We start from the raw sequence: 759,330 nt of genomic DNA on the forward strand, positions 1-759,330 counted from the left end.
CAATTAGGAGATCTTAAAAAATCCGGAAGATTCATGAAACAATAGACAATAACCAGCTTAATATCAAAATACCACTAACCTATCAAAAACTATGATTTAGTGGTATTTTTTTATATTCAAGTGTTTAATAAAATCTATATAGTAGAGTAACTTACTTTTCAACATTTACAATGCGCAATACATTTTAGCATCCAGTTATTACCTAAATCTCTCACTTATTACTTTTCATTAATTCTTGGCATTATTCATTGCTAATTTAGAACCATAGTTATAGGCTATAAATGACTAATACGTTTAGTAATGAAAGACAATAAGCTCTCGATAGATATTTTAATAATTTTTTCATTTGTAGTATGTCTGGTACTTTTATGCTCAGATATCTACAGTTCGTATTTAGAGTATTTTGTAAACAATGGCCTATCAAAAAGTTATATTAATCGATTTTTGATTAAACTATATAAGACCGCTCCCCTATTTCAACATACATTTTTTACCCGATTAGTATGCCTCATCTTATTTGCTGTAAGTTCTTTAGGGTTTGAGGTCAAAAAAAATCCTGAAAGCGACAAGCAATTAAAATACTACATTCTAACACTTTTACTTAGCGTAATAGCCTTTATTTTCATTCCCGAGTTTAAGATATCCCTTCTCCTACATGTACTATTTACTTCTTCAGCATTTGTAACTTTTATCTGGAGCAGCATAAGTCTTAGAAGGCACTACAATTATTATGGACAAAAAGATGAGTTCAATGAAGAAAACCTTGTCTTTTTACAAGAAAAAAAAGTAAAAGAAAACCTTTACTCAGTCAATTTTAAAACTGATAATGGAGTGATCAATGTGGTAAATCCTTTTCGAGCTACCATGGTGTTGGGAACCCCGGGATCTGGAAAATCATACTCGGTAATAGAAGAATACATTCGGCAGCATATAAAAAAACAATTCTCGATGCTGGTATATGATTTTAAGTTTCCATCGCTGGCCAAAGAGACATATGCTTTTTTCGAGTACTATAAAAGTAATTATGGTATAGAGCCTGAGTTTAATGTTATTTCACTTGATAATTTAGGACAATCCAATTTTATCAATCCCATTAGTCCGGATTTAATACGAAAAGCAGCAGATGCCATCGAAGCAGCGCAAACCGTATTATACAACTTAAACAAAGAATGGATCACCAATAAAGATTTTTTTGCGCAATCGGCAATCTCATATTTTGCTTCATGTATATATTTCCTTAAAATATATCAAGATGGCAAATATTGCACATTACCGCATGCCATAGCACTTGCCTCATGCCCAGACGAAAAAGTATTTAAGATTTTTAGTACATATCGAGAGCTTAAGTTTTTTATGACTCCTTTTGCAGATGCTCTAGAAAAAGAGGCCTTCGAGCAACTTTCTGGACAAACAGCATCAGCCAGAATACCGTTATCTCAATTAGCCACAAAAGAATTGTTTTGGGTCATGGGTAATAATGTTTATCCAGAATTAAATGTTCCTCTTGGCATCAATGATCCAGAGAAACCGTCAATAATGATACTGGCCAATTCTCCGGCTACTCAAACGACAAACTCACCTGCCTTAGGTTTGGTATCAACACAAATATTGAAAGAAATTAATCAACAAAATCGTCAACCCTGTTCTGTAATTATTGATGAGCTACCTACAATGTATTTTATGGGATTAGATAACCTTATTGCAACAGCTAGATCCAATAAAATATCTACTACCATTGGGATGCAAGATCTCGAGCAACTAAAGAGAGATTATGGGGATAAAATCGCCGAAACTATATTCAATATTGTTGGAAATATTTTTAGTGGTTCGGTAAGGAGCGAAACAGCAACAAAGCTTCAAGAAATTTTTGGTAAGAAAAAACAAAAGTTAAAAAGTGTATCTGTGGATACTACCACAACATCCTATAACATAAGTGAAAATTTAGAATATGTAATGCCAGTTGCTACTATTTCTCAATTGTCTCAAGGAGAATTTGTTGGCGTAGTTGCAGATAATTTTGGCGAAGAAATCAACAGAAAAATATTTAGAGGAAAAATAAAAATAGATAATCGATCTGATCAGATAAAGAAACCTATACCTAATATAATCGATGAAGAGGATCTTTCGCGATTAGTGGATGGTAACTTTAATCGAATTGTGGACGAAATTGACTTTTTGGTGGCAAATGAATTGCATAGAATACGTGCAAAAAATGAATCAAAGGTTACTTCTAAATAATGCGATTTTAGGTATCCATAAAAAAATATGAAGTAAAAGTCTAACATGAAAAATAACAAGGTAGCGCTAAAACATACAATAGTAGTTTTTTTGATTTTCATTGCTGAATGTGTTTGTGCTCAACAGCAACCAATAATGGAAAGAAATCATAATGCTTTGCCCAAATATTTTCCATTAAAAAAAAATGATTTTGTACGCGTATCCTCAGGATACGGATATAGAAAACATCCAATTGAAATGAAAAGTAAAATGCATTTTGGAATTGATTTAGTAGCAACAAAAGGAAAACCGGTTTATACAACGGCAACAGGTATTGTACAAAAAGTTAGTTACGAAAAAGGCTATGGAAATCATGTCGTCATTGCTCATTTTCAAGAAATAAAAACACTATATGGTCACTTATGGGTAATAGTCGTTAGACAAGGACAAAAAGTCAAACAAGGCGATTTAATTGGATTTGTGGGTGATACCGGAAAAGTAACCGGCCCACATCTACACTATGAAGTATGGGTAAAGGATAAAAAAGTAGATCCTCTTTTGGTGTGGAAAAACCTTCTAAAAATGAATACTAAAAAAATGGCAATTAATGCTAAAACAATGAATAATGGATAAGAAGAAAAAAATTATTGTTGGACTGGTATCTATACTCTTTGCAGGAATGCTTGTTGGGTTTATAAAGATTGTAATATTTCCGTCAAACAAATCAAAATCTCAAAATAGAATTAGTATTGCCACCCCAAAAGTGATGGAAGAAAAGATTGATCGCAAATCAAAAATACAAAACTATGAAGAAGATAAATCTCTATCGCGAACAAAAAATGAATTTATAAAAAATCTAAGTGATGTTGAGGATATTGCTCAAAAACAAACTCTGGAAGAGGAACCTATAATTACAGGTCAAAAAGAGCCTAAAGATAAAACTCCAAAAATGCTGAGTAAAAATAAGCCTCGAAAATCTTCACAAAATAAAAGCACAAAAAAAAGAACAGAAGAGGATGATATCAATGATGAGTTGCAAAGAATTATGGCAATGCAAGATCAACTCATAGCCGAATCGAATATGGCGGGAGTATCAGGTGATCCAAATGATATAGAATCATTAATGCAATCTTATAATCAATATGCCAATGTATATGGTCAAAACCCAGGAATTAATATGCAAAATCTGGGTCAGTTAGGGCTATCCCCCGAAGAAATTGCAGAAACCAATCAAAAAGCCAGCGAAAGGTTATCGAATTCTATCAAAGAAAAAATGACAAAGAAAAACTACTTTCTTGGAGCAGGATCTACGGATGGATCAGATGAGACTTTAGACCTAATTCCTGCTGAGACTGTCGATCAAGGAGTCCTAGTAAACGGAAGTACTATTGCCATTAGAACAAAAAAAGCAGTGCGACTTAAAAATCCTGCATTACTAATTCCAAAAGGAGCCATTATCTATGGTAAAGTGAATATTTCGACAGACAGACTATTAATTGACATCAATAGCTACAAAAAGCGAGACAAACTATACATTCTTGATTTTAGCCTTTTTGATTATGACGGCCGAGAGGGTGTGCACTTAGGCAATAGAACCTGGCCAAAAATACCATCAAAAGTAACCAAAGATGTATATGATTATGCCTATCAAAGAGGCACTCAGGCAGCTGCTTTTGGAGGTAATTCTAGTATCGATCTAGATCAGGCAAAAGATGTTGCTGTCCTCTCTGGTGCTAAAGAAATAAGTCAGGAAATATTTGAAAAGAGGAGAGTTTTCATGCCTAAAAAATATCATTTATGGTTTAATATCAACACCAAATAATATGAAAAGCGAAACGATAGAATCAATATTTCCGATTTACGCTATAGAAGACGATTTAATCGTCTCTAAAAAGGGAGATATAAGTGTGGCCTATAAGCTAACATTACCCCAAATATATTCTCTGGATACCGAAGATATTAATAGAATCAACCAGTTATTTGATAAATTAATACGGTCATTACCCGAAAACACCGTTATACAGAAACAAGATTATTTCTTCATTGATAGTATAAAAGAAGGAATTAGCAAGGGAGATCATATGCTATGTCGCAGTGATAACAAGTTCTTCTATGAAAAACCTACCTTAAGTCATGAGTGCTATTTATTTATCACCAAAGACTCGAAAAAGAAAATAGGTATCACCAGCTCTCCTAAACTTTATGAAAAGTATATGGAAGAAGTGGATAGTTTTTTAAAGGTAGTAAGCGCTAGTATGTCTTTTCTCGCTAAAGAAGATTATTTTACTATACAGAAGATTAATACAGATGAAATACTAGAAGTAATTGGCAAATATTTTTCGTTATCCAATAGTGGTGAACAATCATTAAAGGATTTGTTTTTCGACAAAAGACTTCAGGTCGGTAATCAGGTAGGAGAAATGTATGCCATAACTTCATATGATCAGCTTCCCCTAACCATAGAATCGACAAAGAAAAACATAGATTTTTCAACTCAGAAAACCGATTTTCAAATTCCATTCATTCAGCCCATTTGTTTGGGTTTAGAATGCAACCATATATACAATCAGGTTATCTATATTGACAGTTCTAAAAGTATTTTTTCAAAATTAAAAACAAAGCTTAATCAGTTTAAGAGTTTAGCGATTCTATCTAAAGAAAATGAGGTGACGTATGATCAGATTGATAAACTAGTAAGCGATTCTATCGAAAAGGAATTACGATTTGTGAATCAACATTTCAATATCATCATCTGGAATACTTCTGAAGACCGGTTAGAAAACAACAAACATCAACTTGAAAATTCTTTTAAAGAGCTCGGTATTGTTCCTTACCAAATTAAATTTTCATTAAAGGATCTCTATATCAATAACGCACCTGGTGCTGCAGTATACATTCCTGAAAATTATAAGTTTATTGGCATATCAGAGCAAACTCCCATCTTTTTAAACCTCGAAAGCTACTATAAAGGAAACAAAGACGGCATACTGCTAAGTGACAGAAAAAATGGGGCCCCGGTAAGGCTTGATCTTTGGGATGAACCTTTAAAAAGAGGGCTTATCGTAAATAGAAATAGATTGATTTTTGGGCCTTCAGGAACAGGAAAATCATTTCTTATTAATCATATCGCTAGTCAATATTACGAACAAGGGCACCATATCGTCATGATTGATATTGGCAACTCTTATAAGAAATTATGTCAACTGGTAAAAGGACAATATTTTGCCTATGACCCTGACATGCCTCTACAGTTTAATCCATTTTATTTTAGTGAAATTGCTGAAGTTAACAACGATAAAAAAGTATTTCTTACCTCATTGATTCTTTTCTTATGGAAAGGTGATGATCCATGTATGAGAGAAGAAAAGCAAATTGTTGGTCTATACTTAGACGCATACTATGATCACCTTTCTTCAGATTCATCCCTATTTCCTTGCATGTCTTCTTTCTATGAGTTTGTTGACAAGAATACCGTGTTGGAAGATGAAGAACGATATTTTGACAAGATTAGCTTTCAATTATCCATTCGTGATTTTCATGATGGAAAATATGGGCAAATTCTTAATTCAAGAAAGCAAATCAATCTGGTCCAGGAGAGATTTATTGTTTTTGAAATGGACAATATAAAAGATCACCCTGTTTTATTCCCTTTGGTTACTATGCTATGTATTGATGTGGTTATGGGAAAAATCAGAAAAATTCCGGAAGTAAAAAAATCCATTTTTATCGATGAGTGTTGGAAACCAATATCCAAAGGTGAAATGGCACAATTTATAAAATACTTATACAAAACAGTGAGAAAATTCTACGGCGAAGTTGCTATAGCCACACAGGATGTAGAAGATATTTTAGATACCCCAGCTGGTCCAGCCATGATTAACAATACCGATACCATGATCTTATTGTCGCACAAAAAGAAAATGGCGGCCAAAGACAAGTTTGCTCAATTTCTATCTTTTAGCGAATCGGATCTAGAGAAATTATTCTCTACAGACAAAAGGGAAGTTTTTGTGAAAGTCGGCAGTGTCTCTAATGTATATAAAGTGAATGTCTCACCAGAACGCTATGCCTGTTATTCATCTAATGCCGATGAAAACAAATTGATTTATGACATCTATAACGAAAAGAAAAACATGAAACTCGCTTTAAGAGAATTTGTTGAAAATAATTAAATCCAAAACCAGCTTAGATACTACAATACTATGAAACACTTTATACTATTTTTAATCATCATGGTCATCCCCTACTCTAATTATGGCCAAACCAACTTAGTCCCTTTACTTAAGCAAGATACCTTACACGTTTCAGATATTAAAACGACACATCTCTTATTCGATAAGGATATCAAATACCTTGATATAGGATCCCCATATTTTGTTGCCGATACGCTACAGCAAATGGTTAGGCTAAAACATATAGGAGAAGAGTTGATCGATGCCAGAAGCCAGATCTCTAACCTTACAGTAATTACCAATGATGGTGGTTATTACTCTATTGTCTTAGGGTACAATCGTTTTGCCGAAAAACTAACTTACAAAGTGAAACCATCGAATCAAATAGTTTCTATTTTCAAAAAAGAAGTTGGGATAGAAAAAGAAAAATCAGATGAATTGACTTCGCTATGTTCTCAGCTCGAAAAACAGGGAGCCAATGTGCGAATCAAAAATGGCAAAAAAGGAGACTTGAGAGTAGACATTACCGGGATCTTTTATATCGACGAGAAAATAGGAATACGCATTGAACTTAAAAACGAATCTACTATCGATTTTGATATCGACAATATTCTATTCAGAACCAAATTACATAAACGATTTTCTAAAGACTATCTATATCAGGAAAGAGTAATTCCTACCATACATATGTGTGCAGCTAGTATGGAAATTATTGGTCACGGGCGACAAAGCATTGTGATGTTATTTGACAAATTCATGCTTAACGAAAAAGAGAAACTAGCCATAGACATTTTTGAAGAGAATGGAGGTAGATCAGTAAGTACAACAATACCTAGAGAAAAATTATTACAACCAAAAATTCTTTAAGATGAAAACTTTCTTTATTGTAATTGCATTCTTAACCGCTTCTAACTGCCTGGGGCAAATACCTTATTTCGATTCAGGATTTCTTTCACGAGTATTTGAAAGTAATAGTGCAAGAGGTGCCAGGCGGGCGACCCAAAGAACCACCATAGCGTATAATGGAGCAGCAGCCACTACAGCCTTTGAGTATGCATCTAGAACACGATTAAATTTTAACCCTTTTAGTAGTACCAGAATTGATTATATACGCTATAGAAATATGTGCAACGCCTACCTAAACCCCTTTAAAAAAAGAAAATGTACCAATAGATTTAATTATCTAAAAGAGGCTCATACCCAGGTTATGGATCTAATGAAAGTACATACTTCTAGTCAAATCAACCAAGGAGTAAAGGAGCAGATTGTAGAAAAATACGCGAGTATCACCAATACTATATTTAACGAATTAGAGCAAATGAAAATACAAGCTGAAAAAAATAGATTCTCAAGGTTCCTTATTGCCAGATAAATTTAAACCCCTGGAAAATAAAGTCTTTAGTTCATTCTTTAAAAGAAGAATTCATGAAAAACAATCACATATTCTTAATCCTATTCATACTGATTTGTCAAACAGGGTTTAGCCAGTTGTTTCATTTTCATATTAATAATAACGATGGGCCTACCCGTCGCAAGCTAGGTCAATTAATCCTAACGTTGACTTCAAAAAATACGGCGTTGGGTATTACAAATGCTGCATTAAACAATGCTTTAATAAGTCATCGTAATCACTTGCGCAAAAACTACAGTAGAAACTCTTTTGATAGAAAAGATAATTTCTTACTCAATTCTGCTGGTTCTGCTACTTTAAGTTTGGGAACATCGGTACTGAGTAGGTACCCCAAACTACCATATATGACAAAGACAAAAAGAGATTATATCGAAGCAATAACTATGGACAAAGCAATACTACTCGGTTTACAATATATCGATGCTCGCAAAGTGAAATCTGGGCGACGTCAAGAAATTTATCGATTAAGAGGTGAGCTTATCAGAGAATTCTCAAAAAATGATAAAGAAGCTAGAAAAATACTGTTGTTCTCTGCAGCCGGTTGGTCCATAGTAAACTATGCTACCTTTTCAGAAATGATAAGGACATTAAAAGCTGTAGAAACCACCTTTTAAAATATCTTATGATGCGTACAATCCTATGTATACTATTACTTAAAAGTGTAGCCGTTTTTTCTCAATGGATCGATCCTGGATCACTATCGGGATCAAGCGCAGCCACTTTTCAATATATGATATTGGGAAATGCAGACCGAAATTTAACCAGACAGGTTAATAGATTTACTATTCAATATTCAAAAAGGATACCGTATCTAATGTTGTCTTCTAGTCTTACTAAAAAAATAAACACACAAATAGATACCGCCATACGTAGGTACAATTTTTTGGTTAGTAGAAATAATTCATTGGTTTTCTTCAGATACTCCAGAAAAAGAAATAACGCTAAAGCACTTACCATCATAAAGAAGATGCTTGATAATCTCGAACGAGAATTAAACAAACAAAACTCAATAGGAGTTATTCACGGAGAAAAATTAAACTTATATCAAAATGCTATGAAGTCATTATCCAAAATACATCGCTTGATGGATATTATAGAAGATAATGTTGCCCAAAGTAAATTATTAGATGCAATCACAAGAAGAAAATAATCGCAAAATGATACTTAATAGAAGAAATATAAAAACCCTGGGAATATTGATCCAAGACTATAAAAAAAACATACTCCTGTATATTCTTTTGATAGTCACATTACACCTTGCAAAGGCTCAGATTGTGATCAATGTACCAGGGTATTTTACTGATTTTGCTTCGCAAAGTAGCTATGTTGCTCTTAATACATCTAATACGATTATGTCAACACAGGTCGCTACTCAATCAGGAATTGCAGGTTCGATGAGCACAGTATTTGATAATCAAAATGATGAACTGAGTAGTATTAATTTTTATTTAAAACTCAGGAAAAATGGCATTAAAAAATTTATAAGCGGCCCTGGATTCAACAGACCTTTGGGGTATACAAGTTATGGATATATCGAAAAAAGATATCCAATTATTAACCTTACTAGTCCTTCAGATGTTTTTAGAAATACAAGAATTAGATGGAGGTATCGAAAAAAACTCTTTGCTGAGAGTCAAAAAGTTGATCATTATCTAAATCGACGGAACCCCATTCCTGAAGGAGAACGAGTTTTATTAGTACTTACTGCTTTAGAGAACGTAATCAATATTACCCTTGAAAATGAAACATACTAGTATTATAATAATATTCATCCTTTGTTTTACAAAAGGTATTGGGCAATCCTCATCACTAGCAGATGCATTGGTAGCTAAGCAAAAGGCAACTATTTCGGGGCTATTGATTGGAGAAATTATGTTAAAAAACCAGCAAGCCTCACTAATTCAACAATTAAGATCTCAAGAAGTTAAATACGCCCGAAAAAGAGGGCCTTTATCAAATATCTCTAATGTTCTGGTATTTAGTACAGTTCAAACCATTATATCGACTTTGGGGACTAAAATCGCTAAAATAGAACACAATATTAAGGTGCGGAAATATTCAACTTTGGGTATACGTCATGGACTATCAAGACATGAGGCAGAACTAAAAAGAGAGAAAGAATATTTCAACAGGCTAAAAGAAGAATATCAAACTCTCCAGATTGGTTTATCCATAAGTGGAGGAGCTGGATACAATTATACCGCTTTTCAAAAATTATTATTGAGAGTCATGACAGTCAGGGCAAAAATATTCGAGATCGATAAAGAAGTAAAGAGTCTCATGGGAGCGAGTTGGCTTTTATCAAAATAAAAAATAAAACGTATGGATTTAATAGACGCAATAGAAACGTTTCAAAGAGCAGTATTTTCTGGTGAACTAGGAGCCAGTAACCTTCTAGGGTTAAATGACTATGTAGACTATATAATAGGTTACGCATATGGATTGGCCTCCATCATTATGGTGGTTCTAGTGGGTTCTAAGGTTATTGTTTATTTTGTTAATCCTTCAGGAAATATGGATCCCTACATTCTTGTTAAACCTATATTGATTTTAATAGGGTTAGCACTATATCAGCCTTTGGTCGAAAACCTACTGGTAAGGCCCACAAACATTATTGGAGACATTACAACTGAAGCAGGAATGTTTGTAACCAGCTCTGGAAATATTAATGCTTTTGAAGATAGTTACAACTCTAGCATTACCAATATTCAGGATACATCTACAAATCCAGATGGGTCATCCGGGGATGGTATATACGATATCTTACAGGTCAACCCAATATTAGAAATCATACATCTTTTGATCTATTTTATTGCTTCGGTAGTTGCGGGTTATGTTATGCTGAGACAACTTATATACAAAGGCATCTATTTTGTATTGGGTGTTTTTGCACTACCTCTTGCACTAATCCCCGGTAATCAAGAAGTCTTAAAGAAGTGGTTTTTTGGTTTCCTATCTGTTCTTTTATGGTTACCCATACTCACCATCTTAAAAACAATTTTAATCCTAATTCATAACAATACTGGTAGTGGTTTTACCCAGATACTACTATCGGTTTGCTTGCAAGTAGTTATGATTATAGCAGTATTAAGAGTCCCTAAATATGCAAATATTCTGGTTAGTGCAGGTAGTGATTCTGGAAGCAGACTTACGGCAGGTTTTATAACCGCACCGATAAGAGAAGCCTATTATCAAAGAGCGGGTAGAAATTATAGAAGATAATTAACAATTATGGAATTTAAAACACCTAAAGTATTAGAAAAAAAACCGGTTATCGCAGGTTTCGATCTTAAAACAATAGTAATCATTATAGTATCTGTATTACTGTTCGTATTTACCGTTTTTGTATCATTTTTTATGTCGCTACTATCTCTTTCTGTTGGAATTTTCTACGTATACATCACCAAAAAATATCCAAAAAAAGGAGAACTAACACGATTATTAAAGTATAACTCTAGTACAAAATGTATACGAGTTAATCAACAAATTAAATCCCTAATAAAAAGAAATTAAAAGTAAAACTCTAAGAATGCTTCCTGCATAGGTAGTTTATTCGAAGTATATAATTATTTAAATTTTAGAAAAATGAAAATCACACTATTCAAACTCACAAATCTTAAAAACATCGATGTATCATCTCTTAGATCCAAAATCAGAAGACCAAAATTGATATGCACCCTTATATTACTTGCATTAAATATAACACCATTGTTTGCCCAAGTATCAGATGTTCAAACTCAATTAGGCACCTGGGGAAGTGATATTAAAACTATTCTTAACGCAGTAGTAGGTATATTCTCTATTGCCGGTGGTTTTCTAATTTTTATTCAGTATATGCAGGGTAATGAACAGGCGCAGAAAAACTTCATTCGATTTATAATTGGTTTGGCAATTTTCGGACTTATTGCCTTAATCGCTAATATCTTCTTACCAGGAGCAAATAACGATGTAGATTGGGATGTATAATCCTTGGTATATCATAGAACTCCAACTATTATAGCACCGATAGCGTATTATTCATCTCAACCGAGTTCATGAAGTACATCAGCAACTTTGCAAGGTCTCATTATGTTTTAAACCTTAGGATAATAGTCCCACAACGATGGTTTACTACATAACTGAGACCTAAAATAAAAGTCAGTAACTCTTAATCATACCATTATGGATTTAAAATCATTAAAAAACATACCAGCTAGTTTTGCCTTGGCAAAAAGATCCTTACTTTTTTGCCTAATCATTTCAATTTTTGTTTGTATCGGAAGCCTTACCTGGGCATTTATAACAACCAATAATATCAAAAACACCGCATTTGTTCTGACCAAAGATGGTCAAGCCGCACTAATACAAGGTGTACATATTAGTGAAATTGATTCGTATCGAAAACCCGAGATCATTAATCACATCAAAATGTTTCATACCTCATTTTGGCAAATCGATGAGTTTAATTATGAGCGTAACATTAACAAAGCCTTATACTTAGCTGGCACCTCGGGGAAGCAATTATTTAAAACTCTGGAAGCCAATGGGCATTTTGCCAAAATATCTACAGAAAACCTAAAACAAAAAATAGTAATCGATTCGGTCAAAGTAAATGATAAAACTACTCCTTATCAAGGACGATTTTATGGCAAGCTTAGAGTGCTCAGGACTGATCAAAAAACAGAATCTGTTACAGAGCTTAGGGCAAAATTTGTGCTCCATAATGTCTCTAGAACCAATAAAAACCCTCATGGGCTTTTAATAGAAAATTACCACTTGGACTCAAAACCTGTGCCTCCAAAAAAGTTATAAATCGATTTTACATCCCATTTATTACCTCGATCAATCACTTATTACTTATGACTTAGATTATGGATTACTGAACATTACATTAGTCTTATGAACACTTATTATAAACTTTAAAACCAATACATATGATTTACAATCCCGAATTATACAAAAAAGAAAACATCATAGGATGGACTGGTGATATCCAAAACAACCCTACCGTTTATTTCATGGATGACTCTACTGGTGATGTTAAAAAAATCAACGCTGGACACATTACTCAGTCGCATTCTTTTTCTGGAAATGTAGGAAGAGAAAAAGCGATTACTGGGAAATATTCTATTGAAAACACAGGACCAAAAAATGAACAAGGTGAAAACGTATCTCAAGAAGTTCTTGATGGAAATGTAATACATCAAAGTCGTAGTCCCTTTAAACCAGTACAAAATGAAGAACAACGTGAACAATTAGCGCAAGCCCTTAACAATCATCCCAAAGTCAAAAAAATGTATGTTGAGTCCTATATTTTAGGAGAGCTCGAAGATCTTCAGAATGAACAAGTACCGCAAGAACAAATTGAAGCAAATCTAAAAGAGCAAATTCGAGAGATACAGCTACAAGAAGTAAAAGATATTTGCCAAAGTGTAGACACCTGGGCAAAAGAAAACAATGCTACGCAATTGGAAAGAGATCGTGCATTATTGAAGGAGCTGCAAACACACTATACAAATACATTTCCAACGAAAATAGACAATACGTTAAAGGCTCTAAAAGAAAAGGGATATTTAAAAGATACAGCAACAAAAGAATTAGTTGTATCTGCAGAAGATGCTTTATCCTCATTACAAGAAAAAGAACAAACCACTAAAAACAAAGAGGCTAAAGAAAAAAAGAAAAAGGAACAACCATCTCTGGAAGCATTAGTGGGATCTGCCACAAATACTAATCAAGAGCATTCTGAGCGCTCTGAAAAACCTAAGCCAAATAAACTAGAAAAGAAAAAAAGTTTCCGTCGCTTATCATTTAGGGGATAATATCATTGTTATTTGGTGTGCGAATAAAGTACCTTAATTATTAAAGATAAAATTATGCCTAAATCACAATAAAGAAGGTATAAAAGTGATATCCGAAACCAAGCACACCAGTATAATTAAAGTATATGCGAAATACTATCCCCAAAGTAACATCGCATATACTTTTAAACCATTTTTTCTTATTTACACAAGAAACACTAAAAACAGAGCCTCATTATATGCCAAGGAAACGGTAAAAAGGCTCTGTTTTTCTTTTGGATACCGGTAAATATTTTTGATTCGGGATTTCTAAATATGTCCCGTCTCTTTTCTGAACATTTAAGGCGAAACTCATATTCACCAAATACGAATGATGAATTCTAAAGAAGTTATTCTGTGCTAACAATTCTTCATATACACCCAAATTTTTGCTTGAAACTATAGTGCAATTATTGCTGGTATGAAATATGGTATACTTCCCTTCCGATTGAAGATAAATAATATCTTCGACTTTGATGATTTTAACTTCAGATAGCGAAGGTATGGCAATCATCTTAAGCGGATTTTTAGGATTTATTTTTTTGTTGTACTCTGCAGAGGATTTCCTGAGTTGGATATTTTTTCTTGCCTTTTCTACGGCTTTTACCACTTTGTTGGCTGCAATAGGTTTCAGGATATAATCTGTAGCTACATATTTGAATGCCTCTAGTGCATACTTATCGCAAGACGAAATGACAATCAGTTCTTTATCTTGTATAGATTGCTCGCAATTTTTAAGCATTTCGAAAGAGCAATCGCTTCCTAAATTTACATCAAGGAAAACAATTTCAAATTGACTATCCTTTAAAGTATTGGCAGCTTCTTTAACATTTTTAGCCACCCCAACAATATTCAAATCTGGGCAATATTTATTAATCGTAAATTTTAAAATTTCTAAATGAGAGGCATCGTCCTCAATGATAATAGTAGATAATGTATTCATAAAATTAGTTAGGTTTTAAGAAGGATTATTTAATCCATAAATTGAATGTTAAATCATTGAAGTAAAGTTAGTTTTCAATTCCTTGCCAAAACATACGTACTTCTACGTAATAGATTTTCTAACTATCAAAATTTATGTTCATACAGCAGTATATCTACATTCCAACTACAAATTTTACTTATAAAAATTGCTCTAAAAATGATTCAAACTGTACACCTACAGTATTCTGAAAACAAGTGTAAAAATCTATCATTCTGTTATATCCATATTGTTGTATTACGGTCTGATTATTCACATTACTAATAAGAGAAATGCTACAATAATAAAGGCGAGTCTTCTCAAAAAATCGGCAAGGTTCAGTATGTAAATATTTCCTAAACTGCTGCTCGATATATTGAGTACTACAGCTATATCGCTTGGCAATTTCAGAATCGGTTACCAAACCCTGTTTGTTATCGATATGCCTTAAAATATGATTAAACAGTATTGGCTCTTCTTGATAATCCAGGTTTTCTAAATAATTACTTACATAATATTGAGGTTCTAGAATTGTATATACAAGTTCCAAAGAGTTTTGAATAATTGTAATTCCAAATGGGTTTATACTATTATTGTCAGAAAGATTTGCCGCGACAAGTGATGTGCATTGAGCTACTAGTAATTTGGTTTTTCCTAAACTCTGTACTATGAATGAATTATCGTTTGGAGCATAACTTACAACTCCACGAACGGTTATTTTATTATTAACATTAATCTGTAGATCATCACCAAAGACAAAAAAAAGATAAGAAAACCCACTGGGAAGAAATCGAAAAGGTCGATTTATAACCGTTAAATGAAGTTCATAGAAATCCAATACCCAATGTGCTATAGGTAGTCTATGCTTTATATACTTATTAAACGCTTTTTTCATGATGCTTTGCTGTACTAACAAAGCTAAGTATAAGGAGTATGTAAAGATATACGTAGTATTACGTATCTAACGCATCAGGGTTTCGTTGTAGCCATAATATTAATGCATTATGACCCGAATCCAACTGTAATTTATGAATGATATTACTACGATGTTTCTCAACTGTTCTTCCAGAAATAAATAATCGCTCAGCAATCTGAGCAGAAGTAAGATTTTTGTCTATTAAAGAAAGGATTTTTTTTTCTGTAGGAGTAAGTTTTGCCGTTTTGGTATTCATTGTATTATAAAACATACCTTTTTGTAGCTTTTGACTTGCGTATGTTTTTCCTTGCGTAACAATTTGTATGCAATTAATAATTTCGTCTAATGCATCTTCTTTTAAAATATATCCATCAATTGTGTTACCAATTTCTTTAAGTAATTCAACTTTTTTGAAAAGGGTAAGAATTATAATCTTGGGGCCTATTTTTTTTGCCTTTAATGCTTTAGCAACTTCTAAACCACTGATAATTGGCATATCCATATCTAGAATAACTATATCTGGTTGAAGTTTACTGATCTTGTTAAATGCTTCATTACCATTTTTTGCCGTTCCTATAACAGAGAATCCATTTCTCTCCAGGAAAACTTTGTTTCCTTCTAAGATTAAAGGATGATCATCAGCCAAAAAAATTTTAGGCTTTATCATGTATCTAAATATATTTTTATAGTAGTTCCTTCTCCGACAATACTTTCTAAGGTCAATTGAGCATTAATTAATGTGGCGCGTTCTTTTAATGTTTTCATCCCCAGGCTATCCAATTTATTCTTCCCAGTGCTTAGATTAAACCCCACTCCATTATCTTTAATTTGAAAAACAACACCATTCCCTTGATTAGTTACTCGAAGTGTGCATATTTCTGCTTTAGCGTGTTTTTCGACATTATGTAGAGCCTCTTGTATCATACGGTAAATAAAAATTCCTTCTGTCGTATCGATATCATGTAAATCTTCATCAATATCATGGGTATATAATGTTTTCGAATTATTCTGAAACTCGTCTAGTAAATTTTCGAGTGATTTCACAAGTCCCTGTTGCTCAAATTGATATGGGTGCAGCGCCAAAGCCATACCCCTAACTTCTTCAATAGTATGATCAATAATAGAACTATCTGTGCTTACATCATCCAATTTTATTTTGTTTTTGATAAGTAATAAACTTTGTCCTACACTATCATGTAATTCTCGGGATATTCGTTTTCTTTCATTTTCAATTGATTGAATGACATCCTGTGCAAAACTGCGTTGTAGTTGTTCTTTTTCTTCGGCATGTTTTCGTTTTCTAGAAAGGGACACATATCGCATTCTAAATAAGACTAGTGTAATAATCCCTACCAAACTAATAAGCCCCAATAACAAACGATTTATTTGCCTGTCAGATAGCAATTGTTGGTTTTCGAGTTGCATAATAGCAGCTTCTTTTTTAATAACACCAAGTTTTACTTCGGCGGCTACCAATTTATTTGTTTTATCTTCTGTATGAAGCGAATCTTGCATCGTCATATTCTTTTTCAAGAATTCCAATGCCTTATCGTATTCTCCTAGAGACTCATAAGAAATCGCTTTAGAGTCATATAATTTTTGTTGGTTCAACTTATTATTGAGTTGAGTGTTTACCGCTAAGGCAGAGTCTGCATGTATAAGAGAAAGTTTGTATTCTCCTAGAGCATTATAAAGATCAGCAAATCTTAAATGTGCCCAGAGTGTCCTATCGGTAACATTAATCTCACGGCATACTTTCATGGCTTGATTACTATACTCTATAGCTTTTGCATAGTCTTTTTCTATCTCATATTCTGAACCTAAATTGGATAAAGCCAGAAAAACACCATCTTGATCATCCATTTTCTTATAAAACTCTAGAGCTTTATAATGTGCGTTAAAAACATCGTCCATTCTTTTCAGCTTCACATAAATATTACCCAAGTTAAGATAACAGGTGGCCATATTAGTCGTATCTCTTAGTTCTCTGTAGATATCTAAAGCCTCCAACATGTATTTTTCAGCAATATCATACTCATCATGAAAATAATGGTTTAAACCAATATTACCCGCTACAACGGCTTGCCCAAAAGTATCCTTGAGTTTTAAACGTAATTCATAGGATTGGGTATAATACTCTAATGCGGTTTGAGCATCTCCCAGATTAGTAAAATAATTTCCAAGAGAATTGTAAGACTTAGCAATTTGTATTGTATCTTCAATATTGTCTGATAAGGTTAGAGCATCCTTATACATGGTATATGCTTCTTCAGGTTCTCCCATAAAATCCAAAACCCAGCCTATTTTATTTTTACTTTCAATAATACCTATTGGATCCTCAACTTCTTTACTTACTATGAGTGCTTTTTTGTAAAAGTAGAGAGCGGAATCTATCTTTTTATACTGATATTCCTTACCAATTTTAATATATTCTTGGTATTTCTTTTTTGCTTCTCCATTTTCAGAAATTACTTTTTTCTTACAGCAAACCAATAATGTACTACATAACACTATCAAAATTGCGGTTACAAAACTATTTCTCATATATTAATTATTTGCCATAATTTTAGAGTATCATACTCTGTGTAAGAAGTCATATTAACTACAACCAGACTCTGAATTACAAGGCTTAAAATTTTATCATTTTTCAAGCCATTAACTATATAATAGTATTAGCTTTTTTTTAACATATGTAAAAGTACAGATATCAAACAAAAAAGCAAGACGATCTTGTCTTGCTTTGATAAATATTTACTTAATGTATGACTGCGAAGAGGTTAACTAGCATTGATCTCTACAACCATCGGCATTAAGAATCACAAAAGAAGCACTTTACAATTTTCAAAAAAAGAAGCGAGCCTCATTTTTGAAACTCGCTTCATGATCCACCTTTTTTGTGATTCATTAGTGACCGTGGAGGGATTCAAACCCCCAACCCTCAGAGCCGAAATCTGATGCGCTATTCAGTTGCGCCACACGGCCAGTATATAATTTTAAGACAATTTACTTTTTACAATGGTAGAAATAATTTTACCATCTGCCTGTCCTGCTAACTCTTTGGAAACAATCCCCATAACTTTCCCCATATCTTTCATTCCAGAAGCTCCAAGATCTTCAATAGTCATTACTACTACTTTCTCTATTTCTTCTTCAGAAAGTTGTTCTGGTAAAAACTGCTCAATTACCTTAGCTTGGTCGAGCTCTGGCTGTGCCAAATCATCTCTACCTTGTTCTGTAAAAATAGCAGCACTATCTTTGCGTTGCTTTACTAATTTCTGAAGTAATTTCAGCTCTTGATCTTCGCTTAATTCTTCTTTAGCACCGCTTTCTGTTTGAGCCAACAAAATAGCCGATTTAATGGCACGCAATGAGGTCAATGCATTGGTGTCTTTGGCTTTCATTGCCTCTTTCATTGCGGTCATTACTTCTTTTTGTAAGCTCATAAGTATTAATTTTAATCTATTGGATTGCGAAGATAAAAAATAAACCGATAATCTTACCTTTGATTATCGGTTTATCGATCATTTTGAACGTATTAATTCTTAGTCTACATTGTCATGTAAAAAAGAATTGTTCTTACGCAATTGTATATCATCATTACTATCAGTACCTAACGAAGTTCTGGACAATCCCGAATCATCGGGTTTTGCATCTACGTCTATTCCCGCTCGTTTATAAGCCGGTTCTTTTTCGATATCATCTACCTTAGAATTACTGTTTCTGAATTTATAGTTAAATTCTTTCATTTTAGCACGACGTTCTGCAGCTCTAGCCTTTAGCGTTTCAGAGATGGGTTGATTCATAGGATCAGGATCTTCTGATGGTTCTGTTTCTGGAGCAGGAGCAATAGTTTTCTTCTCAAAAACTACTTCTTCATCTTCTTCAATAACCTCTGCAGGCTGTGCTTCAGTTAATCGTTTTTCCTCTTCCATATAATCTTCTAAACTATATTTGCGAACACCACCTGATACTGTTTCACCTACTGGAACTACTTCTATTGGGTCATTAACTTCCATATCCAAAATATCATCGCTCAAATCAAAAACAATAGGTTCTTCTTCTGGCATTTGATCTTTAGAAACAGTAGTAGGTTTAGTATCTACGGTATCATTATCTTCACTTGCAGGCATATCAAATGCTAAAGAAAATTGATCTGCTTTTTCTTCTTCCTGTTTTACTTCTTCGGCATCATTAACTTCAATCTGCTTGATGATATCTTGCGCATTAATAATAACAAAATCGTTATCTGAAGAGAAAGGATCAACTACTTCATAATCTACATCAATATTCTTTAATAAATCTGTAGTAGGTAAAAGCAAAGAATCTTCATCCTCAACTAATTCGTGTTTTATTATTGGTTCTTCTGCTATTTCTTTCTTTGGTAAAGGAGAAAATACTGGGGGAACTTTTCCTGTAGATTTTGGCGTTAAATCCTGCACCGCAGTACGCTGTTCATCTTCTAGTGTATGAATTATCTTTTTAGTTTCTGTATTTACAATTTCATCTTGTTGTTCTACATCAAAACCAGTAGCAATTACGGTTACAGAAATTGCATCCTCTAAAGATTCATCTTCACCAACACCCATAATGATGTTGGCTCCATGACCAGCTTCTTGCTGAATATGATCATTAATTTCGCCAATCTCATCGATAGTAATCTCTTCTTTTCCAGATACAATTAAAAGAAGTACATTTTTAGCACCAGTTATCTTATTATCATTAAGCAAAGGAGAGTCTAATGCTTTAACAATTGCATCGTGAGCACGTTTATTACCAGAGGCATTAGCAGAGCCCATGATTGCAGTACCACTATTGCTAAGAACGGTCTTAGCATCACGTAAATCTATATTTTGTGTGTAGTGATGTGTTATTACTTCGGCTATACCACGAGATGCAGTAGCAAGGACTTCATCTGCTTTGGAGAAACCAGCTTTAAACCCTAGATTACCGTAAACTTCTCTTAGTTTATTGTTATTGATTACAATTAGAGAATCTACATGCGCTCTCAATCTTTCTACTCCTAAATGGGCTTGCTCATTACGCATACGTCCTTCAAACTGAAAAGGAATCGTTACAATACCTACTGTTAGGATATCTAGCTCTTTTGCCATTTTTGCAATAATAGGAGCCGCTCCGGTACCAGTACCTCCACCCATACCAGCAGTAATAAAAATCATCTTGGTATTGGTATCCAGCATTGTTTTTATGTCCTCATAACTCTCTACCGCAGATTGTTCACCTACTTCTGGATTCGCACCTGCACCTAATCCTTCAGTTAACGATACTCCTAATTGAATTTTATTAGGTATCGGACTATTTTCCAACGCCTGGGCATCTGTATTACAGATCACAAAATCAACCCCTTTAATCCCTTGTTGAAACATGTGGTTTATGGCATTACTACCTCCTCCACCTACTCCAATCACTTTGATTACATTAGATTGATTTTTAGGCAAATCAAACGAAATATTTTCGAACTCATCCTTTTTACTCATAATTGCTAATTTTCTGGTTCTCCTACTACTTTTTATATTTTTCTACAGTTCTAATCCGAACTTTATTTATCCAATTCTTTAATGCGAGCACCTCGCTAAAAATGTCCACAGGACATTTTCTTTACGCTCGGTCCTATTCAGCATTATCCAAAAATTCTTTGAACTTTTCAGTCCACTTCTCAAGAATATTCTTTCTAGGTTTTAGATCAACTCTTGGGTTTTCTTCTTCATTATTACTAAGGTTATCAACATATGTTTCTCCTTGTTGATCTACCTCAGTATTGGTAACGACTTGTTTTTGTATTGTTTTTTTCTGTTTTTTAATATGAGCCAAACTATCCATCACTAACCCCACTGCAGTGGCATACATTGGGCTCGTAGTTTCTGAATCACTATTACCAGCTAGATGCTCATTTGGATATCCTATCCTTGTATCCATACCAGTAATATATTCTACAAGCTGTTTAAGATGTTTTAACTGGGATCCTCCACCTGTTAATACAATTCCTGCTATTAGTTTTTTCTTTGGCGACTCATGTCCATAGTTCTTGATTTCTAAAAACACTTGTTCTATAATCTCAACCACCCGTGCATGAATAATCTTGGACAAGTTTTTTAACGTAATTTCTTTTGGCTCTCTACCTCGAAGACCTGGTATAGAAACAATCTCATTATCCTTGTTTTCTCCGGGCCAGGCAGATCCAAACTTAATTTTTAATAGCTCTGCTTGTTTTTCGATAATAGAACATCCTTCCTTAATATCTTCGGTGATTACATTTCCACCAAAAGGAATTACTGCCGTATGACGTATAATTCCATCTTTAAAAATGGCAAGATCTGTGGTTCCTCCACCTATATCTATCAAAGCAACTCCTGCCTCTTTCTCTTCCTGACTCAATACTGCATTCGCAGAAGCCAATGGTTCTAAAGTAACTTCAGATAATTCTAATCCCGAGCTTTTTACACATCTTCCTATATTACGGATTGAAGTGACTTGCCCCACAACTACATGAAAATTAGCTTCTAATCGTCCTCCATACATCCCAACGGGTTCTTTTATTTCGGCTTGACCATCAACTTTATATTCTTGTGGCAGTACATGTAAAATTTCTTCCCCAGGTAACATAACCAATTTGTGCACCTGATTGCATAATTTATCAATATCATCTTCATCAATAACTGCATCAGCATTAGGTCTAGTGATATAATCACTATGTTGCAAACTGCGAATATGTTGACCAGCAATACCTACAGTGACATCATTAATTTTCATTCCTGAAGCGCTTTCTGCTTCATGAACTGCTTGCTGTATCGATTGAATTGTTTGTGTTATATTATTTACGACTCCCCGATGTACTCCCAAGCTTTTGGATTTACCAACACCTAATACTTCCATCTTTCCATACTCGTTATAACGCCCTACCATAGCAACAATCTTTGTTGTTCCTATGTCTAATCCTACCGCTATTTCATTTACTTCTCTTTCCATACTGGTATTATTTTATTGTGCATACCACTTGATTGCTAAATTGTAAACTCACCTTTTTATACTTATCAAGGCTTTGATCCTTTAAAGCTTTTTGATAAAATGCTTTAAAGTTTCTGACTTTATTCTCTAAATTCTCTACTTTTCCAATGACCACTCTAAAAGAATACACTCGTAACTCGAGTTCGTAGTGTCCTTTGAATGTTCTAAAAACTCCAACCACGTGTTTTTTTAGAAATTCGTCATCCTGAATCTTTTTCAACAAAGGAAAAACTTCAGGAACTTCTCTCTCTGATACATTATGCACCAAAGGCACATGTGCTGAGTAACTATTGGATAAAGGCATTGTACTACCGGTAACATCTACATAAAAAGAAGTAACCGCGTTAACCCTAGCAATGGGGGAGCGTTGCTTGATTTGTGCCTTAAGTTCTCCATTTACAGTTAGATACACATCAGAATGTTCTATCATTTTGTGCGCATCTAGCCCCTTCTCTACAGTATTCAAAACTAAAATTTCTTTGCCCACGTTCGTAACCCTCTCCTGATTTTGTATTAACAATTTATTAACCGTCATTTCATTTACATAAGGATCCTGTTCTTCTACAAATTCTATAGATACTTTGTTAATTTTTCGTTGCTTATTTCGTTTACTCGTAAAAGCAAAAAGTATAATGATCAAAATAACAAGACCACTAAATTTTAAATATGTATATCCCTTCTTATTCATACCGATAATGCTTTTTTTATGCGGTCAACCTCTTCTCCAATATCCCCCGCCCCAATGGTTAAAACTACTTGCGCATCACTATCAATGATTTCTTCGACTAAACTGTCTTTTGTGATCAGCTTTTTATTTTCGTTCTCGACCATCTCCAATAACCATCTAGAGCTTATTCCTTCAATAGGCAATTCTCTTGCAGGATATATGTCCAACAGCAAAAGGTGATCAAATTGACTTAGGCTTTTTGCAAAATCTGATGCAAAATCTCTAGTTCTACTATAAAGATGAGGTTGAAAAACTGCTAATACTTTTTTATCTGGATGCATTTCTCTTACTGCCTGATGTAATGCATTAATCTCTGTTGGATGATGAGCATAGTCATCAACATACACCAAATCATCCGTTTTTACCTGATAACTAAACCTACGCTGTACACCTTTAAACGTAAATAAAGCCTTTGCCAAAGATCCGGTTGGGGAGCCGTAAAGCCTAGCTATGGCAAAGGCTGTAATAGCATTTAACAAGTTATGTTTACCTGGCAGGTTTAAATGCAAATCTTTTATTAATTGTTCTGGAGTTTTTAAATCAAAAATATAGGTACCATTATGTATTCTTATATTTTGAGCACAATAATCAGAGTCATCTTCAATCCCAAATGTAATTCCAGAAAGTGGCAGCCCATTACACACTAAAAGGTGATCTTTTACCTTTGATGAGAACTCTATAAACGAATCTTCTAAGGCGTTGGCTTTTTCGTAAATATCCAGATGGTCTGCATCCATAGATGTAATTGCAGCAATATCTGGATATAACTGCAAGAAAGATCTATCAAACTCATCAGCTTCTACCACCACAACTTCATTTCCTTCCAGAACAAGGTTAGAATTATAATTCTCACTTATCCCTCCTAAAAATGCAGTCACTTTGGCCCCACTTTCTTTTAATAAATGTGCCAAAATTGCTGTTGTTGTGGTTTTTCCATGAGTTCCAGCAACAGCCAATGTATATACGTCTCTGGTAATAACCCCTAGAACCTCTGCTCTCTTTTTTAGATTAAAACCATGCTCTTTAACATACTTTAATTCTTTATGATCATTAGGGATTGCCGGTGTAAACACCACAAGAGTCTCTTCTTTATTTAAAAATGGTTTAGGAATAGCTTTAACATCGTCATCAAAATGAATTGCAATACCCATCTCACTCAAACTTGAAGTAATCTGAGTTGGTGTTTTATCATATCCAGCCACATTTTTACCAAGAAACTTAAAATATCGGGCAAGCGCACTCATTCCAATACCGCCGATACCGATAAAATAAATATTCTTTATATTTTCTAAACTGTTATTCATTTATACTAGTTCTTTAAAGAACCATTTTCTATTAATCTTTCTATTTGATCCGCGATATCTGATGTAGCATTAGGTAATGCGAGCCTTTTTATCGCCGTACCAAGTTTTAGTTGTATATCTTCACTTTTTAGTAATTCTGAAATCGTATCCCGAAACTTACTATCCAATTCAGATTCTCTAAGCATCAATGCACCATCTTTATCTACAATAGCTTTAGCATTTTTGGTTTGATGATCTTCAGCCACATTTGGTGATGGAATAAACAACACTGGCTTTGCAACTATACACAACTCTGAAACCGAACTAGCTCCAGCTCTAGATATAATAAAATCAGCCGCCGCATATGCCAGATCCATTGTATCCAAAAATTGATGTACTTGCACATGATTTTGATCAGAATATTTTTTATACTCATCATAATAAAGCTTGCCACATTGCCAAATCACTTGAACACCTTCATTATCAATAAGGAAACCTAGCTCTTTTTCAATTAGCTGATTAATTCTTCTAGCCCCAAGACTACCTCCAAGAATTAAAATAGTTTTTTTGCCTTTATTCAGTTTATATTTTGATAATCCCAAATTTCTTTTTTCGTCGATACTTAATAAATCCTGACGCACCGGATTACCTGTTTTAACAATCTTATCTTTTGGAAAGAATCGATCCATATTATCATATGCTACACAAATCTTTCCCGCATCTTTTGACAACCATTTATTGGTAATGCCAGGAAACGAATTTTGCTCCTGAAGCACCGTTGGAATTTTTTTAGCATTTGCCATTTTAAGCAGCGGACCGCTGGCAAATCCTCCTGTACCAATTACTATATCGGGGTTAAATTTTTTGATAACTTTTCTGGATTTCCAAAGACTACTTAATAGTTTTATAGGAAAGAGAAGGTTATTCCATGTTAATTTTCTTTGAATACCACTAATCCATAATCCTATAATTTCATATCCCGCCTGAGGAACTTTTTGCATCTCCATTCGATCTTTAGCTCCCACGAACAAAACTGAAGCTTCTGGGTATCTACTGCGCAATTCATTTGCAATAGCTATTGCCGGGTAAATATGACCTCCGGTACCTCCACCTGATAATATAACTTTCAGTTTTCTACTCATATATTTCCTCTCAAAACCTCTAATGGGTTTTCATCTTTTTCTCTTATTTGTTGTTCTTCAATTATTTCTTCTCTCCTGCTACTTACACTTAATACTATTCCAATAGCAAGGCATGTCATCCAAATTGATGTTCCACCGCTACTTATTAGCGGTAATGTTTGACCCGTTACCGGAAATAACTCTACAGCCACAGCCATATTAATCAAGGCCTGAAACACTATAGGAAGCCCCACACCAATAACCAGTAACTTTCCAAACATATCTTCACTCTTGTGTGCCACCACTACTAATCTAAAAAGCAAAAACATATACAACAGCATTAGAAATACACCTCCCAAAAACCCCCACTCTTCTATAATAATAGCATAAATAAAATCTGAAGATGATTGTGGTAAAAAATTTCTTTGTACACTTTTACCCGGACCTGTACCAATTACCCCACCTCTAGCTATTGCAATTTTTGCCCGTTCGATTTGATAATCTTCTTGTGTTTCTTTATTATCTGTAAAATTTTCTATTCTGCTTACCCAAGTATCTACCCTGTTTGGAAACATTCCCGGAAACGCCTTGGCAAATAAGACAAAAAAGACTAGCGTCAAAAACCCTGTTCCCAGAATTACTGAAATATATTTTATAGGATATCCTCCCAAAAACACCAACATAATTACCATAGAAAATATGATTGCTGCTGTAGAGAAATTGGCAGGTAAAATTAGCATCAATACCAAAAAAACCGGCAACCAAAGAGGCAATAAGGTCTCTTTAAACGAGACAGTTTCATTCTTAATTTTAGAAAGATATCTAGCTACATACGCCATTAAAACCACAGCCGCCAATGTCGAAGTCTGAAACGTAACCCCAACAAACGGCACACGAATCCATCGGCTAGCATTTGCCCCTTCAATGGTTGTATTTTGTGCCATTGTAACCAGTAATAAGATTAGCACCACTGGAATCATTATTATAGAGAGTCCTTTGAAATAATGATATGGTATTTTATGAACACCATACATGATCAAAAAGCCTAATACTAAATGAGCAAAATGTTTTACCAAAAAACTGAATGTATCACCATCGCCATACAAATAAGCCAAATTACTACTTGCACTATACACAGGGAGGAAGGAAAACAATGCCAACAATGCAGCCACTGCCCATATCACTTTATCACCTTTTATATTTGATAGCATTTTAGTCATTTTAACCTCTATGATTGTAATTATCTATTCACAATTGATCATTATTTTCTTTAAAAAAACTTATAACTCTCTTACCGCCTCTTTAAATTGTCTTCCTCTTTCTTCATAATTTTTAAACAAATCGAAACTTGCACATGCCGGGGACAACAACACATTTTCATTTCTTTCCGCTATTTTATATGCAATATTAACCGCCTCCTTCATAGATTGAGTCTCTACAATATTATCAACACAATTACCAAAGGCATTGATAATTTTTGAATTATCCATTCCTAAACAAATAATCGCCTTTACTTTTTCATTAACCAAAGGATATAGCTCGGTATAATCATTACCCTTATCAACTCCGCCGACAATCCATACTGTTGAAGACTTCATAGCATCTAAAGCATAAAAAGTTGCATTTACATTTGTTGCCTTAGAATCGTTTATGTATTGCACATTATTAATTTTCAATACATTTTCTAAACGATGCTCTACTCCATGAAAGTTTTCTAAACATTCTCTGATTGTTGCTTTTCTTATTTTCAGCAATTGTGATACCGTGGCTGCTGCCATCGCGTTTTTCACATTGTGATTCCCCTTTAATGATAAATTTGTTGTTGACATGTTAAATTCGTTGTTGTCTATGGTTATTTTTATATTTCCTTCTTCTAAATACGCTCCGTTTTTCACCTTTTTTGTTAATGAAAAAGGCAATAATCTTGCTCGAATGGGGTGGTTTTTTAAATATGTCACTATAACTTCATCATCAGCGTCATAAATGAAATAATCCTTTTCGGTTTGATTCATCGCTATCCGAAATTTTGATGCGATGTAATTTTCAAACTTATTCTCATATCGATCCAAATGATCTGGCGTGATATTGGTTAAAACCGCAATATGAGGTGCAAAATCAATACTTCCATCAAGTTGAAAACTGCTAAGCTCTAACACATAAAAAGGTGCATCATTTTCTGCTACCTGTTTTGCAAAACTGTCTCCTATGTTACCCGCCATATTTATATCCAGCCCTCCTTTTTCAAGCACATAATGTGTAAGCATAGTGGTTGTGGTTTTTCCATTACTTCCAGTAATACCCACTATTTGTGCATTAGTAAACTTAGCTGCAAATTCTATTTCAGAGACCACAGAAACTCCCATTTCCTTCAATTTGACGATCATTGCAACCTTATCCGGAATTCCCGGGCTCTTCATAACGACATCAGCATTCAAAATTTTACTCTCGGTATGCTTTTGCTCTTCCCATTCGATTTCAAAATTTCTAAGAACATTTTTATATTCTTCAGTAATCATCCCCTTATCGGAAACAAAAACATCATATCCTTCTTTTTTCCCAAGAATAGCAGTTCCTACTCCACTTTCTCCTGCTCCTAATACCACTAATCTTTTCACTTTACCTTACTTTTAGTGTAATCACAGCAATAATTGCCAGAAAAATCCCGACAATCCAAAACCTTGCAACAATCTTGCTCTCATGTATCCCCCGTTTTTGATAATGATGGTGCAGTGGCGACATTAAGAATATTCTTTTACCTTCTCCATATTTTTTCTTAGTGTATTTAAACCAACTCACTTGCATCATTACTGATAAAGTTTCAATGAAAAAAATCCCACACACTATTGGAATCAAAAACTCTTTGCGAATAGCAATTGCTATTACAGCAATGATTCCCCCTATAGTAAGACTACCTGTATCACCCATAAAAACTTGTGCTGGATACGTGTTATACCACAAAAACCCAACTAAAGCCCCAGCAAATGCCGTAATAAAAATGGTCATCTCTCCAGAATTAGGGATGTACATTACATTGAGATAATCTGAAAAAATAATATTACCCGAAACCCAAGCAAATAATGCCAGAGTCAATACTATTATTGCTGAAGAACCCGCTGCTAGACCATCAATACCATCGGTAAGATTTGCACCATTTGATACTGCCGTAACTATAAAAATTACTATAGGTATAAAAATGAGCCAAGCATATTTCGCCAAATCTGGACTAATCCAAGTAATTAGGTCTGCATAGTCAAACTCATTATTTTTAAAAAACGGTAATGTAGTTTTGGTTGACTTAATAGCCGGTTTAAAATCAGAATCGGCTTCATTTGAAGCTACTTGCTCTACATCAGACCGTGCTTTCTCCTGGCGAACTGTTATATCTCCATGAAAATACATAGTACACCCCACAATAAGTCCCAAACCAACTTGCCCTATGACTTTAAATTTCCCTGCCAGGCCTTCTTTATCTTTTCTTTTGATCTTTAAAAAATCATCTGTAAAACCGATAACCCCCATCCAGAGTGTAGTTATGATAAGTAGGATGACATAGATATTATCCAATTTTGCAAATAACAATACAGGAACCAGTGTAGACAGAATAATAATAATTCCTCCCATAGTAGGTGTACCCGCTTTCTCAGCTTGACCTTCCAACCCTAACTCTCGGATGCTTTCTCCCATTTGTTTTTTCCTTAGAAAGTCTATGATTCGTCTACCATAAATTGTAGAGATCAATAGCGATACGATAATTGCCATTGCCGCTCTAAAAGTGATAAACTGAAACAACGAAGCCCCAGGAAACTGGTATTCGCTTTCTAAATATTCAAACAGATAATACAACATAGATTATTACCTCTTTTGTACTCTTATAAAAAGTACTTTTAAGGATTTTATTTATTTAGCTTTTTTAGTTCTTCTTTTACAATTTCAAAATCATTAAAATCAAATCGTTCTCCATTAATTTCCTGATAGGTTTCATGCCCTTTTCCTGCAATGAGAATGATATCACCCGTCTCTGCTAATTGACATGCTGTTTTAATAGCTTGCTTTCTATCAGTTATCGATAATGTCTTTTTATAATCTTGTGGTTCCACTCCTTTTTCGATATCCTCTATAATCTGACCTGGATTTTCGGTTCTTGGGTTATCACTAGTAAAAATTGCTTTATTACTTAATCTGGCGGCTATGTTACCCATTACAGGGCGTTTCATTTTATCCCTATCTCCACCACAGCCTACTACAGTTACAAGTGTCTCATTATTAGTTCTAATATCATTGATAGTTTCTAGCACGTTTTTTAAAGCATCGGGCGTATGTGCATAATCAACAATTGCCGTAATCTTATTATCAGAAATCAGGTATTGAAATCTGCCACTTACACTTTTTAGATCGCTTAATAAACGAAGAGTCTCCAAAGTTTCTAGACCTAATAATTCTGCAGCACCAAAAATTGCCAGTAAATTATATGCATTAAAACTACCTATCAGCTTTGCCCATACTTCATGGTCATTAAGCTTTAGTAATAAACCTTCAATGCTATTTTCAAGAATCTGCCCTCTAAAGTCAGCATAAGATTTTAGAGCATAACCATACGTTTTTGCTTTTGTATTTTGAAGCATGAATGCTCCATTTTTATCATCTTTATTTATCAATGCGAATGCATTAGCAGATAACTCATCAAAAAACACCTTTTTTACATCGCGATACTCTTTAAATGTATTATGATAATCTAAGTGATCATGAGATAAATTCGTAAAAATCCCACCTGTAAATTCTAGGCCTTCTGTGCGTTTTTGATGAATTCCATGTGAGCTTACTTCCATAAAACAATACTCTACTCCTGCCTCGCTCATTTCATTTAGATAGCGATTAATCGTCAAAGAATCTGGAGTTGTATGAGTTGCTTTATATTCTTTGGTATCCACCAAAATTTTAACTGTAGATAGCAAACCAACTTTAAACCCTGCCTTTTTAAATAGTTGATACAATAATGTTGCAATGGTTGTTTTTCCATTTGTACCGGTCACCCCGACCAGTTTTAAGTTTTCTGAAGGGTTTCCGTAAAAGTTAGATCCCATTATTGCCAAGGCCGATTGCGTATTTTCAGCAACTATATAGGTAACAGTATCTATTTTAGTCTTTGGTAATTCTTCACAAACAACAACTATTGCTCCTTGATCGATAGCTTTTTGTATAAAATTATGGCCATCAGAAACAGAACCACGTATAGCAACAAAAACATCATTCTTTTCTATTTCTCTAGAGTCGAATTCAATCTTGTTGATATTAATTACTGTATTTCCAACCACAGCATTAATAGCGACTTTATATAAAATATCTTTTAACTCGATCACGATAATTCTAATCTAATGGTTTGATTAATTTCTACTTTAGTTCCAGGCTCTATAGATTGCGTTCTTACTCTACCTGACGATCCTTTCAATTCAACTTTTAGTCCCATATTCTCTAAAAGCGAAATCACATCCATTGCAGGCATACCTTTTACATTAGGCATAATAGTTTTATACTTTTGAGCTTTTTGATAGTATTCTTCATAGCTTTTATGTACAGGAGCACTTTCTATTACTGCATATGACACTTCATCGATTACGGGTATGTCATTATATATCTTTGTTGCTATAGTTTCAAAAACTGGAGCTGCCACCTCACTACCGTAATACCCCTTCTCTTTATTAGGCTTATGAATCACAACAATACATGAATATATAGGCTTATCGGCTGGAAAATATCCTGCAAAAGATGATATATACTCTCGTTCTTTATCTTTCCCATAGTTACCCCAACACGTACCTGTTTTACCAGCTATCAGAAAATTATCTGTGTTAATATTATCTGCAGTACCTCTTTTTACTACATTAAGCATCATCTCCTGTGCTATTTTTGCTGTTTGTTTAGAACATATGGTCGGGTTTAGAACTTCTTTGTCAAATTTTTCGCGGGTTTTATCCCAAGTCTTCACCTCTTTAATAAATCTAGGTTTTACCATTTCACCATCATTAGCAATTGCATTGTAAAAGGCTAGTGTTTGCAGAGGTGTTAAGGCTACGCCATATCCATGAGCCATCCAAGGTAAAGTAGTACCGTACCAATCATCATCTCCAGGGTATGGTATTTTAGGCTTTCCTTCTCCTTTGATTGACAAGCCAAGTGTTTCAGACAGCCCCATATTGATTAATCGATCTACAAACTTTCTGGGATTATCTTTATATTTTTCGTTGATCATTTTGGCAAAAGCAGTATTCGAAGACAATTCAAAAGCCTTTGCTGCGGATATTTTTCCATACCCTCCCCATCGAGAATCTTTAACGACTCTATCGTAAAATTTTACACGCCCGTTTTCGGTGTCGATAACATAGCTAGAATCAATCGCCCTATCTTCTAAAGCTGCTACCATGGTCATTAACTTAAATGTAGATCCCGGTTCATGAGATTCTCCTACAGCATAATTAAGTTTTTCATAGTACTTTCCTGCCTTGGTACGACCAAGATTAGAAATTGCTTTAATCTCACCTGTTTTAGTTTCCATAACCACTACAGTGCCATGTTCGGCTTCAAATCGCTCTAATTGACCCAAAAGTGCATGGTGCGCTATATCCTGAATATTCACATCAATAGTAGAAACTACATCATAACCATCTTGAGGTTCTACTTCATTATCATCACCAATAGGTTTCCATTGGTTTTTAGCAATTTTTTGTTTTTTACGCTTTCCTTCTTTACCCCTTAAAAACGGACCGTAGGCCCCCTCGAGACCTACCCTTGTATAATATCCTTGCTCATCTCTTCGCTCATAACCAACGGTACGTTCGGCTATTTTACCAATAGGATGCTCTCTAACCGTCCGTTGTTCTACGATAAGCCCACCTCTATTGGCCCCAAAAACAAATAACGGAAACTCTTTAACCCGCATGTATTGAGAATAACCAAGATTTCTTCGAATCAGCAAATATCGATTCTTATTTGCTCGTGCGGTTCTTATAATTTTGTCGTAATATGAAACAGGTTTACCAAATTCTTTTGATAACGCTACGCATAGAGGCTTCACATATTTTCTAAAATCTTTATCCGTTACTGTAAGGGCATCGAATCGAATATCATACTTTGGCACCGATGTAGCCAGTAAATTACCCTTACTGTCATAAAGATTACCTCTGTTTGCTGGTATATCAAAAGTTTTAAAAACTCGCTCTTGAGCTTTTTTGCGGTACATATCCCCCTGCACAAACTGTATATTGACTAATTTCACTAATACAGCAACTGCAAAAACAAACATACATGCCGCTATAAAATACAACCTGTTTAATATGTTTTTTTCTTTTATTGCCAAAGTAGCTTAGTTTTTTACAATTATTTTTCTAGGAGGTCTCGTAGGTCGTTTTAATCCTTTTTGAGTCATTTTTTTAATGATTGAAGACTCCATTTTCAACCGCATCAATTCGGTTTTTCCATCAACAAATTGCGTTCTTAATTCTCTCACTTCATTATTCAGCCCTGCAATTTTATGTACCTTGCTCTCTGCATTATGAGAACTAGCGATCATTATTATTGCCAAAAAAGACAAAAACAATAGCATTCGCCAATTCTTCATTGCGTCGTCTGCAATAAGGAACTTACCTTTTAATATGTCATATATCGTTTGTTTCAAATCCTTTCTGCTATTCTTAGTTTAGCACTACGTGCTCTATTATTTTCTTTAATTTCATCTTCTGTTGGAATAATTAACCCTCCTACTTTCTTAAATGGAACCGAAACATTACCAAATAAATCTTTCTCAGGCTCCCCTTCAAACATTCCGTTTCTAATAAACCTTTTGACCAATCTATCTTCTAGCGAATGATACGAGATCAAGCTAATTCTACCTCCAACATCCAAAAGCTCTTCTGTTTGCATCAAAAACTCTTTAAGAACTTCAATTTCTTGATTTACTTCTATTCGTATTGCCTGGTATATCTGAGCTAAAATTTTATGTTCTTTATGTTTAGGCAAAAACGGTTTTAAGATTTCTTTTAACTGAGCACTCGTTTTAATAAGGCCAGCTTTTCGGGCTCCAACAATTGTTCTTGCCAATTTGGGAGCATTCCGTAATTCGCCATATTCCAAAAACATCGTTTTCAAACCAGACTCTTCATATTCGTTAATTACATTATATGCAGATGTGGCACCGCTTTGATTCATTCTCATATCCAGATCTGCTTCAAATCTTGTAGAAAACCCTCTTTCTGCCACATCAAATTGATGAGAAGAAACTCCAAAATCTCCTAGAATACCATCTACTTTTCTTACTCCATAAAACCGAAGGAAACGCTTGATAAACCTGAAATTTTCATTTATCAGTGTAAATCGATCATCATCTATGGTATTTTCTAAAGCATCCTGATCTTGATCAAAAGCAAACAATTTACCTGACGGCCCCAATCTTTTGAGAATTTCTTTTGAATGTCCCCCACCTCCAAAAGTCACGTCTACATATATCCCATCTGGTTTAATCGCAAGACCATCTACTGTCTCTTTTAACAAAACCGGGTTATGATACTCCATCTGTTTCATGTATTCTTCCTCGTTGATTTTAAGCAATCAGATGAAATCTTCAATCGATCACTTAGCTAAAATCATTTTTACTACTCATGGGTTATTTCATCGTCAAACCCCATTACTTCTTCGGCTAAGTCTGCAAAATCAACTGCTACATCATCAATAGCTTTTTCATACTTATCCTTATCCCATATCTCTATAATATTAACCGCAGAAGACAATACTAACTCTTTGGTTATACCTGCAAATCCAACCAAGTCCTTAGGTATTAACAAACGACCCGCCGAATCAATTTCTACTATTTTTACCCCAGCAGTAAACCTTCTTATAAAGTCGTTATTCTTTTTCTTGAAGCGATTAAGCTTGTTAATTTTTTGCATCATAAGATTCCATTCTTCCATTGGATATAACTCCAAACACTGCTGAAACACAGACCTTTTTAACACAAAACCATCTTGTAACACCGGCGACAGTTGCTTCTTAAAAGCAACAGGTATCATCAGACGCCCTTTGGCATCAGCTTTACACTCATATGTACCGATTAGATTTACCACTTTATTTCACTAAACGTTTAATTAGTCAAATATATTGAAAAAATTACCACATTTTACCACATTTTACCACATTGTTAATAAGTTCCCTTCCTTAAAAGACTACAACCGGGATTAAAAACTTTAAGATTTTGTTTATCAACACTCTATAGAAAGGCTTATAAATTCTTGGCTTTAACAATTTTGGACCGGAAATAAATGGGAGGTTAAAAAAATTATAAAATTCATTCAGTAGTATTAATAAAAAAACACAAAACTAATTATGAAAATGCTATATTTGCTTTTAATTCTTGTAAGAAGTATTAATGAAGCACGAATTAAAAAAAGACGGAAAGTTTAGTTATCTTGATTTAGGAGAAGGTACACCAATCATCATTTTACATGGATTGATGGGTGGACTAAGTAACTTTGAAGGTGTTGGCTCTTACTTTCCTGAACATGGATATAAAGTACTTATACCAGAACTTCCTGTTTACACCTTACCGCTAATAAAAACTAAGGTTAGCACCTATGCTAAATATCTAAAAGATTTTATAGATCGCCTTGGATATGGAGATAAAGAAGTAATTCTTTTGGGAAACTCTTTGGGTGGTCACATTGGTCTTTTATGCACTAAAATGTTTCCTGAAAAAGTAAAAGCATTAGTTATTACTGGTAGTTCGGGGTTATATGAAAGCGCAATGGGCGAAAGTTATCCTAAACGAGGTGATTATGAATACATTAAATCTAAAGCAGAAAATGTTTTCTATGATCCTGCCATAGCTACTAAAGAAATTGTAGATGAGGTTTATGCTACGGTTAACGATCGAAATAAGCTAATCAGAACTCTTGCCATAGCCAAAAGTGCGATCCGACACAATATGGCAAAAGATTTACCTAATATGAAAACCCCTACTTGTATTATCTGGGGGAAAAATGACAACGTTACTCCACCTGAAGTTGCAGATGACTTCAATCGATTATTACCCGATTCTGACCTGTACTGGATAGACAAGTGTGGACATGCTGCAATGATGGAACACCCTGACGAGTTTAACTCATTACTTCACAACTGGTTGCAAGAACGTAATTTTTAATCCTAATAAAAGCCCATGAAGATTAACAGCGCTGAATTCGTAATCAGTAACAGCGATGTTGCTAAATGTCCAAAGGATAAACTTCCTGAGTATGCTTTTATTGGGCGATCTAATGTAGGAAAATCTTCATTGATCAATATGCTAACTGATCGCAAAAGCCTTGCAAAAACATCAGGAAGACCTGGAAAAACCCAATTAATAAATCATTTTATCATTAATAAAAACTGGTTTTTAGTAGATTTACCCGGTTATGGATATGCTCGAGTATCCAAATCCGCTAAAAAAGTATTTCAAAAGTTTATTACTGCTTATTTTTCAAAACGAACTCAATTGGTAAGTGCCTTTGTCTTAGTTGACTGCAGACACGAACCCCAAAAAATCGATCTTGAATTTATGCAGTGGCTAGGTAAAAATCAGATTCCTTTTTCTATCATTTTTACTAAAGCTGATAAACTTTCTAAAAACAAACTTCCCATTCAAATTAATAGCTATATAGAAGAAATGCTAAAATATTGGGAAGAAATGCCAAACTATTTTATCACCTCATCTTCTTCTGGACTCGGAAAAGAAGAGGTTCTAAATTACATCCAAGAGATTAATTCTCAACTTAAGATTTCATAGATAAAATCTTTTCATTTAAAATAGTAATTAATGCTTTAGTGGATTGTAATGAAGCTAATTCAATCGAATCAATTATCACACTAATTGCTTTCATATCTTTTTGAAGAATTACCGGAAATTCTAACCCGTTTAAGTCTGGATATTTTTTCTGGAATTCATCTTTATACATAAACTCCATTTCTATAGTCGAGTTTTCCCTAAAACTCTTCCAGGTTTTCTTTTCCGAAAAATTACCATGTGTTAAACCACATAGATCACATGAATATGTATCTGGGCTAAATATCTTATGAGCAATATCAAAAGACTTGTTTAACAAGCCTGATTTTGCATTATAGACAAAGATTATATTCATAAAAAAGAATATACTATAAAAAAGAGCTGTAACTAATAATTACAACTCTTTTTTTCAAATTAAACATATTATTCCAATTTCTGAGACGTCAAAATCTAAACCTGCTCCCAACCACAAGCTGTTTAATTGTTTGAGCTCCTGTTAAATTATCTCTTATAGAAAGCATATACACCCCTGATTGCAATGCACTTACATTAATACGTGCGAAGTTTCTTCTTACAAATATTTGCACATTAACAGGAGTACCCGACATATCAAAAAGTTCTATTTGCAAATCACTATTTCTGACTCCTCTTAAAATCACAAACGCAAACCTGGAAGCTGGATTAGGAAATACAATAGCGTTAAGCTCTATTGGCTCATCACGAACTACTTCTATAGAATTAGACAGATCATAACATCCTGATAAATCTGTAAGTGCATTATTCCCAGGGTCCAGACCTTCTAAACCATCTTCATATCGAATGTACCAGATCAAACAAGTACCCACGCCAGCACCATCAAAGTCAACTCCTTCTAAGGCTTCGACTGTGGGTGGCAAACCTAAGATTGTACCCTGATCATCAGTAATTACCCAACTCGCATTACTACCCGAACTACCCGATACAGAAACACCACTTACAAAATCGGGAGAACCATCTACCGTAAAACTAAAGGGACCACCACTAATCTCACCACCATCTGGCGCATTACGTGTTACACTAATAGAATTTGATAAATCGAAAGTTCCCGATAAATCCGTTAACGCATTATTCCCTGGCTCTAATCCTTCTAAACCATCTGCATAACTTAGATGCCAAATCAAACATACTCCGCCTCCGGCGCCATCAAAATCAACCCCTTCTACAGCCGCTATCGTTGGTGGAACTCCTAAAATCAAACCTTGATCATCTGTGATTACCCAGGTACTATTGCTTCCTATAGCTCCTGATAATGAGATATCACTCACCGTATCAGGTTCACCATCTACACAAAATACAAATGGACCACCACTAATCTCTCCACCATCAACCTGCTCATTACGAACTACGGCTATAGAATTAGACAGATCATAACATCCTGATAAATCTGTAAGTGCATTATTACCCGGTTCTAATCCTTCTAAACCATCTTCATATCGAATGTACCAGATCAAACAAGTACCCACTCCGGCACCATCAAAGTCAACTCCTTCCAAAGCTTCGACTGTAGGTGGTAAACCTAAGATTGTACCTTGATCATCAGTAATCACCCAACTCGCATTACTACCCGAACTACCCGATACAGAAACACCACTTACAAAATCTGGAGAATCATCTACTGTAAAACTAAATGAACCACCACTAATCTCGCCGCCATTTGCATCACAAGCTCTCCAAAAACGAACTCCATTTTCTGTGCCATTTCCTATGTATGAATAAGGGCCTGATCCAGAAATAAAATCTCCTTCTGTCCACAACCCTTGCGCTACTGCCAAAGACTCTCTAATATTACCAGCAGCTCCCCATTGGACAAAATCTATTAAATTAGTAGCTTCTCCGAACCCTCCATTGGTTGTAGTATTAGGAAGATATAGTGAGAGCCCATCATTAGAAACACCAACCGCAACATTATAAGAAACTGTTACGGAAGCGGAAGGCATAAGATTTAAACTACCATCACAATTTAATGCTTCTAATTGCCTATATGTTCCTGGTCTTAGACATAACCAGTAATTGCTTATATCGACAGCCGTTGTACCAAAATTGGTTATTGTTACTGTAGCCAAATTAGGCTCTGGGTTCACTGAGGTTAAACGAGGGGTCGCCTGTGAAAACCCATTATAAATTGTTCCTGTTAAAAAAAGAAGGACACAAACTGTCCTAAAAAATAAATTTGCGTGAAGGAATAGTGTTTTCATTTTAAGTTTGGTTAAAGATTAATATTTGTTATTCTTCTTCGAAGAATAACAAATATATTTACCAGAAAACACAAAAAGTGTTAGCTACCTAACACTTTAATTTTCAAATATTTATTACATTAATTATTTTTTTATTAGCTCGAGCTTTTCAGCAAAATAATCACAAAAATCCTTCATGGTTGCAGACATTTTTTCGTCTTGGGTTGCTCTATGAAAAGTATCACTCATAGCCACTAATGTTTGATGAAAAAAGATCTTCATCTCATCTACAGGCATATCTTTAGTCCATAAATCTATACGGAGGCTTTCTTTATTTTTACTATCCCAAACCGATAATAACAAAGCCTTGGTTTCTTCATTTTCTACACCACCATCTTTAGCTGTCCATTGTAATTTTTCTGGAATACGATTTTCATCTAATTCTATATCTATCTTGATTTCTGATTTATGCTCACTTGCCATTATCTCTCTGGTTTATATTTTGAAGTATTAAAAATTGTTTCGGCATCAGCCAATAATAATTGCCGCAAAGATACATTGTTATTTTTCATATACGAAGTAACAATTCTCCAACCAATAAATTGCCCAACTCTATCGGGAGCTTCTTTATCTATTTCTTCTAAGTAAAATTTTGAAAAAGGTGCTGGATACAAAAACCTAGGCATCAAATCACTATCTGTACTATACAACAATTTTCGATCTACAAAATACCTCCAAATCTCTTCCTCATTTACTTCTACCCAAGTGTATTCATCGTCTGTATACCCCATCTTTTGAGCTTTGCTATACTTTGGTAAAAATAGATCCTTAAGATACAGTTCTTTCCCAATAGAGATAAGATTTCCCAAAAATGTTCTATCTCTAATCGGTCCTACTAGATTTTTAGCATACATAGATGCCACATCAGGTATTATTTGTTCTCTTTTAAAATTCTTTTTTAGATATTTCTGAATCCCTTCATAAAAATGATGATCTTCTCCCAGATAAGTATCTAATGAAATAATAAGCAATCCCTTAGAAAGTATTACCCTATTCCTGTAATTTACATCAGAGGTAACTGTAATTACTCTTGGCTCCTGAACCTCTGGGAAATAAAACTTTAGATGTTGAAAAAAAGATTCAAGTTTATCTTTTTCGGCAGATAGGTCTGGAAATGCTTTTTCTACTTCCTCATTTACTTCTATTTGTATCGTATCTTTAACTTTGTTAAGCCAAATACTATCCGCATATTTTTCTGAAAACAAAAATGGGTAGCTCTCTTTAAGCTCAGGTAAACTTTGCGGTGTTAATGCAGCAAAAGACCTTTCAAATCGCTCAATATTAACCTCGATAGGGATTTTTGCAATTTCTTTTTCAACTTCACTTTTTGTATTACAAGAAAAAACTAAACAAAAAAAGATAGAAAATTTTAATAATATATTAGTATTCATTCTCAAATTATGATATCTATTTAAATAACTTTTATTACTCCAGAACGCCATCTTTTTTTATTAATTTTATAACCACAAAGTTAAAGCAAAGAATTTATTAAAAATAAAAATATGCAAACAGAAAAAGTAATTGACCATATCGTGAATTGGCTAAAAGATTATGCTACCAAAGCAGGTATTGATGGTTTTGTAGTAGGTGTTAGCGGAGGAATTGATAGTGCTGTTACTTCTTCTTTATGTGCAAAGACTGGTTTAAAAACGTTGTGCGTTGAAATGCCAATTCATCAGGCTGCTAGCCAAGTTACAAGGGCTCAAGAACATATTGCGCAATTAAAAGATAGATTTTCTAATGTATCTGATGTACGAGTTGATCTCACTCCTGTTTTTGAAGAATTAAAATCTACTGTTCCGGCTGTAGAATCTAGTTCTCAATTAGATCTTTCGTTGGCAAATACCCGAGCGAGATTAAGAATGTCTACTTTATACTACTTTGCTGGATTATACAAATATCTAGTTGCCGGCACAGGAAATAAAGTTGAAGATTTTGGGGTTGGATTTTATACCAAGTATGGAGATGGAGGCGTGGATCTTAGCCCTATCGCCGATTTGTTAAAAAGCGATGTATATGCAATAGGTAAAGCTTTAGAGGTTCCCGAATCAATACAAGTAGCAGCTCCAACAGATGGTTTGTTTGGAGACAGTCGAAGTGATGAAGATCAAATCGGAGCAAGTTATGACGAATTAGAGTGGGCCATGAAAATGAAAGATGAAGGAAAAACATCAGATGATTTTGAAGGTCGCAAACTTGAAGTATTTAAAATTTTTATTCGTTTAAATACCGTAAATCAGCATAAAATGAATCCCATACCTGTCTGTAAAATACCCATTAGTCTATTATAATCAACACTTTATCGATAAATCGGAAAAAAAAAGTTTACTAGGACTAGTTCTTATTAATTTTGCATAAAGATTACAAAAATTACCCCTAGCCTAACATGTTAAATTAATAAACCAACATTAAGTAAACTAGAATGACAACCGTACTAATCGCTGATCATCATCCAATTACCAGGAAAGGGATCGTTTCTTTGTTTAGAAACTCAGAAGACTATGAAATTACTGGAAAAGTAAGCAATGGTAATGAAATGTATGATGTTTTAAAAGCTAATACTCCAGATGTACTTATTATGGAGCTAGATCTTCCACAAATTAATGGGATCATGGCTTTGCGAACCATTAAAAAAGAATTTTCTGGAATAAAAGTTATTATTTTCAGCTCTCATCCAGAAGAAATGTATGCACTAAGTGCTATAAAAGCAGGTGCTTCTGCTTATCTCTCTAAGACTGTTCCTACCAAAACACTAAAAAAAGCCATTGAGCGTGTAGCCAGAGGAGGTATATATTTAAATGACAATCTTACTCAACAATTGGCCAATGGAAATGCCAGTGAGAACAACATGGTTGTAAAGTATAAAAAACTTTCTTCCAGAGAAATAGAAGTACTTAATCTCCTATCTTCTGGTAAACGAAATAAAGATATAGCTACTACATTATCTATTAACGAAAAAACTGTAAGCACCTATAAAACGAGATTGCTTAAAAAATTAAAAGTGGATAATCTTGCCGATTTGATTCATCAATCCAGATTATTGCATATTAGCTAACACTAAAAATCGAAGGCTTATTTATATTTGACTTACAAGATGAATAAGCCTTTGATTATACTACTCGATTAAGTTTTTGAGACAATATTTTCTTAAGAGATTGGTAATCCATAATATCCTGGATGGTTTCCTGATTATCTTCAATAGTTTGTGCTTTTATCTTTTGTGATAATTCTTCTACTTTTTGACTAATCAAAAACCTACGCAAGTTTAATATTATATCACTTACATACTGTGGTACCGTATAGTCTTTTTGTTTTACATGAATCTCCATATCATGCCAGCGATGCAATGCATATCGTTCTTCATTCATCATTATTGCGGTAATCTCAGAAGCTATTTGTGGAGGAGTATGGTTAATGAAATTTTCAATTTTAAAATCTTCTTCTTGATGTAATTTATCGATCAAAATAGTATACACCTCTTTAAAATTATCATTAGTAAACTCTATCTCATCATCCTGGAGGTCTAAATATATTTTTTCAAAGACCTTTACCGTATGCGCTTCTGGTTCTAAAACGAGCTCTCCATCTTCATTCTCTTTTAAAATAAGGTCTTCAAATTCTTCTTCACGCTTTCCATACAACAATAGAATCTCGATAATTTTACGTTCTAATTCAAATTGCTCATCAACTTTGGGTGCTTTTTGAACATCGGGCTTTACAACTTCTAGCGTCTTTTTTTGTTGTTTCTGCTGTTTACGCTGATCTTTTGCATCGACATTACGGATCTGTGCTAAAGTATTAAACAGAACATCTTCAGAGATATCCATGATTCGCGAGCATTCTTGTACATATATCTCTCGCTTAATCACATCAGGAATTTTAGAGATACTAGTAACCATATCTCTTACTAATTCTGCTTTTTTAATTGGATCATTTTTCGATTCTTTCTGGAGCAATGAAGCTTTAAAACTTATAAAATCCTGAACATTATTATCGAGATACGTGGTTAGCTCCTCTAAAGTATTTTGCTTTGCAAAACTATCAGGATCTTCTCCATCTGGGAAACTACACACCTTTACATTCATCCCCTGTTCAAGAATAAGATCTATACCTCGTATAGAAGCTCTCATCCCCGCTGCATCGCTATCAAACAGTACCGTTATATTCTTAGTAAGTCTACTAATTAAACGTATTTGATCAGAAGTTAATGCCGTACCCGATGATGAAACCACATTTTGCACTCCGGTTTGATTGAACTGTATAACATCTGTATACCCTTCTACCAGATAACAATTATCTTCTTTGGCTATTGATTGCTTAGCATAATAAATACCATAAAGCACTTTACTTTTATGGTAAATATCACTTTCAGGCGAGTTTAGGTACTTTGCTGCTTTCTTTTCATTCGTCAATATCCTACCTCCAAAACCCAATACTCTACCCGACATAGACTGGATTGGAAACATTACTCTACCTTTAAATCGATCAAACTGTTTTTCTTCTTTAACAATGGTAAGACCAGTTTTTTCTAGGTATTTTAATTGATAGCCTTTCTTAATAGCTTCTGAAGTAAAAGCATCCCAGGAATCAGGAGAATATCCTAACCCAAACTTTTTTATCGTTTCTTCTGTAAACCCGCGCTCCTTAAAATAAGTAAGTCCTATAGCCTTACCATGCTCGGTTTTATGGAGTGAATTTTGAAAAAAAGTATTCGCATATTCGCTAACCAAGTACATACTTTCTCGCTCATCTGCCTGTTCTTTCTGTTCGTCTGTTTGCTCGGTTTCTTCAACTTCTATGTTATATTTCTTTGCTAGATATTTTATAGCTTCAGGATATGTAAAATGCTCGTGCTCCATAAGAAAAGCAACCACATTTCCCCCTTTGCCACTAGAAAAATCTTTCCAAATCTGCTTCACCGGAGATACCATAAAAGAAGGGGTTTTCTCATCGCTAAAAGGACTTAACCCTTTGAAATTACTTCCTGCTTTTTTCAATTGCACAAAATCTCCTATTACTTCTTCTAGTCGAGCAGCATCAAAAACAGCATCTATGGTCGATTTATGAATCATTTTTTGTTAGGTATATCCCTCTTAAAAATTCAAATTACGTATTTGGGCGTTACCATCGCGCTACGCTAATGGTCAGGCTATCGGTTATATCTTTTTTGTTTATTTGCAAAATATAATAAAAACATCTACAAACAAAAAAGGATACCACCTCTATCCTTAACGCAAAAATAGTATAATCTGTGATACAAATTATATTTCTATACGATCAAAAAAAATTAACGATTGGTTTTTAGATCATCACCGTTGATATGCACTACAAGGCCAAGAAATGGGCCGTTTTCCACATTCTTTTAAATGCCGCATAGTAAACTACCTTAGGACAAGTCCCTTGAGGTATTAGGTTGAAAAACGATTTAGATTTCGAGGTAAGCCTCAGAGCATTCAAGTCTCGATTATGGCGTAAAATTTAGAAACAAAGGATATAGCAAACAAAAAAGAGGCGGCCAAATGGCCGCCTCTTATTCATATTTAGAAATGTTATTAGAAAATTACTTTATAACATTAAACTTTCTAGTCACAAAACTTTCATTCTTTCCTGTGATTCTTGCAAAATACGTTCCAGCAGAGAAAGTTGTTACATCGATCTTAGAATCAGTTCCCTGATAAACTCTTTGACCAAACATAGAGAAGATCTCTACATTAAGAATAGCTTCTTTACCTACAGAAATATTCAAAATTCTTTCGGCAGGAACTGGGAATAATTTAAACAATCCGGCATCTTTAGTATCAATATCACTTAATGGGTATGTACTAAGTCTTGCAGAAGATCCTCCTGTAACACAGAAGTCCGTAGCTTCAGAGTTTGTAAACTCTCCACCAGAAACGATAGTTCCTGCACTACTTGATAAGGTATAAGAACCATTACCAAATCCACAGCAAATACCATCGCCAAAAGAATCAAAAATTGTAAAAGTATAACTACCATCAGCCAGACCACTAATTGTTTCATTAATTGTAGATCCATCTGGATTAGCAGTAGTATAACTTTCAGAAGCTACAGTAGCACCATTACTATCGGTTACTGTCCAAGAAGTTTCTTGAGGATAATTATCAAATGTAATACTTAAGGTTAAGTCTCCTGAAGCACAATCACCACCTGGTCCACCGTCACCTGCTGTTAATGAAATATTATCTATAGCAGCATCTGCTCTCCAAGTAGTTCCTGTTAAACGATTAAATCGTAATTGAACTCCTGTACCTACATATGCAGCAAGATCAACAGTAGCAGTTTGCCAAGAGTTTCCTTGGTTTCCACTTCTGTTCCAGATACTAGTCCAGGTAGCACCTTCATCATTACTTGCTTCAAGATCTAACGATCCAAAATTGCTTGCTCCAAACATATGATATCTAAAAGAGAAGGTAGCAGAAGTAGCCGCACCTAAATCAAAACAAGGTGAATTAATGATCGCACGCTTGTTTGGAAATCCTGTTCCATTACCTGAAGCTTCAACATACAGATAGAATGTACCGTCATCTGCACTTGATGGCCCTGTGCTTCTAGATGGAGTTCCGTTAGCATCACGTGTCCAATCTAAGTCGTCTCCAGAATCCTGAGTCCAAGCTCCTAATCCTGCTTCAAAACTTTCGCTGTAAGGAGCCGCCACACCATTTAAACACCCTGTAGCTAGTGGTGTTGTAACTCTAAGTGGTGTACTTGCGCCTGAGGCATTTCCTGCAGCATCTTTTGCAACTACAGTAAACTCATATGTAGTTTCTGGAGTTAAACCTGTTACGGTCGCAGTAGTTTCGGTAACCGTATCTACAACAACTCCATCTTGTAAAACATCATATTCTGTAACCCCTACATTATCTGTAGAAGCATCCCAACTAATTGTTACTTGATTTGCAGAAAGATTTGATTCTACCAAGTTAGCTGGCACTGATGGCGCCTGAGTATCTGGAGCTAAAGTAGTCACCGTTAAAACAGCACTTGCCGCTGATTCGTTTCCTGCAGCATCTTTTGCTATTACAGAAAAATCATACGCTGTGTTTGCTGTCAATCCTGACACATCGATAGTAGTACCAGCAACAGTTCCTATAACTACTCCATCTTGCAAAACATCATAAGCTGTTACTCCTATATTATCTGTAGAAGCATCCCAGCTAATTGTTGTAGAAACATCAGTTGTATTAGATTCAACTAAATTTGTAGGAGCTGTAGGCGCTTCTGTATCTGGTGTATCTGGTTCTAATTTAAAAGCCACAACATGACTTCTTCTTACATTAGGAGAAGGTCCTTTCATGTATTCAGCTATATGCCAGAAGGTCATATCATCTAATGGATCAATAGTCATTTGCCCATAATCTCCATAACGACCATCAGAACGGTTGTTTTGAGCATCTCCGTTTGCAGATACTTGTTCTACTGCTGTCATTGTACCTAGCGGATCACTTGCCAATCTACCTGTATAACGTAAAGAAGTAAATACACTGCTACTAACCACAGTATACCCTAATCCTATATTACCTTGAGCATCTTGTGCTATACTACCGCAAAATGCACTAAGACCATCAGGCTGAACGTATGTTCCTTCTTGAAAAATTGTCCACGGTTGACCATCTGCTGTTTGTCTTAGCTCGTACCAACGGATACCAGCCAAACTATCTGTACCGTCTAGGTCAACTACAAAGTTTAACACCATAGAGTTATGTGTTCCAAAACGTCTGTATTGAGTCATATACATCATAGTAGCTTGTAAAGCATCAATATCAGGACCATTTCCTGGTTCATCTAAGTTTTGGAAAGAACCTCCATCAAACACACTATCAAAAGGTGTTGTAGAAATTTCTTGAGGTTGCGAAATAGTAGAACTTGCTGGATTTGCCCAGTTCACATCTGTAGTCCATACTTTTAAATGATCATTAGACACTCCTGACCAAGAATCATCCTGAAGATAAATTATCGAATGTCCTGCACCTACAGGAGGTAAAGTTGTTCCTGTAACATTAGATCCTCCTGGGCTATAGAACCCATTAGTCTCTGCTCCAGGAAGTGGGAACCCTACAAATTGTGCATTAGGATTACCTGCAAGCATTTCATCTCTTTCTACTGCAAATACTACATCATTACCACTAGGGTTGTTCTGATCTTTATTAGCAGTTATATAGTATCCGTCACTCCAAATAGAAAGTTTTTCATAATCTGGAAACGAACCTGTATTAAATCTATAGGTAAACCATCCGTCATTAACTGGATCTGGCCCTTGACCTACAGCAATTAAGAAACCATTTGGTGTGTTACTAAACTGCATGATAATAAATCGATCTGCAAAGTTATCATATACCACCACTGGATCTCCTAGTGATTCTCCTGGAAATAATGTTGCCAGCGAAGCTTCTGGTAATAAAACATTACCATTTCTGTCCAGAATACCAAAACCAGAGTTAAAGGCATATACATAATGATTAGGACCTATTGCCCCGGTAGCATCATTTAGTACAGTACCAATATGAGCATCAAACGAAGCTATCTCGTTCGTAATTGCCGCTCTGGAAGCATTTTTTTGTTGAACAGCTTTTAATGGATCTCCATTTTTAGGGAAACCTTTACCGGCAACAAATTCATTCTTCCCTCTTCGTTTTGGAGGTGCTACGCTTCCTTGAAATTTTGCAGATATGATATTCTTCATACTTGCGAGTGCGGGAATATCTATTTTGTAGGCCGCCTCACCGAATGAGCTGGCTTTCATAGAACCCCCTTGTTGAGCTAGCAGCCCGAAGCTGCAAAACACGAATAATGTCAAAAAATAGAATTTTGTTTTCATTGTGTGAATTTTGGTTAATTGTTTGTATTAAAAAGTATTAGTATAAGTTTTAAATGAATAGTATGGCATGCCCATAATTATGATGAAAATTGTAAGCCTTTTTTATGAACATATCTTGAGAAGAATTACTTCAATTATGACGACTCTAAATATAGAATAATTCATGAAGAAACAAAAAAATAATATGTCATAAAATACTTACAATCAAATAGTTACGTTAAAACCGTAACAAGAATAAGGGTTTTATTCAAGTTTAAATATTTAACAGATTTGATAGTTTGGTAAATTATTTAACAGAAAAATTCTCCTGCTATTTAGTTCATTACATTAGAAAAACACTAGTCATACCATGACCTGAGAATCACAACCTCTAATAGCATTTACCTCTAAAAACAACAAAAGAGCAACATGATGATGCCGCTCTTTTTGAGAACAATTAGCTAATATTTAGCCTACAAAATGAAAATAATTTTGGTGGTTATTTTTTTAAAGATTACAAAAATACATGAGTTATCTCATGATTTTACCTATCGATTAAAGGTCAAAACGCAATCCTAAAGACACATTGTTTTGATCAATCTCTGCATTTCTGAACATCGGAGATATATCATATTTAGCATAAATAGACATGTCGCCAAAACCAATATAACTGCTCAATCCATAAATCACATCAGTAGTATTGTAATCTCGTTTTATTTTATCTTTTATTTCGTCACCGTTTTCTTTATATTTTAGTTTTTGTCGCGTACTAACATTTACTCCAACATATCCCCCTAATCCGATTTTAAATTTCCGAGCGGTAGAATATCTAATTGAGTTTTCTGTTTCTTTCACTTTTGACGGACCAAATTCTAAATGCAAAGGTGCTACAATATTGTCCATTCGAAACTTAGACTTATCCAACTCTACTCTAAATTCTTCTAATTGGGTTTGATTATTATTTTCAACAAAATATCTATTATCTGTAGGTTTTAAACCATTAGATTGATAGGATACTCCATATTTTAGTCTTAAGAAATTTGAGTTCTTAAACACTCTTGTGCTCCAAACCCAACCAAGTTCAAAAAACCTGCTTCCTGCAACTTTATAATTAGAATCATCCAAGGATTGCCCATCTAGCAAGGCGTTATTTAGCCCAAAAGCAACCACAAGATTTGAGTATGTTCTTCTATCGTATTTTATTTTTTTCTCTTTTCCGGTATTGATTTTCATTCCGAAAAGGATATCTCCATTCTCCTTATCTTCGGCTCCAATCCCAATCTCTAATTTACCTTCACCTTTCATAGAAGTAGAATATTCGGCGCCATTACGATCTAAAAGTTCAATTTTATTATCAATAATAGCATGCAGGTTTTCAATATTTAGTGCTCGTTTTTGTGCTACTGCTTCTTTTTGACGTTGCGCCTCTTCAACTGTTATCTCTGTTTTAGCTAACTTTTCATTAATGGCTTCAACCTCTTTTTTAAGTGCAGCTTTTTCAGCATTTGTGATATTTTCTTTTTCCTGTACAAGTAACTCTATCGTATTAGCTTTATCCGTTTCTTGAGCCTTTAATAATTGTGCATAGAGTGACAGTACCACTATTGTGGTGATTGTAATTATTGTTTTCATTGTTAAAGAATTTGTTCCCTGCTTTACCCCTCTTAAAGCGAGGGGGTAAGCAGGTTTGATTGATGAATGAATTTAATTTTTCCTATGAGCCACAGTTGTTTTGACTTTTTGAAAACCTGTTTTAAGCGCTTCAAAAACACGTTCTTTAAAAGTCTCATCTAATTCGCTTTCTACATCTTGTAAAAGAGCCGATGCACTTACTGTGTTAGATTTTATTATTTTTTTTGTTGTGATTTCTCTTTGTGCCTGGAGTAGTAATTCGTTAATTTCATCTTCGGTCACATGCACATTATTATTTTGCATGTCTTGGATTTGAGCCACTATATCGGCTACTTTATCTTCAATAATTTCAGAATCTACAGGCAACTTCTCTTCTTGTTTTGCAACAACCGCTTCATTTTCATCAGTCTTAACTATAGTTGTGTTATAATTCTTTTTTTCTATATCATTATCATGAATCAAATCTTCTGATTTAAATTGAGATGATACTGCCATTTCTCTTTTTTGTGATATGACCTCTTTTTCCTTTGAAAAGGGTTTTACAACATCTTCACTAGTCGATTCATTTTTTTCTATCAAGTCCTGTTCAACTTCATTATTTTTGACGATTTCTATATTTTTATATTCTTTGATCTCATTATTTTGATCTACATATTGAATATCTATTTGATCAGAGACTGTATTTGTATTTCCAAATATTGATGTCAAGATCAAAACCCCTATAAAAATTGCAGCAATACTATACCACCATACTTTTTTAAATCCTTTTTTGTGACTCTCGGTTTCGTCCAATTGCGTAGACAGTTTTTCCCAAGAGTTCTCTGAAGGTTTTATAGCGCGTTGCTCTAACTTTTCCTTTATCTTTTCTTCAAATTTTAATGGCGCCATTACTTATTTTATTTTGTTCATTTAACTTTTGCTGTAGCATTTTTCTTGCTTTGAAGAGTTGAGATTTTGAAGTATTTTCAGAAATCTTTAGCATCTTAGCTATCTCAATATGTTTGTACCCTTCTACAGCATATAACGCAAACACCATTTTATACCCTTCTGGAAGACTATCAATTAACTCTTGAATTTGTTCTACTTCTAATTCTGTATTAATATTATTCCAGGATTCTTCGGTATAACTTTTTATCTCTTCTGTAAAGAAAATTTGTTTTTCTTTTCTTAAAAATGAAATAGACTCATTGATCATTATTCTGCGCATCCAGCCCTCAAAACTACCATCGAACTTAAAACTCTTCAAGTTTGTAAAAATCTTAAGAAAACCATTAAGCATTACTTCTTCAGCAAAATGAAGATCTCTAATATATCTCCTGCATATACTCAACATTTTGGGCGCATGCATTTCATATAAAAGACGCTGCGCATCACGTTCTTGTTTTGCTGCTTTTTTTATAAGCTGTGTTTCGTTTTTATAAAACTGAATAACTTTCAATGCTAAATCAATTAAATTAGATCTTCTATTTACATAGACGCGATTAAAAATAAAATGGTTGCCTGGGGAAAGAATTTTTTTAGTTTTGAGGTATACAATAGTACTTAGTACTCTACATCCATTGCTATTTTTTTCGATCAATTACATAATCCACCATCAACTCTAGAGAAGATTTGTAATCAGAATCTGGATATTCAGACAATATAGAAAGGGCTTCATCTTTAAACTTATGCATTATCTTAATCGCATACTCTAATCCGCCACTTTTTTTAACAAAACCAATAACTTCTTTAACTCTTTGTTTGTCTTTATTATGATTCTTTACAGAATTAATAAGCCATTTCTTTTTTTCTTTGGTGCAGTGATTTAGGGTATAAATCAATGGAAGTGTCATTTTCTGCTCTTTGATATCGATCCCGGTTGGTTTTCCAATAGCGGTATCTCCATAATCAAACAAATCATCTTTTATTTGAAAAGCCATACCAATAAGCTCTCCAAACTTTCTCATTTTTTGAACATTATCTGATTCGGGATCTACAGAACAGGCACCTAAACTACAGCAGGCCGCAATTAATGTTGCTGTTTTCTGACGAATAATTTCGTAATAAATCTCTTCCGTAATGTCCAGGTTTCTTGCTTTCTCAATTTGAAGAAGCTCTCCTTCACTCATTTCACGTACGGCTACAGAAATAATCTTTAAAAGATCAAAATCTCCATAATCTATAGATAACAATAAACCTTTAGATAATAAATAATCTCCTACCAGGACAGCAATCTTGTTTTTCCAGAGTGCATTTATGGAAAAAAAGCCTCTTCTACGATTAGAATCATCTACAACATCATCATGAACTAAAGTAGCAGTATGAATTAACTCGATAACAGAAGCTCCTCTATATGTTCTTTCATTTACTTCTCCACCAGAGACCATCTTAGCAACCAAAAAAACAAACATAGGGCGCATTTGTTTACCTTTTCTATTGACTATATAATGAGTAATCCTATTGAGTAAGGCTACTTTTGAAGACATTGATTCTGAAAACTTTTGTTCAAAAAGTTCCATTTCATCAATTATAGGTAGTTTTATTTGCTCTACAACTTTCAATACGCTGTACTATGTTCTAGTTTTTATCTATTGCGAAGATAATGTAAATAGTTATTTCTCAGAAGTTGATACTACTATAATAAAGCATTATTATAAAAAATAAATTCGAAAAAAATGTGTATCAGTATTGTCTATGACTTATTTGCCAGTTGTCCGCAGGCGGCATCAATATCTTTTCCTCGACTGCGTCGCACATTGACTACTATCCCTCTTGCTTCTAAGGCATTGATATAATTATCAATTGCGGTATTTGATGCTTGCTGAAATTCTCCATCATCAATTGGATTATACTCTATTAAATTGACCTTGCTGGGAACATACATACAAAATCGGATCAGCGCATCGATATCTTCTTTTCGATCATTGATTCCTTTCCAAACTACATATTCATACGTAATTCGGCTTTTTGTTTTCTCATACCAATATTCGAGAGCTTCTCTTAGATCTGTAAGTGGAAATGTTTCATTAAACGGCATTATTGACGTTCTTACTTCATCTATAGCCGAATGTAATGACACGGCAAGCTTGAACCTTACTTGGTCATCTGCCATTTTTTTAATCATTTTGGGAACTCCTGAAGTGGATACGGTAATCCTTTTTGGTGACATGCCTAATCCCTCGGGAGAGGTAATTTTATCGATCGCCTTTAATACGTTATTGTAATTCATTAAAGGTTCACCCATACCCATAAAAACAATATTAGATAGAGGTCGGTTATGATATAATCTGCTCTCATTATCTATTGCTACAACCTGATCATATATCTCGTCTGGATTAAGATTTCTCATTCTTTTAAGTCTTGCTGTAGCACAAAATTTGCAATCCAAACTACATCCTACTTGAGAAGAAACACAGGCCGTAGTTCTTGTAGACGTAGGAATTAAAACAGATTCTACAATTAATCCATCATGAAGCCTAACAGCATTTTTTATTGTGCCGTCTGTGCTACGTTGCATTTGATCAACATGAATATGATTGATAACAAAATTTTCTTCGAGCATTTTTCTGGTCGCTTTAGAAATATTTGTCATGTCTTCAAAACTATGTGCACCTTTACTCCATAGCCATTCATAAACTTGATTTCCTCGAAATGCTTTGTCTCCATTTTCTTCGAAGAATACTCGTAACTGATCTTTTGTTAGCGCTCTTATATCTTTTTTCTTACTACTCATAACTTCTGCAAAAATATGAAGATAAAATGGTACATATGTGATTCTAGTATGAATAATCAAAAAACCCCTGGTTAATGTATAACCAGGGGTTTTTTGATATTCTATTGAGGTAACTTATTTTTTCTCTTTTACTCTTCTCCATTCGTGGACACCACCGCTACCTTTATACTTTACAAAAAGAATATCTCTTCTATCCTCTTCGGTCCACACTTGGCAATCAACCACTTCGCCATTTTTGACATTGGTAAGGGTTCCTCCTTCATACTTATCTCCTCTAAACTGAAGGCCTTTGATAATTGTCATTCCTTCAATTTTTTTGTTTTTATCTTCTCCAGTACAGTCGTAGCAAAGGTCATCTCTTTGCGATTCTCTCAACATTCTTTCTATAGTACCGAACACTTTGTTTTCAATAATATATAATTGAACAATACTAAGAGCAACCCCTGTCTTTTTATCTACCATTCTCCATTTCCCTAACACTGGGTTTGGTTTGTAAGATGCCAATAAATTATCTTTAAGATCATAATCTATAGGATTTTCTCCTAACCAAATTTTGAATAAAGCAGCCTTAAATTCTAAGCTTTTCATGGCACCTAACAGTGTTCTATTTTTATACACTGAAAGATCTCCTCCTTTTTTATGAAGGATTCTGATGATATCAAACTTTTTTACTTCTTGAGGTAACAATTTGATAAATTCACGAATTTCTTTTTCATACTTATAACTATTACCATCTGTTGCAACTTCTAATCCTCTTCTAACTATTTGTTTAAGACCTTCTTGGTCCAAAGTAGTAGCGGCCTTGATAACAATCGCCATATCGGCATCTTTTTCTGCTACCATTACACCATCTTCTGGTCCACTTACTTCAAAATCCAGATAAATGGCCATTGAGTATAATTTTTCTCTCGCTCCAGCTCCATTAAGCATCAATTCAGTTTCTCCGAATGTATCAACATCATTAAAACGAACAGCACCAACTTTGGTTTGGGCAAAAGAACATACTGTTATAAAGAATGTCAGGTAATAAAATACTTTTTTCATTATTGTAATTTTAGGTTTTAGTTCATGTTTCGCTTTTGGATTGCAAAAAACGGTCCAAAATTTAAAAAAAGTACATTTCACTTAAATAAATAATATACTTTTTTCGACAAAAAACAGTTATTATCGTCATAATACACAGCATGCAAATTACGGTAAAACCGTAGTTTTAAGCAAATTGAAGCCCGATAATTTTTATATAAAGAAAAATTTAACAAGTTATCTTAATGAAAAAACAAAAAAAATCTGTTTAATTTATAGCTAAACAGATTTTTTACTCGTTTGTTGCCTTATTCTTAAAGAATTAACATTGCATCTCCGTAGGAGTAAAATTTGTATTTTTCTTTAACTGCTTCTTCGTATGCTTCTTTGATAAAATCATGCCCTGCAAATGCCGAAACCATCATTAATAATGTTGATTTTGGTGTATGAAAATTAGTAATCATAGAATTAGCAATACTAAAATCGTATGGAGGGAAAATAAATTTATTAGTCCATCCTCTAAATTCATTCAATGTTTTTTCTGATGACACTGAACTCTCTAATGCCCTCATAACTGTAGTTCCAACTGCACAAACTCTTTGTTTATTAGCAATCCCTTGATTAATAGTTTCTGCTGCTTTTGCCGTTATATATGCCTCTTCGCTATCCATTTTATGCTTAGAAAGATCTTCTACCTCTACAGGATTAAATGTCCCCAATCCAACATGTAGAGTTACTTCTGCAAAATCAACTCCTTTAATCTCTAAACGTTTCATTAAATGCTTAGAAAAGTGAAGACCTGCTGTTGGAGCTGCTACTGCTCCTTCGTTCTTAGCATATATAGTCTGATATCTTTCTTCATCTTCGGGCTCTGTCTCTCTTTTGATATATTTTGGTAGTGGTGTTTCTCCAAGATCAGTCAGTTTTTGTCTAAACTCATCATAAGAACCATCATATAAAAATCGTAACGTACGACCTCTGGATGTAGTATTATCGATTACCTCTGCTACTAAACTCTCATCATCTCCAAAATAAAGTTTATTTCCTATACGTATTTTTCTAGCTGGATCTACAAGCACATCCCAAAGACGTGTTTCAGAATTTAATTCGCGCAATAAGAACACTTCAATTCTTGCCCCAGTCTTTTCCTTATTTCCGTACAATCTGGCAGGAAAAACTTTCGTGTTATTAACGACCATAACATCATTTGGCTCAAAATAATTGATAAGATCTTTAAACTGCTTATGTTCAATAGTCTGATCTTTTCGATTAAGAACCATTAGGCGTGCTTCGTCTCTGTTTTCTGCCGGGTATTCCGCCAATAATTCCTGTGGAAGATTAAAATTGAAATGTGATAACTTCATTCGTGTTTATTTTTTTAAAGTTGCAAATATACAATCTCACCATAGGGGTTGTCAAGTAAATTGAGATATATTTAAAATTTAAAAAGTTTTGAAACCTAATTTCTTTAGATCTGCCCAAAAATCGGGGTATGATTTTGACACTACATTAGCATCTTCAATAGAAAGGGATGTTCTAAGTGCTAATGGAGCAAATGCCATTGCCATACGGTGGTCATTGTATGTCGATATTACGACTTCTTTTTTGATCACAGCAGAAGGCTCTAGTCGTAATGAATCTTCTGTAATATCCACGTTACCTCCTAATTTTTCAATTTCAGTTTTTAATGCTTCTAATCGATCTGTTTCTTTGATTTTTAATGTGTGCAGGCCGGTAAGATAACAACCAATACCTAATCCAAAACAAGTTACAGCGATAGTTTGTGCAATATCTGGCGAATTGGATAAATCTAATCCTTGTGGCAATTGATACTCTGGATTAGAAACTTTTTTTAATGTAATTGTATTTTCACCATATATAGTCTCCACTCCAAGATACTTGTATATTTCTACCAAAGACGAATCGCCTTGATAGCTTTCTTTTTTATAACTTCCTAAAGTCACTGAAGCTTGATCAGATAACGCTACTATACTATAAAAATAAGAAGCAGAACTCCAATCTGACTCTACGACTACACTCTTGGAGGCAACTTCTTTGGTGGATTCAATCGTAATCACATTATTATCGTATGTGCCTTTTATACCGATATCACTTAACAAACTTAACGTCATATTGATATAAGGAACTGAAGTAACTTTGCCTACTAAAGATATTTCTAGCCCTTCGGGTAAAAAAGAAGCAATTAACATCAAAGCAGAAATATATTGACTACTAATATTAGCTTGTAAAGAGACTCTATTTCCTATAGGTCTCTTCCCTTGAATTCTTATAGGAGGGTACCCACTCTTTTCTTCATAACTTATTGAGCATCCTAGTTGTTCTAAAGCCTCTACTAAAATTTTAATTGGTCTTTCTTTCATTCTTTTGCTACCTGTGAGAATTGTTTCTCTAGCATCTTTAACTGCAAAATAAGCTGTAAGAAATCGCATGGCCGTTCCTGCATGATGTATATCAACAATTTCATCGTTACTTGCCAGTGCCTTTTGCATTAATTGAGAATCATCACTATTGGATACATTTTCAATTTTGATATTAGGATACAATGCCTGTAAAATCAATAACCTATTCGTTTCACTTTTAGAACCTGTTATTTGTAATGTGTTATTTTCTATATTAGAAATATGCTGTAGCTTCAAATTCATGTTATTGATTCGATTTTCGTTTTTTAAGTTCAAAATAGTATCCCATAATCATTCCGTATAATAATCCTCCAGCTAATCGCGACAACACATATCTTATCCATTTTCCGTTTTCAATTTTTTCTTTTAGAAAAGAATCAAAAGCTATCCCGCCGTATTGCATCAGATGTTCTATAATGCTAAAAATAAGGACAAAGCCCACACCCACAAAACAAACCGTAATCCAATATCTTTTTGAAGAAATTATGTCGGCTATCATATTATTTTAGTTTTTCATTGTTATGATGACGATCATGATCTCGCTTGGTTTTAATATCTAGTTTTTTATCAAAGGCTTTTTGTAAATCAACTCCTGTTTGATTTGCTAAGCACAAAACTACAAACATCACATCAGCTAACTCCTCGCCAAGGTCTTTATTTTTATCGCTTTCTTTTTCGCTTTGCTCACCATAACGTCGAGCAATAATTCTTGCTACTTCTCCAACTTCTTCGGTGAGTTGTGCCATATTGGTCAACTCATTAAAATATCGTACACCATGATTTTTTATCCAATCATCTACGGCTTGCTGTGCATTTTGAATGTTCATAATTATACTTTTTTAAGTACTACCTGTTCTCCTTCTTTTTGAACTATTTGATCATAAAATTGTTTTAATACTGGGTAATAGTTTGCAGGAACAAAAGGCGTACTTAATGTTTCTGTCACTGATATCTGAATAGAATCTCCTATTACGCTAGATCTATACACAAAGTTACCCATATTTTCCGGTAGTTTAAAAGCGGAGCCTTTTGGAGCCTCAACTATTTCATAACCTTCTGGAATCTTTATATTTAGCATTACACTTCTTGAATATCCATATCCAAAATCAACGGGGTATTCTCGTTCATCAGATTTAAAAATATTTTCCCCACTTCTTAAAAACAATAAAGGAGAAAAAAACATTTCATCATCAATAACTTCGATTCCATCATCAATATTAAACTCAAAACGCTCACTAACGGCTTTACCAATATCTTTTACACCATTGAGTTCATATGAACCGATATTTTCAAGTTCATAAGTTTTTTGAATCCTTTTTACCTGATCCTCATTTTCTTTTACACCATGTTTAGTTCTAAAATTATGTGCCAGATAAGAAGATCTATTTGTACTTTGTTTACCCTTTATCGTTCCTTCTTTGCTAAGTTGACATGAAATAGAATGATGAATCCTCGATACTTTATTGGGTCTAAAATTAACTAATTGAGACGTTCCGTTTTCTGCAATTACTCTTCCCGAACCATGAATCACCCTGTCTGGCAAAACGTTAGGCTCACCATATTTATCTGTAGCGTCCAAATAAAGAATATTCTTATCTAATTTCACTCTTGCCACTACATAATCAAACCCTTCTAAAGTAGGAAATAACGATATGGTCCTTCTAATCGAGCTCACTAGCACCGGTTTTACATCAACACCAGCATAATCTAACATGGAAATCAACATAATATTAATTTCTGCAGAATTACCCACTCCTTCTTTGTATGCTTTCTTCACTCCATCTCTAGTAATAGAACCATACTTACGATTCCATGTCATCTTATTCTTTACAAAATTATAGAGCAGTGCTGTTCTTCGGGTTGGATCACTTGTTTTACCAATTATTTGATCAACTTCTTCTTTAAAATAGTTGTTCTTTTTTAGTTCACCTCCAAATTTAGGATGATTAAATATAGATTTGGCAACCGCCTCCCATGTGGTAGAATAATGTTTTATCGGTCTATTAGGATATCTTTCAAATTGTAATTCGTAAACAATCGAAGACAAATAATTATCAGAATTACCACAATAAGGTTCTACCTTGAATGCCGGTACATTACTAGCTGTAATAGTATTTATATTGATTGTATAATCAATCTCATTTCTAGACACTGTATTTACCCCGCCATATCTTCCTGCTCCAGACTTAGTATTAAATGCTATTTTGCCACTACCTCTAGAATCTTTTAAATCGATTGGCAAATACCCAGTCATGTTCTTTTTAAAATTAAAATATTCCGGCATCGCAACTTTAACCTCTAACTTTTTAATAGGAATTTTTTGTTGTAAATATATTTTATCAATATTGTAAATAAATGGCGATATAATCTTATACTTAAACTCCACAATAGAACCCTCTGTTAATGATGGCATCGTAAATTTTAGCTGATTTCTATTTTCTGAATATTCATCTTCAAAAACACCTTCTTTTTTGAGTTTGGTTTGAACTATTTTATTATCAATCAAACTATAAGTAACCCCTTTTAATGAGCTTACTTCTTCTTTAGATCCACCAGATTTATATAGAAAAACCTCTTCGCTTGCGTTTTCAAAACCTTTTTGGTTATAAAACTTTACTCTTTTATACACTTCAGTTATCAATCTAAATCCATACGATTGATTATAATCATAATATATCTTTTTATTTTCATACAAAACAGCTGCATTAGCAGAGCTATCTGTTGGATATGATGTTTCTAACAACTCTTCTTTAGAAACTTTTCCAAATTTATATTCTTGCGCAAAATTGTTTACTGACACCAGTAAGACAAGGCTTACTATTAGTTTATTAAAATTATTCATTATTATTTTGGTCTGTTTTTATAGTTGATTAAGTACAATTTTCGTTTGGTCTATTTTCTTTATATCTGATCTAAACTTTCTATATTCTTCGTATTTTTCTTTAGGGAAGGTTCCATCGATAATTTTCAAAAACCTTTTAAATTTAATTTGTGATTCTGTAATTTCTTCCAATTCATACATATATTGCCCAAATTCTGTTTCAATAGATTTTTTTTGAGGCAAACTTTTAAATGTATATCCTTTTGGCAGGTTAATAATATATTCGTCAGTATTAACATAGCCTCGTGATATAACCATAGAGGTTTTTCTATTCTCATATTTTGGTAAATTACTTTGATCACAACCAAAGAGATTTGGCGTTACCAATAAACGACTACCTACTTTTTTGGTATAGGATGGGCTAGATACTTTAATATTTTCAGTAAACTTGATTACATCTTTATCGTCATTTAGTTTTATTTCATTTATAGCTAAAGCATTTATATATCCCCAAAACTCTTTATACTCTAACTTCTGATCTTTTGTAGTTTCAAATTGAATGCCACTATTCCAGCTATACTCCAAACCTTCAGAAACTCTTTCTATATCCGCCGTCATAGATTTATCTATTTTTAAATTCACATTAGCTGTGGTTTTTAGAATATTTTCTTCAGGTTCATATTTCTTAGTTTTTTTTATTTTCCCTCCCTCTGGAGTAACAATTAAAACATTTCTGTTGTCTGTAAAATCTCCAATAAAATTGAAGGGCATGGTTTGGCTTGTACATTCCAGCCAAAGATCTTCGTCTTCTTCCGGAATATTTAGTATTACATGATTTCCTTGCATAGATGCAAACTCAGAATCAATATCCCTTTTATTTCTATCCCCATAAACCACTGCATAATAAGAAGGTATATCTTGGCTATCCAGTAACGCTTTTGTATAATTAGTTAGCGCTTTACAATCGCCGTATCCTAATCGATCCACGTCGCTAGCCAAAAAAGGCATCCAACCACCTATTCCTAATTGTACACTTACATATCTGGTTTTATCCTGGACGTATTGATAAATTAACTTTGCTTTTTCTTTATTGGTTTTTGCAGTCGCAACTAATTCACTAACTTTTTTAATAGTTTCTTCAGGCAATTCATCTCGACCTGATAACAGTTCGTCAAATTGCCATTTTCCAAAAGATTTCCAATCAGTAGCAGCACCTTCAACACCTTCTAAAGAAAATTCATCTAAGGCAACTTTTGCAACAGGAACCAGGTCATAGAACGAAGGACTATAAGCTTCTTTTACCTTAGCCGAGACATTAGAAATGGAATAAGAAACTTCTTGACCTATTTTATTAGATTCTATAGAAAATCCATCAAAATTTGTTTCTTTTAATCGTATTGAAATGCTTGTTGGATTCAAAATCTTGAAACTCGATTTTTCAACACTTAAGCGATAAGTAAGAATTGGAATCCATGGTTCAATAAAGGCTGTTGAAGTAGTTTCAACTTCACTTTCATATACCAATGTGTATGGATAACCTAAGGGAGTATATTCAAAATACTTTACACGATTATCATTCATTAATGAAAATTCATCGTAGGCACTTATATCATTAAAATCTTTCTTTTTGTATTTTTTGATTTCGTTTCCTTTAGCATCATAAACCGTAGCTTCTATCTTTTTTATTTTTACCGACGAGCTATAGGGCTCATATGAATCCGCATAACCTTTACCGTCTTTATTGAGTACTGTTACAATTCTCTTAGTTTTTGTGGTTACAGAATTAATCGAATTAATTTCAACAATAACCTCTTCAGATCTAACCACAGCATTTGCATTTTGGGTAAGTGCCGAATCAATACGTGAAATCTGTAATTCTGGTTTTTCCTGGGCAGTAGCAACTTTAAAAAAAATCAATAAGGTAACTACCACGAAATAGCGTAGTGTTTTATTTTGCATATAAATTTATTTTGGGGGTAAGGTTTATTCTTTACTTTTGGTATCAACAATTATGGTAACTGGTCCATCGTTAAGTAATGATATTTTCATATCGGCGCCAAATATACCTGTTCCAACTTTTTTACCCAAATCCTTTTCGAATTGTTTGATAAAATCCTGGTATAATGGTATTGCAACATCGGGCTTAGCCGCCCTAATATAACTTGGCCGATTTCCTTTTTTTGTACTCGCATGAAGTGTAAACTGACTTACAACAATGGCTTCTCCAGCAATATCAAGTATACTTTTGTTCATAATATCATTTTCATCTCCGAATATTCTTAATCGTGTTATTTTTCCTGACAGCCATTCAATATCTTCTTGATTATCGGTATCTTCAATTCCAATCAGAATAAGTAAACCTTCAGCTATCCTCGAAATTATTTCATTATCAACAGTTACCGAGGCTTCGGAAACTCTTTGAATTACAGCTCTCATTTATTCTTTTCTTCTATTTATTATGCAAGTTTACGTTGTTTGAGTTTCATTTTTTGAAACTGAGATTTTTTTTTCAAAAAAATGTTTTGACAGGAGTCTAATAGTAGTAAGAACAACTATTCTTCATCATAATTATTTTTTCGATAATGCTCTTCTTCTCCTTCAAGTATTTGCAAATAACTTCTATACCTTGACCAAGCTACTTCTTCATTATTCAAAGCTTCCTTAACAGCACATTTTGGTTCATTTATATGAAGACAGTTATTAAATTTGCATTTTGATTTTAACTCGAAAAATTCTGGAAAATAATCTCCCAATTCTTCTTTATCCATATCGACCACACCAAATCCTTTGATCCCTGGAGTATCGATAATTCTTGCCTTAAAAGTAAGATCAAACATTTCTGCAAAAGTGGTTGTATGTTGTCCTTGCTGGTGTTGTTCGCTTATTTCTGCAGTTCGTAAAGACAATCCGGGTTCAATCGTATTAATTAATGTCGATTTTCCAACCCCACTATGACCAGAAAACATACTTACTTTATCGACCATTATGCTCTTCACTTTATCAACATTCTTACCAGTTTTAGCAGAAATACCAATACATTCATATCCTATTTTTCTATATAAAGCAGCCAGGTATTTAACCTCCAACAATTCATCATCTGTATAGGTATCAATCTTATTAAATAGCAATACCGCTTTTATTCCATAAGCCTCGGCAGTGACCAAAAATCGATCTATAAATGCAGTAAACGTTGGTGGATTGTTAAGTGTAACTAATAAAAAAACTACATCTATGTTTGCTGCGATGATATGAGTCTGCTTAGATAACTTTACAGATTTTCTTACAATATAATTTTGACGCTCGTGTATATGCTCAATAACTCCAGTAACTTTATCGCTCTTGGTTTCTAGCTTAAAATCAACTTTATCTCCTACTGCAACAGGATTAGTGCTCTTGATATCCTGGATTCTAAACTTACCTTTTATACGGCAATCATACACTGTTCCGTCTTCTGTTTTCACAGTGTACCAGCTTCCAGTAGATTTATAAACTATACCCGTTATCATAAACACAAAGATGCAAATATTAAAAATTTTTGATGCTTTTTTTCTTAATTAAAAAAAATAACGTATCCTTGGCCAATTATATTTATGGCATGAAAATTGGAATATGCCCTATTTTTAACATTAATTTAAAACCTATTTTATGAAAAAAAGTATTTTATTTATTGCCTTAATTCTTGCTGGATTAAACACTTCTTTTGCACAAGACAAGTACGAATACCAACTTGTAACTGTAGTTGAATCTATTGTTCCTAATGGTTTAGGAAGATCAAGAATGATTACTACTAATGACAAACGTAATTACAAAGATTTTACTTCTACACGTTCTGAAGAGAACAATGACAGAAACAAATCTGACCGTGGTGATATTCGTGTTAAAGGTTTTGACGAAACTAAACTTTTAAACTTCTTCAACATCGGTGGAATTCGTTTTCAAAACATTGCTGCAAATGACGCAATCGTAACTTCAAAAATTAACACCATGGCTTCTGAAGGATGGGAGTTAGCTTTTGTTAACAGTGGCGTTGAAGGCTATGCAGGAAAAGGTGACAAAAACGGAATTTATATTACTCGTTATACTTTTAGAAGAAAAATATAATTATTATAAGTTCTTTTTAAAATCGCCTTCTGATTATCTCAGAAGGCGATTTTTTTTATCCTCTTGCAACCTTTTTCTGATGATTAATTGACTCTTGATGAATTGCCTTATAAATTCTAAGCATAAACTCTTCACTTAATCCTTTTTCTTCACCTTCTAGAATCATTTTTCCTAGGATTTCATTCCATCGTTTAGATTGAAGAATTGCAACATTCTGCTTCGCTTTCACCTTACCAATCTCGTCAGAAATTTTCATTCTTTTCGATAACACTTCCAACAATTGATTATCCGCAATATCAATCTTAGCTCTCAATTCGCTTAATGCTTTTTGGTACGCTTCATCAACACCAACTTCTTTACGAATTTTTAAATCTTTCATATACTGAATTAATTTTTCCGGCGTAATTTGTTGTTTTGCATCACTCCACGCATTATCAGGATCATAATGCGTTTCAACGATCAATCCATCAAAATTTAGATCTAAAGCCGTTTGTGAAAGATCAAAAATTAACTCCCTGTTTCCTGCAATATGTGATGGATCTAGTATCAATGGTAAATCTGGAAAACGATTTTGTAAATCGATAGGGATTTGCCATTCTGGGATATTACGATATTTTGTCTTTTCGTAAGTAGAGAACCCTCTATGAATAACCCCTAAGTTTTTAACATCTGCCGTATAAAAACGCTCAACTGCACCAAGCCATAGAGAAAGATCAGGATTGATTGGATTCTTGATTAAAACAGGATTATCAATCCCTTTACATGCATCAGCAATATCTTGAACGATAAAAGGAGACACTGTACTTCTAGCTCCAATCCATAAAACATCTACTCCATGTTCTAACGCAAGTTCTACATGATGCGGATTTGCAACTTCTGTTGCGATTTTTAGCCCGGTTTCCTCTTTTGCGCGCTGTAACCACTTTAGCCCTAATGCACCAACTCCTTCAAAATTACCAGGTCTAGTTCTTGGCTTCCAAATTCCTGCTCGCAATACTGTAGCATCAGAGTCTTTTAACTGATGTGCAATTTTCAATACTTGATCTTCGGTCTCTGCACTACACGGACCACCAATCACCAATGGATGATCTAAATTGTATTCATCCAACCAGTTTCTAAGTTCTTTTTTATTCTCCATCTCTATTATACTTTATTTTTTATACTTTATTTTAATTATGAAATTCCTTTCAATATGGTTTTAATATGATTTGTATCTTTCATCTCATTATAAATTGTATCAAAATCATCATTTTCTATTAACTCTTTAAACTGAGTGAGATTAGCTATATATTCTTCTAATGTTTCAACAACATTATCTTTATTTTGTTTAAAAATTGGAGCCCACATGGCAGGAGAGCTTTTTGCTAAACGAACAGTCGATGCAAAACCACTGCCTGCCATATCAAAAATATCTCGTTCATTCTTTTCTTTTTCTATTACAGTTTTACCTAACATAAAGGAACTAATATGCGAAAGATGAGAAACATATGCTATATGCTTATCATGAGAAGCCGGATCCATATACCTGATCCTCATTCCTAATCTAGAAAAAATTTCCATTCCTCTTTCTTGCAACTTAAAGGCCGTTTTTTCTACCTCACAAATTATATTCGTTTTACCTCTATATAAATTTGCAATTGCAGCCTGCGGTCCAGAGAATTCTGTTCCGGCTATGGGATGAGTTGCCAAATAGTTTCTTCGTTTCGGGTGTTCAGAAATAATTTCACAAAGTTTTTTCTTGGTCGAACCTACGTCAAAAACCAAACAACTATCATTTATTTTATCCAAAACCACGGGCAACAACTCTACTGTAGCATCAACCGGAATTGCGACAATTACCACATCAGCTTCGTCCAAATTATCAAAGCTCGATTTTTGATCAATCAATCCTAACGATAACGCCTTATCCAGGTTTTCTTCGCTACGATCGATACCGAAGATGGTAGCCTCGTTAAAAGATGCTTTAATATCGATGGTAAAAGAACCTCCTATTAACCCGATTCCGATTACAAACACTTTCATACTTTTACCTTCAATCTGTTTATAGCTTCTTTTATATTTTCTTTACTCACACATAACGAAAAACGGATATACCCTTTACCATTACTTCCAAAAATATCTCCTGGTGCGATGAAAATATCGTTCTGATAAAGTATATTATCAATAAAATCAACTGCATTGACTCCTTCTGGTAATTTTGCCCAAACAAACATTCCTTTAGCCGTTTTATCGTAAGTACATTCTAAAAGATTTGTCAACTCCCATATTAATTCTCTTCTTTCTTTATAGATCGTATTAATCTTTTCAAACCAACCATTAGACATCTTTAATGCCGCTATTGCTCCTTTTTGGATACCCTGAAACATTCCACTATCCATATTACTTTTCACTTTTAGGATGGCTTCAATTTTATCAGCACTACCACTAACCATACCCACACGCCATCCAGCCATATTGAAAGTTTTGCTTAAAGAATTTAATTCTAAAGCAACTTCTTTAGCTCCATCTATTGACAAAATACTCAACGGACTGGCATTAAGGATGAAACTATATGGATTATCTTTAACAAGTAGAATACTATGTTTTTTAGCAAAATCAATCATTTTCTTAAACATCTCTACATTTCCTGAAGCTCCTGTAGGCATATTTGGGTAATTCACCCACATGATTTTCACTTTACTCAAATCCATTTTTGAAAGGCTATGAAAATCAGGCTCCCAACCATTTTCTTCTATTAAATCATAAAAAATTGGTTTCGCTCCCACCAAATTAGTAACAGAAGTATACGTCGGGTACCCTGGATTAGGTACCAAAACCTCATCCCCTGGATTAAGATATGCTAATGAAATATGCATGATACCTTCTTTGGATCCCATCAAAGGAAGAATTTCGTTATCAGGATTTAGAGACACCTTGAACTTATCATTATAAAAATCCGATATCGCATGACGAAGTTCTGGTAACCCTTGATAGCTCTGATATTTATGTGCACCATCGGTCACTACAGCTTCTTTTATCGCTTGAACCACTTCTTTTGGTGGATCCAAATCAGGACTACCAATTGCCATATTGAGAATTGGTTTCCCTGAGGCTGCAAGCTCTCTAACTTCTCTTAATTTTTTAGAGAAATAATATTCCTCTACTGTCTCTAATCTTTTTGCCGTTTGAATGCTCATCCGTTTTGGTTTTTATATTCTCCCAGTACTTTTAATTCTAAGGCCATTATCTTCAAAATTGACATTGCTTTTTCATAATCTTTGTAGTCCTTAAATGTAACATCTACAAAGAATGAATATTTCCATGGCATATCGATAATCGGTAACGACTGTATTTTGGTAAGATTCAAATTACAATCACTCATTACATTAAGCACTGTAGCCAAGCTTCCTCTTTTATGATCTGTAAGAAATTTCAAAGATGCTTTGTTGACCTCCTTTTTATTAACCCCAGAATCTTCTCGGGTGTTTAAAATAAAAAAGCGGGTACTATTAGACTTTATAGTCTGAATCTCTTTGGCTAGAATGTCTAAGTTGTAAATATTAGCTGCAGTTTCTCCAGCTACTGCTGCGATGCCTTTTAGTTTTTGTTCATGAATCCTTTTTGCAACATCTGCAGTATCTGCGTCCTCTACCAATTTGATATGAGGCTGTCCTCTAAAAAACTCTTTACACTGTAACAAAGCCATTGGATGGGAATACACTTCTTTTATATCCGAAATCTTTTGCCCTTCTAACGCCATTAAACAATGATGAATAGGCAAGAAATACTCGCCACTAATAGTAAGATCATGCTCATCGATATATGCATAATTAGGAATGATTGACCCTGCTATAGAATTCTCAATTGCCATCACTGCATCTGTACTTTTTTGGTTCTCAAGACTATGCACTAATTCTTGAAATGACATACATTCGTCAACATCTATACCTTCACCAAAGTATGCTTGGGCTACTCCGTGGTGATACGAGCCTTTTATTCCTTGTATGGCAATTTTTCTTTCCATTTATATACTTTATTCTTTTTTCTTTTATCTGACAGAATCATCAACAACATTTTGACCACTATTAACGTATTCGACATAGCATATTTCAAACGTTTTAAATTTTCTTATCAAAAAAAAATCCCGATTTTTCATCGGGATTCTAACTATATTTTAAAACTATTATTTACATAGCTATCCCGACCTTACTTTTAAAATAAAAGAAGAAAAAATAAAATCGGTTCCAAGTAAATAAATTGTTCATTGTTGTCTTTTATAACACTGCTAAAGTAGCTAAAACTATCACCATTCAAAATATTTTTTTGGTTTTTTTCACCGCTTTTAATGTATTATCATCAAATTCTAAATAATTACAACACATCAATACAATTATCTAAACAAAAGATATAAACCTTTGACAATCTTCTATTATTTAACCCACTAACAAACGTTCGTGAACTCAACAATATCAGGCAATTACAAAAAAAAGAGACCAAGCCTCCTATTCGAAACTTAAAAAAACGACACATTTGCCTCTCTTTAAAATAGAATCAGCAAAACTTCATTTTAAAATACCAATGGAACTATACCTAAAATGGTATTCACTACCTATACCACTCCTAGTTCTTTACCAACCTTAGTAAAAGCTTTTACAGCTTTTTCAAGATGATGGCGTTCATGACCAGCCGATAATTGCACTCTAATTCTTGCCTTTCCTTTAGGCACAACCGGGTAAAAGAATCCAATTACATATATACCTTCTTCTAATAATTTGGCTGCAAATTCTTGAGCTAATTTTGCATCATATAACATTACTGGTACTATAGGATGATCTCCTGGAATAATATCAAACCCAGCATTTGTCATTTCTGCTCTGAAATACTTAGTATTTTCTTCTAATGTATCACGTAGTTTGGTAGAAGAACTTAACACATCTAAGACTTTGATTGACGCCCCAACAATTGATGGCGCGACTGTATTTGAAAACAAATAGGGTCTTGAACGCTGTCTTAACATATCAACAATTTCTTTTCTGGCCGCCGTAAACCCTCCAGAAGCACCTCCTAAAGCCTTACCATAAGTACCTGTAATAATATCTATACGGCCCATCACATTGCGATATTCATGAGTTCCTCGTCCGGTTTTTCCAAGAAACCCCGTAGAATGGCACTCGTCGATCATTACCATAGCACCATATTTATCTGCCAGATCACAAATTTTATCTAATTGAGCTATTGTTCCATCCATAGAAAAAGATCCATCGGTAACGATAAGTTTTCTTCTTGCATCTGCAGCTTGCTTTAATTGTTTTTCAAGATCTACCATGTTATTGTGCTCATACCTAAAGCGTCTTGCCTTACATAACCGTATACCATCTATTATAGAGGCATGATTTAATGCATCAGAAATGATTGCATCATCAGGTCCTAGTATTGGTTCAAACACTCCTCCATTAGCATCAAAAGCAGCGGCGTATAAAATACAGTCTTCCATACCTAAAAACTCTGCGGTCTTTTGTTCTAATTCTTTATGTATATCCTGAGTTCCACAAATGAAACGCACAGATGACAAACCATACCCATGAGAGTCGATTGCTTTTTTACCTGCTTCAATCACATCAGGATGAGAAGAAAGTCCTAAATAATTATTAGCACAAAAATTCAACACATCTTTTACTTTAGTCGTATCTATTTCTGCTCCTTGCGGGGTGGTAATTATTCGCTCTGATTTATATAAGCCTGCAGCTTTTATTTCATCAAGTTCTTTTTGTAAATCTTCTTTTATATTTGAAAACATGCTTTTATTTTTTGTTCTTTAGAATCTAGTTTTATCATTTCTCTTTTGATTTAGTATCAAAATAGTAAAGCTTCCAAGTTTTTTGAACCTGTTTTATATTGTTCTTTTAGTTTATCGATCATTGTTTTTGTAATCATTTCAAGATCAAATTCGGGTTTCCATCCCCAATCTTTAGCAGCAATAGAATCATCAATTGCCTTTGGCCATCTCGATGCAATATCTTGTCTAAAATCTGGCTTATACTGCACTTCAAAATCTGGATATAATTTACGAATTTCTGCAACCACTTCGGCAGGAGAAAAGCTTATTCCTGCTATATTATAAGAAGTTCTTATTGAAATACTTTCTTTTGGCGCATCCATGAGTTCCATAGTGGCTCGTATTGCGTCATCCATAAAAATCATAGGTAGTGTTGCATTTTCTTTCAAAAAACAGGTAAACTCTTCTTGAAGTACAGCTTTATGATAAATATCTACAGCATAATCTGTTGTTCCTCCTCCTGGTAAGGATTGATAGCCAATTACACCAGGGTATCGTAAAGACCTAACATCTAGTCCATATCGTAAAAAATAATATTGCGCCCAATTCTCTCCAGCCGCTTTACTTATACCGTAAACGGTAGCAGGATCTAAATATGCATCATTAGGAGTCTCATCCAGTGGTGCCCCCTCACCAAAAACAGCAATAGAGCTTGGAAAAAATACTTTGTCTATTTGACTTACCCGAGAAACTTCCAAAACATTAAATAATGTTTTCATATTAATTTCCCATGTGTTTAAAGGGGTTTCTTCTCCTTTTGCTGAAAGTATTGCCGCTAGATGATATATTTGTGTCACTTTATATTTAGTAACTATTTCCTGGATCCTATTTCTGTTAGTAGCATCAATAACTTCAAAGACTCCTTTAAAACTATCTCTACGTCTAAGATCTGAAGCTATAACATTGTCTTTCCCAAATTTTTGCTGTAGAGATTTGGTCAAAACAGATCCCAGTTGACCATTAGCTCCAATTACTAAAATAATCGTTTCCATATTTTATCCTTAAAAATTAAAAACATAAAGTGTTATTTACTTACTAAAATACAAAATGTGAATTTTATATTCGAGTATCATTAAAAATTAAGTAATAATTACTTTTATTATAATTAAAAAAAGCTATTTTTACTTTATTCATAACCCAAAGACCTTTATTAAAGTAATTTTTGAAGTACATTATGGAACAACTTGATCAAACTGATATCACCATTCTAAGAATTCTACAAAAAGATTCTAAGAAGACGGCTAAAGAAATCGCCAAAACCCTTAACCTTACTTCTTCTCCAGTATATGAGCGAATTCGAAGATTAGAAAAACAGGGATTCATAAAAAAATATGTAGCCATTTTGGACAAGAAACTTATTGATCGCTCTATTACCACGATATGTCAAGTCTCGATGCGATATCACAATGAGGCTTTTATTGAAAAATTCGAAGAACAAATACAGGCGTTAGAAGAAGTACAAGAATGTTATCATATGGCTGGTCAGGTGGATTTTGTTTTAAAAATCAACACCAAAAGTCTAGAAGAGTATCATGATTTTGTAAAATACAAGCTTTCAAAAATTGAAAATATTGGTGTACTCAATAGTACTTTTGTATTAAAAGATATCAAACATACATCTGAGTTTTATATTTGATTAAGTAATCATAATATATAATAAAACCCGTTAGTATTAGAAATCTAATTTTCTATTTTTGATAAAAATAAGTGTATATGTCAATTTCAGTATCAAATATTTCGAAGTCATACCATGAGCAAAAAGCATTGGATAATATTAGTTTTGATATTGAGCAGGGAGAAATCGTAGGTTTTTTAGGGCCTAATGGCGCCGGAAAATCGACCATGATGAAAATCCTAACCACATACCTTAATCCATCGAGCGGAGAAGCTAAAGTGAATGGATTTGAAATTGACTCACAAACCATTGATGTTCAAAAAAGTGTGGGGTATTTGCCAGAACACAATCCACTATATCTGGAAATGTATGTTAGAGAGTATTTGCTTTTTAATTCGAACGTATACAAAATCTCAAAACCACGGATTGAAGAAGTTATTGATCTAACAGGATTAACAACACAGGCTAATAAAAAGATCAAACAACTCTCAAAAGGGTATCGTCAACGCGTCGGTTTGGCTTGTGCCCTACTACACGACCCTAAGGTTTTGATTTTAGACGAACCCACAACAGGGTTAGATCCTAATCAATTATTAGAAATTAGAGACCTTATTAAGTCTATAGGAAAAGAAAAAACTGTTTTTCTGTCAACTCATATCATGCAAGAAGTGGAAGCAATGTGCGATAGAGTTATCATTATTAATAAAGGAAAAATAGTGGCTGACAAAAAACTCAGTGATATCCTAGATGAAACCGAGCAAATCATCCAGGTAGAATTTGATTATCGGGTAGAAGAAGCCTTTTTATTAAAACTTCCACATGTCTCATCGGTAAAAAATTTACATGATTTTGTTTATTATATCACTTTTGACACCAAAGTAGATATGAGATCTGCGGTTTTTGATTTTGCTCATGATAATGAGTTGAAAATATTACAACTATCTCGAAAGAATAAAAATCTGGAGAATTTGTTTATCGAATTAACTAATCCCTCTTGATGAATAATATTTTATATTCAAGATGCTTTTTTTAGCTTACTTTTTTAAGATCGCTTAACACATTTTTCAATTTTTCAACTGTGACTGGTTTTACAATATAATCACTTACTAGCTCGTAAGATTTTGCACGCAAAATATCCTGGGGATCTACAGATGAAGAGACTATATAAATAATAATCTTCTTTTCACAAGGTATTTTCACAAACTCTTCCAAAAATTGCCATCCATCAAGAACTGGCATATTAAGGTCCAGTAATATAACATCGGGTAATTTTTCATTTGCTGAAATTATTGCTTTTAAATTGTTTAACGCTTCTTCTCCGTCCCTAAAAACCATTAAACTTTTACAAAAGTCTATCAGTTTCATTATTTTTTTCATCCCGAAAATAAAAATGGGATCATCATCAATTATACAAGCGATATCAATTTTTTTCATATTTTAAATAAATTTTAAAAGTAGTCCCTTTATTAACTTCACTTTCCACTTCGATCTTCCCTCCCATAGCTTCTACTTGGTTCTTTGTAATAAAAAGGCCTATACCCCGTGCATCTTTATTGTGATGAAAAGTTTTGTACATCCCAAAAAGTTTAGAACGATGTTTTTTCAAGTCAATTCCCAATCCATTATCCACAACACTAAGCACTACATAATCACCTTCTAAATCAGCGCTCAAAGAAACATAACTTTCTCGTTCGTTAGAACTATATTTGATTCCGTTCGTAATAAAATTCAATAAGATACTATCCAAATATGCCGGAATACACAAAACACAAATATCGGGCTTCACCAAATTGTTAATTGTCACTTGTTTTTCGATAGCTATAGCAGAGACAATTTCTAAGGTTTTATGAATCACCTCTCTTAAATTTAACCTTACCAAATTATCATTAACCAATGTATTAATTAAGACAACTTCATTTAGATGTACAATTGTTTCTGTTAAATTTTCTGAAGCAGTTTTAAACAACTTTACAATTTCATTATCTTCAATTTCAGGTTTTTCCTGAATAAGCAAGTCTAATAACATCTCAAAATTTCCGGAGTGTGATTTTAAATTATGAGAAACGATATGCGCAAAATTTCTAAGTCTTTTATTTTGATCCTCCGCAACAGCAAGTAATGATTTCAATTCTTCTTCCTGTTTTATCTTCGTAATATCAGACATGTGTATAATAATCCCACCTACTTTATTTTCGTCTATAAGCCAAGGGCGAAATTCCCAAGAAAGCCATTGTACTGATCCATCGGCTCTTTTAACACGTTCTTCATTATTTTTAATCACCTTCCCTTTTAAGCATTTTTGATGACTAACTTTCCACTTATTTGCTATTTCTGGCAACACTTCATAATGCGATTTACCTACAATTTCTTTATCGTTAATATCAAACACACTGAACCATTCTTGAGAAGCAGCCAGATATTTCATATCCCAATCAAACATTGCTATAGCGGTAGGTGCTTGCTGTATAAACAATCTATTTCGTTCATAAGCTTTCTTCTTTTCATTGATTTCTTGGTGAGATCCAACCATCCATTCTGGATTACCTTCTTCATCCCAACTTACGACTTTGCCTTTATCTAAAACCCATATATAACTACCGTTTTTATGTATCATTCTAGCCTCGAATTCATATACTGGTGTTTTTTTAGCAAAATGATCCTGAAGGATTTTATTGGATTTCTCTAAATCCTTAGGAACCGTATGGGTGATCCAAGTCTCTATAGATACAGGTTCTAACTCTTCTAATGTATAACCAATAATTTCGGCCCAGCGCTCATTAAAAATCGTTTCTCCGGTTTTCACATTCCATTGCCACGTTCCCAAATCTGTACTATCTATTACTTGCTTAAAAAAAGCAGACTGCAACCTAAGCTTTTCCTCTTTTTTCTTAATTTCGGTAATATCTGTATGTGCCCCTAGCATTCTTACAGGCTTACCATAATCATCCCTTAAGATAACACCTCTACAACGAATCCAAATCGTGTGCCCTAGTTTATGTTGATACCTTACAATTTGGTCATAAGGGTAAGAGGGGTCTTTAGAATGCTTAGTAAAATTTGCATATACATATTTTAAATCTTCCTTGTGAATAATATGCTGCCAAGCAGAAGATTTATGAGGCATTTTATCCGGATCATACCCTAAAGTGGTCCAAAACCTAGAGTTCATCCATTCATTTTCTGGTTGATTTAAATCCCAAAACCACAACCCATCTAACGCCGCTTCTTGCAAAAAATCAAATAATGTACTATCATCTTTTATCAGAGCATATAATTCTTTTTTTAAGTAATTTTCGTTTTCCTCTGCAACTGGATTCTCTTTTTTGTTCTGATCGTTTTCCATACATTATTCTTATCATTATAATTGGGACATGTGCACTTGACGAGAGGTATTTAAATTTATGAATAATCAAGAACATTCAGAGTATATAAACCCTCAATATATTTATGGTTATCCCATTAAACCGAAGTGAGTGGAACGAAAAATGAGTTTGTATAGCTTATTGTAAAGATGCTATTTACATCAGAAACATATAGTATATATATATATATAGAAATACATAAAGGTTATGGGCTTTTTACAAGAATATTAGTTTTCCGGTAAAAAATTGTTCTACTTCTACTATCGCCGGTTGGTTTATAGAAATTACATCTCCAGTACTTCTAATTTCACCTCGAATAGATTGCTGAGGATTTACTATAATTTTGTTCGTCCCACGATGAAAAATTGTTACATGCTCGGATACTAAATCTGCTCCTTCAAATCTTCCAGTTCCGGAAGCCAAGTTAACATTTAACATCTCTACAGTACCGCTAATAAAGAAGGAAGCTATATTATTTCCTACAACACTTAATGTTTTGCTATTAACATCTAGATTAAAAATCCCATTGGTATTACCACCTGTTTCATTAAAATCTTCAGAAAACAAACTCAAGGAATCATAATTTAACACTCCATTGGATGAAACATTAAATTGGGTAGCGCTACGTATTGAGGTAATATTAGGTGCAGTAACAAAAACTTTGGTTTGATTAAAGTCTCTAAAAAAAGCACAGTCATTCGTATCACTTAGTACTAATTCCTCTCCTTCAACTATAGCAGAAACTTCATTTAATAAATTATCTCCGGTTTCTATAATCACCGAGGTGATTTCACCTTGTTTTAGAATTAACTCGACATTAGGATTCACCAAAATTTTTGTAAAATCAGAAACTTCTACTTCTGTTTTTATAATATCACCCGTTCTTTGGAAACAATCTGAGGCATCTTCAGAATTACATCCAAAAACCAAAAATGATAGTAGTATGTAGTATACTTTTCTCATAATCTATATCCTATCGAAAATTCCATAGCTTCTGCCTTTGCAGCATGTGACCGCACGGTAAAAGCTCCGAATATGTTTTTTGTAAAATAATATTGGAGCCCTGCTCTCAAATAGGTTTGCCCTTCAAAATCGTAAGGATAATATACATAATACCCAAACTGAGTAAGTACTGAAATTCTATTGACGCGTAATTCGTGACCCATGTATACCCCCACACGTTTCGAATCTTCATCACCGGTAGTTCCATCGTTAAATCCTCCAGATGCACGGAAATCAATAAATCTTTTAAGCGCTTTTGAAAGAAACAATTCTGTTCCTAACTGAATAGCACTTTTCTTATTAAGTCTTTTATCTATAAATCCCCCTATTGTATAAAAAGGAAATCTTCCCGACCCCACCACATCACTTTCATTAACACCACTTCTAAAAATAAAACCGTATCCAAAAGGTTCTGCACCCTTAGATAGTCCTTTTTCTTTTTCAATATATTGAGGAGTTTCAGAGTCCAATCCATAGGTTACTCCTGCATTTAGAAACAACGTATTTGTACTTTTATTAGGCGCTTTAGAATTTCCGTTAGAATAATGCACCACACCTAAACCTGCTTGCAATCCTAGTCTCTTAAATATATTCTCTTTTTTGAAGTTTAACAATGCATAAGTTGCACTTGTTAAATGTGTACCATGTGCAATATTCCTAAAATTACGGTCTTCGTCATATGGGTTCGTGCTATATGCTATCCCTTGACCCAAACGAAGCAATAGATATCTTTTAAGGAAATAGAAATTATAATGCACATAAAGACCTATATGCTCCCCTAATGCAGGATTATCCATATCTTGATACATCAAAGAAACTCCATAATCAGGAGCATTATATAATCGTTGCCACTCTTCTTCTCCAAAAGTCTTTTTTTGAAACGAAAGAAATACACCCGATGGATGGCCCGTAATCAAATGGGAAATATCTGGATTATGCTTTAAGATTGTTCCATAAAAATTATTGACATCCAAAGTATAATACGACTTACTTTCTTCTTGAGAATAAGTACTATAGCATATAATAAATAACGTGAGGCAAATCCGTTTTATCATCCGGCAAAAGTAGTAATACTTTTTAAATAGCCTTAATGTTTTCTTAAAAACGGTATATCTACATTAGAAAACTTCGGAAGCGATTCGTTTAATATTATCAGACTTACCCATAGAATAATAATGTAATACCGGAACTCCATAATCCATTAACTCCTTAGACTGCTGTATTGCAAATTCAATTCCTACTTCTCTAACTTCTTTATTCGTCTTACATTGTTCTACTGCCCTCACTAGTTCATCTGGTATATCTAATTTAAAGACTTGTGGCAATAATTGTAAGTGTCTTTTTACTGCAACTGGCTTAATTCCAGGTATTATTGGCACATTGATTCCAGCAGTTTTAGCTTTTTCTACAAAATCAAAGTATTTTTTATTATCAAAAAACATCTGAGTCACAACATAATCAGCTCCTGCATCAACCTTATTCTTCAGCCATCGTAAATCAGAATCTAATGAAGGGGCTTCCATGTGTTTTTCCGGATAACCCGCAACTCCAACACAAAAATTAGATTGATTATCGCTTTCTATAACTTCATGAAGAAATTGCCCTTTATTCATATTTACAATTTGCTCAACCAGCTCACTAGCATAACAATGCCCACCATCTGTTGGGTTGAAATATTTTTCTTCTTTCATCGCGTCTCCGCGAAGCGCCATCACATTATCGATCCCCAAGTAATGACAATCAACTAATAAGTATTCAGTTTCTTCTTTGGTAAAACCTCCACAAAGCACATGAGGTATGGTATCTACATTATATTTATGTTTAATCGAAGCGCATATCCCTACGGTCCCTGGACGCATACGAGTTAGTTTCTTATCTAAAAGCCCATCGCGATCAATATAAATAAACTCTTCTCTAGATGTGGTTACATCAATAAAAGGAGGATTAAATTCCATCAACGGATCGATATTATCATACAACTCTTGAATACTTCTTCCTTTTTGAGGTGGTATTAATTCAAAAGAGAATAATGTTTTGCCTTTTGCCTTTGTTATATGTTCAGTAACTTTCATTTATATACTTCCTAATTCGTTTGTTCTTTTATTTAGCATATTCTAATAATGCTGTAATTGCGTTATTAGACTTAGTAAGTTTCTCTTGATTTTGTATTTGTCAAGACCATCTTTATAAATTAACACCCATTTAATCTTGCAGATTAGGGTTTAGCCATTTCTTAGCACTCTCAAAATCAATATTCTTTCGCTCTGCAAAATCTTTAACTTGATCTTCTTTTATTTTTCCTAATCCAAAATATCGTGCTTCAGGATTTCCAAAATAATATCCTGACACAGATGCAGCAGGCCACATAGCGAGGCTTTCGGTTAACTCGACCCCAATCTTTTCTTTTACGTTAAGCAATTCCCATATTGTTATTTTTTCGAGATGGTCTGGGCATGCAGGATACCCAGGGGCCGGTCGAATTCCTTTATAAGCTTCTTTAATAAGTTCTTCATTACTTAGCACTTCATTATTAGCATATCCCCAGTCGTCTTTACGAACTTTCTCGTGCAAATATTCTGCAAAAGCTTCAGCAAGACGATCGGCCAATGCCTTAATCATAATAGAATTATAGTCATCATGGTCGGCTTCAAACTTCTTGGCAAGGGCCGCTGTTCCAAAACCTGTTGTTACGCAAAAACAACCCATATAATCTTGTATTGCGCTCTCTTTTGGTGCTATAAAATCTGATAAAGCAAAATTAGGTTTACCGGCATGTTTTTTTAATTGTTGTCGTAATGTTCTAAATGTAAAATTTCCATTTTCAGAACTCACCTCAATATCATCATCATGTATGGTATTCGCCTCAAAAAGCCCATAAATAGCTTTAGCACCAAGTAATTTTTCATCAAAAACTTTTTGCAATAACTTTTGTGCATCGCTAAATAATGAGGTTGCCTGCTCACCAACAACTTCATCGGTCAAAATAGCTGGATATTTACCATGTAAGTCCCAAGATCTAAAAAATGGTGTCCAATCAATATAAGGTTCTAGTTTTTTGATATCAAAATCTTCAATTATCTGGATCCCCAATTGGTTCGGTTTTATAATTTCAGAATTTGACCAATCAATAGCATACTTATTCTTTCTAGCTTCATTAAGAGTTAAATATTCTTTCTGTTTTGTTCTTTTCAGAAATCCTTCTCTGAATCTTTCATAATCTTCTTTAAGATCTCCTACATATTTTTGGTTACTTCTTTTGTTCAATAAATCACCAACAACAGTAACTGCCCTTGATGCATCATTAACATGCACCACAGCATTTTTATACTGTGGATCAATCTTAACAGCAGTATGCGCCTTAGAAGTTGTTGCCCCGCCGATCAATAATGGGATATTAAAATTTTTACGTTCCATTTCTTTAGCCAGGTACACCATTTCATCTAGCGAAGGAGTTATTAAGCCACTAAGTCCTATGATATCAACCTGTTCATCCATAGCAGTTTGAATGATTTTTTCTGGCGGCACCATAACACCGAGATCAACAATTTCGTAATTATTACACCCTAATACAACAGAGACGATATTTTTTCCGATATCATGTACATCTCCTTTTACAGTAGCCATTAATACTTTTCCGGCAGATCCGTTTCCTTGTGCTGCTTCAGGGTTTTTCTTTTTTTCTTCTTCAATAAATGGAAGTAAATATGCTACTGCTTTTTTCATCACCCTAGCAGATTTTACCACCTGAGGTAAGAACATTTTCCCAGACCCAAAAAGATCTCCAACTACATTCATTCCGGTCATTAAATGTCCCTCGATAACTTCAATAGGCTTATCAACACTTTGTCGCGCTTCTTCTATATCCTCTACAACATATTGATCAATTCCTTTGACAAGAGCCCTTGTAATTCTATTTTGTAATGGTTCTTCTCGCCAAGAAAGATCAACTGTTTGCTCTTTTTTTACTCCTTTAACTGTTTCTGCAAAATCCAACAACCTCTCTGTTGCGTCATCTCTTCGGTCCAGGATTACATCTTCTACATATTCTAATAAATCTTTAGGAATATCATCATATACTTCTAACATGGCTGGGTTTACAATACCCATATTCATTCCTGCTTTGATAGCATGAAATAAAAACACCGAATGCATAGCTTCGCGAACTATATTATTCCCTCTAAATGAAAAAGAAACATTACTCACGCCACCACTTACACTACAATGAGGCAGATTTTCTCTAACCCATCGAGTGGCTTCAATAAAATCTACAGCATTTTTCCGATGTTCTTCCATCCCCGTTGCTACGGGAAAAATATTCAAATCAAAAATGATATCTTCTGGCGGAAAATTTACCTGATTTACTAGCACATCGTAGGATCTTTTAGAAATCTCTATACGTCTCTCATAATTATCTGCCTGCCCAACCTCGTCAAAGGCCATTACAATAACAGCCGCTCCATATCTCTTTATCGCTTTAGCATGTCTAACAAACTCTTCTTCTCCTTCTTTTAGACTGATAGAATTTACTACGCATTTTCCTTGAACCACCTGAAGTCCGGCCTCTATGATTTCCCATTTTGAGCTATCGATCATAATTGGCACTCTGGCAATATCTGGTTCTGCCATAATAAGATTTAAGAACCTTACCATGGCTTCTTTACCATCAATCAAGCCATCATCCATATTGATATCAATAACCTGTGCTCCACCTTCAACCTGATGCCTGGCAATGTCTAAAGCTTCATCAAATTTTTCTTCTTTAACCAAACGTAAAAACTTACGTGATCCTGCTACATTAGTACGCTCTCCAACATTAATGAAATTTGTTTCTGCAGAAACAATCATCGGTTCAAGACCAGAAAGTTTTAGATACTTTCTAGTTGATGGTTGGCGGTTGGTAGTTGATAGGTTTTCTGGCTTATTTTCTATCATAATTTATCGATTTTATAATAGTTAATAAATCCATTTAAGAGCTTTTTACACTTTAAAATTTGACTTAAAAGAATCTGATGTTTCTCTGTTTCAACATAGTTTTGATCTAGAGCCAAATATAATTGGGTTTCTAATTCATACAACGAACCTCTTGAAACATGTAAAAACTGTATTGTATCCGCAGAAGTTCTCCTTCCGCACCCTTCTGCAATATTTGATGGTATTGAAACGGCACTCCTTCTCATTTGACTTGTTAATCTATATAATTCATCTTTTGGAAACTTCTTTGTTATTTCATAAAGATTATTTACCCATATTCTTGACTCCTTCCAAACTTCTAATTCTATATACTCCATATCTATCAACTAACAACTTTCAACAGTCAACTTTCTTGGTTTATAATTCTTAGCCAAATCTGCAATTGCCTTAATATGTTCTGGGGTGGTCCCACAACAACCTCCTACAATATTTACAAGACTTTTTTCCATGTATTCTTTAATTTGTTCTGCCATTTGCTCTGGAGTTTCATCATATTCACCAAAGGCATTGGGTAGTCCTGCATTAGGATGTGCAGATACGCTAAAATCAGCTTTTTGCGATAATACTTCTAAATGTGGTGTTAATTGACTGGCTCCTAAGGCACAATTGAACCCAACAGACAACATGGGTATATGCGAAATCGATATTAAAAATGCCTCGGCTGTTTGCCCAGAAAGTGTTCTCCCACTGGCATCAGTAATTGTACCGCTAACCATTATTGGGACATCAACATTTCTTTCGTCTTTTACTTCTTCAATTGCAAAAAGTGCCGCCTTAGCATTCAGCGTATCAAAAATAGTTTCAACTAATAATATATCAGCTCCACCATCAATTAATGCCTCTACTTGTTGTTTATAGGCAATTCTTAATTCGTCAAAAGTAATTGCTCTATACCCCGGATCATTAACATCTGGAGACATACTAGCGGTCCTATTTGTAGGACCAATGGACCCTGCGACAAACCTGGGTTTATGTGGTTCTTTTACTGTAAGTTCATCAGCTACTTCTTTAGCTATTTTTGCTGATTGATAATTCAACTCGTAGACCAGGTTTTCCATTTCATAATCAGCCATAGCAATGGTGGTACCAGAAAATGTATTGGTCTCAACAATATCAGCTCCGGCTTCAAAATACAACCGATGTACTTCCTTGATGGCTTCGGGCTGCGTAATACTTAATAAATCATTATTACCCTGAAGAGGAACAGGCCAATCTTTGAATCGTTCTCCTCTAAAATCTTCCTCAGTAAACTTATGGCGTTGTAACATTGTCCCCATAGCTCCATCAAGCACAAGGATTCTTTCTTCAAGTATTTTTTGTATATCTTTCATTTAAAAATTGTATGCCTAAACTTATCAAAGCCCATTTATTGCTCTTAATGGTGAAAAAACACTTCAACCGGCTCAGTGCAACATCATTGTAAAACATTTGATTTCCTATAAAAAGGAAAAAAACTTAATTATATATCAAGAAAAATCATGGAAAACATAGTTGAACTATGAATCTTGGTTATCTATTCCGTAATAAACGGATAGAATGTAGCACCTTCTTTACCAGATAAAGGGTTGCTAAGGTTTCATAGGGTCTATTCCCTCCACCTTTCTTGATAACAATTTAAATAATCTTATGAACTACCTGCAAAGTAATAGCATAGTTATTTGTTATCCAAATTAAATCGAAAAATATCATAAAATCTATCGTTTACACAAAATACAACCACTTATAAAGCGATATCTTCAAATATTCGCATTAAAAAGCATCATTTATAAAAAATAATTCTTTTTTGATTATCACTTGTTCCTATTAAACCTGCAACACTTCCATATAATCAACAGTTTATATTTAACAACATACAAACCAAATTATATGAACGAGACTATATTAAAAAAACACTGGTGGAAACGATATTGGAAATGGTTATTTCTGATTTCTGCCATTCTCTGTTTTATAACTTTTTTCTTTTTAATGACGGGTACTGCAACTTTTAGATATGGGTCGGTCTTGATGCAACCAGATCTTATACAGAATGCGCATGAAAAAGCCAAAGTAAATGAAAAAGTGATTGAAAAATTAGGAGAACTATCCCCTCATGATTTTTTTCGCCTATTAGAAGGTGAAGTAATGTACTCAAACCATAATAAAACTGTAGCAATAACCGTTGGAATTATTGGCACTAAAGGTCGAGGTAAATTAGATATTATTGCCAATAGAAATAAAGAAAACTGGGAATATCAAAAGATTATCGTTAGGATAAAAAAACCAACTAAAGAGCGTATTAAGATTTTAGAAAACTAACCCTTTCTTTAGGACTCTGGAGCTAACTCAACTTCTAACCCGTCTAATCCTGGAGTAATCGGAATCTGACACCCTAGTCGACTATTATCTTCAACATAAAAAGCTTCGGCCAACATTAAATCTTCATCATCACTCATCTCGGGAAGTTCATGATCAGATAAAATATAACATTGACAAGATGCACACATAGCCATACCACCGCAAGTACCCTCTACAGGAAGTTCATAAGCTTTACAAACTTCCATTAGATTCATATTCATGTCTGTAGGTGCTTGTACCTCATGCACTTCTCCTTCTCTATCTTTTATTTTTATGGTAACGTCTGACATAATTCTTGTGCTTATGCTATAAAAATCCTCGCAAATATACTGAAAGTATCAGTATGATATGCGAGGAAATATTTCATTATCCCCTCACCCAAGCCCTCTACCCAAGGAGAGGGAACGAGATAAGGATATTTTAATTTATATAATAGCTTTTACTACTTCTTTTTTAGCTTCTTTTTTAGTACCATCAAATCCTTCTACACCACCTACAGTTGTATATTTCATAACATACTTTTTATCTGGGAAAATTCTTTGATAAGCACTCTGACACATGATCGCTGCTTCATGAAACCCTGAAAGAATCAATTTTAATTTTCCTTTGTATGTATTTACATCACCAATGGCGTATATACCCGGTATATTCGTTTGATAATCGTAAGAATTATCAACTTTAATAGCATTTTTTTCGATCTCTAATCCCCAATTTCCGATTGGTCCAAGTTTTGGAGACAAGCCAAATAATGGAATAAAATAATCTGTATCTAAATGAATATCTCCTTTGGTTTTATGTTTAATCCCAACAGCCGTAACATGATCATCTCCTTTTAGTTCTTTCACTTCGGCCTCGGTGATCAAGTTTACTTTACCCAACTTTGATAATTCTGCTACTCTTTCTACAGAATCCAACGCTCCTCGGAATTCGTTTCTTCTATGAACCAGAGTTACTTCACTAGCAACATCTGCTAAGAAAATAGTCCAATCTAAAGCAGAATCCCCTCCACCGGCTATAACAACTCTTTTATCTCTATATACTTCTGGATCGCGAATGATATAAGCAACACCTTTATCTTCAAAATCTGTAATATTTGGAATTGGCGGTTTGCGTGGTTCAAAAGAGCCTAATCCTCCTGCAATTGCCACTACAGGTGCATTATGCTGAGTTCCTTTATTGGTAGTCACCAAAAATGTATCATCTTCAAGTTTTTCAATAGTTTCAGCTCTTTCACCTAAAGTAAAACCAGGATTAAAAGGTTTAATTTGCTCCATAAGATTATCCACTAATTGTCCAGCTAAAATCTCCGGGAAACCAGGGATATCATATATTGGTTTTTTCGGATATATTTCTGAACACTGCCCTCCAGGTTGTGGTAAAGCATCGATAAGATGTGTTTTTAACTTCAATAATCCTGCTTCAAAAACAGTAAATAAACCTGTTGGTCCTGCTCCTATGATTAAAATATCAGTCTTTATCATTTGCAACTTCTTTTTTTCCTATTAATCCTTTAGTAAATTCGTTGAGTGTTTCCACTTTCTCTTCAAAATCACCTTTTATTGTTTTTCTATATTCGTTTAAATTCTTGACTAAGTCATCAATATTTTCAGGAATGACTTCCTCAAAAAACTGACGTAATCTTTTGGCTGTTGTAGGTGACTTTCCATTAGTAGAAATAGCCACTTTAACATTACCTTTTGTTACAATACCACCCATGTAAAAATCACAATATGGTGGATTGTCTGCCACATTAACCAGTTTACTTCTTTTCCTACAATCTTTATACACCTGTATATTAACTTTAGGATTATCTGTTGTAGCAATCACAATATGTTTTTGTTTAAGAAAACGTTTGTGATATTTTTTTGTAATCATTTCTACTCCAAACCTATTTGCCAAAGCTATTGTACTCTCGCGAAACATAGGTGACACCATTGTAACTTTAGCATCTGGGCTAGATTTTGTTAAGAACGTGAGTTTTTCTTCGGCTACATTTCCTCCACCTACAATTAAGATTTCGAGATTTTTCACCTTCAAAAAAACCGGATATAAATTATTTCTCTCTTCATCCATAGTATTTATCTCTTTCTTAGATGAAAAAGGAAGTTCTTTATCAATGATATTTATATCGCTATTATTCAATTTACAAATTCTTTTTGAACTTCTTTTTGAATTGAAGCAAGTTTTACTCTTTGATTTACCACTTCTCCTATCACAATTATGGCCGGAGATGATAATTCTTTTTCTGAAACCACCTTTTCAATAGTAGCGACGGTACCACATCCAAACTGCTCATTTTCGGTAGTCCCATTTTGAATTATTGCTACCGGAATATTCTGTTTATTTTCGGCAGCAAAGATACTAACTATTTCACTTAACTTGCTCATTCCCATTAAAATTACCACAGTCGCATTAGATTTTGCTGCCAGGTATACATCCTGTGATAATTTATGGGATTTTGTTGTTCCTGTAATTACCCAAAAGCTTTCAGACGAACCTCTTTTTGTTAATGGTATACCTTGATATGCCGGCACCGCTAACGATGACGATATCCCTGGAATCATATTGGTTTCTATATCAAACTGCTGCACATAGTCAATCTCTTCAGCTCCGCGACCAAAAATAAACGGATCCCCACCTTTTAATCTCACTACATGTCCATGACTTTTGGCTCTACTTACGATCAACTCGTTAATTTGCTCTTGTTGGTATGCGTAGCATCCTTTTCTTTTGCCCACAAAGATTTTTTCTGCGGCAGGTGCATAATTTAATAGCTTTTCATTTATGAGTGCATCATATAACACCACATCTGCAGAAGCTAAAGTTTTGAGTGCTTTAAGCGTAATTAAGTCTGGATCCCCAGGTCCTGCACCTACTACGGTTAATTTTGGTGTTTTATTACTCATTTTTTATTCATTTATATAGTAGTTTCCTTGCACTACTTATCAGACCTTAAAGATATTATACATTTTCTACTTCAAGGGCTCTAAACGCTTGCACTTTTTGTAAAAATTGCTCTGCTTTTTTGATATAATCCACTGCAAAATCCTTGTTTGGTGCGTTTTTCTGAAGTTGATATATTAAATCGGCAAATGTACTCTCTAAAGTTATTTTTCCACTAGCAACAAATTCTTCGTCAAACTGACTAATAATCCCTGCATGCGTATTCGTCTTCTTATTTTCTGCCAACAATAATGCTTTAGCAGAATTGACTAAAGAACTATATGCATGATAAACTGCATCAGAATAGATTCCGTTTTCAAAAGAATTTTTAGCATTTGCTATTTTTTCTTCACTTTCTAGAAATAGTGTTGCTATTAAATCAATCACTACTCCAGCACATTCTCCTATTCCAATTGCTTTCACATACTCTTCTTCGGTTCCCCAATCGATAAAATCTTCTTGAGTTAGATTATCCACATTGGACAAATCGGTAAGGAAATTATAAAAGTATTTCTCTCCTTTCTCCTCATAATAATCGACAAATAGTTTACCATTGGCATTAGCTTCAAAATCATCAAGAATTCTGCGCAATGCTTCTGGACCTCTTCTACTAGGTATTTTTACAACCTTATCAGCAAAACGACCTTTACCATTACCTAGATTTCCGCCTCCTAATAACACCTGTAATGCCGGCGCAACTAGCTTATCTTTGGTACGTACAGACATTCCCTGAAAACCTATGTTGGCCATATTGTGCTGACCACAAGCATTCATACATCCACTAATTTTGATCACTAAATCATCTTTTTCAAGGTATTGCGGATATTCAGTTTTAATTACTCGTTCTAACTCCTCTGCGATACCCGTACTACTTGCTATACCTAAATTACAAGTATCTGTTCCAGGACAAGCCGTAATGTCGACAGCCTTATTATACCCCGCTTCAACAAATCCCAATTTCTCTAATTCTTGATAGAAAAAAGGAAGTAAATTTTCTTTTACAAAAGGAATCAAAATATTTTGACGTAACGATAACCTGATTTCTCCCGCAGCATATTTTTCAACTAAATCAGCTAATAACCTAGCCTTGTCTGTATAAAAATCTCCAAGCAATACTTTGATACCAATTGCTACGAACCCTTCTTGCTTTTGAGAGATTACATTTGTCGATTTCCATAAATCGAAAGCTTTTTGATCTTTGATTTCGACTTGCGGCACTTGCTCTACTGCAACAGGAACAGATGCTTGATATGCTTCTGCATCAATAGTAACAGTTTTTTGGGGAATTGCAGTCTGTTCGGCTTCGACCAATTCTTTAAAAGCTTCTAAGCCTATATCTTTCACTAAGAACTTCATTCGAGCTTTAGCTCTACTTTTACGCTCGCCATGACGATCAAATATTCTCAACACCCCTTCCATTAAAGGAATAATTTTATCTGAAGGCAAGAAACTATATAACTCATCTGCATGTCTTGGTTGCGAACCTAATCCACCGGCAAGCATTACTTTAAAACCACGAACACCATTTTCGATTTTGGCAATAAAACCTAAATCATGCATATACGATAACCCTGTATCTTCTTCTGTCCCCGAAAATGAAACTTTGAATTTACGCCCCATTTCCTGGCAAATAGGGTTTCTTAAAAAGAAACGAAATAATGCGTCTGCATACGGAGATACATCAAATGGTTCTTTAGGATCAATACCTGCAGTTTCTGAAGCTGTTACATTACGAACCGTATTACCACAAGCTTCTCTAAGCGTAACATCATCTCTTTCTAACTCAGCCCATAACTGTGGTGTTCTATTGAGATCCACATAGTGAATCTGGATATCTTGGCGCGTTGTGATATGAAGGCGCCCTCTAGAATATTCATCAGAAACTTCACAGATACGTCTAAGCTGATTACTAAGAACCTTACCATATGGCAATTTAATACGTATCATCTGTACGCCTTCTTGACGTTGACCATAAACTCCACGAGCCAGACGTAGGCTACGAAACTTTTCTTCATCAATCTTTCCCTTATGGAATTGCTCTATCTTGTTTGCTAATTCTATAATGTCTTTTTCGACAATTGGGTTTTCTATTTCAGTTCTAAAACTTTGCATCTTTTTCCTTGTTTCGCCCCTTTAAAAAAGGACATAGTTATGACTTTTGTGTAGCAATATTTTTACTTCTAAAATTCTTGTTTTTTCTTCTCTGTTGCAGGCTAACTACTATTCTATAAAGCCTACTCCCGAAGTATTATTGGTTTGAGAATCTATTAATATAAATGATCCTGAAGCTTTATTTTTACTATACGAATCAAAAGCTAAAGGTTTGCTTAATTGTATTTGTACTTTTCCAACTTCATTCAACTGCAAAGAGTTTGCAGAAGTATCTTCACCTGAAAAATCGGTAGCGATGGTTCCGCTTATACTTTTTACTTTTGCGAGAACACGGTTGCTTCCACTTTGTACAAAATAATTAGTTCCAGGATTCAGATCTTTGCTATCCATCCAACATACCGTTGCCGTAAGTTGTTTTTCGACTTTTGGTTTTTCTAAAGATTTTACAATCATATCCCCCCTACTCACATTTACATCATCTTCAAGTGTAATTGTACATGAGCTTCCTCGACCTGCTGTATCAAATTTTTGATCAAAAAAGTAAATCTCTTTTACTTTTGAAGTCGTTAGAGAAGGTAAAATGGTAACTTCATCACCTACCGTAAGGTCTCCTCCATATAATTTACCTGCATATCCCCTAAAATCATGGAACTCATCTTTTTTAGGTCGAATTACAGTTTGCACAGGGAATCGTGCTTGTGACTTTTCAAATACATCTTGTGCATCTAATTCTTCTAAATGTTCTAAGAGCGTTTGACCAGTATACCAAGGAGTGTTGTTTGATTTATCTACCACATTATCGCCTTGTAATGCACTTACAGGAATGAAAGTGATATTTTGTTCTTTGTAATCACTTTTTTCAATTAATGTTTCAAAATCTGCTTTGATAGCATTAAACTTCTCTTGAGAGAAATCTACAAGATCCATTTTGTTGATCGCTACAATTACATCTTTAACACGCAACAGGTTATTGATAAAAAAGTGACGATACGTTTGTTCGATAACTCCTTTACGAGCATCAACCAAAATAATAGATGCCTGTGATGTTGATGCACCAGTAACCATATTTCGGGTATACTCGATATGACCTGGTGTATCAGCTATGATATAACTTTTTGATTTTGTAGAGAAGTATATATGCGCTACATCTATTGTAATCCCCTGCTCACGCTCGGCTACTAATCCGTCTGTAGCTAATGAGAAATCCAGGTAATCAAAACCATTTGCCTTACTTCTCTCCTCTATAGCGGCTAATTTATCGGTGGTCAATGATTTTGTATCATATAAAATGCGACCGATTAAGGTACTTTTACCATCATCTACACTTCCTGCTGTTGCTATTTTTAATACATCCATGGTTTATTCTTATTTTTCCCTTTGGGGGCTGTATTCTTTATTCTTTTTTTGTTTTTAAAGATTCTGAAATATGTTCGACAATTTTGACCCAATATTTTTCAGAATCATGAAAGCATCGGCTTTCTAGAAATATCCTTGTTGTTTACGTTTTTCCATCGCAGCTTCAGATCGCTTATCATCGATACGTGCACCTCGTTCTGAAATTGTTGACTCTCTAATTTCTGAAACAACTTTATCAATAGTCACGGCATCAGATAATACTGCTGCTGTACAAGACATATCGCCAACGGTTCTAAAGCGCACCATTCTTTCTTCTACTACCTCATCATCTTCTCGATATACAACATCATCTTCTGCAGACCAAATCATTCCGTCACGTATAAATGTTTTACGCTTATGGGCAAAATAAATTGACGGGATCTCAATACCTTCTTTTTCAATATAGCTCCACACATCAAGCTCTGTCCAGTTACTAATTGGAAACACCCTTACGTTTTGTCCAAGATCAATTTTTCCGTTCAGGTGATCAAACAATTCTGGGCGCTGGTTTTTCTCATCCCATTGACCAAAATCATCTCTTACAGAAAAAATTCGTTCTTTAGCTCTGGCTTTTTCTTCATCTCTTCGGGCACCCCCAATAGCAGCATCAAACTTAAACTCTTCTAAAGCATCAAGAAGTGTAGTGGTCTGCAAGCTATTTCTACTTGCATACTTTCCTTTTTCTTCAACTACTTTACCTTGATCTATAGAATCTTGCACATTACGAACAATAAGTTCTACTCCTAATTCTTCAACTAATTTATCCCTGAAGGCTATCGTTTCCGGAAAGTTATGCCCAGTATCTATATGCAATAACGGGAACGGAATTTTTCCTGGATAAAAAGCTTTTTGAGCTAGTCTCACCAAGGTTATAGAGTCTTTTCCTCCAGAAAAAAGTAGTACTGGCTTCTCAAATTGAGCTGCTACTTCTCTAAAGATATATATAGCTTCACTCTCAAGAGGGTTTACTTTAAGAACAGAAGTTTCTCCCAAATTTCCGGCAGATCCATTTAATTGTTCTATTTTCTTTTCTAATATTTCCATATTAATTTTTCGTCATTTATTAGTTAGTGTGCAACCCACATTCTCTATTTTCTAACACTTTGGTCGGGTCAAAATACTTAAACTCATTAGGCAACATATTCTCTTCTAAGTACACGTCTAATTCTGCATCGCTGTAATAATAGAATGGACTTACTTTTAAAACTCCATCTTTACCCATACTTAATATATCCAGAGAATCTCTTAGGGCAGTTTGTCCTTTTCTAAGATTTGTAAACCACACATCAGGAGTAAAATCACTCATTGCTCTTTTAAACGGCTCAAGTTTTACTTGTTCTGTAAAAACTTTATGTTTTGGATCTTCTATATCTGGAATTCCCATAACAGCATCTCGGTGTGCAGAAGTTTGCCTGGGCACATATAATTTAATATTTAATCCAAGTTTCTGAATTACCTCTTCAGCATGCTTATATGTATTTGGTGTATTATAACCAGAATCACACCAAATTACAGGAATTTCCTTTTTTGCGTGCACACAAACATTTAAAATAGCGGCTTCATAAGGTCTAAAATTAGTAGTTACTACCGGCTTTTGGGCATTACTTATTGCCCATTGTGCTATTTCTAGCGGTGTTTTTGCCTTAAGCTCACTATTAAGTCTTTCTATTTCTTTTTCTGTAAAACTCATTTTCAAATTAAATTCAGAACTTTTACTTCTTTTTCAAAATCATAATTACCTACCCCACTTTACACGATTCCATATTCTTTCATGAAAAAAGTAAAGAATCATCTTAGTAATAAAATCAACTGATGCTATAGACGTAGCCAATACTATTTCGCCAGTAAGAACATAAGATACTATTAGCGTATCAAGAGTTCCTATTACTCTCCAACTAACTGCTTTTACAATACTACGTATTGGTTTCTCAGAGGTTTTATCATCCTCAAAAGTTGTTTTCTTTGAAGCTACTTTATCTAATATCATTTGATCTACAATCATATCAATCTTTAATTCTATTACCCTATCGGATTAGTAGGATATTAGACAAATGTAGATATAAAAATCTATTTCTTAGTCCAAATAGCCACAAAATCTTACTGGATTTCTAAGAATTGTGATATTTTTAATAAACAGCCTAGTAATTTAGTAGATTATTAAGGTAAGTACAAAATATCGTGTTAATTCATTACAGCCGACTTCCTAATTTCTTCTCAAATCACAATAAAAGAGGCGTTTAATCAAAAAATATAGTACTTAATTATACGTTTATTATCTTAGTATACTATCAAAATCATGACTTATGAAAAAAATTGTCTTTTTTTTATTCGCAGTATCGGCTATTATAGTTACATCTTGTAGTAACGATGATGATGTAATTCCATTTGTAGCCGATGCATCACTCATTCCTGGAGCATGGGATTTGCAAGAAATCAGATCCGAAAATGGAACCTTTACTACAACAGTTCAAAATCTCCCTATTACTGGTACGTATAGTATTTCTGGAAAGGATTATAATGCTTCTGTTACGCTTACAGAAGCAACTGCAGAAAATGAGCCTAACACTTTATCTAGTACTGGAAGCTTTACACTAGTTGCAACGTTTAGCATACCCTTACAAGAACCGATTGTAATAGAAGAAGCTATTCCAGAGGTTCTCGGTACCGGAGAATGGTCTGTTAACGGAAACACACTTACCACAACTACGCAAGGAGAAAGTCAATCCTATGAAATCATAGCGCTAAGTGCGCAAGCTCTGACATTAAGAATAGCTATTAATGAAGAAACTACTGTAGAATCAGCATTAGGAACGCTTACCATTAACATAACTGGAGATCAATTTATTGAGCTAAGAAAACAATAGACAATATTTAAAATTACAAAACTAAAAAAGCAGGGGTTGTAACCAACTCTGCTTTTATTACAGTTTCTCTAAAGCTTGATCAATATCACCAATAATATCATCGATATGCTCTAATCCAACAGAACAACGTACCATTCCATCAGTAATACCAACAATTAACTTATCTTCTACTGCTAGTTTGCTATGGGTTGTTGATGCCGGATGTGTAACTATGGTCCTTGTATCTCCTAAGTTGGCCGAAAGAGAACACATTTTCAAACTATCAAAAAATACCTGTCCAGCTTTTATCCCACCCTTTACTTCAAAAGCAATAATATTACCTCCAAGTTTCATTTGTTTCTTGGCGATTTCATGTTTGGGATGCGATTTTAAAAATGGATATTTTACCCAATTTACTTTGGGATGCTCCTCTAAGAATGTAGCTAGTCGCAACGCATTTTGACAATGCTTTTCCACACGCACAGCCAAAGTTTCTAAACTTTTTGACAACACCCAAGCATTAAAAGGAGATAATGCCGGACCCGTATTACGCGAAAACAAATAAATTTCTCTAATTAATTCTTTCTTTCCTACAGTCACCCCTCCTAGCACTCTACCTTGTCCATCAATTAATTTTGTAGCAGAATGAATAACCAGATCTGCCCCAAACTTGATAGGATTTTGTAGATATGGTGTTGCAAAACAGTTATCAATGATTAGCAATATACCATGCTTTTTAGCGATCTCACCCAGCAATTCCAGATCCAAAACATCCACTCCAGGATTTGTTGGAGATTCAGCATAAATAACCTTTGTATTGGGTTGAATTAAACTTTCAACTTTTTCTACCTCATTGATTTTAAAATAACTTGTTTCTATATTCCATTTCGGAAAATATTTGGTAAACAACGTATGTGTCGAACCAAACACCGATCGAGCAGAAACAATATGATCTCCCGAATTAAGTAATGCCGCGAATGTCGAAAAAACGGCTGCCATTCCTGTAGCAAATGCATACCCAGCTTCTGCTCCTTCAAGCTTGCAGATTTTATCCACAAATTCTGAGGTATTCGGGTTGCTAAAACGGCTATATAAATTACGTTCTTTTTCTTCAGCAAAAGACGCTCTCATCTCTTCTGCATCTTCAAAAACAAAACCCGAAGTCAAATACATGGGCGTAGAATGCTCTAAAAACTGTGTTTTATCTGTCTGCGTTCTTACCGCCTGTGTTTCAAAATGTTGATTCTCTTCAATCATACTTCTTCATTATTAACCACTACTTTATATCTTATTTCTGCCGTAGGCTCTAAGGTTTTAGACACAGAGCAGTATTTTTCAAACGATAATTGAGCTGCTCTTTTGGCTTTTTCAGATGCGATATCACCTTCAAGATACACAGTAACATCAATTTCTTTAAACGGTTTTGCTCCATCAACTTCTACTCTGGATCCATCGACTTCGGCTCTATAGTCTGTAATGACCTGGCGCTGTTTTTTTAGAATAGAAATCACATCGATGGCACTACATCCCGCCACTCCCATTAAAACATATTCCATCGGACTTGGGGCCAAATCATGACCTCCCACTTCGGCTTTACTGTCAATATGTGTAATATGTCCTCTTTCATTTTTTAATTCAAAATGATAATCGTTATCTATTCTTTTTAATTCTATTTTCATCGTTATATATTTGGGCGTTTCCTTGATTCGATCAAGGCCGGGCTTTCAACTATATCTTTTCTGTACACTTCTCGACTCCGCTAGAAGTACACAGAAAAGGATGCCGTTTCAATCCCTAACGCATTAATTATTCACTTTATCTGCTAATCGTAACACATCTCCAAAAACTCCTCTTGCTGTAACAGCAGCTCCTGCTCCTGCTCCTTGAATCACTATGGGTTGATCCCCATACGATTCTGTATAAATCTCGAATATAGAGTCGGAACCTTTTACTTGTCCTAACGCACTATTTTGAGGAACGGAAACCAGTTTCACATCCAGATTTCCCTTTTCTTGAAACAAATCGCCCCAAAGATCGCCAATATAACGTAATACATGGTTAGGTTTTTGCTCATCTTTAACGTTTTGATATACCTTATCTAATTCATGCAGTCTATCCAAAAACTGTGTAGCAGATCCTTTTCTTAAATCATTAGGAATTAAATTATGAATATTAATATCTTCAAGTTCATTTTTTAAATCCAGCTCTCTTGCCAAAATCAACAATTTTCTGGCTACATCATTACCACATAAATCTTCTCTAGGATCTGGTTCTGTATATCCCTTATCTATAGCATCCCTTAACACTTCACTAAATTCTTTTTCACCAGCCGAAAAAGTATTGAACAAATAACTTAGTGATCCAGAAAAAACACCTTTAATTCTTGTTATGTTTTCTCCCGATAAATGTAATAATTTGATGGTGTCTATTAACGGTAAACCTGCTCCTACATTTGTTTCATATAAATATTGTTTTTGATTTTTTTCAAGTTTTGATCTTAATTCTTTGTAAAACTTAAAACTTAGGGTATTAGCAATTTTATTAGAAGACACCAAATCAAATCCATGTTCTACTAGGGCTATGTAATTGTTTGTAAATATTTTGCTTGCTGTATTATCAATAGCAATCAAATTTTCAAGGTGATTTTCATCAGCATATTTTATAACATCATCTATAACATAATCAGCACTTTGGCTATTAATTCTACCCTTCCAATCCTCATCAATTCCATTTTTATTCAAAAGCACTTTTCTAGAATTTGCTACAGCAAAGATGTTCAATTTTATTTTTTTTCGTTTTTCAATTTGTTTTACCGAGTTTAGTATCTGATCAATCAAGGTACCACCGACAAGCCCATGCCCAAAAACGGCAATATTTACTTTCTTCGAAATTTCAAAGATCTCACCATGAATTACATTTAATGCCCTATGCAATTGCTCTTTTTTTACTACCAGGCTAACTGTTGTGCCACTTACTGTATTATTAAACAACAAAGGAATCACCTGGTTTTTGATCAGCGCATTATAAGGCTTATGAAAAGTACTAAGGTCCTGACCAATAATCGAAATCACAGAAACATTTTCTACAATTGTGATAGCACTAACATCTCTTTTTTGAAAATCTGCTTCAAACTCTTTCTCAAGAGTATCTTGTGCCTCTTTTGCCTTTGAAACGTCAACTACTAATCCTATTCCTCGTTCTGAAGAACCCTGAGAAATTATACTCACACTAATATTCTTATGCGCCAAAACCCTAAAAATACGTGCATCGACTCCTACTCTACCTAAAAGGCCTCTACCTTCTAAATTAATTAAAGCCACATGCTCTAGAACGGACAATGATTTGATACCTTTCTCTCCTGTTTCGGCAGTAATTAGTGTTCCTTCATTAGTATGATCAAATATATTTAATACTCTTAAGGGAATGTTTTTTTCAATTAAAGGAATAATAGTTTTGGCATGTAAAATATTAACTCCAAAATATGCTAATTCATTAGCTTCTTTGAAAGATAGCTTCTCTATCTTTTTAGCTTCAGGTACTAAATCTGGATTTGCAGTGTAAATTCCATTCACATGTGTAAAATTCTGCAATTCTTCTGCTTCCAGGTAATTAGCTAATAAAGATGCAGTATAGTTACTTCCATTTCTTCCTAAAGTTGTTGTTTCATTTTTAGTATTGGCCGCTATAAAACCAGTAACAACGTTAACCGTAGAACCATTATGCTTTGAAAAATGTTTAATCACATTCTCTTTAGACAACTTATCCAACGGTTGCGCATCCCCAAATTGCGCATCAGTAATAATTAATGTTCTACTATCAGTAAAATTAGCATCAATTCCTCTTTCTTGTAAAAGTTGAGTTACTAGTTTTGCCGAAATAACTTCTCCATGTGACAAAACAAGATCTTTAATCCTTTTACTATAATCTCCAAGCAAAGAAACCCCCGAGAATAGCTTATCCAAAGTTTCAAATTCTTCAGTAAAATCAACATTATCAAAAGCTTCTAACTGATATTTTTTAAAGACATCTAACTGATCTTGATAATTTTCATTTTTAGATGCTTTTTTTAGAATTGCCTCCAACTCATCAGTAGAATTTCCTCTTGCAGATAAGACAACGGTTATCTTTTCACCCTTCTTGACTCTATTTTCTACTATGTCAATCACCGTGTTGATCCCTTTTCCATTAGCCAACGACTTGCCACCAAATTTTAAAATCTTCATTATTACTTTCTTTTAAAAAACATCTTTTAACAATCTACTTAATTGTTCAAATTCTATTAAAAAAGCATCATGCCCGTGTATGGAATTAATAACCCTGTGTTCAACATTTTGTTTTATTTTTTTTATTTCTTCGAATGTGATTAAATCTTCAGTTAGTGTGAAAAACATATCAGAATCTACACTTATGATGAAAATATTTGATTCGATAGTTTTTATCACTTCTAAAAAACCATCTCTTTCATGAACAATATCAATATTTGCAAGTATGTGATTTAATTCTTTGTACGCAGGCAAGGTATATCTATCATCTAGTTTTTTGCCATGATGCAATAACCAACTTTCAATATTAAATACATCCTCTTCGACATTATATGTTCGATTAAATTTCAATTTAAATGAATCAGGAGATCTATATATTAACATCGCATGAAGCCTTGCATCATGAACAGGGTTATTAGAATTGAGTAAAATCTGTTCTTGTACCAGACAATTCGCTTTCAACCAATCGGTAGATTTCCAATCTGCAGCAATAGGAATTAAGTTTTTAATTAGCTTTGGCTCAAGAGCTGCTAATTCCCATGCAATACCACCTCCTATAGATCCTCCTATAACAGCATATAACGAATCGACATTCATTAGCCTTAACCCTTCAGCAAAAATAGCCGCAATATCCCTGGCATTAAATATTTTATAATCATGGTATAGATATTCATCACTGCGATGGTATCCATTTCCGGGAATATTAAATGACAATACGGTATACGCATTTGTATCAATACACTTGCCTTCACCTATTAAGCCATTCCACCAACCATGATCGCCACATACTGTTGAGTTACCTGTAAGAGCATGATTAACTAATACCACAGGTGCAGAATGCAAGGGTTTGCCAAAAACCTCATAGGTTAAAGGAATCTTATCAATACGTTTATTTTTTGTTGTATTGTAGTTTAGGATCTCTAGTTTTTGAAGCATGAATTGAAGTCAAAAATTATTTAAGCGATTTGTTTTATTTTAGCGAAAGCCGCTTTCAGATCCGTTTTAAGATCCTCTACATCTTCAAGACCAACAGAAATCCTTATCAGATCTTGAGTTACTCCAGTAGATTTTTGCTGTTCTTCGTTTAGTTGTTGATGTGTTGTGCTTGCAGGATGAATAATTAAAGATTTTGAATCCCCAATATTCGCCAATAAGGAGAATATTTTGGTTTCGTTCGCTACTGTTTTTGCAGAATCAAAACCACCTTTTACTCCAAATGTAACAATACCACTTTGTCCTTTTGGAAGATACTCTACCGCTAATTTATGATACGGGTCATTCTCAAGACCAGGATATTTTACCCAAGATACTTCATTTTGTTTTTGAAGCCATTTTGCTAATGCCAATGCGTTTTCACTGTGCTTTTTAATTCTTATATCTAAGGTTTCTAACCCTTGTAAAATTTGAAATGCGTTAAACGGACTTAAAGCGGCTCCATGATCTCTTAATCCTTCAATTCGTACTTTTGCAATAAACGCTGCAGGACCCAATGCTTCGTGATATACCAGTCCATGATATCCCGGTGAAGGCTCAGTAAATTCTGGGAATTTTCCACTAGACCAATCAAAAGTTCCCGCATCTATGATAACTCCCCCAAGAGATGTTCCGTTACCGCTAATGTATTTTGTAAGAGAATGAATAACAATATTAGCCCCATAATCGATTGGGTTTAACAATGCTGGTGTAGCCACTGTATTATCTACTATTAAAGGTACTTTATATTCTTTAGCCTCTTTTGAAATTGTTTTTAAATCCAATACATCAAGTTTTGGATTTCCTAAAGATTCAACAAAAAATGCACGTGTATTTTCTTGTATTGCCTCTTTAAAATTTTTGGCATCAGATGGATCCACAAAAGTTGTTGTAATCCCAAATCTGGGTAAAGTAACATTTAAAAGGTTATATGTCCCTCCATACAAACTACTAGAAGCAACGATATGATCTCCGGCTTTTAATAATGTTAGCAATGTTGTATTAATTGCAGCAGTTCCCGATGCTGTAACTACTCCTGCTATTCCTCCTTCCAGTGCTGCCAAACGTTGCTCTAAAATATCATTGGTTGGATTATTTAATCTTGTGTAAATAAATCCCGTCTCAGAAAGGTTAAACAAGTTTGCAGCGTGATCTGCATTTTCAAAAACATATGATGTTGTTTGATAAATAGGAACTGCCCTTGTTCCTCCATTTATAGTTACATCATGACCAGCATGTAAAGCTTCAGTAGCAAATTTTTGTGTGCTCATAATTTTCCAATTTAAATTTTATAATTTGATAAAATTCAAATACACCAAACTTCAAAATGAATGTTTGTGATAGAAAATTAAAAAGAAAGGAAAAACAATTACAAGAGATAAAGTAATTGCATCGAGTTATCTTTTCCCAAACCATTGGGATAGAATTTAGCACCTTCTTTAAAAAAATTAAAGGGTTGCTAAGGTTTCAACGGGTCTATTCCCTCCACCTTTCTTAATAACTTACTAATATGTATAAGAAACTTATAAGCAAAACTAGTAATATTTTTTAAACTGTATCATTTTTCTTCAAAAAAAATATTTTGTCGCTAAAAAGAATGCTTTAAAAAGGTTCTAAAATCAAGAAAAATTAATCCTGTGTTAAATCCTTTTGAATGTTATCATTTTTTTTACCTTTGCCGAAATATTTTTCAGGGATAGATTTGACCGATTGCAACCCAATATACTGAGATACAGTATCAAAAATGCTAAAGCGCTTGATATACTATTTACCAAAAGCTTCGCATAGCAATCCTATCCCAAATAGTACTTAAAACAAAAGAAAAGAGAATGGCATATTTATTTACTTCTGAAAGTGTATCAGAAGGACACCCAGACAAAGTTGCAGATCAAATTAGTGACGCATTACTAGATAATTTCTTAGCATTTGATGAAAACTCAAAAGTGGCCTGCGAAACTTTAGTTACCACCGGTCAGGTAGTTTTAGCTGGTGAAGTAAAATCTAAAACATACTTGGATGTACAACATATTGCCAGAGAAGTAATCAATAAGATAGGATATACCAAAGGCGCTTATCAATTTAGTGGAGATTCTTGTGGAGTGATATCATTAATTCATGAACAGTCACAAGATATTAATCAGGGAGTTGATCGAGAGACTAAAGAAGAGCAAGGTGCTGGTGACCAAGGGATGATGTTTGGATATGCCACCAAAGAAACTGCTAATTATATGCCATTAGCGCTTGATATTTCTCATAAAATCTTGATCGAATTGGCCAAACTAAGAAGAGAAGGCAAAGAAATCCCTTATCTACGCCCAGATTCTAAAAGTCAGGTTACTATAGAATATAGTGATGATAATGTACCACAACGTATCGTTGCCATTGTTGTATCCACACAACATGATGACTTTGACGATAATGATGATGTGATGTTGACAAAAATTAAAAATGACATCATTTCTATTTTAATCCCAAGAGTAATTGCTCAATTACCAGAATATGTTCAGCAATTATTTAATGATAAAATTGAATATCATATTAACCCAACAGGAAAATTCGTAATCGGAGGACCACATGGAGATACCGGTCTTACTGGTAGAAAAATTATTGTAGATACTTATGGGGGAAAAGGAGCCCATGGTGGGGGAGCATTTTCTGGAAAAGACCCAAGCAAAGTAGATAGATCTGCTGCATATGCATCTAGACATATTGCAAAAAACCTTGTTGCTGCAGGAGTGGCAAGCGAAGTGTTGGTTCAGGTATCTTATGCTATAGGTGTTGTTGAACCTACTTCAATTTTTGTTGACACTTACGGAAGCAGTAATTTAGGATTAACTGATGGTGAAATAGCCAAAAAAGTAGGTGAAATTTTTGATATGCGCCCAGCAGCTATAGAAAATCGTCTTAAACTACGTAATCCTATCTATCAGGAAACTGCAGCTTATGGACATATGGGCAAAGAACCTAAGGTAATTACTAAAGTTTTTGAAAGCCCATATTCTGGTAAAATGGAAAAGGAAGTAGAATTGTTTACATGGGAAAAACTTGATTATGTTGACGCTGTTAAAAAAGCCTTTAACATATAACACACATCCGGTTTTATAGCTCTTTATCGATTTTATGAAAACACTCGAAAAAAATGTGGTTTTTCCGTATTAATAAACCGGAAGAATATCACTACATTTGTCTATTAATCAATTTAGATATTAATTGAAAAACTATTACTTATTCACTATACTGTAGTAGCACATAAACTTTTATGTAAGTGAAGTATTAGAACGTAAAAAGGTAATGTAAATTTAGGGCGATGAAATTAAAATTGTTAATGACTTTTTCTTTATTATGGGTTTGTTCAGCTTCATTTAGCCAAGAATTTAAGGGGTACTTAACTTCAGTTAAATCTATTGATGATCAAATTCAAGAAGAACGATATAGCACGGATGAAGTTCCTACGGTAGATAGACTTGTATTTAAATCTCCAATTGAAAATATTTCTCGTAAAGACAAACAGTTCTTTAGCAAAAAAGAATGGAGAAAAATAAAAAATCAGCTTAAGAAAAATAAAAAGAGAATTTCAAAATTACAAGACGGAATTCATACTTCTAAAATAATAGACACGGTCTATATGGATCTCCCTAAACCAACCAGAGAATCTAGTTTATCTGGTTGGTAAAATTGTAAACATCTAAAACAATATACTTGCACTTTCTTTAGGGGAAAAAACCCCATGGATTTCTATTGTTTTCCCCCTACCAAAATCAAAATAACTATCGTATCTTTGTGATTGTATATCAGATAGTTACACCCTTATTTGGTTTTAACAGTATATCCTGATGTATTCATCCTAAAAAAAAGAAAAATGAAATTGAAAGCTTCTCTTACCCTCGCAACATTTTTGATATCGTTTATGACTATTGGTCAAAGCACTTTAGACAATCCGTTATACACTTCTCCTGACAGCGAAATTATATCAAATAAAGAACCAAAAAAATCTTTTTTAAAAGAAAAAAAGTGGAGAAAAATAAAACGACAAATTCGAAGAAATAAGAAAAAGTTTTCTACCAATAAAAACTTAATACATACGTCTAAAACTGTAGACACTATTTACCTAAACGCACCTTCAAAAACAAATGAAACACGTTTATCAGATTGGTAATATCAAGAAGAAATAATAGTTATTTTCTTATTGTTGCATTTTAAGATAGTAGTCAACAGAGTGTTTTCCTGACCCATAAAACAAAAAGAAAATACATAGTACTAAAATTATACTGGCAATAATAAGGTTTGCCACATTCATCTCTCCAATAAAATTAATGAGAACTGCACCAATCAATAGCGGAAGTTGAGCTGCAACTGACCATCTGGTCAACAACCCAAATGCTATAAGTATACCTCCGATAAGGTGTGCAGGAGCTACATAATGAATCACAATCATACCACCAGCAAGATTTTGTACTGGTTTTATCAAGTCTACAAGGATTTGACTATTGCTTATAAAGTTTATACCTTTTATAAACAAAAATACCCCAAGAGCAATTCTTAATAAATCTAACGGATAATACGAATGCGCATTAGCCCATTTATTTAATGATTTTATAGTTGGCATAACAAAACGAATATTGATTAGACCACTATAAGATACTGATTTTTAAATGAATAAAAAACAGATTTGTCATTTATAAGAAATCCTAAACTCTACTTTTCTTACTTATCGAATGTTTTTATACCGCTGAATTAGGTTATTTTTGATTCCCGTAAAAACTTCAAACAAAGAAATTTTTATTTTCTGACTTATAAATTTTGTCAAAAACTGCAGTTGAAGCTTTAACTTTTCTTCATATTTATAATAACACAACACCAGAGCACATATTCCAACTACAAATGACAGCGCACCTATTACGGTTTGTACAGGTGTTAAATCACGATAGAAAAACTTATTCAAACCTAAACCAAACCAACTTCCGTAGAGGATAAAAAAATGAATAATATATATAGATAAGGTCTTCCCTCCTATTTTAGTTATAATTGGATTAGACAAGTGATTTTTCAGTATCATGAAAACAGCAAAAAGCACACTCACATTTCCTAAACGTATGAATAAAAAGTTATTATATGCTACAGATTTAAAAACTCCAATATTGGTTAAATTGTACAACAGCATTAATACACTTGAAGAAGCAAATATTAACAAGGCCCCTATCGATAAAAGACCCACCGTAGCATAAGAGTAAAACAATTTACGCTTGCCGTATTTCAAAAACAATGTAGCCATAAAGCTTCCAAAACTTACATAACCAAACCACGGAAACAGTGTAAAAATTGATCCATTGCTACTTGTAAAATAATTCGCTAAAGTTTTTGGTAAAAATTCTAGTATACATGTACCATACACTGGTTGCAAAAGAAAAACAACAACACCGATAACAAGCATAGCATTTTGAAATAGTACTTCATTATATTTGTACAAAATAAGATATACCCCTATCAACAACAATAATGATGTTCCTATACACTGCAATACATCAACATAAAAAAATGATGGGTTTACGGTTCCTGTAAAAACAGCATAAAAACTCAATCGAAGCAAATACCCCCAAAAAATAACTTTTATCGCCCTTTTTATTCCTTTTAAAACCCTTGGATTATCCAAACCTTTGGATTTTTGTTTTAAGAGCAAATAGGTAAAAATAAACCCGGTGATAGTAAAGAACGTAGGGGCAGTCATTCCTCTAAAATATTCCCAGATATTATAAATGATATTATCACGGTCGCGGTACGAATCTCCTAAAAGAGCATGTACAAAATGGCCCTGAAGCATCATTACGATCGCAAAAGCACGAATTGCATCAAGAAAATGCAATCGACTACTTGGTTTAGTCATTATTGAGGTCTTTGGTTAGTTATTGCCCCAAAAACGAGTTTTGAGGTTCATTATTGCTTTAAAAAGCTGCAAAACTAACTTTTTTATTTGTTTTTATACTGATTATTAGATATTTATACATCTAAAACCTAAAAATATGTAGGATTTTACGGTATAACAAATTACCGGAACTTAGACTATCACTACTTTTAAACCGCTTTTACTCCGTAAAATACACAGTGACTCATTTTGATATCGGCAATTTAACAAAGGTTGTTACGTTACGTATTAGTACGAATAACCAAAAATTTCAATCACTATGAATGCAAAAGTAATCTTGGGAATTAAGATAGTCTTCGGCTTAGCCATTCTATTCTTTGGATGCAACAAATTATTTTATTTTATGGACCCTCCTGCACCTTCTACAAAAATTGCTTCAAGTTTTTTAAGAGCTTTAGTTTCTTCAAAAACCATGATGTTAGTAGCTATAGTAGAAATTTGCGCCGGAATTGCACTTTTAGCAAACAGATTTGCTCCATTAATGATGGTGATACTAATGAGTGTATCTGTCAATGCCTTTTTATATCATATTAAGTTGGACTCAAAACATTGGTATATTGGTGTAGGGTTTTTGGCATTAAACATCCTTATGTTATACATCTATAAAGATAAATACAAAGAACTGCTCAAAGCATAATACTATTTATACCAAATACCATAAAAGGTGTCTCATAGACACCTTTTATGGTTACACTCGGTAAGATACTGTTGATTTTGGCACCTTTATTGGTATCTTTATGTAAATATAAAATCTTACCATATGAAAACTGACAAGTATACTAAGTTTATCTTTACCATTATTGCGATATGCCTTGTTATCATTGTAATAAGAGATCTAGAAATTATCCCAAAAGCACATGCTAATACTACATCTGCTATTAATTATGGTATTATACCTGTTAATAGCGATGGATCCATAACTGTACGACTAAGCAATACAGATGAAATTGATGTAAATATTAAAAATATTGACACTTATGATAAACTAAAAGTAGATCTTAATGCAATAAGTACTAGAGATGAATTAGATATAAATATTGATGAAATCGGAGGAAGTTATATATCCAGTGGTGGACCTATAAAGGTTAAACTTCAAAATTAAAGCATACACATATTAAAAGTCACCAATAGCCTTATTTGTGAGACCGTCTAAAGCACCACCGATCTTTTTAAGTACATCCACCTGCCCTACTATGTTATGCCGATCTTGTACGTAAATGGGATTATTATAGGATACCTTTACCTCGCCTTGATCGTCTTGCCATACTAATATTTTTTGAGGCAAATCTAATCCCGTTGTTTGTGAGTTTTGCATTAATGGAGTACCCAAATTAGGATTACCAAACATGATAATTCTTGTAGGGTTTAATTTTAATCCAACTGATGCAGCATTAGCTTGATGGTCGAGCTCTGCTACAATCTTTAAATTAGGGTTATTTGTTATAACGTTCACTAAAGTACTATAAGTATCTTCAAAGTTTTTAGAACTCACCTTAGTAATCACGCCTTGATTATCCATATTTTTTTGTTTTAAATTTATTTGTTTTTTATGTGATACACCCTTTTGATCAGAATTACAAGATGTAATCAGGAATAGAAATGGTACTATGAATATTATCCTCATCTTCATACCTTTTTAGTATAACTGTATAGTCGTTATGCTACCTACCATAATTACAAATATTATCTTTATATGTTTATTTTTAACATATTCATGATACAATCAACATTAAGAAAAGCTTTGAAAACAAATGTCTTTATTAAATTCTTATCCATCCTTTTCTAGTTACTCATAAAATCCACTATATTTACAGCCGAACTTTAATTTTCCCCCAAAGAAAAACAATCGAATATGCATATAGCAATAGCTGGAAATATCGGTGCCGGAAAAACTACATTGACCCGATTACTTGCTAAACATTACAAATGGGAAGCTCATTTTGAAGATGTATTGGAAAATCCGTATCTAGAGGATTTCTATAACAAAATGGAGCGATGGTCTTTTAATCTTCAGATTTATTTCTTGAATAGCCGTTTTAGACAAATTTTGGATATTCGTGAAAGTGGAAAAGACATCATACAAGATCGAACAATATATGAGGATGCCTATATTTTTGCTCCGAACCTACATGCAATGGGATTGATGACCAATCGTGATTTTGAAAACTACAAATCGCTTTTCGATCTAATGGAGGATGTCGTAGAAGGGCCAGATTTATTAATTTATCTTAGAAGTAGCATACCCAATTTGGTTGCTCAAATTCATAAACGAGGTCGAGATTACGAAAATACAATTAGTATAGACTATTTAAGTAGATTAAATGAACGTTATGAAGCCTGGGCTCATGACTATGACAAAGGAAACCTGCTAATTGTAGATGTTGATAATCTTAACTTTGTTGATAATCCTGAAGATTTAGGAAATATTATTAATCGTATTGATGCAGAACTTAACGGCCTATTCTAGGCATACTTAATTCCTATTTAAAATTATATGGATTTCGAAGCGTTATTTCAATTTCTAAATGATTTACAAAACAACAATCATAAAGAGTGGATGGATGCAAATAGAAAGCGTTATCAAGCTGTAAGAAATTCATTTATCCAATGGTTGGATGATTTAGACACCAAACTAGCTGCAATAGATCCTGAATATTACCCTACTCCTGGAAAAAAAGGAATCAATCGTATCAATAATAATCTTCTTTTTCATCCAAATAAACCCGTATATAAGGATCATTTTGGCGCAGGGTTAGATCAAAAGACTAAGCAAGGTGATTTTTATATCCATATTGGTATATCAGAATGCTTATTAGCCGGTGGATATTGGAAACCAGAAAACAAAATATTAAATAGTATTCGAGAAGCTATTGATTATAACGGTGAAGATCTTGTAAAGATTTTAAACAAAAAGAGTTTTAAAAATACCTTTGGAAGTTTATACCCTGATAACGATATGTTGAAATCTGCACCTAAAGGGTATAACAAGGGTCATGAACATATAGACCTACTGCGACATCGAACTTTTGCTGTTGTACATGAGTTAAAAACTGAAGACGTTCTTAAAGAAGATTTTACAGACAGAGTGATTATGGTGTATAAAGAAATGCTTCCTTTTAGAAAATATCTACGTCAAGCCGTGACCGTTTAATTTTGAGGTACTCATTCTTGATTTGAAATTTCTGTAATTTTAGTTTCCAAATACGCAACAATCATATTTGTTGCCCCAGTATTACTATTTATGAAATGCCCAGCTATCATTCCAGTTTTTTCTCTAAATTTTTTATCATCAATAAGTTTATTAATAATCTTAGAAAATTCTTCTGCCTTAGATACAGAAAACAATCCAGCTAATTTCTGAAGCTGCTTTGCTTCTCTAAATTTATCAAAATTCTTGCCTATAACAATAGGAATACCAAACGTAGCAGGCTCCAAAATGTTATGCAAACCTCCTGTTCCCATTGCTCCACCAACATATGCAATATCCCCGTAACTATATACTCGTGATAAGTACCCAATAGTATTCATTATAAACACTTGACATTCTGATAGGTCTCTCCTATCTTTTTCAGAATACAAAACGGTACTCTTCTTAATTTTCTGTTTGAGGGCATTTACCGAAGCATCCTTAATCTCATGTGGTGCGATAATAAAACAAACTGCATCTGATGCTTGATTGACAAAATCAACAAAGACAGCTTCATCTTCCGGCCACGAGCTACCTATTACAATACAAAGTCTATTATTAATAAATTCAGAAATAAAATCTACATGATTATCCATTTCAATTTGGTGACTAACCCTATCAAAACGAGTGTCACCACTTAAAGTAACATTTTCAAAACCCAGATTCTTGATCAGGCCCATTGAGATTGTATCTTGAACAAAAAAGTAATCTATGGTCTTTAAAGCTTTTCGCATAAACCCTCCGTACCATTTAAAAAACACCTGGTTTTCTCTAAACGTAGTGGATATAAATACTGCTGGAATATCTTTAGCCTGCAAAGCTTTTAAATAATTAGGCCAAAACTCATATTTTACAAATACAGCAAGTTCAGGATGTACATGTTTAATAAATTTGATTGCATTCAATTGGGTGTCCATAGGCAAATACACAATGACATCTGCAAGTGTGCTTTTTTTCTTTGCTTCGTATCCCGATGGTGAGAAAAAGGTAACTAATAATTTATGAGAAGGATATTTCTTTTTTAAAGCTTCCATAACCGGAACACCCTGTTCATATTCTCCCAAAGACGCACAATGGAACCAAAAAACGCGGTCTTTTTTAGATATTTTTTCTTCTAATATGCTAAAGCTTTCCTTTCTACCCTTTACAAATAATTTGAGCTTGGGTGTTAACAATCCTATGATAGGCAGGATCCCGTTAAATATTGAGATGAAGAAGTTATATAAAATACTCAAAAATGATGGTTTTTATGAATTGCTAAAATACAGCTCTTTATTGTAATACAATACTGAAATTTTTAAAGAAAAACCTTACTTGATTTAATAATACATCAAATTATTTATCTAAAATTTAAATAATATCTATAATTATTGTTAAAAAATAATTAATTTAACATCAACTAACACACAAACTCATCAATTATGAAATTAAAAATTACTTTAATTGCATTTTTTTCCTATGCGCTATTATTTTCACAAAGTTTTTTAGAAGTTCAGCTTCCAACACCAGATAAGCTTAGTCCTTTATTTATTGGTCCGTTGGTCAAATCTACAATTCATTATGGAGTGACACCATCTAACTACAATGGAAAAGTAATTGTATTTAATCATGGATATATTGATCTCAACCAAGGTCAATTTTTATTTGACAACTCTTTTTATCAAGACACTTACAATCAAGGGTATCAAGCCGTTTTTGTAGCAACCACAAGAGGAAAAGGAATATGGATCAATGGACAGTTACTTGCCGAATCTATAGATATTATAACCGAAAAATTTAATGTTCCTAAAGTATATCTTGTTGGCCATAGTAATGGTGGAAAAGCTTCAGAAGCAGCAATGTTTCAGTACGGCAAAAGAGATAAAGTTGAACGAGCTTTTGCTCTGGGAACACCATTTTGGGGAACTTACTTAGCTGATATTTCACAAATGCCCTGGCTTAATTGGGCCTGGAGGCTAACAGGCTTAAATGAGGGTGCAAGAACATCCACCACATATTATTGTAGAGATGTTGTTCGTCCTATCTTAGATAACCATCCAGACAATGAACCTGGAAAATTTGTAATTCTTGGAGCTTCAGGATTTTATAAAGGATCTACCATTGCTGCTCCTGCATTTTTACTTACTGGTGGAATTTTATTTGCTGCACAAGGAGTTAATGATGGAGTAGCTCCATACAGCAGTACTTTGCGCCCAGGAGCAGAATATGTATTTACAAAAAATGACTCAAGAGCAATCTTTGATCATTTAGATGTCGGATTAGGGCAGTTTAGCTGGTCTTATATTAAATCGTATATAGAAAATCCGACTCTAAGAAGCAATGTATCCTTCAAAAAAAGTAGCAATAGCTCCAAGATTGAAAGCAATTATTACATCATACATTCTGACAATGAATATGAACAAATTTTATTAGATCAAAACTCTTCTTATGCTATTGCCGAAATAATTCATGAAAAACCAGATGCCCAGTTCGAGATTTTTGATCAAGCTAATAAAAAGGTTAATGGACAAAAGAGTCATAGAGAAAAAGAATATCAAACTGTCATTCCTATTACTAACACCAAATTAAAGCTAAAGAGTGATTCTCGATTTGCGGCTTTTATAAAACAAAATAATGGTATAAAAATGTCTTTAGAGCACATACAAAAAGGCAAATCTCAAGTATTGAAAGTAGATATCTCTTCTAATGATAATACTAAAATATTAGATACCAAAACCGAAGTAAGAGGTGTAATTATGAGAACCGCAACTCTTGATGGCAAAAAACTTGAAGAATCACCAGGGATTGTAACTTTTGACTATAAAAATGATAGTTATTACTTTGATACTTCTAGTTTAGAAGAAGGTGTATATAGCTTATTTTTAAATTCAGAAAGCAAAAACAATTTTAAAAGATCTTTAATCTCTGGATTTGTTGTTGGAGATATTCAAAAAGACTTGAATGGTATTGAAATTAATGATCAGCGTAGAAATTTGAAAAAATCTATGACCATAACACCTAATGCCGTTAAAAATGAAGCAAAAATATCGTTCACTGGTTATCAATTACCAAAAGATCTTACTATTAATATCTACGATATTACAGGAAAACAAATTCAAAATTTTAACGTAAAAACAAATCAAAAATCTCAATTTGATATTTCTAATCACATAAAAACATTAGACAAAGGCATATACCTGATTAGAGCAAATAAATTTGAAACCTTAAGGTTTATAAAAAAATAACTCTTAAACCAATAAATATTTAGTTTCCCTTCTTAAAGCGAAGTATTTTAGAAAGCGTCCTGCCTAAGATACTTCGCTTTATCAAAATTCTTCAGCGTACAAAAATTTATCAAAACCAGCTATAACATTGGCAATAGCATCAATATTTTGTACTTTCGTGAGGTTACAATACACGCATACATGAAGAAAATACAAATGGTTGATCTTAAGGGTCAATACGAACAAATCAAAGATCAAGTAGATTCGTCTGTACTTGATGTTATACATTCAACAGCTTTTATTAATGGCCCTGAGGTTCATGCCTTCCAAAAAGAACTAGAAGACTACTTAGACGTAAAGCATGTGATTCCTTGCGCTAATGGTACCGATGCATTACAGATAGCAATGATGGGATTAGGTCTAGAACCTGGTGATGAAGTAATCACTGCTGATTTTACATTTGCCGCAACGGTAGAAGTTATTGCTTTATTAAGATTAACCCCGGTATTAGTAGATGTTGACCCTGATTCTTTTAATATAGATCCCGAGGCGATTAAAAAAGCAATTACACCAAAAACAAAAGCAATTGTACCCGTTCATTTATTTGGACAGAGCGCCAATATGGATGAGATTATGAGTATTGCTAAAGAGCATAACTTGTATGTGATTGAAGATAACGCACAAGGTATCGGCGCAAACTATAAATTTGATACTGGTGAAGTAACTAAAACTGGCGCTATAGGTCATGTAGCATCTACCTCATTTTTTCCTTCAAAAAATTTAGGATGTTATGGTGATGGAGGTGCAATTTTTACCAATGATGATGATCTTGCACATACCATAAGAGGAATCGTAAATCACGGAATGTATAAACGCTACCACCACGATGTTGTAGGTGTTAATTCGCGTTTAGACTCTATACAAGCCACCATCCTAAGGGCCAAATTGCCCAATCTGGACAACTATAACAATGCCAGAAGAGCAGCAGCAAGAAAATATAGTAAAGCTTTTGAAGGTGTTGAACATATCATTACACCTAAAGTTGAAGGAAATGGTTGTGGAACAGATCATAATACAATCTGTGACACTTGTAATTGTCATGTATTTCATCAATATACTTTAAGAATCACTAATGGCAAACGAGATGATTTAGTTCAGCATCTTAATGATAATAGTATCCCATGCGGAGTTTACTACCCGATCCCGCTACATAGTCAAAAAGCATACCAGGACGATCGCTATAACGAAGCTGATTTTCCAGTTACTAATCAATTAATTAAAGAAGTAATTTCATTACCGATGCACACTGAGCTAGATGATGAACAAATCGATTTTATTACCAAAACCGTGATCAACTTTGTCAGCAAATAGACTTTTCAAAGTCGTATCAGGTTTACTTTATACTTTAGCTTTACATTCTTATGCAGAAATTTCTGTGTAAGAATGTAAAATACTAAAAAATGTCCCCTACTTAATACATTACCTACTACAATGGATTCATTTTGTATCTGCTATAATATTTTTGATCATGGCTTTTCTGAAATCCCACCTTTACCAGAAGTTTATATTGTTGGTAAAACGAATGATGCCCTAGGATACATAGAAAAACAAGCTACTTCTCAAACTTTAGAAAGTTATAACATCTCATATTTAGAAACGGCTCATAAACAGCTTATCCAAATCTGTGCTGATCTAAAAATTGTTTCTTTAGAGCAACGATTTAAACCTGCTAAAAAAAGGAACAACATAGATCTATCTAAGTTATTACAAGATCAAAAAACTAAAGAGATTATATCTGGATTTATAACCAGAAAACTATCTACTTTTTATAAGGTACTTCATACCAATCAATATCAGATAAGTTTTAACGCTAAGAGAAAAGACCCTATAAAACATTATAAAATATCAATTGGAGATAGTAAACTTCAACCCCTACTCGAATTTACCAAAATCGAAGAAGGTATTGATTATGCTTTTTATATAAAGAATGAGAGCGAAGTTCTAATCCCAAAGGATCATGATATACAAATATTATTAAATGATCCGTCATGGGTTATTGTAAACAAACAATTATATCAAATTGCAAACTTAAATGCTAATAAGTTAAAACCATTTTTTAGCAAAGAAAAAATTACGATCGCTAATAAACATCTTAAAACATATCTGGAAAAAGTTATTATACCCATTATTAAAAACATTGATGTTGTTACTCATGGTTTTGAAATTATTACACTTCAAAATATAGTATCGTATCAAATTGAAATTGTCCAGGATTTTATCCAGAACATTTATGTAGCAAAAGTTATTTTCGAATATGATCATACTACTTTTGAATATCACAGCAAAAAAACTACGGCTTCTAACGTTCAATTCGGAAATGATGATCACATAAAAATTATTCAGACAAAAAGGGATGTACAGGTAGAGAAAGAAGTCATTGATCAATTGCTTTCAAAAGGATTGCAGATTAACAATAATTTATTGCTAGAAACTCAGCAACCTGCATCTGATGATCCATATCAAATTGTTGGGTGGTTGATCCAAAACCGATCACAACTCGAAAAAGATGGGTTTATCATCAAATTGCCCGTTTTTGAAGAAAAAACTGTGAGTATACTGCCATATGACATTAAAATAAGCACACATCAAAAAACGGATTGGTTTGATATTAAAGGTATTATTACGATAGGAAACCATGAAATACCTTTTGCTAAGTTTATAACACATATCAAACAAAATAATCGCTTCTTCCCAATCAATGATGAGCAGGTATTTATTATTCCTAAAGAATGGATGACGCGATACCAAAAACTTACGGCTTTTGGAAAAACAGCTGACGATACTATACGGATTGCAAAAAGTAATTACACGATACTTAAAAATGTTGTTCCAACGCAACAGATTGCATTTAACAAGGCTACAGAAGAACAGTATGAAGTTCCTTCAACACTAAAAGCTACGCTGCGCCCATACCAACAAGAAGGCTTACATTGGCTGATCAACCATTATAGCAACGGATTAGGAGCTTGCCTTGCAGATGATATGGGACTAGGAAAAACATTACAAACGATAGCCATGTTAGCTTTTGCAAAAGAACGGCTCACCCCAACAAATGAACCCGCAAAAACCATACATTTAGATTTGTTTAGCGATCCACTTGAGGTTAAAACGTATCTTAAAACTTTAATTGTACTTCCGTCTTCTTTAGTTTTTAACTGGGCTCAAGAAATATTAAAATTTGCTCCGCACCTTAATATTACCAAATATACAGGGCCGGATCGCAAGAAATTAATCCCGTATTTAGAAACTTACGATATTATTCTAAGTACCTATACTACGGTTTCAAAAGACATCGAAACATTAAGAAAAATAGACTTCACCTACTTAATTACTGATGAAAGTCAGCAAATTAAAAATAAAGAGTCTAAAATATTTAAGGCCATCAATAGTATTCAGGCTAGCCATAAAATTTCATTAAGTGGTACACCTATAGAAAACTCACTCTCTGATCTATGGTCACAAATGGAATTTATCAACCCAGGTATGCTGGGTAGTTATGCTTTTTTTAAAGATCACTTTAAAATTCCAATAGAAAAAAACCAAAATCAAGAACGTATTAAAGAGCTGCGAACCTTAATTGATCCTTTCATTCTAAGAAGAACAAAAGAACAAGTAGCCAAAGATTTGCCTGAGTTATCAGAACAAATTATTTATACTGAAATGCTTAGCGAGCAACAAAAACAATATGAATCCCAAAAATCTGCAGCACGAAATTTATTATTAGGTATTGATTCTAAAGAGGCTACCAAAATCCATATCATCAATACACTAACCAAGCTTCGGCAATTGGCAAATCACCCTAAACTTATTAATACAGACACAACAGATCAATCAGGTAAATTCGAAGACGTAACAAATCATCTGCATACATTGGTGAAGTCAAACAAAAAAGTACTCATCTTTAGTTCTTTCGTTTCTCATCTTAATATATATGAAACATGGTGTACAATCCAAAATATACCCTATGTAACCTTAACAGGGCAAACAAAAGCCACAGATCGGGAAAAAATCGTAAACGAATTTCAGAACAATGATCAAATTCCTTTATTTTTTATCTCTTTAAAAGCTGGAGGTGTAGGACTTAACCTTACAAAAGCATCATATGTAGTCATACTAGATCCCTGGTGGAACCCTTTTATCGAAAAACAAGCCATAGCCAGATCACATCGTATCGGGCAAACCAATAAGGTAATGGTTACACGATTTATTACCAAAAACAGTATTGAAGAAAAGATTATTCAATTACAAGAAAAGAAAAAAGGATTATCAGACGAAATAATCGACATCAACACAATGCCAGATTATATAGAACAAGACTTGGCTACATTACTTAATTAAGTGCTATTTATTCTACAAATTGAACACAAGAAATGGTTTTGTTAACTCACCCAATTGCTCTATATTTAGCCTAAATCAGTTCACTTTCACAAATCATCTATTATGAAATATTTCTATACGCTGTTGTTTTCATTAACAAGCCTCTTCCTTTTTGCTCAAGACACATACATTCATTGCGGTAACTTAATAGATACTAAAACAGGAAAAGTACTTACAGAAAAAACCATAATCATTTCTGGTAATAAAATTAGTAAAATAGAAAGCGGTTACATCTCTGGAAAAAAAGACGATACCACAATTGATCTTAAAAACAAAACAGTGATGCCAGGCTTGATCGATATGCATGTCCACCTAGAAGGAGAAACCAACCCTAAAGCCTATCTCCAAAAATATACAGATAGTGAAGCTGACCTTGCCTATAACTCTGTTCGTTTTGCCGAAAAAACCTTGATGGCCGGTTTTACTACGGTAAGAGATTTAGGCGGTAGTGGCGTCAATATTTCATTAAAAAAAGCAATTGCACAAGAAAAAATCAAAGGACCTAGAGTATTTACTGCCGGAAAGATAATATCAAGTACTGGTGGACATGGAGATCCTACAAATGGAAGCAAAAGATCCCTAATTGGAGATCCAGGACCAAAAGATGGAGTAGTAAATAGTGTAGAAGATGCCAAAAAAGCAGTACGCCAGCGATATAAAAATGGGGCCGATCTAATTAAAATTACGGCAACCGGAGGAGTACTAAGTGTAGCCAAAAGTAGCTCTAACCCACAATTTACTGTTGAAGAGATCAAAGCGATTTGTGAGACAGCAAAGGATTATGGCTTTCATGTGGCTGCTCATGCCCATGGAGATGAAGGAATGCAACGAGCCATTCTGGGAGGAGTTAAAACCATTGAGCACGGTACTCTTATGAGTGAAAAAACAATGGATTTAATGAAACAACATCATGCCTATCTTGTTCCTACCATAACTGCAGGAAAAGAAGTAACCGAAAAAGCAGCAATCAAAAATTATTATCCTGCTATTATTGTACCTAAAGCGTTAGAAATTGGCCCTAAAATCCAGAATACGCTTAAAAAAGCATATGATCGTGGTGTAAGTATAGCTTTTGGAACCGATGCTGGAGTATTTAAACACGGACAGAATGGAAAAGAATTTGGATTCATGGTAGAAGCTGGTATGCCCGCAATGGTTACTCTGCAAAGTGCTACCATCATCAATGCCAAAATTCTGAACATGCAAGATCAAATAGGGCAAATTGCTCCCGGTTTTTTTGCCGACATCATTGCGGTTAATGATGATCCTACTCAAAAAATTAATACTATGGAAAATGTGGTTTTTGTAATGAAAGAAGGTAAAGTGTATAAAAAATAATAATTTATGTGCACTACACAAGTATATTATGATGTAAAAAAAGTAACTCTAAAAGTGGTAACATTTGTATTGGCTTCTTTCTTAATAAGCTGCTCTCCACAAAAAACGAATACCGATGATCTAACCTATAGCGTAAATAACTACTGCAAAAGATTGGACAACGAGTTCAAAACAAGCCAATTTATGTTAGAGAATATGCTCGAAAAAGATAGCATACCTCCTACCGCATGGTTTGTTTTCAAAAACAAAGGAACAAACTCTTTATTAACCTTATATTGGGGACGTTTTGCAATTGAGGTTAGAGATACCACATCAAACTATAATATAGATCAATTAAGGACTCGTTATGAAAAACTACATGAAGAAATGCGAAATATGCATCTGTGGTATGCTGAAGATATTCCAAATAGAGCTCAAATCACAAAACTTAGAGATAAATTAATTGAATTAAACCTATTAATTAAGGAAGTTAATAAAATTCCAATTACTAAAAAGTAGATCCATAATTCTTGTTTTATGACTTAACCATACCGGAAAATGAAAAACAACAGTATAAAAATCAAGAATAAAGAAATATTATCCGATAATTGGTATACGTTGCATAAAGTAACTTATGAATATCTCAATAAAAATAACATATGGGAAACGCATACCCGAGAAGCCTATGATCGAGGTAATGGTGCCGTAATTCTATTATACAATTCTGATCATAAAAAAATTATTCTTACCAGACAGTTTAGACTTCCTACTTACATTAATGGTAACCAAACCGGTATGATGATCGAAGCCTGTGCAGGATTATTGGATCAGGATAATCCAAAAGATTGTATCCTAAAAGAAACTGAAGAAGAAACGGGCTACAAAATCACAAATGTGAAAAAAGTATTCGAATCATACATGTCTCCAGGATCAGTGACCGAAATATTGCATTTTTTCATTGCCGAATATAATGAGAATATGAAAGTAAGTGATGGTGGAGGAATACCTGAAGAACAAGAAAATATAGAAGTCCTGGAATTAGATTTTGACCAAGCCTTAAAGATGATGTACTCTGGAGAAATAAAAGATGCCAAAACCATTATGCTATTGCAATATGCCAAAATTCATAACCTGTTATAGCATGTAGCATTTTTTGCTGTATCAAATATGTACAATCCACAAAAAAACAAAGAATTTTAATGATAATACAACTAGCCGAAACTGAACTCAAAACAAAATTTGGCGATTATAAAGAAATCCTTTTTTATGATGGCCAAAAAGAATCTCATGCCCTGGTGATGGGAGCATTAGAAAATGAAGAAAATGTACTTTGTCGGGTACACTCATCTTGCATATTTGCACATCATTTTAATAGTATAGAATGTGATTGCAGAGAACAAATGGAAATCTCTCAGCAACTCATACAAAAAGAAGGTAAAGGGATCATTATTTGGTTAGATCAAGAAGGTAAAGGCAATGGCCATTATGCTCTTCTTAAAAGTATTGAACATAAAAAAGCTGGGCTATCACAAGCAGAAGCATACGAAGCCGCAGGGTTTAAAAAGGACGCCAGAGATTTTGCGCAAGCCGCTAAAATTCTAAAACATATCGGTATTGCCTCAATCCAAATGCTTACTAACAACCCTAAAAAAGTTGAAACACTTACACAATATGGTATTTCGGTTGCTGGTACTAAACCAACTGTATTAAACAACCCTTAAATGGGGAAAAGAAATAAGCGCTTATAAAATCCTTATGTAAACATTCTACCTTCAAAAAATTACAGTATATTACTGGTATAATCATATTTTATTGAAATAAACGCCAAAAAGTGAAGTTTTTTAAGCTTAAAAAATCCTTTGATTGGAAATATATAATTCGCGAAGTACTCCTCATTTTTATTGGGATCAATCTGGCGATATGGTTTAACAACTGGAACTCTTCAAACAAAACAAAGCAAAATAAAGATATTGTAATTGCAAAGATTAAAGGTGAAATTGAAAATAATATTAAAGAACTAGATACTACTCAAAAAAGCAATCAATTTATTGTAAATGCCTTTTCTGATTTACAAAAACTATCTAACAAAAGGACCTCTTCAATACTCACAAATCCACAAAAAGTAAACGAGCTAAAAAAACGCTATCCTCATTTTTTTAACATCTCAGATTCACTAAAAATCAATGATACTATATTTCGATATAATATTAATACCTACATTGAATTAGAAATCCCTGTATTAAATCAAATCGCCTGGGAGACAGCTAAATCTATTGGTATAACCAATGAATTTGATTATGAATGTTTATATAACTTAGAAAGCACATACAATCTTCAACTAAGAGTAAAAAATGAAGTAAACAAAGCAGCAAATGCCTTGCAAAAAAGAGAAATCAAATCATTAATACATATTTTAGAGTTTTTAGAACAACTTAATGCACAGCTTATTAAAAATTATCAGGATATACTTTTGAGTATAGAAAGCTGTGCTTAAAAGCTTATTGTTTATATGATATAAATATTAGGCTAAAAGAAATGGTAAAAACAATTAAAAATTTACAAAGCACATAGGGATACATATTCTTCAATTGAAGATTTTATATTCTAGTACTTATAAAATCAGTATCATCGCTTAAATAATAATCAAAATGAAAAACATCAAGATCGTATTCTTATTCTTTTTTATTATACAAATTACATTAGCTCAAGAATCCAAACTTTCTATATTCAAATCTTTAGCTAATACTGTTTGGAAAGCCGAAGGTAAATGGGGAGATGGAAGTACGTTTAAACAAGAAATTGCATTCGAATTTGATTTAGACAGCACCATCGTTATTGCAAAATCTAAAGGGTTTATCAATAAAGAACAAACAAAATATGGTAATCGAAATCATGGCATCAGAAAATATGATGCTGTGTCTAATACCATAAAATTTTGGGAGTTTGATGTTTTTGGAGGCCTCACAACCGGTGTAGTAGAAGTAGTTGGCAAAAATATCCTTTATCAATATCAATATGGAGAATCTGTAGTAACTGATATGTGGGAATATGTTGATGACACTACTTATAATTTTAAAGTAGGTAATTATATTGATGGTAATTGGAAACAAACATATCTTGAAACTCAGTTTAAAGCTAGTAAAAAACTTCAGAGCAAATCTAAAAAGCATTGAAACAAAGCCTGATTTAGATTTAGACTCAAGGATTGAGCATTTAAGTCTCGATTATCTAATAAAACACAACAATAAACTCATAATATCATGCACATCTTAAAACCAGATTTTTCTCGTTTCGAATCAATTAAAGATTTTCCGTATCAAGAAAACTTTGTAGATTTTAAAAACCTTAAAATGCATTATATTGATGAGGGCCAAGGAGAAACCATTCTTGCTCTTCATGGAGAACCTACTTGGTCATATCTTTATAGAAAGTTTATTCCAATTCTAAAAGATTATAGATTTATCGCCCCCGATTTTATTGGTTTTGGTAAGTCTGATAAAATTGTAGGCCGCAAAAATTATAGTTTTGAGCTTCATTTCAGGTCATTAGAAAATTTTATCAACACACTACATCTTAAAGATATCACCTTAATTGTTCAAGACTGGGGTGGTTTATTAGGGCTTTCGCTTTTGGCAGAATACCCGGAACGATTTAAGCGGGTGGTGGTTTTAAATACTTTTCTTCCCACGGGTAAAAAAATGTCACTCCCTTTTAAGTTATGGCGACTTTTTGCAAAATATCACCCTTCATTACCTATAAGCGGTATTGTAAAATATGCATCACACAACAAATTATCCAAAGAAGTACTGTATGCTTATGATGCACCGTTTCCTAACAAAAAACATAAAGGAGGCGCCGTTGCTTTTCCTCTTTTAGTACCTGCGCACCCCAGTGATCCTGCGGTAAAACCTATGCAAAAGGCACGAGATGTACTTTCTAAATGGGATAAACCTGCCTTGGTTATGTTTTCTGATAAGGATAAAGTTCTGGGTGGACTTCAAAAATTCTTCTATAGATTAATTCCAACAAGCAATGAGCAGGAAAAAATCATTATCAAAAACGCAGGTCATTTTTTACAAGAAGAAAAAGGAGAAGAAATTGCATCTTATATTGACAAATTCATGAAAGATGAATTGAGAATCAAAACATAGGATAGTTAATCAAAAAAACCTCACAAATCTTTATGACTTGTAAGGTTTTAGATTTTATATTATAAAAAATATCTCTACTCCTTCTCGATTGATGCAATTGCTGTTTCTGCAGCTCGATCGATTTTTTTGACTAATCCCGATAGTACTTTTCCTGGACCCACTTCAGTAAATAAAGTTGCTCCGTCGCTAATCATATGTTGCACACTTTGTGTCCATTTTACCGGTGCCGTTAATTGCGCAATAAGATTCTTTTTAATTTCTTCAGGGTCTGTTATAGCTGTAGTGGTAACATTTTGATATACAGGGCAGTTTGGAGTATTAAATGTAGTTTCCTCTATGGCCGCTGCCAACTCTTCTCGTGCTGGTTCCATTAATGGAGAATGAAATGCACCTCCTACAGGTAACACTAATGCTCTTCGCGCACCTTTCTCTTTCATTAATTCACATGCTTTATTGATAGCTTCAACTTCTCCAGAGATCACCAATTGTCCCGGGCAATTATAGTTTGCCGCTACAACAACACCATCGATTTCTGCACAACCCTGCTCTACTACCTCATCTTCTAGTCCTAAAACCGCAGCCATAGTAGAAGGCTTTAGCTCACATGCTTGCTGCATTGCCAGTGCTCTTTTGGATACCAAACGCAATGCATCTTCAAAATTCAACGTTCCATTAGCTACTAAAGCAGAAAATTCGCCTAATGAGTGACCGGCAACCATATCTGGTTTAAAACTGTCGCCTAACACTTTGCTTAGAATTACCGAATGTAAAAATATAGCCGGCTGTGTTACTTTGGTCTGTTGTAATTCTTCCTTAGTTCCTTCAAACATAATTTTAGTGATTTCAAAACCTAGGATTTCATTAGCCTTATGAAAAAGTTCTTTGGCTATTTCTGAATTTTCATATAGATCTAGACCCATTCCTGGAAATTGAGCCCCTTGACCCGGAAATACATATGCGTTCATGTACTGTGTGTTTAATAATTTTGACAAAAATAAGCATTAAGTTGATAGTTGCTCGTTCTTCACTATTAGATTTTTAAATCTTTATCTTTTTATTTAGAATGATTCTACTACGAGGAAAAACACCCCGGATTTTCAGGGACGATATTCCAAGTAAGGAAAGTTGTCCCGGAAAACCCCGCAACATATTCTTGTTCAAGAATGTCCTCCCGGAAATTCCGAGAGCATATTCTATTGTGTTATAATGTTCCTGGAATATTCAAAATGATTTTTCAGGACAAGACGGCTTTTTGATTGAGCTATCTGTTAAAAAAATGGTTTCTAATCTTCTTCGGAATGGCAAAATCTTTGTTTTGTTTGCTTTTCAGTCTGCCATTCCGTCGAAGAATAGAATTTATAAAATCTGAACTAATACTTTTACCCCCTCAAGCATATCCAGATGATATAAATGCTATGTTTTACAATATTTTGAATTGAAAAAGCCCAGAGTCTGATGTATTTCCTCTCGAATCTTTCGTAATTATTTTCCAATAATAGATGGTATTTGAGGCAATAGAAACACTAAAAGTGCTCTCCTCAATATCGTTTGCAATAATTTCTGGCGTTGCGGTGGTATCAAAATATAAATCATACCCAACAATATCGTCATCAACATCAGTTCCTCTCCAATCTAATATCAGTTCATTGGTAGTAACTCTTACAGATTCTGCCATAGCAGGCGAAATGGCTTCAGCAGGAAATGGCGCATAGGATTCAATAGCATCCCCGGCATTGTAAAACTTCCAAATAGCGCTTTGGGCAGTTTCGGTAATCGCGTTTGATTTTGAAATCACATACCAACTATAAGGTGTTCCTCTACTTAAAACAATTGGCGTTTGAGTCTCTGTAGATTGATGTATAGAAGTATCGCCCGTTGTTAGATTCGTGAGTTCTAACTCATAACTATCTGTATTCGCACTGGATTCCCACTCAAATAATACCGTACTTTCTGTTGAAGTAATATTTGTTCCAACGTTACAAAGTGAATTTTCAAAAGGAAAAATTAATTTAGAAGCTGTCGGATTTTGAGTTGTTTGCTGTTCATTTCCACTTTCATCACTATCACTACTACAATTAGGAAGCAATATGATTAAGCTAAAAAGAAATATTAGTTTTTTCATTTTTTCACAATTTTAAAAGTAGACTGAAAATTCTCGAAGCTTATAGAAACCATGTATATGCCCGATTCAAGGAATGAGGTATCCACTTGGATAGCACTATTAGAAGCTGTATATTTTTTTGAGATCACACGTTGTCCTAAAAAGGAATATATGGTAAGTTCAACATCTTGTACTTTATTGCTCCCCAAAAATACATTTAGGTTATCCTGCAATGGGTTTGGATATAAGAACACTTCATCTGATATAAAAATGGTTTTCTCATAGGTGCCTTGGCATGCCTCGTCTGCACTTACCTTTATTGTATTGATTCCGCTTCTTAAGTTTAAAGTCACAAAAGTGTCCTGGGTGCTAAAAACAAATCCGTTAGCATCTATGATATAATTCGCTCCTCCCGACATCTCTAAAGACACCTTTGACTTGCTTCTATCAACTGTTGCAGCTACCGATAAATCTTCTGGTTCGGTAATAACGATTTCAAAACATGTTATATAATCAGGCTTTTCATATATTGTGATGCACAATTCGTAGGTACCGGCACGTAGGTTTCTGATTTCGACATCATTTGTAAAATCATATTCGGCTTCCACCTCAGCACCAATAATGGTTGCCTTATAATTAAAAATCTCACTTGCAATAATTTTGACTTTTCCATTATTACTACTTCTACAATTTTCGCTTGTGGTAAGGACCGTAAAATTTGTTGCAGGTAATGTAAAAAAAGCACAACCAAATAAATCAACGGTACTTCCAAACGGAGTACTTGGACAAAGATCATCTACATCAGACACTCCATCATTATCATCATCATCGCATATGAGTTTGTATGCCGCAGTTTCATCTTTGAACCAATTTGGGTATGACGCTGAAGCTTGGATATCATCAACCAATATACAGGTCAAATTAGGGTTATTAGTAACATCAAAACTTTCTATAATGGTATTAAAGCCATTATTGGCATTTACGGTTACCAACTGATTTGATGCACATAATAGTGTTTCTATGTTTGGATTTTGAATAATATCAATACTAGTCAATTGATTTAGTGTACAATTCAATTCAATTAAAGCGGGATTAGCACTTATGTCAATTGTTGTAAGCTTATTATCAGAAACGTCTATATAGGTTAACAAAGTATTGAGTATAATGTCCTCGCTTTCAATACTGGTTATTAGGTTACCTGAGCATTGTAACCGCTCTAATAATATGTTATTACTAATATCGACATCAGTCAATAAATTATTTCTACAGTTTAAAGAAGTTAAGTTTGTAAAATCTTGTATCCCAGTAAGGTCAGAAATATCATTTCCACTAATGTCTAAAGTACTTAGGGCACTTATCCCTGCTGTGGGCACATAATCATCTAAAGAACCAGAGTCCAGACCCAAATCTATAATCGCTTGCTCAAAACCATCATCTGGGATAAATGTTTGGTTATAATAACAATTCTCTGCATAAGATGAGGTATCGTCTTTTTGCCAACTCGCTCCTATTGTGTTTATATCATCAATCTCAATACAGGCTAACTCTGGGTTATTTAATGTATTAAACACTACTAAGTTATCGTTATTGCCATTATTTACGCGTAGTGTTACTAATTGGTTAGCAGCACAACTGATTTCTGTCAATCTACTATTCGCCCTAAGATCAAGGTCTGTAAACTGATTATCATTACAACTAAATTTTTCAAGATTAGTAAATAAATCTATCTCGATCTCAGAAAATTGATTTGATGAAATATCCAAAGTTTGTATACTATAATTATCATTTACAAACAGGCTATCGATTTGATTGTTAACACAAATAATCTCTGTAAGATTAGAGTTATTTCTAAGATCTAGACGGTTTACAATATTATTTGAAGAGCAATTCAAGGATTTTAGTGCTGTAAAATCTTCTATTCCCGTTAGGTCAGAAATCCCTTTATTACTAATATCCAAACTGTTTAATGAACTTATATTTATCGTAGGCACATAATTATCATTAGGGACATCATCATAAATTGCAAGAGCCTCTTCAAAACCATCGTCGGGTACGAATGTGTCATCATAACGACAATTCTCGCTATAAGACGCACTTTCATCCTTTTGCCAATTATCTCCTATACTATCTTCATTATCAATTTGGATACATGTCAGATCTAGATTGTTAACCGTATTAAATCTTAAAAGATTAGTATTATTTCCATTTTGTATACTTAATCTAACCAGTTGATTGGAAGACACATCAACATCTGTCAACATAGCGTTTGCTCTCAAATTTATATCTGTAAGCTCATTAGACGCTATACTCAAGTTAGTAATATTTAAAAGCTGATCAAGATCATTAATTTCAGAAATCTGGTTGGATGATAGGTCAAGAATTACAATATTAGTATTATTGATAAGCTCAACATTTTCTATTTCGTTATTAGGTGCCGATACTATAAGAAGAGCATTGTTCTCTTCTATGTCCAGAGTTTTGAGCTGGATATTTCTGCAATACAGTTGTTCCAATTGCTTATTACCACTTAAGATTAAATCCCCTAATGGATTATCAGAACAATCCAAAGATCTGAGCTGTTCATTTTCTATTAAATCAATAGTTGTTATTCTGTTATTAGAAAAGTTTAACGAGTCTAGCTGTTGATTGAAACGAACTTCTAAATCGGTTAATTTATTTGAAGCACAACTTAGGCGTTCGAGTGCTGTAAAGTCATCTACCGTTAAAGTCTCGAGTAAATTATTATTGCAACTTAACCCTGTGAAAAAGTCATAAGATATTGTGGTATTATAAATTAAGTCAGTAATTTGATTAGAATCACAGTTAAGCTGTTCAAGGTTGGTATTTAGACTGAAGTCGAACTCTTTGAGATAATTTAAAGAACAATCTATTTTTTTTAGGTTGGCAGCACTAGAAACATCCAACATTGATAAATTATTATCTGTACAATCCAGTTCTTCTAATGTACTTGATATTGGATCAAGATCCAGTGTTGTAAACTTATTCTTACCGCAAAACAATTGTTTAAGGATAGTTCCTGTAATATTTAATCCGTCGACTCCTGTTTTTGAAATATTGTTCGAACTACAATCTAGCACTTCCAGATTACTCATATCACTTACATTGAGTTCGGCAAGGTTGTTATTGTCGCATACCAGCTCTATCAGATCCAAATTCGGATTTGACTGTAGGTCTATATTTTTCAATTTATTATCCCCACAGTTAAGCTTTATTATAGAATCGTTTACCTGAAAATCAAGCTCTTGAAGATTGTTACTGAAGCATGAAAGGTTTTTTAGAGAAAGATTAGCACTTATATCTAAAAATGATAATTGATTTTCTGAACAATTCAAAGAATCTAAAGCTACAAAAGCCTCTATACCGGTAAGGTCAAAAATGTTTCTATTGTTCACATTGAGGATTTCTATTTTGTTTATTGAATCGGTCACCACATAATTATCCAAAGAACCGCTATCATAACCCAGATCAATTAAAGCCTGTTCAAAATTATCGTCTGGAATAAAAGTTTTATTGGATAAACAATCTAAACTGTAGGATGCAGTTGCATCAATAGACCAATCCGTTTCTGCTTCTGCAGCTGCGACATCATCAACACGAATACATCCCAAATCTGGATTTGAAGTTGCATCCAGAAAAGTCAATACTCCTGTTACATCATTTTTTAGTGTTAAATCCACCAAATTATTTGAAGAGCAATCCAGATATTCTAAATTAACTAATGTCGTCACATCAAGATTACTTAATACATTATTTGCCAGTTTTAAAGTATCTAAGGAAACAAAATCTTCAATACCAGTTAATCGTTCTATATTTTTGCCGTTTATATCTAATACGGTTATCGTATCAAGACTTGCTGTAGAAACAAGATTATCTAGTGCCCCTTCATCATATCCCATATCTATTAAAACCTGCTCAAAATTATCATCAGGCACAAAGGTTAGTGGCTCACATGTTTCTTTATAAGAAGCAATATTGTCTTTAAACCAGCCATCACCAATTTCAGAAATATTATCAACCTCAATACAATATAAATTGGGATTATTAATTGTATTTAGTGTTATTAATTCTGTATTGTTTCCGTTTTTGATATTCAAAGAAGTTAATTGATTTGACACACAATTTAATGAGGTAATCGAATCATTTTCACTAATATCAATTTCTGAGACTAAGTTAAAAGAGATATCTATTAATTCTAATTCTTTATTTTCAACAACATCTAGCAATGTTAATTGGTTAAATGCCGAAACCAAAGTTTCCAATTTTTTATTGTTCTCAAGCTCTAAAAGAGATAATTGATTATTAGAACACCCCAGAACCTCTAAGGAATCATTCATACTAAGGTTTAACTCTGCTAACTGATTGTTGGAAACGATTAAATTGGTTATGAATCTATTGCTAGTGGTCTCTAGAGTACTTAATTGATTATCTGAAAGATCAATAAATCTAAGGGAGTCATTTGCGATCAAATTCAATTCTTTTATTTGATTTGAAGCACATAAAAGATTTCGTAAAAACGAATTAGCACTAACTTCTAAAGCATCTAACTGATTATTAGAACAGAATAATTCTTCTAATTTAGTGTTGCTATCTACCTCTAAATTGGTAAGCCGATTATTTGAACACTTGAAGCTTATCAACATTTCATTTTTAGAAATATCTATATTTTGTATTTGATTAGAGGCAACATCCAAAGTTTCTAATTCTGGGTTAAAAGCTTCACCAGAGGTGTTAATTAAAATAAGTTCGGTTAAGATGTTGTCCTGACAATTTAATTTTTCTAAAGAGCCGTTATTCGAAACATCCAAGTTATCAATTTGATTCGAAGAACAGTTGAGATCTATAAGTGCCCTGTTTTGACTAATATTGATATTTACTAAACGGTTATTAGCACAATTAAGAACTTCTAAACTTTCAAAACCCTCAATACCTGTAAGGTTTGAAATATCTTTATTAAAAATATTGAGATTGGTGACTGTATTAATATCTTCGGTCAATACCACCCCGTTAAGCTCATTATCAGAATCAATTCCAAGATCAATAAGCGCTTGTTCAAAGCTAGGATCGGGTATTATGGTTTCTTGAGCAAATAACACTTGCACAGAAAAAAATAATACGATCAATGAAAAATTTATAAACTGTATTTTCATCATTCTAGTTTTAACTTAAAATCCCCCAGGTAATAGAAGTTCTTAGTTTCTTACCTTTAAATCATTAAACTTATGCATGTATTTTTTATGGGTATGAAAAGTCTTTTCCATACTGGATTCCACGTATTGTATTATCTCTTCTCTATAATCAGGATTAGAATCTATTTTCTGCCAAAACGGATGTTCCTCTAGAGGGATAAGTACAATACCTTCGGCAGTGGTTGTAAAATTGGTTGAAGAAACTTTTTGCAATTGTTGATCCTTCAGCATTTCCGCGTATTGTTCTCTTGCTAAATCTATTGAGGTTTCTATCTGCTCTCTTTCAATTTTAAAATAAACAATATCGTCTAAATCGGGATATACTATGTTATCCTTGACCTGGCCTTGATGTTTTTCTTCTTCGTGCACATGAACGTCTTTCTGTTCAATAAAGCCAGAATTATCTTTAAACCCGATAGCTTCTTTATATCCTGGAACTAATTTTGATAACGCACTGTTAGATGCATTTATCGTTTTCTTTAATTCACTATAATCTTCTTTCAATGCCATAAGCTCATCCTCTTGTTTTGCAACAACATTGCTTAGATCATTTATGTTAATTCCCACTGCAACATTTACAATGCTTACATCATTTGCTATTTTATTTGTTGTAGACCAAGCCACACCTACTACTTTTTTATAATCTCTGGTCTTCATATTTTGTGGATGAACAGCTTTGGCAAAACCACTGCCAAATTCGCTGGGTAAAATGTAATCTCCAGGTGCCACATTACCAATCACCTTTACTGGCACCTGACCCATAAAAGCAATTTTTACATATTTTTTTTCATTATTTGGCTGTGGCATATTACCCAATACAATTGGCCTTGTAGAAACAACCATCACTTTTTCTGCTCCCCACACATTTTTGGTCACAAAACCATTTTTTACTCCTACTAATTCGCCAGCTGTAAAAGATTCTGAAAGATTTTCTTTAGGTAACCACTCTGCATAGTCCCCAGCTCCTGATTGATATGAAACCCCTATATTTTTTTCACTATTTTCTACATAAAAATCTCTTTCTTTTATGGAGTCACCTAGATTTACCGCTAGTACAATAAAATTTGCTATTTTCACGACTACATTTAACGCTTTAACCGCTACTTTGCTTGGAGCTGGCGAAACAATACATGCCCCGAATCCTGCACATCCTGCAAAAGCAGCAAGCTCTGATGTTGAACCAGCCAATGCCTGAAGTTGTTCTGCACCTGTAACAACAATTAATCTTGAAGCATTAAAAATACTTAGGTTTCTACTTGCTAGTCCTCGCTTGTAACCTTCATCATTGGTAAGTTCATTAACAGTAACCCCCTCTATTCTACCCCACATCTTTGGTGCATCTTCGGGATCACTTTGATCCCAAAATGATATGTAATTATTATCCTTTGATCTACCTTCATTTACTTTAATCGCAATACCCTGCATACTACCTTCAACCAATAATGGATACGTATTAATGTTATTTTGCCCACCTTCACCATCTAAATTAGCATTTATGCTCACTTTTCCGTTTAGTTTGGCCGGTCCATCGACACTTAAATCTTTAAACTTACTCTCACCATTGAAAACAGCATCTCCATCAAATTTGGCAGTTCCCTGGGCAGCAACGTTCAAATCTCCTGAAAAGTTTGAAGTGGCATTATTATTAACGTTTAGTTCATCGTTTAAATCAGTCTTGCCTTGTACATCCAGGGTATTATTAAGACCTGCAGCGCCATCTACATTTAATTCGCCTGTTAGATTAGTGGTATTGTTATTATTAACATCCAAAGTACTATTTAATCGAGTTGGTCCTCCTACGGTTAACTCACTATTCAAATCAGTTATATCATCTACTTCTAACTTACCAGTAGCTTTGATATCTCTGTGAAAACCGTAAGGTAAAAAAGTAAGTTTTTCGCGACTCATATCTACAAAACCAGAACCTGCACCACTAAAATCTATCTCTACTTTTAGATCTTTACTGGTACCATCCCAATTGATTTTGGTGAACTCGTCTGGGTTTACACTACCAATAGTCAAATTAATCCTACCATATTGATCTGTATTCGTAGTTTGTATCTCCTGATACTCAATACCGTTATTAGCATCAATGATCGTAAATCGGATAGATACTGTAGCATTTGGTAAAATATTGCCTTCAGCGTCTACCCCGGGTAATTCTTGATTATCAGGACCTATAATCACGGCCTGATAGCTAATTCCATCTGTTTGGGCTATTAGATGTATACTTGCTAAAAAAAACAGTGTTAGTATTATATTTTTCATGGCTATGTTGTTTTTAGTTTTTTATTAATTCTATGAGTTCGTCTAATTTTGGAGACAAAATGATCTCGATGCGACGATTTTGAGCTCTACCTTCTTCGGTCGAATTATCGGCTATTGGATCATATTCGCCTCGACCTGCAGCTGTAAGATTTTTTTGATTTAAATTTTGATTGTTTCTCAGCACCTCAACAATAGCGGCAGCTCTTTTTAGTGACAAATCCCAGTTATTGGACACTTCTTTATTTGGAATTAAGGGCTGATTGTCGGTATGCCCTTCAATACGTATTGACACATCAGGGTTTCTTGACAAAACATCCCCAAGAGCATTAACTGCATTTTCACCTTCTGGTTTGACTTCCCATTTTCCTGAATCGAAAAGCAAATCATTTTCTAAAATAATTTTAATACTCCCATCATCTTTTTTGGTAGCCAATTCATTTCCGGTGTAAGGCAATAGTGCTTTAGAAATTGAGGTTCGAAGCGACTTGATTTCTTCTTCTTTAGATCTTATCTCATTACGTAAATCTGTAATTTGTTTGGATTTATCTTCGAGCTCCTTTATTTTTTGAGTATTTGTTTCCACTTCTTCTTTAAGGTTGATTAGTTCCTCACTCTTGTGTTCTTCAACTTTCGAAAGATGAATAAGTAGCCCCAGTCCAAAAGTATGCGCATTAATCTTAAGATCTCCCTGAATATCTTTAAAGGTCCCTGCTATACCATACATATATTGTGTAAAAGCGGTAAGTTTTTGAGATACCTTATATTGGACGCCTAATCCCCCTCTAAAGAAATAGATCGGTGTGTCGAAATCATCTTCTCCAGCCAGATTAAACACTTGATTATTTAACGTTTGTGTTCCTTGAATTAAAAATTCTGCCGCGGCAGTAGTTTTTATATAGAATGTAAAGTCGCCAGGCTTATAAAACTCGTAGTCGAAGCCTGCATTAATCCCAATGTAAGTAATATCCCATTCAAAAAAATTATCTAATGCTCTATCACTTCCTATGGATCCATAAGTACTGTAATTACCAGTTACATTTAGAAATAATCGTTCTGTAAAAACACTTTTTCGATACCCTAGGCTTAAAAAAGTATGGTCTGTGGCACGAAGGTTTTCAAGTTCTCCTCCTAACGAATTTTTAAAATCAAAAGAAGATATTGTTTTACCGGCTTCTAAGTATAGTTGTTGACTTTTCAAAGAAGATATAAATAACAAACAAGTTGCGATGAGTATAAGTTTCCTCATGATTATTCTTTTATAAGTTTGGCTGTAAATTTTTTATTTCCTGATGAGACGCTTAAAAAATAAGCCCCCTTAGAAATATCATCTAAAGAAATTGTCAATAATTGGGTAGCAGATTTTTTTTGTGAACGAATAGTTCTTCCCATGATATCAAACAAAACAATATCGATCTGATTCGTAATCGGTTGGTCAAAAGAAATATTGATAGATTGTTGAAATGGATTTGGATAAAGAATTGCATTCAGGCTACTCTCATTAGGTGTAGTGATTATTTTTGCTGAAATAAATGGTTGCTGAAAGCCTTGCCGTAGGGTATATCCATTTTTACTATAGGTGCCAATCACACTACTTTGCCCTATACTTTGACTAATACTATAATTTCCGGCATTGGTAGTAACAATATTTGATGATCCCCCAACACCTAAAGAAGATCGCATTAACGAGTACTGTTTTTTTTCAGCTTTATCTTGATTTTGACGAAAATCTTGACCGTAACACCCGATTGTAAACAGACAAAAAAGGAATATTATGATTTGTGGTTTCATTGGTTGTTAAATATGATGGTTAGATTGTTTTATATAGTTGACGTCTCTCAAATACAATTTGAGAAATACAAACTTTAATTATTCGGTTACGCGAATAATTATAGTGTACTTAAGATATAAGTACGTGGTTCGACAGGTTGAAAAAATCAACCTAACAGATTGTACATTCTGATATGGGACTATCTACTCATGCTATGGGATTATTCTCTGTAGTAGTGTTAGAGAAAATACCAAGACCCTAGATATAATTCGATTGGGGAGGACAATACCTCAGGGAGTTCAAAACATCTTTGCTTAATTAAACTGATATAAAAGTAATTGTTAGAAACCACAAAAACAAGAGTAATACTATCAAAACCAGTAATTTACACTACAAAATACGTAGAAACACGTATATGTTTAGGAGAAGGTATTCATCGTATTTTGTACTTTTTGATAATAAGAACCCCCAAATAAATTAAGGTGTACCAAGAGATAATACAATTGCCAGATAGGTATTCGATCTTTCCAATTCTCTAACAAAGGAAATGTTTCAGTATAAGAATTAAACACGGTAGAATCGAAACCACCAAAAAGATGCATCATAGCAATATCCATTTCTCTGGGCGCATAGGCCACTGCAGGATCTATAAGGCAGGGCATACCATTTTGTGTAACCATATAATTTCCACTCCATAAATCACCGTGTAGTAAACTTGATTTTTCTACAGGAATTTCATCTTCAACGACAGTATAAAAAAGTTCCAGATTCGAGAATGAATACCCTTTTTGAATAGCCAATCTAAATTGGGGTTCTAATCGCTGAGTAATGTAAAACTCTGAAGCCGAATCACAGCTTTTATTATATTGCGGAAGGCTTCCGATATAATTATCCTCTTCAAAACCAAAATAAGGCTGATTTTTCTTGTGCATCATTGCTAAATTTCTTCCAAATAGCTCCCAAAAATTGTTGATTTTACCTTTTGAATCTATGTACTCCAAAATTAGAAAAGTACTATTTTCTAATTCTCCAAAACATATAACCTTGGGTATCACAAAGGTATTTGAATCCCACAATGCTTGTAGTCCTTTTGATTCGGCTCTAAACATTCCTGGAAATCTTGAAGCACTATTTATTTTTACCGCAAAACTCTGTACGGTGGTTATTAGCTGGTATACTTGATTGATATCTCCACCTGATAGCGGTTTGACGGCTATAATTTCTTCTTGAAGTATTTTTTCAAAATGTTCTTTAAGTTCTGAAGAGAACATTATTTTCTTTTATATGTCAAATAGGTAAACGGATAATTGTGTTTATCATCCTTATCATGAAATTCTTCTTTTACCAATTCCCATACCCCAGTATCGATTTCTGGAAAAAAAGTATCTGCATCAAACGTTCCTTCATGCACTCGTGTTAGTTCAATAGCATCTGCATATTCCATACCAATAGTATAAATTTCTCCTCCGCCAATAATAAAAGGTTGTGGATCACTTTTGGCAATCTCTAATGCCGCTTCTATATCTTGTACAACCAAAGCACCTTCTGCTTTGTATTCTTTATTTCTGGAAATTACAACATGTATACGGTTAGGCAACAGTTTAGGAAAAGATTCAAAGGTTTTGCGTCCCATTATAATATGATGCCCAGTTGTAAGTTGTTTAAACCTTTTAAAATCATCCGGCAAATGCCATACAAGATCATTATCCTTTCCTAGTTCATTTTGCTCACCCGCGGCGGCAATCATGGTGATCATTTGTTTTGGTTCTTTTTTTTCTGTCATCAGAGAAGGTTGTTTCCCTTTAATAAATTCTTCCTTTTTTTTAACAAGATCTTCTTTAGGATACATCAAATCCACATCTTTCTGAATTAAGGTTATCTCTTCTTTTTGCTTCGCTATTAGCTTTTCCATTTGGCGATCTGTCCATTCTTGTCCCATAAATGTGTTAAACAACCATACATTACAAAAATGTATTGTAAAAAGGAACGTCCAACATATAATGGCAACCAAAGACCAATAGACACCAAAAAAAGTAATTTCTTTACCAAATCCAAAAACCACGTTAAGTACAACCATAAAAATAGATCCGACTACAAAAACAATAAAATGCTGAAATAATCTTTTTTTCTGAATTACTCTTTTTCTTGCATGCTCATATAATTCACGCTGCTGCGGATCGATTTGTGGTGTTTCTTTTCTTTTGGAAAACATTTTAATAGTACCTTAGTAATGTACCAGTAAATATAAAGGTTTTAACAAAAAACCGAGAACTTACTTATGAAGAATTTATGAAAAGAACTTCTTCTTTTTTCTACTACTAATTACTACAGTGCTACAAATTCTGGTTTAGCACCAAGCACTGCGTTAACTTATAGGCTAAAAGCATGATTAAATATTTTAATCATAGAAAATTATAGCCGGATTAATTTTCTTTATGAAAATTCAAATTAATTGCCTTAGTTTTAAATAATGAATTTTTTAGAAACTATCTTCCTATTTTTTGCTTTACAAGCATTCATTTTTGCGATGTTATTTTTCTTAAAAAGGAAAGGTGATAAAATCGCAAATACACTATTGGGCATCTATATATTATTGTTTAGTTATAACATAATATATAATATTTTGTATTGGTCAAAACTTTTACAAACTGATCAATTTATACATCTAAGTTTTACAAACAGAATTCCATGGGTTTTATATGGCCCCATTTTATATCTGTACTTAAGAAGGATAATATATAAAAGTAAATTTAGAGGTATCGACCTGCTTCATTTTATTCCTTTAGTATATGTCTTAATAAATTATTCGCCTTATTTTCTCTTATCTACTTATGATAAAATTGAAGTGCTCACCAATAATAGACTTGGGTACTACGCATATTTCTATACACCACATTTTATTAAAGTTATAATTGCTTTAATGTTATTTTATTGCTCACAACTTTTTCTTTACTTCAAACAAAAGGTCAAAAGTTATAATAATTCGCGATGGTTGAAATGGTTGAGCTATTCATTTTGTGGGTATGTAATTTCATTTTCGTCATATTTTATTTTAGTGTACTTGAATGTATTAAGCGAAGGAGCTGATTATTTTATTGGTTTTTCCATGACATTTTTTATTGGATTGCTTTCATATTTTGGTTTTTTACAACCCAAAGTTTTTGATGGTCTATCTATGGACAGGGTTCTCCCGTTTAAAAAATATAGAAAAACCGGGCTTAGAAAAGATCACTCCTTAGAAATAAAGTCGAGATTGATTCATTATATGGAAACAGAAAAACCCTATTTGGATAATGAACTAAGATTAGACTATTTGGCGAAAAAACTTAATCTTTCAAGACATCATATGTCTCAAGTAATTAATGAGCATTTTGATCTAAGTTTTTTCGATTTTATTAATAAATACAGAATTGATGAAGCGAAAGAAAAATTGAGCAACACTACTGGTTTGAGTATGTCTGAAATATTATATACATGTGGTTTTAATAATCGAGTATCATTTTACAAAGCCTTCAAGAAATTCACTAAAATAACTCCTACTGAATATAAGCAGTTACATCAAAAGAAAAACACACTAGAGTAAAACTCAATCCTCTTTTTTCTCTTTGACCTTCATGAATACAATTTATGAACCATTTATTGTTTTCATATATAACATAAAAAATATGTAAATCTTTGACGGCAAATATCTTCTGCCTCTAAAGAATAACAAGTTTTAGTTAGAATTTATATTCATTTGTTTTTCACAAAACATATCATATTTCTAAAACTTAAAAACAAACATGATGAGAACTCTTACTACAGTATTATGGATTACTTTGCTCTTATTTTATTCATGTGGGATAGACGATTATATTCCAAATGATGATGACGCTCCTTCTCCTACTCCAGAAAAATATATATTATCTACACTTACTACACTACCTATCGGAACAGGTGGACTTGATGTAGATGTATACGGAAACATATATGCTGCCGATTTTGGGGTTGGTTTAGCCAATATTAACGGTTCTGATATTTTTAAAATAAACCCAAGAAATGGAGAATCAGAGCTTTTTGCAAATCTTGAACCTACAGGTCTTACCGGAAATCATTTTGATGCTTTGGGTAACTTGTATCAATCAAACTTTTTATCAAGCAAGGTCTTTAAAATAGATCAAAGTGGAAATGCTCAACTCTTTACTCAAGAAGTAGCACTACCTACGGGTATAACAATAGATAAATATGGGAATATTTATATATTAAGTTGCCAAAATGGTACCATTACCAAGTTTACGCAAAGTGGAAATTCTAGTATTCTGGCAACTAGTGCTGATTTTAAATGTGCAAATGGGATCACTTGGGTAAAAGACACAGGAAATATTTATGTAGTAAATTTTAATGATGGAAATGTATTAGAGGTTACACCTACTGGAGAGATTTCTATCTTAACCCCTATCCCAAATTCAACAGGTAATGCTCATATCACCTCTTTTGATGGAGAACTCTATCTTACGGCTGCTTCGTTAGGTCAAATTTATAAAGTAAGCCTGGATGGAACCTCTGTTGAAGTAATTGCTGGAGATGGAAGTGCAACAAATACCGATGGAGATGCTAAAACTTCAGGCTTAAGAACACCAAACGATTTAGCATTTAGTCCGGATGGCAAAAAAATATATATAAATTGTGTTGCAAACTCGGGAAATAGCAACGAATTATCTCCTACCGTTATACGTGTATTAGAAAAAGAACATTAATCTTAAAAGATATCGAAATGAGTTGGGGTGTATTATTCTACAACCTCAACTCCTTTCCAAAAAGCAACATATCCTTTGATTTGTTTTGCCAAATCACTGGTTTCAGGGTAGTACCAGGCCGCATCTTGATTTTCTTTTCCGTCCACCTCAACAGTATAGTATGAAGCTACTCCTTTCCAAGGGCAATTAGTATGAGTATCGCTAGATTTAAAAAATTCTTCTTTTATTGCTTCTGGCGGAAAATAATGGTTGTTTTCTATAACTTTTGTGTCATTACTTTCTGCTATAACTTGACCATTCCAAATTGCTTTCATTTTTTAAAATTTTGAGTTCTTATTTTGCTTTTCTAAGCAAGTAATCCTTATAATAATTATTCTGATCTGAAAAAGATTTAACGATCTCTAAACCCGATTCTTTGGCTAACCATTTTACAATATCATCATCATATTTCTGAGAAATTTCTGTATGTATGCTTTCCCAGGCTTCAAAATGAACTTCTAGAGATAAATCATCAATATCTACTTTTTGTTTTTCTGTGCTAACCAAATAACTCTTTGCTGTTCCACTTTCGGGATCATACACCTCCCAATGAATAAATTTATCTAAATCAAAATTTCCGCGTAGTTCTTTATTAATTCTGGTTAACACATTTTTATTAAAAGCTGCCGTTACTCCAGATTTGTCGTTATAAGCATCTAAAACTTTCTGAGGATGTTTTTTTTGATCAAATCCCATAAAAACCAGATCCTTTGAATTCATTGAATTACACAATTTTTTTAAAAACTGAATTGCCCTTGGGTGCAACAAATTTCCAATATTTGATCCCAGAACCATAATTACTTTCTTACGATCACTAATATGTTTTAATCGATCCAATACTTCAAAATATTCGCCTATTTGCCCCTGAACAAGTACTTCTTTCATTTCATGATTTAAGTTCTTTACGAGGCCATCAATTGCATTTTCGCTTATATCTATTGGTTTATATGCAAAGTCATACTTGTGGTTCAATAACTCTTTTAATAATACTTTTGTTTTTTTACCATCACCCGCGCCAAGTTCTATCAAATCAAAACCTTCTTTATCCTGGTCAAAACTTTGTACAATTTCAGTTTTATGGGTCTCAAAGATCTCATATTCTGCTCTTGTAAGATAATACTCGGGCAATGCCATAATTTGTTGAAAAAGTTCATCTCCAACTTCATCATAGAAATATTTTGACGATAGATATTTTGGGAATGCAGTTAAACCTTCGCATACCTCCTTCTCGAAAGTAGATATTATTACTTTTTGATCTTTAGAATTCATGTGAAATGGAATTAGTTATCTTTTACCAATCGCAATCCCGTAAATTGCCATCTTAGCTGTGGATGAAAAAAATTACGATATGTTGGTCTGGTATGGTTTTGAGGTGTGGCCACCGAGCCGCCACGAAGCACTTTTTGATTAACCATGAATTTTCCGTTGTACTCACCTAAAGCACCTGGGGCCTTTTTATAATTTGGATAGGGTGAATATGCACTTTCTGTCCATTCCCATCGTTCTCCCCATTTAAAATTAAGTTGAGCAACTTCCCATTCAAACTCTGTGGGTAAGCGTTGTCCTTTCCATTGCGAAAAAGCAAATGCTTCGTAATAAGAAATATGAGTGACCGGAGCTTCAGGGTTTAATTCTTTTAATCCTTGTAAGGTATATTGATATCTTTGCTTGTCTATGGTATACCAGTACAATGGTGATTTAATATCGCCATTTTGTATCCAATCCCAAGCCTCGGCGTGCCAAAGTAAACTGTTTTTATACCCGTTATCATCAATAAACTCAAGATATTCTTTATTGGTTATTAATTTGTTACTAATAGAATATTCATTAAGTAACACTTTATGCACTCCTAATTCGTTATCATAACAAAAATCAGTTCCTTTATATCCAATTTCATAGACTCCACTTTCTACAGTGATATACTTTGATGAGATATTAGAGGCTGAGTTTTCTGTGAAAGTATCATTATACTTAGGAAATAGAGGATTATTACCAAGTATAAACTTTATGTCTGTTAAAAGAAGCTCTTGATGTTGTTTCTCATGATGTATACCTATTTCAACTAATTTGAATATTTCTTTATCCTCATTTTCTTCGAGCAAGGCTTGCAAGTGCGAGGTTACATAGTCTCTATATTCATACACATCACTCACGGTAGGTCTTGAAAGGTTACCTCTGTTGGTTCGTATTACTCGTTTTCCTATGCTTTCATAATAGCTATTAAAAACGTAGGCATACTCCGGATGAAATCTTTTATAATCCTTGGCATATTTTGCTAATATAAATTCTTCAAAAAACCACGTTGTGTGTCCTAAATGCCATTTAGGGGGAGAAACATCTACTATTGGTTGAATTACGTAATCTTCAATTTCAAGAGGAGCACAAATTTCTTCAGAATCTGAACGGGTCTTTAAAAAAGAGGTTAATAAAGTATCGGTAATAATCATAAAAAAAAGTGTATTCGATTTACGAATACACTCAAATTTACTGATTTTTATTTTTGTTATAACTTTAACAAGGTTAATCCAATGTTAAAATATATTAATATTGTATTATGGTTTTATGAACGTAATAGGTACTGTATATGCAATTGCAATTGGCTTATTCCCCCATTTACCAGGTTCCATCTTAGGAATTGCTCTAATTATTCGAATCGCTTCTCTTTGTAAATATCGATGAGCACCGGTAACTTCTAACACCTCTATTTTACCTTTTTTATCTACAATAAATTCTACGGTTACCGTACCCTCTAAACCTTCTGCTAATGCAATATCTGGGTATTCGAAATTAGCAATGATATGATTCCTTAATTTATTATCAAAACATTGCGCTGGAGTTTGCCTAGAACGATCACATTTTGGCCATATCGGTGTAATCCCTTTTTCGGCCGCATTTTCTTGAGATAGAATAATCCCTTGTGCAAAGGAAAATCCAGAACATAAAATTGCAAATATTAGTAATAGTTTTTTCATAATGTGTTACTTTAAATTTGGGGGTTAAACCGCCACTGCTCCTTTAATATGAGGATGCGGATCATAGTCAACTAAAGTAAAGTCATCAAAAACAAAGCCAAAAATATCTTTTACCTCTGGATTAAGTACCATTTTAGGTAGTTTTCGAGGCTCTCTAGATAGCTGTAATTCTAATTGTTCAAGATGGTTATTATATATATGTGCATCGCCAAAAGTATGTATAAAATCACCAGCCTCATATCCACATACCTGTGCCATCATCATAGTAAACAAAGCATATGACGCTATATTAAACGGAACTCCCAAAAAGATATCCGCACTGCGTTGATAGAGCTGACAAGATAGTTTACCATCTGCCACATAAAATTGAAAAAACGCATGGCATGGTGGTAACGCTGCTTTTCCATTTGCTACATTTTCTGCAAAAGATTTTGAAGTATCTGGTAATACACTTGGATTCCAGGCAGAAACTAACATTCGTCTACTATCCGGATTATTTTTAAGTGTTTCAACAACTTCTTTTATCTGGTCAATTTCATTACTATCCCAATTGCGCCATTGATGACCATAAACAGGTCCCAGATCTCCATTCTCATCTGCCCATTCATTCCAGATACGCACTCCATTTTCTTGAAGATACTCAATATTAGTATCACCTTTCAAAAACCATAATAACTCATGAATTATAGATTTTAAATGAAGTTTTTTGGTAGTTACCATAGGAAAACCTTCACTTAGATCAAAACGCATTTGATATCCAAAAACACTTTTGGTACCTGTTCCAGTTCGATCTTCTTTTGCATTTCCATTCTCAATTACATGACGCACAAGGTCAAGATATTGCCTCATATTCTCTCTTACTATTTACGTTATTGTATAAGTTGTATAGTCTTCTCAAATATACAAAAAATAGGTTTCGAGAGTGTGTTTAACCCAAAGATTATAAAATAGTTATAAACCTGTTATGAAAAATGCGATTTTATTAAAAAACAAAAGAAATATTTATCCTATAATCATTCCTGCAATGGTAGCAGACAATAATGAAGCTACTGTACCTCCTATCAATGCTTTCATACCAAACTCAGATAATGTTTTACGTTGACCTGGTGCCAGAGAACCTATTCCTCCTATTTGTATACCTATCGAGGCAAAGTTTGCAAATCCACAAAGCATATATGTTGCCATAATTACAGATTTACTGTACGTAAGATGCAATGGATTAGCAGGGTTTTTTAAATCTGCTAATTGAATATAACCAACAAACTCACTAGCAGCTAGTTTTATTCCTAGGAGTTGCCCCATTAAAGCTATGTCTTCTTTAGCAACTCCAATCAGCCACATTAATGGCGCAAAAAGATAGCCTAAAATAAGTTCAAGAGATAAGTTTTCGTAAGATGTATTTGATGCTATCCATGTGTTTACAGAAGTAATGTCCCCAACCCAACTTAATATACCATTCAACATAGCAATAAAGGCGACAAATACTAATAACATAGCACCAACATTTACAGCCAATTTTAAGCCTTCAGTTGTTCCGTTTGCTATAGCGTCTAAAATATTAGATCCTATTTTTTCTGAAGAAACATGTACATCTGTATTAATTTCTTCCGTTTGCGGAAAAAGTATTTTAGAAATAACAATTGCTCCTGGAGCTGCCATTACTGATGCTGCTAATAGGTGTTTTGCAAATTGTAATCTTAAAACCGGGTCGTCTCCTCCTAAAAATCCTATATAAGCTGCCAATACAGCGCCCGCAACAGTAGCCATACCACCTACCATAACCAATAGCATTTCAGACTTATTCATCTTTTCTAAATATGCTTTAATCAATAGAGGTGCTTCTGTTTGGCCTAAAAAGATGTTACCAGCAACACTCAAACTTTCTGCTCCAGATATCTTTAGCGTTTTAGTTAACAACCAAGCCAAGCCTTTTACTACTTTTTGAATAACCCCTAAATAAAATAATAATGAAGTTAAAGCTGAGAAGAATATAATGGTCGGTAATACTTGAAAAGCGAATATAAAACCAAAGGTGTCCATGTCTACTACCAAACCTTCAAACAGAAATTTACTTCCTGCTCGAGTAAAGTCTAAAACACTAACAAATAGACTTCCTACCCATTCAAATATCGTTTGAACAAACGGTACTTTTAAAACTCCAATGGCAATTATCACCTGAAATCCAACACCTAATCCAACTGTTTTCCAATTAATTGCTTTTCGGTTACTACTAAACAAATACGCTATGATTAAAAGTACAATCATACCGAGTATTCCTCTCCATAAACTATTAAAAGAAAACCCCTGGTTAGGCACAAGTGTATCAACTTGTGTAACCTGAACAGGAGTAGCTGTATCTTTTTGCGCTGTTAACAAATACGAGATTCCTTTTTTTGATACTACCAGAGTTGAATCTGTAATCGTATTTACTTTATATTTTATAATTGAATCTTCTGCAACTTCAGGAAATAGAAGTAAAATATTATGCTGTTGCAGATAATCTCCTTGTAAGGATTCTTCTGAATTTATAGTATAAGAAAATTGGCCTTTTTCAAATTGAAAATAATCTCCTTTTTTAACTTTCATAACTTCTCCCGAAGCGTTCTCTCTTTTCTCTAAAGTCCATTTTTTCTCAATGGATTGCGCAAATGATATTGTAAAAACAGAAAATAAAAACAGAAAAGTTAGTAGTCCTTTCTTCATAAAAATTGACCTCATTTAAAAAATATAATTAGACCCCTAAGTAGTGTTTGATTGTGTTGTGCAAAACTAGCCTCGTTTAGAAATTTCGTCTCTGATCCGTGCCGCTAGTTCATAATCTTCATTTGCAACAGCCTGATCAAGCATTCTATTAAGTTCATCCAGAGAAAGATCTTTGTAACTAGTTTCTTTACCTACCATTTCAACATCTTCAGACACCAACTCGTCTACCAATAAACTTTCTGGATCATTTTCATCTTCTTTTTTGGGATTGACTTTTAGATATATCCCCGCCTGATCTAATATATTTTTGTATGTAAATATCGGCGCTTGAAAACGCAGTGCAAGAGCTATAGCATCACTTGTTCTTGCATCTATAATTTCTTCAATCTTATCTCGTTCACAAATGATACTAGAATAAAAAACACCATCAACAAGTTTATGAATAATGACCTGTTTTACAATAACCTCAAATCGATCTGCAAAGTTTTTAAAAAGATCATGGGTTAATGGTCTAGGAGGTTTGATCTCCTTTTCTAAAGCAATAGCTATAGATTGTGCTTCAAAAGCACCTATTACTATTGGCAACTTTCTTTCCCCATCTACTTCACTTAAAATTAGTGCATATGCACCATTTTGGGTCTGACTGTATGATATTCCTTTTATGTTCAGACGAACTAAACTCATAATGCTCTCAATAAAAAAAGGCTGTTTGAACACACGGACTTTTACCAAAGTTCAAACAGCCCTTAATTGGGCACAATTTATGAAAATTATGCGTTATTCGACTTAAATTCTTTTAATTTTTCTATAAGTCTTGGCACTACTTCAAAAGCATCTCCTACTATTCCGTAGTCTGCTGCTTTAAAGAAAGGTGCTTCTGGGTCATTGTTTATAACCACTTTTACTTTACTTGCATTAATCCCTGCAAGATGTTGTATTGCTCCAGAAACTCCAACAGCTATATACAAGTTAGAAGCCACTGGTTTACCTGTTTGTCCAACGTGTTCACTATGCGGTCTCCAACCCATATCACTTACTGGTTTAGAGCATGCTGTTGCTGCTCCTAATACTTCAGCAAGATCTTCAATCATCCCCCAATGCTCCGGTCCTTTTAAACCACGACCACCAGATACAACAATCTCGGCATCAGCAATAGAAACTTTATCTGTAGCCTTATCTACTGATGTTACATTTACATTAAAATCTGCATCTGATAACGATGGAGCAAAAGCTTCTGCGCTTGCGGCTCCAGAATTTTCTTTTAGTCCAAATGCATTATTAGACAATCCAATTACCTTAACATCTGTTGACATCTCGGTAATATTAAATGCTTTATTTGTAAATGCTGTACGTTTTACTTTAAAAGGAGCTGCACTTTCTGGTAATGCAACCACGTTAGATGCATACCCTGCATTAAGGTTTACAGCTAATAATGGAGCTAAAAACTTACTGTCTGCAGAAGAACTTACCACAACAACTTTAGAAGCTTCTTGCGTAGCAGCTTGTTTGATCGCATCAGCATATGCTTTTGCATTAAACCCAGACAATTTATCGTCTTTTACTTCTAATACCTTATCAACACCATAAGTTCCTAACTCGCTACTATCTCCTCCATTAATACTTATTGCAGTAACTGTTGTTCCCAACATAGTCGCTACTTCTTTTGCATAAGATGCTACTTCGAAAGCTGCTTTTTTAAACTTTCCTCCTTCACTTTCTGTATATACTAAAACTGACATATTTTTTTCTTTTAAATAGCTTTTGCTTCGTTATGTAATAAATCTATAAGCTCCTGTACATTATCTGGAGATACTAGTTTCACATCTCCTTTAGGAGCTGGTTTCTGAAACTGAACGGCCTTAGTTTCGTGATCAGCATCAACTGGATCAACAACAGTTAATGGTTTCTTACGAGCCATCATAATCCCACGCATATTTGGTATACGCAAATCACTTTCTTCAACAAGTCCTTTTTGACCTCCAACAACCAAAGGTAATTTAGTTGTAGATGTTTCTTTACCTCCATCTATTTCACGAATAGCAGTCGCCACATCACCTTCTATCTCTAAACCGATACAAGTATTCACAAAATTAGCACCAGTAATGGCAGCAACCATACCTGGCACCATACCGCCATTATAATCTATCGACTCTCTACCTCCAATAACAAGGTCATAACCTCCATCCTGAACGACTTTTGCCAATTGTTTAGCAACATAAAAACCATCAGTAGCTTCAGTATTTACTCGTATTGCATTATCTGCACCTATAGCTAGCGCTTTACGTAGTGTAGGTTCTGTCTCAGGGCCACCAACATTTACAACATCTACAGATGCTCCTTGTTTTTCTTTAAACCACATTGCACGAGTTAAACCAAATTCATCATTTGGATTAATCACAAATTGCACACCATTAGTATCAAACTTAGTATCCCCATCCGTAAAATTAATTTTGGAAGTTGTGTCCGGCACATGGCTAATACAAACTAATATCTTCATTTTATATAGGTATTTTTTGAGAATTTAATAATAAATGCGAAGGTACAAATAAAATGTCAAATTTACTATGCGTGCATAATAAATTTTTTAATATTCCACTGCCTCCTAAGCGTTTTAATTGCTACTTTTGCCTTTCGTTATAGCAAAAAACAATTTTTTACACATGAAAACGATACAATTCAGAGAAGCAATTTGCGAAGCAATGAGCGAAGAGATGCGCCGAGATGAATCCATTTATTTAATGGGTGAAGAAGTTGCAGAGTACAATGGAGCCTACAAAGCTAGTAAAGGTATGCTAGATGAATTTGGACCCGATCGTGTCTTGGATACTCCTATCTCTGAATTAGGTTTTGCTGGTATTGGAGTAGGAAGTGCTATGAATGGTAATCGACCTATTATAGAATTTATGACCTTTAACTTTTCATTGGTAGGGATCGATCAAATTATAAATAACGCTGCAAAAATGCGTCAAATGAGTGGAGGGCAATTTAATATCCCTATTGTTTTTAGAGGTCCTACAGCTTCTGCTGGTCAATTAGGGGCGACACACTCACAAGCTTTCGAAAACTGGTTTGCTAATACACCAGGGCTAAAGGTAGTAGTTCCTTCAAACCCTAAAGATGCAAAAGGATTATTAAAAGCTGCCATTAGAGATGATGATCCGGTTATCTTTATGGAAAGCGAACAAATGTATGGTGATAAAGGAGAAGTTCCAGAAGGTGAATATACAATTCCATTAGGTGTAGCAGAAACCAAAAGAGAAGGTAACGATGTTACTATTATTTCTTTTGGAAAAATTATAAAAGAAGCCTATAAAGCAGCGGATGAGCTTGCTAAAGAAAATATTTCTTGTGAAATTATCGATCTAAGAACTGTTCGTCCTTTAGATCTTGATGCTATTTTCACTTCAGTTAAAAAAACTAATCGACTAATTATCCTTGAAGAAGCATGGCCTCTTGCCAACATTGCTTCAGAAATCACTTATCAGGTTCAATCTAATATCTTTGACTATCTGGATGCACCTATTATAAAAATTAATACGGCAGATACACCAACCCCTTATTCTCCTGTTTTATTAGAAGAGTGGTTACCAAATAGCAAGGATGTAGTTAAAGCCGTAAAAAAAGTGATGTACAAATAAAATTTACTTTTTTATTTTACGTTTCATCAATTTTAGGAATGCAGCCTTGATATCCTAACCCTCAAAAATGGCCTAAAAATTGATGCATCCACTAACTATCATAAGTATTAACTATAATAACTTTAGATGAAAAAAATTATTTTAGGAGTAATTCTTGCTGTATTTAGCTGCACAGCTCTCCTTTCGCAAACTAAAGTTGGTGGGCAAGTATATGATAGCAACAAACAACCTATTCCTTTTGCAAATGTTGTATTTGTAAACTCTACAATTGGTACTATTACAGATGAAAACGGTAATTTTTACATGGAGTCAGATAATAACCATTCTGACATCAAAGTTTCATTTATTGGTTTTCAAACAAAAACGATAGCTCTTAATAAGCGAGTTACATATAAAATGCAGATAACTCTAGAAGAAGAAGCTGCATCTTTAGATGAAGTCGTTATATATAAAGGTAAAACCTCTAAGAAAAATAATCCTGCTATCGATATTCTAAAGAAGATATGGGATAATCGACGGGTAAATGGAGTCAAAAAATTTAAACAATACACATACGACAAGTACGAAAAATTAGAATTTGATCTAAATACTATTGATAGCGCTTTAATTAATAGTAGAATTTTCAATGGTATGGAGTTTATTTTTGACGATATAGACACCTCCAGAATTACAGGAAAAACGTATCTCCCAATCTTTCTAAACGAAGCCATTTCAAAAGTATATGGGGATAATCAAATAAATGAATATAAAGAAGTATTAACCGGAAATAAAAATGCCGGATTTAGTGATAATCAAACGCTAATTGCTTTCGTTAAAGATTTATATTCCGACTATGATGTATATGAAAATTACTTAAAATTCTTTGATAAAAGTTTTACAAGTCCGCTATCACGTACCGGAGTTGGTGTATATAATTACATTCTTTCTGACAGTGCCTATATAGGCAATAAATGGTGTTATAATATCATATACTATCCAAGGCGTAAAAACGAACTTACCTTTAAAGGAGATTTTTGGGTAAATGATACCACATGGGCTATCAAGGAGATCAACCTTGAAGTTACAAAAAGTGCTAATATAAACTGGGTAAAAGATTTATATATTGAACAAGAGTTTGATGTATTAAATGATTCCATTTTTCTAATCACAAAAGATTATTTTCAATCTGATTTTGCTTTCAGTAAGAAAGAAAAATCACGTGGGGTATACGGTAAAAGAACCACACTATACGACAATTATAAATTCAACATAAAGAAAGATAAAAAGTTTTATCAAACCCAAGTAGATCCATATGATCAGGACATATACAATCGTGAAGATTCGTTCTGGAAAAATGCCCGTATGGAAGAACTGAACAAAGATGAACAAAAAGTCTACAAATTGCTTGACACACTTCGCACAGTAAAAGCATTTAAGCGACTTTATAATATCGGAACAATTTTAGCTACGGGATATATAGAATTTAATGGGTTTGATTTTGGACCTTTGTTTTCAACTGTGGGATTCAATGATATTGAAGGTTGGAGACTACGTGCAGGAGGTAGAACCTATTTTACTTCTAATGACAGATGGCGTATAGAAGGATATGGAGCCTATGGCTTTAAAGACAATAAATTCAAATATGGCATATCCGGAAAGTATTTGGTAGATCGAAAATCCAGATTAATAGTATCGGCCGGAAATCGTAGAGATGTAGAACAATTAGGAGCTAGCTTAACCAACACCAATGACGTAGAAGGCAGAAGCCTTGCTTCGTCATCTGTAATAGCCACTGGAGATAATACTAGATTGACCTCTATTAATTTATCTGCATTTTCTATGCAATTAGAACCCAGAAAAAACTTTACCGTAGGAGTTACAGGATCGTACAGAAATTTAAAACCCGCAGATCGATCCCTATTTAGTCTTGATTTTGTTGATCCCGCTACCGGAGAATTACAAACAGAAATACAGCAAACAGAAATTGCAACATCTCTCGCCTATTTTCCTGGGCGCAAAACCACAGGTTATGGAGTCGATCGAATCACGGTTAACCAGGGTGATTTTGCGACTCTTTTCTTAAACTATAGCGTAGGGTTACAGGACATTATCGAAAGCGATTTTGAATATCAGAAAATCCAATTCTTATACCAGCAACCTTGGAATATTGGTGGTTTTGGTAGGCTGAATAGCACCTTAGAAGTTGGTAAAACTTTTGGAGATGTACCACTAGGGTTATTAAGTGTTATTCCTGGTAACCAAACCTACTTATCTATCTACAATACATTTCCTCTACTCAATTTTTACGAGTTTGTAACCGACACTTATGCTACTCTACATTTGGAACACAATTTTAATGGGCGAATATTCTCAAGAATACCATTGCTCCGAAAATTAAACCTTAGAGAACTAGTAGGAATTCGAGGAGCATGGGGACAATTGTCAGATGAAAACATCCTATTAAGTGCTCCTTCTAATGAAATTTTAATTGCTCCAGAAGATGAAGTCTATTGGGAATATAGTTTAGGAGTGGGTAATATCTTCAAAATTTTTAGAATTGATTTCCATTTTAGAGGAAACTATTTTGACAACCCTGATGCTCGTAAATTTGGAGTTACAGGTTCTTTTGGTTTCTATTTCTAAATAATTTGAAATATATCTCTGAAGATTTATCTCATAAAATGATAAAAACAATCGTTTTGTATCGCTCTGAAAACGTTATAGGTTACCTCTAGAATAAGATTTAACAAAAAAGACAAGATTTTCTTTAGATAAATTTTAACTAACCCCTTGTAATACTTATCTTTGCCGCCCATTAAATAGAAAACAAAAATTATGAGCGCAGCTACTAAAGAAAGCTTTGACGTACTTATTGAAATTCCAAAAGGAAGTCGTAACAAATATGAATACGATTTTGATATAAAAAAGATACGATATGATCGTATGATATTTTCATCGATGATGTATCCTGCAGATTACGGTTTTATTCCAGAGACATTAGCTCTAGATGGTGATCCGTTAGATGTATTAGTATTAGTTACTGAACCTACATTCCCTGGATGTGTGATGGAAGTAAAACCTATTGGTGTTTTTCATATGGCAGACGAAAAAGGTCCAGATGAAAAAATCATTTGTGTACCCGTATCAGATCCAATAGCTAACAGATTGGCTGATTTAAAAGAAATGAACCCACACTTGATAAAAGAGATTGAACACTTCTTCCAGGTATACAAAGATTTAGAAGAGAAAAAAGTTGATGTAGGCGGCTGGGGTAATATCGATGAAGCTAAAGATATCATTAAAGCTTGTGTAAAACGTTTTGAAGAACTTGAAGACAAACCAAAAGGATTGTTTAGCATAGCTTAATGCTTTATAAGTTTAAGTCATAAAAAAGGTGCAAATTAGATTTGCACCTTTTTTTTATTTATATATTATTTTGTCTTTTATCTTCTAATAATATTTATATTCTCAAACACAACAACATCTATCGTAGCCGATATTGTCATATCATTACCTGTTGTACGCTCATTTTCTATTTCTACAACAAAAGAGCACTTCAATTCATTGGTTGTTGTATCAAAACTATAATCTGTTACGCTTAAACTAGAACTTTTATCCCCGCTTTCAACATAGGTATCTAGGGTAAAAAGCTTTAGATCATCTGAGAGAATGGTATAATTTTGGAGAAAAAACCCAATATCACCAAAATCAGAATCATCGGTAACCTCTAAATAAAAACCAGCTGCGCTGCCTGCCGATTTATTAACATTAACCCCTGGAGAATTTGCTCTATCTACTTCAAACGTCAACGTAGAACCTTCAGTATTAAAATAGTTAGCACCCTCTTCATTAGTGATAAATTTCAGTTCTTCATCGTGAGTAAACGCCTCTCCATCTGCTCTTGTACCAGAGATATTTAAGGTTATACTACCATATTTCGATAATTCGTCAAAACCAACACCGTTTTCTCCATTCTCACCATCTAATCCGTTTTCTCCATTTATTCCATCAGTACCATCTAATCCATTTATTCCATCTTCTCCTTCACAATTCGCCAAGAATAATCCAATACCCAAAATACATATTGCCCTACACAATACTTTAAAATTAAAAATCCTCATTTTTTTTGCTTTTACTTATTACTAAAATTATAACATTAAAAATCCATGACACCACTATAAAAGGGTAAAAGACATACGCTACACAAATACGATCTCTTTGTCAGGAATTGATGTCAAAAATAGGATTCAAAAATCTTTACAACATCACCTTTTTCGGTGAAATTGAGTTGTTACAGAGATGTAGTGCACATATGATATTTTGAAGAAAGCCAAAAGGGTTTTTATATTAATCTAGAGTTTAATTTTAGAAGAAGTTAATTTTCAAAATCCAATCCTAAATAAATAAGAATCAATAAGGTCAATTAGATATATTTTTAGGATAAACAAACTTTCTCTATTGACATAAAATCATTCTAATCATAATATTTGTATTTTATTTAACATTTGCTAAATTCTAAATCATAAAACTCACAAAAGCGCAATATTTTATAATAAATATTGCGCTTTTTGTATTTAGGGTATTTTTACTACTTTTAGCGACTAATTAACTTAAACTATAATTAATGGAATCAAATATGATCTTTGTGCCAATTGCATTGGCAATTTTAGGGTTACTTTTTATGTTTATCAAAATGGCTTGGGTAAAAAAACAAGCTCCTGGTAACGAAAAAATGCAAGAAATTTCTAAAAGTATTAAAGAAGGTGCTCTGGCATTCCTCGCAGCAGAATATAGATTGTTAGTAATTTTTGTTGTTATTGCATCAGCTGCGTTATTTGGCATTTCAATGATTGTAGAAACTACAAGCTGGATGATTGTTCCGGCTTTTGTTTTTGGAGCTATATTTTCCGCTCTTGCTGGAAATATTGGTATGCGTATAGCAACTGAAGCCAACGCAAGAACTGCGGAAGCTGCAAAAACTAGTCTACCGCAAGCGCTAAAAGTATCTTTTGGTGGCGGAACAGTAATGGGACTTGGTGTTGCTGGCCTTGCTGTATTAGGATTAAGCTTGTTCTTTATGTTCTTTACTAATCAATTTATGGGAGATGAAGGATCTTTTTATACTAATATGACTATTGTACTTGAGGCTCTTGCCGGGTTTTCTTTGGGCGCAGAGTCTATTGCATTATTTGCGCGTGTTGGTGGCGGTATTTACACCAAAGCAGCCGATGTTGGCGCCGACCTTGTAGGTAAAGTAGAAGCTGGCATCCCTGAAGATGACCCTCGTAATCCAGCTACTATTGCTGATAATGTAGGTGATAACGTTGGTGATGTTGCCGGTATGGGAGCCGACCTGTTTGGATCTTATGTAGCAACTGTACTAGCCGCAATGGTTTTAGGTAACTACGTGATCAGAGATATGTCAACAACCTCTCAGTTTACTGATGATTTTGGTAATATGGGTCCAATTTTACTACCAATAGTTATAGCCGGAGTTGGTATTTTAGCATCGATTATTGGTACCTTCTTAGTGGGAGTTAAAAATAATGAAGCTAAAGAGGCCCAGGTTCAAAAAGCGTTAGATTTAGGTAATTGGGCAGCAATCATTTTAACTGTTATCGCCAGTTATTTCTTAATTGATTTAATGCTTCCAAAGACAATGACGATGAACTTTTTTGGAGAAGGAGCTAAAGAAGTATCTTCTATGAATGTTTTCTATTCTACACTAATTGGTCTTGCTGTAGGTGCGTTAATATCTGTAGTTACTGCATATTACACAAGTTTGGGTAAAAAACCCGTATTAGATATTGTTCAAAACAGTTCTACAGGAGCAGCAACAAACATTATTGCCGGTCTTGCTGTTGGTATGAAATCAACATTCTTATCTGTAATCTTATTTGCAGCTGCGATATATGGATCGTATGAACTTGCCGGTTTTTATGGGGTAGCCTTGGCAGCCTCTGCAATGATGGCAACCACTGCAATGCAGTTAGCAATTGATGCTTTTGGACCTATTGCTGATAATGCTGGAGGGGTGGCAGAAATGAGTGAGTTAGAAGATCATGTACGTGAACGTACCGACATTCTGGATTCTGTAGGAAATACCACTGCAGCCGTAGGTAAAGGTTTTGCTATTGCGTCTGCTGCATTAACTGCACTAGCCTTATTTGCTGCATATGTAACATTTACGGGTATTGATGGTATCAATATTTTTAAAGCCGATGTACTTGCTATGTTATTTGTTGGAGGTATGATTCCGGTTATATTTTCTGCTTTAGCAATGAAATCTGTTGGTAAAGCCGCAATGGAAATGGTACAAGAAGTACGTCGACAGTTTAAGGAGATTCCTGGGATTATGGAAGGTACAGGAACCCCAGAATATGCTAAATGTGTTGACATTTCAACTAAAGCGGCTTTAAAAGAAATGATTTTACCTGGATTAATCACTATTATCACTCCAATTATCATTGGATTATTATTTGGTGCAGAACCTCTTGGAGGATATATGGCTGGAGTTTGTGTATCTGGTGTAATGTGGGCCATTTTTCAAAACAATGCTGGTGGCGCATGGGACAATGCAAAAAAATCATTTGAAGCTGGTGTTGAAATCGATGGAGAAATGACATACAAAGGCTCTGATGCTCATAAAGCAGCAGTAACTGGTGATACTGTTGGAGACCCGTTTAAAGATACATCTGGACCATCAATGAACATTTTAATCAAACTAACTTGTTTGGTTGGTTTAGTGATTGCTCCAATACTAGGCGGGCACCATCAAGAAACTGCTGTTGCCGATCAGAATATTGAGAGTACTGAATCATCTTCTAAGAAGGATATAGAAGTTGAAAAAACTGAAATATCTGATACCAAAATTGCAGTAATAGAATCAATTTCGAAATAAAAAATATAAAATTATACATATACGACCTCGCTCTTTGAGCGAGGTTGTTTATTTTTATAACAAAATCCACTTTTTTTTCATGTTTAAGAAGAAAGCTTTACGTATTAACACTTACTTAGGGTATGGCACTGCTACTCTATTTCGTGCCACCGGGAGAGCTCTTGAAGATGAAAATATTGATTTTAGCGCTAATCAAGGTGTTTTTAGAACCTTAAGAAATATCTACAGACAATTTGAAAGTGACGAAATTAGAAACGCCCCGATTACACTTACACTTCCTGACGGTAAAATTGTAGAAACGGTTACTGATCATGAAGGATACTACCACCTGGAGCTGGATATTTCAATAGACACCAAACAGATTAACAAAGAAGGCTGGACTAACTACACAGCTTCCTATAAAAAAGATAGTATTAATAAAAAGATAAACAACAATAATTCTTTTTCAAGTCAAATGCTTATCCCATCAAACGCAGCAGAATTTGGTATTATAAGCGACATAGACGACACTATTTTGCATACAGGAGTAGCTTCTTTTTTTAAGTGGAGGGTTATTGCTAATACTATTTTCAAAAACTTTGATAAACGCACCGCTATTGAGGGTACCGTAAAATTTTATAAAAAATTACATCTTGGAAAAAGCAACGCCCCTGTAAATCCATTTTTTTACGTAAGTAACAGCCCGTGGAATTTGTATGATTATTTAAGTGCATTTTTTAGAAAAAATCATTTTCCTAAAGGGCCAATTTTACTTAGAGATTTTAGAACTCCTTTTGACAAAACTCCAAAACCAAAAATACCTCATAAACAATCGGAAATTTTGAATCTTTTGAAAATGTATCCCGATATGAACTTTATTCTTATTGGTGATAGTGGAGAAAAAGATGCCGATATTTATACAAAAATTGCGAAAGAGCAGCCTGGTCGCATTTTAGCGATCTATTTAAGAAGTGTAAATCATCGACGAAAAGAAAAACGAATCAAAAGATTAATAGCCTCTTATGATTCTTCACCAATTTTACTTGTTCAAACCTCGGATCAGGCTATAAAGCATGCAAGAAAAAATGGGTTTATACACTAGTTTTCAAATTTCTCACTTCAGAGGTTAAAGCTAACATTGCTTCTTGTAATTGTTTGATACTAGCTGTATCAGAATTGGCGTCAATATTAAAGCTTAGTTTACTATTTACCTCCCAAAGCTCAACAATTTGATGCGTATTAATAGTGTATGGTAAATATTCTGAATTTAAAGAGACCAGGGTAATTACAGAGGAGTCTTCATTTTTTCTAATTTTCTTTACAACAACACTATCTTCTAAAACAACAACACAAATTGCATTACTACTTATTTCAGAAAGGTTATTTACTGCTTTACCGATTACCCACTCTTTGGGTTCTAAAACCGGCAACATACTATCCCCTTCTACCTGAAACCCTCTATACGTAGCATTTCTATATTCTGGAAGCGGGATATCAAATGCAGGTAATTGTTGATACCAATCTAAATCCTGAACATTATGTGGGTATCCAGCAGCAGCTTTTACATTTACTAATACTATATTCTCATTATTAAGAGAATCCACAGTGATCACTTTTGGTGCAACATTACCATTATGCAACTCTAGCCTTTTTTGATCGCTCTCTCCAAATAGCCAAAGAGGATTTATATTAAATTCTTGTAGTAATCGTGTAACAACTTTTCCTGAAATTTTTGTCTTACCTCGCTCAATATCTGCAGTAGAATTTTTAATCTGTAATACCTGTGCAAAATCTGATTGGGTATAATGGTTCTCTTCGCGGATTTGTTTAAACCGCTTAATGGTTTGGTCAGCTGAATTATCCATAGGATTCCAATTTAATTTTTAACCATAAAGTAAGTATTTAACTTCTAACTATTGTTTGGGATAATTACTTAAACAAAGATACATTTTTTTGGAATATTTCCAATTTTAACATAATTAAATTTTAATTTATATGGAATTTTTCCATAAATTTGGAAAAATTACTACTAAAATCAACCATATGTCTTCACAAATCGTTCCTTTATATCAAAAAGCACCTGAAGAAGTTATCCGTCATTCTTTAAATAATACCACCAAGACTATCGACATCCTAGAGTTAGAATTACAGAAAAAAGGATATTACTTCATTAAAAACCAAAAGATTGGGCGTTATAATTTTGATTTCTATTGTTCTGAACTTAGAATCGCTATTGAAATCGACGGATATGCGCATGAGTTTTCAGAAATTCATAATCAGGATGCTCCAAAAAAACTATTTATTTCTTCATTAGATATAACAGTATTACGTTTTACAGATTATCAGATTTTAATTGATATGGATGAGGTTTTTAGGATACTAAAAGGTCAAATTGAATCCTCAATTACCCATCAATATGTCGTTTGATAGAATTAAAGAAAAATTATCTATCCTGGCCGATGCCGCCAAATACGATGTTTCATGTGCCAGTAGCGGAAGCAAAAGAGCAAACCCAAACAAAGGACTAGGTAATACAACTACTATGGGTATATGCCATAGTTATACTGAAGATGGTCGTTGCGTTTCTTTACTTAAAATTTTACTTACAAATTATTGTATTTATGATTGTGCATACTGCGTGACCCGAAAAAGCAATGATATAAAACGTGCAGCCTTCAAAATTCAAGAAGTAGTAGATCTTACTATCAATTTTTATAGAAGAAATTACATCGAAGGGCTTTTCTTAAGCTCTGGTATTTTTAAAAATGCTGATTATACGATGGAGCGTCTAATTTCTGTTGCTAAAAAACTACGTTTAGAAGAAAATTTTAATGGTTATATCCACCTCAAGTCAATACCAGGTGCCAGTGATGAATTAATGCGTAAGGCCGGATTATATGCGGATCGGTTGAGCGTAAATATTGAAATCCCAACAATTTCAGGACTCAAGTTACTTGCTCCCGATAAAAAACATGAAGATTTCATAAAGCCAATGAAAAAAGTAAGAAATGAAATCATTCAATACAAAAATGAAAGAAAAATTATTAAAAGTACTCCAAGATACGCACCCGCCGGGCAAAGTACACAAATGATCATAGGTGCTACTGGCGAAACCGATAGAGACATTATGTACTCTGCAGCATATTATTACAAAAAGTATAATATGAGAAGAGTATATTATTCTGGTTATATTCCAGTTTTAGAAGACAATCGACTTCCTTCCCTTAAAACAGAAGTACCCATTCTTAGGGAAAATAGATTATACCAAACCGATTGGCTGCTCAGATTTTATGGCTTCTCGGTCGCAGAGTTGTTAAATGATTCTCATAAAAACTTAGATCTGGATATAGATCCAAAATTAAGCTGGGCATTACGAAATCTACATCTCTTCCCTATTGATATTAACAAAGCCAATAAAAGAATGTTGGCTAGAATACCAGGAATAGGAATGCAATCTGTATCCAAAATTATACAAGCAAGAACCTATAGAAATTTAGATTGGACACACCTTAAAGCAATTGGTATAGCAATAAACAGGGCTCAATATTTTATCACTTGCAATTCAAAAGACTTTTATAAGAAAGACCTAACACCTTTTAGCTTAAAAAACAAGATACTAAAGAGTTCTAACACCAAATACAAGAAATATTTTAATCAACAATTATCTCTTTTTTCTTAAATCACTGCAATGAATCCACAAACGATATTACTATACGACGGAAGTTTTGATGGATTTTTATGCTGTATTTTTGAAGTGTATTCGAAAAAAATAACGGCACCCATAATTAGAAAAGAAGATCAAACGCATAATCAATTATTCACCATTACCGAGCAAGTTCAGACTCTAGAAAATAATGCCCAAAGGGTCTGGAAAGCATTTAAGAAAAAAACTACCAAAACAGAGCAAAACAATTTTTTCAAGGCTTTCTTAAGTGAAATTAAAGGCGTAGAAAATACACTACTTAATTATACACAATATATTTTCAAAAAAGCGAATGACAAACAACATATAGATTTTAGCAATAAAGACATTCTAAAAATTAACCAGGTCGCAAGAATGGTAGAACGAGAAAAACATAGAATGGAAGCTTTTGTTCGATTTCAATTAACACAAGACGGCATCTATACATCTTCTGCAGCTCCAGATTTTAATGTACTTCCACTAATTATACATCATTTTAAGGATCGATATGCCGATCAAAAATGGTTAATCTATGATATGAGAAGAAAATATGGCATTTACTATAATCTTAAAATTGTAGATGTTATAACCTTCGAAAATGTTTTTGAAATTAATAACCAAACAATTAAAAGAAAAAGCCTGGACGAAGAAATTGATTTCCAAAAATTATGGACTGCCTATTATAAAAATGTAAATATCAAATCAAGAAAAAACAGCAAATTGCATCATCAACATATACCAAAACGCTACTGGAAATACTTAACAGAAAAGAACAATATATAGCCTTACAGAATACTTTATTTTATCGAAGTAGCACAATCATCGGTTAACATTCATAATACAAGTATATTACGATAATGTCAAAATTGTGTACTTTTTCCCCACCTTAAATTTCGAATAAAGGAAATAAAATATTATGTTTGACGTTAAGTAACCAAATAACTATATCTATTTATTATGAAAAAAATTTTTTTAGGAGCTCTAGCTCTAATGTTTTTATCAGTTGTTTCTTGTAAGCAAGCAGCAGACAAAGCAGAAGAAGCTGCTGACAAAGCAGAAGAAGTAGTTGAAAAGGCTGAAGAAAAAGTGGAAGAAGTTGCAGAAAAAGTGGAAAGCGCTGTTGAAGGTGTACCTAGCTTTAGCGACCCTGCTGTACAAGAGTACGTGAACGCTTATGAAGAATATATGGCTGAGTACACAAAAATAGTAGAGAGCAAAGACATGACTGCTTTTGCTGGATTGAGTACAAAAGGACAAGAACTTGCACAAAAAGCTCAAGACATTTCTGGGAAATTATCTGGTGAAGATGCTCAAAAATGGACTGACTATATGACTGCAAGCTCTAAGAAAATGCAGGAACTTGCTGCTAAAATGACTCAGCAGTAATATTATAGTAAAAAAATAGGTCTTTTGACCTAGAAAACCATCCCACTTGGGATGGTTTTTTCTATTCTAATCTAACCATTTAATCTTATCCTCAATCAAATCGCGTTTAGATGTCAAATCTTCTTCTTGATTATAATTTCCAAGATAAAAGAATCCCAAACAGCGTTCTCCCTCTTCAAAATCAAAGAAATCCCCCATATAATTAATCAATTTAGGACTACTCCAATAACACCCTATATCATTAGCAGAACATGTTAACCACATATTTTGTACAGCCATAGCTGTAGAGGCAATTTCTTCCCACTCCGGAATCCTTTTTTTCTCATCCCTTTTCATACATATTACTATAATTGCACTAGCCATAGTACAATTATTACGAATCTTTTTATGCTTAAATGGAGAAAAATCTTGATCCGAAGTAATATCAGTATACGTATCAGATAAAAATGTTCCTAAACGATCTTTTGAAGATCCTTGCACCACTTTAAAACGCCATGGCTGGGTTAATCTATGCGTTGGTGCCCAATTTGCATTTTCTAACAGGATTTTAATAAATGCTTTAGAAACTGGTTTATCATTATACTGTGGTGGAAAAATAGACCTTCTATTGCGAATTATTTCATTTATACTGTCTTTACCCATATAATTTCTTTTTTTTGTAAAGTTATTATTATTCTTAGGACTTAAATATCCTATACTATTAATTAATATAATATTGTGAATCCCCAAATTCGACTTCGTACACCAGAACAGCTAGATAATCTATCACTAAACGGAAATACTCTAAAAAAAACACTCAATAGTTTAAAGCTTATCAATATTTTCTTAGGAAATCATAGACAGCTAAGTAAAGCTGTATTAAGCTACTGTAAATCAAATCATGACAGAAGAGAATTTAGGATTGTTGATCTAGGTTGTGGTGGTGGTGATACTCTAAGATATATTTCAAAACGACTAAAATATCATAACATCAAAGCGACTTTTATCGGTATTGATGGTAATCCTTCGAGTATAATCTATGCAAAAGAAAGAACTATAGATACAAGAAATATTAATTTTATAACAGCCAATATTATTGATAAAGATTTCAAGACACCCGATTGTGACATCTTAATTAGCAGTCATTTTATATATCATTTTGAAGATAGTGAGCTTACTGATTTTTTAAAAAAAATACACTCCCAAAAAATTGAATACGTTATTTTTAGTGAACTTTATAGAAATAAGACCGCTTACAATTTATTTAAGCTTGTAAGTTTTGTACTTCCTATTTCCGATATTGCAAAAAAAGATGGTATGTTAGCCATACAAAGAGCTTTTTCTATTAAAGAACTTACTAATATCATCCAGAATAGTACTATTGAAAAATATAAAATCTCTAAAAAACCATTTTTTCGCACGATCACAGAAATAGACCCTTCAGCATGAAAAACTTTGTAAATGATAGCTTAAAAAAATTAAGAAACACCCCAAAATCTCTGGTGCTAACGTACATAATTATTTATTTTTTGTGGGGGTTAGGAATGAATCGTTTTGGAGCCGAAATGGAAATCGCAAGATTTACTTTTTGGTGGCAAGTAATTACATGCTACATTTTTTACATGGTTCCTATTTCAATCTTACTTAAAGAATATCATTTCTTTGATCAATATGCATATGGATTAGTAGCTATGGGGATATTAGAATTCCTGGGGTACTGGTTTCAGACCTCTTATGCTTATCCCAACAACATGCTAGATCATCTATTTAACCCTCAGAATTTTAGCTTAGGCATGGCTTTATTTTTTGCTTTATATTTTCCTGCTGGCAACTGGCTTGTTACCAAAATGCATCACCTCATTTTTCAGAAAAAAGAAGTCAAAAAACCATAGAATACATCGCAGAGCATTTATTTTTTCGGGACCAGGATAAATTGCTTCTTGCCTTGTTTTTTAACCCTGTACCGATCTTCTATATCACTTGCTCCTTCAAGGTCTGATATATAATCCATCCAATCCTGTCGGTCCACAATGACATTATCCAAAATAGCATCTGTTAGGTTCGCATTTTCTAATTTTGTACCCCATAATGTAGCTTCTGAAAGATCTGCCCCACTAAGATCTGCCCCAAATAAATTTGCATTAGTTAAATCTGCCGTTAGTAATTCGGCTTTTTGGAGATTTGCATTATGCAATCTAGCTCTTTTAAGATTAGCATCTGATAAATTTATTTTGCTCATCTGCGCTTCTTTCAACTCGGCTCTTTCGAGATTAGCAGCAGGTATCTGTGCTTCTGTAAGATCAGAATAATCTAATCGGGCATATTTTAAATTTGCCCCTCGGCCTAGATTTACCTTTCTGAGATTGGTATAATTAAAATCAGCAGAATTAAGAATATCTTGGGAGGACTCTGATCCTAAATCACTCTTGAGTAGTGTAAATAAAAGTTGTCCACGTTCTGGACTAATTGGCTTATCGATTAATACTCCATTTTCTATATAACGATAAGGTTTCATTGCCATACAAAGACTTATAATCCTGGCTTCTAAAGTTTTACTTATATTACGTCCACTATTTACACCTTTATATTTAAGCTCTTCATTTAAATCGGTTAGAACATCTCCCATTACAAAAACCAATGATGATCTTCGATCTGCCTCAACAAGATTATTCTGACTTGTGATCAACTTATTCTGGTTCATTAATAATTTCGTCTGAAAAATTAAAACAGCGGCAGGTATTACTGCTACCATAAAAGCAAATAACCCTATTCGAGTTATTCTCCAGATAACACTAGACGACACATCAGAAACTGTATCTACAGAGACCGTTTTATATTCTTTATACTCATTAATGGCATCACTGATACTTTTCTTAAGTCGGTTTCCAAAAATTGGAACACTCGATTTTTTTAAGAGCCACCATCTAAATTTTCTTTTCTTCTGCTTACCCTTGTTAATCTTATCGAGTTTATTTTGTAGTAACGTATTTTCTTTCTTTAACCGTTCAATATAATCTTGTTCATTCACTGTGCTATAGATTTGGATATTTAAACGCTTAAGATATAAAAGTTATTATTACATAAAAAGAAAGCTTTCTTAATTCACTAAGAAAGCTTTCTCAAATCAACATAAAAACAACCAACCAATGGTTTCTTATTTCAAGTAATTTGAAATATCATCAGCTATATCTTTCACTAAAGAAAATTCTTCATCATCATCGATCAAGTTAATGGTCTTAATGAGCACCATTATATATTTTGAAACATAGTCTCTTTTATAATCATCATGCACATACTCTTTTCCTTCAACTACGATAAACGTGATCAAATTTCGAATAATTAACCTTATATCAGAGATACTTAAATTATCACTCACCTTATACTGTTTTAATCTTCTTGTTGAAAATATATTCTAAAAGTATAGTTCTGATTTCTGAAATATGAAATTCACTCATAATCAAAAGACTGATCATCGATTAAAAGCATTTTTTATCGTTTTGAAGAATTTTAAAGTAAACTTTCTAAGAGCAAGTTCACGAGATGTCAATTAAAAATAATTTTGATTTTGAGGCAAGGTCCAAAGCATTTCAGTATCGAGTATCGAGTAAATCATAGTCTTTTTATTACCTTAGTCAGCAATATATTGATTATAATCATTGCCATACATAGTGTAAAATTATATTTATTTCATGGTCTTCAACACATCCTTTAAAATTTTATACTGGATTACAAAAAATGAGGTGCAAAGTGAAAAAAGCTAACCTATTAATTCTTATCAGTATTATTTTAAGTACTGCTTGTAAACCCCAACATGATTACAAGTTAAATATTGCTGTTGCTGCCAATATGCAATTTGCAATGAAAGAATTATCCAAGGCGTTTACGAATCAAACGGGTATTGCATGCGATCTTATTATCGGGTCATCTGGAAAGCTAACTGCCCAAATTAAAGAAGGTGCTCCTTTTGATATTTTTGTTTCTGCAGATATGAAATACCCTAATGATCTTTTTAAATCTGGTCACACCTCTACCGTTCCAAAAATCTATGCATATGGCAAACTTGTATTATGGTCCATGATTGATGATACAGAACCATCAATTGATATACTTAACACCTCAGAGATAAAACACATTGCCATAGCAAATCCTAAAACAGCTCCATATGGTATCGCTGCCATACAGGTATTAAATCAACATGGTATTTATGAAAGCATAAAAGGTAAATTAGTATTTGGAGAAAGTATCTCTCAAACAAATCAATTTATCACTTCAAAATCAGCAGAAATTGGTTTTACATCAAAATCTATAGTGCTATCGCCGCAAATAAAGGGTAAAGGAAACTGGGTCGATATACCAAACACAGATTATAGTGCAATACGCCAAGCTGTGGTTATCCTTAAAAACAAGAATAACTTACAAGATTATGCACAAGCTTTTCATGATTTCTTATTCACAGATAACGCGAAAAATATATTGGAAAATTATGGTTATTCTGTAAAAAGACAATAATCATTATAACAAATACTTAATTAGTGTATTTTTATAGGATAAAATCATATTTGCGTGAATATCCTTGAAGGAAAAATTACGGATATAAATACCCATGGTAGTGTATCATTAGTTACATTACAAATAGGGCCTGTCTCATTTAATACGATTGTAATTGAAACCCCTGATACTGTTTCTTATCTAAAGAAAGAACATATTGTTAAAGTGGCTTTCAAAGAAACTGAGGTAATCATCGGTAAAAATCATGATCACTCTATAAGCATTCAAAATAAAGTAGTAGCCAAAATTCTGGACATAGAAAAAGGAACATTGCTAAGTAAATTAACTTTAGGCACTTCGGTTGGAAAAATAATTGCAATCATAACCACTAATGCAGCACAACAACTGCAATTGCATATCGGGGAAGAAGTGACAACAATGATTAAAACCACAGAAATAATGTTATCGCAATGATAGATTGGCAACCTTTAGTACTAACATTTAAACTGGCCTTGATAACGACATTGTTATTATTGGTTATAGCAATTCCTATTGCCTATTGGTTAGCACATACAAAATCACGAATTAAGCCAATACTAGAGACATTAGTTAGCATGCCTCTTGTTTTGCCACCAACCGTTTTGGGGTTTTATTTGTTAGTGGTGTTTAGCCCAGCAAACCCATTAGGAAACTGGCTAAATGAACATTTAGGAATACGGCTTATTTTTTCTTTTGAAGGGTTAATTTTTGCTTCTATTTTGTATAGTTTACCATTTATGGTGCACCCCATACAAGCAGGGTTTTCAAATCTGGCTTCATCACTTACAGAAGCTTCTTATGTACTTGGAAAATCAAAAATAACAACCTTGTTTAAAGTACTATTACCCAACATTAAACCATCATTACTTACAGGAATTGTGCTGGCTTTTGCCCATACCATAGGAGAGTTTGGGGTAGTATTAATGATAGGTGGTAATATCCCTGGAAAAACTAAAGTAGCCTCAATTGCAATTTACGATGAAGTCGAAGCTCTTAACTATGATACTGCCAATTGGTATTCACTTATTTTATTTGCAATTTCATTTATCATCTTACTTATGGTATATGTAATTAATGGAGGATACCTAAAAAGATTCTGGAAATGATACATATCACCCTACAAAAAGAATTAATAGCTGCTCATGGCACAATGCTTCTTGATATTAATATAGATATTCAACGAGGTAGCTTAGTTACACTATATGGAGATTCTGGAGCAGGAAAAACTTCGATATTAAGAATGATCTCTGGATTACTGGCTCCAGATAAGGGAAGCATTACGGTTAATCAAAAAACCTGGTTAGACACTGAAAAAAGAATACACCAAAAACCTCAACACAGAAAAGTTGGATATGTATTTCAGGATTACGGATTGTTTCCGAATATGACCGTAAAAGAAAACCTTCTTTATGCCTTAGAAAAAGGGCAAAGTAAAAATACCGTAACTGAATTAATTGATACTATCGAACTTGGAGACTTACAAGATCGCAAGCCCGAAAAATTATCTGGAGGACAAAAACAACGTGTTGCTTTGGCAAGAGCCTTAGTAAGAACACCAGAAATCTTAATGCTGGATGAACCCTTATCGGCATTAGATAATACCATGCGGGCTAAACTTCAAGATTATATTCTGAAAGTACATAAACAATACAACCTAACAACAATATTAATAAGTCACGAGATCAGTGAAGTTATAAAAATGTCTGACCAAGTGTTTGTTATTGAAAATGGAAAAATAAAAAAACAAGGCAGTCCAATTGAGGTATTTACAACAAAACAAATGAGTGGTAAATTTCAATTTTCGGGAGAGGTTGTTCATATTGAAAAAGAAGATGTCATCTATATTGTTACTATTTTGATAGGAACAAACTTTGTAAAAATTGTCGCCGAAGAAACTGAAATAGGAACGATCGCAATTGGCGATAAAGTCATTGTGGCTTCAAAAGCTTTTAATCCCCTGCTTCAAAAGGTGCATTAATTCTATTTAAAGTTTCCTAAAACTTGTAACAAAAAAAGCCTTCAAAATCAAAAGATTAAGAAGGCTTTAAGTACTGAAGGCGGGACTTGAACCCGCACGGCCATAATGGCCATTGGATTTTAAGTCCAAATCTTCACGGTTCAAAAAACACTCAAAAAAACCAAAACCTATCATTTATATAGTATTATCAGTACTTTTCAAATGCGGATAAAAAATCAAAAAACCTTATAAAACTGCAAAATGTTGAAACCATGTTGAAACCATTTCTTATATTCGTCCACCAATAGTGATTATATAAATATGTCTACAACAAAACTTATTCTATTTAAAGGAAAGAAAAAAGTTGATGGTAAATATCTTTTAACATTAAGAGTTACACATGACAGAAAACCTAGTTATTTGTTTTTTGAATGGGTAAATGAAAAAGATTGGGATCAAACACAAATGAGAGTTAAAAAATCTCATCCCAACTCTCAACGTCTTAATCATCATATTTTAAAAAAACTTACAGAGGCGAATGACACTATTCTTGAATATGAAACCAAAAAGAAACCTTATACCTCTAGTGATATTGTCAATTTATTAAGAGGCGGACAAAAAGATGGTTCCTTTTTTAAGATTGCAGAGGAATATATTGATGAACTAACCGCTCAAGGGAAAATCAATCGCGCAAAACCAGATAGTAGTAGGATTAAATTATTTAAAGAGTTTCTTAAAGGTCGAGACATTCAATTTTATGAAATCAATGAACCTTTACTCAAAAAACTAAAGACCTTTATTCTATCTAAAAATGGAAAAGGAAAAGGCTCTGGTGAAAGATCAGTGATGAACACTTTTGTAGTAATCCGAACTTTATTTAATAGAGCAATTACCGAAGGTGTAGCAGATCAAAAAGACTATCCTTTTGGCAAAGGCAAAATACAAATCAAGTTTCCTGAAACTGTAAAAATAGGTTTAGACCAGAATGAAATAGCAAAAATTGAAAATCTAGATCTAGAAGAGCACTCCCCTATTTGGCACACTAGAAATGTATTTTTATTCTCATTCTATCTTGCCGGAATACGAATTTCTGACGTACTTAACATGAAATGGTCCGACATTCAAAAAGGTAGAATTATCTACAAGATGAATAAAAATAGTAAAGTAGATTCACTCAAGTTATCAGAAAAGGTAAAGGATATTCTCAAATACTATGCGCCTAATAAGAAAAAAGAAGATGACTTTATATTTCCAGAATTAAAAAAAGCCAACTCTAAAGATCCTGGTGATATAAATGCTAAAATAAGAACAGCAGTTAAAAAATTCAACAAGTATCTAGATAGAATTAGAGAAAAAGCAGAAATCCATAAAAAGATTACTACGCACATTGCAAGACATTCATTCGGAAATATAGCAGGTGATAGGATCTCTCCGCAGATGCTTCAAAAACTATATAGACACAGTCATCTTAGTACCACAATTGGGTATCAGGGGAATTTTATTTACAGAGATACTGATGAAGCATTGGATAGTGTGATAAATTTTTAAAATTCTTAATTAGAAAAATAAACATCTATTATTTCCCCCAATTTTGTTCTTGTAGTATTTTAATAGTATTAAATACTAATTGTACATACTCTTTTAGCGATTGATTAAAAAGGCCTACAATAATTATATCTTTTTCCGGAATAGCGAAATGAAAAGAATTGGTCTTTTCATAAAGAAAACTGTGTAAAAAAGTTGATATGGGCTAAATAGTTGTGTCAATCAATATCCCTAATTTGAAATACAAATCAATTTTTAGCATTAGATATCTTTTCGGCTAGCAATAAGGCATTATAGGCATTTACTATTTTACCAGATTTGGATAGCGAGGAGAAAGGAACCATTTTTTTAGTATCATCTTCTAGAATTATTTCTACATCAATATTATAAGAGATTCCTGATTTCATCAGGATTTCTTTTACTTGAGAAGCACTTAGATCAGGATAATGTGATCGTATAAGAGCTGCTATTCCTGATACAATTGGAGTAGCTGCTGAAGTGCCTCGACTATATCTATATTTATTGTTTGGAAGAGTCGTATAAACTTTATATCCCGGAGCAAATAAATCGACATTATTTTTACCATGATTAGTTTTATAATAAATTAACCTTTTGTTCAAAGTATATGAGCTAGCCCCAATCATCATAAAATTATCACTTATCTCTGAGCCATCGGTATTAATATCATTGGGATAATAATTATGTTCTTTATCATCAAGATTAAGCCCACTGTTACCTGCCGAAGTTATAAAAAGTACATCTTTTTTTGCAGCATATTGAATAGCATCATTAACCCATTGCCTATTCATAGAAAACTGTTTCCCAGAACTCATATTGATAATTTTGGCGCCATTATCTACAGCATAACGAATAGCCAATGCAATATCTTTATCAAACTCGTCTCCATTTGCAGATATGCATAAAGGCATTATTTTGGCTTCATTAAGAATGCCGTCAATTCCAATACTATTATTTCTTTTGGCAGCAATTATCCCCACCATTAGCGTACCATGATACAATTTATCTAAATTGCCAGAAACGTTATTATTTCCGTAATGAATATCACTAAGATCATTAAGATCATCACCAATGATTTCTCTTTCTTGATAATCAAAATCTAAACTTTTATCAATTGATTCTTGTGTTTGCTCTAAGTAGCCCAAAAGTGTATGTTCAGTAAAACCTCTATTTATATAGTTAATAAGTGTTTTTTGATACTTTTTGATAATAGTATCTGTGGAATGTAAAGCAAGTAGTTGTTCCTTTGTAATACTATCGACAGAAAGATGCGCCTTTAGAGCATGTTGGGCTTTATTATATTTATTTATAAAGCCTTTCACATTTTCTAATTGCTGCAGTTTAGATTTTTGGGTTTCTCCAAAAGATTTTAAGGCTTTTTGATAAGCTTCAAAATCTTTTATTTGGTTAAAAGTGATACTATCAACGGTTTTATTCTGGAATAAAGGTTTAAACTTTCTAATCAATCTTATAAACCCATAATTAGAGTGAATAATATTTTCACCATTAACATTTCCTATAAAATTCCAACCATGTATATCATCAATATACCCATTATGATCATCATCTATTCCATTTTCTGGAATCTCATTCGCATTCACCCAGATTTGTTCTTTTAAATCTTCATGATGTATATCAACTTCGGTATCTATAACCGCTACAATAATCGGAACTCCTTTTTTATCCTTTAGAAATTCTCTATATACTTTTTCAAGGCTTACACCTGGGACAGTATCTTCAAAAATATCTTTGTATTGCCATCCTTCAAACTCTTTGTCATTTAATTTCTCATTTTTTGCAATAACCACAGAAATATTATTCGAGAGAATAATATGTTTTTCTTTGGATGTGGTACATCCTAAAAAGCACCAGTAGCTTATGAGTTGAATTAGAAATACTTTTTTCATGAATTATTGTTAACGAATAAAAAAGTAAACTAGAATTTTAAAAATAATAAATATGCTTTTTTAATTAAAACCTAGCAGTATTTATTAGTCGATTTTGTTTTTAGGTAAAGTAATCTTTTCCTTTTCTTCTTCGGGAATTCTTTTTTTAAGCATTAAAATTTGTCCTAAATGACTGGATTGGTGTTCCATAACATGAAACCATGCCCAATGATTATTCATTACAGATCCAGGGCGCAATTGAGATAGCCATTCATCATTACGTTTTGATAGTTCCTCAACAGTCTTCTTTCGTACTTCTTTATAAACATCCAAATAATATGAAATAGGCTTTCCTTTAAACTCTTCACGAGCCTTATCCCCAAGGCTTAGGCCAATTTGCCATTTTGCTTTTTCCTCGTCATTAAATCCACGGTTTTCAAAAGTATAAACCTGGTAATAGGCTTCGGCGGCTGCCAGATGCATGACTAATGCTCCTATTCTGTTTGCCTTATCATCTAATAAATGATCTGTTTGCCTTACATCTAAGCCTTGAACTGCACTTTCTACACGTCTACTTAAATTGTTCAACATCGATATCAGAGTTCCGATTTGAGGTGTAAATCCTTCTTCTGCATTTATCGTATTACTATTATTTTTAATTCCTTTCCCTTCTATCATTAGGCAGAAAGATTTATCTTCTTTATTCTTTACAGAGTATGCCGTAAATTCTTTAACATAAACTTTTTTATCCTTACTGATACCTCTATTCCAGCCGGGAATCATTTCATTATCAACTAGATTTTCGAATTGCGCATTGCTAAGTGCAAGCTTTTCGTATGTTCCTTTTTCATTTTGTATAAACAACTCAAAATTGTCGAAGTAGAATTTACCATTATTTAGGCATAATCCTCCCAACTTGATTATTTTCGAATGCTCGTCAATGTAACCCTCTATTACGTATTTTTTCCATTGACGTGAAGAGATAGGCCTATCCATCATATTATCAAAAAAGCCATATTCGCCATTTGTATTATCTACCCTAACCCATAGCCCAGCAAATCCACCTTCGGTTTCTGTTTCTACTTTAACAGATGCCTGAAGTTTAAATTTGGTTTCTTTATTTGCTTTTACGCTTATCGATTGCGAAAACGAAGTCCAGTCTCGAGATACTTTTTTGGTTTGTGAAAACGTAGAGAAATTAACGACGAAGAGTAGTATTATAGTAACTGCTTTAAAAAAATGTAATGACATGTTCTTGTTTAACGTATTAAAAGAGGTCGTCTTTTCATGAAAATAGTTGCAAATGATAGTACTATTTAGGCTGATAATCGGAATGACCAGTTTGCCAGAAGGCGAATGAGAATACATTAGCTACCATATTAAACTCTTCATCTTTTTTAGAAAATACCATGCCATGACCAGAATCAAACTCAGTTTTTAATAGTATAGGATTATTAGATGTGCTCGCTTCATTTAATCTTGTAGCAAATTTAATTGAATGCCAAGGAGGTAATCTATTATCATTCATTCCAGCAGTAATCAAAACAGAGGGATACTTTGTATTATCCTTAATATGGTGATAAGAATCCATTTCATAAAGATTCTTAAAACCAATTGAGTCCTTTGTTGAGCCAAACTCTTTCGCATTATTGGCTCCATTAGCTCCGGAATCTATACGCAGCATATTAAGACTACCTCTATCGATAATTGCAGCCGCATATAATTCTGGGCTTTCAGTAATTGCTCTACCAATTACAATTCCTCCGGCACTACCACTCCAAATAGCCATTTTCTTTGGAGAAGTATATTTATTTTTAATTAAATATTTTGTGCAGGATATAAAATCCTTCCAACTATTAGACTTTGTTTCTTTAAATCCACCTTTATGCCATTTATCTCCTTTTTCTCCGCCACCTCTGACATGTACAACAGCATATATGCCTACTTCTTGTGCCCACAGTAAAAAACCATAATAAAATCTAGGAGTCATGCTTCTCCCATAAGAACCATATGCACGCATTAAAACAGGGGTATTTCCATCTTTTTTATGGCCCTTTTTATATACAAGAGATAGTGGTATGTCTTCTCCATCATGAGACTTAACTAGAACTTCTTCAACAATCAAATTGTCAAAACTCACGCTAATATGTGACGGGTAATTATTATCTAATTTGAATTCATCTGTCAACAAATTATAAAGATATCTTGCTTTTGGAGTGGTCCAACCTTGAATTATTACAGGTAGTAAATGATTTTCTGTACTTTTTTCAAATGCTATTTTTCCAGATGCAAAAGGTAATTCTATCTCAACCACAACTTCACTATTATCCTTTACAAACATTTTAGCTTCAACCCCATTTTTTATAGTACTATAAAAGATTTTATTATTCCTGATAATAAAATCTTTTATTACTTGATCTTTCATTTCGTCTACCAGGATTATTGGGTTTTCAAAATCAGGATTTAAAATTGATGTTTTACATATTTTGAAATTAGAAGCATTTTTTGAAGTTATATAAAATAAACTATCGCCTAATTGCTTGTAACTTTTTATTTGGTCTGATTTTTTAAATAATGGCTTCCAGGCAGTTTCAACAATATTATTAATATTGGCAAATATACCAAAAACGTGATGCGGAATAATCAACTTTTTAAAAACACCTAGTAAGATTTATAAATCTTACTAGGTGTTTTTAAAAATTACACTACTCTAGATGATTGATTTTCAATTTGTTTTATGAAATATGATGGTTTTATACCCGTTCGTTTTAAAAAAGCTTTTGAAAATGATTGAACATTATTAAAACCTACTTCTTCCCCTATAGATTTGATAGTGTATTTCCTAAAATTATCATTGTTTTTAATTTGATCAATTGCATAATCAATTCTTAAATCATTTAGGTAATTCGCGAAATTTTGTCCTTTATAATGATTAATTACCTTAGATAAATAAGTTGAATTTGTATTAATTTTTTTTGCTAGTTTAGCTAAGGTAATATTATTGTCAATAAATTTCTTTTTTTGTTCAAACGCTTCAACTTTTTCTAAGATTTCTTCAATAACTTCTTCGGGTAAATCAATCGTATTTGTATACTTAGTTATATTTTTATTTTTAACAGTTGAATTTGGTTCCGAGTCTATTTTTTGCATTAAAAGATCAAATCTTTTCTTATAATAAATTCGTTTTGAATAATTCTGATACAAAAAATACGCAAATCCCAGAGTAGTAATTATTAAAAGGATAGAAATAATCCAATTATTATTTTGCTGTTTTTTTAGACCATTTAATAATATGTTTTTTTCATCACGAAGCTTTTTTGTATCATATTTTTGATACATATCTATATTAAGTTTATTGTTTTTTGAATTGGCTATACTATCCAAAAAAATCATTTTTTCTAACACTCTCAATTGTTCTCGAACATCATTATCCTTTTTATATTTTGTTAATAACATTTCAAAGGCTTCTCTTGTATTAGGAGTATAATTAGTTGAATCTATAATATCATTAACTTTTTTAAGGTGCTTTAAGCTAATTTCATGTTCATTTATTTTTTGATAAGCTTTTGCCAAATATAAATTGGTTTCTGCTAGGTTTAAGCTATGTTCAAGTTGCCACGAAGTTGATAAAATTTTTTCTAAACTATCTATAGCTCTTTGAAAATTATTATTATGATAATCACTAATTCCACTATGTAATAATAAAGCAGAATAACCATGCTTTTCCTTATTGTTTGAAATTTTTTCTAAACCTTCATCTACATAAATTCTTGATGAATCCGGTTGCTTTTGTTGATTATATAAATAAGACAATCCTATTAGTGTTCCGATATATGGTCTAAAAAATTTTCCGTTAGATCCTTTTTCCTTTAAAAAGTCATAGTTTGATTTAAAAACTTTCAATGCTTCCTTTTCTTTTCCAATTACCATTTTCAGTTGAGCAATATTAAGTGTAGCCGCTACCAGGTGTATATTATTGTTATTATCTTCCGCATGCCTCTTAGCTTTTAGATAATACTCAAAAGCTTTATTCAAATTTTTACTGTTTTGTAGTAATACCCCTTTATTTAAATATCCCCTTGATGGATAATTAAAATGATTCTCATTTTTAGTTAACTCAATAATACTATCGACATATTTCATTGCTATCTCAGGGGTGCTAATCATAAAATGGAGATGATAACCATCAGCTATTTTAATTTTATTTCTATCCCTTTTTCCTTTTTCTACAAAGTAGCTTGCATATTTCTTAGCTAAATCAATTTTTTTTTGATTGATGAAATATAGTTCTTGAAGCTCTTCATAACTTTTATTGTCTAAACTATCCTTATGTTTTTGAATGATTTCAGCTTTAATAAAGAGGCAACTGAAAAGAAAAAAATGACAAATAAAAATACGCATGATTTTAAGTATTTACAAACGATGTAACTTTCATATTTTTGAGGGTGTTACAGACTTAAAAAGTTGTAAATATACAAAACTTAATAGAGTAATAGATTTATAAATTTTACATTCAAAATTTATAAATTGAGGGATACTCCCCTTGCAAACCTCCTATCCAACTTACTACTTTTGACCCAACAAAAACAAACAAATGGAAGCCTACCTACAACACCAAAAGCACCATTACTTTGCAGCTATTTTACAAGCATTGCATTTTAAAATGGATACATTTATATACAATCTTGTTCATCACCAGTCATACGAAATGATACTTTATCGTTGGATTGTTAAGCTGTATAAAAAACGTAAGACTAGTGATGAAGCCTTACAACTCATTTATAAAGCTAGAAACATATTATTACTTACATCAACAAATGGTTTGTATTGCCATTCGATATACACTCCTAAACCTCAAATGTAAAATATCAAATCCCAAAAACTATCCACCGACAACTACCAACCAAATACGTAAACCTCCCCCCATGATTGTAATCAATATTAAAAATTTGTAAAACATTAAAGGGAAAAACAATGAACATTATTATCAAACAAATTGAACTCATACAACGCATCGATCAGTTGATTCGTATGCAAGCTACTGGCACAGCAGACGAATTTGCCTATAGACTGGGGATTTCTAAAACTACATTATATCGGGTCATAAATGTGATGAAGCAATTAAATGCTCCAATATCCTATGACCTTAAAGTACAAAGCTTTGTGTATGATAAGGCAGTGGGATTTAGAGTTGGCTTTTTTGATAAAAAGCAAGCAAGCGCTTAAGCAATACATATGTATTAAGGATAGTAATTCTGGAATTTAATTGCTTTTCTTTTAGTACATCTACGAAGCGATTACCTATCTATTCTATAAACAATACTAAATTTTAACATTTGACAAACTACCAGTGTCGAAAAATGAAACTGGTATTGTCTAACATTGCACCAGGAAAACTAAAAAAACAATAAGAAAACGATGAGGAAAACCGTAACGCAAAAGTTGAAATTTCAAGGATTTGAGTTGTTCAACTATTTTTCTAAACCAGACATCGAAAAGGGGAAAAATACCCCCGTTGTCATTTAAAAATTAGGGGTACGTTTGCCGCTTTGTTTTTAAAAAATTGAAATCAGTCACTAATCCATAATTACTATATATGAAACATCATTTCTTAGGTTATGTATATTTAATACTTAGCTTGTTATGTTTACAAACTACCATCGCCCAATCGGGTTATTACGGGGGCTATGGTACTGCAATTAAGGCGGCTCCCACGGCTGCCAAAGCTACCAAAGCCAGGGGTGCCAGTGTGGATCTTACCACTGGAACAGTACAACAGTCTGTACCGATCTACACCATCAAACAAAATGGAGTGAGTTGGCCAGTAGGGCTGCAATATCGATATACCGGACTCCAGGTGATGGAAGAACCCTCACCCATTGGACTGGGTTGGGGACTAATCGCTACCGGGATGATCTCCAGAGAAGTGAGAGGTTTGCCCGATGATCACCCAAAAGGCTACCACGGGTCAGAAGGCTTAAAAACCAGCATCCTGGATCCTTATTATCATTTTGATCCTAATAATAGCCCGGGTACCGGGGGTAAGAAGGTAATGAAAGAACATCATGCCTATCTACTGGCCAATGGACTTATCGATGGAGAGCCAGATCTGTTTACCGTCAATGCCGGAGCATTGAGTTTCTCATTTAAGATCGGGATCAACGGGCAACCGGTACTCTTATCAAATCATAATGTAGTGGTTAACTTTGGATGGGATCAGATCGAAGTGATCGATGCCGAAGGGGTGAAATACATCTTTGGAGCCAAAGAGATCTTTGATCCCTACGAGCCGGATTTAGGAGTTATCCCTATAGCCGAAGGGGACTATTATACCTACCCGCGTAGTTGGTATTTAACGAGTATCCAACCGCCTAATACCACCCAACAGATTACTTTTGAATATCAAAACCAAACCGACAGGGGGAAGGCTTTTGTACCTAAAATATATTCGTTTAAGTCTTTATCCTCGGAGTTTTTATTTGATCAACCCGAGTCATCAAACCGCAGATTTGATCCCTATATCTATCCTCATGTTCGTATGGATATAGATATCACAACCCCAATAGTAACTAAAATCAACTTTGCTGAAGGATCTTTAGAATTTCATTTAGAATCAGGCACTACAGGACGCTATTATAAGTATAATCGTATTACACTCAAAGATTATAACAATAATATCATTAACAACTATGACTTGTATACCCAGCGATCAAGACGTTTGCTGACCGAGATCAAAAAGAATGATCAGTTAGAGGTTCGCTTTGGGTATTATGACCAGGATGATCCCCGTGCGATTCCTGATTATGAATTTGATAAAGAAGAAGCCACCCTTGGGATGGATAGATGGGGGTATTATGCAGACAGACAACTGTTTTCATATGAAACAGACCCTGTGATAAGAGATTATCCATATCTTAAAGGAACGATACAAGGCGCCTTACACACCATTACCGGTAAAGGTGGTGGACAAACTAAGATCGAATACGAATTAAATTCATATGCTCAAGGATATGGAGGGCTTCGAGTAAAGAGCATCGAAAATTGTGGGGCGGCCACCGGTCCATGTACCCAAAAACAATACGACTATAGTACAGATGAGTTGGGCTCTAGCGCCCAGATCAATTCTGTGGTTCGTAATGCAAACAGTGCCGATTATGTTGGACCACCTAAACCGATTTATTATACCCAGGTCAGTGAGCGTGTAGTATCCTCAGATCCCAATGAAGAGCTTCATAACGGGAGAACGGTCTATACCTTTGAAGCTCCTGAGGTATTTGAGAATATCGAGGACTTTAGTGATTCTGTAGGGCATAATGAGGTTCCAAAAGGTGAAGTTGAAGGGGATATCCGAATTAAATCGATCCGTACCTATAAAGATATTGATGGTACTCCACAACCTACCGAACAATTACTTACCGAGCAACGCTATGAGTATATACCAGTGCAGATGGATAGAGATACTTTTGGAAATTCTCTGGACCCTAATTATCCGTACGGACTTAAAGTGCGTTCAGGCAAAGGAATCAAACGCGATATGCCGATGAATGAATATTTTCAAAGACGACTTGATGAAGGTTCAATACCCTATCTTGGACTTCCACTTTTAATGCATGATTTTCGTGAGTATTACCGCAACCGTACTCAAGCAGAGTATCAGGACTATACCGTAGAATTAATTCGTAGAAGTGGAGTGTTAGAAGGAACTTATTTGCACAAACTTTTAATAGAATATACCAAAGGTGTAGGCACAGCTGCGGCTGATGAAAATAAGCTGTTCACCATACAAAGCTATAAAGAAACTAACATCCAACCACTACAAAAGCGAGTGATCAGCAGAACCTATTCGGATATCGATCCTAGCCAGTATACCGAAAATACTACAACATATGAGTATGATGAGTATCATCAAATGATCGGGCAAACCCAAACCAACTCCAAAGGAGAGACACAAGAATCGAGCTATTACTATCCGTATCATCCCGATATTAATAATACTCAGTTAATGAGTGCACATCGTATGGCTTCACCCGTTAAAACCGAGACCTTTATCGGGACCAAAAAACAAGCTACCGCTGTAGTGAATTTTAAGACCACTACTAATGGATATTATATGCCTTCTATCATACAAGGCGCTAAAGAAGGAGCTCCCTTACAAGATCAAACGATCTATCATAAATACGATGCTAAAGGAAATGCTTTAGAAGTATCCCAGGGGAAAGGCCCATATACGGTTTATATCTGGGGGTATAACGATTTGTATCCCATCGCTAAGGTTGGTAATGCCACTTATACCGAGGTAGCAGCATATGTAGCCGACCTTAAAGCCAAATCAAATGCTGATACCGATCGTACACTAGGTTATACTGGAGCCGAAGGTGCGCTGCGACAAGCCCTGGATGCCCTTCGTGATACACTACCTAATGCGATAGTGACCACCTATACCTATGATCCGCTTATTGGACTCACCAGTACAACCGATCCAAGAGGGTATACTACCTATACTGAGTATGATGGATTGTATCGTTTGCTACATACCCGAGATGAAGAGCATAATATCATTAATAAGTATTATTATAATGATAGTGGGATACAGTATGATCCCATCGTAGCGAGTATCATATCTGATAAAAACTGGATGTATACTAGTACCACTTTACCGATTATATCTGAAGTTAGCGGAGGTTCTTCCCGATTTGCCTACAGCTGGAAGCTGACCAAACCGGGTATGGCGCCAGAATACTTTAGCAGTTCTAATTTTACGCTTCATGCAGGGACTACCCATGGGATGGCCGCCATAGAACTGACCCTTACCGATACCATTACCGGTAAAACCAAGGTGATCAACAAATCGATTAGTATTTATCCACCGCTTTCGGGATCGGCTGGTCAGATTTCAAGACCTGCGAATCATGCTATCAATACGACGGCTTCGTTTAATATCACTCCAAGTGGGGGGTCAGGAAGCTATACCTATAGCTGGACCATCAGTGGGCGTGCGGGGACCTATACCAGCAGCCAAAAATCCTTCGGGCTGTATATGAACTATACCTATTATGGCAATGTAAACATACAATGTGTAGTGCGTGATACCAAGACCGGAGATACAGAGACGCTAACTACCACCATGAATGTATACGATGGTTTTTGGACGGCTTCTATAAACACCAGGCGTCATAGTTCACCTACGGGAACCAAAAAACTTGAACTATTAGCCAAAGCAGGCAGTGGTTCTGGTAACTACAGCTATAAATGGTATGTCAACGGAAACTATAAGGGAAGCTCATCGAGTTTGTTTATTACCCTAAGATGTAGTGGTCCAAGATCAGAAACCGTAAAATGTATTATCACCGATAATATTACCGGAAAAGCGCCTTATAGTACCCGAACCTTTAGTATAGGGGACTCAGAATGTAGTAGCTCTGGCGGCGGTGGAGGCGGAGGTGGAATCGGGATTTCACAACCTGATAACAACCAATAACCCCAAACCCACTACAAGATGAAACAAAGAGATAAAAAACACAGTTTGATGAATACGATATTCAAAACCATAATATATACCATAGGCTTGCTGCTTAGCATAAGCACTACCTACGGCCAGGGATTAGTCCCGTCTGAAGATCAAAACTATGTCATGGCAGTACAGGCACAAGCGCCTTTTACTACAGCCAATGCCTTAGAGACGGCCCCCGAAGATCAAAAAATCCAAACCATCACCTATTATGATGGGTTGGGTAGAGCGATACAGCAAAATGCCATCAATGCCTCGACAAATAATAACGATATTATTTCTCATATCGAGTATGATGGGCTGGGTAGACAGACCAAACAATACCTGCCTTTTGAAGCGACAGGAGTACCAGGGAGTTACAGAGAAGTGAATATCCACCAGGATATTAACGCCTATTACCAAAACAAATATCCTGATGATTTTGCAGGAGTAGCGCTAGAAGATGTCAATGCCTATAGCGAGACCATCCTTGAGGCCTCCCCTTTAAATCGTGTAGAAGAACAAGCGGCACCGGGAAAGAACTGGAAGTATACCCGTCATAAAGATCCGGTATATGCCAGTTTTCCAACCGATATCAGCTATGTAAAGAACTGGAGTGCCTCAGAGGTATTGGATCCGTTTCCGCCGGCATATAGTGCTGTTGATTTGGATAATGTGGTGGCCATAAACATAAACAATGCAGAACTGAAAGTGATTATATGGGCGAAGCCAGCATTAGGGATCGAGGCATTGTCTACAGGAAAACTTCGAAAAATAGAGGTCTATCCTGAGATCGAATATGCAGATCTGGGGCAGTTGACCGACATTAACGATATCCCAATCGATTATAGAGCCAGTATCGAGAACAACTATCTGGTGATTACTCCGATAAATGGTACCCCAAGACCATTAACGAATGGAGTAAGGATAAGAAGTACCCATGATCTTAGCTATATCCAATACATAAAGGAGTATAATGAATATGTGACTAACGAGCACACCGTAAAATCTGCCTATGGTCTTAATAAAGCGGCAGAAGTATTACGTTTTGATATCACCATCACCAATGGTATCCCAACGGTAGTACCTAATGGTAGTTATGGGGCAGGAGAGTTAAGCAAAAGTATCGTTAAAAACGAAAACTGGACTCCTGCTGATGGGCATAACAAAACCGCAGAATCCTTTACCGATAAAAACGGCAAGGTAGTTTTAACTAGAAGTTATAATAATGGAGCGGCCATAGATACCTACAACGTTTACGACGATTACGGCAACCTTACTTTTGTGATACCCCCAAAGGTCGATACTACAGACGGAGTATCGAACACTGAGCTTGCCGAAGTGTGTTATCAATACCGATACGATGAGCGTAACCGTCTTGTTGAAAAGAAAGATCCGGGTAAAGGCTGGGAGTATATTGTGTATAACGAGCTTGACCAACCGATACTCACCCAGGATGAAATCATGAATGCAAAAGACCAATGGCTCTTTACGAAGTATGACGGATTAGGTAGAGGGATCTATACCGGGATGTATACCGACACCCGAGATCGACCGGCATTACAACAAGAGGTGAATACCCTAACTACCCTCTGGGAGGGGCGAGACGCCGCAATCAATATCGGTGGGACTACAGTCTATTATAGCAATACAGCCTTCCCAACTACCAATATCGAGCTGCATAGTATTAGTTATTATGATGATTATAATTTTGATATCCCAGCCGAGCTTGCCAATCCAGGGACTGTAGATGGTGAGGCGGTGACTAACCGTACCAAAACCCTGGCTACCGGGAGTAAAGTACGGGTGTTGGGGACCAACGATTGGACCACTACAATACCTTATTATGATAAAAAAGCACGACCGATCTATGCAGCCAGCAAAAATGAGTATCTTAGTACTCTAGATATCGCAGAAACTCAATTAGACTTTGCAGGCAAAGTGATCCAAAGCAAAACCACCCATACCAAAGGCAACAATGCAGCGATTATAATCATCGATAGGTTTACCTATGATCATATGGGTAGAGTGCTTACCCAAACCCAACAGATCAATGATCAGCCAGTAGAAGTAATTGCCAGTAACGAGTATGACAACCTTGGGCAATTGGTAGCCAAAAACATTGGAGGTGGCTTACAGCATGTAGATTATAAACACAACATACGCGGCTGGTTAACAGCGATTAATAATGGAGATACCGCTAATGGTGATTTGTTTGGGTATAAGATGGAGTATACTACTACCCAAAACCCACTCTATAACGGAAATATAGCCAAGACTTCTTGGAAATCGACTAACGATAACCAAGAGAGAAGTTATACTTATACCTATGATGCCTTAGATCGATTAACAAGCGCGATTAGTAATGATGGGAAGTATGACCTTACTGGTATTACCTATGATACCATGGGGAATATCCTAACCCTGGATAGAAAAGGGCACCTAGATACCAATGCTACTACCTTTGGGGAGATGGATAAACTATCTTATACCTATGAGCCTACAGGTCATAAACTGCTAAGCGTCTCTGACGTTGGGAATACCACCTTTGGCTTTAAAGATGGTAATACCATAGGCAATGATTATGAGTATGACCAGAATGGTAGTATTACTGCAGATAAAAATAAAGGGATTATCGATATACAATATAATCACCTGGATCTACCGGTAGAAATTGTTTTTGATAGCATTATACCCAAAAAGATCAGTTATGTTTATGATGCTATGGGTATCAAGGTTAAAAAAATCCTTAATGATAGTGGTATTATTACTACAACAGAATATGCTGCAGCACAGTATAAAAACGGGGAGCTAGAGTTTATGGGACAACCGGAAGGGTATATTGAACCTTCAAATACTGGGTATCAGTATGTTTATCAGTTCACTGATCATCTTGGAAATATACGACTATCTTATAGTGATAAAGATGGTAATGGTAATATTACTATAGATGAAATCGTAGAAGAATCGAATTATTATCCCTTTGGGTTAAAACACAAAGGATATAATGGTATGATTAACGGGCGTTCTCACCAATACAAGTACAACAATACCGAACTCGAAGAAGGTTTAGGGCTTAACTGGTACGAGATGCCGCTTAGATCATACGACCCAACGATAGCACGTTGGAACAGGGTTGATCCTGTAGTACACCATGGTCTATCGACCTATAACGCCTTTGATAATAACCCTATTTATTATGCTGACCCTAGTGGAGGGAATAGTGAAGCAGAAAGCCCATGGAATAGAGATAATAGAGAAAATACTCTAGATAGTGGGGCCCGTGGTAGTTTTGGGTTTAATAGTGTTGCAGGTGGTGGAGGAATACATTACAATAGTTATACAGGTCAATATGAAGATAGGATGGGTAGAGCCGTGTCTCCAGGAGAGGCTTTAGCTTCTTGGGGAATCTCTACAGATACTAATAGTAGCGGCTTATCTGGTGTAGGCATGCTACAGAGTGCACTTAATTCTTTAGGAAATGATTATACTGTTAGAGCTTGGAGTGGTACAGATCCAAAATATGATCCTAGGTACCCACATACTAGTGGCAGACAAGAGTTAGATGAAGTGATTATTACCACAAAAAAAGCAGGACCTAGTTTAGATGATACAACCGGTAATGGATTAGGATTTAGCCTTTCGTTTATGAGAGTAAATCGTCTTTATTATATTAGGAATGTTGAAAGCCTTAGAGATCAATTTAGAATAGCCCCAGGTATTTATGATTACACGGGAGGTATAGAGGCAAGAACTAGAATTAAAGATTTTGTTAGAGCTAGAATGACTCCATTTCCTACTAATGCTTTTTTGGATAAGTATTTTAATAATGCCCCTAAAAGCGCAAAACCAAGATTTTGGTTAACTAATAGATGGGTAAATGTAGGATCAAAAGCAGCTGGAGTGTTAGGAGCGGTCACAATTACATATGATGCATACGGTGTTTATAATTATTATACTGATCCAAATGGTAACTCTCATGTAGTTCATCCTGGTATTTTTACTGGTGATTTATTAGCTACTGGTGCATTGTATTATGGAGGACCAGTGGGAGCATTTGCTTTTGGTATATATCAAATAGGTAAAGCCGCACACAATGGTACAATCAGATCAAGTGAATACAAGAGAGATTGGAATAGAACCTGTTTTATTGCTGGGACAAAAATTATTATGAATGATGGTAGTACTAAAAATATTGAAGAAATTATAGAAGGAGATGAAATTTTGAGTGTCAACATGGAAACAATGCAAATAGAATCTGATATTGTTTTAATTGTTCCTAAGAAAGACGAAAAATATAACAAGATATATATGCGATATGATAATGGGAAAGAGAATATATCTTCGGCACACCACCCATTTTATGTAAAAGGAAAAGGTTGGGCCGTTTATGATATCGAAATGGCAAGAAAGGATTTAACATTTGAGGTAAAACAAATTGAACTAGGTGATGTTGTTCTGTATCATTCAGAAGATGGAACTCTTAAAGAAACAAAAATATTAGAGCTTACTGATTTAAAAGAAGAGGCATTAATGTATAATATTAAATATGTGAAAAAGAATAATACATTCTTTGCAAATGGAATACTAGTTCATAACAGATTTATTAAAAATAATGAAAAAAGCAGTAATAAATAACAATACGCTTATTTTTAGCGGTACTACAAAGGACGATTCAATTTTTTTTAGGCAGAAAAAATTCAAATTACCTTTAAGTGATATAAAAGTAATTGGGGTTAAATTCGGAATGCTTTTTGACGACGATTATTCAGTTATAGTTTTTGTATCAAAAGAAAATAGAAGGTTTTTTTTGGGATATGAATACTTTGAAAAAGATACTATTGAAATACTAAATGATAAATTCAATATTGATCTAGTTAATGCAGTTTCAGAACATCTTGAATATGAGACCAATCAATTTAGAAGTGAAATTTTATTTCCATATCAAAAAGTTGGGAAATCAATATTTAAGGACAAAAATATTATCTCTTCGATATATTTATTTTTCGCCAAAATGTTTCTAATATTAAATTATGCTGATGGCATCTTGTCTAAAGATGTAAAAGATTTATAGGTACCTGATAACTCAGATTTGTAAGCTGAGATAGATTACATAGTTTAAAAAAGCCACAATATTAAATGTTGTGGCTTTTATACTTCATTGAAATAGATTAAAGCATATTTCGAAATATAATAACAAAATTTATGTTTGTATAGTTTCTTTAATGAGATGGCTTTAAGTAAATTAATCTTTTTATGTTTCTATGCCTACAATTTTTATTTATTCTTAAAGTCGTGTTATGAAATTAATATTGATGTATTCAAAAAAAATCATTACTCCCGAAAAATGAAACTAATACATGGTATTTTCGCTTTTCTAGATGCATAGGTTTATATGCAATGCTCAAAAAACCAAAATTAATAGCATTGAAGAATCAACAACAAATAGTATACAAAGTCTTAAGGCAATGTATAGGAATGCAAAGGATAGATATTCTAGATCTATTATTAAAAATTGAGATGTTATTATCCTATACTTCTGGCACTTTAACTAAAAATGAGATTAAACATCTTATTGATATCGATAAAGATGTTAAAGAGGATTTAGATATACACTCGTTTACAGTCCTTCCTAATGGAAAATTTTGTCAGTGTATAGGTGCAAACGATTGGCTTTACATCTATAAAGAACAAAAGAAAGGAATCTATAAATGGAAGATATTCGATACCTATTATTTTAAAATTAAGCACCCTTTCTCAGAGATTACAAAACTTACTAAAAAGAATTTGTTAGAAAACTTTCAAGGCACAAGTGAAGAGGTAGACATTAGAGATTTTCTAACAAAAAACAGAAGTATTAAAAAGAAGAAATTTATTAGAAAACTATTAAAAGTAAATCTTCAAAATACCGGCGATTATCAAGCCTTAACCTAATTAAACATATGATGTGACTACTACATAAAAAGGGAAAATTAACTTAAACACATCATTTATGGAACATATGAATGTATTCCACAGGATATTTCATGGGGATCTACATCCATTAACTAATCAAAAGACAAAAGAATACTATCTAACGTATCTTGAAAATAAAGAACATGATGAATTAGGAAGGTGTGATTTTATAGATTTGAAGATGACCAACACTAGTACTATCACTTTAAAATTTTGGTATTACCAAAGTTTGTTCAATCATACTCTGCAAAATATTAAGTGGGATTTACACAAAAAGTTATTCTCTCTAGATAAAAAAGTTGAGGATATAGATAATCTTATAAAAAATTACCAGAACTATGTTTTGAACTATATGAGAATTATAGAACAAAACTATTTATCAGCTGAAGATAGGAGATCAATATTTAAAATTTCTGAAGAAAAAACTAATACAGACATTTTTAAAATTTTATACAAAACATTAGATTCTATATTGCTTTTTTTAGAAGAAACTTTTCTTAAGTATATAGATAAATCTTTGGATATTCCTTACCAACAAAGGTTATGGTTTGCGCATCAAAATCAGGTCACAATAAATACTATACAGGATAAAATCCCCAGTCTCAAGGTTCCAAAAATTGTTAAAGATGAAATACATCAATTATTGTCCAAGATAAAGGACAACACAATTTCGGATCTTACTTATGAATCCAAAGAATATTATTCAACCTTTATAAAAGTTTTAGATCATCTTTTTAATAAAGAAAAACTTCCTTCCAAAGAACAACTATATGAGGTGCTTATTAGTTTGGATTTTAATACGTTTAAGATTTTCTTTTTTATGACTGATGACATTAAAAACAAGATCAAAAGCTTAAAAAATAATGAGGATAAACTAAAACTGTATCGAGAATACTTTAAAAAAGTCAAACCCATTGTAAACACTATTCCCTATCGATTAAATCCAAAACTGCCACCATTAAGAAAAAACCTTTTAGATTGGATCACCGAAGAAATAACTTTTTATGAAGAGCTTATAAAGTTTGATAAATCAAGAGTATTAGAAGAAACCTTCAATAACAGGAAACTTTTAAAGGTTTCGGTGCCAGAAGTTTCTTTAATCACAAAATTGCTATATGAATCTAAAGTAATTGATGGTCCTAGAACTGAATTGTTTTCATTTCTCTCAAAGACTTTTAGAACAGAAAAAGCAGCTCTAATTTCATCAGAAAGCTTAAGTAACAATTATTATTCGGTAAGTGAAAGTTCAAAAAGATCAGTAAAAAAGATACTCAAAGGGATGCTTCTTCAATTGGATCAAATGAAGGGAGAATTATAGTTATTTTTCTTTAAATAGGTGTAAACAGTTATGATCATACAAAAAAGCTAATAATTGCTGTAGCATTCGATACGAAAATCCATCCATTTCTAACAATTCAGATCCTTTGATTTCTAATAACTTTTCGAGTGTGTGAATGTTATGTTTTTGCATGAATGTTTTGATTTCTTTGGACAGATCTAAATTTTCTATGGAATTTTTTAAAATAAGGGGTTGCATTAGGGTGATACTTATCAATGACTATATAGTTGCTTAGGATGACAATATACCATTATCTCCCTCAAATATCGAATTTATTTTTAATTCAATTCATTGTTTTTCAATTGATTAAAATTTAAACCAAGGATTGTAAACCCCTTTACCACTGTTTTAATATGGTCTTAATGATTCTCTTTGTCCCAAATAAGTTTTAATAAAGGAAAAGTGTCAAAAGATAAAAAGATTGATTGGTCCAAAATAGACAGAAATAACCTACCACATGGTGATTGGATTGTTTCCCATAAAGATTCCAAAAACAACATCATTTTAATATCTCGTGATGATTTTCTCGAACAGTTAGAAATTAGAGTTAACAATTAAGAATATGGAAATAATTGTATTTGAATCTGAAGCATATCTCAATTTACAACGAGAAATGTTACAAATAGTAAGAACTACCATACGTGAAGCTAAAGAAGAAGCATTAGCGAATATGGATCCCGCAAACGATTGGTTATCTCCCGAAGAGGCAAAAAGTTTATTAGGAATAAAAAGCAAAACAAAACTACAAGAACTACGAGATTTTGATGAGATTTTATACTCTAAAGCTGGTAAAGTTATTCGCTACTCTAAAACTAGTATACTCGAGTATTTAAATCGACACATTGTTAGGTAAACAACTGTAAACAACTACTACTATGCTTACACTTGAGGAACAATTGGTATTTCTAGAAGCATCCTGCGATCAAAAAATCCGACTATTAGAGCAAATTAGCGAACAATTCGGAGAAGTAAACAATGAAATTTTTACAACACAAATTGATCATACAATGTTCTGCTATGAATCCGTCATTACTTCCATTCGAGAATTACAAAACATAAAAAGTAAATAGAAATGGAACCTACCCCCGTACAATTGAATTATGATTTTGGTAAACTGTTTACAGCAACAAAATCTTATATAGATAATTATAATAAAGATAATTTTGAATTAAAGAGTCGTATTAATGCAAATCATAGGGCAACTGCAGAACTGATTACACGACTGTATGCCAAACAATTAAATAAAGCCATATCCCGGGGAGACTCTTTTGAAGACGGAATTCCAGGCTTTAAAACCTTTAATCCTAGTTTAGCATCTTGTAAAGGTTGTACAGTAAGAACCATTATCAATCACAAGGATCGATTAAAAGCTTCAGGGTTTATTATTAAAGAAGTCCATCATGGTAAAACAGGGATAGAATTATGGATTAATCCATTAATTTTTGATGAAAGAGTGAAAAAAATTCACCCATTAGTTCAAGAACATCAAGAACAAAAGAATAATAATAGTGATGTTAATTGTTTAATAAATGTTACTGGAACACTACAGGAACATCACAAGAACACGGAGGAAAGTCGGATTTCCAATTTCGATAATGCGAAAGCAAATGAGTTGGAACCGACTTTTTTACAAGGGTTGGTTAATAATTTTTGGAAGTACGCTCGTTCAAAATTGTTCCCAGATGATATATTTTCTAAAGAAGAAGAATTAAAAGTACTGGAAAATATTACAACAACCATTTACAGAAATTTTGAGGTCAAAGGGAGTTACAAAGATTGGAAGGACTATCAGGACGGCTTGTATGAAAGGGTTGAGATGGTAAAACGATGGTTAGACCGAAATCCTTATCGATGGATACCCTCTGCTAATCTATATTTTCACCCACATAATAAGCGTAATAATTTTAAAAACACGTATCAATGGTATTTAAAACAACAAAATCTCAAACGAAATATCCGAAATCGAATACTTATACAAAAAGCAGAAAAAGAATGGTTGGATCATGATAAAGGAGAAGGTAAACATAAAGGCAAAAGTCGTTTACAATTATTTCGTTTACAACTCAAACGCCTTGAATCTTATGGAGATAAGACATTACTCAAAGCTTATGAAAACAGTTTACAAAGAACACTATCTAAAAAAGTAACCCAATGATTCCTTCCAACCTATCTAAAATAGCATTGTCCAAATGCATAGTTTATTTCAAAGATGGAAATTGTGGTACTTTTTACTCTTTAGATAAAAGCCATAGGAATGCCAGACCCAATAAAATTTTAGGGCTAAAAAGGTTGGAAAAAATGCTCTTCCAACGTTTTAAAGGGAAGTGGGAAACAGCGATCATCTATGAAAACCAACCCAATGGTAGAGAAATTGCTAAGTATCGAGAAGGCATTAGGGTATATTGAATTTGTTTTGGTTTTATGCTTTTTTTTAAAAAACATCTCAGTCTCAAAAATTGAAACTGAGATGTTGTAGATTTGCGCCTAATTTCAAATTATATTTTATGAAAACTGAAATTGCATTCACCATTCTATTCATAATAGGCTTGATTTTCAATTTTTTTGATTGGCCAGCATCTGGAATAATCCTCATAATTTCATTAATACCATTAGCAACAATTTATTTTTTTGCAGCATTTTACTTTTTTTGTGATAAAACAATTAAAAAGTCTAATATTGCTTTATCCATAATTTCTGGGTTTTTGCTTTCCATAGTACCCGTAGGTATTCTTTTTAAATTACAAAATTGGCCTGGAGCAGAAGTAAACCTTTTATCTGGAATAATTACTGGAGTAATATTACTTCCAATAATATGGTTGCTCAAGGTAAAAGCTTCTAATGACTTACTTAATTACTATAAAAGCATGATAATCAGAACGACGGTTTTGACTTTTACGGCAATATTCTTCTATGTAATATAGAAAAGGAATAAATAATTGAGATGAAACAAATACTTTTACTCTTCAACTAAAAGCTCAAGATTTTTTTGAAGGAGAGCTCAACTACAAAGTTGAATAGAATCTATGATTAACTTCAGAAATACCCGCTTAGTTCTTAACTATTACATATTAAACTTTAGTCTTTTGCCAATTTTGAGAAAGCAAATCATATTCAATTTTAAATAATTACCCATGGAAGATTATATAATTAATGCTTTAATTATTGCAATATTTATTTATGTTACTAGAATGTTTTGGATTTTTTCAAAACGTAAGCAAACTTCTCAAGGTAAATTACTTTTCAAAACTATTTCATTATTTATCCTATTACATTTTATTGTCTTTCCTTTAATCTATGTAGTACAAATCAATAGGAACCCAGAAAGCATAAAAATTGAAAAAAGTATAATCGAATCTGAAAAAGAAATTAAGCTCAAAAAACTAAAGAGTATTAAACAAAGAACCGATTCAATTTTGAATAATAATAGGGAGAAGTATATCTTAACTAAACTTCTTCACACAGATAAAAATTCATTAGAAAAAATTATATGGAGAGAAATAGATGATAGCCGACTCGTATTTTTAGATTCAATTATCATACGAGGTAATACTAAGTATAGAGTTATTCCTGATGATGATATTAGAAAACTTGTTACTATTTATAAATCAGATGGAACAAAATTAATAGAATTCAGTACCACGAGTAAAAAAGAAAATCTTGCAGAAATTATATTAGAATATCTTATTGATTTGAATTCAGAAGTGGATCTGATTAATGAGCAAATAAAAATAGTTGAATCTAATGCATTTTGGAATTACAGACAGGTCTTACCTTATACATTAAACATCCTCTTTACTAGTAACTTTACACCACAAAGCAGGACAGCTAATGTCATATATTTCATACATAATATTATGGTAGCTGGATTTTTATTAACTTTTATAATCGGTCTATTTCAAAATTATTTATTAGTTAAAGATGAATAAACCTTTTTCTTATTTATAATTCCTCCACTCCAAACGCCTTAAACACCATCCGTACCTCATAAGGATAAAGCAATTGCCTTCTTCCAGTATCCAATCCTTCAATTTCTTTTAATTTTAATCGAAGGGTTTCTCGACTTATACCAAAATGTAAAGCCAGTTCTGCTTTGCTCCAAAATCTCATTTCCACGTTATTCTTTTGGTCCATTTAAGTTCTTTTTGAGCTTCAGGAACCAAAAGTCTACTTATACAATAAACAAATTCCTGAAACACTACTAAACTAACTTAATTCCAACAAAAAACCAGAGCTAAAACAGGCTTATACAATCTCATTTGCACACTGATTTCGAACCATATTTCTTTGATGTAAAACAAAGAATTATGTTCAAGTGGATCGCCGGTGGATTGGCCGCTTTTTTTTCGATTCGATACTTGTCCCGATTACAACGGGCCAGTACCAATATTACCTCTCGTATACGGGTGCGTATCCATAAGATCAATCTTACGGGGATCGAACTGAAAGCAGAAGTACAATTACAAAACCCCAATCCGGTATCCCTGAATATTCAACATCCATTTATAAAAATTTTATTTAAAGATAAACTGTTGGGTAGTTCCACGGTTGAAAACACAATCATTCAGCTTGAAGAGAATAGCCAAAAGAATTTTGATGTAAACATTCAGTCTGCAGGATGGCTAACGCTGATTCAGATTTTAGGAACGAAAGTGGTAAGCGATATCCGATCTGGAGCCCCTATTCAATTAAAGATTCAAACTCAGGTAACAACGAGGGTCAATGGACTGCCATATGAAAAAATGGATAACATCATACTACAACTCTAATGCAGGCACAAGCAAAACGACATATCGGTCCTGGAGATCAGTTTTCTCATTTAATACCCAAAAGTATCAGTAGGGATACTATAGTGGTTGGTAGCGGAAAAGCCCAGTTAAAAGACACCCTAAACTTAATGAAGCAAATCATTAAAGAAACCAAGGGAGATACTGTAAAACTTGCCTCAAAACTAAAAGGTCATAATGTAGTTGAGACCTGTATGAATATCTGGCAGTTTGTCTATGATCATATTCAATATACCATGGATAAAACAGGGATAGAACAAGTACGCAGGCCATCCCGTACCTGGGCAGATCGAAAAAACGGGGTTGATTGCGATTGCTATACGGTTTTTATAGGCAGTATCCTTTCTAACTTAGACATTCCTTTTAAAATGAGAATTACCAAGTACGGAGGTAAACAACACTTTCAACACGTGTACCCTATTGTACCTATACAAGGGGGACATATTACAATTGATTGTGTGACGGACAAGTTTAACCATGAAGTCCCATATTCCGAAAAGAAGGATATCAGTATCAACGGTACCGCAGAAATAAAAGACATATCCGGACTCAGTGGAGTGGATATGGCTGATATCAGTTTGGATGCTATAGTACAGCAGCGTATTCCATTACTGGAGATTATTCCAGGTACAACAATCATGCAGTGTAGCTTGCCCAAACCCATACATATAAAACCAAAAAGTAAAGCTATAAAATCTGGAACCATCCTATCCCCTTTTCGATTTGAGGATAGTCCCAATACAGAAACTATGGGAATCAAAAAGGATTTGAATTTACTCAATTACCTGATCATATCCGTGATATCAGTTTCTGCAGGAATTGGGGTATTAAAGCTATTGACAAAAAAAGCTCAGGGAGCCAAACAACTAAAAAATAAATCGGGTCAACGCCCTAAATAAGAAACGTATGGAATTACACAGACTAGATGGAATTGATGGCGAAGGGATAGATCATATGGATATTACAGAAACCTTTACCTCACAGGAATCTGATATGCTACTAAATGGCATCCATGATGCCGATATTGCTTATGAGATATTAGATGAGGATGGCAATGTGATCCTTTATGCCGATGCAGAAGAAAATATTTATGTTATTGATGGACTTGGAGGCTTTTTTAAAAAGATTGGACGGGGGTTAAAGAAGTTTACCCGTAAAGTAGGTAAATATGTTGTTAAGCCAGTGGTAAGAACCTTCAATCGTTTTTTAAATCCTGCCACCATCTTGCTTCGTAATGGGTTTTTACTAGCTATGAAGTCCGATATGATGAAGGTTGCCCGTAGACTCCGGTATGGGTATCTCAGTCCTGCGCAAGCTAAGAAAATGGGGCTTGATATGCGCAAGTATGGAAAGCTTCGAAAAGCGGTGGAAAAAGCAGAAAAAATTTATCGTGTTGCCGGAGGTAGAGGTAGAAACCTTCGAAAAGCGATTCTTACCGGAAAAGGGAATAAAGATCGGAAGGTACCACTAAGTGGATTTAGTTTAGGAAGTATAGATGGAGGACCTACAATCTATAACGATCCATTTGAAAAGTTCGTAATAGAATCTGATCTGGATACTTTTGAAGCGTTCTTAAACAACGAGGTTGAAGTTGATGGATTGGGTGCTGTGGCTACTGGAACCGCAGTAGCTGCTGCCAGTGGTGCCGTAGCGAGTGTGGCTACGGTACTTAGTAAGATCGGAAACATCTTTGGAAAAGCCAATAAGGTTGTGAGTCAAGTAAGCCAGGTAAAGCAGCAGGCGCAAAATCTGTTTCAAAAACCCAGGAGACTTCCTCCAAGACCCTTACCTCGTCCACTTCCTCGCCCAATACCAAGAACGACAATACGGCCTACCCGGATAATGAGAGGGCCTGCTCGAAGAGTGATTACAGCAAACAAACCACTTCCAGCTAAAACCAATGCAGCAATAGACGATAAGCAAAGCTGGATCGAACGAAACAAAACCCCATTACTTATAGGAGCTGGAGTTCTGGTTGCCGGAAGTGCTATTGCCATTGCCGTAAAATCGAATACAAAGAAATCAGCAAAACCCGTTTCTGGGGTTCCACAAAAAAATACCAAGCAAAGAAAACCAAAAAATAAAGGTAGAGATGCTTTAGGTAGGTTTACTAAAGGACATACCCTAAAAAAGAAAAAAACCAGAAAGCGAAAGACCACAAAGAAATTGATCCCTAAGGCTTTGTTGTAAGCAAAAAATGAGTTGAATCAAAAATTGAAATAGCAAGTAGAGATTTCCGCTTTTGCGGAAAACTATAAAAAGAAGTTTTATCATGAAAACAAAAACAAACGCAAAAGATAGTCTCCTGGAAGTAGGGAAACATTTAAGTACAGGAGTTTTAGGTATGGTAGCTGGTTCTGCCGTAGGAAGGTACTCCCTCGCCCTTGGTGCGCTGACCATATTCGGGGGAGCTTACTACGGTAAAGATTGGGTTACTTCAGCAGGCGTCGGAATGGCATTCTCCAATGGATTTGGAGGGAAACCAAAAACGACTAATGGTATCGATGGCATACAAGATAACCTGGAAGAAGCCAAAGATCGTGCTGTAAACTCACTTAAGGCCATTGGTAAAAAACTGTACCTGGATAAAATCTCACCTTCTATGGCTCAAAAACTCTCTTTGGGGAATCTGGAAGATCGCCCCCTGGTATTTATGGGGTCTGATATGGTGGATGAAGGTGACTTTGATACCGATGAAATTGATGATGTTATCAGACGTATTGGAGCTGGAGAACCTGTTCCTACCGCAGATATACAGGAAGATTTTACCGAAGGAATTGATGGGGATATCGGAACTACAGAATTTGGAAATTTTGATATGACCGAATTAGACGGAGCTGAAGATATCACAGAACTCAATGCTGTAGCATAGTTACTAGATTATAATCAACATAAATAATAACATTTAAAAAAAACATGAATAGTATGAAAAAAAGCTCAAGAGCACAATTCTTAGAAATTGTCAACGCCCATATCTCACTAAGGGATCAGGCAAAAAAGTATGATCCGGCTATGGTTAAAGTAGCCATGGATATCAAAGAAGGAAGGTTACAGCTGGCAGATGCTGCCTATTATTCCATCAAATTCGCAGGCAACCGAGCCAATATTGATATGTTCGAAACCCAGGATGCTAAAGAGATTGGAATTACCAATGTCACCCAATCCAAATTACAAAAAGACCGATTGTTTTTATGCAATCGTATCATCCTGTTAGCTGCTGAGATTGAAGGTGATCTTCCTGATAGTGATTCACAGCTTAAAAAAACAATTAAACAAACCAACTTTGATAGTATCAAGAAGGTGGCAGGATTACAAAATGGGGTGTTCTCTTTGGTGGCCAATAAGAAAACAATTATCGATGAGCGCCCTATGCAGGAGTTTGTGACCGATAACAATCTGATGACGAATCTAGGAACCTACTACCTGGAGAGTCCGCGCTTTATTCGAGATGATGAGGAGTTTGAATTCAATATTGAATTGGGTGATGATGCCCCGAATAAAACCCTGGTTAAAGTAGTCCTGGCAGGAACGGTAACGATTCCGGCATAAACCATCTGATTATGGAGAAAAACACCAAAGAAACCCGAGTCACTTTTTCTTTTACGGTTAGTGAAGCCAATAAGTTGATCACTATTGATAACCTAGAGCTGCCTAAGCATACTAAAATGGTAAAAGGACTCCAGATGATCTCAGATTATCCGGATAGGTTGTATTACCAGGGAAGCCAACGTATTGAAATTGGTGGAGAAGAACTCTTCCCTGATGGCTTTGATAGCAAGATATTGATGTCATCTCTTAGTGTAGCACCAAAGGAACGCTTTTTTGAGCTAGGAGATGTCTTACCTGGAGATCTGTCTGTTAAGGTTCGATATCAGGATAAGAATCACAGTAATGCTGATTTTGATGAAGGGTATAAAGTAAGCCTTATAATACTCATAGAGGAAGGCCTCTAAGAGGCATTTAAAAATGAAAATATGAAGTGTAGGATTCAGTTAGGCAATAAAGAGGATAGTAAAGGTGTTATAGTTCGCAGGAAGTTTGTGCCTATACAATTTAAAATCACTAGGGAAAATCAATTTGTAAACGCATCGGCCAAACTTCCTTTTACTACCAATAAAGTGATTGGGGTGCTAACCACCAAACAGGTAAATACTTGCAACAAAGCTCCCTTCACTTCAAGATATTATACAGGGATTACCGATAATCAAATAGAAGATGCTTCCTTTTTGGAAAGTAACCCAGGAGAAGTGTATACAGGCTCCTACCCTCCTGATATTACTTATGGTATTTTCTCCGAATTCAAGTGGTGGTATTTCGCTCATCCTATTCTGGATAAAAGGCCTACTATCACATTGAATGGATTTGATCTTTCCATAGATCCGAAAATTGTTTCTGTTAGCGTAGAAGGGCATTGTGATCCACAGGAGTATTATCTCTGGAGTGGAATTCTTCCCTTAGAGGGAACCGGGGTATCCATTTCCTTTAGCAATTCAATCCAAAATAACGAATTATGATTCTAGGAACTTTAACCCTTCAGCAAAAAAGAGGGGTTTTTTATAAAGAGATACAGGTGGCATCTGAAGATCGATTTTCTGAAATAGAAAACAAGGAATTAAGAGGAATAGTAACTCCTTCAGATCATAAGACTACAGAAATCTTTAGGGTCACTCCAGTTGATGAATCTGGGAATTCCGATTATATCAATGCCATCTTTGAAGATGATGGAAAAGTGAACTATCCTTATGAAGTTACAGTATGGCTCCTTATCGAGTCCGATGCTCAGCCGGTAATGGGCATTTAAAATAGATTATTAATCAGACATCTCAACTCATATGCATGAGTGAGATATCAAAACACGCTATGCGTGATGAGAGAGGAATTTGCAATACAATATGCCGATAGAAGGGCAAAAGAACGAGGGTACGATACGTATAGAATAGTCTATAGGGAGTTTGTAATTCCTGCTAAAGGAATGCTCAAATTCCAGGCAAATAATGAGCTCTGGCTGGTTACTCATATTGCATGGGGGCTGATTGTAAAATCTGACTATGGTAGGTATGAGAATTGGTTCACTCAGGGAATTGTAGAAAACTCCCATGAGCATGGGGATCATATTGAGATTAGAAATGCTAAAGATGAACAAGGTATGATTCGTTTTTTACAAGTGATCTTAAAAACTAAAGATGATGGAAGCAAGGCATAAAAAACCCGGATCTGTACGATTAAACGACACACAATATCAGGAAATGGATAAACTTGGCTTTACTAATGAGAGTGCCTATGTGAAATATAAAATGGATCAGGGACAGTCAAAGCTTGAGGTTTTAAAATCACCTTCTGATCATACGGTGAGAGCATTGCCAGTGGTCAGTGAAAAAAGACCGCATTCTGGTGCAGTGGAAGATCAGCTCACCATACAGCGATTATCTATTGAAAACAGAAAGCTTCAGGAGAAACTTGAGGAGATCACTAGGAGCAGCGAAAAAACCTTAAATGGGGTACATCATAAAGTACATTCCATGCTTCAAGAAGAACTGCAAAAAAGAGATCATGAAGAACTCAAAAAGGCTTTTGCAGCCAGTAAAAAGAAGATGGAACAACTAGAAACAAGCCTTGAAAAATCTAACAAAGAAACCGAAGCAAAACAGGAAGAGATCGAAGCCCTGGTTAAGAAATTAGGATTTGTAGAATTAGGTAAGGCCTTGCTTCCCGGAGCCATCTCTGGATTAGCCAAACAATACCCCAAACAAATGCAAGGGATAGCAAGTACTCTGGGAAGCTTAGGTCTCAGTGCAACGGGCACTGTGGAAAATGAAATGAATCAAGATCAGGATCATTTATTACAAATTCTAAATTACTTAAGAGAACTATTTACAAAAGAACAATTTGGGCAGGTTATAGAGCTTATGATGCAGGTTGGAGAACAAATTAAAGACGATACTCACCTCATTCAAAAAATGGCGTACTACATGGATCAAATACAAAACAAAGAGTCACTAAGTGACAAAGCTACAGAGTAGCATAGTACACTACAGAGCATTTAAATCTCGATTATCGAGTAAACTTTGATTCTTTAAGACTTAGTAACACAGAAACTTTAAAAAATGAACACACAAATCACAATAGGATTAAAAGTACAAGACAAAACAGAAGCACATCAGGTTAAAAAGGCTTTTGAAACTATGAACAAACATTTTGGCGCAAAAGGGATCATCCGAATGGAACAGTTATTCCTGAAGGATGCTTTTATCCGAAACCTGGTCAAAATGAAACTGGCATAGCCAGAGATTAATTAAAAAAATAAACTATGGCATTACCCGCAGCAACACTTGCAATGCAAGCGATAAAAAGCAAACCAAAAGTAAAAGTTAGTTCGAAAGTAACTACTGTACTCTTGGCTACTGGATTTGGCCTGGGAGCTTTTTTTGGAGTGCGGGCTTTGGTGAGGAAGTTTAAACGTAATACCCGGGAACGTCTGGCATTGCGTGAAGGTAATCCGGCAAGTTTTGCCACCCAACTCAAAATGGCTTTTGAAAATGATAATGCCTTTGGGTGGGGAACCGATGAGGAGATGGTATATCGCACATTAGAGCAAGTACCATCTGCCTCACTGATGCGAAGAGTACTGCGAGCCTATAAAGATTTATATAATAGTAATCTTTCTGCAGATTTGAAAAACGAACTGTCCACACAGGAATATGCTATCGCCCTGGATATTATCAATTCAAAAACATAAACCATGAAAACGCAAGCACTCGCAAAGCGACACACTAAAAATAAAACCCAAAATAAAGCAGGGGCTCAAAAAAAATACATCATCTACGGTCTTGGAGTTGCTGCCCTTATTGGTGGTGGATACCTGGCTTATAATTATCTTAGAAATCGTAAGGTCACAGCTAGAGGCACAATAGACCCTATCACTCCACCGACACCAAGAGGTATTGTGACTACTCCCATACTTCCTGTGGCTTCTTCCGGTAGTTTTCCACTTCGAAGAGGAGCCAGAGGTTCCCTGGTACAAATGGTGCAAAATGCACTGTTGCAAAAAGGAGGACAAGCAGCACTAATAATTAAAGAAACTAGTTTTAGAAATGGTAAGGCTGACGGTATTTTTGGAAGAGGAACAGAACGCGCTTTACGTGCTGCAGGATTTTCTTCTGCCATTACACAAAGTACATTTACTTCTTTAGTAGGCAAAAATACAAGCTCTTCTTTTGGGGGTTGGGGGGCTGTTGCCAAAGAACTGATTGATGCAGCGAACAAACGAAATCTATTTGGAGTTCTAAACGGACTGAAGAAAATAACTTCTCCAAGTCAATACAGACGGGTAAGTACTTTTTTCAAAAATGTTAAAATCCTGGGAATCAGGGTGACTTCATTAGTCAATGCTCTGCTTAGTGTAGCTTTTAAATCTAAAGAACTGGAGAAAGTAAAAATAAGAGCAGAATTCAGAAGAATGGGACTCAAACAAAATTCACGTGGGGTATGGTTTGTTCCAAGTTTAGGTACTCTTGGAAATTTTGATCATATGAGTGATCAAATTGAACAGGAATGGAATCTGGCTGTGGTAGAAAAACCAACTTTGCTTAAAGCTGAAGATGGATCCTTTATCGTCCCTGAAATAGCACCTAATACTGTAGTAGGATATATAACAGGAATGCAGAACGGAATGGCAAGAATTCTCACTCAATCGGGGGAGACCGTCTATGCCCCTACTCAAAACTTGTCCTCAATGTAATATCTAAATATTAATCTGTAAACAAAAAATCATGAATAAAACAATCGAATGGATCAAGAGACTTTTTGATAAGCTAAAGCCGCTATGCGGATACTTTAAAGTATGGAGGGAATTATCCTCCTTGGCAGTAGGACTAATTCTTTGGATTCATAGTGCGGTATTCCTTCGCTGGATTGACCCCACGACAGGGATGTATGATGCAGGAGTATTTCAGGTATATCTCTTTGCGATCATTGGCATTTTTGTACTTCACGGGATTGTACGTATTCTTATGAAACTCATTTGGCCCACATCTGAACATTACCTGGATCATCATTTTCAAGAAGACTTTAAAACCATATCACCATGGCAAAAACTAAAATTATCCACCTCTATATTCTTTGCTTTTTTATTTGCAATAGCATTTTTAGCCAGGACGCTATAAGCCCCCTAACCTCCAAAGGAGCAATTTCTTTAGAAGAAGCTGAACTGCGAAAATGCGTCAAGGAGTTGTACGATTCTCAAGTTGGAGTTCGTGAAATCGGAGGAGAAAATCGAGGGGACCATGTAGAGATGTATTTAGCTAGTGTAAAACTCGGACCAGGATATTCATGGTGCGCAGCCTTTGTAAGTTGGTGTTACCAAAACGCGGGAGTCGATGCTCCGATAAGTGGATGGGTTCCAAGTTTTGCAATGAAAAACAAACGTATTTACCAACGAGGTAAGTTTCTAAAGAGAAAACCACAAATGGGCGATGTTTTTATGATATGGTATTATAAACTCAATCGTCCCGCTCATATTGGTTTTGTAGATCATTGGGGAGAGAAATGGATCACAACAGTAGAAGGCAATACTGGTGACGATGGATCAAGAGAAGGTGATGGCGTATATAGAAAACGTAGATTAAAAAAACAGGTGTGGGCAGTATCTGACTTCGTCGGTAGCACCGACAAGCAATAAATTATCAATGAACAACTAAAGAATGTTATCAAAGAGCTTACAAATATTACGAAACAAAGGGTACAAAATCTATAGACAACCTTATAGGTTGAATATTGTAGGCTATAGAAGTCGGTTTGTTCGTAGTAACCAGTTTGATGATGAGATACACGTTTTTTATACCAATGACAAAGGGAAATGGGTATACCATATCTTTAAAGCCACCACGGATCCAGGACAGTATTGGTTGGAAAATCCAATGCATCCACAGGGAACGGCTTTTTTAAAAAAAGGACAATATAAGTATGCCTATAGTTTAGGATTGCATAGAGGAATATACCCTGCGCTCATACAAACCGCTCCAGTTACTATTATTCGAGATTATGAACGAAAAGGGTTGTTCAAATGGTTTGAGTCTGGAGTTACAGATACTGGAAGATTTGGCATCAATATTCATAGAGCGAGAAAGCAAGGAACTACCAATGTAATTGATGACTTCTCTGCCGGATGCCTAGTGTTTGCCAATGCCCAAGACTTTAACCGTTTTATGAATATTGCAAAGCAACATCTACTTCGCTATGGAAATTCATTTACAGTGAGCTTAGTAGATTTTAGAGATGAACGCAGGCGACGATTAAGTCATGTGGCCTGGGGGATGGTTATTTCAGTTGGAAGTCTATGGCTATTAAACAGATTGAATTAGAACATGAAGCTATCTAAAAACACAAAAAAGGCAGGATTGGCATTGATGGGAAGTATGCTCGGATTTATGATAGCCAAAAAATATACTCCTAATGAAACCTATCCTTTCATACTGATAGGAGGATTTATAGGAAGTTGTCTTGGTGAAGAGTTGATTGTTGAGGACTTAAATAGAATTAAGAACCATGAAAGAAACTAAATTACAATCCATTTATTTTGAAGGAGAAGAGCCTGTAAAAATTAGGGCATATTATAAATATGAATTGGCAGCACTATACAATATTTGCACTAAAACCTTCTCTTCCTGGATTCATATTTACCTAGAGGAATTAGAACAGTTTGGATATAAAAAAAGTACCAAACTTCTTAGACCGGAGGTGGTGCGTTTTTTGTTCGAACGATTAGGGGAACCATAGCTATCAATAGTTATCTAAATATCCCTGATGAAACAAATACATTAGAAAACCAATAATTAATACTAATATTAAATGTGGAATCAACGTAGTCCCTCCAACTTTGCCTAATTTGGTTTTAGTTTCTTGTTCTGAAAGATTCTCGTTCAGTACTCTTGAAATTTTTCTATCTACTTCCAATTGGTAGAACTTATTACCGAAAAGACCTAAAACGGAAGCCCATACAAGGCGAGAAATAATATCCAACGAATTGTACGTTTGATAAGAGATTAAATAATTTTCGTAGAGCGTTTCCTCGATAAAGGCTTGTAAAAAAATTAGTACGACTATAAATGTAAAAGTGAGGTACATTTTTCGATATAATAACCAGAAAATGCCTAGGAAAAAGGCATAAGGATTGAATCTAAGTTTTCTTCCTCGATCATAACTTTGGATTACATCTAGGTAGTAATCATCATTGTCTCCAAAAAATATTTGATATTCTCGTTCAGTGTGTTTCAAAATAATTTTTTTGCAAATATAAAATTCAAGCATTAATTCTTAGGATTATTAAGAACCAATCCGAAACCAATTTCGGATATTCTAATATCATTGTTTAAAAAAACAATGATAACATCTCCTTTATACGGTCTAGGAAAAATGGCTAAAACCCCAATCACCTATTATGGAGGCAAACAAACATTAACTAAACGTATTCTAACCTTAATGCCAAAGCATAATCTGTATTGTGAACCTTTTGTAGGTGGAGGTGCCGTATTTTTTGCTAAGGAACCAAGTAATGCAGAAGTGATCAATGATCTCAATGGAGATGTAGTTAACTTTTATCAAGTTTGTAAACAAGAGTTTTCAAAACTTAATAAACTTATTCAGGCCACGCCTCATAGCAGAAAACTACATGTGGAAGCTGCTGCTGTACTTAAAAATAAGAAAGAAAAAGATAAGGTGAAGCGAGCTTGGGCTTTTTGGGTGCAAACCAATATGAGTTTTTCAGCAAGGATATATGGAGGATATGCATACGAGAGGCAATCTAACGGAGTATCAAAAACAATTTTTAATAAGAAACGGGCATTTACCAAAGAAATTTGTGATCGCCTAGCTCTGGTGGATATCGAATGTAATAATGCCCTCAAAGTAATTAAAAGTAGAGACACAAAAGACACTTTCTTCTATTTGGACCCTCCTTATTTTAATTCAGATATGGGGCATTATAAAGGATATTCGGAACATGACTTTAAAGAGCTATTAGAGGTTTTAAGTAAAATCAAGGGAAAGTTTTTATTGAGCAGTTACCCTTCAGACATACTTGAGAAGTACAAAAACAAAAATAAATGGTTTCAACATTCGATAGAAAAAAAGATTGCGGTAACCAAACAAACAAAAAAGAAAAAAATAGAAGTACTTACTGCCAACTACGATATAGAAAAGATAAAATCAGACTTGTCAGGTATTCAAGAGTTGGAAAGATTGGTGGTAAGATCCAGAGCCTTAAAACTGCAGTTACAAAATCAGTACTGATTTGGAACAAAACAGAACCATTCCGAAAGTATAATATGACAACTCGGTAGTATTGTTTTTATGAGAAAACAGACTATTTCATTTGATAATTATCCAAAGTCCATTAGTACTATAAAGATCAATACACTTCCTAGAATTCTGAAAGAAGGGCATCAGTTCTTTATGGAAGCTAAGAACTACTACTACACCGAACCCATTATTAAAGAAACCATTGACATCTATCTTGAGAGACTAAATGCTCACCTACTTAAGGAGAGGCAACAAACACAATTGGATGGTATTTCAGTAATCGAAATTGACTTTATAAAACGATTTCTTGATATGCATAAAACCATACAGTCCAGAGATGATTTGAAACGCTATATTTTTGATCTTCAAAAAGCAATTTCAAAAAAGGAGATTAGTAAAGATTCTTTGGTAGCCGATCATCTGATGCAAATACAGCATAAACTGATTGCTCAACACAACAATCTTATTTTGAAAGAAAAAATTAAAATCATTATCAATAGAAAATGGTTGAGACAACTAAGAAGTATAGTTAAAAACCCTCCCGAGTTGAATGATATGAATTCAAAACTAGGAAACTTAACTAATGGACTATATCCTAAACCCAAAGAAAGTACATCTCTGTTTTCTCCAATCAATGAACAATCTCTTGTAACGAATAAAAACACCTTTAGACTTAAGGGAGCCTTAGGAGAACTACTAGGAGATTTAGAAAAGTTTGAACTTGCGATTACCGTTGAAGGAGATCAAGGTGGCGGAAAGACAAGGTTCACCTACCAGTTAGCAGATGTCTTTGCAGAGATTGGTAATAAGGTTGCTATTTTCTCTTTAGAAATTGGGAGTAAATCCGATTTGATTACCCGAATGAAAAAAGAGTACCTCAAGTCCGAAAACCAACACAAGATTTTTATAGCTGATCAGTTACCTGAAGGATATAAAACGATTCAGGATGCGACTAAAAGTTTTGATGTAATAATTATTGATAGTTGGAACAAGACAGGATTGCCTTCACAAGATTTTGATAAACTACGAAAAGAGAATCCTGACACCATATTTATTGTGATTTTTCAACGAACCACTCAAAAAACCATACGGGGAGGAACAGCTCCACTTTTTGATGCCGGTATTAATATCGAGGTTGTGAAAGCAGATGATTCTTTTAGAAATAACTATGCAATTACTTCCAAAAACCGATATGGTATTACAGGGATCAAATACAACATCTTTAGCAAAGAAATTATGGGTACTACGGAGATGGATTCCCAACCAGTAGCAGATTATCAAATCTAAGGGAAAAGATACCATCTATTTGGTGGTTTTATTGAACTTTTTGCTTCAAACCTGGAATAAACCCTATTATGTTCAATAAAACGGTTCATTTTCTAAGTTTATGATTTAACACTTAAATGAACTGATATGTTATTTGGATATGCACGTATAAGTACCCCATCTCAGAAATTTGATTTGCAAATCGATGCTTTATTAAAAGCAGGAGTAAAAGAAAAGAATATTTATAAAGATGTTTCTTCAGGAGCAAAAGCGAATCGAAAAAATCTTGATCTACTTGTTAGTAAATTACGGGAAGAAGATATCGTCATTGTTTGGAAGATGGATCGAATCGCTAGGAGTGTTTCGCATATGCTTAAACTCGTTGATGAATTTGAAAAATTGGAAGTTGGTTTTAAAAGCCTTCAAGAACCTTTTATTGATACAACATCTGCTCACGGAAAATTTGTACTAACTATCTTTAGTGCAGTTGCCGAAATGGAGCGTAATATTATTGTCGAAAGAACATTGGCTGGACAGGAAAGTGCAAGGAGAAGAGGCGCGGTTATTGGCAGACGAAAAGGACTTGGTCAGAAAGCAGAAGCAAAAGCCATCTTAGCTGAAAACTACTATCGAGATGAAAAAAATCAACTTTCTATTTCTGAAATTATGAAACTAGTTGATATTAATTCAAAAGCAACGTTATACAAATATCTAGCTCATCGCGGTCGTAGAAATTGCGTCGTTTGTAAAGCTATGTTTTGGGATAAAGATCAAAATATCGATAATGCTTTTTGCAAAAAACACTATAACAAAAGGAAAAAAATAACGAAGGTTAATAAAAAATCCTTATTTTAAACCAACGTAAACATTACAAATTACCCCTTATCTGGATTAGTTCCGGGTAAGGGATTTTTTGTTTTTGAGAGAGATTTATAATAACCTCAAACGATTATAAAAGTGTTACTGTGGAAAACCGTAATAATTGTTTTAATAATTTATAGATATTGTGGAGTAAATAAGTTCGGTAATATATTATATAACTAAAAAGAGTAAAATTATGGCACTTAAACCAGGACCAAAAAGAATTGCTAAAACAACAGGTAAACCAGATAGAAGACAGAGAGATAATAAAAATACTCCGGGAAACACACCAAGTTTAAAACCTTCTAAATCAACTAAAAAATAGTTTGATCCGACTTTGAAAATTAAATTTAAAGCTAAACAATGAATAATATACAGATGAATGAAGCCGAAAGCCGTCACAAAAAATTCCTTGAATCTGAAGAAGATTGTGATCATCAATATGGAAAACTTAAGGAATATTATTTAGGTACTGCTACTGGAGATTACAGATGTTCCAATTGCTATGCAGAATTATAAAGTCTAAATGAACTATGAAAAATAGAGGGTCAATATGGAGAAAATGGGATTTGCATATCCATTCTCCGGCTTCAATTATACAACAATATAATAATACACCAGAAGGTTGGGAGAAATTTATCAATGCACTTGAAAATTTGCCAGAAGAGGTCAAAGTAATAGGCATTACAGACTACTATTTTATTGATGGATATGATAAAGTGATGGATTATAAAATCAATCAAAATAGATTAGAAAATATTGATAAAATATTTCCTATATTGGAATTTCGTATTGATACTTTTGGAACAGCAAGTGAAAGCAAACTTCAAAAGATAAACTTGCACATACTTTTTGATTTAGACGAAACCTCAATAAATAAACAAATACAAAAAGTAAAAAAAGAATTTATTGAACAAATACCGATAACGAAACTAGAAAAGCATAAGACTAAAGTGCTAAGTATCGAAAACTTATCCTATGAGGCTGATGGTAATTTACATGAGGGGTTTTCGAATCTAATACCTTCTACTGATAAAGTATTTGAATTACTAAATAGTTCTGAATGGGTAGGTAAAACTTTTTTATTCTTAGGATATAAAGAATGGAGTAACTTAGAGAAAGGGCAACAATTAAAACCCTTCAAAGAAGACTTATATTCTAAAGTAAATGCTTTTTTCAGTAACAACTCAAATACAAATCAAAAAAATCAACAATGGCTTAATGAGTATGGAGATAAAAAATTACTTCACTCACTAGATATACATGGATTTAATGCCTTAGACACTTATGAATTTGATGGAGAGGGAAAAAAATAGAGATAAAAAATTATCACTGTCATACTTGGATAAAAGCAGAACCAACTTTTGAAGGCTTAAAGCAAATAATTTATGAATCAAAACTAAGGTGCAAAATACAGAAAGAAAATCCTGATATTAAAATACCTCACAAGTGCATAAAGAGTGTTTCATTTAAAGGTCATAACGATTTTATCGAAAATAAGATTTTTTTTAACAATGACTTAAATACAATAATAGGTGGAAAATCTTCAGGAAAATCATTACTCCTACATTACATTGCAAATACAATAAACTATAAGTACGCAGTTAAACAGCAAAACCCTAACAATAAGAATATTGAAGATAAGTTAAAAGATAAATATGGTTTTTCTGAACAAGAGGGTTTTGATTTCGAGATAACTTGGAATGATGGTGTAACTTACAAATTTTCAGAAAGAGAAACAGTTAAGGATAGAAAATTTGTGTATATCCCTCAGTCTTATATTTTGAATCTTACTGATAATATTAGAACGAAATCACGAAAAACATTAGGAAAGTTTATAAGAGATATACTGTTACAAGATGAAAAAAGTAATGAGTTATATAAAGAATTTCTAGTAGCAGTTAAAAACCTAGATAATTCAAGAGATAGTCAGATAGATTTATATTTTAAAAATGAAGATGCGGTTGAGACACTTGAAAAAGAAAAAAAAGGTATTGGAGATAAAGAGGGAATTAAAAACTATATAGAATCACAAGATTCAGTTTTGCAAACTCTTAAAAAGAATGCTAACATAACAGATAATGAGTTAAATAGGTATGACTCCCTAAATAACAGGTTAGAAAAAATAAATACCTATCATTCAGATTTAAAATTAGAACTAAACGAAATTAAGGAAAACATTGAACAACAAAAATCTTCTTTTTCTCATGAGTATAGTGCAGAAGACTTCGAATATAATTCAGCTAAAGAATTCATAGAAAAATATAATCAAATAGCTTTAGAATCTGATAAAAAGCTAAACAGCCTAAATAGTGAGATAGAAAATAAAGAATCATCTATTAAAACAAGGGTTGATAGCATAAAGCTCACTATAGAACAAGAGTTGAAGCCAATTACTTCCAAATTAAAAGAGAAAACTAAGATTAAGGCTATTGAAGACACTATTAAAAAAGAGAAAACTAAACTTAATAGAATTGAAAAAATAGAAGAATCAATTAATGGACATCATACACAAGAAAGAATAAAAATTAAAGCTAAAATCATTGAACTTTATAAAGAAGCCTATGATGAGTATGATAAAATAATTGATATTTTAAACAAAAGAGGGAAAGATTTTGAAGATATTAACTTGATAGGAACTGTAAAGTTTTATCATAAACGGTATAGAGAAAATCTTCTTCCATTTTTTAATCGAAATTCTACCAAAACCAGAGAAGTCCTTGATTTAAACTTATGTAAAGACCATGGTAATTTATTACCTGATGTTGTTTATAATATTCATTTTCAAGAAATAGAAAGTGTATTTGATAAGATTGTTAATGATGAACTTCTTTTTACTAAACATAGAGATAAAAAGGATTGTGTAAAAGCTCTTTTTAAAGACGAATTTTTTGATTACTGGGAATTGAAAATTAAAAATGATGAAATGGCTAATATGTCCCCAGGTAAAGCCAACCTTGTTATTTTAAAATTATTAGTTGAGTTAAGTGAATCAGATGCTCCAATATTAATAGACCAACCAGAAGATAACCTTGATAACAGGTCAATATATCATGATTTAGTTCAGTTTTTAAGAAAAAGGAAAGATGATAGACAAATTATTATAGTTAGTCATAATCCAAACATAGTAGTTTCTGCTGATTCTGAAAATGTAATTGTTGCCAATCAGAAAGACCAAGATGAAGGAAGAGATAATAAAGAATATAGATTCGAGTATATAAATGGGGCTTTAGAGAACTCATTTAAACTTTCAGATGATAAGAAAGAAGATATAGGTATTTTAAAATCTATGGGAATTAGAGAACATGTAACAGATATTCTTGAAGGTGGTGAAGAAGTATTTTTAAAACGAGAAGAAAAATATGGCTTTTGAAATAAGTGAAATTATTCAATCAGATGGCAATAATTTGTTTTACGTAGAAGAGTAAATTGAAAATTCAAAAAAGGCAATAATTAAATATGGAAGCTTTACAATCAGAGCCCGAAAATCGAAATTTTGAGTATTTTGAATTCCACATTTATTCATAAGGATATTATTATTTATTACTAGATATTAGAATATGGATGAATGTTTTGCAAAAGGAGCATGTTAGATTAATAAAGTTCAATAAAACGATCACAATATAATTATGATAGAAACAAAATTTAATTACGTAAAATAATTGCGTAGTTTGAAAAGAAATTTGTCGAAAAACATGAAACTAATTCAAGAAGGTGCTTTTATATCAGAAATAATTTTCCAAGTAGATCTTGTATCACATGCTCACGAACGTTTAAAAAAATCTGTAGATACATTTGATCATATCGGAATATGGTCTGCGATTCAATCTATTTTGATTTCGACAAGTAATATTTCAAAAATTCTGTCCCCAATAAGTAAATATGCGGAAAGAGGTGAGGAACTTAGAAAACTCCTGAATATTGATCCAAAATGTATTGAAGAATGTAGAAAGTTTAGGAATAAATTTGAACATTATGATGAATTCATAAGCGATTTTTTTGAAAACAATAACATCTCTTTTTATACTGATTTTGTTATGAATCCATCCTTACATTCATTTAGTGCGGAATCTGTCCATAGAGGATATAACTCTCACAATAACACTCTTGTTATTCGTGGGAAAATTCTTGATTTAAATAGTGTAATAGATGCTGTCAAAGAAATAAAACTTAAGTGTAGAAGGTTATTACTTTGAAATAAGATAAAAATACTAAGGACACTAAAAACTTTTAATATCTGAAATATCGTTATTACATGGAAAAATCAAATCCACAAAATTATTGCTCTATTAAGCGACCTTGCTTAAAGGACTTTTTATTTAAAAAATTGAAATGTATCTTTTAAATTTCTAATTCCCTATGGTGTGGATTCTTCTTCTCCAATCTCCTCCGCACTAGTAACAAAATACTTTCCTGCAGTATTATAAGAAATTGGACCTTCATTTCGAAACATGTCAGAGAGTCCTATAAACTCTTCTGGTGTTGGAAATAACTGGGTTACTTTTCCTTCTCCTTCGAGTCTATAATAGAAGAAAAACCGTTTTTGACCCACACTATACCCTAACCAATAGTTATCAACTTTTTTAAATGCCATAATTATGTTTTTTAATTAGATATCAAATCAATACACATTGAGAAAACATATCAAGTTTAGCTGCTACATGATTGTCATAACAATTGATTTTTGATTGACAGAATAACCTCATAACAAAGGTTTCATTGAACCTCTTATTTATCCCTAAATTTCTTAAATAGGCAAGTATTAGTCAAGGGGGAAAACTCTAGAAAATAACAGGAAAAAACCCTGTATAAAAAAACGGAAACATTCCTGTGTCAAAAATCTATGTAATTCGTAAGTATAAATCTTTGAAAAAGTTACATTTGGAGATGAAAATTTACGCACACAATGAATACTCTAAAAAACAAATACGATTTCGAATCACGCCTAGCTACCAAAGATGAAATAACAGCTCTTGTTGAATTTCTAGCCGAGAAAAATTGGCAGGATAGTCTTAAACATAAAAAACCATCAAGATCTAAGAAATCTAAACTAGAAGCGGAAAATTTTATTAAAAAAGAACAACTGATTATCCAAGAGCTTATAGGAAAAAAAGTATTGGTACAGGATTATAAAAAATTTGAGGTTTCGATTTTTGTTTATAACTATATTGAGGAGCATGATAAAAATACTGTTACTTCTTTAACCAATAGGATACTCAAAACTAAAAAAGGAATGGAGCTTTTGGAAAATGAAGATATCCTTTTTAATGTAAAAGGTTTAAAAAACAGAAAGTATCATACAAAAAAAGTGAGATCCGGTAGGCATAGTAGGCCCAAAAATGAATCCATCCAAAAAACCCTTGAAATTAAAAATTACATAAAAACAAATCCAGGATTAAGAATGGATGATGTTTGTCAAAAATTTGGTTTCTCTAAAACAACATACTATCGGGCGATTAAATGGTTAGAACATAGAGATAATTAATTAAGGCCTCAAAAACACTAGCACATCATTATAGTTACTCTTACTATTCAATAAAATAAAACTTCCATTTTTTGATCTTTTGTTGAAACCATGTTGAAACCGCAAGAAAATACTAAGGATCAAAACTACGATTAAGAAAAGTCTAAAAACAAAGAAACCCCTTGATATATCAAGGGGTTTTCTTAAGTACTGAAGGCGGGACTTGAACCCGCACGGCCATAATGGCCATTGGATTTTAAGTCCAACGTGTCTACCAATTCCACCACTTCAGCATGGTATATATTGTCTCAGAGCGAAAGACGGGATTTGAACCCGCGACCCTCACCTTGGCAAGGTGATGCTCTACCCCTGAGCTACTTTCGCAGTAATTTAAGAACTTCGCAATGCGTTATTGCGGATGCAAATTTAAAACATTTCTACTAATACCAAAGTCTTTTTTGCAAAAAGAATAAAAAAATTTACACCTTTGAAGCTTTCTTCCTGGTTAACATACGTTTAATCTCATTAAGTTTCATTAACGCTTCTACAGGAGTTAGAGTATTTATATCAATATCTAAGATTTCTTCCTTGATTTGTTCTAATAAAGGATCGTCTAAATTAAAGAAGCTTAACTGAAGTTCATCTTCTTCCTGCATTCCTTTAATTTTATCAGTTAACTCTTCGCTACTATGAGATTTCTCTAATTTTTTAAGCATTTTATTGGCTCTATACAATACTTGTTGAGGCATCCCTGCCATTTTAGCCACATGAATACCAAAACTATGTTCACTACCTCCAGGAACCAGTTTGCGCAAAAACAAAACAGTATCTTTTAGTTCTTTGACCGATACATTATAGTTTTTAATTCTCTCAAAGGTTTCGCACATTTCATTTAACTCATGATAATGCGTAGCAAATAGAGTCTTAGGCCTTCCTGGGTGTTCATGTAAAAACTCACTAATGGCCCATGCAATAGAAATCCCATCATAGGTACTGGTACCTCGCCCAATCTCATCTAATAGCACTAGACTTCGATCAGATATATTGTTCAAAATACTTGCCGTTTCATTCATTTCTACCATAAAAGTAGATTCTCCCATAGAAATATTATCACTAGCACCGACCCTGGTAAATATTTTATCTACTACTCCAATTTTAGCTTCTTCTGCAGGCACAAAGCACCCCATTTGAGCTAGCAACACTATTAATGCTGTTTGTCGTAATATTGCCGATTTACCACTCATATTAGGACCTGTAATCATAATGATCTGCTGATGATCACGATCCAATAATACATCGTTAGCTATGTATTGTTCTCCTGGAGGTAACTGCTTTTCGATTACAGGATGACGTCCATTTTTTATTTCTAAATCAAAAGATTCATCAATCAATGGTCTTACATATTGATTCTCTTTAGCCAGTTGAGCAAACGATCCCAAACAGTCTAATTGTCCTATTAAAGAAGCATTTAATTGTACGGGTTTAATATATTCATTCATCCAGACAACCAAGTCATTAAATAATTGCTGTTCTAAAGCCAAAATCTTTTCTTCTGCTCCTAATATTTTAGCTTCATACTCTTTAAGCTCTTCGGTAATATAACGCTCTGCACTAACCAGGGTTTGTTTACGAATCCAGGTATCAGGCACTTTATCTTTATGTGTATTTCTAACCTCTATATAATAACCAAATACATTATTTGACGCTATTTTCAATGAAGTAATCCCGGTAGCTTCGGTTTCGCGTTCTAACATCTTATCTAGATAGTCTTTTCCAGAGAAAGCTATAGAACGTAACTCATCTAACTCATCCAAATACCCATCAGCAATCGTATTGCCTTTTAAGATATTTACCGGCGCCTCTTCGTTAAGTGTTTCTTTTATTTTGGTACGTAATACTTCACAATCATTAAGTGTATCTCCGATTACTTTTAATGCTTCGTTGTCGCTATTTGATGCTTGTGCTTTTATAGGAACGATTGCTTCTAAAGAGTTTTTGAGCTGAATCACCTCACGCGGACTAACCTTACCCGTAGCTACCTTAGAAATTAAGCGTTCTATATCACCTATTTGCTTTATTTGGTGCTGAATCTTTTGGTGTAATGTATGATTATCCAAAAAATATTGCACCACTTCATGTCGCTTTTGTATGGCTGCAATATTTTTTAATGGCAATGCTAACCAACGCTTTAATGTTCGCCCACCCATCGGTGAGATTGTTTTATCAATAACATCCAACAAGGTTACCGCATTTGTAGCATTGGCATGATACAATTCAAGGTTTCGTATTGTAAATCGATCCATCCAAATATATTGATCCTCTGCAATACGTTGGATAGCCGTTATATGTTTTAGCTTATGATGTTGTGTTTCACCTAAATAATGAAGAATTACGCCTGCGGCAATAATCCCTTCATGCAGATGATCTACCCCAAATCCTTTGAGAGAAGAAGTATTAAAGTGATCATTCAGGGTTTCGTTTGCATAATCAGTTTTAAACACCCAATCCTCAAGAAAAAACGCATGATTATCCTGACCAAAATCTTGATAAAAAGCTTGTTTTTTAGGCTTTGTGATAAGCACTTCGCTTGGCCTAAAATTCTGCATCAATTTATCCATATGTGCTACATCACCCTGAGCAGTCAAAAACTCTCCAGTTGAAACATCTAAAAATGCAATACCCAATTCTTTTTTACCATAATGCAATGCACATAAAAAATTATTGGTTTTGCTCTGTAGCACCTCATCATTTAATGCAACACCAGGTGTAACTAATTCGGTTACCCCTCGTTTTACAATCGTTTTTGTTTGTTTAGGATCTTCAAGCTGATCACATATCGCTACGCGTTCACCCGCCTTTACCAGTTTTGGCAAATAGGTATTTAAAGAATGATGAGGGAAACCAGCTAGAGCCGTTTCCTGATCACTACCATTACCCCTTTTGGTTTGAACAATATTAAGTATGGCAGCTGCTTTAATGGCATCTTCACCAAAAGTTTCATAAAAATCTCCTACTCTAAACAGCAATAATGCATCAGGATATTTTGCCTTAATCGCATTATATTGTTTCATCAATGGGGTTACTTTCTTAGCACTTTTTGCTGCCATTAGGCTTATAATTTATAGATCAGGCTAAAGTAGCTATTCTTCTATTTTTTTTGAAATATCACCACTGGGAGTTATTCAATTTTATTCACAATCATTAGTAGTTAGTATTTAGTAAGTAGTATTCAGTGAGTAGGATGAAGCAGGTAGTATAGCCGCTTGCAGAATGAGTTTTTGTCATTCCAGCGTAGGCTGGGATCCATTTACAATGTGTTCTTTACTGTTTATACCATTTAAAATACTCTTACAATTTGCAAAACATGTAAAAACAGAAATTATTTAGTGTAGATATTATGAAATATAGATTCCGGCCTACGCCGGAATAACAATAAATGATATTTTTGCAGCGATGGAAAGAAACAGGAAACTCAAAAACAGCGAACTTGATCGCAAAACGATAGCAGAATTTAAAGCTTCAGAAAAAACACGTTTAATTGTTATTCTGGATAACATTAGAAGCCTGAATAATATTGGGTCCGTTTTTAGAACAGCAGATGCTTTTTTGATTGAAAAAATATTTCTTTGTGGTATTACGGCGACTCCTCCACACAAAGACATTCAGAAAACCGCTCTTGGAGCTACCGATACAGTACTCTGGGAGCACAAAAAAGACACTCTTGAATTAGTACGGGAGCTACAATCAAAGAACATAAAAATCCTTTCTATCGAACAAGCCGAAAATGCAGTGATGCTTAATGATTTTGAACCCGAAACCAATCAAACTTATGCTATCATTTTTGGTAATGAGGTCAAAGGCGTACAACAGGAAGTAGTTTCAGAAAGTAACACTGTGATAGAAATACCCCAATTTGGAAGCAAACATTCTCTCAATATTTCGGTAAGTGCGGGGGTTGTCATTTGGGACTTGTTTTGTAAGTTAAATATTAATAAGCTATAAGTCCTAGCAATAAAAGCACTCTATCACCTATAGGCGTTATTCAACTAAACCGTCAATAATAATTATCTCTTCCAAAATCGAAATATAATCTACCCTATTGGCTATAAAATCTCTATCAGACACATCAATGATTTTGACATTAAAATCAGATTGCGATTTAATAAACTGAAGATACCCTTTGTTGATCTTATCAAGATATTCGGCAGGGATTTTTTGCTCATACTCTCGACCTCTATTTTTAATATTTTCTAAAAGGCGCTCTGTATTTTGATATAAATAAACATATAACCCAGGTTTTGGAAGGTTTATATACATCAGGTCGAATACTTTTTTATATAATTTATACTCTTCCTCTTGCAAAGTAACCTTTGCAAAGATTAGTGACTTAAACACATCGTAATCACTTACAACAAAATCTTTAAACAAATCAAACTGGGCTATATCATCTTGCATGCGCTGATAACGATCTGCCAGAAATGACATTTCTAAAGGAAACGCATAGCGCTCCATATCGTTATAAAACTTTGGTAAAAAAGGATTATCTGCAAAACGTTCTAAAATTAATTTAGCATTAAACTCTTTAGAGATCAATTTTGCCAAGCTTGTTTTTCCTGCCCCTATATTACCTTCTATAGTAAGATATTCAAATCTTGATAAATCATAGCCTTCTTTTGGATTTGTAATCTTTTGATCCAATTGAAGTATTTGTGATGTGTCTGAGGTATTTTCTAATAATTGAGATACAGTCTGCTTTAATTTAGGGTGACTCACTTCTGAAGCAATATCTACCAGCGGCTTTAAAACAAACTTTCGGTCTTGTATCGCTGGATGCGGAACAACTAATTTTTCTGTGTTAATCTCTCCTTCTGAAGAAAAAACGATATCCAAATCAATCGTTCTCGCTTCATATCCATCGGCGGCACTTCGGTTTCTACCCAGCATGGTTTCAATCTCTAAAAGCTTATCTAGAACTTCTGCTGTAGTGTAAAAGGTTTCAATTAAAGCACAGGCATTATAAAAATCTGCACTATCAAAACCCCAGGCCGGAGTTTGATATACTTCAGAAACCGAAATAACATCTCCAATAATTTTATAAATATGTTCAATTGCTTTTTGAAGAAAATCTAAGCGATCTCCCATATTACTGCCTAGCGAAATATGTATTTGATGAGCCGTTTTCAAGTTTGGATTTTTATAATATGGTCAGAACTCCTTATTTTTAAGAGCAAATTAAGCAAAACAAAATCACATCACCTTATTTTTGGGTGAACTATTATTAACGATATCTATTTTGAACGAATCCTCCCTTACCCTAAAAGATAAAAAATCTGCCTATAGAATTTATTTAATCCTAGGCGCATTGTTTATTTCATCTCTGGTTGCTTCTAATTTAATTTTTCAAAAATTCTTTTATTGGGATTTTTTCGGAATATATACTTTCGAGATTTCCGTAGGTATTCTTCCGTACCCCATTACTTTTTTGATTACAGATATTATAAGTGAAATATTTGGTAAAAGAAAAGCTAATCAGATTGTTACTGCTGGTATTTTTGCTTCATTTTTCTCTTTACTCATTGTATCTGCTTCTGCAGCTGTGCCCGCCACCTCATGGTCCCCTATAAATGATGAACTATTTAATAAAGTTTTTGGAGCCACGGCTATAGCAGTTTTTGCATCTATGATCGCCTATCTTTTTGCTCAATATATTGATATTCAGATTTTTCATTTCTGGAAGCGCGTTACCAAAGGAAAGCACTTATGGTTGCGCAATAATTTCTCTACATTCTCTTCACAATTTATAGATACATTAACTGTGCTTTTATTACTCTGCTCTACAGGAATCATAAATTGGGATCGTTTTGGTGTTTTATTACTTAATGGTTTTTTATTTAAAGTGCTTGTTGCTGCATTAGACACCCCTGTTTTATATCTTGGTGTATATATTTTAAGGAGAAGGTTTAAGTTAAAACAGGGAGGCGAATTAACACTTGAAATTTAAAATCTAACAAATAGTTAACTTAAAAAAGTAACATATATCTTTGTAATCCTTTATTTTACAAAAAAGCTATACCCATGAGACTTACATGTTCAAAATAAACATTAAAGACGAATGAATATTTTGAATATCGAAGCCCGTATATCACCCAAAAAACAATAAAAATAAACACATGAAAAAAGCCCTCAAAATTCTAGGTGTCATTTTACTACTATTTGTTATCACAATTATTTCTATACCATTTTTATTTAAAGGAACAATACAAGATAAAGTGCGCTATTTGGTAAATGAACATGTAAATGCAAAAGTTGACTTTGCAAATATTGATATAAGCCTGGTTAGAAGTTTCCCAAAGGCCTCAGTAATTATAGATGAACTTTCTATACTTAACTACGCACCTTTTGAAGGAGACACATTGGCGTACTCAAAAAAAATTGCCCTTGATATGTCTATCAATGAATTATTCAAAGATGCTACAGAAGCGATTAGCGTTCAAAAAATAATAATAGACCAGGCCAATATTGCTATAAAAACAGACTCTTTGGGTAACTCTAATTTTGATATTGCCCGAAAACAAGAAGATATTACTGAAACTGAGCCTGAAGAAAAAGACAGTTCTTTTACTTTCGCTTTAGAACATTATGAGATTAATGATAGCAAGATTGTATTTAGTGATAATGTAAGCAAGACATTCTTAACACTTACACACCTTAATCACAACGGCGATGGATCAGTATCGGGTGACAAAGTAATTCTAGACACCCAAACCAATTCTGAAGCATCCTTTAGCCTGGATGACACTAAATATTTAAACAAAAACAAACTACAGTTAGATGCTCAAATAGAATTAGATCTCAAAAATCAACGGTATTCTTTTAAAGAAAATAAAGTACTGATAAATAGATTACCACTAGAATTTGCGGGCTTTGTTCAATTAAAAGAAAAGTATACTGATGTAGACCTTAGTTTCAAGACACCTACTTCTGATTTTAAAAACTTTTTAGCTGTTATTCCTGAAGCATATGCCAAAAATCTGGATGGTGTGCAAACGAGTGGAGATTTCTCTATTGACGGGCAAATTAAAGGCAAATCAGACGACACCTATATCCCTAAAATGGATATTAAAATTGTATCGCATAATGCCGCTTTTAAATATCCCGATCTACCAAAAGGTGTAAAAAACATCAATATCGATACACAAATTAAAAATGAAACTGGCTTAGTTGATGACACCTATATCAAAATTGGTAATCTTACCTTTAAGATAGATCAAGATTCTTTTGCTGCAAACGGTAGCCTAAGAAATCTAACCAAAAACATGATTGTAGATATGGCGTTAAAAGGAACCTTAAACCTGGCCAATCTAAATCAAGCATATCCTTTAGAGCTTGAAGAAAAAATAAATGGCGTGGTTCGGGCAGATATTAAAACTCATTTCGACATGCAGTCTTTAGAAAAAGAGCATTATCAAAATGTAAAAAGTTCAGGAGTTGCCAGTATTTCTGAATTTACGTATGCTTCCACCGAATTACCTAACGAAATAAATATTGAAAAAGCCAACGTGAGTTTCAACCCTCAGACTATATCTTTGGATCAAATGGAAGCGACTACAGGCAAATCAGACCTTGCCGCAACGGGTACTATCGATAACCTTATGGGGTTCTTATTTGCAAAACAAGATCTTAAAGGAAATTTTGATGTTAATTCTAATGTTTTTGCCGTAAGTGATTTTATGATCAATGAACCCGAAAGCGAAGAGGAAAACACTAATACCAATAGTACCACTGAAGAAGAAACCATGAAAATACCTTCTTTTATAGATGCTACTCTAAATTTTGACACCAAAAAAGTTTTATACGACAACTTGGTCCTTCAAAATGCAAAAGGTACTGTTAAGATAAAAGACGAAACTGCTTATTTACAGAATGTAACCTCCAATATTTTTAACGGAGGTATGGCTATTGACGGTAACGTTTCTACCAAATCTAAAGTCCCCACATTTGCAATGGCATTAGACTTGAGCAAAATTGACATCACTCAATCCTTTAACAACCTTGAACTAATAAAAGGCTTGGCACCCATTGCAAAAGCATTAACCGGTAATTTAACTACACAAATAAATCTAAACGGTAATCTTAACGATGACCTTACACCAGTGCTAACCTCGTTAAAAGGAAAAGCCCTTGCCGAAATCCTTAATGCAAAAGTATCCACTTCAAAAACTCCATTGTTATCCAACCTAAATAGTCAATTAAGTTTTGTGGAAATGGACAAACTTAATCTTAAGGACATAAAAACAAATCTGAGTTTTGATGATGGGAAAATCAATGTAAAGCCATTTGAATTTGATGTTGAAGGCATAAAAATAACAGCTGGCGGTAGTCATAGTTTTGACCGAAGTATGGATTACAATGTATCATTAGATGTACCGGTAAAGTACTTAGGAAACGAGGTTGGAAGTTTAATGTCTCAACTCAATGAAGAAGAAATTAATACTACCACAGTTCCTTTACCTATTGGGATATCTGGAAATTTTACGAATCCAAAAATTAACCTAAATACTGGTCAAGCCGTAAAAGATCTCACGCAGCAACTAATAAATAAGCAAAAAGAAAAAGCAAAAGATCAATTAGTTGACAAAGGGCAAAAAGCCTTAACAGATTTATTAGGTGGATCTAAAAAAGATACAGAGAAAAACGATACCGAAAACAATAACACCGAAGAAACCTTAAAAAATACGGCTAAAAATATTCTCGGTGGTTTCCTTGGGAAGAAGAAAAAGAAAGACACTACAAAGAACGGAAATTAATACTGAAATCTTTTGACCTAACGTGAAATTCTAAAGCATTTTATCAGTGATCAGCATTGTGTTAAAAAACATCATTATAACAACAATTTAGAACTACAAATGTTAAAAAAATGATTTTTTTTGAAAAAATTATGATTTAATATCTACAAAACACATGTAAAAAAACACCAATATATGAGGGAAAACTCCCCATTTTAAAAAAAATTTCGTCCTTTAATCGATTTTGTTTACTTTTTATTTAAATAAAATAAACATCAGTTAATTTTTTGAGTATCAACAAAATACCTTATTAATCAGTAAGAATTTTACTCTTAATGTTTTGCTAATTTTTTACAAAACACCGACAAACGTACAAAGTTTACGGTAAAAACGTAACCTACATATTTAAAACTCTCCTAAATTAGTGTTTCCAAAATTGGTAGAAAGAAATTTCTTCCAAAATCTTAACCCCAAAAAAACCTATCATGAAAAAAAGATGTTTTCTGATTACAGCTTTTGCAATTCTATTTTTTCCTTTTTTAACTCTTGCACAAAATCTTGATGAAAATAATAAATGGGCAAGAACCTGGACTAACTTCGCGCCTAATAAAACCGATTATCCTCAAGCCGAAGAAAAACTACCTAACATTATTGCTAATAATACATATCTAAGAAACGATGTTGTTTATTTACTTTCAGGAGATGTATATGTTGTGAACAATGCTTCTTTGACCATACAGGAAGGAACTATAATTAGATGCGATCACGAAAACCCGGCAAATCTTATTGTTACCAAAGGCTCAAAGTTAGTAGCTGTAGGATCCATGGCTTATCCAATTGTATTTACATCCAACAAAGGACCTAAATCCAGAAATAGTGGAGACTGGGGAGGAATAACTATAGCGGGATCCGGAAAAGTTAATACCGTATCTGGTAGCGGAATAATCCCAGGAGATTATAAACCTCAATTCTCTGTTTATGGAGGAAATCAATATAATGAAGAAACGACTATCCTGAGATATGTAAGAATAGAATTCTCTGGAAACTCAATAAAAAGAAAACAAGGATCTAATGGTTTATCATTATACGGAATCGGAACATCTTCAATTATAGATAATATAATGGTGAGTCACCCGGGTCAAGATGCTTTTAATATTCACGGAGGGAAAAACAACATCCGAAATCTAATTTCTCTGAAAGCTCAAGGAAATGATTTTCAATTTTCTGAAGGATTCAAAGGAAATTTAAATAATATCATAGCAATTCGTCATCCATATATCAATAGTTCAAAGGGATCGTATGCAATTGCAGCCGACGGATATGATAAAAATATGGGATATACTAATCCTAGCTCGGTTACCGATGTAACAATATCAAACGCTACTCTTGTCAATTTATCTGATAAAAGCAACTATCAGCATACAGCTTCAGCTATTTTAACTTCAAATCTTGCAACATTATATATTCACAACTCTAAAATATCTGGTTTTTCTGATGTAGTAAAATTTGATAATTCATATGTTTCTCTTCCAAAAATGCAAAAAGCATTTATGATGGATAATAGTTTTTTTAATATTCATGGAGAAGGTGTAGATGTGGTTAATCAATCTATGAAAAAACAATCTTTAAACATTCTTAAATACAATAGATTTACTAAAAATTTTGTAGATGTAAACGATTTATTCAGCAATCCGTTAAGCAATGTTGTTCCAAAATTTGACTTAAAACAATCGTTAAACACCTATATGGTGATGCAGTAAAAATCGTTCTGAATTTATTACTGCAAAACTGTTGAAATACTATTATAGAGATATTATGTTTAGATTATTAATCAATCTTGTTTTACTTTTAGCAATTAATACTGTTTTTTCACAAAAAACTGATGAAGCTATATTTTTTAGTCAAAAAAAACAGATCAACAAATTTCATACAATTAGTGATTTAGAGGCGATAAAAAAAGGAGATCTTATAACACTGTATCAAGATCGAGTAGAAGAAATCATAACGGTACTCCCTTTCTTATCCCTAACTAATGAACCGGGTATTCGATTGCGGGATATAGGGATTAAGGAAGATTCTCGCCATCTTAAAACACTAAAAAACAGCAAAACAGATACAGAAAAAAACATCGAAAGCGCAAATGTAGCCATAGAAGAACTAGTTGCATATGCAGATACCGAAAAAATCATTTGGGCCATCTTATACTTTGAAGAAGTTATTAAAAAAATGAGAATAGGTGCCAGTGGAAATTTTTGAAAAAGTATACTTCCTCTAGGCGAGTCCATGACATCAGTTGGAACATAATTTTGATTTCCAGACAAGCCTTTGAGCATTTAAAATCTCGATTATCGAGTAAAAATATTGTAATGTGTTTAAATTATCATATTTACTTAGGGTAGGAAGCGGCAATTGCCGCTTCTGTTTTTAAATAATTTGTAAGATTTATAAAATAAACACTACTAAACGGTCATGATACTATTATATCTTTTATTTGGAACACTTATAGCTATAGTAGGGGCAATTCCTCTAGGAGCTGTAAATCTTGCCGTAATCAACACCGCTATAAAAGAAAATATAAAGAGTGCATCATATATTGCACTGGCGGCAGGTATAGGCGAGATAGTATTAGCATTTTTCGCACTGCACTGTAGCATGGAGTTATCCGATTTTTTTCATGAAAACCAATGGATTCAAATTAGTTTTATTGTAGCCTTCCTTTTAATTGGTATCTACTTTATGCATCTAGCAAGTATACCTCGTCAAAAAAGCAAACAATACAAATTAAAGTTATCAAACTCTAAAGTTCTTACTGGTTTTTCATTAGCGCTTCTAAATCCTCCAGTCATTATTTATTGGATTTTAGCAATTTCGCTTACCAACAAGCACATTTTTACACTTACAACCCAAAACCCTTTATCTACTTTATTGCTTTTCTTTATAGGAATTTATCTTGGTAAAATAGGAACACTCTATTTTTATGGTAAATGGGGGAATAAAATAGCAAAAAAGCAAGGAGGTTCTAAAACCAAGCTTCATCGAATAATAGGTATTGCTTTAATAACTATTTCTGTTTTTCAAAGTATTAAATTTATCATAGAATAATACCTAAGTTATTTATTGAGAATACAGTTTTTTCATTGATTTATACAAGTAAATTAGCTATACTTACCACTAAATTTGTTGACTCCTAAAGCCAAGTAATGTCCACAAAAAATAACACCAGTCATACACTAACACTATCAAAAGAAGAGATGCAACAATATGGTTATAAAATCATCGATCATATTGTGGATCACTTTGAAAATCAAAACTCCAAAAAACCCGTTGCTCTGGCTACCAGAGAAGAAATGGATTCTTTATTAACCGAAAGTATCCCTAATCAACCATCGTCGGCATCTGAAGTTTTAGATTTTGTAATGAATCAGGTTATTCCTAATAGCAATATTGTATCTCATCCAAAATCATACTCTTTTGTACCTGGTCCAAGCAATTATGTAAGTGTTATGGCAGATACTATTGCCACTGGCTTCAATATATTTTCAGGGGGTTGGGCAGCATCACCAGCTGCAGCAGAACTTGAAATAGTAACTATGAACTGGTTGCTTGAGATTTTTGGATTCCCAACTAAAAAAGGCGGTGGTATTTTTACAAGTGGAGGTTCTATGGCAAATTTGACGGCCCTGGTTACAGCTCGTAGAATTAAGTGTGGAGATGATTTTTCTAAAGCGACTATTTACCTTTCTGATCAAGCACATTCATCAAATATTAAAGCAATAAAGGTAATAGGCTTCAAAAAAGAACAAATTCGCATCATCCCAACGGATATGGAGTTTAAAATATCACTCAATAAGTTAAAAAACATAATCGCCAAAGATCGCCTAGAAGGACTACAACCATTTTGCATCATTGCATCGGCAGGAACCACAAATACTGGCACTGTAGATCCTCTAAACGAAATCGCCGATATTTGTGAGAATGAAAATATGTGGTTTCATATTGATGGGGCCTATGGGGGTGCCGCTATTTTAGCTGAAAATGGGCAACATTTACTTAAAGGAATTGAAAGAGCCGATTCTTTAACTGTTGATCCGCATAAATGGTTTTATCAGCCTTATGAAATAGGATGCTTATTAGTAAAAAACCACAGTTGGCTAAGCAGTACGTTTAGTGAAAAACCAGAATACCTGCGTGATATTGAAGGTAATGAATCTGAAATCAATTTCTATGATCATGGCATTCAATTAACTCGTCGTTTTCGTGCTTTAAAGTTTTACATGTCTTTAAAAACTTTTGGGTTAGCATCTTTCAAGAAAGCAATAACATACAATATTAACTTGGCCGAGCAAACAGAAGCATTATTGAGAAAAAGTGTTCTCTGGGAAATAACATCTCCGGCCACATTAGCCATTATTAATTTTAGATATCATCCCATAGGTCATAATTTGTCTGAAGAAGAACTAGATCAAATAAATCAAAACATTTCAAAGAAAATAACCCAGTCAAAAGAAGCACTTTTAGTGACGACTGTGCTACAGGGACAAGTTGTACTTAGAATGTGCCTAATAAATCCCAGAACCACTATAGAGGATATTAAAAACACCCTTGAGCAGTGTGAAATTTATGGACAAGAACAACTTTTAGAGATCACCAATACATAATACTATCAATTTACTATCAATTTACTATCAATTTCACCACATAGCCTTCATTATTACGAACGTTAAAAACGGTATTATCTTCAAAAATTAGATACTGCCCTTTAATTCCTTTAAGAATTCCAGAAAATGCAGGTGTTTTTTCTAGGTTAAGACTTTTCAATTTTTCTGGGTATTGCAATACCGGAAAACGCAGCTCTGTTTCTTTACCGTTTTCAACAAAATACTCTTTTACCTCTTCAGGAAGAAAGTCTTTTAGCTTATTTTTATATTCTATTAGATCTTGATCAACTACTTCATTTTTAAGCATAGTTCGCCAATTTGTTTTATCAGCCACATGTTCTTTTAATGCAACTTCGGTAATACCAGCCAGGTAACGATTAGGAACCTCTACAACTTCTATCGCCTCATGAGCCCCTTGATCAATCCATCGAGTCGGAACTTGTGATTTCCGGGTAACCCCCACCTTAACATTACTTGAGTTTGCCAAATACACAATATGAGGCTGAAGCTGCGCTTTTTTTTCAAATTCCAGATCCCTATCTTCTATCCCTAAATGTGCCTGACTAAGTTCTGGACGCATGACCCAATCCCCCACTTGTGGTTGGTTGTAAAAATCGTCATAACAATATCCCTGTCTAAATATCTTTTTATTTTCGCCGCAGGCAAGGCATTGATATTTCACAAACTCTATACTTACTTTTTTATCTAATAACTGGTTAACATGAATAAAATCAGATTCAAAAATTAGATAATACTGAATAGGATCCCCTATCTCTGTTTGCATTTTGGTAAGCACTCCTTGATATTGCATAAAATTTTGTTATAAATTAACCCTGTAAGAAGAATGTGATTATTTTTATTATTTTAGTTGACAACAACCAAAAATAGTAAGTTAAGAACTATTTCAGCATAAATATACGTCAAAAAATGCCAATCCCATTAGTTAATTCGATCGCCAGCTGGTTCCTAAAAAAGCGGTTTCATCAAATGGAGCTTTTTCTTAAGTACCCCAATGAAGTTCAACAAGAATTGCTGCATGTGTTATTGGAAACCGCAAAGAATACAGAGTTTGGTAAAAAATATGATTTTACATCTATACGCAATTACGAAACATTTGCTGAACGCGTGCCAATTAGATCATATGAAGATTATGAATCCATGATCGAAAGAAGTCGTCACGGCGAAAATAATATCTTTTGGCCTACTTCTATTAAATGGTTCGCCAAATCGAGTGGTACAACAAGTTCAAAAAGTAAATTTATACCGGTAAGCCAAGAATCATTAGAAGATTGTCATTTTGCCGCCGGAAAAGATCTCTTATGCATGTACCTAAACAACAATGAAGATTCTCAACTTTTTACTGGAAAAAGTCTTCGATTAGGTGGGAGTAAAGAATTATCAAAAAACAATGGCACATCTTATGGTGATCTATCGGCTATTATTATTGACAATATGCCTTTTTGGGCAGATTTTAGTTCAACACCAAGCAGTGAAGTATCTTTAATGAGTGATTGGGAGTTTAAAATGAATGCAATTGTTCATGAAACGATACAAGAAAATGTAACAAGTTTAGCTGGAGTACCATCATGGATGCTCGTCTTATTAAATCAAGTACTTGAAACCACTGGAAATAAAAATCTTTTCGAAGTATGGAATAACCTAGAGGTATATTTTCATGGTGGGGTAAACTTTGACCCTTACAGAGATCAATATAAAAAGATATTACCCAAAGATTCTTTTAAATATTATGAGATTTATAATGCATCTGAAGGATTCTTTGCCATCCAGGATCATAACGACTCCGAAGAATTATTGTTAATGCTCGATTACGGAATCTTTTATGAATTTATCCCAATGGAAACCTATGGTAGTACCGAAGAGAAAGTAATTCCTTTAAGCGAGGTAGAAATAGGAAAAAATTATGCAGTTATTATCACTACCAATGCCGGTTTATGGAGATATAAAATAGGAGACACAATACGTTTTACATCAATAGATCCATATAGAATTAAGGTATCTGGTAGAACAAAACACCATATTAATGTATTTGGAGAAGAATTAATTATTGAAAATGCCGAAGAAGCCTTAAAAAGAGCTACTAGACAAACCAATAGTGAAATTGTAGACTATACCGTTGCTCCCATTTTTATGAAAGGCAAAGAAAAAGGTGCTCATGAATGGGTAATTGAATTCAAAAAACACCCAGAAAACCTAACAGAATTCTCTCATGTTTTAGATCAAAATTTACAACAAGTAAACAGTGATTATGAGGCTAAAAGATATAATGACACTACGCTCAATATACTACAAATACGAGAAGCAAGGCCTAACCTATTTTATGACTGGTTAAAAAAGAATGGTAAGTTAGGAGGACAACATAAAATACCAAGGCTATCTAATAAAAGAACCTATGTTGAAGAATTATTAGAACTCAACAAGGTTAACTCATGCTCATCATCATAAAAACGAATTTGACAATCACTTGTCGTTTTATCTATTAAATCTTAATGAAATTTTAATATTTTTTACGGTTAAACCGTAAAAAATATGTGTAAGAATTGTTGTTTTTAACAAAAAAAACAGTATTTCATCGTTCAAAAAAAGCGTTTGATCTAAAAATTTGCAAATCATTTTTTGAGCTCTATTTTTCATATTAAATTTGATACCAGATAGTTACAAATATATCAAAGCCCCTTAATATGAAATCTACACTAGTATTCTTTATTTTTTTCGCACTAACTTTAAGTATTAATGCACAAGAAACTAAAACTATTGATAGTAAAAATAACCACAAAAATTTTGTTTCTGAAAATACAAACAACAATACTTCCCCTAGTACAATATTAACGCCGCTAACTGACGATTTAATTGAAGATAACATCTGTTATGCAGAAATATCTAAAGTAACTTTTTTCAAGGCGTTAATCAAACAAAATGGTTTTGATATTACTATTCAGGAAGGTGACGATAACAATACTGATATCGCATTAAAAAGTACTGAAGAAATCATAACCAGTAACAAAGAACGCATATCGTATTCGGAATAATGCCCTACTTATCTTATTTAAATTACCCCTAATGAATTATTAGATTATTGTCCCAACTAATAGGCCAACAAAAAACACCGTTATACATGTATAACGGTGTTTTTTTATATATAAAATTATCACTTACTTATGATACAGCTTTGAGCTTTTTGATCGTGGATTTATTAAGCTTTTTCTCAGCATAATCCTTAGTTACTCTAAATTCTGTTTCTTCACTCTCTGGCAATTCAAACATAGCATCTGTTAAAATCGCCTCACAAAGTGATCTCAAACCTCTGGCTCCAAGTTTATACTCCATAGCCTTTTCTACAATATAATCTAACGCCCCATCTGTGATTGAAAAGGAGATATTATCCATTTCAAACAACTTTTTATACTGCTTTATTATAGCATTTTTTGGTGCTGTTAAAATAGATCTTAGCGTTTCCTCATCTAATGGATTCATATAAGATAGTACAGGAAGTCTTCCTATTATCTCTGGAATCAATCCAAAATCTTTTAAATCTTTAGGAATTATATACTGAAGTAGATTATCCTTTTCTATAGAGTCTTCACTTTTTGAAGCACTATAACCCACTGCTTGCATATTAAGGCGCTTCTGGATCATTTTTTCGATACCATCAAAGGCACCTCCAGCAATGAAAAGGATATTCTCGGTATTAACCTCAATAAATTTCTGATCTGGATGTTTTCTACCTCCTTTTGGTGGAACATTAACCACTGTACCTTCTAAGAGTTTAAGTAGTGCTTGTTGCACTCCTTCACCAGATACATCTCTAGTAATGCTAGGGTTATCGCTTTTACGGGCTATTTTATCTATTTCATCTATAAAAACTATCCCTCTTTGCGCTTTTTCAAGATTATAATCTGCAGCTTGCAAAAGTCTGGTTAAAATGCTTTCTACATCTTCACCTACATAACCAGCTTCTGTTAACACAGTAGCATCTACAATAGCCAAGGGTACATTAAGCATTTTTGCAATGGTTTTAGCCATCAGCGTTTTACCAGTACCTGTTTGCCCCACCATAATGATATTACTTTTCTGGATTTCAATATCATCTTCTGTTTGTGGTTGTAGTAATCGTTTATAATGATTATAAACAGCTACCGACATTATTTTTTTGGTAAACTCCTGCCCTATGACATATTCATCCAAAAATTTCTTAATAGCCATTGGTTTGCGCAGCATTAATTCGCTACTCAACTCACCGGTTTCTTCTTCTTTAGCTTCTTCTACTACAATTCCATGAGCCTGAACAATACATCGATCACATATATGTGCATCTAATCCTGCTATTAGCAAATTAGTTTCAGGCTTTTTTCTCCCACAAAAAGAGCATTCTAAATCTTCTTTGGCCATCGTTATCTAGTTTCTGTTAATTTCTATCTTTCTGATAATATCATCATTAAGATAGAGTCTGCATCGTAAACCTAGGGGGTAATACTAAACTTATTATGCTTTATTTCTCATATTTTCTTTTCTGAAAAAAAGGAATTCTTATCAGAAAATCTATTATTCTCGAGTTAAAATTTCATCTATCATTCCATACTCAAGAGCTTTATCGGCTTTCATCCAATAATCTCTATCACTATCTTCATATACTTTTTCATAAGTCTGCCCTGAGTGTTTAGAAATAATTTTGTACAACTCTTCTTTTAATATTAAAATCTCTCTAGCTGTAATTTCTATATCACTTGCCTGACCTTGAGCGCCTCCTAATGGCTGATGAATCATGACACGGCTATGCGGTAATCCAGAACGTTTTCCTTTTTGACCAGCACACAATAAAACTGCACCCATTGAAGCTGCCATACCAGTGCATATGGTTGCTACATCCGGTTTTATAAATTGCATCGTATCATAAATCCCAAGACCAGCATATACACTACCACCTGGAGAATTAATATAAATTTGAATATCTTTTGAAGAATCTACACTTTCAAGAAATAACAACTGAGCTTGAATAATATTCGCTACTTGATCATTAATACCTGTTCCCATAAATATGATTCGATCCATCATTAATCTAGAGAAAACATCAAAAATAGCTATATTCATCTGACGTTCTTCAATTATATTAGGAGTCATACCAGTAGGATACATACTACTTACAATTTTACCATAGTAATTACTATTGATGCCATGATGCTTTGTAGCATATTTTTCGAATTCTTTACCGTAATCCATATTTCTTTTTCTGAAAATTTTATTTATAAAAAAGGCGCTAAACTAAAGATGGTTTAACGCCCTAAATATAAGTATAAATTCCTTAGTAAATTACAACATTAATTATTTGTAAACTTCTTTTATGAATTCGTCAAAGCTCACCTCTTTTATTTTAAGCTTAGCGTTCTCTTTATAATAATTTAACATTTTTTGACTCATCAATTGCTCTGAAATTCTTTTCACCTCATCTTGGTTTGATAATATTCTAGCGGCAATATCTTCTAATTCTTTATCTTCAGGAGAATTTTGTCCAAACTGAGCCATTTGTCCTTTTATCAAATCTTTTGCAAACTCTTTAAGCTCCTCAAAAGTTACTTGTAGATTATTATCATTGATTATTTTTCCTTCAATCAATTGATAACGTAATCCTTTTTCACTTTTCTCGTATTCATCCTTAGCCTGATCTTCGGTCAACGGTTGTTCACCGGTAGCACGAATCCATTTTTGCAAGAATTCAACAGGCAATTCAAATTTTGTATTCTCTAATGCGTTCTCTGTAATATCATTAAGAAGTTGTTGATCAGATTGCTGCTCAAACTGACGCTCTGCATCTTGTTTGATTTTTTCTTTTAAGTCTGTAACTGTTTTTACATTACCAGGACCATAAAGCTTATCAAATAAATCTTGACCCAAATCTGCAAGTTCTTGAGTATTTATCTCAGATATTGTGAAAGAAACTTCAATATTCAGGTCATGAGCCTCATCATGGCTTATTTTTAAAGCACTTATAAGATCATGATCGTCACTAAACAAACCTTTGGTTTTAAGACTTATAGTATCTCCTACTTTAGCACCAATAAATTTGTCAAGGTTTTTCTTTCCTTTTATTTTTTCTAAAGCAACGGTGGTTGCATTATTGATTTCTTTTTCTTCATTTACAAAAGAACCCGCAACTAGGTCATCCTTTTCTACAGCGTCTTTAGAAATAAGCTTACCATATTGTTTTTGGATAGTTTTGATCTGATTATCTATCATCTCATCTGTAGCGGTAATTTTGTAATGAGTAATGGCTTTTTTACCATTTAATGCTACTTCAAACTTTGGTGCTAATCCAAGCTCAAATTCAAAAGAATAATTATCTGCATCCCAATCAAAATTTTCTTGCTCTTTAGGTAATGGATTTCCTAAAACATCAAGTTTTTCTTCGGTAAGATATTTATTTAACGCATCCTGTAACAGCTTATTAACCTCATCTACCAAAACTGCTTTTCCATACTGCTTTTTTACCAGTCCCATAGGAACATGACCTTTTCTAAAACCTGGGATATTAGCATTTTTACGGTAATCTTTAAGGATCTTATCTACCTTATCACTATAATCTGCTTTGGCGATATCTACTGTTACTACAGCATTTAATTCGTCTAATTGCTCTTTTGAAATATTCATAATCTATTACGATTTACTACTAAAAATTGGGTTGCAAAAGTAATACTTTTTTATGTCTCAACAAATTTTTAACTACCTGAAAAACAGTTAAATTTAATCTTTCTTTAAAATAGAATGTAGTATGGATTGAAAAACCGACAACAACACACTAAATATCAATGCCCAAAACCAGCCACTGACATCAAAACCACCGATAAAATAATCGGCCATCAAAATAATTGCCGCATTAATAACCAAAAGGAATAATCCTAAAGTAAGTATCGTTGCCGGCAATGTTAAAACTACTAAAACAGGCTTTACTATTGCGTTTAAAATAGCCAAAACAAGCGCCACAATAATTGCACTTACATAATTGTTGATTGCCACTCCAGGAAGTATCTCTGCTAATAATAAGACGGCAACCGCTGTTAAAACTAATTTCAATAAAAATTTCATATCTCTATATTTTATATGAATATAAAAAAACCTGCTAACAAGTAGCAGGTTTTATATTGTAAATTAGATTTTATTCTTAATTAGTTAACTTCATTACTTACGGTAATTGTACCATAATCTCCTGGATTAACTCTTGGCACTACTAATCCATAAGTTTTTTCTAAAGCATCTAAAACTGCATTAGCAGTTAATGCATGCCCTCTAGGAGTTGGATGTACACCATCTAAAGAGAATCCACCACCAGAAGCAAAAGTTGAAGTAACAACACCTCCATCAAATGGAATTCCACTACTAGCAACAGTAGCTAATAGAGATTGCGCATTAACAAATGCTAAACCATTAGCAGTTGCAGCGTCTCTGATAATTGTATTATATGCATCCTGAGCAGTTTTGATTGCAGTTTGTTCTGCAGGAACCAAAACATACTGATCCGCTAAAGGAAGAGTTACCCCAATAACCGACAATTGCCCTGCATCCTCTTGAGGAACACCTAAAGCGACTAGCTCTGCAACTCTATCGGTATCTACTTGTCCAATAACACTAGAACTTGTAAGCACTAATAAATCGTTTTCTGTCGCTGGTCTTGCCTGGCCGTATTGCGCAGCAATAATTGGTGCTAAAGGTCCAAATACTGGAGTAATTGCAGTTGTCAAATTAGCAGTTATATCCGTTAATGACTCATCTTTTACAACCACAGGACTTGCTGCTGTTTCCGAAAATTCTATTGCTCTTTCTGGAACTCCCAATGCCGTAAATGCCGTATTTAATCCAGCATATGTTGCATTAAGTGTTGGTATTTGAGGCCCGAAACTGGAATCTAAGGGACTCAATGGCGCAAATGGAACCGTAGTAAAGAAAGGAATAGAAGTTACATCTGGTAAATTAAGTAATACTCCTTTTCTTCCTCCTTCAGCAAGTGCAGCAACCAAACCATCATATGTTTGTTTAAACACTCCAATATTTGTAATATCATCACTTCCATACGTACTTGGATCAACATTACCTGTAACATTATGATCTTCTCCTGTACCTCCAGAAGTTGCAAATCCTAAAATATCATTATTACCTATCCACAGACTAAATAATGAAGGATTTTGAGCTAAGGCATCGGCAACAACTGTTGATGTTGCGGATTGCTGAAAACGACCAAAATAAGGGTTCAAAGAACCGTATCCTGGAAATCCTAAATGAAAACTTTTAGCTCCTGGAACTCCCATATTATTAAATGTGCTTCCCAAATTCGCAGTAATATCTGTTGTAGAAGGAGCACCTGTATAAGGCGCAGGCCCTACAGGCTGTTGGTTTTCATCAAATACCAAAACAAGTCTTGGAGGAAAAGTATCATTATTCCCTGCAAACCCACCAGTATTATCTGCCATTAAAGGTTGAGTAAACTCCCCCCCTCCAACAAATTTAAATTGTTGAGCCAATATATTCGGATATGAATTTTCTTGACCAGTTATATACAATGCCCCATCTGCGAAACCTGCAGTAAGAGAGTTTCCTAGAGCTACATAGTTACTTAAATCTAATTCGCCACTAGTAAAATTATTTGATTCTTCGATTGGATTATCAAACTCTGGTTCGCAAGCAATCAACCCTAATGCTAGCACCGCTAAATATTTTATATTATTCTTTATCATTGTAATTACATTTTATAAGTTAAACCAAGTCCTGGACCAAATGCGCTTGACTCATAAGTTCCTCCAAAAGGAACATTTTGTCCATTTTCTTGATAAAAATCGTATGAGGCATCAACTTCTTTAAATCTAAGAAAGAAGAAAGAAGCATCAATAGCTAACTTAGGCGTAATCGCATAGCTAAAACCACCTGAGAATCCATCAGAATCATTACGTGGAGTTTCTGGAGCAAAGAAACCTTCTTGAACAGGAGACTCATCAATATAATAACCAGCTCTTAATGTAATTTTTTCTGTTGCTTCGTACTGTAATCCAAAACGGTATACAGATGAGTTTTTGTAATTACGAGGGTTTATAGATGGTGGTGCACCATTACCAAATGTAAGATCTAAAGATTCATACACATCCCAGAATTGTCTGTTGTAATCAAATGCAAATAACCACTTTTTATACTCATAAGATAAACCAATAGTCAACTCTGCAGGTAAAGGTAATTCTGCTCTAAAACTTGTTACCCCGTTTGGTGGTGCTGCCAAAGAATTAGGAAAATTAGCAAAAGTAGCCTCTCCATCTTCAGATTCAATAATAATTTTGCTACGGTAGTTAAATCCTAAACGAAAATTCTCTGTTGGATTAAACATAGCTCCAATAGTCCATCCCCAGTTTGTTACACCAGAGTCATCAACAGTAACATTTGATCTTACACCATTAATATCTGTTGTTGTTCTATTAGAGTTACGATTAAAGTTTACAGAACCTGTAACGAAGATAGGTCCTCCACCAATACTAAAGTGATCTGACAACTTAAGAGAAACCACCGGCTGAACAAATATAGCAGCTAAGTCAATCTCATTCACTAAATGTGATCCGCCCCAATCTGTTGGCCAGGTAACCTCACTACCGTAAGGTGTATATACACCAAGACCTACAGACACCCAGTCGTTGATCTTATAGGATCCATACAAACTTATTGGTGTTCCTACAGAATTATCAGTTTCAGCTGTAACTCCGGATTCAGTATTTTGAAAAATTACTTCACTAAAAATACCACTTGCACCTGCACTAACATTTAATTTATTTTCTAAGTATACGATCCCTGCTGGATTAAAGAACACTAGCTCAGCACTATTAACTACAGCTACTCCGGTATGTCCCATAGCCATAGCTCTCTGTCCTTGTATACTAACTCTATATCCACCCGCATATGTGACTGCTGTCACTGTGATGAATAGAACTAACAATAGAAGTTTTTTCATAATTAATTAAGAATTGTTTTTGTTTATTAAGGAATTTATAAAATTGATTTTCCAAATTTAAAAGAAAATACCAATTATCCAACGCAATCCACAAATTATTATGCATACATAAGACTTTTCATCTATTTTTTGACAAATTCTAATACTTCAGTCAAAAAGTCATTCGGATTTTCGGCATGTAACCAATGTCCTGCAGAAGAAATTTGTTTGAGTATAAAGTTAGGGAATTGCTTTCTAATTCTTACTACATCATCCTCAAGAATATAGTTGGATTTTTCCCCTTTTAAGAAAAGGGTTTTCCCCTTAAACACTAGCTCTTCGTTAAGCTCTACTCCTATTTCTGAAGCATTTTTAATTAAAGATTCCAGGTGTAACCTCAGACCAAGTATTCCTTTATCCTTCCAATATAGATTTTTTAAAAGAAACATCCTTACTCCTGGATCAGGCACATAAGAACTTAACTCAAGATCTACTTCGTTTCTTGATTTCAACACATCAAAATCTAACGAGCTCAATCCATCCAAAATATCTTGATGATGTAACGGATAATATTTAGGTCCAATATCAGCTACTAATAAATGATCGATAAAATGAGGATACTTTGTTGCAAATAACATCACAGTTTTACCCCCCATTGAATGTCCAAGAAGATTAATATTGATTAGGTGATTAGTTTCACAATATTCTTTTAAATCTTCAGCTAGGATAGCATAACTAAACTCATCACTATGTTCACTTCGGCCATGATTGCGCTGATCTAATAAATGGACCTGGAAACCTTGTTCAGAAATTTTTCTCCCCAGTGTTTTCCAGTTATCTCCCATCCCAAGAAACCCATGAAGGATTATAAACGGTTGCCCCTCTCCAAAAACATTAGCATGTAATTTCATTTATCGAGTTATTTTAAACGGTGTAAATACATATTAACTACATTCTCTAATCCAAGATAAATCGATTCACTTATCAAAGCATGTCCAATTGAAACCTCAAGTAATCCTGGAATATTTTCTTTAAAAAATTGAATATTATCCAAAGATAAATCATGCCCCGCATTGACACCTAATCCCATATCGATTGCCAACTGGGCGCAATCTGCATAGGGTTGAATAGATTTTTTATTCCCCTTAGCAAACTCTGAAGCAAACTCCTCGGTATATAACTCGATTCGATCTGTACCTGTTTGTGCAGCTCCTTCAATTACCTCAAGAACTGGATCAACAAAAATCGAAGTTCTGATATTGTTTTGCTTAAATTCAGAAATCACTTCTTTCAAAAAACCTTTATGTTTTCTTGTATCCCATCCTGCATTACTAGTAATTGCATCTTCGGCATCCGGAACCAAAGTAACCTGTGTTGGTTTTACTGCCAATACCAATTCTATAAATTTAGGAATTGGGTTCCCTTCAATATTATACTCTGTCTGCACTATTGATTTTAGATCATAGGCATCCTGATATCTAATATGTCTCTCGTCTGGTCTTGGGTGTATTGTTATGCCTTGACCTCCAAAACTCTCGATATCTTCTGCAACCTTAAGCAAATTAGGGGTATTACCTCCTCTGGAATTTCGTAGTGTAGCAATTTTATTAATGTTAACACTTAACTTTGTCATGATTTTTGATGTCTTTAACTAAAAAAGCAAAAATACAAAGTTGAGAACGCCTTGATTGTATATTTTTTGATTATTTTGCATAACATAGCTTCTAAAACATCATGAAGACAAACTTATATATCGTTAACGAAATTGCACCGCTCGAGATAACCACTAAGGTTACCGATGCGCAATTGCTTTTTAATGAGCTTACATACACTCATTTCCCTGTTATAAAAGATAATACTTACTTAGGTTGCATTTCTGAAGCCGACATTAGGTGTTTTGAAACAGATAAAACTTTAACCGCATATCAATACGCTCTAGAAGGTTTTTTTGTTAGAAAAGACAATAACTGGATCGATATTTTGGAATCTTTTGCTCAAAATCGATCTAATATAATGCCCGTTTTAGATGACAATAATAATTATCTTGGTTTTTTTGAACTGGGAGACATTATGAACCTTTTTAATGAAACCCCATTTCTTAGCGAACCGGGAAATATTTTAATAGTAGAAAAAGGAGTCCTAGACTATTCTTTTAGCGAAATTTCTCAAATTGTTGAATCTAACAATGCAAGAGTATTAGGGTTATTTATTTCGAATATGGAAAACGATGTAGCCCAAATAACTATTAAAATTAGTGATAGCGATATTAATAATATTGTGCAAACTTTTAGGAGATATAGCTACAATATAATATCCAAACATCAGGAAGATTCATTTTTAACAAACCTAAAAGAAAGGTCTCAATATCTAGAAAAATATCTCAATATATAAACAAAGGGGTTCAACTAACACAATCAAATTGCAATGAAGATCGGTATATATGGCCAGTTCTACCATAAAAATTCTGGGATTTACATCCAGCAACTTCTAGAAAACCTAGATAAAAATGGTGTAGAGGTAGTTATCGAAAAGAACTTTTTGGAATTAATCAATCTTCATGATGATATTGACAAGTCATATTCGCATTTTAGTACTTTCGAAGAATTAGACACCTCTTACGATCTTTTTTTTAGTATTGGTGGAGACGGTACTATCTTAAGAACTATTACATATGTAAGAGATTTAGGGATACCAATTGCTGGTATCAATACTGGTAGACTTGGTTTTTTAGCAACGATCCAAAAAGAAGAAATCCAGGATAGTATTGATTTAATATTAAACAAAAAGTTTTACACCTCATCCAGAAGCTTAGTAACTATTGAAACCATACCAAAAAATAAAGAATTCGGAGTCTTGAATTTTGCGATGAATGAAATTGCCGTAAGTAGACGAAATACCACATCGATGATTACAGTACACACCAGTCTTAACAATGAGTTTCTCAATTCATATTGGGCTGACGGATTAATTGTATCGACACCAACAGGCTCTACTGGATACTCATTAAGCTGCGGCGGACCTGTAATAATGCCTGAAGCAGAGAGCATGGTTCTTACGCCAATTGCCCCACATAATCTTAATGCAAGGCCCCTTGTTATACCAGATGATCAGGAAATCAAATTGCAAGTTTCTGGAAGAGAAGACACTTATTTGGTATCTTTAGATTCTAGAGTCCACACCTTGCCAAATGAAACAACTGTAATTATAAAAAAAGCTCCATTTAAAATCAATATGGTAGTATTGCAGGACGATAGTTTCCTAAAAACACTACGTAAAAAGATGCTTTGGGGAGAAGATAAACGCAATTAAACAATAAAATCTACTAAAAAGTGTTTTTAAATTCATACTATTTTACTCAAATTCTTGTGTACTAAAGTTAATTGTTATATTTGCAAACTTTTGAAAATCTATGAGATACTTAGCATCATTTGTAATTGTTCTGTTTTTTGTACAATCTATCACGTCGCAAACCTATGAAGTTGGTTTGATGGCAGGAGGATCTAACTATATAGGAGACGTAGGGTCAACCCTCTATATTGCTCCTAATGACATAGCGCTTGGCGCCATTGCAAAATGGAACCGTAGTAAGCGCCATGCTTTTAGAGCTTCGTTTTTGTATGCAGAACTTAATGCAGATGATAGCAAAGGAGATGATAGAAGAAAAGAGAGAGGATTTAGCTTTAATAATTCTGTAAAAGAATTATCATTAGGGATGGAATTTAATTTCTGGGATTGGTATCTGTATGATGGAAAACCCCAGTTTACTCCTTATCTTTATAGTGGAATTACTGCATTTAACCATGGCGCATTAGCTTTAGATGCAAATAATGAACTGGACGCCTATAGTGATAAGTGGAATTTTGCAATCCCTATGGTTGTAGGAATTAAAAAAACATTAGGTAGAGATTTTGTAATAGGTGCCGAAATTGGCGCTCGATATACATTTACCGATAACCTAGATGGCAGTAATCCTGATGATAGATTTGGAACAGGATTTGGTAATTTAAACAACAATGACTGGTATGTATTTACAGGTATAACATTATCATATACCTGGGGTAGAATACCGTGTGATTGTACATTTTAAAAATGATTGACAAAAAACAATTAAACTCTAATAATATCCCTGAACATGTTGCCATAATAATGGATGGCAACGGTCGATGGGCCAAAAAGAAAGGTCTTTTTAGAGCTGCTGGTCACGAAAAAGGGACAAAAGCAGTACGCGAAGCCGTAGAAGGCAGTGCCGAAATAGGAATAAAATATCTTACTCTTTATGCGTTCTCAACCGAGAACTGGAATAGGCCAAAACTTGAGGTAGACACCTTAATGAAACTTTTAGTAAGTTCGCTGAAAAAAGAAATCAAAACTCTTCAAGACAATAATATCCAACTTAACGCTATTGGCAACTTGCAAAATTTACCAAAAAAAGCGAGAGTAGAACTTATGGAAGTTATTGAAAAGACTAAGTCTAATGACCATATGGTGCTTACTCTTGCATTAAGTTATGGAAGTCGAGAAGAACTCATAAAAACTATCGAAGAAATAAGTATTAAAGTTAAAAATGGTGTAATTTCGCCACATCTTATAAATGAAGCAGTCATTAATGAGCATTTGTACACTAAAAACCTGCCAGATGTTGACTTATTAATACGTACTAGTGGAGAACAACGTATTAGTAATTTTTTACTATGGCAGATTGCGTACGCAGAATTATATTTTACAGAAATTTTATGGCCAGATTTCAAAAGAACAGATTTATTTGAAGCCATATTGAATTATCAAAAAAGAGAAAGAAGATTTGGAAAAACTAGTGAGCAGCTCAGTTAAAGGAATGATAAAAAAATTACCTATAACGTATTTTACGTTACTTGCCTTATTATTACACTCAATATCACTTACAGCGCAAAATGTACCTGGTGCAAACGGTAAAGAGTATGTTATCGGAAAAATTAAGGTTACCGGTACTACCAGTTATAATGAAAACACCGTAATTACATTCACAGGTCTGAAAAAAGGAGAGCGTATATTTCTTCCGGGAGATAAAATAAGTAAGGTGATCAAAAAATTATGGGATCTTGAATTATTTAGTGACATTAACTTCTATATCACAAAAGTCGAAGGAGATGTCGCCGACATAGAAATTAACATCCAGGAAGTTCCCGAATTAAATGAAGCTCGTATTGAAGGAATTAAAAAACGTAAAGCCGAAGAGTTAATTAAAGATAATGGATTAACAAAAGGTGCAAAAGTTACCGAAAACCTTATTACAACTACTCGTAACTTCATTACCAATAAATACAAAAAAGAAGGATATTTAAACACCAAAGTAGCTGTTAATCTAATCCCCGTAAAAGATACCGTAGCCACTAGCAATAAAGTAAACGTATTAGTTCGAATAGATAAAGGCGATCGCGTTAAAGTAGACAACATTGTTATATCAGGAAACGAAAAGCTTTCTGATGCTAAGATACGTGGCGCAATGAAAAACACCAAGAAGAAAAAACCTTTAAGATTCTGGAAACGTTCAAAATATATTAAAGAAGATTATCTAGAAGACAAAGATAATATCATAACAAAGTACAAAGAAAAAGGATATAGAGATGCTCGAATAACCAAAGATACTTTGATTGTTGAGGATGATAACAGTGTATCTTTAAACCTTTCGATAGAAGAAGGAAATAGATATTATTTTGGAAACATCACATTTCTTGGAAATAGCGTATATACCGATAAACAATTGGCAAGACAGTTAGTAATCAGAAAAGGAGATGTATATAACGGAGTTCTTCTTGAAAAACAAATTTCTGATAACACTAAGCCAGATGCAGATGATCTCACCAACTTATACCAAAACAACGGATATTTGTTCTCTTCGATAGATGCTGTAGAAACTAAAGTGTATAATGACACTATCGATTTTGAAGTCAGAATACGAGAAGGAAAACTTACCTATTTTGATCATATTTCTGTAACAGGAAATGACAAAACAAATGATCATGTTGTCTATCGAATATTAAGAACAAAACCAGGTCAGCGATATAGCAAAGATCTTGTTGTAAGAACTGTTCGTGAAATTGGACAGTTAGGCTTTTTTGATCCAGAGCAACTGGAACCACAATTCCAAAATGCAAACCCGCAGGCAGGAACAATTGACATTAATTATCCTGTAGTAGAAAAGGGATCCAGTCAAATTGAGCTTCAAGGTGGTTTTGGAGGCGGTGGTTTTGTAGGAACACTTGGATTAGCGTTCAATAACTTTTCTATACGTAATATTTTTAATGGAGAATCCTACAGCCCATTACCAATGGGAGATGGCCAAACTCTTAGAATTAGAGCTCAAGCAAGTAGATCTTTTCAAACGTATAGCCTTTCATTTGTTGAACCTTGGTTAGGTGGAAAAAGACCATATCAATTATCAACCTCATTCTCGCATTCGGTAAATTTCTTATTCACGGGTAGAAATCAAGTAGATAGAAACAGTAAATTTCTTATTACAGGTGGATCTATAGGTATTGCCAAAAGGCTAAATTGGCCAGATAACTATTTTACCTTGTCTCAGGCAGTAAGTTTAAGACATTATAATCTTAAAAATTATACCACTCGATTATTTACATTTGGTAATGGATCATCAAATGATTTAGCATATACTATTGGATTAAGTAGAAATAACACTACTGTAAACCCTATTTTCCCTGTTGGTGGTTCAGAATTTAACATTATAGCCAAATTATCACTACCCTACTCGCTTTTTGATGGTGTAGATTACAGCTCATTGGCAGAAGAAAGAGATGCACTTGAGGCAGAACAAGATGCTCTACGTACCAGCACAGACACTAGTGCTCCTATACAGTTTGCAGAAAATCAAGAACGAATAGGAGAAATTGACCAAGAGCGTTTTAAGTGGTTAGAATATTATAAATTGAAATTTGATGGTACTTGGTATACTAGCCTTTTTAATATTGGAAAAAAACCATTAGTTTTAAAAACAAGTGCAGAATATGGTTTTTTAGGAGCATATAATGGAGACAGAGGAAACATCCCATTTGAAAGATACTTCTTAGGAGGTGTTGCGTTGGGAGCTACTGCCTTAGATGGTCGTGAACTAATTGCTTTAAGAGGGTATCCTGATCAGCAGCTTCTACCTCAAAGTAGAGCTAACAATCAGACTTTTGATGCCGATGGGGCAACAATTTATAACAAATATTCGTTAGAGCTTCGTTATCCTATAACATTAAAACCTGCAGCATCGATTTATATGCTCACATTCTTAGAGGGTGGTGCATCATATGACAGCTTTAGAGATTTTAATCCTTTTCAATTAAATCGTTCAGCTGGAGCAGGTTTACGTATATTTATGCCAGCGTTTGGATTGCTTGGTATAGATTTTGGATATGGGTTTGATCCAATTCCTGGTTCTAATCAGCCACACGGTTGGGAAACTCACTTTATTATAGGGCAACAGTTTTAGTTTTGGCACGATTATTTCAATATATACACAAATTATGAAAACAAAGGGTCTTTTATTAGTTGCAACAATGAGTTGTCTGTTCTTTACTAATGTAATGCATGCACAAAAAGGTATAAGAATCGGCTACATAGATATGGGTTATATTTTGGAAAATGTTCCAGAATATAATGAAGCATCTGCAGAACTTGAAACTAAAGTTCAAAAATGGAAAGTAGAAATTGAAGCAGAGCTAAAAAATGTTGAAGAAATGCGAAAAGACCTTAACAATGAAAGGGTTTTGCTTACCAAAGAATTAATAGAAGAAAGAGAAGAGGATATTGTTTTTAAAGAAAAAGAAATCTTAGAATACCAACAAAAGAGATTTGGCCCAAATGGAGATTTATTTATCCAAAAAAAGCGACTGGTACAGCCTGTGCAGGATCAAGTTTTTGTAGCGGTTCAAGAAATTGCAAAAAACAAGAAATATGATTTTGTTTTTGATAAATCTGCTGATCTTGTAATGTTATATTCGGCAGACAGGCATGATATAAGTGATCAAGTATTATTAAGAATAAACAGAGCCTCAAAAAGAAAACAGCTTAACAGTAAAAAAGAAAAAAAATCTTTAGTTAGAGCCGAAAAAAGAAATGCAGAACAAGAAAAAGAAGTATCTGACAGAGATAGAGCGGCTCAAGAAAGACTATCAGAAAGAGAAAAGCTTCTCGAACAACGAAAAGCAGAGAGAGATTCTATACGTGCTGCTAAGAAAAAAGATTTTGAAGAAAGAAGAGCTAAATTATTAGAGCTACAAAAAAGAAAAAAAGACTCTATTAATATGCTTAAAGCTCAAAGAGAAAAGTTAAAACAAAATGAAAATCCATCAAATTCTGATAACGGAAGTGAAGATGATGGTAATTAGAATATCAATTTTTAAATTTATAACACTATTTAATATTACTTACAAATGAAACAATTTAGAACATTACTAGTAGCTTTAGCACTTACTATAGGAACATCAGGTTTTGTAAATGCACAATCCAAAGTAGCACATATTGCATCGCAAGAACTTGTAGAATCAATGCCAGCTTATAAAGCTGCTAAAAGCGAAATAGAAAAGCTAAATAAAACGTATGATGCAGAGATTAGAAACATGGTATTAGAACTGCAAACTACAATGAAAAAATACCAGGCTGAAGCTCCTACTAAGACTGAAGAAGAAAATGCAAAAAGAGCACAAGAAGTTCAGGCTACAGAAAAAAGTATTACCGATTACAGACAAAATGCGCTTCAGGATCTTCAGAAAAAAGAAATTGAGTTAATGAAACCTATTTACGAAAAAGCACGTACTTCTATTCAAAAGGTTGCCAGAGCACAAGGTTTCCAATATGTTCTAGATTCTACAACAGGAACCGGAGTAATCATGGCAGACGGTAAAGACCTTATGGCTGATGTAAAGAAAGATTTAGGGATTTAATTTTACACACCTAAACTTAAAAAATAAAAAAACAGTAAGAATTATCTCTTACTGTTTTTTTATTTTTGAAATCTAATTATGCAACATCAGGCAATAGGTATATTTGATTCTGGAATTGGAGGCACTTCTATATGGAAAGAAATTTCTTTAGCATTGCCTAAAGAAAACACAATCTATCTGGCGGATAGTAAAAATGCTCCATATGGCAAAAGAAGCAAAGACGAGATCATAGCATTAAGTATAAAAAATACAGAAAAGCTTCTTGATCTTAACTGTAAAATTATCGTTGTTGCTTGTAATACTGCAACTACAAATGCCATAAAAATACTTCGTTCTTCTTATGATGTACCATTTATAGGCATAGAACCTGCAATAAAGCCTGCGGCTATTCAAACTAAAACGAAAAAAGTTGGAGTTCTGGCTACAAAAGGCACTTTATCTAGTGAATTATTTGCTAAAACTTCGGATCTGCATGCCAATGATATTGAAGTTATCGAAGTTGTTGGAACGGGCTTAGTAGAACTTATTGAGGATGGTAAAATCGATAGTCCAGAAATGTACACCTTACTAACTTCATACATTACCCCAATGATAAAAAAAAATATAGATCATTTGGTTTTAGGATGCACTCACTATCCTTATCTTATTCCAAGTATAAAAAAAATACTCCCAGATAACGTTACAATAATTGATTCTGGAGAAGCTGTAGCAAGACAAACTAAAGCTGTACTTAAAACCAATAACCTTCTAAACAATACCCTCGAAACAGGAACACATACTTTTTACACAAACCACGATATTGAAATACTAAAAAGCATTCTTAAACACAACAACTCTTCTTTACATATTCGTCGTCTAACTTTTTAAAAAAAATCTAGTCCCTTACTTAAAATAATCCAACAACATCCCTTTTTTGGAAGAGGACACCGCTAATTCCTTACCCGAAGATAACACAACACTCCCCCCTTTTCCTTTTCGATAACGAGTGATTTTACTCACATTTACCAAATAACTTTTGTGTATTCGGGCAAAACCCTGAATGGCCAGAGATTCTTCAAAATACTTAAGTGTTTTACTTACCAACTTTTGCCCTTTATCCAAATAAATTTTTGTATAGTTATCGTCGGCTTCACAATAGAGTATGTCTTCAATTTTTAGCACTTCAAAACCATCTTGCTGTGGGATGGTAATTTTACCTTCAACAGTTGTAACTTTAGGCACCAAAACCTGATCTTGCAATGCTCTTTCTCGTTGTTTTATATGACCTACATGATCCACGGCTTTGATAAGGTTGTCAATAGCAATTGGTTTTAATAGATAATAGGTCGCTTGCGCATTGAGAGCATCAACCGCATAATGATCATACGCCGTCACAAAAACAATTTCAAATGTTCGATCTGGTACTTGTTCTAGCAAATCAAAAGCATTTCCATAAGGCATTTCTACATCAAGAAATAACACATCTGGTGTGTTAGACTCTAATAGCACTAACGTTTCTTGTACACTCGCAGCTTCTCCTAAGATGGTAACCGAAGGACAATATTTTGTTAGATAATTTCTTAAAATGGCTCTACTATTTGCTTCGTCATCTACTATAATAGAAGTTAAATTCATTTGTCTTTGTTAAGGGTTAGCTTTACTTTGGTTCCTTCAGAGTTTTCTTCTAAATCAGTTATAAAAACATCTACTTTATCTTTATACATTTTATTCAGGATTGCAATTCTCTTCCTGATATTGCCCATACCTTTTGATTTTTGCAGTTTCTGATTTTGAGTTTTCAATTCTTTAGATTTCTTACGCCCTATTCCGTTATCAGTAATTATAATTTCAATCGTATCAGATGCAACATTTTGAAAGTTTATGGATAATATTCCTTTTTCAGATTTATAACGTAATCCGTGCCATACTGCATTTTCAACATATGGTTGAAGTAACATGGGCGGTATCATATATTCATTAACATTTATTTCTGGATCAACCTCTATCGTATAATCAAATTTATCCTGAAATCTAAAATGTTCTAACTGCACATACAGCTTTAGTAGTTCTATTTCTTTCTCTAAAGGAATAAAATCTTGTTCACTATTTTCTAAAACGGCTCTCATTAGCAAGGAAAAATCGGTTAAATATCGATTTGCCGTTCTCTCATCATTTGTAGCTATAAATGTATTTACAGAATTCAATGCATTAAAAATAAAATGAGGATTCATCTGCGAACGAAGAGACTTTAGTGCTAATAGGTTATTAGCATATCGCTGTTGTTTCATATTACGAAACATTAAATACGCTGCCAGAAGTAACAATATTGTAAGCCCAACTAAGAAATAGATCACTATTTGCTGTCTCAAGCTCTGTTGATTTGCCAATTCTTGAGAAGCAAATGCAAGTTCGTATCGAGTTTCATTAAGTTCTCTATCTTTTTCTAATGTTGTTATTCGGTTAGCTTTTTGGGCTAATTCTCTACTAAAACGTGCCGCTTGAGAGATCTCTTGATCTTTTTGAATATAAAGCTTATCGATAATCACCTCATACTCCTCAAAAGCTTCAGATGCTTTTTTCAATTCGCCTTTTTCTCGATACACTTCGCCTAACTTTCTAGCTGCATCTTTTTGAACAATCAGATCATTTTTTGATTTCGCTTCTTTTTTACTTTCTTCTAAATAGGTAATAGCTTCATCATATTCTTGTTGAGCTGCAAAAGCGCTTGCAATCTTATAATTTTGAACTTGTGGTGTTAGAGATTTATCTTCATTCAATGGAGCTTCTCCTTCAGACTGCTCTATCTCTTCAATATCCTGTAGCGCTTCTTTTCTTAATTGTATTTCTTTAGCATAGCTATTACTCTTGTTATAAAAATCTGCAGCCACTGTACGTTGTCTTGCTGAAGTTTTCTTGTCTTTTTTTTGGGCTAATTGTACAGAATTATCCAAATATCCTTCGGCAGCACTTAATTGACCTTGTTGCTGTAATACCTTGGCTAGTTTAGAATTTAACGATATTACCTTTCCTTCTTGTTTTTTTCTCTGACTTAATGATAAGGCTTTATTATAACTAGTGATAGCTTCACTATACCTTTGCAATCCTTTATAACTGTCTCCTAACCCTTCGTACACTTGAATTTTTTGAGTTGCACTAAGCCTAGACTTTTGCAATTTGCTAAAAGTGTTAAAAGCAGTTTGATAATTTTTAGCTTCTAATCGAGAGTATCCTAATTTGATTTCAACATCAGCATTATACTTGTTTTTAAGACTGATTAAATAATTACTTTCTGCCAGATCTGGTTGTTTCCAATGCTTATAAATATCTGCTAATGCCTCAAAAAGTTCAGCTTTCTTATTATCAGCAGCGGGATCATCATCACGCACCGACTCCAGGGCATTAGTAATATACTCTATACTAGTTGCTGCGTCTTTTTTTAATGTATTTCTAGCAGCTTCTAAGTTTTGAGTATAGTTAGATTCTAGCTTTTGACCAGCGCGTTTCTTTATTAATTGAGGTTCATTGGGGTGATCTTCAACTAAAACATCTATATTTTGTCCATCTTTAATCGTATATCGAACTGTAGTAAAACCATCATCCGTAATGATAAGCTCGTCTCCTACTCTAGCTTCTACTTTAAAATCCCCGAATACATCTGTTGTAACTGTTCCTTTTCCAGCTATAGTAATCTCTGCACCTTTAATTGGTTTTCTTGTGCTTTTTTCTTTTACAGACCCCTTGATACTCATCGTACGGGAAACTTCAAAAGTTTCCTGACCAGAAATCAACATGGGAGTAAGCCAAAAAAACATCAGTATTAACCCTATCTTCTTCATTATATATTAATTAAAACATGATAAACTTAATCCATTTAAATGGGATAATAAAATCACTATATCGCCATTATGATGTTTTACCATGTTTTTTATACAGAAAATGAAAAGCACACTAATTAAATAGACACGTTTACTAATTACAATCACCCATTCCCTCATTTTAGATTTTTAGTCAAAAAAGTTCGATCTAGTTTTATCCCGTAATTAAAAAAGGAAAAATTATGAGAACATTTATTATATGGAGTACACTTTGTTTATTAACTCACATTTCTTGTACTGCCAACCATAAACCAAAAAACGAAATTGCATTAACCAAAGGGCAATCACATCAAATACTAACAACAAAAACGGCTCCAGATACGCGTAACATTCAGGTAGCATTGTTATTAGATACTAGCAATAGTATGGACGGGTTAATCGATCAAGCCAAAGCACAACTTTGGGAAATTGTTAATGAACTGTCGTATGCTAAATGCGGACATAGCACGATTCAACTACAAATAGCATTATATGAATATGGAAATGATGGGCTTTCTTCTAGAGAAGGATATATCAGGCAAGTATTACCATTTTCAGACGACTTGGATGAGATATCTAAAGAACTCTTTGCATTAACCACAAACGGAGGAAATGAATACTGTGGTAAAGTGATTCAATCGTCGATCAATCAATTAGACTGGAAAAAAAATGACGATCACCTGAAGTTAATTTTTATTGCCGGCAATGAACCATTCACGCAAGGTCCTGTAAATTATAAAGATGCCGCGACAGATGCTTTAGAAAAAGATATCACTATCAATACTATCTTCTGCGGTAACTACAGACAAGGTATCGATACGATGTGGAAACATGGTGCAGATATTACCCATGGAGAATATAGTGCTATAGATCACAATCATGAAACTGTACATATTGCTACTCCATATGATGATGTAATTTTAAAGTTAAATCATCAATTAAATGATACGTATATCTATTACGGAAACAGAGGAGCACAAAAAAGAATGCAGCAAAAAGAACAAGATAAAAATGCCGAATCTTATAGCGCAGCTAACGCAGTAAGTCGTACTGTAAGTAAAAGCTCTGGTTTTTATAAAAACAAAAGTTGGGATTTAGTAGACGCCGCCGAAGATGAAGAATTTGAGTTAGAAGAAGTGGTTGCAGAAGAACTACCTGAACAACTTAAAGGAAAATCAAAAGGAGAGCTAAAGCAGTACATCTCTGAAAAAAGCAATGAGCGAAAAGAAATACAACAAAAAATACAGGAGCTCAATAAAAAACGAGTAACATATCTTAAAAACAATCGTAAAAAAGAAGAAAGCAATCTTGAAGCTGCATTATTAAATGCTATCAAAAAACAAGGAAGAAAAAAATCGTTTAGTTGGGAAGAATAATCAAAAAAATAGAACCATCATGACAAACTTTATAAAAATAATTCTGTTACTATTTATACCTATATCAATGCAATCACAACAAAGCAAGAAGCTTTCTAAATCAAAAGTAGACTATACTTCTTTTTTAGAATTATCTGAAGAAATTTTGGATTATAGACAAGAAAGACTGATTCCTTTAGAAACGTTTTTAGAATATGCCAGTGAAGAAAACACTATTGTTCTCGATACTCGTTCTGAAACTGCATTTAAACAAAAACACCTTAAAGGAGCAATGCATATCAACTTTTCTGATTTTACAGATAAGAAACTTGCCAAAAAGATCCCTTTAAAAGATACCAGAATTTTAATTTATTGTAACAATAATATTGACGGAGACCGTATACATTTTGCATCAAAGAAAACACCGCTTGCATTGAATATCCCAACATTTATTAATCTCTATGGCTATGGGTATAAAAATGTATATGAATTATCTTCTCTAGTTCCAATAAAAGATCAAAGATTACAGTTTGAAGGAACTTCGGTGAAATAAAAAGTATTCAAAATCAAATAATATAAAAATGCCTGCAGATTTGCAGGCATTTTGAATACTTATAAAATATGATATATTACTTCGAATTCACTGCAGGACATTTACAGTTCCAGCGCTCTTTACGTTTACCGAAATCATATCCTAATGTGATTTGATGAAAACCACCATCACTTAGCACAACAGAATTGGCTTGATAACTATATGTGTACCCAACCATCCATTTTTTATAATTTACACCCAAAAATGGAGTAAAATATTGCAAATTCTGGCTTGTAACTTCGGTACCATCTTCAGAAAACTGTGCTCCATCCAGGTTACGTCTATATGATAGCCCTCCCCATAATGTAGTAACCTCTCCAAGATCTCTATAGACTTTCATATTGGCATCAAAACTAGCTTCTTGTGTTTGTTCTGTTACCTGATACATTGCCGAGGGCTCTAGGCTCCATGCGCTGGCACCAACACCAAAAAGATATCCTAAAGACATCACATAACGTCTTTGATTATTTGATTCTTGGATCGGCGTATTATTATTAAAAATATCACGTGTAGTTGGCAAAAGGTTTTTGACTGTAAAATGGGCATACCATTCTAAGAAATTATACGATAACCCAACATCAACATTATAGTAAGAATCTTTTTGGACTCTATCCAGAATTACCGGATCAGGATCTGCAAAATCGTCTAACCCTCGCAAATCCAAATTAGATTGAATAAATCCTCCACTCACCCCAAAGGATAACATGTTCAGATCTGTTCTATCTCTAGAAAATAGCAGATGGTATGCAGCAGTTATATATACTCCTGTTTGAGAAAATCTTCCGTTTTCGTCTTTAAATATTATACCACCTAATCCCGTCTTATCTCCTACTCTAAAATTAATATTAGCAGATTGTGTATTTGGTGCATTATCAACATCAAACCATTGTTTTCTGGCCGTAAGCCTAATTTTGTTAGCATTTGCTGCACCTGCCATAGCCGGGTGAACTAAATACAAATTATCAGAAAGATAATCAGCGTATACAGGAATTCCTTCTTGCGAAAAAACATATTGAGAAAGTAATACTAAAAAGATTACATGTAGCTTTTTAAAGTTCATTTGGACTCTATCATTTACGGGGCTAAATAGAATTTGTGAATTAAATGTAAACTATTAAAAACAGTTTATATTGTGGGGCTTCACTAATAATTTATAAAATTATAATAATCTCAAAGATATAAATTTTTGTTAGAATCAAAGAGTTTACCACTATTTTAAGTAATTATAGTTAAAAAGTGTTAGCCAAATAAATACCTTAATGATATCGCATTGCTTTTTAGTAAATTTGCTAAAAATTAGCACATGGAAAAGAATTTTGAAATAAAAATAGAAACCACATCCAACCCAGGCATTATAAAATTTGAAGCCAATTATTTTTTAACTCAGCACACAAGCTATGAATTCGAAAATATTGATCAGGCAAAGAATTCTCCTTTAGCACAGCAACTATTTTATCTTCCCTTTGTTAAAAGAGTATTTATTGCGCAAAATTTTGTAGCTATAGATAAGTATGATATTGTTGAGTGGTCAGATGTACAGGATGAAGTAGCCGAGCAAATCAAAAACTACCTCAACAGTAATCAACCTGTCATTACAGAAACTGAAAGCAATAAGAAAGTAGCAATTACAATATATGCAGAAAGCACACCAAATCCAGCTGTATTAAAATTTGTTGCCAATAAAAAATTAGTGACTACTGGGCACGAGTTTAAAAATATAGATGATGCTAAAGAAGCTCCTCTGGTACAAGAGTTATTTCATTTTCCTTTTGTTAAAGAAGTATACATTGACGAAAATTATATCTCGATCAGTAAATACGACATGGCAGACTGGAACGACATCACTCTAGAAATAAGAGAATTTTTGCGTAATTACCTTGAACAGGGTAAAGAAGTGTTATCTGCCAATGCTACAGTATCTAAAAATGAAGTCGACAAACAAGCAGATGTAGATTTCGAAAAACTAGATGATGTTTCTAAAGATATCGTAAATATTATTGAAGAATATATTAAACCTGCAGTAGCCAGTGATGGAGGAAATATATTGTTTGATTCTTATGATCCAGAAAGCAAAGGAGTAAAAGTAATCTTACAGGGAGCTTGTAGTGGTTGCCCATCATCTACTTTTACTTTAAAAAATGGTATCGAAAACATGCTCAAAGAGATGCTAAAAGATAAAGTTGAATACGTAGAAGCATTAAATGGGTAGTTCAACGATTAAGCGTTAATTACGTCGAAAAAACTGTTAAAATAATACCCCTTTTTATTTCAAAAAGAACAAAGTATGCCGTATCTTAGAGATTCTTTTAAAATATTAACTAAAAAATCATTAAAATGGCAATTGTTAAAACTATTGAAATAATAGCAAGCTCTGAAAAAGGATGGGACGATGCTGCTAAAAGCGGAATAAAACAAGCTGCAAAAACAGTAAAAGGTATTAAATCTGCTTGGGTATCTGACCAAAAAGTTATTGTAAAAGATAATGAAGTAGCTGAGTACAGAGTGAATCTTAAAGTATCTTTTGAGGTAAAATAAAAATTTACAATTTATTTATGAAAAGCATTCTGAGTAGTTCAGGATGCTTTTTATATTTTGAACCATATCAAATTGACTATCATGAAGCATTGGTTTTTCTACATACTTATTGTTACAACCTCTTGCACAAGTCAAAATCAAAAAACTATGGAGCAACATACATACACCAATGATTTGATTCATGAAACAAGCCCATACTTACTTCAACATGCTCATAATCCTGTAGATTGGAAACCCTGGAATGAAAAAGCACTGGATCTGGCAAAAAAAGAAAATAAATTGATCATTATCAGTATTGGTTATGCTGCTTGTCATTGGTGCCATGTTATGGAACATGAGAGTTTTGAAGATCCACAAGTAGCAGAAATAATGAATACCAACTATATCAATATTAAAGTAGATCGAGAAGAGCGTCCAGATATTGATCAAGTATATATGAATGCTGTACAGCTCATGACCGGAAGTGGCGGTTGGCCGCTTAATGTGGTTGCACTACCCGATGGAAGACCCGTATGGGGAGGTACATATTTCCCTAAAGGAAATTGGATTGAAGCCTTGAAACAAATCGCAAATTTATATCAAAAACAGCCCGACAAGCTTTTAGAATATGCAGAAAAATTAGAACAAGGAATTAAAGCTATCGATTTCATCGAAACTAATCCCGAAGAACTAAATTTTAGCAAAGATTTTATTGCTACTGCAATAAAAAAATGGAGTGCCAATTTTGATCATAAGCAAGGAGGCACAAAACGTGTTCCTAAATTTATGATGCCTAATAATTATCAATTCTTATTAAGGTATGCACATCAAACTCAGGATAAAAAACTTTTAGAATATGTAGCAAACACCCTTAAAAAAATATCATTTGGCGGTGTATATGATCATATTGGCGGAGGGTTTTCCAGATATTCTACAGATGCAAAATGGCATATCCCCCACTTCGAAAAAATGCTATACGATAATGCTCAACTCGTAAGCCTATACTCTGATGCTTATTTGGTAACTCAAGATCCTTGGTTTGAAGATGTAGTACATCAAACTTTAGATTTCATATCAAGAGAGCTTACAAGTACAGATGGTGCGTTTTATTCTTCGTTAGATGCCGATAGCGAAACTCAAGATGGTGAACTGGAAGAAGGTGCTTTTTATGTGTGGACCAAAGAAGAACTTAGCTCCCTCTTACAAGATGATTATACTCTTTTTTCGAACTACTATAATGTTAATACTTATGGGTTTTGGGAAAAAAACAATTATGTCTTAATAAGAAAAGATACTGATCATAAATTTTGCGAAGAAAATGATATTACATTAGATGCTCTAAGAAAAAAACGTACGCATTGGAAAAAAGTATTACTTCAACAACGAGAAAAGCGCTCTAGACCAAGATTAGATGATAAGACATTAACATCCTGGAACGCATTAATGCTTAAGGGATATATTGATGCTTACAAAACTTTTGGGCAAGACCATTATTTAGATACTGCCATAAAAAATGCGACATTTATAAAAAACAATCAACTAAAAGAAGAGTACTCATTGTTTCATAACTATAAAAATGGAAAAAGTAATGTAAACGGATATCTCGAAGATTATGCGACTGTCATTGAAGCTTTTATTGCTCTATATGAAACTACTTTTGATCCAGAATGGTTAGACATTTCTAAACAACTAACTGAGTATACGCTAACGCATTTTTTTGATAAAGAAAAGAGTATATTTTATTTTACCTCTGATGAAGACCCAAAGCTTATTGCTCGAACAATAGAGTCAAGTGATAATGTAATTCCGGCATCCAACTCCATTATGGCAAAGAACCTATTTTTATTGTCTCATTATTATAACATGCCAAATTATAAAAAAATAAGTGATCAGATGCTACACAATATAAAGCCTCAAATCACATCTTATGCTTCTGCATATTCTAATTGGCTTGATCAAATGCTTAATGTATCGTTCAATTTTTATGAAATAGCGATTACAGGTGAAGCATCTAAAAACAAGGTAGAACATCTTAATAAAATCTACATCCCTAATAAACTTGTAGCGGCTAGCCAGTTAGATTCTGAAAGAGCACTTTTGAAAAATAGATTTGTTACTGATAAAACGTTGATTTATGTATGTGTAAATAATGCATGCAAATATCCTGTGAAAAATATAGAAGAAGCTATAAAGTTCATAGAGTAAATTTTCTTCTCTCTTTGTGTTTACATAATTCATTAAAATCTAAGTACTGACGACTTAAGTATTCTATATTAACATTCAAATTTCACAAAAATAAAGTGTTAAAAATCATCGCCCCATTCCACTAAAAAGATCGAAAAACATCGAATTATAACGTTTTCGTAGCTAAAATAAGGTAATTTTTACGGTTAAACCGTAGATAAATTATGTAGATTTTATGTTAAAATCTCTGTTTTGCTCTTAAAAATTCAATATTTGAAGCATTCGTATTGAATAATTCGCAAAAATATAGCCAAAAAACAAAAATAATTGTATTTATATACGTGTTTTTTTAAATTTACTTCACCTAAATCTAAGTGACATGAAAAAAATACTACTCTTATTATTTTTAATAATATCCCCTGGGCTATTACTTGCTCAATTACCTCGAAACTTACTAAAATCTACAGAAAGAGTTTCCACTTTTGACGAATACGATGGTTCGCTGTACATGAAGATGAGATACAAAGAATCTAGTGTGATTGATGAAAAATCAGGAACTTTTGATGCCAAACTTAAGTATAACATTTTCACTGATGCTTTAGAGTATAATCAAGGGTCAAAGTTTTTTGAAGTAGTTAAGAGCCCAACGATACATGCAAGAATTGACGGGGATTATTTTTATTACTGCAATTTTAAAAGTACAAGAGGCCTTAAAAGAGACGGATATTATGTATTAGTTGAACTAAATGATAAATATCGAATCTATAAAAGGTTTACACTTAAAATTAAAGAACCTTCTCAAAATACGTTGACACAAATAGAAGAAGCCGGTCAGCTTAAAATGATAACTACATACTTTGTTGAAGAAGATGGAATGATAATGGAACTTCCAATGAATAAGAAGGATATGTTGGCAACATTTAGCGATAAGGAAAATGAGCTAAAGGAATACTTGAAAAAGGAAAAAATCCGTTTGAAAAAAGAAGAAGATCTTATTCGATTAGTAGCTAGATATAATGCTTTAAAAAGTGCAGATTCGAGTCCTTCGCAAAGTCTTTTAAGTAATGTAACACGTAGAGACTAGACAACGAAATTCAAATATCTTTTAAAAATATAATTTATGCCATCTATGTACACAGATGGCATTTTTTTATTAAAAAAAACCTATCACCTCACCATTTACACAAATACGTATAAAATTCAAATTAAGGACACCTACTACATTGTATTAAAATCACTATTATTTAACATAATTTTTAAAACACCATTACATTAAAACCTATTTTTTTGCATTTAGTCGATTTTTTAATTATATTAGTAATGATAAAATCAAGTCGTTATGAGAAAATTACTACAAATACTGTTTATTTTTGCTACACCTTTATCGTATGCACAATTTTCGCAACCGATAGAAGTTACTGAAGAAATATCAACTCTAGAAAAATATGCTGGATCTATATACATTAATAAAGAATATCAAAGAGCCAGTGTTATCGATGAAAAGTCAGGAACCTACGAAACCAAACTAAAATACAATGTCTATACAGATGCTCTTGAACATACCGTTGGAGGGAAATTGCATGAAGTGATCAAAACTCCTACCACTTATGCCAGAATTAATAATGAGTATTATTATTACTGCGATTTTCAAAACAATCATGGGCGCAAAAAAAGAGGGTATTATATTCTTGTAGAAATGAATGATTTATATCGTGTTTACAAGAAATATGACCTTAAAATAACCGAGCCTAAAGAAATGGACCCTTTAACTGGTAGCGCAGTAACAGGAAAAATCAAAGTTACCACAACATTTTATCTTGAAGACGATGGAGTAATTTTAGAATTACCAATGAATAAAAAAGACATACTACTCACATTTTCAGACAAAGAGGAGGAATTAAAACAATACATCAAAAAAGAAAAGATTCGCCTTAAAAAGGAGGAAGATCTACTAAGGTTAGTTGCAAAATATAACGCCCTAAAAAATACCGGTACTAGCCCGTCACAAAGTCTTTTAAGTAATAGGGCTCAAAATAAGTAACATCTTCGAACTCCTTTTCTATAAATTTAGAAAAACTTAGTATTGCCATCTCTTTTGAAGATGGCAATTTATTTTGAATAAAAACTGCATTATCATCATTGCATATAGCAGAGAATTTTTCTACGCCATTACCTATAAAATACACCTTTCCATTTTGTAAATACTCTGAAAAAGATTCTTGAGTAAGGATCTCGGCTTTAGTTTCTCGAATTTCTTCATGAGAACTAGAAAAAACAGAAGAATACACTTCCATTCTTCGTGCATCAATCATGGAAACAATACTATGATTACCATCAAATACGACTTGCATTGATAACCCTTGTAATGTTGGTACTGATATTAACGGAATACCCAAGGCATAACATAACCCTTTAGCCGTAGAAACACCTATTCTAAGTCCTGTATACGAGCCTGGACCTTTACTTACGGATACGGCAGAAAGATCTTTAAACGTTATTTCTGCATCTTTAATTACCTTATCAATATAATTATGCAATCGTTCTGCATGAGAATATTTGGTGTCATAATCCTCTTCAAAAGCAAGTACTTTACCTTCCTTAGCTAATGATACAGAACAATTCGTTGTAGAAGTTTCTATGCAGAGAATGTATCCCATGTTTTAAATTTTGGCAAAGATAACCGAAATAGAAAAACTATTGCCCAGATTTTTCTTCTTAAAAACTCTATTAATAATCGATTATAGTCTAATATCGGCGATCTTTATTCCAAAATACAGCTCTAATACTTTTAGTTTAAAAATATAATCAAATTTGTTCTGAACTTCCTGACTTTGTGCGTTCTCTAATCTAAACTTAGATTGGCTAAAATCAAATGCGTTGGTAAGTCCTACATCATAGCGATTTTTTGCATACTCATATGCCCTTTCTTGAGCTTTAACCGACACTAAAGAAGCTTCATAAGCTTCTGCTGACCCTTTCGCATCGAGATATGCTTGGTATACATTACTATCTAAATCTAACTTAGCCTGTTCTAATTGAAACTCGGTTCTGGTAACATTGATTTTATTTCTTTTAACATTTGTTCTTGTTGAAAATCCACTAAGAATAGGAACATTTAATTGCAAACCGTAGGCAAATCCATCATTCAGGTATAATTGCTCTACAAAATCTCTTTGAGTATCATTATCCGACCATCTGGTATTATACCCAAAAAATGCATTTAGCGTTGGATAATAAGATCCTCTTGCCAATTGAACATCTTTTTCTGCCAATAATTTATTTTGCTCAGCGATTTGCACTTCATATCTTGCCTCTCTAGCAGTAGATCTTATTTCATCTATAGATTTATTTAATATTTCTGCAGAAGGAACCAGATATTCTTGCTCTGCAATATCAAAATTTTCATAATCTTGAATTAATAATGTCTGAGCCAGTCCGACACGAGCTATAAGCACTGAATTCTCGGCTTGTACAATACGGGTTAATTCGTCTGCAGATGTTGCTTCAATTTCCAAAAGATCCCCCTGAGGTAAAACTCCTGCATCCACAAGATCCTTCGTTCTTTTTAGCTGCTCTAATGTAATTTCGTGTTGTTTTTCTATAACTTTTAGAGATTCTTTATTTACTAAAATTTGTAAATAGCTATTTGCGACAAACAAGGCAATATCATCTTTGGATTTACCAAGATTATACTGACTTAGTAACTTATTAAGTTTAGCTCTTTGTAACTGCCGTAAATTACGTAAACCATCAAATAACGTTAACCCCACATTAACTCCCGTGGTAAAGGATGAAAATGTAGTGGTCTCGAAGGTATTTGTAACTGGATTAATATTTGCCCCTGTATTTGAAGAAAGTGTACCCGAACCACTCACATCTGGAACAAAATTACCTAATGCAGCTAACTTATCTAACGAAGCAGTTTCTAAGTCTAGCTCAGATTGTTTAATAGAAATACTATTTTCGATGGCGTATTCAACACACTCGCGTAATGTCCATTTTTTTTCTTGTGCTTGAGATGCCAACACTCCAAAAAGTGTAAATAACAAAATTGAAATTCTAATTTTCATAATGTCTCTGTATGTAATTGACTGATGTTGTTACTGATGTTATAGGAACATCAGCCTTTATCGGTATATATCCTTATTACTATTTTAATCCTTATTTTCTTCTTCTTTCTTAACAGGTTCTGTTTTGCTCCAAACCTTAATATCATCTTCTTCTGTTACGCCTGAAACTATTTCAACATTAATCCCATCAGAAAGCCCAATCTCAACATCACGTCTCTCAAATTCCTGATCTCCAGTCTGAATTTCTACATACGGTTTTTCTGTTTCTCTATCAAATTGTAATAAAGCTTCTTTGATAGCCAGCACATCATTTTTGGTATCCAGAACAATTGATGCATTGGCACTATATCCTGCTCTAATAAAATAAGAATCATCAAGAAAAACTTCTCCTTCTATTTTAAATTGAACTGCCCCTTGCTCTTCACTCCCTTTAGGCGCAATAAACTTTAACTTAGCATCAAATTCTTTATCTCTAATCGCTCCTAAACTAACTTTAAGAGGCATATCAATTTTAAGCTTATTTACTTCTGCTTCATCAACTTTTCCTTCAAAAATCATCCTTCCTAAATCAGCTATCGTTGCTACTGTTGTGCCGTCATTAAAATTATTACTTTGAATTACCTGATCTCCTTCTTCTACTGGAATTTCTAGTACAGTTCCAGATACTGAAGCCCTAATATTTGTAATAGCTTTTGCTCCTCCTGTTGATCCTTGACGAATAATCTGAAGGTCATTTCTTGCATTATTTACTTCTTGTTTTGCCTGATCAAAACGCAACTGTACATTTTGAAAATCTTGAGTAGATATTACTCCTTTATCAAATAATGCCTTATTACGATCAAAATCCTGCTGGGCATTAGCCAGGCTTATATCAGCATTTTTAACACGCCCTCTTGCACTGTTTAAGGATTGCTCATTAGGAACCACTTTTACTTTTGCTATTAAATCTCCAGTTTTTATTGGCGCTCCTTCTTCAACATAGATTTTTTCAATAATCCCCGAAACCTGCGGCTTGATTTCAACTTCATCTTCGGGAATCACTTTCCCAGTTGCCACAGTTTTCTCTTCAATAGAAGTTTTAAAAGCCTTTTCGGTAGTAAACACTATTGGTGACTTACTATTAGAGTCAATAAGATATTTACCCGAAAAACCAAGTAAGGCTACAAAAACAACTATTAATAGAATTTTAAGAAACTTTTTCATTTGATTTCTGATTGATTATTTTGTTATGATTATTATTTTTATTCTTCTCTTAATGCCTCTATTGGCTTAATACTTACTGCTTTTTGTGCGGGTATAAGTCCGATCAAGGTTCCTAACAACACTATAGACAATAATGCTCCAACTACAGCAAAGAAATCTACCGTAGGGTTTAGTATCGGTATATCATCATTGTTTCCAATTGCTGTATTGATAGCCCATAGCACCAAAGTTCCAAAAACAAACCCAATTAATCCAGCTAGAAATGTAAGTAGAACAGACTCTAACATAATCTGACCTCTTACTTCTGCTGGTGTTGCTCCCAATGCTCGACGCACACCTATCTCTCTAGTACGCTCTTTTACGGTAATCAGAAGTACATTCCCAATAGCTATAACTCCTGCAATAAGCGTTGCTATTCCAACGATGTACGTTATTAATCGCATTCCAGAAAGGAAACCATTAACTTTTGCAACTTCTTTACCTAAGTTAAAACTACCAAAAGCTTGTGTATCATCTGGGTGCACATTATGCATTCTCTTAAGCATTGTTTTTATGGTCGCTTCTGTATTGACAATATTTTGACTTTGCTTGGCTGTAACTACCATCCAGGATATATCTTTCCCTTGATTAAATATGGTTTGAAATGTGGTAAATGGTAAAAAAATAGAGTCATCGCCTTCAAATCCAGTTTGTGTTGGCTTATATACTCCAATTACTTTAAAATATATCCCATTAATTCTTACAAAATCACCTATTGCATTTTCATCTTCATCATAGAATTGCTTAAAAATATCCTCACCAATAACACAAACCTTACGTTCGTACTTTATATCTTCTTCATTAATAAATCTTCCTCCATCAAATATTTTTTTCTTTGACACTTTATCTATAGTGGGATAATCTCCAAATATCTTAAAGGCTCCAGACTTAGACCCTCTTACAAACTGGCCTGGTGGTGTTCCCCATTGACCTGTAACATTACGAGGAGTAATATATTCAATATCTGATACCTGAGACTCTAAAGCGGCAACATCATCAAGTGTAAGCTGCATTCTTCGTCCTCTTTTAAACCCGCCATTAGGTATACTGGTTTGTTGCCCCCATACAAACATGGTATTGGTTGCAAAATCATTGAATTGGCTTCTGAAGCTATTATCTAATCCTTTAGCCATTCCTAAAAGAATGACAAACAAAAACACCCCCCATGTAACCCCTATAACAGTAATTACTGTTCTAATTTTATTCTTACGAATTGCTCCATAAATTTCTTGCCAGGTATCTTTTTCGAATATAAACTTCATACCATTTGATTTTTAATTATTCATCTCTTAATGCAATAATGGGTTTTATTCTTGCAGCTCTTCGCGCGGGTATATACCCAGCTAATAAGCCCGCAAGAATTAATGTTATAGTGGCCACCATAATGACTCCTGTATCTACTTTGGGATTAAGGATAAAAAATTTCTCCAGATTATTACCTATCAATTTAAGTGCAAAAATCCCTAAAAGCAAACCTACATATCCCGCTACCGAAGTTATCAAAACAGATTCTTGCAATACCATAGCTATTATTGATTTAGGCGATGCACCTAATGCTTTTCTAATACCTAATTCTTTTGTTCTTTCTTTGATACTAAAGGTCATAATATTACCTATACCTATTACTCCAGAAATTAATGTCCCAATACCAACCACAAAAATCACAAGGTATATTCCTCCAAGGATCACCATAGTTTCTTTAATGTCTTCTGCAAAGCTTCTCACTCTAATTGCACTCTGATCATCTGGTGCTACTTTAAATTTTTCTTTAAGGTCATCTTTAATTTGATCTGCAAATGCAATTGCCTGTTCAGAACTCATCGCCATGTTATACGATAAATTAATCTGATTAATATGATCATTATTACCAAAAAGCAACTGTACTGTCGTAAAGGGGATATAAATAATTCGTTCTTCGTTATCACCTCCACTATCTTGAAAGACACCTACAATTTTATAAGGTATCCCATCGACATCCAGCATTTTGCCCAGAGCGCTCTCATTCTTAAAAAGATCTTTTTCTACTAATCTTCCGATTACTATATTTTTGGTGCGTTCTTTCACATCGGCTTCATTAATATACCGACCTTTCATCATTATTGTCTTTTCAAGGTATTGGTGATCTTGATTAACCGCCCTTATGCTATAGCTACCTGATTCTTTTTTATATTTTGCTTGACTATTTCGATATACTCTGGGGGTAGCAAATTCTACTTTACCAATGTAATTGCTTTTGATAAACTCGAAATCTTCATTTTTAAATTGAATTTTCCTATTTTCCTGAAAGCCTTTATACGCTTTTGAAGTATTTCCCGAACTAATGAAAATGATATTTTGGGCATCATCAACGAAACTGCTTAAAAAACTATTCAGCAATCCATTACCCATACCTAGTAATACAGTGAAAATAAGTATTCCTAAAGCCACCGTGAAGCCAGATAAGAATGTACGAAGTTTATTCTTGCCTATTGCTTCAAATATTTCTTGCCATCGGTCTCTATCAAACATATTGAGATGCTCTAACTTGTTCTACCTCTTTATCTTCTACGATAACACCATCTTTAAGGTGCACAATACGTTTACACATATTAGCAATATCCGGTTCGTGTGTTACTACTAATATTGTTTTTCCTTCATCGTTTATATTTTGAATAATATCCATAACTTCATAAGAAGTTGTACTATCCAATGCTCCTGTTGGTTCATCTGCCAGCAATACTTTTGGATCGGCTGCCAAAGCTCTAGCAATAGCCACACGTTGCTTTTGCCCCCCTGAAAGCTCGCTAGGTAAGTGTGTTGCCCAATCAGCTAAACCAACTTTGCCAAGATAGTTCATCGCTTTTTCGGTTCTTTCTTTTCTCTTTTTGCGTTGGTAGTAAAGTGGCAGAGCTACATTCTCTAATGCCGTTTTGTAATTGATAAGGTTAAATGACTGAAAGACAAACCCTAAAAATTTATTACGATATTGTGCAGCCTTGGTTTCATTTAATCCTTTAATCGGAACATTATCAAGAAAATAACTTCCACTATCTGCTTCATCCAGCATTCCTAAAATATTTAGTAATGTTGATTTTCCGGAACCAGAAGATCCCATAATAGCCACTAATTCTCCTTCCTTAACGCTAAAATCTATCCCTTTAAGCACATGAAGAGAATTACTGCCCATTTGATAAGATTTGTGTAAGTCTTTAATTTCAATCATAATACCGGATTAAGATATATAAGACACAATATGCGCCCAAATTAACTAATGACCCACCACCTTTTAGAATATAACTTTGATCTATCTTCTAGTTTTTCCCCCTTGAAGACTTATAATTGGCTAGTGCAGTCTTGTTACATAAGACTAACATTATGTGATTTTTGTTACAGACCAAATTGTTATGAAAATGTTAAAATTAACTTCTAACTAAATTGTTACTTTTCTAAGCCTGTCAATTTCTTCTTATTCTTATAAATGAAATACCCTACAAGCCCGATTAAGATGTACGGAACAATCATTAGATACACAATACCATTATTGATCCCTTTAGCGGTTTCTTGCCCTTCCTCACTTTCTAAAACAGCTCTACACATAGCACATTGTGCCTCTACCGGAAGTGAAAAGAACAACATTAAGATTGATATGTACAAGATTTTACTTTTCATATTAGATTTTTGATCTATACCTCAGCAAAGTTTGGAGTTACGCATAATATGGGGAAATCATCAAATATACCAGCACACCACTAATGGCGACATATAGCCATATTGGAAATGTAATTCTGGCCATCTTTCGGTGTTTATCAAATCGTTGCGCCAAAGCACGCACATAAGTAATCAAGACAAAGGGGATAACTACTATCGATAATACGATATGTGTAATCAGAATAAAATAATATACATATCGTATAGTACCCTCTCCTCCAAATTTGGTAGAATCACTAGTCATATGGTAGGCAACATACATAATCAGAAATACAACTGAACACAAAATTGCAGTTTTCATTAACTTTTCATGTAATGTCACTTTTTTATTTTTTATCGCCCATAATGCGGCAATTAAAATAACAGCCGTTAGACCATTTACTGAAGCATAAATTGGCGGTAAAAAAGTAAGGGGTTGTACATCAAATCCCAATCTTTTCAAATTAACACCAAATAATGCTGCTACGGTTAATGGAATAAGTATTGAAAGTATAATAATCCACTTATTATATTTTTTTTCTACTGTAGATATATTATCCATCTTTCTTCAAAAGTTTTTTTATGTCTTCTAATAGTATAGTGATTTGCTCTTCTTCTCCATTTTTGTCAACTTTTTCGTCAACACCAATTGTTCCTCTATAATACACCATAGGGTTTCCAAATGCATCATATCTGGATCTAATATACCCTTCCTGATCAATAAGAGCAAAATACCCATTATGTTCAAATCCTCCAGGTACATTTGGGTTTTCGGCCGCATAAATATTAAATCCCGTATTTGCTAAATCATAAAGATCCTCTCTTTCACCCGTCAAAAAGTGCCAATCAGGGTTAGTAACCTTATAATTTTCGGCATATTTTTTTAACCTGGTAGGAGTATCCATTTTTGGATTTATAGTAAAAGAAGCCACCCCAAAATTAGGATACTCTTTTAGTTGGTCCTGAAGGTACACCAGGTTTCTAGTCATTTTAGGGCATATGGTAGGACAGCTGGTAAAGAAAAACTCGGCTATATACACTTTGCCTTTATAATCATGGTGTGTAATTAAGATGCTATCCTGATTTAAAAATGCGAACTCAGGTACTTTTTTAGGTTCTCCATTGATCTTATTATAAGAAAGTTTTTCGTTTGCCAGTGGGTTATTAGCACTCATTCTGTCATTTTTTACAACAGAAGTATTTTTTACTCGATTTACTATTCTAGGAATAAAGATGATTCCAAAGATTAGTATAATAAACGATATTCCTACGTATGAATATTTTTTCATTATTTATTTGTCTTTACGATCTGCTTTATATTTTTTTAATGCCAAACGATATTCTGCAAGAATTACTTTAATATCATCTGTCATAACATTTGCCAAATCAGCTACAGAGCTCGCATCATAACCATATACTTTTGATTCATCTTCTTTTAATGTACCATCACGCCCTCTTAAATCACCGTTCTTATCAATTATATACACATAATGTGTAGCAAGGTTATCATCTAATTGATGCGGAGATTTAAGGCTATTAAACAATGTTTCTATGCTTTCATTTGTTCCGAAAAGAAATTTCCATCCAGAAACATCTGCTATATCGTCCAATTCATCTAAAAGCTCTTTTGCCGATTTTTCGCTACCATATGGCAATACCATAACAAATTGAAAATCCCGGAAACCATGATTTTTCTTGTAGATTTTTTGATTAAGGTTAAATGCATTCCCCTGTTTGTTGTAAATATCTTTACCTAAAAATCCAAGTACGGTGATTTTATTTTGAAATGTAATCTGCTCCTTAGTATTACTTTCAAAGTTTTGTAAATCTCCTACCGAATCATTTAATACTGGAAGCTTAGCAAAATTATGAACTCCCGAAGCAAAAAATAAATATGCCACTAATGGTAAAATAAATAAGACACCTAAAACAAGAAACTTTTTCATTTACAAATGAATTTTGTTTTTATAAACAACCTTCTAACCGGATTAAAAACTGCGTACAAAAATAGAAAAAGACGGTTTAAAAAACCGTCTTTTTACAATGCTTTTAACTTAAAGACATAAAGGATTAAAAGTCCCAGGCTTTATACCCTCCTTTAAACACTTCATATATATAATCTCCTTCTGTAAGAAGTATAAAAATCAAATAACAAATTAAAAATATACCTGTCCAAACTACGGATCTTCTCAACCCTTTAGTTTCTCCTTCCATATGCATAAATGCCCAGGTTATATAGTATGCTTTCCAGATTGTTAAGATAATAAAGATCCAGTTAAGCAATTTCATACTAATCAAGGTTGTTTCAACTAAGAATGCAGGCTTGATTATACCCAATATTACTTCAACGATAGTAATAACCGAAAGTAGAAAAAACACTTTCCAGATTCTTCCTATGTTTGATTCGTGATGTGCTGTATCGTGTGCCATGTTATATAACTACTATATTTTTATTAAACCAGGTAAAAGAATGTAAATACAAATACCCATACTAAATCGACAAAGTGCCAGTATAAACCAACTTTCTCTACCATCTCATAATTCTTTCTTCTTTCATAAGTACCCAGAATCACATTAATAAAAATGATAATATTAATGATTACTCCGGAAAATACATGAAAACCGTGAAAACCTGTGATGAAGAAAAAGAAATTAGCAAATAAAGGTGTCCCGTACTCATTATGCACAAGGTTAGCTCCTTCAACGATACCAATTGCATCGGTATTAAGTCTTCTAAGAGATTCTTCTCGAGATAAAATAGTTTTTTCGCCGTCTTCAGTTAGTATTTGTGTACGTATTAAAAGATCTTTCTTTTTGGCAAAACCTGCTCTTATCTCATCAATCGTATATGTTGGCAATGTCGGTTCTTTATCATACCAAACTCCTACTTTTTTCTCGTGGTGTGCTCTTTCTTTATGAGTATCAACTATAGCTACATTATCTAAAGCAACTCTATGACCGTCAGCATCCACAAATTGAAGAATCTGACCCGCTTTTGTTTCTACAGCTCCGTATTCTCCTTTAATGAAATTTTTCCACTCCCAGGCTTGTGATCCAACAAATATCAAACCGCCAATAATGGTTAGAAACATGTACAGAATTACTTTTTTCTGTTTCATGTGATGACCTGCATCTACGGCTAATACCATAGTTACAGAAGAAAATATTAATATAAATGTCATCAAAGCCACATAGTACATAGGAGCATCAACTCCATGTAAAAAAGGAAAGTGATTAAACACCTCATCGGCTATTGGCCATGAGTTAATAAATTTAAATCTAGAAAAGCCATATGCAGCAAGAAAACCTGAAAATGTAAGTGCATCGGAAAGGATAAAAAACCACATCATCATTTTACCATAACTCACCTTAAGTGGTTGGTTACCACCTCCCCAGATTTTATCCTCTGTACCTGTTTTAGTAACAGTTGTTTCCATATAAAGAATTTGGTATTGTTAAATTTTCCACAAAAATAATCAATTTTATCATTTCACCTGCTCAAATCTATCTTTTAATTTAACCAGATGTATTTCGCAGGAGTAATCTATTTTTTCAAACTTTAATCTATAATTCGCAGTTACTTCACAAAATATAAAAACAAAAAGAGATAAACCCACAGAAAATCAACAAAATGCCAGTACATAGACCCTAAATCAAGACCTAGAGTTTGACCCTTTTTATATTTTTGTTTAAAATGATTATAAATTACTACTAAAAGCACTATAATTCCACCAACAACATGTGCTAAATGGGTTACTACAATAATAAACATGAATGTAGAAACAATATTTGACGTTGGACCGGTAAAGTGATATCCCTGTTCAACTATATCAGAAAAACCTTCGAACTGAAGAAATACAAACACTCCTCCTAAAGCCAGAGTTGAAAGCAATAAGATTGTTGCTAAACTTCTATTCTCATTTTCGATTGCTTTTTTAACCAAATATAAAGTAAGGCTGCTTGCAATAATAATGAAGATGCTATATATAAATGGCTGTGGAAACTCAAGATCTGTCAACCAATCTTTTCTTGTTTTACTCACCACATAAGCACTTGTAAGCCCCGCAAAAACCATTGCCATACTCACCATAGCGAACCACATCATGGTTTTTTTAGCTCTTTTTATTTTTTCGTTTGTTGTCCCTTGTGTTAAATCCATACTCTAATAAATTTATCTGCCACATAAATAACCTGAAGCAACGTTATATACAAAACACTCATCAACATTAATTGTTTTGCTGTTTTAGTGTCTCTAACCTTATATAGACGAATTGCCGATTTCAATAAAATTAATCCTAATACTAAAATAATGACTCCAGAAACAGGAGTTAGATAGAGTTTACCCGTAACTCCAAACACCGGAATTAAAGAAGTAACCACAGTCCAAACCGTGTATATAATTACTTGAGTAGCCGTTCCCTGGTCCTTTTTACCCGTAGGTAGCATAAAAAATCCTCCTTTTTTATAATCGTCATACAAAAACCAACCAATAGCCCAAAAATGAGGAAACTGCCAAAAGAATTGCACCATAAACAACGTACCTGGTTCGATTCCGAAATCGTCTGTTGCGGCTACCCACCCTAACATAAAAGGGATTGCACCTGGTATTGCACCCACAAAAACCGACAAAGGAGTTTTTGTCTTCAAAGGCGTATACAGACTAACGTATATAAATATAGATATCGCACCGAACATTGCTGTTTGTGGATTAATAATATATAACACCGTAATGCCGGCAATAGTAAAAAGGGTGGCAATAATGAATGCTGTATTTACAGACATTCTTCCTGAAGGAATTGGCCTGTTTTTGGTTCGATCCATCAATTTATCCAAATCCCTTTCGATGATTTGATTAAAAGCATTAGAAGCACCTACCATAAAATAGCCTCCAATAGCAAGAAGTAAAAGTGTACTCCAAGAGATCGTTTCAACACCTAACAAGTATCCTGCAACAGAAGAAAAAACCACGCTTAATGCCAAACGCATTTTTGTAATCTCTTTAAAATCCTGAACAACAGAAACTTTTGCAGTATTGATTTGGGTTACGCTCAAATTTTGCACGTTATTGTATTAGCTTTTTTTTAAAGTGGTGCAAAGATATACCTTAAAAGCCTTTTAGACAACTTATCGGCTATGTATAATTTACCTTTTAACAACTACTTATATATCTCTACAAGAAAACACTTTTATCAAGAAGGGCTCAACGATATACAAACGACCAGGAGTAAATTTTGTATTTTACATGCTATAAAACATACAATCACTCTCATGAAAAAAATACTAATTCTAGTACTATTCCTATTTTGGATTCCATCTAATGCACAAAAAAAGGAAGTCAATATTCAAATTACCCCACTAACGGAAAACATCTATATGCTTACTGGGCGAGGTGGAAATATTGGTGTATTTAAAAACGAAAAAGGACTGTTCATTATTGATGATCAGTTTGCCAACATATCAAATAAAATTCTTGAAAATTTAAAAACCATTAGCAAACAACCTGTAACTATGGTAATGAACACTCATTTTCATGGAGATCATACTGGAGGCAATGAGAATATGACTAAACAAGGAGCCACAATAATTGCTCAAAAAAATGTACGATTGAGAATGGAAAGCAAGCAAAAAGACAAAGGCAATATAATCCCGACATCGTTACCCGTAATTACTTTTGAAGAAGGACTGCAACTATACTTTAAAAATGAAAACATATCAGCATTTCATGTACATAATGCCCACACCGACGGAGATACTATGGTGTATTTTATAAATGGAAATGTATTACACATGGGAGATACATTTTTTAATGGCCGATATCCATATATAGATTTAAAATCAGGAGGAAGCATAACGGGATACATAAAAGCTTCAGAAAAAGCATTAATGATGATTAATGACGACACCAAAATTATTCCCGGTCACGGAAAATTAGCGTCCAAAAAAGATCTTGAAGTTTTTTTAAGCATGCTTAAAGAAATTACTCGTGCCGTACAAAAAGAAATTGATGCTGGTACATCTGAGAATGACATTATAAAAAACACATCACTAACAGCATCATACGATGCCAAAGGATATGGCAATGGCTATATCAATCCAGAACAAATACGAAAAACGATTTATACAAGTCTTACAAAATAGCGCACTCTATTACAGTTCAAAAAAGTCCGGTGATTGGTATATCACCGGACTTTTTATTTAGTCTTGTATTTTGAAGACAATCGGTAAAGAATATTTTACCGTTACCGGCTTTCCTCTTTGTTTACCAGGTGTCATTTCCGGAAATAAATTAATAACTCGTTCTGCCTCTTTTTCTAATTTAGGATGTGGAGCACGAACTCGAATATTTTTAATCATTCCGTTCGAGTCGACATCAAATTGCGTATAAATACGCTGAATACCAGACAATCCATATTTCTCTCCTAAATCAGTATTAAATCTTCTAGAAACTATTTTACCAATCTTCTCAGAAAAACATGCTGCTTTTTCTTCGTTAGTACCTAGCTTTTCACAACCTGGAAAAACCGGAACAGCTTCAACCTTTTTAAAAGGAAAGCTTTTTGGCTCATCCCCCCCTTCTGGAATATCCAGTAAAATATTTGGATTAAAAGGAGTAGATTCTACAGGTTCATTTTTGAACACTTTACTCATATCCTCTATAACAGTATCATCATCAACGATATCAGCTTTTGAAACATCTACGACTTTTTGAGGCGTAGTCTTAATCGCCAATTCCTTTTTAGATGTTTTTTCAATCTCAAATTCTCCTATTGTAAAAATAGGATCATCGTAAAGATCTTCAATTGGCGGATCTACAACAATAATCTGAGATGTAGTATACACCTCAAACATAAAAAATGTAAATAATAGACTTGCTATAAGTCCAATCTGAAAGTTTACCAATGCACTTTTTCGTACATTAGCATCATGCTTGTTACTCATAATATTTAGTTTTAACGTTACAATTAAACTCTAAATCAACAAGCATACCAAAAAAAAGAATCCCGTCTACAGTATTGTGACGGGATTCTGATATATAAAAGTATATTTTCTTAGTCTTGCACTTGAAAAACTATTGGCAGAGAGTATAGTACCCCTACTGCTTTTCCTCTTTGTTTTCCCGGAGTCATTTTTGGTAGCATTTTAACTACACGTTGTGCTTCTTTTTCAAGCCTTGGGTGTGGACCTCTGGCCTGAACACCAACAATGTTTCCACTTCTGTCTATCTTAAATCTTACATAGATTCTATTTACACCAGATAATCCAAGCTCGCTTCCTAGTTCTGTATTAAACTTACGGTTAACAAACTTCTTAACCTTTTCACTCATACATTTCTTTTTTGCAGCATTACCTCCTGCATTTTCACATCCAGGAAAAACAGGTACATTTTCGATAACTGCAAACGGAACATCAGCAATCTCTTCTTCATCGCTTACATCTTCTACCTCTTCTACTTCAACAATCTCTTCTTCTTGATTTGTCTCTGTAGATTCGATAATCGTCTCTTCTACCTCTTCTTCATCTTCTACTACATCAATAATTTCTGGAGCAGGTGGTGGTGGTGGTGGAGGAGGAGGTGTATTCAAATTTTGAGTAATTGGAACATCTTCTTCTTCCAACTCATCAAGATTAACCTGACCTATATCGATATTGCTTCTATCGTAAGTTTTCCACTCTATTCCTTGCCATGTTATCAAAAGAACTAAAATAAGCCCTAATTGAAGGAATAAGGTGCTTCTTTTAGTTAAATCTGCTTTAGGATTTTTCTTTGGTTCCATATTATATATTACGTTATAGGATTGCTAAAATAGCTAATTTCTTTTGTATTTTCCAATTAAAGATAAAAATGTAAACTAAAAAATAAGTTTTTTAACTTTTATCTGATGATCTCTCAAAACAAAAACTCGTAATAAAGTTTTTATTTAGTTACGCTTCTACTGATTCTTCTTAAAACTAACTAATTTATTTTCAAGTACTTTTAAAAATAATACAGCAAAAATTATACCGCTTGTGTTTGCCAACACATCAAACCACTCAAAACTACGATAACTAGTTAAAAGAAATTGAAGTGATTCCATAAGGACTCCATAAAAGAAACATACAATAAAAGTCCTTACTATACTTTGGATAAAGCTTGTTTTCCCATTGTTTGAAAAAAAGAAAAACACAAACCACACCAGTGCAAACACAAAATACGCTATACAATGTGCTATCTTATCACTTCCTTTTACATTAAACCCTACTGGATTAACGAATTTTGCCAAAGAAGCCCATGTTATAATACTTGTTGATAAAATAACCAGTAAAAAAAGGTATTTATGCCCCAATAATTTCTTTATACCCATCAGCAGATAATAAGTCATCTACTTGAGATGCGTCTGATATTTTAATCTTTACCATCCAACCTTCACCATAAGGATCGCTATTGACCAATTCTGGGTCAGACTCTAAGGTTTCGTTAAATTCTATTATCTCTCCTGTTAACGGCAGAAATAAATCTGAAACAGTTTTTACAGCTTCTACAGTACCAAAAACCTCTTCTTGCTCTAGCTCCTCACCAACTGTTTCTACCTCTACATAAACGATATCTCCAAGTTCACTTTGTGCAAAATCGGTTATACCTACCGTAGCAATATCTCCATCTATTTTGATCCACTCGTGATCCTTTGTGTATTTTAATTCTGAAGGAATATTCATCCGAAAAAATGTATTTATGAGTTGTTATTATTTTGAAGACGAAAATAAATCTATTTTATCATATATTAAGAAAACCTAGCAAAAAATTATTAATACTATACCATTTCTTTATAAAATGATCCTACCCTTCTTAATTCCCAAAATTATATCGCAATGTAAACCCTCCTCGTATTGTTGTTTGTGGAAAAGCTGTTGAGATAGAATATTCTGAAAATGTGTGATCGTAAAAGAATAAGGCTGTTAAGTTTTTACTCAACGCATAATCTGCTGTAAATTTTAAGCCATAAATATCTTGACCAGAGGTAATCTGAGTATTGTCTAAATCCAGATAACGGACTAGCGTTTCGTTTTGACGTAATGACAAGTCTGCTCTAAGATTAAGATCACTTTTAACCACCTGTTTTCGCCCTCCTATTTTAGTTGTAAACGTAAGATCTTGTAGTCTATACCCTAATCCGATAATGTATTCATTTCCTTGAATTTCGGTAAGTAAATTATTATCAAAACTTAGTGCTAAGGCTCTGTCTTTTTTCCATTCTGCCAGAATTTTTACAGAGCTTTTCATTTCCATATCTAATCTCATTAAAGGACTAAATTGCTCGGTTAAGTTAATATTCGAATACAATACTGGGTTTCTGAAATTACCCGATTGATCTATATCATCTCTATTTACAAACTCAAGGTTTGTTTGAAACTGATTAATGGTATAATTTGCACGATATCCATGAGCCACAGAAAAACGTTTAAATCTTTTCTTAAACCATTTCAAATTCATTAAACCTGTATATTTAACATCCCAATTTGGAAGCGGGACATCTCTAAATGCACCTTTTTTCACTTTAGAAGCATCAGACCCTGAATACGCAGATAAAAAGGCAGGTAACAGTACAGCCTGATTTGTTCGACCAAAACCTACTGGATAACTATACCCGTTAGATTCCACCTCAGTGCTTCTTGGAAAATTTGACGTTCCATAAAACTCGGTAGCCAAACGATCAGCGATTATTTGCCTATTTTGTCTAAAATCATCAAACGCTTTAGAATTAAACTCATCACTAGAACTAAATGCTGTTTTTATAAGTAAAGTAGAGATTGTGAAATTACCGAAAGTATTCGGCGTAAGTGATTCATACTCCAGATCATTATTTACACGATAATTCTCAGTATAGGTTTCAGTATAGTTTCTGTTTGCACTAATATCAATTTTAAAATCTTTGAGTAACCCTAAAGAAGCTTGAACATTAAACTGTCTTCCTTCAACCTCTTGATACTGTTCATTAAAATCTTCATACAGCGTAAGCCATCCATTACGAGCCGCTATATCTCTGATTTCTGCCTGGCTACCAAAAACAAAACCGGTCGTTGGCTTTAATGTTCCAACAAAACCAGGTTCTCTAACATATCCTGGTAAGAAAATACCATTATCCTGTTGATAATTAACACTTACTTTTTTAACAGCAGTTACTAATCCGATTAACGTATTATATGCCTTATCCCCAACACTTAATTTCCCTCTGCTTCTTGGATTCGTTTTCTTAGAAGTTTCTTTGGCATTTTCTATAACTCCTAATTTTTTTCCATCTTTCGATTTTTTGTTCTTTCTCTTCTGGTTTCTTCGCCCCGGCTTCCTTTTGGTAAGCCCGACATACCTATAAAGTGAATTCATATCTAATGATCCATTAACGGTATGCACATTCGCATTCTGAACTGTATTTCCTAAATCAGGAATATCATCAAGTGTTTTTAGAACTTCACTTCCTTTTACCCATTGAAAATCGGCATTATAAGAATATGTTGCACGCATAAACTTAAATAAAGGTATTTTTTTGAACGGAATTTCATAATTCACCTGCAGTTGTTGATTAAGTGTATTAGGGTCTCCTATTTCAAAAAAGCCGCTCCAAACATTAATCGTATTATCTACTTGATTATTATCATCAATAAAATTCTTGACGATACGATTATTTGCAGAAGTAAAGTTTACATTCAGTGACTTGGTCAAGTTGTAATTGAATCCATATTGCCAATCAAAAAGAAAATTACGTTGATATAATGTTGGCAATCGTATATCATCTGGCCCTAAAGTAATATCTCTAAAAACCTGCTCATTATATTGTCTATTGATATTTGAACTTACAGAGATACTAGTAGGAAGAAGATTAAAATTAAAATCTTTAAGCAAATCAAAATACTTACTTTTTCCTAAAAGCTTAATTTTCTTAAAAGGCTCTACTTCTTTTGGTTGAAAACTAAAATCATACGTTGCTCCAAGTCTTACATTTTGATCTAAAGAGTTTTCTATTTCAAAATCACGATGATCGGTTTTATTATAGGTTCCTGAAAATGTAAAATTTTCCACATCATATGGCATGGGTTTAGCATCACCCGTTCTCTCTTTACGCAATCCTATTACATTAAAACTTTCTCGCTTTGTATAATCTGTTGATTGTCTTTCTACTCGTTCTTTTTCTGCAGAATCTGTTATACTATTTAATCTGTCCTGTAGTTCGATATCCTGAAATTCTGGATCAAACTGAGGAGTAATTAATTCTTCTCCTCTACTGTAATTAAATGGAATTTGAATTCCCCATTTTTTTGGTAATAACTGCCCTATATTAACATTGGTAGTCAGATCATATTGCCTAACATCTTCTCTGCTTCTTTCGTTAGGTCCCTGTTCAATACCCCCGAATCCAATAGTGCTAATTCTTCCAGACGCGCTAACATTAGCAAAATCTGCAATATTAGCATCTAAACTACCAACACTAGCCCAACCACCTTGATTTTTTAAATCACTAAGGCGCATTTCATTAAACCATACCGTCCCAGATTGATTATCGCCACTATCGTTTTTAATACCCACCATCAACACTCGCACATCACCAAAATTAGGATTACCTTTAACCCCTACTCTAATATTGTTTGGACCATCAATAAAGTTAAGATTAGTCACGCTTAAATTTTCATCTCCCAGAACATCAGATTTTACCTGCTGTAGTAATTCTAGTGGCAAATTTAATCTATTCCCTTCAGGCCATATATCATCAGCACTTGTATCACTAAGACTAGACACCTCTAAGGGCAATTCTATCTGATAGAAATTATCTGTAAAATCATTCCCCATTCTAACAAAAGCCTTGAGATCACCATTACTAATAGCAGGTTGATTCGGAACTGGTTCTGCGTGTATAAACAGCTCAAAGTTTTCATATTGACGCATATCAATATTAAAATTCTTGTACACACCTCTTGCATCACCAGATTGAAGATCATTTACCGTTAGCGCCAAGGATCGTTCATCTTGTCTTATTATATTATTGTTGTTATTAAACTGCTCGCGCACTACTCCCGGAGGTAATATATAATTGGGTGTTTCTTCTTCACTAACTGAAGTAACAATAACCTCACTATCTCCAAAAACATTCAAACCACTGGTTGGATCATTAGTTGTATTCCCTTCAACAATATATCTTCTATAATCTCCTCGCACTAAATCCATATTACTAAAACGCAATAAAACCGGCTCAGCAAAATCCGTAAGATACATTCTCATAAATCGTATCGATCTAAAATCACTAACATTTATAGCCCTGGTAGGTTCGTATACTGGTATTTTAAAACGAACCCAACGATACTCCACTTCTCGATCTAACACCACAGCAGTACCTTGTCTAATATCGGTGATATACCCTGTATTATTATCATTACCAATACCCATACCGCTAAAAATAGGAATCTCATATTCGAAATAACTATCAATAGTATTCATGGTATTATCTCTATTCACATCTTCCGCAGTAGGAAAAGTAGTACTACCACGATCATCATTAGAAACATCAGTCGGTGAGTTTCCTTGAACTCCATTATAATTTTTATACCGATCTAAAATACTTCCACTGGCTTGTAGGAAATACGTATAATTGTCTGCCGCCGGATCATTACCTGTAAATCCTAGATCTCCATATTGTGCAGCTTCTTGTGCATCATTCAATCCATCATATCCAACATCTTGATTGGTTCTTGCCTGGTCTTCAGAATCAAACGCATAAATCAAAGATTGGTTTACAGGAACCTGAGCTCTATAGTCTGTTGGAGTAAAATTATCTGAAGTTACTTCTGGCAACCCATTTTCATATTGTTTTCTACCATCTTTTAATACATCTTCACTGATATTTCCTAAGTTGAAAACAATTGTTCCATTGGTATCATTTGTAAGTGGCTCTTTATTTCCTCCTTCACCTCGATAGAAAGGATCTAATACCCAAAATTCGATAAATTCAACATTAGATTGTTCAAAGTTAGTGGATGTTATTTGCCTAATAATTCCCCCGAAATTTTCTCGTGGGTTTGGTGTTGGTAAACTACTTCCTGGCGCATAGGCCGGATTAAAATTATACTGCCCCCTAGTTGTAGGGTCATAATTAAGGTCAAATGTAAATAAGGATAAATTTCTTCCTTGCTCAATATCAGTATCAGGAAAAACCTCATCAACAAGTACTTGTCGGGTTGCCGGAGCTGTCACATCCTCATCTGTTATACCACTAGGTCTACCTCCTCTTGCATAAAACACAGGATCAATAGTATACCATGATAGTTTTGCTCTTTTGAATCCGGATTCTACTCCTCTAACCACAGAGTTACTATCTGGATTACTGGGATCGCCAAAACCAATAGGCACACTCGACAGTTCCCATGACAATGGTGAACTAACATCAATTCTAGTCTGAGCTCCCTCAAAATCATCAATATACGTAGTAACTTTACCGTCAAAATCTGCTCCTTTTGGTGCTCCCGCAATAAGATATGCAGCTTCTGCTCTTACGGAAACATTTGAAGGTACATCGGTATCAATATTGGGTAATTTATTAACCATTCTGGTTAAGAAAGGTACTTCGGTAGCATACGCAACATTAAACCCTAATATTGTATTGTTAATAGGCTCAAAATCGTAATTAGATTTTTGAGTTATAGGCCTTTCATTAAGATTGAGGTAGGTTCCTCCAATGATAAAATCATCACTAAATTTATGTTCAACATTTATTCCTGTAAAACGCTTTGTTTGCTGCCCAAAAACCGCATTATTCTCTGTAGAAACTTCAATAGGGGTATTAGAAGCCAATAATGCTTCATCCAAAATAGTAACCCTTCCTAACTGATAATTAACAGAATAATCGACTCCTTCTTGTAAAACTCTACCACCGGCAGTAACTGTTACAGAACCTTGAGGAACATTAAACGCTCCTAAAGAAATCCCATCCTGCCCAGAGGATTTATACCTTCCTTTTAGTCTGAAATAGTCTTTATTAGCAGACCTTTGTTCAGCAACAATTTTAGTTTGCGTATACAAATCCCTAAATACATACTGCGCCTGATTTGGGTTATATGAATCGGGATTGGTATAAGTAGCTCCTACAGTATTATTTAATTTATTAAAAAGATGCTCTCCAAAAGGTTCAATAGTAGTAAAAATAATTCTACCATTTTCTGAATCTATTGTAACACCCTGCACATAATCAAAAAAGCCATCCCCACCTTGTACCGGATCATTATTTGGATTAAGACGATCCAGGTTAAACACTTTAAGTAATGTGGTTTGCTCTACATCATCTGGCAATGGAACCGTTGAACCTTCTGCTGCTGTTATATAATTTACAGGAGATGGGTTTGAATATAAAATATTAAGCCTAAAATCACTTTGCTCTAATCTAAATGCACCTGTGCTATAGATATTCTTCATCATCAAATCCCAAATCGGTAGATCGACATTAACAATAGGGCTTTTTAACATCTTTACTACTAAACTCTGGCTTGAACCAACCTGCACATCATCTGTTCCTGTTGTATCTCCAATAGTTGCATCAACACCATCATTAGCAAACTCTCCAACCTGAAAAACCCTTCCTCCAACAGTATATTGAAATGCAACCCCTAAAACCTCATCATTATTTAAGCGTTGATTAAGCGAGATATATCCTAATTGAGTATTTAAGGTATACTCGCTAGTATTTAGTTTTCTTGCATTTTCTAAAATTGCATAATCAAAACCTTCATTAAACCCTGATATAGCACCTGTAAAACCTTGTTGTACTGTTGGGATTTGACGTATTGCATCAGTAACCGGACCAGCTGGTCCAATACTTGTTGGATCCAGATCATTATTACTATTATCAGGAAAAGAGCCCGATCCCGGATTAAACAAAGATGGTGGAATGGTAAAATTACCATCCACAGCAGATTCTCCAAGATCCTGAAGTGCCACAATATTACGAGCATTAGTAAGTGTTTGTGCACTTGTAGCACGATTCGTTATCCACACTTCTATTCTAGTAATTTGAACATTGTTATTAATAAAAGGGTAATTTGCTAATGCCCTATCATATGTATCTCTAAAATAATGAGCCAAAAAGAAATGTCGATTATCATCATATTCTGAAGATTTAATCTCAAAATCCTCAACGGTACCTCCACCTTCTACATTTACAGATCTGGTTTCAGATCTTTGTTCAGAATACACCCCGGTAATTGTAGTTCTACCAAATTGCAGCCCCATTTTAACACCAAAAAGACTTTGTGCTCCTTGAATCAAAGAGCTATTTAATGGCATACTTACATTACCTACTTCAATACTTTGTATAATATCATCTTCGGTAGGCGTATATTCTATCTTAAATTGATTCTGAAAATCAAACGTTGATTCTGTATCATAATTTGCAGTTACTTGTAATCTGGTTCCTATTTTACCTAATAAACTCAGACTAATTCTTTGATCAAAATCAAATGTAAAATTACTTCTATTACGAGGTGAAAATGCTGGATTATCTTGCTTCGTATACAGCAACCCTAAATCCATTTCTACCGATCCTTGAGGTATTATTTCAATTTCATTACCTCCAAAAACAGATTCAAAAAAACCAGAATTTACATAGAATATGGGGAGTAAATTTTTTCTTTTCTCTTCACTACCATCCTTTTTACCACTAAATGCTTCTATTTTTTCTTTGAAATAATTTCTTCTTTGTTCTTCAGCAACCAGGTTCTCAAATTCTTTTGGTGTTAAAAACAAAGGATATCTTACATTAAAATCCCCTAACATCTCACGATAAATATATCGATCGGTAATAGGATCATACTCATATTTAGAAACAATACTGTTAGGGTCTGGTAAAGAAATTTCTCCTAAAGAAAATGTAGTACTTGTCGAGTCTCGAACTGTTTCGTTTTCTTGACCGTGTAACACCCCACTATAAAGTGCTATCAAACATACTACTATCCTAAAAAAATTAAACTGAAAGTAATTCAACGAACTCAATGTTTTTATAAATTTTTTAGTGCCTGTTTAATAATATTTTCAACTGTTTCTTTGGGGGTAGTTTTTAGAACTCGATCAACAGCTTTTTCAGCAAGCTTTCGATTAAATCCAAGGGTTTCTAAAGCAGATAACGCTTCATCTTTGTTAGTATTGTTTTGGGACACTGAAACTTCATCAATATTGTATACTTTAAGTATTTTATCTTTGAGATCAATAATTACTCGTTGAGCTGTTTTGGCTCCTATTCCTTTTATTGATTGAATAGTAGGTACATCATTAGAAGCAATAGCTTCTTTTATTTGATCTGGATGTAATGAAGACAACATGGTTCTGGCAGTGCTGGCACCAATTCCGGAAACGGAAATTAAAAGTCTAAAAATTTCTCTCTCAGATTTCTCTGCAAAACCGAATAAGGTGTGTGAATCTTCTTTAATCTGGAGATGTGTATATAACTGTAGTACTTCTTCGTCTGGAATCAATGAAAAAGTATGTAATGAGATATGTAATAAATACCCCACTCCTCCACAATCTATTATTACATCAGTAGGGTTTTTCTCTATAAGCCTCCCCTTGATATGTGTGATCATTTGTTAAGTTGATGTTAAGCAACCAAATGTAATAAAATTATACTACAAAATTGAGATAAAAAAATAAGCTTTAAAAAGGATCTTTTAAAGCTTATTAACAGGCTCATATTTGAAGCCTAAGTTTTTAACGTTATGATATTAGAGACAATTCACGCTCTCTTTTTTCTTTCTCTTGTGCATCAATAACTGCTACTGCAGCCATATTGATCATTTCTTCTACGCTAGCTCCTAATTGAAGAATATGTACAGGCTTGTTCATCCCCATCATAATAGGCCCTATAGACTCTGAATTATTTAATTCGCTCAGCAATTTATAATTACTATTAGCTGCGTCGAGATTAGGAAACACTAATGTATTCACTTTTTGACCATTAAGCTTAGAGAACGGAAACTTATCCTTACGCATTTTTTTATTTAATGCAAAGTTCATTTGCAAACCTCCATCTACAATCAAATTTGGATAATATCGATGCAGGTAAGCTACTGCATCTTGTACTTTTGAAGCACTTGGATGTGTTGATGATCCAAAATTAGTATAAGAAAGCATCGCCACAACTGGTTTGATACCAAACATTTCTACTGTTCTGGCGGTCATTTGTGCTATTTTTGCCAAGTCTTTTGAAGAAGGATCGATATTGATAGACGTATCACTAATAAATAAGGGTCCTCTATCGGTCATCATAACATTCATAGTCGCTATACGTGTTGCTCCTTTGGCAAGACCAATAAGATCTAGCATGGGTTTAACCACAGTAGGATAGCTGCGAGAATATCCCGAAAGCAATGCATCTGCATCTCCTTCGTTAACCATCATAGCCGCAAAATAATTACGCTCTCTTAATAAACGCTGCGCATCATATAAGGTTATTCCTTTTCTTTTGTTAGCTTCCCAATATTTCTTCGCATAATGATTTTTTCTTTCGCATTCTTCATCAGCTTTTGGATCAATAATATCAATGCCGTTAGGGTCAAAATCTATCTCTTTCATCAATTCCAGTATGATATCTTTTCGACCCAATAAAATCGGAAAAGCAATACCTTCTTCTTTTACGGTTTGGGCCGCTTTCAAAACATCAAGATGATCTGCCTCTGCAAATACAACTCTTTTGGGATTTGTTCTTGCTCTATCTAATAATAATCGAACAAGCTTATTATCATTCCCCATTCTTTCCAGAAGTTCATCTTCGTATTTTTCCCAATCTGTAATAGGCTCTGTAGCCACTCCACTTTCTATAGCGGCTTTGGCAACGGCAGGTGGTACTTTTGCTATTAATCTTGGATCGAAGGGTTTTGGGATAATATACTCTCTTCCAAAATTTAGGCGAGTTTCTCCATATGCGATATTTACTTGTTCAGGAACTGGTTCTTTTGCTAATTCGGCCAACGCCTTTACTGCCGCCATCTTCATCTCTTCATTGATTCCTGTTGCTCTGACATCCATCGCTCCTCTAAAAATAAACGGAAACCCGAGCACGTTGTTTACCTGATTAGGATGATCACTTCTACCGGTTGCCATAATAACATCTTTGCGTGTTTTGATAGCAAGATCATATTTTATTTCCGGATCTGGATTTGCCATGGCAAAAACTATAGGATCATCTGCCATTGTTAACAACATATCCGGAGTTACTAAATTTGCCATAGACAAACCGATGAAGACATCAGCATCTTTCATCGCATCTTCTAGCTCATTTAAATCACGATCAGTAGCAAACTCGGCTTTTTCTGGTGTTAAATTATCACGATCTTTTCTGATTACACCTTTACTATCAGTCATGACAATGTTTTCTGCTTTTGCACCAAAGGCTTTATAAAGTCGTGTACAAGATACTGCAGCAGCACCAGCACCACTAACTACTATTTTTACATCTTCAATATTTTTATCTGCAAGTTCTAAGGCATTTAATAAGGCCGCGGCCGAAATGATTGCCGTTCCATGTTGATCATCATGCATCACAGGGATATCTAGCTCCTCCTTTAACCTTCTCTCGATTTCAAAGGCCTCTGGAGCCTTTATATCCTCCAGATTTATTCCTCCAAAAGTCGGTGCAATATTCTTAACCGTTTCTATAAAGGCATCTACATCTTTGGTATCAACTTCAATATCAAACACATCGATATCTGCAAAAATTTTAAATAAAAGTCCTTTACCTTCCATAACAGGTTTAGATGCTTCTGGACCTATATCTCCAAGTCCTAAAACAGCAGTTCCATTAGATATTACAGCAACCAAGTTTCCTTTAGCCGTATATCGATATACATTAGATTTTTCCTTTTCTATTTCCAAACATGGTTCTGCAACACCAGGAGAGTATGCCAAAGACAAGTCTCTTTGTGTGGCATATTTTTTGGTTGGAACAACTTTGATTTTACCGGGGGTAGGCTTTGCGTGATATACTAAAGCTTCTCTTCTTTTACTTTCGATACTCATACTAAATCAAGATAAATGTGCGAATACTAAGTATACAAAGGTACAAGTCTGTATGAGATGCGGAAATTTAAACCTTGTTATCTTTGAAAAAATCAGGAATAGTAAAAAGTAGATGTTTTTTTAACATTTAAATTGAAGATTTACTAATTATTGATTTCTTTTATTAAAAATTTCATCAGGATCAGTTAGTTTATTTAATTTTTCTTTTAGCTCATTATTTAAAAAGCTCATTCCTAACTGATAGGAAGCATTCATCCATCCAAACCCACTTGGAGTAATATAGTCAAATTCTGTTCCTACATTTCCATATTCTGCATATACCTTATGGGTACATTGAACAACATCATATTTTTCAGGGATTGTACCATTGTAATTAACTGCATTCTTTGTAATCATCCACAACCATCGATACACTAATTCTTGATTTTGAGACGCAAATCCGTAATTATGCAACCCTCTCCAGATCAACATTTGATGTGGTGCCCAACCATTAGGATAATCCCACTGGCGTTGTGGTGCATCAACACTTGCAGTATTTGAAATATCGGTAGTACTGGCTATACCTCCTTTTTGAACCAAATTCTCAAACAAGTTATCCACCAAACGATTAGCCTGATCTTGAGTACAAATCCCCACCCATAAAGGATAATAATTTGTTGCCGATTCTATTTGAGTTTGGTTTTGGGCACTAAAATTATAATCATAAAAAGATCCCTTTTCTTCGTTCCACATCAACGTATTCATTAACCCTTTCCGTTTTTCAGCTTGTTTTAACCATAACTGACTAGTATATTGTTTATCATCAATTTCAAAACTATCCTCAAAAACATTTTTGATTAAATAGGCAATATCAATTTCATATTTATACAACAAACTATTAAGACCTACGGTATTTAAATCAGCACATATATCATCCAAACGATTAGAGGTATCATGCCCACTTTCACGCATTGATCGGTCATGAATAAAATATTGACTCAACTCTTCATCAATAATTTCACCCTTTTGATACATATTTTTAAAGGTATCAAGATCGAGTTTATGCTTTGCTGCAAATTCTTTTAATATAAAATCGAAATGACCTTCTTCAGTTTCTGGTGGCATTCCAATCCCTTCACCATAAAAACGGTTTAATCCTGTATTTGTCAAGCGGACTCCATTCTTCATCCAAACTGTTTCATACTCTTTGATTACCATTTTCAGGTTACTTGCAAGCCAATCCTTTGATACTTGTGGGTTTTCTTGATAAATCTCTACTAGTAAAGAACTAAAAAAAGGAGGTTGTGTACGCGTAAGGTAGTAACTGCGATTTGCATTTAAGATTTTACCATAATGCTTGATCTGATATGCAAAATTATCAGCCATGGCCATTGCCAAATCCTCTCTATCATCAATTAATAACCCCACAGATTCAAAGTAACTATCCCATCCATACATTTCATTAAACCGACCTCCAGGTACCACAAAGGGTATTCCTTGATAATTTTCATCCTGTTTGGTATGTGCGAGGTTCAAAATACCGGGTTTACTATTTAAGGTTTTGACATATTCTGGTGTGATTTTCTTCGGAAGAATAACAACTTTCAGTTTTTTGTATTCTTTGGTTAATGATTGAAAATACCTAATCGCATCCTTATCATCAAAAGGAATATATAATCGCAAAGTATCTGTATCAGACTTAGTGTCTTCTAAAACTTTTTCTAAACCATTTTTATCAATAGATCGAGTAAGGTTATCCCAAAATCGAGTTTTGATTAAACGAGAAATACGAGCAGAAGGAGCCTCGGTTATTCTCTCTATTGAAATTGTATCATCTTTTGCTACAATAGCTAACTCCTGCAACAAATTTGACAAATAATACGTTCCTTCAATGTTATGAGATTCCCCATTTTTATCGATAAACTCAAACTTTTTTGGTCCTTTATCATCGATAGTAATTTTTTTATCACCATCTGTATCCTCCTGGTTAACAAGACTTTCCAAAACGGAGCTGTACTCTAAATTTTGAGCTTTTTCTGGTGCACAACGAATCAACAGAAAGCAAAGTAGAATTACACTCAAACACCGAATACAACCATTTATACTCATAACCTCTTTCTTTTTACCAGAAGAACCCCACAACGATAGCCGTTACAATCAAAAGAATAACAGATAGTGTCCTATAGTTTTTATACCATGGAAGGCCAGCAAGATCTTTTGATTCTTCGGCAAACATTTCTTTTTTATAGGTATACTCATTGATTTGATGTTCTGACTGTGGTTTGGTTACTAAACTTACAGTAACATGAATTACAACACAAATAACAAACAACCAAGTTGCTTTTGCCAGAAAATGAAGTTCATTTACTTCTGGGACCCAGTCAAAAGTTTGAGATAATATCATCAATACAGCTAATGAAAAACCTGTTAGTAAACTTACAATTGACCCTGTACCGTTAGCTCGTTTCCAGAACATTCCTAAAATAAAAGTAGACACCGCTGGTGGACATGTATACGCTATTACCAATTGCAAATATGTCCATAATGAATCGCTAACACTCTCAATAAAAGGCACCCAGGAAATAGCCAGCACCACCAAGATAACCGTTGTAATTTGACCAACTCTTACTAATTGTTTACTTGTTAAATCTGGTTTTAATTGTTTGACAAAATCCATAGTTACCAAAGTAGATGCAGAATTAAATGTTGCCGAAACTGATGACATCATGGCCGCCATTAATCCTGCCACAACCAATCCTAATACTCCAACTGGTAATAATTGAAATAATAATACCGGATAAGTAAGATTAGGACAATCTGAAAGATTATTGCAAATGGTTCCATTCGTTAATTCATAATTAAGACCTGAAATATCAAGAGTACTAAATAACAATAATGCCAAAACACCCGGTACTACCATAATAAATATTACAGGTAGTTTTAATAATCCCGCAAAGAGTGCACCCCATCTACCATGGTTTAGGTCTTTTGCTCCCAAAACACGCTGCACCATAAATTGATTATTGGCCCAAAAATAAAATCCAAGCAATGGAACACCAGTAAGCAGACCCCACCAAGGCATAAATTCATCATTATCTGGTCGAACCAAGCTAAATACTTCATCAGAATTTTGTGGTATATACTTGCCTTCTACTAATCTATCTCCAAAGTTGACCTCTCCTGAGGATAACATAGTATCTAGTTTAGCCATCATACCAGACCATCCGCCACCAAGTTGATCAAATGCAAAATAGGTAAGCAAACAAGAGCCTAATATCAACAATACGGCCTGGATAACTTCAGTTTGAATTACAGAATTCAAACCTCCTGGTATGGTATAAGCTGCCGCGGCAACAGCCAGTATTATTAAAATCAAAGTTGAATCTAGAGAAGGAAATAAAAGCGTTAATACTATTTTACCTACATATAATCCCGCAGCCGTATCTACCAAAATATTACCTACGACAGTAATAAAGGAAAAATAATACCTTGATCGACTATCATAGCGCCTTTCTAAAAATTCTGGCATCGTATACACCCCAGACCTGAGATAAAACGGAAGAAAAAATATCGCAAAAAAGATTAAAACTACAACAGCAAACCATTCATAGTTGTATACGTTAACATTGGTTTGAAAGCCATCAGATGCTAATCCTACCAACGTAGAACTTGAAATATTGGCAGAGAATAATGCTATCCCTACAATTGGCCAAGTCATGGTTCGACCTCCTAAAAAATAATCTTCAGAGCTTCCTCTTTTAGATTTTGATATCCCATAGATAATGATCCCTATCAAATAAACTACGATAACAGCAATGTCGATATATGATAATCCATTCATGTGTGAAGTATTTATGCTAAATCAAGATTATTGTTTTTAAAGTAAAGGATCTGGGGGAAGCTTTAAAAACTAAACCGTTTTTTTCAAAAAAACATGATGAATATACAAGATTATTGTAAAATGAGTATCATTTTGTGAATCAAAATATTAAAAACTAATAATACAAACGTTTGTATTATTAAATTTTCAACGAAAAACACTACTGTTTCAAAAATTCAATATTTCGGCGCAATCCAGAAAACTTTGTTCTTTTCACGGCAGATTTTTGAAAAACTTTAGAAAAAACTTCTTGTGTAATCTCTTCCCAGTCCTTTTTGGTCATTTCTAACAGCTCAGGTTTTGGATTAAAAAGGGGTTCATTATGAGGTTTTGAAAAGCGATTCCATGGACACACATCTTGACATATATCACAACCAAACATCCAATTATCAAATTTATCCTTATAACTACTGGGGATTTCTTCTTTAAGCTCTATAGTAAAATACGAAATACATTTACTACCGTCTACTACATAAGGATCTACAATGGCCTGAGTTGGGCAAGCATCGATACAGGCAGTACATGTTCCGCAATGATCTGTAACCGGTGTATCATACTCTAAATCGAGATCTACTATTAGTTCTGCAATGAAATAGAACGAACCTACTTGCTGAGTAAGTAAATTACTATTTTTTCCGATCCATCCTAAACCGCTTTTTGCTGCCCAGGCTTTATCCAGTACTGGTGCAGAATCTACAAATGCCCGACCATGTACATCTCCAATCTCTTGGTGGATATACTGTAATAATTGCTTGAGTTTATCTTTTATTACAAAGTGATAATCGGTACCATATGCATATTTGGATATTTTGGGTGCATCGGGATCACTTTGTTTTGCAGAAGGAAAATAATTAAGCAATACCGATATTACACTTTTAGACCCCTCAACCAGTTTTGTTGGATCAAGGCGCTTATCAAAATGATTTTCCATATATCGCATCTCTCCATGCATATTTTGGTTTAACCATTTTTCTAACCTAGGTGCTTCTTGCTCTAAAAACTCTGCCTTACTAACACCACATGACAAAAACCCTAAACGTTTTGCTTCGGTTTTAATAAGTTGCGTATGTTTTGCCCGAGCATTCATATATCGCTTATCTCTTTGTAAACTTCAATCCAGATTCTAACGGTTTTAATGTAATCAATGGTTGGATTTTTACTTCTTTTAATTCAGTAGTTACTTTATATTTTTTAATTACCTCACTTATTGTTAGAATCATTTCAGACATTGCAAAATTATTACCAATACACATTCTTGGACCAGCTCCAAAAGGAAAATACCAATCAGAGTATTCTTTTTTATCTATGCTAGGATCAAACCTATCCGGATTAAATGTTGATGGCGCATCCCATAAACTAGCATGCCTATGTATTTCAAAAAATGAAATTAGAATTGTAGTTCCTTTTTTTAGCATCATACTATCGTATTGATCATCATTAATGGCCACACGATCAGAAAAATATGCGGGCGGGTACAATCGCATAGATTCTTCGATACACTGTTTGGTGTATTGATATTTTGCAACCAGCTCCATTGCCGAGATTCTTTCTGTACTTCCAGAGACTTCATTATAAACTTTTTCTTGTATTTCGGGATGGAGCGCTAATAACAGTAACGTAAATGTCAAAGCATTAGAAGTAGTTTCATGGCCTGCAGTAAAAAGGATAAGGATTTCATCTATTAACTGCTCATTATCCATAGCGCTGCCGTCATCATATCTTGATTCTAAGAGCATATCCAATAAATCATTATAACTACTGTCAGAATTTTTTCTTTCTTCAATAATACTATTTAAAATATCCCTGGCTTCTTGCGTAAGTTTTAATGTATTACGTGTTTTCCCACTAAGATAAAACCACCATCGCTTATAAGGTTGTCTAATTTCTTTTATTAAGGTTTTTTGAGCAGCTTGAGTAATGTATTGTAATCTCGAAATAGTATTTCCTGTATCAATATAACTAAACAATGATTTTGCGACCACTTTAAAGGCTAAATCACTCATCAATGGAAATACCTCTATTGTTTTATCAGGTAGTATTCTTGATAACTCCTCACGTATTACACTTTGGATGGTGCCGATGATTTCTTCTAGCTTTTTTTTATGAAAAGCCGGCTGAATCAACCTTCTTTGCTTTAACCATTTTTCTCCATTAGCAGTTAACAACCCTTCACCTATATACTTAGCCAAGTCTTTGGATTGCAATGGTGATTTATAATAGTTTCTATGTTGTTTTTGAAGCGTATGCCTAGCCAAACCTGCATCACGTGTAAAGAGTACACTATGACCAAAACCTAGTTGGACTCTAAAGATGTTTCCATGTTTCTCAAAATTTTCATGATGAAATGGCAATGGATTCTTAAGAATACGACTCGCATTTTTAAGTACTGTTAAAAAAGAAACTACCGGAATAGTATTTCCCATATGACTAATATTAATATATCATGAAGTCTAAAATAATCCTCCTTGGATTCCACCTTTTACACGACCCAAATGCTTATACGCTGCTTCGGTAACTTCTCTACCACGTGGAGTTCGCATTATAAATCCTTGCTGAATTAAAAACGGCTCATACACTTCTTCAATCGTCTCTGCGCTTTCGCTAACCGCAGTAGCAAGGGTAGTTATCCCTACAGGACCTCCTTTAAACTTATCGATTAGGGTGGTTAAAATCTTATTATCCATCTCGTCTAATCCATGCGCATCAACATTTAGTGCTTTTAGTGCAAATTTTGAGATTTCTATATCTATCTTACCATTCCCTTTGATTTGAGCAAAATCACGTACTCTACGCAACAATCCGTTAGCAATACGAGGTGTTCCTCTACTTCTACCTGCTATTTCAATAGCCGCTTCCATAGAGATAGGAACGTTAAGAATATGTGCGCTTCGCTCTACAATAGTGGCCAACAATTCGGTGGTATAATATTGTAAACGAGATTGAATTCCGAAACGAGCTCTCATTGGAGCCGTAAGCAATCCAGAACGTGTTGTTGCTCCAACTAGTGTAAAAGGGTTAAGATTGATCTGTACTGTTCTTGCATTAGGCCCGCTCTCAATCATGATATCGATTTTGTAGTCCTCCATGGCAGAGTACAAATATTCTTCTACAATTGGGCTTAATCGATGAATTTCATCTATAAAAAGTACATCTCTATCATCTAAATTAGTAAGAAGTCCAGCTAAATCTCCTGGTTTGTCCAATACAGGACCAGAAGTTACCTTAATCCCCACCCCTAACTCATTAGATAAAATATGGGCTAATGTGGTTTTACCTAATCCCGGAGGACCATGAAACAAGGTATGATCTAAAGCCTCCTCACGAAGATTAGCAGCTTGTACAAAAATCTTCAAATTCTCAAGAACCTGGTCCTGTCCAGCAAAATCCTCAAAGGCAAGGGGGCGTAATGCTCTCTCGATATCCAGGTCTTCGTTAGAAAAATTTTCGTTTGTAGGATTAAGATTTTCGTTCATATGCTCGTATCTGACTTCTCCTTTTGAAGAAGAAAAGAAGAATATTTGTTATCAATAAAGCAAATATAATTTAAAAAGAAAAGTCTTTTCGTGTTTTAGGCATTAACCATCATGATATTAATTTTTAGCTGTTGTTTTTTCTTCAAATTCTAAACAGTCTAATCGTATATCTGCAGTAAAAAGTTCTTTTTCTAATAAATTACAATAACTCTTATTGCCAACTTTATCAAAAAATTTGCAACCATAACAGGTTCTCTGCACAGTCAAAATTCCATTTTGGTTGAGCTGATAAATCAATGTACTTAATGTGGCGTATAGGCTTTCTAAATCAGCCTGCTTAACATTTTTTATTTGATTTCTTAAAGGATCAGCAAAGTCTTCAGTTTCGGAAACTATTTTTTTTCCTAAATCTGATAACCTTATCGAATACCTTCTACTATCTGAAGATGAGAAATCCTTACGAATCATTTCTTTCTTATTTAAAATCCGAACGGCATCACTTACGGTTGGTTTTGTAACATTAAATTCTTTTGCTAAATGGCTAACATTACAAAACTCTTGTTTATGATATGCTATAAAAATAAGAATCTGAATTTGGATAGGGCTTAACCCTACTATCTTTGCTTTTTCCCACAGTAATACTTTAAACACCTCTGAAATTCGCTCCAATCCCGCTACTATTTTACTCGGAATATCATTTTCTTGTACTTGCGGATTGAAGATCTTTTTTTCCATACTATAAATGCCTGTCAAAATTTGTTTGACAGGCAAAGTTAGTTATCCTAATTAAATTAATCACAATTCTCCATTTCAATGATAAAATATCCCTTATCCTCAATTTCAGATATCATCTCATGAGTTGCTTGTTCAATATGGCAAAACCTGCATTCTTCAGTTGTTAAATCATCTGTTTGATGCGGTTTTGTTTTTAAAAATTCTTTCCCATATTCAAAAATGGCTTGCTCGTCTTTTAAATTGCTCGATACTACAATATCAAAGTGCATGATTGTACCATTTTTTCTATGTACATAAGTATCCCAAATTGAAACTTTCATACGCTTTACTTTACTTTATAGGGTAATGATAGATCTCCACTTGCAACACTAAACACTTCGTAGACCCCTAACATGGGTAAATCAGGTTTACTTGTATTTACTTTCATAAAAGCGGTCACTCCATCGTATTTAAAACTTGTTTGATTATTAATTCTATAATCCGGAACTATAACTCTTATCACATCATTTTTTGAAACAACTGGATAACCAGGCGAATCCATATACATTAGCATCCCGGGGTTTGTTGGTGGTAGGACTACTGTTTTGTCATCTTTCTTAAATTGTTTTACTGATAACCCTCCTTCTACTCGTTTATCTTCTTTTAAAACAACCCAGTGTGGATGCCAAATGACCCCATCATTATTATACACTTTATCACTATTCTCATCCCATAAAGGAGTATCATCAAAATCTGGGTGAGAAGTAAGTGCCAGGGCAACAATCCCATCTGTATTACTAAAACCGACATCCCCCGGCTTTAGACTTGTAGGAAACACATAACCCAAAACTGGCGCACCATCTAGTTGACCTACTTTTTTAGGGGTAGTTTTACCAGCAATCCCATTAACTTTTATTTCCCAAATAGATATCCCCAGATCTATATTGTGTGTAACGCTAACATTTTTAATAGCGAAATCATCATTTTTATATTTACTTTCTTGGGTCCAAGAATTGGTACTTATTCCTAAAAGCATGAAACTTAAACATACAATTACTTTTACTTTCATTTTTAGTCTGTTTTTAAAAAAGCCTGGAATCCTAATTAAATTAGGATTCCTAACTTTTTGAATTAAAAAAATTACTCTTTCACATCCTTTATCGAAGCTCCAAAGTTAATATGAAGTGTATTACCATTAGGCACCACTAGTGCCGGAACAGATTTCACACCAGCTTTTTCTGCTTCAGAGATTCTAGTTCTATCTTCACCTAGATTAACAACCTCTACATTATCAGAACCGATTAAATTGATAATATCATGTTCTGCCGCGACGCAAACAGAGCATCCTGCGTGATAAAAAATTGATTTACTCATTTGATATAAAATTTAATTTATTGCAACATTGCATTCAAATATAGTAAGGATTCCTAACTTTATCAAATTTAGATATAATTTTAAGACATTTTTAATATTACTAAGATCCTAGCTTTTGGATTCAAACATGATTTAAAAAAGATCAGGATAATCTGTATTTTCAACAGGTTTAGCAAGTATTAAAAACTTTAGATAGAAGAACATTGTAACAATATCTGCAGAATATACGATCGCTTCAAAAACCGGACTATTGTAGTAAAGTTCTTGTATAGGCAACATTGCGTTTACTAAAATGGAGCTACTTGCGGCTATTAATAAATAATACGTGTGCGTATACAAGTTCCTTAAATAGATGATAAAACAGCATCCTAAATAATAAAACAAAGTAACAATAATTAAGGCCACATAACCGATGGAGTCTTCTAAGTCGGGCATTAACAAATTGAGAATAGAAAAAGTAAGATAGATAATTAACACTATGCCAATTAACATAGATGGCGTAAAAATCTCTTTATATCTAATCTGCTTAAAAGAGATAAATGGCATTAAAAGATAAGAGCATAATACATAATACAACGGCAGTAAAATACCTATATAATTAAAAAATCGATCAAAATCGCTTAGAACAAATACATCATTTACCATAATAACTATAATAATCCATGGATACAGAGCACTAACCTCTTTTCTATTTTCGAAATAAATCCAAATAAGCGCCAATGATGAAATAGGTTTAATAAAAACCAATTCTTGATTCCCAAAAAAAAGTCCGCAGAAAAACACAATAACTATCGTTATATAACAGAAGATATGTGCTGACGAAGTGAAGTTCAATTTACGTTATTATATATAGATCTAAAATAAAATTTAAATTCTACTTTTTTTTACGAAACCATTAATTTAACCATAACTCGGTGCTTATCCAAACCATTTCTCTTTTTCAAAAAAAAAGCCTTCTCAAAAAAATGAAAAGGCTTTTACTATGATATGAGTAAGCATCTATTTTAATGATGCATTTCTTCTTCTCCGTCCTGTAGAGGAATGATTTGAGACACCCAATCCTGTCCTGCGATTACATATTCACCATTTTCATTAGTTTTACTATAATCATAAGGCCATCTATGTACATGAGGGATTTCACCTGGCCAGTTACCATGTAAATGTTCAACTGGTGTAGTCCACTCTAATGTATTAGATTTCCAAGGGTTTTCTACAGCCTTCTTTCCATAGAAAATAGAGCTGATAAAGTTATATAAGAATACCAATTGTGCGGCCGCAGTAATAATTGCGAAAACAGTAATCAACACATTAGTATCTGCTAAGTCATCAAAATAAGGGAAATTTGAATTGGTATAGTAACGACGAGGTAAACCTGCCATACCTATAAAGTGCATTGGGAAAAATACTCCATAAGCACCGACTGCGGTTACCCAGAAATGTACATAACCCAGGTTCTTATTCATCATTTTACCATACATTTTAGGGAACCAATGATAAACTCCGGCAAATAAACCGTATAGTGCAGAAATACCCATCACTAAGTGGAAATGCGCTACTACAAAGTATGTATCATGAACATTGATATCTAATGTACTATCTCCTAGAATAATTCCTGTAAGACCTCCGGTGATAAAAGTTGACACCAACCCAATTGAAAATAACATTGCAGGATTGAGCTGCAAATTACCTTTCCATAAGGTTGTAATATAGTTAAATGCTTTTACTGCTGAAGGGATAGCAATTAATAAGGTTGTAAATGTAAATACCGAACCAAGGAATGGATTCATACCGGATATAAACATGTGGTGACCCCATACAATAGTTGATAAAAACGCAATGGCTAAAATCGAAGCTACCATGGCTCTGTATCCAAAAATAGGTTTACGAGCATTTGTAGCTATAATCTCAGATGTTATCCCAAGCGCAGGCAGCAGTACAATATATACTTCTGGATGCCCTAAGAACCAAAATAGATGTTCAAATAATACTGGAGAACCACCTTGATTGTGTAATACTTCTCCTTGTATATAAATATCACTTAAGTAGAAAGAAGTACCAAAACTTCTATCCATTATCAATAATAATGCTGCAGATAGTAATACCGGAAAAGATACAATACCAATTATTGCCGTTACAAAGAATGCCCAAATTGTTAATGGCATTCTAGTCATTGACATTCCTTTTGTACGTAGATTAATTACAGTAACTACATAGTTTAATGAACCCAGTAGAGATGAAGCGATAAATATCGCCATAGACACTAACCATAAGGTCATTCCAGTACCCGAACCACCAATTGCTTGTGGTAATGCACTTAATGGAGGATAGATCGTCCATCCTGCCGATGCAGGACCAGCTTCAGCAAATAAAGATAATACCATGATTACACTACTTAAGAAGAATAACCAATATGATATCATATTCAAGAATCCAGAAGCCATATCACGAGCTCCAATCTGTAATGGAATCAATAAATTACTAAACGTACCACTTAATCCAGCTGTTAATACAAAAAATACCATAATAGTACCATGTATAGTAACTAAGGCCAAATAAATACTTGGGTCCATAATTCCATCTTCACCAAACTTACCTAGTAATATTTCATAGATAGTAAATTGATGATCTGGCCATGCCAATTGCATTCTAAATAAGATTGACATTGCAATACCAATAATACCCATAATCAGACCCGTAATTAAATACTGCTTTGAGATCATTTTATGATCCTGACTGAATATATATTTGGTAATAAATGTCTCTTTATGATGTCCGTGATCGTCGTGGCCGTGATCGTGGTTATCTCCGTGATTTGCTGACATAACGCTATTTCTTTTTAATAAAATATATTAATTCTTCTTTTCCTTCTTAGTTACTTGCCTGAGCTGATAATTGTTCTCCGAAAGTTTGCTGTGTTTTTAACCAAGCTTTATACTCTTCTTCGGATTCTACAACAATCTTCATTTGCATATTATAATGTGAAACTCCGCAAATTTTGTTACATAAGAGATAATAATCAAAAGTATACTCTTCTAATGCTTCATCACCTTTGGCAACAAGTTTTTTACTCTTTTCTTTTCGTATCTTATTGATCGTAGCTACTTTCTCAACCATAAATTCACTATTTCTCATTTCTTCTGAAGTCATAGTTGGTGTATACGAAAACTCGGTAATCATACCTGGTACAACATTCATCTGCGCTCTAAAGAAAGGCATATATGCAGAATGAAGAATATCCTGAGATCTCATTTTGAAAATAACCTTTCGGTTTACTGGTAAATGCAACTCTGTAGTTATTTTATCATCTTTACCATAGTTATCCGAAACATCAATACCCAATGTATTGATCCCTTCAATATATCTAACATTAGCTTTTCCTAATACATTATCCTCTCCAGAATATCTAGCTCTCCAATCAAATTGATATGCATATAATTCTACAATTAGAGGATCTCCTTCTTCTTCATCGATATTCATGATGTCGGTCCAGGTAAATAATCCATAAATAATTAACCCAGCCAACACAATTACAGGAATAATCGTCCAGATGAACTCTAATTTATCGTTATCTGCAAAGAACAACGCTTTGTTTTCTTTTTTACCTCTGTATTTATAAGCAAAGTAGTGTAATAATCCTTGTGTGATGATCTGAACAAACATGATCAACACCATCGAGATTAACATTAATTGATCATAATCTACACCATGCTCTGAAGCCGATTCTGGAAGGAAAAAGCTATTATATTTTACAAAACAAAATATAGTTAATAGGTATATGAATATTACAAATGCAAGCATTAATTTACCTTGCATATTATTATCCTTATCGTTTGCTACCTGGGAAACATCTGCACCTTTTAATTGAGACAATTTCAATATTTTCGACATTTGCCACAATGTGATTCCAAAAAGTGCTATAACTACTATGGTTAAAAATACAGTCATTTTATCTAACTTCTTTTTTTACAATTCAAATTTTAATAATGGAAGTGTTTACTTTCCTCTAAATAAGGATTTCCTTTTGCTAATAATGGAGCTTTTGTAAGTGCTCTAAACACAACAAACAAGAACAATCCTAAGAATAATAATACTGCGCTTATCTCGCTAATACCAATAAACCATGATTCTCCAACAGTTGCAGGCATTATCATATTATATACATCGATGTAATGACCACAAAGGATAACAATTCCTGCCATTACAACAAACCAGTTTACTCTTTTAAAATCACTATTCATTAATACCAGTAATGGGAAAATAAAGTTCATTACTAACATACCAAAGAATGGTAATTTATAGTCTTCTATACGTGTTATAAAATACGTAACTTCTTCTGGTATGTTTGAATACCATATCAGCATGAATTGAGAGAACCATAGGTACGTCCAGAAAATACTAATACCAAACATAAACTTAGCTAAATCATGAATATGGCTATCATTTACAAACTCTAAATACCCTTTTGATTTAAGGTATATGGTTATTAAAGCAATTGTGGTGATACCCGATACAAACAAACTTGCAAATACATACCATCCAAATAATGTACTAAACCAATGCGGATCAAAACTCATAATCCAATCCCATGACATCATAGACTCTGTGTAGATAAAAAACACTAAGAAACCTGCTGATATTTTAAAACTCTTTTTGTACCACTTGTTACCTTCAGAATCTTCATCCTGTTTTCTAGAATATTTTACCGCAAAATGACGATATAACAACCATCCTCCTAAAAAGATTGCTGCTCTAATAATAAACCCTGTACCGTTTAACCAGCCAGATTTACCTTGAATAAGTTTATCATGAGCTACAACTTCTGGATCTGCCCACACAAACAAGTGATTTACATGAAAACCAGATAATGCAAGAATTACAAAAAGAATTAAACCACCAGGTACAAGATATGCCGTGATAGCTTCCATTACTCTAAACAGTACTGGAGACCATCCTGCTTGCGCTGCAAATTGTATTGCATAGAATGCTAAAACTCCAAGCGCGATCATAAAAAAGAAAAATGCTGCTGCATATAATGATGCCCAAGGTTTATTTTGTAATTGATGCAAAACGTGCTCATAATGTGCATCGCCTCCATGAGCGTCTTCTGAGTGCCCTTCGTTGTGACCACCTGTTTGAGCATGTGAATCACCGTGACCTCCTCCATGAGCGTCGTGCGCTGCCATCATTTCTTTTACCTCTTCTATAGATGAAGGTGCCTGTGTAAATCCAATAATAAGACCTACAAGACCTACAACCATAAGAATGATAGAAAATAATCTTAATCTATTTGATAGCGTATACATATCTTTATAATATCGTTATTCTTAACTTTTTTATTAATGCACTAGTGTGCTTCTTTGTGTTCTTCTGTTGTTTCCTGGTGTTCCTCTTCTTTTGCCACTATATTTGGCGTTTCTACACTAGCAACATCAGTATCTATTCGAGGAGTTTTACCTTCAAGGTCAGCCTTCAACTTTTCTACATACTGAACAATTTGCCAACGCTCATGTTCACTAGTTTGAGACGCATATGACCCCATCGAGTTTATACCATAATACATTACATGATAAATACTTCCTTCGGTAATTGCTCTACCTACATCATCATAACTTGGCACCCCAAGAATTTTTTCTCTTTTTACCAAAGTTCCTTTTCCATCACCTTTAGCTCCATGGCAAATCGCACAATATATATCATATAATGCTTTACCAGCTTCTTCATTTTCTTTAGTATATTTAATAGGATTCTTAAGCGTATCTTTTGCTAACTGATAACCCTCGTTTGAATTTTCAAAATCGTAAGGCATCCAACCTCTAGGTATTGATCCCTCTACTGGCCTCATAGCTTCTTGTTCTCCAGGGAAAACACTATACTCACCATATGTTTCATAACCTACGGATTCATACATGTTTGGCATATACTGATAATTAGGTTTTTTGTCATTCTGACAAGAAATAACACTAACTATCACAATTGCCGCTGCTAATATTTTTATAGTATTCTTCATTATTACTAATGGTTATCTTCTTCCTTATCTATTACTTTAATTTCAACTGCTCCTGTATCTCCTAATAAACTTGTTAGTTGATCTACATCATGATTTCCTGCATCAACTTCCATTAAAAAATGGTCATCAGTAGTTCTAACATCAGGATTTTCTGCTTCTTTAAATGGCCACAATCTACTTCTCATATAAAAAGTAATCACCATTAAATGCGCCGCAAAAAATACGGTAAGCTCAAACATAATAGGAACAAACGCAGGCATATTCTCGATATAGCTAAAACTTGGTTTTCCACCAATGTTTTGAGGCCAATCTTCGATCATGATATAATTCATCATCAAAATAGCGACTGTTAACCCTACACATCCATACATAAAAGATGTAATAGCGAGACGCGTATGAGGAATCCCCATTGCTTTATCTAACCCGTGAACAGGAAAAGGACAAAAAACCTCTTCGATATGATAATGTTCTGCTCGAACTTTTTTTACTGCGTCCATTAGGACATCATCATCTGTATATAATGCATGTATAACTTTTGATGCCATACTTCTAATTATTTTTAAGTTTTTCGGCTTGACCAGCCCAATCATCACGTTGTGCTCTTCCTGGGAAAGAACCTGTGATACTATCTAATAAATTATACTCTGTTTCTGTCATTTTACTTACCTGATCAAAAGTAAAAATCCCGATCTCATTGAGTTTCTTTTCCATTACCGGACCAATACCATTTACTTTTTTAAGATCATCAGCTGTTTGAGTTGAAGGATCAAAAGTTCCAAGGTTTCCTAATAGGTTATTGATATCTTCCTGACTGGTTTCTGGTTTAGCTATGGTTGTTTCAGGAGCTTTCTCCTCAGTTTTTTCAACAACTTCGTTTGTCACTTCTGCTTTCACCTTAGGCAATTCATCTCGGTGATCTATACCTGCTTCTCTAAGTTTTTTATACTTTTCTCCAGAAGATTTCAGAATTGTTTTTACTTCGGCCTGTGCAATCACTGGGAATGTACGTGCATATAATAAGAACAACACAAAGAAGAATCCAATAGTACCTATAAATATCCCTATATCGACAAATGTAGGAGAGAACATCGTCCATGATGATGGTAAATAATCTCTGTGTAATGAAGTCACGATAATTACGAAACGCTCAAACCACATTCCAATATTTACGACGATCGAAATAATGAAAGAGAACATAATACTTCTTCTCAGTTTTGGGAACCACATAAACTGTGGAGAGAACACATTACACGACATCATTGCCCAATATGCCCACCAGTAAGGACCAGTTGCTCTGTTTAAGAATGCATATTGTTCATACTCTACTCCAGAATACCAAGCTATAAACAGCTCTGTAATATAAGCTACCCCAACAATAGAACCCGTAATCATGATTACAATATTCATTAGTTCTATATGCTGAATAGTAATATAGTTTTCAAGATTAGATACTTTTCTCATGATGATAAGCAGTGTATTTACCATTGCAAATCCAGAGAAAATTGCTCCAGCAACAAAATATGGTGGAAATATCGTAGTATGCCATCCTGGTATTACCGAAGTAGCAAAGTCAAACGATACAATAGTGTGTACTGAAAGTACAAGTGGTGTTGCTAGACCAGCAAGTACAAGAGATACTTCTTCAAAACGTTGCCAATCTTTTGCTCTTCCACTCCAACCAAAAGACAGGAGGCTATATATTTTTTTAGTAAAAGGAGTAATTGCACGGTCCCTGATCATTGCAAAATCCGGTAGTAATCCTGTCCACCAGAATACTAATGATACCGAAAGATATGTAGAGATCGCAAATACATCCCAAAGCAATGGTGAGTTAAAGTTTACCCATAATGACCCAAATTGGTTAGGAATTGGCAATACCCAATATGCTAGCCATGGACGTCCCATGTGAATAATTGGGAATAAACCTGCCTGAATAACCGAGAAAATAGTCATCGCCTCTGCAGATCGGTTAATTGCCATTCTCCATTTTTGACGGAACAACAACAATACTGCAGAAATTAGAGTTCCGGCGTGACCAATACCTACCCACCAAACAAAGTTGGTGATATCCCAGGCCCATCCTACTGTTTTATTTAATCCCCAGGTTCCTATACCTGTAGAAACTGTATATATAATACAACCTATTCCCCAAAGGAAAGCAACAAGTGCGATAGAAAATACAATCCACCAAGATTTATTTGCTTTACCTTCAACCGGTGCGGCAACATCGACTGTTACATCGTGATATGTTTTATCGCCGGTTACTAAAGGCTTTCTTATAGGTGCTTCGTAATGAGACATAATCCTTTATATATTGAATTGATTCTTTATTTTAGTTAATTAGGCTTCTGTAGTATTTCTTACTTTAGTTTGATACATCACATTAGGTTTGGTACCTACGTGCTCAAGTAAGTGATACATACGATCATCCTCTTTTAGTTTAGCTACTTTACTATCCTTATCATTGATATCTCCAAATATCATTGCTCCAGAAGAACACGCAGAAGAACAAGCCGTTTGGAACTCTCCATCTTTGATCTCTCTACCTTCTCGCTTAGCATCAAGAATAGTTTTTTGAGTCATTTGGATACACATAGAACATTTTTCCATAACCCCTCTAGAACGAACAGTTACATCAGGATTAATTACCATTCTACCCAAATCATTATTCATATAATAATCAAACTCGTCATTGTTATTATACAAGAACCAGTTAAATCTACGTACTTTATACGGACAGTTATTTGCACAATATCTTGTACCCACACAACGGTTATATGCCATATGGTTTTGTCCTTGTCGACCATGTGATGTTGCCGCAACTGGACAAACAGTTTCACATGGAGCATGATTACAGTGCTGACACATTACTGGCTGGAATACAACCTGAGGGTTATCAGATGGACTTTCCATCTCACCAAACTCAGATAAAGAGCTTCCTAAACCAGCGATATTATCTTTCTTTTCATTATCAGTTTCAAAACTGTCTTGAGAAGAATAATAACGGTCAATACGTAACCAGTGCATATCACGAGATCTACGAATTTCAGATTTCCCAACAACAGGCACATTATTTTCTGCATGACAAGCAATCACACAAGCACCACAACCGGTACATGCATTTAAATCTATAGATAGATTAAAGTGATGTCCAATAGAACGATCAAACTCATCCCAAAGATCAACTTCTGGAGAAGTTACTTCGAATTCTATATGATTTTTGCTCACTTCAGGAATAGCATTCCAATCGTGTTTATCTTTTGTATTGAATATTTCAAGAGTCGTTTCCTTAACGATATCTCCTCGACCCATCAATGTATTATGCAACTGTACGCAAGCAAATTCGTGCACACCTTCTGTTGCAGCTACAGTAACATCCTGAACTGCATTAAGATTTTGGTATAAAGGATAAGCGTTTACACCTACAACCATCTCTTCTTTTAGTCCTTTAGATTTACCATATCCTAAAGCCAAACCAACTGAACCTTTGGCCTGTCCAGGCTGAATAATTACTGGCACAACTACTTCAGCACCTCCAACAGTTACTTTAGCATAACTCCCGTTTAATGCTCCATTTGCAACATTTTCGTTAGTTAATCCTAATTGTTCAGCATCTGCTTTAGAGACTGTTAGATAATTATCCCATGAAGTTCTGGTAATAGGGTCTGGCATTTCTTGTAACCATGGGTTATTGGCTTGCTGCCCATCACCAAGTGATGTTTTTGTATATAATGTAAGTTCTAATCCATTAGATTTAGCATTAGAAAGTCTTCTTGCCGCTGCACCTAAATTTGGACCTGCCGAAACAGCATCCGGAGTAGGAGCTTCACCTTCTGGTGTTTCAATAGCATCTACCAAATCTTCTTTTGGAAGCGACGGCGTAACTAAAACACCATCATGCAATGCTTGATTCCAGGAAGAACCTCCTAAAATACCTGTCCATGCATTTTTAATATAATCATGATACGATGCTGTATTTCCAGTCCATTTTAATAATGTTTCCTGAAATTGACGTGTATCAAATAATGGCTTGATCGTAGGTTGCATTAAACTGTAGCTACCTTTCTTAAATTCTACATCTCCCCAAGATTCTAAATAATGAGGTGTAGTAGCTATATAATTACAAGCAGAAGCTGTCTCGTCATCATGCATACTAAATGCTACTGAAAGATCTACTTTCTCAAGACCGGCCTTAAATTCATTTGCATTTGGTAATGAATACATTGGATTAATACCAGCAATCAAAAGACCGCCAACGCGACCTGCATTCATATCTTTAACCAATTGAGCAACTGCTTTTGAATCTCCCTGACGGATTGTACGAGGAGTGCTCTCATTAAATGCTTTACTTTGTATTGCTTTATTAATAGCCAATACAATCAATTGCGCATCTACGTCCTGAATTCCAGAAACAACAACAGCATTGCTTCCTGCTTTTTGTATTTGTTTTGCAGCTTTTACAACCTCACCATCCAAATCTGCTCCTAAAGAACTTTTAGATCCAGAACCTGTAACATATGCATATAATGCCGCAAGCACTTGTTTTTGTTGCGAAGGTGTAATCGCAATTCGCTTATCAGCATTAGCACCAGTAAGAGACATATTAGATTCGAACTGAATATGCTTAGACATTTTTCCGTTTTTGGGAACACGCCCTTTAGCATAACCGCTATCATATCCTCCACCTTGCCAATCTCCTAAGAAATCAGCTGCAACACTTACAATCGTATTTACTTTACCAAAATCATAATCAGCAAGTGCTCTTTCTCCATACATCATTTGATACGCATCTAGAGCTTCGCTCTGAGATACCGCATCATACACAACATGCTTTACATTTTGATATTTTGCCTTAAACTCTGCAATCAATTTTGAAGTAGAAGGGCTAGCAAACGTTTGAGTTAACAAAACAATTTGTTTACCACCAAGACCGTTAAGCTTTGCTCCAACTTCTTTATCTAAATCTGCCCAACTTATATCTTCTCCAGCTTTTTTAGGTCCTTGAAGACGAGAACTATCATATAAAGATAATACCGAAGCATTTACTCTCGCATTAGCATCTCCATTAGAAGTAGCGAGATTATTATTTTCGACTTTAATTGGTCTACCTTCTCTTGTTTTAATCAGCACACTTGCAAAATCATAACCATCGGCTATCGTAGTAGCATAGTAATTAGCAACACCAGGAACTATCCTGTCTGGTTGAACTACGTATGGTATTGATTTTTTAACCGGGCCTTCACAAGCTGCTAATGAAGCAGCAGCAGTACTAAAACCTACATATTTAAGGAAATCACGACGTGTAGTCGAAGAATTCTCTAACGATGATTTATCCCCTAAAAACTCATCCGTAGGAATCTCCTGTACGAATTCGTTTTGCTGTAGCGTCTCAACAATAGAGCTACTTTCGTTTAGCTCCTCAACACTTTTCCAGTATTTCTTGTTTGATGACATATATAATTGATATTAGCTTCTTACTATTTTCCGAAATTCGGATAAAATTTTATTAATAATGACATTTACCACATTCCAAACCACCCATTTGAGCAGCCGTTAACTGGTCAACACCATATTTCTTAGAAAGTTCTTTATGAATCTTCTCGTAATATTTGTTATCAGCAACTTTCACATTTGTTTCTCTGTGACAGTTGATACACCAACCCATAGTAAGTGGAGCATACTGATACATGATCTCCATCTCTTCTACCGGTCCATGACATTTTTGACATTCAACCCCTGCAACAGTTACGTGTTGAGAATGATTAAAGTATGCAAAGTCAGGTAAATTATGAATACGAACCCATTTTACCGCCTCTGTTTCTCCTGTATATTTTTGAGCATCTGCATCCCAACCTACAGCTTTATATAGCTTTTGGATTTCACCATCATAAAACTCTTTAGAGTAGTCAGCTGTAGCAGTAGCATCAGCAACTTCGCTAATAGATTTATGACAATTCATACATACATTAAGTGAAGGGATTCCTGAAGTTTTACTTACTCTAGCAGAAGAGTGACAATACTTACACTCTATCTGATTGTCTCCTGCATGAATCTTATGCGAGTAATGTATTGGTTGAATTGGAGCATACCCCTGATCAACACCTACTTGCATAAAGTAGCCATAAACAAAGTACCCACTAGCTAAAAGCAAAAGAATAGCAGTAACTAAAACTAAAAATTGATTCTCAACAAATGCTTTCCAGATTGGTTTTTTCGACTCAGAATCTGGTAGCTCTATATTATTTGCTTCAGCGAAACGTCTAAGCGTATTGTTAACCAAGAACAACACCACCATTAACATTAGAAATACCAATGCCAATATACCCAAAAGCACATTTGCCGAAATCCCAGAACCACTACCAGCAGCTGCAGCTGTATCTGCTCCAGGAACCGATGCCGGTGGATCGGCCTTTGGAACCATTACATAAGCAAGGATATCATCAATATCAGTGTTTGTTAACTGCGGAAATGCATTCATTGCAGTTTTATTATACTCTTCATAGATAGCAACAGCTTGCGCATCGCCTGAAGCGATCATGGCAGCACTATTCTTTACCCAAGAATATATCCATTCTCGCTCATACTTATCTTCAACGCCAAAAAGAGCCGGACCGGTCATCTTTTTATAACGCTTATGACAAGCAGCACAAAGAGATTTAAATAACTCCTCACCTTTAGCCACATCTCCTCCAGACGAAGCCTCGGTTGCAACTACTGCATTCGCAGCTGCTTCATCCTGTCCAAAAACAGGATTAAAAAAAGTAAATAAAAAAACAGTTCCTAGGACTAGGATTTTAGAGGCTGAATTTCGGTGTTTCACCTGTTTCATATTATTAAGTAGAATTATCGTCTTAATTTTGGTATGGTTTTTTCATTCTCTAACATAAAAAAATATAAAAACCAGCACTTTTAATTCGACGACAAAAGTACTATAATAAGTCGATTCTGGAAATGTTAGAGAACCGTTAATGATTAATTTATAATAATTCTAAATAATATTTTTTAGCAATTTTGAGTTATTAAACTTTACCTTTACACCAAATTAATTTGTAATGAGAATGTTAAACACAAAGCTTTGTCTTTCACTATTAGGTTTTTGCCTTGCATCTATAACAACAACAATTGCCCAAGATAACCAGAATCCTATTCTTGATTCTTCAAATAATAACAATTTTGTTCCTGTAAATATTTTACCCCCACCGGAAGCTTCAGTAACCATAAATCAAGATCCTAAAATAAAAATGCTTTTGGACATTAAAGCAAAAATGGAAAAAAACGGTGATTTTAGTGATCGTTACAAAATCCAATTGTATTATGGGAATTTAAATCAGGCTAATGATATTATGAAATCTTCAAAAGAATCCTTTCCTCAGTGGGACTCATCAATACAGTGGGAAACTCCAAATTATAAGGTTTGGATGGGAAACTATCGTACTCGTCTCGAAGCAGACAGAGCACTTAAAGAAGTTCATGCCGTATTTCCGAACGCATTTATCTTTAGGCCAGAAAAAAAATAAAGACTTAAAATAATACCAACTATCAAAACAGTATTGGTATTAATTAAAAAAGCCTCTATGTTTAACATAGAGGCTTTTTTAATATCCTTATTAAGGTATTATCAAATTATAGCTTTTTCTTAACCGCTACTTCTTGATAAGCCTCTATAACATCTCCTATTTTGATATCATTATAGTTCTTAACTTGTATACCACAATCATATCCTTTACTAACTTCTTTTACATCATCTTTAAAACGTTTTAAAGAAGCTAACTCTCCAGTATACACTACAACACCTTCTCTAATTAGTCGAATTCCAGAACTTCTGAATATTTTACCACTCTGAACCATACATCCGGCAATGGTACCAATTTTAGATATCTTAAACGTCTCTCTTATCTCTGCAGTACCGGTAATTTCTTCCTTCATTACCGGAGAAAGCATTCCTTCCATTGCATCTTTAAGATCATTTATAGCATCATAAATGATTGAATATGTTCTGATATCGATTTCTTCTTTATCAGCTACCTGCCTGGCATTACCAGCTGGCCTTACATTAAATCCTATAATGATTGCATCTGATGCCGAAGCAAGCAACACATCACTCTCTGTAATTGCTCCAACTGCTTTGTGTATTATATTAACATGAATTTCTTCTGTAGATAATTTTTGGAATGAATCTGTCAATGCTTCAACAGAACCATCCACATCACCTTTAAGAATTATGTTCAACTCTTTAAAGTCTCCTAAGGCAATACGACGACCAATCTCATCTAAAGTAATATGGCGTTGTGTACGTACTGATTGCTCTCTATGCAATTGCGCTCGTTTAGAAGCTATATCTTTCGCTTCGCGCTCATCTTCAAGAACATTAAATTTATCTCCAGCCTGTGGCGCACCATCAAGCCCTAAAATAGAAACAGGAGTCGACGGACCTGCTTCTTTAACGTTGTTTCCTCGTTCATCATGCATCGCCTTTACCTTACCACTATTTTTACCAGCAAGAACATAATCTCCAACACGAAGTGTTCCTGTCTGCACTAAAATAGTAGACACATACCCACGACCTTTATCTAAGAAAGCTTCAACAACAGTTCCCGAAGCTAATCGACCTGGGTTTGCTTTTAGCTCAAGAATTTCAGCCTCTAGCAATACTTTTTCTAATAGTTCTTTAACTCCTTGACCTGTTTTAGCAGAAATATCATGGGATTGAATTTTACCTCCCCAATCTTCTACCAATAAATTCATAGAAGCTAATTTTTCTTTTATCTTATCCGGATTAGCCTCTGGTCTATCCACCTTATTAATTGCAAATACAATTGGAACACCAGCTGCCTGAGCATGACTTATTGCTTCTTTTGTTTGAGGCATCACATCATCATCTGCTGCAATCACAATAATTGCTAAATCTGTTACTTGTGCACCACGAGCACGCATAGCGGTAAACGCTTCGTGACCCGGTGTATCTAAGAATGCTATCTTTTGACCATTGTCTAATTGCACTCCATAAGCACCAATGTGCTGGGTAATCCCTCCACTCTCTCCAGCTATTACATTTTCATGTCTTATATAATCCAGTAAAGATGTTTTACCATGATCAACATGCCCCATAACAGTAACAATTGGCGCTCTGTTAACTAAATCTTCAGGAGCATCAACTATTTCTTCTATGGACTCTTCAATATCTGCAGTTACAAAATTCACTTCATAACCAAATTCATCTGCAACTATAGAAAGTGTTTCAGCATCTAAACGCTGATTCATGGTTACCATAATTCCAAGTGACATACATGCAGAAATAACCTCTGTAGTAGACACACTCATCATTGTTGCCACTTCAGAAACAGTAACAAACTCTGTTACTTTAAGGATTTTACTTTCCTGTTCTTGTTGTGCAACATCATCTTCAGCCTTTTGACGGTGCTGATCTCTCTTATCTCTACGGTATTTTGCCGCTTTTGACTTGCTCGATTTACCTTGTAATTTCTCTAAGGTTTCTCTTACTTGTTTTTGTACTTCTTCTTCGCTAGGTTCTTCTTTAACGATAGCAGGTCTTTTTCCTTTTCCAGGACCTCTACCACCTCTGTTTCCACCTCTGTTTCCACCAGATTGACCTCCTGATCTACCACCGCCAGAACCTGGACCTCCGCTTTCTTTGCTAATCCTTCTTCTACGCTTCTTAGCATCTCCTCCAGCTCCAGTGGTTTTTTTATCAGATTTGTCATCCTTTTTCTTAGCAGGTTTTTTGAATTGAGCTAAATCAATTTTTTGACCTGTAAAGTTAGGACCATCTAATTTCTTGTATTGAGTTTTCACCTTATCAGGCTCACCTGTAGCTTCTGCAACAGGAGGAGTGACCGGCTTCTCTTCAGCAACCTTTTTAGGCGCTTGTTTCTCAACCTCTTTTTTCTTTTCTGGTTGTTTTGGAGCTTCTTTAGTAATCTTAATACCCTTTTTTACTGGTCGATTAGAAACTACTTCAGGCTCTTTCTTTTTTACTTCTTCTTTTTTAGGAGTATCCTGCACTTTTTGTTCGGGCTGCGGTGCTTTTTCTTCCTTTTTATCTAATTCAATCTTACCGACCTGCTTAGGTCCGCTTAATTGAGCTTTGGCTTTTACAACTTCTCTAGCTTCAGCAAGTTTACGCTTTTCTTCCTGCTCATGCTCAATCTGCACACGTAATGCCTCTTTCTCCTTCCTCTTCTCTTCACCAACTTCTTTAGAAGCCACCTTTTTACTCTTATCTGTTTGAAATTCGTTAAACAGGAGCTGGTATACTTCTTCAGAAATTTTAGTGGTAGGACGCGCGTCTATCTCGTGACCTTTTGCACTCAAAAAGTCAACAGCCCGATCTAGCGAGATATTGAATTCGCGTAATACCTTATTTAATCTCATTGTTTTTGCTTCAGCCATAAATGCCTTTTATTTAATGCTCAAATATAAATTAATTGTATTTATTAATCTTCAAATTCAGATTTTAATATTTTAATTACTTCACTTACTGTCTCTTCTTCAAGATCTGTTCGCTTTACAAGATCTGCCAGATCTTGCTCTAAAATACTTTTAGCAGTATCCAACCCAATCTTAGCAAACTCTTCTATAATCCAAGAATCGATTTCATCAGTAAACTCGGTAAGCTCTACATCTTCCTCTACCCCTTCTCTAAACACATCAATTTCAAAACCAGTTAATTGACCTGCTAGTCTAATATTATGTCCACCTCTACCAATTGCTTTAGAAACTTCTTCTGGCCTAAGCATCACCTCAGCTCGACTAGTTTCTTCATTTATCTTAATAGATGTCACTTTTGCAGGGCTTAACGCTCTTGTAATGTATAATTGTAAATTGTTTGTGTAATTAATAACATCAATATTTTCATTACCCAACTCTCTTACTATACCATGAATTCTTGATCCTTTCATCCCTACACAAGCTCCAACTGGATCAATTCTATCATCATACGAATCAACAGCGACTTTAGCTTTTTCACCAGGAATTCTAACTACTTTTTTAACGGTTATTAATCCATCGAAAACTTCTGGTATTTCTGATTCAAACAATTTCTCAAGAAATAACGGAGATGTTCTAGACATAATTATAGAAGGCTTATTACCTTTAAGTTCTACAGATTCTATAACTCCTCTTACATTTTCTCCTTTACGGAAGAAATCAGAAGGTATTTGTCTATCCTTCGGCAAAATAATCTCATTCCCTTCATCATCCAACATAATTATTGCTCTGTGTCGTATATGATGAACTTCGGCCGTATATATCTCTCCTTCTAATTCTTTGAACTGCTTATAGATATTAGTATTGTCATGCTCATGAATTTTTGAAATCAAATTTTGACGTAGTGCCAAAATCGAACGTCTTCCTAAATCTATAAGCTTTACTTCTTCAGATACATCTTCACCTACTTCAAAGTCAGGTTCAATTCTACGCGCTGCTGTTAATGATATTTCTTGATTATCATCTTCAACTTCGCCATCAGCCACAACAATACGGTTTCTCCATATTTCTAAATCCCCTTTATCGGGATTTATAATGATATCGAAATTATCATCACTACCAAACTTCTTTTTTAGAGCATTTCTAAACACATCTTCCAAGATCGACATAAGTGTCACACGATCTATAAACTTATCATCTTTGAATTCTGAGAATGATTCTATTAATGCGATATTTTCCATATCAATATTATAATTAAAATGTTATCATAACTTTTGCTTCTACAATATGTTTGTATGCTATACTAGCTTCTTTAGTAACAGTCACTTTTCCTTTTCCCACTGGCTTAGGCTCTCTGGTTTTCCAGGTTAGTGTAATACTATCATCGGTAGCTGAAATCAATTCTCCTTCAAACTTTTCTTCATTGGTTTTTACCTTAAGTTTTCTTCCAATATTCTTTTTATATTGACGAAGGTGTACCAAACCCTCTGAAACCCCAGCAGACATCACCTGAAGAGAAAAATCTTCTTCTTCTCTATCCAAATTATGCTCAATTGCTCTACTTATCGCAATACAATCTTCAACTTTAACACCCTGATCCCCATCAATAATAACTTCGATACTATTATCTGGATGAACTTTGTAATTAATTAGAAATAAAGAAGGACGCTCATCGAGGGCTTCTTCCAACAATCTTACAACATTATCTTTCAATGACATAAATAGATAAAAAGAGGGGACTTTTCGTCCCCTCATCCTGGTTTTTTAATTTCAACGGTGCAAAGATAGTAATAATATCTTATATACAAAATACCGCAATGAATGAATTTATTTTGTAAATTTAAGATATCCTACAAGATGGTTTCTTTTGATATACAGGAATTTATATTTCTAACACCAAAGGCTTTCATCTTTTTACAAGCTTACAAATTCTAAAACAGCAAAGCATTATTAACTAACTTCTCAAAAAAAAGCAATATTATGATTAAAAGTATACTAGTGCCTACAGATTTTTCTAAACAAGCTGAAAGTGCCTTAAAGGTTGCCGCTCAAATTGCAAAAAAGAATAATGCCAAAATTTATTTATTACACATTTTAGAGCTCCCTATGCATTTAACGGACTTAATGTCTTCTGGTGCTCCAGCCCCAGCTCCCGAAGCTGTTTTTTTCATGAAACAAACCCACAAAAAATTTGAAGAAGTATTAGAGCAAGACTATTTGAAAGACATCGAAGTTATCGAAACTGTAAGTTTTGAAGATGTAATGCATGGCATTATTGAGTCTAGCACCAAAAACAATGCAGACATTATAATAATGGGATCTCATGGCTCTACGGGTTTTGAAGAGTTATTTATAGGTTCAAATGCAGAAAAAATTGTTCGTACTTCAAAAATACCTGTACTAGTTATTAAAGAGGATTGCGAAATTTTTGAAGTAAAAGATTTTGTATATGCCACAAACTTTGATGACGAAGACAAACCTTCTTTACTGGCCGCAAACGAGTTTGCCAATTCAATTAGAGCAAAACTTCATCTTGTTTGGATCAATACTGCAAATGGATTTAAAACCACGTATGAAACCGAAGAAAAAATGAACAAAATGATCTCTGGTTTAGGTATCAATAATTACACGCTAAACATCTATAATGATATTACTGTCGAAAAAGGGATTTTAAATTTTGCAGATTCGATCAAAGCAGGAATGATCGGAATAAGTACACATGGTAGAAAGGGTATATCTCACTTCATCAATGGTAGTTTAGGCGAAGATGTTGTAAACCATGCCAAGCGACCTGTATTGACTTTTAAAATATAATCAATACCTTAATAATTACCCTGGAGGGAAAAACTCCCTTAACCATATCCCATGTTCGTTCTAAAACAAAAAAAGGAGTAACAATTAATCGTTACTCCTTTTTGATTATGTCATTTTAAAGACCAATATCAAACATATCTTATCATAAAAAAGAAACTTAGCTCCATCTTTTCTTTACTAGACTAAGCCTATATTGCTTACAAATTTCTTATATTATCCTTACAAAATAAAAAAAGGAACAACTATAAATTAGTTGTTCCTTTTATGTTGGTCTACTAGGGCTCCCTTCAACTAGCGCTCAGCATAAACTTCTCGCCCAAATAATTTTTATTCCAAAAAAAAGAAGGAACTAGACTAAAACTAATTCCTTCAATTTATGTTGGTCTACTAGGGCTCGAACCTAGACTCTTCTGGACCAAAACCAGACGTGTTGCCAGTTACACCATAGACCAATGCGTCATTGCGGGTGCAAATTTAAAACATTCTTTTGGCTCTGCAAACATTTTTTTAAAAAATATTTACCAAAACCCTCTAAAGATATAAATCCACATAATATTAAAGACGCAATAATATAAACTTCTGTTAAGCGTTTGCTAAAAAAACTAAAGGGAAAGTATTTTTATTACTAAATTCGCCACACGTTATATAACCGATAAAATCTTATGAACACATTCAACTTTACTAAGTGGAATAAAATATTAGGCTGGGTAGTTTTTGCCATTGCTTTATGTGTATACTCGATGACTGTAGAACCTACGGCCAGTTTTTGGGATGCAGGAGAATACATCGCAACTTCATCGAAACTGCAAGTAGGGCACCCACCAGGTGCACCTATATTTCAGATGATTGGTGCATTTGCTAGTGCATTTGCTACAGATAATACCCAAATAGCGTTGATGGTAAACATGACTTCTGCATTTGCTAGTGCATTTGCCATACTATTTATGTTTTGGTCTATTACAATTTTGGTAAAGAAACTCATTGTAAAAGATGAAGAATTTACACAAGGAAAAGCATTAGCCGTATTAGGTAGTGCTCTGGTCGGTTCATTAGCATTTACATTTACAGACAGCTTTTGGTTTAATGCTGTAGAAGCCGAAGTTTATGCCATGGCCACATGTATATTATCTGTTCTTTTTTATCTAGGACTTTTATGGGAAAGAGATATGCATACCCCTAGAGGAAACAAATGGTTGATTTTAATCTCCTTTATTGTAGGATTATCATTTGGGGTTCATTTTATGGGCTTATTATCGATCCCAGCAATAGGGTTATTATATTACTTTAAGAATTATAAAGAAATTACATTAAAAAACTTCATTATAGCCAATGTAACCGTAGTCGCTATACTTTTATTTATTTTTAAATTACTACTACCTTCAACTTTAAAATTCTTTGGTGCAGCCGAAGTCTTTTTTATAAACACCATAGGACTTCCTTTTAACTCAGGAACAATAATTGCCGGACTTATTATTGTAGCGGCTTTTTATTACGCAATAAAATACACCCGAAAAAAAGAATACCCACAGCTAAACACATTATTACTGTGTGTTATGTTTATCCTTATTGGATTTTCAAGTTGGATTATGCTACCAATAAGAGCTAATGCTGGTACCGTAATAAACGAAAACAACCCTAATAATGCCAGAGAACTTTTGGCATACTATAACTTGGAACAGTACCCTGAAACTCATCTTTTTTACGGACCACAGTTTACAGAGATCTATGCTGGTTTAGATGAAAACAATCCTTACGAAGATGATAAACCTAAATACGAGAAAGATTCTAAAACAGGCAAATATGTAATAGTAAATGACTGGAAAAACGCAAGACAAAATCTTGACAACGCCCACAAGGCAATATTACCAAGAATGTGGAGCACCGAGCATATTGCTAATTATATGGAGTTTACAGGGCCTCTAAAATTTACAATAAAACCAGAGTATCAAGATGAAGATGAACTATTAAATGCTGTTACTCAATTTAGAAGAGAATATGCAAGTGGCAAATTGGATAATGATGATTATCATAAGTTTCTTCAATCATTTGGCAACTACCTTAATGTAGAGAAACCTTCTTTTTGGGATAACGTCACCTACCTGTTTGAATACCAAATGGGGTATATGTACTGGCGTTATTTTATGTGGAATTTTGTAGGAAGACAAGATGACAACCAAGGTAGACTTACGAATCTAGAAGGAAACTGGCTTAGTGGAATCAAATTTATTGACGAAGCGCGACTAGGCTCACAAGATAACTTACCAACGGATACCCTAAAAAATAAGGCCAGAAACACCTACTACTTCCTTCCTTTGCTTCTAGGATTAATTGGATTTGTATTTATGTTTCAACGTGACAAAAAATACTTTTGGGTACTCCTTGTCTTTTTCTTATTTACCGGCTTAGCTCTTAAAGTATATCTAAACGAAAGACCTTTTGAGCCTAGAGAACGAGATTATGCATTGGTCGGATCTTTTTATGTATTTGCAATATGGATAGGTTTTGGAGTGTATGCATTATTTGATTTACTAAAAGAATATTTAAAACCAAAACTTCTTGCTCCTATTGTAACAGCAGTATGTCTGTTGGCCGTTCCAGTACTATTAGCCTCAGAGAATTGGGATGACCATGATCGTTCCAATCGATACACAGCACAATCAATGGCAAAAATGTATCTTCAATCCTGTCAAGAAGATGCTATACTTTTTACTATTGGAGATAACGATACCTTTGCCTTGTGGTATGCTCAGGAGATCGAAGCATATAGAACCGATGTTCGAACAGTAAATACTAGTCTTTTTGCTACAGATTGGTATATAGACCAAATGAAAAGAGCGGCCTATAAAGGCAAGCCAATTCCATCACAATTAACCCATGATTTTTATAAATGGGGAAATAATGACGCCATTTATTATAAACCGGTTACAAAAGACACCATGTTAATTAAAAACTGGATGCGATGGATACAAACCGATGACCCAAGAACCAAAGGTGATCTCAGCAGTGGAAAAAAAGTAAACACCTTTCCTACAAAACACATTAGAATACCAGTTGACAAACAAGCAGTGCTTAAAAGTGGAATTGTTTCTCAAAAAGATGCTGATCTTATTGTGCCCTATATAGACATCCATCTAAAAGGTGATCTTTTATTCAAAAACAGATTGTTAATGTTAGATATTATTGCCAATAACAATTGGGAACGCCCTATATATTTTACAGGTGGAAGCTACGGTGACGATGACTTTTTATGGATGAAGGATTATCTGCAATTAGATGGCGTAACATATAAATTAGTACCTATCCGTACAAAACAAGACCCTAGAAATCCATTTGATATGGGTAGAATTGACACCGACCTAATGTATAAAAATGTTACTAGTTGGGATTGGGGTAACAGCAATGATCCAAACATATATCACGATCCCGAAACCAGAAGAAACGCTATTACATACAGAAGCAATCTTGCCAGACTGGTTGAAGCTCTGATTCAAGAGGGTAAAAAGGACAAAGCCAAAGTTATTATGGACTTGGCGATGGATAAAATGCCAATAGAATATTACGAATATTACACACTACTAGAAGCCTATGTTACCGGATATTATCAAATAGGCGAAAAGGAAAAGGCCCGTGATCTTTGGGAAAAAATAGCCAAGAAATACCAAGAACAACTGACGTATTTTGGAAGTTTAGAACTTAAGGATCAATATCACTATGCCGAAGACATTGTTACCAATGTAGAACGCTATCGCAGTGTAGTTGACTTATTATTAGTCAATCAAGACAGAGATATGATAGAAGTAAAAGCAGATGAATTTAATAAATACCTGGGATTATTTACCAGGCTATATTCTGCAGATGAAGGCTATGATGAAGAAGAGATAAAAAAACAAGAAGAAGATTTAATTAAAGAATTTCAAAATCAAGAACAAGGTTTGGATTCTTTAGATACCATTTCTAAGTAATTATACAGGCGGGCAAACCCCGCCTTTTTATTTTTTATAAGGTGGACTTGATTCCAAATAAAACACCCAAGGTTCTAAAACAATTTTTCTCAACTTATACTTGGGATTTCTATAACAAAAACGAAAAAAAAATATACCTCACCTTTGATGATGGTCCTATACCTGATGTTACAGAGTTTGTATTAGAAGAACTTCATAAATTTGAAGCAAAAGCGACTTTTTTTTGTATAGGAGAAAACATTAAGAAACATCCCGATATTTTTAAAAAAATCCTTTCAAGTGATCATGCCATCGGAAACCATACCATGAATCATTTAAAAGCATGGAAAAATGATCCAAAAACGTATCTTAAAAACATAATAGATTGCCAGGATATTATCGAGGAACATTCTACTTTGAGATCCAGCACAAAATTATTTAGACCTCCATACGGACAAGTAAGTTATTCTAAATTTAAAACATTAGAAAAATTAGGATATAAAATTATTCTTTGGGATATATTATCAAAAGACTGGGATAAAACAGTATCAAAAGAACAGTGTTTTCAAAATGTAATTCAAAACACGTCTCAAGGCAGTATTATTGTATTTCATGATAGTATAAAAGCTTCAAAAAACTTGAAGTACACCTTACCAAAGGTATTAGATTATTTTACAGAAAGAGGATATATTTTTGATAAAATAGAGCATTAAACATACTCTTTCATGAGACCAATCAATGTATTGGCGTCTTGCTCTCCACTTTGTCGCCAAACCATTTCTCCTTGTTTATAAATCATTAATGTAGGAAGCCCTTTGATACGAAGTGCTGTAGCTAACTCTTCATTCTTATCAACATCTATCTTTATTACTTTACCTTTATCACCAAGTGCAGCTGCTACATCTTTCAATACAGGATGCATTGCTAAAGAAGGCTCATTCCATTCGGTATAAAAATCCAACAAAACAGGAACATCAATACCAATTATATCTCCAAACTTTGACATGTTCAAAAACTTTTATGTTCTAGGCGATTTAAATTAACTAATCAGCCCTTAAACCATTGTAAATATACTACTTTCTGAGAATTAAGAAAGTTGCGTCTTTTTTCTTAATTCTATTACTGTAATCTCTGGCCAAATTCCAACCCTTCCCGGAAAGGCATGAAAACCAAACCCTCGATTTACATTTAAATAACGCCCCATTTCGTCATACATTCCTGCCCATTGTTTATACACATATTGTACTGGACTCCATCGTATAAATCCCGGAATCTCAATCCCGAATTGAAACCCGTGTGTATGACCACTCAGCGTAAGGTGATAATGATCAGTATGCTTCTTTACTTCGTGCTCCCAATGTGAGGGGTCATGACTTAATAAAACTTTAAAATCCTCTTGAGCCACTTTCTTTGAGGCTTTAGTCAAATCCCCAGCCTTTTTAAAGTTATGCCCCCAATTTTCTACACCTATTACAGCAATACGCTCCCCATCCTTTTCAACAAAAGCGCTATCATTAAGTAACAGATTAAAATCAATTTTATTATGAATATCCTTTATTGCATTGAAATTGGCTTCTTTTTCTTCCTGGCTATTCCAAGTTACATACTCTCCATAATCATGATTTCCTAAAACAGAGTACTTTCCGTATTTAGGGTTTTTAATACGTTTAAACGTGTCTATCCAATCATCCATTTCTTCTGCTACTGTATTTACAATATCTCCCGTAAAAAGAAGAAGATCTGACTCTTGTTCATTAATTAAATCAACAGCATACTCAATTTTTGCAGCATCATCAAAACTTCCAGAATGTATATCTGAAATTTGGGTAATCCTAAATCCATCAAATGCAGCTGGCAAATCATCAAAGTGCAATACATGCCGTATGACCTTAAAATTATATTTACCTCTAAAAATACCATGCAAGAGTCCGGCAAAAGGTATAGCAGCAACTCCTAAAGCGATTTGACTAATAAACTTCCTGCGATCCGGCAGGTACTCGGTCGCAGTTCCTTCAAAAAAAGTATTGGTCAAATAGGTATATCCAGCTATACATACTCTAATAATATCCTCGCCAAACATAAATAAAACCAAGATCAACTTCGGAACTATGGTTAACAACAACAACCCACTAGCTCTCAATGTATATTTGGTAGGCCCTACACTCCTATCATAATTTGCAAAAATATAGATAACATATCCCAAAATTAATAATGATAATACAAAGTACCCGATTTGTAACCACAGGTTTTTAGTCATTGTTTTTACCACCTGAAAGGCATAAACTTCTAGAAGGACATATAAAAAAATCGGTATTAACCAACGCATAACACATTCAAATTTATTAACTAAGCAAAACTATCTCTCCTTTTTAATTTCTAGGTGTTTTTAAGTTAAAATTAACGATATCTTACGTCAAAAACACCAAAATACAGCTAAAAGCAACTCTTTATAAAATCATAAATCTTAGTAATTTCTTTTAGAAGTATAATTATTATTTGTAACTTCGTCTAAATATATTCTGCAAGAACATATAGATCAATGATAAAAAATCTATTTTATATATAAAAAATTACTACCGTATTTATAGCAGTTGATACATTGTTATCAATTTTATTTTGGGGCGAAATGCCGTCAGTTTTTGACGGCATTTCTTTTTATATTTATTCTATATTTTAGAACCATTTTGAATAATCTTCTTTTTATATTGCATTTCTAAAAATTTACTTACGTCATGTCACAAAAACGTCTTTTTCTTCTGGATGCTTTCGCTTTAATTTTTCGAGGATATTATGCTCTTATTAAAAATCCAAGAATTAACTCTAAAGGCCAGGATACATCTGCTGTATTGGGCTTTGTAAACTCTTTGTTTGATGTTATAAAAAGAGAAAAACCAGATCATCTTGCCGTTGCATTTGATAAAGAAGGAAGTAAAGATCGTTTGGAAATTTTTCCAGAATACAAAGCTAATCGTGACGAAACCCCAGAGGCCATCAAAATTGCAGTACCAATCATTCAAGATATACTCAAAGCAATGCACATTCCTATAATCGAGCGTGCCGGTGTAGAGGCAGATGATCTTATAGGAACGATAGCAAAACAAGCCGAGAAAGAAGGATATCAAACCTATATGGTAACCCCTGATAAGGATTATGCACAGTTAGTTTCAGAAAACATTTTTATGTATCGGCCAGCCCGAATGGGAAATGGTATCGAGATTTGGGGCATTCCAGAAGTTCAAAAAAGATTTGAAATAGAAAGACCAGAACAGGTAATCGACTATTTAGGAATGATGGGGGATGCAGTAGACAATATACCAGGACTACCAGGAGTAGGAGATAAAACTGCAAAAAAATTCTTGGCAGCTTATGGGTCTATGGAAGGACTACTAGCCAACACGGATCAGTTAAAAGGAAAAATGAAAGAAAAAGTTGAAGCTAACGCTGAACTAGGACTTCTTTCTAAAAAATTAGCTACCATCATAACCGATTGTGATGTAACTTTTAATGCTAATGACTATGAGCTTTCTGAGCCAGATGCTAAAAAAGTACATGAAATTTTTGAAGAACTTGAGTTTAGACGACTAAAAGATCAATTCATCAAGATTTTTTCAGGAGAAGACACCGCAACTACTCAAACCAGTAGTACTTCGACAACAAAAAAACAAAAAACACAAGCTGGAGCAGGTCAATTTTCTCTGTTTGGTGATGCAGGGGACACAACAGAAACCGAATCATATTCTAGCAGAAAAACCATAACTAATACTGAGCATTTTTATCAAAGTGTAGCCCCAGGAATGGCTATGAAACTATTTCTTCAAAACATATTGAAACAAGAAAGCGTTTGCTTTGACACAGAAACCACCGGACTTGATCCACTCACTGCAGAATTGGTAGGTATTGCATTTTCATGGGAATCAGGTAAAGGATTTTATATTCCTTTCCCAGAGGATCGAAATGAAGCCCAGCAATTGATTGAGCAATTACGCCCTTTCTTTGAAGCTTCAACTATTTCAAAAATTGGCCAGAATTTAAAATACGATATTAAAGTGCTTGCCAAATACGGTATAGAAGTTAAAGGAAATATATTTGACACCATGTTAGCACATTACCTTATTAATCCAGATATGAGACATAATATGGATGTGCTTTCTGAAACTTACCTGAACTACACCCCTGTTTCTATAACAGAACTTATTGGAAAAAAAGGCAAAAACCAACTATCCTTTAGGCAAGTACCCATAGATCAACAAACCGAATATGCGGTAGAAGATGCCGATATTACATTCCAATTAAAAGAACACTTTGCACCAGAACTTAAAGAAGCAAATAATGTATCCCTATTTGAAAATATTGAAATCCCATTATTACGAGTTTTGGCCGATATGGAAATCGAAGGGATTAATCTGGATAAAGAGTTTTTAAACTCGCTTTCAAATGAATTAGATGAGGACATTAAAGCATTAGAGGCAAAAATTTATAGGGAAGCGGGAGAAGAATTTAATATTGCTTCGCCTAAACAATTAGGAGTTATTTTATTTGAAAAAATGAAACTGGTAGACAAACCAAAAAAGACCAAAACTGGTCAATACTCTACCGCTGAAGATGTATTATCCTATTTAGCCAAGGATCATGAGATTATCCAAAACATATTAGATTTTAGAGGGTTATCGAAGTTAAAGAGCACCTATGTGGATGCTTTACCTACCCAAGTCAATGAGAACACAGGCAGAGTTCATACTGACTATATGCAAACCGTTGCGGCTACAGGTCGATTAAGTTCTAATAATCCTAACTTACAAAACATCCCCATACGTACCGAACGCGGAAGACAGGTTAGAAAAGCATTTATTCCTCGAAGTGATGAGTATACACTATTAGCAGCCGATTACTCTCAAATAGAACTGCGAATCATTGCCGCTCTAAGTGAAGAAGAAACTATGATAGAGGCCTTCAAAAATGGAGAAGATATTCATGCCTCTACAGCAGCAAAAGTTTTTAATGTTCCCATAAGCGAAGTAAGCAGAGAACAACGGGGTAATGCTAAAACCGTGAATTTTGGAATTATTTATGGAGTTTCTGCCTTTGGATTAAGCAATCAAACCAGCCTCTCTCGTAAAGAAGCCAAAGAATTGATTGACACCTATTACAAAACCTATCCAAAGTTACGTAACTATATGAGTGAGCAAGTAGATTTTGCCCGAGAAAATGGATATGTACAAACAGTTTTAGGCAGACGCAGGTATTTAAAAGATATTAATTCTGCCAATGCCGTGGTTCGAGGGGCCGCTGAAAGAAATGCTGTAAATGCGCCAATACAAGGTAGTGCGGCAGATATTATTAAAATAGCGATGATTAACATCCATAAAAAACTAAAAGAGAAAGAATTTAAAACCAAAATGCTATTACAAGTGCATGATGAATTGGTTTTTGATGTGTTTAAACCAGAGCTCGAAGAAATCAAAACTTTGATCAAAACCGAAATGGAGAATGCATATACCCTTGCCGTTCCACTGGATGTTGATCTTGGTCTTGGCAATAATTGGCTGGAAGCACATTAGAAAATAAAAGTTATTCGTTTTTGCGATAAAAACAATTAGACCTCTCAGGCTTTGAAACCTAGGAGGTCTTTTTTTTAGCACTCTTTTACTTTCTAAAAGCATTTCATCTGTCAAATTCTACAAATACGTGGTGCTACGTATTCCTAATCAATAACAGGTTCTTCAAATTTGCGCCTTCAATATTTTACTTAAAATTTAACAGGTTTTCTAATTATTAAAACAAAAAAGAATGAAAAAAAACTACTTAAAAAGTATAGCCATTTGTGCTTTAGGAATGCTCTTAACAAATTGCGAAGGTGAAGATGGTATCAACGGTATTAATGGTCTTGATGGAGAAAATGGTATCGATGGTATTGCGGGAATTAATGGAGAAAACGGGGTTGGTTTTGACGAACTAACACAATTTGGAAGCATTACAATTACTTTTGAAGGAATCAGACCTGATGACGTTGCGTTCTTAGACACAGCAGAATTTAAATATACAGCGATAGAAGGGGATCAATTAGACGAAAATTCTTCAGTAGAAGTAAGTGATTCTGAAATTTCTTTTGACGCTGTTAGATTTTTAAGCGCACCCGATGATGTTTATCAAGAAACATTAGTTGAATTAGATTTGGACATTACAAATCCAGGCCAGGATGATGAAGCTATCGATTTTTCATTAGAAGTAGATGACTACGCTATTATTTCTGACGACTTTAAATATGTTGTAATAGACGATGGTGAATTTTCTAATACTGATGCTGGAGTAACTAATTTTGTTATCACAAATTATAGTTTTAATGAAGATACTCATAATTTGGTATTCTCATTTTCTTTTGATGTTGCGGGAGATAGCAATGAAACAGGAAACGACCTATCGATTTCTGGAGAGGTTGATATTATAGTTCTAGAAGAAGTACCATGAGTAGGAGGACCTGGACCTCGCTAAACCACGTAAAAAATATTATTTGATCAATAATCCCTGCTGATTCAAATTGGTGGGGATTACTTATTTTTCATGTCCAGATAAAAATCATAATAGTTTAAAAAAGTTGGCATTACAGGTCCGTTAAATGGATTAGGAGCATTAAATAAAACACAAATTCCAATATTGTTATCAGGATCGATAAGCAACTGTGTTTTGTATTGATTTACATTACCTCCGTGATATACAATTCTTCGACCTCTGTAGTCCAAAATTCGCCAACCCATAGCATAATACGAATCTGTAACTCCATCCCATAAATTTACATAGGTATCCTTATTACTGGTACAGATAATTGGATTAAAAATATCAGCAAGACTTTCTTTTGAAATAATATCAGGGCGATATCCTAATAATATTTTTAGATACTCTCCCATATCAGAAATTGAAGCATTAACACCCCCTGCCGCTGCAACATTATAATAGTTTTTATGCAGTTTATCTAACTTATATTTTTTTGAATAGTGATTATAAGAATGTGGTAGCGCCACATTTGTGCTATTTTTAATGTCTGAAAAAGTGCTCGATGCGGTAACCATTTTTGCCGGATCAAACACCCTTTCTTTTAACAAAGTTTCAAACGATTTTTTGGTTTGATTCTCCATTACTTTTTCAATAACAGAAAACATTGCATTTTGATATTCATAATCTACCCCTTCACTGGCCACAACTCCTTTTCTTCTGAAGCTATTAATGATTCTGTCAATCGACAAACCTCTTTGAATAAGTTTGGTAAAGGTGTATTTATACAAGCCTGTAGTATGAGATAATAAATGGTTAACCTGAAGCCTATCTGCCTGTTCTTTATCCTTTAAGTTAAATGTCTGCACAGATTCTTTAACCCTTTGATCCCATCGCAACTCATTATGATCAACCAAATTACCTGCAAGTACCGCAGTTACACCTTTTGACAAACTTGCTATTCTAAACACCGTATGAACATCAACAGAATCTTGTGTATGGATTTCTTTTACTCCAAATCCTTTTTTATAAACTACTGTAGAATCTTTAACAATAACTATAGCTGCTCCAGGACACTCAGAAACATTAAAATTAGTAGCAAAAAACTTCTCATAATGGTCTAGAAAAAATGACAGAGAATCTTTTTCTGAAAGGTTGAGACTTTTATTCTCTGCTAGACTTTCCTCTTCTTTAGGTTGTGAATTAGTACAAGCGCCTAAGAAAACAGCAATACATGCAACGTAAAATAATTTCATACTACGATATTCTAAACAGTTGCAAAATACACTTAAAATAATGAGAGTAAAAAGTTTTTTACAACTGTTATGAACCCATATACTTACAAAACAAATCTATAGGTTGCTTTAATCAAGAATGTATTATCTGGTTGTTGATCTAGGATTTGATTATTCAAACTTCTAAATAGATGATCAGACGGCACCCCATCTCCCGTTATACCTTGTGACCAAACCAAAAATATCTCTGAACCAGGAATATACTCCCAACGTAATACTAGATTTGATCTAAATTGAACAAATGCAAAATCAGGATCATCAAAAGTATAATCAACAGTACCGTCTCTATTTTCATCTACAGAATACTCTTCATTTGCAAAAGAAATCTGATTTTGATCATACAAAGTTACTCGCTCAGCAAGATCTTTGGCAATAGGGTTATTTACATAATTAAAATCAGTATATCTACCTCTGGATATAAAAGGTTGACCATAATACTGTATGGTTAGATTAGGGTTGATATTATAATTTAACCGAATACTTGCACTTAAGGTCTGCTGATCAATTCGTGCAGTAATATATCTTGGAGTACCATTAAAATCGGTTTCTGTCACATACTGTGTTTTATTTGGATTTCGTTCAAACTCTGGATTAACCGACATGCTAAAAGCATCAAACGGCTGATAATTAAGCCTTAATACATATCGCTGAAACGAAAAATTATTTTGCTGTGCAGATGCGTTAACATGCCCTATGGTAAAATTGAATTTTTTTCTTTGGTCTGAACCAAAAAACAAAAACACAAAATTTTCATCAGAAAATCTCCAACGTGGCCCACCACGTAAAAATGTATTCGTAAAAATACGTGGCTTGTGTCCAAAACCTAATTCGGTCCACCAATTGTTCTTATAATTGATAAATCCGTTAAACTCATATTGAATGCGATTGTAATTTCCTTCAAAATCATAGGTAGAGAATTGCTCTACAAAAATATTAGCCCTTCGATACAACTTTGTAGGTTTTAAAAACAAGTATCGCGCATTAACAAATTGTCGTATTTCGTCTGCCTGCCGTAAAAAACCAACATCATTCAATTCAAGTTCGGGAGATCGCCAAAAGACCCCTGCATTATAACGCCAGTTTCCACCACCTGATCGTCCCCCTACCAGTTTACCACCGGTTCCGGTAAGTGAAGTTCGATTGGGATCTACGGATACATGATCTGCATCTACACGTTGAAAAAGGTGAGTAAGCTCATTCTGGGTTTCTTCTATAGCCTCTTTAGAACCTTCTACATGACTTGTTACTATATTTCCTTCAATAAAATATTTTCTGTTTTTCCAATTATGTCTAAAATCCAACCCTCCAGTATAAGCTGATTTTCGTAGAATATTTAGGTTGTTTTCTCTTGTCCCTACTAGTTCAGATGTTTGATCTGTATTTGGGTTTTCTTCATCAATTTCAAAGGGATCTCCCAAACTACGATTGGTTGATGTAAAAATTCCACCGATATATGTATTTCGTTCGTTGAAATCTTTTTGGATTCTACCTACAAAATAATTTGTAAGGGGTTCTACGACAGCTTCTCGTCGATTTCCATTTTCATCTTCAATTTTAGCAATTTCTCGCTCTGTAACACTTTCTAACACCCCTATTGACCATCCGTTTTTGGTTTTTCCACTAAACTTAGCTGCACCCAACATAGTAGTATTAGTAGGACTATCAACAAATTCTCCATCTAATTCAGTAAAAGACCCTTGTGGATTTCTACCAATTCTTCGAGAATAGAATACATTATCAAATCCATTAGCAAATCGGTAATCAAATATATTCTTGTTTTCTACAAAAAAGGGCCTCTGTTCTCTAAAGAAAATCTGAAATCCATCTAAGGCTATTGCAGCAGGATCAGCTTCAACTTGTCCAAAATCCGGATTTACGGTTAAATCCAGCGTTAAATCATTCGTAACACCAATTTTAGCATCCAAACCACCATTCAGTTTAAAATCTTGACCATCTCTAAAAGGGTTCCCTTCTTCTTCAGGATATGTATCTAACTGCGTAACAGCAAAGGGCTGGATTTCCAATTGTTTCTGCGGTTCAATATCAATCAATCCGTGCAATTCGCCAAACTCACTTACAAAACCGGGGGCATCAGCTGGTATACGTTGCCATCCAGAACGCTCATCTTTTCTAAAAATAAGTCGTGTTACTTGAAATCCCCAAATTTGCTCTTTATCGTTACCAAATTTCAACTGGCTTAGAGGAATTTTAACTTCGGCCGTCCACCCTTCTGCATCTATTTTTGAAGCTGCATACCAAATTGGGTTCCAACTTTCGTCCCAATTATCGCCATTTTGACTCACAAACTCATCTCCTTTTACTCCTGCAGCTGTTATGGTAAATGAAAAAGCAGTTCTCTTATCATGATAGGTGTCTAATATAATCGTGATTCTATCTCCAGCAAAACCATCTCTTCTCGATAATCTTTTTTCAATCTTGCTTGGCTCTTTATCATAACACCGATATGCTACATATAAATATTTCTGATCATATAGAATTTTGAATTTGGTTTGTTGATCAGGAGGTGTATTTTCATCAGGTTGGCTTTCAATAAAATCTCCGGTCCATTCTGCAATATCCCAACTCGAATCATCAATAATTCCATCGATATTAGGCGCTTCATTATTGTTAAGTGGTTTAGTAGTGTATATTCTTTTTGTGACAACTTTTGTGGAATCTTGTGCAATACTAAAAATAGGAAATAGAAAAAGTACCAAAAAATGGTGCAAATACTTCATGATAATTATTACGTTTGATGATTGACTTAACTAAGATGACAGAAAATATTATGTTTTGTCACACTTACCCTTATTTTTTAGTAAAAAATTAACAGGAAATAAAGGTTAAAGCATATAAAATAAACAAATATCCCTTACTAATATTAATCTATCTGAAAACCAATACATCATAGATTAAAAATAATATCAACTGCTGTTTGCTATATAAATATATAATTGTACATTTGCACCCCTATTTTATATAGGAAAAGGAATGTTTAATAAGTAAAATTAATTAGTGTGGACACATTAAGTTACAAAACAGTATCTGCAAACAAAGGGACCGTTACAAAAGAATGGTTGCATGTAGATGCTGAAGGACAGACTCTAGGTCGTCTTTCTTCTGTAGTAGCTATACTACTTAGAGGTAAGCACAAGCCTAGCTTTACCCCACACGTTGATTGCGGTGATAATGTTATCATTACAAATGCCGAAAAAATCAACTTAACAGGAAAAAAGTGGACAGATAAATCGTATATCCGTCACACAGGTTATCCTGGAGGGCAAAGAAGTCTTACTGCTCAGGAATTGTATGACAAAAATCCAGAGCGTTTAATCGAAAAAGCGGTAAAAGGAATGTTACCTAAAAACAAATTAGGAGCAGATTTATTCCGTAATTTAAAGGTTTATGCAGGAGCAGAACACAATCAAGATGCTCAAAAACCTAAAACTGTTAACTTAAACGAATTTAAGTAATGGAAGTTATTCACAAAATTGGTCGTAGAAAAACGGCTGTAGCTAGAGTTTATCTTAAAGATGGTTCTGGAAAAATTACGGTTAATAAAAAAGACCTTAATGACTACTTTACCACTGGAACTTTACAATACAAAGTAAATCAGCCTTTAACTTTAACTAGTAATGAGGATAAATACGATGTAAACGTAAATGTATATGGTGGAGGAATCACTGGTCAGGCAGAAGCTGTACGTTTAGCTATATCAAGAGCGGTATGCGAGTTAGACGAAGAAAACAGATCTATCCTTAAACCAGAAGGTTTATTGACCAGAGATCCAAGAATGGTAGAGCGTAAAAAATTCGGTCAGAAGAAAGCTCGTAAGAAATTCCAGTTCTCTAAACGTTAATTTATTAAAACAGTATTTGTTGTTACCTCATATTGAGGGGTTAGTTTAGCATCTAAATGCGCAAGGCCATACTAAATAGTAGCCACTTGAGCATTGCTAATTCAACAGAACGTAAACTATTACAAAAATGGCAAACAATATCGAAGTAAAAGAATTGCTTGATGCAGGTGTACACTTTGGACACCTTACAAGAAGATGGGATCCAAATATGGCACCATATATTTATATGGAGCGTAATGGTATTCACATCATTAACCTATATAAAACAGCTGCAAAAATCGACGAAGCTAGTGAAGCTTTAAGAAAAATCGCAGCGTCCGGCAGAAAAATTCTTTTTGTTGCAACTAAGAAACAAGCTAAAGAAATCGTTGCTGAAAAAGCAGGTAAAGCAAACCAACCGTACATCACAGAAAGATGGCCTGGTGGTATGTTAACCAACTTTGTTACTATTCGTAAAGCTGTTAAGAAAATGGCCGCTATCGATAGAATGAAGAAAGACGGTACTTTCAACACATTATCTAAAAAAGAACGCTTGCAAGTAGATCGTTTGAGAGCTAAGTTAGAAAAGAACCTTGGTTCTATTTCTGATATGACTCGTCTACCAGGAGCATTATTTGTTGTAGATATTACTCGTGAGCACATCGCAGTAAAAGAAGCTCAGAAATTAAACATTCCTATTTTCGCAATGGTTGATACAAACTCTGACCCACGTCAGGTAGATTATGTAATCCCTGCGAATGATGATGCTTCTAAATCAATCGACAAAGTAATGACATTTGTTAGCGACGCTATCATTGATGGTTTAAGTGAAAGAAAAGCTGCAAAAGATGCTCCTAAGAAAGATGCCCCTAAAAAAGCAGAAGCAAAAGTTGAAGAGCCTGTTGTAACTGAAGCTGCAAAGCAAGAAGAAGAATAAACAGATTGGCCGTTTAACAATCTTTTAAAGATTAAGGTATCTTATTGATCCCGTATCAAAAACCTTAACTTTAACATAAAACTGATGAGTCGTTTGGTTCTTTACTTTTGCAGTATAAACTAAACGACTTGTCTTTTTAAAGAAACACATTACACACATTAAATATTTAAAGATATGGCAAAGATTACAGCCGCAGAAGTAAATAAATTAAGAAAAGCAACAGGTGCCGGTATGATGGATTGCAAAAAAGCACTTGTAGAAGCTGAAGGAGATTTTGACAAAGCAATAGACGTATTACGTAAAAAAGGTCAAAAAGTAGCAGCTAAGAGAGCAGACCGTGAGTCTTCAGAAGGAGCAGCGATTGCTAAAATAAACGCAGACAATACCGCTGGTGTGTCTATCGTTCTAGGTTGTGAAACAGATTTCGTTGGAAAAAACGAAAGTTTTGTTTCTTTAGCTAATGAACTAGCAGAACTTGCATTAAATTATGCATCTAAAGAAGAATTTTTAGCTGCTGATTTTGGAGGAATGACTGTTGCTGAAAAACTAGTAGAGCAAACTGGTGTAATCGGAGAAAAATTAGAAATCAATGCATTTTCTAAGCTAGAAGCTCCTTATGTTGGTTCATACGTTCATATCAACAAAATCGCTGCATTAGTAGGATTATCTAGCAAAGTTGACAAAGCAGATGTATTAGCAAAAGATTTAGCAATGCAGATCGCTTCTATGGGAGCAACAACTCTTTCTTATAAAGATTTTGATCCAGCTTATGTTGCTTCAGAAACAGAAGCAAGAATTGCTGTAATCGAAAAAGACAATGAAGAATTAGAGCGTTTAGGTAAAACACTTAAAAACGTACCTAAATACATTTCTATGTCTCAGTTAACTCCTGAGGTTTTAGCCAAAGCTGAAGAAGACGCAAAAGCAGAATTAAAAGCTGAAGGAAAGCCAGAACAAATATGGGATAGAATTCTTCCAGGTAAAATGGAACGTTTTATTTCAGATAATACAACTCTTGACAAAGAACAATGTTTATTGGATCAGAACTTCATCAAAGATGAAAAAATTAATGTTGCCAAATATGTTGAATCTTACGGAGATGTTAATGTAACTGCTTTCGAAAGAGTAACATTAGGATAACCCTATTGTAATCTAAGTATATTCGCTTATTAAAGGCGAAAAATCAAAAACCGCTTCTGGATCACCAGAAGCGGTTTTTTCTTCTTCATTTTTCAAAATATTCTTTGATCAACTTATAACGTCATAAAACCTTAAATCCCTATAAGGTTTTACCCCCAAAATAAAGACTAACTCCCCAATTAGCCTACACAAAACGTTAAAATATGGTTTCAAATCATATTTATCATCCCCCTCATTTTTTTTGTTTTCCCTGTGGCAAACCTATGACATATTTCAAAGCCAATCAATACTTTGGTCAGGGGAAAAGGACCCTTTTTTATAGGGGCGTTTTATGTTAGAAAACACTTGTAAAAGCTCAAAACTTTCACCTTTATATTCTAAAGTATTTTCTAAATTAAGAATATCATTATATTTGCACCACAGTAACACCTTACAATGAAATACAAAAGAATATTACTAAAATTATCAGGAGAAGCCTTAATGGGCGAACGTCAATATGGTATAGACCCTAAAAGACTGGCCGAATACGCTTATGAAATCAAACAAATAACTGATAAAGGTGTACAGGTTGCCATCGTAATCGGTGGAGGTAATATTTTTAGAGGCGTAGCAGGAGCCAGTAAAGGAATGGATCGGGTACAAGCAGATCATATGGGGATGCTGGCAACCGTTATTAATGGTTTAGCATTGCAAAGTGCTCTCGAAGATGCCGAAATCCCAACCAGATTACAATCTGCTGTAAAAATCAACGAAGTTGCCGAACCTTTTATACGCAGAAGAGCCATGCGACATTTGGAAAAAGGTAGAGTTGTCATTTTTGGTGGAGGTACCGGAAATCCATATTTCACTACCGATTCTGCGGCTGTGCTTAGAGCCATAGAGATTAATGCAGATGTCATCCTTAAAGGAACCAGAGTTGATGGTATTTACACCTCGGATCCAGAAAAAAATGCAGATGCCACAAAATTTGATTTCATATCATTTGATGATGTTTTGAGAAAAGGCCTAAAAGTAATGGACACCACAGCATTTACATTAAGTCAGGAAAATGAATTACCAATAATAGTTTTTGACATGAATAAAGCTGGAAACCTCCTCAAAGTAGTTTCCGGGGAGTCTATTGGTACACAAGTAAACCTATAATTATACTAAATTTGTCCTGTCGGTTTAAAACTGGCATAGACTTTTCATACAGTCAAAAGAAAAAGAAGTAAACAATGAATGAAGAAATAGATTTTATTCTAGATTCAACTAAGGAATCTATGCAGGCTGCCATTGTGCATTTAGAAAAGAAGCTACTTAATATTAGAGCCGGTAAAGCATCACCCGCAATGCTTGGGAGTGTAATGGTTGAGTATTATGGTACACAAACACCTTTAAATCAAGTTGGAAACGTGACCACACCTGATGCCAGAACGATTACCATACAACCCTTCGAAAAATCTTTAATTCCTGAAATTGAAAAAGGAATTCAGATAGCGAACCTTGGCTTCAACCCGATGAATAATGGTGAAAGTGTTATCATCAATGTCCCTCCTCTTACTGAAGAGCGTCGTAAAGATCTTGTAAAACAAGCAAAAGCTGAAGCGGAAGATTCAAAAGTTGGTGTAAGAAATGATCGTAAAAACGCCAACAATGAAATTAAAAAACTTGAAAAAGAAGGACTTTCAGAAGATTTGGCAAAAAACACAGAAGTTGATATCCAAGAACTGACTGATAGCTTTATTAAAAAGATAGATGAAATGCTTTCTAGCAAAGAAAAAGAAATCATGACGGTTTAACATTTTAAATACATACTAATTATACAAAAAAGCGTTTTCTTATTGGAAACGCTTTTTTGTATATTCGTTCTTTTGAACCACGTCTTTATAATGCGAAACAAATTATTTTGTTTATTATTTTTTACTCACTTCATCTTAATAGCACAAGTAAGCATTAAAGGCACTGTGACTGATGCCAGTTCTAGTCAACCCCTTCCCTTTGCTACAGTAAAAACCGGAACAGAATCATATGCCATGACCTCTGTTAATGGCGAATTTGTAATACGATGTAAAAATTATCCTGTTAATCTTACCGTAAGTTTTCTAGGGTACCAAACAAAAAATATCCAGATTCCTTCTAAGAGCACCGGGAAAATAGAAATAAAACTTCTTCCAAAAGAAGAAAGCTTATCTGCTGTAAATCTTGATATCACCGAAAATGTAGCTTCTAAAATAATCAAAGAAGCTATTCGAAGAAAACGCCAAAATAATCCAAAAAAAGCACTAAACAGCTATAGCTACAAAAGTTATAATAAATTAAAAATCACAAAAGACAATCAGGCAAAATTAGACACAAGAGACACTACAAAAATAGATATGCAACGTCTATTTAATGAAGCACACTCTTTTTTATCAGAAAAAATAAGCCTTCATCAATTTAGAAAAGGTATTGATGAAAAAGAAACTGTTTTGGCCACTCGAATGACGGGTTTTAAAGAACCTATTTACAATATTTTAGGCATCAAAATACAATCCAACTCTCTTTATGAAGATGATTATACCATTTTTAACAATAAATATATAGGGCCATTATCTAATAGGGCACTCAGAAATTATTATTATAAAATCCTTGGCACTACTCGAGCCAAAAAACCAGCTTTCATCATACTTTTCCAACCTCGAAAATCCAAAAAATTTGCAAGCCTAGAAGGAATATTGTATTTGGACATAAAGACCTTACAAATACAAAACGCAATTATTGAACTACGCGGAGAACTTAATGTAATGGCTACGCATAATTTTGAGTACTTCTCAGAACAAGAAAATTGGTTTCCCATAAGTCAGGAAATTACCATTCGACCAGGTGATGGCAGACAAAAAGTTAGCCTTTTTGGGGGGCAAATATCGATTGGAAGAGTTGGTAACTCTAAAAAAGATACGATCAACAATGATTTTTTAGTCTCTAAAACCGACTTATTTGATATTAAACTGAACACTCCACAAGATATAAAGCAAGGAGATGCTTCAATTAAAATTGCTCCAGAGGCTAATGACAGATCAGAAGTATATTGGAACCAGTATCGCACCAGCACAATCACTGAAAAAGATTCGAATTCGTTTCCTGTTGTAGACAGTATAGTAAAAGCGCAAAATATAGAGCGAAAAATTGATGTAATACAAAGTTTCAATATAGGATACTACCCGGTTGGGTTCTTTAATTTTGATCTTACATACCCTATAAAATATAATAACTTCGAAGGTCTTCGTTTGGGTCTAGGTGGGTTAACAAATGCTAAGTTTTCTAAACGATTTAGGTTAGAAGGCTATTTAGTGTATGGTTTTAGAGACTCTAAATCAAAGTTTGGGATTGGTGGCGGTATGCTCATTAACAAAAATTCGGGTTCTTGGCTCAATGTTAATTATACTGATGACATTAGAGAAGTTGGAAGCTTTCTTTATCTTACCGACAGAAGAGTATATTCTCTTTTCGAACCCCGTTTAGTGAATATTGATTTCTATTACAAGCACAGAACTTGGAGTAGTAGCATCCAGCATCAGATTTCGCCTAAATTTCTTTCAGAAGCGCAATTTTCGGTAAGCAATATTAATCAAACAAAAGGCTATCAATACCTGAATGACGGCGCCTTATTTTCGGCATACAAAACTGTTGAATCTACAATAGCATTGCGTTGGAGTCCCTTTAGCAAATTTCTTCAAACCCCAAAAGGAATGAAAGAAATACATGAGGGCTATCCAAAAATTAGTGCGCAATATACACAAGGATTTAAAGGAGTCTTTGATGGAAGTTTTGACTATAGCAAAATAGGCATTAAAGCAGAATATGTTATAAATCGCATCAATCAATCTCGCACAAGTTTTTTACTTGAAGCAAATGTTGCAACTGGAGATGTCCCACTTACCCATTTATATCATGCCTACCCAAATGCTCCTACAAAAGAAACTGTCTTACAAAGGTTTTCTGTTGCTGGTAGAAGAACGTTTGAAACCATGTTTTTTGGTGAGTTTTTTAGTGACAGACTGGCAACTTTACAATTAAAACATAGTATAAAGCCTTTTAGAGTGGTCAACTGGCTTAATCCAGAATTAGTTTTCATTACCCGATATGCCATAGGCGATGTAGATAACATTCAAAATCATCAAGGCGTCGATTTTGGATCTCTACAACAGCTTTATCAAGAATCAGGATTTGAAATTAATAAGTTATTTGCAGGCTTCGGTTTAAGTTTTGCATATCGCTATGGAGCCTACCATTTGCCAAGATTTGAAGACAATATTTCATTCAAGTTTACTTTCTATTTGAAGCTTTAAATTCTACGCGAAAAACAAATAATTTTCTTTCTTAAAATTCATAAATAATAATCCTTCAAATCCTTACATTTGCATCAGGAAAAAAAAGAATGGAAAAATTATTAAGTTTCGGATTTTGGAATGCGCTCGCTGGAGTAATACTACGTAATAGAGCTATAATATTTCTAACCATAATAGGAATTACAGTTTTTTTAGGATTTCAATGGAAAAACATGAGATTTTCCTATACCGAAGCCAATCTTCTCCCTGATGATCACGAAGTAAATATAAAATATCAGGACTTTCTTGAAAAGTTTGGAGAAGAAGGTAACTTAATTGTGATGGCCATTAAGGATAGCTCACTTTTTACTCCAAAAAAACTAAAAGCCTGGAATGACTTTAATGATTCTTTTAAGCAATACGAAGAGATTGATCTTGTAGTTTCAATCGGAGACCTTAAAAAACTTGAAAAAAAGGAAAACCCAGCAAGATTCGAATTGGTACCTTTTATCAAAGACTCGAGCTTTACCCAAAAACAAGTTTCTAAATACAAATACGAATTATTTAATAAGCTTCCTTTTTATGAAGGCTTAGTATATAGCAAAAAGTCGCAAACGGTACAAAGTGCGCTTTACATAAAAAAAGATATTGTAAATACTCCTCTTAGAAAGAAATTCGTTGTCGAGGTTTTACAACCCGAAGTTGAAGCATTTGAGAAAGAACATAATATTGATATAAAAGTATCTGGTATGCCTTATATCAGAACTTTGAATTCGCAAAATATTATGGATGAGATTCAAATTTTCATCCTTGCGGCATTGTTGATCACATCCCTTATATTCTTTTTCTTTTTTAGATCTTTTAGAGCAACTTTTATATCTATGACTGCAGTAATCATTGGTGTAATGTGGGCTTTTGGAATCTTAGGGTTACTGCGATATGAAATAACGGTACTTACAGCTATTATTCCTCCATTGGTGATTGTGATTGGGATCCCTAATTGCATTTTTCTAATTAATAAATACCAACAGGAAATAAAAAAGCATGGTAATAAAGCAAAATCCTTACAACGAGTAATTACCAAAGTAGGAAATGCTACTTTAATGACTAATGTAACTACTGCTGCGGGATTTGCAACGTTTGCACTAACCGAAAGCAAATTGCTCAAAGAATTTGGTATCGTAGCTTCATTAAACATTATTGCTTTATTTATCTTATGCCTACTCGTTATTACGATTATTTACAGCTATATGCCTCAACCCAAAGAAAGGCACTTAAAACATTTAGGTAAAAGATGGATAGAAAGATTAGTGGACTGGATGGAAGATATGGTTAAAAATAGACGAGTAACCATTTATTTTTCTTCTGTCATTATTCTTATCGTAAGTATTATTGGCATCTATACAATAAAAGTCTCTGGAAGTTTATTAGAAGACATGCCAAAATCAACAGGCTTTTATAAAGATATCGTGTTTTTTGAAAATGAGTTTGATGGTGTTATGCCTTTAGAAATACTTATAGATACGAAACGAAAACAAGGCGTTCTAAAACTACCTACGCTAAGACGTATGGAAAAGCTCCAGGAACTTTTGGAAGAAACTCCTGAGTTATCAAAACCCATCTCTATTGTTAGCCTGGCTAAATATTCTAAACAGGCATTTTATAACGGAAACCCAAAATACTATCAGCTACCAAGCAGTCAAGAACGAAATTTCATTTTACCATACCTTAAAAGCTTCGAATCAGAGTCAGACGTAATGAAAAGTTATATTGATTCTACGGGACAATATGCCCGAATCACCACTTTTATGAAAGATGTAGGCACCGAAGAAATGGAGCGTATTGAAGCCAATCTAGCGCCAAAATTGGAGAAAATATTTCCGAAAGACCGCTATGATGTTTCATTTACGGGTAAAGCGCTTATTTTTCAAAAAGGAACAAAATATCTGGTCTGGAACCTTACTTTTTCGTTAGGATTGGCAGTATTATTAATCGCCCTGTTCATGGCATGGATGTTTAGATCATTTAAAATGATTATTATATCACTCATCCCTAATCTATTGCCATTATTAATGACAGCAGGACTGATGGGCTTTTTAGGAGTTCCTATCAAACCATCCACTATACTTGTTTTTAGTATTGCTTTTGGTATTTCTGTAGATGACACTATTCATTTTCTTGCAAAATATCGACAAGAATTAAAATCTAACCATTGGAGAATTCGAAAATCGGTTCTAGCTTCTTTAAGAGAAACGGGAGTGAGTATGTTTTATACCTCTACCGTTTTGTTTTTTGGATTTTCTGTATTTATGATCTCTAGTTTTGGAGGTACAAAAGCCCTAGGTGGTCTGGTTTCTACTACATTATTGTTTGCTATGTTAGCCAACCTGCTGCTGCTTCCATCTTTATTACTTTCTTTAGAGAGAAGTATCGCCAATAAGAAGACATTAAAAGAACCGGCTTTGAAAATCATCCCTAGCGATGAAGAGCTCGAAGAAGAATAAAATCTATGCTGCATAAAAAAACCCTGCTAGAAAACTAACAGGGCTTATGTTAGATAGATTACCCCAAAACCTATCGAACTAAACTTAACGTAAACACAATCGTCATAATTGCATAAACAAGATACGACCCCTTTTTATATTTTGAAATACCCATTGGGGGGGAAAAATCCCCTTTTTTCTATTTTTTTTTAAATTTTAACATTATTTCAATTAACAAAATAATCGAAAACACTTCTAAACACATGATTATCAATATTTTATAAATGAATACTATTTTTAATTTTTAGATTTTAAATCAGAAAAAAGACCATAAATATTGTCTTTTTTTGCATGAAAATTGCGTTTTTACGGTTTTCCTCATAGAATCGGATTCTCAAAAAGCGTCAGATTTTTAGTATCCCAGTTATTAAACGTAACAAAAAATAATAAAATTTTAAAACCCGTTTTTTTTTGAATTCATAACATTATGCTTCAATCAGATTAAAAATTTATCTTTGCTACCTCAATTTTTTAATTCTTGTTATTAAGACGATTATTAATTCTATAAGAAGTATTGAATTGAAGAAATTACACCACTTACAAATAAAACAAAATGAAACACACTAAAGTAGTAGAAGTATTAAAAAGTGACAAACTATTACAACCCGTAACCATAAAAGGTTGGGTTCGTTCTTTTCGTAATGACAGATTTATTGCAGTAAATGATGGATCGACTATTAATAATATACAGTGTGTTTTAGATGATAATACAATTGATACCGACATTCAAAACAGAATTAATATCGGAGCCGCCATTGCAGTTACCGGTACTTTGGTAGAAAGTCAGGGAAAAGGGCAAAGTGTTGAGATACAAGTTACCAGTATTGAAATTGAAGGAGACGCAGATCCGGAAGAACTAAAACTCACCATCCTATCCCCTAAACGTCATAGTTTAGAAAAACTAAGAGAGCAAGCACACCTTAGAGTACGCACCAATACATTTGGGGCCATTATGCGGGTACGTTCAAAATTGTCTTTTGCTATCCATGAATATTTTCAAAAAAATGACTTCTATTATGTACACACTCCAGTAATTACAAAAAGTGATGCTGAAGGCGCCGGTGAAGCATTTAAAGTGACTAATCTAGACCTTAATAATATTCCAAAAGATGAAAATGGCGAAGTAGATTATAAAAAAGATTTTTTTGGAGGCGAGACCAATCTAACGGTTTCAGGCCAATTAGAAGCTGAAACGTATGCTATGGGACTTGGTCAGGTATATACTTTTGGACCAACTTTTAGAGCAGAAAATTCAAACACATCCAGACACCTTGCAGAATTTTGGATGGTTGAACCTGAAGTTGCTTTCTGTGATCTTGACGGTAATATGGATTTGGCTGAAGATTTTATAAAATATGTACTGCAATATGCTTTGGACAATTGTGCTGATGATTTGGAGTTTTTAGAAAATCGTTTAGTTCAAGAAGACAAACAAAAACCACAGGCAGAACGTTCAGAGATGTTACTTCGTGATAAGTTAAAGTTTGTTTTAGAAAACAACTTTAAGAGAGTTAGTTATACCGAAGCTATTGAAATTTTACAGAATTCTAAACCCAACAAAAAGAAGAAGTTTAAATTTCCGATTGATGGATGGGGAGCTGATTTACAAAGTGAACATGAGCGATTTTTGGTAGAAAAACACTTTAAATGCCCGGTAATTCTATTTGATTATCCTGCCGATATTAAATCATTCTATATGCGCTTAAATGAAGACGGAAAAACTGTACGCGCTATGGATATTTTATTCCCCGGAATTGGAGAGATTGTAGGAGGGTCACAACGTGAAGAACGCTTAGATGTTCTTAAAGAAAAAATGGCTGCTCTTAATATTCCAGAAGAAGACCTATGGTGGTATTTAGATACAAGACGTTTTGGAACCTGTACGCATAGTGGTTTTGGACTTGGTTTTGAACGTTTAGTCCTTTTTGTAACCGGAATGGGAAATATAAGAGACGTAATCCCATACCCTAGAACACCACTTAATGCTGAGTTTTAGTAAAGCGTGATTCTATCTCAGTATTAAATGAGGAGTATGGACCACAATTTTACTCTAATTATAATGCTTCTTTAGTAAAATCTCAGAAATCAGATCCTTGATGACCATTTTGTCAAAATCGGGTTTCTGAGATTTACTTCTTGCTTTTCTTATTTTCTCAAAGTGTGGGATTTTACCAGTTTTGGTTAAGAAATTAAGTACCTCTTCAAAAAAATCATTAAGAATAGGAATCACAAATCGACTGGATTTATTCTTTTCTTTTAAATGAATAAATTTCTTAGTATACGCCAAAAATATCTGTGGATATTGAGCAAAAGTCATTAATGCCTGGCAAAAACTTTGATACACCTGTTCGCGATTAAAATTATATTTAAACTGTAATTTTGAATGGTCCAAATTTTTAATAGTGTATATCAAAACGCCCTCTTTGATAAAAGTACTGTAATCATTTTTAGAATAGTAATACACCTCCATCCCAATATTTGTATTTACAATTAGTACTTCATCTCCAATGTTTTGCTTTAAAAAAGATTCAAAAACAACAACCATAGATGTGGACATTAATAACCTGCGTTTGATATCTGTAGATCTGATATTTACAGATTTTATACCCTCTATATTGCTATTGTTATTCATTCTATATAATTATATAATTGAAATGTCTACGCCTTGATTTTGAGCATGCATTGCAGCGGTATAACCTTTATTGTCTTTTGCATGTATATCTGCTCCATTTTCAAGAAGTAATTTAATAATTTCCTTTTGTCCAAAAGTAGCAGCATATATTAATGCGGTGGCATCATTAAAGTTTTTTTCGTTAACATCGGCCCCAGATTTAATCAACAATTCTGCTATATCATAATATCCTTTAAAACAAACTCCCATTAAAGATGTATTACCTGCATTATCTTTATCATTAATACGAGGATTATACTTCAAAATTAACCTAGTGATATCTATAAATCCATAATACGAAGCCAATAGCAAGGGTGTAGAACCTCTTTCATTTTTGACATTAACAAGTGTTGGATCTACGTCCAAAATCGACTGTACCTCTTCTAGTTCATTTGATCGAATGGCATTAAAAATATCCTCCATTAATACTATATTTAAATTAATTATACCTAACCTGTCTGCTTAAACGCTATCCTTAAATATCAAAACCTTAATTACGATACAGCAATCAAACTACATATATCTAACTTTAAAAGCGCTTATTCAAAACGGGTGATTTTGATCTAAACCACCCGAATACAGTATTTTTATATTTAAGAATCTCAATTTATGCTAGATCGAAACGGTCAAGATTCATTACTTTACTCCAAGCTGCAACAAAATGATCTAAAAACCTTTTTTGAGAATCTTTAGACCCATACACTTCAGCGATTGCTCGTAATTCTGTGTTAGAACCAAATATAAGATCAACACGAGTACCTGTCCATTTTACCTGACCAGTTTTACGATCACGCCCTTCAAATACCTGATCAGACTCAGAGGTCGCTTTCCATGTAGTACTTAAATCAAGTAAGTTAACAAAGAAATCATTTGTTAATGCATTTTCATGATTTGTAAAGACACCGTGTTTAGAATGATCTGCATTAGTATTAAGAACGCGCATACCACCAATCAAAACTGTCATTTCTGGAGCAGTAAGCGTAAGTAATTGTGCCTGATCAACTAGCATTTCTTCTTCCGAAATTTCATACTTACCTTTTACATAATTACGAAATCCATCAGCTCTTGGTTCGAGAACAGAAAAGGATGCTACATCGGTTTGCTCTTGTGAAGCATCTGCTCGTCCGGCTGCAAATGGCACTATTATCTCATGACCTGCATTTTTTGCCGCTTGTTCAATACCAGCATTTCCTCCAAGCACAATTAGATCTGCTAATGAAACCTTCTTATCAGAATTTGCGCTATTAAATTCATTTTGAATACCTTCTAAAACTTCTACTACTTTTGAAAGCTGAGCAGGATTATTAACCTCCCAATTCTTTTGTGGTTCAAGACGAATTCGAGCTCCATTAGCACCTCCTCTCATATCAGACCCTCTAAATGTTGACGCTGACGCCCAGGCTGTAGAGACTAATTGAGAAACCGATACTCCTGAAGAAAGTATTTTATTTTTCAACATGTCGATATCCCCATCATCAATTAACTGATGCGTAACTGCAGGAATAGGATCTTGCCAAATTAACTCTTCTTTTGGCACTTCTGGACCTAAGTATCTAACAACGGGCCCCATATCACGATGCGTTAGTTTATACCATGCTCGAGCAAAGACATCAGCAAACTCATCTGGATTTTCATGAAAACGTTTAGAAATTTTTGCATAAATCGGATCAATTTTTAGTCCCATATCTGCTGTAGTCATCATAAGATTTTGTGTCTGAGATGCATCATGAGCCCTTGGAGCTTTTTTTGCAGCTGATGCAGCAGTAGGCTTCCATTGGTGCGCCCCTGCCGGACTTTTGGTTAATTCCCATTCATATCCAAATAAAACATCAAAATACTCATTATCCCATCGTGTTGGATGTGGTGTCCATGCTCCTTCTATTCCACTAGTAATAGTATGATCTCCAAAACCACTTTCAAAAGTATTTTTCCATCCCAAGCCTTGTTCTTCTATACTGGCACCTGCCGGTTCTCTTCCAACATATGTATCGGGATCAGCTGCGCCATGGGCTTTCCCAAAAGTATGACCTCCAGCAACCAGAGCCACAGTTTCTTCATCATTCATTGCCATTCGCCCAAAGGTTTCACGAATATCTCTAGCTGAAGCAACAGGGTCTGGATTACCATTGGGCCCTTCAGGATTTACATAGATCAATCCCATTTGTACTGCTCCCAGCGGGTTCTCAAGCTCTCGATCACCTTCATAACGCTTGTCGCCTAACCATTCGGTCTCTGCTCCCCAGTATATATCTTCTTCAGGTTCCCAAATATCTTCGCGTCCTCCACCAAAACCAAAAGTTTTGAAGCCCATAGACTCAAGAGCGCAATTACCTGCAAGAATCATTAAATCTGCCCATGAAATTTTCTTCCCATATTTTTGTTTAATAGGCCATAATAACAATCGCGCTTTATCAAGGTTTCCGTTATCAGGCCAACTATTTAGTGGAGCAAAACGTTGACTTCCAGATCCGGCTCCACCGCGACCGTCAGCGATTCTATATGTACCGGCGCTATGCCAAGCCATACGAATAAAAAACGGGCCATAATGACCATAATCAGCAGGCCACCAATCTTGAGAATCTGTCATAAGCTCAAAAAGATCGTTCTTTACGGCGTTAAGATCTAGTGTATTGAATTCTTCTGCATAATTGAAATCATCCCCCATTGGGTTGGATAATGCTGAATGCTGACGAAGAATATTTAGTTTCAATTGATTTGGCCACCAATCACGATTAGAGGTCCCTGCCCCTGCACCTTGTTTATGAGTGCCATTCAAAAAAGGGCACATACTCTCGCCATTAGCACTATAGTTAGAACCGTGAGGATTCACGGTCTTAAGATTATTATTTTCCATTGCTGATCGATTAAGATTAAATGTGTTATTAATTATTACGTTTTAAAGTTTTAAAAACAAGAAAATTATGTAAACCTCGTACTACCAAGTTTCCGGACTACATTGGCGCACATCTTTTATGAGGATTAGACACATTTAAAGATACTCGATATTTCACATAAAATCAACAACTTAAATCGATTGTAATAATTAATGAATAATAATAATCTATTTAACAAAAAATTATAATTAATAAAACTTATACTTAAGTGAGAACTCAGAAAAGATTTATTGCTCTATCCATTTCCTAAAATCGGATGTATTTGATGAACTTGTCATCACTTTGTCATCGACCCCTTGCATTTTTATGAGTAACCTATTTTTAAAATGATTTTCTATGGTAGTAATATATTCTATATGTACAATTTGACTTCTGTTGATTTTAAAGAACTTTTTAGGATTTAACAATGCTATGAGTACTCCTATTTTTTCAAGAATTGGATGTTTTTTTCCATTCAGATCGGTAGCCACACAAAAATCCCCAGAAGCTTCAATAACACTTATATCGATAACATTAAGCAATTGAATACCTTTGGATCTTTTTATCACAAATCGTTTTTTATATTGTATTTGTTCTTCTTGTAATGCCGATTTTAAAGCATGTAATGTAGAATGGTTTAGGGCTTTATAATCTCCTTGTTTAAATAATGATTCATATTTTTCAAGAGCTTTCTTAAAATCGCTTTGTGAATATGGTTTCAAAATATATGCTATTCCGTTAGTATTAAACGCTTGAAATAAATATTCATCATGTGCAGAACAAAAAATAATAGGGCAATCAACTGCTACTTCATCAAACAAATCAAATGAAATTCCATCCAATAACTGAATATCAGACAATATAAAATCGTAGGTATTTTTATCTAAAAGTATTTTTCCTTCAACAACTGATCTAGACCAATGATGATCAATATGTTCATCAAAATAGTCATTTACATGCGTTATCAATTTTTGATATGCCGGGATTTCATCTTCTAAAATTAATATATTCATGTCTTAATATTAAGATTCATTACTTAATCGAATTATCGGGATACAAACTTTAAACTCTGATTCTGAATCAATAATTTGCACTTCTTGATCTGATAATAATTGATATCGTGTTTTCAAATTCTGTAAACCTGTCCCAAAAGATTCTTTTCCATTACTGATTTTGGTTTTATTATTACTAACTTTTAACCAATCTTCTTCTATTAAAATAGTAGTATTGATCGTGGTATCTTGCTTTGCTTTGTTATGTTTTACTACATTTTCTAATAATGCTTGTATTGCACCTGTGGGAATAAATCGGTCCGCAAGGTCGATCTCTTTTTTTATGTCGAAATTATAGTCTTTCTCAAATCGGGTTTGTATTAAAAAAATATAGTTTTCTGCGAGTGCTATTTCTTCGGAAAGCTCCATCACCTCGGCATCTTTGGTTTGTATTAAATAACGATAAATTAATGACAATCGATTAATGTACTCTTTAGCTTTACCGGTATTACTATCTATTAGTGCATCTAAAGTATTGAGGTTATTGAACAAAAAATGCGGATCAATTTGTGAGCGCAATAGTTTTAATTCGTTTTCTTTTTGTTGTTTCTGCACTTTAAAAAACTGTGCTTGGCTTTCATAGAATTTTTTTGAAAGTAATATACCTAAAGTGAATCCTACCTCTTCGGTAATTTCAAAAACACTTATCGCAATTAGGTTATACCACTTAGGAAAATTATTCCAATCATGACCTCCAGACCAAAAACCAGCTATATAGGTAATAAACCCACCTATACCTAATATAATTAATCCCCAAAATGTAAGGTGAAAATACTTTTTATCTTTTATAAGAAAATTTGGAATAATCCAGTAAATAAAAAGCATACTAACTATAAAAGAAGTGATGATAGCTGCCGGAATATCTATAAAATACTCTATAAGCTCACTATCTTGCCTGTAATAGTTAATACAATTTAATATAGTAGTAACCAAATATACGATAGCTATTACTACATAATCTGATCTTTTTAACTTAGTATTCATATTTTAATTTACCTATTTTTTTGTTTTCTGATAGCTCTAAAGGACCATCGTGTAAAAAAAATAATCGTAAGAATAAGAAAAATTAAAATCAAACCTACGCTAATATATAATTTTGTTCTACCTGGATCAGAAAGCATATAGAAAAAGAGGTCTTGACCTAATTGCTCTCCATACTCTGAATTTGTAAATAGTACATATCCCCAATCTTTTTTGGTATCTAATGTAAACCAACCTGTAAATCCCTCATTATTGCCACTATGCAGATAAAGGTTTGTAAAAGGTAAATGAGGAATTGTAAAACCTAAAGAATATGATACGTCAAAATCATCATAAGGTACTTTTGAATGAGGTTTCAGTAACTCAGAATAACTCTCTTGAGACAAAACGTCTTTATTCATTACGGCAATCATCCATTTCGAGAATTCCAAAGGTTCTGAATGCATTGAGGATGGCGCATAAAATTTTCTATCTTCCTTTTTGAACCAATACTCATTTTTCCAATCAATCCACTTACCATCTTCATCATAAGGCTCTGCTTTATGCTGTCTAGTGTATTCATTTTGAACATAGACTGTATGTTTCAAACCAAGTGGGGCGGCTATTCTCTTTTGAAACTCGGCTTCTAGTCCTGCATCATCAGTTTTTAAAATATGTTTTAGCACCAGAGTCAAATATTGATACCCTTCTCCAGAATACAAATAATCGGTTCCAGGTTCAAATTGAATATTAAGCCTATTATCATCATTATCTTCTCTCCAATTTGGAAATCCGCTACGGTGGCAAAGAACCATTCTAGCTGTTATTTTCTTGTAACGTTCATCATGAGCAATATCTGGATACTCCATATATTGATATAGTGGTTTATCTAAATCTAATAATCCATCTTCGACAAAAGTCATCACAAAAAATCCGAATACTGGCTTTGATATTGAAGCTACTTCAAAAATGGTCTGGTTGGTTATAGGTAGTTTTTCTTCCACATTAGCGTATCCTTTTGTTTTATGGTATACTACTTCTCCATTATTAACAACAACAAATGATACCCCTGGAATATTATATTCCTTCATTTTTGAGTCAATAAAAGCATCAATAGAATCTTTAGGAATATCAAAACCCAAATAACTATCTATAGAAGTCTGTTTTTTTGAAGTACAACTTAAGACGCCCACACTAAGTGCAACGAGGAAACCAAAATGTTTTATATACTTTCTCATTACATTATATTTAGTTCTTGTTGTTAATTCTGTCTTGTTCTTCTTTTGAAACATTGCCTCGCTTTTTGTTTTTATTAAACTTCGAACCAAAACTATAATTTAACTGCAAATATAAATTTTGTCTTGGCCAATCATTTACTATGTCTGCATTTACATTATCATAGGTAATGTTACCTAAGAATTTTCTATTCAGGATCTCTTCTAATTCTACACTAACTTTTAAACGATCGTTTAAAAATTTCTTACTTAGGGCAATATCAATTCCGGCAATCCATTTATATTCTATTTGTCCTTCTAACCCACCTGTTGTATAATATCCAGAAATTTCGGAATTGATCCCCCATGGCAATTTGTATTCTGCGCTGGTATACCAGGTAAAACTCCATTGAGAAAGATCTAAAGCCGGTGTTAGTCTTTCAGACATATACTCATTATAATTTGCAATAACTCCTGTAAAACCATCTAATCCTTCAATAAAATCCAGGGGTGCAAATAAGCTAGTACTTAAGTTATTGTTTTTAGCAAGATTAATTACTGAGCGTGAGGTTTCTGCAGATACATCATTTTGGGTAATAATTTCAAATAAAGCATCAGTGGTTTCTCTATAACTTACACTAAAAAAGGGTTGTTCTTCATAGGTTAGATTAAATTGAAAACTATTTGTAAATGCCGGCTTCAAATTAGGATTTCCAGCTTCAAAAGTAAACGGATCATAATAGTACACAAATGAATTTAAAGAACCATATGACGGACGTTGTATACGATAGCTATAGGCTACATTTGCACTAATTTGATTCGCAATTTTTCTACCAAGACTTATGCTAGGAAAAAATTTAGAAATAGTTCTGGACCTAGTTTCAGCCTGTGTTACTGAGGTTCCTTTAGTATCGCTTTCTTCCCAACGCAAGCCTCCAGAAAATGACCATTTATTAAGTTTTGCATTAAATTTTGAATACAGTGCCAAAATACTCTCATCTATTAAGAATCGATTGGTTTGACTAACATTATCTACAAAAACACCTTCTTCATTTTGGGTAAAAGACTGCAAGTCACTATCCGAGTCTATTTTTGAATATTTTGCCCCTGCTCCCCAACTAAAATTATCATTACCCATCCGTTTATAATCTCCTTTATAGGTAAAAATTTCATACGTTGCATCCTGAAAATAACGTTGGTTGTTATACTCTATAGGGCTCTCATCAATTTTGAATAAATTATTTTCGTTTTCGTAATCATAATCTATATAATTAAAATCTAAAGTCACTTTATTTTTTTGATCATCAAACTCATAGTATGGATTTAGAGTGAAGGTAATTCGATCTCTATCAAAACTATTATCGGTCAACAAATTTGTTTCAGATGTTTCATTAATGATTGTTGTACTGTTTGATGTAATTCGATCGGATTGCGACTGAATTCTATTAGCACTAACACCTAAGGTATTTTTATCATTTATGTAATAATCAATTCTACCGTTTATTCTAAATGTTTCAGGGTCAAATGGAGAAATAGATGTTTGTTGATAGGTTTCATCCAAAACTTTACGTGATATAATTAAATCCTCTCGCCATGAAGATCTGTTATAACCAGCGCTGGTCTGCCAATTTAATTTGTTTTTATAACTCGCAATCGATGCACTGGTGCCATACAAAAAATCTTCTACGTACCCCATTGTAGTTTTTAAATTACCATGTGTTCCTAATTTTACATTTCGCTTTAAGATAATATTGATAATAGGTCCAGATCCTTCGGCATCATACTCTGCTCCCGGCTGCTGTATAAGTTCTACTCTGGCTATATTATCTGCAGGCATTTCTCTCAATAAAGCGGCTACATCCATATAATCTGTAGTTTTTCCATTGATTAGAATCCTTATATTTCCTTGTCCTCCATAATTTATAGTACCGTTGGTTACAATCACACCTGGTATTTTTTTCATAACATCTTGTAAGTTGGTATTTATCATTTCTGACTTTTCGATGTCTACAATAAGTTTTTCAGCAGTTTGTTTTATAATTGGTTTTTTATACGTAACAATAACTTCATCTAACTGTTCGGATTGCAAAGAAAAATTTAGAGTAAAGGTAGTTCTTGAACTATCGAGTTTAAATACTTTAGATACACTTGTATTATATCCAAGCATCGAGACTTCTATTCGATATTGTCCTACCTTTTGATCTTCAAAAAAATACGTACCAGTATCTGTTGTGGCCATAGCATCGACCGCTTTATTAGTCTGATTATTATATAGTATCACATTCGCAAAAACCAAAGGAGTATTATCTCCATCTGTAATCTTTCCGTTGACAGAATATTGGGCATGCAGTACCTGCATTAGCATAGTAAATGCTAATAAAATTGTTTTTTTAAACTCCATAATGGCTTTGTTTTTCCCTTTAAGATTTTGGTAGAACATATGACATGTTCTGCAATGTATTTAAATGTTATTTGTACTTACTTTTTCAAGCAAACAACCATGAAGAATGATTTATATTATTGCCGTTAATTGAATAGCTACTTCTATCAAAGTATCATTTCGCATACACTTAATTGTAACTTTTGTATTCTCTTGTCGCAATAATTTTCGAAGTGTAGTTAATGAAGAATCTTTTGCCTTAACACCATTAATTTCAATTATTTCATCTCCAATTTTCATTTTAGACAATGCAGATGGTGAATCTGAAATGATGTTATCAATAAGCACTTTTGTTTTAGTCTCATCTAGAGATAATTTTAAGCCAGAATAAGACACATCATAAGGTACATTATTATACATATTGTTAGGTTCCCAATAGCTTTCTTTTCTTTTATAGTCAAAAATGATATTAAATCTTTTTAGTATTTCGTTTCCTATTATACCAGCAATACCCTCATGAGCAAGTACGCCCGATTTTGTATTATAAATTCTGACAGGTATATTAGAAAATTGAAACTTCTGAAGTTTAAGCTCTTTTAATCTGCCAACCTCTGCAATAGTAGTATTTGAAGAATACCCTCTTGATTTAACACTATAGGTTTTACCGATTGATTTTTTTAATTGATGTCTTTGTGCATACGGTGTGCAAAAACCCATAGCCAAACCAGCCCCGTTATCTAGAATAAATTCTCCATCAAGGTAGTTTCCGTTTCCAATGTCAATCTTCGCTTTTGCAGTAGGTACTTTTCCTAGATCAATTTTTACTAACCCTCCTTTACCCACATATTTATATCCTCGTGAAGCATAGAGTTCTATTTCTGATGTATCATAATTAATTTTGACAACATACTTTTTGAATATATCATAGCCAATAATTCCATCTATATCTGTACCCAGAACTTTCTCAAGATGTAATAATGGAGCACTATATAAATCTATTTTTTTCAACCTCAAATCACGTATTACTAGCTCATTATTTTTAACAACTTTCAATTCAATTTTTCCTGAAGCTCCTTTTGAAGTTGTTGTTTTGGAACCTATTAATTCAAGTCTCTTTGCTGTTGTAGAATTTATTGATGTAACTCCTGCCCCAGTATCAAACACAAAGTGCAAATTATCAGAATCATTAACCTTAACCTTTATAAACAAATGATTTCCTTCTAGTTGGAAAGGGATTTTTGTTATTAGATTTGACTTTTGCGCCAAGATAGTTGTTGTAAAGCAAAAAGTAACGTAGAAAAATATAGCTATTCGTTTCATAATTGATCCATTGATTTTTAATGATTTCCAATACAAAACTAAAGGTGTACAAGTATTCAATAATATAAATTCTGACGAATCGGGATAAAAAAAAGTCGAAATGGGGTTTATTCCTTTCTAGTTATTATTGCTCTAGTAAAAAAACACTATTATCAAAAAAAGAGAAGTCAAAGTAGTAGGTAGAGAAGTGTAGACTAAAATAATTCATTTTATTCAAAAACGGCAACTTTATCTTTTAAAAATTAACGTTCTGGTGCATCATAGATTTGACACGTTAAAGCTTTTTATAATAATCGCTTTTTCATTTTGTTAAGCTCTTCTTCGATCAGTAGAAGTTTATCATCCATGTTTTCTCCAAACTCTGGAATACGTCTACAAAACACATATCGTACTCTCCATAGTTCTTTAATTTTAGAGATAGGAAATACTTCATCTTCAATATTTTTATGATCAGCACGTAATACAGCATTACTATTAGTGATATAAAGTCTTCTAAAAATTAATCTCCCTTCTACTACAACAACAACTAGGGTTCCATTATTCAGTTTTTTAATAATATTGGCAGGTACTTTTTCTCCTATAACAATATCTTTTGGATAGAACCCTTTATCATGTGAGGTCATTTCTAAATTAGAAACAGTATACCCTCTAAACTCTTTTGCAGGATTAACTGGCAATTGAATCGTTGGTAGTTCTTTGACAAAGTTTTCTTTATCATACAATGTAATGTACTCACTAGAAGTGCCATCTGTAATACATGGAATCAATGCAAACTGCTCTCGTTTTACATTTTCGGCATATGTAGTAAGGTCTCCCTTAAATTTTAGTAACTGATTTACAGTAAGCTCATGAGTAAGTATATTGTCGATCGTAATGCTAAAATAATTAGCTATTTTAATTATCGTTTCAATTTTAGGTTCACTTCTACCCTCCTCATAAGCCCCTAAAGTTCCGCGTTTCAGGTCAAAAAGCTCTGCAAAAGCCTGTTGACTCAACCCTTTTACACTTCGTATTTTTTTGATGTTTTTTCCAAAGAAAGACATTTTTTGCTAATTTTATTTGCAATTATCAAAAATAATTGTACTTTTACACTAACAATATTAGCTAATACTTTTGAAAAATGCTAATTTTAGTAGAAATACTTTCAAATTTTATCACTTTATTAAAGAAAGAGAGAGGAGTTACTAAAAATTTTAGCAATTAATCCAAACAAACAACTTTTAATCATCACAACTATGTTAGTCATTGTATTTTATATCACCAATTTAGTCATAAATATTGCCGAAAAGTTGAGCGACTTTTTGTAATATTGAAACGCTATCGAGAAACCAAAATAAACCTCTAATTATCAATCAAAAAACTAAAAAAATAACCATCACATGCAAGATCATTTTCAACTGGTAAAAGACTATTTACTGAAACTTAATTATAATATCATTCACGAAAATAAAGGCGAAGGTATTATAATGATCAGTAAAGAAAATGAAGGGATCAAAAATATGATTCTTGGTGTCGCACCTCCTATTTTAATAATGGAACAACATATTTTTAATATCAAAAATAAAAATGAAGCTGTATATAGAAGCTTACTTCAAAAAAACCGAGATATAGTACATGGAGCCTTTGTTCTCGATGAAACAGGTGAAAAAGTAATCTTTAGAGACACATTACAGGTAGAACATTTAGATTTAAATGAACTTGAAGGTTCTCTGAATTCCTTAGGCTTACTATTAAGCGAATATTCAGAACACATTATAAATTTTTCAAAATACTAATACTATGAACTTTTTTAAACGATTATTCAAAATAGGAGAAGCTGAGGCAAATTCTGCAATTGATAAGATGGAGGACCCTATCAAGATGACCGAACAAGGAATACGCGATATGAAAACTGATCTTGAAAAAAGCCTAGAAGCCTTAGCCCAAGTTAAAGCTCTGGCCATAAGAGCTAAAAATGATACTGAAGAATTTGCTGCAAAAGCCGAGGATTATCAACAAAAAGCTATGCTTATTCTTAAAAAAGCACAAAGTGGTGACATTGACACTACCGAAGCTGACCGATTAGCCAAAGAAGCATTGATTAAAAAAGAAGAATCGATGCAACACGTTACTCGTAGCAAAGGTGAGTCTGAAAGATTTGATAAATCTGTAGATCAATTGGAAAAAAACGTACAAGAAATCAAGCAGAATATCAGTAAATGGGAAAACGAACTAAAAACGTTAAAAGCCCGTGTAAAAGTTTCTAAAGCAACAAAGAACCTTAACAAGCAAATGGCCGAAATCGATAGTTCAAGCACAGTTTCTATGTTAGAACGTATGAGAGAAAAAGTAAGCCAGGAAGAAGCTCTTGCTGAAGCTTATGGCGATATTGCTAATGCATCTAAATCAATCGATGAAGAAATTGATGAAGCTATCGATATCACCGAAGCTAATGCTGAAGATGACTTAGCTAAGCTTAAAGAGCAACTCGGCCTGAAAGATAAAGATGCTTAAAGTCTTCATTGCAAGGAAGAAAACAAAGAACGTTTAATATAAAAACCTATGATAATTTCAACTACAGAAACGGTACCTAACAAGGAGATATCTGAGATATTAGGTATCGCGCGTGGGAGTACGGTGAGAGCAAGAAACATTGGGAGAGATGTTTTTGCCGGACTTAAAAATATCGTGGGTGGAGAAATTGAAGAGTACACCAAACTTCAGGCCCACTCACGTGAGCAAGCCATGAAAAGAATGATACAAGATGCAAAAAATTTAGGTGCCGATGGGGTAATAAATATTCGACTTACGACATCAATGGTTATGCAGGGAGCATCAGAGATATTAGCATACGGTACCGCGGTAAAACTTAAATAACCAAAATTATGGAAACAGCGTTTGTATTTCTACATGGAATGTTTTGGGTCGCTATTATCACTACTTTGGTTTATTTAGTCATTAGGAGGGTAAGAATATCTGAAAACGAAAACTTTGAGAAGAGGAATAACTAAATCAATTTTACTAACTATAAACACTAACCTTTGAAAGAATTATTTGACATAGCAATTTCTATAGTTAACCTACCCTTAACTATATTATTCGGATTATTAATCCTGTATTGGCTATTAACTACATTAACAGGAATAGACCTAGACTTCTTTGATGCAGATATCGATGTAGACATTGACGTAGATGTTGATGCTGATGTTGATATAGATACAGAATTTGACGCAAGAACAAATATAGATATCCAAGATGTATCGAATACCGAGGTGAAAAAAGAAGATGTTATTCGTAGAAGAGGAAAACTAAATTTTTTTCAGGTATTTCTCATTTATTTCAACTTTGTCGGTCTTCCGTTCATGTTCACTTTCAGTTTTTTTGTACTGTTTTGGTGGGCAATCACAATGGCAGGAACATCAATAACACATAGTTATGATAACGATTTTGGATTTGTATTTTTCTTTGGAGGCATCATTCCTGCACTTTTTCTAACAAAAATATTTACAGCACCGTTCAAACGATTTTTTACCAACTTCAACAATAAAGGTGAAAGTGCTTTAGAATTGTTAGGAAGACAAGGGATATTACAAAGTACTATTTCTGGAGAAAAGATTTCAACTCTAGAAATAAAGATTCAATCAGACCCAATTAAGGTTATGGTCAAATCAAAAGACGGGATGGAAATCCCTGCTAACACTACTGTAGAAATCGTAAATCAAGTTAAAAACAAACAACTTTATATCATTCAACCATTAAACTATTAATTTAATTATGAGCAACATAGCAAACATAGCCATCATCGTGGTGGTGGCATTAGTACTTCTTATAGTACTATATTTTATAATCATTGCCATTTTCTATAAGAAAATACCGCAAGGAGAATCGTTGGTAAGAACAGGTTTCGGAGGGACAGCTGTAGCCTTTGATAAAGGACTATATGTAATACCAGTACTACACAAAGTAGAAATCATGGATATTTCTATTAAAAAGATCGAAATTGAAAGGACAGGAATAAACGGACTAATCTGTAAAGATAATATCAGGGCAGATATCAAAGTTGCATTTTTTGTTAGAGTAAATAAATCTGTAGAAGATATTATTAATGTAGCACAAACCATTGGCTGTAACCGCGCTTCAGAAATTGACACTTTACGCAGCCTGTTTGATGCCAAATTCTCTGAAGCTTTAAAAACAGTGGGTAAAAAGTTTGAGTTTGTAGAATTATATGAAGCGCGTCGTGAGTTTCGTGATGAAATCATAAACATTATCGGCACCGATCTTAATGGATATATTCTTGATGATTGTGCAATCGATGATCTTGAACAGACTTCACTTAATGTTTTAAAGCCAGATAATATTCTTGATTCTGAAGGTATCAAGAAGATCACCGAGCTTACTGCGGCACAAAACATCAAATCGAATCTTATCAAACGTGATGAAGAAAAAGTAATTCGCAAACAAGATGTAGAAGCTCGTGAAGCGATTCTGGAGCTAGATAAACAATTAGCAGAAAAAGAAGAACAGCAAAAACGTGAGATTGCTAATATTAAGTCTCGCGAAGAAGCTGAAACGCTAAAAGTTGCAGAAGAAGAACGTCTAAAATCTGAAACAGCTCGTATTGCTACGGAAGAAAAAGTAAAAGTAGCAGAAGAAAATATGGAGCGACAAATTATTGTTGCCGCCAAAAACAAGCAACGTACTGATGCCGTAGAAACCGAAAGAGTAGAAAAAGATAGAATGCTTGAAGCTACAGAACGCGAAAGAATTGTGACGCTGGCTCAAATAGAAAAAGAAAAAGTTGTTGAGGTAGAGAAAAAGAATATCCAAGATGTGATTCGCGATCGTGTAATGCTCGAAAAGGGAGTAGTGCAAGAACAGGAGAACATGAAAGATATTGAAGCGTTTAAAACTGCAGACCGTGACAAGCAAGTAAAAATAACTATTGCCGAAGCAAATGCTGAAGAATCATTAATCAGAACTATAAAAGCTGCCGAAGCGCAAAAAGAAGCAGCTAAACAAAAAGCGGAAGAAATCAACATCGAAGCTCAAGCGCAAAAAGAAGCTAGTGAAAAAGAGGCTGAAGCACGTAAAACACTTGCTGAAGCACAAGCTAAAGAAGAAGCTACACTAGGAATGTCTGAAGCACAAGTAATGCATGCTAAAGCTGATGCCCGTGAGCGAGAAGGATTAGTAGAAGCTGTTGTAATTGAGAAAAAAGCAAGAGCCGAAGCTGCAGGTATACAAGCTAAAGCAGAAGCAGTACGCGAAGAAGGATTAGCAGAAGCAGAAGTAATCAAAGAAAAAGCATTAGCCGATGCTGCCGGAATTGAAGAAAAAGCGGAAGCTATGAAAAAACTAGATGGTGTTGGTAAAGAACACGAAGAGTTCAAGCTACGTTTAGATAAAGAATTGCAAGTAGACTTAGCTCATATAAATATCCAGAAAGAGATTGCTGATGCACAAGCCGAAGTTATTGGAGAGGCCTTAAAAGCAGCTAATATTGATATCGTTGGTGGTGAAACCATGTTCTTTGATCAGATTGTGGGTCAGATTACAAAAGCTAAAGGAATCGATAGACTCGTTCAACATTCAGATAACATACAGGATGTAAAAGATGCAATACTAGGAAGCGAAGATGTAAAAGGAAATCTTTTAGAAAAGATTAAAGAATTTGCTACCAAGTACGGAATCTCATCTGAAGATATCAAGAATCTTACCATAGCAAATCTATTGATGGAACTAAAACAAAAAACAACAGATCCTGACGAAAATAATCTGTTTACGAATTTGTTTAATCTGGCTAGTGGCCTGGGACTATCTGATAAAAAACTGAAATAAAACCCGAAAGGAGTTCTCCTCCTTGCAACAAGGAGGAGATTAAATTGCGCAAAGCGGAAGAAAGAGGTGTTTAAAGCACACCACAATACATATATGTACACCATCACAACAACATTTTTAGACCCATAAAGTCAATCCCTGAAAGTCAAGAACTCTCTTTGGGGTAGCGAGGTATTGACTAGATGGGATTTATTTAACTTTTAAAATGGTTTAATTATGGGATTTGGAGGATCAACTGCAGCGATGATTGCATCGCTTAAAAATAATAATAGAAGAAATAAAAGAGAAGCTTTTGAAGGATGGACAGGTTTTGACAAAGAAAGCCAAGGGATCAAAGTAGAACCTGTTTCTGAAGAACTATTACAAGAGATCAGAAATAAATTAAAGAAGCAACGAAGAAAAACGAAGATTAAAAATATGATTATTATGCTTTTAAGTATAATAGCAACCATAATCTTTATTATGCTATTCTTTTCTTACTTTGAAAATAGTATTTGATTTCTTGTACCGACAATCAAATTGATACAGGAATTCTCATTAGGAACACTCATGCCAGGCTGAGCTTGTCGAAGTTATTATCAAACGAATGAAAAATTCGATTTAAAACATGCAAGAAGAAAACACTAATAACATACAATTAGACGGAGGCACATACGAGATCATTCAAAATCGTTTGCAAAAACACAAGGGTGAGCTACAAAACCGACTAACACAACTTAATGATGCAAGAAAAGAGGTTTTTGGTAGTGTAGAGACCAAACTTATTGCAAACAATCGAATCAATACAGAAAACAACTGTATCGCTCGCGATATTGTTACTATAGGCGAATATTGCTTGTTCGGATATAATGTTCACTTCGGGCTTCGCACAGAGATTACCTTAGCAGATGTATTCAGTATTTATACTTATACCGATGATCATTTCTCGGCCAAATCATTAGATCTAATTAACGATCCCATATTTATGGATGACTTTACCAATCTCTATAAATATTATCGCAATACGATATTTTCAAAATTTGCAGTCGTTGGCAACTATCTGCATATGGTTTTTCAACTAAGTGAAAGTATTTCTGATATCAAAACTTTCAAATGGTTAATCAATGATGGTACACTTACCTATGTAGACAACCGTAGCGAACACGAATTCAAGTTTCCAAAGCAACATGAATTTAATTGGACCGAAGTAACACGAGATATGCATCGATATGGAGCACATCCGCATATTTCAATTCTTGATAAAATATTTGTAGAAACCATTGGTGGTGACCTAACGATTAAGATCGAAGACAATACTGATGAAGGAAAAGGTATTCTGGATGAACCCGTAGAACATGTAGATCAAACCTTAGATGATGGACAATATCGCTTTGCAGATATTGGAAACCTGATTACCTTAGAGATTAAACCTTTCCAAGAAGCCCCCCGTTATTTTGTGTATAATCACAAAATGCAAGAGGTCAAAAAGATCGAATGTATCAAAGATGCCTGTGTTTTGCTTCCTGATGATCAGGGAATTATCTATCCAAATGGATATTATCTACAATCTGGAGAATACAAACTATTTACAAATGAAGTGTCGGATGTAAAGTTTCAGGAAAAAATCATCTCTCCTAATGGCGAAGATTTCTTATACGTATTTTACGAAAGTGAAAAAGGGTTATACACCTTAATGTCCTATAACGTTATTGAGCAAGAAGTCAAAACACCTATTATCTGTAATGGTTTCACTATTCTACAAGGAGGAGAACTATGTTACTTTAAAACCGAAGACGAGCAAACCAAACATCATGTCATTCAGATTTGGCAAACCCCTTTTATGAAAGGAGATGTTTTACCTTCTGAACATACGGATACATTACTATACAAAATCGGTAATAAAGACATTGTTAAAGCCATGGCCGAATGTCATGCATTAATCACTTTGTTAAACAAAGAAGATAGTTATGATGGGTTATATGATGATATTGCCAAATTCTCTAATGATGTTGTAGACAGTTACTACTGGATTCGTGAAGAAGACACATTTAGGTTAGATTTACCATTAGAAGAAATCAACGGGGCGGCAAATGCTGCTATTGATGAGTTTGAAAAAGTAGTACAACTTCGTAAAACAGCTACTAACGTCACCAAAGAAACACAAGATAAGGCAGAAGGGATCTTTGGAAAAATTAAAAGTAGTTCATTTAAGTCTATCGATGATTTTGTGCAGGTACTCTCACAATTACGTACGCTGCGAGGTGAGGTAATAGGACTACATGATATCCGGTATGTAGATACAACATTTATTAAGCAATTAGAGACCGAAATTGCAGCGCAAACTGAAACAATTTCACAACGATGTGTTCAGTTTTTATTAGATGATAAAGCACTTCTACCCTACCATGCCAGGGTTGAAGAAAAGCAAACCGAACTCGAAAAAATTAAAAAGGTAATTAATGCCAAAAAATTAGAAGAAGAAGTAAATCAAATCGCAACAGATCTCGAAATGTTAATCGATATCGTGTCCAATCTGCAGATCGAAGACACTTCACATTCTACCAAAATTATTGATAACATATCCTTGATTTTTGCCACAATCAATCAGCTCAAAGCCGGGATTAAAAACAAAATAAAATCTCTGGGAAGCAAAGAAGCAACTGCCGAATTTGCTGCCCAGCTTAAATTGGTAGATCAAAGCATTATCAATTACCTCGATATTGCCAGTACTCCAGAAAAGACGGACGAATTATTAAACAAAGTTTCTGTTCAATTAGAAGATCTCGAAGGACGTTTTGCAGATTTTGAAGAATTTATTACCCAGATCATCGAAAAACGAGAAGAGGTGTATAATGCTTTCGAAGGTCGAAAAAATAGCCTTATCGAAGGTCGAAATAAAAAAGCTGTCGCTCTAGAAAACGCTGCCAATCGCATCCTAAAAGGAGTTACCAAAAAGGCCTTAAGTTTTGATGCCGTTGTTGACATTAATGGATATTTTGCTTCAGATCTTATGATCAATAAATTAAGAGATATCATTGTAAAACTAAAAGAGCTTGATGATGCGGGCAAAGCCGAAGCGATAGAAACGGCGCTTAAAGTAGCTAAAGAAGATGCCACTCGTAAACTTAAAGACAAACAAGACCTGTATGAAGATGGAGAAAAAATCATCAAACTGGGTAAACACAAATTTGGGGTAAACAAACAACCTTTGGATTTAACCATTGTGTATAAAGATAATACACTGGTCTACCATCTTACTGGTACCGATTTTTATCAAGAGATTAATAATGAAATATTACTTCAATCTCAAAAATACTGGGACCAGGAATTAATTTCTGAAAATGAAAAGATATATAGATCGGTCTATCTAGCATATAAAATATTTAAATCCACTGATTCTGAAAAACTTGTAAGTTCAACCGAAGAGCAACTTCTCGACCTTATAAAAACCGAGAGTAGTAAGAATTATGCAGAAGGGTATGTAAAAGGAGTTCATGATGTAGATGCCGCTAAAATTCTAAAAGTATTAGTTACCAAAGATCACGACTTGGGGTTACTAAAATACGCTCCAAAAACAAGAGCTTATGCACAGTACTTTTGGTTTGGTTTAAATCCAGAAAAACAGAGCTATTGGAATGAGACCATCAAAGCTTCAGGAGAAGTATTACAGGCTTTTCCGGACAGTAATGAATACCAAAAAGTGATCACAAATTTAGAAGAAGAAATTTTAGCATTCGCAAAAACCACAAACCTTTTTGAAACAAGTTTAAGCAATAACATTTCTAGATATTTATTTGATGAATTACAAAGCGATCACACTTTTTGCATTAGTCAAACCGCAAATGAAATATATGATGCTTTTATTACTGAATTAAAAAAGAAAAAAGTATTTATCAAACTGAAAAAATCGCTACAATTAGATGCCAAACCGCGTTCTAATGGTACTATAAACTGGAATGATAAAATTAATCTTGCCTTGCAATGGGTAAGTTCATATATAAAAGCACATCATCCTGACCAAATAGAATATGCACAAGAAACTGTTTGTGTTTTATTATTTAAAGATACATCTGCATCAGAAATAATTCATGTAAATCCTAAACATAAAATTGAAGGGTTAAAAGGTAGCCATGCTACTATTATTGAGGGAGTTTTTGAGTTTCATTATCATGATTTTATTTCGATATTAGGATATTTTACTGAGGTAGAAGTTCCAGCTTTTGAAGCCTATCGAGAAGCAAAACACAAAGTAACCGAAGATTTAAAAGAAGACCTGAAACTAAATGAATTTAAGCCCAAGGTACTTTCGTCTTTTGTAAGAAACAAGCTCATCGATCAAGTGTATTTACCATTATTTGGAGATAATTTATCTAAACAATTAGGTAGCGTTGGCCAAAACAAACGTACCGACCGCATGGGGATGTTGTTATTAATCTCACCTCCTGGATATGGTAAAACTACGTTGATGGAGTATATGGCCAATCGATTAGGGTTGGTATTCATGAAAATTAATGGTCCGGCAATTGGCCACGAGGTAACATCGGTTGATCCAATGGCAGCTAATAATGCTGCTGCCAGAGAAGAGTTAAAAAAGCTAAACCTGGCTTTTGAAATGGGTAATAATGTAATGTTATACCTTGATGATATCCAACATTGTAATCCTGAGTTTTTACAGAAATTCATTTCGTTAGCCGATGGTACTCGTAAAATTGAAGGAATCTACAACGGAAACCCAAAAACTTATGATTTGCGTAGTAAGCGTTTCTGTGTAATCATGGCAGGAAACCCATATACAGAGAGTGGCGAAAAATTTCAGATCCCGGATATGTTAGCCAATCGTGCCGATATTTATAATCTTGGTGACATTATTGGAGATACAGCAGATTTGTTTAAATTAAGTTTGATCGAGAATTCAATGACTTCAAACCCTGTATTACATCAATTAAGCAGTAAGTATTTTGAAGATATCTATCGACTAATTGAAATCGTAGAAACAGGATCTCAAGAAGGAATCGAATTACAAGGCAATCATACCAAACAAGAAATACAAGATTACTTGGCTGTGTTAGAAAAAGTAGTCACCATTCGCAATACGGTTTTAAAAGTAAATGAAACGTATATCAAATCGGCGGCAATGGAAGATGCATATCGCACCGAACCTTCATTTAAGTTGCAGGGGTCCTATCGAGATATGAGTAAACTAGTAGCCAAGGTAGTTCCTATTATGAACAAACAAGAACTTGAAACGCTACTCCTATCTCATTATGAAAATGAATCACAAACACTAACTAGTGCTGCCGAAGCCAATCTGCTGAAGTATAAAGAAATGACCGAAACCATTTCTAAAGACGAAACCTCTCGTTGGGGCACCATCAAAGAAACTTTTGTAAAGAACAATAAGCTCAAAGGTTTCGGCGACAAAAATGAAATGGCGCAAGTGCTGGCACAAATGATGCAGTTTAGCGATCACTTAGCCGGTATACAAGAGGTATTGAAGAAAGGATTGAAAAAATAATAACAACCTACCTCATAGATCTCAAGGATTTATGAGGTATTTTCTATCAATGTTGCTTTAAATTTTAAAAAATATTTTATATTTTTACATAAACACTTATATAAATACTTATGAAAGATAGCCTGCAGCAATATGGTGAATTAGGTTTAGGTTCCAGGTTTAAACGCCTTAGCGAATACATGATGAAAGAAATTCAACTGGTATACACTGCTAGTAATATAGATTTTGATCCCTATTTGTTTCCGATCTTCAGAGTAATTATAGACAAAGAGTTAACTACTACTACTGATATTCAAGAAGCGCTACAATACACTCAGCCTGCCATCACGCAAGCCTTAAAAAAGCTAATAAACAAACAATTAGTTTCCTATAAAACTGATAAAACTGATAAACGAAAAAAGCTATTCAGACTTACCAAAAAAGGAAGTGAAATTCATCAAACAATGCTGCCACTATGGAAAGTTATTGATGAACAAGTCAAATGGCTCACCGAAGGCACTTCGGTAAGCCTAACAAGTCACTTAACACATCTCGAAAATCAATTAAAAGAAAAATCTTTAAGTCAGCGAATATTAGAAAAATATAACCAATAATGTATACCATTAGACCCGCCATACAATCAGACGAACCTCATATTCTTGCACTATATAAAAAGGTAGCACAACAATCTGGTGGCATTATACGGGTTACTAATGAGATTACTCTAGAGTACATCAGAGATTTTGTATCAAAAAGTATACAGGATGGAATTATTTTGGTAACAGTGAATCCTGATGATAATCAAATTATTGCCGAAATTCATGCCTATCGTATCGGTCTCTCCGCTTTTAGGCATATACTTACCGATTTAACTATTGTAGTAGCCCCGGATTTTCAAGGACAAAAGATAGGAAAAACACTATTTAATCAATTTCTAGAAACCATAGAATCCGAATATCCTCATATTCTTAGAGTAGAATTGTTTGTTAGAGAAAACAATAAAAACACCATTCAATTCTATTCAAGATTAGGATTTATAAACGAAGGAAGACAGCATCAAAAAATTAAAAACCTTGATCATAGTTTAGAAACCCCTATTCATATGGCCTGGTTTAATTCTAATTACAATACAGCGTTATGAAAAATTCAAAAACAATGACTGCAACTATAATTCCGTTTGATCCAAAATACGCAAAAGACTTTGCGAGACTTAACATAGAATGGTTAGAAAAATATTTTGTTGTTGAACCTTTAGACAAAGAGTTATTACAACAATGCGAAGAAACTATTATCAATAAAGGCGGTTATATCTTTTTTGCAAAAGTAGGAGATGAAATCGCCGGAACTTTTTCTCTAATTAATATTGAAGAAAATGTTTATGAGTTAGGCAAAATGGCCGTTTCGCCAAAATTTCAAGGCTTAAAAATCGGACAACAATTGTTACAATTTTGTATTGATTTTGCAAAAGAACAAGAATGGAAGAAAATTATCTTGTATTCAAATCGAATTCTAGAAAATGCAATTTACATCTACAATAAGTTCGGTTTTACAGAAATACCTATAGAAGAAAACCCACTCTATAAGCGAAGTAACATCAAAATGCAATTAATTCTATAAAAAAATCCGCTTTGCAAAACAATGTGCAAAGCGGATTCTAAATAGGTAATTCCCTTTTTTAACTAATCATGAAATCATTTAGATACACTATGGTTTTTGCCATAGTTGTTATCCCAGTATTCTTGTCCATTTACCTTATATACAACCGCATATTCTACAGTATTGATCGATTTATCAAATCTTGTACTCCCTGTCCATCTTTCAACCCCAAACTGATTTGGACTTTGGATGTAAAAAAATGGGCCACTATACCAATAGTTTCTATAGTCAAGCGTGAAATAGCTTTGTGTTTGCCAACCATCTGTTGTATAAAGTACACCCACTTCTTTATTTGGAGCCAGATTTCTAACATCTACAGTAACTGTTAATGAGTTTTGATCATAACTCGGGAAATAATTTACACTATCAAAATCAGTATCCACACTAAGGTTAGCATCAGGATCGGCAATAAAATATCCATCTCTTCTCGCCATCTTATAATTAGCTCCATTATTGTTATCCCAGTATGTATTACCATCTACAACATATTTCACAACAAATTCGTCATCATAAACAGGCGAAACACCGTACCCTCCAATATTACTCGCTCCTGTCCATAACTCGTTTTGATCATCTATATCCATACTATAGCTTAACGGAATTTCTTCCCAAGTTCCATCTATCTTTTCATGATAAATACTCACTTGTTTGTCATAAGCAAGGTCGGCCACTTTTACTGTAAACTTTCTGGTATACGTACTGTATCCTCTGTACCCGCCAGAAGACGTCCACGACTTAACCAGGCGTACCTGATCAGAGCTTTTAATTTCGGCTTCGGCTTCGGTTTTTACTATTAAGCTTTCAGGGCCTTCTACAAGATCATCTTCTGTTGAACAAGAAAAGACAACTAAACTGATTAATAAATAAATGTAATTTTTCATTGTGTGGTGGTTTTAAAAGTTAAATATTTAGTTTGAGCTATTTACAGTAAAATTCCTTCCATAATTATTATCCCAATACTCTTGCCCATTTACCTTGTAAACTACCGCATACTCAACACTATTAATGGAAGCATCAAGAATTACCGATCCAGTCCATCTTTCGATATTAAATTGGTTTGGACTTATTAATACATATTGATAACCGCTATACCATCTTGGTGTAAACGATAAAGGAAGATATTGTATGGTCTGCCATCCGTCGGTAGTATAAGCGACTTCGACTTGTTTATCTGAAGTAATATTTCTTACATCAGCAATTACCGAAAATTTATTACCCGAACTTCCGTAAACTGGGTATAAACTATCATAATCGGCATCTACACTTATATTAAGATCTGCTTGTGCAAAAAACGAGCCTACTTCCTTTTCCTGGATACTATAATTGCTTCCATTATTATTATCCCAATAGGTATTTCCATCTACATCATATTTAACAACAAATTCATCGTCATAGATTTTAGCTTCAGTGTATCCGGTATAGCGATATTCTCCTATCCAAATTTCATTTTGATTATCAAGGCTATATGCATATGATAGTGGTATTTCTTCCCAGGTACCGTCAACTTTTTCATGATAAATACTTACTTGTTTATCATAAGCAAGGTTAGAGACTCTCACCGTAAATTTTCTGGTCCATGTATTAAATCCTCTATAATAGCTATAAGAGTTCCAGGCTTTAACTAAATTCACATTGGAAATACCCTGTGTAGATTTAAGCTCTAGGACTTGAACATCTTCAATACTTTGAGTTGAAATACTCTCATCATCTGTTGAACAGGAAAAAACAATGAGGCTTAGGAATAGATATAAATACTTTTTCATTTTTAGAGTGATTTGTGCTTGTTGTTTTATTAAGTAGAATATTATTGATTGATAGTATAATTTTTTCCGTAGTTATTATCCCAATATTCCTGTCCATTTACCTTATATACAACCGCATATTCAATAGAACTTACATTGGCATCTACTCGCACAGAAGTTTCCCACTTATCAATATCAAATTGATTTGGGCTTATAATATAATTTGAATACCCCACTCTAAAGTATCTTTGATAACTTAGGGAAGCGCGTTGCACCGTAGCCCAGTTATCAGTGGTATATACCACTTCGACCGCTCCGGGTGCTCCATAATCTCGTCGTGCATCTACATTAATAGCAAAATAGCTTCCAGTAAACCTGGTGTAGTACTGATCTACCATCACCTCTATTTCTTCGCTTAGATTTGCCCCTATATTAACTTGCATGCTATAATTAGCCCCGTTATTATTATCCCAATAGGTTTGTTGGTCTACTACATATTTTACCACAAATTCATCACTATAGATTTCTGTTTCGGGCTCTACCTCACCTACCCAGATTTCTTCATCATTGCCAATACTCTGCTGATATGTTAATGGAATATCCACCCAGTTGCCACTCGGAGTAGCGTGATGAATGAAAACCTCTTTTTGATATGCCAGGTTTTTTACCTTAACGACAAAACGCCTCACATATCTGCTTCTTACCGGACTACTACTATTTGATGTCCAAGCCCTAAGAAGCTCTACATTGTCTGAACTGTTTTTTGCTGCCAATTCTGCCGATTCTAATACAGAATCGATTTGGTCTGTGTCCTGAGTACATGAATACAAACTCAAAACAGCTGTTAATAGGATTAGAATTCTTTTCATAATTAATGTTTGTTAGATTTTTGTGGTTTTTAGTTGATTGTTGATTTTAACTTTTCGAAAAAGTTTAGTGTCGATTTTAATTGCTCTATTGAAGTACGCTAACAGGGCATAAAGAGACAATTCGCACGATAAGAATTAACAATTATTTTACGAAAAACGATTTCGTACAGAAGCATTTTTAACCAAAAATTAAATTCAAAAAATTGGAATTATGAGGTTCTTAAAGACTGTCAATGTTTTTTATTAAAATAGTTTTAGCTGCGAAAAATTTTAGTTGAATAGAGGCGAAAATTTTAGATCATGTTTTCATCATAAAACAAATGCGAAAACCTTTTCATTGAATTTTCATGAAAAATGAGAGTGAAAGTTTTCGTAAAAAAAATAAGTTCTGGATCTTAAACTTGTTGAATATCCAGAACTTTAGTACTTAATTTTACATCTATACTTGTGTGATGATTATCAAAAGTTAATTATTAATCTTTAAAAACCTTCACACATGAAAACAAAATCATTCTTAAAACTATCATTTGCAATTGCTGCCCTTGCCATAGGAGTTACCAGTTGTGAAAATGAAACCGAAACCACAAACCAAGAAACTACGGTTGCCGAAATTCCTGAAAAAATCATACCTGTTAGTAAAGCCATCAACGAGTATAACAATTTTTACAATACTCGTGTTGCTTCATTTCAAAATGAAACTGCCGCCAAAGACAATAGAGCTGTGTGGTATGATCTACAAACATTAGAAAAATACTTGCAAAAAATCGAAACCATAGCACAACAAAAAGGGATCGAGATTACTAATTTAGGTTTTGTTCTTGGAGCAGATCACAATAACAAAAGAACCGTTTTTCTGGCACCTATGACTTTTGATTCAGAATTAGGAATCAACAGGGCATTTTCAATAGACAATGATAAGATTACCTTCTTACATGCCAGTCCTTTTGATAATCATTCAAAAATTACAGACCAAGTAAAATTTGCAACTACTAATCAAAGCTTGATCTTGAGTAGTGATGGATACATCTCCTCTGACAAGGCTATTACTATGTACAATAATTATTATGACTCCAAGCTTAAACCCTTAACTGATGTGATAAAAAATGATACCAGAATCTGTTTTTACGAAAAGGGAGTATTTAAAAATTACCTGGCATACATCAAACAACAAGCAGCAAATAACCACATTAGCGTATCGGGTATAAACATAGTATTTGGGGTATACGGAAAAGATGCTTCGTTTGGAGCTTATGCAAATCACCAAACTTTGTTTTTTGCGCCAACTACTTCCGAAGCTAAAAGCCAAAACAACAACAGCTCGTACACTTTAGTAGATAATGAGATGATCATTTTGGATTTTAGTAAGACACATTTAGAAAAAATAGTTTCTAAATTTAATAGTTTAGGTTCTACTTCAATAGCGAATGAAGTCACAGGAACACCTCCAATGGGTAGATAAGGCATCTAATTATGTGTCAATAAAACGGCATGAAATAGCACTTCAAAATGAGATAGGGGAGAATAATTCTCCTTATCTCATTTTTTTATTATTCAACAACAGTTAATCCCCTTTTTTGCACAGGGGGTTTTTCCCCTTTTTCAAACTTTCTGTTTTCAATACCTATGCTTCAAACTCCGGCAAAAGCACTTTATTAACAAGGAGTTACCACATGTACTCTTTAACAAAACTGGCGATTCTCTTTTTATAACTACATAATAATAGTATTTTTAGTAATCACAAACATCTTAAACACCTAAACAATGGACAACAAGACTAACTTTTTAACACGGCTTAAAACCTATCCTTTAGAGTATTTTGGCACTGCTGTTATTGGCGGGTTAATTGCATTTGTTATTGCAAAAGCATTAATACCAGGACCAAATCTTGGTGCTTATCCACCGGATGGTAATGACCCACAAGACCTTCTTACCCTGGATCAAATCGGGGATTTATATTATCGCTATGCATGGGATCGAGCTACAATTATTGATAAAGCCGAAAGAAGCCATATAGCCGATTTTGAAGCAGTAAGATCTGTAACTTTTGAGTACCAGGATTTAAAAAACTATATCGATTTTATCGAAAAGAACTCTATCGAAGCTAATATAAAAATCTCGGGACTACGGTTTTATTACGGCAAATACAAAAATGACAGGCCCGATAAGCAAAAAGGGCGACAAATGCTATTTTTTAACCCAACGGTGTTTGATAAAACCGATCAAAAAGATCTTGCTTACGCCATTGATAGAACAGGAGGCAAAACGGGCATTGCCTATTTAAGGGATATTGTAAAAAAACCAATACGAAAAAACCCTAATGACACGACCAACACTGATAATACTGTAGGCTATTTAGAAAAATTAGATATTATAAACGAGGCATCTGCCCTTTCTTTTTTGAATTTCTCATCGAGCTATACCATTCAACCTCAAGCAAAAAACGGGGGTGGTCAACAAAGTCCTCCACCATATGATATCGAATAAAACTAAAATATAACAATGGATATAGGGGTTTATGTATTCCTTAGAGATTTTTCAACTCTATTTATAGGGCTTTTGAGTCCTATTATTGGGTCTATATACTTTTATAAGTATAAGGATTCTGTATTAAAGTATTTTCTGGCGTACTTATGGATCAGCGTAATCCTTGATTATGGAGCATATATCGCCAGAGAATATTTTGATATTGGAAACAATGGAATAGTGTACAATATATTTTTCTTTTTTAGTTTTATATACTTGTCATCATTATACTATAGAATCCTAAGAGATCCTAAAAAGAAAAAAGCGGTTTATGCCTTTATTTTTGTCTACATAATCTCGTTCATAGTTGGTGGGTTTTATGAAAACTACATGACCGATTTTCAATCCATACCTTTTATAACAGCATCCATCCTATTTGTTTTACAAGCCGCCTTGTATTTTATTGAAATATTGAATAGCAAACGCATTTTATATATAAAAAAGAATCTATTTTTTTGGATTAGCATAGGTATTCTTGTGTATTATGTTGGCAATATTCCTTTTCGAATTGCAATAAAGTATTATCTTGAAAAAGAATCAACCACTATATTGTTTTCACTTTTATATGTGTTGATTATTTTAACACATATTTGCTATATGATAGGCTTTATATGGAGCGACAAGAAACAGCAATATTAATCACCACTATCATACTGGTGATGATTATCGTAATAATGATTTCTCTTTTTTTAATTTTTCAAAAAAGGAAGAATACTTTATTGCTACAACAAAAAGAAGATCAGCAAAGGTTCGAAAAATCTATTGCAGAAACTCAAATCGAAATTAGAGAAGAAACATTACGCAATATCAGTTGGGAACTGCATGACAATATAGGGCAGTTACTCACACTTGCTAAAATACAAGTCAGTGTAGCACAAAATGACCCAAACAAATTACAAGAGGTTACCGATACCATAACAAAAAGTCTCGTCGAACTAAGGTCGTTATCAAAATTAATCAATCCAGATGCTATCAAGAGTTTAAACCTGACTGAAGCCATAACTATGGAAATTGAGCGGTTTAATCGTCTACAATTTATAAAAGCAACGATAACAAGTAATGAAGAGGTCGAAGTACTCGATGATAAAGTAGAAATTATCATTTTTAGAATACTTCAAGAGTTTTTTACCAATACAATCAAACATTCTAAAGCTTCAAATCTGGATGTTAATGTAGTGTATGATGAAGAAAAACTAGTTATACACGCCAAAGATAATGGCGTTGGTTTCAATATGAATGGTTCTAACACAAAACAAGGTATTGGTTTATGTAATATACAAAACAGAGGCAAATTGATTAATGCAAACGTGATATTAGAATCTGAAGAAGGAAAAGGAACAGCAATGACGCTTACCTATTATTATAATAAGAAAAGTTTAACCTCATTAGAAAATGAAGTTGATTAACTTTGTATTAAGAATAATTTACACAAATACATAGTCGTATCATCGACTCAAATAAAACACACACAGATGAAATATTCAGTTGTAATCGTAGAGGATCATATCTTACTCTCTCAAGCTTTATCAGGGTTAGTAGATGGGTTTGCTAAGTTCAAAATATTATATATCTGTAAGAACGGAAAAGAGCTTTTAACCCGATTTAAAGATCCTAAAAACATACCCGATATTGTACTCATGGATATCAACATGCCGATTATGAACGGTATAGAAACCACAGCAGCTCTAAAAGAAGAGTATCCAGACGTTAAAGTATTAGCATTATCTGTTGAAGAAGACGAAAAAACCATTCTTAAAATGCTAAGAGCAGGAGCCAAAGGTTACTTATTAAAAGATACCGAAAAAAGTATCCTTGAAAATGCACTTATAGAAATTCAGGAAACGGGTTTTTATCACACCAAGAATGTTACCAACCTCCTGCTAGGATCCTTGAACCCTAAAAGTGAAGACAATGTGGTGCTTAAGGATCGCGAACTTGAATTTATTAAGCATGCCTGTACAGAAAAAACGTATAAAGAAATCGCTGGAGACATGTGTCTAAGTCCAAAAACAATTGAGGGATATAGAGATTCAATTTTTGAAAAATTAGATCTTAAGAACAGGACTGGTTTAGTTATTTATGCCATCAAGAATAAAATATTTGTGCCTTAGTAGCAATTCTGCATATTATAATCACTTTTGGCTCGTTTATTGTAAATAGAAAAAAAATAAAATCACAATTATGTATCATCATTGTGATTTTATCATTTTTTTAAATAAACTAACCATCTTATACTTCGTTAAAAACAGTGTTTTTGTTTATTTTTGTGAGTAGAAGAATATTGATATTTTTATGCTAAAGCAACAATTAAATTTTAAACTTTCTCAAAAACTATCTCCTCAGCAAATTCAACTCATGAAGTTGATACAACTTCCTACGCAAGCATTTGAACAACGCTTAAAGCAGGAAATGGAAGAAAACCCTGCATTGGATAGTGGTAAAGAAAAAGCAGATGAATATGAGGATTCTTTTAGCAATGAAAATAATGCAGACGAAGACTATGGAACTGAGAAAATAGAAGCCGATATTAATGTCGATGAATACCTGAGTGATGATGAAATACCAAGCTACAGATTAAGTTCTAACAATTACAGCAATGATGATGAAGAAAAAAGTGTTCCTTATGCCTCTGGAACTACATTTCATCAACATTTGGTAAACCAGCTAAATACGTATAGATTTGACGAAGAAGAACGGGAAATTGCAGAATTTCTTGTAGGCAGCATCGATGAAAGTGGATACATAAGAAGATCACTAACCGATATTTTAGATGATCTGGCTTTTACTCAAAATGTATATACTACAGAAGATAAAATAGAAAACATTTTAAAAACCGTTCACCAATTAGACCCTGCCGGTGTTGGTGCTCGAAATTTACAAGAATGTCTATTGATACAACTTGATAGGAAAGAAACCACAATCCCAATCAAATTAGCGTCAGAGATATTAAAAAACGCATTTGATCACTTTAGCAAAAAGCATTATGAAAAACTATTACTAAAGTTTGATATTACTGAAGATGACCTAAAAGATGCTATAGAAGAAATTGAACACCTTAATCCTAAACCAGGAGGTGCCTATTCTGGAAACAATCGAATGATTGAACATGTAGTACCAGATTTTACCATTAGAATCATAGATGGCGAACTTGAGCTAACACTTAACGGTCGTAATGCTCCAGAACTACATGTATCCAGAGAATATAACAACATGCTTCAAGGGTATAAAGCAAGTAAAGAAAAGTCCAAATCACAAAAAGATGCGGTTTTATTTATAAAACAAAAATTAGATGCTGCAAAATGGTTTATTGAGGCTGTAAAACAAAGACAACAAACACTTTTTGTTACCATGAGTGCAATAATGCACTATCAAAAAAGTTATTTCCTTAGTGGAGACGAACGAAATCTAAGGCCAATGATCCTAAAAGACATAGCTGATGAGATCGATATGGACGTAAGTACTGTTTCAAGGGTTGCCAACAGCAAGTATGTAGACACCCCATACGGAACAAAACTTATTAAAGAATTTTTCTCTGAATCTATGACCAATGTAGAAGGAGAAGAAGTATCCACACGAGAGATAAAAAAAATACTGGAAATAACTATAGGTGAAGAAGACAAGAAAAAGCCGCTAACAGACGAAAAACTTGCCAAAATCCTGAAAGAAAAAGGATACCCTATAGCCAGAAGAACTGTAGCCAAATACAGAGAGCAATTAGATATTCCTGTTGCAAGGTTACGAAAGAAAATTTGATGAATTTTTTTCTTAAAAGCGTTTCTTATATTTTACACCCTTTATTAATGCCCTTAATCGGCGCAATAATTTATTTTACAGCCGCTCCAAGATTTATACCCGAAGATATCATTAGAGCCAAGATTTTTGGATTAATGATATTGACAGTTTTAATTCCAATAGTTTTGTTTTTTTTCTTGAAAAGCTTTGGGACTATCAATTCTATACATTTAGAAGAAGTTAAACAACGTAAAATCCCTTTATTGCTTCAATCTATTTTACTTATTGTAGTAATAAAAGTAATTATAGACATATATCATTATCCCGAATTGTACTATTTTTTCTTAGGAGTCTTGTTTTCATCATTAAGTGCCATTTTTATGGTGTTATTTAATATCAAAGCCAGTCTTCATATGACAGGAATTAGCGGGGTCACTATGTTTACAATTGCCTTAAGCATTCATTTTGGAATGAATCTGACATTACTTATTACTGCACTAATGATTGCAAACGGACTTACAGCAACATCAAGGCTACATTGCAAAGCCCATACGAACTTAGAATTAATTCTTGGATTTTTAATTGGCGTAATTCCGCAGTTAACTTTGATTAACTTTTGGTTATAAAATGTAGAATGTTAACCCTACTTTAGCCGGTCTCAATCCAACAGTTTCTTGCCCCAATAAAGCCTCATCAGTAAACAAAGGGGTTAAACTGTAATAAAAATGAAAATTGAATGTATTCCATCCAAAGGTAAAAGTAATTCCCATTCTTAATCGGTCCAATTCGTTAATTGTTGTTTGCTTGATTCTACTTTCAGGGTCTTTAAAATTTGAGTTAAATGAAAACAAATACCCCAATTTAAAGCCAGTATATATTCTGTAAAACTTATGAGTTTCAGGAACAGATGTACGCCACCTGAATTCAAAAGGAGCTTCCACAATATGAGTAGCAAATCGATTTGTACTAAAATCGACGTCCTCTAAGCTATTAAATATAGTATTCTGGGTACCTTCTTCCTTATCTATAAATAAATTATGATTATACACATTTAAAGAATAACCAACTCCAATACCTATAGCGACATTACGTTTTTTATTAATGGGCATATCCCTAATAAAGCCAACATGCAATCCGCCAGAAAAACCGGATTGACTTATACCTTCTGGTCTATTAAGAAGAAGATTATACGTCACTCCAACATAAAATTGATCTTCACGATATAAAGAATCTAACACCTTCTCTGATCCAATGTCTGCATTATTTTCTTGTCCAAAAGAAAGAAACATAGATAAGCAGCAAAAAATAAATACTATAGACTTTTTCATGAGAACACTAAAATAAATTTATTTCTTCAGAAAACAGACAAACTTCGACAAACAAAATTGAAACTACACTAAAATCATGTTATTGACATGATTTTAGTGTAGTAAAGTGTTTAAATCCTACTTATTCTAAGAGTTCCGCTTCAACGATTTTTTGGGGATACATCGCTCTAATTTTCCTGATTCTTTTCTTTAGGTTAGCTTGATTCCCTAAATAATTCACATCTTTAAGGTCATATTCCAAATCCGAATAGGTTTTACCAAATAAACGTTTGGCTTCTCTATTTCTCAAAAAGGTATACGCCCCTATAAGCTCATTTTGAACCGCAATAAAAGTTGCGTAATTGGTTTTTCTGCTACTTTTTAAAGAAATTACGGCTTTATCAGGGTTATCAGAAGAGGTTAAGTCTTTATCACCTTTACAGTACCCACAATAATCTATACCGCTACCTCCCCCATTATCCAAAAAAGCTATTGCTTTCTCTTTCAAATCTGAAAGCTCCATAAGCTCCCCTTCTACCATTAATTGATTATAACGGTTAAGTTCCACTTCAAAAAGATTTTTCTTCTTAATAAAAGTACCTCGTTCCAGATTTAGTGGAGGTGGTAATTTTTTATTAATACCACTATCACTTTGAATCGTGGTAGTAACCAAAAAAAAGATAAGTAATAAAAATGCGATATCCGCCATAGATCCCGCATTAACTGATGGTGCTAATCTTCTATTCATAATAATTCATATTTAGTTAATAATTACATACATAATCACAAACTGTAACCACTTGCGATACGAATTACTAATAAGAAGAGTACAATAAAATCATGACGAGTTTATCTCTATATTCAATATCGCAGCTTTGGAAGGTTAGATATTGATTAAGATTTTGACAGATTACAGTATTAAAAAACAAACAATAGTTATGCCATTTTAACACGTAAGCCCATCATTAGAAGAGTTAGTTTCAAAAAAAATCCTGCCAATGGCAGGATTTTAATATTATATATCGGATTATTTTCTACAAATAATTATCTCAAATTATCAACTGCATTACCAGTTCTCGTAGTATAATTAATCTTCAACGCTTGAACTTCTCTGAGTTCACTTTTGATATCACCAACAAGTCCCATGTTGGTTTCTCCATCAACTTTTAAAGCTGTGGTTAAGAAAGGAATTAACTCCTCTCTCTTTGCTGCTCTTTCAGCAAGTATAAAAGCTTTTATATCGCTTACTTCTGCAAACTTATCATTAAGCTGGATTCTAGCTTGATCACCAGCACTTGCGCGGTATCTAGAACTAGGTTTTCCTGCATAGATATACATTACCAAATCTTTTTTATCTAGTTTTTCTATCTGGTCTGCATATGGTAATTTGTTTTCAATCATTAACGTATTTTGACGCATTACCGTTGCCACCATAAAGAAGAACAATAACATAAATACGATATCCGGTAACGAAGCCGTAGAAATAGCAGGTAATTCTCCGCTTTTTTTCTTTTTAAACTTAGACATAAGATTTCTGTTTTATGTTATTACTATTTCTTTGGTTCTGCTTCAGAGAGTTTCTCTGGAAACAAAAACTGTATCTTCTTGATATCTTCTTTCAGTCTATCCTTATTCCCTGTGTAATTTACATCTTTAAGATCTTTTTCCATTTGTACAAATGTTTTTCCAAAAAGACGCTGAGCTTCTCTATCACGTAAGGTTGTATATGCTGCTACCAATTCATTTTGAACTGCAATATAAGTAGCATAATTAGTCTCTCTATTATTACGTAAAGAAATTACAGCTTTGGTAGGATTATCAGATGAAGAAGGATCTTTTGCTCCCTGGCAATAATTACAAGCTTCTTCTCCTTGTCCACCACCATTATCTAAGAACTTGATTGCAGCTTCACGAAGATCTTTTAACTCCATTGGAGTTTCTTCTACTAGTAAATCATTGTTCTTATTCAACTCTACTACAAAAATATTTTTTTGTTTTAGAACTGGCGGTTCAACATTATCCTCTTGAGGAGGAGGAAGCTTACGGCTAATACCACTATCGGTTTCGATAGTAGTTGTAACCAGGAAGAATATAAGAAGTAAGAATGCAATATCTGCCATAGATCCTGCATTTACTTCTGGTGCTGCTCTTCTTGCCATAATAATTATTTACCTATTAATTTTTTAATCCCAGAAAGAAACATTAGTCCAACTGCCACAGCAGCTAGCACATAAAAAGCATACAATCCGGTTCCTACCCATTTAGAGCCACTAGCAGAAAGTACGTCTCCGTCTTTCATTGGTGTTTCTACACCGTCTGCTAAGACAAACCCCAAAATTACAATTACAGCGAAAGCTATAATACCAATTGCAGTATTTTTAAGGCCAGATGGGTTCTTTGCAAGTGTTGAAAACACTGCAATTAAAGTTGCTATTATAGTTATTATAAAAATAACCAATGTAAGACTATATAATGGAGTTACTGAAGACTCTGCTAATTCCAATGGAAGTTCTCTAGCTTCAGACACACCATTTTCAGCCATTAGGTCACTAATTGTACTACTCATAACGTACCAAAGGATCGCACCTAAGACACCTACTCCTAGAACAATATATGATAATATTTTAGAAATTTTCATGTGTATATTTATTTAATTTGGAATGCAAATACGCAATCCGATTAAAGTACAAGAAAAGGTAAACACCGTCTTTTAAGCACCTAACTTAAAGGGGGGCTTACGAAGAAAAACTTCCTATTTCTTGTTTTTGTAAGCTACTAACATATCGATTAAAGTAATCGAAGCATCTTCCATATCGTTTACGATTCTATCAATTTTTGCTACAATATAGTTATAGAAAATCTGAAGAATAATCGCTACAATAAGTCCAAATACTGTTGTAAGAAGTGCTACTTTAATACCACCGGCTACAAGAGAAGGCTGCATATCTCCAGCTGCTTCAATTTTATCAAATGCCTGAATCATACCAATTACAGTACCCATGAAACCTAACATTGGAGCAAGAGCGATAAATAAAGAAACCCAAGATACGTTTTTCTCTAGTTGTCCCATTTGTACTCCACCGTAAGCTACAACTGCTTTTTCTGCAGCATCAATGCTTTCATCTGCTCTATCAAGTCCTTGATAATAAATTGATGCAACAGGTCCTTTTGTATTTCTACAAACTTCTTTTGCTGCTTCAACACCACCACTATTAAGTGCATCTTCCACATTTTGTTGTAATTTCTTAGTGTTTGTCGTAGAAAGATTTAAAAAGATAATTCTTTCAATTGCAATCGCTAGACCAAGGATCAAACATAAAAGTACGATTCCCATGAATTCAGGTCCTCCTTCAATAAAACGTTTTTTAAGGTTTTGATGGAAGGATAACTCTTCTGCAGCATCTTCTGCTACATCATCTTGTGTTGTTGTCGTAGTTATAGGAGCAATTAATAATTGCACATTTGCCGTTAATAACTGGGCAGGTGCAGTAGCTGCTTGTAAGTTTCCAAAAGCCATTACCGCTACGATTGCCAGAATAGAAAATAATCTTTTCATTGCGCTGATTCTTAATTTTAATTAGTTAAAGGGTTAAAGATATAAAAATAATATAAAATCTATCATAAAATTAAATATATTGCAGAGAGGAAGGGATTCGAACCCTCGATACGCTTTTGACGTATACACACTTTCCAGGCGTGCGCCTTCGACCACTCGGCCACCTCTCTAGGGTTTCCCATAAAAATGGGAGGGGCAAATAACAAAAAATTTGTTAACTGGTAAAATATTAAGACGTTAATTTTCTGACATTTCACCACGTAGTGAAGTTTCATAAATGGTTTTGAGCACTTTAAGAGGTAAATTCTCCCCTAAAAGATACATAAGCTTAGCTATGGCAGCCTCGGTCGTAATATCATATCCAGAGATAACCCCTGCCTTTTTTAATGCTACACTTGTATCATACTTCCCCATTTCAACACTTCCTCCTGCACATTGTGTAACATTTACTACAGGTGTGCCTTTTTTAATCAGTGCAGATATAATATCAATAAACCATTTCTCTTTGGTTGTATTACCGGCACCATAAGTCTCAAGTATGATTCCTTTTAAAGTTTCAACAGAAAGAATGCTTTTTAAGATATTTTCATTAATGCCAGGAAACATTTTAATTATAATGATATTGTTATCAAAATGGGTATGATACACCATTTTTTTACGCCTGTTTACTGGTCTTAAAAAAGATGTATTGACTTTGAGATGCACTCCAGATTCTACCAAAGAGGGATAATTAAGCGACTGAAACGCTTCAAAATGCTCTGCATTGATCTTTGTTGTCCTATTTGCTCTTAACAACTTATACTCAAAATAAAGACCTACTTCGGTAATTACAGGTTTACCTTTTTTTTGTAATGCAGCGATCTGTACAGCCGTAATCAAATTCTCTTTAGCATCGGTTCTCAAATCTCCTATCGGCAATTGAGATCCTGTAAAAATTATGGGTTTTGCCAGATTCTCAAACATAAAACTAACTGCAGATGCTGTATATGACATCGTATCACTACCATGAAGCACAACAAAACCATCATAATTTTCATAATTACTATTAATGATATCACCAAGTTCTCTCCATCGATCAACATTCATGTCTGAAGAATCAATCGGTGTCGAAAAACTAACGGTATCGATAGTGCAATCTAATTGCTTCAATTCCGGAATACTGAGTAATAGTTCATCAAAATCAAAAGCCGTTAACGCTCCTGTTTCAAAATTTTTGATCATACCTATAGTACCACCAGTATAAATAAGTAGTATGTGCGGCGAAGTATTCATAGAACAAATGAACAAAATTTTAAATTATCTTCAATCTATTTAAACCCCAAATATATCTTTAGAATTTTGAGTGGTAATAGCTGCAATCTCTTCTACTGGTTTTTGATAGATTTCAGAAAGCTTATTAAGCACATTAATCAAATACGAACTTTCATTGCGCTTACCGCGATAAGGTGTAGGCGCCAGATACGGCGCATCGGTTTCTAAAACTATATCCTGGAGAGGAATTTGATTTAAAAACGTGTCTATTTTTCCATTTTTAAAGGTTACCACACCTCCAATTCCTAATTTCATTTGATAACCGATGGCGCGATGGGCATCTTCAATTGTTCCTGTGAAGCAATGAAAAATCCCAAACAAATTATCATCCTTTTCTGACTCTAAAACCTCAAAAATCTCTTCAAATGCATCTCTACAATGTATCACGATGGGCAATTTGTATTTTTTTGCTAATCGAATCTGATGTCTAAATGCCTCTTGCTGCTCCTTTAAAAAAGTCTTATCCCAATAAAGATCAATCCCGATTTCTCCAACAGCATAAAACTTTTTATCAGAATTCTGTCCTAAACGTTCACCCAGCTCCTCTTCTACATGAGCCAATTCTTGCCTAAAATTTTCTTTAACATGTGTAGGGTGCAACCCCATCATTAAAAAAACATGTTCGGGGTATCTCGATTCTATATCATACATAGCATTTGTATATGAAGAATCAATTGCAGGCACAAAAAAACGTATGACTCCATTTGTTATAGCCCTATCCATCATCTGATCCTGATCTTCTTCAAAAGCCTCACTATAAATATGGGTATGAGTATCTGTTATTATCATGCCGCAAAAGTAATTAAATTCTGTATCAGGAAAATAGTTTGCAATCATTTCTTTTTATACACAAAACACTACCTTTACCTAAGAATTTTATACTACACATGAGCACACTTCGACAGTTTTTAATCCAAAAAGGATTTCAACGGATCAAATTAATTTTTACAAAAACGAATCATTTTGAGGTCAAAGCTATTCTAAATGGTGTTGAAGGCAATTTTATAGTAGACACAGGAGCCTCAAACTCTTGTGTAGGCTTTGAAGCTGTAGAAAAGTTTACTCTTTTTACACAAGACAGTGATGTAAAGGCTGCTGGTGCAGGAGCTACGGATATGCTCACACAACTTTCTAAAAAAAATACTATCGAAATTGGTAAGTGGTCTAAAAAAAATCTTTCTCTTATTTTATTCGATCTGAAGCACGTAAATGAAGCGTTAATAACTCATCAAGCAGAACCTGTTGATGGAATTATTGGTGCAGATATTTTAAAGCGTGGAAAAGCCGTGATTGATTATGAAAGAATGTGCCTGTATTTGAAATAAACAACCATAACCTACTCTAGTATATCCCCATTTACCATATTTGCCGGCATATAATCTGATGTTACTTCTAATTGCAATCCTTTATCGTATGCTCTAGCTGCTAATGCAGTACATGAAAAGGACATGAAGCCTTGCCAATTCCTGCATAAAGGAGGATCTCCAGGATTAATAGATTTTTTTTGCCCCCAATATGTTTGATGAGCTTCAAGAGCTTTTATTAATGAAACATTAAATTCTTCCTCATTTTCATTCGCCAGATTTCGCATTGCCGACACAACAGGATCATTACAATAGACCATGGTCATGTTTTCATATGCAGTTGGATCAGGAGTAACTAAATCAATATAATTCTCTTTAATCTCTGTTAATTTATCATCCAAATAGTGATCAAAAATACCTTCTTGGTAAAATTTCATTTCTAATTTCAAAAGTATATTATGATACATCCCATTAGGAGTATTATTATCTAGATGCAAAATTTCTAGAGGAAATGAACAAATAGTATTCATTTTTTTTTGATCTCTTGCTATTACTGCCCAATATATACTATTGAGCCAATTATAATTTAAAACATTAAGATCTTCTACTACAGTTTTATAAACTTCGGTTTCAAGGTTCACTTCCACTTCTTTTCCTGGGTAATTTGCCAATCTACTTACTTCAGAAATAGTGTTAAGCCCAAGAACAAAACATTCTTTCTCTAGCTCTAGATTATCCTTGAAATATCTATTTAATCGTATAAAATCCAGGCTACTTTTATATAAAAAAAATAAAAATCTAAATTTTTCTTTCACCCTTCTTCTATATTTTTCTACATCTTCAATTCTCCATTCATAATTATCAATCAAAGGTTCCACATCATCAATTTTATGCAAAGCTATATTCTTCATTTGTCCATTTTTTTATAAAAATTAAAGATATAATCTTATAAATTAAATTCCAGTTTTTACTTTTATTAATAATTCGACATTTTTCTTATGTTTTTATTCGAATTTTCTTTAAACAATTACACATAATTGATTGTCTAATTGCATACTAAATTGCTACTTTTGCGTTTTACTAACTAAAATTTCTCATGAGCAACACAAAATCGGCAAAATCTGCTTTAATTTCTGTATTTAGCAAAGACGGATTAGCACCTATCGTAAAAAAACTGGACGAACTTAATATTACAATTTATTCTACCGGAGGAACCGAAAAATTTATCAGAGATTTGGGAGTTGATGTAGTTCCTGTTGAAGATATTACTTCTTACCCATCAATTTTAGGTGGAAGAGTAAAAACATTGCATCCAAAAGTATTTGGAGGAATTTTAAATCGTCAAAATAATGATAGCGATGTTGCCGAACTTGAACAATATGAGATTCCACAGATTGATATTGTTATTGTAGACCTTTATCCTTTTGAAAAAACGGTAGCTTCGGGTGCTGCAGAACAAGATATTATTGAAAAAATAGACATCGGTGGTATTTCTCTCATCAGAGCTGCTGCCAAAAACTTTGCTGATGTAACTTGTGTAGCATCAGTAGATGATTATGCAGAATTTTTAGATATTATTTCTGAAGGAAAAGGAAATATCTCTTTAGAAGACAGAAAACGATTTGCGGCTAAAGCTTTCAATGTATCATCGCATTACGATTCTGCAATTTTCAATTATTTTAATAGCAATCAAGAAATAGCTTCATTAAAAATAAGTGAAACTAAAGGTAAAGCATTACGTTACGGAGAAAATCCACACCAAAAAGGATTTTTCTTTGGAGATTTTGATGCTATGTTTGACAAATTACACGGCAAAGAATTATCATACAACAATCTTTTGGATGTTGATGCAGCTGTTAATTTGATGAACGAGTTTAAAGGAGAAGCTCCTACTTTTGCTATTTTAAAACATAATAACGCTTGTGGTTTAGCACAACGCGAAACTGTACTACAATCTTATGTCGATGCATTGGCTGGAGATCCTGTTTCGGCATTTGGAGGAATTTTGATTAGTAATACACAAATAGACAAGGCAACAGCAGACGAAATTCATAAACTATTCTGCGAGGTGGTTATAGCGCCTTCATATAGTGATGATGCTTTAGAAATTTTAAAAGGAAAGAAAAATAGAATTATTTTAATTCAAAAAGATATAGAATTACCAAAAACACAAGTTCGATCATGCCTTAATGGAGCTTTGGTTCAAGACAAAGACCTTAAAACCGATGCCCAAAGTGATTTAAATACAGTGACCAAAGTGGCTCCAACATCTGAGCAAATCGAAGATCTTTTATTTGCTTCTAAAATCTGTAAGCATACAAAGTCGAACACTATTGTTTTTACTAAAGGAAAACAATTACTAGCTAGCGGAACAGGGCAAACTTCAAGAGTTGATGCTCTAAAACAATCTGTAGAAAAAGCAAAATCTTTTAACTTCGATCTTGATGGAGCGGTTATGGCGAGTGATGCATTTTTTCCGTTTCCAGATTGTGTAGAATTGGCCGATAAAGCAGGTATAAAAGCTGTAATTCAACCAGGTGGTTCGATAAAGGATGAATTGAGTATCGAGTATTGTGACCAAAACGGAATTGCAATGGTTATGACCGGAACTCGTCATTTTAAACATTAATTTATTACATTTACTGAATTTTAACCCCTTTTTTTGACTTTTTATGGGATTTTTTGACTTCTTTACCGAAGAGATCGCAATAGATTTAGGTACCGCTAACACATTAGTTATTCACAATGATAAAGTTGTAGTGGACAGTCCTTCTATTGTAGCCAGAGATATTATGACTGGTAAAATTATTGCTGCCGGAAAAGAGGCTGCCATGATGCAAGGAAAAACCCACGAGAATATAAAAACTATTCGCCCTCTTAAAGATGGAGTAATTGCAGATTTTGATGCTAGCGAAAAGATGATTAGTCTTTTCATTAAGGACATTCCCGCATTAAAGAAAAAATTATTCGCTCCTGCACTGCGAATGGTAATTTGTATCCCATCAGGAATTACCGAAGTAGAAATGCGCGCCGTAAGAGAAAGTGCAGAGCGCGTTAATGGTAAAGAAGTGTATCTGATTCACGAACCTATGGCTGCAGCAATTGGTATTGGGGTAGATATCATGCAACCCAAAGGGAATATGATTGTAGATATAGGTGGAGGTACAACAGAGATTGCAGTAATTGCTCTTGGAGGTATCGTATGCGATAAATCCGTGAAAATTGCAGGGGATGTATTCACAAATGATATCATATATTATATGCGCACACAACATAACTTATATGTTGGAGAACGTACTGCAGAGAAAATAAAAATACAAATAGGTGCAGCAACCGAAGATCTTGAATTGCCTCCAGAAGAAATGAATGTTCAAGGACGTGATCTCTTAACAGGAAAGCCGAAGCAAGTTCAGATCTCTTATAGGGAAATGGCCAAGGCGTTAGATAAATCCATTCTACGTATTGAAGATGCCGTAATGGAAACATTATCACAAACTCCTCCAGAACTAGCTGCAGACATATATAACACTGGAATATATCTTGCAGGAGGTGGTTCTATGCTTCGTGGATTGGATAAACGTTTGTCTCAAAAAACTGATTTACCGGTTTATATCGCAGAGGATCCGTTGAGAGCCGTAGTGCGAGGTACCGGGATTACACTTAAAAATATAAACAGATATAAAAGTGTATTGATTAAATAGGATTTCAAAAAAATAGGTTAAAGAATATACCTAAATTTCTGATTTTACGTTATCCTGCTTTAATATATTATAGCTAAAGGATAAAACCCGTATAATGGAACGTTTAACCAAAGAAATAATCATACCCTAAATCATGCAGCAGATCATTAATTTTTTAATACGAAATAAACATTCGCTGCTATTTCTTTTGTTATTGATATTATCGCTAATTTTCACCATACAATCTCACTCCTATCACAAGAGCAAATTTGTAAGTTCTACTAATTTTATAAGCGGTGGCGTATATGGTTGGCAACATGCTGTAAGTGATTATTTTAGATTAAAAAAGGAAAATAAACGACTTTTAGAAGAAAATGAACGACTTCATAATCAACTCAGTGCATATGGAGTAGATTCTACCATACAAAAACATATAGACACTTTATCATTTGATAAGCCGTATACCTTTACAAAAGCAAGAGTCATTAAAAATGATTACAGTAAAATTGACAATTACATTTTAATTGACAAGGGAGAAAAAGACAGCATATTTGCAGATATGGGAGTAATTACCGACAAAGGTATTGTCGGAATTGTGGAAAACACTTCAAAAAACTATAGCAGGATAATTTCAATCCTTAACAGCAATTCTCGTATCAACGCCGGATTAAAAAAATCAAATCAATATGGATCTTTGGTATGGAATGGTAAAGATCCAAATATTGTTCAGTTAGAAACAATTCCAAGGCAAGCCATTTTAAAAGAAGGAGATACCATTATTACACATGGACGATCTACCATTTTTCCTAGAGGTATTGGCATAGGTACTATAGTGAACTATAAACTAAATCAAAATAAAAGTTACTACCTTATTGATGTCAAATTATTTAATGACATGACCGATATTGGGTTTGTTTATAGTATTAAAAATAGCAACGCCCAAGAAATTAATAGCTTAGAAGAATAAGGATATGAATAGGGATACAGCGCTGCAAATAGGTAGATTTATAATTCTGGTTTTGATCCAGGTCATGGTTCTTAATCATGTTAATTTTTTAGGATACTTAAACCCATATATTTACATCATTTTTATTCTTTTAGCTCCTATCAACATCAACAAAAGTCTTTTTCTAGTAATTAGCTTCATATTGGGGTTAATTATGGACGTTTTTGGTGATTCTGGCGGAGTTCATGCGGCGGCTTGTACAATCATAGCATTTTTTCGTCCGGTAGCGTTAAGAACTGTATTTGGATTGAGTTATGAATTCCAGACTGTAAAATTAAGCAACTTAGGTTTCGGAGAACGGTTTGCCTATGTAACCATAATGGTTTTAACACATCATATTGTTCTATTTTCGTTAGAAATTTTTAACTTCTCGCATATACTATTAATTGCAAAAAAAACGTTATTTACCAGTTTATTCACAATAGTGATTACCCTACTGGTTTTGGTATTGTTTAGAAGAAAAGATTCATGAGAAAATTATTACTGTATCTTATCATAATTACAACGGGTGTCGTTTTTGTAGCCAGGCTCTTTTATTTGCAAATTTATAACACTTCATTTGCATCTTTATCAGAGGATAATGCTGTAAAAGTAATCTATGATTATCCGCAAAGAGGAGCTATATATGACCGAAATGGAAGGTTATTAGTCACCAATCAACCATCTTACGATGTTATGGTTATCCCAAGAGAGTTAAAATCTTTTGATACATTAGAGTTTTGCTCAATTCTAAAAATCAGTAAGGATAAACTTGTAAAAAGATTACGTAAGGCCAGAGTCTATTCGCCTAGAGTTCCTTCAATAATAATTCCTCAATTAACCAAAGATGAATACGCCTATCTGCAAGAAAAAATGCGAAAATTTGAAGGCTTTTACATTCAGAAACGATCGCTTAGAGATTATCAAACAGTGCATGCTGCTAATGTTTTAGGATACATTGGTGAAGTAAATGACGCTTTAATTAAAAAAGATCCTTATTATCTTTCTGGCGACCTTATTGGTATTGATGGAGTTGAAAAACAATATGAAAAAGATCTTAGGGGAATTAAAGGCGTAAAACGAATTCAAAAAGACAGGTTTAACAGAGATATTGGCCCTTATAAAAATGGAAAATTTGACACCTTACCTGTAAACGGGAAAGATCTTACAATAACCATTGATGCTAAACTTCAGGCCTATGGGCAAAAGTTAATGAAAAATAAACGCGGAGGTATCGTAGCACTAGAACCTTCGACAGGAGAAATTCTTGCTATGGTTACAGCGCCTACATACAAACCAGAATTGTTGGTTGGTAGAAAAAGGTCACCAAATTTCACAAAACTTGTTTATGACACTATAGCAAACCCGCTATTTGATAGAGGTATAATTGGCGAATATCCTCCCGGATCTCCCTTTAAAACTATAAATGCATTAATAGCATTACAAGAAGGTGTTATTGACACCAAAGAAAGCGTATCTTGTAGAATGGGATATTATTATGGTAGAAGAGGTCAAAAACTTGGATGTCACTCTCACAGAAGCCCTCTCAATATGATTCCTGGGATCGCTCATTCTTGCAACGCTTATTTTGCTACGGTATATAGAAGAATCATCGAAAAATATGATACTCCTCAAGAAGGTATAGACACCTGGAGAAACCATGTTCAAAGCTTTGGACTAGGAAAATATTTGGGCAACGACCTGGCAACAGGTAAACGAGGTAAAGTTCCTAATTCTGACTACTACAACAGAGTGTATCAATATCCGACTTATAAATGGTATGCTAGCGCCACACTATCTAATGCCATTGGACAAGGGGAGGTCCTCTCTACTCCTATTCAATTAGCCAACATGACAGCAGCTATTGCAAACAGAGGATATTATTACACCCCTCACATTATTAAAGCTATCGATGGAAAACCTATCGAGAATGAAAATTACACCAAACCCAAGATTACAACAATCGACAAGGAGCATTTTGAGCCTGTAATTGAAGGTATGCATCAAGTATATACCAATGGTACTGCTAGTTTTTTACAAGTTAAAGGGATTGATATTTGTGGAAAAACAGGAACAGCAGAAAATTTTACTAAGATTGATGGTGTAAAAACACAACTTACTGACCATTCTGTTTTTGTGGCATTTGCTCCAAAAGACAATCCCAAAATAGCACTTGCTGTATTTGTTGAAAACGGATATTGGGGCGCCCGATACGCAGGTAGAATAGCTTCACTAATGATCGAAAAACATTTGACTAATGCAATATCCAGAACAGATCTGGAAGATTGGATACTCACCCATAGCCTTGAAGAAGAATATGCAAAACCTTACAGCGGCAAACCTTTTAAAATTAATCAATAATGGCAAAATCAAATGTAGCCGCCATTGATTGGATAACGGTTTTAATATTTTTATTACTAGTGGGATTTGGATGGGGAAATATTTATTCAGCCTCTTATGAAGGTGAAGCATTCTCGCTATCCGATTTTTCTCATGCATATGTAAAACAAGCCTATTGGATTTTATTGAGCATTATACTTATCATCATTACCCAGGCTATTGAAGCAAAGTTTTATGAACGTTTTGCAGGCTTAATCTATGTACTATCCATACTATCCCTTTTAGGTCTTTTTGTTTTTGGAAAAACTATTTCTGGAGCGACTTCGTGGTATGCCATCGGTCCAATGAGCTTACAACCTTCAGAATTTGCCAAGACTTGTACCGCTTTGGCGTTGGCCAAATATTTAAGTGATATGCAAACCAATATTAAGCTTCTTGGGCACCAAGTAAGAGCTTTCTTAATCATTGCTTTACCAGCTATAATTATAATCCCGCAACCCGATCCGGGTAGTGCTTTAGTATATGCTGCCTTTTTCTTTCCACTTTATAGAGAAGGGTTAGCCGCAATCTATTTAATTGTAGGGGTTTCTGCAGCAACATTATTTATACTTACACTCCTTTTTAAACCGATATGGGTAGTATTGGCTATTGCCGCCATTATGATTTTTATTTTAATCAGAAATAGAAAACAAAAACCCAAATACTCAAGATACCTTTTAACAATTATAGTTGTTACCGGTTTCTGTTTTTCTGTGAATTATATTTTTAACAATGTATTTGAGCAACGGCACAGAGATCGATTTAATATTGTTTTAGGAAAGGAAGTTGATGCCAAAGGCATTGGATATAATACGAATCAAAGTCAAATCGCCATTGGTAGTGGTAGCTGGACCGGAAAAGGATGGAAAGAGGGTACACAGACCAAAGGAGGATTTGTTCCAGAACAGCACACAGATTATATATTTAGCACCGTGGGCGAAGAATGGGGTTTTCTGGGGGCTACTATGGTAATCATTTTGTTTGTTTTGTTACTGATACGACTTATCAACTTGGCAGAACGCCAGAAGTCTCAATTTAGTCGCGTGTATGGTTACAGTGTTGTAGGGATATTATTTATTCATTTTGCCATAAATGTTGGGATGGTAACTGGTTTAATGCCTACGATTGGTATACCGCTACCATTCTTCAGCTATGGAGGCTCTGGACTATGGGGGTTTACGATTTTACTATTTATCTTTATTAAACTAGATGCTAATAGAGTTAATGAATGGTAGTGATTTAGACATCAAAACTTCCACCCTTTTCTGCTGGTTGAAGCTTCTAATTTAACTTCCACATCATCTTCTAACTTCGGAAAGAAATCAATTCCGGTAAGCTCTTCAATATGATCAACAGAGACTACAAACTCTTTAAGAGATGCTTTTGAATCTTTCGCTTCCATTAAGAAGGCAATCATCCTAGGAGTATCAGCATTTTTATTCAGTATTATTTTATAGAAATATTTTGGTACTGACACCGCTTCATAACCAATGGTTTTGAGGTTATCAGACAAAACTCCACCTGTTACCACGTATACTCCATTATATGTCTTAGCCCAATAGCGTACTTTTTGCTCTAGATCGTTCCAAATACCACTATTAAATTGGTGGTTTTGAGGTGTAACATTTGACGTTAGAAATGTTTCTTCGAAAGCATCGTAACTAAATCGTCTATCTCCTGCCGGACACAAATGCCCTCTATCATATCCAGATTTTTTATAATTACGCCAATCTGCCGATGATGTTCTTACTCTTTTATCTACTTCAAAATATGGACGCTTAAATTCGTTAGAAGACAAGTGCTCTTTCTTTAAATGATACGCAACCCATTCTGCCTGTTCATGCTTTTCAGAATACGATAAAGAATAATGATTATGGGTTATAATAGTGCCTGTAGTTGATGTTGGAAGGTAAAAAAAACTAAGTTCAGACTTATTGTCTTCTTTATATTCCTGAGCATTACCTTGTTCTGCATACTCTTCAAAGTAATAAAACCCTATAGTAACAATGATGATTAATAATGGATATAGATATTTTCGTGTCAATGTTTTTCATTTAATAGCGAAATGCAAAAATATCAAAATATTACATTTACAAAATCTAGCTTACTCTAATTTTTCTAAAATCTGAATAGCTTTATCATAGTTAAAGTTTTCAGGATCGGTTGTGATTTGCGATAAAATTTCTCTTAATCTTTCGGTATCCCCTATCTTCATATACACCAAACTTTTATACCATAACGCTTTTGAACTGTCTATAGAATCAGAAGTAAGAAGAGCATCAAAACTCTTAAGAGCATCATTGGTTTTATTGAGCTTGAGATATGAAAACCCTATATATGCATCTAACAATGGAGCATTTTCTTTAGATTTTTCTTGAAAAGCACGAAAAGAAAGAATAGCCTTTTCATACTCTTCATTTTTAAATTCTGTAATTGCTGTGTTCAACGCCTCTTTATCAGCACCTCTTTTTACCAATGAGGGCAAATCATTCGTGGAATAATACGTTTTGTAAAAGTCATCCAGACTCTCTTGCTTAAAAACTAAATTATTAAGCAACAATCCAATCACAAGCACAGCTGCAATTGCACTTATCAGATATCGTATATTAGTAGTACTACGTTTTTTCTTAAACCTGTTTCCAGCCTCCTGTATATTTGTTTTAAGTTTAGCCGCCTGATCGCTTTTAATATACTCTTCTAATTCTTGTTTCGCCTCGTTACTTTCTATACTATCGATTGAAAGCCAGCTCTCATTATTTAAATGATGATTAATTTCGCTAGAGAGTTTTACTGCTTTTTGTAATTCAGGATCATTAGCCATAATCTCCTCAAACTCATTTATCGCTTCTGTGGTCATATCTCCACCAAGGTATGCTTCGATTTTTTGATATATGTTTTCGTCCATAACTACTGTAGTTCTTGATACCTGCTATCCTTTTTAATCAATTCTGCTAAACGTTTTTTACATTTAAACACTCTTTGAAAAGCTACATTTTCTGATGAATAGTTAAACTTTTCTACAATGATACTATAGGAAACTTTATTAAAGTATTCCTTTAGTAACTTCATGCAATTTTCTGACAACTGAGCTATCTTTTCTTCAAAAAGTTCCCAGCGTTCTTGTTCTAAAATAAAAGAACTATGTTTATGCTCTTCACTTACTAGTTCAACCACCCCATCATTTCTTACCATCTTTTTTCGATTATTTAATTCTTTTCTCCACAAATTCCTACAAACTGTAAACAAATATCCCTCAAAAGTGGACTTGATTTCGAAGCGTCTAACTTTAAATCGCACCGTTAACTGAAATAAAGCATCTTGAAAAATTTCTTCAGCATCTTGAAATGTTCCATTATTCTTTTTTACAAATGCCACTACTGCAGGAAAACTTTTTTGGTAAATGGTATCAATGATATTTTTATCCCCCGATAACAGACCTTCTAAATAGATATTATTTTGCGGTTCTTGCATTTTTAATAGTTACTTTAACTAAAGACAGTTAACATTTTTACATATTTCACTAAACTACTATATTTTAAATTAATTGCAGATGATACAAAAATAAAAACCTTATTATTTTTGCAGTTTAACCATAATTAAAATAATTAACCTACTTTAATCCAGTTTATTAGCACTTCATCCAATAATAAAGGTTTTATTTTTATATCTATTATTTTTTGTCTTTTTTGCGCCGTGAAAAAAATTACACTCTTTATGGGTAAGATTTTGAATATTTAGAAACTAATATTTGGAAAACAAAGAATAAACCTATGAAACCCTTAATGAAACATATGAAAACAATTAAAGTAATTTGGAGTCTAATCCTTCTATTCACTGTTATTAGCTGTTCAACCGATGATATACAGACTGAGCAATTACAAAATATTGAAGAAACCAAAAACAATGGTTCTAAAATTTTTGGAACAGGTGATTTTACTGGCACTCTTTATGGTATGCCAGAAAAAAATCCTTTTGTCGAGTACTATGGTACAACAATTAAAATTGCATACTACCCTACTAGTGATATGCAAAGATTCGACATAAGAAAACAGTTCCATGAGAAATACCCACAACTGCTATTAGAAGAGCGTTCACAATCATCCTATGGTACAGAGATTTGGTTTATAGACGATTATTTTTATTGCCCAGATCCGCCGAACTGCAATGTTATCTCCAGAGGTGATGGACAAGCAAATGGAGAGCAGGATCCAGATGTAGATATAGAACCTGACGGGCCAAGTGTATACGAATCAATTATAGAAGATATTCGTAACAATCCTTCTATCGATATATTAGATGAGTATGATCCTTTTAACTTAAGTGGGATCTAAATAATAAGACTAGAGTTATGTTCTAGAAAATATCTCAATCAAAAATATACCAGAACCCCGAAAAACTATTTGTTTTTCGGGGTTCTTTTTTTAATTTAACACCATAATGCTATCGATTAACTCAATGCGTCATTTCTACTTATGCGATTTATAAAAAGGTGTTTGCTCTTTTTTTGTCTATTTACAACGTTTGTATCGACGGCCCAAGATAATCAGGAGTGGGTAAAAATTCTAGAGTCAAATCTCCCTTCAGATGAAAAGATAATTGTGCTAGATTCGATCATTGTCGCTCTTCAAATACAAAAACATGATTCTATTTTAGAAAGACTCACACACAAATATGCCATTTGGTATTATAGAAATAAAAAAATAAATAAGGCTATTGAAACTGCCACCTATTCGTTATCTCTCAAAAAAAAAAGATTTAAAACCGATACAACTTTACTGCAAAATGGCTTAAAAAACCTAGCCTTCTTTAATTTTAAAAATAAAAACTATGTTAAGAGCATTAATCTATATCTGGAATTAGTAGATCTAAATTCTGAAAACAAATATGCTACTGGTGCCTATATTGAGTTAGGTCGATGTTATAAGGCTATAGGAGATTACTATAAAGCGATACAATATTTTGAACTTGCAAACTCGTTACTGAAAAAGGAGAAAAATTTCAAGAAAATTATCGCAAATGCAATCAATTCTAGTGAAGCCTATATAAGAATAGATAAGATTAAAGGGTTTAAGAAAGGAATCGAAAATTTAAAAATTGCCGATTCGTTATCTGATATTACAAACTCAAATATCAGCACTAAATATGTCATAAAACAAAATTTAGGCAATCTATACAATCAGGATAAATTCATGTATCCCAACAGAGCATTACATTATTATAACCAGGCGCTTGAGCTTGCAAAACAGAATAATGATTCTACTAAAATAGCTACTGCATATGGACTCATGGGAAATCTGTATAGTGCTATTGATCCAGATATTGGGATTGAGTATCAGAAAAAAGCCATAAAACACACCAAGAAAAAAGATTCGATTCAACAATACTTCAACCATATTAATATTGCGTATTGTCAATCTAAAAATAATAATTTCAAAAACAGTATTGAACATTATTTTATTGCACTAAACTCTTTGACCGGAAACAAGCTTACGGATAACACATTAGAAATTGATATCAAAGCACTTTATAATTCACCCCATAGAACAAATCTTCTTAATGGGTTGAAAGACCTTGGAAGTACTTACTTAGAAGAATTTAAAATCTCTAAGAATTACACCTCTCTACAAAATGCTGTACATTCATTTTTACTTGCAGACAAATTTTTAGATCTTATTCGTATTGAGAGTCAAGAGTTTAAATCAAAGCTTTACTGGCGTAAGCAAAGTGCAGATCTTTATGGAAAAGCTATTGAGGCGTGTTATCTGGCCAAAGACTTAAACCATGCTTTCTATTTCATGGAAAAAAACAAAGCATTGCTACTGACCGAAGATATATATAATAGTAAAATCAGACAATCAAAGGTACTTCCTGTTAATCTTATAGACCAAGAATCAAACATTAAGAAAAATATCTTTTTTCTTGAAAACATAAAGAGTGATTCAAAAGCTCCAAAAGATTCGATCACAATCGAATTATTAAATCAAAAGCATCAATTAAAAACCCTTCAGGATAGTATCAAGAATTCTTTCCCTGAACATGATCTCTTTGATCTTCAATCTACCGTAGTGACTTTAAAAGAAGTTCAACAAGCTCTGGATAGCAATACTATTGTTTTAGAATATAACATTTCAGAACATAAAGATTTTGGGTTAATTTCTAAGGACAAAAAATACATCCCTATTTATAAAGGCAGTGATTATGGCATAAAAACTACTACTAACGCATATGTATTATATATATCAAAACATAATCTTCAATTTATAGCAATAGAAGAGGCTTCTCAATTAAAAGAAGAAATCTCGTCATTGGTACAACAAGCTTCCATTCCGTTTAAAACTAAAAAAGACCTCGTCTCGTTCTCAAATATTGCTCATAAGGCCTATAATATGTTATTCCCTACTCAAGAACTCAAAGAAGAAATTAAAAATAAAAACGTAAAAATAATTCCAGACAACTATCTTAACTACCTTCCTTTTGAAATATTAGTTACTTCACCCAGTATAAGTAAAAAGCCAAATTATCTGATATATGATTCTGAAATAAGCTATGTTTACTCCTATTCGTTTTTAAAAAACACAAAAAATCCTGGACGTGTAAAAGACAATTCATTTCTGGGGATAGCTCCTCATAATTTTGATTCTTATAACATGACTACTTTAGAAAATAGTGTGCAAGAATTATTCAATATTAAAAATTGTTTTGACGGAGATATTTATATCGATAATCAAGCTACAAAAAAAGAGTTTTTAAATAAGCTATCGCATCATAACATTATCCATCTCGCTACGCATGCAGATGCTTTAGATTCTATCTCACCATGGATAGCTTTTAAAGACTATAAACTAAACCTTGAAGAACTTTATTTCACAAAAAATCATGCAGATTTAGTAGTACTAAGCGGCTGCAACACATTAAAAGGCAAACAAGAAACAGGAGAAGGTGTTATGAGTTTAGCTCGAGGTTTTTTTCACTCTGGCGCTAAAAGTGTAATATCTTCACTATGGAACGTTGATGATAGCTCTACCACTTATATTATGAATGATTTTTATAACAATTTAAAGAAAGGACAATCAAAATCAGAGGCGTTAAGAAATGCAAAGCTTAGTTATTTACAAAATCATAGTTTATCTGAAACCTCTCCTCATTTCTGGGCCACTTTTATTTTATCTGGAGATGCCAGTCCTCTCCAATCAAAATATAACCTACGAACAAAGTATTTGTTTCTCTCGTTATTGCTCTTAGCACTATTATTTTCTGTTATTTTCTACAAGAAATACAAAAGATAAATGTTTTTTTAAGCACTGATTCATCAGTATAATAAATGTAATATACCTATACACATTTATCCTTTCACGTCTAAAGCATCTCGTAATGCATTACCAATAAGCATAAATGCCATTACAAGACTCATAATTGCCAGCCCTGGAATTATTGCTAGATATGCTTTCCCTAAAATAATATAGGAATAATGATCTTTAATCATTGCTCCCCAGCTTGGCATAGGTGGTTGGGCTCCTATGCCTAAAAAGCTTAAGCCACTTTCGATAAGTATTGCTCCCGCAAAATTTGCCGCAGAAATTACGATTACCGGCGCTAAGCTATTAGGTAATATATGTTTAGTTATAATCCTAAGATTAGTAAATCCTAACGCTCTTGCCGCGGTTACATATTGCATTTGTTTTACACTTAGTACTTGCCCCCTAACAACACGAGCAACTTCTACCCACATCGTTAAACCTACTGCTATAAAAACTTGCCAAAAACCTTTACCTAAGGCCAAGGTTATTGCTATGACTAATAATAGTGTTGGGATAGACCAGGTTACATTAATTAGCCACATAATAGCAGCATCTATTTTGCCTCCAAAATAACCCGCCATTGCACCCAGAGATATTCCTAATAGTAAAGAAATTAAAACAGCGACAAACCCAATAGAAAAAGAAATTCTGATCCCCACGAGCATTCTACTCAATAAATCTCTTCCATATTTATCTGTTCCTAAAATGAATGTTTGAGAAGTGATGTAAGTATCTACAATCTCATTTGGCGTCATATGATCAGGAAAGGCCTCTAATTTAATTTCTTTTGTCACTCCTTTGATCTCACCCTCACTATAGGGAGAAACCTTTAATACGTCTTTTTTTAAGGAATAATGCTCTATAGGAATTTCAGTATCCGTATTTTTTTCTCCAAAAAACAGCTTATCAAATAGTGATTGAGTTGTAGTTTCTTGAGAAGGGATAGTCAACATCTTAACACTAAACCCAGGTGGCTTAGAATGAATTGACAAATGCATCTGATTAGCGTTCTGAGAATTATCAGGAGCTAAAACATATGCCAATATTGCAATAATTGCACACAAAACAATGAAATAAAAACTCAAAACGCCCCAAAAATTCTTCTTGAATTTTTGGAGCGCTAGTGTACTTAAAGACTTTGATTTTGCTTCAGGCATTAATGTATTAATTCTTAAGTGTAAGAGGGTTTTTAGATCTTCTAATATTATTGATCTTCATATCCTCTAATACACTAATCGCTTCTTCTACATAAACATCTTTACTAAGATCTTTATGCCATCTTTTTCTTTTTTCAGCTAAAATCGAATCCTTTTTGATTAAATCTTGCTCATAAGGAAGAGACTCAAAAGTAAGGTCAGTTTTATAATCATCTATAGCTCCAAAGCGTTCTGCTTGCTTTTCATTAAGCTCGATATTCGCCTTATACTTTTCATATTTCAAAGAGTAGATATCTACATCTCTTTTTTGTCTTACCCATTTAGCATTTTCTTCAATCAATTTCAATTGTTCATTTTGAGACATTCTTGATTTACTATTGCTAATGGTCTGATCAAAATCTATATACCCATCCCATCTCTTATAATCAGCAGCAGGTATTTTATCCCATGGTAAAGGGTTTTCTTGATCTTTCTCTCCAATATCAATATAACTATAACGATCTGGAACCACTACATCACTCTTAACACCTTCTAATTGTGTAGATCCCCCGTTAACTCTATAAAATTTTTGAGTTGTAAGTTTTAAAGCTCCCAGGTCTCCAAAATCATTACTACGCATCCATCGGTTAAGGTCCATTACATTTTGCACTGTTCCTTTCCCGTATGTTTGCTTACTTCCGATAATAATCGCTCTTTTATAATCTTGCATAGCAGCGGCCAAAATTTCTGAAGCAGAAGCAGATAATTCATTCACTAAAATTACTAATGGACCATCCCATAAGATATTTCTGTCTTTATCACTTAATACTTCTGGAGACTCCCCTTTGGTACGAACCTGAACTACAGGTCCTTTTTCTATAAATAATCCCGCAATATCAACTACGGTTTGAAGCGAACCTCCTCCATTATCTCTTAAATCAACAACTAGACCATCCATGTTTTGCTCTTTAAGACGTATAATTTCTTGTTTTACATCTTTAGCGGCATTACGCTGGTTATAATCCTGCATATTAAAATAAAACTTAGGTAGATTAATGACCCCAAAAGCTTTATCGTTTTTCTTTACAATTGAAGATTTTGCATACGTTTCTTCTAACTCTACAACATCTCTAACAATTTCTACAACCTCGGTAGTTCCATCCACTTTTTTTACAGTAAGCGAAACCTTTGTTCCTTTTGGCCCTTTTATTAAACTTACAGCATCATCAAGACGCATTCCAACTATGCTTACAGGCTCTTCTTCATCTTCTTGTTTTACTTTCATGATAAAATCTCCAACCTCAACTTTATTACCTCTCCATGCAGGTCCTCCTGAAATGATTTCAATAATTTTAACGTTGTCATTTTTCTTTTGTAGTCTAGCTCCAATACCTTCTAATTTACCAGACATAGCAATATCAAATCGATCTTTATCTTGTGGAGCAAAATAATATGTATGTGGGTCAAACTCTTCTACAATAGAATTGATATAAATAGAAAACCAATCTTTACGTTCTAAATCATCGGCAAATTCAAAATATTCTTTTAGTGAAGTCATTGTGTTTTCGCGAGCTTCTTTCTCTAACACATCTGGTGTTTTACTTTTATAATCGCTGTTTTTCGCTAAAGAATCTGTTTGCTCTTCATACTTATCATAATAGCTAGACAGCGCATTAAACTTAAGCTGAAGCCTCCAACGATTAGTCATTTGCCTTTTATTTTCTACATACGGTAATTTTTCATAATCCGTATCAATAGCTTCATCTTTTTCAAAGTCAAAGGGTACTTTTAGGATTTCTTTGTACAAGGATCTGGCTTCGATCATTCTTTTTTGTAATCGATCATAGGTAAGATTAAAAAAAGTAATATCCTTATTTCTAATCTCATCATCTATAAGCTTCTCATATTTCTTAAACTCTTCGATATCACTTTTATAGAAGTAACGCTTAAGAGGATCTAAAGCATCTATATAATCAGAAAAAACCTCTTTAGAGAAATCATCATTAATATCTTTGGCATCATAATGACCCTTTCCTAATACATAACTTATTAAATCAATCAGCAGCTTATCTTTATCCGGGTCATTTTCAACTTTAGTAGTAAAACTGCATGAAGCAGCAGAAACAATCACGGCAAGCATCAAAATCAAAAAACTCTTTTTCATACGCTCAATAAAATTTAGGGGTTTTTTATGGCAAAATACATTAAAAATCATGCCAACATCAGGTAATAATACTAAATTTTTCTTAAATGAACTAATATTATTTCTTCCTCTTCATTTATCTGCCAATTCGTACAAAAAAAATGTATTTTTACCTTCATAAAAAATTCTAAGCTATGGCTCAAAAAAGACCCTTGATTTTAGTCACTAATGATGATGGAATTACCGCACCCGGTATACGCGCATTAATAAGTGTTATGAATGAAATCGGGGATGTTTTTGTTGTGGCCCCCGACAGCCCTCAAAGTGGTATGGGGCATGCAATCACTGTCAATAACACCTTGTATTGCGATTCTATTGTTGTTGACAAAAATGCGCCTCAAAAAGAATATAGTTGTTCTGGAACTCCTGCAGATTGTGTTAAAATGGCATCTCGTCAGATTCTTGACCGACAACCTGACTTATGTGTCAGTGGTATTAACCATGGATCGAATGCTGCAATTAATGTAATTTACTCGGGAACTATGAGTGCAGCTGTTGAAGCGGGTATCGAAGGAATACCGGCTATAGGGTTTTCATTACTTGATTACTCTATGGATGCAAACTTTGAGCCTTCTAAAAAATATGTCAAAAAAATTGTTGAGAATGTACTTAAAAACGGGCTTCCAAAAGGCGTAGTACTCAACGTAAATATTCCTAGGCTACCTGCCGAAGATATTAAAGGTATCAAAATTTGTCGCCAGGCCAATGCACATTGGGTAGAAGAGTTTGATAAAAGAGTAAACCCTATGGGCAGAGAATATTATTGGCTTTCTGGCAAATTTATTAATGAAGATAAAGGAGAAGATACCGACGAATGGGCGTTAAGGCAAGGATATGTCTCTGTTGTACCTACCCAATTTGACTTAACCGCTCATCAATTTATTCAAGAATTAAACAACTGGTCATTACATGATTAAAAAAGAAATAAGTATTGGTTTTTTAGCAGGTTTGATTATCAATAGTATTGGATTCGTAATTTGCGTATTCATCTTTTCTGCTCTTAACCGGGTGGATCTCTCCTTTACAGAAACTATTAAGGCTTCAATAAAAAATGACTCCTTTGGTAGTCTTATTGTACTGGGAGCAATACCAAATCTGGTTATTTTCTTTTGGTTTTTGAAGAAAAACAAACCATATCGTGCTCGTGGCGTGCTTCTTGCAACACTTATTGCAGCTATTTGTATTGCAATTAGTAAATTTGGATAACATTCGGCAGAATGTAAATTGTATTTTTTAATGATATAAATGCATGAAATATTACTTAATCGCAGGAGAAGCATCTGGTGATTTACACGGTGCTAACCTTATGAAATCTATTCTTAAAGAAGATCCGCAAGCCGAATTTCGGTTTTGGGGAGGTGATCTTATGCAAGCTGTTGGCGGATCAATAGTGAAGCATTATCGAGATTTAGCGTTCATGGGGTTTATTGAGGTACTGTTAAACTTATTTACCATTCTAAAAAACATAAAGCTTTGTAAACAAGATGTTATAGAATATCAGCCCGATGTAATCGTATTTATAGATTACCCTGGGTTTAATTTACGCATTGCACAATGGGCTAAAGAAAAAGGATTTAGAACGCACTATTATATATCTCCCCAGATATGGGCATGGAAAGAAGGAAGAATTAAAACCATAAAGAAATGTATTGATATGATGTATGTAATACTTCCTTTTGAAAAATCGTTTTACGAAGACAAACACGAATTTCCTGTTCAATTTGTTGGGCATCCTTTAATAGATGCTATTGCAGATCATAAACAAATCCTGCCTGAAACTTTTAAAAATCAGCATAACCTTGATGATCGCCCTATTATTGCTATACTGCCAGGAAGCAGGAAACAAGAAATTCGAAAAATGCTCGAAGTAATGCTCACCGTAGTAGATGGGTTTCCTGAATATCAATTTGTTATTGCTGGAGCACCCAGCCAAGATGCTTCATTCTATACTCCCTTCATCAAAAAGCAAGGAGTACATCTGGTCATGAATCAAACCTATGACCTGTTAAGTCTTAGTAATGCAGCTTTGGTAACTTCGGGAACCGCTACCTTAGAAACAGCATTGTTTAAAGTTCCAGAAGTTGTATGTTACAAAGGAAGTTATATTTCATATCAAATTGCAAAACGAGTAATTAACCTGGATTATATTTCTCTTGTAAATCTTATTATGGATAAGCACGTAGTGACAGAACTTATACAAAGTGATTTTAATACTAAAAAACTTAAAGAAGAACTTACTAAAATAACAGACAGTTATAATCGAGCAGTGATGTTTTTGGATTATTATGACCTAGAAAAGAAATTGGGTGGTAAAGGCGCCAATGATAAAACTGCTAAATTAATTGTCGAATCCATACAATAATAAAATAAGCCCCAAAATGAAAAAAATAGTTTATTACCTACTAGCTATACTCAGTTTCGCCATTGCTTCATGTGGCAGCTCTCCTAAAGACAGAGTCATCGTCTCAAGTAAAAAAACAAAAACTACTAGCAATCCCAGTAACAAAAAGATTAAAAGCATTGTTAGCTACGCTAAAACATTTAATGGAACTCGATACAAATATGGCGGAACAACCAAAAAAGGAATGGATTGCTCTGGTCTGGTATATACCTCATTTAAGAAAGAAAATATCATCCTGCCAAGAACCTCAAAAACAATGGCTACACAAGGAAAACCAATCTCATTAAAAAAGGTTGGTATTGGTGATTTGCTGTTTTTTAAAACTAATAAGAGAAAAAATGTTATTTCTCATGTTGGATTAGTTGTTGAAGTTAGAGGAACCATTAAATTTATACATGCTTCTACTTCTAGAGGGGTTATCATCTCTAGCCTAGATGAAAAATATTGGAATAAAGCATTTGCTCTCGCTAGAAGGGTGCTATAAACTACACTTTTAAAATATCTGGTAGTTAAAAAATAATTCCAGTTACGAAAAATGAAACTAGCATCTCGTATCATTGTATTGTGAGTGCTGGTTGTCTTGATGGTCTCACATAAAAATCATCTAATTACACCCTGTGAGGCTTCTAAACACACCCTTTATCATCCTTACGTTGTCAACCATTATAGGCATTGTTTTAGGGTATTATCTTACCATAGATATCGCATCAGTTTTATTCAGTTTTTTTGTTGCTATTACTCTCCTTGGAATTTCATGGAAACGATCAAAAAAGATATTTCATAAAGGGATAAGCTTTTCGTTTATTACAATTATCGCTTTCATCATTTTTGGTTTTGTTTTGGTCAATATTCATAATCCAAAAAATGATGCTGAGCATTATACCAATCTTTTTTCGAGTACCGATTTTAGTGAAAACTCATATGGAATTCAATTTCACATTAAAGAAAGATTAAAACCCAGCAATTATTACCTGAAATATATAGTTTCTATTGGTCTTCTAGAAAACAAGATTGCAAAAGGACAGCTACTGTTGCTTATCCCTAGAGATAGTTTAAATACCACATTAGAGATTGGTGACTCCTACACCGCTTTTGCAAAAATAAAACCTATCCCCATTCCTTTAAACCCCGATCAATTTAATTATGCGAAGCATATGAAGAAACAATATGTCTATCATCAACTACGGGTTTCTAACTATAGACTACTTAATAATCATAATCCCAGGTGGTCTATCTTAAGTTTGACCGACAAGCTCAGGAAGCATATTAACACACAACTTACAAAGCATTCTTTTACATCCGAACAATTATCAATTATAAATGCCTTGCTTTTGGGTCAAAGACAAGATATAGATCAACAAACATTTTATAACTATAGAGATGCCGGAGCCATACATATTCTAGCTGTATCTGGATTGCACGTTGGAATTATTCTATTGATTCTAAATATGATTTTAAAACCTTTAGATCGATATAAACGACAGGGCAAAATTTTCAAGCTAGTCATCACCCTTATTTTACTCTGGTGCTTTGCAATAATAGCCGGATTATCACCTTCTGTAATTAGAGCGGTTACCATGTTTTCTTTTATGGCCATAGGTGCACAAATCAAGTCTAAAACCAGCATCTATAATTCGTTATTTGTTTCGATGTTTGTTTTGCTTTGCTTCAACCCTTTGTTATTGTTCTCGGTGGGCTTCCAGTTAAGTTATCTAGCCGTCTTTGCTATTGTTTGGATGCAACCTATACTTGCCAGGAGATATAACCCAAAGTTTTATTTTACTAAAAAGATTTGGGAAACTTTTACCGTGACGATAGCAGCCCAACTAGGATTATTACCGCTAACGTTGTTCTATTTTCATCAGTTTCCTGGCTTGTTTTTTGTTTCCAATCTAATCATTATTCCATTTTTAGGAGGAATATTGACATATGGCATCATAGTGATCATATTGGCCTCTATAGGAATTTTGCCTCAACCAATTGCATCTCTATTTGGCAATTGCATTGATCTTATGAACGGTTTTATAGGCTGGGTTGCCAGACAACACGATTTTATAATCACAGAAATCCCTTTTTCGTGGAGGATGCTTGGTATCCTTTACATAGTGATTATCACAGGGGTAACAACCCTTCAAAAACATGAAAGAAGAAGACCTTACAGCTTAATAACCAGCATTATTATGATGATGTTCATTGTATTATATGAAAAACATACGGTATCTAATCGTGAAGAGTTGATTATTTATAATAATTATCGTAATACCACTATAGGTGTTCTTAAAAATCAAAAGCTTCAAGTATACAGTAAACATAAGATCTCTATTAAAGCCCAAAGCTTTTTATTTGGTAATTATCGCATTAAGAATCATACATCTCTTGACACAACCTTTATAACCTTAAAAAATACATATCAATATAAGAAACACGCCATTCTGATTATTGATAGTACATCAATATATGCGATCAAAAAATTTCAACCAGATATTATAATTCTATCCAACTCGCCAAAAATTCACTTAGAAAGAGTAATAAATAAGCTATGTCCACAACAAATTGTTGCCGATGGAAGTAATTATAAAAGTTATATCGATCGATGGGAAAAAAGTTGTACTAAAAACAACATCTCTTTTCATCGCACAGATAAAAAGGGAGCCTTTATATTGAAATGATAGAATATAGAATAAGTCCTCTTTATATTACTACTAGTGATTCATTTATATACATATCAGTATCAATAGATACTGAATTTAAAACCTCTTGCAGTATTTTATGTATTTTTGGGATACAATCTTTAGCTATTTTGTTTGGACTATTAAACAGTACACAAATTCCTATATCTTCATTGGGATAAATCGCGATTTCACTTCGATAGTTATTAACCCCACCACCATGATGAATTACTGTATTTAATTCACCAGTTTTAGCGTCGTTAAATTTATGAATACGCCATCCTAACCCGTAATACGAAGCTTTATATCCCGGCCATCTCTGATAATAGTTTCTTCTTCCGCCTACTTGGATTTTTGGATTAAAAATATCTTCTATTGTACCTGGCATAAGAACATCTGGATTATTCCCTAATAAAAATTTCATCCATTTGCCCATATCGGTCACACTGGCATTAATACCTCCTGCGGCTACAGCTTTGTAATATTTTTTATTAATTGGAAGTGGTCTCCACCCTCTACGGATACGTTGATGTGGCATTGCTACATTATCAGATTCTTGCAACGCTTCATAACTTGCAGAAGCCGTTGACATATGTAATGGATCAAAAATCTTGTTTTGAAAAACTTCTTTTAAAGGTTTACCCGAAATTCTTTCAATAATCTCACCACTCATAGCAAAAATTGCATTTTGGTAATTATATATACTTCCAGGTTCTTGTAGGGGTAAAACTTCGTTAAAACGTCCTGCTATTGTAGTTAAATCTAATCCATCTTCTACAAGATTTGTAAAGCTATGATATGGTAACCCTGCTGTATGGGATAATACATTAGCTAAGGTAACTTTATTTGTGGATGCCTTACTGGCAAGTCTAAAATTAGGAATGTGGTCAATAATTTTATCTTCCCAGTTTACCAACCCTTCTTCAACATGGATCCCTGTTAAAATTCCTGCAAAACCTTTAGATACAGAACCGATTCTAAATACAGTCTTGGCATCAATTGTATCTTTTAAGACTGCATTTTTATTACCGAAACCTTTAGCATAGATAATAGAGTCACATTTAACAATAGCAACGGCAGCACCTACAATTTGATGCTTTTCTAACGCCTCATTAAAATACGCTTGGATAGATTCTTCCAATTTTTGTTTTTTTAGATCCGGCAAAATAATTTCTGGTGGTTGTGGTTGCGGATAAATAACAGCTTGAGGTTGTTTTGGGAGTTCTGGATGTTCTACAAATGCAAAAGAAAAAAGCACTGCAATTAACAACATAGTGGGGGCGGCTATGATAATTATTTTTTTCATAAATAGGTTTCGATTCAAAAAACTGATACAATAAAGTTGAACTATTTGACTTTATTATCTTTTTCAAACCGGATTTGGGTATTATTTTTTTCGGTTTATGATATAGGTAACGCATACTATTTCAATTAATTGTATTGAAATTTAAAATTTAACAAGAAAAAGATGATGCTATTTCTGACATCTCTTTAAATTTTATGTAAATGAACCTAAAAAAACTTCTTTTAATCGGATTCAACTATGCAGTTTTCAGTTAACTATACATGATTTTTAATTGTATCAGTACATACAGAAGCCATGACTTAACTTCAAAAAAAAGAGGCTTACTATAATTGGAAGCCTCTTTTCTACATAAATTTTATTGTTAGTCTTTTTTTACAGCAATATAATATGAACATACAGTTCCGGAATCTCCATATCCATGATCTTTAGAACGTGTATGCGCACCAGGTCTATCAACCGTTATACTAGTCAGTAATCTACCCCAAGAATTAAATGTAGATTTTGCACCACCACTTACGGTTGCATATCCCGGAGGAGTGCGAATTAGACTTTCAGCAAAACCACCAGAAGCATCTTCACAATTATCACCCATTAACACATTAAGCGATCCAAAATTCGGAATGTTATTTTTTATTCCAATGGCATATGATGTAATAGATGCAGCAGATGGAGCCACATGGTCCTTGCCCTTAGCAACCCAAGAATTTCCAGAAGGATAAGACGCCGTTAATAGGTTACCTGCTCCTGACCAATTTACTTTTGCCCCTCCAGAAATAAGTTTAAAACCAAAAGGCACAGAAGCTGAAGTAGAAGGATGTGATGCTACAGCAGATGTATTTGAAAACAGTTGTAAACTATTTTTCAACTCCTCCTCAGGTATATAATTCCCATCATTATCCTTTAAACGGATACCTATAGCGACTACTTCAAACCACCATACTCCATTGCCGTATAAATGTGCTTTTGCTTCTGCTCTCCAGCCTCTAAACTCATCTGCTCCAACGGTTGGTGCAGACATCGTTAACAAAGCACCTGGGTCACCAGGCTGTACAGAGGCATGTGTAGAACCTCCAATACAAACAAATCCTTCGGGAACATATACTGTCAGTGATTCTAAATTAGATCTTTCTTGTATAAGTTTTCCTGTAACAGACACTTCAACTCTTCCAGATGCATCAGTATATATAATCGGTGAATTAGAGTTTTTTGATAAAGAATTCTCTACCAAATCAGTATTTTCTTGTGTAACACTGTCTTCTACATTATCTTTTTCGCAGGAAATTATCCCAATAGTTAACAGCACTAAAAAAAAAGTTTTTTTCATTGTTTCAATTTTAAAATGGTTTATGATTCATTACTCTCGGCAATTATACCTTGAAAAATACTTACTGAAGTACTGTATCTTCATATTGTTGAAGATCCAGAACTAATTTTAGCTAAAAAATCCATCCAGGTATGAGCATATACTCTATGTTATACAATACTACCAAACATATGCTTCGAAGTATAGCGCACGAATATTATACAGACATACAGTTAAGTGTTTCGATTTTCTTGTCTACTGATCAAATAGTTTAGTCTAGGAAGATTTAAACCTAACAGATAAGGTCTGCTATATAAACTTGGAACGATTACATGAAACCCAGTTGTATTAAGCGTTTAAAAGCAAAGAACTTTTTCGCTTATCACGAAAAAATTCTTTATACATATAAAAAAGATATATTCTTAATTCGAAAAGGTACCCACAAATGATTTTTCGTATTTCTTCCAAGCTTCTGCTGTGGTTAGTTTTTTATAATCATTATTATGGATCATTTTTAAGTATAACTCTAATTGTTGAGGAGTTTTAAAACCTACTACAGGAGCGATAAGATTTCCATTTTCATCAAAAAATACCATACTCGGGTATCCAGATATTTTTAAAGCATTGGCAAAAAAGTGCTGACTGTTTCTTCCTTTTCGGTTTGGATTATGATTAGGGTTAGTGTATGTAAAATTGTTATAATTTACCTCTTCGGTGCCTTCGGCATTAAACTTTACGGCGTAGTAATGCTTATTTACATAATTTACTACGTCTTTATTATGAAAGGTTCTTTTATCCAAAAGCTTACAGGGGCCGCACCAATCTGTATAAACGTCCATAAAAATCTTTTTAGGTTCTTTTTTCTGAGCCGCTAAAGCTTCATTTATAGACATCCAGTTGATTTCTTGTGCCTGGGTAGATAGACACAATAAAAATCCTAGAATCGTAAGTAGGTTTTTCATTTTTGATAGTTTTTATAGTATGTCGGAAACAAAAACCGTTCCTTATTTAAAAACTTTACTCGTCTTTGGGAAACGAGTAAAGTTACACATTATTATTTTATCGCACACCGTGCATGAGTTTCTTAAGCAATGGATTTAATATAATCATAATACCACCTGCTGCTACAGGTACGATTGTAAATATTAAAAAGAAGGTTGACAACGAATATTCGCTAGTTATTTTATCAATCATTCCACCTAGCTGTCCTGCAGAACAATTCCCAATAAAAATTGCCAGGTACCATACCCCAAACATTAAACCAATCAGTTTTGGTGAAACCAGTTTACTAACATAAGATAATCCAACCGGGGACAAGAACAACTCACCAATGGTATGAAACAAATATGCCAGAATTAACCATACCATACTTACGGCAGCAGTTTCTGCTCCTTTTGGAATGGTAATAGCACCAAATGCTAAGAGTGCAAAACCAAAACCTAAGAGTATGAGCCCTAGTCCAAACTTTACAGCTGCAGAAGGGTTATACTTACTTTCCCATAACTTTGAAAATAATGGAGCGAATGAAATGATAAACAATGAATTTAAAATCCCAAACCAAGAGGCAGGGACCTCCGTAGTATCTGCATTAAACTCACGATAGAGTTTCCACACTACAATTGTCCAGATTATAGCAAAGCTAAATCCTAAAATACTATTTGATAATGATATTTTTCTAAAGGTTTGAACAAATAACTTATATAACACCCAAGTAATAATTACTAAAGGCACCAAGGTTATTATAGCATCCACCACTTTAAAAATTGTAGCGCTATCACCTACTAAAATTCGATTTGTATACTTACTTGCAAAAATGGTCATCGAACCACCTGCTTGTTCAAATGCTGCCCAGAAAAATATAGTAAAGAAAGCCAAAATTGCAACTACGATATATCTATCTTTTTGAACTTTTGAACTTACTTTTACTTCATCTACTACTTCTTCAACAGTATCTTCAATTGCATCATCTATATCATCTAGTTCTAATTTTTCTTTGGGAGATAACCCCACTTTTTCAAAAATACTTCTACCAAACCAGAATTGAAGCATTCCTAAAAGCATAAATATCCCTGCTAAACCAAAACCAAAACTCCAACTTACCTTTTCGCCTATATATCCACAAAGCATAATACCAAGAAAAGCTCCGGCATTAACCCCCATATAATAAATGGTATATGCGCCATCTTTCTTTTCTTCGTTCTTATCATACAAACCACTAACAATAGATGTTAAATTGGGTTTGAACAATCCATTACCAATAATCAGACATGCCAATCCTACATATAGAAATACAGGAGTTTCTACTGCCATAGAAATATGACCTAAGGTCATAAATAATGCTCCGAGCGCTACAGCTTTTCTATACCCCAGAAACTTATCTGCAATAAATCCTCCAAATATCGGTGTAAGGTATACCAAACCAGTGTACCAACCGTATAATTTAAGTGCATCTTCATTACTCCAAGCCCAACCTCCATCGATGATTTGACTCGTTAAAAATAAGACGAATAGCGCACGCATTCCATAATACGAAAAGCGTTCCCACATTTCTGTAAAAAAAAGAACAAATAATGAAGGTTTATGCCCAAGTAAACTAAATACTTTCGAATCGTTTGTTATCGTACTCATGGAATATCTTATTCTGCATCTGCTAATTCAAAACCTTCAGCTTCTTCGTGTATGGTCCCTTCTTTATCTTCAACACCATGAGTAAGCACCTCTAGCTTTTTTCTGAATAGCATCACGATCGACCCAAAGACTACACAAAAAACTGCGATTCCCGTAAAAATTGCAAACTCTCCTTGACTTTCTGCCCATTCTCCTAATAAACCTGCTAGTTTATTTCCGAAACCTGTCATCGCAAAATAAACCCCCATCATTAGCGCGCCATATTTAACAGGTGCTAATTTGGTAATAAAAGAAAGCGCAACCGGTGATATACAAAGTTCTCCAATAGTATGAAATAAGTATGCCAATACTAACCAGTACATAGCCGATGATCCATCTGCACTAAACTCCATAGAAGCGGCAGTCATAAAAAAGAATCCTGTTCCCATAATAATAAGCCCAATAATCATTTTGAATAATGAACTGGACACTTTTCCTTTTAGTTTTCTATTTGCCCAATATATAGCTACAGAAGTTCCAAGGAAAATAATAAACATCGCATTTAAGGATTGAAACCAAGATGCAGGAACTTCCCATCCCATCAACATTCTATTTGTTTTTTCTTTGGCATAGATATTCATCAGTCCACCAGCTTGCTCAAAAGCTCCCCAGAAAACGATCACTAATAAAAATGAAATCAATAAAACTACGATCCTATCTTTCTCAATTTTAGTTAATGGTTTTTTCATTGCTTCTTTATCTTCAGTTTTCTCTGAAGCTCCTAAAAAGTTACCTACACTGGCAAGATACTTCTGCCCTAATAAATACTGTAATAACCCTAGAGCCATCCCGATCCCAGCAAGACCAAAACCATAATGCCATCCATGCACTTCTCCAACGTACCCGACAATTAAACTTGATAAAAATGCTCCGAGGTTAATACCAATATAAAAAATGGTAAATCCTTTATCTCTTCGTATATCTCCTTGCTTATACAGTCCTCCGACCATGGTTGAAATATTAGGTTTTAACATTCCTACCCCAGCAATAATTAAACCTAGACCAGAGTACCATGCCCACATCTCTTCTATTGCTAAAATACTATGCCCGGCTACTAACAAAATACCTCCTATTAATACAGATTTTTTTTGTCCTAACAATTTATCCGCAATCCATCCTCCTGGTATTGAGGCTACATACACTAACATTGTATACCATCCATATAATGCCAATGCTTCTCCAGATGACCATCCCAATCCTGGGTTCTCATCAACAGTCTTAGTCGTAAGGTATAATACAAAAAGTGCTCTCATTCCATAGTAGGAAAAACGCTCCCACATTTCTGTAAAAAATAATATGTATAATCCTACCGGATGCCCAAAAAGCTCTTTTTGATGAGCTGCTTTAACTGTATTTGCCATTATGTTTGTTTAATTAATTATAAGTTCTCTTTAATGAAGTTTGTCATTTTATTATATAAGTGTAATCGGGTATTACCTCCATAAATTCCATGATTTTTATCCGGGTAAATGGCCCAATCAAAATCTTTATTGGCTTGTACCAGAGCTTCGACTAATTGCATCGTATTTTGCACATGAACATTATCATCTGCACTACCATGTACTAATAAAAATTTACCTTTTAATCCATCTACAAAATTAATCGGTGAATTGCTATCGTATCCCTTTGCATTCTCCTGTGGAGTCATCAAATATCGTTCCGTATAAATAGTATCATAAAACCTCCAACTGGTTACCGGAGCCACGGCGATTGCCATTTTAAATGTGTTTGGTGCTTTAAACAGGCAGTTACTAGACATAAATCCTCCATAACTCCATCCCCAAATTCCAATTCTGGCAGCATCAATATACTCTAATGCTCCCAATTGTTTTGCTGCTGCAATTTGATCTTGCACCTCTAAGTTTCCGAGGTCATTTTGTGTTGCTTTTTTAAATTTAGCTCCTTTAAAACCTGTGCCTTTTCCATCTATACAAGCAACAATATAACCTTGTTGTGCAAGCATCATGTACCAATAATCATTAGCTCTGTGCCATGAGTTTTTTACCATCTGAGATCCAGGCCCAGAATATTGATACATAAACAATGGGTATTTTTTCTTGGGATCAAAATCTTTTGGTTTGATCATCCACATGTTTAATGTTTCACCATTAACTTCTATTGTAGAAAACTCTTTAGGCCGCACATCATATTGCGCCAGATTATCTAATAGAGTTTTATTGTTTTTGATTTCTCTAATCACTTTACCAGTAGTCCCATTATTCAATGTATACTCATATGGAGTTGTAGCATTTGAGAAATAATTAATATATAAACTAAAGTCAGCACTAAACTCTGCATCATTAATACCTTCTTTAGTGCTTAATCTCTTCTTATCTTTTCCATCCAGGGTTATCGCATAAACATCGCGATTAATGTTTCCGTTCTCAACACTTTGATACAATACCTTTTTATTTTTTTTATCATATCCATAGTACTGCGTAACTTCCCAATTACCTTTGGTTACTTGATTAATCAACTCACCAGTAGTTGCATAGTGGTAAATATGATTGTACCCATCTTTTTCGCTAGTCCAGATAAAGCTATTATCTTCTAAAAATGTTAGATTATCGGTAATATCGATATAGGCTTCATCTTTTTCATTAAGTACTACTTTTGGAGTTTTTGTCTTAGCGTCTACAAAAATTAAATCCAGATTATTTTGATGTCTGTTCATTACTTGTACACTCAAAATATCTGGATTTGCTGTCCATTTAATTCTTGGAATATAAAAATCCTTATACTCTCCAAGTTTGACCTGATCTAAGGCCATTGCATTGATATCTGCTATAAACAATGACACTTTTGCATTTTTTTCTCCTGCCTTAGGGTATTTAAAAACATCTTGTTTTTGATACAATGCTTTACCATAAACATCCATAGAAAATTCAGGAACTTCTTTTTCGTCAAATCTTAAAAAGGCAATTTTATTACTATCCGCACTCCAGTCAAAAGCTCTTACAAAAGAAAATTCTTCTTCGTATACCCAGTCTGTAATCCCATTAATAATTTCGTTTTTCTTTCCGTCATCGGTTAACTGAATCTCTTGACCGGTGACAAAGTTTAACATATAAATATTGTTATCCTGAACATATGCAATCTTATTACCATCTGGCGATAACATTGGAGATTGAATTTTCTTTTCGCTCACCTTAAACACACCATTAGAAGGAACATCATAAATATGATATATCCCTCTCGAAGAACGACGATATATTTGTTCCATCTCACTAGATAGTAAAATTCTATTTTCGTCTTTGCTAAAAGCATATCCCTGAAACGAATCTAACCCTTCAATAGAAGAAGAGCTTATCAACGTTTTTGCCTTTTCTCCCGTCTCATAATTATACACTTCAATATTGGTTGCTCCAGAGACTTTATCTTTTTCTAAAACAGAATATTGCGTTCCGTTTTTCATAGAATGCAATGATTGCAAATTTTCTGTTCTAAAAGCTCCTCCCCATATCTCTTCAAGAGTAAAAGCTTTGTCTTGGGCAGTAGTTAGAAGCCCAATAAATACTATAAATCCAAAAAACAATTTTGTAATCTTCATATCATATTTTAAAAATTGTTAACGCCAAGAATACTAAAAAATCCGTGAAAAATACAACAATTGATGTTAAATACAATAAAAACTCCAATAGTAAAGCAATATTTTTTATCAAATCATCAATCAACGTTTAAATTATCGATTCACAAAAATGATCTGAATCGGCTTTTTGAGTATGTAAATGATAAAACAGAATAGTATCTTTGAAGCATCAACAATAAAATACATAATGGCACCGGTAGTTTCTGGGTTTTCTAAACTCTCTAAAGCAGATAAAATCAAATGGTTAGCAGAGCATCATTTTAGTAATGACGCAACTGCTACAAATACATTAACCACCTACTGGAATTCTGATGATAGCTTACAGCAACTTCATGATGAATTTACAGAAAACACAATTTCCAACTATTACCTTCCATTTTCGGTTGCACCAAACTTTTTGATTAACAACACCCGATACACTTTACCTATGACTATCGAAGAAAGCTCGGTAGTTGCTGCAGCGAGTAAAGCTGCAAAGTTTTGGCAAAATCGTGGTGGTTTTAAAGCAGAAGTACTCTCTACGGTAAAAGTTGGACAAGTGCATTTTACCTATACTGGAAGCTATAAGAAACTAGCCCAGTTTTTTACAAGCGTAAAACCTGATCTATTACAATCGGTATCTTCGATTACCAGAAATATGGAAAAACGAGGTGGTGGAGTACAAGAAATAGAACTTAGAGACAAAACGGCCGAGATCGACAATTACTATCAATTGCATTGCACTTTTGAAACGGCAGATGCAATGGGAGCCAACTTTATCAATTCTTGTCTTGAACAGTTTGCAAAAACATTAGTTACCAAGGCTAAACAATACAATGGCTTTTCTGAAACAGAAAAAAATATTGAGATTATTATGAGTATTCTCTCTAATTATGTTCCTCAATGTATTGTTAGAGCTGAAGTTTCTTGCGCTATAGACGAATTACCCAACACAGATCAATTATCATCACAGCAGTATGCCAAAAAATTTGTGCGAGCTGTTCGCATTGCCGAAGTCGAACCTTATAGGGCTGTTACACACAATAAAGGTATCATGAATGGTATCGATGCCGTAGTTTTGGCCACTGGGAATGATTTTAGAGCTATCGAAGCGGGTGCACATGCCTATGCTGCAAAAGACGGAAAATACAAAAGCCTTACTCATGCCGAAATTAAAGATGATCGATTTATCTTCACTATTGAAATCCCGTTAGCCTTAGGTACTGTTGGTGGTTTAACATCGTTACACCCTTTAGTAAAACTAGCTTTACAACTTCTTGGGAAACCTAATGCAAAAAAACTAATGGAAATCACTGCCGTAGCAGGGCTTGCACAAAACTTTGCAGCAATAAATTCATTAATCACCACAGGAATTCAACAAGGCCATATGAAAATGCATTTGATGAATATCCTGAATCAATTTAATGCTACGGACCAAGAAAAAGAACAACTTGTTGAATATTTTAAGACCAATACCGTTACTCATAGTGAAGTGGTAACTCAAATTGAAAAATTAAGAGCATAAAGCAATCATGAAAAAGTCCTTTTATAGTCACGGTAAATTATTGCTTACAGCAGAATATCTTGTATTAGACAGCGTAGAAGCTTTGGCATTACCTACAAAAAAAGGACAATGGTTATTTATTGAAGAGAATGATAGCAATTGCATAGAGTGGAAAAGTTTTGATCACGAAGGCCATATTTGGTTCGATACAAAAATCAACCTCCCTTTAGAAATTACAGCAGAAACAGAAAATACCGAGCAACCTGTTTTAAGTGATGAAGAAGGATTGGGAATTACCGAAACGTTACTCGAAATTTTAACCGAAGCCAAGAAATTGAATCCAAATTTTTTGTCTTCAGAAAAAGGATATGCTATAGAAACTCGATTAGAGTTTGATCGCGAATGGGGACTCGGATCCTCTTCTACCTTAATTAATAATATAGCTCAATGGGCAAAAGTTGATGCTTTTCTATTATTAGAAAAAAGTTTTGGCGGTAGTGGATATGATATTGCTGCAGCCCAGCATGAATTACCTATACTATATAAACGTACCGAAGGAAAACCAATACTTAAGGAAATAAATTTTGACCCGTCTTTTAAAGAGTACTTATTTTTTGTGTATTTAAACCAAAAACAAGATAGCAAGGCATCTATTAAACATTATCAATCCTTGCCTCTAAAAGATTTTGATACTGCAGCAAAGTCGGTTTCAGAAATTACTTATAAACTAATCGATTGTTCTTCAATAGAAGAGTTTGAAGAATTACTAAATACTCACGAAGAAATCATATCTAAAATCATAAAAACTGAAACAGTAAAATCTCGATTATTTTCTGATTACCCTAGAAGTATTAAAAGCCTTGGTGGTTGGGGTGGTGATTTTGTATTAGCTACAGGAAAAAAGGCAGATATGGATTATTTCAGAAAAAAAGGGTATACTACCATTATACCTTATTATGAAATGGTGTTATAATAAAACCTGCGTTTATGAAGTCGGATTTTACAGATATATGCACACTTCTTAACTCTGATAAAAAAGAACAACAATTACAAGGCATCACTCTTACTCTGAAGCATCCCAAGCTAAAAAAAGATATACAGCTTATAGAAGACATCATACAGGAAACCTTCTTTGAGCAATGCTCTAAATGGAGAGCCATTTTTAAAGCGGGTGCCACCTTTTTATCGTATCCAGAAATATTGTTATTAGCTCTTGAGGATTGGAAACTATATTTTCCCTTAAACGAACCACGAGGCTACACTTCTGAAATTCATAGCTTTCAACATTATACCGCTTATGCAGATCCTTGGTATGAGCAAGGTTATTATGATACCCCAGACAATAGAGTGTCTTTTAGGGATCATTTTGGGTATTTTAAAACCGCGCAAGAAAAATATATAGAACGTGTTGCCGGGTCTAAAAAAGTAACTTCACTTGTTACGTATTCTGGGTTACCCTCAAGCTATGCGAATTTACATGGTGGCATTGATCTCAAAAAATTCAAAAAAATTGACATGTATATCCAAAAACTCGAAAATCATCCAAAACGAAAAAAAAATCCATATCAAAAACTTTTGTTTTCAAGAATAGTTCCTTTGCAAAACACTTGGCATGGTAAACTATTGGCAAGCTATTGTATAGGCACATCTGAAAATGGTGATATTGAAGCCAAAGAAACCTATAAAAAACTTATTAATAAAGTTGCAAAATCATATCTAGTATTTGGTATAGAGACTGTGATTTGTGAATCTGGTGGTATGAGCCTAAAATATGGAACCCCAAATGAATTATTTGCCTATAACCAAGCCTCCTTGGTTTGGTTGTTAACCCTATGATCAAACATCTAATCCATAAATACCGATATTCACATCATTTGAAACATACAACTTATCTCCTTTTTCATTAAAGCATATGGCATCGATATCGATTTCTATTTCTTGTGTTGTTTTAGTGTCCAAATCTACAACATACAGATAATTAGAATACCCATAACGAGGGTCCCAGGCATCATAATGAGTTTGCGGTTTATAATACACCACTTTATTAATATTTTCGGTAAAAAGCGCAGCATGCACTATCTTTTCATTGGTCTCAAATGGATAAATATCGTCAGTATTACAAAACACTGCTTCTTTTTTCCAAAGATTACCTTTCTTAGTATAGATCAAAATACCATGTTCACTATAATCGGTCGTGTTTTCTTTTTCTAAGCGATCATCTGCATAAAAAGCATACTTGATATAATCCTCATCCACTGGATTTAGTAATACTAACCGATTACTCTTATTCAAAATTTTGCAGACAATACTCTTAAAATCATTATGAATAGGGACCGATATTTCCTCTACAGTTTCCCAAGTATCAATATTCTTAATTACTATTTCGTTTTTATCGGCTACTATACATTTATTTCTGTCATCCTCCAGAACAGAAAGCGCATATATCACCTCTGGCCATTTAGGTGGAGCATTGTTTGTAATATGCACATGTTCTTTTTCTATTGTAAAAGAATCTAATGACACCTTTACTACACTTTTCTTTTGATGATCATAAAAAAGAAAAAATGCTTCATCTGCAGAAACATCAATAGCAGTTTTATTATAAAAACGTTTATCTAATTCTCCATACCATTGGCTTTGATAATGAAAAACCTGAGTGTCGTTTTTCCAGACAAACACTTCTATTTTTTGTGGTTCATTCCATGTTTGATTAGGATTCTCTAACGTGTGTTGATACACAGCAACAATGCATCCATTATTACAGATTTTGAGATATTCGCAAGCACTATATTTACATTGCTCTTCTTTATTTATTTCTTTTAAAATGACGTGATCATTGGTTACTCTATCAATTTTGATAAAAAAATCAGCATTATCCAAAGAAACCATAACTGCCAATGTTTGCTCATCATCATCAACAGCAATAGCCATAATCTTATACTCATCATATGATGATGGGTTGCCTAAAAAATCGTTATACAAATCATGAGCATCCATATTTTTAGATTTATAAAAATCTGGATTTTCTTGATATGTCCTATATGCTTGGGCTTTAATCAATAAAAAATCATCATAAAAAGGCCTCAAAACAGCAAAACAAGCATACGGACAAGGCTCATTAGCATCAAGTTTTTTTTGCCAATTATTTGGCATTACTCTAAAGTGATAAGGCCAGAGCGTATCTAACATTTGTTCTACATAGATAAGGGTAGATTCTGGTATCTCATTTCCTTCGTTGACATATTCATCTATGGTTTTACAGAAACTATCCCACAACTCATACGTCGGAGTTTCATATATGATGTCATTCAATTTGTCTTCTATGTTTTCCATTTTTTCTTAAGAATAGGCGCTTTGGGGCTCTAAAAATATAAGCAATATTGTATTAAATACTATATGTAATTTATATTACCTTCTCTAAATAAAAAAACCTCAACGATAAAGTTGAGGTTTTTTTACTTCATATATAGAACCCGTTATTATAACTCTAAAGCTCTTGTTACATTATTATCCATTAGCAGTTCTACCGGATTTTCTAAGGCTTCTTTTACCGCTACTAAGAATCCTACAGACTCTTTACCGTCGATAATTCTGTGATCATAAGATAGTGCAACATACATAATTGGTGCTACAACAATCTGACCATCTCTTACAATTGGACGCTCCACGATATTATGCATTCCTAAAATTGCACTTTGTGGTGGATTAATAATTGGTGTAGATAACATACTTCCAAATACACCTCCGTTAGTAATGGTAAACGTACCTCCAGTCATTTCATCAACTGTGATTTGACCTTCGCGTGCTCTAATAGCCAATCTCTTTACTTCAGACTCTACTCCTCTAAAGCTTAAGTTTTCAGCATTTCTAATTACAGGTACCATAAGCCCTTTAGGTCCAGAAACCGCAATACTAATATCCTGAAAATCGTAGGATATCATTTCTTTACCATCAATCATTGAATTTACTGCAGGATACATCTGTAAAGCGCGTACACATGCCAATGTAAAGAAAGACATGAATCCAAGGCTTACTCCATGTTTACTTTTAAAAGCTTCTTTGTATTGACTACGAAGATCAAAGATAGGTTGCATATCGACTTCGTTAAACGTAGTAAGCATTGCTGTTTCGTTTTTCACAGAAACCAAACGCTCAGCAACTTTACGACGAAGCATTGATAGTTTTTTGCGTGACTCTCCTCTACCTCCAAGTCCCGGAGTTCCCATAGAAGGTTTAGCATCTAGTGCATCTGCTTTAGTAATTCTACCATCTCGACCAGTACCCTGTACTTGAGAGGCATCAATCCCTTTTTCAGCAAGAACCTTTTTAGCTGCCGGAGAAGCAGTACCTGTAGCATAGGTTTCCGTTTTTACAGGAGCAACTGGTGCAGGCGTCTCTACTTTTTTCTCTTCTGCTTTTGGTGCTTCAGTAACCGGAGCAGGTTTAGAATCTCCTCCTTCTGGTTTTGCAGCATCGGTATCAATAAGACAAACTACTTGTCCTACTGCAACAGCATCACCTTCTTCTGCCATTAGTGTGATAACACCACTTGCTTCGGCAGGCAACTCTAATGTTGCTTTATCACTATCCACCTCGGCAATTGCCTGATCTTTTTCAACATAATCACCAGACTCAACAAGCCATTGAGCTATTTCTACTTCTGTAATAGATTCTCCCGGTGATGGGACTTTCATTTCTAAAGCCATAATTCTGAATTTATCCTTTGTACAATTTCCTTTGGAAATCCGTTACTTATAGTTATTTATTTTATTTATCGTTTCTGATTATCTTTTGTTTTGTCAAAAACAAAATCAATTACTTCTTGATGTCTTCGTTTAGATCTCGTTGCACTACCTGCAGCCGGGGCTCCATATGGCCTTCTACTTGCAAATCTAAAACTTTTTGCATCATCATAATGCATTAGCATATGACTTAAAGCTCCCATATTGCGAGGTTCTTCTTGCGCCCAAACCACATCTTCAGCTTTGTATTTTTTAATAATTTTATCCATTTCTGAAACCGGAAGTGGAAACAACTGTTCAAGACGAACCAAGGCTACATCTTTTCTACCCTGTTTTTCTTTTTCTTCCAGAAGATCATAATAAAATTTACCAGTACAAAAAACCAATGACTTTACATCTTTTGCCTTGGCATCTGCATCATCGATCACCGTTTGAAAACTTCCTGATGTAAATTCTTTAACTGAAGAAAGTACTTTTGGATGACGCAATAAACTTTTTGGAGTAAATACCACTAAAGGTTTACGATATTTTGCTTTCATTTGTCTACGAAGTAAATGGAACATGTTTGCAGGTGTAGTCACATCGGCAACATACATATTATCTTTGGCACATAACTGAAGATAACGTTCCATTCTACCTGAAGAATGTTCTGCCCCCTGCCCTTCATAACCATGTGGCAATAGCATCACTAACCCGTTCTGTAACTTCCATTTATCCTCTGCAGACGAAATGTATTGATCCATCATGATCTGGGCTCCATTACTAAAATCTCCAAACTGTGCTTCCCAAATCGTTAGTGTATCTGGACTTGCCATGGCATACCCATAATCAAATCCTACTACTCCATATTCTGAAAGCAGAGAGTTGTAAATATAAAAATCACCCTGATCTCCATTAAGATTATTGAGTAAAACAACTTCTTCTTCGCTATCTTCAACCTTAACCACAGCATGTCTATGAGAAAAGGTCCCTCTTTCTACATCTTGTCCACTCATACGCACATCATACCCTTCTTTCAACAAAGATCCGTACGCCAATAATTCTCCCATAGCCCAATCTAGTTGATCATTTTCAAAAAACATTTTATGCCTTTGATCAATCAATCGTTCAATTTTTCTAAGGAATTTCTTATCTGAAGGAAGCTTAGTAATCACTTCAGCTATTTCAGTCAATTTATTTTTAGGATATGTGGTATCAACCACCTCCATCATTTCATCTTCTTGCACTCGTTCAAAACCAGCCCATTCATCTTGCATAAATGGAGTGATGATGGTTTTTTCAAGTTTACGAGAATCTTCTAATTCTTCTTCAAGCGAAGCTTTATAGTCTTTTTCAAGTTTTGTAACATACTCCTTATCGATAATACCATCTGCGATTAATTTATCGGCGTAGATATCTCTTGGATTTTTATGTTTTGCAATCGCTTTATATAATTTTGGTTGTGTAAAACGTGGTTCATCACCTTCATTATGACCATATTTACGGTACCCTAACAAATCAATAAACACATCTCGCTTAAAAGTCATTCTAAAATCCAATGCAAAATTAGCCGCATGTACTACCGCCTCTGCATCATCAGCATTAACATGCAATACTGGTGATAAGGTTACCTTACCGACATCAGTACAATATGTAGAGGATCTTGCATCCAAATAATTTGTTGTAAACCCAATTTGGTTATTTACAACTATATGTATGGTTCCTCCTGTTTTATATCCATCAAGCTTAGCCATTTGAACAATTTCATAGACTAATCCTTGACCAGCAATAGCCGCATCACCATGCACTACTATAGGTAGTACTGCGGATGTGTTTTCTTGATAATGACGATCTTGTTTTGCTCTTGTAATACCTTCAACTACCGCACCAACAGTTTCCAAATGTGATGGATTAGGCGCAATATTCATGTTGATATCTTTACCAGAATCTGTTTTTCGTTTTGAGGTCCAACCCAAATGGTATTTCACATCTCCATCAAAAACAGCTTCTTCATAATCTTTACCATCAAACTCACTAAAAATATCTTTAGGACTTTTTCCAAATATATTGGTAAGGGTACTTAAACGACCACGATGAGCCATCCCCATTACAAATTCTTTTACGCCCAGATCAGCTGCTTTTTCTACCAATGCATCCAATGCTGGGATAAGTGATTCCCCACCTTCGAGTGAAAATCGTTTTTGCCCAACATATTTGGTATGCAAAAAACTCTCAAACGAAACCGCCTGATTTAGTTTTTTAAGAATGTGTTTTTTCTGATCTGCAGAGAATTTTGTTCTATTGGTATTGAAGTTCACTCTGGACTGGATCCATTCGCGCTCTTCGGGATTACGAATATACATATACTCTATACCTATAGAATCACAATAGATTTGCTCTAAATGAACAACAATATTACTAAGCGTATTAGGGCCAATCCCAATAATCTCTCCGGCACTAAAAACGGTATTAAGATCTGCTTGACTTAACCCAAAATTTTCTATAGCTAGTGTAGGAGTATATTTTCTTCTTTCTCTAACTGGATTAGTTTTGGTAAACAAATGCCCCCTGGTTCTATAAGCATCTATTAAACGAACCACCTGAAATTCTTTTTGTACACTTTCAGGAACAGCCGTCGTTCCACCAGATTCTTTTTCAACATAAATGGTATCAGCTGCACCATTAGCGTTTTCCAGACCAAAGTCAAATCCTTGAAAAAAAGCCCTCCAACTTGGCTCTACGCTATCGGGGCTTTGTAAATATTGATCATATAACTCTGCAAAAAATGCGGTATGAGCCGCATTCAAAAATGAATATTTATCCATATGTAAGCATTCAATTGTCTTTATTATGACAAAACGCTACAAAAATACAACAATTACAATATATTGAACATCAAAATATTTATATTTATCTCATAATTTTTTAGAAATTTAACAATGAAAGTATTTACTCCTCAAAATATTTTGGTCTTAACCTTACTATTTTTGGTATTCTTCTCACTTCAGAAAGGATATTCTCAAAGTGATGAACCCGGTATTAAATTTGGAGGAAGTTTAAATGTTGGTTTTACTAATAACAGACTAAATATCGCTATAGCTCCTGCTGCCATCTATCAGTTTAATGAATGGTTTGGTGGTGGAGTAGGATTAAACTTTGGTTACAGTAGTTTTGAAAACGATGCCTTAAATCAGGAAAGCACCAGCACAAATTATGGCGGAAGTGTTATTACGCTGTTCAGTCCTTTTCCAGAGTTACAGCTTTCTGCAGAGTTTGAAGAAATGGGAGTTAGCAGAACAACAAAAATTGCTGGAGAAAAATTTACTGATGACTATTGGTACCCCGCTTTGTTTGTAGGTGCTGGATACAGAACAGGGCCTGTTAGCGTTGGACTGAGGTATGATCTTTTATACGATGATCAGAAAAGTATTTATGGTAGTGCTTATGCCCCTTTTGTAAGAGTATTTTTCTAAGAAGCGTTCGATTTGAGTTTTATAATCGATTTCTGTAAGACACTTTTTCCCATTCTCTTTTTAAGATCAAATATGTTGAATATACCGCTATATCTTCTACTTTTTCTGATGTAAAGCTTCTGAGATCAGTCTCCGATACATCAATTGCATATAATAGATTTAGATATGCATTAAAGGCATGTTGTAATCTATACAGGAGTAGATCATTTAAAGCAACAACAAGATCTTTAATCTGAATTTTTGGATCGATTTGATATTCTATTCCCGCACGATTGATATCCTTTTCGAGTTGACGAAGTAATTCTGGATATACATTAGAATTATTAACCTGAGTAATTAGGTTATCTATTAACGTGATATGGTATTCTTCAGACACTTCTATTCATTAAATTCTCTCCAAAAAGGCGTAACAATGATTTTTTCTCTTCAGAAATATCGAGTTTATCAAGTGTTAAAAATGCTTTTTGAGTATATAATTCAATCTCACTTCTTGTTGCTTTTTTAGCGCCTGTTGTTTCAAAAAACTGCTTTACGGTACTTATCTTTTCTGTAGGATCCTCAGGATTAAGAGAAAACAGCCCTTGTAACTGTTTTTTCTCGTCATCAGACGCAAATTCTAATGCTTTAAGGTATAAAAAAGTTTTTTTATTCTCAATGATGTCACCTCCCACTTGTTTCCCAAATGTTTTTGGATCTCCAAATGCATCTAAGTAATCATCCTGTAGTTGAAATGCTAACCCAAGTAACCTTCCAAAATCATAAATCGAGGCCGTACAATTTTCTGAAGCATCGGCCACTATAGCCCCCATTTTTAAAGCTGCTCCAACCAAAACTGCTGTTTTATACTCAATCATTTTTATATACTCAGGAATTGTAACATCATCCCTGGTCTCAAAATCGATATCATATTGTTGTCCTTCGCATACTTCAATAGCCGTTTTTGTAAACAGTTTTGCCAATTCTTTAAACGTTTCTCCATCATAATTCTCAAACAGCTGATATGCATTAATAAGCATGGCATCCCCAGAGAGAATTCCTGTATTAACATCCCACTTTTCATGTACTGTTTCTTTACCTCTGCGAAGGGGAGCATCATCCATAATATCATCATGAATTAATGAAAAATTATGAAAAACTTCAACCGCCAAAGCTGCATCTAAAGCTTCCTTATAAGAGCCTCCAAAAATTTCTGCTGCCATCAATACAAGGGTGGGACGTAAACGTTTTCCGCCAAGGCTCAGAATATAAGAAATGGGTTCATAAAGGTTTTTGGGTTCTTTGGTCGTATTCTTTTGTGATAAGTATTCTAAAAAATACCCTTGATAATCAGATATTGTATGCACAGTCAAATTTTTAGGCTAAGGTAAAATAAAAATTGAGATCTTAATTTCATTTTTTTGTCCAAAAATTTATACCCTATACGTCTTAGTACTAGTTTACATATAGAGAAGTAACATTATCCCCTTTTTTAATATAACAGTGTTAAATAAATGTAAAACTTAGGAAACTTTTACTGTTTTTTTAGTTTCCGTGTGTACATTTGCCTTCAATATAATTGTAAGTACCCCAATAATGAAGGAAAAAATAGTTGAAAAAGCTAATGATATGTTTTTGAGCTTTGGTTTTAAGAGCGTTACCATGGATGATCTTGCTTCTGAAATGGGAATTTCTAAAAAAACAATTTATGCTCATTTCCAAAATAAAACCAAATTAGTTGAAGCAACAACGCATCATCTTTTTTGTAAAATAAATGATGGAATTAATGCCATTTTAGGAGAAAGTTTAGACCCCATTGAAGAGTTATATGCAATCAAGACTTTTGTAATGCATCATCTGAAAAATGAGAAAACAGCTCCTTTGCATCAATTAGAAAAATATTACCCCAAAATACATCAAGGCCTAAAATCAAAACAATTTGAAGTTTTTCAGGATTGTGTTGTAGACAACCTAAAAAGAGGGATCGATAAAGGTGTATTTAGAAAAAATATAGATATCGAGTTTATATCCAGAATCTATTTTATAGGGACAAACGGGATTAAGGATAAAAATATGTTTCCGGATCAAATCTTTCCGGTTGCAAAACTTATGGATGATTATTTAGAGTATCACATTTTAGGAATCACCACAGAAAAAGGACGTACAATTTTAAACAATCTTATAAAAGAATAATACATATGAGAAACACCCTTTGGTTAATTTGTTTTGGCTGGTTATATACAGTCGCAATACAAGCCCAAGAGCCTCAAGCCAATGCCAAGTATTCATTTACATTAGATGAAGCTATAGAATTTGCATTAGAGAATAGCTATCAATCTATCAATGCCAGACAAGATGTTGCTAAAGCTTTAAAAAGGAAATGGGAAACTACTGCAGATGGTCTTCCACAAATAGAAGGAGTTCTTGATTATCAAAATCAATTAAAGCAACAGCCTTTATTACTTCCTGCTTTTGATGGTAGCGGAGGCTTCGATGAGTTTTTTACTCCTCAGCAACAGGTATCCGCGACAGCTACATTACGACAATTGATATTTGACGGTTCATATTTAGTAGGCCTTGAAGCGGCAAAGAGTTTTTTACAATTCAATAATGATTCTGAAGAAAAAGTACAACTCGAAGTGCGCAAAGGCGTTATTAATGCTTACGGCAGTGTTTTGGTAGCACAAGAGAGTGTTGCTATTCTTAAAAACAACGTAAATACGCTTGAAAAAAATTATCTGGAAACCAAAAAAATCTTTGAGAATGGCTTAGCCGAAGAGGAAGATGTAGAGCAACTACAAATTACATTATTACAGATCAAAAATCAGCTTAGTAATGCAGAACGATTAGAAAAAATTGCCTTACAAATGTTTAATCTTACGATTGGTATAGATGTAGACTCTACTGTCGTTCTATCTGATGATTTGGATAGCCTGGCCATGAAAAACATCGATAAATCAATAAACGCAACACCTTTTGTTATTGAAGATAATGTAGATTACAGACTGGCCTACCTTCTTACCGAACAAAGAAGACTAGAGTTTAAGCTAGAAAAAAGTCGAGCTTTGCCTAAACTTTCGGCATTTATTAATTACGGCACCGCAGCATTTGATGATGATTTTGTGTTTCTTGATAGCGAAACTCGATGGTTTCAGTCTTCTGTTTTAGGCGCAAGTTTAAGCATTCCTATTTTTAGCTCTTTAAGACGAAGTGCCCGCAGTCAACAAGCCAAAATAGCTTTCGAACAGTCGAATACAGAATTTATAAAAACACAACAAGAAATACAGCTTCAATATAACTCTGCTCTTAGTGATTATCAACTTTCAGTAGAAAACTTTGAGACATCAAAACAAAATTTAACGCTGGCCGAACGTATCGAAAAAAAGAATCAAATTAAATATTCTGAAGGCCTAGCAACCAGCTTTGATTTAAGACAAGCACAATTACAATTATACTCTTCACAAAATGAAGTATTAAATGCTATGCTTAACATCATCAACAAAAAAGCAGAATTAGAAACAATTTTAAACACACCAAATAAAAATAAGTAACCATACTATGAAAAAGATACTTACCATATTATCCATTTCTCTTCTTATCATTTCATGTGGTCAAGATAAAACTGCATCTGTAGAGCAAATTATTGAAGAAGCAAATCTTGAAGCTTTACGAACAAAAAGAACTGAAATTGTTACTCAACAGCAAGTAATCGCTGATCAACTAAAGCAATTGGATGAAGCTATTGCATCATTAGATACGATAAAAAAATTACCTCTGGTAACGACCATAACGGCTAAAGACACTTTGTTTAATCATTATCTGGAACTACAAGGAAATGTAGAAACAAAACAAAACATTGTGCTTTATCCTGAAATGGGTGGAATACTTACCAAAATCTATGTCAAAGAAGGACAAAAAGTATCTAAAGGGCAATTACTAGCCAGAATAGACGATGGTGGATTAAGCCAACAATTATCGCAGGTAGAAGTTCAAGCTCAATTAGCAAAAACAACCTTTGATCGCCAAAAGAGATTATGGGAGCAAAAAATTGGTTCGGAAATTCAGTTCCTGGAAGCCAAGACTAATTTTGAGGCGCAACAAAATGCGGTAAATCAAATTAAACGACAACTCGCAAAAACAACGGTAAATGCTCCTTTTTCTGGTGTGATTGACGATGTAATTACTGAGCAGGGAAGTGTTGTCTCTCCCGGTCAAAATGCAATTATTCGTATTGTTAATCTAGATAATATGTATATCGAAACCGAAGTACCAGAACGCTATATTCCGAATGTAACCATTGGCAAAAAAGTAGAAGTTTATTTTCCGGTGTTAGGAAAAACGATTAATACAAAAATTCGTCAGGTAGGTAACTATATCAACCCAAATAACCGTTCTTTTGCTGTTGAGGTAGGTATTCCTTCAAATGGAGGAACCGTAAAACCAAATCTTACTGCCAAAGTAAAGATCAATGATTACACTAATGAAAAGGCCATACTGATTCCACAGAGCATCCTTTCTGAAAATGCTGAAGGAGATCAATATACATATGTAACCTCTGGTAAAGACGCTCAAAATATTGCATTAGCAAAAAGAGTTATTGTAAAAACTGGAAAAACTCAAGGAGATCTCATTGAAATTATAGAAGGAATCAATAATGGAGATGCTATAATTAATGAAGGAGCCAGAAGCGTAAAAGATGGTCAAAAAGTGAAAATTTTAAACTAATACCCCTATGCAAGTCAATAATAAAAAAGTAGATAAAGAATTTAAGTTATCTTCCTGGGCGATAGATAACCCGACCACGATCTATGTTATGATCGGGATATTCTTAGTCTTGGGGCTTTCGGCATATTTTTCTATGCCTAGAGAAAATTTTCCCGAGATTAACGAGACCAAAATATATATTAGTGTCCCCTATCCAGGAAATACTTCTGAAGATATAGAACGTCTTATTGTAGACCCCTTAGAAGACAAACTAAAAAATGTTAGTAATGTCGTAGAAATTCTATCCACATCTCAAGAAGACTATGCCATTATCACAGTTGAATTTGATGAAGAACTTTCTGTACCCGAAGCTAAGCAAAAGGTTAAGGACGAAGTAGACTCAGAAAAAGCAAACGAAGATTGGCCTACATTTAATGGAGCCAAGGTAGAACCTAATGTATTTGATTTAAGTATTTCTGAAGAAACCCCTATCATGAATATCAATATCACGGGTGATTATCCAGTAGACAAATTGAAGGAATATGCCGAGTACTTAGAAGATGAAATAGGGGATTTACCTGAAATCAAAAAAGCAGATATTCGTGGTGCACAAGAAAAAGAAGTCGAAGTAGCCGTTGATATTTATAAAATGATGGCTGCTAAGGTGAGTTTTGATGATGTAATCAATACCATTCGTAATGGTAATATGACCATGTCTGCAGGTAACATGATTTCTAGTGGACAACGTCGTACGATACGAATTCTGGGTGAAATTGAACGTCCATCTGAGTTGGATGAATTTGTTGTAAAATCACAAAACGGAGCCGTATACCTTAGAGATATTGCAAAAGTTTCTTTTAAAGAAGAAGATAAAACTACCTATGCCAGGGAATATGGAGAAAACGTAGTAATGCTGGATGTTAAAAAACGTTCTGGAAAAAACATGATCGAGGCCGTTGAAAAAATAAATGTGATTCTTGAAGATGCTAAAGAAAATGTGTTTCCACAAGATTTAACAATCAGTGTTGCCAATGACCAATCCGAAAAAACCGAAAACCAAGTAAGTGATTTGGTGAATAATATCATTTTCGGGATCATCCTGGTGGTTGGAGTTTTAATGTTCTTTTTAGGATTTAGAAATGCATTATTTGTAGGATTCGCTATCCCAATGTCTATGTTTATGTCATTTATGATTTTATCCGCACTAGGATATACCATGAATACGATGATCCTATTTGCCTTGATTATGGGGTTAGGAATGCTGGTAGACAATGGTATCGTGGTTGTAGAGAATGTATATCGATTAATGGAAGAAGAAGGGATGTCTCGCATAGAAGCTGCCAAAAAAGGTATTGGCGAGATTGCGTTCCCGATTATTATTTCTACCGCAACAACCGTAGCTGCATTTATACCTTTAGGAATGTGGCCCGGTGTTATGGGGCAGTTTATGATTTACTTCCCGATCACACTGTCAGTAGTATTGGGATCATCTCTATTTGTTGCTATTTTTATCAACTCTATGTTGGTTTCTCAATTTATGGAAACTGGCGAAAAAGTTTTATCTCGTAAACAACTCATTAGACTAAGTATCATTTTAGGAGGTATTGGAACCTTCATTTTGATTGTAGGTGGGCAAGTACGAGCATTAGGAAGTCTGATGATTGTTACTGCTATTATGTTCTGGGTGTATCGATATGTATTGAAGGGGGCTGCTAATTTCTTTCAAAGAAGAATCCTGGCATGGTTAGAAAATAGATATCAGCGATTTTTATCATTCGCGCTCAAAGGCTGGAGAGTATATATGTTTACATTCGGTACGTTTTTCTTATTAATTGTAGTATTTGCAATGTTTGGCGCATCTATGGCGAGTCAACGTACCAAAGTGGAATTTTTCCCCGACAATAAGCCTAATCAAATTGTAGTTTATATCGAGTATCCACAAGGAACCGATATCGATAAAACCAATGCCATTACTAAAGAAATAGAACAGCGTGTCTATGCCGTTGTTAACGACAAAGAATATGTAGAAGGAGAAAATCGCAACTTCTTGGTAGAATCTGCGGTATCTCAAGTAGGAGAAGGAGCCGGTAATCCACAAACTGATGGAGGTAGTAATGCTGAAATGCCACATCGTGCAAAGATTACAGCTACGATGAGAGAGTTTAAATATAGAAAAGGAAAAGATTCTGAAGTATTACGTCAAAAAGTTCAGGAAAACCTTAAAGGCATTTATCCAGGAGTAGCGATCTCTGTAGAAAAAGATCCAGTTGGTCCTCCTGCTGGTTATCCTATTAATATTGAAATTGAAGGACCGGATTATAACGAGTTAATCAATATCGCCGAGCAAATGCGAAACTTTATTAACGAAAAAAATATTCCTGGTATTGAAGAGTTAAAAATTGATGTAAACAAAGGGAAACCTGCTATGCAAGTTGTGGTAGATAGAGAAAAAGCAGGAGAATTAGGGGTTGCCGCAGGACAAGTAGGTAACCAGCTACGTCGATCTATCTTTGGTGAAAAAGCTGGTGTGTATAAAAAAGATGGTGAAGATTATGATATCTATGTTCGTTTTAATGAAGACAACAGATACAATACCAGTGCTCTTTTTAATCAAAATATCACCTTTAGAGATCAGGCTACTGGTCAACTCAAAGAAATTCCTGTTTCTGCAGTAGCGTCGCAAAAAAACACCTCATCCTTTAGTGCTATAAAACATAGAGATGCTAAAAGAGTGGTTACCGTATACTCTGGTCTACAACCTGGTTATACCGATGCAGGAGCGATTGTTTCTCAAATACAAACAGAAATGGCTAGTTTTAAGGAACTACCAAGAGGTGTTAAGATTGACTATACCGGCCAAATCGAAGAACAAGGTAAACAAATGGCATTTTTGATGGGAGCCTTTTTCTCAGGACTAGGTCTGATCATGTTGATTCTTGTATTCCAGTTTAGTTCTATTTCTAAACCAACCATTATTATGATTGCCATCTTCTTGAGTTTTATTGGAGTATTTGGAGGTATTATTATTACCGGAGCATCTTTTGTAATTATGATGACTATGATGGGTATTATCTCGCTCGCCGGTATTGTTGTAAATAATGGGGTGGTACTTCTGGATTATACTCAACTCCTTATTGATCGTAAAAAAGTAGAACTTAACGTCCCTGAAAATGAATTATTACCTAATGAAGAGGTAATGAAAATCATCATCAAAGGAGGTAAAGCACGTTTACGACCTGTATTATTAACTGCAATCACTACCGTATTGGGGCTAATACCATTAGCAATTGGATTTAATCTGGATTTCTTTTCATTGTTTAGCACTGGAGATCCAAAAATATACTTAGGTGGAGATAATGTTATCTTTTGGGGCCCCTTAGCATGGACCGTAATCTACGGATTAATTATAGCTACATTCTTAACCCTGATTATTGTACCATGTTTGTTCTTTATCGTAAACAGGTTCAAAGTAAGATTTTATAAAAAGAAAGTTGTAGAAGTACCTGTTACTCCTGCAGCAGCATAGGAATATGTAAAATTGATGAAAAAACGCCGCAAATTGCGGCGTTTTTTGGTTAATATTAAAAGATGAATTTCTGGGAAACTTTTCTATTCTTTTTCTTCCAAAAATTCACATCATAAAAGTCTAGAACGTAACAAACTTCTTTAAAAATGAGTAATTCTATAAACTAATAAAACAAAACATCCCCACGATTAAATACTTATCTAACTATAAGTGTTTTATAGCATTTCAACAGCTATTGATTCTTAAAAATTATACTGTGTTTTCCCTGAAAACCTATTTACTTTCCTTGTTTTTCCTCTAGTAGTGCTTCTATATTTGTTGCCAAAAAAAGTATCACTCTTCAAATCGACAAACACAAATCAACACTCTATGTGAATCATAACTTTTGCAAAAACTAAGGTATGATTACTTAAAAACAGGACAATTAATTCGCAGATAAATTTTTAATCACTCAATAGAAATAATCACTCATTTTATGAAAAAACTACTGTTCTGCATGTTAGGAGTATATTGTACCCTAACATTTGGTCAAGACTTACCCGATCTAACACCTCCTACACCTGAGGTGGCTGCTATGGGAAAATATACCGATATTCCTATTGGCTTACACACGGGAACGGCAAATATTTCGATTCCTTTAGTAAACCTTTCAGAATCTGGAATTGATGTACCGGTTTCGGTTAATTATCATTCTTCCGGAATAAGAGTTAACGAAATGTCCTCTCGTGTTGGACTAGGCTGGTCGCTTACCGCAGGAGGAATGATTAATAGAAGTGTTCGAGGCATCGCTGATGATCTTCAAGAAGGATACATCAATACCCAAAACACTATTGAAAACTTCCTAACACTTACCGGAACACCAAAAGACGATCAAATTCGACTGGTTAATGATAAAAAGTTAGATTTTGAATCTGATATCTATAACTTTAGTTTTCCTGGATATAGCGGTAAATTCTTTTTTGATCAAAATGGAGGAATTTATACTCACCCTAAGAGCGATCTAAAGATTACTTACACCAAAGATAATCATCAAAAAATTGTAGGATGGTCAGTAACAACTGCAATGGGTATCACCTATACTTTTGGAACAATACCAGGCACAAACAACTATGTATTAGAAGAAAAATATTCTTCTGTATTAAGTGAAAATGCACAACTTCCACTTTCTATCCAAGCGTACACATCGGGATGGTATCTTACCGAAATTAAACATTATAATGGAGAACGTATTACGTTTACTTATCAAGAAGGTACTGCACAAATTGTTTATTATAATTTATTGGATCAAAATAAATATTTACATGCGCTGGGGGCAACTCAAGGTTCTGGAAACTGTTCTACAAATCTACAACCAACAGCGACATTGTCAGAAGATAAATATTACCCGAAGTTTTTAACCAGTATACAAAGTACACAAGGAAGTATTGAGTTTTCTTATGACCATACACGGGTTGATTTGAAGAATGATTTTGCAGTGACAAAGGTGGAACTTAAAGATAATAATAGTACTGTTATTGAAAGCTATAATTTGGAATACGATTATTTCACTACCAGTCCGAAACAATATCTAGGAATGTATGGAGATACAGATCAGCGGACTAAAAAATTATACTTAAAAGCGATCAAACAACAAAAAGGAAGTGCTATAAACAAACAGCATACTTTTAGTTATTATCAGGATCATATCTTTCCAGAAAGATTGTCATTCAATCAGGATTTATGGGGATATGCCAATGGTAAAGACAATGATGTATTCTACCCCTCATTAGTATATACTGCTCCGATACTTTCTGGAGGCACTATGATACAAATTCCAAGAGAAGTTATTGGGGCAGACCGAAATGTTGATGAATCCTTTGCAAAAACTTTAATGCTAAAGGAAATAACATACCCAACCGGCGGGAAAACTGAATTTATCTATGAAGCCAATACCTTATCTGGTGGAGAGAAGTTCTTTGTTGGGAATAGTTTAGTAACCAAACAAATTTCTGGAGGACAATTAGGAAACGACCCTTCAAAACCAGGACAAACTTTTACAAAGTCATTTACATTTAATGGAGATGGGTATTTATATTATAAGATCGATGTAGAACAGTCCTGTCCAGCAGATTATAATGACTGCCCGGCGATTAGATTATATAGAGCTAATGGAGAGATTATAAGGACATTTGATACACAAAATTCAGCATTAGAATTATTGAATGCAACGGCAGGTGATTATACTATTGTTATAGAAAATGGTCCTTTTCAAACAGGAAATTATGTAAGCATACGGTTTTTTGAGAAAGTAACAGAAAATGGAATTAATCCTAATAATTCTAAAACAGGAGGGTTACGCATTAAAGAACTTCGATATAAAGATCATAATGGCAGTATTGTCAATACAAAAAAATATAACTATCAGACATTTGGAAATTCGGCAATTTCTAGTGGTCAATCTTTAAACCCTCCTGTATTTTTGAAGTTAAGGGTAATGACTAGTCAAGGCTGTAATAATGATATTATTTATTCTAACGCCCGTTTTCCATTAAATGGACAAAGTAGTTTGCATGTAGGATATACTAATGTAACAGAATATAATACTGATGGTACTCAAGGAAAAACAGAATATACCTATGATTTTTCTAAAGACCCTAATGCACCGCTTACCAATATATTAGGAGGAGAAGAGTTTCTAACTACTCCATCAATAGACTTTTCACATCGAAGAGGACTGTTATTAAATAAAAAGATCTATCGTCATAATAATATCACCTCTCAATATCAACTCATTGAAGAAACTGATAATACATATAAGAAGCTAGGAGGTGTAGGGATCAACAATGTTGTTGTTGGACTTATAGGAACTGGTCCGACTCCTATTTTTGAATTGTATTCTGTTTTTGGAGATAGATATCTGATGGAAAAAAACACTTCTACCAGTTACCAGCCTTCTGGCGATATAAAAACCACCACCCAGTATAACTATGATACAGGGTATTATGGTAGAACCATGCCTAGAGAGATTAGTACTACAAATAGTTTAGGAGAAACTGTAGTTACTAAGAGTTTTTATCCTGATGATGTGGCTACAACCACTTCTTTAGGAAAAGTGCTAAGTACAGAAGCATATCAAGCCATTAATTACCTAAAAGCTGCCCACAGGATTGGAGAACTCATCCAACAAGAAACCTGGGTTGGAGGACAAAAAATGAGTACTCAGCGTACCAATTTTAAGTTACAAAATGGCAATACATTACCTAAAACCATACAATCTGCCAAATTAGAAAGGGATCTGGACGATCGTATAGAATACGTGTCTTATGATACCAAAGGCAATCCATTAGAGGTTAAACAATCTGGAGGAAGCCATATCATTTACATCTGGGGCTACCAGGACAATTACCCCATTGCAAAAATTGTCAACGCTAGTTATACAGACATGCCAGCAGATGTAACCACGCTTATCAACAATTTAAAAGTGGCTTCAAACCATGAAAACAATACTACAGAAGAACAAGCGATGAGAGATTTAGTCGATCAACTAAGAGTTCATAGTTATTTTGATGGAGCAGAGATCACTTCTTACACCCATGACCCACTTATCGGATTAACCTCTGTGACTGATCCCAGGGGATATACTATGAAGTATTACTACGATAACTTTAATCGATTAGAATATGTAAAAGACGATGCCGGAAAGTTGATTTCAGAAAATAAATACAATTACAAAAACTAATAACCACGATGAAAAATATCAATAAAATTATATATATAAGTCTTTTGTTTTGTATCGGATTAACTTGCAACCTAAACGCACAGTTTGGGGGTGGTTCCGGACTTTTATATCTCGATGGTGATCGTGATGGGTTTGGGCGATCAGACGTTTTTATTTTTGATGACGGAAGTAACCCCACTGGATATAGTGATAAATCTGGAGATTGTAATGATTTTGATGAAGATATATATCCCGGGGCTCCAGAAATTTGCGATGGTAAGGATAACGATTGCGATGGTAGTGTGGACGAATCTCCAAAACCTTCGACTCCTTCAGCTATTTCTGTAGTAAAAAATTGTGGAAGCACAGCACTTACTCGTGGTAACCCCCCAAGTGGAATTACCTGGTACTGGCAGGGCACTGCTTCTGGCACAAGTACAGGAAATGCTGCAAAAACAGTAAACCGTACCTTGGGTAGTATCTATTACCTTAGAGGAAGAAATAATAGTACCGGATGTTGGGGACCCGCAAGAAGTGTAAGTTATACCATTAACCAAAGACCAGCTACCCCAACAGCTACGATACAAAAAAAGTGTGGTAATACAGTTTTAACACGAGGCAATCCACCAAGTGGTATCACATGGTATTGGCAAAGCAATGTTACAGGTACTAGTACAGCTAATACTGCAGAAACAGTTACACGTTATAGTGGAACACAATACTATTTAAGAGGAAGAAATAATAATACAGGATGTTGGGGAAATACAAAGATCATCAATTACAGTATTAACTATATTCCAGAGGTACCTTCTACTCCTTCGGTAGTCAAGAATTGTGGTAGCACCAGACTTGCTCGTAGCAATCCACCTAGTGGGATCACCTGGTACTGGCAAAGTAGTGAATCAGGAACGAGTACATCTAACTCAAGTGCATCCATTAACCTCAATAGTGGTAGTTTATACTACCTAAGAGCTAGAAATAATAGTTCGGGATGTTGGAGTGCTGCCCGAACGGTAAATTATAGCATCAATTATATACCTGAAGTACCTTCTGCACCAGCTGTAGCCGTTGATTGTGGGAACGCCAAACTTACGCGTAGTAATCCCCCGAGTGGAATTACATGGTACTGGCAGAGTAGCGCGTCAGGGACCAGTACTTCAAATGCTTCAACTACTTATACTGCTACAAGTGGTAGTACGATGTACTTACGTGCAAGAAACAATAGTTCGGGATGTTGGAGTGGAGCCAGAACAGTAGGATATAATATAAACCCCCTTCCGAGTATACCAAATGGTGTAGCGGTGGCCAATAATTGTGGGAGCTCGAAGCTTACCCGTAGTAACCCACCAAGTGGTATCAGCTGGTATTGGCAAAGTAGTCCCTCAGGGACCAGTACTTCCAATTCGAATACGACCCTTACCCTTACCAGTGGTAGTGTATATTATTTAAGAGGAAGGAACAATAGTACCGGATGTTGGGGATCTGCCCGAACAGTAAATTACAGTATTGAGCCCCTTCCAGGAACACCAAGCACACCTACAGTAACCAATAATTGTGACAATACGGTTTTAACAAGAAATAATCCTCCGAGCGGGATCACCTGGTATTGGCAAAGCAGTGCTTCGGGGACTAGTATGTCAAATGCTTCGACATCTATTGCCAGAACTACTGGTAGTGTCTATTATTTAAGAGCTAGAAATAACACTACAGGATGTTGGAGTTCGTCTAGAACAGTTAACTATAGTATTAATCTTTCCCCAACAACACCTGCTGCACCTACCGTTACAAATCATTGCGGCAATACAGTTTTAACCAGAAGTAACCCACCAAGTGGTATGACCTGGTATTGGCAAAGTAGTGCTGGGGGAACCAGCGTATCCAATACTTCTGCATCGATAACAATGACCAGTGGAAGCACATACTATCTAAGAGCCAGAGATAATGCTTCTCTATGCTGGAGTGGTGCTAGAGCCGTCAATTATAGTATTGATCAGGCACCAACATGGTATGCAGACACCGATAATGATGGATTTGGCGATCCTAACACATCACAAAACTCATGTAACCAACCCGCAGGCTATGTGTTAGATAATAACGATCAATGCCCGAACGAATATGGAGAAATTAGAGGATGTACCGCTACCTTACATAGTCTTTCATTGTCTTCAGCACAGAATTATGTATTTACCAGAGCATATCAAGAGCCTATGGATACTCCTGGCGGCATCCAGTTTAACAAAGATGTAATCGAAAACGTAACTTATTTTGATGGATTAGGACGACCAATGCAACAAACTGCGATCAAAGGATCACCTTATGAAAAAGATATGGTTACGCACATTACTTATGACCCTTATGGTAGACAAACAAAAGAGTATTTGCCATTTGAATCTAATACATCCGTAGGAAGTTACAAGACCGTAAATGTAAATAATGATATCAATACGTATTATTTGAATACCTATGCACATGATTTCCCTGGGATTACAGATGCATCATTAGTAAATGCCTATTCTGAAAGCGTTCTTGAACCGTCTCCTCTAAATCGAGTTTTAGAACAGGGAGCACCGGGTACTGCATGGAAAGCCGATAAAAATTCTGATACCGATCATACTATTAAATTTGGATGGAATACCAATACCACCAATGAAGTAGTACAATTCGAAGTTGTATTTGCAAACCCAGGAGACACTGAAGTGCCAAGCCTTGACAAAAAAGGGTTCTATGCTGCCAATCAATTATACATCACAATTACTAAAGACGAAAACTGGACAGCTGCAGATGGAAACAATCATACAACTAGAGAGTATAAAGATAAACAGGGTCGTGTAATATTGAAACGTACATATAATCAAGGAGTAGAACATGACACCTATTATGTATATGACAAATTTGGAAATCTTACCTATGTACTCCCTCCAAAAGTAAGTGTAACCGATGGTGTCTCTGATACAGAGCTAGCCGAACTTTGTTATCAATATCATTATGATTATCGAAACCGATTGATCGAAAAGAAAATTCCTGGTAAAGGTTGGGAGTATATCCTATATAACAAACTGGATCAACCGGTAATGACCCAGGATGCCAACCTAAGAAAAGAAAATTCAGGAAAACCATATGATTATTGGTTATTTACCAAATACGATGCTTTGGGTAGAGTAGCCTATACAGGTGAGATAATTAATAATAGCAACAGAAAGATCATGCAAAGCAGGGCACAATCTTCTCTATATGAGCCATACGAGCATAGAGAAACCACTCCTATTAGAGTTGCAGGTACCGATGTGTATTATAGCAAGGATGCCTATCCTACCAGTATGGAAAAGATCTATACCATCAATTATTACGACAATTACGAGTTTGATACAGCTGGGATCACAAAACCGAGTACGGTCTACGGGGTAGGCACCACAGATCGTACCCGATCCCTGCCTACAGGTACCAAAGTAAGAGTATTGGGCACTAATAAATGGATCACCACCGTTACCTATTATAATGCAAAAGGAAGGCCAATCTATGTAGCCAGCAAAAATGAATATCTAAATACAACCGATATCATAGAAACTAAGCTCGATTTTACGGGTAGAGTGCTACAAACCAAAACTACCCATACCAAAGGGAGTAATGCAGCTATTGTGACTATCGATACCTTTACCTATGATCATATGGGTAGATTGCTTACACAAAACCAAAAGATTAATAACCAGGCCGAAGAACACATTGTAAGCAATACGTACGATAACTTAGGGCTATTAGAAAGTAAATCTGTAGGTGGGTTATCGAGCACAAATGGAACCCCGAGCGTAGCCGAGGGGTTACAAACCGTAGATTACACCTATAATGTGCGCGGTTGGCTAAGAGGAATCAACGATGTAAACAACCTGGGCAATGACCTCTTTGCCTTTGGGATTAATTATAATACTACAACCGAAGACTTAATGGCAACCCCATTGTACAATGGTAATATAAGTGAAACCCTATGGAAAACGGCTAATGATAATACCAAAAGAGGGTATGGATATCAGTATGATGCCTTAAACAGAATTACCGCAGGGGTCAGTACTGGATACCATTACAACTTGTCCTATGTGACCTATGATAAAATGGGGAATATAGAATCCCTTAAACGTCATGGATGGCAAAACAGTAGTAATTATTGGGATATGGATATCCTATCCTATACGTATGATAATGGTAACAAACTATTGAAGGTCACTGATGCGGGTAATGATGCCTATGGATTTAAAGATGGGACCAATACCAATGATGATTTTGAATACGATGCCAATGGCAATATGATTTTGGATCGTAACAAAGGTATAAGTGAGATTACCTATAATCATCTTAACCTACCTCTAAAGGTAACCGTTAATAGTACGGCTCATACCGGAAATATTAGTTATATTTATGATGCCACGGGAGCAAAACTCAAAAAAATCGCAACCGAAGGAAGTTCTGCAACAACGACCGAGTATGCTGGTAATTATGTATATAAGAATGGTAACCTGGAGTTCTTTAACCACCCAGAAGGGTATATTGAAAAAGAAGCCAATGGGTATCAATATGTATATCAATATAAGGATCATCTAGATAATACAAGGCTATCATACTCAGATAAAAATAATGATGGTAGCATTACTCAAGACGAGATCATCCAGGAGAAAAACTATTATCCATTTGGCTTAACGCATAAAGGGTATAATAGTGTTCTCAGAGGTAGAAATCACATCTATGGTTTTGGTAGTAAGGAATTTACAGCAAGCCTAAATCTTAATACGTATGATTTTGGTTCTAGAAATTACATGCCAGATTTGGGAAGATGGGGAGTTATAGACCCTAAATCTGATGATATAATGCAGATTGATCTAACACCTTATAACTATAGTTGGAATAATCCAACTAATATTAATGATCCTGATGGTGAATGTCCTTGGTGTCTAGGTGCTGCTATAGGGTTTGTTGTAGAATATGGAGTACAAGTAGCAACAAATTTAGCTGGTGGTCAAGAATTAGGAGATGCTCTTATAAATGTTAATCCAGGAAAACTTCTATTAGCCACAGTGACCGGAGCAGCTACAGGAGGTTTATCCAGCATTAAAGTAGTAGGCGGTGTTGCAAAAGTTTATAAAGCAGTTGCTGTTTCTTCAACCGCTGCTGGAGGAAATATTTTGAAACAAAGTTTAATTAACAAAAATAAAACCATAGATGCTGTAGAAATGATGACAGATGCTGTTTTAGAAAATGTTACTTTATCTAAAGTCGAAGTTCCGAACATAAGTGATGATGTTATAAAAACTTCAGAAAAACAATTAGATAGAGCTCAAAGAGTTGCAGGAGACAACCCAAGACCTTCTCGCGCAGAAGCTGTAAAGGAAGCAAAGGATAAAGTTGAAACCCTGAAAAGCAAAAAAGAAAATATTAAAAAGATTAATGAAGTAACTAATGAATCAAAAGACGCATTAGTTAATGAAGTAGTTAAAAATAATTTGGATGGACTACGAAAAGGGTTTGAGGAAAATAAGTTTAAAAAGAAGCTTTAATTTAGATATTAAATGAAAAAAAATTGGTTAAATATCTTTTTGTTTTTTTCTGTCGCTTTAATGATCATAATATCCATAATTACAATCATAAAAACATACGAAAAGAAGATAATATCAGAAAAAGGAATTGAAGTTGTCGCAGAAGTAATAACAGCACCTAATACTTGTGATAATTACAGAAGAAGACCACCGTATAGTAAAATTAAATTTAACAATAAAATTTTCATAAAAAAAATTGAAAAGGATTATTGTCATTGGGTATCACAGAAAAAAACGGTAAAAATGCTCACTAACGAAAAGAAGAATACTTTAATATTTGTTAATGAATATGATCCAAATCAATTTGTATTTGGAGTTTTATTAATGATAATAGGTATTGTTATATCTGTAAAAAAACTATATGATATGAGAAAGTCAAAGTAGCAATTATAATAGTTTATACCTGATAGCGCGGATTTGCACCTTGTATCATCCTAAAAAAAGTTTACATATTTTACACTAGCTCTGCGAAGTTTGCAACGCTCTGCGAATGTCTGTGACTTCGCAGTCTCAACAGTGAGCAATTAAGAACATAAAACTGCAACGTGATACGAAAATGCATTGCAATTTTTTAAAAGTGTGCATTGTGCGAAGTTACAAACTTCGCAGAACGGGTTAAGAAAATAAGTAAACTAGATAGTTCGGATTTGTAATCCGAGATTAATTAGACAAAAGATAAAGCCACAACTATATAAAAGTTGTGGCTTTTGTTTTATAGGGTATGATAATACCAGTTAGGCCTCTGTTGAAGTATCATCATTAGCACTATTACTGCTGCGATTCTCTATAACCTGGTTGTACTGCCCGGCCAGGATATCAATCTGGTCTAAGATAATGGCATGCCCTTTTGCAGTGCCTAGCGTGGCATGTGCTTTTATATGGGCAACGAGTGTCCTATAGGCTTCTGTAGCGTTGCTTCTAAGTTCGGCAATGTCGGCTGTGGGATTGGCTGCCGCTTGACCTACACGATCCAGGTATTTGCTTGCAAAGCTATCATTGGCATTTTTTAATTCTGCTACCCATTTGGTCAAACCAAGTTTCATGATTGCTGTTTTTAACTCGATCTCGGTTTCAAAATCTTGTACAACACTACCTAGTATTGCTGTTTCTTGTTGATAGCTCAATCGTGAAATACCATCTCCATGAGTAGTAATGCTGGTAAGTACCGTATTGGCTGCCTCTGCCATACCCTGATCATAGTGATAGGTAAAGGCTTCACTGGCTCCTCTAATGCCAATAATCGCTCGATCTCTACGTTCATCCAAGGCGATTATCTCTTGGGTAAGAGTGCTCCCTTGTGATTGCTGAAAAACGGTATTGATATTGTTTACTATGGGTTCTAGAGCATTTTTTTGAGAGGTGAGTTGTAATGCATCTACATCTTGTTGGTTAACAAGTTCCAATATATCCTTCATATATTGTAAAAATTCGCCATTACGATAGCGATTCAAATAAGGTGTGTTCATACACATAATTTTAAATTAAACATTGGTTTGATTTGCAATTATGCGATTGGTCGGGATCGTTAAGGTCGCCAAAATTAAAGATAACAGATACGATTACCAAAATTTTATGGGTTCAAATACTACGAAATACCTCTGCATAACGCAGGGACCTTTCCTCTCTACCATGAAACCTTCCTGCACCACGCAGGGCGTTTTCTCAATACGACGAAACGGTGCTGCATGACGCAGGGCGTTTTCGTTACTGCAACAAAACCTTGCTGCGTGACGCAGGACGCTTTCGTTACTGCAATGAAAGCTTGCTGCATCACACAGGGCATTTTCGCAATAAAAAACTACTTACAAGACATTTGAGACGATCAATAGGGAGTTATCATGCATCCTAAAAAGGTGTATAAGAATGGTCTATAACCTTGTCTAAAGGCACTTTAGCTTTTATATATACCTGTGTCAATTATTCGCATTGAGATCGGACCCTAATCTTGCCAGGAAATGACACTTTTAGTCGTTTGAGCCTATCGCAATCCCCCTTATTTTCGAGCATTCTAGTGGCATTATTTCTTTGATTGACTTTATCGTTTTCTATATGTTTTTCGGCAATATCAAGGATTTTATGCTGTAGTGTTGCATCCATCTTGTCAAAATCACGGTATAACTCACTATCATAATGCCGTGGCCAATAGTTAATAAGCATAGCCCTAATTCTTCTTATGGTTTGATCGTCTTTAAAGTGTTTGGCTAAATTGTAGCCCATTTCCAATTCCCAAACTGCAATATCTTTTTTATTTAGGAGCTTTTGTAGCTTGTCGTTCCATATTTTTTTATTCTTACTACTTATCACCTTACCCGGATCATTTTGAACCATATCTTCGTTGGCTCTTTTATGGGCATAGTTTTGGCTAAAAGCAGTTGTTGGCCAACCGGTTATAAGGTGAGCATCCAGGGTATCGATCAAAGCTCGATCCTCTGTAGCTATGATCAAGCTCATAGCAGCAAGTTCTGTATACTGTTCAAGCCTAAAAAAGACACTATCTGCTTTAGTTATAACGCTATCTCTCCATTCTTTGGGTGGGTTTGAATCAGGGTTCACAAGACTTTCTAAACGAGAGTTAACTTCATAACACCCAGGCCAGGTCTTCAAAAGGGCTGTACGAATCAGTATTGTTCCCTCTTGCTCATCTACCGTACTCCAAAATTCAGGTTTTTCATGAAAACTGGAGCAGGCTTTCATCTCCATTTCAACAGCTTCTTTTACACTAAGCAATCTATCCCATTGAACTTTCTGGTTGACCCCAACTTTATTTTGAATTACAGAGGTATAAAACGGTGCTCCTTTATCTAACAAATACAAAAATGTTTTATGTTCTGATGGTTCAGAATCTCTCCAAAAAGCAAGGATTGTTTTGTCTGGCGACCTCTCAAGTTTCACTGTTTGTACTATCGAATCCAACTGTGGTTTGGTAAGCATTTCGTCAAAACCATTACCGCCAGAAATCACCAAAGAACCTTCATTGGGTCTAACAAGTGTGATACTATATCCTTTACTCATGCCGACCACCGGAAAAAAAACAGGAGCATGTGGTATCCCAATAGCATCCATCCCAAAAGATCTTTCGGCTCTGGCCTTTAGCATAAAATTTTCGTTAGCCAGGGTAATATTTTTCTCAGATGTCTCTCCTACGGGAAGTGTAAACGTACATCCAGAAAACACAAATATGCCTAATAAAATAAGGTATCCATAGATTGATAAATTCTTCATTGGGTCCAGTTTAATATGTGTTAATATAATCAAATAGAAAATATCCCAGCCATTCCGTTTTTTTAAATGTATTAAAAAAACATTGAAATTTGTGAAGAAGAAATCTCACTAAATTTCTTGCATAAAAAACGCCGCAAATTGCGGCGTTTATTAATGTAGTACATTTAGAATGATATTATCGATTCTCATTAGCAGGTGTAGGGAACTGCTCAAAAGTAGCATCTCCTGCTCTGTCTAATGGTAATTCATTTAATCTGTTAAACCTTCTTAGGTCAATCCATCGATGTCCTCCTTCTGCAAACAGGGAATATCTTCTTTGTTTTAATATTTCAGTAACAAGTTCTGCTGGGGTAGTACCACCCATATATGGGCCTAAGCTAGCAGCAGTTCTTACAGCATTTATTGCATTTACCGCTTCAGCTGGGTCAGAAATATGATTCGCTTCAGCATATAACAGTATCAATTCTTCATTTCTTACAATAGCTACTGGTGCGGTATTGCTATCATAAATAAATACATCGTATCCCCCTGTAAGGTTATCTTGTGTTAATGGATTAGGCTCTACAACACCTGAAGTGTTTGCAGCCTGTCTAAAAACAGCTTTATTTACTCTAGTATCACCAGCGTCAGCATCTGTAATAAATGAAGGGTGTACAATTCTAGCGTTAGCACCTGTAGAGTTTGTAGCAAAAAACAATGGGTTAGCGATGTCGGTACCACTAAGTGAAAATGTCATATATACTCCATTTGTTACATCACCTGTCAAGTTCATAAAAGAACTTGTTAAAAGAGCATCTGCTGCAGTATAGTCACCTCTATACGCTGCTACTCTTGCGGCAAGTGCATTATTAAATGTTATAAAATCGTTAGGCGAAACCACATTATTATCTTCGTCAGGGTCATCTGGAGTGTCACCAGCATCTTCAATCCCATCAAAACCAGATGGTAGATTAAATGCAAACGCATCTCCTGCATTTGCCAAATCTGTTGCAGCATTTTGTAATAGAGTAAAAATTTCCTGTAAGGCATTACTATATTCTACAAAAGGCCCAAGATTATCTCCATCGGCTACGTCAATTCGTATACCGTTTTGAAATTGCAGGTTTAATACCATAAGTAGCTCATGAGCTTTTATCGTATTCACAAACCCTCTAATCCCTGCTTTTTCAGCATCAGAAAAAGACTCTGTACTATTTGTAAGTCCTTGCAACACCAAGTTAACCTCTTTTACTGTTGCATATCGAGAAGAATACGGAGCCGTCGTATAAAAAGTGTTATTATCTAAGGTACCCGTCAATAAATCTGCTGTCCACCTAGGATCAGAACTTTGAAATCTCCAATACTCTCTTCCGGCTACCGACTGTGCGTCTACCTGGGTTCCTATACGTGTTCTCATATCAGCAAGAATACCTCCTATAGCATCTTGCAATTCTCCTCTAGATAAGTCACTTGATATCGATTCAATACTAGGACCATTTAGGTCACTTCCATCTTCAACTTCGCATGACACAACGAGGGTTGAAGCTAGTATTGCTGTTAAAAATATCTTTATTATTTTCATTTTCTTATGTTTTTATTAAAAGTCAACTTTTACGTGAAATAGATAGCGTTTTGCAGAAGGGAAAGGCGTTACCTCTACCCCTGTAGATAAACCATTACCTCCAAAGTTAGAAACTTCAGGATCGTAACTGTTATAATCGAAGATGTTGATTAGGTTATTTCCGGAGAAACCAACTTTGAAATTTGATACATTTCCTTTAAAAACCTGGTCAAGGAATTTGGTAGGTAGTGTATAATACAACCCTACTTCTCTTAATCTAAGATAAGAAGCATCTTCAGTAAATGGAGTTGCGTTTCCAGAACGGAAAGCTCCAACTCTAAATGGACCATTAGGAGTTACTCCTGCAGGATCTAAATCAATATCATCATAATCAGGACTTGTACCTCCAAAATCGGTTAATAGATTGGTAAGGTTTATATTATCTCCACCTTGTTTCCAGTGCCATAAGAATGATAACGTAAAGTCTTTGTATCGCAGATTATTTGTAAATGTCATTTGAAAATCAGGCTCTGCATCACCTAACACAACTAGGTTGCCATTAGAGTCATTACCTACAATTTGAGTTACACTTTCACCTTCTTCTATTCTAAAAGTCCCCAAACCTGTTCCAAAAGCACCTAAATTAAATGGATCAACATCTAATCGTGTTACCTCTGATCTGTTAGTGAAAAATAATGCTCCTGTATTCCACTCAAAATCATCTCCAGTAAATACATCGGCATTAACAGATACTTCGAATCCTTGGTTTTGAAGATCTCCTGCATTAGAAAACTTAGTGGTAAAACCAGAAGAAGGTTCTACATTGGCCTGTAATATTAAATCATCTACTGTTTTGTTGTAGTATGAGAATTCTAAATTAACTCTGCTCTGTAAGAAACTTGCGTCAAAACCAACTTCTAATTCTTTTTGACGCTCTGGAGAAATATCTGAATCTCCTAATGATAATGGAAATATTGGAAGTACAATACCTGCAATACCGTCAATTAATGAGCTTGTATAAGTCGTAAACACGGCACCGTTAGGAGCAAAATTACCAGCTTCACCATATGCACCTCTCACCTTAAACTGATTCATAAATCCAACTTTCCAGAAATCGAAATTATGTAGGTTTACGGCTGCAGATGCTTTAGGGTAATAGAACAACTCATTTGCATCACCGTTGTTACTAGATTTATCCCCTCTTATACCTATTGTACCTATAATTTTGTCCTGGTAGTTCAATTCTTCTTGTACAAAGAATCCTTGATCTTCTTGTTTTTGCTTAAACTGAGACACACTCACATTGGCTCCTTGATCCAAATTCGTTTCAAAAGCAATTAAATCTGATGCAATATTACCTACCGTATTTCTGAAGAAGGTTTGCTTGGTAATACCTGCTTGCGTTCTAAAATTAAGGTCATTACTTGTCGTATAATTATGAACTAAAAAAGCAGAATAGTTAGCATCTTTATTTTCAGTAGTACCCAAAGCCGACACTCCATTTAACCCTCCATTAGAAGGTTTTTGAAATTGTAGTCTTTTAGGAAAAATTGATGTTGTAATCAATTCATAATAATCAACCCCTCCACCTAGAACTAATTTTAAATTTGATTTTTCGTTTTCATAGAGCTTTACATCTAAGGTACCTCCAACGATAAATCTGTTTACATCTTCTCTGTTAGTAATCAGATCTCGAGTTTGTAATGGGTTAGATGATCCAAATGGGTTGTCAGGATATGCTCCTGTAGCATCAGGCTGCAATTGTGCCCATGGCAATGTAGATGTTAACGCAACACCTATCGTTGTTCCTGTATTATCGTTATTAAAGAACCCTCTATCTGCCTTAGAATCGATATAGTTACTCGATAAAGAAAGCTTAGCTCTATCATCCAAAAACTGATGATTTATATTTAAACGTATTGATTTTCTGTCATATCCTGTGTTTTTAACAATTCCGTCTTCTTCATTATTCGAAAAAGCGGCATAAAATTGAGTGTTTTCAGATCCTCCAGATACATTTACACTTGTGTTGGAGATTAATCCTTGTTCTCCATAAATCTCATCTTCATAATCTACTAATCTACCAGAATTACTGGCAGCTCTAAACAATGCTACTTGATCATTCGCTGCATCTCTTGATCTTTGATCCAATATTGGATCAGCATTTGGAGAGAAGAAAAAATCAAATACTCTTTGCTCGGTATATTGCCTTTGACCTCTAAAATTAATGATCGTGTTAAAACCTATATCCTGAGAAAAAGAAACTTTGGTTTTACCTTGCTTACCTCTTTTTGTGGTAATAATAATTACCCCCGCTGCTGCTCTGGCCCCATAAATTGCCGCTGCCGATGCTCCTTTAAGTACTTCAACGCTTTCTATATCATCTGGGTTAATATCTGCAATCCTGTTTGATGGGTTATCCTGATTAGAAGCATTACCTCCTGCTGCTGCTCCCGATACCGCATTTAGTCCTGCGGCTGATATGCTATTATTGTTAACATATATTCCATCAACAATATATAAAGGTTGAGCATTACCATTAACCGAAGTAACCCCTCTAAGTTTTACGGATATTCCTCCTCCTGGTGCTCCAGAACTCCTTGTAATTAATGCCCCAGCAAATTTACCTGCCAACGCTCCATCTAATGTTTGAGGTGGTGTTAATCCAGCTAAATCTTCTGCTGAAACTGATGCTACCGCGTTAGCCGCATTACTTCTTTTTACCGAAGTTGCTAAACCCGTAACAACTACCTCTTCTAAGGCTTCAGAAGACTCTTTAATCTGAATTGAAATAGCCCCTGCTGTAGCAACATCTACCATTTGCTCTGCAAATCCAAGAGCAAATACCCTTAATCGAACTGGCAATGCATTAACATTGATCGAAAAGTTACCGTCTATATCGGTGGCTGTACCATTATCGGTTCCATTTTCTACAACATTAACAAAAGGTGCCCCCTCTCCGGAACTCTCGACAACCACTTTCCCTGTAATGGTTTCCTGGGCTATAAGCATAACCGGAGTAAAAATTAATAATAGCAAAATTTTCATCCTGCTAAAATGAGTTTGTTTTTTCATAATGATTTGTTTAAATGTTTGCTTAAATCTATTAAAAGATATTGCTAAAAAAATGTTAAAGCTAACAATTGTTCGTACAAAATACTTAACACCTTCGCAAAATACGTAGCAGAAGTATTAAAAAATTATATTATTAACAACTTTGAATATACTGTATAATATTTAACAATTTGCCAACCCTCTTATTTTCTGATGATCCGTACATATATACCTTAAAACTTTCTTATTTTTGCTGCCTTAATATAAGCTACTATGTACAGAAGTCATTCTTGCGGCCAATTACGCACCACAGATATTAATAAAGAAGTTACCCTGGCAGGATGGGTACAAAAAACACGCGATAAAGGATTTATGATCTGGGTAGACCTTAGAGATCGCTACGGTATTACTCAATTGATCTTTGATGAAGAACGTACTCCTGCAGCTGTTGTAGAAAAAGCCAAAACACTGGGACGCGAATTTGTGATTCAGGTTAAGGGTACTGTCATAGAGCGTGAATCAAAGAACAAAAATATTCCAACCGGTGATATTGAAATCCTGGTAAGTGAATTAGATATTCTTAATGAAGCTCTCGTACCTCCTTTTACTATCGAAGATGAAACTGATGGTGGTGAGGATATACGAATGAAATACAGGTACCTTGATATTCGTCGTAATCCGGTAAAAGATAGTTTGATGTTTCGCCATCAAGTGGCTATGAAAGTGCGCAATTATCTTTCAAACGAAGACTTTATCGAAGTTGAAACTCCTTATCTCATTAAATCAACTCCTGAAGGAGCTCGTGATTTTGTTGTGCCTTCACGAATGAACGAAGGGCAATTCTATGCCTTGCCGCAGTCGCCACAAACCTTTAAACAATTGCTTATGGTTGGAGGTATGGATAAGTATTTTCAGATCGTAAAATGTTTTAGAGATGAAGATCTACGTGCCGATCGACAGCCAGAGTTTACTCAAATCGATTGTGAAATGGCTTTTGTTGAGCAAGAAGATATTTTAAACATTTTTGAAGGCCTGACAAGACATTTACTTAAAGAAATAAAAGATGTGGAGCTTGGTGATTTTCCGAGAATGACCTATGATGAAGCAATGAGAACTTATGGTAACGACAAACCAGATATTCGTTTTGGGATGAAGTTTGGTGAGCTTAACCAAGTTGCTCAACACAAAGAGTTTAAAGTCTTTAATGATGCTGAGCTCGTTGTTGGGATCGCGGTACCTGGTGCAGCCTCATATACCCGAAAAGAAATTGATAAACTTATTGATTGGGTTAAACGTCCACAGGTTGGAGCACTTGGAATGGTGTATGTAAAGTGTAATGAAGATGCAACCTATAAATCATCTGTAGATAAATTTTATGATCAGGATGACTTGGCTAAATGGGCTGCCACTACAGGAGCAAAACCAGGTGATCTAATTTGTATTCTCTCGGGAGTGACGAATAAAGTAAGAGCACAACTTAGTGCATTGCGTATGGAATTAGCAGAAAGATTAGGTCTTAGAAACCCTGAAGAGTTTGCTCCATTATGGGTTGTTGATTTCCCTTTATTGGAGTGGGATGAAGAAACCGAGCGTTACCATGCTATGCATCACCCGTTTACTTCTCCAAAACCAGAAGACATTCCTCTGCTAGATACGAAACCCGGTGATGTACGTGCTAATGCATACGATTTGGTATTAAACGGAAATGAAATTGGGGGTGGTTCTATTCGTATCCATGATAAAGAAACGCAAGCATTGATGTTTGATCATTTAGGATTTACACCAGAAGAAGCCAAAGCTCAATTTGGATTTTTAATGGACGCCTTTCAGTATGGAGCACCACCTCATGGCGGAATTGCTTTCGGATTTGATCGATTGGTTGCCATTCTTGGCGGACAGGAAACAATTCGTGACTTTATTGCTTTCCCAAAAAATAATAGCGGTCGTGATGTAATGATCGATGCGCCTGCAAATATTGATGAAGAGCAGCTAAAAGAATTAAATATTACACTTGATTTATAATATTATAAAATCTATTGAGTTTTAGAATTTCGGTACATATTAAATCCCGCTTATGGCGGGATTTTTATTACCTTTAACTTAATAAGAGTTTACAAAAGATGTCAAGCCCCTCTAAAAAAACGGTACTATACAAGCTTTTAAAATGGCGTTATCGCAATATCTCTGATAAGAATTTTATCCTTATACTAAGTATTCTTGTAGGATTTACAGCAGGTCTTATTTCACTTTTGTTAAAAAACATTACCCACCTCATCCAACTGGTTTTAGAGAGTGATATCATTTCCTGGCAGACCTCTTTTTATTTTATAATACCGGTAATTGGATTACTAATCGTGTATGTGTTTACAAAATATATTATCAAAAAGGATGTACGTTCAGCCATCCCTTTGATATTACACTCGTTATCCAAAAAAGATGGTATCATAAAACCCATACATGGATATCTACCTCTTATCCTAGCTCCCTTAACCGTAGGTTTTGGAGGTTCGGTAGGGCTTTTGGGACCAGCCATTGGATCTGCATCTACCTTAAGTTCTGATATCAGTAATTTATTTAAAATAAAAGATAAAACTCGATTTTTGTTAATCGGTTGTGCGGCTGCAGGTGCTATATCTGCTGTTTTTAAATCTCCACTTGCAGGTTTAGTTTTTGCCGTAGAAGTGTTTAGTCTTGATTTAACACTTGCATCGCTATTACCCTTGCTCTTTGCCTCGGTATCCTCTATACTTACCTCTTATTTCTTTTTAGGAGACGAAGTACTATTCCGCTTTGATGTTGTAGAAAAATTTGATATTTATGACACTCCTTTTTACATTATCCTTGGTGTAGGTACTGCGGTAGCCTCAATCTATTTTACTAAAATGTATTTTGGGATTTTGCATTTTTTTGATCGATTCTCCAAAAAGATTTATAAACTCCTGATTGGTGGTCTTGCCATAGGAATCATGCTATATTTTATACCTCCACTATATGGTGAAGGACTTGGTTTTATAAACGACTTACTGCATGGTGATCATCTAAAAGCAATTGGTAATACCCCTTTTGATGATATTACAAGCAATATATGGATCGTTATTGCACTATTAGCAGGTATTACTGTTTTTAAAGCGGTGGCCATGACCGCCACATTTGCTGCTGGAGGATCGGGTGGAATATTTATTCCTACCATGGTGATGGGTAGTGCTTTGGGTAATGTAGTATCCAAAGTAATAAACAACCTCGGAATAGGGTTTCAGGTTTCAGAAGCTAATTTTACACTATTAGGTATGGCCGGACTTATAGCTGGAGTATTACATGCACCTCTTACTTCAATATTTTTGATCGCTGAGATTACTTCCAGTTATGAATTATTTGTTCCTCTTATGATCACTACGGCGATATCATTTATTATTTCTAAAAACAGAATTGAACATAATATTTATACACGAGAACTTGCAGAACAAGGTCATTTAATAACCCATGATAAAGATCAAACCGTATTGACTTTGATGAATCTCGAAGAGTGTATAGAAACTAACTTTATACCTGTAAAACCAAATTATACATTGAAACAATTATTAAGTGAGGCCGTAGCAAAGTCAAACAGAAACTTGTTTCCAGTTACTGATGAAGCCGACCATCTTATTGGGATTGTTTCTTTAGATGATATTAGAGATATTATGTTTGATATTACAATGTATCACAAAGTGAAAGTGGAAACACTAATGTCCCCAACAACAACCGCAATTATATATGAAAATGATAATGCAAAAACGGTAATGCAAAAATTTCAGGATACCGGGGTATGGAATCTTCCTGTAATTAAAGAGGGCAGATATCTAGGTTTTATTTCTAAATCAAAACTCCTTACTTCTTATCGAAGAAAGTTGATTAATTTTACGAGATAATTTAAATTAGAATGAAATACGTAATTAAAATACTTTTTATTGGCATTGTTATACTCGTAGGTGTAGGGTATTATTTCAAAAACACAGGAGATCATCTTACTGGTGATAAGCTAGTTGGCATAGGCATATTAGCCGCTTCTTTTATTTTGATGCCTATTTTCATCTATCATCGATGGAAAAATAAAAAAGTAAAAGACTATATGCTTACTGAGGAAAACCTTAATAAAATGAGGGATTACGATAAAAAAAAAGAAAATAACAAGAAGTAATTTTTAAAAATATTCACATTTTAATAACGCTTCATAAAATATTTAAGATTAACTTTAGAACTCAAATCATTTATTTTTTATTTTATTACAATGGAAGGAACAGTAAAATTTTTTAATGAATCAAAAGGTTACGGATTTATTACCAACGATGAAACCGGAAAAGACATCTTTGTACACGCTTCTGGATTAAACGGAGAAGCTTTAAACGAAGGTGACAAAGTAGAATATCAAGAAGAAGAAGGCCGCAAAGGAATGATTGCTGCTCAAGTACGCGTAATTCATGACTAAAGATATATACGTTTCTTAAGGTTTAAAAGCACTATCAGATAGTGCTTTTTTCTTTTTACAACCTAATCAATGCCATATTTTGACCTATACGCCTGGCTTTTTTCAAGTATATATTCTAATGTTTTTAATTTATCGGGCGATTGCAATGCCAGCATAATTCCTGGTTGTTCATTTAAGTAATCCAAAAAATTATAATATTCTTCTTCGGGGATTCTTAATCCTTCAATAAAAAACTCTTGACTATACAAGTCAGTAATTGTGATAGGTGTTTCTTTTATTTTTATTTTATTCCCATTTTTAAAAAGACCTCCAATAATTTTTCCAATAGCCATAAAATCGACTTGAGTAGCGCTCATCTCATCATTTAACACTAAATTTTGTACTGGCGATTGAGCATCATCAAATGTACCAACCCCCATTCGTTTAAGTTCAGCTGCATTCCAAAAAGGAAGATTTTCTGTATGTGTTGGGATGTTTAAAATATCATTTTCAAGTTTACCACTCAAGGTGTATTGAGATATTCTCACTTCTTCTAACTCGTTAACCGCCATTTCTAGCCTGATTTCAAAATCATCAGTATGCAAATCCTTCTGCTGCACAACATATCGCTTTAACGCATATTGAATGGAAGAAACAACAATAGTATCGCCTTGTTTGGCTCTAATTGCAAAAAAACCATCCCGGTTACTAATCACGCCTAAATTTTGTGTTTGATTAAGTATGTGTATGGCCTCTGGTTGTAATGCATCTACTACTATTTTACCATGCAGTATTGTAATCTCTTGCGAATAACCATAAAAAGTAATTAATGTAACAAAAACGATAGTAATGTAGCGCATTCAATAATTTTAACATTAAAAAGACGTAATACATTGTGAAGCGTTGCAAATCTTCTACGCCAACCTAAATAGACGATCTACATCAAAACTTTTATCTTTTTTGAGTTTTGCTAAAATTTTTAAAAAAGCCATCCCCGTTATAAATGCATCTCCAGAAGCTGTATGCCTATCACTTTTTGGTATTTTCAGATCATTACACAGTTCATCGAGACTATAATTTTTTATGGAGTCATTGGCATATACTTTATGTCTTGAGTTTTTAAAAAGAACTCCGGTATCCAGAATTTTGTTTTTCAATTTGCCTAACCCAAATCGCTGTAGGGCTCTATTGATCATTTTTCTATCAAACTCTGCATGATGCGCAATAAGAACAGCATCTTCTATATATGTTATGAATAATTGAATCGCTTTTCTTTCTGGCAGCTTATCATAGGGACTATTCTTTATAATTCCATGGATCTCAACTGTATCTTCATTAAACACTTCCTGATCCAGATACATTTCTAACTGATCCACTACATCGATACTTCCGTTTTTTATGGCTACTGCACCAATAGAAAGAATCCTATCATCTATATAATCAAACCCTGTTGTTTCTGTATCAAAAGCAATAAAACGGATATCATTGATCCCTAATTTTTGTGGCTTTTTATCAAAAAGCTGTATATACGCTTTCCAAAAATCTGGATAATTCTCTGTATTTTTTTTCGGCCAAAACTTCATTTACATCAGGGATTTAAGTTGAAACCGAACTCTTAATACTTCTTGTATATCTCGTATCGGTCTAAAACATCGTTTAAGTTTTAGTTTGTCGTTTTTGCTTAGTGTATTTAACTTAATAAATCTTCCAGAGTCTTTATGAAGTAGCCCTTGCCGGGTTCTAAACTTAATCAATACTCTAAAAGCTTTGGCACAACTATCAAAAAGAGCTGCGTTTTTAGGTTCGAGTTCTGCTAGTTTTTCATAGCGTTGCAAGGTATTATTTACTCCTTTTAGGTTATAATACAATGTCAAAATCCTGGCAGCATCAATCAGTACCATCATTGCTCTTGTTTTGATGTCAAAAGTATCTTTATGCTCTCCATTCTGTTCGACCAAAAATTGTTTAAAAAAGCCTAATGGAGAAGGTTTTAGTAAAGCACTAACTCCTAACAAACTCAAAAACCTGTTACTTTTATTAACACCATCAAACACGACTTCAGACAACCTATCAGCCATAGTAACATTTCCATATACATGCTGAAAATCAAAAAATATTGAAGACAACAACGTACTTTCATTGGTAGGAACCGTCATCCAATCCTTAAATTGTGACTCCCATTTTGATATAGACATACACCATCTTGGATTACTCGCCATCATCTCTGCCGGACAATATTCGAATCCAATGGTATGTAAACCTTTAGTAATTTTGCCTGCTAATTCTAAGAAATAATGTTGCGTTGTCTCATAATCTTCTGCAGGCACATCCTCAAAAACAATAGCATTATCCTGATCTGTAAGCAATAATTGCTCTCTTCTACCCTGGCTTCCTAAAACCAAAAAGCTAAACTTTACCAAGGGCATACTTGGCATTTCTTCTAATGATAATTCTATAATTCGGGCAACTAATGCATCATTAATTTCAGAAATAATATGCAATATATGAGTCGTTGGGATATCCTGTTCTAAATACGTTGCTAGTAGTTTTTCTAGCTGTTTCCGAATGTACCTTAACTTTTCCAGTTTGTCTATCCGTCTGATTTCTTTAATAAGCACAGAAGGATTATTTCCGAAAGAGACTAAAAGATCATGTTCTGAAAGAATCCCTATTAATTTAGAATTAGGAGTACCGTCTTTGGTAATACAAAGGTGGCTAATATTATGTTTTATCAATGCAATTTGTGCTTCGGCTACGGTAAGTTTTTTAGAATATGTAACCACTGGCGAAGTCATAATATCGGTTACCAATGATGTTAACGGAAATAGCCCTGTAGCTACTTTTGCTCTTAAATCACTATCGGTAATAATGCCGACAGGAGATTTGTTTTGATCAACTACTACCGCATAACTACCATTTTTCTTTGTGATTTTCTTGGCGATTTCTTGAAGAGCATCTTCCAAAGAACAAGTAATAGGTTTTTTGCGATACGAAATACTGCGTAAAGCCGAAAGATCTTTTGCTGCTTCAATTGAAATTGTATTATCAATTCTGTTTCCGGTTGCCGTCTCTGTATAGTAGTTTCTTGCATGGGCAGCAAAAGTGCTAAGCAAAAACTTGTTTACCTCTTTGTTTTCTTCAATGTATGGTTCAAAAACTTTTGCAGGGATGGTGTATACAATAGATTCTTCGTCTGCAATAGCCGACATGCGATAATTTCTCTTGATAATCATAATACGAAGTCCAAACAAGTCACCGGTATCACATATATCCACCAATGTTTGTTCTCTATCAAAACCGCGATAAAGCCCCACTGCTCCTTCTCTTACGATATAAAACTCGTCATGACAAGGTTTATCTTGTTCAAAAATGTAATCTCCTTTTTCTACATATAACACTCTTATTTGTCTGGAAATAGATAATAATTCCTCTTTTTTTAGGATATCAAAAGGCGGAAATTGTTTTAAAAAATCCTGAATACGTTCTGCAATAGTATTTTTCATAACCTAAGACAATCAAGATTCAATTTAAGTTACGTTTTTCTATAAAAAATCGTTTTATTAATCCTCCACATTCCTCTTCCAGAACACCTCCTATCATTTCGGTTTTTGGGTGAAGCTTGGTTCCCATAGTAGTACATCCTCTTTGTTCATCAACAGCTCCATATACTATTCTTCCAATTTGGCTCCAATATAAAGCTCCAGCACACATTTGGCATGGTTCTAAGGTAACATATAGCGTGCACTCGTTTAGATATTTGCCTCCTAAAAAATTAGAGGCTGCAGTTATCGCTTGCATTTCGGCATGTGCCGTAACATCATTTAATAATTCTGTTAGGTTATGAGCCCTGGCTATAATTCTACCCGCAACAACAATTACTGCGCCTACAGGAACTTCGTTTTTTTCATAAGCCGCCTCGGCTTCCTGAAGTGCTTTTTTCATAAAATGCACATCATCTAATGGATCAAGCATAGCAATCGAATTTTAAGTAAAGCTAGTAAATAAATTGATTCATTTTCTATACCCAATAAAAGTTTAAAAAGAACCGACACAAAATAGTATTTTTGCTCTATGTCAACATCTTTACTTTCAAATATTCAATACCCTTCAGATCTTAAGAAACTTTCTCCTGAGCAATTACCAAAATTAGCACAGGAACTTAGAGATTTTGTCATCGATATTGTCGCCACCAAAGAAGGGCATTTAGGAGCAAGTTTGGGAGTCATAGAGCTTACTATTGCGTTACATTATGTTTTTGACACTCCTAATGATTTATTGGTATGGGATGTTGGACATCAGGCATACCCACATAAAATACTAACGGGACGAAAAGAAATTTTTCATACCAATCGACAATTAAATGGTATTAGTGGTTTTCCAAAACGCAGTGAAAGTAATTACGATACTTTTGGGGTAGGACATTCTTCTACTTCTATCTCGGCTATTTTGGGTATGGCAATTGCCTCAAAGTTAAAAGGAGATATAAAAAAACAACATATTGCTGTGATTGGTGATGCTTCTATAGCTAGTGGAATGGCTTTTGAAGGACTTAATCATGCCGGAGTCACCGACACCAATATATTGGTTATTCTTAATGATAATGCTATTGGAATTGATCCAAGCGTGGGTGCACTTAAAGAGTATCTTACCAAGGCTATGGTTGGCGTAAAACCAAAAACTAACAATATCATTGAAGCCTTAAACTTCAATTATTTCGGACCCATAGATGGGCATGATTTACCTTCTTTACTTGACACTCTAGAGAAACTAAAAACCACAAAAGGTCCTAAGCTTTTACATATTATCACCACCAAAGGAAAAGGATTAAAACAGGCAGAAGAAAATCAAGTAAAGTATCACGCTCCCGGAAAATTTGATGCAACTACAGGAGATTTAATATCAAAAGATAACGCTGGATTGCCTCCTAAATTTCAGGATGTATTTGGGTATACAATCCTTGAGTTAGCTCGGGCTAATCAAAATATTGTTGGTATAACACCAGCTATGCCAACAGGTAGTTCTCTTAAATATATGATGGAAGAGATTCCTGACAGGGCTTTTGATGTGGGTATTGCCGAACAACATGCTGTAACGCTTGCCGCTGGAATGGCCACCCAAAAATTGATTCCTTTTTGCACTATTTATTCTACATTTTTACAACGAGCTTATGATCAGGTTATACACGATGTTGCACTTCAGGATTTACCTGTAATCTTTTGCATTGATCGCGCAGGTATTGTTGGAGCTGATGGCGCAACACATCACGGTATTTTTGATATCGCTTACCTTAATTGTATTCCAAATATGATTGTAGCTGCACCTAAAGATGAAATCGAATTGCGAAACCTTTTGTATACCGCTTCTATAGGACTACATCATCCTATTGCAATTAGATACCCTAGAGGAAGAGGCTATATCAAAGATTGGCAGCAACCTTTTCAGGAAATTGAAATCGGAAAAGGCACTACTCTTAATGAAGGAACAGAAATAGCAATTATTTCGACAGGAACCATCGCTCATAATATTACCAATGCCATCAATTCAATAGAAGAAAATATTGGACATTATCATTTTGGTTTTATTAAGCCTTTGGATGTTTCTTTTCTAGAGAAGATATTACAGAAATACAATACCATTATTACCGTAGAAGATGGGGTTGTTAGAGGCGGTTTTGGAAGTACAATTATTGATTTTGCCAATCAACATAATTTCAAAAACAAAATCATCACCTTAGGGGTTCCTGATCAGTTTGTTCATCATGGAACTGTTGAAGAGTTACATGATATTTGTGGAATTTCTTCAGACAAGATTCAAAAAACAATACTAAAGAACCTGTAAAAAAGAGTTATTTCAGATTCCAATTAAAATTTATCTCAAAAAATTAAGGTACGATGGTAACATTTTATAACATAAAGGAACATACATAAAAAACAAGTTATTATTTAAGTACTATATCTTATGAAAAATAAGTTCTGGATCTTCAACTTTCTACAAATACAGAACTTTAGTTCTATATACTATGAGTAAGTTTGGCGTTTCTAAGTTTAGAAAACATACTTAGATTAATAAAACATTCAAATTATTTAAAATTTTATGATTATGAAAAAACTCGGTCTAATTATCCTACTTATTTCGGCAACATTTACTTCTTGTAGCAGTGATGATGATGCCGCTGCACCGCCAGCAGTACCAACCAATGAAACTCTAATTGCCGGTACATGGGAATTAACAGCAAGAAAAGAATTAGGAGTAGACAGAACACTGGATAACTGCGAGTTAACTTCTACCATCCAATTTAATGCCGACAAAACATATACAGAAAAAACTTTTGTAAACATCTCTAATGAGTGTGCTAGCGATGGTGAGTTTGTAGGTACCTGGGCAATATCAGGAGAAACTATAACCTTGATATATAATGACTTTGGCACACCTGCATCAGATACTCCAAAGTTTAGTATTTCATCAACCAATGATGTACTTGTTTTAACTTTTGATGAACTAGAAGATACATATAAAAAGAAATAAGAATTATTATATTTTTAATCAAGAGAGCCTCTGATCAATCAGAGGCTCTTTTTTTATGCCTTATACTTATATGATTATGGAATAATTACACAATACATAGTTGATCAAAAATCAAAACATTGATCATTTCTATATAAAAATAATTCCCTGGGTAAGAAATATGGTTCTTAAGTAACGTGATTAAAAGTGAAATTATAAAAGGGTAACATTTTATGATGCTTTTACATTAATAAAACAATACATAGAAAACAAAAAATTAATGATCATGAAAAAATTAAGCTTACTAACACTTCTAATCATCAGTGTTTTTATTTCCTGTAGCGAGGATGATGCGCCAGCACCAAGTCCTACAGTATTCGAAGAATCCGATTTGGTAGGGAAATGGCAATTAACAGGAATTGAAGAAAATGGTGTAGCACTAGTATTAAGTGAGTGTGAAAAGAAAGACCTAAGTAATTTTTCTATTTCTGAAAACGGAGAAAATGTTGCTTCTTTTGTTGAAAACATTGAAGATAATGAAACATGTACTGAGTTTATTAGCAATATTTACAATTGGACACTTACAACCGGAAATGTACTAACTACTACATTTGGATCTGCAGATACCGATACCCAAACTATTATTGAACTTACAGACACAACTTTAAAACTACAGTCTCAAGATATAGAAATAGTTGACGGGTTACCTGTAACTATAATTGATGTTGAAGCCTATAGGTATGTAGGTGAGCCAGAAATACCAGAGGATAACACTGTAATTAACGAGGCTGATCTTATTGGAAAATGGAAAATAACTTCTATAACCGAAAACGAGACAGAATTTTCTGATGCTTGCGATCAATTGAACACGATTGATTTTAAAGAAAATGGACAAGCAGACTTTGTAGTCTATACAAAAACTACAGCAGGAGAATGTACTCAAGACCGCTCTTCTACTATTTCCTGGTCGTTATCGGGCAATACAATTGTCTATGGAACAGGTGAAGAAACTGAAACCATTACAGAATTAACTGATACTACTTTAAAAATACAATATACCGAAGTTGATGGTAATGATCAGTTCATAATTGTAACTACATATACAAAACAGTAGACATATTATTATAAAGGAGGTTAAATTAACTTTGATCTCCTTTATGTTCTTAAATATCAAAAAATCAGGTGTCATATTATGATCATCTTACATAAAACCATAATTTAAATTAAATTCTAACCTTGTAACTAATGAAATATTTAATACTACTTCTTATTTCTACAACTATACTTTCTTGTGGGTATGATAGCTATAAACATACAGAGGATATCGTTGGAGAATGGACCGCCAAATCCTTAATTATAAAAGGGAAAAAATACACCATGGAGAAAACTAAATTTATCATCAATTTTGATAAAGATTTAAAGTACTCTATAGACAGTGAACTCACAAAACTAGCCAACGATTATTATTTTGAATCCATTCCTTTCAGAGGAAAAGGACAATATCAAGGTGATTATGCTGTAGTCTCTGACAACATGCTTCGATTAAAAGAAAAGTATAGAGACAAAATTACCTTCACGTATATCGCCATTAATAATGACGAATTGACGTTAACCTATGTGAGCAGGGATAATGTAAAAATAACCACAGTATTTACTAAAACTTCAAAAAATGAATAGAATTATACTTGTATCAACCCTAATGATAAGTCTTATGTTCTTATCGTGTTCTAAAAATTTTCCGGTAGACACATCCGTTAAAGTTCTAATCTTAAATCCCGCTAAAGACAGCATGAATATTCATGTAAATAATGAACTCATACGAAGTGTTACTGCAAAACTTGGACATATATACTTAGGAGAAAATGAATATGACTTCTCTATTACCAAAAATGGTAAAGAAGTAAATAAATTAATATTGGATATAGACTCTGATGAAGCAGATAGATCTTCTTATGATAGTGAGCATATTACTCTTATAAATACAAATCCAACAAACGACTTTGTATTAATTGATTGTAGCGCAGCCTATACTGAAGGAAAAGAATATACAATAAAAGAAAAATACATTGATCAGTCGATTATAAAGTCTGATTACATTACCTATGAATATTTTCGTATGGGATGGCAAAAACTTCCAGATAATTTATTTGGATACGGAGACCTGTCTATATATAAGTTATTTTATATCCCCGAAGAGTATGTTGCAAAATCAGATAAAGAGATTTTGGAATATTGCATAGCAAACGGGCTTTATAACTAACAAATGAACTCATCAAAAAAAGCTGTCTATATACATATGAGACAGCTTTTTTAATTATAACTGTAGTCCTCTTATTTTCTGAAATTTTAATAGTGCATTACCGTCGGTCAAACTAGCCACATAATTACTTATACTAATCAAGCGAGTATATAAATCATCATTTTTATAGTCAAAATTATTTCCTTCGGCTCGTAAGATCAGTTTATCATAATTTGAACTTTGATCTTGATTGTAATTATCGGTAGCAACACAGTAACGATCTAACAACGTAGCCAAAATCTCATACCCTGCTATTTCTTTTTCGGTAACCTCTTGACTCTGATATATTTTTTCGATACTAATTTTGATAATATCATTGATTTGCGCTTCATATTTGCTTTTATCGATTAAAGCCGCATCAAATGTTCCTGATAATATTTCTTCTTCATGAGCAATAAAAATACTTGCCGCTTCTCCTATTAATGTATTTATTGCTAATGATCGCAGATAACTTAATCGATCGGCCGTTGTGACCAGATTGTTGTATTTTGAGGTATTGATAGAATCTTTTACCAATTTAATAAGATATTCTAGTGCGTATTCTTCTTCGATCAAACCAAGGTTAATACCATCTTCAAAATCAATAATAGTATAACAAATATCATCTGCAGCTTCAACTAAAAAAGTTAACGGATGACGACTATAAGTGGTCTCATTTCCTATCTTATAGTGTAGCAATCCAACCTCTCGTGCAACGTCTTCAAAAAAGTCTTTCTCATTCTGAAAAAAGCCAAATTTCTTATGCGCAATATGTGCCGTTGGTTTTTTGGGTAACGATTCTTTTGGATACTTCATAAAGGCTCCCAGAGTAGCGTAGGATAATCTGAGTCCTCCTTCTATTCCTTTTCGCGATTCGGTTAAGATTTTGAATCCATTTGCATTTCCTTCAAAATCGATTAAATCCTGATATTGTTTTGGCGCAAGTTGGTTCTTATAGCGCTTCCCGCTTCCGGTTTTAAAATATTCTCCTATAGCTTTCTCTCCAGAATGTCCAAAAGGCGGGTTACCAATATCATGCGCCAAAGCAGCTGCCGCAACAATAGCTCCAAAATCATTAAAGTGATATCCGTGAATTTTGGAAAGATGTGGATGCTTTTCTAAAATCTTTTTACCCACTACTCTACCTAGGGATCGTCCAACTACCGACACTTCCAAACTATGTGTTAACCGTGTATGCACAAAACTGGTCTTAGACAATGGTATTACCTGGGTCTTATCTTGCAAGCTTCTAAATGCCGAGGAGAAAATAATTCTATCATAATCTACTTCAAATCCAAGTCGGGTTTCATCTTGTTCTTTGCGTAGTCTTTTATTTGTATCCCCTTGTCTTTTTAAAGACAGGAGTTGTTCCCAATTCATCATAAAAATTAAAAAATTCTAATAGTATAGATTAAAATAATAATAGTCCAAAGATAATACTATCAAGTTATGAATGAAATGAATTATCATACCCAGCCATAATGTAGCATATTTATATCTTAAATATCCCAACAACAATCCAAATGGAAATATCCACACTAATGAAATGACAGAGAAATGAACTAAAGCAAAAATAAATGCTGTAAGAATAATAGTAACACTTGGAGTTGTTACTTTTTGCAGTTGATTAAATAAAAAACCTCTATAAGCCAGCTCTTCAAAAACAGGTGGAAAAATTGCTAAAAATAGTACTGCCCATAGTAATGAGTTTGGGTACGTAACATAATCTGCATAATAGTTATATCGTTCTTCAAATAATTCAAAATTTATATAATCCATAGTATAATACACCAAAAACGCAGTAAAAAACGGAGCTATAAAGACTCCTAAATAGATTAATGTATTTCCTCTTGGAAACTTATATAGTTTTGCAATATTTTTAATATCTAAGGCAGAAAAACCCAGCACTATAAGTATAGAGATACTTTCTAAAACAATTTCAGTATACAGAGAAGTTCCTTCTTGATAGATCAAAAATGCAGTAATTAAAAAAACGAGTTCTACTATGTAAAAAGTGATAATCAGATTCAGATGACTGCTCTTACTACTTTGTTCTGTTTTTTTGACCAACGCCCCGCAATTAGGACAATAATTTATCCTATTCTCTATTTGATTTTTACAGGCCCGGCAAATCATAATTTTAAACTAACGTTTGGCATTTGGCGAAGCCGAATACACTCCTTTAATCAGAAAGCTCAACAAAATTATTTTTATAAGAATCCCTTTAAATAAAGACGATGGATCTAAAACAGTATTTAGAGCAATAACCATTAAAAACAACAATAGTGCAGACAATAATGCTGCAAATGGTTTTTGTTTTGACCAATATGCTAGGATTAAATAGACCACTACCAAAATTAGATTAGCGACCAAAATAGTAATATCATTCAGGGTGAAAAACAAAAACAAACCAGATACCAAAAAGATACCGGCCATCCAATACAATGTGTTTCTGGCAGATTTAATTTTTTTTGCATCATTAAATCCTTTATTTTTTTGCATGACTTTATTGGCATGAAATTTTGCCTTTTCTTTTTCATCTCCATTTTCTGGATAACCACAATGGGTGCAAAACTTAGCTTCAGAATTGATTTCGGTGTTGCATTGCGAACACAATATTTTTGTGACAGTAACATCTTCCATAATGGCGGGGTAATAGATGGTATTCTTTAAAAATAGTAAAAAATAATTGGTCAGATACTCTGTATATGTATGTTTAGCATAACAAAAAAGGGAAGCTTCATAAGAAACTTCCCTTTTGCCCTATATAAATCTAGGTCTAAGACCCACACATTAAACAATCATCTCCCTCGGCTTCTTTTGATTGAGCAATCAATGCTCTAAGCTCTTCTGGAGTAAGAGAGGTACCTTCTGGAGTAACAGGAGCTTGTTTTGGCTCTGCTTTGGTGGCTGCTTGTGCCTCCATTACTTGAGCTGCTGCTACCGCTACTTTTTCTGCTTGTGGCACTTCTTTTTTATCATTTTTAAGCGTAAACTTAATGGCATCTACCGCAGATTTTGTTCTTAAGTAGTACATTCCGGTTTTTAGTCCACTCTTCCATGCATAAAAATGCATAGACGTTAGTTTTGCCATGGTTGCTCCTTCCATAAACAGGTTTAGCGACTGAGACTGATCGATAAAGTATCCTCTATGACGAGACATATCAATAATATCTTTCATACTCATTTCCCAAACAGTTTTGTATAACTCTTTTAAGTCCTGAGGAATGACATCAATGTTTTGAATCGATCCATTTGCACGCATGATCGCATCTTTAAGCTCATCGTTCCAAAGTCCTAATTGTACTAAATCTTCTAATAGGTGTTTGTTTACTACAATAAACTCTCCCGATAGTACACGTCTGGTGTAGATGTTACTTGTATATGGCTCAAATGCTTCGTTGTTTCCTAAAATCTGAGACGTAGATGCTGTAGGCATTGGTGCTACTAATAACGAATTACGCACTCCATTTTTAAGCACTTGCTTACGCAGTTTTGCCCAATCCCAACGACCACTTAATTCTTCATCTTTGATTCCCCATAAATTATACTGGAACTCTCCTTTTGATATCGGAGAACCTTCGTAACTCTGGTATGGTCCATCTGCTTTGGCTTCTTCCATAGATGCAGTTACTGCAGCAAAGTAAAGGGTTTCAAAGATTTCTTGATTTAATTTTTTAGCCTCGTCACTTGTAAATGGCATACGCAATTGGATGAACGCATCTGCTAATCCTTGCACACCTAATCCTACTGGACGATGGCGCATATTAGAATTTTCTGCTTCTTTTACAGGATAGTAGTTACGATCAATAACTCTATTCAGGTTTTTGGTAACACGTTTTGTAATTTTAAAAAGTTCTTTGTGATCAAACTCTCCATTTTTCACAAACATTGGTAAGGCAATAGAAGCCAGGTTACATACCGCTACTTCATCAGGGCTCGTATACTCTAAAATCTCTGTACATAAATTAGACGAACGGATGGTTCCAAGGTTTTGTTGATTAGATTTGCGGTTTGCAGCATCTTTATACAACATGTATGGTGTACCGGTTTCGATCTGAGATTCTAAGATTTTTTCCCATAATTCTCTAGCCTTTATTGTTCTACGACCTTTTCCTTCAGCTTCATAACGCGTATATGCTTCTTCAAACTCATCACTATGCATATCAAACAATCCCGGACATTCGTTTGGACACATCAAAGTCCACTCTGCATCATCTTGTACACGTTTCATAAATAAGTCTGGCACCCACATAGCATAAAATAAGTCACGTGCACGCATTTCTTCTTTACCATGGTTCTTTTTAAGGTCCAGGAAATCAAAAATATCTGCATGCCATGGCTCAACATATATAGCAAAAGATCCTTTACGCTTTCCTCCTCCTTGATCTACATAACGAGCTGTATCATTATACACTCTAAGCATTGGCACAATACCGTTAGATGTACCATTGGTTCCTGCAATGTATGATCCTGTGGCACGTACATTATGGATAGATAATCCTATCCCCCCAGCAGATTGCGAAATCTTTGCAGTTTGCTTTAACGTATCGTAGATACCATCAATACTATCATCTTGCATTGTTAATAAGAAACAAGATGACATCTGTGGTTTTGGTGTACCCGAATTAAATAATGTTGGTGTAGCGTGTGTAAAATATTTTTTAGACATCAACTCATATGTCTCTATAGCCGCATCTAAATCGTTAAGATGAATTCCTATAGAAACTCTCATTAACATATGCTGTGGTCGTTCAGCAATCTTACCATTAATTTTTAGCAAGTATGAACGCTCTAATGTTTTAAAACCAAAATAATCATATCCAAAATCTCGATTGTAAATAATCGTAGAGTCTAACTTTTCTTTGTTAGAGACGATTACATCATACACCTCATCAGAAATCAACGGTGCTTTTTTGCCTGTTCGTGGGTTTACATATTCATAAAGATCAGTAATTACCTCAGAAAAAGTCTTCTTTGTATTTTTATGTAAATTGGAAACAGAGATACGAGCCGCTAATTTTGCATAATCAGGATGTGTTATAGTCATCGTTGCAGCAATTTCTGCCGCAAGATTATCAAGTTCACTTGTTGTCACTCCATCATAAAGCCCTTCTATCACCCTCATCGCTACCTTAACAGGATCAACTAATGAATTAAGCCCATAACATAATTTTCTTACCCTTGCGGTAATCTTATCGAACATAATTGGTTCTTTACGCCCATCTCTTTTTACTACATACATACGTCTTTTTGGTTTTTAAATTTTCTTCTTCCGAAGAAGTTGATGTTAATTCGTGTTACTATTTTTTATATTGAAAGTCAGAAAGTTATATTCAATTTCATCTGAAATTAGATACTAAAAAGAAGCCTCCTAGTTATGAATAAGAGCAATTCTATTAGTAAAACAATCTTGTGACTTTTCCCGTCCTTTTTTTGTAATGCTTTTTACAAAGCTGTATCAAACTGAGCTAATCTGAATAAACAGAAGAAACGTTTTTGACTAGCTCAGAATGAATGTATTATTATTTGATGTATTTTAAATTTTGTAGTGTACTGGAATAACAGTTACCTAAAAATCAGCATCAAAACTTATTTTATTGTCTTCGGTATCTTTGTTAAGCACTCCTGCTTTTTGGTATTCTGAAACTCGTTTTTCAAAGAAATTTGTTTTTCCTTGCAATGAGATCATATCCATAAAATCAAATGGATTTGCTGTACCATATTCTTTTTCACATTCTAATTCTACCAATAATCTATCAGTAACAAACTCCAGATATTGAGTCATTAGTTTTGAGTTCATTCCAATTAAACTTACTGGAAGAGATTCTGTAATAAACTCTCTTTCAATATTAAGTGCATCAACGATAATCGCTCTAATTCTTTCTTTTGGCACTTTATTTACCAAATGTTTATTATGAAGATGTACTGCAAAATCACAGTGTACGCCTTCATCTCTAGATATTAATTCATTAGAAAACGTAAGTCCTGGCATTAGTCCTCGTTTTTTCAACCAGAAAATAGAACAAAAAGCTCCTGAAAAGAAGATTCCTTCTACGGCTGCAAATGCAATTAGACGCTCTGCAAACGAATCAGATTCGATCCATTTTAATGCCCAATCTGCTTTTTTCTTAATTGCCGGAAAATTCTCGATTGCATTAAACAATGTATCTTTTTCTTTTTCATCCTTAACATAAGTATCAATAAGTAATGAGTATGTTTCAGAATGAATATTTTCCATCATGATTTGAAAACCATAGAAAAATTTTGCTTCGCTATATTGCACTTCGTTTACAAAGTTTTCGGCAAGATTCTCATTTACAATTCCATCTGAAGCGGCAAAAAAGGCTAAAATATGTTTAATAAAATAGCGCTCATCGTCTGTAAGTTTTGTAGACCAATCTGTTATATCTTGATGCAAATCGATTTCTTCAGCAGTCCAAAAACTAGCTTCAGATTTTTTATACCACTCCCAAATATCATGGTGTTGAATTGGAAAAATTACAAATCGATCTTTATTTTCTTTCAAAATAGGTTCTACAGCGCTCATCTTATTTTTTTTAGCTTTTCTTCTTTCTAAAGGGTCTTACAAAGATCAAGAAATACAGGAAAAGTTCTACCGAAAGTTAATAAACGTTTTCAACAAAGTTTTCAACACGAGGTGATTTCCTACTAAAAAAAACATGTTTACCAGCAAAACTTAATTAACTGGTAATCAATTTGTTAAAAGGATGTAGAAAAGAAAATGATGATTCACTGTAATCATCGTAAAGTGTTTATTTCTCACCTGTCAGCAGGGTTTTAACAACAAAAAAAAGAAGAGGTTCAAAAACTCTAAATTACGGCAAAACCGTAACGCTAAAAAGTACTTTTTTTAACAAAAAAAGAATGAAAATTCAGGGAAATTATATTTCAATATTGAAATTTACTTGTTTAAAGTCGCAGCAACTTTTTCAAGTTCGAGATACCAATCTTCTCCAAATTTTCTAATCAAAGCTTCTTTTACAAATTTATAAACGGGTACCTGTAATTCTTTTCCTAATACACATGCATCATCACAAATTTCCCATTTATGATAATTAACCGCCGAAAATTCTGTATAATTCTGCACCCGTACAGGGTATAAATGGCAAGAAATTGGTTTTTTCCAATCAATTTCTCCTTGATTATAGGCTTCTTCGATGGCACACATAGCGGTATCATTTTCATCAAAGATCACATAGGCACAATCTGCTCCATTAATCAATGGTGTTTCTAACTCTCCATTAGAAGTTTTAATATAAGTTCCCTGCTGTTCTATAGCCTCAATACCCTTGCTTCGTAAGTACGGTTTAACTATTGGGTATACGTCATTTAATTTCTGGATTTCAGACTCTTCAAGAGGCGCTCCAGCCTCTCCATCAATACAACAAGCTCCTTTACAGGCAGAAAGATTACATACAAAATCTTTCTCGATGATATCTTCAGAAATTATAGTTTTTCCTAATTGAAACATGTCGCAAATATAATTCATATGAAATATATTTTTTGTTATTATTCACCTTTTTATAATACCTTTATTGAATAAAGTCTGTTTACATTTGCACAAATTTTGAAACCATCAATTTATGAACTTTAACCTGAAAGAAATATTAACTGCAAGTATGATACTATTTGCAGTAATTGATATCGTAGGAAGTATTCCTATTATTATAGATTTACGAAAGAAAGTTGGTCATATCCAAAGTGAAAAAGCATCCATAGTTGCCGCTATTTTGATGATTCTATTTCTATTTGTTGGAAAAGAAATTCTGAGTTTAATTGGTATCGACGTTAATTCATTTGCCGTAGCGGGATCCTTTATTATTTTCTTTCTCGCTATAGAGATGATATTAGGTGTCCAATTATATAAAGACGATGCGCCTGAAACTGCCGCTGTAGTACCTTTGGCGTTTCCTTTGATTGCAGGTGCTGGTACAATGACCTCTATCTTATCTTTAAGAGCAGAGTATCAACCTATAAATATTGTAATTGCCATAATTATCAATATCATTTTTGTCTACATTGTATTAAAATCTTCGGGTAAAATCGAAAAAGTATTGGGTAAACAAGGAATAAATGTTGTTAGAAAGATTTTTGGGGTAATTTTACTTGCTATTGCAGTTAAATTATTTGCTACCAATATCAAAGGACTATTTTAGAACAATTTTACAATTAATAAAACCATTATTTTGAAATATTTTATTTACGCATTAATTGCTATTGCTGCTGGTTTAATGATATATAACGCTACACATCTTGATTTTGATAATATCCTCGCTGAAGACAGCAAAACTGCTCTTATCGGTGTTATTGCGCCTGCGTGTGTTATTCTTTTAATGCTAATTTTGCTCGTTTCGAGAAAGATCCAACAAAAGAAGAAAGGAAAATAAAATTTTTCTAGAGTACGGTATTAAAAAACGAAAAAGCAAGCTATGATTACTGGTGGAATCGACACCACCATAAGGATCATAAAGAAGTTATGCAATTTTCTGAATAACAGGGCTCTTTTTAAAGATTCTTTGAGTTTACTATCCCCAGAATTATTGATATGTTCTCTTATGATATCACCAGAGACATAAGATGTATCAACTAAGATGTCATGCTTTAAAAAAATCGCAGCGCTATTGTCCAATAACCTAAAGGCAACGGCAATGATGAAGAAAAAAAGTGGTGAACAAATTGCAATGGCAATTAAATACTCTTCTAGTTCTGACATATAAGCGTTATTTACTCTTCTTTACTAAGTGACAATACTTTGGTAATCATAGCATCATCATTATTTATAATTTTTTCAAACTCATTAGTACCGAATAGTTGTTGAGCCATGATGGCCTTAAGGTACTTTTTTAATTGACTTTGATAATTTTTTAATTGAATTTCGACTCTTCGTTTTCTAGCATATTTCAAAAACCCCTCCGCAAAATCATCACTGATAGTGACAGTCTCCTGAAATTCTTGTTTCGATAAATTATTATAAAAATCTCTTTTTTTATCTAACTCTTCTTCAAACACATATCGACCTATAAAACCAGAACGCAATAAATAATTCAATGTTTCTCCTACTCTGGTAGTATCTTTACTAACAAAAATATCAGGTATGATACCTCCGCCTCCATACACCGTTTTACCTGCCGGTGTTTTAAATTTTAAAGAGTCTGCTACCTGTATACTATCGGCACTTTGCAACTCTCCATTTTTGTAACGCTCTAGATATTCATTAAAGTATTCTTTATTTCCATTAGCATATGGTTTTTGTATGGACCGCCCGGTAGGCGTATAATATCTGGAAATTGTTAACCTTACCGCACTACCATCACCTAAAGCCATTTCTCTTTGCACAAGACCTTTGCCATAAGATCGTCTACCTACAATAATACCTCTGTCATTATCTTGTATTGCTCCTGCAAAAATCTCGCTGGCAGAAGCCGAATTTTCATTAATAAGAACATAAATTTTTCCTTGCTCAAAGCTTCCTTTACTGGTAGCAAAATTATTTTCTATGGCTCCTTTTTTGTTTTTTGTAAACATAATAAGAACATCATCTCCAAGAAACTCATCTGCCATTTTTAAAGCTGGAGCAATAAATCCCCCTCCATTATCTCGAAGATCAATAACCATATTTTTCGCTCCATCATCAATCAAAGTAGTTATGGCATTTTTAAATTCTTTGTATGTGGTTTCTGCAAATCGATTCACTTTTACATATCCCAATTCATCATTAAGCATATATGATGCATCTACACTTTGCAGTGGTACTTTTCCTCGTTTTACGACAACATCAAATATCCCTGTACCTCTTCTGTACACTTTAAGTTGTACCTGACTATTTAATTCGCCCTTCAATTTATTGGCAAGACCATCTCGTACTAAACCTTCTCCATACAATGTATCATTATCGGCCATTAAAATTCTATCTCCAGCTTTAATTCCAGATTTTTCGCTAGGCCCACCTCTAATCGTATTAATGACAGATATAGTATCTTTATAGGGGTAATAACTTACACCTATACCAATAAAATCTCCTTGCATACTCTCGGTAATTCCTTCTAGCTCTTCTGGTGGAATGTATACAGAATGAGGGTCTAAATTTTCTAAAATTCTGTTTACGGTAACATCTACAATACTATCGGTATTGATTTCATCTACATATTCGTAATCTATATAATCAATTAATCGATTAAGCTTTTCCTTTTTAGCATTGGAGGAAAAAAGCTTCGCAGAGGGGTTACTACTAAAATCAAGTTTACTCCCTAAAAACACTCCCGCTCCAACTGCCAAACCTAAAAACAAAGGCAAGTATTTTTTTGAATATCCCATTACTCTTCTAAATCCGTAATCTGTTCTATTTCTACTCCGGCTTTTGCAAGAAAAGTCAATCCGGAATTATCTTTATAATCTACCTGATACACAATACGCTTTATGCCAGCTTGGTGAATCAGTTTACTACACTCCTTACATGGTGATAACGTAATATATAGGGTTGCTCCTTTACATGATTGCGTTGATGATGCAACCTTTGAGATTGCATTAGCTTCTGCATGTAATACGTACCACTTTGTATATCCTTCTTCGTCTTCACATGGGTTTTCAAAACCGGTTGGTGTACCATTAAATCCATCTGAAATAATCATTCTATCCTTTACAATAACCGCACCAACTTTTTTGCGCTCACAATGAGATAATTTACCCCATTCTCTTGCTATTCTTAGATATGCTTTATCGTACTTTAGTTGTTTTTTTTTAGACATAGGGTAGAATGACTCGTATATTCTTAACAATCAAAGTACGAATATATTATTACCATGTGGCAAATACAACTCAAAACTTCACTTAATTACCAAATTTTATTAGCCATAAGCATAGGAATAACCATTCCTATTACAATTGAAGATACAATAAGAATCCAATCTCTCTTTGAAAACCTTAAAAAGGTTTGCGCAACAAAGCTTACTAAAACCACAATAAGAACTACAATGATTTGCGAGATTTCTATACCCAACGCAAATTCTATCAAAGGCAAAATCTTAGAACTCACATTACTACTTATTGCTCTGAAGTAGCTAGAAAATCCTAATCCGTGTATTAAACCAAAAAAGATTGTTGCACCGTATAAAACTCCTATTTTACTGGTTTTTGAACCGCTTTTACCAGTCAATACATTAAATATGGCTGTTGCCAGTATGGTCAAAGGAATTAGAAACTCGACCAATTTTGAGTTAACCGACACCACGTTGTATGCCGCCAAAAATAACGAAATCGTGTGTCCTACTGTAAAAAGAGTGACCAACCACAGTATTCGTTTCCAATTATCTAAAGTATATCCAACGGTAAGTACTACCAAAAATAAGATGTGGTCATAAGCATTCCAATCTAATACATGACCAAAGCCTAGTTTAACATAGAGCCAAAATTCTGACATATTCAAAACGTTTTGAGGTTAGGCTAATGTACAATTAAATAAAAGAACGAAGAAATCAGATAAAAATTCTTATTAAAAAGTTCACACCCCAAAAGTTTTCACCATTGAATAAGCAGACATTTTTTATAAATGAATACCTTCACATTGTTGGTAACTAGATATTAAAAACAATCACTTTGCCTCCGTTTTTGGGGTTTATTCCCCCCTGATTATAACAAATAAAATACTTAAATTTACTGATCAATTCAATTCTTGAATTGAGTTACCAACTTAAAACTCATGAAAAACGTTAACACAAATACTATTCTTCAAATTGTAGCCCTATTATTCTTGCTAATTATTGGTTATATGACGTTTAGTTCTGGATCTAATTGGAAAATCATAAAGTCAGAACTCGAAAGAGTCAGAAAGGAGTTAGAAATTTCTAAAGATACTTTGGCTGCAACCAAAACCAAATTAAAAAACTCTTTGAAAGAAATAAACAAATTAAAGCTTCAGAAAGATCTTGTTACACATAAACGCGATTCATTATTGGTTGATTTCGGGCAAAAAAACGCTATAGATTGGAAGCAAAAAATGGAGCTTCAAGATTCTTTAAAAGTAATTCAAGATAAAATTACAGTAGAAACAAAGTTATTAGACAGTTTGTTTGGACTATAAATTTACACATACTAAAGTTGATCAAACGCAACATTCACACTATTATGAAAAACATATATTCAATTATTTTTTTGATATTCTTCATTTCGGTTTCTTATGGACAAGAATTCCAAGTGGTAGAATTAGATTCTTTAAAAGCTTATGAAATTCCTGAATCATATGCCAATCGAAGAGGGGTACCTTATTTGGCAAAAAAAAATGTTCCGTATATTTTTAGAACACCTGACGTTTACTTTATCAATATCGCTTCTTATGATTTGATGAAAAATACTTTTAAAGACATGAAACGCAAGGATTCTATATATAAAGAAATAAACAAGAATTATACGGCGACTTTAGAACGCAATGAAAGATTGGAAAGTCAATTAAAATCTAATTTTGCGAAAACTGATAGCCTGGATCAAATAATCTATCAAAAAACTCAAGCTACTCTAATCCATACGCAAAAGGCTTTAGATTATACTATAAATAGTCTAGAAAAAGCGACCAACAGTCTAGAAATTGTTGAGAAAAAGACAAAGCAACAGCGTGCCAAAAGTGCTTTCGAGAAAATACTTTTTGCCCTTGGGGGCGTGGGGATTGGTGTTATTGTGGGGGTGTCACTCTAAGAATACTATGAGAGGGATTATCTCATAACTCTTCCTCCTTTTTGGAATTCTCTTTGGATTCCTGTTACGATATCTTGTTGATATATTGTTTTTTTATTTACGCTCAAAGAGCATAAGCAGGCGTATTGGACAATATTCATAATTTCGGCACCAGATAATTCATAGCGCTGTGCAATTTGAGTGAGATCAACATCTGAATGAAATCGTATCGTCGATGGAAAAGCTTTTTTCCAAATGATCAATCGTTCAGACATCTTCGGGAGTGGAAAATGAATAATAGATTGAAAACGTCTTACAAAAGCATCATCTATATTACTCTTAAAATTTGAAGCAAGAATAACTAAACCTTTATAACTCTCTATTCTTTGTAGAAGGTAAGATACCTCTTGATTTGCGTATTTATCATGAGCATCCCGCACATTGGTTCTTTTCCCAAACAAAGCATCGGCTTCATCAAAAAAGAGGATATTTTCTGTTTTTTCGGCTTTGGCCAATAAATTTGCCAAATTTTTCTCTGTTTCACCTATGAACTTAGACACCACCATTGAAAGATCTATTTTATACACATCCTTTCCGGTATACTTACCCAGTAAACTAGCTGTTAATGTTTTACCCGTTCCTGGAGGGCCATGAAACAATGCTCGATACCCAGGTTTAAGTTTTTTATACATCCCCCAATCGTGAAGCAATGTGTTACCATGCGTAATCCAGGTTTGTAATTCTTGAATTTGCTTATGGGTTTCGTTAGTTAGCACCAAATCATCCCAGTCCATTTCGGTTTCTATAATTTCTGCTGGGAACTTCATGCTAAAGGCAGGTTTGCTAGCCTTTCCTAACACCAAAAGTTCTACATACTCTTGCGAGAACACTATTTTTCCACTCATTTTAGGCTCACCTTCTGGCGGTTCTTCTAACCAAAGGATACGATGTTTCGCAAAAAAATGATCTGGATTAAAAAACTCTTGAACCTCTTTTCTTTTTTCTAAATCATCTCCAGCCAATAGAAACAATGCAGTCTCTCCGGTAGGTAAAAACCCTCTGAAATTTTTACCTCGTATTCCTCCCAACTGCGGAAAATCTCCTGTTGAAGATAATTTATTCTGTATAATATTATCTAATAAATTGCTATGCACATGAGGGCATAAAGCCAATAATAATGTAATTTTTTCAAGATCAATTAAGTTGGCATTTTTGAATATCTCAGGAACAGATAAACCCCACTCCTTAAAATGTGGTAATTCTGGTGCGATGGTACCGTTATTTGTCTTGAAATACGTATCCAATCGATATTGGATTAATTCTTTAAGGTATTTAAATTCTGTTACTTCTGTCATTATATTATATGCAATTAATACGTCTATAGTTTGCCATGATAAAAATGTCCGGCATTCCCTTCAAGTAAAATATTTTTACTTTTACTATATACTTTTCTTCTATTTCTTCCGGTCAAATTAATAATCCCAGCTCGTAATTTCTTATCTATTTCGGTTAATGGTTTTGATAAATCAGATTTTATCTTGAGTAATTTTCTATCTTTTTTAGCATTACTAATTGTATCTAAAAAACCCTTGTGAGTTGTAATGTTTCTTTTAAGAACAGAAATGTATGCCCAATAAAAAAGAGGATCACTTCTTTTATGAGATACTATAACTTTTGCCAGCTCAGAAAAAGACTTTTTAGAAACATAATGATCTATAATATACTTTACCTGAGCTTTATAAGCTCTCATTTCCATATCAATTTCATTTACTAATTTGTGCTTGCCCAAAGTCACTTCAAAATCTTCATTTGCATGCGTTAATTCATGAATAATTAATGCTCTATGACTAAGGTTATCCAAACTGAGGTTTGTTGGTAAATAAAGTGTATCCGCCTTTAATAATTCGCCTCTGGTCGAAGGAACATAACCTGCTTTCCCTCGTCCTATAAGTCTTTTGTATACCCTGGGGATCAATGCATCTATCTTTAATGAACCATTTAAAATCTTACTTGCCATTGGATGATTGTATTCCTTTGCAATTATATATGCTTTTCCTGCCATAACCTTATCTCCTTTAGTACTATCTGATGAAGCATTAATCATAGCAAATAAGACTTCTTGCCCAGAAACTAATGGCGGTTTATTTCCTCCATATAAATACATGATCAGCTCCATAACATGATTTTTGAATTTCTTACTATTAGATTTCTCCATTTCAGATATAATCATTTCAATAATATCTGTTTTTATATCATCTAAATTTAATTTTGTCAATCCTAATTCCGTAAAAAACTCCTTTATTCTTAGTATTAATAGCTTATTAGATAATACCTGCCTGTCCACATTTACAACATGATTTCGATCTATAACAGGTATCTTTTTCATTGATAATGTTAAATGTTTATTCTTATCCGCTAACATTACATCGATATTTTCCTGCTTTCTCATTGCTGCCATCAATAAAAGTTCTGCCTGTTTTACAGTGCCGTTTTTCCTTATTGCATATCTTTTTAATTTTTTAATCTCATCATCGGTTATAGGGCCATCAGAAACCGCTTTTTTTACTTTACGATAAAATTTGTCTTTAATAAAAATGTGATTGTTAGAGTATATTACTCCTCTTTGACTTGACTTTTCTTTTTTATCGATTTTTTTTTTGTTGATTTGCCTTGTTGTACTACATGAGTTAATTCATGTGCCAATAATTGCTTACCACTGGTCGAATCAGGATTATATTTCCCTGTATTAAAATAAACATCGCTGCCATATGTAAATGCCTGGGCACTTAACTCTTTGTTCATAGCGACAGCATCTTGATCTGTATGAATATTAACACTACTGAAGTCATGTTCAAACGAGGCTTCCATTTCTGCCTTTGTCTTTTTTGGTAGACTTTTACCTTTACCAGATTTATTCTTTATTTGTTGAGATAGGCCTTTACTTGTTGTTTGATTGCTAGTACTGGAAATGCTCTTTGCTTGTAATTCTTCTTCCTCCTCACCTCCCATTTTTTGAATCTCTGGTTTTTCTTGTACCAGTTTATCTTCTTCCATTCGCTGCTCAGCAGTTCCTAGTTTTTCATCTTCCTGTGGTGTAGCTAATGATTCTCGTTGTATACTGCTAATTTCTTTATTTTGAATATCTGGTTTTGAAGTATTATTAACTACCGCATCCGCCATCGTATCAGCTTCTTTTTCGTATTTATCACCAGGTTGTCCTACAGTCAGTTTGGTTTGCACTACATCTCCATTTGCAGCATTAAAAAATGGTTTCTTACTATGCTTAGAAAAGAAAGGAGTTTCCTTACCTTCTTTTCCTTCATTACTATGTGGATTTTTTTTCCAACTATTAGAAAATACATTTTTCATCTCTCGGCATTTTTTTAAATTAAAATTTTGCTAAAAACTCTACCGTCAACTCTTTATAGTCTTTGGCTCCGTTAGAATTTTTATCATATGTATAGATATCTTTACCCTTCTGTTGGGCATTTGCTAAGGCGATATTGCTTCGAATATGCGTCTTAAAGATCAATTCTTCAGAAAACTCTTGTTCAAGTTCTTGTTTTACCTGTTGATTCATTTTTTTTCGATAATCATACTTGGTTAATACAAAACCTATGAGTTTAATCTGTTTGTTTAATTTTTTCACTAATTCAAAATGGTTTAAAAAACTCTTCACCCCTTTCAAGGGTAAGAATTCTGCTTGTAATGGTATTAAGACATAATCACTACTCACTAATGCATTTACGGTTAACATCCCCATGGATGGAGGGCAATCTATAAACACAAAATCATATTCTTTTAAAGGTTTTATTAATTGTGAAAGTATTTGCTCACGACCATACACACTAGCCAATTCTAATTCGGCTCCAGCCAAATCAAGAGAAGAAGGTATAATGTCTAATCCAGAAGCGGTAATCATTACATCAGTAATCTTTGTTTTCTCGCCAAAAGCCTCTTTATGCAAAACGGTATATATTGACTCTTCGATTGTATCAAGTACTCCTAATGATTGTGTAAGGTTTGCCTGTGGATCCACATCAATCAACAGTACTTTTTTACCTTTCTTTTTTAGCCCGGCTGCCAGGTTAATTGCAGTCGTAGTTTTACCTACTCCTCCTTTAAAATTTGCTACTGAGATTACTTTCATTATAGTATTATCTTCTATTTTCCATTAAAGAATATGTCTATATAAATATACATAAACCTATTCTAAAAAACTTCTCTTATTTTAAGGTATAGCTCTCTTTTACAGAAAGTTGGATCAACCCAACTCTGCATTAAAATATTGACATGCCTTATCCCATACTTCACAACCTACTTTACTTCCTAATTTTCTTCCTTCTAAGTCTCCGTCAATAAAATGAATTCCTCCGTACAGTCTCGAAATCCCAGCTTGATTTGCTGCATCTTTTAGTGTTGGCCATGTCAGTTTTATGTCTTCGCATGGGGTACATCCTGGTTCAATTTTAGAGCCTCCTTTAGGGATAATTACAGATTCTCCATAATCTCGATCAGAGCAAAAGCTGTATAATACTTCATCGGCAGCAGCGCTAAATGTGCTATGACCTGATACATATTCTGCAAAAGGTGGTGTAGGAACATACGGTATCCAGTTTTCACCGTCGATTTCTTGAGTACCTTCGCATGGACCACCCCAAGCCTGAATCGTTTCTCCTTTATATAATGTATTGATAAGGGATTTTGGTCGTACATAATCATAATATACTTTGCAATCCCAAGCTGCGATACCAGCATCTAGGAGTGCATTAGACAATACAAAAAACATTTTCACATCATATGCATTCTTATATTTATATTTTCTAGATAAATATCGTGCTTGTCTACAACATTGTTCTGGTGGTGTTGCCCAAGGTCCTTTCTCGCTATTTGATGTATCGACGAATTTATCTTCATGCATTCCTCCCCAAAATTCTGCAATAATTTTTTGTTCATCGGTAAGATTGGCACTATACTCAACAAGTGTTTGCGCTTGTTTCTCGAACCCTTTTTCATCACATTCTATGGGCGACGGTGGTCTAAATTGTCCGCCCCATGATAAGGCAAATGGTTTTACGACTCCCCAATGCGGAGTCATAAACTGTTGAGGATGATGATTTCGAAATTCGGGTTGCCAACGATCTATATATTTCATTGATTGGGGTTCTGGTGGATTAACAGGATGGTACCCTGTAAAATCAGAAAAACCACCAGGATGCAGCGTTGCATGGGGATTAGAGCCATCTCCCATACGACATTCTAATATTAATCTGGCCGATAAATTCCCAATACCAACGGCATTGAATGGTTTTAGATTTTTATCATCAGGATCATAGCCACAATCACACATAAAATCTCGAAAAATACTTTTCTTTTCTGGTGGTAATCGTAACCAAAAAAGCTCTTGTAGTACTGTATAAGCAGCATAGCTATATGATTTTGCCCTGTTTTCTGATGTGCATTGACTATCAGGTTGCTTTAACCGGCTCCCGGTTGTTGTACTTACCTCGCATCCCCCATCATTATAATTGGTCCAGGCATCATACATCGCTGTATGTACCATTGCTAATGCTCTGGCCGCAACGGTAGGTGGTGTTCCTGTATAATGCAATGCATCGCAGGTTAATCGATTCCATAGATGGGCTTTACTTGGTGTGTATGTTTTTTTTGTTGCCATGATTTTATTTTTTTATTTATATTATTCCTTAAAACAAATTACATATCATGTTTACGTTAAAGACTTATTCCATTATTTTAAATCTTCAAAAGGTCACTGTTAGGGGTAAGCTTGGTTGGGGTAATTGTAGGAGTGCTGTAAGGGCAATCCTTAAAAACAATGTGATAAATAAAATTCTGTTTCCTAAGAATTGTAAAAGTCGAATAATGTTTACGAAGTGTTTTTAAATTAAGAGCAATTTTCCTTAGTATCTTGGAACTAAGTTCTTTTTTGTAAGAAATTGTATAACAATAATAAAAATCATTATTGTTCATTTCTTTAGCTATTGAAATTGAAAATCCATTTATTGTCTTATAAATATTAATTTTCCCTTCTGTAGAGTTAGAATTTTGAGTTAAATTATCTAAAGTGGCTAATCCATCTGCTAATTCTTTGATGCCTTTATAAGTAATTATCTTAAATGATTCATTATAGTAGTAGTAAATAATTCTGAAAAAAACTATAATCCCCAAAATTAACATTACCCAATTGTGCCAAATATATAATGGTAACCAGCCAAGGTAGCTAAAACCTAGTGTAATAAAGATAAGTATCATCGTTGTCCATTGAGCTTCAGAAATACCAAGCCATAATGGACGTTCTGGATCTCCTCTAAAAAACTCAATGATGAAACGGAACAATCCATAAAATACACTATACAAGATCAAAACCGTACCTGGGGGAGTTTCATTTATGATCAGTATACATCCGATACCGACTATTGCACCCACGTAAACAGATTCAATAAGTTGCACTGGAAACAACTTTACATTCTGATAATACCATGTAAAGCCTGCCTCAACATGTTGTTTCCCATAAGTAATCCCATATTTACAGGGAGATCCATGACAACAACCTACTAAGTGACAACCTATTCGTCCAAAAAACAAGAAAGTTCCAACTCCTAATAAGGTAATATCCAAATAAGGAAGTATTGGTACTTTTAATAGGTAGAGTACAACAGCGCAAAAAAATAAAATACTAATTTCATGATGGTAGTAAACAAGAATCTCTTGTCCTGTTAACCACTTAGAAATATGAACTAAGAGAAAAAAAGCACACATACTTATTAAGGCTAGTATTATTATAATACCTGGTTGTATGTTTACTTGTTTGGCTAGACCTACTCCTAGTAAGACTCCAAAAATGTAACCAAATACACCTAATAAGTGGAACGTACTTATTTGAAAATTAAAAAATTTGATATGCAGTTTAGTAAATCTCACTTTTTCAAAATATTTATTCGTTTAACCAATCTGGCTTTTCTATTGAAGGGTAGTATTCATCAGTTAATATTATTTCTTTTCCTTGTCGAATAGTACGACATTCAAGTCCTCTTAACCATATCGCATCTAAATGTTTTTTGGCTACCTGTTCATCCATAAAAACATAGGCTACATTATCCACCGGCATTATAGGGTCAAATATCTTATAGTATTTTCCTGCACAAGCATCTAGCAATTGTTGATCAGGAATATCCACCCCATGGACTATTATTTTTATCTTTTTTTCTTTACTATCATACAACCCTTTATTATCATAATGGTACACATAGTTATCTTGTATGAAGCCTCCGTTAGGAGAAATACCCATCAATGAATGTCCGTTTTTAGATTGCCTCAAAGCCGTTTCACTATCTACATCTAATTGATGAAATTGTATTAATTGTGTATCATTCTTTCCAAAATGTTGTTTCCATGGACCAAAATCAAGCCACCTACGTGAAACTAACCTATTAAATCCTTCTCCTTTAAATGCACACGCCCAACCATGAGGCACATGCCCATTACCAAATGATGGTGACTCATAAGGGTTATCTGGATTATACCAATCATAATATAGCGTCTCAAAAGAAGCAATTTCAAAGGACAATTTTTCAATTAAGGCTAGTACATTTTTTGGACTAATATCAAAAGAATTTAGCCCCAGCAATACAATATCATTACGGATAATAGTCAAGGTACCTATGTTATTCCATTTTAAGAAAAGGTTAGTATTGTATTCAGGTAAACCATTAGAAATATTTTTTAGATCGTATTTAATATCTAGGTTATCTGCTTTTAAAATATCAGGCTCTTCGTTGGTAAAGAAAATATGATATAGTTCTGCAAATAACTTTTTGTTATCCTTCCCTGAAATACCTATGTTCAATTCTTTATTCATTTTGTCTTTTATAATTTTATCTTAGTAAAGTTATAAATTTAGCCATAACCTAAGTTGCGCGGCATCAGTTAAAAGATCTATTCCCCCAACTCGCATACTCCTATTACCTGCTCCCATTTCAAATATACCTGCCCGAGTTACAATTCTTCGCTGGCCATGAGCATTAAATATTTCGAATGTTATATTTGTCGAAGGGCTACTTAGTATTCCATGCATCCATTCTGCATTAGCTCGTACTCCTGAAGGGTTCATAAAACTATAACGTAATCGTTGAACTCTTATAGTGTTTGTACTTCCATCTGCATTGGTAACGGTAACATCTTGTCCAATCATTAAACGATAATCATCAAACTGTTCTAATTCACGAGCCGACAGAGCTTCCCTAATGTATTTTAAATCTTTCATGGTACCATCCTCATTCAATAAGTCAGCATATCTTGTGGTACCAGATGCCCCTGTAAATTGTACATGAGTCAACGAATCTGGGTCATAAACTGCCGAGTACCATCGTTCAGACAAAGAACCTTTATCTGAAGAATTAAGATCATTTGTAATACGCATCATCTCTATATGGCTTGCTTCTTCAAAAGTCTTACCAGGATGAGCAGTAGTTAATCGCTGACGATTGGTTAAATAAGTCATTATATCATTCTTGAAAGCATCTTTAAGTGAGTGTCTTACAAAATCAAGATCCCTTCCTCTTGGACTTGCTAGAAGTTCATTAAATCTTCTTCTTACTCTAGCTTCTGAAGCAATTCCGTTTGATGTAAGCATCTCGTAATATGGTCGGAAACTCGACCTTGAACCAGTACCAGCCAATCTATTGAATGCCAGATTGGGATCAGCAATTTCAGCATCAGTAAAAAATTGTCGGGTATTTGCTCGATCTGTATTAAGATTATACCATCGATTAGATCCCCCTTCATCAAAACGTTTACCTCTTTGATACTCTGCAATAAATTCTTCTCGTGTAAACCTTCTTAACCTAGATCCACGTGCAACGGCTATATCATATGTGCTCCAAGCTTCAAGTAATACTATTCTATCACTACTGATGTGCCCCGATGACAATACCCTGGTAAGCCTGGCCTGAAACAATCCACTATCAGCAGTAAGACCTAAGTCGCGCAACAAAATTGAAAGTGAATTAGCAGCTCCCGGGTTTGTTGAAGCAGTTGCTAATAAAGTATTAATTTCTCGTAGTGATGCTAAATCATGTGATGTCATTGATCCACCAGTAAACATACCCGGGCGTTGAAGATCTGCAATTCGTTGATTAACATCTGGCCCTTGGTTACCATGCAAACGGTTTATTACATCTCCAGCTTCATCTAATTCATGTCCTAATGCCCTAGGGATATCCTTAGGCGCTAAACGTTGATCAACTTCTACTCGAACTGTCCATCGGTTGGTAGTAGAATTCCAAACTACAGTATTACGAGCTGGTCCAGTGGCGGCTCCGGGAGCAACGGTACCTGTTCCGATAGCACTTCCTGCAGTAAAATCTGAATACACAACAACAACATCTGCCTCAACACGTCCTCCATCAGCTGCATCTATATGCATTGTATAGTTTGATATATCAGCACCTTCTACATGAGTCAGAGATCCATTATGTACAATACTACCTTCTTGTGTAAATGTTCCCCGTACAGTAGTCTGAAAATCTTGAGGACTTGTATGCATATAAGAGAGATCATATCCTGCACTTCTAGATACCCCTCCAACGGCAACAGCAACTCTGCTATTTCTAAATTGAGTTAATATTGTTCTAGCTTCAGCTACCCCAGCAACTGTACCCATACGTCTAACAAAAGCTCTGATTTCGGCTTCAGACATACCCGCCGTATTTAATGCAACAGATAATTCTCCTCTAAATCTATTAAAAGTAGTTTCATTTAAATCTGTTCTAGCTAAAAATGCTTCAACATCAGCTCTAGCGCTACCCAAACGAGGATGAGCAAGAATATCTACCTGAGGCATTACTCTATGTGCTACTGGTGTCCTTACTCCATTAATTGTCGTAAGATCGAGATAAAGCGTTCGCCCTGCACCAATATCATGCATACCACCTCGAATAGAAATGATTGTCATTCCTCCAGTGAGTAATGACATTGCTACTAGTCTTCGTTGTGCTAAAGTTTTTGCTTCTCCTTCGGGCATTGCAGCAATAGCATCGTATTGGTCTGCCGCTTGCGCCGAAAAAGCAATAAGCGAACCAAAATCAGCTGCTATTCCAGCTATTTGAACCGGACGATAAATTGCTTGTGCTCCTAACGCCGATAATCCTCTAAAACCTGTCCAAGCTGCCTCACTTGCCTGGGCCGCCTTAACAATATGTCCTGTGCCAGCAGCTGCAGCTCCAAATAGGCCAGCAGCAATGCCAAATGCATCCACTGCTAATGACTGTGGTGTAAGAGTTCCTAATTCAGAACTCTCATGTATATGCGCCGCTGAACTTGCTGCTTGAGCCAGACCTGATGCAACAAATATTAATGTTGGTACGACAGGGGCTAATGCTCCGCCAGAAGCAGCTACTAAAGCAACAACGCCAGCAACTGCCAGAACCATACTAATAAGATTCAATATTTCAGAAGCACTCCAAGGATGTGTCATCTCACACTTATCCGGGGTACCATGTTTAAATTTCCAATGCATCATCCCCTCTGGAAAACGTTCCGCACTATCTAATTCTGTAATTAATGAACGTGGTGGTACCGTTGTACTTCCACCACTTTCTTCAGTATTAAAAGCTCTATTGTGACGAGTAATATCAAGTAGATGCCATACTCCATCATCTGTACGATAGGTATACATTTTTTGTGGAAGGGCTGTTAAATTATAATGTGGAGTCTCATCATCTTCTGCATCATTACGCAAATTAGCTTGTAATTTTGGATAAAAAACAGCTTGAACCGGTTGTGCATCCGGGTGATCGCGATACAACTTTCTTAAATGATTACTATAAGCTCCCGATACTTCTAATTGACGGGCTGAATCTGTAAACCCTGCTAATCGAAGTTTATCAGAAATATAACGGTTCAGTATACCGGTAACATCATAAAATTTGTCTAAATAGTTTCGCCAATTCTCAGGAGATGAACCTCCATTAAGAGCACTTATATTTTGTCGGTTTGTACCCGCAGTGATATAGGCATTAGTTGTATAGGCCGGATGAGTAATAGTCGTTCTTGATAAACCATCATACTCTACTTCAGTGGTTTCTGGATGAAATACGTCTCGATTACTTACTTCCGTTCTCAATTGATTATAAAATCCTCTAAATGCTGTTTTTGCCTCGGTACTTTGTCCGGCACTAATGGTTTGATTTATTGCAGCTTCTATAATAATTGCTTGTGCTTGTGCGCTGTTCCATGCATCTACCAACTCTTGTGAAACACCTGCTACGGAAACAGCATTCTGACGAATAATGGCAGAAAATTGTTCGTAGTTCAATAATTCATTTGCCACGGTACGTCCTTCTTGATCAGCAAGATCAGTAACAGATTGTCTTTCAGATAATGTTCTATAAGACTCAATAATTCGTATAGGGCGGCTTAAATTAATTTGTGGCATGCTTCGAACACCTGTTAATATATTAGCTTCTAAGGTGTATTGCCCTATAGGAGGCATTGGGATTCTACTTACCCCAGATGGTGGTGCGGTTGGAAAACGTGGCCCAACAGGATCTTCATGATTTTCATCCCACATATGATATTGTGTTACTCTTGGGTAGGTATAATCATGATAATTAAGCCTTGCTACGAATGAAGGAAAATCTCTAGTGATAGCTTCACCAGGATCAACAGGAGTCTCATTTATGTTAGTGGTTGTATATAACTCAATTTGCAATTCACTTACATCACCATTCCACCTAGGAGCTGGTTCTCCTCCACAAAAACATCTTTGTAATTTTAATCCCGATTTTATTTCGGGCATTTTAGTTTTTGGTATTTCTATTTCTTGTTCATTAGATTTAGTCCATATTTGTGCAACTGCATTTACTGCTGTATCATCAGCCTGTTCCTCAAGCAAAGAGTCGGTTGCTTGGTTATTTTTTTCCATTACAGTATTTGAATTGCTGCCTTTTTGCTGCTGAACATGTGCCAATTCGTGTGCCAATAATGCATCGCCTGCCATGGAACCTGGTTTGTATTGACCACTACCAAATGCCACATGATTACCAAGGGTAAAGGCACGCGCATTCATACTATTAGAAAGATTGGCTGCGTTACTATCAGTATGTATTTTAACATCTGAAAAACTTGCCCCAAATGCACCTTCCATTTTACTTCTAGTTCCTGCCTCTAGAGTACTACCTCCTTCAAGAGTTTGCAATATATTTTGTGGTGCTTGTGATGGTTTAGAACCTCCCGTTTTTGATTTAAAGAAAAGACTTCCAATACCCGATACAACACTCGACACTCCTGATGCTATCGAACTAATACCTGAGGTTACAGTATTCATCCCTGAACGCACAGCTCCCATAATACGTACTGCCCTTCTTATACTATCAGGAATTTGAGTAATAATCTCATCTGGAATACCTGATAGATCTCCGTTTTCCAGCCAATTCGTCGCCGCAACACGAACCCGGTTACCAAAAATTTCAAAAAACTGTTCTAGATTTACAGCATTTTGAAGTTGTGTATCATACCGTAAAAGAAGAGCCTCTATTCTTATTGGAGTTAACGTTCTTAATCGTGAGATTGCTCGTGTAAGGTATGGACATAGTTCTGCTGTGAAAGGAGTGTTTGCAAATGCCGCATTAGTAACTGCACATGCTCTCTCATTCAATCGATCAATAAAAACCGTTTTAGTAAGTTGTTCTGAGGAAGGTATTTCTGTATCCTCTACAATAAATCTAGGTGTTCCTTCATCGGATGAGGTGGCGGCATCCTCATTTTTTTGTATTTGCGGCGTTTCTTTTTTCTGTACTGAAGCTCCTTGTTGTATGGTATGCGTTAACTCATGTGCCAGTAAATGTTTCCCTTTTGTAGTATTTGTATCGTATTTACCTTCATTAAAATAGATATCATTTCCATGTGTAAAGGCTTGAGCTCCTAATTCTTTACTCATTTGTACCGCACTACTATCTGTATGAATATTAACGCCGCTAAAATCTATTCCGAATCCGGATTCCATCTGGTTTCGGGTTTTACTATCCATAGTAGTACCTTTACCCGCACTTGTATTAAGTTTATTTTGTAAACTATCAGAACTAGTACTCGGTACTACTGAATCCTGTTGCTTGTTCTGTATTATTGTTTCAGAACCTGTAAAGGGGGTAAAAAAAGCGTGGAATTGAGATCTTGGACGTGTTCTTTCTTTGACTTCACTGAAATTTCCACTATTTCCATCAATAGAATCGATCATATCCCCGTTTACCGCTTTTATGATACAGTGGTGCTGTTGCTTGGTAAAATATCCGATATCACCTGGTTGAGGATTATCTGTTGGTTGAAGTGTGCCAAATGCTGATACTCCTTTTCCCATTTGCCAATATCCCAAATCAATCCCGGCTTTTTTAATAGCATATACCGAAAAAATACCACACCAATGTGGAAACTCTTTAGTATATCTTACATTTTCGATCACTTCGTCGGGCCATTCGTCTTTTGCCGCTAAATGAAAAATTTCTAATAAATGTTCTGCTCCAACTCGTCGACCAGAGCCGTCATCTTTTTTGGCTTCAATTTTACCGACCATCTTTTGAGCTTCTTCGACAATGCGCTCTCTTGATCCAGTTGTCGCACTTCCTCCACCACTTAATTGTACATTAGGTATCTTTTTGAACAGAATTGGATATTCTGTATTTTCCATTTCTCTGGACCTTAATTGTAAATTAGGGTCTTCTTCATCAGAAGGGTCGCCAGCAGCGTTAACGACTTCTTTTTTTTGTAATTCCTTATCTTCAGCATTTTCATCTACTTCTTCTTTCTCGCATTCATCACATTTTGCTTGGATTGAAGTAGCGGTAGAAGTTACTTTATTGCTTACAACCTCAGAAATTGTTTCAGTAGTTGGATCAACTACATCGGTTTTTGTTTGTACGGCCTTATCTGTAGCCTCGCTTTCAAAAATGGGTTTTTCTTGAATCTCCGGAGTATCCTCTACAACCTCTTGTGTTTCTTCTTCCTTCTTTTGAAGCTGCTCTTTGTCTTCACACTCATCACACTTGTTTTGTATTGTTGTATATGCAGATTTGGTCTGTACAACATTCTTATTTCTATCTTCTAGAGAAGAAACTTCGGTAGAGGGTTCATTTAATTTTTGTACTACCTGATCTGCCATAGCATCAGCCTCAATCTCATATTTGTCATTGGGTTGACCTATAGTTAGCTTAGGCTGTACAATGGTCGGACCAAAAAAAGGTTCTGTAACATCATTAGATTTTGAAAAAAAGCCGTTCTCCCCTTCTTTTTTAAAGAAAGGTTGCCGCTTAGCCTGAACTTGGCTGTTTGCGGTAGCACTTGTTTTTGCTTCGGCTGTTTTCACTTTTTAATACTTTGTTTTATATATCTACAAGAAGTGCTTCTTTGAATTGCTTTGTCAATTGAAACATATCTCTTTCTATCTCGGGCGTGATTACATCTAAAATATTTTTGGTCATTCGCATATATAATCCTTCGTTATTATTCACCCATTCATGTTGGTAACATTTAATATTTTGTAATTTTTCTATATCGAAAAAATCGAGGTGTTGTTTCCCCAAAAAAATGAGCCAAAAAATACCATTAAACATGGGACCAAACGTTAAGGGATTTTGATATTCTCCATCTAAAGAATCTGTAAGCTCGCTATATCTATCATTAGGATGAATAAAGGCAAATTCTGTATCCTGTATAGTATGTGCTTTCTTAAATGTCTCGGCTAACAAATCTGATCCATCATCGGCGAGAAAATGATCGCTCTGAAAATAAAAATTAAATCTGTTCATCCCTCTAATCTGTTTCATAGAAGACACATATGGAAAAAGTAGTAGGTTTGCTTCCCAATCAAATGGTTTAGAACTTCCAAGATTAACACAAAAAGACCCGTTTTTCTTCTCTTTTATCTTCAATAGATATTGAATCACATCAAAACCTTTTTCAACAGGTTTTTTTTCATCTTCATACATTCCTTCATACATCCACTCGACCTGATCAAATACTTGAAGGTCATTTATATTTTCAAATATTTGTCTCGGAATTTCATTTCTATTTTTATACCAATCATGATATCGAGTTGTTCCGCTCCAATATAATTTCATATCAATTACTTTTCTTTTAATTTAGTTAAACACCTCATATTTTCACTAATTTATTGGTTACATTATCAATATAATGTACTCCAAATCCATAAACTGTTGAGAGTGCTTTATTAAGTTCAGCTGCTTCTTTGGTAGGGAATAAATAATTTACAGCTTTTACCGTATTTCCATCGGGAGCTACTTTTCCAATCAGAGCTAGATAATCGTCAGCCTGCCCTGTAGGAACTTTGCTCAATTGATGTTTCATATCCCATATCTCACCCGCGCTTGGTAACCATTTATCTACTGTACGCGTATAAGGCGGTTTAGCTTTGCCAATTAGCTTTTTTAAGTCAAAACTTATTCTTCCAAATGTTTTAGATGCAAGTTTTGGAACATGAAGTGCTATCCACTGTTCGAACATTGCACCTTTTAAAGCTGCTCCTCTACGAGGTTCGGCTTTAATCATTTCTGCCAAAATTTTATTGAGTTTTTTAATGTCTTTTCCAGTCTTTGCAGGAATAACACTAGTTAAATATCGTGTAAAGGTTCTATATCCCTGTGCTAGATTGGCATCTCCTGGAGTCAAAAAATCGGCAAGCTTAAGAAAATCTTTATCAGTTAACCCGGCTTCTTTAATTGCCGTCATCAGAGCAGATCCTTTTTTTCTTAGCTTTCTGGAAATTTTTATTTTATTAAGACCTTTTGGCAATGCCCTTATAACATCATCAACTGTACTAAGTACTTTTCCTCCTTTTGACACTAATTTTAGTGCTTTTTGAATTTCATCTACATCTACCTTACATGGAGAGGAACACCCAAGCAAGCGAAGTTTTGCATTGTTTGCCATACGGGCAAAGCGTTCTCTTGCCCATTGGGGAAGCTTTTTAAGCTTCCCTATATCTGCTTTGCTTAATCTTTTTAAAATACCTAACGGAATTCTAAGAACTCTGGCAGCCCAACCATGAGCTTCAGACAATGCATTAGCTGCTTTGAGAGCCTTGCGCACTTTTTCAACACCTTTGCCTTTTAAGGTATTGGCTTTGTTCATGATTTTTTGAACACTTTTTAGTTTTCCTAAATACTTTGCTAGTTTTCCAAATTTTCCAGCTTTTCCGGCCCATTTGATCGCGGTAACGATTCCTCCAGAAAAAACAAGCATTAGTATTTCTACTATAGCATATCCTATTACATACCCCCTAAACTTCCATCTATCCCAGACATTAGGATGGTTCCATTTTTCTCCAACCATCTTTAAGATATCACTCATTTTTATTTTAGAGATGTCTTTAAAAAAGGCTTTCGCATCAGAAATTAATGTTCCCTTAAAGAGTTTTACAATGATATCTTTTATTAATACGACTAAATCATAAAGTCCTATAAAGACATCAGCTATTGACATCACTGCGCCATGTAGTAATCCCACAACAAAAGCTGCAATACCTATAGCAATATCAGCAAGCGTTGAAAGCATTTCATACGAAATAGAACCCGAAGAAACCTGTCCGCGCATAGCCTCTACTAATTGCTTACCAGGCACCCAGATTTGCCCTTTTTTTGTTTTTGTCTTTACCCAAGAATCGTTAGGATTATCCTTATAAATATACCTTCGGCCTTTTGATTGGTTTACCGCAGTAAGCACATTGACTAAAAACCGGAAATCATTTTTACACGCAAGGGTAAATAAACTATTCTTAATAAGGCAGTCTGAAACATGTCCTGGAAATAACTCTATTGCCAAAGACAAAGCTCCTTGTCCTTCCTTGGTAATTCTATACAACCGAGCACCAGGATCGGGCATATCTATATTGATCCTATGGGCCGGAATATAACCATGAGTGCCTTTTTTTACTGGTAGAGTACTTCCTTCTTGATGCCCCATTACATATACAGAATACCAACCATGCTTATCTTTTCTATCCACAAATACCCGCGTATTAAGAGGTAATATCCCTAAACTTGTATTTACGCGATTTGTTTGTGGCCAAAGTGTGGTTCCTTCATCATGCTGCACTACCCCGTTAGTTTCAACCGGAGTTCCTTCTTCCATGTCCGTTAACTGCTTTTCTGTAGGTTCGAATACAGGTTCTTCGTATTCTCCCAGATCATCTTGTTTTTGGACTAAATTACTTTTTCCTTGTTGTACTGTGTGTGTTAGTTCATGTGCTAATAGATGTTTTCCTGAGCTCGAATTGGTGTCGTATTTTCCTTGATTAAAATAAATGTCACTTCCATGAGTAAAAGCCTGAGCTCCCAATGCTTTGCTCATTTGTACAGCTTGACTTCCTGTATGCACTCTAACATTACTGAAATCTGCCCCAAAAGCTGAGCCCATTGATTTTTCAACATTTGCAGATAATGGTCTTCCTCCTCCTTTAGAAGAATTTAAGTCGCTTTCTACATCATAACTCGATTGATTTTGAGTAGTTTCTGACTTTTCTTGAATGTCCTCTTCGGTTTCAGAAAACTCATCTTCTTTTTTCTGAAGTTTTTCTTTTTCTTCGCATGAAGCACATTTTCTTTGCAATTTTACATTAGGCAATGGCTTTTTTTGCAGATTATTTTCGGGCTCATCGGTGTTACTTTCAAAAATAGGTTTGCGTTGTACTTCTAATTCGTTTTGAAGCACTTCATCTTCTTCCTTTTTTTGAAGTTTTTCTTCTTGCTCACAGTCATTACATTTTGGCTGAATATATTTTGGAGAATTTGTAGTAGTAGTACTTAATCGCTGTACTACTTTATCCGCCATTTCATCAGCTTCTACTTCGAATTTATCATTAGGCTTTCCTACAGTTAGTTTTGGTTGAGTCGTAGATGGGTTAAAAAATGAGGTAACTGTTTTGTTAGATTTAGAAAAAAAACCTCCTTGCCCATCTTTTTTGAAGAAGGGCTCCTGCTTCATTTGGATCTCATTTTGTGAAGCTGTGCTTTTTTGTACTTCGTCTACTTTCAACCTTTTTTATATTTTGTTGTGTAATTTTTTTAGATCATGGTTTTTAATTAAGGATTGTATTACATTGGTACCGAATAGCATAAACAAGAATACTCCTAAAAATAGAGTTACAATTTCGTAGAAGAAGAGGTGATCAAAGATTGATTTCATATTCTCTATTTTTGAATTTAATGTTTATCTCCACTCTACTTTAAGAATTTCTTTCATCCAAGGGAGTTTTATCAAGCCTAAATTCCAAGGGAGTCTATCCAACAAAATATCCAAGGTCTTTTGTTCTACAAATAGTTTCCATCCTGTTTGTTCTTTTTCTAATTTTCCTTCTCTCATAAGAAACCCTTCACGCAAACCATCTGGTGAAGTACCACCTAACACACCCCAATGTTCTATTACAGCTTGGAGTAAGTTGTTAGCTTCTACTTTTTCTTCTTTTGTTAATTTAATGCTATGATCCAGAGGTATATTTACCGGCATCTGACAAAGAAATTTTGGCAATACCATCTCATATTCTTTAGGATCTTCTTTTGCCGTAGCTAAAAAATGTAATAATACTACCGCTTTACTTTGGGCTTTAAAGTCTATAAAATCCTTTTCACCTAATAGACCTAGTTTTCTATAAAAAGAACTCAAAAAAGGATGAAGTAATACGACTCCTGCATTATTAAAAAATTGAGGCGTTTCTAATTCTTCTTCATTAGATACGGCATCTTCAATTTCTAAAAAGCCATCTTTACCATCATCAATTTCATCATCATCTTTTAATAAAGAGATTTCTTTTTCTTTTTCATGTACTTGAGGTACTTTCTCAAGTATTGCTTGTAAAAAAGGATAATCAGTTTCAGTTTTTATGACTTTAATATTTACGGTTTCTTTAAAAAGAAAAGTCATAAATGGTTGTTTCATTACTGCTATTCCTAAAGAAATACTTTCTAATTTTTTTCTTCCTAGAATTACCTCTTTGAAAATATATTGCCAAATATTAATTTCTAATACTCTATCATCTATAGGTATTGATTTGGCTGACTGATTTTTAGAAAGATCTTTAATTTCTTTACACAAATCCAGGAGTTTAGTTTGAGAAAACCCTGTATATAATTCTACTATTGATTTTAGGTCTTTGCCAGTATGTTGTAGAACCAATCTTTTTAATGCAATAGGATATTCTCTTAGTTTGTTTTCTAATATGGTAACAGCATCTATGTCTATTCCTAAAGTTTCAAGAATTAAAGGCATCCAATCTTCTGTAGGCTCTATGGTGTAAGAAGGTAACCTTCCCTTTTCCAACCAGTATAACCATAAATCAAAATAATATCTCCTAAGCAATTGCCTGTTGTTTTTTTCTAATTTTGACTCATTATCAGTATGTTCTCTATTCGTACGTTTCTCTTTAGAATAATGTTCTAAATTTTCCTTCTGCTTTCTATGATATACATCTTTTTTAAGATCGAATGTTTTATCATTTTGATTTTCATTTTTAACTTTAAAACCGTTTTTATGTATACTTAAGTTTTTTACCCTTTCTTCTATTGTTTTTTCTAAAAGCTTAATGATTTTATCGACAATCTCAATAATCTGTGCCCTATTATTTAAATTAATATGACCTATATCTAATTCAATCCTATTTAAACTAATCACCTCATCTTCTCCTACAATTCTATCAAACATTGTGGTCAGCATAGGCAACAAATCTTTCCACACCAATTCACTAACTTTTTGTTGCATGGCATATATTTTATCAGAAGAATTAACTTCTATATCTATAATTTGTTTACCAATGAGATGTTTGTTTGCCATTTTTTAGTTTACTAACTTTTTTATCTGATTAAGGGGTTTTGTATTTGCTAATGATTTTACATCTTCTATCTTCCATTGTTTAGTCATTTCTTTGAGAGATAGTCCTTTTTCACTTAACACTTTGAAACAAGATTGTAACTCATCAATCTCTTCTTTTTTGATCTCTTCTTTTTGATCAAGTACTAATTTATCCAATACATGCCATGTCGCATTTTTTAATAAACCTAAGAAGCCCTCTATGTTATTATCTTTTTGCAGGCTATATCTTTTAAAGAAGTTTACTAATTGTACATAGCCAGCTACCGTAGGTGTATTTTGTAAAAAGAATACAGTTCTTTCGTAGCTTTTTGTTTTCATCATATCATCATCTGCCAACGTTTTTATATTAGAAAGATATTTTGGTTTTCGTTGTCGTACTAACGTCAATAGGTCATGATCAGGTTCTTTTTTGCTTATTTCTTTTTTTGTTGTTTTCTTAGTTTTGGAGGTCGAGGTTTTAGTTTTTGAAACGGTTTTCTTTTTGATTTCTTTAGATGCACTACTTGGCTTTTCCTTTACAATTTTAGAAGGTTTTATGTCTGCAGTTAAGCTGTAAATTGTTGTATCATCTCCCGGTATAGGTACTGGATTATTATCCGAATAATTACAACAAGACCAAAAAATAGTTCCTTTAGTTTCATTTGGCAAACAACACTCGTCATCGTTTATCCATTCATCATCTTTACAATCACAATCTCCCTGTTCTCCGGGTATCGTAGGACATGCTGGTTCTGATTTCAGAGTTTTTATACAATCTACTATAGAACAAATAGGAGGTCCTTTTTCGGGCTCACATATACTTGATGTTAGGTCTTTATTGATTTTTTCAGGATCATATTTATAGGTTTCAAAAATTTGAACCCACTCTAACCATCTTTTGTATTCATCTTCGAATTTGCACATATCTTTAGGGCTTAACCATAGAATGTTTAAACCTACGAGAGCTGGCACTTCTCGATACAATAGTTTTTCAAAAATTTGTCGAGACTCTTCAGTTCTAAAACATTTTATCCATGATGGTAAAGCAACTGTGGCCCAAAAAGAATATGGGTCTGTACCAGGCAAATAATGAATCATATTCGCCCCGGGATTATCTACACAAGGGTCATCTTTATCTAAATCGGGTTGCCATTCTATTGGACAACGATAATCAGGACAGATTGGTAAAAGACAGTTATCGCCTCTTTGGTTTTCATACTCATCCTCGATAATTATAGATGTATTACACTCTTCATGGTTTTTTGGTCTTAGTAGTATATGCTCTAAGAGGTGCATTCCTCCATCATCGATACATTCTTTGGTCATCTTAATCGCATCCTCTACTTCTTGTAGGCAATTGTATTGCTGGGGATGGTATGCGAGTTCTCTGCTTGTATCGATTATTTGAAAAGAATACGGACCGTATTTTGTTTTTGAAACTGGCTCGAAACTATAGGTCTTATTGGTAATTAATTCGCAAAATCGAATAAACTCTAATAAAGCTTCGGTGCAACATGAATAGCAATTACTACTTATAAAAGGATATTCTTCGTCGCAAGCTTTTTCGGGATCACTAATTTCTTCATCACAGCCACAAGGTTGCAATTCGGTGTTAGAAATTACATCATCGTCTGGAGTCCAGTAAAGTCTATAACAATATCCTTTATCTGTTTTATACACCGGAAAATAACGAATTAGGTAATATATATTACTTAAATCAACATCTAGATTGTCTACTATTTTAGGATCGTCTATATCTGCAGTTATTTTCTCTAAAAAGCATTTTAAGAACGCTTCATTTTGATCTACAAAAGGATCATCTTTAGAACAAGCCTTTATACAATCCCTAGCAACTTCAACATATTCGCATATTTGATTAATTCTATCCGGGTTTTCATTGATAAACCTAATGATTACATCTAAGGCTCTAGCTTTTGTGCTGTTTCTTTCTGTCGGTTCAACTTGATCTTGAACAATATATTTGCTCCAATCCAGCTTTTCCAAGATTTCTTCCCAAATGATAATTTGAGCGTCTCTTTCAGCTTCAGAGTTATACCAACAGTTATGTTCTGAAACAAAATAGCTTGGAGACACTATTTTAAATTTCCAGTACTGCTGATCACATACCGGAATATAATTTTTATCATCTTCGGCAGCATAAATAAATTCTCGTACCCCACCTGGAATACAATCCTTACAGGAATCTTCTTTGGTTGGAAAATTACTATCCCATGCATCTGTATAGGATTCAAAATCACATGAACTTTCGGCTAAAACTTCAACTATACCAACATAAAACTTACTTTTTTCGCATAGAATTCTACAATTATTTGGGGTGTGCGCCAAGATGTAAAAATACCGATACTTTTCAATGGCTTCTTCAATAGTGTCAAAACAATCCACACTATCCCATAATAGGCTTCCCAAGTATTCATTTTTATCTGTATTTGTACATCCTGTATCTCCTATCAATTCTTTATCAGGAACAACAACTCTATATTTATATTTATCCTTGCATTTTATAATTTCCTGATCTTGTTTTTCATCTAATTCATCTTCATCAATCTCGACTTTATAAATTGGAAATAGATCTGCCAATTCAGTATAATACTGGATCAATGCCTCCTTGTCACCCCCAATTTCATCACTTTTCTTTTTCGGGATTACTGCAATGAAGGAAATCTCATTACAGTCCTTGGATTCGAGATCTTGATATTCTTCTTTTATATTTATTCTCCCTTCCTCGGTATACTCTTCTTTGTCTTTTGCTAGTTTTATTACTTCTAACCATTCTTTTTGCCAAGCAGCTTCAGCTTCTGCACTCGTTTGATAACCAACATAGCTTATTAAAACAAATTCTTTACCATTATTATCCTTAAAACACACTTGATAATGATATATTTTTTTATCATCTCTTGGGCAAACAACAATTTGTTTTGGAGGGCAAACCCTTAGGTCAACAGGAGGTGTTTTATCGCAAATAATTCTTTTGATACTTTCTGAATCGTCTTTCTGATCACATAAATAAAGGTTCTTAGCTATTGGAGCGTTCTTTTTATAAAACCTCCACTCGTAAGACACCCTATCATCTTCTGTCATCTCTGAATCCACAAAGTCATCATTAGGAGTCGTACTATTTGTATATACTCTGTTTATATACTCTGTTAGTTCTTTTGCTTCTTCTAATGATCCTTTATGCTCTTCTGCTTCTGATGTTTTAATCTCCTTGTCATTATATTGAATGGCTACCAAAGTACTTTTATCATATAAGGAGAATTCAGATGTATTTTTATTTTTTCTGGTTGTCTTAAGTGATAATTTGGGTAATTTTTTTACAAATTCTTCATACGCATCTGAAGCTTCATCTTTATTTTTATAGGCATCATTGCTAATAAAGATTGGGTTTAGCTCATGAAGCGCATTTGTAGTTCCATATACATATTTATATTCTGCCGGCGTACTTGTAATCTCAAACCGGTATAAATGATCCCTGCATAAATCAGCACAACTTTGTAATGCTTCTGTAGTAATCACCTTATCAAAATTAGACTGTGCTCTAGCTTTGGATGAGAACTCGGATTCTGATTTTAGTACTACATTTTCATTTTCTGAAAGTAACCAAACATATTTGCGCGGTTCTTCTTTAACTAAAATAGGTTGCTCGTTATCTTTAAAAAAACGAAGTATTGTGGTTAATGATTTATTGCGCTGTGTAGCAGTTTCAAAATCATCTGGCGGTACAGTTAGAAACGAATCTGATGTATCTCTAAGTAAAAAATTATACTCAGGGTTTCCTTCGTCTCCCGATAGCAGGTAATTTTTTTTGTTTGCGCCTAACTCAAAAACTTTGCGTATTTCTTGTAATGCCTCTTTTTTAGAATCATAAACACAATAGCTTACAAGGGGTGTTACATTATCGTTTATAGGAATTTTGAACCCAATTTTAGCCTTTTCTTCTCTATAATTAGGTTTGGTTCTTCTATTACCGAAAGCTTTTATGCATCCATCAATACTTTCTTCTTTAAGATTTTCATATGGTTCTGATACTGCGACAATTTTTTTCTTTTCATTTTGCAATAGTATTCTATATGTATTTTCTCCTTTTTCTATCACATAATTTTTTGAAGAATTTCCTAATACTTTTGCATTTCGCCAAGCGGCAATTACTTTATCTCTATCAGGATAACAACCTAGCCCGTGAAAAGAAATTTTCTCATCTGCAATATTTAGAGACCATTTATGTCCTTTTTTATGTTCTGTTAAGTAATGATCCAGCTCAGTACGCTTCATCATATGCTCCCATGCTTCTTCTTCATTTTCAAAACCATGGTCGCTAGATATTTTTTCTTTAGAAACTGCATCTTTGACATGCCATTTCCAGCTAATAATTGGATCTATATTGGGTTGTAGTTTATCAACATCTAAATAACAATCTTCTTGATCGACAGGAAGTAAACGATATTTTTCATTTTCTTTAGATGCATCGAGAGAAGTTTGCTTATTTATATCCTTAATAAATTCTTCTCTTTTTTTGACTGCAGTTGCTTCAGAGGTTATTCTAGTATTCTTGCTACCAACAACTTCTACATCATTATGATTTATTAATTTTTGACGGTAGTGATATTTTGTAATTATAATATTCTCATCTGTTGGTTTTTCACAAAACATTCTTGCCACTATATCAGAATCAAAACCATTGAGCTTTCTTTCAAGAGTTTTATACGAATTCCCATCTCGAAGTTTCAATAAAATATCTTTTGCGGCTAACTTTAACTCTTTTGGCGTCTCATAACTAGTATTGCCTCTAAAAAGAAGGTTCCCTTTAGGGTCTCTAAGTATTAGTCTATAACACTCTGTTACTTCAAAATTGCAGAGATTTCTTCGGTGATAATTATCTAATCCGGTAAGTCGAGAAATCCTTTTTTCAAATCCAGAAACGTTATCAGTATTCCATGAAGGTTCTAAATAATTAAATGCTTTACCTCGATTTCTACTTAGTTCTGCAAATTCATTGATGTACAAAGAATGATCATTAATCATTTCCTGATCTAGCTCTGGCTGACTTAATGTACCTTTATATTGAAGTAGGGTATAATCTGTAAACTCTTCTCCAAATCGAGCAAGCAAATGATCCAAAAACTGTTTACGTCTTGAGATATACTCTTCTTTATTTTCGGTTAGTTCCTGGATTAGGTTTATATATGATATTGGATGTGTGGTAATCCCAAAATGATGTTGATCAGGAGAAGTATCTTTTGATTTATTAGTAACCAAACTATAGCTATCACTTGTTGCAGCGAAAAAAGTAACATTTTTTGCAGCACTTTTAGCTTCACTAATGGTTTTGTATCTTTTTGTTCCAACTATTACTATTCCATCTGGTAATCCTGGGTATAGTATAAAGAAACAACCAAAGCGATCTTCTAGCACTTGTATGGTGTAATTTTTAGTAAAAAAGGAATCAATTAACTGATTTATATGTATAGATCTTATATTTACTGAAGGAAACGTATACATGTTAATTAATCCTGTAGTACCTTCACAATAATTACCAATAGAAAATTCTGTTCTGGGATTTTCTTCAAGTTTTTTTAACGCCGCTTTCCACTCTTCATCAATTGCTACAGGGTAAGCTAATATTGTGCCTTGTGTTTGCGTTGTGCCATTATCATAAAATCGTAGTAAATGCTCTAATTCGGGTATTGTTTCCGGAATTTGAGTAAAATATGTTTTTCTTTCTTTTGGATCCCTTTCATTTTCAGATTTCAGTGAAAATAATGAACGAATATTGGCTAATTGAGCGGTGTAATTTGCTAATATTTGGTCATAAAACATTAAGTACCCTTTGAGTTGTAGTGCCTGTGTTTTTCGCAACAATGAAGCACTATCTGGCAAACCATCTTCGCCGATGCCATATACTACAGGAAAATCGTTTTGTACAGAATAATAATCTTCCAAATCTTCATGATATACTCCAGGCGGAATTTCATTATCTAAGCTAGATAGCGGTAGTCTGAATTTTTTTTCGAAAGAAAGTGATTTCAGAATCTTGAGTTTATCAATTTTAAGTAATGCTTGTTCGTTATATATATCAACACAAGTATTGTCAATTGAAAACACGGGAACTTGATTATCCTCAATGGTGTGGATCCATTCTAAAGATTTAATATTCCCTTTTTGTATATGTATTTTTTTTATTTTTCGAATGCCTTCAATACTCAGAATGACGTTATACATATCTGAAAGATGAATTTCTGTTCGTTTTTTTAATAGTTCAAACTCATCGGTATCTACAAATCCGAAACTTTCTTTGCTGTAAGGTCTGCCGGCAAAAATCTCATCAATAGTTTTTCCTTTATCCAGAAGTTCATTAAGAGTATAATACCTGATTTCGGGTTGAATGAAGTGTTTTAGTGCTTTAATAATTTTAGAATAAATCACTTTAGGGTCATATCCCAAACGTATTTCAACATCCACACAAACTCCAAAATTTACAGGCTCCAAAATTTTTATGCTGATAAAATCTTCACATAAATTTCTGTGTTTAGAAAGTAATTGAATTACATCTTGCTTGATTTTATCATTATCGGCATCTTTTTCTTTTTCAATATACACTTCATACAATCCATTTAAGCAAAGCTCTCCAAGCGTACAATTGTCTTGCGTACTACTTGTCTCTTCATTATTTGGATCTATACAATTTAGAGTATCCAAATTTGGATTCACAACCAAACCCACCTCCTGATTTATTGGTTCTAACCAAGCATTTCTAACGCCTTCAATTTCTAGAAGTAATTTTCTATAATCGGTTATAGTGACTGGATTTATCGTTAGTATTTCCAGAGGAGTTAGAAAGTTATCATCTTTATCTTGATTGTCTTTTTTGGCAATTAAATCTTCAAAAGGAAGATTTGTTTTGTACCCCAAATCTAAGAGTGCATATACCAAAACTTCAAGAATTGTAATTCCTGGATCATGCACATTATGGTCGGTCCATATTTTTCCTGAAAGGTTTCCGATATGCTCTAATCCCTCTCTTCTAAGCTTCTCAAAATCCAGATATTCTGGCAAATTTGGATCATTTTGCTTGATAACAGATATGGTATTTTCTGATACTCCTTCCATTCTTACATTGATTGATATAATTGATTAATCTCAGGCCTCTGAATAGTTCCATTCTTCGGGCACTCTTCTTTATCATCCTTAACACAAATTTCTCCAGCTGTTAGCACCGATCTTGCCGTTAGTGGTTTAATAATAGATCCCGTTTGATCGCATTCCCCTTTTAGGTTGAGGCTAACAATAAAATCTACATATTCTAATTGCTCAACAAATCCAACGATGTCAGAAAAGAGTACTACTTGACCAAAGGCCAATTTTTCTGAATCCCCGAGCGACCAAGGGGCTAAAAACAGACTGATATCTTCCTTTAATTTTTTCTTATAAAAATCAGGGGATTTACCGCGGTTTAATCGAATAGTAATAGATACATCAACATATTCAAATCTTGGATTCATTACTTTAAGACGAGCAAACGGCGAAGTGCGCTTTCTAATATGATCTCCTATTTTTTCTAATAGACTTACAGGGACTTTTGGTTCTTGCAGATTTCCAGATTTGAGTTTTGTTAAATCAGGAATTACCGTAACGACTACATAACCTGGTGCTATTTCTAGATCACGCTTATAATCAATTGCCGAAAGACCCATGGTATGCGTTATACATTTTGCCTTGTAGATTTCGTGGAATCCTTCTAAAACAATTTTTTCGTAATCAGCAAGCATCAATGCTCTCCCTTTGTGCTTTAAATGCTCACTAACTCGTGTATAAAAATGGCCATTAGCTTCTGGAGTTCTACCTCCAAATGAAGGGTATAGCTGTTCTACTTTTTTAACATTAAAATCTGCTTCAACCAATTTGGCAATACTACCCTCCTCTAAAGCTTCTTCTAACCTGTTTTTGTCGTTTAACTCGGTAATTCTAGCAGAACTTCTTGCTGCCTGAGTATGAATACCTATGGTTTCTGCAACTGCTTTTACATCTTTGGGTGCCGTAGCTTTAATCCAATACAACGGATCAGGCATTACAGTATTTCCTTCATTACTGATATCTTCTGGTACAATGATCGTAGTAATACCTGATACTGTAAATCCATCTGTGGTGTCAGAAATTACTTTAAAATCAAATTCAAGTGGTTTCCATTCATTATTACTTAGATAATACCAATTAATTGTGGCTCTATCCAATTCTGAATCGGCCGTTGCTTCTGCCAATTGAAAAAGCATGGATAAACTACCCCCTATTGTTATTTTTTCTATTCCAATAAACAAGGTTCCTTCATCATCAAAATACGGAAAAAGTGTAGGTTCATTTACGATATTCTCTTGCTTAGATGTATCCTCAAATGGATACAGGTGAACAATATCCATATCTTCTATTTCAGCTTTAGCCTTATAGTCTACAAATATGGATTTGATCTGTGGTGTATATGGTTCGTTAGGTAGTTTGGCCTCTTCTTGTACATCTAAGAGCTGCGTTACTCTTTCAATTCTTCTTTTTATATCAACTAAGATAATTAGTAGACCATAATTAGGTAGTAGCGGATTATCATTAATAACGCTATCGGGAATACTATTTGGAAAAAATGGAAGTCCAGGGTTATCCTCTATAAAACCTTTAATAAGATTGAGGCGAGTCCTAATAAGATCTACTTGATCTATTATAGATGATGCATTAAGAAGAGGATCTAATTCAACAAGCATCAAATTAATATTACCCAAAGCAGTTAGAACTTTTCCTGGAGAAGCAGCATCATTATAATCATTATTAACATCGTTTAAATCTTGTTGTATACTATTAGCGAGATTTAATAGATTTGGTATTTCGGTATTATCTAAGGCAATTATACTACTGTTTACCAAATCAACATTTCCCAATATGGTTCCTAATAGTACTAGTGCTTGATCACCTAGCAGCCCTAATAATCTTAGATCATCACGAACACGTGCTGCAGCTTCTGGACTTATAATATTAGCTAGTGCCATTACTTGTTTTGCTAATACAAAAGCGTATTGATCATGTTGAAAATCTTCTCCTTTGAGTCGCATTCTAAAAAACGCTTTTCTAGAATTTACAGTAAGAGGGGATAAAGGATCAATCGGCATTGATTTTTCTTGATAGGTATTTAATGGAAAATCTGACCGATCCCATGTATATCCGTTAAAATTAAACAATGGATCAATAGGAGGGCATGATAAAAAGCTCTCTTTTGTTGTAAAAATATTCTTTAAAACATTGTCTTTCTTCCAAAGAGCATCATCCAAAACGCTGGCTTCCATTTTAAAGACATCATCACTATCAATATTAACGCCGTCTTCTAGATTATATGCTTCATAATAATCTGCAAAATCCTGAGGTCTGTCTTTCCACTCCACTCCAACTCTAAAAGACTCCCAATCTTTGCAGAATACTTCTTTTGATCCTATAAAAAATGACGCATCAACCTTAGGTCTTGGCCCAAAAGGAAACATGGGTTTGCTTACATCCTGAAGATTTTCATCGTTCTGGACTATTATATTTTTAACTCCACATACCTCAATGTCAATTTTGGCATCTGTAAGTACTAATCCTTTTAAAAAGTTATACGGTGATATTTCTTTTTCTTCTTGCGGATTTTCATCCTTTTTTAAACAACATCCAATACGATCATTTTCATCAAGTATAACAGGACCTCCTACAATTTCATCACATGTAAAAACGTTGAACTTCTTTTTTACTTTAGAGTTAAGCTCTATTTTTACTAATGGAAAAGGTATGTCGAGTTTGATTTTTTCTTTTAGTTTTTCTTCATTAAAGAAAACAACTTTTGGATCATCATCATCTAGCGTTATTCTAAACATAAATTGTATGTCTCCTTCAGTATTTAATTCGGTAAATGCCGGAAGGTTTATCTGTACGCTTTCAATATTATCCTGTTTTGGGATGACCCATTCTTCTTCACCGCTAAAAGAAATAACAAAAAGCTGACTAACATCAGGAGAAGTTTCTTCAACAAATACCTCGCAATTACATAAGTAAGACTTCTGGTTATCATCTAAAAAGGGTTCACAACTAATCGGATCTTTTTGTGTTAAAAAATCTTTTAAACTACCTTCTATATAGTATTTGTCTTTATCACCCAGTATATCTAATAAATATTTTCTTGTTTCGTCAGATATCTCAGGGCATTGATTTACAGCTTCTTTACTAAATGAAAACACTTTTTGTAATGCAATTTGATCTAAATTGCTTTTTATTTGTGCTGCCGTAAATCCATTGTTGGCTAAATTACAGTTAAGTCGTATTTCTACAATTCGTTTACCTTCTTCTAATAATAAGACTGGAGATGACAATATAAATCCAAGCCGAGCTCTTGGGTATTCTTCAACTTCTTCATTTCCTTCTTTAATATACTTGCTATACTTAGATCCTAATGTTGGCCAATTGGTAGGTTGATCCTCTTTAAACTCCTTGTCAACACCATCGGCTGCATTGGCTTTTGGTGCAATGTATACTCCTTCGATTCGTCTTACACCATTTAGTTTTGTTGGATAAAGAGAAAGTGTTTTTAAATCTTTTACTTGTGCTTTATCTATAATAATTTCATGATCTAGACCAAACTGTATATCTTGGTTATTGCCATCTTTTCCATCTTTTAATAGTAAATCTTTGCTTAATGCATATTGTTTTTTATGATTTGCAAGTTCAAAAACAATATGAGCCTTATCAGGGATAGCATCTTTTGGGACAAGTTTTAGTACTTGTTCATAAAAGAAATCCAAGTGCTTTTTATTAAGCTCATTTATATTGCCTTGAAAATGTTTGAACACCTCTAAAAAAGTAAATAACAGTGCTATATGCGGCTGATGTTTTTTTTGCAGCGATTCTTTTAAAGGCATTAAGCTTTCAGCTATGTAATCGGGTACAACACTAACGATCTCCTGTAACCCGCTTAATACTTGCCGGAATATGGTATTTAGTACTTCTCCAGCTTTTAAAAAAGCTTCTTTTTTTCCTTTTTGCACTTGTTTAAGACATAAGTCTAATGCATATATCTCTTCAACTTTTAGTTGCCAAGGAGAGTTTATAAAACCACTAAAATTCTTTTTGGTGATACATAAAAAATTAACGCTAGAATTATATAAACAAATGAATGATTTTAGTGCGTCTGAAAATGAAGTTTTAATAATTGCCAATAACGAATCTGTAAAACTATTCTGTTCGCTTTCTACTGTATTAAATAATTGTGTAGTAGGTGATATAATTTTATTTTCGATAAAATTAAAAAGTGATTCGAGGGATTGCTTTGATGGATTAGCCTTAAGCTCTTCATATAAAAATAAAAATTGAGCCTCTAATTCGTCGATAGATGTTTTGCTCAAAATTGCTAATTTAAAAGGCAAGCTATCGTTAAAAAATACCGACCAGTTATCTAATTCTTGAGACTCCCCATTAATTTCGGTTTTTACATATTGATAGAAATTAACGTGTTTAGCATATTCGCTAATTAAAAATAATCTATCAGCCATTGTTTTACCATCAATTAATGCAGAGTCTGTTCCCAAAGCTTGCAAAACTCTGTTTCGTTGACTTGTCCCTGTTCTATTTTTTAAGGGATGTGCTATGTTTGATGGGTTTTTCATTTGTTTATACCTTTATTTATATCCCTTGATTGGCTTCTCTTAGATAGAAATCGTACACATAATTATTACGAGTATTTGATCCTTCAATTTCATAGTGAACAATAATTTTTAAAAGTCCCTCGATCAAGTCGAAAGAATCTTCTTCAGTAACATCTACTCTTTCTAACTTGATTCTGGGTTCAAAAAAAAGTATGGCTCTTTCTACTAAATCCTTTATAAAACCAATTAATGCGCTATCTGTACTTTCAAATTGATAATCCTTTAAATTACACCCATATTCAGGCTGCATTACACGTTCTCCTAAACTTGTTGAAAGTAAAATTTCAAGGCTTTGTTCGATATCTTTTTCTGCACTAACCATCGTTATGGTTTTGCTATCCATATCGAATGTTGGCGGAAATGACCACCCTGTTCCTAAATATGCTTTGCTTGTATTCATTCTTTTTATTTTATCCTCCTATCATTACCGTTGGGTACCCTTGAACAATTGTTCCTCCATGTGTGGTCATATCTCCCATTCTTGCTGCCGGGCTACCCCCTATAAAAACAGTTCCTGATCCACGATTTATAGTATCTGGAGGTCCAACACATACGCACATATCACCAACTACGGCTGCTGGCATACCGCCAATCAAAACTGTAGATTTAGGTGGTCCTATTATCGGGCCTCCTACGTGCGGTACAGTTCCATTAACTAATGGACATGTATGCATATCTGTTATTCTTGCTGCTGCTGGCATAGTTTTGTTCTTTTTAATTAATATTTACTATTGACCCTTTAATTGTAGTTGGCCCATCTGCAGAAACATTTGTTGTTGCTCCTTTGACCTCCATACTTGCATTTGCTTTTACTGATATTTGTGTTGCCTCTAATGTCATATTCATTCCTGCTTTTATATCTAAATTTCCGGTAGCTTCTATTTTAATATCTCCCGGACTGTTTACTGAGATCCCATCTGGATCCATAACTGCTGTATTCCCATTTTGATCTTCTACAGTAATTGATGTAGAATCCTCATCTAAAACAATTTTATTTCCTGCAGGGGTATCTACCGTAATAGTTTTGGTTTCATCATGAAAATGTAGTCTCATCCCCGACCGTGTTACAAACCCTTTTTCATGGTTGTCATCCTGGGCTGTTATAGGTGCAGGTTTAGCGCTGCTATTTAACATGCCCAATACTATGGCTTCGCGAGGGTCATCATTTAAAAATCCTACTATAACTTCATCTTCAATTTCGGGTAAGAAAAATGATCCTCTACCTCCATTTACACTTCCCGAACCTGCATCTAAAGTGGCTACTCTTGCCCATACTCCTCTGGCTGCATTATCAATAATGGGTAATCTTACTAATATTCTATTTTCTCCATCAGGGTCATCCTGTAATTGCACTACTTTTCCTATTTGTAATCCATTAATAGCTGGTACTAGTCCAGCTGCTGGTACATCGGCGATATTTTTGTGGATATGTGAAAAACAATCTGGTTTTAATCCAAATTGGGCCTGCGTATACCAGGAGCCATTATACACATCATGTCTAATTGCCGAGACAAACGCATTACCCGTAAATCTTTGTCCGACCCCCTGTAGTTCTATCAATTGACCTGGTTTAACATCTCCAAAACCGATAAATTTGGCTCGACCTTGTATTTTTGATAACCTGCTATTTTGCATTATAGATTTTGTCCATTCTTGCAACTCCTCTTCTATAGCCTGCCCTGTATGTCTAAGTTCATATTTTTCAGGACTTATTAATCCTGCCAAATTTTGTCCACTTACATTACCAGGTTCATTTATAGATACACTTTCTGTTACGTGCTCAAACATATCTTGCCCGCTATAGTTCCATGATTTTGCTTCGACTGAATTCCACTGGTTTCTGGAGTCCATTTCGGCTTCAAAATCAATCAGTGTAGAGCCAAACAATACGGAAATAGCAGGGCTTGAATTGGTAACCGGAGCTTTAATATTTATTTTACCATCATCCACAGTGACCAATTTACCATTAGCCTCGGCTCTCATTAATAAAAAATCCCAATCGGTGCAATGATGCTGTACCATTTCTAGATGACTAACATTTGTAGCTTCTACATCATGGTTAAGGGAGGAATATCTGCCAATTACTTCCTCCATAATTTCACTATCTTTTATTTCTTCATAATAATAATTATGTCGGCCAATGGTCATTTTTACAGTTTCATCTCTGCAATCAAGTATAAGTTCTGTCTTGCCATTTTCTTTTACTTTTATACCATGTTTTACTATAATTCCTTTAAATAATTGTTTGTTTTCTCCATCGCGTCCAGCTTTTATCGTTATTGATTTGCCGGGTAGAAATTCTTCTTCCTCACTTATTCTGAACGTCTCTTCTGATGAATCTCCATCTTGCAAAACTATTTTACCAGTTGGAATTTTATTTATTTCTTTTACTATTGAAATCGAGAGTACCTGATAGCCTGGATCAACTAGTTTTCCGTCGATCAAAATATCAAATGTTGATACATTGTGTGATGCTTTTACTGGTATTTCTCTATCTTTCATGCTATTGATTGGTTTATATTTTGGTTAGTTTATTCTGTTGTCTTTTCCAGAGGTGGAAAAACTAACTCTCTACCTGGTTTGATTTGCCTAAATGTTGTTAATCCATTTGCCCTGGCAACTTGCATTACATACTTAGGATCATTATAAATTTCATCTGTCATCCAATCCAATCTATCTCCTGCTTTTACTAATCGTACATGGGTTAAATCTGGTGATCTTTTACGCTCACGTGCTACCCGTTCTTTTTGAGCAATATAATTGAGAAAAGTGGCGCTTACTTTAATTCTTAATGGATCACCATTAGGTTTGAACAGCGTATAATTAAGATCTAGATTTGAAAGAATACATGGAAACTTAAACCCATCACCCCAATGAACTTTTAAAAAATGTGGTCTATGAATTTCGCCATTCATATTATAGACCGTATTCATAAAAATTTTTAATTGGTCTTTTACAGGTAATGAATTTTCATTAGATAAACTCGCAACATCTGGTTTAAATTTTAAAGTAGAGTTATACCCTTGAATGGTATTGGTACCATCCAGTATAAAGTCTAATTTTAATTCTTCTGGAGCCGTTCCTTCATAGCTTGCGTTGGTCCCTTGGTTTCCTTGCCCTTGTTGAACATTAAGTTTTACTTTAAAGTTCTGGGTAAAACTTTCGGGATTTACTGGCAACGAAATCCGGTTCGGCTTGGATTTGGCTTTTTTAGTAAACTCCTCATTTTCATAAGCCTCTATTGAAACTTTTATTAATTTCCCGCTTTCGTCCATTATCGCTCATTTTTCTCTTTAATTATTTCAAGTACTTTTGCCACAATCTCATTGATTGTAGACTCTCCTAAGCCACTTTCTGACGAACTATTAGAACTATTATTAACAGTAGAGGTACTTTCGCCTCCTACTGAAGCTTTTATTACCAATTCTCTAATTTCTAAAGGCATTTTTATAGTTTTTAAGGAGCAGTTACCGCATAATAATTGTAGTTTAACTCAAGTGTTTCAATAAGGACTTCTCCTCGTTCAGCATTGAATTCTCCTACTTTCCAACTTACTGGCCATACATGTGATAATTGCCATCGCATTAAAGGTTTATGATCTTCGTTTAACAATTCTACATCAACGTTGGTTAGAGGTCTGATGATCATATTCTGAAAAGCCTGTTGACACCATTTAATCAAACCAGAGTCGTCTGGTTTAAGTATTCCTCTTTTTAGAGTTAAGGGGGTGTATTTGCTTCGCCCCGGGATTTGATGTTCAAACCTGTTCTCGCCACCTTCTTTCATGGCCTCTTTTTCGATTTGAACATCTAAGCCAGATACAGACTGAAAACTAACATCTGTCCCATTTGATTCAGGAAGACCTGTAAAAAGAACTCTAAAATGAAACCCTACTATTTGATATGTATTTACCATAAATTATAGTACTATCCTTTTGCTTCAACAATAGTTAAACCTTCATGAACCAGCTCCATGGTTTCTATAGCAACCTCATTAGCATCTGCTTTTAGGTCTGTCGATTGTACTTTACTAGGCCAGGCATTTTCTAACTGCCAAGTAATTATAGCTTTATGATTTTCATCTAATAAGCTGATTGAAACATCTCTTCTAAATTTAGATCTTGTTTTGTTACCTTCCTGGAAGTAATATGTTTTTTGCCATTCTTTGTAGAAGTCAAAATCTCCCTGAAATGTTCCTCTTTTTAAAGTAATATTACTAAACTTAGTAAGTCCTGGTTGTTTAGTTTTATTATATTTTAGGCTGTCTCCTTCTCTATATTCTATGACTTCAGTTTCAAAATCAAGTCCGCTAACTTCTGTAAATCCAATACGAAATTTATCGCCCCATTCTACTTTAAAATGAAACTTTGGTAATGGATAATCTAATTTTTTTTCTGCCATGATTTTATTCTTAAATTATATTTGGATTTATTTTCCTTCAGCTGCTTTGGCTGCTTTTATTGCTTCAGTAAGACTATTTTTACGAGATAGCGCCTCATCGCTTTCTTTTTTCTTATCGGTCCATTCTTTCTTAAACTGCTCAGTTTTTATCACTGCAATACCTAATGCTTTCTGAATCTCTTTAAAGTACTCACTATCCCTAATTGGGAATTCTGGTTGAGGTTTTGCCTTTTCATCATCACATGGATACATATTTTTGTCATCATCTTCATCTGGAGAACAATGCATTTTCTCTTTGAGATCCCCTTTAAATTCGTCTAGCATTTTCTTTAATTTATATTCAAGACCATGCTCTTCGCAGATATACGCATATAACAAGTTTGCGCATTTAAGCGAATCTAAAAGCTTGGTTATAATAGCATCTTGAAGTTCGGCAATAGCTTTGATTTTTTCTTCGTACACTTTTATGCACTTAATCATTTCGTCTTTATCTTCGTCTTTAAGATTTTTTAGACATTCTATAGCCGTAATTAGCTCTGAAGTAAGTTCAAAGAGTCCTTTTTTTGATTGTTCATAGGTATACAAACAATCAAACATGGATTTTACCAGGCAAAGAAGTTTTCTCAAAGCCCCATTGGTGCATTTTGAGTTTTTACAAACTTTTAATACTTGCTGATAAAAAAAGTCAAGGTTAACAACAATATCACTTGCTTTTTCGTCTGATTTTTCAATAAGGTCAAACCATTTATCTAATTTATCTTTCCAATTATAAGAATTGGTATATTTTTCTTTTCGTTTATCGGCTTCTGCAGATTTCCTTTTATATGTATTGCATGCATCGATGAAATCATCTTCCCATTTTGTGAGGCAATTTTTATCCCCATTATCTCCATTACCTCCTTCATCCTTGCAACAACGATCATCTATCAAAAATTTTATACTCTCCATAATTCTATTTTTATATCATTTATATCAAATATCTATCAATCCTTATCTACTGTTTGTTGCTTCATATTCTTAGAATCATAATGATCATCATCATCACAGTTATCATTTTCTTCGCAATCACATGAAAGATCTAATAGCCCATCTTTACATTCACCTTCGCAAATAAATTTTCTGGTGGCGTATAAGCCTTTTTCTTTGGTTCCTTCCATGTATAAAGCGCACGTAACCTCGGCAAGCTCTTCAACAACAACATTTAACTCATCTCTAAATGTGGCAACATCTTTTTCGGTGGTTTTGATGTTCTCAGTAATGAAATCCTTAAATGCTTTCATTGAGTCTATAAGGTTTGCCGCAAAACTTTTAAGACCACAAGTGTTTATGAAGGTTTGTATCCCTGCAACATTAACTGTAGAATTAAATGCATTCTGGCCTTTACTTGCGAGTGTAGAAGTTTTTGTTGTTATATCGCTTAACAACTTGTACACTTCTTTTATATCTCTTAATCCCTTGGCGCCTTTTCTTTCTCCTCCGTTTTTAGGTTCGGGAATACAGTTTTTTATACAATTAGCCATTGCACATGCTGCATCATTAGCTTCATTGATCTTTACACGCAGTTCATTAATCAGTTTTGAAGATTCATTGATAAGTTTTTCTAACTCATCGTCTTTCTTGCAGTAATCGTCTACATTCTTTTGAATAATCTCTGTTTTCTTGTAGTTTTTTAAGACGATACAACTCATCAAATCCTGGTATACATCATAAGATTCTTCGGCTTTATCAAGGCAACAGATTTTGTAGCCTCGAGCTATTTCTTTAGAATCTCTTTTGGTCTTATAGGCAGTGTGTGAGCTATCTGCCGTTTTTTCTTCATTTTTAATGACCTTTAGTATGTCACATATATTTTTTTCGGGATTTAGCATAGTACTATCATTCCCATTCATATTTGCCATTTTACTACTGTTTTAAAGTTATTTATCGTTTATTAATACTATTCTGATAGCATTTTATGGCTAAATCTCAGGATGATAAATTCTGCAGGTCTTACTACAGCCATTCCGATCTCTACTATCATTCTACCTTCCCAAATATCTACTTCATCCATGGTCTCATTAAGTCCAACTTTTACATAAAAAGCTTGCTCGGGAGTAGTTCCCATCAAAGCACCTGCTTTCCATTGTTGTACTAAGAAATTATCAATCATAGATTTTACACGTACCCAGGTATTAAGGTCATTAGGTTCAAAAACAAATTGTATTGATGATTTTTTCACAGATTCTTCTACCATATTGAAAAATCTTCTAACCGAAATGTATCGCCATTCATTACTGTTTCCTGCCATAGTTCTCGCTCCCCAAATAATGGCATTTCCTCTACCAACAAAAGAGCGTATTACGTTCACCGATTTACCAGCATTTACATCTACATTTAAACTTTCTTGTTGTTTATCCGTAATTTTCATTACTGGTTTGATTACATAATCCATGTTTACATTGGCTGGTGCTTTCCATACTCCTCTTGAGTTATCTACACTGGCATATTGACCAACTACTCCAGGAGATGGAGGCATTTCCATGGGCAATGTTCTTAACGCATTTTGTGCTTGGAAATACATGGCGTTATTTTTGGTTTTTAGTTCTTCTAGTGTACCTGCTAGCGACCCATCACCTCCTTCATGTACAATGGTAACCCTTGCATCGCCTTCGCCTTCGCCCCCATAATAATAATCTAGTATGGTTTCGACGTTTGGAAAATAAGTCGCTCCATATTTGATTGTATCTTCTTCTGGTGAAGTGTTATTACGCATGGTATCGATATTTGCTAATAAATCCGGTTGTGTGGGATCTAACCAAATATCCATTACTGTGAAGCGATCCTTAAGTTCTTGACACATATCCATGGATTCTCCAAAAAGATTGTAGAAGTCTGAAAAATTATCCAGCCCCTGGGCATCAGGGTATACGTATAAAGTGATTTCATCTACTTTTTCTGTAGCATCTAATCCTGTTTTAAGGTCTGCAAAACTAACAATACCTGTTGTGTAATCTCCAACAGAAACAATCCAACACGGACCACCGCCATTGGCAAAAAACATTTCTAAAGCATAATTCATTATGTAATTTGCTTTATCTCCTATTGATGCTTGCACATCTGCCGGAGCCCCTAGTGTTTCTTTAATAAGTACTGATAGGTTTTCTTCAGGAACGGCTTTTCCGAAAAAGCGTTCATATTCTAACATAGAGCTAATTCTTTTCGGCTCATTCAACAATTCATTACCTCTTTCATCCACGGCTTTCTCTGTGTACCCTATAAAAGCAGGAATTGCAGTTTCTACTTGAGCAATCGACGGCGGAAGTTTCGGAATTTCTTCTATATAAACTCCTGGTGTTTTGTAATTCATAATATCATTTTTATAAAAAGTTCCATTTAATTATTCAATAATCTATTAGATTGATTAATAAAGATCTCTGAGAAAATTCGTTCTTTCTCTATTTTGATGGATGGCATTCTAGGGTGTGGCAACATCAATGTTGTTCCGTTAATAAAAGGCACCAAAGTCTCTGTTAGACCTTTTGGGTCTAGCGAGATTAATTTTTCTGGTACAAGTGGAAGTTCTGGTTCTGGTTTTAGAAATGTATTCGTTGCATTAACGTCGTCTTCGCTAAAGCCTCCTTCTCTATTATATCTCCAGTAGGTTCTTCTATTTTTGAGTCTTATTTCAAAAATGGGATGTGTAACTTTTTCGTCTAAAGCATCAATTCTGGTTTTAAGATAATTTTTATTATCTAAGAGACTGTATGGAGAATCCAGTTCATCGAAACGAATATCTACGATTGCAAAATAATTTTTATCATAAATATCATTGTTCAAATAAATTTGATACACAATTTCTGGGCCTGCATTTGCTTTTACTTTTAGTGAATACTGCCCATCAGGGATATCATCAGAATTTGCGTTGTTTTCATCAACTTTTGTGAAATTTAAATGTACACGATCAAGAGTATCTAGACCGCTCTTACTTATTGTTTTTAGTTCATTATTATTTTCGTCTTCTAATACAAACTCTACTTGAGTAATGTTTTGTTCTTTTTTGAATGTATAACTAAAATTATGAGGTAACAGCGCTCTATCGGCATCACTTACAAAGCGCTTATCTGTTATATCCACCCAATGCGCTGGGTCATTACCATCTGTATATTGTACTGCTTCTCGAATTGTGCCTCCAAAATCTGCCAATGCACCCATTTCATACAATACTCCATCTTGATGAATATTTACTTCATTTGAAATCGGAAGAGATGTATACAGAAAAGGTGCTTCATCAAATACTTCTTTATCTTTATTGGTAAAGTAATAGATTGAAGGAAGAGGTGGTCTCAAACTTATATTACTAATACTGTTAAAGAAAGAAGCTGAAGGTTTTATCGAAAATGTAAGGTGTGTATCGTTGCTAAATTCAAATCTGGGTTTATACAGCGTTACTCCAGCTTGATTTTCAACAACTACTTCGGTACCCACAATAAACCCTAAAGCTGTTTTTGCTACGATCAATTTGTAATTGTTTAAGATTGATTTTGTAGTTCCTACTGCCTCAATTTCAAAGAGATCCCTTATATCATATAATCGATTTTGTAACTTTCTTAATATTAGACTCTCTTTATCCGCTTTATTTTTATCAAAGAAGGATTCGCCATCAACTGTAGTAAGAAAATAGTCGTGTAGTATTTGAACTTCAAATAATCTTTTAAATATGATCGCCTCCCCCATACTAATTCGCGTTTGTTACATTTTCATTATTAACCAATTCTTCTATTAATGGTACCTCTTGACCAGAGTTCTCTTTAATACTAACTAGTCTAACCTTATACATTGCAAATGGTACTTGTTTCCCTCCTAAAGATCCCCACAGGTGATTGATTTGCTCAAATGTTAGTGTATAGAGTTCTACATTAAGTTTGAGTTCTTCTTTATTTTCTTGAGAAATATTATTGTTTCCGGATATGGTTGTAAAGGGAGAATTTTTGACCGTAAAGCTTTTTTTAGCTTGAAAAAATTGAATCACCAGAGATAATCTACCCAATGCAAACTCATATGCATCTTGAAGATCTTGTCCGAGCGTAGTAGATATGAGAATATAGAGATTTAAAAAAACAGGAGGTTCTACATATTTTACATTCTTAGGAGTTCTAAAAATATTGCTGCTGTTTTTGAGGGTACTTTCTTCTTCGGTATTAACTAGGGTAATAACAATTTTATTATTGAGATCGGCCTGGCTGTCGCTTTCCATTAAGGCAATATTGTGCAAAATAATATCATCCTCAGTGATAGAATCATCGGGTGTTTTATTTTGAAAAATATAATTACTTAATTCGTCTCTTAATAATTTTAGTGCTAGCCCAATCATAGATAAATATTAAATTCAAAACTTATGATTGATTTGTGGGGTAGCAAATCAAGTTGCTTCAGAGCAAAAGGAAACTCTGGAGTTATTAATGCTAATTATTAACTCTATATTATGTTTACATTCGACGAGTCTAAGGTCAAAAAAAAAATAGGTAAATGAATCCCCAAAAATGGGGATTTTACACCCAAATACTTAATTAACAATTAGTTAACAAAACATTATGATTTATAGCTCAAGTACCTTTGATGCTTTCTTTATGAGCTGTGCAGTGTTTTTTACTCGAAACTTTTGTATGAGGTGTTTACGGTGTGAGATTGCAGTATGATTACTTATAAAAAGTTTTTCGGCAATTTCCTTAGACGAAAATCCATCCGCAATTAGTTTGAGCACTTCTTCTTCTCTGGAAGAGATACACGCAAGTTGATTTTTTAAAAAATTTCTTCCTCTATGTCCTCCATTATTTTTAACACATCGCTCTATTTCTTCCTTTTCCGAAATATCAAAAAAGTAATTAAGAGCGAACATTCTATTTTTCAATTTATAAATTAGAATCTCGTGTCTTATATAAACCTGTTTCCCATTTATATTATTGATATGGTATTGAAGCGTAATTATATCTCTTACTAATGGAGTAGTAAAAAAACTAAATATTTTGTTTTTTATGTCTGAGACTTCATGAGGAACAATTAAAGAAAACCAAAATTGCCATCCATTTTTGACGAGATTATGAGCATCAAACCCTATTAACTTTTCGAATATTTTATTGCAATATAAAAACCTGTCATCTTCGATCAGATAAATGCCAATCATCAAATTTTTTGAATCATTACAAGTATTGAATATTTTAGAAATTTCTGTAGAAAAAATAGGCTCATCTACACAATGAGCTACGTAAAAATTGTGGTCAGGATTCATAAGAGCATTGTTTGTTTTGTGTGAAAAAATTAAGTGGCTTTAATTACATAAAGTTGGAGATTTATTTTTTTAAACACAAATATCTTATGTACATATTCCCCTACTTTTTCTTACAATTTTTATTCAAGTAATGCTTTGTTTTACAAAAAGATAGACAACTTAAAAAACCACATTTATTTTGTGTTAAATTCACAAAAACATAACGCTCTTTATAACTAAAATTTATTCTAAAAACATGTTCAACCATCCAAAGGCCTTATTAGGAAAAGGCTTAGAAGAGTAAGAGATAAAGCAAACATGAAATTTCATTATACAACCCATCAAAAAAAGGAAAATTCCTTTTGTGTAATATCAGTAAATATCTGACCGCGCTAAAACTAAATTTCAATATCGAAATCAGACAGGAATTAAGTTTAAAAAAAGTCAAAATAAACGAATTACATATCAAAAAAGCAGAAAAAAACCCTGCCAAAAAGGGGGGATTACCCCTCAAAAATAAGGGGGATTTAATAGTAAAAGTTAAAGCTAACTCAGGACTACCATTATATGCGTGTTTTTAATCTAAAAGTATCTCAAACTGACCCTAAATGAAAATCTCGCCCAAAAAGAAAACTGTTTTTTCGTGAGCCTTCAAAGAAAAGAGATGATTAACGAAGAATACATTAAAAACCTTCTACAATAGAAAACAAATATACCTTCAATGCTATTAAGTCAACAAATAAGTACTGATTCAAAAGTTTTAGTTTACAAGATCGGAAGGACTTATAGCGAATTCTTTTTTAAAGCATTTAGAGAAATATGAAGGACTCGAAAATCCCGTTTGAAAAGCAATTTCGGAAATTGTACTTTGATTACTCATTATTAGCTCTTTTGCCTTATGTAAACGGATTGAAGAAATTAATTGATTTGGGGATTTATTAGTAATTGCTTTTAGTTTCCTTTGTAATTGTCGCTCACTCACTCCTATCTCTCTACAAAGCATAGTTACTCCATAATAATCATTGCTAAGATGGTTATTTATGTTTTGAATTACCTGCTGTAAAAAAGAGCCTTGATGGGGGTCTTTAATTTGGGATATATTAGGGACTGTAGTTTCTTGCTTCACTTTTTTAGTCGCAGTAAACAGAAGCATCGAGGTTCCTAATTCTGTTTTAAATACTGTTTTGTTAGGTGTAAAGTCAATATCTACACCAATTACTAAATTTTTTACTGTTTGTGTGAGTATAATTTGATTAGGAATGGATTGGTTTGTTACTAACGCTGCAAAATCTTCTGTTTCTTCACAAATACAATCTACTACAGAACATTCTTTGATATCAATACCAATCGAAATTTGGGCATTAAAACTTTGAACGACCTCTACAAGTTCTGTACTACAATATACTGCTTTACTTGGTCCTTCAAAAGTAATCGTAAAGGTGTTTCTTGTATCAATAACCAAAGTACCTTTATACTTATTTGCAAATTTCTTTACTAAGTTTCGAATAGTATATTGGTATGCTTCTGCCGCTTTTAAATGTCCTATCATAAAAGTATAAAGCTTTCTTTCATAAACAGGTTCAGAAGCGATTTCTATTGTATCTACAAATGATTTTATCTCTTCTAAAACTTCCTGAGTATCACCTGCCCAGAATAAATGATCATTCCCTTCAAGTTCTATTAATATCGAATCTGGTATACGATCTGCAATAAACCTCCCTTCTTCGATCTTTACATCGATATCATCCACTCTTTGTAACAGTAATGTAGGTACTTTTATGGAACCTAAAATATTGATGATATCTACTTGTGTATTCATTTTGGTTAATATCATCGCCGCTCTTGGACTTGCTCCGGAGCGAAAGTAATTCGCCAACCATTCCATAAATACCTTATCCTGTGCTTTTGAGGGTGCTAAAGATTCCAGATTCATAGCTCCACTTCCCCAATCATTCGCTATCATATCATACACTTCCTGGCGCTCTTCGTCTGTCGGAGCCCAAGGGTACTCTTTAGAATATCTTCGTTTTGCAAAGATTCCAAAAGCAATTAATGAAATCACTCGGTCGGGATATGTAGCACTGAACAATGCAGAAACACTACCTCCTTCAGAGTGTCCAAATAGTATTGCTTTTTCAGATCCTGCAGCATCCATTACAGCAGTGATATCTTCCATACGTTCTTCGAGTGTGGCAAATTCTACCACTCTATCTGATAAACCAGTTCCTCTTTTGTCGAAAAGAATAACTCTGGCAAACTTTCCTAGCTCTTCAAAGAAATTGACCAGCTCTGGACATGACCACATCAAATCAATATTAGACACCCACCCTGGAATATACACCAAGTCTATAGGCCCTGAACCAAATACTTGATAAGCTATATTAATATCTCCACTCTTTGCATATGTTGTCTTTGGTTTTGTCATATCGTAGGTTTTAAAAGCATTTATAAAACTAGAGAATAACAAATCCAAGACCATAAAAACGATGCCTACAAAGTGTATACCAGCTGTTGCAAAATGTTAAAATCCGATATACAATATGTAGACAAGTAATGCGCAAAATATTGATTATCAATATTTTAAATTCTATCTGTTTTTGCCTTGTCAATAAATAATTATAGCTACTCTTTTGCTTGCTCCAGGTGAACCAAGTAGGAAAATATTTCTTGTTCCGGAGATAATTTTAGTTTTTTACGAAGACGATATCTAGCCGTTCTTGCACTATCGGGAGAGATCCCTAAAATTCCAGCCATTTCTTTAACATTAAGATTAAGTCGTATGAGTGAGCATATTTTTAGATCATTAGTACTAAGGTCTGGATGCTTTGATTTCAATTGGGCATAAAATCCCTGATGAGCATCTTCAAAAAATCGCCTAAAATCTTCCCAGTCCCTATCAATACTTATATTTTTTCGTACAATTTTATTAAGATCAGCAATCAGTTTTGTTTTTTCTAAAGAAGGAGACTTTTTGATTTGCTGTATCGTATGTTCTATGTTTTGTACGATTTCATTTTTCTTTATAAAATTTAAAGTGTAGGAACTAAGTTCTTTATTTTTAAAGTCTAATTTTTGCTTTAATTCTTTTTGTTTTAACTCAGAGTTTTCCAATTCTTTTTGTGTCAGTGCGTGAGCCGATTCTAAAAGTTCTCTTGTTTTTATAGCTAATTGATTACTTTTCTTAGCCTGTTCTCTGGAAATTATATAAATAAAACAACCACTAATAGATATGATAATTACGCTAAGAACCAAAATAAGTTGGATAATATCATCTTTTTTCTCTTGTGCTTTAAAGGATACCAGTTCTTTATCTTTTTCTTCCAGTTCATTCGCAAATTCTATATAAGCGATTTGCTTGGATTTTTCTAAATTGAAAAGAGAGTCTCTGAGCACTATATATTTATCATAAAAATAATAAGCCTCTTCAGGTTTAGATTGTTGTTTTTTGAGCTCTTTTAATTCCTCATAAGCAAACAGTTCATATTTCTTAAGGTTATTTTCTTTGGCTAGCTTTAGGCCTTTACTAATCTCCTTTACTGCCCTTTCGAATTTGCCAGATAGCCTTAGAATTTTACCGTGAATAATAAGATTATTAGTTAACCCATCGATATCACTCACTTTGCTCCCCAATTCTTTGGATCTTTTTATATGGTAATAGGCTTGTTCTATTTCGTTTTTATTTAAATATAAAATTCCCAGTTTGTTATGTGCTTCAGCTATACCATAAGTAAAGTTGTTATCACTATGCATTTTTAGAGCATCAGTCAAATACTTTAGTGCTTCCTCATTTTTATGTTGTTCTACCAACATTGTTCCTATTTTGGTAAAAGTAGTAGCTATTCTACTTTTTAAACCTAATGCAGTAAATCCATTAATAGCTTGTTCATAATATTGTTGCGCTTTTTTATACTCTTTAAGATCCGCATATACCATTCCTATATTAAGCGTGGTATTGGCTATACCTTTTTTATCCTGTATACGATGATAGGCTTTGTAAGAATTATTTAAGAACAGTAATGCTTGTGTAAGATTACCTTGCGCCCAATAGGCTACACCTACTACTCGATTAGCTCTTGCTATTCCTTTTGGATATGATAATTTTTCAGATAACTGTAGCGCTTGTGAGCCAAAAAGTATGGATTTATTGGCATCTACTATCCAATATTCATATCCAATATTATTGAGAAGATTAACCTTTATAGTATCTTCAGAAGCATAGTTCTGTACCTTATTTCGTAAACTATCAATCTTTTCGGATTTCTGTGTAGCAAATGAAATATTAGTGCAAAACGAGAATCCTAAAATAATAGAAACGATTAACTTTTTACCAATTAAATCATGTTTGGATACACGTAACAGAACCTCAAAAAAACTCATTAAAATCAGGGTTACAGGAAAAAATAGTTTAGATTCTGGCAAAACTACTTATCATTTTTCTAATCTTAACTGTAAGAATTGTTAAAACCTCTATTAATGAAAAGGTTTTAAAAAGATGTTAATAAATCCACTATTAATTTATCAAAAATGTATATTTTTTTTACAAGCCATACAACTTCAACTCACAATTAAACACCTTGTAATACCTCTATTTATAATACGATACTAATCTTTATTATTTTAATATATCTAGTTATTTTTTTCTTCAACTTTTATTGTATATTTTTCTTTATATAAAATCATAAGATTGCAAAAAGAAATGATAAAGCCCGCAGAAAACAAATAACATAAAAAGAGTAATACCATAAGCTGCACTCTATTAGTCATAATACTTTCTTTGGTCCAGGCTTTCTCTGGATCTCCTAATAAAATCATCATTTGTTCATTTCGCGCTGGCAAAAATCCGTGAGAAGCTTCGAAGGCTTCAAAAGGATTGGTGTCTATAAATTCATTCCCGATTACAATATCTTTTTCTAGATAGGGTAATGTTTTGGCTTCTCTAGTAAAATGATATGCTGCATAGGTTCCTACTAAAATCAAAATAAAATTAACGGATAACCTCATCCATACTCGGATCATTTTATTTTTTAATGAGTATAAAATTAAAAAACCTGCCAGTGCTGTTGCTATAAATACTCCAAATTTCATTAAAAAAGAGGTATTATCATCTGAGGCATGCCAGGACGGTAATGGGATAATAAAAGCTCCTGCTACAGAAGCAATCCAGGTGCTTAGCAATGTAATTTCTTTCCAGACTTCTTTTAGTTTTGATACTAACATGATACCGTTATTTTGGGGTTTGTAATACCAATGTCTTTTCTTCTTCGCCACTACTACTCAAAATGAGATGTAATTCTGGTGATCCTACTCGGCCTTCTTTTTCTAACCAAAATAGATAATACCCAGGTACAAAATCTTGAACAGCATTCTGAGTAGGTTGGTTAAACCGAAATCTTTTAATATCCTGTCCTTGTTCGTAGGACAATTTTCCGAAAACAAAAAATCCTTCTTCTTCATTTGAATTTACGATTACTTTAATTTTTGTGGTTGCATCATTTTTTGAGGTATTATTAATGGTTTGCAATTTTGCATCATAATCCTGATGTATGGCCTGAAGCACATTGGTCTTATTAGTTATATCGGCATCATTTTTTGTTAAACGACGTAGCACATTCTCTGCTTCCTTTAGGGTAGACACATATTCTGGACTTAGTGCATATTTATCATTACATTTTTCTAAAACCGGGAACAGTTCGACACTTTTTTGATTCAGCTTAGTGTAGGCCTCTTTTAGTTTGACGTCATTGGTATTCTCAACTTTTTCCTGAAGTATGCTCAAGGTTTGTTGTGTATTGGATAAGACCAACGAGAGTTCATTAGTTTTAGGACCATAGCTAGCACAACTACAGAACAGCACTAATATAAACAACCGTGTTACTTGTATTTGTTTCATTTTTAGGGAGTTTTAATGAATTATATAGGGATTACTTTGATTCAAAAGTATGGAGAATCACTCTCTACATACTATTACAAATACGGCAAATTCAGGTAATTTTCCGACGATGATCGAGGATACTACAAGGCATTACTAATACGATCCCAATCAAAGGCCGGACCAATATCCCATTTACCAGAAGATCGATAATTTACATGAGAAGTAATCCCTCTAAAATTAACCAGCTCCTCTTCTGCAACAACTCCATATCGTTTATCTTCTGGCAAAAATGTAGCTGGAATATCATATTCAGTAGTTAAGTAACGAAGTAACAGTTGCAAACTATGATATTGTCGTCTTGTAAATTTGGCATAGTATACTTCTCCTCGATACGGCGACTCTAGTTTTGTATAAAACTGTTTTTCTCTTATATCACAATACACATCGGTATCACTATACACAGTAACCAATTTGTTATCTATTCGTTTTAAAAAACCAATATTAGAAAGCTCTATAGCAATGGTTCGTTTACTACCGCTGGTATTGCCACCTATAGCTCCAGATCCAAGATGATATGACCAAAAGGCAGAAGACCACAAGTTAAGTATATGACCATTTCTAGCGATGATAAACGGAGTTGATACATGATTGTTGGGTCTGGACAATGCAGCCACATCCCCTTTTATGTAACCAGCAGTATAATGTAATACAATTTGTGTTTTTGAATTTTTCTCCTGATAATAAAAAGAAGCATCTCCGTTTTTGGGTCTACAATTTATATAGGGCATTACCTCATTAGTCCCTTTAATTGGCACAGTCATTTCTGTTAAATTAAATTCTTTTCCATCTGAGTCCCTTCCCGTTTCAAAAAAGGTTTTCTCGTGTTTGGCGATACTCGTGGCTTTCATAGGATTTTTATTAAATGTTCTTACTAAGTCAAAAGTATCTTGAAGTAGTTGTTTTGACTATCAGATATGCGCCAAATACAAGAAATTTTACGACACTACCTTCTACATAAAGAAGTCATATTTAGCATCAACCGTTCGATATTTTAGGTGGTGCAAGGGTGCGACCTATGATTATCTCAAAACTTTGTCACAATTTTGCATTCGATTTAAATAGTTATGCACTGTAGTTACAAATTACATCATGGAAATAGCACTAATCATCTTGAGAATAACTCCGAAGTTGCAAACTTCGGAGAGCTGGGCTGGAACTCAACGTAATAAACGGTCAATTTCATCTCTTCTTGTACCATCCAAATGATCTTCAATAATATGTGATATTAACCTTGTAGTCAATTGACCTTCATTTAAATCTTCCCTATTTTGAATTATTGAGTTGAAAACTGTATTAGGATCCTTCAATCTGGTCGCAGTATTACGTTGCGCTTTCTCCGCACTTTCTCTAATATGATTATTAGTTGATTCTGTCACATCTCTATAACTATCGCGATGGTTATATTGTAGTGTTGGATTTTGATTTTGATGCGTTGGCATTCCATGGCTGGCAGTCATTACTTCATCATAGCTGTGATGGCGTTTGTCTCCAACCAATCCGGCAAGCATACACGCCCTTAAATCTTCCATCGAGGCCAGGTTGACATTGTTATCTAAGAAATATTGTATGCGATTAGTACCTCTTAATGCCGCTCCTAATGCCTCTTCATAAAGATTTAAGTAGCCAAGTGTATGACCACTAATTCCTCCAATGATAGGTTTTTTATTTTGTTTGGCATCATTAAACCAATTTTGATGTTTTTCTTGAAAGTTTTGCGTTAGACCATTCACATTAGTAAAGAAATAATTAGACCATGTGTTAGGAATTTCCGGGAAAGCTTTAGCGTAATCCGGGCTAGCTAAAAAAGCTGGGAGATTATTCTTTAAAAATAATGGAGCTTTACCTATTCTATTTCCCAACGCTTCCAAATCTCTTCGATAACGTGCCGCTGCTAGCTGGGGTGTTTCGAGAATATTTCCTCTAACCCCTACAACATTCTGTAATCCTGGTGTAGTCATACCAGGATGTTTTCTCATATAACCAGCGGTATCATTTTGAGTATTTCGATCTTGTTCGAAATGATGATGACCTCGCAAATTAGCATGTAAATGTGCTGTTGACCAAGGGATTTGTAACATATCTCCATAAAGAGACTTTTTTTGATCCTCGTTAAGCGCATTCCAAAACTGATCTATATTATTATTATTAATATTATTAATATTAACATTATTAACATTAACATTAAGCAGTGCATTATACGCGACTCTCCTTGATCCAGTTGGGGGTAGATTTGCGATGAATTGATTATATCGAACTAAAATTAGATTTTGTAAATTAGTTGGCAATTCATTCCAATCAGCTTCAGCCACCCCGGTACCTAGATTGCGCTCATTATGATATGGCACAAGGCCTTCTGCTCCACCGTGGGTTCGATAATCTTTAAGGGGTTTTGGTAATTTTGCCCCTGTTTCTCCAACGGCATAAGAACGATCCGGATCCTTCGTAAGCGTACTCATGTGATAAATCCAATATTCTAAAGACTCTTTTCTATTTTCTTTATATTCAACAGATCCACCAAAATAAGGTAACTGAGTCGTTAGCATTTTAGCAAGCTTTACATAACCTCGTGCTTTTCGATTATTTTCTTCAGTGTTTGCTATTAAATTCCCCAAATTCGCATGATTCCAATTATTTGTCTCTAGCATAGGAATATCAATATCACTTCTACCGTACATAGCATTTAACCAACCTAAAACATATCCTATTCGATGTTCTCTAAAATCTGTTGTATCCTCTTCCTTGTCTTTTAGCCCACTTACAGAGCCTATATCCAACCTATGATGAATCAAATTCACCACCTTCTTGATTGCCTTCAAAAAGTGTGAATCATGTTCGATTTCTCTTTGTAGCTCTTCTTCATACATTAAGTTAATATCTAACAATAGATTATCTGTCAAATTATCATAAGTTGTATCGATCAAATTAGCATCCATATTGGCTCGCTGATTGCCGTTTAATATCTGCTCGGTGTCATCTAGCAAGTCTCTTTCATTTGCTAGTATTGGCCTTTCTCTTAATTGGGTCACAGCTGTTGGTGCATTGCCATTGTTTCTAAGCCGAATATCAGAAGATCGAAAACTTTTCCTTTGTAACGCCATTTTCCCCATTACATCTGCTTCTTTTTCTAAACCTGCGTCATCATTAATATTTATGTTGCTTTTAAATTGCCTAGTAGGCTCCACCCGTCCTTGCTTTTGCTGTACTACATGCCAGGCTTCATGGGGTAAATGTTTTTCTTGTCCTGGTGCCAGATGGATATCTGTACCTTGGGCATAAGCATGTGCTTGTAATTGGTTTGGTTTGTTAGAATTATAGTGCACTTTTACATCATCCATACTATAACCGGAAAGGTTTTCGATGCCAGACTTTAAAGTATCTGGTAAACCAGTATTATGTCCCCTTCTTTGAATAGGGTTTCCCGCATCATTCGCACCACCTATTACAGACCTCAGTTTACACTGTACTGCTGTCCGAGGGCGATAATCTGCAATAGCAGCTTCACCCCCTGTACTAGGTTCTTGCTGCACACGTTGTACAGTATCTTTTTTTGTTTCCTGGATTTTTTCTACTGATGTTTTCATATTTTCATTACATCTATAAATTAGTAATCGAGTATGTTCATATATGCTTCAAAAGCCATTGAATTTCAATAATTTACTTCTAACTATTTCTTACTATCTTGTATCGAAGAAGGCATGTAAAGGTTTGTCATATTTTTCATTAAAGAAAGAAAACCACTGTCTTAACCTTTGTATTGTTTTATCTCTTCTTTAAAGTTATTCATGTCTTCCTTCTCGGATGTTTCTGTCAATATTTCCCAGTCATCTTGTAGCTCATCAGTATCGTCTTTCTTAACCATTTTTTTATATATATTACCTCGTTGAACATAATCGTTATACTCTTCAAAGTCATAATATTCTTCAATACTTTCTATGGTATGAGAAGCTAAATAATCCCTCCTGGGATACAATACTTGTACACGAACAACATTTTTAGTGAGGTATGCAATAAAATCTTCACCGTCTAATCCTAACAAATTCACTATATCAGTTTCTATCTTATCTTTTTTTTCATAATCTGCGTCATTCCCTTTGTAATGTTCTAAGGATTGCCACCATTTTATCTTTATATGTTCTATCAAATCTTTTAGAATACCCTCTGCTCTTGTTAATTCCTTATATTCCTTCAATTTCGCACGATTTCTACCCTCCTGTGCTCCGACAATTTTTCCTGGGGTTGTATTCTTTTTTATCCTGGCTTTATATTCAGTTTTATCCTCATCTAGTAAGTCCCCTGCTTGTAATAAAGTACCTGGTGCACTCATGTGGCTCATAAAGTCCCTTCGACGTCTGCGCCCCCCTTGCATAAGACTATAATCCACAGCTAAATCCGGATTGCCAGCAGCTGCTCCTGTAATAGTGCCACTTGCTACCATATTCAAAAAATCTTTTTTATCATAGTCATTGTGTCTTTTCCACCTATCTATCGCTGCTTGGTTTGGAAACATATAACGTTTTGGTGTCATTGGCGTATTTACATGAGCTAAATACCCAAAGACATAATCATGATTTTTTAGCTTCTTATCATTATCATGAGTCTTTCCTCCCTGTCCTAGTATCTTCCTTGATACTAAGGCATTTGCATTGTTTATTGCATTTTCTGCCTGCTCGTTGTAATAAAAGTCAACCCTCAGATCCTCTTTCATTCCCATCAACTTTTCTTCGATTGCTTTACCCGCTTCATCAAGCCACCCATATTCTTTTACATCCCTATTGTCATAATTCTCCTGATTTTTAAGCCTTTCATTTTTTCGATTGCCACTTTTAAAGTAGAATCCTTTTGAAAAAAAACTAAAGGCTTCTTTTGCTCCTTTTTTCTGAAGACTAATTTCATTCTTGATATCCTTCAATGTAATGTGATCGCTTGTTGACGCATTAAATTTATCCCATAATGTAGCTGCTATATCACGACGCCAATGATCACTTACATTATCTAATTCAATATCCAACAAGTCAACTAATCTATCATAGCTTTCTATTCTTCTTTCATTTCTTTTAAAGAAGAAGGATTTTTTTTCATATACATGTAGTTGATACACACTATTGTTAGGAGATTCCAATGACTTTTTTACTGGATCATTTTTTTCCTTGTTTTGTGGTTTGCTTATTTCCTGTCGCTGAATACCTCCTCCAAACATATCCACTCTTTTTGTTAACCCAGCATTCTTTTTTGTTCCAAGTTGTGTCTTAGAACCTTTTGCCATCCGATCGACTACCTTTTCACGAGTGGTGTCTACTTTTTTTCCATTCACCACCCGATTTCCTTTGGGCGTGCCGTGTATTGTATTATCAATTGCATGAGCCACTTCATGTCGCATATTGTAATCAGTATCCATACCAGGGGCAAAATGAATATTGTTTCCTTGTATGGTTGCTTCTGCATTCAGTTTAGCTGGAAATGAAGAATTATGAGTTGCTTTTAAAGCAGAAGTATCTACACCATATTGGTTCCCCATTTGGAATGCTATTTTCTGAAATTTGGTAGCACCCGAAGGTTTTAGTTGTATCGGTTTTTTAGGTTCACTCATGGCAGATTTTAGCTTCTGTTGTATGACCCTAGTTGGTCGATTGTCGACTATCGTAGCTTCGCCCCCAGAACCAGTTTCTTGTCGTACACGCTGTACGATTTCTTTTTGTGATTCTTGGATTGTATCTGCTTGTGCCTTCATTTAAACAATGCTTTTATACTAATTCAACAATATGCCTTCCTTCTGCAACTCTTGCCTTATGGCAGTTTCCAGGCTGTTTTGAGTAATGGTCGCTTCTTCATTGGTTACTGCTTGCAACGTACATTTACGTATCACATTCATCATCAATCCTCCTGAGATCTCATAGTATTCGGCAATATGCCAGAGATCAGCTTTGGTATCCAGTGGTAATTTCTTAGCAAAAGATTGTTTCCAAAGTTGATGGCGTTCTTCTACGCCCGGCATTTTAAATTCGATCATCGATTGAAATCTACGCGTAAAGGCATCGTCTATATTATCTTTTAGATTAGAGGCAAGGATGACAACCCCAGGAAAATCTTCGATACGTTGTAATAGATATCCTATTTCCTGATTCCCATAGCGGTCATTGGCGCTGCTTACCTGGGTTCGTTGCCCAAACAAAGAGTCAGCTTCATCAAAAAACAAAATCCAATCGTGTTGCTGTGCCTGATCAAATACTTTGGCGAGATTTTTTTCGGTTTCACCAATGTATTTGGACACTGTCATACTTAAGTCAATCTTATACACCTGCTTACCAGTACTTTTGCCCAGTAAAGCTGCTGCCATGCTTTTACCTGTACCTGGTGGACCATAAAACAAACTTTTATAGCCTGGTTTTAATCGTTTGCCCAGTTCTAACGTTTCTAAAACCGTTTGCCCATGGGTAACCCAATCCCTGATTTCCTGCAAGCTACGTGCTGTAGACCTAGAGACGATGAGATCTTGCCACGATAGCTTAGTATGCAACTGCTGCGCAGGAAAATCAGGGCTATATACTGCTTGATAGGGTGTGCCTGTTAGTATGGAGGCTACATATTCATTAGCAATCATCCATATACTGCTTAATAAAGGACTGTTTCCTTTGGTTTGAGATACGCTGATCATCCCTTTTCGGATGGCTATAAAGTTTTCGGTAAGTAACGTGTGATATTGTAAACGTTTATTAAGATTTTCTCCTGCTAATAAAAATATGGCTGTTTCTGCAGTAGGTACTAATCCTAAATGACCTTCTAGTAAAAGTCCACCAAACTCGCTGTAACGGCGATCGTAGTCCTTATTTTTGGTCAATAGGATATCCAAAACTTCGGGCTTGATATGAGGAACCAGTGCCAGAATAAGGAGCAGTCGCTCTTCAAAGTTGAGTTTGTGTTGTTGTATAAAGCTGGCATAGCTACCTTCTTTATCTGCAACTTCTGGTGGTGTTAACTCATAAATCGACTGATATGAGGTTTCTTGTTGGAAATAGAGCTCCAAACGTGTTTGAATGATCAAACTTAGCCAAGAAAGTTCCGCCGTTAATACCTCAGCATTTTGTTGGGAGTGTATTACTTTTTCAATTTTAAGATCTTGCTTATTCTCTAATATCATAGTGTCCATATATTTTTTTCATTTATTTGATCTTCATTATTATATATATTCTCAAATGAGATTTTTCTCTTGTATTTTTTCCTCACATCTAACAACTCATACCCCACACCTAAGACCTAAACTTTTATAGCCACTCTACCATCAACGCCCGCTCCATCCATGGCAATTTTACTGCCTGAATACTCCACAGTAATTTTTGTAGGGTGATATCGTATGTTTCTTTTTGTACTTGCAACAACCAATGGTCATCACGTGAACGAAGGGAAGCCTGTCTACACAAATAAGATGTTCTGAAACCTAGTACAGATAGATTCTTCCAATGTGGTCCTTGTTGCATCACAGCTTGTAGTAAACCGTGTGCAATTTCTTTTTCTTCATCGGTTAACAAAATGATGGGCACGGGTTCTTCCAGAGGTACTCCACATAATAGTTTTGCTAAGGGTAATTGTCCTTCAAAAAGTTCGGATTCGTGAGGGTTACAAAGATACTGCAGGGCACAAACCGCTTTATGCATCGACGATTCATCTATAAAATCTTTATCTTCTAAAAGCTTTAGGTTTTTAAAAAACCTGGGCAAAAAGGGCCAAAGCAGTACCAATCCTGCATTTTCTATGGTGATAAAATCAGTTTCGTCAAACTGTGATTGTAATCTCGTAATGTCCAAGGGTGTATCTTTAGGTTTGACTTGTTGTACTATTTTTTCAATGGTGTTCAAGTTTGTGACTAACGAAGTGAACATTTCTGAAGTCACAAAATCCTTATTAAAATAGAATTCGGTAGCGCTTATCTCTAGTAGTACTTTTTCTAATAAAACGGTTAGCTGGGTAAGCAAATGAACTGGTACTTCATTGATGGCCGAAGTTTGTATCAATTTATTCAATTGTGTCGTAATACTTTTCAAGAATCCATGCTTATTTGCTAGGTGCTTATACTTTATCAATAAAGATTGAATGTCTTTCGATACTTTATATTTTGGTACTTCGGTATTATTATGAGAAGCAATCCCTAAAATTTTTAGCGTCTCTTCAAGATAATATACTTCGGAGTTTGCTGTCTGTTCTCTCTTAGGACGAAACAAAACACGTAGAAAATCAGTTTTCCAAAATGAGAGTATCTCTTTTTTGTTTCTTTTACGCACCTCATATTTTACCTTATTTCTAATCCTATAGAGTTCATTGTGTGATAAACCTGTGATCCATTCAGCAGATTTAAACACTTGCTCTTCAGAAAACGTATGCAGATATCGATCTAAATGTGTCTTATTGTGATGTAATTGCGACAGCAGTGTTTTAAACTCGTATGTTGGATGTTTCATAAGTAACTCCCATTGCTCAAAAAGGTAGGATTTTTTCTGAGCGTTGAACCACCATGGCAATCTTCCAGTAATCAAATAATACCCCAATACTCTAAGCGGTGTTCTTTCTTCGATCACACCTTGTTCTGTTTCATTTGCATTAGATGTGATGGTCAACTGGTTTGTTGTTTGAGAGGACTTCAATACCACATCTAATTCTTTGGCAAAAACTTCTGGTAAAGCATCCAATGTTACTAATCCCAAATCTATAGTTAAGGAATCCAGTTGATAATGCATATGATCATCATTGTCAAAATGTATATCCAACACATCATTCAGGATGGAGATTAACTGTTTGGAATACAATTGACCGATCCTTTGTTGTGATTCAAAAGCAGTGGTCCTATCAGACAATACTACTTCTATGATCTGCTTATTGATGATATGTGCATTACTACCCATTATGCTACAATTACTGTTGTTGCTTACTTGCCATAAAATCTTTGTGCGCTATCGTAAAATCTTCCATTTCCTGATCATCAAACCAGTGTATATAAGGCATCAGGTGTACAGGTGTTTCTTCTCTTACGGTGTTTTCTACAAAATTTTGAAATACCGGATCCTTGTATCTCCCTTTTCCCTTGGGAAACACAAAACTCAGTTGCAACGAATACAGATCCTTCTCTTCTGATCGCATATATCGCCCGGATGTATATTCCTGATCAAAAGCTACGCCGATTTCGAACCCTGACGCTGTAGTATTGGTTACTGTATGGATTCCATCATATTCATGAGCTCCTACTATTGTTATGGTATCGCCGGCTTGTAGTTCATGAACTGCTGTACATATTGTATGTCCTGTATTGGGTGATGCTTCAAACAAAGTAATAGGCTCTGAAAAAAGATGATGTCGTACATCTGGCTGTATACGTTGCCAATTGGCCGTATTATTTATTCCTTCTGTCCGAAATGGTGTATCAATTTCAAAGCTTTCTTCATTTACATGTTGAACCGTATAAATTCCGGCATAAGTTTCATTTTGTACGATTCGTATTTGTTCTCCTACCACCAAATTATGTTGGGTCACCATGCACTTTGTATTCGTTTGCGTATCCACAACTTCAAGACCGGTAATCTCCCCTTGTTGATAATAAGTTTCTAAACTATGTTTATCTTGAGATTGTGGTCGTAACAGCAAATGCTCTACCATCAAAAATTGTTCTGTATCTTCAATGCCAAGCTTTAGTGCAATTCTCTTTTCTAGTCCAGAGCAATTTTCATCTTTGGTATACGATTTACCATAATCAAATCCTTTACCTCTATATGCACTAATCTCTGGATATTGTTGTAAAAAACGTTTCTTATCCTCGATTAACTTTTGAGCATTGTTAGCTATCTGGTTTCCTTCCTGATGTTCTCCCAGAGCAGCTGTACTAAAGGTCTCTCCGAAACGTGCTAATAAATGATTTAAAAACTTGTTTTTGCGTTGTAGATCCTCTTGCATTAAGCTATTTGAGGTATTCAAATAAGTTTCATATTGTTCTTTGCTTACCAATATATCTTGCAGCCCCGGAACAATGTCTACTAAAGATTGCGTTGCATAAGTAGTATTGTTATTATCGCCAAATGCCACCAACTTATGAAAGTTCGATACCTGCGCAAAATTATTGGCCAACAGTTGGTCAAATAAGGTAAGATAGGCAATCAATTGTTTGGTTTGAGCTTTTCTTAAATCATTTGTGGAATCTGGTAATCCCGATTCACCAATACCATAATTAACCGGAAATTGATTTTGTAAGCTGTAATATGTAGCAATATTTCTGTCTTTACCTATAGAGATCAATCTATCTTTTTCAGTTGGCCTAAGTACTCTTTTGGTGATCAGGCTTGTCAACTTATTATTATAGTGATGAAGTACTTGCTCTGTATTGATCGTAATGGTTAGCCCTTGTATTCTAAATTGAAGATTTTGCAAGGTTGCTTTAACATCCAGGGTAGGTGTTTTGGTATTGTCCAGATAAAACACCCAGTTTTTCCCATCTGAAACTCCCGATTGAATCAATAATTCCTGAACGGTTACAACTCCTTTGACATCCATCATCTCCTTAATCAAATCTGAAGCATGGATCTCTAATTTTCTATCATGTTTTGCTAATTCATCATCATCGATAAAACCGTGTTCGAGTACTGGACCGTCAAAAATCTCGTCAATACGTTTGTTCTTATGTAATAACTCTTGCAGGGTATAAAAACGAATTGCAGGAGAAAGGTAGCTTTGTATCTTAAACAAAAGATCGGCAACTAACCTAGAAATATCATCGCTTTGAGCCGAAACTTCTATCGTACCTCCAATTTGAATTTTTTGCTTATCAAACACATCGATTTCTTCAAAATCTTCACATAAACTTCGGCAGGCTAATAGACGTTGTTTCACTATTTGCCTCAAATTACTTGTTGCTTCTACCAAATCATCCTTTTCAACAATTACTTTATAGAGTCCTTTGGGAGTTAGCACAGTGTCATCTTCAGGTATCACTTTTTCTATCCAGGCATTTTTAACTCCTTTGATATCAATAACTACTTTTCTTAGATCTGACCAGGTAATGGCGCTATTGGTTAGAATGGTCGCCGGACTATACATCTCGTTGTATGCCTCAAGATTATTCCCCAATAAATCCTGAATATCATAATCCAATCGGTATGCCAAATCGGTAATCGTATAGCACAATTGCTCCAGAATGGTGATCCCTGGATCATGTGTGTTATGATCGGTCCAGCTATCTCCCGCTAGCTGTTGGATAGTTTTGATCCCCTCTGATCGTAAAAAATCATAACTCAAAGCGGAGTTCTGAGGTACTTCTTTAGGTATGGTAACTGGTGTTGACATTGGTATGCTATTTTTTATTGCTGTTTTCTATATGATCTACATCAAAGGGATATTATAGTTTCATGATATATGCGAGTACGAAATAAGGAGGACGGTTTTCATGAGATTGATTACCTCCGGTTTGATTCGTGGTAAAAGAATGCTTGTGCTTACCAGCTGGTTTGGTCTTGGTATTTAAAGCTCCATGTGTCTCTCCATCCATCGTAATTGTTTTAAGACCATTACCACTATCATTTCCTGAAGCTGGATGAGAAATATTATGTGTATGATCTGCAATTTCTGATGTATTTCCTGTGTGATTATGAGCTGGTATTTCCTGAACTTTTAATTGCACCTTTTCAGATCCTCCAGTATTTCCAATTTTGTTATAATCATTGTTATTTTCGTTTAATCCAACGATAAACCTTCCTCTCAGGTCGGGTGTTCCGTTTGTTCCATCACACAATGCCCATCCTGTGGGAATCTCATTTCCTGACCACATAGAAATCAGTCCTTGTGGCAATCGTGTATCCACATAGGTTTTTACTGCTCTTTGTGAAGGGATTTTACGGTCACTCGCCTCTCCCCCGTCCTGTAAACTAGGGCTGGCCGACAAATTGTTCATTGCAATATTTCCTGTAACGGTCATTTCATCTGCTACAATTTCGAGGGTGCGTTGGGTAGCCTCCTTATCGGATGACTTTCCGTAAATTTTGAGCGTACCTTCTTCTGATGCAATTTTAGCAGATTTTATATTTGAACTATCTTTCGCGTCTTCAAAAGAAATAGTATCTCCTTTTATTTGTACGGATTCATTTGCTTTTCCATTACGAACAGCAACCAAACCATTTCCCTCTTCTTGGGATACTTCAAAGATTTTGGCACGCTCCTGGGTAGCATCAATTACCGATACTAATGAGGTATCGTTATCTCCTTCAATAGTCAATTTGGAATCAGGCTCTATTGTACCCACTCCTACATTTCCTTTATTGGATTGTATAAATAGTCGGCTTTTACCCGCTGCATCTTTGATATTTAATCCTGGAATTGCCGTAGTTGGTTCATCCGGGTTTATTCTTGGATGCATATTTACCGACCAATTGGGATTATCTTGTTTAAAGTCTGTATATAAATGCAATAATTCTTGTGAGCCAGCAGTATCGCCTTCGGCCATGATTGCTAACGGGTTTCCTGGCACTTTTGCAATCCCGTCTTCCATCTGATTGATGTTAGCATCGATCAATTCTCCAAACTGCTTTTCGGTAGGTTTGTCCCCTTCGTTAAAAAATTCTTTAAGTTCTGTTCTGTTTCGTTTATTAATGTCCATATTATTTCTTTTTTGGAATGCCTTTCCCAGGCAATCTGTTCTTTTTACTAAAAGTCTTTAGCTACTTCAAAATCTGTTTCTATGATCATATGATTAATTCCTTTTTCTGCATCTTCGTCATAGATATTCTCATCTACGATATCTATAAAATGATTGGCCGCAGAAACAATAATCATATTGGGCTCATCGGGTATCACAGCATTTTTTTGATGGGGCAAAGAAGTTACATCAGTAAAATCTTCTCCATCTGTACTCTGAAAGAGTTTGAGGTTTGCAACAAAATCAACGTACGGCCTTTCTGCGATAAAATTGACTAATACTCCAGCATCCAATGTACCTCCCAAATGAATATTATCAGTATCATCAAAGGCCCAGGGGGATAAAAAACGTTTAATCTCTTCAATTAATTTTTCTTTGTAAAAAACAGCGTCTACCCCCAGATTAAACTTAACAGTACAACGGGTAACCACTTGCAGATAGACTGGATTGTTTACTGATATCTCTGCCAAGTCTGGTGAGCGTTGGTCTAGAAACTCTCGTATACGTTCCAGGGTATTAGCAGCTACTTTTGGACCAAAAGGATGAAAAGGCACGCTTTTTCTGATATCTGGAACTACTGTAATTTCAATTTTACCCAACTCTTTGATGGCTGACAGGCATTTGACTTTATATACCTCTGGAAAAGCGTCGAGTACCAAATGTTCATAATCCCACATGGTCAACGCTCTGTTTTTATGTCGTAATCGCTGGCTGATACGTTGATTAAAACTGGATCCTTTTTCTGCCGGTCTTCCGTGAGAAGAAGTAAAAGGCTGGGATATTGACTTTATTTGCGGAATAAATTGTTGTGTATCCCTAATACTTTCTTGTTGTAAAGGTCTACTAAAATGTGTTGTAGCTATCTCTTCATTAGAAAGCACAGCCTGTACCGCCTGGGTTTTAATAGCAATGGTATCTGCAATACCTTTGGCATGTTGTGCTACACTAACTCTGAACCAATGAAACTGATCAGGAAACAAAGTACTTTCTGTGGTGGCATCTTCTGGCATACGGATACGAACAATTCCACTGTTTAAAAGTCCATTCGTAGTATCCGATATCAAATCTGATGGATTAAGTAATTTCCATCCCTCATTGGTAAGATAACTCCATTCTATAGTTGGTCTAGGAACATCAGGATCTGCAGTACCTTCAGCTAGTTGAAAAAGTACATTTATTGCTTGTGGAGGAGTACACTGAGAAATCCCAATATACAGCGCTCCGTTTTGTTGGTATTGTGGAAATAAACTAACATTAGTATCTCTTTGTTGTGCTTGATATCCAAATGGATGGATATGAAATAATCTCTGATCTTCAGCGATGGTTCCATCTTCAAGCAGGATATCAGTTTCGGCAGTATAGCTGAGTTGTAAGCTTTTTAGTTTAGGTTGATACGGAGAAGGAACATTTAGTTCTTTAATTCCTTCTGTAGTAGTCAGTGCCTGTTTGACAAATAGGTCATTATAAAGGGTATGCTGAAAATCGATTCCATTTAATTCTACCTTAAAATAACGTAGCCAATCGGTAACTTCACTTTGATCTGTATCGGTTATTGGCATGAACTTATAGTTATAGTCCGGGCGTGTTTGTTGAAGTAATGCCGGTATATTATGGACTTTTATGACCTCATCATCAGGAAATAATGGCAATTGATCTTTTACTGGAAGTTCATTAAAATTATGATATACAAATACATCGGCAGTAAAATCAGTATTACTTTTTATCTTTTTGTCTTTATCATCAGGAGAAAGCGTATCCTGTTCAATTTTCCAATAATTCTCATAATGCGCCGCAAAATCTTCTGGTTGATTGATCCATTCAGGATGTAACTGCAAATCAGTGATTGCCTTCTGCGCAATTTCTTCATTGGTAAAATACAAGCCCTCTCTCAAGGTTGGCTCAGAACCAAAAGGGTCAAAAGGTTTTTTAGGATTAATTGTGGTTTGATCATTTTGTATAATGATATTCTGTAATCCTGTTACTTCTACACGCAATCCTACCTTTTTAATGGTTAGATCCATCAAACAATCAAATACCGATATCTCGCTCTGTTCATTTAATTGTTGAACAACCTTAGCATTAACGATCATCGCTAATGATGGTATTTGTGCATCAATAAAGTTTGAAGTATTTGGTACTTCAATCCCAACCACGGCTTGCTCTTCTGGGGCTAATCGTATTTCTGTCCTAATGGCATTTACAAACACCTGTGATGCTTCAAACAAGGTTATCGAATCAAGTCCTTCCTTTAGTTTACCAATCTTATCAAGTAGCAAGGATTTATCAGCTATATCCGATACTATTCGATAGATTGTTCCATCTGTATCAATTACCATCTTGTCTTTCTTGAGGCTTTCAAAAAGATCATCAGAATTGCTAGTAATCGTCAACGTATTGTCTGCAATGGTAACTCCGGATAAGGGTTGCCCCACAGATGATTTTATATAATCTCCTAGTTCTATAGTAACTGTCTTCGGAGCAAACCATTGATCCTCACCACTTAGATATATGCTTAAAACATCTCTGGCAATTAGCTGTTTCAGTTTAGCAAGACTTTCATCATCGATTCCTAATTGTTGATACAGTATTATCGTTCTCTGACCTTCCTTGAGTAAAAGTACAGGAGATGTGACCGCAAAGCCAAGTCTGGCAGATTGCATATCATGAGATGCATTACCAAACGTTTTAAATCGTGTGCTTTCTTCTTTGTTATTATACTCACTGAAGGCAAGTTTTTCTGCATCATCGGCAGCGTATATATTGAGTATTTTTTCTTGAGTAGGTGGATTTATTATTCTGCGACGTACTTGCCTTTCTGCATTTTCGAGCAAACTATATACTTCTTCCCAAGACTCATTGGTTACCTCTGTAGTGCTGATTTCCATGATAAATGCAAAATCTGGTACTTTCAATTTTAAGGTTTCTTCGATGAATTCTGAGGCTCCTTGTTGTAAAATAAGGTCTGGATTTTTAAGATCTGCAAAAAGACGTTCGAAAGAAACTTGCTGTCCGCGATAATTTGGTAAGCGGTCTCCCGGATTGGGATCACCATATACTTCTTTTAGCAATAAAGTGAAACCTTGTTCTTCTGATATTCTAGCCAATTGATCTTTTCGAATGAATCTTTTTTTGCGACGATATGCTTCTTCTAATAGTTGATAGATAGGCTTCCAATCTGCAGTTGTCCCATTTTGTTCTTGTGCTTGTTTCTGAAAAATAAGTCGAAACTCCTCTATACTAAGAAACAATTCCTCTGCAATATATTGTTGTACGGATTCATTCTGATCCAACTCAATAAAGAGCTCTGAGATTTCCTGAAACCCTTCAGGGAACTTTGGTAAAGTATCCCCAGGATTGGGGGCCCCTAATGCCATTTGCATCATTGCGGAAACCCCCTGGTCTGGGGTATCAAAATGGTGAAGATGTGTTTGCTCTATCGTAAACGTCTTTTTATCTACAAAAACATTTCTTAATTGAGCAACTTTTGCCTTGTTGATGATCGTATCTTCGGTAGTTGTGTATTGTAGTTCGTTACCTTCTTCATCCTCTCCGGCCAGAAAAACGGTTCCTTTTTTTAACTCAAGTTCTGCATCTTCCTCTGTCAATTCAATCAACACATTAACCATATCCGGTACTGCCTGTTTTAGAGACAACCCTAATCGTTCCTGATAGTAAAAATCCAAATGTTTTTGAGTCAATCCATTGATTTGGATTTTGATATGATGAAGCAACTTTAAAAAAGTTAGAAAAAGTACTGTATGTGGACTTGAGACTTTCTGTTTTGTACGCTGATCTTTTAGAAAACGATCCGGATTTTCAACATAAGCAGCTAATTGACTGGCCCATTGTTTTCGCAATGATGCTTTTCCGGTTTCTGAAGCCTGATAATAGGTTGTGGGATCTTCAATCAAAAAGGGCTCCCAGGTTCCTGTCGCTTGATTGTTTTTATCAAAAAATACCAGTTCTTTTGCCAGCTTTTGTGCTTCCTGAATCAACTCCTCCATACTTCGGTTCTCTATTTCAACATAGGAAGGATCCAACCGTTCTGTAGTATCATTCTGCTTACTTGCCCCATCTCTAAATATGAGCCAGTTTGTTTTTATTGTATTTCTCATGTCTTTTGACAGCTTATTATGCTATGTAACTTTTACTTTATCATTACTTGGTATTAACTTTCCTGTTCCCATATAAAATGGTGTGGGGTCTGATACAGGAGCACTTCCTGGAGGAATTATTTTTGCTGGAGATTTCACTTCAAATCGTGCGATAAACACACTACCTCTAATGAGTACAGGTTTATTACCGCTCTTAGTCTTTTTTGTAACCTGATCTGGTCCTAATGTTACTATTTTTAGATTCCCTGTTCCAGGTATTGGGAAAGCTGGACTGGTATAGGTACATCCTGAAACTTCTACGTTACCTTCATCTCCTTTTATCGCTACTTTTTTACTTTTTACAGTGGTTTTTCCTGTCGCTTTTATTTTTCCTGGTTTAACTGCAACACTAGCAGGCCCATAAATAGGATCAAACAATACTTTATCACCATCCACGACAATTGTATCTAAAGCCATTTGCTATTCTTTTAAAAGATTAAATAAATGCTTCGTTTATATAAAAAGGATATACCAGATTAAATCTATTATTGGTCATTCGTATGGTATAGGCTACTTTGATATGGATCAATCCCTTTTCAGGATCGGTATTATCTAACTCAATAACATCTACTGTTATTCTTGGTTCGTGATTTAAGATCGCATCAGAAATTGCATTTTTGATATCAGTAAGAAGCCGTTGATTCATATTTTCGAATACGTAATTTTTTAATGAACAACCGTAATTAGATTGCATCACCCGCTCATCCAAAGAAGTAGTCAATAAAATAGCTAAGCTTTGTTCTATATCCTTTTCACCGGCGACCATTGCTATCTGATCACCTCCTTTATAAAATTGCGGTGGAAAAGACCAACCACTACCTAAAAATTTATTATCATCAATCATAGTATCTACTTTTCTTTATTTCCTTTAAATGATATCTACTGTTTTCCCTTTTATAGCCACTGATCCGCTTGCTTCGATTTTCAAATCTCCTTTGGACATAATCTTACAATCTTTTGCACTCAGTATGTCAATTCCTTTTTTGTTTAATTCGACCTGGTTACCATGGCTATCTGACAGTTCTATACGCTTTTGTTTTTCATCAATAGTAATTCGATTTTTATCAGAAGTAGCAATGGTGATACATTGTTTTTCTTCATCCAAAAACAGCTGAAAGTTTGATTGGGTAAAAATTCCTTTGGATTTGGGATGCTTATCCAATGGAAGGGGTGGTTTGTTAATAGGGTTATAGACAGATCCCATTATAATTGCGTGTCTTGGATCATCGTTGAGAAACCCTACAATTACCTCATCATTTGGTTGCGGTATAAAAAAAGTACCTCGATTTGCTCCTGCGTCCAGCGTTGTTAAACGTGCCCATACCGTTTGTTTTTCTCCAAAAGCAGGTATAGTAACCTTAATGCGGTGCAAATTATCTGGATCTCTTTCTGTAGGTTGCACTACCCCTATTTGTAACCCATTTACTCCTGGCAATAATCCTGCTGCCGGTGTATCCATAACTTTATTTGAAGCAGTAAACCAGCAAGCTTCCATTCCTATTTGAAGATACGTATCCCAACCATCAACGGTAACCTCTTGTCTAACTGCAGATATAACATTTTTACCAGAGAATGTCTTGCTAAAATCTTTAATTACCAGGGTATCACCAACCTTTATTTTACCAGTTCCCGGAATTTTAACCCATCCTTTTATAAGTGAAAGTCTAGATTTTAATACTTGTGCGCTAGACCATAATTTAAGCTCCATAGAGGTGGTAGGAACCCCCGTCATTAACATAGCTTTTTCTGTTCCCATAGTCTGAGCTATCTTTGGGATATCAATATGTTTTTGAGACAGTTTATAGCCTGAGCCCTGGGTAGGTTGGGTCAACTTATTTTTAGTAATGTCCCAGGCAAATGCCTGTACCGAATTGTATTGTTGATCTGCACTAATTTGCAACTCGAAATCATAAATTTCGCCCAATCCAAGTTCTAAAGTACCTGATGCTTTTTGTAACCTAGGTTTAAAAATAGAGACCTTCCCGTTATATATACTAACAAGCTGAGCATTTGCTTCTGCCCTTGACAGCATAAAATCCCAGTCTGTAGTATAATACTGTATCATTTGTTGGTGGGTCACCGGTGTATTTTCAATGATCCCTTTTTCTAATCCATTTTGTTTCAGCAAACTTTTGTAAATCTGCACATCCTCTACTTTAGCATGCACTTTATTTTTTCGATGACTATTCATCTTTATGGTTACATCACTGATTTCGACAGTAAGTGTGGGGTTGATTCCATTAAGTTCGAACACCTTATTCACTACTATACCACTAAATATCTTAGTTTCTTCTTCTGTCTTTTCTTCATACTTTAAAGCAATTGTTATTTGTTTACCGAGATCAAATGAAGTGTCATCCAAAATCTTAAACTCTTTTTTGGGTATATCTCCATCTATAAATCTAAGTTCGGCTGTTGGAATTTTGTTAAATTCGTTTGTCACGTCGATAGAAAGCAGCTCGTATGTACCGCTAATTTCTATACCCTCACTTTTTATAATTGCTGTAACTACTGACATGTTCTTACTTTTCTATTGGTGGAAAATAAATTCGCTGCCCGGGTTGTAGGTTTCTGAAATTATCCAGGTTATTTGCTTTTGCTACCCATGGATAATATTGGGCAGATCCATAGATTTGTTTACACATTAATGGAAGTCGATCGTGTGCTCCCACAATTCGGTAATGTGTAAGATCCGGAGAATTCTTTCCTTCCTTTTTAAGTCTTTCGACTGTTTCTAAATCTCCAAAAAACTCGGTATCCAGCTCTGCTCTTAAAGGAATACCACTGCCTGTAAATTGGGTGTAATTAATATTTACAGAACTTAATCTACATTTAAAATACAGGTCACCCCAAAGTAATATCAAATATGGAGGTTGATGAATATCCCCGTCCATCTTGCTGGTCAGCTCTAAAAACTTCTGAACTTTTTTTGAAACATCATTACGATCAAAAAGATTACGTATCCCAAAATGTGTATCTACTTTGTTCCCATCCAAAATAAGTTTAAGACTTAGTTTTTCCGGTTTAGAGAATCCATATTTAGCTTCACTACCTGTAGTATTTATCCCTTGTTTTCGGCTGTATGTATTTTGATAGGACAGCGAATAGGATTCAGGATTAAACATCGCCTCAAACGAACCTAATTTTTTAACTCGCGTTGCATCTGTAAAACTGTATATAGTTAGTTTTTCTAATATGGTAAAAGAATCAAAAGTCATAATTATCTACGATTTTTCTTTTTTAATATTTTTAATACTTGTGTTACACATTCTTGTACTATATTATCCTTATTATGGTCATCATTCATGGAGGACTTTTTTTGGTCTTCTTGAAGTACGGCTCTAATTATTAATTCTTTAATCTCTACTGGCATGACTATAATCCTACGGTTTGAAATCTGGTATATGCTAACTCCATTGTATCGATAAGAACAGTATTAGACTGCCCATCGAGATCTGAAACAGACCATTTCACAGGATATGCTTTAAAAAACATCCAAGCGCCTGCTGGAACCGAAATTCCGCCAATCTCATTAAATAATGTTATCAATACATTAGAAGGTGCAAACTTGAAACTCGAAAATGCAATATTAAATTCCGCGGTTAATGGCGATGGAACAAAGCTTGTGCTATACCCACGCTCTAAAACCAGATTGTTGTAGTTTACCTTACCTGGTAAACGATGTGCAAAAAGATTTTGCCCGCCTTCGTTTACAGTATCTGTTTGTATATCTGCACTAAGTCCACTTACTTTTTGAAATCGAAAATCGATTGGATTAGGAATTACTCCTCCTGCAAAGAAAAAGACACCAAATCGATGGGATAATGCTGGACTTGGATCTACAATTTTCTTGAAATTTTCTAGTGCTCCCATAGGTTCTATTATTCGTGGTGTGTTAATTTTATATCGTGAGCAATTAAATCCAGACTTTCGATGGCAATATCATTTGTACTGGCATTAAAAGAAGGAGCATTCATTTTTATAGGTAATGCTCGATACACCTCCCAGGTTACGATTGGTGTGTTGGTTTCATCACATAATGCTATGTTGATGTTCTTCTTATCTTCAGTGCGTAGCCAGTCGTACAAAAACCTTCTATTTTTGACAACACCCCGTTTTAGACTTACATTAATAGGTTTACGCTGAGCACGGATCAGGTGATCCCCCATTAACCAACTGAAACCGTGTCTGTATAATACATGCTCATAGTCCATTTCTAAACCTGAAATTTCAGAAAAATACATCCCTTCTTCTATACCATCAATGATTACTTGATAGTTATAAACTGGTAAAGGATACTGCTGAATAATTGTATGCTTGTCTGTTGCCATAATGATAAATTTTACAATGAATTGCCGGTCAAATCAAAAGCCTGGATTAAACATTTCCATGAAGGATTAAGCTTCTTCCATAGTTACACGAAATGCCATAAGCTCCATGGATTCTAATGCCACTTCATTTGAACTTGCATCAAAAGAAGGAGCCGTTAACTTGGTTGGAAATGCATCAATGACTTTCCAGCTTACAATCGTGCTTCCTGTTTCATCCAACAAATGCACTACAATATCTTTTTTATCAATACGGTTTAATTCGATATCATTAATCCATTCATAAAAAGCCGGAATGCTTTTTCCTTTTACGAATCCTTTTTCAAGCGTGATATTAACCGGTTGAATCTGACCTGGCATATACATAATATTAGGCCCAACTTTACCACCTGCGGCAAAGCTTTCTTTATAGGTTATTGTTTCAAAAGATAGATCCAGACCTGTAACTTTGGAAAAGCTAAAAGATGCTCCATCGATGTCTACCCTATAGTTATACGTTACTAATGGGTAATCTGTTTTTATTTGTTCTTTTGTTAAAGCCATTTTCTTTACTATTTAATTATGATTGAACATTAAGTGGCTTCGGTAAGGAAATTTTACAATTGAATTACCAAACCACCTTTAAAAACTACTCTGGTTTATACTTCCTGTAGTTTATGTGAGAATTTCAGTATGATAAATTCTGCAGGTCTTGCTGCTGCAATTCCTATTTCTACTACCATACGACCTTCAAGAATATCTTGTTGTGTCATTGTTTTCCCTAATCCCACATTGACGAAATAGGCTTGCTCTTCGGTTGAACCTACTAAACCACCTTGTTGCCAGATTCCATACAAGAAGCTTTCGATCATAGCTTTGACCTTTAACCAGGTGGTAGGGTCATTAGATTCGAATACGGCAAAATGCGAAGCTTTTTTTGTAGATTCTTCTATCATGTTAAATAATCTACGTACAGATACATATCGCCACTCATTATCATTTCCTGCCAGTGTTCTAGCTCCCCATACCAGAGTTCCTTTACCCACAAAGCTTCTAATAGCGTTTACTGATTTTCCTGCGGTGGCATCAACATTAAGACGTTCCTGATCTGCAGAACTTATTTTTACAACTGGTCCTATTACGGAGTTTATGCTTACATTGGCTGGAGCTTTCCACACTCCTCTTTCTCGATCTGTAGTAGCATACACTCCAGCAACGGCAGCACTAGGTGGTAATACGATTGTTTCTTTGGCTAATTCGCTTTTAATTTTACTATATAAAGCGGTACCTTCTTTACTTTCTAGGCTTACAGATCCTTCGCCTCCACTTTGTTTGATTAGTTCCTGACCACTAGCTCCGGGAGTTTGATTTACCAGTCCATTTTGATTCACTGCTTCTATATCAAAATTATCTTTATCTTCAAATGCTTCCCACGCAGCCAACAAATCATTAACGACGATCCCATCTGCAGGAACATTAGAAATCGTTAAAAGTTTGCTTGATGGAATAGAAAATTCTATAGTGTCACCACTGCCTCCGTTGATTCTATATTTTGGTGTTTCAGAAATACTACCGGTATAGGTAATTTTAATGCTATCGTGTATTATTTCAAAAAATGCAGTATCTGAAGATGAAGATAGATTGATGATACTCACATCACTATCATCATAGATATGGTTAAGCGAGGTATGTATATATGGTGTATACGCCGCGCCATATTTTAGATTGTTAGTACCTATTGCATTTCTAAATCCACTAGCATCTTCATCATCTCTCTTGATATCAAAAATGCAAAATCTATCCTTTAGGTCAGCACATTGCGCTAGAGCCTGCTGACAGATGGCATAGTAATCATTTGCTGATAGTTTAGCTGCCTCACCTAGCATAATAAGAGTTGGTTCGTCTTCCTTACTTAAGATTTCAAGTCCTCTTTCAAAAGCTTTTTTTGTGTAACTGTCTTCAAAAGAACCTACTGATACAATGTAACAATCGCCACCTCCATTTTTGAAATAAAGATCTAAAGCATAGTATAACGTACTTGCGGGTGGAGTAGCAGTAAGTTTTTGTAGTTGCTCGTCGTCATCAATAAGAACTTCAAATTCTGATTTTTGAGCACCTCCATATATTTCTTTAAATTCTAAAAAAGTAGAAACTCGTATCGCCTTATCAGATATACTTTTTCCTTCTTTTACTGCTTTTTCGGTAAACCCAATAAAAGCGGGTACTGCTGTTGACACACCTGCAATGGATTGTGGCAAAACGGGTACTTCTTCTGTGTACACATCAGGTGTTAAAAAACTAGACATATTATTTGATTTTAAAATGTTTATACTTGGCATACCTAAAAATTCCATGTAAGTTTTTTGATCTGCCTTTTACTTATTTAATTTTAATTATTTGAATACCTTGTTGTTGTGCGCGGGGATTTGGTAGATGGCTGATGAGCACATCTTCGTTTTGAAGCAGTTTGATATTTTTAATGGGTTTACTGCTGTAGGGGATTGCATCTCTAGATTCAAAGACTCTAATTTGACTATTCGGAAAATTTAATTGTAGAGAACTTATAATCTGATCCGATATATTTTGATCAATACTGATTTCATGAAAACGTATTTGTTCATCTCTGGATTCTAATCTTACATTAGTATCTTGAGAATTAGAAACGAAATAGTACTTCCATTTTATAGATTTTGCCCTGAATATTGCTTTAAACTTAGCTGATTCACCAATAGGCTCTGTATTGATTTTATTTCCTGCGATTATAATATTTGCTAATGCCGGGAAACCTTGAAAAGTACCTTTTTTCTCTATCTGGGTACTTATTAATTCTGAACTATCTAAGGGTTGTTGCAAATTTGTGAAAGAAATCATGTTTCCTTTTTCTATGGCAGAAAAATCTGTGACCTCTTGAATACTCCCTGATGTTGGATATATGTAAAAAGTGAATGCATCATTTTCTCCTAAAACCGGGAAGGTAGTACCTTCTTCATCAAAAGGCGCTAAAACCTTTATTCTTCCAGATTCTTTTTTTAGTAGGCAACCCAAGCTAATTAAGCGTTTTTTGGTTTCATTATCCGCAACCAGTATTAAGTCCTTGGGTATCCCCGAAAAATAAGGATGTATAATTTCAATATGAAAGAATTCACGATATTCCATCTTTCTACTTATTATGTTTTTAATTCAATTTGTATCTTAATTATTGATATAATCTTTTCTGTTTCATAAGAACCTTTGCCTATTTTTGGCTAGTGTCCAGTGTTATATTTGATAATGGTTCTCCAACAAATTCTATACTTTGGTCATCGATAAATGATAATAGACGCACCCTATATAACACAGAGGGTAAATAGGAGGTGTTTAAAGAATGCCAAACTTGATTTTGTTCTTCTAAGGGTAGTGATATAAGTTCTACAATCAACTTTTCAATATTCTCATCAGATAATTGTGGAGAGTTGAGAGGATCAAAAATTCTATTCACCTGAAAAAACTTGATCAAGTGAGATAAAAACTTAAGTGCTTGATCATATTTGTTAAACTTGGATACAAACAAAATCAAAAGCTCAATTCTTATTTCCGGATTAGTCTGCGTACGGATTCCGTTTCTTACAATACCCGAATATTGATCTGCATTTCTAAATTTTCTATCCTCAGAAATGTTGATAAGAAAAGGAGTGATTTTATCATTAGTAAAAGAAACAGGGTCATTATTATTGGTACTAATAAATTCAATAATATTTGACTCCGTAGTTCCTACTACTTTTTTAAAGTGCTCATTTAATTTATCCTTTAAAACATTTAACACAACATCTACCATAATATAGGCTTGGCTTACTAATTTGATGTTTCAAAAGTAATTCGGGAAGAGGCATTAGTTATAGCACAAGTCCGGCAAATCCATACAGATTTCCGACATGAGCAAAGTATCAAATCGACGTACTATAACTTTTGCGACATTGATGAGAATAAATGATATGACTTATTAGATAGTTACAAAAAAATAACCGATTAGAAAATCTAATCGGTTATCATATGTACTCAAGGTGGGAATCGAACCCACACTCCCGAAAGAACTGGATTTTGAATCCAGCGAATTATAAACATTAATAACTACAAACAAACCTAAACATCTATTAAAGCACCATATATAGTAATTTACAAAGATCATTAGAGTTCATTAAAGTTCGCTTGAAACTCATAATTGTTTAACCTATGTTTAACCCAAATTGTGTATATTTGTAAAAAATATAGGCAATTTATGGCATCGGTTAAAGCAATCCTTTATCGCAGTAAAAAGAAAGCAGATGGAACACATCCCATAGCATTACGCATCATCAAAGACAGGAAACCTGCCTATCTTTATCTTGATTGGATAGGCAATAAGTATTGGGATGACACAAAATCTAAAGTAAAAAGTTCTCATCTAAGCCATAAAAGACTCAATAATCTTATCTTAAAGAAACTTACCCAAGCTGATGATCTTATCTTAGAATTTGAATCTAATAATAGATTTTACACAGGAGCATCTATACTAAAGCTCGTTAAGGGGAATCGAAAAAACATTTCCTTTTTTAAGTATGCAGAAGAATATATTGAAGAACTAGAGAAAACCAATAAACACAGTAGAGCAAGCTCTGACAAAGCCAGGATAAAAAGAACTAAGGAATTTACAAATAACAGAGATATTGCCTTTCAAGAAATTGATCAAGCATTTCTTAAAAAGTTAAGAGTATTTCTTATTGCAAAACATCAGTCCTCAGAACGATCTGTTTTAAATACGTATGTAGTAATTAGAACTATATTTAATAAAGCAATCAGCGAAGGTATTGTAGATCAAAAGTACTACCCTTTTGGTAAAGGTAAAATTCAAATAAAATTTCCCCAAACTTTAAAAATTGGTTTAAGTGAAGATGAAATCACTGCTATAGAAAACCTCGAACTCAAAACTGGAACAACTATATGGCATAGTAGAAACATATTTCTTTTTTCGTTCTATTTGGCAGGTATGAGAATTTCTGATGTCTTAAAAATAAAATGGGAAGCTATTCAAAATGATCGACTCTACTATAAAATGAATAAAAACAGTAAGGCTGATTCTGTTAAATTGACTTCAAAAATTTTAAGTTTGTTATCTCACTATCAAAAGGACAAGCGATCCAATACTGATTTTATATTTCCTGAGTTAAAAAAGGCAAATCTTAAAGATTCAAAGGATGTCTATAATAAAACCAAAACAGCCACAAAGAAGTTTAACAAATACCTTAATGAACTTGCCCAATTAGCAGAAATTGATAAAAAAATTACATGTCACATTGCTCGACATTCTTTCGGTAATATTGCCGGAGATAAAATATCTCCACAAATGTTACAGAAATTGTACCGCCATTCTAACCTGAGCACTACAATTGGTTATCAAGGTAATTTTATTCATAAAAATGCAGATGAGGCTTTGGATAGTGTATTGAATTTTTGAATGAAATCATGATATTGATAAGTGATAATATTTACAATTCCTGTATCAAGTCTTTCGAGAAAGAATGACAATATGATTAAGGTTGCAAAAGATAATAAAACAACTAATGATTATTTAAGATATTATAAAATTGATGATTGGTTGGTTTGTTGAAATAAAAAAGTCATTTATAATGAAAAACTACTGCAAAATAATAATGTAGCTGTTCTATTTTAGTGAAAATGAAGTTAAATAACCTATCTCCATACTTCCATATTTTTATTATAGTTATTCTTTAATCCAACCTTTATATCCTGATATAACTTTATTGGTGGACATCATAGTAATTCCAATGATTTATCCTTTATCATGGCAATATACTATTGAAATCGAATTGTTTGATTCAAGAATTTCTGTAAGCTCAACTTGTTGCTTGTTTGCACTTAACTACTTCAATAACATGAAAAATGATTGAATTTATATGGACCGTATTTAAAATATCCATTTTCATATTTTTTTCTTTTTTGAGCCATAAAATATGCCAATCAAAACCAAAACAATACCAACAATATGATACCAAACGATGGTTTCGTCTAGAAGTAAAAATGATAAAATCACTGCACTAACAGGCATAATTCCTGTAAATAACCCTGCAATACTTGCCGATACTTTTGAAACTCCATTAAACCAAAGGAAAAACGATATAACCGAGCCAAAAATCCCATAATAAAAAATAGGTAAAAAATCATGCATAGTGTAGTTCGCTACAGCAGTAAAGTCCACATCAATAAATGCAAATGGAACTGAAAAAAGTAAACCAATCCAAATAATATGAAAAGAACCATGGATTGCCGGTATTTGTTGAGTTTTCTTCCTGAAAATTGTAAATAACGCTTCACTAATTACTGCAAAAATGATCAACAAATTACCATAAACTCTTTGCGATTCTAACTGATCATTATTATGCATATCAGAAAATACATTAATCATACTAATACCCAACATTGCAAATATAATTCCGATCCACATATTCTTTGAAATCCTTTCTTTTAAAAAGAATAGCGCTATTAATGCAATAAAGGCTGGAGTTGTACTAGTAATAATACCTGCGTCTATTGAAGAAGTCATTTTAAGCCCGTAAAAACTCAACATCCTAAATAATACAACCCCTGTTATTGCTTGTGCAAATAAATATTTCCACTCTGATTTAGTGGGAACAACCTTCTGGTATTTATTTTTGATTATATATGCTGGAGTTATTCCTATAAATGCTACAATTAAAGTAAGTGTGGTACCAAAAAATGTTGGAAATTTACCTACTATTAATTTACTTATCACAATAGTACTTCCCGCTATAGCCATAGCAAAAAACAATTGCATGTAAATAGACATTATATTTTTCTTATTCATCTATTAGTTCTATATATTCTGATGTCCCACCTGTTTGATCTCCATTTAACCAGGTCCAAACAAACCGTAATTGTAATTTCCCTGAACTATCTTTTGTAATAGTCCCCTTCGACTCTCCAGATTTTAATTCACCATTATCAGTAATACATTGAAATAACAATTCAATAGTATTAGAACCAGTTTGTTTCCCAACAATTGTACCTTTAAAAATGGCTCCTCCTTTATAACTTCCGGTAATTATTTTATCATTTTGATAATACCGAAAAATAGTTTCGTTAGAAGACAAGCCTTTGTTGTTTTCTATAGCGATAAATTTTTTGCTATTTAAATTAAACACATTCTAAGTTTTTGAGTTTACAATCTTGTAGAGAAAATTTTTCATTTTTTTTATTGATGATATACTGCGCAATAACTGATTATTTCCTCTTTTTTTTCACAAATATTAAATCTTCTTTAGTGACTGTTAACTCAGGAGATAGTACTAGTACCTCTAGATTTCTTTTTTCCATTTGACTATGTTTTTTTAATCCACGAGTAACTACATCAGTCATTTTTTCTTTCAATTCTTCCAATTCATTTTCATCAAATGATATTGGTTCTCTTTTAGATATAAGCTTTTGTATTCTTTTTAATCTATACTTATATTTTTTTCTATACTTATTTATATCAACAGGAATTAATTTTACCGCAGCTTTAATACCTCCTATTTGAGGAATTACATCAATAAGATAAATTTTACCCGCCTCTAAATTGGCTTCAACAAATGATTTATTTTCTGATCTAGCCCAAAATAGATGTTCTCCTGGACTACACTCATACTTCATATACTTGTAGCCATTAAACCTTCCGATTGGTTTTTCTCCATCAAAATAAGTGAAGTTAATTAAAGCTCCTAATGTACTTGCTCTAGTAAAGTATACAATAGTTTTCTCTTCGGAAGGAGAGTCAACACTCTGTGAAAATGTTAATAAGCTTTGAAAGAATATTATAATTAAGCAAAATTTTATTTTCATTTTTTAATGATTTTAGTTTTGAACGTTTTTATATATGAATTATTGGCTATCTAAAAGTGTAATTAAACCCAAGATACAAATCAATACCACTTCCCTTTAGGGTATCAAAATCAAAAGTTCCGATTATCTCTTTTATATCATAGCTAATACCATAATATTTCAATCCCATTAATACCCCAAATCCTTTCGGTCCTATATATTCGTATTCTGTCAGAAGGTGAATTCCTGACGTATTATCATAATCTAAAGTTCCGTTTAGACCAACTTCGGCAGCATCGAACTTTAAGGTGCCACCAGTATAGGACCCATAGCCAATCCCAAGATTAAGAGTTTGATCTCTTTGCGGATTGATTCCTATTAAATATTTGAAAGTAGGCTGAAAAATATATCGTTTAAATCTAACCGAAGCATTCTCCAGTGAAGGCCTTAAATGACTGGATTGATATCCGAACCCCATTCCTATACTGTAGGTTTTATTAAAAATATATTCTCCTAAAAGAGCAACATGCCATCCGCCACCGCCACTTATACTAGATATTCCAGTATCTACAAATTCATTGTTGTTATTAAATTGAACAAAATCAATAACATCAATATTTTTAAACCCTAAACCGAAGCCTGTTTGAAAACCTATTTTAAAATAATTTTCTTTTGAAGAGCTACTCTGATCTTGCTGACCATGAGCAATTGAGTAAAGAACCATTGCTAATAACCAAAGTGCATTTTTCATTATAATTCCTTAATTTTTTGTTTCGGAACAAATGTATTTTTGAAAAGATAATTGAAGCTCACTGTTTTTGGTGATTTTGGTTGAAGCCAAAGTTTTAATAGTAATGATTCAACTATCCTATAGTATCATCACGCTACAAGATGGTAGAATTTAGCATAGATTTAAAAACTCAAAATCAATGAAATAAGGCTATTTTTTTTGAATAGCTTTCTTTGTTTGCTGTGATTTTTAAAATATAAAAGCCATCGGTTAAACCAGTAATATCAATTGGAATTTCTTTCACTTCTTGATCTAAGTCTTTTTCAAATACCAGTTTTCCGGTAAAGGTGTACAACTTTAAATTCACTTTTTTGACAGTATTAATTTTGATAAACAAAGTACCATTTGTTGGAATAGGATATATCGTATTTGCTATTTCTTCGGGAACTGGTTTATCTTCTTCCAGTACTGTGTCATTATCATTACCAATTTCATCATCATTATCTACTTCATCGTCATCATTATCATCGTTATCAGGTATGGTATCATCTACTTTTCTTGGTAAAATAGCCCATTTTGGATTCCCTTCTGTAGAGGAAAGCACCTTACTTTGAATCCATGTCCAAGCATCTCCCCCACCAGGTAAATCTGCTATCATAGCCATTGCTCCTAGGGCGTAATGTGGATAAGAATCAGACCCCCAGTTTATTGTTGTATTAAAACGATCTTCTATATTAAAATCACTTAGATATGCATCTTGTGCACTTAACCAATCCTGAAAAAATTCGCCATTCTGATTTTGTACAGGAGCACTATATGCGGCAATTAGGTGAGGATTATACCCTGATGTGGTCATTTGTTCAATCATATAAGGAGCAAACCATTCACGAATTCCTTCAACGGCATACCCAATTTCTTGAGCTTGCCCGATAGCAAATAAGAGAAATGCATGTTCCCAAGGCGCCGTTCCTGTAGAAACTTTAGCCACATCTAATGGCTCTCTTGCTCTAGCATTTGTTCCCTTATTCCAGTGTCTTAATAGTGATGGTTCATGAGGTTTCGCAACAGTATTACCCCAGTTCCACATGGGATCACTCTGATGAGAGCTCCCCGTTACATTGCGTTGTCCTTCCCACAATGCAATTGCATCGTTTATCAAATCGGTATACAATTTTTTTTCAGGACTTTGATCAGGACTTAACAATGCTGTTCGGGTACGATTTCTAAAAACCCAGGCATCGCCTCTTATCTGCCCCTGAATTCCTCCGTAAGCACCTGTAAGTCCCCTACCCCATGGTGCTATAGGAGCTTCATGCAAGGAGTGATAAGAAGCCCAAAAATATAATTCTTCTAAATAAAAGTAATCTCCACTTAGCATATATTGTACAGAGAAGGGATCAGGTGTATGTGCAGCATCTGGAACCCAAGGTTGATAATCTGATGCATCAGGATCGTAAGCATCAGAAGCCCAGTCTCCAACAATATTTACAAAATCAATTGCTTTAGTTCCAACAGAGGTATTGTTTGTATAGTACGTGCCATTTAGCATTAATGTAGGCCTTCCAATGACAGATATTGGTTTCCCTACGGCTTTAGTAGTTTTATCTCTGTCAAAATAGCGCGTTACCGCCCCACGGCTTATACTTCCTTCACGAAAATGCACGGGCCATGCTGCAGCAAGATCAGCATGCCCATAAGCTACATCTGTTGCTTTTCTATTCCAGGTAAAAAACCAATCTGACGTAATAGTTGGATATGGGCCTATCTCCATTCTACCTCCTGTTGTGGGCATAGCTCTTTGCCAAATAGCATGATCATAAATATCATTAGAAGATAACCATGTATTGTAATTACTAGTAATTCGATTATTATCTATGGTTTTTGTCACATCGTAGTTCGGTAAATATTTAGTTTTAATTAAATATTCTAAATTATGATTTATAATGATATCAGAAGGTTGGCCATTAATCCAATATTTTTTGGTCCAACGAGATCCTACATACATCTTTAAAGGTGACTTGGTTATGGGGAGATCATATTGAATGGTTGGGCTTGTTGCTCCCGTTTTCAATATAATATCACTAACTACTACATCCTGAAGCGATTCGGTATTAGACACTTCTCCTATAAAACGTATCATAACCTTATGAATCCTTGGCCAGAATGTAGCCTGAAAAATTGGCCGAAAAGATCGATGCTCATCAAACCCAATATCATATTTACTTACAGCATGCCCTAATGAAGTTTCCTGATTCGAATGATCAGCTATTATAACCGTAGTAGCGATTGGCCCTTGAGTCCAATAAACATAATCATCATTTTGTAACATTTGCCTTGCAGAAGCATTGACAGTTGATCCATTAGTAAGCTCTATGATTGCATCAAAGTCATAAGAAGAGTCTAACATTTCCTGTTTAGCTAAAGAAGTATTGTTGCCAGAAGCCTGATTTTGAAATGCTACGAATACCGATGTATTCGCTTCAAGAACAGGGATCAAAAATGAGATAATAGCGAATTTGACACTACCGTCATTATATCTGTTTTTAACGTCTGCTTGGGTTAATATTGTAACATCGCCAATAACTACCTGAGGGTAATCTACAATTTCTCCTTTTATAAAAGGCCTGCCTATTTGAATTGGATAATTATTTGTGGTAACATTATTAATTTCGGTAATGATTAATTCATTATCCTGATTTTGGATTGAAATAGTGTTTTCTGAAGCTATAGCATCATAAAAAATAAATAATGAAAATGATAGGAGAACGAGATGAATAAGTTTCATAAGACAAGTTGGATTTATGATTAGCCTAATATGTGTTTTTCGAATCCTTCGAAATTAACAACCACCACAAATCTTACCGTTTATGACAATATTATAGTAACGTTTATTAGTGAAATTGAATTATAACCCTTTTAAGTGATGTTTCTGGGGAAAAAAAATTGCTTTCTTTGTGAAAATACTAATAGACCCATGCGAAGTACATTTTTATTTATACTATTAATTTTCATTAGTGGAAATCTTTTAGCACAGAATCAAAAAGAATTCAATACAATCCATGATGAGATTCGTAGTGAAGTAAAAGAAAAAGATCTTAATTATGTATTGAAAAGAATCGATTCTTTATATGAGATCAGCAAAACGGTGGCCGATACTACTTCTATGTTTAAAGCAATTCGGTTAAAAGGATTTGCTTATGAGCAAAATGGAGATTACACTTCTGCTATACATGTGTATAAAATGGAAAGTAAAAAAATAATGCCTTATTCTCAATCTTATCTAAAAGATTCTCTCTCGATGATTACTTTTTACAGTATTGGTAAGCTTAGTAGAGACAAAGGAGATTTTGTTGAGGCATCAAAATATTATGTAAAATCTCTAGAACTAGCACAGAAACATAATGACACTTTATACCTTTATGGCAACTACAATGGCTTTTCCAGAGTTTTTATTTTGCAAAAAGATTTTAAGCAAGGTAAAGAATATCTACATAAAGCATTACAATATACAACATCAGACAAAGGCAAATATAGGGTTTACAATAATCTTAGTAATATTAGTTTTTATCAGAAAGAATATGAAGAAGCAAAAGAATTTCTTATTAAAGCACAGCAGTTATTAAAAGAGGATGATTACCCCGAGTTACTGAACAACTATAACAATTTATCTGCCATTAATCATAATCTTGGTGATCATCAAAAGGGATTAGATTATATCATAAAATCCTATGAATTAGCTGTAAAAACCAATGCTAATGCAAAAAATTTAGCTAGAGCTTTATTGAACATTAGTACTTCGTATACAGAACTTAAAGATTTTAAGAAATCAGAATTATACATGACAAAATGTGATTCTATGATGAAAAGCGTTCAATCTATAGACCTTAAAAGAGAAATGTATAAAAGTTTTAGGGATAATTATAAGGATATTGGTAATTATAAAAAAGCATTACAATATTCAACACTTTTTATGAATTATAAAGACAGCATTCTAAATGAGCAAAACTTAAAAACAATTCAGGATCTTAAACTAAAGTATGAAACCGACATTAAGGATAAAGAATTAATTAATCAGGCAAAGTTACTTTCTTCTAGAAAAAGACAAAGTAACTATTTGTGGGTAGGACTTTTATCAGTAATCATATTACTAGGTATCTCTACATACTTATATCGTCAAAAATTAAAAACTCAAAAATTACTATTAACCAACAAAGAAGCCTTAAACGAAGAGCAAATTGCCAAACTGTTAGAGGAACAGAAATTAGAAACAATAAAAGCACAACTCAATGGGCAAAACAAAGAACGCGAACGAATTTCAAAAGATCTTCATGATAGTGTGAGTGGAGATTTGGCTGCTATAAAACTACAATTATCTCAAGTTGCAGGACAAGCCAATGAAATACAGATATTAGCAAATCGTTTGGATCAGGTATATCATGAAGTTCGTGCTATTTCTCATGATTTATTACCTAAGGAAATTAATGTCAACACTTTTACAGACTTAATACATCAATTGATTTCTTTTAAAACTACTGAAAGCACTAAAATTCATACAGAGTTTTTTCCTGAAAATAATTTGAATACATTATCTGAACGCTATCAAGTAGAAATATATCGTATTTTTCAGGAGCTTCTTACAAATATTAATAAACATGCCAATGCCAAAGAAGTATTTATAAATATTATTCATCATGAAGAATATATTAACATTATGATGGAAGATAATGGACAAGGGTATGATACTACTAATGCAAATAACAAGGGAATTGGCCTTAGAAACATAAAATCGCGATTAAAAGAACTTCATGGTCAACTAGAAATAACAAGTTCACCAGGACAAGGAACCATTGTTAATATTAATATTCCTGTTATAACATAAAAGTAAATAAAAATCGCTCAATGACTTTTTTGTTTTTTCGGAAGGCCTTCTACATTCTAGAGTTGCGATATGGCCTTTGCCAATTCTTCTATTTTATGGATATCTTCAATGTTTGCATACCTCAGATTTTTAATAAATATATTTGTATTTATGAATTCAATTTCAAGGTTTTTGTACTGTTCTATCTTTTCCAGAATTCTCTTGACTTGAGCTGTGTTTTTTGTTTTTTCAAAAATAAAGGTTTCATAAATAGCTAATTTAAAATCATTAGTATTCTTTACTTTGCTTATCAATTTTTCGATTGATGTTTTTTCTCTGAAATAATAATGCCCTAGATCAAAATTAACTGGCAACCAAAACATTACTTGTCTTTCTGCGTAGTAAGACCCTACACTATAAGGTATATCACTACTCGATCCTAATTCTACATACACAATCAAAAAAACACCCTCTCCATTTTTTAGCTTAAAAGGATTTGAATATCTATAGATATTATATTGGTTCAGGATTTTAGTCTGTTCAAGTATGTTTCTCTGGTCATTATCAAATGTTAGCTTAGTGCAATTTCTTTTCAAATAATTAAAAGCTCTTTCAGTCTTTTTTTCTTCTTCGGTATATAATTTTTCTATTTCAGTTTCTGGAACAATTCCAAAATCATTCTCTACACCTTCATGATAGCCCTTTTCCAATTGTTCTAAAGTAAGTCTCGTTCCTGTTTCTGGATCAATAATATATTCGTCTTTTAAATTTTCATCAATCTTTTTGTAATATATATTGTTGTTTTTAATACTTCGAAAACCTAACCAAAGTATCGATCCAGAAATACAACAGAAAAATATGATCACAGCGATAACTTCATAATCCATAAAGCGTTTTTTTTAATGTTAATAATATCTTTTTTTGATAGTTAATTAAAAGTCTTTATAAAACAATTTCATTTCAAAAAGGCTAGTAATAATGTAATCGAATTCTTTATTAAGTATAGTTTACTTTTTTGTAAAGTTTCATCAATAGTTATAAAAAAAACTCACTTTTTTTGGTTATTTGAGCCCCTCACGGTTTTGGGTGAAGTGTTTTATTCAAAATTGTATTTCCTTTGCATTAAGATTTCAATAACCGGCATTAAATTGCTTCATAGCTATGGAGAAAAAAATAAAACTGTTTTTAGTAGATGATCACAAAATGTTTTTACAAGGCATTTTTTCTATACTTGACGAAATACCGCATTTTACTATAGCTGGTATTGCTAATGATGGAAAAGAAGCATTAACCAAATTAAAAACATTAGATACCGACGTTTTAATTACGGATATAGAAATGCCCAAAATGGATGGGCTTGAACTCATCAAAGAAATAAAAAAGATTAATCCAGGTATTAAAGTAATCATTACGAGTTCTTACGGAAAAATATCTATGATTGAAAAAGCCAAAAATCTGGATGTCGAAGGATATCTATTTAAATGTGCCGGAAAAATAGAATTGCTTAATGCTATACATACAGTTTTTGAAGGAGAAAAATATTTTTCCGAAGAGGTCCAAAAAATTCATAATGAAAGTCTTTTTTCCTCAAAAAAAACAAAAGAAAACAAAGTAAGCTTAAGTCCACGAGAAATGGATGTTTTGAAGTGCATATCACAAGAAAAAAGCACTCAAGAAATTTCAGAAACACTACACATTTCAATTAATACAGTAGATACGCATAGAAAAAATTTAATGCGAAAAATAGGAGCTAAAAATATGGTCGGTTTGGTTAAATACGCGATACAGCAAGGTCTAATCTAACCCAACAATATTTTCTTCAAAATATCAACTGCTTTAGATATCTTTTTTTTAATCCCTGGAAGCAGTGAAGTCCTAATTTCACCAAAAACAGTGAATATTATGTAGTGTTTAATTATCAAATTTGATGCATACAAACTTTGAATTATTAATTAAAACTCAAATATTATGATTAAAAATATTTTAAATCTAAATGGTACTCAAGAAATTAACAGAGCACAGCAAAAAACTATCAATGGAGGAATTGGCTTACCTTCTAATGATGATTGTGGATGTATCGTAATGGGACCACGTGGATATTTAGAAATTATCGCCGTTTCATGTAGCAGTACATGTCCTGATGGATCAACTCCAAAACCTGGCTTAGGTTCATAAAACTAATTTGAAATGAAAAATAAGCTATTAAACATAACTGGTATTGTAAAACTTACCAAAAGGGATCAAGCATCAATTCATGGAAGTGATTTTTCTGTTGGTGGCCTAAACAATTGCTTCAGGTTTTGCAGAAATGATAACGACTGTGGAGATTGCGGTGCTCTATACACCTGTAAAGAAGGAATGTATGGTGGTATTTGTGAACTTCGATAAGCCAAACCTTTTTTCACACATAAGACATATCCCCCGAATGTCTATAAAATTTCGGGTAATTCTAATTCTTAAAATTATAACTATGCTAAAAAACATTCTAAACCTTAATGATGCTAAAAGTTTAACTAAAAACGAGCAAAAATCAATTCATGGTGGCTCACAAAGTGGGACAATTAGTTGTAGAACAAGAAGAGACTGTTTTGTTGCTACAGGAGAGTTTGATTGGGCCTGTAATCAAGGACAATGCATCCCTTTATAATAGAACAACAATTGAATGATGTTAAATTGCCGATTATCTACACAAAACAGGTAATCGGCATCAATCTTTAATAATCAAACAACAATGAAAAAAACAATTTTCAAAACGATATCAGTTTTAATCCTTTCTATTCTTATTAGTAGTTGTGAAAAGAGTGATGACCAAGTTTTCGATATTACAAACTGAAGCGCCTTTAAAAGTTTATATGGGTGAAGAACTGGATAATATGGGGGAAGAATTGATCGGAGCTAATGCCCAAAATAGTCTTTTTAGGATAGTGGGTGGTGAAGGTCCTATTATATTTGATTTTTGAGGCAGGAAAAAGAATCCCATTTGTTGGAAGTGTAGTCATAGTTGAAACAAACGAAAGCAATTTTACATGGTATACAGAAGGAAGTTTTAAAATTCTTGGAGATCCAAACGCAAGAAGAGTAAGAGTCCAAAGAAATAGCCTTGAGGAAGGTGCAATAGGACTTATTACATCCTCTTTAGATTATGCTCAAATAAACTTTTGCAAAGCACCTCCTTATGCCCAATGTCCTGATAATACAGACACCTTAATGCTAGCAGGTTCTAATAGAATTGTACAAGTCCGAAATTTCACAGAAGGGTTTACCTACGAGTGGAAAGTAATCAATAGCGGCAATACCATTAACGCAACCGGAAGAAGAATTACATTACCCAAAGGTAGCTCAACGGTTACTCTAACCGTATTAAATAAGATTAATAATACAATCCCAATAAGTATTTGCCTGAAGGTAACAAGAACTCAAAATTTCACATTTAATGATCCTCCTCCTTGTCCTTTAAAGAACAATTCGTTTATACGAATAGACGAAGGTAGTAGAACTGATTATGCCCAGAATCATAATAATTCTTTTACATACACTTGGACCGTTGTTAAAGAAAATAATACATATCACGGTACTGGAAGAAGTATTAATGTTGGAGTGGGAAGTATAAAATATTCGCCCCCGTCCTTTATTTGTTGTTCAATAGCTTCAACCGTTTGGTATTTTTCTATAAAATATTGTGTATGCTCTTTTGGAATGCTATCATCGTAAAACTCATGTAATATCTTTCTTGCTAATGATTCAATAATTTCTAAATCTTCATTATTATTGACTTTTCTAATTTCTAACATACTATTTTAATATGGATTACTAATCTTCATGTAAATTCGACTATTCTTTTGTTTAAACTCAAGGCCTTTATAAAGATTAATTGCCGATTTTCTTTCGTCTTCTGTAAAAAGTAAAATTTCAGACAACCCTTTTTCTTTCCCAACTTCTAATAGTTTTGCTACTAATTTTCTTCCAATCCCTTTTTCTCTAAAGTTCAAGTCAACTACCACATCTTCTACCCAACCTTTATTTCCCGATATTACTTTATAGGTGCACATAGAAGCTATTCCTACTATTTTGTCTTGCTCTATGCAGTATACAATAGTAATTGGATTTTCTTGAGTAAGAATTTCTACAAGTTTAAGCTGTTTTTTGTTTGGGCTTAATTGTTTAAATAATTCTGAAACTTGATCCTGAATGGTTGAAGTTATATCTGTTTTATAAAGTATTTCAATCCTCATCCTTTTCGTTTAATTAATATATTTTTCGCATAAACAATCTAAATATTCATCAGAACAATAAGTACTATAGTATTCATCAACCTAAAATCAAACTCAATTCGAATTTATGCTCAAAATAATCAGTAAAACTTATGTCTTTTTATTATTTCTATTGAGATATACCTTTTGAAACCAAAAATATTTTTAGCAAAGACAAAATCCATCACTGTTTTTGGTGATTTTTGTGCTTAATTAAAGTATAACCCTTTTGCAAGTACAAACAGGCGATGAACGAATAAGTTAAAATTAATACATTTGCCTATGCTTAAATTACCATTACGAGCTTTTCTCTTTCTCCTTTTACCTATATCATTAACTACTTTTGCACAAGATAATGATACTAAATTGTCCTATGAAGAAAATATCTACAATAGAGAAAAGAAGCATATCGATAAAACAAATGAACTCCTAAATAGAGGAGATGAAAAAGTATACAAAAAAGCACATGAGCTACTTACAATATTAAAAGCAAAAAGATCTCTAGTAAATGTTAATATAATATTGGCGCAATATTTTAAAAATAAAGCTTTCATAGATTCTTCTATTTTTTATGTTAATGAAGCTTTAAAATTTAATATATCTAATGACACTCTTCAGGCAAAAATACAATCTTCAGCATATAATACACTAGCTACTAATTACACTATTAAAGGTTTATTTGAGGAAAGTAAAAAATGGCATCTTAAAGGAATTGAGGCAGCTGAAAAATTTAATGAAGAGTATTTTTATTATGCTAATACACATGGTTTAGCAAGAGCATATATGGAAATAGGGGATTTTGAAAAATCATTGAAGCTTTTCAAAAAATGTTTGGAATACAAAGAAGAGAAACAAATAATTTATGGTAGTTATATCAACATAGGTAGTGTTTATGCAATGCTAGAGGATTTTGAACTTTCTGAGAAATATCTGCAAAAAGGATTAATATTAGCTAAAAAAGACAGTAGCCACTATGCGCACGCGGTAATTACAGAAAATCTTGCTTCTAATGCTCAAGATCAAGGTAAATATGACGAGGCGATTTCTCTATATAACAAAACAATCAAACTATCAGAACAATATGGTTTTTATCAATTAGCTCTAATATCTCGAATGGATATAGGAAATATTTTACTTAATCAAAAAAAATATCAGGAAGCAGAAACTTTATATCTAAAAGCTTTAGATCAAGCTATAAAACTGGGGTATTTAGAACAGCAGTTTATTGTTTATGACAACCTAAAGCAGATAGCATTAAATCAATTGGATTATAAAAATGCTTTTAATTACACCTCAAAATATTATCATTTAAAAGATTCCGTCAATATTTTACAAAAAGATAAAGAGATTAATGAGCTCGAGGTGAAATATCAAACTACGCAAAAAGAAAAAGAAATTCTACTCCTACAAGTAGAAAACAAAAATCGTAAACTTGAGCTAGAGATTGAAAAAAAAGAAAATGAAAATCAAATTTTATCTCTACAATGTAGTGCAGAACAAATAGAGGTTGAGAACGTTTTACTAAAAAAAGACCAGGAAATTAAACAAGCTGATTTAAAAATAAAAGAAGCTAACCTGGCAAGACAAAAAACCATTAGAAACATAATTTTGTATTCTTTTTTGGTTATCTTAATACCAATCATTGGTTTGTTGTCGGTTTATTATCAAAAACATAGAACACAAAGGCAATTAAATAAAAAGCAAGAAGAAGTAAACCAACAAAAAATCTCAACCTTACTCAATGAGCAAGAACTAAAAATGATCAAAGCCTCTATTGATGGACAAGACAAAGAAAGAAAACGAATTGCCCAAGAGTTACATGACAGTATTTGTGGCAATATTGCTGCTATAAAACTACAACTAAGTAATGTTGTAAATGATGTGCAAGGGAGTTCTTTACAAACTATTAATGTGCAATTAAACGACACTTATGATCAAGTCCGTAATCTTTCTCACAACTTACTTCCCAAAAAATTTATTCATAATAATTTCTGTGACGTCCTTGAAGAATATTTTACCAGTATAGGAGATGCTAGTAAACTTATTACCACTTTTACTGTTTACCCAAGAGAAGAAATAAATCTTCTTGAAGAGTTGATACAGATAGAAACTTTTAAAATCACCCAAGAGTTGATAACCAATACGATTAAACACGCCAATGCTTCATCTGTAGAATTACAATTAACTTTATCAGAAAGTATATTAAATGTTTTATTTGAAGACAACGGTGTTGGCTTTGATACAAAACACTTTAAGTCTGGTATCGGATTAGAAAACATTAAAAACCGGTTACAAAACATGTCGGGGATATTATCTATAGATTCCAGAATTCACAGAGGTACAATAATAAATATAGAAATTCCAACCTTAGTCAAAAATATTGAAGAAGTGTAAAATGTAATTTTATTGTATTTCTTTTGAAAACTAATAAATAGCAATAATTAAAAATTAAAAGACTACAACATTACTATAGATAAAATAAATCATATATTAGTTACAAATGAATTAAAAAAAGCCATATCAAAAAACTAGCAAATCGGCTTATATTTATCCAAAAATAGAAACGAAGTTTATAGATAAACTGGATTTTACTACAATTTGAGCACCATTAATTTCTATAAAGATTGAATACAACAATATTAGATTTTACAATTATCGCCAGTAGTCTTATAGGATGTTTTATAAGCATCTCATTAGTCACTACTTCTTTTTATAAAAGCCGTGCAAATAACTATCTCTCATTATCATTGTTTTTACTAATAAGTTTAACCTTTTTAGGATGGTATAATTCAGAAAATGAGGTTTTGATATTCTTAAATAGTATCATGTTGGATTTTCTGGTTGCCGTCACTTTATTTACCTATTTTCTAATTCAAATTCGGCACGAGTATCTTAAAAAAGGTTGGTATAAATGGTTGTACCTTCCTTTCTTTAGTTCTTTAATTATTGAAACTTTTCTTTCTTTAGATGCTAATTTTAACCTTTTTAATTTTTCATTTAAAGAAGATTCTGATGTTTTGATATACTATATTAAAGATAACATGTCATTTGCCTACAATGTATTTTTAATTTTTTGGGCGAGGTATTTAATACAATGGACCAATACTATTTCAGAAGACAAAAGGCGTTGGTTGTTAAGATTTAACCTTTTTATTATATGCATTATTATCAGTTGGCTATTGTCTAGAATAGAACTTCATTTTTTATATTCAGAATATGCTACCAATTTTTTATGGATAATGCTTTCTTTTTTATCGTGGTGGATATTGTATTACGGAGTGTTCAAACTACAGATAGTAGTTCAAAAAGATGAAATACATCAGTATTTAGTTTCAAAGAAAACAAACAAAACTGAAGTAAAAAAGAAAATAAGCAAGACAACTATTTCCAAAATTATTAATGAGTTATATGCATTAATGGATGATGAGGAGTTATACAAAAACCCGCTTTTAAGTAGGTTAGATCTGGCCACTCGATTAGGAACAAGTGAAGGGTATTTGTCACAGATAATAAATCAGGAAATCAACAAAAGTGTTATTCAATTTGTAAATGAATATCGAATCGAAGCTGCTAAAAATCTATTGCACGATCCGGTATTTAATAAGTATTCTATTGAAGCCATTGGTATGGAAGCTGGCTTCAAATCTAAAAGCGCTTTTTATAACGCCTTTAACACCAGTTTAGACATGTCCCCAGGTGCCTTCAGAAAGCTTCAAAAAAAGTCCTGATTCGTGTAATTCCCTTGTTTTAGTACGTCTTCGATTCTAAAATTGTTTTTTGCCTTTATGAAAAATATACTTTTACGAATAGATTGCAAATGCATTAGTTGTGTCGACTATAAACAAAATATATTATATAGAACAATTACTAAATGTAATTTTTCAGACATAGGAAATCATATTTGTAAATCAGTTTTTCAATGAATTATTAATAAAAAAACAAAAACTTTATGTTGCTAAAAACCAAATCTAAGACCGTTTCGAAGTTAAAATACTTATCATTAGCCCTAGTAATGGTAGGAACGTTTGCCTATACTTCTTGTCAATCACTGAGTACCAATTCAAAAACAAAATACGCTGTAGAAAGCACAATAGAATCAGCTTGTATAAATCAAAACTCAACCTATGATTATAAATTAGATAATTTTGTAAAAATAAAGGTTGGTAAGAACACCGAAGTTATTGTTGATCTGGTTAATATCGAGACAGAAAAAACTGTTCGGACGGCCCATATCAAAAGAAAGCAGGAGCATTATATAAGACATATTCCTGAGGGAAAATATAGATTGCACGTCATTTATGGCGAGGAGTATACAGAAGAAACATCGAATGAGATCTGTAAAGGTTTCTTTAAAAAGCAAACTTCAACAGATGTTGATGAAAATATTCTTGACACCTATATCCAGAAAACATCTGGTGGAATAAATGTACCGTCATACTCAATATCTTTTGATTTACCGGATTCTGAAACATCGGATAAATTATCAAAATAAAAAGGTAAAGTATTTATACCATTCTAATTCGAGAAATGGATGTCTTTAACCTTATTTAGATTATTAAACAACTTCTTAATGAAAAACATATACAAATTACTACTTGCTGTCCTTATTATTTTACTTACAACAACAATGCATAGCCAAACTGATAATGGCTGGACGATTATGTATTATGGTGCCGGATCAAATTCTTCAGAACTAGATCTTTTTAATGATATCAATGGAATGATTAAAGGAAAACAATCAAAAGGGTATGAAGCAATTACCTTAATAGATAGGATTGAAGGATTTTCTAATGATGCAAAAACGTTAGGTGAAAATTTCACAGATACCAAGCTTTATAAATTTGATACTGGTAGTTATAAAGAATTATCAGGAAGAGACATCCTTCCAGAGTTCAAAAAAGAAACATCCTATGAGGCTAATATGGGGGATGCTTATCTATTAAAGCGGTTTATCAAATATTGTAAGACCTATTATCCTGCTAAACACTATATGTTAATTCTGCGATCACATGGAGATGGATGGAGTATGTGTCCAGATGATGAATCAGGAACTGAAGATTTTCTATATTCTACAGAACTTAGTGATGTATTATCTGTAGACGAATCGGTAGATATATTAGGATTAGATGTATGCTCGATGGCAGGATTAGAGAATTTTTATGAATGGAGACCCAACAAGACTTCCTTTTCTGTAGATTATATCCTAGCGTCGGCCCCTGTTTCAGAGGCTTGGGATTATAACAATATATTTACTCGCTTACAAACAGATGAAAAAATCAGTAAAGAGAAAAGTTATTTTGAAGAAGGGAAAGAAAAAAACCTTGACCCATTCAAAATGACTCCAAATCAATTTTCTAAACTGCTTATAGAAGAAATATATGATAGTCAAAAATGGTCTTCCTGGGGGTTGTTTGATAACTCTAAAATTGCAGATGTTAAACTAAAAATAGATGAATTAGCAAGATTGCTTTCCGAAGAAAAGAAGGTTAATATATACTCTATTATAGAAAAGACTACTGGATATTACCATGAAAAAAAGGAAGGAAAAGTAATACAAGAAATAGCTTTTCCATATATAGATGCTTATGATTTTTCACAAAAAATTAGTAATCATCAAGAATTGGATCAAAAAACCAGAACAAAAGCCAAAGAAGTTTGTGAAATCATAGGTCAATTGATCGTGTACTCATACTTTGGAGGCAAAGGCCCTTTGCCCAAAAAGGATAATTTTGAAGAAGGTAAAAATGGTGTGTATTTAATTGCTCCTCTAGGTAATAAAACAGACGCTTTAATCGAAGGAACTTTTTGGGAATATGCAAAAGCATGGTATAGTCCATACGATCGAAAGGATAATCAAGCTCATGGTCTTTATGATTGGTGTAGCGATGGCTTGGATACAGAAAATGAAAACGTAGATAATTTTTATGAATATTTAGACTTTCTTTTTACAAAATAAGGATAACATTATTTTCATTGATCAAAACGGAAAGTAGAGGCAGTATACTTCAATAATCATAAAGTCTTGCTCTAAAAACACCTAATAACCTGTATCTAATATAATAATATCACCGAAAACCATGAATTATTTGTAATCAGTATCGGTTATTTTTGCGTCCAAACACATTGGAATTCATTAAACCCCAAAAAACAAAAAAAGATGAAAATTGTACATTATAGTATTGTAACATACATAGTAATTTTATGTTTATCTTGCTCAAGCGATGATGATACGCCTGTAACCACAACCTCGACGGATACCGAGCAAGAAACTCCTGTCATCACTACAATAACAACAAAAGATTTTGAAGTTACTATAGACGAAAACCCAGCACCTGGATTTGAGTTGGGTATGATTGAAGCTACGACCAATCAAGGTACGCTGGTATACAGCCTTAAAACCGAAGAGCCTACAGGTGCTTTTGCTATCGATGCCAGCACAGGAAAACTTACTGTAAAAGATGCTACTTTATTTGACTATGAAACCAGAACACAACTTACTGCAACGGCAACTTTAAAAAATGGTGATGTTACTAAAGAAGCTAAAGTTAATGTAACACTTAATGATATTGTTGCAGAAGTTGTAAATGGTAACATTCAATTTCCAGATGTTAATTTCAAAAATGCACTTTTGGCATTTGATTCTGATAATCCCTTAAGAATTGACACTAATAATGATAGAGAAGTATCTGTAGGTGAAGCTGAAGCAGTAAAAGAGATGAATATACGCCACAATAATATCTCAGATCTTTCGGGTATTGAATATTTTACGGCTCTAGAAAAATTAAACTGTTCTAATAATGATTTAATCACTATTGATGTAAGTAGAAATATTGCATTAACCGAACTAACCTTTACTAAAAATGCAATCATTAATGTAGATATGAGCCACAATACTGCATTAACTACATTAACCTGCGGTTCTAATCCTATTGAAAACCTTGATGTAAGTAAAAATACGGCTTTAAGATATCTAGATTGTAGCTTTGGAAGCTTAACTACTCTTGATATAAGTAATAATATAGCATTAATCGAATTAAGATGTAACAACAACCAAATCAGTATTTTAAACATCACTCCAAACAAAAACCTCACTATATTTGAGTGTAATAATAACGTACTCAATGATTTAAACATGAAAAATGGAAATAATGTAGCCTTTACAGATGTTAAACTCGGTAATAATGCTCCATTGCAATGCATACAAGTAGATGATCCATCCGCTGGATATCTATCAAGCTGGATCAGGGATAAAGGAACTAATTTTTCTAGTGATTGCTCAATACGATAAATTATAAACCCCTCTTAGGTGTATTGATACACCTAAGAGGGGTTTATAAAAAATAACATTCATTATTTCTACCATATTTTATAAAAAAACAATTAACTTTTCATTCTCATCAGATCTTTTACACATATAGTACATAACTAACCTGCAATGAAAAGTACATTTTGGATAATCGGCATTGTTATTTCTATTTTTCTAATTCTTATCGTAATAATAATCATAAGTATCGTTAGACCATTGATTAACACTTCAGAAATCTCTCAAGAGAAAATCAAGTCAATGACAACATACAAGCTTCTTTCAGATGGGGTACAAATTGAGGAGGTTCCTAATGAAATGGAAATATTACCTCTTGATTTTCGTCCTGAAAAAGCAGATTTAAATGCTGGGGCACGTTTGTTGGTGCAAGAAGATGGAAGTTTAGAAAAATTTGAGTTATACACGAATAACGATCCTGGTAAAGAAATTGACGCCCTTATCGATGATACTCTTGAGTATAACCTTGCTTTTAAGAATAGTAAAGTGTATCAAATTACTCAAGATAAAATAGACACTCTAGTCCATAAATTTGAAGCCCCCACTTTTGAGCCATTTAGATACTTTGCAATTATTACTAAAGATTATTTTTTAATGAATGCAGATCTTAAAGAAGTAAACTATGCAAAACCAATATTATGGCAGGTACATAAAACAACATTTGAAACCTTAAAGATTTCAGAAGAACCATATTATACTTCAGAAAGGCCTCCTTTGATTATAAAACCAGAGAGATATACAGGTACAATAGTTGTATATTATGTAGGGGATATTTCTTTTGGTTATGGTGGAGATTCATCTCGACCAGAACAGAGTATTATACGTATTTATGATCAAAAAAATCCGCAAGGAAAAGACTTAATCCAACTATCATTTGCTGCTGGTACTATCGTCGATATCGAAATGGACAATGCCGATTTTTTGGTGTATACCGATTCTAGTTTACCTTCTAGTGTTGGTAAGCCGAGAGTTGCACCAAAAACCTGGCGAATTTCTATAAATTAATATGAATGAAGCCTAGAAGTTTTTATATCTCTATACTAACCATATGCATTGTAGCGGTTTTTTCGGGTTGCTATTCACCTAAAAATAGATCGAATTCTAAACTATCAAAAAGTTTTACTAGAGATACGATTCAAGTTGGTTATACCTACTGGTGGCCACATTCTGGACCCTTTATCGGAATATGTGGAGATCGATATGCTTTAGTATTTACTGGGGAAATAAATAAGATTAATAAGCCCAAAAAAGAGTCTCACTTATTAGTCTCATCTCACAAAATGATTATTGAAATTGAAGAAATATTAACCGTTCGAAATTTAGAAAAAAATAAATACCAACAACAACAATTACTCTCTTCTAATTGTTGTGAAAACTTAGACCTGGAAGAAGGTGATAACGTGATTGTTTTTTGCTACGAATATAGTGGAGGATATAGTATTCCTGGTCAAAACTCTATATTGAAGATTGAAGATTCTAATACTGCCATTGTTAAATCTATAAAAAAATACATCAAAGCCGATCAGAACCCTTTGGTCTTAAAAGATGATATCGTATTATGGAAACAATACGGATTTGAAAAAGATCTCACTAGGATCATTGCATGCAAACAAGAAATAAAGAAATAGCTTTAAAAAGTTATTACTCTAACCAATAATCAACATAAATTTTAGGCATTAAGTTATCTGGTAACTCTGCATCTGGATCCAACCCAATGATTTTGCCAGTAATTCGAATAAGTTCTTCAAAAGTTTTACGATAATCCGTAATAGCCTGTTTGTCCTCAATCGCCCCCGAAGTTGAGGCTCTATACCTTTTGGCACAAGAGGCAAGATGCATCTCCAAATCTTCGATGACCTTATATCGAAGACTAAGATATTTTTCTGGAAGAAGATTTTCATCTATTTCATTGTCTTTTCCTAATGCATAACACCATCCATTAAGCATTAAATCGTTTAACTTCTGTAGGTATTCTTTAATTAATTTCCGTTTTTCAGGATCTCCGGTTCTTTCAACTAGTTTTGATAAAACTACCAATTCTCTTATGCTGTCGTCATAATTATTTACCATCGTATTATTCTCCATGAATCCTCGCATGACTCACTTGATATTTTTAACTACTGTGTTATTACATTTTATTAAAATTCAATGATTCCATCCAAAAGATCATACCCTTCTTTTGGCGTATCATTTTCTATACTTTCCCAATTGAATTTAGGATATCTTCCTTTGAGTTTCTCAATATCTTTTGAATAATTGTCTGTCCATTTAAGAGTAAACCCATTTGTATTTCCTTTGGGATAAAATGTCAAATCTCCAATATAAGTTATGGTTCCTTCTTTAAGAGTAAATGGAACAGAAAAATGATTTTTCGGACTATAATACTCTTGATAAAATCCATAATTCGAAAACAGGCTATAGCTCCAAAATTCATAATCTCCTGGGATATGTTCTAAAGCAAATTGGAATACCATTCTACTTCCAATTTGGTAGTCTGGTTTTAAAACTCTTAAAAGCCCTCCTTGATTAGGTTTAATATTAATCCTATGTCCTTTTTGGACATTTTTCTTACGGTAAAAAAAATTGTATGAGTTATATACTGGGCTCTCATCTATAATTGTTATTGTTCCCACCATCAGTCCATTTTTACTGTTTGAGCTAAAAGAGTCTGGCGCAAGTCTCGAGGGGTTTGCAGCGCACCCTATTAGTATCACACAATTAATTAGAATTAAAATCTTTCTCATTGTTTATTATTATTTCAAATGTTTTATAATGTTATAAATATGTGTTAAAACAAGGAGAGTTATTACTAAACCATATTTTATTAATCGTAAAGGTAAAAAGTTACTTTTAGGCATTTATCACCCTTTTCTGTGAATCTTTGTGTTCGTAACAATTATATAATGTTGCTAGTATTAAATATGTGGTAAATAATTGTAAGCATATGTAGTAGTAAACCTTAAAAGTTAGAATAAATTCGGTTCTTTCTCCAACCGTAGACAATTTAGGAACTATTTTACAACTTTTAATTTCTGACCACTCTTTATATCCAGTAAAATTTGTGATGTTCTATTTTTATAATTTCTTCTTGTAGAGCCCTAAATTAAGTAAGAAAGGTGTCTATACCCTTATCAACTAATATTTTTTACAGTATTATATATTATTGAATTAACACAAAAAAACATATTGTATATTTAGTTAAGTTTGGTGGATTCCTTAATATGATTATACTAGCTTTATACTACAATTGTAATATATCAGCTTCATTTTTGAATATCTAACTTTTTTTATCATGTATTCACTCTTTTTTACACAAAAAAAGTAGTTTTTGTTTGTTTTTAGGGAACTGAAACATACTGTATTAAACCCTAATAAACAGTGACTTAGTTAAAGTTTGGTTAAACTTTTTAGTACTAAAACTTAAATCAATCTTAATGAGCATTAATGAACACTTGCCAGAAACACCCCATTTTTCCACATTGATTTTCCAATTACATTTAGACAGAGTTAATACCATTTAAAAACTCTAAAGAAACAATCCAATAATTTAAATGTAAAAGGAATGAATACTACAAAAGAAATTCGATTTAAAACAATTAACAAAACTACACTAGCCAAAGCCTATGGCGTACCACCAAGGACCATCAAATTATGGTTACAGCCTATAGAAAAACAAATAGGGGAATACTTAGGTAAAAACTTTAATCCAAAACAGGTAGAACTTATCGTGAGTATACTTGGACAGCCAGAAGATCTGGATCTGATCACCTCTGCTCATACTTCTAAATTGATATAGCATGCATACTACAGAAACAATTGGAGTAGATGATTTTCTGGAAGAAACAGAAAAACTTCTTGAAGTAGCTCATAATAACAAGGAAATCCAAAGGGACAGTCAAGCAAAATTAGTGTTAGAAAAGTTGTTAGAATTTATCGATGAAATTGACTTTAGAGCGTACACCAAAATTCAGGGAGATGCTAAATTAAAAAAGAACCACTTTTTGGTTTCCATTATCGAAATTCTAATCCAAACTGCTCATGATAATGGTTTTAGTTTATGTCGTAAGTACGACCTGGTATATGTATACAATAGCCAATACTGGCAAGTTATAGAACGAAATGAATTTGAATATTTTCTTGGTCAAGTAGCTCAAAAAATGCAAATGGATCGTTTTACGGCAAAATTTCACGCATTTAAAAGCGAATTGTATAAACAATTTTTGGCAGATGCTAGGTTAGAAGAAATCACATCGTATCATAAAACTACTTTGATTAATTTAGCTAATGGAACCTTTGAAATTTCACCCTTCCTGCAAGCTTTACGACCGTATCAAAAAGAAGACTTCTTAACCTATTATTTACCCTTTACTTTTGATGAAAAAGCTATTGCTCCTCAATTTCAAAAATACATCGATCGGGTACTCCCTGAGGACGAATTGCAAGATGTTTTAGCAGAATACCTAGGGTATATTTTTATCAAAAATAATGTTTTGAAACTCGAGAAGGTATTACTTGCTTATGGAACTGGTGCTAATGGTAAAAGTGTTTTATTCGAAATCATTATGGCTTTATTAGGTCGGGAAAACATTACTAATTATTCACTACAATCACTTACCTCCGAAAATGGCTACTACAGGGCAATGCTTTCCAACAAGCTACTAAATTATGCCAGTGAGATCAATGGAAAACTTGAAACCAATATTTTTAAACTATTAACTTCTGGAGAACCTGTAGAGGCAAGATTACCCTTTGGGCAGCCACATCTTATCTCTAATTATGCTCGATTTATGTTTAACTGTAATGAGCTTCCTGAAAAAGTAGAGAACAACAATGCCTTCTTCAGGCGGTTTTTGATTATTCCTTTTCGGGTAACCATCCCTAGAGCAGAACAAGATCCGGATTTAGCAAAACGAATTATTAGAAGTGAATTGTCAGGAGTCTTTAATTGGATGTTAATGGGCTTGAATAGATTATTGAAAAATCGTGATTTCACCTCTAGTAAGATCATACAAAATGAAGTATTGCAATATCAAAGAGAAAGTGATACGGTATTATTGTTTCTGGACGATGTAGGATACCAAACCTCAATTACTATGGATACTCCGTTTTCTAATGTATTTAGTGAGTATAGAATCTTTTGTATCGAAAGTAATTACAAGTTAGAATCTAAAAAAGCATTTTCACAACGGCTAAAAAAATTAGGCTACCTGATTAAACGTAAAAGTTATGGCCAAGCCATTTTTATAGAAAAAAAAGTATTTTAAAAAACCTACATATCGTGCATAACCTACATTTTTTGACAAAAGTGTGTAGGTTATGTAGGTTGTGTACCCCAAAAAACAATCTTTTTAATTTTGAACTATAGATATACACTACAATCATATTCAGGTATAAAATCTCGATTTCGATGTCCTAACTGTCATAAAACAAACAAGTTTTCTCGTTACATAGACACCGAAACCAATGAATATATACATGAAATCGTAGGTAGGTGTAATCGAGAAATCAAATGCGGATATCACTATACGCCTAAACAGTATTTTGGAGATCATCACTTTGAGGTAATCCCAAAAAGAACCAAAATCATTGTATCCAATATAAAAGAAAATCCCACAAGCACTATTCAAAAAGCTATTCTCACCCAAAGCTTAAAAAAAGATGCTCCTAATAACTTTCTTGAATATCTAGGTGCAATTTTCGATACTGAAACTGTAAACAAATTGAAAACAAAATATCATATAGGAACTTCTAAGAAATGGAAAGGAGCCACAGTATTCTGGCAAATGGATTGTGAAGGAAAAATACGAAGTGGTAAGGTTATGCTATACAATGTAAACACTGGTAAACGTATCAAAAAACCATACCATCATATCACTTGGGTGCATCGTATTATGAAAATTTCTAATTATACTCTAAAGCAGTGCTTTTTTGGAGAGCATTTATTGAAGGCAACAACTAATCCCATTGCTATAGTAGAAAGTGAGAAAACAGCAATTATCGCTAGTGTTTTTTTACCAGAATTTACCTGGATAGCTTCAGGCAGTCTATCAAATCTGAATCATGAAAAAACTAAAATACTCAAAGATCGTCAAGTGATATTATTCCCTGATTTGGGCGGTTATGATAAGTGGAAAGAAAAGATTCTTAAACTATGTCCTGATGCAGATTATCAAATTTCTGATTTATTAGAACGAAAAGCTAGTGATAAGCAGCGCGAGTTAGGTTTGGATGTCGCTGATTATTTGTTAGCTCTGGAGCTAGAGAAATATGTAAACAATTAGTGTTTACATGCATCCTATTTTTAATAATTTTTACGTTTACCTATGGAATAATTGCGGTGATTACCACTGTCAAACGGTTTTAAGTGTTTACATTAAATATGTAAACATTATTCAGTCTATTTTCTACTTTATTTTGTTTGTAGCAGTCAATATTTGAAGGCGTAGAAAGGTTTGTTCCGAGATTTATTCAAACAAAACTCTTAGTGCTTTAACATATCTTATAAATATATTTTTGACTTATAACTTTGTCAAATTCTAAATCAGGATATGCTCCTTTTCATTTAAATAAAATTAAACAAAAAACCTCAATCCAATAACTAAAAGGATTGAGGTTTTTATCTGTACTCGAGGTGGGAATCGAACCCACACTCCCGAAAGAACCGGATTTTGAATCCGGCGCGTCTACCAATTCCGCCACTCGAGCATGTGCTGTATGTTTAACCTATATTTAACCTCGAAGTGTTTAACTTCTTCTTTTGAAAATACAACTATTTTATTATCAGCTAACTAAAATAGATTTTTAATTCTAAACGCGTAAACTTTTGAATCCAGCGCGTCTACCAATTCCGCCACTTGAGCATTTTTTAATGAATTGGATGGCAAAATTAGTAAAATATTCGTTTTACACCATTAAATAAGTGATAAAATAAGAGTAAGAGTTAAAATAAATTTTTAAATTTGCACCTTATTTTTAGAAAATAAGTTTTAACTCGTTACAAAACAACATTTTACCCTATGCCAACAGGAGTTACAGAAGCAAAGTTTTTTGCATGCAACCAAAGTACTGAACTTGCAGAAAAAATAGTAGCTGCCTATGGCGCTAAATTAGGCAATGTGATCACATCAACATATAGTGATGGTGAGTTTCAACCTTCTTTTGAAGAGTCGGTTAGGGGATCAAGAGTATTTATTATTGGTTCGACACACCCAAGTTCTGATCATTTAATGGAAATGCTTTTAATGTTAGATGCTGCAAAAAGAGCATCTGCAAGACATATTACAGCAGTATTGCCGTATTATGGATGGGCACGTCAGGATAGAAAAGACAAACCAAGAGTACCTATTGCGGCAAAATTAATTGCCAAAATGCTTGAAACTGCCGGAGCAACAAGAATTATTACTATGGATCTTCATGCAGATCAGATCCAGGGGTTCTTTGAAAAACCAGTAGATCATTTATATGCTTCAACCATATTTTTGCCGTATTTGCAATCATTAAATCTAGAAGATTTAACTATCGCTTCTCCAGATATGGGAGGATCTAAAAGAGCATATGCATATTCAAAGGCTTTAAAAAGTGATGTGGTAATTTGCTACAAACAAAGAGCAAAAGCTAATGTAATATCACATATGGAACTAATCGGTGATGTTACAGGTAAAAATGTAGTATTGGTAGATGATATGGTAGATACTGCAGGAACTTTAACTAAGGCTGCAGATTTGATGATGGAGCGAGGAGCCAAAAGTGTACGTGCAATCTGTACACATCCAATTCTTTCTGGAAGTGCTTATGAAAGATTGGAAGATTCAAAATTAGAAGAATTAATCGTTACCGATTCTATTCCTCTAAAACAAAAAAGTGATAAAATTAGAGTGGTAAGCTGTGCAAATTTATTTGCAGATGTAATGCATAGAGTGCATCACAATGAGTCTATTAGCTCTAAATTTATAATGTAAATTAATAATTAATAAATTTTAAAATGAAATCATTAACAATCAATGCATCTCAAAGAGAAAGCGTAGGCAAGAAAGCAACAAAAGCCTTACGTAATGCTGGACAGGTACCTTGTGTTATTTATGGTGGAGACACTATTGTACACTTTGCAGCGCCAGAAATTGCTTTCAAAAATTTAGTGTACACTCCAGACGTTCATACCGTGGTAATAGCGTTGGATAATGGTACAAAAATAAATGCCATCTTACAGGATATCCAATTTCATCCTGTAACCGATAGAATTTTACATATTGATTTTGTTGAAATTTTTGACGACAAACCAATCACAGTAGAACTTCCGTTCAGAACAGTAGGTATCTCTCGTGGTGTACGTAATGGTGGTGTGTTACGTTTCAACTTAAGACGTATCAAAGTAAAAGGTCTTTCTTCAGATTTGCCTGATCTAATCGAAGGAGATATTACAAAACTTAAGATCGGAAACAAATTATATGTTACTGATGTAGCAAGTGATAAGTTTACAATTCTTCACCCAGATAACACTGTAATTTGCCAGGTTAAAACTTCTCGTACTGCTGTTGCGGATGACGAGGAAGAAGAAGAAACTGAAGGAGCTGCTGAAGGAGCGGCACCAGCTGCCGAAGCACCAGCTGAAGGATAATCCTAAAGTTTTAGCACAATATAAAAGCATTCTGATCCAATTCAGGATGCTTTTTTTATTTTTACACAGATTTTTGAGGAGACACCCTTACATAAAACACAAAATATGCTTTCTGTATTTAGAACATTATTTTCTAAACAAAAAGAAGAAACTCAAGAAGAGCTCATGAAAAAATTTCTTATTGTAGGGCTGGGCAATATAGGTCCTAAATACCACAATACACGTCATAATATAGGTTTTAGAATACTTGATGCTTTAGCAAAAGCGGAAGATCTCAAATTCGAAACTCAAAAATTAGGCGATCTTACTACCTACAAGTACAAGGGAAGAACTCTTATACTTCTTAAACCTAATACATACATGAATCTAAGCGGAAAAGCTGTTCGTTACTGGTTAGGAAAAGAGAAAATCCCCTTAGAAAACCTGCTAGTTATTACAGATGATATCAATCTTCCGTTTGGTACAATTCGAGTAAAGGCAAAAGGAAGTGCTGGAGGACATAATGGCTTAAAAGATATCGAAGCCCAATTAAACACCTCAAAATATTGCCGATTTAGATTTGGTGTAGGTGCCGAATTTAACAAAGGAAGACAAGTCGATTATGTCTTAGGAGAATGGGACAACGATGAAGAATCTGCTATGCCAGAACGAATAGAAAAAGGAATTGCCCTAATTAAATCCTTTGCCACTGCCGGACTCTCTAATACGATGAACACCTTTAACGGAAAATAAGGAAATGTGTCCAAACAATTTTTTATTTTTACAATTACTATACAAATAATCTAATTGATGCTAACCACAATGTTCATTAGCGAAGTATATCTGACTATTGAAAAACCAAAAAAGTGAGCAGATGAAATGCTATACAGACGCCAAAACATATGATGGTAAAATCCCATCTGTAGTAACAATAGGCACTTTTGATGGAGTACATATTGGTCATAAAAAAATAATTGAACGCTTAATAGAAAGTGCCAAGAGAAATGAACTGGAATCTATAGTGCTAACCTTTTTTCCACATCCAAGGATGGTATTGCAACAAGATTCTGATATTAAACTAATTAACACGATCGACGAGCGTATTCAGATCTTAGAAAAAACAGGTTTAGACACTCTTGTTATTCATCCCTTTACTAAAGAATTTTCGCGCCTTACTGCAGGAGAATATGTACAGCAAATGCTTATCGACTGCCTTAATGTTGGACATGTAATTATAGGGTATGATCATCGATTTGGGCGCAATCGCAATTCTAATATTACAGATCTTGCCTCCTATGGTATTCAAAATGGTTTTACTGTCGAAGAAATCTCAAAACAAGATATTGATGATGTTGCCGTAAGCTCTACAAAAATACGCGAAGCACTATCAGATGGTGATGTTTCTAAAGCCAATAAGTATTTAGGATATAATTTTATGCTAACAGGCAAAGTTGTGAAAGGAAAAGAACTTGGGCGTAAACTCAATTATCCAACAGCTAATTTAGACATTAAAGAATCCTATAAGCTAATTCCAAAAAACGGAGTGTATATTGTACAATCACTTATTGATGGTAGAACTTATTTTGGTATGATGAATATTGGTACCAACCCTACTGTTAATGGCACAAAACAAACCATAGAAACTCATTTTTTTGATGCTTCTTTTAACCTGTACGATAAAAAAATACAAATAGAAATGTTGAAACGTGTTCGAGATGAGAAAAAATTTGATTCTATTGAAGATCTGCAAGAAGCTATGCAACAAGATGAAGATTTCTCTCGTGATTATATAAATTCTCTAGTATGATCAATCGTTGGTTTTTTACCCAAATTGATAATAGCGCTCTTATTATCTTCAGAGTTTTTTTTGGATTTCTTATTGCTGCAGAGGCTATCGGAGCCATATTTACGGGATGGGTAACCCGAACCCTGGTCGAACCCAATTTTACATTCAATTTTATAGGTCTTGACTTTTTGCAACCTTTACCTGGCAATGGGATGTACTTCTATTTTGCATTAATGGGGATTTTTGGCCTTATGGTAATGATCGGTTTTAAATACAGATGGAGTATGATTGCATATACGGTGATGTGGGCAGGAGTATATTTTATGCAAAAGGCCTCATATAATAATCACTATTATCTCTTACTACTGCTCTGTATACTGATGAGTATACTGCCGGCCGGGAATTATTTTTCTATAGATGTAAAAAGAAATCCCTTGCTTAAAAAGATTTCGATGCCTCGCTGGATTATCCTGGTAATTATTGCTCAATTATGGATTGTGTATACATATGCCTCTGTTGCAAAACTTTATCCGGACTGGTTAGATTATACTGTAGCCAAAAATTTAATGGCCGGAAGAGCATATTATCCTATTGTTGGAGATCTGTTGCAAGGGCATTGGGCGCATATAAGTGTAACCTATTTTGGAATTTTATTTGACTTATTGATTATCCCTCTTTTATTATGGAGAAAAACCCGATTAGCTGCTTTTTGCTTTAGCATCTTTTTTCATTTGTTTAATTCTATTGTATTTCAGATTGGTATATTTCCATATTTATCGCTTGCCTTTACCGTATTTTTCTTCTCAAAAGAGAGAATACACCGTATTTTCATGAAGAAGAAACCTTTTTATGATGGTAATGAAATAGTTATTCCTTCTTATAAAAAGGTGTTATTACCAGCAATGATAATTTGGTTTACAATTCAGATCGCACTGCCCTTACGCCATTGGGTAATACCAGGTGATGTATTATGGACAGAAGAAGGCCATCGCTTGAGTTGGCGCATGATGCTTAGGGGAAGATCTGGCAACACAAATTTTTATATAGTTGATAAAAATGATCCCAAAGCTAAACGTACTTATGTTAATATACGAGAGTACGTATCAAAAAAGCAAATGCGTTTGGTATCTACAAAACCAGATGCGATGTGGCAATTTGCACAACACCTTAAACAACAATATGCCGACGAAGGAAAGGATATTGCCGTATATGTAAAAAGCAAAATTTCTATCAATGGTAAAAAAAGCAGACAATTTATAGATCCTGATGTAGATCTGACCAGCGTGCCCTGGAATTACTTCACTACAAATCCCTGGATTATTAAATACCCTAAACAAGACACCCCAATAGAGCAATAATCAGTCCCGTAACCAGGTATCTGGATCTAAATGAAACATTTTACGATTGCCTTGTATGGCTTCGGGATCTCGCAACCACCAATACGGAAATGGGGTTGTAATGGCATAATGCAGATGAGGGGGTTTGCCAATGGCATTGCCTGTAGTACCAACTGTCCCTAGTTTAGTTCCGGGTTTTACAGGCTGAAAAGGGAATGCATCATTTTGATCTAGATGTGCATAGTAATGAAATCTCCATTTAGGCCCGAGCACCATAACCGTTTTACCGCCCTTGCCTCCTTCATAGGTATAGATCACAATTCCATAGGTCGCTGAAATTACATCAGTGCCTTTAGGCTTAAAAATATCGATCCCTTTGTGAGTTACCGAGCTACCCCAAGGGTAGGCCCAAAATGAGTGATCATCCCAATCGGCAGTTGTCGCCCCTTGCACTGGGATAATCATTTTTTGTGGTAGGGCAAATCCTAATACAATACATAATAATGGTATTAAAGTGAACTTTCGGGTTTTCCTATCTCTATATAGACTCGCCATTAAGGTAAAAAGTGAAACAAGAAAACGTTTTGTAGTGCTGGTAATCATACCCAATAAATATACAAATAATGAGATTTATTTATAATCATTGTAGGCAACTCAAATACCTATTTTTTTGCTTTTTTAAATTGATTAGGAGTTTGTCCGCTAAATTTTTTAAAAGTACTATAGAAGTTAGATTTAGATTTAAAACCACATTCGATACCAATCGACTCTATAGTATAATTATCATACCGCTTATCTATTAGCATCTTTTTTGCAGCCTCCACACGTAACTCATTAATATGATCATTAAAACTTTTGTTTGTGTTTGCATTTATCAATTGAGAAAGATACCCATTACTAATTTCAAATCGATCAGCAATAGCATTAAGATTTATGTCTACCGATAAATACTTTTTTTCAGTAATGATATACTCATTTATTTTTGCAAAAGTATCGTATCCCATCTTTTTTGAAGATGAAGTACTCTGTAGTTTTTTAAGTTTTTCAGATGAAGATGATCGATTAATTCCAACATACCCAACCCAATAAATCCATAAAGAAAGGGAGATAAAAAATGGATAAGCATAATACGATTGTTTCATATCTAATACAACCCCTAATATCGCAGATAACATTCCTATAGAAACAATTACAACTCCAATATGAATCAGGTTTTTCAACCATGTGGTCTCTGTCTTAATTTTTTCTATGGATCCTATATGCTTTTTTTCATAAGAAATAATCATTTGATACATAAAAAAGATTACTCCTGGTATATGTACAAAGGAAATCAAATTGGTATATAAAAATAATCCACGTTCATAGTAATTAGATATTTGATATTCTGGATTAAAATATAAATGATAGACAAACTGAATACTATGAACTATAGTAATCACAAAAAAAGGAGCTATTAAAACAAATAGTCTTTTCTTATCAATGGATTCCTTGTTTAAAAAATAATAAGCAAAAAGATAAAACATAGGTGCCACAAGCCATTGCCATGGTATATATGTCTCTTTTAATATAGGTCCAATCCTAAAGTAATTAACGTCTATCAACATATGTTGAATGTTGCTTATCGATAAAAAAAGGACAGTCAAACCAAGAAAAAAACCACTTTTGGATTGATACTTCTTAACAAAAAAAACAATCAGACTAAAAATTATCCCTTGAACAGAGCCAAATAAAATTAGTAGTTGAAAAAAATTGAATTTAACTGTTTCCAAGCGGCGGGGTAATTAGGTTATCGTAAGTAGGATTAGTGTTTATGTTTTCGTTTTACTTACATAGATTATGAATAATTTTCAAAAATATGTTTTTTTTTAATATTCACGGTTTATTTCTATTGTTGATTAATAACGCCAATTGTATTGTAAAATTGAGTATATAATTTTGATCGGTATTAATTTTCTTATTACCCTTTCAAAAACCAAGCTTTTCTTTAAATTTGCTCCTTCATTGCGATAGGGATAGCAGTGGCATCCTTTTTTGTTGTACCATGAGCCTGTCGAAGGGCACAACTAAAAAGATATAACGAATAGCCCGGTAATCGCCCAAATAAGACATCATGTTAGTAGTACAAAACATTTTAGCAAATAAAGAGAGGTATATTAAAGCTTTAGCAAAGCGTAATTTTGATGCAGCACCGGTTCTAGACCAAGTTATTGCTTTGGATGAAGATCGTCGTGCCACGCAAGCCCAACTAGATAATACGCTAGCTGATTCTAATAAGTTCTCTAAAGAAATTGGAATGTTGTTTAAAAATGGAGAACAGCAAAAAGCAAATTTGTTAAAAGAAAAAACAGCTCAGCTCAAAGAAAATTCAAAAGACCTTTCTGCCAAACTAACAGAAATTCAGGAACAGCTTGCAGAGCTACTATATACGATCCCAAACATACCACATGATTCTGTACCTGATGGTCAAAGTGATGAGGATAATGAAGAAGTATTTAAAGAAGGAGAGATTCCAAAACTAGAAGATGGTGCTTTACCACATTGGGAACTTGCCAAAAAATATGACATCATTGATTTTGAATTGGGAGTAAAAATCACTGGTGCCGGATTTCCGGTGTATAAAGGAAAAGGGGCTCGGTTACAACGTGCTTTGATTAGTTATTTCCTGGATAAAAATGCCGAAGCGGGGTATAAAGAATACCAGGTTCCGCATTTGGTTAATGAGGCATCTGGGTTTGGTACAGGACAATTACCAGATAAAGAAGGACAAATGTATCATGTAACTGGTGATGATTTATATCTTATTCCAACTGCAGAAGTACCTGTAACCAATATGTTTAGAGATGATCTGCTTCAGGAAAGTGATCTCCCTATTTGTTGTACCGGATATACTCCTTGTTTTAGACGTGAAGCGGGTTCTTATGGAGCTCATGTTCGGGGGTTAAATCGCTTACATCAGTTTGATAAGGTTGAGATTGTTCGTATCGAAAAACCAGAAAACTCTTACAAAGCTCTAGACGGAATGGTAGAACATGTTAAAGATATTCTGAGAGAATTAAAATTACCGTATCGTATCTTACGCCTGTGCGGTGGAGATATCGGGTTTACTTCTGCCCTGACCTATGATTTTGAGGTATTTTCTACAGCACAAGACCGATGGTTAGAAATCAGTTCTGTATCCAATTTTGAATCGTTTCAGGCCAATCGCTTAAAATTGCGTTTTAAAAGCAAAGAAGGGAAAAAACAACTTGCTCATACTCTTAACGGAAGCTCACTAGCATTACCAAGAGTACTTGCCGGTATTTTGGAAAATTATCAAACTCCAAAAGGCATTAAAATCCCTGAGGTTTTAGTACCATATTGTGGATTTGAGTATATAGATTAAAACAAGTTTCTCTTTGAAGGGAAAAATACGGAAAGATGCTTCATAGATTAAGGTATCGATAACATACTACTAAAGCGCATTTTGCTATATTTACAAAAAAACTTGCAAAATGCGCTTTGTCTTTTTATACATAAGTTTATTTCTAACGCTTTCGGCATTCTCTCAATCAGAGCAGTTGGCAAAAAACTATATGCAACAAGGGCAGTACGAGAAAGCGCTTTCGATTTATCAGAAGCTTTATAATAAAAATCCGAATCGCAATAGCTATTTATTAGGTTTAGTAGAATCTTTTCAGCAATTAGAACAATTTAACGAAGCTGAAAAAATCTTGTTACGCAGAGTAGAAAAAAATCCTAATAACGCACAGATTATTGTAGAACTGGGACACCACTATGATCTTCAAGGAAAACCAGAACAAGCCCGTTTGTACTATGATAAAGCGATAAAAGCATTTGAAAACAGTAATGTAAACCACGCGTATTCTCTGGCACAAACTTTTGAAAAATATAGCTTATTAGATGAAGCGGCATTAGTATATGAAAAGGGAATGGAAAATAATCCCAGGGCAAATTTTAATGTGCAGTTGGCCAAAATATATGGCGAACAAGGTAAGCTCGAAAAAATGTTTGGTAGCTACCTATCATTACTACAGGTACAACCCAACTACATCAATATAGTACAACGAAATTTTAGTGATTATATCTCTAATGATCCTTCAAACGAGGCTAACGTAATTTTTAGAAAATTACTAATCAAGAGGCTTCAGCAAAATCCAGATATCTTATACAATGAAATGCTAAGCTGGCTTTTTATTCAACAAAAAGAGTATAAAAAAGCATTTGTGCAAGAAAAAGCCATTTATAAACGTAAAGAAGAAGGGCCACAAGGGATTATTGATTTAGCAAGAATTGCTATTTCTGAAAAAGATATTAAATCTGCTACAGAAATTCTTAATTATATTCTGGAAACCCCAGTGTCTAGAGATCTAAAACTTACGGCTCATAAGATTATTCTCAAAGCCAAGGTAGATAATGCCAATAAAAAAGAGTATAAATCCATTGTAGAACAATACAATGCCGTATTTACCGAGTACGGAAAATCAAGAGAAACCATAGGCTTACAAATTGATTATGCACATTTTTTAGCTTTTAATCAAGATCAAAAACAAGAGGCCATTCGTTTTTTAAAGGATATTATTAAACGAGAGCGCTTATCCAGGTTTCAATCGTCGCGAATTAAAATGAAAATTGCCGATATCTTGGTTTTGGATCAAAAGTTTAATCAGGCCTTGATCTATTACACCCAAGTTCAGAATGCCTTAAAAAATAATTTTTTAGCACAAGATGCACGATTTAAAGTTGCTAAAACCAGTTATTATAAAGGTGATTTTAAATGGGCGCAGACACAGCTTGATGTTCTAAAATCCTCTACCTCGCAACTCATTGCAAATGACGCCATGGAACTTAGTCTTATTATTAGCGATAATTCTTTGGAAGATTCTACACAAACCGCACTCAAAATCTTTGCTAAGGCAGATCTTTTGGCTTTTCAGAATAAAAATGAGGAAGCAATCGCCATGTATGAAAAAATCTTAACCCAACATCGGGGAGAAAAAATAGAAGACGAAGCTTTTCTGAGACAGGCAAAATTATATGAAGCAGAAAAACAATTCGAAAAAGCGAAGGTTAACTATTTAAAAATTATTGAATTTTATAACGATGATATTTTGGCAGATGATGCCTATTATTGGTTAGCTGAATTGTATGTTAACGAACTAGGAGCACCCGAAAAAGCAAAAGAATTATACGAAAAGATCATTTTTAACCATGCCGATAGTATCTTTTTTGTAAATGCCAGAAAAAAATACCGCGCCCTCCGCGGGGATGCAATAAATTAGAATATCGTTAAAAGCTGCCAAATTGAGTGATTTTTCGTAATGAGTATGGAGGAAAAATTGTATCGATTCTTCGACACGCTCAGGATGACAAGGCTTTTGAGTCAAAACCTCTTGTTTGCGATATATTTTTGTCGCCGCAAAAACACTCAAACTGACAAGGTTTTCTTATATCGAACTCACCTTAGTTTACTACCTTTGCTTTCATTAATAAGATCAACACCTTACAATGTACATATACAACGTTACTATAAATATTGAAGAAAACGTTCATGACGAATGGCTAACCTGGATGAAAGATGAGCACATTCCTGATATGCTTTCTACGGGTAAATTCACAAAGGCTTTAATGACCAAAGTGCTGGTTGAAGAAGAAATGGGTGGTATCACCTATTCTGTTCAATATACAACAAACAGTAAAGAAACCTTGCAACAATATTATGATCAGGATGCCAATCGATTAAGAGCAGAAGCAGATCGGTTTGCCGGTAAATTTGTAGCCTTTAGAACCGAATTAGAAATTGTGAGTGAACATTAATGAAAACTTTTAAGCCAACAGTATTATATATTATCAAGGCCTTAGGCTCTCTCATAGGTATATCAATTTCAGTTTTCGTACTTAATTTTTTTGTCAATATTTCAACTACAACCACTTTATTATTGGTATTCATTGCTCTCGTTTTTAGTTATATATCCTTTAGGTATAGTAAACCCACTATTCAACTCTGTGATAGTACTATAACTATAAATGAGTTAATTACTGAATACGAACAGATAGAAAACTATTTTCCATCAAAAGGAGGTTCTGAACCTTATATCGTAACCAAAAATGGGGAAAAGATTGATCTGGAGCTTTCTTGGCTTAAGAAAAAAGATCAAACCGAAATCGAAAGTATGATTTTGAAAAAAATCAAACCATTAAATAAAGAAGTTTAGATGTCCTCCAAACACAAAAAAAATAAACATAATACACCAAATTACACTCAAAAACCTGAAAAAACTGCTGTTCGGGCCAAAAAACACCTTGGGCAACATTTTCTAAAAGATGAAAATGTTGCCAAAAAAATTGGAGATACCCTTACCCTCAATGGATACAAAAATGTGATCGAAATTGGTCCGGGAATGGGAGTGCTTACTAAATACATTCTTCAAAAAGAACTCGATGTAGTAGCCATGGATCTGGATAACGAATCGATTGACTACCTAAACACCAGTTTTCAATTAGAGCATAATGCAACCATACGCAAAAACTCTTCTTTCCAAGTTTTGGAAGCCGATTTCCTGAAATTCGATCTAAATACATTATTCGACAACGAGCAATTTGCCATTACCGGTAATTTTCCATACAATATTTCTTCACAAATCGTTTTTAAAACTTTAGAAAATAGAGATCGCATTCCAGAGTTTACTGGGATGTTTCAAAAAGAAGTAGCACAACGCATTTGCGAAAAAGAAGGAAACAAGACGTACGGAATTCTTTCAGTACTCGTGCAAGCATTTTATACGGCAGAATACTTATTTACCGTTCCGCCTGGTGTTTTTAATCCTCCGCCTAAGGTAGACAGCGGTGTATTACGATTAATTCGAAAAGGCAACCCCACTTTGCCTTGCGATGAAAAATTGTTTTTTAAAGTCGTAAAATCTTCATTTGGTCAACGCCGAAAAACCCTAAGAAACAGTCTTAAAACTTTTCAACTTACAGACCAAACAAAAGAGTTAGATATTTTCAATAAGCGACCAGAACAATTAGGTGTTGATCAGTTTATAGAATTAACGCTTCTTATCCAAAATATGAATGGATAAATTCATTTTACTATTGGCATAATTTAGATCTCTTTCTTCAAAAGGATAGTTTGAACTAAATGATTTAAAATCCTCATTTGCGAGTTTTAAAACCATAGTCTCTCTAATTAAATTCTTTGGTTATCTTTGTGAGCGCTTGCGCAAGGGATCACTAAAAATATTGGCTATGCAATTTCAGGTAACCACAGAGCTAATCGAACAAGTACAGCACCTCATTCAGATAGAAGGTGATGTTCGCTTACGCCAAATACTCGATGAAATTCACTTTGCTGATATCGCAGAAATCCTTAGCGAACTTAATCTTGCCGACGCCACCTATATCATCAAATTATTAGATAGCGAAAAAACTTCTGAAGCCTTGATGGAGTTAGAAGAAGATTTTCGTGAACGCATTCTCGATAACCTCTCCGTAAAAGAAATTGCAGAAGAGTTAGAAGAAATGGATACCGATGATGCAGCCGATGTCGTTGCAGAGTTACCTGATGAAATCGCAGAAGAAGTAATTGCCGAAATTGAAGATGAGAAGCATGCAGAAGATATTAAAGAGCTGCTTACATATGAAGAAGATACTGCAGGGGGACTTATGGCAAAAGAATTGGTAAAAGTAAAAGAAACCTGGACCGTTGCCGGATGTGTTCGCGAAATGCGAAGACAAGCAGAAAATGTAACCCGGGTACATTCTATCTATGTAACCGATAAAGAAGGAAAATTAAAAGGACGATTATCGCTTAAAGATTTACTAACCGCTTCTACCAAAACCCATATTAGCGAAGTTTATATTCCTAAAGTGGATTATGTAAATGTAGATACCGAAGGAGAAGAAGTGGCTCGTATCATGCAAAAATATGACCTAGAAGCCATTCCCGTGGTGGATCATGATGGGCTATTGGTAGGTCGTGTGACTATCGATGATATGGTAGATTTTATTAAAGACGAAGCCGAAAAAGATTATCAATTAGCAGCGGGTATCTCTCAGGATGTAGAAGCCGATGATAGCGTTTGGGAGCTGACAAGAGCTCGATTGCCCTGGCTTATTCTTGGTCTCTTTGGAGGACTTGGTAGTGTCTTCATTATGGAAGGTTACGAAGAAGCCCTTGCAAAATATAAAGAACTCTTTTTCTTTACTCCACTTATAGCCGCTATGGCAGGAAATGTGGGTGTACAATCCAGTGCAATTATTGTGCAAGGTTTAGCCAACGATATCGTAAAAGGAAGTCTTTTTAATCGATTACTTAAAGAAATAAGCCTAAGTTTAATCAGCGGGATTACTCTAGGTATATTAGTTATACTTTTTGGTTTTTTTGACGGAATGGATCTTATCTTTAGTTTTACAATAGCCATTTCAATGTTGTGTGTTATTATTGTAGCAGCCCTTGTAGGAACCTTTGTCCCGATCATTTTAGATAAAAGAGGTATTGACCCTGCAATTGCAACCGGCCCCTTTATAACAACAAGTAATGATATTTTTGGGATTTTTCTATTCTTTTCTATTGCGAAGCTTATTTTAGGATTTTAGGCAGGCTGAACCGTGCTTTTCACTATAGTTTTACAAACCATTTATCAAAGTTTGTAAAAGCTGCCGTTGCAATCACTGCCTGAGATTAAAATTATTGTACATTTAATCCATAAACACTTCAATACATGCAATCCAAAGTTTTCGAATATACATTTACAGTTCCAAAATCTGCAATCGATGATATGGATCATGTAAACAACGTAGTTTATCTGCAATGGATACAGGATATAGCAAAAAAACATTGGGAGTCTAAAACCAATACCGAAATTAGAAACACCTATGTTTGGGTAGTCCTAAATCATTATATCGAATATCATCATCCCGCTTTTGAAAACGATACCATTACCCTACACACCTGGATCGATCACCATAGAGGAGTAAAAAGCGAGCGCCATACCAAAATCATTAACGCCCATACTCAAAAAGTATTAGCGTCTGCCAAGACCATGTGGTGTTTACTTTCTAAAGAAACGTTAAGACCTATACGCATCACAGATGAAATAAGTAACTTGTTTGTTTAAAACAGTTAATCCATATGGAAGCAATCAACATCAAAGAAAAATTATCAAAATTTGATAAACAATGGCACCCACATCGTATTGCCATGGTAGATGATAATCAAATATATTTAGCAAAACTTATTGGTGATTTTGTATGGCATAAGCATGATCATGAAGATGAGCTGTTTCAGGTGATAAAAGGTACATTGTACATGAAATTTAGAGACAAAACGGTAACAGTACATCCAGGAGAGCTTATTGTTGTACCTAAGGGGGTTGAGCACTGTCCATCTACTAAAGATAATGAAGAAGTTCATGTGCTTCTTTTTGAAAAAGCCAGTACTAAACATACCGGCGAGTTAGTAAATGAGCGAACCGTATCTCAATATATTGACATCTAATGTTTAATTTCTTTTGTGTTCAAAATGAAGATTCGAGAAGCAACACCAAAAGATTACGATACGATTTGGGAGATCTTTGAAAAGGTTATAAAGACAGGAGACACCTATGTTTTTGATCCCCAAACTCAAAAAAAAGACCTAACCAAACATTGGTTTGCATCATACATGAAAACCTATGTTTTAGAAGAACAAGGAAAAGTAATAGGAACCTATATCATAAAACCCAATCAAATAGACCTAGGATCACATATTGCGAATTGCAGTTATATGGTTCATCCTAATTATCATGGCAAAGGAGCAGGCAAAATGCTATGCGAACATTCTCTTCAGAATGCAAAAGAAATGGGATATAAAGCAATGCAGTTTAATATTGTGGTAAGCACAAATATTGCTGCAGTAAAGCTTTGGCAAAAATATAATTTTGAAATTATCGGAACCATACCTAAAGGGTATAAACATTCCTCCTTAGGATATGTAGATGCATATATCATGTACAGAGAAATTTAAAACGTATTGTCATGGGTTTAAATCGTAGAACCTTTATCAAAAATACGGGCTTATTATTGGGGTATAGTATGCTCCCGTATTCTAATTTATATTCTAGCACCAGTCAAAAACCACTTGGGGTATGCCTCGTTGGATTGGGCTATTATAGTACAGATCTTTTGGCTCCGGCATTGCAACTCACAAAACATTGCAAACTTACGGGGATAGTAACCGGAAGCCCTTGGAAAATTCCCAAATGGCAGAAGCGATATGGTATTCTCGACAAAAATGTATACAATTATCAAAATATGAATCGTATTGCCGATAATCCGGATATCGATGTCATTTATATTGTGCTTCCCACAGGATTGCATGCTAAATATGCCATTAAAGCAGCCCAAACAGGAAAACACGTATGGTGTGAAAAACCAATGGCCAGAACAACTTCAGAGTGTCAGGCTATTATAGATGCATGCACAAAAAACAAGGTTAAACTTTCTATAGGGTATCGAATGCAACATGAACCTAATACGCAACAGATTATTAAATGGGCAAATACGCAACCTTATGGAAAAATAAAAACCATTACTGCTGAAGCTGGATATTATGATTCGCGATCTGATCATTGGAAACAAAATAAAGCTCTCGGAGGTGGAGCCATGTATGATATGGGCGTATATCCCTTAAATGCAACCCGATATGTAACTGGCGAAGAACCCATTGCTGTGCTAAAAGCAGAACATACCACCAAAAGACCAAAAATCTATACCGAAGTTGATGAAACTACTCATTTTACGCTTGAATTCCCCTCTGGTGCTATAGCAAAATGTAAAACCAGTTTTGGTGCAGGCATGAACACTTTAAGAGTAGATTGTCAAAATGGATCCTATGGATTAAGGCCTTTTCAGGCGTATGGCGGAATACGAGGCAAAGCAAGTGATGGTGTGCTTTTAAACCACAGCATACCTAATCAACAGGCTAAACAAATGGATGATGATGCCTTAGCTATTATTAACAATACTTCTGTTCTGGTACCTGGTGAAGAGGGGATGAAAGATATTAGAATTGTAGAAGCAATATACCAAGCAGCAAGTAGCGGTGAAAAAATTGTGCTTCAATAAAATTCACAAATAACTTTAGTTACTTATGATCATTCAATTAAAAAAAAGAATATCCAAACCATCGATATTGACATGCATTCGTGATGATCAAAGTACTACCTGGTCAAAATTACATAAAGGTATAGAAACTCACGACCTGGCGCATTATGCAGTTGAAAAAGTAATGGGGTTTACTAATGCTTTCTATGGAATTCTTAATAAGGGTTATGATATTACAGACTTTGAGCTCCCAAAAGGTAAACGTCCAGAACCTCTTCAGCCCAAAAACCTTGATGCTTCGGCAATTCAAACCGAGCATATTGTAAATTTATTACTGGTGGAGTTTTCAAATTCTGGAGAAGATTCAGCTTTTATAGACTCTTTGAAAAGTATTCTTGCAGAGAACAATATTCCGTTTCCCAAGGGTTTTGACATGAGCAAGCTGGATGAAATCAGACAATTATACTCAGAGTTATTATTTGCATGGGGTTCTTTAGGTGATAATGAACACTTAGAACTTAGTTTATTCTAAAAATTCTTAATTCCTCAAATGTATTCTTACTATTTAATTTCTGGATTGACTCAATAGCCATTCATAAAACGATGCGTCTGAGAGTATACTGGGCCATATTCCATGACCTTCACCTTCTAAGGATATTAATTCGGCAGAATTGGCACCACAATCTTGAAGTGTTTTGATCATTTTCTTGCTATTCGTATATCCATAGTCTGCTGTACCATGGTAAACGCGTATTGCCAGATTTTTTACATCACATAAGCCCGAAGTTGAACCCCCAGCCGGTGCTAAAGGAGTAGCTGCTGCAAGTGATGTACTCATTTTTTTTAAATTTGCCCATGTTCCTGCGCCTCCCATACTATATCCAACCAAATAGATTCTATTTGGATCTATGGATACTTCATCTTTGGCTTGATTTAAAATCCCTTTAAGATCTACGTTAGACCATGAACATCCAGAAATACAGGAAGGAGCAATTACTATAAATGGAAATTCTAATCCTGCTTTGGAAGCATATTTTGAAGGGTGGTGTTTGGTATTTGATCGATCTCCTCCATGAAGAAAAAGAATAGTAGGATACTTTTTGTTTTTAATATAATCGTCTGGTGTGGTTATGATAAAAGGAATATTTTTATAGTTTCTTTGTATGGCATTTTTGAGGTCTTGGGCCTGGGTTATCCAAGCAAACGTCAAAAAGGAAATGAGGACTATATATTTAATTTTCATTACTAGGCTAATTTCTAAACACTTAAAAATATGCTTTTGAGTTAAAACTATATCTCATTTTTGAAATAATTAACGTAGTCATCATCCTTCAACCTAAACTTCCAAAAGTTGATTACATAAAAAAACCACTCAATCTCTTGAGTGGTCATAGCTTCATAAATAATCCCACGGACCCCTTACTTTCCGTTATATTCTGATATAAGCTATTCTGTTCTAAAATTCCATATCTGGCCCATCGTAGCATTTTGATTGCTATCTTTCACGACTACTCGCCAATAATATGTTATCCCTGTTGATACTGATACTTCTATTTGAGAAGTCGTACTATTTTCTTCTAGTAAAGAAGGGGAATCACTAATTCCAAAATACACGTCATACGTCAAAGAATCTCCGTCGGCATCATTAGCATCCCAATCTAAAGTAATACTGCTTCCCGTTACCCTATTTCCTGAACCAGGACTTATCAACTCTGGAATACCAGGTAATCTATTTATTGAAGCTTCCGGTTCGGTAAAGAAACTCTGTACTGTTGAGTAATCACCGTCGTTACCCTTATCATCGCTAGCCTTAACTCGCCAATAATAGGTAATCCCTTTTTCTAGATCGAATACCTTGTTTGCCGCCGAAGTAACCGAAGTAAACAATATCGTATTAAAACTGGGTTCAGCAGCGATCTCGATTACATAACTCACCGTATCTCCATCGGGATCGGTAGCGGTGTTCCAGGCAAACTCTAAATCAGTACTTGCACATGTTAAATTATTACTCGGAAATACCAGTTTAGGTGCCTCAGGAGACTGATTGAATATAGGAATTATCACATCATCATCTGCTTCACAGGAAACTAGAAATACAGTACATAGTATTGCGATATATAGATATACTTTTTTCATCTCTTATTTTTTGAACTCATTACTTTCACATAAGGCCCTTTGATTACATTCAGGGCCAGTTTGGTAACATGACCGATATAAGGTTATCTTTTTATTGTTTTATAATTTTAAATACTTCTCCTTTATTCACTGTAATAAAATAGACCCCTTCTGGCAATCGTTCCATTGGTAATATTAATTGTCCAGATGTTACAGTATACTCATCAGAAGAAACCAAAACTCCTAAGGCATTATACATTGCTACCTGTATCTGAGTACTCGCACCATTTGGAATAAAGAGTGTGGTATTTCCTTGAGTTGGGTTTGGAGCAATACGCATTTCATTAATCAGATTTACTTTGGTAAATAATTTCCCTTCGCACTCAACTTTAGATGATATAATCAATTCATCGCCATGTTGCACATCTACAGTAAAAGTCTTTGTAGTGTACTCACCTATAACCTCATCATTAATTCGCGCTATATACGGAGCAGTACCTGTAGTTACCTCAACGTTTACTTTTGCCGCTCCTGTTTCGGTAATGAGCTCGGTCTTTCCTGTTAAGCTTTCTGCGTCTTGGATCACTGCTTCAAAACACTGCTCGCAATTGGTAAAACCATCAACTCCAATACAAACCGGATAGGTACCTGGTGGTAAATCTCCTACTTCTAAAGATGATGTAAAACTATAGTCTATGCCATTGATTGTAGTGGTATATGCTAATGCTGTAGTAGCCGTTATGCTTAATATCCCATTATTTTTATCGACACAAGTTTCGCTAGCCGTAGTTATTGTAAAATTATTAGCCGGCACACTAAGGATTGGACATGCTCCAACTACATTAACTATTCTGGTAACTTGAGTAGCCATTTCACCGCTTGCACTTGTCGCATCATAGGTAACCGTATACATGCCCAGCTGATTTACATTAACGGGTGTAGCATCAATGGTTAACATGGCACCATAGGTTACATCTGCTCCTAGTTCGGTATATACATTGCCTTGTATTATCGTCTGAGGATTACCACCAAGCAATGTAATCACCGGTGTAGGGCAACTTAACCCTCCATCATTAATCGTCCAATTATAAGGAGCACTTGTTAACGTATTTACCGCATCGACACTTAAACAGTGTGCTACATCGGCATCTAACGTTAAATTAGAAGGAATTTGAGTTTCTCCTGCTTCTAAGGTTGCCCATCCGATCAACGTTTTATCATAATTTTCTTGGGATAAACCAGAACCTATAAATATCCTTTTCATATTTGTAACACTTGAAATATCCCAATTGGATAGATCCTGATCAAAGGATGATGCACCTTCAAATAATTCTTCTATATCTTGAACTTGACTAAAATCCCAATTACTCAAATCCTGGTTAAAAGAAGTAGCTCCGTAAAACATAGCATACATATATTCTACAGTTCCTAAGGTCCAATTACCAACAGGCTGGTTGAATGAAGTAGCATTATAAAACATATATGCCATATCTGTAACCGTGGCCATATTCCAATTAGAAATATCCTGATTAAATGCGAAAGCTTCTTCAAAAGCAGAATCCGTTCTTAAAAGATTCGTAAATACCCAACCACTAATATCTTCGTTAAAAATAGAACACTCATAGAACATACCATGAATATACTCTATAGTAGACATATCCCAGGAACCAATAGTATCTTTAAGATCCTCAAAATTTGTACATTCTCCAAACATACTGGTTAATTCAGTAACTTGTGTAAAATCTGGAATATCATCAGCATTTAACTTCAAGTTCTCACAACCATAAAAGGCTTCTCTAAAGCTGGTCCATTGTATATTTCCCCATTGTTCTATTGATCTTATTTTGTCTTTATCTCCAGTGTTATCAAAGTTGATTCTAGGAAAATCTCCAACGATCTTTACAGTATACGTTCCTGCGGTTGCATATTGATGCATAGCATCGCCCGTAAAACCGGTCTCTATAGTTCCATCTCCCCAGTCTATCCTATAGTTATATCCTGAATCCTTAGTCGGTATGGTAATAGATTCATTAGCTGTAGTAGTTTGCCAGGTAGTAATAAAGAAATCCTCAGGACAACCTTTTCCTCCATCTGCAATTGTCCAATTGTACGGAGCGCTCGTTAGGGTATTTCTAGCTGTTTCTCCTAAGCAATACGGTATTCCTTCTGCATGAAAAATTACTCCAACCGGAATTTTAGTTTCTCCACCATCTAATCTAGCCCAACCTATTAACGTAGCATCATAATTCTCAGTAGACATACCCGAATTACTAAACATATGCTGAATTGAGTTCGTATTTTCTATTACAGAACTGATATCCCAATCTCCTAAGTCCTGATCAAAAGCTGTGGCTCTCTCAAAAGTATTATTGATATTACCTAAATTCTTTGTATCCCATCCGCTGATATCCTGGTTAAATGCAATAGCATCTCTAAACATATTTGCAAAACTTGTTGCTTCGCCTGTATCCCAATTTGAGATATTACCATTAAACGCAGTCGCCCCATCAAACATAGAACCGAAACGTTCTCCCATAGCTGTATTCCAGGAATTAAGATTTTGATTAAAACGAACATTCCTAAAGAACATAGATGAGAAATTCTTTACGTTGGTTACATTCCATGAATCTATATTTTCGTTAAAGTTTGAGCGGCTGAACAATGAAGTCATCATTTCAACGGTACTTACGTCCCAATTCCTCATGTTACCACCATTATCTACCAAAGCAGTAGTTTGTTCAAACATCCATCGCATACTGCTTACCAAACTAAGATCTGGAGCATCAATTGCATTGATTACCAAATTACTACAACGTGAAAAAGCACCTTCCATGGAAGTCCATTGTTGTACTCCCCATTGTTCAACGGATAAGATTTTCTCTTGGTTTTCAAAATTAAATCTAAAGCTAATCCTAGGAAAATCTCCAATAATCCTTACAGTATAAATTCCTGCAGTTACATATTGGTGAGTTGCATCTCCTGCAACTCCACTTTCAACCATACCATCTCCCCAATCTACTGTATAATCGTATCCACTCCCTGTAGTAGGTATGGTAATAGCTTCATTAGCCACAGTAGTTTGCCAGGTAGTAATAAAGAAATCTTCGGGACAACCTTTTCCTGCATCGTTAATTGTCCAATCATAAGGAGCACTAGTTAGGGTGTTTCTTGCAGTTTCTCCTAAACAATAAAAAGTACTAGCATCTAATTTTACATCTGCCGGAATTCTTGTTTCTCCAGTTTCTAAGGTTGCCCAACCTATCAGTGTAGCGTCGTAATTTGTTTGAGACATTGCCGAACCTATAAGCATACCATCCATTGAATCCCTGCTTGTATTACTTATATCCCATGCTGCAAGATTTTGATCAAAAGTAGTTGCATTTAGGAACATAAAATCAAAATATTGTGCCAGTGCCACATTCCACATTCCAATAGGTTGATTGAAAGCTGTTGCTCCATCAAACATATTGGTTAGATCATTCGCTTTCTCAGTATTCCAGTTATTTAAAGGTTGATTAAATTCCGTATTATTTTTAAACATACTAGAAAAGTCTTCAACCTTACTTACATTCCAACCATTGATGTTTTCGTTAAACGGTGTATCTTCAAATAGACTGGATATGGTAGTTACGTTCTCTAGATTCCAAGTACCTATATTGTTTTTTAAATCTTCAAGACTTGTACAACCTAAAAATGTTCTATACAAGGAAGTAACAAGAGTCAAATCTGGAACGTCATCAGCATTTAATTTCAGATTAGTACATCCCCTAAAAGCATTTGCCATAGAAATCCATTGTATACTTCCCCATTGTTCAATCGATCTTATTTTATCTTTATCTCCAGTGTTATTAAAGTTGATTCTAGGAAAGTTGCCCGTAATCTTTATGGTATAATTTCTTGCATTCGTATAGGTATGTGATGGCGCTGTATCTGTGGTTACTGCTTCTACGGTATTATCCCCCCATTCAACCACATAACGATACGATTCACCGCTAACAGTAGGTATGGTAATGGTTTCATTAGCAGTAGTAGTTTGCCAAGTAGTGATAAATTTTTCATCCTCTGGGCATCCTAATCCCAAATCAGAAATTCTCCAGTTATAATCGTTTACTAACTGAAATCGTTCTACAAAAGCATCACAATATCGGGTAAGATCGATAGATACATTTACATCACGAGGAATTCTGGTTTCTCCCGCATCCAATGTTGCCCATCCTTGTAATGTTTTATCATAATTTTCTGTGGAAAAATTATTGGTAGCCAAACTATTTGTTGTGATAAAAGATCTCATGGTTACGGCTTCACTAATATCCCAATTCCCTAAGTTCTGATCAAAATTTGGACATACATAAAACATCGCATCAAAATTTCTTACTTTGGATACATCCCAATTTCCGATATCGTGATTAAAACCAGATTGAATGAACATCGCATTCATATCTTCTACATTTCCGGTGTCCCAGGTACCTATAATATCTTGTAAATCTTCAAAATTGGTGTTTTTCGCAAACATTCGTCGGGTAGTAATAACTGCACTAAGGTTAGGAGTATCGGTGGCATTTAATTTAAGATTAGCACAACCATTAAAGGCTTGCGCCATAGATTGCCAAGCTATAGTGCCCCATTGTTCTACAGTTAAAATTTTATTTTTACTTCCCCCATCATTAAAGAAAATCCTTGGGAAATTTCCGGTAATTTTTACAGTATATGTTCCAGCTGTGGTATATTGGTGTGTAGCATCTCCTGTAAATCCATTTTCAACGACTCCATCTCCCCAATCTACTGCATAATTGTACCCACTACCTGTAGTTGGTATGGTAATCGATTCATTAGCTGTAGTGGTTTGCCACGTAGTGATAAAGGCATTTGTAAAATCACATCCAAAACCACCATCAGTAATTGACCAGTTATATGTTGATGATGTTAATAGATTTCTAGCTGATTCTCCTAAACAAAATTTTAGATTTCCAGCTCCAAAGGAAACATTTAAAGAAAGAGATTCTCCACTTTCCAACGTCGCCCAACCGATAAGTGTAACATCATAATTTTGATCAGACATACCCGTACCATTAGTAAAAATATCTGTAAAATCTGACACATTACTAATATCCCAATCCCCTAATGATTGATCAAAAGACTTCGCATCAGCAAAAGTTTCTATTGCTGATTCTAGATTCGTAGTAACCCATTGATCCAAAGGATAATTAAAATCTTCACAAGCCTGAAACATATGATCAATACTCTTTACACTACTAACATTCCAAGTATTGATATTCTCATTCATAAAAGCATTACGAAACATACTATTCATTGAGCTAATGGTACTTACATTCCAATTTCCTATATTTCCACCATTATCAATACAGGATCCATCTTCGAACATACTCTCCATGGAGGTTGCATCGCTAAGATCAGGAGCATCGGTTGCATTTATTTCTAAGGATCCACAACCCTTAAATGCACTTTCCATAGAAGTCCACTTGTTACTTCCCCATTGCTCGATCGTTTGAATTTTTCGGCTATCCGCATTACCATTAAAACGCATATGATTAAAATTACCATAAATACGAATGGTATATGTACCAGCGTTTGCATAGGTATGATAGGCTTCTTCCGTTTCATTTGTAATGATACCATCACCCCAGTCTACTTTAAAATCAAGTCCTGTATCTACAACAGGAAGCGCTATTTCTTCATTATTGCTATCTATCCTCCAAGTGGTAATAAAGAAATCAGTTTCGGAACAAGTGGTTCCTACATCATTAATTGTCCAGTTATTTGGCGCACCTGTTAGGATATCTCTTGCTTCTTTTCCTAAACAATATGTTGCATTAGTACTAAATCGTACATTATTTGGAATTTTTGTTTCGTCAGCATCTAATCGAGCCCATCCTATCAATGTAGCATCATAATTAGCTTGTGATATCCCAGAATTTAATAGCATATCAGTCATAAAAAACTGCACTCCACTCAAATTCCAATTACCTAAATTTTGATCAAAAGCGGTTGCGCCATTAAATGTATTTCTAAAGAAAGCAATATTTTTAGTATCCCAATTACTAATATCTTGATTAAATGAAGTAGCTGATGCAAAAGTGGCATCCATAAAGAATACCCCACTTGTATCCCAATCTCCAATATTTTCATTAAAAACTGTACATCCTTCAAACATATTTGAAATATTTGTACTTGTAACCATATTCCAATCTCCAATTTTGTCTTTCAAGTCTTCAAAATTGGTACAATCTTTAAACATGTTGATTGTAGAATTAATTGCAGATAAATTTGGTACATCATCAGCATTTAATTTAAGATTAGCACAACCCTCGAATGCATTTTCCATGCTTTCCCATGCGATGGTTCCCCACTGCTCAACAGTCAGTATTTTATCAGCCTCTGCATTATTATTAAAATATATTCTAGGGAAATCTCCTGTAATTTTTACTGTATATGTTCCCGCAGTAGCATACTCGTGGGTTGCATTTCCTGTAAGTCCGCTTTCAACAGTTCCATCACCCCAATTTACTCTATAGTCATATCCAGAACCATTAGTAGGTATGGTGATACTTTCATTGGCTGTAGTAGTTTGCCAGGTAGTGACAAAGAAATCGGTTTCAGCACAGCCAGAAGCGATTCCTCCATCTGTAATTGTCCAATTTAATGTATTGATATCTGTTAAAGTATCTCTTGCATTTAATGCTTCACAATAGCTTACTCTATCAGCATTTAATACAATATTGGATGGTACTTGTGTTTCCCCTGCATCTAAACTTGCCCATCCAGTTATTGTAGCATCATAATTAGTAGGTGATAACCCTGAATTGCTTAACATTCCAGACATGTCAAGAATGTTACTAATGTCCCATGACCCTAATGATCTGTCGAAATTATTAGCACCTAAGAACATATCTCTCATGTTATTTACCATACTTACATCCCATTTATCAATAGGTTGATCAAACGATCTTGCTCCTGCAAACATTCCTGTCATGTTCACAAATTCTGAAGTGTTAATGGTCCAGTTAGAAATATCTTGATTGAACTTTCTGGCATCTCCAAACATGTTCAAAAAACTGGTTACTTTGCTTACATTCCAATTGGTAATATTACCATTAAACTCTGGGGTGTTAGAAAACGTAAAGCTCATTCCCTCAATGTTACTTACATCCCAATTGGATAAATCGGTAGCATCAAAAGCTACACAATCATTAAACATTCTACCTAAACGAGTTACTTGAGATAAATCAGGTGCGTCTGTAGCATTATAACGCAAATTTCTACATCCCCAAAAAGCATTTCGCATACTTTCCCAAGCAATAGTTCCCCATTGCTCAATAGATAGAATCTTGTCTTTATCTCCAGTTGCATCAAAATAAATTCTGGGGAAATCCCCTAAAATCTTAACTGTATATGTATCCGCATTAGCATAATTATGTGTAGCGTCTCCTGTAAATCCAGTTTCGATTGTGCCGTCACCCCAATCTACCGTATAATTATATCCGGTTCCTGTAGTAGGGATGGTAATTGATTCGTTGGCAGTAGTGGTTTGCCAGGTAGTAATAAATTCGTTTTGCGCGTTCGAGAAGTTCACAAAACTAACCATAAAAAATAGTGCAATGTAAAAGTGCTTCATAAGGGGGTATGTTCTTGTTATACTAGATTTTTGAGCTTGATTTTGATTGAAAGCTTCAACCCATAGGTTGGTAGATTCAACATAAAATCGTGGGCAAAATTAAGATTATTTTAAGAAAAATACTGCTATACAGGGGTTGCAAGGAGTGTTAAAATATGAATTGACGTGATAATGCGACAGGATAATTTGAAGCAGGTTTACATTTTAAGATCTCGATACAATTTTCATTCGTTCTCACTTCTGAAAATTACTTGATCTGACAGAATTAATACATTCTGTTTACAGGCTCATCAAGTGTTTCTTTATTGTAGCGTAACCAAACCATTTGTCTATCGAAATCTATAAACCCAATAATCAATTCCTTGGATCAGTACTACCTGCTTTCTTAATAAACTCAATAATATCTTTTTTGGAGTCGACCCCTATTTTTTTTCGGATACGAGATCGGGAAGATTTTATGGCCGAAACTGTAGTACTTTGCAGTTTACTAATCTCTGTTGAGTTGAGTCCCAAAGTCATTAAACAGAGTAGTTCTTTTTCTTTCTCTTTTAATTGGGGGAATTGCTTATCTAGAATCACTTTAAAATCCAAACTTACTTTATTTAGATAGGATTGTAAATCAGTAGTTGTTTTTTTGGTGGCTCTTTCTGAAAGTAAGGAAGCCGACAGCGAATGTAATGCCTTAACACGTTCTTTTTCATTTTCTAATTTGATAATTTCACGAATCTCACCTAAAGTTTTGTTGAGAACTTCTTGACGTATTGAGTTATCGACCACTACTCTTTTAAGTTCTTTTTCTTTAGTAACCAGAGCAAGCTCTGCCTTCACCTTTTCGAGCTGTTCTTTTTGTAATTTACTTTTGGACAATGCGATACGATGTTTTGCATTTTTTCTAGTCAACCAAAAAATAATGCCCCCCAAAACCATTGCTATGGCAAACAAGATAAGATACAATCGTTTTTTAGCGGTTTCACTTTCTAAACGTAGTTGATCGGCTTGTTTTTCTTTTTCAAATTTATAATTGAGTTCTAACGCTGTGGTGCGCTTCGCTTTTTCTATATTATTAACAGAATCATTATAGGTCTTATAGATTTTATAATCTTGTAATGCTTGCTGATACTCCTTTCTTGTTTCATTAAGGTTACTTCTGCTATAATATTGCTTGAGTAACAATTCTTTATGCTTCAGCTTTTTAGCAACTGTTATGGCACTATCTAGATAGGGTAGAGCTTTATCATACTCTTTAAGTGCATTATACAATACGGCAACATTTAGGTAACTAATGCTTAATTCACTCTTATCCTGTATATTCTTTGAAATCCCTACATTTTCTTTATAAATCGCAATAGCCTTATCAAACTCTTTGTTACTGTAATAAATTGCAGCTAAACCGCCATTAACCTTAGCTATTCTGTTTTTTGAACAGGGTAATGCTTTTACTTTTAGAACATGAATAAGGCTAGAATCATTTTGTTTATTGGTATAGTATGTAACCGCTAACATATGATGGGATACGGCTAAACTTTCAACATCTTCCAACTTTTCTTTAATCGCAATAGCTTCTTTAAAATATTGTTTTGATTTTTTATACTCTTTTTGGCGTCTGTAAAACATCCCTAGATTATGTAAAGCCAATCCAATGGTAACAGAGTCCTTTATACTTTGACTGATGTCTAAAGCTTCAAGATAGTTAGATAATCCTTTCTCGGCATTACCCTGTTTATTTTCTAAAATACCTAGATAGTTGAGTGCCTCGGCATTACTTTTTTGGTAATAGTACCCCTCTTGATTATCTTTTAAAAATGCTAATACCTCATTAAGGATTATTCTAGAGGTATCTACATCAAACCAGTGCATTTGTTTTACCAGTTTAATCTTATAATCAATCCGGGCAGAATCGGTAGTTGCTATTTTTATTTTATGTTTTAATATATTCGCAAGACTATCATGAGATTGCGAATACATCGAAAAGCAAAGCAAGAAGACACTTATGTATATGGATGTTATTTTCAATAGATCGTTTTTTGGTAACACGTTGGTTTCACTTCAAAAATACATCATAATATCTTTGCAACCATAATATAACCTTTTTGCAACCTCTATAACAGAAACTAAGTAAGTACACACGACTAAATTTCAATTCTCTATTTCAAAAATAATGAGATATGCACAACAACCATTATTACTGACCCGCGCATGCCTTTTATCCATCCGCGCAGCGCGGGAGGGTCACCCTATGCCGCTGATCGATATGCAAGTGCCGTTGATCGAGAAAATAGGTGCGCGGACGGGTTACCCCATACCGCTGGTGGATATCCGGATACCGTTGATCGATAACATGGTTGTGTAGAGATGCGATCTATATACGCGGAAAGGTTACTTACTAGCCTGACCCCATAAAACCTTTTAAGGAATAAGAAAATCAACAAAAAAACCACTCAATTGAATGAATGGTTTTTTGTTTAAGTATATTAAATGATCTCAAAACATTATTCGATCACCATTTTCTTAGTATCTATTTTTTGACTTCCCACATATAAAGTATAGAAATACGTTCCAGATGCTAATCCTTCGCTATTGATATATAATTCTCCGTCACCTGTTTGTTTGAGCGCAACTGTGGATACCAATTGACCAATCGAACTGCTAAATACCACTGAAGCATTCGTAATCCCTGTAGGCAAATAATACTTGATTGAGGTGGTCCCGTTAAACGGATTTGGAATATTTTGGTATAAAATCGGTGTATTACCTTTATTAATACTCCCTGTAGTATCACAAGCACAACTTTCTAACGCTTCTAATCTAGACTCTAACGCTGTCATTTGATTTTGTAAACTTTCAATTTCGCTTTGAGCATCTGTAAGATCGGATTCTAAAGATGCTACCACTGGTGATAAGTCTACCGTTACTACATTTCCATTCTCGATCCCAAGGGTTAACCGATTATTCGTTAGTGTAACCGAAGTAAGATTTTGATTATCTGTTCCTACTCCATCCTGTAATACGGAAAGATCAATAGTATTTCCTCCTGAAATACTTAAGTTTCCATTAGTAAGACTTAGTCTTTGCGCATCGGTGTTATCCAAATAACCTGAAAGATCTACTGTAGAAGCATTACCAGAAATACGCAACGTATTGGTGACTAATGATATTCCTTGCGCATCAGTATTATCCAGATATTTCGATAAATCTACATCAGTAGCATCGTTAGTTAGACTCAAAGCATCACCCGATAAGGTTAAATCTTGTGCATCGGTATTATCTAAATAACCGGAAAGATCTACTGTAGAAGCATTACCAGAAATACGCAACGTATTGGTGACTAATGATATTCCTTGCGCATCTGTATTGTCCAGATATTTCGATAAATCTACGGTAGTTGCATCGTTGGTTAAGCTCAAAGCATCACCCGATAAGGTTAAGTCTTGAGCATCGGTATTATCTAAATAGCCGGAAAGATCTACTGTAGAAGCATTACCAGAAATACGCAACGTATTGGTGACTAATGATATTCCTTGCGCATCGGTATTGTCCAGATATTTTGATAAATCTACGGTAGTTGCATCGTTGGTTAAGCTCAAAGCATCACCCAATAAGGTTAAGTCTTGGGCATCGGTATTATCTAAATAGCCGGAAAGATCTACTGTAGAAGTATTTCCAGAAATACTCAATGTATTGGTGGCTAATGAGATGCCTTGCGCATCTGTATTATCCAGATATTTCGATAAATCTACATCGGTAGCATCGTTAGTTAGACTCAAAGCATCACCTGATAAGGTTAAGTCTTGAGTATCGGTATTATCCAAATAACCTGAAAGATCTACTGTAGAAGCATTACCAGAAATACGCAACGTATTGGTGACTAATGATATTCCTTGCGCATCTGTATTGTCCAGATATTTCGATAAATCTACATCGGTAGCATCGTTAGTTAAACTTAAGGTGTTTCCTGATAAATCCAGATCTTGATTGTCTGTATTCGAAGAAGCTGTGCTTACCCATGCCGTTCCATTCCAAACAAAAAGATTTGCCACATCGGTATCATAAACCATTAATCCGGCATCAGAAACCCCTAAAGGATTTCCACTTGCTGCTGCTGTTTCCATAGCAGTTCGTTGCGCGGTTGTTACTCTATTTACTAAAAAACCTTTATCCGTATCTGCTAATTCAAGAGAAGCATTTTGATTCGCTGCAACCGTACCAATACCTACACTTACCCTATTGGTTGTGGTATTACCACCCAGCGCCATGGTGTTTCTGGTTGTTACATTCACATTATGCCCTAATACTATAGAATAGGGTTGGTTTACTTTACTCAATGCCCCTATAACTATGGCACCTATATTTCTTCCTCTTGCTTCTGCATTATGCCCGATGACTACTTTTTCAGTCCCTTGTATTTTAACAGCACTCCCCATAAAAACATTGCGCTCATTTCTTGCCGATCCCGATGATCCTAAATCCAGAAAATCGGCATTCCAACCTACACCAACATTATCAGAACCATATCTATTACTTCCACCAGCGGTAGCCCCTACATAGGTGTTTCTATTGGAGTCGTTGGTACCTCTAACTCTATTATTATCAAAACCTGCCCCATAGCCTACAAACGTATTTCCATGAGAATTGGTACTATTTGCACCTGCATCGTACCCCAAAAAAGTATTTGCTCCACCAATAGTATTATCTTGTCCGGAACCTGCTCCAAGAAATGTATTTCCTAATCCTGTAGTATTATCAGATCCACTAGCCTCTCCTGCAGAAGAAATATCATAAGAATTATCGATATTTTGGAGTGCAGTATGTATTGTAGTAGTAGATCTTCCTCCCATAAAGGTATTTCCACTCGCAGTAGTATTATCAATACCTGCAAACCTGCCTATAAATACATTATCAGATCCTGTAGTGGTATTTTTTCCTGTATCTTCTCCTATGAATACATTACGATCACCGGTTGTTAGATCTTTTCCTGCTTCTTCACCAATAATTGTATTATCATTGCCTTGGGTCAAATTCATACCAGCCTCTTGCCCAATAATCACATTATCTCCAGCGCTATTATATCTTGCAACAGAATTACCTATGTATACATTATCAAAACTGTTTGTTGTTTGATCAGCAGTAAACACACCTATGATGGTATTATCAATATCACCATCTAAATTGGCTCCCGCCAAACCACCAATTAGTATATTCCTTAAGCTGGAAGTTAAATTTCCTCCTGCTCCCGGGCCAAAAATAAAATTCCAATCCCCACTTGTTATTTGAGAACCAGGATTATACACCTCACTTGCATCATAAGGTTCAGGAGTACTTGTCCCTACACTATTTTGATCAGGAATTATGTTAGCGCCGTTAACTTGATTATTGGTTTGCGCTTGTGATTGCATTGTGGATAAGAAGCAGATTATAGCTGAAATACGTAAAAGTCTTTTCATATAATGGGGTTTTTCAATTAAGGTAACAAAAGTACATTAGTAGTTGAGAAAAATCGAATAAAAGGGGGTTGCAAAAGGGTTTCAGTATTCGTTTTATGTCTAATACATTACTTTTTAGGATTCTGACAAAAAGTAAAAACCACTCCATACTACATGTAACGGAGTGGTTTAGGTCGGTTTTATATACCATAGAGATTTACTCTATGACCATTTTCTTAGTATCTATTTTTCGACTTCCAGCATATAAAGTATAGAAATAAGTTCCGCTAGACAGCCCATCACTATTGATGTATAATTCTCCGTCACCTGTTTGCTTTAATGCTATCGTAGAAAACACTTTTCCAACCATATCGCTAAATACTATCGAAGCATTTGTAATTCCTTCTGGTAAATAATATTTAATAATAGCAGTACCATTAAACGGATTAGGAATATTTTGATATAATATTGGAGTATTTGACTTATTTAATGGTGTTTGACTTACGATATTTTGCTCTAGAGCTTCAAGACGACGAAGTAAATCATCTATCTGTGTTTGCTGACTTTGATTTTCGGATACTAAATCTGCAATTTCTTGCTGTGCGTTAACAAGATCAGTTTCTAAGGGAGTGACTATTGGAGCTAAATCTACCGTAACTGATGCTCCATTTTCGATTTCGATCGTAAGATCGGTGTTGTTTAAACTCGCTGAAGTCAAACTCTGGTTATCTGTATTTATAAGGGCGGAAAGGTCTACTGTATTTCCGTTAGAAATACTTAAATTTCCATTGGTCAAATTCAACATTTGTGCATCGGTATTATCCAAATACCCAGACAGATCCACAGTAGTTCCATCATTGGTTAAACTTAAGGTATTCCCTGATAAATCTAAATCTTGATTATCCGTATTATCAAGGTATTTTGCAAGATCTACGGTAGTACCATCATTAGTTAAACTCAATGTATTATTGGTTAAATTCAAATCTTGTGTATCGGTATTATCTAAATATCCAGATAGATCCACAGTTTTTGTTGCTACACCATCATTTTCTAATGACAATTCCAGATTGTTTCCGTTTAGTTGAAAAGCATCTATGGCTTGATTGTCTGTATTATCCAGATACTTAGAAAGGTCTACCGTAGTGCCGTCGTTGGTCAAGCTTAATGTATTATCCGTTAAATCCAAATCTTGTGCATCAGTATCAGTTACCCATGTAGTACCATTCCAAGTATATACTTTGTTTTCTTCATTATCATACACCATCATGCCATTTTCTCCTGTACCTAGACTTGCTGCAAAGGTTGTACGTTGATCGGTAGTCATTCTGTTGATCAAAAGCCCTTTACTGGTAGAACTCATATGTATAGAAGCATTTGAATTTGGTCCCCAAGTACCTATACCCACAGTACCACTCGCTCTTAACGTTAGCGTATTTTGTGGAGTTTTTGGTTGAATTCTAAAAGGAAGTTTACTACCGTTAGTAACATCTCTAACAAAAAAGTTCGCTTCGTTTCCGGCTACGTCCCATGCCTGGGTTCCAAAACCACCATTTTGCCCTAAACGTATGGTAGGAGTATCATTATCCAAAATATTAAGCTCTATACCTCCCGGGCTATTGGTCCCAATCCCAATGTTTCCATTATCTGCGATACGAAATGCATTGTTAGGTGCTCCTGCATCGATTCTAAATGGTGTTTTATTTCCTGTAGCATCATCGACAGCAAAGTAATTATCTCCACCATTACTGCTATCATTAAAGGTAAATCGCCAATCATTTGATGGGAAAGAAGCGCTTCCAGAGGTATCATCAAAATACATTCTTAGGTTATCTTCGCTCATCACAAAAGTGTCGAACCCAAAACTATGTCCATTTTGTGCATTCCCCCCTATTTGCATAGAGCCTTGCACAATAACATCGGTAGTAAAAAGTTGGGAAAAAACAGTGGTAGAAAAAAGTGTAAAAATTAATGCTGTGAGTAGTTGTTTTATCATATTCCAAGGGTTTGATTTTTGAAGCGGCAAAAATACTTATTAACTTTTCTTTAAGAAAAATTAATCTGTTAAATATTACGTTTTGATATTTAGAATTATAGCCTCAAAAATATCCTTTACATACATATTATAATATTCGTAGCCCTACGTATTTATGATCCTTGTTTTAATCAAATACCCACTCAAACTATTGAGTGGGTATTTGGTATTATAAAAGCAACGGATCCCTTACTTTCCGCTAAAATCTTTGGTTTTGACTATTCGGTTCTAAAGTTCCATACCTGGCTCATCGCAGCATTTTGATTGCTATCTTTAACCACTACACGCCAGTAATATATCGTACTTGGTGATACCGTTATTTCTAATTCTGAAGCTGTTATATCCTCTTCTATTAAGGTTGGCGAAGCAATTGCGCCAAAATATACATCATACGATAAACTATCATTATCAGCGTCACTTGCCTCCCAATCTAAAGTGATAGTGGTTCCCGATACCCGGTCTCCCAATCCCGGGCTTACGAGTTCTGGAGCTGTAGGGATGGTATTTACCGCTGCCTCAGGTTCTGTAAAAAAACTTTGCACTTCTGAATACACGCTATCATTACCTTTGTCATCTCTTGCCTTTACACGCCAATAATAAGTAATCCCTTGCTCTAAATCAAATACCTTTTTTGCGTCTGTGGTCACCGCGGTAAATAACACCGTAGCAAAACTATCTGTTGCTGCAATCTCTATTACATAACTTACTGTATCTCCATCAGCATCGGTAGCCGTATTCCAGGCAAATTCTAAATCAATACTAGCACATGTTAAATTATTTGTCGGAAACACCAGTTTAGGTATCGTCGGAGCTTCGTTTTGAACCAATGAAACCGGAGCTCCATCATCATCGCTGCTACATGATAGTACTAAAACAACACTAACTAAGGCTATAATGTATTTCTTTACTCTTTTCATCTTCTTATTGCTTTACAAGTTTAAAGGTTGTTGATTCTAATCCTTCTATACGTACAAAATAAATCCCCGAGGATAACTCCTGAGTGGCAAGTGTAACTTCGGATCCACTAACGTCGTATTCTTTAGACGAGATTTGTACTCCTAAAGAGTTATAAATAACAACGCCTACTTTGTTTACTCCTGTAGTGCCAAGACTAAGAATGACATCTCCCTGGGTAGGGTTTGGTGATAGGGTGACCTTGTCAAACAAGCTAACTTTGGTAGATAGCTTCCCTTCGCAATCAAGACTTGAGACTACTTCTACCTCATCTCCATGATCTACCGAAACCGCAAAACTATTGCTAATATACTTTCCTGATGCACTCCCATTAACCATAACGGTATAAGGTGCTGTACCGGTTTCGACCTCTACAAAGAGCTCTTTAGAGGATACTGTTGTTTTTCCGGCAAGTTTCTCGGCGCCTTGGATATTTATATCAAAACATTGCTCACAATCTGCAATACCATCAATAGCAATGCACAAAGTATAACTGCCTGGGGCCAAATCAGGAACTTCAAGAGTAGAGGTGAAATTATAATCGTTACCCCCTACCGTAGCAATATAGGATAAGGATTCTATAGCTGTTATAGAGATCATTCCATTATTTTTGTCTGAACAGGTTTCGTTTATTGCTTCTATATTGAAGTTATCAACCGGTAAATCGTAAAAAGGACAGCTAAAAACATCTTCACAATCGAGAATATCGGCAATTGTAAATGTACTCCCAGTAAGATTCAATGTGGTTTGCCCATTTCCATTAGTAACATAAGGATACAATCCGCAGAAATTTGTAATTCCTGATTCTACAATATTTAATTGGTTTGCAACTGTTCGTAAGCTTGTAAGGTTTACTGAAGAAATTGTATTACCTGATACGGTAGACTGTAAAAACTCGCCCATATCAGTTTCTGTAGTTTCGGTAAGATTTTGTAAGCCATCGATATTATTAAGCTTCTCATTATTTTTAATTCTAAAATATCCTGTAGACGTGATCGATTGTAACGCATCTATCTGGAGTAGCTCGGGATTATTTTCAATTACAATCAACCCTGTTTCTCCAGAGATAAAACCAAGTCCATCTAAACTCATTAAAGCGCTATTATTAGTTACATTAAGAAATACACCAGTAACGGCTGATACATTGTTGAGGGCAGACAAATCATTGAGATTTAAATTATTACCAATGCTAATACTGGTTCCTAAAGAAGTTACCGTACTAAAAGGTGAAAGATCTACAAGTTGAGTTCCAGCAAGTATAAAACTACCTAAGCTTTGTACTACATCAAAGTTGAATGTAGTACTATTTACATTATCCACTATAAAGCTTCTTCCTGTACTTATTAGCATAGGAAAAGAAACGGTACTAGCATCTATATTGCGTAGCGTAAAAAAGTTCTCTACCCTAATAAGATTAGGTATATTGATAGAAGGAGTAGTTAGATTTGAAAAACTAAGTGACCCGGGACCTGCAGAATTAAAAGTATTATCCCCAGTAAGTGTAGTAACGTTTGGAAATATCAAAGCATGTGTTAACGTTTGTCTATCCACTCGAAGTAATTCTGTCACTGTTAGTCCAAGCACCGCGGTAATATCAGTTAGTAATGGATTATCGGAAATAGAAAAATCTTTGATAGGATCTACTATCCCTGAAAGTGCGGTAATATCGGTAAATATATCATTTCTGAATATGGAAAAACCATTTGTGATGGTCTTTAGATTTTGTAAACCATTAAGGTTAGGTAATAGTTCATTATCACCGATCACTAATTTACCATTAATAGTTTCAATACCAGCTAATCCAGAAAGGTCTGTTACATCATTAGCATTTCTTATCGTAAGATTTCCATTTACCGTATTACACGTGCCAAGTTGGGCTATGAACGCATCTAATTCTGATTGCGATGCTATCGTAACACCATCTACTGCGCAATCTGTACATATTTCGTTGTAAGATACTGCTGCATCTTTACTCCAACCAGAATAATTACCGGTACCGGCATTTGCGGCCGCAGCATCATCCACTTCTATACAGTTTAGACTCGGATTGTTTTCAACAGATAGGTAAGAAAAGGTAGTCGCATTGTTACCATTTTTTACATTAAGATATGCTAATTGATTGTTATTGGCCTCCAACTCTTCCATCGCAGGGTTAGCAGTCAAATCCAAAGCAGTTAACCTATTATCATTACAGTACAAATATTCGAGAGCTGTATTAGCAGAAAGGTCTAAACTGGTTAATTGATTGTTTTCAAAATATAATTCTTCTAAACGAGTATTTGCACCAACATCTAAGTTTGTGAATTGATTATCGGTAAGATATAAGTCTTCTAATAATGTATTTGCACTAATATCTAAGCTTGTTAATTGATTATTGGTGCATTCTATCGATTTTAAAGCAGTATTAGCGCTAACATCCAAGCTAGTAAGTGGCGTATCGACTATAGACAAACTTATAAGTGCACTATTAGAACTTATATCTACACTTGCCAGTTGTGTATTATTAAGAGATAATCTTTCCAAATTTGTATTACCATTCAAAGCAATGCTCATAAGCGGACTATCTGAAATACTTAAGCTGGTTAATACATTATTTGCACTAAGATCTATAGAGGATAATTGATTATCTCTAACATTTACGGTTAGTAATTTTGTATTGGCACTTAGATCAAGGTTGGTCAATTGAGTACCTCCTAATGATAAAATCTCTAAAGCGGTATTCCCAGAAAGATTAATACTAGTTAATGGGTTACCGGTACTACTTAATTGTATTAATGAAACGAAATCTTCGATTCCGGTAAGGTCAGTAATTCCTTTATTATATAATTCTCCTCCCGTCCCACCAGAAAATCTTTCTACAGATGCAATATTAGCTGTAGGCACAAAATTATCTAAACCGGTGGTGTCGTATCCTGCATCTATGAGCGCTTGCTCAAAGTTATCATCGGGTACATAAGTCAACAAGCTACAATCATCACTATAGATAGCGGTAGCATCTTTGACCCAGCTGGCATAGTTTCCTGTTCCCAGATTTGCAGTGGCACTATCATCTACTGTGATACAAAGTAAATTAGGGTTTGTATGTACGGTAAATGTCGTAAAGTTGCTATTGTTTCCGTTGGCGATATTTAAACTTCTTAAACTATTCCTATTTAAGGAAAGTGATGTTAATACTGAATTATTTGAAACATCTAAGCTTAAGAGCTGGTTTCGATTAAGATTGATAAACTCTAATCTTATATTATTAGAAAGGTCAATTGTTTCAAAATTATTGATAGGTGCTCTTAATTCTATAAGGTTCGTGTTTGCAGTTATATCAATGGATTCCATTCTATTTCCATTAATATTAAGTACTTCTAATTTTGTATTCTTAGACAGGTTTAATGCTTTTATACTATTTCCTTGTAATTCTAAGTCTGTTAGCTCGATTAATGTATAAAGGTTAATTGCGCTTAAATTATTAGAACCTAGGTTTAAATTTCTTACTGTCGTAAAAGCTTCAATTCCTGTTGCATCGGTAATATTCTTATTCTCAAGGTTTAATGTAGTTAAAGCCGCTAAATTAATATCTCTTGTATTTACAAAATTATCCAACCCACTAGTATCAATTCCCAAATCAATTAATGCTTGTTCAAAATTATCATCAGGAACATACGTTCCTCCACAATCTGTAGAGTATAAATTAAAATTATCTTCTAACCATCCTGACAAACCTCCTCCAGAAGCACCAGAATCTACTTGCACACAAAGTAAATTAGGTTGATTTCTAATATCTAGGAAAGTAATATTTGTATTAAAACTATTATCTATTTTAATATACCTAATATCTCCTGTGTTAAAATTTAAAGATGTTAGTTTACGATTAAGCTCAAAATCGAGTGTTACTAAAGATGTGTTATTTGTAATACTAACAGTTTTTAATTCTGAATTTGTTTCAAAATCAAGATAAATAAGTGGAGTATTATCTGCTGAGAAATTTTCTAATGCTATATTTTTTGACAAGTCAATTAAATCAATTCCTGTACTACTAGCATCCAACGTAATTAACTGTGTGTTTTTAGTGATATCAACCTCAGAAATACTTGTGTTATTGGAAATATCTAAAGTTTCTAACGCTACAAAATCCTCAATCCCGGCAAGATCCGAAATGTTACTATTAGACACATCAAGGGTAGTCAACGACGAAATATTGGCGGTTGGTACTTGACCGTCGCTAGCGACGTCATCATAGGCACTTAATGCGGCTTCAAAATTGGTATCAGGTATCGCCGTATACTGGGCATAAGACGAAAAACTAAAGCATAAAAAAATGAAGTTGAGTAATCTTATTTTCATATTCTTGGATTTAAATATCGTTGACAATAATAATATAAACCACTGATTTTAAGAGTTTTTTATCGGTGTCAAATGGTGTCATTTTATGGTTTTATCCTTAAATACGTAGGGTTACGTAGTCTAAGCCTGTCGAAGACTACACACAGGCTCAGTGTACGGTCTAAAAGCGAATACACATCTCGATACAATCCTCCTCCTTGGGTCGGATCAATCGATGTGACAAAATGCTTATTACGCCAGATCCTGAATAAATTTCTCCAATTCGATTTCTGAAGGGATTTCCATCTTTTTGCGAATGCGACGACGCATCGATTTTACAGAATCTGAGGATACATTTCGAATGGTCATAATCTCTTTAATAGAAAGATTGAGTCGCAGTAAAGCACAAACTTCGCGTTCACCCTTGGTTAATTCTGGGTAAGATGTCTGAAGCATTGTATCAAAGTTCTGGTTCACAGAGTCAATCTTTTCTTGTAATCCAGATAATTTGCTTTCGGTTTCAATTTGTAATCGTAATTGGGTAGTTAATGAGTTTAAGGATTTCTTTATATCTTCTGGTTTTCCTCCTATTACTTCACTTTTTATTTTATCGAGCAAATCTTCTTTAAATGCCAAACGCATGCTGTTATCGGCAATTAATCGTTTTATATCTTCTTCTTTGGCGTTAATTTCCTGATCTAATATCCTTTTTTCATTTTCATAAGTAGTTCTAGCAAGTTTTGAACGCTGCAGATAGTTGCGCCGCACTAAATAACCAATACTAACGGCACCTATAGCTGTAACTAATAATAAAACAAAGTATAGTTTCCTTTTAGAAGCTTCGGCTTTTGCCACTAGCTCTACTTCTCTTTTCTCTTGTGCAAATTGAAGACTATCTACAGATCGTTGTTGCTCGTATTTATATTGAGACTCAAGATCCGCCATCTTTTGATAGTTTTTCTCATTTCTAACCTTTACCCACCATTTATGATACTCCATATGGTATTCATAGGCCTTTTTATAATCTTGTAAATCTGCATAACTATTACTAAGTCCCATATATCTAGAATGCAACACAGCTTCATTCTTTTGTGCCTTAGACATAGCAATAGCCTTGTTATATAATTCGATGGCTTTTTTAGGCATTCCTAAAACTCTATAGGTAACTCCCAACGCAAAATAACCGGACTCTAGTCCTATTTGATTGTTTGCCTTTTGATGCATCTCAATAGACCGCTGTAGATAGGGTATGTTTTCTTTGTATCTTTTTTGTCTTCGTAAAAAAAACGCATAATATGAATTTGCAGAAGCAATTAATTTAGTCTCATTAACAGAATCTGCAAGTTTAATTGCTTTTAGATGGTGCTCTTCTGCCTGGGTATTCTCATTTATGTTTTCATAGAGAATTCCGTATCGACTTATAGTTCTTATCGTTTCGTTTATGTTATTGTATTTTTTACTTAGTGTATATGCCGAATCTAAATTGATTTTTGTTTTTTTAAATTCGGATTGATATAACCATAACCAAGCGGTTTGAGAGTAGGTGTATCCCAAGGTATATGTTTCTCCTATCCTCCTTTTGAGTTTTAGGCTTTCCTGAAGGTTTTTTAGTGCAGGGCCAAACTTGTTTTCTCTTCTTAAGAAATACGCAAGCTGCTCTAAAATAGAAGCCTTTTTTAATAAAAATTCATTTTTGTTTGAAAACTTCTTATCGATAATCTCTAAAGCACTTTCAAAATTTTTCTTTGCCTCAACAATATCTGAATCTTTTATTTCTAATGCCTTTGCATATAATTCTTCAACCTGAATACTATCATTTTTTACTTGAGAAAAAAGAGGAGCTTTTACTAAAAAAAAGACGACTAAAACGGGATAAATTAATGACCGCATCTTAAATATTTCTAAAAATAAGGTTGACGACACTCAAATATACACTTATCTAATCTTTTATTATTTATTTTTGATATTTTAACCAATATATCCATGAAAATCCTTCACATAGATACTAATCATCCTTTACTTCATACTCAACTTACGGCTACCGGTTTTCAAAACGATGAAGATTATAGCTCTACAAAAGAAGAAATCGAAGCTAAAATTGCACTATATGACGGAGTGATCATCAGAAGTAGGTTTCCCATAGATAAAACATTTCTGGATAAAGCCAAAAATCTAAAGTTTATTGGTCGTGTAGGCGCTGGATTAGAGAATATTGATATCGAGTATGCAGAGAAATTAGGCGTTAAACTTTTTAATGCCCCAGAAGGAAATCGCAATGCAGTGGGAGAACATACATTAGGTATGATTTTATCCCTATTTAATAAGCTAAACTATGGGGATCAAAGTGTACGAAATGGGAAATGGTTACGTGAGCAACATCGTGGTATAGAGTTAGATGGTAAAACAGTAGGTATTATTGGATATGGAAACATGGGAAGAGCGTTTGCCCGAAAACTACGAGGCTTTAATGTCGAAGTGATCTGTTATGACATTCTTGAAGATGTTGAAAATAGTGATGCAATGCAGGTAGAACTTGACGAACTTTTTGAAAAAACAGATGTTCTAAGTCTACATACTCCTGAAACTCCTTTGACCATCGGCATGATTAATACTGATTTTATAAATAAATTCAAGAAATCATTTTGGTTGATCAATACAGCTCGAGGCAAAAGTGTTGTAACAACAGATTTAGTAAAAGCTTTAAAAGAAGAAAAAATTTTGGGAGCAGGATTGGATGTACTAGAATATGAAAAATCATCATTCGAGAACCTATTTTCTTCAAAAAAAGAAATACCAGAAGCTCTGAAAGAGCTACTTGGTATGGATAATGTAATTCTAAGTCCGCATGTGGCCGGTTGGACGATAGAATCTAAAGAAAAATTGGCCCAAACTATAGTTGATAAAATTAAAGCAGAGTTTTGTTAAAAGAAGTCTTTACATTGTTACTTTCAAACTACACTGATGACTCAAAACATGTGAAGTCATTATGGAGAGAGATTGAAAAAAAACATACTAAAAAAAACCGGTATTACCACAACCTTTCTCATCTCGAACATCTTTACACACAACTTACCAAAGTAAAAGATGAGATACAAGACTGGGAGATGATATTGTTTGCCCTGTTTTATCATGATTATGTCTACAACATCCTTAAACAAGATAACGAAGAAAAAAGTGCACGCAAAGCTGTAGCGGTATTAAAACAGTTAAAGGTTGAAGAAAATCGCATTGCTCTTTGTAAAAAAATTATAGTAGCTACCAAAGGTCATAATACATCAAAAAATAATGATGTAAACTATTTTACTGATGCTGATCTTTCCATTTTAGGTATGGAGTGGGAAGATTATAACATCTACTTCAAACAGGTAAGAAAAGAATATAAATACTATCCCGATTTTGTATATAATAAAGGGCGAATTAAAGTGTTGCAACATTTTATAGCGATGCCCCGAATCTATAAAACCGACTATTTTTATGCAACGTATGAGCTAAAGGCAAAAGAAAATCTTCAACAAGAAGTTGATTTGCTTTCTAAATAGTATAGAGTTTTCATAAATTTATAGAGTGAAGAAAACGATTTTCATTTTTGCAGCACTAGTGGTAGCCCTACTTACACTATTCCAGTTAAGTAAATACAGTGTATTCACAGGTAGTACTTCTATCGAAATTGTAATCGCCATAATTGCTATTATTTTTTTTATTATTGGAGTCATCATCAACAAAAGAGTATTACACAAACAGAAAACTCTTACTCATACTATAGACCATAAAAAAATTCAAGAACTAGGATTGAGTAAACGAGAATATGAGGTGCTTTGCGAAATAGCTTCAGGATTATCTAATAAAGAAATCGCTGAGAAGTTGTTTGTTTCAGAAAGCACCATAAAAACTCATGTATCTAATGTTTTAGTAAAATTAGATGCCAAACGACGTACACAAGCCATACAAATCGCCAAAGAGTTTCAAATAATACCATTATAAGGTCAAATTATACTGAAGTCCAATACAATTCATACTTTAGTATGAGTGCAATCTTAGTAGCTCAACCTACATTTGAGACCAACCATTAAATATCTTTAAAAATGAAAAATACTGTTTTACGTTACGGAGTGTATAGCGCCATTACTATATGTGCATTGTCACTAGCCGGATGGTTCTTAGGAAAAAACTTGGACTACGGTATCCAGGAAGTTATTGGATATGCCAGTATGGTTATTTCCTTACTCTTTGTGTTTTTTGGAATAAAACATTATCGCGATAACGAGAATAATGGTATCGTTTCCTTTAAAAAAGCATTACTCATAGGAGTACTTATCTCTTTAATCGCGGCTCTGGCATTTGGAATTTTAGATGTCATTTATGTCAAATTCATCAATCCTGATTTTATGGCCGAGTACTATACTCATTATGTCGAACAGATGAGAAACACACTTTCTGAGGCAGATTTTAAGGTCGAGTTTGAAAAACTGGAAGCTCAAAAAAAGTTATTTTCGAACATATTTATGAGTTTCTTCTTAATGTTTGCAACTGTACTCATTATTGGATTTATTATTTCTCTACTCTCAGCACTTATACTGCAGCGTAAACCATAACAGATAATTAAAACAAAACCATTATGAAATATGAAGCAAATACACCTGATGAATATATAGCTGCTATTCCTAAAGAGCGTCAGGCAGCAATGACAAGCTTAAGAGAGGTAATCAAGAAGAATCTTCCTAAAGGTTTTTCTGAAGAAATTAATTATGGAATGATCGGATATGTGGTACCGCACTCAATCTATCCCGATGGATATCACTGCGACCCTAAATTGCCATTACCCTTTATGAATATTGCATCGCAAAAAAGCTTTATAGCCGTATATCATAGCGGAATTTATGCCAATAAAGAATTAATGGATTGGTTTGTTGGCGAATATCCTAAATATGTTAAAACCAAATTGGATATGGGCAAGAGCTGTATCCGATTTAAAAAAATAGATCAAATCCCAATGGAATTGATAGGTGAATTAGCCTCTAAATTAACTCCACAAGAGTGGGTCAATATGTACGAAAATGCTGTTAAAAAGAAATAATACGACTTGTACCATACTAAGCTAGTCGAAGTGAAATTTAAAAACTAATAATCAATGAAAAAACGCGTAACAGGATTAGGTGGATTCTTTTTTAAGACTAAAGATCCAAAAACAACAAAAGAATGGTATGGAAAACATCTTGGGCTTCCGGTAGATGATTATGGCTGTACCTTTTGGTGGAAAGACAAGGCTGGTAATGATTGCTCAACGCAATGGAGCCCATTTAAGGATGATACCACCTATTTTGCGCCTAGCAAAAAAGAGTTTATGATGAATTTTAGGGTAGAAAACCTGGTAGAATTACTAAAAGTCTTAAAAGAAGAAGGTGTAACCATAGTTGGTGAGGTCGAAGAATATGACTATGGAAAATTTGGCTGGATCGTTGACCCCGAAGGAAACAAAATAGAACTTTGGGAACCTATAGACAAAGCATTCTTATAAAAGAAAAGCCGGCAAATTTGCCGGCTTTTCTTTTATCAATTAAATATTGACCTATATTTATTCTCCAGCTTTTGGATCAGGTCCATATTGGTTATCTCCTTTTGTACCTTCGGTAAAGGCCAGAATAAGGTTATAAATAGGAATCAGCATATACCACCAATCTTTATCAACATCATGCATTCTACGTACAGCAACTGCAATACTAGGTATAAGAGTTGCAAGTGCATATATACTTCCAAGAGTTGCTAAGAAACCAATTTCTAAAACACCAGCAAGAATAATCAGTCCATACATTATAATAATGTTAAATAAAAAGAACATCCAATATTCCTTACGTCTTGCTCTTCCTGAAAATCCAGCGTAATTTTTTAATGCTTTTAAGTACCAATTCATAATTTTTATTTAATTAGTTAGTCTTACCAAATATAGCAATAAATTTGAGTTATCAAAATAATGGATGCTATAATCAACGCGTATAATCAAAATTAAGTCCCCCAAACATTCTTAATGATCTTCAGATTTTTAAGTAATATTTTTGTAATTTTCTGCCAATTAATAAATCATTTTAAACAACATGAGTGAAGAAAACAACAACTTAGGGGATGACATTAAAAAAGGTGCAGAAGAAGCCGCTGAAAATGTAAAGGAAACGGCCAAAGAATTTGCAGAAGAAGCCAAAGAAATAATCGATTCTCAAGATAATAAAAAGGTGCTTGCCGGTATTTTAGCTATATTTTTAGGCTGGTTAGGCGTTCATAAGTTTATTTTAGGATACCAAAAAGAAGGATTTATACTATTAGGGATAACATTGATTTCGTTTCCATTAATGTGTCTAGGTATCGGTGTACTTACGATATACATTCCATCGATCATTGGGTTAATAGAAGGTATCATGTATCTTACTAAAACAGACGAAGAGTTTTATCAAACCTACCAGGTGGGTAAAAAACCTTGGTTCTAACATATTAAAAAAGTCAGAAAATTATCGTCTGACTTTTTTATTTAATTTTAATATCGTAATATTGCGATATTAAAATATAGAGATGGGAATTACCAAAACACAAATATTCGATAAGAAGCAAAACGAACTTGCTCAATTCTTTAAGATATTAGGGCACCCAGCCCGTATTGCCATACTTCAACATATAAGTACTCAAAACTCGTGCATATGCAATGACTTGGTCGAAGAAATTGGTTTAGCTCAAGCAACCATTTCACAACATCTCAAAGAACTAAAAAGTATAGGTTTATTAAAAGGCGAAATCGAAGGCAAAAGCATGTGCTACTGTATCGATATCGATCGGTGGGAGCAACTACAACAATTATTAAATTCTTTTTTTAACAATACAAAACAAAACTGTTGCTAAACAAAAAAGCAATCTAAAAATTATACATTATGACTACATCAGAATTCATTACATTATTAGCGGAACACCAGGGTAAATCATTGTTATTTGAGTATGCACCTGGTATGTTAGTAGGAACAAATTATCATATCACCGAGGTAAAACATATCACAATCGACTCAGTAGATTGCGGTGCTGGTACCGATTCTTGGAAAGAAACTGTAATACAGTTGTGGGAAAGTCCAAGCGAATTAGGTAAACCTGAATATATGAGTGCATACAAAGCCTTAGGAATCTTAAAAAAAGTGGGACAAATGAAAGCTTACGAAATGGATGCACCGGTAAAAATAGAATATGGCAATACCATGTTCCATGCTGCCCAGTTACATGTCAATGATTTTGAACTTAAAGAAGGGCAATTGATTTTGAAACTTGCAGTACAACCTACAGATTGCAAAGCCAAAGAAACTTGTGGAGTTAACGAACCTGTTAGTGCCGAAGCCAATTCATGTGCACCTGGTAGCGGTTGTTGCTAAATGAATACCAATATCCAAATAACATATTTTACCAAAGCTGACTGGCTAGCTATTTCATCCATATATAAAGAAGGTATAGATACTCAAGTGGCAACCTTTGAAAATCAAATACCTACTTGGGAAACATGGGATATGGCTCATATTAAATCGTGTAGACTAAAAGCCATTATTAAAGGTGAAATTGTTGGTTGGGCGGCCTTATCTCCAACTTCAAAAAGAGAAGTGTATAAGGGTGTAGCAGAAGTTAGCATTTATATAGCATCAAAATATAGAAACTTAGGTATTGGAAAGCTACTTCTATCCAGATTAATCGAAAAAAGTGAAGAAGCAGGGTTTTGGACACTGCAAGCGAGCATTTTCAGCACCAATATTGCTAGTATTACCTTACATAAATCATTAGGATTTAGAGAAATTGGATATCGAGAAAAAATTGGAAAATTAAACGATATTTGGTACGATAATACTATTTTAGAACGAAGAAGTAAAACAATACGATAACCACATAAAAACACCACATATATGAATATTTTAGTACTATGTACCGGGAACTCTTGCCGAAGCCAAATGGCAGAAGGTTATTTGAAGCATTTTGCAAAAGAGCAAGCAACTATATACAGCGCAGGAGTAGAAACTCACGGTGTTAATCCCAGGGCTATTTCTATCATGAAAGAAGATGGTATTGATATCTCTAAACACACTTCGAATAACCTTGATGAGTATCTGGATATAGCCTTCGATTATATCCTAACGGTATGCGATAACGCTAAAGAAAGATGCCCATTTTTCCCTGGTAAAGCCAATCGATTGCATTACAATTTTTTTGATCCGTCAAAAGTAGAAGGAACCGAAGAAGAAATTCATGCCGCTTTTACTAAAACAAGAAATCAAATTAAAGACTACTGTAAGAATTTTGTTGAGAAAAATATTTTGAAAACGGTATCCTAATTCTAACGTATTATACTTTAAAAACCTCGCAGGCTTATACCCTGTGGGGTTTTAGGTTTTGGGTCTAAATTAATAAAATAGGCTATTTATCACCATTTTTAAAGTATTTCCGCTCCAGTTCGGCTTGGAATTCTTCCATTACTGGTTTCACTGTACTATCAGGAAGGTCTGCAATACGGATGTACATTAATCCATCTACGGCATTATTAAATAAAGGATCTACATTAAATGCAACTACCTTTGCATTTTGTTTGATATATTTTTTAATCAGTACAGGAATACGAAGGCTACCTGGTTCTACCTCGTCAATGATTTTATCAAATTTATTAAGATCGCTTTTACTCTCGTCAAACACAAAATCTTTATCAGCATCCTTTAGTTTTACCTTAAACTCTTTTTTAGGTCTCACATATTGTGCAACATAGGGATCATAATAATGAGATTTCATAAACTCAATCATCAAAGACTTCGTAAAATTGCTAAACTTATTGCTTATGCTAACCCCACCGATTAGATATTTATGCTCCGGAAAACGCAATGTACAGTGCACAATACCTTTCCATAATAAAAATAGTGGCATTGGCCGTTGTTGATATTCTTTAATTATAAAAGCCCTACCCATCTCAATAGATTGGCTCATCATCTTATGCAACTCAGGTTCAAATCTAAACAGGTCTTGAAGATAAAACCCATCAATACCAAAACTTCCATATATTTTTGACCCCATTCCCATACGATACGCTCCGGCAATTTTTTTTGCCCCGTTGTCCCATAGAAACATATGATGATAATAATGATCAAATTTATCAAGATCGATAGAATTGTTCGTTCCTTCGCCTATTTCTCTAAAAGTGATTTCTCTTAGCCTGCCTATCTCATTCAGAATATTAGGAATATACTTTTTTTGAGCTAAAAAAACTTCATAGTTCTTACTGATTAATAACCTTTTGTCATTATCCCTGCAAAACTGCAATTCAGCTTCAATTTTTTTGACATTACCCTCTCCAGCAATTTCTTTAGGAGATTTTGGCAGTTTTAGATTTCTTGGAATAGATTCGCGTAAAGTTTTCTTCTCATATGGATTGGCCAACATGTACGTTTTCTTACGCAGGAAATTTGTAAAGTCTTCAAGATTTGTATGTTCTTCTTGATCTTTAACAGAAACAGGATTACCAATTCTTACTTTAATTACCTTATTTTCTTGAGAGAAAAGTTCGCTTGGCAATTTGGCAGTTCGTAATGTATCGCTTATTGAAGCTAAACGATAAAAAAGTCCACTATTACGAGCATGAAAATATATTGGAATTACAGGAACTTTAGCTTTCTGAACTAAACGCATGGCACTGGCTTCCCATGGTTTATCTACATAATTTTTCCCTTCTTTGTTTGTTGAAACTTCTCCGGCAGGAAAGATCCCAAGAGGATTTCCTTCTTGAAGGTGTAAAATAGCCTCTTTAATTCCTTTATGACTCGATTTCGCTTCCTTTCTATCCTCAAAAGGATTCACAGGCATAATATACGGCTTGAGCGGCAAAAGATTATGCAACAAAAAATTGGCAATAATTTTATAATCAGATCGATGCTCTAATAATATTTTAAGCAGCAAGATCCCATCAAGTCCTCCTAGTGGATGATTTGACAGGGTAATAAAGGCGCCTTCTTTTGGAAGCCGTCTTAAATCTTCTTCAGGAATTTCATAATTTACTCCATGTATCTCCAGAGCTTTTACCAAAAATTCTAAATCATTAAGATGACTTATCCGATCATATTGACGGTTTACTTTTGATAACCTAGTAACCTTAAGAATTATCCAACCCAAAAAGTTACCTATAAAACCAAGTTTATCTAGTTTGAGCCCTGTGACTATTTCTTTTGCTGTGATTATAGGCATTAAATACAATTTGCGCTAACTGCAAATATAGCAAAATCCTTGAATTTTTTGTACTAGTCTCTTATAACCATTTGATAGGTCTCCCGTGTGATCTGTTTAAGCAAAATATCTCTGTTTTTTTCTAAAGATTCAATAGCTTTATCTGTAAAGTGCCTTAATGTATATAAGGATACTTTTTTATTGTAAGCCACCTTAAATTGTGGCTTTAACTGGTTTAGAAGCTCATCAAAACGATTGAATTTATCATCAAGGCATACCGAAAAACTAATCGCAGAATTTTGAATCAAATCTACCTTGATATGATATTGATGAAAAAGGTTAAAAATTTCACTGATATTATCTTCAACAATAAACGAAAAATCAAGTGATGAAAGCGATAACAAAATCTGATTTTTCTTTACTATATAACAGGGCAAATATGGATCTAACGGTTGTCCTTTTTTGACTGATGTTCCTTCATTTAATGGATTAAGAAAAGACTTTACGTATAATGGGATTTCTTTGCGTTGTAAAGGCTGAATGGTTTTAGGGTGGATTACAGAAGCTCCGTAAAAGGCTAATTCTATAGCTTCTTCATATGAAATATGAGATAGTAGCTCGGCATTTTCGAAAACACGGGGATCAGCATTAAGCACTCCGGGTACATCTTTCCAAATACTTACACTATCGGCTCCCAAGCAATATGCAAAAATCCCGGCTGTATAATCGCTTCCTTCTCTACCCAGTGTGGTGGTAAAATTATTTTCATCAGACCCTATAAATCCTTGAGTCACGCTTAGTCCTTTGGTATTTACCTTAGTGACAATTAATTTTTGTGTAATCTCCCAATCGACTTCTGCATCTCTATATGCAGTATCTGTCTTGATAAAATTACGGGCATCCAGCCATTGGTTCGTAAACCCTTGTTGATTTAAGTATTCGCTAACTATTGTGGTAGAAATGATTTCGCCGTAACTCACAATCTGATCATAAACATAATCATATTGTTGTGATTTGTTTCTTTTTAGTGTTGTTTCTAAATCCATAAAGAACCCTTCGATTTTTTTGAAAACCGGGTGTTGTTTATTTTCAAAAAGGTCATTAAGAATCTTTTTATGGTATGTATTTACTTCTGTTATTGATTTTTGAAGTTCAGGATCATCGTTTAAATAAAACTCAACCACTTTTTCTAAAGCATTTGTCGTTTTACCCATTGCCGATACAATGATAACAAGATTAGAAAACCCCGTCTTCTGAAGCACATTAGTAACATTTTTTACTGCCTCGGCATCTTTTACAGACGCACCCCCAAATTTAAAAACTCTCATGTATTAAAATTTACTTATAAAGTTTTCTAAACCTTTCTCATCCATTTGCGCCAAATACCAATCTTTTAGAAGTTTTGCCCCACTTTTTTCATAAAAATCTATTGCATTTTTGTTCCAATCCAGAACCACCCACTCTACTCTGCGTACTCCTTTAGATTGTGCATACTTCATAACCTCTTTATACAGTGCGCTACCCAATCCGGTGCCTCTCATAGACTCTTTAACAATAAGGTCTTCCAGGTGTATTGTGCGTCCTTTCCAGGTCGAAAATCGATAATACACAAGTGCAATTCCTACAATTTCATTATCTACTTCGGCTACAAAGCAATGAAAAAGTGGATGCTGCCCAAAACCTTCTTCAATAAGTTCATCAACTGTAACTTCGACTGCTTCAGGTTCTTTCTCAAACATTGCTAATTCATGTATTAAAACTAATACTTGATCCATATCCTGAGCTGTTGCATCTCTGATAATATATTCCATAACGCGAAAAGTTTATCAAAACTATAAAATATGAACTAGAAACGTAATAATTTTTAAAGGTTATCCTTCAACTATTTATCTTTTTATAATTCTGAGCTGCGTAAAACAATTTAACCGACCGAAAACGTTATAGTTATTTAAAAAATAATACTTTTGCACCAAATTAAATCCACCATTAATGGCAAGAAAAAACCAAACTTTAGGAGAATTTATTATCGAAAACCAAAAGGATTTTCCGTATGCAAGCGGAGAGCTCTCTCGTTTAATCAACTCTATTAGGCTGGCTGCTAAAATGGTAAATCACGAAGTAAACAAAGCTGGTTTGGTTGATATTACCGGAGCTGTAGGAGAAACAAATGTGCAAGGTGAGGATCAACAAAAACTAGATGTTTTAGCCAACGAGACGTTTATTAATACCCTAACCAATAGGGAGATTGTTTGTGGTATTGCTTCTGAAGAAAATGATGAATTTATTACCATAAAAGGGCAAAAAAATGATCATCGCAATAATTATGTGGTCTTAATGGATCCTTTGGATGGTAGTTCTAATATCGATGTTAATGTGTCGGTAGGGACTATTTTTTCTATATATCGTAGAGTTACTCCGACAGGAACGCCAGTTACTCTAGAAGATTTTTTACAACCAGGTAACTTGCAAGTAGCAGCGGGCTATATCATTTATGGAACCTCGACCATGCTTGTATATACAACTGGACATGGTGTAAATGGTTTCACCCTTAATCCGGCATTAGGGACCTATTATTTATCACACCCCAACATGAAATTTCCTGAAGATGGGCATATCTATTCGGTAAATGAAGGTAATTATATTCATTTCCCGCAAGGGATCAAAGACTATATAAAATACTGCCAGGAAGAAAAAGAAGATCGTCCATACACCTCTAGATATATTGGTTCGCTGGTTAGTGATATACATCGCAATATGATAAAAGGTGGTGTATATTTATATCCAAGTACTTCAAAATCTCCTAATGGTAAACTTCGTTTATTATACGAATGTAACCCGATGGCTTTTATAGCTGAACAAGCTGGCGGAAAAGCAAGTGATGGTTATAAGAGAATATTGGATATTAAACCTACTCAACTCCATGAGCGAACTCCTTTTGTATGTGGCAGCAAAAATATGGTTGAAAAAGTAGAGTCTTTCATGAAATAATTATGATCGTCGATATTTTCTTTACTTCGCTATTCTTTTTTTAAAAGAATAATAATTGATATATTTATATCATCCCATGTTTATTTACCCCATAATTTTAGAATTAAACAACGTTTTCGTTTTTGTAGAACGGAGAGGTTTTTAATTTGATATATTTAACATTATAAGCTGTTTAAACCATAATTTTAACATATTTTATGTTAATTTTACACTGAGTTCACGAAATAAGAATCTAATAAATCAACCAAAATGGCTAAAGAAAATAAGGCTATTGAAGAAAAAATATCTGACGATCCTTCTTCAAAAATAGAAGCAATAAAAAATTTAATATTCGGGGAGAATATCGCCGCATATAACTCTGAGTTCGAACAGGTAAAAAAAGATATTGCTACAAAAAAGAAAGAACTCGAAGACTTTATAGATGATACTCGAAAAGAGTTAAACCAGGCCATCGATAATCTGAGTACAGATATTAACATTAGAATTACCGAGTTAGAAGATAATTTGGCCGATAAAGCAGACCTGCTAGATTCTAAAAAAGTAGACAAAAAAACCTTAGGTGATCTTCTTATCACTTTGGGCGAAAAAATAAGTCAAAAGTAATCCTTCTATCCACAAATTATGGAAGATCAGGATAAACTAAAAATTCTTAAAGAACTTCTTCTTACCGAAGAAAAAGAATACACTGACTCTATTGCTGAAAAAGTAGAAGAGTTAAGCAAGATAGTTTATCAAAAACAAGAACTTTCTCACAAAGTTGATCCCATTATTGATGATAAATTAGATCAGTTTGTAGAAGAAATCCCAAAAACTCTGGGGCCAACAATTACTGAAGCGTTAAAAACCGAAATCAAAAACTCTCAAGACGCAGTGGTCGAAGCACTTTTTCCTATCATCGGAAAAATGATTAAAAAATATATCGCTCATGAAATGAGACTACTGAGCGAAAACATAAGTCGACAAACTAAAAAAGCCTTTTCTTTCAAAAACTGGTTTAGAAGAACAAAAGCCAAAGCTCAAGGGATTACCGAAGGAGATTTAGCGCTATCAGACTATGCAAAACCCAGGCTTATCCAGATGTTGGTTATAGAAAAAAACTCAGGGATTCTAATTGCTGATTATAGTCCTCTATCTGATGGCACTATTGATAATGAAATGGTGGCAGGAATGTTAACCGCAATCAAAAGTTTTGTTGAAGATGCCTTTGAAGGAGGAGATCAAAATCTCGAAACTATAGAATATGAGCTATATACCATCCATATTCAAAATTTTTATTCTTATTATATTGCAGCTGTTATATCTGGAGCATATAGTATAATGTTTAAAGAAGTTTTAGAAGATCAGATCTTGGATTTTGCACAGAATCATATTTCACGTAAAGACTTAGAAAACAATTCGCTTTTTACACAAAAATTAAAAAAACATTTTGCAGATGAAATTGTCTAAAAAAGTAGTGCTTTTAGGACACTTTGGTGTTGGAAAAACGTCATTGTTCAGACGTTTTATTGATAACGAATTTTCTGAAGAATATAAGGTTACCTTAGGAGTTCAAATAAAAAAGAAGGTAATTCAATTACCCAATGGAAAAGAGTTATCCATGATTATTTGGGATACCGAAGGACATTCAAATAGTGTAGAAGACACCCGAAAATCATATCTTTTAGGATCGCATGCATTTATTTATGTATTTGATCTCACCAGAGAGGACACCTATAAAAATCTAAATCAAGATATAGAGTACCTTAAAAAGACATACAATAACGTAACTGTAAAAATCATAGGTAATAAATTAGATTTAGTTAGTGAAAGAGTAATAATTAAGCAACTCAAAGAACTTGACGTTCCTTTTGATTGTTTGACGAGTGCCAGGACCAACAAAAATGTACAAAGGTTCTTTTTAGATCTGGCAGAAGAAATAACAAAATAAGGATCATGAAAAGCGAAGCATTACAATTTGACCAGAAGATCCAACTTATAACCGTTTCTTTTGATGGTATTATCAAGGAAACTGACAACAATCTATTTGATTGGAAAAAAGGATCCTCCATCTATGGCATTCATCCTTTTTTTGAAATCCTAACGCACTTACAAGATGATCAGGATACAAAAGAGTTTAGTTTCCCTTGTATTCATTTCGAAAATAATGGGTCTGAAAATATCTGTGATGTATCCGTAAAAATAGATCTAAGTGAAATAGCCATTGTATTTTTTGATTACACCAATAAATACAATGAACTCAACCAAAGCGCTCAACAAAGAAATGAATCTATTCTAATCTCTAAAGAATTAGAGCTTAAAAACAAATTTTTACTAGAAAAAGAAGAATTTAAAAATAATTTTATTGCCAATATTAATCACGAGATAAGAACACCGCTAACCAGTATTTTAGGTTTTGTTGAAGTTCTCGAAAAGACCAAACTAAGTTTTGATCAAGAGGAACTTACCAGAATTATAAAAAGAGACAGTCAACATCTACACGCACTTATTGACGATATGGTAGATATCTCTAAAATTGAATCTGGAAAACTTAAAATTGTAGAAGAACGATTTGTTTTCAAAGATTTAATAGAAGGGCTTAATGAAGCTTATGCCATCATAGCTGAAGAAAAAAACATCAGTTTTGAAACCCATATTGACCCCAATATTCAAGAATATATTCTTGGAGATAGAATGAGGGTATATCAAATCTTGAATAATCTTCTAAACAATGCTTTTAAATTTACTGAAGAAGGAAAAATTAGCCTTGTCATTACAAAAAACTACCAACGCACCAATAAGCTAAGTATTAATTTTAAGATTGAAGATACAGGAATGGGTATTCTTGAAGAACATCTCGATCATATTTTTGATCGTTTTGCTCGTTTTACAGAGAATAAACAGATTTCTGGAACAGGTCTAGGCTTAGCCATTGTTAAGAACCTAGTTGATAAACTTAATGGCGAAATAAAAGTAAGTAGCGAACCCGAAAAAGGAACTACATTCAATATTAAACTTCCTTTTAAATTTGAAATCACAAAACCAGCTCCAGAACGGAAAAAGAAAAAATATTTTTTGCCTGATACCAAAAAGAAGTTTAGAATTCTATTAGTCGAAGACGAAGAAACTACGCAATATCTGGTCATGAAAATATTAATAAGTCATGGTAGTTTTTATGTTGATCTGGCAATTAATGGTGAAGAAGCCATAAAGTGTATTGAACGACGAAATTATGATCTGGTTTTGATGGATTTAAGAATGTCTAAAGTCGATGGATATCAGGCCACCCATATGATTCGAAACAATTATGGAGACGAGGTTATCTCTGGAGTCCCGATCATTGGTTTTACCTCTAATACTCAAGAAAGCGAAAGGGATAAATGTTTACGATCAGGAATGGATGATTTTATTACCAAGCCGTTTAAGAGAGAAGATTTGATCTACATCATTACAAAACAAATAGCAAAAAAGGCCGCCGATTAGGCCGCCTTTTGTAGTATATCTAGAATAGATACTATATTATCATCTATTCATATTTTTAATTTCTTCTGCAAAAGTATCACCATCTACACCTTTATCTACCAAATTAAGTGCCTTATCAACCACATATTTAGCATTATCAGCTTTAAAACCTAGTCCGATACTTAATTTTTCAAGTAAAACAACCTGATCATCACCTTTAATACTATCTGCATATACCATTCTGGCTAAATCAAATAACCGTTCCAATCTCATATCATAGCTAGTCGGTGGATTGATAGGATGCGTATTATAATCTTTTAAAATTTCTTTATAATTATCCTCGGTAATACTCAATCTGCGTGCTAGTCTTTCAAGGAAAGCCTGCTCTTCATCAGTAATTATTCCATCACTCATTGCAACTCTAACGATTGCTGCAAAATGATCCTGATTTCTTTTCTGAAACCCGCTATCAAATAAATCAGATATTGACATCATGTACTTTTGTTTAATTTGCCGCAAATATAACTAAACTCTACTCCTTTTAAAATTTCTAATGATCCTTTTTTTGGTATATCTTCTTACAATTAAAAGGAACTTTAAAAAATTAATCTTTGGTTTTACAATTAGTCAATTACAATCGCAACTTTAACACATGTTTTGCGTTTCTTAAGAAATACTCGTTTTGTTAAAAATGCATGGAGAATCTCTAATTAAACAATGACAATTAAAAAATCAACCAATACTTGCTTTACAATATGACAATACCTGATTTATCCACTAGGGAGTTCCTCAACTAATATAGAAAGTTGATTTCGAAGAAATCCATAAAATCCAATTCTTGGATTTTTATTATGTAAATCAGTAAATTTGTGCAACCAAAATCTCTATAGATGCCTTATACTATCGAGTTATCGACTATAAAAAACAAGCATTTTACACTTCTGTTTTTTATACTATTCTTAACCTGTAACACTGTACATCTTTTTGCATTTCAATCGCCTCCAGATAGTTTACTCACTAAAGAATATGACTATTTAAGGAAAAGCGTACGTCAAAATGGCAAAAATCCTAAAAAAGCGATACTTTATGCAAGATCTTATCTGTATAAAGCGAAAAAAAATGTCGATACTGTTAAAATAGTAAATGGATTTTATTATCTCTCGGTGCTTGTCGAAGCTCCACTAAAGAGGGAGAAATATACCGATAGTATGATTTTATTTTCAAAAAATCTAAAAACAAAATTTTATCCTGCTCTCGGGTATTTTAATAAAGCTAGAATTGAATATAATAAAGGACACTACAAAAAAGCATTTGATTTATTTCTTAAAACCAATGAAGCCGCAAAAAAGCACGAAAATATACATCTTTTTTATTCTAGCAAACAAAGCATTAGTATATTAAAAAGTAGGATTGGAGAACATAAAACCTCATTACATGAACTCAAAGAATGTTATGACTACTATGCCAAATTTAAGGATAGTGACCCCAGAACATATTTAAGTACATTATTTGCTTTATCTGATGTTTATCAATTAAATAAAAAATTAGACTCGGCTACAACTCTTAATACTTTGGGATATCAAGAATCGATACGATATAATTTAAAAGACTTTAAATACTACTTTACATTAAGCGAAGGGGTTAATTTATTCCATAAAAAAATATATAGTAAAGCTTTGGATAGCTTATCTATTGCTATAGAAAAGTTTAACACTAACCAAGATAAAGCTAACCTTTCTGTAGCCTATTTTTATTTTGGAAAAACATTGTCTGCATTAGATAGAAAAGAAGAAGCTATTGAAGCACACATTAAAGTAGATGATATTTTTCAGGAAATATCTGAAATACTGCCCAATAACAGAGAAAACTATGAAATTCTAATCAATCATTATAAAAAATTAAATGATAAGGATAATCAATTAAAATATATCGAGCAATTAATCTCGGTAGATAGTGTATTACATACCAATTATCGATATCTCATAAAAAACGTAGTACAAAATTATGATACACCCCGGTTGCTTTCAGAAAAACAAGAGATTATTAATAGTTTAGAAACCGAAAAAGACACTTCCTATACTATTATTCTTTTATTGGTCACTTTTAGCTTTTTATTACTTGTTTTATGGTTGATTAATATGCGCAAACAAAGTCTTTACAAACAACGTTTTGAAGAGCTTTATCACGAAAAGACTTCTATCAAAAAAACTCCAGAGCAATCCGCAATAACGAAAGAAAAAAGCACAGTAGCCATACCAGAAGAAATTATAAAGGAAGTACTAAATAAATTAGAAAATTTTGAAAATGAATTAGGATTTACAGAACCTGATTTATCAATAAACATACTCGCAAAGAGATTTAAAACCAATTCTAAATACCTGTCCAAAATTATCAACACATATAAAGAGAAATCGTTTAATTATTACATTAATGATTTAAGGGTAAAAGAATCGATAACCAAACTCAAAACAGATTCTAGATTCAGAAATTATACCATAAAGGCCATAGCTCAAGAAATTGGTTTTAATACCACTGATGCTTTTTCTAAAGCTTTCTATAAAAAAAATGGAATTCATCCCTCCTACTTCATAAAAGAGCTGGAAAAACAATTAAAAACTGAACAAAAACCTTAACATTCATGTAGTTACAAAATTACCCAACAACCTATTGTCAATAAAAACAAATGTTAAGTATGAAAAAAATACAGTAAAGATTACGATATAATTTATATTTGCATTTGGAATATTTTATAAGCAATTAGTATTGCTGGGGAAAACTTTTAAACGAGAAAAGATGGAAAACAAAAAATTAACAATTGAAAAAACAACGATTACAAAGCTCATTAATTTGCATGCGATAAAAGGAGGAAGTTGCGGAACACCACCACCCGATAATACCGTTACGTGCGATGACCAAAATCCAACAGTCACCCAAGTACCACTTCCAGATATTACAGATCAAGGAACACCATAATAATTAAAAGTACTGTAAAAAATGCTTGCGAGGTCTTCCAAAAAATAAGTGAATAGTACATCGACTTATTTTAAGACCGAACACTATATAAAAGGGCAAAAAATCAATTGATTTTTTGCCCTTTTAACTTTTATAGCGCTCCTTTTGCCTTCAACCATTTTACCATCGCAGCCGAAATCTTTTTCCTGTCGATAGCCCCTAAAGGTTTTGTTTTGGCTCCTTTTTGAAGTAAAAGACCAACTATTTCTTTATGATTTTCTGTAACTGCTAATATAAGAGCTGTTTTACCGACACCAATAAGACCAAAGGTTTTTGCTTCAAGGTTTGCACCAGATTGTAGTAGGACTTGTAGCGCTTTTTCGGCATTGTTCTTTGCAGCAAACATAAGTGCAGTCATTCCGTTTATTTTATGGCAAGTTTCTATTTCTGCGTTATTTTCAATCAGAATTTTTACCGTTTCTTCAGCATTTGTTGCTGCTGCTAACATCAAAGCAGTAGCCGGGCCTCCTATACTTTTTTCGTTATAGTAATTCACATTTGCACCTTTTTTAATAAGCAAATCTACCGCAGAATCTGCATTCTGACTACAAGCTTTCATTAGTGGCGTTTCTCCCAAGGCATCTACAGAGTGCACATCGATACTATTTAGATGTTCTAAAAGCTTTTTTATGTTATCTGATACGTTCATAAATCATATTTTAATGATTATCATTCAAGATAAAGACTTAAAATGATATTTCTACACATATCTTATCCTGTACCGAAACTGTCCTTAGTTTTTCTATTAACTTTTCAAGATCTTTTTCCAATTCGTGCTCTTTAAGATAATCCAATACCAGATGTGTATATAAAGCATTTGGTTTGCCCTGAACTATATCAATTAAGGTATTGTATTCTTTTGATTGTACCCAATGTTTCATTTTTATGAATAGAGACAAAGCTTCTTCTGCTATGACCAGTGTTTTTGTTTCTTTATATGGATCCATAGTATTGTAAAAAATACGCTCAAAGGCATTGGTATTACCTCCAGATTGTTTGCATATATAGAGTAATATGGGATCTGTTATCCATTCATTCGTTAGCCATAATCTATCGATCCCATAACAGTGTGTAAATTCGGTCTCTAGCCAGAGTACTTCTTTAACCACTCCTTCTGGATTAACAGAAAGTATATTTGTATTAGGCTGGCCACCCATTTTAAAAAGTGAATGTACATCGTTGATAGCGTTCATTAGATAAATGCCTTTACATATAATGGTTCATAATCTTGTGAAAATACGAAACACAATCGTTAAAAAAGGCATAAATTTATCTATATGCCCTGCATTATTATAAAAATATGAGTCCTCTTTTTTTAGATCTTTTATATCTTTTTACCTCATTTTTAGATTTTATACATGCAACACCAAAAACATCTTTTCGACCTTTCTGATGATATTACCTATCTCAATTGTGCATATATGGCCCCGCAATTAAAATCGGTTTCTGAAGTAGGATTAAAATCTGTAGTGCGTAAAGCCCAACCTGATAAGATATTAGCACATGATTTTTTTAACCAACAAGAGATTTTAAAACAACGGTTTGCACAATTGATCAATGCGCCCGATTATAAAAACACAGCTATTATACCTTCAGTATCTTATGGGATTGCAAATGCCGCCAATAATGTTCGGATCAAGAAAGGAGATGAAATTTTGTTAGTCGATGAGCAATTCCCGAGTAATGTATACGTATGGCGCGAGGTTGCTAAAAAAAATGAGGCAACAATTAAAGTCATATCCCCTCCAAAAGCATTCAAAAATAGAAGTAAAATATGGAACCAAAGTATTCTGGATGCAATAACCAAAAAAACCGCTGTCATTGCCATGTGTAATGTGCATTGGGCCGACGGCACCTTATTTAATCTTAAAGCCATAAGAGAAAAAACAAGATCTGTTTATGCAATGCTGGTTATCGATGGTACACAGAGTATTGGTGCTCTACCTTTTTCAATACAAGAAATTGAACCCGATGCTTTAATTTGTGGAGGATATAAATGGATGCTTGGTCCCTACTCTATTGGGATGGCATACTATAGCGATGCCTTTAATGAAGGAACACCCATAGAACATAGTTGGATGAATCGTTATAACAGTGAAGATTTTGCAGGGCTTACTCAATATGAAGATCGATATCAAGACAAAGCCGCGCGATATTCTGTAGGCGAATCGAGTAATTTTGTGTTGACTCCCATGTTTATAAGAGCTATAGAGCAATTGATAGAATGGACACCTGATGCTATACAACAATATTGCAAAAACATCTCTAGTGATGCCGTACAAAAATTAAGAGAACTTGGATGTTTTATAGAAGAAGATATGTATAGGGCACATCATCTTATTGGAGTGTACTTTCAAGATCAAATGGATATCGAGGCCATAAAAACAAGATTAAAGCATCAGAATATCATCGTTTCTTTAAGAGGAAATGCCATGCGCATATCTCCAAATGTATATAATAAAAAAGAGGATTTAGATAGATTGGTGACACAGTTTAAAGAATAATAAAACATCTATTAAAGAAATACGATAAGTCTAATCAGACAACTGATAGTTGATATGCAAATGAATTTCCTTATGAGTTAATTTCATCAAAAACTTTTTTTGCTTTTTCTTGTATCTCTTCATCAACATGTTTATCACAAATCCATGCCAACTGAGTTGATCCTTCTTCCCAATTGAAAAACAAATTTCTATCCATAAAAACAAGGGTATCCCATAAGATTTTTCGAGCATCACTTTTTAAAGCACTGAGGAGAAAAGGTTTCAGCTCATTTTTCAATTGTTTGAGCCTACTACTATCTAAAATATAAAAGCTCATTATTTTATCAATCATCCTGAAAGATTTGTTTCTTATTTCATCATCTAACGTAATTATCAATGAAAATAGCTTCGTAAAAGGAATAGCGGCAACGAATTGATCATCATATCCATGGTATTTCATTATTCCAAGCAAGCCTAAGTACTTATCGTAAGCAACTGGCGAGGTTATTCTGCTATAAATACTTTTTAAGACCTTAAGAGGAATATGTACATCAACAGGAAAACAATGGGTTTCAAAAAAGTTATCAATATCCTGTTCAATGTAAGTCTCTCTATATTGGGTCAAAAAGAATTCCAGCAAATCATAGTATCTGGCACCCGACAATTCAATTAGCTTTGGGTGCAAAATAACCTGTTCATACATATGGTATACAAGTGATTGTATATACATATGGTCTTTTGAAAAGAGGTGTGCAAAGCCATAAACTTCCTCTAGAAGGATATGATCATCCCAATCTATTTTCTCACCTCGAATTTCTGCCAGAGTTTGCGACTGCATAATATCTACGAGCCGAATTTTATCAACGAGCTCAGTAAAAAAATGCTCTTTAGACAACCGTAATTGCCCATAGTGTAAGTAAAAATTACACTTGGTAATTTTCAATTGATCTATCGAGGTATTGAAAAATGGCATCTGGCTCTCATGGCTGATAATACAGTACTCAAACCTGCACCCGTCTAGCGTTGTACTAGAAAAATTACTAGCATCCAACCTACATGCAAAGAAAACGCAATTACTCAAATCAAGGCCAGTCAAATCACAAGCAGTCAAATCACTGAACAATACTTCAGTACCCGGTTGAAGGTATCGTCTGTAGCTATCAAATGCTTTATGAATGCCAAAAAATCTCATTGTTTTTTTTATTATATAATTAAGTTCTTAATATACATATACATTCATATTTTTAGTGCCAATCAAATCCGGATAGGATGATATTTTATATTACGAATAGGTTCCTAGCACATACATTATAGAGACAATGCCCGAACAAAAACCCAAATCTCTAAATAGTCAATAGGTGAAATCTGACAAGGGTTCAAAAACTAAACCTTCAAGGTTGGCCTTTTCAATAATACCTTTAAGCCTAGCACTCACAATAATTTCAGTATATATCTCTTCTAATCACTAATGTATATTTTGTTTTAAGATATTATAAAAAATTATAATTTAAATTATGATATACAAAAGAAGACGTAAATAGATTAATCACTCAGCTTAGTTAATAAATACATCTATAATCATTAAGGAGGGGGGGTACTTGGGTAAGTACCCCCCTCCACTTCAACAAGTACCCCTCCCCACTTCGTTACCGGGATGACCCGCAAAGTTTGTTAAAGAACCCGGTAGATTAGTAGGAAGGGGTACTTCAATTGTTAAAGCTTCCTGCAACTTCGTCAGTTGCCCTGGTAGATTTGCGAGTCGGCCCGGTAGCTTTGTCAGTTGACCCACTTCATTTGCAGGTCAATGCGGTAAATTTGCAGTAAGACCTATGATTTTTGAAGTTTGACTCCCAAATATTGGTATACAACGTATCTTTTTTGAAGTCAAGAGTTTAAAAATTGACTAGCAGACAAAGGTTTTTGTAGTGTTATTAGTGATTTTCGCATGCATACATCCCGCAATCAATTTAAAAACATTTTATTCAACAATTTTAACCACATCGATTCAATACTTATATTTGCCCAAAAATCCTTGTTACGTGAGTAAAACCCTAATCACGCAAACTTTTGTACAGTCTTTGCCATTGCAGAAACTGGGAAAAGCTATTGCCCAGCCCCAAGCAAAAACGCATCTCCAAGGCCTTATAGGATCATCACTATCATTTGTAATTGAAAACCTATTTGCAACAAGTGACACTCCTTTTCTTTGTATTTTTAATGATAAAGAAGAAGCTGCATATTATCTCAATGACCTTGAGCAATTATTAGGCGATAAAAATGTACTCTTCTATCCGGGCAGTTATCGCAGGCCCTATCAAATTGAAGAAACCGATAACGCCAATGTACTATTACGAGCAGAAGTATTAAACCGAATAAATTCAAGAAAGAAACCGGCATTAATCATTACCTATCCCGACGCATTATTCGAGAAGGTTGTTACCCGAAAAGAGCTGGAAAAAAACACCTTAAAAATTGCAAACGGCGACACGCTATCTCTTGATTTTGTAAACGAAGTATTATTCGAATACCAATTTCAAAGAGTAGATTTTGTGACCGAACCCGGAGAGTTTTCAGTACGAGGGGGGATCGTAGATGTTTTTTCTTTTAGTAATGACGAACCCTATCGTATAGAATTTTTTGGAGACGAGGTCGATAGCATTAGAACGTTTGATGTAGAAACGCAATTATCAACAGATCAAATCAAAAAAATTACGGTAATCCCAAATGTAGAAAACAAAGCCATGCAAGAAACCCGCGAGAGTTTCTTAAAATATATTGCTGCTAAAACCATAGTTTTTGCCAAAGATATTGACTTGCTTTCTGCCAGGATAGATAAGAATTTTGAAAAAGCCAAAGAAGCCTTTAGTACCCTTTCTGAAGATATTAAACACAGTACTCCTGATGAACTTTTTGCTACTTCAGATCTCATCAAAAAACAGTTGCTTGATTTTACTTTGGTTGAAATCGGCAACCAACCCTTGACCAAGGCCGATTATGCTATAAAATTTGAGACCAAACCCCAGCCCTCTTTCAATAAACAATTTGATCTACTCATTCAAAACCTGAATGAGAATCATGAAAATGGTTATAAGAATTATATCTTTTGCGTTAGCGAACAACAAGCCAAGCGTTTCCATGACATTTTTGACGACGCAGATCTTGACGTAAAACAATACGAAACCATTGTTTTTTCTGCTTACCAAGGGTTTATTGATCACCATCAGAAGATAGCTTGCTATACCGATCATCAAATCTTTGAGCGGTACCATAAATTTAATCTTAAGAATGGATATGCTAAAAAACAAGCAATTACTCTTAAAGAATTAACTAATCTAGAAGTTGGAGATTATGTAACCCACATTGATCATGGGATTGGAAAATTTGGTGGACTACAAAAAATCGATGTCGAAGGTAAAAAACAAGAGGCTATTAAACTGATCTATGGAGAAAGGGATGTGCTTTATCTAAGCATCCATTCACTTCATAAAATCTCCAAATTTAATGGTAAAGACGGAAAAGCTCCGCAGATTTATAAACTAGGATCAAAAGCCTGGAAAACTCTGAAGCAAAAGACCAAAGCCAGAGTAAAACATATTGCTTTTAATCTTATACAACTATACGCAAAGCGAAAACTGCAAAAAGGATTTCAATATGCCCCCGATAGTTACTTGCAACACGAATTAGAAGCTTCTTTCATCTACGAAGACACCCCTGATCAAAGTACAGCTACCGAAGCTGTAAAAGCCGACATGGAAAGCGAGCGACCTATGGATCGTCTGATCTGTGGAGATGTTGGTTTCGGTAAAACCGAAGTTGCCATACGCGCCGCTTTTAAAGCCGTTGATAACGGTAAACAAGTAGCGGTGTTAGTCCCTACAACAATTCTTGCTTTTCAACATGCAAAAACATTTAGAGAACGGTTAAAAGATTTCCCTGTAGTGGTAGATTATATAAATCGCTTCCGCACTGCGAAACAAAAAAGAGAAACACTAGAGGATCTTGCTGCAGGAAAAGTAGATATTATTATCGGCACACATCAATTAGTCAATAAAAATGTAAAATTTAAAGACCTCGGATTACTGGTTATCGATGAAGAACAAAAATTTGGAGTATCTGTAAAAGATAAACTAAAAACCATCAAAGAGAATGTAGATACCCTTACATTAACTGCTACTCCTATACCCAGAACATTGCAGTTTAGTTTGATGGCTGCTAGAGATCTTTCTACTATTACAACTCCTCCACCAAATCGTTATCCTATTGAAACCAATGTTATACGATTTACCGAAGAAACCATACGTGATGCTGTAAGTTATGAGATACAACGCGGTGGACAAGTATTTTTTATTCATAACCGAATCGAAAACATCAAAGAGGTTGCAGGAATGATACAACGCCTGGTACCCGATGCCAAGGTGGGTGTGGGTCATGGGCAGATGGAAGGTAAAAAATTAGAAGGCCTGATGCTTTCTTTTATGAATGGCGAATTTGATGTATTAGTCTCTACAACAATTGTTGAAAGTGGACTTGATGTGCCTAATGCAAATACCATTTTTATCAATAATGCTAACAACTTTGGGGTATCAGACCTACACCAAATGCGAGGACGTGTGGGTAGAAGTAACAAAAAAGCCTTTTGTTACTTTATTACTCCCCCTTATTCTGCAATGACCGAAGACGCCCGTAAACGAATTACTGCATTAGAGCAATTCTCTGAACTAGGTAGCGGATTTAACATCGCTATGAAAGATCTTGAAATTAGAGGCGCTGGAGATTTATTAGGAGGTGAACAAAGTGGATTTATTAATGAAATTGGATTCGATACCTATCAAAAAATCCTAAATGAAGCTATTGAAGAATTAAAGGAAAATGAATTTAAAGAGTTGTATGAAGATAACGCTAAAGACAAGGTATTTCTCAAAGATACTCAAATCGACACCGATTTTGAGTTATTGTTCCCCGATGATTATATCAACAATATTACCGAGCGTTTAAACCTGTATACCGAGCTTAATAACATTAAAAATGAAGAAAGCTTACAGGGGTATGAAAAACGCTTAGTAGATCGTTTTGGCGAATTGCCAGATCAAGCTATAGACTTGTTAAATTCTGTTCGTATTAAATGGATTGCAACTTCTATTGGTTTGGAAAAAATCATCATGAAACAGGGCAAATTAGTTGGATATTTTATTAGTGATCAACAATCAGAGTTTTATCAAAGTCTTGCATTCTCAAAAGTGCTTCAGTTTGTGCAACAAAATCCAGGGGTTTGTAAAATGAAAGAAAAGGAAACAAGAAATGGATTGCGGTTATTACTAACTTTTGAAAATATTGATGCTGTTGATAAAGCTTTTAAAGTACTACAACCTTTAAAGATTAATCCCCAAACTGAAACTATAAAATAAAAACATCAACTCAACCACAAAAGCTTCGAATACGCTGTTATACCTCAATTGTCGGGTTAATGGCGGGTGAAAGACCTGCTAAAAAATTTGAGAACCTAATGTTATAATTTAATATTGCTGAAGAAAATGAAAACAAGTTCTGGTGATCACAGAAATACAACTAAAAACTTACAAATCATGAAACAGCCAGCATTAGGTGTAAAAATATCTGAACTCAGAAAGTCGAAGGGGCTTACACAAGAAGAACTCGTAGAACAATGTAACATTAGTGTAAGAACCATTCAAAGAATTGAAGCGGGAGAAGTTACTCCCAGAAGTTATACTATCAAGACTATTCTATCGGCTTTAGATTATGACCTAAGTAATATTCAGGCTGAAAATTCTTCGATTACTCAAGAATTTAAAAAGCTTCTTTTATTGGATATAGACAATAGTAAAGAGGTTGGTTTTTTAACACGCCAACTTTCAATTTCATGGATTAGTGGTATTGTATATTTTATTCTTGGATTCGCAGAGTTTACAATGGATTTCTATAGGCATTTTCAAGGTGAAATGATTACCAACAATATGGTCTACACAGTAACTAAACTTAGTATTCTTATCTCAATTATTCTATTTTATCGCGGATTTATTCTGAGCGGCAAAATTTTCAAAAACTATCTATTACGAATAACAGCATTCATTTTAGTATTTATCAGCTGTATTTTTTATGCATATGATATCTTATCACTTTATATAGGTGCAATTGATCCAGAATTTATATTAGGTGCAGAAGCCGTAACTTTTGGAATCATCGGAATATTGTTTGGAATTTCTGTGCTGCGTTTAAAAAACCCTTTAGGAACCATCGCAACCACAACCGGTATTTTTGAAATTATTACATATGCCTGCCTAGTCACCATATTTTTATCGGTAGTGGGTATGGTATTACTTACACCAACCATAATTCTAGAAATTATTTTACTATATAAAGTTTCTCAAATGCTAAAGGCTAAACAAAAAGAATTTAGCGCCTCCTAATTCTTATTCAACTTTTAAAAAAACTAAAAAATCACTTAATCCTATTGGGTGAACAGGCAAAATACACCCTAATTTTAAATGTTAATTATCATGAAAAAAATCTATATCATTAGTTCTGTATGTATCGTATTTCTTTTAAGCTATTTTTTATTCGAACCTGTCTTTAATTATACCACAGGTTGGTTTGATCTTCCTGAGACAGAACATATATCCCCAGTTATTAAGCATACCGATTCAATTTCAGAAAAAGCAGATCATCTTTTAAAAACTATCCATACAAACCTTAACACTCCTGCAGTATCTGTAGCTGTAAGCTCAAACAAGAGAATTATTTGGTCAAACGCTGTTGGATATAAAGACGTCGAGCATAAGATTTCAGTAACAACCGATACAAAATTTAGAATCGGGAGTACCTCTAAAGCTGTAACATCTCTTGGAATAGGAGTTCTACTCGAAAACGAGGATCTGAATTTACATTCAGCGGTTAAAGATTTTGTGCCTTATGCCAGCGATAATCTCAAACCCATTACTCTAAAAGAACTTGCATCGCACACCTCTGGAATTCGCAATTATGGTACTTGTTTCTGTTTTCCTATCTGGGAGTATTATAACAATAACGAGTATGATACCGTTGAAGAGAGTGTTGCTATTTTTAATGGAGATGATTTACTATTCAATCCAGGAGCAGGTTTTAGTTACAGTTCGTATAATTATACGCTACTAAGTGCTATGATAGAAGGAGCTTCAAAAATGGATTTCGAAAGTTTTATGACCAAAAAAGTATTTGAACCTTTGAAGATAACCGATATTATATTTGAAAAAGAGAATATTGAATCATCAACAATCTCAAAGTTTTATGATGTAGAAGGTGTTAAGACAAAAGAAAGCTTTAGCGTAAATAACAGTAATAAATGGGCCGGAGGTGGGCTAATAGCAACGCCTTCAAGTCTTGTAACATTAGGTAAAGCACTACTTAATTCTGAACTTTTCTCAAAAAAGACCATGACGTCTTTGATAACACCAGTAGAATTAAAAGATGGTCAAGTAAATGAACAAAATTATGCTATTGGCTGGCGTCATGATATCGTAACAAATAAACTTGGCAATGACAAACCTGTACAAACTCTTCATCACGGCGGAACGGCAACGGGTTCTACTTCGTTATTAATTTTGTTTCCAGAGTACAACTTGTCGATATCCATTGTAATGAATCGAAGTGGTTCCTCTTCAGAGTTATTTGAGCATGTGTATAATATTGCCAAATTGTTTATTCCTAATAATTAAAACTCATGGAGGATCCATATAACACAAGCAAAGATTAATATAAACCTCACAGGTTTTAGATACCTGTGAGGTTTGTAGTTTGTAAAGCATCTATAGTAATTTGGGTTTCTAAAAGTTAAAGGCCCCCAAATCTTTGTGCCGTTTCTGGGTAAATGGATAGAATCAAAAGTTTTCTCTATTACCTATGATTAGCATACACCAAAGCCTTATTGCTATTTTGAAGCAGAGTACGATCCATATCTAATAATTCGGCCTGATTAGATTCAAAAAAACATTCTTCTACTTGCTTTTCTGTTCTTACCCCAATTACAGCAGAACTAATTGCAGAGTGTTTCAAAACATATTGAATGCTTGTTTGACATATTGGTTTAGATTCTTCTGAAATTTCTTTTACAGCTTGTATTGTTTCTTCAACTTCAGCCTTGGTATAATCAAGATACTTAGAGGATGTTTTACCTGCCAACAATCCTTTGGCTAATACACCTCTTGCAAGTACTCCTATATTGTTTTTCTGAAGTAGTTTCAGGCATTCTTCTTCGGGTCTTCGATCCAACAAACTATATTGCATCATCACACTTACTATATTAGATCGTTTAACATATTCTCTGATCACATTGGGCCGAATAGAGGAGATCCCATAAAATCTTATTTTCCCTTGTTGTTGTAGTATTTCAAAAGCCTCAATAGTCTCATCTATCGGGTCATCCATGGTTCCTCCGTGCAATTGGTATAAATCTATATAATCGGTTTGCATTCGTTGCAAACTTTGATCAACAGATTTTAGAATATAGTCTTTAGATGGATTCCAATCCCAACCACTTCCATTGTCTCGCCATTCATTTCCCACTTTGGTAGCCAGAATGACTTTATCCCGATAACCTTTCAGGGCTTCTCCTACTAAAACCTCATTTTGACCTTTATTATACAGGTCAGCAGTATCAAAAAAGTTAACACCAAGATCGATTGCTTTGTGAATCAGTTTTTTTGCCGATTGAAAATTATTTTCTAAGGACATACAGCCGAAAGAAATTTCGCTGATCTCCATATCTGACTTCCCCAATTTTCTGCAATTCATTAGCCAAAATTTGAAAAGACCACAAAGGCTTTAAAAACCTTTGGGTCTATGAATAACTATGTTCTAATGTGCAAGGTAAAAAACAGAGAATATGTTAGCAAAAAAACTGCTATACTTCTACCCAAATACCATTAACACAATCTAATTGTACTACACCTCCGAAACAGGGTATTAAAACAAATCTGGAACAACATCTTTCTCCTGCACTAGGACAGATCTCATTGTCAGACAAACCTCCATTAACACTTTTTTGAGCTTCTTTTTTTAGCTCCTTTATTCCGTTTAATTTTAAAATTGATTGTAACATAATTGATATAATTTAAATTAATCTTATTCTATACTTTATACCCTATAACTTTATCTTTCGGAGCCCCCCTACTCCAGTATATTCAGATATGTACAGGGTTCTTTTATACTTATTAGATGAAATTCCGTTAGGGTTACTAAAAGAAGCCTCAAGTAGTGGCCCATCAATTTGGGTGGCCTCTCCATTACCTGCGATTATGTCTATTGTACCATCTAGAGTCACTTTAAAAATGTAGTTCACCGCTATTCCGGTAGCATAAATTACATCATTGATAACCGTAATATATCCAATACCAAAATTTTGAATTACAATATCTGGAATGTTAGCGATGAGCGAAATAACGCCATCAGAGTCAATAGAATATATATCTGCCGTAATGAAATTAGCTACGATTACATTTCCTTTACTATCCAGGTCTATCCCAACGCCTCCTGCAAGCCTTGGATCTGTTGCTAGCGTGAATACATCTCCATCAGGAGTAATTTTATGTACTGTAGGAGCAGTATAGTTAGATATGTACAAATTATCATCATGATCAATAGCTATACTGCTTGGCCAACCCTCAATAGAAGCAATAACTTCTCTTTCTCCTGTTTGAGAAATTCGTAATACTTCACCTCTAACAGTATTATTGTCATTATTGATATACAAGTTACCTTTAGAGTCTTTGGCGGTTCCCATTGGACCCGACAAACCTGTTATTGTATCTAATATTTCCCCTTTGGGTGACACTTTAAATACTCGGGTGCCATTACCGCCAGTATTTACAAACCTTCCATATTCGGATACATAAATGAATCCTTTCCTATCCACAGAAACTGCCCCATTTGCAGCAAAATTGCTAATCAAGGTTTCTACTTCAGAATCTGGATCAATACCATCGCCATAACAAGATGATAGGCATATAGGAAGAGTAAAAAGAAGAATAAAAAATAACGATCTTAAAGCGGTTATTTTGAAGTGTGTTTTCATTGTATTGGTTTTTTGAAGTTTTGGTGAAAATACGTTCAAAAACCAATGAAAATCGACCGTTTATATAGAATGACACCAACTCATTACACTGCGCCCAATTTTTTTACATACTCTCTGGGAGTATCATTAACAAACATTTTAAACGCTCTATTAAAAGTAGATTTACTATTAAATCCAGAATCTATAGATAATGCAAGAAGTGTATGATGATGGTGCTCTCCATTCTGAATTTTTTCAATAAATGCCTCTACTCTATATTTATTAATATAGTCATAGAAATTCGTTTTATGAATATTATTAAGAAGCCAGGACATTTTGTTCGTTGATATATCCAGTGTTTTTGCCAAATCCACAAGTGTAAGTCTATGATTGAGATACACCTTTTGTTTTACCATGATTTCTTCTAATTTAGAATTAAGATCCTGAATTTGTTTGAGATCCAAGCCCTCATGGCTTTTGTGTTTCGGTTTTATTGATAAAGGCATTCTAAAAATATCAGGTTGTTTTAAACTATAAAAACCTATTATGTAGATAAAAACAGGTATCAATATCCAAATCATGTTATAATTAATAAATGATAGATAAATATCAAAGAAGTAATACTGAACAAAACCTATAACCCATAAGGCTAAAAAGATGACAACAACCCATAAAAATGTTCTAAGATAAGACGTTACATCTTGAGCATAGGATAGATTTTTTTTCTCTTCTCTGCTATAAGACTGAAATAGCTGAAAACAACGATACCAGAAATAAAAGTTAAACAAAATCCCAGTGATTTCTACTATAAAAAATGGTATAACAAAGTCTCCACTTCTAGCCATTAAAACAAATTCTTGATATGAGTATTGATAGGTCCAAAGATGATAGGTAAACATACCAACGGCTGGAATAAAGTTTATATAGTGCAATCTATACTTTACTTGTTCTTTAAATATTAATCGCCGATAATATAGATATAGTAATGGTCCAAAAATAAAAACGAACACATCCACAAATAATGCTAACCGAAAAAAGGCCACAGTTTTGGTTTCTACAGTAAAGAAAAACCGTCCAGTCAACATAATGGTCGCAATCCCAAGAATCCATGACAACACCCTGTTTGCCAATCTATTCTTATTTTGAATCATTTGGATAGCTATTGCCAGAAATATTCCTTGACTAATACCCAAAAAAATAATAAAATCAATCAGTCTAAAAGTTTGCATAAGAATCCGTTATCGTTTGAGTAAACTCTCTCAGGGCAAGCCTCAGAGCATTCAAATCTTGATTATCGAGTAAAATTAGAGTATCGGGGCATATCATTCGACCGACTCGATATATTCGCACAACTAAAGCATTCAAAAAAAAACAAATGTCAAAATATTTTGTCATGTATAATACTCAAACGAGAGTTCAATTTATAAAAATTGAACTCTCGTGTATTTAAAAAAAGGCGTTAATGCTCTCAATACAATGAAATAATCTATCTGAGTGAAATTTTCCTTAACGCTCCAACACCTCCAAATTCTGAAATATAAATGGCTTTTGCATACTTATCCACGGTAATTCCATTAGGACCATTAAATGATGCTTCTGCCACTGGACCATCAACAACTGCCGGAGTTCCTGTACCTGCAAATTCTTCAACGTTACCATCAAGGGTAACTTTAAATATTTTATTCACACCAATTCCGGTTGCAAAAACAGCATTACCTGCAACAGTGATATACCCAATACCAAAACCACTAACTACTGCATCAGGGATTGTAGCAATAAGAGACACATTTCCTTCTGGATCAATTGATACGATATCTGCTGTTGCAAAATTACCAACAACAAGATTTCCTTTATAGTCAAAATCAATACCTACTCCACCTGCTAATCTTGGATCAGATGCATATACGCTTACCTCTCCTTCTTGAGTAATTTTATGAACGGTTGGGGTTCCAAAATTTGATACGTATACGTTATTATGATAATCCAAAGTTAACCCAGACGGAAAACCATCAATTGTTGCTAATACGGTTCTAGTGCCATCTGGAGTAATTTTTAGCACATCTCCGGATCCGTTACCACTTCCATTAACGACATAAAAATTACCTTGTCCGTCGATTCCATTGCCTAAAGGCCCCGTTAAATCGGAAATAAACTCGGTTACCTCCCCACTTTTAGACACTTTAAAAACTCGAGTTCCGTTTCCGTTGGCACCAACAAATTGTCCAAATTCTGACACATATACATTCCCTCTACGATCTACTGAGACAGCATCATTTCCTGCAAAATCAGAAACTACGGTTTCTACTACTGGATCTGGATCAACTCCATCGCCATGACAGGAGCTTAGTGCTACCGATATTCCTAAAGCGGTAAAAAGAGTAAGCGCTTTGATGCTAATGTTTTTTGTACGTTTTTTCATTTGTATGATTTTTAAGTTTACTCTAAAGTATTTCTAGAGTGCTTAAAAATCGACCGTTTGGATGTAGTCGCACCTCTTTTCAGGCAATTTTTAACTTTTTGATGTAATTGCTAGGGGTATCATTCATCTCAAATTTAAAAGCCTTATTAAATGTAGACTTTGAATTAAAACCAGATTCTAACGAAAGAGCAAGAATAGTATGACGGTGGTGTTCGCCATTTTCAATCTTTTTTAAGAATTCCTTTATTCTATAGTGATTAATATAATCGTAGAAATTACTTTTTGAGATTGTATTGAGATACCACGAAATATTGTGTGTTGAAGTCTCTAGTTCTTCTGAAAGATCCCTTAATGTTAAATTAGGTTTCAAAAACATTTTTTCTTCTTCAATAAGACGTTTCATTTCTTTTTCGAGAAAAGCAATCTTAGTTTCGGGTAAACGCTGTTGGGTCTCTGGTTTATTTTTTTTCAAAGAAACCCTAAACAATTGTGGTTCTTTAAGACTATAATACCCAACAACAAAAATAAATATTGAAATAGCTCCCCAAACCGAATTATAGTTTATAAAACCGATAGGATAATTCAATAATCTCGGAACTATAAAACTTACTAACCATAGGATCAAAAAAACACCTACAGAGAGTTGAAAAAGTTTTAAAAATGAAACCAAACTTTGCTTGTAAGAGATTGCATTTTTTTCTTCTTTGATATATCTTTTTAAGAGTTTCACATTTAATATCCAATAATAAAAATTTGAAATAATACCTACTCCTTCTATAATTAAAAAAGGAACTTTAAAAAATCCAGAAGAAAGTTTTTCTGAGAATTCTTCAACTCCAAACCATAAGACATAAAAAGAAAATAAAACATGAATACCAACGGGAATATAATGCACCCAAGAAAGTTTAAAATTTATATTTTCTGAAAATGCAAGCCTCCTGAAATACATATAACATAATGGCCCAAATAGAAATATAATGGCGTCGATAAGTATGGTCCATTGAAACATGCGTATGGTCAAAAATCTGAAGAAAATTATTCTCCCCAGAAGCATGATAACCGCCAAAACCAAAATAACCGAAAGTAATATATTTGCCGGTTTGTTTTTATTCTTAATAAACTGAATCGTAATTGCCAGAAATAAACCTTGGCTTATTCCTAAAAAAAGCAGAAAATCAATTACTTCTAAAGACTGCATTAGCAACGCTTATTTTTGATTAAAAATGATATAATGCATCTTCGAGGTGCTCAATTGTTGTACCTCGCTTATTTTCAATAATGGCAACAATATCAAATCGGACCTCGACATCAAGATCATTATCTGTTATGTAATGATCAATGGCCTTAACCATTGATTGTATTTGTTTTGGTTTCACAAACTCTTGCGGGTCACCAAAATCTGCAGTACTACGCGTTTTAACCTCAACAACCACAATCACATCTTTTGTTCTAGCAATAATATCAATTTCAGATTTTAAATACCTATAATTTTTTTCTAAAATTTCATATCCTTTATGGAGCAAAAAATCAACAGCCAATTTTTCTCCTTTTTTTCCTAAGGTATTATGCTCTGCCATAGTTATACATAGTTTAATTTAACCTCATCTTTGGTAACCTGCAAAGAAGCCTCAGCTCCAAAAATAAGAGTCCGATTATCTTCTATATGCCCCATTGGAAATTTGAATACCACCGGAAAACCATACTCCTTTACAATATCTAAAATAATTTGTTTTGGTTTTTTACCAAAAGGAATATTATTATCATGCATTTTGGTCATACCGCCTACAATTAACCCAGATAACTCATCAAAATATCCGTTTCGCTTCAAATTTTGCAGCATTCTATCAATATGATAAAGGTACTCATCTAAATCTTCGATGCATAAGATTTTACCAGAAGTATTCAAAGATGAATCAGAACCGCACATGGAATAGAGCATCGATAAATTTCCACCCACAAGTTGCCCTGAACACGTTCCTTGAATATTTTTTTTAGATAGTGGAATTGTATACGTAATATTCTTTCCAAAAATAGCATCTCCAAGAGCATCTATCGATGCTTTAGTTCCTTTATGTATGTCTATTGGCATAGGGGCGTGTAAGGAACAAATTCCCAAATTATGGAGATGAGAATGCAATACAGTAATATCTGAGTATCCTATGATCCATTTGGGTTGCTTACAAAATTGAGAAAAGTCAATATCATCAATTATTCTCACAGTTCCATACCCTCCTCTGGCACACCATATTGCTTTAATTTCTTGATCATCCAACATATTCTGAAAATCAGACACTCGTTCTGCATCAGTACCCGCAAATTGATGATCGCTTATTCCTATTGTTGAACCTAGCACAGGTACCAATTTCCATTGTTTCAGAATATAGATGGCATCCTCAATCTCTTTTGTATCAATTTTCCTGGCAGTAGCAACAATTGCGATTTTATCTCCTTCTTTAATAAAATCAGGCTTCAACATTTCTTAAAATTTCAAATTAATGATACTAATTAACAAAGACTTTCGTTATTATCTATTATATTGTGCTATAATTTGTCCCTCAAACCCCTACTATTAAATCTTTATGCCTATGATTTCTGATACTTCATGTAATCTAGACTCCCTTGATCCATATGTACCTTCTGCAGAAAACCCATGGAATGTTACTAGGGTAAATCATTTATATCGCAGAATTGGTTTTGGAGCATCTAAAGCTGAAGTTTTGGCTGCTTTATCTCAAAACCCAGGTACACTTGTTGACACCTTAATTGATGAAGCCATTGCATTAAACACTACGCCACCACTCCCATGGAGTTTATGGAATAGAGACCAATTTGATGCTGCCGAAGATGCCAATCCCGACAATGATCTAAATTTCTATCGACAAGAAGGAAAAAACCAAATGATTGGTGATTTAATTCAAAACAAAGTTAGAGAGCGTCTTACTTTATTTTGGAGTAATCATTTTGTTACCGAAGACGACACCTATAGAAGCCCCGCTTATCAACTACAATATTATAGCCTATTGCAAATGCATGCGATAGGAAATTTTAGAGATTTTGTATATGATATTGGGATCTCAAATGCTATGTTGGTCTACCTTAATGGTGATGAAAATGTAAGAGATAGACCTAATGAAAATTATGCTCGCGAATTATACGAACTTTTTACATTAGGCGTGGACAATGCCTATACCGAAGATGATATACAAGAAACCGCCAAAGGTCTTACTGGCTATGTAGACAATGGTGGCATTTCTTGGGGAGATATCCTTTTTGACCCAAGTGAGTTTAGCAATGAGACTAAAACCATTTTTGGCCAAACAGGAAACTGGACATATGACGATGTAATTAATATCTTGTTTCAACAAAGAGCTACAGAAGTGGCTACATTTATTTGTTCTAAATTATACGCATATTTTGTAAGTCCAACATGTAGTGAGGCTATCGTGGCGCAAATGGCGCAAACCTTTATCACTAATAATTTTGAAATTGCACCAGTACTTCGCCAATTATTTAAAAGCCAGCATTTCTTTAATATCGAAGCCATAGGAGCCATCATTAAAAGCCCTTGTGATCTATTAATTTGTTTTTATAACGAGCTTGGGTTTACACTTGATGCCGCTATAAATACTAATGATTTTATTCGAGGATCAGTTCGAATATTAGGGCAAGATGTATTAAACCCTATCGATGTTGAGGGTTGGCAAGGAGATGAAGATTGGATTAGTCCTGATTTACTAATCGGTAGATGGGAAAGTGCTCGATTTATTATAAACCAGGCCTTGCAAAATAATTTGCAACAGTTTAGAGATTTTGTGGTGGGATTACCCATTGGTACTGCCGCCGACGGAACGCTACAACCTACATTAAGCGGGCCAGAAGTAGAAATTGTGGTAAGAGCAATTGTAAATTACTTCTTTCCTCGAGGTATTGCGGATGATGTTATTTTTAATGAGATTTTGGGTGTATTTAAGGAGATTTTTCCTCCTACGTATTACGAAATTGGCGGGAGCCCAACTTGGGATCTCGGCTTTAATGAAGTAGCAGATCAATTTGCTGCGCTCTTAGATTATATTGTAGACATCCCCGAATTTCAACTTAAATAAACTGTTATGTGCGAAACAAATCACAATAAAAATATAAAAGTTAACAAGAATGATTCTTGTAATACTGCCGATCATAAAAAATGGAATAGAAGATCTTTTCTGCAAGCTCTTGGGCTAGCAGGTGGTGGGTCAATGATGCTTGCCAATACACCTCTTTCGGTATCGCGTCCTTCACCTTTATCTATAGCGCTAAGTCAAGCCGAAAATGATAATATTCTAATCATTTGTAGATTGCAAGGTGGTAATGATGGTTTTAATACTATAATCCCTGTGTACGACTATGATGTATATGCCAATGCAAGACCTTTAATACGAATCCCTCCTAGTGAGTTTATCACTCTGGATGACAATTTTTCGATGCCCAAACCCATGAACAAACTTGAAAGTGTTTGGGGCGATGGTCAAATGCGTGTTGTGCATGGTGTTGGATACGAAGATTCTTCGCTATCTCATTTTAAAGGATCAGACATTTATGCCAATACCAATCTGGAAGAAGATGATCGAACAGGTTTTATGGGAAGATATTTCCAAGAACTCTATCCAGATTATTTCTTTAATCCGCCAGCCAGTCCACCGTCAATTCAAATCGGAAGTATTGGGAATTTAATTTTCAAAGGACCTCAAAACGACTTCTCGTTTGCCGTTTCTGATCCCAGAAGATTACTACAGATTATAGAGAATGAAACATTTTATAATCTAGATGGGCTAGAGAATTGTACCTATGATGACAAGGTTAGATATCTTAGAGAAGCTACAAATACAACCTTTAATTATGCCGATGTTATCAGTGCAGCTTATGATAGATCTGGACCAAATGATTTTGCAGGATACTTGGATGATAGCCTGGGGAGACAGTTTAGTATTATCTCAAGATTGATTAAAGGAAACTTAGGAACAAAAGTATATTTAGTTACTCTGGGTGGTTTTGATACACATAATAATCAACCACAAAGGCATCAGCAACTTTTAAATTCTTTTTCTGAAGCCGTAAGTACATTCTATAAAGATCTTACCGCAGCAGGATGGGATGATAAGGTACTTACAATGACGATTTCAGAATTTGGTCGTCGTTTTAGAGAAAATGGTTCTTTAGGTACCGATCATGGTACTGCAGCACCGACTATGTTTTTTGGCTCTGCCCTTAATGGTAATGGTTTTGTTGGAGAACATCCAGATTTAAATGATTTAACCCGAGGTGGAAATGTGACCAATACCATGGATTTCAGACAAGTATATGCCACAGTGATGAAAGATTGGTTGTGTATTGATCAAGGATTGGTAGGAAGAGCTTTATTAGGTGCTGATTTTGAGTCCCTTGATTTAGGGTTCAATTGTAGTGGCTCCAGTTTTACGCCAGCCGATGGTGCTGGGATCTCACATATCCCGTCGTATAGTGATAATCAAACCTTTCTTAATATAGTAACTCCTGAGACTACGCATATCGATGTATCTTTATACAACGTGATTGGTCAAAAAGTAGCAACTCTGGCCAATGAAATGCTTATGGAGGGTGTAGATCTTGTTATAAATGTAAAAGAAGCTGCAAAAACACGATTAAGCACAGGGCCATATGTCTATCAAATTCAGACAAATAATGGTAATTATAGTAAGTCAATTATAATTTCATAAAACAAATACAAATAGCCGCTGCAATCATTCTAAATAATTGGATCTGCAGCGGCTTTATTTTGCTCCTGTTTTTATTACCTTTGTGCCTTATTTTTAAGCATTATGAGCACAGAGGGAAGATATACCATTACCGCAGCATTACCATATACTAATGGTCCAATACATATAGGCCATCTAGCAGGAGTTTATGTTCCTGCAGATATATATTCGCGCTATCTTAGAATCACAGGCAATGATGTTGCTTTTATTTGTGGTAGCGATGAGCATGGTGCTGCTATCCCAATGCGTGCCAAAAAAGAAGGTGTTTCACCACAAGTGATCATTGATAAGTACCATTCGATAATTAAAAAATCTTTTGAAGATTTTGGAATATCATTCGATAATTATTCCAGAACCTCTGCTCCTATTCATCATGAAACAGCATCGGAGTTTTTCAAAAAAATGTACAATGATGGTAAGTTTATCGAAGAAACATCAGAGCAATTATATGATCCAGAGGCAGAACAATTTCTTGCAGATCGATTTGTAATTGGCACTTGCCCAAAATGCGGAAATGAAGAAGCTTATGGAGACCAGTGCGAAAACTGCGGAAGCTCTCTTAATGCAACCGATCTTATAAATCCAAAATCAACCATTTCGGGGGCAGAACCTATTCTAAAACAAACCAAACACTGGTTTTTACCTCTAGATCAATATGAAGATTTCTTAAAAGAATGGGTACTAAAAGGTCATAAAAAAGACTGGAAAACCAATGTATATGGTCAGATTAAATCCTGGGTAGACGATGGATTGCGTCCACGTGCAGTGACCCGAGATTTGGATTGGGGGATCCCGGTACCTGTAGAAGGAGCCGAAGGAAAAGTATTATATGTTTGGTTTGATGCCCCAATTGGGTATATCTCCTCTACCAAAGAATGGGCTGCGAGAGAAGGAAAAGATTGGGAACCATACTGGAAAGATAAAAACACTAAACTAGTCCATTTTATAGGAAAAGACAATATTGTGTTTCACTGTATTATTTTCCCAAGTATGCTCAAGGCAGAAGGAAGTTATATTTTGCCAGAAAACGTGCCTGCCAATGAGTTTTTGAACTTAGAAGGAAACAAGCTTTCTACATCAAAAAACTGGGCAGTATGGTTACATGAATATTTAGAAGAATTTCCTGGCAAACAAGATGTGCTGCGATATGCACTTACCGCTAATGCTCCAGAGACTAAGGACAATGATTTTACCTGGAAAGATTACCAGGCACGTAATAATAATGAATTAGTAGCTATATTCGGAAATTTTATTAACCGAGTTGTTGTGCTTACCAATAAATATTATGATGGTGTTGTTCCGGCACCTGCTGCATTATCTGAAATAGATACTCAAACTTTAGCAGAATTAAAAGCGTATCCAGCTGTTATCTCAAGCTCTATCGAGCGCTATCGATTTAGAGAAGCCAGCCAGGAGTTAATGAATGTAGCCCGCTTAGGAAACAAATATCTTGCAGACGAAGAACCTTGGAAAACGATCAAAACGGATGAAGATCGCACAAAAACAGTAATGTATGTGGCACTACAAATTGCCTCGGCTTTGGCAACACTTGCCGAACCATTTTTACCATTCACAAGTACCAAGCTGAAATCGATTCTTTCTCATGCTGCACTCAATGCAGAATGTAGTTGGAATGAAATAGCAACACAAGAAGTGCTATTGCCAGCTGGGCATCAAATTGAAAAAGGAGAATTATTATTCTCAAAAATTGAGGATACCGAAATCCAAAAACAATTAGACAAACTAGAAGCTACCAAAAAGGCCAACGAAGCCGAAAATAAAGTAGTAGAACCGCAAAAAGAAACTGCAACTTTTGAAGATTTTACGAAGCTAGATATGAGAGTAGGTACCATCATTGAAGCCGAAAAAATGCCTAAAGCAAAGAAGCTCTTAGTTCTTAAAGTAGATACGGGAATCAATACCAGAACGATCGTTTCAGGTATTGCAGAGCATTTTACTCCTGAAGAAGTAGTGGGTAAAAATGTAACCGTATTAGTTAACCTTGCACCTAGAAAACTACGTGGCGTAGAGAGCGAAGGCATGATCCTAATGACTGAAACACCAGAGGGTAAATTGGTTTTCTTAAATCCTAATGAGGATGGAGTGAAGCCTGGTGCTGTTGTTAGTTGAAAAAGATTAAATACAACGGTAACATTTTTCATAAAAAAGACATTAATGTTTTTAAACAATTCTAAAAAAATTGAAATGAAACATGTATTTTTTATGATGTTAGTTATTCTGTATGTAGCCCCTATTATTTCTCAAAAAACAGTTGCTTATAGTGACATTGCTTTAAAAAGCAAAAGAGACGCTGTACCACTTGTTAATAACCAATCTAATGAGTTATCCTTATTTATTGCTGACAGGAAAAAGTTATTTTTAAAAAAGTACAATCAAGAATTTAAATTAAGTAAAGAACAAGTATTTAAACGACCTACATCAAACCTTAAAAACATTATTGAAGGGGTCTATGGTTTAGAAAATCAATATCTCTTTTTACTTTCTAACAATTCAAAGAAGAGATTCGAATTATTAAAAGTAGATGCTCAACAAAACTCTGTTACATCAATACGAGATTATTTGAACTATAATGAAGATGAATACTTACAGACTTTTAAAATTAAGAATCAAATTTATGTAATGACAATTGGCAAGAATCAGTCGTATTTAAATATCCATAAAATTAACACTAACGGTTCTTTAGAAAAAAGAAAATACGATTTATCTAGCGAAGAGTTTTTCTATAAAAAAAATAAAAAAATCTCGCTGTACAAAGCTTTACTTCGAGAAGAAGATAATGCCATCAATCCAGTCCTTCCAAATATACTAGCCCCGAAGCGCTTAGAACTAGAATATATTGAATCAGATATCTCCATTTCTATTGAGAAAGCTTCCAAAAAAAATAAGTTATTTGTAGAGGATGATAAAATTATCTTATTACTGGACCAAAGCAATTTATACTCGCAAATTGTAACTCTAGATCTAAATTCTACTAATTATAAAGTAGATAATATTAAGAAACCCTTTTTATCTGAGTATGGTTTGACTGAAAGCAATTCTTTTATATCCAAAAATCAGTTATATCAACTTGCTGTTTCTAATAAATATATGAAATTTACGGTTACTGATATTTCTTCGAAGAAATTGATTAAAAAAATACATTTGGCTCAAAAAGATTCTATTACTTTCAAAAATACGCCCATTATACAAGAAGGAGGCGAATTTAATAATTATAGAGAAATGGAAAAAACATCAAAATTTTTAAGAAAATTATCACTCGGATCTGTAGGAGTTTCAGTATACCATAGTAATGATAGTATTCAAGTAATGCTAGGGGGTATAGAGCATATGCATGGAATGGATGGAGGTTTTTCTCAAGTTGTTACAGTGGATTTGGGCTCTACAGGTGTGACATATACATATGTTCCACCCCTTTTGGAGTCCTATCGCAGTTATGCAGGATCAAAATCTACTTATATCAAATGTTTATTTGATGAAAATTGGTCTCATATTCCAGGTGAAATGCCGACCAATGGTTTTGATAAAATCGAAGAGATTAAAAAACAGATTCTGGATGAAAATACAGAAACCATTTTCAGATTTGGTGATCATTTAATTTATGGATATTACTATCCCAAACAACGCAAATATTTCTTGAAAAAGTTCGATAATTAACACCTCTTTCATGCTCAAAATAGCCTATCATCCAATCTATACGCATCCTTTACCACAAGGGCACAGGTTTCCTATGATCAAATATGAGCTATTACCTAAGCAACTTATACATGAGGGCACTTGCGAAGAGCAAAATTTTTTTACACCAGAGGTTCCAGATTCAAAACCCATCATTGCCGTTCATACCAAAGAATATTATCAAAGCCTAATAGAACAATCTTTACCCCCTAAAGCCGCCAGAAAAATCGGTTTTCCATTATCAAAAGAGTTGGTTGAGCGCGAGATGATCATTGCAGATGGCACTATAAAAGCATCAGAACATGCCCTAAAACATGGTATTGCTATGAATATAGCTGGAGGAACCCATCACGCCTATACGGGTCATGGCGAAGCTTTTTGCTTGCTTAACGATCAGGCTATTGGTGCAAGATATCTTTTACAAAAAGGATGGGTTAAAAAGGTTCTTATCATTGATCTTGATGTGCACCAAGGCAATGGTACTGCCGAAATATTTGAACATGACACTACCGTATTTACATTTTCAATGCATGGTGCAAATAACTACCCCTTTAAAAAAGAAACCTCTGATCTGGATATTGAATTGCCTAACGAAGTTAGTGATCAGGAATATTTAAAAATCCTAAAAGAAACGCTCCCCAGTCTTATTACGGCACAACAACCCGATTTTATCTATTATCTATGTGGTGTTGATATTCTAGCCACCGATAAATTAGGAAAATTGGGCTGTACAGTATCTGGTTGTAAAGAACGTGATCGTTTTGTATTACAAACCTGTAAAGATCTTGACATCCCACTAATGTGTTCTATGGGTGGAGGATATTCTGCAGATATAAAGATTATTGTTGAAGCTCATGCTAATACGTTTAGATTGGCTCAGGATATTTTCTTTTAAGCAATAGGCTAAAGTTTATCTGTTTTTATTCATAACGTTCTGTGTCTCTTAAACACAAATAACCATACAGAGAACACTTATTTCTTAATTGCTGCAGTTATTACTTTATAGTTTAAAGAATTTAGCATTTCACCTAGTTTTACAGTACTATTTTTTATAGTCACTACTAAACCAAAACGAACAATTCAATAATGGGTAAACAAAAAAAGAAGGGGGGGTCCCAAGATGATTCTGCACTGTTGAATATGGAAAAACTAGAACGTTTTACTACTCCACAAGTTACAGAGGAGGGTACGACAAGATATTATAGAGGAGCCCCAAAAGAAGAAGTAACACAAAATGCAGCAACTGGTAGAGCTCCAATACGAGATTCTGGAGAAAATACGATTACTGTCGAAATACACGGTGCAGTTGCATATGCAAGGGGCCTAGACGGTAAGCAAGACGGAGCCATATCGAGTTTTTCTCTTTATGATGATATGGTAGCTAAAGGAATAGAGCAAGGCCTTTTAATAGAAAAAATAGATCATTCGCGTGACTATCATGCTGGTGATGATAAACATCCGGTGACCAATATACAAGCCACAACTAAAGAAGGAAGAGAATACCTTAGAGAATGCGTTGTACCCGGAAGTGTTAAAGCATTGGATCAAGACATCCCCGCACTGTACAGACCCACCAAAGCACAAAAAAACAGGGGTCTAAAAGGGTTAGAAGCACTTCAAAGACGTACTAGTGATCCTAGTGAGGCAGTACCAAGTGAGGTGTTTCGAAAAAATTTAAGAGAAGGAAAATATAAAAAGGAAGGAGAGAAAACTAAAGAAGAGAAAAAGGAAGGAGAGCAAAAGAAAGGAAAGAAAAAGAAAGGAAAGAACAGAGGGAGAAGGAGCAGCAGGGTAGGATAAGGCAAGGGCCATAATATTTTAATTAGTCGATATATTATACTTCCAAATTGAATTTTCCGGAAAACATAAAACATGTGTGAATATCAAAGGATAACACACATAAACATTTGTAAATGGATATTTCATCGTATCTTACCTTCAAATCAAATTGAAGATGCGTAAAGAATGCCCCATATGTGGAAACAAAATTATAGGTCGTGCCGATAAAAAATTCTGCAGTGATTATTGTCGTAATTCTTATAACAACCAGCTGAACAAAGACAGTAAAAACTTGGTCCGTAACATTAATAATCTACTACGAAAAAACTATCGTATCCTCGAAGCGTTAAATCCTAAAGAAAAAACCAAAACCACCAAATCAAAACTTATTGCCAAGGGGTTTGATTTTAATCATTTTACAAGCATATATACCACCAAAACTGGAAACATTTATTATTTTGTCTATGATCAGGGTTATCTACCCCTAGAGAATGATTTTTATGCTTTGGTAAAAAGAAATTAATCAATCATGCATACAGCATCTATGTTATTAATCCATTTTGAGCCCTATTATATAATGAACGCTTTTCTGGTGCTTGCGGGGATGTTTATTTTGTTTGTGAGTTTTTTACACTTTAATAGTCCAAAAATGAAGATCAAGAAGGCCTTTAAAGATTTAAAAAACAAAAGAGTTCAGCTAGCAAAAGAAAATGAATATTTTAAGGTGATAGGTAATGCCTCAACATTAGATCAAAATACACTTACCTCACCACTAGGCAAAAAGAAATGTGTTTACTATCAGGTGCATATCACACAAAGAATAGGAAATGCTTTAAAAACGATTGTAAAAGAAGAAAAATGTGTAGATTTTATAGTTGAATCTTATAGAGAAAAAGCAATAATCAAGGCCGATGTAGACACAATGCACAAAAAAGTGCACTTAATAGAACATCTAAAACAGCAATCCAATATCAAAATGACGGCAAGCAAAGAATTTGAAGACTATCTAAATTCGTATGGAAAAAGCACTAAAAACACAGTTAATACCATACGTTATGATGAAGCTTGTATAGAAATAGGTCAAAAAATAGCTGTAGCGGGTATAGCACATTGGATAGAATCTGATCATAAGCTTGATCAGTACTCTTCCAAAAACTTACAAATATCAGGTGATAAAAACAAGAAGCTATTAATTACAAATGACTCAAGGGTATTCTAATTTTAATTAAGATATTTATTCTAATTTTGGTTTCTAGTATTAGATTTAAACCTGTTTTTACTAAAAAACAGCCCTAAACATAATCATGATTTTTCTACAACATAATATAGATTATCCTGCTATTATTTTTGGCATCATTTTTCTTGTAATCATAGGAGGGTGTATTGCAATGTTCATCTATAAACAAAAAAGAAGTATTATTCGTCGCACGTTTAGAAAAATTCCAGAAAAAAATATTTTACTTGCTAAAGAAAATGAATATATAAAAGTTATAGGAAACACAAACCCTATTGACGAACCTTTAATTGCTCCTTTAAGTAAAAGAAGATGCGTATATTATCAAATAACTGTTGAACAAGTTGGAGAAAGTGGTGTTAATAACCGAAATACGAACGTAATTATAGATGAAGAAAAATGCATAAATTTTAGTATTGAATCTTTGGAATCTAAAGCTATTGTAAAGACTACGTCATTAGAAGATTCAAGAATGGTTCATTTAAAAAAAGATAGGAAGTTTACATCAGATATATGGAACGGTGCTTCGGATAATTTACAAACCTATCTCAACTCTAAAGGTATGAAAAGCACATTTTTTGGCCTCAGTAAATCTATGGCCTATTATGAAAGTGTTATAGAAATAGGTGAAAAAATAGCTGTGGCAGGCATGGCACATTGGATAGAGTCTGATCATAAGCTTGATCAGTACTCTTCCAAAAATCTATGCATATCTGGTAACAAAGCGAATAAACTTTTAATTACTAATGATCCTGAAGTAATGGATACAAACTAAACTTATATTTTACAAATCTCGCCAATGCTGGCTGTTTAGTTTTAATGCGGCTTTCATCACATCTTTTTGACTAATTTGGCCTACCAGTTTTCCATCTTCAACGATTGGAAAGCGTCTTCTCTTCGTTTCTAAAAATTTATTAGCCGCATCAAAAATATTTATATTCCCATCGATAGTCTCCACATTCTTTACCATAAATTTTTCTACTCGAGCATCGTCGATAGGCATATTATAATAGCGGCTTTCATTTAATTGTTTGATACAATCTCCTTCAGAAATTATCCCTAATAATTCATTCCGTTCATTTACAACCGGTCCACCAGAAATTTTGTGCTTTACCAAGGTCTCGATTACCTCCATTACAGACTGATTAGGGTTAAATGTAATCAAGTCTTTTGTCATATAATCTGAAACTTTAATCGGAGTCTCATCTTGCTTCTTGGTTTTAGAGCGCGCTCCTTGAAAACTGATTATTCCCATAATGTTTAGTGATTTAGTGAATCTTAAATATAGTGATTTTCAATAACTTATTCAAGAAGCATTACTACTTTAGGGCATATCCAAGTGATTTTTAGTAGGTTCATAATTAGTTGTTTTAAGAAAGCGAACACGTTGCTATTTATGTATGTAATGATCATTTAGATTAGCAAATACATAATTGTTGTGGCTTATTTCTTACCTTTAACCTAAACCAATACACATATGCAAAAATTTTCTTCTCTATTTTCTTTCATAATTCTACTCTTCTTCATCTTTTATACATTCTACAGCAGCAAATCTCATAGCATTTCTGATATGGATACTCCAAATCAGGAATTTTCTACGCTTAGAGCATTAGAGCATGTAAAAAACATTTCTAAGACTCCGCATTATCTTGGTAGTCCTGCACATGAAGAAACAAAAACATATATTCTGAATGCGTTAAAAAAGATGGGATTGCAACCCGAGATACAAGAAGGTATATCGATTCCAAAAGGCGGAAATATGAGCAAACCACAAAATATCCTTGCCAAAATCAAAGGAAGTGGTGACGGAAAAGCTTTATTGTTGATGTCTCATTATGATAGCTCTCAACATTCTTCGTATGGAGCTAGTGATGCTGCCAGTGGGGTAGCCACAATTCTAGAGGGTGTTAGAGCATATTTAAGCACAAATAAGATTCCTAAAAATGATATCATCATATGTATTACCGATGGAGAAGAACTTGGATTAAACGGTGCCGATCTTTTTGTAAAAAAGCATCCCTGGGCCAAAAATATTGGACTTGCCCTTAATTTTGAAGCTAGAGGTAGCGGTGGAGATTCTTATATGCTTATCGAAACTAATGGGAAAAATGGAAAAATGATAGAGGAGTTTTCTAAAGCTGGAGTGCGATACCCAACAACGAACTCTTTAGCATATAGTATTTATAAAATGTTACCTAATGATACCGATCTTACGGTATTGAGAGAACAAGGGGATATTGAAGGATTTAACTTTGCATTTATTGATGATCATTATGATTATCATACGGCTAATGATACCTGGCAAAATTTGGACCTTATTACCCTTCAACATCAAGGAAGTTATTTAATGCCGCTTCTCTCCTATTTTTCAGAATCAAATATTAATAGTTTAAAATCTGATCAGGATTATATTTATTTTAATGCTCCAGTTTTTAAACTAATTAAATATCCCTTTAGCTGGATATTTGCATTATTAATCATTGCGATTGTTTTGTTTATTGGCCTTATCGTATATGGTAAAGCGATGTATCAGATTAATTTTAAAGAGGTTTTACAAGGGTTCGGAATTTTCTTAATAGCTATAAACTTAGCTGGGTTTCTAACTTTTGGATTATGGGAGCTTATCAAATTAATACATCCTGAGTACAAAGAAATCCAACATGGATTTACATACAACGGGCATTTATATATTTATACTTTTATAGTATTATCCATTGCAATATGTTTTAAAGTATATGCACGGCTAAGTAAAGGCACAAATATTCCTAATCTTATGATCGCCCCATTGTTTATGTGGTTAGTATTATGTGCTTCATCTGCCTTCTATCTTAAAGGAGCAAGTTATTTTATCATCATTGTTTTCTTTGGATTGCTTTCTTTATTTGTCCTTATCAGACAAAAGAATCCAAATCCATGGTTAATGATACTCCTTACATTGCCTTCAATTTTTATTCTTACACCCTTTATTGCAATGTTTCCTGTTGCTTTAGGACTTAAAATTCTTTTTGTTTCTGCTGTATTATCAGTATTGCTATTTGGTGTATTACTTCCGGTAGTTGGGTTTTACAAAAGAAAAGACCTGGTCGGAAACTTTGGTCTTTTTTTAGCTGTTGTTTTTCTGATCTTAGCATATGCAAAATCCGATTTCTCAGAAAAGCGACAAAAACCTAATAGTTTGGTATATATTTTAGACGCTGATCAAGACAATGCTGTTTGGGCGACATATGACAAAACACTTGATTCCTGGACTCAAAACTATATCAATACCGACCAAAACATTGCAGAAACCTATAATGCCAATGCGTTACATAGCAAATACGGAAGATCTTTTGCCTATGCCAATTCAGCACCTATTAAAGGTATTAGACAGCCAAGATTTGATGTTAGCAAGGATACTATTATTGGCAACAGTAGATATTATGACATATGCATAGCTCCGCAACGAGATATTCACAGAATCGATCTGTATACCGAAACCTTATTTAATTTTGAAGCCTTACGGGCCAATGGAGAAACTGCCATAGATTTTGAATACTCAGACGGTAGCACATACAATGTTTTTACAAAAAGATGGAAACAAAATCTACTCACTTATTACGTAAATAAAAATGAGCCTTTGGAACTAAAAATGCAATTTCATAAAGATTCTTTACCAAAACTCATTTTATATGAGTCTTCTTACGACTTACTTCAGAACGAGCATTTTTCGATCCCATCCAGAACTAAAGAAATGATGCCAAAACCATTTGTAATAAATGATGCTGTTATGATCAAGAAAAGTTTTGCTTTACAAGAATATCAAGAAAAAAAGGAAGATACCTTATCATCTCAAAAAGTAGAATTAACTCAAGTTCCACACATAAATGAATAAGCAAATTAGCATTCTTGGCACAGGGTGGCTTGGGTTTCCATTGGCAAAAGCTTTACTCAACGAAAATTATAATATAAAAGGCTCAACAACCTCAAAAAATAAGAGTGCCGTTTTAGAAAGTGCAGGTATAGATGGTCATCTCATTGCACTTGATGAACAAGGCCCTGTTGGAGATATAACTTCTTTTTTGAAGGGAAGTGAATTATTAATCATCAACATCCCTCCCGGATTAAGAAGAAACCCCGAAGGTAACTTTGTGGCTAAAATTCAAAACCTAATCCCCTATATCAAAAATTCAGGCATTCAAAATGTGCTTTTTGTGAGCTCTACGTCGGTTTTTGCAGATCAAGAAGGATTTCCATTGATTTTAGGAGAAACCCTCCCTAATGCAACTTCAAATGCTGGAAAACAGCTAATTCAAGTAGAACAATTACTGCAAAACCAGAAAAAGTTTAATACTACGATTTTACGTTTTGCAGGTTTATTTGGGCCAAACCGACATCCAGCTACGATGTTATCTCGCAGAACCAATGTTAAAAACCCCAAAGCCCCAGTAAATTTAATTCATCTTGATGATTGCGTTGGGATTATCAAAAAAATTATTGAAACCAATAGTTGGGGTCAGGTTTTTAATGCATCCTATCCAGATCATCCTGAAAAAGCTAAATATTATGAGAATGTTTGTATACAAATGGGACTATCAAAACCAGATTATGATTTTGAAACACCTTCTAAAGGAAAAATAATAGACTCAGCAAAGATTAAAGATGTTTTTGAGTATATATTTTTGCACGATCTAAATGTCTAATTATACTTGATTGACTTCATATAGATTAAAGTTAACTATGTGTTTTTAAATCTATCCTCATTTACACCCTTAATCAGCAGCCAAAACATTAACAAAATTTCAGAAATATGAGTAACCACAAGAAAAGGATTGGTCCATAATGTTTTCTCTTTTCCAGGAAAAAGAAATCCCTGAAAAAAACTAATAAGATACCCAAAACATCCAATCATCAATACTATTCCAATTATTTTAGGAAGATATCCCGATTTATATACCAAATAGCCTAGAGGAAGTAACCATAGCCCAAAAAATATGGAGACTACTAATCCTCCGTATTTATAAAGTTCAAGAAAAAAAAGTATTTGATTGAGCATTCCATCTTCAGCCAATAAAAGGGTCGCAAATAAGTTAAGTTGATTAAGTAGAAAAAGAGGTACAGGAATAATGGCTATAATAATCATCATGGTCGCATAATTCTTATTTACTTGCCTGAGTAGACTGTAAAGCAGAAATGCATAAAACATAAATATGATTTCCATAAATAAACCACTTACAATCCCTAAACGGAATAATGATTCATTTTCGATTAAATTTTCTGCCGTGGTAATAGCATCTCCAGGGACTATTAGTTTTGAATTTACGGTATAAGCAAAGGATCCTGTAATCAATACGATTAGCCCTATCAAGCCCGTGATTCTTGCAGTATTTTTGGCCGAGTCCATTTTTGATTGATTTACCTTACAGTTTGAAGACGAATAACATTAGATTTTGTTACGGCAACACATTGGTTTTCTTCGTTTTACTCCTGATCTTGTAACTTCTTATCCCTAACTCCCATAATCAAAAGCCATAAACACAATGAAATCTCTCCAATATCTGCTGGTATTGTAATGTTTTGTAAAATGATGGAGTCATTACCAGGGTCCATAAAGTACACTACAAAGTCTATTAAATCCCCAACACACCCTAGCATTAAAAGGGCTCCGATAACTTTAGGAATCACTCCCGACTTAAAAATCATGTATCCGAGAGGAAACAAATACATCCCAAAAAATATCTGGTTTACAAAGTATCCCTTGGTATGCATTTTCAAAAAAAATGTTGACAATCCTTGTAATTGCTCTGCCCTAAAAGCATTCGAATAGTTTGGATCATGTAACAGTTCGAAAGCAGAAAATTGATTGAGCATATTTTGGCAGTACATCGCCACCGAAATCACGACGCAAAACAACATAAACAAGGATATTTCCTTATAAAGGTTTTTAAAAACAAGATATAATAGAAAAGCATAGAAAAAGAACATGCTAGACATTACTAAATCACTTACAAATCCCAACCTAAAGAGCCATTCATTATTGATAATGTTTTTTGAGGTGGTTACAATATCACCGGTTACAAAAATTTTCTGTCTCACAAAAAATTCGGCGAATATTCCAGTAGTAATTAGAATTAAAAATAGTAACCCTGCAAGTCGAGCTGTGTTTTTCTTAGTTAAAATCATAAAATTAGATTTTTTTATACATTAATTGTTTTCCAAAATAATCGCGTATATCTGTATCGGTCATTGGTTGCAAGGCGCCGAAAACTATTTCTTTATACACTTTGTTTGTTATTGAACCTGGAGTCAAGAAACGTGTCCCCATTAAGCTTCTGGTTTGATTTACTATTTCTTCTGCATAATGAGTAGAGAAATGTTTTGCTACCACAGAAGCTTCGAATAATTTTTCTAACGAAGATTTGTTGCTAACCCTAAAATCTTCTAGTAATACACCAGCTTGTTCACATAATTGACATGCTGCTTTATATTTGATCATTAAATCTCCTACAGTATCACTAAACCTTTCTGACTCAGATAGTGTTTTTCCGTTCTTGATTTTTTTACCACTAAACTCTTTCAATTGTAAAATAACACGATAGGCTGCTCCTAAATATGGCGCTGGAACCAAAGCCTGAAACCAGGATCTTTGATATACCAGGATTTCGCATCTTTCTTGTTCAGATTGATCCAATTGAATAACATTAGAACTGGGCACATTTAGGTTTTCGAATGTTACCGATTTTGTAAATGATCCTTGCATGGTATCCCCAAAAACAGAATCCTCAAAAACAATACTATTGTTATTTGAAGGAATAAAAAAAACAGCATTACTTCCTTCAGACAACTCTGCTGTAAACACCAAATAATCGGCAATCCCAGCTAAAGACATAAAAGGCGCTTTACCATTGATGATATATGAATCATTTTCTTTTTTAGCCATTATCTTAGTATTGCCCGAAGCATCTTTATAGGTTCTTACAGATCCGGTATTAGCAATTAATAAACCTTCTTTTTTGATTTTATTTAATAGTACTTCTCTTTTCCAATATACTGTACTTGTTTTTGAAAAAGGATATGATGCAAATGACGCCAATACATAATAATGCATCGATAATGCTACTGACACTGGAATCGAAACTTCTCCAATCCTATGCAGAACCCTAAAACTCTCTTGATAAACCTTTCTTACATCTTTTTCATAACAAGAAATAAAAGGCACTTTTGTTGTTTTTAAAAATGAATAGAATTTTGGATAATCTTTGGTCTTTTCTACTTCAATTAAAACTTTACATACTTGTTTTAACTCATCTTTCGCCTTAGGGTGACCGTTGGCGGTTATTATATTCTTCATCTTCATTATTTTTAGTTGATCAATATTAGAGGTTTGGAAGCCAAAAAATTTGAGCGGCCATAAAAATTCCACCCGCCGTTGCGAGAGATAAAACGAATAAGCCAGCAGATAGGGCCCATTTTCCTATGGTTTTTGCTTTTGGTTTTGCCAAGACATAGATTTCAAAAAGTAATAGCGGTAATAAGAAGCAAGCGAAGTATAGAAACATATCAAAGGGACCCGTGAGCGTTTCATTACTCCCTGGAGCTCCTCCATTAATTAAAATCCAAAACCCAAATCCGATTCGAAAGAACCAAACTCCACTCACAGTTAAAAAAGTACGCATAGCCCAACGTTGATGAATACTTATTTTTCGTTTTATTGCGTAATAAACACTTATGGAAGCACAGCCCATAATAAAAATAGCATTAGTAGTTAATGCAATTTGGCCATATATCCCTCCTACAGTATTGGGTCTGCTCCAAATCATATACAACCCTCCTAAGCTTATAATAAAAGCTGTTAAAATATAGACCCTCCCATTTAATCGATGAAACAGAGGATAACGTTGCTGTAGTTTAGGAATAAACTGTAAAGGCCCTCCAAAAGTAATTATAAATGCCATGAGAATATGAAGTAGGACAAATGCATTTCCCATATAATCTCCTTCTATAAAACCGTGGATCATCCTTCTGGTCCATTCTTCAAAATCGCCTTGAATTGCTGTTCCTCCATAAAAAACCGCTATATAATAGGCAAACAACCATTGGCCAATAATGGTAATTACAAACCATAATCGGGCTGAAATATGCAGCATCTTATTTGACCACAATTCTCTAGATGGTAATGTAGTGCTTACTGCACCGCTTTGTGAATTCATATCTGTTCGTTTTTTTTAATTGATGATTGATTTGATTGATGATGAAAATTTATTTATTCTTTTTGAAGCGTACTATGAGAAGAATCGAACCCTTTGATTATAAGCCACAACGTAAGCACAATGAGATGCACCCCATTTTGACCATAAAACATAAAACTCACTCGATAGTCAAAAATTTGTAACCAGGAAACCATAAAAACTATAGCCGCAGAAATCGTAAACCAAATGGAAAAAAATCTTGGAATTAGCTTTGTTTTAAAAAATACATAATACAGTAATATGGCTCCAACACTAAACAGTATTAAAATGAAGAAATGTGCCCAATAATATTCTTCTACTTTTAGAGCTCCTATAGTCCTATAATGCTCTACACCTAACATTTCTGTCTTTTCAAGAATTTGACTTAAGGATATTAAAGATAGATGTGTAATATTGCTTACAATGGTAATTGCAAATCCTATTACCCATAAAATAACATACCAAAATGCTAAACTTCTTTTGTATTGTTTTAAAATCGGAAACAACACAATGGAAATAATTACACCCAATGCTCCCGCAATTAGATCTAAAAGTATTGCGATCTTCATTTGCAAGGAATTTTCGAGTACGGTAGTCAAAAAGTTTTCGGATTCAACAAGTGACATTGACAACCCTCTTATAGAAGTCCCCGTTGCACCTGATAACATCATTAAAAGGAATAGTATACCCACGACTCTTCCGGTCTTTTTAATTGAATTCATAATTATTGTTTTTGACCCCAGGTTTTGGGGCATGTTGATGATTAAACTTTGATTGTTATTATACACCTGGATGTATCCAGATTCTTAGTTTGCTTATAACTATCTTGATGATAAGTTAGTTTACCTTGAAAAGGTCTTTGATGTAGTTTCTGAATACGTACCCCCATGGAATCACGATAAGATCTATAGGAATAGCAATAGCAAAAGGCTCTAGAAACCCTTCAAAAGTCGAATCCAATTGCCCTGTAAACCATAATGGCACATAAATTCCCAACAGCCATACAGATTTGTAAAACAATTGTAATAGCAGTAAGGGTAACATTTGCAAAGGAAATCGTATCCCTAAGCCCATTATTGTTGCATAAGCTGCCCAAAAACTATAAGCAACTCCATCATAGGGTCCCCATAATTCACTCGGACTAATAATTTCTGACCATGAACTGTATCCCAAAGTCAGAAAGGTTAGTAGATATAATCCACGCATTAGATATAACCTAAATTTTGATATTCTTTTAGTTTCAGCTATATCTTTAGGTATTGTTCTGGCAATACTGGTTTTTATATTCATAACTGTTCGTTTTTAATTGATGATGATTGATGATGATTGTTCGTTTTTTGATTGATGGTGTTATTCTTTCATCTGTTATGCTTTTAATGGTTGAAATCTATTTCTTTAGAATCCCCTGTTATTTTCACTTTAGCATCTGAATCTACATTGCATTTGACAATCTTATATGACAATGCTAAATTTCCTTTACTATCGTCATTAAACTGAAGCTTTATGTCGTTTCCTGAAACTGGACCGATAGTTTCAAAATACGCTCCAGAGCTAACTTTTAGTGAATCAAGGAGGTTATTCGCAACAAATACCACAATACTATCATTTGAATTTGTACGTTTCGTTTTTTCTATGATTAGTTTTTCATGTTTCACTTCAGTTTTTATGTAAGGCATCAAATTTTGAGGTGCTTTAACCTGGACGTCTGTTACACCATCTTGTATAAAAAACACTGTAATACCATGGTTTAAAGACATTTTTTTAAACCTTTTTACATTTCTCGTTTCAGAAACGAATTCACTAGTATCAATGTTCTCTATTGCTCCGTTGCGAACATAACGATGTATTGAAAATTGAAATGCCATAAAGAAAATGGCCATTATACTAATCGCAACAATTACAATGAGGTTACTTTTTTTCATGATCTTCGTCAGTTTTATAGTTCTCAAAAGAGCTTTCTACCTCTTTAAATTCTATATTGAGGAGCTTCATTTTTTTAAATACATCAGGAAGAGTTTCTTTCATGAACTCTCTTTTTTTGACTTCGAGCACCTTATCATATCCATCTGGCGAGATAAAGTATCCTATTCCTCTTTTATTATAAATTACTTCTAAATCTTGCAGATAATTAAAAGCTCGTATTGCTGTATTCGGATTTACTTCAACCATCATTGCCATTTCTCGTACAGAAGGTATTCTCTCATCGCCATTCCATCTTTTTTTCAGGATATTTTCGTAAAAGAAATCCACAATCTGTAGATATATTGGTTTACTGTTATCAAAATCCATAATTACACTTCCTTTTCAATCATTCTAAAATACCCCGCCAAAAACATAGCTGGCCCTAAAATGATCATAAATAACCATCTGCCGGTAATTGAAAAATCTTTCTTCGCCAAATTAAATGCTTCTGAAGCCAATTGTTCTCCGGAAAACACATCAAAATCATGATTAAGCATTCCATATATCAAGAAATTATAGAACAATATCCCCAGAAAAACTAGTAGCAGTGAGAGTACGGTTTTACCCATCCTATTTTTGCCAAATCTAATCGCCCCATAAAAAAATACGGGTTGTACGAAAAGGTAAAACGTTATCATTTTCCAATACTCCTCAGAAAATATAGAAATGAAATGAAGATTGACTTTAGAAAACAGACTTCCAAAGATGATTGCCATTTGCCCTATCAACACACCAAGAATTGTAAAGGCTACTGTATATAAAATATATGTGGTAATCCAAACAGCAATTACTCTCTCAACTGGTGAAATAGGCAAAGTAAGATACAGATGGTTCTTTTTTTGATCATGTACTTCTTTAAAGATTGAAAATGTAAACAGTACACCAAACAAAACATATAACAAGCCAGATGTTCCAGCATAATCTTCTGCAGTTATACTATGATCTCCAAAACCAAGATTAAGTAAAAAAGCAATAAAAAGAATTCCCGCTGCAATACTTAACCCAGTTACGATGCTTCCTCTTAGGACCGTAACATCTCTGTACACACTATTAATTATCCTTTTGAGACTAAACTGCATGGTCATGATATGTATTCTTTAGTACATTATTAATGGCATCGCTATTATTTAAAACAGCATTAAATAATAATTCAAGATCAACTTCTGATTCTTCTCTATCTTCTCTAATCAATACGCTTTTCCCGGTAAAAGAGGGCTCGGCATATATAATAGATTCTTGAGGACCTTGAGTGGGTTTGCCAAACCATAAATGATTTGAAACTTTTGAGAGCGAATAGTCAAATGCAATATTACATTGGTTTAGGATGACCACATGATTAATTAAGCTATGCAAATCTCTAACCTGATGCGTTGAAATCACTATACATCTTTGTTCATCAGCAACAGAAGCCATTATTTTTCTAAACTGACTTTTCGATGGAATATCAAGTCCATTGGTAGGTTCATCCATTAAAAGAAGTTTGGTGTTCGTAGCTATCCCAAAAGCAATTAACACCTTTTTCTTTTGTCCAAATGAAAGCGTTGAAATCTTTTGATCTTTTGAAAGTTCAAATTCTGCTATAAGTTCATAAAACTGATCTTTGGAAAATTTCGGGTAAAAAACAGAATTGACTTGCTCATAGGTTGTTATTTTCAATCCGTTTAATTCAAACTCCTCAGGGACGATAAAAACATTTTGAAGACAACTCACAGTTCTTTTGGAAATGTCCTCATCAAAAACTCGACATTGCCCCGATTTTGGAAATAGTAATCCAGACATTATCCTCATTAAAGTACTTTTTCCTTCACCATTTTTACCAAAAAGACCATAAATATTTCCTGCTACAAAACTCAATGTAACATCATCAAATACTCGTTTTCCTTTGGGGAAGTAGAATTTAAGGTTGTTTAGTGTTATCATATCTAGTGTGTTAGTTATCTAGTGCACTTCAAAACTAACTAAGTCAAATCAATAATGCAAATTTTATTCTATTTATTTTAAAATCAATTATTTACAACAGCAATAATTCTTAAAGGGCCGCCACTTCCTCCCTTTATTTTCATGGGTAATGCAATCACTTCAAAGTTTTTTTGAGGCAACTTATCAAGATTAGCTAAATTCTCGAACACTGGAATGTTCTTACTAAAAAGTATCACATGACTTTTAAAATATTCCGATTGACCATAATCTATACTTGGCGTATCAATCCCTATCGCATTAATATCACGGTTTGTAACTAACCACTCTGCCGCTTCAGGAGAAAGTCCCGGAAAATGAAGATCTTTGATGGCATCTTCTCCTCGTTTATCGGTACCAAGATATTTCATCTTATTGGGATAATATTGAGACAAGCCCGTATATAACAGCACAATACTCTTATCTGGAATTTTTGTTTCATGTATTTTTTCCCAATTTGTAAGGTCTTTTATCTCTATTTGGTACTCGGGATCATTCATAGCATTCTTAGAAACATCAATTTTTATAGCACCTCCCATTAAATTTTCTAAAGGAATTTCATCCAAAGCTTGTCCACTTTTATAAAAATGAATTGGGGCGTCGATATGGGTACCTCCATGTTCGGCTGTGGTAAAATTATAAGCAGAGTAGTAATATCCTTTATCCGTTTGACCGGCATAAACGGTATCCAGCTCAAACTCTTTTGAAGTGACCCAATATACTGTTTCATCAGAAAAAGCATGAGTTAGATCTATTATCTTGTTTTGTGAGGTTTGTTTTTGTTTTGATTCGGAAACTTCTGGTGATTGATTTGCTGTATTGGTACAACCTAGAACCATAAAAAGACCTATCAAACTAAAACACAAAACAAGCTTCATAACTTCATATATTAATGTTAATCAAATACTTAAACCCATATTAAAAATAAAAAAACCGAAGCAAATTACTTCGGTTTTTCAATATTTATAGTTCAAAATTTACTATCCTTTCAAACTTGCTTTTAGATATTCACGATTCATACGAGCTATATTTTCAAGAGAAATTCCTTTTGGACACTCAATTTCACAAGCTCCTGTATTAGTACAGTTCCCAAATCCTTCTTCATCCATTTGATTTACCATTGCCAAAACACGATCTGTAGCTTCTACCTGACCCTGTGGTAGTAACGCAAATTGAGAAACTTTTGCCGAAGTAAATAACATAGCAGAGGCATTTTTACATGCCGCCACACAAGCTCCACATCCAATACATGTTGCTGCAGCAAATGCATCATCAGCATCATCTTTGTTTACAGGAATCGCATTAGCGTCTATTGTGTTACCAGATGTATTGACAGAGATATATCCTCCCGCATGTTGAATTCTATCAAACGCGCTTCGATCCACCATCAAATCCTTTACTACAGGAAATGCTTTTGCTCTAAAAGGTTCGATATAAATCGTGTCTCCATCATTAAACTTACGCATATGTAACTGGCAAGTAGTTACTAAACGATCCGGACCATGGGGTTCTCCATTAATCTGTAACGAACAAGCTCCGCAAATTCCTTCTCTACAATCATGATCAAACACTACAGGCTCTTCACCTTTTGTAATTAGTTCTTCATTTAACACGTCTAACATTTCTAAAAAAGACATGTCACCTTCAACTCCAGATATTGGATAATCAACTATCTTTCCTTGTGATTGGGCATCTTTTTGACGCCATATTTTTAATGTAAGATTCATAGCTTTTTATTTATAAGAACGTGTTTTTAACTCTATATTATCGAAGACTAATTCTTCTTTATGTAACTCAGCATCTTTAGGCTCTCCTTTATACTCCCAAGCCGCAACATACTTAAAGTTTTTATCATCTCTAAGTGCTTCACCTTTTTGCTCACCATCTTGTTCAACAGACTCTTCTCTAAAATGACCACCACATGATTCATTTCTATGCAAAGCATCTTTGGCAAATAACTCTCCTAATTCTAAGAAATCTGCTACACGTCCTGCTTTCTCTAATTCTGGATTCATACTATTAGCAGTACCAGGAACTTTTACGTTTTTCCAGAAATCTTGTCTTAGCTCGGCAATCTCATCGATAGCTTCCTTAAGTTCTTTTTCATTACGAGACATTCCACACTTGTTCCACATGATTTTACCTAATTTTTTATGGTAATAATCTACTGAATGCTCTCCTGATCCTCCCATCAATTTCTCGATTCGATCTTTTACATCTTTTTCTGCCTGATCAAACTCTGGAGTATCTGTTGGAATTTTTCCGGTACGAATATCATGAGATAAATAATCTCCAATAGTGTACGGTAATACAAAATATCCATCTGCCAGACCTTGCATTAATGCAGAAGCACCAAGACGGTTAGCACCGTGGTCAGAGAAATTTGCTTCGCCGGCTGCATAACAACCAGGAACCGTAGTTTGAAGATTATAGTCTACCCAAAGACCACCCATTGTATAATGTACCGCTGGATAGATCATCATTGGTGTTTTATATGGATTTTCGTCTACAATTTTCTCATACATCTGGAAAAGGTTACCATACTTGTTTTCGATTACCTCTTCTCCTAGCTTCGTAATTTCTTCTTTAGAAGGATTTTCCATCCCAGAGGTTAATGCTTTTTCTTTTCCATATCGTTGTATCGCCGAAGCAAAATCAAGATATACCGCTTCTCCTGTTTTATTAACCCCAAAACCTGCATCACAACGCTCTTTGGCCGCCCTTGATGCCACATCACGTGGTACAAGGTTACCAAATGCTGGATAACGACGTTCTAAATAATAATCTCTTTCTTCTTCAGCTAATTGAGTTGGTTTTAGTTTACCCGCTCGTATCGCCTCTGCATCTTCAATTCTTTTAGGAACCCAAATACGTCCATCATTACGCAATGATTCTGACATTAATGTCAGCTTGGACTGATGATCTCCAGAAACTGGAATACATGTTGGGTGAATCTGCGTATAACAAGGGTTTGCAAAGAATGCCCCTCTTCGGTGCGCTCTCCACGCTGCCATTACATTACTTCCCATAGCATTAGTACTCAAAAAGAATACATTTCCGTATCCTCCGGTAGCTAATACAACTGCATGAGCAGAGTGACGTTCTATCTCTCCTGTAACCAGGTTACGAGCAATAATTCCTCTTGCTTTACCGTCAACTTTTACCAAATCCAGCATTTCATGACGATTAAACGCTTCTATTTTACCTCTATTGATCTGGCGGTTCATTGCAGAATATGCTCCTAACAACAATTGTTGTCCAGTTTGTCCTTTTGCATAAAACGTACGTGATACTAATACCCCTCCAAACGAACGGTTATCTAGCAATCCACCGTACTCACGTGCAAATGGTACTCCTTGTGCGACACATTGATCAATAATATTTCCAGAAACCTCAGCTAATCGATACACATTAGCTTCTCTGGATCTGTAATCTCCTCCTTTTATGGTATCATAGAATAAACGATAATCAGAATCACCATCTCCTTGATAATTTTTAGCAGCATTGATTCCTCCTTGTGCAGCAATCGAATGCGCACGACGAGGAGAATCCTGATAACAAAATGTTTTTACATTATATCCAAGTTCAGCTAATGTAGCAGCTGCACTTCCTCCTGCTAATCCAGTACCAACAACGATAACATCAATATTACGTTTATTGGCTGGGTTAACCAGGTTAATTGTATTTTTATGTTTTGTCCACTTATCTGCCAGTGGACCTTCAGGTATTTTAGAATCTAAAATTGACATATTCGTGGTTTTTAATGAGTTAAATGTAGAGCTATTGCAATCACTATAAATCCTAATGGAATTACAATGGCAAAAGCCTTTGCAAATTTTGTTGCTGCTACAGAATATTTATTATTAAATCCAACCGACTGGAATGAGGATGCAAATCCATGCCATAAATGCAATGCCAAAAACACAAATGAAAGTGCATATAATCCCGTTCTTATAGGGCTCTCAAAACGATGTAATAGTTCTGGGTAATATCGTGTTGGATCCTCTGGAGCAAATTCTACATATTTATGAACCATTTCTGGAATCCAGAAATCGTAAAAATGTAATCCCAGAAATGCTAGAATCACTAATCCCGAATAGATCATGTTTCTTGACATCCATGAAGCATTTGCGCCTCCACTATACTTTGCATATTTTACTGCTCGCGCGTTTCTGTTCTTTATTTCTAACACAAACCCCATCACAAAGTGAAAAACTACTCCAAAAATAAGTACCGGTTGTAATGCAAACTGAACCAAAGGGTTTGTTCCCATAAAATGAGACAGTTCATTAAAAACATCTGCGCTAAAAATCGAAGTAAAGTTAATGGTAAAGTGCTGTAATAAGAAGAAAACCAAGAAAAGTCCCGAAAGTGCCATCGCTACTTTTCTAGCTATTGAAGATTTTATCAATCCACCCATTATTTAAAAATGTTTAGTTAATTGGGAAACAAAAATAGGGTTCGCACACCTTTTTACCAAGATTTTAGTAGGTTTATCTGGTATTTATAATGAATTTAAAATACATTTTATCTTTTGTTGAATCTTTAAAACGAAATCGTTTGAGATAACGGTTTAAGATTCAACAAAAAAACACTTCTTTTTTATAAATATGCTAATTTTAGTCCATGCAAAATATCAATTCTAAGCTTCCAGAGGTTTCAACGACTATTTTTACCGTAATGAGCAAAATGGCAAACGAGTATGATGCCATAAATCTTTCTCAAGGTTTTCCAAATTTTGATGTACATCCAAAATTGATTGATTTGGTAACTCAAGGCATGAAAAAAGGCTATAATCAATATGCTCCTATGCGTGGTTTAATGTCTTTACGAGAAATTATTGCTGAAAAAACGAATTCCTTATATGGCAGTAAATATCATCCGGATACCGAGGTTACAGTGACCTCGGGGGCTACTCAGGCAATTTTCACGATTATAGCTGCTTTTATACATCCAGGTGATGAGGTCATCATATTCAAACCGGCTTATGATTCTTATGAACCTTCTATTAAATTATTTGGAGGAACGATTGTTCCAGTTCAATTGTCAGCACCAGATTTTAAGGTAGATTGGCAAGATTTTGCTCAAAAAATCACAAACAAGACCAAAATGGTGATTATTAACACGCCACACAACCCCAGTGGTACCATGTTATCAAAAGAGGACATGCTTACATTAGAAAAGCTACTTAAGAACACCAATATCGTAGTATTAAGCGATGAAGTGTATGAGCATATTATATTTGATGGACAAGAACATCAAAGCGTAGCCAAATTTCCAGGGTTAGCCGAGCGTTCTTTTATAACAGCTTCGTTCGGAAAAACGTTTCATACTACGGGATGGAAAATGGGATACTGCCTAGCACCTAAGGAATTGATGACCGAATTCAGAAAAGTGCATCAATTTAATGTGTTTTGCAGCAATCACCCCATGCAATATGCCTTGGCAGAATATCTTAAAACCGCAGAACACTACCTCTCATTACCTGGTTTTTATCAACAAAAAAGAGATCTATTTTTATCGTTAATTAAAGATTCTCGTTTTACCTTCAAACCCGCTGCAGGAACTTATTTTCAACTATTAAATTATACAAAAATTACTGATGAAAGAGATGTCGCTTTCGCCGAAAGGTTAACTAAAGAACATAAAATAGCATCCATTCCGGTTTCGGTATTTAATCTAAATCAACAGGATGACAAGGTATTGCGGTTTTGTTTTGCCAAAACGGATGATACTTTGGAACAAGCTGCTGAGATTTTGTGTGGAATCTAATTTCCGATTGATTGCTGATAGTTGTTAACTGATAGAAGTACAACTAAAAACTACGTCAGTTCGAGTGCTTCGACTTTAGGAGAAATGTATCGAGAACAGTAATTTTCAAAAATCAAACTTCAACTGAATCAGTTCAAACTCATTTTCTTCTTTTTCTTTTTTCTTTTCTTTCCCGGTATTTAGATTGGAAAGTGAAATCCCAAGTAACCGAACTGAATTTTTCATTTTATCCTGATACAAGAGTTCTTTTGCAGTTTCAAGAAGAATGGAAGCCTCATTTACAAAGTATGGGAGTGTTTTACTTCTTGTTTGCACCGAAAAATCACTGTACTTAATCTTTAAAGTAACTGTTCTACCGGCTACCTTGCTTCTTTTTAGTCTTTTCTGAAGCTCTTCGGCTATACTTTCTAAGCGCTCCAACATATAAATCTCTGAAGCTATATTCTCACTAAATGTACGTTCTGCTGCCAAAGATTTGCGTTCTCGATTGGGTTTTACCTCACTTAAATGAATCCCCCTTACGATGCGATAGTAATGTCCTCCAGATTTTCCAAAATTTTGAGTAAGAAATTCTTCAGATTTAGATTTCAGGTCTTTGCCTGTATAAATACCCATTTGGTACATTTTGGCCTGGGTCACTTTGCCTACACCATAAAACTTTTTTACATCCAACTCTTCAAGAAATTCGATTACCTCTTCCGGATCTACTGTTTTTTGTCCGTTGGGCTTGTTGTAGTCACTAGCAACCTTAGCAATAAACTTATTAATCGATATCCCCGCAGATGCCGTAAGCCCTACCTCATCAAAAATACGCTGTCGTATTTCTTGGGCAATTAACGTAGCACTGGGGTTTCCTTTTTTATTCTCGGTTACATCAAGATAGGCTTCATCCAGAGATAGCGGTTCTACCAAATCGGTATAATCAAAAAAGATTTTCCGGATTTGAGAAGATATTTCCTTGTAGCGATCAAATCTGGGACGCACAAATATTAGATCCGGGCATAGTTTTCTTGCTGTAAAACCAGGCATCGCAGATCGCACCCCAAATACTCTTGCTTCATAACTAGCGGCACTTACAACACCACGTTTAGATCCACCACCAACCGCAAGGGGCTTCCCCTTAAGTTCTGGGTTATCCATTTGCTCTACTGAAGCGTAGAAGGCATCCATATCCACATGAATGATTTTTCTATGTAGTGTTGATTCTTCCAAAAAAAAGAGAATTGATTACAAATTTATGGCTTCTTTGCGTAAAAGTAATAACCCGCTTTTATACCTTTACCAATAAATCATCTCAAAAAATGTCAAAAACTGCAATCATACTAGGCGCTACAGGTTTAACAGGAGGGATTTTAGTACAGCAATTGATCAATGATGATCGATACAACAAGATCAAGCTTTTTTCTAGAAAAAGTGCACAGATTTCTCATCCTAAAATCGAAGAGTATATCATAGATATGCTTGAGTTAAGAGATTCTGCCAGCGACTTTACGGCAGATGAAGTATTTTGCTGTATTGGGACCACGACTTCAAAAACTTCAAATAAAGATTTATATCACAAGATTGATTACGGAATCCCAGTAAGTGCTGCTCGATTATGTAAAACCAATAAAATTCCAGTTTTTATAGTCATTTCTGCTTTAGGAGCTAATGCAAGTAGTACAATCTTTTATAATCGCACCAAAGGAGAAATGGAAGAAGCGGTTTTAGAATTTGATATCCCCAAAACTCATATCTTGCAACCATCACTTATTGGTGGAAAAAGAGAAGAAAAAAGGCCTGGTGAGTATTTTTTTAAAATGCTAATGCAAGTTGTTAATCCATTATTAATAGGGCCTCTAAAAAAATATCGAACTATTAATCCCGAAACGATCGTTTCAACCATGATTTGGCTGGCAAATCATGATTTCGAAGAAAAAAGAATAGTCTCTGATAGGATAAAGAAGATTGTAAATAAGTACTAGATTAACAAATCGACAATATTTTTGTAATGATCGAGATAGAACGCAAATTTCTGGTCAGCTCTGAAGCTTTTAAAAACGTAGCTCAAAAAAGTACCAGAATCATACAAGGGTTTCTTAATACCACTCCAGAACGAACGGTTCGAATTAGAATAAAAGGAGATAGTGCCTTCATAACTATAAAAGGGATTAGCAATTCTTCGGGTATTTCTCGATTCGAATGGGAAAAACCTATTGAAGTAGAAGAAGCCGAACAACTATTACTTTTATGTGAACCTGGGAGTATTGAAAAAATGCGTTATGAAATCAAATCGGGCGATCATACCATCGAAGTGGATGAATTTTTTGGTGACAACCAAGGGTTAATTATTGCCGAAATCGAACTTCGTGACGAAAATGAGCCATTTTTAAAACCAAATTGGTTAGGAAAAGAAGTTACCGGTGATTCTAGGTATTATAACTCTCAACTAAGCAAAAAACCATATACCTTATGGTAAAAAAGTAATCAAAATAAGTCTCTCACTCCTACTAACTACAGCTTATCATCACTTAACAAAAATGTAACATATTTTGGTAGTAAGGACTATATCATAGCTACGTCTAAGCGCACTTATTGTTAACCAAAATTGAAAAAATATGTTACACAAATCTAAAAGATCCCTACTAGGGATCATGCTACTTATTTGCCCATTTTTAAGTGTTAAAGCTCAAGTACCCGTTAATGGATTTTATGCTAAAAAAAACACATTTACTTTTGCCTCCAGTTATTCTTTTAAAAGTTATGATCAATTTTATAGAGGGGCCACTTTATCTGAAGGTAATCCAGCTGGACTTGGAGAAATTTCATCTTCAATCGTATCCTTATATAGTCAATATGCGATATTAGATTGGTTGTCTGCAACAGCAACCTTGCCCTATATAAACGTAGAAAGCGAAACCGGAGAATTAGACCCTGTACAAAATGTGGCTCAAGTTGATGGAGTACAGGATTTAGGTCTTTTTGTAAAAGCAAGGATTTTGGAAAAGAAATTTGAAAACGCTTCTAAAATTACTCTTGGAGGTGCTTCTGGAGTCACTTTTCCTATTAGCGACTATCAAGGTGCCGGGGTATTATCTCTCGGCAATCAAGCTACAGCCGTTAATGGATCAGCCATTTTTCAATACACTACTCCTTTCAAGATATTTAGCGAAGTTCAATTAGGTTATAGTATGAGAAGCAGTAGTGATTTTGATATTCCTAATGCGATGGCATACAGTGCAAAAGTTGGATACCACAACAAGTGGCTATATATGCATGCAAAACTGGATATACAAGACTCTATGTCTGGATTGGATATAGGTTCTCCAGAATTTGGTGCAGCTGGGGGCCCTGCCGCCCTTCCGGAAACCGAGGTAGATTATACAAATCTATCTTTTGATTTTTATGTACCTGTATATAAAAACAATGTTGGAGTATCTGCTGGGTACGGAACTACATTAGATGGTCGAAATTATAACAAAGAATCAGCTTTTTCTTTTGGTTTGGTTTATACTGCTCGATAAACAATCATTCTAGACACTCAACATACCTTAAACACCATCAAATTAGTATATTTGATGGTGTTTCATTTTAAAATACAATATTATGTCTATACTTCATTCATCATTCTTTCTTAAAATATCTATCGTAGCGATCGTTCTATTGCTTATTTCTTGTCAGAAACCAGTAAAAGAAAATTCAGTAACGAAACCTAAAGTTACTGTCGAAGAACCTAAAAAGCCTTCTATAAAAGCAATTAAAGAAAAATTACAAAAAGAAGGTTTTAAAACCTTTGATTATATAGATGAAGAAAGTGGAGATACTGTAATTATGCAGCAGTATTTTATTGCTTTCTTAAAACGCGGCTCAAATCGTTCTCAGAATAAAGAAGAAACCGACAGTTTACAAAAGTTACATTTGGGACATTTAGGAAGAATGTATAAAGAAGGTTACGCCGATATTTCTGGTCCTTTTGGAGACGATGGTGATATTCGAGGTATTACTATTTATAATACCCCAACACAAAAGATGGCAGATAGTCTTGCCAATATGGACCCTATGGTAAAAGCAGGGCGTTTAATCATCGAAATCCATCCCTGGTGGGCTGCAAAAGGGTTTCCTTTGAGATAAAGAAGACCACATTTTAAAAATACTTTAGTGTCAAATCGATCAATCTTTGTTTCAGTTGGGTATAAGGTGGAGCCATAAATTCTACGGCACTAGGTAATTTTTGATGCAACACGGATCGTTCATTTGTGAATTCCAAAAATCCATAATGCCCTCTCGATTTTCCAATACCACTATTATTTATACCTCCAAAAGGCAAATTAGGGTTTCCGACATGCACGGCAGACATGTTTATACATGTGCCCCCAGCACTGGTGTTTTCAATAAAGTATTTGATATTCTTTTTACTTCGGCTATAGACATATAAGGCCAATGGTTTTTCTTTAGAATTGATAAGATCGATAACTTCTTGCCGATTTTTGTATGTAATTATAGGAAGAATAGGGCCAAAAATTTCATACTTCATTACATCAGAATCCATGGGTACGTTTTCGACTAATGTTGGTTCAATATAATTTTCGACTTCAAGTAATGTCCCTCCATGAGCAATTTTCCCACCTTGTTCTATGGTATTTTCAAGATATCCTTTTAATCTTAAAAAATGTTTTGGACTAATAATTCTTAGATAATCAGAAGAATTGGCTGCATCATCTCCATAATGTTTGGTAATTTGTTGTCCCATACTCCGTATAAACTCCTCTTTTTTGCTTTCATGTACAATTGCATAATCGGGGGCAATACATATTTGCCCTGCATTCACAAACTTAGCCCATGCAATTCTAGGAACAATAGCTTTAATGTTCGCCGTTTCATCAATAATTGTAGGGGATTTTCCTCCTAACTCAAGCGTTACACTTGCCAAATGTTTTGATGCAGCAGCCATCACAATTTTACCAATTTCAGGAGCACCGGTAAAAAAAATATGATTAAATTTCATATTAAGTAAGGCAGTAGAAACCTCAACTCCTCCTTCTACTACGGCAATTTCTTGTTCTTCAAATGCTTCAGAAACTATATTTTTAAGCACATCTACTGTATGAGACGTAAATTCTGAAGGTTTAAGAATTACAGTATTACCAGCTGCAATGGCAGAAACCAATGGAGCAAATAAAAGCTGCATGGGATAATTCCAAGGAGCAATAATAAGACTCATCCCCTTTGGTTCGTGATGAATCCATGAAGATGAGCCTATCATTGTTATTGGTTTTGCCACTCGTTTTGGCTTCATCCATCTTTTAAGGTGTTTTGAAGCAAATTTGATTTCCTGAATTACAGGATAAATCTCGGTCAGATCAACTTCGGCTGCAGGTTTTCTGTAATCTTTCCACATTGCTTCTTGCAACTCTTTTCTAAATGTAAAGATTACATTTTGAAGCTTTTTTAGCTTTTGAATACGCTCTCGAGCCTTTGTTTTACCAATGGTAAAATAATTAGATTTCTGCTTAGCATAAATACTTTCTATTACCGAAATTTCTGTTTCATTAAATGGAGTGGCCATGATTATTATCTATAATTTTTAAAGCCGTTTTACGAAAATAAAGACTGTAATTTCATTGCAACAGACATATCTCCTTTGATTTTTATCTTTCCTCCCATTACTGCAGACATAGGATTAAGCTCTCCTTTGGTTAATGCTATAAAATCGTCAAACGAAACATCTACTTGGCAATCTGCATCTTTATCTTCTATCGAAACCTTATTTTTATCTCCTGTTCCATCAATATAAAGTTGTTCTTCTCCAAAATTAAACTTTAACGTATTGTCTAGGCTATTTGCTTGTTCAGCTTTTGACTGTATAGCTTGTAGTACGTCTTCTAATTTACTCATAATGTTACTGTTTTTGTTATTTGTATTAGTATTTGAATTATTATTTGCTTCTTTATAAGAAACGTCATCAATAACCATTTTGGCTATGATTTCTCTCATGATTTCTGATGTACCCCCTCCAATTGTACCTATGCGGCTATCGCGAAACATTCTGGCTATTTTAAAATCTTCTATATAGCCATATCCTCCAAAAGATTGTAAACATTGAGTCATCGTTTTATCCGATAGTTCTGTTGCAAGAAGTTTTGCCATTGAACATTCTTTAACAGCATATTTACCATCATTATTCAACCTTGAACAATATAGTACAAATTGTTTGCAGGATTCTATTTCTGATGATAGTTGTGCCATTCTATGTCTTAATACCTGAAACTTATTAATAGGTCTCCCAAATGCTGTTCTTTCTGACATATATTTTAGAGTATAGCCCATTGCAGATTCGCAGGCCGCATATCCCATAATGGCGCCAACCAGTCTTTCAACCTGCAACCCTCCCATAAGATAATAGAACCCTTGTCCTTCTTGGCCAATTAAGTTTTCTTTCGGAATTTTCACATTATCAAAGGCAAGTTCTGCAGTATCGGAGGCATGCCATCCTAATTTCTTTAATTTTGTTTTACTAACCCCTTCTTTATCGAGATCAACAACCAATAAACTTACACCATCAGGACCTGCTTTAGGATCGGTCTTGACAACACATACCACAAAATCTCCATACACCGCATTTGTAATAAACGTTTTAGAACCATTAACTATATAATGGTCTCCTTCTAACACGGCTGTGGTTTTTACGTTAGCAACATCTGATCCTGCAGTAGGCTCAGATATACCGATACAGCTTATTTTTTCACCAGAGATGATCCCAGGGAGGTATTTTTCCTTTAGTTTTTGTGATCCGTACTTCAAGATATAAGGTCCCGACATGTATTGAACCACAGCTTGTGTAATCGCAAAACCTCCAGAAAACACTTTAGCAATTTCTTCGCAAAAAACGACATCATAAAAGAAATCGAGATTAGATCCTCCAAACTCTTCGGGGTAAGAAAGGCCCAAAAAGCCCATATCTCCCATTTTCTTCCATACCTCTTTAGGAATACGTTGATCTTCTTCCCATTGGTCCATATTGGGCATTACTTCTTTTTGCAAAAAAGCTTTTAGACTTTGCCTAAATAATTCATGCTCTTCTGTAAAATAATAACTGTTCATTATAGTGCTTTTTTAAATTTTGTATTCATTTTCTTGTATAAAATGGGTTGCAATGGTTCTTCTCTCTGCGATAATGTTATGCATTGGCAATTGTATTAATTTATTGATTGCCTTAAGACTTATTACTGCCATATCGCCTTCTGCTGTAGCAAAAATCACTTCTTTTGTTGCCACTTTTATACTATCAGCTACATCATGCATAAATGTTGTACAGATCGCCTCTCGAATCTTCTGGTTTTGGCCTTTGCATTTTGATGTTCTAAGCAACACTCCTTCTAATATATACACTTGAGTAATGATATCAGCCAAACGCGATAATACTTCTTGCTCCTCCTGAATTGCTTGTTGGAATTTTTGCATAGCTTGCCCACTGACCAGGATAGCCGATTTCTTACAATTATCTAAAAACTCAACAGCAAATTCATCAAATGATTTAGTGCTATCTGCAGGTTTTAAGTTGCCCGATTGTAAATCTTGAAAGGCTTGCATAGCAGATTCCATTAAGGGTAGTTTTCCTTTGAGCGCGTATTTCATTATGGTTCCAGGAATCACTAATCGATTAATTTCATTAGTTCCTTCATAAATTCTATTACCTCTAATATTTCTGTAATGAATAGAGATTTCACTTTCTCCAGAGAATCCCATCCCACCATGCATTTGAAGTGCCTCATCCACTACAAACTGTTCTATTTCTGATCCAAAAACCTTTATCATAGAACACTCAGCGGCAAATTCTTGCGCCACTTGCTGCTTCGCTTTTAGCGGTGGCGTGCCTTCTGATATAAATTCATCATATAGATTATCCATATCTCCGGCCAATCTATTCCAACCTGATTCTATAGCATAAATCTTTGTAGCCATTTTGGCTATTTTTTCTTGAATTGCTCCAAAAGAAGAAATTGGTTTTTTGAATTGTATTCTTTGATTAGCGTATTGCACTCCCAATCGAAAGGCTCTTTTTCCGATTGCCGACCCAGCTATTCCGATCATTAATCGCCCCATATTGAGGGCATTCATTGCAATTTTGAATCCCTTATTTCTCTCTCCTAATAAATTCTCTACAGGTACCTTTACATCTTCAAAAAACACTTGCCTGGTAGACGATCCATGAATCCCTAATTTATTTTCCTCTACTCCTAACTTTACGCCCCATTCTTTTTCTACAATTAGGCAAGATAAATTCTCATCATCTTCAATTTTACAGAATACAGAAAATATGTCGGCAAAGCCGGCATTGGTGATCCACATTTTTTGACCATTTAAGATATAGTGTTTGCCATCTTCGCTCAGAACGGCTTTGGTCTTTCCAGAATTGGCATCAGATCCTGCTCCGGGTTCAGTCAAACAGTATGAGCATTTTAATTTTCCGACAAGGATATCATCCAGATACTTTTCCTTTTGTGCTTTGGAACCATAAAATAAAATTGTATTGACTCCTAACCCCCTTTGTACTCCTAAGGTCTGAGAGAAAGAAAAGCTTTCAGACATGATCTCTGAAGCCGCCAAATCAGTTTTGATATCGCATCCCATACCTCCAATACTTTCGGGTGCCGAGATTGCCAAAAACCCTAATTGACCGAGCTTTTCTAATATTTTTGGGGTTACTGCGATCCCTTCTTTACTATCAAAGGTTTCTTTTAGCGGTTCAATTTCCTTATTTATAAAATCACGTATCGCTTCCCGAAGCATTATATGTTCTTCGGTATACTCTTCTGGGGTAAAAATTGAATCAGGAGCACTCGTTTTAATTAAAAACTCACCACCTCTAATTGTTTTTAACTTTGATTCCATAACTACATAAATGATTTTAGTACATTGGCTAGTCCCATTTTATCAAAACCTAAATGCTGAGCCCCATCAACGAATAATGAAATCCCCGTAATATACTCTGCCATAGGACTGGCTAAAAAGGTTACTGCATTAGAAACATCCTCAACCTTACCAAATCGCTTTAGCGGGATTGCTTTTTCTGCTTCTTCAAACATATCTTGTATCTGTTGTGGATATTGATCTAAACCACTGGATTCTATAATTCCTGGAGATACACAATTGATCCTGATATTGAAATCACTCCACTCCTGAGCCAGTGTTTTTGTCAGATTTTCTACTCCGGCTCTTGCAGCTCCTGTATGGGCCATTCCTGGAAATCCTCGATACACCTCTGCAGTAATGTTCACAATAACGCCTTGTTTTTGCGGAATAAAAAAAGCATTTGCCATTTCACGAATCATTGAAAATGTACCATTAAGATTATTACTAATCACAGCATTCCATCCCTTATCACTTATGTATTCTGCCAAAGCAGGAAACTGCCCTCCGGCATTATTGACTAGAATATCCAATCGATCATATTTTTCTTTAATCATGCTTACTAATGACTGAATATCTTCTGTTTTTCTAATATCACAAGCCTGATATGATAATTCTCCATAAGCAGCTAACTCTTCGGCTGCAATTTTGAGTTTATCTTCTTTGCGTGAACAAATGATAACCTTGGCCCCAAGCAATAAGAAATCTTTAGCAATCTGAAATCCAATTCCGGATCGACCACCTGTGACCATTGCCACTTTACCCTTAAATGTGTCTGACTTAAACATAATTATACATTTGTTTTTGTTGGTATATTGAGCATTTCTCGAGCTTCTTCAATGGTTGCAATTTCTCGGCCAATCATTCTGGCAAGTGTAACTCCAGCGTCCACTAATTCTCCATTAGATTTTGCCATATCTCCATTAGGGAGATAAAAATTATCTTCTAGCCCAACTCTAAAATTTCCTCCCATTGCTGCCGCTATGGCTGAAAGTTGCCATTGTTTACGGCTGATCACTATCGACTGCCAAAATGCACCTTCGGGAACTTGTTTTATCTGGTGAATCAGATTTTCTGGAGTAGCCGGAATCCCTCCCATAACACCCATTACCAAACTATAGCAGGCGTTATCGGGCAATAATCCCATTTCTCTCAAAGGTTCCGCATTTCTGATATGCCCTGTATCAAAGCATTCCATTTCGGGACAAATATTATTTTCATTCATTGTATTGACCACTTTGATCATATCATCGAATGAATTTTCAAAAACACCGTTCCATATAAATTGTTTCGCTCTTTTTGAAAAAATAGCATAATTCATACTTCCCATATTGAATGCTGCCATATCTGGTTTTGTAGCTGGTAAATGCTTTAACCTATCTTCAATAGAAAGACCTATGGCTCCTGTAGAATAATTTATAATCACATCAGGGCAATGTTTTCGTACTTCGGTCGTAATTTGTTCAAATACTTCGGTTCTCCAGCTTGGCATCCCATTATCTTCTCGAGCATGAATATGAACAATAGAAGCCCCTGCATCTACAGCGCGTTTTGCTTCTAAACCTAATTCTTCGGGAGCATAAGGTATATCTGGGCAATGTGTTCTATTAGTTGCTGCACCGGTAAGCGCCGCAGAAAGAATCATTTTTTTAAAAGCCATAATTTATTCGTTTAATTCTGTTTTTATTCTCCTGTCCAAACAGGTTTTCTTTTTTGTCTGAAAGCCAGTAATCCTTCTTGTCCGTCTTTTGAACCCACTGTTTTTTGTAACATTTCCATAAGATACTTGTGTTTAGAAGCTTGTTCGCTAATGGTATCCAAAGCTTCCAAACCAAGTCGAATAGCCGTAGGAGAATTTGCCTTTATTTCTTCAAGTATTTCTTGAATAACTTCATCTATGGTATCTGGAGAAACTATGTGTGTAACAAGTCCAAATCTCTTGGCATCTGCCACATCAAGATTATACCCTCTGATGCACCAATCAACTACAATTCGCTTTGGCATAATCTCGAGCAACGCCGCCATTACCTGAAAGGGGAACAACCCTCTCTTTACTTCTGGTAACCCAAGTGTATTTCCCTCATTACAAACTACATAATTAGCTCCTGCCAGAAAGAAAAACCCTCCCGCTAGTACGGTACCTTCAACTTTTGTGATTATGGGCTTATGAACTTTATTGAAAAGTTCTCCGATCAGCACTTCACCTTTGGCTTCAGGGATAGACGAGTCAAATTCTCCCACCATTCCCATAAAAGCTTTTAAATCTGCCCCAGCACAAAACACCTCTCCAGATGCATCGATTACGATTGCTCGAACATCTGAGGTTTGCTTTGCAAATTGCATCGCAAAAGCAATTTCTTGTACCATATGTGGGTGTAGTGCGTTTTTCTTTTTGGGCCTGTCCAAAGTTAACGTCATCACATGATCATGTACTTTTAACTTTATAAAAGCAAATTTTTGGTTAAGAGCATCATTAATCAATATATCTTCAAAAAAATCCATACCTAGTTTTCTTTAATTTTGAGTAGTAAAAATCCAGCTTCAACATTAGCTCCTTCTTCTACAAAAACTTCTTCGATAGTACCATCTTCATTGGCTGTAATATGAGTTTCCATTTTCATGGAAGAAAGAACAATCATTGAATCGCCTTCTTTGATTTTATCGCCTGCCGAAACATGAATTTTAACAATTTGTGAGGGTATTGGAGCTTCATATCCTCCGTTTAACTTTTCTTTTTCTTTTAATGGGAAACGATCTTGTTTTGAAACCTGAATATTTCCTATTGTAGCCGTATGAATAAAATAATCATTACCAGTATTGATTATCGTAAAGTCTTTCTGTAAACCACTAATATTCAATCGGATTGTTTCTGCATTGACATCAGTAATCTCTGCTTCAAATTCTTTTTCGCCTATATAAAGTGTGAATTTTTCATCTTCATACTTATACTGCACCATCAGTTTATATTGATTGATCAGGAACGTTTCTTTCTGGTATTCATAAAAGCTATTTCTCCATCCTGAAGGAAGAGCACTTAATATTTTTCTGGACTTCTCGCGCTGATACCAACTATACAAGGTAGCTGCAATAGCTACTTCTTCAGTATGTTCTACCGAAAGATCATTGATTTTGGATACATTGATATGTTTCTCTATAAAATGAGTATCATACTCCCCTTCATTGAAATCTTTGTGTTGAAGAAGAGTTTGCAAAAAGGGTGCATTGGTAATAGTACCTTGGCAGATCAAATTTTGCAGTACATATCTTAATTTCCCATGCGCTCCCTGTCTATCAGTATCCTTTACTATAATTTTAGCGATCATGGGATCATAAAACATCGAAATTTCCGACCCAGATCTTATTGCCGATTCTACCCGAAGTCCGTCTACTTTAGGCAAATCAAATTTGTGTACTTTCCCGGTAACGGGAGCAAAGTTGTTTGAAGCATCTTCTGCATATAATCTTGCTTCTATTGCATATCCGTGGCCTATGATATCTTCTTGTTTCAACTGCAATGCAATCCCTTGTGCAGATTCTATTTGCATTTGTACCAGATCCAGCCCAGTAATTTCCTCGGTAACCGGGTGCTCAACTTGCAATCTTGTGTTGACTTCAAGAAAATAAAAATCTCCAGTTTTATCATCAAAAATGAATTCTACCGTCCCCGCATTATCATATTTTAAAGCTTTTGCCGCCAAAACAGCTGCTTCTCCCATTTTAGCTCTCAGGGTATCAGTCATAATTGGAGATGGACTTTCTTCGATTACCTTTTGATATCGTCTTTGAATAGTACATTCTCTCTCTAATAGATGTATGACATTGTCATGTTGATCCCCAAAAATCTGAAACTCGATATGTCGACCAGATTCTATATATTTTTCTATCAATAATTCGTCATCTCCAAATGCACTTTGGGCCTCACGTTTTGCCGAGAGTATGGCTTCATCTATTTCTTTTTCTTCATGAACAATTCTCATTCCTTTTCCGCCACCCCCAGCTGTAGCTTTAAGCAACAACGGAAATCCTATTTTTAAAGCTTCAGCTTTTAAGACGGTCTCAGATTGATCTTTTCCTTTATAACCAGGAATCACAGGGACGCCTGATTTTTCCATAATGGCTTTGGCTTTCGATTTAGACCCCATAGACTCTATCGCTTCTGGTTTCGGACCAATAAAAATGATTCCTTCGGCAGCACATCGTTGCGCAAACGAGGCATTTTCTGATAAAAAACCATAACCAGGATGTATAGCATCTGCAGCAGATCGAATTGCTGCTTTAATAATTTTGTCCTGATCCAAATACGATTTCAAGGGTTCTGGCTCGCCGATATGAATAGCCAAATCTGCTTCTTTGACAAAAGGCATATGTTTATCTGCTTCAGAATATATTGCTACAGAGGTAATCCCCATTTTTTTACAGGTACGAATGACTCTGGAAGCAATTTCTCCTCTATTTGCGATTAATATAGTATTGATATTTTGCATAGTATTTACATCGTTATTCTAGTGTCTCCAAACACCGTAACTACTAGTTCCTTTAATTTCTTGATTGTATAAAACGGCCAAAGAAAATCCTAAATAGTTTCTTGTTTCTTTAGGGTTAATCACACCATCATCCCATAATTCTGAGGAAGAATACCAGGCAGATGATTTTGATTCTGCTTCTGCAATCAACATTCCTTCTATCATTTTTGCTTGTTCTTCATCATAAGGGATTCCTTTAGCTTGCGCCGACGCTTTTTGGATAATTCGCATCACACCTGCCAATTGTTGTGATCCCATGACGCCAATTTTCGAGTTTGGATAAGAAAAAAGAAAATTAGGTTCGTATGATCTACCATTCATCCCATAGTTACCTGCTCCAAATGAAGATCCAACCATTACTGTAATAGAAGGCACTTTACTATTTGAAACTGCATTAATAAGTTTAGCTCCATTTTTTATGATACCACCTTCTTCATATTTTTTGCCTACCATATATCCCGTTGTATTCTGCAAGAATAATAGGGGAATATTCTTTTGATTAGACAATTGTATAAATTGTGCCCCTTTATTGGCCGATTCTGAGAAAATGACACCATTATTTCCAATAATACCCACTGGGTATCCATGTATTTTGGCCCATCCACAAACCATAGTGTTTCCATATTCGGATTTAAACTCAGAAAATTCCGAACCATCTGTTATACGCATGATTAATTCTTTAATATCAAATGGTGTTTTGATATCTACAGGAACTACACCTAGTATTTCATCGGCCGAAAAAAGAGGTTTTTTTATAGGTAATTCAGGTACAAGGTGTGGTTTTGATTCTGGAATAAACTCCATAATCTCCCTTGCTATCCTTATTGCATCTAATTCATCTTCTGCTAAGTAATCTGAAACTCCAGAAACCCGGCTATGCATTTCGGCACCTCCTAATTCTTCATCTGTCGCTTCTTCTTTGGTTGCCATTTTTACCAAAGGAGGTCCGGCCAGGAATACCTTAGCCGCTTGTTTCTGAAATATTGCATAATCAGACATTCCAGGAACATAAGCTCCCCCAGCAGTAGCGTTTCCAAAAACTACAGATATGGTGGGAATCCCCATCTCAGATCTTCGGGTTATTTCTCTAAACCCTTCCCCCCCATAGTTAAAAATTTTTGCCTGATCAGGAAGGTTTGCTCCTCCGCTTTCGACCAGATTTATAGATGGAAGTCTGCATTCTCTAATGATTTGTCCAATCCTAAAACCTTTAAAAACGGTTGCATAATCTACAGATCCACCTTTTCGAGTACCTACGTTAGAATTAATCATACATAACTTCCCTTCTACTAGCCCAATTCCTGCAACGTTGGTTCCTCCAGCCCCAAATCCACCTTTGTTTTGCATCCCTGCCAACGGTAAAAGTTCCAAAAAAGGACTATCCTGATCTAAAAGCAGTTCTATACGCTCTCTGGCTAGCAATTTATTTCGGGATCTAGCTCGATCTATTGATTTCTCTTTTCCCTGAAAACGACTTTCTATCAAATGCTTATCGAGTTTTTTTACTAACTCAAGCATTGCTTGTGTATTCTCCTTAAAAGAGGCACTTGATGTGTTAATATTAGATGTTAATGCTCTCATTTAATATACTTCTTTAATTTCTTTTCTTACTAAAAACTGCTGAACGCGATACGGTACAACCCCTGAAATTCGGTACAGTATTCTCATTTTCCAACCACTAATCACAAAATCTTTTCTTTTTATAAAACCATTCCATACATCTTTTGCTACTTCTTCTGAGGTGGTTGTGGCTAATCCACTAAATGTTTTCAGGTTATCCATTTTACCGGCTTTCCTAAAGTTAGTATCCTTTATGGCCGAAGGGCAAACACACATTACTTTGACCTTTGAATTGAGTATCTTTAATTCTTCATTAAGGCTTCTGCTAAAATGTTTTACAAAAGATTTAGTAGCGCCATACGCACTTAGTTTTGGAGTAGGTTGGAAAGACGTGTTAGAACTAATATTGATGATGGTTCCTTTATTGTGATCTATCATATCTTTTAAAAAGAACCGGGTCATTTTATACACATTGATTACATTAAGATCAATCATATTTAACTCTCTATTGACATCTATCTCTGTACTAAAACCATATGTACCAAAGCCTGCATTATTAATCAAGACATCAATATGCCATTGGTTATGTTTTACCCATTCATATACTTTTTGTGCTGCATCAGGCAAAGACAAATCAAGTTCTAATGCGTTTATCTTGCAATCCTGAACTTCTGATTGTAATTGCGATTTTGCGTTTTCTATTTCTTTTTGAAAAAGGGAAACCCATAATAATTGATATCCAGCTTTTACAAAATGTCTTGAGATGGTAAAACCAATCCCACTAGAACCTCCGGTTACCAGAACTGTTTTACCTATATCCATATCACATTCTTTTTATCATTATGCCAATCCAGAAAATGTTTACCAAACTGGTTATCGATTTCTCCCCTCCTAATTTTAAGTGTAGGGGTTAGTAGTGCATTTTCTGTATTCCAAGTTTTAGAATCTACCACTATCGTGGATACCCGGGTATAATTAGCTAAATCGCCATTAAGTGTAACAAGGGTATTATCCAGGGATGACTCTATTTCTTCTTTTGTAACCGATTGTGCAACTTCTGAAAGATTAACGATTGCAATGGGCTGGGGAATCCCCAATCCTGCAATGCAAACTTGCTCAATCAATTCATTCTTTTCTATTTTTTCTTCTAAAGGATTTGGTGTAATATATTTTCCTTTACTGGTTTTGAAGGCATCAGAAACGCGCCCAATAATTTTCAGGAAACCGTTTTCATCAAAACTTCCTTTATCTCCGCTATGCAACCATCCATTTTTTAGAACCTTAGACGTTAAATCAGGATCTTTATAATATCCTTTCATCATGTAGGGAGATTTCATAAGGACTTCTTTGGAATCGGGATCAATTTTAACCTCACAACCTGGAACCGGTTTTCCAACAGAATCTTTTGGCGCATCTTTCATAGGAGAATTTGTAATCGATCCACACACTTCTGTCATACCGTAAGCCTCTATAAGATGAATTCCTAAACTGGCATACCAGCGCTTCAAATATGCTGGCGTAATTGCCGATCCTGTAGCCACAACTTTTGCATCGGCCATACCCAAACCATAACGGATTTTCTTTTTAATAACCCCTGAAAGTATTGGGATCTTAAATAACAATCGTTGCCTTTTGAGTGGCAGTTTATTTGCTACTGCCAGATAAAACTTAGTCCAAATTCTTGGCACTGCAAAGAAGATGGTAGGTTGTGTATCTTGTAAATTTTTGGCAAAGGTATCTATACTTTCTCCAAAAGAAATCGTACCTCCTAACATTAATGAAACTGCATAAACACCGATTTTCTCGGCTACATGGTTTAATGGTAGATAAGATAGTAATCTGGGGGCTGGATAATTAGCTATTCCTATCCAGTCATTCTTGTTATCGTCTTTTATAATTTGCACAGGAGTTTTGTGTATATGCATAACTCCTTTTGGTGTCCCTGTTGTTCCTGAAGTGAACATGATTGTCCATATTTCTTTGGGATCCGGGATATACCCTTTTACTAATGGCTCATATTCTGAAACCAAATCATCCCAAAGTAACCCTTCGTTAACTTTTGCATTTCCTTCGTAGTACGAAAAGCGTATGATATGGGTATCCTTAGTAATTTCTTCGGCATGTCCAGACCAACTATCTAATTTCCCGACAAAAACTGCTTTTGCATCTGATAATTGAAGTACTTCTCCTAGTTGTTTAGCCGACAAATTATAATACAAAGGCACGGAAACAAACCCTCCCATCATAATAGCCAGATCTGCCAATATCCAGTGATAGCAATTTTTAGAATAAATCGCGACATGAGCCCCTTTTTTTAAACCTAAAGCTTGTAATGCGCTAGTCATTCTTGAAGCTTCGTCATACGCCTCTTTATATGTTAAGATATGCCATTGATCTCCCTTAGGTTGTTTTAAGAAAGGATAATCGGGTTTTTCTTTAACACAGTGATAAAAATATTCTGGAAGTGTATTGTAATCAGGGATATTGGAATTGCTCATGATCAAGATTAAAAAGTTAAATAAGAATCCATATTTTGATCAAACTCTTCTCCAAAGCTGGCTAAATAATCTTCTCCAAAGAATTTTTTGAAAGATGCCATACCTTTTTCTGTAAGGTGAGGTAATAAAAGGCCCCAAATAACTTTTTCTCCATCTTCTTTTGTTTTATCTCCTCTAATCATTTGTTGAGAGGCCCAAAAAAACATCATCATCCATGAGGTTACTGCCAAGTTCTTATACATACCGGGTACTGGTTCTGGATTCATGTTGCCTAACTGAATAGAAAATGCAATTGCCATCTCAATATCACGAATCGTTTTAGCACAGAGCGATTTCATTTTAGGCGCTATCAACGAGTGTTTAAGCACTTGATTATCCTGAAAAATAAAAGAATATTCTTTTTGCAGTCTATAGTAAAGCTGCACATCATGATGCAAATTTTGGAAAGAAGGGATACTATTTGCAACCCTTGCCGTTGTTAATTTTTCCCACAGTTGATCGGTTATTGCCTTCAACAATGCTTCTTTATCCTTGAAATGATACGTCATATTGCCTCTACTCATTTCAAGTGACTTTGCCAATTCAAATAGGTTTACTGCACCATACCCCGATTTATTAAAAGCCTTAATAGCTTGATCAAGTATTCTCTTTTTTGTAGCCAAAATTTTCCTTTTTTTTCAAATATACGAAATAATTTTATATTTATGACCACCTTTTTAGTCACATATGACTATTTGTTAAAGATTCATTATGCAAATCAATAGAAATTGAATTTTGTTCTTTTACTATGGTCTTTTGCTGAATACGTTAAGATCAAAAAAGGAGTATGTCCGACCTTAATTCTTAACCTCAATCCTTTGTTTCAATTCGTTTCCTTTTTCATCCAGAACTGTAATAATATGCTGCCCTGGTTTTGGCAGTACTGGCATTTCATGAAACTGTTTAGTCGTTCCAATAAATTTATCATCAATATACCAAAACACCTGTGTTTCGGGGTTGGTGTGCGCTATTTTAAGAATTAGTTCATTGGTTTTTCCATCAAACCCCTTAGGTAAGTATACACTGCTATTAGCTTTAGGAAATATAAAATCCATCTTTTCTTGTGTTTCTCTTACGCAATTTGACCTGTAGGGAGGTAAAGACTTATAACTGGCATTATTAGTTTTAAAAAAATACTCTTGTAGTGGTGGCAAGACAAACCATGGTTTGTGAATTATGTTAGCGACAGATTCACAAGAAGAATTTACACGATATTGTTGTTTTATGTCCAAATGTACTAATTCATGAAATGGACATGACTTAGTTTTGGCCCCCAAAGGAGAGGTATAGGTTTTCTTATTAGGGCAATTGCTACCTGCCAAAAACCCACTGATTGAGCACACATCTATCTCGATCAAATCATCATAGGGTGCAGCAAACCATTGAGTCTTAGGTAACAGATTAAACACATCAAATAATACGGGTGCAGCTGCATTTAGACCGGTAAGTTCTGGTCGTCCTTCGCCATCAGCATTACCTATCCAGACTCCTACTACAAACTTTTGACTCACTCCAATTGCCCAGGCATCTCGATTTCCAAAACTGGTTCCTGTTTTCCAAGCAATCTCTCTAGAGGAATCATAAAACTGCCATGCCTCATCGCCTTCTGGTCGATTCACTTTTTTCATTGCCTCAAAAGTTAACCAAATGCTTCCGGCCCCGTAGTTTTGTTTTTCTGAAACTTTTTTCCCGAAATCCACTTTATTTTTTGCCAATACAACAGGCTCAACAATTTCTTTAGTAAAATACTCACTAGATGTATTTTGATAATGATTTAGTGTACTGGCTAATCCAGTATAAGTTTTGCAAAGATCCCACAGACTACCTTCTGCCCCGCCAACTATTAGCGATAAACCGTAATGATCAGCACTGTATTTTAATCCTTTAATTTGAAATGCATTAAGTTCATCCCTAAATCGCTGTAAACCATATTGCTGCAATAATCGTACTGCTGGGACATTTAGAGACCTAGCTAAGGCTCTGTTTGCGGGTACAGCTCCACTATAACTTTCGTCAAAATTCTTTGGGTTATAGCCCGCAATGATCGTAGGAATATCAGAAACGAGTTGCTCTGGTAACAGCTCGCCTTTATCTATCATTGCAGCATACAGTAATGGTTTAAGTGTACTTCCCGTACTTCGAGATGCCCGAATGATATCTACATCTTTCTGGTGATTTTTATCAGTGGGTGCATTTCCAACATAACTAATCACTTCTCTAGTATCAACATCCAAAACTAAAACGGCCATGTTATGTACTTCATTTTGCTTTACTATTTCATGATGTTGTCTTACAACTTCATTAACTTGTTTTTGTAGACGAATATCGATAGTTGTTTCTATGCGTTGGCCATTATATTTTTTAGCCAATTGATCTAACAAGTGTGGTGCCGTTTGAGGTAAAAAATAAGGTTTCTGAGGTAAGCCTTCATGTACCGCTAAATCATAAGTCAACGAATCAATTTTTTTCTGTTTTAAAAGAGTAGTCAACAACCTGTTTCTTTTTTCTAGTAGTTTAGTTTGATTCTTTCCGGGATAGATTAGTGACGGAGCATTAGGCAAAACAGCAAGCGTTGCACTTTCTGCCCAAGAGAGTTGATCTGGTTGTAATCCAAAATACCTCCACGCTGCCATGTCGATCCCGACAACGTTTCCTCCAAACGGGGCGTGAGAAGCATATAATTTTAAAATATCTTCTTTTGATGTTCCCAGTTCTAAACGAGTAGCCAGAATTAATTCTTTTATTTTTTCGAAATAGGTCCTCTTTTTTCCTTTCCGTGATAATCGGATTACTTGTTGTGTAATTGTGCTTCCACCTCGAACCACCATACCTGCTTTGATATTCTCTCTAATAGCTTCAACCATTGCGATAGGATTAAATCCTGGGTGTCTGTAAAATTGTTGATCTTCAAAAGCTATAATACATGTCTTGAATTTTTCAGGGACACTATTGGTCTCTGGAAATCGCCATTGACCATCCTTTGCTATTTTTGCTCCAAGTAATTCTCCTTCCTTGGTTTCAATTACGGTCGCAGTTGGGTCGTTAAAAAGTGGTTTTGGTAATGAAAATAAGTACCAAATCAATAGAATTCCTAAAACAACCAACCTTTTTGGATGTAACCGCACATAAGTTTTAATTTGTTTAAGCAAAATTAATTTTGACAAGTATTTTAAATCTTAAATTGTTAATGAATAGCGTAAAATAGCCACTTAAAAGGAAAATAACACCATAAAAAAGTAAGAAAAAACTTCCTCTTTTAACTTCTCATACAAAGTTTTTCATGAGTATTATAACTAATAAATCCCATAATTTTATTAAATTATATCACTCTTAAAAACAATTAGTTAGGATTTTTCTCTCAAATCTATCCAAACATTGGGGTTTTCAAAGTATAAAAATGCAATAGAATTATAACTATTTTCATGACTAAAAAATGTAATTTATTTTATTCATTTTTATCTTAAATTGTTTTGTATTGAGAAAAAACATTGTTTTCATATCGGTTTTTATTATATCCTCCTTCATTTATTCGCAAAATGATCTTGGTTATACAAAAGTAGATAGCCTGGATGTATTACTAAAAACTTCTCAAAAACTAAGAACAGAAAATAACATGTATGAGGCTTTAGAACTTGCGTTTAAAGCTGTTACTTATGCTCAAAATCTTAATCATAATCATTATTTATCCCATGCCTATTTCGCAATGGGAACTATTCAATATGAAATTATAGATTATGAAAATGCCAAAGCTCACATGTTAAAAGCATTAGAATACTCTGAAAAAACAGACTCCAAAAAATTATTGCCTTATATTCTACAGGGTCTAGCCAATATATACTATGACGACAATGGAGACTATGAAAATGCACTGATTTACTATAAAAAAGGGGTAGAATTAGCTAAAAATAAGGTGCACATTAATAATTATCAAATTCCTTTAAATAATCTTATTTGGACCTATATGGATCTGGGAAAATTTGATGAAGCCGCCCCCTATCTTAAAGAAGCTGACAGTATTGACAAACTTATTCCGGATAGCATACAATTAGGCAGAACTTCCCTGTATCTTATGAGAGCCAGAAATTATGCACATCATGGCGATATTGAAAGCGCTAAAGAAAATTTTGAAAAAACATTTAAACTCTTAGAAGAAGAGGAAAAGTATTGGCTAAAGGGAAAAAGTTATTTTTATCAATATAGAGCCGAGATGTATCAGGATATTAAGGATTATCCTAATGCACTAAAAGATCTGAAAGAACTACAAAAAAACGAGCGCAAAGTATTCGAAAATGCAAGAGTAAAGGATCAGGAAATCACAAAAATACGTTTTAAAGTTGATGAGTACGAGCGAGAACTAGAAGCTGCACAAAGAGAGAAATTATTACTACTTAATATCGATAAGAACAATAAAGTTATAATATATATTTCTTTAATCTGTCTTCTTTTATTAATAGGTACTGTGTTCTTCTATTATCGAGGATATCAATCTAAAAAGAAATCTAGTGAAACTCTTAGGCTTAAAAATATTGAATTAAACAAAGCTAAATCTGCAGCCGAAAAATTAAGTAAAATCAAGTCTCAATTTATATCAACGATTAGCCATGAACTTAGAACACCTTTATATGGTGTTATTGGAATTTCCTCTCTTTTGTTAGAAAACAATAAGGGTTCTAAAAATGATAAAGAACTCTTGAGTTCATTGAAGTTTTCTGCAGACTATTTGCTTAATTTGGTGAATAAAGTTTTAAAAATTAGTAAAATAGATTCTAAAAAAACAGAATTGGTTCAAACTCCAACCAGCCTACTTTCTTTATCAAAAAATATACTACGTTCTTTTGAGTATCAATCAAAAGAAAAGCAAAACGAACTACTATTAGAGTATAACAATAATATCCCTAACTTAGTCCATATAGATTCGTTATGGGTGTCTGAAATTTTAATAAATTTGATTGGAAATGCTATAAAGTTTACCGAAAAAGGTAAAATATGGTTAAGAGTTATACTAAAGTATATCGATACCAAAAAGGTAAGGATACAATTTGAGGTTGAGGATACTGGAATTGGGATTCCAGAAGATCAAAAAGAATATATTTTCGAAGAGTTTTCGCAGGTTGGAAGTGTTTATGACAATAAACAAGGAACAGGTTTAGGTCTTTCTATTGTAAAAAATCTACTACAACGCATGGATAGCAAAATCCATTTCGAGAGTAACAAAAATATCGGATCCAAATTTTATTTTGTTTTAAACTTACGGATTTGTGATCAATTGAATGCTGTAAGCGGTGATGCCAACGATTCAGAAATTACAACATCTTTAGGCTTTAAAATTTTAATCGCTGAGGACAATAAAATCAATCAGTTGGTCACCAAAAACTTATTAAAATCTATTGGCTGTAGTTGTTGTATTGCAGAAAATGGATCAGAAGCCCTTCAATTATTGAAAGAGCAACCTTTTGATTTGGTTTTAATGGATATTAACATGCCAATTTTAGATGGTCTAACAGCAACCAAAAAAATTAGAGAATTTGATCAATCTACACCTATAATCGCTTTAACAGCATCAGAATTAAGCGAAGTAGAAGACGAATGCTTAGATGCCGGTATGAATGATCTTGTCAATAAACCTTTAAACAAAGTTGATCTTAAAGAGGCTATTCTTAAAAACTTAAAACTAAACAATCACCATATTAAATAATGCAGTATTCTATAATTACAAAAAAAAATGTAATGACCAAGTAATACTCAGTGATAAGGACAGCTGCCTTCTAAAACAGAATTTCGGTACTCTTCTTTGATAATCTCTGGTGCATTTTTCTTCTTAGAATATCGTATCATGCAAGGGCTTTCTGGCCACTTCATCTGAATTCCTCTTACGGGTTTAGGTTTTGGATTAAGCAATTCAAAATCATAGTGTTGCAATAGCAATGTCAAAACTACTTTCATTTCGAGATAAGCAAAGTTAATCCCAGTACATCTATGCATACCTCCTCCAAAACCAATAAGACTATTCTTTATTTGTTTTCCTTTAGAAAATCGTAAAGGATCGTATTGCTCGGGATTTGAAAAAACATCTGGTAATTTATGTGATACTGATGGTGATAAATAAACCATACTCCCTTTTGGTATAATATATCCATCATGTTCAAAAGAATCCTTTGCTTTTCTAATAATGGCTAGAATCACAGGATGCATTCGCTCAGTTTCTTTGATAGCCCATTCGATTCGTTTTAATTTTTTTGCTTCATTCATTGTGAATTTTGGAGCAGCCTCAAAAACTTCTTGTTGTTCTTTGATCACCGATTCTAAATACTCTCGGTTTTGAAGCAAATGTATTAGCACCCAACTGATATGACCATTGGTCGTCTCATGCCCAGCCCAAACCAACAACACTATCAAATCTTTCAGAAGCATATCTGAAACTGGACTACCATCTTTATTTTTTGACTCTAATAACGTCTGTAAGAAATCTGGTGGATTCATTGGGTTTTTTCTTCGATCCTGAATCAAAGAAATTACATTTTTTGCTAGCTTTTGTTTTGCTTTTTCACTTTTTCTAAATTTGGGAATGGGTAACCATCCAGGTAAAACAGGATCGATTGCTTTTGCAAAGTCCCTAAAATCTTCAAAAACAGAATCTCCTAATTTTTCTTTAAAATCCTTTCCGAAAAAAGAATGTGATGCAATATTCATTACCAAATGACCAAACTCTTTAGTAAGATCAAATGTGCCATTTTCTCCTAACTTATCAATAAAAGTAAATGTTTCGAGCACCATGATGTCAATATAATTGGGCATCACCGTTGCCCTAAAACAAGGTAAAATAATATCTCGCTGCATCTTATACTCCTCAAATTTTGCATTTGCAAAAAAATCTTTGTTAAACATCCTTTGAAAAAATGGATATGCCCCTCGAACCGAAAGCAGCTTATCTGTTTCACCAAAAAAAAAGCTATTATATTCAGGACCAAGCATCACAACAACATTTTGACCAGGAAGCTTCATAGAAAACATATTTCCATGCTCTTCATAACCTTTCTTCAAAAAAGGAATTGGTGCTTTCATAAAAGGAAGTGCATGACCTAAAAAAGGAAGTCCGCCGCTTACTCTTGGAATATCTTTACCTGCTATCATGATCTATACCTTTTTGGTTGGATAGAATATTTGAGTAGCCATACTATAATGGATATTTTTTTGCCATTCATAGATAAAGGCAAAAAACTCCCTTTTAAAGAAGAGTGTTTTCATAATTAAGTTGGTTATTGTGTCTCCTATAAATTTAAGAAATCTTTTGGCTTCCAAAGAGGTATCTACAAAAGTTTTTATTGAATTTTTAGATTATTCTGCTTAGATATAAGTAAGGAATCAAATCAAAATTGATGAATAATGGTGAACTATAGGAAAAGGATCATAGAAATGATGTAAAAGACTTTTCCATTTTTGGTATTCTTTGGATTTTCTGAAACCAATTTCATGGTCTTCAAGTGTTTCCCATTCAACAAGAAGTAAATATGTATGCTCTTGTTCTAAACATTTTAGCACATCATGACGTATATAGCCTTTCATTGATGCAATGATTAGCTGTGCTTCTTTAAAAGCATTTTCAAAAGCAGTTTCCTGACCAGGTTTTATATATAAAATTGCTTGTTCTAATACCACTTTTTCAAACGTATAAATTCATTGTTAACGCTTTGGATCTTAAGAAACCAAATGTTTCATAAAAGGATTCCAAATCTGGTTTGGTATTCAAAAACACCTGTTCAACCCCAACCAATTGTTTCAGGAGTTCCTCAACAATCATTTTACCAACTCCTTGTTTTCTGTAATTCGAATCCACAACAATATCATCGAGCATTGCTCTATATACACTATCTGTTAAGGCTCGTCCAAATCCGATAAGTCGACCATTATCTTTAATCACAACAAAAGGGCCTATATGTTCTAATAGAAGTTCAATGTCTTTTATGGATCTGTCTTTTGCCCAACTGGTTTGCGAAAATAAACGCATCAACTCTAATGCCTCAGGACATTGCTGTGTTGTTATGGCATACCCCATATATCTAATTATTTTTCATGCACCAACAGATTATTTTACTACCTCAACCCATTTTCCTTGTGTTCTCACGAGATAATCATTATCATACATAGCTTCACATTGAATACCTGGTAAGTAGTATTTCCCCAAATAAGAAGCATTGAGTAAAATGGTCATGGTTTTACTTTCTTTTGCCTTTAAATCAAAATAGAAATTTACTCGATCATCTCTAATATCCGTATGTGTAACATTATTAGAACGGAATGATCCAAAATCAGTAAATCGTGTATTTACCACTTCCCATCCTGATGGAAAAATCTCTGATAAAGCAATATCTCTTACTTTATTGTCGGTTGTATTTGTAATAGTAACCTCTGCTACAAAATCAGTGCCTTGAGTGAGCTGAGTTGGGTTAATAATATTACCTTGTCTATTTTTATAATCTACAATTGCCTTAAAGTTACTCTGAATCACCTTTTCTTTTCCGACAGGAAGGATCCCGCTGGTTACCAATTGCACAAAAATGGTATTGTCTTTATTATTTTTTATAACAAGTTTGTTGTCTTTTTGAATTGCTAATTCTCCAGAAGTTGTTACCGTTTTATTAGAATTAGCGCTCTGAGATTTTCCATTAAGGGTGTAACTTACATGTACTCCTTTTCCTCCTACATAAGCAGCATATTTTGCCATTGACATCAGCGCATACGATGTGGTTTGAGTACTCATCCAACTTTTAGAAGACAATTCTTTGGCCAAATCTACCGCTATTTGTTGCGCTTTAGCCTTTTGCCCCAATGCAACAAGTGTTTCTAAAGCCATTGCTCTATTACGGTTAGTAGAACCATACGTATAATGATAATTTTGTTTATGCTGAAAACGAATAGGAGCAGAATTCAATAATTTCTCGGCTGCATTTTTTTGACCAATAAGGCTATAAGCAGCAGCTAACCTAAATTTGGCATTATTTGACAAATCAGACATTTCGCGCAATCGATTCATCGATGCCATATCAGGACTCTCAGCCAAAGCTAATGTATATAAACGATAAGCCTGTGCTAAGTCGTTACCACCACTGCGCCATCTTTTTGCCTGCTGTTGCTGATAAGAAATCCAGTTACTTTTGAATCCAATAGGTAATACATACCCTTTTTTATTGGCCTCAAGTAAAAAATGTCCAGCATAACTAGTTCCCCAATCATTAGGGTTACTATATCCTGGCCAATACGATAATCCGCCATTTGGTTGAAGGTAACGTCTGAGTTTATAAATAGCTGCTTCAACATTCTTTTGAATTTTTGCCTTCTTTTCTGAAGATAAATTAAATATATCTCCTAGATATAATTGAGGAAACGCAGCTGAAGTAGTCTGTTCTACACAACCATGTGGAAATCGAATCAGATAACTTAACCTGCTTTCAAAATTCATGGGTGGTAGTGATGACATCTCTATTGTTGTACTATTGCTGCCTGAGATCCCAAAAGCATTAAAGTCAATTTCTTGTTGGCCATTAGGCTCAAGAACTATCGCAGTTACTTCTGTTGTCATTGGGTTTGGATTGATAATATCAATCGGAACTTTATAAGAAGCTTTTTCTCCTGCCCCACTAGCGACAACTTCAATATCTGTGATTGAAGCTCCTTCTAAAACTTCAATATCGAAATAAGCCATTTTTTCATCGGGTTGAGGAAACAAGAGGTTCTTCTGCGTTTCTCCTAATACTCTAAATCCTTTATTAGGTTTCAGAGTTACTGCTACATTTTTCACCTTATTTTCCATGGCAAAAACAGTTACTGGTATAGTTACTTTTTCACCAGGGGTAATTTTTCTTGGAATCGAAGTCAATACCATGAGTGGTTTTCGTACTGGAGTTGTTTTTTCTGTACTTCCATAGGCAGCATTATCGGCATCTGAAGCTACAATCATTGTGCGAACAGAACCTACATATTTTGGAATTTTGATTTGATGTGATCGTGTTTCCCCTTGTTTTAATTCAAAAGGGCCTTTATACACTACCATGGGTTTAAAACGGTTCGCTTTTTTAGATTTGCTGCCTCCCGCTTCGGCGTCTCCACCAATGCTAAATACTTGATTAATTCTTCCACCATAAGCACCAATCACCTCATCATATACATCCCATGTTTTAACCCCCAGTGCTTCCCTTGCATAGAAACTGGCCCAGGGATTTGGGGTCTTAAAACGTGTTAAATCTAACAACCCTTCATCGACAATAGCAATTGAATATGTCATAGGTTTCCCTTTGGTTTCGCTAACTTTTACGGTTATAGATTCTTCAGGTCTTAGAACATCTGGCATCGTAAGTTTTGGCTGTACCTTGGTATTGGGATCTTCGACAGAAATGGGTACTATACCATATAAACGTATCGGTAAATCATTAGCCGTCGAAGCATGGGGCTGTAGTAAGGTGATATGAATATAGACGTTAGGTGTATAGAGTTCCTCAATTGGCAACTCGAATTTGGTTTCTCCTTTTTGCGGGATCACCCATCTTGAAGACAATACTTCGGTCCCATTTTCTACGGTCACTAATGCTCTTCCACCTTCACTAGACGGGAACGTAACTATAGCCTGTTCTCCAACATCATAAGTCTTTTTATCTGTTGAAAACAATAACATTGTTGCTGCCGAAGGGTCATTTTTTCTGGATTTCCCTGCCCAACCTGGCCAATCGATATACATTGTTTTTCCGGTAGCATGCCCACCATTAGGATCTACTACTCTAACTAGATATCTTCCCCATTCGGGATATTTGAGTTCAAACTTGAAATTTGCCTTACCACTACTATTGGTTGTGATCTTTGTCTTAAATATCTCATCGTGATATGATCCACGATTGTAGGATGATAAATTATCTTCTGAAGTATCCCACCACCATCTCCAATCAACTTTATAAACATAAACCTCTAAATCTTTAACTGACGTTGGATTTCCTTTTTCGTCTACAGAAACAACTTCAAAATTATGCTTTGTATCAGTAAGCAGCATTCCTCTGGCTTTATCTCCTTTTGGCACATTAAGTCCGATATAGGTGTCATATGGTGAATATTCTTTTGATATTACATCGGTACTAAAATCACCTCCATTCTCATATACTTTGGTAATAAAGGAAGCTTTGAGCATTCCTGCTGCTTTATTTTGAAGTTTTGGTTTTGTACTAAAACTCGCTTTTCCTTCACTTGAAATTTTTCCTTTAAAAATTTCTTGTTCTTCGGTACCAAAACGACGAGTAGGATCATCAAAAATATATCCCGGAAAGGTTTTGAAGGTTGTTTTGCCAGGAGTAAACCTAACATTAATATCAGTTTGAAGATTTTTTGCTATTGCTCCATGCAACCAAAGTACTTCTAAATTTCCTTTAATACTCTTATTGGCACTAAGTATTTTATCATCAAAACTGGTTTTGATTTTTAATCGATTTGGTTTTATGGTTTCTATTTTGAGAGCCTTTGTAAAGCTTGCTCCTCCAACAATTACATTGGCATTCCAATTTCCGGTAGGAGCTTCTTCTGATGTGTTCACCACAAACTTGTAAAAGTTGTTTACACCTTTGGTTTTTGTTTCCTGATGCGTAACCTTACCATATGGATCTCTTAATTCAAACTTTACCGGGTGTCCATTTGGAAGCTTATTAGCATTATCATTAAGCATAAAAGACAAGAATAAAGTATCTCCAGGTCGCCATACACCGCGTTCTCCATAAATAAACCCTTTCATCCCCTTTTGAAGATGGACTCCAGAAACATCAAATTTACTTACTGATAGTGAATTACCATCATTAAGTCGTACATAAGTATGTTGTCTTCCAGAAGCCACAATAGCAAAATATGCTGGTCGATCAGCATCAAAGGTGGTCATTCCTTCGGCATCTGTAGTCGATATTCCTATTTCTTGTTGTTGAAAGTTGTAAAAAGTGATTTTAGCATTCGAAACGGGGCTTGTAGTGATGATATCATTAACAGTGATCATATACGAATGATTCAATCCTTTTTTGACTACAACTCCCAAATTAGATGCAAGCACGTTTGCTGCCACTTTTCGTTCTCTATAATAAGACGTGCTACATGGATTATCCCGTTCTTGCCAATTATACCCATAATAATCATCATAATAGTATTGAGAGGTATCCCAAAAACTAGATTCCTCTTCTTCTTCATAATTGTCGGCAAGCTCATCTATAATTGTGTCATCGTTTTTTTCACCTTCGCATTTATAGAGCGAATATTCTTTTCTATAATTAAGTTCTACACGATAAATAGCACCTGCATCTGGTGTAATTAATTCTTTTAAATCAATAGCAAAAGCATTCCATTTACTGAGGTTTAATGAGGCATTTTCTTGCAGATTAATTAACTTTTTAGCTACGGGTCTTGCTACGGTTCTTAAATTGCTTGAACCATTCAGATTATTATTTTGTAAAAACTGAAGTATATTATCCTGAAATACTTTAATGACCTGTACTTCAACTGCACGAAGGTTTATGGCCTCAAAATTGAACTTTAAATTATCCGAAGTTGGTAAAATGACTCCACTTTGTAATAATCGCACTTCTGGTTTTGGTTGTTGAAATGAAATCTTTTCGGAATAAGAATTCTTGAGCTTATAATTATCAGTGCTTCGTATACCTTCAAAAACAGTAACCTCTAGGGTTCCTTTGAGTTCAGTTTTAGGATATACTTTTAACACATTTCCTTGTACCGTATATTTTAAGTTGTTTGCACTAGAAACAGTTACCAAGCCATTAAAATTCTGGTTTTTCTTAAGGGGGTCAGAAAAATTAATCTCTACATATTGCTTATCAACATTTGCTACAGCAATACTAATGACCGAGAAGTTATTTTTTCCAGGAATAGATAAAATAGCTGACCCTTCGCTATCGATATCAAATTTTTTACCTGACCATTTAATTTCGACTTCCGAATCGTCTTCAAAACGCCGAATACTATCTATTCTAAAACTAAACTGTTTGCTTTTGTCAATAGATTCACTAAACGTAACTGATATGTCTTTTCCCTTTTGAGAAGCTGTTATTAATTGCTTGGCAATGTCAAATTGCAATTGATCACTAGAGGTCAAAGTTCCATCGATATATTGCCAATTTTTATTATATGACTGAAGGTTTTGAGTGAGTATAGAAAACTGCTGCTTTAGTGTTTGTACACTAAACATAAACTCATCATCCAGATCTTCTTTTAAATCTTTTACTAGATCCTCAAGATCAAGTGTAAATGTATACTGAGTATCTTCCTCGAACCCTTCTTCGGGTTGAAAAGAAATGGTACGATTATTTACTGCAATTACTTTTCCTTTTACTCGGGGAGATACTGTAAGAATTTTTTTGGACAACTCTTGATTATCATCCCAGCCTTCAACCGGAGTCTGTAAAACAACATAAACATTATCCAACACTGAAATTACTCCTGTAGAAACATCAGAAATATAATCTTGGTATTTATTTAGTTCTGAAGCATTTGCTTCTGCAAGGGCTTTAGCATCCTTTTTCTTACAAGAAAATATTAGGGTAATAAAGCATAATGCCCATAGAATTTGTGATAATCGCATAAAGGACTGGATTTAGTTGACTTTATAAATGTAAGGTATTTTAAAATAAAAAAGCCCTCTAAATAGAGGGCTTCTGCAGAAAATCATAATTCTGGCTATTCTTTATAAATTCCTATTGTGAGCTCTCCTTTTGCATTCATTGTAGCTCGATACATTCCTTCGGTATTAAATTCCATCGCTATATTACCTTTATTATCAATAGCTACGATGCCTCCTGTACCTCCAAGTTTTGTGAGTTTTTTTTGAATCACTTCTTTTGATGCCTCTTGAAGTGATATTTTTTTATACTCCATCATTGCCGAAATATCATACGCCACCATCCCACGTATAAAATACTCTCCCCAACCCGTACTTGAGACTGCACAAGTGGCATTATTAGCATAGGTTCCTGCACCAATAATCGGAGAATCACCAATACGATTCCATTTTTTGGCTGTCATACCACCTGTAGAGGTTCCTGCGGCAAGATTTCCGTTCTTATCGAGTGCTACACAGCCTACAGTTCCAAATTTAGAATCTTTAATCATGGGATCATAAAACGAAGTAGCGCTTTTCGAATCCACATGATTGGGTACGTCTTTAATTCTTTTTAAAACTTTCATTCGGTCTTCGGTATAAAAATACTTTGGATCTACAACTTCTACATTTCTTTCTTTTGCAAATTGCTCTGCTCCTCTACCAGAAAGCATTACATGTGGAGAGTTCAGCATTACCTCTTTGGCCAAATTGATTGGATTTTTTACTACTGAAACCCCAGCAACTGCACCTGCATTTAAAGTGCTTCCGTCCATAATGGAAGCGTCTAATTCATTGGTTTCTTCATATGTGAAAACAGCTCCTTTTCCAGCGTTAAACAATGGAGAGTCTTCAAGAATATTAATTGTTTTTTCTACTGCTTCAAGACTAGTTCCTCCGTTTTTAAGAATCGCATGCCCAACTTTTATGGCTTCTTCTAGTTTAGTTTTGTAAGCAGCTTCTTTTTCAGATGTCATGTTTTCTTTCAGAATTGTTCCTGCACCTCCATGAATTACAATTCCAAATGTATTGGAGGGTTCTTTAACACCTTCTTCAACAGTTATATGAGCTGTAGTTTCTGTTGGTTTTTTTTGTTGTTCTTTACACCCCAAAAACAAAGCAAAACTCAAAAAGATAAATACTTCTTTCATAAATCTAAGATAATTTGTGTTTACAATAATCTACTAATGCTATTCTTCCCTGGAAGAATCTAAATGTTAAATGTATACTATTTCCGCCATTATCTTCTAAGCTTATAGATTTATTTAACTCAAAATCACAAGGTTGATTACTACCTCCTTCAATCGCTATATTATCTGCATACAGAGCAAATCCTTTATTAGGTTTTCGTAAAGGCTCTATTTTACCAAGTATACCGGGGATCTCTCCAGATTTATTAATGATTAACGATCCAAACCCTTGAGTTTTCTCGATTACTACCTCAATATCCTCTTTAGGGTTTATATTCTTTAACATTATCGCTGGATACTTTGGATGTGCAATAAGTAAGGTATACAACTTACGTGTTCTAATAATAAAATGTGCTAATCCTTTTTCATCTGAACTTCCTTCGAGATAAGTTGAATTGTTTGCCACAAGTACAGCCTTAGCATTTTTAACAAGCTTTCTATTTTGATCCACTATTTTTATTGAAAAAATAAAAGGTTTGGCGCTAATCATCGTAGAGAGTTTCGACCATCGTCTTCTAAAAAACGTTTGATCTTTTGATAACTTCTTTTCGATCAAAGTGGCTAATTCTTCTGGCGTTTTTTTCTGAAGATTGATATAGCCAATCGTTTTAAGAATCCCTGGGATTTCTGTATCATCAAACCTTGCAGGTAAAATGTATTCCCGGCTTTCTTGAAACGCTCGAGCTTGCATCGAAACTCTCTCATGATTTGTCCATAATTTTTGATTGTAAAAACCTGATATAAATAGTACTGTATACCTGGCTTTGTCCTGATAAATCTCAGACAAATATTCATACAGATTTTTACCCCATAGATTTGCTTCTTCAAACAAATCATAGAATACCTTGATTCCTCTTTTCTTCAGGCTATTTGCAACTTCCTCTACATATGCCCGGTTCTCTCCCGCAAAAGAGAGCGCAACATCATACTCATAGCTGTTATTTTTCATCACTGACTTATTTTCTTTTTTAACCTAAAACTGACGTCTTTCTTTTTCAAAAAAACTTCTACTACAAAATTACTTTCTTTATTTGGAAATATTCCATTTTTAATAGGAAATATTCCAACAAAAGTTTTACTTTTAAACCGTAAAAAAACCGTACTCATGAAACCGAAAAACCACATAAAAGGCAGGGGTGCCCAAGAAAAAGTGCATAATAGATTCTCTGAAAATCGTTATGAAGTGAGAGATGATTTCTTAAATTATTGCCAAAAAGAAGGAGAGCAAATCGACAGGCATCAAACTACTTTTATTGAAACTTTTCCAAAAACCATTGTCAACAAAGTTACAAGCCCCGATGTTGGAATGATGTATTCTTTAAACCCGTATCAGGGATGTGAGCATGGATGTGTATACTGTTATGCTCGAAATACCCATGAATATTGGGGGTATGGTGCTGGTATTGATTTTGAAAGCAAAATTTTAGTCAAAAAAAATGCTCCAGAATTATTAGAAAAGAAGTTGAAAAACAAAAATTGGAAAGCCTATCCAATTTCTCTTTCAGGAAATACAGATTGCTACCAACCCATTGAGAAAAAACTCAAAATCACACGGCAATTATTGGAAATATTCCTAAAACACAAACATCCTGTAGGGATTATTACCAAAAATGCGCTCATTCAAAGAGACATAGATATCTTATCCGAATTGTCTAAAGATAACTTGGCTGTAGTTTTCTTATCTATTACTTCTTTAGAAGAAGAAACTCGGCGAATTTTAGAACCAAGAACTGCAAGTATAAAAAAGAGACTGGAGACTTTAGAGAAATTAAATTCTGCAGGAATTCCAACCAGTGTAATGATGGCCCCAATAATCCCTTCAATTAACAGTCATGAGATATTACCCCTTGCTAAAGAGATATCTAAAAGAGGTGCAAGAAGTGTTGGGTATACAGTGGTACGTCTCAACGGAGCCATAGGCGATATATTTACAAAGTGGCTTGAAAAAACACTTCCCGATCGAAAAGACAAGATACTTCATCAAATTATGGAATGTCATAATGGAAACCTTAATGATAGTGATTTTGGAAGAAGAATGACTGGATCTGGTCATACTGCCAATCAAATCCATCAGCTCTTTACATTAGCACGAAAGAAATATTTCCCAAAACAAGAAAAGCTTGAGTTAAACTGTGATCTACATGAACAATATAAAGATGGGCAGCTGAGGTTGTTTTGATTATACCTTTCCTTCCCATTCTTTATAAAATTGTTCTAAAAACGCTTCCATATACTCATGTCGTTGTAGCGCTAACTTTTTACCAGTTTCAGTATTCATCCTATCCTTGAGTAGCAACAACTTTTCATAGAAATGATTAATGGTTGGTGCTGTAGAGTTTTTGTATTCTTCTTTGGTCATATTAAGGTTAGGAGGAAACTTAGGATCATAAAGAAGCCTATTTTTGAAACCTCCATAATTGAAACATCTGGCAATACCAATAGCACCTATAGCATCTAATCGATCGGCATCCTGAATGACATCTAACTCTGGAGATCGGAATTTTTGTTCAAGATTACCTCCCTTAAAAGAAATATTCTCAATAATCAAAACGACATGGTTAATTACCTCTGCTTTTACGTCCAGGGTGTTAAGAAATGCTCTGGCTACTTTTGGCCCTACAGTTTCATCTCCTCCATGAAACTTGGAGTCTGCAATATCATGTAGCAATGCCCCAATAGCTACTATAAAGCTATCAACATTTTCTTGTTTTGAGATAAGATTTGCATTATTAAATACCCTTTGCGTATGAAACCAATCATGACCTCCTTCAGCACCTGATAATTTTTCTTTAACAAAATCAATAGTTCTAGAGATAACTTCTTGTTCTGTCATATCTTAAAAATATCTATTTAGCCAATGCCGGCTCCACCCATTTAAATTGAAACACTTCATCAGGAATAACCAATCTTTCACTAATACGCTGCATTCTTGCCGGTAATTTCATTACAAAATCACGAGCTTTTTCTGCTTCGTCTGTTAAGTCTGCAAGTTTATCTATCTCCCACTTATCAATCAAACGTTGCATAATATCGATATAGTCTTGCGACGTATACACTCCTAATCGTTGAGCAGCATTAGAAAACTCTTCAAAAGCAGTACCAATGGCATCTCCGGACTCTCTTAAGAAATGTGCGGGCATTACGATTTTTTTCTTCATCATATCGCTAAATGCAATCATCATCTGACTAGGGTCTACTTCAAAAATATTTTTTACAAATTCGCTATATGCATTAAAATGTCGCATCTCATCACCAGCTATAATTTTACACATCTTGGCGAGCGATTTGTTCGAATATTCTTTTGCCATTTTTGCCACCCGATTATGGGATACATAGGTAGCCAACTCTTGAAAACTGGTATATACAAAGTTCTTGTACGGGTCTCGATCTGTACCAATATCAAATCCATCATTAATCAGGTGCTGAGTGGTACGTTCTACCTCGATCATATTCACCCTTCCGGATAAATACAAATATTTGTTTAAAGTATCTCCGTGACGATTTTCTTCGCTGGTCCAATAACGTGTCCATCTCGACCATCCATTGCCTCTTTCTCCTTCATGCTGATTAATCCCTTCAACATCCATCAACCATGATTCATATGTTGGTAATGCTTCTTCGGTGATAGTATCGCCAACCAACACTACCCAAAAATCATATGGAAGTTCTTTAGCTAACTCTCTTAGTTCTTTTACTTCATCAAAAAACGTATCTTCATTTTGTGAGTTTGGTAAAAAATCTGTCGGCTGCCATACTTTATCAATTGGAATCAAAAATTTATCGATAAAAGAATCGACTTTCTTTTCTAACAATTGCATTACTTCTAATCTAATATTATCTAAAGCCATACTGTATATGTTATGTTCTTACTGCTTGGGTTACTCTTTGTTCTATTGTTTCTATTAGCGAATCTGTATCTTTTGAAACCGATAAAGGTTCGTGCACGTCAAGTGTTAAATGAATCCCTATTCCCATAGGAAAATTTCCAAAACGCACTAGTTTCCAACTATTATTTATGGTTACTGGTACGACTACTGCTTCGGGAGCATTTTTAAATAAAATTTTTAAGCCTGTTGAAGCAAACTTTTTCGGTGCTCCGTCTCTGCTTCGGGTTCCTTCTGGAAAAATTACAGCTGCAAACTTATTTTCTGAAATGAATTTTGCAAATTTCGATAATACCGGAATTGATTGTTTAGGGTTTTTTCTATCAATTAATGCATTCCCTCCATGTTTCAAATTGAAGGATATACTCGGGATCCCTTTTCCTAATTCAATCTTAGAAATAAACTTCGTCTTATGTCTTCGCATAAACCAAATAATCATTGGTATATCGAACATACTTTGATGATTCGAAACAATAATTTTGGCCGTGTTTTTAGGTAAATTTTGTTTATTTCTATAGCTAAATCTTACTCCCAGGATCAATAAGCATCCTAAAAGACATAAATTCATATAATCTACAACTTTTCTATGAGCTGCGGGGCTACCAAGTTTAAATGCAATCCATTGTGGTGGGTGAAAAATAACCAATGTAAGCCCAAAAAATATATAAAACAATATGCTTAATGGATACGAAAGTACCTTCTTAATCAATTTCATTTCAATTTTGTGTGAATGTCTAAAACATCTTTTTAAAGCAGCTCTAAAGACATTGCAAGTTCTGATATTATTTTTAGTTGACCAACAGTTTAACAGACTAAATTACAATGTTAAAAAAACAAAAAAAACCGTTCCTAAATTTGGAACGGTTTATAATGATTTTTCTTATAAATAATGCTGGATTTTAGCAATGCTCATTATAAGCATCCATAAGGTTTTCAGCAATCATTTCTGCCGGTCTTCCTTCGATATGATGACGCTCTAGCATGTGTACTAACTCTCCGTTTTTAAACAAGGCCATAGATGGCGATGATGGAGGGAAAGGAACCATATAACCTCGAGCCTTATCTGTTGCCTCTCTATCAACTCCTGCAAAAACAGTCACTAAATTATCAGGTTTTTTGCTATTATTTAATGAAGCTTTTGCTCCTGGGCGTGCATTTGCTGCGGCACAACCACATACCGAATTTACAACAACCAGTGTAGTCCCTTCTTTTGACATTGCCGATTCTACAGCATCTGCTGTATGTAATTCTTCAAAACCAATATTAGTAAGATCTTCACGCATTGGTTTTACTAAATCTGCTGGATACATATTTCTTTATTTTTCGTAATTACAATTTTGTGCAAAGGTACAAATTATGTACCATATCACAGCAACTGACAAGTAGTCGTAAAATCATCATTTAACTAACTTTATGATTATTTTATAGTAACAAACCAATGATTTTGTGGTCTAATTGAAATGTAATCCGAAAGTAACTAAAAATATTTTCGGTTATCTTTACAACCCAAAAAATTGTTTTGAATGATTAAATGGTTTATTGCCATACTAGGATATGTGTTTTTTAGATTTCCAGGAGCAATATTAGGTTTTTTATTAGGAAGCCTTCTCGACTCCACTTCAATTAAAACCAGTGGTGGCTTTAAAAAAGTGTTTTCACAAGGAGAAGAAAAAGTAACCCCAGCCGATTTTGAACTCAATTTACTTTCGCTTTCCTCAATAGTAATTAAAGCCGATGGAAGGGTAAACCAAACAGAATTAGACTATGTAAGGCGCTATTTTGTAAGCGCTTATGGAAAAGAACGTGCAAACGCCACTTTTAGAACCTTTAACGAAATTATTAAAAACAGACATGTATCTGCCCCTCATATTTGTATGTATATTAATCAACATACGCGTTATCCTTCTAGATTACAAATTCTTCACTTTTTGTTTGGAATAGCCAATGCTGATGGAAGTGTGAGCAATGCAGAAGCAGAAGAGATTGGTAGAATCGCAGGGTTTTTACGCATCAATTTCAAGGATTTTGAAAGTATCAAGGCGATGTTTTTCAAAACCGGAGACCATGCATATAAGATTCTCGAAATTGAAAAAACAGCAACGGATACCGAAGTTAAAAAAGCATTTAGAACCATGGCCAAAAAATATCATCCAGATAAACTACAACACATGGATGAGGTATACAAAAAAGGAGCTGAGGCTAAATTTAGAGAGGTTCAAAAAGCCTATGACCACATTAAAAAAGAAAGAGGGATTAACTAGTTGATGGTTGATGGTTGATGGTTGATGGTTGATGGAAAATAATCATCATATCCTTAAAAAAGAATCCATCTCTAAAAGATTCTCTTCCAAAGCGCACTCAAAAATGGTTTTTTTGGTAAGCTTGTGGTAATTTTTAAATCTTCAAGAACGGTAGTTTTTTCATCCAGGAATTTCAAAATCTTGGTACTATCATTTTTCTTAAATAATCTTGAAAACAAAGTAGAACCCAACCCATTGTCTTTGTACAATACATCTAAGAATAATAGATCATAATACCAAAACTTTGTTCTTTTCTCAAATCGAGATAAATCCTGATTCTTTTTAAGGTATTGAACCAACTTTTTTACCTTTTGATTTGATATCTGAAAGGTATATCCAGTGCTGGGCTTGGTCCAGCCTCCTGCCGTACCCATATATAGTACATTTTTAGAACTATTTTTCCTGAACTCATAGCAGGTCATTGGGATACAACCTTTTTCTTTTTCGGTAATAGTATACTCGGTAATTCCTTTTGCTTTTAGATATTTAATAATCTCATCCTCATATTCCTGCTCAACAAGCATTTCTTCAGAAAACAATGTATATTCAAATAGCGCTTCAGTAGCAGAAATTGGCAATACATACATAAATCTTGTGTTTCCTTTTTGAGCTACTTTAAAATCCATGAACGTTGCAACATCAGTATCAAAAAAGTTTTGATTTGTTTTTACAAACCAACCTACAAAATGTTGATTTAGAACCGGAAACTTACTTTGGTCTTTATATGCTGAAGAAAATATAATACTATTAAACACTTTGTCTCCAAAATAAACCCCTTGACTCGTTTTAACTTGAGCGATATCTCCTTCATCTTTAAGAGAAACAACCGATTCATGAGCAATAGTAATATTTGTCTTTTCTTTTAAAACACGTAGCAATAATTCATAAAAATCTTCCCCTTTAATCATTTTATATTGATACGGAGTAATTTTTATTTGTTTGGAAAAATCATCACTCCCAAAATAAATATGATTCCATTTTTTGGTAACGATATGATCCCACGCTCCATTGTCTTCTTCCCAAAAACACCAGGTACGGTCATTCTGATTCTTGACTTCTTTATCAATGAGCAAAATTTGTTTTTGATCAAAAAATGAATCCAAAACCATTTGATATGCAAGCATGAGCCCTGAGGCACCCATCCCAGTAATTATGTAATCGTACTTCTGCATAGTATTGGGTTTAAAGATAGAATGAAAATTCAATACTATGAAAATAATAACAGGTATTAAGAAGTGTTTTTTGCATATCTTTAGCTTCAAGTACACAAAAAAATGAAGGCTACACTATTTTTATTGGTTTTTATCGCTCCTTTGGTTTTGATCAATGCTCAAGATACACTAAAAGCAGATACTCCTAAAGTGACTAAACTCAGCATTGGAAACACGATTGAATTAAACTCAAACCACATAAAATTTATAAAAATAAAAGAAGATTCTCGATGCCCTTCAGATGTGACCTGTATGTGGGCTGGACAAGTAACCGCGATTATTGGTTTCTATGAAAAGGGAGTCTTAAAAGAAGAAAAGGAGTTCATTTTTGGAGCACAGGCCATTAACCCAGATGCGATTGAAGAGATTGCAAAAACTAAAGAAAAAACTATTTATGGATATAATGTGAGTCCCTACCCCTCTTCAAAAAAAGCTATTCCTACAGAAGAATATTGTTTGGAATTGCTTATACAATAAAACCAAATTTCACTCTATGCATTTGATCTGCAATTTTTCCTTTATTTTATGATCGCCAACAAGACAAAAGCTCACTTAGCCTTATTGAGCGTAAACATAATTTATGGCGCAAATTATTTAATTGCTAAAGGTCTGATGCCTCATAAAATTGAAGCCTCCGCCCTAGTGTTTCTTCGTATTAGCGGGGCTGGACTTTTGTTCTTTATTCTAAAATTTTTTATTAAAGAAAGCGTAGAACGAAGAGATCTTGCACGCCTAGCCTTATGTGGCTTACTCGGTGTGGCGACCAACCAGTTTTTTTCGATGAATGGATTAAGTCTTACTTCTCCCGTGGATGCCGCAATTATTATCACTGCAATGCCCATTTTTACGGTAATTATAAGTCGGTTTTTACTAAAAGAGCCCTTTACAATACAAAGGTTATTAGGGATTTCTATAGGTGGTACAGGTGCAGCTCTACTTATTTATCTAGGTAATTCTGGGCTTGGTACGGGTTCTCTAAAAGGAAACATTTTTGTCTTTATTAATGCTCTTGCTTTTGCTTTTTACTTGGTAATTATTAAACCTTTAATGTCGAAGTACAAACCAATTACCGTAATCGTGTGGACGTTCCTGTTTGGGTTTATTTTTATGTTTCCTTTTTGTATCCAAAAATTGGTTAATACTGATTTTTCCTCTTTTGCTACTATAAACTGGGTTTCTCTGTTTTATGTCGTAGTTGGCCCAACGTTTTTAGCGTATTTATTAAATATGTTTGCATTACAATATGTGAAACCCACAGTTTCTAGCAGCTATATCTATGTGCAACCAGCTGTTGCCATGATACTTGTTGCATTGATGTCATATATCGTTGTAGACAGTCAGTACAAAGGAGATATTACATTAACAAAATTATTGTGTTGTGTGTTAATTTTTTTAGGAGTGTACTTGATTAGCAGCAAACCAATACAATGGCTTAAGAAGTCAAACACATAAGTCTAGTGGCACCCACAATCTGATTTACCACAAGAGTCCAGTCTTTTTTTCTTAGATCCGGCTGTAGAAGGTTTTAGAAAAAATTTTCGAATTAAAAACCCTATTGCAAAAGCAAATACAAGAAGGACGAGTATATTTTGTATAAGTATATTCATGATTCACAATAGGTTGTAAAAAGATACAAAAACTTTTTCTTTTTTTATTTTAAAATTTGATAAACGACAAGAGCAACACTATAGGCAAAAACACTCATAAATACAAGTTGCGTCATAGGCCATTTCCAACCATTTGTTTCTCGTTTCACGATCGCCAAGGTACTCATGCATTGCATGGCAAAAGCATAAAATAACAGCAATGAAAAACCACTTGCCAAATTAAACAAAGGAGCACCGGTAACTGGATTAACCTCTGCTGCCATTCTATTTTTTATGGTCTCTTCTTCATCACTACCCACACTATAAATTGTAGCTAGGGTTCCCACAAAGACCTCTCTTGCCGCAAAAGAGCTGATAATTCCGATTCCTATTTTCCAGTCATATCCTAGTGGTGACACTATGGGTTCAATTGCTTTTCCGGCATATCCAATGAATGAATATTCTAGTTTCTGAGATGCTATTTTCTGATCCAATTCTTCTTGAGAAAGGTCAGTATACGTATTGGTAACTATCTGCTCAGCATTATTAAATTTTTCGTTGGGTCCAAAACTTGCTAGTACCCATAAAATTATTGAAATTGCTAGAATAATCTTACCCGCACCAAGGACAAACGCTTTCGTTTTTTCTATAACATTTATAACAACGTTTTTAAACAAAGGAACTTTATATCCAGGCATTTCGATAATAAAGTATGACTTGCTTTTGATCTTCAATATTTTGTTAAGCAACCATGCCGATCCAACCGCAGTTCCAAAACCAAGAAAATACAAAAACATTAGAGTAAGACTTTGGTAACTAAATATCCATCCTACTTTTTCGTCGGGAATAACTAATGCAATAATAATAAGGTATACCGGTAACCTTGCCGAACAGGTTGTAAACGGTACTACAAGTATAGTGATTAGTCTCTCTTTCCAGTTTTCTATATTTCTGGTAGCCATAACTGCAGGGATTGCACAAGCAGTTCCAGATACTAAAGGCACTACACTTTTCCCACTTAATCCAAATCGTCTCATCACTCTATCCATTAGAAAGACAACACGACTCATATATCCACTTTCTTCAAGTATAGAGATAAATAGAAATAGAAATGCTATTTGCGGAATAAAAATAACGATCCCCCCTAGCCCAGGAATAATTCCTTCGGTGATTAGGTCCACAAAAGGACCTGCAGGAAGTGTGGTTTTTGCAGCCTCGCTAAGCCAGGCAAATCCTTCATCGATTAAATCCATTGGATAAGACGACCAATCATAAATTGCCTGAAATATCAATAATAGGATTCCAAAGAAAATAAAGTACCCCCAAAATTTATGTGTAAGTACTCTATCTAATTTCGCCCGCATTCCAGTTGCGGCTTTTTCATCAACAATAAGTCCCTTTTTAAGTACATTATTAATGAATTGATATCTTTTTATAGTTTCTTTTTGTTGTAGTCGCTTAAGCTCACTTTCAGATTTAATCTTAAAATCTGGTGCAATTGTGATATCTTGTTTGTTAAATTTCCTAAAATTTACATCTTGCGTAATCACCAACCATAATTTATATAAGGATTGATTCGGAAATGCTTTTTGTAGTCTATCAAAATAATCTGGTGCAAAAGATAAAGCGTTTACACATGGCAACTTAGGCAATAATGTATAGGATTCTATCAGTTTCTTAAGTTCATCTATCCCTTCTTTCTTTCGAGCACTTACCAAAGCTATTTTGGTATTAAGTTCTTTTTCTAATGCTGAAATATCTAACGAGATCCCTTTCCGATTCATTCGATCCGCCATATTGATCACAAGAATTGTAGGGATTTCTAAATCTTTTATTTGAGTAAAAAGTAGCAAATTTCTCTTCAAGTTTTCTACATCACTCACCACCACGGCAACATCAGGAAAATCTTTATCCTTTTTGTTGAGGAGCAATTCGATAACAACATTTTCGTCTAACGAAGAGGCATTAAGGCTGTAAGTACCGGGTAAATCAAGGATATGGGCTTTAACCCCTCGAGAGAGTCTACATATACCTTCTTTTTTTTCTACAGTAATACCAGGATAATTTCCTACTTGTTGATTAAGCCCTGTGAGCAAATTAAAAACAGAGGTTTTTCCGGTATTTGGGTTTCCTATTAGTGAAACTTTAATTTGCTTGGCCATAAAAAACTGCTATTGAATAATTTGAACTTCTATCTGAGCTGCAATTTCTTTACGGATCGCTAGATGACTACCATTAATATTGAGATAAATCGGGCACTGAAAAGGAGCTGTTTGAAGCAATTGCACTTCATTTCCAGGTAAACAACCCATTTCTAATAACTTAAGCGGGATAATATCTGATGTAATTTCCTTAATCAAGGCTCGCTGACCTTGTTTTAGAGAAGCAATTGTAGTCTTCAAATTTTATTTAGATTGATTTTAAACAAGGCAAAAATAGCATAAAAAAACGTATTCAAAAAGCTAAACTTTTAAAATAAAAATAATAGGTAGCCGATATACGTTTTAGTCTTTGTTATTTTTTTTCTTCAAAATCTTGATATCTTCCAGTAAACGATCAATATCATCAGGATTAGTTCCATCATAAAAACCGCGGATACGTTTCTTTGTATCGACCAAGACAAAATTCTCTGTATGCACCATATCATATGGCCCACCATCCCCATCAGATTTTGCGGCTAAATACGATTTACGGGCTAAGTCATAGATTTGCTTTTTATCGCCTGTGACCAGATTCCATTTTGCATCATCGACCCCTATGTTTAAAGCGTATTTTTTTAGTCTGGCAACACTATCAATTTTGGGTGTTACACTATGGGAGAGCAATAAAACATCATTATCATCTTTTAACCGGTCCTGAATTTCTTTCATATGATCAGTCATAATCGGACAGATCGTTTGGCACGTAGTAAAGAAAAAATCGGCTACATAGATTTTATCCTTATAATTTTCTTGAGTTACTATTTCACCATTTTGATTGATCAATTCAAAATCGGCAATCTTATGATACTTACGAATGTATTGCACTGTAGTATCTACCAATTCTTTATTCACCATCTCTGGTTCGTACACTGGTAAAATTTTATTCGGTTTAAGAATAGAATATATTATGGAAATAATGATTGCAGAAAGCACAAAAAGCACTACCGCAAAAAATTTATATTTAGAAAAAAATTGAAGCATATTTGTTTTTTGTGCCTGCAAAATTACAAGGATTATACGCTATTTTACATTAAAAATATACTAAATCTTGCGATATCGTATATCGATATTTTTATATACTCATGTAAAAGGTTACTTTTGCGTGATTTAATTTTGAAGAACGACCTATGAGTCCATTTTTTGTAAAAGCAATTCAATTGCTGCTAAGTTTATCTATTCTAATTGTTTTGCATGAACTTGGCCATTTTATTCCCGCTAAGTTATTTAAAACAAGAGTAGAAAAATTCTACTTGTTTTTTGATATAAAATTTTCTCTGTTTAAGAAAAAAATAGGCGAAACTGTATATGGTATTGGCTGGCTTCCTCTTGGTGGCTATGTGAAAATTGCCGGTATGATTGATGAGAGTATGGACAAAGAACAAATGGCTGGACCACCACAGCCGTGGGAATTTAGATCTAAACCAGCCTGGCAACGTTTAATTATTATGCTGGGTGGAGTAACCGTAAATATTATTCTTGGGTTTTTGATCTATATGGCCATTATTTTTACATGGGGTACAGATCATGTAGGTATCGATGACCTCCCAAACGGGTTTGCTATAGATGAGTCTTTTAAACAGTATGGATTTGAAGATGGAGATCTAATCATAGCGTTAAATGGGGAAGAGATTGAAGATGTTATAGATGTTAATCATCATTTATTCTTAAGAGATATAAAAAATATTAGTGTTTTGCACCAAAACGGGCAAGAAGAAACCATTGCTATTCCTGAAGATATTGGAACGATTATGTTCGAAAAAGGAATTCGCAGACCTTTTATGCCTATATCCGCTCCTATACTTGGAGCAGTAGAACCTGAATCTGCAGCAGAAAAAGCCGGACTACAAGAAGGAGATAAGTTTATTAAAGTTAACGGAGAAAAAATCAAGTATTGGAATGATTTTATGCGCTTAAAAACAGCAGATTCTACCAATACAGCCGTACAGATTACCTATGAGAGAAATGGGCAAGAAAATACGGTGTCAATAACTCCAGATGAAGAAGGAATCTTAGGTGTTTATCCAAAAGTAGATTACAATATTAAACATAAAGATTATTCTTTGGTAGAGAGTATTTCTAAAGGTTTTGAATATGGATACTGGACATTACATGACTATGTAGCTCAATTTAAATATGTCTTTACCAAAAAAGGCGCAAGCCAGGTTGGTGGGTTTGGAGCGATTGGTAACCTTTTTCCAGATGCCTGGAACTGGAAAGCATTTTGGGGAACTACAGCTTTTATATCTATAATATTAGCGTTTATGAATATTTTGCCAATCCCAGCTTTAGATGGTGGCCATGTAATGTTTTTATTATATGAAATTATTGCTGGAAGAAAACCAAATGATAAATTTATGGAATATGCACAACTTGTTGGTTTTATTATTCTTATAGCACTATTATTGTTTGCAAACGGTAATGACATCTATAGAGCAATAACAGGAAAGTGATAAAAAATAAAAAAAATCTTTTTGAGAACTAAAAAATAGTATATATTTGCACTCGCAAAAAGAGAAAAACACTCTATATTTGCAAAACATAAATTCCTCCTTAGCTCAGTTGGTTAGAGCATCTGACTGTTAATCAGAGGGTCCTTGGTTCGAGCCCAAGAGGAGGAGCAAAGAAGAAGAAACGTTATCTGAAAAGATGACGTTTTTTTGTTTTATACCCTTTTGGCGGGTAAGTCTATTCTTGATAAGAGTAAAGCACAGGTATACTATTCTATATTTTGTAACACCTAGCACCATCCTAACCAATGCTTATAAATCACTTTGTAGGGGTGTTTGTATGGGTAGATATTTAGTAAAACAAAGTAAATACATTTTATTTTTGTCACACTTAAATCTATACCGTTTACTATCCTGTGAGCTCCTTTTTTTGTTATTGTCATGACATACCTTTTTACGTCTTTATTATTTTTTGTCGAAAAAAGCCAAATGAAAATAGGGTAATTAGGATTGTAGCTGTATAAGCTATAGAAAACGATATAATTCTTAAAAGCCCCTAATATATGAGACAAATTTCTACCCTACTAGTATTCCTTTTAAGTTATAGTCTTTTTGCACAACATGCAGAACTTGTAAAAGATATAAATCAAAATTTTACAGGCTACGCGTATGTAGAATACATTACCGAATTTAACGGAAAACTCTATTTTTTAGCTGATGATAGAATTCATGGAGAAGAACTATGGGTAAGTGACGGAACCACAGCAGGCACTCATCTTTTGGCAGATATTCGACCAGGAAGTTATAGTTCTAACCCAAAGGATTTTGTAGAATTAAACGGAAAACTATATTTCTCTGCTAGAGGTGCTCATATAGGTGCTGAATTATGGGAAACCGATGGAACCCCAGAAGGGACACAATTGGTTGCTGATATCAATCCACAACCAGGTAACGGAGGTGTTGGTAACCTCACAGTATTTAATAACAAACTCTATTTTAGCGCTAATGATGGTGTTAATGGAGTCGAATTATGGACCAGTGATGGAACCGCAGCGGGTACCACCATGGTAAAAGATATTTATCCCGGTTCGTCTAACAGTTATCCTAATGATTTTAAAATATACAATAACAAGTTATATTTTGAAGCAAATGATGGTGTTTATGGAGATGAATTATGGGTAAGTGACGGAACCGAAGCAGGAACACAACTAGTAAAAGATATTTATCCCGGTTCTAGAGGTTCTAGGGTTGCTGATATAGAAGTCTATAATGGAAAATTATATTTTCAAGCAGATAATGGCATCCACGGAAGCGAGCTATGGGTAAGTGATGGAACCGAAGCAGGAACACAACTGTTTAAGGATATTCAAGTTGGAGCATATGGATCAAACACTCGTCATTTGTACGTTTTTAATGGAAAATTATATTTTCAGGCTAGTGAACCTACCAATGGTAATGAGTTGTGGGTAAGTGATGGTACTGTATTAGGAACAACACTTTTTTACGATGTTAAAACAGGAGGTAGTGGAAGTCGTCCACAAAATTTTTCAACGTATAACAACAAAATGTATTTTGCCGCAGATGACGGAGTTCATGGGAATGAGTTGTGGGAGACCGATGGAACCATTGCCGGAACCAAATTGGCTGTTGATATTAATCCGGGATCAGATCGAAGTAATCCAATAGATTTAGTTGTATTTGACAATAAATTATTCTTTTCTGCCGAAGACGAAAATGCAGGTCTGGAATTGTTTAGTACAGACGGTACCGAAAGTGGCACCCAACAAATAAGCTATATCGATCAAGGAACAAGCAATAGTTCGATGAAAGATCCGGTAACATTTAACAACAAGCTACTTTTTGGTGCTCGTGATGGAATTAATGGAAATGAATTATGGATAAGTGATGGTACCGAAACAGGAACCCAAATGCTAAAAGACATTAGGGCAGGATCATATGCTTCTGGACCATCATACTTAACTGTATTCAATAACAAAGTGTACTTTGAAGCGAACGATGGTATTCATGGTAGCGAATTATGGGAAACCGATGGCACAGAAGCTGGTACAAAATTGGCGGTTGATATTATTGATGGAAATGTGAGTGCAGAACCAAGATATTTAACCGTTTTTCAAGGGGAGTTATATTTTACGGTTTACAATCCTACAGGTGGTCAAGAGCTTTTTAAAACGGATGGCACCAAAGCGGGCACCCAAATGATTGATGTTTTTAAGTTAACTTCAGGGGTGGCAAATATTTATGAAATAGTAGTTGTAAATAACAAGTTGTATTTAGCAGCTTCTACCCCTAACGATGGAACAGAAGTATGGGAAACTGATGGTACTGAGGCAGGCAGTAACATAGCTTTTGAAACAGGAGTAGGTATCGCATCTGGGTATCCTCGCCATTTAACTTCTTATAACGGAGAACTGTATTATTTTTCATATGACCCAACTACAACTGGTGGTGAGCTTTGGGCTTTTGACCCAGCAACAGATACGAATCGATTAATCAAAGATATTAATCCGGGTACTAGTGGTAGTAACCCTGAAGACTTATATGTGTTTAATGGAAAAATTTATTTTTCGGCCGATGATGGTATCCACGGAAGAGAATTATGGTCAAGTGATGGTACCGAAGCTGGTACTCAACTAGTAGCCAATATCCACGAAGGTAATTCTTCCTCATATCCTGGTTATTTTGGAGCACTTAACAACCGTTTATATTTTAGAGCTAATGATGGCATTCATGGTGACGAATTGTGGGAAACCGATGGTACCCAATCAGGCACCCGAATAGCGGCAGATATCAATCCAAGACAAAATTCAGGTTCTAGTGTAGATTTTTTAACAGCATTAAATAATAGATTATACTTTCGTGCCAAGGATGCGATACATAGTGATGAACTTTATGTATTTATTCCGTACGATTGCAACAGCCTACCTTCAAACAAATTATTTGTAAGTGAAACAGGAACTGATTCGGCCACCGGAACTTCCTGGAGTGAGTCTACTACCCTAAAACAAGCATTAAAAATCGTACAAAGTTGCCCTGCTGTAGAAGAAATTTGGGTGCAACAAGGAACCTATGTGCCCGGAAAAAATTCTTCGGATGCATTTCATATTCCTGATAACATAAAAATATATGGAGGTTTTAATGGAACCGAAACCATGTTATCTGAAAGAGATTGGGTAAACAATACAACGATTTTAAGTGGTGATATTGGTATACCAGGGGATGATGCAGGAAATTCAGAAACGATTATTAACATCGAGAATAGAGAAAATATACTACTCGATGGTTTTGTTATAGAAGGTGGAACCGCGACTATCGAAACCAACATCAACAGAACAACTGACACTAATGGAGGAGCAATTTATACGTCTGATTCAAATAACATTACCATTACCAATTGTATTTTTAGAAATAATCAGGCACAATTAGGTGCAGTGATGTATTCCGAAGGTTCTTCTGGCAACACTTCCTTTATCAATTGTTTATTTTATGATAATATTGCAACAGTAGAAAATCCTTTCCAAACAGGAACACAAAATTTACTATTTACCAACTGTACTGTAGTAAACAATACGGCTGCAGCTAGTTTTGGAATATTTGGAACAAGTACCGGAGATATTTCTTTGATAAATAGTATTGTTGAAGGGAACAATCCATTAAATTTCAATACAACCAATACGGGAAGTTTAACCGCAACCTATAGCTACTTAAAAGGAGAAAATCCTTCAGGCGCAGGAAACATTGATGGGACAACCGTTACCGATGTACTATTCAAAGATATTACAAACCATGATTTTTCGCTACAAGTTACTTCTCCATTAGTAGATCAAGGAAACAATACAGCGAATACCGAAGTCAAAGGACTAGGAGGAAATGACCGTATCATTGATGGAGATTTAAATACTACTGCAACCATTGATATCGGAGCTTTTGAATATGATCGATTAGATCAAAATATTACATTTAATGCTTTAGTCGAAGTAACATACGGAGATGACAATTTCAATCTATCTGCTAGTTCTGATTCAAGTTTACCCATTATATATAATAGTTCGGATACCTCTGTTGCAACCATTTCTGGAAACACCGTGACTATTGTAGGTGTAGGAACAACAACTATTACAGCTAGTCAGGTAGGAAATAGAGATTATAAACCTGCAACAGACACTGACCAAGCATTAATAGTAAATCCAAAACCTATTACCGTAACGGCTGATGCAGGACAATCTAAAGTATTTGAAAGTATAGAGCCTATACTTACGTACTCTATTACTACAGGAAGTTTAATCGGGAACGATGTTTTAATCGGAACCTTAGAACGAGAAGCTGGAGAAGATGCTGGGTTATACCCAATCAATCAAGGAACATTGGATCACCCTAATTACAATATTACTTTTAAATCGAATGATTTTGAGATCATCAAAGAAATTCAAGAAAATTCAGATACTGAGGAAGGTCCTATCAGTTTATACCCTAATCCAACAGTACACCAAATTCAAATTACTGAAATCCCATCAAACAATCGCATATCGATTTACAACGCAAATGGAAGATTAGTAAAAAGAATATTAGATTATTCAAAAGAAGAAACTATAAACGTAGCAACATTACCTTCCGGAATGTACATGATAGAAGTCTTGTTTTTTGATTTCAAAAGAAAAAAAATCCTAAAGAAATTCATTAAAAATTAAGCAAAACTGATTACATTTAAAGACACTTCTTAAGAAGGAATTTAAATTCGAAACGTCATCTTTTAAGGTGACGTTTTTATTTTTATTACTCTAACCAAAAGTTTATTTCAACTGAAGAAAAAGTTGACTAAAAGCAATATAATTCTGGGAGCAATCAAGTTGATGCCAAGAATTTGTTTTAATTTTTTGTTAAATTTTACTTAAAAAACCTACTTTTGCAAAAATCGAAATGATCTAAACACCTACTTGAATGAAAAAAACATTACTTCTTTTATTTATGCTTTCTATCAGTATGATGAATGCACAATACAATACTGATGCCCCCTGGATGAAAACTATTCAAACTAAGAAAAAGAATAGTACAAATTATCAACCCACATTCACAGAAATCCAAAATGCCTTTAATCAATATTGGGAAACCAGAGACCCTAGTAAAAAAGGAAGCGGATATAAACCCTTTAAACGTTGGGAATATATATGGGAAAATGTAGCAAACGCTGAGGGATATTTGCCAACTTCAAAAGATAAATGGATCTCATGGCAAAATAAAACAAATACTCAAAAAGCAATTGGTACTAACGATTTAAGTGACTGGAAGCCGTTAGGGCCATATACGCACACCAATACAGGGTCTTGGTCCTCTGGGCAGGCAAGAATTAATGTAATTTATATAGATCCAAGTACTTCGACAACATGGTATATTGGAACTCCAGCAGGGGGATTATGGAAATCTACAGATTCTGGTGCCAATTGGGCACCATTGACTGATAATTTACCGCAGATAGGTGTTTCAGGAATCGCTGTTGATTATTCGAATTCAAATATTGTATACATAACCACAGGTGATGACGATGGAGCAGACACGCAGAGTGCCGGTGTTTTTAAATCAACAGATGGAGGCGCAACATGGAATCAAACAGGATTAAATCCAGATAACACTCCTTTTTCGATGAATGAAATCTATATGCATCCCACAAATTCTAATGTTTTATGGGTAGCTACAAGTTCTGGGCTTTTTAAAACTATAGATGCGGGAGTTTCTTGGACGAATACATTACCTGGTAATATAAAAGATCTCAAACTTAAACCAGGAGATCCAAACACCATCTATGCCGTTACTCCTAGTCAATTTTTTAAATCTGAAAATGGAGGGGATTCATTTACTCTGATTACAAATGGAGTACCTACTAATGGAAGTAGAATGGTAATTGATGTAACTCCAGCCAATGCAAATTATGTATATATTTTAAGTGCAAATGCAGATCAATCCTTTCAAGGAGTATATCAATCAACAGACAGTGGTACTTCATTTTCGATTAGAGATGCAATTGTTGATCCAGCACTTAATCCCGATATCTTAGAAAGCACGCAAGCATATTATGACCTTGCCTTAGGTGTATCTGATACAGATGCAAATGAAATCTATGTTGGTTGTTTAAATGTTTGGAAATCTAGCGATGGAGGAACTAATTTTACAAAGTTGAACGAGTGGTCAGAACCTTCGGCTGCGGCTTATACTCATGCCGATATTCACATGATACGCGCATTTAATAATACTATTTTTGTTTGTTCTGATGGAGGAATATATTCTTCAACTGATGGTGGAGTTAACTTTACAGATCATACCGCAGGTATCCAGGCTAGTCAATTCTACAAAATTGCGGTTTCTCCTAAAAACGCAAACAAAATGGTAGGTGGGCTTCAAGATAATGGAGGACATGCATACAATGACGGAGACGGTAACTGGTTAAATTATTACGGTGCTGATGGTATGGATACTGCCATCGACCCTATAAATGACGATCAATACTATGGATTCATTCAAAATGGAGGATATTTATTTATATCTGATAATGCCGGAAGCAGTGCAACAAATTGGATAGAGCAACCTGCAGGTTCTTCAGGTAAATGGGTAACGCCATTGGTCTCAAATTCTAATGGGCAAATCTTTGCAGCGTATAATAAGTTATACCGCGTAAATGACGTAGAAGATGGTTGGATAGAATTAGCAGATATAGGAATCGCCGCAGATCAAATAGAAATTGCCCCTTCAGACGATAATAGAATATATATTGCTGCAGGTGGTGTTCTTAAAAGAAGTGACGATGCCGGTAGAACCATAACAGATATTTATAATTTTGGTGGGATTAAAGGAATAGCCGTACACAGCACCAACCCTGATATTGTATGGGTTACAACAAATAATAGAGTATTTAGGTCTGATGACGGAGGAAGCAGCTTTAATAACATAACAGCTAATTTACCAGTAAACGACAACTACTTTTTTCTAAACGATATTGTACATCAAGCAGGAAATGAGCAAAATCCAATTTATGTTGCTACCAGTATAGGCGTATACAGAACTGTGGATGATGGAAGCTGGACACCATTTTTTAATAATTTACCTACTACTATTGTAAATGACTTAGAAATTAATATCCCAGACAACTCTATTACTGCAGCGACTTATGGAAGAGGTATTTGGAGATCATCGCTTCCTACATGCACCACTTTAACGGCTAAAAAAGAAGCATCAATTGATGGTAGCTCTTCACAAACCGTATCCTCTACAATTGAACTTTGTACAGGACAATCGGCCAAACTAAATCTAAACATCACTAGTGGTAGTAATCCAACATACAACTGGACAGGACCCAATGGTTTCTCAAGTACTAATGCTTCAATTTCTTTTGATAACATAACATTAGACCATGTTGGTACATATACTGTTGTAATGGATGCTCCAAGTACATGCGGATCTGCAGAATATGTTTTTTCTATAGATGTTGAACAAGTGGGGATCCAACCAAAAAGCAGCAGCCTTACAGGAATTTGTGTTGAAGAATCTGTAGTCTTAACGGCGACAGGTAGTAATTTAGGTTATAAATGGTATGATACAGATGCCGGAGGCGAAGTTATTGCCACAGGTGATTCATTTACAACCCCTGTACTTACAGAAGATGTTACTTATTATGTTGCTGGTGCTTCTTCAATAATAACAACAGAAGACATTCCTTCTCCAGGAATTAATACCGCAGAAGATTTTAATTTCCCGCAAGGTTTGGTTTTTAATACAAATGATGATATTGTTTTAGAGTCTTTTATGGTCTCTGCAATGTCTGAAGGAAATAGAACTATTGTAGTTCAAGATGAACTAGGAAACATAATTGCATCAACATCAATTAATATTCCTGAAGGAGAATCTAGAGTTGCTGTTAATTTTGATATTCCGAAAGGGAAAAATTATACAATTGCACTTACAGGAGATTTGATCGAAATGCGAAGAACACGTTCTGGAAATGGAGTCAGCTATCCATACACGTCGCCTTCTGATATAGTTTCTATTATTGGCAGTACAGTAACCAACCCAGGTTTTTATTATTTCTTCTATGATTGGACATTTACCTCAAAAGGTGGACGCTGCGAATCTGTGAGAACACCTGTTACTATAGATGTAAACAAAAACGACATAAGCGAAATAACTACATATGCGATTGATGCTAATGAAGGTATTTCATTAAATAATGAAGATGTAATAACCATTATCGAGGGATCTAATTTATCCCTTAACCTTAATGGTTCTACTTTTGACGGAACTCTAGAATGGACCTCTCCTACAAACGAAGTCTTTACAGGGAATAATGTAACCCTTGAGAACATAAAAAACAATGCCTCTGAAGAAGGAAGTTGGTCTGTAAAAGCAAATTTTGTTTCAGATTGTGGGCCTTCAACGCAAACAATCACGTTTGACGTTAAGGTAAAAGCAAATCATCCTGAAGGCATAGCGATGTATCCTAATCCTGCAAGTGATGTTCTTACAATCAATAGTAATGATGATTTTGAGAATACAACAGTAACAATCTTCGATATGCAAGGAAGAGAGATTAGTAATATCGTAAATGTTAATCAGGTACATTCTGATGAACTAGAATTGGATATTAGAGGTTTAGCTGCCGGTTCTTACTTCATAAAAGTTGAAACGAATCAAACGCGAGTAACCAAGCGAATCTTAAAACAATAAACACTTTGTGTTTACATTAATAAAAAAGCCAACTAGATCTAGTTGGCTTTTTTATTATCCAGGAATGCAACGGCTATTTCTTGATTTTTAACCACTACTCGTTACAAACAAGCAACAGTAACACACTAAGATACAATGAGCGTACTCATAACGGGCTTTAGGGTGTTTATGTACAGGCTACAGACCGTTCGTATATACCCTCCAGGTCGTTTTGAACGGGTTATTGACCGTTAGCTACCCCCCAACAGGGTGTCTTGACACCCCCTTATACCCCGTCTCGACACCCCTATACATAGTTTGATAACACCCTGTTGACCGTCTCGAACACCCTAACACCTTTATGAAAATACCTTGTACCTCATTTTGGACATAAAAGTGGCATTCAAGTAATTCACGGCACCATCTATTATTCACAAAAAGATGATATTCATCTCAATCATGTCAAAAATTATCAGTTTTTGACAAGTCAATTTTTTCTATCATGTATTTATTTTGCATTTGGAAAAATGTAATACCCCATAAAATGTATCTAATGAAAAAAGTAATCACATTATTAATTTTATTTTTAAGTATTGTTTCTTGTAGCTCGTCTGATGACAATGCAGCCGCTGCTGGAACTGGTATTATAATCGATGCTAAAGATTTTTTTACAGAAATTAACGAAAACCCTGAAAAAGGTCTGAGTTTAGGAACCATCGAGGCATCTGTTAATCAAGGAGAGTTATCGTTTGCAATCGATAAGCAATCTCCTGAGGGAGCCTTAGAATTAAATGAAAGTACTGGTGAGCTTCAAGTGATTAATGAAACACTATTTGATTATGAACTACATCCAGAATTAACTGCTACTGCCAATATTTCTAGTGGAGGTACTACAGAAACTATTGATATAACTGTAAGTTTAAAAAACCTAAACAATTGCTTCATTTCTAAAATTAGTACAGGAACAAAAAGCAACCTTATTGAAGAAAGATTCTACGATGATCAAAATCGTATTTCTATAGTGAAAAAATATGTGAACGAAGGTAGCACTCTTGTCACCACTCACACATATACTTATGAGACAGATAAAATAACGGTAAAAAACTTAGAGCATCGCAGAAATTATGAATGGGATAGCAAATACACCTTAAAAGATGGCTTAGCTATTGAAATGGAAGAACTTAAAATACCTGATCTCAGATTAGAATATGACAGGACTCAAACCTGGGAGTATGACGAAAACAATTTTATTATCACAGATAATACTGTAGATCAGAGATATGCCGGAAATATTACTGCAACAGGCTTTAATTATATAATTGAAGATGAAAATTTATCAAAATCAGTAGTAATTGCGGTTGTAAATACAAATTCTACTACAATCACTTCAGAATATGCCTATGACTCATCTTTAGAAAATAAACAAAACTATGGAACACCATTCTTAGGGAGAGCCTATAAAAACCTGGTTACAAAACAGGAAAGAACAACTAAAGATATGGATGACAATATTACTGATCAGCGTACTCTAGAATACTCTTATGTTCTTAATAATGAAGGATATATCGTAGAAGAAAAAGTTGGCGATACGACCATTTATTATGAATACTTCTGTATTGAAGAATAAAATAGTATGCAAGATAATACCTAACGCTAATGGCTGAAGCTTGAAAACGAGTCTCTGCCATTAGCTTTTTTAATCTTTATCCTTTCTCCATATATATTTGATAAGGAAAGCTAGAAAAGTTATACTTTTTATATCCATGACCAGCAATGGTTGTTTCTGTTTCAAACACATTAAATCTTTTTTGAGCACCCGGTTTTTCTCCCCAAACTCTTTTTGGCAAACAAAGTAGTAATCCATTTTCATTACCCATTGCCCACCAAAAATTACTCGTCTTTGGATATACTTCAATTCCTAAATTATTATGGATATCATGTGCCTCTTTTTCTTGATCATCTACAACAAAACCTATTTCACTTACATTTAAGATATCACGTGTTATAAACTCACCTTCTGCTCCATTTTTTAAATCATGCCGTGCAATATATTCTAATAGATTACCCGCTGGATCCCAAAAAAAGACAGAGTGCGCGTTCCAATTTCTAAAATGTCGCACATCATCAGGAAATCTAGTGTCTCTTAATCGTTGTGGAGTGAGAATTAATGTTGTTCGCTGTAACTGCCAAGTTCTGGCCTTTAGTATTTTATTTTCAGGAATATTAAATGCGAAATGATACCAGGGGTTGCCCATAACTGGATCTATCTTTACAAAAGTGATCGTAGATACTCCGGCAACAAATGTAACTTCTGAATCTTTTTCGTTGTCAACCTCTAATCCCAGTTTTCCAACATAAAATTCTTTCATTACTTCTAAAGAAGCACTGGTTAACAATCGAATATTCTTAATAAAATCAAATTGAAAGGGTTTTACTTTTGAAGCGTTATCTTGATTGAAAGTAAAACAAAATTCAGGATGTAATGCGATGAGCATCATCCCAAGAGAAGAATCTTTGATAAATTTTCTTCTTGTGGATTCCATACCTTAATATATAATCCTGAATGTACACCGAAATATGAAAATCCCCTATAACATTAACTTGACTATAACTATCTAAAATTAATCGTACAACTTTTAGATTGCCCAAACCATTTTACACGATTACGCGATGCCAGGTTGTATATTGAATCTCGTACCATTCTAGGAACAAACGCAAGCAAAGCGGCAACAAGTTTCCATCTCGGAATTTTAGATACAATTTTTAAAAAACCATCTGAATGTGTATGCGGTCCATTCTCATCAATTAGAATCACAGTTTCTAATCGCTGTGTCGGAAAACCAAAATGCTTCAATATTTGTTGCCCTCTTGGAGATTGAAAGGGTATAAACTCAAAAATCTCAACAGGTGCAAATTTCATTAACCACCCTACTACACCGTTACACAAATTACATTCTCCATCAAATATGATTCTATTTTTTCCTGATTGATTTTCCATTTTATTGATTTTTAAAATGTTATATATCTATAGTCGAATAGAACCATCAATCATTTCAATAGTTTTGTCAGAATTTTGATAAATTTTGGGATTATGAGTTGCTATAACTACTGCTTTCTCTTTACTTGAGGTAATTTCTTTTAGCAGATCGAATGTCATATCGCTATTTTTTTGATCCAGGTTTCCGGTAGGTTCATCTGCTACAATAAGAGCCGGATTATTGATTAATGCCCTCGCAATAGCTACTCGTTGTTGCTGTCCTCCAGACAACTTATACGATGGCCGTTTTGTAAAATCCTGCATCCCCAATTCTTTTAATAACAACATGGCATCATACTTAACTTCTTCTTTGGTTTTATTACCTAATTTCATAGCCGGAAGCATAATATTTTGAAGTACACTAAACTCTGGCAACAAATAATGAAACTGATATACAAAACCTATATGCTTGTTTCTAAAATTAGTAAGTTCAGTTGCAGATAATTCTTTTATGTTATGATTGAGTATTTTTAACTCCCCTTCAAAATCTCTATCCAAAGTAGATAAAATATAAAGCAATGTAGATTTGCCACTTCCAGATTCGCCATAAACAGCTGTTAATTCTCCGGGAGCAATTTGCAAAGACACCTCTTGCAAAACTTGATGTTTTTCTGGTTCATAGAAATACTTATTTATATGTTTTGTTTCAAGAATCATATCCCTCTTATTATGGTTACCGGATCTACCTTACTTGCTTTTTTTGACGGAAAATATCCAGCGAGAATTGTTGTCAAAACTCCAAATACGATTCCCATAACATAATAGATCAATTTAAAATTAATAGGATATGTATCTACAATAATAAAATCTGAAGTATCCAAAGGAGTAGTAGAAATCATATAACTTATCAGATATCCCAGCCCCGCACCAAACAAAGCACCCAATACACCAATACCGATGGATTGTACCAGGAATATAAAAATGACATCTTTGGCAGAATACCCTATCGTTTTTAATACTGCGATGTCTTTTCGTTTATTCACTACTGTAATATTTAAAATATTATACATTCCAAATCCCGCAACAAGTAGCAGCGCAAAAGAAACCGACCAGGTGAGAATATCCCGAACTTTATTACCAATCACAATAGTTTTGTTTGCGTCCTTCCAGTCTTCGATCAAAACCTTATCGATATGTTGAGACAATTCAGTTTTTAAACGGATATCATCCCTATCTTCTAATTTAATATGAACATGGGTAATCGCGTCAGGTTGTCCTAATAAATTCTGTAATGTTTTGGCAGGAAAATAGGTTCGCACATTGTCTATTGTAGTGATTCCGAAACTAAATATGCCTGCTACATTAAGATGCTTACTTTTTCCATTAGGTAATATCATTTTTAATTGATCTCCTACTGATACTTCTAATTTTTTAGCAAGACTTACCCCTAACAAAATTGCATTATCATCGTCTAAAAGACTCCCAAATCCTTTACCTTCAATTAATCTGCGTTCTAAATTCACCATTTTCTTTTCCGAAGAAGGAAAAACTCCATTAATACTACCTGGCAATTGCTTGTTTTCGCTAACTAAAATAGCCGGAGATATAATTTGATGTGCAAAAGATTGCACATTTTCTTCTTTTGAAAGAAGATGATTGATCTCGTTTACTTTTTTAAGTGAATTGATGCTTACTCCAAAAAGTTGTTTAGAAGTTGATTTCTTTTGTTTTGCACTAACAATAATATCTGGACTACCATTAAAAACGGCATCATCAAGAAAATCATTAACCCCTGTCATAAAATTAATCATGACAATAAATGTGGTTACACCAAGCATTACTCCCAGAGTAGCCAGGAAACTTTGCTTTTTTCTTGCCAGAAGGTATTGAAAAGCAATAAATACATTAGTAACAGTAATGACATGTTTAGACATACCTCATAGGTCGAGAAAGTCTAAGAAGGATTACAGAAACTCGCTACGACTTTCGTTTCTTACTCCTTTTAGCCAAAGGATTAAAATCCAAACATAGTTGCAGCCAGTACTCAAGATCTTGATCTAAATCAAAACCATCAGCAGTTACAAAAACAAAACCTTTCATGGGCCGACCTGTAAAATCCATAGGCAGACATCCTTCTTTTTTCATGGCTTCATCAATGGCATCTGGTCCAATTCTAGCCATCAACAAATCCATTTCTTTTTTCTTATCAAAATGAATCCCACAACACATTTTATCATTTACCATAAAACAAAGACCTCCCATCATTTTCTTTTCATAGAAATTGGCTTTCTTTTCTCTAAAACGTTGACGTATACGATCTGCAATAAACTCATTGTATGCCATAATTTATTGAATTGCTTTGGTTAAATATTCATTGATGGGTCTCATGATTGTCCAGTACTCCATCAGTACACCAATCAAAGTCTTGCTGGTAATCAAACCAGGAGCCTCTTCGCCCACAAAATAAAACTGCTTATTGGCTATTAAAGGTTCTTTTTCACATGCTACTTTCCATTCTTTTGGGATTCTCTTCATGGTTTCGCCTCTAATTTCTCCAAATTTTTGAACAAAATCCTTGTTTTCTATGAGCCGTCTCAATCCCGATGGATCTTTATCCAGTGTTTTTCTTATTTTTTCAAGTTGTTCTTTTGAAGGCCCAAAACAACCCCCCATAATTCCGACCATTTCAGGAGAAAATCGTAAAAAGATCCCCGGAAAACTTTTGTCTTTGCGCCCACCTCTGGAAATAAAAGCGGTAAAATGAAGATTATAGGGTGATTTGTCTTTCGAGAATCGAATATCTCTATTAATGCGAAGTATACAATCCTTGGGTTCGATTTGCAAATTTGCATCATATTTTTGAATCTCCTGAATCATATCACCTATAAAGGTTGTAAACGGTTTCTTTACACTTGATTCGTATCGTTTCTTATTGGCATGAAACCATTCTTTATGATTATTTTTTGCTAATTCTTTGAAAAAAGCACTAAAATCTTCTGTAAAGTATTGCATAGCTTAAAGGTTTAAGAATAATAATCCAGAAAAAAGTAAGTTCAGTAGTCAGTCTGAGCCTGTCGAAGACCCTTCTTGATATCGAAAGGAAAAAACTTCGACAGCCTCGATTTGACATTTGCGCATACTTATAGGCGTTTTTAAAATACGAAACTCTTACTTCATAGAATGAAACGCAACTCTATTTCCTTCTGTATCCAGAAAAATAGCCATAAAACCGTTTTCGCCTAACGATGTTTTGGGCATGAGTACTTTTCCGCCTGCTTTTTCTACACGAGCCAAGGGCACAGAGAGATCATCTCCTCCATTAAGATACGCAAAAGTACCTTCTTGAGAGGGTTTATTACCATTTCCGTGCGTAACACAACCGCCTACTCCTCCATCTTTATAAGGAAAAAAGGCCATCTTAAAATCCATTTCCATAGGTTGTAATTCGGCATCTAAAAGCTCGTTATAAAATTTTACTGCTCTTTCAAAATTTGTGCTTGGTATTTCAAACCAACTAATTGCATTAGACATACTATTTTATTTTTTTGATTAATAACTATTCAAAAGTAAATGATCTTATGCATCAAAAAAATTATATTTTTGAAAAAACATAGGTTTCTAAAATTGGATCTTAATGAAAAAAAGTGAAGAACTATTTTATCTAATTAAATCATTAACCAAAAATGAAAAGCGTCATTTTAAACTGAGTGTTCAAGGAAGTGAATCGGCTGAATATCTTAGTCTATTTGATGCTATTGAAGCTCAAAAAGAATATGATGAAACTAAAATTAAGGAGCTTTTTAAGGACCGAGCATTTGTGGTACAATTAACCACCATAAAAAACTATTTGAAACACCGTATTTTACAATCCCTAAGAACCTATCATTCGCAAATTTCAAAGAATGCCGAACTTATAGACATTATCCGAAATGTAGAGATACTTTTCCACAAAGGACAATATAAAATATGTGAAAGCGAATTAAAGCGTGCAGAGAAAAAAGCAAAAAATTTTCAGCAAGATCTATTACTTTTTCATATACAGGATTGGAAAAGAAAAGTACATCAGGTAATGCATCCACAAGATTTTGAAACCATAAAAAATATTGCTCAAAAGCAAAAAAATACTCTAAAATCAACCAATGAATATATTGATCTACTTCTTGCCAATATAGATCCTACTCAATTTTCTCTATCTCATAAAAAGAGTGTTTCATTGCAAAACAAAACGCTTAAAACACTCCATAAATATAGGAAATTGCTCATTTCTAAGGATCACGATAAAGCCAAGCGAACCATAGAAGAATTAATTAAAGAATGGGAACAATATCCAGAATTGATGAAAGAATTTTTTCCAATGTACTTTTCGGTGAGTAATAATCTTCTCGGGTTTTTAGTATTTAAAAAACAGTATAAAGAAGCATTTGTCAGGATTTTGCTTATCAAGCAAAAAGCGCTTGAGATAGAAACGATTTCGGCAGCCTTTATCAAAGAAAAACTTAGATTGTATAATATTGAACTCGAAATCCATAGGAATTTAAGAGGACTGCATACGACTCATGAAATTATTGATGAAATTTTGAGTTTTACTAAAAATCATGAGACCTTAGTTCCAGACAACTACAAACTTTCATTCTCTTTTCAGTTTGCTACTATCTATTTTCTAAAAAAAGATTATAAAAAATCGTTACACTCGATTAACAGAATCTTGAACAATCAAAGTAAAAAAGACCGACAAGATCTCATTACTTATACGTATTGGCTCAACTTGCTAGTACATTACGAACTTGGCAATGGGTTCGCTCTAAGATATTCAATAGATACTATTAAAAAACGAATAAAAAAATACAAAAACATAGTTTCCTATGAAAAAATATTATTGAAATTTTTATCCAAAACTGTGGAATTTTCAGCTTTAGAAAAAAGAGATGCTTTTGAACATTTAGAAGAACACTTACAAGAGCACCCCATTCCTGAAGATATTCTGGATTATATAGATTTTAATACCTGGATCCAACAAAAATACTCACTCTAATTTAGTTATGATGCCTTTGAGACATTACACTAAAAAAGGTGTCTTTGTAGGTGTTTCCTATAGATAATTGTTGATCTAAAACCTCAACATAATCATTGCCATATGCCTTTATTTTATCTATAGAAATGATATAAGACTTATGAATACGAATAAACTGATTAACAGGTAATATTTTTTCTAAATCAATAAGTTTATGATATACCACCAGATGCTTTTGTTCTAAATGAATCTTAACATAATTACTTAGGCCTTCTATATAAATAATTTCGTCATAATTAACCTTCACATTTTTTCGGTCAATTTTAAAATATTCATATGTTTTTGAAATTGTTTCGGGCTTAGTATAATGCGTTATTTCATTTTTGCAACTCACTTTATTGACGGCTTTTAAAAAGCGTTCAAAAGAAAATGGTTTCAAAAGATAATCTACCACATCAAGCTCATATCCTTCCAGAGCAAACTCTCGATAAGCGGTAGTAATAATGGTAGCCGGAGGATGAGACAACGTTTTTAAAAAACTTAGACCCGTGATTTTTGGCATTTCGATATCTAAAAAAAGAATATCTACCGTATGCTCCTGAAGTATTTTTAAAGCTTCCATAGCATTATCACAGATACCTATCACTTCTAGATTTGGTGTATCTGCAATAAACCCTTTCACAATATTTTGTGCTATAGGTTCATCATCAACTATGAGACATTTAAGATTCATTCTCAACTAATTTGATCTTCAGTTTAACGATAAAAGCTTCATCAGTTTTATCAATTACAAGTTCTTTATTATCACCATACAATAAGTCTAGTCTTCGGGATACATTTTGAAGTCCTAACCCTCCTCCATTATGATGCACATCTTCTATCTTAGAAATGCTATTCTCAATACTAAAAGATAGTATATTTTTAGACGTTTTAATCCGAATAGTAATCCATCCTTTTTTAACTTCATTTTTTAAGCCGTGTTTAAATGCATTCTCTATAAATGGAACTAAAATTAGAGGAGGAATTTTGATCCCCTCGATATCGCCTTCTACTTTATAATCAATAACCACTCGTTTCTCAAAACGTTCTTTTTCTAATGCAATGATATTTTCTATCAACATTAATTCTTTACTCAATAATACTTTTTTGACATTAGACTCATATAGTGTGTAGCTAAGTATGTCTGAAAGTTTTAGAATAAGCCCAGGTGTCTTTTCCGATTTTTCTAAGGCCAATCCATAGATGCTATTTAAGGTATTGAAAAGAAAATGAGGATTGGTTTGAGATCTCAAAAACTTCAATTCTGCATTGGTTTTTTCTTGTTTTAGTATTTCAGTTTCATTACGTTGTTTATACCAATCCATGAATAATTTAAATCCTGTGGTGTATGCCACAGGTGATATTATGATAAGTACCGCCTGAACCAATTTTGAAAAATTCCATGGATTAACTTTATAGCCATCCATCCATTGTGGGAAATATTTCGGAAACCCCCAATACAATACAAAATAACGATGCCCTATTGCTAATATTAAGAGTACAAGAATTAAAATCGCAAAGTACGATAACAACCTATTTTTATATAAAAACTTCGGAATCAACAAAAACCAATTGACATAAACAGCAATAAATCGCGAAGGCAAAAAGAGTAACTCATAAATAAGTGCATCTTTGAAAGAACCCATATATCCCCATTCTGACATTACAAACGAGGACATGACTACAATCCAAAATAAAATGTGATATGTTATATGCTTAAGATTCAAAATTCAAATCAATTAACTAACAAAGCTAGTATTTATATTGCCTTTTTCTTTTCTTTTTATGTCTAATGCTTGAGAACTTATGTTAAATCAAAAAACTTCCGGTAGCATAAAAATTTCATAAACATGCAATGCAAGTATTTTGATTGATGTAAAACTAATTATTTACATGCTAAACTTTAATACTTTTCGGACATATAAAATATCCTGACATGAAACTTATTTTTTATACGTTACACATTGTATTGATTTCGTTAACAGTTTTACAACATGTAAGAGCACAAGAATCAGAAAATCCACTAGAGTTATTCTCTTACTATATTGGAACCTGGGGACCTACTCCTAATGATATCATGGTTAGAAAAAACCCTAAGATGATTGATTTTAAAGTAATATCTTTTGAATGGGGACATGACAAAAAAGTAATTCGATCTACTACAGGAATATTTTCAGATCATGAAAACAATGTTTTTTCAGAAGGAATAATTACTTATAACCCAAACACTAAAAAGATAGTTTGGTTAGAGTATCAAATTAAGAATGAAATACTTTTTGAAGGAGAATACCATTCTTTGGGAGATCACAAAATAGAACGCGTTTATACGGTATATTATGCTAAAGATTATCCTGACATTCCTAACCCACAAGTTAAAGGATGGACTCGAAAATATCGAGAAACTTTTACTCCAACTTCTGATACTACCATCAATTGGTTAACCGAAACATGGATAGATGGAAAATGGATTAGGCAAGGACAAAACAATGGAGATTTTAAGGCAGTAAAAGATAAATCATCCTACTAGCACCTATGTAGTTATTCCAAAATGTTTGATTTTTTATGTCTAATATTAAATAACTTATGTTAAATACGAAATTCACCATTAACATAAATACTATAAATGTATGCAGAATACTTCTACCCTTTGATATAAAAAAGATCCTGATCTTAGTAATCTTATCTACATTTAAATGAACCTAAATGTATAAACATGCAATCAATCCCGTCTTTTGCAATCATTATTTTATTTAGTATTGGTTTTATTTTTAAAGTACCAGCCCAAAATTTAAATAATAGTAACATTGCGTTTACCGTTCCTGAAAAAGATTTACTTCCGGAAAGTATCGCATACGATTCAATCAAAAACGAATTCTATATAGGGAGTACCAGAAAAGGAAAAATCATTAAGATTTCAAAAGACGGTTTACAAAAGGATTTTATCTTACCAAAACAAGCCGGGTTATGGATGATTATAGGAATCAAAATTGATGCAAATCGTCGTCATCTTTGGGTCTGTAGCTCTGGCGGAGATAACCTGATAGGATATACCCGAAAGGATGATAAAGAAGGAAGACCTTCGGGTATTTTTAAATTCAACCTAGATACCGGTAAGCTGATTAAAAAATACGTTTTAGATATCCCCGGAGAAGTTCATTTTTTTAATGATTTAGAGATCACCAAAAGTGGAGATGTGTATATCACCCACATGTTTTCTGAGCATGCGTTATACAAAATTGCACAAGACAATGATCAGTTAAAAAAAGTTATGGTATTTGACGATATTAAGTATCCCAATGGATTAGCATTATCAAATGATGAAGCCAAACTCTACATCGCACACTCTGATGGAATTTCTGTTATGGATTTGGCTGATAAAAACATCAATATCATTGGGCTGCCAGAAGGACTAAAAATTGCTCGTAAAGAAAGTATCGATGGTCTATATTTTTACGACAACTCTCTTATTGGAATTCAACCCGATATCAATACCGTACAACAGCTAGTCATGAACAAATCTGGCACAGAAATTATTGAAGCCCGGCCCTTAGAAATAAATCATCCCATGATGAATAACCCGACCACTGGAGAACTAGTAAACGACATGTTTTACTATGTTGCCAATGCTCAATTTGGAAGTTTTAATGAGGATGGATCTCTATTTTCAAAAGAAAAACTATACGAAGTCTGTATTCTAAAATTGCACTTAAAAAAGTAATCATCAATCAATCATCAATCAATCATCAATCAAAAAACGAACATCATGAATAGAAAGCAATTTTTAACAGCTGGTATTACAACAACAGGGTTTTTAGTTGTATCCCCAACCTCAGCTTTTGCTAATCAAATACAGGATGGGGCTCAATTGGATAAAAAAGTGGTCGCCGAATTTGTAGGTGCGGGTCACGGAAAAGTTGAAAAAGTAAAAGAACTACTTGAAGAATACCCTACACTCCTTAATGCGGCACACGATTGGAAGCATGGAGATTTCGAAACTGCCTTAGGAGCTGCAAGTCATGTAGGACATTTAGAATTAGCCCAATATCTAATCGATAAAGGGGCACAAGCCAATATATTCACCGCAGCTCTTTTTGGCAGAATCGATATCATAAAACCCATGTTAGATCTTTTTCCGAGTGCGCTTCATGCAAAAGGGCCTCATGGATTTACATTATTACATCATGCAAAAAAAGGAGGCGATACAGCAAAAGAAGTTACTGAGTATCTTACTTCGCTTGGCGCAAAAGAAACCAAAATCGCTTTGTATTAAAAAACACGATATGAACTTAAAAAATATATTCTTTTGTATTCTTGGGATCCTTTTAGGTGAAATTGCATTGATTTTATGCACAACAATTGCCCAGGAAGTACTATTCAACGGAGTTAACTCGCGCTCATCAATAGCTGTTATCGCTTTTGGAGGGTTACTCACTTTTTTAGCTGCAGTTTTTGCTGGGTTAATTTCAAGAATTATCGGGCGTATATATACTATTACAATTCCATCGGTAATCAGTTTCTTCATCATTTTAGAAATGACGTATTTAGTTTTTTCTGACATCACTAAAGATCCTGTATGGTTCGATATTCTTGCAGGAATCGGATTAATTAGTGGGATTTGGATCGGGTATCATTATTTAGAAATCAAAGATTCCTTTCATACTCAAACCTATTATCCCGATCATCTTTAAATACATGAATTAAAAAAATAAAGGTATGGTTTATGTAAAAACCACACCTTTATGCATACACGCTAAAAGCTTATTTTTTCATCAACTTAACGGTTTCGCTATAGGATCCCGAAGAAAGTTTGAAAAGATAGAGCCCCTGAGATAGTTTCTCTACTAATGGTGTGATATCAAGCGTACTTTGACCTTTATCCATATAATCCTTTGGCATCTTAGCAACAGGTTTACCTTGCATATCAAAAATTGAAATGTCCACCGCTCCATACTGAGGTTGTTTCCATTGTACTACTGCTCTATCTTCTACTTCATTAGGATACAGGGTTAGTTTATTAGTGAGATTTTTTGCAAGGAATCTTGAAAAATTCATCGTAATATCAAGATTTCCTGGTGCAGACCAGTTTCCGGCATCATCTCTAACCATACTTTTGATTTTTCCGTTAGCAGTTCTAAGATCTTTGGTGTTATTCTGATTTCCGGCAGTAATCAACACACTGTTTGTTGATCTGAATTTGTACACTTTGAGATCATCAAAATCGATAGCGGTCTTATTGGTTCGCAGAGAAATAGCTACTCCCGAAGAAATAGGACTACCATCTTTCCAGTTTAAGAGGTATTCATTGTTTTTCCAAATTTGTATAACCCCGAATGCAGGACTGTAGGTAACTCTATATTTGGCCCAATTATTATCTAAAGAAACATCTGCAATCGCTCTAAAATAAAGTATATTATTTACGGTTTCATAGATTCTCACTTTATTATCTTCACCACTAAACCATATTAGATACGAATCTCCTCGTTGACTTAATGTACCATCTGAAGACATGATATGAATTCCGAACTTACGCGGACCAGTTGTAGAATTTACTTTTGCCGCAAATTCGTATAAATAAGGCAATCCCGAATCCTGAATTAGATATGAGCTCCATTGGGTATTATCTGATGTAGTATTGGATTGACTCAACCTGCCATTTATTACACTCCAGTTTCCTGCTCCCACGTCATAAACTCCAAAATCCTGTCCGAAGTTTTCATTAAAAAACCCGTTTCTCCTGTTGGCTAAATAACTAGAGCTATATTTTTCTAACACTTGATAATATCGTCTTGTAACTCCAACATTATCATTGTCAGAAAAGTTTACGGTAAAATCTCCGGTTTGTGTATTCCCACCAACTGCACTCATAGAAGTTGTAGGAGGAGTTGTATCTGTAGGTGTTGGTGAACCGCCAGAACACCCATTAGACACTAATAGATTTACTCCGTTTCTAATACCACCTAATGTCGCATATCCTCCATTACCAGGGCATGCCGAGCAACCCGCATCACGATGTCCTGCAATATGAGTTAACGATCGATTTACAGAATAATGAAAAGAAGATCCCACTGGATTGATATTTTCTTTATCTGCTTTCCAGGCTAATAAGTTTTTCAATGCTGTTTGGGTGGCAGTCGTAGGAGTAACGGAAGAATAATCTCCTAACATACATACTCCCATGGTATTTCGATTTCTTCCGCAAAAATGAGCCCCAATCGCATTATCACCTCCTGCTCTTCCTTCATAAATAACTCCATTTGGATCAACCAGAAAATTATATCCTATGTCTGACCATCCGTTTCCATTGATATGGAAATTTTGAACAGAACGCACTCTAGCCGCCCAATCGCTACTGGTATTCGATCCGAACTCGTGATGTATGATAAGATGTGACACAGTAGATGTCGCTGCTCCGCCTCTTGGAATAGCCCCCCATTGGCTTCTACTCACAACCGATGGTCTGGAGCATGCTGCTTTTGCCGCTTTTTGTGTGGCACTTTCTTTAATTTGTTTTTGAATTTTCTTAGACGTTTCTCCCGGGCTATACTGAAATAATTGAATATTTGAGATCGATATTGGTGATGTTTCTCCAGTAAAAGAAGCCTTGTATTGAATATACTTTACTTTTTTGTCCAAAAACTCCATCTTAGAAGCGATACGTTCACTGGTTTGTTCATGATGTCCATCAAAAATTGTTGGTTTCCAATCTGACCAAGATTTTCCATTTCTAGAGGTTCGATAGCTAAGATTAAATTTAGTATAATCGAGATGCTGTCCCTTCCAAATGGTGTATGCAGAGATAAAGGGTTTTGGTCTTTTTAGGTCAATTTTTATAGGTTTAAGAACCAGTTCAGGAACTTCTCGTGTCTTTTCCTGAAGTTCGAGCCCATTAGATTTCGAAACAAATGCTGTATTAGACACTAAAGCATTTTGATTGGCGAGATCAATGTTAAAGGTAGTTGTGCCTTCTCCTTTAAAAACATGCCGCTGTTGTTGTGCTTGAATGGTAAGCGCAAAAAACAGGCAACATAGTACCATTGGTAATACATAGTTTTTCATAGTTGATGAGTTTGTGTTTATCGAACTAAAATCGTAAAAAAGTTTGATTTTACCCAAAATATCATCAACTGAATTAAGATTAATTTTCAAAAAATCAACCCCTTAGCCTATAAAAACAGAGGTTTACAGGAATAGTTAAAAATTGTTATAATATGTTAATTTTTAATTTACTACCTATTTCAGTGGTAGGCATAGCTTTTCAAATTTTCATAAAATTAACCCATTACATAGCCTCCATAAACAGATCAGTTAGTCCAGCCGTTAGTATGTATACCTAATGTGAGTGATTAGTTTAAAAAATTATTGTTTATTCTTAAGGTTCTCAATAACCTGGGTACTTCCCCAAAAAATATCCACATTATCATAATTGTCTTGGTTTAAGTTTCTATTGAAGAAAAGGTTTTTGCCCGAGATAAAGGTTCTGAATATTTGACACAGCACTATCTTTTGATGCCTTTTTTTTAGGATTACAGGCATTCAAAAACATCATTAACACTAATATTTCGGTAAGAATTGTTTTAAAGATCTGTTACATAATTATCTCTAGATTCTGATTACAAATATGGATTTGAATTGGGGTTTTGTATATTACTAACTGTTTGCCTATACATCACCTTGAAATTAAACATACTACCTTTCGTATTGTAAAATACAAAATAAACAGAATAGCGATTCAAGTTTATCTTAAATCGCTATTAATGATGCATTACTTTGTTGTAGGTGATAACGTATTTGTATCACTAACTTGGATTATATCCTATTTGTTGAAACCAATCCCAATTATCCCAATAAGAGGTTATTCTTTCTATTAATCCATCATCGTTTATGTTGAGAATAAATAAATGTTCAACGTTATAATATTTTCCTTTACTTGGTATTCCAAGGATTTCTTTTTCTTGAGTTCCACCAATAAATACCTGCACTATTGCATTTCCTTGGTTATCAATTGAGATGTTTTTCACATCATTTGTAAGGTCTGGAAAAGATCCAATCAAAGCAGTAGCTATATCTGCCCAAGTAGTACCTTCCTCTCCTTTTATTTTTCCTATTCCGTTTTCACCAAGTGGAATGTAACGGAATGTTCCTTCTTTGCTCGCTAGTGAAATCGCCTTTTTAATGTCTTGATTTTTATAGGCTCTAAAGAATTCTTCAGCGACTTTTTTTCTATTTTCTATAGTTTTCATTTTAATATGTTTTAAAAGTTATATTTATTATTTGACTACTGTTAATTCAATTGTTCTTTGTGCTGCCGAGACAGAAGATTGTGGATTTTGACCCGTTATTAAATTTCCATCTTCGATCACAAAGTCTGACCAATCTTCTCCTTTTACATAAATAGCTCCTTCTTCTACAAGGGCATCTTCTAATAGAAATGGAACAACCTGAGTTAGACCAACAGCTTCTTCCTCAGAATTTGTGAAAGATGTTACTCTTTTTCCTTTGACAAATGAGTTTCCAGATTCGTTTTTCACTCCTTTTAAGGCAACAACTCCATGACATACCAATCCTATAGGTTTTTCTTTTTTGTCAAATTCATTAATTAATTGAGCTACCTCATTATTATCTCCTAAATCCCACATTGGACCATGTCCTCCGGGAAAGAACAAGATATCGAAGTTGGCTGGATCGATCTCGGTAATCTTTTTGGTGTTTTTAATAGAAGAAAGCGCCGCTTCATCTTTGTAAAATCTTTTAGTGAATTCAGTTTGCCATTCTTCTAATTCACTTTTTGGGTCTAAAGGAATTTCTCCTCCTTTAATAGATGCCAGGGTTACCGAAGCGTCTTGATCTAAGTATCGATAGTATGGTCCAGCTAATTCTTCCAGCCACACTCCTGTCTTTTCTCCTGTATTACCTAATTGATTATGAGAGGTTGTTACGATAAGTACATTTAAATTTTTCATCTTTTGCATGTTTTGTGATTAATTACATAGCAAAGATGCGACTCATTTGCACCAAAATTCGTTGATGTGTGTTATGAAAAAATATTGACTTATGTTAAGATTAGCCTTTGACCAGGTTCTTTCTAATTCTTGATAGGCTTTCAGGTTTTATTCCTAAATAATTAGCAATCATATAATTAGGAACTCTCTGTTCGAGGTTAGGGTATGTTTTTTGAAAATCTAAATAGCGATCACTATTAGATTTATCCAAAGAAGATAGTATTCTGTTTTGTAAAGCAACAAAAGCTGAAGTGAGCTTTATTCTAAAAAAACGGTCAAATTTAGGAACATCAAGAAATAGGTCTTCAAGATCTTGCTTTTCTATTCCATAAACTACTGATTCTTCAATAGAATCAATATTCAATGTAGCTTTTCCTCCTTCAAAGAAAGCCTTAAAATCGCTTATCCACCAATTTTCTTTTGCAAACTGCATTATGTGTTCATCTCCATTGTCATCAACTTCATAAGCTTTTAAGCAACCACTAGCAACAAAATATTCATACCTGACTAGATCACCTTCTTGTATTAGAAACTGTTTTTTACATAATTTCTTCCTGACTAGAATAGAGGTAAAACGTTCTTTTTCCAAATCATTAAGTTGGATAACCTCTTCAATATGTTTCAATATTTCGTCAAACATAGTTTTTAATACATTTATTATCCAGGATCCTCGCTTCTGTATTCTAATTTAACAATTAATTTATTATCATAGTGAAGTACTAGATAATCAGATTCTCCTGCTCCAACAACATAAACAATATTCTCATTCTGATTTTCATAATTTGGTATCTCAAATCTGTCCCAATTCGTGATTTCTTTCTTTATGTCAAACTCAAGGTCATACGTTTTTGGGTTCTTTGCATCACATGCCCAGCCAGCACCATCATTTTTAACCTGTATCTTAATTACAGTATCGATTTGGGTACTTTTCAAATTGTTAGTTTGACCATCTGTTGATCCATCACACCGGTTATCCTCGTGATATATAAATGTCCAATTATCCACAAAAAATGAGCTGAGATTTTTTCCGTTCTTGAGGTTTTTAACAAATTCTACAGCTCTTACACTTATATCTATTTGTACTTCCGAATTTGAGTCATTTACAGAATTTGATTTACAATCATTGCTTCTTATAGGGCTAAAGCTTGAAATTAAAGTAGTCAGAAAACTAAGAATAATTAACTTGCTTTTTATCATATTTTTTAGGCTTCGATGTTAGCTCGGAACGTTAAATAGTTACTACTCATCTTTTTTTTGAACAATAGTCTTTGGGTATTGTTTTTCAATAAGTTTCAATATCTTTTCAGTATTTGTTATTGAGGTTTGGTAATAATGTATTTTGTATATCCTAAACCATAATATTTCGGATATTAGAAATCTGAATTCCTCGTCATTTTTTAAACTTTTTGCATCCAAAGGAATATATCCAATTATCTGTTTAATTCCATTTCCAAAACTTCTTGGATAGGTAATTTTTAATGAATCCCCTAGATGCAAATCATACTTAATATTTGGGTTTCTGTTTACTTTGAAATTTTTTTTAAGATAAGGGGATAAATAGTCATTAATATCTGGATGCAAATTATTTCCTTTAGATATTCTTGGAAAATAATTGTTATACACTAATGTAATTAAATCTCTTAATGAGACATTTTTAACAATACTCATTCCAGTATTCTTTAAGTTCTCAAACGCTGATGTATTTGGAAAAATGTATTCTTCTTTAGTTGCCCAATAAAAATCCATGAGTAAGGAGTCGCTACTAATACTGTCAGTATCCAAAAACTTTTGAATTTTTAATTGACTTTTAAGTGAGTTTTTATGGAGTTCTATATCATTTTTTAGATCAACCAAATTATCATTTAACTCAAAATATATTTGGGAAATAATTTCTTTTTCAGTCTTTCTTTTTTCGATTTCATCTCCCCAATTTGTTAAATAAAATGCGATTAAAACACCAATAACAATGATGATGATTTCAATCAAATACTTATAAATATGCTTTTTTTGTACTTTATTCATTTAAATTATTCTCTAAGATGTCTTTTACGATGCGTTTTTGCTTCTCAAAAGAAGAATATGCAATATACAAATTGTCGTATGTATGTTTTTTTATTCTATTTTGTTTAAGGTATCATTAATTGATACATTCTCTTCAAACGTTAAGGCCTTTTTATAATTTACAATGGCATTACTGGTATCTTTCTGAGAAAGATAAAAATCTGCTAAATCCTTATATACACTCGGAGTTTTAGGATAATACTTTATGTTTAATTTATAAGTTTCTATCGCCTGTTGTGGTTGGTTTTGGAAACTATTCAACGAATAAGCATAACCGCTTACCCAATCTTTTTCGGGTTTAAAATTATATCCCAATTTTTTGGATACATTTTCGAAATGTAATTCGGTAAGATTTGCAAATCGGTCCTCTTTTGTTTTAGGAATGAAGTATTTGCTGCGATAGTATTGTTCTTTTTTAAACTCAAACCAAGAGTAGAAAAATCGGAACCCATCTAATTGTGATAAAAAAGCGCTACTTCCGTGTGTATCATTTTCATAATATTTCCATTTCATATTCAGACCCGTGTTCATTTCATTTATTTGATTAACAAGATTTAATGAATGCCGAACATATCTATTGGCTTGGATTGTATCACTTTTAATACTTTCTAGACTGCTACCATACGTTGCGGTATTCGCAATTCCGATATAAAAATTTTTACCTTTCAGATCTTTGTCTTTTAGACTATATTTTGAGTTCTTAAGGAACAGTTCATTATCAAAATAAAGACTTCCATCTATCATTAAATAGTTATCAAACATTTCAGAATGATTGGTTAATGCATTCATTACAACTAAACCCCCAAAAGAGTGACCAATTATTGTTCTGTTGTTAGAGCCTGAATAATTTTCTTCTATATATGGAAACAATTCTTTTTTTATAAAGCTTAAGAATTTTTCTCCCCCACCATATTGTTTAGGGTTTCCATCTGTTGTTGGAGAAAAATCCATCATTCTACTTTTAAAATCTGCATTTTCGATGCCTACCACGATCATTTCGGGTAAGATTTTAGTGTCGTTCATTTCGCTATATTGCTTGAGCATTCCCACAAACGGCATAAAATTATAGACCCCGTCTAGTAGATAAACCACCGGATATTGTTTCCTTTTTCGTTTCGGATCGTTTACACTTTCAGGAACATAAATGATTAATTTCCTTTCTTGATTGAGTATTTTGGAGTTTATTTTATCAAACTGTCCAATCTGAATTCCTTGATTAAGTTTTGTTGAATCAGTTTCTTCGGTTTCTTGTTGTTTTTCTTTTTCTATGCACGAAATAATACTCAATAATAAGATTATTAAGATCAGTTGTCTAAGTTTTATCATTAAATCCTATGTTTTCTTATACTTTATTACCTGATGGTTGTTTAATTTTTAAACTATAATAAGATAAAGTTTCATTCTCTTTTTTGTAATCCCCTGTATATTTAAGACCAAGTTTTTGCAATAGGCTAATTGACTTTTGATTATCCGGTGCAGTAATTGCAATTATAGTTTCGTACTTGTTCAAATTTTTAATTTTTTCGAGATATGATTTACTTGCCTCAATAGTGTATCCTTTTTTTCCAAATCCAGGAAGTAAAGCAAATCCAATATCAGGATACTTTTCATCTTTCCGTTTAAGCAATGTCACAACTCCTATCGCCTTTTTAGATTCTTTTAATTCAAAAACATTATAGTAAAAATCCTTATTATCGAGAATCTTTTGGATGTATTTCTTTGCATCATTTCTATTGGAAATATTTCTGTCACCAATAAATTTTAACCAACCTTCAGAATTCACCAAATCAATAATAAAATCGGTGTCCTTCAAATGTATTGGTCTTATTCGTAATCTTTCTGTTTCTATGGTAATGTACACTTGAATTTACGTTTTTTAGTTGCAGAAAACGATCTCGATTATGATTTCTATCTCGATTCTAAATTAATATTTTTCTAAAGGCACTAAAATTTTATCTGTAATCTCAGTTCTTGCATCGCGGTGCTTTCGCATATCATCCAAGATATCTTTATAATTTTTTTCAAAAAGCTCTAACTGATTTATGATTGTATTAGGGTCATAACTAATTTTAACAGGTACTTGCTCTGCAGCAAAAACTCTATCAGAAAGTAAGGCCCACCAATTTTCGCGCGCAATTTCAATTTTCATTAAACCTATGACTTCTTTAAGTCTTTTAAACGCTCCACTTTTTCCATAAAGTAGATCTTTTTTATCCATATACTCTTTGGCATAAGTAATTTGAACTTCTACTGTGCTTGCCATAGATTGCTCTGGTATTGATATACTGGCAGTTAATTCCTGACCATTATAGCTCCAACTTTTGAATGATTTGCTCTCTGCATATTTATATTCTTCTCCATTTACTTTGACTATAGAGGGGGGAAAACTTACAGGCAATTGAAGCTCATAACTTCTTGATTTTGGCATACCTTCATAACTTCCTTTTGCGGGTAAAATAGTAACCGTTTTTAAATTTTCATTTTCAGATTGTGTAATTTTGGTAAATGAAAAGGCGCTTGATTTATACTTTTCATTATCTCCCTGGTCTTCGTATAAATTAAATGATCCCTTCTCTCCAGGAAACACTTTTAGTATCAAATGATTGGGTATTTCTTGTAGATTAGATATTTCGGGATACATAGGAATAATAGAACCTTCTTTTATATAAAGCGGTAATTCTTTTAGCATATAATTTTTCTTTACTACTGTACCGCCTTCCAATCGTTCTCCGGTTGTTAATTGATACCAATTTCCTTCTGGAAGCCACATTTCTTGCTCAGCAATCAAATCATCTCCAACAGGCTCATAGGTTGGCGAAAAAAGCATTTGGTCTCCATACATATATTGATATTTGAAGGTATAGGCATTCTCATTTTTTGAATAGTCGTAATACATGGGCCTGCAAAGTGAAATGCCTTCATCATAAGCTTTTCTAGCCATGGTATACGTGTAAGGTGCCAAAGCATAACGAAGCTTGATAAGCTCAACCATGTGCGGAAGCTCATTTGGATACATCCAAAATCTACGTTCTATAGAGGATATTTTGGCACTATGTGTTCTTAAAATAGGGCTAAAAATCCCAAATTGAAGCCAACGAGTGTATAATTCAGCATCGCCATCAAGATTTCCAGATGCATGTCCGCCTATATCATGACTCCAATAACCATAACCAACATTAGACGCGGTATGTGTAAAATAAGGTTGATATTTCAGGGATTCCCACGAAATTTTATAATCACCAGAAAAGCCTATTTGATACCGGTGATTACCTAGACCTCCCCATCTGTGAAAAAGCATAGGGCGTGTTTTGGTTCTATCTGCCATACTAGAGAAAAAAGTATAGTTTAGCCACCAGGTATTGCTTAGATCTTTCACAACTTTACTTGTAGGAAACTGTTGCCAATCGAGCCACCAAAAATCTACTCCCCAATTTTCATACGGTTTTAAGATGGTATTAAAATAGGTTTTGGCCCATTTCTTTTCTGCCATTTTATAAGGAATCCAATCTTGGTTAGTAGTATCAAATCCATAGTTTTTGGCAAACTCCCCATATTGTGATTCTAAAGGTGCTATTCCAGAAGCTGGATGAAGATTGAGAGCTGTTTTCAATTTTTCTTTATTGGTCCATTCAATAAATTTTTTAGGTTCGGGAAATAAAGCCTTATTCCAGGTATAGCCGGTCCAACCCAACAATTCTCCAAAAGGGTCTTTTTGGGGATTCTTGATGTTTTTTAAGCCTCCATGAGTAAGATGCCAATCCATGTCTATAATCAATACATCTATAGGTATATCGTATCGTCTGAAATCGGCAACTAATTCTTTAAATTCTCTGTCAGAATAAGCCCAATACCGAGACCACCAATATCCAAATGCATATCGTGGTGGTAAGGGTATTTTTCCAGCAATTGTGATATAATTTTTTAACGCTTTTTTAAAATCATATCCATAAGCAAAAAAATACCAATCTTGTTCTGAGGCATTTTTAGTTTCTGAAACCCAATTCCATTCAGAGTTGTCAAAAAGAAAATTGAAAGAGTCATCTAATACATACCATCCATCTCTTGAAATAATACCATCTTCCAGAGGAATCGGATCCCCGTCCCAGGTCTTACCTCCATCACAACCATCTAAAGTACGGGTTGTTCCCAAAAGGTTTCCACTATTTTTCATACCTGGTATCCAGGTCAGTTCTTCTTCATTTATAGCGAATAAAATCTTTATATTAGATTCAGAAAATTTTCCAGAATCTTTTTTGTAGCGCAGTTCAATGACATCAGTCTTGATGACTAACCAACCGTTTTTGTGTTGTACTTTAAAATTGGGAACTTCTGTATTTCGATTAATGATAGTAAAGGAAGCTCTGTCTTCAAATTTTTTTTCATTATCCCACTCCATTCGTATCACTTCAGGAGTTAATACTGTAAAACGAGCTTTATCAGAAGTGATTACTGCATTAGAATTGGCTTTTGGGTCTTGCGAAAAGGCTTTACTCTGTATTAAAAGCAATATTAAAATAATTGCGAAACTCTTTAAAGTCATACTGTATTATTTTTTGAAGTAAATCGTTTTGTTTTGTTCTGCACTTTTTTTTGCAGCATCTAGAATTTCAACAACAATCATATTATTATCTAAAGCATTTAAATCATAATTTTCTAATTGTACTTCATTTCTAACAACTGCCGCAAAAAGAGCAAAAGGGTCATCAAAAGGAGCTGCTCGTTCTTCTAATTTCATCACTTCTTCATCATATCCATCATAACCTTCTGAAATACGCACACGAAGATCATGTCTATTATCTACATATAGTACACCTCTTAAACCATAAATTTCCATGTCTTTTCTACCTATGGGCCAATTCCAAGAACCTTGTATAACCGCTACCGTATTATCGTATTGCAATATAATGATCGATTCATCATTGACTTTTGGATTGTTTTCAGGTTGTAACTGTTGAGAAACTGCTGTTACACTATTTGGTAGTTTTCCGTTCATAAACCAGGTTAACATATTAACACCATAACATCCAAAATCTACTTCCGCTCCCCCTCCATTTTGCACAGGGTCTGTTAACCACTCTAAAAACTCTTCATTCACCCCTATTTTTTTAGGTCCTTTATGTCCATCATGTACCATTATTTTTCGAATACTACCAATGGCATTCTCTTTTTTAACCAAGTCGTATGCTTTGTGCGTGGTTGGATACCAGGTGGTTTCATAATTGGTTAATAGATGAATATTATGTTTTTTGGCTAATTCTTTCATTTTTTTGGCGTGTTCCATATTCACTGCCAAAGGTTTCTCTACCATTACATGGATTCCCCTGGGAGCAGCCGCCTCTACTACTTCTAAATGTTCGTAAATCGTTCCAAAAGCAGTAACAGCTTCTGGTTTGGCTTTATTTAGCATTTCTTCAATAGAAGTATACACCAATTTCATTGAAAACTTATGTTGTTCAGCATATCGTTTGGCCAGTTCTGTGTTGGGTTCTACTATACCAACAATTTTTATATCGCCTCTTGGCTCACTACCAAAAATCCAATGCACATGGGTGTGTGTCAAACCAATTACTCCTACTTTTAATGGGGCCTTATTTTCTTGATTGTACACCTTTGTGATTAAAAGGTTCATTAATACGATAAAAAGAATTCTATATTTCATTATTATCCAGGTGGGTTTGTATTATTCTTTAATTTGTTTCTTTCTTATTTTATTTCCTTAGCAATTAGATATACATCATCTGATGCTGAATGAAAAAATAAAGTATCATTTTTAATAGATAGAATCCATTCACTGTCTGCTTCTTCTCCTTCCCCATCAATAAACAATCTTTTTTCGTCAAGTTGATACCTCCACGTACCACTTTCTTTCTTTTTCAAAGCACCATCATAACTCTCAAAAGTTCCGTTATTTTTTAGATGCATCCAATTTTCAACTAAATCAATAGACTTACTATTCTCAATAACATTTACAATTTGCCATTTTCCAATAAAATATTCATCGGGTTGACCACAAGAGTACAATAAAATAAAAATTAGAAATATGGTTTTGATACTTTTCAGTTTCATATAGATTATACCGTTGAGTGTACAATGTATTTTACTACATTTTTATACAGTGTTCGTATTATGTTTTTCTTTTTTAATTACTTCGTTTGTTTCTGTATTGAATATCACCTTTGCTCGGTTTTATTTGCGCTACACTTATTTTCATCTAGTTCTGTCAAATTACCGTCAACGGTTTGTGTATGGTTAGTTATGAGAAAGTACTTGGATATTTCCCGAAGTTACTAAAGATAATTAATCCAATTCTTTTGGCCAGTTCCAGGCAAGCTTTACAATTATCAAAGTAATTATAGCCTCTAAAGCAGCATAAAAAGCATAAAAACTATACCAATCGGTCAACGAATAACTTCCAACCAATATTACGATAATAGTTAATAAAATACCAAAGACAATATTTAACAATCTACAAATTTTTGGTTTTAAAAAAATATTTACAGAAATCATAGCTGCAGGTATTGCTAATGAGACCGATGCTAGAAATAATTTTGTAGGAGTATCTAGCAGTTCAGTTCCTTTTAAAAGACTGTCTACTTTATTAGGAACATAAAGTTCAAAGTAGTCTCCATATATGTAAAAGAACATTAATGAAGTCCATAAAGCAGCAAGTTTAATTCGGATGTTTATTTTCGGATTTTCAAACATTTTTAGTAGGATTAATTAGTAATTATCTATGTTATTACTATAGACGTCAAAAATAGTGCTATGGTTGCCTGAAAAATTCAAAGAAGTATATATTTAAACTGCCACCGACGTTTTGTGTATGATTAGTCTCGAGAAAGTGGACGCGTACTTTCAGCTGTTGCTAAAGATAATTAATGTGTTTTTAATCGGTTTTCTATTTCAATCCAATGATCTTTTCTCATCGGATACAAAAATCGATTATAGAATTTTGTCTTCCACCTAAAAAAAATACTCCTTCTTTTATGATAAACCTTTTCACATGCTAAATTTAGCCAGTTTTCGTCAAATCCATTCCAGATTCCAGCAACACTTAATACGTTTTCTTTAAGAACAGGAAATACCTCATACAAATCGATTGCTTTTAATTCTTCGATGTTCAAACCCGAGGCAATAAGTGTTTTAGAAATCCTATCATAGTCAGATTTCTGAAGTTCGGTATCAAGATAAAATTCTGAAATTACGTTCCAGATAGGTTTTCTTTGTTCTATCGTTTTATTTAAGTTCATCATACATGCACTACAACAGTTTCTGTATGAAATGTAGCGTATAAAAGGACACTAACTTTCCGGATTAACACAGAACCTAATTTTTATATTTTGTTCTTAACTTATCATTTTTTTAAACACAAATGATATCAATCTTGGTATCCCATTTTCTGAGTTTTCATCAAACCACTCTTTTAATTCGATGAGCTGAAAACTGTTATTTTTTGCATCATCAATATATTCTGAAATATGGTGAACATAAACTTCTAATTCTTCAGTTCCGTTTTCTGTTTCGTACTTAGCTTTACTTCCAGAATATTGCTTAAACGAATGCAATTCACTAATAAAAAACAGCCCATTATTCTTCAGTATTCGGTTTGCTTGAGAAAAAACGTGGTCCAAATTTTCAATATGCTCAAGTGTTAAGCTAGAAGTTATTAAATCGGCAAAGTTGTTTTCTATTTCCCAATCTTCGGTCAAATCGGCATTTTTGAATAGTACTCTATTATCAGATATCTTCTCTTTCGCTTTATTGAGCATTTCTTGAGAAAAGTCTAAACCAATTATTCTATCTGCTTTATTGAGTAACCATTCTGTATTCTTCCCTGTTCCGCAACCTAATTCTAATACATTCTTAAAATCAAAATTATTCAATGTTTCAATAGTACACTTTTTATCTAAATCCCTTGTTCGATTCTCATTAGTGTCATATTGACTTGCCCAAGCATTATATGCCTTTTCTATACTCATTTAGCTTGTTTTATATTATTGCCTGCGGCCCGTATAAGAAATGTAGGGCATAAACCAAATATAAATATTTTGCTTTTATCATTTTTCGTAAATGCCCACCAAAGGACTACAATTACCAAAATATAAAATAAAAACCACAGTTATAAATTTTATGTTTGGCGACTTTACAAATAATCAAACACGTTTAGATTATACCTATATAACTCTATATTCTTTTACATTGTTAAGCATAGTCTTTACTATTTTTTGAGTATTATAGCCAACCATAATACATATATACCAATGCAACAGTATCAATAAATCCATGAACAGCAATATTGAACCACAAATCGTTCTTACGGAAATGAAAAATTAAAGCCAAAATCATACCTATAATACCTGTCGAAATTTGTCCGCTTATTCCTTGATATGCATGTACCCAACCAAAAAGAAATCCGAAGAGTAAAATATTAATAACAAGGCTAATTTTACTTGATCCAAAAAACTTAGTAAACTGTCTCATTAGGTATCCTCTAAATACAATTTCTTCAGCAAATGCAGCAGATAACCAAACATAAACAAATAGGCCTAATATTGCAGGTAAGTTTCCTTTGTAGATTTCGAATTCAGAGTAGTCTATAGGTTGTCCTGTAAGATAGGTAACAATTGGCATCATTACGTAGCCAGAAAATAGAAAAATAGCTATGCCTAACCCTGGCGCTATGATTAATAGACTTTTTACATTTATTCTGTTACGTTGAAAGCCTAAAGACTTAAAACAATTTTTTTTGTATTCTATTACGCTTGCTATTAATAGTAATAAAGCCGCTATAATCATTTGAAAATATCCCGATAGGTATAAAACACAGCAAAGAATAATAGCGATTACTGGTGTTACTTTCGTAGTTAAAAAGGTCTTATTCATTTTTTATCGTTTTTAATTTTAAGCGAAGTAAAAACGATAAAGCAAGATAAACAGTGATATACAGCTCATTTTTACTGAATGGTATCAAAAAAACAGCTGAATAATCATTGCATTTTATAGCTTCCCCTTAAACCAGTCCATAAATTCTTGTTTTTTATATCTACTGATATTTATTTGAAAAGCTTTTTTGTTGGCAATAGTAGGTTTAAGTAGCACCGATAATTTTCCATTTTCTATGGACTGTACTTGTTCAATAGAACGGACATGAAGAATGGTTTGTCTATTGGCTCTATAAAAGCTTTGTTCGCTGACTTCATTTTCAACTTCATTTAAAGTGAAATCAGTAACAATTGAAGTCCCATCGGTTTTTACAATAGATACTATTTTGTTTTCACTATATATAAAGGCAATTTCAGGATACTTAACTAATGTTATTTTACCACCTTGTTGAACTTTAAGTGTCCCTTTTATTGAGGTCAGCTTGTGAAGTTTATAAATATCGGTTGAAAATAAAAGAGCAATTACAAGAGTGTTGATTAGTAGAGTAACTGAAAGTCCGGTAAGTAGATAATAAAAGTTGTATCCTACAGATCCATTAACCAGCACATTTGCACTATAATACAAGGGGATATATAGTATGGTAATATACCCTAAAGTAGAAAATAGGAAACGTAATAGTATTTGTGCGTTAATTTTTTTAGTGAAGTATTTGTTTCTAAAATATTTGAAATTAAATTTAGCGATAAGAATTATTATAGTTCCCGCAATAATTGATACAGTAATAGGAATTAAAGGAAATTTGTAGTCTTTATGAAAAGGGAAATTTTCTGGCTCAGTAAGGTGATTGACTAAAATAGACAGTAGTATAAGTATTAAACCATTTCTAACCCAAAAATTTGAAAAATTAATATGTTGTTTAAAAGAGTTAATTATTACTTTCATTAAAAATTTTAATCTATCGTCTTGGTTTTTTTGCTTATGTATAATGTTAAATGTAAACATCTGTGCGTGCAGAAGGTCAGAGGTCTTCGATTAAGCACAAGGAATTACATTTTTTAATTGGAATGTAAAATAATAAAATTTATGATGTTGTTCTCATAAATACAAAACTCCCTTTGCTCAAAGCACTTAATAATATTGTGTTTATATCGTGTTAGCAATAGTATTTGGTCTATTCATAATCTATAAATACTCCTATTTTTTATAATTCTTGCCAAAAAATGAAAAGTGGTCTTATGGAAAATCATTTTTCAACTTTCTTCGCTCCAAAAACTCTTCTAAGGTTTCCCAAATAGCTGGTAAATATTCAAAGCTAGTAGCATATTCAAATTCTATAATTTCACCAGAATCCAGCTTTTCTTTACCTAATAAATAATAACTATCTCCAACATGATAGCTGAAATATTTTTTTGCGGAAGTGAAAATTATTGTATCTCCAATTTTATATTTTTTAAGTATAGTTTTATCATTTTCAAAAGCTTCTTCAGAAGAAACATCAATATAATAATCGCTAAATCTATTTACGCTCTTTGCACTTCGCTTTAATGCTGATGGTTGTTTAACCAAAAAAGGGTTATTTAAGTAACCTTTAAATGGCATATGTTGAGAAAGATTAGTAGTTGATGAATACGCTATAAACCAAATGAATAGAACAACACATACAAGTGTTGTAATTATTATACCCAACATAACCATCCTAAATTTCTTCATCTCTTATATCTCATGTTTTAAAAGTTCATTCTTTTAGATTGAACCTTACCCTTATAGTAAATGGGCAGTTATCATAGGGGGTGAAATTATTACCACCGCCAAATATAATAAAACATAGTTACCCCAAAGGACAACTATGTCTTGTCATATAGTGTCAGCAGCTTTTTTATTTTTCCCATATTTTCTTAATTAATTTAAGTACTGGTAAATCCTTAAAATTAATTTTAGCATCATTATAAATATTAATATTGAAAAGAGATTCTACATCGTTTGTACTTTCTTTTTCGTTTGTACTTTCTTTTTCAGATTCTGTTTTCTTCAACCATTTTGCCCGTTCAATTTCCCATCTTTCAAAGTCATTCATTGGTTGCTTTAAACTTTTACCTCCTTTATGTGGGTATTGTAAATAATTACTTGAAGGTTTAGGAAGTTTATTTTCGCACTCCTTAGAACATAAATTAACTAATAGAGGAAGAACGTCTGTCCCCACGCCCAAAGAGATCCATAACTGATTAGTTTCTGTATAATCCATTTCTTTTTCACACACACTACAAGTTAAGATCTTACCATCATATCTTACTGGATTATTTGTTAGTTCAGGAAAAGGTTTTCTATACTTATAATTTCCATAAAGAGCTCGGGTACTTACTCTACTGTCTTTTAGATTTTTACATTTTGTGATCTCATATGGAAACCAATGTAAGTTGTAAGATGTATATGGGTCAAAATATTCTAAAGATTCCATTTTTCCGATTTCTGGTGGAATACGTTTTAGTTGACTACCGTATAACCAGATTTTTTTTACATTCTTAAGTTTAGCGATTGATTCTGGCAAGGTATATATTTGGGAAAAAAGTTCTCGCCCTAAATATTCAAAAGGAGAAAATTCATCCCTCTCTTCTTCAGCAACAATATCTACATATTCGCATAGTTTTTTCCAGGCTAAAGACGATTTATCTTGTACGTTATTTTCAACGTCAATTAAAGCATTATCATATTCATCTATTTTGTTCCAATTCATAATTCTTATTGCAACTAGTGTTTAGGGTAGAAATCGTTGGAAATTCCATTGAGAAATTTTCTATTAGTACCAAGGTAACAAAATTTCGATGAATTCCTTAATGGAATTCAGCCATAATAAGCTATACATTTCGGGTTGGTAATAAGCCAACTATAAATATTTTGCATTCATCATTTTTTGTAAATACCTAATGTTTTCTTATGCATTATTAGCTAACATTTCTATTATTTGGAAATGATTTTAATTACCTTATTAATCAATTTCCCGGTATCAAAAGGAGGAAAGGATTGCCCAACATTTGATGAAATGATGATTTGGTATTCTGGAGAATACGCCAAAATTGAGCCGTAAAATCCTCCATGACCATAAAACGTTTTATTATACAGGTTCCATTTATAAATCCCCAACCCATAACTTTTACCATATTTTGACGTCTTAGAAGTATCCAGCATTCTTTCTAGAGTAGCCTTATCCTTAAAAAGTTTCATTCCAAAAAGCGCTTCTATAAATATGGCCATTTCCTGTGCAGTAGAGACAATGCCGCCCCCGCCCCATTCATAAGAAGTGTTTACCCGTTTAGTGATATTTATTCTATTTAGAAAAGCATCTATCCTTTTGCCAGTTCCTCGTACTTCCTCATAAAATTCAAAGTAAGTATTCTTTAAGTGTAATGGCGTTATTATTCGTTCTCTTATAGCTTCAGGCAGAGATTTTCCCTCTATCTCCTCTATTAGGAAACCCAAAAGCATATAATTAATATCCGAATAATGATAACCTTTTTCAGGGATGTTTGCTGGTTTTTTGTTTAGCTTATATTTAAAGTATCTTTTATAAAATTTTTGTGCTGTATACTTCCTTTTTGGATGAAATAAAACACTTAAATTGAATCTTGTCTCAGCATCTGTAAACACATCTGAAATCCCTGAAGTATGATTGAGAAGCATTTCTATAGTTATAGAATCTTGATATTTCTTTCCATTAAAGATGTGTAATTCATTGTACCTTATAAAATCGATTGATTCAAGATATTTTTTAATGGGATCGTCAATACTCAATTTATCCTCTTCGCACAATTGAAGAATAATTGTCGCTACAAGAGTTTTAGTAATACTAGCAACATTATATTGATAAGAGTAATCAATAGCAGTGTTGTTTCTTCCGACAGACCCGACGCCATGGTTGAATTCAAAACCTGTTTTTTCATTTTTGAGATAGAGTAAAAAACTATGTACAGGTTTTTTTCCATCATGGACGATGTGTGCTTTCATCAAGGTGTCAATTTTTGCTTTTTCACTTTTGAAATTGGACTGTGCATTACATAAAAAAGAGAAAAAAACAATAAGCAGGAATTTTAAAATAGAATGTATCATAGTCAAAAAATGCCTAAAGATTTTTGACAAAAGTATGCTCATAAAAAAGAAACAAACCTTGGTTCTTGAGGGTTTATCACCGAAGTGTATCAGATTTTAAGTTGAAATGTGTTCTATAATGGAACAGAATTCTGCTTAAACCATTTTTTAAATTTTGGAGCTTTCAATCTACTTATGAAAAGTTCCTCTGGAAGATTATTTTCAGGAGAAGTCAAAACAAGTAATTTTTTATTTTCAATCTTATTAAAAGCAACAACAGCACTATGATGTAAAATAAACTTTCTATTCACCCTGAAAAACTGTATTGAAGAAAGTCTTTGTTCTAGTTTATCCAATGAAGTATTTATAATATAAGTTTTATTCGTGTTGTCAAGAATAAAAGTCACTCCCTCCTCTACATAGAATCCGCAAACGTCATTCAGGGCTATTCTAACACTTTTATTACCTATATTCACTGTAATTCCATCACTATTTAATGTTTTGGCTGTTTGTAGTTTCTGTTCGGATTTTTTCCAAAATAAGTAGTAATACAAACTAATATAAATGCCATTGATTACTAAAATCCAAATTTCATATATCCAAATATCCAGTTGATAAAAGTTTAGAGGAACGGGTTTGTCTTTTGCAATTGCGTTTAAAAGTTCGGTTGTAACAATTATAAAAAAAAGACCAGCCAAACTGGTATAAAAAAGTTGTAGAAAAAGTCGTTTAAAGGTGAAATCAATCAAGGGCGACTTCTTTTCCATTTTTATGATTACGTATCGAACAATCAACCAAGTCATGTATCCTTGGATAGTATCAATAAAAAGCGTAAGGAAAAAATAAGTATTTAAGGTTATGTTTTTATAAGTAATAAAATAATTTACCAGATTGACGATTGGAATTAATACAATAAACAATTTGTTATCTTTTTTATGCCAAATAGCCATCTTTTATTTGTTTACAAGAAAAGTATTTATCCTTTGCTTCATTAGATAGTTCCTTAGGGTTTGGAATAGTGGCCGCTAACGTTTACTATATGTATCGCTTTAGAGTAAGCAATGCTAAGTAAACAACTACCGTTCGACTAATCATTTAGCTGCTATGACATATATAGTGTTGTTCACAGTGTTTTTTTTAAATTCTAATTAGCATTAATCATTATCAATAGAAGCAAAAAACGCATCAAGGTCGTCATCTTCATATTCATTCAGGATTATTTCTTGTTCCAATAATTTATCAATCATTTTTTTAAAATATCCACTATAATTTACTTCAGATTCTTTGCTTATTTCTTCTTCATCAAAATTTGACTTGATATCCATCTTATTCTTACCTAGAAAAGTAATTCGAATATGTGGTTCTTTGTCCAAACCATGCCATCTGTTTCTTGATAAAAGGAAAAACCATAGAGATTGACCAGCTCTTAATTTTTTATCAAGATTACAGCTTCTCATTTCTTTTATCAATCTAAGAGCATCATTTGTGAACGGACGACTATCATCAGGGTATTCTTGATAGAATTTCTCAATTAAATTCCAACTCTCAATAAAGTCATCTTCAATTCGATTTTTCTTGTTCGATTTATTTTTCAAAACGATTTTCGGTATTGTGTACAACGTTTAATGAATGATTTCATATACATTGTTGTAGCCAGTGTTTTTTTATTAAATTTATTTTTGAAGATCCAACGTCTTTTATGATTATTGAATATTTGCCTTTCATAACTTAGTCACTATTTATTATAAAAATACATATAACAAACATAAAAGCAAGATAATAGCGATATATACCTGGCTCAGGTTAATCTAGAATTCTATAATATCGCGTACTTCTAATTTGCAATGTCTCTATAGTAAATAAACCTCTCAAATTTTAACATTTAAATTTTCTGAGTTCCGGAAAATGAAACTGGCAGCTATTAATATTGCACCGTATTAATAACAAGTTGGCGAGCCTGTATATACGATAGCATAACAGCTCTCAATTACAAAAAACAATAATAAAATGTCTAAAGAAAATTATGACCAAAAGTTAGCCGTATTAGAAAACCTGGCGCAAGAGGCGATCAAAGCCCCCAAAAACCCAATAGATACATATCTGCAAGAAGCCGAAAATCTATTTGTTTGGATACAAGAGGATAAAAAAGCATTGATCGGTACCGGGCTCAACTGGAACAGCAATGTACTCGACCTGCCCATTCGTATTGGTGCCTGCAGATATGCCCAGGCCTTATGGATGAAAGAACGCTATAATCAAGAAGAAGCGGCCAAAGCCTGGAAAGAACAATCTCCAAAGGCTTATGCCTTTAGAAATGACTTGCTGGCAGATTTACGATTTGCTTTTCGTAAGCGTCCTGATCTGTTAGCTCGTGTGCGTGCCATAGCCGATGGCGAAGGTGATGCCGATATGATCCAGGATCTTATGGATAGTAGTGTACTTGGTAAAGCCAACACCCCAGAGCTTACAGCTATAAAGTATGACCTAACACGCCTTGATCGGGCAGAGCAACAATCTAATGAGCTTGCCGATCTATTAGCCAAAGCCAATGGAGCCACTCTAGATAACTCTAAAGCCAAAGAACTAAGAGATAGAGCCTATATCCATCTCAAAGAAGCGATCGACGAGATCAAAGAGACCGGTAAATATGTGTTTAGAAAAGATCCAGAACGTTTTAAAGGGTATATCAGTCGATATAAACGATAGCACACCCCTTGTGGTTACTGGTGCGCGCGATGGGTTGGGTATCGCGCGTGGCGCGCATCGGCTTACTATACCCGCGCATCATATATACCTATACGCGCGTAGTCGACCTGGCTGCGCGCGTTGCTTTTTTACCCACGCGCATGGCATCCCTATATCCGCGCATTGATGATCTGGTCACGCGCGTTACCTTGTATCATCCTAAAAAAAGTTTACATATTTTACATTAATCCTAAAATAGATTTACAACGTATTTTTAGTCCTATTATTGATTTACAATGATAGGACTTTTTGTATAATAATTCTTCCATAGCTTTTCAGTTTTTAAATTATTTCGAT

At 34.1% G+C, this 759,330-nt stretch carries 656 protein-coding genes, 7 tRNA genes and 2 riboswitches (1 of these 665 cut by a window edge); of the genes, 284 read left to right on the forward strand and 379 right to left on the reverse strand.

The genetic code is table 11. The features are described from left to right. From JJQ60_RS07840 to JJQ60_RS07915, 16 genes are all read left to right on the forward strand, one after another. Positions 1–45, forward strand: the end of a protein-coding gene (locus tag JJQ60_RS07840; protein ID WP_201918417.1) for a GMC oxidoreductase. The gene continues 2,172 nt to the left of window position 1, outside the view; only the last 45 of its 2,217 coding nucleotides appear in the window; its start codon lies off the left edge, out of view; its stop codon occupies positions 43–45. Positions 46–300: 255 nt separating this feature from the next. Beyond that, the gene (locus JJQ60_RS07845; RefSeq protein ID WP_201918419.1) at positions 301–2,238 is read left to right on the forward strand and encodes a TraM recognition domain-containing protein; all 1,938 of its coding nucleotides are present in this window, start codon (positions 301–303) and stop codon (positions 2,236–2,238) included. Positions 2,239–2,283: 45 nt separating this feature from the next. Further along, entirely contained in the window at positions 2,284–2,850 is a 567-nt protein-coding gene (locus tag JJQ60_RS07850; RefSeq protein ID WP_201918421.1) for a M23 family metallopeptidase, read from the forward strand. Continuing rightward, the gene (gene traM / locus JJQ60_RS07855; protein ID WP_201918424.1) at positions 2,843–4,039 is read left to right on the forward strand and encodes a conjugative transposon protein TraM; all 1,197 of its coding nucleotides are present in this window, start codon (positions 2,843–2,845) and stop codon (positions 4,037–4,039) included. The genes JJQ60_RS07850 and traM overlap by 8 nt, the downstream gene beginning before the upstream one ends. Before the next feature lies 1 nt (position 4,040). Continuing rightward, positions 4,041–6,389 carry a TraG family conjugative transposon ATPase gene (locus JJQ60_RS07860; protein WP_201918426.1) on the forward strand — a complete coding sequence of 783 codons (2,349 nt, stop codon included), beginning with the start codon at positions 4,041–4,043 and terminating at the stop codon, positions 6,387–6,389. 30 nt (positions 6,390–6,419) lie between these two features. Beyond that, positions 6,420–7,256 carry a DUF4138 domain-containing protein gene (locus JJQ60_RS07865; RefSeq protein WP_201918428.1) on the forward strand — a complete coding sequence of 279 codons (837 nt, stop codon included), beginning with the start codon at positions 6,420–6,422 and terminating at the stop codon, positions 7,254–7,256. Position 7,257: 1 nt separating this feature from the next. Next, a complete protein-coding gene (locus tag JJQ60_RS07870) occupies positions 7,258–7,761 on the forward strand; it encodes a hypothetical protein (RefSeq protein WP_201918429.1) in 504 nt (167 codons plus the stop codon). Positions 7,762–7,814: 53 nt separating this feature from the next. Next, positions 7,815–8,414 carry a hypothetical protein gene (locus tag JJQ60_RS07875; protein WP_201918431.1) on the forward strand — a complete coding sequence of 200 codons (600 nt, stop codon included), beginning with the start codon at positions 7,815–7,817 and terminating at the stop codon, positions 8,412–8,414. 8 nt (positions 8,415–8,422) lie between these two features. Beyond that, the gene (locus tag JJQ60_RS07880; RefSeq protein ID WP_201918433.1) at positions 8,423–8,950 is read left to right on the forward strand and encodes a hypothetical protein; all 528 of its coding nucleotides are present in this window, start codon (positions 8,423–8,425) and stop codon (positions 8,948–8,950) included. Then, positions 8,928–9,554: a hypothetical protein gene (locus JJQ60_RS07885; RefSeq protein ID WP_201918435.1), complete on the forward strand. Its 627-nt coding sequence runs from the start codon at positions 8,928–8,930 to the stop codon at positions 9,552–9,554. The genes JJQ60_RS07880 and JJQ60_RS07885 overlap by 23 nt, the downstream gene beginning before the upstream one ends. Continuing rightward, positions 9,541–10,110 (forward strand): hypothetical protein, encoded by a 570-nt coding sequence (locus JJQ60_RS07890; protein ID WP_201918437.1) that lies wholly within the window; start codon positions 9,541–9,543, stop codon positions 10,108–10,110. The genes JJQ60_RS07885 and JJQ60_RS07890 overlap by 14 nt, the downstream gene beginning before the upstream one ends. A gap of 12 nt (positions 10,111–10,122) precedes the next feature. Beyond that, a complete protein-coding gene (locus JJQ60_RS07895) occupies positions 10,123–11,022 on the forward strand; it encodes a hypothetical protein (protein WP_201918439.1) in 900 nt (299 codons plus the stop codon). 9 nt (positions 11,023–11,031) lie between these two features. Beyond that, on the forward strand, positions 11,032–11,313 hold the full coding sequence (locus tag JJQ60_RS07900) for a hypothetical protein (RefSeq protein ID WP_201918441.1): 282 nt from the start codon (positions 11,032–11,034) through the stop codon (positions 11,311–11,313). 72 nt (positions 11,314–11,385) lie between these two features. Next, positions 11,386–11,766: a hypothetical protein gene (locus JJQ60_RS07905; protein ID WP_201918443.1), complete on the forward strand. Its 381-nt coding sequence runs from the start codon at positions 11,386–11,388 to the stop codon at positions 11,764–11,766. 195 nt (positions 11,767–11,961) lie between these two features. Next, on the forward strand, positions 11,962–12,591 hold the full coding sequence (locus JJQ60_RS07910; RefSeq protein ID WP_201918445.1) for a hypothetical protein: 630 nt from the start codon (positions 11,962–11,964) through the stop codon (positions 12,589–12,591). A 122-nt stretch (positions 12,592–12,713) separates the two neighbouring features. Beyond that, positions 12,714–13,601, forward strand: coding sequence for a hypothetical protein (locus JJQ60_RS07915; protein WP_201918447.1), 888 nt, complete (start codon positions 12,714–12,716; stop codon positions 13,599–13,601). 214 nt (positions 13,602–13,815) lie between these two features. Here the strand turns inward: JJQ60_RS07915 and JJQ60_RS07920 are convergent, their stop codons facing one another. The 19 genes from JJQ60_RS07920 to mraZ all read right to left on the reverse strand — a co-directional run bounded on the left by JJQ60_RS07920 (position 13,816) and on the right by mraZ (position 34,760). Further along, positions 13,816–14,562: a LytR/AlgR family response regulator transcription factor gene (locus JJQ60_RS07920; RefSeq protein ID WP_201918449.1), complete on the reverse strand. Its 747-nt coding sequence runs from the start codon at positions 14,560–14,562 to the stop codon at positions 13,816–13,818. A gap of 178 nt (positions 14,563–14,740) precedes the next feature. After that, positions 14,741–15,475, reverse strand: coding sequence for a hypothetical protein (locus tag JJQ60_RS07925; protein ID WP_201918451.1), 735 nt, complete (start codon positions 15,473–15,475; stop codon positions 14,741–14,743). A 58-nt stretch (positions 15,476–15,533) separates the two neighbouring features. Beyond that, positions 15,534–16,163, reverse strand: coding sequence for a response regulator (locus JJQ60_RS07930; RefSeq protein ID WP_201918453.1), 630 nt, complete (start codon positions 16,161–16,163; stop codon positions 15,534–15,536). Continuing rightward, entirely contained in the window at positions 16,160–18,040 is a 1,881-nt protein-coding gene (locus JJQ60_RS07935; protein WP_201918455.1) for a tetratricopeptide repeat-containing sensor histidine kinase, read from the reverse strand. The genes JJQ60_RS07930 and JJQ60_RS07935 overlap by 4 nt, the downstream gene beginning before the upstream one ends. 364 nt (positions 18,041–18,404) lie before the next feature. Continuing rightward, positions 18,405–18,478 (reverse strand) — tRNA-Arg (locus JJQ60_RS07940). An 11-nt stretch (positions 18,479–18,489) separates the two neighbouring features. Further along, positions 18,490–18,939 (reverse strand): GatB/YqeY domain-containing protein, encoded by a 450-nt coding sequence (locus tag JJQ60_RS07945; RefSeq protein ID WP_201918457.1) that lies wholly within the window; start codon positions 18,937–18,939, stop codon positions 18,490–18,492. Between the two features lie 99 nt (positions 18,940–19,038). Beyond that, positions 19,039–20,991 (reverse strand): cell division protein FtsZ, encoded by a 1,953-nt coding sequence (gene ftsZ / locus JJQ60_RS07950; protein WP_201918459.1) that lies wholly within the window; start codon positions 20,989–20,991, stop codon positions 19,039–19,041. Positions 20,992–21,124: 133 nt separating this feature from the next. Continuing rightward, positions 21,125–22,480, reverse strand: coding sequence for a cell division protein FtsA (ftsA, locus tag JJQ60_RS07955; RefSeq protein WP_201918461.1), 1,356 nt, complete (start codon positions 22,478–22,480; stop codon positions 21,125–21,127). Positions 22,481–22,487: 7 nt separating this feature from the next. Then, positions 22,488–23,207 carry a hypothetical protein gene (locus JJQ60_RS07960; protein WP_201918463.1) on the reverse strand — a complete coding sequence of 240 codons (720 nt, stop codon included), beginning with the start codon at positions 23,205–23,207 and terminating at the stop codon, positions 22,488–22,490. Further along, positions 23,204–24,550 carry a UDP-N-acetylmuramate--L-alanine ligase gene (gene murC, locus JJQ60_RS07965; RefSeq protein ID WP_201918465.1) on the reverse strand — a complete coding sequence of 449 codons (1,347 nt, stop codon included), beginning with the start codon at positions 24,548–24,550 and terminating at the stop codon, positions 23,204–23,206. Before murC ends, JJQ60_RS07960 begins: the two co-directional genes overlap by 4 nt. 5 nt (positions 24,551–24,555) lie before the next feature. Beyond that, positions 24,556–25,671 carry an undecaprenyldiphospho-muramoylpentapeptide beta-N-acetylglucosaminyltransferase gene (murG, locus tag JJQ60_RS07970; RefSeq protein WP_201918467.1) on the reverse strand — a complete coding sequence of 372 codons (1,116 nt, stop codon included), beginning with the start codon at positions 25,669–25,671 and terminating at the stop codon, positions 24,556–24,558. After that, complete coding sequence (locus JJQ60_RS07975) at positions 25,668–26,870, reverse strand: FtsW/RodA/SpoVE family cell cycle protein (RefSeq protein ID WP_201918469.1); 1,203 nt, start codon at positions 26,868–26,870, stop codon at positions 25,668–25,670. The genes murG and JJQ60_RS07975 overlap by 4 nt, the downstream gene beginning before the upstream one ends. Positions 26,871–26,930: 60 nt before the next feature. Next, positions 26,931–28,265, reverse strand: a complete 1,335-nt coding sequence (gene murD / locus JJQ60_RS07980) for a UDP-N-acetylmuramoyl-L-alanine--D-glutamate ligase (RefSeq protein WP_201918471.1) — start codon at positions 28,263–28,265, stop codon at positions 26,931–26,933. A 1-nt stretch (position 28,266) separates the two neighbouring features. Continuing rightward, a complete protein-coding gene (mraY, locus tag JJQ60_RS07985) occupies positions 28,267–29,496 on the reverse strand; it encodes a phospho-N-acetylmuramoyl-pentapeptide-transferase (RefSeq protein WP_201918473.1) in 1,230 nt (409 codons plus the stop codon). 47 nt (positions 29,497–29,543) lie between these two features. Then, positions 29,544–31,007, reverse strand: coding sequence for a UDP-N-acetylmuramoyl-L-alanyl-D-glutamate--2,6-diaminopimelate ligase (locus JJQ60_RS07990; protein WP_201918475.1), 1,464 nt, complete (start codon positions 31,005–31,007; stop codon positions 29,544–29,546). After that, positions 31,004–33,001: a penicillin-binding protein gene (locus JJQ60_RS07995; RefSeq protein WP_201918477.1), complete on the reverse strand. Its 1,998-nt coding sequence runs from the start codon at positions 32,999–33,001 to the stop codon at positions 31,004–31,006. Before JJQ60_RS07995 ends, JJQ60_RS07990 begins: the two co-directional genes overlap by 4 nt. Before the next feature lie 6 nt (positions 33,002–33,007). After that, entirely contained in the window at positions 33,008–33,319 is a 312-nt protein-coding gene (locus JJQ60_RS08000; protein ID WP_201918479.1) for an FtsL-like putative cell division protein, read from the reverse strand. After that, on the reverse strand, positions 33,316–34,212 hold the full coding sequence (rsmH, locus tag JJQ60_RS08005; protein WP_201919680.1) for a 16S rRNA (cytosine(1402)-N(4))-methyltransferase RsmH: 897 nt from the start codon (positions 34,210–34,212) through the stop codon (positions 33,316–33,318). Before rsmH ends, JJQ60_RS08000 begins: the two co-directional genes overlap by 4 nt. A gap of 80 nt (positions 34,213–34,292) precedes the next feature. Beyond that, entirely contained in the window at positions 34,293–34,760 is a 468-nt protein-coding gene (gene mraZ, locus JJQ60_RS08010) for a division/cell wall cluster transcriptional repressor MraZ (protein WP_201918480.1), read from the reverse strand. 302 nt (positions 34,761–35,062) lie between these two features. On the opposite strand from mraZ, the gene JJQ60_RS08015 reads away from it, so the two are divergent. Together JJQ60_RS08015 and yihA are read left to right on the forward strand one after the other, a co-directional pair. Beyond that, positions 35,063–35,833, forward strand: coding sequence for an alpha/beta fold hydrolase (locus JJQ60_RS08015; protein WP_201918482.1), 771 nt, complete (start codon positions 35,063–35,065; stop codon positions 35,831–35,833). A gap of 15 nt (positions 35,834–35,848) precedes the next feature. Next, on the forward strand, positions 35,849–36,454 hold the full coding sequence (gene yihA, locus JJQ60_RS08020) for a ribosome biogenesis GTP-binding protein YihA/YsxC (protein WP_201918483.1): 606 nt from the start codon (positions 35,849–35,851) through the stop codon (positions 36,452–36,454). Here yihA and JJQ60_RS08025 read toward each other — a convergent pair. The 4 genes from JJQ60_RS08025 to gldB all read right to left on the reverse strand — a co-directional run bounded on the left by JJQ60_RS08025 (position 36,441) and on the right by gldB (position 40,115). Next, complete coding sequence (locus tag JJQ60_RS08025) at positions 36,441–36,806, reverse strand: GTPase (RefSeq protein ID WP_201918485.1); 366 nt, start codon at positions 36,804–36,806, stop codon at positions 36,441–36,443. The two genes, yihA and JJQ60_RS08025, sit on opposite strands and share 14 nt — an antisense overlap. Positions 36,807–36,894: 88 nt before the next feature. After that, on the reverse strand, positions 36,895–38,685 hold the full coding sequence (locus JJQ60_RS08030) for a T9SS type A sorting domain-containing protein (protein ID WP_201918487.1): 1,791 nt from the start codon (positions 38,683–38,685) through the stop codon (positions 36,895–36,897). Positions 38,686–38,808: 123 nt separating this feature from the next. Then, complete coding sequence (gene gldC, locus JJQ60_RS08035; protein ID WP_201918489.1) at positions 38,809–39,147, reverse strand: gliding motility protein GldC; 339 nt, start codon at positions 39,145–39,147, stop codon at positions 38,809–38,811. Beyond that, a complete protein-coding gene (gene gldB, locus JJQ60_RS08040; protein ID WP_201918491.1) occupies positions 39,147–40,115 on the reverse strand; it encodes a gliding motility lipoprotein GldB in 969 nt (322 codons plus the stop codon). Before gldB ends, gldC begins: the two co-directional genes overlap by 1 nt. 111 nt (positions 40,116–40,226) lie before the next feature. Between gldB and nadE the strand changes: the two genes are divergently transcribed. Beyond that, positions 40,227–41,015 carry an NAD(+) synthase gene (gene nadE, locus JJQ60_RS08045; RefSeq protein ID WP_201918493.1) on the forward strand — a complete coding sequence of 263 codons (789 nt, stop codon included), beginning with the start codon at positions 40,227–40,229 and terminating at the stop codon, positions 41,013–41,015. Between the two features lie 131 nt (positions 41,016–41,146). Further along, on the forward strand, positions 41,147–41,779 hold the full coding sequence (locus tag JJQ60_RS08050; RefSeq protein ID WP_201918495.1) for a response regulator: 633 nt from the start codon (positions 41,147–41,149) through the stop codon (positions 41,777–41,779). Between the two features lie 55 nt (positions 41,780–41,834). On the opposite strand, the gene dnaG is transcribed toward JJQ60_RS08050, so the two are convergent. From dnaG to rsgA, 16 genes are all read right to left on the reverse strand, one after another. Continuing rightward, positions 41,835–43,796, reverse strand: a complete 1,962-nt coding sequence (gene dnaG / locus JJQ60_RS08055) for a DNA primase (protein WP_201918497.1) — start codon at positions 43,794–43,796, stop codon at positions 41,835–41,837. Between the two features lie 488 nt (positions 43,797–44,284). Next, on the reverse strand, positions 44,285–47,485 hold the full coding sequence (locus JJQ60_RS08060) for a fibronectin type III domain-containing protein (RefSeq protein WP_201918499.1): 3,201 nt from the start codon (positions 47,483–47,485) through the stop codon (positions 44,285–44,287). A gap of 609 nt (positions 47,486–48,094) precedes the next feature. Beyond that, positions 48,095–49,171 carry a coiled-coil domain-containing protein gene (locus JJQ60_RS08065; protein WP_201918501.1) on the reverse strand — a complete coding sequence of 359 codons (1,077 nt, stop codon included), beginning with the start codon at positions 49,169–49,171 and terminating at the stop codon, positions 48,095–48,097. 72 nt (positions 49,172–49,243) lie between these two features. Further along, positions 49,244–50,059, reverse strand: a complete 816-nt coding sequence (locus JJQ60_RS08070) for a hypothetical protein (protein WP_201918503.1) — start codon at positions 50,057–50,059, stop codon at positions 49,244–49,246. Continuing rightward, entirely contained in the window at positions 50,040–50,609 is a 570-nt protein-coding gene (locus JJQ60_RS08075; RefSeq protein WP_201918505.1) for an RNA polymerase sigma factor, read from the reverse strand. The genes JJQ60_RS08070 and JJQ60_RS08075 overlap by 20 nt, the downstream gene beginning before the upstream one ends. 124 nt (positions 50,610–50,733) lie before the next feature. Beyond that, positions 50,734–51,711, reverse strand: a complete 978-nt coding sequence (locus JJQ60_RS08080) for a polyprenyl synthetase family protein (protein ID WP_201918507.1) — start codon at positions 51,709–51,711, stop codon at positions 50,734–50,736. A 131-nt stretch (positions 51,712–51,842) separates the two neighbouring features. Next, positions 51,843–52,883 (reverse strand): 23S rRNA (adenine(2503)-C(2))-methyltransferase RlmN, encoded by a 1,041-nt coding sequence (gene rlmN / locus JJQ60_RS08085; RefSeq protein ID WP_201919682.1) that lies wholly within the window; start codon positions 52,881–52,883, stop codon positions 51,843–51,845. 114 nt (positions 52,884–52,997) lie between these two features. Further along, on the reverse strand, positions 52,998–53,927 hold the full coding sequence (locus tag JJQ60_RS08090) for a chalcone isomerase family protein (RefSeq protein ID WP_201918509.1): 930 nt from the start codon (positions 53,925–53,927) through the stop codon (positions 52,998–53,000). A 293-nt stretch (positions 53,928–54,220) separates the two neighbouring features. Continuing rightward, on the reverse strand, positions 54,221–55,270 hold the full coding sequence (gene queA / locus JJQ60_RS08095) for a tRNA preQ1(34) S-adenosylmethionine ribosyltransferase-isomerase QueA (RefSeq protein WP_201918510.1): 1,050 nt from the start codon (positions 55,268–55,270) through the stop codon (positions 54,221–54,223). Between the two features lie 78 nt (positions 55,271–55,348). After that, a complete protein-coding gene (locus tag JJQ60_RS08100; RefSeq protein ID WP_201918511.1) occupies positions 55,349–56,569 on the reverse strand; it encodes a 3-phosphoshikimate 1-carboxyvinyltransferase in 1,221 nt (406 codons plus the stop codon). Position 56,570: 1 nt separating this feature from the next. Further along, entirely contained in the window at positions 56,571–56,825 is a 255-nt protein-coding gene (locus JJQ60_RS08105; RefSeq protein ID WP_201918512.1) for a hypothetical protein, read from the reverse strand. A 1-nt stretch (position 56,826) separates the two neighbouring features. After that, complete coding sequence (locus tag JJQ60_RS08110) at positions 56,827–57,153, reverse strand: nucleotide pyrophosphohydrolase (RefSeq protein WP_201918513.1); 327 nt, start codon at positions 57,151–57,153, stop codon at positions 56,827–56,829. Between the two features lie 2 nt (positions 57,154–57,155). Continuing rightward, the gene (locus tag JJQ60_RS08115) at positions 57,156–59,168 is read right to left on the reverse strand and encodes a DUF3857 domain-containing protein (RefSeq protein WP_201918514.1); all 2,013 of its coding nucleotides are present in this window, start codon (positions 59,166–59,168) and stop codon (positions 57,156–57,158) included. An 18-nt stretch (positions 59,169–59,186) separates the two neighbouring features. Beyond that, the gene (locus tag JJQ60_RS08120) at positions 59,187–61,106 is read right to left on the reverse strand and encodes a DUF3857 domain-containing transglutaminase family protein (RefSeq protein WP_201918515.1); all 1,920 of its coding nucleotides are present in this window, start codon (positions 61,104–61,106) and stop codon (positions 59,187–59,189) included. Positions 61,107–61,130: 24 nt separating this feature from the next. Beyond that, positions 61,131–61,583, reverse strand: a complete 453-nt coding sequence (gene dtd / locus JJQ60_RS08125; RefSeq protein WP_201918517.1) for a D-aminoacyl-tRNA deacylase — start codon at positions 61,581–61,583, stop codon at positions 61,131–61,133. Between the two features lie 116 nt (positions 61,584–61,699). Continuing rightward, a complete protein-coding gene (gene rsgA / locus JJQ60_RS08130; RefSeq protein WP_201919684.1) occupies positions 61,700–62,650 on the reverse strand; it encodes a ribosome small subunit-dependent GTPase A in 951 nt (316 codons plus the stop codon). A gap of 142 nt (positions 62,651–62,792) precedes the next feature. Between rsgA and JJQ60_RS08135 the strand changes: the two genes are divergently transcribed. After that, the gene (locus tag JJQ60_RS08135; protein ID WP_201918519.1) at positions 62,793–63,248 is read left to right on the forward strand and encodes a hypothetical protein; all 456 of its coding nucleotides are present in this window, start codon (positions 62,793–62,795) and stop codon (positions 63,246–63,248) included. Positions 63,249–63,303: 55 nt separating this feature from the next. On the opposite strand, the gene JJQ60_RS08140 is transcribed toward JJQ60_RS08135, so the two are convergent. The 6 genes from JJQ60_RS08140 to JJQ60_RS08165 all read right to left on the reverse strand — a co-directional run bounded on the left by JJQ60_RS08140 (position 63,304) and on the right by JJQ60_RS08165 (position 70,055). Beyond that, complete coding sequence (locus JJQ60_RS08140) at positions 63,304–64,386, reverse strand: bifunctional 3-deoxy-7-phosphoheptulonate synthase/chorismate mutase type II (protein ID WP_201918521.1); 1,083 nt, start codon at positions 64,384–64,386, stop codon at positions 63,304–63,306. Positions 64,387–64,421: 35 nt separating this feature from the next. Next, a complete protein-coding gene (locus tag JJQ60_RS08145) occupies positions 64,422–65,270 on the reverse strand; it encodes a prephenate dehydrogenase (protein WP_201918523.1) in 849 nt (282 codons plus the stop codon). After that, positions 65,267–66,424, reverse strand: a complete 1,158-nt coding sequence (locus JJQ60_RS08150; protein WP_201918525.1) for a pyridoxal phosphate-dependent aminotransferase — start codon at positions 66,422–66,424, stop codon at positions 65,267–65,269. Before JJQ60_RS08150 ends, JJQ60_RS08145 begins: the two co-directional genes overlap by 4 nt. Continuing rightward, positions 66,421–67,251: a prephenate dehydratase gene (locus JJQ60_RS08155; RefSeq protein WP_201918527.1), complete on the reverse strand. Its 831-nt coding sequence runs from the start codon at positions 67,249–67,251 to the stop codon at positions 66,421–66,423. The genes JJQ60_RS08150 and JJQ60_RS08155 overlap by 4 nt, the downstream gene beginning before the upstream one ends. 585 nt (positions 67,252–67,836) lie before the next feature. Further along, the gene (kbl, locus tag JJQ60_RS08160) at positions 67,837–69,024 is read right to left on the reverse strand and encodes a glycine C-acetyltransferase (RefSeq protein WP_201918529.1); all 1,188 of its coding nucleotides are present in this window, start codon (positions 69,022–69,024) and stop codon (positions 67,837–67,839) included. A gap of 56 nt (positions 69,025–69,080) precedes the next feature. Beyond that, complete coding sequence (locus JJQ60_RS08165) at positions 69,081–70,055, reverse strand: NAD-dependent epimerase/dehydratase family protein (RefSeq protein WP_201918531.1); 975 nt, start codon at positions 70,053–70,055, stop codon at positions 69,081–69,083. Between the two features lie 182 nt (positions 70,056–70,237). Between JJQ60_RS08165 and JJQ60_RS08170 the strand changes: the two genes are divergently transcribed. Then, on the forward strand, positions 70,238–70,699 hold the full coding sequence (locus JJQ60_RS08170) for an Lrp/AsnC family transcriptional regulator (protein WP_236669067.1): 462 nt from the start codon (positions 70,238–70,240) through the stop codon (positions 70,697–70,699). A 77-nt stretch (positions 70,700–70,776) separates the two neighbouring features. Then, positions 70,777–71,676, forward strand: coding sequence for a gliding motility-associated ABC transporter ATP-binding subunit GldA (gldA, locus tag JJQ60_RS08175; protein WP_201918533.1), 900 nt, complete (start codon positions 70,777–70,779; stop codon positions 71,674–71,676). A gap of 31 nt (positions 71,677–71,707) precedes the next feature. Here the strand turns inward: gldA and JJQ60_RS08180 are convergent, their stop codons facing one another. The 8 genes from JJQ60_RS08180 to JJQ60_RS08215 all read right to left on the reverse strand — a co-directional run bounded on the left by JJQ60_RS08180 (position 71,708) and on the right by JJQ60_RS08215 (position 81,344). Next, positions 71,708–72,112 (reverse strand): response regulator, encoded by a 405-nt coding sequence (locus tag JJQ60_RS08180; protein ID WP_201918535.1) that lies wholly within the window; start codon positions 72,110–72,112, stop codon positions 71,708–71,710. Continuing rightward, positions 72,099–74,021, reverse strand: coding sequence for a PAS domain-containing sensor histidine kinase (locus JJQ60_RS08185; RefSeq protein WP_201918537.1), 1,923 nt, complete (start codon positions 74,019–74,021; stop codon positions 72,099–72,101). The genes JJQ60_RS08180 and JJQ60_RS08185 overlap by 14 nt, the downstream gene beginning before the upstream one ends. Before the next feature lie 235 nt (positions 74,022–74,256). Then, a complete protein-coding gene (locus JJQ60_RS08190; protein ID WP_201918539.1) occupies positions 74,257–75,003 on the reverse strand; it encodes a head GIN domain-containing protein in 747 nt (248 codons plus the stop codon). Beyond that, on the reverse strand, positions 75,000–76,097 hold the full coding sequence (locus JJQ60_RS08195) for an acyloxyacyl hydrolase (RefSeq protein ID WP_201918541.1): 1,098 nt from the start codon (positions 76,095–76,097) through the stop codon (positions 75,000–75,002). The genes JJQ60_RS08190 and JJQ60_RS08195 overlap by 4 nt, the downstream gene beginning before the upstream one ends. Positions 76,098–76,160: 63 nt before the next feature. Continuing rightward, positions 76,161–77,114 (reverse strand): methylenetetrahydrofolate reductase [NAD(P)H], encoded by a 954-nt coding sequence (gene metF / locus JJQ60_RS08200; RefSeq protein ID WP_201918543.1) that lies wholly within the window; start codon positions 77,112–77,114, stop codon positions 76,161–76,163. Positions 77,115–77,244: 130 nt separating this feature from the next. Next, a complete protein-coding gene (gene metH, locus JJQ60_RS08205) occupies positions 77,245–79,974 on the reverse strand; it encodes a methionine synthase (protein WP_201918545.1) in 2,730 nt (909 codons plus the stop codon). Next, positions 79,971–80,330, reverse strand: coding sequence for a four helix bundle protein (locus JJQ60_RS08210; RefSeq protein WP_201918547.1), 360 nt, complete (start codon positions 80,328–80,330; stop codon positions 79,971–79,973). Before JJQ60_RS08210 ends, metH begins: the two co-directional genes overlap by 4 nt. Before the next feature lie 9 nt (positions 80,331–80,339). Beyond that, a complete protein-coding gene (locus JJQ60_RS08215; RefSeq protein ID WP_201918549.1) occupies positions 80,340–81,344 on the reverse strand; it encodes a homocysteine S-methyltransferase family protein in 1,005 nt (334 codons plus the stop codon). 175 nt (positions 81,345–81,519) lie between these two features. Beyond that, positions 81,520–81,626: riboswitch (SAM riboswitch) on the reverse strand. A gap of 253 nt (positions 81,627–81,879) precedes the next feature. Between JJQ60_RS08215 and JJQ60_RS08220 the strand changes: the two genes are divergently transcribed. Further along, entirely contained in the window at positions 81,880–82,308 is a 429-nt protein-coding gene (locus tag JJQ60_RS08220; RefSeq protein WP_201918551.1) for a cytochrome c oxidase assembly factor Coa1 family protein, read from the forward strand. Between the two features lie 8 nt (positions 82,309–82,316). Here the strand turns inward: JJQ60_RS08220 and JJQ60_RS08225 are convergent, their stop codons facing one another. From JJQ60_RS08225 to JJQ60_RS08265, 9 genes are all read right to left on the reverse strand, one after another. Beyond that, on the reverse strand, positions 82,317–82,637 hold the full coding sequence (locus JJQ60_RS08225) for a 2Fe-2S iron-sulfur cluster-binding protein (protein ID WP_201918553.1): 321 nt from the start codon (positions 82,635–82,637) through the stop codon (positions 82,317–82,319). A 135-nt stretch (positions 82,638–82,772) separates the two neighbouring features. Next, positions 82,773–83,828 carry an NAD(P)/FAD-dependent oxidoreductase gene (locus JJQ60_RS08230; RefSeq protein ID WP_201918555.1) on the reverse strand — a complete coding sequence of 352 codons (1,056 nt, stop codon included), beginning with the start codon at positions 83,826–83,828 and terminating at the stop codon, positions 82,773–82,775. Further along, positions 83,815–84,420 (reverse strand): precorrin-2 dehydrogenase/sirohydrochlorin ferrochelatase family protein, encoded by a 606-nt coding sequence (locus JJQ60_RS08235; RefSeq protein ID WP_201919687.1) that lies wholly within the window; start codon positions 84,418–84,420, stop codon positions 83,815–83,817. Before JJQ60_RS08235 ends, JJQ60_RS08230 begins: the two co-directional genes overlap by 14 nt. Positions 84,421–84,485: 65 nt before the next feature. After that, complete coding sequence (gene cobA, locus JJQ60_RS08240; protein ID WP_201918557.1) at positions 84,486–85,253, reverse strand: uroporphyrinogen-III C-methyltransferase; 768 nt, start codon at positions 85,251–85,253, stop codon at positions 84,486–84,488. Between the two features lie 55 nt (positions 85,254–85,308). Beyond that, positions 85,309–87,402: a HEPN domain-containing protein gene (locus JJQ60_RS08245; RefSeq protein WP_201918559.1), complete on the reverse strand. Its 2,094-nt coding sequence runs from the start codon at positions 87,400–87,402 to the stop codon at positions 85,309–85,311. A 108-nt stretch (positions 87,403–87,510) separates the two neighbouring features. Beyond that, entirely contained in the window at positions 87,511–88,758 is a 1,248-nt protein-coding gene (locus tag JJQ60_RS08250) for a sulfate adenylyltransferase subunit 1 (protein ID WP_201918561.1), read from the reverse strand. A 123-nt stretch (positions 88,759–88,881) separates the two neighbouring features. Next, on the reverse strand, positions 88,882–89,841 hold the full coding sequence (cysD, locus tag JJQ60_RS08255; protein WP_201918562.1) for a sulfate adenylyltransferase subunit CysD: 960 nt from the start codon (positions 89,839–89,841) through the stop codon (positions 88,882–88,884). A 19-nt stretch (positions 89,842–89,860) separates the two neighbouring features. Beyond that, positions 89,861–90,487 carry a phosphoadenosine phosphosulfate reductase domain-containing protein gene (locus JJQ60_RS08260; protein WP_201918564.1) on the reverse strand — a complete coding sequence of 209 codons (627 nt, stop codon included), beginning with the start codon at positions 90,485–90,487 and terminating at the stop codon, positions 89,861–89,863. Positions 90,488–90,532: 45 nt separating this feature from the next. Further along, positions 90,533–90,799 (reverse strand): DUF2061 domain-containing protein, encoded by a 267-nt coding sequence (locus JJQ60_RS08265; RefSeq protein ID WP_201918566.1) that lies wholly within the window; start codon positions 90,797–90,799, stop codon positions 90,533–90,535. 301 nt (positions 90,800–91,100) lie between these two features. On the opposite strand from JJQ60_RS08265, the gene JJQ60_RS08270 reads away from it, so the two are divergent. Then, complete coding sequence (locus JJQ60_RS08270; RefSeq protein ID WP_201918568.1) at positions 91,101–91,661, forward strand: hypothetical protein; 561 nt, start codon at positions 91,101–91,103, stop codon at positions 91,659–91,661. A 57-nt stretch (positions 91,662–91,718) separates the two neighbouring features. Here JJQ60_RS08270 and JJQ60_RS08275 read toward each other — a convergent pair whose 3' ends face one another. From JJQ60_RS08275 to JJQ60_RS08290, 5 genes are all read right to left on the reverse strand, one after another. Beyond that, a complete protein-coding gene (locus JJQ60_RS08275; RefSeq protein ID WP_201918570.1) occupies positions 91,719–92,897 on the reverse strand; it encodes a trans-sulfuration enzyme family protein in 1,179 nt (392 codons plus the stop codon). Next, positions 92,894–93,319, reverse strand: a complete 426-nt coding sequence (locus JJQ60_RS08280) for an OsmC family protein (protein WP_201918572.1) — start codon at positions 93,317–93,319, stop codon at positions 92,894–92,896. Before JJQ60_RS08280 ends, JJQ60_RS08275 begins: the two co-directional genes overlap by 4 nt. 123 nt (positions 93,320–93,442) lie before the next feature. Continuing rightward, positions 93,443–95,863 (reverse strand): bifunctional aspartate kinase/homoserine dehydrogenase I, encoded by a 2,421-nt coding sequence (gene thrA, locus JJQ60_RS08285; protein ID WP_236669068.1) that lies wholly within the window; start codon positions 95,861–95,863, stop codon positions 93,443–93,445. A 12-nt stretch (positions 95,864–95,875) separates the two neighbouring features. Continuing rightward, positions 95,876–96,838 carry an alpha/beta fold hydrolase gene (locus JJQ60_RS22010; RefSeq protein WP_236669069.1) on the reverse strand — a complete coding sequence of 321 codons (963 nt, stop codon included), beginning with the start codon at positions 96,836–96,838 and terminating at the stop codon, positions 95,876–95,878. A 20-nt stretch (positions 96,839–96,858) separates the two neighbouring features. Continuing rightward, on the reverse strand, positions 96,859–98,145 hold the full coding sequence (locus JJQ60_RS08290; protein ID WP_201918574.1) for an O-acetylhomoserine aminocarboxypropyltransferase/cysteine synthase family protein: 1,287 nt from the start codon (positions 98,143–98,145) through the stop codon (positions 96,859–96,861). Between the two features lie 123 nt (positions 98,146–98,268). Beyond that, a riboswitch (SAM riboswitch) is annotated at positions 98,269–98,378 on the reverse strand. Between the two features lie 325 nt (positions 98,379–98,703). Between JJQ60_RS08290 and metK the strand changes: the two genes are divergently transcribed. From metK to JJQ60_RS08305, 3 genes are all read left to right on the forward strand, one after another. Continuing rightward, complete coding sequence (gene metK / locus JJQ60_RS08295) at positions 98,704–99,960, forward strand: methionine adenosyltransferase (RefSeq protein ID WP_201918577.1); 1,257 nt, start codon at positions 98,704–98,706, stop codon at positions 99,958–99,960. A 221-nt stretch (positions 99,961–100,181) separates the two neighbouring features. Then, positions 100,182–100,547, forward strand: a complete 366-nt coding sequence (locus JJQ60_RS08300; protein ID WP_201918579.1) for a hypothetical protein — start codon at positions 100,182–100,184, stop codon at positions 100,545–100,547. A 186-nt stretch (positions 100,548–100,733) separates the two neighbouring features. Continuing rightward, entirely contained in the window at positions 100,734–101,030 is a 297-nt protein-coding gene (locus tag JJQ60_RS08305) for a hypothetical protein (RefSeq protein WP_201918581.1), read from the forward strand. A gap of 27 nt (positions 101,031–101,057) precedes the next feature. Here JJQ60_RS08305 and JJQ60_RS08310 read toward each other — a convergent pair whose 3' ends face one another. After that, positions 101,058–101,480 carry a DoxX family protein gene (locus JJQ60_RS08310; protein WP_201918584.1) on the reverse strand — a complete coding sequence of 141 codons (423 nt, stop codon included), beginning with the start codon at positions 101,478–101,480 and terminating at the stop codon, positions 101,058–101,060. Between the two features lie 102 nt (positions 101,481–101,582). Then, on the reverse strand, positions 101,583–102,755 hold the full coding sequence (locus tag JJQ60_RS08315) for a heparan-alpha-glucosaminide N-acetyltransferase domain-containing protein (protein WP_201918586.1): 1,173 nt from the start codon (positions 102,753–102,755) through the stop codon (positions 101,583–101,585). 298 nt (positions 102,756–103,053) lie between these two features. Here JJQ60_RS08315 and JJQ60_RS08320 point away from each other — a divergent pair, with 298 nt between their 5' ends. Then, positions 103,054–103,431, forward strand: coding sequence for a DoxX family protein (locus JJQ60_RS08320; RefSeq protein WP_201918587.1), 378 nt, complete (start codon positions 103,054–103,056; stop codon positions 103,429–103,431). A gap of 123 nt (positions 103,432–103,554) precedes the next feature. Then, positions 103,555–103,896: a hypothetical protein gene (locus JJQ60_RS08325; protein WP_201918589.1), complete on the forward strand. Its 342-nt coding sequence runs from the start codon at positions 103,555–103,557 to the stop codon at positions 103,894–103,896. 12 nt (positions 103,897–103,908) lie between these two features. Here the strand turns inward: JJQ60_RS08325 and JJQ60_RS08330 are convergent, their stop codons facing one another. Continuing rightward, positions 103,909–104,313, reverse strand: a complete 405-nt coding sequence (locus JJQ60_RS08330; RefSeq protein WP_236669070.1) for a DUF302 domain-containing protein — start codon at positions 104,311–104,313, stop codon at positions 103,909–103,911. A 333-nt stretch (positions 104,314–104,646) separates the two neighbouring features. Here JJQ60_RS08330 and JJQ60_RS08335 point away from each other — a divergent pair, with 333 nt between their 5' ends. Next, on the forward strand, positions 104,647–105,261 hold the full coding sequence (locus tag JJQ60_RS08335) for a deoxynucleoside kinase (RefSeq protein WP_201918593.1): 615 nt from the start codon (positions 104,647–104,649) through the stop codon (positions 105,259–105,261). Between the two features lie 27 nt (positions 105,262–105,288). Then, positions 105,289–105,945 carry a DUF2461 domain-containing protein gene (locus JJQ60_RS08340; RefSeq protein WP_201918595.1) on the forward strand — a complete coding sequence of 219 codons (657 nt, stop codon included), beginning with the start codon at positions 105,289–105,291 and terminating at the stop codon, positions 105,943–105,945. An 11-nt stretch (positions 105,946–105,956) separates the two neighbouring features. On the opposite strand, the gene JJQ60_RS08345 is transcribed toward JJQ60_RS08340, so the two are convergent. Continuing rightward, complete coding sequence (locus JJQ60_RS08345) at positions 105,957–107,216, reverse strand: 3-deoxy-D-manno-octulosonic acid transferase (protein WP_201918597.1); 1,260 nt, start codon at positions 107,214–107,216, stop codon at positions 105,957–105,959. A 186-nt stretch (positions 107,217–107,402) separates the two neighbouring features. On the opposite strand from JJQ60_RS08345, the gene JJQ60_RS08350 reads away from it, so the two are divergent. From JJQ60_RS08350 to JJQ60_RS08395, 10 genes are all read left to right on the forward strand, one after another. Beyond that, positions 107,403–109,205, forward strand: coding sequence for a T9SS type A sorting domain-containing protein (locus tag JJQ60_RS08350; RefSeq protein WP_201918599.1), 1,803 nt, complete (start codon positions 107,403–107,405; stop codon positions 109,203–109,205). A gap of 180 nt (positions 109,206–109,385) precedes the next feature. Further along, positions 109,386–110,555, forward strand: a complete 1,170-nt coding sequence (locus JJQ60_RS08355) for a DegT/DnrJ/EryC1/StrS family aminotransferase (RefSeq protein WP_201918601.1) — start codon at positions 109,386–109,388, stop codon at positions 110,553–110,555. A gap of 120 nt (positions 110,556–110,675) precedes the next feature. Further along, positions 110,676–113,582 carry a DEAD/DEAH box helicase gene (locus JJQ60_RS08360; RefSeq protein ID WP_201918603.1) on the forward strand — a complete coding sequence of 969 codons (2,907 nt, stop codon included), beginning with the start codon at positions 110,676–110,678 and terminating at the stop codon, positions 113,580–113,582. 102 nt (positions 113,583–113,684) lie between these two features. Further along, positions 113,685–114,959: a metal-dependent hydrolase family protein gene (locus tag JJQ60_RS08365; protein ID WP_201918605.1), complete on the forward strand. Its 1,275-nt coding sequence runs from the start codon at positions 113,685–113,687 to the stop codon at positions 114,957–114,959. Positions 114,960–114,965: 6 nt separating this feature from the next. After that, on the forward strand, positions 114,966–115,457 hold the full coding sequence (locus JJQ60_RS08370) for a hypothetical protein (RefSeq protein ID WP_201918606.1): 492 nt from the start codon (positions 114,966–114,968) through the stop codon (positions 115,455–115,457). A gap of 39 nt (positions 115,458–115,496) precedes the next feature. Then, entirely contained in the window at positions 115,497–116,078 is a 582-nt protein-coding gene (gene nudK / locus JJQ60_RS08375) for a GDP-mannose pyrophosphatase NudK (RefSeq protein WP_201918608.1), read from the forward strand. A gap of 59 nt (positions 116,079–116,137) precedes the next feature. Beyond that, positions 116,138–116,659: a GTP cyclohydrolase II gene (locus tag JJQ60_RS08380; protein ID WP_201918610.1), complete on the forward strand. Its 522-nt coding sequence runs from the start codon at positions 116,138–116,140 to the stop codon at positions 116,657–116,659. 110 nt (positions 116,660–116,769) lie between these two features. Next, positions 116,770–117,432 carry a hypothetical protein gene (locus JJQ60_RS08385; protein WP_201918612.1) on the forward strand — a complete coding sequence of 221 codons (663 nt, stop codon included), beginning with the start codon at positions 116,770–116,772 and terminating at the stop codon, positions 117,430–117,432. A gap of 154 nt (positions 117,433–117,586) precedes the next feature. After that, the gene (locus tag JJQ60_RS08390; RefSeq protein ID WP_201918614.1) at positions 117,587–118,111 is read left to right on the forward strand and encodes a hypothetical protein; all 525 of its coding nucleotides are present in this window, start codon (positions 117,587–117,589) and stop codon (positions 118,109–118,111) included. A gap of 87 nt (positions 118,112–118,198) precedes the next feature. Further along, positions 118,199–119,089 carry a haloalkane dehalogenase gene (locus JJQ60_RS08395; RefSeq protein ID WP_201918616.1) on the forward strand — a complete coding sequence of 297 codons (891 nt, stop codon included), beginning with the start codon at positions 118,199–118,201 and terminating at the stop codon, positions 119,087–119,089. A gap of 74 nt (positions 119,090–119,163) precedes the next feature. On the opposite strand, the gene fabD is transcribed toward JJQ60_RS08395, so the two are convergent. The 8 genes from fabD to JJQ60_RS08435 all read right to left on the reverse strand — a co-directional run bounded on the left by fabD (position 119,164) and on the right by JJQ60_RS08435 (position 132,645). Next, entirely contained in the window at positions 119,164–120,054 is an 891-nt protein-coding gene (gene fabD / locus JJQ60_RS08400) for an ACP S-malonyltransferase (protein ID WP_201918618.1), read from the reverse strand. Between the two features lie 455 nt (positions 120,055–120,509). Beyond that, complete coding sequence (locus tag JJQ60_RS08405; protein ID WP_201918620.1) at positions 120,510–121,211, reverse strand: hypothetical protein; 702 nt, start codon at positions 121,209–121,211, stop codon at positions 120,510–120,512. After that, entirely contained in the window at positions 121,208–126,358 is a 5,151-nt protein-coding gene (locus JJQ60_RS08410; RefSeq protein WP_201918622.1) for a T9SS type A sorting domain-containing protein, read from the reverse strand. The genes JJQ60_RS08405 and JJQ60_RS08410 overlap by 4 nt, the downstream gene beginning before the upstream one ends. A gap of 42 nt (positions 126,359–126,400) precedes the next feature. Continuing rightward, positions 126,401–128,665 carry a hypothetical protein gene (locus JJQ60_RS08415; RefSeq protein ID WP_201918624.1) on the reverse strand — a complete coding sequence of 755 codons (2,265 nt, stop codon included), beginning with the start codon at positions 128,663–128,665 and terminating at the stop codon, positions 126,401–126,403. Positions 128,666–128,678: 13 nt separating this feature from the next. Next, entirely contained in the window at positions 128,679–129,911 is a 1,233-nt protein-coding gene (locus JJQ60_RS08420; protein ID WP_201918626.1) for an OmpA family protein, read from the reverse strand. 2 nt (positions 129,912–129,913) lie between these two features. Next, on the reverse strand, positions 129,914–130,345 hold the full coding sequence (locus tag JJQ60_RS08425; RefSeq protein ID WP_201918628.1) for a T9SS type A sorting domain-containing protein: 432 nt from the start codon (positions 130,343–130,345) through the stop codon (positions 129,914–129,916). A gap of 507 nt (positions 130,346–130,852) precedes the next feature. Continuing rightward, complete coding sequence (locus JJQ60_RS08430) at positions 130,853–131,704, reverse strand: fructosamine kinase family protein (protein WP_201918629.1); 852 nt, start codon at positions 131,702–131,704, stop codon at positions 130,853–130,855. Continuing rightward, the gene (locus tag JJQ60_RS08435) at positions 131,704–132,645 is read right to left on the reverse strand and encodes a dihydrofolate reductase (protein ID WP_201918631.1); all 942 of its coding nucleotides are present in this window, start codon (positions 132,643–132,645) and stop codon (positions 131,704–131,706) included. The genes JJQ60_RS08430 and JJQ60_RS08435 overlap by 1 nt, the downstream gene beginning before the upstream one ends. Before the next feature lie 849 nt (positions 132,646–133,494). Here JJQ60_RS08435 and JJQ60_RS08440 point away from each other — a divergent pair. Both JJQ60_RS08440 and JJQ60_RS08445 read left to right on the forward strand, forming a co-directional pair. Further along, a complete protein-coding gene (locus tag JJQ60_RS08440) occupies positions 133,495–134,016 on the forward strand; it encodes a helix-turn-helix domain-containing protein (protein ID WP_201918633.1) in 522 nt (173 codons plus the stop codon). A 199-nt stretch (positions 134,017–134,215) separates the two neighbouring features. Next, a complete protein-coding gene (locus JJQ60_RS08445) occupies positions 134,216–135,169 on the forward strand; it encodes an NHL repeat-containing protein (protein ID WP_201918635.1) in 954 nt (317 codons plus the stop codon). A 32-nt stretch (positions 135,170–135,201) separates the two neighbouring features. Here the strand turns inward: JJQ60_RS08445 and JJQ60_RS08450 are convergent, their stop codons facing one another. From JJQ60_RS08450 to JJQ60_RS08490, 9 genes are all read right to left on the reverse strand, one after another. Further along, positions 135,202–135,483 carry a DUF427 domain-containing protein gene (locus JJQ60_RS08450; RefSeq protein WP_201918637.1) on the reverse strand — a complete coding sequence of 94 codons (282 nt, stop codon included), beginning with the start codon at positions 135,481–135,483 and terminating at the stop codon, positions 135,202–135,204. 19 nt (positions 135,484–135,502) lie between these two features. Continuing rightward, positions 135,503–136,477: an L-histidine N(alpha)-methyltransferase gene (locus tag JJQ60_RS08455; protein WP_201918639.1), complete on the reverse strand. Its 975-nt coding sequence runs from the start codon at positions 136,475–136,477 to the stop codon at positions 135,503–135,505. Positions 136,478–136,488: 11 nt separating this feature from the next. Further along, positions 136,489–137,655: an ergothioneine biosynthesis protein EgtB gene (egtB, locus tag JJQ60_RS08460; protein WP_201918640.1), complete on the reverse strand. Its 1,167-nt coding sequence runs from the start codon at positions 137,653–137,655 to the stop codon at positions 136,489–136,491. Positions 137,656–137,760: 105 nt separating this feature from the next. Beyond that, complete coding sequence (locus tag JJQ60_RS08465; RefSeq protein ID WP_201918642.1) at positions 137,761–138,180, reverse strand: energy transducer TonB; 420 nt, start codon at positions 138,178–138,180, stop codon at positions 137,761–137,763. Positions 138,181–138,204: 24 nt separating this feature from the next. Then, positions 138,205–139,029 (reverse strand): thymidylate synthase, encoded by an 825-nt coding sequence (locus JJQ60_RS08470; RefSeq protein ID WP_201918644.1) that lies wholly within the window; start codon positions 139,027–139,029, stop codon positions 138,205–138,207. A gap of 153 nt (positions 139,030–139,182) precedes the next feature. After that, complete coding sequence (locus JJQ60_RS08475) at positions 139,183–140,883, reverse strand: NupC/NupG family nucleoside CNT transporter (protein ID WP_201918646.1); 1,701 nt, start codon at positions 140,881–140,883, stop codon at positions 139,183–139,185. A 66-nt stretch (positions 140,884–140,949) separates the two neighbouring features. After that, positions 140,950–141,567, reverse strand: coding sequence for a bifunctional nuclease family protein (locus JJQ60_RS08480; protein ID WP_201918648.1), 618 nt, complete (start codon positions 141,565–141,567; stop codon positions 140,950–140,952). Between the two features lie 86 nt (positions 141,568–141,653). Then, positions 141,654–142,622 carry an electron transfer flavoprotein subunit alpha/FixB family protein gene (locus JJQ60_RS08485; protein WP_201918650.1) on the reverse strand — a complete coding sequence of 323 codons (969 nt, stop codon included), beginning with the start codon at positions 142,620–142,622 and terminating at the stop codon, positions 141,654–141,656. Between the two features lie 11 nt (positions 142,623–142,633). Next, positions 142,634–143,380, reverse strand: coding sequence for an electron transfer flavoprotein subunit beta/FixA family protein (locus JJQ60_RS08490; protein WP_201918652.1), 747 nt, complete (start codon positions 143,378–143,380; stop codon positions 142,634–142,636). Positions 143,381–143,543: 163 nt separating this feature from the next. Between JJQ60_RS08490 and JJQ60_RS08495 the strand changes: the two genes are divergently transcribed. The 3 genes from JJQ60_RS08495 to JJQ60_RS08505 all read left to right on the forward strand — a co-directional run bounded on the left by JJQ60_RS08495 (position 143,544) and on the right by JJQ60_RS08505 (position 147,866). Next, a complete protein-coding gene (locus JJQ60_RS08495; RefSeq protein WP_201918654.1) occupies positions 143,544–144,521 on the forward strand; it encodes a pyruvate dehydrogenase complex E1 component subunit beta in 978 nt (325 codons plus the stop codon). A gap of 126 nt (positions 144,522–144,647) precedes the next feature. Beyond that, positions 144,648–147,143 carry a DUF5686 and carboxypeptidase-like regulatory domain-containing protein gene (locus JJQ60_RS08500; protein WP_201918656.1) on the forward strand — a complete coding sequence of 832 codons (2,496 nt, stop codon included), beginning with the start codon at positions 144,648–144,650 and terminating at the stop codon, positions 147,141–147,143. A gap of 192 nt (positions 147,144–147,335) precedes the next feature. Continuing rightward, positions 147,336–147,866 (forward strand): inorganic diphosphatase, encoded by a 531-nt coding sequence (locus JJQ60_RS08505; protein WP_201918658.1) that lies wholly within the window; start codon positions 147,336–147,338, stop codon positions 147,864–147,866. Between the two features lie 77 nt (positions 147,867–147,943). Here the strand turns inward: JJQ60_RS08505 and JJQ60_RS08510 are convergent, their stop codons facing one another. Further along, positions 147,944–148,621 carry a hypothetical protein gene (locus tag JJQ60_RS08510; protein ID WP_201918660.1) on the reverse strand — a complete coding sequence of 226 codons (678 nt, stop codon included), beginning with the start codon at positions 148,619–148,621 and terminating at the stop codon, positions 147,944–147,946. A gap of 503 nt (positions 148,622–149,124) precedes the next feature. Between JJQ60_RS08510 and JJQ60_RS08515 the strand changes: the two genes are divergently transcribed. Then, on the forward strand, positions 149,125–151,401 hold the full coding sequence (locus JJQ60_RS08515) for a sodium-translocating pyrophosphatase (RefSeq protein ID WP_201918661.1): 2,277 nt from the start codon (positions 149,125–149,127) through the stop codon (positions 151,399–151,401). 79 nt (positions 151,402–151,480) lie between these two features. Continuing rightward, on the forward strand, positions 151,481–152,482 hold the full coding sequence (locus JJQ60_RS08520; protein WP_201918663.1) for an App1 family protein: 1,002 nt from the start codon (positions 151,481–151,483) through the stop codon (positions 152,480–152,482). On the opposite strand, the gene JJQ60_RS08525 is transcribed toward JJQ60_RS08520, so the two are convergent. Next, complete coding sequence (locus tag JJQ60_RS08525) at positions 152,472–153,245, reverse strand: XRE family transcriptional regulator (RefSeq protein ID WP_201918665.1); 774 nt, start codon at positions 153,243–153,245, stop codon at positions 152,472–152,474. The two genes, JJQ60_RS08520 and JJQ60_RS08525, sit on opposite strands and share 11 nt — an antisense overlap. A gap of 178 nt (positions 153,246–153,423) precedes the next feature. On the opposite strand from JJQ60_RS08525, the gene JJQ60_RS08530 reads away from it, so the two are divergent. The 4 genes from JJQ60_RS08530 to JJQ60_RS08545 all read left to right on the forward strand — a co-directional run bounded on the left by JJQ60_RS08530 (position 153,424) and on the right by JJQ60_RS08545 (position 156,448). Continuing rightward, positions 153,424–153,807 carry an endonuclease domain-containing protein gene (locus JJQ60_RS08530; RefSeq protein WP_201918667.1) on the forward strand — a complete coding sequence of 128 codons (384 nt, stop codon included), beginning with the start codon at positions 153,424–153,426 and terminating at the stop codon, positions 153,805–153,807. Next, positions 153,797–155,059 (forward strand): putative DNA modification/repair radical SAM protein, encoded by a 1,263-nt coding sequence (locus tag JJQ60_RS08535; RefSeq protein ID WP_201919689.1) that lies wholly within the window; start codon positions 153,797–153,799, stop codon positions 155,057–155,059. Before JJQ60_RS08530 ends, JJQ60_RS08535 begins: the two co-directional genes overlap by 11 nt. 9 nt (positions 155,060–155,068) lie before the next feature. Next, entirely contained in the window at positions 155,069–155,845 is a 777-nt protein-coding gene (locus JJQ60_RS08540) for a TIGR03915 family putative DNA repair protein (protein WP_201918669.1), read from the forward strand. Positions 155,846–156,019: 174 nt separating this feature from the next. Then, positions 156,020–156,448: a hypothetical protein gene (locus JJQ60_RS08545; protein WP_201918671.1), complete on the forward strand. Its 429-nt coding sequence runs from the start codon at positions 156,020–156,022 to the stop codon at positions 156,446–156,448. Between the two features lie 66 nt (positions 156,449–156,514). On the opposite strand, the gene JJQ60_RS08550 is transcribed toward JJQ60_RS08545, so the two are convergent. After that, entirely contained in the window at positions 156,515–157,090 is a 576-nt protein-coding gene (locus tag JJQ60_RS08550) for a nitroreductase family protein (protein WP_201918673.1), read from the reverse strand. Between the two features lie 75 nt (positions 157,091–157,165). On the opposite strand from JJQ60_RS08550, the gene JJQ60_RS08555 reads away from it, so the two are divergent. Both JJQ60_RS08555 and JJQ60_RS08560 read left to right on the forward strand, forming a co-directional pair. Next, entirely contained in the window at positions 157,166–157,876 is a 711-nt protein-coding gene (locus tag JJQ60_RS08555; RefSeq protein ID WP_201918675.1) for a methyltransferase domain-containing protein, read from the forward strand. Beyond that, positions 157,873–158,319, forward strand: a complete 447-nt coding sequence (locus JJQ60_RS08560; protein WP_201918677.1) for a hypothetical protein — start codon at positions 157,873–157,875, stop codon at positions 158,317–158,319. Before JJQ60_RS08555 ends, JJQ60_RS08560 begins: the two co-directional genes overlap by 4 nt. A 17-nt stretch (positions 158,320–158,336) precedes the next feature. Here the strand turns inward: JJQ60_RS08560 and JJQ60_RS22275 are convergent, their stop codons facing one another. Together JJQ60_RS22275 and JJQ60_RS08570 are read right to left on the reverse strand one after the other, a co-directional pair. After that, the gene (locus JJQ60_RS22275; protein ID WP_201918679.1) at positions 158,337–159,455 is read right to left on the reverse strand and encodes a pentapeptide repeat-containing protein; all 1,119 of its coding nucleotides are present in this window, start codon (positions 159,453–159,455) and stop codon (positions 158,337–158,339) included. A gap of 126 nt (positions 159,456–159,581) precedes the next feature. Continuing rightward, positions 159,582–159,803 (reverse strand): hypothetical protein, encoded by a 222-nt coding sequence (locus JJQ60_RS08570; RefSeq protein WP_201918681.1) that lies wholly within the window; start codon positions 159,801–159,803, stop codon positions 159,582–159,584. Positions 159,804–160,174: 371 nt separating this feature from the next. On the opposite strand from JJQ60_RS08570, the gene modA reads away from it, so the two are divergent. The 5 genes from modA to JJQ60_RS08595 all read left to right on the forward strand — a co-directional run bounded on the left by modA (position 160,175) and on the right by JJQ60_RS08595 (position 164,459). Then, positions 160,175–160,936 (forward strand): molybdate ABC transporter substrate-binding protein, encoded by a 762-nt coding sequence (gene modA / locus JJQ60_RS08575; protein WP_317194005.1) that lies wholly within the window; start codon positions 160,175–160,177, stop codon positions 160,934–160,936. A 54-nt stretch (positions 160,937–160,990) separates the two neighbouring features. Further along, the gene (locus JJQ60_RS22280) at positions 160,991–161,389 is read left to right on the forward strand and encodes a TOBE domain-containing protein (protein ID WP_201918685.1); all 399 of its coding nucleotides are present in this window, start codon (positions 160,991–160,993) and stop codon (positions 161,387–161,389) included. Continuing rightward, the gene (gene modB, locus JJQ60_RS08585) at positions 161,389–162,060 is read left to right on the forward strand and encodes a molybdate ABC transporter permease subunit (RefSeq protein ID WP_201919692.1); all 672 of its coding nucleotides are present in this window, start codon (positions 161,389–161,391) and stop codon (positions 162,058–162,060) included. The genes JJQ60_RS22280 and modB overlap by 1 nt, the downstream gene beginning before the upstream one ends. Then, positions 162,057–162,932: an ATP-binding cassette domain-containing protein gene (locus JJQ60_RS08590; RefSeq protein ID WP_201918687.1), complete on the forward strand. Its 876-nt coding sequence runs from the start codon at positions 162,057–162,059 to the stop codon at positions 162,930–162,932. The genes modB and JJQ60_RS08590 overlap by 4 nt, the downstream gene beginning before the upstream one ends. Positions 162,933–163,232: 300 nt before the next feature. After that, positions 163,233–164,459, forward strand: coding sequence for a site-specific integrase (locus JJQ60_RS08595; RefSeq protein WP_201918689.1), 1,227 nt, complete (start codon positions 163,233–163,235; stop codon positions 164,457–164,459). A gap of 245 nt (positions 164,460–164,704) precedes the next feature. On the opposite strand, the gene JJQ60_RS08600 is transcribed toward JJQ60_RS08595, so the two are convergent. The 4 genes from JJQ60_RS08600 to JJQ60_RS08615 all read right to left on the reverse strand — a co-directional run bounded on the left by JJQ60_RS08600 (position 164,705) and on the right by JJQ60_RS08615 (position 170,761). After that, complete coding sequence (locus tag JJQ60_RS08600; RefSeq protein WP_201918691.1) at positions 164,705–166,381, reverse strand: S8 family peptidase; 1,677 nt, start codon at positions 166,379–166,381, stop codon at positions 164,705–164,707. Between the two features lie 84 nt (positions 166,382–166,465). After that, entirely contained in the window at positions 166,466–167,611 is a 1,146-nt protein-coding gene (locus JJQ60_RS08605) for a mycothiol transferase (protein ID WP_201918693.1), read from the reverse strand. A 61-nt stretch (positions 167,612–167,672) separates the two neighbouring features. Further along, entirely contained in the window at positions 167,673–169,007 is a 1,335-nt protein-coding gene (locus JJQ60_RS08610) for a prolyl oligopeptidase family serine peptidase (protein WP_201918695.1), read from the reverse strand. A 53-nt stretch (positions 169,008–169,060) separates the two neighbouring features. Next, complete coding sequence (locus tag JJQ60_RS08615; protein ID WP_201918697.1) at positions 169,061–170,761, reverse strand: helix-turn-helix transcriptional regulator; 1,701 nt, start codon at positions 170,759–170,761, stop codon at positions 169,061–169,063. 193 nt (positions 170,762–170,954) lie between these two features. On the opposite strand from JJQ60_RS08615, the gene JJQ60_RS08620 reads away from it, so the two are divergent. The 7 genes from JJQ60_RS08620 to JJQ60_RS08650 all read left to right on the forward strand — a co-directional run bounded on the left by JJQ60_RS08620 (position 170,955) and on the right by JJQ60_RS08650 (position 183,120). Next, positions 170,955–171,224: a hypothetical protein gene (locus JJQ60_RS08620; RefSeq protein ID WP_201918699.1), complete on the forward strand. Its 270-nt coding sequence runs from the start codon at positions 170,955–170,957 to the stop codon at positions 171,222–171,224. 110 nt (positions 171,225–171,334) lie between these two features. Then, positions 171,335–171,586, forward strand: a complete 252-nt coding sequence (locus JJQ60_RS08625; RefSeq protein ID WP_201918701.1) for an HTH domain-containing protein — start codon at positions 171,335–171,337, stop codon at positions 171,584–171,586. A gap of 370 nt (positions 171,587–171,956) precedes the next feature. Further along, positions 171,957–175,838, forward strand: a complete 3,882-nt coding sequence (locus JJQ60_RS08630; protein ID WP_201918703.1) for a hypothetical protein — start codon at positions 171,957–171,959, stop codon at positions 175,836–175,838. 48 nt (positions 175,839–175,886) lie between these two features. After that, positions 175,887–180,485, forward strand: coding sequence for a DUF6443 domain-containing protein (locus JJQ60_RS08635; RefSeq protein WP_201918705.1), 4,599 nt, complete (start codon positions 175,887–175,889; stop codon positions 180,483–180,485). Then, positions 180,463–180,921 carry a hypothetical protein gene (locus JJQ60_RS08640; protein ID WP_201918707.1) on the forward strand — a complete coding sequence of 153 codons (459 nt, stop codon included), beginning with the start codon at positions 180,463–180,465 and terminating at the stop codon, positions 180,919–180,921. Before JJQ60_RS08635 ends, JJQ60_RS08640 begins: the two co-directional genes overlap by 23 nt. A gap of 353 nt (positions 180,922–181,274) precedes the next feature. Beyond that, positions 181,275–181,781, forward strand: a complete 507-nt coding sequence (locus tag JJQ60_RS08645) for a hypothetical protein (protein WP_201918709.1) — start codon at positions 181,275–181,277, stop codon at positions 181,779–181,781. Between the two features lie 58 nt (positions 181,782–181,839). Next, positions 181,840–183,120, forward strand: a complete 1,281-nt coding sequence (locus JJQ60_RS08650; protein WP_201918711.1) for a hypothetical protein — start codon at positions 181,840–181,842, stop codon at positions 183,118–183,120. Here the strand turns inward: JJQ60_RS08650 and JJQ60_RS08655 are convergent, their stop codons facing one another. Continuing rightward, entirely contained in the window at positions 183,121–183,273 is a 153-nt protein-coding gene (locus tag JJQ60_RS08655; protein ID WP_201918713.1) for a hypothetical protein, read from the reverse strand. A 270-nt stretch (positions 183,274–183,543) separates the two neighbouring features. Between JJQ60_RS08655 and JJQ60_RS08660 the strand changes: the two genes are divergently transcribed. The 7 genes from JJQ60_RS08660 to JJQ60_RS08690 all read left to right on the forward strand — a co-directional run bounded on the left by JJQ60_RS08660 (position 183,544) and on the right by JJQ60_RS08690 (position 187,067). After that, positions 183,544–183,699, forward strand: coding sequence for a hypothetical protein (locus JJQ60_RS08660; RefSeq protein ID WP_201918715.1), 156 nt, complete (start codon positions 183,544–183,546; stop codon positions 183,697–183,699). Between the two features lie 4 nt (positions 183,700–183,703). After that, positions 183,704–183,994, forward strand: a complete 291-nt coding sequence (locus tag JJQ60_RS08665; protein WP_201918717.1) for a helix-turn-helix domain-containing protein — start codon at positions 183,704–183,706, stop codon at positions 183,992–183,994. A gap of 22 nt (positions 183,995–184,016) precedes the next feature. Continuing rightward, the gene (locus tag JJQ60_RS08670) at positions 184,017–184,211 is read left to right on the forward strand and encodes a hypothetical protein (protein WP_201918718.1); all 195 of its coding nucleotides are present in this window, start codon (positions 184,017–184,019) and stop codon (positions 184,209–184,211) included. Positions 184,212–184,213: 2 nt separating this feature from the next. Next, positions 184,214–185,296 (forward strand): hypothetical protein, encoded by a 1,083-nt coding sequence (locus tag JJQ60_RS08675; RefSeq protein WP_201918720.1) that lies wholly within the window; start codon positions 184,214–184,216, stop codon positions 185,294–185,296. Then, positions 185,293–185,547 carry a hypothetical protein gene (locus tag JJQ60_RS08680; RefSeq protein ID WP_201918722.1) on the forward strand — a complete coding sequence of 85 codons (255 nt, stop codon included), beginning with the start codon at positions 185,293–185,295 and terminating at the stop codon, positions 185,545–185,547. Before JJQ60_RS08675 ends, JJQ60_RS08680 begins: the two co-directional genes overlap by 4 nt. A 98-nt stretch (positions 185,548–185,645) precedes the next feature. Continuing rightward, positions 185,646–186,062 carry a hypothetical protein gene (locus JJQ60_RS08685; protein WP_201918724.1) on the forward strand — a complete coding sequence of 139 codons (417 nt, stop codon included), beginning with the start codon at positions 185,646–185,648 and terminating at the stop codon, positions 186,060–186,062. Between the two features lie 210 nt (positions 186,063–186,272). Beyond that, positions 186,273–187,067, forward strand: a complete 795-nt coding sequence (locus tag JJQ60_RS08690) for a hypothetical protein (RefSeq protein ID WP_201918726.1) — start codon at positions 186,273–186,275, stop codon at positions 187,065–187,067. A gap of 13 nt (positions 187,068–187,080) precedes the next feature. On the opposite strand, the gene JJQ60_RS08695 is transcribed toward JJQ60_RS08690, so the two are convergent. Further along, complete coding sequence (locus JJQ60_RS08695; RefSeq protein ID WP_236669072.1) at positions 187,081–187,248, reverse strand: hypothetical protein; 168 nt, start codon at positions 187,246–187,248, stop codon at positions 187,081–187,083. A gap of 197 nt (positions 187,249–187,445) precedes the next feature. Here JJQ60_RS08695 and JJQ60_RS08700 point away from each other — a divergent pair, with 197 nt between their 5' ends. From JJQ60_RS08700 to JJQ60_RS08785, 18 genes are all read left to right on the forward strand, one after another. After that, positions 187,446–187,907 carry a hypothetical protein gene (locus tag JJQ60_RS08700; RefSeq protein WP_201918730.1) on the forward strand — a complete coding sequence of 154 codons (462 nt, stop codon included), beginning with the start codon at positions 187,446–187,448 and terminating at the stop codon, positions 187,905–187,907. Further along, a complete protein-coding gene (locus JJQ60_RS08705; RefSeq protein ID WP_201918732.1) occupies positions 187,907–188,824 on the forward strand; it encodes a transglutaminase-like domain-containing protein in 918 nt (305 codons plus the stop codon). The genes JJQ60_RS08700 and JJQ60_RS08705 overlap by 1 nt, the downstream gene beginning before the upstream one ends. Before the next feature lie 7 nt (positions 188,825–188,831). Then, entirely contained in the window at positions 188,832–190,115 is a 1,284-nt protein-coding gene (locus JJQ60_RS08710; protein ID WP_201918733.1) for a hypothetical protein, read from the forward strand. 82 nt (positions 190,116–190,197) lie between these two features. Next, positions 190,198–190,797: a hypothetical protein gene (locus tag JJQ60_RS08715; protein ID WP_201918735.1), complete on the forward strand. Its 600-nt coding sequence runs from the start codon at positions 190,198–190,200 to the stop codon at positions 190,795–190,797. Positions 190,798–190,841: 44 nt separating this feature from the next. Beyond that, on the forward strand, positions 190,842–191,474 hold the full coding sequence (locus tag JJQ60_RS08720; protein WP_201918737.1) for a hypothetical protein: 633 nt from the start codon (positions 190,842–190,844) through the stop codon (positions 191,472–191,474). Between the two features lie 11 nt (positions 191,475–191,485). Beyond that, complete coding sequence (locus JJQ60_RS08725; RefSeq protein ID WP_201918739.1) at positions 191,486–191,878, forward strand: hypothetical protein; 393 nt, start codon at positions 191,486–191,488, stop codon at positions 191,876–191,878. A gap of 21 nt (positions 191,879–191,899) precedes the next feature. Further along, positions 191,900–192,439: a hypothetical protein gene (locus JJQ60_RS08730; RefSeq protein WP_201918741.1), complete on the forward strand. Its 540-nt coding sequence runs from the start codon at positions 191,900–191,902 to the stop codon at positions 192,437–192,439. Then, complete coding sequence (locus JJQ60_RS08735) at positions 192,436–192,726, forward strand: hypothetical protein (protein WP_201918742.1); 291 nt, start codon at positions 192,436–192,438, stop codon at positions 192,724–192,726. The genes JJQ60_RS08730 and JJQ60_RS08735 overlap by 4 nt, the downstream gene beginning before the upstream one ends. A gap of 63 nt (positions 192,727–192,789) precedes the next feature. Next, the gene (locus tag JJQ60_RS08740) at positions 192,790–193,128 is read left to right on the forward strand and encodes a hypothetical protein (protein ID WP_201918744.1); all 339 of its coding nucleotides are present in this window, start codon (positions 192,790–192,792) and stop codon (positions 193,126–193,128) included. Further along, positions 193,109–193,945 (forward strand): hypothetical protein, encoded by an 837-nt coding sequence (locus tag JJQ60_RS08745; protein ID WP_201918746.1) that lies wholly within the window; start codon positions 193,109–193,111, stop codon positions 193,943–193,945. Before JJQ60_RS08740 ends, JJQ60_RS08745 begins: the two co-directional genes overlap by 20 nt. An 84-nt stretch (positions 193,946–194,029) precedes the next feature. Next, complete coding sequence (locus JJQ60_RS08750; RefSeq protein WP_201918748.1) at positions 194,030–194,206, forward strand: hypothetical protein; 177 nt, start codon at positions 194,030–194,032, stop codon at positions 194,204–194,206. A gap of 26 nt (positions 194,207–194,232) precedes the next feature. Then, positions 194,233–194,661, forward strand: coding sequence for a hypothetical protein (locus JJQ60_RS08755; protein ID WP_201918750.1), 429 nt, complete (start codon positions 194,233–194,235; stop codon positions 194,659–194,661). A 3-nt stretch (positions 194,662–194,664) separates the two neighbouring features. Further along, on the forward strand, positions 194,665–195,663 hold the full coding sequence (locus JJQ60_RS08760; RefSeq protein ID WP_201918752.1) for a peptidoglycan-binding domain-containing protein: 999 nt from the start codon (positions 194,665–194,667) through the stop codon (positions 195,661–195,663). Positions 195,664–195,694: 31 nt separating this feature from the next. Next, on the forward strand, positions 195,695–196,087 hold the full coding sequence (locus JJQ60_RS08765; protein ID WP_201918754.1) for a hypothetical protein: 393 nt from the start codon (positions 195,695–195,697) through the stop codon (positions 196,085–196,087). Positions 196,088–196,152: 65 nt separating this feature from the next. Next, entirely contained in the window at positions 196,153–196,602 is a 450-nt protein-coding gene (locus JJQ60_RS08770) for a CHAP domain-containing protein (RefSeq protein ID WP_236669073.1), read from the forward strand. A gap of 22 nt (positions 196,603–196,624) precedes the next feature. Further along, entirely contained in the window at positions 196,625–197,284 is a 660-nt protein-coding gene (locus tag JJQ60_RS08775) for a hypothetical protein (protein ID WP_201918758.1), read from the forward strand. Positions 197,285–197,287: 3 nt separating this feature from the next. Continuing rightward, entirely contained in the window at positions 197,288–197,482 is a 195-nt protein-coding gene (locus JJQ60_RS08780; RefSeq protein ID WP_201918760.1) for a hypothetical protein, read from the forward strand. Next, positions 197,469–197,699, forward strand: a complete 231-nt coding sequence (locus tag JJQ60_RS08785; RefSeq protein WP_201918762.1) for a DUF4248 domain-containing protein — start codon at positions 197,469–197,471, stop codon at positions 197,697–197,699. Before JJQ60_RS08780 ends, JJQ60_RS08785 begins: the two co-directional genes overlap by 14 nt. A 3-nt stretch (positions 197,700–197,702) precedes the next feature. Here JJQ60_RS08785 and JJQ60_RS08790 read toward each other — a convergent pair whose 3' ends face one another. After that, a complete protein-coding gene (locus tag JJQ60_RS08790) occupies positions 197,703–198,197 on the reverse strand; it encodes a DUF2628 domain-containing protein (protein WP_201918764.1) in 495 nt (164 codons plus the stop codon). 105 nt (positions 198,198–198,302) lie between these two features. Here JJQ60_RS08790 and JJQ60_RS08795 point away from each other — a divergent pair, with 105 nt between their 5' ends. From JJQ60_RS08795 to JJQ60_RS08825, 8 genes are all read left to right on the forward strand, one after another. Next, on the forward strand, positions 198,303–199,211 hold the full coding sequence (locus JJQ60_RS08795; RefSeq protein WP_201918766.1) for a DNA adenine methylase: 909 nt from the start codon (positions 198,303–198,305) through the stop codon (positions 199,209–199,211). A 60-nt stretch (positions 199,212–199,271) separates the two neighbouring features. Then, entirely contained in the window at positions 199,272–200,507 is a 1,236-nt protein-coding gene (locus tag JJQ60_RS08800) for an antirestriction protein (protein WP_201918768.1), read from the forward strand. A gap of 126 nt (positions 200,508–200,633) precedes the next feature. Continuing rightward, positions 200,634–201,341 (forward strand): recombinase family protein, encoded by a 708-nt coding sequence (locus tag JJQ60_RS08805; protein ID WP_201918770.1) that lies wholly within the window; start codon positions 200,634–200,636, stop codon positions 201,339–201,341. A 202-nt stretch (positions 201,342–201,543) separates the two neighbouring features. Further along, positions 201,544–201,672: a hypothetical protein gene (locus JJQ60_RS22180; RefSeq protein WP_262896670.1), complete on the forward strand. Its 129-nt coding sequence runs from the start codon at positions 201,544–201,546 to the stop codon at positions 201,670–201,672. Between the two features lie 38 nt (positions 201,673–201,710). Next, positions 201,711–201,866: a hypothetical protein gene (locus tag JJQ60_RS08810; RefSeq protein WP_201918772.1), complete on the forward strand. Its 156-nt coding sequence runs from the start codon at positions 201,711–201,713 to the stop codon at positions 201,864–201,866. Between the two features lie 14 nt (positions 201,867–201,880). Then, entirely contained in the window at positions 201,881–202,663 is a 783-nt protein-coding gene (locus tag JJQ60_RS08815) for a hypothetical protein (protein WP_201918774.1), read from the forward strand. 2 nt (positions 202,664–202,665) lie between these two features. Next, the gene (locus tag JJQ60_RS08820; protein WP_394369540.1) at positions 202,666–204,720 is read left to right on the forward strand and encodes a TrlF family AAA-like ATPase; all 2,055 of its coding nucleotides are present in this window, start codon (positions 202,666–202,668) and stop codon (positions 204,718–204,720) included. A 322-nt stretch (positions 204,721–205,042) separates the two neighbouring features. Beyond that, the gene (locus JJQ60_RS08825; protein ID WP_201918778.1) at positions 205,043–205,543 is read left to right on the forward strand and encodes a hypothetical protein; all 501 of its coding nucleotides are present in this window, start codon (positions 205,043–205,045) and stop codon (positions 205,541–205,543) included. 161 nt (positions 205,544–205,704) lie between these two features. Here the strand turns inward: JJQ60_RS08825 and JJQ60_RS08830 are convergent, their stop codons facing one another. Then, positions 205,705–205,941 carry a hypothetical protein gene (locus tag JJQ60_RS08830; protein ID WP_201918780.1) on the reverse strand — a complete coding sequence of 79 codons (237 nt, stop codon included), beginning with the start codon at positions 205,939–205,941 and terminating at the stop codon, positions 205,705–205,707. 312 nt (positions 205,942–206,253) lie between these two features. Here JJQ60_RS08830 and JJQ60_RS08835 point away from each other — a divergent pair, with 312 nt between their 5' ends. Continuing rightward, positions 206,254–206,832 carry a hypothetical protein gene (locus JJQ60_RS08835; RefSeq protein ID WP_201918782.1) on the forward strand — a complete coding sequence of 193 codons (579 nt, stop codon included), beginning with the start codon at positions 206,254–206,256 and terminating at the stop codon, positions 206,830–206,832. Between the two features lie 187 nt (positions 206,833–207,019). Here the strand turns inward: JJQ60_RS08835 and JJQ60_RS08840 are convergent. From JJQ60_RS08840 to mutS, 3 genes are all read right to left on the reverse strand, one after another. Next, positions 207,020–207,104 (reverse strand) — tRNA-Leu (locus JJQ60_RS08840). A gap of 19 nt (positions 207,105–207,123) precedes the next feature. Continuing rightward, a tRNA-Gly gene (locus JJQ60_RS08845) sits at positions 207,124–207,195 on the reverse strand. Positions 207,196–207,290: 95 nt separating this feature from the next. After that, positions 207,291–209,918 (reverse strand): DNA mismatch repair protein MutS, encoded by a 2,628-nt coding sequence (mutS, locus tag JJQ60_RS08850; RefSeq protein ID WP_201918783.1) that lies wholly within the window; start codon positions 209,916–209,918, stop codon positions 207,291–207,293. Between the two features lie 346 nt (positions 209,919–210,264). On the opposite strand from mutS, the gene JJQ60_RS08855 reads away from it, so the two are divergent. Beyond that, positions 210,265–210,813 carry an RNA methyltransferase gene (locus JJQ60_RS08855; protein ID WP_201918785.1) on the forward strand — a complete coding sequence of 183 codons (549 nt, stop codon included), beginning with the start codon at positions 210,265–210,267 and terminating at the stop codon, positions 210,811–210,813. Between the two features lie 36 nt (positions 210,814–210,849). Here the strand turns inward: JJQ60_RS08855 and folK are convergent, their stop codons facing one another. Further along, positions 210,850–211,995, reverse strand: a complete 1,146-nt coding sequence (gene folK, locus JJQ60_RS08860; protein ID WP_201918787.1) for a 2-amino-4-hydroxy-6-hydroxymethyldihydropteridine diphosphokinase — start codon at positions 211,993–211,995, stop codon at positions 210,850–210,852. A 109-nt stretch (positions 211,996–212,104) separates the two neighbouring features. Between folK and JJQ60_RS08865 the strand changes: the two genes are divergently transcribed. From JJQ60_RS08865 to JJQ60_RS08890, 6 genes are all read left to right on the forward strand, one after another. After that, the gene (locus tag JJQ60_RS08865) at positions 212,105–212,812 is read left to right on the forward strand and encodes a queuosine precursor transporter (RefSeq protein ID WP_201919694.1); all 708 of its coding nucleotides are present in this window, start codon (positions 212,105–212,107) and stop codon (positions 212,810–212,812) included. A 169-nt stretch (positions 212,813–212,981) separates the two neighbouring features. Continuing rightward, positions 212,982–215,618 (forward strand): AsmA family protein, encoded by a 2,637-nt coding sequence (locus JJQ60_RS08870; RefSeq protein ID WP_201918789.1) that lies wholly within the window; start codon positions 212,982–212,984, stop codon positions 215,616–215,618. A gap of 464 nt (positions 215,619–216,082) precedes the next feature. Next, positions 216,083–217,357: a hypothetical protein gene (locus JJQ60_RS08875; RefSeq protein WP_201918791.1), complete on the forward strand. Its 1,275-nt coding sequence runs from the start codon at positions 216,083–216,085 to the stop codon at positions 217,355–217,357. A 55-nt stretch (positions 217,358–217,412) separates the two neighbouring features. Further along, positions 217,413–217,853, forward strand: a complete 441-nt coding sequence (locus JJQ60_RS08880) for a hypothetical protein (protein WP_201918793.1) — start codon at positions 217,413–217,415, stop codon at positions 217,851–217,853. Positions 217,854–218,066: 213 nt separating this feature from the next. Beyond that, on the forward strand, positions 218,067–218,699 hold the full coding sequence (locus JJQ60_RS08885) for a LysE family transporter (protein ID WP_201918795.1): 633 nt from the start codon (positions 218,067–218,069) through the stop codon (positions 218,697–218,699). 98 nt (positions 218,700–218,797) lie between these two features. Continuing rightward, on the forward strand, positions 218,798–220,255 hold the full coding sequence (locus JJQ60_RS08890) for a pyridoxal phosphate-dependent decarboxylase family protein (RefSeq protein WP_201918797.1): 1,458 nt from the start codon (positions 218,798–218,800) through the stop codon (positions 220,253–220,255). A gap of 16 nt (positions 220,256–220,271) precedes the next feature. Here JJQ60_RS08890 and JJQ60_RS08895 read toward each other — a convergent pair whose 3' ends face one another. After that, positions 220,272–221,066 carry a DUF2797 domain-containing protein gene (locus JJQ60_RS08895; protein WP_201918799.1) on the reverse strand — a complete coding sequence of 265 codons (795 nt, stop codon included), beginning with the start codon at positions 221,064–221,066 and terminating at the stop codon, positions 220,272–220,274. 116 nt (positions 221,067–221,182) lie between these two features. Between JJQ60_RS08895 and JJQ60_RS08900 the strand changes: the two genes are divergently transcribed. Both JJQ60_RS08900 and JJQ60_RS08905 read left to right on the forward strand, forming a co-directional pair. Next, positions 221,183–222,718 (forward strand): GH3 auxin-responsive promoter family protein, encoded by a 1,536-nt coding sequence (locus tag JJQ60_RS08900; RefSeq protein ID WP_201918801.1) that lies wholly within the window; start codon positions 221,183–221,185, stop codon positions 222,716–222,718. Between the two features lie 236 nt (positions 222,719–222,954). Then, positions 222,955–223,302, forward strand: coding sequence for a hypothetical protein (locus JJQ60_RS08905; protein ID WP_201918803.1), 348 nt, complete (start codon positions 222,955–222,957; stop codon positions 223,300–223,302). A 127-nt stretch (positions 223,303–223,429) separates the two neighbouring features. Here JJQ60_RS08905 and clpX read toward each other — a convergent pair whose 3' ends face one another. The 8 genes from clpX to JJQ60_RS08945 form a co-directional block, all read right to left on the reverse strand. After that, the gene (gene clpX / locus JJQ60_RS08910) at positions 223,430–224,662 is read right to left on the reverse strand and encodes an ATP-dependent Clp protease ATP-binding subunit ClpX (protein ID WP_201918805.1); all 1,233 of its coding nucleotides are present in this window, start codon (positions 224,660–224,662) and stop codon (positions 223,430–223,432) included. A gap of 153 nt (positions 224,663–224,815) precedes the next feature. Continuing rightward, a complete protein-coding gene (gene clpP / locus JJQ60_RS08915; RefSeq protein ID WP_201918807.1) occupies positions 224,816–225,490 on the reverse strand; it encodes an ATP-dependent Clp endopeptidase proteolytic subunit ClpP in 675 nt (224 codons plus the stop codon). 102 nt (positions 225,491–225,592) lie between these two features. Further along, positions 225,593–226,915, reverse strand: a complete 1,323-nt coding sequence (gene tig, locus JJQ60_RS08920) for a trigger factor (protein ID WP_201918809.1) — start codon at positions 226,913–226,915, stop codon at positions 225,593–225,595. 93 nt (positions 226,916–227,008) lie between these two features. Beyond that, the gene (locus JJQ60_RS08925; protein ID WP_201918811.1) at positions 227,009–227,350 is read right to left on the reverse strand and encodes a phage holin family protein; all 342 of its coding nucleotides are present in this window, start codon (positions 227,348–227,350) and stop codon (positions 227,009–227,011) included. Positions 227,351–227,430: 80 nt separating this feature from the next. Continuing rightward, positions 227,431–228,993 (reverse strand): SGNH/GDSL hydrolase family protein, encoded by a 1,563-nt coding sequence (locus tag JJQ60_RS08930; protein ID WP_201918813.1) that lies wholly within the window; start codon positions 228,991–228,993, stop codon positions 227,431–227,433. A 5-nt stretch (positions 228,994–228,998) separates the two neighbouring features. Further along, the gene (locus JJQ60_RS08935; RefSeq protein ID WP_201918815.1) at positions 228,999–230,246 is read right to left on the reverse strand and encodes an OmpP1/FadL family transporter; all 1,248 of its coding nucleotides are present in this window, start codon (positions 230,244–230,246) and stop codon (positions 228,999–229,001) included. Positions 230,247–230,368: 122 nt separating this feature from the next. Next, a complete protein-coding gene (locus tag JJQ60_RS08940; protein WP_201918817.1) occupies positions 230,369–231,136 on the reverse strand; it encodes an alpha/beta fold hydrolase in 768 nt (255 codons plus the stop codon). 8 nt (positions 231,137–231,144) lie between these two features. Next, on the reverse strand, positions 231,145–231,858 hold the full coding sequence (locus tag JJQ60_RS08945) for a pyridoxine 5'-phosphate synthase (protein WP_201918819.1): 714 nt from the start codon (positions 231,856–231,858) through the stop codon (positions 231,145–231,147). A 101-nt stretch (positions 231,859–231,959) separates the two neighbouring features. Between JJQ60_RS08945 and JJQ60_RS08950 the strand changes: the two genes are divergently transcribed. The 8 genes from JJQ60_RS08950 to murI all read left to right on the forward strand — a co-directional run bounded on the left by JJQ60_RS08950 (position 231,960) and on the right by murI (position 240,016). After that, positions 231,960–232,616, forward strand: a complete 657-nt coding sequence (locus tag JJQ60_RS08950; RefSeq protein WP_201918821.1) for a CBS domain-containing protein — start codon at positions 231,960–231,962, stop codon at positions 232,614–232,616. Between the two features lie 33 nt (positions 232,617–232,649). Beyond that, complete coding sequence (locus JJQ60_RS08955) at positions 232,650–233,534, forward strand: NAD kinase (protein WP_201918823.1); 885 nt, start codon at positions 232,650–232,652, stop codon at positions 233,532–233,534. 100 nt (positions 233,535–233,634) lie between these two features. Continuing rightward, a complete protein-coding gene (porG, locus tag JJQ60_RS08960; protein ID WP_201918825.1) occupies positions 233,635–234,312 on the forward strand; it encodes a type IX secretion system protein PorG in 678 nt (225 codons plus the stop codon). Positions 234,313–234,314: 2 nt separating this feature from the next. Next, positions 234,315–235,055: an isoprenyl transferase gene (locus JJQ60_RS08965; protein ID WP_201918827.1), complete on the forward strand. Its 741-nt coding sequence runs from the start codon at positions 234,315–234,317 to the stop codon at positions 235,053–235,055. Between the two features lie 4 nt (positions 235,056–235,059). Next, the gene (locus JJQ60_RS08970) at positions 235,060–237,696 is read left to right on the forward strand and encodes a BamA/OMP85 family outer membrane protein (protein WP_201918829.1); all 2,637 of its coding nucleotides are present in this window, start codon (positions 235,060–235,062) and stop codon (positions 237,694–237,696) included. 34 nt (positions 237,697–237,730) lie between these two features. Further along, positions 237,731–238,594 (forward strand): OmpH family outer membrane protein, encoded by an 864-nt coding sequence (locus JJQ60_RS08975; protein WP_201918831.1) that lies wholly within the window; start codon positions 237,731–237,733, stop codon positions 238,592–238,594. A gap of 45 nt (positions 238,595–238,639) precedes the next feature. After that, complete coding sequence (locus tag JJQ60_RS08980; RefSeq protein WP_201918833.1) at positions 238,640–239,149, forward strand: OmpH family outer membrane protein; 510 nt, start codon at positions 238,640–238,642, stop codon at positions 239,147–239,149. A 78-nt stretch (positions 239,150–239,227) separates the two neighbouring features. Continuing rightward, positions 239,228–240,016, forward strand: a complete 789-nt coding sequence (murI, locus tag JJQ60_RS08985) for a glutamate racemase (RefSeq protein WP_201918835.1) — start codon at positions 239,228–239,230, stop codon at positions 240,014–240,016. Between the two features lie 15 nt (positions 240,017–240,031). On the opposite strand, the gene JJQ60_RS08990 is transcribed toward murI, so the two are convergent. Next, the gene (locus JJQ60_RS08990; protein ID WP_201918837.1) at positions 240,032–240,763 is read right to left on the reverse strand and encodes a LytR/AlgR family response regulator transcription factor; all 732 of its coding nucleotides are present in this window, start codon (positions 240,761–240,763) and stop codon (positions 240,032–240,034) included. Further along, on the reverse strand, positions 240,760–242,964 hold the full coding sequence (locus tag JJQ60_RS08995) for a histidine kinase (protein ID WP_201918839.1): 2,205 nt from the start codon (positions 242,962–242,964) through the stop codon (positions 240,760–240,762). The genes JJQ60_RS08990 and JJQ60_RS08995 overlap by 4 nt, the downstream gene beginning before the upstream one ends. Positions 242,965–243,185: 221 nt before the next feature. On the opposite strand from JJQ60_RS08995, the gene JJQ60_RS09000 reads away from it, so the two are divergent. Continuing rightward, the gene (locus JJQ60_RS09000) at positions 243,186–244,358 is read left to right on the forward strand and encodes a vWA domain-containing protein (RefSeq protein WP_201918841.1); all 1,173 of its coding nucleotides are present in this window, start codon (positions 243,186–243,188) and stop codon (positions 244,356–244,358) included. A 67-nt stretch (positions 244,359–244,425) separates the two neighbouring features. After that, positions 244,426–244,890 (forward strand): rhodanese-like domain-containing protein, encoded by a 465-nt coding sequence (locus JJQ60_RS09005; protein ID WP_236669074.1) that lies wholly within the window; start codon positions 244,426–244,428, stop codon positions 244,888–244,890. 76 nt (positions 244,891–244,966) lie between these two features. Here the strand turns inward: JJQ60_RS09005 and JJQ60_RS09010 are convergent, their stop codons facing one another. Continuing rightward, entirely contained in the window at positions 244,967–245,989 is a 1,023-nt protein-coding gene (locus JJQ60_RS09010) for a PorP/SprF family type IX secretion system membrane protein (RefSeq protein ID WP_201918844.1), read from the reverse strand. A gap of 243 nt (positions 245,990–246,232) precedes the next feature. On the opposite strand from JJQ60_RS09010, the gene JJQ60_RS09015 reads away from it, so the two are divergent. From JJQ60_RS09015 to JJQ60_RS09035, 5 genes are all read left to right on the forward strand, one after another. Beyond that, on the forward strand, positions 246,233–247,138 hold the full coding sequence (locus tag JJQ60_RS09015) for a NifU family protein (RefSeq protein WP_201918846.1): 906 nt from the start codon (positions 246,233–246,235) through the stop codon (positions 247,136–247,138). A gap of 125 nt (positions 247,139–247,263) precedes the next feature. After that, positions 247,264–247,464, forward strand: a complete 201-nt coding sequence (locus JJQ60_RS09020) for a dodecin family protein (RefSeq protein ID WP_201918848.1) — start codon at positions 247,264–247,266, stop codon at positions 247,462–247,464. Positions 247,465–247,611: 147 nt separating this feature from the next. After that, complete coding sequence (locus tag JJQ60_RS09025) at positions 247,612–249,648, forward strand: thioredoxin domain-containing protein (protein WP_236669075.1); 2,037 nt, start codon at positions 247,612–247,614, stop codon at positions 249,646–249,648. Between the two features lie 358 nt (positions 249,649–250,006). Further along, entirely contained in the window at positions 250,007–250,711 is a 705-nt protein-coding gene (locus tag JJQ60_RS09030; RefSeq protein ID WP_201918852.1) for a hypothetical protein, read from the forward strand. A gap of 255 nt (positions 250,712–250,966) precedes the next feature. Then, positions 250,967–251,668 carry a hypothetical protein gene (locus JJQ60_RS09035; RefSeq protein WP_201918853.1) on the forward strand — a complete coding sequence of 234 codons (702 nt, stop codon included), beginning with the start codon at positions 250,967–250,969 and terminating at the stop codon, positions 251,666–251,668. Here JJQ60_RS09035 and tsaB read toward each other — a convergent pair. From tsaB to cyoE, 14 genes are all read right to left on the reverse strand, one after another. Continuing rightward, positions 251,622–252,284 carry a tRNA (adenosine(37)-N6)-threonylcarbamoyltransferase complex dimerization subunit type 1 TsaB gene (tsaB, locus tag JJQ60_RS09040; protein ID WP_201918855.1) on the reverse strand — a complete coding sequence of 221 codons (663 nt, stop codon included), beginning with the start codon at positions 252,282–252,284 and terminating at the stop codon, positions 251,622–251,624. The two genes, JJQ60_RS09035 and tsaB, sit on opposite strands and share 47 nt — an antisense overlap. Positions 252,285–252,365: 81 nt before the next feature. After that, entirely contained in the window at positions 252,366–253,697 is a 1,332-nt protein-coding gene (locus JJQ60_RS09045; protein WP_201918857.1) for a TolC family protein, read from the reverse strand. Positions 253,698–253,781: 84 nt separating this feature from the next. Next, positions 253,782–254,900 carry an efflux RND transporter periplasmic adaptor subunit gene (locus JJQ60_RS09050; RefSeq protein ID WP_201918859.1) on the reverse strand — a complete coding sequence of 373 codons (1,119 nt, stop codon included), beginning with the start codon at positions 254,898–254,900 and terminating at the stop codon, positions 253,782–253,784. A gap of 38 nt (positions 254,901–254,938) precedes the next feature. After that, a complete protein-coding gene (locus JJQ60_RS09055) occupies positions 254,939–256,201 on the reverse strand; it encodes an ABC transporter permease (RefSeq protein WP_201918861.1) in 1,263 nt (420 codons plus the stop codon). Between the two features lie 16 nt (positions 256,202–256,217). Next, a complete protein-coding gene (locus JJQ60_RS09060) occupies positions 256,218–257,447 on the reverse strand; it encodes an ABC transporter permease (protein WP_201918863.1) in 1,230 nt (409 codons plus the stop codon). After that, positions 257,440–258,141, reverse strand: a complete 702-nt coding sequence (locus JJQ60_RS09065; RefSeq protein WP_201918865.1) for an ABC transporter ATP-binding protein — start codon at positions 258,139–258,141, stop codon at positions 257,440–257,442. The genes JJQ60_RS09060 and JJQ60_RS09065 overlap by 8 nt, the downstream gene beginning before the upstream one ends. Positions 258,142–258,356: 215 nt before the next feature. Then, positions 258,357–258,587 carry a hypothetical protein gene (locus JJQ60_RS09070; RefSeq protein WP_201918866.1) on the reverse strand — a complete coding sequence of 77 codons (231 nt, stop codon included), beginning with the start codon at positions 258,585–258,587 and terminating at the stop codon, positions 258,357–258,359. A 37-nt stretch (positions 258,588–258,624) separates the two neighbouring features. Further along, the gene (locus JJQ60_RS09075) at positions 258,625–259,167 is read right to left on the reverse strand and encodes a DUF420 domain-containing protein (RefSeq protein ID WP_201918868.1); all 543 of its coding nucleotides are present in this window, start codon (positions 259,165–259,167) and stop codon (positions 258,625–258,627) included. Then, positions 259,160–259,894, reverse strand: a complete 735-nt coding sequence (locus tag JJQ60_RS09080; RefSeq protein ID WP_201918870.1) for an SCO family protein — start codon at positions 259,892–259,894, stop codon at positions 259,160–259,162. The genes JJQ60_RS09075 and JJQ60_RS09080 overlap by 8 nt, the downstream gene beginning before the upstream one ends. A gap of 3 nt (positions 259,895–259,897) precedes the next feature. Further along, complete coding sequence (locus JJQ60_RS09085; RefSeq protein WP_201918872.1) at positions 259,898–260,551, reverse strand: hypothetical protein; 654 nt, start codon at positions 260,549–260,551, stop codon at positions 259,898–259,900. A gap of 124 nt (positions 260,552–260,675) precedes the next feature. Beyond that, positions 260,676–261,035, reverse strand: coding sequence for a cytochrome C oxidase subunit IV family protein (locus tag JJQ60_RS09090; RefSeq protein WP_201918874.1), 360 nt, complete (start codon positions 261,033–261,035; stop codon positions 260,676–260,678). A 23-nt stretch (positions 261,036–261,058) separates the two neighbouring features. After that, a complete protein-coding gene (locus JJQ60_RS09095; RefSeq protein WP_201918875.1) occupies positions 261,059–262,042 on the reverse strand; it encodes a cytochrome c oxidase subunit 3 in 984 nt (327 codons plus the stop codon). Between the two features lie 140 nt (positions 262,043–262,182). Then, the gene (locus JJQ60_RS09100; protein WP_201918877.1) at positions 262,183–262,764 is read right to left on the reverse strand and encodes a cytochrome c oxidase subunit 3; all 582 of its coding nucleotides are present in this window, start codon (positions 262,762–262,764) and stop codon (positions 262,183–262,185) included. Beyond that, positions 262,755–263,657 carry a heme o synthase gene (gene cyoE / locus JJQ60_RS09105; protein WP_201919697.1) on the reverse strand — a complete coding sequence of 301 codons (903 nt, stop codon included), beginning with the start codon at positions 263,655–263,657 and terminating at the stop codon, positions 262,755–262,757. The genes JJQ60_RS09100 and cyoE overlap by 10 nt, the downstream gene beginning before the upstream one ends. 216 nt (positions 263,658–263,873) lie before the next feature. On the opposite strand from cyoE, the gene JJQ60_RS09110 reads away from it, so the two are divergent. Then, complete coding sequence (locus JJQ60_RS09110; RefSeq protein ID WP_201918879.1) at positions 263,874–264,743, forward strand: MBL fold metallo-hydrolase; 870 nt, start codon at positions 263,874–263,876, stop codon at positions 264,741–264,743. Between the two features lie 57 nt (positions 264,744–264,800). Here the strand turns inward: JJQ60_RS09110 and JJQ60_RS09115 are convergent, their stop codons facing one another. The 25 genes from JJQ60_RS09115 to JJQ60_RS09235 form a co-directional block, all read right to left on the reverse strand. After that, entirely contained in the window at positions 264,801–265,544 is a 744-nt protein-coding gene (locus JJQ60_RS09115) for an energy transducer TonB (protein ID WP_201918881.1), read from the reverse strand. Between the two features lie 110 nt (positions 265,545–265,654). After that, entirely contained in the window at positions 265,655–266,380 is a 726-nt protein-coding gene (locus tag JJQ60_RS09120; RefSeq protein WP_201918883.1) for an energy transducer TonB, read from the reverse strand. Positions 266,381–266,536: 156 nt separating this feature from the next. Beyond that, entirely contained in the window at positions 266,537–266,947 is a 411-nt protein-coding gene (locus tag JJQ60_RS09125) for a VanZ family protein (protein WP_201918885.1), read from the reverse strand. Continuing rightward, positions 266,919–267,299 carry a glycine cleavage system protein GcvH gene (gene gcvH / locus JJQ60_RS09130; protein ID WP_201918887.1) on the reverse strand — a complete coding sequence of 127 codons (381 nt, stop codon included), beginning with the start codon at positions 267,297–267,299 and terminating at the stop codon, positions 266,919–266,921. The genes JJQ60_RS09125 and gcvH overlap by 29 nt, the downstream gene beginning before the upstream one ends. Positions 267,300–267,429: 130 nt before the next feature. Continuing rightward, entirely contained in the window at positions 267,430–274,608 is a 7,179-nt protein-coding gene (sov, locus tag JJQ60_RS09135; RefSeq protein WP_201918888.1) for a T9SS outer membrane translocon Sov/SprA, read from the reverse strand. Between the two features lie 5 nt (positions 274,609–274,613). After that, complete coding sequence (gene ruvA / locus JJQ60_RS09140) at positions 274,614–275,195, reverse strand: Holliday junction branch migration protein RuvA (protein ID WP_201918890.1); 582 nt, start codon at positions 275,193–275,195, stop codon at positions 274,614–274,616. Between the two features lie 130 nt (positions 275,196–275,325). Then, a complete protein-coding gene (locus tag JJQ60_RS09145) occupies positions 275,326–277,626 on the reverse strand; it encodes an NADP-dependent malic enzyme (RefSeq protein WP_201918892.1) in 2,301 nt (766 codons plus the stop codon). Between the two features lie 147 nt (positions 277,627–277,773). After that, a complete protein-coding gene (locus tag JJQ60_RS09150; protein ID WP_236669077.1) occupies positions 277,774–279,687 on the reverse strand; it encodes an alpha,alpha-trehalase in 1,914 nt (637 codons plus the stop codon). Positions 279,688–279,727: 40 nt separating this feature from the next. Beyond that, positions 279,728–281,446, reverse strand: a complete 1,719-nt coding sequence (locus tag JJQ60_RS09155; RefSeq protein ID WP_201918896.1) for a sodium:solute symporter — start codon at positions 281,444–281,446, stop codon at positions 279,728–279,730. 199 nt (positions 281,447–281,645) lie between these two features. Beyond that, positions 281,646–282,572 carry a tRNA epoxyqueuosine(34) reductase QueG gene (queG, locus tag JJQ60_RS09160; RefSeq protein ID WP_201918898.1) on the reverse strand — a complete coding sequence of 309 codons (927 nt, stop codon included), beginning with the start codon at positions 282,570–282,572 and terminating at the stop codon, positions 281,646–281,648. Between the two features lie 7 nt (positions 282,573–282,579). Continuing rightward, complete coding sequence (locus JJQ60_RS09165) at positions 282,580–283,908, reverse strand: cytochrome P450 (protein ID WP_201918900.1); 1,329 nt, start codon at positions 283,906–283,908, stop codon at positions 282,580–282,582. Positions 283,909–283,935: 27 nt separating this feature from the next. Continuing rightward, a complete protein-coding gene (gene ruvB, locus JJQ60_RS09170) occupies positions 283,936–284,958 on the reverse strand; it encodes a Holliday junction branch migration DNA helicase RuvB (RefSeq protein ID WP_201918902.1) in 1,023 nt (340 codons plus the stop codon). Between the two features lie 117 nt (positions 284,959–285,075). Then, positions 285,076–285,693: a MarR family winged helix-turn-helix transcriptional regulator gene (locus JJQ60_RS09175; protein ID WP_201918904.1), complete on the reverse strand. Its 618-nt coding sequence runs from the start codon at positions 285,691–285,693 to the stop codon at positions 285,076–285,078. A gap of 56 nt (positions 285,694–285,749) precedes the next feature. After that, the gene (locus JJQ60_RS09180; protein ID WP_201918906.1) at positions 285,750–286,013 is read right to left on the reverse strand and encodes a DUF2024 family protein; all 264 of its coding nucleotides are present in this window, start codon (positions 286,011–286,013) and stop codon (positions 285,750–285,752) included. Positions 286,014–286,018: 5 nt separating this feature from the next. Further along, entirely contained in the window at positions 286,019–286,741 is a 723-nt protein-coding gene (locus JJQ60_RS09185) for a hypothetical protein (RefSeq protein ID WP_201918908.1), read from the reverse strand. A 71-nt stretch (positions 286,742–286,812) separates the two neighbouring features. Beyond that, on the reverse strand, positions 286,813–287,046 hold the full coding sequence (locus JJQ60_RS09190) for a thioredoxin family protein (protein WP_201918910.1): 234 nt from the start codon (positions 287,044–287,046) through the stop codon (positions 286,813–286,815). A gap of 132 nt (positions 287,047–287,178) precedes the next feature. After that, the gene (locus JJQ60_RS09195; protein ID WP_201918912.1) at positions 287,179–287,766 is read right to left on the reverse strand and encodes a hypothetical protein; all 588 of its coding nucleotides are present in this window, start codon (positions 287,764–287,766) and stop codon (positions 287,179–287,181) included. Positions 287,767–288,050: 284 nt separating this feature from the next. Continuing rightward, on the reverse strand, positions 288,051–289,868 hold the full coding sequence (locus JJQ60_RS09200; protein ID WP_201918914.1) for a cytochrome c oxidase subunit I: 1,818 nt from the start codon (positions 289,866–289,868) through the stop codon (positions 288,051–288,053). 46 nt (positions 289,869–289,914) lie between these two features. After that, positions 289,915–290,991, reverse strand: coding sequence for a cytochrome c oxidase subunit II (locus tag JJQ60_RS09205; RefSeq protein ID WP_201918927.1), 1,077 nt, complete (start codon positions 290,989–290,991; stop codon positions 289,915–289,917). A 32-nt stretch (positions 290,992–291,023) separates the two neighbouring features. Then, positions 291,024–292,349, reverse strand: a complete 1,326-nt coding sequence (locus JJQ60_RS09210; protein ID WP_201918929.1) for a quinol:cytochrome C oxidoreductase — start codon at positions 292,347–292,349, stop codon at positions 291,024–291,026. A 41-nt stretch (positions 292,350–292,390) separates the two neighbouring features. Continuing rightward, positions 292,391–293,053, reverse strand: a complete 663-nt coding sequence (locus tag JJQ60_RS09215; RefSeq protein WP_201918931.1) for a c-type cytochrome — start codon at positions 293,051–293,053, stop codon at positions 292,391–292,393. 5 nt (positions 293,054–293,058) lie between these two features. Then, complete coding sequence (locus JJQ60_RS09220) at positions 293,059–293,598, reverse strand: DUF3341 domain-containing protein (protein WP_201918933.1); 540 nt, start codon at positions 293,596–293,598, stop codon at positions 293,059–293,061. Between the two features lie 4 nt (positions 293,599–293,602). After that, entirely contained in the window at positions 293,603–295,357 is a 1,755-nt protein-coding gene (gene nrfD / locus JJQ60_RS09225) for an NrfD/PsrC family molybdoenzyme membrane anchor subunit (protein ID WP_201919699.1), read from the reverse strand. 36 nt (positions 295,358–295,393) lie between these two features. Beyond that, entirely contained in the window at positions 295,394–298,507 is a 3,114-nt protein-coding gene (locus JJQ60_RS09230) for a TAT-variant-translocated molybdopterin oxidoreductase (RefSeq protein ID WP_201918940.1), read from the reverse strand. 52 nt (positions 298,508–298,559) lie between these two features. Then, on the reverse strand, positions 298,560–299,882 hold the full coding sequence (locus tag JJQ60_RS09235) for a c-type cytochrome (RefSeq protein ID WP_201918942.1): 1,323 nt from the start codon (positions 299,880–299,882) through the stop codon (positions 298,560–298,562). 229 nt (positions 299,883–300,111) lie between these two features. Here JJQ60_RS09235 and JJQ60_RS09240 point away from each other — a divergent pair, with 229 nt between their 5' ends. Further along, complete coding sequence (locus tag JJQ60_RS09240) at positions 300,112–300,570, forward strand: SPOR domain-containing protein (RefSeq protein WP_201918944.1); 459 nt, start codon at positions 300,112–300,114, stop codon at positions 300,568–300,570. 106 nt (positions 300,571–300,676) lie between these two features. On the opposite strand, the gene infB is transcribed toward JJQ60_RS09240, so the two are convergent. Genes infB through rimP form a run of 3 tightly spaced genes read right to left on the reverse strand, consistent with a single transcriptional unit; the run spans position 300,677 to position 305,218 of the window. After that, positions 300,677–303,463 (reverse strand): translation initiation factor IF-2, encoded by a 2,787-nt coding sequence (infB, locus tag JJQ60_RS09245; protein WP_201918946.1) that lies wholly within the window; start codon positions 303,461–303,463, stop codon positions 300,677–300,679. A 44-nt stretch (positions 303,464–303,507) separates the two neighbouring features. Further along, a complete protein-coding gene (nusA, locus tag JJQ60_RS09250; protein ID WP_201918948.1) occupies positions 303,508–304,740 on the reverse strand; it encodes a transcription termination factor NusA in 1,233 nt (410 codons plus the stop codon). 13 nt (positions 304,741–304,753) lie between these two features. Beyond that, on the reverse strand, positions 304,754–305,218 hold the full coding sequence (gene rimP / locus JJQ60_RS09255) for a ribosome assembly cofactor RimP (protein WP_201918949.1): 465 nt from the start codon (positions 305,216–305,218) through the stop codon (positions 304,754–304,756). Positions 305,219–305,479: 261 nt separating this feature from the next. Here rimP and JJQ60_RS09260 point away from each other — a divergent pair, with 261 nt between their 5' ends. Further along, positions 305,480–306,313, forward strand: coding sequence for a universal stress protein (locus tag JJQ60_RS09260; protein ID WP_236669079.1), 834 nt, complete (start codon positions 305,480–305,482; stop codon positions 306,311–306,313). Between the two features lie 379 nt (positions 306,314–306,692). On the opposite strand, the gene JJQ60_RS09265 is transcribed toward JJQ60_RS09260, so the two are convergent. Continuing rightward, positions 306,693–306,765: transfer RNA gene (locus tag JJQ60_RS09265), tRNA-Gln, on the reverse strand. A 210-nt stretch (positions 306,766–306,975) separates the two neighbouring features. Between JJQ60_RS09265 and JJQ60_RS09270 the strand changes: the two genes are divergently transcribed. Together JJQ60_RS09270 and JJQ60_RS09275 are read left to right on the forward strand one after the other, a co-directional pair. Continuing rightward, positions 306,976–310,275 carry a glycosyltransferase family 117 protein gene (locus tag JJQ60_RS09270; protein ID WP_201918951.1) on the forward strand — a complete coding sequence of 1,100 codons (3,300 nt, stop codon included), beginning with the start codon at positions 306,976–306,978 and terminating at the stop codon, positions 310,273–310,275. A gap of 41 nt (positions 310,276–310,316) precedes the next feature. Next, the gene (locus JJQ60_RS09275; RefSeq protein WP_201918953.1) at positions 310,317–310,967 is read left to right on the forward strand and encodes a polysaccharide deacetylase family protein; all 651 of its coding nucleotides are present in this window, start codon (positions 310,317–310,319) and stop codon (positions 310,965–310,967) included. On the opposite strand, the gene JJQ60_RS09280 is transcribed toward JJQ60_RS09275, so the two are convergent. Beyond that, positions 310,964–311,260, reverse strand: a complete 297-nt coding sequence (locus JJQ60_RS09280; protein ID WP_201918954.1) for a thioredoxin family protein — start codon at positions 311,258–311,260, stop codon at positions 310,964–310,966. The two genes, JJQ60_RS09275 and JJQ60_RS09280, sit on opposite strands and share 4 nt — an antisense overlap. 81 nt (positions 311,261–311,341) lie before the next feature. Then, a complete protein-coding gene (locus JJQ60_RS09285) occupies positions 311,342–312,580 on the reverse strand; it encodes a metallophosphoesterase (protein WP_201918956.1) in 1,239 nt (412 codons plus the stop codon). A 406-nt stretch (positions 312,581–312,986) separates the two neighbouring features. On the opposite strand from JJQ60_RS09285, the gene polA reads away from it, so the two are divergent. Next, positions 312,987–315,812 carry a DNA polymerase I gene (gene polA, locus JJQ60_RS09290; RefSeq protein ID WP_201918958.1) on the forward strand — a complete coding sequence of 942 codons (2,826 nt, stop codon included), beginning with the start codon at positions 312,987–312,989 and terminating at the stop codon, positions 315,810–315,812. Positions 315,813–316,041: 229 nt separating this feature from the next. Continuing rightward, positions 316,042–316,719 (forward strand): hypothetical protein, encoded by a 678-nt coding sequence (locus JJQ60_RS09295; protein ID WP_201918960.1) that lies wholly within the window; start codon positions 316,042–316,044, stop codon positions 316,717–316,719. A gap of 80 nt (positions 316,720–316,799) precedes the next feature. On the opposite strand, the gene JJQ60_RS09300 is transcribed toward JJQ60_RS09295, so the two are convergent. Together JJQ60_RS09300 and JJQ60_RS09305 are read right to left on the reverse strand one after the other, a co-directional pair. Continuing rightward, positions 316,800–317,996 carry a serine hydrolase domain-containing protein gene (locus JJQ60_RS09300; protein WP_201918962.1) on the reverse strand — a complete coding sequence of 399 codons (1,197 nt, stop codon included), beginning with the start codon at positions 317,994–317,996 and terminating at the stop codon, positions 316,800–316,802. Between the two features lie 83 nt (positions 317,997–318,079). Next, positions 318,080–320,773: a DUF5916 domain-containing protein gene (locus JJQ60_RS09305; RefSeq protein WP_201918964.1), complete on the reverse strand. Its 2,694-nt coding sequence runs from the start codon at positions 320,771–320,773 to the stop codon at positions 318,080–318,082. 279 nt (positions 320,774–321,052) lie between these two features. Between JJQ60_RS09305 and rplM the strand changes: the two genes are divergently transcribed. From rplM to asnS, 9 genes are all read left to right on the forward strand, one after another. After that, complete coding sequence (rplM, locus tag JJQ60_RS09310; protein WP_201918966.1) at positions 321,053–321,508, forward strand: 50S ribosomal protein L13; 456 nt, start codon at positions 321,053–321,055, stop codon at positions 321,506–321,508. Then, complete coding sequence (gene rpsI / locus JJQ60_RS09315; protein ID WP_201918968.1) at positions 321,508–321,894, forward strand: 30S ribosomal protein S9; 387 nt, start codon at positions 321,508–321,510, stop codon at positions 321,892–321,894. Before rplM ends, rpsI begins: the two co-directional genes overlap by 1 nt. A gap of 127 nt (positions 321,895–322,021) precedes the next feature. Further along, on the forward strand, positions 322,022–322,810 hold the full coding sequence (gene rpsB, locus JJQ60_RS09320; protein WP_201918970.1) for a 30S ribosomal protein S2: 789 nt from the start codon (positions 322,022–322,024) through the stop codon (positions 322,808–322,810). A 174-nt stretch (positions 322,811–322,984) separates the two neighbouring features. Further along, a complete protein-coding gene (tsf, locus tag JJQ60_RS09325; protein WP_201918972.1) occupies positions 322,985–323,950 on the forward strand; it encodes a translation elongation factor Ts in 966 nt (321 codons plus the stop codon). 435 nt (positions 323,951–324,385) lie between these two features. Then, positions 324,386–325,093, forward strand: coding sequence for a UMP kinase (gene pyrH / locus JJQ60_RS09330; RefSeq protein ID WP_201918973.1), 708 nt, complete (start codon positions 324,386–324,388; stop codon positions 325,091–325,093). A gap of 74 nt (positions 325,094–325,167) precedes the next feature. Beyond that, a complete protein-coding gene (gene frr, locus JJQ60_RS09335; protein ID WP_201918975.1) occupies positions 325,168–325,731 on the forward strand; it encodes a ribosome recycling factor in 564 nt (187 codons plus the stop codon). 90 nt (positions 325,732–325,821) lie between these two features. Further along, positions 325,822–328,260 carry a DUF5686 and carboxypeptidase-like regulatory domain-containing protein gene (locus JJQ60_RS09340; protein ID WP_201918977.1) on the forward strand — a complete coding sequence of 813 codons (2,439 nt, stop codon included), beginning with the start codon at positions 325,822–325,824 and terminating at the stop codon, positions 328,258–328,260. A gap of 89 nt (positions 328,261–328,349) precedes the next feature. Further along, positions 328,350–330,743, forward strand: a complete 2,394-nt coding sequence (locus JJQ60_RS09345; RefSeq protein ID WP_201918979.1) for an efflux RND transporter permease subunit — start codon at positions 328,350–328,352, stop codon at positions 330,741–330,743. A 592-nt stretch (positions 330,744–331,335) separates the two neighbouring features. Continuing rightward, the gene (gene asnS, locus JJQ60_RS09350; RefSeq protein ID WP_201918981.1) at positions 331,336–332,778 is read left to right on the forward strand and encodes an asparagine--tRNA ligase; all 1,443 of its coding nucleotides are present in this window, start codon (positions 331,336–331,338) and stop codon (positions 332,776–332,778) included. A gap of 54 nt (positions 332,779–332,832) precedes the next feature. Here the strand turns inward: asnS and JJQ60_RS09355 are convergent, their stop codons facing one another. The 9 genes from JJQ60_RS09355 to JJQ60_RS09395 all read right to left on the reverse strand — a co-directional run bounded on the left by JJQ60_RS09355 (position 332,833) and on the right by JJQ60_RS09395 (position 344,295). Beyond that, positions 332,833–333,414 (reverse strand): hypothetical protein, encoded by a 582-nt coding sequence (locus tag JJQ60_RS09355; protein WP_201918983.1) that lies wholly within the window; start codon positions 333,412–333,414, stop codon positions 332,833–332,835. A 9-nt stretch (positions 333,415–333,423) separates the two neighbouring features. Further along, positions 333,424–333,876 carry an ankyrin repeat domain-containing protein gene (locus tag JJQ60_RS09360; protein ID WP_201918985.1) on the reverse strand — a complete coding sequence of 151 codons (453 nt, stop codon included), beginning with the start codon at positions 333,874–333,876 and terminating at the stop codon, positions 333,424–333,426. A 184-nt stretch (positions 333,877–334,060) separates the two neighbouring features. Then, positions 334,061–336,307 carry a catalase/peroxidase HPI gene (gene katG / locus JJQ60_RS09365; protein ID WP_201918987.1) on the reverse strand — a complete coding sequence of 749 codons (2,247 nt, stop codon included), beginning with the start codon at positions 336,305–336,307 and terminating at the stop codon, positions 334,061–334,063. 267 nt (positions 336,308–336,574) lie between these two features. Then, on the reverse strand, positions 336,575–337,339 hold the full coding sequence (locus tag JJQ60_RS09370) for a LytR/AlgR family response regulator transcription factor (protein ID WP_201918989.1): 765 nt from the start codon (positions 337,337–337,339) through the stop codon (positions 336,575–336,577). A 9-nt stretch (positions 337,340–337,348) separates the two neighbouring features. Further along, positions 337,349–338,362: a sensor histidine kinase gene (locus tag JJQ60_RS09375; protein ID WP_201918990.1), complete on the reverse strand. Its 1,014-nt coding sequence runs from the start codon at positions 338,360–338,362 to the stop codon at positions 337,349–337,351. Between the two features lie 8 nt (positions 338,363–338,370). Further along, on the reverse strand, positions 338,371–339,576 hold the full coding sequence (locus JJQ60_RS09380) for a serine hydrolase domain-containing protein (RefSeq protein WP_201918992.1): 1,206 nt from the start codon (positions 339,574–339,576) through the stop codon (positions 338,371–338,373). A gap of 10 nt (positions 339,577–339,586) precedes the next feature. Then, positions 339,587–341,953, reverse strand: coding sequence for an outer membrane beta-barrel protein (locus JJQ60_RS09385; RefSeq protein WP_201918994.1), 2,367 nt, complete (start codon positions 341,951–341,953; stop codon positions 339,587–339,589). Between the two features lie 111 nt (positions 341,954–342,064). Further along, positions 342,065–343,252, reverse strand: coding sequence for an aspartyl protease family protein (locus JJQ60_RS09390; RefSeq protein WP_201918996.1), 1,188 nt, complete (start codon positions 343,250–343,252; stop codon positions 342,065–342,067). A gap of 284 nt (positions 343,253–343,536) precedes the next feature. Continuing rightward, the gene (locus tag JJQ60_RS09395) at positions 343,537–344,295 is read right to left on the reverse strand and encodes a helix-turn-helix domain-containing protein (protein WP_201918998.1); all 759 of its coding nucleotides are present in this window, start codon (positions 344,293–344,295) and stop codon (positions 343,537–343,539) included. Between the two features lie 336 nt (positions 344,296–344,631). Between JJQ60_RS09395 and JJQ60_RS09400 the strand changes: the two genes are divergently transcribed. The 10 genes from JJQ60_RS09400 to JJQ60_RS09445 all read left to right on the forward strand — a co-directional run bounded on the left by JJQ60_RS09400 (position 344,632) and on the right by JJQ60_RS09445 (position 356,162). Further along, positions 344,632–345,027 carry a type III secretion system chaperone family protein gene (locus JJQ60_RS09400; RefSeq protein WP_201919000.1) on the forward strand — a complete coding sequence of 132 codons (396 nt, stop codon included), beginning with the start codon at positions 344,632–344,634 and terminating at the stop codon, positions 345,025–345,027. A 4-nt stretch (positions 345,028–345,031) separates the two neighbouring features. Next, a complete protein-coding gene (locus JJQ60_RS09405) occupies positions 345,032–345,745 on the forward strand; it encodes a PspA/IM30 family protein (RefSeq protein WP_201919002.1) in 714 nt (237 codons plus the stop codon). 48 nt (positions 345,746–345,793) lie between these two features. After that, complete coding sequence (locus JJQ60_RS09410; protein WP_201919004.1) at positions 345,794–346,108, forward strand: YbjQ family protein; 315 nt, start codon at positions 345,794–345,796, stop codon at positions 346,106–346,108. Between the two features lie 164 nt (positions 346,109–346,272). Beyond that, the gene (locus tag JJQ60_RS09415; protein WP_201919006.1) at positions 346,273–346,998 is read left to right on the forward strand and encodes a hypothetical protein; all 726 of its coding nucleotides are present in this window, start codon (positions 346,273–346,275) and stop codon (positions 346,996–346,998) included. 7 nt (positions 346,999–347,005) lie between these two features. Further along, entirely contained in the window at positions 347,006–349,072 is a 2,067-nt protein-coding gene (locus tag JJQ60_RS09420) for a flotillin family protein (protein ID WP_201919008.1), read from the forward strand. A 216-nt stretch (positions 349,073–349,288) separates the two neighbouring features. Next, complete coding sequence (locus tag JJQ60_RS09425) at positions 349,289–349,570, forward strand: hypothetical protein (RefSeq protein ID WP_201919010.1); 282 nt, start codon at positions 349,289–349,291, stop codon at positions 349,568–349,570. A 109-nt stretch (positions 349,571–349,679) separates the two neighbouring features. Continuing rightward, positions 349,680–354,566 carry a DNA repair ATPase gene (locus JJQ60_RS09430; RefSeq protein WP_201919012.1) on the forward strand — a complete coding sequence of 1,629 codons (4,887 nt, stop codon included), beginning with the start codon at positions 349,680–349,682 and terminating at the stop codon, positions 354,564–354,566. 110 nt (positions 354,567–354,676) lie between these two features. Continuing rightward, positions 354,677–355,159, forward strand: a complete 483-nt coding sequence (locus JJQ60_RS09435; protein WP_201919015.1) for a winged helix DNA-binding protein — start codon at positions 354,677–354,679, stop codon at positions 355,157–355,159. Continuing rightward, the gene (locus JJQ60_RS09440; protein WP_201919017.1) at positions 355,159–355,686 is read left to right on the forward strand and encodes a GNAT family N-acetyltransferase; all 528 of its coding nucleotides are present in this window, start codon (positions 355,159–355,161) and stop codon (positions 355,684–355,686) included. The genes JJQ60_RS09435 and JJQ60_RS09440 overlap by 1 nt, the downstream gene beginning before the upstream one ends. Next, on the forward strand, positions 355,683–356,162 hold the full coding sequence (locus JJQ60_RS09445) for a GNAT family N-acetyltransferase (protein WP_236669081.1): 480 nt from the start codon (positions 355,683–355,685) through the stop codon (positions 356,160–356,162). The genes JJQ60_RS09440 and JJQ60_RS09445 overlap by 4 nt, the downstream gene beginning before the upstream one ends. Before the next feature lie 74 nt (positions 356,163–356,236). Here the strand turns inward: JJQ60_RS09445 and JJQ60_RS09450 are convergent, their stop codons facing one another. The 3 genes from JJQ60_RS09450 to JJQ60_RS09460 are packed head-to-tail and all read right to left on the reverse strand — an operon-like array spanning position 356,237 to position 358,812. After that, positions 356,237–357,082 carry a hypothetical protein gene (locus tag JJQ60_RS09450; RefSeq protein WP_201919019.1) on the reverse strand — a complete coding sequence of 282 codons (846 nt, stop codon included), beginning with the start codon at positions 357,080–357,082 and terminating at the stop codon, positions 356,237–356,239. A 27-nt stretch (positions 357,083–357,109) separates the two neighbouring features. After that, positions 357,110–357,964, reverse strand: coding sequence for a carbohydrate-binding protein (locus JJQ60_RS09455; protein ID WP_201919021.1), 855 nt, complete (start codon positions 357,962–357,964; stop codon positions 357,110–357,112). A 41-nt stretch (positions 357,965–358,005) separates the two neighbouring features. After that, positions 358,006–358,812 carry a carbohydrate-binding protein gene (locus JJQ60_RS09460; protein WP_201919023.1) on the reverse strand — a complete coding sequence of 269 codons (807 nt, stop codon included), beginning with the start codon at positions 358,810–358,812 and terminating at the stop codon, positions 358,006–358,008. Positions 358,813–359,308: 496 nt separating this feature from the next. On the opposite strand from JJQ60_RS09460, the gene JJQ60_RS09465 reads away from it, so the two are divergent. The 7 genes from JJQ60_RS09465 to JJQ60_RS09495 all read left to right on the forward strand — a co-directional run bounded on the left by JJQ60_RS09465 (position 359,309) and on the right by JJQ60_RS09495 (position 365,693). Next, positions 359,309–360,271 (forward strand): hypothetical protein, encoded by a 963-nt coding sequence (locus tag JJQ60_RS09465; RefSeq protein ID WP_201919025.1) that lies wholly within the window; start codon positions 359,309–359,311, stop codon positions 360,269–360,271. 302 nt (positions 360,272–360,573) lie between these two features. After that, the gene (locus JJQ60_RS09470) at positions 360,574–361,296 is read left to right on the forward strand and encodes a hypothetical protein (protein WP_201919027.1); all 723 of its coding nucleotides are present in this window, start codon (positions 360,574–360,576) and stop codon (positions 361,294–361,296) included. 15 nt (positions 361,297–361,311) lie between these two features. Continuing rightward, on the forward strand, positions 361,312–361,974 hold the full coding sequence (locus tag JJQ60_RS09475) for a hypothetical protein (RefSeq protein WP_201919028.1): 663 nt from the start codon (positions 361,312–361,314) through the stop codon (positions 361,972–361,974). Continuing rightward, entirely contained in the window at positions 361,947–362,741 is a 795-nt protein-coding gene (locus JJQ60_RS09480) for a sensor histidine kinase (RefSeq protein ID WP_201919030.1), read from the forward strand. Before JJQ60_RS09475 ends, JJQ60_RS09480 begins: the two co-directional genes overlap by 28 nt. Before the next feature lie 66 nt (positions 362,742–362,807). Beyond that, positions 362,808–363,446 (forward strand): response regulator transcription factor, encoded by a 639-nt coding sequence (locus JJQ60_RS09485; RefSeq protein WP_201919032.1) that lies wholly within the window; start codon positions 362,808–362,810, stop codon positions 363,444–363,446. A gap of 181 nt (positions 363,447–363,627) precedes the next feature. Next, positions 363,628–365,088, forward strand: coding sequence for an RNA polymerase factor sigma-54 (rpoN, locus tag JJQ60_RS09490; protein WP_201919034.1), 1,461 nt, complete (start codon positions 363,628–363,630; stop codon positions 365,086–365,088). A 47-nt stretch (positions 365,089–365,135) separates the two neighbouring features. Then, positions 365,136–365,693, forward strand: coding sequence for a hypothetical protein (locus JJQ60_RS09495; RefSeq protein ID WP_236669082.1), 558 nt, complete (start codon positions 365,136–365,138; stop codon positions 365,691–365,693). Here JJQ60_RS09495 and JJQ60_RS09500 read toward each other — a convergent pair. From JJQ60_RS09500 to JJQ60_RS09540, 9 genes are all read right to left on the reverse strand, one after another. Further along, a complete protein-coding gene (locus JJQ60_RS09500; protein ID WP_201919039.1) occupies positions 365,688–366,395 on the reverse strand; it encodes a porin family protein in 708 nt (235 codons plus the stop codon). The two genes, JJQ60_RS09495 and JJQ60_RS09500, sit on opposite strands and share 6 nt — an antisense overlap. Before the next feature lie 121 nt (positions 366,396–366,516). Then, positions 366,517–367,122: an ExbD/TolR family protein gene (locus tag JJQ60_RS09505; protein WP_201919042.1), complete on the reverse strand. Its 606-nt coding sequence runs from the start codon at positions 367,120–367,122 to the stop codon at positions 366,517–366,519. Positions 367,123–367,418: 296 nt separating this feature from the next. Then, positions 367,419–367,901 (reverse strand): ExbD/TolR family protein, encoded by a 483-nt coding sequence (locus tag JJQ60_RS09510; protein WP_201919044.1) that lies wholly within the window; start codon positions 367,899–367,901, stop codon positions 367,419–367,421. Between the two features lie 23 nt (positions 367,902–367,924). Next, on the reverse strand, positions 367,925–368,533 hold the full coding sequence (locus JJQ60_RS09515; protein ID WP_201919046.1) for an ExbD/TolR family protein: 609 nt from the start codon (positions 368,531–368,533) through the stop codon (positions 367,925–367,927). A 5-nt stretch (positions 368,534–368,538) separates the two neighbouring features. Then, positions 368,539–369,012, reverse strand: a complete 474-nt coding sequence (locus JJQ60_RS09520) for a hypothetical protein (protein WP_201919048.1) — start codon at positions 369,010–369,012, stop codon at positions 368,539–368,541. A gap of 114 nt (positions 369,013–369,126) precedes the next feature. Further along, the gene (locus JJQ60_RS09525) at positions 369,127–369,930 is read right to left on the reverse strand and encodes a MotA/TolQ/ExbB proton channel family protein (RefSeq protein WP_201919050.1); all 804 of its coding nucleotides are present in this window, start codon (positions 369,928–369,930) and stop codon (positions 369,127–369,129) included. 82 nt (positions 369,931–370,012) lie between these two features. Continuing rightward, a tRNA-Ser gene (locus JJQ60_RS09530) sits at positions 370,013–370,100 on the reverse strand. 67 nt (positions 370,101–370,167) lie between these two features. After that, positions 370,168–371,202: an asparaginase gene (locus tag JJQ60_RS09535; RefSeq protein WP_201919052.1), complete on the reverse strand. Its 1,035-nt coding sequence runs from the start codon at positions 371,200–371,202 to the stop codon at positions 370,168–370,170. 39 nt (positions 371,203–371,241) lie between these two features. Beyond that, positions 371,242–372,030 carry a TatD family hydrolase gene (locus JJQ60_RS09540; RefSeq protein WP_201919705.1) on the reverse strand — a complete coding sequence of 263 codons (789 nt, stop codon included), beginning with the start codon at positions 372,028–372,030 and terminating at the stop codon, positions 371,242–371,244. 98 nt (positions 372,031–372,128) lie between these two features. Between JJQ60_RS09540 and JJQ60_RS09545 the strand changes: the two genes are divergently transcribed. After that, positions 372,129–372,566 carry a retropepsin-like aspartic protease family protein gene (locus tag JJQ60_RS09545; RefSeq protein ID WP_201919054.1) on the forward strand — a complete coding sequence of 146 codons (438 nt, stop codon included), beginning with the start codon at positions 372,129–372,131 and terminating at the stop codon, positions 372,564–372,566. Positions 372,567–372,577: 11 nt separating this feature from the next. Here the strand turns inward: JJQ60_RS09545 and JJQ60_RS09550 are convergent, their stop codons facing one another. Further along, the gene (locus tag JJQ60_RS09550; RefSeq protein ID WP_201919056.1) at positions 372,578–373,456 is read right to left on the reverse strand and encodes an immunity 49 family protein; all 879 of its coding nucleotides are present in this window, start codon (positions 373,454–373,456) and stop codon (positions 372,578–372,580) included. A gap of 185 nt (positions 373,457–373,641) precedes the next feature. Between JJQ60_RS09550 and purH the strand changes: the two genes are divergently transcribed. From purH to rodA, 6 genes are all read left to right on the forward strand, one after another. Further along, the gene (purH, locus tag JJQ60_RS09555; RefSeq protein ID WP_201919058.1) at positions 373,642–375,174 is read left to right on the forward strand and encodes a bifunctional phosphoribosylaminoimidazolecarboxamide formyltransferase/IMP cyclohydrolase; all 1,533 of its coding nucleotides are present in this window, start codon (positions 373,642–373,644) and stop codon (positions 375,172–375,174) included. Between the two features lie 43 nt (positions 375,175–375,217). Further along, complete coding sequence (locus JJQ60_RS09560; protein ID WP_201919060.1) at positions 375,218–376,246, forward strand: rod shape-determining protein; 1,029 nt, start codon at positions 375,218–375,220, stop codon at positions 376,244–376,246. A 133-nt stretch (positions 376,247–376,379) separates the two neighbouring features. Continuing rightward, a complete protein-coding gene (gene mreC / locus JJQ60_RS09565) occupies positions 376,380–377,192 on the forward strand; it encodes a rod shape-determining protein MreC (RefSeq protein ID WP_201919062.1) in 813 nt (270 codons plus the stop codon). A gap of 4 nt (positions 377,193–377,196) precedes the next feature. Then, complete coding sequence (gene mreD / locus JJQ60_RS09570; protein WP_201919064.1) at positions 377,197–377,703, forward strand: rod shape-determining protein MreD; 507 nt, start codon at positions 377,197–377,199, stop codon at positions 377,701–377,703. Further along, positions 377,700–379,571: a penicillin-binding protein 2 gene (mrdA, locus tag JJQ60_RS09575; protein WP_201919065.1), complete on the forward strand. Its 1,872-nt coding sequence runs from the start codon at positions 377,700–377,702 to the stop codon at positions 379,569–379,571. Before mreD ends, mrdA begins: the two co-directional genes overlap by 4 nt. Continuing rightward, entirely contained in the window at positions 379,571–380,824 is a 1,254-nt protein-coding gene (rodA, locus tag JJQ60_RS09580) for a rod shape-determining protein RodA (protein ID WP_201919067.1), read from the forward strand. The genes mrdA and rodA overlap by 1 nt, the downstream gene beginning before the upstream one ends. A gap of 11 nt (positions 380,825–380,835) precedes the next feature. Here the strand turns inward: rodA and JJQ60_RS09585 are convergent, their stop codons facing one another. The 3 genes from JJQ60_RS09585 to JJQ60_RS09595 are packed head-to-tail and all read right to left on the reverse strand — an operon-like array spanning position 380,836 to position 383,060. Beyond that, entirely contained in the window at positions 380,836–381,633 is a 798-nt protein-coding gene (locus JJQ60_RS09585; protein WP_201919069.1) for a DNA/RNA non-specific endonuclease, read from the reverse strand. 60 nt (positions 381,634–381,693) lie between these two features. Beyond that, positions 381,694–382,494, reverse strand: coding sequence for a tetratricopeptide repeat protein (locus JJQ60_RS09590; protein WP_201919071.1), 801 nt, complete (start codon positions 382,492–382,494; stop codon positions 381,694–381,696). A gap of 2 nt (positions 382,495–382,496) precedes the next feature. After that, complete coding sequence (locus JJQ60_RS09595; RefSeq protein WP_201919073.1) at positions 382,497–383,060, reverse strand: RNA polymerase sigma factor; 564 nt, start codon at positions 383,058–383,060, stop codon at positions 382,497–382,499. Between the two features lie 320 nt (positions 383,061–383,380). Here JJQ60_RS09595 and JJQ60_RS09600 point away from each other — a divergent pair, with 320 nt between their 5' ends. Together JJQ60_RS09600 and JJQ60_RS22285 are read left to right on the forward strand one after the other, a co-directional pair. Continuing rightward, entirely contained in the window at positions 383,381–383,920 is a 540-nt protein-coding gene (locus tag JJQ60_RS09600; RefSeq protein ID WP_201919077.1) for a hypothetical protein, read from the forward strand. Between the two features lie 267 nt (positions 383,921–384,187). Next, positions 384,188–386,875 (forward strand): CHAT domain-containing protein, encoded by a 2,688-nt coding sequence (locus JJQ60_RS22285; protein ID WP_201919079.1) that lies wholly within the window; start codon positions 384,188–384,190, stop codon positions 386,873–386,875. Positions 386,876–386,931: 56 nt separating this feature from the next. Here JJQ60_RS22285 and JJQ60_RS09610 read toward each other — a convergent pair whose 3' ends face one another. Next, on the reverse strand, positions 386,932–388,044 hold the full coding sequence (locus JJQ60_RS09610) for an ABC transporter permease (RefSeq protein ID WP_201919081.1): 1,113 nt from the start codon (positions 388,042–388,044) through the stop codon (positions 386,932–386,934). A gap of 7 nt (positions 388,045–388,051) precedes the next feature. Then, positions 388,052–390,187, reverse strand: coding sequence for a carboxy terminal-processing peptidase (locus JJQ60_RS09615; protein WP_201919083.1), 2,136 nt, complete (start codon positions 390,185–390,187; stop codon positions 388,052–388,054). 173 nt (positions 390,188–390,360) lie between these two features. On the opposite strand from JJQ60_RS09615, the gene surE reads away from it, so the two are divergent. The 5 genes from surE (at position 390,361) to JJQ60_RS09640 (ending at position 395,296) form a co-directional block, all read left to right on the forward strand. Continuing rightward, complete coding sequence (gene surE, locus JJQ60_RS09620; protein WP_201919085.1) at positions 390,361–391,143, forward strand: 5'/3'-nucleotidase SurE; 783 nt, start codon at positions 390,361–390,363, stop codon at positions 391,141–391,143. After that, a complete protein-coding gene (locus JJQ60_RS09625) occupies positions 391,136–391,432 on the forward strand; it encodes a hypothetical protein (protein ID WP_201919088.1) in 297 nt (98 codons plus the stop codon). Before surE ends, JJQ60_RS09625 begins: the two co-directional genes overlap by 8 nt. 43 nt (positions 391,433–391,475) lie before the next feature. Next, on the forward strand, positions 391,476–392,588 hold the full coding sequence (gene lpxB, locus JJQ60_RS09630) for a lipid-A-disaccharide synthase (protein ID WP_201919090.1): 1,113 nt from the start codon (positions 391,476–391,478) through the stop codon (positions 392,586–392,588). Positions 392,589–392,604: 16 nt separating this feature from the next. Further along, on the forward strand, positions 392,605–393,111 hold the full coding sequence (locus tag JJQ60_RS09635) for a C40 family peptidase (protein WP_201919092.1): 507 nt from the start codon (positions 392,605–392,607) through the stop codon (positions 393,109–393,111). Between the two features lie 133 nt (positions 393,112–393,244). Further along, positions 393,245–395,296 carry a ComEC/Rec2 family competence protein gene (locus JJQ60_RS09640; protein WP_201919094.1) on the forward strand — a complete coding sequence of 684 codons (2,052 nt, stop codon included), beginning with the start codon at positions 393,245–393,247 and terminating at the stop codon, positions 395,294–395,296. 22 nt (positions 395,297–395,318) lie between these two features. On the opposite strand, the gene JJQ60_RS09645 is transcribed toward JJQ60_RS09640, so the two are convergent. The 6 genes from JJQ60_RS09645 to JJQ60_RS09670 form a co-directional block, all read right to left on the reverse strand. Further along, on the reverse strand, positions 395,319–396,602 hold the full coding sequence (locus JJQ60_RS09645; RefSeq protein WP_201919096.1) for a serine hydrolase domain-containing protein: 1,284 nt from the start codon (positions 396,600–396,602) through the stop codon (positions 395,319–395,321). 361 nt (positions 396,603–396,963) lie between these two features. Beyond that, entirely contained in the window at positions 396,964–397,926 is a 963-nt protein-coding gene (locus JJQ60_RS09650; RefSeq protein ID WP_201919098.1) for a hypothetical protein, read from the reverse strand. 401 nt (positions 397,927–398,327) lie between these two features. Continuing rightward, positions 398,328–398,867 (reverse strand): thioredoxin family protein, encoded by a 540-nt coding sequence (locus JJQ60_RS09655; RefSeq protein ID WP_201919100.1) that lies wholly within the window; start codon positions 398,865–398,867, stop codon positions 398,328–398,330. Between the two features lie 97 nt (positions 398,868–398,964). Further along, positions 398,965–400,533 (reverse strand): peptide MFS transporter, encoded by a 1,569-nt coding sequence (locus JJQ60_RS09660; RefSeq protein WP_201919101.1) that lies wholly within the window; start codon positions 400,531–400,533, stop codon positions 398,965–398,967. Positions 400,534–400,541: 8 nt separating this feature from the next. Then, entirely contained in the window at positions 400,542–401,933 is a 1,392-nt protein-coding gene (locus JJQ60_RS09665; RefSeq protein WP_201919103.1) for a peptide MFS transporter, read from the reverse strand. A 17-nt stretch (positions 401,934–401,950) separates the two neighbouring features. After that, the gene (locus JJQ60_RS09670) at positions 401,951–404,122 is read right to left on the reverse strand and encodes a S9 family peptidase (RefSeq protein WP_201919105.1); all 2,172 of its coding nucleotides are present in this window, start codon (positions 404,120–404,122) and stop codon (positions 401,951–401,953) included. A gap of 178 nt (positions 404,123–404,300) precedes the next feature. On the opposite strand from JJQ60_RS09670, the gene JJQ60_RS09675 reads away from it, so the two are divergent. From JJQ60_RS09675 to JJQ60_RS09685, 3 genes are read left to right on the forward strand one after another with little or no spacing between them, the layout of a single operon-like run. Next, on the forward strand, positions 404,301–405,665 hold the full coding sequence (locus JJQ60_RS09675) for a hydroxymethylglutaryl-CoA reductase, degradative (RefSeq protein WP_201919107.1): 1,365 nt from the start codon (positions 404,301–404,303) through the stop codon (positions 405,663–405,665). 7 nt (positions 405,666–405,672) lie between these two features. Then, positions 405,673–406,617: a GYDIA family GHMP kinase gene (locus JJQ60_RS09680; protein WP_201919108.1), complete on the forward strand. Its 945-nt coding sequence runs from the start codon at positions 405,673–405,675 to the stop codon at positions 406,615–406,617. A gap of 14 nt (positions 406,618–406,631) precedes the next feature. Then, a complete protein-coding gene (locus JJQ60_RS09685; RefSeq protein ID WP_201919110.1) occupies positions 406,632–407,480 on the forward strand; it encodes a hypothetical protein in 849 nt (282 codons plus the stop codon). On the opposite strand, the gene JJQ60_RS09690 is transcribed toward JJQ60_RS09685, so the two are convergent. The 3 genes from JJQ60_RS09690 to JJQ60_RS09700 all read right to left on the reverse strand — a co-directional run bounded on the left by JJQ60_RS09690 (position 407,481) and on the right by JJQ60_RS09700 (position 413,190). Further along, entirely contained in the window at positions 407,481–408,977 is a 1,497-nt protein-coding gene (locus JJQ60_RS09690) for a hypothetical protein (protein WP_201919112.1), read from the reverse strand. 146 nt (positions 408,978–409,123) lie between these two features. Continuing rightward, the gene (odhB, locus tag JJQ60_RS09695; RefSeq protein ID WP_201919114.1) at positions 409,124–410,350 is read right to left on the reverse strand and encodes a 2-oxoglutarate dehydrogenase complex dihydrolipoyllysine-residue succinyltransferase; all 1,227 of its coding nucleotides are present in this window, start codon (positions 410,348–410,350) and stop codon (positions 409,124–409,126) included. Between the two features lie 65 nt (positions 410,351–410,415). Further along, the gene (locus JJQ60_RS09700; RefSeq protein WP_201919116.1) at positions 410,416–413,190 is read right to left on the reverse strand and encodes a 2-oxoglutarate dehydrogenase E1 component; all 2,775 of its coding nucleotides are present in this window, start codon (positions 413,188–413,190) and stop codon (positions 410,416–410,418) included. A gap of 114 nt (positions 413,191–413,304) precedes the next feature. Between JJQ60_RS09700 and JJQ60_RS09705 the strand changes: the two genes are divergently transcribed. Then, a complete protein-coding gene (locus JJQ60_RS09705) occupies positions 413,305–413,838 on the forward strand; it encodes an alpha-ketoglutarate decarboxylase (RefSeq protein WP_201919117.1) in 534 nt (177 codons plus the stop codon). Between the two features lie 19 nt (positions 413,839–413,857). On the opposite strand, the gene JJQ60_RS09710 is transcribed toward JJQ60_RS09705, so the two are convergent. Next, a complete protein-coding gene (locus JJQ60_RS09710; RefSeq protein WP_201919119.1) occupies positions 413,858–414,214 on the reverse strand; it encodes a hypothetical protein in 357 nt (118 codons plus the stop codon). After that, entirely contained in the window at positions 414,207–415,181 is a 975-nt protein-coding gene (locus tag JJQ60_RS09715) for a polyprenyl synthetase family protein (RefSeq protein WP_201919121.1), read from the reverse strand. The genes JJQ60_RS09710 and JJQ60_RS09715 overlap by 8 nt, the downstream gene beginning before the upstream one ends. A gap of 229 nt (positions 415,182–415,410) precedes the next feature. Here JJQ60_RS09715 and JJQ60_RS09720 point away from each other — a divergent pair, with 229 nt between their 5' ends. The 7 genes from JJQ60_RS09720 (at position 415,411) to JJQ60_RS09750 (ending at position 431,704) form a co-directional block, all read left to right on the forward strand. After that, positions 415,411–416,007: a TetR/AcrR family transcriptional regulator gene (locus JJQ60_RS09720; RefSeq protein ID WP_201919123.1), complete on the forward strand. Its 597-nt coding sequence runs from the start codon at positions 415,411–415,413 to the stop codon at positions 416,005–416,007. Positions 416,008–416,012: 5 nt separating this feature from the next. Beyond that, complete coding sequence (locus JJQ60_RS09725; RefSeq protein WP_201919125.1) at positions 416,013–417,365, forward strand: TolC family protein; 1,353 nt, start codon at positions 416,013–416,015, stop codon at positions 417,363–417,365. Between the two features lie 7 nt (positions 417,366–417,372). Next, positions 417,373–418,539, forward strand: coding sequence for an efflux RND transporter periplasmic adaptor subunit (locus JJQ60_RS09730; RefSeq protein ID WP_201919126.1), 1,167 nt, complete (start codon positions 417,373–417,375; stop codon positions 418,537–418,539). A 7-nt stretch (positions 418,540–418,546) separates the two neighbouring features. Beyond that, positions 418,547–422,044 (forward strand): efflux RND transporter permease subunit, encoded by a 3,498-nt coding sequence (locus JJQ60_RS09735; protein WP_201919128.1) that lies wholly within the window; start codon positions 418,547–418,549, stop codon positions 422,042–422,044. A gap of 475 nt (positions 422,045–422,519) precedes the next feature. Beyond that, positions 422,520–425,762 carry a hypothetical protein gene (locus JJQ60_RS09740; protein ID WP_201919131.1) on the forward strand — a complete coding sequence of 1,081 codons (3,243 nt, stop codon included), beginning with the start codon at positions 422,520–422,522 and terminating at the stop codon, positions 425,760–425,762. Positions 425,763–425,770: 8 nt separating this feature from the next. Then, positions 425,771–431,281 (forward strand): DUF6443 domain-containing protein, encoded by a 5,511-nt coding sequence (locus JJQ60_RS09745; RefSeq protein ID WP_201919133.1) that lies wholly within the window; start codon positions 425,771–425,773, stop codon positions 431,279–431,281. Between the two features lie 12 nt (positions 431,282–431,293). Next, entirely contained in the window at positions 431,294–431,704 is a 411-nt protein-coding gene (locus JJQ60_RS09750) for a hypothetical protein (RefSeq protein WP_201919135.1), read from the forward strand. Positions 431,705–432,054: 350 nt separating this feature from the next. Here JJQ60_RS09750 and JJQ60_RS09755 read toward each other — a convergent pair whose 3' ends face one another. The 4 genes from JJQ60_RS09755 to JJQ60_RS09770 all read right to left on the reverse strand — a co-directional run bounded on the left by JJQ60_RS09755 (position 432,055) and on the right by JJQ60_RS09770 (position 439,157). Beyond that, on the reverse strand, positions 432,055–432,786 hold the full coding sequence (locus tag JJQ60_RS09755; protein ID WP_201919137.1) for a DUF6261 family protein: 732 nt from the start codon (positions 432,784–432,786) through the stop codon (positions 432,055–432,057). Positions 432,787–433,237: 451 nt separating this feature from the next. After that, positions 433,238–434,542 (reverse strand): hypothetical protein, encoded by a 1,305-nt coding sequence (locus JJQ60_RS09760; RefSeq protein ID WP_201919139.1) that lies wholly within the window; start codon positions 434,540–434,542, stop codon positions 433,238–433,240. A gap of 175 nt (positions 434,543–434,717) precedes the next feature. Continuing rightward, entirely contained in the window at positions 434,718–436,103 is a 1,386-nt protein-coding gene (locus JJQ60_RS09765; RefSeq protein ID WP_201919141.1) for a RagB/SusD family nutrient uptake outer membrane protein, read from the reverse strand. Positions 436,104–436,118: 15 nt separating this feature from the next. Further along, complete coding sequence (locus JJQ60_RS09770; RefSeq protein ID WP_201919143.1) at positions 436,119–439,157, reverse strand: SusC/RagA family TonB-linked outer membrane protein; 3,039 nt, start codon at positions 439,155–439,157, stop codon at positions 436,119–436,121. 252 nt (positions 439,158–439,409) lie between these two features. Between JJQ60_RS09770 and aspS the strand changes: the two genes are divergently transcribed. The 4 genes from aspS (at position 439,410) to JJQ60_RS09790 (ending at position 443,601) form a co-directional block, all read left to right on the forward strand. Continuing rightward, entirely contained in the window at positions 439,410–441,158 is a 1,749-nt protein-coding gene (gene aspS / locus JJQ60_RS09775; protein ID WP_201919144.1) for an aspartate--tRNA ligase, read from the forward strand. A gap of 98 nt (positions 441,159–441,256) precedes the next feature. Further along, entirely contained in the window at positions 441,257–443,044 is a 1,788-nt protein-coding gene (locus JJQ60_RS09780; protein WP_201919147.1) for a chloride channel protein, read from the forward strand. Between the two features lie 11 nt (positions 443,045–443,055). Next, positions 443,056–443,313, forward strand: coding sequence for a hypothetical protein (locus JJQ60_RS09785; RefSeq protein WP_201919148.1), 258 nt, complete (start codon positions 443,056–443,058; stop codon positions 443,311–443,313). 90 nt (positions 443,314–443,403) lie between these two features. Beyond that, complete coding sequence (locus JJQ60_RS09790; protein WP_201919150.1) at positions 443,404–443,601, forward strand: cold-shock protein; 198 nt, start codon at positions 443,404–443,406, stop codon at positions 443,599–443,601. Between the two features lie 62 nt (positions 443,602–443,663). On the opposite strand, the gene JJQ60_RS09795 is transcribed toward JJQ60_RS09790, so the two are convergent. Genes JJQ60_RS09795 through JJQ60_RS09810 form a run of 4 tightly spaced genes read right to left on the reverse strand, consistent with a single transcriptional unit; the run spans position 443,664 to position 447,552 of the window. Continuing rightward, a complete protein-coding gene (locus JJQ60_RS09795; RefSeq protein WP_201919152.1) occupies positions 443,664–444,440 on the reverse strand; it encodes a peptidase associated/transthyretin-like domain-containing protein in 777 nt (258 codons plus the stop codon). Positions 444,441–444,494: 54 nt separating this feature from the next. Then, positions 444,495–445,163, reverse strand: a complete 669-nt coding sequence (locus JJQ60_RS09800; RefSeq protein ID WP_201919154.1) for a 3'-5' exonuclease — start codon at positions 445,161–445,163, stop codon at positions 444,495–444,497. Next, positions 445,164–447,083 carry a DUF294 nucleotidyltransferase-like domain-containing protein gene (locus JJQ60_RS09805; RefSeq protein ID WP_201919156.1) on the reverse strand — a complete coding sequence of 640 codons (1,920 nt, stop codon included), beginning with the start codon at positions 447,081–447,083 and terminating at the stop codon, positions 445,164–445,166. It abuts the gene before it with no gap. Positions 447,084–447,102: 19 nt separating this feature from the next. Further along, positions 447,103–447,552 carry a nucleoside deaminase gene (locus JJQ60_RS09810; RefSeq protein WP_201919158.1) on the reverse strand — a complete coding sequence of 150 codons (450 nt, stop codon included), beginning with the start codon at positions 447,550–447,552 and terminating at the stop codon, positions 447,103–447,105. Between the two features lie 99 nt (positions 447,553–447,651). Between JJQ60_RS09810 and JJQ60_RS09815 the strand changes: the two genes are divergently transcribed. The 5 genes from JJQ60_RS09815 (at position 447,652) to JJQ60_RS09835 (ending at position 452,344) form a co-directional block, all read left to right on the forward strand. Next, on the forward strand, positions 447,652–449,418 hold the full coding sequence (locus JJQ60_RS09815; protein ID WP_201919160.1) for a 1-deoxy-D-xylulose-5-phosphate synthase: 1,767 nt from the start codon (positions 447,652–447,654) through the stop codon (positions 449,416–449,418). 261 nt (positions 449,419–449,679) lie between these two features. Next, a complete protein-coding gene (locus tag JJQ60_RS09820) occupies positions 449,680–450,105 on the forward strand; it encodes a lipocalin-like domain-containing protein (RefSeq protein WP_201919162.1) in 426 nt (141 codons plus the stop codon). Between the two features lie 265 nt (positions 450,106–450,370). After that, positions 450,371–451,198: a lipocalin-like domain-containing protein gene (locus tag JJQ60_RS09825; protein WP_201919164.1), complete on the forward strand. Its 828-nt coding sequence runs from the start codon at positions 450,371–450,373 to the stop codon at positions 451,196–451,198. Positions 451,199–451,329: 131 nt separating this feature from the next. Then, positions 451,330–451,761, forward strand: coding sequence for a hypothetical protein (locus JJQ60_RS09830; RefSeq protein WP_201919166.1), 432 nt, complete (start codon positions 451,330–451,332; stop codon positions 451,759–451,761). Next, positions 451,754–452,344 carry a hypothetical protein gene (locus tag JJQ60_RS09835; RefSeq protein ID WP_201919168.1) on the forward strand — a complete coding sequence of 197 codons (591 nt, stop codon included), beginning with the start codon at positions 451,754–451,756 and terminating at the stop codon, positions 452,342–452,344. Before JJQ60_RS09830 ends, JJQ60_RS09835 begins: the two co-directional genes overlap by 8 nt. A gap of 54 nt (positions 452,345–452,398) precedes the next feature. Here JJQ60_RS09835 and JJQ60_RS09840 read toward each other — a convergent pair whose 3' ends face one another. The 6 genes from JJQ60_RS09840 to JJQ60_RS09865 all read right to left on the reverse strand — a co-directional run bounded on the left by JJQ60_RS09840 (position 452,399) and on the right by JJQ60_RS09865 (position 459,857). Beyond that, complete coding sequence (locus JJQ60_RS09840) at positions 452,399–453,742, reverse strand: deoxyguanosinetriphosphate triphosphohydrolase (RefSeq protein WP_201919707.1); 1,344 nt, start codon at positions 453,740–453,742, stop codon at positions 452,399–452,401. An 18-nt stretch (positions 453,743–453,760) separates the two neighbouring features. After that, positions 453,761–454,432: a CPBP family intramembrane glutamic endopeptidase gene (locus JJQ60_RS09845; RefSeq protein WP_201919169.1), complete on the reverse strand. Its 672-nt coding sequence runs from the start codon at positions 454,430–454,432 to the stop codon at positions 453,761–453,763. A 75-nt stretch (positions 454,433–454,507) separates the two neighbouring features. Beyond that, entirely contained in the window at positions 454,508–455,005 is a 498-nt protein-coding gene (locus JJQ60_RS09850) for a zinc ribbon domain-containing protein (RefSeq protein ID WP_201919171.1), read from the reverse strand. Between the two features lie 136 nt (positions 455,006–455,141). Beyond that, positions 455,142–457,607 (reverse strand): ribonucleoside-diphosphate reductase subunit alpha, encoded by a 2,466-nt coding sequence (locus JJQ60_RS09855; protein WP_201919173.1) that lies wholly within the window; start codon positions 457,605–457,607, stop codon positions 455,142–455,144. Positions 457,608–457,934: 327 nt separating this feature from the next. Then, the gene (locus JJQ60_RS09860; RefSeq protein WP_201919175.1) at positions 457,935–458,912 is read right to left on the reverse strand and encodes a ribonucleotide-diphosphate reductase subunit beta; all 978 of its coding nucleotides are present in this window, start codon (positions 458,910–458,912) and stop codon (positions 457,935–457,937) included. Between the two features lie 375 nt (positions 458,913–459,287). Next, positions 459,288–459,857 carry a DUF3109 family protein gene (locus JJQ60_RS09865; protein ID WP_201919709.1) on the reverse strand — a complete coding sequence of 190 codons (570 nt, stop codon included), beginning with the start codon at positions 459,855–459,857 and terminating at the stop codon, positions 459,288–459,290. 112 nt (positions 459,858–459,969) lie between these two features. On the opposite strand from JJQ60_RS09865, the gene JJQ60_RS09870 reads away from it, so the two are divergent. Then, positions 459,970–460,542, forward strand: coding sequence for a MarC family protein (locus tag JJQ60_RS09870; RefSeq protein WP_201919177.1), 573 nt, complete (start codon positions 459,970–459,972; stop codon positions 460,540–460,542). 30 nt (positions 460,543–460,572) lie between these two features. Continuing rightward, complete coding sequence (locus JJQ60_RS09875) at positions 460,573–460,773, forward strand: hypothetical protein (RefSeq protein ID WP_201919179.1); 201 nt, start codon at positions 460,573–460,575, stop codon at positions 460,771–460,773. A 20-nt stretch (positions 460,774–460,793) separates the two neighbouring features. On the opposite strand, the gene JJQ60_RS09880 is transcribed toward JJQ60_RS09875, so the two are convergent. From JJQ60_RS09880 to JJQ60_RS09895, 4 genes are all read right to left on the reverse strand, one after another. Then, positions 460,794–461,099, reverse strand: a complete 306-nt coding sequence (locus JJQ60_RS09880) for a hypothetical protein (RefSeq protein WP_201919181.1) — start codon at positions 461,097–461,099, stop codon at positions 460,794–460,796. An 11-nt stretch (positions 461,100–461,110) separates the two neighbouring features. Then, complete coding sequence (locus tag JJQ60_RS09885; RefSeq protein ID WP_201919182.1) at positions 461,111–462,700, reverse strand: S41 family peptidase; 1,590 nt, start codon at positions 462,698–462,700, stop codon at positions 461,111–461,113. After that, positions 462,700–463,131 carry a deoxycytidylate deaminase gene (locus tag JJQ60_RS09890; RefSeq protein ID WP_201919184.1) on the reverse strand — a complete coding sequence of 144 codons (432 nt, stop codon included), beginning with the start codon at positions 463,129–463,131 and terminating at the stop codon, positions 462,700–462,702. Before JJQ60_RS09890 ends, JJQ60_RS09885 begins: the two co-directional genes overlap by 1 nt. 86 nt (positions 463,132–463,217) lie before the next feature. Continuing rightward, complete coding sequence (locus JJQ60_RS09895) at positions 463,218–463,802, reverse strand: HupE/UreJ family protein (RefSeq protein ID WP_201919186.1); 585 nt, start codon at positions 463,800–463,802, stop codon at positions 463,218–463,220. A 279-nt stretch (positions 463,803–464,081) separates the two neighbouring features. Here JJQ60_RS09895 and JJQ60_RS09900 point away from each other — a divergent pair, with 279 nt between their 5' ends. Beyond that, complete coding sequence (locus tag JJQ60_RS09900; protein WP_201919188.1) at positions 464,082–464,462, forward strand: hypothetical protein; 381 nt, start codon at positions 464,082–464,084, stop codon at positions 464,460–464,462. Positions 464,463–464,506: 44 nt separating this feature from the next. Next, positions 464,507–465,070: a hypothetical protein gene (locus JJQ60_RS09905; RefSeq protein ID WP_201919189.1), complete on the forward strand. Its 564-nt coding sequence runs from the start codon at positions 464,507–464,509 to the stop codon at positions 465,068–465,070. A gap of 17 nt (positions 465,071–465,087) precedes the next feature. On the opposite strand, the gene JJQ60_RS09910 is transcribed toward JJQ60_RS09905, so the two are convergent. The 49 genes from JJQ60_RS09910 to JJQ60_RS10150 form a co-directional block, all read right to left on the reverse strand. Continuing rightward, positions 465,088–466,404 carry an ATP-binding protein gene (locus tag JJQ60_RS09910; RefSeq protein WP_201919191.1) on the reverse strand — a complete coding sequence of 439 codons (1,317 nt, stop codon included), beginning with the start codon at positions 466,402–466,404 and terminating at the stop codon, positions 465,088–465,090. A gap of 23 nt (positions 466,405–466,427) precedes the next feature. After that, a complete protein-coding gene (locus JJQ60_RS09915; protein WP_201919193.1) occupies positions 466,428–467,507 on the reverse strand; it encodes a hypothetical protein in 1,080 nt (359 codons plus the stop codon). A gap of 155 nt (positions 467,508–467,662) precedes the next feature. Beyond that, entirely contained in the window at positions 467,663–468,418 is a 756-nt protein-coding gene (locus JJQ60_RS09920; RefSeq protein ID WP_201919195.1) for an eCIS core domain-containing protein, read from the reverse strand. A 19-nt stretch (positions 468,419–468,437) separates the two neighbouring features. After that, positions 468,438–469,199: a ParA family protein gene (locus JJQ60_RS09925; RefSeq protein ID WP_201919197.1), complete on the reverse strand. Its 762-nt coding sequence runs from the start codon at positions 469,197–469,199 to the stop codon at positions 468,438–468,440. A gap of 114 nt (positions 469,200–469,313) precedes the next feature. Continuing rightward, on the reverse strand, positions 469,314–470,726 hold the full coding sequence (locus JJQ60_RS09930; RefSeq protein WP_201919200.1) for a vanadium-dependent haloperoxidase: 1,413 nt from the start codon (positions 470,724–470,726) through the stop codon (positions 469,314–469,316). A 77-nt stretch (positions 470,727–470,803) separates the two neighbouring features. Next, positions 470,804–471,991, reverse strand: coding sequence for a prolipoprotein diacylglyceryl transferase (locus tag JJQ60_RS09935; protein ID WP_201919202.1), 1,188 nt, complete (start codon positions 471,989–471,991; stop codon positions 470,804–470,806). A gap of 13 nt (positions 471,992–472,004) precedes the next feature. Then, on the reverse strand, positions 472,005–472,928 hold the full coding sequence (locus JJQ60_RS09940; protein ID WP_201919204.1) for a hypothetical protein: 924 nt from the start codon (positions 472,926–472,928) through the stop codon (positions 472,005–472,007). Positions 472,929–472,958: 30 nt separating this feature from the next. Beyond that, positions 472,959–479,426, reverse strand: coding sequence for an eCIS core domain-containing protein (locus JJQ60_RS09945; RefSeq protein ID WP_201919206.1), 6,468 nt, complete (start codon positions 479,424–479,426; stop codon positions 472,959–472,961). 16 nt (positions 479,427–479,442) lie between these two features. Further along, a complete protein-coding gene (locus JJQ60_RS09950; protein WP_201919208.1) occupies positions 479,443–480,180 on the reverse strand; it encodes a hypothetical protein in 738 nt (245 codons plus the stop codon). Positions 480,181–480,214: 34 nt separating this feature from the next. Next, entirely contained in the window at positions 480,215–483,112 is a 2,898-nt protein-coding gene (locus JJQ60_RS09955) for an eCIS core domain-containing protein (RefSeq protein ID WP_201919210.1), read from the reverse strand. A gap of 174 nt (positions 483,113–483,286) precedes the next feature. After that, positions 483,287–484,903 carry a contractile injection system tape measure protein gene (locus tag JJQ60_RS09960; RefSeq protein ID WP_201919212.1) on the reverse strand — a complete coding sequence of 539 codons (1,617 nt, stop codon included), beginning with the start codon at positions 484,901–484,903 and terminating at the stop codon, positions 483,287–483,289. Positions 484,904–484,906: 3 nt separating this feature from the next. Continuing rightward, entirely contained in the window at positions 484,907–492,046 is a 7,140-nt protein-coding gene (locus tag JJQ60_RS09965) for a hypothetical protein (RefSeq protein WP_201919214.1), read from the reverse strand. A gap of 2 nt (positions 492,047–492,048) precedes the next feature. Beyond that, a complete protein-coding gene (locus JJQ60_RS09970) occupies positions 492,049–496,602 on the reverse strand; it encodes a baseplate J/gp47 family protein (protein ID WP_201919216.1) in 4,554 nt (1,517 codons plus the stop codon). Between the two features lie 16 nt (positions 496,603–496,618). After that, the gene (locus tag JJQ60_RS09975) at positions 496,619–497,041 is read right to left on the reverse strand and encodes a GPW/gp25 family protein (RefSeq protein ID WP_201919218.1); all 423 of its coding nucleotides are present in this window, start codon (positions 497,039–497,041) and stop codon (positions 496,619–496,621) included. Between the two features lie 10 nt (positions 497,042–497,051). After that, a complete protein-coding gene (locus JJQ60_RS09980; protein ID WP_201919220.1) occupies positions 497,052–497,342 on the reverse strand; it encodes a PAAR domain-containing protein in 291 nt (96 codons plus the stop codon). 13 nt (positions 497,343–497,355) lie between these two features. Further along, entirely contained in the window at positions 497,356–499,143 is a 1,788-nt protein-coding gene (vgrG, locus tag JJQ60_RS09985) for a type VI secretion system tip protein VgrG (RefSeq protein WP_201919222.1), read from the reverse strand. A gap of 29 nt (positions 499,144–499,172) precedes the next feature. Next, entirely contained in the window at positions 499,173–499,916 is a 744-nt protein-coding gene (locus tag JJQ60_RS09990) for a CIS tube protein (protein WP_201919224.1), read from the reverse strand. After that, entirely contained in the window at positions 499,916–500,086 is a 171-nt protein-coding gene (locus JJQ60_RS09995; protein WP_201919226.1) for a DUF5908 family protein, read from the reverse strand. The genes JJQ60_RS09990 and JJQ60_RS09995 overlap by 1 nt, the downstream gene beginning before the upstream one ends. Before the next feature lie 11 nt (positions 500,087–500,097). Further along, a complete protein-coding gene (locus tag JJQ60_RS10000; protein ID WP_201919228.1) occupies positions 500,098–500,556 on the reverse strand; it encodes a phage tail protein in 459 nt (152 codons plus the stop codon). Positions 500,557–500,567: 11 nt separating this feature from the next. After that, positions 500,568–501,041 carry a phage tail protein gene (locus JJQ60_RS10005; protein WP_201919230.1) on the reverse strand — a complete coding sequence of 158 codons (474 nt, stop codon included), beginning with the start codon at positions 501,039–501,041 and terminating at the stop codon, positions 500,568–500,570. A gap of 27 nt (positions 501,042–501,068) precedes the next feature. Further along, positions 501,069–501,989, reverse strand: a complete 921-nt coding sequence (locus JJQ60_RS10010) for a hypothetical protein (protein WP_201919231.1) — start codon at positions 501,987–501,989, stop codon at positions 501,069–501,071. Between the two features lie 35 nt (positions 501,990–502,024). Further along, entirely contained in the window at positions 502,025–502,939 is a 915-nt protein-coding gene (locus JJQ60_RS10015) for a hypothetical protein (protein WP_201919233.1), read from the reverse strand. Between the two features lie 38 nt (positions 502,940–502,977). Beyond that, complete coding sequence (locus tag JJQ60_RS10020) at positions 502,978–504,387, reverse strand: phage tail sheath family protein (protein ID WP_201919234.1); 1,410 nt, start codon at positions 504,385–504,387, stop codon at positions 502,978–502,980. 26 nt (positions 504,388–504,413) lie between these two features. Continuing rightward, on the reverse strand, positions 504,414–505,754 hold the full coding sequence (locus JJQ60_RS10025) for a hypothetical protein (protein ID WP_201919236.1): 1,341 nt from the start codon (positions 505,752–505,754) through the stop codon (positions 504,414–504,416). 1 nt (position 505,755) lies between these two features. Continuing rightward, complete coding sequence (locus JJQ60_RS10030; RefSeq protein WP_201919238.1) at positions 505,756–506,391, reverse strand: DUF4255 domain-containing protein; 636 nt, start codon at positions 506,389–506,391, stop codon at positions 505,756–505,758. 225 nt (positions 506,392–506,616) lie between these two features. Continuing rightward, positions 506,617–507,306 carry a response regulator transcription factor gene (locus tag JJQ60_RS10035; protein ID WP_201919240.1) on the reverse strand — a complete coding sequence of 230 codons (690 nt, stop codon included), beginning with the start codon at positions 507,304–507,306 and terminating at the stop codon, positions 506,617–506,619. Positions 507,307–508,045: 739 nt separating this feature from the next. Next, positions 508,046–509,710 (reverse strand): alpha/beta fold hydrolase, encoded by a 1,665-nt coding sequence (locus JJQ60_RS10040; protein WP_201919242.1) that lies wholly within the window; start codon positions 509,708–509,710, stop codon positions 508,046–508,048. Positions 509,711–509,907: 197 nt separating this feature from the next. Continuing rightward, a complete protein-coding gene (locus tag JJQ60_RS10045; RefSeq protein ID WP_201919245.1) occupies positions 509,908–511,662 on the reverse strand; it encodes a tetratricopeptide repeat protein in 1,755 nt (584 codons plus the stop codon). Between the two features lie 249 nt (positions 511,663–511,911). After that, positions 511,912–512,502: a hypothetical protein gene (locus JJQ60_RS10050; protein WP_201919247.1), complete on the reverse strand. Its 591-nt coding sequence runs from the start codon at positions 512,500–512,502 to the stop codon at positions 511,912–511,914. 7 nt (positions 512,503–512,509) lie between these two features. Then, positions 512,510–513,175 carry a hypothetical protein gene (locus JJQ60_RS10055; RefSeq protein ID WP_201919249.1) on the reverse strand — a complete coding sequence of 222 codons (666 nt, stop codon included), beginning with the start codon at positions 513,173–513,175 and terminating at the stop codon, positions 512,510–512,512. A 122-nt stretch (positions 513,176–513,297) separates the two neighbouring features. After that, the gene (locus JJQ60_RS10060) at positions 513,298–514,065 is read right to left on the reverse strand and encodes an N-acetylmuramoyl-L-alanine amidase (protein ID WP_201919251.1); all 768 of its coding nucleotides are present in this window, start codon (positions 514,063–514,065) and stop codon (positions 513,298–513,300) included. Positions 514,066–514,374: 309 nt separating this feature from the next. Then, the gene (locus JJQ60_RS10065) at positions 514,375–516,798 is read right to left on the reverse strand and encodes an eCIS core domain-containing protein (RefSeq protein ID WP_201919253.1); all 2,424 of its coding nucleotides are present in this window, start codon (positions 516,796–516,798) and stop codon (positions 514,375–514,377) included. 161 nt (positions 516,799–516,959) lie between these two features. Beyond that, on the reverse strand, positions 516,960–518,945 hold the full coding sequence (locus tag JJQ60_RS10070) for a hypothetical protein (RefSeq protein WP_201919255.1): 1,986 nt from the start codon (positions 518,943–518,945) through the stop codon (positions 516,960–516,962). An 18-nt stretch (positions 518,946–518,963) separates the two neighbouring features. After that, a complete protein-coding gene (locus tag JJQ60_RS10075) occupies positions 518,964–520,361 on the reverse strand; it encodes an ATP-binding protein (protein WP_201919257.1) in 1,398 nt (465 codons plus the stop codon). Between the two features lie 115 nt (positions 520,362–520,476). Beyond that, complete coding sequence (locus JJQ60_RS10080) at positions 520,477–522,108, reverse strand: contractile injection system tape measure protein (protein WP_201919259.1); 1,632 nt, start codon at positions 522,106–522,108, stop codon at positions 520,477–520,479. A gap of 10 nt (positions 522,109–522,118) precedes the next feature. After that, positions 522,119–524,533, reverse strand: a complete 2,415-nt coding sequence (locus JJQ60_RS10085; protein WP_201919261.1) for a hypothetical protein — start codon at positions 524,531–524,533, stop codon at positions 522,119–522,121. Between the two features lie 52 nt (positions 524,534–524,585). Further along, complete coding sequence (locus JJQ60_RS10090) at positions 524,586–525,839, reverse strand: phage baseplate protein (RefSeq protein WP_201919263.1); 1,254 nt, start codon at positions 525,837–525,839, stop codon at positions 524,586–524,588. A gap of 47 nt (positions 525,840–525,886) precedes the next feature. Next, positions 525,887–529,993 (reverse strand): baseplate J/gp47 family protein, encoded by a 4,107-nt coding sequence (locus JJQ60_RS10095; protein ID WP_201919264.1) that lies wholly within the window; start codon positions 529,991–529,993, stop codon positions 525,887–525,889. Positions 529,994–530,014: 21 nt separating this feature from the next. Further along, positions 530,015–530,449 carry a hypothetical protein gene (locus JJQ60_RS10100; protein ID WP_201919267.1) on the reverse strand — a complete coding sequence of 145 codons (435 nt, stop codon included), beginning with the start codon at positions 530,447–530,449 and terminating at the stop codon, positions 530,015–530,017. A 19-nt stretch (positions 530,450–530,468) separates the two neighbouring features. Beyond that, positions 530,469–530,876 (reverse strand): GPW/gp25 family protein, encoded by a 408-nt coding sequence (locus JJQ60_RS10105; protein WP_201919268.1) that lies wholly within the window; start codon positions 530,874–530,876, stop codon positions 530,469–530,471. Between the two features lie 24 nt (positions 530,877–530,900). Then, entirely contained in the window at positions 530,901–532,550 is a 1,650-nt protein-coding gene (gene vgrG / locus JJQ60_RS10110) for a type VI secretion system tip protein VgrG (protein ID WP_201919270.1), read from the reverse strand. Between the two features lie 4 nt (positions 532,551–532,554). Continuing rightward, positions 532,555–533,250 carry a CIS tube protein gene (locus JJQ60_RS10115; RefSeq protein WP_201919271.1) on the reverse strand — a complete coding sequence of 232 codons (696 nt, stop codon included), beginning with the start codon at positions 533,248–533,250 and terminating at the stop codon, positions 532,555–532,557. 2 nt (positions 533,251–533,252) lie between these two features. Next, a complete protein-coding gene (locus JJQ60_RS10120) occupies positions 533,253–533,405 on the reverse strand; it encodes a DUF5908 family protein (RefSeq protein WP_201919273.1) in 153 nt (50 codons plus the stop codon). A 2-nt stretch (positions 533,406–533,407) separates the two neighbouring features. After that, on the reverse strand, positions 533,408–533,905 hold the full coding sequence (locus JJQ60_RS10125; protein ID WP_201919275.1) for a phage tail protein: 498 nt from the start codon (positions 533,903–533,905) through the stop codon (positions 533,408–533,410). Between the two features lie 8 nt (positions 533,906–533,913). Next, entirely contained in the window at positions 533,914–534,363 is a 450-nt protein-coding gene (locus JJQ60_RS10130; protein ID WP_201919277.1) for a phage tail protein, read from the reverse strand. Positions 534,364–534,429: 66 nt separating this feature from the next. Further along, positions 534,430–534,903, reverse strand: coding sequence for a phage tail protein (locus JJQ60_RS10135; protein WP_201919279.1), 474 nt, complete (start codon positions 534,901–534,903; stop codon positions 534,430–534,432). Positions 534,904–534,998: 95 nt separating this feature from the next. Continuing rightward, positions 534,999–536,645, reverse strand: coding sequence for a phage tail sheath family protein (locus JJQ60_RS10140; protein WP_236669084.1), 1,647 nt, complete (start codon positions 536,643–536,645; stop codon positions 534,999–535,001). A 73-nt stretch (positions 536,646–536,718) separates the two neighbouring features. Continuing rightward, positions 536,719–537,495 carry a hypothetical protein gene (locus tag JJQ60_RS10145; RefSeq protein WP_201919281.1) on the reverse strand — a complete coding sequence of 259 codons (777 nt, stop codon included), beginning with the start codon at positions 537,493–537,495 and terminating at the stop codon, positions 536,719–536,721. 79 nt (positions 537,496–537,574) lie between these two features. Beyond that, positions 537,575–538,153, reverse strand: coding sequence for a DUF4255 domain-containing protein (locus tag JJQ60_RS10150; RefSeq protein WP_201919283.1), 579 nt, complete (start codon positions 538,151–538,153; stop codon positions 537,575–537,577). A 441-nt stretch (positions 538,154–538,594) separates the two neighbouring features. Here JJQ60_RS10150 and JJQ60_RS10155 point away from each other — a divergent pair, with 441 nt between their 5' ends. Next, positions 538,595–539,809, forward strand: a complete 1,215-nt coding sequence (locus JJQ60_RS10155; RefSeq protein ID WP_201919285.1) for a site-specific integrase — start codon at positions 538,595–538,597, stop codon at positions 539,807–539,809. 486 nt (positions 539,810–540,295) lie between these two features. Here the strand turns inward: JJQ60_RS10155 and JJQ60_RS10160 are convergent, their stop codons facing one another. From JJQ60_RS10160 to JJQ60_RS10180, 5 genes are all read right to left on the reverse strand, one after another. After that, the gene (locus tag JJQ60_RS10160) at positions 540,296–541,198 is read right to left on the reverse strand and encodes a DMT family transporter (RefSeq protein WP_201919287.1); all 903 of its coding nucleotides are present in this window, start codon (positions 541,196–541,198) and stop codon (positions 540,296–540,298) included. Then, on the reverse strand, positions 541,191–541,535 hold the full coding sequence (locus JJQ60_RS10165; RefSeq protein WP_201919289.1) for a hypothetical protein: 345 nt from the start codon (positions 541,533–541,535) through the stop codon (positions 541,191–541,193). The genes JJQ60_RS10160 and JJQ60_RS10165 overlap by 8 nt, the downstream gene beginning before the upstream one ends. A 79-nt stretch (positions 541,536–541,614) precedes the next feature. Beyond that, on the reverse strand, positions 541,615–542,211 hold the full coding sequence (locus JJQ60_RS10170; RefSeq protein WP_201919291.1) for a hypothetical protein: 597 nt from the start codon (positions 542,209–542,211) through the stop codon (positions 541,615–541,617). A 46-nt stretch (positions 542,212–542,257) separates the two neighbouring features. Beyond that, positions 542,258–542,941: a hypothetical protein gene (locus tag JJQ60_RS10175; RefSeq protein WP_201919293.1), complete on the reverse strand. Its 684-nt coding sequence runs from the start codon at positions 542,939–542,941 to the stop codon at positions 542,258–542,260. Between the two features lie 175 nt (positions 542,942–543,116). Continuing rightward, positions 543,117–545,705: a T9SS type A sorting domain-containing protein gene (locus JJQ60_RS10180; protein WP_201919294.1), complete on the reverse strand. Its 2,589-nt coding sequence runs from the start codon at positions 545,703–545,705 to the stop codon at positions 543,117–543,119. A gap of 189 nt (positions 545,706–545,894) precedes the next feature. Here JJQ60_RS10180 and JJQ60_RS10185 point away from each other — a divergent pair, with 189 nt between their 5' ends. After that, positions 545,895–547,799 (forward strand): tetratricopeptide repeat-containing sensor histidine kinase, encoded by a 1,905-nt coding sequence (locus JJQ60_RS10185; RefSeq protein ID WP_201919296.1) that lies wholly within the window; start codon positions 545,895–545,897, stop codon positions 547,797–547,799. A 56-nt stretch (positions 547,800–547,855) separates the two neighbouring features. On the opposite strand, the gene JJQ60_RS10190 is transcribed toward JJQ60_RS10185, so the two are convergent. Beyond that, positions 547,856–548,665 (reverse strand): hypothetical protein, encoded by an 810-nt coding sequence (locus JJQ60_RS10190; RefSeq protein ID WP_201919298.1) that lies wholly within the window; start codon positions 548,663–548,665, stop codon positions 547,856–547,858. A gap of 274 nt (positions 548,666–548,939) precedes the next feature. Here JJQ60_RS10190 and JJQ60_RS10195 point away from each other — a divergent pair, with 274 nt between their 5' ends. The 6 genes from JJQ60_RS10195 (at position 548,940) to JJQ60_RS10220 (ending at position 551,489) form a co-directional block, all read left to right on the forward strand. Continuing rightward, complete coding sequence (locus JJQ60_RS10195) at positions 548,940–549,581, forward strand: response regulator transcription factor (protein WP_201919299.1); 642 nt, start codon at positions 548,940–548,942, stop codon at positions 549,579–549,581. A gap of 165 nt (positions 549,582–549,746) precedes the next feature. Further along, entirely contained in the window at positions 549,747–549,953 is a 207-nt protein-coding gene (locus JJQ60_RS10200) for a hypothetical protein (protein ID WP_201919301.1), read from the forward strand. Positions 549,954–549,965: 12 nt separating this feature from the next. Then, a complete protein-coding gene (locus tag JJQ60_RS10205) occupies positions 549,966–550,166 on the forward strand; it encodes a hypothetical protein (RefSeq protein ID WP_201919303.1) in 201 nt (66 codons plus the stop codon). Between the two features lie 82 nt (positions 550,167–550,248). Continuing rightward, positions 550,249–550,425, forward strand: a complete 177-nt coding sequence (locus JJQ60_RS10210) for a hypothetical protein (RefSeq protein ID WP_201919305.1) — start codon at positions 550,249–550,251, stop codon at positions 550,423–550,425. A 154-nt stretch (positions 550,426–550,579) separates the two neighbouring features. Beyond that, on the forward strand, positions 550,580–550,738 hold the full coding sequence (locus tag JJQ60_RS10215) for a hypothetical protein (protein WP_201919307.1): 159 nt from the start codon (positions 550,580–550,582) through the stop codon (positions 550,736–550,738). Next, positions 550,710–551,489 (forward strand): hypothetical protein, encoded by a 780-nt coding sequence (locus JJQ60_RS10220; protein ID WP_201919309.1) that lies wholly within the window; start codon positions 550,710–550,712, stop codon positions 551,487–551,489. The genes JJQ60_RS10215 and JJQ60_RS10220 overlap by 29 nt, the downstream gene beginning before the upstream one ends. A gap of 86 nt (positions 551,490–551,575) precedes the next feature. On the opposite strand, the gene JJQ60_RS10225 is transcribed toward JJQ60_RS10220, so the two are convergent. After that, positions 551,576–552,010 (reverse strand): GNAT family N-acetyltransferase, encoded by a 435-nt coding sequence (locus JJQ60_RS10225; protein WP_201919311.1) that lies wholly within the window; start codon positions 552,008–552,010, stop codon positions 551,576–551,578. Between the two features lie 300 nt (positions 552,011–552,310). Here JJQ60_RS10225 and JJQ60_RS10230 point away from each other — a divergent pair, with 300 nt between their 5' ends. From JJQ60_RS10230 to JJQ60_RS10260, 7 genes are all read left to right on the forward strand, one after another. Further along, entirely contained in the window at positions 552,311–554,422 is a 2,112-nt protein-coding gene (locus tag JJQ60_RS10230) for a tetratricopeptide repeat-containing sensor histidine kinase (RefSeq protein ID WP_201919313.1), read from the forward strand. 230 nt (positions 554,423–554,652) lie between these two features. Further along, the gene (locus JJQ60_RS10235) at positions 554,653–555,756 is read left to right on the forward strand and encodes a helix-turn-helix domain-containing protein (protein WP_201919315.1); all 1,104 of its coding nucleotides are present in this window, start codon (positions 554,653–554,655) and stop codon (positions 555,754–555,756) included. A 221-nt stretch (positions 555,757–555,977) separates the two neighbouring features. Then, the gene (locus tag JJQ60_RS10240; protein ID WP_201919317.1) at positions 555,978–556,520 is read left to right on the forward strand and encodes a hypothetical protein; all 543 of its coding nucleotides are present in this window, start codon (positions 555,978–555,980) and stop codon (positions 556,518–556,520) included. Between the two features lie 78 nt (positions 556,521–556,598). Beyond that, positions 556,599–557,984 carry a clostripain-related cysteine peptidase gene (locus JJQ60_RS10245; RefSeq protein ID WP_201919319.1) on the forward strand — a complete coding sequence of 462 codons (1,386 nt, stop codon included), beginning with the start codon at positions 556,599–556,601 and terminating at the stop codon, positions 557,982–557,984. Positions 557,985–558,185: 201 nt separating this feature from the next. Next, positions 558,186–559,316 (forward strand): cadherin repeat domain-containing protein, encoded by a 1,131-nt coding sequence (locus JJQ60_RS10250; RefSeq protein ID WP_201919321.1) that lies wholly within the window; start codon positions 558,186–558,188, stop codon positions 559,314–559,316. Between the two features lie 147 nt (positions 559,317–559,463). Then, positions 559,464–560,354 (forward strand): hypothetical protein, encoded by an 891-nt coding sequence (locus JJQ60_RS10255; protein ID WP_201919323.1) that lies wholly within the window; start codon positions 559,464–559,466, stop codon positions 560,352–560,354. A gap of 5 nt (positions 560,355–560,359) precedes the next feature. Next, positions 560,360–560,977 carry a hypothetical protein gene (locus JJQ60_RS10260; protein WP_201919325.1) on the forward strand — a complete coding sequence of 206 codons (618 nt, stop codon included), beginning with the start codon at positions 560,360–560,362 and terminating at the stop codon, positions 560,975–560,977. Positions 560,978–560,990: 13 nt separating this feature from the next. On the opposite strand, the gene JJQ60_RS10265 is transcribed toward JJQ60_RS10260, so the two are convergent. Both JJQ60_RS10265 and JJQ60_RS10270 read right to left on the reverse strand, forming a co-directional pair. Then, entirely contained in the window at positions 560,991–561,446 is a 456-nt protein-coding gene (locus JJQ60_RS10265) for a hypothetical protein (RefSeq protein WP_201919327.1), read from the reverse strand. Positions 561,447–561,487: 41 nt separating this feature from the next. Continuing rightward, complete coding sequence (locus tag JJQ60_RS10270; protein ID WP_201919329.1) at positions 561,488–562,093, reverse strand: hypothetical protein; 606 nt, start codon at positions 562,091–562,093, stop codon at positions 561,488–561,490. 818 nt (positions 562,094–562,911) lie between these two features. On the opposite strand from JJQ60_RS10270, the gene JJQ60_RS10275 reads away from it, so the two are divergent. The 3 genes from JJQ60_RS10275 (at position 562,912) to JJQ60_RS10285 (ending at position 565,630) form a co-directional block, all read left to right on the forward strand. Continuing rightward, a complete protein-coding gene (locus JJQ60_RS10275; protein WP_201919331.1) occupies positions 562,912–563,145 on the forward strand; it encodes a hypothetical protein in 234 nt (77 codons plus the stop codon). 1 nt (position 563,146) lies between these two features. After that, positions 563,147–564,613 (forward strand): DNA primase family protein, encoded by a 1,467-nt coding sequence (locus JJQ60_RS10280; RefSeq protein WP_201919332.1) that lies wholly within the window; start codon positions 563,147–563,149, stop codon positions 564,611–564,613. A 90-nt stretch (positions 564,614–564,703) separates the two neighbouring features. Beyond that, positions 564,704–565,630: a DUF6371 domain-containing protein gene (locus JJQ60_RS10285; protein ID WP_201919334.1), complete on the forward strand. Its 927-nt coding sequence runs from the start codon at positions 564,704–564,706 to the stop codon at positions 565,628–565,630. Between the two features lie 342 nt (positions 565,631–565,972). Here JJQ60_RS10285 and JJQ60_RS10290 read toward each other — a convergent pair. Then, a tRNA-Leu gene (locus JJQ60_RS10290) sits at positions 565,973–566,054 on the reverse strand. A gap of 311 nt (positions 566,055–566,365) precedes the next feature. Between JJQ60_RS10290 and JJQ60_RS10295 the strand changes: the two genes are divergently transcribed. The 5 genes from JJQ60_RS10295 to JJQ60_RS10315 all read left to right on the forward strand — a co-directional run bounded on the left by JJQ60_RS10295 (position 566,366) and on the right by JJQ60_RS10315 (position 571,086). After that, positions 566,366–567,307 carry a ribose-phosphate pyrophosphokinase gene (locus JJQ60_RS10295; RefSeq protein WP_201919337.1) on the forward strand — a complete coding sequence of 314 codons (942 nt, stop codon included), beginning with the start codon at positions 566,366–566,368 and terminating at the stop codon, positions 567,305–567,307. 23 nt (positions 567,308–567,330) lie between these two features. Then, positions 567,331–567,963: a 50S ribosomal protein L25/general stress protein Ctc gene (locus tag JJQ60_RS10300; protein ID WP_201919339.1), complete on the forward strand. Its 633-nt coding sequence runs from the start codon at positions 567,331–567,333 to the stop codon at positions 567,961–567,963. A gap of 105 nt (positions 567,964–568,068) precedes the next feature. Next, complete coding sequence (gene pth, locus JJQ60_RS10305) at positions 568,069–568,695, forward strand: aminoacyl-tRNA hydrolase (protein ID WP_201919341.1); 627 nt, start codon at positions 568,069–568,071, stop codon at positions 568,693–568,695. Positions 568,696–568,816: 121 nt separating this feature from the next. Then, a complete protein-coding gene (locus tag JJQ60_RS10310; protein ID WP_201919343.1) occupies positions 568,817–569,749 on the forward strand; it encodes a bifunctional riboflavin kinase/FAD synthetase in 933 nt (310 codons plus the stop codon). Beyond that, positions 569,746–571,086, forward strand: a complete 1,341-nt coding sequence (locus tag JJQ60_RS10315; protein ID WP_201919346.1) for an HTTM domain-containing protein — start codon at positions 569,746–569,748, stop codon at positions 571,084–571,086. Before JJQ60_RS10310 ends, JJQ60_RS10315 begins: the two co-directional genes overlap by 4 nt. Here JJQ60_RS10315 and JJQ60_RS10320 read toward each other — a convergent pair whose 3' ends face one another. Then, positions 571,087–571,668: a M23 family metallopeptidase gene (locus tag JJQ60_RS10320; protein ID WP_201919348.1), complete on the reverse strand. Its 582-nt coding sequence runs from the start codon at positions 571,666–571,668 to the stop codon at positions 571,087–571,089. Positions 571,669–571,727: 59 nt separating this feature from the next. Beyond that, on the reverse strand, positions 571,728–572,669 hold the full coding sequence (locus tag JJQ60_RS10325) for a helix-turn-helix domain-containing protein (RefSeq protein WP_201919350.1): 942 nt from the start codon (positions 572,667–572,669) through the stop codon (positions 571,728–571,730). Positions 572,670–573,175: 506 nt separating this feature from the next. Between JJQ60_RS10325 and serS the strand changes: the two genes are divergently transcribed. The 11 genes from serS (at position 573,176) to JJQ60_RS10380 (ending at position 582,679) form a co-directional block, all read left to right on the forward strand. After that, positions 573,176–574,447 (forward strand): serine--tRNA ligase, encoded by a 1,272-nt coding sequence (serS, locus tag JJQ60_RS10330; RefSeq protein ID WP_201919352.1) that lies wholly within the window; start codon positions 573,176–573,178, stop codon positions 574,445–574,447. A 109-nt stretch (positions 574,448–574,556) separates the two neighbouring features. Continuing rightward, positions 574,557–576,344, forward strand: a complete 1,788-nt coding sequence (locus JJQ60_RS10335; RefSeq protein WP_201919354.1) for a tetratricopeptide repeat protein — start codon at positions 574,557–574,559, stop codon at positions 576,342–576,344. A gap of 226 nt (positions 576,345–576,570) precedes the next feature. Then, positions 576,571–576,879 (forward strand): DUF4286 family protein, encoded by a 309-nt coding sequence (locus tag JJQ60_RS10340; RefSeq protein ID WP_201919356.1) that lies wholly within the window; start codon positions 576,571–576,573, stop codon positions 576,877–576,879. Beyond that, positions 576,879–577,277 carry a hypothetical protein gene (locus JJQ60_RS10345; RefSeq protein WP_201919358.1) on the forward strand — a complete coding sequence of 133 codons (399 nt, stop codon included), beginning with the start codon at positions 576,879–576,881 and terminating at the stop codon, positions 577,275–577,277. Before JJQ60_RS10340 ends, JJQ60_RS10345 begins: the two co-directional genes overlap by 1 nt. Beyond that, positions 577,278–578,144: a 16S rRNA (adenine(1518)-N(6)/adenine(1519)-N(6))-dimethyltransferase RsmA gene (gene rsmA, locus JJQ60_RS10350; RefSeq protein ID WP_201919360.1), complete on the forward strand. Its 867-nt coding sequence runs from the start codon at positions 577,278–577,280 to the stop codon at positions 578,142–578,144. Positions 578,145–578,310: 166 nt separating this feature from the next. After that, positions 578,311–579,660 carry a magnesium transporter gene (gene mgtE, locus JJQ60_RS10355; RefSeq protein WP_201919362.1) on the forward strand — a complete coding sequence of 450 codons (1,350 nt, stop codon included), beginning with the start codon at positions 578,311–578,313 and terminating at the stop codon, positions 579,658–579,660. A gap of 125 nt (positions 579,661–579,785) precedes the next feature. Beyond that, on the forward strand, positions 579,786–580,181 hold the full coding sequence (locus JJQ60_RS10360; protein WP_201919363.1) for an acyl-CoA thioesterase: 396 nt from the start codon (positions 579,786–579,788) through the stop codon (positions 580,179–580,181). Positions 580,182–580,195: 14 nt separating this feature from the next. Then, the gene (locus tag JJQ60_RS10365; protein ID WP_201919365.1) at positions 580,196–580,561 is read left to right on the forward strand and encodes a cupin domain-containing protein; all 366 of its coding nucleotides are present in this window, start codon (positions 580,196–580,198) and stop codon (positions 580,559–580,561) included. A gap of 24 nt (positions 580,562–580,585) precedes the next feature. Next, a complete protein-coding gene (locus JJQ60_RS10370; RefSeq protein WP_201919367.1) occupies positions 580,586–581,068 on the forward strand; it encodes a GNAT family N-acetyltransferase in 483 nt (160 codons plus the stop codon). Between the two features lie 11 nt (positions 581,069–581,079). Further along, on the forward strand, positions 581,080–582,168 hold the full coding sequence (locus JJQ60_RS10375) for a Gfo/Idh/MocA family protein (protein ID WP_201919368.1): 1,089 nt from the start codon (positions 581,080–581,082) through the stop codon (positions 582,166–582,168). A 25-nt stretch (positions 582,169–582,193) separates the two neighbouring features. After that, positions 582,194–582,679 carry a hypothetical protein gene (locus JJQ60_RS10380; RefSeq protein ID WP_201919369.1) on the forward strand — a complete coding sequence of 162 codons (486 nt, stop codon included), beginning with the start codon at positions 582,194–582,196 and terminating at the stop codon, positions 582,677–582,679. 33 nt (positions 582,680–582,712) lie between these two features. On the opposite strand, the gene JJQ60_RS10385 is transcribed toward JJQ60_RS10380, so the two are convergent. From JJQ60_RS10385 to JJQ60_RS10425, 9 genes are all read right to left on the reverse strand, one after another. After that, complete coding sequence (locus tag JJQ60_RS10385) at positions 582,713–583,390, reverse strand: carboxylesterase family protein (RefSeq protein WP_201919370.1); 678 nt, start codon at positions 583,388–583,390, stop codon at positions 582,713–582,715. Positions 583,391–583,593: 203 nt separating this feature from the next. Next, positions 583,594–584,283: a fibronectin type III domain-containing protein gene (locus JJQ60_RS10390; RefSeq protein ID WP_201919371.1), complete on the reverse strand. Its 690-nt coding sequence runs from the start codon at positions 584,281–584,283 to the stop codon at positions 583,594–583,596. A 91-nt stretch (positions 584,284–584,374) separates the two neighbouring features. Then, the gene (locus JJQ60_RS10395) at positions 584,375–591,895 is read right to left on the reverse strand and encodes a BspA family leucine-rich repeat surface protein (protein WP_201919372.1); all 7,521 of its coding nucleotides are present in this window, start codon (positions 591,893–591,895) and stop codon (positions 584,375–584,377) included. Positions 591,896–592,249: 354 nt separating this feature from the next. Further along, a complete protein-coding gene (locus JJQ60_RS10400) occupies positions 592,250–593,908 on the reverse strand; it encodes a tetratricopeptide repeat protein (protein WP_201919374.1) in 1,659 nt (552 codons plus the stop codon). Positions 593,909–594,384: 476 nt separating this feature from the next. Further along, positions 594,385–597,336: a T9SS type A sorting domain-containing protein gene (locus JJQ60_RS10405; protein WP_201919376.1), complete on the reverse strand. Its 2,952-nt coding sequence runs from the start codon at positions 597,334–597,336 to the stop codon at positions 594,385–594,387. Between the two features lie 196 nt (positions 597,337–597,532). Then, on the reverse strand, positions 597,533–599,308 hold the full coding sequence (locus JJQ60_RS10410) for a T9SS type A sorting domain-containing protein (RefSeq protein ID WP_201919378.1): 1,776 nt from the start codon (positions 599,306–599,308) through the stop codon (positions 597,533–597,535). A gap of 257 nt (positions 599,309–599,565) precedes the next feature. Further along, complete coding sequence (locus tag JJQ60_RS10415) at positions 599,566–600,264, reverse strand: fibronectin type III domain-containing protein (RefSeq protein ID WP_201919380.1); 699 nt, start codon at positions 600,262–600,264, stop codon at positions 599,566–599,568. A gap of 4 nt (positions 600,265–600,268) precedes the next feature. Beyond that, positions 600,269–604,636: a leucine-rich repeat domain-containing protein gene (locus JJQ60_RS10420; protein ID WP_201919381.1), complete on the reverse strand. Its 4,368-nt coding sequence runs from the start codon at positions 604,634–604,636 to the stop codon at positions 600,269–600,271. A 231-nt stretch (positions 604,637–604,867) separates the two neighbouring features. Beyond that, a complete protein-coding gene (locus tag JJQ60_RS10425) occupies positions 604,868–606,505 on the reverse strand; it encodes a tetratricopeptide repeat protein (RefSeq protein ID WP_201919383.1) in 1,638 nt (545 codons plus the stop codon). A 93-nt stretch (positions 606,506–606,598) separates the two neighbouring features. Here JJQ60_RS10425 and JJQ60_RS10430 point away from each other — a divergent pair, with 93 nt between their 5' ends. The 6 genes from JJQ60_RS10430 to JJQ60_RS10455 all read left to right on the forward strand — a co-directional run bounded on the left by JJQ60_RS10430 (position 606,599) and on the right by JJQ60_RS10455 (position 610,130). After that, entirely contained in the window at positions 606,599–607,540 is a 942-nt protein-coding gene (locus tag JJQ60_RS10430; protein WP_201919385.1) for a 2-hydroxyacid dehydrogenase, read from the forward strand. A gap of 50 nt (positions 607,541–607,590) precedes the next feature. Next, positions 607,591–608,154 carry an HD domain-containing protein gene (locus tag JJQ60_RS10435; RefSeq protein WP_201919387.1) on the forward strand — a complete coding sequence of 188 codons (564 nt, stop codon included), beginning with the start codon at positions 607,591–607,593 and terminating at the stop codon, positions 608,152–608,154. A 25-nt stretch (positions 608,155–608,179) separates the two neighbouring features. Continuing rightward, a complete protein-coding gene (locus JJQ60_RS22290; protein WP_201919389.1) occupies positions 608,180–608,596 on the forward strand; it encodes a response regulator transcription factor in 417 nt (138 codons plus the stop codon). 101 nt (positions 608,597–608,697) lie between these two features. After that, on the forward strand, positions 608,698–609,207 hold the full coding sequence (locus JJQ60_RS10445; RefSeq protein WP_201919391.1) for a DUF4199 domain-containing protein: 510 nt from the start codon (positions 608,698–608,700) through the stop codon (positions 609,205–609,207). A 23-nt stretch (positions 609,208–609,230) separates the two neighbouring features. Then, positions 609,231–609,689 carry a DUF1801 domain-containing protein gene (locus JJQ60_RS10450; protein WP_201919393.1) on the forward strand — a complete coding sequence of 153 codons (459 nt, stop codon included), beginning with the start codon at positions 609,231–609,233 and terminating at the stop codon, positions 609,687–609,689. A 54-nt stretch (positions 609,690–609,743) separates the two neighbouring features. Continuing rightward, positions 609,744–610,130: a VOC family protein gene (locus JJQ60_RS10455; RefSeq protein ID WP_201919395.1), complete on the forward strand. Its 387-nt coding sequence runs from the start codon at positions 609,744–609,746 to the stop codon at positions 610,128–610,130. A gap of 57 nt (positions 610,131–610,187) precedes the next feature. Here JJQ60_RS10455 and JJQ60_RS10460 read toward each other — a convergent pair whose 3' ends face one another. Further along, positions 610,188–610,523, reverse strand: a complete 336-nt coding sequence (locus JJQ60_RS10460) for a DUF805 domain-containing protein (protein ID WP_201919397.1) — start codon at positions 610,521–610,523, stop codon at positions 610,188–610,190. 181 nt (positions 610,524–610,704) lie between these two features. Here JJQ60_RS10460 and JJQ60_RS10465 point away from each other — a divergent pair, with 181 nt between their 5' ends. The 5 genes from JJQ60_RS10465 to JJQ60_RS10485 all read left to right on the forward strand — a co-directional run bounded on the left by JJQ60_RS10465 (position 610,705) and on the right by JJQ60_RS10485 (position 612,957). Then, positions 610,705–611,091: a TM2 domain-containing protein gene (locus JJQ60_RS10465; RefSeq protein ID WP_201919400.1), complete on the forward strand. Its 387-nt coding sequence runs from the start codon at positions 610,705–610,707 to the stop codon at positions 611,089–611,091. A gap of 82 nt (positions 611,092–611,173) precedes the next feature. Beyond that, the gene (locus JJQ60_RS10470; RefSeq protein WP_201919401.1) at positions 611,174–611,497 is read left to right on the forward strand and encodes an ArsR/SmtB family transcription factor; all 324 of its coding nucleotides are present in this window, start codon (positions 611,174–611,176) and stop codon (positions 611,495–611,497) included. Between the two features lie 29 nt (positions 611,498–611,526). Then, on the forward strand, positions 611,527–612,012 hold the full coding sequence (locus JJQ60_RS10475) for a DUF6428 family protein (protein WP_201919403.1): 486 nt from the start codon (positions 611,527–611,529) through the stop codon (positions 612,010–612,012). Beyond that, on the forward strand, positions 612,013–612,510 hold the full coding sequence (locus JJQ60_RS10480) for a GNAT family N-acetyltransferase (protein WP_201919405.1): 498 nt from the start codon (positions 612,013–612,015) through the stop codon (positions 612,508–612,510). Between the two features lie 21 nt (positions 612,511–612,531). Then, positions 612,532–612,957 (forward strand): arsenate reductase ArsC, encoded by a 426-nt coding sequence (locus JJQ60_RS10485; protein WP_201919407.1) that lies wholly within the window; start codon positions 612,532–612,534, stop codon positions 612,955–612,957. 82 nt (positions 612,958–613,039) lie between these two features. On the opposite strand, the gene JJQ60_RS10490 is transcribed toward JJQ60_RS10485, so the two are convergent. From JJQ60_RS10490 to JJQ60_RS10500, 3 genes are read right to left on the reverse strand one after another with little or no spacing between them, the layout of a single operon-like run. Beyond that, positions 613,040–614,848, reverse strand: a complete 1,809-nt coding sequence (locus JJQ60_RS10490) for a GNAT family N-acyltransferase (protein WP_201919409.1) — start codon at positions 614,846–614,848, stop codon at positions 613,040–613,042. 53 nt (positions 614,849–614,901) lie between these two features. Beyond that, entirely contained in the window at positions 614,902–616,155 is a 1,254-nt protein-coding gene (locus JJQ60_RS10495; protein ID WP_201919411.1) for an aspartate kinase, read from the reverse strand. Between the two features lie 3 nt (positions 616,156–616,158). Then, entirely contained in the window at positions 616,159–616,638 is a 480-nt protein-coding gene (locus tag JJQ60_RS10500) for a GNAT family N-acetyltransferase (protein WP_201919412.1), read from the reverse strand. A 178-nt stretch (positions 616,639–616,816) separates the two neighbouring features. Here JJQ60_RS10500 and fbp point away from each other — a divergent pair, with 178 nt between their 5' ends. From fbp to JJQ60_RS10525, 5 genes are all read left to right on the forward strand, one after another. Beyond that, positions 616,817–617,815: a class 1 fructose-bisphosphatase gene (gene fbp / locus JJQ60_RS10505; RefSeq protein WP_201919414.1), complete on the forward strand. Its 999-nt coding sequence runs from the start codon at positions 616,817–616,819 to the stop codon at positions 617,813–617,815. A gap of 249 nt (positions 617,816–618,064) precedes the next feature. Continuing rightward, positions 618,065–618,418 carry a fructose 1,6-bisphosphatase gene (locus JJQ60_RS10510; protein WP_201919416.1) on the forward strand — a complete coding sequence of 118 codons (354 nt, stop codon included), beginning with the start codon at positions 618,065–618,067 and terminating at the stop codon, positions 618,416–618,418. A gap of 18 nt (positions 618,419–618,436) precedes the next feature. Then, complete coding sequence (locus JJQ60_RS10515; RefSeq protein WP_201919418.1) at positions 618,437–619,261, forward strand: cell envelope biogenesis protein OmpA; 825 nt, start codon at positions 618,437–618,439, stop codon at positions 619,259–619,261. After that, the gene (locus JJQ60_RS10520) at positions 619,248–619,742 is read left to right on the forward strand and encodes a Rab family GTPase (protein WP_201919421.1); all 495 of its coding nucleotides are present in this window, start codon (positions 619,248–619,250) and stop codon (positions 619,740–619,742) included. Before JJQ60_RS10515 ends, JJQ60_RS10520 begins: the two co-directional genes overlap by 14 nt. Positions 619,743–619,747: 5 nt before the next feature. Next, positions 619,748–621,274, forward strand: coding sequence for an ATP-binding response regulator (locus tag JJQ60_RS10525; protein WP_201919423.1), 1,527 nt, complete (start codon positions 619,748–619,750; stop codon positions 621,272–621,274). Positions 621,275–621,313: 39 nt separating this feature from the next. Here the strand turns inward: JJQ60_RS10525 and JJQ60_RS10530 are convergent, their stop codons facing one another. Further along, on the reverse strand, positions 621,314–621,745 hold the full coding sequence (locus JJQ60_RS10530; RefSeq protein ID WP_201919713.1) for a tellurite resistance TerB family protein: 432 nt from the start codon (positions 621,743–621,745) through the stop codon (positions 621,314–621,316). Positions 621,746–622,143: 398 nt separating this feature from the next. On the opposite strand from JJQ60_RS10530, the gene JJQ60_RS10535 reads away from it, so the two are divergent. Further along, the gene (locus JJQ60_RS10535) at positions 622,144–623,886 is read left to right on the forward strand and encodes a helix-turn-helix domain-containing protein (RefSeq protein ID WP_201919425.1); all 1,743 of its coding nucleotides are present in this window, start codon (positions 622,144–622,146) and stop codon (positions 623,884–623,886) included. Between the two features lie 160 nt (positions 623,887–624,046). Next, positions 624,047–624,226 carry a hypothetical protein gene (locus tag JJQ60_RS10540; RefSeq protein ID WP_201919427.1) on the forward strand — a complete coding sequence of 60 codons (180 nt, stop codon included), beginning with the start codon at positions 624,047–624,049 and terminating at the stop codon, positions 624,224–624,226. Between the two features lie 130 nt (positions 624,227–624,356). On the opposite strand, the gene JJQ60_RS10545 is transcribed toward JJQ60_RS10540, so the two are convergent. Next, positions 624,357–624,914: an ankyrin repeat domain-containing protein gene (locus JJQ60_RS10545; protein ID WP_201919428.1), complete on the reverse strand. Its 558-nt coding sequence runs from the start codon at positions 624,912–624,914 to the stop codon at positions 624,357–624,359. A 37-nt stretch (positions 624,915–624,951) separates the two neighbouring features. Continuing rightward, the gene (locus JJQ60_RS10550; RefSeq protein WP_201919430.1) at positions 624,952–625,458 is read right to left on the reverse strand and encodes a hypothetical protein; all 507 of its coding nucleotides are present in this window, start codon (positions 625,456–625,458) and stop codon (positions 624,952–624,954) included. A 165-nt stretch (positions 625,459–625,623) separates the two neighbouring features. Here JJQ60_RS10550 and JJQ60_RS10555 point away from each other — a divergent pair, with 165 nt between their 5' ends. Next, the gene (locus JJQ60_RS10555; RefSeq protein WP_201919432.1) at positions 625,624–626,769 is read left to right on the forward strand and encodes an aminotransferase class V-fold PLP-dependent enzyme; all 1,146 of its coding nucleotides are present in this window, start codon (positions 625,624–625,626) and stop codon (positions 626,767–626,769) included. A 70-nt stretch (positions 626,770–626,839) separates the two neighbouring features. Here JJQ60_RS10555 and JJQ60_RS10560 read toward each other — a convergent pair whose 3' ends face one another. Then, positions 626,840–627,940 carry a pentapeptide repeat-containing protein gene (locus JJQ60_RS10560; protein WP_201919434.1) on the reverse strand — a complete coding sequence of 367 codons (1,101 nt, stop codon included), beginning with the start codon at positions 627,938–627,940 and terminating at the stop codon, positions 626,840–626,842. An 847-nt stretch (positions 627,941–628,787) separates the two neighbouring features. Between JJQ60_RS10560 and mfd the strand changes: the two genes are divergently transcribed. The 3 genes from mfd (at position 628,788) to JJQ60_RS10575 (ending at position 634,457) form a co-directional block, all read left to right on the forward strand. Beyond that, positions 628,788–632,153 carry a transcription-repair coupling factor gene (mfd, locus tag JJQ60_RS10565; protein ID WP_201919436.1) on the forward strand — a complete coding sequence of 1,122 codons (3,366 nt, stop codon included), beginning with the start codon at positions 628,788–628,790 and terminating at the stop codon, positions 632,151–632,153. A gap of 177 nt (positions 632,154–632,330) precedes the next feature. Continuing rightward, positions 632,331–633,173, forward strand: coding sequence for a helix-turn-helix domain-containing protein (locus JJQ60_RS10570; RefSeq protein ID WP_201919438.1), 843 nt, complete (start codon positions 632,331–632,333; stop codon positions 633,171–633,173). A gap of 90 nt (positions 633,174–633,263) precedes the next feature. Beyond that, positions 633,264–634,457 (forward strand): serine hydrolase domain-containing protein, encoded by a 1,194-nt coding sequence (locus JJQ60_RS10575; RefSeq protein WP_201919440.1) that lies wholly within the window; start codon positions 633,264–633,266, stop codon positions 634,455–634,457. A gap of 178 nt (positions 634,458–634,635) precedes the next feature. Here the strand turns inward: JJQ60_RS10575 and JJQ60_RS10580 are convergent, their stop codons facing one another. The 8 genes from JJQ60_RS10580 to JJQ60_RS10615 form a co-directional block, all read right to left on the reverse strand. Further along, positions 634,636–635,532, reverse strand: coding sequence for an aldo/keto reductase (locus tag JJQ60_RS10580; RefSeq protein WP_201919442.1), 897 nt, complete (start codon positions 635,530–635,532; stop codon positions 634,636–634,638). A gap of 109 nt (positions 635,533–635,641) precedes the next feature. Beyond that, positions 635,642–635,839: a hypothetical protein gene (locus JJQ60_RS10585; protein ID WP_201919444.1), complete on the reverse strand. Its 198-nt coding sequence runs from the start codon at positions 635,837–635,839 to the stop codon at positions 635,642–635,644. Positions 635,840–635,881: 42 nt separating this feature from the next. After that, the gene (locus JJQ60_RS10590) at positions 635,882–636,811 is read right to left on the reverse strand and encodes an NHL repeat-containing protein (protein ID WP_201919446.1); all 930 of its coding nucleotides are present in this window, start codon (positions 636,809–636,811) and stop codon (positions 635,882–635,884) included. Between the two features lie 83 nt (positions 636,812–636,894). Then, the gene (locus tag JJQ60_RS10595; protein WP_201919448.1) at positions 636,895–638,019 is read right to left on the reverse strand and encodes a helix-turn-helix domain-containing protein; all 1,125 of its coding nucleotides are present in this window, start codon (positions 638,017–638,019) and stop codon (positions 636,895–636,897) included. Between the two features lie 257 nt (positions 638,020–638,276). Further along, positions 638,277–639,209, reverse strand: a complete 933-nt coding sequence (locus tag JJQ60_RS10600; RefSeq protein WP_201919450.1) for an NHL repeat-containing protein — start codon at positions 639,207–639,209, stop codon at positions 638,277–638,279. Positions 639,210–639,288: 79 nt separating this feature from the next. After that, a complete protein-coding gene (locus JJQ60_RS10605) occupies positions 639,289–640,407 on the reverse strand; it encodes a helix-turn-helix domain-containing protein (protein ID WP_201919452.1) in 1,119 nt (372 codons plus the stop codon). A 19-nt stretch (positions 640,408–640,426) separates the two neighbouring features. After that, positions 640,427–640,786, reverse strand: a complete 360-nt coding sequence (locus JJQ60_RS10610; RefSeq protein ID WP_201919454.1) for a YraN family protein — start codon at positions 640,784–640,786, stop codon at positions 640,427–640,429. A gap of 2 nt (positions 640,787–640,788) precedes the next feature. Continuing rightward, the gene (locus tag JJQ60_RS10615; RefSeq protein WP_201919456.1) at positions 640,789–641,685 is read right to left on the reverse strand and encodes a S66 peptidase family protein; all 897 of its coding nucleotides are present in this window, start codon (positions 641,683–641,685) and stop codon (positions 640,789–640,791) included. A gap of 109 nt (positions 641,686–641,794) precedes the next feature. Between JJQ60_RS10615 and JJQ60_RS10620 the strand changes: the two genes are divergently transcribed. From JJQ60_RS10620 to JJQ60_RS10660, 9 genes are all read left to right on the forward strand, one after another. After that, positions 641,795–643,312 carry a DUF1800 domain-containing protein gene (locus tag JJQ60_RS10620; RefSeq protein WP_201919458.1) on the forward strand — a complete coding sequence of 506 codons (1,518 nt, stop codon included), beginning with the start codon at positions 641,795–641,797 and terminating at the stop codon, positions 643,310–643,312. A gap of 6 nt (positions 643,313–643,318) precedes the next feature. Further along, the gene (locus JJQ60_RS10625; protein WP_236669085.1) at positions 643,319–644,941 is read left to right on the forward strand and encodes a DUF1501 domain-containing protein; all 1,623 of its coding nucleotides are present in this window, start codon (positions 643,319–643,321) and stop codon (positions 644,939–644,941) included. 102 nt (positions 644,942–645,043) lie between these two features. Then, a complete protein-coding gene (metG, locus tag JJQ60_RS10630; protein WP_201919467.1) occupies positions 645,044–647,110 on the forward strand; it encodes a methionine--tRNA ligase in 2,067 nt (688 codons plus the stop codon). Positions 647,111–647,185: 75 nt separating this feature from the next. Further along, on the forward strand, positions 647,186–648,655 hold the full coding sequence (locus JJQ60_RS10635) for a hypothetical protein (protein ID WP_201919469.1): 1,470 nt from the start codon (positions 647,186–647,188) through the stop codon (positions 648,653–648,655). Positions 648,656–648,665: 10 nt separating this feature from the next. Beyond that, entirely contained in the window at positions 648,666–649,568 is a 903-nt protein-coding gene (locus JJQ60_RS10640; protein WP_201919471.1) for a histone deacetylase family protein, read from the forward strand. Positions 649,569–649,759: 191 nt separating this feature from the next. Then, positions 649,760–650,473, forward strand: coding sequence for a hypothetical protein (locus tag JJQ60_RS10645; RefSeq protein ID WP_201919473.1), 714 nt, complete (start codon positions 649,760–649,762; stop codon positions 650,471–650,473). A 154-nt stretch (positions 650,474–650,627) separates the two neighbouring features. Next, positions 650,628–650,975 carry a DUF2116 family Zn-ribbon domain-containing protein gene (locus JJQ60_RS10650; protein ID WP_201919475.1) on the forward strand — a complete coding sequence of 116 codons (348 nt, stop codon included), beginning with the start codon at positions 650,628–650,630 and terminating at the stop codon, positions 650,973–650,975. Positions 650,976–651,101: 126 nt separating this feature from the next. After that, the gene (locus tag JJQ60_RS10655) at positions 651,102–651,671 is read left to right on the forward strand and encodes a hypothetical protein (protein WP_201919477.1); all 570 of its coding nucleotides are present in this window, start codon (positions 651,102–651,104) and stop codon (positions 651,669–651,671) included. Positions 651,672–651,756: 85 nt separating this feature from the next. After that, positions 651,757–652,461, forward strand: a complete 705-nt coding sequence (locus JJQ60_RS10660; RefSeq protein WP_201919479.1) for a hypothetical protein — start codon at positions 651,757–651,759, stop codon at positions 652,459–652,461. Between the two features lie 9 nt (positions 652,462–652,470). Here the strand turns inward: JJQ60_RS10660 and JJQ60_RS10665 are convergent, their stop codons facing one another. Then, complete coding sequence (locus JJQ60_RS10665; protein ID WP_201919481.1) at positions 652,471–652,941, reverse strand: CBS domain-containing protein; 471 nt, start codon at positions 652,939–652,941, stop codon at positions 652,471–652,473. Between the two features lie 222 nt (positions 652,942–653,163). On the opposite strand from JJQ60_RS10665, the gene JJQ60_RS10670 reads away from it, so the two are divergent. Further along, the gene (locus tag JJQ60_RS10670) at positions 653,164–655,557 is read left to right on the forward strand and encodes a M28 family peptidase (protein WP_201919482.1); all 2,394 of its coding nucleotides are present in this window, start codon (positions 653,164–653,166) and stop codon (positions 655,555–655,557) included. After that, positions 655,550–656,365 (forward strand): NAD-dependent epimerase/dehydratase family protein, encoded by an 816-nt coding sequence (locus JJQ60_RS10675; protein WP_201919484.1) that lies wholly within the window; start codon positions 655,550–655,552, stop codon positions 656,363–656,365. Before JJQ60_RS10670 ends, JJQ60_RS10675 begins: the two co-directional genes overlap by 8 nt. A 35-nt stretch (positions 656,366–656,400) precedes the next feature. Here JJQ60_RS10675 and JJQ60_RS10680 read toward each other — a convergent pair whose 3' ends face one another. The 14 genes from JJQ60_RS10680 to JJQ60_RS10745 form a co-directional block, all read right to left on the reverse strand. Further along, positions 656,401–657,066: a DUF4386 domain-containing protein gene (locus JJQ60_RS10680; RefSeq protein WP_201919486.1), complete on the reverse strand. Its 666-nt coding sequence runs from the start codon at positions 657,064–657,066 to the stop codon at positions 656,401–656,403. Between the two features lie 77 nt (positions 657,067–657,143). Further along, on the reverse strand, positions 657,144–657,845 hold the full coding sequence (locus tag JJQ60_RS10685) for a DUF4386 domain-containing protein (RefSeq protein ID WP_201919488.1): 702 nt from the start codon (positions 657,843–657,845) through the stop codon (positions 657,144–657,146). 4 nt (positions 657,846–657,849) lie between these two features. Next, the gene (locus JJQ60_RS10690; RefSeq protein WP_201919490.1) at positions 657,850–659,013 is read right to left on the reverse strand and encodes an acyl-CoA dehydrogenase family protein; all 1,164 of its coding nucleotides are present in this window, start codon (positions 659,011–659,013) and stop codon (positions 657,850–657,852) included. A gap of 25 nt (positions 659,014–659,038) precedes the next feature. After that, positions 659,039–659,872, reverse strand: a complete 834-nt coding sequence (locus JJQ60_RS10695; RefSeq protein ID WP_201919492.1) for a DUF2306 domain-containing protein — start codon at positions 659,870–659,872, stop codon at positions 659,039–659,041. Between the two features lie 53 nt (positions 659,873–659,925). Continuing rightward, positions 659,926–660,612 (reverse strand): DUF4386 domain-containing protein, encoded by a 687-nt coding sequence (locus JJQ60_RS10700; protein ID WP_201919494.1) that lies wholly within the window; start codon positions 660,610–660,612, stop codon positions 659,926–659,928. A 115-nt stretch (positions 660,613–660,727) separates the two neighbouring features. Further along, positions 660,728–661,180, reverse strand: coding sequence for a hypothetical protein (locus JJQ60_RS10705; protein ID WP_201919496.1), 453 nt, complete (start codon positions 661,178–661,180; stop codon positions 660,728–660,730). Positions 661,181–661,263: 83 nt separating this feature from the next. Next, positions 661,264–661,812, reverse strand: a complete 549-nt coding sequence (locus JJQ60_RS10710; RefSeq protein ID WP_201919498.1) for a GIN domain-containing protein — start codon at positions 661,810–661,812, stop codon at positions 661,264–661,266. Next, a complete protein-coding gene (locus JJQ60_RS10715; RefSeq protein WP_201919500.1) occupies positions 661,799–662,179 on the reverse strand; it encodes a GntR family transcriptional regulator in 381 nt (126 codons plus the stop codon). Before JJQ60_RS10715 ends, JJQ60_RS10710 begins: the two co-directional genes overlap by 14 nt. Positions 662,180–662,181: 2 nt before the next feature. Beyond that, positions 662,182–662,931: a hypothetical protein gene (locus tag JJQ60_RS10720; RefSeq protein WP_201919502.1), complete on the reverse strand. Its 750-nt coding sequence runs from the start codon at positions 662,929–662,931 to the stop codon at positions 662,182–662,184. Beyond that, complete coding sequence (locus JJQ60_RS10725) at positions 662,921–663,772, reverse strand: ABC transporter ATP-binding protein (RefSeq protein ID WP_201919503.1); 852 nt, start codon at positions 663,770–663,772, stop codon at positions 662,921–662,923. The genes JJQ60_RS10720 and JJQ60_RS10725 overlap by 11 nt, the downstream gene beginning before the upstream one ends. An 83-nt stretch (positions 663,773–663,855) precedes the next feature. Further along, positions 663,856–664,686 carry a cyclase family protein gene (locus JJQ60_RS10730; RefSeq protein ID WP_201919505.1) on the reverse strand — a complete coding sequence of 277 codons (831 nt, stop codon included), beginning with the start codon at positions 664,684–664,686 and terminating at the stop codon, positions 663,856–663,858. 102 nt (positions 664,687–664,788) lie between these two features. Next, positions 664,789–665,535, reverse strand: coding sequence for a succinate dehydrogenase/fumarate reductase iron-sulfur subunit (locus JJQ60_RS10735; RefSeq protein WP_201919507.1), 747 nt, complete (start codon positions 665,533–665,535; stop codon positions 664,789–664,791). Between the two features lie 6 nt (positions 665,536–665,541). After that, positions 665,542–667,557 (reverse strand): fumarate reductase/succinate dehydrogenase flavoprotein subunit, encoded by a 2,016-nt coding sequence (locus JJQ60_RS10740; RefSeq protein ID WP_201919509.1) that lies wholly within the window; start codon positions 667,555–667,557, stop codon positions 665,542–665,544. Between the two features lie 11 nt (positions 667,558–667,568). Then, on the reverse strand, positions 667,569–668,228 hold the full coding sequence (locus tag JJQ60_RS10745; RefSeq protein ID WP_201919511.1) for a succinate dehydrogenase cytochrome b subunit: 660 nt from the start codon (positions 668,226–668,228) through the stop codon (positions 667,569–667,571). 206 nt (positions 668,229–668,434) lie between these two features. Here JJQ60_RS10745 and JJQ60_RS10750 point away from each other — a divergent pair, with 206 nt between their 5' ends. After that, entirely contained in the window at positions 668,435–669,580 is a 1,146-nt protein-coding gene (locus tag JJQ60_RS10750) for a methionine aminotransferase (RefSeq protein WP_201919513.1), read from the forward strand. A gap of 105 nt (positions 669,581–669,685) precedes the next feature. On the opposite strand, the gene dinB is transcribed toward JJQ60_RS10750, so the two are convergent. After that, positions 669,686–670,792, reverse strand: coding sequence for a DNA polymerase IV (gene dinB / locus JJQ60_RS10755; RefSeq protein WP_201919515.1), 1,107 nt, complete (start codon positions 670,790–670,792; stop codon positions 669,686–669,688). Positions 670,793–670,881: 89 nt separating this feature from the next. On the opposite strand from dinB, the gene JJQ60_RS10760 reads away from it, so the two are divergent. The 4 genes from JJQ60_RS10760 (at position 670,882) to JJQ60_RS10775 (ending at position 673,690) form a co-directional block, all read left to right on the forward strand. Further along, positions 670,882–671,544, forward strand: coding sequence for an NAD(P)H-binding protein (locus JJQ60_RS10760; RefSeq protein WP_201919517.1), 663 nt, complete (start codon positions 670,882–670,884; stop codon positions 671,542–671,544). Between the two features lie 26 nt (positions 671,545–671,570). Then, positions 671,571–672,038: a CYTH domain-containing protein gene (locus JJQ60_RS10765; RefSeq protein ID WP_201919519.1), complete on the forward strand. Its 468-nt coding sequence runs from the start codon at positions 671,571–671,573 to the stop codon at positions 672,036–672,038. A 139-nt stretch (positions 672,039–672,177) separates the two neighbouring features. After that, positions 672,178–673,083, forward strand: coding sequence for a hypothetical protein (locus tag JJQ60_RS10770; protein ID WP_201919520.1), 906 nt, complete (start codon positions 672,178–672,180; stop codon positions 673,081–673,083). Between the two features lie 82 nt (positions 673,084–673,165). Continuing rightward, positions 673,166–673,690 (forward strand): YciI family protein, encoded by a 525-nt coding sequence (locus JJQ60_RS10775; RefSeq protein WP_201919522.1) that lies wholly within the window; start codon positions 673,166–673,168, stop codon positions 673,688–673,690. Between the two features lie 13 nt (positions 673,691–673,703). On the opposite strand, the gene JJQ60_RS10780 is transcribed toward JJQ60_RS10775, so the two are convergent. From JJQ60_RS10780 to pbpC, 12 genes are all read right to left on the reverse strand, one after another. Continuing rightward, the gene (locus JJQ60_RS10780) at positions 673,704–675,125 is read right to left on the reverse strand and encodes an aldehyde dehydrogenase family protein (RefSeq protein WP_201919524.1); all 1,422 of its coding nucleotides are present in this window, start codon (positions 675,123–675,125) and stop codon (positions 673,704–673,706) included. Between the two features lie 29 nt (positions 675,126–675,154). Further along, positions 675,155–676,660, reverse strand: a complete 1,506-nt coding sequence (locus JJQ60_RS10785) for an acyl-CoA dehydrogenase family protein (RefSeq protein ID WP_201919526.1) — start codon at positions 676,658–676,660, stop codon at positions 675,155–675,157. A gap of 12 nt (positions 676,661–676,672) precedes the next feature. Continuing rightward, positions 676,673–678,451: an acyl-CoA dehydrogenase family protein gene (locus JJQ60_RS10790; protein ID WP_201919528.1), complete on the reverse strand. Its 1,779-nt coding sequence runs from the start codon at positions 678,449–678,451 to the stop codon at positions 676,673–676,675. A 2-nt stretch (positions 678,452–678,453) separates the two neighbouring features. Further along, a complete protein-coding gene (locus JJQ60_RS10795) occupies positions 678,454–679,257 on the reverse strand; it encodes an SDR family oxidoreductase (protein WP_201919530.1) in 804 nt (267 codons plus the stop codon). A gap of 2 nt (positions 679,258–679,259) precedes the next feature. Next, entirely contained in the window at positions 679,260–680,129 is an 870-nt protein-coding gene (locus JJQ60_RS10800) for a BKACE family enzyme (RefSeq protein ID WP_201919532.1), read from the reverse strand. A gap of 23 nt (positions 680,130–680,152) precedes the next feature. Further along, the gene (locus JJQ60_RS10805) at positions 680,153–680,971 is read right to left on the reverse strand and encodes an enoyl-CoA hydratase-related protein (RefSeq protein WP_201919534.1); all 819 of its coding nucleotides are present in this window, start codon (positions 680,969–680,971) and stop codon (positions 680,153–680,155) included. 2 nt (positions 680,972–680,973) lie between these two features. Further along, the gene (locus tag JJQ60_RS10810) at positions 680,974–682,953 is read right to left on the reverse strand and encodes an ATP-binding protein (protein WP_201919536.1); all 1,980 of its coding nucleotides are present in this window, start codon (positions 682,951–682,953) and stop codon (positions 680,974–680,976) included. A gap of 18 nt (positions 682,954–682,971) precedes the next feature. Beyond that, the gene (locus JJQ60_RS10815; RefSeq protein WP_201919537.1) at positions 682,972–684,573 is read right to left on the reverse strand and encodes an acyl-CoA carboxylase subunit beta; all 1,602 of its coding nucleotides are present in this window, start codon (positions 684,571–684,573) and stop codon (positions 682,972–682,974) included. Further along, on the reverse strand, positions 684,574–685,374 hold the full coding sequence (locus tag JJQ60_RS10820; protein ID WP_201919539.1) for an SDR family NAD(P)-dependent oxidoreductase: 801 nt from the start codon (positions 685,372–685,374) through the stop codon (positions 684,574–684,576). It abuts the gene before it with no gap. Next, a complete protein-coding gene (locus JJQ60_RS10825; RefSeq protein ID WP_201919541.1) occupies positions 685,365–687,050 on the reverse strand; it encodes an AMP-binding protein in 1,686 nt (561 codons plus the stop codon). The genes JJQ60_RS10820 and JJQ60_RS10825 overlap by 10 nt, the downstream gene beginning before the upstream one ends. Positions 687,051–687,058: 8 nt before the next feature. Continuing rightward, on the reverse strand, positions 687,059–687,712 hold the full coding sequence (locus JJQ60_RS10830; protein WP_201919543.1) for a TetR/AcrR family transcriptional regulator: 654 nt from the start codon (positions 687,710–687,712) through the stop codon (positions 687,059–687,061). A 174-nt stretch (positions 687,713–687,886) separates the two neighbouring features. Then, the gene (gene pbpC / locus JJQ60_RS10835) at positions 687,887–690,253 is read right to left on the reverse strand and encodes a penicillin-binding protein 1C (protein WP_236669086.1); all 2,367 of its coding nucleotides are present in this window, start codon (positions 690,251–690,253) and stop codon (positions 687,887–687,889) included. A gap of 311 nt (positions 690,254–690,564) precedes the next feature. Here pbpC and JJQ60_RS10840 point away from each other — a divergent pair, with 311 nt between their 5' ends. Further along, positions 690,565–692,784: a response regulator gene (locus JJQ60_RS10840; RefSeq protein ID WP_201919544.1), complete on the forward strand. Its 2,220-nt coding sequence runs from the start codon at positions 690,565–690,567 to the stop codon at positions 692,782–692,784. Between the two features lie 47 nt (positions 692,785–692,831). On the opposite strand, the gene JJQ60_RS10845 is transcribed toward JJQ60_RS10840, so the two are convergent. The 6 genes from JJQ60_RS10845 to JJQ60_RS10870 all read right to left on the reverse strand — a co-directional run bounded on the left by JJQ60_RS10845 (position 692,832) and on the right by JJQ60_RS10870 (position 702,852). After that, the gene (locus JJQ60_RS10845) at positions 692,832–694,220 is read right to left on the reverse strand and encodes a cytochrome P450 (RefSeq protein ID WP_201919546.1); all 1,389 of its coding nucleotides are present in this window, start codon (positions 694,218–694,220) and stop codon (positions 692,832–692,834) included. Positions 694,221–694,451: 231 nt separating this feature from the next. Continuing rightward, positions 694,452–694,745, reverse strand: a complete 294-nt coding sequence (locus JJQ60_RS10850) for an antibiotic biosynthesis monooxygenase family protein (RefSeq protein ID WP_201919548.1) — start codon at positions 694,743–694,745, stop codon at positions 694,452–694,454. A 4-nt stretch (positions 694,746–694,749) separates the two neighbouring features. Continuing rightward, a complete protein-coding gene (locus JJQ60_RS10855; protein WP_201919549.1) occupies positions 694,750–695,142 on the reverse strand; it encodes a GNAT family N-acetyltransferase in 393 nt (130 codons plus the stop codon). Between the two features lie 30 nt (positions 695,143–695,172). Further along, positions 695,173–700,698 (reverse strand): alpha-2-macroglobulin family protein, encoded by a 5,526-nt coding sequence (locus JJQ60_RS10860; RefSeq protein ID WP_201919551.1) that lies wholly within the window; start codon positions 700,696–700,698, stop codon positions 695,173–695,175. 95 nt (positions 700,699–700,793) lie between these two features. Beyond that, positions 700,794–701,864 (reverse strand): isoaspartyl peptidase/L-asparaginase family protein, encoded by a 1,071-nt coding sequence (locus JJQ60_RS10865; protein WP_201919553.1) that lies wholly within the window; start codon positions 701,862–701,864, stop codon positions 700,794–700,796. 4 nt (positions 701,865–701,868) lie between these two features. Beyond that, the gene (locus tag JJQ60_RS10870; protein WP_201919555.1) at positions 701,869–702,852 is read right to left on the reverse strand and encodes a toll/interleukin-1 receptor domain-containing protein; all 984 of its coding nucleotides are present in this window, start codon (positions 702,850–702,852) and stop codon (positions 701,869–701,871) included. A gap of 156 nt (positions 702,853–703,008) precedes the next feature. Here JJQ60_RS10870 and JJQ60_RS10875 point away from each other — a divergent pair, with 156 nt between their 5' ends. Next, positions 703,009–704,082 (forward strand): PA0069 family radical SAM protein, encoded by a 1,074-nt coding sequence (locus JJQ60_RS10875; RefSeq protein ID WP_201919557.1) that lies wholly within the window; start codon positions 703,009–703,011, stop codon positions 704,080–704,082. On the opposite strand, the gene JJQ60_RS10880 is transcribed toward JJQ60_RS10875, so the two are convergent. From JJQ60_RS10880 to JJQ60_RS10895, 4 genes are all read right to left on the reverse strand, one after another. Further along, a complete protein-coding gene (locus JJQ60_RS10880) occupies positions 704,083–704,736 on the reverse strand; it encodes an HD domain-containing protein (protein ID WP_201919559.1) in 654 nt (217 codons plus the stop codon). Positions 704,737–704,749: 13 nt separating this feature from the next. Then, on the reverse strand, positions 704,750–705,751 hold the full coding sequence (locus JJQ60_RS10885; protein ID WP_201919561.1) for an acyl-ACP desaturase: 1,002 nt from the start codon (positions 705,749–705,751) through the stop codon (positions 704,750–704,752). Positions 705,752–705,761: 10 nt separating this feature from the next. Further along, positions 705,762–706,502 carry a lysophospholipid acyltransferase family protein gene (locus tag JJQ60_RS10890; protein ID WP_236669087.1) on the reverse strand — a complete coding sequence of 247 codons (741 nt, stop codon included), beginning with the start codon at positions 706,500–706,502 and terminating at the stop codon, positions 705,762–705,764. Between the two features lie 184 nt (positions 706,503–706,686). Further along, entirely contained in the window at positions 706,687–707,097 is a 411-nt protein-coding gene (locus tag JJQ60_RS10895) for a BrxA/BrxB family bacilliredoxin (RefSeq protein WP_201919563.1), read from the reverse strand. 213 nt (positions 707,098–707,310) lie between these two features. On the opposite strand from JJQ60_RS10895, the gene JJQ60_RS10900 reads away from it, so the two are divergent. Continuing rightward, positions 707,311–708,048, forward strand: a complete 738-nt coding sequence (locus tag JJQ60_RS10900; protein ID WP_201919565.1) for a TerB family tellurite resistance protein — start codon at positions 707,311–707,313, stop codon at positions 708,046–708,048. Between the two features lie 71 nt (positions 708,049–708,119). Here the strand turns inward: JJQ60_RS10900 and JJQ60_RS10905 are convergent, their stop codons facing one another. After that, the gene (locus tag JJQ60_RS10905) at positions 708,120–709,259 is read right to left on the reverse strand and encodes a lycopene cyclase family protein (protein WP_201919567.1); all 1,140 of its coding nucleotides are present in this window, start codon (positions 709,257–709,259) and stop codon (positions 708,120–708,122) included. Positions 709,260–709,361: 102 nt separating this feature from the next. Here JJQ60_RS10905 and JJQ60_RS10910 point away from each other — a divergent pair, with 102 nt between their 5' ends. Together JJQ60_RS10910 and JJQ60_RS10915 are read left to right on the forward strand one after the other, a co-directional pair. Continuing rightward, on the forward strand, positions 709,362–709,775 hold the full coding sequence (locus JJQ60_RS10910; RefSeq protein WP_201919569.1) for a hypothetical protein: 414 nt from the start codon (positions 709,362–709,364) through the stop codon (positions 709,773–709,775). Positions 709,776–709,823: 48 nt separating this feature from the next. After that, positions 709,824–710,750, forward strand: coding sequence for a DMT family transporter (locus JJQ60_RS10915; RefSeq protein ID WP_201919571.1), 927 nt, complete (start codon positions 709,824–709,826; stop codon positions 710,748–710,750). A 2-nt stretch (positions 710,751–710,752) separates the two neighbouring features. On the opposite strand, the gene JJQ60_RS10920 is transcribed toward JJQ60_RS10915, so the two are convergent. The 4 genes from JJQ60_RS10920 to JJQ60_RS10935 form a co-directional block, all read right to left on the reverse strand. Further along, on the reverse strand, positions 710,753–710,905 hold the full coding sequence (locus tag JJQ60_RS10920) for a FeoB-associated Cys-rich membrane protein (protein WP_201919573.1): 153 nt from the start codon (positions 710,903–710,905) through the stop codon (positions 710,753–710,755). Between the two features lie 44 nt (positions 710,906–710,949). Further along, a complete protein-coding gene (gene feoB, locus JJQ60_RS10925) occupies positions 710,950–713,046 on the reverse strand; it encodes a ferrous iron transport protein B (RefSeq protein WP_201919575.1) in 2,097 nt (698 codons plus the stop codon). Between the two features lie 9 nt (positions 713,047–713,055). Further along, positions 713,056–713,286: a FeoA family protein gene (locus tag JJQ60_RS10930; protein ID WP_201919577.1), complete on the reverse strand. Its 231-nt coding sequence runs from the start codon at positions 713,284–713,286 to the stop codon at positions 713,056–713,058. A gap of 102 nt (positions 713,287–713,388) precedes the next feature. Beyond that, positions 713,389–714,066: an SCO family protein gene (locus JJQ60_RS10935; protein ID WP_201919579.1), complete on the reverse strand. Its 678-nt coding sequence runs from the start codon at positions 714,064–714,066 to the stop codon at positions 713,389–713,391. A gap of 146 nt (positions 714,067–714,212) precedes the next feature. Between JJQ60_RS10935 and rseP the strand changes: the two genes are divergently transcribed. The 5 genes from rseP to JJQ60_RS10960 all read left to right on the forward strand — a co-directional run bounded on the left by rseP (position 714,213) and on the right by JJQ60_RS10960 (position 725,865). Next, positions 714,213–715,535: an RIP metalloprotease RseP gene (gene rseP, locus JJQ60_RS10940; protein ID WP_201919581.1), complete on the forward strand. Its 1,323-nt coding sequence runs from the start codon at positions 714,213–714,215 to the stop codon at positions 715,533–715,535. Between the two features lie 94 nt (positions 715,536–715,629). Beyond that, a tRNA-Asn gene (locus JJQ60_RS10945) sits at positions 715,630–715,703 on the forward strand. A 392-nt stretch (positions 715,704–716,095) separates the two neighbouring features. Continuing rightward, positions 716,096–720,238, forward strand: coding sequence for an ELWxxDGT repeat protein (locus JJQ60_RS10950; RefSeq protein WP_201919582.1), 4,143 nt, complete (start codon positions 716,096–716,098; stop codon positions 720,236–720,238). 250 nt (positions 720,239–720,488) lie between these two features. Further along, the gene (locus JJQ60_RS10955) at positions 720,489–724,259 is read left to right on the forward strand and encodes a T9SS type A sorting domain-containing protein (RefSeq protein WP_201919584.1); all 3,771 of its coding nucleotides are present in this window, start codon (positions 720,489–720,491) and stop codon (positions 724,257–724,259) included. A 532-nt stretch (positions 724,260–724,791) separates the two neighbouring features. Next, positions 724,792–725,865 carry a hypothetical protein gene (locus tag JJQ60_RS10960; protein WP_201919593.1) on the forward strand — a complete coding sequence of 358 codons (1,074 nt, stop codon included), beginning with the start codon at positions 724,792–724,794 and terminating at the stop codon, positions 725,863–725,865. 76 nt (positions 725,866–725,941) lie between these two features. Here JJQ60_RS10960 and JJQ60_RS10965 read toward each other — a convergent pair whose 3' ends face one another. The 7 genes from JJQ60_RS10965 to JJQ60_RS10995 form a co-directional block, all read right to left on the reverse strand. Beyond that, entirely contained in the window at positions 725,942–726,781 is an 840-nt protein-coding gene (locus JJQ60_RS10965) for a VOC family protein (RefSeq protein WP_201919595.1), read from the reverse strand. Between the two features lie 68 nt (positions 726,782–726,849). Continuing rightward, a complete protein-coding gene (locus tag JJQ60_RS10970; RefSeq protein ID WP_201919597.1) occupies positions 726,850–727,236 on the reverse strand; it encodes a thiol-disulfide oxidoreductase DCC family protein in 387 nt (128 codons plus the stop codon). Between the two features lie 27 nt (positions 727,237–727,263). Beyond that, complete coding sequence (locus JJQ60_RS10975) at positions 727,264–727,932, reverse strand: ABC transporter ATP-binding protein (protein ID WP_201919598.1); 669 nt, start codon at positions 727,930–727,932, stop codon at positions 727,264–727,266. Further along, positions 727,929–729,149: an ABC transporter permease gene (locus JJQ60_RS10980; protein WP_201919599.1), complete on the reverse strand. Its 1,221-nt coding sequence runs from the start codon at positions 729,147–729,149 to the stop codon at positions 727,929–727,931. Before JJQ60_RS10980 ends, JJQ60_RS10975 begins: the two co-directional genes overlap by 4 nt. 43 nt (positions 729,150–729,192) lie before the next feature. Continuing rightward, positions 729,193–729,558, reverse strand: a complete 366-nt coding sequence (locus tag JJQ60_RS10985) for a TfoX/Sxy family protein (RefSeq protein ID WP_201919600.1) — start codon at positions 729,556–729,558, stop codon at positions 729,193–729,195. Positions 729,559–729,561: 3 nt separating this feature from the next. Beyond that, complete coding sequence (locus JJQ60_RS10990) at positions 729,562–730,227, reverse strand: DUF2461 domain-containing protein (RefSeq protein WP_201919601.1); 666 nt, start codon at positions 730,225–730,227, stop codon at positions 729,562–729,564. A gap of 156 nt (positions 730,228–730,383) precedes the next feature. Beyond that, complete coding sequence (locus tag JJQ60_RS10995; protein WP_201919602.1) at positions 730,384–730,746, reverse strand: VOC family protein; 363 nt, start codon at positions 730,744–730,746, stop codon at positions 730,384–730,386. A gap of 103 nt (positions 730,747–730,849) precedes the next feature. On the opposite strand from JJQ60_RS10995, the gene JJQ60_RS11000 reads away from it, so the two are divergent. Continuing rightward, complete coding sequence (locus JJQ60_RS11000) at positions 730,850–732,247, forward strand: hypothetical protein (protein ID WP_201919603.1); 1,398 nt, start codon at positions 730,850–730,852, stop codon at positions 732,245–732,247. A gap of 1 nt (position 732,248) precedes the next feature. Here JJQ60_RS11000 and JJQ60_RS11005 read toward each other — a convergent pair whose 3' ends face one another. Both JJQ60_RS11005 and JJQ60_RS11010 read right to left on the reverse strand, forming a co-directional pair. Further along, positions 732,249–732,959 (reverse strand): LytR/AlgR family response regulator transcription factor, encoded by a 711-nt coding sequence (locus JJQ60_RS11005; RefSeq protein ID WP_201919604.1) that lies wholly within the window; start codon positions 732,957–732,959, stop codon positions 732,249–732,251. Beyond that, positions 732,949–733,911, reverse strand: coding sequence for a sensor histidine kinase (locus JJQ60_RS11010; RefSeq protein ID WP_201919605.1), 963 nt, complete (start codon positions 733,909–733,911; stop codon positions 732,949–732,951). The genes JJQ60_RS11005 and JJQ60_RS11010 overlap by 11 nt, the downstream gene beginning before the upstream one ends. 290 nt (positions 733,912–734,201) lie before the next feature. Here JJQ60_RS11010 and JJQ60_RS11015 point away from each other — a divergent pair, with 290 nt between their 5' ends. The 4 genes from JJQ60_RS11015 to JJQ60_RS11030 all read left to right on the forward strand — a co-directional run bounded on the left by JJQ60_RS11015 (position 734,202) and on the right by JJQ60_RS11030 (position 736,953). Then, positions 734,202–734,792, forward strand: a complete 591-nt coding sequence (locus JJQ60_RS11015) for a hypothetical protein (RefSeq protein ID WP_201919608.1) — start codon at positions 734,202–734,204, stop codon at positions 734,790–734,792. Between the two features lie 186 nt (positions 734,793–734,978). Next, positions 734,979–735,983: an SMP-30/gluconolactonase/LRE family protein gene (locus JJQ60_RS11020; protein ID WP_201919610.1), complete on the forward strand. Its 1,005-nt coding sequence runs from the start codon at positions 734,979–734,981 to the stop codon at positions 735,981–735,983. Between the two features lie 45 nt (positions 735,984–736,028). Continuing rightward, on the forward strand, positions 736,029–736,535 hold the full coding sequence (locus JJQ60_RS11025; protein ID WP_201919612.1) for an ankyrin repeat domain-containing protein: 507 nt from the start codon (positions 736,029–736,031) through the stop codon (positions 736,533–736,535). A 10-nt stretch (positions 736,536–736,545) separates the two neighbouring features. Beyond that, a complete protein-coding gene (locus JJQ60_RS11030) occupies positions 736,546–736,953 on the forward strand; it encodes a hypothetical protein (protein WP_201919615.1) in 408 nt (135 codons plus the stop codon). A gap of 70 nt (positions 736,954–737,023) precedes the next feature. Here the strand turns inward: JJQ60_RS11030 and JJQ60_RS11035 are convergent, their stop codons facing one another. From JJQ60_RS11035 to JJQ60_RS11135, 21 genes are all read right to left on the reverse strand, one after another. Further along, positions 737,024–739,321: an N-acetylmuramoyl-L-alanine amidase gene (locus tag JJQ60_RS11035; protein ID WP_201919624.1), complete on the reverse strand. Its 2,298-nt coding sequence runs from the start codon at positions 739,319–739,321 to the stop codon at positions 737,024–737,026. A gap of 740 nt (positions 739,322–740,061) precedes the next feature. Continuing rightward, positions 740,062–740,505 (reverse strand): nuclear transport factor 2 family protein, encoded by a 444-nt coding sequence (locus JJQ60_RS11040; RefSeq protein WP_201919626.1) that lies wholly within the window; start codon positions 740,503–740,505, stop codon positions 740,062–740,064. A gap of 27 nt (positions 740,506–740,532) precedes the next feature. Next, the gene (locus tag JJQ60_RS11045; protein WP_201919628.1) at positions 740,533–741,225 is read right to left on the reverse strand and encodes a type 1 glutamine amidotransferase domain-containing protein; all 693 of its coding nucleotides are present in this window, start codon (positions 741,223–741,225) and stop codon (positions 740,533–740,535) included. A gap of 100 nt (positions 741,226–741,325) precedes the next feature. Then, positions 741,326–741,904 (reverse strand): Crp/Fnr family transcriptional regulator, encoded by a 579-nt coding sequence (locus JJQ60_RS11050; RefSeq protein ID WP_201919630.1) that lies wholly within the window; start codon positions 741,902–741,904, stop codon positions 741,326–741,328. 17 nt (positions 741,905–741,921) lie between these two features. Then, positions 741,922–742,461: a hypothetical protein gene (locus tag JJQ60_RS11055; protein WP_201919632.1), complete on the reverse strand. Its 540-nt coding sequence runs from the start codon at positions 742,459–742,461 to the stop codon at positions 741,922–741,924. A gap of 42 nt (positions 742,462–742,503) precedes the next feature. Beyond that, positions 742,504–743,250 carry a DUF6090 family protein gene (locus JJQ60_RS11060; RefSeq protein WP_201919634.1) on the reverse strand — a complete coding sequence of 249 codons (747 nt, stop codon included), beginning with the start codon at positions 743,248–743,250 and terminating at the stop codon, positions 742,504–742,506. Between the two features lie 126 nt (positions 743,251–743,376). Next, on the reverse strand, positions 743,377–744,651 hold the full coding sequence (locus tag JJQ60_RS11065) for an alpha/beta hydrolase-fold protein (protein ID WP_201919636.1): 1,275 nt from the start codon (positions 744,649–744,651) through the stop codon (positions 743,377–743,379). Positions 744,652–744,667: 16 nt separating this feature from the next. Then, positions 744,668–745,186: a GNAT family N-acetyltransferase gene (locus JJQ60_RS11070; protein ID WP_317194006.1), complete on the reverse strand. Its 519-nt coding sequence runs from the start codon at positions 745,184–745,186 to the stop codon at positions 744,668–744,670. 63 nt (positions 745,187–745,249) lie between these two features. Further along, a complete protein-coding gene (locus tag JJQ60_RS11075; RefSeq protein ID WP_201919641.1) occupies positions 745,250–747,865 on the reverse strand; it encodes a glycoside hydrolase family 31 protein in 2,616 nt (871 codons plus the stop codon). A gap of 6 nt (positions 747,866–747,871) precedes the next feature. Beyond that, positions 747,872–748,984: a Gfo/Idh/MocA family protein gene (locus JJQ60_RS11080; protein ID WP_201919643.1), complete on the reverse strand. Its 1,113-nt coding sequence runs from the start codon at positions 748,982–748,984 to the stop codon at positions 747,872–747,874. A gap of 44 nt (positions 748,985–749,028) precedes the next feature. After that, positions 749,029–749,391: a lipocalin-like domain-containing protein gene (locus JJQ60_RS11085; RefSeq protein ID WP_201919645.1), complete on the reverse strand. Its 363-nt coding sequence runs from the start codon at positions 749,389–749,391 to the stop codon at positions 749,029–749,031. A gap of 231 nt (positions 749,392–749,622) precedes the next feature. After that, a complete protein-coding gene (locus JJQ60_RS11090; RefSeq protein ID WP_201919647.1) occupies positions 749,623–750,030 on the reverse strand; it encodes a DUF6326 family protein in 408 nt (135 codons plus the stop codon). 170 nt (positions 750,031–750,200) lie between these two features. Next, entirely contained in the window at positions 750,201–750,578 is a 378-nt protein-coding gene (locus tag JJQ60_RS11095) for a DUF7079 family protein (RefSeq protein ID WP_201919649.1), read from the reverse strand. A gap of 93 nt (positions 750,579–750,671) precedes the next feature. Beyond that, on the reverse strand, positions 750,672–751,304 hold the full coding sequence (locus tag JJQ60_RS11100) for a class I SAM-dependent DNA methyltransferase (protein ID WP_201919651.1): 633 nt from the start codon (positions 751,302–751,304) through the stop codon (positions 750,672–750,674). A gap of 253 nt (positions 751,305–751,557) precedes the next feature. Further along, on the reverse strand, positions 751,558–752,208 hold the full coding sequence (locus tag JJQ60_RS11105) for a CPBP family intramembrane glutamic endopeptidase (protein ID WP_201919653.1): 651 nt from the start codon (positions 752,206–752,208) through the stop codon (positions 751,558–751,560). A 114-nt stretch (positions 752,209–752,322) separates the two neighbouring features. After that, positions 752,323–753,150: a LytR/AlgR family response regulator transcription factor gene (locus tag JJQ60_RS11110; protein ID WP_201919655.1), complete on the reverse strand. Its 828-nt coding sequence runs from the start codon at positions 753,148–753,150 to the stop codon at positions 752,323–752,325. A 291-nt stretch (positions 753,151–753,441) separates the two neighbouring features. Then, positions 753,442–753,918, reverse strand: coding sequence for a hypothetical protein (locus tag JJQ60_RS11115; RefSeq protein ID WP_201919657.1), 477 nt, complete (start codon positions 753,916–753,918; stop codon positions 753,442–753,444). Between the two features lie 166 nt (positions 753,919–754,084). Continuing rightward, positions 754,085–754,939, reverse strand: coding sequence for a hypothetical protein (locus JJQ60_RS11120; protein WP_201919658.1), 855 nt, complete (start codon positions 754,937–754,939; stop codon positions 754,085–754,087). A 224-nt stretch (positions 754,940–755,163) separates the two neighbouring features. Next, a complete protein-coding gene (locus tag JJQ60_RS11125; protein ID WP_201919660.1) occupies positions 755,164–756,207 on the reverse strand; it encodes a serine hydrolase domain-containing protein in 1,044 nt (347 codons plus the stop codon). Between the two features lie 215 nt (positions 756,208–756,422). Beyond that, the gene (locus tag JJQ60_RS11130; protein WP_201919662.1) at positions 756,423–757,238 is read right to left on the reverse strand and encodes a LytR/AlgR family response regulator transcription factor; all 816 of its coding nucleotides are present in this window, start codon (positions 757,236–757,238) and stop codon (positions 756,423–756,425) included. Between the two features lie 204 nt (positions 757,239–757,442). Next, the gene (locus JJQ60_RS11135; protein ID WP_201919664.1) at positions 757,443–757,883 is read right to left on the reverse strand and encodes a hypothetical protein; all 441 of its coding nucleotides are present in this window, start codon (positions 757,881–757,883) and stop codon (positions 757,443–757,445) included. A 412-nt stretch (positions 757,884–758,295) separates the two neighbouring features. On the opposite strand from JJQ60_RS11135, the gene JJQ60_RS11140 reads away from it, so the two are divergent. Continuing rightward, entirely contained in the window at positions 758,296–758,994 is a 699-nt protein-coding gene (locus JJQ60_RS11140) for a hypothetical protein (RefSeq protein ID WP_201919666.1), read from the forward strand. Positions 758,995–759,330: the final 336 nt, after the last annotated feature.

This window comes from Aquimarina mytili (assembly GCF_016735115.1).
In the GTDB taxonomy this organism is placed as follows: Bacteria; Bacteroidota; Bacteroidia; order Flavobacteriales; family Flavobacteriaceae; genus Aquimarina; species Aquimarina mytili.

Excerpts from the sequence above, each read along its gene's own strand:
- JJQ60_RS07845 (WP_201918419.1), top strand. The coding sequence starts at position 301 with ATGAAAGACAATAAGCTCTCGATAGATATTTTAATAATTTTTTCATTT.
- JJQ60_RS07850 (WP_201918421.1), top strand. The coding sequence starts at position 2,284 with ATGAAAAATAACAAGGTAGCGCTAAAACATACAATAGTAGTTTTTTTG.
- traM (WP_201918424.1), top strand. The coding sequence starts at position 2,843 with ATGGATAAGAAGAAAAAAATTATTGTTGGACTGGTATCTATACTCTTT.
- JJQ60_RS07860 (WP_201918426.1), top strand. The coding sequence starts at position 4,041 with ATGAAAAGCGAAACGATAGAATCAATATTTCCGATTTACGCTATAGAA.
- JJQ60_RS07865 (WP_201918428.1), top strand. The coding sequence starts at position 6,420 with ATGAAACACTTTATACTATTTTTAATCATCATGGTCATCCCCTACTCT.
- JJQ60_RS07870 (WP_201918429.1), top strand. The coding sequence starts at position 7,258 with ATGAAAACTTTCTTTATTGTAATTGCATTCTTAACCGCTTCTAACTGC.
- JJQ60_RS07875 (WP_201918431.1), top strand. The coding sequence starts at position 7,815 with ATGAAAAACAATCACATATTCTTAATCCTATTCATACTGATTTGTCAA.
- JJQ60_RS07880 (WP_201918433.1), top strand. The coding sequence starts at position 8,423 with ATGATGCGTACAATCCTATGTATACTATTACTTAAAAGTGTAGCCGTT.
- JJQ60_RS07885 (WP_201918435.1), top strand. The coding sequence starts at position 8,928 with ATGCAATCACAAGAAGAAAATAATCGCAAAATGATACTTAATAGAAGA.
- JJQ60_RS07890 (WP_201918437.1), top strand. The coding sequence starts at position 9,541 with ATGAAACATACTAGTATTATAATAATATTCATCCTTTGTTTTACAAAA.
- JJQ60_RS07895 (WP_201918439.1), top strand. The coding sequence starts at position 10,123 with ATGGATTTAATAGACGCAATAGAAACGTTTCAAAGAGCAGTATTTTCT.
- JJQ60_RS07900 (WP_201918441.1), top strand. The coding sequence starts at position 11,032 with ATGGAATTTAAAACACCTAAAGTATTAGAAAAAAAACCGGTTATCGCA.
- JJQ60_RS07905 (WP_201918443.1), top strand. The coding sequence starts at position 11,386 with ATGAAAATCACACTATTCAAACTCACAAATCTTAAAAACATCGATGTA.
- JJQ60_RS07910 (WP_201918445.1), top strand. The coding sequence starts at position 11,962 with ATGGATTTAAAATCATTAAAAAACATACCAGCTAGTTTTGCCTTGGCA.
- JJQ60_RS07915 (WP_201918447.1), top strand. The coding sequence starts at position 12,714 with ATGATTTACAATCCCGAATTATACAAAAAAGAAAACATCATAGGATGG.
- JJQ60_RS07920 (WP_201918449.1), bottom strand. The coding sequence starts at position 14,562 with ATGAATACATTATCTACTATTATCATTGAGGACGATGCCTCTCATTTA.
- JJQ60_RS07925 (WP_201918451.1), bottom strand. The coding sequence starts at position 15,475 with ATGAAAAAAGCGTTTAATAAGTATATAAAGCATAGACTACCTATAGCA.
- JJQ60_RS07930 (WP_201918453.1), bottom strand. The coding sequence starts at position 16,163 with ATGATAAAGCCTAAAATTTTTTTGGCTGATGATCATCCTTTAATCTTA.
- JJQ60_RS07935 (WP_201918455.1), bottom strand. The coding sequence starts at position 18,040 with ATGAGAAATAGTTTTGTAACCGCAATTTTGATAGTGTTATGTAGTACA.
- JJQ60_RS07945 (WP_201918457.1), bottom strand. The coding sequence starts at position 18,939 with ATGAGCTTACAAAAAGAAGTAATGACCGCAATGAAAGAGGCAATGAAA.
- ftsZ (WP_201918459.1), bottom strand. The coding sequence starts at position 20,991 with ATGAGTAAAAAGGATGAGTTCGAAAATATTTCGTTTGATTTGCCTAAA.
- ftsA (WP_201918461.1), bottom strand. The coding sequence starts at position 22,480 with ATGGAAAGAGAAGTAAATGAAATAGCGGTAGGATTAGACATAGGAACA.
- JJQ60_RS07960 (WP_201918463.1), bottom strand. The coding sequence starts at position 23,207 with ATGAATAAGAAGGGATATACATATTTAAAATTTAGTGGTCTTGTTATT.
- murC (WP_201918465.1), bottom strand. The coding sequence starts at position 24,550 with ATGAATAACAGTTTAGAAAATATAAAGAATATTTATTTTATCGGTATC.
- murG (WP_201918467.1), bottom strand. The coding sequence starts at position 25,671 with ATGAGTAGAAAACTGAAAGTTATATTATCAGGTGGAGGTACCGGAGGT.
- JJQ60_RS07975 (WP_201918469.1), bottom strand. The coding sequence starts at position 26,870 with ATGACTAAAATGCTATCAAATATAAAAGGTGATAAAGTGATATGGGCA.
- mraY (WP_201918473.1), bottom strand. The coding sequence starts at position 29,496 with ATGTTGTATTATCTGTTTGAATATTTAGAAAGCGAATACCAGTTTCCT.
- rsmH (WP_201919680.1), bottom strand. The coding sequence starts at position 34,212 with ATGGAGTATCATAACCCGGTTTTGTTAAAAGAGACAGTAGATGGTCTT.
- JJQ60_RS08015 (WP_201918482.1), top strand. The coding sequence starts at position 35,063 with ATGAAGCACGAATTAAAAAAAGACGGAAAGTTTAGTTATCTTGATTTA.
- yihA (WP_201918483.1), top strand. The coding sequence starts at position 35,849 with ATGAAGATTAACAGCGCTGAATTCGTAATCAGTAACAGCGATGTTGCT.
- JJQ60_RS08025 (WP_201918485.1), bottom strand. The coding sequence starts at position 36,806 with ATGAATATAATCTTTGTCTATAATGCAAAATCAGGCTTGTTAAACAAG.
- JJQ60_RS08030 (WP_201918487.1), bottom strand. The coding sequence starts at position 38,685 with ATGAAAACACTATTCCTTCACGCAAATTTATTTTTTAGGACAGTTTGT.
- gldC (WP_201918489.1), bottom strand. The coding sequence starts at position 39,147 with ATGGCAAGTGAGCATAAATCAGAAATCAAGATAGATATAGAATTAGAT.
- gldB (WP_201918491.1), bottom strand. The coding sequence starts at position 40,115 with ATGAATACTAATATATTATTAAAATTTTCTATCTTTTTTTGTTTAGTT.
- nadE (WP_201918493.1), top strand. The coding sequence starts at position 40,227 with ATGCAAACAGAAAAAGTAATTGACCATATCGTGAATTGGCTAAAAGAT.
- JJQ60_RS08050 (WP_201918495.1), top strand. The coding sequence starts at position 41,147 with ATGACAACCGTACTAATCGCTGATCATCATCCAATTACCAGGAAAGGG.
- dnaG (WP_201918497.1), bottom strand. The coding sequence starts at position 43,796 with ATGATTCATAAATCGACCATAGATGCTGTTTTTGATGCTGCTCGACTA.
- JJQ60_RS08060 (WP_201918499.1), bottom strand. The coding sequence starts at position 47,485 with ATGAAAGCCAGCTCATTCGGTGAGGCGGCCTACAAAATAGATATTCCC.
- JJQ60_RS08065 (WP_201918501.1), bottom strand. The coding sequence starts at position 49,171 with ATGAAAACAATAATTACAATCACCACAATAGTGGTACTGTCACTCTAT.
- JJQ60_RS08070 (WP_201918503.1), bottom strand. The coding sequence starts at position 50,059 with ATGGCGCCATTAAAATTTGAAGAAAAGATAAAGGAAAAGTTAGAGCAA.
- rlmN (WP_201919682.1), bottom strand. The coding sequence starts at position 52,883 with ATGAGTAGTAAGAAAAAAGATATAAGAGCGCTAACAAAAGATCAGTTA.
- JJQ60_RS08090 (WP_201918509.1), bottom strand. The coding sequence starts at position 53,927 with ATGAAAAAAGTATTTTATTACCTGACATTCTTTATAACAGTATGTTCT.
- queA (WP_201918510.1), bottom strand. The coding sequence starts at position 55,270 with ATGAAGTTATCACATTTCAATTTTAATCTTCCACAGGAATTATTGGCG.
- JJQ60_RS08100 (WP_201918511.1), bottom strand. The coding sequence starts at position 56,569 with ATGAATTTGAAGCTACAGCATATTTCTAATATAGAAAATAACACATTA.
- JJQ60_RS08105 (WP_201918512.1), bottom strand. The coding sequence starts at position 56,825 with ATGATAGCCGACATAATTTCTTCAAAAAGATATTGGATTACGGTTTGT.
- JJQ60_RS08110 (WP_201918513.1), bottom strand. The coding sequence starts at position 57,153 with ATGAACATTCAAAATGCACAGCAAGCCGTAGATGATTGGATAAAAAAT.
- JJQ60_RS08115 (WP_201918514.1), bottom strand. The coding sequence starts at position 59,168 with ATGAATAATTTTAATAAACTAATAGTAAGCCTTGTCTTACTGGTGTCA.
- JJQ60_RS08120 (WP_201918515.1), bottom strand. The coding sequence starts at position 61,106 with ATGCAAAATAAAACACTACGCTATTTCGTGGTAGTTACCTTATTGATT.
- dtd (WP_201918517.1), bottom strand. The coding sequence starts at position 61,583 with ATGAGAGCTGTAATTCAAAGAGTTTCCGAAGCCTCGGTAACTGTTGAT.
- JJQ60_RS08135 (WP_201918519.1), top strand. The coding sequence starts at position 62,793 with ATGAAAAAAAGTATTTTATTTATTGCCTTAATTCTTGCTGGATTAAAC.
- JJQ60_RS08140 (WP_201918521.1), bottom strand. The coding sequence starts at position 64,386 with ATGGAGAATAAAAAAGAACTTAGAAACTGGTTGGATGAATACAATTTA.
- JJQ60_RS08145 (WP_201918523.1), bottom strand. The coding sequence starts at position 65,270 with ATGAAAGTGTTTGTAATCGGAATCGGGTTAATAGGAGGTTCTTTTACC.
- JJQ60_RS08150 (WP_201918525.1), bottom strand. The coding sequence starts at position 66,424 with ATGAGCATTCAAACGGCAAAAAGATTAGAGACAGTAGAGGAATATTAT.
- JJQ60_RS08155 (WP_201918527.1), bottom strand. The coding sequence starts at position 67,251 with ATGGAAAGAAAAATTGCCATACAAGGAATAAAAGGCTCGTATCACCAC.
- kbl (WP_201918529.1), bottom strand. The coding sequence starts at position 69,024 with ATGTTTTCAAATATAAAAGAAGATTTACAAAAAGAACTTGATGAAATA.
- JJQ60_RS08165 (WP_201918531.1), bottom strand. The coding sequence starts at position 70,055 with ATGGAAACGATTATTTTAGTAATTGGAGCTAATGGTCAACTGGGATCT.
- JJQ60_RS08170 (WP_236669067.1), top strand. The coding sequence starts at position 70,238 with ATGGAACAACTTGATCAAACTGATATCACCATTCTAAGAATTCTACAA.
- gldA (WP_201918533.1), top strand. The coding sequence starts at position 70,777 with ATGTCAATTTCAGTATCAAATATTTCGAAGTCATACCATGAGCAAAAA.
- JJQ60_RS08180 (WP_201918535.1), bottom strand. The coding sequence starts at position 72,112 with ATGAAAAAAATTGATATCGCTTGTATAATTGATGATGATCCCATTTTT.
- JJQ60_RS08185 (WP_201918537.1), bottom strand. The coding sequence starts at position 74,021 with ATGGAAAACGATCAGAACAAAAAAGAGAATCCAGTTGCAGAGGAAAAC.
- JJQ60_RS08190 (WP_201918539.1), bottom strand. The coding sequence starts at position 75,003 with ATGAGAAAAGTATACTACATACTACTATCATTTTTGGTTTTTGGATGT.
- JJQ60_RS08195 (WP_201918541.1), bottom strand. The coding sequence starts at position 76,097 with ATGATAAAACGGATTTGCCTCACGTTATTTATTATATGCTATAGTACT.
- metF (WP_201918543.1), bottom strand. The coding sequence starts at position 77,114 with ATGAAAGTTACTGAACATATAACAAAGGCAAAAGGCAAAACATTATTC.
- metH (WP_201918545.1), bottom strand. The coding sequence starts at position 79,974 with ATGATAGAAAATAAGCCAGAAAACCTATCAACTACCAACCGCCAACCA.
- JJQ60_RS08210 (WP_201918547.1), bottom strand. The coding sequence starts at position 80,330 with ATGGAGTATATAGAATTAGAAGTTTGGAAGGAGTCAAGAATATGGGTA.
- JJQ60_RS08215 (WP_201918549.1), bottom strand. The coding sequence starts at position 81,344 with ATGAAAGATATACAAAAAATACTTGAAGAAAGAATCCTTGTGCTTGAT.
- JJQ60_RS08220 (WP_201918551.1), top strand. The coding sequence starts at position 81,880 with ATGAACGAGACTATATTAAAAAAACACTGGTGGAAACGATATTGGAAA.
- JJQ60_RS08225 (WP_201918553.1), bottom strand. The coding sequence starts at position 82,637 with ATGTCAGACGTTACCATAAAAATAAAAGATAGAGAAGGAGAAGTGCAT.
- JJQ60_RS08230 (WP_201918555.1), bottom strand. The coding sequence starts at position 83,828 with ATGATAAAGACTGATATTTTAATCATAGGAGCAGGACCAACAGGTTTA.
- JJQ60_RS08235 (WP_201919687.1), bottom strand. The coding sequence starts at position 84,420 with ATGGATGAAGAGAGAAATAATTTATATCCGGTTTTTTTGAAGGTGAAA.
- cobA (WP_201918557.1), bottom strand. The coding sequence starts at position 85,253 with ATGAGTAATAAAACACCAAAATTAACCGTAGTAGGTGCAGGACCTGGG.
- JJQ60_RS08245 (WP_201918559.1), bottom strand. The coding sequence starts at position 87,402 with ATGCAAAGTTTTAGAACTGAAATAGAAAACCCAATTGTCGAAAAAGAC.
- JJQ60_RS08250 (WP_201918561.1), bottom strand. The coding sequence starts at position 88,758 with ATGGATGTATTAAAAATAGCAACAGCAGGAAGTGTAGATGATGGTAAA.
- cysD (WP_201918562.1), bottom strand. The coding sequence starts at position 89,841 with ATGGAAATATTAGAAAAGAAAATAGAACAATTAAATGGATCTGCCGGA.
- JJQ60_RS08260 (WP_201918564.1), bottom strand. The coding sequence starts at position 90,487 with ATGAGTTTTACAGAAAAAGAAATAGAAAGACTTAATAGTGAGCTTAAG.
- JJQ60_RS08265 (WP_201918566.1), bottom strand. The coding sequence starts at position 90,799 with ATGATTGTAGATCAAATGATATTAGATAAAGTAGCTTCAAAGAAAACA.
- JJQ60_RS08270 (WP_201918568.1), top strand. The coding sequence starts at position 91,101 with ATGAAAAAAATTGTCTTTTTTTTATTCGCAGTATCGGCTATTATAGTT.
- JJQ60_RS08275 (WP_201918570.1), bottom strand. The coding sequence starts at position 92,897 with ATGATTGAAGAGAATCAACATTTTGAAACACAGGCGGTAAGAACGCAG.
- JJQ60_RS08280 (WP_201918572.1), bottom strand. The coding sequence starts at position 93,319 with ATGAAAATAGAATTAAAAAGAATAGATAACGATTATCATTTTGAATTA.
- thrA (WP_236669068.1), bottom strand. The coding sequence starts at position 95,863 with ATGAAGATTTTAAAATTTGGTGGCAAGTCGTTGGCTAATGGAAAAGGG.
- JJQ60_RS22010 (WP_236669069.1), bottom strand. The coding sequence starts at position 96,838 with ATGCTTCAAAAACTAGAGATCCTAAACTACAATACAACAAAAAATAAA.
- JJQ60_RS08290 (WP_201918574.1), bottom strand. The coding sequence starts at position 98,145 with ATGAGCACACAAAAATTTGCTACTGAAGCTTTACATGCTGGTCATGAT.
- metK (WP_201918577.1), top strand. The coding sequence starts at position 98,704 with ATGGCATATTTATTTACTTCTGAAAGTGTATCAGAAGGACACCCAGAC.
- JJQ60_RS08300 (WP_201918579.1), top strand. The coding sequence starts at position 100,182 with ATGAAATTAAAATTGTTAATGACTTTTTCTTTATTATGGGTTTGTTCA.
- JJQ60_RS08305 (WP_201918581.1), top strand. The coding sequence starts at position 100,734 with ATGAAATTGAAAGCTTCTCTTACCCTCGCAACATTTTTGATATCGTTT.
- JJQ60_RS08310 (WP_201918584.1), bottom strand. The coding sequence starts at position 101,480 with ATGCCAACTATAAAATCATTAAATAAATGGGCTAATGCGCATTCGTAT.
- JJQ60_RS08315 (WP_201918586.1), bottom strand. The coding sequence starts at position 102,755 with ATGACTAAACCAAGTAGTCGATTGCATTTTCTTGATGCAATTCGTGCT.
- JJQ60_RS08320 (WP_201918587.1), top strand. The coding sequence starts at position 103,054 with ATGAATGCAAAAGTAATCTTGGGAATTAAGATAGTCTTCGGCTTAGCC.
- JJQ60_RS08325 (WP_201918589.1), top strand. The coding sequence starts at position 103,555 with ATGAAAACTGACAAGTATACTAAGTTTATCTTTACCATTATTGCGATA.
- JJQ60_RS08330 (WP_236669070.1), bottom strand. The coding sequence starts at position 104,313 with ATGGATAATCAAGGCGTGATTACTAAGGTGAGTTCTAAAAACTTTGAA.
- JJQ60_RS08335 (WP_201918593.1), top strand. The coding sequence starts at position 104,647 with ATGCATATAGCAATAGCTGGAAATATCGGTGCCGGAAAAACTACATTG.
- JJQ60_RS08340 (WP_201918595.1), top strand. The coding sequence starts at position 105,289 with ATGGATTTCGAAGCGTTATTTCAATTTCTAAATGATTTACAAAACAAC.
- JJQ60_RS08350 (WP_201918599.1), top strand. The coding sequence starts at position 107,403 with ATGAAATTAAAAATTACTTTAATTGCATTTTTTTCCTATGCGCTATTA.
- JJQ60_RS08355 (WP_201918601.1), top strand. The coding sequence starts at position 109,386 with ATGAAGAAAATACAAATGGTTGATCTTAAGGGTCAATACGAACAAATC.
- JJQ60_RS08360 (WP_201918603.1), top strand. The coding sequence starts at position 110,676 with ATGGATTCATTTTGTATCTGCTATAATATTTTTGATCATGGCTTTTCT.
- JJQ60_RS08365 (WP_201918605.1), top strand. The coding sequence starts at position 113,685 with ATGAAATATTTCTATACGCTGTTGTTTTCATTAACAAGCCTCTTCCTT.
- JJQ60_RS08370 (WP_201918606.1), top strand. The coding sequence starts at position 114,966 with ATGTGCACTACACAAGTATATTATGATGTAAAAAAAGTAACTCTAAAA.
- nudK (WP_201918608.1), top strand. The coding sequence starts at position 115,497 with ATGAAAAACAACAGTATAAAAATCAAGAATAAAGAAATATTATCCGAT.
- JJQ60_RS08380 (WP_201918610.1), top strand. The coding sequence starts at position 116,138 with ATGATAATACAACTAGCCGAAACTGAACTCAAAACAAAATTTGGCGAT.
- JJQ60_RS08390 (WP_201918614.1), top strand. The coding sequence starts at position 117,587 with ATGAAAAACATCAAGATCGTATTCTTATTCTTTTTTATTATACAAATT.
- JJQ60_RS08395 (WP_201918616.1), top strand. The coding sequence starts at position 118,199 with ATGCACATCTTAAAACCAGATTTTTCTCGTTTCGAATCAATTAAAGAT.
- fabD (WP_201918618.1), bottom strand. The coding sequence starts at position 120,054 with ATGAACGCATATGTATTTCCGGGTCAAGGGGCTCAATTTCCAGGAATG.
- JJQ60_RS08405 (WP_201918620.1), bottom strand. The coding sequence starts at position 121,211 with ATGAAAAAACTAATATTTCTTTTTAGCTTAATCATATTGCTTCCTAAT.
- JJQ60_RS08410 (WP_201918622.1), bottom strand. The coding sequence starts at position 126,358 with ATGAAAATACAGTTTATAAATTTTTCATTGATCGTATTATTTTTTTCT.
- JJQ60_RS08415 (WP_201918624.1), bottom strand. The coding sequence starts at position 128,665 with ATGAAAAATATAATACTAACACTGTTTTTTTTAGCAAGTATACATCTA.
- JJQ60_RS08420 (WP_201918626.1), bottom strand. The coding sequence starts at position 129,911 with ATGAGGAAACTTATACTCATCGCAACTTGTTTGTTATTTATATCTTCT.
- JJQ60_RS08425 (WP_201918628.1), bottom strand. The coding sequence starts at position 130,345 with ATGCGATCTTCTTTAGGTGTTGGGGGATCATCAAATATTGTTACTACC.
- JJQ60_RS08430 (WP_201918629.1), bottom strand. The coding sequence starts at position 131,704 with ATGTTCTCTTCAGAACTTAAAGAACATTTTGAAAAAATACTTCAAGAA.
- JJQ60_RS08435 (WP_201918631.1), bottom strand. The coding sequence starts at position 132,645 with ATGTTTTCCAAAAGAAAAGAAACACCACAAATCGATCCGCAGCAGCGT.
- JJQ60_RS08445 (WP_201918635.1), top strand. The coding sequence starts at position 134,216 with ATGATGAGAACTCTTACTACAGTATTATGGATTACTTTGCTCTTATTT.
- JJQ60_RS08450 (WP_201918637.1), bottom strand. The coding sequence starts at position 135,483 with ATGAAAGCAATTTGGAATGGTCAAGTTATAGCAGAAAGTAATGACACA.
- JJQ60_RS08455 (WP_201918639.1), bottom strand. The coding sequence starts at position 136,477 with ATGAATTCTAAAGATCAAAAAGTAATAATATCTACTTTCGAGAAGGAG.
- egtB (WP_201918640.1), bottom strand. The coding sequence starts at position 137,655 with ATGATTATTACCGATACTTTATTAACCTCTTTTTTAAAGACCCGTTCA.
- JJQ60_RS08465 (WP_201918642.1), bottom strand. The coding sequence starts at position 138,180 with ATGAAAAAACTATTACTAATATTTGCAATTTTATGTTCTGGATTTTCC.
- JJQ60_RS08470 (WP_201918644.1), bottom strand. The coding sequence starts at position 139,029 with ATGAGGCAATATCTTGACCTTGTGCGTCATGTAATTGAGAATGGAAAT.
- JJQ60_RS08475 (WP_201918646.1), bottom strand. The coding sequence starts at position 140,883 with ATGAAGAAAGGACTACTAACTTTTCTGTTTTTATTTTCTGTTTTTACA.
- JJQ60_RS08480 (WP_201918648.1), bottom strand. The coding sequence starts at position 141,567 with ATGAGTTTAGTTCGTCTGAACATAAAAGGAATATCATACAGTCAGACC.
- JJQ60_RS08485 (WP_201918650.1), bottom strand. The coding sequence starts at position 142,622 with ATGTCAGTTTTAGTATATACAGAAAGTGAAGGAGGAAAGTTTAAAAAA.
- JJQ60_RS08490 (WP_201918652.1), bottom strand. The coding sequence starts at position 143,380 with ATGAAGATATTAGTTTGTATTAGCCATGTGCCGGACACAACTTCCAAA.
- JJQ60_RS08495 (WP_201918654.1), top strand. The coding sequence starts at position 143,544 with ATGAAAACGATACAATTCAGAGAAGCAATTTGCGAAGCAATGAGCGAA.
- JJQ60_RS08500 (WP_201918656.1), top strand. The coding sequence starts at position 144,648 with ATGAAAAAAATTATTTTAGGAGTAATTCTTGCTGTATTTAGCTGCACA.
- JJQ60_RS08505 (WP_201918658.1), top strand. The coding sequence starts at position 147,336 with ATGAGCGCAGCTACTAAAGAAAGCTTTGACGTACTTATTGAAATTCCA.
- JJQ60_RS08510 (WP_201918660.1), bottom strand. The coding sequence starts at position 148,621 with ATGAGGATTTTTAATTTTAAAGTATTGTGTAGGGCAATATGTATTTTG.
- JJQ60_RS08515 (WP_201918661.1), top strand. The coding sequence starts at position 149,125 with ATGGAATCAAATATGATCTTTGTGCCAATTGCATTGGCAATTTTAGGG.
- JJQ60_RS08520 (WP_201918663.1), top strand. The coding sequence starts at position 151,481 with ATGTTTAAGAAGAAAGCTTTACGTATTAACACTTACTTAGGGTATGGC.
- JJQ60_RS08525 (WP_201918665.1), bottom strand. The coding sequence starts at position 153,245 with ATGGATAATTCAGCTGACCAAACCATTAAGCGGTTTAAACAAATCCGC.
- JJQ60_RS08530 (WP_201918667.1), top strand. The coding sequence starts at position 153,424 with ATGTCTTCACAAATCGTTCCTTTATATCAAAAAGCACCTGAAGAAGTT.
- JJQ60_RS08535 (WP_201919689.1), top strand. The coding sequence starts at position 153,797 with ATGTCGTTTGATAGAATTAAAGAAAAATTATCTATCCTGGCCGATGCC.
- JJQ60_RS08540 (WP_201918669.1), top strand. The coding sequence starts at position 155,069 with ATGAATCCACAAACGATATTACTATACGACGGAAGTTTTGATGGATTT.
- JJQ60_RS08545 (WP_201918671.1), top strand. The coding sequence starts at position 156,020 with ATGAAAAAAATTTTTTTAGGAGCTCTAGCTCTAATGTTTTTATCAGTT.
- JJQ60_RS08550 (WP_201918673.1), bottom strand. The coding sequence starts at position 157,090 with ATGGGTAAAGACAGTATAAATGAAATAATTCGCAATAGAAGGTCTATT.
- JJQ60_RS08560 (WP_201918677.1), top strand. The coding sequence starts at position 157,873 with ATGAAAAACTTTGTAAATGATAGCTTAAAAAAATTAAGAAACACCCCA.
- JJQ60_RS08590 (WP_201918687.1), top strand. The coding sequence starts at position 162,057 with ATGATACATATCACCCTACAAAAAGAATTAATAGCTGCTCATGGCACA.
- JJQ60_RS08595 (WP_201918689.1), top strand. The coding sequence starts at position 163,233 with ATGTCTACAACAAAACTTATTCTATTTAAAGGAAAGAAAAAAGTTGAT.
- JJQ60_RS08600 (WP_201918691.1), bottom strand. The coding sequence starts at position 166,381 with ATGAAAAAAGTATTTCTAATTCAACTCATAAGCTACTGGTGCTTTTTA.
- JJQ60_RS08605 (WP_201918693.1), bottom strand. The coding sequence starts at position 167,611 with ATGTCATTACATTTTTTTAAAGCAGTTACTATAATACTACTCTTCGTC.
- JJQ60_RS08615 (WP_201918697.1), bottom strand. The coding sequence starts at position 170,761 with ATGCGTATTTTTATTTGTCATTTTTTTCTTTTCAGTTGCCTCTTTATT.
- JJQ60_RS08620 (WP_201918699.1), top strand. The coding sequence starts at position 170,955 with ATGGAAGCCTACCTACAACACCAAAAGCACCATTACTTTGCAGCTATT.
- JJQ60_RS08625 (WP_201918701.1), top strand. The coding sequence starts at position 171,335 with ATGAACATTATTATCAAACAAATTGAACTCATACAACGCATCGATCAG.
- JJQ60_RS08630 (WP_201918703.1), top strand. The coding sequence starts at position 171,957 with ATGAAACATCATTTCTTAGGTTATGTATATTTAATACTTAGCTTGTTA.
- JJQ60_RS08635 (WP_201918705.1), top strand. The coding sequence starts at position 175,887 with ATGAATACGATATTCAAAACCATAATATATACCATAGGCTTGCTGCTT.
- JJQ60_RS08640 (WP_201918707.1), top strand. The coding sequence starts at position 180,463 with ATGAAAAAAGCAGTAATAAATAACAATACGCTTATTTTTAGCGGTACT.
- JJQ60_RS08650 (WP_201918711.1), top strand. The coding sequence starts at position 181,840 with ATGGAACATATGAATGTATTCCACAGGATATTTCATGGGGATCTACAT.
- JJQ60_RS08655 (WP_201918713.1), bottom strand. The coding sequence starts at position 183,273 with ATGCAAAAACATAACATTCACACACTCGAAAAGTTATTAGAAATCAAA.
- JJQ60_RS08665 (WP_201918717.1), top strand. The coding sequence starts at position 183,704 with ATGGAAATAATTGTATTTGAATCTGAAGCATATCTCAATTTACAACGA.
- JJQ60_RS08670 (WP_201918718.1), top strand. The coding sequence starts at position 184,017 with ATGCTTACACTTGAGGAACAATTGGTATTTCTAGAAGCATCCTGCGAT.
- JJQ60_RS08675 (WP_201918720.1), top strand. The coding sequence starts at position 184,214 with ATGGAACCTACCCCCGTACAATTGAATTATGATTTTGGTAAACTGTTT.
- JJQ60_RS08680 (WP_201918722.1), top strand. The coding sequence starts at position 185,293 with ATGATTCCTTCCAACCTATCTAAAATAGCATTGTCCAAATGCATAGTT.
- JJQ60_RS08685 (WP_201918724.1), top strand. The coding sequence starts at position 185,646 with ATGAAAACTGAAATTGCATTCACCATTCTATTCATAATAGGCTTGATT.
- JJQ60_RS08690 (WP_201918726.1), top strand. The coding sequence starts at position 186,273 with ATGGAAGATTATATAATTAATGCTTTAATTATTGCAATATTTATTTAT.
- JJQ60_RS08695 (WP_236669072.1), bottom strand. The coding sequence starts at position 187,248 with ATGAGATTTTGGAGCAAAGCAGAACTGGCTTTACATTTTGGTATAAGT.
- JJQ60_RS08700 (WP_201918730.1), top strand. The coding sequence starts at position 187,446 with ATGTTCAAGTGGATCGCCGGTGGATTGGCCGCTTTTTTTTCGATTCGA.
- JJQ60_RS08705 (WP_201918732.1), top strand. The coding sequence starts at position 187,907 with ATGCAGGCACAAGCAAAACGACATATCGGTCCTGGAGATCAGTTTTCT.
- JJQ60_RS08710 (WP_201918733.1), top strand. The coding sequence starts at position 188,832 with ATGGAATTACACAGACTAGATGGAATTGATGGCGAAGGGATAGATCAT.
- JJQ60_RS08715 (WP_201918735.1), top strand. The coding sequence starts at position 190,198 with ATGAAAACAAAAACAAACGCAAAAGATAGTCTCCTGGAAGTAGGGAAA.
- JJQ60_RS08720 (WP_201918737.1), top strand. The coding sequence starts at position 190,842 with ATGAATAGTATGAAAAAAAGCTCAAGAGCACAATTCTTAGAAATTGTC.
- JJQ60_RS08725 (WP_201918739.1), top strand. The coding sequence starts at position 191,486 with ATGGAGAAAAACACCAAAGAAACCCGAGTCACTTTTTCTTTTACGGTT.
- JJQ60_RS08730 (WP_201918741.1), top strand. The coding sequence starts at position 191,900 with ATGAAGTGTAGGATTCAGTTAGGCAATAAAGAGGATAGTAAAGGTGTT.
- JJQ60_RS08735 (WP_201918742.1), top strand. The coding sequence starts at position 192,436 with ATGATTCTAGGAACTTTAACCCTTCAGCAAAAAAGAGGGGTTTTTTAT.
- JJQ60_RS08745 (WP_201918746.1), top strand. The coding sequence starts at position 193,109 with ATGATGGAAGCAAGGCATAAAAAACCCGGATCTGTACGATTAAACGAC.
- JJQ60_RS08750 (WP_201918748.1), top strand. The coding sequence starts at position 194,030 with ATGAACACACAAATCACAATAGGATTAAAAGTACAAGACAAAACAGAA.
- JJQ60_RS08755 (WP_201918750.1), top strand. The coding sequence starts at position 194,233 with ATGGCATTACCCGCAGCAACACTTGCAATGCAAGCGATAAAAAGCAAA.
- JJQ60_RS08760 (WP_201918752.1), top strand. The coding sequence starts at position 194,665 with ATGAAAACGCAAGCACTCGCAAAGCGACACACTAAAAATAAAACCCAA.
- JJQ60_RS08765 (WP_201918754.1), top strand. The coding sequence starts at position 195,695 with ATGAATAAAACAATCGAATGGATCAAGAGACTTTTTGATAAGCTAAAG.
- JJQ60_RS08775 (WP_201918758.1), top strand. The coding sequence starts at position 196,625 with ATGTTATCAAAGAGCTTACAAATATTACGAAACAAAGGGTACAAAATC.
- JJQ60_RS08780 (WP_201918760.1), top strand. The coding sequence starts at position 197,288 with ATGAAGCTATCTAAAAACACAAAAAAGGCAGGATTGGCATTGATGGGA.
- JJQ60_RS08785 (WP_201918762.1), top strand. The coding sequence starts at position 197,469 with ATGAAAGAAACTAAATTACAATCCATTTATTTTGAAGGAGAAGAGCCT.
- JJQ60_RS08795 (WP_201918766.1), top strand. The coding sequence starts at position 198,303 with ATGATAACATCTCCTTTATACGGTCTAGGAAAAATGGCTAAAACCCCA.
- JJQ60_RS08800 (WP_201918768.1), top strand. The coding sequence starts at position 199,272 with ATGAGAAAACAGACTATTTCATTTGATAATTATCCAAAGTCCATTAGT.
- JJQ60_RS08805 (WP_201918770.1), top strand. The coding sequence starts at position 200,634 with ATGTTATTTGGATATGCACGTATAAGTACCCCATCTCAGAAATTTGAT.
- JJQ60_RS22180 (WP_262896670.1), top strand. The coding sequence starts at position 201,544 with ATGGCACTTAAACCAGGACCAAAAAGAATTGCTAAAACAACAGGTAAA.
- JJQ60_RS08810 (WP_201918772.1), top strand. The coding sequence starts at position 201,711 with ATGAATAATATACAGATGAATGAAGCCGAAAGCCGTCACAAAAAATTC.
- JJQ60_RS08815 (WP_201918774.1), top strand. The coding sequence starts at position 201,881 with ATGAAAAATAGAGGGTCAATATGGAGAAAATGGGATTTGCATATCCAT.
- JJQ60_RS08825 (WP_201918778.1), top strand. The coding sequence starts at position 205,043 with ATGAAACTAATTCAAGAAGGTGCTTTTATATCAGAAATAATTTTCCAA.
- JJQ60_RS08830 (WP_201918780.1), bottom strand. The coding sequence starts at position 205,941 with ATGGCATTTAAAAAAGTTGATAACTATTGGTTAGGGTATAGTGTGGGT.
- JJQ60_RS08835 (WP_201918782.1), top strand. The coding sequence starts at position 206,254 with ATGAATACTCTAAAAAACAAATACGATTTCGAATCACGCCTAGCTACC.
- mutS (WP_201918783.1), bottom strand. The coding sequence starts at position 209,918 with ATGGCAGCAAAAAGTGCTAAGAAAGTAACCCCATTGATGAAACAATAT.
- JJQ60_RS08855 (WP_201918785.1), top strand. The coding sequence starts at position 210,265 with ATGGAAAGAAACAGGAAACTCAAAAACAGCGAACTTGATCGCAAAACG.
- JJQ60_RS08870 (WP_201918789.1), top strand. The coding sequence starts at position 212,982 with ATGAAAAAAGCCCTCAAAATTCTAGGTGTCATTTTACTACTATTTGTT.
- JJQ60_RS08875 (WP_201918791.1), top strand. The coding sequence starts at position 216,083 with ATGAAAAAAAGATGTTTTCTGATTACAGCTTTTGCAATTCTATTTTTT.
- JJQ60_RS08880 (WP_201918793.1), top strand. The coding sequence starts at position 217,413 with ATGTTTAGATTATTAATCAATCTTGTTTTACTTTTAGCAATTAATACT.
- JJQ60_RS08885 (WP_201918795.1), top strand. The coding sequence starts at position 218,067 with ATGATACTATTATATCTTTTATTTGGAACACTTATAGCTATAGTAGGG.
- JJQ60_RS08890 (WP_201918797.1), top strand. The coding sequence starts at position 218,798 with ATGTCCACAAAAAATAACACCAGTCATACACTAACACTATCAAAAGAA.
- JJQ60_RS08895 (WP_201918799.1), bottom strand. The coding sequence starts at position 221,066 with ATGCAATATCAAGGAGTGCTTACCAAAATGCAAACAGAGATAGGGGAT.
- JJQ60_RS08900 (WP_201918801.1), top strand. The coding sequence starts at position 221,183 with ATGCCAATCCCATTAGTTAATTCGATCGCCAGCTGGTTCCTAAAAAAG.
- JJQ60_RS08905 (WP_201918803.1), top strand. The coding sequence starts at position 222,955 with ATGAAATCTACACTAGTATTCTTTATTTTTTTCGCACTAACTTTAAGT.
- clpX (WP_201918805.1), bottom strand. The coding sequence starts at position 224,662 with ATGGCCAAAGAAGATTTAGAATGCTCTTTTTGTGGGAGAAAAAAGCCT.
- clpP (WP_201918807.1), bottom strand. The coding sequence starts at position 225,490 with ATGGATTACGGTAAAGAATTCGAAAAATATGCTACAAAGCATCATGGC.
- tig (WP_201918809.1), bottom strand. The coding sequence starts at position 226,915 with ATGAATATTTCAAAAGAGCAATTAGACGAATTAAATGCTGTAGTAACA.
- JJQ60_RS08925 (WP_201918811.1), bottom strand. The coding sequence starts at position 227,350 with ATGAAATTTTTATTGAAATTAGTTTTAACAGCGGTTGCCGTCTTATTA.
- JJQ60_RS08930 (WP_201918813.1), bottom strand. The coding sequence starts at position 228,993 with ATGATAAAGAATAATATAAAATATTTAGCGGTGCTAGCATTAGGGTTG.
- JJQ60_RS08935 (WP_201918815.1), bottom strand. The coding sequence starts at position 230,246 with ATGAAAAAACTTCTATTGTTAGTTCTATTCATCACAGTGACAGCAGTC.
- JJQ60_RS08940 (WP_201918817.1), bottom strand. The coding sequence starts at position 231,136 with ATGAAATTACATGCTAATGTTTTTGGAGAGGGGCAACCGTTTATAATC.
- JJQ60_RS08945 (WP_201918819.1), bottom strand. The coding sequence starts at position 231,858 with ATGACAAAGTTAAGTGTTAACATTAATAAAATTGCTACACTACGAAAT.
- JJQ60_RS08950 (WP_201918821.1), top strand. The coding sequence starts at position 231,960 with ATGAAGACAAACTTATATATCGTTAACGAAATTGCACCGCTCGAGATA.
- JJQ60_RS08955 (WP_201918823.1), top strand. The coding sequence starts at position 232,650 with ATGAAGATCGGTATATATGGCCAGTTCTACCATAAAAATTCTGGGATT.
- porG (WP_201918825.1), top strand. The coding sequence starts at position 233,635 with ATGAGATACTTAGCATCATTTGTAATTGTTCTGTTTTTTGTACAATCT.
- JJQ60_RS08965 (WP_201918827.1), top strand. The coding sequence starts at position 234,315 with ATGATTGACAAAAAACAATTAAACTCTAATAATATCCCTGAACATGTT.
- JJQ60_RS08970 (WP_201918829.1), top strand. The coding sequence starts at position 235,060 with ATGATAAAAAAATTACCTATAACGTATTTTACGTTACTTGCCTTATTA.
- JJQ60_RS08975 (WP_201918831.1), top strand. The coding sequence starts at position 237,731 with ATGAAAACAAAGGGTCTTTTATTAGTTGCAACAATGAGTTGTCTGTTC.
- JJQ60_RS08980 (WP_201918833.1), top strand. The coding sequence starts at position 238,640 with ATGAAACAATTTAGAACATTACTAGTAGCTTTAGCACTTACTATAGGA.
- murI (WP_201918835.1), top strand. The coding sequence starts at position 239,228 with ATGCAACATCAGGCAATAGGTATATTTGATTCTGGAATTGGAGGCACT.
- JJQ60_RS08990 (WP_201918837.1), bottom strand. The coding sequence starts at position 240,763 with ATGAATTTAACTTCTATTATAGTAGATGACGAAGCAAATAGTAGAGCC.
- JJQ60_RS08995 (WP_201918839.1), bottom strand. The coding sequence starts at position 242,964 with ATGAAGAAGATAGGGTTAATACTGATGTTTTTTTGGCTTACTCCCATG.
- JJQ60_RS09000 (WP_201918841.1), top strand. The coding sequence starts at position 243,186 with ATGAGAACATTTATTATATGGAGTACACTTTGTTTATTAACTCACATT.
- JJQ60_RS09005 (WP_236669074.1), top strand. The coding sequence starts at position 244,426 with ATGCAATCACAACAAAGCAAGAAGCTTTCTAAATCAAAAGTAGACTAT.
- JJQ60_RS09010 (WP_201918844.1), bottom strand. The coding sequence starts at position 245,989 with ATGAACTTTAAAAAGCTACATGTAATCTTTTTAGTATTACTTTCTCAA.
- JJQ60_RS09015 (WP_201918846.1), top strand. The coding sequence starts at position 246,233 with ATGGAAAAGAATTTTGAAATAAAAATAGAAACCACATCCAACCCAGGC.
- JJQ60_RS09020 (WP_201918848.1), top strand. The coding sequence starts at position 247,264 with ATGGCAATTGTTAAAACTATTGAAATAATAGCAAGCTCTGAAAAAGGA.
- JJQ60_RS09025 (WP_236669075.1), top strand. The coding sequence starts at position 247,612 with ATGGAGCAACATACATACACCAATGATTTGATTCATGAAACAAGCCCA.
- JJQ60_RS09030 (WP_201918852.1), top strand. The coding sequence starts at position 250,007 with ATGAAAAAAATACTACTCTTATTATTTTTAATAATATCCCCTGGGCTA.
- JJQ60_RS09035 (WP_201918853.1), top strand. The coding sequence starts at position 250,967 with ATGAGAAAATTACTACAAATACTGTTTATTTTTGCTACACCTTTATCG.
- tsaB (WP_201918855.1), bottom strand. The coding sequence starts at position 252,284 with ATGGGATACATTCTCTGCATAGAAACTTCTACAACGAATTGTTCTGTA.
- JJQ60_RS09045 (WP_201918857.1), bottom strand. The coding sequence starts at position 253,697 with ATGAAAATTAGAATTTCAATTTTGTTATTTACACTTTTTGGAGTGTTG.
- JJQ60_RS09050 (WP_201918859.1), bottom strand. The coding sequence starts at position 254,900 with ATGAAAAAGTTTCTTAAAATTCTATTAATAGTTGTTTTTGTAGCCTTA.
- JJQ60_RS09055 (WP_201918861.1), bottom strand. The coding sequence starts at position 256,201 with ATGAAGTTTATATTCGAAAAAGATACCTGGCAAGAAATTTATGGAGCA.
- JJQ60_RS09060 (WP_201918863.1), bottom strand. The coding sequence starts at position 257,447 with ATGTTTGATAGAGACCGATGGCAAGAAATATTTGAAGCAATAGGCAAG.
- JJQ60_RS09065 (WP_201918865.1), bottom strand. The coding sequence starts at position 258,141 with ATGATTGAAATTAAAGACTTACACAAATCTTATCAAATGGGCAGTAAT.
- JJQ60_RS09070 (WP_201918866.1), bottom strand. The coding sequence starts at position 258,587 with ATGAAAAGTAAAATCTTGTACATATCAATCTTAATGTTGTTCTTTTCA.
- JJQ60_RS09075 (WP_201918868.1), bottom strand. The coding sequence starts at position 259,167 with ATGGATAATATATCTACAGTAGAAAAAAAATATAATAAGTGGATTATT.
- JJQ60_RS09080 (WP_201918870.1), bottom strand. The coding sequence starts at position 259,894 with ATGAAAAAATATTCATACGTAGGAATATCGTTTATTATACTAATCTTT.
- JJQ60_RS09085 (WP_201918872.1), bottom strand. The coding sequence starts at position 260,551 with ATGAAAAAGTTTCTTGTTTTAGGTGTCTTATTTATTTTACCATTAGTG.
- JJQ60_RS09090 (WP_201918874.1), bottom strand. The coding sequence starts at position 261,035 with ATGGCACACGATACAGCACATCACGAATCAAACATAGGAAGAATCTGG.
- JJQ60_RS09095 (WP_201918875.1), bottom strand. The coding sequence starts at position 262,042 with ATGGAAACAACTGTTACTAAAACAGGTACAGAGGATAAAATCTGGGGA.
- JJQ60_RS09100 (WP_201918877.1), bottom strand. The coding sequence starts at position 262,764 with ATGGATTTAACACAAGGGACAACAAACGAAAAAATAAAAAGAGCTAAA.
- JJQ60_RS09110 (WP_201918879.1), top strand. The coding sequence starts at position 263,874 with ATGAAAAAAATACTAATTCTAGTACTATTCCTATTTTGGATTCCATCT.
- JJQ60_RS09115 (WP_201918881.1), bottom strand. The coding sequence starts at position 265,544 with ATGAGTAACAAGCATGATGCTAATGTACGAAAAAGTGCATTGGTAAAC.
- JJQ60_RS09120 (WP_201918883.1), bottom strand. The coding sequence starts at position 266,380 with ATGGAACCAAAGAAAAATCCTAAAGCAGATTTAACTAAAAGAAGCACC.
- JJQ60_RS09125 (WP_201918885.1), bottom strand. The coding sequence starts at position 266,947 with ATGGGTATAAAGAAATTATTGGGGCATAAATACCTTTTTTTACTGGTT.
- gcvH (WP_201918887.1), bottom strand. The coding sequence starts at position 267,299 with ATGAATATTCCTTCAGAATTAAAATACACAAAGGATCACGAGTGGATC.
- ruvA (WP_201918890.1), bottom strand. The coding sequence starts at position 275,195 with ATGATCACACATATCAAGGGGAGGCTTATAGAGAAAAACCCTACTGAT.
- JJQ60_RS09145 (WP_201918892.1), bottom strand. The coding sequence starts at position 277,626 with ATGAGTATCGAAAGTAAAAGAAGAGAAGCTTTAGTATATCACGCAAAG.
- JJQ60_RS09155 (WP_201918896.1), bottom strand. The coding sequence starts at position 281,446 with ATGAATGGATTATCATATATCGACATTGCTGTTATCGTAGTTTATTTG.
- queG (WP_201918898.1), bottom strand. The coding sequence starts at position 282,572 with ATGAATGCTCGGGCAAAACATACGCAACTTATTAAAACCGAAGCAAAA.
- JJQ60_RS09165 (WP_201918900.1), bottom strand. The coding sequence starts at position 283,908 with ATGGGAAATACTATTCCGGTAGTTTCTTTTTTAACAGTACTTAAAAAT.
- ruvB (WP_201918902.1), bottom strand. The coding sequence starts at position 284,958 with ATGAACGAAAATCTTAATCCTACAAACGAAAATTTTTCTAACGAAGAC.
- JJQ60_RS09175 (WP_201918904.1), bottom strand. The coding sequence starts at position 285,693 with ATGGAAAAAAAGATCTTCAATCCGCAAGTACAAGAAAATGATATTCCG.
- JJQ60_RS09180 (WP_201918906.1), bottom strand. The coding sequence starts at position 286,013 with ATGAAAGTTTCAATTTGGGATACTTATGTACATAGAAAAAATGGTACA.
- JJQ60_RS09185 (WP_201918908.1), bottom strand. The coding sequence starts at position 286,741 with ATGAAAGTAAAAGTAATTGTATGTTTAAGTTTCATGCTTTTAGGAATA.
- JJQ60_RS09190 (WP_201918910.1), bottom strand. The coding sequence starts at position 287,046 with ATGAGTAAATCAATTTTTTATCACGCAGGATGCTCTGTTTGCGTCGCG.
- JJQ60_RS09200 (WP_201918914.1), bottom strand. The coding sequence starts at position 289,868 with ATGTCAGCAAATCACGGAGATAACCACGATCACGGCCACGACGATCAC.
- JJQ60_RS09205 (WP_201918927.1), bottom strand. The coding sequence starts at position 290,991 with ATGACTGTATTTTTAACCATAGTAGTTATAGCACTTTTTGGAATCACA.
- JJQ60_RS09210 (WP_201918929.1), bottom strand. The coding sequence starts at position 292,349 with ATGTATACGCTATCAAATAGATTAAGATTATTTTCTATCATTCTTATG.
- JJQ60_RS09215 (WP_201918931.1), bottom strand. The coding sequence starts at position 293,053 with ATGAAGAATACTATAAAAATATTAGCAGCGGCAATTGTGATAGTTAGT.
- JJQ60_RS09220 (WP_201918933.1), bottom strand. The coding sequence starts at position 293,598 with ATGGCATCAAAAGTTATACATGCATTATATACAGATGATGATGTCCTA.
- JJQ60_RS09230 (WP_201918940.1), bottom strand. The coding sequence starts at position 298,507 with ATGTCATCAAACAAGAAATACTGGAAAAGTGTTGAGGAGCTAAACGAA.
- JJQ60_RS09235 (WP_201918942.1), bottom strand. The coding sequence starts at position 299,882 with ATGAAACAGGTGAAACACCGAAATTCAGCCTCTAAAATCCTAGTCCTA.
- JJQ60_RS09240 (WP_201918944.1), top strand. The coding sequence starts at position 300,112 with ATGTTAAACACAAAGCTTTGTCTTTCACTATTAGGTTTTTGCCTTGCA.
- infB (WP_201918946.1), bottom strand. The coding sequence starts at position 303,463 with ATGGCTGAAGCAAAAACAATGAGATTAAATAAGGTATTACGCGAATTC.
- nusA (WP_201918948.1), bottom strand. The coding sequence starts at position 304,740 with ATGGAAAATATCGCATTAATAGAATCATTCTCAGAATTCAAAGATGAT.
- rimP (WP_201918949.1), bottom strand. The coding sequence starts at position 305,218 with ATGTCATTGAAAGATAATGTTGTAAGATTGTTGGAAGAAGCCCTCGAT.
- JJQ60_RS09260 (WP_236669079.1), top strand. The coding sequence starts at position 305,480 with ATGATTAAAAGTATACTAGTGCCTACAGATTTTTCTAAACAAGCTGAA.
- JJQ60_RS09270 (WP_201918951.1), top strand. The coding sequence starts at position 306,976 with ATGAACACATTCAACTTTACTAAGTGGAATAAAATATTAGGCTGGGTA.
- JJQ60_RS09280 (WP_201918954.1), bottom strand. The coding sequence starts at position 311,260 with ATGTCAAAGTTTGGAGATATAATTGGTATTGATGTTCCTGTTTTGTTG.
- JJQ60_RS09285 (WP_201918956.1), bottom strand. The coding sequence starts at position 312,580 with ATGCGTTGGTTAATACCGATTTTTTTATATGTCCTTCTAGAAGTTTAT.
- polA (WP_201918958.1), top strand. The coding sequence starts at position 312,987 with ATGTCACAAAAACGTCTTTTTCTTCTGGATGCTTTCGCTTTAATTTTT.
- JJQ60_RS09295 (WP_201918960.1), top strand. The coding sequence starts at position 316,042 with ATGAAAAAAAACTACTTAAAAAGTATAGCCATTTGTGCTTTAGGAATG.
- JJQ60_RS09300 (WP_201918962.1), bottom strand. The coding sequence starts at position 317,996 with ATGAAATTATTTTACGTTGCATGTATTGCTGTTTTCTTAGGCGCTTGT.
- JJQ60_RS09305 (WP_201918964.1), bottom strand. The coding sequence starts at position 320,773 with ATGAAGTATTTGCACCATTTTTTGGTACTTTTTCTATTTCCTATTTTT.
- rpsI (WP_201918968.1), top strand. The coding sequence starts at position 321,508 with ATGGAAGTTATTCACAAAATTGGTCGTAGAAAAACGGCTGTAGCTAGA.
- rpsB (WP_201918970.1), top strand. The coding sequence starts at position 322,022 with ATGGCAAACAATATCGAAGTAAAAGAATTGCTTGATGCAGGTGTACAC.
- tsf (WP_201918972.1), top strand. The coding sequence starts at position 322,985 with ATGGCAAAGATTACAGCCGCAGAAGTAAATAAATTAAGAAAAGCAACA.
- pyrH (WP_201918973.1), top strand. The coding sequence starts at position 324,386 with ATGAAATACAAAAGAATATTACTAAAATTATCAGGAGAAGCCTTAATG.
- frr (WP_201918975.1), top strand. The coding sequence starts at position 325,168 with ATGAATGAAGAAATAGATTTTATTCTAGATTCAACTAAGGAATCTATG.
- JJQ60_RS09340 (WP_201918977.1), top strand. The coding sequence starts at position 325,822 with ATGCGAAACAAATTATTTTGTTTATTATTTTTTACTCACTTCATCTTA.
- JJQ60_RS09345 (WP_201918979.1), top strand. The coding sequence starts at position 328,350 with ATGGAAAAATTATTAAGTTTCGGATTTTGGAATGCGCTCGCTGGAGTA.
- asnS (WP_201918981.1), top strand. The coding sequence starts at position 331,336 with ATGAAACACACTAAAGTAGTAGAAGTATTAAAAAGTGACAAACTATTA.
- JJQ60_RS09355 (WP_201918983.1), bottom strand. The coding sequence starts at position 333,414 with ATGAATAACAATAGCAATATAGAGGGTATAAAATCTGTAAATATCAGA.
- JJQ60_RS09360 (WP_201918985.1), bottom strand. The coding sequence starts at position 333,876 with ATGGAGGATATTTTTAATGCCATTCGATCAAATGAACTAGAAGAGGTA.
- katG (WP_201918987.1), bottom strand. The coding sequence starts at position 336,307 with ATGGAAAATAATAATCTTAAGACCGTGAATCCTCACGGTTCTAACTAT.
- JJQ60_RS09370 (WP_201918989.1), bottom strand. The coding sequence starts at position 337,339 with ATGAATATATTAATTTTAGAAGATGAAATCCCGGCATATCAAAAATTG.
- JJQ60_RS09375 (WP_201918990.1), bottom strand. The coding sequence starts at position 338,362 with ATGAATACTAAGTTAAAAAGATCAGATTATGTAGTAATAGCTATCGTA.
- JJQ60_RS09380 (WP_201918992.1), bottom strand. The coding sequence starts at position 339,576 with ATGAGAAAGTATATAAAACATTTTGGTTTCCTCGTTGCACTTAGTGTG.
- JJQ60_RS09385 (WP_201918994.1), bottom strand. The coding sequence starts at position 341,953 with ATGGAGTTTAAAAAAACAATTTTATTAGCATTTACTATGCTAATGCAG.
- JJQ60_RS09390 (WP_201918996.1), bottom strand. The coding sequence starts at position 343,252 with ATGAAACGAATAGCTATATTTTTCTACGTTACTTTTTGCTTTACAACA.
- JJQ60_RS09395 (WP_201918998.1), bottom strand. The coding sequence starts at position 344,295 with ATGTCTTTCTTTGGAAAAAACATCAAAAAAATACGAAGTGTAAAAGGG.
- JJQ60_RS09400 (WP_201919000.1), top strand. The coding sequence starts at position 344,632 with ATGCAAGATCATTTTCAACTGGTAAAAGACTATTTACTGAAACTTAAT.
- JJQ60_RS09405 (WP_201919002.1), top strand. The coding sequence starts at position 345,032 with ATGAACTTTTTTAAACGATTATTCAAAATAGGAGAAGCTGAGGCAAAT.
- JJQ60_RS09410 (WP_201919004.1), top strand. The coding sequence starts at position 345,794 with ATGATAATTTCAACTACAGAAACGGTACCTAACAAGGAGATATCTGAG.
- JJQ60_RS09420 (WP_201919008.1), top strand. The coding sequence starts at position 347,006 with ATGAGCAACATAGCAAACATAGCCATCATCGTGGTGGTGGCATTAGTA.
- JJQ60_RS09425 (WP_201919010.1), top strand. The coding sequence starts at position 349,289 with ATGGGATTTGGAGGATCAACTGCAGCGATGATTGCATCGCTTAAAAAT.
- JJQ60_RS09430 (WP_201919012.1), top strand. The coding sequence starts at position 349,680 with ATGCAAGAAGAAAACACTAATAACATACAATTAGACGGAGGCACATAC.
- JJQ60_RS09435 (WP_201919015.1), top strand. The coding sequence starts at position 354,677 with ATGAAAGATAGCCTGCAGCAATATGGTGAATTAGGTTTAGGTTCCAGG.
- JJQ60_RS09440 (WP_201919017.1), top strand. The coding sequence starts at position 355,159 with ATGTATACCATTAGACCCGCCATACAATCAGACGAACCTCATATTCTT.
- JJQ60_RS09445 (WP_236669081.1), top strand. The coding sequence starts at position 355,683 with ATGAAAAATTCAAAAACAATGACTGCAACTATAATTCCGTTTGATCCA.
- JJQ60_RS09450 (WP_201919019.1), bottom strand. The coding sequence starts at position 357,082 with ATGAAAAATTACATTTATTTATTAATCAGTTTAGTTGTCTTTTCTTGT.
- JJQ60_RS09455 (WP_201919021.1), bottom strand. The coding sequence starts at position 357,964 with ATGAAAAAGTATTTATATCTATTCCTAAGCCTCATTGTTTTTTCCTGT.
- JJQ60_RS09460 (WP_201919023.1), bottom strand. The coding sequence starts at position 358,812 with ATGAAAAGAATTCTAATCCTATTAACAGCTGTTTTGAGTTTGTATTCA.
- JJQ60_RS09465 (WP_201919025.1), top strand. The coding sequence starts at position 359,309 with ATGAAAACAAAATCATTCTTAAAACTATCATTTGCAATTGCTGCCCTT.
- JJQ60_RS09470 (WP_201919027.1), top strand. The coding sequence starts at position 360,574 with ATGGACAACAAGACTAACTTTTTAACACGGCTTAAAACCTATCCTTTA.
- JJQ60_RS09475 (WP_201919028.1), top strand. The coding sequence starts at position 361,312 with ATGGATATAGGGGTTTATGTATTCCTTAGAGATTTTTCAACTCTATTT.
- JJQ60_RS09480 (WP_201919030.1), top strand. The coding sequence starts at position 361,947 with ATGGAGCGACAAGAAACAGCAATATTAATCACCACTATCATACTGGTG.
- JJQ60_RS09485 (WP_201919032.1), top strand. The coding sequence starts at position 362,808 with ATGAAATATTCAGTTGTAATCGTAGAGGATCATATCTTACTCTCTCAA.
- rpoN (WP_201919034.1), top strand. The coding sequence starts at position 363,628 with ATGCTAAAGCAACAATTAAATTTTAAACTTTCTCAAAAACTATCTCCT.
- JJQ60_RS09495 (WP_236669082.1), top strand. The coding sequence starts at position 365,136 with ATGCCCTTAATCGGCGCAATAATTTATTTTACAGCCGCTCCAAGATTT.
- JJQ60_RS09500 (WP_201919039.1), bottom strand. The coding sequence starts at position 366,395 with ATGAAAAAGTCTATAGTATTTATTTTTTGCTGCTTATCTATGTTTCTT.
- JJQ60_RS09505 (WP_201919042.1), bottom strand. The coding sequence starts at position 367,122 with ATGAATAGAAGATTAGCACCATCAGTTAATGCGGGATCTATGGCGGAT.
- JJQ60_RS09510 (WP_201919044.1), bottom strand. The coding sequence starts at position 367,901 with ATGTCTAAGTTTAAAAAGAAAAAAAGCGGAGAATTACCTGCTATTTCT.
- JJQ60_RS09515 (WP_201919046.1), bottom strand. The coding sequence starts at position 368,533 with ATGGCAAGAAGAGCAGCACCAGAAGTAAATGCAGGATCTATGGCAGAT.
- JJQ60_RS09520 (WP_201919048.1), bottom strand. The coding sequence starts at position 369,012 with ATGAAAATTTCTAAAATATTATCATATATTGTTCTAGGAGTAGGTGTC.
- JJQ60_RS09525 (WP_201919050.1), bottom strand. The coding sequence starts at position 369,930 with ATGAAAAGATTATTTTCTATTCTGGCAATCGTAGCGGTAATGGCTTTT.
- JJQ60_RS09535 (WP_201919052.1), bottom strand. The coding sequence starts at position 371,202 with ATGAATACTTCGCCGCACATACTACTTATTTATACTGGTGGTACTATA.
- JJQ60_RS09540 (WP_201919705.1), bottom strand. The coding sequence starts at position 372,030 with ATGATAATAACAGATACTCATACCCATATTTATAGTGAGGCTTTTGAA.
- JJQ60_RS09545 (WP_201919054.1), top strand. The coding sequence starts at position 372,129 with ATGAGCACACTTCGACAGTTTTTAATCCAAAAAGGATTTCAACGGATC.
- JJQ60_RS09550 (WP_201919056.1), bottom strand. The coding sequence starts at position 373,456 with ATGAAGAATATAGCTTTGCATAAAATTGATGATGTGGAACCTTTGATT.
- purH (WP_201919058.1), top strand. The coding sequence starts at position 373,642 with ATGAGCAACACAAAATCGGCAAAATCTGCTTTAATTTCTGTATTTAGC.
- JJQ60_RS09560 (WP_201919060.1), top strand. The coding sequence starts at position 375,218 with ATGGGATTTTTTGACTTCTTTACCGAAGAGATCGCAATAGATTTAGGT.
- mreC (WP_201919062.1), top strand. The coding sequence starts at position 376,380 with ATGCAGCAGATCATTAATTTTTTAATACGAAATAAACATTCGCTGCTA.
- mreD (WP_201919064.1), top strand. The coding sequence starts at position 377,197 with ATGAATAGGGATACAGCGCTGCAAATAGGTAGATTTATAATTCTGGTT.
- mrdA (WP_201919065.1), top strand. The coding sequence starts at position 377,700 with ATGAGAAAATTATTACTGTATCTTATCATAATTACAACGGGTGTCGTT.
- rodA (WP_201919067.1), top strand. The coding sequence starts at position 379,571 with ATGGCAAAATCAAATGTAGCCGCCATTGATTGGATAACGGTTTTAATA.
- JJQ60_RS09590 (WP_201919071.1), bottom strand. The coding sequence starts at position 382,494 with ATGGACGAAAACATATATCAAAAAATCGAAGCATACCTTGGTGGAGAT.
- JJQ60_RS09595 (WP_201919073.1), bottom strand. The coding sequence starts at position 383,060 with ATGCAAGAACCGCAAAATAATATCTATTTAGAAGGTCTGTTATCGGGG.
- JJQ60_RS09600 (WP_201919077.1), top strand. The coding sequence starts at position 383,381 with ATGAAAACAATTAAAGTAATTTGGAGTCTAATCCTTCTATTCACTGTT.
- JJQ60_RS09610 (WP_201919081.1), bottom strand. The coding sequence starts at position 388,044 with ATGCCTGAAGCAAAATCAAAGTCTTTAAGTACACTAGCGCTCCAAAAA.
- JJQ60_RS09615 (WP_201919083.1), bottom strand. The coding sequence starts at position 390,187 with ATGAAAAAGAGTTTTTTGATTTTGATGCTTGCCGTGATTGTTTCTGCT.
- surE (WP_201919085.1), top strand. The coding sequence starts at position 390,361 with ATGGCTCAAAAAAGACCCTTGATTTTAGTCACTAATGATGATGGAATT.
- JJQ60_RS09625 (WP_201919088.1), top strand. The coding sequence starts at position 391,136 with ATGATTAAAAAAGAAATAAGTATTGGTTTTTTAGCAGGTTTGATTATC.
- lpxB (WP_201919090.1), top strand. The coding sequence starts at position 391,476 with ATGAAATATTACTTAATCGCAGGAGAAGCATCTGGTGATTTACACGGT.
- JJQ60_RS09635 (WP_201919092.1), top strand. The coding sequence starts at position 392,605 with ATGAAAAAAATAGTTTATTACCTACTAGCTATACTCAGTTTCGCCATT.
- JJQ60_RS09645 (WP_201919096.1), bottom strand. The coding sequence starts at position 396,602 with ATGAAAAAAATAATTATCATAGCCGCCCCCACTATGTTGTTAATTGCA.
- JJQ60_RS09650 (WP_201919098.1), bottom strand. The coding sequence starts at position 397,926 with ATGAAAAAAACTTTTTTTTTAGTGCTGTTAACTATTGGGATAATTTCC.
- JJQ60_RS09655 (WP_201919100.1), bottom strand. The coding sequence starts at position 398,867 with ATGAAAAACCTACTTACGATTCTAGGATTTTTATTGTGTCTATCTACC.
- JJQ60_RS09660 (WP_201919101.1), bottom strand. The coding sequence starts at position 400,533 with ATGAGTACGATAACAAACGATTCGAAAGTATTTAGTTTACTTGGGCAT.
- JJQ60_RS09665 (WP_201919103.1), bottom strand. The coding sequence starts at position 401,933 with ATGGCAAATACAGTTAAAGCAGCTCATCAAAAAGAGCTTTTTGGGCAT.
- JJQ60_RS09670 (WP_201919105.1), bottom strand. The coding sequence starts at position 404,122 with ATGAAGATTACAAAATTGTTTTTTGGATTTATAGTATTTATTGGGCTT.
- JJQ60_RS09675 (WP_201919107.1), top strand. The coding sequence starts at position 404,301 with ATGATAAAACAGAATAGTATCTTTGAAGCATCAACAATAAAATACATA.
- JJQ60_RS09680 (WP_201919108.1), top strand. The coding sequence starts at position 405,673 with ATGAAAAAGTCCTTTTATAGTCACGGTAAATTATTGCTTACAGCAGAA.
- JJQ60_RS09685 (WP_201919110.1), top strand. The coding sequence starts at position 406,632 with ATGAAGTCGGATTTTACAGATATATGCACACTTCTTAACTCTGATAAA.
- JJQ60_RS09690 (WP_201919112.1), bottom strand. The coding sequence starts at position 408,977 with ATGGAAAACATAGAAGACAAATTGAATGACATCATATATGAAACTCCG.
- odhB (WP_201919114.1), bottom strand. The coding sequence starts at position 410,350 with ATGGCTTTAGAAATGAAAGTCCCATCACCGGGAGAATCTATTACAGAA.
- JJQ60_RS09700 (WP_201919116.1), bottom strand. The coding sequence starts at position 413,190 with ATGGATAAATATTCATTTTTGAATGCGGCTCATACCGCATTTTTTGCA.
- JJQ60_RS09705 (WP_201919117.1), top strand. The coding sequence starts at position 413,305 with ATGAAAGTATTTACTCCTCAAAATATTTTGGTCTTAACCTTACTATTT.
- JJQ60_RS09720 (WP_201919123.1), top strand. The coding sequence starts at position 415,411 with ATGAAGGAAAAAATAGTTGAAAAAGCTAATGATATGTTTTTGAGCTTT.
- JJQ60_RS09725 (WP_201919125.1), top strand. The coding sequence starts at position 416,013 with ATGAGAAACACCCTTTGGTTAATTTGTTTTGGCTGGTTATATACAGTC.
- JJQ60_RS09730 (WP_201919126.1), top strand. The coding sequence starts at position 417,373 with ATGAAAAAGATACTTACCATATTATCCATTTCTCTTCTTATCATTTCA.
- JJQ60_RS09735 (WP_201919128.1), top strand. The coding sequence starts at position 418,547 with ATGCAAGTCAATAATAAAAAAGTAGATAAAGAATTTAAGTTATCTTCC.
- JJQ60_RS09740 (WP_201919131.1), top strand. The coding sequence starts at position 422,520 with ATGAAAAAACTACTGTTCTGCATGTTAGGAGTATATTGTACCCTAACA.
- JJQ60_RS09745 (WP_201919133.1), top strand. The coding sequence starts at position 425,771 with ATGAAAAATATCAATAAAATTATATATATAAGTCTTTTGTTTTGTATC.
- JJQ60_RS09750 (WP_201919135.1), top strand. The coding sequence starts at position 431,294 with ATGAAAAAAAATTGGTTAAATATCTTTTTGTTTTTTTCTGTCGCTTTA.
- JJQ60_RS09755 (WP_201919137.1), bottom strand. The coding sequence starts at position 432,786 with ATGAACACACCTTATTTGAATCGCTATCGTAATGGCGAATTTTTACAA.
- JJQ60_RS09760 (WP_201919139.1), bottom strand. The coding sequence starts at position 434,542 with ATGAAGAATTTATCAATCTATGGATACCTTATTTTATTAGGCATATTT.
- JJQ60_RS09765 (WP_201919141.1), bottom strand. The coding sequence starts at position 436,103 with ATGAAAATAATAAAGATATTTTTAACAGCAATACTAGCTTCAACCCTC.
- JJQ60_RS09770 (WP_201919143.1), bottom strand. The coding sequence starts at position 439,157 with ATGAAAAAACAAACTCATTTTAGCAGGATGAAAATTTTGCTATTATTA.
- aspS (WP_201919144.1), top strand. The coding sequence starts at position 439,410 with ATGTACAGAAGTCATTCTTGCGGCCAATTACGCACCACAGATATTAAT.
- JJQ60_RS09780 (WP_201919147.1), top strand. The coding sequence starts at position 441,257 with ATGTCAAGCCCCTCTAAAAAAACGGTACTATACAAGCTTTTAAAATGG.
- JJQ60_RS09785 (WP_201919148.1), top strand. The coding sequence starts at position 443,056 with ATGAAATACGTAATTAAAATACTTTTTATTGGCATTGTTATACTCGTA.
- JJQ60_RS09790 (WP_201919150.1), top strand. The coding sequence starts at position 443,404 with ATGGAAGGAACAGTAAAATTTTTTAATGAATCAAAAGGTTACGGATTT.
- JJQ60_RS09795 (WP_201919152.1), bottom strand. The coding sequence starts at position 444,440 with ATGCGCTACATTACTATCGTTTTTGTTACATTAATTACTTTTTATGGT.
- JJQ60_RS09800 (WP_201919154.1), bottom strand. The coding sequence starts at position 445,163 with ATGAAGTTTTGGCCGAAAAAAAATACAGAGAATTATCCAGATTTTTGG.
- JJQ60_RS09805 (WP_201919156.1), bottom strand. The coding sequence starts at position 447,083 with ATGAAAAATACTATTGCAGAACGTATTCAGGATTTTTTAAAACAATTT.
- JJQ60_RS09810 (WP_201919158.1), bottom strand. The coding sequence starts at position 447,552 with ATGCTTGATCCATTAGATGATGTGCATTTTATGAAAAAAGCACTTCAG.
- JJQ60_RS09815 (WP_201919160.1), top strand. The coding sequence starts at position 447,652 with ATGTCAACATCTTTACTTTCAAATATTCAATACCCTTCAGATCTTAAG.
- JJQ60_RS09820 (WP_201919162.1), top strand. The coding sequence starts at position 449,680 with ATGAAAAAACTCGGTCTAATTATCCTACTTATTTCGGCAACATTTACT.
- JJQ60_RS09825 (WP_201919164.1), top strand. The coding sequence starts at position 450,371 with ATGAAAAAATTAAGCTTACTAACACTTCTAATCATCAGTGTTTTTATT.
- JJQ60_RS09830 (WP_201919166.1), top strand. The coding sequence starts at position 451,330 with ATGAAATATTTAATACTACTTCTTATTTCTACAACTATACTTTCTTGT.
- JJQ60_RS09835 (WP_201919168.1), top strand. The coding sequence starts at position 451,754 with ATGAATAGAATTATACTTGTATCAACCCTAATGATAAGTCTTATGTTC.
- JJQ60_RS09840 (WP_201919707.1), bottom strand. The coding sequence starts at position 453,742 with ATGAATTGGGAACAACTCCTGTCTTTAAAAAGACAAGGGGATACAAAT.
- JJQ60_RS09850 (WP_201919171.1), bottom strand. The coding sequence starts at position 455,005 with ATGGAAGATGTTACTGTCACAAAAATATTGTGTTCGCAATGCAACACC.
- JJQ60_RS09855 (WP_201919173.1), bottom strand. The coding sequence starts at position 457,607 with ATGTATGTAGTAAAAAGAGATGGGCGTAAAGAACCAATTATGTTCGAT.
- JJQ60_RS09860 (WP_201919175.1), bottom strand. The coding sequence starts at position 458,912 with ATGAGCGCTGTAGAACCTATTTTGAAAGAAAATAAAGATCGATTTGTA.
- JJQ60_RS09865 (WP_201919709.1), bottom strand. The coding sequence starts at position 459,857 with ATGTTTCAATTAGGAAAAACTATAATTTCTGAAGATATCATCGAGAAA.
- JJQ60_RS09870 (WP_201919177.1), top strand. The coding sequence starts at position 459,970 with ATGAACTTTAACCTGAAAGAAATATTAACTGCAAGTATGATACTATTT.
- JJQ60_RS09880 (WP_201919181.1), bottom strand. The coding sequence starts at position 461,099 with ATGTCAGAACTAGAAGAGTATTTAATTGCCATTGCAATTTGTTCACCA.
- JJQ60_RS09885 (WP_201919182.1), bottom strand. The coding sequence starts at position 462,700 with ATGGGATATTCAAAAAAATACTTGCCTTTGTTTTTAGGTTTGGCAGTT.
- JJQ60_RS09890 (WP_201919184.1), bottom strand. The coding sequence starts at position 463,131 with ATGTCTAAAAAAAAACAACTAAAGTACGATAAAGCATATCTAAGAATA.
- JJQ60_RS09895 (WP_201919186.1), bottom strand. The coding sequence starts at position 463,802 with ATGTCAGAATTTTGGCTCTATGTTAAACTAGGCTTTGGTCATGTATTA.
- JJQ60_RS09900 (WP_201919188.1), top strand. The coding sequence starts at position 464,082 with ATGAAAAACGTTAACACAAATACTATTCTTCAAATTGTAGCCCTATTA.
- JJQ60_RS09905 (WP_201919189.1), top strand. The coding sequence starts at position 464,507 with ATGAAAAACATATATTCAATTATTTTTTTGATATTCTTCATTTCGGTT.
- JJQ60_RS09910 (WP_201919191.1), bottom strand. The coding sequence starts at position 466,404 with ATGACAGAAGTAACAGAATTTAAATACCTTAAAGAATTAATCCAATAT.
- JJQ60_RS09915 (WP_201919193.1), bottom strand. The coding sequence starts at position 467,507 with ATGGCAGCAATGAGAAAGCAGGAAAATATCGATGTAATGTTAGCGGAT.
- JJQ60_RS09920 (WP_201919195.1), bottom strand. The coding sequence starts at position 468,418 with ATGAAAAATGTATTTTCTAATAGTTGGAAAAAAAATCCACATAGTAAT.
- JJQ60_RS09925 (WP_201919197.1), bottom strand. The coding sequence starts at position 469,199 with ATGAAAGTAATCTCAGTAGCAAATTTTAAAGGAGGAGTAGGTAAAACT.
- JJQ60_RS09930 (WP_201919200.1), bottom strand. The coding sequence starts at position 470,726 with ATGGCAACAAAAAAAACATACACACCAAGTAAAGCCCATCTATGGAAT.
- JJQ60_RS09940 (WP_201919204.1), bottom strand. The coding sequence starts at position 472,928 with ATGAATAAAGAATTGAACATAGGTATTTCAGGGAAGGATAACAAAAAG.
- JJQ60_RS09950 (WP_201919208.1), bottom strand. The coding sequence starts at position 480,180 with ATGAAATTATATTGGAGCGGAACAACTCGATATCATGATTGGTATAAA.
- JJQ60_RS09960 (WP_201919212.1), bottom strand. The coding sequence starts at position 484,903 with ATGGCAAACAAACATCTCATTGGTAAACAAATTATAGATATAGAAGTT.
- JJQ60_RS09965 (WP_201919214.1), bottom strand. The coding sequence starts at position 492,046 with ATGGAAGGAGTATCAGAAAATACCATATCTGTTATCAAGCAAAATGAT.
- JJQ60_RS09970 (WP_201919216.1), bottom strand. The coding sequence starts at position 496,602 with ATGAAAAACCCATCAAACATAGCACATCCCTTAAAAAATAGAACAGGG.
- JJQ60_RS09975 (WP_201919218.1), bottom strand. The coding sequence starts at position 497,041 with ATGAATACAAGCAAAGCATATTTAGGAACAGGGTGGTCATTTCCGCCA.
- JJQ60_RS09980 (WP_201919220.1), bottom strand. The coding sequence starts at position 497,342 with ATGCCAGCAGCAGCAAGAATAACAGATATGCATACATGTCCATTAGTT.
- vgrG (WP_201919222.1), bottom strand. The coding sequence starts at position 499,143 with ATGAAAGATAGAGAAATACCAGTAAAAGCATCACACAATGTATCAACA.
- JJQ60_RS09990 (WP_201919224.1), bottom strand. The coding sequence starts at position 499,916 with ATGGACGAAAGCGGGAAATTAATAAAAGTTTCAATAGAGGCTTATGAA.
- JJQ60_RS09995 (WP_201919226.1), bottom strand. The coding sequence starts at position 500,086 with ATGCCTTTAGAAATTAGAGAATTGGTAATAAAAGCTTCAGTAGGAGGC.
- JJQ60_RS10000 (WP_201919228.1), bottom strand. The coding sequence starts at position 500,556 with ATGGTAAATACATATCAAATAGTAGGGTTTCATTTTAGAGTTCTTTTT.
- JJQ60_RS10005 (WP_201919230.1), bottom strand. The coding sequence starts at position 501,041 with ATGGCAGAAAAAAAATTAGATTATCCATTACCAAAGTTTCATTTTAAA.
- JJQ60_RS10010 (WP_201919231.1), bottom strand. The coding sequence starts at position 501,989 with ATGGAGAGTATAAAATTTTTGATAGATGATCGTTGTTGCAAGGATGAA.
- JJQ60_RS10015 (WP_201919233.1), bottom strand. The coding sequence starts at position 502,939 with ATGGCAAATATGAATGGGAATGATAGTACTATGCTAAATCCCGAAAAA.
- JJQ60_RS10020 (WP_201919234.1), bottom strand. The coding sequence starts at position 504,387 with ATGAATTACAAAACACCAGGAGTTTATATAGAAGAAATTCCGAAACTT.
- JJQ60_RS10025 (WP_201919236.1), bottom strand. The coding sequence starts at position 505,754 with ATGGGGGAGGCGATCATATTTAAAAGATTATTTGAAGTTCAAATACTA.
- JJQ60_RS10030 (WP_201919238.1), bottom strand. The coding sequence starts at position 506,391 with ATGATTGGGCTAGCACTAAAATTATTAAGAGACGAATTAAGTAATTAT.
- JJQ60_RS10035 (WP_201919240.1), bottom strand. The coding sequence starts at position 507,306 with ATGAATCCTGACCACAATTTTTACGTAGCTCATTGTGTAGATGAGCCT.
- JJQ60_RS10040 (WP_201919242.1), bottom strand. The coding sequence starts at position 509,710 with ATGACAAAACCAAAGACAACATATGCAAAGAGTGGAGATATTAATATA.
- JJQ60_RS10045 (WP_201919245.1), bottom strand. The coding sequence starts at position 511,662 with ATGAGTTTTTTTGAGGTTCTGTTACGTGTATCCAAACATGATTTAATT.
- JJQ60_RS10050 (WP_201919247.1), bottom strand. The coding sequence starts at position 512,502 with ATGTTAGTATCAAAACTAAAAGAAGTCTGGAAAGAAATTACATTGCTA.
- JJQ60_RS10055 (WP_201919249.1), bottom strand. The coding sequence starts at position 513,175 with ATGAAACAAATACAAGTAACACGGTTGTTTATATTAGTGCTGTTCTGT.
- JJQ60_RS10060 (WP_201919251.1), bottom strand. The coding sequence starts at position 514,065 with ATGAAAGCCACGAGTATCGCCAAACACGAGAAAACCTTTTTTGAAACG.
- JJQ60_RS10065 (WP_201919253.1), bottom strand. The coding sequence starts at position 516,798 with ATGAAAACATCAGTAGAAAAAATCCAGGAAACAAAAAAAGATACTGTA.
- JJQ60_RS10070 (WP_201919255.1), bottom strand. The coding sequence starts at position 518,945 with ATGAAGGCACAAGCAGATACAATCCAAGAATCACAAAAAGAAATCGTA.
- JJQ60_RS10075 (WP_201919257.1), bottom strand. The coding sequence starts at position 520,361 with ATGGACACTATGATATTAGAGAATAAGCAAGATCTTAAAATTGAAAAA.
- JJQ60_RS10080 (WP_201919259.1), bottom strand. The coding sequence starts at position 522,108 with ATGGGTAGTAATGCACATATCATCAATAAGCAGATCATAGAAGTAGTA.
- JJQ60_RS10085 (WP_201919261.1), bottom strand. The coding sequence starts at position 524,533 with ATGTCAACACCAGTTACCATACCTAAAGAAGTACCTCAGAACTCCGCT.
- JJQ60_RS10090 (WP_201919263.1), bottom strand. The coding sequence starts at position 525,839 with ATGGACATTAATAAACGAAACAGAACAGAACTTAAAGAATTTTTTAAC.
- JJQ60_RS10095 (WP_201919264.1), bottom strand. The coding sequence starts at position 529,993 with ATGAGAAATACAATAAAAACAAACTGGCTCATATTTAGAGATGGGGCA.
- JJQ60_RS10100 (WP_201919267.1), bottom strand. The coding sequence starts at position 530,449 with ATGGCTTTAGATACAATTGTCGTGGATGGTGATAAAGTATTGTTTGAT.
- JJQ60_RS10105 (WP_201919268.1), bottom strand. The coding sequence starts at position 530,876 with ATGATTGATGATAATAAATTTTTAGGTAGTGGTTGGTCTTTTCCACCG.
- vgrG (WP_201919270.1), bottom strand. The coding sequence starts at position 532,550 with ATGTCAGTAGTTACAGCAATTATAAAAAGTGAGGGTATAGAAATTAGC.
- JJQ60_RS10115 (WP_201919271.1), bottom strand. The coding sequence starts at position 533,250 with ATGACTTTTGATTCTTTTACCATATTAGAAAAACTAACTATATACAGT.
- JJQ60_RS10120 (WP_201919273.1), bottom strand. The coding sequence starts at position 533,405 with ATGCCAGTAGAGATTAAAGAATTAATAATTAGAGCCGTACTTCAAGAA.
- JJQ60_RS10125 (WP_201919275.1), bottom strand. The coding sequence starts at position 533,905 with ATGGGAGCACTAGAAAATTTCAAGAAAATTGTAGATCCAAGTCCAGCA.
- JJQ60_RS10130 (WP_201919277.1), bottom strand. The coding sequence starts at position 534,363 with ATGGCAACAGACAAGCATACAATTATTCAGCAGTATCCTTTACCAGTT.
- JJQ60_RS10135 (WP_201919279.1), bottom strand. The coding sequence starts at position 534,903 with ATGGCTTTAACAAAAGAACAAATAAAAACAGATTACCCATTAGTAACG.
- JJQ60_RS10140 (WP_236669084.1), bottom strand. The coding sequence starts at position 536,645 with ATGTCTAGTTTTTTAACACCTGATGTGTACACAGAAGAAGTACCCGTT.
- JJQ60_RS10145 (WP_201919281.1), bottom strand. The coding sequence starts at position 537,495 with ATGGAATATCGTGAATTCTTTCATATTGAAATTATACATCCTTATTTT.
- JJQ60_RS10150 (WP_201919283.1), bottom strand. The coding sequence starts at position 538,153 with ATGGTAGATGTTGTGTTAAATGTTTTAAAGGATAAATTAAATGAGCAC.
- JJQ60_RS10155 (WP_201919285.1), top strand. The coding sequence starts at position 538,595 with ATGGCATCGGTTAAAGCAATCCTTTATCGCAGTAAAAAGAAAGCAGAT.
- JJQ60_RS10160 (WP_201919287.1), bottom strand. The coding sequence starts at position 541,198 with ATGAATAAGAAAAATATAATGTCTATTTACATGCAATTGTTTTTTGCT.
- JJQ60_RS10170 (WP_201919291.1), bottom strand. The coding sequence starts at position 542,211 with ATGAAAATAAAATTTTGCTTAATTATAATATTCTTTCAAAGCTTATTA.
- JJQ60_RS10175 (WP_201919293.1), bottom strand. The coding sequence starts at position 542,941 with ATGAAAAATGCACTTTGGTTATTAGCAATGGTTCTTTACTCAATTGCT.
- JJQ60_RS10180 (WP_201919294.1), bottom strand. The coding sequence starts at position 545,705 with ATGAAACTTATTCATCTCGTTCTCCTATCATTTTCATTATTTATTTTT.
- JJQ60_RS10185 (WP_201919296.1), top strand. The coding sequence starts at position 545,895 with ATGCGAAGTACATTTTTATTTATACTATTAATTTTCATTAGTGGAAAT.
- JJQ60_RS10190 (WP_201919298.1), bottom strand. The coding sequence starts at position 548,665 with ATGGATTATGAAGTTATCGCTGTGATCATATTTTTCTGTTGTATTTCT.
- JJQ60_RS10195 (WP_201919299.1), top strand. The coding sequence starts at position 548,940 with ATGGAGAAAAAAATAAAACTGTTTTTAGTAGATGATCACAAAATGTTT.
- JJQ60_RS10200 (WP_201919301.1), top strand. The coding sequence starts at position 549,747 with ATGATTAAAAATATTTTAAATCTAAATGGTACTCAAGAAATTAACAGA.
- JJQ60_RS10205 (WP_201919303.1), top strand. The coding sequence starts at position 549,966 with ATGAAAAATAAGCTATTAAACATAACTGGTATTGTAAAACTTACCAAA.
- JJQ60_RS10210 (WP_201919305.1), top strand. The coding sequence starts at position 550,249 with ATGCTAAAAAACATTCTAAACCTTAATGATGCTAAAAGTTTAACTAAA.
- JJQ60_RS10225 (WP_201919311.1), bottom strand. The coding sequence starts at position 552,010 with ATGAGGATTGAAATACTTTATAAAACAGATATAACTTCAACCATTCAG.
- JJQ60_RS10230 (WP_201919313.1), top strand. The coding sequence starts at position 552,311 with ATGCTTAAATTACCATTACGAGCTTTTCTCTTTCTCCTTTTACCTATA.
- JJQ60_RS10240 (WP_201919317.1), top strand. The coding sequence starts at position 555,978 with ATGTTGCTAAAAACCAAATCTAAGACCGTTTCGAAGTTAAAATACTTA.
- JJQ60_RS10245 (WP_201919319.1), top strand. The coding sequence starts at position 556,599 with ATGAAAAACATATACAAATTACTACTTGCTGTCCTTATTATTTTACTT.
- JJQ60_RS10250 (WP_201919321.1), top strand. The coding sequence starts at position 558,186 with ATGAAAATTGTACATTATAGTATTGTAACATACATAGTAATTTTATGT.
- JJQ60_RS10255 (WP_201919323.1), top strand. The coding sequence starts at position 559,464 with ATGAAAAGTACATTTTGGATAATCGGCATTGTTATTTCTATTTTTCTA.
- JJQ60_RS10260 (WP_201919325.1), top strand. The coding sequence starts at position 560,360 with ATGAAGCCTAGAAGTTTTTATATCTCTATACTAACCATATGCATTGTA.
- JJQ60_RS10265 (WP_201919327.1), bottom strand. The coding sequence starts at position 561,446 with ATGCGAGGATTCATGGAGAATAATACGATGGTAAATAATTATGACGAC.
- JJQ60_RS10270 (WP_201919329.1), bottom strand. The coding sequence starts at position 562,093 with ATGAGAAAGATTTTAATTCTAATTAATTGTGTGATACTAATAGGGTGC.
- JJQ60_RS10275 (WP_201919331.1), top strand. The coding sequence starts at position 562,912 with ATGAATACTACAAAAGAAATTCGATTTAAAACAATTAACAAAACTACA.
- JJQ60_RS10280 (WP_201919332.1), top strand. The coding sequence starts at position 563,147 with ATGCATACTACAGAAACAATTGGAGTAGATGATTTTCTGGAAGAAACA.
- JJQ60_RS10295 (WP_201919337.1), top strand. The coding sequence starts at position 566,366 with ATGCCAACAGGAGTTACAGAAGCAAAGTTTTTTGCATGCAACCAAAGT.
- JJQ60_RS10300 (WP_201919339.1), top strand. The coding sequence starts at position 567,331 with ATGAAATCATTAACAATCAATGCATCTCAAAGAGAAAGCGTAGGCAAG.
- pth (WP_201919341.1), top strand. The coding sequence starts at position 568,069 with ATGCTTTCTGTATTTAGAACATTATTTTCTAAACAAAAAGAAGAAACT.
- JJQ60_RS10310 (WP_201919343.1), top strand. The coding sequence starts at position 568,817 with ATGAAATGCTATACAGACGCCAAAACATATGATGGTAAAATCCCATCT.
- JJQ60_RS10315 (WP_201919346.1), top strand. The coding sequence starts at position 569,746 with ATGATCAATCGTTGGTTTTTTACCCAAATTGATAATAGCGCTCTTATT.
- JJQ60_RS10320 (WP_201919348.1), bottom strand. The coding sequence starts at position 571,668 with ATGATTACCAGCACTACAAAACGTTTTCTTGTTTCACTTTTTACCTTA.
- JJQ60_RS10325 (WP_201919350.1), bottom strand. The coding sequence starts at position 572,669 with ATGTTGATAGACGTTAATTACTTTAGGATTGGACCTATATTAAAAGAG.
- serS (WP_201919352.1), top strand. The coding sequence starts at position 573,176 with ATGTTAGTAGTACAAAACATTTTAGCAAATAAAGAGAGGTATATTAAA.
- JJQ60_RS10335 (WP_201919354.1), top strand. The coding sequence starts at position 574,557 with ATGCGCTTTGTCTTTTTATACATAAGTTTATTTCTAACGCTTTCGGCA.
- JJQ60_RS10340 (WP_201919356.1), top strand. The coding sequence starts at position 576,571 with ATGTACATATACAACGTTACTATAAATATTGAAGAAAACGTTCATGAC.
- JJQ60_RS10345 (WP_201919358.1), top strand. The coding sequence starts at position 576,879 with ATGAAAACTTTTAAGCCAACAGTATTATATATTATCAAGGCCTTAGGC.
- rsmA (WP_201919360.1), top strand. The coding sequence starts at position 577,278 with ATGTCCTCCAAACACAAAAAAAATAAACATAATACACCAAATTACACT.
- mgtE (WP_201919362.1), top strand. The coding sequence starts at position 578,311 with ATGCAATTTCAGGTAACCACAGAGCTAATCGAACAAGTACAGCACCTC.
- JJQ60_RS10360 (WP_201919363.1), top strand. The coding sequence starts at position 579,786 with ATGCAATCCAAAGTTTTCGAATATACATTTACAGTTCCAAAATCTGCA.
- JJQ60_RS10365 (WP_201919365.1), top strand. The coding sequence starts at position 580,196 with ATGGAAGCAATCAACATCAAAGAAAAATTATCAAAATTTGATAAACAA.
- JJQ60_RS10370 (WP_201919367.1), top strand. The coding sequence starts at position 580,586 with ATGAAGATTCGAGAAGCAACACCAAAAGATTACGATACGATTTGGGAG.
- JJQ60_RS10375 (WP_201919368.1), top strand. The coding sequence starts at position 581,080 with ATGGGTTTAAATCGTAGAACCTTTATCAAAAATACGGGCTTATTATTG.
- JJQ60_RS10380 (WP_201919369.1), top strand. The coding sequence starts at position 582,194 with ATGATCATTCAATTAAAAAAAAGAATATCCAAACCATCGATATTGACA.
- JJQ60_RS10385 (WP_201919370.1), bottom strand. The coding sequence starts at position 583,390 with ATGAAAATTAAATATATAGTCCTCATTTCCTTTTTGACGTTTGCTTGG.
- JJQ60_RS10390 (WP_201919371.1), bottom strand. The coding sequence starts at position 584,283 with ATGAAAAAAGTATATCTATATATCGCAATACTATGTACTGTATTTCTA.
- JJQ60_RS10395 (WP_201919372.1), bottom strand. The coding sequence starts at position 591,895 with ATGAAGCACTTTTACATTGCACTATTTTTTATGGTTAGTTTTGTGAAC.
- JJQ60_RS10405 (WP_201919376.1), bottom strand. The coding sequence starts at position 597,336 with ATGAAAAGACTTTTACGTATTTCAGCTATAATCTGCTTCTTATCCACA.
- JJQ60_RS10410 (WP_201919378.1), bottom strand. The coding sequence starts at position 599,308 with ATGATAAAACAACTACTCACAGCATTAATTTTTACACTTTTTTCTACC.
- JJQ60_RS10415 (WP_201919380.1), bottom strand. The coding sequence starts at position 600,264 with ATGAAAAGAGTAAAGAAATACATTATAGCCTTAGTTAGTGTTGTTTTA.
- JJQ60_RS10420 (WP_201919381.1), bottom strand. The coding sequence starts at position 604,636 with ATGAAAATAAGATTACTCAACTTCATTTTTTTATGCTTTAGTTTTTCG.
- JJQ60_RS10425 (WP_201919383.1), bottom strand. The coding sequence starts at position 606,505 with ATGCGGTCATTAATTTATCCCGTTTTAGTCGTCTTTTTTTTAGTAAAA.
- JJQ60_RS10430 (WP_201919385.1), top strand. The coding sequence starts at position 606,599 with ATGAAAATCCTTCACATAGATACTAATCATCCTTTACTTCATACTCAA.
- JJQ60_RS10445 (WP_201919391.1), top strand. The coding sequence starts at position 608,698 with ATGAAAAATACTGTTTTACGTTACGGAGTGTATAGCGCCATTACTATA.
- JJQ60_RS10450 (WP_201919393.1), top strand. The coding sequence starts at position 609,231 with ATGAAATATGAAGCAAATACACCTGATGAATATATAGCTGCTATTCCT.
- JJQ60_RS10455 (WP_201919395.1), top strand. The coding sequence starts at position 609,744 with ATGAAAAAACGCGTAACAGGATTAGGTGGATTCTTTTTTAAGACTAAA.
- JJQ60_RS10460 (WP_201919397.1), bottom strand. The coding sequence starts at position 610,523 with ATGAATTGGTACTTAAAAGCATTAAAAAATTACGCTGGATTTTCAGGA.
- JJQ60_RS10465 (WP_201919400.1), top strand. The coding sequence starts at position 610,705 with ATGAGTGAAGAAAACAACAACTTAGGGGATGACATTAAAAAAGGTGCA.
- JJQ60_RS10470 (WP_201919401.1), top strand. The coding sequence starts at position 611,174 with ATGGGAATTACCAAAACACAAATATTCGATAAGAAGCAAAACGAACTT.
- JJQ60_RS10475 (WP_201919403.1), top strand. The coding sequence starts at position 611,527 with ATGACTACATCAGAATTCATTACATTATTAGCGGAACACCAGGGTAAA.
- JJQ60_RS10480 (WP_201919405.1), top strand. The coding sequence starts at position 612,013 with ATGAATACCAATATCCAAATAACATATTTTACCAAAGCTGACTGGCTA.
- JJQ60_RS10485 (WP_201919407.1), top strand. The coding sequence starts at position 612,532 with ATGAATATTTTAGTACTATGTACCGGGAACTCTTGCCGAAGCCAAATG.
- JJQ60_RS10490 (WP_201919409.1), bottom strand. The coding sequence starts at position 614,848 with ATGCCTATAATCACAGCAAAAGAAATAGTCACAGGGCTCAAACTAGAT.
- JJQ60_RS10495 (WP_201919411.1), bottom strand. The coding sequence starts at position 616,155 with ATGAGAGTTTTTAAATTTGGGGGTGCGTCTGTAAAAGATGCCGAGGCA.
- JJQ60_RS10500 (WP_201919412.1), bottom strand. The coding sequence starts at position 616,638 with ATGGAATATATTATCAGAGATGCAACAGCTCAGGATATGGATCAAGTA.
- fbp (WP_201919414.1), top strand. The coding sequence starts at position 616,817 with ATGGCAAGAAAAAACCAAACTTTAGGAGAATTTATTATCGAAAACCAA.
- JJQ60_RS10510 (WP_201919416.1), top strand. The coding sequence starts at position 618,065 with ATGGCTAAAGAAAATAAGGCTATTGAAGAAAAAATATCTGACGATCCT.
- JJQ60_RS10515 (WP_201919418.1), top strand. The coding sequence starts at position 618,437 with ATGGAAGATCAGGATAAACTAAAAATTCTTAAAGAACTTCTTCTTACC.
- JJQ60_RS10520 (WP_201919421.1), top strand. The coding sequence starts at position 619,248 with ATGAAATTGTCTAAAAAAGTAGTGCTTTTAGGACACTTTGGTGTTGGA.
- JJQ60_RS10525 (WP_201919423.1), top strand. The coding sequence starts at position 619,748 with ATGAAAAGCGAAGCATTACAATTTGACCAGAAGATCCAACTTATAACC.
- JJQ60_RS10530 (WP_201919713.1), bottom strand. The coding sequence starts at position 621,745 with ATGTCAATATCTGATTTATTTGATAGCGGGTTTCAGAAAAGAAATCAG.
- JJQ60_RS10535 (WP_201919425.1), top strand. The coding sequence starts at position 622,144 with ATGCCTTATACTATCGAGTTATCGACTATAAAAAACAAGCATTTTACA.
- JJQ60_RS10540 (WP_201919427.1), top strand. The coding sequence starts at position 624,047 with ATGGAAAACAAAAAATTAACAATTGAAAAAACAACGATTACAAAGCTC.
- JJQ60_RS10545 (WP_201919428.1), bottom strand. The coding sequence starts at position 624,914 with ATGAACGTATCAGATAACATAAAAAAGCTTTTAGAACATCTAAATAGT.
- JJQ60_RS10550 (WP_201919430.1), bottom strand. The coding sequence starts at position 625,458 with ATGAACGCTATCAACGATGTACATTCACTTTTTAAAATGGGTGGCCAG.
- JJQ60_RS10555 (WP_201919432.1), top strand. The coding sequence starts at position 625,624 with ATGCAACACCAAAAACATCTTTTCGACCTTTCTGATGATATTACCTAT.
- JJQ60_RS10560 (WP_201919434.1), bottom strand. The coding sequence starts at position 627,940 with ATGAGATTTTTTGGCATTCATAAAGCATTTGATAGCTACAGACGATAC.
- JJQ60_RS10570 (WP_201919438.1), top strand. The coding sequence starts at position 632,331 with ATGAAACAGCCAGCATTAGGTGTAAAAATATCTGAACTCAGAAAGTCG.
- JJQ60_RS10575 (WP_201919440.1), top strand. The coding sequence starts at position 633,264 with ATGAAAAAAATCTATATCATTAGTTCTGTATGTATCGTATTTCTTTTA.
- JJQ60_RS10580 (WP_201919442.1), bottom strand. The coding sequence starts at position 635,532 with ATGAATTGCAGAAAATTGGGGAAGTCAGATATGGAGATCAGCGAAATT.
- JJQ60_RS10585 (WP_201919444.1), bottom strand. The coding sequence starts at position 635,839 with ATGTTACAATCAATTTTAAAATTAAACGGAATAAAGGAGCTAAAAAAA.
- JJQ60_RS10590 (WP_201919446.1), bottom strand. The coding sequence starts at position 636,811 with ATGAAAACACACTTCAAAATAACCGCTTTAAGATCGTTATTTTTTATT.
- JJQ60_RS10595 (WP_201919448.1), bottom strand. The coding sequence starts at position 638,019 with ATGCAAACTTTTAGACTGATTGATTTTATTATTTTTTTGGGTATTAGT.
- JJQ60_RS10600 (WP_201919450.1), bottom strand. The coding sequence starts at position 639,209 with ATGAAAAAACGTACAAAAAACATTAGCATCAAAGCGCTTACTCTTTTT.
- JJQ60_RS10605 (WP_201919452.1), bottom strand. The coding sequence starts at position 640,407 with ATGCAGTCTTTAGAAGTAATTGATTTTCTGCTTTTTTTAGGAATAAGC.
- JJQ60_RS10610 (WP_201919454.1), bottom strand. The coding sequence starts at position 640,786 with ATGGCAGAGCATAATACCTTAGGAAAAAAAGGAGAAAAATTGGCTGTT.
- JJQ60_RS10615 (WP_201919456.1), bottom strand. The coding sequence starts at position 641,685 with ATGTTGAAGCCTGATTTTATTAAAGAAGGAGATAAAATCGCAATTGTT.
- JJQ60_RS10620 (WP_201919458.1), top strand. The coding sequence starts at position 641,795 with ATGATTTCTGATACTTCATGTAATCTAGACTCCCTTGATCCATATGTA.
- JJQ60_RS10625 (WP_236669085.1), top strand. The coding sequence starts at position 643,319 with ATGTGCGAAACAAATCACAATAAAAATATAAAAGTTAACAAGAATGAT.
- metG (WP_201919467.1), top strand. The coding sequence starts at position 645,044 with ATGAGCACAGAGGGAAGATATACCATTACCGCAGCATTACCATATACT.
- JJQ60_RS10635 (WP_201919469.1), top strand. The coding sequence starts at position 647,186 with ATGAAACATGTATTTTTTATGATGTTAGTTATTCTGTATGTAGCCCCT.
- JJQ60_RS10640 (WP_201919471.1), top strand. The coding sequence starts at position 648,666 with ATGCTCAAAATAGCCTATCATCCAATCTATACGCATCCTTTACCACAA.
- JJQ60_RS10645 (WP_201919473.1), top strand. The coding sequence starts at position 649,760 with ATGGGTAAACAAAAAAAGAAGGGGGGGTCCCAAGATGATTCTGCACTG.
- JJQ60_RS10650 (WP_201919475.1), top strand. The coding sequence starts at position 650,628 with ATGCGTAAAGAATGCCCCATATGTGGAAACAAAATTATAGGTCGTGCC.
- JJQ60_RS10655 (WP_201919477.1), top strand. The coding sequence starts at position 651,102 with ATGAAGATCAAGAAGGCCTTTAAAGATTTAAAAAACAAAAGAGTTCAG.
- JJQ60_RS10660 (WP_201919479.1), top strand. The coding sequence starts at position 651,757 with ATGATTTTTCTACAACATAATATAGATTATCCTGCTATTATTTTTGGC.
- JJQ60_RS10665 (WP_201919481.1), bottom strand. The coding sequence starts at position 652,941 with ATGGGAATAATCAGTTTTCAAGGAGCGCGCTCTAAAACCAAGAAGCAA.
- JJQ60_RS10670 (WP_201919482.1), top strand. The coding sequence starts at position 653,164 with ATGCAAAAATTTTCTTCTCTATTTTCTTTCATAATTCTACTCTTCTTC.
- JJQ60_RS10675 (WP_201919484.1), top strand. The coding sequence starts at position 655,550 with ATGAATAAGCAAATTAGCATTCTTGGCACAGGGTGGCTTGGGTTTCCA.
- JJQ60_RS10680 (WP_201919486.1), bottom strand. The coding sequence starts at position 657,066 with ATGGACTCGGCCAAAAATACTGCAAGAATCACGGGCTTGATAGGGCTA.
- JJQ60_RS10685 (WP_201919488.1), bottom strand. The coding sequence starts at position 657,845 with ATGATTTTAACTAAGAAAAACACAGCTCGACTTGCAGGGTTACTATTT.
- JJQ60_RS10690 (WP_201919490.1), bottom strand. The coding sequence starts at position 659,013 with ATGAAGAATATAATAACCGCCAACGGTCACCCTAAGGCGAAAGATGAG.
- JJQ60_RS10695 (WP_201919492.1), bottom strand. The coding sequence starts at position 659,872 with ATGAATTCACAAAGCGGTGCAGTAAGCACTACATTACCATCTAGAGAA.
- JJQ60_RS10700 (WP_201919494.1), bottom strand. The coding sequence starts at position 660,612 with ATGAATTCAATTAAAAAGACCGGAAGAGTCGTGGGTATACTATTCCTT.
- JJQ60_RS10705 (WP_201919496.1), bottom strand. The coding sequence starts at position 661,180 with ATGAATATAAAAACCAGTATTGCCAGAACAATACCTAAAGATATAGCT.
- JJQ60_RS10710 (WP_201919498.1), bottom strand. The coding sequence starts at position 661,812 with ATGAAAAAAAGTAACCTCATTGTAATTGTTGCGATTAGTATAATGGCC.
- JJQ60_RS10715 (WP_201919500.1), bottom strand. The coding sequence starts at position 662,179 with ATGGATTTTGATAACAGTAAACCAATATATCTACAGATTGTGGATTTC.
- JJQ60_RS10720 (WP_201919502.1), bottom strand. The coding sequence starts at position 662,931 with ATGCAGTTTAGTCTCAAAAGGATAATTAATAGTGTGTACAGAGATGTT.
- JJQ60_RS10725 (WP_201919503.1), bottom strand. The coding sequence starts at position 663,772 with ATGATAACACTAAACAACCTTAAATTCTACTTCCCCAAAGGAAAACGA.
- JJQ60_RS10730 (WP_201919505.1), bottom strand. The coding sequence starts at position 664,686 with ATGAAGCTTGTTTTGTGTTTTAGTTTGATAGGTCTTTTTATGGTTCTA.
- JJQ60_RS10735 (WP_201919507.1), bottom strand. The coding sequence starts at position 665,535 with ATGAATCTTACATTAAAAATATGGCGTCAAAAAGATGCCCAATCACAA.
- JJQ60_RS10740 (WP_201919509.1), bottom strand. The coding sequence starts at position 667,557 with ATGTCAATTTTAGATTCTAAAATACCTGAAGGTCCACTGGCAGATAAG.
- JJQ60_RS10745 (WP_201919511.1), bottom strand. The coding sequence starts at position 668,228 with ATGGGTGGATTGATAAAATCTTCAATAGCTAGAAAAGTAGCGATGGCA.
- JJQ60_RS10750 (WP_201919513.1), top strand. The coding sequence starts at position 668,435 with ATGCAAAATATCAATTCTAAGCTTCCAGAGGTTTCAACGACTATTTTT.
- JJQ60_RS10760 (WP_201919517.1), top strand. The coding sequence starts at position 670,882 with ATGTCAAAAACTGCAATCATACTAGGCGCTACAGGTTTAACAGGAGGG.
- JJQ60_RS10765 (WP_201919519.1), top strand. The coding sequence starts at position 671,571 with ATGATCGAGATAGAACGCAAATTTCTGGTCAGCTCTGAAGCTTTTAAA.
- JJQ60_RS10770 (WP_201919520.1), top strand. The coding sequence starts at position 672,178 with ATGTTACACAAATCTAAAAGATCCCTACTAGGGATCATGCTACTTATT.
- JJQ60_RS10775 (WP_201919522.1), top strand. The coding sequence starts at position 673,166 with ATGTCTATACTTCATTCATCATTCTTTCTTAAAATATCTATCGTAGCG.
- JJQ60_RS10780 (WP_201919524.1), bottom strand. The coding sequence starts at position 675,125 with ATGGCCACTCCATTTAATGAAACAGAAATTTCGGTAATAGAAAGTATT.
- JJQ60_RS10785 (WP_201919526.1), bottom strand. The coding sequence starts at position 676,660 with ATGAACAGTTATTATTTTACAGAAGAGCATGAATTATTTAGGCAAAGT.
- JJQ60_RS10790 (WP_201919528.1), bottom strand. The coding sequence starts at position 678,451 with ATGGAATCAAAGTTAAAAACAATTAGAGGTGGTGAGTTTTTAATTAAA.
- JJQ60_RS10795 (WP_201919530.1), bottom strand. The coding sequence starts at position 679,257 with ATGTTTAAGTCAGACACATTTAAGGGTAAAGTGGCAATGGTCACAGGT.
- JJQ60_RS10800 (WP_201919532.1), bottom strand. The coding sequence starts at position 680,129 with ATGGCTTTTAAAAAAATGATTCTTTCTGCGGCGCTTACCGGTGCAGCA.
- JJQ60_RS10805 (WP_201919534.1), bottom strand. The coding sequence starts at position 680,971 with ATGGATTTTTTTGAAGATATATTGATTAATGATGCTCTTAACCAAAAA.
- JJQ60_RS10810 (WP_201919536.1), bottom strand. The coding sequence starts at position 682,953 with ATGCAAAATATCAATACTATATTAATCGCAAATAGAGGAGAAATTGCT.
- JJQ60_RS10815 (WP_201919537.1), bottom strand. The coding sequence starts at position 684,573 with ATGAGAGCATTAACATCTAATATTAACACATCAAGTGCCTCTTTTAAG.
- JJQ60_RS10820 (WP_201919539.1), bottom strand. The coding sequence starts at position 685,374 with ATGGATATAGGTAAAACAGTTCTGGTAACCGGAGGTTCTAGTGGGATT.
- JJQ60_RS10825 (WP_201919541.1), bottom strand. The coding sequence starts at position 687,050 with ATGAGCAATTCCAATATCCCTGATTACAATACACTTCCAGAATATTTT.
- JJQ60_RS10845 (WP_201919546.1), bottom strand. The coding sequence starts at position 694,220 with ATGATAGCAGGTAAAGATATTCCAAGAGTAAGCGGCGGACTTCCTTTT.
- JJQ60_RS10855 (WP_201919549.1), bottom strand. The coding sequence starts at position 695,142 with ATGGGGTATGCCATAACAACACAGCAATGTCCTGAGGCATTAGAGTTG.
- JJQ60_RS10860 (WP_201919551.1), bottom strand. The coding sequence starts at position 700,698 with ATGCGATTATCACAAATTCTATGGGCATTATGCTTTATTACCCTAATA.
- JJQ60_RS10865 (WP_201919553.1), bottom strand. The coding sequence starts at position 701,864 with ATGAAAGAAGTATTTATCTTTTTGAGTTTTGCTTTGTTTTTGGGGTGT.
- JJQ60_RS10870 (WP_201919555.1), bottom strand. The coding sequence starts at position 702,852 with ATGAAAAATAACAGCTATGAGTATGATGTTGCGCTCTCTTTTGCGGGA.
- JJQ60_RS10875 (WP_201919557.1), top strand. The coding sequence starts at position 703,009 with ATGAAACCGAAAAACCACATAAAAGGCAGGGGTGCCCAAGAAAAAGTG.
- JJQ60_RS10880 (WP_201919559.1), bottom strand. The coding sequence starts at position 704,736 with ATGACAGAACAAGAAGTTATCTCTAGAACTATTGATTTTGTTAAAGAA.
- JJQ60_RS10885 (WP_201919561.1), bottom strand. The coding sequence starts at position 705,751 with ATGGCTTTAGATAATATTAGATTAGAAGTAATGCAATTGTTAGAAAAG.
- JJQ60_RS10890 (WP_236669087.1), bottom strand. The coding sequence starts at position 706,502 with ATGAAATTGATTAAGAAGGTACTTTCGTATCCATTAAGCATATTGTTT.
- JJQ60_RS10895 (WP_201919563.1), bottom strand. The coding sequence starts at position 707,097 with ATGTATCCAGCAGATTTAGTAAAACCAATGCGTGAAGATCTTACTAAT.
- JJQ60_RS10900 (WP_201919565.1), top strand. The coding sequence starts at position 707,311 with ATGATTAAATGGTTTATTGCCATACTAGGATATGTGTTTTTTAGATTT.
- JJQ60_RS10905 (WP_201919567.1), bottom strand. The coding sequence starts at position 709,259 with ATGCAGAAGTACGATTACATAATTACTGGGATGGGTGCCTCAGGGCTC.
- JJQ60_RS10910 (WP_201919569.1), top strand. The coding sequence starts at position 709,362 with ATGAAGGCTACACTATTTTTATTGGTTTTTATCGCTCCTTTGGTTTTG.
- JJQ60_RS10915 (WP_201919571.1), top strand. The coding sequence starts at position 709,824 with ATGATCGCCAACAAGACAAAAGCTCACTTAGCCTTATTGAGCGTAAAC.
- JJQ60_RS10920 (WP_201919573.1), bottom strand. The coding sequence starts at position 710,905 with ATGAATATACTTATACAAAATATACTCGTCCTTCTTGTATTTGCTTTT.
- feoB (WP_201919575.1), bottom strand. The coding sequence starts at position 713,046 with ATGGCCAAGCAAATTAAAGTTTCACTAATAGGAAACCCAAATACCGGA.
- JJQ60_RS10935 (WP_201919579.1), bottom strand. The coding sequence starts at position 714,066 with ATGCTTCAATTTTTTTCTAAATATAAATTTTTTGCGGTAGTGCTTTTT.
- rseP (WP_201919581.1), top strand. The coding sequence starts at position 714,213 with ATGAGTCCATTTTTTGTAAAAGCAATTCAATTGCTGCTAAGTTTATCT.
- JJQ60_RS10950 (WP_201919582.1), top strand. The coding sequence starts at position 716,096 with ATGAGACAAATTTCTACCCTACTAGTATTCCTTTTAAGTTATAGTCTT.
- JJQ60_RS10955 (WP_201919584.1), top strand. The coding sequence starts at position 720,489 with ATGAAAAAAACATTACTTCTTTTATTTATGCTTTCTATCAGTATGATG.
- JJQ60_RS10960 (WP_201919593.1), top strand. The coding sequence starts at position 724,792 with ATGAAAAAAGTAATCACATTATTAATTTTATTTTTAAGTATTGTTTCT.
- JJQ60_RS10965 (WP_201919595.1), bottom strand. The coding sequence starts at position 726,781 with ATGGAATCCACAAGAAGAAAATTTATCAAAGATTCTTCTCTTGGGATG.
- JJQ60_RS10970 (WP_201919597.1), bottom strand. The coding sequence starts at position 727,236 with ATGGAAAATCAATCAGGAAAAAATAGAATCATATTTGATGGAGAATGT.
- JJQ60_RS10975 (WP_201919598.1), bottom strand. The coding sequence starts at position 727,932 with ATGATTCTTGAAACAAAACATATAAATAAGTATTTCTATGAACCAGAA.
- JJQ60_RS10980 (WP_201919599.1), bottom strand. The coding sequence starts at position 729,149 with ATGTCTAAACATGTCATTACTGTTACTAATGTATTTATTGCTTTTCAA.
- JJQ60_RS10985 (WP_201919600.1), bottom strand. The coding sequence starts at position 729,558 with ATGGCATACAATGAGTTTATTGCAGATCGTATACGTCAACGTTTTAGA.
- JJQ60_RS10990 (WP_201919601.1), bottom strand. The coding sequence starts at position 730,227 with ATGCAATACTTTACAGAAGATTTTAGTGCTTTTTTCAAAGAATTAGCA.
- JJQ60_RS10995 (WP_201919602.1), bottom strand. The coding sequence starts at position 730,746 with ATGTCTAATGCAATTAGTTGGTTTGAAATACCAAGCACAAATTTTGAA.
- JJQ60_RS11000 (WP_201919603.1), top strand. The coding sequence starts at position 730,850 with ATGAAAAAAAGTGAAGAACTATTTTATCTAATTAAATCATTAACCAAA.
- JJQ60_RS11005 (WP_201919604.1), bottom strand. The coding sequence starts at position 732,959 with ATGAATCTTAAATGTCTCATAGTTGATGATGAACCTATAGCACAAAAT.
- JJQ60_RS11010 (WP_201919605.1), bottom strand. The coding sequence starts at position 733,911 with ATGGGTTCTTTCAAAGATGCACTTATTTATGAGTTACTCTTTTTGCCT.
- JJQ60_RS11015 (WP_201919608.1), top strand. The coding sequence starts at position 734,202 with ATGAAACTTATTTTTTATACGTTACACATTGTATTGATTTCGTTAACA.
- JJQ60_RS11020 (WP_201919610.1), top strand. The coding sequence starts at position 734,979 with ATGCAATCAATCCCGTCTTTTGCAATCATTATTTTATTTAGTATTGGT.
- JJQ60_RS11025 (WP_201919612.1), top strand. The coding sequence starts at position 736,029 with ATGAATAGAAAGCAATTTTTAACAGCTGGTATTACAACAACAGGGTTT.
- JJQ60_RS11030 (WP_201919615.1), top strand. The coding sequence starts at position 736,546 with ATGAACTTAAAAAATATATTCTTTTGTATTCTTGGGATCCTTTTAGGT.
- JJQ60_RS11035 (WP_201919624.1), bottom strand. The coding sequence starts at position 739,321 with ATGAAAAACTATGTATTACCAATGGTACTATGTTGCCTGTTTTTTGCG.
- JJQ60_RS11040 (WP_201919626.1), bottom strand. The coding sequence starts at position 740,505 with ATGAAAACTATAGAAAATAGAAAAAAAGTCGCTGAAGAATTCTTTAGA.
- JJQ60_RS11045 (WP_201919628.1), bottom strand. The coding sequence starts at position 741,225 with ATGAAAAATTTAAATGTACTTATCGTAACAACCTCTCATAATCAATTA.
- JJQ60_RS11050 (WP_201919630.1), bottom strand. The coding sequence starts at position 741,904 with ATGTTTGACGAAATATTGAAACATATTGAAGAGGTTATCCAACTTAAT.
- JJQ60_RS11055 (WP_201919632.1), bottom strand. The coding sequence starts at position 742,461 with ATGATAAAAAGCAAGTTAATTATTCTTAGTTTTCTGACTACTTTAATT.
- JJQ60_RS11065 (WP_201919636.1), bottom strand. The coding sequence starts at position 744,651 with ATGATAAAACTTAGACAACTGATCTTAATAATCTTATTATTGAGTATT.
- JJQ60_RS11075 (WP_201919641.1), bottom strand. The coding sequence starts at position 747,865 with ATGACTTTAAAGAGTTTCGCAATTATTTTAATATTGCTTTTAATACAG.
- JJQ60_RS11080 (WP_201919643.1), bottom strand. The coding sequence starts at position 748,984 with ATGAAATATAGAATTCTTTTTATCGTATTAATGAACCTTTTAATCACA.
- JJQ60_RS11085 (WP_201919645.1), bottom strand. The coding sequence starts at position 749,391 with ATGAAACTGAAAAGTATCAAAACCATATTTCTAATTTTTATTTTATTG.
- JJQ60_RS11090 (WP_201919647.1), bottom strand. The coding sequence starts at position 750,030 with ATGTTTGAAAATCCGAAAATAAACATCCGAATTAAACTTGCTGCTTTA.
- JJQ60_RS11095 (WP_201919649.1), bottom strand. The coding sequence starts at position 750,578 with ATGATGAACTTAAATAAAACGATAGAACAAAGAAAACCTATCTGGAAC.
- JJQ60_RS11100 (WP_201919651.1), bottom strand. The coding sequence starts at position 751,304 with ATGAGTATAGAAAAGGCATATAATGCTTGGGCAAGTCAATATGACACT.
- JJQ60_RS11105 (WP_201919653.1), bottom strand. The coding sequence starts at position 752,208 with ATGAATAAGACCTTTTTAACTACGAAAGTAACACCAGTAATCGCTATT.
- JJQ60_RS11110 (WP_201919655.1), bottom strand. The coding sequence starts at position 753,150 with ATGAAAGTAATAATTAACTCTTTTAAACAACATATTAATTTTTCAAAT.
- JJQ60_RS11115 (WP_201919657.1), bottom strand. The coding sequence starts at position 753,918 with ATGAAGAAATTTAGGATGGTTATGTTGGGTATAATAATTACAACACTT.
- JJQ60_RS11120 (WP_201919658.1), bottom strand. The coding sequence starts at position 754,939 with ATGAATTGGAACAAAATAGATGAATATGATAATGCTTTAATTGACGTT.
- JJQ60_RS11125 (WP_201919660.1), bottom strand. The coding sequence starts at position 756,207 with ATGAAAGCACACATCGTCCATGATGGAAAAAAACCTGTACATAGTTTT.
- JJQ60_RS11130 (WP_201919662.1), bottom strand. The coding sequence starts at position 757,238 with ATGGCTATTTGGCATAAAAAAGATAACAAATTGTTTATTGTATTAATT.
- JJQ60_RS11140 (WP_201919666.1), top strand. The coding sequence starts at position 758,296 with ATGTCTAAAGAAAATTATGACCAAAAGTTAGCCGTATTAGAAAACCTG.